This is a genomic window from Methylobacterium sp. D54C (assembly GCF_053345595.1).
Genome location: NZ_JBKFAK010000001.1, coordinates 219,345 through 1,037,096, shown reverse-complemented (window position 1 = coordinate 1,037,096; position 817,752 = coordinate 219,345). Strand labels below are relative to the sequence as shown.

The following is an 817,752-nucleotide window of genomic DNA, read 5'->3' as shown; positions in this document are numbered from 1 at the left end:
CCGCGGCCGACGCCCGCGAGGTCGAGGCCCGCGCCGCCGCCGTCGCGCAGGAGCGGGACGACCGCGGCGCCGCCCTCGCGGCCGCGGCCGACGGGCTCGCCGGCCGCCTGACGGCGCTGGCGGAGGAGCTGCGCGCGGCCCTGCGATCCGAGACGCGGGCGCGCACGGGCGCCGATGCCGAGGAGCGGGAGACCCGCGCCGCGGCCGTCGCCGCGCAGGCGCGGGCGCTCACGGACGCCGTGGCCGACCTGGAGACGCGGCTCGCCCGCAAGGCCGAGGCGTCGGACCTCGCGCGGGCCCGCGCCGAGGGGGCCCGGGCGCTCGAGGACGCGCGGGCCGACCAGGCGGCGGCGCTGGTCGAGGCCGTCGCCTCCGTCCGGGACGCGACCGAATCGGTCGCGGCCGCGCTGGCGGCGCAGCGGCTCGACTTCGTGGCGCCGCCGGGCCGCCCCGGCGACGCGCCCGCGCGCTACACGTTCGTGGCCCGCGCCGCCGAGCTCGGGGGCCCGCGCGCGGCCCTGCCGCCGGTCCCGGCCGCGCTCGTCGCCGGCACCGAGAACGGCCCGGTCCTGCGCGTCGCGGGGGCGGGCCTCGCGGCCGGCCGGGCCGCGCAGCCCCTGGAGCCGGGGCGGCTCTACCGCCTGCGCTGGGTCGTGCAGCGGCGCGTCGACCCGGCCGACCCGAGCGGCGACGCGATCCTGTGCGGCGCGGTCTTCCTCGACTGGTCCCTGCGGGTGCTCGACGACGTCGTGCCGCTGCGGGTCTTCCCGGCCCTGACCGCGGCCTTCGGGCGGCAGGAGAGCGAGGCGCTGGTCGCCCGCACGCCCGGCCTCGGCGCGGCCGTCGCGGCGCCGCCCCGGGCGCGCTTCCTCGTGCCCGCCGTCGCGACCTTCGGGCCGGACGCGGTCACCGACATCGAGGTCCTCGACTGCGCGGACGTGACCGGCGCCTTCCTGCGGGCGCCGCCGCCCGACGGCCTGGAGGCGCGCATCGCCGACGGGATCGCCGGGCTCGCCGCCCGGGTGCGCGCCCTGGAGCAGGCGGCCGGGACGCCGGGCACGCTGACCTTCGCGGCCCGTGGCGAGGCGGAGGCCGCGGCGATCCCCGAGGCCGTTCAGGTCGTCGCGCTGCTCGGCCGCCGCTATCCCGGCGACGGCGGCGACGGCCTGTTCGTCCGGGTCGACGGCGCCGCGCCGGCGGGCGCCGAGACCTTCACCGCCGGGGGCGCCCTGTTCCGGCGGGTCCCGCTCCTGCCGGACCTGGCCGCCGCGACCCTCGCGGACGGGTTCGCGGCCTTCATGGCCGGCCTGCCCACGGCGCCGCCGCCGCGGCCGGGGGCGCCGTGGAACGACAACGGCACGTTGGCGGTGACGCCGTGAGACCGGTCCGCCACGCGTTCCGCTTCCCCCGCGGCGGCGTGCCGATCCTCGCCGTCCGGCTGCACGGCCGCGATCCCCGGACCCTGGAGGTGCGCCGCCTGCCGATCCCCGGCGTCGCGCTCGAATGGACGATCGAGTGGCCGGACGCGGGAGCGGAGACGCGGACGCCCGATTCGGCCCCACCGCTCGAACTGGACCGGCGCACGGGCTTCGTGACCTTCCCGGTCCCGGCCGAGCGCGCGGCGGCGCTGGAGATCGCCGACAGGCCGGTGCCGACCCGCATCCGCCTGATCCTGCCGGACGGGACGCCGGTCCCGGTCCTCGTCGGCACGATCGCGCCGGATTGCTGAGCGCGCGCGAGAGGAATCCCGAGATGGTCGCAGGGCCGAGCCCCGTCCCGCCGCAGGCGGTCGCCGTCGCGGCCAGCCTCGAGCCGCACCTCGTCGAGGTCGTGGTCTGGTATCCGTTCGGCGCGGCCGACGAGGCGGTGGCGGCCGCCGCCGCCCGGGTCGAGGCGCTGCTCGCGGCGCCCCGCCTCGGCGCGGCCAGTGCCGAGACCCCCGACACGGACGACGACGGCCCGCGGGTCGCCACCACCGCGATGGTGCAGGCGGTGGCGCGCCTCGTCCTCGACCAGGCCCGCGCCATCGCGGCGGCCGCCCTCCGCGACCTGATGACCGAGCCCGGGCGGCTGCGCGCGCTGCTGCCGACCGCGCCGCCCCCGGACGCCGCGACGCCCTGGCTCGACCGCGGGACCGTCGCGATCACGCCCGATCCCACCCCGCCCGACGGAGCCGCCCCGTGAACGCCGCCTGCGCCACCCTCGGCCTCGTGCCGGGCGATACCTTCGACCTGCGCATCAACCTGTACAGCGGGACGGACGGCAACCGGCTGCCCCTGCAGATGGCCCCGGGCGAGGTCTTCGTGCTGACCCTGGGGCGCGTCGTCGCCACCACGGCGGCGGCCGGGCCGGACCGCCTGCAGGTCCTGGCCAGCGCCGAGCACACGGCGTTCCTGCGCCAGTTCACGCCGGCCGAGACCGGCCGCTTCCGCGACGCCGGGCCCTGCGGTCCGCCCCTGGACTGGGCCTTCGTGCGGATCCCGGCCCCGGGCATCCGCCGGACCTACGCCCGCGGACCGATCGTCCTGACGCCAAGCCTCTCGCCCAGCCACGCGCTCGGCCTCTCGCCGACCGGCTGCGCCGGCCCGGCGCCGCGGGTCGTCGACCTCGTGGTCGGCGAGGGCGGCGTCACCCTCGAGATGGGCGGCGTGCCCGACGTGGCCTCCTACGCCGACGCCCGCGAGGCGGCCCTGCGCGCGGACCTCGCCGAGTTCCTGCTGCTGGCGGAGACCCGCGCCGCCGCCTTCGCCCTCCTGCTCTGAGACCCGCTCCGAAGGTGCACCATGCGCAACCCGGCGACCGTCGCCTATCGCTTCAACCCGGTCGACCGGAGCGTCGACTTCTCGGGCGAGCCGGATTTCGACATCCGGCTCCTCAAGGGGATCTTCCACCTGCCGACGGGGCAGCTCCTGTACTTCCCGGGCCTGCCGGCCCTGGGCTACGCGCGGCTCGACGGGCCGGTCTTCACCCTGCGGGTCAACACGGCGCCCTACGCCGCCGCCGACCCGCTGCTCTGCGTCCTGGACGACGGCCTGAACGGGGCCGCGACCGCCGCCCGGCAGGACGACGCCAAGGCGCTCCTGCAGAGCATCCTCCGGGTGCTCGGCACCCAGCGCGCCGAGACGCTGTGGACCGACAACGGCGGCACCTACTACCTGCGGCTCGACAACGGCGCGGGGTCGATCACCTGGACCGACATCGGCGGCAAGCCGTCCCGGCCGCCCGGGGCCGGGGCGCGGCCGGAGAGCGACGGTGGGACCGTCGTGTCCCGCTCGACCTACCGGGCCCTGGAGGCCGGGACCGGGTTCGGGGCGGGCGACGTGCTCGACCACCTCGTGGTCACCGACAACGCCGCCGGCGCGCTGGTGGCGGGCTTCTGGCTCAACGTCACCGCGGGCACGCGGATCGACCCGCCCGCCGCGGCCGCGATCACGCCGCTCGCCCCGCTGCCCGACGGCGCCGCCACCGCGGAGCTGCAGACGACGGCCAACGCCGCCCTGCTCGCCGCCGCGGCGGCCCTGGGCAGGCCGGCGGATCCCGATCCCGGTGCCGACACGGCCCCAGGCTCGATCCTCGCCAAGCTCACGCGCCTGCTGATCGCGGCCTCGGGGCTGGAGGCGCTGCTCGCCGCATTGCGCGACCGCCTGCCGGCCTCGCTGGCGAGCGGCCGCCTCGCGGTCGACGGCTCGGGGGCGACGCAGCCGGTCGCCGGCGTCGGCGCCGTGGGCACGGCGCCCGCGACCCCGCCGCTGCAGGTCGCCGCCCTGGACCCGGCCGGCCACAAGCAGGCGATCCTCGTCAACGGCGACGGCGCGCTGCTGGTCGCCACCCCGGTCCCGGCCGGGATCGTCACCGGCCAGGTCCGGATCGTCACCACCGGCACGCCGGTCCAGCTCCCGAGCGCGGCGCTGCGCAACGGCCTCGTGGTGAAGGCCCACATGGCCAACGCGCCGCAGAACCCGGCCGCCGGCTACAGTGCCGCCGTGGGGCCGGCCGGCGTGACCACCCAGTACGACGGCGCCGGCAACGGCTACCCGCTCGCCCCCGGCGAGGCCGGTTCCTTCGCCTGCGCCAACGCCCAGGCGGTCTGGGTCAACGGCACCGCCGGCGACATCTTCGCCTACGAGGGGAACTGACCATGCCCGCGCCCGCGATCCCGCCCGCGACCCCGCGCCCGCTGGCCACCCGCGCGCAGGCCGAGGCCGGCCTCGACGCCGACGCCCTGATGAGCCCGGCCCTCGTCCTGGCGCTCCTCCAGGCGCAGCCCGGCGCCCTGTTCCGGGCCGCGCGCGCCCGGCTCCCGACCGCGCCCGACGGCCTCGCGCCGGGCGAGCCCTGGCTCGACCGGGACATGATCGTCTTCGTCCCCGCCCCGTAAGGAACCCCGCCCATGCTCGGACGCCCCGCGGTCGCGGCCCTGGCCGCTCTCCTCTCCGGCCACGCTCTGGCCTTCGACGCCGACCAGGCCCGGCGCTACCCGTCGCCGGACCTCTACCGGCCGAACGTCGACAGCCTCATCCTGCGGGGCACCGGCTCGCAGGGCCCGGCGGACGGGTTCAGCGTGACGCTGCCCGGTGGCGGCGCGGTCACCCTCGGCGCCCTGGCGCACCCGGTGACCAGCCCGCTGCTCGCCAAGTTCCGCGCGGTGGTGGCGACCTACGAGGATTACGCCGCCGCCGGCGACAACCGCCCCTGGACGCAGTCGGCCGACGTCTGCCCGGCGCTCAACGCCGCCTTCGCCGACCTGGCCGGCCGCGGCGGCGGCACGCTGGCCCTGCCGCCCGGCATCGCCCGGTGCGCGACGCCCCTGCGCGCGTCCAACCTGTCCCACGTCACGATCGTCGGCCAGGGCGTCGGCGCCTTCGACCGCTCGGGCACGGAGCTGCGCTGGACCGGCCGGGCCGGGGCGCTGATGCTCGACCTGCGCAGCACCGCGCCGCAGACGCCGGTCTCGGGCGTGCGGATCTCCGGCCTCGTGCTCAACGGCGGCGGCACCGCGCGCACCGGCCTCTACGTGCGCGGGCTGAAATACTCCACCATCGACCTGCTGGTCCGCGAGACCACGGGGCCGGGCGTCGACATCGACGTCGACGAGGCCAAGGGCCCGCTGGTCACCGGCCCGCTCACCGGCACGGTCTGGGCGGCGTTCACGCCGGGCTCCGGCGGGACGGACGGCACCTACACCGACGTGCCGCTGGGCAATGCCGGCGGGACCGAGGGCGCCGGCGCGACCGCCGACGTCACCGTCTCCGACGGGGCGGTCTCGGCGATCGCGATCAGGACCGGCGGGCGCGACTACGTGCTCGGCGACGTGCTGAGCCTGCCGGCCGCCCGGATCGGCGGCACGACCGGCGCCACCGTGACGGTCGGCAATTGCGGCAACGCCGCCACCTCCTTCCTCGACACGTCGCAGAACGTCTGGACCCTGCGCGTCACCCAGCAAGGCGCCGCCAGCGTCGACGCCCAGGGCGTGCGCATCGGCCCCGGCTCGCCGTGGCTCGACACCAATTCCAGCCAGTGGCTGAACGTGCTGACCCTGACCCAGGCCGGGACCGGGTTCGAGATCGGCAACGCCGACACCAACGAGTTCCTGTTCACCCGCGGCGACCATATCGGCAGCGTGGGGCACGGCCTGGAGCTGCGCGGCGGCCTCTGGGGGCTGCCCTCGTCCGCCCGGGCCAACCGCTTCGGCACGGTCTCGGCGGCCGCCGGGCTCGTCGCCCGCGGCGGGCCGCATCCCAGCACCCGCAACGTCGTGGCCAAGTACAACACCGAGAGCGGCGAGGCCGGCCCGGTCTACGAGGCCGGGGCGGGCATCACCATCACGGACGACCAGGGCTACCCGATCGGCAATGTCGGCTTCACGGTCAACCAGGCCCGCACCGGCTACACCCCGGAGCTGACGCGCGGGACGAGCGCGGCCACCAGCGCCACGGCGGCGGCCGACTATCGCCGGTACGGCCGCGAGATCCTCGGCATCCGCCTGGACATGAAGGTCACCGGCGGCAGCGGCTACATCCGGGCCTCGCTGCCCTGCGCGCCGTTCAAGGACACGGTGCTGACCGGGTTCGACCGGGCGACCGGCCTGAGCGTCCAGGGCCGGATCGGCTTCGCGGACCCGAGCGTCTACATCTACAACGCGGACGGCTCGACGCCCGGCGCCAGCGCGCAGCCGCTGCTCACCGGCGACCTGGAATGCGCGAACTAGAGCGCCCCCCGGAAGCGCCCGCCGGACAGGAGCCCCCATGGATCTCTCGCCCCTCGGACGCGCCGCCCTGGCGGCGCGCGAAGGCTGCCGGCTGCGCGCCTACCGCGACAGCGTCGGCGTGCTCACGATCGGCCGCGGCCACACCGCCGCGGCCGGTCCGCCCCGAGTGACGCCCGACCTCGTCCTGACCCAGGCCGAGGCCGACGCGCTCTTCGCCGTCGACCTCGCGCCGACCGTGGCCGCCGTGCGCGCCGCCCTCGCCAAGCCGGTGCCGCAGCCGTTCTTCGACGCCTGCTGCTCGCTCGGCTTCAACGTCGGCGCGCCGGGTTTCGCGCAGTCCAGCATCGTGCGGCTGGCCAACGCGGGCGACCTGCCCCAGGCCGTCGAGGCCTTCCTAATGTGGGACCGGCCGGCCGCCATCGTGCCCCGCCGGCAAGCCGAGCGCGACCAGGCGGCGCTCGCGGCCTACGGCGCGGTCTACGCCCGCCGCGGCGATCCCGCGCCGGTGCGCGCGCCGGACGGACCGGTGCCGATCCCGCCGCCGCGCCCGGACCCGCTGGCGCCGATGACCAGCGCCCCGGCGGTCGCGCCGGAGACCTGGTGGTTGCGCCTGCGCGACGCGATCCGCCACAACATGCAGCGGAGTGCCTGACGATGGGATTCCTCGCGCTCCTGCCGGCGCTGCTCGGCGCGCTCGGTCCGATCCTGCAGAAGGTGCTGCCCGACGAGGGGCAGCGGCTGCAGGTGCAGCTGGAGCTGCAGCGGGCGCTGATCGAGCAGCAGGCCGATCTCGGCCGGGCCATGGCCGAGGTCATGAAGGCCGATGCCGGCTCGGAGAGCCCGCTCGCCCGCAACGCCCGGCCGATCACCGTGCTCTGGGCGCTGGCGATGATCACCTGGGTCGGCGTGGTCGCGCCGATGATCGGGCTGCAGGTGGAGGTGGTCGCCGCGCTCAAGGGCGTGCCGGCCGAGCTGTGGTCGCTGCTCACCGTCGGGATCGGCGCCTACATGCTGGCCCGGTCCGTCGACAAGATCGTGCCGCAGGTGGTCGGGCCGAAGGGCTGAGATCCCTGCGAGACCAGGGCCGTGACGGACGGCGCCGTACCCCCGCCCCGTGGCGCCCGCTCGCGGGCCCGGGCGGCGGATCGCGGCGCCCAGGGGAGGGGACCGATGGCCGACCACCTGCCCGAGTGGATCGGGCGCCTGATCGAGCGCGTGGAGGCGACCGGCCGCCAGATGGACGCGCTCGGGGGCAAGCTCGACCGGATGGACGAGAAGCTCGAGGGCGTGGCCTACCGGCGCGACATCGAGCACTTCGTGGCCCGCGACGAGATCGAGCGGCGGATCGACAAGGCGGTGGACGGGGCGAAGGCGGAGGCCGCCAAGGGGCTGGCCGAGGTCGCCGGGCAGGTGCGGGATCTGCGCAAGATCGGCTGGGGGCTGGCCTCGGCGGCGCTGCTGGCCTTCGGGGGGATCGTCCTGGCGAAGGTCGGATTGGCGGGGCGGTGAGCGAGGCGGGTCGGCATCTGCGCGCGACTAGAGGCGATCTCGCGCAGAGCAGACACGGGCTGTGCATCCTTGGCTATGGGGGCAAGTCTATTGGTAACGGGCTGCCGTGTCGTCCACGGGGTCGCCGCACGGAATTGTCGCCGACATCAATCCCAACCGCGCCCGTCGACTGTGGAGTCTGTCAGAGCCTGTCGGATCACCCTAGCAGCCTCCGCGCCGCCTGCCGGAGACAACCGCTTCAGAACCTCACGGCGGTATCGGTCTTCGCAGATCGGAATCCTCACGATGACCCGATCGGCGGCATCCAACACGCACAATTCCTCGGTTTCTGTCAGGATTCGGAGCGGAAGGGTCAGGCCGAACGGAGGCATGCAACGCTCTACAGCGACGGGGCAGTATGGCTTGAGTACGATTACCCTAGTCGGGCTCCTATCGACCCACGAGCATCGGCCGCTTCGAGTGATACGAGATCTCGACTGCAGTTATCGCTCATAGAGGAAGATTACCTTAGGTGGCAAAAGGCGTCGAGTCCTAGAGGAAGATATTTCGTCGCACGTATCCCAGCACGGCCGCGTAACAAAGCCACAATTCGCTCGAAGGGGAGCGATGAGATCGAAGCAGAGAGACCATTAAGATCAATACTCAGACTAACATAAAAACCCAGTCGCGCATCCCTCGAAGTATCAAATTGTAAATGAAATATCAGCATTGAATATCGGCAGAGCCATAATATTCAAGTTTTACTTATTTCTCTGACCAGCATTTCCATCTTAGACGCTCGGTGGATGTCACCATGAAATGCGCGGATGAAGGGATCTCTTGCCTCCATATGCTCGTCAAGACAGTTGAAGCGATTTGGCAATATAGTCAGAAGATCTCTATTAGGGCGTGCGGACATGAGTTTGATAAACGCAGATTGATCTTGCCACACATTTCCAACGCGGGGCGTGACATCCCACTCATCAAGAAATGCCCGCACATCTAAAGAATTGGCGAACATAAGAACGCCGGTATTCAAATGACGCTCTATTATTGGCGAGTCGAAACATTCACAAGCTCCAACACCAAACCCGATGGCATTCATGACGTTAAAATCGTGATCTACAATCACACAGTCGGTATCTAACCACATAAATTTATCATAACCTTGGCGAGCGACCTCCCGAAGCAGGCCAATTTTCCGCCAATGCTCTGAACGATCGTCCGCCAAGAGCTGATGATCGCACAAATAATCTATCTTGAATTTATCGCAGTACCTTTCATGTATCGACCGCGTCAGAGAGAGCAAATGTCGGTGGTGCTCGCCCGAGGCATACTGAACAAGAGCGCACCTCATATAACCTCCCTCTGCCACAGGTGATTGACTCAGCATCTTTAATTCGCGAGAGCTTCATCCATCAATGCCTCGAACTGGCTCGCAACAACTGCTGGTGAAAGTTTATCGCGCACCAGATCCATACCGAGTTTCACAGCGTTGCGACGTACCTTGGTGTCGAGGAAGGATGTCATTATCGACGCCGCCTGATCGATGTCCGCTTCGAACCAGCTGCAGCCGGCAGAGTAAGGACCATATTTTTCTTGCGATGTGGTAATTTCTCCAGACACCAGTCCGGGGTAACCTTCCATATAGTCCATGTTGCCCGAGTATGAGCTCGCTACAACAGGCTTCTGCATCGCCATAGCCTCGGCACACGTCAGACCAAAGCCTTCGGCGCGATGCAGCGAGATATAAACATCTGTGCTCGCTAGGAGAGTGAAAGATTTTTCGCGTGTGAACGTGCCTTCGATAATAGAAACGTTCTGATACCGAGCCGCGTCGGATTTGAAGCGCTGATAATCGAGGTTCATCACCTCGGCGCCGGTGACTTTGATGATGAGATGCACATCTGACCGTGCACCGAATGCACGTCTAAACGCGTTTAAGGCAGCACCAGGATTTTTCCTGTAAAGGACACTCTTTGCATCAAATGCAAAATAGAAAGACGTTACGCCCTTTGGGATACTGAAGAGATCGCGATTTGACTTATAGTGCGATAGCGAAGTTATATCGATCACGTGGGGTAGGACGCGAACTGGCACATCGACGACCGCGCGGATTGCGTCGGCCGAATGACTGCTCGGTGTCCAGATATAATCGTACTCTCTGGAGGCAGCTCGAAAGTTTTCGGGAGCCTTATCTACTTCCCAAACCCAATATCCGATCTTTTTCTGCCCAGAAAAGCTTGCTGGGACAAACCGCTTCACGAAGGCGGTTGTGTCCGCATTGGCAACAGTAATCGACAGCTGCGCATCTTTCGAAGCCCAACCCAATGGCCTGTCGCGTTTTGACGGCAATCCTTCATCATGAATCGTAGGCAGCGTCAGCGACTCGTAGCTCCATCGCGATGCCGCGATTGTGACCAGCATCGAATTTCCGGAGACACCCATCCCCGTCGGCGCGTCGAAATGACCTGCGACGTTCACAGTCGATGAAGATTTGATATCGAGATCAGGAAGAGCTTTTTGCGTGAGAAGATAGAATGCCCTGATCTCACTTTCATTCATGAATTTATATGCCTGACTTCGAAACGCCGACAGACAGGTCTTGACCTCCTCATGTGCCAACGGTGCGCGGAAACCGCGGGCTAAGCGCGTCGTGAGGTACGCTCGGAGCTGCTCCCCGGGGTGAATTCCCCCGGCCAAGAGCCAGTTTTGCAAAGCGACTAGCTCGCTTGATGACGTGTTCGAGCGAGACGATGCGACAGACCATGCATTCGGCGTCGCATTCTGCGGGTCCTTGCCAATAATTCGGTAAAGCGCACAAATTCTAGCTATGTATTCCGGATTTTGTATAGCAAATTGACGGAATAACTCGATTTCATCTGATGTTACATTGTTGGTGATCGCATTGCGCTGAAGCCAATCGACATACCTCGACAAGCCATCGCTATCGCCGATAGTACCCAGGGCGGATTGTAAATCAGTCCGTCGCAAGTAGAGGCGGATGATGCGAGAGATACCATCTTTGGCAGTCCGTAACGCCGACGCGTGATCGAGGGATAACCCCTCTTCTTCCATGCCGTATTCGACGATCCAGCCGCAAAGCTCTTCGAACACCGAGTCGTCAAACCAAAAGTCTTTGTAAAATGAGATTACATCGGCGCGGCGGTTGATAACAGAAAACAATTCCGCGACCAGATTTGGCGGATCCAATACCTCAGAACATCTATCAAGGATGGTCCCGATATTCATCTCAGAACGACCGGATTTACGGACCCAGTTCCAAAAAGCGTTGTCGCGAAAATCTCGGTGAACTGCTGGGAATGCGTTTGCGACGTCAGTTCGCGCTTCTAACAACTCACGCTGCAGCGGCGTGAACCGCTGTCCATCCGGATATACCCGCGAAGTCATGAGCCAGTCGGCGAAGGCATCGTCGGACGTCCAGGGATCGGGAGGGATGTTACCTTCATCCAGCGCCTTCCTAACGATCCGCTGAACGATCCAAGATAGACTTATGCCATTGTTGAGCTTAGAATATGCGTAGGGTGTCCTGCTCTGTTCAATGAACCCAGCCTCGATAAGCAAGCTCCCGTAATCATCGCATATCATTTTTACGACCTTTGTTTCACTCAGGTCGTGACGGTTCTGATGCTTACTTAATTGATCGGGCTGAAATGGGGAATAACCGCTGAAGTGAAAGAAGACCAGCGGTCGTCCTTCGATGTAATATGTCCCGTCGCGAAGGATTATTTCTCGCTCGTGCAAATTCCAGTATGCAACGTTATAGGTCGGGCTATGGAGGATATGCACATTCCGGAAATAGCCCGGTATTAGGTCGACCCATTTTTGATCAACGAACAATCCACGTGGAATATCGACAATGCATTCCCGATAGAGCCGATCCTGCCACCACCGAACAAAGCGTGTTGCCTCGTGGCCGCGCGATAGGGCGACGAAGCCCAGGTTATACGTGCCGCTCTGTAAGATTTGCAGTTCGGTCGGCGTGCGATCATCTTGGAACGGGCGGCGCAAGTGTGGCGTTAGTACGATAAAAGATTCGTCGAGCGCTGACCAAACCTCATCCATGGGTTGAAATATCTGGATGTCGGGATCTAGATACGCAACTTTATCGTAGCCTCGGTCTTGCAACAAATACTCAAGTACAAACGGCTTTACTGCCGTATTGGCTTCCATGACATTGTATTGAGAAAAGAAATACGACGCATTCGGGATTGCGACTTCGTCGAGCCCGATAATCCTGAAATCGTCGGTTGCCGCAACGCCCTCTTTCGAATCGCAGATGTAGACGAAGAAATCGACTTCCGGGTGAGACTGCTTAAATGTTCGGGCCAACACGCGGGCAGACGATAGGTAATTCCGAGAAACGATAGTGACGGCAGCGCTTTTCATCAGGTGCTCGTTCGAAGGCGGTTGTTTGACGATCAGATGCTATTGAATGCTGGAAATTTTCTGACCAGATCTAATCTGCCGATGTGAGATCGGCCAATTTTTCTAAACAAAAAGACCGTAAAGCACCCTCGAAACAGGTCCCTTTTCCCTCAGGAAAAAGCGATTTCGGATACATTGGGGCGGCGATCGCTTCGATCTTGGTCGCTCTGCAAAGCAGCGATTCACCCAACAAATCTGGCGTTGGGGACACGTTCCGAATGGTTTCCCAAAGAACGCCCTCTCGTGACGTGTATTTGTAGGCGTCGAACGACGTCAGGGTATCGATCCTGAATCCAGCTGACTCGAGCAACGTCCTCAGATCTGTCGATGACCAGATATGTACGTGGCCGGACTCCAAGGATCTATAGAACTGGCTTCGCTGATTCGGGTTTGCTTGCCACACTGCGCAGACGATGGCATGGAATTCGCAAGCATTTGGTGTTGTCAAATAGAGCTCGCCCCCGATCTTGAGCGAGCGATTTATTTCATACATTGTATGAGCTGGATCTCTCCACAAATGTTCCAGTACTTCTGCGAGCAATGCCTTATCGGCTGCGCCCGTCTGGACTGGTAGCGCTTCAGATTCAATGTCGACCATATATAAATCATACGGCGTCTGCGGTATTTCATACGAGACAGTTATAATATTTGCCTGTAAATTTAATTGATGTAGATAATATGAAAGGAATGGCTTGTCGTTTCCGATGTCGATTACCGTACCGGATAAGCCTTCTTTGCAGAGCTCGATATACCTCCACTTATGGTACATCGCGTTTTGGATGCCGCTTTCTTGCAAGCTGTCATCGAAGTGGCGGTGAAATTTCACGGCGAGCTCGTCGTAGCGAGCTGCAAAGTCTTCTATCCCGTTGATGTTCAGACTCGGATCGGACTCGAGAATTTTCAGGAGGTTGATATTTCCATTTATGATCTTCATTGAGTCCGACTCCGAACTTTACACCATCGATATTAAGACTGATCAATACGCTTTGTATATTCTAATTTTCCATCAAAACACTCGTAGAAAACATATCGTATGGCTCTGAACGACGGCTTATAAGGAATTGGGGTCGATAAATTCGGCCAGGATTTTTCAAGAAAATCAGTCCTGATCGAGATAGAAGCGAAAAATGGTTTTCATGTAGCCTGACCATCCCGGGTTTGTGCGATTCGATACGTAAGAAATTGTACAAAAAGATCGCGTGTCGCGTTCTGGTTGTGTCTTGAGCTTGACGGAATTCAATGTCAACGGCAGAACCGATTCCGGAGCCTGCTGAACGAGATCGCGTCGGTGGAGCAGGGGAAGATCCGCACCTCGATGCGGCACATGGCCTCGATGATCGCCAGCGCCTCCTGCAACAGTTCGCACCACACGTCGTTGCCGATCTTGTCGCCCGGGTTCTTCAGGTCGCGCACCAGCACGCTGCTGTGGGGCACGTCGAGGGTCGCCGAGGTCTGAGGTATCGGTCGGCCCTCGCTGGCCAAGCTCCAGGCGATGAGGATCGACAGCGTGGCTCAGTTGCCGGTCGCCGCGTCTGAGGGGACGCAGATCCGGCTGTCCGCCATCGGGTGACGTTCCGGCGCAGCTCGCCGACCGCAAGGCCATCAGCCTCCATGCGCATCAGCGCGCGCGGCGTGCATGCCGCGCTCCCGGCCGGGGATCCCGGCGCGCTCCGCGGTCGCGGCGGCGGTGGACGGTTCGGACGTCAGCGCAGCCAATACGCGCGGGCGGATATCCTGGCGCCGCCGGGCGCCTCAAGGCGATGCGACCTTCCGCACGGCGCCGGGCTAACGCGCATCGCCGTCCTCGACCAGCCCGCGGCTTGCTGCCAGGCGCCACAGGTCCGCGTCCGAGAAGACCAGGTCCCCGATCTGCCAGCGCTCGAGCTCTTCGCCGATCGGGTCCACCGCGACGCCGGCGGCCCGTAGCGCGCGACCGCTTCCAAGATCGGGTCGGTATCGTCGGTCATGGTCGCCGGGTAGCGCGAGCGGAAGACGAGGCCATCATGCATTTGGTGGACTCCGGTCGAGGTCCGCCGCCGCGTGACGCGTCACGTCGAGGCGTCGCGGCCCTTCTGCGTCGCTTACCCCTTCACCCGGTGCGGCAGCAGGATCGCGGTCCGGACCATCTCGCGCTTCCAGGCCGGCTTGTCGGTGGTCAGCGCCTCGGCCGCGCGGGTGTTCGTGCGGAGCGTCTCGACGAGGTCGAGGGTTCAGCCTTTCGCCAGCGGGTAGGATTCGGCGGCGAGGCCGGCGATCACGGCATCGACCGCGGCGTTGATCTCGTTGTTCGTGACCTCGGCGGCGTCGCGCAGCTCGGAGACGGTCGGGGGGGCTTTCCCTATCGCGCTGTCTACCGCGGGCAGGGGAGGGCGCCAACCGGTGGGACCTCAGGGGCAAAAAACCCAATGATTCCGTGGACGGATTTCGGGTCCCACTTCGCCCTAAGCCGTTGATGCATCACGCGCGGCGTGGTCCCCTTGGGAGCGCCAGCGCGCTGGCAGTCACCAGAATCTGCGAACTTTCTCCGAGAAACCTGATCGTGCGGAAAGCCCGACTCGTTCCGTGGGCGCTCCGCGCACTCGAGGCATGCGCGTCGTCCAGCCGCTGAGCTTCTTTACAGGCGATGGTTTGCGCCGGCCCCGTCGCGACCTCCCGAGGGCTGGGAAGCTCCGGCGGGACGGGGCCGGGTGTCCCGCCTTACCAGAACCAGATGGCGCGTTCGGCCACCGCGTAGATGACGAACCAGAGGCCGATGGCGAGGGCGACAGACGCCACGACAAGTGCCGGATGAGGCCTCCTGCGGGTGCGGCCGGGACGAGCGGGGGCGATCTGATCCATGAGCGAGGCGGACGGCATCTCCGGCCGAACGCATGCCCGAAGGCTGCTCGCCCGGGGCGCTCGAGGCCCCGTGGATGCGGTCGGCGACAACGGTGCCTTACGACCAACATCCGCCGTCGCTGTCTTCATCAAAAGATGCCTTCGCGCCGATCGGGTTGCCGGCTCAGCGCGTCGTACGGGTCTCCGATCGATTGCTGCCGAGCGTCGCAGCCTGTGATCGGCGGGGATATCGGGGATGGAACGCGATCCCACCGACATAGGATGTTGCGCGGCGCAACCCTTTAACACGGCGCGACTTTCCGCCGGGCATGATCGCACGATGCCTCAGCCTGCGAGTTCGCGATGCATTTCAGGATCCAAGCCACCGGACAGCATCTCTGGACCTGGTTGCTGCTCGACGAGACCGAGATGACGGTGGCCGAATCCGACCGGTCGTTTCCCTCCCGGACGCAGGCCTCGGCGGCGGCTCTGGCCTTCGCGAAGCTGGTCGCGCGCGCCAGCCGCTCGCTGAACGGGGGCGCGTCGAGCGGTCTGCTGTAGGTGATCGCGTCCGCTGCAACTCCGCTGCGGGTTCTCGCGCCGCGGCCGCGGCCGCAGTCGATCAGCGCCAGCGCTCCTTCATGCAAGCGAGCAGATGGACGGTGCGCATGCATCCCTCGCGATCCGACTGGGTGCGCGCGTTGCCCATGCAGGCATCCATTCCTAGGCGCAACAATTGACGATCGACGTCCGTCGTGCGGGCGCAGGAGAAGATCGGCTGAAAGCCCTCGAACCGGCTGACCTGCCAGAAGATCGCGACGAACGCCGTCAAGCAGAAGCCGAAGACCATTAGTCGGCTGTCGTAGAACCAGTGCCTAAGCTCTCGGCTATCGACGCCGCGCACGCGCATCCCTGTCCTCATCGCGCACTCGTATGCCATCGTATCACGGACGGCTCCACCCTGGCACAGGCGGGCCCCGCCACGCGGCGCGTGGCGTCGCGCGGGAAACACGCGGAAAATGGGATCTGGACTATGCGCCGCGGTCACCTCATCGCCCTGTGCCTCGCGCTGAATGCAGCTCGCGCTTGGGCCCTGGATGCGCGAACTGTTCCTCCCGCGCACGAACCGGAGCGGCCTCGTCCTGCCGAGAATGGCAGACAGTGGCGCGGTTCGAGCGACGCGCGATCCGAGGCGAATGCGGCGGCGACCCTGCCGAGCGGCAGCGTCGTGAGTCTCGACCAGCTGGCGGACCCGGTCGACAGCCCGCTCGTCGCCAAGTTCAGGGCCGTCCTGGCGACATACGATGATTTTGCCGCCCACGGTGATGGCAAGACGTGGACAGAATCCGCGGACGTGTGTCCCGCCATCAACGCCGCGTCGGCCTTCCTCGACGCTCGCGGAGGCGGGACCCTGGTCCTGCCTCCCGGCGTCGCCCGATGCGCGACGTCGCTGCGTGCGCCCAACATGTCCCGCATCAAGATCATCGGCCAGGGCGCAGGCGCCTTCTCCATCGCGGGAACCGAGCTGAAATGGGTCGGAGCGCTCGGTGTCGCGATGCTCGATCTTCGGAGCATGACACCTCAGACACCGGTGACCGCCGTCACGCTCTCGGACCTGACGCTGAACGGGAATGGACGAGCGAAGACCGGACTGCTGGTGCGCGGGCTGAAGAACTCCAGGATCGACATCATGGTGCGGGACACGACCGGCCCGGGCGTCGATATCGACGTCGACGAGGCTCGTGGTCCCCTCGCCAAGGGCCTCCTCACGGGATCCGTCTGGGCGGCGTTCACACCCGGTTCCGGCGGCCGGAGCGGGACCTACTCCGGTGTTTCCCTGGTTAGCGCCGGCATCGACACAGGAGAGGGCGCCAAAGCGACGATCACGGTCAAGGACGGGTCCGTGTCCACCATCGACGTTACGGAAGGAGGATCGAATTACGTGTTGGGCGATGTCCTGACTGTCCGGCCTTCCGACATCGGTGGGACACGGGACGTGACCATCACCGTCGCCAACTCCGGCAACGCCGCGTCCTCGTTCCTCGATACGTCGCAGAACGAGTGGAAGCTGCGCGTGACGCAGCAGGGCAGAGCGAGCCTGCGCGCGCAGGGCGTCCGCATCGGCCCTGGATCGCCTTGGCTCGACACCAACTCCAGTCAGTGGATCAACGTTCTGACGCTGACCCAAGAGGGAACAGGGTTCGAGATCGGCAACGCGGATACCAACGAGTTCATCTTCATCCGCGCCGATCGCGAAGGACGGACCGGAATCGGGATCGACCTGAAGGCCGGAGCCTGGACGTCGCCGTCCGCCGCGCGGGCCAATCGCTTCGGTACGATCTCCGCCACGGGCGGCCTGGTCGCGCGCGGGGGCGCTCGGCCGAGCGTCAGAAATGTCGTAGCCAAATACAATACCGAGAGCGGTGAGGCGCCGCCGAAATGGGAAGATGGTGCGGGCGTCAATATTACCGATGACAGCGGCCAGCCCATCGGGAATACGGGCTTTACGACGAACCTCGCGCGAACCGTCTACACGCCCGTCGTCGCCCGCGGTGGTACAGCCGCCGCGACTGTTTCGGCAACGGCCGATTACCGCCGATTCGGTCGCGAGATCCTCGGCATCCGGCTCGACGTCAGGGTGGTCGGCGGCTCGGGCTACATCACCGCATCGCTTCCCTGCCTGCCGTTCAAGGATACGGTCCTGACAGGATTCGACCGGGCGACCGGTCGATCCATGCAGGGACGGATCGGTTTCGCCGATCCGAAAGTCTACATCTACAGTATGGACGGGACGGTGCCGGCGACCGCCAATGCCCAGCCTCTGCTCACCGGCGATCTGGAATGCAAGGATTGACGCCCAAGCCTGCTTCCATGATCGCGGTCTGGGGTCGGCCGCAAAGCTCCTTTCCTGCGAGCGGGGAGAACCCGTCGATCAGAGCTGACGCCCCGGAGGCAGGACAGCCCGGGCCAATTCCTGGCCATCCGCGCTGCGGCGAAGCACGATGGTCTGCTCCACGTCTTTGCGCAGCGGTGGAAAGAACGCGTATGTGAAGCCGTGATGCGCGTTGCCGATACCCGCCTCGCGTAGATCCGGACGAAATTTGCCCGCGATGACCGTATTCACGGTTGATTGATTGACGACGATGGCGATCACGGTCGGTGAGTGAGGGGTGGAGGGCGTGAAGGCCCAGCCGCGGATCCGGCTGTGGTCGGCCTCGTCGATGAAGCCCTGCAGCGATACGGGATCATGCCCTCCCGGCGACGCGGGCGCGCCGTGAGCCGGTGCAGATCCGGTCTGTGTCACCGCACCCATCGACAAGGCGGCGCGGGCGAAACCGCTTCGTCCTTCGGCAAGACCGTTCTGCAGAAAGTGGAGCAGCGGGTTCTGTTCCGCGACAGCAACGTCCGGGTTCGCGGCCAGATAGCCTGTCGTGCTGAAACCTGGGCTCGGGTCACGCCCTTCCTTCCAGCCATGTTCGAGGAAGTGTTTCAGCGGATCCAGGCCGGCTTCGCGAACATCGGGGTTGCGATCAAGGTAGTAGGCCGGGTCGAAGCCGGGGAGCGGGTTGCCGAACAGGGGGCGGCGCTGATTGGATGAGAGGGGCAATCGGAACTTCATGGGCCATCCGAGCACGTCAGGGCTCGTGCTCGGTCTACCATTGCGGGTGAGGCCGCAAGCCCGGCGAACCGATTTCGAGCTGGCACGAAAGTCTCAGCGTCAGATGTGTCGCTGGCTCGCGGCGCAAGTTCGATCTTGAACCCCGCAGCTTCCGCGGGCTTCCGCGCTACGTCGATAGCTCCGCGTGTCGGTGGCTCGCTCCAGCCGCGCGCGTTGATCGTTCGCGGGGGACCGGATCCGATCCTCGCCATGCGCGATGGAGTGGAGGCGCGGTATTGCGAAGCGTCCGCCGCAGGCCATCGCGCATCGAGGCTGGTGGATGCCGGGCCATCACCGGATCGAGACGTGATCTACATGCCTGTCCGCGGTGCGTTTTCCGGTTGACGTCTGGCTACGATATGGAAGCCGAGTTCCGGATTGGCGTGTGCGTCCCAGTCGAAGGCGCGGGGATTGCCCGAACCACGCGGATAGTCGCGAAGCTGGAACGGGCTCTGGACCGGGTCAAGTCCTGACGCCGCGAAGGCGGTCTCCCACCAAGTGCGATCGCGGATCGTCGCGTGAAACCCGTGACCCGCCGCGTCGCAATCCGCGAAGGTCGCGATGGAGGCCACCACGACTCCGCCCGGTCTCAGGTGCTGGTGGATCGAATGCAGCAGTGTGGGCAGGTCCGTTTCCGGTATGTGCTCGAACAACTCCCAGGCCGTCACCAGATCGAACTGCTGGACCGCGCCGGCGCCGTCCTCGACGCGAAACGGGAAACGTACGTCGGCAGTGAACAGCCGGTCCGGAATGGTGCGCCACTCGGCGCGCTGCTCCTTCCGCGACCAGTCCGATCCCTCGATCCCGATCGAGAAATGTCCGCGCCGTGTGAAATCCCAGACGAGCCCTCCGCCGGCCGAACCGATATCGAGGTGACGCAAGGGGAAACCGAAATGGGTTTCGCACGCCGCGACGAAGCGGGGCGAGCGCGTGTTGTCAGCGGCTGTGCCTCGCGGAAACAGATGGTCAGGCGTGTCGCCGGCAAGCGGGTTCGCTGTCGCGACACGCAAGTCGACTGCTTCGACCTCGCTTCCTCTGATCAAGGTCTCCAAGATATCTCGCTGCCGATCCTCGCATTCGAGGACGAATCGATCGAATCGAGCCTTAAAGTTATTCCAATTGATCGAGTCATAGTAGCAGTGTGTCTGCAGCGCCGAGATGCGTCCCAAGAGATCGTCGAGCTTGGCGTCGATGGCCGCGACCCGATCGGAGAGTGGGAGGTCGGGCTGCTCGATAGTCGTCGCGCGAGCCGCGTCGCTGTTGTCCACCAACCCACTCCGTTAACGCGCACGAGCCCAACAGAACGACAGGCGTGATCGCGCATCTCCACTGTTCAGAGATATCTTAAGCCAAGCAGAGAGAAAAATACATTCACGTGAGGATTTCGTCGGAGCCGCCTGTGGACGAATCGCTGTATAATTGAGAAATTTCGCGCAGAAGTTAGTGTTTCAGATCGTATTCTTATATTATGAGATTGCCGACAACAACTCCGGGTTGATTTATGGCCGGGTTGCGCGGGGATGCTGTCATTGTGATTGGGCGCGCCGGATGGCCGACGGCATGGGACATCGGCGACGTATCCATTACCGGCCCGGGCGAAGGCGCCGCTGAGATCCGATAGGCTTTCGATCAGACTGCGCGGCGCGTGGCGCGCGAGGTCCCGTCGGTCGACACGTGCAGGCTCACGAGATTGTGCCTCTCCGCGTGCGCCAGATCTCGCGATCCGAGCGCTCGACCGCGTTCCGATCGCTGGATGAACCATCGACCAGCTACCGCGCAAGACGGATTTCGGCGCCCTGTGTTCGCTCTTCACGCGGGATACTCGATCCGTCGGTCGCTTGAGTAGCGTTAATTTCAGCCCGTCCCGTCGAACGCGCACCGATTGTCAGGGCGTTCTTGCGGACCGGAGTTTTGCCGTATACCCCACATCGGAGAGCCAACGCGCGATCGAGGGCCGGGGGGATGCCGCTGGTTGTCATCTTAGCCGCCCTGTGCGGCGGATTGCCTGTGCTTGCCTCTGGCTGGCAAACGTTCGGCTTCTACACGGTAATACTCGCGTCCTGTGTCGCCAGTGCAGTCGCCGTACTGGTGGGTGGCGGACTCGCGCTCCTGAAGGTCGCGAGGTCCCGGACTTCGCAGGATCCGGCGAAGATCTTCGACATCGACAGGCTCACGAGCGGCGATCGCAGCGACTTTCGGCTCGTTCCGCGGCGCCTCTACTTCGACATCGAGCACGGCCGCGAGATCATCAAGGACGAGATCGGCATCGAGGCAACGAGCATCGACCAAGCGCTCGACGACGCCCGGAGCGTGATCCGGGACATGGTCCAGGAGCTCGCCGACGAGGGCTACGCGGAGGACTGGGTGCTGGTCGTGCGCGATGCCAGAGGGACTTCGGTCGCGCGCCTGCCCATCGAGCGGACGCCCGCGGAGACGCGGCCGGACCGCCGCTCCGCCTGATCGATCGGGGGCCGCGTTCGCCTCCCGGCGATCGCCCGGCTGGCGACGATGGCCCAACATCCTGCGCTCGCCACCGGAGTCGCGCGTGTGTCAGCGCTCGCCCAGCTCGTGAAGCAGGCGGTCGCGGGCGCGGCTGACCCGGCTCTTCACCGTGCCCGCCGGGCACCCGATCACGGAGGCCGCGGCCTCATACGATAGACCGTCGACGGCCACGAGGATCAGCGCCTCGCGATAGGCCGGGTCGAGCCGGTCGATCGCGGCCCGGACCTCCTTCAGGCCCATGCTGTGCTCCTGGGCGGCCGGTTCGGAGAGGGTGACGGCGTGCGCGCCGTCGGGATCGGGAACCTCGAAGCGTCGCTTGCGTCGTCCGTTGATGAAGCCGTTGCGCAAGATCGTGAACAGCCAGGCCACCAGGCTCGTGCCGGGCTGGAAGCGCTGCCGGTGCTCCCACGCCTTGAGCAGCGTGAACTGCACGAGATCGTCGGCCTCGACGCCGTCGAACGTCAGCGACAGGGCGTAGCGGCGCAGGCGCGGCACCAGGGCGATCAGATCGTCCTTGAACGCACCGGGAACCTGCCGTTCGGACTCGGCGGCATCCAGGGCCGCGGACAGGCGGCCCAGCACGCCGGCCAGCCGTGAGCTCATCTCGATCGGCGCAACTTCTGAATAGTACTGGCGCAGCCGATGACCGAGTTGCGCCTGGATATACGAGATGACGGGAACGGACGCGCCGGCCGGATCGCGCTCTTCGACAGCGGGCTTCACGGTGAAGCTCTGGGCTCGATGGGGTGGAGACAGCGTCGCGACGGGCACGACATCTCGCGGGAGGGCTGCGAACTTATCTCTGGTTGATCTCGACGAGGTCAATGATGCAGGTATACCAGTGAAAATTGCGGATCGGGCGGAACCTGCTTGCGCGCAACCCGTTTGTGCCCCGCTGCGAGGGGCGCGGCGTCGAGGCGGCGGGGACCGGACGGATCGTGACGGCGGGTGTCGACAGGCATGAGCTCCGGCAGATCATCGCCGGCCTGAGCGAGGGCGTGATCCTGGTCGAGCCCGACCAGACCATCGCCTACGCCAACGCGGCCGCCCTGGCGATGCACGGTGCCGAGAGCCTCGACGAGCTCGGCCCCACCGTCGACGCCTATCGCGACCGCTTCTGCCTCCGCTACCGCAACAACCACGAGCCGGAGAACTACCCGATCGAGCGCGTGATCGCCGGCGAGACTTTCCACGACGTGGTGGTCGAGGTCACGCGGACAGACCGGCCCGGTGTCGAGTTCGTTCACTCCCTCAGAGGCTTGGTCGCCACCGACCGCGACGGCAACCCGAGCTGCCTGGCGCTGATCCTGAAGGACGTCTCCGACCAGTTCGAGGCCGAGGAGCGGTTCGAGCGCACGTTCAACGCCAACCCGGCCCCGGCCGTGATAACGCGGCTGTCCGACCTGCGCCACGTCAGGGTCAATCTCGGCTTCCTGGAGATGACCGGCTACACCCGCGACGCCGTCATCGGCCGCAGCGTCTACGAGGTCGACGTCCTGGCCGGCGCGCGCAACCGCGACCTCGCCGTCGCGCGGCTCAATGCGGGCGGCACGATCCCGCAGATGGAGGCCTGCCTCGACCTGCCCGACGGCGGGCGTCGCTTCGTGATCGTCGCCGGGCAGCCGATCGAGATGGGCGACGAGCCCTGCATGCTGTTCACCTTCGCGGACCTGGAACTGCGCCGGAAGGCCGAGGCCGCCCTGCGGCAGAGCGAGGAGCGCTTCGCCAAGGCGTTCAGGCTGACGCCGATCCCGACCGTGCTGGTGCGGGCCGACGACGGTCAGGTCACGGGCGTGAACGAGGCGTTCAGCCGGGTCTTCGGCCTGGGCGAGGACCGCGTCGTCGGCCGCTCGCTGGATGAGGCCGGCCTTTGGGTGACGTCGTCTCAGCGGGAAGCCTTCGAGAAGAGGCTGGTGAGCGAGGGCTACGTGCTGGGTCTCGAGGTCTGCCTGCGCCACGAGAGCGGCGCGAACCTCGACTGCCTGGTCTCGGCCGAGCGGATCACGATCAACGACGCCGATTTCCTTCTGCTGGTGCTGCAGGACATCACCGAGCGCAAGCACTCGGAGCGGGAGCTGTTCGACGCGATCGAGACGGTGATGGCCGACACGTCGTGGTTCAGCCGCGGGCTGATCGAGAAGCTGGCGAACCTGCGCCGGCCTGGCCGGGAGGGCGGCGACGCGGGGGCGCCGAACCTGACCGTGCGCGAGCGCCAGATCCTCAACCTGATCTGCTCGGGGCTCGGCGACGACGCGATCGCGCGCAAGCTGGGGCTGTCGCGCAACACGGTGCGCAATCACGGCGCCGCACTGTACCGGAAGCTCGGAGTCCATCGGCGGACCGAAGCGGTTGTTTGGGGCCGGGAGAACGGATTTCCACTCCAGGGGCCCCGGTAGCTGAATTTCATTATACTGGTAATTTGGAACTATTGATCCACCAGACGTCGCCATCATCTGACCGCCATCTCACCGTCGGCGGACCGTTCTCCGGTCACCGGGTGATCCCCTCGGCCCCCGCGTGCATGCGGGGGCCGTCTATCCCGGTGGGCCGCGCGCCCGACCGGAGCTCTCGACCGACGAGTACGACCACCACCACGACCGTGAAGGAGCGCACGCGATGAGCAGCACGACCGACAAGATCAAGGGCCTGGCCAACGAGGCGGTGGGCAACGTCAAGCAGGCGGCCGGCAAGGCGACGGGCAATGACAAGCTGGTGGCCGAGGGCAAGGCGCAGGAGCTGAAGGGCGAGGCGCTGAAGACCGTCGGCGACGTCAAGGACGGCGCCAAGTCCGTCGCCGACAAGATCACCGGCAAGCACTGAGCCCGTCCCGCGGCGCCGTCCCCTCGGCGCCGCCCTCAGGCCCTTGCCCGGCACGGTGCCGGGCCTGGCCGCTCGATGCGCGAGAGCAGAGCCGATGCGGCGCTTCGCCAGCCTCTTCCTGCGTCAGGAATTCGTCTTCCTGATGCTGGCCATCCTGCTGAGCGTCGGCGCGGGCGTGGCCTACTGGGCGTCGCGGGCCACCGTCCTGACGATCGCTGTCGCGCCGAAGGACGGAACCGAGCCGGCCCTGATCCAGGCCTACGCGGACGCCCTGGCCAAGCGCCACAAGGAGATCCGCCTCAAGATCCTGCCCTTCGACGACGTGCGCGACAGCGCCGAGGCGCTGGGCGACGGCCGCGCCGATCTGGCGATCGTGCGGCCGGATGTGGAGCTTCCGGATAATGGCCTGACGCTGGCGATCCTGCGCGACCAGGCGATGATCATCGCGTCGCCGGAATCCGCCGGGATCGCCCGCTTCCCCGATCTCGACCGCAAGCGCCTGGCGATCCTGGCCCACAGGGACGCCGACGAGGCGCTCATCCGCGCCATGCTGGAGCATTACGGTCTGACGCTGGTGACCACCGAGCCGGCAGGCGCGCTGCCGCCGCGCCACGTCGCCCTGGTCGAGATGGCCGAGAGCGACCTGGGCGCGGCCTTCGCCCGGAAGCGGGTCGACGCGGTGATCTCGGTCATCGCGCCGACCGCGCCGACGGCGCAGCGGATCGTCGGCCTCGTCCAGGCGGCCAGCCGCGATCGCAAGATCTCCTTCGTGGATGTCGAGAACGCCGAGGCGATCGTTGCCCGTCTGCCGCGGCTGCAGGTCGTCACCATGCCGGCCGAGACCTTCGGCGGCAGCCCCAAGGTGCCCGACGCGGAGGTTCACACGGTCGGCGCCTCGTACCGCCTGATGGCGCGCGCGAACCTCGCCCGTTCGGTGGCAGCCGACGTCACTCAGCACCTGTTCGAGCTGCGCAGCGCCATGGCCAACGTCACGCCCGCGGCCGACTATTTCCAGGCGCCCGCCTATGACGGGACCGTCGGCGCGACGAGCGCCCGGCTGCCGATCCATCCCGGCGCCGTCGACTATTACGAGCGCGAGCAGCAGAGCTTCATCGAGCGCTACGAGACCTGGATCTACCTGCTCGCCTTCCTCGGCGGCGGTATCGGCTCCGCGCTCGCCTGGATCGGTCAGCGCCTGTCGCGCCTGCGCCGGGAGCGCGTCGAGGAAGCGACGGACCGCTTGCTGAGGATCCGCCAGGAGGCGCAGGAGACGACCGACCCGGCGCGTCTCGAGAGCCTCGCCCGGGAGATCGACGACCTCGCGGGCGACATCGCCAAGCACGCCCTCGAGCGACCGACCGAGGCGCGGACCATGTCGGCCGCGGCCATCGCCATCGACGCCGCCCGCTCGACGGTCAAGCGCGCCATCACGACCGGACGGAGCGCGGAGGACGGGTCCGCGTTGGCTGGCCGGACGGTCGCGAGCGACGCGGGCCCGAGCGGGGCCTGACCCATTGCGGCGGATGACCGCCGTACCACCCGGGCCGAGGGCCCGCCTCAAGAGGACGACGCGATGAGCAAGGGATACCCTTCGATGACCGCCCTGCTGGGCCTGCTGGCCGTGGCCGGTTACCAGAACCGCGACCGGATCGCCGAGTGGCTCGGCGGCCACGCCAAGGACGCGTCCCGGTCGCCGGCGCCGCAGGTCCCGCCCGCGACGAGCTCGACCATCCCGGCGAACCTGGATCGGCTCCTCGGCGGCGCCAGCGCGGGCGGCGTCGGCGGCCTCATCGCCGGGGGCCTGACCGAGCTGGTCGACCATTTCACCAAGGGCGGCCACGCCGAGACGGCCCAGTCCTGGATCAATCACGGGCCGAACCGCGACATCCCGACCGCGGATCTGGAGCGCGCCATCGGACCGGACACGCTGGCGGCCCTGGAGCAGCGCACCGGCCTGAGCAAGAGCGAGCTGCTGGCGCGCCTCTCGCGCGACCTGCCCTCGGCCATCGACCGCTACTCGCCCGACGGACGCCTGCCGGCTTTCAGCTGATCCGCTCCATCGCGGTCGTCGCGGCGGTGCCGCCGCGACGACCGGCACCGGTTCCGGCGGCCGCTACTCGACCAGCTCGTCCACCTTCGCCATCAGCGAGGGCGAGATGGTCAATCCCAGGGAGGCGGCCGTCGTCAGGTTGAGCAGGGTGATGAAGCGCTCGCTCGCCTGCACCGGCAGGTCGCCGACCACCGCGCCGCGCAGGATCCGATCGATGTAGCCCGCCGCCCGCTGCACGTCCTGCTCGACGCTGGTCGTGTAGGCGGCGAGGCCGCCGAGATGGACCGGCGCCGCGTAGGCGTACACGGCCGGCAGGCGGTGGGTCGCCGCCAGATCGACGATCAGCTGGCCGTACACCCCGGTCACCGCGTCCGGCAGCGCGATGAGGCCGCCCTTCGGCTGGGCGGCGAAGCCGGCGATCGCCGCCTCGATCTCGGCCGCGTCGTGCACGCCCGCGATCCGGGCATCGATCCCGAGTGCCGGGCCGATCCGGGCCATCTCGGCCGTGTAGCCCGCCAAGCGCGCCCGGTAATCGGGGTTGATGAGGGCGAGCGCCCGCGTCACGCCGGGGCTGAGTTCCTTCAGGAGCTGCAGCCACTTGCCGACGAGGACGAAGTCGAAGTTGGTGAAGCCGGTGAGGTTCCCGCCGGGCCGCGACAGGTTCGTCACGAAGCCGCCGCCGACCGGGTCCTGAAGCATCATGAAGACGATCGGAACCGTCGTGGTCGCCCGCTGGAGCGCGGTCGCGCCGACGACGCCCTGCGCGAGCACCACGTCGGGCGCGCGGGCGACGATCTCCTCCGCCTGGACGCGCATCCGCTCGGCGTCGCCGTTGCCGTACTGCAGGTCGACCGTGAGGTTCTCACCCCAGATCCAGCCGGCCCGCTTCAGGCTCTCCTTCAGCGTCTCGACGATGACGGGACTGTCGGGATGCGCCGCGCCGTAGACCAGCAGGATCCCCAGGCGACGCTGACCCTTCGCCGGCGCGGCGGCGAGGGCCGGCCACGCGGCCGCGCCGCCGAGGGCCGCGATGACGTCGCGCCGTCTCATCCGCCGGTCTCCCGTCCGAACCCGTTCCGAGCATCGCCGATCGAGAGGGATTCCGATCGCACGCCCTCGGACGGTAATAGGCGCTGCCTTAAGGCGGGGCTATCGGGGCGGGCGACGGGGAAGCCGGGCGCGCGCGACTCAGCGGACCTCGACCCGACTGCCGCTGCCGCCGTTCAGCAGCCGCTTCAGGTGGAAGGCCGCCACCCCGTCGTCGGGGCGCAGACCGACCAGGGCCGCGAAGGCGGCCAGCGCGCCGGCCTCCCCGGTATCGAGCTTGGCGTAGGCGTCCTGGTACTGGGCGAGCAGCGCGTCGCCGCAGGCTGCTTCCGTCAGGGGTTCGTAGGCGCGCAGGGCCGTCTGCTTGCCGCGCAGGAGGAGGTCGCCAAGGGGGCGGCCGCGGAACTGTCCGGCGCGGATCACGACGGCGTCGCTGACGCAGATCCGCGTGCCGAAGGCCTTGTTGGCGTTCTCCAGACGGGCGGCCGTGTTGATGGTGTCGCCGTAGGCCGTGTAGTCGAAGTAGCGGCCGCCGCCGAAATTGCCCACGATCGCCGGGCCGGCATGAACGCCGATCCGCGTCACGCCGATCTCGATTCCCCGCGCGCGCCAGCGATTGCGGAAGCCCTCGGCCGCCTCGTCCAGGGCGAGGGCGCAGGCCACCGCCCGCGCCGCGTGGTCCGGCTGATCCCCCGGCGCGCCGAACAGGACGTGCAGGGCGTCGCCGACGATCTTGGCCACCGTCCCCTCGTGGGCGAAGACCACGTCGGTCATCTCGGCGAAGTAGCCGTTGAGGATCTCGGCGAGCTGCGCCGGGTCGAGGCTCTCCACGAGGCCGGTGAAGCCCGCGATGTCGGTGAACAGGGAGGCCACGTCGCGGCGGTGGCCGCCGAGTTCGAGGCCCGACGCGTCCCCCGCGAGCCGCTCGGCGAGGTTCGGCGAGAAGTACCGGGCCAGGGAGGCGTGGGCCCGCTCGGCGAGCGATTGCCGCCGCCGCCCCTCGCGCAGGTCCTCGACGTGGCGCAGCGTCCGCTCGATCGTCGTCTCGAGGTCGGCGAAGTCGATCGGCTTCGTCAGGAAGTCGAAGGCGCCCCGGTTCATCGCCGTGCGGATGTTCGCCATGTCGCCGTAGGCCGAAACGATGATGATCGAGGGGCGCTCGGCCAGCTCCTGCAGCTTGGCGAGCAGGGTCAGCCCGTCCATCCGCGGCATGTTGATGTCGGAAACGACCAGATCGACGTCGCGGCTCTCGGCCAGGCGGTCCAGCGCCTCCTGCCCGTCGTGGGCGAACAGGAACGTGACGAGGCCCTGCCGGATCTGGCGGCGGAACTTCTGGGTGATCAGCGCCTCGAGATCCGGCTCGTCGTCGACGACGAGGATCTTGGCGCTCGGGGCGCCGGGCGTCATTCGGTCCCCGCGAAGGCGGACAGACGGCGATCGATCTCGGCCTTCAGAACGGCGAAGTCGATCGGCTTGGTGATCAGGCCCACGGCGCCGGCAGCGCGGACCTTCTCGCGCGTCTCGGCGTCGCCGTAGGCCGTGATCATGATCACCGGCACGTCGGGCCGGGCCGCGCGCACCAGCGGCAGCAATTCGAGGCCGGTCATCCCCGGCATGTTGATGTCCGACAGCATCAGGATCAGGCTCGGCTCGTTCGAGCCCTTGATCCGCTCCAGGGCCTCCGCGGCCGAGTGCGCGAAGGCCATCGCGAAGCGTCCGGCGCGCAGCTCGCGGCGAAACTGCTGCCGGAACAGGTCTGTCACGTCGGGTTCGTCATCGACGACGAGGATCAGGACGTTCATGGCTGGCTCTCAGTCTCGGTCGCCGCCTCGGTCGCCGGCTCGGTCGCCGCCACGGTCGGTGGCCGAGGCGGCGCGTCCGGCGTAACACTCTGCCGCGGCAGGGTGATGATGAATTCCGTGAAGGCACCCGGTTCCGTGGCGACGTCAACCGTTCCGCCGTGCTGCTTGACGAGGATGTCGTGGCTCAGCGACAGGCCGAGCCCCGTTCCCTCGCCGGCCGGCTTGGTGGTGAAGAACGGGTCGAACATCTTGGCCTTGACGCTGTCCGGGATGCCGGTGCCGTTGTCGCGCACGCGGATCTCGACGCCGTCGCCCCGGTCCCGGGTGGCGACCGAGAGCGTGGGTGCATAGCCGGGTTCGCCGTCGGCGGCCCGCTTCTCGGTGGCGTAGAATCCGTTCGACATCAGGTTCAGCAGGACCCGCGTGATCTCCTGAGGGTACAGGTCGGCGAGGCCGGCCGCCGGATCGTAATCGCGCACGAGGGTCACATTGAAGCCGGGTTTCGCCGCACGGGCCCCGTGATAGGCAAGATTCAGGCTCTCCTCGACCAGCGCGTTGACCTCGACCGGGCGATGCTCGCCGGACCCGGTGCGCGAGTGCAGCAGCATGTTCTTGACGATCGAGTCCGCGCGCTTGCCGTGCTGGACGACCCTCTCGAGATTGCTCTTGAGCAGGCCAGCGAGCTCCTCGACCTCCGCGCGCGTGTCCGTGTCGAGGGTGGTCGGTTCGAGCACCTCCCGCAGCTCGTCCACCAGCTCGTTCGAGAGCGACGCGAAGTTGTTGACGAAGTTCAGCGGGTTCTTGATCTCGTGGGCGATGCCGGCGGTGAGCTGTCCGAGCGAGGCGAGCTTCTCGGACTGGACGAGCCGGCTCTGAGCCCGCTGGAGATCGTCGAGCGACCGGTTGAGGTCGCGGGTCCGCTCCTCCACCTTGGCCTCGAGCGTCTCGTAGGAATCCTGGACCCGGCTCGCCATCGTGTTGAACCGGTGCGCGAGGGTCTCGATCTCGTCGCCGGTGCGGATCACGATCCGCTCGGACAGGTCGCCCGCGCCGAACCGCTCCGCCCCGTCCTCGAGCTCGCGGATGGGCACGACCATGCGCCGCGCGAGGAAGGTGCCCGCCACCGCCGCCAGCAGGACGCCGAGACCCATCAGCGACGTGGTCTGGATCACGGATTCGAGCGCCGGCCCCATGGCGTCGCGCAGCGATTCCTGCACGAAGACGATCCAGTCGACCCGCGGGATGGTGGCGTGGGCCGCCAGCACCCAGCCGCCGTCGAGGCCGGTCGTGATCTCGTAGTCCTGACCCGCCATGCGGGAGCCGGGCAGAGCCGCCGCGACCTCGGGCAGGCCGGAGAGGTCGGTGTCGCGCAGGACGAGACTGAGGTCCGGGTGCGCGATCAGGCGACCGGTCGCCGTCGTCACGAAGGCGTAGCCGTGCTCGCCGACGTTGATCGCGCTGACCACGTCCCAGATCAGCTTGAGATTGACTTCCGCGACGGTCACGCCCGGGTCGCGGCCGGCATGGGCCACCGAGACGGTCATGTACGGCTCGGACCCGCGCCGGAAATAGACCGGGCCGAACCACGTCTTCTGGGCGAGCGCCTGGGTGAAGCGCGGCGAGGTCGAGAAATCCTTGCCGCTGGCGACGGAGTCCGGCTCCAGTCGGGAGACGCGCAGCTGCTCCTTGCCGGCCGGATCGAGGTAGGCCACCTCCGTGATGGCCGGCGCCTGGCGCAGCAGGCGGATGAAGTCGTAGCGCTGCTGCTCCGGGGAGACGCGCCGCCACTCGGCGCGCGTCGTCCAGCCGATCTGGCCCTCGATCGAGGACAGGAAGGCGTCGACGCGCTCGGCGGCGGCGCGCGCCTTGGTGCGCTGCGTCTCGATCGCGGTCCGCTTGGCGTCTTGGTAGTTCAGCGTCAGGTCGACGGCGCCGTTGATGAGCAGCACGAGGCTGACGAGGCCCACGAAGGCCACCGCGAACTTCCCCGCGAGCGGCAGGCGGAACCAGCGCGGCGGCGCTGTCGCGGCCGGCGGGGAGGCTGTCGGGCGCGGCGCCGTCATTCGACGATCTCGTCCGCCTGGGCGAGGAGCGCCGACGAGATCGTCACGCCCATGCTGCGGGCCGTCTTGAGATTCACGATGAAGTCGAACTTCGTGGGCGCCTGGACCGGCAGGGTCGCGGGGTTCTCGCCGCGCAGGATGCGGCCGACATAGGCAGCGGCCCGACGGACCGTCTCCACCGGATCCGGTCCGTACGACATCAGGCCGCCCCGGTAGGCGAAACGCCGGATCGCGAAGACCGCGGGGACCCGGAGACTCGTGGTGAGCGCGACGATGTGGTCGCCGTTGGCCTCGCTGAACGTGCCGGGGGCGACGATCAGGCCCCCGTCGCCCTGCCGCGCGAGCGCGGCGATCACCGGCTCGATCTCGGCCGCCTTGTCGATCTTCACCACCACCGGCTCGATCCCGAGCGCGGCCGCGGTGGCGCGGAACGGCTCGGCGTAGAGGTTCTCGCCGCGGATCTCGGTGCTCGGATTGGACAGGAGCGTGACGTGCCTGAGGCTGGGAACGGCCTCTTTGAGGGCCGCCACCCATTTCCCGCCCAGCGGCGCCTCGTAGAGCGTGAAGCCGGTGATGTTGCCGCCCGGGCGCTGGAGACTCTCCACGTACCCGAAGCGGACCGGGTTCGAGGCGCCGACGAACACGATCGGGATCTGCTTCGTCAGGGCCGCCACGGCCGTGAGCTGCGCGCTGAGGTAGGCGAAGATCACCTGCGGCTGTGCGGCCACCAGTTCGGTCGCGAGGAGACGCGTGCGCTCGCGGTCGGCACCGGTCCAGCGATCCTCGACCCGCTGATCGGGATGACCGTGGTCGCGCAGGCCGGCATGGAACGATTCCGCCAGCACCCGGCCCTCGGGATCGCCCTCCGCGAACGGCCAGAGGGCCGCGATATGGGCCTGACCCTGCGCCAGCACGGCGCGCGGCCACCCGGCGAACGCCAGGGGCAACCCAGCGAGTACGGTTCGCCGCCTCATCGGACCATCGCGCCACATCCCCGCCCACGGCCCCGCCGCGCGCTCAGGCCCCGCCCTGCGATCGACTGCCGAAGCATAGTGTACGCTCGACTGCGACACCACGCGCGAGCCGCCGCGCAGTTATCAAAATGCCAGCCGCATGCCGCCGACGATGTTTCGCGGAGCACCCGCGAAGACCGATCCCGTGGTGGTCGCCAGCACGGCGGCGCCGTTCTGGAGTCCGTTCGTGCCGCTGATGCTGTTGGCGAGGTTCTGCGCGGAGGCGACGTAGGTCGTGTCGAACAGGTTGCGCACCTCGACGTACAGGCTCAGCCGCTTCGCGTAGCCGCCCGTCAGCTCCGTGGCGTAGTGCAGGTTGGCGTTGACCACCGCGTAGCCGGGCGCCTTCAGCAGGTTGGCGTTGTCGAGGTAGAAATCGCCCTGGACGACCGTCTCCACGAAGGCGCCGAGACCCGCGAGTGGGCCGCTCGGCACGTCGTAGCCGAGGCGGGCGAGGAGCTGGTGGGCCGGAACCCCGGGGATCCGGTTCCCGGCACGGTCGAAGGACCGGCTCAGGCTGCCGGCGCTGAGCTGCTCGGTGTAGTGGGTGTAGATCTGGTCGTCGAACGTGTAGGCCAGCGTCCCGCGCCAGCCGGGCGCGAAGGCCCAGTCGGCGCCGACCTCGATGCCGCGATGCTCCGAGGCCGGCGCGTTGAACGTGTAGGCGAGGAGCCCGGCCCCCGGCGATTGCGAGACCAGCTCGTTGCGGAAGAACTCGTAGAACCCGGTCACGCTCAGGCGGAGATCGGCCACCGGGCTCCACTCGGCGCCGAGATCGAAGCCGAGGTTCTCCTGCGTCCGGAGCTGGGTGTTGTTGCCGGGCAGCCCGGCGGGGGTGATGAACAGGTTGCTGGCGGCCGGCGTGGTGTAGCCGGTGGCGACCCGGCCGCGCAGCGCCCAGGCCGCGTCCGGCCGGTAGACCAGGGCCAGTTCGGGGGCGACGTTGAGGAAGGACCGGTTCGCGTCCGCCACCGTCCGCGTCGTGCCGCTCGCCGCGTACGCGTAGGCGACGTTGCGCCCGGTGATCGCCGTGGTCTCGGCGCTCAGGCCGAGGATGCCGGTCCACTGGTCCGACAGGCCCAGCTCCAGCCGCGCCCGGCCGCCGAGATTGGACTGCACCGCCGTCTGATCGCCGATCAGCGCCCCCAGGCGCGGGCCGACGTAGGGGGCCCGGTTGAAGGTGGTGATGTGGTTGTCGATCGTGTTGTAGGCGAGCGCGACGTAGCCCGTCGCCGGCAGGCCGAGCAGGTCGCCCCGCCGGGTCAGGTCGGTCAGGAAGTTCCAGGACGGGTAGGAGCCCCGCGACGCGGTCGTGTAGAACGGCTGGTCGAAGTTGCGCTCGTCGAAGCCGAGCTGCGTGCGCCACGTGGTGAACGCGTCGAGGTCGTGCTCCCAGCGGGCGGCCACGATGGTCCGGCGGTCGTTGCGCCCGAAGCCGCCCTCGTCGGCCGTCACCGGCACGGTCGCGCCGAACGCCCCGTTCCGGAACAGGTTGAAGGTGGTGCAGCCCGGAGCCGCGCTCGCGGCCGCGGCGCAGCCGCGCTGGTACGGGTTGATCCGGTACTGGGCCAGCGACGCGCGGGCGGGCAGGTTGGCGTCGAGGGTGTTGTTGATCACCTTCAGGGTGAAGCGGTTGTCCGGCGTCGGGGTGTAGCTCGCGAGCAGGTTGATGGTCTGCGTGTCGTAGCTCGCGTGGTCCTGGTAGCCGTTCGCGCGGACATCGCTGGCGAACAGACCGATCTCGAACGGGCCGCTGACGCCGCCGACGGTGAAATAGTTGCTGAGGTAGCCGAAGCTGCCGGCATCCACCCCGATCTCGTAGCCGTCGATCTCCCGCCCGGTGCGTGTCCGGAACGCGATGGCGCCCCCGGTGGCGTAGTTGCCGAAGAGCGGCGATTGCGGCCCGCGGAACACGTCGATCCGGCCGTAGGCGCGGGGGTCCGTGAGGTCGAAGCGCGACGCCCCGTCCGGCTGGGTGAGGATGAAGCCGTCCTCCAGGACGACGGTGTTCTTGATCACGCCGGTGGAGCGGGCGTTGTTGCCGCGGATCGAGATGACCACGTCGCGGCCGCCGTTCCCCTGCCGCACCGTCACGCCGGGGCTGTTCACCAGGACCGAGCCGATGCTGGTCGCCGGCCGGTTCGCGATCGTGTCGTCGCGGCCGATGCCGGTGACGATCTCGCCCACCGGGTGCTCGATCACCGCGGGCGCCGAGCCCGGCGGCGCCGCCACGCCGAAGGCCGGCGCGGCGGGCCGGCCCGCAACGGGCGCGGCCTCGCCCTCCACGGAGAGTTCCTCGAGGGTGACGGCGGCCTGGCCGAGGGCGGGGAGGGGGCTTCCGGCGAGCAGGAACGCGAGGGCGCCGCCGCGCAGGACGGGGGAGTCGGAGGTCATCGGAGGTCTCGTCTGATCGATGGGGCGAGCGGCGGCGCCGCCCGGAGGACGGGCGATCAGGCGGAGCGGGGCGGCCCGCGGGGCTGGCCGATGACGGCGGGGACCGACGCGGTCCGGACGGGGGGCGGGATCGGCCACGCCACCGCCGTCCAGCGCAGGCGGCGCGCGAGGCCGGGCGCGTGCGGGAGCAGCGGCGGGACGGCACCGGCGCGACACAGCCCGCAGAGGGCGCAGGATCCCGGTGCCGGCGCGCCCGGGCCGACCGCTGCGTCACCGGCCTGATCCGGCGCGTGCCCGCACAGGATCTGGCCGGGCAGCGCGCCCCGATCCGCCTGCGCCATCCGGAGCGCGACGGCCGGCGCGAGCGCCTGGATCCAGAGCGCGAGCGCGATCAGCACCGCGCCCGGGAGGCCCGGGCGCCCGCGTCTCAGGCGCGGAGACGTATGCACGGGCACGGCGCCCGCCCGCACCGGCTCAGCGCGCCCACCGTCTTCGGAGTCGGCCCGCGGCGAGGTCGAGACCGACCATGGCGGCGATGGCGAGCCCGGTCAGCGGGAAGAGCGCCCCGAGCCCGAGGATGATCGCGGTCACGGTCGCGGCCACCCGCCGATCCGCCGGCCAGGGCGGCACGCCGAGGCCGCCGGCCGGGCGCCGCTTCCACCACATCGTCCCGGCGGTGACGGCGAGCAGGAATGTGGCGAGGCAGAAGCCCAGCATCGCCAGCTGGTTCGCGCGGCCCCAGTGCTCGCCTTTGTGGATGCCGATCCCGTACTGGATCGCCCGGCCGACCGGTCCGAGATCGGTGAAACGGACGTCCACCAGCGGGCGGCCGGAATACTGGTCGAGGGTGATGACCCGCTGCCGCGTGACGTCGCGCGGGTAGATCGCGGCGGCGTAGACGCCGTCCGCGCCGACGGGCAGCGCCAGCTCGAAGCCGGGGGGCATCCCCAGACGTCGAAGGATCGCCACGGCGTCGTCGATCCCGACGCTCGCGGCCGCGGCCGGCACGGAGCGCGGCACCGGCGCGTCCTGCAGGGTCCACCCGGCATCCTCCAGCCGTTCGCGCAGCGGCACCGTCGAGACCGGCCGATTCGCCCAGAGCGCGGCCGGTTGCCCGAGGCCGACGGCGTTCGACCACGCGCGCAGTTCCTGCCCCCACCAGATCGACCAGGGCAGGCCCGTGAGGGCCAGGAAGAGCAGCCCGCCGCCGGCCACGAACCCGGTGACGGCGTGAAGGTCGCGCCACCACACGCGCCGGCGCGGGCCGCCCCGCACCGTGACGACGCCGCCCGCGCGGCCGCGGGGCCACCAGAGATACGTGCCGGTCAACACCAGGACGATCGCGAAACCGGCGACGATCTCGATGACGGCGTTCGCGAGGGGCCCGACCAGGGCGAGGCTGTGCAGTCCGCGGACCACCGCCATGAGCTCGCGGTCACGGTCGACGCGGTCGAGGACGTCGCCGGTATAGGGGTTCAGGTAGACGTGGATCCGGCGGTCGCCGGAAGCGAGCGTCACCCGTGCCGCGGCGTCCGGCGCGGCCGGGTCGATGTAGGTGACGGGCGCGCCGTCGGGCACGGCCTGCAGCGCGTTGAAGATCAGCCGGTCCGGGCCGATCGGCGCCGTCGCCTGCGGCGCGACCCGGGTCCGGTACGCGAACAGGCTGCCGTTGATCTCGTCCTTGAACAGGTAGAGTGCGCCGGTGGCCGAGAGGCCGATCAGGAAGGGCAGGCAGAGCAGGCCGGCGTAGAAGTGCCACCGCCAGACGGCCCGATAGACGGCGTCGCGGGACAGTCGCCGCGTTGCCGCCGCCCCGTACGCGGGGGCGTCGCCGTGGAGAACAATCGACATGATGGGAGGTCCGTGCCTGAACGATCGGGAGCGGGATCGTCAGGCCTTGGGTGGACCTCGCGCGGTGCCCGTCGAGGCCGGCGGGCCGGTCTTCGGGATCTCGGATTCGGGGCGCCACGCGCGGCGCGTCTCGGCGGCGACGGGCCAGTCGGTCGCGGTCGGGTTGATAATCGGCAGGACCAGCGCGCCGGCCTGCACGAGCGTGCAGCACGGATGCGCGTGCGCCACCGGGCCGGCGGGGTCACCCGAGGCGTGACCGGCACAGATCACCGCGTCCGGATCGACCCGGGCCTGTGCCGGGATGGCGAAGCCGAGGAAGGCTTGAAGCAGCAGCGCGTAGAGCGCGACCAAGCCGATGATCGCGCGCCCTCGAACCGTGAGAGGCTGGCACCGGCGCATGGACCGATCTAGGCGGCCGCGCCGCGGCGCGTCAACGGCCGACCGCTGTTCGGTCCGTGCCAGACTCGCGCCTCGCTGAGGATCAGAGGATGCGCCGGGTTCCGGGCAAGAAAAAACCCGCCGGATCTGAGATCGGGCGGGCCGGCGCGGTGGCTGGGGGACCTGGATTCGAACCAGGACTAGAGGAGTCAGAGTCCACCGTTCTACCGTTAAACTATCCCCCAATCAGCCGTCAGCCCTGCGCATCCGGTTTCGAAGATGGCGGGGCAGAGCCCGCAGCGCATCGAGCGGCTCCGGGCGTGGGCGGTGAGATAGGCGGAATGGTTCGGGAGGTCAACCGGTTGTTCTGCGGTTGACGCCACCTCGGCCGCGGCCGTAACCGTGAGGTCGCCGATGCTGCCAGGAAGGGTGGCCGAGTGGTTTAAGGCAGCGGTCTTGAAACTCGGTCTCGGCCATCCCTGCGACTTTCTTTTGATCCTCTAAGATACTGTCGGACAACGTAAATTCACGCTCGCCCCGTTCGCGCATCGTTCCCTATCACGTTCCGTCACGTCCAATTGGGTAGCAAGAGCGGTAGCAGCGGACGCGATCCGTTCCGCTGCGCCGTGTCCTTCGGTGCCCACGTGAAGCCGACTAGTCGCGCCGCCTAGGATCGCTCCAGATCGTGGTCGTTGCCTCGCAACCACACGACTTGCGCGATATCGCCACCGGCCGCTCCTGAGCTCGGCATCGCGTTGCCGTCCATGTCGTCCAGTGCCGCAACCAGATGGTCGACGGCATCGAGGGCCAGAGCGAGCGCACCCTCGATGCGCACGCGGGTATCGGGCACGGCCGTGCGCTTTGGCCGGGGCTGGAAGCGGATGACGTTGGTCATGATCAGTGCCCAGTTTGCTCGGCCGCGAAGGCCGTGAGGTCCTGGATGAGGGCGGCGGTCTCGGCGTCGTCGCCGTTCATGATGACGCGCTCGGCCACGTCCGCGAGACGCATCCTGCGGCTCCAGAAGTCCGTGGGCTGGCGGCGCAGCATCTCGGCCCCTGCGCGATCCTCGACGGTCGTGAGCTCGTCGGCGAGCCAATGAAGCAGCCGGCCGGCGGGGTTGTGGGAGCTGTCGAGAGGGCCGCTTCTGTCCGCCCGGCAGCACTCCTGCGAGGCCAGCCCGTAGGCAACGTCCGACAGCGTCCACATCGCCTGCCGGACGGTGCGCAGCTCGACCAAGCTGGCGCTCGCCAGGTCTACCTGGGCGAGAATGCCGGCACGGGTTGGCGTCGGCACTGGTGGCGGCCTCCAGGCCGGATCACTCCGCGCCAGGACCGACAGATGGATGTCGATCGCTAGACGCGCCGGACTGTCGTAGTCCGCGCGCTTTCGGTTGCGATGCCATTCATCGACGTAGTGCCACCAAGCCAGAGCGAGGGCCTTCACGGGAATCGTCTCGGGTGTGGCGGGCAACGCGTCGATCACGTCGAGCAGCGCGTAGCGCCGCGCTTCCATGGTCTCGTAGGCGGCGATCTGTTCGGCCGTGCCCTCGCCGTCGCCATGAGCGGCCCAGGCTACCCATAGCGCCAGAACCTCGTTGACCAGCTCGCCGGCCGTGAAGCCGTGCGCTGTCACGTTTAACTCGGCCGCCGACTTCGGCTCGGCCCGCGGCGTACGCCCGATGAACCGGCCCGCAGCATCTCGGGATGTGGCGGCGCGCTGACGGAGGTCGACGGCCTCCGGCGCAGCTTGGGCGGGGTTGGCCTTCCTCATCGCGGCCTCCCTCACGCGATCGGCATGAAGCCGTAGGCGAACACGCCCCCGGCGATGATGATGCCGGCGGTCAGCAGCTCGCCGGCGAGGTCGACGAAGCGCAGGGCACGCACGTGCGCCGTATCTGGCCGCACAGCCGCCACAGCCTGCCAGGGTTCGACGGTGCCAGGGACAGCCTCGTCCGGCTCCAGGGCCGGCACGGGGCGAACGTAAAGGGTATGAGGCGTGCGAGACCGTTCACCGGCGCGCGCCGGTGCTGTAGAATAACGGGTAGCCATGATCGTCTCCTGAGGACGGCTGGTCAGGGCCGATCAAGAGGGTGCAAGCTCTTGGTCGGCCCGTACATTTCTGCTATCATCAAAGAACGATGTCAATAGCCGATAGCAGAAAACCGCGGGGTCGCCCGCCTACCGGCATTGGCAAGGCTATCGGCCTGCGCCTCTACCCGAAGCTTGAGGCCTCTCTAGACGCCTGGATCGCTGAGCAGCCCGAGCCCAAGCCCTCGCGGCCGGAGGCCATCCGCCGGCTGCTCGAGCGGACCCTGAAGGTCGGCTGAACCTAAACGTCGTAGTAGCCACGGCTCAGGTGCGACTGCACCTCGTCTCGGTCCAGATCCGGCATGGTTACGCCCATATCGGCTGTCATGCCGTGACGGCCTCGCACCTTGAGCGCGGTGGCGCGGACCTGCTGGCGGCCACTGCCGGTCACCGCGAGGCTGATCTGGCCGTGGAAGCCCATGTCGGAGAGCCGATCCACGTGGCGGCCGAACTCCTCGACGTGCGCGCCGATGCTGCCGCGGCCATTACCGGCGGCACCGATGCCGCCCGCTGGCGGATCCGGAATCTCCAGGCCGCTGCGCGTGATCGACCGGATCGACCCGTCCGGCATCTTCATCGTGCCGTTGCCGAGGTCGAGACCTTCCTTGCCGTCGAGGCCCTTCACGAGGCGCGGCTCATCCGGAATCTTCGGGGCGGCCACGCCGCCGCCGCCACGCCGCAACCGATCCAGGAACGGCTTGCGGATCGCGTAGGCGAGATCGTGATGCTTCGGGTTCTCGTAGTCGGAGATGCCCGAGCGCAGCGACTGCTCGCCCGTCTGGGCCTGCCGGATCCGATTATACGCGCCCCGGTAGGCGCCCATCATCTCGCGGCGATACATCTCCTGCTGGACGCCGCGGTCCGTCCAGTCCTTGCCCATGCTCTGAGCCAGGGCCTGGAGCTTGCCGAAGCGCCCCGCCGCACGGTTCCACTGCACCGTGCCGAATGACTGCGGAACGCCAGCCCGGTTGTGGTCGCCCTTCGAGGTCGGGTCGAGGTTGAGGCCCGACTCGCCCTGCATCATGGCGATCTGGCCGCGGGCCTGCTCCTCGGTGTAGCCCATGCCGCCCTGATCAACCGGGCGGCGGAAGAACTCCATCCAGGAGGCGACGTTCTCCGCGCCGGCCGCCGACATCCGCCCGCGCGCGGCGCGACGCCCGTCGTTGCCGGTATAGCTGCCATCGTAGCCGCCAGAACCGCCACCGCCGCCACCGAAGCGCGGAATGCCGGCGCCGACGCCGCCCCCAGCCCCTCCACCCGTGCTGGCACGGCGCAGTGCGCCACCGAAGTCAACGCCGCCACCACCGACACCGCCAGGGCTGAAGCTCGCGCGCTGGATCAGCCCGCCGCCGCCTCCGCTACCGAAGCCTTCGCCAGGCGCAAGGTGGATCGGCACGAAGATGCCCTGGCGGAACTGCTCGTTGAGGCGCTGGAACAGCGTCTTACCCTCGGCCTCGACCTCGGGGGCCTTCTCCTTCACGCCCTCGGCCACGCCCTTGCCGACCTTGGTGCCGGCGTCCTTCCCGATCTCGTCGGCCTTCTTGCCCAGCACCATGTCGGGCAGGTTCGGGTCGAGGGCGCCGAGGAGCCCGCGCCCGATGCCCTCCTTGGTGAACTCGGGCATCTGCAGCGTGTCGTACTGCTTCGCGAGCTCGGCCAGGCCGCCGATCGCCGTGATGCCCAGCGCCCCCTTCGCCAGCCCGGCCAGCTTGCCGCCCTTCTTGGCCGCGTCCGGCAGGCCGCCGCCGTTCATGGCCAGCTTCGCGGCCGCCAGCTCCAGGGACGCCGCCGACTTCGTGAGCGCCAGCGCCGAACCCATCAGGCCGAGTGTGCCGGCCGCCTCCGCGATCTTCCCGCCGGCCACGGTGACCGACGTTCCGAGCGCGACGATCTTCGGATCCAGCTCGGCGATGTGCTGCTGGAAATCGGCGATTGCCGTGGCCGCCCGGGTCAGCAGGCCGCCACCCTCGCCGTTGTTGTCGAGCGACCGGCCCATGGCGGTTTCGACATTGAGGCGCGTGTTCTCGATGCGCTTCTGCGCGCCGTAGAACCCGCCCATCACTGCATCGCCGATCGACTTGGCGAACCCCTCGGGGGTGTCCGCGATCTTCTTCCGGTACTCGTCGAACAGCTCGGGCTTCTGGGCAATCGATCCGAGCTTGCCGCCATGCTCCCGGGTGACCAAGGCGTTCAGCTGCGCCTGGGTCGGATGGGCGTTGATGACGGCCCGCAGCAAGCCCTCGGTGTCCACCGACTCGGCCGCCATCTTGTAGAAGTCGCCGACCGTCTTCGCGATGGCGTGGGCGTCGGCCGCCTTGAGCTGCCCCTTCTTGTTCTTGTCGAAGCTTTGCCCGATGATCCCGGTCGCGCTGGCCGTGAACTTGTCCCGGTCCAGCAGGGCGTCGGGATCGTTCATCAGCGCCTGCAGGCGCTGCATCTGCCGGGGCGACATGTCCTTGCCGAACGTGCGCTTCACCGAGCTGCCGAGGCGGTCCGCGTTCAGCGCGTCCGGCATCCGCACGAAGTTCTGGTACTTTACCCCCATGGCGTCGAGGGCGGTCAGGCCCTGCTTCGAGGGCGCGATGAACTTCGAGGAGATGCCGCGCGCCGCAGTGCCGGCCTCCTCGCCGGAGTAGCCCGACTTCCGCAGCAGCGCGAAGATGGTGTCCATGGTCTCGATGGAGAACCCGGCGCCGGTCGAGGTCGCGCCACCCATCTTGAACGCGGCCTGGATGTCGTGGTCCTCAAGCCCGCCGACCTTCGCGGTCTTCACCGCCAGATCGACGTTGCGGCGCATGACCTTCGTGGCCGTGGCAGCGTCCTCGATGTGCTGGTTGGTCGAGAACACGATCCCCTCGAGCGTCTTGGCCGCGCTCGGAAGCTCGACGTTCATCGCCTGGGCGTAGTTCAGGATCTCCTCCACGAAGGGCTCGACCAGATCCTTGCGCACGCCTCGGCCGGCGAGGGTCCGCTGGGCGTGCAGCACCTGGATGTCGTTGAAGGTCGAGGCGCCGCCGAGCCGCACGGCCTGGTTGATCCGGCTCGACCGCTCCTCCTTCGTGAGCCCCGCCATGGCGACCTGCCGGCGGATCTCCATGTCGAACTCGGCGTAGGTGTGCTCGGCCGCCTTGGCCGTCGCGTCGATCTTGCCGCCGGCCACAACGGCCCCGGCGGAAACCAAGCCGCGACGGGCCGCGGCCCGCTCCTGGTTGACCACTGCCCGCTTGGCCGCGAGGTCCTCGGCAGCGACCTGCCGGCGGAAGGCAGCGGCAGCCTGATCGGTGCTCCGTGCCAGGGTGCGCTGCTGCTGCTCGACCCGGGACAGATCCACGCCGTAACGGGAGGCCGCGCTCTCGGCCGCCCGGAGCGCCGCCGTCTCGGCGCTGAAGGCTGCCGTCAGGGCCTTGGTGTCGTTGACTGCCGCCCGATGCGCATCGCCGAGGCGCCGGACCTCGGCAGCGAGCCGAGCGGCCTGCGCTGCCTGCTCGCTGCCCTTGATGAAGGTCTGGGCCTTGCCGTACTCCGCCGCCGCCTTCTTCGCCACGTCGTACTCGCGAGCCAGCCGCGTCGCCTGCGCGCCGACCCGCTGCAACCCCTGCACCGTGGCCTCCAGCGGCTTGCGCGCATCCATCACGGCGGCCGCCGCCTTGGCCGCCTTCGCCTGCTGCTCCCAGGCCTTGCTCAGCTTCGCAGCCTCGGCCGTGTACTTGGTCACGTCGAGGCCTTGCTGGATCGCCTTGGCGACCTTGGCCATCTCGGCCTCGACCCGCGACTCAGCGGTGATGAGGAGCTTGGCCTCAAGGGTCTTGGACGCCATGACGGATCCTCCTCAGTGCGTTCCGGGCGCGGTCGGGATCGAGGCGCCGATCTCGGCGGTGGCCGCCTCCATGGCGACGGTCGCTGCCGCCAACGCTGCCGTCTGACCGTTCACGGCAGCTTCGAGGTTGGTGAGAGCCTCGCGCGCAGCATCGGTGTCGATCTGGCCGAGCTGCCGGAACACCGTGCTCAGGATCTGCTGCGACGAGTTCGGCTCGGGCTGGGCGGCGAGCACGGCGGCCGCGCGGGCCAGGGCCACGCCGACCTCGGAGCGCAGCGCGTAGGTGGCGGGCACCTGGATGTTGCCGGCCGCGTCGATCGAGAACACGGCTTGATCGCCGGCGAGCACGACCACGGCGAGATGGTCCCAGGTCTCGGCCGGCGGCGCGGGGGAATCGGCCATGGCTATTCGGCCTCCTCAACCGTGACCTGAAGCAGGGCCCGCGGGTCGACGTCCCGGCGGTGATTGATGACCGCGCCCTGCGCCTCGGCCATGGCGATGAACGCGACCTCGTCCCGCTCGGCCGCCAGGATCTCGGCATCGAGCTCGGCGAGGCGGGCGATCCGAGTCGCGGTCGGGATGGCAGACTTGTCGACCGCGGCCGCATCGATGTCGCGGTCAATCGCGGCGATCACGGTTTCCGGCTGGAGCCAGCATGCCAGGGCGAGGCCGTCATATACCTTGCCGCCGATCACGATCATGCCGAAGTCGGCATTGTTCACCGGCATCATCGCGCTCGACGCCAGGGCGGGGAAGTAGACCTCGTGGCTGCCGGCCAGAAGCGTCGACACGTCCGGACGGGCGAGGGTCGCGGTCTGGGCCACGAAGGCGCGAGCCGCTTCCTTGGCCTCGGCGGCGGGGATGGAAGCCCGCGAGACCCGTGCCCTCTCTTGGCGCTTCTCGGTGATGAGGCCGCGCACGCGCCCGACCGCCGCGACCGGGAATTCGCCCTTGAGCAGCTTCGGCGCGGGGTGATCGTAAGGGACGATGACCTTGTGGTGATGCTCGCCGAGCCATTCGTCAATGGAGGAGCGCAGAGCAACAAGCGTTCCGCCAGTCTCCGATTTCTCCTCGTAGCGTCGCTTCGAAGTATCTCGGGTGTTCCGTGCGGTTATCAATCCGCGCTGAAGTTGCTTGTACCGCGGATCATCGACATAGGCTTTGGTCTGCCGCTCAAAGTTGTCGATCTCGGCTTTGATCCGAAACACCTCATGGCGGTCATCGACGGACCGCTGCATGGCGGAACTCGTGAGGTCCGTCGCATCCTCGGCGGCGTTGCAGATCTCGGCGTAGAGCCGGCGCGCATCCTCGGGCAGCACGCCGGTTCGGCGCACGGCGCGCTCCTCGTGGTCGTCGTCCAACACGTCGAGGCCTGAGGCCATGTCTCATCTCCGTTGCCGTTCACCCGCGTTCACCGTTCACGGGTTCGCCGTTACCTCGTTACCCAGTTACCGGGTCGGTGAACGCCCACGGTAACGCCAGGGGTAACGCCTAAGTCTCTGTCGGGACGGAAGAAAACCGCCGCGACGGTCGTCAACCTGTCAACCTGTCAACCGCGTAACCGGGTTTTCGGACCCTGGCGCTAAGGGAGGTCTGCGCCTCTATTGCCCGTAGTCCGGCAGGGGTGGCAGGGTCCCTGGCCGGTCAGCCTCCCCGGGGCAGGGCGGGGCTGTCCGGGACGGTCACCATCCGGGCACGCCCTGCACTCGGGCCCGCATCCCGTGGAGGATGGCATCGCGCGGGTCGGGCGGGGCAGTGGCCCGCTCAGCAGCACGGGCGTCGTGCGCGTCCAGCCTGCGAGCCAAATCGTCGAATGCGTACTGCGCTGCCTCTGGCATGGCATAGCCACGGTACTCGTCGCACAGCATCTGCATCGCGTGTACGATCTCGGCGCGCTCGCTCATGCGCCGCCCCTGTCGCCGACCGACAGGCCCATGGCCTTCAACGTGCGGCTCATCGAGGCGCGCGACGCTGCAAGGCCGGAGCCGCCCGGCTGCTCCAACGGGATGTGCGAGCTGATCTCGGTCTTGCTCTGCTCGGCCACGATAGCCTCGAACACGGCCGCACGGATCGCCGGGACGCCCTTGCCTTCGGCCAGCATCGTCATGGCGAAGGCGGTGTCGATCTGCGGGGCGACCCGGCGAGCGCCGGCGGTGATGTCCTGAACGGCGCCGACCACGCTGACGCGGGTCTTCGCCTCGTCGAGGCTGACCCCTTCGGCGATGAGGCCGGCGGCCAGATGCGGGACGCCGCAGTCGTTGCACAGCGTCACGATCTCGGCGGCCTCTTTGCGGTCGATCCCTGCCATCGCTCGCTGTCCTGTCTCGGATTGAAGGGCGGCACCCGCAATGCCTGGGACCTGAAACCAAGCGCTACGGGTGCCTTCACCGAGCGGCCGCACGCTGCTCGGCGATCTCGGGTCAGGCGGCGTCGCGACCACTCAAATCGGGGAGGCTGACACCATCGGAGACGAGCTTGAGACGGACAGCCTGCCGGACGAATTCGCTGGCGGTGGTGCGGTTCTGACGAGCGGCGCGGGTAATCGCGCCCGACAATCCATCCTCGATCCGGATCCGAAGACGCTCGGGATAGGTGATGGGTCGATCCGAGATGTTCATCGTGTCACCGTGCATGATTGGCGGCGGCACATTGTAGGGCGTCTGTAAAGTCAGAAACGACGCGGCGCCTGATTAGCGCTCAAATGGTGACGCATGACGCATGGTGACGCATTTTCTCATATAGGTTGCTGCCGTGTGCCTGTGCGCGCGCCCGTATATGCCTGCCTGCGTCTGCCTGCGCGCGTAATGCGGATTCCATAGGGAAATGCGTCACCATGCGTCATGCGTCACCATCATTGCGCACAACCTATATGGTAGGGTGCGCGTCATTCTGCCGCTTTGGGCCACGTTTTTTCACTGCGAATATCTGATACGCACCGAATGTATGGTCGGTCCTTATTAGTTCTTTTGCCGGGCATCCAGCCAAGATGAAGTAAGGCTGCAATAATGCGTCGTTGCTCACTTACGCCAATCTTTGGAATGTCCAAACCAAGACCATCGTGAGCTATTTCAGTAATGGTGACGCGCTGTTTTCCCAGCAAGTACGCTGAAATCGCCTCTTCCCAGGCATCGGCCTCGAAGCGGGCTTCTTGCTCCGGCTTGATATGCTTCGCTTCGAAGTCTGCGTCCGGCCACCAACGAGTGCCCTGCCGGTAGTGCTCTATAGCCTCGGCTACAAGTTGATCACGGTCGCGGGTGAGGGCGTCGGTATCGACCTCGCCGACCTTCACCGGCCAGTAGCGCCGGCCGCCGGTCTCGTCGCGGAGGTAGGTCGCTTTGTTGGTCGTTCCGACGAACACGCATTGCCGGGGCTGGATCACCTCCTTGCGCCCGTAGCTCGGCCGGTAGCGCTCGACCGGTCGCGAGATGAACGCCTTCAGGGCGTTGTCCTCGGCCTTCGACATCGCGCTCATCTCGGCGATCTCGATCAGCCATTTGCCCGGTAGGTGCTGCGACACGTCCTTGCCGATCGTGACGTCCGGCAGGTTGTCCGAGAACCAGCGGTCGCCCAGGATCGCGCACGCCGTCGACTTACGCGCACCCTGCGGGCCCTCCAGCACCATCATGTAGTCGGCCTTGCAGCCGGGTTCGTAGATCCGCGCCACCATGGCCACGAGAAACATGGTGCCGATGCCGGCGGTGTAGGCGTTCGCCTCCGCGCCGAGGTAGGTCGACAGCCACGTGTCCAGACGCTCGCGCGCGTCCCAGCGCAACCCGTCGAGGTAGTCCCGTATGGGGTGGAACGCCCGCTCGTGCGCCCGCATGTCAACCGCCTGGTGCGTCACGTCCTTGCCGAGCCGCTGCAGGCCTGCGCGCTGCAGCCATTCTTGCGCCCGGCCGACGTCGTTGTCCGTGGCCGGCCGAATCTCGATCGGGTCCGTGACCCCGCCGCCGGGATCGGGGGCCTCCCGATCCATCACCGTCGCGCACAGCATCTGATCGTAGCTGAACACCTCGCTCAGCTCGGGCGCGAGACGCAGCGCCGTCATGGCGTTGACGAGGTTCGAGACCAGCTCGCCCCTGTCGCTGCGCTGGCACTCGTCGTGCCAAGGATGGTTGTCCAGGGCTGGCCCGCCGTTGCCCCCCATCTCCGGACCGTTGCCGGTGTAACCGGCGCCCGCTTCATACCCCCTGCGGCCTCGGCGGCTCTGACGCGCCTTGGTCTCGGCCTTGTTCCAACAGCGATGCACCTCGACCTCAAGACGGTCTCCGTACTTCTCGGCGATCCCGGCCGGATAGCGGGTCATCAGCTCGACGATCTGCGGAGCCGTCCAGCCGTAGTCCTTGAGCCAGCCGACGGCGTGCATGAATTTATGGGACCGTTCACCCTCGGGCACGCCGTCACGAATGATGCGGTCCAGCTCGGCCGGCAGGTCGGTGCGCGGCTCGGCCGACGACGGCTCCTCGCGAGGTGCGCTACTGTTCTTGGGCTTCGACTTCGCAGCCCTCGCCGCATGGGCCTCCTCATCCAGCCATGCAACGGTGTGGTCGATCTGCGCATCCACATTCGTGAACGCGTCAGGCGTGCCGGGAAGATGGTCGCCGGAGATAGTGACGTACCGCTCGCAACCCCGGTAGGTCTCGACGCGGCCGCCGTCGCTGTCAGGGATCGCCTGGTTCCGGTGGACCTTCGGTCCTGTCGCCAAGCCGATGATGCGCAGGCCCGTGCCGGAGGGTGTTATCTCGGTGTAGCTGGCGGCCTCCGCGACCAGCGACTGCGCCCATTCCTGGATCTCGCCAGTGTGCGGGTTCCGGCAGTTGTCGAGATCTGACATGCCGAGTTCAGATCCGGCGAGCGCGTACCCGATGCCATGTGCGCGGCCGGCCTCATACGCTGCGAGCGCGTCTTCGAACGTGCCCCAAGTCTTCGGACTGTTGCTCTTGGCGTACTGGCTCGGCGCAGCTGCCTGATACGGCACCTTCGTGCGCTTGCCGGTCTTCCAGTGCAGTTCCCACCGCCACACCAGCCAGCGCCGCTCCAGCATCAGCGGAGCGAGCGCAGCCGGTAGCCTCGGGAACTTTGTGCCCGGCTTGGGCAGCGGCGGAGCAGTCTGAGGGGCTGTCATCGAACGGCCCGCCGGCGCGAGCACACCAAACGGATCGCGCGCAGGCGGTCCGTCGCGTAGCGGTCGCTGTCGATCGGCTCATGCGGGAACAGCCCGCATCGAGCCAGCATCACGACGGGCCGACTGCCGTCGAGCGGCACGACGGTGATGTAGCTGCAGCTGCTCAATCCGGATGGGAGCTCGGGCATCCGGGTCTCGCGCACTCGAAAGCGTCTACGGCTGTGGTCGAGCGCCCATACGAAGTCGTCGGGCGTGAGCGAGCGCGGGATCATGCGCGGCGGCTCCACGTGTCCAAGGTGGGATAGGCCAGTTCAGCAATCGCAGCGGCTGTGGACGGCGCGAGACCGAAGCGCGACACGAGGTAGTCTTGTCGAAGTGCCTGGGCTGGCGTATCTCCCTGAACGTCGACTTGCCGGAAGACGCTTCTGGAGACCCGCCGCAGCCCGCGCTGTGTGCGGGTTTTCTCTTTCATGGCCTCAGGCCGCCTCCGTGCCCGCGCCTGGGGAAAGGCCGAGCATCCGCTCGAACGGAGCCAGCGGCACCAGCAGTCGCCGCCCGATTTTAATGGTCGGGATCTGGCCGCGATTGGCCGCGTCGTAGGCCTGATTCTTCCCGATCCCGAGCCGCCGGCTCGCTTCCTCGATCGTGATGGTCAGCGCCTGCGAGCGCTTGAGGGTATCCGTCATGGGTTCCGCCTCTATGTGACGATAAATGCCGTCCAAACAGGTCTACGGGTGAGAAAAGGGGTTGGCAAGTCGCGAGACGACATTTATCGTCAAAGGCATTCGAAGGGATGCTTCATGACCGAACCGACCTCGAAGCGCCCAGTGGTGCCGAGCAAGCCGAAGCTGGAGAAGCGGCGGAAGTCGCTGACGATCCGCCTGCCGGACGAAGTGCGGGGCGAGCTTGAGGCTTGCGCCGTCAAGTACGGCCGCTCCCTCTCCGAGGAAGTCGAGACACGTTTGGTGATCTCGCTTGCGCAAAAGACACAGCTTCAAGTCGAATGGGGCGATGACCTCTTTCGCATCGCTGCGGCTATGGGTGTGGCGCGATCTCAGATCGAATATTGGCGCGGCGAAGACTGGCTCAATGATGATCGCGCTGCGCTCGTCTTCGAGCTGACGGCCTCGATGATCGTGAGAAACTACCGGGACATCGTTCAGCGCCGGACACGCGCGCCGATTTCCCCGAAGGGTTTCGACGAGATGACCGACCAAGAGCTTGCCGAGGTGTTTGCTGCGCAGAGCGGCCTCGCCGCGCCTCGGCCCCGTCGCGCGCCGGTCGAGGTCGTCTACTCGGACGACTGATAGCCTGAGCCTGCTACGCCAACGATTCGGAGGAAGCAGGACATGAAGGGCCACATCCGCGAGCGGTCGCCCGGCAAATGGGCGATCATCTTGGACCTGCGGGATCCCGAGACAGGCAAGCGCAAAAGGAAGTGGCACACCTCCGCGGGGACGAAGCGGGAGGCTCAGAAGGAGTGCGCCCGCCTCATCACGGCGATCGGCGCCGGCGACTATGTGGAGCCGGCCAAGGAGACGCTTGCCGCCTTCCTGGACCGGTGGCTTGAGGATGTGCGGCCCCGGATCACGCCGCGAAGTCACGAGCGGTACGCCGAGCTGGCGCGCAAGAGCATCGTGCCGTTGCTGGGCAACGCGGTGCTCACCAGCCTCCGGCCGGAGCAGATCTCGAAGGCTTACGCCAGGGCGCTCGTCAGTGGCCGGCGCGACGGCAAGGGCGGCCTCGCGCCTCGATCTGTCCACCACATGCATCGGGTGCTCAAGCAAGCCCTGGCGCAGGCCGTGAAGTGGCGCATCCTGGCGCGCAACCCGGTCGATGCCGTCGACCCTCCGAAGGTCGAGCGCGCCAAGATGCGGGCCCTCGATGCTGGCGAGACCGCGACGTTGCTCGCGCACTTCCGGCCGACGCGCATGTTCGTGCCGGTAGTGCTGGGCGTCCTGTGCGGACTGCGACGCGGTGAGGTTACGGCCTTGCGCTGGCGGGCCGTCGATTTCGCGACGGGCCACGTCGCGATCGTTTCGAGCATGGAGCAGACGAAGGCCGGGATCCGGATCAAGGAGACCAAGAGCGGGCGCTCGCGGCGTGTGGCGCTCCCCTCGCTGGCGGTCGAGGAGCTGCGACGTCATCGGGCCCGACAGGCCGAGGAACTGCTTCGGCTCGGCGTGCGGCTCACCGACGACGATCACGTCTTCGCCCAGGCGGACGGTCAGCCGGTCCAGCCCAACAGCCTCACGCACGAATTCGTGCGGATCCTGGCGCTGTCCAAGACCCTGCCGAGGGTACGATTCCACGACCTGCGCCACAGCCATGCGACGCAAATGCTGGCCAACGGCGTACATCCGAAGATCGCCCAGGAGCGCCTCGGGCATTCCTCGATCGCGATCACTCTGGACCTCTACAGCCACGTGCTGCCGGGTATGCAGGAAGACGCGGCCGCGAAGGTTGACGCTGCCCTTCGCGCGGCCATAGACAGGGCCGCCGGATAATTGGGTAGCAAAGCGGTAGCAAACACCGCTTTTAGGCCTCAGGCGTCCAGGCAGATTGTCCAGGCGGAATAACGGCTTGGAAGGGTGGCCGAGTGGTTTAAGGCAGCGGTCTTGAAAACCGCCGTGGGGGCAACTCCACCGTGGGTTCGAATCCCACCCCTTCCGCCAGTAGGCCTGGATTGTGGAGAGATCCCCGCCGTTTGGCGGTCCACCCCACCATCTGCCCCACCAGTTGACGGGGCTCGTTGGCTCAGGGACCCCCGACCGTCTCCGGGCTGCGCGAGGCCGCCGAGATCACGGATCAGGCGATCGACGCCGCGGTCGACGTGGTGCTAGGGCGCGACCGGGGCCCACTCCTCATCGGAAACGTCGGACGGATACGGCTCGCGGGCAGGGCTCATCCCCACCCATCCGAGCATCAGCCCGACCCAGGACCCTAACAGCCTGAGAGCGCGTCTGATGAGCAGAACGCACAATAGCCCCGCGCGGCGGTGTCGGCGGGGCAGAAGATGATGCTCTGGAAGAGCCGGAGCGGGTGTCGCATACCGCGGACCATATTGCCAAGCCTGATGTGTTAGGTCCAGCAGTTGCCGGCGCCAGCGGCTGAGCTATTCTCATGTCCGAAGCGCGTCCAGAAGGGTGGGCGTGCGAGGAACGCGACGACCGTGTCGGGCTGCCGGAGCCGGTCCTGATTGTCCGCTCAGGATGGCAATTGGATGTCGCGCTTTCGTCTCGAAGCGGACGTGCTGCCTCCGGTTCGATCCTGCTGATTGGACCGATGCGCGCTGGTTCCCCGCGCGGACAGAAGGGGAAGCGGTCCGATAGGTGTTGCTTCGACCAGACACTGGCGCATCATCTCATGCGGCAGGTGCCCCTATGGAATGCCTAGGCCCTCAACCCGGAAGGCGACCGGTCATAAGGCGGGCAGGGCATCGTGACGCGTTATTCATTGTCGCGGATGCAGTCAGCGCAATAAGATCAAGCATCGTGAGGAAACTGCTCGCAAATAGGCGATATGATACTCTCATCAAATGAGAGACTTTAAGATAGCGTCATGGCTTCGGATCTTCCTTTGTCCGCGTTCCGCATCTTCGAGGCAGCGGCGCGACGTCGCTCTTTCAAGGAGGCTGCCGGCGAGCTGAATCTCTCGGCCAGCGCCGTCAGCCACGCCATGAGCAAGCTCGAGGAGTCGCTCGGCGTGCCTCTCTTCGAGCGCGTCGGGCAGGGTATCGCGCCAACGACAGCGGGAGAGGCGCTCCTCGATCACGTCAGCCGGGCTTTCGCCGAGCTGCATCGCGGGCTCGACATGATCTCGACGCGCGGCTCGCAATTGCTGCGCCTGCATTGCGCCCCGAGCTTTGCCGCACAGTGGCTGACGCCCAGGCTAGCGGGTTTTCTGCGCGACCATCCTGGGATGGAGGTGCGACTGGCCGCAGGCATGGACTACGCGCGCTTCACCAACGACGAGTTCGATGCCGATATCGTCTACGGCCCCCCGCGCGGCGAGGGCTTGCTGCGCATGCCTCTCGGCGTGGAAACGGTGACGCCGCTCTGCGACCCGTCGCGAGCAGAGCAGATCAAGAAGCCGTCCGATCTGTTCCGGCATCCCTTGATCCAGAGCGACACGAAACTGGTGCGCTGGCCGCACTGGTTCGACAAGAACGGCCTCACGGCGCCGGCATCCGCAGCCCTGCGCTTCGACCGCAGCTTCCTGGCATTGACCGGAGCGGCCGACGGCCTCGGCGTCGCCCTGGAGTCGACACGACTCGCGGAACGGGAAATGACGATCGGACGCCTCGTGGCGCCGCTTGCAGGTCGGTCAGTGGATATCCACTACACCGGTCACCATCTCGTCTTTCCGCCATCATCGCGACGGCGCGAACCTCTGAGGATCTTCGCGCGCTGGCTCGCTAAAGAACTGTCTGTATCGCCGATCTCGGAGCTGGAATAGCGTTTAATGAATTTCATTCATGTTTGAATGCAATCTTCGCGTTTGTTCATTGCCTCTCGGGCAGCCATAAGGGCGTCAACGATAGGACGCGAGGAAACGGCTCGGACGCTGACGCCCGTCAGAGCGCGGCCCAAGAGGGTGAGCTGGCTTCATGCCACGCTTTCTCCGCCTCCCATCGCAGAAGAAGCCGGGTTCGGCCGGTTTGCAGGGAGGGTCTACATGCTTCTCGAGAACAAGGTCTGCGTGATCACCGGGGCGGCCTCCGCCCGCGGCATCGGCAAGGCCACCGCGCGGCTCTTCGCGAAGCAGGGCGCCCGCGTCGTCATCCTCGACCTAGACGCCGGCCAGGCCGAGGCGGCCGCCCGCGATCTCGGTGACGGTCATCTCGGCCTCGCCTGCAACGTCACCGACCGGGGTGCATGCCAAGCTGCCGCCGATGAGACGATCGCCCGCCTCGGCTCGATCGACGTGCTGATCAACAACGCCGGCATCACCCAGCCGCTCAAGCTGATGGATGTGGGGCCGGAGAACTATGACGCGGTCACCGACGTCAACCTGCGCGGCACGCTCTACATGAGCCAGGCCGTGGTCCCGCAGATGCGGAAGCAGAAATCCGGCTCGATCGTCTGCATGTCGTCGGTCTCGGCTCAGCGCGGCGGCGGCATTTTCGGCGGCCCGCACTATTCCGCGGCGAAGGCCGGCGTCCTCGGCCTGCAGAAGGCCATGGCTCGCGAGCTGGGCGCTGACAGCATCCGGGTCAATTCCGTCACTCCCGGTCTGATCCAGACCGACATCACCGGCGACAAGCTCACCCCCGAGCTCAAGGTCGAGATCGCCAAGGGCATCCCGCTCGGCCGCCTCGGCGTCGCCGACGACATCGCCAATGCCTGCCTGTTCCTGGCCTCCGACCTGTCCGCGTACATCACCGGCTCGGTGATCGACGTGAACGGCGGAATGCTGATCCACTGAGAGGGAGGACCTCATGTCAACCGAACGGCCCCACGAGGGTTCGAACATCTCGCTGGCCGACCGGGCCTACAATATCCGCCGCCACGCCCTGCTGATGGGCGAGGTCCAGGGCCAGGGCTACATCGCCCAGGCGCTCGGCATCTCCGATGTGCTGGCGGTGAGCTACTTCCACGCGATGACCTACCGTCCGGAGGATCCGGAATGGGAGGGCCGCGACCGCTTCTGCCTCTCCATCGGCCACTACGCCATCGCGCTCTACGCGGCGCTGATCGAGGCCGGGATCATCCCGGAGGACGAGCTGACGAGCTACGGCGGCGACGACAGCCGCCTGCCGATGTCCGGCATGGCCGCCTACACGCCCGGCATGGAGATCACCGGCGGGTCGCTCGGCCACGGGCTCGGGATCGCGGTCGGCATGGCGCTTGGGCTCAAGCGGAAGAACGCGAAGAGCTTCGTCTACAACCTATTCTCCGACGGCGAGCTCGACGAGGGCTCGACCTGGGAGGCCGCCATGTCGGCCGGCTCGTTCAAGCTCGACAACCTGATCGGCATCGTCGACGTGAACGGCATGCAGGCGGACGGCCCCTCGCACGGGGTTCTCAACTTCGAGCCGCTGGCGCCGAAGTTCGAGGCGTTCAACTGGTTCGTTCAGCGGGTCGACGGCAACGATATCGACGCGCTCGTGAAGGCCTTCGATGCCGCCCGGCACCATCCTGGTCCCGAACCCCGGGTGATCATCTGCGACACGAAGATGGCCAAGGGCGTGCCGTTCCTCGAGGAGCGCGAGCGCAACCACTTCCTGCGGGTCGAGCCGGCCGAGTGGACGCAGGCGCTGGAGATCCTGGACGAGGGGAGGGTGCAGTGAGACGCTCGAAATATGAGAGGCCCGCGCCGCGCGTCGGCGGCGGCGCCAAGACCTCGGCGATGATCGCCTCGCTGGCCGCCCCGGGGCAGCGCACGAAGCCCGCCCCGTTCGGCCACGCCCTCGTGGAGCTCGCCAAGACCCGGCCCGACATCGTCGGCCTCTCGGCGGATCTGGCCAAGTACACGGACCTGCACATCTTCGCGCAGGCCCATCCGGACCGGTTCTACCAGATGGGGATGGCCGAGCAGCTCCTGATGAGCGCGGCCGCTGGCCTCGCCCGCGAGGGGTTCGTCTCGGTCGCCACCACCTACGCGGTGTTCGCGGCGCGGCGCGCCTACGACTTCATCTGCCTCGCGATCGCGGAGGAGAACCTCAACGTCAAGATCGCCTGCGCGCTGCCCGGCCTGACCACCGGCTACGGGCCCAGCCATCAGGCGACCGAGGATGTCGCGATCTTCCGCGGCATGCCGAACATGACGATCCTCGACCCGTGCGACGCGCACGAGATCGAGCAGATGGTCCCGGCGATGGTCGCCCACCAGGGCCCGGTCTACCTGCGGCTGCTGCGCGGCAACGTCCCGCTGGTGCTCGACGAGTACGGCTATCGGTTCGAGTGGGGCAAGGCCAAGACGATCCGCGATGGCCGCGACGTGCTGGTGATCTCGTCGGGCCTGATGACGATGCGCGCCCTGGAGGTGGCCGAGGCCCTGCGCGAGGATCGGGTCGACGTGGCGGTGCTGCACGTGCCGACGATCAAGCCGCTCGACGCGGCGACGATCCTGGCCGAGGCCCGTCGCGGTGGGCGCCTCGTGGTCGTCGCCGAGAACCACTCGGTGGTCGGCGGCCTCGGCGAGGCCGTGGCGGGATTGTTGATGCGCGACGGTACCCTGCCGGAGCGCGGCTTCCGTCAAGTCGGCCTGCCGGACGAGTTCCTCGACGCCGGAGCGCTGCCGACCCTTCACGAACGCTACGGCATCTCGACCGAGGCGATGGCTCGAAGCATCCGCGGTTGGCTGTAGGCGCAGCCGTCGCTCGCGCCGACAAGCGACTGCTCGCACCCATAACTGAGCTGAATTGAGATGATCGCGGATCTCCGCGTCCGCGATCATGCTGTGCCGTAGAATGATTTCTCTATTCATTCGGTCGCATCGCGCGCTCTGAGCGATGATGCGCGCCTGAAAACAATTATCGAATTCAATATTCGATCAAAACAATAAAAACGCTCAGCAAAAGGGCGACCTGCGCGCATGGGCAGAGGCCGGCGATCTCAAGGACCGTAGCAGGCGGGATCGCGCCACCGAGCATCATCAGGGAGTGAAATCGTGAGCACATTCAACATAAGCCGTCGGACACTTCTTGCCGGCGCCGCGGCTGTCCCGATCTTCGGCATCATCACGCGCCGGGGCGAGGCCGCCGAATTCGGCTACAAGCTCGCCACCGGCCAGGACCCGACCCATCCGGTCAACGTCCGGGCGCAGGAAGCGTGCGACCGGATCCGCGAGACGACGAGCGGGCGCGTCGACATCAAGTTGTTCCCGGCCAATCAACTCGGCTCGGACACCGACCTGCTGTCGCAGGTGCGGAACGGCTCGGTCGAGTTCTTCAACCTCTCACACTCGATCCTGTCGACCTTCGTGCCGGCGTCCAGCCTGCCCAACACCGGCTTCGCCTTCAAGGATTACGATGCCGTCTGGAAGGCCATGGACGGGGCGCTCGGCGACTATGTCCGCGCCGAGATCGCCAAGACGCCGATCACGACCATCTGCAAGAGCTGGGACAACGGCTTCCGTCAGATCACCTCATCGACCCGTGAGATCAGGACGCCCGAGGATCTGAATGGCTTTAAGATTCGCGTGCCCCAAGCACCGATGCTTACCTCGCTCTTCAAGGCCCTCGACGCCGGGGCCGCGCCCATCAATTTCAACGAGCTGTACTCGGCGCTCCAAACCAAGGTCGTGGAGGGCGAAGAGAACCCGCTGCCGATCATCGCCACCACGCGCCTCTACGAGGTGCAGAAGTCCTGCAGCCTGACCGGCCACGTCTGGGACGGCTACTGGATCCTCGGAAACAAGCGCGCTTGGCAGAAGCTGCCCGAGGACCTGCGCGCGATCGTGACCAGGGAGTTCGACCGCTCGGGTCAGGATCAGCGTGCGGACGTGGCCAGGCTCAGCGACTCTCTGCGCACGACCCTGTCAGAGAAAGGGATCAGGTTCATCGATGTCGACCGAGAGCCTTTCCGTGCCGCTCTCGCCAAGACGAGTTTCTACAAGGACTGGAAGGCGAAGTTCGGTGAAGTCGGCTGGAGCCACCTCGAAGCCGTATCCGGCAAGCTCGGTTGAGGGTGGGGTGTTATGCACGTCGATATCGCCGCCGCCGCCTCTGTCGAGGCAACGCCCAGTCACGGCCTGCACGGGCCCCCGCTGAGCGGTCACCCATGGCTCGGGACCGCCGATCGGTTCCTCGGTCATCTCGTCGAGATCCCGGCCGCTCTGCTGGTGCTGGCCGAGATCGGTGTGCTGCTCGCCGGCGTCGTGAGCCGCTACGTCTTCCATGAGCCGCTCGTCTGGTCGGACGAACTCGCCGGCATCCTGTTCCTGTGGCTCGCCATGCTGGGCGCCGTGGTCGCCTTCCGCCGCGCCGAGCACATGCGCATGACGGCGATCGTCGCCATGACCGGACCCCGCACCCGCGCCTTTCTGGAAACAGTCGCGCTGGTGGCCGGCCTGATCTTCGTGAGCCTCGTCCTGCACCCCGCCTACGAGTTCGCGGCCGAGGAAATCTACGTCCAGACGCCGGCCCTCGATCTCAACAATGCGTGGCGCGCCGCTGCCTTGCCGATCGGCCTCGGCCTGATGCTGCTGGTCGCCGTCATCCGCCTCTTCGAAACGGCCGATTGGCGGATGACGGCCGGCGCGCTGGTGCTCGGCATTGCGGTCGCGGGTGGGCTCGCCGCCCTCCAGCCTTGGCTGGCGGGGCTGGGCAACCTCAACCTGCTGCTGTTCTTCGTCGTCGGCGTCGGCGCGCTGGTCTTCTCCGGCGTGCCGATCGCCTTCGCGTTCGGCCTGTCGACCTTCGCCTACATCACGCTGACCACCAACGCCCCGTCGATGGTGGTGGTCGGTCGCATGGACGAGGGCATGAGCCACCTCATCCTGCTCGCCGTGCCGCTGTTCGTGTTCCTCGGCCTGCTAATCGAGATGACCGGCATGGCGAAAGCCATGGTCGGCTTCCTGGCCTCGCTGCTGGGACACGTCCGCGGCGGCCTGCACTACGTGCTGGTCGGGGCCATGTACCTCGTCTCGGGCATCTCCGGCTCCAAGGCCGCCGACATGGCCGCCGTCGCCCCCGTGCTGTTCCCCGAGATGAAGGCCCGCGGCGCCAAGGAAGGCGACCTCGTGGCCCTGCTCGCCACCACCGGCGCGCAGACCGAGACGATCCCGCCCTCGATCGTGCTGATCACCATCGGCTCGGTCACCGGCGTGTCGATCACCGCGCTGTTCACCGGCGGCCTGATGCCGGGCCTCGTCCTCGCCGCGACGCTGTGCGCGCTGGTCTGGTGGCGCTACCGCCGCGAGGACCTGAGCCACGTCGCCCGGCCGTCCGGCCGGGTCATCGGCCGCGCCTTCCTGGTGGCGATCCCGGCGCTGGCGCTGCCCTTCGTGATCCGCTTCGCCGTGGTCGAGGGCATCGCCACTGCCACCGAGGTCTCGACCATCGGCATCGTCTACGCGGCGCTGGCCGGCCTGCTGATCTACCGCCAGTTCGAGTGGCGGCGGCTCTACCCGATGCTGGTGACCACCGCGACCCTGTCGGGGGCGATCCTGCTGATCATCGGTGCGGCCACCGGGATGGCCTGGGCGCTGACGCAGTCGGGCTTCTCGGAGACGCTCGCCGAGGTGATGAAGAGTCTCCCGGGCGGCGCGCTCGGGTTCCTGTTCGTCTCGGCCTTCGCCTTCATCATCCTGGGCTCGGTGCTGGAGGGCATACCGGCGATCGTGCTGTTCGGGCCGCTGCTGTTCCCGATCGCCCGGGCGGTGGGCGTGCACGAGGTGCACTACTCGATGGTGGTGATCCTCGCCATGGGCATCGGCCTGTTCGCCCCGCCCTTCGGCGTCGGCTACTACGCGGCCTGCGCCATCAGCCGGATCAACCCTGACGCCGGGATGCGCCCGATCGTCGGCTACATCCTGGCCCTGCTGGTCGGGCTGCTCGCCATCATCCTCGTCCCCTGGTTCTCGATCGGGTTCCTCTGAGGCGCTGCAACGCGATCCAGGAAGCGGCTGCATCCAACGGAATGCAGCCGCTTCCTCGTCGGGGGACGGTCCGATCAGCGCATCCTGGGAGGTGCCGCCGACCCGCGAGGCCGCACGGCCCGACCGAAGAGGGCGGCGAGCGCGGCCTGTCGCTCATCGGTCGCCCAGGACAAGGCCACGTGCTGGATCGGATCGCCGCTTGCCCCCGCGATCGCGTGCGACTGCGCCGGCTCCTTCCATTGCACGCGCGTTCTGGCCCGGAAGATCGGGGCTGCAATGCCTTGAGGGCCGGCACCGATCGCCTGCCTGAACAGCTTCTGCGGCGACAGCAGGGGCGGACCCGAGGCTCATCGCGCGGCGACGTCCGAGCATCCGGTCGAGCATCACCCAGCGTTCCGATCCGCTGGCCGCGATGACGCGGTAGAGGCCCCGCCGTCACCGGCCCTCCAGCCCGTCACGGCCGTTCCGTGCGGCGCCTCGATTGACCGTCAGCCAGTACGGCCGCAGCCGCGCGGCGCCGTGACTGATTTGCGCCACGTGCCCGATACGGTTAGTCAGCCTTAACCGTGTCGTCTTTCCCTGCTCGATGGCGCGACGCGACCGGCGGGCGTTCAGGCGATGGCCTGTCGCAGCCGATGCTCACTTCGTCCGCGCGACCTGCAGGACATTATTAACTATTCGCGGATTGCTTGTTGGCAATCTTGATTTGACAGCGCGCCACGTCCGGCGAACCAGAACGGTGATGAGACGGCGTCGATGCTTGATCTGACGGGCTATCGCCTGACCTACGACGACGAGTTCAACGCGCGCAGCATCTCGCAGAACGGCGTCGGGACGACCTACCGCGATATTCGCGCCGAGTGGCGGTACGACGCCAACTCCGACATCGGCTTCGGCCGGTCCTCGTTCCTCGATTCCGGGTCCGGTTACGATCCCTTCAGCGTCCAGAACGGTGTCCTGACGATCACGGCGGCGCCGCCCGGGACGAGCGCGTCCGGCTATCCGGGCAGCTGGCAGTCCGGCCTCATCAGTACGCAGGGCAACTTCTCGCAGACTTACGGCTACTTCGAGATCCGCGCGGATTTCTCCAACAATCCCGATGCCTGGGACGCCTTCTGGCTGCTGCCGAATCAGCAGAGCCCGCAGTCGAGCAGCGCCAACGGGCACCAGGAACTCGACGTCGTCGAGCATTACGGAAACAACGACCGCGGCGTCTACAGCACGATCCACACGACCGACCCGCAGCCGCCCGGAACGACCTGGCAGCAGACCCGCCAAGTCTACAGCGAGATGCCCAATCCCAACGGGTATCACACCTACGGCATGAACTGGCAGGCCGATCGCATCAGCTTCTACGTGGACGGTCAGCTCGTCGGTTCGCAGGCGACGCCGTCCGACCTGCACAGCCCCATGTATCTGCTGGCCAACCTGGCCGTGCAGAGCACGGCGACGACGGGCACCCGCTTCAGCTCGAGCATCGACTATATCCGCGTCTACTCGAACAACCCCAACGCGGTCGCGGTGCCGCAGGACCGCGTGTCGTCGCCGGATGGCCGGGATCCGGGCCTGTACGGGGCGACGGCCGGTCTCCGGTCGGGCGCCGGCGCGGCCGGAGCGCAGCCGGGCGCGACCGGGTCGAACTCCGGTTCGACGGCGCCTGCATCGGGCGCCAACGGGTCGAATGGATCTTCTCAATCGTCCTCGGGGACGCCTCAAGGGACCGCGGCGCCGGGAAACGCCCCGTGCTACTGCACCGGCACGTCCATCAGGACCGACCGCGGCGACGTCGCTGTCGAGCGGCTCGCGGTGGGCGACAGGGTCGTCACGGCCGCAGGCCTGCATCGGCCGATCCGGTGGATCGGTCGCCGCACCTATCCCGGATCGTCGGCTCCGCCGACCGAGCGGCCTGTGCGCATCCGGGCCGGCGCGCTCGACGATGGCGTCCCCGCCCGCGATCTGCTCGTCTCGCCGGACCACGCCGTCTGGCTGGACGGGCTGTTCGTCGCCGCCGGCCACCTCGTCAACGGAACCAGCATCACCCGCGGTGAGCGCGTGATCGATCTCACCTACTGGCATGTCGAGCTCGACAGCCACGACCTGTTGCTGGCGGAGGGCGCGCCGGCCGAGAGCTTCCTGCCCGCTCCCGGCCTCCGGCGGCTCTTCGACGGCCGCGATCCGGACGACAGCGCGATCGGTCCGCAGGCCTACGCGCCGCGCACCGCGCTCGGTCCCCAGCTCGCCGCCCTGCGCAGGCGGCTGATCCGTCGGGCCGGCGCGACGTCGCGTCCGGGCGCGGTGCGGGCGTGGCTGGATCGCTGCGCGCTGCGCGCGGACGGCGCGCTGCGCGTGGCCGGCTGGGCCCAAGACGCCGCGCAGCCCGACGCCCCCGTATGCCTGGACATCGTGGTCGACGGGACGATCGTGGCGGTGACGGTGGCGGCGGAGTACCGCGCCGACATCGCGGCGGCGGGCGTGGGCGACGGTCGGCACGGATTCGACCTCGGCGTCGAGGCGCCCCTCGCTCCCGGTGTGCCGCACGTGGTCGAGGTGCGCCGCTCGATCGACGAGGCGGTCATCTGCGCCATGGCCGCGGACGCGGCGGGCGTGTGGCGGCCCCTGCTGGCCGCCTGACGCGCCACCGCGGCCGCGCGGCGGACGTCAGGCGCGCCGCATCAGGCTGGACGCGCGGAGGTCCGACGCGCGCAGGTCCGACGCGCGGCCGCGCGCGGCCGGACCGCGCGACCCGGCCATGCGCGGCGGCTCGGCCTGCCGGATCTGGTCGAGCAGCAGCGGGCGCGCGAAGTAGTAGCCCTGGGCGCAGCGGATCTGCGTGGCGCCGAGCAGGTAGGCGACCTCCTCGAAGGTCTCGACGCCCTCGGCAACGACCGTCATGCCGAGCGCCGCACCGAGCGACTCGATCGCCTTCAGGACGATCTGGCTGCGCGGCCGCTTGTCGATGTCGGTGATGAACGAGCGATCGATCTTCAACTCGTCCGCGGTGATGTCCGCTAGGGCCGCGAGGGACGAGTAGCCGACGCCGAAATCGTCGATCGAGACGCGCGCGCCGATCGCCCGGATCTTTGGCAGGACCTCGCGCTGGAAGCGGCCCGTCGTGAAGAAGGCCTCCTCGGTCAGTTCGAGCACGAAGCGCTCCGCGAGTCCCGTCTCGCCGAGCGCCGCGCAGAAGGCGGTCATGAACGGCACGTCGCAGGCCTGTTTGGCGGCGATGTTGAGGCTCACGGTGACGTCGGGTCCGAAAACCTCGTCGATGTCGGGCATCGCCCGCACCGTCTCGGCCAGGAGCTGCAGGGTGATCTCGTTGATCAGCCCGAGCTCGATGGCGAGGGCGATGAAATCGCCGGGCGCCTGGATCATGCCGACCTCGTCGCGCCAGCGCAGGAGCACCTCGACGCCCGTGACCGCGTGGGAGCGCATGTCGACCTTGGGCTGGAAGGCGCAGCAGAAGCAGCGGTCGCGGATCGCCAGCCGGAGGCGCTGCTCCACGGCCATGCGGGCCGTGGCGGCCTGGCGCATCGCGTCGTCGAAGACGCTGACGCCGCCCTTCAGCTCGCCCTTCACCCGGTACATCGCGTTGTCGGCCTGCCGGGCGAGGGTCTCGTAGCTGTCGCCGTGCTCCGGGAAGAGGCTGACGCCGATGGAGGCGGAGGCGAAGATCTCGTGCCCGTCGATGAAGAACGGCTGCTTCAGGCGCTCCGAGATGGCGCGCACGGCGGCCAGCGCCGCGTCCCCGTCGGTGACGGGAGCGAGGAGCAGCACGAACTCGTCGCCGCCGATCCGCGCCAGGAGGTCGCTCGGGCGCAGCGCGCCGCCGATCCGGTCGGACACCTTGCGCAGCAGGGCATCGCCCGCGGCGTGGCTGTAGTAGTCGTTGATGTGCTTGAAGTTGTCGAGATCGATGAAGGCCAGGGCGAACCGGTCTCCCGGCGCGGACCCCGCCAGGACATCCGCGATGCTCTGCTCGAACATCGTCCGGTTGGGCAGGCCGGTCAGGGCGTCGATGAAGGCCTTGGTGATCAGCTCCCGCTGGATCCGGTGATGGTGCGTGACGTCGATCAGGGTCGTCAGCGTGAAACCGTCCCGGTCCTCGGTGACCGGCCGCGTCCGCACCTCGAGCATCCGGTCGTCGAACGCCTCGACGGTCCCGGCGTCCCGGGCGCCGGCCGCCGCGGCGGGAAGCGCCTGGACGGCCCTGTCCCCGAGGGCGCGCGCCGCGGCGTTGGCGAGGACGCAGTGACCCTGGCCGTCATGGACCACGACCCCGACGGGTAGCGCCTGGATGGCGGCCTCGAGCAGGGTTCGACGCTCCGGGAAAGCGGGCTCGCTCATGCCCCGCCCTGCTGCCACAGGGGCTTGGCAGTCTGGGCGCCGGTCTGGGCGCCGGTCTGAGCTTGGTCGCCGCCCTCCAGGGGGCGGCGGAGGAGGCGGCGATGCACCTGCTCGAGGGCGGCGCCGTGCGGGCTGTCCGAGCCCGCCTCGCGCCCGAGGCGCGCCGCCGCGGCCGGATCGCCGTCGTACCCGGCGACCTTGTTCATGGTTGCCCCGCGCCAGCGCTCGACGACGGCGCCGACGAAGGCCGCGCCGGCGACGGTCGCGTCGTCCTCGGCGGCCCTGCCGCTCGCGTCGTTGCGCGGGTGACGGGCCGACGGCAGCGGCCGGAAGGTCATCCGCGCCGGGATCGGGACGCCCTCGCCGAAGGCGATGACCTCGCCTCTCCCCAGCGACGGCACGAAGGTGAGGAGGTTGGCGGCGTCCGACACGGCCGCGGCCAGGAAGGCCTGGTCGCGCGCGTTGGTCATGCGCATGGCGAACAGGGTGCTGCATTGCGACATGATCGTCGCGTCGAGCTCGGCCGGGCGCTGGGTGACCAGGCCGAGATGGACGCCGTGCTTGCGGCCCTCGCGGGCGATCCGCGCCAGAGCGCGGCGCGTCGGCGTGAAGCCGACCGAGCGGTCGGCCGAGGCGAAGCGGTGGGCCTCTTCGCAGACGAACAGCAGTGGGACGGCGCCCTCGCTCCAGATGCCGAACTCGAAGGCGAGGCGGCACAGCACGCACACGACGGCGTCGACGACCTCCATCGGAAGACCGGCGAGCTGCATGATCGTCATCGGCCGCCCGTCGGGATCGAGCCGGAACAGGTGCGCCAGGATCTCGCCCATCATGTCGCCGCCGACATTGGCGTTGTCGAACATGAAGCCGTGCCGGGGATCGTTCCGGATCGCCTCGATCCGGGTGATCAGCCGGTGATAGTGCATCCGGGAGACGCGGTTCTCGAGCCGACCCATCCGCTCGTCGATGAGCGCGAGCAGATCCTGCAGCATGTAGGGGACCGGCGTGTCGACCGTGTAGCCGGCGCCCTTGCCGAAGGGCCGCTTGACGATCTGGCGGTCGCTCGCCTCCTTGTACTGCCCGTACTTGCTCTTCGCGAGGGGGATCACCTCGGCCAGGATCTCGATCTCCTCGTCCACGGCCGGCCGGCCGCCGTAGATAACGTCGGCGATCTCCTCGAGGTTGAACAGCCAAAACGGCAGCTTGAGGGTCCGCGGGCTGATGACGCTCGCGCGGTCGCCGAAGCTGGCGGCGTACTCGTTGTGCACGTCCAGCAGGAAGACGCGCACGGACGGTCGCGCCCGCATCACCTCGTCGAGGATGACGGTGACGCCGCTGGACTTCCCGACACCGGTCGCGCCGAGCACCGCGAAGTGCTTGGAGAGCAGGTCGTCGATCTTGATGCAGGCCGGAGTCTCGGGATCCTGGTAGAGCGCGCCCACGGCCGCCGTGCCGGTCGCCGAGACCTGATGGACGATCCGGAGGTCGGTGGCGGACAGGAGTTCCACATCGTCGCCGATCGCCGGGTAGCAGCTCACGCCGCGGCTGAAGCGGTGCGCGCCGTGCGCCGCGACGATCTCGCCGAGCAGGTCGAGGCTCGCGTAGGCGCCCGGCCGGTGCCCGCGCTCGCTGCCCGAGGACAGCGTGGTGACGATGCCGACGAGGATCGCCTCTCCGGCACGGATCCGGACCAGATTGCCGACGGTGACGCGCACCCTGGGCCGGCCGCCCTGCACGATGAGTTCGAGATGGACCTTGGATCCCTCGATGGACGTCACCGCGCCCATGGGCGACGCGGCATCGTCATGCCGGACCGTTCCGTGGCCGCTCAGCATCGTTCGCACCTTGGTCAGAAACAGAATCGGCGCGATACTGGTCGGGCGTGATTAAACTTCTGACAAAGAAATATGGCCAGCGAAACAATGCTTAACCGATGCCTTACGGTTCGTGGGCATCGTCAAGGTTGTATTTGATGCCGCCTCGACGGTCACGCGGGAGGACGCGGACCGGTCGGCGCATGATCCGGCGGGATCGTCTGCCATCGACATGCCGGCGCGGCGCGGAAACACCCGCGACCATCCACATGGAAGGTCGTGCCCGCCCCTGCCGGTTGCGGCCGCAGCCTACGCGACCTGACCGTCGCCGAAATGCTCGCGCATCCAGCACTCTCCGGAGATCCGCGCTCCGTTCTGCGTCACGAACGCGTAGGGCGAGTGCTCCACGACCGCGCCGCCGCGGCTGCGGATGATCCAGCGAAAACACCGCGGATCGTCCAGGCACGGGACGATCTCGACGGTATGAGAGCGCGTGATTTCGGTCGTCATGACCGGTAAACGCTCGAGCGCGGGACTCCGCTCCACGGATCGTGTGTGGAAGGTTACCGAGCGGTGTGGGTGCGCACGCCAGTTGGACCTGTCCGTCAGGTTCCGTGGCCGGAACCTTCCCCACCGCGGCCCGGTTCGGGCCGAGCCCTCCGGCCGGGCGCGACCCGGCTCCGCGCGACAAGGATGCTGCATGCCGATCAAGGCCCTCAACGACCGCAAGAAGCTGTCGAACGACTTCAACGAGGCCAACGACGCCTTCATCGACGAGGTGCTGAGCGCGCTCCAGGGCGGCCGGATTCCGGTCGATCTTGCCCGCGCCTACCTCGCGCATCCGGTCGCGATGATGCACACGGACGGGGCGCAGGCCGTCGCCAACTACTTCGAGCGCATGCTGGCCCAGCGCCCGAACATCGACTGGACGCCGGGCGCCTGAGCGCGGCGAGGGACCCCGACGAGAAGGAGCGCGGATGACCGCCGACGAGATCGAGGATCTGAACCGGGCGCGCGCCGCCCTGGCCCGCCAGCGGAACGCCATCGCGCGGCGCCTGGGCGGCCTCGACCTGGCGCCGATCTCCATGGCCGAGGACCTGACCCGGACCCTGCTCGCCATCGAGGCCGTGGACCGTGCCCTGGTCGACGCGGGCCAGCCGCATATCGACATCGGCCACCGGCCGGACGCCTAGGGATTGCGAAGCGCTCGGTCGCGCCCGAGTCTTCGCGCCCGAGTCTTGCGCCGCACTCCCAGGCGTGCGTACAGGCTCGGGTGCTCTGAGGAGACCCGACGATGTCCGACCGCATGCCCGGCTTCAACACGCTGGCGATCCACGCGGGCGCCGCCCCCGACGCGGCCACCGGCGCGCGGGCGACGCCGATCTACCAGACCACCAGCTTCGTGTTCGACGACGTCGACCACGCCGCGTCGCTGTTCGGGCTCCAGGCCTTCGGCAACATCTACACGCGGATCACCAATCCGACGAACGCTGTCCTCGAGGAGCGCATCGCCGCGCTCGAAGGTGGGACCGCAGCCCTGGCGGTGGCCTCCGGCCACGCGGCCGAGTTCCTGACCATGCACGCCCTGATGCAGCCGGGCGACGAGTTCGTGGCGTCCAACAAGCTCTACGGCGGCTCGATCAACCAGTTCAACCACTCGTACAAGAACTTCGGCTGGTCGGTGGCCTGGGCCGACAACGACGACCCCGCCTCCTTCGAGGCAGCGATCACGCCGCGCACCAAGGCGATCTTCTGCGAATCGATCGCCAATCCCGGCGGCGTCATCACCGATCTGGCGGCGCTGTCGCAGATCGCCAAGAAGCACAACATCCCGCTCGTCGTCGACAACACCATGGCAACGCCGTACCTGATCCGGCCGTTCGAGCACGGCGCCGACATCGTGGTGCACTCGGCAACCAAGTTCCTCGGCGGCCACGGCAACTCGATCGGCGGCCTGATCGTCGACGGCGGCTCTTTCCAGTGGGCCGGCGACGCGCGCTACCCGATGATGAGCCAGCCGCGGCCGGAATATTCCGGCATGGTTCTGGCCGAGACCTTCGGCAATTTCGGCTTCGCCATCGCCTGCCGGGTGCTGGGCCTGCGCGATCTCGGACCGGCGCTGTCGCCGTTCAACGCCTTCCTGATCCTGAACGGGATCGAGACGCTGCCGCTGCGCATGCAGCGCCACTCCGACAACGCGCTGACGGTGGCCAAGCACCTGTCGACGCATCCGGCGGTGTCGTGGGTCAGCTATCCCGGCCTGGAGACCGACCGGTACCATCAGCTCGCCCGGCGCTACACGCCGAACGGCGCGGGGGCCGTCTTCACCTTCGGGCTCAAGGGCGGCTACGACGCGGGCGTCAAGCTGGTGTCGAGCCTGCAGCTGTTCTCGCACCTCGCCAATATCGGCGACACGCGCTCCCTGATCATTCACCCGGCCTCGACGACCCACCGCCAGCTCACCGACGCGCAGAAGACCGCCGCGGGCGCGGGACCCGACGTGGTGCGGCTGTCGATCGGCCTGGAGGATCCGGCCGACCTGATCGAGGATCTGGACGCGGCACTCGGTGCGTGAGCCCGGCGTGATCGCGAGCGCGGTGAAGCAACCCTGGATTGCTTCGCTCCGCTCGCAAGGACGGCGGTGCTTCCAGCGATCTGACCAGAAGCCGCCGGCTGGCGCGAGGCGCACAGCCGGCGGCCTGCTCAGAACGCCTCCGCCTCCAGCGCCATGGTGCTCTCGGCCCCGGCCTTGATCCGGTTGAGGCGCAGGGCGGTCTCCGGCAGCATCCGCTCCATGAAGAACCGGCCGCTCGTCAGCTTCGACTCCCAGCGGGGGGAGGGGGCCTCGGCGTGCTTGGCCTGGGCGGCCTTTGCGATCTTCGCCCACATGTAGCCGAGGGCCACGAGGCCGAAGAGGTGCATGAAGTCGGTCGCGCCGGCGCCGGCATTGTCGGGCTTGCTAAACGCGTTCTGCATCAGCCACATCACGGCACCCTGGAGGTCGTTCAGCCCGGCCTGGAGCGGCTTGGTGAACGGCGCCATGGCGGGATCCTCGCCGTGGTCCTTCAGGAAGGTCTGGACCTCGCCCAGGAACGTCATCATCGCCCGGCCGCCGTCCTTCGGCAGCTTGCGGCCGATCAGGTCCATGGCCTGGATGCCGTTGGCGCCCTCGTAGATCATGGCGATGCGGGCATCGCGCACGAACTGCGACATGCCCCATTCCTCGATGTAGCCGTGGCCGCCAAGGAGCTGCTGGGCCTCGACCGCGTTGGCGAAGCCGCGGTCGGTGAATACGCCCTTCACCACCGGGGTCATCAGGCCGAGATGGTCGTCGGCGGCCTGCCGCTCCTTGGCATCCTCGGAGCGGTGCAGGATATCGGCCTGGAGCGCGGTCCAGAGCATGAGGGCCCGGGCCGCCTCGTTGAAGGCGCGGATCTGCATCAGCGTGCGGCGCACGTCCGGATGGACGATGATCGGGTCGGCGGCCTTCTCGGGCGCCTTGGCGCCGGTCAGGGCGCGGCCCTGGAGCCGGTCCTTCGCGTAGGCGGCGGCGTTCTGGTAGGCGACCTCTGACTGGCCGAGGCCCTGGACGCCGACCGCGAGCCGCGCCTCGTTCATCATCACGAACATGGCGTTGAGGCCGCGATTCTCCTGGCCCACGAGCCAGCCCGTAGCCCCGTCGTAGTTCATCACACAGGTGGCGTTGCCGTGGATGCCCATCTTGTGCTCGAGGGAGCCGCAGGACACGCCGTTGCGCGCCCCGAGGGACCCGTCGGCGTTCACCAGGAATTTCGGCACCACGAACAGCGAGATGCCCTTTGTGCCGGCGGGCGCGCCCTCGATCCGCGCGATGACGAGGTGCACGATGTTCTCGGCAAGGTCGTGCTCGCCGGCCGAGATGAAGATCTTGGTGCCGGTGAGGCTGTAGGAGCCGTCGCCGTTCGGAACGGCCTTGGTTTTGAGAAGCCCGAGATCCGTGCCGCAATGCGGCTCGGTCAGGTTCATGGTCCCGGTCCAGGCGCCCTCGACCATCTTGGGCAGGTACAGCGCCTTCTGCTCCTCCGAGCCGTGGACCAGCAGCGCCGCCATCGCGCCCTGCGTCAGGCCGGGATACATGCCGAAGGCGAGGTTCGCGCCCGAGGCGAATTCCTGGATCGCCGTATTCAGGGTGTGCGGTAGGCCCTGGCCGCCATAGGCCTCCGGCACCGACAGGCCCATCCAGCCCCCGCTGGCGTAGGTGTCGTAGGCGGCCTTGAAGCCGGTCGGCGTGCGCACCGTCCCGTCGGCCTCGCGGCGGCAGCCCTCGACGTCGCCCGTGCGGTTGAGCGGGGCGAGCACCTCCTCGGCGAGCTTCGCGCCCTCGCGCAGGACGGCCTCGACCACGTCGGACGAGGCGTCGGCGAAGCCCGCCAGGTTGTCCCGGGCGTGGAAGCCGAGGACGTCGGTGAGCAAGAACAGCGTATCCTCGACCGGAGCGCGATACTGCGGCATCTCTGGCTTCCCCCGTCTGGTGCGGGCCTCTCGGAACGGCCCGCCGCGTTGGCCGCATGTAAACGCCGCGCCGCTCCCGGAGCAACGGCTCCGCCCGCCCGGAGCGCGACACGCGCGGCCGTTCCACAGCGGCGCGTTGGTCGCGGTCATTACCGGGCCCATCAAACCTTAACTTCGTGTTTACCAAGAAAGTTAATGGTCACGCTCGAACGATCCGACGCGTGCGTCCGTGGATACCGAATTCCGGTCCCGCTCTGCGCCGAGGAAACGGACGCCGAACGCTGCCGACGACAGGCCACCGATGACCCGCAACGCGATGCCGCAGCTCGACAGTTTCGATCCCGAGGTGCTCGACGCGGCCCGCGACGTGGCGGCGCGGGCCGGGGTCCCGCTCGAGACCTGGATCGCGTCGGTGGTGCCGCAGCAGCAATCGGCCGGTCAGGGAAATCGCCGGCACCGGCGGCGCCACCGCGCCGAGCAGCTCGCCCTCGGCGGCAACCGGCCCGAGGCCTCGGCCGAGCGCGCCCTCCCGCCGGCCTCGCCCGACCAGCGGGCTCACGGGACCGCGCCGCGCGCCGAGGGTTACGGCGACGGCATCGCCGCTCTGATGGACCGCCTCGACGGTCTCGACCGCGCCCTGGACCACGAGCGCCGCGCCGCGCAGGATGCCGAGGCGCGCCGCCTCGCGGAGATCGAGGCCCGCATCGAGCGCGCCCTGAAGGCGGCCCCCGTCCAGCAGGTGACCGAGCGGCTCGGCGACATCGAGCGCCGCATGTCCCAGCTCGGCGAGCAGGTCGCCGCGACCCGGACGCCCGGCCGTCGCCCGCGTCCCGCCGCCGCCGACATCCGCAGCGCCGTCCAGGACATCCGCCAGCGCCAGCGCGAGCTGGCACAGGGCGCCGAGCCGGCGCTCGCCGCGTCCCCGGCCGATGGCGGCGTCGTCGCCAGCATGCGCCTGGACCTCGCCCGCCGCCTGGAGGCGCGGATCGAGGAGGGCGTCGCCCCGTCGACCGCCCTGATCGAGCTTCAGGAGGAGACCACGCGCCTGCGCGAGGCGATCAACCAGCTCGCGACGAGCCGGGACATCGGCGCCCTCGAGCAGGCCGTCGTCACCCTGGCGAGCGGAATCGAGCGCGCCCAGGCGGGAACCGATCTCACCGCCATCGCGGTGCCGATCGAGCAGGTCCGGGCCCAGGTCGAGCGCCTCGCCGAGGAGGTGGCCGAGAACGTCCACAGCCGCGTCGCGGAGGACGTCCGGCGCCTCGCCGAGCGCCTCGACACCGCCGCCGCGACCGGCGCCGCCGGTCCGGACGACCGGACCCTCGCGGGCCTGTTCGCCGAACTCGAGGAGATCCGCCGTCAGATCGCCGCGCTCGCCGGCCCGGAGCGCATCCAGGGTCTCGCGCAGAGCCTGCAGGCGGTGAGCGCGCAGATCGCCCAGCTGCAGCGGACGGCCGCCGGCCCGGACCTGCGGCCGATCCTGGAGGAGATCCGCAGCGACGTGAAGATCGCCGCGCCGGCGGCGCTGGCGGAGCAGATCCAGGCACTCGTCGAGAAGGTCGACGTGCTCTGCGCGCGGGACGACTGGTCCGAGCGCACCGGCGACGTGAACGTGGCCCGCTCGGGCGACATGGCCTCCATCCACGCCATGCTCCGCAGCCTCGCCGACAAGGTCGATCAGGTCGGCACCCGGTCCGAGCACGAGGGCCTCGACGCCCTGGAGCGGCAGGTGGTCTCGCTGGCCGGCCGCCTCGACGCGCCGCACAGCGCCGATCCGGCGCTGGCCGGGCTGGAGCGCACGATGGGCGACCTGCTGCGACAGGTCACGGCGCTCCGGGAATCGGCGCCGAGCGAGGCCGCGGTGGAGCGCGCCGCCCGTAACGCGGTCGCGCAGAGCCTGCAGACATCCGGCCTCGGTGCCGCCGAGTCGGGCGAGATCGGCCTCCTGCGCGCCAGCCTCGCGGACATGCAGGCCCGGCAGGTGGCCTCCGATCAGCGCCTCGGCGCGACCCTCGACGGGGTTCAGTCGGCCCTGGAGCGGCTCCTCGTCCGGCTCGGACCCGCCGAGGCCGTCCTGGCGCGGGGGCCGTCCCTCGACGAGCGCCTGATGTCGTCGACGAGCCCGGATGTGGCCCTCGCGCCCGTCGAGGCGCGCGCAAGGTCGCGGCGCGACAATGCCGAGGCATCCCGCCTCGCCGACGACCTTCTGGAGCCCGGCAGCGGCCGGCCGCCGCGCGAGCCGCGCGCTGCCCGCGAGCCCTCCGCCCGCCGGGCCGTGCAGGAGCGCCTCGGCGACGTCGCCGCCGCGCGATCCGCGGCCGATTCCAAGTCCGAGACCGACATCAAGACCAGCTTCATCGCGGCCGCGCGCCGGGCGGCCCAGGCTGCCCAGGCGGAGCTGGCCGCCGAGGCGCCCGCCGAGCGCGGGGAAGCCCGGAGTGACCGGGTCGCCGCTCTCCAGGGGGCGGCGACCGGCCGCCTCGGACGGTTGCGCGCCGAGATCGATCGCCGTCGCCGGCCGTTGCTGCTCGGCCTCGCGGCCATCGTGCTGGCTCTCGGCGCGCTCCAGGCGATCACCATGCGCGGCACGGACGAGCCGCGGCCTGCGGCTCCGACGAGCCAGGTCGCGCCGTCCCGCGGCGATGCCGCGGAGGTCCAGAAGGACAGTGTGGACGTCTCCAAGGACGCTTCGAAGGACGCTTCGAAGGACGCCGCCAAGGAGAGCACGGAGTCGAAGCCGGCGCCGGCTGATCCGACGACGACCCAGTCTCTGCCCAACTCCGTTCCCTCGGACGCCCGGCCCAACGCCAAGGCGGCGGTGCCGCAGGTCTCTGGGATGAACAGCCTGCAGGCCGAGTTCGGCAACCTGCCGCCGGCGCTGGCGAAGGTGAAGCTCGCCGCCCTCGACGGTGACGGCACGTCGATCTGGGACCTCGCGACGCGGGAGGCCGATGGCCGCGGCATGCCGCGCGATCTGTCGATCGCCGCCAAGCTCTTCGAGAAGCTGGCCGCGGCCGGCTACGCGCCCGCCCAGTACAAGGTCGCGGGCCATTACGAGAAGGGCTCGGGCGTCGTCCGCGACCTCGACAAGGCGAAGCTCTGGTACGGCCGCGCCGCCGAGCAGGGCCATGCCCGCTCCATGCACAATCTGGCGGTGCTCTACGCCGAGAACCCGGCCGCCAACGGCAAGCCGGATTTCGCCTCCGCGGCCTCGTGGTTCCGGCAGGGCGCCGAGTTCGGCGTCCGCGACAGCCAGTACAATCTCGGCGTCCTCTACGCGCGCGGCCTCGGCCTGACGCAGGACCTGATTCAATCCTACGCGTGGTTCTCCGCCGCCGCGAGCCAGGGCGACGACGATGCCGGCAAGAAGCGCGACGACGTGGCCAACAAGCTCAGCCCCGCCGACCTCGCCAGCGCCAAGAGCCTCGCAGCGAACTTCAAGCCGCGAAAGATCGACGCGGCGGTCAACGAGCCGCCCGCGCCGAAGATGCCGGCGAGCGCGCCGATGTCCCTCCTCGGCGCGCCGATGCCCGGCGCTGTCCCGTTCACGGCGCCGCCGCGCCGGAGCTGACGCCGCTCCGGGCCCGCGGCCCGGCCGCGGGTCCGACCTTGACCGCCACGCCGCGATGCGGGAACGCTGCGGCAGGGCGGCGTCGGACCGGGGTCGGATCGCGCGGGTCGCCAACCCTTGCCGATGCCCGGAGGATGGATGGCGCACCGGAACTCTGTCCCGATCGGCGCAATCGTTCTCGGCGTGGCCGGACTCATCCCGTTCCTGGGCTTCGCTGCCCTGGCGGTGTCGGGCACGGACGGCGGCCTGAGCAGCATCGGCCTGTCGCCGCGCACCATCCTGTCGGCCTACGGCGCCGTGATCGCCTCGTTCCTCGGCGGGATCCGCTGGGGCGCCGCCGCGGCGCGCAATGGCGGCAACGGCGATTATCTCGTGGCCATCGTGCCGTCCCTGGTCGCCTGGGCCGCGATGGCCGCCCCCGCACCGTGGGACCTGCGCATCCTCGGCGGCCTCGTGCTCGCCTGGGGCCTCATCGATCAGGATCTGCCCCGCCGCGGGCTCACGCCCCTCTGGCTCGGCCGCCTGCGCCTGGTCCTCTCGGGCGTCGCCGGGGCGGCGCTCCTCGTGGCGGCCTGACCGCGGAGCGGCGGCCGTGCGGCACGCGCCGTCAGGTCTCGCGGCTCATCTCGCGCAGCAGGTTCAGGACGGCGGTGCGCCGCGCCGGCGACTTGATCGCCTGGAACAGCGCGGCGACCTCCGCGCAGTCGCGCGCGTCCTGGTCCGCCGCGGTCTCGTCGGGCCGCTCCGTCTGGAGGAAGTAGGTCGGACAGACATTCAGCGTGGCTGCGATCCGTTCCAGTAGCCAGCGCGTCGTCGGCGGGGTCGCGTCGTCAGTCATACCGTTGAAACTCGCACTCCGCCCGCTGGACCGATTCAAACGGCAGAGCTTTCCGCGGCTACCCTAGCCTTTCAGCGGCGGCGATGCCATCCTCAGGTTGCGTTCGACTCATCATTTGTCGCAGTGCGTGCATCAATTTCGAGCTAGGGCATGCCGCATTCGAAGCACCTCGACAGGACCTTCAGCGTGTTGCGCGATCTGGAACGGGCCGCCTCGCCCGACGAGATCGCTCGGCTCCTGGTCGACGCCTTCACCCGCTACGGTGTCTCGTACATCATGGCCGGGATCGTCCCGGAACCCGGCCTGCCGAAGCGGCGGCACGCCGGGTTCGTGCTCGCGAGCACCATGCCGGAAGGCTGGGCCCGCCGGTACGTGACGCAGGGCTACGCCCTCCACGACCCCACGGTCCGCCGGCTGTGCACCACGGCGACGCCGTTCGACTGGAGCGCCGTGCTACCGGATACCCCGACGGCCGGGCGCGTCATGAACGAGGCCGGTGATTTCGGCATACGCGCGGGCATCACGATCCCGTTCGTGACCCTCGACGGCGAGCCGGGCGGGATCAGCGTCTCGGGGGAGCGGATCGAGATCGATCCGGCCGAGCGCGTCGCCCTCAATCTCGTCGCGACCTACGCGGTCGGTCAACTGCTGCTGATGAACAGCCGGCCGGCCGGGCGCGCGCCGGTGCGCCTCTCGCCGCGGGAGCGCGAGACCCTGCAATGGGCGGCGGAGGGCAAGACCGACGTCGAGATCGGCATCGTCATGGGCATCACCGCCGCCGGCGTCGACTACCATCTGCGCTCGGCCCGAGCGAAGCTCGACACCGTCAACCGCGCCCACACCGTGGCGCAGGCGCTCCGAGCGGGTCTGATAACCTAGAGCAGGCGCCACGCGGTCCGCACATTCCGTGGCCCGGCATCGGCGAACGCGGTTCGGACCGCGGCAAGTCCTTGGCGCCGCTGCCGGCTGCGCTCGCGGACCCTACGGTTTCTCGTAGTACACAGCCCCCGGTGAAACGACGAAAACTCACGCCAGACCAACGTGAGGTTTGCTCGTGATCCACATCGTCACCCCCGCCAACGCGGATCGCTACGCCGACGCGATGGAGCAGGCCTGGCGCCTGCGCCACGACATCTTCGTCGCCGAGAAGGGCTGGAGCGAGCTGGCCAGGCCGGACGGCCGCGAGATCGACCAGTTCGACACGCCGCACGCGATCCACTTCCTCGCCATGGAGGACGACACCGTCGTCGGCTACAGCCGGCTCCTGCCGACCACGCGCCCGCATCTCCTGTCGGACGTCCTGCCGCAGCTCTGCGAGGGCGAGCGGCCGGTCGGCCCCCAGATCTGGGAATGGACCCGCCAGGGCGTCGCCCGCTCGCACCGGGCCAAGGGCCGCGTCGTCAATCCGGTCTCGATCGCGCTGCTCACCGGGATCGTGGAGTGGGGCCTCGCCCACGGGGTCAACAGCCTGCTGCTGCAGATGCCGACCCTCTACATGATCCACGTCATCCAGCTGCATTTCCGCCCGCAGCCGCTCGGCCTGCCCGTCCAGATCGCCGGCGAGGAGATCATGGCCGCGACCGCCCGGTTCGACGCCCGCACCCTGGCCAAGCTCCGCGCCGTCCGCGGCGACAGTCGCTCGGTCCTCGTCTCCGAACCCGCTTACCTGGTGGCCTGAACATGATCTTCGACAGCAAGGATACCGCGCTGGACGCGCTCGCCGCGCAGTGCCTGCAGGTTCGCGAACTCATCGACTCGGTCGGCGATCCGCTGATGCGGGCCGCCATCGACCTCCTGCTTCTCGAGGTCGCCCGGGCCCTCGCCCAGACGGGTCCGCAGGATCAGGCGAGCGGCGCCTGAGGCGCCGGCGGCACGCGGATGTGAAAGCGGCGGGCGTCCCGGAGGACGCCCGCCGCTTTTCGCGTCGAGGCTGGAGCCTCAGGCGCCCATCGCGGTCTTCAGGTTCTGGTCGACCTTGTCGAGGAAGCCGGTGGTCGAGAGCCACCTCTGGTCCGGTCCGACGAGGAGGGCGAGGTCCTTGGTCATGTGGCCGGCCTCGACCGTGTCGACGCAGACCTTCTCCAGGGTGGCGGAGAACTTCGCCAGATCATCGTTGCCGTCGAGCTTGGCGCGGTGCGAAAGGCCCCGGGTCCAGGCGAAGATCGACGCGATCGAGTTGGTCGAGGTCTCGCGGCCCTTCTGGTGCTCGCGGTAGTGGCGGGTGACGGTGCCGTGCGCGGCCTCGGCCTCGACGGTCCGGCCGTCCGGCGTCATCAGCACGGAGGTCATCAGGCCGAGCGAGCCGAAGCCCTGCGCGGCCGTGTCGGACTGCACGTCGCCGTCGTAGTTCTTGCAGGCCCAGACGTAGCCGCCCGACCACTTCAGGCAGGAGGCCACCATGTCGTCGATCAGGCGATGCTCGTAGGTGATGCCGAGCGGCTTGAACTTCGACTCGAACTCCTCCTCGTAGACCTTCTGGAACAGGTCCTTGAACCGGCCGTCATAGGCCTTGAGGATCGTGTTCTTGGTCGACAGGTAGACCGGGTACTTGCGCGCGAGGCCGTAGTTCATCGAGGCGCGGGCGAAGTCGATGATCGACTGGTCGAGGTTGTACATCGACATCGCGACGCCGGCCTCGGGGAACTTGAACACCTCCTTCTCGATGACCGTGCCGTCATCGCCCTCGAACTTGATGGTCAGGCGGCCCTTGCCGGGCACCTTGAAGTCCGTGGCGCGGTACTGGTCGCCGTAGGCGTGGCGGCCGATCACGAAGGGCTGGGTCCAGCCGGGCACCAGGCGGGGCACGTTCTTGCAGATGATCGGCTCGCGGAAGATCACGCCGCCCAGGATGTTGCGGATCGTGCCGTTGGGCGAGCGCCACATCTCCTTGAGGCCGAATTCCTGCACCCGCTGCTCGTCGGGGGTGATGGTGGCGCACTTCACGCCGACGCCGTGGCGCTTGATCGCCTCGGCGGCGTCGACCGTGACCTTGTCGTTGGTGGCGTCGCGGTGCTCGACGCCGAGGTCGTAATACTCGAGATCGACGTCGAGATAGGGGTGGATAAGCTTGTTCTTGATCTCGGCCCAGATGATCCGGGTCATCTCGTCGCCGTCGAGCTCGACGACGGGGTTCGCTACCTTGATCTTCGCCATGGACCGATGCCTTCCCGCGTTGTCCCCGCGCACGGCATGCAAGGGCCGTGCGGTCGTTGTCCCGAGTGGCCTGACGGGCGCCCCGGGCCGGAATCGCCCCGCGACATAGCGCGGCCCTTCCGGCGACGGAAGGCGCGCGCTGTCATCCGGGCGGCATCGTCACTCGGCCCTCGACGGGCGCGGGCCCGCCGTGCCAGACGGCCGCCATGACGAGCCGAGACGCACAGGGCGACGCCCCCGAGATTTCCCCGAGGAAGGTCACCGAACTGCCGCCCGGGATCGCCCCCGCGGTGATCTTGGTCGAGCCGCAACTCGCCGAGAACATCGGCATGACCGCCCGTGCCATGGCGAATTTCGGCCTCTCGGAGTTGCGCCTCGTCAACCCGAAGAACGGCTGGCCCAAGAAGGGCGTGCGCGAGGCGGCCTCGGGCGCGACGCACGTCCTGGACGCGGCCACGATCTACGGCAGCGTCGCCGAGGCCATCGCCGACTGCCGGTACGTGCTGGCGACGACGGCGCGCGAGCGCGGGCAGATGAAGCGGGTCTTCGCGCCCGAGGAGGCCATGGGCGAGCTCGCGGCCCGCGAGGGCCAGCGCACCGCGGTGATGTTCGGCCGCGAGCGGGTCGGCCTCACCAACGACGAGGTGTCGCTCGCCGACGCGATCGTCACCTTCCCGGTCTCCCCGGACTTTCCCTCGCTCAACCTCGCCCAGGCGGTGCTGCTGGTCGGCTACGCGTGGCGGCAGGCGAGCGGCCGGGCGCGCCTGCCCTTCACGGGCGAACTCCTGTCGCCGCCGGCGACCCGCGAGGCGCTCATCGCGCTGTTCGGAAGCCTGGAGGCGGCGCTCGACGGGGCCGGCTTCTACCCGCCGGAGAAGAAGGAGATCATCGCCCGCAACATGCGCGACATGCTCCACCGCATGAGCCTGACCGAGCAGGATGTGCGGACGTTTCGCGGGGCGCTGCGGGCCCTGGCGCGGAAGGGCGGCTGATCAGCCGGAGGCCGGCTTCATCTCCGGGGGCTTGCCGCCGCCGAAGCAGCGGCCGACCGCCTCCCAGAACGCCGTCTGCTCCTCGGGGGTGCACTGCGCCATGCGCGCCTCGACCTTGGCGCGTCCGGCCACCGCGTCGGGCGTCGCGGCGACCTCGGTCTCGCTCGGGTTCCTCGCCTCGGCCATGGGCAATCCTCCGTTGCAGAACGAAAGCGCAGCTGGGCCGTGCGGTTCCGTTCCGCGGCGCAATCGGGCATGGAGTCGGCGATTGGCCGAGCGGCCGCGCGGTGGCGGGACGAGGGCGGGGTATCGGGTGCGGCTCAGCGTGGACAATCTGGCCTGCCGCCGCTCCGGCCGCCGCATCTTCGCCAACCTGTCCTTCGCCCTCGGACCCGGCGACGCCCTGGCGATCACCGGGCGGAACGGCGCGGGCAAGTCGAGCCTCCTCGCCATCCTGTCGGGCCGGCTGCGGGCCGATGCCGGGCGGGTCAACGTCTCCGACGTCGGCGAGGCGAGCCTGCCCGAGTGCCTCCACGCGGTCGGCCACCGCGACGGGCTGAAGAGTTCGCTCACGGCGGGCGAGAACCTCCTGTTCGCCCAGCGGCTCCTGGGCGCGCCGCGCCTGGACCCGCGCGCCGCGCTGGAGCGGCTCGGCCTCGGCCACGCGCACGACCTGCCGGTGGCCTATCTCTCGGCGGGCCAGCGGCGGCGCGTGGCCCTGGCGCGGCTCCTCGTCTGCGCCCGCCCGCTCTGGCTCCTGGACGAGCCGACCGCCGCCCTCGACACGGCCTCGCAGGCGGTGCTCGCCGCGCTGATGGAGGGCCATCGGGCCGGCGGTGGCCTCGTGATCGCCGCCACCCACCAGTCCCTCGGCCTCGCCGGCGCGGCGGAGCTGCGCATCGAGACCGCGGCCGCGGCGCCGGTCGCGGACGCGCTGGAGGAGTGGGCGTGATTCGCGCGGTCCTCGCCCTCATCGCCCGCGACCTGCGCCTCGCCGGCCGGGTCGGCGGTTCCGGCGCCCTGTCGCTGGTCTTCTTCCTGATGATCGTCGCGCTGGTGCCCTTCGCCCTCGGGCCCGATCTCAACCTGCTGTCGCGGATCGGACCGGCGATCCTGTGGCTCGCCGCCGTGCTGGCGACGCTGATCGGCCTCGACCGCCTGTTCCAGGCCGACGAGGAGGACGGCTCCCTCGACCTGATGACCGCCGCGCCGGTGCCCCTCGAGCTGGTCGTGCTCGGCAAGGTCGCGGCGCACTGGCTGACGACCGGGCTTCCGCTGGCGCTGGCCGCGCCGCTCTTCGGCCTGCTGGTGGCCCTCGACGGCACCGCCATGGGCGCGACGTCCCTGACGCTGCTGGCCGGTACCCCGGCCCTGAGCTTCATCGGCGCGGTGGGCGCGGCGCTCACCGCCTCGATTCGCCGGGGCGGCCTGATCCTTGCCGTGCTGGTCCTGCCGCTGATGATCCCGACGCTGATCTTCGGCGTCTCGGCCGCGCAGGCGGCGAGCGGCGGCACGGTGCCGTTCCTCGTGCCGCTGGCGGTGCTGGCGGCGCTGACGCTGATCGCCGCCGTGGTCGGGACGCTGGCGGCGGCGGCGGCCCTGCGCTGGCCCGAATAGCCGGAGCGCTCCTGCGAGAGCCGGCCGGCGCCCGTCATCGTCGCGGCGATGCGGCCTCCCGCGATTCGACGTCTTCGGTGAGGTCTGCCGGATGCGTCCCGGCGCCCGGACTGAGGCCGAGGCCCGCGATCCGGTTTCGCCCCCAAGCGCGTTGACGCGCGGCCCCCCCCTGACTATAGAAGCCGCTTCGCCGAGGGGCCGCGCTTTCGCGCGCGCTGCGTCTCGGCCATCGCCAGACAACCTGACGCGACGACCGATTTCCGGCACAGCCGGCCCGTCGGCATCGCCCGACGAGAAACACGAGGACGTACATGGCCAACACCGCTTCGGCCAAGAAGATGACCCGCAAGATCGCCAAGCGCACGGCGATCAACCGCTCGCGCCGCTCGCGCATGCGGACCTTCGTCCGCAAGGTCGAGGAGGCCATCGCCACCGGTAACCAGCAGGACGCGCTGGCCGCCCTCCGCGCCGCCGAGCCCGAGATGATGCGCGCCGCTCAGCACGGCATCGTTCACAAGAACAACGCCTCGCGGAAGGTCTCGCGCCTCGCCGCCCGCGTGAAGGCGCTCGCCGCCTAAGACGCCACGCACCACCGAGATGGTCTCGAGCCCGGCCTTCGCGCCGGGCTTTTTCGTGCGCGCTGTCCGGATCGGGCCGCGCGCTGCCGGCGGCGCCATGAGTCGAAAGCGTTAACCCTATCCAAGAATCAGCACGATTGCGGTTCCCGGAAACGGCGTGTAGCTTAACAGAAACTGACACCGGACAAGCAAAACACGACGATTTCGGGACTCCAGCGAATCGATCTGATTCGCCAAGACTCTAGCGGCCGTGTTCAGCTCCCGCGGGAACACTTGCGAATGGGAATCGGCGCCGTCCCCACAAGTCCCACTGTTAAAGGAACCGTAGGTAATTGTTGATAGGCTCTCCCAATCGGCAAAAGTTCCTCGCGGTGGGGTTGACTCCGTCCAGAGGACTCTGTCCCGCCCGTTCTTGCGGGACGCTGAGGGCGTAATTCGTGCGTACGCGCCGCCTGCGGGATTCCGTGGGCAGCGTCGGGAGAGCCAGTGATGCGTGTCGACGGAACGGTGGCGAGCGACGACGACGGGGGCCGCAACGGCGGCGGCAACACGGATTACGGGTCTGCCTGGGCCCGGGTGAAGCGCCGGCTGCGGGCCGAACTCGGCGAGGACGTGTTCGCCAGCTGGTTCGCCCGGCTGGAGCTGGAGGCCGTGGCCGGCGGAACGGCCCGCCTGACGGTCCCGACCCGCTTCCTGAAGAGCTGGATCGAGTCGCACTACCTCGACCGCGTCCTCAACACCTTCAAGGCCGAGGTCGAGGAGATCGCGCGGATCGAGGTCGGCGTGCGCGGGACCGGGGCGCCGGTCCGTCCGGTCGCCGTCGGAGCCGCGAAGGCAGGCCCGGTCAGCGGCCCGCTCGCCCGCCTCCACGCGACCAGCGCGCCGATGCCGGTCGCCGCGGTCGCACCGACGCCCGAGGCGCGCGGTGCCGAGGCCGGCGGTGACCTGAGCGGCACGCCGCTCGACGCGCGGCTGACCTTCGCGAGCTTCGTGATCGGGCGCTCGAACGCGCTGGCGCACGCCGCCGCCGAGCGGGTCGCCAATCACCAGGGGGAGGGCGCGCTCTACAACCCGCTCTACCTCCACGCGGGCGTCGGGCTGGGCAAGACCCACCTGCTGCACGGGATCGGCCACGCCGCCCGCGAGGCCGGCCGCCGGGTGATCTACCTGACCGCCGACCGCTTCATGTACGGCTTCGTCAACGCCCTGAAGACCCAGTCGGCGCTCGCCTACAAGGAGCGGCTGCGGGGCATCGACCTGCTGATCCTGGACGACGTCCAGTTCATCCAGGGCAAGTCGATCCAGGCCGAGTTCGGCCACACGATCAACGCGCTCATCGATGCCGGCCGTCAGGTCGTGGTCGCCTCCGACCGGCCCCCGACCGAACTCGAGGCCCTGGACGAGCGGGTGCGCTCGCGGCTCGGCGGTGGCCTCGTGGTCGAGATCACGGCCCTCGACGAGGCCCTGCGCGTCTCGATCCTGTCGGCACGCCTCGCCGCCGTGCGGGCCGCGCATCCGGGCTTCGACGTCTCGCCGCAGGTGGCGGCCTACGTGGCCCGCGCGATCACCGCCAACGGCCGCGACCTCGAGGGCGCGGTCAACCGCCTGCTGGCCCACGCCACGCTCACCGGCACCGCCGTGACGATGGAGACGGCCGAGAGCGCGATCCGCGACCTCGTGAAGAACCGCGAGCCGAAGCGGATCAAGATCGAGGACATCCAGAAGCTGGTCGCCTCGCGCTACAACGTCTCGCGGTCCGACATCCTGTCGGAACGGCGCACCGCCGCGGTGGTGAAGCCGCGCCAGATCGCCATGTACCTGTCGAAGGTCCTGACGCTGCGCTCGCTGCCGGAGATCGGCCGCCGCTTCGGAGGCCGCGACCACACCACGGTGCTGCACGCCGTGCGCAAGATCGAGAAGCAGATCGGCGAAGATTCGGTGCTCGGCGACGAGGTCGAGCTGCTGAAGCGGATGCTTCAGGACTAGTCGAACGCGCGAGATTTCCCGCATCGCGTCCGAGCTGAGTTTGCTCTTTCCGGAGCAGGTTCGATCCGGGCGGGTGCGGGGACGGCCGGGCATCCGGCTGATCTGGCCGAGCCCGCACGAGCACGACCAAACCACCCCCGCTGTCACGCGCCCTTCGCCAGCTCCCCGCTATCAGGGCTGGCCGAGGGCGCGCGCGCCGTGGCAGACTGGCGCGAACCGAGACGGCCCTGTAAGGCCGCGTCGCCGACCGGCGAAGATCGACGCCCCGGGGGAGTGCTGATGACGGACGCCTTCATCTACGACCACGTTCGCACGCCGCGCGGGCGCGGCAAGGCGGACGGCTCCCTCCACGAAGTCACCGCCCTGCGGCTCGCCGAGACGGCGCTCCGCGCCCTCAAGGACCGCAACGGACTCGATACCGGCCTCGTCGACGACGTGGTGCTGGGCTGCGTCGATCCGGTGGGCGAGGCGGGGGGCGACATCGCCCGCGCCGCCGCCCTCGTGGCGGATTACGGCGCGCACGTCCCGGGCGTGCAGATCAACCGCTTCTGCGCCTCCGGCCTCGACGCGGTGAACTTCGCGGCCGCGCAGGTCATGAGCGGCCAGCACGAGATGGCGGTGGGCGGCGGCGTCGAATCGATGAGTCGCATCGGCATCGGCGCCTCGGGCGGCGCCTGGCCGGTCGACCCGGCGATCGCCATCAAGTCCTACTTCATGCCGCAGGGCGTCTCGGCCGACCTGATCGCCACCAAGTACGGCTTCACGCGGGACGATTGCGACGCCTACGCGGTCCGCTCTCAGGAGCTCGCGGCGAAGTCCTGGGGTGAGGGGCTGTTCGACCGCTCGGTGGTCTCGGTCCGCGACGTGAACGGCATCACGCTCCTCGACCGCGACGAGCACATGCGTCCCGGCACCGACATGCAGTCGCTCGCCGCGCTGAAGGCCTCGTTCGTGCAGATGGGCCAGATGGGCGGCTTCGACGCCGTCGCGACGGACGCGCATCCGGACGTGGAGAGCGTCGAGCACGTCCACCACGCCGGCAACTCCTCCGGCATCGTCGACGGCGCCGCCGCCGTTCTGATCGGCTCCCGGGCCGCCGGCGAGGCCGCGGGTCTGCGCCCGCGCGGCCGGATCCGCGCCTTCGCCAATATCGGGTCGGACCCGGCCCTGATGCTCACCGGGCCGGTGGACGTCACCCGCAAGGTCCTGGCGAAGTCGGGCCTGAGCCTGTCGGACATCGACCTGTTCGAGGTCAACGAGGCCTTCGCGGCCGTGGTGCTGCGCTTCTGCCAAGCCTTCGACCTCGATCCGGAGGCGGTCAACGTGAACGGCGGGGCCATCGCCCTCGGCCACCCGCTCGGCGCCACCGGCGCGATGATCCTCGGAACCGCGCTCGACGAGCTGGAGCGGACAGGCAAGGAGCGCGCGCTGGTCACGCTGTGCATCGGCGCCGGCATGGGCACCGCGACCATCATCGAGCGGGTGTGAACCCCCGCGCGGCCGGGAGCGGCGCCGCGCCGCTCCCCAAAGTCCGGGAACGCTGCTAGAGGCGCGGGCGACGCTCGGCCCTTTCGCGGTCCGGACGATAAAACAACGGGAGACAAGCCCTTGAACCGCCTGATTGCGACGCTCTGTCTGGGCGTCACCCTGAGCCTGCCGGTGGCCGCCCGCGCCGATGACGCGGCGGACCGCGTCGCCGCGGCAACCAACCTCGTCAACAAGACCCTGATCAAGAACCTCCAGACCGGGTTCAACGTCGCCCTCGAGAAGACCGTGGCGCCGATGCCGGAGGCCCGCGCCGAGGCCGTGCGCAAGGAGCTGCTGGACGAATTCGAGAAGCAGCGGACCCTCATGGTCCAGGGGCTCTCGAAGGACTACGCCGAGAAGTTCAGCCTCGCCGAGCTCAAGCACCTCGACGAGATCTACTCGGACCCGACCTACCTCAAGTTCCAGACGATGAACGCCGATCCGAACTCGTCGGTGACGGCGATCTCGCAGAACTCCGTGACCAAGCTGCTCAACATGCTGGCGGTGGCCGCGGCGACCGACAACGGACCGAAGCCCGGCACCCCGCCGGTGCCGCCTGCGCCGCCGGCCGCTGCGCCGACCCCGGCGCCGAAGTAGGCGATGAGCGCCGCGCGCGTCGGTCCGGCGTCAGGCCGCGCGCGCGGCCACCATGGGGGCGAAGCCCGCGACCGGGGGCAGCCCCTCCAGGAGGGGCTTGGCGAAGTGGTAGCCCTGCACGAGCGTGATCCCGATATTCCGCAGGGCGTCGAGTTCCGCCGCGGTCTCCACGCCCTCGGCCAGAACCGTCACCCCGAGGGCGCGGGCGATGGCGACCACGCCCGAGACGATGGCGTAGCGCCCGGCGTCGCTGTCGAGGCCGCGCAGCACGTCCATGTCGATCTTGATCAGGTCGGGGCGGAAATTGGCGAGCAGGCTCAGGCCCGCGAAGCCGGCGCCGAAATCGTCGAGCGCCGTCAGGAACCCCTGCTTTCGGTAGGCGGCGACGATGCCCTTGACGTGCTCGATGTCCCGGAAGCGCTCCTGCTCGGTGAACTCGAACATGATCCGCCGGTGGGCGAAGTCGATGCGCCGCGCCGCCTCGAGCGAGGCGCGGATGCAGGCATTCGGCTCGTAGACCGCGTTGGGCATGAAGTTGATCGACAGCCGCGTGGCGCTGTCGCGGGGAAACAGCGTGCCGGCGAGCTCGATCGCCTTGACGCGGGCGGCCTGGTCGAACTGGTAGCGGGTCTCGTCGGTCACCCGGTCGAGGATCGTGTAGGCCGGCTCACCCTTCGGGCCGCGCACCAGCGCCTCGTAGGCCCAGACGCTGCCGTCCGCGAGGTCGAGGATCGGCTGGAACGCCATCGTGAAGTCGAAGTCGAGCTTGGTGCCGGCGCGACAGGCGCGGCAGCCGGAATCCTTCGTCATGTGCGGCTTTCGGTGAGTGACCCCGGCCGGCAGACAATGGCCGGACGCGCTCAACACAACCTTAATGCAAGCGCGCCGGCGGATCGTCGGCGGAACCCAGGGAGGACGGCACCGTGACGCTGACCGATTTCCGCTTCGAGACCGATCCCGACGGCGTCGCTCTGGCGACCTGGGACATGCCCGGCCGCTCGATGAACGTGATCACCGAAGGTGTGATGGACCAGCTCGAGCAGATCATCGAGCAGGTCGCGTCCGACCCGGCGATCAAGGGCTGCGTCATCGCAACCGGCAAGGACAATTTCTCCGGCGGCGCCGATCTCACCATGCTCCAGGGCCTGGGCCGCGCCTACGAGCAGCTGAAGGCCGAGCAGGGCGAGGAGGTGGCGATGCGCCACTTCTTCGAGGCCTCCCGACGCCTGTCGCTGCTGTTCCGGCGGCTGGAGACCTGCGGCAAGCCCTTCGCGGCGGCGATCCAGGGCCTGTGCCTGGGCGGCGCCTTCGAGCTGGCGCTGTCGTGCCATCACCGCGTCGCCTCCGACGACGGGAAGACCCGGGTCGGCCTGCCGGAGATCAAGGTCGGCCTGTTCCCGGGCGGCGGCGGCACGCAGCGGGTCGCCCGCCTGATGCAGACCGGCGACGCCCTGCAGATGCTGTTCAAGGGCGAGCAGATCCGCGCGCCCATGGCCAAGGGCATGGGGCTGATCCACGCGGTGGCGCCGCAGGCCGAGATCGTGGAGCGCGCCAAGGCCTGGATCCGCGAGGGCGGCTCGGCTGTGGCGCCCTGGGACGTGCCGAAGTTCAAGGCGCCGTCCGGCAAGGTCTACTCGCCCGCCGGCATGATGATCTGGCCGCCGGCCAACGCCATCTACCGCCGCGAGACGCACGACAACTACCCGGCCGCGAAGGCGATCCTGGCCTCCGTCTACGAGGGCCTGCAGCTGCCGATGGACCTCGCCCTGCGGGTCGAGAGCCGGTACTTCGCGCATATCCTGCGCTCGACCGAGGCGGCGGCGATGATCCGCACGCTGTTCATCTCCATGGGCGAGCTGAACAAGGGTGCGCGCCGTCCGAAGGACGTGCCGGCCACGAACCTGCGCAAGGTCGGCGTGATCGGCGCCGGCTTCATGGGCGCGGGCGTCGCCTACGTCACCGCCCAGGCCGGGATCGAGGTGGTTCTGGTCGACCAGTCGGTCGAGGCGGCCGAGAAGGGCAAGGCCTACGCCCACACCCTCATCACCGGCCAGATCAACAAGGGCCGGGCCAAGACCGCCGACCGGGAGGCGCTCCTCGGCCGGATCCAGGCCACGGCGGATTACGGCGCCCTCGCGGAGTGCGACCTCGTGATCGAGGCCGTCTTCGAGGATCCGCGCGTGAAGGCCGAGGTGATCCAGAAGGTCGAGGCGGTGATCCGCCCCGACGCGATCTTCGCGTCCAACACCTCGACCCTGCCGATCACCGGCTTGGCCAAGGCGTCGCAGCGGCCCGCGCAGTTCGTCGGCATCCACTTCTTCTCGCCCGTGGAGAAGATGATGCTCGTCGAGATCATCAAGGGCGAGGCAACCGGGGACGCGGCGCTCGCCACCGCCCTCGACTACGTGCGGCTGATCAAGAAGACCCCGATCGTCGTCAACGACGCCCGCGGCTTCTTCGCCAACCGCTGCGTCGGCGCCTACATCCTCGAAGGCCACAAGATGCTCTTCGAAGGCGTGCCGCCGGCGATGATCGAGAGCGCCGGCCGCCAGGCGGGCATGCCGGTCGGGCCGCTGTCGCTCAACGACGAGGTCGCCCTCGACCTCGTGCTCAAGATCGCCAAGGCCACCGAGGCGCAGGTCGGGCAGGGCGCCGTCGACCCGGCGCAGAAGGCGATCCTCGCCGAGATGGTCGAGAATCAGGGCCGGCTCGGCCGCAAGAACCGCAAGGGCTTCTACGACTACCCGGAGGGCGCGCCGAAGCGCCTGTGGCCCGGCCTGAAGGACCTGCAGCCGAACCGCCTCGACCCCGACGCCGTCGACTTCACCGAGCTGAAGCAGCGGCTCCTCGTGGTCCAGGCGCTGGAGGCCGCCCGCACGGTCGGCGAGGGCGTGGTCACCGACCCGCGCGAGGCCGATGTCGGCTCGATCCTCGGCTTCGGCTTCGCGCCGTTCACCGGCGGGACCCTGTCGTACATCGACTTCATGGGGGCGGCGGCCTTCGTCGACCTCGCGCGGGCGCTCGAGGCCAAGCACGGGCCCCGGTTCCACGTGCCCGACAACCTGGCCGCGATGGCCGAGCGCGGGGGCACTTTCTACGCCGGCGCCGAGAAGCGCGCCGCCTGAGCGACGTCGGTCGGACGCCCGCCCGCGGCGTCCGGCAGCTGGGCGAGCTCCTCCAGCAGGACCGTCCGCGCGCAGGCGCCGAAGGCCCGCATCAGCCGCCCCCGGGCATGGTCCGGGGGGAAGAGCAGCGCGAAATGCACCGGGAGGGCGGGGGCGAAGGGCCGGATCGCGATCGGCGAGACCTTCGCCTCCTCGTGGGCGGCCAGGGGGTTCATCACGCTGACCCCGAGCCCGGCCGAGACGAGGGTGCAGATCGAGGCACCAAGGCCGGCCTCGGCGGTGATGGTCAGGCCGATCCCGGCCGCCTCGAAGACGGCCTCGGTCCGGCCGCGCAGGGCGCTCCCGAGCGACGCGGCGACGAAGGGCACGCCCTGAAAATCCGCGGGCGCGAGCGATTCCCGCGCGGCGAGGGCGTGGTCCCGCGGCAGGACGGCGACGCAGGCGCGCGTCTCGACATGCTCGGCGCGCGCCTCCGGGGCGTCGCCGCACAGCATCGTCAGCGCGGCGTCGCAGGAGCCGGTGGCGAGCCAGTGGTTCACGGTCTCGTCGTCGCCGGAATGGATCGCCACGATCACGTCCGGATGCGCGGCCCGGAAGCGGACGACCGCGCGCGCGAGGAGCCCGCCCGCCAGTCGCGGCATCGCCGCCACCCGCAGCCGCTCCGCACCGAAGGCCCGGATCCGCGCGGCCGCCGATTCCAGGCTCGTGAGGCCCACGAAGGCGCGCTCGACCTCCGCGTGGAACCGCGTCCCGTCGAGGGAGGGGACGACCCGGCTCCCACTGCGGTCGAACAGGGGCAGGCCGGTGATCGCCTCCAGCTGCGCGATCAGCCGGCTGACCTGAGGCTGCGAGGTGTGGAGCCGGCGGCTCGCCTCGGTCATGGACCCGGTGGCCACCACGGCCCGGAAGGCCTCGATGTGCCGGAAGGTCATGCGCCGCTCGGCCATATCAGATCCGTATGCTCGGCAGGTGAATCGGCATTGGACGCACGCGCGCGGCCGCTCCTAGGATCAGTCGGCAAAGCTTCGGGCCGACTCCCCGTCGGGGCGGCCGGGCGCTTCGCCGGTTCAGACATAGCGAGGGGGTTCGGATCGTGTCGAGGACGCTGCCGCTTCTGTTGGCCACTCTGTGCTGGGCCGGCCTCGCCGCGCCGTCGGTCGCCGAAGGGCGCCTCGACAAGATCCGCGCGACCGGACAGATCAGCCTCGGCTTCCCGGACGCGTCGCCGCCCTTCGGCTTCCTCGACCAGAACGCCAAGCCGGTGGGCTATTCGCTGGAGATATGCGAGCACGTCGCGCAGAAGCTCAAGGCCGCGCTCGGCCTGCCCAGGCTCGAGGTGCGCCACGTGCCGGTGATGTCGGCGACCCGGATCCCGCTGATCAACAACGGGACGATCGACCTGGAATGCGGCACCGCCAGCAACCTGCCCGAGCGGCACAAGCTGGTCTCGTTCGCGCCGACCACCTTCGTGGCGCAGGTGGTGCTGGTGGCCAAGAAGGACACGCCGGTGGATGTCGACGACATCGCCTCGTTCCGCGGCAAGGCCATCTCGGCGCAGGCCGGAGGCGAGACCCAGCGCGTCGCCACCTGGATCAACGTCCGTGACAAGCTCGACATCCAGGTGATGCCGGCCAAGGACACCGCCGAGGTATTCCTGCTCGTGGAGACCGGCCGCGCGGCGGGCGCCATCAACGACGACGCCCTGGCCCACGCCACGGTTGCGGGGGCCAAGCGGCCGGCGGATTACAAGATCGGCACCAAGGGCCTGGAATTCGCCCCCTACGGGATCCTGGAGCCGAAGGACGACGCGGCCTTCAAGGCTGCGGTCGACAAGGCGGTGGTCGAGCTGATCCAGGACGGGACCGTGGCGCGGCTCTACGGCAAGTATTTCGAGCAGCCGATCCCGCCGAAGGGTATCAACTTGGAGTTGCCGATGAGCGACGTGCTCAAGCGGGCCCTCGCCAACCCGACCGATTCCGGCGACGAGGCGGCCTACCGGTAGGGCGGCGAGACCGACATGCGAGACGATCACGGCGAAGCCACGGACGCGCCGTCCGCGGTCGACCTGCGGAGCGACACCGTCACGCGGCCGACCGAGGCGATGTACGCCCGGATGCGGTCGGCGCCGCTGGGCGACGACGGGCTCGACGCCGACCCGACCGCCCGCGCGCTGGAGGAGACCGCCGCCGCGATGCTCGGCAAGGCGGCGGCCCTGTTCGTGCCGAGCTGCACGATGGGCAACCTGCTGGCGATCCTGGCCCAGGTTCAGCGCAGCGAGCAGGTCCTGCTCGAGGCCCAGGCCCACATGCTCCACACCGAGCGCGGGGCCGCCACCCTGACCGGGGCGTTCCTGGACGGGATCGCCGGGACCGACGGCGCCATGGACCTCGACCGGCTCGAGGACGCCCTCCGGCCGAGCGCGAGCCCGCTGTCGACGGCCATGATCGCGCTGGAGACCTCGCACAACGCCGCCGGCGGCACCGTGCTGCCGCCGGACCACATGGCCGCGGTGGCGCAGATCGCCCGCGCGCGCGGCATCACGGTCCATCTCGACGGGGCCCGCCTGTTCAATGCCGCCACCCATCTCGGGGTCGCGCCGGCGGACCTCGCGGCCCATGTCGATACTGTGTCTCTGTGCCTCTCGAAGGGCCTCAGCGCCCCGGTCGGCGCCGTGCTCGCCGGCGACGGACCGGTGATCGCGGCGGCACGGCGCCTGCGGAAGATGATCGGCGGGACGCAGCGGCAAGTCGGGATCGTGGCGGCCGCCGGCCTCGAGGCGATCACCGTCATGGGCGCGCGTCTCGCCGAGGACCACGACCGGGCCCGGCAACTGAGCGCCGGGCTCAACGCCCTGCCGCGCCTCGCGGCGAACCTGCCGCAGACCAACATCGTGCAGGTCGACCTCTCTCGGACCGGGCGGGACAGCGCGCGCTGGGTCGCCGATCTCGACGCGGCCGGCATCCGCACGCGCCCGCTCGGCCCGCGGCGGCTGCGGCTCGTCACGCACCGGCACATCGCGGCGGCCGACATCGACCGCGCCGTCGCGGCCTTCCGCGCCTGCCTCGACGCGGCCTGAGCCCGATCAGGCCGCGCCCGCGACCCGGGTCTTCGCGCCGAGCATGCGGGCGAGGAGCACGACGTCGCCGGCATTGTCCGAGAGCAGGTCGGTGATGTCGCCGACCTCCAGCGCCTTCACGTGGCGGCAGCGCATGCCGTAGCGGCCGGCCGTGCAGGTGCAGCGCAGCTCCGGGCCCCCCGGCCGTTCCTCCAGGCTGACGTGGTAGCGGTTGCCGGTCGAGCCGCGCATGGCGAACCGCAGGGCCGCCGGCGCGTCGGGGAAGCTTGCCACGGCCCGGGCGCTGATCGCACCCGGCACGCGGCGCGGCACGGCGGGGCCGCCGACCGCCCGCGCGACCGGGAGGCCGAGCGCGGCCGCGAGGGCGTGCACGTCCGCGACCGCCCGCTCGCGCATCGCGGCGAGCGCGATCTCCGCGCAGGCGAAGGCGTCCTCGCCGGCGTCGTGGTGCTCGAAGCGGATGCCGAGGCGCCGCGCGACCTTGCCGAGCCCGCAGCCCTCCGGCGCCGGGAAGACCCGGCGTGCCACCTGGACCGTGCAGAGATAGGCGAGATCGGGGACCGGCAGGCCGGCCCGCGTCAGCCCGGCGCGCAGGACGCCGATATCGAAGCTCGCGTTGTGCGCCAGGATCAGCCCCCGCCCGAGATCGCCGAGATAGGGCGCCATGACGGCGGCGAAGTCGGGCTTGTCGGCGACGTCGGCCGGCAGGATTCCGTGGACGCGGATGTTGCCCGGTGCGAAGCGCATCTCGGGCGGCCGGATCAGGTGGCTCGCGCGGCGCACGACGCGGCCCTCCGCGATCCAGGCCAGACCCACCGCGCAGGCGCTGTCACGCCGCTCGTTGGCCGTCTCGAAGTCGAGGGCCAGGACCGTCATCGCGGTTCAACCATGCCGGGTGGAAGTTCTCGGGGTGTTCCCCGAGAGGTCTAGGCCGCCCGGACTCGGGCATCAACCCTGCGCCACCATCGCCAGCCAGTCGTCCTCCGAGACGACCCGGACGCCGTGCTTCTGCGCGTCCTTCAGTTTCGAGCCCGCACCGGGGCCGGCCACGACCAGGTCGGTCTTGGCCGAGACCGAGCCCGAGACCTTCGCGCCCAGGCGCTCGGCTACCGCCTTGGCCTCGTTGCGGGTCATCTTCTCCAGGGTGCCGGTGAAGACCACGGTCTTTCCCGCGAACGCTGAGGCCGCGGCGGCCCGCTCCATCGGCTGCACCGCCACCGCGTCGAGCAGGGCCGCGACGGCGTCGGCATTGTGCGGCTCGGAGAAGAACAGGAGTAGCGCGTCGGTCGCCACCGGGCCGATCTCGCCGTCGTCGGCGAAGACCCGGTAGGCGTCGCCGGGACGCTGCGCCGCAGCCCGCGCGATCGCCGCGCGTACCGCGTCGACGTCGCCGTAATGGGCGAGGAGGTTCTCGCGCTGGACGGCGCTCAGGCGCGCCCGCTCCTTGGCCGGCGCCGCGTCGTCCTCCGGGAAGCCGAGATCGAGGAGCCGGTCCCGGGTCGTGCCCCCGACGCGCGGCACCGCGGTGAGCTCGACCCAGTCGGGACCGGGCTGCGCCGCCGCGGCCTCGCGGATCGCCGCGATCAGCGTCGGCATCTCGGCGAAGCGCTTCGCCAGCGCCTTGGCGGTCGCCTCGCCGATCTGCGGGATGCCGAGGGCGAAGAGCAGGCGGTTCATCGGCACGGCGCGCCGCGCCTCGACGGCGGCGAGCAGGTTCCGGATCGCCTTGTCTTCGTCGTCGCTCTTCTTCTTGGCGGCCTTCTTCGGCGGCTCGGCCGTCCCCGAATCCGCGCGCCGCTCGGCCGAGAGCGCCTCGCGCCGCGCCACGATGGCGGCCTTCAGTTCCGCGAAGTCGAGGCGGAACAGGTCGGCGGGCTGGCGCACGAGCCCGGCCTCGAACAGGACCTCGATATAGGTCTCGCCGAAGCCCTCGATGTCGAAGCCGTTGCGCGACACGAAATGCTTCATCCGCTCGACGCCCTGCGCCGGGCAGATCAGCCCGCCGGTGCAGCGGCGCACCGCGTCGGGCCGGCCGGTGCGGGGGTTGACGGCGCGGACGGCGCGGCTGCCGCAGGCCGGGCAGGTCTCCGGGAAGGCGTAGGGCCGCGAGTCGGCCGGGCGCTTCGTCACGTCGACATCCATGACCTTCGGGATGACGTCGCCGGCCCGGACCACCGTGACCGTGTCGCCGACGCGGATGTCGCGGCCGTCGCGGATCGGCTCGCCGTCGGCGCCGACGCCCTTCACGTAGCCCTCGTTGTGCAGGGTGGCGTTCGACACGACGACGCCGCCGACCGTCACGGGACGGAGCTTGGCGAGCGGGTTCAGCGAGCCGGTGCGGCCGACATTGATGACGATGTCCTCGACGACCGTGGTGGCTTCCTGGGCGGCGAATTTGTGGGCGAGCGCCCAGCGGGGCGAGCGCGAGACGAAGCCCAGCCGCTTCTGGAGCGCGAGGTCGTCGACCTTGTAGACGACGCCGTCGATGTCGTAGCCGAGCCCGGCCCGGTCGGCCTCGATGCCGCGGTAATGGGCGAGCATCGCCTCCGTGTCGGTGAAGGTCTGGGTCCGCGGGTTCACCGGCAGGCCCCAGGCCGCGAAGTGCTCCAGCACGCCGGTCTGCGTGTCGGCGATCGGCGCCGACAGCTCGCCCCAGGCATAGGCGAAGAATCGCAGCGGCCGGGACGCGGTGATCGCGGGATCGAGCTGGCGCAGGCTGCCGGCGGCGGCGTTGCGCGGGTTGGCGAAGAGCGGCTTGCCGGCCGCCTCCTGCCGGGCGTTGATGGCGGCGAAGTCGGCGTGGGACAGGTAGACCTCCCCGCGCACCTCGCAGATCTCCGGCCAGCCGGACCCCGCGAGCACCGCCGGGATGTCCTGCACCGTGCGGGCGTTGGCCGTGACGTTCTCGCCCACCTCGCCGTCGCCGCGGGTGGCGGCGGTGTCGAGCCGGCCGTTCACGTAGCGCAGGGACAGGGACAGGCCGTCGATCTTCGGCTCGGCCGTGAAGGCGAGGGGGGCGTCGTCCGGCCAGCCGAGGAAGCGGCGCACGCGCGCGACGAATTCGGCCACCTCCGCGTCGTCGAAGGCGTTGCCCAGCGAGAGCATCGGCACGGCGTGCCGCACCTTGGCGAACTTCTCCGAGGGCTTGGCGCCGACCGACGTGCTGGCGGCGCCCGTGCCGGCGAGATCGGGGAATCGGGCCTCGATGTCCTCCAGACGGCGGCGCAGCCGGTCGTACTCGGCGTCCGATATCTCGGGCGCGTCCTCCTGGTAGTAGAGGCGGTCGGCCTCCAGGAGCGCGTCCGACAGCCGCGCGTACTCGGCGCGCGCTTCCTCGGCGGTGAGGTCGAGATCGAGCGGTTCGGATTTCGTGGCGGCCATGCCGGGGTTCTAACGCATCGGCGGCCGGCGGGGAGTCGGCCGCGGCGCGCGATCCCCGATTCCCTCACCGGCGGGCGCCGAGCAGATCGCCGCGCCCCGCCATCCGGAAGGCCGCGAAGAACGTCGCGGCGACGAGGGCGGCGACCGCCTGGAGCGGCAGGACCGGGGCCAGCCAGCCCGCGACCGCCGTCCCGGCGACCGAGCCGAGGTTCATGGCCGCCATGTAGACCTCGAACTGCGTGGCCGCGCCCGGACGGCCCCGGCTCGCCGCGAGCAGGGCCGGCATCAGGGCGACGATCAGCAGGCCGGGCAGCACGCTGGTGAGCGCCAGGATCGCCGGCGCCGCGGCCCCGACGAGGCCGGCGCCGATCAGGATCCCGGCCAGCACGAAGGTGACGGCACTGCCCAGCAGCAGGGCGCGCAGCGGCGACGCCGCGCCCGCGCGGTCCGACCAGAGTCCCACCGCGACCGCACCGGCCGTCCCGCTCACCAGGGTCAGGACCGCCTGGAGACGCGACAGGCTCGCGGCCTCCCAGCCCTGACGCTGGAGGAGGTCGATCGAGAAGGGCAGCTCGAACAGGCCGAGGGCCGCGTCGAGGCCGAAGCACAGGGCGAGCAGCCGCAGGGCGCGCGGGCGGCGCAGGGCGATCACGGTGCGGCGCAGGAAGCGGCGGAACGGGAGGCGCCGCGGCGCCGGTCCCCGGCGCTCGAGCGACCAGAGCGGATCGGCCGGCGCCTCGCGGACCAGCAGCATCGGCAGGCTCGCGACGATCGCGGCGACGAGCAGCCAGCGGGCGCTCGCGGCGAAGCCCCAATTCGCGAGCGTCCATCCGAAGACAGCGGCGCTGAGGCTCGTTCCGGCCACGAAGCCCGCGCGGGTGCAGGCGCTGACCCGGCCGAGTTCCCGGGGGGGGACGTGGTCCATGATCATCCGGTCGCAGGCGGTATCGAGGAGCGAGGCGAACAGGCTGTGGACGAGGAAGACCAAGCCGAGCGCGCCGACGGCGTCGCCCCCGGCGACGAGGAGCAGCGCCAGCGTCGCGTGGCATCCGACCAGCGCGGCGACCGCGAAGGGCCGGCGCCGTCCGATCCGCGTGTCCCCGGCCCGGTCCACCCAGGGCCCCCACAGCAGCGGCTGCAGCGTCCAGGGCAGGCCGGCCAGGGCGAAGTGCAGCCCGACCTCGGTCGCCGGGACGCCCCTGGCCGCGAGGTGGTTGGCGAGCGCCGTCAGCGAGAAACCCGCGACGAGGCCCTGGTAGAGGTAGGTGGCGAAGAAGACGCCGTAGCGGACGGACCGCCGGCCGAGGCTCGGTCTGCCCAGGAGGCCGACGCGGAGATCCGCGCTGGACCGCGTCACCGCGCGCGGCGCTTCTTGCAGGAGACGGGCCGCGATCCGATGCTGCTCATTCCTGCCCCATCGGATCGTCGCCCGTGCCGTTTCGCTCTCCCGACGCTAGCGCCCCAGCTCCCGCCTCGCGAGGTGTCGCGTGAGCGCGGTGCAGGTCTGGATCGTCGACCTCGCCCTGTCTCCGAGCCAGGTCGACCGGTGCGATGCCGTCCTCGACGCCGCGGAGCGCGCGCGGGCTGACCGATTCCTGCGCCCGGCGGATCGGGCGCGGTTCCGCGCCAGCCACGCCGCGCTGCGGCTGGTCCTCGGCGACGCGCTCGGTCTCGCGCCGGCCGACGTCGAGTTCGCCGCCGGAGCCGGCGGCAAGCCGGAGCTCGCGGGCCCGGCACGGGGCGCCGCCGACTTCAACCTCTCCCATTCCGGGGGCCGCGCGCTGATCGGGCTCACTCGGGGCGCGGCGATCGGCGTCGATGTCGAGGCCGTGCGGCCGATCGCGGACGCGCTGCGGATCGCGGCGGCCCATTTCGCCGCCGACGAGGTGACGGCCCTGGCCGGGGCCCCGCGAAGCGCGGTCGAACGGCGCTTCTTCGGACTGTGGACCCGCAAGGAGGCGGTGGTGAAGGCTTTGGGCAGCGGCCTGTCGCTGCCCCTCGACCGGTTCAGCGTCAGCGTTCCGCCCGAAGCGCCGCGCCTTGTCCGGGCCGCCGGTGACGCGTCCTGGAACCTGGACGGTCCGTGGAGCCTGGCCGAGGTCGATTGCGGGCGCGATCACGTCGCCACGGTGGCGATCCGCTCCGCGGAGGCGGAGATCACCTGCCACCGTCTCCCGGACGACTGGCCCGATCATCTGGGCTGAAAAGGCGCAACAGCGCGCTTGCGGTGCGGGAAAGGCGCGGCTATACACCCGCTCGCCGGCCCTGGCGGACACGCAGGACGGCCTTCGGAGTGTAGCGCAGTCTGGTAGCGCACCACGTTCGGGACGTGGGGGTCGCAGGTTCAAATCCTGCCACTCCGACCATTCTTCTTCCCGCATCTACAATCACTTACGCGATCATCGGCCTGCGGGCCTCGCGATCCGTGTACCGGATCGTGTACCGGTTGGCTTGCGCGTGATGGCCTCCGCGGCCTCCTTCTGGAAGCCCGGCGTCGCATGTCGATAGACCCGGTCCAGCGTCTCGACCGTCATCCCGAGGAAGTCGGCGGCCTTCTCCAGCGGGACGCCGTTGGCCACCAGCCAGGTCGCGGCGGTGTGGCGGAGCGTGTGCGGGGTGACGTCGTGCAGGCCAGCCGATTCCGCGGCGCGCCGGAACGCCTTCTCGATCCCGGTGCCGACCGGTTTCCCGTTCCACTCGACGACGTGCGTGGATCCCTGCGCGTGCCAGCGGCGGAGGTGCGCGAGCAAGCGCACCGGCAGCTCGGCCGGCGGCTGGCGCTTCTTCGTCTCGCGCTGGCCGGCGCCGCGCCGGAAGAAGATGCCCCGGTCGAGGTCGATCCAGCCGGAGCCGCTCGAAACCTTGCCCAGCGAGGCGCCGCAGACCGCGCCGGCCCGCGTGCCGGTGTAGAGCGCCACCAGGATGAACCGGGCGACATGGCGCCGGGTGTGCTGGCCGCGGCGGGGACCTTTCGTCTCGGTGTACCGGTACGCGGACCGGATCAGCCGGGCGGCCTCGGAGCGCGTCAGCCAGCGCTCGCGCGCAGCGCCGCGCTCCGGGAGCACCACCTCGACCACCTCGCGGCACAGCCCCTCGCGGCGGTGGTGGATGATGGCCGAGCGCAGGTCCTCGAGCTCGCGCCGGGCGACCGGCTTCGCGCGGAAGGTCGCGTATTCCCGGCAGGAGCGGCCCGTCACCTCGGACAGCGTCTTCTCGCCCCAGAACGACAGCAGCGCGTCGAGGCGCCCGCGCACCTCGTGCGGACGCGCCTGATTCGGCGCGCAGTCGGTCGCGTAGATCGCGATTACGTCGGCGATCTTGACGGCATCCGCAGAACGGTGGCGCTCGCGCGGGACCTCGCGCTTCTCGATGATGTAGCGGGCGAGGGCGTCTTGGGCGGCTTCCGGAGCCTTTCCAGCGCGAGCCGAGCGGACGCCAGTGCTGATCCGGACTCCTCCGTCGTCCTTGATGATCCAGTAGCCGTCTCGGCGCTTGCCGTCGGGGCCCTTGGTGCCGCGGCGCCACCAGAGGCGCGGCCCTTTGGCTTCTGCCGACATTGCTCCATGAACTCCCTGATCCAGGCGAGGGTGGTCAGGACTCGCCCCCCGATCCGCATGTGCTCCAACTCGCCACGGGCCGCCGCATTCCGCAAGGCGAGGCCCGACACAGCGCCATCCGGGAAGGCGAGAGCGGCCGCGGTCTCGAGGTGCAGCGGCGTGTCGTCGGTGATCTGGTCTCGGTCCGGGATGCGAACGCTACGCGGCACCCTTGCCTCCTGTGTCACTGTCGGGGAGAGGGGCGGCCTTGGCGGCCAGAGCGGCTTCTGAAATCGGCGTGTTGAGCGGCATGCTCTCGGCGCCAGCTTCTGTGCCGGTGGCGAACGCCGTCTCGGCGATAGCGCACCAGCGGTCCCGCTCAACATAGTCGCCGCGAAGGGTTGCCGCGAAGGCTGCGCGTAGGCAGTCCTGCAGGGTGATACGAGGATCCGGCTGGCTCATCGGCTCTTCTCCTGCGTCAGGAGAGCGAGCTTCGCGGAGACGCGAACTGAGGCCTCGACAGGCTTGTGCTTCGGCATCGTCCAGCCGGCTTCCGCCCAGTAGGCGTCAACATGGGCCTGTGCCTCGGCCTCGGTGTCGAAGATCCGATCAGTCCAGAGCATCCCGCTCCCGTTCGGGATGACCCAGGCTTTGCGAGGGTACGAGAGCAGGTTCTTAGCGGCCATCGCCAGCCTCCTGGTTCGGGTTGAGGGGCAGTTCCCGAAGAAGGTAGGCGAGGTCTCGCAGGCACACGCGCGCGAGGTCCCATCGGGCGCCTCCAATGCTTTCCTCTCCGCACTGGTCGCGTGCGACGATTGCTAGGTCGTGGTGTCGATCAGCCTCAAGGGCGCACCTTTCCCGCATCGCCTCGGCGCCCTTCTCAGCCTCAAGGAGACGGGAGCGGAGTTGGGCGGCTTCCGAGAGCAAGGGGTCGACCACGGCGGCCATGATCGACCGCGCCATGCGGCCCCGCAGCGGAATGTTCTCCGGCATCGCCGCGACGATGGCCTTGCGGATCTCGGCCCGCATCTCCTCGTCCGTCCGGCCGGTCTCGGCGGCGGGGGTCATTCTCCCTCCTCCGTGATCGGGGCGTGGGAGGGGGCTTCGTCGCGGAGCCACTTCCAGTCGAGCAGGAAGATGTTGGTGATGCTCGGATCCCGCGTCCTAGCGTCAGCGAGAACCTGCTTCTCGATCATCTCGATCTCTGACCACCGAAAGGCAGGTGGCTCGCCTCCGCCGGTCCACCCAGCCTCTACCGCCGCGCGGCCAACACCTGTCCCCGTGGCGGTGCTCAGGCTGTATGTGACATAGAGCTTAGGCACCTCGCACCTCCGCGCCGGCATGAAGGGGGCGGGACCGAGCGAGAAGCCTCCGGACGAAGTTGACGCTGGCGGCGATGAGTGCGGCATCGTCAGCTGCGTCCGGTCCGTCTTCCGGCCGGCTCTCGTTCACGTCCTGACAGTCGCAGACCATCGTGCCGGCGTGCGGATCCGGGCTGCCGGCGACGAGCCATGTGCCGTCGCCCCAGGGCGTATCGACGGTGTACCAAGCGCCGGGCGTGGCGGCCTCGGACAGGCGAGCCAGTTCCCGCAGATCCCCGCCCGCTCCTGCTTCAGGGGAGGGGGCGGATGCGATCATCTCTGCGGGCTTGGCGGGCTTCGTCCAGATGACGTGCTGCAACTCGGCATCGGGGTCGCGAGACATCCAGCGGCCCTTCACGTACTCGCGGGACAGGGTGACGCCACGAACGCCGGTGCGGCGCCGGCCATCCTCTGGAAAGTCGGGGCCGTGGAACGTGCCGTAGATCGGCGCGCCTGGTGGCAGGGTGCGAAGCTGCGCGATCAGGCCAGCAACGGTCTTCGGGTCGCCCCACTGAACGGGCTCGCCCTTCGTCTCTTCCTCTGATCCTGTAGAGGCGACGAGCTTGCCGGAGCGGTAGGCGTTGACCAGAGCGACGATGAAGCGGGCGTCCGGCTCGTCGCAGGTTACGAAGTCCTCGGCCAGACCGCCGGTCTCGTCATGCGTGCAGATGCCCTCGCATCGGGGCGACTGAGCTTCGCCGCTTTCCATGTCGCGGAACGGGAAGAAGTCGAGATGCCATTCGCCGCTCGTCGCCGCCGCGCTCAGCCTTTCCAGTTCCGAGCGCAGGGCCTTCGCGAGATCGTCGCCGCCGAGGGGGAATGTGGCTGCTGGTGCAGTCAAGCGGCCAGCGCGGTGAGCCTTCACCAAGGCGCACACGTATTCACCGACCCTGCGACCGCACGATGCGATCCGTCCAGCCGCATCATCCTCGCCGTCGTAGGTCACGATGCCATCGCAGATGACCTCGGCCGGGCCGCCGTTCTCGTCGTGTGCCTCATTCGGATCAAGATGCCACTCGCCGGCAGGAGCACGTGCGCTTAGACGGCTAAGGCTCTGGCTCAGCTCTGTGTCATTCAGAGCAGGTGGAGCCCCTTCGGGAAATTTGCCGTCGCAGCCTCGATCCTCGCAGATGCGGCGGCCGCACCAGATCTTGCATTCGGGAAGAGGGATCGCCGCTCCGGCCGGGGCTGTGTTGGTTGCTTCGGCCATGGGTCAGGCTCCCGAGGTGGTGAGAGCGGAGGACTCGGGGGCGAGCAGCCGGGTGATCTCGGCAGGAAGAGCTGGCGGCGTCAGCTCGGTCGCCTGCGGGGCGGCCCAGGGCTCGCCGAACGAAGGCTCCGGTCCCCAGTCCACGACGATCTCGCCCGTGGCGAGGTAGTGGTCGCGGAGGCGCTTGAGGGTGGCGATGACGCGGTGGGCGGGGTAGCGGACGACGCCTTCGCCCTCATCGAAGTAGCCGTCCGGCATGTAGAGGTCATTCGGAACGACGTCTTCGGGGTCGAAGGCCTCGTATCCAACCGTGTCGCCGAACAGCAGATCCGAGTGCGCGAGGATGCAGCCGCACTCGCCGGCGACCGGGCGCTGTCGGACGGACGTAAACGCCATATTGATCCGCTCCGGCGGCTGCGCCTCCAGATGCGCGATGAGCTTGTCGAGGTTCGGGACGTTCAAGGTCACGGCGTTCTCCTATCGGCTGGAATTTCGAATGAGGCAGCGCAGCCAAGTCCGCCTTGAGCCTGCTGAGCGGGGGATCATCTGGGCGCCTGACCTTCGGTCACCGCGCTGGCGCCCTTTGGGCTCAGCCCCTTCGGGTCTTCGCGCTTCGCGCGCTCATCGCCTGGCGCGGAGGGCTCATCCGGGTAGGGGATTGGCGTCCAGTGGGTGTGATAACCGGGCCAGCCGCCGATATCGGTGCGCCGGACGTGCTCTTCGCCGACGAGCTGAAGCGTGATCTTACAGGTTCTGCCGACGTCCAGTGGCGACCCGCAGTACGGCGCCTCTGAGATCGGGAAGACCCACCAGAGGACGTCCCCGATGCCCTCGTGCCACTCGGAAAGCGGTCGAGGGCGCATGAAGTCGTCAGGTCGCTCGGCCATCAGTAGCTCCTCTCGTTGGCGCGCTGGCTCTCCAGTAGGCGCTCTTCCTGAGCGAGCAGCCGGACAAGCACCGACACGATGTGCTCGAAGTGAAGGCCATCCTGGGCAGCGGCAGCGACGCTCCGAGACAGATCAAGGAGCAGCGCGCGCTTCGCCTCGTCTTGGCCGGTGACGGTCTGCATCCGCTGCGATTGAGCGGCCGAAACGACCTGCTTGTCCCGGTAGGCGGCAACCGCACACGAGCGGCAGCGGATCGCCCGCTTGTCGATGTTGAAGGCTATATTCCCGCACGAGCACCGCATGTCATAGGCGCCCGGCGCGTAGCCGAACGGCTTCAGCATCTCGTCAGAGGGCTGCTCGGCGGCGAAATTGCCGGTCGTGTTGACGGGGTAGGGAAAGCCATCGCTGGCCATGTCAGGTCTCCGAGGTGGTGCGCCATGTCACCGCAGTGATCGCGGTGCCGCCGACCATGGCGACGGTGAGCCAAGAGGCGGTCGAGGCGGTCATGCGGCCGGCCCACGAGCCGTCAGCGCCCAGGCCATAAAGCCAAGCCAAGCGAGGCACGGCAGAACGATGCAGAGCGCACCGACGACGTTCGCCAGGACGCCGAGGGCCATCAGAAGCGCGACGGCGGCACTCACGACAGACCTCGCCGCATGGCCTGAACCTGCGCTAGCGCGCGCTCGTATGCCCGCTTCGCCACTTCAAGGAGCCGGTCGCGGTCCTCGCCGATGGCTTCGATCTCTGCGTCCAGTTCCTCCGGGGTCATCGCCAGGATCCGCTCAACGTGCATGTCGATCACGTCGGGATCGTCTTCCGGCAGCCGGTCAGTTGAGTGTGCCAACCTCGCCTCCATAGCTGTCGAGTTCAGTCGTCGTGCCGTCTGCTGGGTGTAGGTTCGTGCTGTCGCAGTGCGGGCAGTGAAGGCCATGGGCCCGCATGCGGACCTTCCCCCATCGGAAAGTCTGCGAGCACGTCAGGCAGCACCACTGCTGCTGCATGGGATCGGGCTCGTCTTCGCTCATGCAGCTCCTCCGGTGTAGGCGAGCAGACCGGCGGCCAGGGCGAGGGAGGTCACGGAGCCTCCTGCATGGACCGCCGACCGGTGAGCACGCCGCAGCGGAACAGGTGGATCATCTGGTAGAGGATGCGGTGTGCATGATCCTCGCGGAGGTGCCGGAGATCGCCCCACGCCAGCCCGATGAGGACGCCGACAGCCTCGGTGGCATCGAAGCCGCCGCGCCTAGAAATCTCTTCGATCGTCTGGCCGTGGTTGTCCTCACAGCGGGCGCGCGCGGACTGCACGTCGAACAGTTCCCACGGCACGTTCTCGACGATGACAGTGCGGGGCTTCTCTCGCAGGACCTTGCGCAACGCCTCGCTGAGCATGATCCGCATCACGCGGCCGGACTCGCACGGCGGCTTGACGGCCTCACCCATGACGTTGCTCCTGCTGAATGTGAGAGCCCTCACCCGCCTTCCCGGCGGCCAGGGCATCGCTATCGGGGAGAGCGGGGAACACGACGCTGAGCGGATGGACGACGACGGGGTTGTCGAGGTCGTCGAACATCACGTGGACGTACTGCCGAGACGTGCCCGGGTAGACGATCTCGCCTTCGCGGCCTTCCCAGTCCTTGCCCTCGTTCCTGAGGGTGACGCGCTGACCGATGCGGGGATCGACCTTGTAGGCCTGGCGGATGTAGCCGTAGCCGTCGTCGGCGGGTGCGTCGCTCGACAGCCGCACGCTCGCAGCCCGCAGGTACTCGCTGAACGGCATGCTCAGGTCGGCATCGAGGTAGGCGCGATAGCGTGCGGCAGCCGACGATCGGGCAGACACCGGGCGCGTGTAGGACTGGCCCCACATGCGGAAGGTCACGTCGTAGAGACGGATCATCGCGAGGCCTCCCGCTCTCCAGAGCTATCGGGGAGAGCGGCAGCAACAGCGCGACGGATGTCGAGCCAGAGGCTGATGAGCTTGACGCCGAGGCGGGCAGCGAAGGGGATGAGGAGCCCGAGGGCGAAGTGCTGGCTCATGCCGCGGCTCCGGCGACCGGCACCGGCAGGTCGTCGATGTTGCGCTCGACGACCGCGAAACTGACCGCAACGACCCAAGGCGATGCAGCCCAGGACTCTGAGCCGTTGATGCTGGTCCAGAGCGCCTTGAAGGCGTCCCACGGGTGGGGGTAGTGCCAACCGTCCTGCTGCCAAGTCCACACGTCGGCGTGCGGGTCATCTCCGACCGCGCCGCGAGTGTAGATCCCCTCGGCCTCGGCATCGGATCCGCTGATGTCCTGCAGGCGCTCGACCCGGACGTCCGTCACCAAGAGCGTGAGGCGCGAGGCCCAGCGCGGCATGAAGATGGACGGCCGCCAGTCGAACATGCGGCATTCCCAATCGTCATCCGTCGCGCGGTAGATGACGTTGTCGCGCTCGCACGTCGGCTTCTCGACTGGCCAATACGACCACGTCTCCTTCGCCCACAGCCGATCGCCGATCTGCCACGGGAGCCGCGCCTTTAGCTCGGCGTCGCGCAGGTCGTGCCAGCGCATCGCCTTGTCCCGGAAGTGCCAGTCGTAGCCGGCCGTATCGCTCGGACCGAACTCGGTGACCGCGCCGACCTTCGACAGGCGGGTGAGGATCCGCCGCGTCTGCGTCTTGCGGCCGGCAAGCAGGGCTCGCACCATCGGCGAGCTGAACAGGATGGGGCGATCCATCACGCAGCCTCCCCCCCTCGCAGCGGCCTCGCGGCGCACGGCTTCCTCAAGCGCGGAGGTGGCGGCACGCTGGGCGGCGCGGGCTTCGGCGACGGTCGGGGGCGCGGGCACCCGGACCGGGCCCGGCTCGTCGTAGAAGGACGCCACCGGGACGCCGAGGAAGATGGCCACGCGCTGGAGGCTCGCGGCGCTGATCCGGTTCTTGCCCTGCTCGTACTTCTGGAACTGCTGGAACGAGATGCCGAGCACCCGGCCGACGTCCGTCTGGCTCAGGCGCATCAGCTCGCGGCGGGCGCGGATCCGCTCGCCGATGCGGGTGTCGAGATCGGTGCAGCGCTTGAGAGCGGGAGCGTTCATCGGGCTCTCCTGCGGGCGCGGCCCTGCCGGACTGCCGGCGTGGCCAGGACGGCGAGGGCCGCCGCGATGGCGGCGACGAGGGCGAGGCTGATGCCGAAGGCGAGGTCCGCGGCGGTCATGACGGCCGCACCTCGCGAAAGGCGTCCGCGGCCTTAACCAGCCAGTCGGCCGTGTTGCTCAGGTCGTCCTTAGTGACGACGCCGCCGGGGCGCGGGCCGAGGCCGGCGAGGAACTCTCGGAAAGCGGTCGCGAGCTTCTCGCACCAGAAGGCCGCGGCCTCCGCGCCAGCGAGGTGGTAGAGCGTCAGCGGCTCCAGCAGGATCGGGCAGAGCGTCGGGTTCAGGCCGCCTTGGCTGGGCAGGCGGACGCGCGGGCGGGCGGGCGACATCAGGCCGCCTCCCGGCCGCCGACGGCGCGGATCGCCTTGTCGAGCGTGTCGAAGGCGATCTCGGTGGAGACGGCGACCATGCCGCCGTGGCGGGTCATGTCGCTGTGCAGGTCCCGGGCGGCGGCGCGGGCAGCCACCATGAGGTGCTCGTCGGCCGGCTTGTGGCCCTTCTCGGCGAGCTCGACCTCGCGCTGCAGGATGCGGAGCGCCTCGAGCGTCTCGTCGACGACGAGGCCGCCGGCCGCCATGTCGACCTTGAAGAACCGGTTCAGCCGGTGCGCGGCGGTGACGAGGGTCTCGGCACTCATGCCGCCCTCCGCTCACCGGTAGCGGCCTCGCCGTTCAGCAGTGCCGCGACCTGCTCCGAAAAGGCGCGCCGCTCATCCACGCCCAGCACGCCGGGCACGATCAGGAACGGAATGGCGCGGCCGCGGGCGTCGAGCACCGTGCCGGGCTGGGCGGGAGCAGCGGCGAACGGCGCGACGTAGCCGTTGCGCTTGAGGATCTGAGAGAGGCCCACAGCTCAGGCCTCGCCGGTGAGGCGACGGAAGGCCGGCAGATCGCGCACGATCAGCATGCCGCCGCTCACGACCATGATGATGCCGACGGCGATCAGTGTGAGGACTTGGTCGGCCGGTGCATCCAACATGTGAGGCTCCATCTGCTCGGGAGAGAAGATGGGCAAAGCATAATGGGCAAATGCCCCCTGTCAACGGTCAAATGGGCAGAAGCCCCATTTTGCCCATCGCTACTTATTCACAGGCTGCGCGAAAATCTGGGGATCGCCGGCAACTTTGTTCCCGTTCCGTTCCTTAAGATGCAACCTTCAAGCGAACGGAGCCCGGGAGGTCGGACGTGCCAAGCCTCACCTATTTCGTCGTGCAGCCCTTCAGCGATGCCGGACGGGGGCGCGTCGCTCCTGGCGAGCCAAGGCGCGTGCATTCGCGCAGAGAGGCCGAGCGGATCGTAGAGTCGCTACGTGGGGGACTGGCGGGCGCGGTAGCCTTCTCACGAACGGGCGACCCGGTCGAAGGTGATTGGGCCGATGCCGAGCTCATCGCCCAAAATGGCGTCGTGCCCCTGGAGTACCTGGAAAGTTCGCTTCCGTGGTGATGGCAAAGAAAAAACCGGTTGACCCCCGCCTATCTACACCACTTATCACCACGCCATCTGTCCGGGTCCAATGCGACGATTGCGGGCATATGGGATATCTTAATGAAGAACGGCTCAGAGATCTGTCGGAAGCAGGATGCACTACCTTCGGCGATCTTGGGCGCCGACTGAAGTGCCACGACTGCTACGCGGCCGGTGGGCTCGGTAAGAACATATCTCTCGAAGCTGTTGGTATTGAAGCTACACGTAAAGTGAGCCGACGATGACGTGCACCGATTTGACTAAACGTCGGTCTAGCTCGATTTCGTGAGCTGGGTTGTGCTGCGATAGGATCAGCCTGTTTGGCGTGATCTTCACGAACTCCTTGATGTACCCCTCGGGGGGCTCGCCTTCTGTCTCTGGGTGCAACTGCACGACGACGTCGTCACCTTGGCGCGGTGGGCGATGCGGGTGCACCCAGACTTTCTCCCCCGGCTTGAAACGGGGCCGCATGCTGTCGCCTACCACGTAGGTCGCATAAGCCTCGTCGACGTTCTCAAGCTGCGGCGGCCGAGGAATCGTCTCGATCACCTGGCCGTTGTAGACGAGCTTGCCGTCATCCCCTCCGCGAGAGACGCCGAGAACATCCAGTGGCGGGCCGTAGCTCGGGACCGGCTCCCGACGCGAAGCGTTCGGCTTCATGGTGATGGTCGAACTTCCCCTCATCTCGACGGGACCTGATTCGACCACGCCGATCAGCCACTCATTCGATTTTCCGAGCACGGCCGCGACCTTGAACAGGTTCTCAAGCTTGCCGCGCCCGCGCTTGAGGGCATCGCGGACGTAAGTCTCCCCCAGGCCCGCGGCCAGCGAGACCTCTTTCATGTCGCGGCCTTGCTCTTCCAGCTCGGCTTCAAGACGTCGGCGCACAGGGTCTGCAATCATAGTGGGAGACTGCCCACTGGTCTGCCCATCGCCAATATGGCAGATGCCCATTGACACGATGGGCAAATGCCCCTTATCTCAACAGCCATGAGCGAGACCGGCCAGCTTCTCCGCGAGATTGAGTGCTTCATCCGTGACGCACGGATGGCGGCCAGCACGTTCGGGCGAAAGTCCGTCAACGACGGGAAGCTGGTCGGTCGGCTGCAGGCCGGAAGCACTGTGACGCTGGAGAAGGCGGCACGGATCCGCGCCTTCATCCGCGACAACCCGCCGGCCGCCTCCTCAGAGGAAGCGGCCGCGTGAGGAGACCCGCCGTCAGTCGGATCACAGCAGGGAGAGCGTAGCATGTCGATGTTCATCGTCTCACCGATCGCGGCCTCGTGCGCTGTGGTCATCGGCGCGGTCGTCGGGCTCCGTGGGCCCCTCTGCTCCGCGATCGTCGCGATCGGCGCGGCCATCGTGGTCGCGTTCATTCGATGACCGCGCACTCGGCTTCAGACCTCGTGGCGCATCAGCGCCAGCGCGACCGCGGCGAATACTTCGCCACCTTGGGTCGCGTTGTCGCCGCGGCCATGCAGCCGGTTGGCGAGGCGCTCGCGGGTTGCGAGGCCCTTGTGGCCCGGCAGAACCGCCAGCAGGTCGACCAGTACGGCGGCGACCACGTCGGCCAGCATCACAGCCTCCGGAAGGTCGCCTGAGATGCTGTTGCGCGACTGGATGAGGATCAAGGGCGTCTCGGACGCCGCCATGGCCGAGCGGATCGGCGACATCTCGGCCGAGATGGTGCGCAAGCTCCGCTTCCGCGTCAGCGGCACCTCGCTCCGCGTCGCGGGGCGCATCGACTGCATCACCGATGGCAAGGTTCGGCCTGTCGACCTCGCGCCGCTCCGTTCGTCGTCACGGCGAACGGCCCCCGCACCCGCGGAGGCCTGTCCGTGACCATCGTTCTGCCCAGCGTCACCGCCGTTCCGGTCGCCTGCGCCTGCCAGCTTGGTGCGACCGGTCTGTCGTCTGCCGCTGTTCCTCGTGACCTTCACGTGGGCCCCTCCTGTCCTCTCGGTCGATCCCCTTCGACCACAGAGGAGCAGGACGGATGGTCCTTCCGTGCGGGACAAATCATCCCTCGGAGCGTGTGCGCATGAGCGCCCTCGTCTTTTCCAGCGACACCCGGGGCATCGCCCGCGTGCTCGAAGATCGAGAGACGGAGCGGGTCGGCAAGCTGCCGATCGCGCGCCAGAGCCTCGCGCGCCGCGTCGGGTGCGCGCCGGGCACGTTGGAGTCGTTGCGTAAGGGTCGGTTGAAGCGGGTCGAGCGGTGGCTCCACGACAAGCTGGAGGCGCTCCTCGTCGGCGAGATCGAATCCGAAATTCGGAGGCTGACCCATGAACTGGAGACGTATCGCCGAGCTCGTGGCGACGCTCCTGGCGCTCCGGAAATGGCGCGCCTGGTTGCGGCGATCGAGGACGCCCAGAGACTGATCGGAAAGGGCCCGGCATGAGCGGGACGGCGCGCATCCTCGGCATCGACCCCGGCATGACCGGCGGCATCGCGTTGCTGGACACGTCAAGACTCGCCGCGGTCGAGGTCTACGACATGCCGACCGTGCTCAAGACGGTCGATCCGGCCGCGCTGGCGGCGCTGATCCGCGAGCTGAGGCCCGATCTGGCCGTGGTCGAAGAGGTCGGCCCGCAGCCGCGTGACGGGGTCAAGCAGGCCTTCAGCTTTGGGCAGAGCTACGCCACCGCGCGCGTCGCCTGCCTGCTCCTCGACATCCCCGTGCACCTCGTGCGGCCGCAGGCGTGGAAGGCGTACTTCCGCCTCCGCGGCGGCGACGAGGGCAAGGAGATGGGCCGCGGTCTCGCGCTGCGCCGGTTCCCGGCGAGCGCCAAGAGCTTCGGCCTCAAGAAGCACCACAACCGCGCCGAGGCGGCGCTCCTCGCCCTGTACGGCCGGGAGAAGCTGCTGGTGCCGACGCCTTCACCGAGCGCGACCGGGGTGCCGGACTAGACCCCGGCACAGGCCCGCCACCTGATCTCCGCCCCGGTCGCGCCCGGACACACAGGAGCAGGTACGGACAGGAGACACAGATGGCGATTTCGTTGAGCTCGCTGGTGCGGGGCCGATCGGCCGCGGCACCACGGATCCTGATCTACGGCCCGCCCGGCATGGGCAAAACGACCTTCGCGGCCGATTTCCCGAACCCGGTCTTCATCCAGACCGAGGACGGCTTTCCGAGCGATCTGGCCGACCCACCGCCGCGGTTCGAGCGCGAGGAGCTGGCCAATCTCGACGGCGTCACCGATGCCATCCAGGCGCTGATCGTCGAGGAACATGACCGGCAGACGCTGATCATCGACAGCCTCGACAAGCTCGAGCCTTGGGTGTGGGCCAAGGCCTGCGAGGTGAACAACTGGGCCTCGATCGAGGCCCCCGGCTACGGCAAGGGCTACCTCGCCGCTGAGGAGCAGTGGCGCGACCTGCTGACCGGCCTGAACTACCTGCGGCGCGAGCGCGGCATGACGATCGTGCTGATCGCGCACTCGACGATCGAGACCGTCAACGATCCGCAGACGGTCGCGTACTCCCGCTACGACATCCGCCTGCAGAAGCGCGCCACCGCGCTCTTCCAGGACGAGATGGACGCGATCCTGTTCATCAACCAGGACGTGACCATCAAGCCCGACGACCCGCGGGCCAAGGCCGGCACGTCGCGCAGCCGCGCCGACGGTGGCGGCAACCGCTGGATCTACACCGCACCGCGTCCCGCCTTCGTGGCGAAGAACCGGTTCGGCCTCCCCGACAAGATCCTGTGCCCGCGCGGCTCCGGCTACGCCGAGCTCGCGAAGCACCTCCCGAACACCGCTCAGCCGCTGGCGGCGTCTGAGGCGGCGTAACCCGCCACATCCCGAAGGAGATCAGGGCAATGGCAAATCTCGGCGAAGCAATCGACGTCGACAGCATCGTTCCGGAGCGCGGTGACTTCGAGCCGCTCCCGGCCGGACCTTACATGGTCCAGGTCACGGACAGCGATGTGATCGACACCAAGGCCGGCACCGGCAAGATCCTCAAGCTGACCATGGAGGTAATGGACGGCCCGCACGCGAACCGGAAGCTGTGGGTGAACCTGAACTTCAAAAACCCGAACGCCACCGCCCAGCGCATCGCGCAGGAGCAGATCAAGCAGATCTGCGATGCGGTCGGGCATAGCGGCCAGCTCACCGACAGCGAGGTGCTGCACTACAAGCCGATGCGGGCGCAGGTCGTGATCCGCAAGGATGTGCAGTACGGCGACGGCAACGAGCTGAAGCGGTTCTCGGCGCTGTCCGGGTCAGCTCCGCCCGCCGGCAAGCCCGCGCCGGAGGCCGAGCGCCCGGCAGCCGCGAGCCAGGGCAGCAGGCCCGCGCAGGCGGCGGGGCAGAAGCCCGCGGGCCGGCCCTGGGGCGGCAAGGCCGCGTAGCGCAGCCGGGCGGCCGGCGCCGTCCCTGGAAGTTCGAGCCGGCCGCCCATCCACCCCTGACGATTTCACATCGCGCGAGGCCCGCGGACGATGACCGCTACCCCTTTGCCTTTCAAGCTGGACGTGGCCGCCTCCACGGGGGCGCGTCATGGCTGAGCTGCCGGCGATCGAAGCGCCGACCGTGACGGCGATCTACGGCGCGCTGGAGGCGGAGCACCGCTCCGAGGATCGTGCCTACCTCGGCATGTCGGGCTTCGGCACCGAGTGCGACCGGGCGCTCTGGTACGGCTGGCGCAAGGCGCACGCGCCCGAGGCCTACGACGGTCGCCGCCTCCGCCTGTTCGGAACCGGCCACCTTGAGGAAGCGCGCATCATCGAGAACCTGCGCGCGGCGGGGATCTACGTCGACGAGGTCGACCCGGCGACCGGCCGGCAGTGGGCAGTCGCGAACCTCGGCGGCCATCTCCGCGGCCACCTCGACGGCCAGTGCGAGCGCGTGCCCGAGGCGCCGAAGACGCGCCACGTGCTGGAGTGCAAGTCACACAACGACAAGTCTTTCCGCGATCTGCTCAAGGACGGTGTCGCCGCCTCGAAGCCTGGGCACTTCGCTCAGATGCAGTTCTACATGCATCACACCGGCCTGACCCGGGCGCTGTATGTCTCGGTCAACAAGAACGATGACGCCCTCTACGCCGAGCGGGTCCGCTACGACGCGGCGGTGGCGGCGCGCCTGCTGGCGCGGGCGGAGCGTGTCCTGCGCGCCGAAGGCCCGCCGCCGAAGCTGCATGCCGACCCGGCCGCGCAGGCCGCCTACGTCTGCGGCTGGTGCCCTTCGCGCGGGATCTGTCACGAGGATGGGTTCGCCCGGGCCCACTGTCGAACCTGCCTTCACGCGACGCCCGTGATCGACGGTCGGGACGATGGCGCTTGGCGCTGCGAGCGCTTCGGCCTCGACCTGACCTTCGCCGAGCAGCTGCGGGGCTGCGACTTCCACCTCTACATCCCGGCTCTCGTCCCCGGCCAGCAGGTCGACGTCGACGAGGCCGCCGAGCGGGTGACGTACCGCCTCGGCGACGGCCGCGTGTGGATCGACGCTCCTGTCGCACGAGGGCTGAGCCGATGAGCCTCGACGCCTACCACGACCTGATCTCGCGCAAGCGCGTGACCTTCGAGCCGCGGGGTTTCAGCGACGTCGGCAGCCGCGACCTGATCGACTCGTTGTTTGATCACCAGAAGCACGGCGTGGAGTTCGCCCTTCGCACCGGGTGCTCTGCCGCGTTCTACGACACCGGACTGGGGAAGACGGCGCTGGCCCTGGCCTGGGGCGACGCGATCGTGCGTCGGACCAATAAGCCCGTGCTGATGCTAGCACCGCTCGCGGTGGCCGCTCAGCACAGCCAGGAGGCGGCGCGCCTCGGGGTCGACGCGCGCCTGTCTCGGTTCGGCATTGCGCCGGAGCGCCCCTGCATCGCCATCACGAACTACGAGCGCCTGGACCGGTTCGACCCGGACGATTACGGCGCGGTGATCCTCGACGAGAGTTCGATCCTCAAGAGCTTCACCGGCAAGACGACCCGGAAGCTGATCGAGGCCTTCGCCCGGACGCCGTACCGACTGCCGTGCTCCGCCAGCCCGGCCCCGAACGACCACACCGAGCTCGGCCAGCACTCCGAGTTCCTGGGCGTGATGCGGCCGCCGGAGATGCTGTCGCGCTGGTTCATCGCCGATCAGGCGAACGCTGGCCGCTACCGCCTCAAGCGGCCCGCCGTGCGCCCGTTCTGGGACTGGGTCGCGTCGTGGTCGCGGTGCGTCTCCAAGCCCTCGGATCTCGGTTTCTCGGATGCCGGGTTCGAGATGCCCGAGCTGCTCATCAAGCGGCACATCGTCGAGGCGGACCGGAGCGTCGATGCCGGCGAGGAGCGCGACGGGCAGGCCCGGCTATTCCGGATCCCGAGCACCTCGGCGACCTCGATCCATCAGGAGAAGCGCCTCACGAAGGACGATCGCGCTGTCCGCACCGCCGAGCTGGTGCGCGCCGAGCCGGGGGAGTCCTGGGTGATCTGGGTCGAGACCGACTACGACGCCGACGCGCTGCGCGAGATCCTGCCCGAGGCGGTCGAGGTCCGCGGGTCGATGTCGATCGACGTGAAGGAGGAGCGGCTGGCGTCGTTCTCCGCCGGTGAGACCCGCATCCTCATCACCAAGCCCAGCATCGCCGGCTACGGCCTGAACTGGCAGCACTGCGCGCGGATGGCCTTCATGGGCCTCTCGTTCTCCTACGAGAGCTTCTACCAGGCCGTGCGCCGCTGCTGGCGTTTCCGGCAGCCCCGGCCGGTCCACGTCCACGTGATCTGCGCCGATACCGAGGCGTCGATCTGGGATGTGGTGAACCGCAAGAGCGGCGACCACGCCGTGATGAAGCGAGAGATGGCGGCCGCCATGGCGCGCGCCGCCCGCTCGCATCGCGTCCTCGAAGCCTACCAGCCACATGAGGGAGCACGCCTGCCGGCGTGGATGCTGCCATGAACGTGCTTGCGTCACACCACGGCCAGCGCTTCGCTGCCTACAACGCGGACTGCGTCGAGTTCACCTCCGACCTGCCCGACGACAGCATTGATCTGTCCGTCTACAGCCCGCCGTTCAGCTCGCTCTACATCTACAGCGAGAGCGAGCGCGACATGGGCAACGTCGGCTCGGACGACGAGTTTCAGGCCACCTACCGGCACCTCGTGCGCGAGCTGCTGCGGGTGACGAAGCCGGGCCGGCTCACCGCGATCCACGTCAAGGATCTCGTCTTCTACTCGAACGCCTCTGAGAAGGGCGACCGCGGCATTCGCGACTTTACCGGCGCATGCATCCGGACCCACGTCGAGGAGGGCTGGACCTATCACCGCCGGATCACGATCGACCGGTGCCCAGTCCGGGAGATGCAGAAGACCAAGTCGGACCGGCTCCTCTACAAGAACTTCCGCACCGATGCGGCCCGTACCGGCGGCGGCCTGCCCGAGTACATCGTGGTGTTCCGGAAATGGGCGCCAGGCATGGAGGCAACGCCGCCGGTCTTGCACGATCCGGCCGAGCACCCCCTGGAGACGTGGCAGGAGCTCGCTCAGCCGATCTGGATGACGAACGGCATCTGGCGCGACACCGACGAGACCGACGTGCTCAACGTCCGGGTCGCTCGGGACAGCGAGGCCGAGAAGCACCTCTGCCCGATGCCGCTGGACCTTACCGAGCGGCTGGTGCGGCAATACTCGAACCCGAACGAGACGGTCTACTCGCCGTTCATGGGCATCGGCTCCGAGGGCTACGCCGCCCTGCGGCATGCGCGGCGGTTTATCGGGACCGAGCTGAAGGACAGCTATTACCGGCAGGCCGTGAAGTACCTCGGCGAGGCCGAGCGTCTGGGCGGCTCGGCCGACCTGTTCGACGCGCGGGCCTCGGCATGACCGCGCCCGAGATCCTCATCACGCTCTACGCCAACGCCCTCCGCGAGATCGTGGAGGTGCTGAGCCTCGACCTGCCCGACGCGGCTCAGACCGCGCTGGAGATCGCGGCCGACGCCCTCGCTTCCGGGGAGGATGCGCCGTGACCCTGGCAGAGCATCCATGCTTCGCGCCGAGCGATCTCGGCGTCTACACGCGCGGCGCTGCCTGCGTGCGCCTCGACGCCGTGCTAGCGAAGTTCGCTGAACCGCAGGTCTACGAGGCGCGGCTCGCACTGGGCGACTGCCATAGCGAGGTCCGCCGCGCACGGGCGCTGGCCCTGCTCCGGTCCCTGCCGGCGAAGCGGCAGGCCGCCATCATGGCCGCGTACTGGCGCAGCCGGCGCGAGGCGGCGGACAAGGCTGCCGGCGGGGCCACGCCATGATCCAGCCGCGCGCCTACCAGATCGAGACCGTCCAGGCCCTGCTGGACTACTGGCGGGACGGCGGCGGGAACCCGCTGGTCGACCTCGCCACCGGCACAGGCAAGTCGGTGTGCATCGCCGGTCTGATTGACGAGGTCCTGACCGAGTACCCGGACATGCGGGTGCTGTCGCTGGTGCACAGCCGCGAGCTCGTGCTCCAGAACGTCAACGCCTTCCGCCGGGTCCGGCCGAGCGCGAGCATCGGCATCAACTGCAGCGGCCTGCGACGCAAGGATCGCCGGCACCAGATCCTGTTCGCCTCGATCCAGTCCGTAAAGGGCGACGACGGGTTCTCACTCGGCCAGCGCGACCTCGTGGTGATCGACGAGGCGCACCTCGTGCCCGGGCGCGACGCCGGCATGTACCGGACCCTGATCGAGCGCCTGCGCGAGCGAACCCCGGATCTCCGCGTGGCCGGGTTCACTGCCACGCCTTACCGGCTCGATTCCGGGCGGCTCGACCAGGGCGACGGCCGGATCTTCGACCGCGTCGTCTACAGCTACGGGATCGGCGATGCCGTGGCCGACGGCTGGCTCGCGCCCCTGATCTCGAAGGCGACGCTGACCGGCATCGACGTCTCGAAGGTCGCGCGGCGCGGCGGCGAGTTCGTGGACGGCGAGCTGCAGCGCGCGGTCGACCGGGAGGATGTGACCGAAGGCGCCTGCGACGAGATCATCCGCTTCGGCGACGACCGCCGGTCCTGGCTCGTGTTCTGCACCGGGGTCGAGCACGCCTACCACGTCCGGGACGCGATGCGCCGCCGCGGGGTCCGGTGCGAGGCGATCACGGGTGACACCGAGGCTGCCGAGCGAGACCGGATCATCGCGGGCTTTCGAGAGGGCCGGATCCGGTGCCTGACGAACGCCATGGTGCTCACGACGGGCTTCGACGTGCCCGGTGTGGACCTCATCGCCATGCTGCGGCCGACGCTGTCGCGCGGGCTCTACATCCAGATCTGCGGGCGCGGGACGCGGCCGGTCTACCCGGCCGGCTTCGATCCGAACGCGGTGACCGCCGAGGAGCGCATCGCGGCCATCGCGGGCTCGACCAAGCCCAACTGCCTCGTGCTGGACTTCGCCGGCAACGTCCTGCGGCACGGTCCGGTCGACGCGGTGCAGGTCTCGGCCGACCCCGGCCGGCGCGGGGCTGGGCCTCGGGACGATGTGGCGGTGAAGCCCGACGACATCCGCGCCAAGGTCTGCCCGAACTGCTTCACCCTGGTCGCGCTGGACGCCTTCGTGTGCACGACGCCGGCCTGCGGGTTCGAGTGGGAGAAGCCCAGGCCGCCCCATGAGCCGGAGGCAGATCCCGAGGCCGTCATCATGTCGGGTCAGCGCAGCACGCCGGCTGCGCAGGTGAACCCGTGGATCAAGGTGAAGGACGTCGAGTTCCGGCGGCACACGAAGCGCCAGGACCCCGACGCCCCGCCGACCCTGCGCGTCGATTACGGATGCGGTCTCGTCTGGCACTCGGAGTGGGTGTGCTTCGAGCACGAAGGCGTGGCCCGGGCCAAGGCGGAGAAGTGGTGGCGCGACATGCGCGGCCAGCAGCCGACCCCGGCCACGGTCGAGGAGGCGCTGGCGCGGTGCGTGGACGGCGAGGTCGCTCAGCCCAGCGACATTGTCACGAAGCAGGACGGCAAGTTCACCCGCGTCGTCGGCCGCCGCTTCGATCCCGAGGAGCTGGCCAGGGTCGCGAGCTACGTCTTCCGCCCGATCGAGGCGCGCGAGAGCGCGTCGTGGTGGACCGTGCTCGGACTGCACCGAGACGCCGATGTGCCCGAGATCAAGGCTGCGTTCCGCCAACTCGCTCGGGAGCACCATCCCGATGCCGGCGGCGACAGCGCGACCATGGCCAACATCAATCGCGCCTACGAGGAAGCCATGGCGGAGGTGGTGTTTTGATGACCGCCACCATGCTCGACGGCTCGACGGCCGTTTCTCGGGTCAAGGGCGACCCGGAACCGGTGATCTGCGGCGTGTGCCGCCGCCGGGCCAACACCGGATTCGGATGGGCCGGGCAGCAGGGCAAGCCCGTGCTCTGGATGTGTGACGATCCCGCCTGCCAGCAGGTCGCAAAGGTGGTGTACGCGATGCCGACGCTCGAACTGGACGCCTACGAACAGAAGGCCCGAGACGAGGCCGGCGAGATGGCCGGCGCGTACCTCGACAGCCTGGGCAAGACGGATCTGGCCAGCCTCACCGCCGAGGAGTGGGCCACCTTCCTGCACCAGGTCATTGTCGGGTTCGAGGCCTCCCTGCGGCGGCACTACATGGAGCGGGCGGCCCCGTTCTGATGATGAGCGCAGGACCCTACGCACAGATCGGTGCCAGCCTCGTCGAGCGAGGCTATGCGGCACTGCCCATCATCCCCGGCACGAAGCGCCCGGGCCTGCCCCTCGGTGGCGGCGACTGGCGCGGGATGGACGACTGGGCCGCGCGCGCCGCGGCTCGCCTTCCGATCGAGATTGAGGTGGACCAATGGTCGGCCTCGAACGGCGGGGTGTGCGTCGCGCACGGCCCGGCCTCGCGCGGTACGGTCTCGGCAGACATCGACACCGACGACCCGGACATCATGGCGGCGATCCTCGCCGTCCTGCCGGTCTCGATGGTCGGCAAGGCCGGGCAGAAGGGCGAGACGCTGTTCTACCGGGCAGGCCCGGGGTTCATGACGCGCCGGTTCAACGTGCGAGGCCCGGACGGCGTGCTGCGCCGCGTGCTCGACCTGCTCGGGCCCGGGACGCAGACGGTGCTTCCGCCGACTGTGCATCCGGATACCGGCCAGCCCTACCGCTGGACCCGGACCGAGACCCTCGACGCGGTCGACCCGGACGACCTGCCGTGGATCGACGACGACATCGGCGACGCCCTCGCCGAGGCGTTGAAGCCGTTCGGCTACGAGGCCGAGACCGCGCCGCCGCCTCGGCGGGAGACGCCGGCCGGCGAGGAGGCCCCGCACCGCCGCCTCAACAATCTCGCCATGGACGACCTCGGCGCGTGGGTGCCGGATCTCGGCCTCTACAAGCTCAAGCGGCGCGGTGGCGGCTATGTGGCTGTGCCGACGTGGCGTCCGTCGCACACTGGCCGGTCGCTGGAGAAGCGCGGTCAGAACCTTAAGATCCACCAGGACGGCATTCGCGACTTCCATGACGGCGAGCGGCCGTACACCCCGCTCGACCTCGTGATGTGCGCCCGTGGGCTGGAGCTCGATCAGGCATTCATGTGGCTCGCCGATCGAGTCGGCTTTGGCGAGACGATCGCGGTGGACATCGCGCCTCGCGCGGTCGAGCGTCGCGACGGCGTGCTGATCGACGCCGAGACCGGCGAGATCATTGACGAGGCCCCGGCCGCCACGAACGTCCCGCCAGAAATTAACGTGGCCTCATCGAATGGCCCTGCCGGCGATCCTCGAGACTTCCCGGACGAGTACCTCCAGGTGCCTGGGCTGGTCGGAGACATCGCCGACTGGATCGAGGCGACCAGTCCGAAGCCGATCCGGCTGTTCGCGATCGGCGCGGCGCTGGCCGTGGTGGGCACGCTGGTCGGCCGGCGCGTCTACTGCGGGCGGCCGCTGTCCGGGACGGCGCTCTACCAGCTGGCCATCGCCGGCACCGGGTCGGGCAAGGAGCGGTCTCAGGAGGCGATGCGTCAGATCCTCGACGCGGTCTCGCCCGAGCGGCTGCACACCGGCGCCGCCTCGTCGGCGGCCTCGCTCGCGATGAGGCTCGCGGAGCGGCCTGTGCAGGTCCAGATCATCGACGAGGTGGACAAGGTGCTGGCGCGGGCCGGCGCCCGGCAGGCCAACGCCCAGGAGCGCGAGCTGGTGCAGGACTACTGCACCCTGTGGGGCCGCCTTACCGGCACGTTCTCGCCGAACTCGACCACGACGCGCGGGGACATTCAGATCAAGCATCCGAGCATGTCGTTCTTCGGCGCGACCACGCCGACGAGCTTCTACGAGCACCTCAAGGCGAAGCTGCTCGCGGGTGGCTTCCTGAACCGCTTCCTGGTGCTGCCGCGATTCCAGCGGGTCCGCGGGCGCAAGCCCCGGCTCCCCGAGGAAGTGGTGCCTGACGCGCTCATCGCTTCGGCGCGGCGCCTGTTCGCCTTCCAGGATGTGCCGCCGCCCGGCGTCGACCCCCGGCGGTTCGTTCCGCCATCCAGCTCTATCCAGGACCCGGACCGCCCGCCGGAGATGCGAGTCATCGAACTCACGCCGGCGGCCGAGGCCATCCTCGCCGAGTGCCGCGACCGGGACGAGGCGATGATGGAGCGGGCGGATCGGGATCCGCTGTTCGAGGCGTGGGTGCGCGGGGCCGAGATGACGAAGCGCGTCGCCCTGATCGTCGCCTGCGGCCGCTACGCGGACGACGGTCTCGAAGGGTGCATCGTCGACGAGGGCGACATGCTGTTCGCGAGGCGTCTAGTCGACTGGTCCATCGATCTGTTCGTCACCGGCATGCGCGAGAACATGGCCGAGACGGACTTTCAGGCCAACGCCAAGCTGGTGCTCGGGCACCTCCGCAAGGCAGGGCGCGTCCTGACCCGAAGCGAGATCTACCGGCGCGTCGACAACCGGCTGAAGTCTCGCGATCTCGAAGACGTCATGGCCTCGCTCGTGACCAGTGGCCAAGTCGAGCTGCTAGAGGAGCAGACCGGCGGCCGACCGAAGAAGTCCTATCGCCTCCTTGCCGAGACCGAAGATGTCACCTGACGGATGGATGGAGCAGAGCCGACTAGTCGCCTTCAACCCGCCAGCAGGCGGGTTTCTTTTTGACCCCCGATCGAGAGGGGTACGACCCTTTTTGCCCTCGGATCACAAAGGGGTCGGCATGGTTTTTAACCTGGGGTAAAAAGGGTCCGCGGGGTACAAAGTTTTGGGTCTAACTATATATAAAAAAAGAAAAATACCTTCTTACATTATATACCCACTATCCCTTCCCATTGACTATTCCATAGGGGGGGGGAGCTATCGTGCGCGAGATGGCAGGGTAGGAAGCGCAAGAAGCCTCCAGGGCTTGCCATCGCGGCATGGCTATGATCCGGGCATGCCCGCCGCCCACATCTCCAGCATCGCCCGCCTCTACGAGCGTCAGCGCGCCGCTGCGCGCAACGCCGTCACCCGCGACCGTAGCTTCTCGCCACTTCCGCCGAAGCCGGCCAAGCCGGTCCACGCGCAGGGGGCGTGGCCCATGGCCGACCTCGAAGACGGGCAGTGCCGCTTCGCCTGCACGCCGGACCACGCGCCACGAGGCGGTCACCGCTTCTGCGGGCAGCCGGTCACCTTCATGCGCGGCAGGCCGCTGTCGTGGTGCTCGGAGCACCTAGCGCGCGTTGCTGGCGCTCCCGGGCATTCGGCCGGCGGCAAGAGCCTCGCGGATCTGGGGCGGCCTTCGTGAACCGGCAGGGCAAGCGCCAGCGCGACCGCCAGCGGCAGCAGCGCCGCGCAGAGCGCCGGTCCCAGGGCAGCGAGGCGCAGGCCGGTGGCGAGCAGCCCAAGGCGAAGCGATCGGCCTCGGAGCCGGTCCGAGGGGCGCTGGCGGCCGTGATCGACGACACGCTGTGCTGGCACCTGGCCCGCACCAAGCCGCTCCTCGGCCCGCTCGGACGGAAGCATCTGGATGAGGCGCTCACTAAACACGAGGTGCTCGCCTATCGCCCTCGCGCATCCGAGGTCGTCGTGCGGCGCGGCCGACGCGTGGTCCGGCACGTGCCTCTGCTGATCCGGACCCTGATCATCGGCGTGCGAGATGCGGCGCACCTCGACACGGTCGCGAAGTTGCCCGGCGTCTCCGAGATCGTCTCGTGCCCCGGTCCGGACACCAGCACCGGGGGCAACATCGAGGGTCTCGTGATGAAGCCGGCACGTCTGGATCCGAAGGCGCTGCAGGGCTTCATGATCGCACTCGCCGCCGGCGAGGTGGTGAAGCCGGTCGGCGTCGGCGTCGGTAGCCAGGTGCTCGTGGTCAACGGCCCGTTCGCGAGCTTCCCGGCGACGGTCGAGGCCGTGCTCCCCCACGATCGGATCGTAGTGGCGGTAGCCATCTTCGGCCGACTGTCGAGCATGGAACTCGGCATTGCAGACGTGCAGCTGGTTTAGTATACGATCGGTCTCGATAGGACTTGATAGGTCAGTCGCCGCTGTACTCCGCCCTCAGGGCGTCGACGTTAAGCCGCGACGGAGAAGCCGGACCCAGCTTCTCCACAACTGCCGCGCAAACAACTAATCGTGCCATGGCGTGGCACGCTTTGGCGCTTCTTCACAGCGATCCTAACTTCCGAGCGGCGTCATGGTTGAGGCCTTCGTCTATCGCGTCACTGTCTCGCGCAGCCGAGGCTTCATGGCCGAGGCCAAGCGAGCGACAGAGCCGTTCGAGGCCGCCAGCATCCTCTACGAGCCCCTCCACCACACGGTGTGGTTCGCATTCGGTGAGACGGCAGAGGCTGCGCTGGCTGCTGTGAAGGCCCAGGTCCTGCGCTGATGCCCTGTCGCTGCACAGAGCGCCGCACCGTCATCGGTAGCGCCATCCGCTCCACCCTGCGGGGACAGCCCGGCGCCATCGCACCCGCGACCCGCATGGTGATCCGCACCACGGTCGAGGACGTCGAGGCCATGGCCCGGCGGATGGGCGGATCTGGCATCTGGCATACCAAGAACCAAAGGGGGTGACCCCAGCGTGACATTCTGGCAACATGTTGCAAACATGTTCGCCACAGTGTGACATTTGAGGGACCCTGCCATTTCGGCGGGAACACGGGCTGTAGAGGCGCGGCCCCTTCCTAGCTCCAAGGGTCGAAAACCCGGTAACCGTTACCAGGGGTAACGAGGTAACGCCCCATGGCGGATGCTCAGAAGGCCGTCACCCAGGCCGAGTTCGCCCGGATGCGCGGCGTCTCGAAGAAGACCGTCACGGTGTGGAAGGCCTCGGGCCTGCTCGCCCTGACCGCAGCGGGCCTGGTCGACGTAGAGGCGACCGAGTGGAACCTCGACCAGCGCCCGGCGAACTACAGGGGCGGCACCACGCACCGGCCGATCCGGGCCGTGCAGAAGGAAGAGCCTGATCCGCGCGAGCGCCCTGAGCCGAAACCAGAGACGGCCGCCCCGCCGCCCGCGCCGACGCTACGCCCGGCCGAGCTGGACGACGAGCCGCCGGCCTACGACCCCGACGCTCAGGACCTGCCGCTCAGCGAGGCGGTGCGGCGCAAGGAGAACTTCCTCGGCCTGTTCCGTCGGCAGGAGGTCCTGAAGAACGACAAGCGCCTCGTCGACCGTGCCGCTGCCGAGGCGCTGTTCTTCGATACCGCCCGCGATCTTCGGGACGCCTGGATGACGTGGCCGGCTCGCGTCGCCATCGAGATGGCCGACGAGCTGGGGATCGATGCCCGGATGCTGACGCCGATCCTGACCGCCTATGTCCGAAAGCATCTCGCCGAACTTGGTGAGCCCGACGTCGAGTTCGGCTGACACCTCCAGCCTCGCGAGGTCGTGGCGGCGCGGGATGACGCCGCCGCCGAACCTCGATGTGGTGGACTGGGCGGAGCGCTTCCGGAGGCTGAGCAAGGAATCGTCGAACGGTGGCCGGTTCGTCGTCTCGCGCGTTGAGGTCGCTCGCGGCCCGATGCTCTGGGCGACCGAGCCGGGCGTGCGCACCCTGACGCTGATGGCGTGCACGCAGCTGCTCAAGACCACGGTCATCGAGAACATCATCGGCCGGTTCGTGCACCTCGACCCGAGCCCGATCCTGGTGGTGCTGCCGAAGGACGACGCGGCCGAGACCTTCTCGAAGGACCGGCTCGCCCCGATGATCCGGGACAGCAAGAAGCTGCGCGAGCTGTTCGGCGAGGCCAAGGCCACGGACGCCAGCGCGACGCTGACCCACAAGCAGTTCCCCGGCGGGCACATCACGCTCGTGGGCGCGAACAGCCCGACCAACCTCGCCATGCGGCCGATCCGGCTGCTCATGTGCGACGAGATCGACAAGTTCCCGGCCTCTGCCGGCGGCGAAGGGCCGCCGATCGATCTGGCGGTGGAGCGCCAGGCCGAGTTCGAGGCCAACGCCCTGACCGTGCAGACCTGCTCACCGACCATCGCCGGCCGTAGCGCAATCGAGGCGGCCTACGAGGAGAGCGACCAGCGCCGCGCCTACGTCTGCTGCCCGCACCCGGGTTGCGGCACGTGGCAGTCGCTGGAGTGGGATCGGGTCAAGTTCGACAAGGACGCGCAGGACCGGATCCTGCCCGAGACCGCGCGGTACGAGTGCGTCGGGTGCGAGGAGCCCTGGAGCGAGGCCCATCGCCTCATCGCGCTGCGCAAGGTGGAGTGGCGGCAGACCCGGCCCTTCACCTGCTGCGGCGAGCACCAGACCCCGGAGCGCTGGGCGCCCGAGGCGCACGGTGTCCGGCGAGCGCTCTGCGCCCACTGCGGCGCCGAGGCGGTCTCGAACGAGCATGCCGGCGGCGTGGCCTCGAAGCTCTACGCGCCGAAGCAGACGATCACGAAGACGGTGGCCAAGTTCGCGCGGGCGCTGCGCCGAGGGCCGGAAGCCTTGCGGACGTTCTTCAACACCCAGCTGGCCCGCACCTGGAAGGAAGGCGCGGACACGCCGGAATGGCAGGACGTCTACGCGCGGCGCGACAGCTACCTGAGCGGGACGGTCTCCCGCGGGGCGCTGATCCTGTTCGCCGGCGCCGACGTCCAGAAGGACCGGATCGAGGTCAGCGTCTGGGGCTTCGGCCGGAACCGGGAGCGGTGGCTGGTCGAGCATCGGGTGCTGCCGGGTGACACTGGGCGCGCGCAGGTCTGGAATGACCTCGCTGCCATGTTCGACGAGACCTGGGAGCACGAGAACGGCACCCCGATGGCGGTGCGGGACTGGGGCATCGACTCCGGCGCCTTCACGGCCGAGGTCTACGCCTTCGTCCGGTCCCAGGCCGGCCGCGGCAACGTCCATGCGATCGACGGCGCCGACAGCTACGCGGGCGCCTTCCTTGGCGTCGGCGCGAAGGATGCGAACGCTGCGGGCAAGAAGCTCCGGCGCGGGCTGAAGACGGTTCGTGTCGGCGTCTCGTTCGCCAAACAGGAGCTGATGGGCTGCCTCGCGCTGCAGCGCCCGCCGAGCGGCGAGGCGTTCCCGGCCGGGTTCGTCCACCTGCCGCGCGACGTCACCGAGGACGGCGTGAAGCAGCTGACGGCCGAGGAGCTGGTCGTCAGCACGACCCGCGGCCGCACGCGGCGCGAGTGGGTGCCGATCGGCGGCCGCCGCAACGAGTGGCTGGACTGCGCGAACTACGCTCGTGGGCTCGCCGCGATGCGCGGCTGGGACCGCTGGCGCGAGGCGCACTGGCGGGACCTCGAGGCGATGCTCGGAATCGAGCGGAAGCCGTCGCCCGAGCAGGAAGTGCCGGTGCCAGCACCGGTGATCGCTGCCAACACGCTGGCGGCCCGAGATCAGCAGCGCCGCTCCGTGCGGCGCAGCCGAGTAGCGAACCGTCGGTGAGGTGAGCATGGCCGATGATGTGAGCCTACGGCTGGCCAAGCTCCAGGCGGCGCTAGTCCAGCTCGACAACAACATGGCGAGCGGCATCCTCCGGCTTGAGGATGCAGACACCGGCACCGTCCAGAACCGCACCTACCCGGAGATGCGGCAGGCACGCGCCGATCTGGTCACTCGCATCCGCGAGCTCGAAGGTACGCTTGGGCCCGCTCTTCGCCCCCGGACCCGGCAGGTCGTCATGACCGGGCGCAGCGGGTGGTAGCTCAGCGGTCCGCCTACGGTGCCCGCTTCCGCGTGAAGGGCACCGCGCAGTACGTCGAGCCGGTCGCGCTGGATCTCGGCGGCGGCTTCAGCTCGGGCGAGGCTCCGGCCTACGACGTCGCGAATGGCAACGGTCGGCGCTCGCAGACGTGGCGCGTCGGCAGCTACGGGCCGAACACGGCGATCGTCTGGGCGCTGGACGAGCTGCGCCGGAAGAGCCGGGACCAGGCGCGCCGCAACCCCTACGCGGGCGCGGCTGTCGACAAGCTGACCTCGAACATGATCGGCACGGGGATCGTGCCGCGCAGTCTCGCGGCCCGCCCGACGATCGACCTGTCGGCGGAGGAGGCCGAGCGGGTCAAGAAGGAGGATGCGGCGTTCCGGGCCAGGGTCCAGGCGCTGTGGCTGGAGTGGACCGACGTCGCGGACAGCGTCGGCGCCTTCGACTTCTACGGCCTCCAGATGATGGCGGCCCGCGGCATGGTTGAGGGAGGCGAGACCTTCACGCGCCTGCGGACCCGTCTGCTGACCGACGGCCTGCCGGTGCCGTTGCAGCTGCAGGTACTCGAGGGTGAGCACTGCCCGCACCTCAAGACCGACCCGACCAATCGGATCCGCCAGGGCATCCAGTACGACGCCATCGGCAAGCGGTCCGGCTTCTGGCTGTATCGCGAGCACCCTGGCGACGGAATCGTGACCGCGGGCGGCTTTAAGGAGGTCCTCGTGCCGGCCTCCGACGTCTGCCACCTGTTCCGCGCGTCTCGCCCGGGGCAGGACCGCGGGGAGCCTTGGCTCGCCCGCGCGCTGCGCACGCTGTACGACCTCGACGGCTACCTCGACGCCGAGCTGATGCGGAAGAAGAACGCCGCCCGCCTCGTCGGCTTCATCCGGCGCACGTTCGCGGAAGGCGACGATCTGCCCGGCGGTGGCCCCCTTGGGACGGATCCGCCGGATGACGCCGGCGCGGCGACCGTCGAGTTCGAGCCCGGCACGCTGCAGGTGCTCGCAGACGGCGAAGATGTGACGCTTTGCAAGCCTGATGATGTCGGGCCGAACTTCGAGATGTTCGTCCGGGAGTCCAAGCGGCAGGTCGCGGCTGCGCTGGGGCTGCTCTACGAGCTGCTCAGCGGCGACTACAGCCAGCTGAACGACCGGACGCTGCGGGCCGCCCTGAACGATTTCCGCCGGGCGGTCGAGGGCTGGCAGCACCACCACGTCGTGTTTCAGTTCTGCCGGCCGATCTGGAATCGCTGGTTCGATCTCGCCCTGCTCTCCGGCGCGCTGACGCTGCCCTCGGGCATGAGCCGGGCGCAGGCCGGGGCCGTGAAGTGGATCCCGCAGGCCTGGCCGTACATCCACCCCGTGCAGGACGTGCAGGGCAAGGCGATGGAGGTCCAGTCGGGCTTCTCGTCTCGGACCCAGAAGGTGGCCGAGGGCGGCTACGACGCCGAGGCGGTCGACGCCGAGAACAAGGCCGACAACGATCGGGCCGACGCGCTCGGCCTCGCCTACACCAGCGACGGCCGGCGTGCGGCGAAGGTCGAGTCCGCCGACGATGCGCCGCCCGACGATCCCCCGCAACCTGATCCGGCCGGAGGCCCGCGATGACCGCTGCCCTGCGCGCCCTGTCGGCCGAGCCCTGGGCCATTCGCCCGGACTACCTCCAGTTCATGGCGGGCCTTGCCGCCCTCGACCGCGACGGTCGCGCCGCGCGCCGCTCGGCCGAGGGTGAGGACTGGTTCCGCCTCGACCTGCAGGCCGCGGCCGGCCCGACGGCCCAGCGTCTGGAGGGCGCGCGCTACAGCCTGCTGACCCGTGACGGGGTGGCGATCGTGCCGATCGTCGGCCCGATCTTCCCGCGGGCGAACTTGATGACCGAGATGTCCGGCACGGGCACCTCGGCCGCCATGCTCGCCCGGGATCTCCAGATCGCCCGGGACAGCGTCGAGGTCGGCGCCATCATGCTGATGGTCGATTCCCCCGGCGGCTCGCCGACCGGCATCAATGCGCTGGCCGACCAGATCTACGCCATGCGCGGGACGAAGCAGGTCCTGGCGCACGTCTCCGGCTCGGCCGCCTCGGCGGCGTACTGGCTCGCCTCGGCCGCCGGCGAGCTCGTGGTCGAGAAGACCAGCATCGTCGGCTCGATCGGCGTGGTGGCCGCGATCTCGAAGCAGGTCGAGCCCGATGCCAACGGCGAGCTCGCCATCGAGATCGTCTCGTCGAACGCGCCGAACAAGCGGCCGGACCCGCAGACCGATGACGGTCAGGCCGAGATCCGGTCCCTGCTGGACAGCATCGAGACCCAGTTCATCGCCGACGTCGCCCGCGGCCGGAAGACCACGGCGGCTAAGGTGAAGTCGGATTTCGGCGGCGGCGGCTCAAGGGTCGGCGCGGCGGCGGTGGCCGCCGGCATGGCCGACCGGGTCCAGACCTACGAGCGCAGCTACAGCCAGCTCGCCCGCACGGCCGCCAACGAGCGGACCGCACGCGCTCGGCGCTGACCGAGCCACTCACCCAACCCCGGAGACCTGAGATGCCGAATACCCTCCCGGGTCTTCGCCGCGCCCGCACGGCGGCGTCTGCCCGTATGACCAAGCTCGCCACCGCGGCCCGCGGCCGGTCCATGACCGACGACGAGCAGCACGACTTCGACGCCGCCGCGGGCGAGGTCGCCAGCCTCGACGAGCAGATCACCGCAGCGGAGGCGGCTGGCTCCGGCTCGAAGGACAAGACGGTCGACCGGGCCGAGGCCGCCGAGATCGTCAAGCTCTGCGTCGACGGCGGCGTGCCGATGATGGCCTCCGGCATGATCGCCGAGGGCATCGGCGTCGAGGACGCCAAGGCGCGCATCGCCTCCGCCGGCAAGGCCAAGGAGATCGTCGCGCTCGCCCGGAAGAAGGACGCGAGCATCCCGGCCGACCTCGCCGTGACGATGCTCGCCGAGGGCAAGACCGTCGAGGAGATCCGCGCTGCGGTCTTCGACAAGCTCGTGGCGTCCGAGGAGAAGACCTCGATCTCGTCCCACGTGCCGCTGGCCGGCGATGCCGGCCGGGGCTCCCCGAAACCCGTCGATCTGGTCGCCGACATGAAGCGGCGCCACGGCGTCAAGGCCTGAGGAGGACAGATCGATGGCCCTGAAGACCCTCTCCTACAAGACCGATTCCGACGTCGTGAAGAACGAGGGTCGGGGTCGCATCAGCCGTGACGAGGCCATCCTCGCCACCGGCTCCGGCATCCTGCGCCCGGGCCGCGTGCTCGGCCGGATCACCGCGTCCGACAAGCTGGTGCCGCTGGCCCCGGCTGCGTCCGACGGCTCCCAGAACGCCGACAGCGTGCTGCTGGAGAACGTTGACGCGACGAGCGCCGATCAGCGCGTCGTCATCCTCGCCCGCCACGCCGAGGTGGTTCTCCAGGCTCTGGAGTGGCCCGCCGGCATCAACGCAACCCAGCAGGCGGCTGCACTGGCCGCGCTCAAAGCCAAGGGCGTCGTCGCCCGCATGGGGGTCTGACCAATGGCCACGCCGCTCGATCTTCTCGACGCTCCCGAGTTCGCCGACGATCGGCTGACGGAGAGCATCAACATCCCGGACTACGTCACCGGCCGTCCGGCGCAGCTCGGCATCTTCACCGACACGCCGATCAACACGACCTACGCCAAGATCGCCATCGAAGAGGGCGAGATCACCATCATCCCGGCCCGCGAGCGCGGCGGCCCGGGCAACAAGAACATGGGCACCGATCGGCAGGAGACGCTGGTCCGGATCCCGCATTTCCCGCTCGACGACGCGATCACGCCGTCGGACCTCCAGAACCTGCTGGTCTACGGCGGCGGCTACGTCCTTCAGACGTTGGCCAACGTCTACAACAGCAAGCTGGAGGCCATCCGCGCCAAGCACGACGCCACGCACCATCACCTCGACTGGGGCGCCCTGAATGGGCTCGTGGTCGACGCGACCGGTCGTGTGCTGTGCGACCTGTTCTCCACCTTCGACATCACCCAGAGCGTCGTCGACTTCGACCTCGACAACGCTGGGACGGACGTGGCGGCCAAGAACCGCGCGCTGAAGTCGATCATCCGGAAGGCCCTGCGCGGCCAGCCGGCGTCGGGCGTGAGGGTGCTGGCCGGTTCAGGGTTCTTCGATAGGTACGTCGGCCATGCCAGCGTCAAGGAGGCGCTGAAGGCCTACCCGGGCCCGACGCCAAACCCCGGCCGTGACGACGTAGCGGATAGCTTCGTCTTCGCCGGCCTCACCATCGAGCGCATCGACGAGGACTTCCGCTACCGCCAGCCGGACGGAACCTTCGTGACCCGCGAAGCTGTCGGAGACGACGAGGCGATCGCGCTCCCGCTCGGGACGCCGCTGTTCAAGCGCTACGTGGCGCCGCCGGACAGCATCCAGGAGGCGAACATCCCCCCCTCGACCAAGGTGTTCGTCTCCACCGACCTCCTGCCGCACGGCAAGGGCCAGGAGATCCACACCGAGTCGAACGTGCTCCCGATCTGTCTGCGCCCGGACGTGATCGTGAAGCTCACCCGCACCTGACGGAGGCCGGCATGTACGTGCGCATCATCAAGGCCTTCGAGTTCAAGAACGACCGGGGCGAGAAGGTCACGGCACCGCGCGGCTGGCTCGGGGACCTGTCCGACGAGCACGGCAAGGAGGCGCTCGCCTCGGGGCACGCGGTGCAGGGCGATTCGCGCGCCCTGCCCATGAGCAAGCCGGTGGACGAGCCCGAACCCGACCTCGATGCCATGACCCGGGCCGAGCTCGACGCCATCGCGGCCGAGCGCGGCGTCGACGTCTCGAAGGCCACCAACAAGGCCGACGTGATCGCGGCGCTCCGGGCGCCGCGCTGATCCGATGTCCGTCTTCGATGATCAGTGGAGGGACGCTCTCCAGCGTCTCGACGCATTCTTCGGGGAGGACTTCGATCTGGAGCCGTTTACCGTCCCCACGGTGAACGGTCGGCCCGACGTGAACGCCCGGCTGGTGCCCGATCCCGATCGCGCGCCGGTCACCTTCCGGGCGACCTACCGCGACATCGGCTCGACCCAGTACGCGAAGGGCCGGGCCATGGCCGACAACACCACCCGGAAGATCTCCGCGGACGGCCCGCACATCCGCCTCACCCCGGGCGCGGATGGCTCGCCGCACCTCGCGCAGAACGACCGCATTACCCGGCGCGCGACCGGTGAGCGCTTCCGGCTGGGCGTGCCGCTCGCGCGCGGCCGCGCCGGGCTCCAGGTCCCGCTGATCCCGATCGCGCGATGAGCCTCGCCCGCACCGCGCTGCGCCTCGCCGTGATCGAGGCGCTGAACTCGCATCCCGTCATCGACGGCCACTGCAAGGGTCGGGTCTACGACTCCCGCATCGGCAACTTCGACGACAAGGAGCCGGTCCCGGTCATCACGGTCGCGACCGAGGATCTGAACGGCGAGCCCTGGAACCCGCAGAACGGGGGCGGCCCGTTCAACGACAGCTGCAACCTCGTGCTCGACATCGGCATGGCGCAGTTCGTCGAGGATGCCGACGGCGGCGACTTCTACTTCCAGCCCGGGACGGACAGCGAGCTTGAGGCGGCGCTCGACCTGATCGAGCAGTGCGCCGAGTGGATCGTGACGCTGGGCCGGCCGCACCCGCTCGCCCGCCAGCGGACGCCCGCCGGCAGGATCCTCTTCGAGAACGTGGTCCGCCGCGTATCCCGGCGGGACTCGCAGCGCTTCTCGCCCGACGACGGTGGCGAGCGGCTCGCCATCCACATGATGACCTTCCGTGTCGAGCTGCAGGGCGAGGAGATCGAGAGCTACGCGGTCCCGGCGGGCCCGTTCGGCGCGCTCCCCGATCCGCTCCGGACTGTGGCCGAGGCGATGGCCGAGGGCTCCACCGGCTACCAGACTTGCCTGAAGCTCGCCCAGGACCTCGCCCGGGCGATCACGCCCGCGCCGACCCCGCCGTCCCAGCCCGTCGTCGTGCCCGACCCGGAGCCAGGCACGCTGCCGACCGAAGTCTCCATCCCTCTCTCGCAGGTGCCCTGATGCGCAAGCACGTGAAGCCCGCCGACAAGGCCGCCTCCATCCCGGACCCGGTCCGCAAGACCGACCTGCCGCCCGAGGGCCGCGTGGTCGAGTGGTCCGCGCACTGGGCCCGCCTCGAGGCCCGCGGGGACATCAAGGTCAAGGACGTCCCCGACGAGGGTGACGCCAAGGACGAGAAGCCCAAGGCCGCGGCCGACGCGGGCGTCGGCGCCAACCCCCAGGCCGATCCGCCGAAGGCCGCCACGAGCGGCGCGCCGAGCGGCCGCGCCACCAACCCGTAATCCCCTCTCGGGACCGCCCTGCGGCGCCCCTACACGCTGGAGACCCCGCCGATGCAAGGTCCTGTCGCCTTCGAGAACACGCCAGCCGATGTGCTGGTGCCGGCCTTCATGGTCGAGTTCAACGCCGGCCCGCCGAACTACTCGGGCACCTCGCGCCAGGTCGTCATCGGCCGGGCGCTGCCCGCGTCGCCGGCGGCGCTGCGCGGCGCGCCGATCAACGTCGGCGCCCAGAACCCGAACGCGCTGTGCGGCCTCGGCTCCATGGGCGCTGAGCAGATCCTCTACGCGCGGCAGCAGAACCCGCTCGGCGAGATGCTGTTCGTGGACGCCACCTCGGCCGTCGGTGCCAACCCGACCGCCGCGGCCGGCGCGCTCGTCTTCGCCGGGCAGGCGACCTCGTCCGGCACGATCACCCGCTACCTCGGCGGCGAGCGCTACGACGTGAACGTGGCGGTCGGCGACACGGCCGACATCGTGGCCGCCGCCTTCGTCGCCCGTTTCGCTCAGGGCTACGCCAAGTTCAACACCCGCATGCTGGCGCCGGTGACCGCCGCGGTGAAGACCGGCGGCTCGACCGCGTCCACCGAGGTCACGCTCACCGCCCGGCATCCAGGGACCGAGTCCAACGGCTGGCGGATCGAGGAGGCCCTCGACGGCGACGAGATCGAGGTGCCCGGCATCACGGTGACGATCACGCCGATGGCGGGCGGCACCGGCGACGTCGACATGGCCGCGACGCTGGCCAAGCTCGGCTCGCAGAACGCCGACTGGATCTGCGGGCCGTACTCGTCGACCGCGCAGCTGAACGTCGTGCGCGACTTCCTGTCGGACGCCGGCTCCGGCCGCTCGGCGCCGCTCGTCGGCCTGCTCGGGCACTACACGACCCACAAGGAGGGCAACCTCTCGACGCTGACGGCCTTCGGGCAGACCCGCAACGATCGCCACGTGACGGTCGCCGGCGTCTACCAGTGGCCGCAGGCCTCGTGGTGCATTTCGGCCTCGCTGGGCGGCGAGATCGCCTTCCTGAAGAACCTCGGGCGCTCGCTCCCCAACGCGATCGAGATCGCGCGGCCGATGCAGACCCGCGTCCTGCGCGGTCTGCGCCCGTCCAAGGATCCGAACGCCCAGTTCGCCATGGCGGATCGCGACAGCCTGTACCGGAACGGCATCTCGGGGTTCACGGTGACCGCCGACGGCCAGATCGCCTGCGACCGCATCATCACCACCTACCGGGTCAACGCCTCGGGCCTGTCCGACCGGACCTGGCTGGACATCGAGGACATCTCGATCGCGGCCTACTGCGCCCGGTACTTCCGGACCAAGATCCAGGGCACCTACCCGCGGTCGGCGCTCATGGAGGACAACCCGGCCAACCTGCAGGGCGTCGTGACCCCGATCGACCTGGAACAGACCTCGGTCCATGCCGCGACCGACCTGCACCGGGCCGGCCTCATCCGGCAGCTCGACCTGTTCGTGTCGAACATCCGGATCTTCGCCGACTACGCCAACGACCGGGTGAACTACTACCTGCCGATCACGGCGGCGGCGCAGCTGCGCATCAACGCGGTCAACCAGACCAGCTACCTCGACCAGTCCGACCAGGGGATCTGAGGCTCCGGCCTCGCCCCACACCACCGCGGCCCGGCCGCTCCCTGACATCTCACCATCTTGAGGAAGGCCGGCCATGGACACCAAGGGCGGACGATACAGCGTGCGGATCAACGGCCAGCGGTTCTCCGGCCGCGGCAAAGCCACGGTGAAGCCGGCGGCCGCAACTCCGAAGGCGGACCCGAACCGGGATGGGACCGCCTACCGGACCGTCGAGCCGAAGCTCCCGATGATCTCGCTCAGCTTCGACCGTGGCGACAAGGCCGCGGCCATCAAGTGGGACGAGACCATGCTCCTGCGCAACGTGGATGTGACCTTCGTCGAGGACGATGCCGGATACACCCACTACTTTACCGCGGGGTCCTGGGTCGGCGAGCCGGACATTGACACCGACACCGGCGAGGTTACCGGCATGTCGGTGGCGTCGGATCAGTATCGGATGGCGTGATCCCTATGCGGAGGGACGAGCCTCGGCGAAAGCCTTGAACTCAGGCTCGTTTCTCCAAGTGTAGGGAGCGCCATTTATCCGGGATACGACCTTTCCGTCTTCGTGAACCGTGAAGGCGTAGCCCTTATAGGTTTCTTGCTTCGTGACGCCGGCCTTCGAAAGATTGCCCGGAAGAGGGTCGCTAGGCGATCGGATCGGAGCAAGACCTTCTGTATTCGCCGCAATCCGTTCAAGAAGATCGATTATTTTTGCAAAACCTAGCAGGGAAGCGCCGAACAGCAGTGCTCCGCTCCCCGCATAGAAAGACAGCCATAAAGAGGCCGCGTCTTTGGCGTTCGCAACACCAACGGCAATTGCGATTACACCAGTAAGCAGCGCTGCTAGACCGAAGAATTTAAGTAAAACCTTCGCCATGGGTAACCCGTGAGATGTGTGGCCTCACGCGATCCGCGCGAGGAATGCCGACTGAGCGGGACCATCAAGATAGGCCCTGCCGGGCCAGGAGCCACGATGTCCAACAAGATCGTCACTCTCGAACGGCCGATTATGGGTCACAGGCCTTATCGGCAGCTGGAGTTTCGCGAGCCCAAGTTCCGGGACCTGATGGAGCTCGGGGACCCCTACGTGTGGGTGCCGGCGGGCAACGAGTACAGCCGCCGGGTGGACGACACCCAGATCATCGCGAAGTACGCCGAGCGCCTCCTCGTCGAGGACGGGAAGGCGGGCGACCCGCTCATCCTCGATCAGCTCGGCGTCGTCGACACGCGGAAGGTCCGGGAGGCCATCGTCGATTTTTTCCAGCCCGCCGCGGCAGCCGCGGCATCGAGCACCTCGTCCGAGAGCTCGTCTTCGACGCAGGATTCGACGGCGGCCGCGTAGACGAGATGACGCTCTCCCGCATCATCTGGTGGTGGCAGAGCGCCGCCGAAGACGCGGAGAAGAAGGCGAAGGCCGCCGAGCGCGCGGCACGCAGGAGGTAGGCCGTGGCATCGAAGACCATCGAAGCCAAGCTGGTCATCAGCGGCGAAGACCGGGCCTCCTCCGAGATCGCCAAGGTCGTCAAGGCGATGAAGGAGGCCGAGAAGGCCTCGGCGTTCTCCGACAAGGTCGAGCGTCTGGGGAAGGCCTACACCAGCGTCGAGCGCCAGATGCGCGCAGCGACAGCGGTCATGTCCGCCCGTGGCCCTCTTGAGGCGACGGTCAAGAACTTGGCTGCCGTCGAGCGGGAGACCGCCCGGCTGGCCAAGGAGTACGACGTGGCCCGCAAAGCCGTGACGGAATTCGCTGCGGCCCAGAAGGTCGCCAAGACCGCCGACAGCGTCCAGCAGGCCGCGGCGCTCGGCGCCGAGGTCAAGCGCCTGGGCACAGCGTATCGCGCAGCCGAGAAGGATGTGAAGCAGCTCAACGCCGCTTTCGCGTCGCAGACCTCGACCCTCCGTGCGGCCGAGAGCGCGGCGTCGAAGCTCGGCGTCGACCTGTCGAGCCTTGAGCGGCACCAGACCACCCTGGCGCGCCAGACCGATCTCGCCACGCGCGCTCTCAAGGCGCAGGTCGCGGCGGAAGAGGCCGGTGCCCGGGCCACTGAGGCGCGGATCGCCAGGAGCGCTCGCCGGCGCGAGGCCCTTGGCACGATCGCCGCCGGTGCCGGTGTGCTGGCGGCGCACGAGGGCAAGAAGATCGGCTTGGAGGCGGTCAACTCGGCCGCTGCCTTCGACATCGCTGTGCGCAAGCAGAAGGTCTACACCGACATCAGCGAGACGGATCAGGCCGCCCTGCTGAAGCAGGCGACCAAGATCGGTCAGGAGACGCAGTTCTCCAACATCGACGTGGTGCACGCCCAGACCGCGGCCATGCAGGGCTTGCCGGCCGGCTTCGCGCCGCGGCTCAAGGCCGAGGTCGCGCAGGGCATCATCGACAACGTCCGTAACTTCTCGACCCTGATGGACACCGATCTGAAGGAGGGTGCGGAGACGATCCGCTCCTACCTGCAGGCCACCGGCAAGGACATCTCGACCAAGGAGCGGGCGCTCCAGGAGGCGAACAAGGCCACCAACCAGCTCGTGAAGATGGCGAAGCTGGGGGGCATGAACGGCGAGGACGTGTCGCAGTACGTCAAGTTCGCGGCCTCCCCAGGCACGGCGGCCGGCATCTCGACCGAGAGCCTGATGTCCCTCGGCGCGCTGGCGCGGCGCGGCGGCCTGCGTGGCGACGAGGCGGGCGTGTTCATCCGCTCGGTGGCCTCGCACCTCGTGTCGCCGACGAACAAGGGGCACTTGGCCCTCGCCGCCGCCGGGATGCGCCATTCCGACTACGTGAGCATGCCGGACAGGCTGAGCACGAGCGCCCTGGAGGGTGCCTTCCAGCTCAAGATCGGCAAGGGATTCACCCCGGAGATCCGGCGCCGGCTCGACGCGATCAACGCCAACAAGGACCTGCTCGGCGATCAGGGCCGCTACACCGCCGCGGTGGTCGAGGCGGCCGGCGGGATCCTCGGCAAGGACAAGAAGGGCAAGGTCCGGGCGAGTGACGCGAAGGCCGCAGCCAAGGCCGCGGGCGACTTCTACCGGATGAGCGCCGGCAACGTGGACGTGGAGCGCTTGCTCGACGACGCCATGGCCAAGAACATGACCTTGGCCCAGCTCAATGCGCTGTTCACGGACAAGCACGGCGGCAAGGGGGCGATCACCCAGCGGCAGTGGGACGAGTTCAAGGTCGCTCGCGAGGAGATCAAGAAGTCCGGCAACGACCCGGATTTCGCGAAGAAGAAGGCCGACTACGTGTTCGCGGGTGTGGGAGGCTCGGTCGAGAACCTGAAAGGATCGTTCGAGAACCTCGTCCTGCAGATCGGCAACGCGAACGCCGGTCTGATCAAGTGGACTGCTGATCTGGCTGGCAACGGCATCGACCTGTTCTCCAGCCTGTCGAAGGAGCAGCAGCAGGCGCTCAGCCTCGGAGGCGGCGCTGCGGCGCTCGGCGGCGGGGCCTACGGCGCCTACAAGCTGACGAAGAGCCTACTAGGCTTCGGTGGCGGCTCCGTCGCGCTGAATGGTTCGGCGGCCGCGCTCACGCAGTCGGCGGCACTCCTAGATGCGGCGGCGATCAAGCTGGCTGGCGGTGTGCCAGGTGGTATTGATCCAAAGGAGGCGGTCAAGGCTGCCCCGCTCGCGGCGCTCGGTCTGACGGGCATCGGCATTGGTCTCGGTGCGGCCGCCACCTTCGGCGCCTACGCTACGGTCAAGCAACTGCCGAAGATCGCCGAGGCTCAGGGGCCTGGGGCGATCGATCCGGCCACCGGTGAACGGATAGACACGGCGGTTCCGGAGACCACGCCCTGGGTTCGCAACTGGATCACGTCGTGGTTCACGAAGCCGGAAGTTGCGGACGAGGCCGGCAAGGCCGTTGGCCAGAATATCGGCAAGGCCATCGTCGATGCGCCGCTACCGCCGCGTCGGCCGACCATGCTCGAGGACTTCAAGACCAAGGCCGACGAGACCGGCACCGAGGCGGGCAAGACGCTGCTCCAGCGGATCACCGAGGCGGTCGGGGCCGGCATCATGCTCCCGATCAACTTCGTGCCGGGCGCCGGCGGAGGTGGCGGGGGCGGCGGCGGGCTGATCCAGCGCGCGAGCTTCAGCCCGGGCGGTGGCGGGGGCGGCGGCGTCGACCTCGGTGGCGCGCTGCGTCGTGCCAGCACGGGCGGATCCGGTGGCGCTGGCGGCGGGGTCTCGGCCGGCATCCCGCGCTTCGGTGGCGGTGGCGGCGGCGGTGGCGGCCGCGGGATCTCCGCGCGCGACATGCGCAACATCGACCCCGAGTTCGCGGCCCACATCCGCGCCTCGGCGCTGTCGCAGGGGATCGACCCAGACATCGCGCTCCGGATCGCCAACAGCGAGGGCCTGCGCGGATCGAACCCGAACCGGCTCACCCCGGGCGATTATGAGAACGGCAAGCCGACCAGCTTCGGCCCGTTCCAGCTGCACTACGGACGCTCGGGTGGTCTGGGCAACCGCTACACGGCGGAGACCGGGCACCACGCGAGCGACCCGCGGTACTGGAAGGAGCAGATCGACTTCGCGCTCCGGACCGCCCGGAAAGAGGGTTGGGGCGCCTGGTACGGCCGGAGAGGCGCCGGCATCGGCTTGCGGGACGGTATCGGGACGGTGAAGCCGGTTCCGATGGCCAAGGACGGCGAGCCCAAGCTCGTGAAGGGTCTCGACGGCAAGGAGGGCCTCGACCTCGGCAACGGCACCATGAAGATGCCGGACGGATCGATCCGGTCGATCACGCGCAGCGGCCTGGAGATCCCGGACGCGCCAGCGGGCGGGCTCGGTGCCGGCACCGGCGGACGGGCGGACATGCAGGCCGCGGCCGACCGGATGCACGCGGCGGCCGAGCGGTTCGAGAACGCCAGCTTCCACGGCCAGATCGAGGTCACCGGCCTCCAGAAGGCGGGCATGCGCGCGACGGCCGTCAAGGTGCGAAGCCGGGGCGGGCTGACGGCGGACATGGGCGTGTCGATGCCGGGCGCCAAGGAAGACCTGAGCGACTGGACCTGAGGGAGGGCGGCATGTCGCTGAACATCACCGCCCAGACCCCGGGCTTGAAGCAGGGGATGGAGCCGCTCACCGCGTTTGGGAAGCGGCTGCCCAACGCCCAGGCCAACGTCCTGAACCGGATGCTGACCAAGACCCGTAGCGCCGTCGTGCCGGTGCTGACGCAGCAGACCGGGCTGTCTCGGAAGATCATCGACAAGGCGGTGCGCCCCTACCGCGCGTCGCCGCAAAACCCGCGTGTGATGCTGATCACCCGCGGCGGCGAGATCTCGCTCCGGTACTTTGGGGCGCACGAGGTGCCCGGCGGCGTTGCGGCGACGGTGCGCGGGAAGGCCGACTTCGTCGAGGGCGGCTTCCGGCGCTCCGGCCCGCGCGGCCGGCGCGTGATGGTCGCGAAGCTCAACAAGCAGGTCTACGTGAACGCGGACGGCAAGCGCTGGCGCGGGCGCATCCGCGTCGAGAAGTCGGGCGTGTTCATCCCCTACGATCTGGTCAGCGGCCAGACGGCGGCGACCTTCAACCGGCTGGTGCAGACCGACCTGCCGGCCGAGGTCGAGCGCGAGTTGGCGAAGCTGCTGCCGGCGGCCGGGCGCTGATCCGTGCGCAACTGGCCGAAAACCATCCCGGGCGCCTCGTTCAAGGGCTTCCCGTTCCAGGTCGACGACGAGGGCATCGGCGAGTCCGGCCGCCTCGTCGCGCTCCACCCCTACGCTCGGGCCGAGGTCCACGGCACCGAGGACATGGGCCGAAAGGCCCGGACCTACCACGTTACCGGGTACATCGTCGGGGACGACGCGGACGCCGCCGCCATGGCGTTCGTGGAGCGGTGCTCGACTCCGGGCGCCGGCATGCTCGTGCTGCCGATTACCGACCCGGTCATCGTGCACTGCGTCGGCTGCTCGACGAACAACCGCAAGACCGAAATGGGCAAGGTCGCTTTCGACCTGAAGTTCCTTGAGCAGGGTTCCGAGGCCGGCGGCCCGCTGCCAATCGCGCTCGGCGACCGCATCGCTCAGAGCGCGCTCGACACGCTCGGCGACGTGGTGGCGGACGCGATCTCCTCCTTCGTGCCCGACGAGCTCGTCGGGTTCCTGCCGCCGTTCTGAGGGCCCGGCATGGCCTCGCCCCCCTCATCCGCCATCGCTGGCGCGGCCGTCTCGGCCGTCGCGCTAGCCAACGTGGTCGCTGGCCTCTCGCGTGGACTGCCGCTGCCGGCCGAGACCGCACAGCCCGCGCTGTCCGCATGTCGCCGGATCGCCGGTATCGCGGCGCCGCGGCTATTCACCCTTGCGGGCGCCGCAGCCATCGCCGCCGAGCTGATCGCCACCGTGCAGAAGGTGGCCCGGGACGCCGCGCCGGCCGATGCCAGCGCCGGGCTCTATGATGCCGCCCTCGCGACGCGGGCGTGCGCACCGAGCAGCGCCTCGCCGGTGCTGACGCAGGCCTACGGCCTCGCCCGGGCGATGTGCATCGCCGTCGAGGCGGCATGCATCGGTGAGGCGTTCCTGTGCGAGGCCCGGACCGAGTTCGGCGACCGCCAGGCCGCCAGCGCGGCGCGCGACCGGATTACCGCGGCGCTAGACGGCGCCATCGACCGCGTGGCGGCGGCGCTGGGCCAGCCCGCGGCCTTCGTGCTCAGCACGGCAGCCGGGCAGACCTGCGCGCACCTCGTCGACCTGTCGGGCAGCCTGCAGCCGCTGATCCGCGCCCAGGCGGGTCGCTCGTTCCCGTCAACGGCGTTGGCGTGGTCGCTCTACGCCGATCCGAGCCGCGCGCCCGAGCTCCTGGCCAGGAACAGGGTTGGGACGCCCTTCCACATGCCGGCCTCGTTTGAAGCCGTGGCCCCGAAGGTCTGAGCCATGGACGGTGCCTTCGGCGAGATCGTCAGCTTGATCGTGGGCGGCCATGCCCTTCAGGGCTGGCAGGGCGTGCACATTACCCGCTCGGCCGAGGCCGCGGTGATCTCGTTCTCGATGCGCTGCACGAACCCGGCGTGGAGCGACGAGGCCAATGCGGTTCGCCGCGGCGGTCTCGTTGAGATCCGCGCCACGCCCGACGAGGCGCTCGGCGCACGTGGTGGCGGCGACCTGATGTGCACCGGTTACGCGGACGAGTACCAGTCCGAGACCGGACGCGGTGCACGGCGAGACGTCGGGATCGCGGGTCGGTCGAAGGCGGGGGATGCGATCGACTGCCCGCCGACCAAGCACAAGACCGGGCTAGTCGAGAACAAGGATCTGCTCGGCGTCGCCAAGGAGTTCGACGAGTTCGGCATCGGTTTCTTCACGGATCAGACGCTGTCCAAGATCCCGATGGTCCAGCACGTGCCGGGCGAGCCCCTGTTCGATACCCTGGAGCGCGAGGCGCGCCGTGAGGCGCTGCTGCTCACCGGCCAACCTGACGGCCGGGTGAAAATTACCCGCGCCGGCGGCAAGCGCCACGCCGGCGCGCTGGTCGAGGGCGAGCCGCCGATCGAGAGCATCAAGCTGCGGCTGTCGATCAAGCACAAGCGCTCGCACATCCACGTGCGCGGCCAGAAGAGCCTGGGGACTGACAAAGACAGCCTTCGGCAGGAGGCGACCGAGGAGGATAGCAGCGTCGGCCGGTATCGGCCGGAGGTGCTGTTCAACGAGGGCTCTGATACCTCGCGGGAGCTCGACCGCCGCGCCGAGTGGCAGATGCTCCGGCGGTCCGGCTCCGGGATATCGATCATCGTGTGCGTCGCGTCGTGGCGAGACGCGGACGGCAAGCTCTGGGAGCCCGGCAACCTCGTGGCCGTGCGGATGCCGAGCGAGAAGATCGACCAGGACCTCGCCATCTCGACCGTCACCTTCAACCAGATCGTTGGCGAGGGTGAGGGCTCCGGGACCTGGGCCGACATCACGCTGGTGGACCCACGCACCCTCGGCGGGAAATCCGGGGGCAAGGGCTCCGGGTCCGGCGCAGGCGATGGCGGGGGTAGCGAGAGCGAGTTCACCGCGGGCCTCGATGACGCGCAGCTCGACGACAGCAAGGTCGACTACGGCGCCTTCAACAAGCGCGGGGGTGCCTGATGGGCGGACGGCTGTTCCGGGTCGAGCACGTCGAGGCCGACGACGAGGGCGACCAGCAGACGCTGACGCTCTACGGCCTGCCGAACGAGACCCTCAAGAAGGTGCCGCGAGTCCAGCACTTCGGGCTCAGCTCCAACCCGCCCGTCGGCTCGCACGGAATGGGCCTCCAGTTCGGCGGCCGCGACGGCGGGCGGCTCCTCAACGCGGCGCTCGGCCTGGAGCATGCCGCGTCCCGCCCGCGCAAGCTGAAGCCCGGCCAGAGCACGATCTACGACGACAAGGGCAACGCCACCCGCTACCTCGGCGACGACGGGATCTGGCACGACGCCAAGGACCGGCCGCAGAAGATCACCGGCAATACCATCGAGATCACCGGCACCGACAAGGTGGTGGTGAAGGTCGGGAACATGACCGTCACGGTGACCGCGAACCGCGTGGATCTCGGCGGCGAGGGCGGCTCGCCCGTGATGACCCAGGCCGGCGCCTCCTCGGTCGTCTTCGCGAAGGTCTGATCGGAGCCATCATGCTGCTCACCCTGACACCGCTCGCTGATGCGGGCGTCGTCGCGCTGCCGCCGGATCTGGTGTGGCTGAAGGGCGATGGATCCCGCGCCGGCACCGGCTACGGCGTGCGCGGCGACTTCGCGGTCTCGGTTAAGGCCGCGGACGGGCCCGGCGGCCTGGAGGCGAAGAACCCGCTTCAGACCGCCGTCATCGCGCTGCTATTCACCGACGTCCGGGTCGAGGGCTACGAGATCGACGCGGGCCGGGCTGGCGATCAGCGCGGCTGGCCTGGCGACGGGTTCGACGTCGACACGGCCTCCGGCGAGCAGCCGCTCGGTTCGAAGCTGTGGCTGCTGCGCCGGATGGACCTGAACGACCAGACCGCGATGTGGGCTCAGGCCGAGGCCAAGCGCGCGCTGGCGCCCCTGAAGACGCAGGGGCTGTGCGTGAAGATCGAGGCCACGGCCACGCCCGACTTCGCCAACGACACGCTGTGGCTCGCGATCGCGCTCTACGGGCGTGACGGCGCGCAGGTCTACGCGTCGAAGTTCGATCTGATCTGGAAGCTCGCCACCGGGGGCGCTTGATGGCGGGCTACACGATCCGATCCCTGGCGCAACTCGCAGCGGAGGCCACCGGTGCCTTCGTGCAGTCCGTTCAGGGGACCGCGACCAAGCTCTGGCCGAACGTCTGGCGCGTCGAGGGCAAGGTCCTGGCGTTGATCGGCTTCGAGATGGAGCAGCGTCGGGCGTGGCTGGTGAAGCAGCTGTTCGCCTCGACCGCCGACCGCGTCTGGCTGATCCGGCACGGGTTCGAGTACGGGCTCCAGCCCGAGCCGGCCAGCACCGCGATGGGCACGGCGACCGCGGCCGCGAACCCAGGCACGGTGGTGCCGATCGGGCTTCAGTACGCCCGGGCGGACGGTGTCACCTACTCGGTTGCTGCTACGGTGACCGCCGGCGGCAACAGCGTCAGCATCGCGCTGGAGGCCGACGCCGCGGCGGCCGCGGGCGACACCCCGGCCGGGACGATCCTGACCCTGGTCAACCCGGACGATGCTCCGATCGGCCTGGCCACGACCTGCACGGTCGACGCGGCCACGGACGGGACCGGCCTGTCGGGCGGGGCCGACGAGGAGAGCACCGAGTCGTTCCGGGCCCGGGTGCTCTATCGCAAGCGCAACCCGCCCCAGGGCGGCTCGATCCCGGACTACGTCGAGTGGGTCCTGGCCGCCGTGCCGACGGCGACCGCGGTCTACGTGGACAGCTTCCAGAACGACAGCCGCTCGGTGTGGATGCAGTTCACCGTCTCCGATCAGCCGAACGGGATCCCGACGGCGGGTCAGGTCGCGGCGGCGCAGGCCTATGTCGACGACCCGATCCGCCGGCCGGTCACCGCCCGCGTGTTCGTATCGGCGCCGATCCCGGTGCCGCTGACCGTGGTGATCGGAGGCCTCGCGCCCGATACCGCCGACATCCGGGCTTCGGTCGTGGCAGAGCTCGCTGCCGTGTTCACGGATCGCGGGCGGCCCGGCACGCCCTCCGCGCCTTTCAAGTTCTCGATCTCCTGGCTCAACGAAGCGATCTCCCGGGCCACGGGCGAGGACAGCCACCGCCTCGTGAGCCCGACCACGGATCAGATCTTCACCGCCGGCAACCTGCCGGTGCTCGGCTCCATCGCGTACACGGACTGACCGGCGATGACCGATGCCGTCTCGGGCTGGCCCTGCTACGACCTCCCGACCGATCCGCCGTCGGTCGCAGATCAGGAGGCGCAGCCGACCGCCGACAGCCTGCTGCCGCAGATCCTGCCGCTCTGCCCGCGCGGGCCGGCTTGGGGCACGGACGAGACCGGCGACGGCAAGGGCGCCGCCCCGGTGCAGCGCAGGGTCTGGCGCGCCTTCGCCGCCTGGGCCGCCAGCCATCTCGGGCTCGACTGGACCGCGGCCACGCAGACCTTCCCGTCGGCGGTCACCTACACGCTGCCCGACTGGGAGAAGGAACTCGGCCTGCCCGGTCCCTGCACCTCGGGCCAGGGCGGCATCCCGGTCCGCCAGACCGCTGTGCGGGCGAAGTTCAGCTCCGTCGGCGGACAGTCGCCGGCCTACTTCATCTGCCTCGCCAAGAGCCTCGGCTACGCGGTCACGATCGAGGAGCCGACCCAGTTCCTCTGCGACGTGTCCGAATGCGTCGGCGACGCGATCCAGGAGACCTACTTCTGTTGCGACGATGACGAGATGGGCGCCGATGGCGAGCCGCTTGAGGGCTTCATCCTGCCGACGGACGCGGCCGCCGGTGACGAGCTCTCGGACCTGACCATCTGGCAGCACTGGGTCGTCCATGTCGGCTCGCCCGGGGAGACGTGGTTCCGCATGGATGAGGGCGAGTGCGACTACGACCCGATCGAGGGCTTCGTGCCCGCCCGGGATCTGGAGTGCGCCCTGAACGCGCTCGCGCCGCCACACACCAAGCTCGTCTTCTCCTACGCCCTCGCCGCCTGAGCCGTCCGGCGGCGATCCGCCCCTGCACCATTCACCCCGCCGACCTGCCGAGCGACCGCTTCCGCGCGCCTGGAGACCCTGATGCTGTACAACCCGCCGTCCGGCTCCACGGACCCGAATGCTCCCTACGTCGGCAAGGACACGGCAGCGGGCCGCCAGGGCTCGAAGCTCCCGCCGGCGGCAGCCGAGTTCCCGCAACGCGAGCTCGTCAACGCGGTCACCGCTTCGGGCCAAACCCCGACCAACGGGAACCTCGTGCAGCTCGCCGTCGCGATCGCGCGTGGAATCTTCGTCGGCGGCCTGACCGGTACGGGCGATCTCGCTGTCGCGACCCTCGGCGTCGTCTTTCCGGCGCTCGTCCAGGGGATGCGGATCGCGGGCGTGGCGACGGCCGCCAACACCGTCACTGCCCCGAAGCTCCGGGTGATGAACCTGGGCGCGGCCGGCGCCTATCAGGACTTCCCCATCGTCAAGGAGAATGGGGCGGCTCTCGCCGTCGGGGATATCGTCCCCGGTCGACGCTACCGCTTCGAGTACGACGGCGCCGGCAACATGGCCATCTCCGGCGGTGGCCTCGACAGCGGCGGCGCCCTGAACGTCATCAACAACCTCAAGATCCCGGGCGGGCGGCTCTACGTCTACGACACGGCCGGGAGCGGGACGCTCGCTGTGCCCGCCGGCACGACCTTCCGCGTCGAGGAGTGCCGTGGCGCCGGAGGCGGCGGCGGTGGCGCTACCAGCACCGCGACAGCTGGGTCCGGCGGCGGTCAAGGAGGCTTGGTCTCCGGCCTCACCGCGACCGCAACGGTCGACACGGTTCTGGCCTACACGGTCGGCGCGGGCGGCTCGGGTGGCGGGGACCCCGGGGGCACGGGCGGCACCACGTCGATCGTCGTCCAGTCTGGTTCCGTCACGGACGCCAGCGGCACGGTCTACGCGGCCGGGACGACCCTCTGCGCTTGCGCAGGTGGCGGCGGCGGTCGAGCGGGTACGGGAACAACCCCAGCCTCGACCGGCGGTTCGGGCGGCGTAGCGTCGGGGCCGGCCGGCCTCGCTCGGAATGGGGACGCCGGCGGCACCCCGATCAACACGACTGGCGGCGGCACGGCCAGCTTCGTCGCCGGCGCTGGCGGCGGTGGTTCGCAGGCGCCGCAGGGTAGCGGCGGCTTCGCGGTCGGTGACGCCGGCGCGGGCGGCTCGGGTGCGTCGGCCAACGCCACCGGCGGCACCGGCAAGACCGGCCGCATCAAGATCTACTCGAAGTAGGGGCGCCCCATGCTGTTCTTCGTAGCCGACGGCGTGCTGACTGCGGCCGCCACCGAGGAAGATGCCGCGCTGGTGCGCCACGACGGCGAGCCGGTCTTCGATATCCGCAAGGTCAAGACCAAGGGCGCAGCGCCCGGCTGGACCCTGAACGACAACGGGACGGCGAGCCCGCCGCCCGAGCCGGAGCCGGCCCCCGAGCCCCCCGCGCTCGATCCGGTGGAGAAGCTGCGGGCCTTCCTGTCCGCCAATCCCGACGTGCTCCAGCACATCGGTGATCTGTGACCCAGATCCTGAACCTGCCGCTCCTGTCGTTTCCGGTGGAGACCGGGACGAACGAGGATTGGACCGACGCGTGGGCCTATGTCGACGCGAGCGGTAACCCGATCCCGGGAAGCGGCATCACGCTCAACATGATGGTGCGACGGTCGCCGGAGGCGCCCGAGGCGCAGATCATCGCGTCAAGCGTATCCGGCGCGCTGAAGGGCCTCCCGCTCAACGGTGCGCTCTCCTGGGGCGGTTCCGGGATGAACATCGTCACGCTCGCGATCCCGAAGGCGACGATGGAGCGGCTGGGCGCGGGCGCCTATGTCGGCGAGGTCCAAGCCGTGGCCGAGGGGTACGTCAAGACGATTGCCCTGATCGACCTCACCGTCGTCCAAGGCATCGTTCGATGATCACGGGGGCGATCGTCACGGTCCGCCCGAGCGCGCAGGCCTCCGGCAGCGGTGCTGGGCTTATCGCGGGGCCGGCCGGGAAGACCGCGTATCAGCTCGCGGTCGATCAGGGCTACTCCGGAACGCTCTCGCAGTGGCTGGCCTCGCTCGTCGGACCTACGGGACCGATCGGTCCAAGCGGGGCTGCGGGCGGAACAGGTCCGCAGGGCGTAGCGGGACCTGTGGGTCCGACAGGATTGACCGGGCAGACCGGCGCCTCCGGACTGAACGGGGCCGCTTGGTATTCCGGCACCACCGCTCCCGCCGCCGGCACGGGCGTCGTCGGCGACTGGTACATCAACACCACCACGGGCGACCTCTACACGAAGGGCTCGGGCGGCTGGGGCTCGCCGGTCATCAACATCACGGCGGTGTCGGGCGCGCTGCACTACGACGTGGCGCAGAACCTGCCCGCTGCCCAGATCGCCCAGGCGCTGGCCAACCTCGCGATCGACGGTGCTGAAACGGCCGTCGCATCGGCCGCGACGACCGACATCGGAGCGGCCACCACTCGGCAGGTGACGATTACCGGCACGACGGCGATCAGCTCATTCGGCACCGCCCAGAGACGAGTCCGCTTCATCCGCTTCGCCGGTAGCCTGCAGCTCACGCACAGCGCGCCCTCGCTGATCCTGCCAGGCGGCGCGAACATCGTCACCCAGGCCGGTGACTCGTGCCTCGCGATTTCCGACACCTCCGGCAACTGGCGCGTTCTCGGCTACGTGGCCGCGGGGGATACTGCCGCCACCGTCACGTTCGCCCCGGGGCTGAGCGTTTCGAGTGGCGGCTTGAGCAACGCCGGTGCGACCGGCCGCTACCGCCGGATCGGCCAGAAGCTGATCTGGGTCGAGTTCAACATCAACATCGCCAACAACGGCTCCGGCGCCGGCAGCCTGTCGGTGGCGCTGCCGTTCACGGCCGGCGGCGATACCTGCATCCTTGCAGGCCGCGAGGCGGCGTCCACGGGCAAGATGCTCCAGGGGCTGATCGTGTCCGGGGCAACGACGATGGCCGTGTTGAACTACGACAACACCTACCCGGGCGCGAATGGCTACCGCCTCGTTCTGTCCGGCATCTACGAGGTGGCGTGATGCAGGCCGCGTACATCAATGGCGGGCTGGTGCGCCTCACGATCGCGGCCGGCGAGAAGCTGACGGTCGTCCAGCCGACCAAGGCCGATCCCGGCCTCGTCCTCGGCGAGGGCTCCTACGATGTCAGTCCTGCGCCGGGGCTTCTGATCTGGGAGGCGATGCGGGCAGCCGGGATCGTGGTCGCCGCGCCCCCGGTTGATCTCGCGGCCTACACCACCGCCGCGCACGCCGCGCTCCGCGACGGTGGCGTCGACATCGGTGGCATGCGGATCAAGACCGACGGCGAGAGCCGCGGCCTGATTGACGGGGCCTACGCGCTGAGCCAGACCCGGCCCGACACGGCCATCGACTTCAAGGCGGCCAGCGGTTGGGTCACGATCGATCCCGCGACCATGCAGACCGTCGCCGTCGCGGTCGGCCTATGGGTCCAGGCCTGCTACTCGGCCTACCGTCAGGTCGACGCCCGGGTCGCGGACGGCACCTACACCACCACCGCGCAGATCGACGCGGCGTTCGCGGCTGTCACACTGCCGGGGTGATCGCATGGCGCCACCTCCCGTCTACCGTAAGCCCCTCGACGGCACCGAGATGATCCGGGTGTTGAAGGACGGGCGCTACTACATGGCGCCGGTCACCGCGGTTCTGGATCTCCTCGGCCTCCCTGCGGTGATCGCCCCGATCCTGTCCCGGCTCTCTGCCCTGGAAGGCCGGCCCGAGGAGGTGGCGCACTTCACCGCCTCCGCGAAACTGCCCGCGATCACCTTGCTCGCACCGGTCACCCTGACGCTCACCGGGCTCGTGCCGGCGCGTGTCGGTGACGTGCTGAAGGCCGGTGAGCAGGTCGAGGTCGCACCTGCGACGCCGCTGCCGGCCAACGTGAACATCGCCGCGGCGATCGTGACCGCTGACGGAACGGTGGTCGTGCAGCTGACCGCTGGCGTGTCGATCTCCGCCGGCGCGGCCCCAATCACCTGGAACATCTCCGCCCTGCGCTGAGCCGCGGCGGCCTATCCGGGAGCGTCCCATGATCCGACCGTTCCTTGCGGCGCTGGCGCTCGCCTGTGCGCTCCTCTGGCCAGCTGCTGCCGAGGCGCGGACCTGTCGCTGCGCCCGTGCCGTGCCCGTCTTCATCGAGGGCGCCGGCACCGTCTGGATCTGCGCCCGGCCGCCGCGCCGCCGCTGAGCATCTCCTCCCGCATCTGAGAGACCACCATGCCGACACCCGCTGCCACCGCGGCCGCTTTCGCGCGCGTGCGCGCCGCCGACTTCAAGGGCCGGGCCGTCCGGCTCGCGGACCTCGACCTGCCGGCGGCGGGCCACCTGATCGGCGTCGGCGAGGACGAGCTGCATGCGGTGCTGGAGGTCGAGACGGCCGGCGGCGGCTTCGACAAGCAGGGCCGGACGAAGATGCTCTTCGAGCCCCACGTCCTCTACCGCAACCTCGTCGGCTCCGATCGCGCCCGCGCGGTGCAGCTCGGGATCGCCTACGAGAAGTGGCGGGCGGGCAACTATCCCGCCGACAGCTACCCGCGCCTCGTGGCCGCGCTCGCCATCAACGAAACCGCCGCGCTGAAGGCGGCCTCGTGGGGGCTGGGCCAGATCCTCGGCGAGAACTTCGTGGCCGCTGGCTACGATAGCCCGCAGCAGATGGTGGTCGCCTTCGTCGAGGGCGGCGAGTCCGAGCAGCTGCAGGCCATGGTCCGCTTCATCAAGGCCAACCGCCTCGACGACGAACTGCGCACGCACAACTGGGCGGCGTTCGCTCGGGGCTACAACGGCCCGAGCTACGCGCAGCACGGCTACCACACCAAGCTGGCGGCCGCGTTCGCGAAGTGGGCCAAGATCAAGGACACGCCCTGGTCGCCGCCGCAGGACGCGGTCGGCAAGCCCGTGCCGGTCCCGCCCGTCGTGATCGCGCCCGTGCCCGTGGTGGAAACGGCCCCGGTCCCGCCCGTCTTCGCACCGGCCCCGCGCAACAGCGGCTCGCCAGCCGCCGCGCCGGCCGCGCCGACCATGCGTACTACCGCTCAAATAATCCTGCAGCCCGCCGAGCCTCCGGCCGCACCCGCGCCAGCGAAGCTCGGCTTCTGGGCCTCTGCCCTCGCGCGGCTGCGCACCGCCTACCCGAAGAAGGAGAGCTGACCCATGGCCGGCGGCATCATCGGATCCATCATCGGCGGCGTCCTGACGGGCGGCGCGGGCCCGGCGCTCGGCGCCGGAATCGGCGCGGCCATCCCGAGCATCGCCGAGATCGCGAAGGTCATCGTCGACCGGACCATCCCGGACCCGCAGAAAAAGGCCGAGGCCCAGGCCGAGATCGAGCAGGCCCTCACCGCGCGCGAGACCGCCCTGACGGCGGCCCTCCAGGCGCAGAACGAGCAGCAGAACGCGATCAACCTCGCCGAGGCGCAGGGGAACGACCGCTTCTCCTCGCGCTGGCGGCCGGCCCTCGGCTGGGCGTGCGTGGCGGCCTTCGTCTATCAGTTCCTGGCGGCTCCCATGGTCACGTGGGTTGGCGCGATTGTCGGGGTCGCGCTCGGCGTCGCCTTCCCAGCCCCGCCCACGATCGTCGTGTCCGACTTCATGCCGGTGCTGATCGGCATGCTCGGGCTCGGCGTGATGCGGACCTACGAGCGCACGACCGGCGTGCCGGGCGCGGTGCCCAGTCCGCAGCCGACGATGCGGCGTTGAGCGCGGATGCTCGCGCCATGGACGCCGCCCGCGAACCTCTCTCCCGGCCGCCCGCCTTCCTGCGGTTCCACGATCAAGAGAGCATGATGCCGGAAGCCCCGAAGAGCCAGGACGAGGCCGCCTGGACCAAGATGCAGGTCGACGTCGCGGTCTCGGCGACGAAGCTCGATGCGGTCCAGTCCGACGTGCGCGGAATCCGGGAGGATCTGCGCAACGTCTACGCCACCAAGACCGAGTTGAAGGACGTGGTCGACGACGTGACCAAGCTGAAGGATCACGTCGGCTGGCTGGTGAAGTCCGTGCTCGGCGCGATCGTCCTGGCGATCGTCGGCCTCGTCCTGTCGAAAGGCGGGGTGCCGCACTAATGCCCCCAGAATCGGAACCGCCGCAGGTTGTGATGCTCCCCGAAGTGGACCGGACCGACGAGATCTATGCCCGCGCCATCGAACTCGCCTACGGACCATCGCGGCGGCAGGCCCGCCTGCAGCTCGTGCTCAATGCGCTCTACTACACCGCGCTCGTCGCGCTGGTCGGCTGGATCTTCTCGATGGCCATCGATCGGGAGCCGCCGGTTCGGCAGATCACCCGCGAGGTGGTCAATCCGGGCAAGCAGGTACATGTCGGCGATCGCCTCCTGATCCGCGGGGTCCGCGTCCGGGACCGATCCTGCGAGATCACCCGCCGTTGGTGGCTCGTAGACGGCGCTGGCCGGCGGCTCGACTTCGAGCCCGAGCGCTTCGACGCCTACGGGCCGCTCGGGCGAGAGGAAGAGGTGATCGGTCCGTTCATCCCGCTCGATGCGATGCCGGGCCGGGGGCGGCTGCTTGGGGTGGTGGCCTACGACTGCAACCCGCTTCAGCGGGCGCTCGGCTGGTCAATCACCACGATCCTGCCGCCGCTGGAGTTCGAGATCCTGCCGCGGGCGGCGGCAGCGCCATGAAGGATCCCGACGCGCAGGACCTGTCGCTGATCTGGGCGCTGCTCGCGTTCCTGGCCGGCATCATCCTCGGCAACCGGACCGCGCCGAAGGATCCGCCGCCGCGCTGATTTTACGGAATCTGCCCCGGAATATGCCGACCCTCATGCAAGCCCGCCCGGCTCACCGCCGCGGCGGGCTTTTTCGTGCCGCTGGCCCGCACCTTGCGACGCTCCGGCGTTCCTCCCAGGATCCACTCAGCCCCGCCGGCACCGCCGCGCGGGGCTTTTTCGTCCCCGTGCTAGCCCTTCAGCTCGGCCAGCATCTTCGCGCCCTCGGCCAGGAAGAATGCCCGGATCGCTGGGTCCTTCACGAGATTGGCGCAGCGGGCTTCAATCACCTGCTGCGACTGATAATCCGGGTGCCTCAGGAGATCGGCGAGGTAGGTTCGGGCCTCGTCCTCGTTGTCGATCGTGAATGGCTCAACGGTAATCGCGGGTCTCCTGCTGCCCGATCATTCTTGCACGACTGCACGCCGCGCGCCCGGCTTGCTCGCGTCGATCTCGGTGAGGTGCTCGCGGCCGGCCGGGGTGATGAACCAAGCATCCACGCGCCGCCCTGGCCCGGGCGCCGAGCGGGATTCGACGAGGCCGAGCCTCCGGAGGACCGCCATGGCCGACGGGTAGGCGCCGCGGCGCAGCCCCTGCGGGTAGAGGAGGCAAGCGCGCAGGGCTTCGAGCTGGCGGCCGCGAATCGGTGCTTTCGGTTCGGAAGGCATGGCGGCGCCGGCCTACCGCGAGTCGTCGTCCTCGACGAGTCCACGGCTCGCGGCGAGGCGCCACAGGTCCGCATCGGAGAAGATCAGGTCGCCGATCTGCCAGCGCTCGAGCTCGTCGCCGATCGGCACGACGGGGACCTTCGCGGCCACCAGGGCGTCGACCGCCTCCATAATCGGATCGGCCTCCTGCCAGCGAATCGGGTGGTGGCCTTCGCTCATAAGTCGAGGCTACCGCGGGCAGGGGATCAGCGTCGAGCAGCGGGCCGTGTACCGGTTCATGTACCGCATGCGAACCGAAATCGGTCTGATCCAGTACATCGCGACAGAAATTCGCCAATGAAATCAATGGCGATTATTTCGCGGCCCACGTTCGGGACGTGGGGGTCGCAGGTTCAAATCCTGCCACTCCGACCAAAATTCCCGCGATCTCAAGTTCAGCGAGACGAACGGTCACCCTTCGCAAGGGACCTCGCGGACAGATGACGTGTAGCCTCGCTGGTCGGCGTCCGCATATTCCCAGACTCTCGCGAACGCGGCCACCTCGACCGGACCGAAGGCGTCGCGCCATCCCGGCTCCGCATCAGGCCGGTCCCTGTCTCGCGCTCCGCTGATCACTGCGCGCGGAGGATCCTGAGGCCGCCCCGTCTGGGCCGTCCGAGCCGCGATCCTGGGACGGAGTCTCCCCGGACCCCGCCGTGCCGGGGCTCTCGCCCTGCGGGGTCAGGGGCGCCATGGGCACGCTCTCCACGAGCAGCGCGATCATCTCGGACCGTGAGCTCAGGAGAATGGCCGGCGGCTCGCCGGTGATCTGCCGCCATCGCCTGACGAAATCGCCCGCCGGCAACTCGGCGAGAGCGTCCTGTTCGGTCGCGGGTTGGTCCGTTCTGAGGGCTGCGGACTGATCCATGCGCCCCAACGGCTCGGACCACGATTCGGCCTCAGCGTCCGCCCGGGATGGTGAAGCGAGCGTTAGTCCGATCGCGGAAGACGATGCCCGCAACGGCGGACCGGCGGGCGAGGCCCGGGACGCTCGATGCGTAGAGGAGCACGCGCCTCTCCCTGACGGAAGCGTGCGCGCCGGTCAGTTCATCGGCGGCACACAGGGAGGCGCGTCGAGGAATGGACCCGGCGCGCGGCCGCGCGGGATGTCGTCGTTCTCATGGGCCCTCATCGCACGACGCGGGGTCCGAGCGCGGTCAGGCGGCGAGCCGGAAACCGGTTCCGCGGGCCGTGCGGGGCGCGACCGTCGACTTGTCCCGGGGCAGCAGCAGGTCGATCTGCGAGCAGTGCAGCGCCAGGACGTTCTGCTCCTCCGCCATGGCGCGCGCCGCGCCGCTGAACCGGCCATTGGTCATCACGCACGCCGTGGTCGACCCGGCGCGCTCCGCCGCCGCCGCGACGTCCGAGATCGGGAGACACGCGACGTCGCGGTCCGCCCAATGCAGGCAAACCACGACGCGCGTTCGGGCCCGGAGGAGCACGAAGTGGTCCTGATCCTGGTAATCCAGGCGCCAGCCGGCCGCCTTCAGGCACCGCAGCATCAGCGCCTCGTATTGCGCCTGCGTGGCGCTCGCGCGGTCGACGAAGGTCCAGGACGCGACCTCGGCCGGCAGGATCGACGCGAGTTCCGCGCTGACAAGACGCCTGAAGCCGCGGAACCGGACGACGGCGCGGAGCGGGCGCCAGAGATGGGCGTGGTGCAGCCTGACGAGTTCCCGGTTCCAGAGCGCCTCGAACGCGGCCGCTCCGCGCGCGTGGTGCTCCATCCACCGGTTCTCGATGATCAGGCGCTCGATCTGCGGTCGGATCGCGCGGCGACACCGCTCGGTGACCCGCTCCTGCAGATGCAACCAAGCGAGCAGAAGCAGGATGGCTATCACCCACAGGGCGAGGCTCGTCGCGAACATGGCGGCGGGACTTTGCGAAATAAGGCCGATGTCGCCATTTATCCGCCTCAGGAATTAAGCGGACATTGCCGGTCACATGCGTACTGAACCGATCAGTGCAAGTCTTTGGAGATGGTGAATTCTAAATTTATGTCCGCCCCGCAGCCGCTCAGGTCCGCATAGCCACGAACATGCTCCGGCCCTGCTGGTGGTAGTAGCCGCTCTCCATCGAGCCGCGGATGTCGTGCCCCAGCATGTCGTACTGCTCGTAGACCATGTCGAAGCCGCACTCCTTCAGAAGCTGGATCAGGGCCGGCTTGGTGGGCCAGAAAGAGCGCTTGTTGCTCCACGAGGTCCATTTGTGCGCCTCGAGCTGGCTCGTGTCGTCGAGATCGTGCTCGTGCATCCAGCGACCCGGCAGATCTTCATTCTCGGCGGGCGGCGAGAGCTGAAACAGGGCCTCGTTCGTGTCGGTCGCGAAATGCGTGTGCAGGATGACCACGTCGCGGACGCACTCGGCCATGAGGCGGATGAAGGCGGCCGGCCTGTCGAGGTGGTAGAGCAGTCCGCAGCAGAAGGCGGCATCGAAGGGGCCGTGGGCCGCCAGATTCCACACGTCGTCGTTGACGAAGGCGAGACCGGGGACGCCCGTCCCCTCCTTGACCCGCAGGCAGTTCTCGAAGTTGGAGCGGCGCACCTCGACACCGGTGGCGCGCATCCCGGCGCGGGCGAATTCGAGCGTGTAGCCGCCCTCTAGGCAGCCCAGATCGACGATCGACCGGCCGGCCAGCCTGTGCCCGTAGAACAGCCGGAGCGAGCGCAGGGCCGCCTGCGTCCAGGGGCTGTCGGCGATCAGCCAGCCCGCCTCGGGCAAGGTCTCGGACCCGTCCGCGAGGCGGATGTTGTGTGCCGTGAACGTCATGCCGCCTCCCCACGCCGCCCACCCTCGCCGAGCGGGGCCACGATGAGTTTATACGGGCCGCGCTCGATCGGTTCACGCGGTTTGTCGATCCACCCGTGTCGAAGGGACGGCAGGCGGATCGGGATGCGCGCGGCGCGCGTTATCGGCGCGCCCGCTCGAAGAAACGGCGGATCGGATTTCGGGCCGGGGCACTCCCCTCGGCCCGCGGAGATTGCGGGGAAACGGCTGGCGGCAGCGCCGCAGCCTCCGGCTCGGCGGTCCAGCCATCCTGCCAGCGCAGGTGCCGGACTGTGCCCCTGGCGGTGCCGGTCCGCTGTTTCAGCGCCAGCGTGTCGAGGAAGCGGCTCGCGCGATGGCTGAACGTGTTCCCATCGCGCACGACCCGCGCGGCTGCCGTCGCGAGCTTCTGTCTGAGCCGGCCGCTGCTGTCGAGCTCCCGATGCAGGTGAAGCGCCTCGGCAGCGTTGTTGAAGTACAGGGCCGACTCACCGTGCGGGAAGAGGGCAGCGCAGTCGCGATTATACTGGGACAGGCACGGGACGCCGTGCGAAGCGGCGTCGAAGCTTCTGAAATTGGGGCCACCGTTCATATTCTGGATGTGGAAAATGTTCAGGCAGATTCGATACCGGGCCATGTAGGTGCGCATCTGATGTTCGCCGACGACGCTGTTGATGGAAAACTTGTGTAGGAGGTGAGGAGCCGCGGTCCAGAGTTCCTTGTACCAGCTCGGCGGTCCCTGAATTTCGAGATCGGTCGCCGAGAAGTAAGAGAGGAGTTCCAGTCGGTGCATCGACGACTGGAAATTGAAATACTCCATCGCGTTGATCGGCGTGCCGTCGGGGAGACTCCACGCCTCGTCGATCATGAAGAACGGCGAACGCATCCGGTCGCGAAGCTCGACCCCCACAGGCAGAGGGCCGGTGCGGGAGCCGACGAGACCGTCCTGCGAGCGCGCCGCGTAGAGGGCAATGTGATGCAGCGACCCGAGGAAGCCGACTGAGGTCACGGCTCGGTTCTGGGACGGCCGTGGATCGAAGCCGGCGAAGGGCAGCCAGTCGGCCCGCGACGCCTGCGGATGCTCCGCGAAGTTGCTGCACGCGACGCTCAGCAACACGCTCGCGGGGATCGTGAGACCCGAGAAGTAGAAGGGGCTGTCGACGAACCACGCCGCGTGCGCCACGCCGCGCCGCGCGAGGCCCTCATAGACCGGCGCGCACAGGCCGACCGCGTTGATGCTCAGGGCGCCGTCGATTGCGATGCCGTCGGCTTCGAGGAAGGAGAGCAGGGTCTCGGCGAGTTCCTCCGACTGGCTGAGGTGGGTATAGGCAAAATTCGCGACGACGACGTCGCATCCGGCCGCCGCGAAGGCGTCGATGAGCCCGCTGCGGCTCGCATCGAGGATGCCGAAGACATCCATCAGCAACAGGGTGGCCTTCGACATGCGCTCAGGCGTCTTCTTCTGTCTGTCTGAAGATCAGGATCCGGTCGCGGCTCGTCACGGCCAGCGGATCGTTCTGCACCACCAGACCGGGTTTGCGGTCCGTGCAGCGCGCGCCGACCTCCGGGGCCTGCAAGACCCGGAAGCGCCGGTCGCCGACCGCGATACGCGCGTACAGATTCGGCGGGAAAAGGTAGGCGCGCACGTGCCGGTCAATCTGGGCCGCCGTTCGGTGAAAGTCGATCTCTGTCCGCGTGTAGTCGATATCCGCCTTGCCGAAATAGGTCGCCGCCGCGTCGTCCTGAACAACGGCCATTTCCGACAGGCCGCGCGCCGCGGTGACCGACGCGAACTTGGCCGCGTTCCGCTCGATCAGCCGCACGCCGGCCTGTTCGCAGAGGCTGTAGACCTCGCGATTGGACCGGCCCTCGATCGCGAAGGTCTCCTGATCCACGACGGCGCCCGTGTCGATCCCGGCATCGATGATGTGAAGCGACACGCCGAAGGTCGCGTCGCCGTTGAGGATGGCGAGCGTGATGGGCGCCATCCCGCGGTAGCGCGGTAACGGCGAGAAGTGGAGGTTGATGAGCCTGTCTCTGCCGTGCTCGATGATGTCGTGTCTCAAGATGATCGAGAACTGAACTGAGAGGAGCAGAGTGGGGTCGATCTCGAAATACGTGCGCGCGAAGCCTTCGGCATCTTGGACGCCGCGGCTCTCGATGCCGAGGCGGTGCGCCGCGTCGCGCGCGACCCGCGCTGAAATCTCATCCTTGTCGGCGTAAACGTACACGATCGTGTGACCTGGCAATTCACGACGAATGATCTCGAGCGTGTCGGCACAAACCTTGTTTTTCCCACACACAAGAATCGACGGCGTCTTCGACATCGCAACCGCATCACTGAGTGTCGTTGCTGAATTGTTCGTGCGGGCTGCGTGCCGTGATCGTCATCAATTTCGTTGAAATCAAATCGTCGCGCGCCGGCAATCCACCCTGACACATATACATAATAGGGGAAGTGCAGGAAGCCACGTCCCGCTGCAACAACATGTGGGCTTGCCGTTTCGTCGCAGGTTGTACACACAGTCGTTGTGCTCGCGGCGCGGGTGAGGGGGCTGGCAAACGGGTGGACGCGCAGTTGCGACGTGGCCGGCCAAACGGCGTATGAAGCCCCCCGATGGATTCGCCTTCACACAGCCGAGCCGGACAGCGACCCGCAGGATGGGCCGGCTTCGCGCGCAGCTTCCTCGTCAGCGCCGCCTGCATGGGCCTGGCGCTGATCGGCTTCGTGGCCGCGGTCGATCCCTACGGACTGCGGGCCGCGCCCGGGCATCCGCCGGGACCGATCATGGATGCCAATCAGCGGCTCTCCTATCCGCAGATCGCCCGCGGGGGGCCGTTCGACGCGGCGGTCTTCGGCACCTCGACGGCGCGACTGCTCGACCCGCAGGCTCTCGACGCGGCCTTCGGTGTCCGGTTCGCCAATCTGGCGGTGAATGCCGCGACGCCCGACGAGCAGGGTCGGCTCGCCGCGCTGTTCCTGGCCCGCCGGCCGATCCGCGCGGTCCTGTTCGGCCTCGATGCCCCGTGGTGCGCCGCCGATCCGCCGGCCCGGACCGCCCATGCCTTTCCCGACTGGCTCTACGCGGACCGCGTGCCCGGCGATGTCCTGCGTCAGGTCAGCCTGCGCTCGGTCACGACGGCCGTCCGGGCCGGGCTCGCCGATCTCGGGCTGACGCGGGCGCGGATTCGCGGAGACGGCTACGCGGTCTTCACGCCGCCCGAGGCGCGCTACGACCTCGCACGCGCCCAGGCCCATATCCGCGCAGGCCGCGTGGACTCGGCGGCGGCGGACGCCCCCGAGCTGCCGATGCCGGCCCTCGACCGCCTGGACGATCTCCTCGGTCGCGTGCCCGCCCAGGCCCTGAAGATCGTGGCCTTCATGCCGGTGCATGCGGGGGCGCAGGGTTCACCGGGATCGGCGGCGGGCCGTCGCGAGGAAGCCTGCAAGGCGCGCGCCGCGGCGATCGGGAAGCGCCGGGGCGCGGTCGTGGTGGATTTTCGCCGGATCTCGCCGCTGACGACCCGGGACGCGAATTATTGGGACGCGCTGCATTACCGCCTGCCCGTGGCGGCGCGCGTCATCTCGGATCTCGCGCGCGCCGTCGCCACCGGCCGCGACGATCCGGATGGAATCTACCGGGTGCTCGCGCACCCGTGACGCCCGGTCAGGCGGCGGCGCGCTCGGCGCTCGCCCAGCCGGCGCGGGTCTCGGCGCAGTACTCCGCGTAGCGGCCGTCCCGGATCGCCGCGCGCGCGCCGGCCATCAGGTCCTGGTAGTAGGCGAGGTTGTTCCAGGTCAGCAGCATCATCCCGAGGATCTCGTTCGAGCGCACGAGGTGATGCAGGTAGGCACGGGAATAGTCCCGCGCGGCCGGACAGGTCGAGGTCTCGTCGAGCGGCGCGGTGTCCTCGGCGTGGCGGGCGTTGCGCAGGTTGACCCGTCCGTGGCGCGTGTAGGCGAGGCCGTGCCGGCCGGCGCGGGTCGGCATCACGCAGTCGAACATGTCGATGCCGCGGGCGACCGCGCCGAGGATGTCGTCCGGCGTGCCGACGCCCATCAGGTAGCGGGGCTTGCCGGCGGGCAGGTGCGGCTCGACCGTCTCGATCATGGCGAACATGACCGCCTGCGGCTCGCCGACGGCGAGGCCGCCCACCGCGTAGCCCTTGAGATCGAGATCCGTCAGCGCGCGGGCGCTCTCGACGCGCAGGGCCGGCACGTCGCCGCCCTGGACGATGCCGAACAGGGCCCGTCCCGGCTGCTCGCCGAACGCGACGCGGCAGCGCTCGGCCCAGCGCAGCGATAGGTGCATGGCCTTCTCGATGGCCCCGTGGTCCGCCGGCAGGCGGACGCACTCGTCGAGCTGCATCTGGATGTCGGAGCCGAGCAGACCCTGGATCTCGATGGAGCGCTCCGGGCTCATGTGATGCGCGGTGCCGTCGATGTGCGAGCGGAAGGTCACGCCCTGCTCGTCGATCTTCCGCAGTGCGGAGAGCGACATCACCTGGAAGCCGCCGGAATCGGTCAGGATCGGCCGGTCCCAGTTCATGAAGCGGTGAAGGCCGCCGAGCCGGGCCATGCGCTCGGGGCCGGGCCGCAGCATCAGGTGGTAGGTGTTGCCCAGGACCACGTCGGCGCCGAGATCGCGGACCTGGCCGGGGTACATGGCCTTGACGGTCGCGGCCGTGCCCACCGGCATGAAGGCCGGGGTCCGGATCTCGCCGCGCGGCGTCGCGATCACGCCGGTGCGGGCGGTGCCGTCCCGGGCCAGCAGGTCGAAGCGGAAGTGTGCGCTGTCGGTCATGGGTTGTCCGCGCCCGGGCCCGGGAAGAGCAGGCTGGCGTCGCCGTAGGAGTAGAACCGGTACCCGGCGGCGATCGCGTGCGCGTAGGCCGCGCGCATCGTCGCGAGACCTGAGAACGCCGAGACCAGCATGAACAGCGTCGAGCGCGGCAGGTGGAAATTGGTCACGAGGGCGTCGACCGCGCGGAACCGGTAGCCCGGCGTGATGAAGATCTCGGTGGGTCCCGAGAAGGGCGCGAGCGTGCCGTCCGGTCGGGCCGCGCTCTCCAGCAGCCGCAGGGCCGTGGTCCCGACCGCGACGATCCGGCCGCCCGCGGCCCGCGCGGCGTTCAGGGCCTCGGCCGTGGCGGCGTCGAGGATGCCGATCTCCGCGTGCATGCGGTGGGCCTCGGTATCCTCGGACTTGACCGGCAGGAAGGTCCCGGCGCCGACATGCAGCGTGACGTGGCGGCGCCGCAGACCGGCGGCGTCGAGATCGGCCAGCAGCGCGTCGGAGAAGTGCAGGCCGGCCGTGGGAGCCGCGACCGCCCCCGGATTGCGGGCGTAGACCGTCTGGTAATCGGTGGCGTCGCGGTCATCCGTGGCGCGCTTGCCCGCGATGTAGGGGGGCAGCGGCAGGGCACCCTCCGCGGCGATGGCCGCGTCGAGGTCGGGCCCGGCCCGGTCGAAGGCGAGGACGATCTCCCCGGCCTCGGCCTTCTCGAGAACGGTCGCCGCCAGATCGCCGAAGCGCAGCGCGTCGCCCGCCGCGAGCCGCTTGGCCGGACGCGCGAAGGCGCGCCAGCGGTCGGGGGCTTCCCGCAGGTGGAGCATCACCTCGGTGCGCTGGCCGGGTGCGCCGGGCCGTGTGCGCACGCCGTTCAGCCGGGCCGGGATCACCCGCGTGTCGTTGAAGACTAGGGCGTCGCCGGCCCGGAGGGCCTGGGGCAGGTCGCGCACGGTCCGGTCGGCCAGCGGCGCGCCGGGTCGGACCACGAGCATCCGCCCGGCGTCGCGCGGCTCGGCCGGGCGGAGGGCGATGCTGGTCTCCGGCAGATCGAAATCGAAGAGGTCCACGCGCATCGCCGGCTGCCTGCACCGAACGGCACGCGGTTTCAACCGCGGAACCGCCGGGGAGCGCGTCCGTTTCCAGCGTCACCGAGACGCGAGGCTCCCGATCCATGCCCTGGTACGCCGTTCGCCCCCGTGACGCCGCCGATCCCCGCTGGCCGCTCCCCGGCACGTCCGAGATCGTGCTGAAGGCCGAGGATCCCGACACCGCCCGCGCGAAGTTCGAATCAGCCTACCCGAGCCAGCCCTTCGGCAGCCCCGGAATCCCGGTGCCGAATACCGGCGCCGGCAGCTTCCGCGGCGATCCGGACGCCCTGGTCGTGGCCGAGACGGGCGAGCCGCCGGCGCCGCGGGGGAGCGACGCGTGACGCCCCGCGGTCGCCCCCGGCGGGTCACCCTCGACGGGCAGCTCCTCGGGTATTGGGAGCGCGAGGCCGCCCGGCTGGAGACCCTCGCCGCCGGAGCGCGCTTCGCCTGGCAGCGCCGTCGCTTCCTGCGCAAGGCGGAGGCCGCGCGCGCCAAGGCGGAGCCGAGCCGGCGGCGCGAGGCCGCCCGCGACAACGGCGGCGCGTCGGAGACTTAGCCGCGGCTAACACGTTTTCGGCGGCGTCGAACCTTTGCCGTGGCCTTGGCCGCGGCCGGTGCCGTATGGGCGCGGCGTCACCCCAACGGCGCGAACCATGGACCGCACCCAGAAAGCCGCCCTCTTCAGCGCGGGCATCGGCCTCGCCGTCACGGCGATGAAGTTCTACGCGGCGTGGCTCACCGGCAGCCTCGCCCTGTACTCCGACGCGCTGGAGAGCATCATCAACGTGGTCGCCGCAATCGGCGCCTTCGTGGCCCTGCGGGTCGCCGCGCGCCCGGCGGACGAGGACCATCCCTACGGTCACCACAAGGCCGAGTTCTTCTCGGCGGTGATCGAGGGCGCGCTGATCGTGGTGGCGGCGCTGCTGATCCTGCGCGAATCCTATTTCGGGCTGCTCGCCCCGAAGGCCCTCGACGCGCCCGCGGTGGGCCTCGCGATCAACTTCGCGGCCGGGATCGTCAACGCGGTCTGGGCGGCGGCACTGATGCGCTGGGGAAGGCGGTGGCGGTCGCCGGCCCTGATCGCCGACGCGCGCCACGTCTTCGCCGACGTAATCACGTCCTGCGGCGTCCTGGCCGGCGTCGGCGCCGTGGTGGTGACGGGCTACCCGGTCCTCGACCCCGTGGTGGCCGGGCTGGTCGCCATGAACATCCTGTGGTCCGGCTTCCGCATGGTCCGGGAATCGGTCGACGGCCTCATGGACAGGGCCGCCCCGGCCGAGATGGTGAGCCAGATCCGGTCGCTCATCTCCCAGCACGGCGAGGGCGCGCTGGAGGCGCACGACGTGCGCACGCGCTCCGCCGGTCAGGCGACCTTCATCGACTTCCACCTCGTCGTCCCCGGCGCGATGACCGTCGAGGATTCGCACGCGATCTGCGACCGGCTGGAATCAGCCCTGGAGACGACGATCCCCGGGGCGGTGGTGACCATCCACGTCGAGCCCGGCGAGGAGGCCAAGGCGCGGGGATTGCCGGTGCTGTAGGCCGCCGATCAGCTCCAGGCGTGGAGCGGCGGGTTCACGCCGTTGAGGGCGTGGTTGCCGACGATCGCGTATTTCCAGCGGACGGGATCGTGCAGCGTGTGCGTGCGCGTTCCGCCAGTGACGGTCGAGATTCTCGGCGGCCAGAGTCGAGCGGGTCCCCGACAGCTCGAACAGCTTGTTCGACGCCGCCAGGGCGACCTCGGTGGTCAGCACCTTCGCCTCGGCGACCGCGATCTGGGCCGCCGCGACCGTCTCGGCGTCCGGCCGCGCGACGGCCGCGTCGAGGGCGAGACCGGCCCGGTCGAGCAGCGCCTCGGCGGCGTGCTGCCGGATGGTCAGGTCGCCGACCGCCTGGATCGTGTAGGGATCGTCGGACGCCCGCTCCAGCCCGCTGTCGATCCAGGGGCGGGCCTTGTCGCGGACGAAGCCGATAGTGTCGTCGAGGGCCTCGCGGCCGATCCCGGCATCGACCGCGGCCTGGATGATCTGGAACACGGCGCCGTCGGCGGTCGGCGCCGCGTAGCCCTTCCAGGCCGGCACCAGATGGGTCTTGGGCACGCGCACGTCGTCGATCAGCACGGTCCCGCTCGCCGTGCCGCGCTGGCCGAAGCTCGACCAGTCATCGATCACCGTGAGTCCGGGCGCGCCCCGCTCGGCGATGGCGTACCAAGCGCGTCCCTCGGCATCGAGGGCGACGATCGGGACCAGGTGCGCGAGGAGGGCGCCGGTGGCGTAGAACTTCCGGCCCCGCACCACGACGTGGTCGCCGTGATCGGTGAAGCGCGTGTCGAAATCGGCCGCCCGCTTGGTGCCGCGCTCCGAGAAGGCGTTGCCGAACCGCGTTCCGCGCAAGACCTCGCCGAACAGCAGGTGCTTCTGCGCCTCGTCCGACACCGTCCGGATCGCCGCCAGGATGCCGAGATGGTTCTGGGCGATCTGCGCGATGGCGGGATCGGCGGCCGCCACGATGGCGATGACCTGCGCGAGGGTCCGGTAGGAGACCTCGGGGCCGCCATAGGCGCGCGGCACGTTGATCGACCAGAGGCCGCTCTGCGAGAAGGCGTCGAGCTCCTCGAGCGGCCGCACGGCGTGGCGGTCCCGCTCCGACGCGCCGGCCCGGAACTCGGCCGCGAGCCCGTGGGCCACGGCCAGCGCCTCGGCGTCGTCACGGATCACGTGGGCGGGTGAGGGCGGCCGCGCGGGGCCGGGAGCGCCCGGGCGGTGCTCCGGCTCGAGCGTGCGCGCATCGACGGCGATGTTCATGGCTCACTCCGATCAGTCGGATTAGGGTTCGGCGGGCGGCGCTCAGGCGGCCTCGGCGCGCCGGTCGCGGGCGGCCTCGAGGGCGCGGACCCGCGGGATCACGTGCGCGCCGAAATACGCGACGTCCTCTTGGAAATGCAGGAAGGCCAGCAGGGCGAGGTCCGCTCCCGCATCCTTCAGCGCCAGGATCCGCTCGGCGATCTGGTCGGGCGTGCCGATCAGGTCGGTCTTGAAGCCGTCGTTGTACTGGACGAGATCCTCGAAGCTCGACTTGGCCCAGTTGCCTTCCCCTTCCGGCGAGGCCTTGCCGGCATTCTTGACCTCGTGACCGAAGGCCTTCACGGCGTCCGGGTCGGCGTTGTCGATGATCTCCTGAAGGACGGCGCGGGCCTCCTCCTCGGTGTCGCGGGCGATGACGAAGGCGTTGACGCCGATCCGGGGATGATTGCCGGTCTCGGCCGACTTGGCGCGGATATCGTCCACCTGGGCGCAAATCGTCTCCGGCGTGCCGCCATTCGTGAAGTACCAGTCCGACACGCGGGTCGCCATGTCGCGCGCGGCGCGCGACGAGCCGCCCTGGAAGATCTCGGGCAGCGGCTGGGCCGGCTTCGGCTTCAGCGTGTAATCGCTGTAGCGGTAGAAGTCGCCGCGGAAGGTGAAGCTGTCCTGCGTCCAGATCCCGCGCAGGCTCCGTATGAACTCCTCCGACCGGCGGTACCGCTCGTCGTGGTCGAGCCAGGGCTCGCCGATCGCCCGGAACTCGCCCGAGAACCAGCCCGAGACGATGTTCACCGCGATGCGGCCTTCGGTGAGCTGCGAGATCGTGGCGATCTGCTTGGCGGCGAGGGTCGGATGCCAGGGACCGGGCAGGAGCGCGGCGATCACCTTGAGCTTGGTGGTCGCGGCCAGCAGGGCGTGGCTGAAGGCGACCGATTCGTGCTGGTACTCGGCGCCGTAGCCCGCGGTGAACCGGATCTGCGTCAGCCCGTAATCGAATCCCGCCTCCTCGGCGATCTGCGCCAGCTTCCGATTGTAATCGGCATCCCAGCTCGTGCGCTGGGGGATCTTGCTGATGACAAGCCCCCCGGAGACGTTGGGCACCCAGTAGGCGAAGCGGATCGGCTCGCGCGCCGCCGCGTCGGCGAGATGGCTGGTCATCCGGCGTTACCTCAGTTGCACGGCGGTTGGGCGCCGTGTCGTCTTCGGATGATCGCCGCGAACTGAATACACTATGCAGAACGCGGCCGATCGCTCAAGAACACCGAAAGTATTCCGGGGCGATGGCCGTCGGTCAAAGGAACGGGTTGCCGTTTTTCAGCCGATCTCGGCGAGACTTTTCTTCGCCGAGATCCTGCGCGCGCGGCTTTGTCCTAGGCGGCGCGGGCCGCGGGCGAATCGTGCAGGCGGCGCCACGCGAAGACCGAGAACACGCCGATCAGGCAGGCGGCGAGGCCGAACCACGTGAATGCGTATTGCAGGTGGTTGTTCGGCAGATCGACCCGGAGCTGGCCGCCGCGCGGCCACGTCGTCTGCCCGGGAACGGCGTCGGCCTCGATCAGGTAGGGCTCGACCGTTCCGAGGCCGCGCGCCGCCGCGATGCCGGCGATGTCCCGGTTGAACCACTCCCCGCGGGCGGGATCCGGTTCCGGCACGAACATCCCCCGGGCCTCGCTCGCGCGGAGGATGCCGGTGACCGTCGTCGACCCGTCGATCAGGCCGTCCCGGCGATCGCTCTGCGCCTTCAGCTCCGTGGGGACGAAACCCCGGTTGATGATCACCATGCTCCCGTCGTCCCGGCGGAACGGCGTGAGCACGTAGTAGCCCTGCAGGGCGCGGCCCGGCGTCTCGCCGGGCGCCAGCCCGTGCACGAGGGTTTCCCGGTCGTTGAGGAACTGACCGCTGACCCGGACGTGCCGGAACTCGTCGCGCGCCGGATCCCAGGCCGCCGCGGTCGGCGGCGCCACCGGCTCCGCGCGGCTCTGACGCACGATCCTGGCGATCAGGTCTTCCTTCCAGGCCCTGCGCTCGAGCTGCCAAGTCCCCAGCCCCAGCAGGATGGCCAGGGCAACCAGCGAGGCGAGCCCCGGCGCGACCAGGTCGCGCCAGCCAGCGCGGTGCGGTCCGCTCGCGGTCACGGCTCGAAGCGCCCTTGCTCCGCCCGGTTGCTGAACTGCAGGGCGATCAGCAGGCCCTTGAGGGGCCGCACCAGGATCAGGCTGAGCCCGACCGAGAGGGTCAGGGCCACCAGGGCGTGGACCCAGATCGGCGGCTCGTAGGTGATCTCCAGCCAGAGGGCGAGACCGACCACGATCAGGCCGACGATCGACATCACGAAGAAGGCCGGCCCGTCCGCGGAGTCGAAATGCGCGTAGTCGAGCCCGCACGCCTCGCAGGAGGGGCGCAGGCTCAGGAACCCTTTGAACAGGTGACCCTCGCCGCAGCGCGGGCACCGGCCGCGCAGGCCGGTCGGGATCGGCGGCGGCGGCGAGTAGGTTCGGTTGTTCACGGGCACACTCCAGACCTGTTCCGTGCGGGACCCATCGACCCGCGCGCGGGCCGCTCTCGTCGATACGGGGTTCGCGCGGCGTCGGAAACGCAGAAGGGCGGCCTGAGCCGCCCTTCGCAGATCCGCCATGCGGCGACGGGATGGTTCCGCTCAGTGAGCGCCACCGCCGTGGAAGACCCCCGAACCCCACACGTAGATGGCGGCGAACAGAAACAGCCACACGACATCCACGAAGTGCCAGTACCAAGCGGCGAACTCGAAGCCGAGGTGCTGACGCGGGGTGAACTGGCCCGCGTAGACGCGGAACAGGCACACCGCCAGGAAGATGGTGCCGATGATGACGTGGGCGCCGTGGAAGCCCGTCGCCATGAAGAAGGTCGACGAGTAGATGCTGCCCGAGAAGCCGAACTCGGCGTGGCTGTACTCGTAGGCCTGGCAGGCGGTGAACAGAACGCCGAGGATGATCGTCAGCCACAGGCCGTACTTCAGGCCCTTGCGGTCGCCCTCGATCAGCGCGTGGTGCGCCCAGGTGACGGTGGTGCCCGAGGTCAGCAGGATCAGCGTGTTCAGGAGCGGCAGGTGCCAGGGATCGAACGCCTCGATGCCCTTCGGCGGCCAGACACCGCCGGTGAACTCCACGCGCGAGACCTGGATCGGGTCGGCGGTGTAGAGGGCGGCCTCGAAGTAGGCCCAGAACCACGCGACGAAGAACATCACCTCGGAGGCGATGAACATCATCATGCCGTAGCGGTGGTGAAGCTGGACCACACGGGTATGGTCGCCGGAATTGGCCTCGTGCGCGACGTCCTTCCACCACGAGTACATGGTGTAGAGAACGCCGATCGTGCCGGCCCCGAAGATGTAGGGACCGGGGGCCAGGGTGCCGATCGTGAGGCTCTTCATCCAGAACACGGCGCCGAACGCCATGAGGAAGCCCGAGAAAGCCCCGATCAACGGCCACGGGCTCGGATTCAGGATGTGGTAGTCGTGATTCTTGGCGTGCGCCTCGGCCATCGTCCCGTCGCTCCTCACCCTCGCGCCCTGCGCCGTTCCCGGCCTTACGCTGTTCGTTGCCTGCCCTAGGCCGGGCGCGGCACGCACCACGCCCAAGCTTGCTGGCAGCTTTAGTCGCTGCGGCCCCGTGTTGTCACGGGTCCGCGATCAGAAATCGCCCTTCGTTCCCGAGGAAGACGATCTCGCCACCGCCGCCTTCACGGGTTCACCGTTCTTGGAGGCGAAGTAGGTGTAGGACAGCGTCATCTCCGAGAGATGCGCGGTGTTGGAGTCGTCGCGAACGGCCGGATCGACGTAGAACACCACCGGCACGTCCAGCGTCTCGCCCGGCTGGAGCGTCTGCTCGTTGAAGCAGAAGCACGCGATCTTGACGAAGTAGCCGCCCATCAGACCCGGCTGGACGTTGAAGGTCGCCACACCCGCGGAGGGCGCGCTGCCGGTGTTCTGCACGCGGAAGAAGACCGTCTTCGTTTCGCCGAGCTTCGCCTCGACGCTGCGCACTTCCGGGATGAACTTCCAGGGCAGCCCAGGCGCGACGTTCGTGTCGAAATGGACGATCATGCTGTCGTCGGTCCGCGCCGCGGAGGCCGAGAGCGCCGGTCCCTGCCGGGGCGTGCCGTCGTAGCCGGTCGCCTTGCAGAAGGCGTCGTAGAGCGGCACCGACGCGAAGGCGAGGCCGATCATGCCTACGGCGAGACCCGCGCAGGCGAGGGCGGTGCGCGTCGCGGCCCGGTTCGATCCTGATGGAGGAACGGTCATCGCAGGCGCCTCAGAGCGGCCGGGTCAGGATCTGAGGGCCGAGCTTGACGATCGTCAGCACGAAGAACAGCAGGACCCAGGCTCCCAGCGCCAGCGCGATCGCGATCGAGCGCTTGCGGCGGCGCGCCTCCTGCTCGGGCGTGAGCGGCGGGTACTGGATCTCGGGATCCGCCATGGCGCTCAACCCAGGACCGGGCGGAACAGGCCGAAGCTCTGCTCGGCCAGGAGCGCCGAGAACAGCGCGAACAGGTAGAGGATCGAGAAGCCGAACATGCCCATGGCGGCGCGCCGCTCGGCATCGCCCTCGCGGTTCCGCAGCACGCGGATGCTGAAGGCCACCATGCCCAGGCCGCCGACGAGGCCGACCACAGCGTAGACGAGGCCACCGAAGCCGAGAGCCACCGGGACGAGGCCGAGGGGGGCGAGCAGCAGCGAGTACCACACGATCTGGCGGCGGGTGGAGGCGGGGCCGGCGACGTTCGGCATCATCGGGATGCCGGCGCGGGCGTACTCGTCGGCCTTGATCAGGGCCAGCGCCCAGAAGTGCGGCGGGGTCCAGATGAAGATGATGGCGAACAGGATCAGCGACTCGACGCCGACCGACCCGGTCACCACCGCCTGCCCGATGACAGGCGGCAGGGCTCCGGCGGCGCCGCCGATGACGATGTTCTGCGCGGTCGCCCGCTTCAGCCACATCGAGTAAACCACGGCGTAGAACACGATGGTGAAGGCGAGGAGCGCGGCCGCCAGGAGATTGGCGGCGAGCCCGAGCACCACCACGGAGGCGACCGAGAGGAACAGTCCGAAGCCCAGTGCCTCCTGGGAGGTGATCCGGCCCGACGGGATCGGCCGGGTGGCGGTCCGACTCATGACCGCGTCGATGTCGGCGTCCCACCACATGTTGAGGCAGCCGGACGCACCGGCGCCGACCGCGATGGCGAGGAGCGAGATCGCGCCGATGGCCGGCTGCACGTGGCCCTGCGAGACCACCATTCCGACCAGTGCGGTGAAGATCACGAGGACCATCACCCGCGGCTTCAGCAGGGCGAAGTAGTCCGGAACGTCGCCGCCGGCGGTCGTGAGGGCCGGGGCCGGAACGTCCGGTCCGATCGTGTTCGTCAGGCTCGTCATCGCGTCTGCCGCTGCTGTGTCGGCGCCCGGCCGCGCGCGTCACGGCCGAGTCGTGTCTCGAATTCGACGTGTTCCAAGGATCGGCGTGAGCGGGGCCCGGGACTTCTCCCTCGGCCCGTGCGGATCGCCCTCATCGCTCGCCCTTGCCGGGAGGTCGGCCGACCGGCCTCCGGGGAAGGGCGAGGGCCGCGGACGCGGCCCTCGCGGGGTGTCTATCAGTGCGCGCCCGGCTCGTCGACGATGCGGGGCAGCGTCTCGAACTGGTGGAACGGGGGCGGGGAGGAGAGCGTCCACTCGAGGGTGGTGGCGCCTTCGCCCCACGGGTTGTCCGCGGCCCGCTCCTTCGAGCGGAAGGCGAGGATGACGCCGATCACGAACACGAACATGCCGAGCGCGAAGATGTGGCCGCCGTAGGTCGACACCTTGTGCCACTGGGCGAACGCGTCCGGGTAGTCGGCGTAGCGGCGCGGCATGCCGGCGAGGCCCAGGAAGTGCATCGGGAAGAACAGGACGTTCGCGCCGATGAAGGCCAGCCAGAAGTGCAGCTTGCCGGCCCACTCGGGGATGATGTGACCGGTCATCTTCGGGAACCAGTAGTAGACACCGGCGAAGATGATGAACACGGCCCCGAGGGACAGCACGTAGTGGAAGTGCGCGACCACGTAGTAGGTGTCGTGCAGGTACTTATCGACCGCCGAGTTGGCCAGCACGACGCCGGTGACGCCGCCGACCGTGAACAGGAAGATGAAGCCCACCGCCCAGTGCATGGCGGCGGTGAAGCGGATGGAGCCGCCCCACATGGTGGCGATCCACGAGAAGATCTTCACGCCGGTCGGGACCGCGATCACCATCGTGGCGAACACGAAGTAGGACTGCGTCTGCAGCGACAGGCCGACCGTGTACATGTGGTGCGCCCACACGACGAAGCCGACGACGCCGATCGCCACCATGGCGTAGGCCATCGCGAGGTAGCCGAAGACGGGCTTGCGCGAGAACGTGGCGATGATGTGCGACACGATGCCGAAGGCCGGCAGGATCATGATGTACACTTCGGGGTGACCGAAGAACCAGAATAGGTGCTGGTACAGGATCGGGTCACCGCCGCCGGCCGGGTCGAAGAAGGTCGTGCCGAAGTTGCGGTCGGTCAGCAGCATCGTGATGGCGCCCGCGAGCACCGGCAGCGAGAGCAGCAGCAGGAACGCGGTGACCAGCTCGGCCCAGGCGAAGAGCGGCATCTTGTGCAGCGTCATGCCCGGGGCGCGCATGTTCAGGATCGTGGTGATGAAGTTGATCGCGCCGAGGATGGAGCCCGCGCCCGACAGGTGCAGCGCGAAGATCGCGAAGTCGACGGCCGGGCCGGGATGGCCGGCGGTGGAGAGCGGCGGGTAGACGGTCCAGCCGGTGCCGGCGCCGGACGCGCCGGGCGCGCCCTCGACGAACAGCGAGCAGAGCAGGGAGCAGAAGCCCGCCACCGTCAGCCAGAACGAGATGTTGTTCATGCGCGGGAACGCCATGTCGGGCGCGCCGATCATGAGGGGCACGAACCAGTTGCCGAAGCCGCCGATCAGCGCCGGCATCACCATGAAGAACACCATGATGAGCCCGTGGCCCGTGACGAACACGTTGTAGGTCGCGGGGTTCGAGAAATACTGCAGGCCGGGCGCCTCCATCTCCATCCGGATGCCGAAGGAGAGGAACGCGCCGATGATTCCGGCGCAGAAGGCGAACAGCAGGTAGAGGGTGCCGATGTCCTTGTGGTTCGTCGACAGGAACCAGCGGGCGAAGAACGACGGCTTGTGGTCGTGGACCTCATGGGCCCCGGCATGGGCTGCGGCTGTAGCCATGGATTCGAATGCCTTGTGGATCTGATGGGGTCTGTTCGATCAGCCGGGGCTCAGCGGGCCTCGGCGAAGCTCGTGCCGTTGTCGATGCGGGCGTACTTGGTCTTCGCCTCCTTCAGCCAGTCGGCGTAGGCCTGCTCGCTGACCACGCGGACCACGATGGGCATGTAGGCGTGGCGCTGGCCGCACAGCTCGGAGCACTGGCCGTGGAAGGTGCCCTCCTTGTCGGCCTTGAACCACATCTGGTTCAGGCGGCCGGGGACGGCGTCGATCTTGAAGCCGAAGGCCGGAATCGCCCAGGAATGCAGCACGTCGGCGGCGGTGACCTGGATCTTCACGATCTTGTTGACCGGAACGACCATCTCGTTGTCGGTCTGCAGCAGGCGCGGCTGCTTGTCCTCGTCGATGTTGGCATCGAACGTGAAGCCGCCGCCGGCCTCGGTCTGCGGGTACTCGTAGGACCAGTACCAGGCGTGGCCGACGACCTTGACGATCATGTCGGCCTTCGGGTCCGAGAGCTGCGTGCGCAGCAGGCGGAAGGACGGGATCGCCACGGCGACCAGGATCAGCACCGGCACGATCGTCCAGGCGACCTCGATGGCGGTGTTGTGCGTGGTTCGGGACGGGGTCGGGTTCCGCTTCTCGCCGAAGCGGTAGACGCACCACAGGATGAGCCCGAGGACGAACACCGAGATGGCGAGGGACAGCCAGTGCAGGCCGATCTCGAAGTTCAGGATGTCGCGCGCGTTCTCGGTGACCGGGATCTGCCGGTCCATCTCCCACGGCACGGGCTGACCGAAGCCCGCGGCCTGCGCGCCGGATATCGGGAAGAGCAGGGCGCCGAGAGCGGCGAGGCTCCAGAGTGACCGGTTGATCGTCCGCACCGTCCGCATCTGCCTCTCGTGGCTCCCCTGAAACTGTCTGGCTGCCGCCGGACCTCCCCGTCTTGAACGCGTGCGGGATTGTACCGACGTGACGGAGTACCGGTTGTGTCACCCGGCATTATCCGACCGGCGCTTCAGACCACAAGGGCCGGCCACGTGCAACCGCACAAGCGTCGCATCGCGCGCTTTCCCGCCAGTTGACGGCGCCTCGTGGCGTCGGCGCACTAGGGGCCGGCGAAATCGTTCCCCGTCGCGTCGCGCCGGGGATGAAGCGTCGCGACGCGTTCGTGCCACGCCTGCGGAGTTCGAGATGTCCACCCAAACCGGCAGCCCCACCTCCGGTCCTCTCCCCTGCGCAGTGCCGGCGCCGATGCAGGTGATGACCTATATGGGCTCGGCGCCGAGGCCGGACACGCGGGCGCTGGCCGTCGAGGCGCCGGTCAACCTCGTCTACGGCAGCGTGCCGCACGCCGTGATGATGGCGACGCCCGCCGACCTCGAGGATTTCGCCTACGGCTTCAGCCTGACGGAGGGCATCGTCGACAGCGCGGAGGAGATCCGCGCGACCCGGGTGGAGACGGCGTCGGACGGTCTGCGCCTCCACGTCGATCTCGCGCCGGGCCGGCTCCGCGAGCATCTGGCGCGCAAGCGCGCCATCAGCGGCCGCACCGGCTGCGGGGTCTGCGGCATCGAGGACTTGGCGCAACTGCCGCGGGCCGGGGAGCGGGCGGACTCCGAGGTCCGGGTCGGGCTGCCCGCCATCGCCCGCGCCCTGTCGAATCTCGACAGCGCCCAGCGCCTCGGCGCGGAGACGCGCGCGGTCCACGCCGCGGCCTGGGCGCGCCTCGACGGCGGCCTCGCGGCGGTGCGCGAGGATGTCGGCCGCCACAACGCGCTGGACAAGCTGATCGGCACCCTGATGCGGACCGGGACGCCCGCGGACTCGGGCTTCCTGGTCATCACCAGCCGCTGCTCGTTCGAGATGGTCGAGAAGGCCGCGCGGCTCGGCGCGGCCGTGATCGTCGCCATCTCGGCGCCGACGTCGCTGGCCCTCGACCGAGCCCGGTCCTACGGCATGACGCTCTGCGCCATCGCGCGGGCCGACACCGTGACGGTTTTTACGGGAGCCGAGCGGCTGACGGACGGCGCGTGACGCGCCGGTCCCGTCCGCCCAATTTACTCGGCCTGGCCCGGGACGATGGTCGCGCCGCCGATCACCCGAACCGGCTTCTTGTCCGTTGGCGGATCCTTCCAATCCTTCGCGGCCGGCTTGGCCGTCTCGGCCACGGCGGCGTCGGCCGGCTTCGACGGCGCGGCGGGTCGCGCAGCGGGAACCGGGGCCGGGGCCTTCTCGATCGCCGCCGCCTTGGTCTCGGGCGCGGGACCGGCGTTCGGATCCGCCTTGGCCGTATCGGCCGGCGGGAGCTTGGGGGCCGGTGCCTCGGGAGACGTGCGGGGCGGCGGCTTCAGCTCCGGCGTCCGGGCGAGCGCCCCGCGCGCGACCCGCTTTGGCGGAGCGTTGGGCGGAGCGGTCCGGCCGACGCTGTCGGGATTCACGCCTTCGGGATTGGCCTCGGGCCGCAGGGCCTCGGTGCCCAGCCGGCGCTGGGGCCGCGCCACCGGACCGTCCTCGGACGGGACCGGCCGCATCGCGCGGCGGGGCACGACCTCGTCCTCGGTCCAGCCGAAGCCCGGTGCGGGTCGCTCCAGCCGAGCGACGGTCTCGGGCGCACCGATCGGCCGGCGGCCCACGATCCCGCCCGTCATGGGATCGACGAACAGCCGGACGGACGCGCCGGCGGGACCGACGGCGTCGACCACGTAGACCCGCCCGTCGAAGCGCGGGCGGCTCAGGCCGCTGAACCCGCGATCTGCGAGGCGCCAAGCGACGACGCGAGGCGGAAGGACCTCTTCCTCGAAGGCGAATTGCGCGCGCGCCCCGCCCGATGCGCCCAAGAGAGCGAGCGCCGACAGGCACGCGGCGCGAAGCGTCCGGCTCATCGGGCGTGGAAGGCGCGCAGCGGCTCTGCTCGTCATCGTCACTCTTGTGCGTTCTGGGTTTGGAGACCCGGCAGAGTGTCCGGTTCGTGTCCGGTTCCGGCATGGTCCGGGCCGGTAGACCCGGACCTCGACCATGCCGGCGAGGTCGTTGCCCCGCATGCCGCTTGTGCTCGGCACGACCCGTAGAACCCGCGATTCGGGCGAGATTGCGGAGGCGCGGAGCGGGTCGCGGCCCGTCATCCAGAGCGGCGACACCGTCGCGGCCTGCAGTCTCTTGCTGAAAACATTTCAATCTGGCAGTTTCGCGACTTAGGACAGCACAACTGTCCCATCGGCCGTGCATCCCGGCCGTCGCCGTCTCGCGCGCGGGCGAGAAGTTTCGGCAGACGGACACGGGCGCGCCAGCGCACCGCTCTCCGAGCGGTCCGGGTCCTCGATGAACGCAGGCCGACGGACGTGTCCTCCCGGACCGGCCGGATGGCCTGCGGCAAGAGGCCGGGCGCGTGGCGCCGACGGCTTGCGGGCATGAAACATGCTCGCGGGTTCTTGGCTGCGGACGGGTTCGAGGGAAGGACGAGACGAAGCATGTCACAACGCAGACCCGCCGAAGAGTTTGCTGCGTCCACGGCCCAGGCTGCCGCCCCCCGCGGCGGCGCGATGCCGCTCATCGTGCGCGACCCCGCCTTTCCGAAAGCCCAGGGTTCCTACGATCCGGCCCGCGAGCGCGACGCCTGCGGCGTCGGCTTCATCGCCGACATGCACGACCGCCGGACCCACGCGATCGTCGAGCAGGGCCTGAAGATCCTGGAGAACCTCGATCATCGCGGCGCGGTGGGCGCCGATCCCAAGATGGGCGACGGCTGCGGCATCCTCACGCAGATCCCGCACGGCTTCTTCGCCGAGGAGTGCTCGCGCCTCGGTTTCGAGCTGCCGCCGGCGGGCTCGTACGCCATCGGGCAGTTCTTCATGCCGAAGGCGGAGGAGCCGCGGGCGATCATCCAGGAGATCGTCGAATCGTCCCTGGCGGCCGAGGGCCTGCCGCTCCTCGGCTGGCGCGACGTGCCGGTGGACCCGGAGGATCTCGGCGACGCCGTGAAGGCGACCGAGCCGCACCACCGTCAGGTCTTCATCGGCCGGCCCGCCTCGGTCACCGACCAGGACGCGTTCGAGCGCCGGGTCTACGTCGCCCGCAAGGTGATCTCCAACAAGGTCTACGGCCTCGACGATCCGCGGGTGAAGGAGTTCTACCCGGTCTCCGTGTCGACCCGGACCATCGTCTACAAGGGCATGGTGCTGGTCACGCAGCTCGGCGGCTACTTCCTGGACCTGAAGGACGACCGCTTCGTCTCGGCGATCGCCCTCGTTCACCAGCGCTTCGCCACCAACACCTTCCCGACCTGGCGGCTCTCGCACCCCTACCGGATGGTCGCGCATAACGGCGAGATCAACACGCTGCGCGGCAACGTCAACTGGATGGCGGCCCGCCAGGCGAGCGTCGATTCCGACCTGTTCGGCAACGACATCTCGAAGCTTTGGCCGATCTCCTACGAGGGCCAATCCGACACGGCCTGCTTCGACAACGCCCTCGAGTTCCTCGTGCAGGGCGGCTACCCGCTGGCCCACGCGATGATGATGCTCATCCCGGAGGCCTGGGCCGGCAACCCGCTCATGAGCGAGGAGCGGCGCGCCTTCTACGAGTACCACGCCGCACTCATGGAGCCGTGGGACGGTCCCGCCGCCGTGGCCTTCACCGACGGCCGCCAGATCGGCGCCACCCTCGACCGCAACGGCCTGCGCCCGGCGCGCTACATCGTCACCGACGACGGCCTCGTGGTGCTCGCCTCCGAGATGGGCACCCTGCCGATCCCGGACGAGAAGATCGTCCAGTCCTGGCGCCTGCAGCCGGGCCGCATGCTGCTGATCGACCTGCAGAAGGGCCGAATCGTCTCCGACGAGGAGATCAAGGGCGAGCTCGCCGCCGCGCATCCCTACGCCGACTGGGTGAAGAACACCCAGATCGTCCTGGAGGACCTGCGACCGGTTCAGCCGCGCGAGTCCCGCGGCGACGTGAGCCTGCTCGATCGCCAGCAGGCCTTCGGCTACACGCAGGAGGATCTCAAGCTGCTGATGCAGCCCATGGCCGTCACCGGCCAGGAGGCGGTCGGCTCCATGGGCACGGACACGCCGCTCTCGGCCCTCTCCGAGAAGTCGAAGCTGCTCTACACCTACTTCAAGCAGAACTTCGCGCAGGTCACGAACCCGCCGATCGACCCGATCCGCGAGGAGGCCGTGATGAGCCTCGTCTCGTTCATCGGGCCGCGGCCGAACCTGCTCGACATGGAGGGCGCGTCCCGGCGCAAGCGCCTGGAGGTCCGCCAGCCGATCCTCACCAACGCCGATCTAGAGAAGATCCGCTCGATCGGCCATTTCGAGGATCGGTTCGACACCAAGACCCTCGACATGACCTACCCGGCCGAGACCGGCGCGGCGGCCATGGACGGGGCGCTCGACCGCCTCTGCGACCGCGCCGAGGCGGCGGTGCGCGGCGGCTACAACATCATCGTGCTCACCGACCGGGCGGTCGGGCCGGATCGGATCCCGATCCCGGCGCTGCTGGCCACGGCGTCCGTGCACAATTACCTGATCCGCAAGGGGCTCCGGACCTCGGTCGGCCTCGTGGTCGAGTCGGGCGAGCCGCGCGAGGTGCACCACTTCGCCTGTCTCGCCGGCTACGGCGCCGAGGCGGTGAACCCGTACCTCGCCTTCGAGACGCTGCTCGACATGAAGGACGAGTTCCCGCCGGACCTCACCGACGACGAGATCATCTACCGCTACATCAAGGCGATCGATAAGGGCCTGCTGAAGGTGATGTCCAAAATGGGCATCTCCACCTACCAGTCCTATTGCGGCGCGCAGATCTTCGACGCGGTCGGCCTGAACTCGACCTTCGTCGGCCGCGACTTCTTCGGCACGGCGACGACCATCGAGGGCGTCGGCATGGCGGAGATCGCCGAGGAGACCGCGCGCCGACACCGCGACGCCTTCGGCGACGCGCCGGTCTACCGGAACGCCCTGGATGTCGGCGGCGAGTACGCCTACCGCCTGCGCGGCGAGACCCACACCTGGACGCCCGACACGGTGGCGACGCTGCAGCACGCGGTGCGCCTCAACGTGCCGGAGCGCTACCGCGAATACGCCGAGCTGGTGAACCGCCAGGAGCACCAGCTGAAGACGCTCCGCGGCCTGTTCCGCATCAAGTCCGCCGCCGAGCTCGGTCGCGCGCCGGTCCCGCTGGACTCGGTCGAGCCGGCCTCCGAGATCGTCAAGCGCTTCGCCACGGGCGCCATGTCGTACGGCTCCATCTCCAAGGAGGCGCACGAGACCCTCGCCATCGCGCTGAACTCGTTCGGCGGGCGATCGAACTCGGGCGAGGGCGGCGAGGAGGTCGAGCGGTTCAAGCCGCTGCCGGACGGGCGCTCGCGCCGGTCCGCGATCAAGCAGGTCGCCTCCGGCCGCTTCGGCGTCACGACGGAGTACCTCGTCAATTCCGACATGATGCAGATCAAGGTCGCGCAGGGCGCCAAGCCCGGCGAGGGCGGCCAGCTGCCCGGCCACAAGGTCGACGCCAAGATCGCCAAGGTCCGCTACGCCACCCCGGGGGTGGGCCTGATCTCGCCGCCGCCGCACCACGACATCTACTCGATCGAGGATCTGGCCCAGCTGATCTTCGACCTGAAGAACGTGAACCCGTCGGCGGACGTGTCGGTGAAGCTCGTCTCCGAGGTTGGCGTCGGCACGGTCGCGGCCGGTGTCGCCAAGGCGCGGGCCGACCACATCACGATCTCGGGCTTCGACGGCGGCACCGGCGCGGCGCCGCTGACCTCGCTCAAGCACGCGGGCGGACCCTGGGAGACCGGGCTGGCCGAGACCCAGCAGACGCTGGTGCTGAACGGTCTGCGCGGCCGCGTCGCCCTTCAGGCCGACGGCGGCATCCGGACCGGGCGCGACGTGATGATCGCGGCGCTGCTCGGCGCCGACCAGATGGGCTTCTCGACGGCCCCGCTGATCGCGGCCGGCTGCATCATGATGCGCAAGTGCCACCTGAACACCTGCCCGGTGGGCGTCGCCACCCAGGATCCGGTGCTGCGCAAGCGCTTCAAGGGCACGCCGGAGCACGTGGTGAACTACTTCTTCTTCGTGGCCGAGGAGGTGCGGGAGATCCTCGCCTCGCTCGGCTTCACGAAGCTGGAGGAGGCGGTCGGCCGGTCCGACGTGCTCGACAAGGTCGAGGCCATCGCTCACTGGAAGGCGCGCGGGCTCGACTTCACCAAGCTGTTCCACCGGCCGAAGGTGGCCGAGGGCACGGCGATCCGCCACGTGGAGGTGCAGCACCACCCGATCGACACGGTGCTCGACCGGCGCCTCATCGAGAAGGCGCAGCACGCGATCGAGACCGGCGAGCCGGTGGTCATCGCCGACACCATCCGGAACTCGGACCGGGCGGCGGGCGCGATGCTCTCCGGCATGGTCGCCAAGGCGCACGGCCACGAGGGCCTGCCCGACGACACGATCGTGGTGAAGCTCGCCGGCACGGCGGGCCAGAGCTTCGGCGCCTGGGTGGCGGCCGGCGTGACCGTCGAGCTGACCGGCCACGGCAACGACTACGTCGGCAAGGGCCTGTCGGGCGGCAAGCTGATCATCCGGCCGAGCGACGCGCTGAAGTCGCCGCAGGACCGGACGATCATGGTCGGCAACACCGTGCTGTACGGGGCGATCGCGGGCGAGTGTTACATCCGCGGCTCCGCGGGCGAGCGCTTCGCCGTGCGGAATTCCGGCGCGATCACGGTGGTCGAGGGCATGGGCGACCATGGCTGCGAGTACATGACCGGTGGCGTGGTCGTGTCGATCGGCGAGACCGGGCGCAACTTCGCGGCCGGCATGTCGGGCGGCATCGCCTACGTGCTCGACGAGGACGGCTCGTTCTCGGCGCGCTGCAACCTGTCGATGGTCGACCTGGAGCCGGTCGAGGAGGAGGACGACCTAATGCGTCGCTTCCATCAGGACGGCGACCTGGAGACCAAGGGGCGGGTCGACATCCTGGCCGACATGTCCGGGCACGACGAGGAGCGGCTGACGCAGCTCATCACCAACCATCTCAAGTACACGGGCAGCCCCCGCGCCAAGGCGATCCTCGACGACTGGAGCGGCTACCGCACCAAGTTCGTGAAGGTGATGCCGGTGGAGTACCGCCGGGCGCTGCGCGAGATGGAGATGGCGCGGATGCCGGTGGCCGCCGAGTAGGCGGCTTCCTGAGACCGGGCGGGCTCCCGCCCGGTCACGCACCCACACGAGACGACGACGCGGGCAGCGCAGTCAGAGACTGGCCGGCCCAGGGGCTGACCAATGGGCAAGATCACAGGCTTCCTCGAGTTCGACCGGCAGGAGCAGAAGTACCAGCTCGCCGCCGACCGGGTCCGGCACTTCCGCGAGTTCACGCTCCCGCTCGACGAGCACGACCTGACGAAACAGGCCGCGCGTTGCATGGATTGCGGCATCCCGTTCTGCCACGGGCCGACGGGCTGCCCGGTCCACAACCAGATCCCGGACTGGAACGACCTCGTCTTCCAGTCGGATTGGGAGGAGGCGTCCCGCAACCTCCACTCCACGAATAACTTCCCGGAGTTTACCGGCCGCGTCTGCCCCGCGCCCTGCGAGGAGGCGTGCACGCTGAACCTCGAGAACCAGCCGGTCGCCATCAAGACGATCGAGCAGGCGATCGCCGACCGCGCCTGGAACATGGGCTGGGTGAAGCCCGAGCCGGCGCAGACCCGCACCGGCAAGCGCGTCGCGATCGTGGGCTCCGGACCGGCCGGTATGGCGGCGGCGCAGCAGCTCGCCCGCGTCGGGCACGACGTCCACGTGTTCGAGCGCGAGCCGAAGGCGGGTGGCCTTCTCCGCTACGGCATCCCGGACTTTAAGATGGAGAAGCGCCATATCGACCGGCGCGTGCGCCAGATGGAAGCCGAGGGCGTCGTCTTCCACTACAATCAGAACATCGGCGTCACGAAGTCGGTCGACGAGCTCAAGGCCGAGTTCGACGCCGTGATGTTCTGCGGCGGCGCCGAGGATCCCCGCAACCCGCAGCTCCCCGGCCAGGACCTCGAGGGCGTCCACTACGCGATGCCCTACCTCGTCCAGTCGAACCGGCGCGTGAGCGCCGAGCCGATGCGCGGCAACGGCGAGCAGCCGATCCTGGCCGCGGGCAAGAACGTGGTGGTCATCGGCGGCGGCGACACCGCCTCCGACTGCGTCGGCACCGCGTTCCGCCAGGGGGCCCTGTCGGTGACGCAGCTCGACATCCGCCCGCGCCCGCCGGAGCGGGAGGACAAGCTCACCGTGTGGCCCTACTGGCCGACCAAGATGCGGACCTCGTCCAGCCAGGCGGAAGGCGCGGAGCGCGAGTTCCAGGCCGCGACCCTGCGGCTCGAGGGGAACAAGAAGGGCCAGCTCACCGGCGTGGTCTGCGCCCGCGTCGATGCCAAGCGCCAGCCGATCGCCGGCACCGAGTTCGTGCTGCCGGCCGACCTCGTCTTCATGGCGATCGGCTTCGCGGGCTCGGTCCAGAAGGGTCTGCTGGAGCAGTCCGGGGTCGGCGTCGACAAGCGTGGCAATGTCGAGGCGAACGAGGACGACTACCGCACGTCGGACGCGAAGATCTGGGCCGCCGGCGATATGCGGCGCGGCCAGTCCCTGGTGGTCTGGGCGATCCGCGAGGGCCGTCAGGCGGCGCGCGCCATCGACGAGATGCTGATGGGCGCCAGCGTCCTGCCGCGCTGACGGCCTGCTGAGAGCGTGCGAAGGGCCCGCCCGGCTCAGCCGGGCGGCCAGCGGAAATCGTCGGCTCGGCCGGGCTGCGGCATCGGCGCGTTGCCGCGCAGCAGCGTCCGCTCCACGGTCCCGGAATTGTCCGGATCGCGCGGACGGCCATTCAGCAGCGCCCCGCCGGGCGACACTTCGCTCCGGCTCAACGGTACCACGGGGCCGGCCGCGGGCTTCACCGGGAGCGCCGGCACGCCGGGCGGCTCCGGCAGGCTCGGCAGCATCGCGGTGATCTGACGATCGATCGCCGCGGTATCGGTGGCCGTTGCTGTACCGTCGAGGCTCGGCCCGGGTGTCGCGGGCGGTGCCGTCGGCGCCACTGTCGCGGTCGGCGACGGCTCGGCCGTGCCCGGCACCGCGCCCATCAGCCGCTTCAGCTCGACATCGGCGAAGTGGGCCAGCTTCCGATCGCCCGCCTTGGTGAAATGGACACCGTCCGCGGTACGGAGCTTGGCGATCTGGCCTTCCGGATCCGGGCCCGACGCGGCGTACCGGTCTCGGTCGTCGACGAAGCCCGGCCAGATATCGACGTAGGTCCCGCCGGCCTTGGTAACGGTGTCCCGGACGATGTCGTTCAGGGAAGCGAGGTCCCGGCTCAGGGACTCGCTCTGGACCGGCGGCAGACCGACCCAGATCAGCGGGATCTTGCGGTCGGTGAAGACTTTCGCCAGCGCCTCCACCCGGGCGCGGTAGAGGGCGCGCCAGCGGTCCGTGAGGGGATCGGCCGTCTCGTCGCCCTCGCGGATCGGCTGCCGATCGTTGGCGCCCAACATCACCAGGGCGTAGCGCACCTTCGCGTTGCTCTGGAGGTAATCCTGCGCGACCTTCGGCCAGTCGACCACGTCCTTGCGCACCAGACCGCTGTCGCCCTTCGCGCGGTCGATCACGGCGACGTCGGCATTGTCCTCGAACACGTCGTCGAGGCCCTTGGCGAGATGGTCGGCGAGGGAATCGCCGAAGACGGCGATCTGGACGTTCGGCTCGGTCTTGGCGACCGCGGGCTTCGGCGGTGTGGGCGCCCGGGCCGGACGGACCCGCCGCTTCACCGCGGGGGGCGGACGCTGCGCCTCTCCGGTCGCGTAGGGATTGGTTCGCTGGCGCGGGGCCCGGTAGGTGCGCTCCGGCTGCGGCGCCACCGGCTGCGGCCTGTCCTCCCAGGGCCAGTAGAACTGGCGCGGCGCCTCCTGCTGCGGCGCGTAGCGGGGCTGGCGCCCGGACGTCCCGTCGTCGCGGTAATAGGCGTCCCGCGGCCGCCGGCGCGGCGGCGCCTGGTAATAGGTGCCGCCCTGCTGCTGCTGGTAGCTGTCGCCCCACTGCGCGCGGGCCGGACCGCCCCCGAAGGTCGACACCTCCGCGAGCCCCAACAGGACCGAGAGCCCGAGGATGAGGGGGCGTCCCGGAGGACGCCGACGAGCGAGGACCATGCGCATCCCGTACGCTTTACGCCGAACCGGGCCCGTTCGGACCGCGGCCACTATAGGTGGAAGCCGCGCGCGGGTCTAAACCTCTCGCCGGGCTCAGCGTCGCGGCGCTGCCTTCCCGGCCACGCGGGCGAGCAGGGCCGGCGTCGCGTACCCGTCGGCCGGCAATCCGACGCTGATCTGATAGCGCCGCACCGCCTCGCGCAGCTTCGGGCCCGCGCGTCCATCCGTCGGCCCGTCGTAGTAGCCGGAAGCCGCGAGGCCGGTCTGCAGGGCGCGGAGGCCCGGCCCGTCGAGGCGGGCTCCGGCGGGCCACGGCGCGGCCAGCGGCGGACCGCCGGCGAGGCGGTCGGCAAGGTGACCCACTGCCAGCGCGTAGGAATCCGAGGTGTTGTAGCCCCGGACCACCTCGAAATTGTCGGTGATCAGGAAGACCGGCGCGCCGAGGCCTCCGGGCAGGAACAGGCTGGCGCGCCCGGCCCCCGGCAGCGGCTGCCCGTCGGTGCGGCGAACGCCGCGCTCGGCGAAGCTCGCGAGATCGCCCGCGTAGCGGCTCAGGTCGAACTCCTTTGGCAGGCGCACCTCGTAGCCCCAGGAGAAGGTCGGATTCCAGCCGAGATCCTTGAGATAGGCGGCGATCGAGGCCAGCGAATCCGCCGCGCTGGTCCAGATGTCGCGCCGGCCGTCGCCGTCGAAGTCGACCGCGTGGGCCAGGTAGGTGGAGGGCAGGAATTGCACCTGACCCATCGCGCCAGCCCAGCTGCCGCTCATCCGGTCGGGCGCGATGTCGCCGCGCTGCAGGATCGTGAGGGCGGCGAGGAGCTCGTCGCGGAACAGGCTGCCGCGGTGCCGCGCCTCGGCGAGCGTCGCCAGCGCCCGGACGGTCGGGACGCTGCCCGCACTCGCTCCGAAATCCGACTCGACGCCCCAGAACGCCATCACCACCGGACCCAGAACGCCGTAGCGGGCCTCGATCGCCGTCAGGGTCGACGCGAGGGTAGCGGCGCGGTCGCGGCCGCGCGCGATGCGGCCGGCCGAGACCGCGCCGACGAGGTACTCCCAGACAGGCCGACTGAACTCGCTCTGGCGGCGGGTTCGCGCCAGGATTCCGGGATCAGGTCCTGTGATCCCGCGGAACGCCGCGTCGAAGGTCGCGGCGGAGACGCCCCGCGCCGCCGCGTCCAAACGCAGGGCCTCGACGAACGCCCGGAAGGCGTCCTCGGCGCGGGCCGGGCCGGTCGCGAGGCACGCCGCCGCGGCCAGGATCCATCGACGGGAATGCATCCGGTCAGATCCGATTGCGCTTCTCCAAGCGTTCTTCCCAGGCGAGGGCTTGGCCGACGATGGCGTCGAGGTCGTCGTGCCGGGGCTGCCAGCCCAGGCGATCGCGGATGCGCGCCGCCTCGGCGACGATTTGGGCCGGATCGCCGGCCCGGCGCGGGCACAGCCGCACCTCGAAGTCGCGGCCCGAGATCCGCTTCACGACCTCGACGACCTCGAGGACCGAGTAGCCGCGCCCGTAGCCGCAGTTCAGCGTCAGGCTCTCGCCACCGGAGCGCAGATGGTCGAGGGCGAGGCGATGCGCCTCCGCGAGGTCCGAGACCTGGATGTAGTCGCGCAGGCACGACCCGTCCGGGGTCGGGTAGTCGGTCCCGAAAACGTCGAGCCGGGCGCGCTGGCCGAGCACCGCCTGCGTGGCCACCTTGATCAGGTGCGTGGCGTTGGGCGTCGACTGGCCGGACCGTCCCTCCGGATCCGCGCCGGCGACGTTGAAGTAGCGCAGGACCACGTAGGAGAAGCCGTGCGCCGCGGCGGCGTCGGCGATCATCCACTCGCTCATCAGCTTTGAGCGGCCGTAGGGATTGATCGGCTTCAGCGGCAGGTCCTCGGGAACCGGCGAGGCCTCGGGCTCACCGTAGACGGCCGCGGTCGAGGAGAAGATGACATTCTTGACGCCGGCACGCACCGACGCCTCGATCAGCGCGCGGGTCTTCACCGTGTTGGCGAGGTAGTAGCCCAGGGGGTCGGCTACGGATTCGGGCACGACGATCTTGGCGGCGAAGTGGGCCAGGGCATCGATGCGGTGCTGCAGGATGGTCTGCGTCACGAGGGCCTGGTCGGCCACGTCGCCAACGACGAGCTTCACACCCTCTGGGACCGCCCAGTCGAAGCCGGTGGAGAGATCGTCGAGGACGACGACCTCCTCATGGCCGGCGTCGAGGAGCGCCAGCACCATGTGGCTGCCGATGTAGCCGGCACCCCCCGTCACCAGAACCGCCATCTCGCCCTCACTGCCGCCATCCCGGCAACTGCTTACGCCTTTGCAGACGGGAAATTTACGCCCCGCCGCCTCATACTAACGATGTACATGCTTGCGACGGCTCGCGTTAAGCTATCTCACTGACCGCACAGCTGACCACGTCGTTCCATCCAGTTCCGGGGTTACCGCTCGATGAAACCGATCCGCAAGGCCGTCCTCCCCGTCGCGGGCCTCGGCACGCGCTTCCTGCCCGCCACGAAGGCGGTCCCGAAGGAGATGCTCACGGTCGTCGACCGGCCGGTGGTGCAGCACGTCGTCGACGAGGCGCGCGCGGCCGGGATCGAGCACTTCATCTTCGTCACCGGCCGCGGCAAGGCGGTGATCGAGGACCATTTCGACATCGCGTTCGAGCTCGACCACACCCTTCAGGAGCGCGGGAAGACGGCCGCCTACGAGGAGCTGAAGAAGGACCTGCCGAGGGCCGGCCAGACCAGCTTCACCCGCCAGCAGGCGCCGCTCGGCCTCGGCCACGCGGTGTGGTGCGCCCGCGAGATCGTCGGCGACGAGCCGTTCGCGGTGCTGCTCCCCGACATGCTGAGCCGCGGCTGTATGCAGCAGATGCTGGCCGCCTACGATCGCCACGGCGGCAACATCATCGCCGTCGAGGAGGTGGCGCCCGAGGAGACGCACCAGTACGGCATCGTCAGCGTGGGCGAGACCTACGGCCAGTCCTTCCAGATCACCGGGATGGTCGAGAAGCCTAAGCAGGGCACGGCGCCGTCGAACTTCATCATCTCCGGGCGCTACATCCTCCAGCCCGAGATCTTCGGGATCCTCGAGCACGGCAAGAAGGGCGCGGGCGGCGAGATCCAGCTCACGGACGCCATGATCGACCTGATGGAGAAGCAGGCGTTCTACGGCATGCGCTACGAGGGCCGGACCTACGATACCGGCTCGAAGCTCGGCTTCCTCACGGCGAATCTCGCCTACGCCCTGGAGCGGAACGATCTCGCAGGACCCCTGCGGGCCGAGATCGAGAAGCTGCTCAAGAGCCAGGGATGACCGGCGCTGCGGGCGCGGATCCGATCACCGCGCCCCGCTAGGCGACACGTTCGACCGCATCGGTTCTCGCTCTCGTCCGAGCTACGCCTGCACGCGGCGACGCGCGCGGTGGCCAGCGAACGCGCTTCAGGTATGCGCGCAGAGCGGCCGCGGCGGGCGAATTGCGCTTGCTTCTTGTGCGGCGCACTTTAGTTTGTGCGTTGCGAGATCGCGATGGCGTAGCGGTCTCGCTGCCCTTCTTGGGCGTTTCCTCCCTAGACTTCGGGCCGCTCCTTCGGGAGTGGCCTTTTTTCTTTCCGGCATACCGCCGCTCTTCTTCGTGAACGGTCGGGGCAGCGCCCCTATTCCGCGGCCATCCGGCGGGGGACGAGATCGTCGAGGTCCTTGGCGACATCGGCGACGACGCTGCGCAGCGCCTCGACCAGTGCAGGGAAGCCCGCCGTCATCGCGAGGCTGGCCTCGTTCATGTAGAGCCCCCGATTCAGCTCGATCTGGAGCGCGTGGCGGTCGAGGTTCGGCTCGCCGTAATGCTCCGTGATGAAGCCGCCGGCGTAGGGCTTGTTGCGGACCACGCGGAAACCCCGGGCCCGGAACGCGGCCTCGAATCCGTCGATCAGGATGGGTGCGCACGCCGTGCCGTAGCGGTCGCCCAGCACCACATCGGCTTTCATGTCCGGATCGCGGCCGAGGCTCGAGGACGGCATCGAGTGGCAATCGACGAGCATGCAGTGGCCGTGGGTGCGCGCCGTGCGCTGGACCAGTCCGCGCAGCGCGCGATGATACGGCTTGTACAGGCTCTCGATCCGGGCGGTCGCCTCGGCGACCGGCAGGCGCCGGGCGTAGATCTCCTGGCCGTCGGCGACGACCCGGGGCACGGTCCCGAGACCGCCCGCGACGCGCATCGACCGGGTGTTGGCGAAGGGCGGCAGGCGCCCCTCGAACATGCGCGGGTCGAGCTCGTAGGGCTCCCGGTTCACGTCGAGGAAGGCGCGGGGGAAGTTGGCCCGCAGGAGCGGCGCGCCCAGTCCGACGACCGATCCGAACAGGCGGTCGACGTGGGCATCCTCGGAGCGGCGCAGGGTCAGCGCGTCGAGCCGCGAGGCCGCGATGAAGTCGGGGGGGTAGACGGCCCCGGAATGACCGGTATTGAAGACGAAAGGCAGGGTGTGCGCCGCGGGCTCGTCGACCGCGAAGGCCGGGGCAAATCCGAAGGCGTCTGGCTGTACCGGTTCGGTTGCAGTCATCGGCTGGTGGACACCCCGGCGGTTGAACGAGGACGGCAGGCGCTCACTGTGGTGTGCGATCGATCGCCTGTCCACTCCGCACCGGCGGCCGACGCAGTCGCCCGGGAGACACGCGGCGGCGGCTGCGCGCTCCATCCTAACACCTTGTTTACCATCGCCTCCCTTTATGGGATCAACTTCTCGACTCGAAGGCTCGGATCCGGCCGATGAAAATCCTGCTGGCGGAAGACGACAACGACATGCGCCGGTTTCTGGCCAAGGCGCTGCAGAACGCGGGCTACGATGTCCTGTCCTTCGACAACGGCCTCTCCGCCTATAACCGGCTGCGCGAGGAGCCGTTCGAGCTGCTGCTGACCGACATCGTGATGCCCGAGATGGACGGCATCGAGCTGGCCCGCCGCGCCACCGAGCTCGATCCCGACATCAAGGTGATGTTCATCACCGGCTTCGCGGCGGTCGCCCTCAACCCGGATTCGAAGGCCCCGAAGGACGCCAAGGTCCTGTCGAAGCCCTTCCACCTCCGCGACCTCGTCAACGAGGTCGAGAAGCTCCTGGCCGCCTGATCCTGTCGATGCTTCGTCGACGGCGCGCGCGCGTTGCCCTGTGACCACACGGGCATAGGCAAGGCGCGCCCCGCGCTCCTATATGTCCCGAGTTCACGCGCGGGACGACGATCGCGATGCAGCCGGTCACAATCTACACCACGGCCTGGTGTCCTTACTGCTCGGCGGCCAAGAGCCTGCTGAAGGAGAAGGGCGCCGCCTTCCAGGAGATCGACGTCGAGCGCGTGCAGGGCGCCCGGTCCACCATGGTCGAGCGTGCGGGCGGCCGCACCAGCGTTCCCCAGATCTTCGTCGGCGCCACGCATGTCGGCGGCTGCGACGACCTGTACGCCCTGGATCGCGCCGGCAAGCTCGACCCGCTGCTCAAGGACACGGCCGATGCCTGAGCCCCGCTTCACGGCTGCCTGCGTGCAGATGCGGTCGGGGCGCGACCCTGCCGCCAATCGCGACGCGGCCGTGGCGGGCGTGCGCGAGGCGTCGGCGCGGGGCGCGGCCTACGTGCAGACTCCCGAGATGACGTCCCTGGTGGAGCGGAGCCGCGAGCGTCTGTTCGCCCACGTCACCACCGAGGAGCAGGACCCGACCCTGGCGGCGCTCCGCGAGGCCGCGCGTCAGACCGGAACGGTCGTCCAGATCGGCTCGATCGCGGTCAGGGCCGGCGACAAGATCGCCAACCGCGCCTACCTGATCGGCGCCGACGGGGAGATCCTGGCCTCCTACGACAAGCTGCATCTCTTCGACGTCGACCTGCCGAGCGGCGAGCGCTGGCGGGAATCTGCGACCTATTCCGGTGGCGCCTGCGCGGTGCTCGCCGAGACGCCCTGGGCCACGCTCGGCCTGACGATCTGCTACGACATCCGCTTCCCCGCGCTGTACCGCGCCCTCGCCGAGGCGGGCGCCGACGTGCTGACGGCCCCCGCCTGCTTCACCCGGCAGACCGGCGAGGCCCACTGGCACGTCCTGCAGCGAGCTCGGGCCATCGAGACCGGCGCCTTCGTGATCTCGGCTGCGCAGGGCGGTCGGCACGAGGACGGGCGCGAGACTTACGGCCACTCGCTGATCGTCGATCCCTGGGGCCGGGTTCTGGCCGATGCCGGCGGGGACGAGCCGGGGATCATCCTGGCGGAGATCGACCTCGCGCAGGTCGCGGAGGCCCGGGCCCGCATCCCCTCGCTGCAGCACGGCCGGCCCTTCGCCGTCGAACGCGTCGGTCCGCGGTTCAGGGCCGCGCAGTAGTCACCACAGCAAGCAACAGAATGATCCGGTACAGTCTGGTCTGCGATGCCGGGCACGGCTTCGAGAGCTGGTTCCAATCCTCCGATTCCTACGACACGCAGGTCACGCGCGGCCTCGTGACGTGCCCGATCTGCGACAGCGCCAAGGTCAGCAAGGCCCTGATGGTGCCGAGCGTCGCCCGCACGGATCGGGAGCGCGCGGCGCCACCGATCCCGAAGGCGGAGGCGCCGGTGACCATGATCGCCGAGCCTGAGCGTCAGATGCGGGCGATGCTGCGCGCGCTCCGGGAGCACGTCGTGGCGAATGCCGAGCATGTCGGGGCGCGCTTCCCCGAGGAGGCGCGCAAGATCCACTACGGCGAGGCGGAGGGGCGTTCGATCTACGGTGAAGCGAGCCCCGCGGAGGCGCGGGCCCTGATCGACGAGGGCATCGAGGTGGCGGCGATTCCGGTCCTGCCCGACGACCGGAACTGATCGGCCTCGCCGGTCCGCGCGCTTCAGGGACGCAGCGCGGCGGTCCCCGCGAAGGAGGCCAGTACGGCCGAGATCGCGGCGCTCCAGCCGGCGAGCGACACGCCCAGCACTCGGAGCGCGGCCACCGAGCAGTCGACCACCTTCGTGGTCTGCAGCCTGTTGAGGAAGTCGCCGACCTGGCCCGGATTGGCGCCGGTGCCGCCGCCGCAATCGGCGGGTCCCGGCCAGAAGCCCCATTCCGCGCCGGCGTGGTAGACCCCGATCCCGGCCCCGTAGAGCAGGCCGAGGGCCGCGAGCCCGAGGGCGATCCGCGCCAAACGCTCCGGCAGGAACAGGGCCAGCAGACCCAGCGGCACGGCGGCGTAGTAGGGCAGCCGCTCGGTCAGGCAGAGCTTGCACGGCGCGTAGCCGTATCCGTACTGGAGGACGAGCGCGGCCCCGACGGTGAGGGCGGAGGCGATCGCGAGCCAGAGGCCAGCGGTCTTGAGGCGCAGGGCAGCCGCCGTGTTCATCGCTACAGGATCACCTTGAAGAGCAGGAAGCCGAGGACGATGACGGCGACGGAGATCGCCGCGACCGCGTTCAGGTGCCGGTCGAGCACGCCGCGAATCTGGACACCGTAGCGGCCGAGCAGTCCGGCGAGAATGAAGAAGCGGGCGCCGCGGGTCACGATCGACAGGATCGTGAACCAGAACAGGCTGTAATGCGCGAAACCCGACGTGATCGTCACGAGCTTGTAGGGGATCGGCGTGAGCCCCTTCAGCAGGATCACCCAGTGGCCGTAGCGCGCGTAGGAGTCCTGGAAGGTGGCGGCCGAGTTCTGCAAGCCGTAGAGGCGGATGAGCCACTCACCGACGGAGTCGAACAGCAGGGCTCCGATGGCGTAGCCGACCAGACCGCCGAGGACCGAGGCGACCGTCGTGATCGTGGCGTAGAACCAGACCCGGTCCGGCCGGGCGACCGCCATCGGGACGAGCATCACGTCCGGTGGAACCGGAAAGAAGGAGCTTTCGGCGAAGGCCACAGCACCGAGCGCGTAGGGCGCGGATGGCCGGTCACTGAGGGCCAGGATCCACGCGTAGAGCCGGCGGAGCATTCAAGGTCCCGGATTATGAGATCGGCCGCCCTTTGAGCATAGGCGCCCCGCCTTGGCCAGATCGCCGACCGACGCAAAACAACACTTGGCCGGAGCCGCCGACCTATGCGAAGAGCGCTGGCACGCGGGTATGGCGGAATTGGTAGACGCGGGCGACTCAAAATCGCCAGCCGCAAGGCGTGGGGGTTCGATTCCCTCTACCCGCACCACGGCGCCATCGATCGCCGCGGGACTTCGCCTGACAGCCTGACCGTATCCGCGCCGCGAACACCGGTCCCGTCCATGACGAGCGCGATTCCGTCGCTCTGACGCCGCGTGGCTCGGCCCCTATCTTCGCCCTCACGCGGCGGCGGGGCCGGTCGTTCAGAACGGGGCAAGGGCGTGAACGAGCACGGAATTGTCGCGGTCCTCGGAGCCGGCATGGCAGGCGCGGCCGCCGCGCGCCGGCTGGCCGAGGCGGGCCTCCGCGTCCGAATCTTCGACAAGGGGCGCGGGGTCGGGGGACGCATGGCGACCCGGCGGGTCGGTGAGATGCAGTTCGACCACGGCGCGCAATTCATGCGCGCGCGCGGGCCCGCCTTCGCGGCCGAGCTCGGCCGGTGGACGCGGCTGGGCATCGTTGCGCCCTGGGCCGGCTCCGACCGCCATGTCGGCGTGCCGGGCATGACGGAGCCCGTCCGCGCCCTGCTCTCGGACCTTCCGGTATCGAGCGCGACGACCGTCGTGCGGCTTCGACGGCAGGGAGCGCGCTGGCACCTCGAGGACGCGGCCGGCACCGTGCATGGCCCGTTCGACGCCGTCGCGATCACCGTCCCGGCCCCTCAGGTCACGACGCTGCTCGAGGCTTCGGGCGTCGCGTTGCCCGGTGTCCCGCGCGCCACCTATGCGCCGTGCTGGTCGCTCATGGTGGCGACGGAGACGCGACCGCGGGATGTCCTCGTCCAGCCTCGGACCGATCCGATCGGCCTGATCGCGCACGATTCCGCGAAGCCCGGGAGGCCTGCGGGCTCGCGGCTCACGGTGCACGCGACGCCCGCCTGGTCCCGCGGACATCTCGAGGCCCCGCGCGAGGCGGTCATCGCCGCGCTTCTCGGAGCGGCCGAGGACGTCCTCGGCGCCACGCTCCGGCCGTCCCACGCGGAGGCGCATCGCTGGCGCTACGCCCAGGTCGAGACCGCCCTGGAGCAACCCTGCCTGTACGATCCGGACCTGCGTCTCGGGGCAGGCGGGGATTGGTGCCTCGGCGCCCGGATCGAGGCGGCCTACGACAGCGGTCAGGCACTGGCCCGGTGCCTCCTGGCCGATCTGGGCCGGCCCGCGTGATCCCGCCGATTGCCTTCCATCCGGCCTACGAGGCGCCGCTCCCGTCAGGCCACCGGTTCCCGATGCGCAAGTACGGCCTGCTCGCCGAGACCTTGGTCGCCAAGGGTCTGGCGCCCCTGGGCTTCGTCACGCCGGAGCCCGCCAGTGCCGAGATACTGCTACGCGCCCACGATCCGGCCTACGTGGACGCGGTGCTCGCCTGCGATGTCGGCCGGGACATTGAGCGGGCGATCGGCTTGCCGGTCGACGCCGCCCTTGTCCGCCGCTCCCGCGCCTCGGTGGGCGGCACCCTCTTGGCCGGGCGCCTCGCCCTCGCGGAAGGCCTCGCGGGCAGCGCCGCCGGCGGCAGCCACCACGCGCGGCGCCGGCAGGGCGCCGGTTTCTGCGTGCTGAACGATGTCGCGGTGGCGGCCCGCACCCTCCAGGCCGAAGGTCTGGTCCGGCGCGTCCTCGTGGTCGACCTCGACGTGCATCAGGGCGACGGGACCGCGGACTGCCTCGCCCTCAGTCCCGACTTGTTCACGCTCTCGATCCATTGCGAGAACAACTACCCGGCCCAGAAGATCGCCGGCGACCTCGACATCGGTCTGCCCGACCGTCTTGATGATGCTGGTTATCTTGAGGTCCTGCGCGCCCGCCTGCCGACGCTCCTCGACGCGTTCGCGCCGGATCTCGTCTTCTATAACGCGGGCGTCGATCCCCATCGGGACGACCGTCTCGGCCGTCTCTGCCTCACCGATGACGGACTGCTCGCCCGCGATCGCTACGTCGTGGCGCAGACCCGCGCCCGTGGGATCGCGCTCGCCACGGTGATCGGCGGCGGGTACACACACGATGTCGAGGCCCTGGCGCGCCGTCACGCCCTGGTCTTCGAGGCGCTGGCCGCCGAGGCGGCCGCGGGATCGACGCTCGCGTGAGATGCTGCGCGGGAAATCTGCGCGAGTTCTCGGGGTGAGACCGGATTGCATCACGCGACGGTCGATATGCAGTCCTCGGGTTCACGGGAAAGGTTTTGGGAAGGGCTCCGGTCGAGGATGCGGGGCAGGCGGATTGATGAGGCGGATCCGCTGCTCGCACTCGATGACGCCGTTGGGGATCGACCATGCTCACGCGGGTCTGGGACGTGGTGAAGGCGACGCTGGCGGTGTCGGCCCTGATCGCCGCCGCCCTCGTCTCGGCGGACAAGCTCGATCGCCAGAGATCACAACCGGTCGCCGGCGCGGCTCTGGTCGAGCCTGCGACGACCGGTGCGATCGCACCGGCGATACGTCCGTGACGTCAGCGGCCCCTCACTCCGCGGCCGCGAACCTGCGTCAGATTGAAACAAGCACGACGGGATATCTTTTCCGGCCTCGGCGTTCTCGCCGGACGCCGAGGCTTGGCCGCTCGCTGCCTCGATCCGCTCAGGAGACATCCTTGATGAAGTCCGCCACTTTCGCCCTCCTCGCGGTTCTCGTCGGCACGGCGCCCGCGCTCGCGGAGACCGGCGCGGACCGGGCAGCCTGCACGCCGGACGTGATGCGCCTGTGCGCTGCCCAGATCCCGAACGCGGGGGCGATCACACTCTGCCTCCGCGAGAAGCGGGTGTCGCTGAGCGGCGCGTGCCGGACGGTGGTCGACCGATCCGACCGGCCGGCCCGCGAGATCGCGAACCGCCGATAGCGCGACACCCCGCCAGCCTGCGACCCGCGGCCGGGCCTCGCCGGTGACGTGGCCGACCGCGACGACGCGGCGGCGATCGCGCTGTGAACCGGTCGCACAGGCGCGGTCAGGCCGCCTGCGGAGGCGCGCATCGCGCGAAGGTCAGGGGGCGCGGCCGACACGCTCTGCCGTGTCTGCTCGGCCCGACCGGACGGCCCGCCGTCGGTGTCTTCAGGCGGAGCGCTCGAACGCCGCCACGTAGGCCGCGGCGTCGCGGGCAACGTCGGCCGCCGCCTTCCCGGGCCGGTAAAGATTGGACCCGAGGCCGAATCCATCGGCGCCCGCCTGCCGCCAGCCCGCGATGGTCTCGGGCAAGACTCCGCCGACGGCCAGAACCCGCGTGTCCGGCGGAAGGACCGCGCGATGCGCCCGGAGCGCCAGGGGCGTCGCGACATCCGCCGGGAACAGCTTCAGCGCGGTTGCTCCCGCCGCCAGGCACGCGAAAGCCTCCGTGGGCGTCTGATAGCCCGGAAGGGAGACAAGGCCCGCCGCGACGGTGGCGCCGATGACGGCCGGATCGCCGTTTGGCGATACCACGAGGGTTCCGCCAGCAGCGGCGACCTCACCGACCTGAGTCGGCGTCAGGACCGTGCCGGCCCCGACCAGCGCCCGCCCGGCGAGGCGCTCGGCGAGCGTCGCGATGCTCCGGAGCGGGTCCGGCGAGTTGAGGGGCACCTCGACGAGGGTGAACCCGGCTCCGACCAGCGCCTCCCCCACGGCGGGTGCCTCGTCCGGCGTGAGCCCCCGCAGGATGGCGACGAGGGGGCAGGCCGCGAAGGCCGCCTCGAACCGGTCGAGGATGGTCATGCCCGCAGACTCCAGATGGCGTGGATACCGGCCGTGGTTGAACCGTCCGGCACGATCACCGGATCCCCGCCCGCATCGGTGATGGCGGCGGCGTAGAGTGCCCCGAGGCGGCCGCCGCCGAGGAGATGGACCGGGCGCCTCCGGAGGTCGTCCCGAGTGCCGATATCGGCGCCGATCAGGATCCCGCTGGCATGGGCCGCCGCGTCCTCCGGGGCGAGCCGGTCGAGCAGGAGGCCGGAGCGGACCTCGAACAGGGTGGCGGCGAGATTGCGGGACGCGAGGCCGCGCCGGACACCCGCGCGGAAGGCGGCCCCATCCCCGACCGTGCCGTCGAGCGTCCCGGCCAGGATCCCGTGTGCCCGCAGGAGGGCGAAGAATTCTCCGGTCATCACGGTGGTGAAATCCGTGATGGACCCGTCGACGGTCTCGATCCACTTGTTGTGCGTGCCGGGCTGGCAGAACAGGGCGGTCGCCGGCGCCGCGCCCGCTCCGATCGCCCCGAAGACCTGGATCTCCTCGCCCCGCATCACGTCGGGGCGACCACCGCCCCGCAGGGCGACGCCGGGGACGATCCGGACACCGGGGGCGGGCTCGAGGCAGGCTTCGGCCAGGCCGGTGAGGGTGGCCGGCGCGGCCACGTAGGGCGCCGCCTGCCAGCCCCGGTTGGAGCCGATCATGCCGACGGCGATGATGAGGTCAGCGCCCAGTCGCGCGCGCAGGGCCGCGATCTCCGCCGGATAGGCGTCGGGCGTCAGGGCGAGGACGCCACGCTCGTCGTGCAGGCTGTCGAGAATGACGCCCGCTTCCGAGACGGCGAAGGCCCTCCGGTTCGTCGTGCCCCAGTCGACGGCGATGTAGGCCGGGCGATCGCCCATGCCGAAACCTCTCAGAAGAGCCACGCGAAAAATTGTCTGAGTTAAGTGCGGCGCGCGGCGCGGTCAAGTTCTGTCCGGCGGCCGTCGTGACACGGAGGGCGACTGATATCACTCCCGGGGGATTGTCGCGCCGCCACGAGCGTTTGCGATGGACTGCACGGCTGCGGATCGGCGATATGGCGGCAAGAAATCGAACCCGGGAGGGACACGCTTGGCACGGGATGTAATCCTGGCGACCGATGGCCTGACGATGGAATTCCGCGGATTCCGGGCCGTCAACGGCGTGGCGTTGCAGGTCGAGCGCGGCACCATCCACGCTCTCATCGGGCCGAACGGAGCCGGCAAGACCACTTGCTTCAACCTCCTGACGAAGTTCCTGATCCCGACCGCGGGGACGATCCGCTACAAGGACCGCGACATCACCGGCCTGAAGGCCGCGGACGTCGCCCGCCTCGGGCTCGTGCGCTCCTTCCAGATCTCGGCCGTGTTCCCGCACCTCACGGTGATGGAGAATGTCCGCATCGCCCTGCAGCGGCGGCGGCGCGGCGATTCCTTCGACTTCTGGCGGCCCGAGCGGGTCCTGCGCGCGCTGAACGGCGAGGCGCTCGCCCTCGTCGAGGCGGTAGGCCTCTCCGACTTCGCCGACGTGCTCGCGGTCGAGTTGTCCTACGGGCGCAAGCGCGCGCTCGAGATCGCCACGACTCTCGCCCTCGATCCGGAGATGCTGCTCCTCGACGAGCCGATGGCCGGTATGGGCCACGAGGACGTCGAGCGCACGGCGCAACTCATCCGCCGGGTCTCGAAGGACCGCACCATCCTGATGGTGGAGCACAACCTCTCGGTGGTCGCCTCCCTGTCGGACCGGATCACCGTGCTAGCTCGCGGGCAGGTGCTGGCCGAGGGCGACTACGCCACGGTCTCGAAGGATCCGCGCGTGGTCGAAGCGTATATCGGGGCGGGACATGCCTGAGGCGGCTCTGAAGACACCTCCGGCGGCCGCGACCGACGCGCTGCTGACCGTCCGCGGCCTCGAGGGCTGGTACGGCGAGAGCCACGTCCTCCACGGCATCGACATCGACGTGCGCGCGGGCGAGGTGATCACGCTGCTCGGCCGCAACGGCGCGGGCAAGACGACGACCCTCCGGGCGATCATCGGGATCCTCGGCAAGCGGTCGGGCTCGATCGTCTACGACGGCGTCGAGACGGTCCGGATGGCCTCGCGCAACATCGCCCGGCTCGGGATCGGCTACGTGCCGGAGGAGCGCGGCATCTTCGCGAGCCTGACGGTCCACGAGAACCTGATGCTGCCGCCGCGGGTGAAGCCCGGCGGCATGTCGGTGGCCGACATCCACACGCTGTTCCCGAACCTCAAGGAACGCGCCGGCAGCCAGGGCACCAAGCTCTCGGGCGGCGAGCAGCAGATGCTGGCGATCGGGCGCATCCTGCGCACAGGCGCCAAGCTGATCCTGCTCGACGAGCCCACGGAAGGTCTCGCGCCGGTCATCGTCCAGCAGATCGGCCGGACGATCCAGCAATTGAAGACTCAGGGCTACACCATCGTCCTGGTGGAGCAGAATTTCCGCTTCGCCCAGACTTTGGCGGACCGGCACTTCGTGATCGAGCAGGGGCGGGTGGTCGACATGATCCCCAATGCCGAGCTTGACGCCAATATCGACAAGCTGCACGCCTATCTCGGCGTCTGAATCTCGCACGCGAAAACCGTAGAAGCGCCAGAAAGCGGCGACTCGATACTCGGCCGGCGGAGATCCGCCGCGCCGCTGGAGGATGGAAACGAAAATGCTCGGACGCATCGCCCGGCCCGTGACCCTCGCCGCCCTCGCCGGCGCCCTGATGATGGGCACCGCAGCCGCGCAGACGAACGTGAAGATCGGCATCCTGGGCGACCGCTCGGGCGCCTACTCGGACATCAGTGGCGAGGGCTCGGTCGTGGCCGCGAAGCTCGCGGTCGAGGATTTCAAGCCCGAGCAGCATGGGCTGAAGGTCGAGATCGTCTCGGCCGACCACCAGAACAAGCCGGATGTCGGCGCGGCCATCGCCCGCCAATGGTACGACCGCGACGCCGTCGACATGATCACCGACGGGGTGACCTCCTCGGTGGCGCTGGCCATCAGCCAGGTCACCAAGGAGAAGAACAAGGTCTTCATCGATACAGGCGCCGGCACGGCCGACCTCACCGGCCCGCAATGCACGCCGAACACCATCCACTGGGTCTACGACACGGTGGCGCTCGCCAACGGCACCGGCGGCGCGATGGTCAAGCGCGGCGGCAACACGTGGTTCTTCCTCACGGCCGACTACGTGTTCGGCCAGACCCTGCAGCGCGACACCAGCACGGTCATCACCAAGAACGGCGGCAAGGTCGTCGGCTCGGTGAAGACGCCGTTCCCGACCTCGGACTTCTCGTCCTTCCTGCTGCAGGCGCAGGGCTCGGGCGCCAAGGTGATCGGGCTGGCCAATGCCGGCACCGACACGATCAACGCGATCAAGCAGGCGGGCGAATTCGGCATCACCGAGGGCGGCCAGGCGCTCGCCGGCCTCCTGGTCTTCTCCTCGGACGTGCACTCGCTGGGCACCAAGGTGGCACAGGGGCTGGTGCTCACCGAGCCGTTCTACTGGGACCTGAACGACCAGACCCGCGCCTTCTCGGACCGGTTCGCCAAGCAGATGAAGAACGGCTCGAAGCCGACCGCGAACCATGCGGGCGTCTACTCGGACGTGCTCCACTACCTGAAGGCTGTGGCCGAGACGAAGTCGACCGCCGACGGCGCCGCCACGGTCGCCAAGATGAAGGCGATGCCGACGGACGACCCGCTGTTCGGCAAGGGCGTGATCCGCGCGGACGGCCGCAAGATCCACGACATGTACCTGTTCGAGGTCAAGAAGCCCGCCGAATCGAAGGGCGAGTGGGACCTCTACAAGAAGCTCGAGACCATCCCGGGCGACCAGGTCTTCCGGCCGCTCAACGAGGGCAACTGCCCCCTGGTGAAGGGCTGACAGTGGGTTCGGGGCGCGGAGACCGGCCATGACCACGATCTTCGGTGTGCCGACGCAGGCCCTGTTCGGTCAGCTCCTGCTCGGCCTGATCAACGGCTCGTTCTACGCGATCCTGTCGCTCGGGCTCGCGATCATCTTCGGGCTCCTGAACATCATCAACTTCGCCCACGGCGCGCTCTACATGATGGGCGCGTTCGTGGCCTGGATGCTGCTCACCTATGTCGGTCTCGGCTACTGGTGGGCGCTGGGGCTCGCACCGCTCGTGGTGGGCGCCTTCGGCATCGTGCTGGAGCGGGTGCTCATCGCCCGGCTCTACAAGCTCGACCACCTCTACGGCCTGCTGCTGACCTTCGGTCTCGCGCTGATCATCCAGGGCCTGTTCCGCAACCAGTACGGCGTGTCGGGCCTGCCCTACGCGATCCCGGCCGAGCTGTCCGGCGGCCAGCGCCTGCCCTTCATGTTCCTGCCGAACTACCGCGCCTGGGTGGTGGTCGCCTCGCTGACCGTCTGCATCGCGACGTGGCTCGTGATCGAGAAGACCAAGCTCGGCGCCTATCTGCGCGCCGCAACCGAGAACCCGACCCTGGTCCAGGCGTTCGGGGTCAACGTGCCGCTGTTCCTGACGCTGACCTACGGGTTCGGCGTCGCGCTCGCGGGTTTCGCCGGGGTGCTCGCTGCGCCGATCTACTCGGTCAATCCCAACATGGGCGCCGACATCATCATCGTGGTCTTCGCTGTGGTGGTGATCGGCGGCATGGGCTCGATCATCGGCTCGGTGATCACGGGCTTCGCCCTGGGCCTCGTCGAGGGACTGACCAAGGTGTTCTATCCGGAGGCGTCCGCCACCGTGATCTTCGTGATCATGGTGCTGGTGCTGCTCGTCAAACCCGCCGGCCTGTTCGGGCGCACGGCCTGATCGCGATCTGAGGCACCCCCATGGCCGACACCGCCGCCCTCGACGCCGCCCCGATCGCCGCCGCCGTGCCGACGAGTCGGGACGACAAGGCGCTCCACCGCCTCATCTTCGTGGGCATCGCGGTGCTGCTCGTCGTGGCACCGCTCGTCCTGTACCCCGTCTACCTGATGAAGGTGCTGTGCTTCGCGCTGTTCGCGCTCGCCTTTAACCTCCTGCTCGGCTACGGCGGCCTGCTCTCCTTCGGCCACGCCGCCTATTTCGGCATGGCGAGCTACCTCTGCGCGTACACGGCCAAGAGCCTGGGCTTCACGCCCGAGCTGGCGATCCTCGCCGGCACGGTCACGGCCGCCCTGCTGGGTCTGGTCTTCGGCGCCCTGGCGATACGCCGGCAGGGCATCTACTTCTCGATGATCACCCTGGCGCTCGCCCAGATGGTGTTCTTCTTCTCCCTGCAGGCGAAGTTCACCGGCGGCGAGGACGGCATCCAGGCGGTGCCCCGCGGCAACCTGTTCGGCGCGATCAGCCTCGCCGACGACCGGGTCATGTACGCGGTGGTGGCCGTGGTCTTCATGGCCGGGATGCTGCTGATCTACCGGATCATCCACTCGCCCTTCGGGCAGGTGCTGAAGGCGATCCGCGACAACGAGCCGAGGGCGATCTCGCTCGGCTACCGCGCCAGCCAGTACAAGCTCGCGGTGTTCGTGCTCTCGGCGACGCTCGCCGGGCTCGCGGGCTCCACGAAGGCGATCGTGTTCCAGCTCGCCTCGCTCACCGACGTGCACTGGTCGATGTCCGGCGAGGTGGTGCTGATGACGCTCGTCGGCGGCATGGGGACGGTGTTCGGGCCGATCGTCGGCGCGCTGGTGATCGTCACGATGGAGACCTACCTGGCGCAGTTCGGTGCCTGGGTGACGATCATCCAGGGCTGCGTCTTCGTGCTCTGCGTGCTGCTGTTCCGTGAGGGCATCGTCGGCCTGATCGCCCGGCTGATCCGACGGCCGCTCTAGGACGCGGGATCCGGGGCGGGTGGCGGTTGCAGCGCGGCAACGCCCCCGTCGCGACATGCAATGGCGGATCGGGGCTGCGACTTGTGGTGAGCCTTCGTTAACCAAGACTGCCCACGCTGACGGCTCCACGCTGTCAGGGCCACCATGACCCAGGACCGAACGCTCAGCATCGACGACCCGGCCCTCGACTGCCCGGTCGCACCGGACGTGGTCGGCCGCCTGATCAAGGCCGACCCGGACGGGGCCGCGCTTCTGCTCGACGGGATCCCGGAGGCGACGCGCGCCCGGCTCGCCGTCTGGCTCTACGGCCGCAGTCACACCCACGCGATCGGCGTCCGCGTCGCGGCGACCTGCGAGGGCCCGACCCTCCGGCGGACCGCGGGCCTCGTCGGGAACGTCCTCTACGACCTGTCCCGCCGTCCCGTGGCGGCGGCGAGCCACGGACCGCGCGGGGGCGCCGGCCGCATCTCCCTGGGCGGGTCGAAGCGCCGCGCCTGACGGGTCGGCACGACCGGCCGATTGGATCGCCGCCGCGCAGGGACTATCCTGCGCGCCGATGTCCTCCCTGTCCGCGCCGTCCGTCCGCCGCCTCGACCCCGTCCTCGTCGATCGCATCGCCGCGGGCGAGGTGGTCGAGCGCCCGGCCTCGGCCGTGAAGGAGCTGGTCGAGAACGCGATCGATGCCGGGGCCCGGGCGATCGAGGTCACCGTCGAGGCCGGGGGGCGCCGACTGATCCGGGTCGTCGACGACGGCCGCGGCATGACGCCGGACGATCTCGACCTCGCGGTCGAGCGGCACGCCACCTCCAAGCTCCCGGGCGGCGACCTCACGGCAATCGACACCCTGGGATTCCGCGGCGAGGCCCTGCCGTCGATCGGCGCGGTGTCGCGGCTCGCCATCGTCACCCGCACGCCGGAGGCCGAGGCGGGGGCGAGCCTCACCGTCGACGCGGGGATGAAGGGGCAGGTCCGTCCGGCCCCGGCCCAGCGCGGCACCCGGATCGAGGTGACCGAGCTCTTCGCCGCCACGCCGGCGCGGCTCAAGTTCCTGAAGTCGGACCGGGCCGAGAACGCCGCGATCGCCGAGACGCTGCGCCGCCTCGCCGCGACGCAGCCCGGGATCCGCTTCACCCTGAGAGCCGATGCTGGGCAGCCCCTGGTCCTGCCGGCCGAGACCGGGGCCGAGGCGGAGCTGCGCCGGCTCGCGGCAGTGCTGGGGCAGGACTTCCTCGCCAACGCCCTGCCGGTCTCCCTGGCCCGGGAGGGCTTCGCGGTGGCCGGTCATGTCGGCCTGCCGACCTACCATCGCGGTGCGGCGACCCATATCCACCTCGCGGTCAACGGCCGCCCCGTGCGCGACCGGCTCCTGCTCGGGGCGATCCGCGGCGCCTACGCCGACACGCTGGCCTCCGACCGGCACCCGGTGCTCGGCCTCGCCGTCGCGTGCGACCCCGGCCTCGTCGACGTCAACGTTCACCCGGCCAAGACCGAGGTGCGCTTCCGCGAGCCGGGCCTCGTGCGGGCGCTGATCGTGAGCGCGATCCACGACGCCCTGCGCCGCGGCGGCGCCCGCTCGGCCACCACCGGCGCCGCGCGGACCCTCGACGCCCTGCGATCGGCCGGGGCGCCGCTCGCCACCCACAGCGGCGCCACCGCGCCGAGCCTGTTCCGGCCGACGCGGCCGGGCCCCTTCCCGAGCGGTGCACCCTCGGTGGCAGCGCCCCCCGGCTACCGTTCCTCGGCGGCGTGGAGGCCGGCGCCGCAGCCGGCGCGGGTCGAGCCGACCGGCTTCGGCGAGGCCGCTCAGGCCGTCTGGGCCGGGCCCGAGCCCGAAGCCGTGGCGGCCCCGCCCCAGGCCGACACCCGCGTTGCCGCCGACGCTGTGGAGGCGCTCGGTCATCCGCTGGGGGCCGCCCGCGCGCAGATCCACGAGACCTACATCCTCGCCCAGACCCGCGACGGCCTTGTGATCGTCGACCAGCACGCCGCCCACGAGCGCCTCGTCTACGAGCGGATGAAGGCCGAGCGGGAGGCCGGCGGCATCGCCCGGCAGGGCCTACTGATCCCGGACGTGGTCGAGATGAGCCCCGAGGAGGCCGACCGGCTCGTCGCGGCCGCTCCCGATCTCGACCGGCTGGGCCTGTCCATCGAGGCGTTCGGACCCGGGGCGGTGCTCGTGCGCGAGGTGCCGGCGGCGCTGATCGGAGCCTCGACGCGCAACCTCGTCACCGACATCCTCGACGCCCTGGAGGCCAGCGGCGACGAGGAGGGCGGCGTCCCGGCGACGGAGGGCGGCCCGCTCGGGCGACGTCTCGACGCGGTCCTGTCGCGCATGAGCTGCCACGGCTCGATCCGCGCCGGGCGTCGCCTGCGGCCGGAGGAGATGAACGCCCTGCTGCGCGAGATGGAGGCGACGCCCAATTCCGGACAGTGCAACCACGGTCGCCCGACCTCGATCGAACTGAAGCTCGCCGACATCGAGCGGCTGTTCGGCCGCCGATGAGGCGCCGCGCCGTCGATCCGGCTGGCGGCACGCGCGGGGCCGGTCCACAACGGCGTGTGACGCTGCGGCTCGAAGACCGGGGCGCCAGCCGTCCCGAACCGACAGTGCGCATGGGAGGCGCGGAGCCATGACCGATCTCGACAACTTCGGCGCGCGCCGCGCCGCCGCGCGGCCGACGTGCCCGGCACCCGCCGCCGCGTCGGTACGCTGAGATGGCGGGCCCGTTTGACCTCGCCGGCCGCCACGTCTTGGTGACCGGGGCCTCCAGCGGTCTCGGCCGCCATTTCGCCGGGACCCTGGCCCGCGCAGGCGCGCGCCTGTCGCTCGGCGCCCGCCGGGCCGACGCCCTCGCCGAGACCGTCAATCGCGTCGCGGCGGCGGGCGGTGAGGCCCACGCCGTCGTCATGGACGTCACCGACGCCGCGAGCGTTGAGCGGGCGCTCGACGCCGCCGAAGAGCGCTTCGGACCGGTGGCGGTGCTGGTGAACAATGCCGGCGTGACGGCGACGAAGCCGGCCCTCGACCTCGCGGAATCCGACTGGGACGCGGTGCTCGACACGAATCTCAAAGGCGTCTGGCAGCTCGCCCAGGCCACCGGCCGGCGCATGGTCCGGCACGGCGCGGGCGGCAGCATCGTCAACATCGCGTCGATCCTCGGGCTGCGGGTCACCGGCGGGCTCGCCCCCTACGCCACCTCGAAGGCGGCGGTCGTCCAGCTCACCAAGAGCCTCGCGCTCGAGTGGGCCCGCTACGGGATCCGGGTGAACGCCCTCGCGCCGGGCTACATCAAGACCGAGCTCAACGACGCCTTCTTCGAGTCCGATGCCGGCCGGGCGCTGATCAGGCGCATTCCGCAGCGCCGGCTGGGCGAGGCCGCCGAACTCGACGGGCCGCTCCTGCTCCTGGCCTCGGAGGCCGGCGCCTACATGACCGGCAGCGTCCTGGCGGTCGACGGCGGCCATCTCGTCTCCGGCCTGTAGCGGTCGCCCGAAACGGCTCCCGTCACGGACCGGCGCGGGTCAGAGGGTTCGCGCCTGCTCGCGCAGGACGAATTTCTGGATCTTGCCGGTCGAGGTCTTCGGCAGCGGCCCGAACACCACCGTCTTCGGCACCTTGAACCGCGCCATGTGCTCGCGACAGAACGCGATCAACTCCTGGTCGCTCGGCACCGCTGCGCCGGGCTTCACCTCCAGGAACGCGCAGGGGCTCTCGCCCCAGGTCGGATCTGGCCGCGCCACGACGGCCGCCAGCATCACGGCGGGATGGCGCATCAGCACCTCCTCCACCTCCAGGCTGGAGATGTTCTCGCCGCCCGAGATGATGATGTCCTTCGCCCGGTCCTTGATCTCCACCGACCCGTCGGGATGCCAGACCGCGAGGTCGCCGGTCCGGTACCAGCCGCCAGCGAGGGCCTCCTCGGTCGCGCCCGGGTTTCCGAGGTAGCCCTTCATCACCGTGTTTCCGCGCAGGCGGATCTCGCCGACCGTCGTGCCGTCCCGCGGCACCGGCGCGTCGCTCGCGACGTCGGCGACGCTCACCGCCTCGAGCGTGGCCAGCGGCACGCCCTGGCGGGCCATGCGGGCGTGTCGCTCGGTGTCGGGGAGAGCGGTCCAGTCCGGCTGCGCCAGACAGACCGTCGCGGGGCCGTAGCTCTCGGTGGCGCCGTAGAGGTGCGTCACCTGGAAGCCGAGCTCCTCCATGGTGCGGATGATCGTCGAGGACGGCGCCGCGCCGCCGACCGCGCAGCGCACGCGCTGGGGGAACGGCACACGGTCCTGCGCCGGCGCGTGCGCGATCATCGAGAGGACGATCGGGGCGCCGCACAGATGCGTCACCCCGTGCTCGGCGATCAGCCTGAAGATCGCCGCCGGCTCGACCTTGCGCAGGCAGACCTGCGTGGCGCAGGCGGCGACACTCGCCCATGGGTAGGACCAGCCGCTGCAGTGGAACATCGGCAGCGTCCAGAGATACACGCTCTCGCCGGTCAGGCCGAACGTGACGGCGTTGCCGAGCGCCTGGAGATAGCCGCCGCGATGGCTGTAGACGGCGCCTTTGGGATCGCCGGTCGTCCCCGACGTGTAGAGCAGGCAGAGCGACTGCCACTCGTCCTCCGGGCCGTGCCAGGCGTAGTCGGGATCGCCCTCGGCCAGCAGATCCTCGTAGGGCAGGGCCCCGTCGATCCCGGTCGCGCCGATCGCCACGACGAGGACCGGCTTGGCGAGTTCCGCGAGCGCCCGCGCGGCCAGCGCGGCGTACTCGGCCTCGACGAGGAGCGCCCGGGCGCCCCCGTGCCGCAGCGAGAACGCGATCGTCGCCGCGTCGAGGCGCGTATTCAGCGGGTTCAGCACCGCGCCGAGCATCGGCACGGCGAAGTGCGCCTCGATCATCTCCGGGACGTTCGGCGCCAGGATCGCCACGGTGTCGAGTGGCCCGACCCCCCGGGCCGCGAGGCCCGAAGCGAGGCGCCGGCAACGCGCGTAGAGGTCCGCGTAGGTGAGGCGGCGGTGGCCGTCGATCACGGCGATCCGCCCGCCAGCCGCGGCGGCGGCCCGCGCCAACAGGCTGACGGGGGTCAGCGGGACGTAGTTGGCCGGCCGGCGCGCGAGCCCGGCCTCGAACGGATGAGAGCCCTTCTCGCGGACCTCGGTCTGGGTCGGACGGGTGTCCGTCATCGTGCTGCCTTCTGATCGGGCGGCGGGCGTGGCGTGCGCTCCGCGCGACGAAGATTTCGCGGCCGTCGTGCCTGTCAATCGCGGCCGCCGTGACAATGTGGGCCGCGCGCGGATTCTGTTACAGGGCCCTGTTGACGCGAGATCGCCCCTGGCGGATGCCCGTATTCCAACCACGCGCCGTCGGGACCGCGTGCGACCGGCTCATCTGCGGGAGACGATTGTGGGGAACGACAACCTGCCGGCGATCTCCGGGGAGACCGGCCGCGCCGCGATGGAGGGCGGCGTCGCCCGGGCGCGCGAGGCGTACGAGCGCTTCGCCGAGGCGGGCGAGATGGCGCTGAACGCCTTCGAGGCCTCGATGGCGCAGAGCTTCGAGGGCTGGCGCGCGGTGATGGGCTCCAGCCGCGAGACCGCGCACCAGCTCACCGACAGCAACGTGGCCGGCGCCCGCCGGGTGCGCGAGCAGTGGGACGCCGCCGGCGCCCGCCTCTACAACGCCTTCGAGGACAACGCGGTCCACGCCATGGCGGCGATGCGCGAGATCGGCCACCGGATGCTCGTGGCCTCCGACCTCAATGTCCGCGCGAGCCTCGACTTCGCGGACCGCGTCGCCAAGGCGGCGGATGCCCGCGAGGTCGCGGCGCTGAACATCGCGTTCCTGCAGGAGCAGGCGCGCCGGCTGACCGACCAGATGGTCGACCTCCATCAGACGACCGGCCGTCTCGCCCGCGAGGCCGCCGCGCGCACGGAGACCCCGTGACGGCCGGCACCGCGGCGCCCGCTCCCGGACCTGAGGCGACGCCGCGGCTCGACGACCTGAGCCGCGCCGACGTGCCGTTCCGGACCGGCCATTTCCAGGCCTACGCGCCCCACGACTTCCACCGCATCGCCTACGTGGAATGGGGTGACCCGGACAGCCCGCACGTCGTCGTCTGCGTCCACGGTCTCAGCCGCCAGGGCCGCGATTTTGACGCCCTCGGCTATCGCCTCGCGAAGCTCGGGTACCGGGTGATCTGCCCGGACCTGCCCGGGCGCGGCCTCAGCGGATGGCTGAAGGACCCGGAACTTTACGGCCTGCCGCAATACGCCGCCGACATGGCCGCGCTCATCGCCCATCTCCGGGTCCCCGGGAAGATCGACTGGGTGGGCACGTCCCTCGGCGGCCTGACCGGCATGGTCCTGGCCGCGGCCGCCCGCACCCCGATCCGCCGGATGGTGATCAACGATATCGGCCCGTTCCTGCCCTGGGCGCCCATCCGCGAGATCGGGTCGCGCCTGCGGGACGCGCCCCGGCTGCACCATAACCTCGCCTCGGGCGAATCGCGCCTGCGCACGGTGCTGGGCGCGTTCGGGCCGCTCACCGACGAGCAGTGGCGCCACATCGCCAAGCACAGCTTCTTCCAGGAGCCCAACGGCGGCTGGCGGCCCCACTACGATCCCGGCATCGGAGACGCCTTCCGACCGGGCCGCGTCTACAGCGTGAGCATGTGGCGCGACTGGGACGCGATCACCTGTCCGGTCCTGCTGCTCCGCGGCGAGCACTCGGAACTGCTCCTCGCCTCGACGGCCGACGAGATGACGCGCCGGGGACCGCCGACGCGCCGCGTCGAGATTCCCGATTGCGGCCACGCGCCCGCGTTGCTCGACGACGACCAGTTGCGAATCGTCCTCGATTGGCTCGGCCCGGCGGCGTGATTCCGTCGCCGGCGCGCGCCACCGAGCTCTGAGTCGACCGTTTGCTGTCGTACGGATTTCCCTGGGATCGGCCCGGCGGGCCCAACGCGGCGCAGGCAACCCGATATCGCCCGGCAGTGTTCGAGAGTGAATTCTTAGCTGATCTCGCTCACTTATATTTGATCGGGCCCGGTATTTGAGTTGTTCTCGCGGCGGGCACTGGAGGGCCCAAATTGCGGTCTTCCGGACCTAAGATTTCGAGAGCGTAACCATTCGTTGCACGCGCGGCTGACCTGTGGCACTAACAGATGTCAGGTCTGGATCTTGGCCGCGCAATGTTGCACCTGTCGGTTGTGATTGGCGCCCTGGATCCGGGCGAGCAAGCCTGCAGACAGCAAGAACATCCGGACTACCAACTATGGCGAACCCAACCCCCAAGCCGAAGCAGACCACAGCCATCGATCACGGGGTCGGCAGCCGCATCGCGTTCCTTCGGGCGGCGAATGGACTGAGCCAGTCCGCGCTGGCCAGCGCGCTGGGCGTCAGCTTCCAGCAGGTCCAGAAGTACGAGACCGGCAAGAACCGTGTCGGTGCCGGCCGCCTGCAGGCGATCGCCGAGCGGCTCGGCGTTCCGGTCTCGAGCTTCTTCGAGCCCGAGCCCGAGGCGACGACGGATAGCGGTCCCGCGCTGCTGCGCGTCGCCGGCGCCGTCGAACTGCTCCGGGCCTACAATCAGATCGCCGACGATCAGATGCGCCGCGACGTGCTCTCCCTCGTCAAATCCGCGGCGCGGATCGGTCAGACCAAGACGTCGGACGGCGCGGCACCGCAGGCGGGCGGCGCTCCGCGCAATTCCTGACATCCGGGCATTGCCCGGTGCCGATCCGGCGCCGTGCGGTCCCTGCAGGCGGGATTATGGACTCTCTCCCGACGCGCGTGACCCACCTGCTCGCCGACCTGCCGCTCCGGGCGGACGATGAGATCGTGTCGGTCCTGGTCTCCGAGCCGGGCCTGCGGGTGGAGCGCATCGTCTCTACCGGTCAGGCGAGCCCGCCGGGATTCTACTACGACCAGCCGGATGCCGAGTGGGTCGCCGTCCTGACGGGCGCGGCCGACCTTCGGTTCGCCGACGAGGCGGAGGCCCGTCGCCTCGTCGCGGGCGACGCCGTGCTGATCGCGCCGCATCGTCGGCACCGGGTGGAGTGGACCGACTCACCCACCGTCTGGCTGGCGATCCATTTCGGGTCTCAGGTCGGCGCTACGGATCCGGCTTCCCGCGATCGGGACTAAGCACGATTCAGGCGGCGAATCGGGCGATCGCCACGGCCGTATCCCCGTAGACGCGCCGCTCCAGTTCCGCGAAGCCGGCCGGCCAGACGACCTGCGCGGCCTCGACCTCCTCGACGACGATGAGAGCCCCGGGCGCCAGCCAGGCGCCCTCGGCGGCGCTTTTCAGGGCGCGCGGCGCGAGATCACGGCCGTAGGGCGGATCGCAGAAGACCAGCGAGAAGGTGCCCGCCGTGGAGGCCGGGCCGAGACGGGTCGCGTCCCGCCGAAACAGGCGCGTCACGCCTTCGGCACCCAGGGCCTCGATGTTCTCGCGGATCACCGCGCGCGCCTCGGCGCCCTCGTCGACGAGGAGGGCGTAGGCGGCGCCCCGCGAGAGCGCCTCGAAGCCGAGGGCACCCGTACCGGCGAACAGGTCGAGGACCCGGGCGCCGGCGACGGCGTCGTCGTAGGCGTGGGCGAGCACGTTGAACAACGATTCCCGCAGGCGGTCCGATGTCGGCCGAATGGCGTCGGTGCGCGGCGTGGCGAGCCTGCGGCCTCGCCACGCGCCGCCGACGATCCTCACCGCGTCCCGCGCGGCGGCCGGCCGCCGCCGGGCTTGCCGCCCCCGCGCGGCGCACCGGGACGAGCACCGGGACGACCGCCCGTGTCCGACCCGCCCGCGGGTCCGTTGCGCCGACCCTGGCCAGCCCCCTTGCCGGCGAAACCGCCGGGCTTGCCACCGGGGCGGCTTCCGCCGGGACGCGCACCCCCGGTCTTCGGGCCACCGAACGCGGGCTTGCCCCCGGCGGCAGCGGGCTTCTGGCCGCGGAAGCCGCCTGGCTTCCGCGACGCGCCCTCCGCCGGCCCGGCGTCGAACGGTCGGTCGCGCCGGCCCCCGGGCTTGCCCCCGCGCTCGTCGAATCGCCGCTCGTCCCGCGGAGCCTCGCTCCGCGCGCTCTCGCGGCGCGGGCGCTCATCGCCGCGGCGCTCATCGCGCCGACCGGCGGGGCGCTCCTGCCTCTCCGGCATCCCTCGGTCGGCGAAGCGGCGCTTCGGCTTGGCGACGGGCTCGGGCTCCGCCGGCGTTGCGGACAGGCGCTCGACGACGACCCGGCGGTCGCCGGCCCGGATCGAGCCGACGCGCTCGCGGCCGCGTTCTGCCGCGGCCGCCTGCGCGGCCCGGGGATCCGCGCCGCGCCGGGGAATGCGCGTCCCCCGCGGCTTGGCCGCGTCCTCGTCGCGCCACGCGGAGTTGCGCGGTCCGGGACCGGTGCCTCCGGTCGAGACGCGGGGCGCCGGCGCGGGACGCGCGGCATTGCGCCTAGACGGCGCCGGTTGCGCCGATTGGGCGTCCCGATCCGCCGGGCGGGTGCCGCCGAACGGCGAGATCGGCTCGCGGACCGGACTGTCGAAATCGACGCCGGCCTGCTCGGCGAGGCTCTTGCCGAGCTGATCCTTGAGGACGCGGGTCCGCACCTCCTCGACCAGGCCGACCTCCAGGTCGCCGAGCTGGAACGGCCCGAAGGAGAGCCGGATCAGCCGGTTCACGGACAGTCCGAGATGCTCGAGGATGCGCTTCACCTCGCGATTCTTGCCCTCGCGCAGGCCCAGCGTCAGCCAGACGTTGTCGCCCTGCACGCGGTCGAGGGTCGCCTCGACGGGGCCGTACTCCATCCCGTCGATGGTGACGCCCTTGGACAGCCGGTCGAGTTGCGCCTGATCGGTGTCGCCGTGGGCGCGGACTCGGTAGCGGCGCAGCCAGCCCGTGTCGGGATGCGCGATCACCTTGGCGAGCCCGCCGTCATTGGTGAGCAGCAGCAGCCCCTCGGTGTTGATGTCGAGCCGTCCGACCGCCACGACCCGGGGCAGATCCTCCGGGAGCACGTCGAACACCGTCTGGCGGCCCTCCGGGTCCCGGGCGGTCGTCACTACGCCCCGCGGCTTGTGGAAGATCCACAGGCGGCTGCGCTCCCGCGACGGCATCGGCTCGCCGTCGATCAGGATCCGGTCGTTCTCGGTGACGTTGCGGGCCGGGGACGTCAGAGTCTCGCCGTTGACGCTGACGCGTCCGGCCAGGATCATCGTCTCGGCGTCGCGCCGCGAGGCGACGCCGGCCCGTGCCATCGCCTTCGCGATGCGCTCGCCGGGCGGCGTCTCGATCAGGGCTTCGGCGTCCGCGGACGCCTCGGGGCCTGGCTCCGGCTGCGGCTCTGGCAGAGGCTCCGCCTGCGGGGCGGGCTGCGGCTTGGCCTTCCGCGCCGTCTTCTTCGCGGCAGAACTGGCCGGCCGCTCGGTGTCGGCATCGGCACGGCCCGCATCGGTGGGCGGTGCCCAGCTCTCGGTGCGCGCTGACTCGGGGGCCGGACGGGCGGTCCCCTCCGGCTTATCGTCGTTCGGCAAGTCGCTCATGCCTGCCGCTTATCAGAGCCGGTTCCGACAGGCGAGACGGGTTGTGCACCGGTGCGAGTCGCCTCAACGCGAAGAGGCGGCCCGTCGGGACCGCCTCGAAGACTTGGATGGCGGGTCGAAGACCCGCATTCGTCAGAGTCTCGGCGAGCGCCCGCGCATCACGCCGAACACGGCGGAGATCAGGAACAGCGCGATCGCCACGAAGAAGACGATCTTGGCCGCCTCCATCGCCGTGCCGGCGATGCCGCCGAAACCGAGGAGCGCCGCCACGAGAGCGACGACGAGAAACGTGACAGCCCAGCCGATCATGGCATCCTCGCGTTATTCGGGTCGGTTCAGTTCGGGAACCCGCCCGAGGCGGGTTCCGTTCCGGTCGCGCTCGACGATCAGAGCTTGTCGGTGGCGGACTTCACCGCGCTCTTGGCGTCGCCGACGGTGCCCTGGGCCTTGCCCTTGAGTTCCTGGGCGGCACCTTCGGCCTTGAGCTTGTCGTTACCGGTCACGTCGCCGATGCCCTGCTTGGCCTTGCCGACGGCCTCGTTGGCGACGCCCTTGATCTTGTCGGTGGTGCTGCTCATGGCGTTGTCCTCTTGTTCGATCTGCGGCGGCGCCGCACTGGTTCCTGAAACGGTCACGGTCGGCGGAATGTTCCAGGCCTTAACATTGACTTGGGTCAGGCCAGCCCGCCGCCCCGGGGCCGTCGCGTCAGTGGGATGAGAACAGCTTGGCTGCCGATCCGATCCATCCGGCACGGGCGGAAACGTCCGGACCGCTGACCGCGCTCGATCACGCTTTCGCGGCCGCCCGCGCCGCGGCCGCTGCCGGGGAGGTCCCGGTCGGCGCCGCGGTTGTCCGGGACGGGGCCATCCTGGCGGTGGCACATAATCGGCCGCGCGCATTGCACGACCCGACGGCGCACGCCGAGATCCTGGCGATCCGCGCGGCCTGCGCGGCCCTCGGCACCGAGCGCCTCGTCGGCTGCGATCTCTACGTCACCCTGGAGCCGTGCCCGATGTGCGCGGGCGCGATATCCTTCGCGCGCATCCGGCGGCTCTACTACGGCGCGGCCGATCCGAAGGGGGGTGGGGTCGAGCACGGGCCGCGCGTCTTCGATCAGCCGACCTGCCACCACGTGCCGGAGGTCTACGGCGGGTTCCGCGAGCGCGAGGCGGCCGATCTGCTCCGGGCGTTCTTCGTGCAGCGCCGCGACTGACGCGGGGCGGGCGGACAGGTTCCCATCGGCCCTGGGCGGGTCAGCAGAGGAGGAGACGATGATCCCGACCTATTCCAGAGCCCTGATCGTCGGGGCGGGCTCCGGCCTCAGCGCGTCGCTCGCGCGCCTGCTCGCCGCCGACGGCATGACGATCGGCCTCGCCGCCCGGAACGTCGACAAGCTCGCCGCATTGGCGGCGGAAACCGGCGCGGCGGTCCATACCTGCGACGCCAGCCAGCCCGCTGAGGTCGAGGCGCTGTTCGCTCGCCTGGAGCCGGCGCTCGGCGGTCCGCCGAACGTCGTCGTCTACAACGCGAGCGGTCGTCTCCGCGGCCCGGTCGCCGATCTCGACCCGGACGCGGTTGCCCAGGCGCTGATGGTGTCCGCGTATGGCGGTTTCCTCGTGGCGCAGGCCGCGGCGCGCCGCATGCTGCCGCATCGCCACGGCGCGATCCTGCTCACCGGCGCCTCGGCGAGCGTGAAGGGCTTCGCGGGATCGGCCCCGTTCGCGATGGGGAAGTTCGCGCTGCGGGGACTGGGTCAGAGCCTCGCCCGGGAATTGCAGCCCCAGGGGATCCACGTCGCGCACATCGTGATCGACGGCGCCATCCGCAATCCGGCCCGCGGCGGCGAGCCGCCGGAGGCCCCCGACAGCCATCTCGATCCCGACGCCATCGCCAGGGCCTATCGCGACCTCCTGCGCCAGGATCGGAGCGCCTGGACCTCCGAACTGGAACTGCGTCCCTGGACGGAGCGGTTCTGAGGCCGCCTCAGGGATTCACGCGCAGGCCGAGCAGGAAGGTGTTCTCCCGGAAGCTGGACCCGGCGACCGTGCTGTCGAACTTCTGATAGATGTACGTGCCGCGCAGGGTCAGCCAGCGGGTGAAGTGGTAGTCGAGCCGCGCGGTCGCCGAGAACCCGTTCTCGCGGATGCTGCTGCTCTGGTAGTCGTTCCGGAGATACGATCCGCCGAGGACGATCGAGAGGTTGCGCAGCAGGTCGTGCTGCACCTCGAGCGTCGCGACCTCGGTGAGCACGCCGCTGGAGCCCGGGATCGTCGTCTCGGTGACGCCGGTCGCGGCGGTGAGACGGACGGTCGTGAGCGGACTCGCCGCCCAGACCAGGGCCGCGTTGAGCAACGGCGCGTTGATGTCGCGCAGGCTCGGATCGACGTAGGTCCGATGCTGGATGCCGGCGGAGATCTCGCCCGTCACCGAGCGCGCGAGGCCGATGCTCGTCCCGAAGGCGACCGCGATGCCGTTCGAGTCGCGCCGGACGCCCGTCGCGTCGAAGCGGCGGTCGTAGACGCGCGTGTCGCCGAGCAGGTCGATGAACGGGCTGAAATCCGGGTTGATCTCGTAGGCCGTGCGCAGCTGCAGGCTGTACTGGTTCAGGTTGCGGTCGGACTGATTGACGATCGTCCCGTCCGCCAAACGCGCATTGTCGAACTCGGAGCGGTCGACGGACCCGCGCAGGGTGACCGACAGGCGGTTGAACGTCTCCGTCGCCCCGAGCGAACCGCCGTAGACGGCCAGGAGCGGCCGTGTCGTGGCGGTGGCAGCCTGGAGGTTGGCGCTCGACGTGCGCTGCGTGTCCACCAAGAACCGCCCCTCCGCGTCGATGCGCAGGTCCCGGTTGGCGTCGATGCGCAGCCGGACCACGCCGTCTGCCGCGGGGCGGCTCGCGGCCTCGTTCTGCGGGGTCTCGAGGTACGAGCCCCGGAGCGAGCCCTGCAGCGAGCTGGAGGACCAGTTGCTCCGGAAGTCGACCGTGGCGTCGGTGCGCAGCGCGACCGAGCCCTTGGCGATCTGGCGGGTGGTCTGGTCCGGGTTCGAATCGTAGCCGACGCTCTGGGCGAAGGTGGGCAGGACCGTGAAGGTGCCGACCTGATAGCCGATCGGCGCGTAGGCCGGATCGGTGGGGATCGCGCGCGCTAGGTCGGTGCCGAGGATGAAGCCCGGGGTCAGGAGGCCGAGGGCCGGCGCGATCGACTGGAACGGGAGGATCGGCCGGATCGGCGTCACGATCTGCGGGTTCGGGACCCCGACGACCGCCTGCTGGACCACCGGCGTCAGCCGCAGCGCCGGCGGCGGGATCTGCGTAACGTCCTGAGTGACCCGCCGCGTCGCCGAGCCGATCCGCCGCGGCGGAGCGGCGCGCGTGCGCAGGAGAGTCGACGGCGCGAGATTGGCCGGTGCCGTCGAAGATCCGCCGGTGCGCCGTCCCCCTGTGGTGACGCGGGTGCTGAGCTGGGACACGCCGGGCTGACCCGAGATCTGCGTCTGCGGGGGGGGCGAGAGCGGCGACCGGAGGCTGTCACCGCCGGTCTGCTCGCCGCCCGCCGCGTCGCCGCCGAGCGCCCCGCGATTCTGGTCGCGGCTCAGGCCGTCCGGGATGGTGCGCTTGAGTGTGGGCAGGCCGTTCGGGCCCGTGTCCTGGCCGATGCCGGGATTGTCGGGCTGGCCGGTAACCGGGCTGGTCGCGTCGAACCGCTGGGCTGCCGCCGGTGCCGCGAGCGTGACGCCGAGCGCCGCGGCGGCGAGCCGCATCCTCCGCCGTTCCCACCGGTCAGCCGCCGTCCGCACCTGATGCCGGTCTCCGCCAAAGTCCCCGACACCAGAGCGCGGAGATTACAGGTCACACCACCCCGAAACAGTGCCGGTATGGTTAACGAACCCTAGCGGCGACGTGGTTAATGCCCCGTCAACGGCGGAAGGGCGGAAGGGCGGAAGGTTTGCGGCCCATCGATCCGATCTCACCTGTCGATCACGAATACGTTTGAGCTATTTCATGCACTATGCTACATAGGTTCAGACTTCGGTCGACTCCGAGAGGAATTGATCGGCCTGAATGATTGTAACTCCTGAGGTTTGCCGTGAGTGAGAACGCAGGCAGTGAGCTCAGCCCGGCGATCGGGCTCGCGGTCGATATCGTCGCCGCTTACGTGTCGAACAACTCCGTTCCGGTCTCCGAACTTCCCGGATTGATCGGCGGTATCCACGCGGCGCTGAACAGTTTGACAACTCAAGGTCGCGCCGCGAACTCGAGCGTCGAGAAGCTCAGTCCGTCGCAGATCCGCAAATCAGTCACGAATGATCACATCGTCAGCTTCGAGGACGGGAAGCCGTACAAGACGCTCCGGCGTCACCTGACGCTGCGCGGCCTGACGCCCGAAGCCTACCGGGAGAAGTGGGGCCTGCCCCGGGACTATCCGATGACCGCGGCGAGCTATTCGGCGCAGCGATCGGAGCTGGCACGCGCCCTCGGGCTCGGACAGCAGCGCCGGAAGACCCGCGGAGGGGCCGCGGCCACCATCGAGGCGCCCCCTGCGCCGACTGCGAAGTCGCGGAGGCGGAAGAAGGTACCGGCTGAGTGAGAGGTCCGAGAGGGGGCTAAGCCGCGTCGTATCCGCGACGCGGCCCTTGCGCGCCGCGCAACTGTGCGCCGCGCCTCCGACGCTATCCATCGGCGACCGCGCTGCGATGCTGCTCTGCACCATCGAGCTCAGCCCGCGCCGAAGGACGTCCCCGTGCCGCCCCTGCCGATCCTCGCCCTCGCCGTCGCCTCGTTCGGGATCGGCACGACCGAATTCGTCATCATGGGCCTGCTCCCGGAGGTGGCGCAGAGCTTCGGCGTCACCATTCCCCAGGCCGGCTATCTCGTCTCGGGCTACGCCATGGGCGTGGTCGTGGGCGCGCCGATCGTGGCCATCGCGACCGCGGGCCTGCCGCGCAAGACCGCGCTGCTGGCGCTGATGGCGGTGTTCCTGGCCGGCAATCTCGGTTGCGCGCTGGCGCCGAGTTACGCCCTGCTCATGGCCGCGCGAATCCTGACGGCCTTCGCGCACGGCGCGTTCTTCGGCATCGGCGCCGTTGTGGCGCGGGATCTCGTGCCGCGGGAGAAGCGCACGCAGGCGGTCTCGCTGATGTTCGCGGGCCTCACCCTCGCCAACGTGCTCGGCGTGCCGCTGGGCACCGCGCTCGGGCAGGAGGCGGGCTGGCGCTCGACCTTCTGGGCGGTGGTCGTGATCGGGCTCGCGGCCGGGCTCGCGATCCAGCTCTGCGTGCCGGACGGGCTTCCCGGGACCCGCGGCCGGCTCGTCAGCGAGTTTCGCGCGCTCGGGCGCTGGCCGGTGCTGCGGCCGATGCTGATCTCGACGCTGTCCTCGGTGAGCTTCTTCACGGTGTTCACCTACATCACGCCGTTCCTGACCGGCGTGACCGGCTTCACGCCGCAGGGCGTGACCGGCGTGCTGTTCGCCGCCGGCACGGGCCTGACCGTCGGCAATCTCCTTGGTGGGCATCTGGCCGACCGGGGCCCGATGGCCACCATCGTCGGCAGCTTCCTGGGCATCGTGGCGGCCCTGCTGGTGCTCGCCGCGGTCGCGCACCATCCGGCGCTCACGGTAGCGGTCGTGGTGCTCTGGTCGGGCCTGGTCTTCGCCCTGGTCTCGCCCCTCCAGATCTGGGTCGTGGAGGCGGCGAGCGACGCGCCGAACCTTGCCTCCACGCTGAACCAGGGCGCGTTCAACCTCGGCAACGCCACCGGCGCCTGGATCGGGGGCACGGCGCTGACCCTCGGGGCCGGCTACGGCCAGCTGCCGCTGATCGCCGCCGCGGTGTCGCTCGCCGGGCTCGGACTGGTGCTCACCGCGGTCGGCCGCGGACGCCGGAGCGTCATACCGGCATCCGCGCCCGGGGCCTGATCGATCAGTCGGCCCGGACGAGGTCGCCGAGCAGGCTCGCCGCCACCGTCGCCTTGGAGACCGTGAGGCCGGAGGCGCTGATCGCGTCTACGGCCTCGCGGATCCGGGCGAGCGAGGTGCCGCGCGCCCGGATCCAGGCCTCCACCGCGTCCGGCCCGGCGCCGAGATCCGCCACGACCTCGGCCGTCAGCTTGCGGTGCGCGGCAGCAATGCCGGCGCCCGCGCGCTCCAGGGCCACGCGGTCGAACGTGTCGGCCACCGGGACGGTCCGCGCCGCGGCGGCGAGGTCGTCCAGGCGGAAGGCGTGCTCCAGGGCGAAATGCGTGGCCGCGACCTCCTCGACCGGCCGGCCGCTGGCCTCCGCGACCCGGACGATGTCGGGGGCGGAGACCAGCGCGCTGAGCGAGGCGAGGCGCCGCGCCTGGGCCGGGGCCATGCCGTGCCCGGTCAGCTCCGCCGCGCGGGCGCCGATCGTCGCCAGCGCCTCGTCGCCGAGCACGTTGGGGAGGGCGGCCTCCACGGCGGCGATGCCGTCTCGGTAGCGGGCGACCACCGGGGCGAGGCCGCCGCCCAGGTCGAGGTTGCGGATGAACCAGACGATCCGGTTCGTCAGCAGATCCTGCACCTCGGCGTAGAGGTCGAGCTGGCCCTGGCCGGGAACCCGACCGGCGAGGCCGTCGATGGCGAGGTTCAGCTCCATCAGGCCGAAGGCGTCGCGGGTCACCGCGTAGGCCTTGGCGATGGTCGCGGCGTCCGCGCCGGTGCCGTCGACGAGGCGCGTCACCAGCGACGGGCCGCCCCGGTTGACGATGATGTTGGCGAGCGCCGTGGCGATGATCTCGCGGCGCAGGCGGTGTCCCTTGACGGCGTCGGGGAAGCGTTCGCGCAGGGCCTTCGGGAAGTAGCGCTGCAGCTCCCGGTCGAAGTACGGGTCGTTCGGCACGGCGCTCTCGAGGATCGCGTCGTGCAGCGACAGCTTCGCGTAGGCGAGCAGCACGGCGTATTCCGGGCGGGTCAGCCCCTCGTTCCGGCGCATGCGCTCGGCGAGCGTGCCGTCGTCCGGCAGGAACTCCACCGCCCGGTCGAGCCGGCCCTCCGCCTCCAGTGCCTGCATCGTCCGCATGGCGAAGCCGGTCTCCCCCAGCCCCCCGCGCTGGGCAAGGGACAGGGCGAGCGTCTGCAACTCGTTGTTGCGCAGCACGAGGCGCCCGACGTCATCGGTCATGTCAGCGAGCAGGGTGTTGCGCGCCTCGTAGCTGAGCCTGCCGTCCCGCTCCGGCGTCATCAGCGCGATCTTGATGTTCACCTCGACGTCCGAGGTGTTCACGCCGGCCGAGTTGTCGATCGCGTCGGTGTTGAGGCGGACGCCCGCGCGCGCCGCCTCGATGCGCCCGCGCTGCGTCAGGCCGAGATTGGCGCCCTCGCCGACGACCTTCGCGCGCAGCTCCGGCCCAGTGATGCGCAGGGCGTCGTTGGCGCGGTCGCCGGCATCCTCGTCGGTCTCGGTGGTGGCCCGGACATAGGTGCCGATGCCGCCGAACCAGAGCAGGTCGGCCGGCGCCTTCAGGATCGCCTGCATCAGCTCGGTGGGCGTCGCCTCGGACCGGTCGAAGCCCAGCGCGGACTGGATCGCTTCCGAGAGCGGCACGGTCTTCAGGCTGCGCGGGAACACGCCGCCGCCCTCCGAGATCAGGCTCTTGTCGTAATCCGCCCAGGAGGACCGCCCCAGATCGAACAGGCGCCGCCGCTCGGCGAAGCTCGCCGCGGCGTCCGGGTTCGGGTCGAGGAAGATGTCGCGGTGGTCGAAGGCCGCGATCAGGCGGATGCTCTCGGAGAGGAGCATGCCGTTGCCGAAGACGTCGCCCGACATGTCGCCGACGCCGACCGTGGTGATCGGGTCGGTCTGTACGTCCACGTCGATCTCGCGGAAATGCCGGCGCACCGCCTCCCAGGCGCCGCGGGCGGTGATGCCCATGCCCTTGTGGTCGTAGCCCTGGCTGCCGCCGGACGCGAAGGCGTCGCCGAGCCAGTGGCCCTTCTCCAGCGAGAGGGCGTTGGCGATGTCCGAGAAGGTGGCGGTGCCCTTGTCGGCGGCGACCACCAGGTAGGCGTCGTCGGGATCGTGCCGCACCGTGTCGGGCGGCGGCACGATGGCGTTGTCGACGATGTTGTCGGTCAGTTCGAGCAGCGTGCGGATGAAGATCCGGTAGCTCTCGGTCCCCTCTTGGATCCAGGCGGCGCGGTCGGAGGCCGGCGGCAGCCTCTTCGGGAAGAAGCCGCCCTTGGCGCCCACCGGCACGATCACGGCGTTCTTCACCTGTTGGGCCTTCACGAGGCCGAGGATCTCGGTGCGGAAATCCTCCGGCCGGTCGGACCAGCGCAGGCCGCCGCGGGCCACGTAGCCGAAGCGGAGGTGCACGCCTTCGACGCGGGGCGAGTAGACGAAGATCTCGAAGAACGGCCGCGGCAGCGGCATCGCCGTCACCTTGGCGCAGGCGAACTTGAAGCTGATCGTCTCTCGCGGCTGCCCGTCGGCGCCTGTCTGGTAGAAGTTCGTCCGCACCGCCGCCTCGACGAGGTTGACGAACCGGCGGAGGATCCGGTCGTCGTCGAGGCTCGTGACCTCGGCGAGCGCCGTCTCGATCTCGGCGCGTACCCCGGCCTCCTGGGCGGTCCGGTCACCGGTGAGCGCCGGGTCGAACCGGGCGCGGAACAGCGCCACGATCGCGCGCGCGATCCCGGCGTGGCGGCTCAGCGTGCCCGCGAGGTAGTCCTGCCCGTAGCGGATTCGCAGCTGGCGCAGGTAGCGGCCCAGGGCCCGGAGCAGGGCCGCCTCCCGCCAGGGGAGAGCCGCCTCAAGGACGAGCCGGTTGTACCCGTCGGACTCGGCGATGCCGTCCGCGATGGCCAGCATCGCGGCCTCCAGCGGGCGTTCCAGCGCCGCGAGGTCGATCGGGGCGCCGGTGGCGCGCTCGATCAGCATGTCGTGCAGCCAGACCCGCGCGGCCTCGTCCGTCCCGGACGGCGCGATCTGGTACGTGCGCTCGTTGATGACACGGAAGCCGAGATTCTCGAGCGCCGGGACCCGGTCGGACAGCGCGATCGCCGTGCCGCGCGAGAACGCCTTCAGGCGGACCTGCGCCGCGGGGTCGCTGGGCCGCCGATCGAGATGGACGGCCCGCGGCTGCGTCTCGCCGAGGCTGTCGAGGATCGTCACGTCGGCGACGGCGACCTCAGGCTGAAAATTGTCCCGATAGGCGGCCGAGAACGCGTCGCCGTAGCGGGCGGCGAGTTGCCGCGCGCGGTCGCCCCCCTGGGATTCGGCCAGCGCCGCCCGCAGCGCGTCGCCCCAGGTCCGGACCAGCGCGACGATCCCGGCCTCCAGGGAGGCGGGATCGTGCTCGGGGCTGCCCTGATCGGGCAGGCCGATGATGTAGTGGATCCGGGCGAGCGAGCCTTCCGGGTAGTCGGGGTAGGACGCGCTGAGCCGCCCGCCGTAGGTCTCGGCGAGGTAGCTGCCGATCCGTCCCCGGATCGCGGAATCGTAGCGGTCCTTCGGGACGTAGACGAGCAGCGACACGAAGCGGCCGAACCGGTCGGGCCGGGACAGCACGCGGACCCGCGGTCGGTCGGCCAGGGCGGCGATGGCCAGGGTGAACCGGTAGAGCCGCTCGCCGTCGATCTGGAAGAGTTCGTCCCGCGGGTAGCTCTCCAGCACGGCGAGGAGGCTGCGGCCCGCATGGCTCGTCGGATCGAGGCCGGCGCGCTGGACGACGGCCTCCACCTTCCGGCGCAGGACCGGAACCTCGCGGGCCGGGCTCGTGTAGGCGGAGGCGGTGAACAGGCCGACGATCCGCACCTCGCCCGACAGCTTGCCGAGGCCGGAGAACAGCTTGACGCCGATATAGTCCAGGTAGGCCGAGCGGTGGACCCGGGACTTCACGCTGGCCTTGGTGATGATCAGCGGCTGCGGCTCTTCCAGGAAGGCGAGGATCTCCGGCGTGTAGTCCACCGGCGTCCGGCCGCGGCGCAGGGGCGTCGCGCCGGGATCGCGGAGCACGCCGAGGCTCGACCCCTCGACCAGCGGGTGGGCGTCGCCGGCGATGCCGTGCTCCTGCATGCCGAGGATGAGGAACTGGCCGTCGGTCAGCCATTCGAGAAAGGCGCGCGCCTCCTCGGTCTCCGGTTCCGGCATCGGGGTCGGCCCGCGCCCGAGATCGGCGGCGAGGTCGGTGAGGCGCGCCAGCATGGCGTCGTGGTCGTCGCTCGCCAAGGCGACATCCCGGTAGACCGTCGCGAGGGCGTTCAGGAGCCGCTCGCCGGTCTCGGCCGCCACGGGGTCGAGGTGGATGTGGATGAAGCTCTCGCGCGCGAGACTGCCCTGCGCGTCCGCGGTCGTCTCCCCGACCACCCGGATGAGCCCGCCGGCACCGTCGCGCTCCACCCCGAGGATCGGGTGGGCCACGAGCTGCGGGGCGAGGCCCTGCTCGGTCAGTTCGGCCAGGGTCGAGTCCAGCAGGAACGGACGGTTGTCGTTGATCACCTCCAGGACCGTCGTCTCGCGCGCACGGCCGTCGCGCACCAGCTGGCTGTCGCTCAGGCGCAGCCGCGCCGGGTCGCCCGGCCTCCGCGGCTCGGACAGGAAGGCACGGGCGCGGGCGGCGAGATCCGCCAGGACGGAGGCGTCGTAGGGGGCGAGATCCTCCGGAGTCACGCGGCCGAACAGGTCGCGGACGAAGCCGCCCGGTCCGCCCTGCTCGGTGACGATGTCGGCGGCCGCCTCAATCAGCCCGGTGCGGGCCGTCTTCTGCTCCGAGGAGGACAACGCCGTCGCGGTCTCGAGTGTCATCGCGCTTCTCCCGAACCGGGTCACTCGCCCAAGCGATAGCAGCGTGACCGGCCGTGTCGATGACAGCGCCCGCCCGTTTCCGGGCCAACGGGTGTCGATCGCTGCAAACCGTCAGCTTCGCCTTGCCGAACGCCCGATGCGTGCATATACACCCATACCATGAGCGCTTCGTCACCCGAGCCGTGCACCTGCTCCGCCCTGCGTCGCGCCACGCGGGCGCTGACGGCGATCTACGACGCCGCCTTGAAGCCGACCGGGCTCCGCGTGACGCAGTTCGCGATCCTGCGGCTGCTGGACCGGCTCGGACCGGTCCCGGTCTCCCGCCTCGCCGCCGAGGCGGCGCTGGAGCGCACCACGATGGGCCGCAACCTCGACCCGCTCAAGCGCCGCGGCTTCGTCTCGGTCACGCCCGGCGCGGCGGATCCGCGCGAGCGCCGCGTGTCCCTGACCGCGTCGGGTCGCGAGGCCCTCGCGGCCGCGACGCCCTACTGGCGCGAGGCGCAGAGCCGTATCAACGCCCGGGTCGATCCCGCGACCGTCTCCGCCCTGGCGGAGTCCCTGATCTCCGCCGCCTGACCGATCCGCCCCGCTTCCGGAGCCCGTCCATGACCGCCCTGACAGAGACGCGCCCCGGGTCGCGCCTGCACTACGCCTGGATCGTCGTCGCGGTGACCTTCCTGGTCCTGCTCGTCGGGGCCGGTGTCCGCGCCACGCCGAGCGTGCTGATCGTCCCCTGGGAGCGGGAATTCGGCTGGACCGCGGCCACGATCGGCGTCGGCATCGCGCTCAACATCTTCCTGTACGGGATGATCGGCCCCTTCGCGGTGGCGATCATCGAGCGGTTCGGCCTGCGGCGCTCGGTCTGCGGCGCACTCCTGATCCTGGCGATCGGCACCGCCGCCACGAGCCTGATGACCGCACCCTGGCAGATGGTCCTGCTCTGGGGCCTCGTCGTCGGATCCGGCTCCGGCATGGTGGCCAACGTGCTCGGCGCCACCGTGGCCGGGCGCTGGTTCGCCAAGCGCCGGGGTCTCGTGCTCGGCCTGCTGACCGCGAGCAGCGCCACGGGCCAGCTCGTCTTCCTGCCGATGCTGGCCTCGATCGCGGTGGGGCAGGGCTGGCGCTCCGTCTCCCTGGTGGTCGCCGCTGCGACCCTGGCGCTGATCCCGCTGGCGGCCCTGCTCCTGCGCGACCGGCCTGCGGATCTCGGCCTGCCCCGCTACGGTGAGGACGCGGTGACGCCGACGCCGGTGCTGACCGAGAACCCGGCCGTGCGGGCGCTCCGCGGCCTGCGCATCGGCCTGCGCTCCCGGGATTTCTGGCTGCTCGCCGGCACGTTCTTCATCTGCGGCGCCTCGACCAACGGCCTGATCGGCACCCACCTGATCCCGGCCTGCATCGATCACGGCATCGCCGAGGTCACGGCCGCCAGCCTGCTGGCGCTGATGGGGATCTGCGACCTGATTGGCACTACGGCGTCGGGTTGGCTCACCGACCGGTTCGACTCGCGCAAGCTCCTGGCCTGGTACTACGGGCTGCGCGGACTCTCGCTGATCTTCCTGCCCTATTCCTTCGACTACAGCTTCTACGGCCTGTCGCTGTTCGCGGTCTTCTACGGCCTCGACTGGATCGCCACCGTGCCGCCCACCGTTCAGCTCGCGGGCAAATCCTTTGGGGAGGAGAACGCCGCGCTGATGTTCGGCTGGATCGCGGCCGCGCACCAGATCGGCGCGGCGTCCGCGGCGTGGCTCGCCGGCATGGTCCGGACCGAGAGCGGCACCTATCTCGGCGCCTTCGTGGCGGCCGGCCTGCTCTGCCTCGTCGCCGCCCTGATGGCCGCCTTCGTGGGCCGCAAGCCCGAGGCGCCGGCCCTGCGCCCGCTGCCGGCCTGAACTGCGCGGCGCGGGCAGGGTTGTCACAACTGTGCCGTGAAGGACGAGCCCTGATCGGCCCGTTCCCGCGCACCCCGAGAGCCCGCCGTGACCATCGCGATTCGGCCCGTGCCGCCGGTCCAGGACGTCCGCGCCCCGCGGCCCTGGTCGGGGCCGGGCTTCGCCGAGTTCGTCGCCATCATCGCCCTGATGATGGCGGTGACGGCGATCTCCATCGACAACCTGCTGCCCGCCTTCCCGGCCATCGAGGCGCGGTTCGCGGTGGCCGACCCCAACCGGCTGCAGCTCCTCGTCTACGTCTACATGATCGGCTTCGGCTTTGCGCAGATCGTCTACGGGCCGGTCTCCGACGCCCTCGGGCGACGGCCGGTGCTGCTGGCGAGCCTCGCCGTCTACGTGATCGGCTGCTTCCTCGCCATGGTGGCGCCGAGCTTCGGCTGGTTGCTCGCCGCCCGGATCATCCAGGGCATCGGCGCCGCCGGCGGGCGGGTGCTGTCGGTGGCGATCGTGCGCGACCGGTTCGCGGGCCGCGAGATGGCGAGCGTCATGTCGCTCACCATGATGGTGTTCCTGATCGTCCCGATGATCGCACCGGCGATCGGCGGCATGATGCTGGCGCTGGGCTCCTGGGTCTACGTCTTCGTCTCGATGCTGGTCCTCGCCTTCTGGCTGACGATCTGGTTCTCGCTGCGGATGCCCGAGACGCTGCACCCGGAATACCGCCGGCCGCTCTCGCCGGCCGCGACCTGGGAGGCGATCCGCCTGACGCTGAAGACCCGCGTCGCCGTCGGTTACGCCACCGCGCTCGGACTGATGACCGGCTGCATCATGGGCTACGTCGGCTCGGCCCAGCAGGTTTTCGATACCGGCCTGTACCACCTCGGCCCGCTCTTCCCGCTGGCCTTCGGGCTCGTGGCGGGCGCCATGGGCGCGGCGACCCTGATCAACGCCCGCGTGGTCCGGCGGCTCGGGATGCGGGCGATGTCGCACGGCGGCGTCATCGCCTTCACGCTCGTCGGCCTCGCGCAGGTCGGCGTCGGGCTGGCCTATCACGGCCACCCGCCGCTGGCCCTGTTCCTGTCGGTCCTCGCGGTGAACCAGTTCCTGATCAGCTTCGCGATGCCGAACTTCAACGCCCTCGCTCTGGAGCCCCTTGGCGCCATCGCCGGCACGGCCTCGTCGTTCCTGGGCTTCTACACCACGATCCTGGGCGCGTTCTGCGGCTTCCTGATCGGCCAGTCCTTCGACGGCACGGTGCTCCCCGTGGCGATCGGCTACGCGAGTCTCGGCGCCCTGTCGCTCCTCGTGGTCGCCTGGACCGAGCGCGGCCGGCTGTTCCGCGGCGGCGTCGGCGGTTGAGGCGTCGGTTGAGGCGGCGTCCTTAACGGGGTCTTCAGCGGAAAGTTGCAAAACTGCCGTCCTGATCCACCCGACCGGACACGCCGATGCTCGCCCGCGCCCAGGACGGAACCCTCCTCGTCGCGCGCCTGCTGCTGGCCGCTGCGCTCCTGCCGACCGGGATCGCCCGGACGCTCAACGTGTCGGGGTTCGCGCTGGCGCTCGCGGGGGCCGGGATGCCGTTTCCCAACGGCGTCGCCACCGCCGCCGTGGTGGTGCAGGTGTTCGGACCGCTCGCCCTGATCCTCGGCGTCCTGCCGGGGCTCACCGGGCTGGCGCTCGCGCTCTTCGCCGTCGTGACGGCCTGCGTGCTCCACCCGTTCTGGTACTATGTGGGACCCGCCGCGGTCGCCGAGCGCACGCTGATGCTGGCCGATCTCGGCCTCGCGGGCGGGTTCCTCATGTACGCCCTGAACGGTCCGGGCGCGCTCAGCTGGCAGGGCTGGCGCGCGGGAACCCGCGCCGCGGCGCCGAGCGCGAAGGCCGCCCCCGCGAAGGGTTCCGGCAAGGGTAGCGTGCCGCGGAACGCCGGCAAACGCGCTGCCGGCCGGCCGCCGGCCGGCGCCGCGGCCTGATCAGCCGTGCCGCGGCCTCATCTCGGTCGTCGGGGCGGGCGGCGCGGCAGCCATCTTCCGCCCGGAGATCTCCGCGCCGGCATCCGGCGACAGGTTGCGGAAGGCCAGTGCCGAGGCCGCCGAGATCACGGCGACGGCGAAGAAGGCCGGCCCGAAATCCGAGGCCTGGATCTCCGTTCGGCCGTGAAACCCGGCATTCCCCTCGAGCGCCAGCGCGCCCAGCGTGACGCCGAGGCTGAGCGACAGCTGCTGGCAGACGCTGGCGAAGCTCGTGGCCGCGCTCATCTCCTTCGATTCGAGGTCGGCGTACGCGATGGCGTTGACGCAGGTGAACTGGATAGAGCGCGAGCAGCCGCCGACGAACAGCAGGATCACCATGATCCAGTGGGGCGTCTGCGCGGTGTAGAACCCGTTGACCGCCAGGAAGGCCGAGGCCAGGAGGGCGTTCCAGACCATCAGGGCGCGGAAGCCGGTGCGGCGCAGGATCCGCGGCCCCAGGGTCTTCACGAACATCGCCCCGGCCGCCGCCGCGAAGGTGATCAGGCCCGACTGCAGGGCGTCGAGCCCGAAGCCGACCTGCAGCATCAGCGGCAGCAGGAACGGGATCGCCCCGGTGCCGATCCGGAACAGGCTGCCGCCGAGCACCGCGACCCGGAAGGTCGGCCGCCGCATCAGGTCGAGGCGGACGATCGGGTAGGGCACCCGCCGGGCATGTGCCCAGTAGAGCGGCAGGAGCACCGCGCCCGCGGCGAGGCAGCCCCAGGAGATTTCCGCCGGCAGCAGGTGGCGGCCGAGGGAGGCGAGGCCGAGCATCAGGGCGGCGAGGCCGGTCCCGAGCAGCGCGAAGCCGAGCAGGTCGAGGGGCGGCCGCTCCGGCTCCCGCACGTCCTCGAAGTACAGGCTCGCCAGCACGATCCCGGCGCAGCCGATCGGCAGGTTGATGAAGAAGATCCAGCGCCAGTCGAACCACGTGGTGATCAGGCCGCCGACCGGCGGACCGAGCACCGGGCCGACCAGCGCCGGGAAGGTCAGGTAGGCGAGGGCCGTCACGAGCTGCGATTTCGGCACGCTGCGCAGCACCACGAGGCGCCCGACCGGCACCATCATGGCGCCCCCCATGCCCTGGAGGAACCGCGCGGCGACGAACCACGCGAGGCCGTTCGCGGCCGCGCAGGCGAGCGAGCCGGCCATGAACACCACGAGGGCCGCGCGGAACACCGTCCGCGACCCGTACCGGTCCGCCATCCAGCCGCTCACCGGGATGAAGATCGCGAGGCTGACCAAGTAAGAGGTCAGCGCGAGCTTGAGGGCGATCGGGTCCTCGTGGAGGCTCGCGGCGATGCTGGGGAGCGCCGTGGCGATCACCGTGGAATCGGTGTTCTCCATGAACAGCGCGGTGGCGACCGTCAGGGGGACGATCCAGAGCGGTCTTTGGGTGGTTGCGGGCATCATACAGCAGACGCATGTCGCGCCGCCGCGGTTGCACGGCAGCGCGGCCACCTCGCACCCTCGTGTTTCGCGAATGTATCCATCGTGCAACAGAGGTTGAGCCGCGGCGCGGAGCCACCTTTTTTGCGGGTGCGCCAATGGCTAAGTTTCCATCACGCGTCCGTGAGGCCGCTCCAGCCGGCCCGGGGCCGGCGCGCGAGGATTTCGATGCAGCCCAGCCCCAGCAAGGTCCGCTCCGTGGCGCGGATCGCCGCCGGCGTCGCCCTTCTCTCGATGGTCGCCGCCTGCGGCACTGTCCTGCTCAACGATCGCGGCTCGCTGACGCGCTACGACCGGCTCAAGTCCAGCGATCAGGTCGCCTCGGCCTCGCGGATCTACGTCGACCGGCCGGCCCTAGCGAGGGCCCGCACCGTCCGCATCATCCCGACGGCGTTCCACGCCGACGTGTCCGGCGCCGCCCCGCTGACGGCCGCCGAGCGGCGGCTCATCGCCAACGCCGCCGACCGGGCGCTGTGCTACGACCTGTCGCTGAAGTACGACATCGTCACCAGCCGCGACGCCGACCTGACCGTGCGGGCGCAGGTCACCCGCGTCGATCCGACGGACCTTCTCGGTGCCGGCGCGACCATCGCGGGCTCGGCGGGCGTGACGGTCGCCTCGCAGCTCGGCCTGAGCTTCGCCGAGGGTGTCGGGCGCGTGCCGATCCCGCGCGTGCCGATCGGGCTCGGGAGCCTGACGGTCGAGGCCGAGGCTCTGGACCGGCGCCGCGAGCAGCGGGCCGCCATGGTCTGGGGCGGAGCGGCCAACTCCTTCACCAGCCAGCCGCGCTTCTCCCGCGCCAGCGACGCCTACGACCTCGCAGGCGAGTTCGGCCAGGATTTCGGCTACCTGCTGGCGACCGGCGACGACCCGTTCACCGCGCCTAACACGATCCCGACCTGGGACCGGATCCGCATCACCACCCTGGGCGAGGCGCCCCTCGACCCGGACTGCGAGGCCTTCGGCCGCGCGCCGGGCATCGACGGCATGCTCGGCGACTATATCGGCCTGCCGCCCGAATACACCGACAAGGGCCCGGCCACGCCGGCGATGCGCTGAGGCGCCCGCGCCGACTCCGCGTCTGACCGCGGACGTCCGTTCATGGCACTGACGCGCCCGTCGAGCGGGCGTGGATAAGCCTCGAGCCATGCGCGTTTTCGCGCTGCGACGCATCAACCGCGCATTGGCGCCTTCGCGGAGCCCGTGATACTGGCACTTGCCAACCCGATCCCGCAGCGCGGCCTCCACGCGCGCTGCCGTCCGAGGAAAGTTGGCACATGGCCCGAGTAGAAACCGCATCGATCATCGAGGGACTCACCTTCGACGACGTGCTCCTGCGGCCCGCCGCCTCCTCGGTGATGCCGACCGAGGTCAGCGTCGCCTCGCGGCTGACCCGCACGATTCCGCTGAACCTGCCGATCCTCGCCTCGGCGATGGACACGGTCACCGAGGCGCCGATGGCCATCGCCATGGCGGCCAACGGCGGCATGGGCGTCATCCACCGCAACCTCGAGCCGCCGGAGCAGGCCGAGCAGGTCCGCCTCGTCAAGAAGTACGAGTCCGGCATGGTGATGAACCCCATCACCATCCACCCCGACGAGACGCTCGCCGACGCCTTCGAGGTGATGAAGCTCAACCGGATCTCCGGCATCCCGGTGGTCGAGCGCGGCCCCAACGGCTCGCGGGGCAAGCTAGTCGGCATCCTGACCAACCGCGACGTCCGCTTCGCGACGAACTCCAACCAGCCGGTCGCCGAGCTGATGACCCGCGACCGCCTGATCACGGTCCGCGAGGGCGTGACCCAGGACGAGGCCAAGCGACTGCTCCACCAGTTCCGGATCGAGAAGCTGCTGGTCGTCGACGACCATTACCGCTGCATCGGCCTGATCACCGTCAAGGACATCGAGAAGCGCGTCGCCTACCCGCACGCCGTCAAGGACGAGCAGGGCCGCCTGCGCGTCGCCGCCGCCACGACGACGGGCGACAGCGGCTTCGAGCGGGCCGAGCGCCTGATCGACGCCGGCTGCGACGTGATCGTGGTCGACACCGCCCACGGCCACTCGATCAAGGTGCTCGATGCCGTGGCCCGCGTGAAGCAGCTCTCGAACGCCGTTCAGGTCATCGCCGGCAACGTCGCGACGCGGGACGGCGCCAAGGCGCTGATCGATGCCGGCGCCGACGCCATCAAGGTCGGCATCGGCCCGGGCTCGATCTGCACGACCCGCATCGTGGCGGGCGTGGGCGTGCCGCAGCTCACCGCGCTGATGGAGGCGGTCGAGGCGGCCGGCGAGGCCGACGTCCCGGTCATCGCCGACGGCGGCATCAAGTATTCGGGCGACCTCGCCAAGGCGATCGCGGCCGGCGCCTCCGTGGCGATGCTCGGCTCGCTGCTCGCCGGCACCGACGAGGCGCCCGGCGAGGTGTTCCTCTACCAGGGCCGCTCCTACAAGTCGTACCGCGGCATGGGCTCGGTGGGCGCCATGGCCCGCGGCTCGGCCGACCGCTACTTCCAGGCCGAGGTGAACGACACGCACAAGCTCGTGCCGGAGGGCATCGAGGGGCAGGTCCCCTACAAGGGCCCGGTCGGCAACGTCCTGCACCAGCTCGCCGGCGGCCTGCGCGCCGCCATGGGCTACGTCGGCGGCGCCACGATCCCCGAGTTCCAGGAGCGGGCGCAGTTCATCCGCATCACCAATGCCGGCCTGCGCGAGAGCCACGTCCACGACGTGACGATCACCCGCGAGAGCCCGAACTACCCGTCGCGGACCTGAGGCATCGATGCGCACGCTGATCGTCGGGGCCGGCGCGACCGGCGGCTATTACGGGGCGCGCCTCGCCGAGGCGGGCGCCGACGTCACCTTCCTGGTCCGGCCGGCCCGGGCGGCGAAGCTGGCGGCGGACGGCCTGAACGTCCGCTCGCCGCTCGGCGACCTGCACCTGCCCGCTCCGCCCACCGTCACGGCCGATAGGCTGGCCGGGGCCGGGCGGTTCGACCTGATCCTGCTGTCGTGCAAGGCCTATGACCTCGACAGCGCCGTCGCTGACCTCGCGCCGGCCGTGGGCCCCGACACCGCGATCCTGCCCGTGCTCAACGGCATGTCGCATCTCGACGTGCTCGACGCCCGGTTCGGTACGGACCGCGTTCTCGGCGGTTCGTGCGCGATCGCCGCGACGCTCGCGCCGGACGGCGCGATCCGCCACATGAGCGAGCTGTGCAGCATCACCTACGGCGAGCGGGACGGGTCGCGCTCGGCGCGGATCGAGGCGGTCGACGCGCTGATGCGCGGCCTCAAGTTCCAGCCGCGCCTGAGCGACGTGATCCTGCAGGAGATGTGGGAGAAGTGGGTGTTCCTGGCGACGCTCGCCGGGGCGACCACGCTGATGCGCGCCGCGGTCGGCGACATCGTGGCGGCACCCGAGGGCGCCGCGCTGATCGCGGCGCTGCACGCGGAGTGCACGACCGTTGCCGCGGCCAGCGGCTTCGAGCCGCGGGCCGTGGTGGCGGAGCGGGCGCGGGCGCAGCTGACGGCGGCCGGGTCCACCTTCACGGCCTCGATGCTGCGCGACATCGAGAACCGGGGTCGCATCGAGGCGGACCACGTGATCGGCGACCTGATCGCCCGCGGCCAGCGGCTGGCGCCGGAGGTGCCGTTCCCGCTCCTGGCCGCGGTCTATACCGGCCTCAAGGCCTACGAGGCCCGCCGGGCGCGGGAGGCGGCCTGAGCCGCGCCCCGCGCGGACGCTTCAGTAGCGGCCGGGCGGCGGCGGGGGCGGGTTGCCGTATTCGAGCTGCGTCTTGGCATCGACCCGCGGACGCGGCACCGGCGTCAGCTCCGGCTGGGCGGCGGGCGCGCTCGCGCAGGCGGCGAGTGAGGCGGTGACCAGGGCCGCGAGGGCGACGCGAACGGTGGACGTCATGGGCTGGGGTACTCCCGGGATGCGCCCGGCGACGGACCGGTCTGGTCCGGGGCGGGCGGATGCCATACGACACGCGGCGGCCCGCACGGCGGACCGACCGCAGCACGGTCTGCGCCGCGAAGGTGCAGGAAGCTCGGCCGTAACGTGGCGGCATCGTGGGCCAAGCGTGGCCGTTTCACGTCGTCATTGACGCACTCCTAAGGATCCGAACTCTGACCCCCGCCGCTCGCTGCTCCGCCGCCATCGAAGTCCTCACCGATATCGCCGAGCGGCGTCGGCCGGCCGCCGACGCCCTGAAGGACTGGGGTCTCGCCCATCGCTTCGCCGGCTCGGGCGACCGCGCGGGCATCGCCAGCCTCGTCTACGACGCCCTGCGGCGGCGGGCGTCGGCGGCCTGGATCATGGGCGCGGACACGCCGCGCGCCGTCCTCATCGGCACACTGCGCCTGCAGCAGGGGCTCGCGGCGGCTTCGGTCGCGGCCCTGTTCACCGGCGAGCGCTTCGCGCCGGCCCCGCTCAGCGACGACGAGCGCGCGCGCCTCGACGGCGGGACGCTGCAGGATGCGCCGCCGGAGGTGGCGGGCGACGCGCCGGCCTTCGTGCTCCCGGACCTCGCGGCCACGCTCGGCGACGACCTCGTTCCGGAGCTGAAGGCGCTGGCGCGGCGCGCGCCCCTCGATATCCGCGTGAACGCCCTGCGCGGCGACCGCGACGCGATCCTGCCGGCGCTCGCGGCCTACGACGCCGCGCCGACACCGCACGCGCCGGCGGGCCTGCGCGTCCCGATCGGCGCCGACGGGCGCGGTCCGGCGCTCCACGTCGAGGCCGAGTTCCTGGAGGGCTGGTACGAGATCCAGGACGAGGGCTCGCAGCTCGCCGCGCTCCTCGCCGCGCCGCGCGCCGGCGAGACCATCGTCGACCTCTGTGCGGGCGGCGGCGGCAAGACCCTGGCCCTCGCGGCGGAGACCGGCAACGGCGCCCGCCTGATCGCCACCGACGGCGATCCGCGCCGGCTCGCGCCGATCCACGAGCGCCTGCGCCGGTCCGGTGCGCTGGCCGAGGTGCGAACCCCGCGCAGCGGCAAGGCGCGCGCCGACGTCCTGGAGGATCTCGACGGCAAGGTCGACCGGGTGGTGGTCGACGCGCCCTGCACCGGGTCCGGCACGTGGCGCCGGAATCCGGATGCCAAATGGCGGCTGCGGCCCGGAAGCCTCGCGCTGCGGACCGCCGAGCAGGCCCAGGTGCTCGATCGGGCGGCGCGGCTCGTCAGGCCCGGCGGCCGGATCGTCTACATCACCTGCTCGCTGCTCTCGGCGGAGAACGACGCCGCCGTCTCCGGCCTCCTGTCGGGCTGGCGCGGCCGCTTCGACGTCGTCCCCGCGGACGAGGTGCTGGCAATAGGGCCGGATTCGCTCCGGTCAGCCGTGCGGAAGACGGCCCACGGGATCCAGATGAGCCCGCTGCGGACCGGGACCGACGGCTTCTACGTCGCCGTCATCGCGCGAAAGAGCTGAGGCGCGCCGCCGCGACGGAACCCGTCTCGCGTCCTTGGGCGTTGCCCCCGCGCTCCCGCGGGAGCCGGGCTCGCCGGGGGGCGGTCCCGCGCGCGGCCTCACCCGGGAGATGCCTTTGCGCCTCGACCGCCGTCTCCTGCTCGCCGGTCTCGGAAGCGTCCTCGGGCTGCGCAACGCCCGGGCGGAAGGGCCGGCGGAGACGGCACCGCAGCCCGCGCCGCACGAGTCGATCCGGGCTCTGCCGCGCTCGCTGCCCGGCGCGGATCTGCAGGTGATCGAGCTGTGGCCCGGCGCGCCGCCGGGCGGCGGTGACGGGCCGAACCCGGACGGCTACCGCTACGTCGAGGGGACCTTCGGCGACATCACCCGGGTCGCGCGGCCCTGTCTGCTGGTCATGCGTCCGGCCAACCCGAACGGCGCCGCGATGATCGTCGCGGCGGGCGGCGGCTACGAGTTCATCGCCCTCGGCAACGAGGGCGTCCCGGTCGGCCGCGTCCTGAACGCCGCCGGCATCACGGTCTTCCTCCTCGTCTACCGCCTGCCCGCGGAGGGTTGGGGCTCGGGGCCGGACGCGCCGCGGCAGGACGCGCAGCGCGCCCTCCGGCTGGTCCGGGCGCGCGGCGCTGAGTTCGGCATCGATCCCGCGCGGGTCGGCGTCCTCGGCTTCTCGGCGGGCGGCCACCTGATGGGCGAGACCGCCGTCGGGAGCGCCCGGGACCTGTACGCGGGCGTCGACACCGCCGACGCCCAGCCGACCCGGCCGGTGCTGGCCGGTCTGATCTACCCCGTCATCACCATGCGCAAGCCGTTCGACCGGACCGCGACCCGCCGCATCCTGGTCGGCGACGAGGTCACCCCCGACGAGATGAAGACCTACTCGGTGGATCTGCAGGTCGGGCCGGAGACGCCGCCGACCTTCCTGGTCCAGGCGATCGACGACCCCGTCGCCGTGGCCGATCATCCGCTGCTGATGTTCTCGGCGCTGCGCAAGGCGCGGGTGCCGGCCGAGCTGCACCTGTTCGAGCGCGGCGGCCACGGCTTCGGGCTCGGCGCGCCCGGGACACCCGTGGCGGCCTGGCCGGGCCTGTTTCTGGCCTGGATCCGCCTGCACGGTTTCCTGCGCGCCTGACCGCTCACTCGCGCCGCGTCTGCATGCGATGCAGCTTGGCGACCTTCGGCCGGCTGGTCCGGAACTGGCCGCGCTCCACCGCGACGAAGACCACGATCGCGATGGCGACCGTCGTGAGCCACCAGACGGCAGTCAGCCCGACGCTCAGGCAGGCCACCGTGAAGGCGGCGGCGAAGCAGCCCATCGCGCCGGGAACGAGGGCCGGGCCGTCCCGGCCGGCCCGCCGGATCGAGGCGTAGAGGGCGAAGGCGGCTGCCAGCGCGCCGACGATGCCGAGCTCGTACCAGAACTCGAAGAGCGCCGTGGTCGGTGCGTTGGCCGGCAGGAGGCCGACCAGGCGTCCGCGCAGGGCCGTCTCGAAGCCGTGCCCGGTGATCAGCCGCACCGGATCGGAGGTGACGACCTTCTGCCAGCTCTTCAGTGACAGCACCGCGGGGGCGACCGGGCCCAGGAGCGCAGCTCCGACCGGCCGCGCCAGGAAGGGCAGCAGCGGTGCCGCCGCCAGCAGGGCGGCCGAGAGGAGAGCGGTGAGCGTCACCCCGAGCCGCGGCCGGTAGCTCGTCACCGCGAAGGCGACGGCGCCGACCGACAGGGCGGCGATCTGTGTCCCGTCAGGCTGGACCGTGAGCGCCAGGGCGACGAGCAGCGCGAGGCCCAGCGCCTCCCGGTCGCGGCGGCGGGATCGCAGCCACGCCAGCGCCGGCCAGAGCAGCAGGATGAGCAGGACGAGACCGCGATCGAGGGCCCCGTCATCCTCGACGCCGGGCGGCGCGATGTGGGCGCCGAACAGCCCGAGCATGATCGCCACGATCGCGCCCGCCACGACGCCGAGCGGCAGGAGGTAGAGGTTCGCCGAGCGCATCCTGTCGGGGAGGGCGAGGTAACCCAGGAGGGCGAGTCCGATGGTCGCGCCGAGATTGGCCAGCCGCTCCAGCGCCGGCCCGAGGAAGGGGGTCCAGGTCAGCGACAGGGCCGACCACAGCACGACCAGCATGCCGGCCAGGAAGGCCGGAGCCGTTAGGAGGCGGTAGGTCGCCGGGCGGACCGGACGCTGGCGCCGGTCGATGACGCTGGCGATGATCAGGAGGATCACGGCGATCGGCGCGAGGATCACCGAGGCGCGGCGGGCGACCTGCGCGAGGACGGGGAGAACCACGAAGAGGCCGAAGAAGCCGATACGCCGCAGCAGCGCGGCGGCGTCGAGCGCCGGATCGATGGTGGTGGAGTTCGACGCGCGCGGCATCTTGCGCCTTCTCCCGGACCGGGACGGCCGGATCCCTGCTCGATACGCAAGGCTCGCGCAAGCTGCTGTAGACGTTGCGCCACAGTCTGGCCCGCGCGAACGGCGCTCAGGCGACGGTCGCGGTCTCCCGCGGGCGCCGGCGTGCGGCCCGCCGGCCGACATCCGACGCGACGCGCCAGCCGCCCCACGCGACGAAGAATCCGATCAGACCCGCGGCCAAGCCGTCGGCGTTCGTGGGCACAGCCGGGCTGAAGTCGTGATAGGCGGCCTCGGCCACCGGCACGTCGGGATCGCGGAGCATCGCCACCACGCGCCCGAGTGGGCTCGTCGCCGCACTCAGGGCCTGCTGCTGGGCGCTGAGGCGGGCGAGACGGGCGATGTCGGCCCGCGCGGCCTCGCCGCGGCGGGCGACGAGCTGGTCCGGGTTGGCGCGCAGCCGGTCGACGGCGCCCTCGCGCGTCGTCCCGGACGCCTGCGCGTCGGATTCGAGGACCGCCACCTGCCGACGCAGCTCGTCCGCGGCCCCCCCAAGGCGCTGCGCGTATTGCTGCGCGAATTCCGGGGCCTGCGCGGCGACCACGCCTCCGAGCAGGCCGAGGGCGAGGCCGAAGGTGCGGAACACGCGAAACATGCCTGGCCTCCGACGGGGGAATCGACCCCCGACAAAGAGCATGCGCGGGGCGGTGGTTCCAGCCGCGGGTGCGACGACCCCTGACCCGGCGTCTCAGCCCGGCAGCGTGAGGAGGCCGGCCTTGCCGTCGGCGCAGCCGAACAGCAGGCGGCCGCCGCGCGCGTCCCAGCCGAGCGCCGTGACGCCGCTCCCCTGGACGGCCGGTCGCACCAGCAACTCGGCCGCGTCGGTGAAGCGGACGAGCAGGATGCAGCCGTCCTCGTAGCCCATGGCCAGGACCGGCGCCTTCGGGTGGAACGCCACGCGGGAGACACGGGCCGGGCGGACGCCGCATTCCCGCGGGGCCTTGCCGGTCGGACCTTCCTTGGAATCGAAGGGCCACACGATCGCCGCCTCGGCCCCGCTGGTGGCGAGCCAGTTCCCGTCGAACGACCACGACATCGAGCGGACCTTGCCGGGATAGCCCGACATCCGCATGTGCCCGCGATCCGGCTGGAGGCGCCAGCCGTGCAGGCTGTTCTCCTGCATGGTCGACACCACGAAGCGCCCGTCCGGCGACCACGTAACGTCGATATGCGAGCCCTTCCAGGTGATCACCTCGGCCGGCGTCTCCAGATTGGGATACCAGAGGCTCACGCCGTTGTAGTGGGCGACGCCGAGCCGGTAGCCCTTGGGCGCGAAGACGAGGCCGCGGGCGGAGGACGGCGCCTCGAAGGTCTTCTCGCGGCCCTTCGCGTCGCGGGCCACGACGGTCCGGCCGGCCGACCACGCCACCGCGCCGTCGGGATGGGCGGCGAGCGCGTCGGTCCAGGCGCCGCCCTTGGCGAGGCCGAGCTGCTCCATCGCGCCGTCGGCGCGGATCGCCACCACGCGGCCGTCGTCGCCCCCGGTGAGCAGCCGGTCGACTCCGCCGGCCGCGACGAGGATCCCGCTGTCGGGATGGGCGGTGACGCGGGTGATCCCGTCCTCCCGCACCAGCGCGACCGTGCCGTCGCTGAGCGCCAGGGCCGGCACGTCCTTCAGGAAATGCGCGGCGAGCACGTGCTCGCCGGGCTCCAGCGCGGCGACGTGACTGGTGAGGGACGGGTTGCTGACGGGGCTGCTCATGTCGGGGGGACATTTGCGGCCGGCGGCGCGGTGCGCAAGACCAGGATCGCGGTAATCAACGCCAGGCCACCCGAGATCGCCGCCGGGGCGATCAGCGCGTAGAGACCGAATTGCTCGTAGGCCCGCGCGCCCAGGTAGGCGCCGAACAGCAGCGAGATCCAGACGGAGGCGTCGCCGAGCCAGCCGAGCGGATCTCCGGTGCGGGTCAGGGCCTGCGCGATCTTCTGGCCCAGGCTGAACAGCGCGCCGGTGACGAAGGTGGTGCCGGCCCGGAAGCCCTTCACCTGCGCCAGGACCGCGTTCTGGGATCCCATCGCCAAGGCGACGAAGAAGGCCGCGACGCCGAGTTCGGGCGACTGGAGTCCGAGCCCCAGACCGGCGAGGATCAGGAGCGACTCGTAGGCGAGGACCGCCGGCGTCGCCCAGCGCGGCGGCACCAGGATCGCCAGCCCGCTCCCGAGGACCGATCCCGTCAGGAACGCCAGGATCAGGATCGCCGGGAGTATCATGTGGTGCAGCTCGACCTGGGCGCCGAGAACGGCGAGCTGCGTGGTGTTGCCGCTCATGAAGGATGTGTAGAGGCCGCCGAGCCGTACGAAGCCGAGGGCGTCGACGTAGCCGGCCATACCGGTAAGGAGCAGGCCGACACCCAACTGAGCCGGGCGGTTCACGGTTCGGCCCCGCGGTCGCAGATCGGTAACGCTCTGTTAACCATTCGGACGCCTTCGTTCAGGGGTGACGGGCCGCGGTTAACGCGCCGCTCACCAAACCCGAGCAATTCGATGCAAACACGGTGAACGCCGCGTCGGAAGGGGTCGTTGCCCCAGCGATCCGGCTCGGGAACACCGTGCCCCCGCCGGGTGAGTGGGAGTTGCGTCATGGTTCCGTTCGCCGCCGCGTTCGTCTGCCCGACCCTGCCCGTTCCGGACCGGGGCGCCGCCACGATCCTGGTCGTCGAGGATGAGCCGACCGTGTGCGAGCTGGCCGCCGAGGCGCTCCTCGAAGAGGGCTACCGGGTGCTCACCGCCGCGGATGCCTGGGAAGCCGAGGCGATCCTGGCCCGGGAGAGCGTCGACCTGCTCTTCACCGATATCGATCTGGCCCGCAACACGGACGGCCTTTCGCTGGCCCGTTGCGCCCGCCAGATCTCGCCCGACCTCCCGGTCGTCTACACCTCCGGGGGGCGGGCTTCCCTGGCAGGCTGCGAGGCCGTTCCGGGCTCGGTATTCGTGCCGAAGCCGTACCGCCCGAGCCAGCTCGTGGCGCTGACGCAGGACGTCCTGCGCACCGCGCCCGTTCACACGTTCTGAACTGGATCTTCGAGGATACCCGCCATGTGGCGCTCTCTTCCCGCAATCGGCCTCGCCCTCGCCGCCGCGGTCGCCGCATCGCCGGCCCGGGCCGCCTGCGACGTGAAGGGTGCGCAGATCGAGGAGGCGATCGCCAAGAAGAGCGAGCTGCGTGAGGACGCCAACGCCCAGCTGGTGCGCGATCTGCGGACCCTGCGCGACGCCGCGATCGTCCTCGAGAGCTACAAGTTCCCCGGCGAGTGCGAGGTCCTGCTGGGGATCGTGCGCTCCCTGCTGGCTAATCCAGGCAAGACCATCGAGCAGAGCGGCGACACCGACGAGGAGAAGGCCGAGGACCTGATCGAGGCGCGCGAGCCCAAGGCCGCGGCGGGCGAGCCCAAGAACGCGCCGGGCGGGCCGAAGGCGAAATAGCGCCTCGCCGTCCGGGCCGCCGCGCCGCCTCAGCGCTCCTCGCCGGCACTGGCTCCGATCTTGGCGCGTGCCAGGGCGCGGCTGAGCTTGGCGGCGATCTGCGCGCGCAGCATCTCCGCCATCTCGATATCCACCAGGCGCCAGCTCAGGCCGCGCAGCCGCAGCCGGATCCGCGTGCGCTCGGCGCGTGACCCTTCCGGCGGGATCGGGATCACGACCGCGCGGAAGCCGCGCATCTCCAGGGCCGCGTAGTACGGCATGAGCCGCCCGAGGCCGCGGATGACCAGCCCCTCCGGCCGTGTGCCGGCCGGGCGCTCGAGGTCGAGCTTGTCGGGCCAGCCGTTGGCCAGCAGGTCCATCACCGTCTCCGGCGTCACCATCGTCTCGGCGAGCGCCAGGGCGAGGCCGTAGGCGGCGTCGTTGAGACGCTGGCGGTCGCGGGGCTCGAGGTCGGGATCGGTCTCGGACGCCGCGCGCATCGCGGCGGTGATCTGCCGGACGAGTGACAGGCGCAGCGTCCGGAAGTTCACGTGGCTCTCGACATAGGCGGCATCGTGCCGGCGCACCGCCTGCGCCAGGTCGTAGAGCGACCAGAGCGGGCTCATCGTGAAGGCGAGCCACGCCAGGGCGAGGGCGACCGGGACCGCGAGCCAGCGCACGGCCTCAGCGCCCCGTCCGCGCGGTCATGACCGCGCCGCCCATCGATCGAGGCCGGCGAAGGCGGCCACGACGCGCTCGTAGACCGGCCGCTTGAAGGGAACGATCAGGTCCGGAAGCTCGGAAAATCGCGCCCACCGCCAGGCGTCGAACTCCGCCTTGTGGGCGCCGCCGCCGGGCCGGAGCACGTCGATCAGATCCTCGCTGCCGACGAAGCCGTAGGCGAACCATTTCTGCGTCTGTCCGCGGTAGCGGCCCTTCCAAGCCTGCTTCATCACCGCCGGCGGCAGATCGTAGGGGAGCCAGCCCGGAATTTCGGCCAGGAGCTTCACGGCCTCGGGCGGAACGTTGGTTTCCTCGTAGAGCTCGCGGCGGGCGGCGGCCTCCGCGTCCTCGCCGGGATCGATGCCGCCCTGCGGCATCTGCCACATGTGCGGACCGTCGACGTGCTCGGGACCGGCATCCTTTCTGCGACGCCCGACGAAGACGCCGCCGGACGGCGCGATCAGGGCGATGCCCACGCAGGGGCGGTAGGGCAGGGCGATGCCCGGGTCGGAATCCGTTACCATCGCGGCGACCATAGGTCAGGGGGAGGCGAGGCGGCAACGTCGACCAAGTCTTCACCGGCCCGGAAGGCGCCGGATCTACTTGCGCTGACTTTGGACACGGACACGCTCAATCGGCAGTCGAGACCCGCTTGTCGCGGGCGCCCCGCAGCGCCACGCTCGCCGGCACGAGGCGCAGCCCGCGCGAGTCGATCTCCTTCGCCCAGCGGGCGATCCGATCGATGCTCAGCGGTGTCCCGGTCGCCGAGACCAGGGCGAAGCCGTTGGCGCGGGCCCGGGCCTCGGCCTGGGCGAGCGCGGCGTCGATCGCGTCGGCGCGCGGCGTGGCGTCCAATACGATCTCGGCACGGGCCACCGGCGTCTTGCCCTTGTTGGCGGGCGCCGCCGCGGGTTTCGGGGCCGTGCCGTCATCGAGGAACCCGAGACCGCGGGCGCCGATCTCGCGCAGGACCGGCTCGAAAGCCGCGTCGGCCATCAGCTTGGAGCCCATGAAGTTCACCGCGCCGACGTAGCCCGGGAAGCGGCTCATCGCCCAGGCGAGGCGGTCCGCGTTCTCCGGTCCCCGCAGCGCGGTCAGCAGCGTCTGCGGACCCGGATCGCTGTCGGGATAGTCGAAGGGTTCCATCGGGAGTTGCAGGAAGATCTCGTGGCCGGCATCCCGCGCGCGCGCCGCGGCGCGCTCGGCCTCGCCCCCGTAGGGCAGGAAGGCGAGGCTCACGGCGGCGGGCAGGCGCGCGGTGGCGCCCGCGGTCGCGGCCTGACCGACGCCGAGACCGGTCACCACGATCGCGATGCGCGGCCCGCTGCCGGCCTCCTCGGTCCGGGCGTAGACGTCGAGGGCGCGGATGCGGCCTTCGCCGAGCTTCGGCATGAGACCGTGGCGGCCCGCCTCGCTGATCCGCGGGTCGGGAGCCTGGGCGAGACGGGGGGCGCTCGGCGGCGGCACGCGGATCACCACCGCCTCGCTCGGCCCGCTGCCGGCCGGGCGCACGACCGTCACGCCGGACGCGGTCTCGACCTCCTCGGCGCTGCGCTGGAGGGGCGCCGTTCCCGGCGCCGTGGTGATGACCTGGGGCTGCTGGGCGACTGGGGCCTGTGCGGCCGGACGGGCCGCGGGTTCGCGCATCGCGATCGCCACCTGCACGCGGGGCTCACCGCCGTGGGGGTCGCCCAGCGCGAGCACGAGGCCGGCCGCCACCGCGAAGCCGGCCGCGAGCGCCGCGGCCGCGACCCGGGGCCTGCGGGCAGCCGCGATCAGCCGTCCGATCCGGCCTGCGGGCTGCTCCGGCGCCGCCTCCGGCACCCCGAGGGGGCGCGTGAGGATATCGTCGGTGGACTCGGTCAAGCGGCTCTCGATACGGGATCGCGGTTCCTGCGCCGGTCGGCGCGGTCCCAACCCTCGCATCCATTGCGGCCGGGTATGGTTAACGTTCCGCTAATGCCCGGTCCCAGAACGGGAAATCCCGCCCGGCGGGAGGCCGGACGGGATCGGGTCAGAGCGGCGCGGCCTTAGCGCGCGATCAGTTCGGCAGGCTCGGCTTCTGCTGCTGCGCGGGCGTGCCGTTGGCGGCGCCCTTCTGGATGCCGTGGAGGAAGTCGACGGCCGAGATCAGCTGCTTGTCCTTGGCCGGATCCGGCGGGACGTAGGCGGAGGATCCGCCGCGCTCGTCGGTGTCCTTCTGCTTCAGGTGGCCCTTCAGCCCGGCCTCACCCTTGGTCTCGTCCTTGCCCTTGAGCTCGTCCGGCACGTCCTGCGTGACCTCGACGTCCGGCTCGATGCCCTTGGCCTGGATCGAGCGGCCCGACGGCGTGTAGTAGCGCGCCGTGGTGAGCCGGAGGGCGCCGGAGCCGCCGAGGGGGATGATCGACTGGACCGAGCCCTTGCCGAAGGAGCGCGTGCCCATGATGGTCGCGCGCTTGTGATCCTGAAGGGCGCCGGCCACGATCTCGGAGGCCGAGGCGGAACCGCCGTTGACCAGCACCACTATGGGCTTGCCCTTGGTCAGATCGCCGGCCTTGGCCGAGAACCGCTGCGTCTCGTCTGGGTTGCGGCCGCGGGTCGAGACGATCTCGCCGCGATCGAGGAAGGCGTCGGAGACCATCACGGCCTGATCGAGCAGCCCGCCCGGGTTGTTGCGCAGGTCGACGATGTAGCCCTTGATCTTGTCGGCACCGATCTCGCCCGTGAGCTTGTCGATGGCGGCCCGCATCCCGTCGAAGGTTTGCTCGTTGAACTGGGTCAGGCGGATGTAGGCAACGTCGCCGCCCTCGATCTTCGAGCGCACCGGCTTGATCTTGATCACGTCGCGGGTGAGCGTGACGTCGATCGGGTCCTTCGACTCCTTGCGGCTGATCTTGAGCTTGACGCTCGAGTTGACCGGGCCGCGCATCTTGTCGACCGCCTGGTTCAGAGTGAGGCCCTGGACCTGGTCGTCATCGATCTGCGTGATGATGTCGTTCGCAAGCAGGCCCGCCTTCGCCGCCGGGGTGTCGTCGATCGGCGTGACGACCTTGATCAGGCCGTCCTCCATCGTGACCTCGATGCCGAGGCCGCCGAACTCGCCGCGGGTGGTGGTCTGCATGTCGCGGAACGCCTTGGCGTCCATGTAGCTCGAGTGCGGGTCGAGCGACGTCAGCATGCCGTTGACGGCCGCCTCGATCATCTTCGACTCGTCCGGCTTCTCGACGTAGTCGGTGCGGACCTTCTCGAAGACGTCGCCGAACAGGCTGAGCTGGCGGTAGGTCTCGGCCGAGGCGGCCACGGCCCGCGGACCCGACAGGAAGTCGGTCTGGGTCGCCACCATGGACGTTCCGGCACCGAGGAAGGCGCCGAGCATGATCAGGGAAGTCTTGCGCATCAGCCGCGAACCTTCTCGCCAAGTACCGTATTATTCGGGCTCTTCGCCCACCACGGCTCCGGATCGATGGAGCCGCCGTCCTTCTTGAACTCGACGTAGAGCGTGGGATCACCCTCGGACCCGCCGGGACCCGCACCCCTGTCGCCCATGCTGCCGACCGGTTCGCCCGCGAGCACGAACTGACCGACCTCGACGCTGATCTGGTCCATCCCCGCGAGCAGAAGATAGTAGCCGTCGCCCGCGTTGATGATCAAGAGTTGGCCATAGGACCGAAACGGCCCGGCGAACTGCACCCAGCCGTCGGCCGGGGACGAGACCGACGCCTTCGGGCGGGTCGTGAACGACACGCCGCGGGTCGTCCCGCCGTTGCCGTCGGGCTGGTTGAAGCCTCGTGCGACGCGTCCGCTCACCGGCCGCGGCACTTCGCCCCGCGCCTCGGCGAAATGCACCTTGGGGGCGAGCCGCGCCGGATCGCGGAAGCCGGCCGCGGCGAACCGCTCTTGCGTGATGCGCACCTCGCGCTCCGCGGCGGCCTTGGCCTCCTCGGCGGAGCGCTTCGCCGCGGCGACCTCGGCTTCCGTGCGGTCGAGCAGGTCCTTCAGGTTCTTGGCCTGCGCGCCGAGCTCGGTGGCGCGGCGCCGCTCGGCCGTGAGGCCGCTCTCCACCTCCGCCTGCCGCGCGCGCCGGGCGGCGACCAGGGCCTGCAGGCGCTGCTGCTCGCGCGCCCAGCCGGCAAGGTCGTTCGAGAGGCCTTCCTTGTCCTGCGCGATCAAACCGCGCAGCCTGATCATTTCCGCGAGATCGGCCGCGAGCGTGTCCACCTCGCCGCGCAGTTCCGGCACCACGGCACCGAGCAGCATCGAGGTCCGGATCGCGGCCAGCACGTCCTCGGGGCTCACCAGCACCGCCGGCGGCGGGCGGCGGCCCATCCGCTGGAGCGCCGCCAGGATCTCGGCGACGATGCCGCGCCGACCCTGCAGCGAGTGCCGGATCGCGGCCTCGCTCTCGCTCATCGCCTTCAGGCGCTCCTCCAGGCGGCTGAGGCGGTCTTCTGTCGCCTGCGCCTGTCGATTCGCGTCGAGGAGGGCGGTGTCGAGCTTCGCGCGGTCGGACCCGATCGCCGCGATCTCCGCCTCGAACTGCGCGCGCTGTCCGGCGCTGGCGGCGAGGGCGTCCTGCACGCGCTTCAGGTTCTCGGCCCGGCGCTCCCGCTCCTCGTTGGCCCGCTGGATCGCCTCGGGATCCGTGGGCTTCGGGGTCTCGGCGCGCGCGGCGACAGTGATCGACAGCGCGGCCAGCAGGGCGAGTGCCGCGCGCGCGCGCCGCGACACAGGCTTCGACTCGGGCTCGGACATCCTCACGGCCGCTCAGCCCGCCTCACCGCGATGGTACGGGTGACCGGCCAGGATGGTGAGGCTGCGATAGAGTTGTTCGAGGGCGAGCACGCGAACGAGTCCGTGGGGCAGGGTGGCGGCCCCGAACGACAGGATCAGCTCCGCGCGCGTCCGAATTGAGGCGTCCAGCCCGTCCGGGCCGCCGATCACCACGACCAGGGCCGGCCGTGCCGCGTCGCGCCAGGCGGCGACGCGCTCGGCCATGGCCTCGCTGGCGAGATCGGCCCGACCGCGCTCGTCATAGGCGACGAGGACACCGCCCGCGGGCAGATGGGTCGCGAGCGCCGCCGCCTCCTCGACGCACCGGTCCGGGGCGCGACGGGCGCGGGATTCCGGGATCTCGACGCTGTCGCAGGACGGGAAGCCGAGGCCGCGTCCGAGCTGCGCGGCGCGGTCGCGATATCGTGACGCGAGTTCGCGCTCCGGCCCGGCTTTCAGCCGTCCGACCGCGGCCAGGACCAGGCGCACGGATTCGGATCCGGCCTAGCCGGCCGCGATCCCGACGGGGCGGTCGGCGCCCCACATCTTCTCGAGGTTGTAGAAGCCGCGGACCTCGGGGCGGAAGATGTGCACCAGCACGTCGCCGGCGTCGATCAGCACCCAGTCGCAGGCCGGCATGCCCTCGACCCGGGCGTTGCCGTAGCCACGATTCTTCATCTCCTGGATGATCTTGTCGGCGATCGAGCCGACGTGACGCTGCGAGCGACCCGACGTGATGATCATCGTGTCGGCGAGCGAGGTCTTGCCGGCCAGATCGATCGCGATCGTCTCCTCGGCCTTCATGTCGTCGAGGCATTCGAGGGCGAGCGCCTTTAGGTCGTCCGAGCGCGCCTGACCGGCTTCGACCGGGGCCTGGACGGGGGTTCGGATCGTCTCCGTGTGACTGGTTTCGGGCAGAGTCCTGGTTCCTCGTTCTGCCGCACGGCGACGTCGGGCCTTGCGGGATCAGGTGAAATTGGCGGTATCGGGCCGCGATTGCAACCGCGCAGGCTTCGGCGGCGCCGTCCCCCGACCCGTGCGCGCGCGGATCTGCGTGGACGACAGGGTCGAGCGCGGCCCGTGCAGGAACATCCAGGCCGGCGGCGACCGCAGCGCGAGCGTCGACGCCGCCGCCTCGGGGACCCGGGCACCGGCGAGGCGCCGTGCCGCGCGGGCATTCAGCGGCGTCATGGTGAAGCCGGGCCGGTCGATGACGGCGATCGGCACGAGGCGGGCGATCTCGGCGAAGCCCTTCCAGCGATGGAAGGTCCCGAGGGAATCGGCTCCCATGACCCAGACGAAGTGAACGCCCGGGCACCGGCGCGTGAGGAAGCGCAGCGTCTGCACGGTGAAGCGGACGCCGAGCGCGGCCTCGATCCCGGTCACGGCGATCCGCGGGTGCCGGGCGACCCCGCGCGCCTGGGCGCACCGCGCCGCGACGGTGGGCAGGGCGCTCCGGCTCTTGAGCGGGTTTCCCGGGCTCACCAGCCACCAGACCCGGTCGAGCCCGAGCCGACGCAGGGCCGCGAGCGTCACGTGCCGGTGGCCCAGATGGGCGGGATTGAAGGATCCGCCGTAGAGGCCGATCCGCATGCCGGGAGCGCTCGGCGGCAGGGTCAGCCGCACGCCGAACCGTCAGTGCGCGTCACGGACGGATCTGGCCGCTGCCGTGGACCCGGTACTTGAACGTGGTCAGCTGCTCGACGCCCACCGGCCCGCGCGCGTGCATCCGCCCCGTGGCGATGCCGATCTCGGCCCCGAAGCCGAACTCGCCGCCGTCGGCGAACTGCGTGGAGGCGTTGTGGGTGACGATCGCCGAGTCGACCTCGGCCAGGAAACGGGTCGCCTCGGCGTCGTTGTCGGTGATGATCGCGTCGGTGTGATGCGAGCCGTAGGTCTCAATGTGCTCGATGGCGGCCTCGATCCCGTCCACCACCCGCACCGCGATGATCGCGTCGAGGTACTCGGTGTGCCAGTCCTGCTCGGAAGCGTCCGTCACCCGGGGATCGACCGCGCGGGTCGCGGCATCGCCCCGGACGGCGCAGCCGGCGTCGAGCAGGGCCTGGACCAGCGGCGCGAGATGCGTCGCCGCGCAGGCGCGGTCGACCAGCAGGGTCTCGGCGGCGCCGCAGACGCTGGTGCGGCGCATCTTGCTGTTGAGCAGCACGGTGCGGGCCATGTCGAGGTCCGCCGCCGCGGCGACGTAGACGTGGTTGATACCGTCGAGATGGGCGAAGACCGGCACGCGCGCCTCGGCCTGGACGCGCTCCACGAGGCCGCGGCCGCCGCGCGGGACGATCACGTCGACGCAGCCGTCGAGGCCCGCGAGCATCAGCCCGACCGCGGCGCGGTCGCGGGTGGGCACCAGCTGGATCGCGTCCTCCGGCAGGCCCGCATCGGCGAGCCCGCGGCTCATCGCCTTCGCGATCGCCATTGCGCTGCGATGGCTGTCCGAGCCGGCCCGGAGGATCGCCGCGTTGCCGGCCTTGAGGCAGAGCGCGCCGGCATCCGCCGTCACGTTGGGGCGCGCCTCGAAGATGACGCCGACGACGCCGAGCGGCACCGCGATGCGCTCGATCAGCAGGCCGTTCGGCCGCTCGATCGCGGCGAGCTGGCGCCCGACCGGGTCGGCGAGCGACCCGACCTTCTCGACCGCGTCCGCGATGGCCGCGAGGCGCCCGGGGTCGAGCGTGAGACGGTCGATCAGCGCGGCGGTCTGGCCCGCGCTCCGGGCGGCGGCCACGTCCCGGGCGTTCTCGCCCAGGATCTCGTCGCGGCTCGCGCGGATCCGCTCGGCGATCAGCTTGAGCGCGACGTCCTTCGTCCGCGCCGAGGCCAGCGCCATGCGCCGCGCCGCCGCCCGGGCGCGGCGGCCGATCGCCGCCATCTGCTCCGGAAGGGCGCCGGCCTCGGCGAAGTCCGATCTCAGGTTCAGGACGGGCACGCTGGCGTCCTCGGTTGTCGACGGCCGCGCGCGCGGCCCGGACGGGGGGAGAGCGCCGTATTTGCACATCGAACGCCGTCTCGACAAGAGTGCCGGGCCGGGAACGGTGGCGATCATCGAGACAAAAATTGTAAATAGATTAGCTTGTGTCGACGATTTCTAGAATAGTGCCAAGTCATCGCGGTGCACCATCCAGGCGCGACCGGGATAATTGAGCAGTTCCGGAATGCGCGCGCTCGGATGACCGATGATCAGCGCGGCCTCGGCGCTGTCATAGGCCACCAGACCGCGGCCGAGGATCCGGCCCTCAGGATCGCGGATCATCACGGCGTCGCCGCGGGAGAAGCTGCCCTCGATCGCCCGCACGCCCACGGGAAGCAGGCTGGCCCCGCTCCGGAGCGCCTGCTCGGCGCCCGCGTCGATCGTCAGGGTGCCGCGCGGCTCCAGCGAGCCGGCGATCCAGGTCTTCCGGGCGGCCGTGGGCGTGGACCCCGAGAGGAACCACGTGCAGCGCGCGCCGTCCCGCACGGCCTTCAGCGGGTTCTTCCCGCGCCCGTCCGCGATGACCAGGTGCGTGCCGCCCGAGGCCGCGATCTTGGCGGCCTCGACCTTGGTGCGCATGCCGCCCCGCGACAGCTCGGAGGCCGGGCCGCCGGCCATCGCCTCGATCTCGGGAGTGATCCGGTCGACCACGGCGAGGTGGCGGGCCTCCGGATCGCTCTGGGGCGGCGCCGTGTAGAGGCCGTCGATGTCCGAGAACAGCACCAGCACGTCGGCGTCGATCATGGTGGCGACCCGGGCGGCGAGCCGGTCGTTGTCGCCGTAGCGGATCTCCGAGGTCGCCACCGTGTCGTTCTCGTTCACGACCGGCACCGCGCGCATCTCCAGGAGTTTCAGCACGGTGGCGCGGGCGTTGAGGTAGCGGCGGCGCTCCTCGGTATCCTGCGGCGTCACGAGGATCTGGCCGGCGACGATGCCGTGATGGCCCAGCGCCTCGGCCCAGTGGCGCGCCAGCGTGATCTGCCCCACCGAGGCCGCGCCCTGGCTCTCCTCCAGGCGCAGGACGCCGGGCGGCAGGCCCAGCACCGTCCGGCCGAGGGCGATGCTGCCCGAGGACACGACCAGAACGTCGACGCCGCGCCCGTGCAGCTCCGCGATGTCCTCGGCCAGCGCGGCGAGCCAAGCGTGGCGGAGGCGGCCGGCACTGCGGTCGACCAGCAGGGCTGAGCCGACCTTGATGACCACGCGGCGGAATTCTTCGAGGGCAGGGATCATGATTCTTGCGGGACGGCGCGTTCGGGGCGGGTGTGAACCAAGACCCGCCCTTTGAACAGTCGGTCGAGGGCTACGGCTGCCAGGCGGCCGCCGGCTTCCGCTCTGCCTCGGCGCTGGCATCGATCTCGGCCTGCAGCGCGCGCAGCGCCTCGGGGACGCCCTTGCGGCTCGCCGAGGACAGGACAAGTGGCGCGCGCCCGGCGGCGCGCTTCAGCTTGGCCACCTGGCTCTTGAGCGTGTCGGCGTCGAGCGCGTCGGCCTTCGAGAGCGCCACGACCTCGGGCTTCTCCGCGAGGCCGTTGCCGTAGGCCTCGATCTCGCCGCGAACCAGCTTGTAGGTCTTGCCCGCATGCTCGCTCGTGCCGTCCACGAGGTGCAGCAGCACCCGGCAGCGCTCGACATGGGCGAGGAACTTGTCGCCGAGGCCGACGCCTTCGTGGGCGCCCTCGATCAGGCCCGGGATGTCGGCGAGCACGAACTCGCGCCCGTCCGAGCGAACCACGCCGAGGCCGGGATGCAGGGTCGTGAACGGGTAGTCGGCGATCTTCGGCTTCGCCGCGGTGACGCTCGCCAGGAAGGTCGACTTGCCGGCATTCGGGAGCCCGACGAGTCCGGCATCAGCGATCAGCTTGAGCCGCAGCCAGATCCACATCTCCTGGCCTTCCAGGCCGGGATTGGCGTGTTTCGGGGCCCGGTTCGTGGAGGTCGTGAAGTAGGCGTTGCCGAAGCCGCCGTTGCCGCCCTTGGCGAGGCGGATCTTCTGGCCGACCTCGGTCAGGTCGGCGAGCAACGTCTCGCCGTCCTCGGAGAAGATCTGCGTGCCGGCCGGGACCTTCAGGACTGTGTCGGCGCCGTTGGCGCCGTGGCAGTTCGAGCCCATGCCGTGCTCGCCCTTCTTGGCCTTGAAGTGCTGCTGGTAGCGGTAGTCGATCAGGGTGTTGAGACCCTCGACACACTCGACCCAGACGTCGCCGCCGCGGCCGCCGTCACCGCCGTTCGGTCCACCGAACTCGATGAACTTCTCGCGCCGGAACGAGACGCAGCCGGGACCGCCATCACCGGAGCGGACATAGACCTTGGCTTCGTCGAGGAACTTCACGACCTGAATCCTTTGTCGGGTGCGGATTCGCGACCCGCACCATCACCCTGTCGGCGGCCGCCGGCCAGTCCGGCGCCGCGGGGCCGCCTCAGGCGGCCCGCGTCATCGCCGGCTCCGACGGCGGAGTCTGCCAGCGCTGCCGGTCGAGGCTGAAGAGATCGACCGGAAGGTCCGCGCCGCGCGCCGGGAAGGGCCGGATCGCGCTGCCGGCCTGCGCGAAGCCGCAGGTCTCCAGCACGCGCCGGGACGCCGGGTTGACCGTGCGGGCCGAGGCGGCGAGTTCCGTCCCGCCCGTATAGGCGAAGAACGCGTGGCACAGGGCCGTCACGGCCTCGGCCATCAGGCCGCTGCCCCAGTAGGGCTGCCCGAGCCAGTAGCCGAGTTCCGGCGGTCCGTCGGTCCGCCCCTCGATGCTGACGACACCGATGAGGCTGCCCGGCGCCGCCCGGGGCGCGAGGGCGAGCGTGAGCGCCGAACCGGCGGCGTTCCGCGAGCGCGCCTGCAGTAGGAACGCGTCCACCTCCGGGGCCGGGAGCGGGTGCGGCACCCGCGCCAGCATCGCGGCGACCGACGGGTCGCCAGCCAGCTTCAGGATCGCGTCCCTGTCCTTGGCGGTCGGCCAGCGCAGCCACAGCCGCCGCGTCTCGATCCGGAAAACGTCATCACGGGTCAGATCGGGGAACATCGTGCCCTCGCAGGGCGGCGTTCCCGGCTCCGGGGCACCGCCTCAAGACGACGAAGGGGAGGATGGCGTCCCATCCTCCCCGGTGTTCCGTCCGACCTGGCCCGTCAGGGGCTCGGCAACGACGTCTCCGGTCCGGTGTGGGACACCGGGCGGGACGCCAGCTTCGCCACTCAGGGCGCCCGCCTCTTATTCCGCGGCCTCGGCCAGCGGGGTAACACCTACGAAGGCGCGCCCGCGGCGCGTCTCGAAGCGGACATGGCCCGGTACCAGCGCGAAGATCGTGTGGTCCTTACCCATGCCGACATTGGCGCCGGGATGCCATTTGGTGCCGCGCTGACGCACGATGATGTTGCCCGGAATAACGGCCTCCGAGCCGAACTTCTTGACGCCGAGGCGCCGGCCTTCCGAGTCGCGACCGTTGCGGGACGAGCCGCCAGCCTTCTTGTGTGCCATGGGATGAGCTCCGAATTCTGAGTGGCGTGGATGCGGTCGCGGATCGGTCCCTCAGGACCGTACGCGCCCAGCGTCTGGCGTGCGTCAGGCCGAAATGCCGGTGATGCGCACGACCGTGTGGTCCTGGCGATGGCCGCGCTTGCGGCGGGAGTTCTGCCGGCGGCGCTTCTTGAAGGCGATGACCTTCTTGTCGCGGCCGTGGCGCACGATCTCGCCCGTGACGCTGATGCCCGACAGGGTCGGGGCGCCGACCTGGGTCGCGCCCGCGCCGTCGGCGAACAGGAGGACCTCGCCGAAGGTCACGGCCTCGCCGGCCTCGCCCGCCAGGGAGGCGATGGTGATGGTGTCGTTGGCGGCGACGCGGTACTGCTTACCGCCCGTCTTGATGACTGCGAACATCGTTCTCTCGTGTTCTCGAACGGCCTCCGGGGCGGCTGCCCCTGGACCGGCTTCTTGTTTGAAGTCATTGAACGGGCGTTCGGCCCGGACAACGCGAAACGCGCGGACCCCAGCTGAGGCCGCGCGCCATGCGGGGTCAGTACGGGCGCGGCGGCGCCGTGTCAATCCGCGGCGGCCTGCCGGGCGGTGTCACCGGATCGGCGCGCCGGTCGCCAGGATGCCCTTCGCGACGCTGCCCGCCGGGCCGAAGGCGGCGAGGGCCTGCGCGCACCACGTCTCCCGGCCGTCGGCGGCGAGCTGCTGGCGCACCTGCGTGGCGCGGGTGCGCAGCTTCTCCTCCAGGATCGCCTCCTGGCCGGCATTGACGCGTGCCGCGAGGCGGAGCGTCGTCAGCTGGCCGGCCCGGACCTGCACGCCCGGGCAGGCCTGCTCGGCGATGATGGTCGTGGCCGCCGCCGAGGCGTAATTGTCGAGGGCCGAGGCCGGCGCGGCCGGATTGGCCGGCGCGGCGGGCACCTGCGCGGCGGCCGTCCCCGCGAGATTCAGCGTCAGGGCTAGCGTCAGGGCAAGGGTGGGGACACCGACACGCCACACGGCTGAGACCTCCAGGGTAAGCATCGATCGGCGCGGTGGCGCGCCCGCACCTTCGCGACGATGCGGGGCGCCGACCGGGAGACGCGCGTTCCCTTGGGTGCGCCCCTCGCCGCGACGCCGCGACGGCGGCTGACTACACGTCCGGCGACGGGGCGTCACCCGCCGCGTCGGCGCGCGGTCGGCGCGCGGTTGGCAGACGGACCGGCCGTCAGGGCGCGGCCTTGAACTCGCCCTCGATGCGCAGGCTCACCTCGTCGCCGAGCTGCGGCAGGTAGGCGTTGATGCCGAAATCAGAGCGCTTGACGATCGCGCGCCCGTCGAAGCCCACGGTGTAGCGCTGGTCCACAGGGTGGATGCCGGCCTGGTTGAAGGTGGCGTCGATCGCGAACGGCCGGACCGTCCCCCGCAGGTTGAGGTCGCCGGTGATCCGCGCGGTGGTCGGGCTGGTGGGCTCGACCTTGGTGGCGGTGAAGGTGGCGGACGGGAACTTGGCCGTGTCGAAGAAATCCGGGGCCGCGAGGTGCTCGTTCAGACGGGTGCTGCCGGTGATGACGCCGCCGAGCGGCACGGTCACCTCGAGGCGGCTCTTCTCGGGCGCCTTCGGGTCGAGCTGGAGCGTGCCGCTCAGGCCGGTGAACTGGCCGTAATAGGTCGAGTAGCCGAGATGCGAGACCGACCACGTGACCTTGCCGTGATCCGGATCGAGGACGTAGCTGCCGGGCCGGACCTGCGTCGGATCCGCGCTCGGCGCGACCGGTGCGGGCGGGGCCGCCGGGTTGTCCGCCGCCCGGGCCGGGCCGGCGCAGAGCAGGCCGATCAGGACAAGAAGTGGCGCGCGCATGTCATCCCCCCGTGACCGGCCAAGCTCGGCCGGCGCGGGCCCGTGATTTCATGATCTCCCTGCGCGCTCAAGCACGTCTGGCGAAGGCCGCCGCGGTTCTGTAGGCAAGCCGAGGTAGCGGCAGGCGTGGCATGATCGGCAAGCTCAAGGGCGTCGTGGACTCGTTCGGCGAGGATTTCGTGATCCTCGACGTGTCGGGGGTCGGCTACATCGTTCACTGCTCGGCGCGGACTTTGCAGCGCATGCCCAAGGTCGGCGAGCCCGCGGCGCTGTCGATCGAGACCCACGTCCGCGAGGACATGATCCGCCTCTACGGCTTCCGCTCGGACGCCGAGCGCGAGTGGTTCCGCCTGCTCCAGACCGTCCAGGGCGTCGGCGCGCGGGTGGCGCTCGGCGTTCTGTCGGTGCTGGAGCCCGAGGCGCTGGCGAGCGCCATCGCCACCGGCGACAAGGGCTCGATCAGCCGAGCCCCGGGCGTCGGGCCGCGCCTCGCCGCCCGGCTCGCCGCCGAGCTCAAGGACAAGGCCCCGGCCTTCGCGCCCGTCGATCCCGCGCTGGTCGCCCTCGCGGGCGCCGTTGAGGAGGGCGCCGCCCCGCAGCCGGTGGCGGACGCCGTCTCGGCCCTGGTCAATCTCGGCTACCCGCAGGTCCAGGCCGCCGCCGCCATCGCGGCCGCGCTCAAGGGTGCGGGGGAGGGCGCCGAGGCCAAAGTGCTCATCCGGCTCGGCCTGCGCGAACTCGCCCGCTGACGGCCCGACCTGACAGTTGGGGCGCAGTCAGATCGCGCGCCCTTGACCTGCGCGACCCGCGGTGCCATGTCGACCGCAACCAGTAAGACATTGAAAAGCCTGCTACTTTTCAACTCTTCTAAACTGGAGCGGGTGCTCGGGACGGTCGTCGACGACCGCGGCGGGCACGGGGATGACGGGATTTGCGGCGCGCATGATCGTCTGTTCTTGTAACGTCTTATCGGACGGCGCCGTGCGCGGCTGCCTGGCCCCCGGACCCGGCTGCCCGCGCACGCCCGCGCAGGTCTACGCCTGCCTCGGCTGCAGCCCGAAATGCGGGCGCTGTGCCCGCACGATCCGCGCGATCATGCAGACCGCGCTGGGCGAGGCCGCGGCGGCGGAGAGCAGCCATGCTTGCACGACGGCTTGCGCGAGCGCCTGTAGTTTGGTGAAATTCCAAACTGCGGATGAGGGAGTCGCGGCCTGATGCTTCTACCCCCCGCCTGAGAGCACGGTAAGGAGTACGGGGGCATGAAGGGCGACACCAAGGTCATCGAGTATCTGAATCGCGGCCTGCGCAGCGAGCTGACGGCCGTCAGCCAGTACTGGCTGCATTTCCGCATGCTCAATGACTGGGGCTACGTCGAGCTGGCGAAGTTCTGGCGCAAGGAATCGATCGAGGAGATGAACCACGCCGACCGGTTCATCGACCGGATCCTGTTCCTCGACGGGTTCCCGAACCTGCAGGAGCTCGACCCGCTGCGGATCGGCCAGAACGTCCAGGAGATCCTGGAATCCGATCTCGCCGCCGAGAACGAGGCCCGCAGCCTCTACCTCGAGGCCGCGAAGTACTGCGATTCGATCAACGACCGCGTGTCGAAGCGCCTCTTCGAGGATCTGGCCGAGGACGAGGAGGGGCACATCGACTTCCTCGAGACCCAGCTGGAGCTGATCAAGCAGATCGGCCTGCCGCTCTACGCGCAGAAGCATATCGGCGGCCTCGAGCAGATCGCCCCCGAGAAGGAGTGAGAGCGCCCGGGCTCCCGCCGCCCGCGCGGCGGAGCGGGGACCCGGACAGCGATGCGGGCAGGGGCGGGGCCGGCGCGGCCGCGTTCCTGCCCGCCTGAGACGGCAAGCTGGGGAACGGGATGCGGCTCGTGGTGGTCGGCGCCGACGGGCGCATGGGGCGGATGCTGATCCGCGCGGTGGCGCAGGCCGAGGGCTGCACGCTCTCAGCGGCGATCGAGCGCGACGGCTCGCCGGCGCTCGGCCAGGACGCCGGCGTCCTCGCCGGGCTGCCGCCCCTCGACGTTCCCGTCACCGACGACGCCCTCACGGCCTTCGCGGGCGCCGACGGCGTCCTCGACTTCACCGCGCCGGCCGCCACGGTCGCCTTCGCCGAGCTCGCCGCCCAGGCGCGCATCGTCCACGTCGTCGGCACGACCGGCCTCTCGGAGGACGATTTCGCCAAGCTGAAGGCGGCCTCGTACCACGCCCGCATCGTGCAGTCGGGCAACATGTCGCTCGGCATCAACCTGATGGCCGCCCTGGTCCGGCGGGTCGCCAAGGCCCTGGGCGACGAGTTCGACATCGAGATCGCCGAGATGCACCACCGCATGAAGGTGGACGCCCCCTCCGGTACCGCGCTGATGCTCGGCGAGGCCGCCGCGGACGGCCGCGGCGTCGACCTGAAGGCGGTCCGGGTCTCGACCCGGGACGGGCATACCGGCGCCCGCCGGCCCGGCGATATCGGCTTCGCCACCCTGCGGGGCGGCAGCGTCGTCGGCGACCACAGCGTGATCTTCGCCGGCACCGGCGAGAGCCTGACGATCAGTCACCACGCGGCCGACCGGGGCCTGTTCGCCACGGGCGCCGTCAAGGCCGCGCTCTGGGCGCATCCCAAGCCGCCGGGGCTCTACACCATGACCGACGTGCTCGGCCTGTGACCGGCGGCGCGACGGCGATGGAGCGGCTCCTCGTCCTCGTCCGGCACGGCCAGAGCGAGTGGAACCTGCAGAACCTGTTCACCGGCTGGCGCGACCCGGACCTCACCGAGCGCGGCGTCGCCGAGGCCCGGGCCGCCGGGCGCGGCCTCAAGAGGGACGGCTACAGGTTCGACGTGGCCTTCACCTCCGAGCTGGTCCGCGCGCAGCGGACCTGCGCGCTGATCCTCGAGGAGATGGGCCTGTCCGAGATCCCGGTCCTGCGCGCGCGCGCCCTCAACGAGCGCGATTACGGCGACCTCTCCGGCCTCAACAAGGACGAGGCCCGCGCCCGCTGGGGCGACGCGCAGGTCCACGCCTGGCGCCGGGGCTACGACGTGCGGCCGCCCGGCGGCGAGAGCCTGAAGGACACGGCCGCGCGGGTTCTGCCCTGCTACGTCGCGACGATCCTGCCGCGCGTGATGGCCGGCCAGCGGGTCCTGGTGGCGGCCCACGGGAACTCGCTCCGCGCCCTGGTGATGGTCCTCGACGGATTGACCGAGGCGCAGGTGCCCGATCTCCAGATCCGGACCGGCGTGCCGCTGGTCTACCGCCTGAACACCGACACCACGGTCGCCTCCAAGACCGTGCTGGAGCAGGTCGTCGACGCGGACCGCTGAGTGGCGACGGAACTCGCACCGGGCCTGATCCACCATCCGGGCTTCCTCGACGCGGCGGCCCGCGCGCGGCTCGCCGCGGAGATCGCCGCGGTTCTCGCCGAGGCGCCGCCCGTGACGCCGCGCATGCCCCGCACCGGCAAGCCGTTCTCGGTGCGGATGTCGAATGCCGGACCCCTCGGCTGGGTCTCCGACGGCGCGGGCTACCGCTACCAGCCGCACCATCCCGAGACCGGTCGACCCTGGCCGGCCCTGCCGCCGACCGCCCGCGCGGCCTGGGAGACGCTGGCGGCCTATCCGGCTCCGCCGGAAGCCTGCCTCATCAACATCTACGCGCCGGGGACCCGCATGGGCCTCCACCAGGACCGCGACGAGGCGGATCTCGCCGCGCCGGTCGTGTCGCTGTCCCTCGGCGCGGCCGCCCTGTTCCGCTACGGCGGCCCGAGCCGGTCCGACCCGACCCGCTCGGTCCGGCTGCAGGCCGGCGACGCACTGGTGATGGGTGGCGCCTCGCGGCTCGTCTTCCACGGCATCGACCGGCTCTACCCGGACGGCGACCTGCTGGAAGCGGCCGACGGGCCCGGGTTCCTGCCGCCGGGCGGCCGCTGCAATCTCACCCTGCGACGCGTCACGGTGCCGGCCACGCCATGATGCGCGACACGCCATGACGCGCGAGCGGGACCTAGAGCCGGTGCCGACCGCGATGCCGCCGGCGATCCCCGGCGGGCGCGTCAGCGCGGCGGCGCAGTGGCCGGCGCTCGCCGGCTTCGTCGCGGCCGAGGCCCGCCTCCAGGAGGCGGCCCTGGCGCGCGGGCGCGTCACGGCCGGGCTCTACGAGTTCGTCCGGTTCGGGCTCAAGCAGGGCTGGGCCTGCCTGTTCGGCGGCCTGCTCCTGGCGCTCATGCTCGGCACGCGCCTCGTCTGGCCGGCCCACGCGCCCGTCGCCCGGTACGACGCGCTGTTCCTCGCCGCCCTCGTGCTCCAGGTCGCGATGCTGCGGCTGCGGATGGAGACGTGGTCGGAGGCCCGGGTGATCCTGGTCTTCCACGTCATCGGCACGGCCATGGAGATCCACAAGACCGCGATCGGCAGCTGGGTCTACCCGGAGGCGAACCTGTTCCGGCTCGGCGGCGTCCCGCTGTTCACGGGCTTCATGTACGCGGCGGTCGGCAGCTACCTCGCCCGCGTCTGGCGCCTGTTCGATTTCCGGTTCACGCGGCACCCGAGCCTGCGCCTTCTCGCGGTCTTGTCGGTGGCGATCTACGTCAATTTCCTCATCGATCATCGCGGCATCGACCTGCGTTTCGGACTCATCGCGGTCGCGGTCGCGGCCTTCGCCCCCGCGACCGTGTACTTCAAGGTCTGGCGGGAGCACCGCACCATGCCGCTCCTGCTTGGCCTGCTGCTCGTCGCGCTGTTCATCTGGTTCGCCGAGAATCTCGGCACGCTGTCCGGCACGTGGCTCTACCCGAACCAGCGGCAGCACTGGTCCATCGTCCCGGTTGCCAAGCTCTCGTCCTGGTTCCTGCTGATGATCGTGTCCTACACGCTGGTCGCGCGGGTGAACGGCATCGCGACCTGGCCGGCCGTGCCGGCCGCGCCCGCGCGTCGGGAGCTGCCGATGGCCCGCGCGACCCATCTCGGCCTCGTGGCCGCGGTGATCGCCCTCGGCCTGCTGCTGCGCGTGCCGCCCTGGGGCCTGCCGCTCGCGATCCACCATTACGGCGGCGGGATCCTGTGGGGGGCGATGCTGTTCCTTCTGGTCGCGGGCCTGCGACCCGGCAGCTGGGGCCTGCGTGCCTGCCTGATCGCCGCCTTCGCGGCCGCCGCGCTCATCGAGAGCAGCCGGCTCGTCCACACGCCGGCCCTCGACGCCTTCCGGACGACCCTGCCGGGTCAGCTCCTCCTCGGCTCCATCTTCTCGCCGTGGAATCTCCTCGCCTACGGCGTCGGGATCGGCGCCGCCGCCGCGCTCGCGCTTTCCCTTCATCGTGAACGCAGGCGCGCCGCGTTGCCGGCTTGACAGAACAGGTCGCCCGGCAGACCCATCGGGTGCGGACTAACCCAAAGTTGGGTCCACCAGGAGAACCGGTTTTCGATGCGGATGCGCAACCTGACGCTGCGTCTCGGACGGGTTCTGTGCGCAGCCGCGCTGGCGGCCAGCCTCGGCTCGGCCGCCCGGGCCGGCGATCCCGTCTATCCCGCGGGCTCGCGCTTCGGCTTCGACCCGCCCGCCGACATGTCGCTGTCGCGGCGCTTCTCGGGCTTCGAGCGGAAGGAAGGTGGCGCGACCGTGTCAGTCGTCGAATTGCCCGCGAACGCCTTCGCGGAGCTCGTCAGCGGCTTCACCGACGCCAACCTGCTCAGCCAGGGCTTCGCGGTCGAGAAGCGCGAGGAGGTCAAGATCGGCGACAACGAGGGCATGCTCTACACCGGTGAGCAGCCCGCCGATCCCGGCTCGTCCGCGCCGGCGATCCGGAAGTGGATCCTCGTGGTCGGAACGCCGACCGTGACCGGGCTGATCATCGCCCAGGCGCTGCCCGACGCCGAGACCGAGGCCTCGATGCGCAAGATGGTGACCGGCGTCACCCTGCGGCCGGCCCTGTCGCTGACCCAGCAGGTCGATGCGCTGCCCTTCCGCATCGCCGACATGGCGGGCTTCCGGCCCGTGCGGGTGATGGCCGGCAACTCGGTCCTCCTCACCAGCGGCCCGAAGGACCAGATGCAGAATCTGGAACAGCCGATCCTCGTCCTCGCGCAGGCCGTGCAGCAGCCGCCCGGGGCCGAGCAGCGGGACGGCTTCGCCCGCGCCGCCCTGGCGTCCAATCAGACCCTCAAGGACTTCGTCATCGAGCGGGCGCAGAGCTACCGCTCGAACGGCGTCGACTGGCACGAGATCGTGGCCCGCGCCCTCGATCAGCCGACCAACCAGCCCGTTGTGGTCATGCAGACCATCCGGTTCGCACCGGACGGCTACGTCCGCGCCCTCGGCGTCGTGCGGCAGGATCAGCGCGACGGCGTCCTCGCCAAATTCCGCCAGGTGGTGGACAGCGTTCAGGTCAAGTAGCGCGTCACCAGACGACGGCCTGCCCATCGCGGCGCGGGTCGCTCGCGGCCACGTAGCCCTCGACGGCGGGATCGCCCATCCGCCAGATGAACTGGCCGGCGCCGAAATCCTGGTAGCTGTCCTCGATCACCTCGAGTTCGTGGCCGAGGGCCTTCAGGCGCTCCAGGGTCGCGCGCGGCATCGCCGCCTCGACGTTGATGTCGAGGCCCTCGTTCACCCGCCACCGCGGCGCGTCGCAGGCCGCCTGTGGGTTCTGGCCGTGGTCGATCATCCGCACCAGGGTCTGGACGTGCCCCTGCGGCTGCATGTTGCCGCCCATCACGCCGAAGCTCATCACCGGGGCTCCGTCCTTCGTGAGGAAGCCCGGGATGATGGTGTGGAACGGGCGCTTGCCGGGCGCCACCACGTTGGGGCTCTCCGGATCGAGCACGAAGCCGTAGCCGCGATTCTGCAGGGAGATGCCCCAGCCCGGGACGACCACGCCGGAGCCGAAGCCCATGAAGTTCGACTGGATGAAGCTCACCATCATGCCGGACTCGTCGGCCGCGGTGAGGTAGATCGTGCCGCCCGCGGGCGGCTTGCCCGGCCCGAAGACCTGGGCGCGGTTCCGGTCGATCAGCTTGGCGCGCTCCGCGAGGTAGGCGCGGTCGAGCATGGCCTCCGGCGTCACCTCCATCCCGCGGGGGTCGGCGACGTACCGGTAGGTGTCGCTGAAGGCGAGCTTCATCGCCTCGATCTGCAGGTGCTGCGACTCCGGCCCATCGACCGGCAGGCCGCCGAGGTCGAACTGCTCGAGGAGGCCCAGCGCGATCTGCGCCGCGATACCCTGGCCGTTCGGCGGGATCTCGTGCAGCGTGTAGCCGTGATAGTCCTTCGCGGTCGGCGTGACCCATTCGGGGCGGAACGCCGCGAGGTCGGCGGCGGTCATCGCGCCGCCGTTGGCCCGCGCGTGCGCGGCGATCGCCTCGGCGATCTCGCCCCGGTAGAAGGCCTCGCCCTTGGTCTCGCCGATCAGCCGAAGGGTCTTCTCGGCGCCCGGGAAGGTCACCAGCTCGCCGACATCCGGCGCCCGGCCCCGCGGCAGGAAGAACTCCGAGAAGCCCGGCTGGCGGGTGATCGCCTCGATCCGGGCCGCGGCCGCCCATTTCTGCTGGACCACCACCGGCGCGAGGTAGCCCCGCTCGGCGATGCGGATCGCGGGCTGCATCAGGTCGGCGAAGGGGAGGCGGCCGAAGCGCTCGCTCAGCGCCGCCCAGGCGGCGACCGCGCCCGGCACGGTGACCGAGTCCCAGCCGCGCATCGGCGGCCGCTCGCCGGCGCCGTACTTCTTCAGGAAGTAGTCCCGGCTCCAGGCGGCCGGCGCCCCGCCGGAAGCGTTGAGGCCGTGCAGCGCCTTCCCGTCCCACAGGATGCAGAAGGCGTCGGAGCCGAGACCGTTGCTGCACGGCTCGGTGACGGTCTTGGCGGCCGCCGTGGCGATCGCGGCGTCGACCGCGTTGCCGCCGGCCTGGAGCATCTGGATGCCGGCCTGCGCCGCCAGCGCGTGCGAGGTCGCCACGCAGTTGCGCCCGAACATCGGCATCCGCAGCGACGGATACCCGGTCACCCAGTCGAACGGCTTCATCGCTCAGTTCCCGGTCTCGGCAGCCCACGCGCTCCCGCGGCACTTGGCATACAGGATATCCAGCCCCGGTGAAGGCGTGGCCGGGCATGCCCGCCAACGAAAAACGCGGGCCCGAGGACCCGCGCTTCGTGAACGTGATGCTGCCTTGTCGGGCCGCTCAGTAGGGGCGGCCGTAGAGCGGCGAGGTCGGGTCCAGCCGGTCGACGAAGGAGAGGTCGACGTTGCGGATCGCCGAGGAGCGGGCGCCGATGAACGGCCCGTTGGTGATCGGATCCGGCAGGATGCCGCGGCCGAAGCGGTCCGTCGGGCCGTAGGGCGGGGTCAGCTGGTTGGACGCCGCGATCAGGTAGGGGTTCAGGGCCGGGTTGCGCGAGCCGCCGGCGCCCGGAACGTTCGAGGTCAGCGGCACGTTGCCGGCATCGAGCCAGCTGCGCGGGCGCACGCGGATCGGGAGCGGCCGGCTGACCCGGTAGATCGGGCCGGGGACGTAGCCATCCTGAGCCTGGGCGGGCGCGGAGGCCAGAGCGCCGAGGCCGGTGGCGGCGACGACGCCGAGAAGGGCGATCTTGAGCGAGCGCATGGCCAACCTTGTCCTTGAGTGCCATCAGTATGGCGACCGAAGCTTAACAGTTCGCCGCCTTTGACGATAAGACGCTTGGGCGAGGCTGTTGTTCCGCCCTTATGGCTGAGCTTGTGCGTTTTGCCACACTCCGGCCTCATTTTTTATTTTGCGGCCGCCGGATTAACGATCCGACCCTCCCGGGAGGCTCTGTCACGGCCGATGCCGGGCACGCGCCCGCCGGATCGGGCGCGACCGAGAAGGCCGCCGTCGTGGCGGCATCGGCGAGGTCGACGAGGCTCAGCGCGTCGAGCAAGCAGCCGAGGGCCTGCGGCTCCGGCGGGCGCGCGAGGGGCGCGCAGAGCCATCCGTCGAGCTGGAAAGCCGTGTCGCGCGTGACGAAGCCGGTGCAGGTCCGCTGCGCGGGGCCGGCGAAGGTCACCTCCAGGGTCTCGACCGCACCGAACTTCGTGCGGATCTGATCGCGGGCGCCGGTCCGGGCCACCGCCAGGGCCGGCCGGTCGAGGGCCGGACCGTTCGCGGCGCGCCGGGCCATGAGCACGAAGAGCGTCGGCGGTGCGCCCGAGCGGGGCCCGCGGGTGAGCTGGACCCGCAGGGCCGGCGCCTCGATCGCCGCGACGTCGCCCCGGATGAGGGTGTCCTCGCGCAGCCCGGTCCGCGGATCGACGCGGGCGGACACGCGCACCGGATCGAGCCCGGGTTCCGCGAGCCCGAACTGGGCGACCGAGGCCGCGGGCGGCGCCGGCGAGGCCTGGACCGACGGGACGAAGGCGGTCTCCGCGGCCGGCGGCGGCGCGGGCGCGGAGGTCGAGGTCTCGCCGGGCCAGCGGGGGAGGGCCCACAGGAGGGCAATCGCCGCCGCGGCGAGGGCAATGCGCAGGCCGAGAGATCCCGGGGAGACCGGGGCGTCCGGCGCGCGCGCGGCCCGGCCGCCCGGCACGCCGAGCCCGATCCGATCGACGAGGGGCGCTGTTCCGGTCAGGGGCGTGCTCCGTGGCGGCGGGAGGCCGCGGGGTGGACGCCAGCGTCGCGCCGAAGGATTGAATTCCCTCTGCCGGCCCGAGACCGTCACCGGGCTTCCGGAGACAGGGTGAATCGAGTGTTGCGCCGTCGGCGGCCTTGACAGCGCGCGCCCTTGCGCGCCTTGCTCGACCCGGCCGTCGCCCCCACCTCCGCGGAGGACGGGGTCTGCGGCCGCGCCCGTTTGGCGGGCGTGTCCGGCACGAACGATCCTTCGGCCGATTGTACTGGCACAGGCGCGGCACCCGGATCGGTCGGGGTTTTCCGCGCGGAGACGAGAGATGGGTTACAAGGTCGCCGTCGTCGGCGCCACGGGCAACGTGGGCCGCGAGATGCTCGATATCCTGGCCGAGCGGGCTTTCCCCGCCGACGAGGTCGTGGCGCTGGCCTCGCGCCGCAGCCAGGGTCAGGAAGTCTCCTACGGCGACAAGACGCTCAAGGTCAAAACGCTGGACACGTACGACTTCTCCGACACCGACATCTGCCTGATGTCGGCCGGCGGCGAGGCGTCGAAGGAGTGGTCGCCCCGCATCGGCCAGCAGGGCTGCGTGGTCATCGATAACTCGTCGGCGTTCCGCTACGACGCCGACGTGCCGCTGATCGTGCCCGAGGTGAACGCCGACGCGGTGGTGGGCTTCACCAAGCGCAACATCATCGCCAACCCGAACTGCTCGACCGCGCAGCTGGTCGTCGCGCTGAAGCCCCTCCACGAGGCGGCCACGATCAAGCGCGTCGTCGTGTCGACCTACCAGTCGGTCTCCGGCGCGGGCAAGGAGGCGATGGACGAGCTGTTCAATCAGACCCGCGCCGTGTTCACCGCCGGCGAGATCAAGCAGGGCGGCAAGTTCACGAAGCGCATCGCCTTCAACGTCATCCCCCACATCGACGTGTTCATGGAGGATGGCTACACGAAGGAAGAGTGGAAGATGGTCGCCGAGACCAAGAAGATGCTCGACCCGAAGATCAAGCTGACGGCGACCGCCGTCCGCGTGCCGGTCTTCATCGGTCACGCGGAATCGGTGAACGTCGAGTTCGAGCAGCCGATCACGGCCGAGAAGGCGACCGAGATCCTGCGCGCCGCCCCCGGCGTGCTGGTGATCGATAAGCGCGAGAACGGCGGCTACATGACCCCCCACGAGGCGGCCGGCGAGGACGCGACCTACATCTCGCGCATCCGCGAGGACGCGACGGTGGAGAACGGCCTGAACTTCTGGTGCGTCTCGGACAACCTGCGCAAGGGCGCGGCCCTCAACGCGATCCAGATCGCCGAGGTGCTGGTCAATCGCAAGCTGCTGAACCGCGCCAAGCGCGCCGCCTGAGACTGTTTCCTCTCCCGCTGGCGGAGGGGGCTCTGTCCGGCGGATCCTCGGGACACGGTCCCGAGGATCCGTCACGCGTCCGTCACGGCTCCGGATCGTGACGCGGATCGGTGGCGCGGACCTCCCGTCCGCGGCGTGTCCGCACTGCGTGCTCGGTCCGGCTCTTCATCGCCGAGAGGCTTCGCGGCAGCCCCTTGAGCGCCGCGACCATCCCGGTCATCGACGGCCCGAAGCGGGCCGGGGGACGGTTCACCGACGCCCGATCGCTGTTACCGACCGTCGCCTCGTCGAACACCGCTGTGCGGCTCCGTCGGATGCGGCAGGCGCGGACCGGGCGGACTTCTCGCCGCCCGTTCCGGCTACGCCATGCCGAGGGCTTGCATGTAGAGCTCGAGGATCGCCTCCTGCTCCTGGCGCTCGCTGTGGTCCTGCTTGCGGATGCGCAGGATCGTCCGGACGGCCTTCGCGTCGAAGCCCCGGCCCTTCAGTTCGGCGAACACCTCCTTGATGTCGCCCATGATGCCGGCCTTCTCCTCCTCGAGGCGCTCCAGGCGCTCGATGAACTGCTTCAGCTCGTCCGCGGCCACGCCCTCGGCCGACGAGACGTCGCCGCCGGGCCGCTGCGCGGCGGTGGGCATCGAATGGGCGTTCATGGGGCTCTCCCGAATGCACGGCGCGGTTGCGCCCTGGACCCGTGGTTAACGGGCCCGCCTTACCGGAAGCTTAGCCGATTCGTCGCCGTCCGGCCGCCGCATCAATGGTCCTTGATCAATGGTCCTTGGCCTGCGCGGCCGAGAAGCCCGCCTGCTGCTCCGCACTCGCCTCCGTCTGGAAGCGCGCCTTCCACTCGGCGTAGGGCATCCCGTAGACCGCCTCGCGGCTCGCGTCCTTGGTCAGCGCGACGCCCGTCTCGTCGGCGGCGTCCTTCAGCCAGTTCGACAGACAGTTCCGGCAGAAGCCCGCCAGGTTCATCAGGTCGATGTTCTGCACATCCGTCCGGTTGCGCAGATGCGCGACGAGGCGGCGGAAGACCGCGGCCTCGAGTTCCGTCTGGGTCCTGGGATCGATCTCGCTCATCGGTCGCAACTCTCTTCGGGTCGGGCGGGCCACACCCGATTTCGGGGTCGGCCCGGCGGAGATCAAGCCGCGAGCAGCGGGCGCAGCACGCGGGCGAAGCGCGCCGCCCACTCCGCCTGGCCGTCCGCGCCGGCGATCAGGTCCTGGCGGATCTCCACCAGCGCGTTCGCGAGGCCGCGCGCGGTGGCGTGGCGGTCGATCGTGTCGCCCGGCAGGCCGCCGCCGTAGGGCGCGTTGTCGCCGACGGTGAGCCCGGCCGGATCGGACTCCAGCGCGCGGATCAGCGGGCGGGCGAAGCGGTCGTCCCGGTCGTACAGGATCCCGACCTGCCAGGGCCGCGCGATTCCGCGCCAGTAGGGCGTGAAGCTGTGCATGGTCAGGAGCACGGGCGGCCGGCCCGCAGCCTGGGCGGCGGCGATCGCCTCGTCGATGGCCGCGTCGAACGGCGCGTAGAACCGCGCGATCCGGGCCTGTTTCCCGGCCTCGTCGATCCGGGCATTGCCCGGCACGACGGCGCCGTCGGACAGGCGCATCACCAGGGTCGGATCGGCGCGCCCGCGATTCGGGTCGATGATGAGGCGGGAGAAGTTCGTCAGGATCGCCGGGGCGCCGAGCTGCGCCGCGAGGCTCCGCGTCACCGCCGCCGCGCCGATGTCGTAGGCGATGTGCCGGGCGTATTCCGACGCGGGCACGCCGAGCGCGATGTCCGGCGGCACGAAGTTCGAGGCGTGGTCGCAGGCGATGACGAGGCCGCAGGCGGGGTCGCCGGGAATGATCTCGCAGGGATGCGCGGGCGGGACGGCCGATTCTGTCTCCGGACGGGTCACGGGGCTCCGAGGTCTTCAGAGAGGTCTTCAGATCTGTGCGAGGGCACCGATGGCGCTTGCCGTCGCGCGGCCGCTCGGGCAGATCACCTATCAAGGATCGTGCGCTCACGGCAAGAAACGGGCCCGCCGCCCAGGGAAGAAACGGGCGGGGATCGCGCGACACAATGGAGAGAGGAGCCCGTTCGACGTCATGACCGACACCGTTCCGCCCGTCACCGACGCGGCCACCCGGGACCAGCGCGCGCTCCTCGATTCGATCCTCACGGCCGCGATCCGCGCCGCCCATCCGGATCTCTGCCTGCCGCCGCACCTGCCGGAGCCGAGCCCGGGCCGCCTGATCATCCTGGCCGCCGGCAAGGCCGCGGGCAGCATGAGCGCCGTGGCGAGCCGCTTCTACCGGCAGAAGCACGGGCTCGGTGACGACCGGATCGTCGGCCTCGCGGTGGCGCGGCACGGCTACGGGCAGGAGGCGCCGGGGATCCACATGGTCGAGGCGGGCCACCCGGTCCCCGATGAGGCCGGCATCTCGGCGACCCGCGAAGCGCTGCGGCTCGCCACCGAGGCCGGGCCCGACGACGAGGTCCTGGTGCTGCTCTCGGGCGGCGGCTCGGCCAACTGGATCGCCCCCGCCGGCGACCTCACGCTGATCGAGAAGCAGGCGATCACCCGGGCGATGCTCCGGTCCGGCGCGCCGATCGGCGAGATCAACACGGTGCGCAAGCACATCTCGCGGATCAAGGGCGGCCGCCTGGCCCTCGCGGCCCGCAATGCCCGGCGCGTCCTGACGCTGGCGATCTCCGACGTGCCCTTCGACGATCCGGCGGTCATCGCCTCCGGGCCGACCGTGCCCGATCCGTCGACCCTGGCCGATGCCCGGGCCATCTGCGAGAAGCGCGGCATCCCGCTGCCCGAGGAGGCGGTGCGCCTCCTGAACGACCCCAACAACGAGACGCCGAAGGCCGGCGATCCCGCCTTCGCCCGCGCCGAGTACCGCATCATCGCCCGGCCGATCGACGCCCTGAACGCCGCCGCCGAGGCGGCCCACGCGGCCGGCTACGAGCCGATCCTCCTGGGCGCCGACCTGGAGGGCGAGGCCCGCGAGGTCGCGGCCGAGCACGCGGCCGAGGCCAAGCGCCACAAGGCGGCCGGCAAGCGCGTCGCGCTGATCTCCGGCGGCGAGCTCACCGTCACCATCCGCGGCGAGGGCCATGGCGGCCCGAACCAGGAATACGCCCTGGCGCTGGCGGTCGCGCTCGACGGCGAGCCCGGCATCTTCGGCATCAGCGCCGACACCGACGGGACCGACGGCGGGCGGGGCCTCGCCACCGACCCGGCGGGCGGCCTCGTCGACCCCACGACCCTCGAACGGGCCCGGGCCGCCGGCCTCGACCCGGCCGCGATGCTGGAGCAGAACGACTCCACCGCCTTCTTCGCGGCCCTCGGCGACCTCGTGAACCCCGGTCCGACCTGTACCAATGTCAACGACTGCCGCATCATCCTCGTCAATTAGCTCTCGCGTCTCGGCGGCTCAGCTCCTCCCGGCAGTCACGGTCCTCGGCCTCGCGCTCCTCGGCGCGAGCCCCGCCCGGGCGGACCTGCGCCTGTGCAACCAGACCGCTAGCAAGGTCGGGATCTCGCTGGGCTACCGCGATCCCCAGGGCTGGGTGACGGAGGGCTGGTGGGATCTGGCGCCGAAGGCCTGCGAGACGCTGCTCAAGGGCGCGCTGGCGGCGCGGTTCTACTACGTCTTCGCGGTCGACTACACGCGCGGCGGCGAGTGGAGCGGCCGTTCGCTGATGTGCACCCGCGATTCGGAGTTCACGATTCGCGGCATCGAGGATTGTCTCGCCCGCGGCTACGACCGCAACGGCTTCTTCGAAGTCGACACCGGCGAGCAGAAGAGCTGGACCATCCAGCTCACGGATCCGAACCGGCCGGACGCGCCGGCGAAACCGTAATGTGAAGGCGGCGGCCGAGACTGCGGTCTTGACGCTGTCCGGCCCGAGATGCTCACAGCCGATCTGCGCTCCCTGAGCCAGATCTTTCAACCGCCGGCGCTCGACGCCGCGCGGCAACGAGAACACGGAGGAAATACGCTTGAAACGGTCCCGCCGCACGAAGATCGTCGCCACCCTCGGTCCGGCCTCCGATTCGCCGGAGATGATCGAGCGGCTGTTCCGCGCGGGCGTCGACGTATTCCGGCTCAACATGAGCCACCTTCCGCGCGAGAAGCTGCCCGAGAAGGTGGAGGCGATCCGCACCATCGAGCGCGAGGCCAAGCGGCCGATCGGCATCCTGGTCGACCTGCAGGGACCCAAGCTGCGGCTCGGCACCTTCGCGGAGGGCGCCGCGATGATCGAGGCCGGTGCCACCTTCGTGCTCGACGGCGACCCGACGCCCGGCGACGTCGCGCGCTGCCACCTGCCGCATCCGGAGATCCTCGAGGCGCTGGAGCCGGGCCACGCCATCCTGGTCGACGACGGCAAGCTGCGGCTGACCGTGCTCGAGACGGCGCACAACCGGGCCGTGACCCGCGTCGAGGTCGGCGGCCGGATCTCGAACCGGAAGGGCGTGTCCCTGCCGCACACCGTGATCCCGGTGCCGGCGATGACCGACAAGGACCGGGCCGACCTCGATGCCGGCCTGAACGCCGGCGCCGACTGGATCGCCGTCTCGTTCGTCCAGCGGCCCGAGGACGTGGCCGAGGTGAAGAAGGTCTGCGCCGGCCGCGCCCTGGTGATGGCCAAGATCGAGAAGCCGCAGGCGCTGGCGCGCCTCGACGAGATCATCGAGATCTCCGACGGGCTGATGGTCGCCCGCGGCGACCTCGGCGTGGAGATGCCCCTGGAGCAGGTGCCGGGCGTGCAGAAGCGCATCACCCGCGGCGCCCGGCGCTACGGCAAGCCGGTGGTCGTCGCCACCCAGATGCTCGAATCGATGATCACCGCGCCGGTGCCGACCCGGGCCGAGGTCTCCGACGTCGCCACGGCGGTCTACGAAGGGGCGGACGCCGTGATGCTCTCCGCGGAGAGCGCCTCGGGCGCCCACCCGATCGGGGCCGTGGAGACCATGAACCGCATCGCCGAGCAGGTGGAGCGGGACGCGATCTACTGGTCGATCATCCGGGCGCAGAGCGCGACCCCCGACGAGACGGCCGCCGACGCCATCGCGGCGGCGGCGCACCAGATGGTCGACGCACTGAGCCTCGACGCGATCATGGCCTGGACCAATTCCGGCTCGACGGCCCTGCGCCTGTCGCGCGAGCGCCCGAATGCCACCGTGATCGCGCTGACGCCGCGGCGCGAGACCGCCCGCCGCCTCGCCCTGGCCTGGGGCACGCACCCGATCGTCACCAAGGACGCGAGCGACGTGGACGACATGTCGTTCCGCGCCGCCAAGTTCGCGGTGCGCGAGAAGTTCGCTGCCGTGGGGGACCGGGTGATCGTCGTGGCCGGCCTGCCGTTCGGCACGCCGGGCGCCACCAACCTCGTGCGGCTGACCTTCATCACCCGCGAGCACGCCGAGAAGGCGTGACCGCACCCGGCTAGGAGAGCGGGACCGGCCGGCGCGTCAGTGCGCGACGGCCGGCTCCGGACCGGCCGCGCCCGTCGCGCCGGCCAGCCGGGCGACCTCCTCGGCGACCCGATCGGCGGCGACGTACTGGAGCATGTGGCCGATGCCCGGCAGCAGTACCAGCCGCGCGCCGGGGATCGCGCGGGCCAGCGGCACCGCCTGCGTGTCGGCGCGGACGATCGGGTCCGCCTCGCCGGAGATCACCAGGGTGGGCACGCGGATCGCGCCGTAGCGCGGGCTCTGCGCCGCGAGGGCGCGCGGCAGGCCGAGCAGGTCCTGGACGTTGGCGAGGAGCGTTCCGGGCCGCAGGACCAGGTCCGACCGCGCCAAGTCCGGGTAATCCGCCCGCGGCGGTTGCGGCTGGAAGACCCGGCGCGCCGCCTCGGGCAGGAAGTGTCGCGCGATGGGCGGCCCGACCGTCCGGCTGAGCAGCCACGCCACCGGCGGGGTCACGGCGAGCCGCCAGTACCAGGGCAGATCGGGCATCTGGTTCGGCATGGGCATCGCTACCGGCGCCGCGAGGGCGAGGGCCGAGACCCTGTCCGGGTGGTCCAGGGCCAGGGCCAGGGCGAGGGCGCCGGCCCAGGAATGGCCGAAGACGAGCGCCGGGCCGACACCCATCCGCTCCAGCGCTTCGGCGATCAGGGCGGCCTGCGCCGCGGGGGACGCGGTGTCGCCGCCGCCGATCCGGTCGCTCCAGCCGAAGCCCGGCCGGTCGAACGCGATGACCCGGAAACCCCGCGCCGCGAGCCGGCGGCCGATCCCCTCCATGGGATCCGACGCGTTGGCCGAAGCGCCGTGCAGGAGCACGACGGGCGGCCCGTCGGCCGGTCCGTCCTGCAGGGTCGCGAGGCGGCCGCCGGTCACCGCCACGAACGGGCCGGCCGGCGGGTTGGCTGCGCCGACCCGCAGGGTGATGATTAGCGTCGCGAGCGCGCCGGCCGCGAGGACGAGCCCTGCGAGGGCGAGGGGCAGGGCCAGGAGGGTGAGGAGGACGGCGGTCACCCGGCTCACAGGTCGCGGCCGTCGACCTCCGGAGTGAGGCGGTTGATCGCCTCGCCGATCTTCTCCATCTGCGGGTAGAGCGACCGCGCCCGCCGGAAGGCGGCGAGCGCCCGCGCCTTGTCGTCGAGCGATTCGTAGATCCGGCCCATCGCGGCCCAGGCCTCGAAATGGCGCGGCTCCAGCACCAGGGCCCGCTGCAGGTCCGCCAGGGCGTCGTCCTTGTCGGACAGGAGCCAGAACACCGTCGCGCGCCGGTTCCAGCCCTCCGACCAGTTCGGTTCGAGGGCGGTGACGCGGTCCATCAGCTCGGCCGCCAGGGGGAAGTCGTGTGCGGTGACCGCCTGACGGGCGCGGTCGGTGAGGAGGTCGGCGGTCGGGCTGCCCGACCCGGCCATGCGCCGCTCGATCAGCCGGGCGATGCCCTTGGCCTCGGCCGGGTCCTCGCTGGCGCGCAGGCGGGCGAACAGGTCGTCCAGGCTCGGCGGCTTGGGCGCCGGCTTCCCCTCGGGCGCGGCGCGGCCGGAACGCCCGGCCTCCGGGGCCGCCCGCGCCGCCGGGATGTCCAGGGCGAGGGCCGACAGGCAGACCAGGGCGGCGAGGAGGCGGGTCGGCGTCATGCGGCCAGACTGTGCGCCGGCCCGGGATCCGTCAACGTGCCGCGGTGCCGCGCGCATGCGGAAACGGCCGCGCCCCTTCGGGTACGGCCGTCCCAACGTCGATCGTCGTCCGACCCGGCCTGACCGGGCGGAGCGGCCTCAGCCCTGGCGGGCCTTGAAGCGCTTCTGGGTCTTGTTGATCACGTAGACCCGGCCCTTGCGGCGCACGAGCTGGTTGTCGCGGTGGCGGCCACGCAGGGACTTGAGGGAGTTGCGGATCTTCATGGGTCTCTCGAGCCCGGAGGGCCGTCCGTTGTGTAGGGTGTCGGGAACGTGGTCACGAGGCTGGACGCGGGGTCGCGTCCGGCGATCACGGCTCACGCATCGCGGGATGGCGCGGCCATATCAGGATTCGCCCCCGGAAGGCAAGGCGCGCCGGGCATCGAGCGGAGGGGGCGGCTCAGTGAACCCTGTCGAGATCCGGCACCGCCGGTGCCAGCACGAGCTGCCGGCCGATCTCGTGCAGCAGCACGTCGAGCAGCGGCTTCAGGCGCTCGAACCCCGGCTGGGGCAGGCCGTCCTCGGCGGCGTTGTAGAGGGCCAGGGCCATCTCGGCGACCCGGTCGATGCCGCCGGCCGCCACGTCGGTCGCGCAGAAGGCGGATTCGTCGAGGAAGCCGTCGCGGCCGCACTCGGTCACGTCGATGACGATCCCGTGGGCCTCGCTGACGCCGCCCTGCGCGTCGAGGATGAAGCGGCCGCGCGCGAGGATCCACCGGACCTCGCCCGGCTCCGGGACGGTCCGGTACTGCGCGATGTACAGGCCGCCCTGCCGGCGGAGGTCATCGAGGGTCGACGCGATCCGACGCTGATCCTCCGGGTGGATGCGGTCCAGGAAGCTTCCGAAGGTCGTGCCGCTGCCGCTTCTCGTCCTGGGCAAGCCCAGCATGGTCGCGGCGACGGGGTCACACCGCAGAACATCGTCGGCGATGTGCCAGGTCCAAGTCCCGACATCCGACACAGCGAGCGCGCGCGCCACACTGCTGCCGCCCCGCCGCTTCGTGCGCACGCCGACGCCCACAGGCTCGATCTCCAGCCATTTTCAGGCGGTCTGCCCAGACCGCTTCGTTGGTCGACACAATACTGAGATCACGAATGCGGCACAACGCGCGAGTTCTGCAGGGCTGAGCTGTATCGCACCGGTATCGGTCGGATCAGGGACGATGGTAAACGCCGGTCAATATCCCCTTCGCGAGGACCTGACCGCGCATGGCCTCGATCAGCGCGCCGCGGCCCGGCGCCTCGGCGAGGGCGAGGGGCTGACGCAGCGCGTAGATCTGGAAGAGGTACGGGTGAGGCCCGTGGCCGGTGGGCGGGTCCGGCGGCAGCCACTCCGCGCGCAGGAAGCTGTTCCGGCCCACGGCCTCCAAGGTGCCCGCGTGGCCGGGCCCCGGCAGCGCGCCCTCCGGCAGACCGGCGGGCTCCGGCGGGACCGACCAGGCGATGAGATGGACCAGCGGCCGGGGCGTCGGGCTGCCCGCATCCTCCACGAGGAGGACGAGGGCGGCGGTACCCGCCGGCAGCCCGCTCCAGGCGAGGGGCGGCGACACGCCCGCGCCGTCGGCCGTGAAGCGCGCGGGCAGCTCCGCCCCGTCGGCGAAGGCCGGGCTCGACAGCGTCACGGTCTCGGGCACGTCGGGGAAGTCCGCGCGGGTCGTCGTCTTCTCCAGGCCCGCCTTCAGCCCCGACAGCGCCTCGCCGAGCACACCGGGAATCTTCTCGAGCATCGCCGCCTCCTCCGCCGCGATGGCAACGGCGGAGGACGCGACCCGTTCACGCCGACCGCTCGGCCGCGACCATGTAGTTCACCGCCTTGTCGCGGCTGGTGCGCCACCCGTCCGTCAGCGGGTTGTAGACGACGCCGACCGTGTCGGTGACGTCGAGACCGCCGGCCCGGATCGCGCGGGCGAGCTCGTCCGGCGTCACGAACTTCTCCCAGTCGTGCGTGCCGCGCGGCAGCCAGCCGAGCACGTACTCGGCACCGACGATGGCGAGCGCGAAGGAGCGCAGCGTGCGGTTGAGGGTGGCTCCGAACAGCAGTCCGCCGGGCTTCACCGCCGCGCAGGCGGTCCGCACGAAGGCCGGCATGTCGGAGACGTGCTCGACGACCTCCATGATCAGCACCGCGTCGAAGCTCTCGCCGCCGGCGACCACCGCCTCGATGGTCTGCCCGCGGTAATCCACCGGCACCCCGGCCGACTCGGCGTGGGCCCGGGCCACCGCGACGTTCTGCTCGGCCGGGTCGAGGCCGGTGACCCGGGCGCCGAGCCGGGCCAGCGGCTCCGAGAGGACGCCGCCGCCGCAGCCGACGTCGCAGATCGTCAGCCCGTCGAGGGGGAAGGGCGCCTTCGGGTCGCGGCCGAACCTGCGGCAGAGGGCGTCGCGGATGTAGGTGAGCCGCACCGGATTGAACCGGTGCAGGACGCGCATCGGGCCGGTCTCGTCCCACCACGTGGCGGCGAGCGCGTCGAAGCGCGCGACCTCGCCGCGGTCGACGAACCCTTCCGTGACCCGGTCCGTGGCTGACCTGTCCATGCGTGTTCCGTCCTCATGCCGGCGGGTGGGATCCGCCGCGCGGCGTCTTGGCCGCGTCGTGCCCGCGCTCTAGCACGGCGATCGCCCGGAAGTCGCCGCGGCGCGCGGGCGCCATGCTTGGCCGGTTGTTGACACTCCTACGAGCCGCTTGTACCCGCCGGGCACCGTCCGGACGGGGCTGCAGCGGCCCGTCCAATCGCCACCGGGAACCCGCGACCGAGAGACCATGCCCCGTCTGGTGATGAAATTCGGCGGCACCTCCGTCGCCAACGTCGACCGCATCCGCAACGTGGCGCGCCACGTCGCCCGCGAGGTGGCGGCCGGCTACGACGTCGCCGTGATCGTGTCCGCCATGTCGGGCAAGACCAACGAACTGGTCGACTGGGTCAAGGACGCGAACCCGATCTACGATCCGCGCGAGTACGACGCCGTCGTGGCGTCCGGCGAGCTCGTCACCGCCGGCCTCCTGGCGATCGCCCTCCAGAAGGACGGGCTCAAGGCCCGCTCCTGGCAGGGCTGGCAGATCCCGGTCGTGACGTCGGACGCGCACGGCTCGGCCCGCATCGCCGACATCGACCCGAAGAATCTCGAGGCGGGCTTCGCCAAGGGCGAGGTCGCGGTCATCGCCGGCTTCCAGGGTGTCCACGACGAGACCGGCCGCGTCACGACGCTCGGCCGCGGCGGCTCCGACACCTCCGCGGTGGCCGTGGCGGCCGCGATCGGGGCCGAGCGCTGCGACATCTACACGGACGTCGACGGCGTCTACACCACCGATCCGCGCATCGTCCCGAAGGCCCGTCGCATGGAGCGGGTCACCTTCGAGGAGATGCTGGAGATGGCCTCGCTGGGCGCCAAAGTGCTGCAGGTCCGCTCGGTGGAGCTCGCCATGGTCCACCGGGTGCCGACCACGGTCCGGTCCTCCTTCGATCCGCCGGACGCCGCGCGCCCGGGCACCCTCATCTGCGACGAGGACGACATCGTGGAACAGCAGATCATCACCGGGATCGCCTTCTCCCGGGACGAGGCGCAGATCACCCTGCGCAAGGTCAAGGACAGCCCGGGCGTCGCCGCCGCGATCTTCGGGCCGCTGGCGGATGCCAACATCAACGTGGACATGATCATCCAGACCGTGTCGGGCGACCAGTCGACCACCGACATGACCTTCACGGTGCCGTCCGCCGAGTACGAGCGGGCCCGGAAGATCCTCGACGAGGCCCGCGCGCAGATCGGCTACGCGCAGATCGAGGGCGCCACCGACGTGGTGAAGGTGTCGGCGATCGGCGTCGGGATGCGCAGCCACGCGGGCGTCGCCGCCAAGGCGTTCCGGGCGCTCGCCGAGAAGGGCATCAACATCCGCGCGATCACCACCTCGGAGATCAAGTTCTCCGTGCTGATCGACGCCGCCTATACGGAGCTTGCCGTGCGCACGCTTCACTCGCTATACGGCCTGGATCAGGCCTGAGCCTGGGACGCGGGTTCGAGCGGGGCGCGTGGTGTGAACTGAACAGTCACGGGCCGATCCGCCGATCCCAGAACGCCTCTGGGACCAGCGACCCGGTCCATCCGGCGCCGGCCGTCCCGGGTCTGGCGCCAAGGTTGCAGGGTGGTCGACGCCAAGGCCGCTCACCGACGCTGGAACGACGAACCGATGCCCGCTGCGCCCGGAGGCCCGCGCCTGCTGCTGCGCCGCCTCCGCGAAGCGATGGCGGAGCCGGTCAGCCCCCAGGCGCGCCTCGACCGCATCGTCGTCCTGATCGCCGCCAACGTGGTGGCCGAGGTCTGCTCGGTCTACGTGCTGCGCGATGACAACACCCTCGAGCTGTTCGCCACGGAAGGTCTGAACCGCGAGGCGGTGCACCAGACCCGCATGCGCACCGACGAGGGCCTCGTCGGCCTCATCGCGCGCACGGCGGAGCCGCTCTCCCTCTCGGACGCCCAGAACCACCCGGCCTTCTCGTACCGGCCTGAGACGGGCGAGGAGGCCTACCACGCCTTCCTGGGCGTGCCGCTGCTGCGCGCCGGCAACACGCTCGGCGTCCTGACGGTCCAGAACAAGACCTACCGCGTCTACTCCGAGGAGGAGATCGAGGCGCTCCAGACCACCGCCATGGTGCTCTCGGAGATGATCGCGTCGGGCGAGCTGGAGGGGCTCGCGCCGGACGCCGGCACCGCGGCCCGCCGCCCGGTCCTGGCCCGGGGCATCGCCCTCGCGGACGGCATCGGCCTCGGCTACGTGGTGCTGCACGAGCCCCGCGTCGTGGTGAAGACGCTGATCGCCGAGAACGTCGAGCGCGAGGTCGCGCGCCTCGACGCGGCGATCGAGGAGGTCCGCTCGGCGATCGACGCCCTGGTGGAGCGCGGCGACCGGATCGGCACGGCGGAGTCCCGCGAAGTCCTCGAGACCGTCCGGATGTTCGCCCACGACAAGGGCTGGCTCCGCCGGATGCGCGAGGCCGTGGGCTCGGGCCTGACCGCGGAGGCCGCGGTCGAGCGGGTCCAGTCGGACAACCGCGCCCGGATGATGCGGCAATCGGATCCGTACCTGCGCGAGCGGCTGCACGATCTCGACGACCTCGCCAACCGCGTCCTGCGCACGCTGATCGGCCCCGAGGCGGCCGGCGCCCTGGTGCTGCCCGAGAACGCCATCCTGGTGGCGCGCACCATGGGGCCGGCGGCGCTCCTCGACTACGAGGCCTCGACCCTGCGCGGCATCGTCCTGGAGGAGGGCGGTCCGACCAGCCACGTCGCCATCGTCGCCCGGGCGCTCGGCATCCCGGCTGTGGGCGAGGTCGAGAACGCCACCGCCCTGTGCGACGCCGGCGACGCGATCATCGTCGACGGCGTGGCCGGCGAGATCCATGTCCGGCCCGGTCCCGAGGTCGAGGCCGCCTACGCCGAGATGGTGCGCCTGCGCGCCCGCCGGCAGGAGCAGTACCGGGCGCTGCGCGACGTCCCGGCCCAGACCCGCGACGGCGTGCGCGTCGGCCTGCACCTCAACGCCGGCCTGCTGGTGGATTTCAGCCACCTGCAGGAGACGGGGGCCGAGGGCGTCGGCCTGTTCCGCACCGAGCTGCAGTTCATGGTGGCGCAGCGCATGCCGTCGGCGGCCGAGCAGGAGGAGCTGTACCGCAAGGTCTTCGCGGCCTCGGCCGGCAAGTCCGTCACGGTCCGCACCCTCGACATCGGCGGCGACAAGATCCTGCCCTACATGGCCAAGCTCGAGGAGGAGAACCCGGCGCTGGGCTGGCGGGCGATCCGCATCGGCCTCGACCGGCCGGCGCTGCTGCGCATGCAGCTGCGCGCCCTCCTGAAGGCCGCCGACGGCGACCCGCTCAAGATCATGTTCCCGATGGTCGCCACGGTGGACGAGTTCGTGCGCGCCCGCGGCATCGTCGAGCGCGAGAAGGCCTACCTCAAGCGCCACGGCTACCGGCTCCCGACCGATTGCCGCCTCGGCGCGATGATCGAGGTGCCCTCGCTCCTGTTCCAGATCGACGAGATCGCCAAGGAGGCCGACTTCCTCTCGGTCGGCTCGAACGACCTGATGCAGTTCCTGTTCGCGGTGGACCGCGAGAACCGGCGGGTCGCCGACCGGTTCGATCCGCTGAGCGTCGCGGCGCTGCGCGCGTTCCGTCTGATCGCCGAGCGGGCCAACGCGGCCTCCTGCCCGGTGACGGTGTGCGGCGAGATCGGCGGCCGGCCCCTCGACGCCATGGCGCTGATCGGCCTCGGCTACCGACAGCTGTCGATGTCGCCGGCCGCCATAGGCCCGGTCAAGGCGATGGTGCTGAGCCTCGACGCGGCCGCGATCGCCGCGCTGATCGACGCCGAGATGGCGCGGATGCACGACGGCGATTCCCTGCGCCCGGCGCTGACGGCCTTCGCGCACGCGCACGGCATCCCTATCTAAGCGCGAACGCGACCCTTGCCGAACATTCGGCCGGGGTTGTACGGCAACGCCACGACGATTTCGGTCGACGCGCCGCGGCTTCCGCTCTCGGACGGACGAGGCGTGGATTTGGGGGACGTCCTGCCGGGTCCTAAACCCTCCAAGCCACGCAGCTCCGTCCCGCAGGACGAGACGCGCGCCCGGCCCGGAACCGCACGCGCAGACCTGCAGAAACACGGGCGATGATCCCCTTTCCCACCGAGCGCCTCGACGCCATCCTGGCGCGGCACGACATCGTCACCGCGCAGCTCGCCTCCGGCGAGATCGATCCCGAGACGGTGGTCCAGCTCTCCCGCGAGCTGTCCGACCTCGACCCGGTCGTGGCGGCGATCCGCGCCTACCGCGCCGCCCTGGAGAACCTCGCGGGCGTCGAGGCCCTGATCGACGAGCCCGGCACGGATCCGGAGATGCGGGCCCTCGCCGCCGAGGAGAAGCCGGAGGCGCAGGAGGCGCTCGAGGCCGCCCACCGGGACCTCCAGCTGCTGCTCCTGCCCAAGGACGCCGCCGACGAGAAGAGCGCGATCCTGGAGGTCCGCGCCGGGACCGGCGGCGACGAGGCCGCGCTGTTCGCCGGCGACCTGTTCCGGATGTACGCGAAGTACGCCGAGTCGAAGGGCTGGCGGGTCGAGGTGATCTCCGAGAGCGAGGGCACGGTCGGCGGCTTCCGCGAGGTCGTGGCCGAGGTGAAGGGCCGGGGCGTGTTCGCCCGCCTCAAGTTCGAGAGCGGCGCCCACCGCGTCCAGCGTGTGCCCGACACCGAGACGCAGGGCCGGATCCACACCTCCGCCGCCACCGTCGCGGTGCTCCCGGAGGCCGAGGAGGTCGACATCCACGTCAACGACGCGGACCTGAAGATCGACACGATGCGGGCCCAGGGCGCGGGCGGCCAGCACGTCAACAAGACGGAATCGGCGATCCGGATCACGCACCTGCCGACCGGCATCGTGGTCTTTGTCCAGGAGGAGCGGTCGCAGCACAAGAACCGGGCCCGTGCCATGGCGCTCCTGCGGGCGCGGCTCTACGACGCCGAGCGCAGCGCCAAGGATTCGGCCCGGGCGGCCGACCGCAAGGCGCAGGTCGGCTCCGGCGACCGCAGCGAGCGGATCCGGACCTACAACTTCCCGCAGGGCCGCGTGACCGACCACCGGATCAACCTGACCCTCTACAAGCTCGAGGAGGTGATGGCCGGGACCGCCCTCGACGAGGTGGTGGACGCCCTCATCACCGAGCACCAGGCGGAATTGCTGGCCGCCGAGGGCATGGCCTGATCCGCGCCGTGACGCCGGACGCGATGCAGGACCTGACCCGCCGCGAGGCGCTGCGCGCGCTGACGGCGCGCCTGCACGCCGGTGGCGTCGCCGAGGCGGCGGGCGACGCCCGGTTCCTGCTGCTCGGCCTCCTCGACCTGGAGACCCGCGACCTGCTGATCGAGGGAGATCGCCGCGTCGGCGCGGCGGGTGCGGCCGCCCTCGCGGCGGCGCTGGCCCGGCGGCTCGCCGGCGAGCCGGTCGCCCGCATCCTCGGCGCCTGGGAGTTCTGGGGCCTGCCGTTCCGGCTGGGCCCCGACACGCTCGTGCCGCGCCCGGACACGGAGATCCTGGTCGAGGTCGCGCTGGCGGCGCGGCCCGAGCGCGCCGCGCTGCTCCGCTGCCTGGACCTCGGGACCGGGACGGGCTGCATCCTGACGGCCCTCCTGTCCGAGCGGCCGCGGGCCACCGGCGTCGGGCTCGACCGCTCCGAGGGCGCCCTGCGCGTCGCCCGGGACAACGCCGTCTTGAACGCCGTCGACGACCGGGCGCGCTTCGTCGCCGGCGACTGGTGCGACGCCCTGCGCGGCCGCTTCGACCTCGTGGTCTCGAACCCGCCCTACATCGCCCGCGCCGTGATCGCGACCCTGGCGCGCGAGGTTCGCGGCCACGACCCGGAGGCCGCCCTCGACGGCGGCACCGACGGACTCGACGCCTACCGGCGGATCCTGGACGGCGCGGGCGCGCGTCTCGCCCCGGGCGGCCTGCTCGTGCTCGAGATCGGCTACGATCAGGCGGCGGCCGTCACGGAGCTCGCGCGCGCCGCCGGCTATCGCGAGCGCGGGCTGACCCGCGATCTTGCCGGTCATGACCGAGTCCTGTGTTTCGACCGGCCGGAGGGTCTTTTATCCGGCCACAGGGATGCCTAAGTCTGGGTCGACCATCCCGGCACCGAAAAATTGCTTGTTGCATCAACCGGGGAACGCTAGAGTCGGCTTGAAGATCGCGAACCGTCCGTTAAGACGGACGGCTGTAAGGTCGGTGGTGACCATGGGTCGCCGATTGGTTCGCTGATCCCCCTAACCCGTCGAACCAGAACGCGCCGGTGCCAGCGCGGCGGGACGACACATTCGAACCTGACAATCGACTGAGGATCGGCGGCCTTCACCGGGCGCCCGGTTCGAGGGGTGGTCAGGCAGACGCGCGGACCGAAGAGCGGTCCCACGCGCGGCGCCGCCGGATGCGCTTGGCCGGTTCGTGCCACGAGATCCGCCCGGGCGCCTCCGTAGACAGTCGTTTGCGTGAACGAGGGTCATAACAGACCGATGAGACCAAACCAGAATCGACGGATGCGCGGCCGGAACCGGCCGAAGGGTCCGAATCCGCTGACGCGCTCCTACGAATCCAACGGTCCCGACGTCAAAATCCGCGGCACCGCGCAGCACATCGCCGACAAGTACGCGCAGCTCGCGCGGGATGCCCTTGCCGCCGGCGATCCGGTCGCCGCCGAAAACTACTTTCAGCACGGCGAGCACTACTTCCGTATTGTCTCCGGTGCGCAGGACCAGAATCGACCGGCTAACACCGGTGGCTATGCCAGTCGTCCCTACGACGACGACATGGACGAGGGCGACGACGACGCCCAGGGCAATGGCGGGTCGCAGAACGGTCACGCCTATAACGGCTACGACGACAACGATCCCGGCCAGCAGCCGCAGCCCTACGAGAGCCGTCCGGAGGGGAATCAGGACGGCCGCCAGGGCCGCGACCGGTTCCAGAACCGCGACCAGCGCCGGTTCGACAACAACGGCCGTCCGGACTACCGGCGCCAGGACCAGCCGCGTCAGGATTATCAGCGCCAGGACTACCAGCGGCAGGATTATCGCCAAGAGAACCGGCAGGATCGTCAGGACCGCCAGGACTACGGCCGTCCGGACTACCGCCAGGAGCGGCACGAGGGCCGGCCGGATCGCCAGGACCGTCCGGACAATCGGCAGGATGGCCGCCAGGACGCGCGTCCGGACAACCGTCAGGACAATCGCGGCGACCAGGGCCGCTACGAGAACGGGCGCGGCGATGCCCCGCGCGCCGAGGCCCGGCAGGAGGCCCGTCCCGAGGCTCGCCCGGAGCGGGCCCCCCGCGCCGAGGCCGCGCCGCGCCGCGAGCGCCGCCGCGAGGCCGCGCCCGCCGCGGAGGCCGAGGAGCCCACGGGCCTGCCGGCCTTCCTGATGGCGCCCGCGCGCCCCGCGCCCGCGGTCGAGCCGTCGAGCGCTCCCGAGCCCGAGGCGGCGGCCGACGAGGCTCCGGCCGCCAAGCCCCGCCGCCGTCGGCGCCCGCGCTTCGAGAGCGCCGCGGACGAGGGCGGCGCGACCACGCCGGCGGCGGACGTGCCGACCGAGTGATCCGACATCGCGGATGACGTCGAAGCGAGGCCGTCCCGCGAGACCGGGGCGGCCTTCTTCTTTCGCGGCTCAGCGCGCAGACCGCCGCGCGGCCTTCCAGTCCGGGTAGGCGTGCACGCGGTGGATCAGGCGGCGACGCCGGCCGATCTCGCCGAACGGCGCGATCTCCCAGTCCCAGGATTCCGGCGCGGGCGGCAGCGTGATCCCGAATAGCAGGTCGGCGCTGTCGACGGTCCGGCCCGCCCGGTCCTCCTCGCACTGTACCGTGTCGGTGATCAGGCAGACGCGCTCGACGCGCCCGGCGAGCGCGTCGAGCGCCGCCAGGTGGGTCTCGACGAGGTGCGCGCCGAGTCGCGGGGGGGCCTCGCGGCCCCGGGTCTCGTGGGCTTCGATCGGGAGGAGCGGGATCTGCGACAGCAGATTCGCCGAGACGATCAGGTCGGCGTCCGCGCAGAGGTCGGCCCAGGCCCCCGCGAGACCGGCGCTGATCTCCGCGGTCGCCAGCGCGACGTTCGGGACGCGGCGGGCGGCGAGGCGCGCCGGCCAAAGATGGACGGCGTCCACGAGGCTGACCCGGTCGAACAGGCGGGCGAGGGCGTCGAGCGGCACGTCGTCGAGCAGGCCCGAGCCCAGCACCACCGCGTGCCGGCGCTGCCGGGTCGCTTCGGCCGCCGCCGCGATCACGGATCGGGCCCGCGCGAGGTGCGGCGCCCAGGCCGCCCGGCAGCGGCGCGAGCGGGCGTGGAGCAGGCCGCTCTGGCGGACATAGCCGAGCCGGCGCAGGGGCAGCGGCGCCGGGTTGAGGATGGACAGGGCCCAGGCGAGGAGCATCGCCGGGCGGCTCAGCCCTCGTCGGTGGACGCCGCCCGGCCCGGCGCACCTCGGTAGCCGGTCGCCAGGACGTAGAGCTCGCTCGAATCGGCCCGGCTCGCGGCCGGCTTGACGTGCCGGACCGTGGCGAAGTCGCGCTTCAGGTCGGTGAGCAGCGCGCCCTCGGTGCCGCCCTGGAGCACCTTGGCGAGGTAGGCGCCCCCGGGGCCCAGGATCTCGCGGGCGAACTCCGCCGCCGTCTCGGCGAGGCCGATGATCCGCAGGTGGTCGGTCTTCTTGTGGCCGGTGGCGTTGGCGGCCATGTCGGACATGACGAGGTCGGCGGGGCCGCCGAGCATGCCGGTCAGCCGGACAGGCGCCTCGGGGTCGAGGAAGTCCAGGGTGATGAACTCGACCCCGGCCATCGGCTCGATCTCCAGGAGATCGATGCCCACGACGCGGCCCGTCGGCCCGACCACCCGCGCGGCCACCTGCGACCAGCCCCCCGGCGCGGCGCCGAGGTCCACGATCTTCTGGCCGGGCCGCAGGAGCTTGTAGCGCTCGTCGATCTCCAGGAGCTTGTAGGCCGCCCGCGACCGGTAGCCCTCGCGCTTGGCGCGGGCCACGTAGGGATCGTTGAGCTGGCGCTCGAGCCAGCGCTTCTGGGACAGGGTCCGTCCGCGGCCGGTCTTCACCCGCTGCTTCAGTTCGCCCCGGACACCGCCGCCGGAACTCGCGCCGCCGCGCCGGTCGCTCATCGCGCCGCCCTCATCGGACCGCCTTCCGGTTCCAGACCCCGTCCTCCCGCATCATGTTCATCAGCAATCCTTCGCGCAGGCCGCGGTCGGCGATGCGCAGGCGCTCCGAGGGGAACGCCCTGCGGATCGCCTCGAGGATCGCGCAGCCCGCGAGCACAAGATCGGCGCGGTCGCGGCCGATGCAGGGGTTGTCGGCGCGCTGCTCCAGGCGCGTGTCGAGCAGGTCGTCGATCGCGGTCGAGACCGCGTCGTCGCTCATCCACAGCCCGTCGACCCGCCGACGCTCGTAGCGGGCGAGGCGCAGATGCATCGCCGCGATGGTCGTCACGGTGCCGGACGTGCCGAGCAGATGGAAATGCGGCGCCGTCGCCGCGGGCGCGGCGCGGAGCGCGAAGGCCGAGAGCTTCTCGGCCACCTCCTCGACCATGCCCTCGAACATACGCCGGGTGACCTCGGCGCCGCCGTGGCGCTCGGCGAGCGTGACCACGCCGACCGGCAGCGAATCCCAGGCCCGGATCCGAAGCGTCGGGTCGGTCGACGGGTTGGCGGCCGCCCCGTCAAGCCACGCGATTTCGGTCGAGCCGCCGCCGATGTCGAAGATGATGACCGATTCGGCCAGCGGGTCCGCGAGCGCCGCGCAGCCGGTGACCGCGAGATACGCCTCCGTCTGCCGGTCGACGATCTCGAGGTCGAGACCCACGCCGCGGCGGACGCGCTCCACGAAGGCGGCGCCGTTCACCGCGAGGCGGCAGGCCTCCGTGGCGATGATCTTGGCCCGCTGCACCCCGCGGGCCTGCATCTTGGCCCGGCAGATCCGCAGGGCCTCCACGGTCCGCTCGATCGCCGCCTCGCTCAGGCGGTCGGACGTGCCGAGGCCCTCGCCGAGGCGCACGATCCGCGAGAACGCGTCGATCACGCGGAAGCCGCTGAAGGTCGGCTCCGCGACCAGCAGGCGGCAATTGTTGGTGCCGAGGTCGAGCGCCGCGTAGGCGGCGCGGCGACGCTCGCGGCCCGGCACGGGGGCTTGCGTCTGGAGCGGCACCGCGCCGGTCTGGATTCGGGACGGCGCGGCCGCGGCGGTCTCGTCCCTCATCGGCGCGGCCGTCGATCCTTCGGGTCGGCCCTGAGCAGCGCGCTCGGACTCTGTTGAACTGCGACCCTACAGGCTCGGTGGGGAACTGCAACGCCCCATCGCGGTCGCGCTCAGGCGACGGCCTTCATCGCGCTGGCCCGGCGCGGGATCGGCCGCAGGAGGCTCTTCACCTGCGAGTAGGGGCGGGGCCGGTTGATCACCTCGTCCAGCCGCGACCACAGGGTCTTGGGCGAGAACGGCTTGGCGATGATCTCGTTGACGCCGAGCGCCACCGCCCGGTCGACCACGTTCCGGCGGGGCTGGGCCAGCATCAGGATGATCGGGATCGTGGGGCAGGGGGAGGTGGTCGGGGTCCGCGCGAGCCGGATGAACTCCTCGCCCGACAGGATCGACAGGTCCCAGTCGATGATGCTGATGTCGGGCTTGCTCTCGGCGAGCACGCCCAGCGCCTCGGCCCCGTCCGGCGCCTCCAGCACGCGCTTGATGCCCACGCGCATCAGCATGTCGCGCACGATTCGGCGGATGTAGAGACTCTCGTCGACCACAAGAGCGGAGAGATCGGGGAAAGTCGGTGTCGCGATCATGGCCGGCCGGTTCTGCGGGGCGCGGGGCAGAGCCTAGCCGGACAGCCTTTGCGTTTCGCTAACGCCTTCCCTCGAATGAGAAAGGGCCGGCCCGGGAGCGAGGGCGGACTCCGTTGTTTGCCGCAAGAAAGTAACGAAACGGGCGCCTCTGAGCCAAGAAGGTCCTTGCGGTCAAGGCCCGATTGCGTCAGGACTGGGGCGTTATTCTTGGTTACCGCGACCTGGGGTAATGATAGTGCGGGGCGTGGGCTGTCTGGGATGGCGCGCACGCGGTATTCGAGACAAGGGCGGCGGACGGTTTTTGCGAGCTTTCTATGGGACGTGGTCGTGATTTCAGAGGGCCGCAGAAGCGCGGCTTCGACGAGAGTGGCGAGCCGAGATGGCCTGATCAGGCTCCCCCCAGCGGCGGATACGGCGGCGGCGGTTTCGGCGGTGGCGGCGGTGGTTTCGGCGGGGGCGGTTTCGATCGCGGCCCGTCGCGTGGCGCGGCTCCCGTCGCGTCCGGACCGGAGCGCGATGCGACGGTCAAGTGGTTCAACAAGGAGAAGGGCTTCGGCTTCGTCGAACTCGGCGACGGTTCGGGCGATGCCTTCCTCCACATCCGCGCTGTCGAGGCGGCCGGCCACGACGATCTGATGCCGGGCACCCGGCTGACGGTCACGACGGCCCAGGGTCAGAAAGGCCCGCAGGTCACGAGCGTCACCAGCGTCGACACCTCCACGGCCGAGGCGCCCGCGCCCCGGCGTGAGTTCCGTCCGCGCACCGGCGGCTTCGGGGCCGGCGGCGGCTACGGCGACCGCGATCGCGGTGGTTACGGTGGCGGCGGCGGCTACGGCGGCGGCGGTGGTGGCGGCGGTGGCCGTTTCGCCAGCGGCCCGTCGGTCGAGATGAGCGGCACCGTGAAGTGGTACGATCCCGCCAAGGGCTTCGGCTTCGTCTCGGTCAACGACGGCGGCAAGGACGTGTTCGTGCACCGCTCCGCGCTGTCCCGCGCCGGTCTCGATTCGCTCGCCGAGGGCCAGCAGGTCACGCTCGGCGTGGTCGAGGGCCAGAAGGGCCGTGAGGCCCAGAGCATCAACGTCGAGGATTGAGGATCCCGCGGCGGTCTCTTTGCCGCGGCGTTCCGCGAAGATCATGAGGCGGCGGCTCCGAGCGGGGCCGCCGCCTTTCTCGTTCGGGGACGATCGATGCGCCGCCTTGTGCTGTCCACGGCCCTGGTGCTGCTCGCGGGAACTGCGCGAGCGGAGGACTTCACGGGCTTCTACGCGGGGTCAACGCCGGCTACGGCTGGGGACACGCGCGCGACGGCCGCGCGGCCGGCCCTGTGCCCGGATCGGCCGCGGCGTTCAGCAAACCCGACCCCGGGGCCGATCTGCCGCCGAGCGCGCGGAATGCGGCCGTGGCGATCCGCAGGCCGAGCCGCGACGGCGCGTCGGGAACCGCCGGCCCGTAGCGCGGGGCGGCGAGCGTCGGATCCGACCTCGGGACGCGCCGCTTTCCGGCGTCCTAAACGCCTCTTTTCACACTGGAATCGTTCCGGAACATAGGCGTTGCGCGGCGGCCCGGACCGCTGGTACGTCGCGCCATGGGCTCACGGGAACGAGGGATGGCGCCATGAGCGCCCGCGCTATGCCGACGCTGGCCGACCGCGCGGCGGTCGCCGGCCGGGTCTTGCTCGCGATCCTCGGCGGCTACGCGGTCGCCGCCCTGTCGAGCGCGCTGCTGGCCCTGGTTCTTCCGTTCCCGCGGGCCGAGGCGGTCTCGGCCGGGACGCTGGCGAGCTTCGCCATCATGGCGGGGGCGGCGATCTGGGTGTTCGCGGCCCGCACGCTCGGCCGGGCGACCCTCGTCCTGGGGCTGACGGCGCTCCTGCTGACCGGGGCCCTGTGGCTCGCCGGCGCCTTCGCGCACGGGGCGGCCGCGTGAGCCCGGCGCGGAGTGTCCGCCAGGCGATGGCGTGGCTGCACACGTGGTCCGGCCTCGTGGTCGGCTGGGTGCTGTTCGCGATCTTCGTCACCGGCACCGCCAGCTATTACCGCACCGACATCTCGCACTGGATGCGGCCCGAACTGTCCGCGACCGCACCGGATCCCGCCGCAGCGGCGACGCGGGCCGGGGCGTTCCTGCGCCGGATCATGCCGGACGCGGCCGGATGGTCGGTCAAGCTGCCGAATGCCGAGACCCCGGCCGTCGAGGTCTACTGGTGGCCGCGTCCGGGTGGCCCGTTCCACCACGCGCTCCTCGATCCCGCCACGGGCGAGCCCGCGCGCATCCGCGACACGCGCGGCGGCGACTTCCTCTACCGATTCCACTTTGAGCTGAGCCTGCCGCCGATCTGGGGTCGCTGGATCGTCTCGGCCTGCGCCATGGTCCTGCTGATCGCGCTGATCTCCGGGATCGTGACGCACCGGCGCATCTTCGCCGACTTCTTCACCTTCCGGCGCGACCGCTCTGCGCAGCGCGGCTGGCTCGACGCCCACAACGTGGTCGGCGTCCTGGCGCTGCCGTTCCACCTGATGATCGTCTACACGGGCCTCGTCACCCTGTCGGCGATGCTGATGCCCTGGGGCATGAAGGCCGTCTACGGCGACGACATGCTGCGCTACTACGCCGAGGCCGGCCTGGCGATCCCGGGCGCGGCCCCGGTCGGGCGCCCCGGCACGCCGCTGCCGCTCGGCGAGATCGTCGCCCGCGCGACGGCCGCCGGGGGCGAGGTGCCCGAGGTGGTGCTGGTCACGCGGCCGGGCGACGCCGGCGCCACCGTGACGGCGTATTTCGAGGAGCCGCACGGGCTCGCGCACCTGCACCCGCAGATCGCCTATGCGGCCGATACCGGTTCGGAGATCGCCCGGGTCGGCGAGGCCGGCGCGGCGACCCGGACCGGGGCCGTGATGGTGGGGCTGCACGAGGCGCACTTCGCCGCCGCGCCCCTGCGCCTCCTGTTCTTCCTCTGCGGCGTGATGGGTGCCGCCACGGTCGCCAGCGGCCTCGTGCTCTGGACCGTGGCCCGGGCGCCGAAGGGCGCGGATCCCGAGGGTTTCGGCCTGCGTCTCGTGCGGTTCCTCAACCTCGGCACCATCGCGGGTCTGCCGGTGGGCCTCGCCGCGTATTTCCTGGCGAACCGTCTGCTGCCCGACGGGCTCGGGGCCCGGGCGGACTGGGAGGTGCGCGCCTTCTTCGCCGCCTGGCTCGTGGCCGCCCTCGCGGCGTCCCTGTACCCGCGTAGGCGCGCATGGTCGCTCGCCCTGGCGGTGCCGGCCTGCGCCTTCCTGGCGATCCCGCTGGTGGACGTGATCCTCATCGGCCAGCAGCGCTTCCTCGCCTTCGACGCCGCCATGGCGGCCGTCGGCCTCGCGCTCGGCCTCGCGGCCCGGCTGGCCACGCGGCGGGGCGTGGCCGCGGCCCGTCCGGCCAAGGTAACCCTGTCCCGGACGGTCGAAGCATGACAGCCGCCGCGCTGATCCTCAGCCTGCTCCTGAGCTTCTCGGGCTTCGCGGCCCTGGCCCTCAGCCTCGACCGGCACCACCGGGCCGCCTACCGCGTCGGCGTGCCGAAGGCGCGGGTCGGCAGCCTGCGGATGGCGGGCTGGTGCGGGCTCGGCCTCTCGTTCGCGGCGGCCGTCGCGGCGGGGGGCTGGAATTTCGGCCCAGTGCAGTGGGTCGGATCGTTGACGGGCTCCGCCCTCGCCGTGGTGGCGATCGTCGCGTACCGGCCCACGTGGCTGCGGAACGCGGCCCTGGCGGCGCTTCCGCTCGCGGCGGCGTCCGTTCCGCTGGCCCTGCTCGGCTGAGGAACAGCGCGCCGATTCGGCACATCATCGATTCGGCCGGTCGCCGGGTCTGGCCGATCGTCGCGCGGCGGCCGGCCGGACGGTGCCGGAGACGAGGCTCTTTTGCCCGCTCGCGATGATGCCGGGAAGCGCGTAGGATCGGCGCACTCGCGCACTGGCCAAAAGTCCACCTTGATTCGGCAGGCCAAAAGCCATTGGCTGCGAACAGAGCGGAAGCGGATGCGGCCCCCAGGATCGGTCGCCCGAGCGCCAGCTTAAGCCCAAGAGCCGCGGTTCGCGAGGCCGGGGCCCACGGAGGGAACACAGCGATGAACAAGCCGGAATTCCTCGGCGACTCGAAGGTCAAGTCGCCCTTCTCGGCCCGCTACGACAACTTCATCGGCGGCCAGTGGGTCGCCCCCGCGGCCGGCCGCTACTTCGAGAACACCTCGCCGATCACCGGCAAGGTGGTGTGCGAGGTCGCCCGCTCCGACGCCCAGGACGTCGAGAAGGCCCTCGACGCCGCCCACGCCGCCCGGGAGGCTTGGGGCCAGACGGCGCCGGCCGAGCGCGCCCGCATCCTCCTCAAGATGGCCGACCGGATGGAGGAGAACCTCGATCTGCTCGCCCTGGCGGAGACCTGGGACAACGGCAAGCCGATCCGCGAGACGACCCACGCGGACATCCCGCTGGCGATCGACCATTTCCGCTACTTCGCCGGCTGCGTGCGGGCGCAGGAAGGCTCGATCTCCGAGATCGACCACGACACGGTCGCCTACCACTTCCACGAGCCGCTGGGCGTCGTCGGCCAGATCATCCCGTGGAACTTCCCGATCCTGATGGCGGTGTGGAAGCTCGCCCCGGCGCTCGCCGCTGGCAACTGCGTGGTCCTGAAGCCCGCCGAGCAGACCCCCGCCTCGGTGCTGGTGCTGGCCGAGATCGTCGGCGACCTGCTGCCCCCGGGCGTGCTGAACATCGTCAACGGCTTCGGCCTCGAGGCCGGCAAGCCGCTCGCCTCGTCGCCGCGGATCGCCAAGATCGCCTTCACGGGTGAGACGACCACCGGCCGCCTCATCATGCAGTACGCGTCGCAGAACCTGATCCCGGTGACGCTGGAGCTCGGCGGCAAGTCGCCGAACATCTTCTTCGCCGACGTGGCGAACGAGGACGACGACTTCCTCGACAAGGCCCTCGAGGGCTTCACGATGTTCGCCCTCAACCAGGGCGAGGTCTGCACCTGCCCGAGCCGCGCGCTCGTGCACGAGTCGATCTACGACCGGTTCATGGAGCGCGCGGTGAAGCGCGTCGAGGCGATCACCCAGGGCTCGCCGCTGGATCCGGCCACGATGATCGGCGCCCAGGCCTCGGGCGAGCAGATGGAGAAGATCCTCTCCTACATCGATATCGGCCGGCAGGAGGGCGCGCAGCTGCTCACGGGCGGCGAGCGGAACGTCAAGGACGGCGAGTTCGCCGAGGGCTTCTACGTGAAGCCGACCGTGTTCCGCGGCCACAACAAGATGCGCATCTTCCAGGAGGAGATCTTCGGTCCGGTCCTGTCGGTCACGACCTTCAAGGACGATGCCGAGGCGCTCTCCATCGCCAACGACACGCTCTACGGCCTCGGCGCCGGCGTCTGGACCCGCGACGGGACCCGCGCCTACCGCTTCGGCCGGGCGATCCAGGCCGGCCGCGTCTGGACGAACTGCTACCACGCCTACCCGGCCCACGCGGCCTTCGGCGGCTACAAGCAGTCCGGCATCGGCCGCGAGACCCACAAGATGATGCTCGATCACTACCAGCAGACCAAGAACATGCTGGTCAGCTACTCGGCCAAGAAGCTCGGGTTCTTCTGAGTTTCTTCCCGGGTCAACCCCCGAGACAACTTCAGCCCCGGCCGCAAGGCCGGGGCTTTTTCGATCCCGGACCCGGTGACCATGCACTCCGCGCTCCGGAGGGCGCCGCAGTGGAAACCGGCCGGCGCGCACGCATATTCAGGCATCGACCGGGAGGATCGCATGAGTTCGGAGCAGAGTGTGGACGCCAATGTCGCCGAGCAGGCCGGCGCCGACGGGACGCCGCTGCGGGTCACCGCAACCCCGGCGGCCCTCGCGCTGATCGACGAGCTGCGGGGCGAGTACGGTCCGGTCATGTTCCACCAGTCGGGTGGCTGCTGCGACGGCTCGTCTCCCATGTGCTATCCCGTCGGCGATTTCCTGGTGAGCGACGGCGACGTCCATCTCGGCACCGTCGGCGGCGCGGACTTCTACATCAGCCGGTCGCAGTTCGAGGTCTGGAAGCACACGCACCTGATCCTCGACGTGGTGCCGGGCCGCGGTGGCATGTTCTCGCTGGAGAACGGTCGGGAGAAGCGCTTCCACATCCGCTCGCGCCTGTTCTCCGAGGCGGAGAACCGGGCGCTCGAGGAGGCGTGCAGGCTCTGACGGCGCGAGCTTCGAGGAAGGGACTGCGATGGCGACCGTGAAACTCTGGTCCGATCCCGAGGTCGAGGCCGACCCGCGCGTCCGCGCGGTCTTCGCCGACATCCGGGCGACCCGCGGATCCGACTTCGTCAACAATTTCTGGCGGGGCCTGGCCAACGATCCGGCACTGCTGGAGCGGACCTGGTCGACGCTCAAGACCGTCATGGGACCGGGTACCCTCGATCCCCTGACCAAGGAACTGGTCTACATCACGGTCTCGATCGCGAATGGCTGCCCCTATTGCATCCATTCCCACACCGCGGCGGCGCGGGCCAAGGGCTTGACGGAGGCCCAGCACGGCGAGTTCCTGGCGGTCGTCGGGATGGCCAACCAGACGAACGCGCTGGTCAACGGCATGCAGATCCCCGTCGATCCCGCCTTCAGAGTGGAGGAAGATCCATGAGTTCCGCGTCCGGCACGGACAAGCAGGGGTTCCGGGTGGTGCACGAGAGTGCGCCGTTCCGCGGCAAGCAGGGGCACATCTACCGACCGGCCGTCTCGGCCGAGTCCGTGGATTCGAAGGCGCTGCACATGCAGCTCCTGGAGATCCCGCCCGGGGAGCGCGCCCACGCTCACAAGCACGAATCCCACGAGACGGCGATCTACGTGCTGTCGGGCGTGTCCGGCTGCTTCTGGGGCGAGCGGCTGGAGAACCACGCGATCGCGGGCGCCGGCGAGTTCGTCTACATCGCCGCCGACGTGCCGCACCTGCCCTACAACCGCAGCCAGACGGAGCCCGTCACCGCGGTGATCGCCAGGACGGACCCGAACGAGCAGGAGAGCGTCGTCCTGCTGCCGCATCTCGAGGCCGGCGTCGACTGGTCGAAGGCCGAGGTCTAGCGGCTCAGCGCTGCTCGATCCGCTCGTTGGCGAGACGCTCCGCCCGGGTGCGCTCGTCGGCCGAGAGACCGGAGAGGGTCTGATCCAGCCACGCGTCGGACAGGCCCTGTCCGGCCGCCGCGAGGTTCCAGGCGGCCGCCTCCACGGGATTCTTGGCGACGCCGCGACCCACGGCGTAGAGCCGCGCGACGCGGTTCTGCGCGATGGCGTTGCCGCGCGAGGCCGCGTGGAGGAAGTACCGTGCGGCCGCCCGCTCGTCCTTGGTGACGCCGGTGCCGTTGAACAGCAGGATCGCGTACTCGACCTCGCTGGCGAGGTCGCCGTTGTCGGCGCCGCGCCGGAACAGCTCCGCGGCCTTCGACGGGTCCTTGGGCACACCGCGGCCCTGCAGGTAGAGCACGCCGAGGTCGTGCTGGGCCGGGCCGATCTCGGCGTCGGCCGCCTTGCGGAACTGTGAAGCCGCCGCCGCCTCGTCGGCGGTCGCGCCGGTGCCGATCAGGATCAGTCCGAGATTGTAGGCCGCGGTTGGCGAACCTTGGGCCGTCGCCTGCTCGAGCCAGCGCCGCCCGCCCTTCGGGTCCTTCGGCATGCCGCGGCCGTCGAGGGCCATCAACCCGAGGGACGCCATGGCGGAGGCGTCGTTCTGCGCCGCGGCCAGGCGATACCAGTCGGCCGCCTTCACCGGATCCTGCTTCACGCCGAGGCCCTGATTGTACAGCTCCCCGAGCAGCGTCATGGCGGCGGCGTCCTTGGGATTCGCCTCGATGCGCTTCGTCGCCTCGCGGAAGGCGGTGACGTACTGACCCTTCTGGTAGGCGCCGTAGGCGAAATCCGGCGGCTGGCTCCCCGGCGGCGGCACGGCGCCCCGGGCGTAGTTCGGCGTGTAAGGGCTCGGCAGCTCCGGCATCGACGCCTTGCCGGTCTGCGCCGCGGGCCCGAGCGAGCCGGGCGCCGCGGTCCGGGCCGGGTCGGCCGGTCCCGAGGCCGCCCAGGTCGGCACCGCCAGCAGCGCGGCGCCGGCGAGAGCTGCCAGACGAACGTCGCGGCCCCTCACGCCTCGATCTCCCGGACGGCGCACTGGGCCCGCTCGACCGCGCCCGAATCCTGCAGCCAGAGGCCGCTCTCGAGGCCGACGAACTCCGCACCCGTCGCGGCGAGCGACGCGATCTCGTCGGCGGCGGCCGCCACCGCGATGCACGGCGTCTCGAAGATCTCGGCCCACCACGCGGCGCGGGCCCGGACCGTCTCCGCATCAGGCGCGACGCCGTCCGGGTAGAGGCCGCCGAACATCAGGTAGTCGATGCCGGCTTCGCCGGCCTCCATCGCGCCGTGCTTGGTCTCGAGGCCGCCCGCGCCGAGAATGCGGCCGTCCCGGAGCCGGCCGCGCAGGTCCTTCAAGTCGCGCGGCTTGTCGACGTGGATGCCGTCGGCCCCGCCGCGGATCGCCACCGTGGCAAGGTCACCGGCGAAGCCCGGGCAGGCGACGACCAGCGCCGCGCCGCGCTCCTGCACGATCGAAGCGACCGACTTGACGCGGGCCGTCAGCCCGCGCTCGTCGGTGGCGGCGAGCCGCAGGATCACGGCGGCGACATCGCCGGCTTCGCAGGCGGCCTTCAGGACCGTCACGAAGTCCGCGATGCCCTCCGCGTCGAGACCGTGCGGTCCGAGCAGGGCGAGGCGGGCGCTGTTGCTCATCGCGGCCGACAATCCGCGCCCTACTGCGGGCCGATCTTCGGGTCGAGGGCGCCGCTGGCGTAGCGCTTGGCCATCTCGGCGACGGAGATCGGGCGGAGCTTCGAGCCTTTCCCGGCGGTGTTGAACTCCTCGAAGCGCTGCTTGCAGAGCTTCGTCATCGCCTCCATGGCGGGCTTCAGGTACTTGCGCGGGTCGAACTCGGAGGGGTTCTCGGTGAGTACCTTCCGGATCTGGCCGGTCATCGCCATGCGGTTGTCGGTGTCGATGTTGATCTTGCGCACACCGTGCTTGATGCCGCGCTGGATCTCCTCGACCGGGACGCCCCAGGTCGGCTTCATCTGGCCGCCGTACTGGTTGATGATGTCCTGTAGGTCCTGCGGCACTGAGGAGGAGCCGTGCATGACGAGGTGCGTCGTCGGCAGGCGGCGGTGGATCTCCTCGATCACGTTCATCGCCAGCACCTCGCCGTCGGGCTTGCGGGTGAACTTGTAGGCGCCGTGGCTCGTGCCCATGGCTACTGCCAGCGCGTCCACCTTGGTCGCCTCGACAAACTTCACGGCCTCGTCCGGGTCGGTCAGGAGCTGGTCGTGGCTGAGGGTGCCCTCGGCGCCGTGGCCGTCCTCGGCCTCGCCCTGGCCGCTCTCCAGAGAGCCGAGCACGCCCAGCTCGCCCTCGACCGAGACGCCGGCCCAGTGGGCCATCTTGGTGACGTTGCGGGTGATCTCGACGTTGTAGTTGTAATCGGCCGGGGTCTTGCCGTCGGCCTTCAGCGAGCCGTCCATCATCACCGAGGTGAAGCCGTACTGGATGGCGGTGGCGCAGGTGGCTTCGTTGTTGCCGTGGTCGAGATGCATGCAGACCGGGATGTGCGGGTAGATCTCGACGAGGCCGTCGATCAGCTTCGCGAGCACGACGTCGTTGGCGTACGCGCGGGCGCCGCGGCTCGCCTGGAGGATCACCGGCGAGTCGGTGGCGTCGGCGGCCGCCATGATGGCGAGCCCCTGCTCCATGTTGTTCAGGTTGAAGGCGGGCACGCCGTACTCGTACTCAGCGGCGTGATCGAGGAGCTGCCGGAGGGTGATGCGTGCCATCGTGCGTGTCTTCCCGTTTCCCGTTTCGTCGTCCGCCCGATCGCCGGAGTTGCCGTCAGGCACTCAGCTGAGCTGTATCGTGTCGCTCTGCCGAGTGCCTTGCTTTCGGTCAATCTCCGACGCGGCGCAGGGCATTCTTTCGGCGGATGATCGGCACCCGGACCGGTTCTCCAGGGCAACGACGGCCTCCGCGATCGCGCTGACACGCGCGTCGAAGCCGCCCGCCATAGCCGGCGTGGCCACGCGCGCCCGGATGCCCTTCAGGATCTCGAAGGTCGCGTTCGCCACGTCGTCACCGATCGACTCGGCCCCCCAGCCGATGGAGGCCGGTCCCGTAGATAGGGCTCGGTCGAAGGGGGAGGAGAGCAAGGCGGCCGTCTCAGCCCTTCGCCCGCAGCGCCTCGACGCCCGGGAGGGCCTTGCCTTCCAGCCACTCGAGGAAGGCACCGCCGGCGGTCGAGACGTAGGTGAAGTCTTGCGCCACGCCGGCGTGGTTAAGTGCGGCCACCGTGTCGCCGCCGCCCGCCACCGAGACGAGCTGGCCGGCCTCGGTCCGGGACGCCGCGTGCTTGGCGGCGGCTACGGTCGCGGCGTCGAACGGAGCGAGCTCGAAGGCGCCCAGCGGGCCGTTCCACACCAGAGTCTTTGCCCCGTCGATGGCGGCGTTGATCTCGGCGACCGAGCGCGGACCGGCGTCGAGGATCATGCTCGCGTCCGGCACGGCATCGACCGGCACGGTCTCATGCGGGGCCTGCGCCTTGAATTCGGTCGCGGCGACGGCATCGACCGGCAGGATGATCCGGCAGCCGGCCTTCTCGGCCGCCGCCAGGATGCGCGTGGCGGTCTCGGCGAGATCCTTCTCGCAGAGGGACTTGCCCACCGCCTTGCCCTGCGCGTGCAGGAAGGTGTTGGCCATGCCGCCGCCGATCACCAGCATGTCGACCTTGGCGACGAGGTTCTCGAGGAGGTCGATCTTTGAGGAGACCTTGGCGCCCCCGACCAGCGCGATCACCGGGCGCTGGGGCGATTCCAGGCCCTTGGTCAGCGCGTCGAGTTCGGCCTGCATCTCGCGGCCCGCGTAGGCCGGCAGCCGGTGCGCCAGACCCTCGGTGGAGGCGTGGGCGCGGTGAGCCGCCGAGAAGGCCTCGTTGACGTAGACGTCGCCGTTCGCCGCCAGGGCGTCCGCGAAGGCCGCGTCGTTCTTCTCCTCGCCCGCGTGGTAGCGGGTGTTCTCGAGCAGGAGGACATCGCCGTCCTTCAGGGCCGCCACCGCCTGCGCGGCCGCGTCGCCGACGCAGTCCGCCGCGAACGCGACGCTGCGCCCCAGGGCCGCGCCGAGGGCGTGGACCACCGGCTCCAGCGAATCCTTCGGCTCGCGCTTGCCCTTCGGGCGGCCGAAATGGGCGAGCAGGATCACCTTGGCACCCTGCTCGGCGACCTCGCGGATCGTCGGCGCGACGCGCTCGATGCGGGTCGCGTCGGTCACCCGCCCGTTCTCCATGGGCACGTTCAGGTCGACGCGCATGAGGACCCGCTTGCCCTTGAGGGAGCCGGCATCGTCGAGGGTGCGGAAGGCGCTCATGCGGTCTGGTGCGGTCCTGTTCGGGGCGGGGCGGTTACTGCGCGGTGGTGCCGATGGTGGCCCGCTGCGGCAGCAGGCGGTCGAGGTTGAGCCGCTGGACGGCGACCATCAGGACCACGGTCAGGATGGCGGTGATCACGGCGGTGAGGACGAGGGCGCCGGTTCCGGGCAGGCGCCGGGTGCGCTCGGCGAGGCCGCGCATTTCCGTGCGGAGCGCCGCGAGGTCGGACTGGCGCGCGGACTCGTTCATCCGGTTCGCGGCGTTCTCGACCTTGTCCTCGACGCGGGACAGCAGCGCCTCTGAGCGGGCGTACTTGTCCTCGATGCGCGAGCACTTGTCCTCGATGCGCGCGAGCTGATCGAAAAGCTGGTTGGCCGGGAGCGCGTGGGACGGGAGCGCGGAGGCGGCGGGTGCCACGGGAGGTGGTGCGGTCTGGGTGGTGGGCGGCGGCGGAGCCGGCCTGGGGGCGGGCGGCACGGCAGCCGGCCCGCTCGACGTGCCCTGCGAAGCGTCGGTCATCCCTGGAGAGTCCCTGGTTCGAAGAAAGGCCGTCCGAAGAGAGGTGCGGCCGCCGGCCTCAAGGGAGGCGGCGACCGCTGCAGTCCGGCTCAGATGAGCTTGGCCATCGCCACGGCCGTGTCGGCCATGCGGTTCGAGAAGCCCCACTCGTTGTCGTACCAGGTCAGGATGCGCACCAGCACGCCGTCCATGACCTTGGTCTGGTCGAGGTGGAAGGTCGACGAGTGCGGATCGTGGTTGAAGTCGATCGAGACGTTCGGCCGGTCGGTGACGCCGAGGACGCCCTTGAGCGGGCCGGAGGCGGCCGCCTTGATGGCGTCGTTGATCTCCTGAACCGTGGTGGCGCGCTTGGCCGTGAACACGAGGTCGACCGCCGAGACGTTCGGGGTCGGCACGCGGATCGCGGTGCCGTCGAGCTTGCCCTTGAGCTCCGGGAGCACGAGGCCGACGGCCTTGGCCGCGCCGGTCGAGGTCGGGATCATCGAGAGCGCCGCGGCGCGGGCCCGGTACAGATCCTTGTGCATCTGGTCCAGCGAGGGCTGGTCGTTGGTGTAGGAGTGGATCGTGGTCATGAAGCCGCGCTCGATGCCGACGGCCTCGTCCAGCACCTTCGCCACCGGGGCGAGGCAATTCGTGGTGCAGGAGGCGTTCGAGACGACGTGGTGCTCGCCCGTGAGCTTGTCGTGATTGACGCCGTAGACCACCGTCAGGTCGGCGCCGTCGGCCGGGGCCGAGACGAGAACGCGCATGGCGCCGGCGTCGAGATGGGCCTTCGCCTTGTCCTTCGAGGTGAAGATGCCGGTGCATTCCAGGGCGATGTCGACGCCGAGGTCGCGGTGCGGCAGCTCGGCCGGGTTGCGCACGGCCGTGACCTTGATGCGCTTGCCGTTGACCACCAGGAACTCGCCGTCGACCGCGACCTCGCCGGGGAAGCGGCCGTGCACGGAATCGTAGCGGAGCAGGTGGGCGTTGGTCTCCACCGGGCCGAGATCGTTGATCGCCACGACCTCGATGTCGCTGCGGCCGGCTTCCGCGATCGCGCGCAGGACGTTGCGGCCGATGCGTCCGAACCCGTTGATGGCAACCTTCGTCACGGCGTGACTCCTTCCTGATGCGGCTCGCCGCGCGCCGGACCTCAGGGGGGCGGTCCGCGGAGCGGTCTCGGCGGCCCGCCATACCGTCCGGGCCGGGCCGGGCGGGATCTGGGCGGGCGGGTTTGAACCTGCGATGAACCGGACCGGGAGAGGCCGGGCTTCCACGCCCGTGACCGTCAATTCGGACGGTGCTGGCTGAGGCCTCGGAACTGTCGCGGACCGGCCCTCCGGCATGTCTCGCGCGGTCCCTCTCGGGATCGCGCGGCTGTCTAGCATGGAGCCTCGACCTGTCAAACGCGTGGTTGTGACAAAGACCTTCGATCCACCGACCAATAAACAGGGATCGCGACGATCCATTCGGTCAGCGACCGGATCGGGGATCAAACGCGTTTTCGCGCTGGAATTTCGCCTGCATTCGACGGAAAGCTTCGCGTCGGGATAGACGAAGAACCATGGCCGACGAGACCGAGACCCGTTCCATCGACGACGCCCTCAACCGGCTCGAAGCGGCGATCAACCGCCTCGACGCCGTCGTCCAGCATCGCCTCGAGACCGACGCGCAGCCCGACGACCGGGACGCGGAACTCGCCCTGATGGACGAGGACCGGGCCCGGCTCGCCGCCGCCCTGGACGCGGCGAGCGCCCGCCTCGCCACGGTCTCGGCGACGACCGGGGAGGTCGGCCACCGGCTCGACCGGGCCATCGAGACCGTTCAGGATGTACTCGGACGCGCCTGACACCACCGCCCAAGCCTGTCGGAGCGATCACCGGAGCGATCCTTGCCGCAGATCAACGTGACCATCGACGGCCGCAGCTACCGCATGGCCTGCGGCGAGGGTGAGGAGGCGCATCTCACCGGTCTCGCCGCCCTCCTCGACGGGCGCATCGGCGAGATGCGCAAGAGCTTCGGCGAGATCGGCGACATGCGCCTGCAGGTCATGGCGGCGCTGACCATCGCCGACGAACTCGCGGAACTGCGGTCGCGGATGTCGTCGCTGGAGAGCAGCGTGGCGGAGCTGCGCGCCGCCGCCGAGACCGCCGAGCGTGGGCGGGTCGACGATGCCGAGCGGGCGGCGTTCGGGATCGGTCGGGCGGCCGAGCATATCGGGCGGCTCGCCGACGCCCTCGGCGGATCGGCGACGCGGGCTTGACCCTCTTCGCGCGGGCGGACAGCGCGAGGCCCGACGTCCTGAAGAAGCCGTGGCAGGCCGCGCGCGACGCTCCTAGAAGGGCTCCGCGTCGAACCGGGTCCGCGCCGCCCGGATTGCGCCGTGACGCTCCTCCGCCCATTGCACGAGGCGCGCCAGCGGCTCGAGCAAGGCGGCCCCGAGATCCGTGAGCCGGTACTCGACGCTGGGCGGCTTCGTCGGGAACACCGTCCGCGCGACGAAACCGTCCCGCTCCAGGTCCCGGAGCGTCTGCGTCAGCATCCGCTTCGAGATGTCGGGCAGCGTCCGGAGGAGGGCGCTGAACCGGTGCGGCCCGTCGGCCAGGGCGATCAGGAGCAGCATCGACCACTTGTCGCCGACCCGATCCAGCACGTCCCGCACCGGGCACGCCGCCGGATCGAGGGTTCCGGCCTGCCAGGCCGCGTACTTGGCCGCCAGCTCGGCGCGGGCGAGCGGCACCGCGGTTTCCTCCGAGTAACCTGGTCCCAAAATCCTGCCTCCTTCACCGCGCTGGCGGTCTCATCTAGTGACCTTGCTCCGATATTGAACCATGAGGAGCGAGCATGAGCCCGACCAGTCAGCCGACCTACTTCGTGACCGGCGCCACGGGCCAACTCGGCCGCCAAGTCGTCGCGGCGCTCCTGCAGCGCGTACCGGCCAGCGCGGTGGTGGCCGGTGCGCGCGACACCGAGGGCGAGGCTGCACAGAGCCTGCGAAGGCTCGGCGTCGCGGTCCGACGGGCCGACTACGCGGACCCGACGAGCCTGGACGCGGCGCTCGAGGGCATCCAGCGTCTCCTGCTGATCTCATCGAGCGAGATCGGCCGGCGCGTGGCGCAGCATCGCAACGTCATCGACAGCGCAAAGCGGGCCGGTGTCGGCCTGATCGCTTACACGAGTGTTTTGCGCGCCGACACGTCGGCACTCGCCCTGGCCGAGGAGCATCGCCGGACCGAGCGGCTGCTCGAAGCCTCCGGCGTGCCGTTCGTCCTGCTGCGCAACGGCTGGTACACGGAGAACTACGCCGCGGGTATCGCGCCGGCGCTCGCCCACGGCGCAGTCCTCGGCTGCGCGGGCGACGGGCGCATCGCCTCGGCCGCGCGGGCCGACTACGCCGCGGCGGCGGCCTCGGTCCTCACCGCCGACGGGCAGGGTGGCCGCGTCTACGAGCTGGCGGGCGACGAGGCCTACACGCTGGCCGAGTTCGCCGCTGCGATCGCCGCCGCCGCGGGCAGGCCGGTCGTGTACCGCGATCTGCCGCAGGCCGAATACCGCGCGGCGCTGGTCGGCGCCGGGATGCCGGCGGACTTCGCGGCGCTGCTCGCCGACTCGGACGCGGCCGCGGCCCGCGGCGCCCTCAACGACGACACGCGTCAGCTGAGCGCGCTGATCGGCAGGCCGACGACGCCCTACCGGTCCACGGTGCGCGACGCCGTCGCGCGGCTCTGAAGCCGCGCCGGCCCGTCACTCCGTCTCGGCGATGTAGCGCCCCAGCGCCGCCGCCGCCCTGAGCATGTGGGCGCGCATGCGACGGGCGGCCGTCTCGCCGTCCCCCTCTGCGATAGCCGACAGGATCTCGCCGTGCTCCTCCCGCGAGCGGCGGATCCGGTCGGCGTGGCGGAGCTGCGTGCGCCGGAACGCGGCCAGCCGCTCGCGTATCGCCAGAGCCTGCTCGGCCATGAAGCCGTTGTGCGTCGCCGTGTAGAGTGCCTCGTGGAAGGCGCGGTTGAATCGGTCGTAGGCGTCGACGTCGCCCGCCTCGACCGCCTTGGCGGATTCCTCGTGGAGCTCCATCAGCTCCCCGCGCTCGAGGGGCGTCATCCGGTAGGTGGCGAGCCGGGCGCACATCGCCTCGATCTCGGCGGTCGTCTCGAACATGTCGGCGATCCGCTGCGGCGTCAGGCGCGCCACCACCACGCCCCGCCGGGGCCGGATCTCCACGAGGCCCGAGGCCGCGAGCTGGCGCAGCGCCTCACGGACGGGTGTGCGCGATGCGCCGTAGCGATCGGCGAGGTTCTGCTCGTCGAGGGCCGTACCGGCCGCGATCGTCCCCGACGCGATGGCGTCGGTGAGCGCGTCGCGGATCCGGTCCGAGAGCAGCCCGCTGTCGATCTTCTGGAAGTCTCCGTGCATGCGCCGTTCCTCGAGCGTCCCCTGAGCGGCGCCTGCCCGTCCTCGGGAAGACGATGCGGGACCATACCCTAATCCGCGCGTGCGGATCCGCTTTTCGGCCGGGAAGCCGGTGAGCCGACGCGTCAGCCGACCAGGGCCCGCACCGTCAGGAACAGGATCGAGGGTCCGACGAGGCAGCCGATGCCGGTGTGGAACGTCGCCGTCAGTGCGCCGTAGGGGACGAGCTTCGGATCCGTCGCCGCGAGGCCCCCGGCGACTCCGCTGACCGTACCCATCAGGCCGCCATACGCCATGGCCGAGCGCGGGTTGTCGAGGCCGATCAGCCGGGCGACCAGGGGCGTTCCGACCATCACCATCACCGCCTTGGTCACTCCGGTGGCGATGGACAGCGCCATCACGGTGGAATCCGCGCCGATCGCCGCGCCGGTGACGGGCCCGACGATGTAGGTGATCGCCCCGGCGCCGATCGTCGTGATCGAGACCGCGTCGTGATAGCCGAAAGCCACGGCGGTCAGGGTGCCGACGATGAACGGCAGGATCGTGCCCAGCGCCAGCGCCAGGACACCCAGTAAGCCCGCGCGCCGCGCCTCGATCACGTCGACCTCGAAGGCGGTGGCGACGATGGCGAAGTCGCGCAGCATCGCCCCGCCCATGAGGCCGATCCCGGCGAGCGCCGGGATGTCGGCGAGGCCCTTCTTCCCGCCCGTGTAGAGCCCGCCGACATAGGCGAGCACCAGACCGAGCACGATCGCGATCGCGGAGCCGTGGACCCGGCCGTTGGTCAGGTGCTTGGCGGCGAAGTTCGAGACCAGGATCAGCGCGCCGACCACCGCGAAGGCGGCCACGAGGCTCTGCTCGACGAAGACGTGCTCGATGCCGTGCCAGATGTCGTGTCCCATGGCGATCACCCCTTCCTGGCGACGGGTTCGGCGTCGCCGCCGATCACGGATCCGCCGTGCTCGACGGGGCCGCTGCCGGGATCGCGCCGGCCGATCCGGCTCAGCAGGGCGACCGCGCCGAAGCACAGGACCAGGGAGCCGGTCGCGGCGATCAGCACGATCGGGCCGCCGCTCACCGCGGCGACGACGTTCTGCTGGGCCGCCATGGCAACCACGATCGGGATGTACATCCCCGCCCAGAACTCGACGCCGAACTGGACGCCCTTCGTCAGGCGGCCCCGGCGGGACAGCCACAGGCGCGCGGCGATGAGCAGGATCATGGCGATGCCGACGCCGCCGACATTGGCCTTCACGCCGAGGGCCAGGCCGAGGAGATCGCCGAGATACACGCCGACCAGCGTGCAGGCGGCGAGCAGGGCGACACCGAGGACGATCATCGGCGTTGCCCCTTCGAGGAAGCGGCTCTTCCGGCCGCATCCGACGGCCGTATGGACGCGTGCGACATGGCGCATTGCCCTCCCGGGTCGGCCTCGGAGGCCGTTGGTGAAAGTATGCAAGATATTGACAGGTGCGCAATCCCGTATACGAAACTGTGATAGAGAAGGGTTTGAGAATACCAGAGTGCCCGCTATATGACGTTCGGTACACCGGTGGGAGCACGCGGATGGGCGAGTGGCGCGGTGAGAGGCAGGCGCGCGACGCGCGGATCGCGGCGGGGCGCGCCCACGCGGACGGCAAGGTCGTGCCGGCCGGAGCCGTGGTCGACCTCTTGGAGGCCATCCTGCGGCCCGGCGACCGCGTCTGCCTCGAGGGCGACAACCAGAAGCAGGCCGACTGCCTCGCCCGCGGCTTGAGCGCCTGCGATCCCGGGAAGATCCACGACCTGCACATGGTCCAGTCGGGGATCGTGCTGCCCGAGCACCTCGACGTGTTCGAGACCGGGATCGCGAAGCGGCTCGACTACTCGTATTCGGGCCCGCAGGGCGCCCGCATCGCCAAGATGCTCTACGGCGGCCAGATCGAGCTCGGGGCGGTGCACACCTACCTGGAGCTGTTCGCCCGCTACTTCGTCGACCTCACGCCCAACGTGGCGCTGATCGCCGGCGTCTCGGCCGACCGGAACGGCAACCTGTATACGGGGCCGAACACCGAGGACACGCCGACCGTCGTGGAGGCGACCGCCTTCAAGAACGGCGTCGTGGTCGCGCAGGTCAACGAGATCGTCGACGCGGTCCCGCGGGTCGACATCCCGGGCGACCGGATCGACTTCGTGGTCGAGGCCGACAGGCCCTTCTACGTGGAGCCGCTCTTCACCCGCGACCCGGCGGCGATGACCGAGACGCAGATCCTTATCGCCATGATGGCGATCAAGGGCATCTACGCCGAGTACGGCATCAAGCGGCTCAACCACGGCATCGGGTTCGGCACGGCGGCGATCGAGCTGCTGCTGCCGACCTACGGCGAGAAGCTCGGCCTCAAGGGCAAGATCGCCACGCACTGGGCGCTGAATCCGCACCCGACCCTGATCCCGGCGATCGAGTCCGGATGGGTCAAGCAGGTCCACTGCTTCGGCTCCGAGGTCGGGATGGACCGCTACATCCGCGAGCGGCCGGACGTCTTCTTTACCGGCGCCGACGGGAGCCTGCGCTCGAACCGGGCCTTCTGCCAGACCGCCGGCCTCTACGCCTGCGACATGTTCATCGGCGCGACCCTGCAGATCGACCTGATGGGCCATTCCTCGACCATCACCCAGTCGCGGGTGGCGGGCTTCGGCGGGGCGCCCAACATGGGGTCGGACCCGCACGGACGACGCCACCCCTCCGACGCCTGGATGAAGGCCGGCCGCGAGGGCCAGATCGTCGGCGATCCGGCACTGATGCGCGGGCGCAAGCTCGTCGTGCAGCTGGTCGAGACCTTCGGCGACAAGCTGGTGCCGACCTTCGTGGAGAAGCTCGACGCCCTCGAACTGGCCAAAAAGATCGGCCTCGAGCTGGCGCCGGTCATGATCTACGCGGACGACGTCACTCACATCGTCACCGAGGAAGGCATCGCCAACCTCCTGCTCTGCCGCGACGCCGACGAGCGCGAGCAGGCGATCCGGGGCGTGGCCGGCTACACCGAGGTCGGTCGCGGTCGAGACCGGGCGAAGGTCGAGGAGCTGCGCGCCCGGGGCGTCATCCGACGCCCGGAGGATCTGGGCATCGAGCCGCTCGACGCCGACCGCGCACTGCTCGCCGCGAAGTCGATCAAGGATCTCGTGCACTGGTCCGGCGGGCTCTACGAGCCGCCCGCCCGCTTCCGGAACTGGTAGCGTCGCGCGATGACGTATCCGCACCCGAGGAGCCGGCGATGGAATCCCTGACCTTCCGCAACACCACCAGGAAGCCGCTGGCCGGCTCGGCGCCGAGCGCGATCACCGGCGTCGTCGCCTCCGGCAACCTGGAGATCCTGCTGGAGCGGGTGCTGCCGCCGGATGCCTGCGAGGTGGCCATCGAGACCCCGATCGCCGGCTACGGCGACGTCTGGGAGGCGGTGGTGGCCGATTTCGTTGCCCGGGCGCAGCCGGGCGGCCTCCGCATCAGCATCAACGACGGCGGCGCCCGCCCCGACACCGTGTCGCTGCGCCTGCTCCAGGGCGCGCGGCTGATGGAGGCCTGACCATGGCTGCCGACCGCGCCGCGCGCTTCGATCCGGACGCCCTGAGCTGGTACGAGGCCACCGCCCGCCAGCGCGTACTGGCGCTCACCGATCCGGGAAGCTTCCGCGAGTTCCTGCCGCCGACCGAGCGGCGGATGAGCCCGCACCTGCCGCTCTTCGACCTGCCCCGCGCCTTCGACGACGGCATCGTGGTCGGGAGTGCGCGCCTCGACGGCGACCCGGTCCTGGTCGCCGCCCAGGAGGGCCGCTTCATGGGCGGCGCCTTCGGCGAGGTGCACGGCGGCAAGCTGGTCGGCCTGCTCCGCGCGGCCCTGGAGCTGAAGCCGAAGGCGGTCCTTATTTTGTTCGATACCGGCGGCGTCCGCCTCCAGGAGGCCAATGCCGGCGAGACGGCCATCGCCGAGACCATGCGGGCCATCGTCGACGTCCGCGCGGCCGGCATCCCGGTCGTCGGGCTGATCGGCGGGCGGGCCGGCTGCTACGGCGGCGGCGGCCTCATCGCCGGCACCTGCTCGCGGCTCGCCGTGTCGGAGAGCGGGCGCATCTCGGTCTCCGGCCCCGAGGTGATCGAGACCAACAAAGGCGCCGAGGAGTTCGATTCCCGCGACCGCGCTCTGGTCTGGCGGACCATGGGTGGCAAGCACCGTCGCCTGATCGGGGGCGCCGACGCCTTCTGCGCCGACACGGTCGCGGCCTTCCGCGCGGCCGCCAGCGACCTCGTCGGCCGCGCGCCGGCCTTCGATCTGGCGACCCTGGACGCCGAGCAGGCGCGCCTGGAGGCCCGGATCGAGCGGTTCGGCGATTGCCGCGACGCCACCGAGGTCTGGGCGCGCCTCGGCGTGAACGATCCCGACGCGGTGCCGGCGATGGACACGCCCGCCTTCGACGAGACCGTGACCCGGAGCCCGGAGGCCGACCATGACGCTCGCTGAGATCCTCGCCTCCCTGTTCCCGCGAGGACACGCGGTGGCGGTGCGCGACGGCCTCGTGACCGGGACCGGCCCCTTCGCGGACGGCCGGATCCACGTGGTCGGCATCGACGGCGATACGCCACTGGGCGTCGACGGGGCGCTGGTCCTGTCGCGCGCCGTGCTCGACGCCGTCCGGGTTGGCGACCGCGCGCCGATCCTCGTGGCGGTGGATTCCGACAGCCAGCGCATGAGCCGCCGCGACGAGTTGCTGGGTCTCAACGAGTGCCTCGCGCATCTCGCCAAGGCGCTGCTCCTGGCCGACCGGTCGGGCCATCCCACGATCGGGCTGATCTACGGCCACTCGGCCGCCGGCGCCTTCATCGCCACGGCGCTCGCGACGCGGGTCCTCGCGGCGCTGCCCGGGGCGAACCCGAGCGTGATGGACCTGCCGTCCGTCGCCCGGGTGACCAAGCTGCCGCTCGACACGCTGAAGGACATGGCGAAGTCGACGCCCGTCTTCGCGCCCGGCCTCGACAACATGGTGGCGACCGGCGCCGTCCACGTGGTTCTGAACCCGGACCTGCCCCTGGAGGGTCAGATCCGCGATGTGATGGGAACCCTGCCGGCGGAGGATATCCGCGACCGGCTGGGCGCCGAGCGGGGCGGTCGCCCGGTCGCCCGCACCGTCGCGGCGGCCGTGGCCGACCAAGCCCGTCTTGGCTGAGCCGTTCCGACGCCACGACCTCGTCCGGGTCGATCCGGCGGCCTGGGCGGCGTGGCGCGCGGACCGGCCCGACCTCGGCGCCGTCCCCCATCTCGACGGCTGGGCCGCTGCGGGCCGGCCGCTGATCGTCCGCCGCCGCGTCCCCGGAGAGACCGGCGACGCGGTGCCGCTCGGCCTGCCGCTGCCGCCCGCGGATGGCAAGCGGCGGATCGGGCTAGCGCTGCCGGCATCGGCGCTGGCGCCCGCACCGGTGGTGACCCTCGCCCAGGCCGCCACTTGCGCGCCGGCGGCCTGGGGCCCGACCCTCGACGCGCTGACGGCGCTCGGCCGACGGCACGGCCTCGTGCCGCGCCCCTTCGGCAGCCTCCTCTGGCAGGCGGTCACGGGCCTGACCTACCTCAGCGCCACCTCCGACCTCGACCTGCTCTGGCCGTGCCCACCACCGGTGCCGGTCGACCTTCTCGACGGCATCGCCGCCGTGGCGGAGACGGCGCCGATGGGCATCGACGGCGAGATCCAGTTGCCGGACGGCGCCGGTCTGCACTGGCGCGAGCTGCGCGACGCGCCGGAGGACCGCTCGGTGCTCGCCAAGAGCCTGGATCAGCTGCTTCTGCGGCCGGTCGCGGGCCTGCGCGGCCCGGGCGCGGCATGACCCTCGCGATCCTCCTCTCCGGCCAGGGTGGTCAGCACCCGGCGATGTTCGACCTGACGGCCGATCGTCCGGCGGCTCAGGACGCGTTCGCGGCCGCCAGACCGCTCCTCGGCGGCGCCGACCCGCGCGACTTGGCCCGGGCCGGCGGCGACAACCTGCACGCTAATCGGACCGGCCAGATCCTGTGCTGCGTCGCCGCCCTGGCGGAGTGGCGGGCGCTGGCCGAGGCGGCACCGGACCGGTCGATCGTGGCCGGCTACAGCATCGGCGATCTCGCGGCCTGGGGCGTCGCCGGGCGCCTCGACCCCGCCGACGTGCTGGCCCTTGCGGCAAGACGGGCGGAGGCCATGGACGCCGCGTCCGGCGCGGGGTTCGGCCTGGCGGGGATCCGCGGCCTGAGCCTCGACGCGCTCGCGGATCTCGCGGCGCGCCACGGCTGTCACCTCGCCATCCGCAACGCGGCCGACAGCGGCGTCGTCGGCGGTCCGCGCGCGGCGCTGGAGGTGCTGTGCCGGGAGGCGACCGGCGCGGGCGCGCAGCGCGCCGTGGTCCTGCCCGTTCACACGCCGTCGCACACGCCCCTGCTCGACGCCGCGACGGTCGCATTCCGGGACGCGCTCGCCGCGGTGCCGCCGCGCCGCCCGCCGCCCGGAGCGCCCCGGCTGCTCAGCGGGCTGGACGGGAGCACGGTGTTTCGGGATGCCGAGGGTCGCGGGAAGCTGGCCCTCCAGATCTCGCGCACGATCGACTGGGCCGCCTGCCTGGAGGCGTGCCGCGAGTACGGCGCGGACCGCGTCCTCGAGCTCGGGCCGGGCCACGCCCTCGCCACCATGGCCCGGGCCGCCCTCCCGGCGGCGCGCGTCCACGCCGTCGAGGAATTCCGCTCGCTCGACGGCGTGGCGGACTGGCTCGCGCGACCTTAGCCGTGCCGCACTGGGGCCGCATAACCATTGCAGATGGCTGTCGAGTTGCGACGCTAGTCTGGCGATGTGCCGGTCCGGCTCCGCTTGCTTGGCGCAATACTGATGTCGACACATCGCCTTGACGCGCGGCCCGTTGCGGTCGTAGCAGCCGGGCATCTTCGGGACGGGACGGGTTCATGACGGCCAAGCGAGCGCTGATCACGGGTGTGACGGGCCAGGACGGCGCGTATCTGGCGCAGCTGCTCCTGCAGAAGGGCTACGCCGTCACCGGCATCGTGCGGCGCTCCAGCCACGCCGGCGTCTTCGACCACCGGTTGAAGTGGCTCGGCATCACCGACGACGTCGAGTTGGTCGACGGCAACCTGCTCGACCAGTCCGCCCTGCTGCGCATCGTCCAGGCCACGAAGCCCGACGAGATCTACAACCTCGCCGCCCAGTCGTTCGTGACCTCGTCCTGGCAGCAGCCGCTGCTCACCGGGCAGGTGACCGGCCTCGGCGCGGTGCACATGCTGGAATGCCTGCGCTCGGCGGCGCCCCAGGCGCGCTACTACCAAGCCTCGACCTCGGAGATGTTCGGCCTGATCCAGGAGGCCAAGCAGAGCGAGTCGACGCCCTTCTACCCGCGCTCGCCCTACGGCGTGGCCAAGCTCTACGCGCACTGGATGACCATCAACTACCGCGAGAGCTTCGGGCTGCACGCGTCGAACGGGATCCTGTTCAACCACGAGAGCCCGCTGCGCGGCGTCGAGTTCGTGACCCGCAAGGTCACCGACGCGGTGGCGCGGATCAAGCTCGGCCAGCAGAGGGAGCTGCGGCTGGGCAACATCGACGCCAAGCGCGACTGGGGCCACGCCCGGGACTACGTGAAGGCGATGTGGCTGATGCTGCAGCAGGACCGCCCGGACGATTACGTGATCGCCACCGGCCGGACCACGACCGTGCGGGACATGTGCGAAATCGCGTTCAAGCATGTCGGCCTGACGGTGGACGACCACCTGATCGTCGACCCGGCGCTGTTCCGGCCGGCGGAGGTCGAGGTGCTGCTGGGCAACCCGGCCAAGGCCAAGGCGACCTTCGGCTGGGAGGCCGAGACCAGCCTCGAGGCGCTGATCACCGAGATGGTCGACGCCGACATCAAGCGCCTCAGCGCCAACGCCTGAGCCGTCGGGCTCGCCGCGAGCGGGCTCCGGATCCATATGGCGCGCATCCCCGGACGGAGAGGCGCGCCGTGAAGACCTACCAGCTCTACATCGACGGCCAGTCCGTCGATCCGGTCGAGGGCTCGTGGTTCGAGTCCATCGACCCCTATCGCGGCGAGCCCTGGGCGCGGATCCCGCGCGCTGGGCGCGCCGACGTCGACCGGGCGGTAGCCGCGGCCAAGCGCGCCATGTGGGACGGACCCTGGGCGATCATGACGGCCTCGGCCCGCGGCAAGGTCCTGCGCCGGATCGGCGATCTCGTCGAGCGCGAGGCCAAGGCGCTGGCCGAGATCGAGGTCCGCGACAACGGCAAGCTCTTCGCCGAGATGTACGGCCAGACCCGCTACCAGCCGGAATGGTGGTGGTACTACGCGGGGCTCGCCGACAAGGTCGAGGGCGCGCAGGTGCCGATCGACAAGCCCGAGACCTTCGCGTTCACTCGGCACGAGCCCGTAGGCGTGGTCGGGGCGCTGACGGCGTGGAACTCGCCGCTCCTGTTCGTCGCCTGGAAATGCGCGCCCGCGCTCGCGGCGGGCTGCGCGGTCGTGGTGAAGCCGTCCGAGTTCGCCTCCGCGAGCACGCTGGAATTCGCCCGCCTGACCAAGGAGGCAGGGCTGCCCGACGGCATGTTCAACGTCGTCACCGGCTACGGCGGCGAGGCCGGCACCGCCATCGTCGAGCATCCCGACGTCGCCAAGATCACCTTCACGGGCTCCGACGTCACCGGAGCGAAGGTCTACGAGGCCGCCGCGCGGCAGATCAAGCGCGTCTCCCTGGAGCTCGGCGGGAAGTCGCCCAACATCGTCTTCGCCGACGCCGACCTGAAGTCCGCTGCCGCGGGGGCGATCTCGGGCATCTTCGCGGCCACCGGGCAGACCTGCATCGCCGGCTCGCGCCTGCTGGTCCAGAACAGCATCCGCCAGGAATTCACCGAGCGGCTCGTCGAACTCGCCCGTACCGCCAAGCTCGGCGACCCGATGCAGGCCGACACCAATATCGGGCCGATCACGACGCCGCCCCAGTACACGAAGGTTCTCGACTACATCGCGCTCGCCAAGAGCGAGGGCGCGCGCTGCGTCTTCGGCGGCAACCCCGCCTACGGTCCCGGCGTGCTCGGCGGCCAGTTCGTCGAGCCGACCATCTTCACGGGCGTCACCAACGACATGCGCATCGCCCAGGAGGAGGTGTTCGGCCCGGTGCTGTCGATCATCGGATTCGAGGACGAGGCCGAGGCGCTGAGAGTCGGCAACGACGTGATCTACGGGCTCGCGGCCGGCGTCTGGACCCAGGATATCGGCCGCGCGATGCGGATGTCGAAGGGGCTGCGAGCCGGCACCGTCTGGGTGAACACCTACCGGGCGGTGAGCTACATGATGCCCTTCGGCGGCATGAAGCGCTCGGGCATCGGCCGCGAGAGCGGCATCGAGTCGATCCGCGAGTACCTGGAGACCAAGAGCGTGTGGATCTCCACGAGCCGCGACGCGCCGGAGAACCCCTTCGTCATGCGCTGAGCCCGCGGGCCGCGCCGCGATCCGTGGCGGCGCGGTCCCTAATCCGGGGCCGATTGGGCGCGGTCCGGCGGCAGCGCGAGGGATGCCAGGACGAAGCCCATGAAGAAGAGGAAGTACTGGTTGACCGACAGTTCCTCGAACATGAGCGACGGGATCAGGAACACCGCGCTGTAGGTCAGGAACGGCCCGAAGGCGGCGGGCGCCAGCAGGATCCGCCCGAGGCCGGCGACGAGCAGCAGCGCCGCGGCGATGCCGCTCTGGAGTGCCAGCGACACGAAGCCGTTGTGTGGTGTCACGAGCCCGGTCAGGGCCTGCAGCTCCTCCCGGCGGGCGACCTCGCCGACGCCGAACGGGTACTCGAGGACCAGCTGGAGCGCGGTCACGCCGGACAGGAACCGCTCGTCGAAATTGCCCGTGACGTTGTGGTCCTCGGCGAAGCGCCGCTCGATCGCCTGGGACAGCGTCCCCGGCAGCGGGATCTCCCCCGTCACCGCCCAGGCCACGAGCAGGACGCCCAGGACGCCGAGCGCGGCCAGCACCGCGGGCGCCTTGAGGTTCCGCCGCATCAGCAGGCCCAGGAACAGGACCGGCATGAACAGGCCGGCGCGGTTGTTGGTGAACGGGAAGCTCGCCAGGAGGCCCGCGAAGTAGGCGAGATAGACGATCTTCAGGCGATAGCGCAGGCTGAGTAGCAGGGCCGCGGCCCCCGCCAGGGCGAAGACGTGGCCGGTCTCGTTACCGGAGGCCCAGAGGCCGCCCTGCTTTTCCTGCACGAACAGCTTCAGCTCCTCGTCGAGCCCGTCCGTGGGAACGGCGAGTCCGAACCGGTCGAGCGGCATGCCGGAGGCGGCGAGCAGCAGGACCGCGAGGGAGGCGAGCATCCCGGCGAGCAGGCCGACGCAGAACGCTTCCTCGACGCGCCGGTCGCGGAACATCACCAGCAGGATGAACGCCTGGAACACGTAGAGCAGCAGGACGAGGGTCAGGTAGACGTCGCCCGCCTGCTTGTGCGCCTTCAGCACCAGCGAGGCCGCGATCAGCGCCAGGATGCCGGCGAGGGGCGCGGCCTGCCGCAGTGCCTCCGCCACGACGGCGCGGCGCAGGCCCAACCAGGGGATGAGCAGGAACGGCAGCAGGTCGGACAATCGCTGGAACGGCAGCCCGAAGGTCGAGGTCAGGACGTTGAAGTTCAGGGCGGCGCCGAGCAGGAACACGGCGACGCGGTCCGTGAGGAGGGACGCGGCCGGCGCGCGCGTCTCGATCGGCAACGCCTGTCCCGCCATCACCCTGCACCGTCCCCGCGTATCGGCCGCCGATGAACCCTCCGCCGGCCGCGGCCTCTAGCGGGCAGTGTCGCCCACAAAGGTTGGCGGAGGGTGCAGATCAGGCGGAGCGTCTCAGGAACAGGCCGACGGCCGTGCGGAGCGTGCCGCGCATGAAGATCCAGGCGAGGCCCAGATAGGCCGCGATCCCGAGTCCGACCGCCGCGAACAGGCCGACCCGGTCCCCGAGGTTGGCGTGGATCGGCCCCTGGACGACCAGCACCAGCCCGGCCATCGCGCCGGCGCAGAGCGTGATCGGCGCGAGGAGCCGCACGAGCCGCCCGTTCGTGACCGGGACGACGCGCCCGGCGCTGGCGACGATCGCGGGCGTGAACAGGTAGGCCCGCGCCACGTGCCCGGCGACCAGGGCGGCGAGGCCGAAGGGCGCGGTGACGAGGGCCGCCGCGGCGCCGAGGCCGAACTGCGCGCCGGCGAGCCGCAGGGCCGTGCCGTTGCGGCCCAGGGCCGTGAAGATCATCCACAGCATCGAGGTGGCGACGAATTCCGGGGCGAGGAGCGCGAGCGTCCGCAGCACCGGCGCCGCGTCGTGCCACTGGTCGCCGAACAGGAACGGGATGAGGGTCGGGGCGACGGCCGCCATGCCGAAGAAGGCCGGCACGGCCAGGAAGGCCGAGGCCTGGGTGAAGCCGTGGAAGGCCGCGGCCAGCTCGCCCGGCCGGTCCTGGAGCCGCGCGTAGGTGGTCAGCCCGACCGTGGTCAGCGGGATGACCGCGACCTGGCTCACGAGGTCGATGCAGCGCCACGCGAGGCGCAGGTAGCCGACATCGGTGGCGGACAGGAAGTAGGCCGCGATGACCTCCTGGCTCCGGATCGAGGCGACGAGCAGCAGATAGGTGCAGAACAGCCGCGAGCCGAACGCGATCTGCTCGCGCACGGAGGCGAGGTGCAGCCGCAGCGGCGGAATCCAGCGGGCCGCCGCCCAGGTCAGGAGCGTGGTCGCGGTCGCGGCGACGAGCCGCTGCACCACCAGGCTCCAGACGCCGTAGCCGTCGAGGGCCAGCACGAGGGCCGCGGCGCCGCCGAGCACGTTGGCGCCGAGCGCCCGCAGGGCGAGCTTGCGGAAGCCGAAGCTCCGCTGGAGCCGCGCTTCGTGGATCGCGCCCGCGGCGGTGATGACGAAACAGGCGGAGAGCGCGCACAGGACCGGCCGCAGCGCCGGCAGGTCGAAGATCCAGGCGATCGGGCCGGCCAGGGCCACGAGGCCCACGGCGCACAGGACACCCGCGGCGAGCATCACCCAGAAGGCGGTGGCGGCGAAGTCTTCGTCGAGGTCGGCGCGCTGGACCACCGCGTCGGGCAGGCCGCAGCGGGCGACGATCTGCAGGATGTCGATGAAGACCGCGGCGATCGCCACCATCCCGAACTCGGCGGGCCCGATGAGGCGGGCGAGCACGAGGAACACCCCGAAGCTGAGGACCACGTTGCCGACCGAGGCCACCGCCACCCAGCGCGCGGCGTCGAACGAGCGCCGCGTCACCGCGGCGCCGGAGGCGAGCCCCGGCTCCTCCTCGGCGGCGGCCGCCTCCGACAGGACCGGCGCGGCGGCGCTCACGGGCGGCTCGCCCGACGCTCGGCAACGAGTTCGGCGTAGAGATCGAGGTACTTCTCGGCGACGCGCTCCGAGGTCGATTCGCGGATGACGTGCTGGAAGGCGCGCTCGTCCGGCAGGTCACCGCGGCCGCGGGCGATCACGGTCCGCAGCCGTGCGGCGAGGTCGGCGTCGTCGCCCGGCGTGAACAGCCAGTCGGCGTTGTCCTCGCCGATCAGCTCGGGGATGCCGCCCGAGCCCGCCCCGATCACCGGAACGCCCATCGTGTAGGCCTCGTAGATCGTCCGCGGCGACGGCTCGGCCCAGAACGACGGGACGATGAGCACGTCGATCGCGCTGAGGAACTCGGCGGGTTCCGCCCAGCCGACGAAGTCGATGGGCAGGCCCTCGGCCTGCGCCTTGAACCGCTCGATCGAGTCGTCCATCGCGTGGCCGGCGACGAGGCAGCGCCAATCGCCGGGACCGATCCGCCGGAAGGCGTCGATCATCGTGCCGACCCCCTTCTCGGTGTTGATCCGGCCGAGATAGCCGAAGGTCATCGGCTGGCCGGTCCGGTCGATCCGGCGCCTGGCCTCCGGGTCGCCCTCTGGGACGGTGCAGGAATAGAAGATCACCCGGCGCCGCTCGGGCGCGAGATGCGCGAACAACCCGTGGTCGACATGGGTCTTGAGGATCTCGGTCCCGACGCTGACGACGGCGCCGACCGACCGGTTCGTGATCTGCTTGGCGGCGTTGACCACCTTGCAGCCCAGATGCCAGCGGTCGCACGGCTTGCCGTCCCTGAACATCGCGGCGTTGCCGCAGATCAGGTCGTACTCGCAGACCGTGTGGACGATCGGGATCCCGCGCTTGGCCGCCTCGCGCCAGACGAGAGTCGAGACGTCGAGCAGCGAGTGCGTGTTCACGATGTCGGGCCGGAAATCGTCGAGGACGCGGCCGAACTCGGCCGCGACGGCGAAATTCCACTGCTGCTTGAGCTTCGCCCAGGCGCGGCCGAAGCGGCTCGCCTGGGGCCAGTCCTCGAGCCAGAAATCGTTGTGGTGGGCCATGCGGTAGACAGTGACGCCGCCGCGCACGCTCTTGGGCTCGGGCTCCCGGGCGATGCAGGCCGCCGCCACCGTGTGGCCGGCCGCGACGAGTTCCTCGGCGAGGTGCTCCACCGAGCGCTCGGCGCCGCCCACGATGTAGGGCGGGTAGAGGGCGCTGAGATGCAGGATCCGCAGGGGGCCGGTCACCGCGCGTGCGGCCGCCTGATCCCTCGGGCGGTCCCGGTCCTGGGCGCGGGGTTCCTCCGAGAGGACCCGGGCGAAGCTCGACGACAGGGTGGGGGTCATCATGAACGGCACTCGCTGAGGTGCGGGCGCTCCGCGCGGGCGGAAGGCTCGGGAAGCGGTTCGATGGAGGCCGCGTCGCGGGTCGCGGCGTAGAGATCGAGATAGGCGGTCGCCACAGCGACCGGATCGGTGCCAACGCGGATGCGTGCGGCGCTGGCGAGCCCCTCGGCGAGACGGGCCGGCTCCGCGATGATCCGGGCCATCGCGGCGGCGAGCGCCGGCGCGTCGCCGGGCGGGACCAGCCAGGGGCCGGACCCGACCTGCTCGCCGATGCCGCCGGTCGCGGTGCCGATCACCGGGACGCCGCGCCCGTAGGCCTCCGCCACCGTCCGGCCGAAGGGCTCGGGCCAGATCGGCGGGACCACGAGGCAGTCGAGATCGTCCAGGAAGGCGTCGCGCTCGGCGTAGCCCGCGAAGGTCACGGGCAGGCCCTCGGCCAGGGCTCGAAAGCGGTCCAGTCCGTCCACGGCGCGACCCGCGACGGCGAGGCGCCAGCCCGCCTCCGGCAGGCGCCGGCAGGCCTCGAGGAGGATGTCGAGGCCCTTCGCACCCTCGATCCGGCCCAGATAGCCGAACCGGACCGGCGCGCCGGGCGCCCGCTTCGCCCGCGTCACCGGCGAGCCGGGCGGGATCGGGTTCCAGATCACCCGGCGCAGCGCCGGCGGCACGTGGGTGAAGAGGCCGGCCGCGAGGTGGCGGTCGAGGATGTCCGAGCCCACGGCGGCGACGGCCGTCACGGCGCGCTGGCAGCGCCGGTGCGGCGCGGCGTAGAGGCGGCACTTGAGATGCTGCCGGGCGCAGGGACGCCCGTGGCGCACCATCGCGCCGTTGGTGCAGAGGCTGGTGAAGTCGTGCAGCGTGTGCACGACCGGCACCCGGAGCCGCCGGAGCATCGGCCAGAGCGCCGGCGGTAGCTCGGAGATGGAATGCGTGTTCACGAGGTCGGGGGCGAAGTCCCGGACCGCCCGCGCCATCCGGTCGACGGCGTGGCGGTTCCACTGCGCCGCGACCTTGTAGCGGAGGCGCTCGACCCGCCCGCGCTGCGGCCAGTCGAGGATGTGGAACGGCGTCCCGTAGCCGGTCCGGTAAACCGTGACGCCGTCCTGCAGGACCGGTCCGCCTTCGGTCCGCGCCGCGCAGGCAACGGCGACGCTGTGGCCGAGATGCGCCTGGGTCCGGGCGAGCGTCTCGACCATCAGTTCGGCGCCACCGACCTGCTCGGGTGCGTAGAGGGAGCTAAGGTGCAGGATGCGCATGCGGCACCTCCCGGGCGGACCGCGCCGCCGCGCCGTCTTGCAGCGCGTCGAGCAGCAGCGTCTCGTAGCGGCGGGCGGTCTCGGCCCAGTCGTAGCGCCGGACATTGTCGCGGCCGCGGGCGATCAGCGCGTCCCTGAGATTGGGCTCGTCGAGCAGGCGGCGCAGGCACTCGGTCAGCGCCGCCGCGTCGGCGGGATCGAAGGTGAGGGCGCCGGCTCCCGCGATCTCGGGCGTCGCGGAGCGGTCCGAGCAGATCACCGGACAGTCGAGGGCCTGCGCCTCCAGAACGGGCAGGCAGAATCCCTCGGCGAAGGACGGGACGCACAAGCACAGCGCGCCGCGATAGAGGGCCGCCAGCCTGTCGTCGCCGATGCCCGACAGGCGGGTCAGGGGGACCAGCGCGTTGCCGAGTGCGGCGGCGACGGCCTCGGCGGAATCCTCGCCGACGTGGACGATCCCGATCCCCGGCCTCCCGAGCGCGACCACGGCGCGCGCAAGGGTCGCGAAGTTCTTGTTGTAGAGGGCGTTGCCGACGGCCAGCACGTAGGGCGCCGCTGGGACACCGGCGGCGGATCCGCCCGCCGAGGGGTCGAGCATGGCCGCGGACGGCACGGTCTGCGTCCGGCCGCGGAGCCGCGGGTAATGGTACTCCAGATCGCGCCGTGTCGCCTCCGAGACGGCGATTACCCGGGCGCTGTTGCCGAGGACCAGGCGGAAGATCGGGTCGGTGGTCAAGGCCTCGCGGGAGCGGATGCGCTCGGGCAGGGTGCGGAAATAGAGGTCGTGCACCACGCTGACGCGGGCGCGGCCGCCGAAGGCCGCCCCGTACGGGTCGATGTTCAGCACCACGTCGACGGCGCGGGCGCGGCACAGCCGCGGGACGGCGAGGCACTGGCGCAGGACGTCGAGCAGCATGATCCGCGGCCGCGGCACCGTCACGACCTCGACGCGGTCGCGGATCGACGCCGGCAGCTGGTCGCGGCGCCACGGGGATCGGAGCACCACCGCGAAGGTGCCGCGCGCGACCAGGCCGGCGATCACCCGGAAGGCGACGAGCGCGACGCCCGACGGCCGACCGGGATGCTGGCTCGGCATGTTGACGAGGACGCGCGGCATGGCGGGTCTGACGGCTCCGAACGGGAAGGGGGATCGCCGGCCCGTCAGGCCCGGCCGGCGACCTGGAGGATGATGGCGGCGAGATCGCGCTGCATGCGCTCCGCGCCGTAGCGGGACAGCGCCCGCTCGCGCGCGCGCTCTGTGCGTGCGCCGAAGGCTTCGGGATCGGCGAACAGCGCCGAGAGGGCCGCCGCGAGGCGATCCGGCCGACGCGGCGGCACCAGCGTCCCGGCCGCGCCGCCGTCGAGGATCTCGGCGGAGGCGCCGGCGTCGGTGGCGATCACCGGCACGCCGACCAGCATTGCCTCGACCAGAGTGCGACCGAACGGTTCGGGATCGACCGAGGGGTGCACGACCGCGTCGACCGCCTGCATCAGCCGGGGGACGTCGTCGCGCTGTCCGAGGAACAGCACCCGGTCCGAGAGGCCGCGCCGCGCCGCGAGGTCGCGCAGGTGCGCCGCGTAGGCATCCTCGCCGAAGAGCGGCGCCCCGACCACGACGCAGCGGAGGCCGGACAGGGTCGCCAGCGCCTCGATCAGAACGTCCTGCCCCTTCCACGGCGCGAGGCGGCTGAAGACGCCGACGAGGGGGCCGTCCGGCAGGCCGAGTTCCGCGCGCAGAACGGCGGCGGAGCAGGGTGCCGGATCGACGTCGAGGCCGTTCGGCACGACGCGGATCAGCGACCGGCGGCCGCCGGCCTGGACGAAGGCCCGCGCGGCGGCCTCGGAGGGAACGATCACCCGGGCGGCGCAGAGATTGGCGAGCCGGATCTGCAGGATGCGCTGCGCCCGGCCGAAATGCGCCCCGTCGAGGATGTCGTGGAGGTGCCAGATCAGGGGGCGCCCGGCGGCGCGCGCGGCCAGAGACGAGAGCAGGAAGGCCTTCTGCGAGTTGGCGTAGACCACGTCGCAGGACCGGGCCGATCGGGCGATCTCCAGCGCCAGGGAACCGAGCTGTCCCAGGACCGGGAGCGCGCTAAGCGGGGACACATCCCGCCGGAGGCCTGCCAGGGCGGACCGGCGGCGCGCGAGACGGATCTCCAGACCCGCGTCGCGGAGGGCCGCGGTCAGCGCGCCGTCCTCGAACAGGAAGGCGCTGGAGCCCGCCCAAGGCCGGACGGCGTCGCGGAGCACCAGCTCGGCACCCGACATCGTGCCGGTATGGCTCACGAACAGGACCCGCGGCCGCGCGGCGACAACCGACCGCGCGGCCTGCGCCCGGTCCAGGAGGCCGCGCTTCGCGAGCGCGTCGGCGGGGAGCACTTCGGTCATCGCGCGCTCGCGGCCGTGCGGGGATTGGGCAGCGGCATCACGTCGTAGGTCGACTGGATGCCCGGGCGGACCATCGTCATGGCGATCCCGAGGACGTGTCCGCCGGCGCGGCGCAGGTTCGCCACGGTCTCGACCGTATCGGAGAGCTGCGAGCGGCCGTAGCGGGCGCAGCAGAGCACGCCGTCGACGTGGCGGGCCAGCATCGCCGCATCCATCAGGAGGCTGGTCGGCGGGGTGTCCAGGAGGACGAGGTCGTAGCGGCGGCTCCACTTGAGGAAGTCGGCCATCCGGTCGCCCATCAGGAGCTCGGTCGAGTCGGCCGTCGGCGTTCCCGCGGGGATGACGTCGAAGCGTCCGGCCTGGATCACCGCGTCGGCCGGGTCGATCTCGCCGCGGAGCACGCCGCCGAGGCCGGGGCCGCGGCCGAGCCCGAGGGAGGCCTCGAAGTTCGGCCGCCGCAGGTCGCACTCGACCACCAGCACCCGGCGGCCGCTCGCTGCGCCGATGCCCGCCAGCGCGAAGGCCGTGAACGACTTGCCCTCCCGCGGCTTCGCCGAAGTCACCAGGATGACGCGGGACTTGCCGGCGCCCGCCAGCACGAGATGGGCGTGCAGGTTGCGCAGGACGTTCTGCATCACCGGGTCGACCCGCGCCCGCGACAGGGCCTCCGCGAGGTCGAGCTCGCGCTGCCGCTCGGAGAAGCGGCCGACAAGTCCGGCGGGCTCCAGGCTCGGCAGCTGCGCGAAGACCGGGGCGCCGGTGCCGGCCATGAGCTGCGCCGAGGTGCGCACGCGCCGGTCGGTGTAGTCGCGCAGCAGCGCGGCGGCGGCCGCGAGCACGCCCGCCAGCACGACGCCGCCCGCCAGGAACGGCACGGCCTTGGGCGAGAACGGCTCCTGCGGCAGCTCGGCGAGGCTGACGAGCCGCGTGCTGCCGGTGAGGATGCGCCGCTCGGTCTCCAACTCGCCCGCCCGCTTGACCAAGTCGGCGTAGCGGGTGCGCTTGATCTCGGCGTTGCGCACCATGCCCTCGATCGACGCTTCGTCGTCCATGGCGGCGGCGGCGTCGGTCTTCGCCGTCTCGAGCTGGGCGCGCAGCGACTTGGCCAGGGCGTTCGAAGCCTCGTAGGACTTGCGCAGACCCTTGGCGACGTTGCCGATCTCCTGCTCGATCCGCGCGCGAAGGCTCGCCTGCTCGGTCTCGAGCGCCCGGATCACCGGGTGGTTCGCGCCCAGCAGTGTGCTCTGGTTGGCGAGCTGCGCGCTGACGCCGCTGAGCTGCTGCTTCAGCGAGACGATGGTCGGGCTTGCCAGGACGGCCGGGGCGCTGTCGGCGCCGCGGGCACCCTTGGCCTCGATCTCGGAGAGCCGCGCGGCCGCGTCCGCCTTGGCGGTCTCGGCCGCGGCGAGCTGCTGGCTGATGCTGGTGAGCCGCTCCGCGCTGATCGGGGCGAGCGAGCCCTTCAGCAGGCCCTTGCGGCGCCGGAAGGTCTGGATGCGGGTCTCGTCGGCCCGAATCGAGGCGTCCAGCTGGCTGATCTCGGTGTGCAGCCAGTCGGCCGCCGCCTTGCGGCTCGAGGCCTGTGCCTCGCGCTGGTCGTCCAGGAAGGCGTTGATCAGGCCGTTGGCCATCGTCTGCGCCGTCTCGGGCAGCGGCGACTTGTAGCCGATGGTGATGATGCGCGAGCGGCCGGAGCTCAGGACCGTGTAGCGCTGCTGCAGGTACTCGACGAACGCGTTGCGGTCGGTCGTGAGCTTCGTGCAGGCGGCATCCTTCTTCTCGCTGATCCGGTCGGGATGCCCGCCCGAGGCCGCGTATCGGCACTCGGCCAGCACCGCGGCGACGAGGTTGTCGTCGATCGCGAGGCGCAGGAGCCGCGGCGAGCGGATCACCAGGATCTGGCTCTCGATATCGGCCGGGTCGCCGATCTTCTGGATCCAGGCCATCGAGGCGTTGTTGGCGCCCGGTTCCGCCTCGGCCACGATGACCGAGCCGCTCGCCACGTATTGCCGCTGGATCATCAGCAGCGCGGTCACGGCGAGGCCGAGGACGGTGGCGAACACCGCCGCGAACAGGTACCGGCGATGCCAGATCCGGGCGAGGGCCGCGGCCAGCGGCCCGCCGCGCGCCGGCTCCTGGGCGAGGGCGCGAACCGGCGTCCGGTCGGCCAGATCGACAGTCAGGAAGGACATGCGGCGCGTCCTCAGCCGACGGCTTCGAGGCGCGGCAGGATCCGCGGACGCGTCTCGCAGGCGGCCCGGTGCATCGCCATCTGGTCGTCGACGAAGGTCGAGAACCGGCTGCGGAACAGCTCGGCCGAGAACATCTCGGCCTGCGCCCAGCAGGCCTCGCGGGTGAAGTGGCTCTCCTGCAGCAGGAAGCGCTGGACGCACTCGGCGATGGCCACGGGCTCGGGCGTGTCGAAGAACATCCCGGTGCGCTGCGGGCCGCGGGTCTGGACCGTCTCGCGGGCGCCCCCGCGGCCCAGCGCGAGGACCGGCGTGCCCTCCGACGTGGCCTCGACCACGATGATCCCGAAATCCTCCTCGGCCGCGAAGATGAAGGCGCGGGCCGTGGCCATGAGGTGGCGTAGCTCCGCGTCGGGCACGAAGCCGGAGAACGACACGTTCGGCCCCGCGATCTCGCGCAGCCGCGCGGCATCGGGCCCGGTGCCCGCCACCACGAGTTCGAGGTCTGGGAGCAGCGCGAACGCGCGGATCACCGCCTCGACGTTCTTGTACGGCACCAGCCGGCTGGCCACGAGGAAGTGGTTGCCGCGCGCCCCGTCATACCGCTGGCTCGGCAGCGTGATCGGCGGGTGGATGACCTCGGCGGTGCGGCCGTAGACCTTGTGGATGCGGCGGGCGACGAAGGCCGAGTTGGCCACGATCGCGTTGGGGCCGGCCGCCGTGCGAAAATCCCAGACGCGCATCCGGTGCAGGATCAGCCGGGCGAGCACGCTCTTCATGCCCGCGTCGCAGCCGCTCTCCCGCAGGTAGGTGTGCTGCATGTCCCAGGCGTAGCGCATGGGCGAGTGGATGTAGGAGACGTGGAGCTGGTCGGGCCCGGTTAGGACGCCCTTCGCCACCGCGTAGCTGCTCGAGATGACGAGATCGTAGGCCGACAGGTCGAACTGCTCGATCGCGAGCGGCATCAGCGGCAGGTAGTTGCGGTGCCGCGTCCGCGCGAAGGGCATGCGCTGGATGAAGCTCGTATGCGCCTGGGTGTAGCCCAGCCGCGCCCGGTCTGCTTCAGGCAGGAAGTCGAAGAGCGCGAAGACATCCGCGTCCGGATAGATCCGCAGCAGCTGCTCGAGGACACGCTCGGCGCCACCGACGATGTACAACCAGTCGTGAACGATCGCGACACGCATCACAGCTTCCTCGTCGGTGCGCCGGACGCTGGACCATGCATTCCGTCCCGCCGGTCCCGCCGGTGACAGCGGGCCAAGGCACACACGAGAGGGTAATAGCAGCGTGATCTGTAAAAAAGGGGTCACCGCCGCAGCAACAGTCGAAAATAGCGCCTGTTTAGACGCGAGACGCGGCGTGTAAACTTAATTTTTGCCAATAATTAACGTTAAGCGAAGGGTGTTCTGAGACCTGCAATCTTCGGCATGACTCCCCGTGGGTGCCCGCTGCGCCGGGTGGGCACACCTGCGGCGGGGGCCCGGCTGCGCGGCCTACGAAGCGGCCGGAACGGGCAGGGGATCGGGCGAGGGCCGCCGGTCGAGCCGGCGCCGCAGGGCCGCGATCACCGGCGTCTCGACATACCGGAACAGCAACTCGCCGGCGGCGACCGCCGCCGGGAACGCGATCGCGAAGATCAGGGCGGCGCGCGCGAAGCCGGGCGCGACGACGAGCGCCGCGATCTTGGCGGCGCTGTGCAGCAGCAGGTTGTGGACCAGGTAGAAGGAATAGCTGGCATTGCCCTGCGACAGCAGCCAGCGCGACTTCAGGGCGATGCCGCCCCGCTCCAGCAGCAGCATCGCACCGACGATCAGGACGGCCGCTGACCCCCAGATCAGCGGGCGCGCGAACCCGGACAGCTCGGGGCTGACGCCGAGCGCGTCGGTCACGATCTGGCCGCCGAGGATGAGCAGAAGAGCGGCCGCGACGGCCGCGCACGCCACGCGCCGGACCGGGAAGCCCGCGGCCGGCGCCCGGAGCCGCAGGTAGGCGTATCCCAGCCCGATGCCGGCGGCGAACTCGATCAGGATCGGCTTCGTGTAGTACGCCCAGTAGAGATTCGACGCGGGCAGCAATCCGAGCAGGATCAGCGCCAGGAAGATCGCGGCCGCACCGAACGCCCGGAAGGCGGGTCTCGGCACCACGAGCAGCGCCGCGAAGACCACGTAGAAGAACATCTCGTAATTGAGTGTCCAGCCCACGGAGTTGAGCGGCTCGACGAAGCCGCCGCGGGAGAACGGCAGGAACAGCAGGGACTGGACGACGTAATCTGGCCGGATCTCCACGATCCCGATGGGCTTCAGGCCCGTCAGCGCGATGAGCGCCAGGGCGAGCGTGACGAGCCAGTAGACCGGGACAACGCGCGACGCGCGGCGGAGCAGGAACTCGCCCGGGCTCTCGCGGCGCCCGCTCGTGCTCACGAACATGATGAACCCGGAGAGCACGAAGAACACGTCGACCCCGCTCGCGCCGAAGGCGAACAGATCCGGCCTCGGCAGCACGGGGCCGATGTAGAGGCCGAAATGCGTGAGGAAGACGAGGTACGAGGCGACGGCGCGCAGGATTTGGAGGTTGTAGATCATCGCGCGCCGGCTGATCGCTGGGCCCGCCCGGGACGGGCGACGTCGCGCCCTTATGGCCGAGATGGCCCCGCCGCGTCACGACGAGTCCGGAAACGTCCTAAATGGCCCGCGTCTCGAATTGAAGATCAGGCGGGGCATTTACACGCATGAGTTGCTAAATCCGCGAAATCTCTGGACGGACGATCACGAAAGCAAGAGCTGGAAAGTGATCGTAAAGGTCGCGTCGCCGAATGTAGGCCGCCGGCCACATCCGGTTCCTGTTTGCACGGCGCGCAACCCTATGCCGCCCTCTACGGACCGCTATTTACTATTAATCAATAGATAATTTGACGCCGAGCCGATCCGTTCAATAGCGTCGCGATAACTGGAATAAGGAGTTCCGCCTTGAACATCGCTCAAGACATCCGTGAGATTCTCGGGGCGAACGAAGCCTTCGCCGGGAAGGCCGACCAGCTCTCCGAGGATGACAGCCTGTTCGATCTCGGGCTGGACTCGTTCGGTTCCGTCCAGCTGATGCTGGGCCTCGAGGAGCGTTTCAGCATCGAGTTCCCCGACGAGCTCCTGAACCGCAAGTCGTTCTCGTCGATCCGCGCGATCCGCGAGGCCGTCTCCACCCTGATCCAGCAGGAAGCCGCATGAGCACGCTCGCCGCGCGCGCCGAGCGGGCCGCGGCGGTCGCGGCCCGCCACGCCGACGCCGTCGACCGCGAAGGCCGCTTTCCCGAGGAGGCCGTGGCCGCGATGAGGTCCGAGCAGTTGCTCGGCCTCCAGATCCCCGGCCAGTTCGGCGGCGAGGGCGCCGGGCTGACGCAGATCGCCGAGCTGTGCAGCACGCTCGGTCAGGCCTGCAGCGCGGCCGCGATGGTCTTCGCGATGCACCACATCAAGGTGTCCAGCCTCGTGACCCACGGCCTCGACAGCCCGTGGCACGGGCGCCTGATGGAGCGCATCGCGCGCGAGCAGCTGCTGGTCGCCTCCTCGACCACGGAGGCGGGCATCGGCGGCGACCTGCGCAACAGCCTCTGCGCCGTGGAGACGACCGGCGAGGTCTTCGCCCTCGGCAAGGACGCGTCGGTGATCTCCTACGGCGCACAGGCCGACCTGATCCTCGCCACGGCCCGGCGCCATCCGGACGCCGCGACGTCCGATCAGGTCCTCGTCGCGCTGATGGCCGACCAGATCTCGCTCGCGCGAACGGGCGACTGGGACACGCTCGGGATGCGCGGGACCTGCAGCGACGGCTTCCGCCTGGAGGCGCGGAATGTCCCGGTCGAGCAGATCCTGCCGAAGCCTTTCGCGGAGATCGCCGCCCAGTCGATGCTGGCCTCCTCGCACCTGCTGTGGAGCAGCGTCTGGTACGGGATCGCGACCTACGCGGTCGACCGCGCCCGCGCCTTCGTGCAGGCTGAGGCGCGGCGCCGGCCCGGGCAGGTCCCGCCGACCGCGACGCGCCTCGCCGAGGTCTCCAGCGCGCATCAGGCCATGCGCGGCACCATCGTGTCGGCCCTGCGCCGCTTCGAGGAGGCACACGGGGACGCCGACACGATCGGCTCGGTCGGCTTCTGCGTGATGCTCAACAACCTGAAGATCACCGTCTCCGACATGGCGGTCGACATCGTCCGGCGGGCGCTCGCGATCGTCGGCCTCGCCGGCTACCGCAACGACACGCCCTTCAGCCTGGGGCGGCCGCTGCGCGACGTCCTCTCCGCGCCGCTGATGATCGGCAACGACCGCATCCTCGCCAACACCGCCAAGCTCCTGCTCGTGCAGAAGGGCAGCGGCCAGCTCATGAGTGCGTGATGGAATCGATCTCCTCTGCCCCCGTCGACGTGCTGCTCGAGGACGAGCCGGCCGGCGGTCCCACCTTCCTCGACCGCCTGTTCGATCACGGCCTGCTCGTCCGGACCGGCATCGACGGCCTCTACGGCCGCAGCGGCGGCTTCGAGAGCGTCGTCGACGCCCTCGACCGGATGATCACGCGACTCGGGGCCGTTGAGGAGGCCGAGGTGCTGCGCTTCCCGCCGGCCATGAGCCGCCCGGCCTTCGAGCGCAGCGGCTACCTGAAGGGCTTCCCGAACCTCGCCGGCACCGTACACAGCTTCTGCGGCGACGCGCGCGGCCACGCCGAGATCCTCGCCTGCCTCGAGGCCGGGACCGACTGGACCGGGCAGCAGGAGGCCACCGACATCGTGCTGACGCCCGCGGCCTGCTACCCGGTCTACCCGGTCGCCGCCGCGCGGGGCGCGCTGCCGGCCGAGGGCCGCCTGTTCGACCTGCAATCCTACTGCTTCCGGCGCGAGCCCTCGCTCGAGCCGACCCGGATGCAGCTGTTCCGGATGCGCGAATACGTGCGCATGGGTAGCCCCGAGCAGGTCCTGGCCTTCCGCGAAGCCTGGCTCGAGCGCGGCACGGCCATGATCCGCGCCCTCGGTCTCCCCCTCGCGATCGACGCGGCCAACGACCCGTTCTTCGGCCGCGCCGGCCGGATGCTCGCCAACAACCAGCGGGCGCAGGGACTGAAATTCGAGCTGAACGTCCCGGTCAACAGCGTCGACAAGCCGACGGCCTGCCTCAGCTTCAACTATCACCAGGACCATTTCGGCAGCACCTGGGAGCTGCGCCAGGCCGACGGCGAGGTCGCCCACACGGCCTGCGTCGGTTTCGGCCTGGAGCGGATCACGCTGGCGCTCCTGCGCCACCACGGGCTCGATCTCGCCGCGTGGCCGGCCGCCGTGCGCGCCGAGCTGTGGGGCTGAGGCGGTGACCGTCGCGCTGCGCCTGCCGGAGGGTCTCGGAGCCGCGGGACCCTACGTCCCGCACTCGCTCCACGATTCCGGCCGCGACTGGCCGGAGACGAACTGCTACGTCGACCTCTGGATCGAGCTCCTGCACGGACGCGGCCTCGTGCCGGAGGCGATGCTGGGCTTCACCGTGAGGCAGGATTTCGAGGGCGACCAGTTCACCTTCTTCAAACCGCCGACCGGCGATATCGAGCGCCTCTACGGTCTGGAGGTGCTGGAACTCGCGGTCTACGGCGGCCTTGAGAACCACGCCGTGATCCAGGCCGCGGCCGGCCGGCCGGTGCTGGTCGAGGTCGACGCGATCTACCTGCCGGACACCCAGGGGACCACCTACGGACGCGAGCACGGCAAGACCACGATCGGGATCCTGGCCATCGATCCGGCCGCGCAGGAGCTCGATTACCTGCACAATGCGGGTCGCTTCCGCCTCGCCGGGAAGGATTACGCCGGGATCTTCGGGCCGGCGACGCTGCCGCCCTACGCCGAGTTCGTGAAGACCGTCGCACCGTCGCTTGGCCCGGCGGATCTGCCGGCGGTCGCGCGCGAACTGCTCGTCCGGCATCGCGCCCGGGCGCCCCGGCGCAACCCCGTCCTGGCGTTCCGCGACACCCTCGCGGCGACGGCCGCCGAGCTGGTCGTCCGGCCGCTCAGCGTGTTCCACGCCTACGCCTTCAACACGACGCGCCAGCTCGGCGGCAATTTCGAGATGCTCGCCAGCCATCTCACGTGGCTCGAGGCCCGGGAAGCCGGCGGATTCGGGCCTGCCGCCGCGGCCGCCGCGGACCTGAGCCGCGAGGCCAAGGCCTTCCAGTTCCAGCTCGCCCGCGCGTTCCATCGCCGCTCGGCCGAGGGCCTGGCGCCGCGCCTCGACCGCCTCGCGGCGACCTACGACCGCGTCTTCGCGGATCTCGACCGCGCGCTGGACCGCTGAGAGGCGTCATGGCCCGCATCCGCAGCGTCGACGACCGCGCGCCGGAGGTCCGATTCGGGCCCTGGCGGCTCGCCGCGACGCCGGCGGGCGCCTGCGCGGGTCCCGGCGATCTGGACGGGGTCACCGACTGGATCGTCGCCGAGGTTCCGGGCACCGCCGCCGGCGCCCTTCGAGCCGCCGGACGCTGGAGCGAGGCGGCGCCGGAGCCGATCCACGACCGCGACGTCTGGTATCGGACACGCATTACCGGTTCCGGGCCTGCCCGGCTGCGCTTCGGGGGCCTCGCCACCCTCGCCGAGGTCTGGCTCGACGGCGTCCCGGTCCTGTGCGCCCGCGCGATGTTCGAGGAGCACGTCGTCGACGTGGACCTTGGCGGCACCTCCGACCTCGCGCTGTGCTTCCGCGCGCTTCGGGCGGAACTCGAACGCCCGGCCAAGCGCGGGCGCTGGCGGCCGCGGATGATCACGCCCGGGTCGCTGCGCCACGTGCGTACCAGCGTCCTCGGCTTCATGCCGGGCTGGTGTCCCGAGATCGACCTCGTCGGGCCCTACCGCCCGATAACCGTCGAGCCGGTCGGCCCCCGCGCGAGCGCCGCGGATGTGCGTACGACCCTCGACGGCGACGTCGGCCGGGTGGCCTTGCGCCTGCGGGTCGACGGTCCGGTCGGCACCGTCCTCCTCCGGTGCGGCGGCGGCGAAGCCCCACTCGCGGAGGTCGAGCCGGGCCTGTTCGCGGGCGCGCTGGCGCTGCCCGGCATCGCGCCCTGGTGGCCGCATACCCACGGCGCACCGAACCTTCACCCGGTCGAAGTCCGCGTCGACGGGGCGCAAATCGACCTGGGCCGCGTCGGCTTCCGGACCCTGTCGCTCACGCGGCCGTTCGCGGAGGGGCTCGCGCTGGCCGTGAACGGCGTGCCGCTCTTCTGCCGGGGCGCCATCTGGACGCCGCCGGACCTCGTCGGGCTGGGCTCGGACGGCACCCGCGCCTTGCTCGAGCTGGCGCGCGAGGCCGGCATGAACATGCTGCGCGTGCCCGGGACGACGCTCTATCCGGCCCCGGACTTCTACGATCTCTGCGACGAGCTCGGCATCCTGGTCTGGCAGGACCTGATGCTCGCCAACTTCGACTACCCGCACGCCGAACCCGCCTTCGCGGCCGCGCTCGACCGCGAGTTGACCGGATTCCTCGACCGCACGCAGACCGCGCCGTCGCTCTGCGTGGTCTGCGGCGGCAGCGAGGTCTGGCAGCAGGCGGCGATGCTCGGGGCACCGCGCGCCGTCTGGGCCGACGCCTACTGCGCGGACACGCTGGCGGAGCGGGTGGCAGCGCGGCGGCCCGATCTCGTCGTCGTGCCGAACTCGCCCTCCGGCGGCGACCTGCCGTTCCCGCCGCGCGGGGGTTGCACGCACTATTTCGGCGTCGGCGCCTATCGACGGCCCCTGGAAGATGCCCGCCGGGCCGAGGTCGGCTTCGCCAGCGAGTGCCTCGCCTTCGCCAACCCGCCCGAACCCGGCACGCCGGGCCCGACCGGACCGGCCGACCCGCTCTGGCAGGCCGGCATCCCGCAGGACCGAGGCGCCGACTGGGACTTCGAGACGGTGCGCGACCACTACGTCGGCGCGCTCTACGGCGTCGATCCGGCGACCCTGCGCGCCGAAGACCCGGACCGCTACCTCGAGCTCGGCCGCGCCGCGGTGGCCGAGGTCATGGAGGCGACTTTCTCCGAGTGGCGCCGGCCGCGCTCGCCGACGGCCGGCGGCCTCGTCCTGATGATGCGCGACCTCGCGCCCGGAGCCGGCTGGGGCGTGATCGACTGGACGCAGCGCCCGAAATCGGCCTGGTACGCGCTGAGGCGCGCCTTCCGCCCGGTCCAAGTCCTCCTCACCGATGAGGGCCTCGACGGCCTCCATGTCCACGTCCTCAACGAGACGGCGACGGCCCAGGCGCTAACGCTGTCCCTGATCTTCTGCGCTGTGGCGGGCCGCGTCGCGGCGCGCGCCGAGCGCGATCTCGTGGCCGGCCCGCGGGCGGCGCTCACGTTCACCTCCGCGACCCTTCTCGGGCGCTTCTTCGACGCCACCGACAGCTACCGATTCGGGCCCCGGACCCACGATCTCGCGCACGCGCGGCTGACCGACGCCGACGGGCGCGTGATCGCCGAGAGCTTCCACGTCCTGAGCGCGGGGCCGCTCGACCGGTCGGCCGTCGGCCTCCGCGCCGAAGCTGTCGCGACCGAGGCGGGGCCGGGTCTGCGGATCAGCACCGAGCGCTTCGCCCGCGGCATCCAGGTGCTGGCCCCGGGGGCACGGCCGACCGACAGCGGCTTCCACCTCGCCCCGGGGTCGAGCCGGATCATCACCTTCGCGGAGGCCGCCCGGCTCCCGCGCGGGCGCGTGCGGGCCATCAACAGCGACGAGATCGTGGAATTCGGTCATGACGGGTGAAGTCTGGTCCGAGGCCGCGGTGTCGGTGCCGGTGACCTTCGACGGGCTGTTCGGGTGGCTTCATCCGGCGGCCGGGACGCGGGGCGTCGTCCTCTGTGGGGCCTACGGTTTCGAGCAGATGGCCGCGCATCGGCCCTGGCGCTCCCTGGCCGAGGGCCTCGCTGCGGCGGGCTGCCCGACGCTGCGCTTCGACTATCCGGGCGAGGGCGACTCGGCCGATCTGGACGAGGCGCGGGTCGCTGGCTGCGTCGCTGCGGTGCGTGGGGCCATCGCGTACCTGCGCGCGACGACCGGCGTCGCGGAGATCGTCGTCGTCGGCCTGCGGCTCGGCGCGACCTTCGCGGCTCTGGCCGGCGAGGCGGAGGCCGTCGACCGCCTCGTCCTGCTGGCGCCGGTCACGACCGGGCGCGCGTATCTGCGCGAGATGCGGCTGCGGGCGCAGACGATCGGCCGCCTGCCGGACGGGTCCGCTCCGGCGCAGGACCCGGACAGCCTCACCGTGGGCGGCTTCCGGATGGAGGCGGCGTTCCTCACCGATCTCGCCGACCTGAACCTCGCGCGGCTTGCGCGGGCGCCGGCCCGCCACGCGCTGCTCCTCGCACCCGAGACCAAGGCGCTGGCCGCGCACCTCGGCGCTCTCGGCTGCGACGTGGCGACGGGAGCGTTCCCGGGTCTCGCGGCGCTCGTCGCCGATCCGATCTTCTCGGATGTCCCGACCGCGGATTTCGCCCGCGTCATCGGCTTCGCGACCGACGGGATGGCGGCCGCCGGGCCGCGACCCGGCGGCATCGCCATCGACGGGCGCCGGAACGGGCTGACCGGACCGGGCTGGGCGGAGGCGCCGGTCCGCTTCGGGCGCGGCCTGATCGGCATCCGCTGCCAGCCCGACCGGGCGGAAAGCGCGGCGCCGACGATCCTGTTCGTCTCGACGGGCATGAGCGTGCATTCCGGATGGGGGCGCCAGACCACGGATCTCGCCCGGCGCCTCGCCGCGGAGGGGATCGCGTCGGTCCGGTTCGACCTGCGCGGCATCGGCGACAGCGACGAGCGGCCGGACGGCCGCAAGCCCCTCTTCGCCGGGGACGGCTTCGCCGACGTCACGGCGGCGGTCGACCTGATCGCCGGCGCGGGCGGCCCGATCCTGTTGGTGGGCGGGTGCAGCGGCGCCTACGCGGCCTTCCACGCGCTCTGCCGGGACCGCCGGATCGACGGCGCGCTCCTGCTCAACCTCTACTGCTTCGACTGGGATCCGGATCAGGACCTCGACCAGGTCATCCGGCAGACCTTCGGGAGCGCGTCCACCTACGCGGCCCTGCTCAAGCGGAGCGCGACCTGGCGCCGGCTGATTCGCGGCGAGATCCGGATCGCCGCCATCGCCTCGGTCCTCGCCCGGCGCGGCATCGAGGCCGGGATCCGCCGCCTGCGCCGGGCTCTCCGCCCCGGTCCGCTCGGGGGCTCGCCCGCCCGGCGGGTCGCGGCCCTCCATCGGCGGGGCGCGGAGATCCGTCTGCTCTACAGCGCGGGCGATCCGGGCCTCGCGGCCGTCCGCCGCCATCTGGGACGCTCGCCCGGACCGGCCGACCGCCGTGTCGGAGCGCCCGTGACGGTGGTGCCGGGCGTGGACCACAATTTCGGCTCCCGCGTGGCCCAGGCCCGGGTCGCGGAGGCGCTGCAGGACCTCCTGCGCGCCGTCCGCCGCGCTCACGCGACGCGCACCGTCGCGGCGAAGGCCGCCGCGCCGGAAAGCGGTCTCACCCTGGCGGGCCGAACGTGACCCGTCTCACGCGCCGGTCGGCCCTCGCCCTGGCGGCGGGCGCCCTCGCGGCCGGTCGGGCCGCCGCGGCCGAGCCGCTGCACCGCTGCGAGGCGCTGATCGACTCGATCGGCGTCAACGTGCATCTCGGCCATCGCGGCACCCCCTACGTCGACCGCTTCGCCGCCTGCGCCCAGGCGCTCGACGAACTCGGGATCCGGCACCTGCGCGACGACATCGTGCTCGTCGGCGACGAGCCGGCCGGGCAGTTCGAGCGCATCGCCGATCTGGCCGACCGGGGCTACCGTTTCAGCCTGATCTTCTACGACGGGCTCACGCCGGGGCCGCGGGTGCCGCCGGAGCGCTTCGCCGAGATCGCCGGCTGGGCCGGCGACGGGCTCATCGTGGCGGAGGGCGGCAACGAGCCGCCGGTCGCGGCGCGGCCGGGCCTCGCGCGGCTCTCGGCCGATCATCAGGCGGCCCTGTTCCGCGCGGTGAGGGCGGACAGGCGGGCCGAGGCCGTGCGTGTGGCCGGACCGAGCTACATTCAGAGTAACGTCGCGGCGGCGCAGAACCTCGCGGCGGTCGTCGACCTCGCCAACATCCACGCCTATCCCGGGGCCGAGCACCCGGAAACCGACGGCGGCGGCAGCCTCGCGCGCTTCGTCGCGGCCGCGCGCCCGGTCTTCGGCGACGCGCCCGTGATCGCGACCGAGAACGGCTACCACACGGCGCTCGCCACCGGGAGTGCCCACCTGCCGATCTCACCGGGGCTGCGCGCCCGCTACCTCCCGCGGATGCTGCTCTGGAGCTACCTCCAGGGCGTGCGGCGGACCTACCTGTACGAGCTGATCTCCAGCTTCGACCGCGGCGACGCCGATCCAGAGAGCCGCTTCGGCCTTCTCGCCCACGACGGTCGCGCCACACCCGCCTTCGCGGCGGTGCGCAACCTCGTCCGGCTGTTCGGCGCCCCAATTGGCGAGATCGCCGCCGTTCCGGCCGACCGCGACGTCACGCTCGGCAACCCCGTTCCCGATCTCGTCACCGCGCGGTTCGCGCGGCGGGACGGGGCGACCCTCGTCCCGATCTGGCTCGGCCTCGATGGCTGGGACCGGCGCAGCCGGGCCGCCCGGCCGGATCTGCCGGCGCGAACCGCCGAGCTCCGGCTGTCACGGCAGCCCCGGCGGGTGCGCCTCCATCGCTTCGACGACGACGGCGCCGTGAGCGTGGTGGAGCTTCCCGCGGACAGGCGGGTGCCGGTCCCGGTCACGGACCGCCTCGGCGTTGTCGAGCTCACCTAGGGTCGCCGCCGACGGAGTCGTTCCGTGACGCGCCCGATCTCCGATTCTCGCGGAGGCCTGATCCATGCTGAGCTACCTGGGTGACACGATCGTCGGCCTGACCCTCGCGGTCCTGAACGCGCTGGCGCCGCTCGAAGTCCACGTGGACAAGGGCGTCCCCTATGCCGACGGGAGCGCGCACCGCGCCGACATCTACCGGCCAGCCGCCGGGAAGCCGCGTCCGGTCGCCGTGTTCCTGTACGGCGGCGGGTGGCGGACCGGATCGAAGGACGAGGTTGCCTACGTGGGCGCGGCCTTCGCGCGGCGGGGCGTCGTCGCGGTCATCCCCGAGTACCGCCACGTGCCGGCGGCGAGCCTCCAGGACATCCTCGCGGACAACGCCGCCGCCGTCGCCTGGACCCTCGCGCACGCGGCCGAGTACGGCGGCGATCCCGCCCGCGTCACCGTCGTGGGGCATTCCTCGGGGGCCTGGGCCGCCGCGATGCTGGGCCTCGACGCGACTTGGCTCGAGCGGGCCGGCTCCAGTCCCGCCAAGCTCGCCGGGATCGTCGGGCTGGCCGGACCCTACGCGACTTCGGCGCTGACCGATCCGCTGGATCGCCAGGTGTTCGCGGACAGCGATCCGGCCCTGCAGCCGATCAACCACGCCGCGGATCCCCATCCGGCGATGCTGCTGGCCACCGGCGCGGCGGATCTCGACGTCAACCCCGCCGGAACCCTGTCGCTCGACCGGGCGCTGCGCGGCTTTGACGGCAGGGAGACGATGAAGATCTACCCGGGTCTCGGGCACGGGCAGATCGTCCACGCGATGAGCGTCCCGTTCAGTCTCCGGTACTCGGTCGCGGACGACGTCGCACGTTTCGTCAAGGGCGCCCGTGCCGGCCCGTGAGGCCGAGCGCGCGAGGGCAGGGACCGGCGCGGCGCGCCGATCCCTGCGTCCCCATTCGACGGGCCGCGGGTCTCAGTGATAGCCCGGCGCGCCCGCCGCGACCTTGCCGCGGAACAGCCAGTAGACGTAGCCGGTGTAAGCCAGGATCATCGGGACCAGGATCACCGCGCCGGCCAGTAGGAACGCCTGGCTGCTCGGGTGGGTCGCCGCGTCCCAGATCGTGACCACCGGCGGGACGATCATCGGCCACAGACTGATGCCGAGCCCGACATACGACATGAGGAACAGGCCCAGGGCGCAGAGGAACGGCGTCACTTCGGCCCGCCGATCGAGCGCGACGAAGAAGCGCCACGCCAGCAGCGCGACGAGCGCCGGCACCGGCGCGGCCAGGGCGAGATTCGGCCAGGACAGCCACCGCGCGCGGAACGCGTCGCTGAGGATCGGCATCGCCGCCGAGACGACCACGATGGCCGCCAGCGTGACGAGGCCGAGCCGGCGCGCGAGCCGGTAGGCCCGGAGTTGGAGCTCGCCCTCAGTCTTCCAGATCAGCCAGCAGGCGCCGAGCAGACCGTAGCCGGCGACCAGGGCGGCCCCGGTCAGCACCGAGAACGGCGTCAGCCAGTCCCACCAGCCGCCCGCGTAGGCGCGACCCTCGACACGGATGCCCTGGACCAGGGCCCCGAGGCAGATGCCCTGGCAGAAAGTCGCCACGTAGCTGCCCCACGAGAAGGACCGGCCCCAGGTCCGCTGGCTCGCGGGCGAGGCCGCGCGGAACCGCATCTCGAAGGCGACGCCGCGGAAGACCAGCGCGAGGAGCATCAGGATCAGCGGCATGTAGAGCGCCGGCAGGATCGTGGCGTAGGCCAGCGGGAACACCGCGAACAGCCCGCCGCCGCCGAGGATGAGCCAGGTCTCGTTTCCGTCCCAGACCGGCGCCACGGTGTTGACCATGACGTCCCGGTCCGCCTTGCCGCGCACCGCCGGGAAGAGGATGCCGACCCCGAGGTCGAAGCCGTCCATCACCACGTAGAGGAAGACCGCCGTGGCGATGAGGAGCGCCCAGATGAGCGTGAGATCGAGGGGCATCGGGCTACTCCGCGGGCTGCGCGAGGGGGCGGCCGGCAGTCGGAGCGCCGGCGACGAGGGCGGGGGCGGGCGTGATGCCGGCGGTGCGGATCGGCTGTCCGGGCGGCGGGCCGGGCTCGTGGGCGTGCGGCGCCTGATTGAACAGGTGCAGGAGGTACCAGATGCCCGCGCCGAACACCGCGAGGTAGACCGCCGCGAAGGCCGCCAGCGAGGCGGCGACGGCCGGGGCCGCCACCGGTGACACGCTGTCGACGGTGCGCAGCGCGCCGTAGACGGTGAAGGGCTGACGCCCCGCCTCGGTCACCGTCCAGCCGGCCGTGACGGCGATCAGGCCGGACGGCCCCATGCCGACCGCGAAGCGGTGCAGCCAGGGCGCGTCGTAGAGCCGCCCGCGGTGGCGCAGCCAGAGCGCGGCGAGACCGAGGGCGATCATCAGCAGGCCGAGGCCGACCATGATCCGGAACGACCAGAACACCAGGGGGAGGTTGGTCGGCCAGAGGTCGCGCGGCATGTCGTTGAGCCCGCGGACCTCACCGTCGAGATCGTGGGTCAGGTAGAGGCTGGCGAGGCCGGGAATCTCGATCCGGCCCTGCACCGTGCCCGCCTCCGCGTCCGGCCACCCGAACAGGATCGCGGGGGCCCGGCGCTCCGTCCGGAAATGACCCTCCATGGCGGCGACCTTGGCGGGCTGGTGCGCGTAGGAATTGCCGCCGTGCAGGTCGCCGATCACCAGCTGGGCCGGAGCCACAGCGGCGGCCATCCACATGGCCATCGAGAACATCAGCCGGGCCCGGGGATTGGCCCGGTCCCGCAGCAGGTGCCACGCGCCCACGGCGCCGACGATCATCGCGGTGGTGAGGTAGGCGCCGGTGACCGTGTGGGCGAAGCGGTAGGGGAAGGACGGGTTGAAGACGATCGCCCACCAGTCGGCCGGGTTGAAGCGGCCGTCCGGCGCGACGACGTAGCCGGTGGGTGTCTGCATCCAGGAATTGGCCGACAGGATCCAGAACGCGGAGGTCAGGGTGCCGACGGCGACGAGGCAGGTCGCCAGGAAGTGGAGCCCCTTGCCGACCCGCTCGAGGCCGAACAGCATGACGCCGAGGAAGCCCGCCTCCAGGAAGAAGGCCGTGAGCACCTCGTAGCCGAGAAGCGGCCCGAGCACCGGCGCCGTCCGGTCGGCGAAGACCGACCAGTTCGTGCCGAACTGGTAGCTCATGACCAGGCCGGACACGACGCCCATCGCGAAGGCGACCGCGAAGATGCGGAGCCAGTAGCGGTAGGTGTCCAGATAGACGGCCTTCCCGGTGCGCAGCCAGAAGCCTTCGAGCACGGCGAGATAGCTCGCGAGCCCGATGGTGAAGGCCGGGAACAGGAAGTGCCAGACGACGGTGAGCGCGAATTGGGCTCGCGCGAGATTGACTGCACTCGGCAGTTCGAGGGCGGACATCGCGGTCTCCAGGGGACGAACGCGGCAGCTCTGCCCTGGCCCGGATCGCGACGCGTTGATTCAGCTCAAGGCCGGTGCCGTGAATCTGAGGGCGTCGGCGCGATTGCGCTGGATCAAGGCCCTCGCCCGCGCGTCGGGCGAGACTTTGGCGCGGGGGCCGGTCACGGCTCACGAGGAGATCGCCATGTCCTACGCCAACATCCTGGTATCCGTGGATTTCGCCGAGTCGACGCCCGAGCGTGTCCGTCTCGCTGCCGCGCTGGCAGGCCGCTTCGATGCGAGGCTCACCGGCGCCGCGGCCGCCGAGGTGCCGGCACCGCTCTTCGCCCACGACATCCGCGACGCGCAGGCCCAGTACGAGCGCGCGAAGGCGAAGATCCTGCAGGAAGTCGAGCGCGCGGAGGCCGTCTTCGCCCGCTGCGCCGGCGCGGCACCCCGCACCGCGTGGCGGGGCGGCACGGACCGGCCCTTCGCCCATCTCGTCGAGAGGGGCCGCGCCGCCGACCTGATCGTGGTGGGCGGCGCCGCCGCGACCGAGATCGATCCGAGCCCGTTCGGCGTGGCGGTCGTGCCCGTCCTGATGGAGGCGGGGCGTCCCGTCCTCGTTGTCCCACAGCAGAACGTCGGGGAGCCGGGCCACCGCATCGTGGTGGCCTGGAAGGATACACCGGAGGCGCGGCGGGCGGTGTCGGGCGCCCTGCCGTTCCTGCGCTCCGCCGATGAGGTCTTCATCGTCACGACCGGTCAGGGGGCCCGCCTCGAGGGGGCTGAGGAGGTCGCGGATCATCTCAGGCTCCACGGCGCGGCGGTCACGACCCATCTGCTGACCACGGCGGTGTCCGACGGGGAGGAGATCCTGCGGTTCGCGCGCGACCGGCAGGCCGACCTGATCGTCATGGGTGCCTACGGCCACTCGCGCCTCCGGGAATGGGCCTTCGGCGGCGCAACCCGCGACATCCTGCAGGCGAGCACCCTCTGCTGCCTCATGGCGCACTGACGGGCCGAACCGGCGCCGGGACGACTGGCGTTTGCCCGCCGGCGCGGTCTAGCGCGAGAAGTGCGTGGTCGACATGCGGTCCGTGATCAGCTCGGACGGGACCCAGTCGCTGGGCGGAACCGGCTCGCGACGGATCAGCGCCAGGGCGTCGTCGACCGCGCGCCGGCCCTGGACGCCCGCGTCCTGGAAGACCGTCACGGCGAGGCGCAGGTCCTGCATCGCCTGCATGCCCTCGGCGGTCGCATCCACCCCGCCGATGCGGATCCGGCCCGCCGGAATCCCGGCAGCCTCGACCGCCTCGGCGGCGCCGAGCGCCATCTCGTCGCTGGTCGCGGCGATCGCGTCGATGCCGATGCCTCGGGCGAGCCAACCGGCGACGATGGCCCGCGCCGTCGCGCGGCTCGCATCCGTCGCGGCCTCCGCGACGAGGCGGAGGCGCGGGCTCTCCGCCAGCACCTCCCGGGCACCCCTGCTGCGGAGCGCCGAGGCGGGATCGGTGGCGCTGCCCGCGAGGATCGCGACGCGTCCGGCCCCACCCGACATCTGAGCGAGCTTGCGCATCTGCAGCCGCCCGGCGACGAGATCGCTCGGCACGACCTGGGTGACGCGTCCGGCAAACCAGTCGGTCCGTGCGCCGTGGCCGATGAGGACGAGCGGTACGTCGGCTTCCAGGGCCAGCCGGATGATCTCCTCGCGCGCCGCGGAGTCGACCGGCACGACCACGAGGGCGTCGGCTCTCTCGGCGATCAGCCGCCGCGCCTGCGCGATCTGCTCGTCGCCCGCACCGTCGGGCGCGTAGGCGAAGCGAGTCGCGACGCCCCGCGCGCGCGCCTGCTCGTCGAGGCCGTCGTGCAGGCGCCGGGCGACGCCTGCCGGTGTCAGGAACGCGATGGTGGTGGCCGAGGCCGGCAGCGCCCAAGCAGCGAGAGCGAGGACGAGGGATCCCCTCCGGAGCGACCCGCCGATCGAGCGGCAGCGTGCCCACTCGATCCAGTTCATGCGGCCAGTTCCGTCCCGCTCTCAGCGGGCCCCGCCTCACGCCGCACGGAGGCTCTCCAGGAGGCCAGCGAGCGCCTCGCCGAGACGGGCGGCGTCCTGGGTCAGGCCGTCGGCCGCGGTCAACACGGCCGTCGTCGTGGGCTCGGCCGCCCCGGGAATCTCGGCGACGCCCGCGCCCTCCGCGTCGAACCCCTCGGTACCGTCGGTCGCCTCCGCGATGGCCGTCACGATCTCCCGCGCGGTCGCACCCTGCCGCTCCACGGACTCGACGATGGCGTTCGCCGCGCGGCTCATGTCCTCGACCCGCGCCGTGATGCCCGCGATCGCCGACACCGCCGCGTCGGTCGAGCCTCGGATCTCGGAGACGTGCTGGCCGATGATCTCGGTGGCTTCCCTGGTCTGCGCGGCCAGGGCCTTCACTTCTGAGGCGACCACCGCGAAGCCGCGGCCCGCGTCGCCGGCCCGGGCGGCCTCGATCGTGGCGTTGAGGGCCAGCAGGTTCGTCTGTGCGGCGATTTTGGCGATGAGGCGGACCGCGTCGCCGATCCGGTCGACGGCGCTGCTCAGCGCCTGAACGCGGGCGGTCGTCCGGGCCGCGTCCGCCGCGGCGCTTCCGGCCAGGGTCGCGGTGGCCTCGGCCTGCGCCCCGACCTCTTCGACCGCCGCGCCGATCGTCTCGGCAGAGACGGTGATCTGCCGGACCTTTGATCGCGTCTGCGCGAGCGCGGCGCCCAACGTGGTCGATCGAACCGCTCGATCGCGGATCGCTTGGCCGACGTCGTCGGCGGTGACGCGCAGTGCCGCGGCGGTCGAAGACACGGCCTCGACCATGCCACCGATCGTGGTCTCGACCCGCTCGGTCGCGTGCTCGATCACGGCGCGGCGCTGCTCGCTCTGAGCGCGCGACCGATCGGCCTCCGCGTCCCGCAACACGGCCTGCCGCAGCGTTTCCTGAACAGCTCTCGTCGCTGCCGCCATGACGCCGAGTTCGGTGCAGCCCGCTGCCGCCGGGACCGCGACGGTGAGATCGTGGTCGGTCAGTCGCTGCATGGCGGAGGCCAGCGCTGTCATCGGCTGCCCGACGCCGCGCAGGAGGGCGTGCACCAGGACCAGGGCAGCCAGCGCAGCGGCGGACAAGCCGGCCACGAGGCTCGGGCGCAAGGTCGAGCCGGCGGCGTCGACAGCTCCGAGTTGCCCGGTGACCGCGGCGTCGCGGTCGGTCAGCAGCGCGTCGATACCGCGTGCGACGGCTGCCGCGTCGGCCGGAAGAGCCGACGTCCGCACCCTGTCGGCGAGATCGCGTTCCCCAGCCCTCTCGAGGGCGGCCGCCTCCGCCTCCACGGCGAGGAAATGCTGCCACGCGTCCCACAGACCGCGAGCGCGCTCCCGCTCGTCCGCCGTCCTGATCGTCGGCACATAGGTGGTCCAGGTCTTGAGGAATGCCTCGTGCGCCGCGGTTGTCCAATCGATGTCCTGCTGAGGGCCAGCCTCGGACGATACGGCGCGCGCGGGACGTTCCGACGCACCGAGCTCCTGTGTCCGCTGCTTCATGGTGCCGAGAGCCCGGACAGCCCCGATCTCCTGAGCCAGAGTGCGGCTGGCAGCGTCGATCGCGCCGACCTGCAATAGCAGGACGTAGACAATTCCAAATGTGAGCGAGGTCATCGACCCTGCGAAGACGATCACGATCGTTCTGAAACGCAGGGTGCAGCGATGGGTTGTTCGAATAATGAATGGCACCACAATCCTGACCCTAGGAAGGATCACCAGGGTGCGTCTATTTTACGGACCGGGAAAAATCAATTGCCTTCAATGGGCCAAAAAATGCGTCAAAATTTTTGAAATTTCGCTTCGAACCTCGGTTAAGCTGGATCATATGCTTATATCGGCAGACTTATAATTTACACGAGCAAACTATATAAGACAAATATCGGAATGGCGAGCGAGATGGCGATGCATTATTGTAGGGGAAGCTGCTAGGCGTCCGATTCTGTCGCTGCCGGAGAGTCGCGCGGCCGCGCCCGTCAGTGAGCTTCAGGACCGGCTCGATACAGGCCGACGCGCGGGCCATGGCTCGCCTCCGGGCGGGCTGCTCGGAGGGCATATCGCAGCCGAGACGATCGCCGGGCGACGCGGCGACGGAGCCTCGGTCAGAGCGGCTTGGCCTGCCGTGCCCGCATCCACAGCAGGCCGGCGATGCCCATCCAGGGACAGACGAAGACGATGAAGGCGACCAGCCCCATGACGACCTCCCGACAGCGTGCGGCGGACCTCAGGAAACGCTCGTGGTTTTTGCCGGATCCCTCTGATCGGACATGGCCCGGGCTTGGCGCGCCATGGCAATCAGCTCGGAGGCCGTGAGACCGCGCGGCGGCGGCGGTTCAGGCAGGTCGGCCAGTCCCGGCGAACGCGGTGCCGGCGGAAGGGTAGCCGCGCGCCCGGGCCAGAGCCGCTTCAGCCGTCCTGCCTTCCGCAAGCTTTGTCCCGCCACGCATCCGTCTCCCGCACATCGAAGTCCGGCCACGGGTAGGCGACCGGGGCAGGGATGGTTAGCCGAACCGAAACAAGGGTCGGACTCCGGCCCGGCGTGGGGCGTATGCGAGGCCCCCTGGGCGGGCGCGTCCGCCGCCCTACCGTTGGCGTTTTCCGGATCGCCGGCGGATGGTGCAGGTCGAACCGGGCCCGACGACGCTCGGATCCTGCCGAAACCGCCATCCGGCATTCGGCCGGCTCGGGATGATCGCGAACGTCGACGCGGCCGGATTGTCGCTCGGGGTGATCAAGGCCGAAGCTTTGCGTGCGGCTCGGAGGTGCTTCGTCGAAGATCGGCCTCTGGTCAGAACGTAGCCTGAATCCTGGACGAATGATCGCCGGTATTGGCTGACAGCATCTCGGAACTCGATGATCGCTCCGCGGTGGGGCGTGTTCAGGTCAGACGGGCACGAGCCGGCACTTCCCGCCCGGTACAGCGAAAATCTCCGGTCTGTGATGCTGGCGCAGGTCCGCGATACGTTATGTGAGCTGAACGGAACCTCCCGGCTTTCGGCGCTGAGAGAGCGAACATGGCAGAGCCTCAAGCAATGGCCGCGCGCGTCGCGCACCTCGAAGCGGACAACGCCCGTCTTCGCCGCCTCCTAGACGAGTCCGGGACACCGGACGGTCTGCGTCACGGCTTGCGCGACACGCTGGCGATGCTGCGGGCGGTCCTGCGTCTCTCGGCCGAGACCGCCGAGACCGTCGACGGCTACGCGACGCATCTCGAAGGTCGGCTGGACGCCATCGCGCGCGTGCGGGTCGCGGCAGACACGTTCGGCGAGGTCAGCCTGCACACGCTCATCTCCGACGAGCTGATGATCCACCTGATCCGCGAAGGCGAGCAGGCGACGCTGGCGGGGCCGACCGTGCGCCTCCGGCCGAAGGCCGCGCAACTCATGGCCCTCGCGGTCCACGAACTCTGCAGCAACGCGATCGAGCACGGTGCCTTCGGTCTCTCGAAGGGCGGTGTCGACGTCACCTGGGTCGTCGCCGGCGCCGGGGCGAGCCCGCCCGGCGACATGACGCTCGTCTGGAAGGAATCGGGAGGGTCAGGCGTCGCGCAGCCGAGCCGGCGCGGCTTCGGCATGCAGGTGCTCACCGAGATGCTGAGCTACGAGCTGCGGGCAACCGTCGCGCTCGCCTTCGAGCCCGACGGCCTGCGCTGCACGGTCACCTGCCCGCTGATCCCCCGGATCGGGCGCTTGGTCGAAGACGAGCGCGCGGACGAAGGCGGCGATCCGGGCTGACCCGGCGGCGACCGCCCGGATCGCCTCAGCCGAAAGCCCGCGCGGTCTCCCGGACCTGCCGCGTCGCGCGGTCGGCACGGCCGCTCGCCCGCGCGATCGTGGTCATCCCGCCGGAGATCGCGGAGACGTCCTGTGCGGCGGTCTGCATGGTGCCCGACATCTCGCGCATCACCGCGGATTGCTCCTCCACGGCCGCCGCGATGGTCGACGAGGCCGCGTCCAGGGCCCGGATCGTGCCCTGGATCGTGTCGATGGCGTCGACGGCCTCCCGGGTCGCCGCCTGCGTCGAGGCGATTTGCTGGCGGATCTGTTCCGTCGCGCGCCCCGTCTGCGCGGCCAGGGTCTTCACCTCCGACGCCACCACCGCGAAGCCGCGACCGGCCTCGCCGGCACGGGCCGCCTCGATGGTGGCGTTGAGCGCGAGCAGGTTGGTCTGCGCGGCGATGCCGGCGATGAGGCTCAGCACCGCGCCGATCTGCGCGGCCTGGTCGCTGAGGCCGGTCACGATCCGGCCGGTGCGCTGTGCCTGCTCCACGGCCTGCCCGGCCATCTCGGCGGCGTGGCTCACCTGCTGGCTGATCTCATCCACCGAAGCCGACAGCTGCTCCGCGCCGGTGGCCACCGAGCGGATGTCGCCGGACACGCGGTGCACGCGCGTGACCGCCGCGTCGGCCTGGCGCGTCACATCCGCCACGGCGTCGCCGATGGCGTCCAGCTCGGCGCCGATGGCGCTCTGCGCGGCGGCGCGCTGCTGCCGCTCGTGGACCTGGGCGGTGATGTCGGTGGCGAACTTGACGACCCGGACGGGCCGTCCATCCGCGTCCGTGATCGGATTGTAGGTCGCCTGGATCCAGACTTCCCGGCCGCCCTTGCCGGTGCGGCTGAACACGCCGGACTGATACTCCCCGCGCGCCAGGGCGGCCCAGAACAGCCGGTAAGCCTCGCTGGCGCGCTCCGCCTCGCCGACGAACAGGCTGTGATGCCGCCCCACGATCTCGTCGAGCCGATAGCCCACCGCGTCGAGGAAGTTCGCGTTGGCGGTGAGGATCGTGCCGTCGAGCGCGAAGGCGATCACCGCCTGCGAGCGGTGTAGCGCGCTGATCTGCCCTTCCAGATCGAGGGCGCGGAGCTTCTGGGCGGTGATGTCGGTGGCGAACTTGACGATCTTGACCGGTCCGCCGCGCGCGTCGAGCACCGGGTTGTAGGAGGCCTGGATCCAGACCTCCCGCCCGCCCTTGGCGAGCCGCTTGTACTCGGCGCTGGCGAAGGTGCCGCGCCGCAGCTTGTCCCAGAATTCCCGATAGGCCTCGCTCTCCCGCTCGGCCGGCGGGACGAACAGGCTGTGATGCCGGCCGCGGATCTCCTCGAGCGCGTAGCCCATGGCTTCCAGGAAGTTCGGATTGGCGTCGAGGATCGTACCGTCCAGCGCGAACTCGATGGTGGCGAGGGACCGGCTCAACGCCGCGAGTTTGGCCGCGTGATCCCTCCCAGCCAGAACGCCCTCGAACATCGATTTCTCCGCATTCTGGGATGAGGGTGCGGCCGAAGCGCGCACCGAGCCGGTCGGATCAAGAATTTCTTGATCGAGATCAATTTTTATTGCGACGGGCGACATCATAAATCTGTCGATGCCCGGCTATAGCGAGGGCTTTGATAATGGGATGCCGTTGCGCGGCGGTTAAAATGGTTCGCTTTGCTCAAGAAAATCGCGGTGATCCGCGAACTGCGCAGTCCCACTTAATGAAAAGCCATGGGACAGCATAGATCAAGGGCGAGACTATCTTGCGTTGTGCGTCGCCGGCGTTCGCCCGCCGCTCGCCAGCCTGCGGTTGTAGGATTGCACCGCTGATCCACCGCTCAACGATCGACGCGGCGCGCCTTGACGCGTTGGGAATCTGGGAAGGGCGTCGCGGCGTGGACTGATCAACCTGTCCGGCCGATGGTCGCCTCGATCCGGCCGTAGGGCTCGTCGGTCGGCAGGAAGACAACGCCCGGGTTGTCGAGGCCGAACGGTGTCAGGTCGATCGGCAGGTAGTGCTTGTTGGGCATGACGAAGCCGATCTCGGCCAGTTCCGGGACGGCGGCCAGGGCGGCCTCGCCCATCCGGTACATGCTGTCCTGGATCCCGCGGCTGTAGGTGGTGCCGAAAACGGTCAACAGTGTCGCGAGGATGCGGGCATTGGTGGCGCCGTGATCGTGCGGCGCGGAGGCCCAGGTCCAGGTCGCGTCCATGCTGGTCGCGGCGATGCGGTCGGTCGTGTCGGGCAGGGTCCGGTACTGGTCCGCCACGAACCCCGTCCAGCCCGATTGCGTGGTCTTCATGAAGGTGTAGCCGCGCAATCCGGAGCGCAGGGTCGACCCGGTCCGGTCGGCGGTGAGCCCCACGAAGCCGGCGCCGTTCCCGTCGCGCGTGAAGGTGTGGCCGTGCGGCGCGTCGGCGATCGCGTGGCGGAGCCAGCGAACTTCCTCCGCGTCGATCGTCACGGTCTCGACCTGCGGGTAGGTCTCGAGCAGCACCCGCGCGACCGCGGCGACGAATCCCTCGGCGTCGAGCCCGAGATGCCGCGCCGCCGTCACGTTGACGATGTTCCGGATGCTGTCGGTGGCGATGGAGGCGCGGTTGTCACCCTCTGTCCAGGCCGCCTCGAAGCGCCCGGTCAGCATCACCGACAGCGTCAGCTCGCGCGGCGTGTGGTGGTCGCCGTCGCGGGCGAGGCGCAGCACGCGAACCCGTTCCTTGCCGTACCGCGATGCCGTCAGGGCCATGGGGATCTCCGATCCGGACCGCCGCCGGCCATCTCACGCAAATCTGATTCATCCTAGGCCGACGTGCGTGGGGGCGCCAAGGTTCGAAGTTGCCGGCGCGGCTTGACCGGGGCCCGATTAGAACCGGCATAGTGTCGGGCCGGGCCGAACCGGCCTCGGACCGGCGAGCGGGCATGGACCTCAACACGATCGAGACCGTCGTCCGGCCGCGGAGTCGGACCGAGCTTCCCGCCTGGGCGGACGGCGATGCCTGCCTGGGAGGCGGGACGTGGCTGTTCTCCGAGCCGCAGGTCGGGATGCGGCGCCTCGTCGACCTCGCGGCGCTCGGATGGCCACCGCACGCGGTCGACGCGGACGGCCTGACCCTCGCGGCGACCTGCACCATCGCCCAGCTCGACCGGCTGGAACTGCCGCCGGGCTGGAACGCGGCGCCGCTGGTGGGCCAGTGCTGCCGCGCGCTGCTCGGCTCCTTCAAGATCTGGAACGTGGCCACGGTCGGCGGCAACGTCTGCCTCGCACTCCCGGCCGGGCCGATGATCGCCCTCGCGACGGCCCTCGACGCGACCTGCACGATCTGGTCCGCCGACGGGGCCGAGCGGGAGCTCCCGATCCTCGACTTCGTCCTCGCGCCGCAGCGGAACGCCCTGGCGCCGGGCGAGATCCTGCGGAGCCTGTCGATGCCGGCCGCGGCGCTCGCGCGCCGCACGGCCTTCCGCCGCATCACCCTCAGCCCGAACGGGCGCTCCGGCGCGCTGCTGATCGGGACGCGCGGCCCGGACGGCGCCTTCGCGCTCACGGTCACGGCCTCCGTCAAACGCCCGCTGCGCCTCGCCTTCGACGGTCTGCCGGATCCGGCCGCGCTGATGCGGGCGCTGGACGAGGCGATCCCGGACGCGCTCTACCACGACGATGTCCACGGGCGGCCCGACTGGCGCCGCCACATGACCCGGCACTTCGCCGAGGAGATCCGCGGGTCGCTCGACGCGGCGCCGTCGCCGGGAGCCGCGTCATGAAGCTCACGATCAACGGTGCCGCGCACGAGGGCGTGCCGAGGGCCGGGCAGTGCCTCCGGACCTACTTGCGCGAGGCCGGCTGGTTCGGCGTGAAGAAGGGCTGCGACGCCGGCGATTGCGGCGCCTGCACGGTCCATCTCGACGGCGAGCCCGTGCACAGCTGCCTGGTACCGGCCTTCCGCGCCGAGGGACGGAGCGTGACCACGATCGAGGGGCTGGCCGGTCCCTGCCGCGCCGACGCGGCCGAGCCGGCGGCGTTCCACCCGATGCAGGAAGCCTTCCTGGCGGCCCAGGGCTTCCAGTGCGGCTTCTGCACGCCCGGCATGATCATGACCGCGGCGAGCCTCGACCAGGGTCAGAAGCAGGATCTCGGCACCGCCCTCAAGGGCAATCTCTGCCGGTGCACCGGCTACCGCGCCGTGCGCGAGGCCATCGCGGGCAGCGCGCGCTCGGTCGAGAGCGGCGGCTGCGGCGATCCCGTGGGCCGCAACCTCGCGGCACCGGCCGCGCCGCTGGTCGTGTCCGGACGCGCCCGCTTCACGATGGACGCGCCGCTCGGCGACACGCTCCACCTCAAGGTGCTGCGCTCGCCGCACGCCCATGCCCGGATCGTCGCGATCGACGCGACGGCCGCCCGCGCCGTCCCGGGCGTCGTGGCCGTGCTGACCCACGCCGACGCGCCGACGCGCCGATTCTCGACCGCGCGCCACGAGGACCCGCGGGACGACGCCTCGGACACGCGGGTCCTCGACCCGATCCTGCGGTTCGTCGGGCAGCGCGTCGCCGCCGTGGTGGCGGAGACGGAAGCCGCCGCGGAGGCCGGCTGCCGCGCCCTGCAGGTGACCTACGAGGTGCGCCCGGCGCTCCTCGATCCGGAGCGCGCCCTCGATCCCGACGCGGCCCGCGTCCACGATCCCCGCGACTGCCCGGGCGAGGACGCGCCGCCCCTCGAACAGCACCCCAACCTCGCCGGCGAGGTGCACGGCGCGGTCGGCGACGTGGCGGCGGGCCTCGCCGAGGCCGATTTCGTCTACGCCGGGACGTTCCGGTCGCAGCGCGTCCAGCACGCCGCCATGGAGACCCACGGCTGCATCGGCTGGCGCGCCGAGGACGGCCGCCTGACGCTGCGCACCAGCACCCAGGTGCCGTTCCTGACCCGGGACGCGCTGGCGGACCTGTTCGGCCTCGAGAAGGACGCGGTGCGCGTCGTCTGCGCGCGGGTCGGGGGCGGCTTCGGCGGCAAGCAGGAGATGCTGACCGAGGATCTCGTCGCCCTGGCGGTCCTGCACACGGGGCGGCCGGTGCGCTGGGAGCTGACCCGCCGGGAGCAGTTCGTCGGGACGACGACGCGCCACCCGATGCGGGTGGACGTGAAGGTCGGCGCCCGCCGCGACGGCACCCTCACGGCGCTGAGCCTCGACGTCCTGTCCGACACCGGCGCCTACGGGAACCACGCGGGCGGCGTGATCCACCACGCCTGCCACGAGGTGCTGGCCGCCTATGTCTGCCCGAACAAGCAGGTGAGCGGCCGCGCCGTCTACACCCACACGGTGCCGGCGGGGGCCTTCCGCGGCTACGGTCTGAGCCAGACGATCTTCGCGCTGGAATCCGCCCTGGACGAGGTCGCCCGCGAACTCGGCCTGGACCCGTTCGCCCTGCGGCGGCGCAACGCCGTCAAGCCGGGCGACGCCATGGTGTCGAACAGCCTGGAACCGCACGACGTGATCTTCGGCAGCTACGGGCTCGACCAGTGCCTCACCCTGGTCGAGGACACGCTGCGGGCCGATCCGGGGCCCGAGCCCGAGCCCGGCTGGCGCGCCGGGACCGGCATGGCGATGGCGATGATCGACACGATCCCGCCGCGCGGCCACCACGCCGACGCGCGGGTCAGCCTGGACGCCGACGGGCACTTCACCGTGCGCGTCGGGACGGCCGAGTTCGGCAACGGCACCAGCACGGTGCATCGGCAGATCGCGGCCTCGGCGCTCGGCGCCGCGCCGGAACGTGTCCGCGTCGCGGGCGCGGACACGGATAGCGTCGGGCACGACACCGGCGCCTACGGGAGCACCGGCACGGTGGTGGCGGGCCTGGCGACGCTGCGCGCCGCCGAGGCGCTCGCGCTCAGGATCCGCGCGCGGGCCGCCGAGATCGCGGGCGCGACCCCGGAATCCTGCCGCTTCGACGGGGAGCGGGTCGAGACGCCGGCCGGACCGGTCACGCTGGCGGCGGTCGGTCCCCTGGACGCGACCGGCCGGGCCGACGGCAGCCCGCGCTCGGTGGCGTTCAACGTCCACGCCTTCCGGGTGGCGGTCGACCCGGTGAGCGGCGCGGTGCGGATCCTGAGAAGCATTCACGCCGCCGATGCCGGGCGGGTGATCAACCCGATGCAGTGCCGCGGTCAGGTCGAGGGCGGTATCGCGCAGGCGCTCGGCGCGGCGCTCTACGAGGACGTCCAGGTCGCCGCGGACGGGAGCCTCGTCACGCAGACGTTCCGCGACTACCACATCCCCGCCTGCGCCGACGTGCCCGAGACCGAGGTCCTGTTCGCCGACACGCACGACAGCGTCGGCCCGCTCGGCGCCAAGTCGATGAGCGAGTCGCCGTTCAACCCGGTGGCGGCGGCGCTCGGCAACGCCATCCGGGACGCGACCGGGGCTCGCCTGACCGCGACCCCCTTCGCGCCCGACAGGATCTACCGGGCCGTCGCGGCCGGCCGGGCCGGGCTCGCGTGATGGACCGCCCGCGGGACGCGGTGCCGGCGGCGAGGCCCGGCTTCCTGGAACGCACCTTCCGCCTCGCCGAGCACGGCACCAGCGTGCGCACGGAGGTGCTCGCGGGGCTGACCACCTTCCTGACGATGGCCTACATCGTCTTCATCAACCCGAGCATCCTCGGGGATGCCGGCATGCCCCGGGGCGCGGTTTTCGTGGCGACCTGCCTCGTGGCAGCGCTCGGCTCGATGATCATGGCGCTCTGGGCCAATTACCCGATCGCCCTCGCGCCCGGCATGGGGCTCAACGCCTACTTCACCTACGTGGTGGTCCAGCAGCTCGGCTTCAGCTGGCAGGCCGCCCTCGGCGCGGTGTTCATCTCGGGCGTGTGCTTCCTGATCGTCACGCTGACAGGCCTGCGCGCGCTGATCGTCGAGGGGATCCCGCGCTCCATGCGGATCGCCATCACGGTCGGGATCGGCCTGTTTCTGGCGATCATCGCGCTCAAGAACGCCGGCCTCGTCGCGGCGAGCCCGGCGACCTTCGTCACCCTCGGCGACCTGCACAAGCCCGAGGCGATCCTGGCGGTGCTGGGCTTCCTGATGGTGGCCGTCCTCTCCGCCCGGAAGGTGCGGGCGGCACTGCTGTCGAGCATCCTCGCCGTCACGGCGCTGAGCTTCGTCTTCGCGGGCAACACCTTCCAGGGAATCGTCTCCCTGCCGCCGTCGATCGCCCCGACCCTGTTCGCCCTCGACATCCCGGGTGCCCTCTCGGCGGGCCTGCTCCACGTCATCCTGGTCCTGTTCCTGGTGGAGCTGTTCGACGCCACGGGCACGCTGATGGGCGTGGCGAGCCGGGCCGGACTCCTGACCAATGGGAAGATGCGCCGCCTCGACCGGGCGCTGATGGCCGATTCCGTCTCGGTCTTCGCGGGCTCGCTCCTCGGCACGTCGAGCACGACGGCCTATCTGGAGAGCGCCTCCGGCGTCGAGGAGGGCGGCCGCACCGGGCTCACGGCCGCCACCGTGGCGGTGCTGTTCCTCGCCTGCCTGTTCTTCGCGCCGCTCGCGGGCGCGGTGCCCGCCTACGCCACGGCGCCGGCGCTGTTCTACGTCGCCTGCCTGATGCTGCGCGAGCTGGTCGAACTCGACTGGGACGATATCACCGAGGTCGTGCCGGCCTGCGTCACGGCCCTGCTGATGCCCTTCACCTACTCGATCGCCACCGGCGTCTCCTGCGGGTTCATCACCTACGTGGCGCTGAAGCTGCTGGCGGGCCGCGCCCGGGAGGTGAAGCCGATCGTCTGGGTGATCGCCGCGGTCTTCCTGTTCAAGTTCGTCGAGACCGGCGGCGCGCACTGACGGCCGCGCGGCGCCCTTACCGGCCCGTCGCGGCCGCGTAGAGCGCCGCCGCGTCCCGCGCGGCGCGCATCGCCGCGGCGGCCCCGGGGTCGCGCAGGCGCCGCGCCACGCAGGCCAGCGCGTTCAGCGTCTCGCCCTCGGCGGCGACCGGGAGCAGCAGCAGGACGACGAGGTCCACCGGCCGATCGTCGACCGCGTCGAAATCGATCGGGTCGCGGAGCCGGGCCAGGATCCCGTAGGGGCGCGCGATGCCCTCGAGGCGCGCGTGCGGCAGGGCGATGCCGTCGCCGACCCCGGTCGAGCCCAGGCTCTCGCGCCGGATCAGCGCCGGGAAGATCGTCTCCGCGGCGAGGCCGAGGGCGTTGGCGGCGCGGCGCGCCAGCTCCTCGAGCAGCGCCCCCTTGCCGGCGGCGCGCAGGCCGACGAGCGCGTCGGAGGGCGCGAGGATCCGGTCCACACTCATCGCGCGGGATCGCGGGCGCTGGGACACATCGGGTCGTCCTCGGGATCAGTGGGCGATCGCGCCGCCGACGCCGCGGTGCGGCGGGGTCGGCTCGTCGTCGGGCGCGCGCAGGCGGTAGCCGACGCCGGTCTCGGTGAGCAAGATCCGCGGCCGCTCGGGATCCACCTCCAGCTTCTGGCGGAGCTGGCGCACGTAGACGCGCAGGTATTGCGGGTCGGACGAGGACGGCACGGAGCGCATCAGCTGCGCGTGGGTGAGCACCTTGCCGGCATGCAGGACCAGGACGCGCAGGAAGTCGTACTCGCGCGGCGTCAGCTTCACCTCGGCCTCGTCGACCTTCACGATCCGGCGGACCAGATCGACCGACAGGGTGTCGACGCGGAAGATCGGCCGCTCGCCGCGCGCGGCGAGCTGGTGGCGCATGGCGGCCCGCAGGCGTGCCAGCAGCTCCGCCATGCCGAACGGCTTGGTCACGTAGTCGTTGGCGCCGAGATCGAGCGCCTCGACCTTGCCGCTCTCGTCGTCGCGGCTCGAAAGCACGACGACCGGGAGGTCGGGATGGCTCGATCGAACCGACCGCAGCAGGTCGTGGCCGCGCATGTCGGGCAGGCCGAGATCGAGGATCACGAGGTCGACGCCCTCCCGGCCGAGCAGCGCCAGGGCGGTCCGGGCATCGGGCGCCTCCAGGATCGCGTAGCCCTGCGTGGCCAGGCCCATGCGGAGGAGCTTGCGGATCGGCGGCTCGTCGTCGACGACCAGGATCGTGGGGCTCATGCGGCGATGTCCCTGGGCGCGTTCCGGGCCGGAATCGGCAGGCTGACGGTGAAGCAGGCGCCGCCGCGGTCGGGGCGGTTCTCGGCCGTGACGGTGCCGCCCATCGCCTCGACGAAGCCCCGGGAGATGGCGAGGCCCAGCCCGGTACCGGCCCGGACACGGTCGCCCTTCCGGACACGGTAGAACTTGTCGAAAACCCGCTCGACATCCGCCTCGGGCAGGCCGTCGCCCTCGTCCAGCACGGCGATGCGGACGCGGTCGTCCGCGCGGCGCGCGCGCACCGTCACGGTCGAGCCCTCGGGCGCGTACTTGGCGGCGTTGTCGAGGAGGTTGACCAGGACCTGCTCGAACAGGACCGGGTCGAGCGCCAGCGGCGGCAGGTCGGCCTCGACGTCCACGGCGACGCGGTGTTCGGCAAGGATCTTCTGGGTGCGGCGCAGGGCGGTGTCGACCGTCTCGGCCACGTCCTGCGCGGAGAGGTTCGGCGCCACCGCGCCGGCCTCCAGCCGGGTCATGTCGAGGAGGTTCGCGATGAAGCGGTTGAGCCGCTCCGACTCCTCGATGATCGTCGCCAGCAATTCCGCCTTGGCGTCCGCGGGCAGCGCCGCCTCGAGGTCGCGCAGCGTGCTGGCCGCGCCCAGGACCGAGGCGAGCGGCGTGCGCAGGTCGTGGCTGATCGAGGTGAGCAGCGCCTGGCGCAGGCGGTCGGTCTCGGCCGCGCGCTCGGCCCGGTCGAGATCCTCCACGAGCCGGACCCGCTCGATGGCTAGGGCGCCCATGTCGGCCAGGGCGTCGAGGAGGCGGCGGCCCTCAGGCGACAGGATCGGCCCGATGCCGTCGGAATCGAGGCCGATCACCCCGATCGTCCCGCGTCCGGTCCGCATCGGCAGGAACAGGCGCTTGGCGCCCGGCAGCGTGTCGGCGCCCCGGCCCGCGGGCCGGTCGTTGTCGAAGGCCCACTGCGCGGCCGCGAGATCGGCCTCGTCCAGCATGTCCTCGGGCGGGTAGCCCGTCCGCACCGTGACGGCCTGGCCGTCGGGCAGCAGGAGAACGACGCGCACCTTCAGCATCGCGGCGACCTGGGCGCAGGTGGCCCAGAGCACGTCGTCGAGGGTGCCGCAGGCGGCGAGCTTCCGCGAGAAGCCGAACAGCCGCTCCGTGGCCCGCGCCCGGCCCTGGCTGACCACCGCGACGCGACGCGCGCGGGAGGCGAGGTTCGAGACGAGGACGGCCACCAGGGTGAAGAGCAGGAACGCCGCGACGTTGGTCGGATCGGCGATGGTGAGGGTGTAGACCGGCGGCAGGAAGAAGAAATTGTAGGCGAGCGAGGCCGCCACAACCGAGACGAGGGACGGCCCGAGGCCCCAGCGCACCGCCACCGCCACGACCGCGGTCAGCAGGAACAGGTCGGCGTTCTCGACGCCCGCGTAGGGTTCCGCGACGATGGCCGCGCCGAGGCCCGCGGCGATCGCCGCCAGCGCGATCGCGTAGGGCCGCGCGTCGCGCCCCGGGCGCGGCGCGCTCACCGCCACGGCGCGGCGCGCCGGCTTCTCGTCCGGGACGGCCTCGCCGGGGACGACGTGCACGCTGATGGCGCCGCTGTGCCGCACGAGGTCGTACACCACCGAGCCGTTGACCAGCTCGAAGAGCCACGAGCGGTTCGCCTTGCCGACGACGATGTGGTTCACGTTGGCCGAGCGCGCGTAGTCGAGCACGTCGTCGGCGATCCGGCGCCCGCCCGGCAGGGTGACGGCGTCGCCGCCGAGGCGGTCGGCGAGCCGCAGGGCCTCGGCGATGCGGTCGCGCTCGGCCTCGCTCAGGGCCGCCGCCCGCGCGCCCTCGATGGAGAGCGCCGTCCAGGGGGCGTGCAGGCGGTCGGCCAGACGCTTGGCGTGGCGCACGAGGCCGGCGGAGCGGGGATCCTCGTTCACGCAGACCAGCACGCGCTCGCCCGCCGCCCAGGGACCGGCGATCGCGTTGGCCCGCATGTGGCCGAGCAGCTCGTCGTCGACCCGGTCGGCGGTGCGCCGGAGCGCCAGCTCGCGGAGCGCCGTGAGGTTGCCGCGCGAGAAGTAGTGCTTGAGCGCGCGCTCGGCGTGCGTCGGGACGTAGACCTTGCCGTCCTTCAGGCGCTGGATCAGGTCGTCGGGGTTGAGGTCCACCACCTCGATATCGTCGGCCCGGTCGAGGACGCCGTCCGGCACCGTCTCGCGCACCCGGATGCGGGTGATCGACGCGACCACGTCGTTGAGGCTCTCGACGTGCTGGATGTTGAGCGTCGTCAGGACGTCGATGCCGGCATCGAGCAGCTCCTCGACATCCTGGTAGCGCTTCGGGTGGCGCGAGCCCGGGGCGTTGGTGTGGGCGAGCTCGTCGACCAAGGCGAGGGCCGGCCGGCGCGCCAGCAGGGCGTCGAGGTCCATCTCCTGCAGGACGGTGCCGTGATACGGAACGGAACGGCGGGGGATCGTCTCGAACCCGTCGAGCAGGGCCTCGGTCTCGGCGCGGCCGTGCGTCTCGACGACGCCGACCACGACGTCGAGCCCTGCCTTCAGCCGGGCCCGCCCGACGGTCAGCATCTCGTAGGTCTTGCCGACCCCGGGGGCGGCGCCGAGGAACACCTTGAGCCGGCCGCGCGTCCGCTCCTCCCGGCGCGCCGCTTCGAGCAGGGCGTCGGGGGAGGGGCGGGTCGGGTCGCGGCCGGTCTCGGGCATGATCGCCATCTTAGCAAAACCCCGCGGACAACGCGGGATCGTCGCGTCATCGCGAGCGGAGCGAAGCAACCCAGGGCAGCTGACGCCGGTGAGCGTGGCGCGGCTGGATTGCTTCGCTTCGCTCGCGAAGACGAAGCGGGATCCGCAGCGCAGCTTCGGGGTCCCCCCTGCTGCTGGGCGCGCCTCAGCGACGGGCGAGATCGTCGACCGCGAGGTTCAGCGCCAGCACGTTGACGCGCGGCTCACCCAGGAGGCCGAGGGTGCGCGCCTCGATGCGGGACGACACCAGAGCGCGCAGCTTGTCCGCCGGGATGTTGCGGGCCTTGGCGACGCGGGGAACCTGGAAGTAGGCGGCCTCGGGCGAGATGTCCGGGTCGAGGCCCGAGCCGCTGGTCGTGACGAGGTCGACCGGGACGGGCGCATCCGGGTTCTCGGCCCTGAGCGCGTCGAGATCGCCCTTCACCCGCTCGGCGAGGGCGGCGCTGGTCGGGCCGAGATTCGAGCCCGAGGAGTTCGCCGCGTTGTAGGGCATCGGCACCGTCTTCGCGGCGTCGGACGGGTCCGGCGCCGTCGTCGCCGAGGGCCGGCCGTGGAAGTAGCCGGCACCCGTGAAGTTCTGGCCGATCAGGCTGGAGCCGACGACCGTGCCGTCGCGCGCGATCAGGCTGCCGGCGGCCTTCGCGGGGAAGATGGCGCCGGCGAGGCCCGTCATCGCGAGGGGGTAGGCGAGGCCGGTGATCGCCGTCAGGGCGGTGAGCAGGACCAGGGCGGGGCGAAGCTGGTTGAGCATGGCAGGTCTCCGGGGACCGGTTCAGGCGAGGTGGAGGGCGCTGACGGCGAGGTCGATGGCCTTGATGCCAACGAAGGGCACCAGGACGCCGCCGAGGCCGTAGATCAGGAGGTTCCGGCGCAGCAGCGCGGCCGCGCCGACGGCCCGGTAGGTGACGCCGCGCAGGGCCAGCGGGATCAGCGCGACGATGATGAGCGCATTGAAGATGATCGCCGACAGGATCGCGCTCTGCGGCGAGGCCAGGCCCATGACGTTCAGCGCCTGGAGCTGCGGGTAGAGCGTGAGGAACATCGCCGGGATGATGGCGAAGTACTTGGCCACGTCGTTCGCGATCGAGAAGGTCGTCAGCGCGCCGCGGGTCATCAGCAGCTGCTTGCCGATGCCGACGATCTCGATGAGCTTCGTGGGGTCGCTGTCGAGGTCGACCATGTTGCCCGCCTCGCGGGCCGCGACGGTGCCGGTGTTCATGGCGACGCCGACATCGGCCTGGGCCAGCGCCGGGGCGTCGTTGGTGCCGTCACCGCACATGGCGACGAGCTTGCCGTCCGCCTGCTCCTTGCGGATCAGCGCGAGCTTGTCCTCCGGAGTCGCTTGGGCGAGGAAGTCGTCGACGCCGGCCTCGGCGGCGATCGCCGCCGCGGTCATCGGGTTGTCGCCGGTGATCATCACCGTGCGGATGCCCATCTGGCGCAGCTCGGCGAAGCGCTCGCGGATGCCGCCCTTCACGATGTCCTTGAGGTAGACCACGCCCAGCAGGCGGCCGTCCCTGGCGACGGCGAGCGGCGTACCGCCGGCCTTGGCGATCTCCTCCGCGATGGCGCGGATCTCGGTCACGACGCCGGTCTCGGCCTCGGGGCGGACGGCCAGGGCGACGTTGGAGCCGCGCGAGGCGATGGGCTGGCCCGAGACCGAGGCGATGACGGCATCGACGGCGCCCTTGCGGATCGACGTGCCCTGCAGATCCACCCCCGACATCCGCGACTGCGCGGTGAACGGCACGAAGGTGGCGTTGAGGCCGCCCATGTCCCGGGCGCGGATGCCGTACTTCTCCTTGGCCAGCACCACGATGGAGCGGCCCTCCGGCGTCTCGTCGGCGAGCGAGGCGAGCTGCGCGGCGTCGGCGAGATCCTGCTCGCTGACGCCGCGGACGGGGCGGAACTCGGTCGCCTGACGGTTGCCGAGGGTGATCGTGCCGGTCTTGTCGAGGAGCAGCGTGTCGACGTCGCCCGCCGCCTCCACGGCGCGGCCCGACATCGCGAGCACGTTGAAGCGGACCAGCCGGTCCATGCCGGCGATGCCGATCGCCGAGAGCAGCGCGCCGATCGTCGTCGGGATCAGCGTGACGAACAGGGCGACCAGCACGATCACGGGGATCGACCCGCCCGCGTAGCTCGCGAAGCTCGGGATCGAGGCCACCGCGAAGACGAACACGAGGGTGAGGCCGGCGAGCAGGATGTTCAGGGCGATCTCGTTCGGCGTCTTCTGCCGCGAGGCGCCCTCCACGAGCGCGATCATCCGGTCGACGAAGGTCGAGCCGGCCGCGGCGGTGATGCGGACCTTGATCTCGTCCGACAGGACCTGCGTGCCGCCGGTCACCGCCGAGCGGTCGCCGCCGGATTCTCGGATCACCGGGGCGGATTCGCCCGTGATGGCCGCCTCGTTCACGGAGGCGACGCCCTCGATCACCTCGCCGTCGGACGGGATCAGGTCTCCGGCCTCGACCAGGACGACGTCGCCGACCTTGAGCGAGGTGCCCGGCACCGTCTCGAAGGCCCGGCCCTGCCCAATGAGGCGCTTGGCGGTCATCTCGGTGCGGGTGCGCCGCAGGCTGTCGGCCTGGGCCTTGCCGCGACCCTCCGCGAGGGCCTCGGCGAAGTTGGCGAAGATCAGGGTGAACCACAGCCAGAGGATGATCTGGCCCGAGAAGAGCAGGTCGCTGCCGCCGGTGACGAGGTCGCGGACGAACAGCACGGTGGTGAGGAGCGCCACGACCTCGACCACGAACATGACCGGGTTTCGGATCATGGCCCGCGGATCGAGTTTTCGTACCGAGCCGAGGAGGGCCGGCCCGATCAGGGCGGCGCTGAACAGGGATGATGTGTGACGCGACATGGGAGATGTCCGGAGGAGAGATTGGAGTGAGGCTGCCGTCCTTGCGAGCGGAGCGAAGCAACCCAGGGCCGCGCTTCGCTGCGCGCGCGTTCACCGTTGCGGAGGCTCAGCCCCCGGCGCCGAGGGTGAGCGCGTAGGCGGCCAGCAGGGCGAAGCCGCCGAGCATCACGACGCCGAGGAGCGCCAGGATGAGGTCGGAGGTCCGCAGGGGCTGGGCGCCGCCGCGGTCGTGCCGCAGAGGAGGGCGGTGCAGCGCGAGGTGGTGGCGCGGGACGCGCCGGGCGGGGAAAGCGCGCGGCATCTCAGCCCCCCGTCGCGAAGGTCTGGCCGGCCGCGCCGGCGAAGTGCTCCACGATCGGGCCGAGCGCGAGCGACGGGAAGAAGGTCAGGCCGCCCATGATCAGCACGACGCCGACCAGCAGCCCGACGAACAGGCCACCGTGGGTGGGGAACGTGCCCGCGGAGGCCGGGACCGTCTTCTTGGCCGCGAGCGAGCCCGCGATGGCGAGCACCGGGATCTTCACGAAGAACCGGCCGACCAGCATGCCGACGGCGAGCGTGCTGTTGTAGAACAGCGTGTTGGCCGTCAGCCCGCCGAAGGCCGAGCCGTTGTTGGCCGCCGCCGACGTGTAGGCGTAGAGGATCTCCGAGAAGCCGTGCGGGCCGGCATTGGCCGGGCCGGCGAGGCCCGCCGGCACCACCGTCGCCAGGGCGGTGAAGCCCAGCATCATCAGCGGCAGGCAGAGGATGCCGAGCATGGCCATCTTCACCTCCTTCGCCTCGATCTTCTTGCCGAGGTATTCGGGGGTGCGGCCGACCATCAGGCCCGCCACGAAGATCGCCACGATGACGAAGATCAGCATGCCGTAGAGGCCGGCGCCGACGCCGCCGATGATGACCTCGCCCAGCTGCATGTTGAGCAGCGGGATCAGGCCGCCGAGCGCCGTGAACGAGTCGTGCATGGCGTTCACCGCGCCGCAGGAGGCCGCGGTGGTGATCACCGCGAACAGCGCCGAGGCGCTGATCCCGAAGCGGACCTCCTTGCCCTCCATGTTGCCGCCGGTGAGCCCGAAGCTGCTGAGCACCGAGCTGCCGTTGGCCTCGGCCCAGTAGGTGACGGCGACGCCGGCCAGGAACAGGATTCCCATGGCGCCGAGGATCGCCCAGCCCTGACGCTCGTCACCGACCATGCGGCCGAAGACGTTGGTCAGTGCGGCGCCGATCGCGAAGATCGAGACCATCTGGACGAAGTTCGACAGGGCGGTGGGGTTCTCGAAGGGGTGCGCGGCGTTGGCGTTGAAGAAGCCGCCGCCGTTGGTGCCGAGCATCTTGATCGCCACCTGGCTCGCGACCGGGCCCAGCGCGATGGTCTGCTTGGCGCCCTCCAGCGTCGTGGCGTCCGCGTAGGCGCTGAGCGTCTGCGGCATGCCCTGCCAGACCAGGAACAGCGTGTAGGGGATGCAGATCGGCAGCAGCACGTAGAGGGTCGCGCGGGTCACATCGACCCAGAACGAGCCGATCGTGCCGCTGGAGGCGCGGGCGAACCCGCGGATCAGCGCCACCGCGACCGCGATGCCGGTCGCCGCCGACAGGAAGTTCTGGTGCGTCAGGCCCAGCATCTGGGACAGGTACGACAGCGTGGTCTCGCCACCGTAGGACTGCCAGTTGGTGTTGGTGATGAAGCTGGTCGACGTGTTGAACGCGAGATCCGGCGCCACCGCGCTCTGATCGGCCGGATTCAGCGGCAGTACCGCCTGCAGGCGCAGGATCGCGTAGAGCACCGCGAAGCCCAGCACGTGGAACAGGATGACCGCGCCCGTATAGGCCAGCCAGTGCTGCTCCTGGCGGTCATCGATGCCGGACACGCGGTAGAGCCCGCGCTCGATCGGTCCGAGCACGGGCGAGAGGAGGGTGCGCTCTCCGGTGAAGACGCGGGTCATGTACGACCCGAGGGGCTTCACGAGCGCCAGAACGATCGCGCCGTACAGCGCGATCTGGATCCAGCCGTTGAGGGTCATGGGGGAGATCCGTCAGGGCCGCTCAGAACCGCTCGGGGCGGACGAGGGCGTAGGTGAGGTAGACGAGGAGGCCGGCGGTCACGCAGGCGCCGAGGGCGAGATCGAGGGTCATGGCGGCCTCTCTCAGAGCCGGTCGCAGGCGGCCGCGTAGCCGGCCGCCGCGGCGAAGAAGGCGAGGCCCCCTGCGAGGAAGACGATGTCGAGCATGGTGGTCGGGTCCGGTTCGGCGGACCGGCCGCGGAGGCTCCGCGGCCGGCCTTGGCCGACCAGCAGTGTCGCCGGGAACCGCGTTAGGGTTCGAGCGAGGACCGGGCGGGAGTTTATAAGGGCCGCGTTAGGATCCGGCGTTCCCGCCGAAGCTGGCCCGGAGACCCGCGCAGGCGGCCGGCACGGTCAGCCACGCCGCGCCCGGGCAGAGACGGCGCCACCGGGCGCGATCGAGCCGGATCACCCCCGCCTCGCGGCCGAGGATGCCGCCGTAGGCGAGGCCGCAGACGCGGCAGCGGCCCGCCAGCGGCTGGATGAATAGCGCCGGGGGTGCCGTGCCGGACGGCGACGCGGCGCCGCCGCGACAGGGCGGCGCGGCTCCGGCGCTCACTGGACCCGCAGGGGTTCGAAGACGTTCAGCGCGAGCAGCGCGAGGGACACGGCGGACCACCCGCCGAGCGCGACGACCATCAGCGCGAAGACGCGGTCGGCCCTGCACTCGGCGAGGATGTAACGGACGATCGGCATGCGGAGGCTCCATCCGGGCTGATGCCCGATGGCGCGACCACGTCCGCATCGGCCGTGAGGGACCAAGATGCGCGCGGGGCGTCCGGCATAGGGATGTCATCAGGATGGGGGGCCGGCGCGCCCGTCAGCCCGAGAAAGCGCGGATCGAGCGCGTGCAGGACGCGGGGCGGTGAGTCGTGGGCGCCGGATCCCGGTTCGGCGCGGCCCACCGAGGCCGGGACGGGCTCGGGCGCACGGAGGGGATCTAGTGGCACGACGCGGCCCCTCCGTGAGCGTCCGGTCCGCGGCCGGGCGACGCCCTAGACCGTCGCGGCCTCGGGCTGCTCGGTCGAGTTGAACACGACCTCGCCGGTCCGCTCGCAGACCACGGTGACAGAGGTCGCCCCGTTCTCGCGCTGCTGCAGGGGGAGCTGCGCGAGCGCGTAGGCCGTCGCCGCCTCGAGGTCGCACGGCCACAGCTTGGTGAAGCTCTCGCGTTTTCCGCGGCGAAAAGTGATCTTGTAAGCCATCGTTTCCTCCGTTTTCACGGAAGATACACCTTCTCGGCGTGCCGCCACGCCGCGCCGAGACATGGCACCGATGCGTTCCGGACGGGATTGGAAGCGAGAAGCCGGCAGACGGGCGACGAACTGCGCGACGAACGGCGAGCCCGTGACTGGGGCGGGACAGCGATTCCCGTACAGCTTGATCCGCAAAATAGACCATGCGACGGTGCCGAATAATGAATTGCGCGCCCGCGGGCATCGCGCAGATCAGGCTTGGCAGGGCAAGGCGTCACCCCTGGCGCGTCGGTGTCGGAGTGGTTCGAGGTATGTCCCACGCGCCGGCCGGATCACCCAGCGAGACAGGTCGGGCCGCCGACGCCGGCCCTAGCCGGAGCGCCGGGCCTCTCGACGAGGCCGGGGTCGCCAAGCAGAAGCTCGTCGAGGCGATCGAGAGCAGCTCGGAGGGCTTCGCGCTGTTCGACCCGGACGATCGCCTCGTCCTGTGCAACGGGCACTTCCAGGATTTCCATCCCGGCCTGTCGGCCATCATCGTGCCCGGCGTGACCTTCGAGGCCATCGCCAACGCCGTCGCGGAGACCTGCGTCGTACGGCCGGACGGGATGAGCGTCGAGGCCTGGGTCGCCGAGCGCATCGCCCATTACCGCGCGCCGCGCGGTCCGCTTCTCCAGCAGCGCGTCGACGGCCGCTGGGTCCAGGTCAACGAGCGCAAGACCAACGACGGCGGCGTCGTCGCGGTCTACACCGACGTGACCGAGATCAAGCGCGCCGAGCAGGTGCTCCAGGCGACGCAGGGGCGGCTGACCTACCTGCTCACCGCGTCCCCGTCGATGATCTGCAGCTTCGAGGTGGGGGGCCGCAACGCGCCGACCTTCATCAGCGAGAACGTGCGCGATCTCCTCGGCTACGAGCCCGGCGATTACCTGGCGGGGCCGGAATTCTGGCTGGAGCGGCTCCATCCCGACGACCGCGACCGCGTGCTCGCCGAGTTCCCGAACCTGCTCGCGGACGGGCACAACGTCATCGAGTACCGGTTCCGGCACGCGAACGGCACCTATCGCTGGGTCCGGGACGAGCAGCGCCTCCTGCGGGACGCGGCGGGCCAGCCCGTCGAGGTGGTCGAGTCCTGGAGCGACATCACCGAGCGCAAGGAGGCCGAGCTGGCGCTGCAGAAGCAGACCGCCTTCGTCGAGCTGCTCCAGGCCGCCGCCGCGGCCGCCAACGAGGCTCCGACGGTCGAGGACGCCCTGCGCTTCTGCCTCGAGCGCGTCGCGCAGCACGCCGGCTGGCCCGTCGGTCACGCCCATATCCTGGCCCGGGACGGAACGCGGACGCTGCTCCCGACCGGCATCTGGCACTGCGACCCCGGCGCGGATGTCGCGCGATTCCAGGCTGCCACGGCCGCCACGTCGCTGGCTGCCGGATCGGGCCTGGCCGGCCGCGTTCTGGTCTCGGGCGCGCCGGAATGGAGCGTCGGGGACCCGACGCTGGCCGCGGACCCGCGCGCGCCGGCGGCGGTCGAGCACGGCATCCGGGCGGGGTTCGCCTTTCCGGTGACGGTCGGGCGCGACGTCGTCGCGGTGCTGGAGTTCTTCGCCCGTGACGCGTCCCCGCCGGACGCCTCGCTGCTCCGGGTCATGAGCAATATCGGCGCGCAGCTCGGCCGCGTGATCGAGCGCAAGCAGGCCGAGGAGAGCCTGCGTCAGGCGAAGGAGGCGGCCGAGGAGGCGAGCCGCGCCAAGAGCAGCTTCCTCGCCAACATGAGCCACGAATTGCGGACCCCGCTCAACGCGATCATCGGCTTCACCCGGCTGGTGATGCGGCGGGCGAAGGATGTCCTGCCGGTCAAGCAGTTCGAGAATCTCGAGAAGATCCTGGCGAGTTCCGAGCACCTGCTCTCGCTGATCAACAGCATCCTCGACCTCGCCAAGGTCGAGGCGGGGCGCATGGAGGTCAAGCCCTCGGACTTCGCCCTGGAGCCGGTGCTCGACCTGTGCCTCCGCACCGTCGAGCCCCTCGTCAAGAACGAGGGCGTGCGCCTCGTCCGGGACGTCCGGGACCCGCCCCAGATGCTGCGCACGGACGAGGAGAAGCTGCGGCAGATCCTGATCAACCTGCTCAGCAACGCCATCAAGTTCACCGAGGCCGGATCGGTCACGCTCCGCGTCCGCTCGATCGATGAGGGCATCGAGTTCGCCGTGATGGATACCGGCATCGGCATCCCGGCGGGCGCCCTGAGCGCGATCTTCGAGGAGTTCCATCAGGTCGACAACAGCGCGACCCGGTCCCACAGCGGCACCGGGCTCGGGCTCGCGATCAGCCACCGGCTCGCGCGCCTGCTCGGCGGCCGGATCGGCGTCGAGAGCCGCGAGGGCGAGGGATCGACCTTCACGCTCACCATCCCGCCGCGGATCGCCGGCGGCGCCGAGGTGCCGCCGCCCCCGAAGCCGGCACCCGCCGCCGTCACCGCGCCGCGCTCGGCCGCCAAGGTCGTGCTCGCGATCGACGACGATCCCAACGTCGTCTACCTGCTGAAGGAAAACCTCGCCGATGCCGGCTACACGGTGATCGGGGCGGCGAGCGGCCAGGAAGGGCTGGTCAAGGCCCGGGAGCTGCAGCCGCGGGCCATCACCCTCGACATCATGATGCCCGGCACCGACGGCTGGCAGGTGCTGCACGCGCTGAAGACCGATCCGCTGACCCGGGACATCCCGGTCGTCTTGATCTCCATCGTCGACCAGAAGGAGCTCGGCTTCCGGCTCGGCGCGACCGACTACATGGTGAAGCCGTTCGAGCGGGAGGCCCTGATCGGCGCCCTCGCGCGGATCGCCCCCGACAACGAGCGCATCCTCGTGATCGACGACGATCCCAACGTGCCGGACCTCGTGCGGCAGCTGCTCGACTCGGAGCACTGCACCGTCGACTGGGTGGCCGACGGCGCGGCCGGCCTGGAGCGCATCGCGCAGGCCCGCCCCAGCGTCATCCTCCTCGACCTGCTCATGCCGCGGATGGACGGTCTCGCCTTCCTGGACGCCCTGCAGGCGGATCCCGCCGCCCGGTCGATCCCCGTCGTGGTCCTGACCGCCGCGTCCCTGGATCCCGCCGAGCGCGGCATGCTCCGCGAGCGCGTGCTCGGACTGATCGACAAGGGCGGGCTCGATCGCGCCGCCCTGGTCCGGGAGGTCCGCCGCGTGCTGCCGGTCCTGGAGACCGAGACCGCCGACGGTGACCGATGAGGTCGGCAACGACCTGCCCGTGGCGGCCCGCAACGCCCGGGACCGGCCCATGAAGCGGATTCTCATCGTCGAGGACGTCGCGCTCAACCGCGATCTGCTGACCCAGTTGCTCGAGGACGAGTACGAGATCCTGATCGCCGTCGACGGGGCCGCCGGCGTGGACATGGCGATCGCGCACCGGCCGGATCTCATCCTCATGGACCTGTCGCTGCCGCTCGTCGACGGCTGGGAGGCGACGCGCCGGATCAAGGCCGACGCGACGACCGCCGCCATCCCGGTGATGGCGATCACCGCCAACGCGATGACCGGCGACGAGGACCGCGCGCGGGCCGCCGGCTGCGACGACTTCATGACGAAGCCCGTCGACGAGGACCTGCTCTTCGCCAAGCTGCAGCACTGGCTCGGCTGAGCGCGGCCGTCTCACGCCAGGAAGGGAGGACCCGTGGAGCCAGCCCGCATCCTCATCGTCGACGATGAGCCCTTCAACCTCGACCTGCTGGAGCAGGAGCTGGAGCTCCTCGGCCACGCCAGCGTGCGGGCGGCGAACGGGCGGGCGGCCCTCGATCGGCTGAGCGAGGAGCCGTTCGACCTCGTGCTCCTCGACGTGATGATGCCGGCCCTGGACGGCTACGCCGTGCTCGAGCGGATGAAGGCCCACGAGGCGTGGCGCCACACGCCCGTCGTGATGATCTCCGCCCTCATGGAGATCGGCAGCATCGTCCGGTGCATCGAGCTCGGCGCCTTCGACTACCTGCCGAAGCCCTTCGAGCCCGTGATCCTGGAGGCGCGCATCCGGTCCTGCCTGGAGCGGAAGCGGGCGCACGACCGCGAGGTCGCGCATCTGCGGACCATCGAGCGCGAGCGCAAGCGCGCCGACGAACTCCTGCACGCCATCCTGCCGGTCTCGGCGGTGGCGGAGCTGATGGAGACCGGGCAGGTCAAGCCGCGGCTGTTCGGCGACGTCGCGGTCCTGTTCATCGACCTCGTCGGCTTCACCACGTGGTGCCACGACCAGAGCCCGGACGTCGTCGTCGCGGAGATCCAGCGCCTCGCGGAGGCCTTCGAGGTGGTCGCGCAGGCGCGCGGCCTGGAGAACATCAAGACGATCGGCGACGCCTTCATGGCCACGGCCAACCTGCTGCGGCCGCACGACGACCCGGTCTCCGCCGCCATCCGCTGCGCCGCCGACATGGTGGCGATCGCGGCCGAGGGCGAGCCGGGCTGGCGGATCCGCGGCGGCATCCATATCGGGCCGGTCGTCGGCGGCATCGTCGGCCGGACGAAGTTCACCTTCGACCTGTGGGGCGACACCGTGAACGTCGCCGCCCGGCTCGCGGGCCTCGGCGAAGGGTGCGCGCTGCACCTGTCGCGCGAGGCCTTCGCGCGCCTGCCTGACCCGCGCGACGTCCGGCCGATCGGCCCGGTGACGCTGAAGGGCAAGGGCGCGGTCGACGTGTACTGCCACGCCCTCGCGGCCGGCGACGCGACCCCGGCCTGAGACGCCCGCGGCGGCCGCGGAGCGTTCCGGATTGCGCAGCAAGAAGCGGGATGCGGCGCGCCGGGACGGAGCTTAGGGCCCGTCCCGGAGGTGCACCATGACCCGTTATCGCTGCGTTCCGATCCCGACGGAGACCGCCGATCGCTTCCGTACCACCGGCCTGGACGACCGGGACAACCCGGTCCGTCGGGTCGTCGCGACGGCGGATGGCGGCTTTCCCTGCCGACACTGCCTGCAGCTCGGCCGGCCCGGCGAGACCATGCTGCTCGGATCCTACGACCTGCCCGAGCCGCGCGGGATCTACTGGACACCCAGTCCGATCTTCCTGCACGCGGACGAGTGCCCGCGCGCCGAGGCGGTCGACGGCCTCGCGCCGATCGTCCGCGCGAACACGCTGGTCTCGGTCCGTGCCTACGACGCGGACCATCTCTGCCTCTACGATCTCGGACAGGTCTGTCCCGGGAGCGAGGCCGAGGTTCCGCTCCGCCGCGCCCTCGACGATCCGCGCACCCGCTTCGTCAACATCCACACGGCGCGGCCCGGGTGCCTCCTGTCCCGCGTGGAGCGCGTCGCCGACTGAGCGCGAGCCGCCGAGCCGCCCAACGGGCCGTTGCGCGGCCCGCTCAGGCCGCGACGTGGATATGCTCCTGCGCGTTGATGAAGGCCGCCACGCCAGCCGCCGGGATCGGCCTGCTCAGCAGGTAGCCCTGGACCTCCGAGAACCCGCTCGCCCGCAGCCGGGCCAGTTGCTCCGGGGTCTCGACGCCCTCGGCCGTCGTCGTGATCTTCAGGCTGCGGCCGAGTTCGGCGACGACGTGGACGATCGCCGCCGCCTCGTCCTTTTCCAGAAGGTTCCGGACGAAGGACTGGTCCAGCTTGATCTTATCGAATCGGAAGGTGTTCAGGGAGGAGAGGGACGAGTAGCCGGTCCCGAAATCGTCCATCGAGAACCGCACGCCTAAGGAGCGCAGGCGGCTCAGCATCTCGAAGCTCGCCTGATCCTGGCTCAGAATGACCGACTCGGTGATCTCCAGCTCGAGACGGTGGCTCGGCAGCTCGGTCTTCAGCAGGACCTCCTCGACGAAACGGTCGAGATTGCCTTCGCGGAACTGGATCGGCGAGATGTTGACGGCGACCCGCAGGGAGCCGGGCCACGTCATGGCATCGGCGCAGGCCCGTTCGAGCACGTAGGCGCCGAGGGCGTCGATCAGCCCCGTCGCCTCGGCGACCGGGATGAACTCGCCGGGCGAGATCATCCCGCGTTCCGGGTGGTGCCACCGCGCGAGGGCCTCGAAGCTCGTCACCGCGTTCGTCGCCAGGTCGAACAGCGGCTGATAGTGCAGCTCGATCTGCGCGGTGCCGATCGCCAGCCGCAGCTCGCGTTCCAGCCAGCGCCGCTGGTTCTGACGCTCCTCCATCTCCTGCTCGAAGACGCGGACGCGCCGACCGCCGTCGGCCTTCGCGGCGTAGAGGGCGACGTCGGCGCGGCGCAGGAGATCGTCGCCGTCGGCATCCTCCGTGCCGGAGACGGCGATGCCGAGACTCCCGTCGACGGACACGAACTGGCCGGCCAGGAAGAACGGCCGCCTGAGCTGGATCAGGATCTGCTCCGCCAGGGCGAGGACGCCGTCCGGCAGGTCTGCCTCGAAGAGGACCATCGCGAACTCGTCGCCGCCGAGGCGCGCCACCGTTCCGCCGGACGGGCACAGTCCGGTGAGGCGGCGGCCGACCTGTCGGAGGAGCTCGTCGCCGGCCGGATGTCCGAGTGTGTCGTTGATGCCCTTGAAGTCGTCGAGGTCGAGACAGATGACGGTCACCGCCCGGCCGCCGACCGCATGGTCCGCGAAGGCGGCGGCCAGACGGTCGGCCAGGAGCGCTCGATTCGAGAGGCCGGTCAGCGCGTCGTGGGTCGCGAGATGCGCGATCCGCGCCTGCGCGGTGACGCTCGCGGTGACGTCCTCGTGGGTCTCCACCCAGCCGCCATCGGCCATCGGCTCGACCGTGATCTCGATGCAGCGGCCGTCGGCGAGCGTCCGGGTGAGGGTCCGGCGGATCGGTCCGCTGTCCGCGGCCGACAAGTCCGTGAGACCGGCGAGCCGGTGAACCTCATCCTGTGTCGGTTCGAGATCCAGCGCGCCCGGAGCGATCCCGTAGATCCGGCAGAACTGGGAATTGTAGACCTTGAGCCGGCCGTGGACGCCGAACATGCACAGACCCTGGGACATGTTGTTCAGGGCGGCGTCGAAGCGCTCGTTCTGCTCCTGCAGCTGCCGCTCGCGCTCCGTCAGGACCGTGTTCTGCCGGAACACGTCGTCGCGCAGCTGATCGCGCTCCGAGAGGGAATGCTCCAGCACGACGACGGCCCGCGCGATATCGCCGACCTCGTCGGCACGGTCGATATCGGGCACGCTGACGTGCCAGTTGCCGCGCGCGACCTCGGAGACCGTCTGGGTGATGCGCACCAGGGGACGGGTGATCCGGCTCGACAGGAAGAGCATGACGACGGCGACGAGGCACAGCGTGAGACCGGCGACGACGCTGAGCGTCCGCAGCAGCGCGCGCGAGCTCTCCTCGCCGATGCCCACGACCTTGCCGGTGAGTTGCTGCAGCTCCCGCAGCGGCGCCGCGACGCAGAGGCGTATGTCGGGCGGCTGCGGGATGCAGCGCGCGACCTTCTCGGCGCCGAGCACGGCGTGCAGCTCGGCGCCCGACGCGGGTCCGAGCTGGGCGTTGGAGACCTCCGAGCCCGCCGAGGAGAGGAGGTTCTGGTCGGCGAGGATCAGGACGTCGCGGTTGCTGAGGGACGCGAACGCCGTCAGGGTCGGCTCGTGCGCGCGCAGGACCCGGTACCCGACGAGGCCGCCGATCACCTCGCCGAAATCGTCGAACAGCGGCTCGCCGAAGATGTCGGCGACCGTGCCGCTCTCGGTGGCGGCGAGCGCCCGCGCGAGCGCGTCGTCCCAGCGCAGCGACAGCACGAACCCGTCCGCGTGCTCCCGATCGTTGCGGGCGAGCACGGCCCGCAGGGACGCCGCGACGGGCGACGTCCGGAACGCCGCGTTGGCGGCGAGGAGGTCCGCCTCGACGCGGTCGGCGGTCAGGGCGCGGAGATTGAGGTCGAAGGCGATGGCGCCGTCGAGATCGGCGAGGGCGAGAGCCGGCCGCAGAAGCTCCGAGGCCGCCACCGTGTTGCCGGAGAAGACCGCCTTCGCGACGTCCCAGCGCTTGGACATGGTGGCGAAGCGCCGCTCGACGTCCTCGCGCTGCATCTGGAGCCGCGCCGCGGCGAGCTTGGCGTCGCTGAGCAGGCGGTCGGAGAGCTGGGCCTCGGACCAGGTCGAGACCTCCTGCGCCTGCTCGCGGAGCGTCTGGCCGGAGCGCAGAACCACGAGGAAAACCAACGCCGCCAGCGCGATCGCGGCCGTCGAGAGCGTGGCGCCGACGAGGCGCGCGCGCAGGGAACGCGAGAAGACGGTGCCCGTCACGGCCTGAGCGGGGCGCCGCCCCGCTCCGCCATGACCTGTCCCGCGCGGTCGGAGGTCGCGAAAGCGAGGAACGCCGACGCCGCGGCGTCGCGCGTGGCGGCCTTGTAGATCAGCGCGAGGGTCACGGCGCTCGGATAGGTCGGATCGCGCGGGGCCCGGCCGTCGATCGTCAGGACCGCGAGATCGCCCGCGAGCGCCGGCGAGTACGGACCGAAGCCGATCGCGCCGGGCGTCTCTCGCACCGTGGCGATCGCGTCCTGGGTCGTGGTCGCGGTCTTCGAGCGGCTGGTCAGGACGAGGTCGCGCCAGCCCGGCATGGTGGCCCGCAGGACCGTGAGCGTGCTGTCCGTGTCCTCGCGCCGGACGACGCGGATCTTCAGATCGGGGCCGCCGAGGGCGCTCCAATTGTCGACCGTGCCGGCGAAGATCGCGGCGGTCTGCGCGCTGGTCAGGTTGGTGACGCCGACGCCCTGATGGACGAAGATCGCCGAGGGGATGCGGGCGAGCGGCACCTCCACGAGTCCCTGGGCCTTCTCGGCCTCGGTCAGCGGGCGCGCGACCCGCCCGAGCCTCTGCCGCTCGCCGCCCACGGCCGCGACAGCGCCGCCGGAACCGATGCTCGGCGGCACCGACACGCGCGCGTCGCCGCTCTCGGCATTGTAGGCGGCCGCCACGGCCTGGAGCATCTCGATCCCGTCGCCCGTGCCGACGACCGCGAGGTCGTCCGCGCGCGCGGCGGCCGGCAGGGCCAGGAGGATGATTCCACCCGCGATGATGCGCCGAAGAGACGTGAATAACAGTGCCATAACCCGAGAATGCGCCTCGAGTGCTTAACCCGAGGTCACCGGATACCGTACACCGAAGGTGTGGTTGACGATCTGCTAGGCGACAGGCTCCGTTTTAGCGGTCCGATGACCCGCGACGCGCTGGAGGAAGCGCTGTAGGAAGTTCGTGTCAGACGGCGGTTTCCCGTCGGCGCCGCGCGCGGCCGCGTAGAATGGATCGGCGTAGCAGGTCGCCCCGGTCGCCGCGGCGAGGAACTGGACAGCCGCGACCATCTCGGGGGCGCCGGCCGCGAGGACGGTGTCGTCGCGCGTGAGCATCGGCATGTGGAGCGTCGGCCGCCCGGGCCGGGCATCCGGAGGCGGGTTGCCGCCGCTGCAGGTCAGGACCGTCGTCGCCCCCCGCTCGCGCAGCCAGTCGAGCGCCGGGCGCATGTAGAGGTTCTGCGGGTGCCGCGCGCCGGCCACGACGAGCAGGTCGCGCTCCGGCTCACGCATCCGGCTCGCGCGGGCGACCGCCCAGGCGGGCGCCCAGCCGACGCCCGATGAGACGATCACGAGACGGCCGCGCCCGAGCCGGTGGAAGGCGGTCCCGAACGGGCCCTCGACCTTCACCGCGGTTCCCGGTCCGATCCTGCCGCCGAGCAGCGGCGAGACCGCGCCGTCGGGCTGGCGGCGGATCTGGAAGATCAACTCGTTCAGTTCGCCCGATCCGTCCGCGCGCAGGGTCGGGCTGTAGTCCCGCGCGGGCAGCCCGGCGAAGGAGACCCGGACATACTGGCCGGGCAGGTAGGTCAGCCGCTTGCGCAGCGCGACCGTCACCTCGACGATCTCGGCGGTGAGATCGACGACGCGGTCCACGATGCCGGCCCGCCGGACGGTTTCCGGAACCTCGTCGAACTCGATGACCGCGTCGGTGGTCAGGCGGGCCCGGCAGGCCTGCACGGTCTCGCCGATGCGCGTCCCCGCATCGTCGACCGCGCCCGCATGGATCCGGACGCGGCAGGTGTCGCACTGCCCGGTGGCGCAGTCGTGCGGGATCGCCTGGCCGGCCGCCAGACCCGCGTCGAGCAGGGTCTGGCCGGCGCTGGCGCTGACCCGCCTTCCGTTGATGACGAGGCTGACGCGATCGGCCACGGCGCGCTCCCGGCTCAGCGCAGAAGGACTTCGACCGGCCGCATGTGCCGCGTGTGCCGCGTCTGCGTGTGATCGAAGGCCGAGACGTACAGGTAGAAGGTGTTGCCGGGCAGGAAATCGACGTCGTACTTGCTGCCGGTCGCGATCTTGCGCGCGGCGACGAGGGTCCAGTGGTCGTCGGCCCAGTCGGCGGCCGCCGAGATCCCGGCGCGGTCCCCCGTGTAGCCGTCGGTCATGAGCACGCCCGGCATCACGGTGCCGACCGGGATCTCCGCGTCGGCGGCAGCCGAGTACGGCACCGTCTCGGTCTTCTCGACCATCCACCACGCCGAGCCCGGCGACGTGCTGGCATCGAAGTCCAGATCCACGGTGCCGAGCTTGGCCACCGTCGCCTGCCAGTCCTTGGGAAGCCGCAGCGGCTCGACCGCGCCCGCGTAGCCGCCGGGCCCCTCGAACTTGAAGTTGTAGCGGTACGCGCTGGTGCCGGGATCGCCCCAGTAGCCGGCCTGGTAGCGGCCCTTCACGGCCCGCTCGGCGTCGGTGGGGTCTGTGGGCGGGCCGATATGCATGTCCTCGACGACGCCGAGCATGCCGCCGCGGGCCGCCTTCCACTGCCACATATCGATGTAGCTGCCGTCGGTGGTGTAGTGGTAGCCGCGGCCGTTGAGCGGGGCGGGGGCGTCGGGCAGCGGCCGGGCGCCGAGATGGGTCGACCCGCCGCTGCCGAACGCGTCGGACCGCGAGAAGATCACCGCCAGCTTGTCCTCGTAGTAGGCGGTCACGTCCGCGCGCGCCGCGTCCGCGTCGAGGAGGTGCCAGCCGTCCGCCTTCTTGATCATCGGGACGCGCTTCAGCGAGCGCGACGGGTCCCACCAGCGGAAGGCGAAATACACATTCGTCGCGTCGCGCACGGCGCGGATCTCGACGGTGGTCTCACCGGTCCCGCCGAAATTGGCCCCCTGCATCGTCCGGACCGAGACCGGGCGCGCGGTGCGCCAGACCGGGTCTTCGAGGAGCTTCGACAGGTCGGGCCCGGCCGACACCTTGTCGATCACCAGCGTGGACCGGCCCTTCACGTCCGCGAAGGCGAGGCCGCCGACGACGGGGAGGCCGATGATGGCGGCGGCCAGAAGTGGGCGTCGCCGCCGCGCCGCACCGTCCGCCAGGGCCGCCGGGCGGAACAACCGCAGGAGCTGCCACAGGCCGCCGTACATGAAGTGCGCGAGGGTATGGACCGCGATGTAGGCCAGGGCGACCAGCGCGCAGGTGGCGTGCAGCCAGACCACCCAGCCGCCATAGCCGAGGTAGAGCGCGACCCCGGTGCCTGTCAGGACGAGCGTGACGGCGTAGATCAGCCAGTGCAGCGCGACGTTGATGCCGCCCCACCGTGCCTTCCGGGCGGCCTTGCTTCGCCCGCTGACACGGAGGGCGCGGAGCCGCGACAGGCCGTTGCGATCCGTGAGACGCCCGCGCACGAGGTAGACCAGATAGGCGGTGATTCCGAAGAATAGGGTCAGGCCGGCCACGAAGTGGACGGTCCAGACTTCACCTTGCGGAAGCAGGGGCGCCAGGAACTTCGCGGTCCGCGCCACGGGCGCGTCGGCCGAGATGCGCAGGCCCGTGAGCAGGCTCGCCACCATGGCGATGGCGACCACCCAGTGGATCACGATCGTCCCGACATCGGAGCGGGGATGCCGGTCGACCTGCGCGGCGGCTGTACTGCGCCACCCGGGGGCGGTCTCGGCTCCGCCGGGCGGATGCGGCGCGAGGGTCAGCGGTTCCGACATTCGATCCTCCGCACCGTCGCCGCAAATTGGACGCGCTACGTTAGAACTTTGTAAATCATGATGCCGGCCGTTGGATATAGCCGAGCTTTGCAATCTATAACTCTTGAAAGATATGCTTAACGGCGGTCTCGGCCCGGTCGATCAGCAGGCCATGCCGTGGCTCCGCCCCGCCGCGGCGCAAACCGGTTCGGGTCGCGCGTCGACGAGAGGCGGACGCGGCCGATAGGGCACGGCCTCAGAGCGGCACCTCAAGCACCTGTCACGACGGAGCGCTCAGTCAGGAATGCTCGGAGACAGGATCTCCTAGCGACGGCACGGGATCTGTCGCCGGATCTCGGGGAGCAGGCCTGATAGGGCGGCAGATGCCTCTTCATCGCTGCTAGCGACATCCACGGCGCAGAACTCGAGGTCTCGGTCGGCGGAGTCCACGCGATGGACCGCGCCATCAACCAGCCTCGCTGAGCCGACGCGGCCGCGATCCGCAGCTCGCCTCGCCCGCGCACTCCCATTTCCGTGATCAATTTGGATACAAAAACAAATTTCAGGAAGTCAATTCCGGTTGAAAAACGCAATCGCAATTTATTTGTAAAATCAAATCTTGACGGATACGGTCAAGCTGCCGAGCGATAGAGCGGCCAATTCTCGAAAAATACTGCGACGCCGCACCGTGTCGGGACCCGTACACGTGCGTGAACGCGGATCATTGGGTTGACGCTGGCAGTGGCACGACCACGGCGTCGGATGCGGGGATATGATGACCAGAATCAAGGCGCTGTTACTGGGCTCCTCGGCCCTGATGATCCCGATCGGCGGTGCGTACGCTGCCGATCTCCCGACGTTCAAGGCTGCGCCGGTCGAGTTCGTACGCGTTTGCAACGCCTACGGCGCCGGCTTCTTCTACATCCCCGGGACCGATACCTGCATTCGTCTGTCCGGACGGGCGCGGTATGACTTCCTGTATCAGACCAGCAAGGTTCGCACGGGCGGCGGCGGCGACCTCACCGGCTATCTCGGCCTGATGCGTCTGAACCTCGATTCGCGGACCCAGACCGATTACGGAACCCTGCGCGCCTTCCTGCGCATCGATGTCGCCAACCGCAGCGGCCCGTTCCTGACCTCGGGATCTCGGCAGCGCGAGAGCTTGGCCATCGCGGGCCTCGGCGCCGACGCCTTCGGGCGCACGCAGACCTACGTCAACGCCGATAAGGCCTTCATTCAGTTCGCCGGGCTCACCGCGGGCCGCGCGTCTTCCTTCTTCGACTTCTACGCGCACGACTTCGAGCTGATCGGCGGCACGGCCGGCTCCGATACGTTCAGCACGAACCTGCTCGCCTACTCGGCGATCCTCGGGAACGGCATCACGCTGACCGCCTCGATGGAAGATCCGACCTACCGGCGCTTCCCGATCTTCGGCACCGGCTCGGCAGTCGGGGCCTTCACGGCCGGTGGCGGCTTCGCGGGCTACAGCAACGCCTTCAACCCGTTCACCCCCTCGACCTGGCTGGCGCCGATCGTCGTCGGTCCCGGCAATGTCGCCTTCGTCGATGTCACCCAGAAGAGCCGCATGCCGGACTTCGTCGGCGCGGCCCGCATCGACCAGGCCTGGGGCTCGGCGCAGCTCTCGGCCGCCGTCCACGAGATCAATGCCGGCGATGCCGGCAGCACGGTCGCGGGCATCACCACCGCCACGACCGGCCTGGGCATCTCGCCGACGGGACGCGCCTCGAACGCCTACGGCTGGGCGGTCCAGGGCGGCCTGAAGGTCAACCTGCCGTTCATCGCGACGGGCGACACGCTCTACCTCCAGGGCGCCTACGGGCAGGGTGCCATCGCCTATACGGGCATCTCCAACTACACGGCTCCGTACGACGCCCTCGGCGCGGCGCCGGTCGGCGGCGGCTCGTTCGCGCAATACTACGCGGACGCGGTGCTGAATCCCGCGACCGGCCGCCTCGAACTGTCGACCTCGTTCTCCGCTGTCGCCTCCCTGCTCCATTACTGGTCGCCCGCCTGGCGCTCGGCCTTCTTCGGCAGCTACGCGCAGATCGACTACAACTCCAAGGGGCGCAACGCTCTGGGCCTCCTCGGCTTCGGCTTCGCCCCGGCTGGCGCCAGTGCGTCGAATGCCCTGGCCTTCGCCACGAGTCCCATCCTGCGGGGCAACAACCAGATGATCACCGGCGCCAGCCTGATCTGGACCCCCGTGAAGGATCTCGATATTGGCGTCGAGGGCGAGTACATCCGCACGGCGCTCAACAGCGGCGTCACGCCGGACATCTCGAAGAACGCGCTGCGCTACGTCAATTCGCAGGATGCGGCCCAATTCCGGTTCCGCGTGCAGCGGGATTTCTGAACCGATCCGACGCGCCTTCGCGGGCGCAACGTCCAGTCTCGAGCCCGGCCGCAAGGCCGGGCTTCTCTATTTGGCGCGCCAAGTAAGTTATCTCGTAAATTGGGCCATATTCAACAAATAAAAGATCTTTTGCTTGCGATTGTCGCAAAATCATCTACAAGAGAGTCAGCTCTTCAGCGGCTTGCTTCGCCGCCGACCGAGCGGATGCTATGGTTTCAGAGCGGCTGGCCCGGGTACCAGGGCAGGGCCGGTCTGACCCAGAGCTTCAGACCCATACGACTTCGCCGACCGGGCAACCGGTCGGCTTTTTCGTGCGCCCTGCCGGCGCAAGCCGGGCAGGATTGTCCGCCAGGCCCGGGCGACACAAGCCCCGATCCCGGTGACCGGGATGTGGCGGACCTGAGGTCAGCCACCACGAGAAATTCAAAAATCGTTTCAAGATTGAAGCCTGCCCAAAGAGCGAAAGAATTATTCCGCAATAAAATATAGAGTTTAAATGCGTATTGCAGCATCTTACTACCACGTCGCCGGTGAGCGACAGCTTGTGTAACGGGAGATCATCATGAAGAACATCGTCCTCGCCTGCTCGATGGGCGCGATGCTGATTGCGGGACCTGCTCTCGCTCAGGACGGTGGCGCGACCATCGATCCCAGCCTCATCGTCCGGACCAACGGCAGCGGCCTCGACGCGTGGTCCGCCTCCGAGGGCAACGACAAGGCGGGCGGCATGTGGGAGGGAGCGACCGGCTACAGCGCCGCGATCCAGCGGCCCAGCGCGGTCGAGACCGTCCCGGCCAATCGCCAGTGGAGCCATCTCAACAGCCGCGAGCGCCGCCGCGGCCAGCCCGCCTACTGAGCGCCCACCCGGTTCGGCCCCGCGCCCGGCACGCCCCGCGATGCGGGACCGGCCGGGCGCGACGGCGTGACGACGGCGTCAGAGGGATGCGGCCGGCAGGAGGTCGATCGACGGGTGCCCCGCGACGCTGTGGGTCCAGCTGAGGGTCACGCGGCAGCCGCTCCCGTCGGAGACGATGTCGAAGGTGGCGCTGTGCAGCCGCGCGATGGAATCGACGAGGCTCAGGCCGATCCCGAAGCCGCTCTTGTCGGTCTTCAGCGCGCCGCGGCGGTACCGGGCGCGCACGGCGCTCAGCTCCTCCGCGGGGATGCCGCAGCCCGTATCGGTGACCTGGATCCCCGTCGGATTCCGGAGCAGCGCGACCGTCACCTGCCCGCCGGCCGGCGTGAACTTCAGGGCGTTGTCGATCAGGTTGCTCACCGCCTCGAAGATCAGGCTGCGGTCGCCCTCGATCGCGCACGGGCCGTCCGGCCGCTCCCAGAGAAGTCGGATGTCGCGCTCGATCGCCAGGGGCTCGTAGTACTCCACCGCATCCTCGAGCAGCCGGCCGAGATCGACTTGGGTGAAGCCCGATCGGCGCAGGCGGTCCTCCATCTCGGAGATGCGCAGCAGGGCCGAGAACCGGACGACGATGCTCTTGACCTCGGCCAGGACGTCCTCGTTGAAGGCGCGGAAGGCCGCGACGCTGTCGGCTTTGCGCAGCGACCGCTCCAGCGTGCCGACCACCCGGGTCAGCGGGGTGCGCAGGTCGTGGGCGATGTTCTCGTTGACGCCCTTGATCTCCAGCATCAGCCGCTCGAGCTGGTCGAGCATGTCGTTCACGACGCGCGTGAGGTGAGCGAGGTCGGCCGAGACGCCGCGCGTCGGCAGGCGCTCGCTCAGGTCGCCGCGCATGATGCGCTCGACCGCCTTGGTGATCGCATCGTTCTGCCGCAGCGAGCCGGCGCCGAACACGACGGCACCGATCAGGCCGATCACGATGGTGGCGGCCATGCCCCAGACAAAGGTCTCGACCAGCGCCTTCTCGAGGGACTGGAGATCCTGGGCCGAGCGGCTGACCAGCACGTACTCGCCGCTCGGAAGCTCGGTGAGCTGGCTGAAGAGCGTGCGGCTGCGGTGATCCAGCGGCTGCGCCAGGATGAACGGCTTCCCGATCGGTGCCCTGTCGGGGAAGGCGATCGGCGCGCCGGCCCGCCGCACGTGGTCGGGCCCGAACAGGACGAGCGGGCGGCCGCCCTCGGCGAAATCCTCGGACGCGTCGATCCGCTCGCGCAGCGCGCGCGGCGACAGGTTCAGGAGGTGCTTCGATTCCCACTCGACCCACTCGAACGCGGCCTTGCGGCCGTAGCTGCGCGTGTCGACGTAGAGGAAGCCCGAGAGCGCCAGCGAGGCGGTCCCGAAGGTCGCGAAGAACAGGCACGCGACCCGGAAGCCGCTGGTGCGCCGGACCTCAAGAAGGCGCACGGAGGATGAAGCCCGTGTTGCGCACCGTGTGGATCCGCGGGTTCAGCCCGTCGGGATCGAGCTTCTTGCGGATCTTGCCGATGTGGACGTCGATGACGCTGGACTGGTGATTGAAGCTGTAGCCCCAGACGGATTCGAAGATCATCTTCCGGCTCACCAGCGTGCCGGCGTTCTGCATCAGGAACTCGATGATCGCGAATTCCTTGGGCAGGAGCTCAATTTCCCGGTTCCCGCAATGGAGGACGCGCTCGATCAGGTCGAGGCGCAGGTCGCCGACGACGAGTTCGTTCACCGCCTCGGCCGCCATCTTGCGCCGCGCCAGCGCGTCGACGCGGGCGGTGAGCTCGATGAACTCGAACGGCTTGGCCAAGTAGTCGTCGCCGCCGGCGCGCAGCCCGTCGACGCGCTCGTTGACGGCCGACAGGGCGCTGAGGATCAGGACCGGCGTCGAGATCTTCGCGGCGCGCAGCTCGGTCAGCAGCGACAGGCCGTCGATCTCCGGGAGCATCCGGTCGAGCACGATCACGTCAAAGTTACCGTCCAGGGCCTTGCGTAGTCCGATGCTGCCACTGGGGGCTTCGTCGACCTGAAAACCGTATTCCGTGAGGGCCGAACCGATCTCCGCGGCGACCCGCCGGTCGTCCTCGACTACCAATACGCTGGCCATTCGTTTTTCCTTCTTATTTTGTATTCGCCGGCCCTGTCTGGTCTCCTGCGGCTCGGAGGGAGAGGTGGAATTATCCTCTTCGGAGCCGGAGTCAAATGCGGTTCGGTCGCGGCGGCCGACCTGCGTCATCCCGCCGGCGAAGCTTACAAGGGAGCGAGGGATCTGGACCATGCGCCTCACTCCGCGCTCGCCTGCTCGGAGAGCTTGGCTGTCGGGACCTGGGAGGCGACGGAGCCGCGGGGGACGACGCGGCTGCCGTCCTGAAGGCCGGCGGGCGGGTTGAGGACGACGGTCTCGCCGCTGTCGAGGCCGCTGCGCAGCTCGAGGCGCGTGCCGAGATCGCGCGCGATCGTGATCGGCCGGAGCCGGACGGTGTCGTCCGCCCCGACCACGGCCACGCGCGTCCCCTCCGCGTCGAAGATGAGCGCCTCGGACGGCACGATCACCCGCGGATGCGTGCGCGGCACCGCGAAAGTGACGGCGACGTAGAGGCCCGGCCGCAGGATTCCGTCGGGATTGGCGACGTCGACCTCCGTGTCCAGCGTCCGCACCGAGGATTGGAGAGCCACCGAGCTGCGCGAGACCGTGCCGTCGAAGGTCCGGTCCGCGATCTGCGCGACCTGGACCCGCGCCTTCACCCCGTCGCGGATACCCACGGCGGCCGATTGCGGCACCTGCACCGCGACCCGCAGGACATCGGTGCTGTCGACCGTGAAGAGCGGCGTCCCGGAGCCGGCATCGCCGTGGACGAGGTCGCCGACATCGACCTTGCGGGCGGTCACGATGCCGTCGAACGGCGCGACGACGCTCTCGAAGGTGGTCAGCGTGCGGAGCCGGTTGACGGTCGCCTGCTGGGCGGTGATGTTGGCTTCCGCGACCTTCACCTTCGCCTGCGCGGCGGCGAGGGTCGCGGTGGCGGTCAGCATCCCCGCGCGGGTCTGGTCGGCGTTCTGCTTCGAGGCCCAGCCTTGTCCGGCCAGGGTCGCGGTGCGGGTGTCGGTCACGTTCGCGAGCGTCACATTGGCCTTGGCCTGCTCCACATCCGCCTGCGCGACGGCGAGCTGCGCCTTGAACTGGCCGAGCTGGGCCTCGGCCTGCCGGGCCTGCTGGTCGAGGTCGGGCGCGGCGATCCGGACCAGCAGGTCGCCCTTCTTGACCCGCGACCCGATGTCGACCCGGCGCTCGGCGATGTAGCCGGTGGCGCGGGCGAAGATGTCGGCATGGTCGAAGGCCTCGGTCTGGCCCGGCAGGGTCAGCGTCATGGGCCCGTCATCCACCTGCGCCGGCCCGGTGCGGACCGTCGGAACGAAGTTCACGGCCTCGGCCTGCGTCACCAGGGAGGCCTGGTAGGTCTCCCAATGGTGCCAGGCGCCGAGCCCGAGGGCGCTGCCGAGCGCGAGGAACGCCACGAGGAACGGGCGCTTGCGCGGCGGCGGCGGCACCGCGTGGACGAGGGCCTCGCCGGCCCCGTCCTGCCGCAGCGGGTCGATCTCGACCGCGTGCTGGTGCGCCCGCGCGGCAGCCTCGGCGCCGCTCCCGGGGGCGTCGTTGAAACGGGTCATCAATAATCCTCGAGGGGCTTGATCGGGTTGCGGCGGAGCAGGGTGTAGAGAAGGGGGACGAAGAGCAGGGTCGAGACGGTGCCCATCCCGATCCCGCCCATCACCGCGCGGGCGAGGGCGGCGTTCTGCTCGGCGCCTTCGCCGGACCCGATCGCCATGGGGATCAGGCCCAGGAACATCGCGGAGGCGGTCATGAGCACCGGCCGGAGGCGGGTATGGCCGGCCATCAGGGCGGCCTCGCGGGCAGAGCAGCCGGTGGCCTCGCGGTGCTCCTTGGCGAAGGTGACGAGCAGGATCGAGTTCGCGCTCGCCACGCCGACCGACATGATCGCGCCGAACAGGGCGGGGATCGAGAACGCCGTGCTGGTGATGAACAGGCTCATCACGATGCCGCAGAAGGCCAGCGGCAGGGCGGCGATGACCACGAAGGGGTCGACCCACGTCTGGTAGTTCAGGACGAGCAGCAGGTAGACCGCCACCAGCGCGATCCCGAGCCCGAGCTCGATGCGCGAGAAGGCGCTCTCCATGCTCTCGATCTGGCCGCGGACGAGGATCTTGTCCGGGGCCGGGAGCTTGACCTGCTCCTCGGCGACGATCCGGTCCACGGCGTTTCGGACGCTGCCGAGATCCGCGTTCTGGACGTTGGCGAGGATGTCGAAGGTCGGCTGCTGGTTGACGTGGTTGATCACGGTCTGCTCCGGCTGCCGCTGCATCGTGGCGATGTTCGACAGCAGGATCGGGATGCCGGGCCTGTCACCCGCGTCCGTGTGCACCGAGACCGGCGTGTTCATCAGCTGTGTGATGTCGGCGTTGCGCCACTCCGGCGTCTGGACCCAGAGCTGGTACGGCATGCCGGACTTGGGATCGGCCCAGAAGTTCGGGCTGACCTGGAAGGAGCCGGAGAGCGAGACGTTCAGGTTCTGCGCGATGGACTGCTCGCTGACGCCCATCTCGGAGGCCAGCCTGCGGTCGACGTTCACGTACATCTGCGGGGCGTCGACGATCTGGTGCAGGTGGACGTCGACGGCACCGCGGACCGCCGCGATGCGGCGGACGAGGTCCTGCGCCACGGCGAGGTCCTCGGCATCGTGCCGCCCGGAGACCTGCACGTCGATCTGCGCGACGGTCCCGAAATTCAGGATCTGCGTGATGATGTCGGACGGCTGGAAGTAGAAGGTGTCGTCGGGGAAGGCCTGGTGCAGGACCTGGCGCAGCCGCTTCTCGTAGAACGAGATCGGCTTATGCTCACCCTTCAGGTTGATGAGCATCTGCCCGTCATTGTAGGCGACGAACGACGCATCCATGAAGGCGAAGTTGTAGTTCGAGGCGGGGAGGCCGATGTTGTCCAGGATGAGCCCCAGCTCGTCCTTCGGGACGACCTGCCGGACGACGTCCTCGACCTGCGCGAAGGTCTTCTCCGCCTGCTCGATCCGCTCGCCCGGACGCGTGCGGATATGCAGGGTCATCTGGCTGGATTCGATCTGCGGGAAGTAGTCCTGACCGACGAAGGGGAAGATCGCGGCCGTCACCGCGAACACGGCGAGCGCGCCGGACAGCGCGAGGGCCGGGTGGCCGAGCACCGCGGACAGGAGGCCGACATAGCCCGCGTGGAAGCGCGCGAACCCGCGCTCGAACGCGTTGCGGAAGGCGAGGGCGCCGCGCAGCGGATATTGAAGCAGCCAGGCGAGGGGCCGTGTCGGCGCGCGGAGAATCCGGCCGAGGACGGAGCGGCGGCGGGGTGGTGACGCCCCATCGACCTCGGCGGCCGGGCCGTGATGCCGGGCGTATTCCGGGGCGACCAGGACGTCGATGAGGATCGCCACCAGCGTCCGCGACAGGAGGTAGGAGGTCAGCATCGCGAAGACCACCGCCTCGGCCTGCGGGACGAAGAGGTAGCGGGGCGCGTCCGTGAGGAAGAAGACCGCCGAGAAGGCCGAGCAGATCGCCAGCGTGGAGATCAGGGCCGGCTTGGCGATGCCGGCCACGCCCTCGACCACCGAGCGCCGGAAGGAGAAGCCTTCCTCGAACATCCGGTAGGTGTTCTCGATCGCGACCGTCGCGTCGTCCACGAGGATGCCGACGGCCAGGGCGAGGCCGCCCAGGGTCATCACGTTGATGGTCTGGCCCAGAGCAACCAGGATCGACAGGGAGGTCAGGATGCAGAGCGGGATGGAGACCAGCACCACGATGGTCGAGCGCCAGGAGTTGAGGAACAGCAGGATGGCGAGACCGGTGAGCCCCGCCGCGATCACCGCCTCGCGCACCACGTCGGAGATGGCGTCCGAGACGAAGACCGACTGATCGAACAGCGGCGTGATGGTCATGCCCTTCGGCGCGGCCGCGTGGATGTCCGGCAGCGCGGCCTTGACGGCGTTCACGACGTCCAGGGTCGAGGCCGCGCCATTCTTGAGGACCTGCAACAGGACGGAGTGGTGGCCGTCGGCGCGGACGATGTTGATCTGGGGGGGCGAGCCGTCCCGGACATGGGCGACGTCGCGCAGCAGGACCGGCTGGTTGTTCTCGACCTTGATCGGAATGCGGTTGAGCTGATCGACCAGCTGCGGGCTCGAGTTCAGCCGCACCGTGTATTGCTGCGTCCCGATCTTCGCGAGGCCCGAGGGCACGACGAGGTTCTGCTTGAGGACCGCGTTCAGGACATCGAGCGGCGTCATGCCGATCGCGCGCAGCTTGCCGGGGTCGAGATCGACCATGACCTGACGCGGCGCGCCGCCGTAGGGGGAGGGCAGGGTCGAGCCCGGCACCTCGGCGAGCCGGCGGCGGGTCCGGTACTGCGCGTAGTCGAAGACCTTGGTGAGCGGCAGCTTCGAGGACGACAGCGCCATCTGAATGACGGGCACCGACGAGGCGGAGAAGCGCATGATGACGGGGGGCTGCACGCCCGGCGGCATGCGCGAGCGGATCGCGTTCATCGCCGAGTCGACCTGGGTCATCGCCAGATCGATGCTGACCGCGGAATCGAAGTAGATCCGCTCGGTCACCGTGCCCTGGATCGACGTCGACTCGATCCGGCGGATGTTGTTCACGTTGCTCGACAGCGAGAACTCGCTGTAGTTCGTGATGCGCTGGACCATGTCGGTCGCGTCGAGACCATTATAGGTCCACACCACCACCACCACCGGGATATCGACGGCGGGCAGCACGTCCTTGGGCGCGACGGTGATCGAGCCGAGCCCCGCGAGGAACATGAGGACGGCAAGAACATAGAAGCTCTTGCGAAACTTCAGAGCGAACCGGACGAGTTCCATGTGATCAGTCGGGTGTCCCGCCGTGACCCGGCTCCCATTCCCGCGGGATGCCCGCGTGGACTGGGAGCCGATCAAGCCTCGTGTGCGAAGAGAAGGCAGGGCGAATGCCCGGCACGCCGAAGTTATAGTCCTGGCAAAGACACTCTTCGAATGAATTCGGCACGACAAAATAAAGCGCGTTTAAGAAACTTAAAGCGGCAGCGGATCTCTAAAGTGCGTCGCGAATCCGATGCTTGCACTGTCTCCGTCCTAGGCCGCGGCCGGACGGGCGCGCATCGAATTTTAAAGAAAATTTCTCAAATCAATTCCGTTTTCACTGCTGAAAAGCCTATTTGATTGCAGTGCGCGGTCGGCTTGCGCCATCTTCCGAATGTCGAGATGGGCTGACCCGCCAACGTCGCTGAAGGCAGTGCGTCGCGGCCACGCGGTGATCCCGTCGGGCGGCTGTTCCGAAGCGCGCACGCGTTGTGGCGGGCCTGCTCGCAGAGACCGGCCGCTGACGCCCGCGGCGGTCTCGTCGGACACATCCAGGACATCCGGAGCGCGGCGTCCGCGCTGCCGATCTCGTGCGCGCGAGGAGGCGCGGGCCTATGACCAGACGATGTCTGCTGATCCTGGTCTCAGTGCTCTCACTGGCGCTGCAGACCGGCGTGGCGCTGTCCGAGAGCGAGATGCCGGCAGGAGGCGCCTTCATGAGCAGTTACACTTCGGATCCTTACTTCGACCCGCGGTCACGGTACTCGCAGGCTCACGCCACCGGAGACATCCGCGGACAGCCGATGCTCGTCGAACCGGGCGACGCCCCGCCGCCCTGCAAGCTCTTCGACACGGCCTGCGCGGCCGCCTTCGAGCGCTCACGCCCCCACGCGTATCGCTAGGGCCGGCGCCGACCGGGCGAGAGCGGAGCGCTCGCCCGTCTCGGTCCGAAAACGCGCCCTCTGCCGCGCGGAAATGGGGCATGTCAGTCCGGTGTCGGATCGTCCGCGATCCTGCGCCGCAAGTGCACCAACTTCCAGCCCGAGACCGCGCCGACATCCCGCCACCGGCGGCTCGGGCCGGTGGGGCTGCAGTCGACGATACCTGTGAATTCTTGAGCCAGGTTATATCGCAAGGCGTTTGCGCGCTCTATCCCGTTGAAAATTGCACGTTGACGGCGTGCGGGATGAGCAATGATTGAACAGGGCCCACGGATAGCGCGCGAATTCCATGTCGGCGTCGGCGGCGACCGCTGGGCCCTGATGCGCGACCTCCAGACCGGGCAGCCCTACGTCTCTCACTCCCCGGGCGATGACGCGCCGGAGGTCCAACTGGATCTCGGTTCGTTCCTCGTGCTGTTTACCGGAGAGGAGCGGGAGAAGCTGCTCCGCCTGATCGGGTCGCTGCTGCCGGACGAGGACGCGCGTGCGGATGCCGACGGCCGGGCCGGCCCGTCGCGTCCGCTGACCTTCGTCTCCCGGTGGCTTCCCAACCGGTAGGTCGAGACTTCGGTATTAGCCACCTCGACGCGAATTTTAGGCGCAATTGAGTTCAGTTCGTAAACCGGCCCTTGATCGGTCGCCGCTTATGCTCCGGCGCTCTAGCGCGGAGTACTTATGGACAACCAGCGCAACGCCCGACGCGTCTCCGTCAACCTGAGCGGATGCATCTCGGTGGCCGGCCATCCCGCCATCCCCTGCGTGGTGCACGACATGTCGCGGTGGGGTGTTCGCCTCCGGCTCGTCGGGACCGAGCGGGTGCCCCCCGCGTTCACGCTGACGATCGACGCCACCGACACGGTGATCGGCTGCGAGACGGTCTGGAAGAACGCCGACGAGATCGGGGCCCTGACCGACCTGATGGAGTGAGCGACGGCCGGGTCTGGCGCTCGCTTCAGATCGGCCCCGGATCGCCTGGCGATCGGGCACGATCGAGGAGCCGGCGTCCAGCGCGCCTCAACCGCGGGCGAGGGCCGCCTCGAATTCCTCGGCCGGGAGGTGCGCGCCGCCGGTCGTCCAGATCACGTGGGTGGCCGCGGCGCCGACCGCCGCGGGCAGCGTGGCGGCGAAGCGCCCGGCCGCCGCGAAGCCCGCCGCTGCCGAGGGCTCCAGGCGCAGGCCCGCCTCGGTCCACATCACTCTGAGCCAGCGGTACAGCGCGTCGTCGGGCACCGTGACCACGGCGGCCACCAGCTTCTCGAGCGTCCGGGCCACCAGCATCGACGCGGAGGCGCAGGCCAACCCGTCCGCCGCGGTGCGGTTGTCGAGGCCGACATCGTAGACGCTGACCGGGCGCTCGAGACCGGCCGCGAGCTGGACCAGCATGCACGGGGACGCGACCGGCTCGACGAAGACCGGGTGCACGGCGTCACCGAACACGAGCTTCAGACCGAAGGCGACGCCGCCCGGCGCGCCGCCCACGCCGCAGGGCAGATAGACGAACAGGGGATGCGCCGGCCCCACTGCGATCCCGGCCTCCGCGAGCTGGCGCTGAAGGTCGAGGGCCGCGGCCGCGTAGCCGAGAAACAGGTCGACGGAATCCTCGTCGTCGACGAAATGGGCGTCCGCGCGGCCGGCGAACGCGCCGCGGGCCGCCGCGACCGCCGCCCCGTAATCACCGCGATGCTCGACGACGCGGGCGCCGAGTTCGCGCAGGCGCTGCTTCTTCCACGCCTTGGCGTCGTGGGACATGTGGACCTCGACCGCGAAGCCGAGCGAGCGCCCCATCAGGCCGACGCTGAAGCCGAGATTGCCGGTGCTGCCGACCGCGATCACGTGGCGGGCGAACAGGGCGCGGAATTCCGGGTCGGCGAAGGCCGCGTAGGATCGCTCCTCGGTGAGCAGCCCGGCCCGCGCGGCCAGGTCCTCGGCATAGGCCAGGACCTCGTAGACGCCGCCGCGCGCCTTGATGCAGCCGGTCACCGGCAGCGCGTGGTCGGCCTTCACCAGCACGCGCCCGTCGGCGCCGTCCAGGACGTCACGGGACAGGCGCTCTTCCAGCGGGACGAGCGGCGAGTCGATCCGGCCGGCGCCCTCTTCGGGGAAGAGGCGCGCCAGGAGCGGCGCGAACCGCTGCCAGCGCGCCACGGCCGCGTCCACGTCGGCACGGCCGGTCGCGAGTCCGGGCAGGACGGACGCGGTGGCGTCCAGCGCCGGGTTCATCCAGACCGTGGGGCTGGCGCGCCTGACCGCCTCCGGGATCCGGTCGCCCGGCGGTTGAGTCTGCATCCCGTCGACGGCTGCCATGGCGCTCCCTATCCTGCCCGGTTTGTCCGCGCCGACCCTGCGCGAGCGGCGCTCATGCGGCCAATTATATTCTCTGGTGCGGTTTATTAGGCCCGCTTATGATCGGGCATGCCCGTGAGGCTCGACGCGCGCCTGGCCGGCGACCTGTTCTTCTTCCGCGTCCTGCTCGAGGCGGGCGGCTTCGCCCGTGCGGGCGACCGCCTCGCCGTCACGCAGAGCGCGGTCACGCAGCGGATCCAGCGGCTGGAGCGGCGCCTCGGTTACCCGCTACTCGAGCGGGGCACCCGCGAGATCCGGCTGACTGCCGCGGGTCATCACCTGTTCGCCGCGGCGCGGAGCGGCTTCGACGGGATGGGCGAGGCCCTGCTCCGAGGGGAACGGCGCGAGGGCCGGGCGACGCTGCGGATCAGTTGCGTCCCCTCCCTGGCCTCGGAATGGCTCGCGCCAAGGCTGAAAGCCTTCAGCGACACGCATCCCGACATCGACGTCGCCGTCTTCGGGGAGACCCACGACCTGGATCCGGGACGCATGGCGCAGTCCGGTATCGACGTCGCGATCCGCTACGGCCCGGCACCGCCTCCCGGTGCGACGGTCGTCTTCGACCATCCCGAGCCGGTCTACCCGGTCTGCGCCCCGGCCTACCGGGATGCGGCGGATCCCGGCGGGGCCGTCGTCCTGCTCCACGACGCGACGCCGTGGGAGGCGGCCGCGAGCGTCTCGGAGGAGTGGGATCGCTGGATACGCGTCCACGGGGCGCCCTGGGGCGGCCGCGTCCAGAATCTCTACTTCAACCTCGCGCAACTGGCGCTGCGCGCCTCGCTCGGCGGCTCGGGCATCGCCCTGGGGCGATCGCTGATCGTCGCGCCCTATCGCGCCGACGGGCGCCTCGTGCCGGCTTGCGACGAAGCTGTCATGAACGGGCTCCGGTACTTCGTTCTCGTGCGTGCCCTGCCACCCGCGGGGCCGGCGGCCGCCTTCGTGGACTGGCTCGGCCGGACGATGGCGGGTCCGCCGGGCTCGCCCGAGGCGCCGCGTCGGGACGGCGCGGCGGAATGCGGATAGGGCACCGTCCCGCGCGCGCCGCGCTCGGTGCCCCTCGGTTCGAACGCTCGATCTACCGCCGGGTGGGTCGATCCGTCGACAGCGCGGCTGCCAGATGGGCGACGAAGGCGTTCACCTTGGGACTGACCAAGCGCCGGGACGTGTGGAGCGCCCACAGCTCCGTCGGCGGCCCCTCCAGCCAGCCCCAGCAGGCGAGGCGTCCGGCCGCGACGTCGCCCCCGACCAGCGAGCGCGGGAGCAGCGCCGCGCCGGCGCCCGCCACCACGGCGTCGCGCAGCATCGGCAGCGAGGACAGGCGCAGGACCGGCACGGGCGCGTAGGACCGGCGCGTCCGGCCGTCATGGACCTGCCACGTCTCGTCCTGACGCGGCGTCCAGCGCACCGCCGCCGGCACGGTCGCCGCGTCGGTCGCGGCCGACGGTTCGGGACGCGGGACCTCGGGCGGCGCCACCAGCCAGAGCTCGTCCCGCAGGACACAGCGCCCGACGAGGCGCTCGTCCGGCTTCGGATTGACCCGGATGATCACGTCGAAACCCTCCTCGATCGGGTCGACGAACCGGTCCTCGGCGGAGATCTCCAGCTCGACCTCGGGATAGGCGCGGGTGAAGTCCGCGGCGACGCGGCCGAGCTGCGTGTCGGACAGGAGCAGCGGCGCACTCACCCGGAGCCGCCCACGGGGTCGGTCGAGGCCGCCACCGACGACGGCGCCGGCCTCCGCGATCTCGCTGAGCAGCGGCCCCGTCCGGGCGTGGAGGAGCGCCCCCGCCTCTGTCAGGCGGAGGCTGCGCTCGCCCCGCTCGATCAGCCGCGTCCCGAGGCTCGCCTCGAGCTCGGCGACGCGCCGCGACAGCGTCGCTTTCGGCCGCCCGCTCGCCCGGGCGGCGCGGCCGAAGCCGCCGTGGCCGGCGACGAGATTGAAGTCGGCGAGCGCCGCGAGGTCCATGTGCTGTTCCAGATCCGGGACACCCAGTCCCGATTTTGCCGACTATGGCTCAGAAAAGGAACGGCGCATCTTCGGGTCATCGGCGGCCCGCTCGGGGCCGCCCCGCATCCAGGAGATCCGCCATGACCATCCTCGTCACCGGTTCCACGGGCCGCATCGGCTCCGCCGTCATCGATCATCTCGTCGCCGAGGGGGCCGCCGTGCGCGCTCTGACCCGCTCGCCCGAGAAGGCGCGATTCCCCTCCGGCGTCGAGGCCGTCCGCGGCGATCCCGCCGACATCGACGCGATGCGCGCGGCGCTGGTCGGGGTCGACACCCTGTTCCTGCTCGTCGCCAACGCGCCGGACGAGCTGACCCAGGCGATCACGACGCTCAGCCTCGCCCGCGACGCGGGCGTGCGCGGCATCGTCTATCTCTCGGTCTTCAAGAGCGAGGCCTTCGTCGATGCCCCGCACTTCACCGGCAAGCACGCCGTCGAGCGGATGATCGCGGCCCTCGACCTGCCCGCCACGGTGCTGCGGCCCTCCTACTTCATGCAGAACGACCTCGCCCAGAAGGAGCCGCTCCTCGGGGCCGGCCTGTATGCCGTGCCCCTCGGGCAGGCCGGCGTCTCGATGGTCGACGTGCGCGATATCGCCGAGGCGGCGGCCAACGCGCTGCTGCGCCGCGAGCGCGCGGCCGACCGTCTTCCGGCCGAGACCTACGACGTCGTCGGCCCGGACGCCCTGACGGGCGACGCCCTGGCGGAGATCTGGTCCAGGGCCCTCGGGCGCGCGGTCCGCTACGGAGGCGACGATCTCGACGCGCTGGAGCAGCGGCTCCGGAGCTTCGCTCCCGCCTGGCTCGCCTATGACCTTCGGGTGATGATGCGCCGCTACCAGGAGGACGGCGCCGTGGCGGCCGAGGCCGAGGTTGCGGACTTCGCGAGGCTCCTCGGCCGCAGGCCGCGGAGCTACCGCGACTTCGCGGGCGAGGTCGCCCGCGACTGGCGGGGCGCCTGAGCGGGGAGGCCCCGCGGGTACGGTCTCGCAGGCACTGTCACGCGGGCACGGTCTCACGGGCCGGGAGGCGACGGCGCCTCCCGCCACCGCAGCGCGTCGATCAGGCTGCGCAGGGCGGGCGTGACCTGCCGGTCGGGGTAGTAGAGGTGGCAGCCGGGAAACGACGGACACCACGCGTCCAGCGCCTGGACGAGACGTCCCGCGGCCAGGTCGTCGGCCGCCTCGTCTTCCAGCATGTAGCCGAGCCCGGCACCGGCCCGGATCGCGGCGGCCGCGAGCCGGCCATCGTTCACGACGAGCTGGCCGGCCGCGCGCACCCGGATCTCGCGGCCGTCGCGGGCGAACTCCCAGGGCAGCAACCCGCCGCCGCCGACGAGCCGGTAGTTCACGCAGCGATGCGCTTCCAGGTCAGCCGGGCTCTCCGGGCGCGGGTGACGGGCGAAGTAGTCCGGGGTCGCGACGACCACCGTGCGCAGGTCGGGTCCGACCCGGACCGCCACCATGTCGCGCTCGACCGTCTCGCCGAAGCGGATCCCGGCGTCGAAGCCGGCGGCGACGATGTCGGTCAGGGGGTCGTCCACGATCACCTCAACCGAGACGGCTGGGTGATCGATCAGGAAGGCGGGCAGTCTGGGCTCGAGGATCGCCCGCGCGGCGTACGCGAAGGTCGTCAGCCGCAGCCGCCCCGACGGCGCGCCGCGCCACTCGGCCAGCGCGTCGAGCCCGCGCGCGACGTCCTCGAGCGCGGGGCCGACCGACCGCAGCAGCCGCTCGCCGGCCGGAGTGAGCGCGACGCTGCGGGTGGTGCGGGCCAGCAGGCGCACGCCGTGACGCGCCTCCAGAGCCCGCATCGTGTGGCTGAGCGCGGAGGGCGACAGCCCCATCTCCGCGGCCGCCCGCGTGAAGCTGCGATGGCGCGCCACCGCCGCGAAAGCCGCCAGATCGTCGAGGGTGCCGCGCCGCATTCCTGAATTCTGCTCACAGACGCATGCGGAATACCACGGCTAATCCCGATCCCCACGCCGGACTACGTCCAAGCCCTCAACAGTGAGGTGCGGCGATGGATCTGAGGCACTATCGAACCCTGGGACGCTCGGGTCTGGCCGTGAGCCCCCTGGCGCTCGGGACCATGACCTTCGGCGCCGCCCGCTGGGGCAGCGACGCGACGGTCTCGGCGGCCATCTTCGACCGTTACGTCGAAGCGGGCGGCAACTTCCTCGATACGGCCGACGTCTACGCGGGCGGCGCGAGCGAGACGATGCTCGGCGACCTGATCGCGGCGCGCGGTCTGCGCGACCGCCTGGTCGTCGCGACGAAGTCCGGCTTTCCGCGCGCGCAGGGGACGCCGCTCGCCGGAGGCAACAGCGCGCGGAACATCCGCTCCGGTCTCGAGAGCTCCCTGCGCCGTCTCAGGACCGGCTGGATCGACCTGTACTGGACCCATGTCTGGGACCGGACCACGCCGCCGGAGGAAGTCCTCCGGGCGCTGACCGACGCCGTCGCGCGCGGCGACATCCTGTATTACGGATTCTCGAACGCGCCCGCTTGGTACGCCGCGCAGATCGCCGCGCTGGCCCGTGCCCACGGCCTCCCGGAACCCATCGGCCTGCAATACGCCTACTCGCTGCTCGACCGGGGCGTGGAACTCGACGTGCTGCCCGCGGGCCGCGCCCTCGGGCTCGGGCTGGTGCCCTGGAGCCCGCTGGCGGCCGGCCTGCTGACCGGCAAGTACGGGCGCGAGAAGCTCGCTCTGGCCGGTCCGGCAGGCTCGCTCCCGGACCGGGCCGGCGACGCGGCCGAGGGCGGCAGCGACGGCCGGCTCAACGGCGACAATCCCTTCGGCGGCATGCTGTTCACCGAGGCGAACTTCGCGGTGGTGGACGTGCTGCGGGCGGTCGCCGCGGACGTCGGCCGACCGATGGCGCAGGTGGCGCTGGCCTGGGTCGCGCGGCGCCCCGGCATCGCCTCAGTCCTGGTCGGGGCGAGCCGCCCGGAGCAGCTGGCGCAGAACATTGCCGCCCTCGAGGTCGTCCTGACGCCCGAGCAGCAGTCCCGCCTGGATGAGGCCGGGGCTCCGCCGCAACTCAATCCCTACTTCATCTTCGAGCTGCCGACTTCGCGCATCTTCGGCGGTGAACGGGTCGAGGCGTGGTAGACCCGCGTCCGCGATCGGCTCGGGGGATCGAGACCGGGCCTGCCGGTGATCCCCGTCACTCCGAACGCGCCACCTGCGTGCGGAACAGCGTCGCGAGGGTCCGCAACGTCCTGTTGTGCGGCTCGGCCAGGGACACCGTGTAGGCGCCCGGATCGATATTCGGGACGGAGGCGGTGATGCGCACCGTCCGCTCGTCGATCTTGAGGACGGGCGCCCGCCACGTCTGACCGTTGGTGCCGCGGAACACCGCCAGCGTGTCCTTGCCGAGCCGGGGCGCGGTCCCGGGGAACGCGACTTCCGCGGCCCAGAGCTGCCCCGGCGACACGCGGAGCGCGTCGCCGGCATCCGGCAGGCTGTGGTGCAGATCCGGGACGTGCGGCGGGCCGCTGACGAGATGGCGCGGCTCCGGAACGAAGCGCGCCGGCGGCTCGGTGTCGGGGGCGATGAAGATCGAGGCGACGTCTTCGAGGATGCGCAGGCTACCGTCGGCGATCTGGACGATCGCGAGCGCGTAGCGTCCGAAGGACATCCCCGCGACGTCGATCTGGCCGGTGAAGCCGGACGTCGCGGCGGCGGGTTCACCGTACCACTTGGCCACGTCCGGACGGAGATCGCTCTGCAGGGCGACCCACGATGTCCCGGTGCGACCCGTCAGCCGCAGGTAGATCGCCTTCGGCGCCGGCCCCGAGACGTGCAGCCAGCCGCGCAGGAACACGGAGGCCCGCGCGACGACCGACGAGAGATCCAGGCTCCGGTTCAGGCGCTCGTCCGTGCGCAGCACGTCGAGGCTCCAGCCGCACTCGCTGCGCCGGACCGGCCTCAGCGTCAGGCGACGGAACGCGTCGGGCAGCTCCGGCACCGGGCGCGCGCGCGCCGCCGCCATCACGGTGGGCGACGCCTCCGGCGCGCGGGCCGCCTCGTCCCAAGCGATCGCCGCGCTGGTCCAGGAGGCGGCGTTCGTCCGGTATCCCAGGGTCTCGAGCCGCAGGTCGAAACCATGGCGCAGGTGGCTGGGAACGCGTCCGTGGCGCAGCGGCCGCGCCCCGATCAGGCGCTCGTAGAGGGCGCGGACCGACCCGAGGTGGCCGTCGGTGTCGGGGAAGGATTTCCGGCCGATGGAGGCCTGCATCCGGGCGAGGCGGGCGCGATCGTAGTGCAGCGCGATGAGGCGCGCGCGGACGGCACCGGCATCGTCCGGCGGGACCTTGAACCCGTCGATCCCGTCCTCGACGCGCTCGGCCAGGGCCCCGATATCGGCGACGATCGGGACCAGGCCCGCCTGCCACGCCTCCGTCAGCGCGATGACGAACGTCTCGGGCCAGGTCGAGAGGTGCAGCGAGACATCGCAGCCGGCCAGCAGGCCGCCGATCGCGTGCTGCTCGTAGGCGCCCGTCACGGTGACCTGATCCGGTCCGAAGCCCGCGACCGCCTCGCGGTACGGGTCGTCGATGCGGCCGATCACCTTGAAATGGATGGGATAGGCCTCGCAGCTCCGGATCAGGTTGATCGCCTGCTGGCCGCCCTTGTGGGCCGCGAGATTGCCCAGGATCGCCACGGTCAGCCGATCGCCGTCGCGCCTGCGCTTGGATACCGGCCGCGCCCCGGCCGGCGCGGTGTTCGGCGCCACCATCGGGATCTCGACGATCCGGTCGGCGGGGATGCCGGGGAAGTAGCGCCGGAGGTACCCCGCCGTGGCGGGCGTGCTCGTGACGAAGGCGTCGATCGCGTCGGTCACCAGGGTCATCATGCCGTCGCGGCGCGCCTTGGAGCCGGGCGGATACTGGTTTCCCGAGACCAGGCAGGCGTCGCACTGGTCCGCCCCGCGATTGACGACGTCGCAGAACCGGCCGGTGTGATCGAGCAGCAGCCAGCGCTCGCAGATCAGGAAATGGTCGTGCAGGTGGTAGACGGTGGGTATGCCGCAGGCCCGCGCGATCAGCGGCAGCGACAGCGGGACGTGCATCAGGTGATGGATGTGGACGAGGTCGACCTGATGCTCGAACAGGAGCCTCTGGAAGATCCCCTCCACGAACGGGTCCGTCGAGAGCGGCGGCGTGACGGGACCGCAGGCGAAGCTCTCCGCGATCCCGGGGCCCTCGAGCCGGAGCGACCAGCGCCCGTCGCCGAAGACGGGGAAGAGGAACAGGACGCGGTACGGCTCGCCGAGCTCGGTCAGCAGTTCCTGATAGACCTCCACGCCGCCGCCGGGACGATGCCCCATCCGGTTGTGGGTGAGCATCAGGACCGTGCGGGGCGCTGACGAGGCGAGGGGCGGCCGGCGCGTCTGCGTCCGGCGCCGGTCGATCACCGCGTCCAGGATCGTCGCCACGCGATGGTCGTAGAGGTGTTCGGCGCGGGTCCGCGCCTGCGCGGCGCGCGCGCGCGCGATGCGGGCCTCCGGTTCGGTCAGGCCCGTCAGGATCGCCTCGACCGCACCGGCCTCGTCGTCGCAGAGCGCGATCTCGGCGTCCGGCGTGTAGTAGGCGGCCGTCTCCGGCTCGGGCGACACCACGACCTGGTAGCCGCCGGCCAGCGCCGTCTCGAACAGCCGCGGCGGCGGCGTCGAACCGGTCGCCTGATCGGCGCGCGCCGCCGAGAAGATCCGGGGCAGGGTGAGCACGACGCGACTGCGGTTCGCCAGGAGGGCGAAGTCGCGGTTCCCGCAGCGCCAGTCCGTGACGAGCGCCTCGTCCTCCAGCTCCGGCGGACCGATATGCGCGTTCCACGGCAGCGCCAGCTTGAACTTCACGTCCCGCGGCAGCTTGGCCGAGAGCGCGTTCAGGGTCGCGACCCTGTTCGGCCACGCCGTTCCGATGAAGAGCAGATCGTAGCGGTAGCGCGCGTCGTCCTCGAGCACCGGGAGATCGTGGAAGAGCGACGAGGCGCCGAGGGCGAGGTGGTGCGCCCGGCCCCCGTAGGCCGGGACCGTGGCAAGGTCGTTCGTGAAGACCAGATCGAAGGCCCCCGACCCGCGCACGTTCGCCTCGCGCTCGTACGGATCCTCCGTGGTCCAGAGCACGCTGGTCCGGGCGAGCCCCGCGAGCCGACCGACCAGGGGCGCGTGCGCCCGCGCGCCGCCGAAAGCGATCAGCGTGTCGAGACCCTGCTCGACGAAGGTGGCCAGGGCATCGCCGTGCCCGCCGACATGGACCCGGCCGACCGCGGGATGCCGGCGCAGCGCGTCCGCGATGGCGAGCACGAGGTAGCGGTTGTGGGTCTGCGGCTCGGTGTCGAGCAGCAGGATCGACAGGTCGGACATGCGCGGTCTCGTCCGTCTCAGCGGCGGCGTGATCAGGCCGGGACCGTCAGGCGGCTCAGATCGAGCAGGCGCGCCGCGCGATGCCGGTAGGTGTGCTCGCGGAGCGCCCGCGCCTGCGCCCGGCGCGCGATCGCCTCGATCGCGGCGGGCTCGTCGAGCGACCGCTCGATGGCGCGCGCGATATCGGCCGCGCCGTCCACCAGCAGGATCTCCGTGTCCGGCTCGAAATGCGCGCAGATTTCCAGGCCGGTGACGAAGAACAGCTGCGCCGAGCCCGACAGGGCGACCTCGAAGGTGCGCGGTCCCGGCGTCGCCTGCGGGAGCGACAGCCGGCGATTGGCCACGTCGAGGTCGCGGCCGATGTTGAGCGTCAGCCGCGCCGCCGCGGCGTAGTCGGCCATCTGCGCCGGCGTGAGGCGGCGGTTCACCGCGCATCGGAGCGTGTCCGGCCACTCGGCGCCCAGGATCTCCACGACGTGCCGGCACAGGAGATCGTCGATCCGGCGCATCAGTGCGACGCGGTTCGGGTAGGCGACGCCGCAGAAGAACAGGACTGTCTCCCGCTCCGCCACCGGGGCGATCGGCCGGAAATGCCGGTCGGGCGCCGCGGCCAGCGGCAGGTGGTGGACGTCGGGGTGCCGGTAGTGCTGCGCCGCCCAGGAATCGTTGCTCACGACGATGTCGGCGTAGAGTTCCGCTTTGAAGGCGTAGTCGAACTCGTACGGGTCGTCCGTCAGCCAGAAGATCAGGACGGCACCCACGGCGTCCGCGGCGCGCCGAAGCGCGCGCAGATCCGCCAAGTCAGGCACGAGACTTCCGACCGCGATCACGACATCCGGCCGGGTCGCCCGGACCGCCCCGACCGCCAGTTCCAGAGGGGTGTGTCTGACGCGCTCGGCGCCGAGCAGTTCGGCGAAGCCCTCGGCCAGATCGCTCCGGATCCCGGGATTCCTGTTGAGCGCATCGGGGAAGGTGCTCGTGACCAGGACGTGCGGCCCGGCCAACGAGATCGCGCTGACGAAATTCATCCCTCGTGACCTCGGCGAGACGGGCCAGTTTTAATTGCAGGTTAATGCCAATTGTAAGTAGACACGCAACTGTCGCATGTCCATTTCGTCGATTAATTTCCCCCAACCACTTGGCGATTGGGTAATTTCGGGCAATTCAATGTTGGCAATCAGGAAGTATGGCACGGGATGAAGTGGCAACAGGCGCGCCGCATCCGCCGCGCGAGCCCTGCGCCGAGGTGTTGCGCCCCTTCCTGCCGTGGTTGACCGGCACGCTCCTGCTGCTGGGCCCGAAGCCCGACGCGGGGAGCCGCGCGCGCTGGGCTTCCGACGGCACCCTCGTCACCACGGCGGATGGCGCCGACCTGCCGGCTTCCACGCTCTTCGATGGCGTCGTGCTGACGGGGCTGCTGTCCTGTCGCGACGACGGGGGCCGGGACGCGCTCGACGCGACGATCGCCTGGGCCCAGGAACGGCTGCGGCCCGGCGGCCGGCTGATCCTCGTCATCGACAACGCCCTCTCGCTCCACGGACTCGCTGCGGGCTCCGAGACGGTGGGGCAGCGCGGCTTCCCGAGCCTCGAGGGACGCCTCAGGTCGGACGGCCTCCGGCTGCCCACGCGGGAAGGCCTTAAACGGTCCCTGCAGGCCCGCGGCCTGGCCTATCAGGAATGGTGGTTCCCGTTCCCGGGGCGGGAGGAGCCCGTGAGCTTCATCGCCGAGCGGAGCCTCGATCGGCCGGGCGGGTTCGATCCCGGAATGCTCGCCATCGGCGCGGCCGGGCCGGATCCGGCAGCCCGCGCGGGCGCGCTGTTCTCGCCGCGGCGCGCCTGGGCGACGGTGGCGGATCAGGGGCTCATCGGCGATCTGGCGCCCGCCTTCGTGATCGCGGCATCGGCGGAGCCGCTGCCGCCGGACGACCGGCTGGCGATCCACGCGGGTTTGCGCCGCCGGCCGGAATTCGAGCGGCTGGTGACCTTCGCGGAGGCCGGGTCGCAGATCGCGGTGCGCCGCGCCCGCGCGTATCCCGACCTTCCCGCCGCGGTTCGAGGCGTCACGAACCTGTTGCCGTCGGAGACCTACGTGCCGGGCTCCCTCTGGTCTGAAGTTCTCGAGGCGCGGCTGGCGCGGGAAGGCTGGTGCCCGGACGCCGTCGCCGCCTGGGCCGGAACGTGGCTTCAAGCCGTCTCGCGCCGCTTCGCGGCGGGAGCGCCGCTCGAGACCCAGACGATCCTCCCGGGACCGGCCCTCGACGCCATCCCGAAGAATCTCGTCTCGGGCGCCGACGGCACGTTCATAGACCTGGAATGGGAGCTCGGGGTCCCTCTGGACGCTGGCCACCTCGCCGTGCGGGGCCTCGTCAACGCGCTGACCGATGCGCGAGACTGGCGTCCCGGCGGGCCGTCCACGCTGACCCTTCTGGACGCCCTGCGCGCCCTGCTGCCGCGGCTCGGGCTGGCTCTGGACGATGCGCAGCTCGCCGACCGGCTGGGCCGGGAAAGCCGTTTCCAGGCGATCGTCAGCGACCGGGTGACGGAGCGCGGCCTGGACTGGGCGGCGGCGACGCACCTGCCGGTCGGCGAAGAGACCCGGATCGACGCGGATCCGCGCGCGGCGCTCGCGGAGGCCTCCGCGGAGATTGCGCGGCTGCTCGAGGAGAACGCGGCCCTGCGCGCCGCGCGCGCCGCCGACGCCGCCGCGCACGAGGCCGCCGCGCGCGAGAGCGTCCGCCGCACCGACCGCGTGATCGCCTACGCGGCCGAGATGCACCGCGCGCGCGACCACCTTCAGGACACCCTCGACGCCCGCCGCGCTTCGGCCGGCGACGGCAGCCGCCTGTCCCTACGCCTCCTGCGTCTCATCAGAGGAACCCCGTGATGCGGCTGCTCGTCGCCTGTGACCACCTGGCGCTGACGGGCGGCCTGCTCCGGTTCGAGCGGGTCGGACGGGTGCTCGCGCGTCGCGGTCACGCGTTCGCGTACCTGACCCTGGGCACCGGCGAGGACGGGTTCGAGACGCGGCTGCCCGTCCTGCACCGCGAGGAAGCCGCGCGCGAGCGCTGGGACGCCGTCATGGTGCCCGGCGGCGGATTCCCGGATGCCACGATCGAGGGATTCGCGGACCTCCGGGCCCCGAACTTCGGCGCCCGGATCCAGCACCTCCTCAACGCGCCGGTGCGGCGCGACGCCTACGCCCGCGTCACGCGGACCCTCGCGCCCGACCTCGTCGTGGCGAACAACGACCACTGGGACGACGCCGCCCTCCAGGCCCTCGGCCTGCCGTGGCGGCGCCTCGTCGGTGCGGTCGATACCGGGCTGTTCGCGCCGCCCGTCTCACCGCCCGCGCGCGGCGCCCGGCGCCGGCTCGGCGGCATCGCCAACAAGCGCCCCACCGCGCAGCTCGCGGCACTCGACAGGCTCGGCGACGCGTGGGCCCTGCACTGGTTCGGACGGCCGGACTGGGGGCTGGTGGGCGCGCGCGCCGATCTGGTGGCGTCGGGCCGCCTCGTCGTGCACGGGCCGCTGCCCGAGTCCGACCTGCCCGCGTGGTATCACGGGCTCGACGCGTTCTGCAGCGCGGAGGCGCATGCCGGCTGGTGCAACCCGGCCGCGGAAGCGATGGCCTGCGGCACGCCGCTCGTCGCGACCGTGCACGGCACGCTGGCTTTCGCCGAGGACGGCGTCACGGCCCTGGTGGTGCCGGACAGTCCGGACGCGGCGCTGGGCGCGGCCATCGCGGAGGCCGTGGACAGGATCGCGACCGATCCGGCCGGTGCCGCGTCCCGGGCCGAGGCGGGACGGGCGCGGATCCGGGCGCTCGACTGGGACACCTACGCGGACGGCCTGCTCGCCGTCGTCGCGGAGGCGATCGCGCTGCGGGCGGGCCGGACCGATGCGGCGCGCCCGTCCGGCCCGCCGCGCGAGACCGCGCTGCGCCTCGCCGACCTCGCGAGCCGGGACGGGCCCCTGCCGGAGGATTTCGACGCCCTCGGCTATATCCGGCTGCACGCCGACCTCGCGGCGCTGTTCGAGCACGCGTGGCAGGGGCAGCTGCACTACCTCGAGCACGGCCGTCGCGAGGGCCGCATCTACCCCTCGAACCTGACGCGGGCCCAGCAGAAGGCCGCCCAGGCCTCGCGGATCGCGCTCGCGGTCGACGGGCTCGACGGCTCCGGCAAGTCGAGTATCGCGCGGCACGTCGCCGAGGCGCTCGGCGCGACGGTGCTCAACCCGTTCAGCGGTCAGGTCGGCGCGATCCTGGTCCACCTCGCCCGGACGGGGCAGCACGTGCTGGCCGACGACGTGGCGCACGCGGCCGTGGCGGCGGCGATCGCCAACGCCCCGCCGGGACCGGTCGTGTTCGACCGGCACTGGTTCACCGCCTCGCAGCTCCTCTCGCCGGCCTTCCGTCCGGGTTGGGAGCCGCGTCCGTTCACCGTCATGTGCTGGGCCGACCGTCCCACCACCATCGCCCGCATGGTCGCGCGCGGCGTCCCGAACCCGTCGGAGCACATGACCGAGGCCCGGATCGCCGGCTATCGCACGCTCGCGGAGGAGCTGCGGGTGCCGCTCCTCGACACGTCCCGCATCGCGCCGGAGGAGGGGGCCGCGCAGGTGCTGGCGATGCTGGGCGAGAGCGGCGACACGGCGCGGCGCGCGTGATCGCCGCCTCGCGGCGCGGCCTGTATGGTCGCGTCTCGGAATCGGGTGGCCACACCGGCCATCGACGTCGCGGGAGGGCGGGCGTTCGTGTTGAAACTCGCGCGCGGCGACCGTGGCCGGAACGTCCTGCTGCTCGGCATCAGCCTCCTCTTCGTCGCCGCCGGCCTCGGGATGATCGCCACCGGCGCGGATGGCGGCGTCACGACGACGGTGTTCTTCGGCGTGTGCGCGGCCGTCGCCGTGTGGCAGCTGCGGCCGGACCTGCTCGAATCCGAGAGCCGGTCGGCGGGGTCGCTGGCGGCGCAGTTCCCCGGCCCCGTGATCCTGCGCGCCTCGGTGCGGAAACTCCTGTTCCTGGCCCTGATGGCCGCCGGCTTCGGCGGCGTCACGCTCTGGATGGTGCTGCACGAGGCGCCCTCCACGACGATGCAACTGCTGCTCTGGCCGGGCGTCGCGCTCTTCCTCGGCGGCGTCCCGTTCCTCATCCTCACGGCGATCCGCGGCTCGGCGCTGCACCTCGACGAGACGGGCTTCACCGTCGTGCAGCTGGGCCGCGCGCGGCGCGTCCGGTGGCGTGACGTGAGCGTGTTCGAGCCGGTCCCCCTGCCGGGTTCGGGACAACGCCTCGTGACCTTCGACGACGCGAGCGCCGGCGCGACGCGCCTCGGGGCGATGAACCGGCACCTGATCGGGCGCAACGCGGGTCTGCCGGACAGCTACGGGCTGGATCCCGACGCGCTCGCCAGCCTGCTCACGGCCTGGCGCAAGCGGGCCCTGCAGCGGGAGGACGATCGCGTCTGAGGCGCTTCGTTGGCTGCGCCCTGGCGACGAGGTCGCGGTCGGACGGCGCGCCTCAGCGCGTGACGATGCCGGGCTCCTGCCGACCGGGACGGGGCTGCACCACGAGGAGGCCCGCCGAGTAGATCAGCGAGACGAGGAGCGCGACCGTCAGCGCGAGCGCGGCACCGTAGGGCTGGATCATCAGGTGGAGTGTCAGCAGGGTCAGGCCGAAGCCGAACACCCCGCGGATCGCGACGCTCGCCAGCCGCGCCATCGCCGCCCCGCCGATGCGGCGATGGAGGATGACGAAGGCGCTCGTCATCGTGACCGGGAAGGCGGCGATGACCCCGGTCCTGGCGGGGCCCAGCGCCGTACTCAGCGCCAGGAGGGCCGCGACGAACAGCGCGACGGCACTCGCGCGGATCAGCAGGTCCAGCGGGCGCGGCCGCGCGACGACGGCGCTCCGCACGAGGGTCGCGCGCACGACGTGCCGGGTCGAGAGCGCGCCGGCCCCGTAGACCAGGGCGTTGAGCAGGAACGCCGTCGTCGGCGTCCAGGTGAGTGCCGAGACCGGCAGGGCCGCCGCGAGCCACGCGAGGATCGCCGGCCCGAGGGTGGCGGTCATGTCCCGGCCGGCCGCCCGGTGGGCGTAGACGATCAGGAACAGGCCCGTCGCGGCGTTCGCCGCGAAGCCGTTCAGGGCCGCCCCGGCCACGAAGGCGGCGTCGTGCTCCATCGCCATGAACACGTAGGCCGGCCCCGCGGAGACCGGCAGGCTGACGACGAGCGCGCCCCAGACCGGTCCCAGCCACTCGGCCAGGACGGAGGCGAGCACCACCACGGTCCCGGAGGTCAGCGCCCGGATCAGGGCCGTCAGCCAAATCGCCGCCAAGGTCGTTTCCCGCGCGTCGCGCCGCCGACCCGGGGCGGCATCGGAGCCGCGCCCTCGCTATCATGCGCGGCCTGTCCGGGCCAAAGCACCCGGCTGGCGATTCCGCCCGTCTGAAACCGGTCACGGCGACCCGCGAGCGCCGGTGCGCCCCCGGAACCGGGGCGGGCGACCTCAGCCGACAGCGCGCGCGGCTTCCCGGACTTGGCGGGTGGCCGCGTCGACCTGCTCGTTGGCCTGAGCGATCGCCGCCATGCCGCCCGCGATGGTCCCGACCCCGCGGGAGGCCGTGTGCATGCTGCCGGAGATCTCCTGGGTCACCGCCGACTGCTCCTCCACGGCCGCCGCGATCGCCGCCGAGATCTCGTCGAGCGCCCGGATCGTGCCCTGGATCGAGCCGATCGCCGACACCGCCTCGCGTGTGGTCGCCTGCGTCGTGGTGATCTGGTCGCGGATCTGATCCGTGGCCCTGGCGGTCTGCTCGGCGAGCGCCTTCACCTCCGAGGCCACGACCGCGAAGCCCTTGCCGGCGGTCCCGGCCCGGGCCGCCTCGATCGTGGCGTTGAGCGCGAGCAGGTTGGTCTGGGCCGCGATGCCCTGGATCATGGTCACGACGTCGCCGATCTGCGCCGCCTGCCCGCTCAGGCCCTCGACGATGGTGCTGGTGTGCCGGGCCTGCTCGACGGCCTCGCCGGCCATCCGCGCCGCGTGGCTGACCTGCTGGCTGATCTCCCCGACCGAGGCCGACAGTTCCTCGGCGCCCGAGGCCACGCTCTGGATGTCGCCGGACACCCGCCCGGCGAGTTCGACGGCCTCCGCGGTCCGTCGGCCGGTGCCCTCGACCGCCGTGCCGATCGCGTCGAGGTCGGCGCCGATCGCCCGCTGCGCCGCGACGCGCCGGTGGCGCTCCTGGACCTGCGCGGTGATGTCGGCGGCGAACTTGACCACCTTCAGGACGCAACCGCTGGCGTCGAGGATCGGGTTGTAGGTCGCCTGGATCCAGACGTCACGGCCGCCCTTGGCGATGCGGCGGAACTCGCCGCCGACGAACTCGCCCCGGCCCAGACGCTCCCAGAGTTCGCGGTAGCCGGCGCTGGCCCGCTCGGCCGGGTCGACGAACACGCCGTGGTGCTGGCCCCGGATCTCCTCCAGGCGATAGCCCATCGTCTCGAGGAAGTTGCCGTTGGCCTCCAGGATCGTGCCGGCCGGATCGAAGGCGATCACCGCCTGGGACCGGTGCAGCGCCGCGATCTGACCGGCGTAGTCGAGCATCAGCAGCTTCTGCGCCGTGATGTCCGACGCGCACTTGACGACCTTCACGACGCGGCCCGCGCGGTCGAGCACCGGGTTGTAGCTCGCCTGCACCCAGACGTGGCGGCCGCCCTGGGCGATCCGCTTGAACTCGGCCACTTGGCAGGTGCCCTGCCGCAGGGCGTCCCAGAAGGCGTGATACGCCGGGCTGTCCCGGTGCGCCGCCTCCACGAACAGGGCGTGGCGCTGGCCCCGGATGTCGGGCAGGGCGTAGCCCATCATCGTCAGGAAGTTGGCGTTGGCCGTGATGATGGTGCCGTCCGGCTCGAACTCGATGACGGCCTGTGAGCGGTCGAGGGCATCGAATTTCGCCGCCAGACCTTCACGACCGCGCAGGGCGCCGAGCATGATCCCATCCCTTCTTGTCATTGCCGGGATCCCGAGGGCGAACACGCGGTTCTTCTTGGGATCTGCCGCTGATTTACTGTCACGGCATGACGGCCTCGCATAATGATTGCGCACAATCGTGAACGATGACTTAAATCTGAATGGCACAATAGTTCGAGATCGAGAAGGTCTGGGATAGTGCAAAACTACCAGAGCAGTAAATTTTACGCAATCTTTGATCTCAGTGCCGGTAAACTATACAATCGAGAGTACGGATTTCGACGCCGAGATCCGGTGCCGTCATGCTCTCAGGTTGCACGGAAGTTCATATGATAAGGTAGAATAGGATTTCTGGTCTTCGCTGCCGAATCGGCGCACCGCGACGCGATGCAGCTGGATGCCACGCACCGGCACGATTCGACCGACCCGACGCCCGCGGTCGAAGGGACGCGGCCGGCTCCGTCAGATGTAGGTCGAGGCCAGCGCCGGCGAGCCGTCCAGGGCGTGGGCCAGCCTCTCCAGCCCGTGGGTGATCTGCTGCCGGGTCGAAGGGCCGCCGAGGCAGAGGCGGACGGCCTCGGGCGGCGTCCCCGCGACGCAGAAGGGGTCGCTGCCGACCACCCCGAGACCCGCCGCGCGGCCCTGGCTGGCGAAGGCCGAGCGCGTCCAGCCCGCCGGCAGGGTGATCCAGACATGGAAGGCGTGCGGGTCCGCGACGTAGGCCTCGGCGGGCAGCAGCGCGGCCGCGAGGCTCTGGCGCGCGGCCGACTCGGCGCGGACGAAATCCACGATGGCGTCCGCCGTCCCGTCCGTGATCCAGCGCGTCGTCAGCGCGGTCGAGATCGGCGACGCCATCACGGTGGCGGCGCGCAGGGCGTCGCCGAGGGGCAGGGCAGCCCGCGCGTTCGGGGCGACCAAGAAGGCGAGGCGAAGGCCGGCGCCCAGGCACTTCGCGACGCCCGCCACGTAGTAGGTGATCTCGGGCGCCAGTTCGGCGAAGCTCGGCGGCGGTGCCGGGCAGATGCGCGCGTAGGCGTCGTCCTCGATGATGGTGACCGCGTAGCGGCGGGCCGTCGCGATGACGGCCTCGCGCCGGGCGCGGGACAGGGTCGCGGTGGTCGGGTTCTGCAGCAGGGGATTGAGGTAGAGCGCCTTCGGCGCCCCCCGCGTGCAGGCGGCCGCGAAGGCGTCGGGGTCGAGCCCGTGGCGGTCCATCGGCAGGCCGACGAGGCGCAGGCCCCGGTGCGCCGCGAGGGTCCGGATGCCCGGATAGGTGATGCGCTCGGCGCAGATCGTGTCGCCCGCCTGCGCGACCTGTCCCAGGATGCTGGACAGGGCGCTGTGCGCGCCGGGGCAGATCAGCAGGCGCTCGCGCGCCGCCGCGATCCCGCGACCCGCGAGCCAGCGCAGCGCGGCCTCCTTGTCCGCCTCCGTCCCGCCGAAGCCCTGGTAGCGCAGGAGGTCGGCGAGATCGCCCGAGAGCTCCGCGAAGGACGACCGCATGCGGGCCCGCAGGCCGGGCAGGTCGGGTTCCGGGGGCAGGTTCATGGTGAAGTCGACCAGTCCCGGCCGCCGGGGAAGGGCTGGCCCAGCGGTGCGGGCGGCGTCCGCCGGGTCGACCACGAAGGTGCCCCGGCCGACCCGGCCCTCGATCAGGCCGCGCCTGTGGGCCTCGACGTAGCCGCGGGACACGGTCGTGAAGTTGAGGTCGAGCGTGGCGGCGAGCGCGCGCTGGGTCGGCAGGCGCGTGCCCGGAAGCAGGTGGCCGGTCCGGATGTCGTCCGCCAGCGCGTCCGCGATGGCCAGGTAATGGGGCTTGCCCCAGCGCCTGAGGTCCGGCGTCCAGATACCGGCCGCGTCGCCCCGGTCGACCGACCGTCCTCCCCGCCCGCCAGCCTTCATCCGTCCAGCACCCGCGACCTGAAAACCGATCAATGATCGATTGTATGGCTTGCAAGCGCCGTACCGGGCGCGTGACGGCCTATCACGGCGCGACTGATGCGTGCAATGCGTACAATATTCGTCGCCGAAGCGCGCGTCATCTGGCGACGACGTGCGCAAATCCTGATGATTAATTGTGCGTCGTCGAGTAGAACCGGGCGGATCGACTTCGCTCAATTGATCGTATCATTGTATGCATCGCAGGGCGCGTTATTGAATGCATTCCTGACGGCTCCGATCTGGCACATGGCTTGCCATCCGACTGTCTGAACGTGCGCAGCACCCCCTGCCGCCGGTCAGACCATCGAGGAGCGTGAGCAATGCCTGCCGTGAACCGCGAGCCGCACAAGAAGGGCGACGTCCTGGTCGACTACGAGGAGAAGGTCTTCGAGGACGTGAAGGCCGAACCCGGCCAGAAGGCCCTCGTCACCTTCCACACCGTGGCGTTCGAGGGCTCGATCGGCCTCGTCAACCTGCTCCAGGCCACCCGCCTGCAGCGCAAGGGCTTCGAGACCTCGATCCTGCTCTACGGCCCCGGCATCACCCTCGGGGTCCAGCGCGGGTTCCCCCGGCTCGGCGACGAGGCGTTCCCGGGCCATCTCAACTTCAACAACCAGCTCGAGAAGTTCATGGCCGAGGGCGGCAAGGTCTACGCCTGCCGCTTCTCGACACAGGCGCTGTACGGGCACAGTGAGGCGGCCTTCATCGAGGGTATTCGTATGATTAACCCCCTCGACGTGCTCGACTGCATCCTCCTGCACAAGCGCGACAACGCGGTGATCATCGACACCTGGACCGTCTGACGGCCGCGCCAACGCCCCCGGCGGCCGCGCGCGACGCGCGCAGCCGCTGGCTCAGCCGGAGGACCACCCATGTCAGAGACCCAGATCGTGCGGGCTGCCGCGATCCAGATCGCGCCGGACCTCGACCGCCCGGACGGCACCCTGGAGCGCGTGCTCAACGCCGTCGACGAGGCCGCCGCCAAGGCCGCGCGCTTCATGGTCTTCCCCGAGACCTTCGTGCCCTACTATCCCTACTTCTCGTTCGTTCTCCCGCCCGCGCTCCAGGGGCCCGAGCACCTGCGCCTCTACGAGCGCGCGGTCGCCGTGCCGGGTCCGGTGACGCAGGCGGTCTCCGCGGCCGCGCGGCGCCACGGGGCCGTGATCGTGGTCGGGGTCAACGAGCGCGATCACGGATCGCTCTACAACGCGCAGCTGATCTTCGACGCGGACGGCGCCCTGAAGCTCAAGCGCCGGAAGATCACGCCGACCTACCACGAGCGCATGATCTGGGGGCAGGGCGACGGCGCCGGCCTCGCCGTGGTGGAGACGGCGGTCGGCCGCGTGGGGGCGCTCGCCTGCTGGGAGCACTACAACCCGCTCGCCCGCTACGCCCTGATGGTGGGCCACGAGGAGATCCACGCCGCGCAGTTCCCGGGCTCCCTCGTCGGCCAGATCTTCGCCGACCAGATGGAGGTGACGATCCGCCACCACGCCCTGGAAGCGGCCTGCTTCGTGGTCAACGCCACCGGCTGGCTCACCGACGCGCAGGTCGCGCAGGTCTGCCCGGACGAGCGCCTGCGCGGCGCCTGCCGCGGCGGGAACTGCACCGCCATCGTGTCGCCCGAGGGCAAGCACCTCGCCGATCCCCTGGGACCGGGCGAGGGCATCCTGATCGCCGACATGGATCTCGCGCTGGTGACCAAGCGCAAGCGGATGATGGACTCGGTCGGCCACTACGCGCGGCCGGAGCTCCTCAGCCTGCTCCACGACGACCGCCCGGCCGCCTTCGTGCAGCGGCCGGCCCGTTCGCAGACCGCCCCCCGGAGCCCCGACCATGAGCAGCAGCCCGCTTCCGACGCGCCGTCCCATATCCCCGACGGCCCCGACGGGCCTGATCGGGATGCCGACGGAGCGCCTGATCAACGCGTTGCAATCCTGCGGCGTTAGGCTCGCCGACAGCCGCGCCGGCGCGCCGAGCCGCCGCGGCGGCGCCGGCCCCTCGGACCACAAGGCGATGACCATCGCGGGCCGCACCGTGATGGTGCCGGTCCACACCGAGGCCGCCTTCGACTCGCCCTTCCTGGTGCGCCCGCCGGACGCGGACGGGATCGCGGTGATCGAGCACGCGGGCGTCGTGGTCGGCCACGTCACTTTCCCGGGCCGCCCGCGCTTCTATGCCCTCTCCACCTTCGACGGCGTGCCCTACGCGAAGATCGCCGTCCTGCACGGGCGCGACGTGCTGGCCACCACGGTGCTGCAGACCTGCATCCGCTACCAGAGCCGCGCGAAGACCTGCCAGTTCTGCTCGATCGGCCAATCGCTGGCGGCCGGCCGCACGGTGGCCCGCAAGACGCCCGAGCAGCTCGCCGAGGTCGCCCGCGCCGCCGTGCTGCTCGACGGCGTGAAGCACATGGTCATGACCACCGGCACGCCGAACGCCACCGACCGCGGCGCCGCGATCCTGTGTGAGAGCGCCTTCGCGGTGAAGGCGGCCGTCGACCTGCCGATCCAGGCCCAGTGCGAGCCGCCCGACGACGACCGCTGGTTCGAGCGGATGAAGGCCTCGGGCATCGACGCGCTGGGCATGCATCTCGAGGCCGTCACGCCCGAGGTGCGGGCGCGGATCATGCCCGGCAAGGCGGGCGTGCCGCTGGAGCGGTACTACGACGCCTTCGCGGCCGCTGTCCCGGTCTTCGGGCGCGGCCAGGTCTCCACCTACATCCTCGCCGGCCTCGGCGACGCGCCGGAGGCGATCCTCGCGATGGCCGACCGGCTGATCGGGATGGGCGTCTACCCGTTCGTGGTGCCCTTCGTGCCGATCTCCGGCACGCCGCTGGAGAGCCATCCGGCCCCCGGGCCCGACTTCATGCACGCCGTCCTGAAGCCGCTCGCGGAGATGCTGGGGCGGGCGAACCTCCGCTCCACCGACATCAAGGCCGGCTGCGGCCGGTGCGGTGCCTGCTCGGCGCTTTCCACCTACGAGCGCGCCGGGGAGGCGGCCTGATGTTCGACCCCGTTCCGCCGTACCGGCCCAGTCACTTCCGGGTGAAGGTCGCGGTCGCGCCGTGGGAGCGGCGCGCCTGCGCCGCCCTGCGGCGGCAGGTCTTCTGCGCGGAGCAGGGGATCTTCGCCGAGGACGACCGCGACGCGATCGACGCGCACGCCGTCCCGATCTGCGCCCTCTCGACGCTCGGCGGCGACGCGGACGCCGTCGTCGGCACCGTGCGGATCCACGAAGACGGCGCGCGCCCGGGAACGTGGTGGGGCTCGCGCCTCGCCGTCGCCAAGCCTTACCGCAGCGCCGCCGCCCTCGGCACCGGCCTCATCCGGGTCGCGGTGTCCTCGGCCCACGCGCGGGGCTGCACCCGCTTCCTCGCGCATGTCCAAGAGGGCAACGTCGCGCTGTTCGAGGCCCTGCACTGGGAGAGCCTCGACGCGCTGGACCTGCACGGGCGGCCCCACCGCCTGATGGAGGCGGACCTCGCGGCCTACCCCCCGATGCACGATCCCGAGCACGGCCTCCTCACCTTCCGCAGGTCCGCGTGACCGCCGGGATCGACGTCCGGGCGCTGGCCCGCCAGATCCGCGAGGCCCGCGGGGTCGGCCACAAGCGCGACATTGACGCCGTGGTGCGGCGGCTCCGGCTCGGGAGCCGGCACGCGGCCGTGCCGGTCGGCGACGATTGCGCGGCGATCCCCGACGGCGACGGGCACCTGCTGCTGGCCATCGAGGGCTTCCTCGACAGCTTCGTGGCCGACGATCCGTACTTCGCGGGCTATTGCGGGATCATGGTCAACCTGAGCGACGTCGCCGCCATGGGCGGGCGCCCGCTCGCCGTCGTCGACGCCCTCTGGGCCCGGGACGCCGGGGCCGCAGACCCGATCCTGGCCGGCCTGTCCGACGCCGCCGCGCTCTACGGCGTCCCGGTGGTCGGCGGCCACACCAACACCCGCGCGGCCGCCGGCAACCTCGCGGTCGCGGTGCTCGGCCGGGCGGGACCGCGCCTGCTGACGAGCTTCGACGCCGCGCCCGGCGACGACCTCGTCGCCGCCATCGACCTGCGCGGGCGCTTCCGCGATCCGCACCCCTACTGGGACGCCTCCACCGGCGCGCCGGGCGCGCGGCTGCGCGGCGACCTCGCCCTGCTGCCGGGCCTCGCCGAGGACGGCCTGGCCGGCGCCGCCAAGGACATCAGCATGGCGGGCATCGTCGGCACGGCGCTGATGCTGCTCGAATGCTCCGCCGTCGGCGGCGTCATCGACCTCGACGCGATCCCGCGGCCCGACCACGTCCCGCTCGCGCGCTGGCTGACGGCGTTCCCGAGCTTCGGCTACCTCGTGAGCGTCCGCCCCGACCGCACGGCGGCCGTCACCGCGCGCTTCGCCGAGCGCGGCATCGCGGCGGCCCGGATCGGGGGCCTCGACGCCGGCCGGGCTGTCCGGGTGCGGGACGCCTCGGGCGCCGAGGCCGTCGTGTGGGACTTCGCCGCCGGCCCACTGATCGGCTGCGGCAGGGACGGCCCGGGGGCGACGCCGTGAAGGCGCTGCGCGTCGCCCTCCTGACCCACTCCACCAACCCGCGGGGCGGGGTCGCCCACTGCCTCGCCCTCGCCGAGGCGCTGTGCGAACTCGGTCACGCGGCGGTGGTCCACGCGCCCGACCCGTCCGGCCGCGGGTTCTTCCGGGACGCGTCCTGCGCGACCGTGGCGGTCGCCGCCGAGCCGGTCGCGGGCGGGACGGTCGACCTCGTGCGGGCCCGCATCAACGACTACCTGCGCCACTTCGCGAGCCCGGCGGCCCGCGACTTCGACGTGTTCCACGCCCATGACGGCATCGGCGGCAACGCCCTCGCGACCCTGAAGCACCGGCGCCTGATCCCGGGCTTCGTCCGGACCGTCCACCACGTCGACAGCTTCGCCGACCCCGTGCTCGCGGGCTGGCAGGACCGCGCGATCCGCGAGGCCGGCCGGCTGCTCTGCGTCAGCCGCCTGTGGGCCGACTGGATCCGGGACGCGATCGGCGCCGAGGCCGGGATCGTCGGCAACGGGGTCGACCTGTCGGTCTATCGCCCCGCGGCCGCGGAGGGCGACGCGGCTCTGCGGGCGCGCTGGTGGCTCGGCGCGGGGCCGATCGTCCTCAGCGTCGGCGGCCTCGAGGAGCGCAAGAACAGCCTCGGCATCATCGCGGGGTTCGCGCGCCTGCGGACGCGCCACCCGCACGCCCAGCTCGTCGTCGCGGGCGGAGCCTCGCTCCTCGACCACGCCGGCTACCGCGAACGCTGCCGCGCGGCCCTCGTCGCCGCGGGTCTGGAGGTGGGCCGCGGCGCGGCCGTCATCGAGACGGGGCCCGTCGCGCAGGCCGACATGCCGGCGCTCTACCGGACCGCGGACCTGCTGGCCTTCCCGTCCTGGACCGAGGGGTTCGGCCTCTGCGTTCTGGAGGCCATGGCCTGCGGAACGCCGGCGATCGTCTCCGACCGGCCGCCCTTCACCGAGTACCTGACGCCGGCCGACGCGCTGTTCGTCGACCCCGCCGACCCCGACGGCATCGCCGCCGCCATGGCGGCGGCGCTGGAGCCGCGGACCCGCGCCCGCCTGCGGGCGGCGGGGCTGGAGCGCGCGGCCGCCCATTCCTGGCGCGCCTGCGCGACGCGTCACCGCGACGCCTACGCCGCCTGCGCCCGCGGCGCGGCAGCCTTCACGGAGTTGCAGCCATGACGACAACGACCCGTCACGTTCCCGTCGCCGTCGTCGGCGGCGGCCAGGCCGGCCTCTCGGTCAGCTACCACCTGAAGCAGCGCGGCATCGCGCACCTCGTCTTCGAGAAGCACACGGCCGCGCACACCTGGGCGACGCAGCGCTGGGACACGTTCTGCCTCGTCACCCCGAACTGGCAGTGCGACCTGCCGGGCCACCCCTACGACGGGCCGGACCCGGATGGGTTCATGAGGAAGGACGAGATCGTCGCCTACCTGAAGGCCTTCGTCGCCAAGGTGCGGCCGCCGCTCCGCGAGGGCGTGGCGGTCACGCGCGTGGCGCGGCGCGACGACGGCGTGTTCGCGGTCCGGACCTCGGAGGGCGACTACACCGCGGACGAGATCGTGGTGGCCTCTGGCGGCTACCACACGCCGATCATCCCGCGCATGGCCGAGAAGCTGCCGCCCGCGATCACCCAGATCCACTCGAATCAGTACCGGAACCCGGCGCAGCTGCCCGACGGCGCGGTCCTGGTCGTCGGCTCGGGGCAGTCCGGCGCGCAGATCGCCGAGGACCTGCATCTCGCCGGACGGGAGGTGCATCTCGCCGTGGGCGACGCACCCCGCTGCGCCCGCTTCTACCGCGGCCGCGACGTCGTCGCGTGGCTCGCCGACATGGGCTACTACGAGAAGACCGTCGACGATCACCCGCTGCGCGACGGCGTCCGGGACAACACCAACCACTACGTGACCGGTCGCGACGGCGGCCGGGACATCGACCTGCGCCGCTTCGCCCTGGAGGGCATGGCGCTCTACGGAGTCCTCGAGGACTACGCGGCGGGCGCCCTCCGCTTCCGGGACAACCTCCGGCCCGCGCTCGACCAGGCCGACCGGACCTACAACGGCATCAACGCGGCCATCGATGCCCATATCGACGCGGCCGGCATCGCGGCGCCGGTCCAGGCGCCCTACGCGCCGGTCTGGGAGCCGGGCGAGCCGGTCACCGCGCTCCCCCTCGAAGGGGCCGGCATCGCCAGCGTGGTCTGGTGCATCGGCTTCGCGCCGGATTTCCGGTGGCTCGACGCGTCCGTGTTCAACGGCGCCGGCCAGCCGAAGCACAGGCGCGGCGTCACGGCCGAGGCGGGCATCTCCTTCATCGGCCTGCCCTGGCTGAACACGTGGGGCTCGGGGCGCTTCGGCGCGGTCGGCCGCGACGCCGAGTACATCGTGCAGGTGATCGAGGCGCGCCTCGGCGCCGGTGCGGTCGGCCTGAAGCGGGCGGTGTGAGCCGGATCATCATCCGGTCGAACCCGGGCGAAACCTCCCCTCAGTCATCCTGACATTCGGACCGCTCAAGCCGGGTATCCGCGGCCGAAGTGCCGATCCCCTCCAGTGTTCCGGAGCGAACGCTGGTCCAGGATCGACTTGTTCGCCTGTATCGCATCGGTTAGCCACGCCCCGTTGCGGCGCCTGAGTCGCGTCAGAGCCAGGGATCATCCATGCGAGCACGTACCGTCGGTATCGGGATTGCGGCGATTCTGTCCGTGATGACCAGTGTGGCCTCCGCCGAGACGTTGCCGGCACGCAAGGCCGGCCTGTGGGAGAGCAAGACCACGTCGCCCGACGGCAACACGACCACGCGTCAATGCATCGACGAGAAGACCGATCAGATCGCGCAAGCCGCGTTCGGGGGCGGCCAGAACTGCGCGAAGCGCACCATCGTCAAGACGAGCACCGGCTACAAGGGCGAGACCGAGTGCAAGCTCGGCCCGATCTCGGCCGCGGGCACGACCGAGATCAGCGGCGACTTCAACAGTAAGATCCACATGGAGGTGGATACGACGCTGACCGGCATGCCGAACGCCAAGGAGCCCGTGCGACGCCAGATGGTGATCGACGCCACCTACATCGGTCCCTGCGCGGCCGGACAGAGCCCGGGCGACATCATCCTGCCCGACGGCAAGATCGTGAAGATGCCCCAACCGGCGGCCCGATAGGCATAACGGCAGGCGCCTCGGGCGCGGGCGAGCCCGTCGGGTGCCGCCCCGCGTCCCCCTGGGCGCCGCCGCGGAGATCCATGCCGCGAAACCGGCATCCCTCCGTGAGACGGCGAGCGACAGCCCGCGAGGCAGGGGAAGGTCTGATTAGCGGATATTAAATACATTTCGCTAATCATGCGCCGTGCAGCTGCGGAATTGTTCTATTCGGCTGCGTCGAGGCCGCCGTGTCGCTACAGAGTGTCTCCATTCGTACAAAGCTGGTCGTGGCCTTCTCGGTCTTGACCGTTTTCGTGATCGGGCTCGGCGTGCTCGGGCTCGTGAGTACGCGCAAATTGCGTGAGCAGGCGGTCGAGATCGATACGAACTGGCTGCCGAGCATCCGGGCGCTGGGCGAGATCGACACGCTGACCGCCCGCAGCAGCGGCCTTCTCCTGCGGCACACGCAGGCGACCGATCCGGCGCTGCTCGCCAGCATCGAGAAGGATATGGACAGCTTCGACCGGAAGCTGGCCGACCGGGTCGCCGTCTACAAGGGCCTGCTCAGCTCGCCCGAAGAGCGGTCGCTTTTCGACGCGTTCAACCAGGAATCGCAGACCTTCAAGGCGGTGCGCAACGACGTCGTCGACCTGTCGCGCGCCGGGAAGAAGACCGAGGCCTATCAGCTCTACGAGACGAAGGGCCTCATCCCGCGCCGCGCCGCCTCCAAGGCCCTCGAGAAGCTGATCGCCATCAACAACGCCGGCGCCGATGCCGCGCAGGCCCAGGGCACCGCCGTCTTCAACGAGACCTGGACGGTGAGCCTCGTCTCGATCGCTCTCGCCGTGGCGGTCTCCGCTCTGTCGGGCGTGATCATCGTCCTCGGCGTCACCCGCGGCATCGCCGCGGTGGTGCGGCCGATGCAGGCGCTGATCGCCGGCGACCTGTCGGCCGAGATCCCGCATCAGGGCGAGAAGACCGAGATCGGCACCATCGCGTCGGCCGTCGCGGTGTTCAAGCAGGGCCTTATCCAGATGAAGGCGCTGGAGGCCGAGACCGCGCAGGCGCGCCTCGCCGCCGAGGAGCAGCGCCGGATCGGCATGCGCCAGATGGCCGACAGCTTCGAGGCGGCGGTCGGCGGCATCGTCGGGCAGGTCTCGGCCTCCGCGACCGAGCTGCAGGCCACCGCCGGCTCCATGTCGGCCATGGCAGGCCAGACCTCGGCGCAGTCGGGGGCGGTCGCGGCCGCCGCCGAGGAGGCTGCCTCGAACGTCAGCACCGTCGCGGCCGCCGCCGAGGAACTCGGCGCCTCCGTCCAGGAGATCGGGCGCCAGGTCCAGGGTTCGGCCGAGCTGGCCCGCTCCGCCGCCGGCGAGGCGGACGAGACCGGCGCCCTCGTGCAGGAACTCAGCGGCGCCGTCGCCAAGATCGGCGACGTGGTGGGCCTGATCTCCTCGATCGCCGGTCAGACCAATCTCCTGGCGCTGAACGCCACGATCGAGGCCGCCCGCGCGGGCGCGGCGGGCCGCGGCTTCGCGGTCGTCGCCTCCGAGGTGAAGGCGCTGGCGGAGCAGACCGCCCGCGCGACCGGGGAGATCTCCAGTCAGATCGGCCGGATCCAGGGCGTGACCGGTCAGGCGGTCTCCGCCATCGGGACGATCACCGGGCGCATCCGCGAGATCAACAGCGTCGCCACCTCGATCGCGGCCGCCGTCGAGGAGCAGGGCGCGGCGACGCAGGAGATCGTCCGCAACGTCACCCAGGCCGCGCAGGGCACCGGCGAGGTGACCAGCAACATCGCCGGCGTGGCCGGCGCCGCGGAGGAGACCGGCGCGGCGGCGAGCCAGGTTCTCGGCGCGGCCTCGGAGCTGTCGCGCCAGTCCGAGCACCTGTCCGCCGAGGTCGGACGGTTCCTCGCGACCGTGCGCGCCGCCTGAAGCGCCGACTGAGGAGCCCGGCGATATAGGCCTCGCGGTCCAGTTCACTGCCGGGGTGTGCCGCAGCACCTCGGCGGTGAAAGCTTGAGCTTACATCAGGGTCACACCGCGAACACAGTCGCGGACCTGATGGAGACTTCGATGACCCTCGTTGCCCGCTTCGCCCTCGCCACGGCCGTCGCCGCCGCCACCGTCGCGGTTCTCGCCGGGACCTACGTCGAGATCCTGGATCGCGCCCTCCCGATGCACTTCGTCTGAGACGGCGGGTGCGAACCGGTTGAAGACCGCATCCCGGGTCGCCGCCGTCCGGCGGCGGCGACCCGGGATGCGGGAGGGAGGTGCCGATGACTCGAATCCTGACATCCGTCCTCGACGGCGCCGTGTGGGTCGCGGACGCGCTCGACGATATCCTCGTCGAGGCCGCTCTCGGCTTCGGCGCCGCCGTACCGCTGATCGCCGACCCGTCCGGCGATCCGCCGACCGGCGCAACCACCGGCCAATCCGAGACAAGTCCCTCGCCGATCCGGACTTGACCGCCCGGGATGCTCGGCCGTCACCGGTGCCGACCCCGGAGGTGTCGCGACGGTCCGGATGATCGGGTTCCCCGGTCGGACCGCAGAGACGTGTAGCCTCCCACAGAGGGAAGGGACCAGCGCCACGAACAGCGGCGGCTCGGCGAGCGTCCCCGTCCGCACCTGCCCCGTTCGGGAACGGCTCTAGCGCTTCTGCGTGTTCGGCGCCGATTGGTCGGTCTGCGGCTCCATCTTGGTGGAGTCGGGTTTCGTCGGCGTGTTGTTCTGCGCCTGCTTGTCGTCGCAGGCGGCGAGGCCGAGCAGCAGAAGGGCGGCGAGTGCGATGCGGGTGCGTGCCGGCATGGATCCTCCCTGTAGCGTGTGAGGGCGCGGAGATCCTGTTTGGCGCTATCGCCAAACAGGATCTCCGCGCCGCTCGCTGCGCGACGCGGTCCCGTCAGCGGCCGCCAGCCGGCGGCTTGGAGCCGGATCCGGCATCGTTCGGGCCGGTGCTGTTCGTCGTGCCGGAGCGGCTCATCGAGCCGGTCGACGGGCCGCTCCCGGCGGCGCCGGGTGTCGAGCCGGACCCCGCGTCGCTCGGGCCGGTGCTGTTGGCCGTGCCCGACCGGCTGGTCGCGCTGCCGGCATTCTCTGCTGCCGTGGCGGGAATCGCGGCCGCGAGGAGGGCGGCGATGGCGAGACTCGTGACCTTCATGGCGGATCTCCCTCTCGGTCCGGCAATCGCGCTCGCGGAGCCGTTACCGGTTGTGCGGGCAACCCCGCGCCACCGCCGCTGTTCCGACCGCGTCGCCGACCGCCCGGCACGGGTCCCGGATCACGATGCTTCCGGTGGCGCGTCCTCCCGGACCGCAGCCGGGCTGGCGGCGCGCGCCTGCTCGTCGGGCATCCGGTAGCCGCGATCCCAGGTGGCCCAGGATTCCGAATCCGCCGGATAGGGGTTGGCGGTGATCGGATCGCCGCGGTCGCGAGCGTGGCGCCCCTCGTCGCTGATCGCGGCGGGTGAACGGGTCGACGGTGTCATCGGCGCTTCTCCGGCCTCACATCCCCGGGTCCGGAACCTCGGCGGACAGCCCGGGCGTTGCAGGATCTACCGGACGCTCGCGCGAATGTTCCCCGCCTGGGTTGGTGCTCAGCGGCCGGTGTACCCGCGCGTCGCCGCCGCCGCCTTCAGGCGCTCGAATGCCGTCGCGTAGCGCTCGCGCAGGAACGCGGCGTTGGGCGGGATCCGGGTCGGGCAGAGGTTGTCCTCGGTATCGGACATCTTGATCAGCAGCGCGGCGAGGTTGCCGGCCGCGATCAGGGTGGTGATCCGCTCGGAATACGCGATCCGACTCTGCGGCTTCGTGAGAAGCGTCACCGTCTCGACGATGTCGGCCTCGAAGCCGGCGGCGCGGAGGTCCGCCGCCGTGCGCGGCGTGTCCTCCAGCACATCGTGCAGGAGCGCCGCCTGCATGACTCGCATCGGGTCGATGTCGAGCCCGTCGATGAGTCGGGCGTGACCGGCCCGGGTCTGGGCGGCGTTCGCGACGCGTTCCAGGTGCCGCATGCACGGCTCGCCGCCCTTGTCGAGCTGACCCGCATGCGCCGTGAGGGCGAAGGTATGGGCATCGAAAATCGTCGGCACGCGACCGGCTCTCCAGATCGACCGGCCCGGATCGGCGCCGCACCGGCTTCCCGTTGCGGGAAGTCGGGTCCCCGCCGCGGCGTTCCCGCAGGATCGCCCGCCGCGCGGTGCCCCGTCGCCCGGTGCCGTCCCGGGGCGGGACTACCTCATTTCGTGGATGCGCAGTCTTCGCGCTCGATTCAAAAGTTCACGTTGGCAACACTATTGCTCAGCTCCCGTGGAATCGCCACCTGTTGTTCCATAATCGGACAAGCGGCGAGTCGCGCTTCAGGATCGAGACCATGACGTCCGGAACACTCGAGAAGCCGCTGGATGTCGGCGGGCCGCTGAGCCGCAGGGCGGCGGCGCTGGCCAACGTCCGCTGGTTCCGCGCGCTGGCGTGGCGCGCCCTGCGCGATGGCGGCCCGCGGGCCGAGCTGCGCGCGTCCAACGCGCGGGCCGCGGCGCGGATCGTGCTGCGCCAAGCCAAGCGGGAGGCCCTCGTCGCCCGCCTGGCGCGACAGGCCCTCGACGCCTCCGTCTGAGTGCGGGGCGCCGGGTCGGCCGGGCGCTGGGCCCGGCCGCGGCGGTGCGCCTCAGCGCTTGAACTTGCCCTCGTACTTGAACTCCGGCGCCGCCTTCAGCTGGTCCTTGCTGGCGCCGATGATGGCCTTCCACTTCTTCGCGTCGGCGTCGTAGCCGAGCGCGATCGAGCTCGGCGAGACCGCGACGTAGCGCTCGCCCAGGCCGAGGAAGCCGCCCACCGAGACGATGTAACCGGCCAGCTTCCCGTGATCGATCACGAGGTCCTTGATCTCGCCGACTGTGTTGTTCTGCGCGTCGGTCACGTTGAGACCGATGAGGTTGTAGCTGAGCACCGCGTCCTGCGGCACGGTCTCGAATTTGGGCGCGACCGTCTGCGGCGCCTCGTTGGCGGCGAGCGCGGGCCCGGCGAGGGCGGCGGCGGCGAAGGCGGCGATGACGAGGCGGCGCATGGTGTACTCCAGTGGCCCGGTATGGGTGGTCTGAAATGGCCGCCTCGGGCGCATCGTTCCGCGACTGCACGGAAATGTTAATGCGCGGAACATGGAACCTTCGGCCGGCGCGCGACCCGCGCGGCGAGGCCCCTCACGAGGCTCCGGCGCGGTGAACGGGGTGGCCAACTGTATCGAAGATCGACCGGGACAGATTGCCCGGCCGCGCCCCGACCGTTCCTGGCCGACCGCGCCCCGGCACGGCATGCCGGGACCCGCACCTATCGGGAGGGGACATCCGTGGCGGGGGGAGTGATCGAGACGACGCGCGGACCGGCGACCGGCGCCTGGGTGGACGGCCTCATCGGGGTCGCGATCTTCAGCGCGTCGCTGGTCGCGACGCGCCTCGCGCTGACCGGCATGGACGCCCTGTTTCTCAGCGCGGCCCGGGCGGCGCTCGCCGGCCTCGCCGGCGCGGCCGCCCTGCTGGCGCTCCGGCAGGCGCGCCCGCGCCGGACCGATCTCCCGGCGCTCGCCATCGTGGCGGCGGGCGTCGTGGTCGGCTTCCCGCTCCTCACCGCCCTGGCCCTGCGCACGGTCGGCGCCGCGCACGGCACCGTCTTCGTCGGCCTGCTGCCCCTCGCCACCGCCCTGTTCGGCGCGCTGCGCTCCGGCGAGCGACCGTCACCGGTCTTCTGGCTGCTCTCGATCACCGGCGCGCTGGTCACGGTCGGCTTCGCCGCGCGGGGGCTCGACGGTCCGCCGGGTCACGGCGACGCCTTCATGCTGGCCGCGATCCTGCTCTGCGGGCTCGGCTACGCCGAGGGCGGCGTCCTGGCCCGCCGGTTGGGCGGCTGGCAGGTGATCGCCTGGGCCACCGTCCTGTCGCTGCCCGTGAGCCTGCCCCTCGCGCTGCTGCTCCGGCCGGCCGAGCTGGCGGCGATCCCGCTGCCGGCCTGGGCGGGACTCGGCTACGTCGCGCTGTTCAGCATGCTCATCGGCTTCGTGTTCTGGTACCGCGCCCTGGCGCGTGGCGGCATCGCGTCGGTCGGCCAGCTGCAGCTGCTGCAGCCGTTCCTGGGCCTCGGCGTGGCCGCGCTGGTCCTCGGCGAGCACATCGAGCCCGCCATGATCGCCGCCGCCCTGGCCGTGGCCGCCTGCGTGGCGCTGGCGCGGCGCTTCGCCTGAGAACGGCGCGGAGTTGTCGGCCCGGGAGCGTCAGCCGGACTTCGCCACGACCTCGATGTCGCGGTCGAGCCCGCTCTCGACCTTGAACTCCCGGGTGTAGACCTGCCCGTCGTGGCGGGCGATCAGCACGTAGTCGCCCTCCGCCAGGGTGACCTGCGGGAAGGCGCCGATCGCCTCGCGGATCGTGTCGCCGCCGGGGGTCAGGACCGAGAAGGCGGTGCCCGCGAAGGCCTCGGCACCGGGGGCGGCGACGAGCTTCAGGGTCACCGTCGCGGCGCGGTGGTTGAGTGTCGCCTCCGTGACCTTGCCGTTCTCGACGCGCAGGTCCGCGCGCTGGATCGCGTTCGATTCTCCGTAGGTCGAGACGACGTGGTACGTGCCCTCCGGCAGGCGCAGCAGCTCGCCGGTCTTGATGCCGGCGCGCACGAGCCGGCCCTCGGAATTGGTCCCCACCGGGACGAAGACCGAGAACATCACCTGACCGGGCGGGATCTTCTGATCGCCCACGGCGCCCGCGAGCTTCAGGGCGCCGGCGGCCACCCGCAGCGTGTCGGTCGTCGGCTGCCCGCCCATCACGATCCGCTTCGAGGCGCTGGCGAAGCCGTACGTCACGGTCGCCACGTAGGCGCCCGGCGCGAGGGTGAAATGCGGCTCGGCCTCGGTCGAGCGGGCGACGATCGACGGCCGCGTGCCGTCGCCGCGATCCTCGTAGATCCGCCACGCGAGCCCCTGGCGCAGGGCCGTGCCCGGTCCCGACAGGAGCGCCGACAGGGACAGCTGCGCGTCCGGCTCGGCCGGGGGCAGGGACGGCGGCAGGTTCGGGGTCGTGATCGACGGTGAGGGCAGGGCGCCGCCGAGCCGGTTCTGGAACGGGTCCTGCTGCGCGAGCGCGGCCGGCGGGCCGGCGGCGAGCATCGCCAGCGCGGTCGCTGCAAGCCTCATGCGCATCGGTCAGCCCTTCTCTGCTCGTCTCGCCGGTCGCGGCACCGGATCGTCCGGGCCTGCCTCTGACTCCCGACAGTGGCGGCGGCAAGGCCGCTCTTCCACCGGCGGCCCGCGCATGCCACATCCCGGTCGGGACGCGATACCGGGACGGAGCGCATGACCGCCACCCTCGATCTCCTGAAGACCCGACGCTCGGTGCCGCCGGCGCTGCTGGACGAGCCCGGGCCCGACAGGGTGCAGCTGGACACCATCCTGACGGCCGCGTCGCGGGTGCCCGACCACGGCAAGCTCGCGCCCTGGCGCTTCATCGTCATCGCCGGCGAGGCCCGGGCGAAGGTGGGCGAGGTCATCGCGGCGACCTTCGCGGCCGACAATCCCGACGCGACGCCCGAGCGGCTCGCGCAGGAACGCGCCCGCCTGACCCACGCGCCGGTCGTCGTCGCGGTGGTCTCGCGGGCGGGTCCGCACGTGAAGATCCCGGACTGGGAGCAGGTGCTCTCCGCCGGTGCCGCCACCATGAATCTCGTGATCGCCGCGAACGCCGCCGGCTTCGCCACGTCGTGGCTGACCGAGTGGTTCGCCTACGACCGCCGCGTGCTCGACGCCCTCGGCCTCGCGCCCACCGAGAAGCTCGCCGGCTTCGTCCATATCGGCCGGGCGCGCGAGGTGCCCTCCGACCGGCCGCGGCCGGCCCTCGACGAGATCGTCACCTACCTGTGAAGGGACCGGCCGTGCACTACGACCTCGACCTGCCGCGCGAGTCGCGCGCCCTCCCGCACAACCCGCTGAAGGCCATCGTCGCGCCGCGACCGATCGGCTGGATCAGCGCCATGAACCGCGCGGGCGCGCTCAACCTCGCGCCCTACTCGTTCTTCAACGCCGTGGCCGACAACATGGTCGCGTTCTCCTCCTCGGGCCGGAAGGACGCGATGACCTTCGCCGAGGAGGGCCGGGAGTTCGTCTGCAGTCTCGCCACCTGGGACCTGCGCGACGGGATGAACGATTCCTCGGCGCCGCTGCCGCGCGGAACGAGCGAGTTCGCCTTCGCCAACCTGGAGACCGCGCCCTCGCAGAAGGTGCGGCCGCCGCGCGTGGCCGCCTCGCCGGCGGCCCTGGAGTGCCGGTGGCTCCAGACCTTGCCGCTGGTGCCCCTCTCGGGCGGGGAGGCGGAGAACTTCCTGGTGATCGGGCAGGTGGTGTCGATCTACGTCGACGAGCGGTACGTCGCGGATGGAATGGTCGATACGGCGGCGATGCACCCGATCATGCGCGGCGGGTACTTCGACTACTTCCACGCCACCGCCGACACGCGCTTCCAGATGCGCCGGCCGAAGGGCGCGGGGGAGTTCACCGGGTCCTGAAACAGGAACCGGTCGCGCGCGGCCGATTGAGGACTTGTTTACCATAGCGGGCGCAGGTTCGGGCGGTCTCCAGCACCGTGCCCGCCCGGATGTTCCTGTTCACCACGCCGTCGAGCCCACCGGAGAACCCGCCGCCCCAGGCGCGGGCGCTGCCGGGCACGCCCGCCTCCGGGCCGGTGGTCCAGGCCATCCGCGACGGAGCGACGGCGAGCGGCGTCGGCTTCGACTATCTCCTGGCGACGGCGCGGCGCGAATCCGCCCTCGATCCCGCCGCCAAGGCCGGCACCTCCTCGGCCACCGGCCTGTTCCAGTTCATCGAGCAGACCTGGCTCGGCGTGATGAAGAATGCCGGGCCGCGGCTCGGCCTGCAGGCGCAGGCCGACGCGATCACCCGGCAGTCGGACGGCACCTACACGGTTCCCGACGCCAGCCAGCGGCAGGCGATCCTCGACCTGCGCCGCGATCCCAAGATCTCCGCGACGCTGGCCGGCGCGCTGACCCAGCAGAACGCCGACGCCCTCACGGGCGCCCTCGGTCGCGAGCCGACCGCGGGCGATCTCTACGCGGCCCACGTGCTGGGCGCGAAGGGCGCGGCCGCCCTGATCTCGACCGCCCGCGCCTTCCCCGAGCGCGCCGCCGCCCTCGACCTGCCGGAGGCGGCCGGTGCCAACCGGGCGCTGTTCTACGACCGCGCCGGCCGGCCGCGGAGCGCCGCCGAACTCTATGCCAGCCTCTCGGCGGCGGCCCAGGGCGCCGCCGCCACCGACCTGACCGGCCTGCGCCAGGACGGCGCCGCGGCGCCGCAGGCCGTCTCGGCCTACGCCAGCGCGGCGACCGCGTTCGGCGGGACCTCGGACCTGCGCAGCCTGTTCCAGACGGACCAGCGCGGCGCGGCCTCCGACGCCGCGGCCCGTCTCTGGCAGGCGCGCAACAGCGCCGCGCCGGTGCAGCACGCGGCGCCGACCTATTTCCCGCGCTCCGACGCCGAGCCGCCACCGCGCGTCGCCGTCGCGGAGCCCGCCGTCACGGGTGCCATCACGGGTGCCGTCACGGGCGCAGCGGCCGGACCGGCGGCGACGCCGCCGGGCGCCGCCCTCCTCAATCCGCCGCTGCCGCCCCGCCGACCCGCGGACCTCGCGGCCGCGGCGTCCATGTCCGGCAGCAGGACCAGCCTGTTCGCCCCCCGGAGCGGTCGATGATCATCCGCGACTTTCTGGCCTGGACGCAGGACGCCTCGGCCGAGCGCCGGGCCGAGGCGACCGCGACGCTGGCCCGGACCTACCTCTACGGCGACCTGGGCGCCGACGCGGCCTGGGAGGCCAAGACAGCGCTGCTCGCGCTCCTCGACGACCCGTCGCCGCTCGTGCGCCGGGCGCTCGCCGAGACCTGCGCGGCCTCGGCGCGGGCGCCGCGCCCGCTGGTCGTCGCTCTGTCCTCCGACGTTCCCGAGGTGGCGCGGCCGGTGCTCGCCCGCTCGCCGGTCCTCACCGACGCCGACCTCGTGGACGCGGCCGCCCTCGGCGACGAGGCCACCCGCGCGGTGATCGCCGCCCGGCACCACCTCTCGCACGCGGTCGCGGGCGCCCTGGCGGAGATCGGCGAGACCGACACGCTCGTCGTACTCGCGGCCAATCCGACGGCGAAGATCACCGCGGGCCGGATGCTGCGCATGATCGAGCGCCGCGGCGGCGAGGCCGCCCTGCGCGAGGCGCTCCTCGCCCGCGCCGACCTGCCGCCGGAGGTGCGCCATGCCCTCGGGATCGCGGTGGCGCGGGCGCTCACCGACTTCGTCACTGACCGCGCTTGGCTCGGCGCCGAGCGCTTGGACCGGATGAGCCGCGAGGCCGGCGAGCGCGTCGCGCTCGAGGCCTGCGAGGGCTTCGGCGCGGCCGCCGTGACGCGGCTGGTGACCCATCTGCGCGCGACCCGGCAGCTGACCGCGGGCCTGATCCTGCGCGCCGTGCTCTCGGGCCGGACGGACTTCGCGCTCGCCGCCCTGGCCGACCTGTCGGGGCAGGATCATGCCGGGGTCTCCCGGGCCATGCGCGACCCGCGCCTGTTCGCGGACCTGCACGACCGCGCCGGGCTGCCCGAAGCGCTCCTGCCGGCGATGCAGGCGGCGCTCTCCGCCTGGCAGGAACTCGCCCGCGCGGCGGCCCCGGTCCGGGGCACCGGCCTGTCGCGGCGCCTCATCGAATCCGCCATCGGAGCCTGCGGCGACCTGTCGGATCCGGACATGCACCCGGTCATCACGCTGCTCAACCGCTACGAGGCCGAGGCGGCCCGCGACGAGGCGCGCGAGGTGGCCCGCGCCATCGCCGCCCAGGCGCTGGCGCGCGAGACCGCCCGCCGGGAGGCCGAGGCCGCCGACGCCGCGTGGCGCGCCGCCCTGGAGAGCCAGCGCCGGACCGCCTTCGCGGAGGAGACCGATACGGCGACCCCGGTCGTCGTGGCGATCGCCGACGCCGCGGACGGGCCTGCCGAGGCCGAGCCGGTCAACCCGGTGGGCGCGATCCTCGACGCGCTGCCCGAGCAGATCCTGGCCTGGTACCGGCCCGAGGAGGTCGACCCGGAGGTCCAGGCCGCGACCGACCTCGTGCTCGACGGTCTGGGCGACAGCATCCTCGATCAATTCCGCGCCAGCCGGGACCCCGCCGGGCCGGAGCCGGCCGCGAGCGAGGATAAGCCGGAGCGGATCGCCGCCTGATCGCCGCCTGAATCCGCCAAGGCTCGCCGCTCGGGGGAGCGATGGCACCGGACATCTCCCGATATCGCCGGCTGCCGGGGGAGGAGCCGCGCTACGTCCTGGCGGAGGCGCGGACGCTGATCGCGGAGCGCACCTACCTGTTCAGCCTCTACGCGGTCGACGTGGTCGCCTCCGACGGGCTGACCGGCCGACACGTTCTCGCCGTGCCGGTCGCGATCAGCGCGGTCTCGATCACGGTGGGCCTCGTCCTGACCGAGGCGGATTCCCGCAGGGCCGAGGCGGGCGATCTCGCGGGCGTCGCGTCCCTCGCCCAGGCCGTGCAGGGCGGATACCGGCGCTTCCGAACCTTCCCGGCGAACGAGCTCGGGCGTTTCGTGCTCTGACGGCTCAGATCCGAGGCGGGCGCTGGGACCTGAACTCAGTTCGGCGGCCGATAGGCCTCCGGCGGCAGGTCGCGGAAGAAGGTCTCGCCGGGGGCCTGCCCCGGCGCCGGCTTCGGTGCGATCCCGCTGCCGCTCCCCTCGGTGATGTAGCGCTGGCCGCCCGGCTCCGGCAGCACCGGCGCGGGGGTCTGGGGGGTCGGCGGCACGATGTAGCGCTTCTGATCCGGCGCCCCGGCGCTCGGGGACGGTGCCGGCGGCGCGACGGGCGGCGCCGCGGGTGGCGCGACGGGCGACGCCACGGGCACCTGCGGCGGTGACGCGGCCGGCGTCCGCACCGGCGGAACCTCGTCTCGGCGTGCCTCGGCCGCGGCCGGCCGGCTCGGGCGGCGGACGGCGGCCCGCGGCGCGACCCGACGCGGCGGGACGCGCGCGACAACCGGCGGGGGGCGGGTGCCGGGCAGGGCGATCCTGAGGCCCTCCACCGCCCGCACGAGGTCGCCGAGGCTGGCCTCGGCGGTGCGGCACAGCCGGATCCGCAGGGAGATCGCGCGGCGCGCGAGCGGCTCCGCCTGGAACAGAGCGGGCGGCTGCCCGCCGGCGGACGCGGCGCCGCGTCCGGCCTCGATCCACTGCCACGCGTAGAGGCAGTCGGCGCCGAGCGCGATGCCCACCGGGCCGTAGGCGTTCCGCAGCGGCGGCCGCACCGTCATCGCCTGCCCGGGAAACCGGACGGCGATCTCCCCCGCGATCCCGAACTCGCTGGGCTTGGCCAGCCGCGGCGGGAAGGCGAGGAGCAGGTCGGCGGTCTCCCGGCGCAGGGCGATCTCGGCGTGGTTGCGACCGTCGCCGCCGGCATAGCGCAGCCGCTGGTCGAACCCGTCGCGCTCGCGCGTCTCGATCACCGCGGTCAGCGTCCCGGCGCCGGGCAGGGTCAGGACCGGGACCGTCTGCGCCCGCGCGACGGCGGGCAGCAGGAGACACGCCAGGGCGCAGAGCCGGGCCGTACGGATCGCCGCGCGCCTCACGGGGTGGTCCGCTCGGTCGTGGCGGAGGTGTCGTAGGCCGAGCGCGCGGGCAGCTGGAACCGCTTCGCCTCGGAATTCTCGGGTCGCCCGCGCTCGGCCTGCTGGTCCTGCCACAGGGTGCCGGCGGCGGGCGGCGACAGGAATTCGGGCTTGTCGACGCCGCGATAGTCCGGGAGCAGGGCGTAGCCGAACCGCTCGTACGGCATCGGGCCCGCGCCGGGCACGCGCCGGGCCACCAGGGGCGGCGCCGGGGTCGCGGGCTCGCGGGCGTAGGTTCCCGCGGGAACGGGCTCGGCCAGGACCCGCACGAGCCCCGGCGGCGGGTAGCGGAGCGCGTTCTCCATGGAGACCGCCAGGGGGAACTCGTTGCGCTGCACGGCGAGGGGCTTGGCGTCCGCGCCGGCCGGCGGCAGGTCCGGCCGCGGCACCCGGTTGATCGACGGCGTCTCGACCCGCGCCGCGGGCGCGGCGTGCCGCCCGGGTGCGGGCCCGGCGGCGGCGGGCACGGGGTCGCAGGGCAGCGGCGACCCGCCGGCATTCTCGCGGAACAGCAGGTCGACCACCTTCGCGAAGAGGCCGTCGTAGCGGTTCACGACCTCGAGGTACGGACGCTGCCGCTTCAGGCGCTGCAGCGTGAGGGCGTAGCCGAAGACGGTCCCCTCGCTCGGCATCCAGGCGACGGCCCGCTGGAACCACTCCAGCGCCGTGTCGAACTGGCAGGAATTGTAGGCGTACCACGCCAGCCCCTGGGCGCCTTCGCCCGAGGTGGAGGCCGTCACGACCTGGGCGTAGCGGGCGATGCGCGCGGGCTCGATCGCGGGCGGGCGGGGCAGCGTCAGCTTCTGCTCCAGGATGTCGATGTAGAGCAGTTCATTGCCCACGAACTTGTCGCGCCACGCGTAGGCGACCTCCTCGGCCTCGCGCGCCATGTCGAGCTGGCGAAGGGTCAGAGCGAGCCCGTGGGCGACCATCGCGTCGCCGCCCCGGGCGATCGCCTGCTTGAACCATTCGAGCGCCTCCCGGAACTGGCGGCGCTTGTAGGCGTACCAGCCGAGGAGGCTCGTCTGGGTGGGATCGCCGCTCTTGCGGGCGACGGCCTGGAAGGCCGCGAGATCGGCGGGGGTCGGGGTCTCGGCGCTCTCCTCGTGCAGGAAGGCCGCGATCCGGGCACGGGTGATGTCCAGGCGGATCGCGTCGAATTCCGACGCCCCGTTCGCGCCCCGATGCCCCATCTCGATCAGGCGCTCCGCCTGCGCCATGCGCAGATGCGCCATCGCCTTCTGGATGGTGGCGAGGCGCACGCCGGAATCGGCGTTGCCGTCGAGGATCGACTTGTAGAGCTCGAAGGCCTCGTCGCCCGAGCCGGTATCGCCCAGGGCGTCGGCGACCATCCAGATGCTCTGGACGTCGAGCGGATCGAGGGCGCCGGAATCGGCGCGGTAGAGGTCGATGATCGCGTCGGCGTCCTTGCCGGTGAGCGCCGTGATCCGGGACCGGAACTCGGCCCGGCGGAGCTTGCGCGCGAGCTCCTCGGAGGGCTGCCACGCGGGGTCGATCGACCTGCGCGCGACGATCGCCGCGCGCAGGTCGTCGAACCGCCCCGCGGTGAAGAGGTCCCACAGGGGCGCCTCTTCGGGCGGGCTCGGCTGCAGCGCGTTGAGGTCCGGCGGCTCGTTCCAGCCGGGATAGAGCCGCTTCAGGCGGGCGATCTCGGCCTTCATCCGAGCCGTCTGCTTCTGGGCCGCGTAGTAGCGCAGCGCGCTCTCGTCGACCATGTCGGTCGTGCGCGACGTGGCCGGGTCGGCCAGGATCGCAGGGGCGCGCGGGCCGTCGCCGTAGACGATGCGGGGCTCGGACCGTGTCGGCGTGGCGGGAGACTGCGGCGCGGGAACGGGTCGCGCGTCGACCTGCGCGGCGGCCGGCGCGGCGGTCAGCGCCAGCATCAGGAGGCAGGGCGCGGCCGGTCGGAGGCGTGCCGGCGGACGACCGGTCAGGACTTCAGGCATGACGGGTAACGCATGCGGGCCGCGGTCAGGGCGAGGAGGCTCAGAGTGGCCGGGTAGTAGTTCTGGTTGCCGATGTCGCCGCGCGCATCCTCGGGGAAGGGCGTCCCGTCGAGGGCGCAGGCCACCAGGGCCGGGAGCCCCATGTAACCGGCCTCGGTGAGCCACTCGACCTTCCGCCCGTCGCCGGTGTCGACGATCGGCAGCCGTTCCCGATCGGCGCCCGACCACAGGGCCTGGAACGGCGCGAGGTCGTCGGGCCGCACCAGCCCCGCCCAGACGAGGTAGAGCGGGATCCGGATGGCGTTGTAGGAGAACAGCGGCGGGAAGCCGTTCGCGGGACGAGGCGCCTCCTTGGCGGAGATCCACTCGGTGGGCAGGTTGCTCGGACCGAAGCGCGACTGCCGCAGCAGGGCGAGGCCGCTGCGCGTCAGGGCCGCCCAGTCGTATTCCGGCGCGACGAGGGCGAGGCGCGGGAAGGCGGGGAAGATCCAGTAGGAGAGGTTGATCAGCGGACCGTCCGGGCGCTCCCGGGCCGAGAAGCCCGAGACCGCCGGCAGCAGCAGCGCCCCGTGCGGGTCCCGGAACAGGATGGTCTTGCGCCCGAACTCGATGGCGATCCGGCGCGCGGCGGTCCGGTAGCTCGGCTCGTTCCAGGCCTCGGCCGCCTCGGTGAGCGCCCAGGCGATCAGGATGTCGCCGTCGGTGGCGTTGTTCATGTCGCTGACCGCCGGACGCTTGTCGGGTGACCAGCGCCACGCCAGCAGCTCGTCGCCGCGGACCATCAGGTTGGCCCGGGTCCAGCCCCAGATCCGCTCGAAGCTGACCCGATCACCGGCCGCCACGGCGAGCAGCATGCCGTAGCCCTGGCCCTCGCTGTGGCTGATCTGACCGTTCGCGGTGTCGACCACGCGCCCCTGGTCGGTGATGAACCGCGCGCGGTAGGCCCGCCACGCGGCGTCGTTGCCGAGCTTGCCGGCGAGCCCCTGGGTCGCGGTCCGGGGCGCCTGCGCGGGCTGCGTGCCCGGCTGCGCGGTACTCGGAGGCACGGCGGGCTCGTCCTGGGGCGAGGCCGCCGCCGCGGGCAGGATCGCCGCGGCGAGGAAAGCTGCGGCGAGGGGGGTGCGGGCGCGGCGGCTCATGGATTCTTCCTGCCGACGTTGCGCACGAGGCTCGTGGTGGCCAAGCCGAGGCAGAGAGCCATCGCGAGGGTCATGCCCACGTAGTATTCCGTGTTGATCGACAGCCAAGCCGCGGACACGAGGCGCAGGTTCGGCAGAGATCGCGGCTGCGTCTCGACGATCTCGATCCGCTCGGGCCGGGACGTCACCAGCGTGCCGTTCGACGCGTCGAGGAAGGCGGCGCTGCCGCCGAGCTTCGCCCAGACCACCGGGTCGACGAGGCAGGAGACGGACGCCTTCAGCAGCGACGCGTTCGGCGCGGTCACAATCACCGTGTTGCTCGACTGGACCGGGGGGCCCTCGGCGATGAGCAGCGAGGCCGTCGCCGGAACCTCGACCGTCTCGTCCGGCTTCACCTGCGCCGTGATCGTCTGGCGCAGGGAGCGCACCGTGCCGGTGATCTCGTTCCAGACGCTGTCCAGGGCCGCCCAGATCTGGCGCGAGCCGCGTGTCGACGCCTCCCAGCGGTCGATGAGCTCACGGTCCGACGCGGAGCCCGGCGAGGAGGCCGGGGCCGTGGTCGGGGAGGGCCCGGCGCTCGTCTCGCCCTGGGATTGCGGCGCCTGCTGGGCCGGGGCGGGCTGCGCCGGGCGCACCTGCGGGATCAGGGTCGGCAGGGCGCAACGCATCGGCAGGTTGCGGCGCAGCCGATCGAGGGTGAGCACGCCCTCGGGACCGAACTGGCCCGGGGTGGCCACCATGTCGGCGCGGCCTTCCCAGACCCGCTGGACCTGCTGCGGATCGAAACCGACCGATTCCAGGAGCGCCGGGTCGAGGGCGCGGGCGGGCGCGACCACGAGCTGGCTCGTGTCGGACACGACCTGCTGCTGGGTCACGACCTCGAAATCGATGACGCGCTCGGCCGCCATCGCCAGTCGGGCGGCGAGGGTCGCGGCCGCGTCGGCGCTGTCGCGGTCGGGCGTCGGCAGCACGAGGCGCGCGCGCTGCCCCGGGACGACGAACGGTACGGCGCCCCCCTTGATCGCCGCGAGGTCGGGGCTGCGCGCCGCCCGGGCGAAATGCGGGATCTCGATCCGCGAGCGGTCGAGGAACAGGAAGCGCGCCTGCTTGGCCGCCGGGCTGAGGGTGTCACAGACCTGATCGGCGGCGTTCGGCAGCTGCGCCGAGATCTCGACGTGGTTCACCCCCGGGCGCCAGAGGCTGAAGGGCAGTGGGATCGCGCTGTCGTCGAACACCTCGCCGCGCCCGTCGGGTAGCGGGACGCTGGCCGCGTTGCGCCCGTTGATGTCGATGACGATGCGGGCCTCCGAGGAGAGCCCGGCCACGTAGGCCCCGGCCAGGTGGAGCATCACCTTGCCGTAATCGGCCGGGACGAAATCCCCGGGAAAGCGGAGGGCGAAGCCGACATGGAGCAGGCGCCCCGAGAACTCGCGGGACGTCACGCCGAGGCGGTCGAGCGTCAGGTTCTCGCCGCCGTGCACCATGTAGCCGCGGAAGAGCTGGACAGCCTTGAGCCCGCCCGGCGTCCCGGTGTCGGCCGGAACGGCGAGGTTGGTGATGGCCTGACGGACGTCCTCGTCGCGGGCGCCGGTGACCACCAGGGTCGGCGGTGTGTTCGGCCGCGACGGCAGGATGGCGAGACGCGGCCCGCTGATCGGGCCCAGCTCGGGAACGCCCTCGACGCCGGCGATCTCGGAGGCGGTACCGACGACGAGGTTGATGCCGTTCCGGCCCTGCAGGGGAGGGCCGAAGGTCACGGTCGGACGGGCGACCCGCCCCACGAGGGCGAGGGCCTGCACCGCCTCGATCATCCGCTCCAGGCGGGCCAGGTTCGGACGCTCGTTCAGGATGACCTGGATCGGCAAGGCGCCGCTCTCGTCCGGCTCCGCCGCGGCGAGGGACCGGACGTCCATGTCGGTCGCCGTCGGGACCACGAGGCCGGATCGCGACGGATCGATCTGCGTCCACAATTCGTAGGTCGCCCCGACCGAACAGTCGACGCGGTGGCGCTGGCTGGCGGTGAAGGTGACGGCGTTGTAGCCGGGCTTCAGCACGCCGTCGCCGATGGCGAACTCCACCACCTTCACGGCACCGGGCGCCTGGATGCGGGTCCAGCCGACCTTCGTCCCGTTGACGAAGGCAGCGAGTTCGGAACTCTCCGGTGCCACCGAGATCGCCGACAGGTAGGAGAGGCGCAGCCGTGCCGGTCCCCGCGTCTGCGCATCGGTGAGGTAGACGGGGTAGCGCAGGGAATCCTCTTCCCCGGTCAGGCGGAAGCCGCGCGGGCCGGACGGAAGCCGTCGCGCCGGCGCGATGGTCGCTTGGATCGCCGCGCGCGGCACCGTCTGAGGCGCGGCGGTCCGGGGCGGCTCGGACGGGCGCGCGGTCGGCCGCGTCTCCGTCGCCGACGCGTCCGGCCGGCGCGCTGGGCCCGACCCGTCCTCGGACGGAGCGCGCAGGGCGTTGCCGCTCGGCGGGACCGTCAGCCGTTCCGCCGGCCCCGAGCCCAGGAAGCTCTGGGCCAGGGCCGGAACGCTCGCGAGACCGAGCAGCAGTCCCAGCACGGGAAGGCAGAGCCGAGCACCCATCGCCGTCACGCCGCGCTCGTGCGCCGGCCGCGAAGCTCGGCCAGGGTGCGCTCGTTCTCGTAATCCATCATCAGGCGGACCCAGTCGTCCCCGCTCTCGATGTCGGTGGGTTTGGCGGTCGCGGGCAGTGACGGCGCCGCAACGGGGGCCGCCGGTGCCGGGACGGACGGCACCGGAGCCGGCGCCGGCGCCGCGGCGTCGTGCGGTGCGTCGTAGATCGGCGCCTCCTCGATCTCGACGGGCCTGGGGCGCCGGCTCGCGAGAAGATAGCGGAGCGCGCGGAACGGCTCGACCAAGCCCCACCACGCGAATTGCAGCGTGCCGGTGGGAATATCCTTGTGCCGCCGCCGCCGCAGCTGGAAGCGCCGCATCGCCTCGGCGTCCCCGTACATGAGTCCCGCGAGCGCGGGGTAGTCGCGGATGGCCAGCGTGCCGAAGTTCACCCGCATGACGAGTTCCTGTCCGTCGCGCGTCGCTTGGTCCAGGTGCACCGGCAGCGGCGCGGTCCGGCGCGCGCCGGCCGTCGGCTCGACGCTGAGCGTCCCCCGCAGCGGCGGGCGCGTGAGCCCCGGATCGAGGGCGCCGCCGAGGAGGCGCAGGGTGCAGGCTTCGGCGGAGACGCGCTCGATCGAGACGTCGACGCTGTGCCCGGCGACCGTGAGGACGCCCCGGCGATCGATCGCCAGGGAGGGCGTGCGCTCGAGCTGGCGCCGCTCGGCACAGACCCCGAGGGACGCGCCCGCGGTGAGCAGGTTGAAGAAGTTCCACAGCCCGACCACCAGCATGAGGTTGGTCACGCCGGGCTCGTACAGGTAGCGCCACGCCGCGACGGCGCAGCCGAGCATCAGAAGCAGGTAGATCAGGAAGAACGGAAGGGCGAGCGACGAGATGTGGTCGTGGTCGAGGGTCGCACCCTTGTTGGTGACGTTGAAGGTCGGCTTGCGGGGCGACGCGATGACCGAGACGATCGCCTTGGCCAGGTAGACGCCCTGGATGTACTCGTAGAGCTCCGACACGAACGGCCAGCGGAACTTGCCGTAGATGTAGTTCTGGATCATCAAGTTGATGATGATGTAGGTCAGCGTATAGGCGATCGACTCGTCCACGCTGGCCACGAAGATCTTCAGGTCGAAGAAGATGTGCAGCAGCGGCGCGAACATGAAGATCAGCCGCGGGATCGGGAAGAACCAGAAGGTCATGCTTGAGAGGTAGGCGATCTTCTGGATGGGCTTGAGACCCTTCTGGAAGGCCGGGTTCTTCAGCAGTAGGATCTGGAACATCCCCTGGCACCAGCGGGAGCGCTGGCCGATGAAGTCCGCCAGCGTGTCGGGCTGCAGGCCGGCGATCAGCGGCTTGTCGACGTAGGCGCTGTTCCAGTTGCGCGAGTGCAGCTCGAAGGCGGTCTCGCAATCCTCCGTGATGGTGATGCCCGAGAAGCCGCCGGCCTCGTCGAGGGCGGTGCGGCGCAGAAGGGCCGCCGAGCCGCAGAAGAACGAGCCGTTCCACTTGTCGAGGCCGCGCTGCGTGACCGCGTAGAACATCTCGTTCTCGGAGGGCATGCGCTCGAAGGTCCGCAGGTTGCGCTCGACCGGGTCAGGGTTGAGGAACGCGTGCGGGGTCTGCACGAGGAACAGGCGCGGATCCTGCGCGAAATAGCCGACGGTCTCGGTCAGGAACGAGCGGAACGGGACGTGGTCGGCGTCCAGCACCGCCACGAGGTCCCCCCGGGCATGGGCGAGACCGTTGTTGAGGTTGCCCGCCTTCGCGTGCTCGTTCCGGGCGCGGGTGAGGTAGCGGGCGCCGAGCTCGTCGCAGAGCGCCTGCAGCTCGCCCCGACGGGCGCGCGCCGCCGCGGCCTTGGCCGGGTCGGCATCGCTGCACTTCTGGTCGGTACCGCCGTCGTCGAGCAACCACACCGTGAGCTTCTCGGGCGGGTAGTTCAGCTGTCGCGCCGCCGCCAGGGTCATGGCAAGGATCGCGGCATCCTCGTTGTAGCTCGGGACGAACACGTCGACCGTGGGCAGGTCGAGGGCCGGGGCAGCCGGCGGCGGGTCGCGCCGCAGCGGGTCCGCGTTGATGATCAGGCTGACGAACAGGATGAAGACGCAGTAGAGCTCGGCCACCAGCAGGATCAGGCCGAAGCCGAAGCTGACCGGGTCGCCCGGCGAGGGCAGCGTGTTGGTGAGCCGCCACAGGATGTAGCGCAGCACCACGAGGCTGCCGAGCGCCATGAAGACGAACCGCGTGCGCGGCCCGTCGAGCACGGCCCACAGCACGATCATCACCGCCATGGCGGCGAGGCTCATGGCGAGCTGGGCCTGCGTCCCGACCGGCTGGCTGAGCAGGGCGAGGCTGGCGACTGTCGCCCCAACCCAGGCCAGCCAACGCAACGCCTGCCTCACGCTACAGCCTCCCGGGCCAAAAATCCCTCGGATCGAGGTGCAACGGCTCTACCGCCGGGTTTGTACAGCGACGATGGTCAATGAACAAACCCATTCGTAATATCCAGCCCACTCCACTTCGCCGGAAATTACAGTTAACTTAGGAATGCGGGCAACCCAGATGATGCCCGGCACGGCGAAGTCGATCGGGCTGCGAGAGCGGGATCGGGACGCGCAGTTGCGCCGACTACATTAATATTTCGTTCTAAAGCTTCGCTATAACCGGCTTCGGTGCGGCGCAGGCGACGCAGAGCGCCACGGATAGTCGGAACGACCCGCCCGGCGGACCGCGCCCGCGTCGGGTGGTACGGCCGGGTTGCGCCGCGGGGCTTAATCGACCCTTAACGAAAATCGCGCCTCGCTCGGGACCGACCCCCGGGCGTACGGATGACCGCGAAGCCGCTGCAGATCTCCCTCGGATTGCTCAACGCGCTGCAGGTGGCGATCGCCGCGGCGGCGGGGTTCGCGGCCGCCGTCCTGATCGTCGTCCCGGCCGCGCGGCCCGGACCCGCGGCGTCCCCGCAGGAGATGGTCGGTTCGGCCTCGCGCGCCTACGTCGCCGCCATCGCGGCGCGGCTGCGGCAGACCGTGGTCGATGCGCGCAACGCCGCCCTGATGCTCCGCGACGACGAGGGCCTGCTCTCCGCCGACCAGCGCGCCGCGCGCCTGCGCGGGTGGCTCGACCTCAACCCGGTCTACCGGGACGCCGTCCTCGTCGCGCCCGACGGTACCGTGCTGGCGGCCCGGGACGAGCGCCGCGTCGGCAGCAGCGTCGCGCGGCAGACCTGGTTCCTGCGCGGCCGCGCGGCCGGGGTCATCGTGGTCAGCGACGGGGCGGAGGCCGACTCGCCGTTCGGGACCGCCGTCGCGCTGGGCGAGCGCGGTCAGGACGGCCTGCTGCGCCTCGACGCCGACCCGAGCTATCTCACCAAGGTCGAGGAGGAGGTGCGGCGCGCCGCGGCGCTGCCCGAGACCCTCGGCTTCCTCGTCGCCACCCCGGACAGCCGGGTCCTGTCGGGGACCCCGAGCCCGTTCCGGACGACGGCCGTCTCGATCACGACGCCGATGCGTCTCGCGGCCGAGATCGGCTCGCCGGGATGGCTGGTGACGGCGCAGGCCGTGCCCTCCGGCGCGGCGCTCGCCGCGTCGCCGGACTGGCGGATGCTGGGCGCCGGGCTCGCCCTGGTCCTCTGCGCGGCGGCGCTCGGCTTCGTCGCGGGAGAGCGGCTGACGCGACCGCTGCGCCGCCTCCTGGGGGGTGAGGGCGAGACCGCCGGCGAGACCGAAGCGCCCCGCACGTGGATCGGCGAGTTCGCGGCGCTCTCGGACGTCTTCGCGGGGCATCGCCGCAGCGCCGGGTTGCAGATGGCCGGCGCCGGGTCCGAGGTCGCGCGCCTCAAGGCGCGGCTGACCACCTTCGAGGCGGTCTCCGGCTGGGCCTGCTGCGAGATCGATCCGGATACCGGCCGGACCCTGCTGGATTCGCGGAGCGCGGCCGGCGACGACGGGGCCCCCGTCGCCGCCCCGTTCGCCGCCTGCTTCGTCGCCGAGGACCGGCCCGTGCTCGACCGGGCGCGCGACGCCGCCCTCGCGGCCGACGGCCCGCACGACGTGACCCTGCACCTCCGCGACTGGCCGGAGCAGCAGGTCCAAGTGAGGCTGCTGTGCCTCGCCGACGCCAAGGGCGATCGGCGGCTCTTCGCCCTGATGCGGAAGCTGCCGGGCGGCGAGGGGGCGACCCTGCCGCAGCCCGTCGAGCCGCGTCGCAACCTCGTCCTGCGGCGGGTGACCGACGGCATCGTCCACGAGTTCAACGACGTCCTGACCGTCGTCCTGACGAATCTCACGCTGCTGGCGCGGCGCCACACCCTCGGGGACGACCAGGAACGGCTGGTGGGGCGGGCGACGGCCGGCGCGCGCCGGGGCGCGGCGCTCACCCGCCGGATGCTGCACCTCGTGCGCGGCGACGAGACCGGCATCACCCTCGCCGAGACCGACCTCGCCACCACCTTCGAGGGCTACCTGCCGTTCCTGGCCGCGAACGCCCTCGGCGAGATGCCGGTCCTCAACCGCATCCCCGCCGGTCTGCCGCCCGTCCTGTGCAGCGAGCGCGTGCTGGAGCTGCTGCTCCTCAACCTGGCCTTCCATATCCGCGACGCCGGCCTCGCCGGCTTCGCCATCGCGGCCGTCGAGGGCACCCCCGAGGACATGGGCGCCGCGGCGGAAGTTGCGGCCTACGTGCGCGTGCTCGTCAGCAGCGGTCGCCGACCCGAGGCCGCGCCGCTGCCGACGGCAGCAGGCCCGACCCTCGCGGCGGCCGCGGCGCTCGTGACCGAGACCGGCGGCCACTGGCGCCTGATCCGCGACGGGACCGGCGCCGAGCCGTTCCTGGCCGAGTTCTGGCTGCCCGCCGCGCCCCCGGCCGTCGCCACGCTCCCTCCGATCCGCGCGGCGGGGCTGAAGATCCTGCTCGTGGAGAGCGACGGCCTCGTGCGGGCCAGCGTCGCAGAGGTGCTCGCCGATCTCGGCCACGCGGTGGTCCAGGCCGCCTCCGGGGTGCACGCCCTCGAGATCCTCGCCCGCGACGCCGCCTTCGACGCGATGATCGTCGATCAATCGATGCCGGTGATGGCGGGCCTCCAGCTCGCCGCCACCGTGGTCGAGCGCTACCCGCAGATCCGGGTCATCCTCGCCAGCCCGCACGGCCAGCTGCCGCGCTCCGCCGACGCCTTCCTGCGGATCGACAAGCCTTTCCGCAATGAGGACCTGCAGGTCGTCCTCGACGCCGCGGTCCGCGCGCGCGCGGCCTGATCGCCGCGCTCCCACCCGACGCAGCGACCGCGCGGTTCTCGCGCTCGCTCTCCGCGCAGACGCCCTGATCGAAACTCAGTCCTTCCAAAAGTGGATGTTAACTATTGTCGACGAGTGTTGGTTAAAGCGTAAATCGTACCTTAACGGAGCTTTCGAATATGGGCGGGACTGCGGAACCAGCTGCCCGACGTCCTCGCACTCCGTTCACGACCGTTCTGGCCCTCTCGTGCGCCTGCGCGGCGGCCTCCGCCACGCAGGCCGCCGCCGCCGACCTCCCGGCGCGCAGCGCCGGCGCCGACTGGTACACGGGCGCCTCGCAGCAGGCGGTCGACGACAGCTGGGCCGTCGCGGTCGACGGATCCACCAGCGTCACGTCGAACAGCTCGGCCTTCGGCTCCGTGACGGTGACCGCCGCGCCGAACGGCTCACCCACCCGGGACGGCCTGCGGGTCCGCGTGGACGCCATCGGTGGCACCTACTCGTATCCCGGCCGGTCCGTCGCGACGCGGGTCACCGGCTACCAGCAGGAAGGCGCCCTGCAGGCGGGTTACGAGTGGGTCTGGAAGGACGCGGCCCTCGCAGGGTTCATCGGCTTCAACGTCCGCAGCAACCAGCTGTCGATTCCCGATCCGGGCAACCCGGTCGTCGGTACGGGCGTCGGGCTGAAGGTCGCGGGCAATTTCTACGCGACGCCGACCGACCGGACCATGGTCTCGGCCTACGGCTCGTACTCGACGAAGTTCAACGCCTACTACTCGCGCCTGCGCGTCGGCTACATGCTTGCCGACGGCGTCTATATCGGACCCGAGGCGCTGTTCCTCGGCGACGACTTCTTCCGCCAGTACCGGATCGGCGCCCACCTGACCGGCGTCCGCTTCGGACCCGTCCAGATGTCGGTGGCCGCCGGCTACGTCCGGGATCGGGTGCAGGGCTCCGGGTACTATTCCAGCATCGAGGCGCGCTCGACCTTCTAGGGTACGGCGCGGGCTGTCTGACGGGACCCGCGGCCCGCGGCGGAGGCCGCGCGGACCGGAGACGCTACCGGGACGTCGTCAGCAGCCGGCCGGGCCGCAGCGGGTCCCAGACGCCTTCGAAGACGGGCTGCATCGCATCGTTGAGCGACTGCACCTGGGACACCGGCGACGGGGCCACTTTTGGCTGAATGCCAACGACGGTGGCCGACGCGCCGAGGAGACCGATCAGGCAGAGGCCGGCGATCGCCCAGCGCGGCGCACCCCAGGTGTGGAGCACGCCGGCCAGCGTGACGAAGATGGCAAATAGGCCGATGAACTGATGCATTAGACACCTCTCAGCGGTGTCTAGAGCGAGAATAGAGCCAAGGACTCTGTTCCATAACGGAACACAAATTACCAACGGATGGATACTGGAGGCTCATTCCCGGACTCGGGCGTGGACCCTCGCAGGTCGCCGACACCCTCTGTGCCGCAAGGATCGACCAGGCAGCGCCGATGGGCTTCCGACGGGCGTGGCGGCTGCGTGCGGCATGTGCCTGAACCCGCTCGGGTCGCTTCCGACCGATATGCGATGGTTCGATTAGGACGGCGGTTCCCGGTCGAGAACCGGCGCCATCCTCCTCTCGCGCGGGAGAGGGGGCCCGCGCCTCCCGCGGCACGGGCTCGGCCCTGGCCTCCGTGCCGAGTTAATCGCGCACGGCGCTCGCGGCCCCGCGATCCCGTCGACGTGAGGCCGACGGCGGCACGCGGCGATCCGTGTCAGAGTCGGCTGACGAGGAAACCGAGACCGAAGCCGACGAGACCGGCCACGATCAGGGAGGCGTGCGGCCACTCGACGGATTTCTGATGACCTTCCCAGGCGACGTGGCGGCTCCGGTCGTAGGCCTCGGCGGCGTGGTCCGAGACCTCGTCGGCCGCGTGCCGCACGGCGTCCTTGGCTTGGCCGTAGAGATTCTCGGCGGTCCCCTGCGCCTCCCGGAGACGCCCCTCGAGCGCGTGACGGTCCGAGCCGACGGCGTCGCCGACCGCGCCCTGCACCTTCCCGCCGAGCGTGCGCGCAGCACCCGTGATCCTGTCCGTGTCGACCATGACCATGTTCTCCGAATGTATCGCGGCAAGGTGCCGAAGTCGCGGCGGTCGGACCCCGATCCCTCTTCGGCGACTGGGGCAACAGCGATCTGCGCCGGGCGTTCCCCGGCTCCGTGGCGGAGTCCGGTCGAAACGATCGTGGGCGGTCGACGAATGCCCCGTCCTGCCCGCCGGTACCGCGCTCGACACGTGCGCTCCTTGAGCGGACGAGCGTCGCGCCAGGCGCAAGTCGCAGCCTCATTCAGGCCGCACTCACCGCCGAAGCGGCGAGCTTGAGCGTGAGGGGACCGGATGAACGAGGGCGGACGAGCACCGCGCGGCGGGCTGCCCATTCTGCACAGGTCCCTGTCGCGCAGCGCGGTCGCGGCCCCGAACCACGGAGTGACGACGCCGCTCGACCGGCGACGGCTGAACCTGCGCTGGCTCTGCGCCAGCTGCCTAATCGCCACCTGCGGCGCGGCCCTCATGGGGGCGGCGCTCCGCATGTCCGTCGACACCGATCTCGCGCCAGCCAAGCCGACATTCCGCCAGGGGCCCGCCCAGGTCGCGGAGGGACAAGATGTGGTCGGACAGCGCGGCGACCGCCTCGTGCGGCGCCAACTCGTCGCCTCGGACCGGGAGGAGTTCTCCGCGCCGGTGACCCACCAGGTCGGCGCGCGCGAGATTATCCGGACCCAGCCCTTCGTGCGACTGGTCACGAGCCTGTCCTCCGGCGACGCGGTCGACGGGCAGATCCCACCCTTCGATCCGACGCGCCAGCTCGCCGCGGATGGGGAGGTCGCCCCTGTCGCAGACGAGCCGGTGGACGATCCGTCCGGGACCACGGTCACGATCACGCGCTCCGCGCTCGCGGGCACACCGGTTCCCGACGACGCGCCCGGCCTGAGCGACGAGGACGTCACGGCCCTCGTGGAGAGGCAGTCGGATGAGGCGCGCGAGACGGGGCCGCGGATCGCCGTGCCGCTCGCGCCGCAGCGCCTGCTCTCGCAGATCCTGGTCGCCGCGCCGGCCGACGCCGCCGCGACCGCCGCCGGCGCCGATACGGGCCGCGACCCGTTCCACGCGATCGAAGTGCGGGTCGTCCCGGAGAACATCACCGACCTCGCCGAGACCCAGCCCGCCGCCGGCCTGAGCCTGACCGAGACGCGCGACGTCGTGCTCAAGCGCGGCGAGACTCTGGCCGACGCGCTGGCGGCGAACGGCGCCGAGCCGGCGCGCGTGACCGCCATCCTGGCCGCCTTCAGCGAGCATGCCCGCACCGGGCTGGCCGAGGGGCAGCACGTTGACCTGCTCCTCGTCCGCTCGCGCGCCGGCGAGGCCGCGCGCCGGATCGCCCGGGTGACGCTCTACGGCGCGGGCGGCGTCGAGGAGATCGTCGCGGAACGGGATTCCGGCGGCTTCGTCACGGTGGCGCCGCCGTCGGCCCAGGTCGCGGCGTCGCGTTCCGGTGACGACGGCGACGGAGAGGGCTCGGGCGCCAGCCTTTACAGGAGCATCTACGAGGCGGTCCTGCGTAACGGCCTGCCCGACATCCTGGCCGAGCGCATCGTCGGCATCTTCGCGTTCGGCCTGGACATGCAGCGCCGGATCGCCCCGTCCGACCGGCTGGAGGTGCTGTTCAGCCCGAGCGAGAAGGCGGGCGGCCCGCCGGAGGTGCGCTACGTCGCCCTGACGCTCGGCGGGGTGAAGCACCGCGCCTACCGCTTCGAGGTGCCCGAGGCCGGGACGGCGAGCTACTTCAGCGAGACAGGCAACTCGCTCCGCAAGTTCCTGATGCGCATGCCGATCGCCGACGGGCGGATCACCTCCCCGTTCGGTACGCGCGTCCATCCGATCCTCCACTACGCCCGCTTCCACAACGGCGTCGATTGGGCCAACAAGGCCGGCACGCCGATCATGGCGACGGGCGACGGGACCGTGGCGTATGCGGGCCCGCGCGGCGGCTACGGCAATCGCGTCGAGATCCACCACGCCAACGGCTACGTGACGGCCTACAATCACCTGCAGCGGCTCGCGCACGGCGTTCAGGTCGGCGCGACCGTCCATCAGGGGCAGGTCATCGCCTACATGGGCTCGACCGGCCTCTCGACGGGCCCCCACGTCCACTACGAGGTGAGCGTCAACGGGCGCTTCCTCGACCCGATGACGATCCGCCTGCCCGACAGCCAGGGCGTTTCGCCCAGGCTGATGACGGCTTTCGAGCGGCAGGTGGCGGCCACGAACGCGCTCCGCCACCACGGCGCCCTGGCGATGTCCGCCCTGCCGCTCTGACGCGGTCGCCCGGACCTCAGCCGGCCGCGGAGGGCCGCGTGCCGTCATCCGAGGGGGTGCCCGCCCCGGTCATCCGGCGGTCGACGGCGGCGAGCGTGTCGAGCAGGCGCTTCCGGAGACGCGCCGCGCCCTCCATCTCCAGGGCGTCGACGTCGACGTAGAAGTCGATCCCCCGGGCGTGCTCGGAGAAGATCGTCTCCGGGGCCTCGGCGGTGAGGTCGCCCTCGATGGCGTAGGGGACGATCTCGCGGCTGATGCCCTTCATGCGGATCGGCTCCTGCGGGCTCGCCTGGACGATGTCGCTCACCAGCGCGTAGGTCTCGTAGCTCAGGGTGATGCCGCCCGGGACAGCGGCCGCCTGCAGGCGGGCGGCGAGGTTCGCTTCCGCGCCGATGATCGTGTAGTCCATCCGCTCGTCGCTGCCGAAATTGCCGACGTTGCAGTAGCCCGTGTTGATGCCGATCCGGGCCTGGAACGGGCGCTCGATGCCGGATCGCCGCCAGCGGGCGTTGAGCTGGCCCAGGCGCTTCTGCATCTCGATCGCCATTCGAACGCAGGCCTGTGCGTCCTCGCGGACGCCCCGGCTCTCCGGGTCGCCGAAGAAGACCAGCATCGCGTCGCCGATATACTTGTCCACCGTGCCGCCGTGCTTGACCGCGATGGCGGTCATCTCGGTCAGGTACTCGTTCAGCAGCGCGGTCAGTTCCTCGGGCTGCAGGCGCTCGGTGGTCGCGGTGAAGTCCTTGATGTCGGAGAAGAAGATCGTCAGCTTCTTGCGCTCGGTCGCCACCGACACGTCCCGCTCGCCGCTGAAGATGCTCTTGTAGACCTGGGGCGAGATGTACTTGGCGATCTGCACCGAGACCGACGCCAGGAACCCGTTCGACTCGGTCAGCTCCCTGTTCATCCGGTCGATGAGGCGGGACTGGCGCGCCTGCAGCAGCAGGAAGGTGGTGCCGGCGAGCGCCGCCAGGATGAAGTAGCCGAGCAGGTACTTGAAGGCGAAGACGTTGGCGGCGATCGGCTGGTGCAGGACGATCTCCTGGATGCCTCGGACGTCGCCGACCTTCCAGTCGGTCTTCGGGCTCAGGGGATGGGCGTTGTGGCAGCGCACGCAGGCGGATTCCATGCGGATCGGCGCCGCGATGCGCACCTGCCGGTCGAAGATGGACCCCGTCGTCTCGCTGACGAAGCCGGTCTTGGGGTGCGCCCGGAGGTCCGCCAGGGCCTGGGTCTCGAAGCTGTCGAGATCGTGCGGCTTGCGGTCCTTGAACGGGAGATCGGAGACGAAGCGGTACTTCACCGCGCCGTCGCCGCCGCTGATCCGCTCGCCGAGTTCCAGGGAGAGCGTCGCGGGGATCGGGATCGCGTTCGGCACCCCCTTGTAATCGTGGCGCGTCTCGACCCGGCCGGTCGCGGCGTTGACCGCCTGGACGACGTCGCTGGCGTAGAAGCTGCGCATCTGGTCGATGATCCGGCCGGTCTCGATCGCCTGCGTGGCGAGCATGCGCTCGGACAGGCCGCGCAGGTCGAGCCAGACCGCGACCGGCAGCCCGGCCAGGCCGAACAGGATCGCCGCCACCAGGAGCGGTCCCATGAACCGCTGCTGGCGCGCGACCGACTCGTCGAAACTCGACATCTCTCGCGACCCCGGGGCGCCAGGACACGGCCCCCATACTGGTCAGCTCCATATACAATGATGTCTTTCCCGAGAAGCATTGACTTTTCGGGCGCACCCCGAACCGCGGCATCAATGCAATGTCTGCGCGAAACACAGTCGACGAAATCAATCGACTTGGGGAGGTCGTGGCGCGCCCTCCGCCGTCGGCTCTCCGGAACGCGCGCCGAGCCGCTGTCGCGGGATCGGCGCATCGTCGTCGGTCGGGAGCGGCGCATCCCGAGCCGTGCCTGCGGCGGATCCTTCGAACGGCACCTATAGTCCGCGCGTCGACGGCGTGATTCCGGCCAGGCCATCTCAGATAGGTGCGGGCGCTGGGACGATTCGGGATCGGTCCTGGGAGGAGGCGATGGCGGATGTACTGATCGTGGGGGCCGGTCCGGTCGGTCTGACGCTGGCCTGCGAACTCGCCCGGCACGGGGCGCGCTGCCGGGTCGTCGATGCTGCGGCGCGGCCGTCGCCCTATTGCCGCGCGATCGGGGTTACCCCGCGCACGCTGGAAGTCTGGGAGGACATGGGCCTCGCCCGCGAGATGATCGACGCGGGTCTCTGGCTCACGGGCCTGCGCACGATCCTGCACGGCCGGCCGCCAATCGACGCGGTCAGTCCACCGCTCGATCTGCCCTACGCGTCGCTCGGTCTGCCCCAATTCGAGACCGAGCGCGTCCTGAACCGTCAGTTGCAGCGCTTCGGAGCCCGGGTCGAGCGCGGCCTGCGCCTGACGGCCCTGGAGCAGGACGCCGCCGGAATTTGCGCGCACCTGCAGGAGGCGGACGGTGCGGTCGCGGAGGCGCACTGTCGCTACGTCGTCGGCTGCGACGGTGCCCACAGCACGGTCCGGCGCCAGCTCGGCATCCCGTTCGAGGGCGAGGCCTATCCCTGGCCGTTCATGCTCGGTGACGTGCGCATCGCCTGGGACGTACCCTACGGCCTCGCGGTCCGGGCCCTGCGACTGAACGAGGACGCCCCGCCCGACATGTTCATCGCCATCCCGCTCCCCGAGCCGGGCCGCTACCGCGTCTCGATGCTCGCGCCGCAGCATCTGGTGCCGGCGGGCGGGTCGGACCACGGGATCCAGGCCGAGCTTCAAGGCCCGTCGCTGGCCGACCTGCAGGCCGTGGCCGACGATCTCCTGCCGGACGGCTCGCGCCTGGCGGACCTGCGCTGGTCGTCGGTGTACCGCATCAGCATGCGCCTCGCCGCCGCCTATCGGCGCGGCCGCTGCTTCCTGGCGGGCGATGCCGCCCACATCCACCCGCCGACCGGCGGGCAGGGGATGAATACCGGGATCCAGGACGCCTACAATCTGGCCTGGAAGCTCGCCCTGGTTCTTCGGGGCGCCAGCCCCGAGGCTCTCCTCGACAGCTACGAGGGGGAGCGGCGCCCGGTGGGCGCGGACGTGATCGCGCGGACCCGGACGGCGAGCGAGGGATACGGTCGGGAGCGCGGCGGCGCGCCGGACCGCCTCGCCGACACGCAGGTCCTCGTCAGCTACCGGAACACGGCCTGGATCGCCGACGACGCGACGGAGCCGACGGAGGCCGGCCCGAGGGCCGGCGACCGGGCGCCCGACGTCAACGGGCTGGTCCGCGACGGACTCGGCTTCCCGACGCGGCTCTTCGACGCCCTCCGCGGCACCGAGCACGTCCTCCTCATCCACGCTGCCGGGGTATCGGACGCCGTGGCCGGCCCCGATCTGCCGATCTGGGCCCGCCAGCACCGTTCCCGCGTCCGGGTCGTCGTCATCGGCAGCGAGGTGCCCATCCCGGGCGTGCCGACGCTCGCGGATCCGACGGGGGCCTTCGGTCGGGCTTACGGCGCGGGGACCATGGCCTGCCTGATCCGGCCGGACGGCCACCTCGCCTGGCGCGGCCGGACGTGGCGCGAGCCCGGCCTGCACGCGCATCTCCGGCGCCTGTTCCCGTCGGCCTTTCCGCAATGAGCGCGTGCCGTGGCCGGCATCCGACCGGCAGCCCGGCCCCTCGTCCGAGGCCCAACCGCATCGACGCGCCCGCGTTCAGGCGCCCGGCCCGCCATCCCGTCCGGTGACGCGCTTCGACCAGTCCTCGACCGCGCCGGTCCGCAAGCGTCGGCGCAGGAGCAGGCGCCAGCTCTCCGCCAGTTCCGGGATCGCGCTCGCGGCCTGCAGCTCGGACCGGTTGTGCGTGTCGACGTAGAGGAGGTGGATCAGGCGCGCGAGCGACCAGTCCGGCCGCGGACGGGCGCGGAGCTCGATCCTGTCGCCCGGCTCGGCGACGCCGTCCTCGAGGACCCGCCAGTACCAGCCCGTCCGCCCCGTTCTCTGCACGGCGAGCGCCATCCCGGATCGTCCGAAGCGTCGGTCGAGCTTGAAGCAGGGCTGGCGCCCCTGGCTGACCTGTAGCAGCGCCGAGCCGAAGCGGGCGACGTCGCCGACGCAGACGTCGCGCTCCGTCCAGCCCGTCGTGGCGAGATTCTCACCGAAGGCGCCCGGTGCGGAGAGCAGCGGATGATCGCCGATCTCGGTGGCCCAGGCGGTGTAATGGTCCTGCGGATACTGGTGGAGCGCCTTCTCGGGACCGCCGTGGTACCGGAGATCGGCCTGGGCATCGCCCACGAGACCGGTCGCCGTGATCCGCCACGGCGCGGGAACGGGGTTCTTGACGATGCCGCTCGGCGGACCGTCCGGTCCCAGCGGCGCGACCGGGCCGGCGAGGACGAGCGGGAGGACGGGTGGGAGAAGAGGCGCCGTCATGGCCGCGTTTTCTCCGTGATCCTACAGCCGGCTTCGTCGCACCCGTCCGGTGCCAACTCCCCGCGCATCGATCCCGTGCCCGGTCCCGCGATCAGCGAGCCCACGAGGATCCCGAGCGCGAGGTCGTCGACCTGCCCGAAGGCGTGTTCCCGGACGCGTCCGTCGCGGTCGATGACGATCGTGGTCGGCGTTCCGCGCATACCGTAGCGCCGCATCGTCTGCGGGATCGGACCGTCGTCCTCGCGGAGGTCGACGGCGATCGGCAGGGTCAGACGGTACTCGTGGATGAAGGCTTCGAGGGCGACTTCGGTCATGGCGGCATGATGCTCGAACACCGCGTGCAGGCCGACCACCGCGACCGCGCCGTTGCCGGCAAACATCCGGTGCAGCTTCTCGGCCTGCGGCGTGCCGTGCGCCACGCAGCCGGGGCACAGCATCTGGAACGCGTGCAGCACGACGACCGTGCCGCGCAGCGCTGCGAGGGAGAGCGGCGCGGGCGTGTTGAACCAGCGACCGGTCAGGAGTTCAGGGGCCAGGATGGTCATGCCGCTTCTCCGGATCTCCAGTCGTCGTTGACGGGCGGCCGTCTGGTCGCATCGGCCGCTGGCCGCGCGGCGCCCTGTCGAGGCGCGGCCCGCGGGTGTGGCGGCCGGGCGGTGGCAGCCGCCGGGCCGAGGAGGCTCACTGGGAGCGGAGGCCGAACGAGATCCCGTAGGCGGTGCGGCGCGCCGCGAAGATCTCGTCCTTCGGCGCGTCGATGCCGTCCGCCAGCTGTCCCGGGTCGAAGATACCCTGGTCGCAGGTCTCGTTCGGCTCGATGCCGGTCACGGCGATCGTGCCGAGGGTGACCGCCTTCCGGTCGTCCTCGTTGGGCCACCGCTGGGTGATGTCGCTGCCGAGATCGTCGTTGGGCCCGGCGAGCAGGGCCACGACGTCGAACCCCGCCGGGCCCTTCGACAGCTCTTCCCGCAGCGCGTCGGCCAGGAAGTGTGCAGGCTTGCCCTTCGCCTCCTCGTCGCTGAGGGTGATCTCGCCGGCTCGGGGCACGATCTTGAACTTGAAGGGCACGGCACGGCCGTCCGCGTTGAGCCCCGTGAACGTGTGCACGCCCCAATAGACGAGGCCGGCATAGCTGCCCGGGACAGGCTTGCCGGCGACGAAGGCCGCCTGGCGCGTCGTCTCCGGATTGGCCTTCGCGAAGGCCGCGATGGCCTCCGGATTCGGCTTGCCGTCGGAGCCGGGAACGCGGACCTGCAGGAACGCGAGCATCTGGTCGACGGTCCGCGCGAAGTGGACCGGCGCGTTCTCGAACAGCAGGTGGGTCTCGCCACCGTCCGACAGGAGCTTGATCGAGAAGCCGCGCAAGACGGTCCTGGTCGCGTCCGGCACCGACGGGTTGCCGCCGCCGACCGAGAACCGCCCGACGAGAGGCCAGGGCCGCGTGAAACTGATCGACCGCGTCACCTGTCCCACTTCGGCCGCAGGGGTGTAGGTGCCGCGGACGCACTGCCCTTTGGCGAAGGTCGGGCGCACGCCGGGCCGACTGCCGGCGACTGTGCGCAGAGCCTCCACCAGGTCCTGGGCATCGGCGGCGATCGCCCCTGTCGGCGGCGCGAGGAGCGCGAGAAGGATCCCGCCGAGGCGTGCCAGCGCCGCGATCCTCGGCGCGGTCGGCGCCCTCACGGGTCCGCGATCGATCACGTCTGCGCGCGGCGAGGGCCCGGCCGCGGCCGGGGGTGGATCGTCGAGGCGGGCATATGCCATGGTGATTCGTCCTTCTCTGATGCTCGGAGGGGGATCTTCCGGCGGTTCGGCGATGGCAGTCGCCGAACCGCTTCCTGTCGCGCGTCCTACTTCTGAGGGGTCACCTTGCCCGGCAGCGACAGGTTGCCCGAGGCGACCTTGAAGACGTCGCTGACGCAGAGCAGCGGCGCGTGCAGGTTGCCGTTCACCTTGAGGCCGGACGTCACCCCGTCGAACGAGGCACCCTTGATGCCGGTGATGAGCGAGACCGGGATCTCGACCTGAACCGTGTCGCCCCGGAAGGTGGTCGGATAGTCCGGGCTGTCGATCAGGAGCGGGACCTTCGGCCAGGTCGGCGGAACCTTCGGCTTCGCGCCGTCCGGGATATCGACGACCTTCAGGCCGCCGCCGCAGGCCGCGTCCTTGGCGAGCACCACCCAGTGCGGGTGCCAGACATGGCGGTTCCTGGCACCGTAGGCCGCGTCGTCGAAATCGGGGTGGAAGGTGACGGCGAGCGCCACGATACCCTGAGCCTTGTCGAAGCCGATCGCGTCGCTGTCGAGGGTCGTCGGCCAGACGTAGGCGTAGACGCTCGAGCCCTCGAACTTGCCGGTGGCATCCGGCTTGTCCTTGCCCGCCTCGCCCCGGACCCGGGTGGTGAAGACGGCGGTGTCGCCCCTGGTCGCGATCGTCGTCTCGACGATGTCGAACGACGCCAGGACAGCGGGACTCGGCTGCGCCCGGATGGGCCCGGCCGAGGCGCCGGTGGAGAGCGCGCACAGAGCCGCCGCCACGAGGCCGACGCCCCGTGCCTTGATCCTCGTCATGACGATGTGTCCTTTCAGGTCTCTCGTGGTGCTCGGAGGGGCGGCGATCCATTCGCGAAGGACGTCCAGGTGGCAGCCTGGACGTCGGGATCGGCCGCTTCATGCTCGCCGCAATCGAGCCGGAGATCCCGGGTCCCGATCGCGGCGTTCACGAAGGCACAATGGTGGGGCTGGGCCTCGGCCGGATGGGCGTTCGGCCTGAAATGGCGGCAGCTGACGCACATCCGCTGCACGGGGATGGCACCCGCCTGCTGCAGGGTCCGGATGAGCTTGATCTGGGTCAGGAGGAGATCCGCCTGCTCAGGCGGCGTCAGCCGCGCCAGAGCCGACATCACCTGTGACGTGGCCGCGGCGAGGGCGCGCCCGAGCGCGCGGCCTTCGTCGGTCAGGCGCACGATCACCGCGCGGGCATCCGTGGGATCGGGCGCGCGCGTCAGCAGGGCCTTGCGGGCGAGCGCGGCGAGCGTGTCGGCCATGCTCGGTGCCGAGACGGCCAGCTGCGCGGCGATCTCCTTCGCCCTCAGGCCGGCCGGGCGTCCCGCGAGCAGCGCCAGCACCTGCGCCTGTGTCGGATTCAGGCCCGCGTCGCCCGCGGCCGCCCACAGATCGGCCCGCAGCACGAGGGCGACGCGCTCGAAGCCCTCGCGCAGGCGGATCAGGACGGGATCTGGGTCGGCCGCGTGGTCCATGGATCGATAATTAGGAGTCCTAAGTATTGGAGTCAAGCGATGTGGCAACCGCCGCTCCGCACGCGCACCGCAGCTCTGGAACGGGCCACTGCTTCCGGAGGACGACCTCCGACGGCGACGGCTCCGTCCGGCACGATCGTCGGTCGCGGCGCCACAGGATCGGCGCCGACATCAGGACGACGCGACGCGCGCGAAACAGTCGGACCTCCGCGGCGACGAACAAGGGGGCGCCGACCCCTTTTCCGACGTCCGGAACGGTCGTGACGCAGGTGCATTCTCTTCCGGATCGAAGAGGAGCATCAGCATGCGCATCGTGGGACAAGCATCCGCCATCGCTCTCGTGACACTCATGAGCGTCGGTGCGGCTGAGGCGAAGGGCTGTATCAAGGGCGCGATCATCGGCGGTCTGGCGGGCCATTACCTCGCCGAGCGCGGCGTCGTCGGCGCCGTCGCAGGCTGCCTGGGCGGCCGCTACCTCGCCAACCGGCAGGCGCGGCGCAAGGAGATCGAGTACGGGTCGCGGGTCCAGCCGCGCGACACCGGCTACGGCGCGCCCCAGGCCTACCCGCGCCGGTCCTACAGCTACTGAACACCGGCGGGGGCGGCTCGGGCCGCCCCCGCGTCTACGGTCTTCGATCCGATGTATTGCCTGTGCGGTCAGACCCGCGCGGGACCGATGGCGAGGCTGATCGCGTCCGATCTCGGGAGACGACAGCCGGGTTGGATCAGCCCTTCTTGCCCTGCTTGTAGCTCTGGATGGCGCCCTGGCAGCCCGGCGACAGCTTGGCCATATTCTTCTCGAAACAGGCTTGAGTCTCGGGCCCATCGTCGGGCGGCATGCCACCGCAGAAGGTCGTGAAATCGCCCATGCATTGCTGCTGGAGCGCCGCCTTGTCGTCGGCCGACATGGGCGCGGCGAGCGCGGCCGTGGCCCCCGCGGACAGAAGCAGAGCAGTCGTGATCAGACGTACCGGCATAGCGATGCTGTTCCTCGTGTCGATGAACCGCTCAGAAAGCCGGACGGGCGCCAAACCGTTGCATGCGGTGCGCCGATGATCGGAAATAAAAAAAGAGGCGCCCGGCCGGGCACCTCTCTGCTCCGTATGATTCCAGGTCGGTTCAATCGTCCCAATCGTCGTCAAGGTAACGATGACCGTATCCGCGACGCTCGATCACGCGAACATCCGGACGATCCCAGTCACGGTGGCCGAAGCGAACGCCGCGATAGCCGTCGCCGTAGCCTTCGCGCACGATCACGCGAGAATGGCCGTGACCCGGACCGTAGCCGTAGCCATAGCCCCCACCCCACTCATGGGCCTGAGCGGCAGAGGCTGCACCAAGTAGCGCGGTGCCGGCGACCAGGGTCGTGATAAGCTTCTTCATACTCCAACCTCGTTCATCGAACTGAAACGAGAAATGCAGTCGCCGATCATCGCGTTCCACGGCTCGCGAAATTAATCAATTCTGCCGTTCATCAACAATTCATCTTCGGCGATCCGCGCCTCACGAGCCGGAACCGAGCCCGGATCCTTATTGATCAGCATTACGCAACTTGCAGTTCGTTCGTCCCGTCGGGCAAAATAGCCGGACGGGGCGACGGTCGTGTCAGCGACGGGTGCCGGTCGAGCTGGTGCCGGTGGTGCCCGTCGTGCTTCCGCCGCTTCGCGACGTCGAACCGGTCGAGTCCGTCCCGCCGGACTTCATCTCGTGGCCCGGCGCGTAACCGGACGCGCCCGGGCTCCCGGCCTGGCTCCCGCGATCCTGCATCTCGTGGCCTGGAGTCTTGGACGAGGCCCCCTGCTCGGCGGCGACGGCGCTGCCCCCGAGTGCGAGGGTGGCGAGGACGATAATCGGCAAGCGTGTCATGGAGCGTCTCCTGTTTTGGAGCCCCTAAACGGCAGGATCTCCGGGACCGTTCCGACAATTCGTGCCGCTATCGACGTCGTGACGGCGCACGATCACGCTGTGAACGCCTGTTCCACCGGAACCTGTGCCGTTCCATCGCCACCAGTGCTTATTCTCGGACCAGCGCGATCCTGAAGACCGCGCGGTTATTCGGAGAGGCTCCGAACTGACCAACCTCGTGCCTTCGCGACGGCGGGGAACGGTTTGCCGCGGAGCACCGTAACTGGGGCGACGCGGGACGCCCCCGCAGTGAGGAAGGCATCCATGATCCGCACGCCAACGCTGATCCTGCTCGGCACACTGACACTGGCCGGAGGCATCCTCGGATCGACCTCGGCCGCCTTCGCCGATCCGCCCTGGGCCCGCGGAGAGCGGGGCTTCCGTCACGGCGGCCCGCCACCCTGGGCGCCCGCGCACGGCTATCGCCGCCACCGTGAGTTCGGTGGCTACGGACGCAGGGACGCGCGCTTCTACGAAGGGCGACGTTACGGTGGCTATCGCTACGATCGCTACTGACGGTCGCGATATCGCTCCGAACTCGCGCGGTCGACGGCTACCGCCGCGCGAGACGACGCGCCCGCGATTCTCGCAGGCATATGCGCCGATTGGATATGCGCCGATTGATGGCCCGGCGACGCGCTCACGCCCCTCCGACCGGCGCCCGCGCCGGCAAGCGGGTGGCCAGAACCTTGTCGATGCGACGGCCGTCCATGTCGACCACCTCGAGACGCCACCCCTCCGCCACGAACGCGTCCCCCGCCGCCGGAATGCGGCCGAGCTGGAAGATCACGTAGCCGGCCAAAGTCGTGTAGTCGTCCGTGCCCGGCGGATCGTTGAAGGCGAGACGCTCGAACGCGTCCTCAGCCGGCATCATGCCGTCGATGAGCAACGAGCCGTCCTCGCGCTCGACGACCGCCGGGTCCTCACCGACCTCGGGTATGTCGCCCGCAATGGCCTCGAGAAGATCCGTCTGCGTGACGATGCCTTCCAGGCTGCCGTACTCGTCGACGATCACCGCCAGCTGCACGGGGTTGCGCTGGAAGCTCTCCAGCGCCGTGAGAACCGTCATGCCCTCGTGGACGACGTTCGGCGGCCGCATGGCGGTGGCGATATCGAGGGCTCGCCCGTCGAGGATCTGATCGAGCAGGTCCTGCTTGCGCAGCACGCCGACGACCTCGTCGATGCCGCCGCGGCTCACGACGACATGGGCGTGGCTGCAGGCGCGGACCGCCCGCGTGATCTCCTCGGGCGATCCGTCGAGGTCGACCCACTCGACCTCGTGGCGCGGCGTCATGATCTCGCGGACCCGGCGGTCTCCCAGCCGGAAGATGCGCTCGACCGCTTCCTGCTGGGCCTCGCGGATGAGGCCTGCCTCGCGGCTCGCCTCGACCAGGAGGTTGAGCTCGGACGTCGAGTGGTGGCCGCCCTCGCCGTGGCCGGGCTGCAATCCGCACAGGCGCAGGACGCCGTTGCCGAGCCCGTTGAGAAACAGGATGGCCGGGCGGAACACGAACAGGAACACGCTGAGCGGACGGATCACCGCCAGGGCCGTGCGCTCGCTGCGCTGGAGCGCGAGGCTCTTCGGCGCCAACTCGCCCAGCACGATGTGCAGCGCCGTCATGATGACGAACGAGATCACCACGGCGACCGTGTGGGCGGCCGCCGTCGAGAGCATGTCCGGCAGCCACGTCAGTGTGGGCAAGATCAGGTGGGCCAGCGCCGGCTCGCCGACCCAGCCGAGCGCCAGGGACGAGATGGTGATGCCGAGCTGCGTCGCCGCGAGGTGGGCGTCGAGGTGGTCCGTGGCCCAGAGCAGCGCCTTCGCGTTCACGCGCCGCTCGGCGACGAGTTCGGCGACGCGACTCCTGCGCACCGCGACCAGGGCGAACTCCGCTGCGACGAAGAAGCCGTTCGCCAGAACCAGGGCGAGGACGGCAAACAACCCTAAGGCAGTCGCCCAACCGTCGTCCAAAATCGACACCTCCCGTGTGGCCGTCGCGCCGGCCGCGTCCCGACGGTCTCTACAGGAGAGCGGCGGCGCGGCCTACGGGCATCAGTGCCCGACCGGCCTCAGCGTTGTCCCCGGCGAACCTCAGCAAACACCGGGCCGCCCGCGCCCGGCGTCGGACAATCCTGTAGGGCGTTCGCGAGCGCGGGCGCTTGTCCGCGAGGGTGATGCGCCGACCGTCAGGCATTCGCGAGCCGCGCCGACGACGGTGCCCCGGGCGTGATCCGCCGGCCCCTGCGGGACAGGGTCATGCCGGGCGCCGGGACTGGGGGACATCCCAGGCCACGCGCGGCACCGATCCGCGGTCGGATGTCAGTGGCTGCCGCCGAGATACGCCGCCCGCACGGCCGGATCGTTGCGCATCTGCTGCGCCGGGCCCTGGAAGCGGATCCGGCCGTTCTCCAGCACGTAGGCGTGGTCGGCGACGCCGAGCGCCGCCATGGCGAACTGCTCGACGAGCAGCATCGTCACCTGCTCGGCCTTGAGCAGCCGGATGATCCGGAAGACCTCCTCCACCAGCTTGGGAGCGAGGCCCATCGAGGGCTCGTCGAGCAGGAGAATCTCGGGCCGCAGCATCAGCGCCCGGCCCATGGCGAGCATCTGCTGCTCGCCGCCCGAGAGCGTGCCGGCGAGCTGGGCGCGCCGCTCCTTGAGCCGCGGGAACATCTCGAAGGCCCGCTCGCGGTCGGCCGCGACGTCGCCCTTCGGGCGCGAGCCGGTCAGCCGCGGGAAGGCGCCGAGGGTCAGGTTATCCTCGACCGAGAGCGTCGGGAAGACGCGCCGGCCCTCCGGCGAGTGCGCGAGGCCGAACCGGGCGACGTCGTGGCTGTCGAGGCCGCCGATCTCCTGTCCGTTGAGGCGGATCGAGCCGGCCCGCGGCCGGATCATGCCCGACAGGGCGCGCATCGTGGTGGTCTTGCCGGCCCCGTTGGAGCCGATCAGCGCCACGACCTGGCCCTTCGGAACCTGGAAATCGAGGCCGTGCAGAACCTCCACCTGGCCGTAGCCGGCCGACAGACCCGTGACCTCAAGCATGGGTCATCTCCTCGTCAGCGACGGGGCTGCCGAGATAGGCCTCGACCACCTTCGGGTCGGCCTGGACCTCGCGGGCGCTGCCCTCGGCGATCTTGTGGCCGAAATCGAGGACGCTGACGCGGTCGCACAGGCCCATGACCACGTCCATGTGGTGCTCGATCAGGATCACCGTGATGCCGGCGTCGCGGATCTTGCGGATGATCGCCGTCAGCTCGGCAATGTCGGGGGCAGTGAGGCCCGCGGCCGGCTCGTCGAGGAGCAGCAGGACCGGGTCGAGGGCGAGCGCGCGACCGATCTCGAGGAGCCGCTGCTTGCCGTAGGGCAGGTTGCGGGCCTCCACCTGCGCCAGGGCGCCGAGGCCCACGAAGTCGAGGATCGCCATGGCGCGGGCGCGCTGCTCGCGCTCCTCCCGGCGCCGGCGCGGCGTGCCGAGGATCGCGTCGAACAGGGTGCCGCGGAAGCTGTGGTGCAGGCCGACCAGCACGTTCTCGAGCGCGGTCATCTCGCGGAAGAGCTGCACGTTCTGGAAGGTGCGGGCCACGCCGGCAGCGGCGATCTCCGACGGGGTGCGCCCGTCGAGGCGCTTCTTCCCCTGGCCGCGCGCGAGGGTCACGCTGCCGCCGGTCGGTTTGTAGATGCCGGTGAGCACGTTCATCATCGTGCTCTTGCCGGATCCGTTGGGACCGATCAGCCCGTGGATCGTGCCTGGCCGCACCGTGAGATCGACGCCGGCCAGCGCCTTGAGGCCGCCGAACTGCATCAGCGCCTGATCGACGGAGAGGAGCGGGTCGGCGCCCCGGTCGCCGCTCTGCACGCTGAGGGCCGCGCCCTCGGCGTGGAGGCTCTTGCCCTCGGCCGTGTGGGCCGGGCGCAGGGCGGGGATCTTCTCGCGGAGGAAGCCCACGATCCCGTCCGGCAGGTAATACACCACGAACAGGATCATAAGGCCGAACACGGTCAGCCGGAAGTCGGTGACCGATTCGAGCGCGAGCGTGGCCGGGAAGAAGGCGAGGCAGAGCGCGACCGGCACCAGCAGGGCGAACCGGTTCTCCCGGCGGCGCAGGAAGGCGAGAGCGCCCACGACCAGTGCCGCGGCGGCGATGATCCCCGCCATGATCCGCACCAGGCCGATATCGGCGAGCACGTTCGGCATCATCACGATGATCGCCGAGCCGATGATCGGCCCCGCCCGCGACTTGCGGCCGCCCATCGTGACGGCGAGGAGGAACAGCACGGTGAGCTCGAACCCGTAGGAGTTCGGCGCCACGTAGCGCTCCGACCAGGCGAACAGCGCGCCGGCGAGGCCGGCCAACGCCGCTGAGATCACGAAGGCGTAGACCTTGTAGCGGTAGACGCTGACGCCCATGCAATCGCAGGCGATCGGCGAGTCGCGCAGCGCCTCGAAGGCGCGGCCGTAGGGCGAGCGCACCACCCGGTTGACGACCAGGATCGTGGCCAGGAGCGCCAGACAGACCAGGTAGTAGAACTCGAGTTTGCGGCCGGCCGCGCCCCAGGGGGCCTGGAGGCCCAGCAGCGAGAAGTCGAGGACCCGGGCCGGCGGCAGGGTGATGCCGAGGGGACCGTTGGTCAGCGGCGTCAGCTCGTTGATGAAGATCTGGACGATGGTGCCGAAGGCCAGCGTCACCATGGCGAGGTAGGGGCCGGTCACCCGCAGGGCCGGCACCGCGAGCAGCACGCCGAAGGCGGAGGTCACCCCGATCCCGGCCAGGATGCCCCACCAGATCCCGAGCTTGAAGTGCAGGAACAGCACCGCCGCCGAGTAGGCGCCGACGCCGAACAGGCCGGCATGGCCGAGGCTCACCTGCCCAGTATAGCCGACCACGATGTCGAGCCCGAGGATCAGGATCGCGTAGATCGCGATCACGATCATCAGGTGGATGTAGTACGAGCTCGTGACCACGTGCGGGAAGACCGCGAGGCCGACGACCAGCAGCACGGCGCCGAGGATGCCGACGTGGCGCGACAGGCTGGGGGCGGCCGCCGGGGCGGGCGCTTCGGTGGGGGCGAGGGTCTGCGCCATGGCTCAGGCTGCCGTGAGAATTGCGCGGGAGGTCACGCTCAGACCTTCTTGATGACGGCCTTGCCGAACAGGCCGACCGGGCGGATGGAGAGGACGACGAGGAGCAGGATCAGGCCCGGCACGTCCTTGTAGCCGGTCGAGATGTAGAAGCCGGTCAGCGTCTCCGCGACGCCGAGGATCAGGCCGCCGACGATGACGCCGAGGCCGGATTCGAGGCCGCCGATGATCGCCACCGCGAAGGCCTTGAGCGCCAGCACGGAGCCCATCGTCGCACCGGTCAGGGTGACGGGCGCCACCAGCACGCCCGCGAAGGCTGCCGTCATGGCGCTGATCGAGTAGGAGAGGGTGATGACCTTCTGGGTGTTGATGCCCATCAGCCCGGCGGCGTCGATGTCGTTGGAGGTGGCGACGACCGCCTTCCCCCAGATCGACTTGCGATTGAAGATCTCCACCGCCAGCATCATCAGCAGCGCGCCCGCGACGATCAGCAGTTCCATCGGCAGGACGCGCACGCCCCCGACCTGGAGCGCCGTCTCGGGCAGCGGGGAGGGGAATTTGAGGTCGTCACGTCCCCAGACGTTCTCGGCGACGTTCTTGAAGATGATGCCGAGCGCGATGGTGGCCATGATCCACCCGTACTCGGACTTGATCTTCACGGCCGGGCGCACGCCGAGGCGCTCGACCACGGCTCCGAGGGCGAAGCCGAAGACCAGGACCAGCGGGATCATCAGCCAGTAGCCGACGAACGGCACCAGGGTCAGGCCGAACAGGGCCCCGAGGGCCAGCGCCTCGCCCTGGCCGAAATTGAGGGTCTTCGAGGTCGCGAAGGTCAGCTGATAGCCGAACGCGATGGCGGCGTAGATCATGCCGACCGCGACGCCGGACGCGATGAGCTGGAGCAGGATTTCCATGGGATCGCTGTCGCCGGAGTGACGTCCGGTCGCGCGGCGGGCGCCGCGGGACCGCTGTGCTGAGCGCCGGCGGGCTGTGACGCCGCCGGCCCTTAGGGAGACGCCGCGCCCGTCGCGGGCGCAGCGTCCGGATCCTCAGTTCGAGGACTTCTCCTTCAGGCGAACCACGCCGGCGTTCTTGGCGTCCTCGTCCTTGGCGTAGACGATCTTGCCGTCCTGCACCTTCCCGAACACCACCATGTTGCGCGAGATGGCGTTGTGGTCCTTCGCCGTGAAGGGCTTGTCGTAGGTCGTGACTACGCCCTCGACCTTCTCGTTCAGGTTCTCCAGGGCGGCGCGGATCTTCGCGCCGTCGGTGCCGCCGGCCTGCTTGATCGCCGCGGCGAGGAGGTAGATCGAGTCGTAGCCCTGGGCGCCGGCCACGGGGGTCGGGATCTTCGTGACGCCGTAGGTCTTGTAGTAGTTCTCAAGGAACGCCTTGCGCTTCGGCAGGGTCTGATCCTCGATGAAGGTCTGGGGCATGATCACGCCGTTGCCGTTCGTGCCGGCGATGTCGATGAAGCTCTGCATCGAGGACGGCCAGCTCGTGATCATCGGAACTTTCCAGCCGAGCTTGGCCATGCCGTTGGCGATCTGGGCCAGTTCCGGCCCGATGCCGTAGGCCAGGATCACCTCGGCGCCGGCCTGCTGCGCCTTCAGCAGCTGGGCCGTCATATCGACGTCCTTGATGTTGAACTTCTCGACCGCGACGGGCTTCACGTTCTTCGTCGCGAGATACTTCTCGATGTCCTCGCGCCCGAGCTGCCCGTAATTGGTCGAGTCCGCCAGGACCGCGATCTTCTTGTGACCCTGGGCGAGGGCCTCGTCGACCATCAGGCCGGCCTGAAGCACGTCGTAGGCGGAGTTCCGGAAGACATAGTTGGCGTCGTAGTCCGGCTCCTTGAACTGGTTGGTGATGATCGTCCCGGTCGCGACGTTGTTGAAGACCGGGATCTCGGCCTCCTGGTAGAAGCGCTGGGCGGCCAGAGCCACGCCGGTATTGATGAAGCCGACGCTCGCGACGACTTTCTCCTTGTTGATCAGTTCCTGCGCGACCTGCGCGCCGACCTCGTTCTTGGCCTCGTCGTCGCGCTCGATCAGCTGGATCGGCCGGCCGAGAACGCCGCCGGCCTTGTTGATCTCGGCGGCGGCGAGCTTGGCGCCGTCCCGCATCGAGACACCCATCGAAGACGAGCCGCCCGTATAGGGCCCGCTCAGCCCGATCTTGATCGGGCCCGCGGCCCGCGCCGGGGCCGACACCATCGTCAATAACAGCACCGCGGCTGCAGCGCGACCTGCGAAGACCATCGTTTCCTCTCCAAGATTCCGCGTGCGCGGTGTGCCATTCACCGTGGCACTCTGGAAGGGAGATCTCCCGAGACGGGTCGAGCCGTCAAGCTGAGATTTTGGGCGATCCCAGACGATTAATACAGATTGTCCGTTCCACATGTCGTAAAAGCTGCAGGCACCACAATTTCACGTCGTTGGTGCCGGCAGTCGGATTAAGCGCCGGGCGCGTTCGTGCCAGGCCAGCCGCGCCGGTCGGCCGACACATGATCCGGCGCGCCCATTTGCGGAACGCTGAGAGCTATGCGCGGCGGCGCCCGCGCTCCGCCTGGGTCAGGCCGTCGTAACCCCAGCTGTCCTTCGGCACCTCGTGGATGACGATGTAGGACACCTCCACCAGTCCGGCCCCGAGGACGGTCTTCAGGAGCTGGTTTACTTCAGCGATGAAGCGCGATTTCTCATCGGGCGTGTTCGTGTCCGCGCTGATGATGGCATCCACGTGCGCGGCGCGGGCGATCGGCTCGGCACCGACGCTCCATCCCGCGGCAGGCACCGCCTCGACCAGTACGCCGACCTGAGGCGCGACCTTGTGCAGGACGGTGGCCATCAGCCGGGTGATGCCCGCCTGGATCGCCGTGATCTGCTCGGGTGCGAGGGGCGTGCCCGCGACTTTGACATTGATGAAGGGCATGGTCGTCGGTCCGTGGCTTCGCGACCGCCGCAGCGGCCAACGGACGAAGGGTTACGTGACCTTGAGAGTTCGGATAATTTGAAAGTTCGCTACTCTATGTTCGACAAAAACGAATGATGCGGCCTCATCTCCGCTGGCGCGAGCCACGTCACCCTCGGCTCCGCCGCCCCGTGATCGAGCCTCGCGACGCGGACAGGGCAAGGTCCGAACAGCGGTCGGGTGCCTCTCGCGGTCTCTCCTCGAGAAGTCCTGGCCAGGGCGATCGGTCACCGTTCGCGCGCGGGCAGAGACCGAGAGGACTGATGTTCGATGGCCGGGGTGTCTGCGGCGCGCCGAGAGCCCGTCACTGGCCATCGCGCCCTTACGCGACGTGCTCCCTTATGGTCTCGAGAAGAATATCGGTGAGCCGCGCGACGGCCGGCGCCAATTCGGCTTCGGCCTGGTGGAGTGTCAGTGACGCGCTCGGAAGAGGCGGCAGGCCGGTCGCGGCCGGATCGAGAACGCTCAGCGTTTTCGGCAGGCCGACGGCGGTGCGCGCGGTGACACCCAGGCCACCTTCGGCGGCGGCCCAGAGTCCCGAGAGGCTGGGGCTGGTGAAGACGAGCCGCCAGGGCAAGCCGCGACCGTCCAAGGCAGACACGGCCGCGGACCGGAACGTGCACGGCGGCGTGAAGGCCGCGAACGGGACGGGTTCCCGGACCGGGTCCGCGAGACCCGGCCAGTTCGGGGGTCCGATCCAGTGGATCGGCACTTCGGCGACCCGGTGCGCGTGAGGGGCACCGCTGCCGTCCCCCCAGACCAGCGCGACGTCGAGCTCGCCCTTCAGGGTCTTCTCGACGAGCTGCGCGCCGAGCCCGACCTGAACCGCGATACGCACACGCGGATAGGCCCGCGAGAACCGCTTGAGCACCGCCGGCAGCCAGCCCTCGGCGAAATCCTGCGCGAGGCCCAGCCGCGCCCAGCCCTCGAGCTCGGGTCCGCGCAGCCGGTCGACCGCCTCGTCGTTGAGTTCCAAGAGCCGCTTCGCGTAGCCGAGCATGCTCTCACCGGCGGCGGTCAGCGCGAGACCGCGTCCCGCCTTCTGCACGAGCGGCTGACCAACCTGTTCCTCCAGCTTCCGGAGCTGCGTGCTGACAGCCGATTGCGACCGCCCCAGTCGCTCGGCCGCGCGGGCGAAACTGCCGAGCTCGAACCCGGTCACGAAGGTGCGGAGCACGTCCATGTCGAGGTTGGTGCGGGTCGCCATGGTTCGATTTCTGGAAAGTCTTTATTCAGGTGTTTCAAATTTTCCGGACGATCCTGGGGGCGTAAACGGGGAGCGTCAAGGCGGCCAGCCGCTCGACGTCTCAGGAGACCGCAAGCCATGCCCCTCGTTCGCATCTCGCTCCTCAAGGGCAAGTCACCGGCCCATATCAGAGCCATCTCGGACGGCATTCATCGCGGCCTGCGCGACGCCTACGGCGTGCCCGCAGACGACCGCTTTCACCTGATCCATCAGCACGCGCCGGACGAGCTGATCTACGATTCCGACTATCTCGGGCTTCACCGCACCGACGACCTGGTGATCATCAACATCGTCGCGGGCAATTGGCGGGACACGGCGAAGAAGAAGGCTCTCTACAGAGCGATCACCGACAACCTCGTCGCCGATCCCGGTCTTCGTCCGGAAGACGTGCTCATCGTCCTGTCGCCGAACGCGCGCGACGAGTGGTCCTTCGGCAACGGCCTGGCGTCCTACGTCCAGGACGACGCGGATTGATCCGTCCGGGGCAACGCGATCTGCCTGGCGGGACCGCCGCCTCGCGCTGACCGGTTCCGAGCCCTAGGCCGGGACGCGCGCGCCGTCCCAGGCGAAGACGCTTCCGGTGTCCGCCACGTCGAGCTCGCCGAGCACGCGCAGAAGATGAGCGGCGCTCTCGTCGGGTCGAAAGACGCCGGGGGCAGCCGGATCTGGGCGGAAGGGCCGCGACAGGTTGGAAGCGACCGTGCCCGGATGGAGGCCGACGACGATCGCGTCCGGGCGGCTGCGGGCCACCTCGATCGATAGGGTCCGCAGGATCTGGTTCAGAGCCGCCTTCGAGGCACGGTAGGCGTACCATCCGCCCGAGCGATTATCCTCGATCGATCCGACCCGTGCCGACAACGCTGCGAACACGCAACGTCCCTCTCGTGCCAGCAGCGGGACGAAATGCTTGGCGACGAGGGCGGGGCCGATCGCGTTGATGGAGAACACGGCGGCCATCGCGCCGGGATCGAGCGCCTTCAGCGCCTTCTCGGGCGCGACGCCGTCCTGATGGAGGATGCCGGTCGCGACGATGACCAGACCGACCGGTCCGGCCTCCGCGACCGCGACCGCGGCCGCAGCGATCGACGCCTCGTCGGCGAGGTCGATCGCGTGGCTGCGGATGCCGTGCGGGAACGATGGCTGCGAGCGCGAGAGGGCGAAGATCGAAGCATAGGCTCCGCTCGCGGCCAGTCCGGAGACAAGGGCTCGGCCGATGCCGCCGGAGGCGCCGATCACGACCGCGCTGGTCGAAGTCGATGAGGTCATGGCGACGTCGTCTCGGCGGGCGCGCGGATCGGCTAACTTCAGTGGAGACCAGCCCGGTTCGATGGCTGGCGTTGCCTCGCCCGATACATAGGCGCCCTCTGGCCGCTTGGCAGCCGCGATAACGGGTCGCCGCGCGCGCCCTTCCAACCTCCGGTCAGGGCAAAGGCCTGATCCATGCCAACGCAGGCGCTACAGGCTCATCGCGAACAGGTCTCGATCTCGTCGCACGCGCAGCGCAGAGACCATTGGTCCGTCTAAGCACAGCTTCCCCCGAACATGCTCGACATGTTCGGGGGATCGCCGACCGGTACAGCGAGCGTGGATATCGTCCGCTGATCGGCGCCCCTCTCGGACGCACCCGGTCGAATGCCACTCTGAGATATATCTCGCTGAAATCTCAGCCAGTTTAACTCAGAGCGGCAAGCCACTTAGGCCTTCTTTATCGTACGAGCCGTCGGCGTATCAGGAGCACCCTGTCGTCGAACCGCAGGTATCGCACTTCAGGCAGGTGCCGTTGCGGACCAGCGTGAAGTTCGCGCATTCCGGGCAGGCCTCGCCGACGTAGCCCTTCATCTTCGCCTCGGCCCGCCGGTCGGCGACGCTCCTCTCCGCCTTGGCGAAGGGGAGGGTGTCGGCGATCGTCTCGGCCTGACCGGCCACCGCAGGCTCCGCCTTCAGCGCCGTGCTGCCGCGGAGCGCGTGGACCGTGCCGCCGGCCGGGGCCGACTGGCCGGCGCTCGCCGCACCGACCCCGAGGCTGGCACCGGCCGGGCCACCCTGGATCAGGGTGAGCCGGTCGGCCGAGCCGCGCAGCAGGCCGCGGGACACGACCGAGGAAGCCGGCGCGGGCTTCGGGCCCTCGCGGGTCGTGTCGCCGCTCTCGCCGCCGCCGATCACCGTGCCGCCGATCTCGGCGGGGCTGACATGGGCGAGGTCGGCGCGGCCGAGATACGAGACCGCCAGCTCGCGGAACACGTAGTCGAGGAGCGAGGTCGCGTTCTTGATCGCGTCGTTACCCTGGACGAAGCCCGCCGGCTCGAACCGCGTGAAGGTGAAGGCCTCCACGTATTCCTCGAGCGGCACGCCGTACTGGAGGCCCAGCGAGATCGCGATGGCGAAGTTGTTCATCAGGCTCCGGAAGGTCGCGCCTTCCTTGTGCATGTCGATGAAGATCTCGCCGAGGCGGCCGTCGTCGTACTCGCCGGTGCGCAGGTAGACCTTGTGGCCGCCCACCACCGCCTTCTGGGTGTAGCCCTTCCGACGGGCCGGCAGCTTCTCGCGGGAGCGGATCCGCTCGACGCGCTCGATCACGCGCTCGACGATCTTCTCCGCGGCGGCGGCGGCCTTGGCGGCGGCCGGCGCCTGGATCAGGGCGTCGATCCCCTCATCGGCCTCGTCGTCGTCATCCGAGATGAGCGCCGAGTTGAGCGGCTGCGACAGCTTCGAGCCGTCGCGATAGAGAGCGTTCGCCTTGAGGGCGAGGCGCCAGGACAGCAGGTAGGCCGCCTTGCAATCCTCGACCGTGGCGTCGTTCGGCATGTTGATGGTCTTGGAGATCGCCCCCGAGATGAAGGGCTGCGCCGCCGCCATCATGCGGATGTGGCTCTCGACCGAGAGGTAGCGCTTGCCGATCCGGCCGCACGGGTTGGCGCAGTCGAAGACCGGGTAATGCTCGAGCTTCAGGCCCGGCGCGCCCTCCAGGGTCATCGCCCCGCAGATGTGGGTGTTGGCGGCCTCGATCTCCTTCTTGGTGAAGCCGAGGAACGGCAGCAGCTCGAAGGTCGGGTCCGACAGCTTCTCCGCGGGCACCTTCAGGGCCTGGGTGAGGAAGTCGTCGCCGAGCGTCCAGCGGTTGAACACGAACTTTATGTCGAAGGCCGACTTCAGGCCTTTCTCCACCGCCGCGATCTTCTCGTCGGTGAAGCCCTTGGCGCGGAGCGTCGTCGGGTTGATGCCCGGCGCCTGGCCCATCGAGCCGTGGCCGACCGCGTAGGCCTCGATCTCGGCGATCTCGGATTCGCGGTAGCCCAGAGCCCGCAGGGCGTCCGGAGCGGCCTGGTTGATGATCTTGAAGTAGCCGCCGCCGGCGAGCTTCTTGAACTTCACCAGGGCGAAGTCGGGCTCGATGCCGGTCGTGTCGCAATCCATCACGAGGCCGATCGTGCCGGTTGGCGCGATCACGGTGGCCTGGGCGTTGCGGTAGCCGTGCTCCTCGCCGAGCTTCAGCGCCCGGTCCCAGGCGGCGCGGGCATGGTCGCCCAGATCCGCCTGCGGGATGTTTGCGTGGTCGAGGGCGACCGGCGCGACGTTCAGGAACTCGTAGCCACCGGCCTCGCCGTGGGCGGCCCGGCGATGGTTGCGGATGACCCGCAGCATCGCGTCGGCATTCTCGTCGTAGGCCGGGAAGGTGCCGAGTTCCGCGGCCATCTCGGCCGAGGTGGCGTAGGCGACGCCGGTCATGATGGCGGTGAGGGCACCGGCGAGCGCCCGGCCCGCGTCGGAATCGTAAGGAAGGCCCATGGTCATCAGCAGGCCGCCGATATTGGCGTAGCCGAGACCCAGCGTCCGGTAGCGGTAGGAGAGTTCCGCGATCTCCTTGGACGGGAACTGCGCCATCATCACCGAGATCTCGAGCACCACCGTCCAGAGGCGGTTGAGGTGCTCGAAGGCCTCCACGTCGAAGCGCTTGGTATCCCGGTCATACATCGTCAGCAGGTTCGCCGAGGCGAGATTGCAGGCGGTGTCGTCGAGGAACATGTACTCGGAGCACGGGTTCGAGGCCCGGATCCGCCCGCCCGCCGGGCAGGTGTGCCAGTCGTTCATCGTGGTGTTGAAGTGCAGGCCCGGGTCCGCGGAGGCCCAGGCGGCCTCGCCGATCCGCTCCCACAGGTCGCGGGCCTTCAGGGTCTTGGTGACCTTGCCGGTGGTGCGGGCGGTCAGCTGCCAGTCGGCATCCGCCTCGACGGCGCGCAGGAAGTCGTCGGTCAGCGAGACCGAGTTGTTGGAGTTCTGGCCGGCGACCGTGAGGTAGGCCTCCGAATCCCAGTCGGTGTCGTAGACGGGGAACTCGATCTTGGTGAAGCCCTGGCGGGCGAACTGCACCACGCGCTTGATGTAGGAATCCGGCACGGAGGCGCGGCGGGCGGCCTTGATCTCGCGCTTGAGCGCCGGGTTGCGCTCCGGATCGAAGCAGGCATCGCCCTCGGCCTCGCACTGCGTGCAGGCCTTCATCACCAGGGTCAGGTGCTTGGAGACGACCTTCGAGCCCGTCACCAGGGCGGCGACCTTCTGCTCCTCCTTCACCTTCCAGTCGATGAAGGCCTCGATATCCGGGTGGTCGATGTCGACGATCACCATCTTGGCGGCGCGCCGCGTGGTGCCGCCCGACTTGATCGCGCCGGCCGCGCGGTCGCCGATCTTCAGGAAGCTCATCAGGCCCGAGGACTTGCCGCCGCCGCCGAGCTTCTCGTTCTCCGAGCGCAGCATCGAGAAGTTCGAGCCGGTGCCGGAGCCGTACTTGAACAGGCGCGCCTCACGCACCCACAGGTCCATGATACCGCCGTCGTTGACGAGGTCGTCCTGGACCGACTGGATGAAGCAGGCGTGCGGCTGCGGGTGCTCGTAGGCCGAGGCCGACTTGGTCAGCACGCCGGTCTGCGGGTCGCAATAGTAGTGGCCCTGGCTCGGGCCATCGATGCCATAGGCCCAGTGCAGGCCGGTGTTGAACCATTGCGGCGAGTTCGGCGCCACCATCTGGCGGGCCAGCATGAAGCGCAGCTCGTCCATGAAGGCCGAGGCGTCCTCCTCCGACGAGAAGTAGCCGCCCTTCCAGCCCCAGTAGGTCCAGCAGCCGGCGAGCCGGTCGAAGACCTGCGTGGCGGAGGCTTCGGAGACGAAGCGCTCGTCCTCGGGGATCTCGGCCAGGGCCGCGTCGTCCGGCACCGAGCGCCAGAGGAACGAGGGGACCGCGTTCTCCTCGACCTTGCGCAGCCGCGCCGGAACGCCCGCCTTGCGGAAGTATTTCTGCGCGAGAACGTCGCTCGCGACCTGGCTCCAGCTCTCCGGCACGTCGATGCCGTCGAGGCGGAACACGACCGAGCCATCCGGGTTGCGGATCTCGCTCAGGGCCTTGCGGAAGGGGATCCCGGCGTAGGGCGATTGTCCGGCCGTGGTGTAGCGACGCTCGAACCGCATGAAACACACCTCTCCCGTCGGGACACGAGGGTCCCGGCCCCGCGCGACGCGGGGTCTAGCCCGATAGTGGGATTCGCGGCCGACCACGCCCGGCTGAGAGACGTGCCTCGGTCCCGCGAACGAAAATTAGGAACGGCCGCCCCTGCCCAACGCACCACTTCCGCGGGGCGCGACCGATGCAGGGAGACTACCGCCGCCTTCACTCTCACGTCAACAAGTGGTGTTCGACGGCCTTGTTCCCCGCTAGATGTTGTGCCGGCTCGCAAAAGCCTGTGGATATCGTCTCGGGCCGGGATAAGTGTCCTTCCGGCTTTCGGGAATCGGATCGGGAAAATTTTAGATTCACAACCCTAGGGAGCGGAATCGGCGGATGGCCGGAACCGGAGGCCGAAAGCGCGGGCCGAGCGTTGCCCCGGAGCGACACTTCCGTCATGCGGCTGGACTCACACGCGCGCGGTCACCATAACGGCGCCGACGAGCGCCCTCGCGGCGCGCCACGATTCCGGGACCGGCGATGGCGCTGAAGGACACTTTGCTGCGCATCTTCACGTGGTGGAACGGCCAGACCGTCTCCGTCGCGCTCCAGACCGCGCGCACCGGCATCTTCGTCGGCGAGGACGAGTTCGGGAACAAGTACTACAAGGCGGAGGGCGCGCTGATCGACCGCTCGGTGGGCTCGGAGCGCCGCTGGGTCGTCTACAACGGCTATGCCGACGCCTCGAAGGTGCCCCCCGGCTGGCGCGGCTGGCTCTGCCACAACGTCGACGTCGCGCCGAGCGAGGAGACCTATCAGCCGAAGGCGTGGCAGAAGCCCCATATCGAGAACCAGACCGGCACCGCGAACGCGTACCGGCCGGCGGGCTCGCAGCTCTCCTGGGGCCAGCGGCCGGCCGCGACGGGCGACTACGTGTCCTGGACGCCGGGCGAGTAGAGCCGCGACGCTTCGCGGAGCCGGCGCCCTTTTGCCGCCACCGTTCCGGTGTTCATGACGGGTCAATCCCGATCGCCCGCCGCGCACCCGTTGGCGCGGCCGGTCACCCTCGTCCAGGGGTCCGAGCCTTGAGCCGCATCACCGCCCTCGCACGCCGCGCGCTCGCCCCCGGCCTCGCGCTCCTCGTCTGCGCCGGCCCCGCCGCCGCCGACAAGATCAAGAACCCGACCGCGGTGTTCTCCGGCCTCGACAAGATCACCGGCCGGATCGTCAATTTCGAGGTGGCCGTCGACGAGACCGTGCAGTTCGGCGCCCTGCAGCTCACCCCGCGGGTCTGCTACACGCGCCCGCCGACCGAGAGCGCCAAGACCACGGCGTTCCTCGAGGTCGACGAGGTCACCCTCGACAACAAGTACCGCCGGATCTTCACCGGGTGGATGTTCGCGTCGAGCCCCGGCCTGCACGCGATCGAGCACCCGATCTACGACGTGTGGCTGGTCGACTGTAAGGGCGGCAGCGACGTGATCGCCGAGGCCAAGGAGCAGGAGGACGTCCCGGCCGTGGCGGCCAAGCCCGAGAAGGCGAAGCGCCCCGGCAAGGATGCGACCAAGACCGCCCAGCAGCTCAATGCCAACGGGCAGGTGGACGTGGAGGCGCCGCGCGGCGTGCCGGTGCAGCCCCGCCAGAAGCCCTCGCGGAAGTTCTTCCCGTCGAACGAGGGGCCGGCGCCGGCCCCGCCGCCGCAGCAGCAGCCGCAGAACCTGTTCGACGCGCTGTTCCGCTGACGCCGCGCGCGGGCGCGGCGTCGCCTCAGGCGACGTTGAGCCGTCGCCCGCGGTTCCACGCCAGGAACGGGACGCCGGAGAGCAGTCCGGCGAGCGCCGCGCGCGTCTGGTGGCAACCGTTCACCGACACCCGGGGCAGGGCCTGGAGGTGCGCGGCGTGCTCGGCGAAGAGGTGGCCGGGCCGCGTGGTCACGGCCGTCGCGAAGCCCATCTCCCGCGCCAGGGCAAATTCCCGCGGGCCGGCGGAGGTCGGATCCCCGACCGGGTAGGAGAGGTGCCGCACCGGCCGCCCGAGTTCCGTCTCGATCCGCGCGCGCCCCTCGGCGATCTCGCGCGCCGCGATCGCGGGAGCGTGCTTGGCGAGCATCGGATGGCTGACCGTGTGGGCGCCGACGGTGACGGCCGGGTCGGCGGCGAGGTCGCGCAGCTCAGCCCAGGACAGGCACAGGTCGGCGGCGAGGCGCCCGGGCGGGAAGCCGGCCTGCCGGCAGAGGGCCGCGATCCGGTCGAGGAGGTCCGCCTCGTCCCCGCGCCGCAGGTCGCGGTACAGGGCTTCGAAGGCCAGCGACTTCTCCTGCGGGCTGCGTGCCGGAAGGTCGAGACTCCGCGCGCCGACGTCGATGCGCACCCGGTCCAGGCGCGCGATCGCCTGCTCGAGCTCGATCCACCAGAGCCGCCCGGCCTGGTCGGCGAAGCCGCTGGTGACGAACAGGGTCCACGGCGCGCCGTGGCGGGCCAGCACGGGACGGGCGTACTCGACGTTGTCGCGGTAGCCGTCGTCGAAGGTCAGGACCGCGAAGGGCGGCCCGTAATCCGGTTCGGCCAACCGCTCCGGCACCGAATCGAGACCGATGATCTCGAAGCCGCGGGCATCGAGCTCGCGCAGGGTGAGATCGAGGAACTCGGGGGTGATGCCGAGCAGGCGGTTCGGCGCGAAGGCCGGGACCGGGTCGGGGCTGACGTGATGGAAAGTGAGGATCACGCCGAGGCCGCGCGCCGCGGGGCTGAGCCAGCGGTCCGCCCCGAGCGCCTGGATCGCGCGGAACCCCGACGCGAAGACCCGATGCTTGGCACGCGACGACAGCATGGCCCTGAACCGTTCGGGCCCGCGGCCCAGCTCGGCACAGCCTTGGCTCGCCCGGGTAAACAAAGCCGAAAGCATGCGTGGCCGCGGCGAAAGCAAGCTATCATTAGCCACGACTGTTCTTTGACGGACCGTCCGGCGCCGGTATCGCGCCATCATCGATCGGAGTGACGGGCTGTTCAGCCGCTTGCCGTCAGGGTGCGCGCGGCACGGGATCGCGCGCGGTCCCCGGGAGATCGGGTCATGGCGGTCGGTGTCCACGTAGCGGGAACGGACATGGTCGATTCGCGCAGCGCCGGGGGGCTCGTCGCGGAGATCATCCCCGATCTGGCCGCCGCGGAGGCGCTGTGGCGGCGCCTGGATGCCGATCCGGCGAGCCTCGGCACGCCCTACCAGCGGTTCGACTGGATCAGCGCCTATCTGCGGGCGACGGGACAGGCCGAGCGCGCGCGCGTCGCGGTCCTGCGGGATGCCGACGGACGGCCGCGCATCCTCGTCCCGTTCACCCTGAGCCGGGAGCACGGGCTGCGCCTCGCGCGCACGGTCGGCGGCACGCACGCCAACTATCACATGCCGCTCTTCGCCACCCGCGACGCGGCGGCCGTCGGGCCCGGCAGCATCGTCGCGGCGCTGATCCGCGCCGGCCGCGCTGAGGGTATCGACGCCTTCGCGCTCAAGCACCAGCCCCGGATGTGGGACGGGGCGGCGAACCCGCTCGCCGCGACCGGCGAGGCGGAGGCCAGCGACGGCTACGGCCTCATGCTCGGGCCGGATCCGGAGGCGACCGTGCGCCGGGTTTTCAGCGCGGACGCCCGCAAGAAGCTGCGCTCCAAGGAGAAGCGCCTCGTGGAGGCGCACGGCGCGATCGTCTACCGCCGCGCCGAGACCGCCGACGAGGCGGCGTGCCTGCTGGCGGCGTTCTTCGCGCAGAAATCGGCCCGCTTCGCCGGCATGGGCGTGGCCGACCCTTACGCCGATCCCGCGATCCGGTCCTTCCTGACGGCCGCGTCGACCGGCGCAGAGCCCGCCGTGGAGCTGTACGCCCTGTGTCTCGCCGAGAGCGGCCGCGTTCTCGCCACCTTCGGCGGTGCCGTCAGCGACCGACGCTTCAGCGGCATGATGACGGCGTTCGACGGCGACCCCGAGGTCGCCCGTTACAGTCCCGGCGACCTTCTCCTGCAGCATCTCGTGCGCGACCAGACCGCCCGCGGCCGGCAGGGCTTCGATCTCGGCGTCGGCGAGGCGCGCTATAAGGCCAGCATCTGCGACGAGACGATCAGCCTCGTCGAGACGATCATCCCGGTCACCCTGCGGGGCCGGGCCTACGGCGCCCTGCGCCGGGGCCTGACGCGGACGAAACGGCGGATCAAGCGCGACCCGCGCCTCTACGCCGCCCTCAAGCGGCTCCGCACCTTGCGCCGGTCCTGATCGGCGCGCGGCCTAGGCGGCGTTGAGGCGCAGCTCCGCCCGCGCCTCCTCGACATCGGACGCGGCCGGGCGATCCTGCGCGACCAGGATCTGCCCCGCGCCGGCCTCCTCGGCGAGGGCGTAGAGGTCGGCCAGCGCCGGATCCTCGGCATCGGCGTTCGACGCGATGACGACGCTGTCCATGAAGCCGGCCACGAGCTCGAGGAGGTCGACGGCTCCCGGCGCGGCGTGGAGCCGGAAGACCACCCAGTCGTAGGCCTCGGCCATGGCCTCGAAGGTAAGAGCCAGGGCATCGGGCTCGTCGAACAGGACGGTCGACTCCAGCAGCCCCGCCTCGATCCGATGCTGGCCGCCGTCCCGGCGTGCCTGGATCACGTCGAGGAACGCGGCCTCGCCGGCGATGAGGTCGGCGAAGCCGAGCCGCGCCGTGCCGTCGTTCGGCAGGTTCAGGTCGACGGCGACGAGGCTCCCCTCGCGACCGAGGGCGCGGGTCAGGGCCTCGGGCAGCGTCGGGACGCCGCGACGGGCTTCGGTCTCGACGATCAGGACGCGGCGACCCGCCTGCGCCTCCGGTGCGCGGGGCGCCGCCGCGATGCGCGCGACGAGCGGCGCGAGATCGAACGTGTCGGGGGAGCGGATCGCCGCGGCCGCGGCGGGCGCCGCCGGCGCGGCGGCAGCCGCGCCCGACGCCTCGGACCAGCGGGCGGCCGGCGTCGCCTCCGGGAAGGTGAAGGACGGCCGATCCAGCACCGGCTCGCGGCGCCGCCGATCGTCTGCCGGATCGCCGTCGCGGTCGCCGGCGGCGCGGCCGGACTCGGCGAGCAGCGCGCTGGCGATGACCCCGCCGACCGAGAGCATCAGCGTCAGCAGCGTCGCGAAAGCGACGATCGGCAGCTTCTTCGGGAAGGACGGAACCTCGGGCGTCACCGCGCGGGACACGATGCGGGCGTCGGCGGGGGTCGCGGCCTCGCCGTCGCGCGCCGCCGCCTCGCGGTAGCGGCCGAGATAGGATTCGAGCTGCTCGCGCTGCGCCTTGGCCTCGCGCTCCAGCGCGCGGAGCTGGATCTCGCTGGCGTTGCCGCGGACGACGACGTCCTGCTGGCCGTCGACGGCGGCCTGAAGGCTCTCGACCCGGGCGCCGGCGATCTTGGCGTCGTTCTCCATCGTGCGCACGACGCGCTCGGCCGAGGCCTTGATCTGGGCGTCGAGGTCCTCGAGCTGGGCGTGCAGCTCCTTGATCCGCGGGTGAGCCGACAGGAGGGTCCGCGACTCGAGGGCGAGCTGGGCGCGCACGGAGATCCGGTTCTCGACGATCCGGCGGATGACCTCGTTGTTCGCGACGTCGGGAATCTCGAAGGCGCGCCCGTCCTTGATCAGGTCCTTGATGGCCTTCACCTTGCCGTCGAGGTCGGCCTTCAGGCTCCGCGCCGCGGAGAGTTGGCTCGACAGCTCGCCGAGCTGCTGGGCGTTGAGCGGCCGCCCGGCCAAGCCGGTGCTGCCTACGAGGCCGTTCTTGGCGCGGAACGCCTCGACCTTGGCCTCCGCCTCGGCGACGCGCTTGCGCAGCCCGTCGATGTTGCCGCCGAGCCAGGTGGAGGCGTAGCGGGCGGTGTCGACCTTATCGGCCTCCAGCGAGCCGATGTAGAGCTTGGCGATGGTGTTGGCGGCCTCGGCCGCGAGCTTCGGGTCCTTCGCGCGGAACTCGATCGTCAGGATGCGCGACTTGCCGGCAGGGAAGACCAGGAGGTGGTCGAAGTAGGCGTCGAGGACCCGGTCCTCGGCGGGGCGGTCCAGGGGATTGGGACCGATGCCGAGCATCATCAGCACGCGCTGCACGGCGCCGATGCTGCCCGCGCCGGGATCGAACTCGGCGTTGCCGACGAGCTTGAGCCGGCGGATCGCCTCGCGGGCGAGATCGCGGGACATCACGACCTGCACCTGGCTCGCCACCGCCTGCTCGTCGATCGGCGCGAGCTGGTCGCCGCGCTCCTGCGCGGTGCGGGCGAAGGCCGGGTCGCGGCTCTCGAGCAGCACCTTCGCCTCGCCGGTGTAGCGGGGGCTCACCACGTTGACGAAGACGCTCGCGCCCAGGGCGACCACCAGGGTCGGCCCGACGATCCAGCCGATCGAGCGCCGCAGGATCCGCGGCAGCTGCGCGAGGCCGAGGCCTTCCTCGGCGCGCGGCTGGGATCCGGGCACGGCGTAGGTCGAGCGTTGACGGATCGTGGACATGCGGACGCTCTGAACGCGGAGACAGGCCGGGCAGGCATTACTGCCGTCCCGCGGCCATTAGTGGATGTTAAGGTTGCTCAAGAGTTAAGGGCCGCGCGGGCCGGTGACGGCGCCGCCTCCGGCCGGCGGTGATCAAGTTTCATTAACCTTAACGGCCTACATCACCCCGCAACTGCATCCATGACGGCGATGGTGATGAACCGGCGCGCTCTGCTCCTCGCACTCGGCTCGACTCTGGCGCTCGGCGGCTGCCTGCGGCCGAGCTTCCGCACCGACCAGCTCGATGCCACCGGCACCGGCTCGATCGCCGCGCGGTACACGCTGGCGGCGGGCGACAAGCTGCGGGTGATCGTGTTCGGCCAGGACAACCTGTCCAACATATACGCGGTTGACGGCGCGGGGCGCATCGCCATGCCGCTGATCGGGACCGTGCAGGTGGGCGGCCAGACGACCGCGCAGGCGGCGAAGGCGATCGAGGCCAAGCTGGCCTCCGGATACGTGCGCGAGCCGCACGTCACCGTGGAAGTGGACGCCTACCGACCGTTCTACATCCTCGGCGAAGTCACCACCTCCGGTCAGTACCCGTTCGTCAACGGCATGACCGTGGAGACGGCGGTGGCGATCGCGGCCGGTTTCGGCCCGAGGGCAGCGCGCGATTACGCCGTCCTGACCCGCGACGCCGGCGGCTCGCTGATCTCCGGGATCGTGCCGATGACCTACGCGGTCCGGCCGGGCGACACGATCGTCATCAAGGAACGCTTCTTCTGAGCGGCGCCGCGCCGGTCACTGCCCGCCCTGCCACGGGTTGATCACCCGCATGGCGGTCTTCTGCGCGGGGATCGGCGTCGCCGCCTCGGGCATCGGCTGCCGGGCGCGGGCCATCATCCGCCGCGCCTCCTGCGCGGGCACGGCGCCGACCGGCGTGAACAGCCCGGCCAGGACCTTCCGCGTGCCCCGGCTCACGAAGCGCGAGTTCTGAACCGGCTCGAAATCCCGGATCGCGTGGCGCTTGTCGGGATTCCCGGTGAACACCCGGGCGCCGGAATTCAGCACCACGATGTCGCCCGGCCGCAGCGTCTCGTCCTTGAGCAGTGCCGCCGTCGCGCCGCCCTTCATGTCGATGGGGGTCTGGCGCTCGCTGATCTCCCGCTCCTTGACGCGGATCTTGAGCGGGAGCGCCGCGTAGCGGGTCTGGAAGCGGCGGCGCGCCGCCCCGAGCCGCGGGGTCGCGTGGCGGCCGAAGGGGCGTCCGTCGAAGGCGGGGGCCGGGGCAGGGGCCGGCTGGGCCTGCTGCGGGGCCGGCCGGGCGCCGAACAGCATCTCGAGGAAACCGACCTCGGCGGCCTGGGCGCGCAGCGCCGACCCGGCGAGGAGACCGCCGGCCGCCATGACGGCCAGCAAGCTGCTCGTGCGAAGCCTCATAGCACCCTCCGGAAGCGACGCCCGACACGAGCATCCGACCCTCAACCGCAAGGCGTACTGGAGGGTTCCGGATGATTAAGAGTCTGCTTAGGAACGCCCCGCGGCGACCCACCGGCGCGGGATTCGACGTCCCCGCGGTCAGGAGCCCGGCGCGCCCGAGCGCGCAGGGACGCGGTCTAGCCCGGCGCCGACTGCTCGCCCTCGCCGATGCAGTCGAGGGCGCGCTCCACGGCGCTCACGGCATCCAGGAGATGCTGGACGGTGCGCTCGACCTCGATCGCCGGACGCCCCATCGCGGCGGCGCGGGCGCTCACATCCTCGAGCTGCTCCAGCAGGGCGAGGAGATCACCGGCCACGGTCACAACTTCGCAGCGAGCGAGGCGGGTGACGGTCGGGCGCGGACGGAAGGGCAAGACGTTGCTCATCGCGGAGGGTTGTCGCCCGAAACGACCGGGATTCGCCAGGGGGAGGGGGCCGAACTCAACACGATTGGCCGGCCCTATCCGCCGCAATCCCGGTCTGTGGTGGATTTTCCGTGGCCGGCGCGCATCGGAGGCGGCAGAACGGATTTACATCTTGCGCGCGACCTTGACGGAGGCGCCTCCGCGCTGACCATGCCGCGAGACGTCCCGTGAGGGCCGCTCCGGCCGTGGCCGGTCGCGGGCCGGCCACGGCCCGCTTTCAGGATACGCGATGCGCTTGACCCTTCTCGCCCTCTCCGCGCTGACGCTCGGCGGCCTCTGCGCCTGCAGCACCAGCGACGGCCCGGATTCCCGCAGCGGCCTCGCCGAGACCTTCAACCTCGACAACTACCGGGCCTCGGGTAACACCAACGGCACCCAGACCCGCCGCGACGTGAACCGCGCCTACACCCAGCCGACGCTGCCGACGATCGGCAACCGCGGGATGTGAGGCGCGCGCGGCGCGTCACCGCTTGGTGAGCGCGTCCGCGAAGGTGGCAATCCGGTTGCGGGCGTAGACCGGCAGGCCGGCGCTGATCGAGTTGCCGGTGTTGAAGCTGGAATTACCCATCAGCACCTGCGCGGGCAGCAGATTCTTGAGTACCGGCACGCGGGCGTACTCGGCCTTGCGGTCGAGGACATCGCCCTTGATCGCCAGCGCCATGTAGGTCGTGACCACCGTCTTGGTCGGGTCGTTCGGCATCGGCTGGAACACGGCCAGGAACTTGCCGAAGCGCAGGATCTGGTTGACCCAGAAGATCGTCTGCTCCAGGCCGCCGGTCACCGCGGTGTCGATCTTGGTCAGCGCCTTGAGCCGGTCGCCCTGGTCCGGCCCGAGCACCCGCAACTCGCTCTGGAACGAGACGAACTCGGCGATCTTCTTGGTCGAGCCTTCCTCGAGCTTGTTGGCGAGCTTCACGCCGAGTGGCAGCTTGCCCTCGAGGTCGTAGCGCGACTCGATGCAGGCGCCGGCGCCCTCGCACCACGGACGATCGGGACGCTTGGCGAAGGCGGCGGCCGGGTCCTTGTTGGGCGTCACGTCGGCGACCGCCAGGGTGCGGTGCTTGATCGCCGGGTCCATCTTCTGGACGAAGGCGAGGTTGGCGAAGGCCTGGAGGTCGATCGCCTCGGGCGGCCGCGGGACGACGAAGCGCCCCTCGGCGACGTAGACCTTCAGGGTCTCGTGCCGCGGCTTGGTCACGCCGTTCACCGTGACCGTGTAGTCCGGCTCCTTGTAGCCCGGATACGGGGCGAGCGCCGCCGCCTCGGCCGGCCGCGCCTTCAGCCAGTCGAGATACGGGATCAGGCCGTTCTCCGGCGCCGACGGGTTGTCGCGATGGTCGGTGAACAGGATCTGGCCGGGCTTGATCGCGGCCGGATCGACGGCCGTGACCGAGGGCACCTCCTTGATCCGCTCGGGCCCCGGCGCCGGGGCGGTGTTGGCGGCGGGCGTCTGGGCGCGCGCCGGGAGGGCCGGGAGCGCGGCCGTGAGGGCGGCCGCCAGGGCCGCGGGAAGCTGCTGGCGCAACGGGATTCTCGTCTGTCGGGGAGGGCTGTCAGTAACCGGGGTCTTCGCCGAACAGGTAGTCGGGATCGCGGCGGCGCGGGCGGCGCGCGTCGTCATCCCCGCCGAAGGGCGAGCGATTCGTCTGGCCCGGCCAGGGCTTGTAGGGATCCTGACCGTAGAGATCCACGTCGCCCTGCGCGCGGCGGCTGCGCGGCGCGGGACGCTCGCCGAACGGGTCGAGGAAATCGGATCGCGGCCGCTCGCCGGTCATGTTGCCGTAGTAGTCGCCCGCGACGCTCGCGCCGTCGTCGCCGGCAAGGTCGCCGTCCTGCGCGTCCGGCCGCATGGCGTAGAGCGTCTCGCGGGGCACGAGGCGGTACTGGGTGTCCGCCATGCGCCCGTCGCCGCTGGTGCGGAAATGCTCGAGGAAACCGCCGCCCGCGACCCGTACGCCGCTGCGCGGGTCGATCGGCAGGTCGGCGATGAACGGGCGCGCCTCGGGGGAGGGGCCCCGAAGCGGCGTCTTGGCAACGCCATTCGCCCAGGCCGCCTGCAAGATCGCCGAGGCGATCGGCACCGAGACGTGGCCGCCGGTCTGGCCACGGCCGAGCGTCTTGCGGGTGCCGTCGGCGTTGTCGTAGCCGACCCAGACAACCACGCTGATCTCGTTGGTCAGTCCGGCGAACCACGCGTCGTTCTCGTTCTCCGAGGTGCCGGTCTTGCCCGCGACGTAGGCCGAGACCTTCGCGAGCGCCGCGGCCGTGCCGTGCTGCGTCACGCCCTGCAGCATGGTCTTCAGCTGGTAGAAGGCCACGCGGTCCGCCGAGGCGATCCGCATCGGCTCCTTGGCGGCGTGCGCGTAGAGCGGTTTGCCGTCCCGCTCGACCGATTCGAGCGCGTAGGGCGCCGGGCGGGCCCCCTCGTTGGCCACCGCCGCGTAGAAGCCCGCGAGGTCGAGCATCCGCACCGGCTGCGCGCCGAGGACGAAGGGGTAGTAGGGCTCGCACTCGGCGTAGATCTGCGCCTCGAGGGCGATGTCGCAGACCCGCTTCAGGCTCGCCGGCGCCTTCGGGGCGATCCCGCCCTGGAGGAGCCGGGCGGTGACGAGGTTCTTGGAGAATTCCAGGCCGCGCCGCAGGGTCGTCGGTCCCGAGCCGCCGCCCTCGTAGTTCTTCGGCGACCAGGAATCGCCGGCCCCGCCGATGGGCGGCAGGGTCACGGCGGAATCCATCACCAGGGTGTTCGGCTGCAGGCCGGCGTTGAGCGCGGCGAGGTAAGTCAACGGCTTCAGCGTCGAGCCGGGCTGGCGCACCGTCTGGGTGACCCGGTTGAGCTGGCTCAGCGGGTAGGAGAAGCCGCCGGCCATCGCGAGGATCCGGCCGGTCTGGTTCTCCAATACCAGGGCCGCGCCCTGGACGGTCGGCCGGACGCGGAGCTGCGCGCGCGGGCCGCCCTTGCCGGCGCTGACCTTCACGCGGATCACGTCGTAGAGCTGCAGCTTGCCGCGGGCGATGCCGGGGTCGAGGGAGGCGGTGCGGCCGTCGGCGAGGCCCACCTTCACGCCGCCGCGGCCGGTCTCCAGCACCACCGCCATCGGCCAGTGAACGTCGTAGAGGACCGGGCGGGCGCTCTCGAGCGCCAGCAGCCACGCCGGCTTCTTCTGCGGCACGGCCGCGACCCTCTCGCCGCGGCGCGGTTTCGCGGCCGGCCCGGCCTCCGGTCTGGCGTCGGATTTCGCGGCCTCCGGCCGCGCGCCGGTGACGGCGGGCGCGGCCGAGGCGGAGCCCTCCGGTGCCGGCGTCGCCGCCTGGATACGCCGGACGCTGTCGGCGAGGTTGAGTTCCGGCCCCGTGAAGGCCTGACGGCCGGTGGCGCGCTCGTAATTGGCGAGGCCGTCCTGAAGGGCGTCCTCGACGGCGCGCTGCAGCCCCGCGTTGATCGTCGAACGGACGGTCAGCGAGCCGGAGGTCAGCGAATCCACGCCCGCGAAGGTGCGGGCCTCGCGATTGAGGAAATCCACGACGTAGAAGCCGGAATCGCGGCGCGCGGTCTCGATCGGCTTCAGACCGAGATCGGACTTGATCGCCGCGCTCATCTCGGCCTCGGTGATCGTGCCCTCTTCCTTGAGGCGGGCGAGCACGTAGGCGCGCCGCTCCCGCGCGCGGTCGGGGTACTTGTCCGGGCTGTAGAAGTTCGGCCCCTTGGGCATGCCGGCGAGGAGCGCCGCTTCCGGCAGGGTCAGCTGCCCCACCGGCTTCCCGAAATAGCTCTGCGCGGCCATCTCGATGCCGTAGGCGCCGCGGCCGAGATAGATGCCGTTGAGGTAGAGCCCCAGGATCTGCGGCTTCGTCAGGATGCGCTCCAGCCGCGACGCGACGATCATCTCGCGGATCTTGCGCTCGTAGGTGACGTCGTCGCCGACCGAGAGGTTCTTGACCACCTGCTGGGTGATGGTCGAGCCGCCCGCCGGCCGCCCCGGCGAGGCGAGGTTGGCGATGAAGGCGCGGATCACCCCGCGCTCGTCGATCCCGTGATGGGTCTCGAAGCGCTTGTCCTCGGCGGCGATGAACGCCTTCTGGACGAGGTTCGGGACCGCCGTGATCGGCACCACGATGCGGCGGCCGTTCGGCTCCGACGCCTCGGCGAAGGGCTTGCCGGCGCCGTCGAGGATCCGGGTCATCCCCGGCAGGGCCTTGTCGCGCAGGGCCTCGGCGCTGGGCAGATCCTTGGTGGCGTTGTCGTAGAACTCGATCACCGCCTTCGCGTCGAAGGGCGAGTTCGCCGGGTTCTCGCCCTTGCAGAACTGCTTGTAGCTCGTGTTCAGCTCGGTCAGGTCGAGACCGTGCAGGATCTTCGGCGCGGCCGGACCGGCGACCGTGGACGGATCCTCCATCGCGGTGGTGATCAACTCGTCGAGATTGATGTCCTCGATGTCGAAGGCCTTGCGCATGTGGGCGCAGCCGTCGCGCAGAAGGCGCACCACCTCCGGGCCGTCGGTCGCGGGATCGAACTGCGTCCGGACCGCGTCCGGCCGTGTCGTGACCTGGCTGAGCGTCAGGGCGGTCGCGAACAGCTTGATCAGGATGGCGTTCATACGGGCCGGGTTCGGGGGACGCGACGGGGCGAGCGCGGACCTTTCGGGAGCGCGCCTGAACAGGGCGTGCACAACGCGGCTGATTTAAGGAGACGCCGCACGGCAACGCTTTGGCCGACTCCCACGTTCGTGAGGCGCGACGACGCCGGGGGGCCCATGATCAACGACCTGTGGTACAAGAACGCGATCATCTACTGCCTGTCCGTCGGCACGTTCATGGACGCCAACGGCGACGGCATCGGCGACTTCGCCGGCCTTGAACGCCGGCTGGACTACATCCAGGGCCTGGGCGCCACCGCGGTCTGGCTGATGCCGTTCCAGCCCTCGCCCAAGAAGGACGGCGGCTACGACATCGCCGACTATTACGGCGTCGATCCGGATTACGGCTCGCTCGGGGACTTCGTCGCCTTCACGCACGCCGCAAAGCAGCGGGGCCTGCGCGTCCTCATCGACCTCGTCGTCAACCACACCTCGGACCAGCACCCGTGGTTCCAGTCGGCCCGGTCCGACCCCAGATCGCCCTACCGCGACTGGTACGTCTGGTCGAAGGAGCGCCCCGCAACCGCCGACGAGGGCATGGTCTTCCCGGGCGTTCAGGAGACCACCTGGACCTACGACACCAAGGCCAAGGCCTGGTACTTCCACCGCTTCTTCAACTTCCAGCCGGATCTCAACACCGCCAATCCGGAGGTGCTGGCCGAGATCCTGAAGATCATGGGCTTCTGGATCCAGCTCGGCGTCTCCGGCTTCCGCATGGACGCGGTGCCGTTCGTCATCGCCGAGAAGGGCGCCGATGTCGGCGGCAAGCCCCGCGAGCAGTTCGAGATGCTGCGCGACCTGCGCGAGTTCCTGCAGTGGCGCCAGGGCGACGCGATCATCCTGGCCGAGGCCAACATCCTGCCGAAGCAGGACCTCGACTATTTCGGCGACGATGCCGACCGCATGCACATGATGTTCAACTTCCAGGTCAATCAGGCGACCTTCTACGCCCTGGCGGCCCACGATGCGCGGCCCCTCGTCAAGGCGATCGAGCGGACGAAGCCGCGCCCGCTCTCCTGCCAGTGGGGCATCTTCCTGCGGAACCACGACGAGCTCGATCTGGGACGCCTCACCGACAAGCAGCGCCAGAGCGTGTTCGACGCCTTCGGACCCGAGAAGGGGATGCAGCTCTACGACCGCGGCATCCGCCGCCGCTTCGCGCCGATGCTGGCGGGCGATCCCCGCCGGATCCGCCTCGCCTACTCGCTGATGTTCACCCTCCCGGGAACGCCGGTGCTGCGCTACGGCGACGAGATCGGCATGGGCGACGAGCTGGCTCTGCCGGAGCGCGACTGCGCCCGCACGCCGATGCAGTGGACGAGCGAGCACCAGGGCGGGTTCTCGACGGCCGAGCGCACCGTCCTGCCGCTGATCGACCACGGCCCCTACGGCTACGCGCACGTGAACGTCGCCGACCAGCGCCACGAGGAGGGCTCGCTGCTCAACTGGATGCAGAGCATGATCCGGCAGCGCAAGGAGGCGCCGGAGATCGGCTGGGGCGACGTCGTCGCGATGGAGACCGGGCGCCCGTCGGTCCTGGCGCTGCGCTACGCGTGGCGCGGCAATGCCATCCTGTGCGTCCACAACCTGGCGCCGGAGCCCGTGGAGGTCGCGATGGCGTCGGGATCCGAGGATCGCGAGCACGACATCCTCGTCGACCTGCTCACCGGCGCCCGCAGCGAAGTGAAGGACGACGGGCGCCACTGCCTGTTCCTGGAGGGATACGGCTACCACTGGTTCCGCGTCGGCGGGCTCGACGCGCTGCTGAAGCGGCGGCCGACGTGAGGAATACCGGGGCCCGGCTCGCCCTCGGCCGGCCGACACGGTAGGACAGGCCGGAGCGAGGTGGGACATGGCCCGGACGAAGCATCATCCCCCGGACGCGACGATCGCCGACGTCCTGCCGGATCTCGCCGACGGCGAGGCCTACCTGCGCCAGGTCCTGAGCACCATGCGGATGTGCCAGAAGCATCACGGCGACGCCTGGGTGCGGATCGGCGTGACCGGCCGTTCCCCGACGCCGTCCTACCGGATCGACCGGCCGGACGAGACGGCGCGGGGCGACGGTGCCGTCGAGGCGGGCAGAGCCCTGTTCGGCGCCTATGGCGGGCGGTCCCACGACCGGTTCACCCAGGTCAACGCCGCGGAGACCCGCTGGAGCTCGCGGGCGCTCGGCATGGCCGAGATGCTGGCGCTTCACGACAGCCTGCGCCGCCCCAGGGGCAACGCGGCCTGAGCGTGCCGCGCAGGGTGCCGCCCACCGGCGTTCTACGCTAAACTGGGGCGGAGGGCGTCCGGAGCGGCGCCACCAACACGCGGGACGACATGCCAGGTACGCCACGCGCCGGGATCATCCCGGTCACGCCCTTCCAGCAGAATTGCACCCTGATCTGGGATGACGCCACCAAGGTCGGCGCCGTCGTCGATCCCGGCGGCGACCTCGACCGGATCGAGGCGGCGATCCGCGAGCAGGGCGTCACCGTCGAGAAGATCCTGCTGACCCACGGGCACGTCGACCACGCCGCCGGCGCCGACGAGCTGCGCGAACGCCTCGGCGTGCCGATCGAGGGCCCGCACCAGGCCGACAAGTTCCTGCTCGATTCCCTGCCCGAGACGGCGGCCAATTACGGCCTCGGCGCCGCCCGGCCGGTCACGCCCGACCGGTGGCTCGACGAGGGCGACGCCGTGACGGTCGGCGGGCTCGGCTTCGACATCCTCCACTGCCCCGGCCACTCGCCGGGCAGCGTCGTATTCGTGAGCCGGGACGCGCGCTTCGCCCTCGTCGGCGACGTGGTGTTCAAGGGCTCGGTCGGCCGCACCGACCTGCCCGGCGGCAACCACGAGCAGCTCATCCGCGCCATCAAGGACAAGGTGCTGCCGCTGGGCGACGACGTCGCCTTCATCCCCGGCCATGGACCGACCAGCACTCTCGGCGCGGAGCGCGTGTCCAACCCCTTCCTGCAGGATTGACGCGCATGGACAGGCGCCGCATCGGCCGCTCCGACCTGACGGTCGCGCCGTTCTGCCTCGGCGGCAACGTCTTCGGCTGGACGGCCGACGAGGCCGCGTCCTTCGCGATCCTCGACCGGTTCGTGGAGAGCGGCTTCGACTTCATCGACACCGCCGACGTCTACTCGCGCTGGGCCCCCGGCCATGTCGGCGGGGAATCCGAGACGGTGATCGGCAAGTGGCTCGCGGCCCGACCGGGCGCGCGCGACCGGATCGTCCTGGCGACCAAGGTCGGCATGGACCTGGGCGAGGCCGGCCAGGGCCTCTCGGCGGCCCATATCGAGCGGGCCTGCGAGGCCTCGCTGCGGCGCCTCGGGGTCGACCGGATCGACCTGTACCAGTCGCATCTCGACGACGCGGCGGTGCCCCTCGAGGAGACCCTGAGGGCGCACGAGCGCCTGATCGCGGCCGGCAAGGTCCGGGCGATCGGCGCCTCGAACTACACCGCGGCCCGGCTCGCGGAGGCGCTGGCAGTCTCGGCCTCCGCGGGCCTGCCGCGCTACGAGTGCTTGCAGCCCGATTACAGCCTCGCCCAGCGCGGCTACGAGGCCGAGCTTGAGCCGCTCTGCCGGGCGGAGCAGATCGGCGTGATCGGCTACTTCTCCCTGGCGGCCGGCTTCCTGACCGGCAAATACCGCAGTGCCGACGACGCGGCGGGACGCCCGCGGGAGAACCGGGTCGCCAAGTACCTGAACCCCCGCGGCCTCGCGCTGCTCGACGTCCTCGATTCGGTCGCGCAGGCCCACGGCGCGAGTCCGGCCCAGGTCGCGCTCGCCTGGATCATCGCCCGCCCCGGCATCACCGCGCCCATCGCGAGCGCGACCTCCGTGGCGCAGCTCGACGAGCTGCTCGGCGCCGTCCGGCTGACCCTCGCACCCGGGGCGATCGACCGCCTGGATGCGGCGAGCGCGGGCGGCATCGAGGGCTAACGCAGCGTTAAGCGACGGGCGTCACAAAAGCGACGGGACGGGCCCGCCGCGGACCCGTAAAATCGTGCAATCTCAACGCGGAACCCCTATATCAGGCGGACCAAGCGAGAGTTCAGGCGCGGGCGCCCGAGGGCGCATCTGCCACCGACGCGATCAGGCCCGCCTGCCGAGGAAGTTCATGGCCGACACCCCCCAGACCGAGCCCGCCGATTACGGCGCGGAATCCATCCGCGTGCTGAAGGGCCTCGACGCCGTCCGCAAGCGGCCCGGCATGTATATCGGCGACACCGACGACGGCTCCGGCCTCCACCACATGGTGTACGAGGTCGTGGACAACGCCATCGATGAGGCCCTGGCCGGCCACGCCGACCTCGTCACCGTGACGCTCAACGCCGACGGCTCCTGCACGGTCTCCGACAACGGGCGCGGCATCCCGGTGGACATTCACAAGGAGGAGGGCGTCTCGGCGGCCGAGGTCATCATGACCCAGCTGCACGCCGGCGGGAAGTTCGACCAGAACTCCTACAAGGTCTCCGGCGGCCTGCACGGCGTCGGCGTCTCGGTGGTGAACGCCCTGTCGTCCTGGCTGCGCCTGCGCATCTGGCGCAACGACAACGAGCACGCGATGGAGTTCCGCCACGGCGACGCCGTGGCGCCCCTGGAGATCATCGGGCCCGGAAACGGAAGGCGCGGCACGGAAGTCACCTTCCTGCCGTCGACCGACACCTTCACGATGATCGAATTCGACTACGGCACGCTGGAGAAGCGCCTGCGCGAGCTCGCCTTCCTCAATTCCGGCGTCCGTATCGTCTTGACCGATGCCCGCCACGCCGAGAAGAAGCGCGAGGAGCTGTACTACGAGGGCGGCATCGAGGCCTTCGTCCGGTACCTCGACCGCTCCCGCAAGCCGATCGACGGGATGACGAGCCCCGTCGTCGTCAGCTCCGAGCGTGATGGAATTCGCGTCGAGGTCGCGTTCTGGTGGAACGACTCGTTCAACGAGACAGTCCTGCCCTTCACCAACAACATCCCGCAGCGCGACGGCGGCACGCACATGGCCGGCTTCCGGGCGGCCCTGACCCGGCAGGTCACCGGCTACGCGGAATCGTCGGGCATCGCCAAGAAGGAGAAGGTCTCGCTCACCGGCGAGGATTGCCGCGAGGGCCTCACCGCGGTCATCTCGGTGCAGGTGCCGGACCCGAAATTCTCGTCGCAGACCAAGGACAAGCTCGTCTCGTCCGAGGTGCGCCCGGCCGTGGAGAACGTGCTCAATGAGGGCCTGTCCACGTGGCTCGAGGAGAATCCGAGCCAGGCGCGGTCGGTGATGGGCAAGGTGGTGCTGGCGGCCTCCGCCCGCGAGGCCGCCCGCAAGGCGCGCGAGACCGTGACCCGCAAGGGCGCGCTCGACATCGCCTCGCTGCCCGGCAAGCTCGCCGACTGCCAGGAGCGCGACCCGACCAAGTGCGAGATCCTGCTGGTGGAGGGCGATTCCGCCGGCGGCTCGGCCAAGCAGGGCCGCGACCGGACCTTCCAGGCCGTGCTGCCCCTGCGCGGCAAGATCCTCAACGTCGAGCGCGTGCGCGCGGACCGGATGCTGTCCTCCGCGGAGATCGGCACCCTGATCACGGCGCTGGGCGCCGGGATCGGGCGCTCCTCCACGGACCGGGAGGGCTTCAACCCGGAGAAGTTGCGCTACCACCGCATCATCATCATGACCGACGCGGACGTGGACGGCTCGCACATCCGCACTCTGCTGCTCACCTTCTTCTTCCGGCAGATGCCGGAGCTGATCGAGCGCGGCCACCTCTACATCGCGCAGCCGCCGCTCTACAAAGCCGAGCGCGGGCGCCGGGCGATCTACCTGAAGGACGAGCGCGCCCTCGAGGATTACCTGATCGACCAGGGCACCGACGGCGCGATCCTGCGACTCTCTACCGGCGCGGAGTTCGCCGGGGCGCAGCTCAAGAGCCTCGTCGAGGAGGCCCGGACCTTCCGGAGCATCCTGCAGGGCCTGCACACGCGATACGACCGCTCCGTGGTCGAGCAGGCGGTGCTGGCCGGCGCCTTCGATGCCGAGGCGGCGTCGCGGGCGGGTGAGGCCGAGGTCCTGGCCGACATGACCGCCCGCCGGCTCGACGCGATCGCCGACGAGATCGAGCGCGGCTGGCAGGGCGAGTCGTTCGAGGGCGGCTATCGCCTGAGCCGGACGCTCCGGGGCGTTCGCCAAGTCTCGACCCTCGACGCCGGCCTGATCACCTCGCAGGAGGCCCGGCGCCTCTCCGAGCGGGCCGACGCCTTCCGGGAGATCTACGGCGAGCCGGCCACGCTGATGCGGAAGTCCGACGAGACGGTTCTGCACGGGCCCGTGGCGCTCTTCGAGGCGGTGATGGCCTTCGGCCGCAAGGGCCTTCAGCTCCAGCGGTACAAGGGCCTCGGCGAGATGACCGCCCAGCAGCTCTGGGAGACCACGCTCGACCGCGACGTGCGCTCGCTGCTGCAGGTCAAGGTCAAGGACGTCACCGATGCCGACGACCTGTTCGTGAAGCTGATGGGCGACGTGGTCGAGCCGCGGCGCGAGTTCATCCAGGAGAACGCGCTGAGCGTCGCGAACCTGGACGTGTGACGCGCACCGCTGCGGGCCGCGCGCCCGCGCGTTCTAGTCCGCTCCGACGACCGCGAAGGGATCGATCAGCCCGCACCGGATGCAGCAGTAGACGAGTTCCACGTCCGAGCTGACGCCGAGCTTCGATTTGATGGCGTAGTGATAGTTCGCGACGGTCTTGGGCGAGAGGCTGAGATCGGCCGCGATCGCGTCCGTGTGCCGTGCGTCGAGGATCATCCGCAGGATCTCGAATTCCCGAGGCGACAGCTGGTCGATCGGGGACGTCTCCTCCGCCAGCCGGCTCGCGGCCAGCAGGTGCGAGATCTCCGCGCACAGGGTCAGCTTGTTGTTGAACACGCTTCGCACCGCTTCGATGAGGAGATCCGAAGCGCTGCTCTTGGTGATGTAGCCGCGGGCGCCGGCGCGTATGGCCTGGAGCGCGTAGCTCACCGCGGCATGAACGCTGAAGACGAGGATGCGGGCGCTCGGATCCACCTGCCGGATCTGACGGATGGCGTCGATCCCACCGCGGCCGGGCATGCTGATGTCCATGATGACGACGTCCGGCTCCACCATGCGGTAGGCGCGATAGGCCTCCGCGCCGTCCCCGGCCTCGGCGGCGACCTCCATGTCGGGCTGCCGCTCCAGGAGCCGCCGATAGCCCTCCCGCACGACGGCGTGATCGTCGACGAGCATCACGCGTATGCGCCGTTTGGTCATGACACCTCGTCGCCCGCGAGCGCGGCGTGAAAGCGGACCCGCAGGCGGAATCCGCCGCCCGGGGACGTTTCCGTCACGATCTGCCCGCCGAGCGCGTGGACGCGATCGCGCATGCCGAGCAGGCCGAGACCGGAATGCGGGCGCTCCAGCGCCTCCACGGGGGCGCCGCTCCCGTCGTCCGTGAGGATCAGCTGGACCTCGGCGCCGCCGTCGGTCTCCGCGACGTTCAGCGCGATCGCGACGGTGCGCGCGGCCGCGTGGCGGACGGCGTTGGTGAGGCCTTCCTGGACGATCCGGTAGATATGGGCCGCCGCGTCGGAGGGCAGGCGATCGGCCTGCGCGTCGGCCGCGAACGTGACGTGGATCCGGCCCCCGGCGCGCTGCGCCTGGGCGGCGATCAGACTCCGGAGCGCGACCCGCAGCCCGAGATCGTCGATCTCCGGCGGCCTGAGCGCGGCGAGGGTGCTCCGAAGAGCGCGCACGGCTTCCGACGCCATGGTGGCGAGTTCGGCACTCTCGGCCACGACCGAAGGCGACGAGGAGCGCGCGCCCTCCTGGATCGACCGGGCGAGAAGGCTCAACGCCGTCAGACGCTGCGCGACGTCGTCGTGCAGTTCGAGCGACAGCCACCGCCGCTCCTGCTCCTGGGCATCGATCAGCCGGCGCGCGAGCTCGGCACGTTCCCGCGTGGCGACTTGGAGATGGCTGGCAAGCTGATTGAAGACCGTCGCGATGCGTCGGAGCTCGCGCAGGCGGAGGCTCGGCAGACGCCATCCGAGGTCGCCCTTCGCGACGCGATCGATACCGACCAGGATCTCGTTGGCGGGACGCAGCGCGTGCGCCACCGCGCCGTAGACCAGCACGCACAGGACGACGGTCATGGCCGCGAGAGCGCCGGACACCTGCTTCAGCACGATCCACGCCGACCCGACGACCGCGTCGGGATCGATGTGCGCTTCGACGATCCCGATCCGCGACCCCTGATGCTCGAGCGGCAGGCTGACGGTGGATCCGGCGAAGAAGAGGAACCGGTAGAGCGTCGCGAACCAGTCGGGTGCGGCGCGCGCGCGCGCCTCGACGCCCACGCAGCTCGACCGTGTCGGACCGGCCTTCGCCGGGATCAGCTGCACGCACTGGCCGGGTTGCAGAGCGTAACGGGTGACGATCTCCCAATCCGGGAAGCGTTGGGGAATGTCGGCCGCCCGCTCGATTCGCAGGAGCTGGAGGCGGAGCTGCTTGTGCACCTCATCGGCCGTCTCGGCGTTCCGCTGTCGGGTCTTCGCCGCGACGTCGTGCATCGCGTAGGCGGCTGCTCCGGCAGCGCAGAGGATCGCGATCAGCGCGATGCGTCCGACGAGGGCCCATTTGAGATCCAGCTCGCGCGCGTCCCAGACGGCCAGGACCTGCTTGAGCCTGAAGGGTGTCACCCGTGTTCTCCCGAAAGGCCGAGAGTACGCGAGCCCGCGACCGTCTTGGAAGGGTCCGCGGCAAGGTCGTGCGATTTGCCCGGGTCGATACGGGCGTTCTGCCGTAGCGGGTCCGAAGGCGCGCGGTCTAACAGGACGGACCCTGTCGCGAGCGCCGCCGACGGTAGAGTGGGCTCGGCGTCAGCGGATAGGTTCGATCCGGGCTCGCCCCAGCGCCGATCTGGAGATTGTCGATGCGTTTGCGCCAGAGCTGCTGTCTCGTCCTCTTCCTCGCATGCCTCGCGCCGGACGCGCGCGCGGGCGAGATGGTCATGGTCACCGGTGACGACGCCGTCCAGTGGCGCGCTGCGCCGCCATCCCTCCCGACGGGCAGCGAGATCAGCATCATCGCCGGCGATCCGGACAAGCCCGGACCGTTCACGCTCAGGCTCCGGTTCCCGCCGAACTACGTCATCGCTCCGCACACGCACGCGACCGACGAGAGCGTGACCTTGCTGTCCGGCACACTCGTCCACGATATGGGGAAGACGATCGACGCGAGCCGGGGGCAGTCTCTCCGGCCGGGTGCCTTCCTGTATCTGCCGGCCGAGATGCCCCACGCGCTCTGGACGACGCGCGACCCGGCCGTGATCCAGGTCTGGGGAACAGGGCCCTTCGGGCTCGACTACATCAACCCCTCCGACGATCCGAGGAAGACGCGCTCGGACAAGTGATCGTCCACGGGGATACGATCCGCGCGCGACAGTCGCTCCGACCCGCCGCAGACGCTCTCGAGAAGCCTGATCGCGCGCGGCGCGCCGATATGGCGACGCCGCCGGTCATCGAGGCGAACGACCTGTCCCACCCGGCCGACGTGACGGCGACCGCGGCCCGCGCCGACCTCTGCCGCGCCCGCGGCAGCGCGCGGGCGTTCCGCCCGTCCGGCGCGGCGAGGGCGGACTGAATCCGTGCTGCCGCGGTCACCGACCGGCTCCAGGGCTGCACCGCCCGAGCGGGTCGCGACGCTCGGACGGTCTTGGACGCCTCGATCCTGCCCCGCGCGGCCGCCGGCGACAGCCAGGCGCCGTGCGGGGTGATCGGCGAACGGGCCACCAGGAAGCTGGAGCGGGCCCGCGGCCTGTAACAATCGTCGCCGCCGTGAGCACGCCCGCGGGCGGAGCCCATGATCATCCTCCGCTCTCGCAGTGTAAGCCTTGCTAATCGGCCCTCGACACGCGCATAAGCCCCAGCTCGACGGCCGGAGAGATGCAGTCGTGAGCACGCCGCACACGCTCGTTCGGTTTCTGAAGGCCAACGCGTTCTTCGCTGAGCTTGGTCCGGAGGCGATCGAGACCATTGCCGGGCTCTGCACGACGCGCAGCCTCGCGCGACACGAGATCCTCTTCCAGAAGGGCGATCCGGGCGATGCCCTCTACGCCGTGCGCCGCGGGCAGATCCGGATCGGGGCCGGCTCCGACGACGGGCGCGCGGTCACCCTCAACCTGCTCGGACCGGGCGACGTCTTCGGCGAGATCGCCTTCCTCGACGGCCATCCACGGACCGCCGAGGCCGTGGCGCTCGAGCCGGCCGACCTGTTCGTCGTCGAGGGGCGGGCCTTCCTCAAACTGCTCCACGGCGATCCCGCCCTGGCAGTCCGGATCATCGGCCTGCTGTGCCAGCGCCTGCGCTGGATGAGCGCGCGCATGGAGGAGGCGACGCTGCTGCCGCTCGACATGCGCCTCGCCCGGCGCCTGATCATGCTGTCGGAGGATTACGGCGCCGAGATCCAGGTGACGCAGCAGGAACTCGCGGCCTTCGTCGGCGCGGCCCGGGAGAGCGTGAACCGCGTCCTGCAGGACTGGCAGAGATCGGGCCTCATCGATCTCGGCCGCGCGCGCGTGACCGTGCGGGCCTCACACCGGCTCGTCGCGCTGGGCGCGCGGGCGCAGACATGATCGGGGCGACAGGGCTTCACCGCATGAGAACGACAGCGCGCCTGGCGGCCACGGCCGCCCTCACCCTCGCGGCGTCGAGCGCCGCAGCGCAGACGCGATGTACGGAGACGACGCGCTTCGATCCGCCCTTGCGGATCCTGCACTGCGCCGACGGCCTGACGCTCGAAACCGAGCGCGCGGGCAGCCTGCGCCCCGTGGGACCCGACGGTGACGGACATCTCAAGGGCGCCGAGATCGGCGGCAACGCGGTCTTCGTCACCATCCCGGCGAGCCGCCGCGTCCGCCGCGACGGCTTCCAGATCCTCACCCCCCACGCGGTGGCCTCGGTGCGGGGCACGGTCTACGCCGTCGACGTGACGCGGGCGCGCACCTCCGTCTTCGTGGCGCAGGGACGGGTCGACGTCGCTCGGCGCACCGACCCGCAGGTCGCCGTCACGCTCGGGCCGGGCGAGGGGGTCGACGTTGATGACGGCCGCGACCCTCTGGAGGTCCGGCGCTGGCCCCAGGAGCGCGTCAGGAGTCTGCTCGAGCGGTTCGGGCGTTGAGCGAGGCCGGTCGGCCGGCGGCTCCGACGCCCGACCGGACCTTCCGGCTGGCGCGGCGCGTCTTCCTGCTCGCCGCGTCGCTCGGCGCGCTCGCCTGGGGCGCCTGGCTCGGCCATCTCCATCTCGCCGGGCGCGCGACGCCCCTCGATCGCCTGGAATCCGCCCTCACGGACCTGCGCCTGCGGCTCGCCGGCCCGCGCACGCCGCCCGCCAACCTCACGGTGGTGGCGATCGACGACGCGACGGTGCGGCGCGAAGGCGGCTTCCCGGTCTCGCGGACCACGATGGCGCGGATCGTCGAGCGGGTGGCGGAGGCCCGCCCGCGCGTGATCGCCGTCGACGTGCTCTTCCTAGAGGCGGGGCGGCAGCCGGAGGCGGACAGCGCGCTCGCCGTCGCCCTCGGGAAGACCACAGCGATCCTGGCTTCGGCTGCGGTCTTCGACGGGAGCGCCAGCGAGGACGGCATCCCGTTCGCCACCGCGCTCCACCGGCCGTCGCCGAAGCTCGGCGAAGACGTCGCGTCCGGTGTCGTCAACGTCGCCGAGGACGCGTCCGGCGTACCCCGCCATCTCCCCCTGGTCGTCCGCACGGCCGACGGCGTCGCCGCGTCCTTCGTGCTGCGCGCGGCCGCCCTGGCGGCGCGCAACGACCCCGTGCTCAGCAAGGGGCGCGTCCAGATCGGCGACCGCGCCCTGTCGCTGGACCTCGGCTACCACCTTCCGCTGCGCCCCTACGGTCCGCGACGCACGATCGCGACGGTGAGCGCGGCCGCCCTCCTCGACGGGACGGCGCCGGCCGCGGCGCTCTCGGACGGCATCGTCGTGATCGGCGTTACCGCGCTCGGCGGCGGCGACACCTTCGCCAACGCGTTCGATCCCGTCTTGCCCGGCGTCGAGCTCCTCGCCACCGGCATCGCCCACCTCACCACGGGGGACGCCCTCGTCCGGGACGCCGGCGTGCGGCAGCGAGACGCCGCGGCCTCGGTCCTCCTGGCGGTCGGGTCCGCGCTCGCCATCGCGCTGCTGCCGCCGGGCCCGGGCCTGATACTGGTCCTGCTCGCGACGGCAGGATGGCTCGCCGCGGGCGCCGTCGCATTCGCCCACGGCATCTGGCTGAGCGCCGCCCTGCCGCTCGCGGCCGTGGGACTGCCGGCGCTGGTCTGCGCGGTCGGCCGCCAGACGCTCGAGCGCCGCCAGAGCGCGCGCGTGGCGCGGTCCGAGCAGGTGCTGCGGCGGATGCAGCCTGCCGCCCTGGCCGAGCGGCTCGCGCGCGACCCGGGTTACCTCGCCGAGCCGATCGCGCGCGACATCCCCGTGCTGTTCGTCGACCTCACCGGCTTCACGCGCCGGAGCGAGCAGCTCGGCCCGGCGCGGACGCGGGCGATGCTCAAGACGTTCCACGATCTCGTCGACGAAGCGGTGACCCTGCGCGGGGGCGTCGTGGTGAACTTCATGGGCGACGGCGCCATGATCCTGTTCGGGGCCCTCGATCCGGACCCGGACCAGGCGGCGCACGCCGTCCAGGCCGCGGAGGAACTCATCGTCCGCACGCGCGCCTGGATCGCGGACAGCCCGGTCCTGCACGGGGCCGGGCCGGCCCTCGATCTGCGCATCGGCGCGCATTACGGGCCGGTGATCCTCTCGCGCCTCGGCAGCGACACCAACCAGCACATCACCGCGACGGGCGACACGGTCAACGTGGCGAGCCGCCTGCTGGCGGTCGCGGCGGACGCCCACGCCCGCCTGGCACTCAGCGCCGAGCTGGCGCACGCCGCCGGGCTCGAGTGGTCCGAGGGAGGATTCGAGAGCCGGACCGCGGCGATCCGCGGCCGCAGCCAGCCCCTCGAGGTCTTGCTGCGCCACCCGCGCGCGACGACGTCCTAGCCGCTCCCCCGAGCGCGTCGCTGACCGACCAGGAGATCACACCGAAACTGTGACCCGGGTCACAGTCCACCGCGGGCTCTCCGGTGCATCGTCCCCGTATCGCAACGGGAGACATCTCATGACGATCACCTCGACGAAGACAGCGATCCTGTCCTGTCTCGCCCTCGCCGCCCTGGCGACCGCGCCCGGACGAGCCGAAGCGCGCGGGTTCGGGCACGGAAGCTTCGGGCACCATGGCGGCTTCCATCACGGCTTCCACCACGGCGGTTTCCATCACGGCTTCCATCACCGCTTCGGCGGCCATGGCTGGTGGAGCCCGGCGGGCGGATACGCCGCGGGCAGCTACTTCGGCGACTGTCACCTGTTCTTCAGCCCGGTGTGGGGCCGCTACGAGCGGGTCTGCCGCTGAACCGTCACGCCGTGGGAGCAGCGGCCAGGCCGATCGGCAGGCGACGGGATGACGACGCGCATCCGGCCGCCCCGGGACGGCCGGACACCCTCGGACCGCTGCTCCGATGTTCGTGCCAGTCGGGACTCCGGAGGAGCATCGCTTATGCATCGCCACGGCCTGCGCATCCTGCTCGTCGACGATGACGCGGAGGTTCAGCGTGTCGTCTCCGGATACCTCGACGCGCACGGGGTCGACGTCGTCCCTGTGTCGACGCGGGCCGAGGCGCGCGGAGAGCTCGCGGATCCGTCGCAGTTCAACCTCGTGGTGCTCAATCTTCGCCCGGGCGCGGAGAACGGCCTCGACCTGCTGCGGGATTTGCGCGCGGTGAGCGATGTTCCCGTCATCCTGACGACGGCCCATCGCTGCGAGGAGTTCGACCGCGTGCTCGGCCTCGAACTCGGCGCCGACGACTACATCGTCAAACCCTACGGCCTGCGCGAATTCCTGGCGCGCGTGCGCGTCGTCATCCGCCGCGTGGCGGCGCAGGCCTCGTCCCGTCCGGCGGAGGCGCCGTGCCGGCGCTTCGACGGCTGGGTCCTCAACCGCCGACGCCGGCGTCTGATCAATCCCGACGGGGAAGAGGTCGTCCTGGGCAAGCGCGACTACGCGCTCCTGGCGGCGTTCCTCGACGCACCTCAGCGTCCGCTCAGCCGCGAGTACCTGCTCCAGGTCACCCGCGTCCACGACGACGTCTTCGATCGCTGCATCGACGTGCAGATCCTGCGGCTGCGCCGGAAGATCGAGCGCAGGCCCAGCGACCCGAAGCTCATCGTGACCGAGCGCGGGGTCGGCTACGTCTTCGCCGCCGCGGTCGAGAGCACGTCCCACTAGGGCCGTCGCGAGTGGCGACCCTGGTGGAGACAGGGGTGCACGGCCCGCGCCCCCCTGTGAGCGACGAGCCGCGGAGGCGCGCGTCAGCCCTTCACCAGCTTGCACGTGCTCTCGGAGAGCGGCTGGAATGCCTGGTCCCCCGGGATCGTCTTCAGGATCTTGTAGAAATCCCAAGGGCCCGTCGATTCCGCCGGGGACTTCACCTGGGCGAGGTACATGTCGTGGACCATGCGGCCGTCCGGGCGCAGCGTGGCGTTGCGGGCGAAGAAATCCTGGATCGGCAGCTCGCGCATCTTGGCCATCACCTTCAGGCCGTCATCCGTGCCGGCGGCTTCGGCCGCCTTCAGGAAGTGGAGCACCGCCGAGTAGTCGCCGGCCTGGACCATGGTCGGCATCCGGCCGCCCATCCGCTCGCCGAAGCGCCGCGCGAAGGCGCGCGTCTGGTCGTCCATGTCCCAGTAGAAGCCCGTCGTCAGGATCATGCCCTGCGCCGCCGGCAATCCGACGGAGTAGATGTCGGTCAGGAAGATGTTGAGCCCGCCCAGCCTCTGGCCGCCCTGCAGGATGCCGAACTCGCTCGCCTGCTTGATGGTGTTGATCGTGTCGGCGCCGGCGTTGGCCATGCCGATGATCTTCGCGCCCGACGCCTGTGCCTGCAGCAGGTAGGATGAGAAATCCGGATTGGGGAACGGATGCTTGACCGACCCGAGCACCGTGCCGCCCTTGGCCTTCACGACCCGGGTGACCTGCGCCTCCAGATCGTGCCCGAAGGTGTAGTCGGCCGTGATGAAGAACCACGTGTTCTTCGGATCGTCCGCCAGCGCTGCGGCGGTGCCGGCCGCGAGCGAGTGGGTATCCCACGACCAGTGGGCGCCGGTCGGCGAGCACGCGGCGTTGGTCAGCGCCATGGAGCCGGCGCCGGAGTTGATGTCGATCTTGCCCTTGCTGCGCGCGACCTCGCGCACCGCCAGCCCGGCGACCGAGGAATTGGTGTCGAAGATCGCGTCGACGCCCTCGGTATCGAACCACCGGCGCGCGATCGACGAGGCGATGTCCGCCTTGTTCTGGTGATCGGCGAAGACGAGCTCGACCTTCCGACCGTTGATCGGCCGTCCGAAATCCTCGACCGCGAGCTGCGCGGCCGTCACCGAGCCGCGGCCGGCCAGATCCGAGTAGCCGCCGGACATGTCGGTCAGGATGCCGATCTTGATGCCGCCATCCGCGTATTGCGCGGAGGCGGGCAGGGCGGTGAGGGCAGCGGCGCCGAACGCGGCGGCCGCCACCCAAGGACGACGGATCATTGTTTCCTCCCCAATTTCTTGTTCTTCAGCGGCTGCCCCGTACCGGAAGGCCGCCTGTCCTTCGAAACCGCGTTCCCTCGGTCTCAGAGATAGCTGCGGCCGTCCAGGTAGGCCTTGCGCCAGCGCCGGATCTCGACGCGCTCGAAGAGCCCGACCTTGTAGAATGGGTCCGCGTGGATGAGCGCCTCGGCCTCCGCGCGGGTCTCGACGTCGACGACGTAGAGGCCGCCGCCGGCGTCGCTCCCGTCGTCGTTCAGCTTCGCGCCGCAGGCCAGGAGCCGGTCCTTGATTTGGTCGAGGTAGACGAGATGCTCCGCGCGGTTCGCCCTGCGGACGTCCAGGCTCCCGACCTTGTCGAAGGTCTCGATCATGTAGGGCATGGCGGTGGTCCCGTCAGTTGGCCGCGATCGCGGAGGGATGCTGCGCCAGCGGCGTCACGCTGATCGCCATATACGGGTAGAGCGGCAGCGAACTCAGGATTTCGTGAAGTTCATCGTTTCCCGCCACGTCGAAGACACTGTAATTGGCGTACTGCCCGGCGATGCGCCAGAGATGCCGCCATCGGCCATCTTGCTGGAGATTCTGGGCGTAGGCCTTCTCCTCGGCCTTCAGGCGAGCCGCCTCCTCCTTCGGGAGGGACGCCGGAATGTTGACCTGCATGTGGACCATGTAGAGCATGACGTCGAACCTCTGCCGCCGGTCGTTCCGGGGCGTTTGACCTGCGGTCTGCTGCGTCGCGAAGCGCCGGACGACGCCGACACGACGCCGACACGACGCCGACACGACGCCGACACGACGCCGACACGACGCCGAGACGCGGCCGAGACCGGCGCGGGGCTGCCGTACGCGCCGCGGCGCCCGATGGCCAGACCGGATCAGGCATCGGCCCGGATCAGGTCGGCGGCCTTCTCGGCGATCATGAACACCGCGGCCTGCGTGTTGCCGGAGACGATGCGCGGCATGATCGAGGCGTCGGCCACCCGAAGGCCGGCCACGCCGCGCACGCGCAGGCTGGGATCCGTCACCGAATCCGGATCGTCGCCCATGCGGCACGTGCCGCAGATGTGGTAGATCGTCTGGCCGTCGCGGCGCGCGAAATCGAGCCAGTCCGCGTCGGTCCGGCAGTCCGGACCGGGGTTGAGCTCGGCCCCGCGGAAGCGCTCCATCGGCGCCTGCGCGACGATGGCGCGGGCGATCTTCATGCCCTCGACCATCGCCCGGCGATCCTCCGCGGTGGCGAGGAAGTTCGGGCGGATGGCGGGCGGCGCGAGCGGGTCGGGCGAAGCGGCGTGGATCGTCCCGCGCGATTCCGGTCGCAACTGCGTGACGCCGATCGTCATGCCCGGCAGGCGGTCGAGCTTGCGCTCGGCGGCGTTGGCGTAGCTCGCGTGCATGAAGAAGTACTGCACGTCGGGCCCGTCGAGCCCCGGCCGGGTGCGCACGAAGCCGTGGGCGAGACCGGTCCCCAGCGCCAGGATGCCCTGCCGCGTCGCGAGGTAGCGCGCCGCCGCGAGGCCGAGGCGCAGGCCGCGGGTCTGCTCGTTCAGCGTCACCGGCAGGCGCACGCGCCAGTTCATGCGCGTGCAGTAATGGTCCATGTAGTTGGCGCCGACGCCGGGGAGGGCGCGCCGCACGGCGACGCCGAGCCCTCCGAGGATCGCCGGATCGCCGAGGCCGGACAGTTCCAGGATCTGCGGGGTCTGGGCCGCCCCCGCGGCGAGGATCACTTCCCCGCGGCAGCGGAAGAGCCGCTCGCGGCCGCCGACCAGAGCGGCGACGCCGCTCGCCCGACCCGCGTCGAAGGTCAGCCGCAGGACGTGCGCGTCGGTCACGACGGCGAGGTTCGGGCGGGCCAGGGCCGGCCGCAGATAGGCATCGGCGGCGCTGACCCGCCGGCCGCGCCGCTGGTTCACCTGGTAGTAGCCGAAGCCGTCCTGGCTCTCCGCGTTGTAGTCGGGATTGCGCGGGTAGCCTGCCGCCTGCGCGGCGGCGATGAAGGCCTCCGCGATCGCAGGACGCTCGGCCACTTCCGTCAGCGGCAGCGGACCGCCGCGGGCGCGCAACGGTTCGCGGCCGCCCTCGTAATCCTCGAGCCTGCGGAAATAGGGGAGCACGTCCGAGAATCCCCAGCCGCGGCACCCGGCCTGCGCCCAGGCATCGTAATCCTGCGGCTGTCCGCGCACGTAGATCATGCCGTTGATCAGCGTCGACCCGCCGAGGCCCTTGCCCCGCGGGACCGCGATCACCCGGCCGCCGGTCGCCGCCTCGGGCTCGGTCCGGAACCGCCAGTTGTAGGATGGGTGCTGGAGCAGGCGGCTGAAGCCCGCCGGGATCGCGACCCAGGGGCTGCGCGCCCGTCCCCCCGCCTCGAGGAGCAGGACCCGGTGCGTCCCGGACTCGGTCAGGCGGCTGGCCAGGACGCAGCCCGCGGTGCCGCCGCCCACGATCACGTAGTCGAACGCGCCGGCCGCGACGGCGTCGATGTCGGTCGGTCCCACGGTGCGCCCCAAGCTCAGTCCCCAGTTCCCGCCTCAGAGGGCGCCCATGTGGCGGGCCATCAGGGCGATCTGACACTCCAGCATCGGCAGGCCCTTCTGGACGCGGCAGCCCGCCCTCAGCGCGGCGGCGAGCAGCGGCGTAATCTCCGGATCCATGATCGCCTCGGCGACGAACTGGCCGGCGTGGAGGGCGCCCAGGTCGAAGGGGGCGGCGTCCTGCGGGCGCATCCCGAGCGACGTGCCGTTGACGAGGAGATCGTGCTCCGCCTGGACGCCTTCGGCCGCGACCGCCAGCCCGGGATACGCGGCGCGCAGGCGCTGCGCCAGCGCTTGGGCGCGGTCCGCGGTGCGGTTCAGGATCGTCAGGCGGGCGACACCGGCCCCGGCGAGCGCGAAGGCGATGGCGCTCGCCGCGCCGCCGGCCCCCGCCAGCGCCGCGCTCCGGCCGCGCGGCTCCAGGCCCGAGGCGCGCAGCGCCTCGACGAAGCCGATCCCGTCGAGCATCGTGCCGACCATGCGCCCGTCCGCCTCCCGCCGGACGCAGTTGACCGCTCCGATCTGCTCGGCCTCCCGGGTGAGCGCGTCGCACAGGCCGGTCATCGCGGTCTTGTGCGGGACCGTGGCGATGAAGCCGCCGAAATTGCGCAGGTGCCGCAGCCCGTCCATCACGGCGGCGAGGCCGTCCGCCGTCACGTGCAGCGGGACGAGGACGCCGTCCACGCCGTGGCGGGCGAAGAGCGCCCCCATCACCTCGGGCGCCTTCACGTGGTAGATCGGGTCCGCCAGGATCCCGTAGACCCGGGTCCGCCCGGTGATCCCGGTCGCGGTGACCGCACTGCTCATGGCCGTCCTCCCGTCCATCGCCTGTCCGACCGGTCCCGGCTCACGTCATGTAGAGGCCGCCGGCGACGTCGACGGTCTGGCCGGTGACGAAGCTGGCCTCGGCGGAGGTCAGGTAGAGGGCGAGATCCGCGACCTCCTCGGGGGCGCCGAGCCGGCCCATCGGGGTCAGGCGCACCTGCTCGTCGTTGACGGCGCGGCCCACCGCCCGGACCATCGGGGTCTCGATCCGACCCGGCGCGATCGCGTTGACGCGGATGCCGAACGGGCCGAGCTCGGCCGCGAGGTGCTTGGTGAGCCCGATCAGCCCGGCCTTCGAGGCCGCGTAGTGGCAGGCGACGATCGGCGAGTGGGTCTTGCCGGCCACCGACGACATGTTGACGATCCAGCCCCGCCCGGCCGCGCACATCGCGGGCGCCAGCGCGCGGACGGTGTTGAACGCCCCTGTCAGGTTGACCGCGACGACGCGGCTCCACTCCGCCGGATCCATCTCCCAGACCCGGTGGGCCGCCCCGTCGTGCTTGGGCGAGATGCCGGCGTTGTTGACCACCGTGTCGAACGCGCCGCCCATCGCGGCGGCGGCCTCCGACAGGGCCGCCTCGACGGCCGCGTAGTCGGCGACGTCGAGGCGCAGCGGCAGGGCTCGACCGCCTCCGCCCTCGATCGCCGCGACGGTCGCCGCGACGTCGTCCGGGTTCACGTCGGCCACGCCCACCAGGGCGCCCCGCGCGCCGAACCCTTCCGCGATCGCCCGGCCGATCCCGCGGCCGGCCCCGGTGACGACGACGCGCCGTCCGGCGTGGCTCGGGCGCCGCGCGATCGCCTCGGCGTTCGTCTGCCGCTCGGTCATCTTAGATCCCCAGATAGGCGCGTCGGACGTGGTCGTTGTCGAGCAGGGCCGCGGACGCGTCGGCGAGGACGATCTCGCCGTTCTCCAGAACGTAGCCCCGGTCGGCCACCTGCAGCGTGTGGAACACGTTCTGCTCGACGATCAGGACGGTGGCGCCGGTCTTCACGATCCGGTCGACCACCGCGAAGACCTGCGCCACCACGATCGGCGCGAGGCCCAGCGAGGGCTCGTCGAACATCAGGAGCTTGGGACGGGCCATCATCCCGCGGGCGATGGCCACCATCTGCTGCTCGCCGCCCGAGAGGGAGCCGGCATTCTGGTCGAGGCGCTCGCGCACCCGCGGGAACAGGTCGAGCACGTCCGCGAGCGTCTCCGACTGGCGCTCGCGCGCCGCGCGGCGGTAGGCGCCCATCAGCAGGTTCTCCCGCACCGTCATCTCGGGGAAGAGCTGGCGCCCCTCCGGGATCAGGGTGACGCCGCGCGCCACCATCTCGTGGCCCGAGAGCCGGGTGACGTCCTCGTCCTCGAACAGGATCCGGCCGCGGGTGGGCTTCACCAGGCCCGCGATGGTCCGCAGCGTCGTCGTCTTGCCGGCCCCGTTGGCGCCGACGATCGTCACCACCTCGCCGGCGCGCACCTCGAGCGAGACGGCGTGCAGGATGCTGGTCGCGCCGTAACCAGCATCCACGCGCTCAAGCGTGAGCATGGGCGAACTCCTTGCCGAGATACGCCTCGATCACGGCGGGGTCGCGCACCACGTCCTGCGGGCTGCCCTGGGCGATGATCTGCCCGGAACTCAGGACGATCACCCGGTCGGAGAGCGCCATCACCGCCTGCATGACATGCTCGATCGCGATGATGCTGACGCCGGTGTCGCGGATCGACAGCATCAGGTCGATGGCGCGGCGCACGTCGGTCTGGTTGATGCCGGCCATGACCTCGTCGAGCAGCAGCACGCGCGGGCGCATCGCCATCACGCGGGCGACCTCGAGCCGCTTGAGGCCCCCGATGGTGAGGCCGCGCGCCTCGCTCCCGAGCCAGGGCGCGAGCCCCATCCGCTCGGCGGTCTCGCGCGCGACCGCCCGGGCCTCGCGGACGTCGCCGTGGCGGTGGAACGCGCCGACCATGATGTTCTCCTCGACCGTCATGGCCGCGAAGGGCTGCACGATCTGGAAGGTGCGGCCGACGCCGAGCGTCGCGAAATCCGACGGCCGGCCCGGCCGGTGCCACGTCCCGTCCGGCGCGCGGACGCTCACCGTGCCGGCATCGGGCTTGAGGAAGCCCGAGATCATGTTGAAGACGGTGGTCTTGCCGGCCCCGTTGGGGCCGATCAGGCCGAGGATCTCGCCCTCCCGGAGCGTGAAGCCGACATCGTTGGTGACGTGCAGGCCGCCGAAGCGCTTCTGCAGGCCCTCGACCCGGATCAGGTCCGCGCCGACCGGCGGCCGCTCCGGGACCCGCGGAACGGCCGGAACCGACGCCGCCTGCGCGCCGCGGCCGCCCGCGCGGGCCCGCGCGAAGCGGGACACGAGGCCCATCAGCCCGTTGGGCAGGAACAGGACGACGAGGACCAGAACGAGGCCGTAGACCAGGCCGTGGAGCCCCAGGGCCTTGGCGCCGAGCCAGCCGCGGGCCAGCTCGGTGATCGGCACGAGGAGCAGCGCGCCGAGGAGCGGCCCGAACACCGTGCCGAGTCCGCCGATCAGCGCGAACATCGCGATCTGGATCGACAGGGTCAGCGAGAACATCGCCGCCGGCTCGATGAAGGTCAGGTACATGGCGTGGAAGGTGCCGACCATCGCGGTGAGCGCCCCCGACACCGCCACGGCGACGAGCCGCACCCGCACCGTGCGCACGCCCGCGGCGCGCGCGGCCGATTCCCGCTCGCGGGTGGCGACGAGGTAGAAGCCGATCCGGTGGCTGCGCATCCACCACGCGACCGCCAGGGTCAGCAGGAGGAGCCCGAAGGCGATGGCCAGCGGCGGCCAGCGGTCCCGGAACACCATCCACGTCCAGCCGAACTTCAGCGGGATCATCAGACCGGTGGCGCCGCCGGTCAGGTCCCGGAAATGCAGCGCCAGGACGCGGAAGACTTCGAGGAAGGCGATGGTCGCCAGCGAGAAGAACGGCCCGTGCAGCCGGAAGCACGGGTAGCTGATCGCCAGCGCCACCAGCACGGCGAGGGCGGCGCCGGCCACTATGCCGATCCACGGGCTGATCCCGGCGCCGACGAGCAGCATCCCGCAATAGGCGCCGAGACCGTAGAAGATGCCGTGGCCGAGGGAGAGCTGGCCGGCGTAGCCGCCGACGATGTTCCAGGCGGTCGAGAGCGCGGCGAAGACGCAGATCGTGATGAAGACGTGGTAGATGAACGGGTTGCCGACCGCGACCGGCACCGCCACCAGGGCCGCGAGGACGAGCGCCAGCGCTGCCGCGCCCCGGCGCGGGAAGGCGGACGATGCGGCGGACGGTGCGGCTGTCGGGGCCGCGGACGGTGCTGCGGCGAGCGGGATATCGGTCATCGCGGGCTCCCTCACGGCGAGACGTGGGACAGCCGCAGCTGCCGCCCGAAGAGGCCCGAGGGCTTCAGGATCAGGATCGCCAGGAACACGCCGAAGACCGCGACCTCGCGCATGTCGGCCCCGACGTAGAAGCCCGTGACGCTGTCGATCAGGCCGATCAGGATCGCCCCGACGAAGGCGCCGCGGATGGAGCCGAGGCCGCCGAGCACGACGACCACGAAGGCGATCAGCACGAAATAGGTGCCGCTGTTGGGCGAGGTCGGGTAGAGCGGCGCGATCAGCACCGCCGCCACCCCGACGCAGGCCGCGCCGATGCCGAAGGTCAGGGCGTAGATCCGGTCGACGTCGATGCCCATCAGCTTGGCCGCCGCGCGGTTCTGAGCGACCGCGCGGATCGCCCGGCCCGTGCGGGTGCGCGCCAGGAACATCTGGAGCCCCGCCACCAGCACGATCGCGGACCCGAGGATCACCACCTGCCCGAGCAGCACCCGGACCGGGCCGATCTCCAGCGGCTGGCGCAGGCCCGACGGCGGCGTGTTGGCGATGTCGGCCCCGAAGACGAGGAGGGCGAGGTTGATCAGCACCGTCGACAGGCCCACCGTGGCGAAGATCTGGATGTGATGGTCGCCCGCGGCGAGCAGGGGCTGGATCAGGAACCGCTGGGTGAGGGCGCCCAGCAGGAACAGGACCGGCACGACGAGGATCACCGCCGCGAAGGGGTGCAGCCCGAGCCCGGTCACCGCGAGATAGGTCAGGTACATCCCGACCATCAGGAACTCGCCGTGGGCGAAGTTCACGACCTTCACGATGCCGAAGATCAGGGTCAGCCCGACGCTGACGATCGCGAACAGGCCGCCGAGCATCACCCCGTTGGCGAGCACTTGGAGGAAGACGTCCATCCCCGATCTCCGTGGACCTGCGTGACGGCGGCGCTGTTACCTTCGGAGACCTGCGGTTACTTGCGCATCTCCATGGGCGCGACGGCGGCGCTGTCGGGATAGACCGTGACGAGCTTGCCGCCCTGCCACTGCATGCCCATCATCGCGGCGCGCTCGTTCTGGTTGTTCTTGCCGAACTTGAACCCGTAGCCGACCGCTGTGACGCCGTCCTTCACGTCGATGGCCTGGACGGCCTTGACGATGGTTTCGGGCTCGAAGCCCTTCGCCTTGCCGATGGCCTCGAGGATGAGCTTGGCGCCGACGTAGTTGTTCAGGGAGTGCCCGGAGCGCGGGGCGCTCCCGTACTTCTTCTGATAGGCCGCGACGAAGTTCTCGATACCGGGCGTGTACTTCGTGTTGACGAGGTACTGTGTGAAATCCGTGTCGAGCACGCCCTCGATGACCTTGTGGCCGACCGCGTCGGCGGTGGGCTGCATCGAGTAGCCGCCGCCGCCGCCGATGATGGCGCCCGGCTTGAAGCCCGCCTCGTTGGCCTGCTGCAGGAACAGCACGGAATCGTTCTGGTAGGACGTCTGGAGCAGGACGTCGATGCCGCGCCCCTTCAGGTCGAGGACGAGGGAGGACATGTCGACCGTCGAGGCGGGGTAGCCCTGCGCGGTCACGACGTTGAGCTTGGCCTGGGCGGCGAACTTCTTCTGGAAGCCCGCCACCGAGGTGCCGTAGCTCGAATCCTCGTAGATGATGCCGATCTTCAGGTCCTCGGGCTTCTTGCCGAGCCCGGCGGCGGCCTTGTTGACGATCATCTCCACCGCCAGCTTGGCCATGTCCTCGGCCGTCGGGTTGGTGCGGTAGAGGTACTGGAGCCCGCGCCCGGTGACCTCCTCGGCCACCGCGCCGAGCTCGAAATACGGGATGCCGGACAGCTCGGCCACCTGGCTCGCGGCGATGGAGCGGGCGGACGAGTAGGAGCCGAAGATCGCCGCCACCTTCTCCAGGGAGATGAGGCGGCGTGCCTCGCCGATCGCCTGGTTGTTGTCGACGGCGTCGCCGCGGGCGAGCACCACCTTCTGCCCCTGGACGCCGCCGGCGGCGTTGATCTCGTCGACGGCGATCTCGACGCCGCGGGCGCTCTCCTCGCCGAGCAGGGCGAGCTGCCCGCTGAACGGGAAGAGCGCGCCGAACTTCACGTCGGCGGCTCGGGCCGTCGTCGGTCCCGCCGCCTGGGCCGCGGCGCCCAGCACGAGGGCGGCGGCGAGTGCACGCGCCAGAACTCTCATCGTTTCCTCCCGTGTCAGTCGCCGACCCGGCGCTTCGCGCGCCTTTCGGTCGGGTCAATCGTCGGCGTCAGTAGACGAGGGCGTCCTTGCCCTCGAAACTGGTGATCGGCGGGTAGGCGCGCTGGTCGGTGATCACGTCGATCACCGTCACGGCGCCGCCCGCGAGCGCGTCGCGCAGCGCCGGTGCGAGATCCTCGGGGCGCTCGACCCGCGTCCCGGCACAGCCGCAGGCCCGCGCGATGGCGGCGTGGTCGACCGCCTCGAAGTCGCAGACGTCGGTGAAGTCGCCGAACAGGCTCAGCTCCGCGTGCTTCTGGTAACCGAGGATCTGGTTGTTCAGGACGACGACGATGACCGGCAGCCGCATCCGCCGCGCCGTCTCCAGCTCCGACCAGACGTGGCCGAAGCCGCCGTCGCCGGTCACGCAGATCACGGGCGCGTCCGGGCGGGCGGCCTTGGCGCCGAGGGCGAAGGGCAGGCCCCAGCCGAGGCCCGCGATGCCGCGCGGCGTCAGGAAGCGCTGGCCGGCCTCCCGCGCCGTCAGGAAATTGGCGATCCAGATCGAGGCGTAGCTCGCATCGGCGACGACGACGGTCTCGGCGGTCGTCACCGCGTCGATCTCCGCCATGATCCGCTCCGGCCGGATCGGCGCGGCCTCCATGTCGACGAGGCGGGCCATGTCGCCGGCGTGGGCCTCGCGGGCGCGGGCGATCGTGTCGGCGAGCGTCGCGCGGCGGCCCTCCAATCCCGCGAGGTCGCGCTGCCGGAGCGCCTCGGCGAGGGCGGCGAGGGTCAGCTTGGCGTCGCCGACGAGGCGCAGGGCCTCGTAGTTGCGGCCGACCTCGCCCCCGTCGACGTCGAGATGGATGAAGCGGGCGTCCGCCGGGTAGAGCGACCAGCTGTCGGTGCCGTTCTGGTTGGTGCGGTTTCCGACGAGGAGGACGACGTCGGCCTCCGTGACGAGGCTGCGCAGGTGGGACGAGCGCGCCCGCGGCGCCATGAAGTACCCGACGACGCCGACGGAGAGCGGGTCGGTCTCGGCGACGGCCCCCTTGCCCATCACCGTGGTGGCGACCGGCAGTCCGAGACCCTGCAGGGCGGCGAGTTCCGGGTAGGCCCCGGAGGAATGGACGCCGCCGCCCGCGATCACGAGGGGACGCCGCGCGCCGGCGATCAGGTCCGCGGCCTCGGCGATCCGGGCCGGGTCGGCGACCGTGCGGTCGAGGGGGTAGGTGCCCAGGCTCGCCGACCGGCGCGGCGCGGCGGCCTCGAAGTCCGGCCGCTCGTCGAGGAGGTCCAGGGGCACCAGCAGCACCGCCGGCCCGGGCCGCCCGGAGGCCGCGGCCGCGAAGGCCATGTCGACGTAGTCGTCGATGCGCTCGGCGACCGCGACCCGGCGGACCCACTTGGCGACGCCCGCGAACAGGGCGAGGTGGTCCAGTTCCTGGAAGGCGTTCCGGTCGGTGAAGCGGCGGTGGACGTCCTGGACGATCGCCACGACCGGAATCGAGGCCTTCAGGGCTTCCGCGAGGCCCGGCACCAGCAGGGTCGCGGCGGGCCCGTTCTGGGCCGCGACCACCGCGACCCGGCCGGAAATCCGCGCGTAGGCGTCGGCCATGGCGGCGCCCGCGTTCTCGGTGCGGTAGCCGATCTGGCGGATGCCGTGATGCGGCGCGGCCAGGAACAGTGCCGAGGGGATGCTCTGGCCGAACACGTCGCGGACGCCGTGCCGGTGGAGCGCGGCCGCGAGGGCGTGGGCACCGGTCATGTTGGCGCGCTCGGACATCTCGGACATCAGCGGCTCCCCTGCGCGGCGTCGCCCATCGACAGGACGATCTTCCCGATATGCTGGCCCGCATCCATGCGGGCATGGGCCTCCGCGACCCGCTCGAACGGGAACACGGAATCGATCGGCGGCCGCGCGCGGCCCGCCGCGAGCAGCGGCAGGACATGCTCGGCGAGGGCTTCGGCGAGGCGCGCCTTCAGGGCCACCGGCCGGGCGCGCAGCGTCGAGCCCGTGAGCGTCACCCGCTTCATCAGCAGCGGCTGGAAGTCGATCTCCGCCACCCGCGAGCCCTGCTGGAACGCGATCTGCGCGATGCGCCCGTCGACCGCCACGGCGTCGAGGTTGCGGGCGATGTAGGGGCCGCCGACCATGTCGAGGATCACGTCGGGCCCGCTCCCGCCGGTGGCGGCCCTGGCCGCGGCGACGAAATCCTCCCGCCGATAATCGATGGCCGCGTCCGCGCCGAGCGTCAGGCAGGCCGCGCATTTCTCGGGCGAGCCCGCGGTGACGATCACCCGGGCGCCCCGGGCCTTCGCCAGCAGGATCGCCGTGGTGCCGATACCCGAGGAGCCGCCGTGGATCAGGAGGCTCTCGCCCGCCTGCAGCCGGGCGCGCTCGAACACGTTGCTCCAGACGGTGAAGTAGGTCTCGGGGATCGCCCCCGCCTCGACCGCCGGGAGGCCCTCCGGCACGGGCAGAGCGACCGCCTCGTCGACGACGGCCCACTCGGCGTAGGCGCCGCTATGGACCAGCGCCATCACTCGGTCCCCGGTCCGGAAGCGGCCCGCGCCGGGCCCGAGCGCCTCGACGATCCCGGCGAGTTCGAGGCCGAGCACGTCCGAGGCGCCGGGGGGCGGCGGGTAGCGGCCCTCGCGCTGCATCACGTCCGGACGGTTGATGCCCGCGGCCTCGACGCGCACGAGCACTTGGCCCTGGCCCGGCTCCGGGCGCGGACGCTCGACGATCCGGAGGACCTCGGGACCGCCCTGTCCGTCGGCGATCACGGCTCGCATGCCCATGCTCATCGCTCCGTTTCCCGGCTCGCCGCCGCTTCCGGGAGAAGCAGCACCTTCATGGCCTGCCGGCTGCGCGCCAGCTCGAACGCCGCCCCGGCTTCCGCGAGGGGGCGGCGGTGGGTGATCAGCGCCGCCAGCGTCCCGGCATGCGCCGCGAGGAGCGCGAGCGCGGCGTCGAAGGCGCGCGCCGTCGTGTCGTGGGCCGCGCGCAGCTGCTTCTTGCTGCGCACGAAACCCGTCAGGTCGAGGTCGAGGGAGCCGGAATGGATGCCGGCCACCACCATCACGCCGCCCGAGCGCAGGACGGCCAACCCGTCACTGACCGACCGGGCGGAACCGGTCGCCTCGACCACCCGGTCGACCTCCCCGTCGAAGGCGCGCCGGACGGCGTCGTCCAGGCCGATGCCGGCGAGATCGACCGTGCGGCGGATGCCGATCCGCCGGGCGAGGTCGAGGCGCGCGGCGTCGTCGAGCCCGGCGAGCAGCACGTCCGCGCCCCGCTGCTGTGCCACGAAGGCGATGCAGAGGCCGATCGGGCCCGGCCCGAGCACCGCCACGCGGTCGCCGGGACCGACCTCCGCGACGTCCACCGCGTTGACCGCGACCGCCAGCGGCTCGGCCAGGGCCGCGACGGTCAGCGGCAACCCGACCGGCAGGCGGCGGCAATTGTCGGCCGGGACGACGACCTGATCGGCGAAGGCCCCGTCGGCGTGCAGGCCGACGATGCGGCGGCCCTGGCAATCCTGCGGCCGCGCGGCGGCGCAGGCCGCGCAGGCGCCGCACGGCACCGTCGGCCAGCAGGTGACCCGGTCGCCGACCGCGAGCGCGGTCACGCCGTCCCCCACCGCCCGGACCGTGCCGGAGAACTCGTGACCGAGAGTGACCGGCATGAACGCGGTCATGAACCCGTAGCCCGGGGTCCACTCGAAGGCGTGGATGTCGCTGCCGCAGATGCCGGCCGCGGCGACCGCGACGGTGACGCGTCCCGTGCCCGGGGCAGCGGGCGCATCGACGTGGACGAGGTCCGCCCCGAAGGCGGCGGTCGCCTTGCGCAACGCAAGCATTTCCGTCCCCTGTCTCCCGCCGAGCCCGCCGGCCCGGCGGCCTGCCTCGCGGCACGTGCCGTCGACGCTAGGCGTAATTTGTTATAACAAACATCGGACGAAGGGGAGCAATATGTCAAGCGCTTCGGCGTCCGAACCGGAAACAGGCGATATCGTGCCGGACTGGGTCCGCCCGATCGTCAAGGAGAGCCTGAGCGAGCGGGCCTACCGCGAGCTGCGCGTCGCGCTGATGCGCGGGCAGTTGCGACCCGACACGCGCCTGAGGCTCCGGCCGATGTCGGCCCGGTTCGGCATCAGCGCGACCCCTATGCGCGAGGCCCTTCTCAGGCTCGTCGCCGAGAAGGCCCTCGCCCTCGACGCGCGCGGCAGCGTCGTCGTGCCCCGCCTGACCTTGGATCAGCTCCTGGAGATCCGGGCGATCCGCACGGATCTCGAGGGGCGTGCCGCCGCCGCTGGGGCAGCTAGCCGCGCGGCCGAGGTCGACGACCTCGAGGCGATCCACGCGCAGATCTCGCACTGTCACGCGAGCCGCGACTTCGCGCGGGCAGTGAACCTCAACACCGAGTTTCACCTGACGCTGTGCAGGCTCGGACAGATGCCGATCCTGTACGAGATCGTGGAGTTGCTGTGGGTGCGCTGCGGCCCGATCCTGTCGCACCTCTACGATGACGGCGTCCCCGACTGGGAGCCGCACCCCCATCGCCGCATCATCGACGCCCTGCGCCGCGGTGACCCGGAGGCGGCCCGGGATGCCGTGCGCGAGGACATCGAGCGCGGCGGGAGCGGCCTGTTCGCGCATGTCCGCGCGGCCGCCACAGGGTGATGACCGGCTCGCGGAGAGTCTACGAGCGATCGATCGATGGCCGAAGCAACGAGCCGACCTCGGCGGCCACGGCCCCGAAGGCGCCGGCGTCGATTGGCCCGCGGTTGCGGAACGCCGGAGCTCGATTATCGTGCACCCATGCGCGCCGATCTCGCCGTCCTCGCTCTGGTCTTCGCCGCCACGGGCGCGCGCGCCCAGCAGCAGCTTCCGACCGTTCCGGAATTGCTGACGGCCGAGGCGAACGCCGCACGCGCCTGCGAGAGCACCGGCGATCCCGCTATCACGCGGGAGCAGTGTCGGTTGCGCGATCGGCTGAGCGGACGCCTGGCGCAGGCGGGCTATTGCTGGGGCCGCAAGGGGCAGGCGGACGAGAAGAAGGAATGGCACGCCTGCCAGCCGGACTCGATCTACGAGGATGACATCGAGGCCGTGCAGCGCTGAGCGGCAGGCTTCGTCGTCGAACGCGGCCCCGCCACCCGAAGGTCTGTACGCCGGGCTACAGCAGGACACCGTTCCGCAGAACCGACGGCGCTGCGCGCGAGTCGTAGCTGTGGTGCTGCGCGGCGTTCACGGAGCCGCCGGCATCGAACTGGACGCATTACCTGAGCGCCCGGGCTTCAACGTCCATCCGAGGAACAGAATTAGCATTGCTCGCACGATCGGAACAATGAACAAGTCATTATCTCAATAAAACTGTCGTTTTCCTCAAAAAACCAGATCCAACGGCGTGAAATCTCCACGGTATCGCCGTCTCGAAGTACACAAAAATTCTTGAAACGCTCATCCGGAATGTTAGACCGCCATCGTCGCTCGACACTCCGACTACGATACGGTCGCCATCGATGATTCACACGATCAAAGGTAGGCTTTTCGCGCTTCTCGGGGTGCTGGGTACACTCCTCGTAGGATCAGCAGCGCTCAGCAATTACGCGCTCTACAAAGATTTCCGGGGCCTCGAATCGATCTACGCCGACAGGGTCATGCCGCTCAGCCAGTTCGGCGCGATGCGCGATGCCTTCGATGCCATGCTGACCGCGACGCGGGATTTCGAGTTCCACGCGATTCAGGCGTCCGAAGCCGTGACGATCCTCGATCGCCAGCTGGCACGGGCGAAGGAAGCCTGGTCCGCCTACCTGACCACGTACCTCACGCCCGAGGAGGCACAGCTCGTCGCGAGCCTGACGACGCGATTCGATCGGGACGTGGCGATCGTCACCGACCTCGTCCGCGCCTTGACGAAGGGGGACCTCAACGCTGTGACCGCGACCCGGATCGATCTGCTCCGCGCGATGGGTCCGACGACGGCGGCCATCGGCGAGTTGTCCGACCTGCAGGTCCGCGAGGCCCGCGCCGAGTTCGAACGCGCGGACGCGATGGCGCGGCGCCTGCGAATCCTGCTCTTCGCGACACTCGCCGGGGCCGCGCTCGCGGTCGGGTACGGCATCCGCGTGATCCTCGTCCAAGTCACCCGCCCGATCGCGCGGACCACGGCGACGATGACCCGTCTCGCCGCGGGCGACCTCGACGTGCGGATCGACGGTGCGGACCGCGGCGACGAGATCGGCGCGATGCTCAAGGCTGTCCAGGTCTTCAAGGACGCGCTCGTCGCGAAGCGCGCGACGGATGCCGCCGCCGCCAACGAGGCGGCCGCGAAGGCGCGCCGCGCCGAGACGTTGGACAGCGCCACCGCGGCGTTCCGTGCCCGGATGGATCGCCTGACCGAGGCGCTGTCCGCCAGCGCCTCGTCCATGGAAGCCGCCGCCGCGACGATGAACCGGAGCGCCGGCGAGACCGCGACGCAGCTGCTCCAGGTGTCCTCGGCGGCCGAGCAGACAGCGATCAACGTTCAGACCGTCGCGGCGGCCGGCGAGGAACTGGCTACGTCGATCGGGTCCATCAACGGCCAGATCACGCGCTCCTCGGACATGGCCCGGCGCGCGGCCACTGAGGCGTCGGAGACGAACACCCTCGTGATGAGCCTCGCCGACGGCGCCGAGCGGATCGGGACCGTGGTCAGCCTGATCGCCGGGATCGCCGCGCAGACGAACCTGCTCGCGCTGAATGCCACCATCGAGGCGGCCCGCGCCGGGGAGGCGGGACGCGGCTTCGCCGTCGTCGCCACAGAGGTCAAGGCGCTGGCGGCGCAGACCGTCCGGGCGACCGAGACGATCTCCGAGCAGGTCGCGACCATTCAGAAGGAGACCCACCGCGCGGTCGACGTCATCCAGGCGATCACCGCCGCTGTCCTGGACCTTCGGACCATCGCCACGGGCGTCGCGGCCGCGATGGAGGAGCAGGAGGCGGTGACGCAGGAGATCGTGCGGAACGTCAGCCAGGCCGCCGACGGCACCCATGCGGTCACGGTCACGATCGGGCGCATCACGCAGGCCGCGGGCGAGACCGGCCGGACCGCGGCCGCGGCCCTGGACGCGGCCACCACCCTGTCGCGACAGTCGGAGACCCTGAACGCGGCGGTCGCGGAGTACCTGGCGGCGGTGCGGGCCGCCTGAGGCGACACGCTCAGCGGCCGGACGATCCAGGGAGCGGTGGCAGCCGCATCAGGGGCTCGCCGACCCGCAGGATCGATTCGACGGAGAGCCCGGGGCAGAGCGTGAAGCCTGGAGGCGTCAGCACCACGATGGTGGAGCCGTGCTCGAACCAGCCCATCTCGGCGCCCTTCGCGAGGCGCGCCGCGGTGGCCAGGGTCCGTCCGCCCGTCTCGCGCAGGGCGAGACCCTCGGGCAGGAAGCCGAGCCGCAGCCCGGCAACGAGGATGGCCGCCACCGGCACCAGCGTCACCGCGTGGCCGCCTTCCGCGAGGCGCAGGCGCAGGACGGCGCGCTCGTTCCGGCAGAACAGCGCCTCGACGCGTTTCAGGGCGATCGGGTTCACGTTCCAGGTGTCGCCCCAGATATGGCGCACCGACTCGACCCGCAGGTCGTGCGGCGCGTGGAAGCGATGGTACATCCCGGCCGTCAGGCGCAGGGTGGCGTAGCTGCCGCCCTCGTGGGCGCGCGCCAGCGCGACGTCCCCGCCGAGCAGGTCGGCGAGCGGGTAGGACAGGCCCTTGATCTGGAACAGGCGTCCGGCCTCGATGCGCCCATGGGCCCCGAGGATCGCGTCGCTGGGGCTCGTGAGCACGGCCGGATCGGCCGCGATCGGCCGGGCACCGGGACGCAGGGCGCGCACGAAGGCGGCGTGGAGGCTGGGGAAGCGTGTCTCCCGCGCGTCGCGGAGGTCGACGTCGCAGAACAGCCGCCAGGTCGATATCGAGAGGTCGCGGATCAGCGGCTGCTCGATCCGGCTGAACCAGCCCATGAAGCGGGTGGCGAGACGGCGCGGCAGCCGGTTCGTCAGCAGGAAGTTGAGATCCTCCTGCGCGCCGACACGCGCCAGGACAGTCCGCAGCCGGGATCCGGAAACCGTCATCATGCCGTGAACCGCCTCCGGTAGGGCGCGGGGCGATGTCCGCGCTCCTCGTCACCCTGTCCGCCACCACCGTCGCCGCGGTGCTCGCCCTGCCACGGGCGGCCGAGCGCCTGCAGCTCTCCCGGGCGAAGCATCGCTCGCTCACCGGCCACGCCCGCATGGCCCGGCGCGTCGCCGGGCTGATCCCGAACTACGCCTACTCGGAGCGCGCCTTCTTCCGGTCGGACGATCCGGACGAGGCGGTGGCGCGCCGGCGCCAGGCCGGCTTCGCGCGGCTCTCCGACCTGTTCCGGGCGCGCTTCGCCCGGACACGCGCCGAGACCGAGGCGGTCCGCGACGGGCTCTCGGATATCCAGTTCACCGGGCTCTACCGGGTGCCGTTCCAGTACGCCCGGCACGTGCGCGCCCATCTTGGCACCGGCGCCTTCGCGGCCGCCGCCGCCGGCGTCACCGTCACGGACCTCGACGGCAACGTCTTCTACGACCTCGCCGGCTCCTACGGCGTGAACCTGTTCGGCGTCGATTTCTATCGGGCCTGCCTGGAGGAGGGCGCGGCGCGGGTCTCGGCCCTCGGTCCCGTGCTCGGGCCGCTCCACCCGGTCGTCACCGGCAACGTCGCGCGGCTGAAGGCGATCTCGGGCCTCGACGAGGTCTCGTTCCACATGTCCGGGACCGAGGCGGTGATGCAGGCCGTGCGGCTCGCCCGCTACCACACCGGCCGCCGCCGGATCGTCCGCCTGTGCGGCGCCTATCACGGCTGGTGGGGCGAGGTGCAGCCGGGCATCGGCAACCCGGTCCCGACCCGCGACACGCTCACCCTGGCCGACATGTCCGAACGGACGCTGCGGGTGCTCGCCGGCCGCCGCGACGTCGCCTGCGTCCTGGTCAACCCGCTCCAGGCGATGCACCCGAATGCCGGCGCGCCGGCCGATTCCGCGTTGGTCGACAGCGGCCGCAGGGCGTCCTTCGACCGCGCCGCCTACACCAAATGGCTCCACGACCTCCGGGCGGTGTGCAGTGCCCGCGGCATCGTGCTGATCCTCGACGAGGTCTTCCTCGGCTTCCGGCTCGCCCGCGGCGGCGCGCAGGCGTATTTCGGCGTGCGCGCCGACATGGTCACCTACGGCAAGACCCTGGGGGGTGGCCTGCCGGTCGGCGTCCTCTGCGGGCGCGCCGACCTGATGCGCCGGTACAGGGAGGACCGGCCCGTCGACATCTGCTTCGCGCGGGGCACCTTCAACGCCCATCCCTACGTGATGGGCGCGATGGGCGCGTTCCTCGACCGGCTGGACAGCCCGGCGGTGACCGCACTCTACGCCGACCTCGACGCGACCTGGGACGCGCGCGCGCGTCACCTGAATGCCCGGCTGGCGGAGGCCGGCCTGCCGGTGCGGGTCGCCAACATGTCGACGGTGTGGACGGTCCTGTACACCGAGCCGTCGCGCTACAACTGGATGCTGCAATTCTACCTGCGCGCCGAGGGGCTGGCCCTGTCGTGGGTCGGGACCGGCCGGATGATCTTCAGCCTCGCGTACGACGACGCGGCCTTCGAGGCCGTGGCGACGCGCTTCGAGGCGGCGGCGCGGGCCATGCGGGCGGACGGCTGGTGGGACGGCGGCGCGCCGAGCGACAGGGCGATCCGCCGGTCGATCCTGCGGGAGGTCGCGGCCATCCGCCTGGGTGGCCTCGGGGCCCGCCTGGGCCTGCGGGCCCCGGATCAGGGCTGATCCGGCGCGCCGGGCGACGGGCCCGGCGCGCGACCTATGCTCAGGCGCCGCGCTCGTGCGGCTCCCGCTCCTCGACCAGCTCGCCGTGCAGCAGGGCCAGCGGCGCCTTGTGGTAGAGCTTGATGTCGTGGAACGGGTCGGTGAGGATCTTGGTCACCCAGACGAGGCCGGTCTGGACGTCGCGCTGGACGAAGAGCTGCACCATCCGGAACAGCAGGCCGGCGAGCGCCAGCCACAGCCAGATCCAGCCGACGTTGCGGATCAGGTCCGCGGTGCTCTGGTGCGGCGCGATCAGGCCGAACAGGCTCGGGTCGAAGTAGAGCGGCAGGGGCGACAGGGCCCAGATCGCCAGGAGCACGACCTTCCGCTGCAGGTTGTAGCCGACCTTGATCTCCTCCTTGTGCTCGTGGGTCGCGTCGTTGACGTGGTCGTAGCCCTTCGGCTCGAAGAACAGGTGGCCGGCCTGCCGCGAGGTCATCGCCACCAGCCAGCCGATCAGGGCCGCCGTGGCCGGATCCCTGAACGCCAGGGCGTAGGCGACCAGGAAGCTGATCGCGCTCACCACGTGCAAGCTCTGATTGACGCGGTTGTGGTGATAGTAGCGGTGGTCGTCCCAGCGCTGAACGCGCAGTGCCTCCCGAAAACTCGCCATGATGTGGGTCCCCGATCGCTTGTGGTGGGTTGGTCGAAGCTGATGCGCGTTCAGGCGGCGCGCTTGCGCAGGCGCAGCAGGGAGAAGTGGCCGAGCGGCGGGAGCGCCCGGCGCTCGACGATCTCCACCGGCGCGCCGGCGGCCCAGGCCGCGTAGCGCTCCCAGGCGAACTCGGTCCGCCATCCGAGGCGGCTCGTCACCGGAGCGAGGGCGCGCTCCACCGCGCGCCGCAGGCCGGCCTCGGCGCCGATCCGCGTGGTGATCACGATCTCGCCGCCGGGGCGCAGCACCCGGGCGAACTCGTCCAGCGCCGCCTCGGGATTGGGGACAGCCGTGACGACGTACTGCGCCACCACCACGTCGAAAGCGGCGTCCGGGAAGTCGAGCTGCTCGGCGTCCATGACGGCGAGGCGCTCCACGTTGCGCAGACGCAGCCGCGCCACGCGCTGACGCGCCTTCTCGAGCATGGGGGCCGAAATATCGATGCCGACGATGCTGCGGGCGCGCCTGTAGGCCGGCAGCGACAGGCCGGTGCCGACGCCGACTTCCAGGATGCGGCCGCCGATCCGTTCGGCGGCGGCCGCCGCCAGGGTACGGCCCTGCGCGAAGACGGGCCCGAAGACCAGATCGTAGACCGGGGCCCAGCGGCCGTAGGCCTTGGCGACGCCGTCGCGGTCGAGATCGGGCCCGAGCGTGCCCGCGCGCGAGGAACCGGTGTCGTGCATTCCGAGGGCCATGGGTGTCCTGTCTCGTTGTCGGCAAGGTCGGCCCGACGGCTCACCTCGACCGTCGGCTGCAGGTCTGAGGCAGGCGTTCACCAGCTCAGCTCGCGTCACCGCGCGTCCGTTGGTCAGACCAAGATCCGGCCAAGGGCTCGCGCTTGTCCGCCCCGAGAGCGCCGAGCGTCGTCGCGACAAGGCAGGGAGCGGTCACAATGGGCGAGGGAGGCGGGATCTCGATCATGCCACGCCGCCCGGATCATCAACGACCCCACGCCGCCTCTCCGCAGAAGTCTTTCCGCCGGCAAAGCTATGTCGTTCGTTTGACAAGCTTGTGACACATCCGTCAAACACGCCAACGGCCATTCCATTTGCTGGCAAAATACTGATGTGATACGCGTCACATCTATGCACGAGTGGTGATATGCGACCCTTCGAGCCACCTGATCTTGCCCGGCGCGGAAGGCCTCGACCGCGCGTCGGCCGTGCTTCGGCTTCTCGCACACGCGGTGTTCACGATGCTCCGAACACCCTGCCGTTGCGGCCTCGTCGCAGATCCCGAGATGCGCGATGATTTGAGGGCGGGAAGCCTGCAGGTCGCGCCTTCGACATCTTCTCGCCCTGATATCGACGAGATGTGACCCGGTATCCCCAGCAGGACAGGGCGCGACGACGCGCCGAAGGAGTGTTTCGCGTGATCGAGAATTTGCGGCGTCAGACCATCGCGGTCGCGGCCTTCGCCGGGATCGCTCTCAGCGCCGGGCAGGCGCAGGCCGCGCAGTGCGGCAACACCGCGGCCGGCTTCGAGGCGTGGAAGCGGCAATTCGCCGAGGAGGCGCGCGGCCGGGCCAGCGCGGCCAGCCTCGCGGCGCTGCAGAACACCACCTACTCGACCGCCACCATCTCGGCGGACCGGGGGCAGCACAGCTTCAAGCTGTCGCTGGAGCAGTTCCTCGCCAAGCGCGGCGGCCCGACCATCGTCAAGCGGGGCCGCGCCCTTAAGCAGCAGAACGCGGCCCTCTTCGACTCGATCGAGCAGCGCTACGGCGTGCCGCCGGGCCCGCTCCTGGCGATCTGGGGCATGGAGACCGGCTTCGGCGCGGTGCGCGGCAACGTCAACACGCTCTCCGCGGTGGCGACGCTCGCCTACGATTGCCGCCGTTCCGAATACTTCACGGACCAGCTCTACGCCGCGCTGACCCTGGTCGATCGCGGGCTCCTGACGCCGAATACCCGCGGCGCGGCGCACGGCGAGGTCGGCCACACCCAGTTCCTGCCGAAGAACGTGCTGGCCTACGGCACCGGCGACCTCAACAACGTCGGCGCCGCCCTGTCGTCCACGGCCAATTTCCTCAAGGCGCACGGCTGGCGGGCCGGCGCCGGCTACCAGCCCGGCGAGCCGAACTTCGCGGCGATCCAGGGCTGGAACGCGGCGCCGGTCTACGAGAAGGCGATCGCCATTCTCGGGCGCCAGATCGACAACAATTAGCAGTATCTCGGCCTCGAATAGACCGAGACGTACTGCGAGGACTGCGGCGGCGCGCCCGAAAATGGTCCCGATCGAGCCAAGATCGACCATCGCATCGCCCCAGAAAAGCCGGCCCGACCCCGCTGTCTCACGCTGAGCGGGGCCGGTCCGCCCGCCGCGGATCCGCAGCCTGTGCGGAGGGCGGCAGCCGGCAAGCCCCGCCTCGCGACGAGGAGCATGGGCAACCGCGATGGCTGTCGAATCCGTGCCGCTGGACGGCCTCAAGACCCGGAACGCGCGCAGCACGTGGCTCGCGCCCCTGACGGTGCTCACCGGCGCGGTGACGCTCGCCGCCCTCGGGGGCAGCTTCCTGAATCGCGCCCCGGTCCCGGTAACCGGCATCGAGAACGCCCGGACGGAAGCGCCGGTGCCCGTACCGTCCGCGGAGGACAGGGCCGAGACCGCCGCCGCCGAGCCGGAGGCCGCCGAATCGCCCGAGCCCGGTCGCGACGCCCTCGGCAACTCGCAGTCACGATGGGCCTGGAATCAGATCGCCCCACCCTCGCTGACGCCCGAACCCGTCCCCGAAGGCGCCGATGCCGGCGCCGACGCGCAGCCCGGAACGCAGGTCGCCGAGACACCGCTCAGCGCGATGGTGGTCCCGCTGCCGATCCCCCGTCCGCCCGAGTTCCGCGGGCCCGCGGGCACCGCACTCGCCCGGCGGTCCGACCGGCGCATGGCGCGCCGCGAGTCGCCGCCGGCGGCTCAGCCCATCCCCCAACCCGAAGAGCGCTCGTTCATCGAGAAGCTGTTCGGCATCGAGCGCGGACCGGCGCTGGCCTACACGGCGCTCGAGAGCAAGCCGGCCGACGTCGCGCCGCCGCAGCAGCGCGTCTCGCCGCCGCTGGCCCCGGCCCGGGATCCGGGCCCCTCGGCCGGCATCGCGGTCTACAACATCGCAGCCCGGACCGTGACCCTTCCGAACGGCGAGCGCCTGGAGGCGCATTCCGGCCTGGGCGAGGGGCTGGACGAGCCGCGCTTCGTCAACGTCCGGATGCGCGGCCCGACTCCGCCCGGCACCTACGATCTCACCGAGCGCGAACGGCCTTTCCACGGCGTGCGGGCGATCCGCCTCACGCCGGTCGGCGGCAACGAGGCGGTCTACGGCCGTGTCGGCCTGCTGGCACACACCTATATGCTGGGCCCGCGCGGCGACTCGAACGGCTGCGTGTCGTTCCGCGACTACGACCGGTTCCTCCAGGCCTTCCTGCGCGGCGAGGTTCAGCGGCTGGTGGTCGTCAGCGGCACGCAGGACCCGCTGCCGAGCCTCGCCGCCGGCACGGTCACGACCCGCATGGCCCGCAACGGCGGCTGACGACGGCTCGCCCGCGGCAACGGCCGCAAGCGCGCAGACGGTCTACCAGCACTGCTCGCGCGGCGCTTGGAACGCGCCGTGCCGGCCCGCAGAACGGGGTGGCGGCGCGTTCCGGCGCCGCGACACGCGAGTCCCCGGTCCAGACCATGCCTGCACAACGATCGGCCGCCGCGGCCGTCCGTACCCTCCTGGCGCTCTCCGGTGTCCTGGCGGCCGACTTGGCCTGGAGCGCCTCCGCGACGGACCGCGTCGGCGCGGCGGTGGTCGGGGCGCGCTTGGCGGACCGGATCGTCGGCACCTGGGAACTCGTCTCCTACAAGGTCGAGGACAAGGAGACCGGCACGCTCGTCGACGCCATGGGCGGCACGCCGCGCGGTCGCGTCATCTTCACCAAGGACGGCTGGGTCGCCTTCAACCTCGAGGGCAGCGCCCGCACGCCGGCGACCACCGACGCCGAGCGGGCCGCGCTGATGAAGACCCTCGTCGCCTATATCGGCCGCTACCGGATCGAGGGTGACCAGTGGGTCACCAGCGTGCAGACCGCGTGGGCGCCCGAATGGGTCGGCACCGAGCAGCGCCGCACCATCCATATCGAGGGCGACTACGCCGACGTCACGACCCCCTGGCGCGTGATGCCCAACTGGGATGACGGCAGCCTGTCGCGCAGCATCATCCGGTTCAAGCACATCCCGTAGCGGCGCGCCTTCGCCACGCCGTCGCGTCGAGCGCCGGATCGGGCGACCGATCGCGGCCAGTCTATCGGCGGGTCGCCGCCATGCGCGCCGGTCGTCGCGACGGACTGACAGGATGGCGGCGATTGCAACCCTGGCAGTAATTGTCCTTTCAGGCCCCGTCCTCTATGAGGCCACCATCAATCTGCTGAGCCAAGCCAGCCAGCATCTTCCCGCCCACCCGGCAATCGCGCCACCGCGCGAGCGAGGTCTTGAACCGGTGATCCGTTCTCCGGCGAGATCGCGCGCCTAGGCGGAGGGAAGGCCTCTGCGTCGCGCGAGCGCGCCCCGTCGTCCCACGATCCGTGCGGCTCGGGGACGACGGACGCGATGCGGGCCAGGGCAGGACCGTCGTGCCGGGTCGAGCGAGACCGCGAGCGTGCCGCGACGGGAACGGGGAAACGATCCGGAAGGCCGGACGGGCGGGATTCGCGCCCGTCGCATCGAGTGTCTTCCGTACGCGCGGCGGCCGATCGGGCCGTGCGGTACGCAAAAGCGGGATCTGCCCATGCGTGGCGACGACGAGACCCAACACCGGCGCGACCGCCGGACCGCGGACGTGCTGCCCCTGAGCCGGCGGCGGCTCCTCGGCACGGCCGCCACCGGCCTGGCGCTGGCGGCCCTGCCGGGCGCGTTGGCCCTGGCCGAGGGCGCGGACAGCAAGGTCGACGTGCTGCTGATCGGCGGCGGGATCATGAGCGCGACGCTGGGCGTCTGGCTGAACGCGCTGGAGCCGAACTGGTCGATCCAGATGGTCGAACGGCTGGATCAGGTCGCCCTCGAAAGCTCGAACGGCTGGAACAACGCCGGCACAGGACACTCGGCCCTGGCGGAGCTGAACTACACACCCGAGAAGAAGAACGGGCAGATCGAGATCGCCAAGGCGGTGGAGATCAACGAGGCGTTCCAGGTGACCCGGCAGTTCCTGGCGCATCAAGTCAAGACCGGCGTGATGACGGACCCGCGCGCCTTCATCAACTACACGCCCCACATGAGCTTCGTCTGGGGCGACGACAACATCGCCTACCTGAAGAAGCGCTGGGAGGCCCTGAAGGCGAGCCCGCTCTTCGCCGGCATGGAGTACTCGGAGGATCCCGAGCAGCTCCGCAAGTGGGTGCCCCTGATGATGGAGGGCCGCGACCCGAAGCAGAAGGTCGCCGCCACCTGGTCGCCGCTCGGGACCGACTGCGAGTGGGGCGAGGTGACCCGCCAGTACGTCGCTCACCTGCAGAAGCAGCCGAACTTCAACCTCCGGCTCTCGACCGAGGTCGAGAGCATCACCAAGAACGGCGACGGCTCGTGGCGGGTGACCGCCAAGAACCTGAAGGACGGGACGCGCCGGACGACCGACGCCAAGTTCGTGTTCATCGGCGCGGGCGGCGGTGCCCTGCACCTCCTGCAGAAATCCGGCATCCCCGAGGGCGACGAGTATGCCGGTTTCCCGGTGGGCGGCTCGTTCCTGATCAACGACAATCCCGACGTCGCCACGCTCCATCTCGCCAAGGCGTACGGCAAGGCGTCCGTGGGCTCCCCGCCGATGTCGGTGCCGCATCTCGACACCCGTGTGATCAACGGCAAGCGCGTGATCCTGTTCGGGCCGTTCGCGACCTTCTCGACCAAGTTCCTGAAGGAGGGCTCGTACTTCGACCTCCTCAGCTCCACGACCACCAGCAACATCTGGCCGATGATGAAGGTCGGCGTCGACGAGTTCCCGCTGGTCGAGTACCTGGCGGGGCAGCTGATGCTGTCGGACGACGACCGGATCGCGGCGCTGCGCGAGTACTTCCCGAAGGCCAGGAAGGAGGAGTGGCGCCTCTGGCAGGCGGGGCAGCGTGTGCAGATCATCAAGCGCGACCCGAACAAGGGCGGCGTGCTGAAGCTCGGCACCGAGATCGTCAACGCCAGGGACGGCAGCATCGCGGCGCTCCTCGGCGCCTCGCCCGGCGCCTCTACGGCGGCGCCGATCATGCTGCAGGTACTGGAGAAGGTCTTCGCCCAGAAGGTCGCCACGCCGGAATGGCAGGCGAAGATCCGGGAGATCGTGCCGAGCTACGGCACGAAGCTCAACGACGATCCCGACCGCGTCGCGCGCGAATGGACCGACACGAGCGCGCAGCTCCAGCTCCCGACCCCGCCGCAGATCGACCGGGCCGTGCTGAAGCCGGTCTCGACCGGCAGCACCGTGCTGAACAGCAGCGCCACGCCGGTGAAGGAGCCGGTCCACGACCTCGCGCCGTGAGCGGCGCGTCCCGGGGCGCCGACGGCCGCGCGCCCCGGGAGCGCGTCGGCGCTCAGAGCCCGACCCGACCCAGAGCCGGCAGCTTGAGACCGGGCCGGCGCAGGTCGATCCCGGCGACGCCGCCGAGCAGGTTCAGCTCCAGGCCCTCGACCCAGCCGAGGGTCACCCCGGCATAGCCGCCGAGGTTGATGCGGATCCCGGTCCGCGACGGCGTCAGGCCGATCCAGCGCCCGTCATAGGGGAAATCCTTGCCGATCGCGGTGGTGGGCAGGCTCTCGCGGATCTCCGGCACCGCCGCCATGACGGCGGCCACGAAGGTGTTCGAGTTCGGGCCGGGCCAAACGACGTAGTCGCCGGGCCGGCTGAACCGGTACTCGGCCACGGCCTGCCGGATCCGCGGCAGCATCGCCTCCGCCTCGGCGCCGTCGGCCGCGAACACCACCGTCGGCGGGTTCCCGAACCAGCGTCCGTCCGGCACGAACCGGTCGATCCAGATCGGCTGGCCCCAGGCCGTGTAGTCGAAGCGGCTGTAGGCGCGGGCGCCGCGCTCCTTGACGACGATCCAGCTGTGCGTGGCCACGATGCCGCGCCAGCTCACGGTCCGCGCCGAGAAGATGCGCAGCACGGCGCCGGGATGCGCGTCCGCGCGCGGCAGCAGGCCGGCGCTGGACCGATCCGCCAGACGCCAGTCGCCGCTCGCCCGCGTCGCGTAGAGCAGGGCGGAGATCGCCACCGGCACGAGGAAGAGCGCGGCGAGCGCGAGGAGGGCGATCCTGAACAGGGTCACGGGCGGTCCGGGGGGGAGGGCGGGATAGAATCCGCATGTAGGTAGAGCCCGCATCCGCGAAACTGCGACCGACGCGCCCCGGGGCTGCGCGCGCGTCAGGGTGGGGAGGCGAGGGCGTCCAGCAGCAGCGTCGCGGCGAGGAGATCGGCGCAGCCGCCGGGGCTCAGGCGCGCGGCCACGAAGGCGCGGTGGATCGCCGCCGCGCGCGCCCGCCAGTCGGGGGCCGCGATGCCTCCGGCGTCGAGAAAGGTCACGGCGGCCGCGCGCGCGCCGACGAGGCCGTCGGCACCGCCGCGGTGCAGGAGGTTCGTGTCGTCGACGACCGCCAGGAGGGCGAAGAAGCAGTGCACGCGGGCCGCCTCGGCATCGCCGGGGGCGCACGATCGGCCGAAGCGGAGAGCGGGCAGGGCGACGGCGCGGATGGTCGGAAAGCCCGCCGCGGCCTCGGCGCTGGCGCCACCGACGCCGAAGCGCCGCGCCGCGCGGCCGCCGTGGCTGACGGCCGAGACCGGCGCCCGGGTGATCGCAGTCCCCCAGAGATGGCCGACCGCCTCCGCCAGCCCTTCGGCGCTCGCGCGCTCTGCACCGGGCCCCACGCCCCGCGCTCCCGCGGCGGCACAGATCAGCCCCAGCGAGAAGATGGCGCCCCGATGCGCGTTGACGCCGCCGGTCGCCCGCATCATCGCGGTCTCGGCGGCCAGACCGATTGCCCGGAGTTCCGCCATGACGGCATCGCGGGCGCCCGCCGCGACCAGTTCCGCGAAGAACGGCCGGAGCGCCGCCGCGCTGCGGCGGAGCGTCTCCGCATCCATGTCGTCGTGGCTGCCGGAATCGACCGGGCTCACGAGGCCGGGCTTGGGCCAGGTCTCCAGTTCGCCGATGAGCGCCGCGTGCGCGAGATCCGCGACGCGTTCGGCCCAGGGCGCGGCGGCGTTGCTCCGGTCCGCGCCCGGCGCGATGAGGCTCTGATCGTCGCGCAGGGTCGAAGCTCCCCAAGGGTTCGCCGGCGTCGCCGAAGCGGCGTCGGGCGGCCCGGGATATACCGGATGGCCGTGCCGGCACAGACGCGGCGTTCTCCGAGCCGGTTCGACTGTCCTGCCCTAGAAGGATCCGACGAAGCGCTCGGGCAGCGTCCAGAGGTCGGGCGCCTGGATCGCGCTCTTGCGCTCGATCGCGTCGGCGAACAGCCGCTTCGTGGTCTCGAAATGGGCCTCACCCGGACGCATCTGAACGGGGCGGCGCGGGACGCGACCGATATCGGCCTTCACGAAGGCCAGGAACTCCGTCGGGTCGATGGCGTGGTGGGAGTTCGGGATGCCGATCGGCGCGGCCGCATTCCGCTTCTGCTGACGCCTGAAGAGGATGTCGTGGTCCAGATACGCCAGGTGGAACAGGAACAGGTCGCGGAAATCGGGGCGGTGATCCTGGATCAGGCAGTGGAAGCCGACATGCCAGTCGACCCGCTCCGACACGATGGTCGCCTTGCACAGGGTCGATATCGGCCGGATGTATCTCCGCTGGCCGGAGATCGGCGCCGCGACGTCGATAGGAGCCTCGTCCCCGACGTGCATGACGTCGGCCCCGAACAGATCGAGGATGGGGGGCAGCGTCCGCGCGGCGATGTAATCGGAGAGTTTTGGCGATACGTCTGGATCGGGCAGGATCAGCTCGTCGCTATCCGCATAGAGAACATATTTGAAGCCGATGAACAGCGATGCGCAGAAATCCCTGACCGTGTGGGCGCGCTCCCACTCGTTCAGGGGCAACCGGGGCAACCGGACGACGTTCGCGCGCAGTCCGGTCGTCGAGCCGTCGTCGGAACCGTGATCGAGGATATAACAGTTTTCAGCCCCGACTTGTCGCGCGTAGTGCTTCAGCCAGAGCGGAAGCATGGTCTTTTCGTTGTAGGCCATCGTGACGGCGGCGAGCGGCCTCTTGTGCAACGGTGTTCCTTCCCGCCAACGCGGCCTTCACCGCGCTTCTACAGCGCATTCGCGAAGCGTTTGATCGGAGCTTAGTGGCAATGGATCGTGCGCAGCAACTCCTGAGGTCGTTGACCAAGGACGCCCGCATCGTGGAGATTGGCCCGAGCTTCAGCCCGCTCGCGCCGAAGCGCGACGGCTGGAACACGTTCGTCATCGATCACGCGCCGCGCTCGGAGCTCATCGAGAAGTATCACGACCAGACGGTCGACCGCATCGAGGAGGTCGATTTCGTCTGGACAGGCGGCTCGATCGCGGACGCGGTCCCGGTCGACCAGCACGGCACCTTCGACGCGTTCATCGCCAGCCACGTCGTCGAGCACACGACCGACATCGTGACCTTCCTGCGCGCCGCCGAGACGCTGCTTAGGCCGGACGGCGTGGTGATCCTGGCCGTGCCCGACAAGCGCAAATGCTTCGATTTCTACCGTTCCCTCACCGGGACGGCGGACGCGGTCGCGGCGTTCCTGGAGAAGCGGAACCGGCATACGGTCCGGACCCACATCGACTACGCCCTGAACATGGCGCTGAAGGACAACGGCACGGTCGGCGCATGGTCGGGCCAGGACACGCGGCCGGCCATTCCCGCGAATCCGCTCACCGACGAGCCGCAGTGGCTCGGCGCCGCGCAACTGCCCCACTACGCCGACGCCCATGCCTGGGTGTTCGTGCCGGCGAGCTTCAATCTGATGATCCTGGAGCTGGCGCAGCTCGGCTACATCGATCTGCGCGTCGAGGATTTCCTCGACCGGGACGCGACGGAATTCTTCGTGTGGCTCCGCAAGGGACGCCAGCGGCTGGCGCCGGACGAGATCCGCGAGCAGCGCACCGCGCTGATGCAGCGCGCCATCGTCGAGCTGGCGGAACAGGTGCAGCAACTGCCCGAGACGTCCTTCGTCGAGATGGCCTCGGCGGGGGCGCTGCGGGATCAGCTCCTCAAGGCGACCTACCGGACCGAGGCGCTCCGCACCGTGCTGGCGGCGCTGCGGGCCAGCATCGGCCGTTTCGGGCTGGATCGGGCCAAGTTCAAGCGCCTGATCGCCGCGGCGAGCCAGAAGGTTCCGGGGAACCTCTCGGCGGCGGTCCAGCACAAGATCCTGCTGACCGAGGCGACCAAGATCCTCGACGGCAGCACGGATTCTGCGGTCGAGACCGACGACCGGGATCCCGCCGTCATCGACGGCGCCGTCTTGGTGGCGCCGCTCGGCGCGGCCCAGTTCGGGGATCCGCTGCTCGCCGCCGAACTGGAGCGCGAGCGCCAGCGCGCCCGGGCCGTCCGCATGGTGCTGGACGCCGTGCTCGGAAGCCTGCGCGGCCGCGCTCTCGACAAGAAGCGGTTCCGGGACCTCGTCACGCAGGCGGCCGCGCGGACGCCGAATGACGGTCCCGAATCGGCGCGCCACGCGGTGCTGTCCGAGGAATCGCGGCGGGTCCTCGGCCTGCCGGTCGCCTGAGGCAGGCCGCGGCACCGACCGCGCCGTGGCGCGAGCGGCGCCCGGCGCGCCCGGAGCGGGCCCGGCCGGCCCTCACGCCGCCGACGCGACCGCCGGGGAGATGCGCTTGCGGGCCTTCTTGTCCTCGGTGCTGCTGACGAAGGCCTGCGCCTCCTCCTTGCGCTCGAAGACGTGCGGCGCGACCCCGCGCTTGTTCAGGGCCTCCTCCATCTTGAGGCGCAGGAAGGCGCTGGTCGCGTAGCGGGTCGTGGTCGCGTAGTAGTTCGCCTGCAGGTACTGGACCATGCCGGCGTAGTCGTCGACCAAGTTCTCGTTGAGCCGGAATCCGTCGTGATTGATCACGGCGTTGACCCGCTGGCCCGCCTTCCGGCAGGCCTCGACGATGGTCATGCGCAGCTCGTCCATGTCGCCCTTCACCCGGCAGTACCAGCCTTCCAGGTTGACGAAGAGGATGTTGCGCTCGCCGTTGTAGCTGACGCGGGACTTCAAATCGAGGTTGAGCAGATCCGAGATCAGCTCCATCGGCTCCTCGCGGAAGATGCGCGGATCCATCGGCACCGGATTGCGCACGACGGGGGCGAAATCCATGTGGGCGAGGATGTCGCGCTCGATGTCGATCCCCGGCGCGACCTCGATCAGCTCCAAGCCCTCCGGAGTCAGTTGGAAGACGCACCGCTCGGTCACGTAGAGAACCGGCTGCGACCGCTCGACCGCGTAGGGGCCCGAGAAGGTGTTTTGCTGGACCTGGGTGACGAACTTGCGGGCCTTGCCCTCGTTCACGATGCGCACCTGACCGTCGGACACCGCGATCTCGAGACCGCCGGCCGTGAACGTCCCGGCGAACACGACGGTGCGGGCGTTCTGCGAGATGTTGATGAAGCCGCCGCAGCCGTTCAGCTTGCCGCCGAACCGCGAGGTGTTGACGTTGCCGGCCGCGTCGCACTCGGCCATGCCCAGGCAGGTCATGTCGAGGCCGCCGCCGTCGTAGAAGTCGAACATCTGGTTCTGGTCGATGATGCAGTCGGCGTTCGTGGCCGCGCCGAAGCTCGAACCGGAGGCCAGCACCCCGCCGACCGCGCCCGCCTCCGTGGTGAGGGTGATGTAGGGAGTGATCTTCTCCTCGTTGGCGACCGACGAGATGCCCTCGGGCGCGCCGACGCCGAGATTGACCACGCCGTTCGGCGGCAGCTCGAAGGCGGCGCGGCGCGCGATGATCTTGCGCTCGTTGAGCGCCATCCGCTTGATGCCGGTGACCGGGACCCGGATCTCGCCGGCGAGCGCCGCGTCGTGCATCACGCCGTAGTTCATCCGGTGCATCTCGGGCTCGGCGACCACCACGCAGTCGACGAGGATGCCGGGCACGCGCACGTCCTTCGGCAGGAGGTAGCCGTCGTCGACGATGCGCTCGACCTGGGCGATGACGATGCCGCCGTTGTTCCGGGCCGCCATGGCCTGGGCGAGGCAGTCCAGGGTCAGCGCCTCCTTCTCGTAGGAGAGGTTGCCCGACGGATCGGCCGAGGTGGCCCGGATGAAGGCCACGTCGATCTTGGTCGCCGTGTAGAACAGCCACTCCTCGCCATCGACCTCGACGAGCTTGACGATGTCCTCGGTGGTCAGTTCGTTGACCTTGGCGCCCCCGTGGCGCGGGTCGACGTAGGTCTTCAGGCCGACCTTCGAGAACAGGCCGGGCTGGCCCGCCGCGCAGGCCCGGTAGAGCTGGGAGATCACGCCCTGGGGCAGGTTGTAGCCGCGGATCAGGTTGTCCTGCGCGGCCTTGGCGACCTTGGGCATGCGGCCGAAATTGGCCGCGATCACCCGCGTGAGGAGGCCGTCATGGTGCAGGCGGCCGGTGCCGAGCCCTTTGCTGTCGCCGGCGCCGGCCGTCATGATCAGGGTGAGGCCGCGGGGTGATCCGGTCTCGACGAACCGCTTCTCGAGGGCGGCGTGCAGGGCCTCCGGGATGCAGCTCTGGACGAACCCCGTTGTGGTCACGACGTCGTTCTCGCGGATCAGCGCGATCGCCTCCTCCGCCGAGATGACCTTGTTCTTCCTCATGGAGCCCGTGATCCTCCCCGGCACATTGAGGAGCGGCCGGCCGTGATGCCCGTCGCCTCCGCCTGTGCCATGCGCCGCCCCCGTGGTGCCGGGACCTCTCGGCCCCGGAGATCGGCTGAGTTTTGAATACGATCGTTATTGCACCGCATCAATATTTGCGGCATCGCACGAGGGCACATGCCGGCGCCGTGACAGTACTCCGAAAATGAGTGTCGGCGCTCCTGAAAAACTCTTCGGTCCACGATCAGAAAAATTGCGCGCGTCGCGGGGCCGTCGGCCGCCTGTGCTCCGCCGCACGCGATTTCCATGGTCCGCGTGCGCCGCCTCACCGCGGCGTCCCGGGATCCGGTGTCTCTCGGTCTGGACACGACAGGAGGCGATCATGAACCGAGATCCGAGAGCCCGGAGCAGGCAGGCCGACGGCAAGGCCCGGACGGCGGAGTCCGACCGCGAGACCGATGCCCGCGCACGCGCGGCGGTGGTGGATGCCTGGCGCCGGGCACTGCTCCGGATGCGCGAGCGGCGCGCGACCGAGGACCGCGCCGATCCGGGCCATTGAGGCCCGGGGAGAGCCGGGCGGACCGGTCCGGCGCCCGGCGGCGACGCGGGGCCGGCGGTCCGGATCGGGCCCCGACGTCGCCCGAATGGGGACGGGGACCGACCCTTTTTCTCTACTTGGCGCGACGCGGCGGGAGCGGCACAGCGTGAGCAACGAACGGGGAGTATGTGAGCCGATGGACGACGACGTCGCAGACGGCATGGACGGCGGCGACGCGAGTTCCGCGGCGGCTCAGGAGGCGAACGGGATCGCCTTCCTGCTGGCGAGCGCCGCCTACCTGACGCTCGCAGACGCGCATCTGCGGCGGGAAGGTCCGGAGGGGCTCGCCCTGATGGACGAGATCGAGGACCGGATCACGGAGGCCCTGCGGAGCTTCGTCGAGGAGACGTCCTACGAGGATGCGCGGCCGGACATCCTCCAGCACGCGACTCGCAAGGTCCGCGCCCTCCTCGAAGCGGGACGCTCGCTGGCGCCGGAGATGCGGCGATTCCAGTGAGCACCGGCCCGGGCCGGACCGCGTGGCGGCGCGCTCGGGCCGGCGGGGCTCAGGCGCCCGGCGGTGAGGGCTTCGCGAAGCCGATATCGGCCGCGACACCGGCGAGCCGGTCGGGATCGCGCTCCTTGCGCTCGCTGTAGCGGTCCACGAGGTAATCGGCGCATCCGCGGGTCAGCAGCGTGAACTTCATGAGTTCCTCGCACACGTCGACGACCCGGTCGTAGAGCGGCCCGGGCCTCATACGGCCCGCCTCGTCGAACTCCCGGTAGGCCATCGGCACCGAGGACTGGTTGGGGATCGTGATCATCCGCATCCAGCGGCCGAGGACGCGCAGGGCGTTCACGGCGTTGAAGCTCTGGGAGCCGCCCGAGACCTGCATCACCGCGAGGGTCCGGCCCTGCGTCGGGCGCAGACTCCCCTCGGACAGGGGCAGCCAGTCGATCTGGCTCTTCATCACGCCGGTGAGCGCGCCGTGCCGCTCGGGCGAGACCCAGACCTGCCCCTCGGACCAGGCCGAGAGGGCGCGGATCTCCCGCACCTTCGGATGGTCGGCGGTCGCGTCGTCGGGCAGCGGCAGGCCGTCGGCGTGGTAGATGCGGACCTCGCCGCCCATCGCCTCCAGGAGCCGCGCGGCCTCGTAGGCCAGGAACCGGCTGAAGGAGCGTTCGCGGAGCGACCCGTACAGGATCAGGAAGCGCGGCGCGTGCACGAGCGGGATCCCCCGACCGGCCCCGTCGGTCGGCGTTGCGAAATGCGCCGCGCTGAGATTCGGCAGGCCGTCACGGACCGAAGGGGCAGGGGCCGAGCTCTTGCTCACCGGGACGCTTTCTCATACGTTCAAACAACCGTTTGAAGATTGTCGGGAAAATGGACGACGCGCAAGCCCTGGCGGCCTTCGCGGCCCTGGCGCAGGAGCACAGGCTGCGGCTGGTGCGGGCGCTGGTGAGAGCCGGTCCGGAGGGCCTCGCCTCCGGCACGCTGGCCGAGGCGGTCGGCGTGTCGGCCGCGACGGTGTCGCATCACCTGAAGGAACTGAGCCGCGCCGGGCTGGTCGGTTCGCGGCGCGACGGTCGCTCCATCCGCTACAGTGCCGCCTACCCGGTGCTGGCCGATCTGATCGCGTTCCTGATGCGCGATTGCTGCCAGGGCCGCGCGGAGATCTGCACGCCGGCGGCGGAGACCCTGGCCGCCTGCCTCAGCCCCTCGGGAGACGCAGCACATGTCTGAGCCGTTCGACGTCGTGATCTACCACAATCCGGCCTGCGGCACGTCGCGCAACACCCTCGCGATGATCCGTAACGCCGGGATCGAGCCCCACGTGATCGAGTATCTGAAGACGCCGCCGACACGCGCGCTGCTGCTGCAGCTCCTCGACCGCGCCGGGCTGTCGGTGCGCGACGTGCTCCGGGAGAAGGGCACGCCCTACGCCGAGCTCGACCTCGGCAACCCGGACCTGACCGACGGGCAGTTGCTCGACGCCGTCGCGGCGCATCCGATCCTGCTCAACCGGCCGCTCGTGGTCACGCCGAAGGGCGTACGCCTGTGCCGTCCCTCGGAGGCGGTGCTGGATCTCCTGCCGCCGCAGCGGGGCGGCTTCGTGAAGGAGGACGGCGAGCCGGTGGTCGACGAGCAGGGCCGCCGTGTCGCCACGGCCTGAGCGCCCGCGGGCCGTCGTGGCGGCGGTCCAGACATGAGCGAAGCCAGCCGCTGGCCGGTGATCGCCGCACTCGGCGTCGTGGAGATCCTCGCCTGGGGCTCGTCGTTCTACCTGCCGGCGGTGATGGCGGCCCCCATCGCCGAGAGCACCGGCTGGCCCCTCGCCTGGGTGGTCGGCGGACTGGCCTTCGGCCTCCTCGTCGCGGCCCTCGCCTCGCCGCATGTCGGGGCGGCGATCCACCGGCACGGCGGGCGGCCGGTCCTCGCCCTCGCGGCGCTGCTCCTCGCCGCCGGGCTGACCGTCGTGGCCGTGGCGCCGAGCCTGCCGATCTATCTCGCCGGCTGGCTGATCCTCGGCGCCGGCATGGGCTGCGGCCTGTACGACCCCGCCTTCGCGACCCTCGGGCGGCTCTACGGCGCGGCCGCGCGGCCGGCCATCACCACGCTGACCCTCTGGGGCGGGTTCGCCAGCACCGTGTGCTGGCCGCTCTCGGCCTTCCTGGTGGCCCATATCGGCTGGCGGGGCGCCTGTCTCACCTATGCCGGCCTGCACCTCGCGGTGACGCTGCCGCTCATCCTCGCGATGATCCCGCACGCGCCGGCACTCCCGGTCTCCGACGGGCCACAGGAGGCGGGGTCCGCGCCGCTATCGACTCGGGAGCGCCGCGCGTTCCTGCTGTTCGCGGGGGTGCTGGTCCTCGGCGGCGCGATCATGTCCCAGGTCTCGGTGCACCTGCTCACCCTGCTGCAGGCGCGCGGCGTGTCGCTCGCCGCCGCCGTCTCGTACGGGGCGCTGATCGGGCCCGCGCAGGTGAGCGCCCGCGTCGCCGAGATCTCCCTCAAGGGCCGGCACCACCCGCTCTGGACACTGACGGCCGCCTTCGGCCTGATCGCCCTCGGGCTGTGGCTCCTCGCGGCCGGGCTGCCGGGCGTGGCGCTCTGGCTGGTGCTCTACGCGGGCGGCAACGGGATCTACTCGATCGCCCGCGGCACGGTCCCGCTCGCCCTGTTCGGCCCCGTGCGCTACCCGCTGGTGGTCGGCCGCCTCGCCCGGCCGGCCCTGGCCGCCCAGGCCCTGGCGCCGCCGGCGGGGGCCGTCGTGCTCACCCATGTCGGGCCGGGCGCCCTGTGGTGGATGCTCCTCGCGCTGGCGCTCGCCGCCCTGGGCCTGATCGGGGCGCTGTGGCGCGCGCGGTGACGGCGGGCCGGCAGGATCAGCGGATGCCGCCGTCGAGCAGGCGGTACCACGCGATGATCGCCGAGACGTACAGCCGGTTCAGCCCGTGGAGCGGCAGCGGCTCGATCGGCGTCAGCGGCAGGGGCAGGTTGCCGGCATCTCCGGTCGCGATGTAGGCGGCCATCGCCCGGCCCATCGCCGACTGGAGGCCCACGCCCCGGCCCTGGCAGCCGATATCGATGAGGAGCCCGGGCGCCGGCTCGTGGAGATGGGGCAGGTAGTCCCGGGTGATCGCGACGCGGCCGCACCAGCGATGGTCGAAGGCGATCCCGTCGAGCTGGGGGAAGAGCTTGCCGACGATCCGCTCGAGATGGGCCCAGTCGGCGGGGTCGCGCGGCTCCCGGAACGGTCCGCGGCCGCCCATCAGCAGGCGCCCGGTATGGTCGAGGCGGAAGTAGAGCAGGAGCTTGCGCGTGTCCGAGGAGACGTGGCCTTCGGGCAGGATCGAGCGCCGCAGGTTGTCGGTTAGCGGCACCGTGGCGACCTGGAACGAGTTCGCCGCGATCACCGTCCGCGCGAGGTTCGGCCACAGGCCGCCCGTATAGCCGTTGGTGCACAGCACGACCCGGCCGGTCGTCACCCGCTCGCCCTGGGCCGTGGTGACGGTCCAGCCCGATCCGGTCCGTTCGAGGCCGGTGACCGGCGATCCGCCGTGGATCGTGGCGCCGGCCTTCTGGGCGGCCCGGGCGAGGCCGCGGGCGTAGCTCAGGGGCTGGATCGCCCCGCCGCGGCCGTCGAGCCAGCCGCCGAGATAGCGGTCGGTCCCCAGCAGCTGCTCGGTCTCGGCCCTGTCGAGGACGCGGGTGGGCGCACCGAGATCCGCCCACTGGGCCGCCCGCTTGGCGACCTCGGCGAGCCCGGCCTCGGTGTGGGCGCCCTGGATCCAGCCGGCGCGGGAATGCGGCACGTCCATCCCGTGCCGGGCGATGAGGTCGAACACGACGTCGGCGGTCCCGCCGGCGAAGCGCGCGAGTCGCTCGCCGCGCTCCCGACCGAACCGCGTCACGAGGTCGGCGGGATCGTATTTCAGGCCCGGGATGACCTGGCCGCCGTTGCGGCCGGACCCGCCGTAGCCGACCTCCTGCGCCTCGAGCACGACGGGTCGGATGCCGCGCTCGGCGAGATGCAGGGCGGTGGACAGGCCGCAGAACCCGCCGCCGACGATCACCACCTCGGCCAGGCCGGATCGGGCCAGCGGCGGCGTGTCCGGCGCGGGCGCCGCCGTCGTGGCCCAGAGCGAGGGTGCGAGCGGGAACGGTTCGGCCACGGCGTGTCCTAGAGCGGGTGCAGCACGCGCTGCAGGAAGTCCCGGGTACGCGGATTCTGCGGCCGGTTGAGGACCTCGGCGGCCGGCCCCTGCTCGACGAGACGGCCGCCGTCGAGGAAGAGGACCCGGTCGGCGACCTCGCGGGCGAAGCCGATCTCGTGGGTGACCACGAGCATCGTCATACCCTCGTCGGCGAGGGCGCGCATGACCTTCAGCACGTCGCCGACGAGCTCGGGATCGAGGGCCGAGGTCGGCTCGTCGAACAGGATCGCCTCAGGCCGCATCGCGAGCGCCCGGGCGATCGCGACGCGCTGCTGCTGCCCGCCGGAGAGCTCGTTCGGCCGGGCGTGCTCCTTGCCCGAGAGCCCGACCCGGGCAAGCAGGGCGCGCGCCCGCTCCTCGGCCTCGCCCCGGGGCTCACCCTTCACGTGGATCGGCCCCTCGACGACGTTCTCGAGCGCCGTGCGGTTGGCGAACAGGTTGAAGCGCTGGAAGACCATGGAGACCCGCGTGCGGATCGCCTTGATGCCGCGCTTGTCCCGGTCAACCCGCTGCCCGTCGACGCGGATCTCGCCGCCGTCGTAGGCCTCGAGCCCGTTGATGCAGCGCAGGAGGGTCGACTTGCCGGATCCCGAGGGCCCGATGATGCAGACGACCTCGCCCTTGGTGACCTCGGCCGAGACGCCCTTGATCACCTCCAGCGCGCCGTAATGCTTGCGGACGTCCTCCAGCACGATCATCGATGCCGTCCCTTCGCCTCGAAGTGGCGGACCAGCAGGATCAGCGGCAGGCTCAGCGCGAGGTACATCAGCGCCACCAGCGTGTAGACGCTGGTGTTCTTGAAGGTCGACGAGGCGATCAGCTTTCCCTGGAGCGCCAGCTCGGCGACCGTGATGGTCGAGGCCTGCGACGAGTCCTTGAGCATCATGATCATGATATTGCCGTAGGGCGGCAGCGCGATCCGGATCGCCTGCGGCAGGATCACCCGCCGCATGGTCATGCCCCAGCCCATGCCGATCGAAAGCGCCGCCTCGACCTGGCCGCGATCCACCGCCTCGATGCCGGCGCGGAAGTTCTCGGCCTGATAGGCCGAGTAGGCGATGCCGAGCCCGATGATCGCCGCCTGGACGGCGGTGAGCGACAGGCCGAAATCGGGCATCACGAAGTAGATGTAGAACAGCTGCACGATGATCGGGATGCCGCGCAGGATGTTGATCATCACCGCGCTGAAGCCCGACAGGATCGCGATGCCGGAGACCCGCATCACCGCCCAGACCAGCCCGAGCAGCGTCGAGACCACCAGGGACGCGATCGTGATCAGGATCGTGAGCTGCACGCCCTGCAGCAGGATCGGCAGGTAGTCCTGGGCGTCGGCGAGGAACTCGCGCATGAAGGTCAGGACCGGTCGGCCGACGGCGGCAGACCCCACTTGGTCAGGATCGCCTGGAGCGTCCCCTCGGCCTTCAGCTTGGCGAGCGCCTTGTCGATCCTGGCGAGGAGCTCGGTGTCGGTCTTGCGGACGCTGAGGCCGACCGAGGCGACGACTGTCGGCTTGAAGGTCTCGACGAGGCGGACGCCGGGAAACAGGCCCTGCTTGACGTAGTAGGCGAGGATCGGCGCGTCGGCGAAGCCGGCCTTCAGCCGCCCGGAATTGACGTCCCGGATGATGTCGGGGATCGCGTCGTAGATCTTCACCTCGTTGAAGAGGCCCGACTTCTTCAGCGGCTCGACGAAGGCGGTGCCGACCTGGGCGCCCACTGTCTCGCCCTTCAGGTCGGCGAAGGACGTGTAGTCCTTCGTGTCGGTCTTCGGGACGATCAGCCCCTCGCCGTAGCTGTAGACGGGCGCCGAGAACGACACGACCTCCTTGCGCTGCGGCGTGATGAACATCGCCGCCGCGATGATATCGATCTTCGAGGCGGTGAGCGCCGGGATCAGCGTCGAGAATTGCAGCGGCTCGACCGCGACCGTGAAACCCGCCTCCTTGCTGACCGCGTTGACGAGGTCGACCATCACGCCTTGAATGCTGTTCGTCTTGGTATCGAGGAAGGTGAAGGGCAGGCCGGTGGGCGTCGATCCCACCTTCAGGGCCTGCGCGCCGACGGGGGCGCCGAGGACGCCGAGGAGCAGCGCTGACGACAGACACAGCTTGGCCAACCGTCTTCCCATGGTGCCGCTCCCGTGCAGTGCCCGGGTCACGCGGCGGAAGCCGGGCCCGATTTCATTCTCGTGAAGAATACCGCACGTTTTCGGTATCGACGCAAGCGACTTTCACGTGCATGAAGAAGCACACGAGAGGCAGGCTGGCGTGACGGTGAGCATCCCCCGAGGCGAGGCAACGGGTCCGGAACCGGTCGACCGGGCTGTGGGTCAGCGCCTGCGCGGCCTGCGTCGCGCGCGCGGGCTCTCGCTGGAGGCGGTGGCGTCAAGCACGGGCCTGTCGATCGGCTTCATCAGCCAGGTCGAGCGGGGCCTGTCGTCGCCGTCCCTGCGGGTTCTGGCGCTGCTCGCCGACACGCTGCAGATCGGGATCGGCGGCCTGTTCGAAGCGGGGCCGGACGCGCCCGACCCGGATCCCATCGTCGTGTTCCGGAAGGACCGGCCGGAACTTCAGCTCTGGCGGGCCGGCATCACCAAGCAGCTCCTGACCCCGCCAGGGGGCACGCAGGGGATGAGCCTGTTCCACGTGGTGCTGAAGCCCGGCGCGAGCACCGGCGACGAGCCCTTCAGCCACGACGGCGAGGAAGCCGGCCTCGTCCTCGCGGGGCGCCTCACCCTGATCGTCGAGGCGCGGACGCTCCAGCTCGCGGAGGGCGACAGCTTCCGCTTCGAGAGCCGGCGGCCGCACCGCTTCAGCAATCCCGACCCGCGCAGCCAGACCATCGTCCTGTGGGTCAACGTCCTCGGATCACCCGCGACGACGTGAGCGGGGCGCGGCGCGTCAGTTGCTCAGGCGCACGCTCGCGAGCGTGGTGCTGAAAAGCTTCAGCATGGCGGCGGTGATGTCGCCGTTCGTGGTCACCGGAAAATACATGCCGTCGGACGCGCAGGCCTGCAGGGCCGGCCCGATCTTCGATTCGTACGGCCTGACGTAGCTGTTGTAGAAATCGTTATCGTAGATCGGCAGGTACTGCGTGTAGATGATCCCGATCTTGACGTTCTTGTTCTTGAGATTCGTGCAGGTCGAGGGACTCAGCGGCCCGATGAAGCGGTTGCTCTGGATCTGGAAACCCGCGCTCTGGTTGGTGACGCTGCCGCCGGTGTCCTCGACGCCGTCGGTGACCATGAACAGGAACCGGATCGGCTTGTCCGGCGTCAGCCCGTCGCCGCTGGCCGGGATCGTCGCGTTCATCTTCGCGATGGCCCGCTCGAAATCGGTCTGATTGTCGGACTGATTATAGTAGGCGTAGGCGATATCGATATTCGGGGTCGCGGTCTTGATATTGTTCAAGGTCGGCGTCATCGCCTGCAGCCGCGTCTGCGTCACCGAATCGTTGAAGGTCCACATCTCCATCTGGAACTGTTGCGGCAGCAACATGCTGACATTCGCCTGATCGACGAGCGCCGAGACCGCGTCCCTCAGAACCTGGATGCGGAGCTTGATGTTGTTCCGCAACGCCACATGGTAGAAGTCGTTCTGATCGTCGCCGGTGATGTTGCCCTTGTTGTCGAAGGTGTGCTGGTGGCAGGCGAACGCGCACCCGTTGGTCGCGCGCTTCATGTTGCTCACGTCGGCATCGGTCGCCGCGAGCCCCATCGACGGCGAGTTGTCGAGCAGCAGGTAGTAGTTGATGTACTGCGAGGTGTTGCGGGTCGCCGAGGACGTGCCGCTGATGGGCATGGCCGGGATCTGCATCATCGATGCCAGGCTGGTCTTGACCGTCGCCGTGTAGGTGGCGGTGAGGCTCAGCGTCTTCGCGCTGTTCACCGGCGCGCCGGGGGCGAACGAGGTCACCGTGACGCCCGGAACCTTGGCGGCCTCGGCGCGGAACTGCGTCTCCATGTTCTGCAAGGTCGTCGTCGGGATCGTGTTGGTCTTCTGCGACATCACCGCGAGCACGGCGCCGTCGAGGGCGGTGTCGAGCTGGGTCTTCGCGGCGTTGCGGCGCCCGTAATCGATCGCCGCCGCCGTGGCGAACATGACCGGCAGCGTGACCAGCGCGAACGTCAGCGCGACCTGACCGGAGCGCGCCCGCGGAAACGCCGCGACGGCCAGCCTGAGAGCGCGGTTCAACCGGATGCGGAACACCGACACGGGCCTTCCCTCAAACACTAGTTGTAGACCGGGCAGGCGGTGCCGCCCGGCATGACGATCTCGCTGGGGGTGCGCTCGGACCACGGGATCTGCCGCGTGAAGGTCAATCCGCGGCCGCCGAAGATCCAGCGGTACAGGGCACTCCCGATGATCGGGGTGTAGGGCATCGTGACTTCCGCCAGGATGTAGCGGGCCCCGTCGAACTGATAGGCGGCCGGCGTGGCGGGGAGTCCGTTGCTCCCGTTGGCCTGGTTGGCCGGGCGCTTCGTCGCGTTCTGCGGCCAGCTGGAGCAGACGAAGCCCTTGAGCGACCCATTGACCGTTTCCACGCCCATCGCGTTGACCACGATCTGCAGGCCGGACGCGTCCAGCGGGCGCAGGATCGCGGTCGCCGCGCTGGTGATCTTCGTCATCCCGTCCTGCGTCGCCAGAGCCATCCCGTTCTGGGTCGCCAGAGCGTTGTCCACCCGTCCGGACAGATCGCCCAGCGTGCGCGCGAACAGGGTCAGTTTCCGGGTCGCGTCGACGACGCGCGTCAGCTCGGCGGTCCCGAAATACAGGACGATCAGCAGGGGCAGGACGAGCGCGAACTCGACGGCGGCGATCCCGCGCTCATCGCGGCGGAAGCGGCTCAGGCCGATCGGCAGGCCGCCCATCACGAGCACCCCGACGGTGCGGAGTAGGGCTCCACCTTGAACACCGTCGCGGCCTGCAGCACCCGCCGCCTGTTCGGCAGGTTGGGCACGGCGGCACCGAGCAGCGGGAAGAAGACCGGGATGTCCACCGCGGCCTGCACAATCACGATGGCCGAGTTCCCGGCGCAGGCGTAGCTGGCGAAGTTCGGGTTCCAGTCGCTCGCACCGCTGGCGTTGGTCGCGACCGGCGAGACCGGGTTGGCGGACCCGTAATCGGCCACCTTCTTCACGCTGACCCGCACATTGGCGCAGGTGAAGATCGTGACCCGGGGCGTGCCGTTCGGCTGCGTGCAGATCGCCGTCCGGAAGCGGCTCATCAGCGTCGCGGGGTCGGTTGTGCCGGCGTTCGTCGTCTGGAACGTGCCCGTGTAGATCTGCCGGCTGGCGTCGGACACCGCCTGCTGGAGGATCTCCTGCTCCCAGAACACGATCCCGTTCTCGAGGCAGGCCCCGACCAGCGCGAAGAACGGCAGGGCCACCAGGGCGAACTCCACGGCCGTCGCGCCCCCGCGCGCTCGCGCGAAGCGCGCGGCCCGTTCCCGGAGGTCGAGCAAGCGCGACGCCGCTCGGATTGCCCTGCTCACATCCCAACTCGAAATCGGAACCACCGAGCTCGAGAGAGCATCAAAAGCTTACTTTTCTCCGCGCATCACTGCTCAAAGTCGAGCCGTTCACGCACATGTGCTACCGAGCGGGCGCCGGAATAGTTCGTTAGCATCAACCAACAGTTGAGAGCGCCGCTGTTCCAGCCCTCATCGGTAACGCGGCGAGATCGCGTTCTTCGGCCAGGCGGAGATCGTCGCGTCGACGTCGCGCGAAGCGGTCGACAAGACAAGGCGCGGGTTCGGCGCACGTTCGGCGTGCTTTGACGTGTGGATGACGTGGAAATAGGACATTGCACAGTCACGATCGGACGGAGCGGCACAGAATCACGTCGAGATCAGTGCCATTAAGCGCGGCTTAAGAGGTCGCCGATAGTTTCACCGGCCAATATAAACCGCATGGCGATCCCCGATCATGGCCCGCGCTCTGCCGGACGTTGCCTCCATCGAAGAGGGTGTTGGGCTCCTCCGGACCCAGCTCCTGTCGATCTCCGACGCGATCGCGCGCACGCGCCAGGAGATCGCCGACCTCCGGCAGGAACAGGAGACGAGCCGCGCGCGGGACGAGCTCCTCGCCGTGGTGCAGGGCACCGAGGATGCCACCAACGCGATCCTGACGGCTTCGGAGAAGGTGGATACGCTCGCGCGCGGCATCGTGAGACGGTCGGGCGAGGACGCCAACCGGGCCGACGCCCGAGCCATCCAGATCGAGATGCAGACGATCTTCGAATCCTGCAATTTCCAGGACCTTACCGGCCAGCGGATCTCGAAGGTCGTGCGCACGATCGTCCTCGTCGAGGAGCGGATCGGCGAGATGCTGCGCGTCTGGTCCGGGCCCGGCGACGCGCCGTCGCGGCCGAATCCGACGACCGACACGCGCAGCGAGGAGGCGGCCCTGCTCAACGGCCCCGTCCTGCCCGGCGACGCCTCGGTATCGCAGGACACGGTCGACGCGATGTTCCCGTAAGGCGCGGTCCGGAAGGCGTGCCGATGGGCCGGATACTCCTCATCACGGACGATCCCGCACGCAGCCAGGGCCTGGCCCAGGACCTGTCCGATGGCCTGTCCTGTGAGCTCCACGATCTGCGCGCCGCGGAATTGCCCCTCGGCGGCGCGACCGCGATCGTCACCGACGTGCACGATCTGGGCGCGAGCTCCGTCGAGCGTCTCCGCCGCCGTCTCGCGGAGGTCCGGCACGGCGCTCCGCTGACCGTCCTGCTCCACACCGACAGCCCGCGAACCCGGCTGCTCGGCGTCGCCCTCGGCGCGACCCACACGCTGTGCGCGCCGTTCGACACGGATCGCCTGCGGGAGACGCTGGGGGCGCCGCGCGCGGCCGCGCGCCTCGCGAGCTTCGCGGACGAGCCCCTGCCGGCCTGCGCCGTGCGGACGGCCGCGGCGGTGCGCGGATTCTATGCCTCGGTGTTCGTGCCCGACCAGCCGATCACGCCCGGCGTCATCGACAACGGAACCCAGGCCATCGACCTCGCGATCCGGGACACCGGGATCCGCGACTGGGTCCGGGCGGTCCGCCAGTTCGACGACGCCACGCACCAGCACTGCCTGCTGGTCGCCGGTCTGGCGGCGGCCTTCGCGGCGAGCCTCGGCCTCGGCGAGCAGGAGCGCCACCGCCTGACCAAGGCGGCCCTGCTGCACGACGTCGGCAAGATCCACATCCCGGCCGCCATCCTCAACAAGCCGGGCCGGCTCGACGACGCCGAGCTGGCCGTCATGCGGCTGCATCCGGAGAAGGGCTACAGCATGCTCGTCGATCAGGGCTTCGAGCAGCAGATGCTGCACGTCGTCCGGTCGCACCACGAGATGCTCGACGGGTCGGGCTATCCGGACCGGCTCAAGGGAGAGGAGATCCCCGACCTCGTCCGCCTCGTCACCGTCTGCGACATCCACGCGGCCCTGATCGAGCAGCGGCCCTACAAGCGGCCCATGGCGAGCGAGGCGGCCTACGCGATCCTCGAGGGCATGGCGGGGCGGCTCGACCCGGCGATCGTCGGCGCGTTCCGGCCGGTCGTCGCCGCCTTCGCGCCCCACACCCTCGACGCGGCCTGACAGCGTTCGGCGGCGTCGGGCCGCGGCTCCGTCGCGTTCCTTCGGCCGCGTTCCTTCGGCCGCGTTCCTTCGGCATGCGAGAGCCGCGCCGCGGAGGGATCCGCGGCGCGGCGTGCGTTTTCCACCGTCACGGCGTCGGGCGCTGCGCCGTGCGCGGCCCGCGACGCCGCGGGCTCACTCGGCCGGCTGGAGATCCGGCGCGGGGGGAAGCGGCGCCATGGTCTGGCCGGACAGGGCCGCGGCGAGCTTGGCCTCGTCGACCTCGTTCTCCCAGCGCGCCACCACGATGCAGGCCACCGCGTTGCCGATGAAGTTGGTCAGCGCGCGGCACTCCGACATGAAGCGGTCGACGCCGAGGATCAGCGCCATGCCGACCACCGGCACGGAGGGCACCACGGCGAGCGTCGCCGCCAGGGTGATGAAGCCCGAGCCGGTGACGCCGGCGGCACCCTTGGACGACAGCATGGCGACGAGCAGCAGCAGCGCCTGCTCACCGTAGCTCAGCGGCGTGTCGGTCGCCTGCGCGATGAACAGCGCCGCCATGGTCATGTAGATGTTGGTGCCGTCGAGGTTGAACGAATAGCCCGTGGGCACCACGAGGCCGACGACCGGCTTCGAGCAGCCGGCCCGCTCCATCTTCTCCAGCAGCGAGGGCAGTGCCGACTCGGAGGACGACGTGCCGAGCACGAGGAGCAGCTCTTCCTTGATGTAACGGATGAGCTTGATGATCGAGAAGCCGTTGTAGCGGGCGACCGCCCCGAGCACGACCAGCACGAAGATCGCCGACGTCAGGTAGAAGGCGCCGACGAGGTAGGCGAGGTTGGCCAGCGAGCTGATCCCGTACTTGCCGATCGTGAACGCCATCGCGCCGAAGGCGCCGATCGGGGCGACCTTCATGATGATGTTGACGACGCCGAAGATCGCCTCGGACAGGACCTTGATGATGTCGAGCACCGGCTTGCCGCGGTCGCCCAGGAAGGCGAGGCCGAAGCCGAACAGCACCGAGAAGAACAGCACCTGCAGGATCTCACCGCCCGCGAAGGCGCCGACCGCCGTCGTGGGAATGATGTTCATCAGGAAGTCGACGATGCTCTGCTCCTTCGCCTTGCCGGCGTAGGTGGCGACCGCCTTCGGATCGAGCGACTTCGGATCGATGTGCAGGCCGTTGCCCGGCTGGAGCACGTTGGCGACGACGAGGCCGACGATCAGCGCCAGCGTCGAGAACGTCAGGAAGTAGATCAGCGCCTTGCCGCCGACCCGACCGACCTTCTCGAGGTTGGTCATCCCGGCGATGCCGGAGACGACGGTCAGGAAGATCACCGGCGCGATGATCATCTTGACGAGCTTGATGAAGGCGTCGCCCAGCGGCTTCAACTCGGCGCCGAGCTGCGGGTAGAAATGGCCGAGCAGGATGCCGATCGCGACGGCGACCAGGACCTGGAAGTACAGTGTCCGGTACAGCGGCTTCGATTTGGCGGGCGGATGCGGGGCGGTGAGTGGTGACGGTACGGCAGCCATCGGGCGTTCTCCCTGTCTCGGGTTTCGGGCGGGGCGGCTCGCGTCGGGGTGTCCCGGCGGTGTCCGCGCTTGCTGTTGGCCTTCCGGCGCGCAGCCGTTCTCTGACGACATGGCTGCGTTTCGTGACGAGAATGGCAACCGGCATGCCAATTGACCGACGGCCGCTACATTTCTTTAACCACCTGGTGGAGATAGCTTTTTTCAGGCAGGCTCCCGGCAGGGCCGCGGGTGGTCTTGCGGATTCCCGCACGCCGCAGGCCGGAACGGTCCGGATCTCCGCACTGGCCCGCCGCCGGTGAGCGGGCACCCGCCCTCCGGTCACCGCCCGCCCTCGCGCCGGGGTGTCGCCGTCGTGGTCGGGCTCTGCGCGATCCTCGTGACGGCGTGGCTCGCCGGGCGCGCCGCGGAGCGCTGGGCCCTCTCGGACCTGCGGCGCGGCGCCCGTTCGGCGATCGGCCTTCAGGTCGGCGTCCTGCTCGCGGAGATGCAGAAGCAGGCGTCCCTGCCGCTGGCGCTCGCGGCCGACCCCGAGGTCGCCGCCGCGGTCGGTCCCGATCCCGGGCGCGACCTCCTCGACCGTGTCGACCGGCGGCTCGCCCAGGTCGCCGCCGCCACGGGTTCGGCGGTCATCTACATCATCCGCGCCGACGGACTCACGGTCGCGGCGAGCAACGCGGGCGAGGATCGCAGCTTCGTCGGCCGGGATTACGGGTTCCGCCCGTATTTCAAGCAGGCCCTGGCCGGCGGGGCCGGCTCCCAGTTCGCCCTCGGCACGGTCAGCGGACGGCCGGGCCTGTACCTCGCGCGCCGGATCGGGGCCGGGAGCGGGGTCGTCGTGGTGAAGGTCGAGTTCGACGCCGTCGAGTCGGCGTGGCGGGCCGCCCGCGAGGTCACCTTCGTCACCGACGCCCGTGGCATCGTCCTCGTCACCAGCGAGCCGGGCTGGCGCTTCGACACGCTCAGCGCCGTCGACGCGGCCGAGCGCGCCCGGATCGAGGCGGGACAGGAATTCGGCAACGCCCGCCTGGAGCGCCTGCCGCTCCATCCGGTCGCGGGCGAGCCGGACGTGGTGCGGGTCGGGCGCGGGTCGCTGCCGGCCTGGAGCGCGATCCTGTCGCAGGCGCCCGTACCGGGCACGGACTGGCAGCTGCGGACGCTGACGCCGCTCGGCACCGCCGTCGAGCGGGAACGCCTGCAGGCCTGGATCATCGCGGCCCTCGTCACGGCATTCGCCGGCTACGGGATCTTCGCGCTCACCGATCGCGGCCGCCGGACCCGGGCGCGGCTCGCCGAGGCCGCGGCGCGCCGGGCGGAGCTGGAATCGAGCGTCGAGGCGCGGACGCGGGCGCTGCGGGAGACCAATGCCCAGCTGCGCGCCGAGATCGCGGAGCGGCAGCGCGCCGAGGCCGAGCGCGAGCGCCTCGGCCGCGAACTGGCGCAGGCCGGCCGGCTCGCGGCGCTGGGCCAGTTCGCGGCCAGCATGGCCCACGAGATCAACCAGCCGCTGGCGGCGATCCGCTCCTACGCGGACAATGCCGCGATCCTGATCCGCCGCGGTCGGGGCGAGGACGCGGCCGAGAATGCCGCCGCCATCGGGCGGCTCACCGATCGCATCGCCGGCCTCACCCGGCAACTCAAGGGCTTCGCCCGCCGCGCCTCGCCGCGGCGGGAACCGGTTTCCCTGCGTGAGGTGGTGGCGAACGCGCTGGAACTCGTGGCGGCGCGCGCCGCCGCGCTGCACGTCCCGCTGGAGGCGGACCGGCCCGCCCCGGATCTGCGCGTCCTCGGGGACGGTCCGCGGCTGGAGCAGGTCCTGGTCAACCTGCTGCAGAACGCCGTCGACGCCGTGGCGGGTCGCGAAGAGGCCCGCGTCAGCCTGCACCTCGTCGAGGGGGACGAGCGCGTCGCGATCGAGGTGGCCGATACCGGGCCCGGGATCCCCGCGGAGGTGCGCGGCCAGATCTTCGACGCCTTCTTCACGACCAAGGCGGACGGCCTCGGCCTGGGCCTCGCCATATCCCGCGGGATCGTGGAGGATTGCGGCGGGAACCTGATCCTAGCCGGCGGCGACGGCGCCGGGACGGTCTTCCGGATGGAGATGATCCGGGCGCCGGACGCGGTCCCGAACGTGGGCAAGCCCGTGGGAGCGACACCGTGAGCGGACCGGCGGACGCGCAGGCGGGGACCGAGCGCGTCGTCTTCATCGACGACGAGGCCGACGTGCGCCGGGCCAACGGCCAGAGCCTGGAGCTCGAGGGTTTCGCCGTCGAGGCCTTCGCGGCCGCCGAGCCGGCGCTCGCGGCGATCCTGGCCGCGCCGCCCGGCGTGGTGGTCACCGACGTGCGGCTGCCGGGGCTCGACGGCGTCGCTCTCCTGACGCGGCTGCGCCGGGTCGACCCCGACCTGCCGGTCATCCTGATCACCGGCCACGGGGACATCCGCATGGCGGTGGCCGCCATGCAGGACGGGGCCTACGACTTCCTGGCCAAGCCCTATCCCGCCGAGGCGCTCGTCGTGTCCGTGCGCCGGGCGCTGGAGCGGCGGCGGCTCGTGACCGAGAACCGGGCGCTGCGGGCCCGGCTCGACGCGGCGATCGAGGAGGATCCGGCTTTCCTCGGGACCTCCCCGGCGATCGTGGGCCTGCGCGCCCTGGTGCGCGAGGTGGCGCAGGCCGACGTCGACGTGCTGGTTTTCGGCGAGACCGGGTCCGGCAAGGAGGTCGTGGCCGGCGCCCTGCACCGGTGGAGCCGCCGCGCGGAGCGAAACCTCGTGGCCATGAATTGCGGGGCGCTGCCCGACAGCGTGGTCGAGAGCGAGCTGTTCGGGCACGAGGCCGGCGCCTTCACCGGGGCCCTCAAGCGCCGGGTCGGCCGCATCGAGCACGCGCAGGGCGGCACGCTCTTCCTCGACGAGATCGAGAGCATGCCGCTGCCGCTGCAGGTCAAGCTCCTCCGCGTGCTCCAGGAGCGCACCGTGGAACCGCTCGGCACCAACGAGGTGCGCCCGGTCGACATGCGCGTGGTCGCCGCCACGAAGGTCGATCTCGGGCAGGCGGCCGCGCAGGGCACCTTCCGCGACGACCTCTATCACCGGCTCAACGTCATCACGATCGCGATCCCGCCCCTGCGCGACCGCGGGGAGGACGTGCTGCTGCTGTTCCAGCACTTCCTGCGCCGGGCCGCGGAGAAGTTCGGGCGCCCGGTGCCGCCCGTCACGCCGGCGATCCGCGAGCACCTGCGCCGCCACGCCTGGCCCGGCAACGTCCGCGAGCTCGGCCATTTCGCCGAGCGCTGCGCACTGGGCCTCGCGGCGGCGGCGCAGCCCGCGGCCGAGAGGGCCGCCGCCAGCCTCACCGATCAGGTCGATCGCTTCGAGCGGCAGCTGATCCGCGACGAGCTGATCATGGCCGGCGGCGATGTCCGCGCCGCCGCGGAAGCCCTCGGCCTGCCGCGCAAGACCCTCTACGACAAGATGGCCCGGCACGGTCTGACCCCGGGCGACTACCGCTAGGGCCGTCGCCCGGCCCGTCCCGGGCAACGACGGTGCCGGCGCGATCACGGGAGCGCCGCGACGGCGACCTGCCGAAAAGGGGTACGCGGGCCGGTGCGGAAACTGCTTAGCGTAGCGGACGGATCCCCCCGCCGAGCCGCCCATGCCCCGCTTCTTCATCGACCTGCACGACGGAACCGAGCTCGTCCGCGACAAGGACGGCTACGACCTGCCCGGTCTCGAGGCCGCCCGGTCGCAGGCCGTGAAGATCATGACGCGGATCGCGCAGGGGCTCTCCGACCGGCCCGGGCGCCAGGATTACATCGCGGCGGTCCGCGACGACACGGGCGTGGTGCGGATGCGCTTCCGCGTGTCGCTCGATGCCGGCCCCGTCGGCTGACGTGCCGAGACGCCGAGCGGCCCCGGCGCGCGCGCGGCCGGGACAGGTCCACCTGACGTTCGCGTCGATTTGGCGTAGGCTGGCGTTCCCTAGCCGAGGAGGGACGACATGGGTCTGATCGCCTTCATCCTGATTGGTGGCCCCTGGGTGGCGGCAACGGCGTGGCTCTGGCACCAAGCCGGGGGCGCGGAGGCATGGCGCAACGCCGTCCACGGCACCGTGCCTGGCAGGCAGTGACGCGGCCCGCGCCCACCGTTCGCCTCCAACGCTCCTGACGGGCGCGGCTCTCCGGATCCGGTCCGCGGTATCACCGCCGACACGGCCGGGGGCGGCCACGCTGTCGACCGCGCTGCGAGCCGGGGCGAGATCGCGTCCCGCGCTGCGCGGCGGCTCAGAACCGGCTCGGCGCTCGGGTGCCCGCGCCCGACACCCCGCTCACGCCCGCGCTGCTCGAACGGACCGCCGTGCCACCGTCCAGCCCCCGAACGAGCAAGCTCAGCGCCAGGAGGGCGAGGAGAAGGCCCGCGGCCTTGTTCATCCGATTCAGAACCTGGCTGGTCACGCAGCGCCGGAACAGGGACACCGCGGTGTTGAGCACCACCCACCAGCCGAACGAGCCGACGAAGACACCGGCCGCCAGGACCGGGAACGGTGCGGTCCCGCGCTCGAGGAAGGCCGGCATCGCGGCCAGGAACAGCACGGGAGTGACCGGATTCGTCAGGGCCAGCACGACCGCGCTGCCGTAGCTCACCGCCAGCGTGTCGCGGCACGCGCGGCCCTCCTGCAGCACCGAGACGCTGCGAAGCACCCGGACCGCGAGGGCGAGCAGCACCGCCCCCGAGATCAGGGAGAGAACGGCGCCGTTCGACCACACCGCGGCGAGCTCCGCGCCCCAGCGCATGACGAGACCCCCGTATGTCAGGTGCACGGTGGCGACACCGAGCCCGGTGGCGAGGCCGGTCGACAGGCCGCCTGACAGCGTTCGCTGAACGCACAGCAAGCTCGTCGGCCCGATCGGCGCGGCGATGGACAGACCGAGACTCGCGCCGGTGAGCAATGCCGTGCCGACGACGCTCATGGCACCGGGAGTCCCGTCAGTCGTCTTCCGCGCGGTCGAGGGGCGAGGCGGCCGCCCGGGACCCCGCGGCCGCCTTCTCGGTGCCCGGGCACCCGATGTGATCGCGCTCCACGGCGGACGACGCTTGGGCACACGCGATGTCCGGCATGTCGTTCAGCTCGTCCGCCCGGGCGCCGGCGCAGAACAAGACGACCACGGCGGTTGCGACGACTGTTTTCATGGCTGTTCCTCCCTCGCGTCGACACACTAGGGAGGGCCGGCCCCCTGGCATCCTCTGTTCGGCGGATGGCGCTGCCAGCGCCGCGCCGCGCTCCTCGCCGGCGTCCCGGTCGGGCGACAAAGCACATTGGCGCCAGGCACTTACACCGCCGCACCGGCGGTCCGGGCGGCCGTGTCGACGCCGCGTATCCGGGGCCGGGGGGCGGTGAGTCCGTCGAAACGGCCCTCGGCGCACCGTCCCTGCCGGACGGCATCCTCTGTTTGAAGGATGCAAATGTCGGTTTTGGACTGATATTGGTATTATCGCGGTCAGAAGAATCGTCGCGGGACGTGCCAATGCGGGAAGCGCTTATCGACCGGATCTACGAGGCTGCGGGCACGCCGGAACTCTGGCCCGACGTCCTCCAGTCCATCGGCGATATGGCGAACTCGGACGGCGCTGTGCTCGCGGTGCTCCCGCCCGTCGGGACCTCCCGCTGGATCGCCTCACCGGCCCTGGAGCAGCGACTCGGTCACCAGACCGGCGCGGGGCGCAGCAGCGGTCGGATGGCGCCGTGGCGCACCGACGCCCAGGCGGGCTTCACGCGCGACGTCGACCTCGTGCCGGCCTCCTACGAAGGCTGGCCCCGCGAAGGCGACAGGCCGTTCTGGCAGGTGGGCACAACGATTCCCCTTTCGACAGGCGACATCGCGATCGTCACCGCCGAACGGCGGGCTCAAACCGGCCCCCATGAGGCCTCCGTCCTGCCCGGACTGGACGCCTTGCGACCACACCTCGTGCGCGCCTGCGAGCTCAGCGCGCAGTTCAGCTGCGAGCGCGGCCGCGTCACGACCGCGACGCTCAGCCAGATCGGACTCCCCGCCGCCGTTCTGTCGGCCTCGGGTCGGGTGCTGACCATGAATGCCCGGCTGCAGGAGCGGGAGGAGGTCCTGCCCCCCGGCCAGCACGGCGGCCAGCTCTTCAAGAGCCTGATCAACAGCAAGCTGCTGCAGGACGCGATCGGCAACGTCGTTGGCGGCCGGCGCCCGGCGCAGACCATGCCGGTGCGCAGCTACTCTGATCACCGTCCTCAGATCGCTCATGTCATGCGCCTGAAGCAGCGCCCCGGCGACGTCTTCGGTGCCTCGGCGGTGCTCCTCGTTCTCGTGCATGTCGGCGCGCGGGCGGTTCCGGACGACGGCCTGCTGAACATGCTGTTCGACCTGACCCCGGCGGAGGCGCGGTTGCTCCAGGCACTCGCCGGAGGCTTGCGTCTGCAGAGCTACGCCGAGAGCGTCGGCGTCCAGACAAGCACCGTCCGCACCCAGCTCAACTCGATCTTCAACAAGACCGGAACGAAGCGGCAGGCCGATTTGCTGAGCATCGTCACGTCGCTCGCGCTCTTCAGCGGGCAGACGACGAAGCGCCTGGGCGCGGCGTGAGTCACAGATCGGCGTCGCGGAGGAAGGCGGCCAGCACCTGCGCGGTCGGAAAGGCCTCGAAAGCCCCGAACTGGCAGGTCGTGAGCGCACCGCAGGCCGCGGCCTGCCGCAGGGTCGTGTCGAGGGGCTCTCCCGCGAGCAGGCCCGCGATCAGCCCGGCCGTGAACGCGTCCCCCGCGCCGACCGTGTCGACCGCCGCGACCGCGAAGGCCGGCTGGCGGAGGGGGGGCAGTCCGGGGCGGAACGCCACCGCGCCGCGCTCTCCCAGGGTCACGATCAGCAGTCCGAGGCCTCCGGAGAGCAGGGCGGCGATCCCCGGCGTCGCTTCCGTGGCGTCCGCGATGGCGTCGGGAGTCCCGAGGCCGAGGTCGGCGGCCTCGACCGCGTTGACGACGAGGATCGCGGTATCGGCCAGGATCGCCGGGTCGATGGGGCGCATCGGGGAGGGATTCAGCAGCGTGGGGATGCCCGCCTGCCGAGCGAGCGCGAACGCCGCTCGGATCGAGGCGTCCGGCGATTCGAACGTCGCCGCCACGAGGTCCGCTCGCTCGAGGCGGGCGGCGACGGCTCGGACGTCCTCCGCACCGAGGGCGAGGTTGGCCCCGAGGCAGACCGCGAGACAGTTCTCGCCGGCCGCGTCGACGAACGCGACGCCGCCGCCCGTCGAGCCGGCATGCGGCACCAGCATGTCCTCGGCGAATCCGACCCGCGCGAAGGTGGCGCGGACCATAGGGGAGAACACGTCCGTGCCGACGGCGAAGAGTCCGTCCACCCCGACGCCGAGCTGGTGCGCGGCGAGCGCGAGGTTGAAGCCCTTGCCGCCAGGCTCGGCGAGGAAGGCCAAGCCATCGAGGGACTCGCCCGCCTGCGGTAGCCGCGCGACCTTGACCGAGCAGGCGATCACGAAGCTTCCGACGACGAACAGGCGCATGGAGCGCTCCGAACCTGTACACTGCGAATAGCTGTACCGGAGGCCGATCGGACGTGCGCCCCAAAAATCGGACGATCAAGGGTGATGTCGAGGCGGACCTCGCGGAGGGCGAGCGTCCCTCGGTGCTCTCTCTCCTCCGCCTGCGCGCCGACACGGCGATGCCGCTGTACCGGCAGATCGAGGGTCAGCTTCGCGAACTGATCCTGTCGGGCTCGCTGCCGCCGGGTGTCACCTTGCCGGCCGAGCGCCAGCTCGCCGACAGCCTCGGGGTCAGCCGCGTGACGGTCCAACGCGCCTATGCTGAACTCAGCGACAACGAGCTGCTCGTCCCGCGCGGGCGCTGCGGCTTCCTCGTGCGCCGTCCCCCCGAGCCCGTGCGCCCGGGTATGGACCGGCTCAAGGGCTTCACGGAGGAGATGCGGGAGCTGGGGAAGATCCCATCCTCGCGCATCCTCGATCGGGCGGTCACCGAGGACCGCTCGATCGCATCGATCTTCGGCCTGCCCTCGACGGCCCCGTTCCTGCGTCTGACGCGCGTTCGCTCCGGCGACGGCGTGCCGATGTCGCGCGAGGTCGCCTGGTACAACATCCGCGCCGTGCCCGCCCTCGAGACCGGCGACCTCTCCGGTTCCGTCTACGCCTTCCTGAGCGCGCACCCGGGCGGCCGCCTCGTGCGCTGCGAGCAGACGGTGGAGGCCACCATGCCGACGGCGGACGAGTGCGAGATCTTCGCCTTCGAACAGCCCCTCCCGTGCCTGCTGATCAAGCGCCACAGCTACAATCAGGCCTCGGTGATGATCGAGTACGTGGAAGGCCTGTTCCGAGGCGATGCCTATCGCTATCGGCTGAATCTGCGCGCGTAGTATTCCCGGCTGACCGAACCGGACTCGCTTCCGTACGGTGCGCACGACGGGCTGGGCGATGCCCCGCTCGCACCGCTTCCGGTCCGCGACGGGGACCCGCCTCCTTCAGGAAAGAGCTCTCCACGCTCGCCGGGCAAGTCGATTCCGTCGAGGCCGCCATCCGTCGCCCGCCGCCGCCACGGCACGGGAACGACGGCCGAGCTTCGCCCTTTTAACGGACGAGAACGCCCCTGTGCCTCGCGTGGAACAGCGAGAAGCGCCGTGGTACACCTGATGTCTCGCGAGCGATCAGCCGGCGCAGCCAGCCATCCCGCTTCGGTCCGGAGCACACGATGAGCGAGTCCTCGACGGCGCCGACCCTGGCGACCTTGGCGACAGCCCGGGCCGGCCGGACGCAGCGTCGGCTCGCGGTCGCCGTCAGCCTCCTGTTCGGGGCCGTCACCCTCGCGCTGCTGCCGTTCGCCAGCCGCCCGATGCCGCCGATGCCGGGCTTCGTGCCCGTCTACCAATCGGCGCTGATCGTGGTCTACGGCCTGACCACGTACCTGTTCCTCACGCAGTACCGCCGCATCGGCTCGGCGCCGCTGCTCGTGCTCGGGGCCGGCAGCCTCTACGTGACGCTCGTCGTCTTCCAGCAGATGCTGTCGTTCCCGAACGTCCTCGCGCAGGGTCGGCTCCTCGGCGACGGGCCGGACACCACGACGTGGCTCTGGACCTTCTGGCATCTCGGGCCGCCGCTCTTCGCGCTGCCCTACGCGCTCCTGGAGGGCGACGAGCGTCCGCCGCAGGCCCCGCGCGGAAAGGCCGGACGGATCGGCTGGGCCACCGTCGCCGGGACCGTCGCGGCCGCCGCGCTCACCGGCGTGGTGGCCGTCCGCTACGTCCACCTCCTGCCGAAATGCGTCGAGGGCGACGATTACTGGCTGCTCACCACCTCGGGCATCGGGCCGGGCGTGGTCGCCCTGACCGTCATCGCGCTGGCCGTGCTGTGGTGGAAGACCCGCCTGCGGACCGTGCTCCAGCTCTGGCTGGCCGTGTCGCTTCTGCTGCTCGTCTTCGACAACATGGTCACGCTTCCGGGCGCCGCCCGCGGCACGGTCGGCTGGTTCGCGGGCCGGATGGAAGCCCTGGTGGCCGGCTTCATCCTGCTCGGCGTCTACCTGCGCGAGGTCGACTTCCTGTACGCGCAGGCCGCGGCCGCCGCCGAGGACCGGGAGGCCCGGCGGGCGGAGCTGCAGCGTGCCCGCGACAACCTCGCCCTGGCGCTGGAAGCGGCCGAGATGGGCGACTGGGAGCTCGACCTCCGCGGCAACACGGCGCGCCGGTCGCCGAGGCACGACGCGATCTTCGGCCACAGCGCTCCGGTCGCGGCATGGGACGTCGGGACCTTCGTCGAGCACGTCGTCCCCGAGGACCGAGACGCCGTGCGGGCGGCGTTCGATGCCGCCATCGGGACGGGCCGCCTCGACATCGACTGCCACATCCGGAGGGCCGAGGATGGGGCCGCCCGCTCGGTCACGATGCGGGGCAAGGTCTACCGCGACGGGAACGGCCAGCCCCGGTCCATGGCGGGCGTCGTGATGGACACGACGCGCCAGCGCGAGGCCGAGGAACGCCTGAACCAGTCTCAGAAGATGGAGGCCATCGGCCAGTTGACCGGCGGCGTGGCGCACGACTTCAACAACCTGCTGACCATCATCGTCGGCAACCTCGACATGATCGTGCGAAAGCCCGACAACCCGCAGCGCGTCGAGAGGCTGGCCACGTCGGCGATGACGGCGGCGCGGCGCGGGGCCGAGGTCACCGAGAAGCTGCTGTCGTTCTCCCGGCGCCAGGTGCTCCGGCCCGAGACCGTCAACCCCAACCGGCTGCTCAAGGACTTCCAGGCCCTGCTGAAGCGGGCCGTCGGCGAGACCGTCGAGATCCGGTTCGACCTCGACGCGGTCCTCGATCCGGTCCGGCTCGATCCGGGACAGTTCGAGAGTGCGGTGCTGAACCTCGCGGTCAACGCCCGGGACGCGATGCCGGACGGCGGCGTCCTGATGGTCAAGACCTGCAACGGGCACCTCGATGCCGCGGAGATTCCCGACCGGCCCGACCTGCGGCCGGGCGCCTACGTGCTCGTCTCGGTCACCGACACGGGCCAGGGCATGGACGCCGCCACGCGCAGCCGCGCCTTCGAGCCGTTCTTCACGACCAAGGATGTTGGCAAGGGAACGGGCCTCGGCCTCAGCCAAGTCTACGGGTTCGTGCGGCAGGCCGGAGGGCACGCGCAGATCAAGAGCGAGCCCGGCGCCGGCACCTCCATCGAGCTCTACCTGCCGCGCTCGGCCGAGAGGGCCGTCGAGGCCCGGCCGGACAACACCCTCCCGCTGCGGCGGGCGGCCTCCGGCGAGGTGGTGCTCGTGGTCGAGGACGAGCCGGCGGTGCTGGAGATGGCGGTCGAGAGCCTGGGCGAGCTCGGTTACCGGACCCTGACCGCGACCCGGGCGTCGGAGGCCCTGGAGCGGCTGGGCGGCCCCGAGCGCATCGACATCCTGTTCTCGGACGTCGTCATGCCCGGTGGCATGAACGGCGTGCAGCTCTCGGTCGAGGCCCGGCGCCTGCGTCCCGGCCTGCGGGTGCTCCTGACGTCCGGTTACACGGGCACGGCGCTCGACGAGCACGCGGTGCCGGCCGACCTGCCTCTCCTGAGCAAGCCCTATCAACGGGACGAACTCGCCAACAAGCTCCGGGTCGTCCTGGGCTGAACCCCCGGGCCCACGGCATGCCGCCCCGCGATCGCGCGGCGTCGCGGACGGGTTGTCCGTCAACAGGCCTGAAGGCTTAACCCGGCCTTAACCGACCGGTTCAGCCCGCAGCAGCGGCATGTCGGCATGCTCCGTCCGTCCTCAACGGCGCCGGTACGCGCAAGGAGCTGTCCCATGCCCATCATGCCCTGGATCCACGATACCCTCTATGTCGGCAGCTTCGCCGCCCTCGTCCTCGTCGCGCGGCAGGCGCTCGTGCGGCGCGATCTCGGGCTGTCCGGCCTGCCGGGCCTCGAACGCCTGCGCCGGTCGCTCGGGCCCGGCACCGGATTCCGTGAGCGGCGCCGGTTCACGTCGCCCCGGACCAGCGGCAACACCGCCTTCGACGCCTGGCGCGACGGCGAGATCGGCCGCATCGAGGGGGAGCGCCGCGCGCTCGAAACGCGTCTCCGGGACTTCGAGGGTTTCGTCGACGCGCTGAAGCGCGCGAAGGATCGCGCGACCTTCGAGCGCTTCGTGGCGGAACATCCCGCGGGATCGGGGGCAGCGGTCGACATCGCCGGCACCGCCGATCAGGCCGAACATCGAAAAGGCTAGGTCGCCTCAGGGTTGCACCGGAGCGTCGGGGCCACGCCGTAGAGGGTCAGAATCCTCGTCTCCTCTACGCCGCCCCGCGCGACGCTTCGAAGACCGCGGCGAAACCTCCGAAGATCATCCGCGCCCCGTCGAACGGCATCGTCAGATCGCGGAAGCGCGGATCGGTCCGCATCGCGGCCTCGCACCGGTCTGCCGTCTCCCGGTCGGGCCAGAGGATCCACCCGAGGACGACGCTCTCGCCGTCGCGAAGGGCGACGGACCGCCGGAAATCGGTCCGCTCGCCCTCCGGAACGTTGTCGCCCCAGGCCTCCATCTGGTGGAGCGCGCCGTACTCCCGGAACAGCGCCCAGGCCGCCCTGGCCGACGCGACATAGGCCTCCCGGTTCGCGTCGGGAACCGGCGTGACGAACCCGCTCACGTAAGTCATGGGTTGCCTCCTCGAGTCGGTGTGCGCGCGGAAAGGCTTCAGGCCGGAGCCTGCCCTCGCGTCATGGCCTCGGGGTCCATCCACATCAGCTCGACGACGTGGCCATCCGGATCCTCGATGTTCCGGCCGTACATGAACGTGCCCATCTCCTGCGGCGGCCGCAGATCGGCGCGACCGCCGGCGGCGACGGCGCGCTCCACGCTCGCATCGACCGCGGCCCGGCTCTCCTCCGACAGGCAGACCAGCACCTCGTTGGCGGCGCGGGCATCGGCGATGGCGCGCGGCGCGAAGTTCGCGAATTGGGCGTGGCTGAGGAGCATGACCACGATGGCGTCCGAGAAGACCATCGCGGCGACCGTCCCGGCCTGCGAGAAGCGCGGGTCGCGCTGGGCGCCCAGGGCGACATAGAAGCCAGCCGCGAACTCCACGTCGGCGACGGGCAGGTTCACGAAGATCATCTTGGGCATGGCGACCTCCTCAACGGCTTGCCGAGCTTGACTGTATCAGTTACCTAAGTCAACCATGAAGTTACAAAAAGATACCAAAATTGCGGCTGCGAGACCGCGCTGGTACGACGACGCCTGCGGCGCCGCCCACGGCCTGGAGCTTCTCGGCGAGCGCTGGGCGCTCCTGATCGTCCGCGAGTTGATGTTCGGACCGCGCCGGTTCGGGGCGATCCGAGGGGCGCTCAGCGGCATCAGCGCGAAGGTGCTGACCGAGCGGCTGCAGGGTCTGAAGCAGGCGGGCATCGTCGCACAGCGGACTCTGCCGCCGCCGGCCTCGACGCCGGTCTACGAGCTGACCCCATGGGGCTACGAGGCCGAGCCGATCTTCTCGGTGCTCGGGCGCTGGGCGGCCCGTTCGCCCTCCCACGACCCCGCTCTGCCGCTCTCGGCGGCCTCGCTCATGCTGTCGTTTCGCACGATGTTCGACCCCGCACAGGCCTCCGGCTTCGAGGCGACGATCGGCTTCCGGTTCGACGAGGACGCCTTCCGCGTCACGGTGAGCGAGGGCGAACTTCACGCCGCCCGCGCCGACCCGGTCGAAGCGGACGCCGTCGTCGGCGCCGCACCGCCGGTCGTTGCGGCCATCGTCTACGGCGGCCTGCCGCTCGCCGACGCGGAGGCGTCGGGGCAGGTGTCGCTGGAGGGGGACCGGGACGTCGTGCAGCGGTTCGCCGGACTGTTTCCCCTGCCGGGGAAGGCGTTCTGATCGCTTTGGAGGGTGCAGACCGGATCACGACCGACCGTCACTTGACCAAGCCGAACTCGCTCTCGAAGCCGAGTCTTCCCCTCTCGGTCACGCGGATGGCGCGCCCGTCGCGCTGACGCTCGATCCACCCGAGATCCTCGCAGCGGCGGCACAGGGCGGCTCCGAGACGGCCGGCGAGGTGCGGTCTCCGCTCGCTCCAGTCTAAGCAGGGACGGCAGAGCAGGCGGCGGGTTCGTCCGGCCGGTTCGACTTCGACACCGAACGCGGCCAGCCACGCACTGCCGGATGCGGTCACTTCACCCGCCTCCTCGCCCAGGACGATCACTCCTCGTGAGACCAGCGCATCGGCGATCCCGACGCCGAGCCGTCCGGCGAGGTGATCGTAGCAGGTGCGGGCCTCGCGCAAGGCTGGATCGATCCGCGGCGTCGCTCGGCGCGACGCTTCCTCCGGCTCGCCCCGGTTCGCGATCACCATCATGGCCTCGAGCATGCGGGCGACCTCGACGGAGGCGAGGCGGAAATATCGGTGCCGACCTTGGCGCGACACCGTGAGCAGGCCGCCGGCCACGAGCTTCGTCAGGTGCTCGCTCGCGGTGGCTGGAGCGACGCCGGCCGTCCAGGCCAGTTCGGTCGCGGTCAGCGCTCGCCCGTCGATCAAGGTCGACAGGATATTGGCGCGGCTGGGATCTCCGACGAGCGCGCCGATCTCGGAGAGTGCAGGACCCTGCGTCATGAGCTGAACCTACACGCGCTCGACACTTGCCGCATCCGACGACGCTTCGGTTTGGACCGAAGCGTTTACGGCTGACTCGGCCGGGATCCCTGGATCAGAGTGGGAGCGTGAAGCTGGAGAACCGCGCCACGTCTGTGCCCAGGGTTCGCCAGCCACGGCAGGAGGTAACGACCATGACGCCCGATAAGGTGGACGACAGGGAGGAGCATCATCGGATCGAAGATCCACGATCCGGGCCCACACTGTTCCTTCGCCGGCTGTCTCCGCAGTTCCGGGGTGAGCGGGACGGTCTGACGACCGACGCCGACGCCGCGTGGATGCTCGATGCCTTCTCCGGCTCCCCGGACCGGCGTGACATCAAGCTCGGGCACGGCACGCATCTGATGCATCTCGTGGCCGGGCGTAGGGCCCTCTGGCGAGCCCCCGCCGCATGACTGACTGAGCCGGTCCCGGCTTGAACCGCATCGACACCCAGGGAGGAACCCATGTTCTCCGTCATCTTCGAAGTCCGACCCGGCGACGGTCGCAAGGACGCCTATCTGGAACACGCGCGCGTGCTGAAGCCTGAGCTCGAGGGCATCGACGGCTTCATCGACAACGAGCGCTTCACGAGCCGGACGCGGCCGGGCTGGGTCCTTTCGCACTCGACGTGGCGGGACGAGAAGTCGGTGATCCGCTGGCGCACCCATGCCGGTCATCACCTGATCCAGGGGAAAGGCCGGTCCGAGGTGTTCGCGGACTACCATCTCCGCGTCGGCGAGGTGACGGCTGACACCCACCCGCCGGCGGGACATCGGGTCCGCGAGCAACGCCTCGATGAGACGGAAGTCGGCCAAGCCAAGGCCTGTACACTGTCGGAGGCGATGTCGGCGGACCGGCCCACGCCCTCCGATGTCGCCCCCATGGCCATGCTCGGTCTCGACCAGCGGACCGAGGGGCTGGTGAGTTGGGACGCGTTCGATTCCTTCACCAATCCGGGAAAGGTGCTGGTGCTGCTGTCGTGGAGAGATGCCGGCGCGGCGAACGCCGTCTCATCGGTCGCGGGCACTCGCCTCCGAGCTGTTCGGATCATTCGCGACTATGGGATGTTCGACAGGCGTGAGAGCCCGCAATATCACCCGGCCGTGCAAGCCCTGGGATAGGGCCCGACGACGAGAACCGGGCATCAACACCTTCGGCGTCGCTCCGTCATCGGACTCGCGAATGCGGACCCGGTGGCACGACGCGGTCGTCCCGCGGCCTGCCCTGCGATCATGTGCGCGACCGGCCCGGGGAACCGGATCACGGACGAAGCGACCGATCCACGAGGCGGTCACCTCGCTGGCGGCACCCCAGGGCTCGCCCGCTCCCGTTGCACGAGCAGTCGGCTGCCCTCTGGGGGCGCGGCCCTTTCGAACGAGGGGGTTCAAGTCTCGGCGATGAGGTCCTTGATGCGGGAGGCGAGGGTCTCCAGCACGAACGGCTTGGTCAAGACCTGCATCCCGGGCCGAAGGTAGCCGTTCCCCAGCACGGCGTTCTCCGCGTACCCGGTGATGAACAGTACCTTCAGGTCCGGTCGCCGATCGCGGCCGGCGTCCGCCATCTGTCGCCCGTTCATGCCCCCCGGCAGGCCGACATCCGTCACCAGCAGATCGATGCGCACGTCCGACTGCAGCACCTTCAGGCCGGCGACGCTGTCGGCGGCCTCGATGGCGGTGTAGCCCAGGTCCTCCAGCACCTCGGTGACCAGCATGCGCACCGAGGGCTCGTCGTCGACGATCAGCACCGTCTCGCCCTGGCCCGCTTGCTCGACCTCGGAAAGCCTGCGCGCGACCGCGTCCTCGTCGGCCTCGCCGTAGTGCCGCGGCAGGTAGAGGCAGACCGTCGTCCCCGCGCCGACCTCGGAGTAGATCCGCACCTGCCCGCCGGACTGCTTGGCGAAGCCGTAGACCATGGACAGCCCGAGGCCCGTGCCCTCGCCGGTGGGTTTGGTGGTGAAGAACGGCTCGAACACCTTTCCGATCAGGTCCGGCGCCATGCCGGTGCCGGTGTCGGTCACGCAGACGCCGAGGTACTGGCCGGGCGCGAGGTCGTGCTGGCGGCCGCCGACCTCGTCGATCCACCTGTTGGCGGTCTCGATGGTGATGCGACCACCGTCCGGCATCGCGTCGCGGGCGTTGATGCACAGGTTGAGCAGCGCGTTCTCCAGCTGGCCCGGGTCGATCAGCGCCGGCCACAGCCCCGCGAGACCGACGACCTCCAAGTGGACGGCCGGACCGACGGTGCGCCGGACCAACTCCTCCATGTCGTGGACGAGGCGGTTCACGTTGGTGGGCTTGGGGTCGAGGGTCTGGCGGCGGGAGAAGGCCAGCAGGCGATGCGTCAGGGCGGCGGCCCGCTTGGCCGCGCCCTGGGCGACGCTCATGTAGCGGTCGAGGTCGCCCATCCGTCCCTGGCTCATCCGCGTCTGCATCAGTTCTAGGGAGCCGGAGATGCCCGCGAGCAGGTTGTTGAAATCGTGCGCGAGGCCGCCGGTCAGTTGGCCGACCGCCTCCATCTTCTGCGACTGCCGCAGAGCCTCTTCCGTCTTGGCCAGCGCCTCGGCCTGCTGCTTGATCTCGGTCACGTCGCGCACGGACGAGTAGATCAGCCCGTCGCGGGGCACCGCGTTCCAGGACAGCCAGACATAGCTGCCGTCCTTGCGGCGGTAGCGGTTCTCGAACGTGAGCTGGGCCTCCCCGCGCGACAGTCCCCCCGCCGCCGCCACGGTCGACGCGACGTCGTCGGGGTGGACGAAATCGAGGAACGGCCGCTCCTTCATGTCGGCGTCGGTCCACCCGAGGGTTCGCGACCAGGCCGGGTTGAGGCCGACGAAGTAGCCGTCGAGGTTGGCCACGCAGAGCAGGTCGGACGAGGCCTGCCAGATCTGGTCGCGCTCGGCGGTCCGGGCAGCGACCTGGCGGGCGAGGTCGGCCTCCGTCTGCACCCGGACGGTCACGTCCTGCACGAAGACGTGGAAACCGTCGACGCGGCCGCCGGAGGTCCGTCTCGGCAGGTAGCGGATCTCGGCGACGCGGTGGCGCCCGTCGCGGTGCGGCCAGTCCGTCTCGAAGGTGACGGGCTCACCCCCGAGCGCCCGATCGATGAAGGGTCGCCGCACGGCGTAGGCGGCCGGGCCGAGCAGCGCGCGGACATCGCGTCCGACGACCTCGCCGGGCGGGGCGGAGAACCAGTCCTTGTAGGCCTCGTTGGCGAAGCGGTAGACGTGGCCGGCGTCGATGAACGCGATCAGCACCGGCAGCGCGTCGGTGATGAGCCGGAGCTCGCGCGCGCTGGCCTCCGCCAGCAACTCGGCGTTCCTGCGCGCGGTGATGTCGCTGAAGAAGACCGCGACGCGGTGGTCGCGCGGGTCCCCGACCCGGTGCGCACGCACGTCGAACCAGCGCCCGAACACGGCGGCGTAGTTCTCGAAATGGGCGGGTTCCCCGGTCAGGGCGACGCGGCCGTAGCTGTCGAACCAGTGCCGTTCGAGGTCGGGCGCGAACGTGCTGACCCAGCGGCCGGCGACGTCGGCGCCCGTCTGCCGGGCGAAGGCCGGATTGGCCTCCTCGATCAGGTAATCGACCGCCCGTCCGTCCGCGTCGAACCGCATCATGAGGATGCAGAACCCGACCTCGACCGTCTCGAACAGCGTCCGGTAACGGGCCTCGCTCTCCTGCAGCGCCGCCTCGGCCAGGCGGCGGTCGTGGATGTCCTCGACCACCCCGTACCAGGCCACGATGGCGCCGGCTCCGTCGCGGCGGGGACGCGCGCGCGCCCGCATCCAGCGGTACGTGCCGGTAGCCGCGATGTTGATGCGATAGTCCACGTCGACCGGCTCGCCCGAGGCGAGACAGGCCGAGAACACCGCGACCGTGTGGGGGACGTCCTCCGGATGCAGGGCCTCCATCCAGCCCGCGCCGTCGGGTTCGCCGGGTGCCTGGCCCGTCAGTTCCAGCCAGCGGTTCGAGTATGAGGTGATGTTGCCCGCCGGGTCGCAGGTCCACGGCACCTGAGGATTCAGTTCGACGGTATGCCGGAGGTGGGCCTCGCGCTCCCTCAGCGCCCTTGCGGCCTCGTGCTCGGCCGTGCGGTCGCGGACAATCATGGTGAACCCGCGATGCGCACCGGCCTCGTCGAGCAGCGGCATCATCTCGCCCGACGTCCAGACGCGACTGCCGTCCTTGCGGAGGTGCCAGCGCTCGACGGAGGCGCGCGCCTCGCTCGTCGCGAGCCGCATCTCGGCCTCAGGGCGCCCCTCCGCACGGTCCTCGGGCGTGAAGATCCGGTCGGCGGGCTGCCCGCGCATCTCCTCCGCCGTCCAACCGAAGATCCGCTCGGCGCCGGGGTTCCAGGCGATGACCGAGCCGTCGCGGTCGGTGACGACGATGGCGAAGTCCCTGACGTTGTCGAAGACGACCCGGTGGCGCCAGTCGCTCGCTGGCGCGTCCTGCCCGGCGGTCCGATGCACCGGGCGCACCTCCCGGCCGACGGTCTCGCCCCCTGCCTCCGGCAGCCTCGAGCGCAGGCGCAGCACCTCCGCCTCAAGTTGCGCGCGCGACATCGCGCCGACGTCCGGGCCGATCGATTTCACCGTCTCCCGAATGGCCGGCGTCTCTTCGAAGTCGTGCATCAGGAGGCCAAGCCATCCAGTCCCGGCCGGTTCCGTTTGGAGAGATCACGGTCGCCCGCCGGTCCGGACCGGCAGCCGCGGTCCGCCCGGCAATCGTGGCCGCCGCGTCATGCGATGGACGGACACCGTCCTGAACTTTCAAGACGGGACGGTGTTCGCCGGCATCAACCTTCGCCTGCCTTAAAGGGTCGCGACCCGATCAGCTGTCGGGCCGGCCGAGATCGAAAGGTCGGTAGCGCTCGACGCGCCGATCTCCGTCTTGACGGCAAGCCGTACAAAACCCTGAAGCAAGTCCAGACGTCCATTGCTTCGCGGCAAGCGAGACGGGATTGAAAAGTGAGTGGCTTCGCGTGCGACCGAAGCGCTCGAGCGAAGAACTGATTGTGCTGGAGACCGGCCGCTCGCGGAAGGATTTGCGATCCTCAGGATCAGCGTTCCGGCTGCGGCCCAGATCCGACACAGAGGCCGGCACGCTCAGAGGAGACTTGAATTTATAGACGAAGATTACTGAAACTGTTGGTAGCGAGGGAGGGATTTGAACCCCCGACACAAGGATTATGATTCCTCTGCTCTAACCAGCTGAGCTACCCCGCCACGAGCCGCGACCGTCCATCGAGACGATGCGTGCAGTGGCGGCGGTATAGGAAGAGCGGGCGCTCCGTGTCAACGTCTTCCCGTGAGCAAATCGCGCCTCCGGAGGTCGGGCAGTCCGCGTGCCGTCGCGCGCGGGAGGGAAACCCTTGGCTGTCACCGAGAATCGCTCGGCGACAGCCCGTCCGCCATGTCCGACCTGTCCCGGCCCGCTAGGTTTGGCACGGGCCGCTCGACGGCCCGTCAGATCGCGGAGCGTTCGATGACAGCGCGCAAGAGCCATCGCTGGACCACCAGCCTCGCCGCCCTTCTCGTCCTCGGGGTGCCGCTCGCCACGGGTCCGGCAGTCGCGGCGGGCAAGGACGTCACCTACCGCGCGGCGCTCACCGGCGGCAGCGAGGTCCCGGCAACCGCGTCCTCCGGCAAGGGCGAGATCACCGCGACCTTCGATCCGGCCACCAAGCGCCTGAGCTGGTCGGGCCAGTACAGCGGCCTCACCGGGCCGGTCACGGCCGCCCATTTCCACGGGCCGGCCAAGGCGGGCGAGAATGCCGGCGTGCTCGTGCCGGTGACGGCGGCGAGCAGCCCCTTCACCGGCGAGGCGACCCTCGACGATGCCAAGGCCGCCGATCTCGAGGCGGGGAAGGTCTACTTCAACCTCCACACCGCCGCGAACCCGAAGGGCGAGATCCGCGGCCAGATGGAGCGCGCACCCTGATCCGGAACGCCGGGAGCCTCGACGTTCCCGGCCGCGCCCGGTAGGCGGATCCCCGTCCACCTGCCGGAGCCTTCGATGAAGCACACCGACGCCATCATCGCCTGGACGCCCGTCCGCTGGGCGGAACTGAAGCCGGAAACCGCCGGTCAGGTCGTCGTCCTGCCCGCGCCAGACGCGGCCGGAGAGGCCAAGCGCTACATGATGCGCGCCGGCGCGAGCTCGTCCGCCCTGGCCACCCTGTCGGAGGAGGCCCGCGTCGCGCGCCTGTTCATCGACTTCCAGACCCTGGTCGTCCGCGACGGGATCGACCCGCAGGTCGCCCATCGGGCGTTCCTGGCGATCGACGAGTACCGGTTCCGGATCGCCCCCGATACCGACGGCGCGGAATTCGAGGACCCGCCCGAGGAAGATTAGCCCAAGCCTCGACGGAGCAGCGCGCATCCCTCGCGGAAGCGTGAGAATTAAGAATACACAGAGCGCGGACGCGCCCTATCTCCCGGCGGGTCCTGAATCCGTCGGAGGCCGGCCATGCCCGTATCCCGTCGCGCCGTCATCGCCGCAGCCGCTATCGCCCCGCTCGCCAGCCGCCTCGTCGCGGCGGCCGAGCCGCTGATCCGCCGCCCGATACCTTCCACCGGCGAGACGCTCCCGGCCATCGGGATCGGCACGTCCCGGCGCTACGAGGTCGAGCCGACGCCCGAGGCGGTGGCGCCCCTGAAGGAGGCGGTGAAGACCTTCGTCGCACTCGGCGGATCGGTGATCGACACGGCCCCGAGCTACGGCACCGCCGAGGACGTCCTCGGCCTGATCCTGGCGGAGCCCGGCCTGCGCCAGAAGATCTTCCTCGCCAGCAAGGTCGACACGACCGGCCGCGACGCGACGCTCGCGGAGTTCGACCGATCGCTGAAGCGCATGAAGGTCGACACCCTCGACCTGGTAGCGGTCCACAACCTGATCGACGTGATCGGGAATCTGGCGGTCCTGCGCGATCTGAAGGCGCAGAAGCGCGTCCGGTACGTCGGCGTCACGGTCTGGCGCGACAACCAGCTCGACGCCCTGGAGGCCGTCATGAGGCGCGAGAGCCTCGACTTCATCCAGGTGAACTACGCCATCGACAACCGTGCCGCCGCGGAGCGCGTGCTCCCGCTGGCTGCGGATCGCGGCGTGGCGGTGATGACCAACGTGCCGTTCGGCCGCGATCGCCTGTTCAAGGCGGTCCAGGGCAAGGAGTTGCCGGCGGTCGCCAAGGATCTCGGCTGCGCGAGCTGGCCGCAGTTCTTCCTGAAATACGTGCTTGGCAACCCGGCCGTGACCTGCCCGATCCCCGGCATGGCGAAGGCCGCCTATGTCGAGGACAACCTCGGGGCCGCGCGGGGCAAGCTGCCCGACGCGGCGCAGCGCAAGCAGATGGAGACGTTCATCGATGCGGTTTGATCTCATCTCGCGCCGCGCGGCGCTCGCCCTCGCGGCCGGCCTCGCCGTGGCCGCCGCTCTTCCCGCGGCCGTGCCCGCCGCAGCCCAGGACGGCGCGAAGAAGATCCGGATCGGCGTGATCGGCGCCGGGAACATCGGCGGCACGATCGGGTCGCTCTGGGTCAAGGACGGCCACGAGGTCATGTTCGCCTCCCGCCACCCGGAGCAGCTCGCCGCGATGGTCTCGGAGCTCGGGCCCAAGGCCAGGGCCGGCACGCCCGAGGAGGCGATCAAGTTCGGCGACGCCGTGTTCATCGCCGTCCCCTATAAGGCCTATCCGGACCTCGCGAAGGAGATCGGCCCGTCCCTCAAGGGGAAGGTCGTCCTCGATGCCGGCAACGCCACGCAGAAGCGCGACGGCGCGCTCTACGACGAGGTCCAGGCCAGCGGGATCGGCGCGACCTCGGCCAAGTACTTCCCCGGCGCCAAGATCGTGCGCGCCTTCAACGCGGCCAACTACAAGATCTTCGCCAAGGAGGGCGCGGACGGCGGCAAGGGTCGTGCGGGCGGGCGGATGGCGATCCCGATCGCCGGGGACGACCCGGAGGCGCTGAAGGTCGCCGAGGGCCTCGTCCGCGATGCCGGGTTCGACCCGGTGGTGGTCGGCCCGCTCAAGGATGCCGACAAGTTCGCCATGGGCAGCCCGGGCTTCGGTCACGACGTCACCGCGCCGGAGATGCGCGAGAAACTCGGACTGGCGAAGTAGGCGCGTCGCCCGGCCCCTTGCCGGGCCCCGCAACGGCGAGGGGTCCGACCGAGCCTTCCCCGAGGGAGGCCCGTCCGGGGAAGAAGCCCATTCCGGTGAGATCGGCCCATGCCTGAACCCGCCCGCGGCACGCTCGCGCGCCTGATCGACGTTCAGCCCGGCGAGGGCCGGGCGCTGGTCTGGTCGTGGGCCTACATCTTCTCGATCTTGGCCGCCTACTACGTCCTGCGCCCGATCCGGGACCAGATGGGCGTCGCCGGCGGCATCGAGAACCTGCCCTGGCTGTTCACCGCCACCCTCGTGGGGATGCTCGCGCTCAACCTGCCCTTCGCCTACCTGGTGAAACGGATGCCGCGGGCGCGGTTCGTGCCGATCACCTATCGGTTCTTCGCGGCCAACATCCTGGCGTTCGCGCTGACGCTCTACCTCGCGCCCGCCGAGTGGGGCGTGTGGATCGGCCGGGTGTTCTTCGTCTGGCTGTCGATCTTCAACCTGTTCGTGGTCTCGATCTTCTGGGCGACGATCGTCGACGTGTTCTCGAACGCCCAGGGCAAGCGATTGTTCGGCTTCATCGCGGCCGGCGCGACGCTCGGCGCCATCGCGGGCTCGGCGACCACGGCGATCCTGGCCAAGAACGTCCCGACCTGGGGCCTGATGCTGTGCGCGGTGGCGCTCCTCGAGGTCGCGGTGTTCTGCATGCGCGGGCTCGCCGCGCTGTCGACGCAGCTGCACGAGGTGCCGGGCCGCGACGGGGGCGCCGAGGACGGGCAGGACCGGACGATCGGCGGAAGCGTGCTCGCCGGCGTCACCCGGGCCCTCGCATCGCCCTACCTGCTCAACATCTCGCTGTTCCTGCTGCTGTTCTCGGTGACCTCGACGTTCCTGTACTTCGAGCAGGCGGGCATCGCGAAGCGGAGCTTCCCGGACCGCGGCGCGCAGACGGCGTTCTTCGCCAGCGTCGACCTCGCGGTGAACGTCCTCACGCTGGGCATCCAGCTGTTCCTCACGGGCCGGATCGTGAACCGAATCGGCGTCGCCCTGACGCTGGCGATCCTCCCGGCCTTCAGCATCCTCGGCTTCGCGGCGCTCGCGCTCTGGCCGACGATCGGCGTCATCGTGGCGTTCCAGGTGCTCCGCCGGGCCGGGAACTTCGCGATCGCCCGGCCGGTGCGCGAGGTGCTGTTCACCGTCGTCCCCCGGGAGGACCGCTACAAGGCGAAGAGCTTCATCGACACGGTGGTCTACCGGTTGGGCGATCAGGTCGGCGCGTGGTCGTTCACCGGCATCCAGGGCATGGGGCTCGGCAGCGCCAGCGTGGCCGGCGCCGCGATCCCGCTGTCGATGGCGTGGCTCGTGAACAGCGTCTGGCTCGGGCGCGCGCAGGAGCGGCGGCGGGCCGAGCAGGCGGCGGAGCCGGGCATCGAGCCCGAACGGACCGCGCCGGTCGGCCGCGCGGCCGCTGCGCCCGGCGGGTGAGTGCCGTTTCGCCCCGCCTATCGATGCCGCATGAAGTCCCAGACCAGATAGGCCGGGAACGGCAGCATGATCGCGAAGAAGATCCAGTCGAACATCTGAGGCATCAAGCCGTCTCCCGCTCGGTCCCCCCTGGTTCTACCGGCTTCCCGAGGTGAAGTTCCGCGCGGCCGCGGCGGCCGTTAAGAGGCGGTTTACCCTGACGGGTGAGGTATCGCGCTCGATCCGGGCGGGAGAGTGACATGGCGGGACCTGCATGGTCGGCGCCGCGGCGCCGGTGGCGTGCCGCCGATCCCGCGATGGCGCTGCTCGGGCTCCTCGCCCTGACACCGGCACCCGTCGCCGCGCAGGAGCCGCTCTTCGTCCGCATCCGCCCGCTGCCGGACGCCGAGGCGGCGCGCCTCGCCCGGGAGATGCTCTGGGCCCGCCGGCAGGCTCATGCCCGCGCGGTGATCGAATCGGTCTGCACCGGCTGCCTGGGCGCCTGGAAGCCCGAACCGGTCCCGCCACCGACGCCTGCGCCCGCGCAGGACAGGATTGCGAACCTCACCGTTCCGATAGGGGTTGAACTCGACCCCGGCTCCGGGGCATCCGAGCCCGGTCCCGATCCATCGACCTCCGAGAGGCATCCATGACGCAAGCGCATCCGACCAGCGGCGCCGAGCCCGAAGTCGATTGCCCGGTGACCCTCGAGGTTCTGGGCTCTGTGTACCGGGCCGACGATTTCGACCTGCCGCTGATCCTGGAGCAGATCCCGCCGCTGAAGCGCGCGCAGCTCGCCGCCTACCTCTACGGCAAGAGCCACATGCACAAGCTCGGGCTGAAGGTCGCCCGTTCCTGCGAGCGCGAGGACCTGATCCGCGTGGCGGGAGAGATCGGCTCGGTGATCCACGGCCAGGCGCATTTGAAGCCGTCGCGACCGACTCCCGAGCCCGCCCCGCAGCTGCGCGCCAAGACCCCGCCCGGCCAGAAGAAGGTGAGCCTCGCCGGCGCCGCCGCGAAACCCGCGATCAGCCTCGGTGGCTCGGCCAAGGTCCGCAACTTCGACTGAGAGCTGGCGCGCGTCGGGCCAGCCGAGACCGCCGCGCGCGGCTGGCCGCGCCGGCACCGACGGGGCGACGGCGACGCGCGGGACCTGACGGTCGGGTCCGGCATTCCGTCGGTGACGGCACGTCGGAAGGCCGGACAATCCGGACTTGTGCGTTGCACGCGCCGCGGGCTTCGGATAATCGCCCGCGATGAACACCGACCACGACAAGATCCTGATCGTCGATTTCGGCTCTCAGGTGACGCAGCTCATCGCACGCCGGGTGCGCGAGGAGGGCGTCTACTGCGAGATCGTGCCCTTCACGAAGGCCGAGGCCGCGTTCCGCGAGCAGAAGCCCAAGGGCGTGATCCTCTCCGGCGGCCCCGAATCGGTGACCGTCGAGGCCTCGCCCCGCGCGCCCCAGCTGGTGTTCGATTCGGGCGTCCCGGTCTTCGGCATCTGCTACGGCCAGCAGACCATGGCGGCCCAGCTCGGCGGCGCCGTCGAGGGCGGCCACCACGCGGAGTTCGGCCGCGCCGAGGTCGAGATCCTGGCCGACTGCCCGCTGTTCAAGGGCGTCTGGCACAAGGGCGAGAAGTACCCGGTCTGGATGAGCCACGGTGATCGCGTCACCAAGCTGCCGGACGGCTTCACCACCGTGGCGATCTCCAGGAACGCGCCCTTCGCGGCGGTGGCCGACGAGGCGCGCAACTACTACGCGGTCCAGTTCCACCCGGAGGTGGCGCACACGCCCCACGGCGCCCTGCTGATCCGCAACTTTGTGCGCGATGTCGCGGGCTGCTCGGGCGACTGGACCATGGGCGCCTACCGCGAGGAGGCCATCGCCAAGATCCGCGAGCAGGTCGGCTCCGAGAAGGTGATCTGCGGCCTGTCGGGCGGCGTCGATTCGGCGGTGGCGGCGGTGCTCATCCACGAGGCGATCGGCGACCAGCTGACCTGCGTGTTCGTCGATCACGGGCTCCTGCGCCTCGGCGAGGCCGAGCAGGTCGTGGCGCTGTTCCGCGACCACTACAACATCCCGCTGGTCCACGTGGAGGCGTCGGGGATGTTCCTCGCGGCTCTGGAGGGCGTCAGCGACCCGGAAATCAAGCGCAAGACGATCGGCCGCCTGTTCATCGACGTGTTCGAGGCCGAATCGAAGAAGATCGGCGGGGCGAAGTTCCTCGCGCAGGGCACGCTCTACCCCGACGTGATCGAGAGCGTGTCGTTCACCGGCGGCCCGTCCGTGACCATCAAGAGCCACCACAATGTCGGCGGCCTGCCCGAGCGCATGAACATGAAGCTCGTGGAGCCGCTGCGCGAGCTTTTCAAGGACGAGGTCCGGGTGCTCGGCAAGGAGCTCGGCCTGCCCGAGGGCTTCGTCGGCCGCCACCCGTTCCCGGGCCCGGGCCTGGCGATCCGCTGCCCCGGCACGATCACCGGCGAGAAGCTGGAGGCCCTGCGCAAGGCCGACGCGATCTACCTCGACGAGATCCGGCAGGCCGGCCTCTACGACACGATCTGGCAGGCCTTCGCGGTGATCCTGCCGGTGAAGACCGTCGGCGTGATGGGCGACGGGCGCACCTACGACCACGTCTGCGCGCTGCGCGCCGTCACCTCGGTCGACGGCATGACCGCCGACTTCTACCCGTTCGACATGGCCTTCCTGGGCCGGGTCGCGACCCGGATCATCAACGAGGTGAAGGGCATCAACCGGGTGACCTACGACATCACCTCGAAGCCGCCCGGCACGATCGAGTGGGAGTGAGCCGGCGTCCGGCCCGATCCCGCGCCGTCATCGCGAGCGGAGCGAAGCGACTCAGGGCAGCGTGACGCTTCGATCCGTGGCGCGCTCCTGGATCGGTTCGCTCGCAGGGACGCGGCGCCCGCCCTCACGGGGTGCAGAGCGCCGGCTCGACCGCCTTCAGCGCCGGCCGGAACGCCGCGAGGTGCAGCCCGTCGCGCAGGGCGCCGGGCTTGGCGTAGCCCGTATCGCCGTCGCGCAGGGCGGCGAACGGATCCGTGAAGACGCAGCCGAGCCGCCCGCAGAGATTTTGCAACCGGCGCGAGTAATCCGCGACCGCGCCGGCATCGACCAGCTTGCCGATCTCGCGACCGACCGGGGGGAGGGCGGTCACCACGACGCGCGGGCTGAGGGTCTGCAGCCGCTTGACGATCGTCTCGGCGGCGGCCTCGAACTGCTCCGTCGGCTTGTGCAGCTGCGGGTTGTTCTTCACCAGGATGTCGTTGGTCCCGATGGTCAGGATCGCGAGCCGCGGCTGCACCTTGAAGGTCAGGCGCGCGAGATAGTCCGCGTAGCTGCCCGCGGTCGCGCCGCTGATCCCGCCGTTGAGGAAATCGAGCCCGCAGGGGCGCTGGCTACCGGGCTGCAGTTCCACCTGGGAATCGCCGGCCCAGAACACGTAGTCCGGCGGCGCCTCGTCGAGGCTGACCTGCACGGCGATCAGGCGCATCTCGGCGTAGGCCCGCGCGTCGGCCCCCGGCCGGTGCAGGCGCCACCCGGCGAAGCCGCCGATCGCCAGGAGGGCGAGCCCGCCGAGAACGAGGGAAACGACGCGCTTCACGGCTCGGCCCCGGCCCGGTCGACGCGGGCGTCGGGCCGCGCGTCCGTCGAGGCGTAGTAGGGCTTGATGTCGAGGAGCGGCGTGCCGTCGAGGCAGTCGAGCCCGCGCACGCGGAGCGTGTCGCCGACGCGGTCGAGCAGTTCCACGACCGACAGGGCGATCGGGTTGGGACGGGCGGGCGAGCGCAGGGAGAACGTGCCCCTGGGGCCGTCGGCGTGGCGCGGCCGCTGGATCACGAGGCCGCGGGTCGCCCGGTCCATCCAGTAGAGGAGGATCAGGTGCGTGCACCCCGTGACGTTGCGCAGGCCGGGGGCGTAGGCCGGGTCGACCTCGACGGTGCAGATTGCGTCGGTCTGCAGGCCGTTCTTCGGACAGTCGGACCGCGCCTGCCAGGGCGTGCGCAGCCGGCCGATGAAGTGGAGGCCCGCGTCGAAGGTCGCGGGCAGGGCGGCCCTCTCTTCACCGGGACGGGTCCCGAACTCATCCGCGTCCAGCCCCGTGTCCATGCCCGCGTCCTCGCCGCCGCGCTCCGCGCCGGCCGGCTTGTCGGCCATGTGTCCGCGGCTCGCAACCCCGCATCTCGCCCCCGGATGGCGCGGGGTGTAGATCCGGCAGCAGGAACGGAGGCGACATGATCGAGCGGGAATTGCGGCCGATGCAGGCGGTGGCGGATGCCGCGACCGCCATCGACCGGCTGGTCGAGCTCTACGACGACGCGGCCGGCGCCCTGCGGACCGCGCTGGAGCGCTACCTCGCCGGCGGGCCGCCGCCGGACGCCACGGAGCGTCTCGCCTTCCGCTACCCGGAGCTGCGGATCAGCTACCGCCCGGACGGGCCGCTGCCCCGGGTCCGGCGCGCCACCGCCAAGCTCCAGGCCGCCGGCACCTACGCCACCACAATCACGCATCCGGGATTCTTCCGGACGTACCTGACCCGCCAGCTGGAGCCGCTGATCGCCGACTACGGCATCGCCCTCGAGGTCGGTCTCAGCGCGCAGGAGATTCCCTATCCCTACGTGCTGGAGGCCGGGCTGGACGCGCGCGGGCGGACCGTCGACGGCGCTGACCTCGCCACCTACTTCCCGGTGCCGCTCCTGTCGCTCGTGGGCGACGAGATCGCGGACGGACTGTTCGACCAGATCCCTGGCGAGCCGCTGCCCCTGGCGCTGTTCGACGCGGTTCGGGTCGATTACTCGCTCCGGCGCCTCGTCCATTACACCGGCTGCGACTGGCGCGACGTCCAGCCCTGGATCCTGCTCACCAACTATCACCGCTACGTCGACCAGTTCGTCCGCCACGGCTTGGAGCGGCTCGCCTCGGGCGCGGAGGGGTTCGAGCGGCTGGTCCTGCCGGGTGGCGTGTCCGTGACCCGTGCCGAGGCGGCCGATGCAGACCCGGCCGCTGTGATCGCCGCCTCGCCCTGGCATCGCCATCAGATGCCGGCCTACCACTTGGTGGCGCGCGATTCCGACGGGACCCAGCAGGGCACGACGCTGGTCAATATCGGCGTCGGCCCCTCGAACGCGAAGACGATCACCGACCACCTCGCGGTGCTGCGCCCGGATTGCTGGCTGATGGTCGGCCATTGCGGCGGCCTGCGGCAGTCGCAGACCATCGGCGACTACGTGCTGGCGCACGCCTACCTCCGCCGCGACCGTATCCTCGACGAGCTCGTGCCGCCGGACGTGCCGGTGCCGGCCCTCGCCGAGGTGCAGGTCGCCCTTCAGGACGCCGCCGCCGCGGTAACGGGCGAGCAGGCTGACGCGCTCAAGCGGCGCCTGCGCACCGGCACGGTGGTGACCTACGACGATCGCAACTGGGAACTGCGCTTCAGCCAGGAGCGGCGTCGGATCAACCAGTCCCGCGCCGTGGCGGTGGACATGGAGAGTGGCACGGTCGCCGCCCAGGGCTTCCGCCTGCGCGTTCCCTACGGCGCGCTGCTCTGCGTCTCAGACAAGCCGCTCCACGGCGAGATCAAGCTCCCGGGTGCCGCCAACGCCTTCTACGACCGGGCCGTCTCGGAGCACCTCCGGGTCGGGCTGGCGGCCCTCGACGTTCTTCGGGCCGATCGGCAAGGTCTCCACTCGCGCAAGCTGCGCAGTTTCGATGAACCGCCCTTCCGGTGAGACTTCGTGGAGTCCAGGGTGACGTTCGAGCCCGACGTACATATCGCCAACTCAGCGACCGACTGCCACGCCATCGGTCATACTCAAGCTTGGATACAGCCGCCTTAGAGCCGGGTTGAGTGGTTAAAGCACCACACATCAGGCTGAGCTTTCCCATGACTCGTATCGCACTCGTCTCCACCGCCCTCCTGACGGCCGTCGCGTTCGCGCCGACCGTCGCCGATGCCCGCGGCTTCGGCGGCGGTGGCTTCCACGGCGGCGGATTCGGCGGGGGCGGTTTCCACGGTGGCGGTTTCGGCGGCGGCTTCCGCGGCGGCAGTGTCGGCGGCGGGGCGTTCCGGAACGGCGGCTTCGGCGGCGGCGCCTTCCAGAACGGCGTCGGCGGGGCGCGGGTCGGCGGACTGGGCGGCGGCTTCCGCGGGGCCGGGCTCGGCGCGGCCGGCGTCGGCGGCGTCCGGACCGGCGGCCTGCGGGCCGGCGGATATAACCAGGCCGGCCGGTTCGGCGGGGTCGGGAACCGCGGGATCGCCGGTCGCGGCTTCGTCAACCGCGGCTATTACGGCCACCGCTACGGACGCGGCGTCAGCTACGGACTCGCCGGCCTCGGGCTCGGCCTCGGCGTCGGTTACGGCCTGGGCGGTCTCGACTACGGCTACGACAATTGCGCCTACACTTACGGCTACGGCGCCTACGACCCGGCTGCCTGCAACGACTACTACGGCTACGGCTACTGAGTCAGGCGGCGCGGGTCTCGTCCCCGCGGCGCATCCTCGAAACCGCGCGACGCCCGGCCGGCCTTCGGTCGGGCAATGTCGTGAGGACCCCTGGGCCAGATCGGCCCACCGGATCCACAGCCTTCGCCGCAGGCGAAGGCTCGCTCAACAAGTCCCGAATTGCGAACCGTTCCAATCCGATGAGGATGCCGCTTCCGGCGTAGCGTGGTGCGGGGACGATCGCGGTGAGCGGCGAGGGACTGGTTGCGGCGACGGCGGGGCTGCTCGTGCTGTGCATGGGCCTGTGGGCGACCGCGCTGCTGCCCGAGATCGTCACGGCACTCGCCTTCTTCGGACTGGCGATGCTGCTGCGTCTCGGCTCGGCCGCGACGGTGTTCTCGGGCTTCTCATCCTCCGCGTTCTGGCTGGTCCTGTCCGGCATGGTAGTGGGGCAGGGCATGACCCGGACCGGCCTGGGCGCCCGGATGGCGCGCACCCTCGCCCTGCGGCTCTCCGGCTCCTACGGCCGCTTCATCGCTGGGCTGGTGACGCTGAGCTTCCTCATCGCCTTCGTCATGCCGTCGAATCTGGGCCGCATTGCCCTGATGATCCCCGTCACCCTCGCACTCTGCGACGCCTTCGGCCTCGCGGCCGGGCGCCCGGGGCGGACGGGTGCGGTCCTGGCCGTCGGCCTCGCCACCCCGATCCTCTCTGCGGCGATCCTGCCCGCCAACGTCCCGAACCTCGTGATGGCCGGCTCGGCCGAGCACCTGCTCGGCCTACACCTGTCGTACCTCTCTTACTTCCTTCTGCATGCCCCGGTCCTGGCGCTGGTGAAGGGCGTGCTGCTCGTCGGCCTCATCGTCCGGCTGTTCCCGGACAACCTCGGCTCCGCCGCTCCGGCCCTGCCGGATCTGCCCCCGCTGTCCGCGCCCGAGCGGCGCCTCGCGGTAATCCTCGCCTGCACGCTGATCCTCTGGATGACCGACAGCCTCCACGGCCTTGCCCCTGCCTGGGTCGGCCTCGCCGCCGCGGTCGTCTGCCTGCTGCCGCGGATCGGGGTCCTGCCGCCGGAGGCATTCCAACAGGTGAACCTGCGGACTTGCTTCTACATCGCGGCGCTGCTCGGCCTCGTCGCCCTCGTCAACGAGACCGGGCTCGGCGAGCGCCTCGGCCATCTGCTGCTGACCGGCGCCCCCCTGGCGCGCGACGCGCCGACGCAGAACTTCGCGGTGCTCACCGGCATCGCCACGGTGCTGACCCTCCTCGTCACCGCCAACGGCGCCCCGGCCCTGTACACGGCGCTCGCGGGCGAGATGTCGGAGGCGAGCGGCCTGTCACCCTTCGCGGTCGTCTCGCTGCAGGTGATCGGCTACTCGACACTGTTCTTCCCCTATCAGGCGCCCCCGATCGTGTTCGCCAGCGAGCTCGGGCGGGTCCGTCTCCGGGACGCGACCCGGCTCACCCTGAGCTTCGGTTTCCTGTCGCTCCTCGTGGCGGCGCCGCTCGACTACGCGTGGTGGCGCCTCCTGGGACAGCTGAAGTGACAGAATCGGCAAAGTGTCGCCCCAGAGGGCACATTGCGCCGCACCATGACGGATTGCGGGTTGCCCGCTCAGGCTCTAGCGCTACCAGATTAGAGACGGTCCAGTTCGCAGCTGCGAGGCTTCAACACGATGGCACCCACCGCCCGCCCGACAGTGGCTCAGCCCATGTCGCCGCATCTCCAGATCTATCGCTGGACCTGGACGATGGCGATGTCGGTGTTCCACCGCATCACCGGCACCGCGCTCTACGGCGGGACTGCTCTCGTCGCGATCTGGCTCGTGGCTCTGGCCTCGGGACCGGCCGGCTACTCTTACGTGGCCGGGTTCTTCGGCTCGATCTTCGGGCGCCTGATCCTGTTCGTCTACACGTGGATCCTGATGCACCACATGCTCGGCGGCATCCGGCACCTGATCTGGGACACCGGCGTCGGCTTCGACCGGGAGAAGCGCCTCTCGATGGCCCGGCTGACGCTGATCGGCTCGGTGGCCCTCACCCTCGTCATCTGGGCGGTCGCCCTTCTGGTCCGCTGAGGAGGACGACATGGCTAAGGAAGAGGTCCGGCAGGACACGCGCGTCTCGATCCGCACGCCGCGCGCCCGCGTGCGCGGCCTCGGCGTCTCCCATCACGGCGCCGGGCACTGGTGGCTGCAGCGGCTGACCGCCGTCGCCAACGTCGTGCTGATGCTGAGCTTCGTGGTGATCATCGCCAAGATGGCGGGCCGCGGCTACCCGGAGGCGCGGCTCCTCGTCGCGACCCCTCTGGTGTCGATCCTCCTGATCCTGGCGCTACTGTCGGTCACGGTCCACATGCGCCTCGGTATGCAGGTGATCATCGAGGACTACGTGCACGCGCCGGCGACGAAGATCGCGGCGGTGTTCGCCAACAACGCCTACGCGGTCGTCGTGGCCGTCGCCTGCCTCTACGCGGTCCTGCGCATCGGCTTCGGACAGCCGGCCTGACCCCGCCAACATCGATCTCGAGGAGCCGAACATGGCCGCCAACGGCACAAACGGCAGCGGGCCTGCCTACACCATCCACGATCACGCCTTCGACGTCGTGATCGTCGGCGCGGGCGGCGCGGGACTGCGCGCCACGGTGGGCTGCTCGGAAGCGGGCCTGCGCACCGCCTGCATCACCAAGGTGTTCCCGACGCGCTCGCACACGGTGGCGGCGCAGGGCGGCATCTCGGCCTCGCTGGGCAACATGGGCCCGGACGACTGGCGCTGGCACATGTACGACACCGTGAAGGGATCGGACTGGCTCGGCGACCAGGACGCCATCGAGTACCTCGTGCGCAACGCGCCCGCCGCCGTCTACGAGCTGGAGCACTGGGGCGTACCGTTTTCCCGCACGGAGGAGGGCAAGATCTACCAGCGCCCGTTCGGCGGCATGACGACCGATTACGGCAAGGGCACCGCCCAGCGCACCTGCGCGGCGGCCGACCGGACCGGCCACGCGATGCTACACACCCTCTACGGGCAGGCGGTGAAGAACCAGACCGATTTCTTCATCGAGTACTTCGCCCTCGATCTGATCATGGACGACGAGGGCCGCTGCCGCGGCGTCATCGCCCTCGATCAGGCCACCGGCGAGATCCACCGCTTCCGCGCTCAGATGACCATCCTGGCGACCGGCGGCTACGGCCGCGCCTATTTCTCGGCGACCTCCGCCCATACCTGCACGGGCGACGGCAACGCCATGGTGCTGCGCGCCGGCCTGCCGCTGCAGGACATGGAGTTCGTGCAGTTTCACCCGACCGGCATCTACGGCGCGGGCTGCCTGATCACCGAAGGCTCCCGCGGCGAGGGCGGCTACCTCACCAATTCCGAGGGCGAGCGCTTCATGGAGCGCTACGCGCCGTCTGCAAAGGACCTCGCCTCGCGCGACGTCGTCTCGCGCTCCATGACCATGGAGATCCGCGACGGCCGCGGCGTCGGCAAGAACAAGGACCACATCTACCTGCACCTCGACCACTTGGACCCGAAGATCCTGCACGAGCGCCTGCCGGGCATCTCGGAATCCGCGCGGATCTTCGCGGGCGTCGACGTGACCAAGGAGCCGATCCCAGTCATCCCGACCGTCCACTACAACATGGGCGGTATCCCCACGAACTATCACGGCGAGGTGCTGACGCTGCGCGACGGCAACCCCGACACGGTGGTCCCGGGGCTGATGGCGATCGGCGAGGCGGCCTGCGTCTCCGTCCACGGCGCCAATCGCCTCGGCTCGAACTCGCTGATCGACCTCGTCGTCTTCGGCCGCGCCGCCGGCAAGCGCTGCGCCGAGATCGTCGAGCCGAACGGCCGGGCCATGGAGTTGCCGAAGGGCGCGACCGACAAGGCGCTCGAGCGCCTCGACCGCTTCCGCTACGCCAACGGCTCAACGCCGACCGCCGAACTCCGTGCCGAGATGCAGAAGACGATGCAGAACAACTGCGCCGTGTTCCGCACCGGCGAGGTGCTGGAGGAGGGCAAGGGCCTGATCCACAAGGTCTGGAACGCCGCCGCCGACGTGAAGATCACCGACCGGTCGCTGGTCTGGAACACCGACCTCCTGGAGACCCTGGAGTTCGACAACCTGATCGGCCAGGCGGTGGTGACGATGGAATCGGCCGCCAACCGCACGGAATCCCGCGGCGCCCACGCGCGCGAGGACTTCCCGGACCGCGACGACAAGGACTGGATGAAGCACACGCTGTCCTGGCTCGACGAGGGCCAGCACCAAGTGGTCATCGATTACCGCCCGGTCCACACCTACACGATGTCCAACGAGATCCAGTACATCGAGCCCAAGGCGCGCGTGTACTGATCTGCAACTCTGCACAACGACTGCGGCGGCGGGGCCTCCCCCCTCCGGCCGCCGCGTCCTGCTCCAGCGGAAGCCGTCGAGAACCATGGCTCAGTTCAACCTTCCGAAGAATTCCCAGATCACCCAGGGCAAGTCCTGGCCGGCCCCGCCCGGCGCCAGGAACCTGCAGACCTTCAAGATCTACCGCTGGAACCCGGATGACGGGGCCAACCCGCGGATCGACACCTATCAGGTCGACCGCGAGGATTGCGGCCCGATGGTCCTCGACGCGCTGCTGTGGATCAAGAACAAGGTCGACTCGACGCTGGTCTTCCGCCGCTCCTGCCGCGAGGGCATCTGCGGCTCCTGCGCGATGAACATCGAGGGGCAGAACGCGCTCGCCTGCACGATGGGCATCGACGAGTGCAAGAGCCCCGACAACGCCCTGCCGGTGATGACCCGCAAGGACAAGGACGGTGCGATCCGGATCTACCCGCTGCCGCACATGCCGGTCCTCAAGGATCTCGTGCCGGACCTGACGAACTTTTACGCCCAGCACGCCGCCATCGAGCCCTGGCTCCAGACCGAGACGCCCGCGCCCGAGAAGGAGTGGCGCCAGACGCCGGAGGACCGCTCCCGCCTCGACGGCCTCTACGAGTGCATCCTGTGCGCGTGCTGCACCACGTCGTGCCCGAGCTACTGGTGGAACGGCGACAAGTTCCTCGGCCCGGCGGCCCTGCTGCAGGCCTATCGCTGGCTGATCGACTCGCGCGACGAGAACACGGGCCACCGCCTCGACGGCCTGCACGACCCGTTCCGCCTGTATCGCTGCCACACGATCATGAACTGCGCCAACACGTGCCCGAAGAGCCTGAACCCGGCGAAGGCCATCGCCGAGATCAAGAAGATGATGGTCGAGCGCACGCTCTGATCGCGCAGTCGAGTCGGGTGTTGAGGCCTGAGGGCCACACCCGGCCGAAAAGGCCGGCTCTCCGCAGCAGAGTTGGCCTGGGCTGAGAGGGCTGCCTTGCGGACAGCGCAATTGCCACGGAGTCAGGATCGAAGCGCCTCCGCGCCGTGAATCCTGACCCGAAGTGGACCGATGCTGCGCCCGAGCCTGTCGACGTTCGCCGTTCTCTGTCTGGCCGCCAGCCTCGGCGCCTGCGCCTCTAGCCGCCTCGACGGGCCGCGCACCCGGGGGCCGTCGCCCCAGGCGTCCCTGGACACGGTGCCGGCCATGCCGTCGGGCACGGTGACGGCGGCCCCGCTGGCGCCGCCGCCCGGCGTCGCGGCGAGCCCCGACGCGCCGCCCCCGCCCGGTGCCCAGGCGGCCGCGCCGCTTGCCGGCGGCCCCACTGTGATCGCCGAGCCGGTCGCCCCGCCGGCGCCGCCGCCGCCGGTCGCCACGGGCGGCCGCTCATCGGTGGTCGGAAGCTGGGATGCGCGGGACGCGACCGGTGCGAACTGCAAGGTCACGCTGTCGAGCACCCCGGCCCTCGACCTCTACCGGGCGACGGCCTCGGGCTGCGCCAACAAGGATCTCGCGCGGGTCTCGGCCTGGGACTTCCGCGACGGCGAGGTCTACCTCTACCAGCCGGGCGGCTCGGTGGCGGCGCGGCTGCGCCAGGGCGGCGGCGGCCTGGAAGGCGCCCTCACCAAGTCCGGCGCGGCCCTCGCCTTGAACCGCTGAGGCCGGGCGGCGCGACCACGCCGCGCGGTTGGCGCGCGGCGGGAGGCGCTTACATGAGGGGCTCCCGCCGCGTCACGCCCCCGTCAACATGTTCCTCGATTGGCTTGAACGCCGCGTCGACCCCTTCGCGCCCTTCGACGAGGCGCGGATGCCGCCGCGGTCGGTGCTCGGCTTCGCCTGGTTCTACCTGCGCCCGATCCGCGCCGCCCTGGCGGCGCTGTTCGTCATCGCGGTGATCGCCGGCACGGTCGAGGCCTCCCTCTACCTCGTGATGCGCTGGTTCATCGACCTGCTCGGCTCGGCCGACCGGGCGACGGTGCTGTCAGACCACGCGGTCGAGCTCGGGCTGGTGGTCCTGCTGATCGCCGTGGTGCGACCGCTGTCGATCTGGGCCCACGAGGTGCTGTCCAACCAGCTCGTCGTGCCGCAATCGACCAGCCAGATCCGCTGGCGGGCGCATCTCTACACCCTCGGGCACGCGCTCTCGTATTTCCAGGGCGACTTCTCGGGACGGCTCGCCAACCGCGTCGTCCAGGTGGGCCCGGCCGTGCGGGAACTCGCCGTCGTCTTCATCGACACCCTCCTGTATGTGGCGATCTACGCGATCACCGCGGTCGGGCTGTTCAGCGCGATCTCGCCGTGGCTCGCCGTCCCGGTGCTGCTCTGGATCGCCGCCTACGCGGCCCTGACCGCGTGGTTCGTGCCCCGGGCCCGCGCGCGCTCGCACAAGACCGCCGACACCCGCTCGACGCTGATCGGCCGCATCGTCGACAGCTACACCAACATTCTGACGGTGAAGCTCTTCGCCCGCGACCGCGAGGAGCGGGCCGCGGTGCAGGACGCCGTGGAAGTCCACACCGCCGCCTATCTCCACCAGTTCCGGCTGGTCACCCTGACGACGAGCCTCCTCGGCCTGCTCAACAGCGGGCTCCTGATCGCCACCGGCGCGGCCTGCCTCGTGCTGTGGCGCGACGGCGGCATGACGACCGGCGAGGCGTCGGCGGGGCTCGCCCTGGTCCTCAGGCTCATCGCCATGTCGGGCTGGGTCATGCAGACCGTGCGCGGCGTCTTCGAGAATGTCGGCGTGGTCCAGGAGAGCATGCAGACGATGGCCCGGCCGCACGCCCTCGTCGACGCGCCGGACGCGCGGACGCTCGCCGTCACCGGCGGCGAGATCCGGTTCGAGGAGGTCGGCTTCCACTACGGGCGCGGCGACGCCACCGTCATCGAGGATTTCTCCCTGACGATCCGTCCGGGCGAGAAGGTCGGACTGGTCGGCGTCAGCGGCGCCGGCAAGTCGACCCTGGCGGGCCTGCTCCTGCGGCTCTACGACGTGGAGAGCGGGCGGATCCTGGTGGACGGCCAGGACATCGCGACGGTAACCCAGCAATCCCTGCGCGAGGCCATCGCGATGGTCAGCCAGGACACCTCCCTGCTGCACCGCTCCATCCGCGACAACATCGCCTACGGCCGCCCCGGCGCCACCCAAGTGGAGATCGAGCGGGCCGCGCGGCTCGCCCACGCGGACACGTTCATCGCCGATCTCGTCGACCACAAGGGCCGGCGCGGCTACGATGCCCAGGTCGGCGAGCGCGGCGTCAAGCTGTCCGGCGGCCAGCGCCAGCGCATCGCCATCGCCCGCGTCATGTTGAAGGACGCGCCGATCCTGATTCTCGACGAGGCGACCTCGGCGCTCGACAGCCAGGTCGAGGCGGCGATCCAGGAATCGCTCGACACGCTGATGGCCGGCAAGACCGTGCTGGCCATCGCGCACCGCCTGTCGACGATCGCGGCCCTCGACCGGCTGGTCGTGATCGACCGCGGTCGGATCATCGAGGAGGGGACTCACGCCGAACTGGTCGCCGCCGGCGGCGTCTATGCCGGGCTGTGGTCGCGGCAGTCGGGCGGTTTTCTCGACGACGGGACGGCCCGGTACGACAGCGCCGTCGCCTGAGCGTCGGAGGAGCGAGATTGCCGGCAACATACCGCTACGATCGAGGGGCGACCTTATCGCCGCGCCGCACACTGCGGCTTGACTCGGGGGCGGCAGACGGTCTCATTGCTCAGATTAGAACCATAATGCTTTGTTCCCGGGACGAGCCGGGACGAGGGCACCTGCGGCCCTGACGCCGACGCATGGAGTTCCGAACCTTGGCGAACACATCAGCCGCCGCTGCCGCGGTCTCTGGTCATGAGGGCAGCCGCCGTGACTTTCTGTTCCTGGCGACGGGCGCCGGGTTGGCGGTCGGGGCGGGAGCCGTCGTCTGGCCGCTGATCTCCTCCATGGCGCCCGACGCCGACACGATCGCCGCCGGCGCGCCGATCGAGGTCGACCTGACACCGATCCAGGACGGCCAGATCATCAACGTCTTCTGGCGCGGCAAGCTGATCTTCGTGCGCAAGCTGACCGCGAAGGAAGTGACCGACATGAAGGCGGTCCCGCTCTCGGCGATGATCGATCCGGCGGCCTTCACGACCCGCGTCAAGAACGGCCACGATCAGTGGCTCGTGGTCTACGGCAACTGCACCCATCTCGGCTGCGTGCCGATCGGCCACCAGGGCAATTTCGAGGGCTGGGCCTGCCCGTGCCACGGCTCGCAATTCGACGCGGTGGGTCGCGTGCGCCATGGACCGGCGCCCATCAACCTGCCGATCCCGCCCTACGCCTTCCAGACGGATGCCAAGATCCGGATCGGCGAAGGCGGCAAGGAAGCGGCCTGAGGAGGACGGAAGCATGAGCGGAACGGCCAGCACCTACGTCCCCAAGAGCCGCGTTGCGAAGTGGTTCGAGGCGCGCCTGCCCATCGCCGGGCTGGTACACTCGTCCTTCATCGCCTACCCGGTTCCGCGGAACCTCAACTACTTCTGGACCTTCGGGGCGATCCTCGCCGCCTTCCTGGGAATCCAGATCGTCACCGGCATCTGGCTGGCGATGCACTACGAGCCCTCGGCGACAGGTGCCTTCACCTCCGTCGAGAAGATCATGCGCGACGTGAACTACGGCTGGCTGCTGCGCTACGCGCACGCCAATGGTGCCTCGATGTTCTTCGTGGCCGTCTACGTGCACATGTTCCGCGCCCTCTATTACGGGTCGTACAAGGCGCCACGCGAGGTGCTCTACATCCTCGGCGTCGTCATCTACCTCCTGATGATGGCGACCGCCTTCCTCGGCTACACGCTGCCGTGGGGCCAGATGAGCTTCTGGGGCGCGACCGTCATCACCAACATCCTGGCGGCGATCCCGGTGGTCGGCGACACGATCCAGACCCTGCTGTGGGGCGGCTACTCGGTGGGCAACCCAACCGTGAACCGCTTCTTCTCGCTGCACTACCTGCTGCCGTGGATGATCGCCGGCGTGGTCGTGCTGCACGTCTGGGCCCTGCACGTCACCGGGCAGAACAACCCGGCCGGCATCCCGATCAAGTCGGGCAAGGACGCGGTGCCGTTCACGCCCTACGCGACGGTCAAGGACGTGTTCGCGACCTGCGTGTTCATGATCCTGTTCGCGTGGTTCCTGTTCTACCAGCCGAACTATCTCGGCCACGCCGACAACTACATCCAGGCCAACCCGGCGGTGACGCCCGCACACATCGTGCCGGAATGGTACTTCCTGCCGTTCTACGCGATCCTGCGCGCGGTCCCGAGCAAGCTCGGCGGCGTCATCCTGATGTTCTCGGCGGTGATCATCCTGGCGTTCGCGCCGTGGCTCGACACGTCGCGGATCCGGTCGTGCAACTACCGGCCGATCTACCGCCAGTTCTTCTGGGTGTTCATCGGCGCGACCCTCCTCCTCGGCTGGCTCGGCTCGCAGCCCCCGGAGGGCGGCTACGTGCTCGCCGCCCAGGTCTGCACCGCCTACTACTTCGCGCACTTCCTGATCGTCATGCCGCTCTGCGGCCTGTTCGAGACGCCGAAGAAGTTGCCGGGCTCGATCCTCGAGAGCGTGACCGGACCGGGCAAGCAGGTGACCGGATCCGGCATGCCGGCGGGCGCCGCCGCTGCTCCGACCACCAAAGGCTGACGGGCTGACGACAGGACCATGATGATGACCCGCGTCCTCTCGACGACCGCCGCGGCCGCCCTGGCGGCCCTGCTGATCGGCGCCGTGCCGGTCTCCGCCCAGGAAGGGCATGGCGGGCCGATCCCGGCCCGCGTGAACTGGAGCTTCGCCGGCGTGTTCGGCCGCTTCGACACCGCGCAGCTGCAACGCGGATTCCAGGTCTACAAGGAGGTCTGCTCCGCCTGCCACTCGATGAAGCTGGTCTCATTCCGCAACCTCGCGCAGGAGGGCGGGCCGCACTTCTCGGCCGGGCAGGTCAAGGCGCTGGCCGCGACCTATCAGGTGAAGGACGGGCCGAACGACGCCGGCGACATGTTCGAGCGGCCGGGCCGCCCGGCCGACACCTTCCCGCCGCCCTTCCCGAACGATCAGGCTGCGGCCGCGGCCAACGGCGGCAAGGCCCCGCCGGACTTCTCGGTCATCGCCAAGGCGCGGACCTTCTCCCGCGGCTCGCTCTACTTCCTGACCGACTGGCTGCCGCTCGTCGGCTACTCGGAGCAGGGGCCGGACTACATCCACGCCCTGATCAACGGCTACCAGGATCCGCCGAAGGACTTCGCGCTGCCGGAGGGCGGCCACTACAACAAGTACTATCCGGGCCACATCATCGCGATGCCGCCGCCGATCACCGACGGGCAGGTCTCCTACCCGAAGAACGATCAGGGCCAGCCGGTCGTGCCCGAGACGCTGGACCAGTACGGCAAGGACGTCTCGGCCTTCCTGATGTGGGCGGCCGAGCCGCACATGATGGACCGCAAGGCCCTGGGCTTCCGGGTGATCCTGTTCCTGATCGTGCTGTCGGGTCTGCTCTACTACGTGAAGAAGAAGATCTGGGCGGATGTCGGTGGCGAGGTGCACGGCCTCCAGCCGGAGCTGCACAAGACCTACTGAGGCGGGCCGGATCGGTTCGCAGTTCGGATGGGCCTCCCTCGCGGAGGCCCATCTTTTTTTCGGCCGGCGCTCCATGCTACCGCTCGCCCGCCGCGACGGTCCGCCTCCCGAGACTGCCCGCCCCCTGCACCACCTCAACCTGAGGTGACCGCGTCAGCGGGCCTCGCAGGAGGGCTTCAGGGATCAGAGCGGCGTCCGGAGGTCTCCGTCGAGGCCTGCGCATGGCTCCGGCACCCGAGGACGAGGTGCCGGGTGGGATAGGCCGCGCTGCCGAGGCGTTGCGCGTTGAGGGAGTCCGGCATGAGCACAGCGGTACTGGGTGTCATGGGTGGGTCCGGCGTCTACGACCTGCCGGGTCTCGAGGACGTCCGCGAGGAGCGCGTGGCGTCGCCCTGGGGCGAGCCCTCGGACGCCCTGCGGATCGGGCGCATCGGCGACACCAAGGTCGTGTTCCTGGCGCGCCACGGGCGGGGGCACCGGCTCTCGCCGTCGGGCATCAACTACCGCGCCAATATCGACGCCCTGAAACGGGCCGGGGTCACCGACCTCGTCGCCCTCTCGGCCTGCGGCTCCTTCCGCGAGGACCTGCCCCCGGGCCTCTTCGTGCTCGTCGACCAGTTCGTCGACCGCACCCACGGCCGCGCCTCGTCGTTCTTCGGCGACGGCTGCGTCGCCCACGTCTCCCTCGCGCACCCGGTGGGCCCCGGCCTGCAGGCGCGCATCGCCCAGGCCGCGAAGGCCGAGCACATCGCAGTCCATCGCGGCGGCACGTACGTGTGCATGGAGGGGCCGCAATTCTCGTCGCTGGCCGAATCCCGCGCCTACAAGGCCCAGGGCTTCGACGTGATCGGCATGACCAACATGCCCGAGGCCAAGCTCGCCCGCGAGGCGGAGATCACCTACGCGACCATCGCGATGGTGACCGACTACGATTGCTGGCACCCGGGCCACGACGCCGTCGACGTCGCCGCGGTGATCGCCGTCGCCCGGGCCAACGCCGACAAGGCGGCGCGGCTCGTCGCCCGTCTCGCCCGCGAATTCCCGGGCGAGCGGGAGCCGTGCCCGGCGGGTTCGCACCGGGCGCTCGACGGCGCGATCATGACGGCGCCCGCCGTCCGGGATCCGGCGCTCCTCGCCAAGCTCGACGCCGTGGCGGGGCGGGTTCTCAACGGCTAGCCGGCCGGCCTTTCCATTCGGCGACGAGTCCCTCTAGAAGGCGCGGGCGGCCCAGGCCGCCCCCGACGCGAAGTCCAGACCGAAATGCGCAGCGCCTCCATCAGCCGGAAGACCGCGGAGACCGATATCGCGGTCACCGTCAATCTCGACGGGACCGGGCGGTCGAAGATCGCCACCGGCATCGGCTTCCTCGACCACATGCTGGATCTGCTGGCGCGGCACGCCCTGTTCGACCTGGACGTGAAGGTCGACGGCGACCTGCACATCGACCAGCACCACTCGGCCGAGGATTGCGGCATCGCCCTGGGGCAGGCCTTCGCCAAGGCGCTCGGCGACAAGCGCGGGGTCACGCGCTACGCCGACATCCACCTGCCGATGGACGAGGCGCTGACCCGGGTCTGCGTCGACATCTCCGGCCGGCCCTTCCTGGTGTTCCGCACGACGTTCCGCGTGGAGAAGATCGGACAGTTCGACACCGAGCTGGTGCGCGAGTGGTTCCAGGCCTTCGCGATGAATGCCGGCCTGACGCTCCACGTGGAGACCCTCTACGGCGACAACGCCCACCACATCGCGGAGAGCTGCTACAAGGGGCTGGCCCGCGCCTTGCGGAAGGCCGTGGCGATCGATCCGCGGGAGGAGGGGCGCGTTCCCTCAACCAAGGGCTCTCTGTAGACCCGTTGTCGTCGGGCGCCCGGATCGGCCACACGGCCGTCGCGGCGCGCGCTGTCGGAGTTTCGCGATGCGGATGCGCAGCTACACGCTCCACCTGCCGGCCGATGCGCGGCCCGGCGAGACGGTCGGGCTCGACCGGGCTCTCCTGGTACGCGACGGCTTCTCCTGGCCGGCCTTCGCCTTCACGGTGCTGTGGTTCCTGTTCCACCGCCTCTGGCTCGCCGCCCTGCTCGTCCTCGTCGGCCTCGTGGCGCTGGCCGCTGCCGGCATCGCCCTCGGGCTCCCGGCCGGTGCCGGCCTGATCGTCACCCTGCTGGCCGCCTGGCTGATCGGCCTCGAGGCCTCCAGCCTGCGCCGCTGGACCCTGGCGCGGCGCGGCTGGCCGGCGCGCGACGCGGTGGTCGCCGCGACGCCCGAGGAGGCCGAGGCCCGGGCGCTGAACCGCTGGATCGAGGCGATCCCGAGCGCCCCCCGGGCCCCGTTCCCGAGCGGCCCCAGCCGGCGGGCCGAGCCGGTGATCGGGCTGTTCCCTGCCCAGGAAGGCGCCCGGTGAGTTCCCGGGCGAGACGCGCATGACCACCGAGACCGTCGCGATCATCGATTACGGGTCGGGCAACCTCCACTCCGCCGCCAAGGCCTTCGAGCGCGCCGCCCGCGAGAGCGGGCGCGACGCGCGGATCTGCCTGACCTCGGACCCGGAGGTGGTGGCCGCGGCCGACCGCGTCGTGCTGCCCGGCGTCGGCGCCTTCGCGGATTGCCGCCGCGGGCTCGATGCCGTTCCCGGCATGGTCGAGGCGATGACGCGGGTCGCCCACGGGGCGGGCCGCCCGTTCCTCGGCATCTGCGTGGGGATGCAGCTCCTGGCGAGCCGCGGGCTCGAGTACACGACCACGCCGGGGCTCGGCTGGATCCCCGGCGACGTCGGTCCGATCCGGCCGTCGGATCCGGCCCTCAAGGTTCCCCACATGGGCTGGAACACCCTGCGGACCGAGCGCGACCACCCGCTGCTCGCCGGCATTCCCACCGGCGAGGACGGGCTACACGCCTACTTCGTGCACAGCTACGCGCTGCAGGCGGAGCGTCCGGACGACGTCGTCGCGCGCGCCGAGTACGGCGGCCCGGTCACCGCCCTCGTCGCCCGCGGCAACGTCGCCGGCACGCAGTTCCACCCCGAGAAGAGCCAGCGGCTGGGCCTCGCGCTCATCGCCAACTTCCTGAACTGGCGCCCGTGAGCGCCGTTCGGCCCAGGCAAGAAGGACGGAAGCGCCCGTGATCCTGTACCCGGCGATCGACCTGAAAGAGGGGCGTTGCGTTCGCCTCATCCAGGGGGACATGGCGCAGGCCAAGGTCTTCGGCGACGATCCGGCCGCGCAGGCCGCGATCTTCGAGGCGCAGGGCTTCTCCTGGCTCCACGTCGTCGATCTCGACGGCGCCTTCGCGGGCGCCCCGCGGAACGCCGAGGCCGTCGACGCGATCCTCGCGCGGGTCACGATCCCGGTCCAGCTCGGCGGCGGGATCCGCGAGATGAAGACGCTGGAGGGATGGCTGAGCAAGGGCGTTGCCCGCGCGATCATCGGCACCGCGGCGGTGCGCGATCCCGGCTTCGTCCGGGAGGCGGCCCGCAAGTATCCCGGGAAGATCGCGGTCGGGATCGACGCCAAGGACGGCCGCGTCGCCGTCGAGGGCTGGGCCCAGACCTCCAGCATGACCGCGGAGGAGCTGGGGCGCCGATTCGAGGACGCGGGCGTCGCGGCGATCATCTACACCGACATCGCTCGCGACGGGATCCTGAAGGGCCTCAACGTCGAGATGACCCTGGCGCTCGCCCAGGCCGTCCGCATCCCGGTGATCGCCTCGGGCGGCCTCGCGTCGATCGACGACGTCCACCGGCTGCTGCAGCCCGACTGCGCCCTGATCGCGGGCGCGATCACCGGCCGGGCGCTCTACGACGGCCGCATCGATCCGGAGGCGGCCCTGGCAGCGATCGCTGCGGCGCGCGGCCCGGCGGCGTGATATCCAGAGGCTCGCGACATGAGACGCCGCCCGTGCTGAAGACCCGCATCATTCCCTGCCTCGACGTGAAGGACGGGCGCGTCGTGAAGGGCGTGCGCTTCGAGGGCCTGCGCGACGCCGGCGACCCCGTCGAGGCCGCCAAGGTCTACGACGCGGCCGGCGCAGACGAGCTGTGCTTCCTCGACATCACCGCGAGCCGCGAGGCCCGCGGCACCCTGCTCGACATCGTCAGCCGGACCGCCGAGGCCTGCTTCATGCCGCTGACCGTCGGCGGCGGCGTGCGTACCGTCGAGGACGTGCGCGCGCTGCTGCTCGCCGGCGCCGACAAGGTCGCGATCAACACCGCCGCGGTGAAGGATCCCGACCTCGTGGCCCGGTCCGCCGAGAAGTTCGGCGCGCAGTGCATCGTGGTGGCGATCGACGCCAAGCGCGTCTCGCCCCCCGGCACGCCGGCCGCCTGGGAGATCTTCACCCACGGCGGCCGCGACCCGACCGGGATCGACGCCGTGGCCTTCGCGCGGCTGGTGGCCGAGAAGGGCGCCGGCGAGGTGCTCGTCACATCCATGGACAAGGACGGGACGCGCTCCGGCTACGATCTCGCCCTGACGCGGGCGATCAGCGATGCCGTAACCGTGCCGGTGATCGCCTCGGGCGGCGTCGGCGGCCTCGACGACCTCGTGGCCGGCGTGGCCGAGGGCGGCGCCAGCGCCGTCCTGGCGGCCTCCATCTTTCATTTCGGTCAGGCGAGCGTCGCCGAGGCGAAGGCGCACATGGCGGCGGCCGGCCTCGCCATGCGCCTCGACGTCCCGGCCTCTTCCTCGAGGGCGCCCCAGTGAGCAGCTACCTTCTGGCGAACGCCGACCTCCTCGATCCCGTGACCGGTCGCCAGACCGCCGGCGCGGTGCTGGTGAGGGACGGCCGCATCGCCGATATCGCCGCCGGCGCGGCGCCGGGCGCACCAACCGACGCGAAGCGCGTCGACTGCGCCGGCCGCGTGCTGACCCCCGGGCTGATCGACATGCGCGCCTTCGTGGGCGAGCCGGGGGCCGAGCACCGCGAGACCCTGGCCTCGGCGAGTGCCGCGGCGGCCGCGGGCGGCGTTACGACGCTCGTCTGCATGCCCGACACCAATCCGGTGATCGACGAGCCGGCCATCGTCGACTTCGTGCTCCGCCGCGCCCGCGACACGGCGAGCGTCAACGTCCTGCCGGCGGCCGCCATCACCAAGGGCCTGGCCGGCCGGGAGATGACCGAGTTCGGCCTGCTCAAGGAGGCCGGCGCGGTCGCGTTCACCGACGGGCTCAGGGCCGTGGCGAATGCCCAGGTTCTGCGCCGCGCCCTGACCTACGCCCGGGATTTCGACGCACTGATCGTGCAGCACGTGGAGGAATCCGCTCTCGTCGCCGAGGGCGTCATGAACGAGGGCGAGCTCGCCTCGCGCCTCGGGCTCATGGGCATCCCCCGCGAGGCCGAGACCGTGATGCTGGAGCGCGACATCCGCCTCGTGCGGCTGACCGGCGCCCGCTACCACGCGGCCATGATCTCCTGCGCCGATTCGGTGGAGATCGTCCGCCGCGCCAAGCAGGACGGCCTGCCGGTGACCTGCGGCGTCTCGGTGAACAACCTCGTCCTCAACGAGAACGACATCGGCCATTACCGCACCTTCTGCCGGCTCTCGCCGCCCCTGCGCCACGAGACCGACCGTCAGGCAGTGGTGCGCGCCCTCCACGAGGGCGTGATCGACGTCGTCGTGTCCGACCACAACCCGCAGGACGTGGAGACCAAGCGCCTGCCCTTCGCCGAGGCGGCGGACGGGGCGCTGGGCATCGAGACGCTGCTCGGCGCCGCCATGCGCCTCGTCCACACCGGCGACCTCGCACTGCCCAAGCTCGTCGCCGCGCTCACCGTGAATCCGGCGCGCATCCTCGGCCGCGAGGCCGGCCGGCTGGCGGTCGGCGCCCCCGCCGACCTCGTGCTGATCGATCCCGATCTCCCCTACGTCCTCGACAAGCGCCGGCTGAAGTCGCGCTCCAAGAACTCCCCCTTCGACGAGGCGCGCCTCCAGGGCGCGGCGGTGCTGACGCTGGTCGGTGGCCGGATCGTCCACGCGGTCGACGATCTCGCGGCCGCCGCATGATGCCCCCCGATCTCGCGACCCCGGCCGCCCTCGGCGGCCTCGCCCTCGGCTACGCCCTGGGCTCGATCCCGTTCGGGCTGATCCTCACGAAGTTCGCCGGCCTCGGCGACGTGCGGGCGATCGGCTCCGGCAATATCGGCGCCACCAACGTGCTCCGCACCGGCCGCAAGGGCCTCGCCGCGGCGACGCTCCTGGGCGACGCCCTCAAGGGCACGGCGGCCGTCCTCATCGCCCGGCAGCTGGGCGAGGGCCCGGCGCTCGCGGCCGGGCTCGGCGCCTTCCTCGGCCACCTCTTCCCGGTCTGGCTGGGCTTCAAGGGCGGCAAGGGCGTCGCGACCTTCATCGGGGTGCTCCTCGCCTTCAGCCCGCCCGCCCTCGCGGCGTTCGCGGCGATCTGGCTCGGTCTCGCCTTCGCGCTCAAGTACTCGTCGCTGGCGGCGCTCGCCGCCTCGGCGGCCACACCCCTCGTCCTCTGGGCGCTGGGCGCCCCGACGCAGGCGTTGCTGTTCCTGCTCCTCGGCCTGCTGCTATGGTGGAAGCACGCGCCAAACATCCGCCGACTCGCGTCCGGCACCGAGGGGCGCATCGGCCAGAAGGGCTGAGTGCCGGCGCGCCGCGCCGACCTTCGGGCAGGTGTGGGGGTGGTGGATGCAGCTCACCGAGGCCCAGCGGCTCGACTGGCTGCGGCTGATCCGGACCGAGGGCGTCGGCCCCCGCACCTTCCGGAGGCTCGTGAACCGTTTCGGCGGCGCGGCCGCCGCCCTCGACGCCCTGCCGGAGCTCACCGGCCGCCAGGGACGGCGGATCGTGCCACCCACCCGCGCTGAGGCCGAGGCCGAGCTGGCGGCCCTGACCCGCCTCGGCGGCCGGCTGATCGCCGCCGGCGAGGCGGAATACCCGCGGCTCCTGACGCAGGTCGACGCGGCGCCTCCGCTTCTGGCCCTGCGCGGCGCACCGATCCTCAATCGGCCCGCCGCCGCCCTCGTCGGCTCGCGGAACGCATCGTCGGCGGGGCTCGCCTTCACGGAGCGGCTCGCCAGCGGGCTCGGCGAGGCAGGCCTCACGGTGGTCTCGGGCCTCGCCCGCGGGATCGACGCGCGCGCCCACAGGGCGGGCCTCCGGACCGGCACGATCGCCGTCATGGCCGGCGGCCAGGACCGGATCTACCCGGCGAGCCACGCGACCCTGGTCGAGGCCATCCTGGCGGAGGGCGGCGCGGTCCTCGCGGAGATGCCGATGGGCTGGGAGCCCCGGGGGCGGGACTTCCCGAGGCGCAACCGGATCATCTCCGGGCTGTCCTACGGGACGGTGGTGGTGGAGGCCGCCCGCCGCTCCGGCTCGCTGATCACGGCGCGCTACGCCCTGGAGCAGAATCGGGAGGTCTTCGCGGTTCCCGGCTCGCCGCTCGACCCGCGCGCCGAGGGCACCAACGACCTGATCCGCCAGGGCGCCACCCTGGTCTCCGAGGTGGACCACGTGCTGGAGGTGCTGGGACCGATCATCGAGCGCGGCCCGGACGCCGAGGCGGCCCCGGCGCGCGGGCGGCCGGACCTGGCCGAGCAGCCGGATTTCTGGGACGAGATCGCGCTCGACGCGGCTCTCGACCCCGGACCGGAGCGAGCCGACGGCGCGTCCGCCGACAATCCCGCGCGCGACGAGCCGCCCGAGGCCGAGGATGACCGGGCGCGGATCGTGGCCCTGCTCGGCCCGAGCCCGGTCGGCACCGATGAGCTGGCGCGGAGCGCCGGGGTCGGTGCCCGGACCGTGCAGAGCGTGCTGCTGGAACTGGAGCTCGACGGACGGATCGAGCGCCACGGCAGCGGCACCGTCTCGCTGGTCAGCCGCTGAGGGAGTCCTCTTCGGGATCGTCGTCCGCATCGGCGTCCGCGAGGTTGCGCATGACGTCGAGACAGCCCTGGAGGATGTAGGCGGCGGCGAGCTTGTCCACGAGTTCGCCGCGCCGCGCCCGCGAGGCGTCGGCCTCGATCAGCGCGCGGGTGACCACGGCGGTCGAGAGGCGTTCGTCGAAGAAGACGTGGGGCAGGGGGAGGATCGGCGCGAGGTTACGCATGAAGGCGCGGGTCGACTGCACCCGCGGCCCTTCGCTCCCGTCCATGTTGAGCGGCAGCCCGACGACGAGTCCGCCGACCGCGTGCTGCCGGCACAGGGCGGCGAGCCGCTGCGCGTCGGGGGTGAACTTCACCCGGCGGATCGTCTCCAGCGGCGTCGCGATCTGGCGGCCGAGATCCGACAGGGCGAGGCCGATCGTCTTGGTGCCGAGATCGATGCCGATCAGGCGGGCGCCGCCGCGAGACTCGGCCGCGAAGGCGCGGATCGCGTCGAAATTCATGGTTCCGCCCGCGCGGCGCGCGCCAGAATGGCCTCGGTGACGCCCTCGAACCGGGCGGGGAGGGGCTCCGAGCCCGGTCCCAGGACCAGGGCCGCGGACGGCGCCGTGACCCGGGTGAAGAAGTCGTCGAGGCTATCGCCGCCGAACCGCACCGTCTCCAGGTCAGGCGCCAGCAGCCAGACGTCGTACTCGCCGTCGGTCCCGGTGACGTCCCAGAACAGGAAGCTGCCGTCCTCGCCCGCGCCGAAGAAGCAGGCGCGCTCGACGACGCCGGCGTCGCCGCCCTCGACGTCGAAGCGGTGCGGCTCCGCCCCGTCCTCCAGCATGGCGACCGCGGCGCCGACGCTGTGGGCGATGAGGGCCGCTTGGCTCACCAGATCGCAGGCCTCGAACGGTGCCGGCACGGCGACGCGGAACTGCCCGCCCGCGAGGCCGACGCCGCAGGTCCGGCAAAAGTCGCGGTAGGAGGCCGGAAGGGCGAAGCCCAGCGCCTCTGCTGCACGGTCGAGGGCCGCCTCGTCCGGCACGAAGCCCGGCGCGAGCTCCTCGAAGACCGTCTTCCACATCGCTCCCGCTCCACCGTCCACAGACTTCGGTTCCTCCGCAGATCGCCCCCGGTGCGCGCGGAGCCGTTCGCGTCTAGGTAGGTTAATGTTCCGTTAAACCACGCTGTAGGGGTCCGCCTTGTCGACGAACGGCCAGCTCTCCTCTTCCGCTCCGTCCGGCCGCCGGCGGGCGATGCCGCGCAAGCACCGCTGGATGCTGCTCCTCGCCTTTGAGGTGCTGGTCGCGGGCTTCACCCAAGCCATGATCCAGCCGGTCCGGCAACCGGGAATCACGATCGAGATGTCGGTGACGCCCCACCACGTCGTGACCTGATCCGCCCGTCGCCCGCCCGCGCCGAGCGCGCGGTCAGCCGGGTCCAGCGCGGCCGGCCGCCCTACGGGCGGCGCGGCATAGCCCACCCGCGTTGCGGTGCGTCGAGCGCCGATGCTATAGCGCGACCGACTTCGGGAGAGCGCTCCCGGGCAGGGACGAACGAGACGGCATGTCGGTCGACGAGAAGACGGTTCGGCGCATCGCGCATCTGGCGCGGATCGCGGTCACCGACGACGAAGTCGGGCCCCTGCAGGGCGAGCTGAACGCCATCCTGTCCTTCGTCGAGCAGCTCGGCACGGTCGACGTCGCGGGCGTCGAGCCGATGACCTCGGTGACGCCGATGGCGATGAAGAAGCGCGAGGACGTCGTCACGGAGGGCGGCCGCGCCGCCGACGTCGTCGCCAACGCACCCGAGACCGAGGACAATTACTTCCTGGTCCCGAAGGTGGTCGAGTAGGCCGAGGACGGCCCGGACCTTGCGGACCGGATTTCTGGCGGGCAGGCGCGCGGCGGCGCGCGCGGGGACGTGAACAGCGTGGATCCGAACGAACTTACCCTGGCCGAAGCGCGCGACGCCCTGAAGGCGAAGCGGATCTCGGCCCGCGAGCTGACCCAGGCCCATCTGGACGCCATGGCCAAGGCCCGCGTCCTGAACGCGTATATCCGGGAGACCCCGGACCGCGCCCTGGCGATGGCCGAGGCCTCGGACCAGAAGATCGCGTCCGGCGAGGCGCGGCCGCTCGAGGGCATCCCCCTCGGCATCAAGGACCTGTTCTGCACGCACGGCGTGACGACCACGGCGGGCTCCAAGATCCTCGAGACCTTCGAGCCGCACTACGAATCGGCCGTGTCGGCCAATCTGTGGCGCGACGGCGCCGTGATGCTCGGCAAGCTGAACCTCGACGAGTTCGCCATGGGCTCGTCGAACGAGACCAGCGCCTACGGCAACGTGGTCTCGCCCTGGCGGCGCGCCGGATCAGACGCGCCGATCGTGCCCGGCGGCTCGTCGGGCGGCTCCGCCGCGGCGGTCGCCGCGCGCCTCTGCCTCGGCGCCACCGCGACCGATACCGGCGGCTCCATCCGGCAGCCCGCCGCCTTCACCGGCACGGTGGGGATCAAGCCGACCTACGGGCGCTGCTCGCGCTGGGGCACGGTGGCCTTCGCCTCCTCCCTCGATCAGGCCGGCCCGATCGCCCGGACGGTGCGCGATTGCGCCATCCTGCTCGGCTCCATGGCGGGCGCCGACGCCCGGGACACGACCTGCGCCGACCTCGCGGTGCCCGATTTCGAGGCCGCCGTGTCGCGCGGCGTGAAGGGCCTGACCATCGGCATCCCGAAGGAGTACCGGGTCGACGGGATGCCCGCGGAGATCCAGAAGCTCTGGGACGAGGGCGCGGCGTGGCTCAAGGCCGCCGGCGCGACGATCCGGGAGATCTCGCTGCCGCACACCGCCTACGCGCTGCCGGCCTACTACATCGTGGCCCCGGCCGAGGCCTCCTCGAACCTCGCCCGCTACGACGGCGTCCGCTACGGCCTGCGCGTGCCCGGCAAGGACATCGCCGGGATGTACGAGAACACCCGCGCCGCCGGCTTCGGCCGCGAGGTGAAGCGCCGGATCATGATCGGCACCTACGTGCTCTCGGCCGGATACTACGATGCCTACTACGTCCGCGCGCAGAAGATCCGCACGCTGATCAAGCGCGACTTCGAGGCCGCCTACGCGGCCGGGGTCGACGCGATCCTGACGCCGGCGACGCCGTCGGCCGCCTTCGGCATCGGCGAGAAGGCCTCGGCCGACCCGGTGGAGATGTACCTCAACGACGTGTTCACCGTGACGGTGAACATGGCCGGGCTGCCGGGCATCGCGGTGCCGGCGGGTCTCGACGGGCAGGGCCTCCCGCTTGGCCTCCAGCTCATCGGCCGGCCCTTCGACGAGGAGACGCTGTTCGCGGTCGCCCAGGTGATCGAGGACGCGGCCGGTCGCACCGTCCTGCCCGAGCCGTGGTGGTCATGACCGTCCCGTACTATCCCTGGACGGTCTGGATCTGGGCCGCTTTCGATCCGGCGCTGATCGTGGTGGCGGTCTATCTCGGCTGGACCGCCAGCCAGTTCGGCAAGGTCTTCATCGCGGCGATCGCGGCGCTCGGCTTCTCGGTGCTGTTCTCCTACGCGGTCAGCGCGGCCGGCATCCCGTGGCCGGCGCCGATCACCCGCGACGGCCCGACCTTCTTCCCGGTCCGCGCCGTCGCGGCCCTGCTCTGGGCCGTCGTGGGCTACGGCGCCCGGCAGGCGGTCGGACGCCGCGCTTGACCCTGCGGGCAGGGGCCTCCTAGAAAATCTCTCGCTCGACGCATGCGGCGCCTCCGCCGTCTCTGCGAGCGCAGCGAAGCGATCCGGCGGTGCAACGCCCGGAAGCCTCGCGCTTCCCTGGATCGCTTCGCTGCGCTCTCGAAGACGGCGACGCCTCGAACGCCAGCCGCCTTTCGGACCGACCATGAACGCACCCGTCGACCCCAAGAAGCTGATCAAGGGCGGCCTCCACGACTGGGAGGTGATCGTCGGCATGGAGATCCACGCCCAGGTGTCCAGCCGGGCGAAGCTGTTCTCCGGCGCCTCGACGGAGTTCGGGGCCGAGCCGAACGACCACGTCTCGCTGGTCGACGCCGCGATGCCCGGGATGCTGCCGGTGATCAACGCCGAGTGCGTCGCCCAGGCGGTGCGCACCGGCCTCGGCCTGAAGGCCAAGATCAACCTGCGCTCCGTGTTTGACCGGAAGAACTACTTCTACCCGGACCTGCCGCAGGGCTACCAGATCTCGCAGTACAAGGACCCGATCGTCGGCGAGGGCGAGGTCCTGGTGGACCTTGCCGACGGCGCGTCCATCACCGTGGGCATCGAGCGCCTGCACCTCGAGCAGGATGCCGGCAAGTCGCTGCACGACCAGGATCCGACCCGGAGCTTCGTCGACCTCAACCGGTCGGGCGTGGCGCTGATGGAGATCGTCTCCCGGCCCGACCTGCGCTCCTCCGAGGAGGCGAAGGCCTACGTGACCAAGCTGCGCACGATCCTGCGCTACCTCGGCACCTGCGACGGCGACATGGAGAAGGGCTCGCTCCGCGCCGACGTGAACGTCTCGGTGCGTCGCCCCGGCGAGCCGCTGGGCACCCGCTGCGAGATCAAGAACGTCAACTCGATCCGCTTCATCGGGCAGGCGATCGAGACGGAGGCGCGGCGCCAGATCGCCATCCTCGAGGACGGCGGCAAGATCGACCAAGAGACGCGCCTGTTCGACCCGACCAAGGGCGAGACGCGCTCGATGCGCTCGAAGGAAGAGGCGCACGACTACCGCTACTTCCCCGATCCGGACCTGCTGCCGCTGGAATTCGACCAGGCCTACGTCGACGCCCTGGCCGAGGGGCTGCCCGAGCTGCCGGACGCCAAGAAGGCGCGGTTCGTCTCGGCGTTCGGCCTCTCGCCCTACGATGCCGGCGTGCTGGTCGCCGAGCGCGCCTCCGCGGACTATTACGAGGCGGTGGCGAAGGGCCGGGACGGCAAGGCCGCGGCCAACTGGGTGATCAACGAGCTGTTCGGGCGCCTCAACAAGGAGGGGCTGTCCATCGACGCGACCCCGGTCTCGGCGGACCAGCTCGGGGCGATCATCGACCTGATCGGCGAGGGCATCATCTCCGGCAAGATCGCCAAGGACCTGTTCGAGATCGTCTGGACCGAGGGCGGCGACCCGCGCGCCGTCGTCGAGAGCCGCGGCATGAAGCAGGTGACCGACACGGGCGCCATCGAGGCGGCGGTGGACCAGATCATCGCGGCGAATCCCGACAAGGTCGCCCAGGCCAAAGAGAAGCCGACCCTGCTCGGCTGGTTCGTCGGCCAGACCATGAAGGCCACCGGCGGCAAGGCGAACCCCGCGGCGGTGAACGCGCTGCTCAAGGCGAAGCTCGGGATCGAGTGAGCCTTCCGCGGCGAGCGGCCAGTCCGCGCCCGGCCTCAGGATGAGTGCCGGGATCGGATGGCCGTCGCTTCGACGTCGCCGGCCAGTCCCATGCTCGCCAAAGCCACGACGAGATCCCGCCGCGGCGATGCCGGGCAGGTGGGCCACGAACAGATCCTCGAAGAGAAACCGCGGCGGAACGGCTCGAAGTGGGGCCTTTCGCGCATTCGAAGGCGTGCCATGCGTGGCCGCTTCTGCGCCCCTGGAGCCGCGTCCGTCCGGCTGTTCGTGTTGTGCCGCTAAGTCTCGGGCCGAACCTGTCCCTGAACCGTCTAGGCGGCATTCCGCTGCGGTGGAGTCATCCCTGTCTCCTCCAGCTTCCGACGACCGACACCGCTGCGAAACCTGATCGCGTCAAGATTTCGTGCCGATCCGTGCCCGCTCTCGCTAAGCACAGACGGAGACTGCGCCCGTCCTCCAAGTCGGTCAATAGCTATTTTCTCGGCAAAAGGCTTTTTCGATCCACTTGCCCCCGCCGCCGCACCGCAGCGCGTGCGAGCCCAATCACTTGGATCGATCCCGCGGCGCTGCGAAATATTGATTGGCCCGCAAGCTACTTGCCGGCGCCCATATTGTTCTCGACCAGAAAGCGGATGCCGCGGTCGAAGGACTCATCCGTGTCGCCGCGCAGGTCCACGCTGTAGGCCTTCTCGGGCGCGTCGCCGGTGAGGGACTTCACGTAGACATTGAGGTTGAGGATCAGGTTCGAGACCTTCTGCACCTCGCCGGTGATCGCGACATCCGCGCCGAGCTTGCGGGCGAAGTCATCCGCGCAGCCATTGCAGCGGCGCAGGTCGGTACTTCTGGCCACCTCGTCCCGCACCGGCTCGGTCGAGACCACGACGTACAGGCCCTTCTTCTGGAGGAGGTCGCGCAGTTCGGCGCTGACCCGCTTCAGCCGCGCGGTGTCGGCGGCGTCACCCGGCACCGGCGATAGGTTCGAGAAATGGAAATCAGATACCGCAGCCCGCGGGGGCGCGGCTGCGGCCGGTCCCGCGGCCAGCAGGACGGTGGCGAGTGCGAGCAGTCGGTTCATCGTGATCTCCGGCGCGGATGCGTGTCCGGGAAACCGCGCCCCCGCCAACCGGGTCGCGTCCGCGCGGCGATTCAGCGCCGGTCGGCCTCCCGGGTGGGGCTGGCCGCCGGCTTTGCCAGGCCAGAGACGCGGTCGCGCAGGTCCATGAACCAGCTCGGTGCCGGGCCGCGGCCGCCGTTGACGAACACCGTCGCGGTCATGCCGGCGATGAGCGGGACGCCCGCTGGGACGTGGTCGATTCGGATGCGGACCGGCACCCGCTGGGCGAGGCGCACCCAGGTGTAGACGGGGTTGACGTCCGGCAGCCCCTGCGTGCTGGCGGCGGCGTTCGCCGTGGAGATGCCGAGCGTGATGCTGTGGACCGTGCCGGTCAGGTGCGGATCGAAGCCCATCAGCTTCACGTCGGCGGGGTCGCCGACGCGGATGTTGGACATCTTGGTCTCCTCGAAATAGCCGTCGATCCAGAAGGAGTCGGTGTCGACCACGTTGATGTTCGAGGTGCCGGTCCGGGCGTAGTCGCCGACCCGCATCAGCAGGTTGGTCACCCGTCCGTTCACGGTCGACCTCACCTGGGTGCGCTCCAGATTCACCTTGGCCTGCCGCAGCTGCGCCTGCGCGCTCTCCAGCGACGCTTCGGCGATCTTCGCGGCGCCTGCGAAGCGCTGCTTCTCCTCGATCGAGGTCGACACGGTCGAGAGCGCTTGGCGCCGGGCCGACTCGGCGTTCTTCACCTGCAGATCGGCTTCGCGATTCTTCACCTCGGCATCCGCCGAGGTGACGGCGACCTCGAAATCGACCGGGTCGATGACGTAGAGGACGTCGCCCTTGCGAACGTTCTGATTGTCCTGGACCCGGACCTCGACGATCTGACCAGCGACCTGCGGGGCGATGTTGGCGACCTGGACCCGGACCGTGCCGTCGCGCGTCCAGGGCGCCGCCACGTAGAATTCCCACACGAAGGCTCCCGCCAGGATCGCCGCGAGCAGGATCACGCCGGTGGCCGCGAGGCGGAACACCTTGGCGGTGCGGCCCCGGCGCGGCACTGCGGGCAGCGGGTCGCTCCGCCCGGGCGCGCCGTCGCGGGCGGCGGACTTCGGATCGTCCTCGTCGGCGGTCGTGTCGGGCATCAGATGAACGCGATCAGGAGGGCGAGGACACAGACGTAGAGGCCGGCTTCGGCGAGCGGGGCGTTGGCGACATAGCGGCTGAAGCGGATGCGGGCGAAGACGAGGCGAAGGACGACCAGGATCACGAACGCGGCGAGCGCGTAAGCGACGAAGGCCGTGACCAGCACCCCGCCGACATGGATGTCCTCGTGCATGGTTACCCCGGAAGAAGCGGCAATCAGAATAGCGCGATGTCGAGGCGTTGGAGGAATCGCCTGTGGCGGGCGATGGTTCGCGACGCGGTGACGAGGTCGCTGGCGGCACGGGCCGTCGTGAGCCGCACCGCCCGGTCCTGGCTGGAGGCGGCGCGAATCAGGTCGCGTGCCGCCATCTCGAGCCCGCGATCGTCGCCCGCCGCGAGGGCGTCCCGCGCCCGCGGGATCGCGCCGCGCAGGGCTCCGACCGACCAGAGGCGGCGCAGTTCCGCGTGAGCCCGGGCGGCGGCGGCCTCCAGGCGGGCGAGGGCGAAGGCGTGGTGCAGGTTCGCTTGCCGCACCGCGGCGCTCCCCGAGCTGTAGGCGGCGAACTGGAACAGCCGGTCGGCATTCAAACTCGTGCGGGTGGTGGCGTCGCCCCCCTGGCCGACGAGGGCGTCGGCGAGCGCCCGCCGCGCCGAACCGAGGGCGAAGACCCGCTGCTGGGCCGGCGAGATCGGCAGGATGAGGCGGACGATGATCGACAGGATCACGGCCGCCACGACGACGAGGAACGCGTTCAGCAGGAAGCTCAGGGCGTCGTAGGTCTGCGGGTTCGAGGGCCCCAGCAGGACGGGGAAGAACACGATCAGGATGAAGCCGACCCCGAAGGTCTTCGGGTTCAGCGAGAGGAAGCAGCCCAGAAAGATCACCGGCGCCATCACGAGCGCCAGCATCGGGAAGCCCTGGACGCCGTTGAGGAGCGCGAACCGGGCGATGCCCGCCAGGGCGGCGGCCAGCGTCATGCCGACGACGACGCCGTTCGCGAACTTCTTCGGGTCCGGCGTCATCGACGACAGTGCCGCGGTGGCGGCCACCTGGACCAGTGCGAACGAGGCCTGGGGCAGGCCGAGCGCCGCGAAGGTGGCGGCGGTGACCGCGAAACTCAGGGCCACCCGCAGGGCGCCGCGGAGGGCGACCGGGAAGTCGCGGTGCGTCGGCAGTTCGGCGTCGCGCAGGGGCCTGTGGCCGTCGGCGACGGCGCGGATGCCGTCCTGCGCGAAGGTCGCGGCGCAGACGAAGTCGAGGGCGCGCTGGAGCACCACAACCTCGTCGAGGGGACGGGTCCCGTCGCGGATGGCCGCGTCGACCAAGTCGCGCAGGCGCTCGTCGTCGCGGTCCAGGGCGTCGGGATCGGGCGCGTCGGCCACCCGCCGGCAGATCGCCATCGCCTCCGCGACGGCCGGGCTCGGATCGCGCAGGGACGCGGCCGCGGCCCCGAGGCCGCGGATCGACGCCGCCATCACGTAGAGCGCGGCGATGCAGCTGCGCGCGCCGGCCGCGCGGTACCGGCCGTCGTCCAGCTCGCCCGCGATGGCGCTGGCATCGGCCCGCATCGGCGCGATGGTGCGGATCAGCGCGGCGGTGCGCGGGGCGCCGAGATCCCCCGACACCAGAGTCTCGCGGGCGTAGCCGCGCGTCTGGTCCCAGGCCGCGCGCAGCTGCGGCAGCAGCGCCCGCCACGTGCTCGGCGAGGCGAGGGCGTCGTTGATGAAGGTGATCACGACGATGCCGAGCACGATCGCGGCGACGCGGGACACGGCGGCGTCGAAGGTCCCCTGCGGATCGTCGATCTGGCCGAGCGCGATGATGGCCACGGTGTAGCCGGACAGCATCGCGCCGTAGGCCCGCGTGTCCTGCAGAAACTGGGCGACGAAGACGCAGAGGCCGAGCCAGACGGTGAAGCTGAGGAGCAGCAGCACCCGGTCCTGGCCGAAGAGCGCCATGAAGACGAGCGCCACCGCCGCGCCGACGAGCGTGCCGAGCAGGCGGTAGACCGCCTTCGAGATCGCCTGCCCCCGCTTGGGCTGGGCGAGGATCGCCACGCAGGTGGCGGCGGACGAGGCGCTGTCGAGCTGGAGCCAGAATGCGGCGGCCAGCGCCAGCATCATGGCGATCCAGATCCGCAGCGCGAAGGCCCAGGCGGCCGGCTTCGGCACCCAGGCATCGAGGAACGCCAGGACGCGGTCGCCGAGCGGTTCGGGGCGGCGATCCGCGACGGAGCCGGCGGGGGCCTCAGCCATGCTGGACCCCGCGCGGCGCGCTGTCCACCGCCCGACCGGACGGAGAAGGGTCCGTCATCGCCTCGTGCCTCCTGCCAACCCGCCGCGGATGTTCGAACGAACGGAACGCCCCGCGGTTCTAGCCGATCAGGCCTTGTCGCCACCTTTCAGGCGCTTGTTGCACTTGCTCCAGTACTGCGGCCATTTCGGTCCCTGCGCCGCCTTCTGCGCGTCGGTCAGGGCGCGCCACTCGGTGCCGCAGGTCTTCTGGCGATCGCGGGCGGCGGACTGGCCCGCGCTCGGCGCCCTGGCGGCCGGCGCCTCGGCGGCGGGCGGCGCCTTCGTGGGTGCTTCCTTGGCGGGTGATTCCTTGGCAGGTGGCTCCTTGGCGAGAGCCGGGCAGGCGGCGAGCAGCGGCGCGGACAGGACCGCGATCCTGACGAGACGATCGATCATCGGATGTTCCCCCTCGGGCGCCGCTCCGGCGCCCGAGCCGCAATCTCGCCGCTCTCCCGCGGCGCCGGCAAGCCCGGCCGCGCCGCCGCCGCCAGCCCCGGCGCAGCTTCGCCGTGCGACCGCATCTACGGGCGCGGTGCCCTTGAGCGCGGCCGGGAAATCGTCTTCACTGCCGGGGCAATTCGGAAACGGCGGAGGACCACCGCGCCGCCGACGATCGGGTCCAGGAGCAGGCAGAGCATGGCAGCGGTGTCCGGGCGGCCGATCGACGTCCACACATGGAGTACGCCGAACGGCTGGAAGATCCCGATCATGCTGGAGGAGTGCGGGCTCCCCTATCGGATCGTTCCCGTGGACATCGCGAAGAACGAGCAGTTCGCGCCCGACTTCCTGGCGATCTCGCCCAACAACAAGATCCCGGCCATCGTCGATCCGGACGGTCCGGGCGGACAGCCGATCTCGGTCTTCGAATCAGGCGCGATCCTGCAGTATCTCGGCCGGAAGACCGGGCAGTTCTACCCGACCGACGAGCGCGCCCGCGTGGCGGTCGACGAGTGGCTGTTCTGGCAGGTGGCGGGCTTCGGGCCGATGCTCGGGCAGACGCACCACTTCAAGATCTACGCGCCCGAGAAGCTGCCTTACGCGATCGACCGGTTCACCGCCGAGGCCAAGCGCCTCTACGGTGTGTTGGAGCGGCGCCTCGAGGGCCGCGCCTTCCTGGCCGAGGACTACTCCGTCGCCGACATCGCGACGTTCACCTGGGCGAAGCTCAACTTCAAGCAGGGTGTCGACATCGACACCCTCCCGAACGTCGCCCGGTGGCTCGAGAGCATCCTGGCGAGGCCGGCGGTGCAGCGCGGCCTCGCGGCGATCTGACGAAGCTCAGTTCTTGTTGGCGGCCTGCTGATTCACGTCCGGCACGCGGGTCCAGGTCTGCGACCCGCACAGGATCTTGAGCATGCAGCCCGACACGTTGAGCTCGGCCTCGCTCTCCCGCTCGAGGCTGACCGTGTAGATCTTGCCTTCCTCGATATTGTAGAGTTCGCCGGTGAACTTCGCGTCGTCCGGCTTCAGACCTTCGATCAGCTGGAGACCGATTACCGGACGGGCGCGCTTCTTCGGGTCGGGATTCTTGAGGTCGGTGCGCGGGGCGCCGTTGTCGAAGGTCGGCGTCTTGAGCCAGACAACCTTGCCGCAGACCAGCTTCTGGCCGGGGCCGCAGCGGTCGATCCGGATCTTGGCGCGGCCGTCGCCGGTGAGCCAGGTGCCGGACGGGTCCTTGCCCGTGTCGGCGGAGGCGGCGGTGAGGCCGGCGAGAAGCAGGCTGGCGCTGAGAGCGAGTCGCATGGTTCGTCTCCGGGATTGGGGCGCCGCGGGCGCCCGAGGGGTGGACGAAGTCGGTTGGTGCGCGACTGAGCCGCCGCAATCGGGCGATTTTTCGGCGGTGTTGCGGCAGAGCCACGGCCGCGCTTGCCCCGACCGGTCACGCCGGGCCGCTTGAGGCACCGGGGGGCGCCCGCTATAAGCCCGGCGCCGAAGCGAAATTCTCGCTGCCGCGGCGTGTCCGGATCGCCGGCGCGCCGCAGATCTTTTCCACAGACAGACCGGACGCACCATGGCCACCGAGCGCACCTTCTCGATCCTGAAGCCCGACGCGACGCGGCGGAACCTGACCGGCGCGGTCAACGCCGTCATCGAGGAGGCCGGCCTGCGCATCGTCGGCCAGCGCCGCATCCGCATGACCAAGGAGCAGGCCGAGAAGTTCTACGAGGTGCACAAGGAGCGCCCGTTCTTCGGCGAGCTCGTGACCTTCATGACCTCCGGCCCGGTGGTGGTCCAGGTCCTCGAGGGCGAGAACGCCGTCGCCAAATATCGTGAGGTGATGGGTGCCACGAACCCGGCCCAGGCCGCCGAGGGCACGATCCGCAAGAAGTTCGCCGAGTCCGTCGGCGAGAACACCGTCCACGGCTCCGACAGCGCCGAGAACGCCAAGCTCGAGATCGCGCAGTTCTTCAAGGATTCCGACATCGCCGCCTGAGGCGAGGCGACGCGCGGTGGCGGGTTGGGCACACCGACCCGCCATTCGCGCGCCCCGTACCCGGCGGCGCCGGGAATGCCGCCCTGTGTGACCGGGTCGTCCTTGACGGGACGGAGCCCGGGAGCGTCCAACGGCCGAGCTTAGCCAATCTCAGCCCCCGGACGACCCCGACCATGACGATGCGCCGCCTGCCCCTGCTGATCGCGACCGGCCTGTTCGCCCTCGGCGCGACCGCCGCCCTCGCGGGCGGATCCTCGGCCCCGTTCCAGCAGTACGAGCCGGACCCCGCTCTCAAGACCGCCAGCAAGACCAACCTCGAGGGCCGCGTGCGCCACGCCTGCACGGTCGTCCAGGCCCGCATGACCAGCGCCAGCGAGGCCTCCCTGGAGCGCCCCTGCGGCTGCTACGCGCGGCAGACGCTGCGCAGCCTCGACGCCTCCGAGATCGAGGCCTACCGGACCACCGGCTACTTCAACGACACCGCCCGCGCTAAGGCGCTCTCGGCCCTGGACAGCTGCAAGCTCCAGCGCCCGGTCTGAGCGCCCAGAGCTTCGAAGGCCTCCGGGTCCGCTCACCGTCTTCGTCGGCGGAGCAGCCCCGGGGGCGGAACATGGCGAGCGTGGCGCGGCCGGATCGCGGCGCCCCGCTCGCGCGGACGGAAACGCCCGTGCTACCGCCGCCTAGAGGCTGAACAGAGCGCCATCCGGCGCCCTCTCGTCGATCACCACGCGATCGCCGTTAAGACGGGCGCGGCCGCCCGCCACCAGGGCGAGCACCGCGGGGTAGAGCCGCCGCTCCTGCACGATCACGCGGTCGGCGAGGCTGTCGGGATCGTCGTCCTGGCGGACCGGGACCGCGGCCTGGGCGACGATCGGTCCGGCGTCGAGTTCCGGCACGACGAAGTGGACCGTGCAGCCGTGCAGGCGCACGCCCGCGTCCAGCGCCTGCCGGTGCGTGTGGGTGCCCTTGAACAGGGGCAGGAGCGACGGGTGGATGTTGAGCATCCGGCCGGCCCAGGACGCCACGAAGTCGGTCGTCAGGATCCGCATGAAGCCCGCGAGGCAGACGAGGTCGACCTCCGCCGCGCGCAGCGCCGCGTCGAGGGCGGCGTCGAAACCGGCCCGGTCGGCGAAGGCCCGGTGATCGATGGCCTGCGTCGGGATGCCGGCCTCGGCCGCCCGGGCGAGGCCGGCGGCCTCCGGGCGGTTCGACAGGACCAGCACGATCTCGGCCGGGAAGGCGGGATCCTTCGCGGCCTCCAGCAGCGCCAGCATGTTCGAGCCGCGCCCCGAGATGAGGATCGCGACGCGGGTCTTGCGGGCGGACGCCATCACAGGGCGAGGCGGCCGCTGAAGGTCACCGGCTCGGGGCCGCGCGCCGTGATCCGTCCGAGGCGGACCGGAGTCTCGCCGGCCCGGGTCAGGGCCTCGTCGACGTCGTCGACCGCGTCGGCGGCGGCGATCACCACCATGCCGATCCCGCAGTTGAAGGTCCGCAGCATCTCGGCCTCGGCGACGCCACCCTCGCGGGCGAGCCAGCCGAAGACCGGCGGCGGGGTCACCGCGTCGAGGTCGACGGCGATGCCGACATCGTCCGGCAGGACCCGAGGGAGGTTGTCGGGGAAGCCGCCGCCCGTGATGTGGGCGAGCGCCCGGATCCCGTCGGTGGCGCCCAAAGCCGCGAGCAGCGGCTTAACGTAGATCCGGGTCGGCTCCAGCAGCGCCTCGCCGAGGCTGCGGCCCGGGGCGAACGGGGCCGGCGCGTCCCAGCCGAGACCCGTCTTCGCGACGATCCGGCGGACCAGCGAGAAGCCGTTGGAATGGACGCCGGAGGAGGGGAGGCCGAGGACGACGTCGCCGGGTCGGATGCCGGGCCGCGGCAGCAGCGCGCCGCGCTCGGCGGCGCCGACCGAGAAGCCCGCGAGGTCGTAGTCGGACCCGTCGTAGAGGCCCGGCATCTCGGCGGTCTCGCCGCCGATCAGCGCGCAGCCGGCCTGCCGGCAGCCCTCGGCGATGCCGCGCACGATGTCGGCGCCGACGCCGGGGACCAGCTTGCCGGTCGCGTAGTAGTCGAGGAAGAACAGCGGCTCGGCGCCCTGGACGATAATGTCGTTCACGCACATCGCCACGAGGTCGATGCCGATCGTGTCGTGGCGGCCGGTCTCGATGGCGATCTTCACCTTGGTGCCGACGCCGTCGTTGGCCGCGACCAGGATCGGGTCGCGGAAGCCCGCTGCCTTCAGGTCGAACAGGCCGCCGAACCCGCCGATCTCAGCGTCGGCGCCCGGGCGCCGGGTCGAGCGCACCAGCGGCTTGATCGTCTCGACCATGGCGTTGCCGGCATCGATATCGACGCCCGCCGCCGCGTAGGTCAGCCCCGTCTTCGGCTCGTTGCCGTCCTTGGCCGTCATGCCCGCGCCACCTCGCTGAATACTGGCCCCGCTCTAGCGGCTTCCCGCGCGCCGCGCGAGTCGTGCCGGCGGCGCCTTGATCGGCGCGCTCCGCATACCCACTCTGCCCGCTGGCGTGGTGTGCTGCTGGGGGGAGCGTCATCGTGCGCGCACGGGCTGTGATCGGGCTGGCCGCTGTCGTGGCCCTGGGATTGATCGTCTACCTCCTGCGGGAGGTGATGCTGCCGTTCGTGGCCGGCATCACGCTGGCCTACCTCCTCGACCCCCTGGCAGACCGGCTGGAGCGGCTCGGCCTCGGGCGGCTGGCGGCGAGCCTGCTGATCCTGGCGCTGTTCGTCGTCGTCCTCGTCGTGACGCTGCTGATCCTGATCCCGCTCACGGCCAACCAGGTCGTGGCGCTCGTCAACGCGCTGCCCGGAATGGTGTCGCGGCTCCAGGCGATCATCGCCGAGCGGTCCGGGACCCTGCTCGAGCGCGTCGGTGGCGCGAACGTCCTCAACGAGCTGCAATCCTCGGTGGGCACGCTCGCCACCCAGGCCGGCACGTGGCTCCTGGCCTTCCTGAAATCGCTCTGGTCGGGCAGCCAGGCGCTGATCTCGATCGCCTCGCTGCTGGTCGTGACGCCGGTCGTCGCCTTCTACATCCTCGTCGACTGGGACCGGATGGTCGCTGCCATCGACGGCTGGGTGCCGCCCCGGCACCGGGCGACGGTGCGCGAGCTGGCGCGCCAGATCGACGGAGCGGTCACCGGCTACGTCCGCGGCCAGACCCTGGTCTGCCTCATCCTGGGCAGCTTCTACGCCGTCGGCCTCTGGCTGGTCGGCCTCAACTTCGGCGTGCTGATCGGCCTGATCGCCGGGTTCCTGACCTTCATCCCCTACGTCGGCACGCTCACCGGCTTCATGCTCTCCGTGGGCGTCGCGCTCGTCCAGTTCTGGCCCTCTGGAGACTGGCTGCATCTCGGCCTGACCGTCGCCGTCTTCCTCGTCGGCCAGTTCCTGGAGGGCAACGTCATCTCGCCGAAGCTCGTCGGCGATTCCACGGGGCTGCACCCGGTCTGGCTGATGTTCGCCCTGCTCGCCTTCGGGACGCTGTTCGGCTTCGTCGGGCTGCTGCTCGCCGTCCCGATCGCGGCCTCGATCGGCGTGCTGGTCCGCTTCGCCCTGGCCCGCTACCTGGAGAGCCGCCTCTACCATGCCGGGCAGCCGATCCTGATCGAGCACGAGGGCAAGGACGCTTCGGCCTTGACCTCCGCGGGCGCGGGATGATCCTGAGCGGCCTATGCGCGAGAACGCCCCACCCCGGCAGCTGGCCTTCGACCTGCCGCTCGACCCCCGCTACGGGCGCGAGGATTTCCTCGTCGGACCGGCCAACGAGGCCGCCTACGCGCTGATCGAGGCGTGGCCGGACTGGCCCGACAGCGTCTTGGTCCTCACCGGCCCCTCCGGCAGCGGCAAGAGCCACCTCGCGGCGATCTGGGCTGATCGGGCCCACGCCTGGACCCTCCCGACCGCCGAGCTGGGTGCCGACGCGGTCCAGCACCTCGTCTCCAACGGGGCGCTGGTCGTGGAGGACATCGACCAGGCGGAGCGGCGCGACGAGGCGGCGCTGTTCCACCTGCTTAACCGCGCCCGCGAGCGAGGCTGCCCGGTCCTGCTGACCAGCGCCACGGGTATCGACGCCCTCGGCCTCACGACGCCGGATCTGCGCTCGCGGCTTCGCCTCGCGCCGCGCATCGCCATCGAGGCGCCGGACGACGCGCTCCTGCGTGCCGTCCTGGTCAAGCTGTTCGTGGACCGGCAGCTGGTGGTCGATCTCGGCGTCATCGAGGCGCTGGCCCTGCGGATCGACCGGTCGCTGGGCCGAGCCCGCGACGTCGTCGCCGAGCTCGACCGCGACGCCCTCGGGCGCGGCCGCCGCATCAGCCGGCCGCTCGCGCTGGCCGTCCTGCGCCGCATGGGGCTGGAGGACGAGCCGGACCCGAACGCCTGAAGGAGGAATGCAGTGGCCGTCACGAAACTGTCGTGAAGGCCGCCGGTCTAGGGTGATACACGCTCCGCCGCCGCGAGGAGCAGAGACAGGGATCCGGGATGGAATCGACGCAGAAGCCCGTGGACCGCGACGCCGCCGATGAGGCGCCCGAGCCCCGTCGGCGCGCGACGGCCAATCCGGCGACGCGGCGGGCGGTCGCGCCCAAGCGCCTGCAGGCCGATCCGGTCGCGGGAGCGGCGGCTCCGGCGGAAGCCATTCCGGACGCCAACGACGAGTGGCCGGCCGCGGCGGCCGCGACTCCCGCGGAGCCGCCGGTCGGCGCAGCCCGCGAGCCGGTGGTGGAGGCCGGGCGAACCCTGCGCCACTCACCGGAGCGGTTCGTGAACCGCGAGCTGTCGTGGCTGCAGTTCAACCGGCGGGTGCTGGAAGAGGCGTCGAACCCCAACCACCCGCTCTTGGAGCGCCTCCGCTTCCTGTCGATCTCGGCCAACAACCTGGACGAGTTCTTCATGGTCCGCGTGGCCGGCCTCATCGATCAGGTGCGGGCGGGGATCACGGTCCCGTCGCAGGACGGCCTGTCGCCGTCCGAGCAACTCGTCCGGATCGGCGCCGAGGTGTCGCGCCTCGCCGCCGACCAGCAGGCCCGCTGGCGGGAACTGCGCACGGAGCTGCACACGAGCGACATCGACATCGTCGAGCCCGCGGCCCTCACGGCCGAGCAGGCGGCGTGGCTGGAGGAGTACTTCCTCAACCACGTCTTCCCGGTCCTGACGCCGCTGGCGATCGATCCGGCCCACCCGTTCCCGTTCATCCCGAATCTCGGCACGACCATCGCGCTGATGCTGGTGCGGCCGAAGGACGGCCGGCTGCTGCGCGCGCTGATCCGGCTGCCGGGCGTCATCGACCGCTTCGTGCGCCTGCCGGTGAGCGACAGCGAGACGGCCGCGCGCCTGATCACCATCGAGCAGGTGATCGGGATGTTCACCGGGCGGCTCTTCCCGGGCTACCTCGTCAAGGGCAGCGGCGCGTTCCGCGTGGTCCGCGATTCCGACCTGGAGATCGAGGAGGAGGCGGAGGACCTCGTCCTGCATTTCGAGACGGCGCTGAAGCAGCGGCGGCGCGGCGTCGTGATCCGTCTCGAGGTCGAGGCGGGCATGTCGGAGGATCTGCGCAGCTTCGTCGCCGACGAACTGGAGATCGCCGCGGACGCGATCTTCCTCGTGGAGGGCATGCTGGCCCTGAACGAGCTGTCCCAGGTCGTCGGCATCGACAGGCCCGACCTGAAGTTCAAGCCCTACAATCCCCGCTTCCCGGAGCGCATCCGCGAGAGCGGCGGCGACGTGTTCGCGGCGATCCGGCAGAAGGACTTCATCGTCCACCACCCGTACGAATCCTTCGATTCGGTGGTGCAGTTCCTCGCGCAGGCCGCCCGTGACCCGAACGTGGTCGCGATCAAGCAGACGCTCTACCGGACCTCGTCCAACTCGCCGATCGTGGCGGCCCTCGCCGAGGCCGCGGAACTCGGCAAGTCGGTCACCGCCCTGGTGGAGCTGAAGGCGCGCTTCGACGAGGAGGCCAACATCCGCTGGGCGCGCAACCTCGAGAAGGCGGGCGCGCAGGTCGTGTTCGGCTTCGTCGAGCTGAAGACGCACGCCAAGCTGTCGCTGGTGGTCCGGCGCGAGGGCGACAAGCTCGTCACCTACTGCCACGTCGGCACCGGCAACTACCACCCGATCACCGCGCGCATCTACACGGACCTGTCGTTCTTCACGGCCGATCCCGCGATCGCGCGGGACGTGTCGCGGATCTTCAACTTCATCACCGGCTACGCCGAGCCGGCCGAGCTGGAGCGCATGGCGGTCTCGCCGCTGACCCTGAAGAACCGCCTCCTGGAGCACATCGAGGCGGAGGTCGCCCACGCGAAGGCCGGGCGTCCGGCCGCGATCTGGATCAAGTGCAACTCCCTGGTCGACAGCCAGATCATCGATGCGCTCTACGACGCCTCGGCGGCCGGGGTTCAGATCGACTGCGTGGTCCGCGGCATCTGCTGCCTGCGCCCGGGCATCCCCGGGCTGTCGGAGACGATCCGGGTGAAGTCGATCGTCGGGCGCTTCCTGGAGCACGGGCGAATCTACGCCTTCGGCAACGGCGTCGGGCTGCCGCACCCCAAGGCGACGGTCTACATCTCCTCCGCCGACCTGATGAGCCGGAACCTCGACCGCCGCGTCGAGGCGCTGCTGCCGATCACCAACCCGACGGTGCATCAGCAGGTGCTCGACCAGATCATGCTGGCCAACCTGCTCGACAACCGCCAGAGCTGGCGGCTCCTCGCCTCGGGCGGCTGCGAGCGGATCCAGCCCGCCGAGGGCGAGGAGCCGTTCAACGCCCACAAGTATTTCATGACCAATCCCAGCCTCTCTGGGCGCGGCAAGGCCTCGAAGAAGTCGAGCCCGCGGGCGCTGAGCCGCCGCGCCCAACGCAGCTGAGTTTCGCCGCGCGGCGTCGCTGGGCTAAACCTCCCGCACGGCGCGCCGGCAGGCGCGCCGGGCTGATGAAGGACTCGGACGTTTGGGCAGCCCTCTTGCCAACCTCACCCTCGCGCACGACGCGGAGGCGATCGACAGCACCGCGCGCCATCCTGTGGCGATCATCGACATCGGCTCCAACTCGGTCCGCCTCGTCGCGTACGACGGACTGACCCGGGCGCCGACGCCGCTCTACAATGAGAAGGTGCTCTGCGGCCTCGGCCGCAACGTCCTGACGACCGGCCGCCTGAACGAGGAGGCAGTGACGCGCGCACTCGCCGCCCTGGCGCGGTTCCGGGTGCTGTGCCAGACGATGCGCGTCAGGCAGGTCTACGTCCTCGCCACGGCGGCGGCGCGGGACGCCGAGAACGGTCCCGACTTTCTCCGCGCCGCCGAGGCGGCCTGTGGCCAGGAGATCCAGCTCCTCTCCGGACGGCGCGAGGCCGAGCTTTCGGCCCTCGGCGTGGTCTCGGGATTCCACGCGCCGAACGGCGTCGTGGGCGACATGGGCGGCGGCTCGCTGGAGCTCGTGGACGTCCGCGGGGCGGTCGTCGGACAGGGGGTGACCATGCCCCTCGGCGGCCTCGCCCTGCAGGACCTGTCCGGCGGCTCGGTCAAGAAGGCCGCCAAGATCGTCCGCGAGTACATGCGCAAGGCCGCCCCGCAGCTCGAGACCCTGCGCGGGCGGACCTTCTACGCGGTCGGCGGCACGTGGCGGGCCATCGCGCGGCTCCATCAGGCGGCCCGCGGCTACCCAGTCCACGTGATGCACGGCTACACGGTGGAGCCCACCGACGAACTCAGCTTCCTGCAGGTCGTCGAGCAGACCGACGTGGCACTGCTGCAGGACGTCGACGCGATCTCCGAGGCGCGGCGCCCGCTCCTCGCCTACGGCGCCGTCGTCCTCGAGGAGATCATCCGGGTCGGGCGCCCCCGCGAGGTGGCGATCTCGGCATCGGGCGTGCGCGAGGGCCTGCTGTTCGAGCAGCTCGACCGCGACACCCGTCTGATCGATCCGCTGCTGGCCTCGGCGTCGGAATTCAACGTTCTGCGCGCGCGCTCGCCCCGCCACGGCGAGGAGTTGATCACCTGGACGGACCGGTTCGTCGCGACCCTGGACGGCCACGAGACCACCGACGAGCGCCGTCTGCGGCACGCCGGCTGCCTGCTGTCCGACGTCGGCTGGCGGGCGCATCCGGATTACCGCGGTGAGCAGAGCATCGCGGTGATCCAGAATGCCGCGTTCGTCGGCGTGGATCATCCGGGCCGGGCCTATCTCGCCCTGGCGGTGTCCTTGAGGCACACCGGCCTGGCCCCCGAGAAGGCGAACCCGATGCTCCGGAGCGTGGCCGGTCCGCGCCTGTTCGAGCGCGCCCGCCTTCTGGGCGCCCTGCTCCGGATCGCCTTCCCGATCTCGGCCGGCATGGACGGCGCCCTCGGACGGGCGCCGCTCACCGTCGAGGAGGGACGGGTGGTGCTGCGCCTGCCGCGGGACTGGGAGGCCCTGAACGGGGATCGCCTGCTGAACCGCGTCCGCGGCCTCGGGCGCATCATCGGCCTGGACGGGCGGGTCGAGCTCGCGGACGACGCGCCCTGATCCGCGCGGCGCGGGCGCCGAACCCGGTCAGGGCCTCGCTCGTCGCCGCGGTCCGGTCTCGCACGATGGCCCGGGCCCGTCGCGCGGGAGAGCTCACGCGTGCCGAGGCCGAGGGCGGCCTCATGACCGTCGCGCCGGCGCTCACCGCACGCTGCCGGAACGGTGAGCGTGCGCCTGCCGACCGAGATCGCCGCGGTAACGTCGGCTTAATTCACGAAGCCAACTTTTTTATTGGTTGATGTCGATTCTCCTCTGAATCCGGAATAGAGCGCGCCGCCCGCAAAATATGTCGGTGCGATAGACTGTCGAACACTGCCGAGCGGCAGCGTGAACGCGCGCGCCGTTCGCCCTATGATGCGAGCAACACGCAGATCCCACTCGCACATCGGAATGTTCACGCGATGAGATGGCTTGGCTATGTCTCGATTCGAGTCGTCATGTGCACGACGATACTCGCTATGGCGATGATGTTACTGGCCTACGCGGGGAATGCTCTGCTCGACGCGCGTCTTCAGGCGCGACAGGCCCGGGACGCGGTCACGCTGACCCGCGCGAGTCGCCAGTTGCTCGGGACGATCCTGCCGACACGCCTCGAGCGGGGGGCAGCGCTCGCCCTGGGCGGGGATGCCTCCGCCGACCCGGAGAGCCTGAAGGCCTACGCGACGAACCGGGACGCGATGGTCGCGGGCTTCGCGAGCGTTCAGGACCTGCTGCGGGACCGGGATCTGCCCTCCGTGACGGCGACGATGGTGAGGCTCAACGCGGCGCAGGACGCCGTGAACCTGCTCCGCCCCCGGATCGATGAAGCCCTGCGCGTACCGAAGCCGAAGCGGGACCCGGCGCTGCTGCCCGCCGTGCTGACGGCCTTTCAGGAACTTCTCGACGCGCTGACGGCGACCACGGACGCCGTGGATTCGGCTATTCCGCGCTCCGACGCCGTCCTGCAGCACTACCTCGTCCTCAAGCGGTCCGCCTGGGCGACCCGTGTCGCGATCGGGAACGTCGCCCTGCGCGTGCAGACCTCGCTGGCGGCGGGAACGTCGTGGTCGCTGCCCGAGACCGTGGCGGCGGCCGAGGAGCGGGCGCGGGTCCAGTCGGCGTGGTCGAGCACCAGCGAGGCCGCCGCCCAGAGCTCGGACGCCGTGCGGTCCGCGTTCGAGAAGGCCAAGCGCAGCAATTTCGAGGGCGAGGCGGCGGAGGCGGCGCGCGCGATCTTCGACGCCCTGAGCCAGCAGCGCGCATCCCCCATCACGTTCCAGGACCTCCGCAAGCGAAACAGCGTCGAGCAGATGACGATCGTCGATCTCGCCAATGCCGCCCTCGCCGAGATGGTGGCGCGGGCCGAGAGCCTCGCCGCGGAGGCGGACCGCGTTCTCCTGCACAGTGCCGCGGCGCTGCTGGCCGTCCTGCTGCTCGTCGGGCTGGGCCTCATGGCTCTGTTCGGGGGCGTGCTGCGCCCCCTCCGGATCATCGCCACCGCGATGCGCGCGCTGACGGGGGGCGAGACCGCCGTCACCGTCCCGGTGCGAGCGTACCGGAACGAGTTCGCGCCGATCATGGTGGCCGTGCAGGCCTTCCGGGACAATCTGATCCGCACGCGCGACCTCGAGGCCGGGGCCGAGCGGGCGCGGCTGGACGCCGACGACCAGCGCCGGGACAGCCTGCGCCAGATGGCGCAGCGGTTCGAGGAGGCCGTCGGAGGCATGATCGGCTCGGTCGCGTCCTCGGCCAACGCCCTGCAGGTCACGGCGCAGACGATGACCGTGACGGCCACCCAGACGGCCGGGCAGTCGACGGCGGTCGCGGCCGCCGCCGAGCGGGCCTCGAGCAACGTCAACACCGTGGCGGCGGCCGCGGAGGAGCTCGGCACCTCCGTCCAGGAGATCGGGCGGCAGGCCGACGGGTCGGCGGATCTCGCGCAGAGAGCCGCGGCCGAGGCCGACCGGACCGCCGCGCGCGTCCAGGACCTGAGCAGCGCCGTGGACCAGATCGGTGCCGTCGTAGGGCTGATCTCGTCGATCGCCGAGCAGACCAACCTGCTGGCGCTCAACGCCACCATCGAGGCGGCCCGCGCGGGCGCGGCCGGCCGCGGCTTCGCGGTGGTGGCTTCCGAGGTGAAGGCCCTCGCCGCGCAGACCGCCAAGGCCACCGACGAGATCTCCGGTCAGATCGCGCAGGTGCAGGCGTCCACCGGGCAGGCGGTGGAGGCCATCGCGGCGATCACCGCGCGGATCCGCGAGATCAACGGGGCAGCGACCACGATCGCGGCGGCCGTCGAGGAACAGGGTGCGGCGACCCAGGAGATCGTCCGCAACGTCGGGCAGGCGGCCGCCGGCACAGGCGAGGTCACCACGACCATGACCGGCGTCGCGCAGGCGGCGGAGGGCACCGGCCTGGCCGCGAGCCAGGTTCTCGCGGCGGCCTCCGCCCTGTCGGACCAGTCGGACCGTCTGACCGCCGAGGTCGAACGGTTCCTGGCGAGCGTTCGCGTGTCCTACGCGGTCTCCGCCGCCCAGGTCGCGATCGTGCAGCGCAGCTTCGCGACGGTGCAGGCGCTCGGCGACACCGCGGCAGAGCTGTTCTACGGACGCCTGTTCGACATCGCGCCGCAGGTCCGGTCGCTCTTCCCGGACGACATGACCGCGCAGAAGCGCAAACTCGTCGCCATGCTGGCACTGGCGGTGGCCAACCTCGACAAGCCGGAGGCCCTCGTCGCCGCCGTGCGCGATCTCGGGGACCGGCACGTCGGCTACGGCGCGCTGCAGGCGCATTTCGAGGCGGTCGGGGCGGCGCTGCTCTGGACCCTGGAGCAGAGGCTCGGCCCGGACTTCACGCCGGAGGTCCGGGAAGCCTGGACCGAGACCTACCGGGTCATCGCCGGCCTCATGACGATGACCGGAGCCGCGAAGGCCGCGTGACCGGGTCCGCCGTCAGGCGACGCGATCGGAGAAGATCGCCTTCTTGACCACGGCGTGGACGCCCCAGTTGCCGTCCACGACCTGCGTGATCCCGAAATCGACCGCGACCGACATCAGCGAGATCGCCTCGTCCTCGGTGAGGCCCTTCGCGTGCATCAGGAACTGGCGCATCTTCCGGAAGGCGTCGCGCATGGCGAGGTCGATCGAGGATTTCTGGAAGATCGCGCTCTGGGCGTCCGGGCCGAGATCCCGCAGGTAGTTCGGGTAGCTGAAGCCGGACAGAACCCAGTCGTCCCGGGTCTCGATCATCGGGAAGTCGAGCGCCTCCAGCGGCGTGCCGGGCAGGTCCGCCTTCTTGTGCAGGATGAACTGGAAGGTGCCGGTGAGCGAGCACTCGATCGCGGTGCCGCACAGTTCGGAATCGCCCTGGCTGGCGTGGGGATCGCCCACGGAGAACAGGGCGCCCGGCACCGCCACCGGGTAGTAGAGGGTCGCGCCCTTGCCGATCCGCCAGTTGTCGATGTTGCCGCCGGTGTAGCTCGGCGGGATCGTGTTCACCCGGTCGGCCTCGGCGGGCGCCACGCCCATCGTGCCGAAATGCGGCCGGATCGGCACGCGGATGCCCTTCAGGACCTCGAAGGTCTTCTGGGTCTTCGTGTGGTCCACCGGCAGGCCGGGATAGTCGATGGTCGGGTGGGAGACGCCGAACGGGTCGGTCACGCCCGGCCAGCGGAAGCTGTAGACCGCCCGGGCCCAGTCGCGCTCGCCGGTGGCGTCGACCTCGTAGATGGTCACGACCTCCCGGGGTTTATCGCCGGTGATCAGGTCGTTGTAGTGGTAGCCCCACCACGCCGCCGCGTTGCTGCCGAAGGCCAGTCCCTTGTACCTGGGATTGGCGCAGGGGCGGGGGGCGACGTCGAGGATGCGCACCTCCAGGACGTCGCCGGGCTCGGCGCCGCGGATCGCCACCGGGCCGGTGCAGATGTGCACGCCGAGGCCGCCGCCGGGGCCGACCTTGGCGTCCATGGCGCCGGCCCCGCGGGGCGAGACGCCCATCTTGTCCTTGGTCCAGAGATAGACGCTCTCGGCGCCCGGATCGCCCTGGATCATGCGCTCGGCATCGTCGCTCGCCTGGTGGGTGAGCGTCTCGATCGTGACGAAGTCGCCCGAGCCGATCTCGACCTTGGGCTTGAGGCTGCGGCTGAAGAAGCCCCAGTGGACCGTCTCGGCATTCGCCGGCAGGTGGTAATGCGCCGTGGCGGCGATCTTGGCGCCGCTCGCCTGGGCCAGGGCCGGGCTCACGAGCGACGGACCGCCGGCCGCGAGGGCCGCGGCCGCGGCGCCGGTCGCCGCGAAGCCGCTCTTCAGGAAGGCGCGCCGCTCAGGCTCGAGATCCCGCCGGAACCGGCGGCGGTGCTCCTCGAAGGCGTGGCAGGTTGGATCGTCGCCCGCGCACATCGCGTCGTCTCCCGGTGGTTTCGTGGTCCCGGGGCGGGCAAGCAAATCGACGGCCACGCTGGCGGCCGCCGACGGGCGCCCCTCACTCCGAGAGCATGCCGACGCCGCCCTCCTCGGCGCGCGCGACGGCCTCGTCCGCCTGGGCCTCGACCACGGCGGCGGCCGTGACGTTGACGATGCCGCGCGCCGTCACCGACGGCGTCAGGATATGGGCGGGCTTGGCCGGGCCGATCAGGAGCGGGCCGACCGGCAGCGCGTCCGCCAGCACCTTCGCGAACTGGAAGGCGATGTTGGCGGCGTCGAGGTTCGGGAAGATCAGGACGTTGGCCGCGCCCTTGAGGCGCGAGCCCGGCAGGACGCGCTCGCGCACCATCTCGTTGAGGGCGGAATCGGCCTGCATCTCGCCGTCGACCTGCAGCTCGGGATTCCGCTTGTGCAGGAGCGCGAGGGCGTCGCGCATCTTCATCGCGGAGGGCGAATCCGACTGGCCGAAATCCGAGTGGCTGAGGAGCGCGATCTTCGGCGTCATCCCGAACCGGCTGACGTGGCTGGCGCAGGCCTGCGCCACGTCGGCGATCTCCTCGGCCGTGGGGTTCTGGCGGACATGGGTGTCGGCCAGGAAGTAAGCGCCGTTATGCGTCACCACGAGGCTCATCGCGGCGCACTGCTCCACGCCCGGCGCGAGCCCGATCACGTCGCGGATGATGCGCAGGCGCGTCTCGAACCGGCCCTCCAGGCCGCAGATCAGCGCGTCGGCCTCGCCGCGGCGGACCGCGATGGCGCCGATCACCGTGTTGTTGGTGCGGACCAGGGTCCGGGCCGCGTCCGGCGTGATGCCGCGGCGACCGGCGACTTCCAGGTAGGTCTGGACGTAGGCGCGGTAGCGGGGATCGTCCTCGGGATCGATCAGCTCGAAGTCGCGGCCGTGCACCATCGACAGGCCGAAGCGCTTCAGGCGGGTCTCGACCACCCGCGGCCGGCCGACCAGGATCGGCAGGGCGACCTTGTCCTCGACGATCGCCTGGACGGCGCGGAGCACGCGCTCGTCCTCGCCCTCGGCGTAGATCACGCGCTTGGGCTCGGCCTTCGCCTTCGAGAACAGCGGCTTCATGATCAGGCCGGACCGGTGCACGAACCGGTCGAGGCTCTCGACATAGGCGTCGAGGTCCGGGAGCGGCCGGCCGGCGACGCCGGAATCCATCGCGGCCTTGGCCACCGCCGGGGCGATGCGCAGGATCAGGCGCGGGTCGAACGGGCTCGGGATCAGGGATTTCGGTCCGAACGGCCGGGCCTCGCCGCCGTAGGCGCGGGCGACCACGTCCGAGGTGGTCTCGTGGGCCAGGCCCGCGATCGCCTTGACGGCGGCCTTCTTCATCTCCTCGTTGATCTTGTGGGCGCCGACATCGAGCGCCCCGCGGAAGATGTAGGGGAAGCACAGGACGTTGTTGACCTGGTTCGGGAAGTCCGACCGGCCGGTGCAGATCATGGCGTCCGGCCGCTCCTTCTCGGCCAGATCCGGCATGATCTCCGGGTAGGGGTTGGCGAGCGCCATGATCAGCGGCTTCTCGGCCATCTCCTTCAGGTACTCGGGCTTGAGCACGCCGCCGGCCGAGAGGCCGATGAACACGTCCGCCCCCGGGATCACCTCGGCGAGCGTCCGCTTGTCGGTCTCCTGGGCGTAGACGTCCTTCCACCGGTCCATCAGCTCGGCGCGGCCCTTGTAGACGACGCCCTTGATGTCGGTGACCGTGATGTTCTCGCGGGTCGCCCCGAGCGACACGAGGAGGTTGAGGCAGGCCAGAGCCGCCGCGCCGGCGCCGGACGTGACGATCCGGACGTCGGACAGGTTCTTGCCGGCGAGTTCCAGGCCGTTGAGGACGGCGGCGGCCACGATGATCGCGGTGCCGTGCTGGTCGTCGTGGAAGACCGGGATGTTCATCCGGGCCCGGCACTGCTCCTCGACCTCGAAGCACTCGGGCGCCTTGATGTCCTCGAGGTTGATGCCGCCGAAGGTCGGCTCGAGGGCGCAGACGACGTCGACGAGCTTCGACACGTCCTTCTGGTCGACCTCGATGTCGAAGACGTCGATGCCGGCGAACTTCTTGAACAGGACGGCCTTGCCCTCCATCACGGGCTTCGAGGCGAGCGGGCCGATATCGCCGAGGCCGAGCACGGCCGTACCGTTGGACAGCACCGCCACGAGGTTCTGGCGCACCGTGAGTTCGGCGGCCTGCTGCGGGTCGTCGTGGATCGCCATGCAGGCCGCGGCGACGCCGGGCGAGTAGGCCAGGGCGAGGTCGCGCTGGTTGCCGAGCGGCTTGGTCGCCTGGATCTCCAGCTTCCCGGGCTTGGGCAGGCGGTGGTAGACGAGCGCCCCGGCCTTGAGGTCCTCGGACATGTTATCGGCCATCGCCCACGCTCCCGCTCACCTTTTTCACCGAGGACGACGCGGTCGCGCATCGCGCGGGCTCGCGTCATGACCGGTCTGTTGCACCGGCTGCGCAGGGGGCGCAACCCGCACAACGAGACCCGGATCCACCTCGCCAAGCTGGCGAGGACCCACGGGTTCTCCATAGGCGCTTATTCGTACGGGCGTCCAAAAGTCCGCTTCCCGGAGAGCGGGCGGCGGCTGACGATCGGCCGCTATTGTTCCATCGCTGACAAGGTCGAGATCCTGCTCGGCGGCGATCACCGCCTCGACTGGGCGTCGACTTATCCGTTCGCGGCGATGCGCGGGCTGTTCCCGGACGCCGCGGCGCCGGAGGATTTCCACGCCTCCCGGGGCGACGTGGTGATCGGGCACGATGTCTGGCTCGGATCGGGCTGCATGATCCTCTCGGGGGTGACCGTCGGGCACGGGGCCGTGGTGGCGGCCCGCGCCGTGGTGACCCGCGACGTGCCGGCCTACGCCGTGGTGGCGGGCAACCCGGCCAAGGTCGTGCGCCACCGCTTCGACGCGGCGACCGTGGAGGCGCTCGTCGCGGCGGCGTGGTGGGACCTCCCGCACGACGCGGTGACCCGGCTGGTACCGCTGCTCCAGAGCGGGCGGATCGCCGACCTGCTCGCGGCGTTGCGCGCGGGCCCGGATTCCCGTACCGGCGGAGCCCTCCACGAAGACCATCCGAGATCCGGACGATGACCGACACGCCCCCCGACCGCCTCGCTTCCAACCCGAACAGCCCGTTCTACGACGAGAAGGTGCTGGAGCGCGGGGTCGGTGTCCGGTTCAAGGGCGTCGAGAAGACGAACGTCGAGGAGTACTGCGTGAGCGAGGGATGGGTCCGCCTCTCGGCCGGCAAGGCCCTCGACCGGGCCGGCAACCCGATGACCGTGAAGCTGAAGGGCACCGTGGAGCCCTACTTCCGCGACCCCGCCGCGGACGCCTGATCCGCCACCCGCGCCAGGGCGGCCTCGAAGTTCCGGACGGCTTCGCGGACGAGGTTCCCGATCTGATCCGAGGAGCGCGGCCCGTCGATGACGAGGCTCGCGAGGATATCGGAGCGCCGGGCGCGCTGCTTGGCGGTGCGCCGGTGGTTCGAGACGCGCAGGTGCCAGGCGCAGTCGGGTCGCCGCAGGTACAGGCTGTCGCCGCGCTCGTTCCGGGCGACGATCGCGAAGCCGTCCGCCTCCAGCATCCGCGCCGCGCGAGCGAGCGTCTTCAGCGGCGGGAGAGGCCCGTCGGCGGTCACGGCCCGGCCGGCTCGATCGTGCCGAGGCGGCGCCGCCCGAGCGCGCGCGCCTTCAGCGACAGGGCCGGCCGCTCGACCCCGTACCAGGACAGCGCCGCGACCGGCAGCGTGAGGGCGAGGGCCGGCACCAGCAGCGCGGGCCCGGAGGCGGCCGGCCACAGGGCGTGCAGGGTCTGCTGGACCGGCCAGCCGTAGAGATAGATCCCGTAGGAGAGGTCGGCCGCAGGGTCGAACAGGCCGCGCGCGAGGGGGCCGAGGGCGAGCCAGACCACGCCGTAGGCCTCGGCGAGGAACAGCAGGGCCGGGTAGGCCGGCGTCCGCGCGAGGACGAAAGCGCCGAAGACCAGGCAGGCGAGGGCCGCGGCCGAGACATGCAGGCGGTCGCGCCACAGGTAGAGACACGCCCCGGCCGCGAAGATCAGCGGCAGGCGCAGCGCCGTCTCGGTGCCCTTGGGCAGGTCCGGACCGCGGAGGCCGCAGGCGATCGTCAGGGCGAGCGCCAGGCCGGCCACGATCAGGGGCGCCGACCATCGGCGCCGGAGCAGGCCGCACAGGGCGGCGACGAGGACGCCGAGGTAGCACAGCACCTCGTACTTGAGCGTCCAGACCGTGCCGAGGGGTGCCCGGTAGGGGTGGGATTCGAAGACGCCGGGCAGGGCGGCGTTGCTCTTGAAGGTCGTCAGCGTCCCGCGGATGAACGACCACAGGGCGGGATCGCGCCAGTACTCGGTGACGGGCAGGCGGGTCAGGGCCGCGCCGAGCCCGAGCGCGACGACGAGCGTCGCCGCCACGAGTCCCGGGAGGATCCGCAGGGTCCGGGCGAGGGCGTAGTCCCGGAGGCCGCGGCGGTCGCAGCTCATGGTGACCAGGAAGCCCGACACCGCGAAGAAGCCGTTCACCGCGTGTTCGCCCAGCGTGTAGCCGGTGAGCCGGGCGAGGGGCTCGTCGCCCGCCGCGCCGGTCGCGACGCTGAACGCGTGGGACACAACGACGGCCAGAGCCAGCATCAGCCGCAGGCCGGTGAAGCCGTTGCGCCCGCGCGCCAGCGCGGTCGCGATCGTCGGCGCGCTCATCCGGTCAGACCCTCGCGGGCCAGCGCGGTCCGGCCGCGCAGGAAAGCGAGGGCGCCCGCGGCCGAGCCGCCGTAACGCTCGAGCCCGGCCCGCCGGAGGACCAGACCCGACAGCAGCGCCTTCGGCAGGTTGGCGCCCAGGACGGCGAGGCTCGGGTCCGGGAGGCCGTACTTCCGGCTGACATAGGCGCGCGACCACGCCTGATGCCAGCGCGCGCGGAACACCCGTCCCGGCTCCGGCGCCGACGATCGGCCGCGACCGTGCAGCGCCTCGGCGCGGTGGACGTGGATCAGGGCGCGGCCGCTGTCGGCCACGCGCCGGCACAGGTCATCGTCCTCGTAGAACAGGAAGATGTTCTCGTCGAAGCCGCCGAGATCGAGGAACAGGGCGCGCGGCATCATCAGGCAGGCCCCGGAGAGGAACGGCGCGCAGGCATCGCCCTGCGGCAGCGCGAGCCGGCCCGCGGGATTGGTCAGGTAGGGCGCGAGCAGGGACCGCGCCTGGAAGAAGAAGCGCCCGTCGGATTCGACGAGGCGCGGGGCGATAAGCCCGGCATCCGGCCAGGTGCGGGCCGCGTCCAGCAGGGCGTCCACGGTGCCCGGCCGCAGCACGACGTCCGGGTTGACGACGAGGACGTGCTCCGCCGTCTCGGCCGCGCGGACGCCCCGGTTGTTGGCGCGGCCGTAGCCCTCGTTGCGGGCGTTGCGGATCACCTGCGCGCCGGCCGCCTCCGCGACCGACGCGGAGGCGTCCCGGCTGGCATTGTCCACGACGATCGCCGGCACATGCTCGCCGGCGAGCGCCGCGAGACAGGCCGGCAGCACGTCGGCGCTGTCGTGGGCGACGACGATCGCGACGAGGCTCGCCACCGCGGGGGACTATGGGCGCCTCAGGCCTTCTTCTCGGGCAGGTTGAGGCGGATGTGCAGCTCGCGCAGCTGCTTGGGGGTCGCCTCGGAGGGCGCGCCCATCATCAGGTCCTCGGCGCGCTGGTTCATCGGGAACAGCACGACCTCGCGGATGTTCGGCTCGTTGCACAGGAGCATGACGATGCGGTCCACGCCCGGCGCGATGCCGCCGTGCGGCGGGGCGCCCATGCGCAGGGCGTTGAGCATGCCGCCGAACTTCTGCTCCAGCACCTCGTGGCCGTAGCCCGCGATGGCGAAGGCCTTCTCCATCACGTCCGGACGGTGGTTGCGGATCGCGCCCGAGGACAGCTCCACGCCGTTGCAGACGATGTCGTACTGGAACGCCTTGATCCCGAGGATCCGCTTGGTGTTCGCGCCGTTCTCGTCCTCGCTCGCGAGGGCGTCGAGGTCGAGCGCGAGGAACTCCTCGCGGTCGATGTTCGGCATCGAGAACGGGTTGTGGGAGAAGTCGATCCGCTTCTCCTCCTCGCTCCACTCGTACATCGGGAAGTCGGTGATCCAGCAGAACGCGTACTGGTCCTTGTCGCAGAGGCCCAGCTCGTCGCCGATCCGGACGCGCGCCTTGCCGGCGAGCCCGGCCGCCTTGGCCTCCGGACCGGCGGAGAAGAACACGGCGTCGCCCGCCTTCGCGCCGGAGCGCTCGGCGATCAGGGCCTGAACCTCCGCCGGGATGAACTTGGCGATCGGTCCCTTGCCGGTGAGCGCGCCGTTCTCCTCCTCGAACACGACGTAGCCGAGGCCGGGCGCGCCCTCGGAGCGGGCCCAGTCGTTGAGCTTGTCGAAGAACGAGCGCGGCTGGCTCGCCGCGCCGGTCGCCGGGATCGCCCGGACGACGCCGCCCGAGGCGACCACGCCCTTGAACGCCTTGAACGCCACGTCCTCGCGGGCGAACAGGTCGGAGACGTCGGCGATGATCAGTGGGTTGCGCAGGTCCGGCTTGTCGACGCCGTATTTCAGCATCGAGTCCGCGTAGGTGATCCGCGGGAATTCCTTGGTGACGCGCTTGCCCTCGGCGAACTCCTCGAACACGCCGCGCAGCACCGGCTCCACCGCCTGGAACACGTCCTCCTGGGTGACGAAGCTCATCTCGATGTCGAGCTGGTAGAACTCGCCCGGCGAGCGGTCGGCGCGGGCATCCTCGTCGCGGAAGCACGGGGCGATCTGGAAGTAGCGGTCGAAGCCCGCGATCATCGTCAGCTGCTTGAACTGCTGCGGCGCCTGCGGGAGCGCGTAGAACTTGCCGGGATGGACCCGCGACGGCACGAGGTAGTCGCGGGCGCCCTCGGGCGAGGAGGCTGTCAGGATCGGGGTCTGGAACTCGAAGAAGCCGCCGTCCCGCATCCGGCGGCGGAGCGAGTCGATGATCGCGCCGCGCTTCATGATGTTGGCGTGGAGCTTCTCCCGGCGCAGGTCGAGGAAGCGGTACCGGAGCCGCGTCTCCTCCGGATACTCGAGGTCGCCGAAGACCGGCAGCGGCAGCTCGCCCGCCGGCCCCAGCACCTCGAGGTCGTCGATGTAGACCTCGACCGCGCCGGTCGGCAGCTCGGCATTCTCGGTGCCGGCCGGGCGCGTGCGCACGCGCCCGTCGATCCGCACGACCCATTCCGAGCGCACGGCCTCGGCGGCCTTGAAGGCCGGGGAATCGGAATCGATCACGCACTGGGTCAGGCCGTAATGGTCCCGCAGATCGACGAACAGCACGCCCCCGTGGTCGCGGATGCGGTGGCACCAGCCGGAGAGGCGGACACTCTGCCCGACATCGGACGGGCGGAGCGCCCCGCAGGTGTGGGAACGGTAACGGTGCATGACGGGCTTCTTCTGTGGGAAGGCCGGCACCATTCACGCGAGGCCCCCCAAGTCAAGCGCGGGGCGCGCAGAACGGCGCCGAAAGCCGCGCGCGACTCGCCCGCTGGCCTACCGCAGAAGACCCCGAATCCCCATATCATCTCCATGAACGACAACCTCTTTTTCGATCTGGAGTGCCCCGCGAAGGCGGCGCCCGAACGCACCGCGGCCGGGTGGCGGACGCTGCCCCTCGAGGGCCGTTTCGACCTCGTCTACGAGGACGCGGCCGGGGCCTGGAGCAACCGCTCCCTCGACGCCCGCGAGCTCAGGCTCGGGCCGGGGCGGACGCTGCTCGGCGGCATCGATGCCCGGCGCGGCGGCTATCGCGGGTTCCGGGTCGACCGGATCCGCCGCCTCGTCGACGGGGCCACCGGCGAGCGGATCGAGACCGGCATCCTCGACCGCCTGCTCGCGCGCGCCGAGGCGCAGCGTCGGGCCGACGCGCTGCGGATTCGCCGGCAGGCGCGGGCGCGCCGGAAGGCGGCGGTCGCGGCCGTGGCGTGATCGCAGTCGCCGGGCCGCGCGTGAAGGCGTGAAAGATGGGGACCTGCGAAGCCGCGTCTCCCCATGTCCGCCGCGGTTGCGTATAGCCGGTGCATGGACCTGATCACCACCACTGACGCGCTGCGCCAGATCTGCACACGTCTCGCCGAGCAGCCCTTCGTGACCGTCGACACGGAGTTCATGCGCGAGACGACGTATTATCCGAAACTGTGCCTGATCCAGATGGCGGCACCGGACGGGACCGGCGTCCTGGTGGATCCGCTGGCGCCGGGGATCGACCTCGGGCCGTTCATCGCCCTCATGGCCGACGAGGGCACCGTCAAGGTGTTCCACTCCGCCCGCCAGGACCTGGAGATCATCTGGCTGATCGGCGGGATCCTGCCGCACCCGTTCTTCGACACGCAGGTCGCCGCCATGGTCTGCGGCTACGGCGATTCCGTCTCGTACGAGCAGCTCGTCAACGACGTCGCGAAGGCCAAGATCGACAAGTCCTCCCGCTTCACCGACTGGTCGCGGCGCCCGCTCTCGGAGGCGCAGCTGACCTACGCGCTGTCAGACGTCACCCACTTGGTGAAGATCTACGAAGTCCTCGTCGCCGAGCTGCTGCGGACCGACCGCGGCGCGTGGCTCGACGAGGAGATGGCGGTGCTGACGTCTCCCGAGACCTACCGCGCCGATCCCGTTCAGGCGTGGCGCCGCCTCTCCGGCCGCATGCGCAAGCCGCGGGAGATCGCCGTGCTGATGGAGGTCGCGGCCTGGCGCGAGAGCGAGGCGCAGACGCGCAACGTGCCGCGCGGGCGCGTCCTGAAGGACGAGGCGGTCATCGATATCGCCTCGGCGGCGCCGCGGAGCGCGGAGGCGCTCGGGCGGCTGCGGACGATCCCGGCGGGCTTCGAGCGCTCCCGGACGGGGGCCGACATCGTCGCCGCCGTGGAGCGCGGTCTCGCCCGCGACACGAGCGCCGTCCGGATGCCCGAGCGCGTGCGGCGGAGCGGCGGCAACGGCGCGATCGTCGAGCTCCTGAAGGTGCTGCTGAAGGCGGTCTGCGAGGCCGAGGGCGTGGCGCCGAAGATCATCGCCACGGTCGACGATCTGGAAGCGGTCGCCGACGACGACGACGCCGAGGTCCCGGCGCTGCAGGGCTGGCGCCGGACGCTGTTCGGCGAGAAGGCGCTGGCGCTGAAGCAGGGACGGCTGGCCCTCTCGGTCGAGTCCGGTCGCATCGTGGTCCGTCCCCTGGAAGCCGAACCTGTCGGCAGCGGCGCCGACCCGGACCGATGACGTTGCAGCGGCACTGACCGCACAATCCGCACTGGCGGGCGTGACTCGCCGCGGGTCCGGGATTAAATGGCAATTCGGTTGCCGCTTAATCCCGCCCCTGCGTCCCGCGTATGTTCGAGCCGAACGAGATCCTCAAGACGCTGACCGGGCGCGGTCTCGTGTCGGCCGAAGGGTGTGAGGCCGTCCGCGTCCGCTACCGGGTTGTGGTCGAGAGGCGCGAAGGCGGTGTCGTCGCCTACGGCAATCTGTACGGCAGCTACGCGGGCCTGCGACCGGTCTGGCTCGAGCCCGATGCCCAGCTCCGCCTGTCCAACGGCCGTCGCCTCAACATCTCCGTGACCGATCTGATCGGCGACACTGCGGAGTTCGAGAGCACCGGGCCGGTCGGCGCGGTCTGACGCCGGCAAGAGCCGTTCCGCAGATCCTGAAAGAGACCTCCTGGTCCGCGCGCGCGACCAATCCCGATTCTCAGAAGCGGGATGATTCGGCAATTTGTCGCGCGCGAACCCCACCGATCAGCCCGGGATCCGCGGAAAAACGGGATGCGGCGACTGGGCGCACAGCGGGCTTTCGGGAAAATTCGGCAACCCATAGCCACCGAAGCGTCTTGCAGTGCAGTCCGCGGACCTGCAGCAGCCGCGCGTCCAGGCGCGCCTGAATCCCGCCCACCGCGCGGGGGACGCATGCTTAAGCGCAGCAAAGCTCGCCTGTTTGCAAGGTCTGCATGGGAAACGGACACAACCCCGTGAGACCGAGGTCAGAGCAGGCAGCATCTCTTGTGCGTCGCAACATTTCTTTTCGCAAACGCATGACATCCGTCGTGCCTGTGTCACCCGAAAAGAAGCTTTCACCGTGTGCCCACAGGCGTCGAACAGCGAGTTGACGGCGCTCAAAAATCTCTTAAGGTCCGGGCAAGCCTCGGTTTCGAGGGAGACGCCTCAGGGATGGCGGCTCCTGGCTAGGGGATCAGTAGATCTCCTCGAAGTCCACTATGCCCGCTACCGAGGCGTCCATCCCTGTCGCAAACAGTCAGGTCGGAGTCCGAGCGACGCCACTCTCTTCGCGCGCCGTGAGAACTCTCAAGACTTGTCGGAGGAACCCATGAGAGCGGTACATCTCCTTGCGCTCGGCGCAGGTGTCGCGGCCGTCGCCGCGCCGGCGCTGGCCAATGAAAGCGTCATGAAGGGCATCGCCAACCCGGCGGAACAGGTTCTTCAGACGGTAGACTACGCGAATACGCGCTACTCGAAGCTCGACCAGATCAACGCCAAGAACGTCAAGGACCTGCAGGTCGCCTGGACGTTCTCGACCGGCGTGCTGCGCGGCCACGAGGGCTCGCCGCTCGTCGTCGGCAACATGATGTACGTGCACACGCCGTTCCCGAACATCGTGTACGCCCTCGACCTCGACCACGACGCGAAGATCGTCTGGAAGTACGAGCCGAAGCAGGATCCGTCCGTGATCCCGGTCATGTGCTGTGACACGGTCAACCGTGGTCTGGCCTACGCCGACGGCGCCATCCTCCTGCACCAGGCCGACACCACCCTCGTGTCGCTCGACGCCAAGACCGGCAAGGTCAACTGGTCGGTCGTGAACGGCGACCCGAAGAAGGGCGAGACCAACACCGCGACGGTTCTGCCGGTCAAGGACAAGGTCATCGTCGGCATCTCGGGCGGCGAGTTCGGCGTGCAGTGCCACGTCACCGCCTACGACCTGAAGACCGGCAAGAAGGTGTGGCGCGGCTACTCCGAGGGCCCGGACGATCAGCTGATCGTCGACCCGGAGAAGACCACCTCGCTCGGCAAGCCGATCGGCAAGGATTCCTCGCTGAAGACCTGGGAAGGCGATCAGTGGAAGACCGGCGGCGGCTGCACCTGGGGCTGGTTCTCGTACGACCCCAAGCTCGACCTGATGTACTACGGCTCGGGCAACCCCTCGACCTGGAACCCCAAGCAGCGTCCGGGCGACAACAAGTGGTCCATGACCATCTGGGCGCGTAACCCGGACACCGGCATGGCCAAGTGGGTCTACCAGATGACCCCCCACGACGAGTGGGACTACGACGGCATCAACGAGATGATCCTCACGGATCAGAAGATCGACGGCAAGGAGCAGCCGCTCCTGACCCACTTCGACCGTAACGGCTTCGGCTACACGCTGAACCGCGCGGACGGCACCCTCCTCGTCGCCGAGAAGTTCGACCCGGCCGTCAACTGGGCGACCAAGGTCGACATGGACAAGGGCTCGAAGAACTACGGCCGGCCGCTGGTCGTGTCGAAGTACTCGACCGAGCAGAACGGTGAGGACACCAACTCCAAGGGCATCTGCCCGGCGGCGCTGGGCACCAAGGATCAGCAGCCTGCGGCCTTCTCGCCGAAGACCAACCTGTTCTACGTGCCCACCAACCACGTCTGCATGGACTACGAGCCGTTCCGGGTGACCTACACCCCGGGCCAGCCCTACGTCGGTGCGACCCTCTCGATGTACCCGGCCCCGAACTCGCACGGCGGCATGGGCAACTTCATCGCGTGGGACGGCGTCAACGGCAAGATCAAGTGGACGAACCCCGAGCAGTTCTCGGTGTGGTCCGGTGCTCTGGCCACCGCTGGCGACGTCGTGTTCTACGGCACGCTTGAGGGCTACCTGAAGGCGGTCGACGACAAGACCGGCAAGGAGCTGTTCAAGTTCAAGACCCCGTCGGGCATCATCGGCAACGTGATGACCTACCAGCACAAGGGCAAGCAGTACGTGGGCGTCCTCTCGGGCGTCGGCGGCTGGGCCGGCATCGGCCTCGCGGCCGGCCTGACCGACCCGAACGCCGGCCTCGGCGCGGTGGGTGGCTACGCGGCTCTGTCGCAGTACACCAACCTCGGCGGTCAGCTGACGGTCTTCGCCCTGCCGAACTAATCGGCCGCAGGGTTTGAAGTGAAAAATGGTGCCGGCGCGGGTTCCCGCGCCGGCATCCTTGTGATTAGACTTTCTCGCAAGAGGCTGCGTCTCGGAGGGAGACCAAGAGCCTCGATCAAGGGAGACACATGCGTTGCTCAACCTCAGCAAGATCGTAACGCGGCCGGTTATCGCCGCCCTCGCCCTAGCGACCGTCTCGACGGTTGCCGTACATGCTGAGGATGCCAAGCCCGCCGACCCCAAGCTGGCGAATTCGCTGAACGCGAACGACAAGACCGCCGAGCAGGATGACAAGCTCCTGAAGAAGGACGCGGCCGTGAAGGTCGACGACGGCAAGTACTTCGACGCCGAGGGCCACCCGACGTTCCACGTGACCCAGGACGGCAAGATGCTCGACTGGTACACCTACTCGGGCTACCGCCGCTATCACGCCGAGTGCCACGTCTGCCACGGCCCGGACGGCATGGGCTCGACCTACGCGCCGGCCCTCAAGGACTCGCTGAAGCACCTCTCCTACGAGGAGTTCATCGGCATCCTGGCTGGCGGCAAGCAGGAAGTGAACGCCGCCGAGCAGAAGGTCATGCCGGCCTTCGGTGACAACAAGAATGTCATGTGCTACTCGGACGACCTCTACGTCTACCTCAAGGCGCGCGCCTCCGGCGCGATCGGGCGTATCCGTCCCTCCGAGCACGAGGGCAAACCCGAGACCGCCAAAAAGGCGGAGAAGGAATGCATGGGCGGCTGATGTCGTCTCCTGCCCGGATCGCCGTTCTCTGCGCCCTGACCGTCTTCGGGGCGCAGGGCGCGCTCGCCCAGCATCTGCCGGATACCGTCACCACGGACGTGCTGCGCGTCTGCGGTGATCCGGGCAACATGCCGTTCTCCGAACGCAAGGAGGACGGCTTCGAGAACAAGATCGCGGCGATCATCGCCGACGAGCTGAAGATCAAGGTCCGCTACTACTGGCTGACGCAGGGTCCGGGCTTCGTGCGCAACACGCTCGGAACCGGCCTCTGCGACGTCATCATGGGCCAGGCCTTCGGCAGCGACCTCGTCCAGACCACCAATCCCTACTATCGATCGGCCTACACGCTGGTCACCCGCGCGGGCGAACTCGACGGTGTGACGGCCCTCGACGACCCACGGCTGAAGGGCAAGAGCATCGGCGTGATCGCCGGGACGCCGCCGGTCAACCGGATGGGCGAACTGGGCCTCGTCTCGGCCATGAAGGCCTACGCGCCCTACCAGCTCGACCCGTCCCGCAAGCACCAGACGGTCGCTGCCGAGATCGTCGCGGCCCTGGCCGCGAAGGAGATCGACGCGGCCGTCCTCTGGGGCCCGGCGGCGGGCTGGCTCGCCAAGCAGTCCGGCACGCCCATGAGCGTCGTGCCACTGCTGAAGGAGCCGGAGCGTCCGCCGATGGCGTACCGGATCGCCATGGGTGTCCGGATCGGCGAGAACGACTGGAAGCGCTCGCTGAACACCATCCTGCGCAAGCGCAAGGCCGACATCGACAAGGTCCTGCGCGACTACGACGTGCCGCTCCTCGACGAGGAAGAGAACAAGCTCGTCGCCCCCGGCGAGCGCTGACGCGCAGCGCCGCAGCGCGCGCCGCCGCGCGCGCCGCCATCAGGCGCGCGCGATACCGGTCGAGTCGAGCTTCGCCAGGGCATCCACCACGCGCTCGCCGCCGATGACGAGGTCGGGCGCGATCTCCGCCAGCGGGACGAGCACGAAGGCCCGCTCGCGCACGTAGCGGTGCGGCAGGACGAGACGCGCGTCGTCGATGCTGGCGCCCTCGTAGGCCAGGACGTCGATGTCGATCACACGGGGCCCCCAGCGCTCCTCGCGGATCCGGCCGAGGTCGTGCTCCACCCGCAGGCAGGCGTCGAGCAGCCCGTGCGGATCGAGGTCGGTCTCGACCGCCACGGCCCCGTTCAGGAACCACGGCTGATCGGTCTTGCCCCAGGGCGGGGTCCGGTAGTCGGCCGAGCGTGCCACGACGTCGATGCCCGGGATCGCGGCGAGACCGGTGACCGCGCGGTCGAGCATCGCGGCCATGTCGCCGACATTGCTGCCGATGCCGAGATACGCCCTCATCGACCGGCTCCGCGGCGGCGCGTGATCGCGACGCCGACGCTGTCCAGGATGGCGGGGACGGGCGCGCTCGGCTTGTCGACCTGAACGGTTATGGCGTCGACCTGCGCGAAGCGCGCGAGGATCTCCGCGGCGACCGTCTCGGCCAGGGCCTCGATCAGGTTGAACCGGCGCTCGGTGGCGATCGCGACCGCCACCGCCGTGAGATCCGCGTAGCTCACCGTGCCGGCCACGTCGTCGGAGCGGCCCGCCGGGCCGAGATCGAGTTCCGCTTCCAGAGAGATGTAGAAGCGCTGACCGAGCACCGCCTCCTCGGCCAGCACGCCGTGCCGGCCGAACACGGCGATCCGGGTGACGCGGATCAGGTCGCCCGCCATGCTCAGCGCGCCTCCGGCCGCATCACGGCGTCGACGACGCGCATCGCGTCGATATGCGCGGCCACGTCGTGCACGCGCACGATGTCGGCCCCGAGGGTCGCCGCGACGGCGTGGGCGGCGAGGGACCCGTGCAGGCGGTCCGCCGGACGGGTCTCGCGGTCGTGCAGGCGTCCGAGGAGCGACTTGCGCGAGACGCCGACGAGGACCGGAAAGCCGAGGGCGCGGATCTCGGGCAGCCGCCGCAGCGCCTCGAGATGCTGGTTCCAGGTCTTGCCGAACCCGACCCCCGGATCGAGCACGATCTCGGAATCCGCGAGGCCCGCCCGGTGGGCGATCGCGAGGGACCGCTCGAAGAAGGCCAGCATGTCGGCGACGATGTCGAGCTCCGGCTCGATCGTCTCGCGGTTGTGCATGATGATGACCGGCGCGCCGTGGGCGGCCGCGACGTTGGCGATGTCGGGCTCGCGCTGGAGGCCCCAGACGTCGTTCACGATCCGCGCGCCGGCCTCGAGCGCGGCGCGCGCCGTCGAGGCCTTGTAGGTGTCGATCGAGATCGGCACCGGCAGCCGCGGCGCCACGGCCCGGATGACCGGCACGACGCGCGCCTGCTCCTCCTCGGCGGGGACCGCAACGTGGCCGGGCCGCGTCGATTCCCCGCCGACGTCGAGGATCGCCGCCCCCTCGGCGACCAGCCGCTCGGCCTGGGCCACGGCCTCGGCCTCCCCGGCGAACAGCCCGCCGTCGGAGAAGGAATCGGGCGTGACGTTGAGGATGCCCATGACCAGCGTGCGGCCGCCGAGCGCCGGCAGCAGGTCGGACAGGCGGGAAGAGGGGGTCACAGGCGGGTCCCGTTCACGAGCGCGGTTCGGGAGCCGGTGTGCGCGAATCGGGAGGCCGGCGCAACGCCGGCCTCGCCGTGCGGCCCAGACCTGCGCGTCAGCCGTGGTAGCAGCGGATCTCGGCCTCGGCCTGGGCGCGGCGCAGCTCCGCGACCTTGTCGTCGAAGATCTTGGTCGACTTGAACTCGTTCGCCCGGTTGCCGATGCCCTGCCGCATCGAGAGCACCGTGCTCGCCTGAACGTACTTGTCGTAGGGGAGGATCGCGGCGAGCTGGTCCAGCGAGCACGAGCATTTCTGCAGGCTCTCGCGGGTCTGGCCGTTGGCGGCCATGCAGCCGAACACGTAGTCGACCCGCGCGTCGGTCGGGTAGTCGTTCTCCTCGGCGGCCCAGCCGGCCAGGCCCGACAGCGTGAGGGCGAGGGCGGCCAGCGCGCCCCGTTCAGCCAGCCTTCTGATCATAGCTCAGCTTCTCCTCAAGCAGCTCGCCGCCGTCCGGGCTCTTCGACGACGCCTCGATCGAGACGATCTCGCCCGGGACCGAGGGCGCGGTGACGAAGGTATAGGTCATGTCGTCCATGCCGCGCATGCGCTGCGCCATCGCGTCGCCCGCGAACGGCTTCGTGACCACGCGCCAGCCGTCGACCTCGCGGCCGCCGATATCCACCTTGGTCGGCGTCACCGTCGCCTTCTCGCGCAGGCCCTTGCGGATCGCGAGCTTGAGGTAGCGCGGGTTCGCCTCCAGCACCTTCGCGACGGCCCGGAGATGGTTCTCGAGGAAGAGCGAGACGACCGGGTTGCCCGCCATGTCCTCGAACGGGCCGGCCGGCATCCGGTTCAGCCCGGAGAACATCACGACGCTGATGTCGCGGCCCTCGGCGGTCTTCCCGGGCGTCACCTTCAGCTGGATCGTGTCCTCGAGCGGCGCCCCGAACGGCCCCTTGGAGATCCCCGAGCGGCGCAGGTAATCGTAGGTCAGCGTCGAGCCCGCGGCCGTGTTCTTCATGTGCGGCTGGTCGAACAGCAGATCCGCCGCGGAGGGCGGGGCGGCGGCGTTCGCCGGGGTGACGGTGGCGGGCTTCGGCGCGTCCTCGGCGAGGGCCGGCAGCGCGGCCAGAGCCAGCGCGACCGACGTCGCGGCGAGGCCCCTCACGACAAGACTTCTCACGAGTTCACTTCCTCCTTGAGCGGCGACCGGACGTTGCTGCCGATCGTCCGGTAGACGTAGTCGGGCGGGTTCTCGGCCGCCTCCTCGGTGGCCAGCGCCCGCACCTTGGCGTGGAGCGGCGAGAGCGAGCAGGCCGGGTCCGTGGCGGCCGCGTCGCCGGCGAGCGCGAGCGCCTGGCAGCGGCAGCCGCCCCAGTCCTTCTCGCGCCGGTCGCAGGAGCGGCAGGGCTCCTTCATCCAGTCGGTGCCGCGATAGGCCGTGAAGGCCGGCGAGTCGCGCCAGATCTCGCCGAGCGAGCGGTCGTTGACGTTCCAGAACTCCAGACCCGGGATCGTCTCGGCCGCGTGGCAGGGCAGGACCTTGCCCTGGGGCGTGACGTTCATCAGCTTGCGGCCCCAGCCGCCCGCGCAGGCCTTCGGGTACTTCGCGTAATAGTCGGGCACGACGAGGTCGATGACGAGCTGGCCCTTCAGGCGCTCCCGGGCCGCCTCGACGATCCGGATCGACTCGTCCACTTGCGCCTTGTCGGGCATCAGGGCGGCGCGGTTGACGTAGGCCCAGCCGTAATACTGCGTGTGCGCCACCTCGAGCCGCTTGGCGCCCATCTTCACCGCGAGATCGATGAAGCCCGCCACCTCGTGGATGTTGCCGCGGTGGATCACCGAGTTCAGCGTGAGGGGCAGGCCGAGCTCGACCACCTTGGCGGCGAACTCGAACTTCTGCGGCTGGGCGTTCTTCAGGCCGCCGATCTTCTCGGCGTTCTGCGCGTCGACGCCCTGCACCGACAGCTGCACGTGGTCGAGCCCGACGTCGTAGAGCGCCTGCAGCTTGCCCAGCGCCCCGCCGACGCCGGAGGTGATCAGGTTCGAGTACAGGCCGAGATCGGCGCAAGTCTTGGTGATCTCGACGATGTCGTTGCGCGCCGTCGGCTCGCCGCCGGACAGGTGCACGTGCAGGACGCCGAGCGCCGCCGCCTCCCCGAGCACGCGCTGCCACGTCTGCGTGTCGAGCTCGCCCGACCGGCGGTCGAGCTCCAGCGGGTTCGAGCAGTAAGGGCAGCGCAGCGGGCAGCGGTGGGTCAGCTCGGCGAGCAGACCGACCGGGGCCGGCGCGTCGGGGCGGTTCGGCGTCAGCGCGTTCATCGCTCGAGAACCCGTTTCTCCGCGAGGCCGTCGAGCATCACCAGGATGTCGGCCTCGATGGCGCGGGGATCGGCCGCGTAGGTCTTGCCCAGCTCGTCCGCGATGTCGGCGACGCTCCGCGCGCCATCCACGAGCTTCAGGACCGCCACGGCGTTGTCGTCGAGGTCGAAGGTGCGCTCGGGGGCGAGCAGGACCCACTTGCCGCGGGTCTCGTCGTTGCGCAGCCGGACGCCGCGCGGCAGCCGCGGTCGGTCGCCGGCCGCCATCTTCCCGCCAGCCGCTCCCGGCTTGGCCTGAGACGCCTCGGCCACCAGACCCTCGCCGGGCTGCCACGCGTCCGGCGGGACCATGCCGGGGGCCACGTAGGCGAAGTACAGGGCGTCGAGCTGCGTCCACAGCACGGTGCACTTGAACGTCAGCGCCGCCATCGCCTGCCGCTGCAGCTCCGGCGTCGTGGCGTGCTGCTTGACGTAGTCCAGGGCGAAGTCCGCGTCCCGCGGCGCCTGGGTCAGGCGCTTGTCGAAGTAGGCCAGCGTGTCCTTGGTGATGAAGTCGTAGTTCTTCAGCATCCCGGCCACGCGCTCGGAGATGATCGTCGGCGAGAACATCTCGGTCAGCGACGAGGCGATCGCCTCCAGGAGCGTCCGCTCGGAAACGAAGTGGACGTAGGCCTCGACCGAGAACTTCGTGGCCGACAGGATGCCGCGGGTCGACAGCACGTAGTCGCGGTCGAAGCCGACGCCCTCGGCCAGCTTGAGCCAGCGCTCGATGCCGCCGTCGCCCTCGTGGTCGCCGTCGTGGTCGACGATCCGCTGGCGCCAGATCCGCCGCAGCGACGCGTCGGTCATCCGCGCCAGCACGGCGGCGTCCTTCACCGGGATCATCGCTTGGTAGTAGTAGCGATTCAGCGCCCAGGCCCGGACCTGGTCCTTCGACAGCTTGCCGTCGTGCAGCAGCCGGTGGAACGGGTGCAGGTTGTGGTAGCGGCGCGCGCCGATGTCGCGCAGGGCCGCCTCCAGTTCCTCGGGACTCAGGAGACGCTGGCTGTCGGCGGCATCGGGGGTCGGGAAAATGGCGTTCATGGCGTGTCCGGCGTCCGTCCTCAGGTCGCGTTTCCTGTGTTCCGATCCCGCCCTCGTGCGCGGGGCGACTGTCCGGGCTCAACCACGATATAGTGCCGTCCCCCCGGGCGCCCAACCGTCGCCGGCGACCGTCGGTCGCGCATTCGGCCGCGGCGCGGGGATCCGGCAGGCCGTCGGCGCGGCGTCCTAGAGCGTCAGACCCAGCCCGTCATGCGCCACGGTCCAGCCGGCCGCCTCGACATCGGCCCGCTCCGGCGAGCCCTCGACCAGGACCGGGTTCGTGTTGTTGATGTGCACGAAGACGCGGCGCCCGATCTCGACCGAAGCCAGGGCGTCGATCGAGCCGTTCTCGCCGCGCATCGGCACGTGACCCATGCGCCAGCCGGTCTTGGTGCCGACGCCGGCCCGGATCATGTCGTCGTCGTGCAGGACGGTTCCGTCGAAGAGCAGCGCGTCGACGCCCGCGATCCGCGCGCGCAGACCGTCCGTCACCCGGGCACATCCGGGGATGTAGGCGAGCCGCCGGCCGCCGGCCTCGATCAGGGCGCCGACCGTGGTCTCAGTCTCGGCACCGATCTGCATGGTCTCGTCCTCGAGCCAGAGCGGCACCTTGCCGGGGACCGGGAAGAGGGTGACCGCCAGGCCGGGGAGGGGCTCGAAGCGCTGGTCCATGCCGATCGGCTGACGGGCGACGACGCCCTCGGCCATCACGTCGAAGACGCGGTTGGCATTGACCGAATCGAGGATCCCGCGCGTGCCGTAGAGCGTGTAGGGCTGACCTTCGCGCAGGGTCAGGAGACCCGCGACATGATCGACGTCACCGTTGGTCAGGAGCACGGCGCGGATCGGCGAGTGGCGCAGACCCTCGCGCGGATGCATCTGCGCATTGTCGAAGAGCTGTTGCCGGATATCCGGCGAGGCGTTGATCAGCAGCCAGTCCGACCCGTCCGCGGAGACCGCGATGCTCGACTGGGTCCGGGGCCGCACCCGGTCCGGCTCGGACCGCGCCAGCGTGCAGATGGGGCAGCGGCAATTCCACTGGGGAAGGCCGCCGCCGGCCGCGGAACCGAGGATCACGACGCGCATGGTGCGGCTCCCGAGATCCCCGGCCCGTGAAACTCAGTTGAAGGTGTCGATCTCGGCCGACTCGTAGCTCGTCACTTCCATGCCGACGCAGATCTCGGACACGATCGGGGCAGCCCACTTCATGGTGTTTCTCCTCAGGCAACATCTACACCGAGTGTCACGCGGTTCCTAAGAGGACCCTAAGACACTGATGGCGCTCTCATTTCCGGCGCCGGAGAGGTATCGACGATTCACGCGCGGGCTTCAAGCACTAAGTTGCCGGATCCTCCCAAATTTTTCGTGAGAGACTTCCTAAGCGTCCGGAAACCATCACGAAATGGGCGGGCCTGCGACTAAAGTACAGGGGCCTACTGCCGGAAGTCGGGACCGCGCAGTTCCAGCATGAACCCTTTACCCCGCACGGTGACGAGGCCGGGCCCGCCGTAGCGCACGAAATCGGCCATCTTGGACCGGAGGTAGCCGATATAGACGTCGACCACGTTGAGGGAGAGCCCGCCCTGGCTCGCCCACAGCCGGTCGAAGATGTCGGCGCGCGAGACCGGCTTGCCGATATTCTCCATCAGCATGGCCAGCAGGTCGGCCTCGCGGGGCGTGAGGCGGGCGCTGGCCTCGCCGCAGCTCGCCTGCCGGGTCTCGAGGTCGAGCATCAGCTTGCCGGCGGTGATGCGCGAGCGCGGCGCCTCCGCCTGCTCCCGGCGCATCAGGTGGGTCCGCAGGCGCGCGACCAGCTCGTCGAACTCGAAGGGCTTGATGATGTAGTCGTCGGCGCCGAGCGCCAGGCCCTCGGCCCGGTCGCGGATCTCGTCGCGGGCCGAGAGGAACAGGATCGCGCCCGGGAAGCCGCCCTCGCGCAGGGACCGGCAGACGTCGTGGCCCGAACCGTCCGGGAGATTGATGTCGAGCAGCACGGCGCCGGGGGCCGGGTCGTGGGCCGCCTTCAGGGCCTCGTCGACGCAGGCCGCCGTCCCGACCTCGAACCCCTCGGCCTCGAGACCCCGGGCGAGGAGGCCGCGGATGTCGATATCGTCCTCGACGATCAGGATCCGCGTCATGCGGCCGACTCCTTCACCTGCGCGCCCGCTTGGGCGCCCACTTGGGCGCCAACGGCAGCGCCGTCGACCGGGCCCGTCTCCCATGCCGGATCGCAGGCCGGGATGTCCAGGGTGACCCGGGCCCCGCGCCCGTCCGGCCCGGGGCCGAGGCGGATCGTGCCGCCGTGCTGCTCCACGATCCACCGCGCGAGCGCGAGCCCGATGCCGAACCCGGTCTCGTCCGGTCCGGCGCCCGAGCCGCGCTTGAAGCGCTCGAACAGCGCGTCCTCCGACGCGCCGAAGCCCGGCCCGTCATCCGTGATGGTGATCCGTCCGACCGGTCCGGGCCCTGCCGACAGGGCGACCTCGACCCGGGTGAGGCCGGCGGCGTGGCGGAGCGCGTTGTCGACGAGGCTCTCGACGGTCTGGCGCATCCACTCGCGGTCGGCGAGGCACTCGACGTCCCGGGTGCCGGGATCGAGGGTGAGACCGACGCGGCGGCGCGCCGCCTCAAAGCTCATGTTGTCCACGGCCTCCGCGAGGACCTGGGCCAGCCCCAGGCGGCGCTTGTCGAACGCGATCTCGCCGGATTCCGAGCGCGCGACGCGCAGCAGGTCCTCGACGCGCAGCTTGAGGCGCTGCGCCCGCTTCTTGATCGTCGCGAAGACCGGTCCCGGATCGGTGCCCCGGGACGCGCCGCGCAGGGCGAGGTCACACTCGCCCAGGATCACCGTCAGCGGCGTGCGCAGCTCGTGGCTGACATCGGCGAAGAAGCGGCGGCGGGACTGATCGACGGCCTCGAGCCGGGCGTTGGCGGCGCGCAGATCGGCGGTGCGGGCCGCCACGGTGTCCTCCAGCGCCGCCCGGTCGGCCGCGACCCGCGATTCCCGCCGGGCGAGGCGGGCGGCCATGCGGTTGACGTTGGTCATGAGCAGGCCGAGCTCGTCCCGTGTGGCGACGGAGAGGCGCGTGTCCAGGGCGCCGTGGCCGATGGCGCTCGCGGCGCGGCGGACCTCCTCGATGCGGGCCAGGGTCGGCCGGGTGACGCCGCGGTAGAGGATCGCCAGCAGCACGAGGGCCGCGGCCACCGCGGCGGCGGCCGCCACCCGCAGGCGCTCCGAGAGCGCCCGGGCCTCCTCGGAGCCGAGCGCCATGCTGCGCCGCTCGGCCTCGATCAGGAAGGAGAGCGGCTGGCCGGTCATGGCACCGAAACCGTTGAGCGCGCCCTTGATCGCGTCCTGACGCCGCTCCGGCTCGGTCTGGCGGCTGATCAGCGACACCTGCCGGTCCAGCACGGCGCGCGCCGCGCGCAGCTGCGCCATGGGGCGGGTGCGGGCGGCGTACTGCATCCGGTCGGCCGGGTCGTCGCTCGGCGGGAAGCTCTTGGCGAGCGCCTCGTCCACGGTGGTCAGGGCGCGGTCGGCGTTGTCGCGGGCGATCGCCATCGCCTCGGGCTGGCCATCGGGATTGCCGACGGTCTCCACCGCCGCCAGACCGAACTGCGTGAGGCGGCCGGACAGCTCGGCCAGCAGCTCCAGGCGCCGCTGGGCCTCGAGGGTCCGGTCGACGGTGCGCTCCGCCGCCCCGATGGCCGCCAAGGCGGCCGCGGCGGCCAGCATCACCACGATGGCGGTGCCGCCGAGCAGCAGCGCGAAGCGGACCTTCAGCGAGCGCATCGTCCCCGTCCCGCCCTCAATCCCGCCGTGCAGGCGGGCCCGAGCATGGCACCGCCGGGGCGCCGAACCAAGGACCCGTCACAGGTCCTTCGGCAGGCTGCCCTTCGCGGCGCAGCGCCAGCGCTCCACGTGCCATTCCGGATGCGCCGCCTGCCACGTCGCGAGCGCGCTCTGCGAGTTGCGCAGGCACACGAAGGGGCTCGATCTCTCGAAGGACATCTCGATCCGGTCCTCGCGGCAGGTCGAGGGCTGGGCGACGAGACAGATCGACAGCAGAAGCAGCATGGGCGCCTCCCCGGGCTGCCGGCCTCGTGCGGGCCGGCTTGGCGGGGAGCATAGGACGCGTCCACGCCCCTTGCCCAGGCGGCGTCAGGCCGCGACCCAGATCTCGCCCTTGGCGATCGTCGCGAGGTCGCCGGAGTAGCGGCGCAGCGGCTTGCCGAGGAGGTCGGCGTGCTCGGCGCTCAGGCCGCGCAGGGCCTTGGCCAGCAGCCGCAGGAACACGAGGTCGTGCGTCCCGGTCTCCACGAAGGTCGGCGACATCCGGCCGTGGCTACCGACGAGGAGCGTCCCGCGGCGCATGCCGAAGCCGGGATGATCGCCCACGGCGAGCGCCGCCAGGGTGCCGGCGATCATGCGCGAGCCCGCGAAGGCGCCCGCGCGCCCGGCCACGATCGTCCCGCGCCGCATCCGGTCGCCGAGATGGGCGCCGGCGCTGCCGCGGATGATCAGCGTCGCGCCGTCGAGGCCAGCCTTCGCGGCGTAGACCGCGCCACCGGCGTAGTCCCCGGCATCGCCCTCGACGGTGATCGTGCCGCCGGTTGCACCGGAGGCCGCGTAGGGTCCGGCATGGCCAATGACGGTCAGGCTGCCGCCCGCCATGCCGGCGCCGAGGCGCTGGCCGACATCGCCGGTCACCCGGATCGTACCTTCGGACAGCGACGCCCCGACCCGGTCGAGGCGCTCGTGGCCGCCCTCGATGGTCAGGGTGTCGGAGCCGTCCAGCGCGACCGCGAAGCAGTCGCCGAGGCGCACGCCGGTCCGGGTCGTCCCGATCTCGAGGCGCTCGGCCTCGCCCTGGGACAGGCGGCTGAGCGCCCGCGGGTTGACGTTCAGGAGGTCCAGGCGCTCGGGCGGGGCCGCGCGCAGGGTGAGGGTGCTCACGGCTCAGCCCTCCGGCTTGGCGCTGTCGCGCGCGATCAGGTCGCGCAGGTGGTAGTGGTGGCGGCCGAGATTGCCGCCGTAATTGCCGGCCGTGACGGCGATCAGGCCGTGCTTGCCGCCGATCTCGGTGGCGGCGTGCAGGCCGGCGCGCATCGAGTCGGACACGCCCTGCGAGGTGAGGGCGTCGATCACGATCTCCAGCACCACGCCGCACTCGGCCGGGAGCGCCGAGCCGGCGCGGCCCTTCAGGGTCGGGCAGTAGGCGTCGTTCGTCGAGGCCATCATGCCCTTGGTCCGGCCGCCGACCTTGGAGCCGGAGCGGACGATGCCGCCCGGGAACGGCAGGATCGCGCCCGGGACCGCCTTGGCGGCCTCGACGGCGATCTCGGCGACCTTGAGCGTCTCGGCGTGATTGCGCCCGAGGAACAGCAGGTTGCCGCCGCCGACCGCGCCGTCGACGGCCCGGACCGAATCCTCGCAGAGGAACTCGCCGTCCATCACCGGGATGCGCCAGTAGCGCCGGGCCTTGCCGGTGGCGTCGGGCAGGCGCTTGGCCACCGCGAAGCCGTCGCCGAAGTACCGGATCGCGCCGCCGAGCTTGATCTTGGTCGGCCCGTCGACGCCCGCGTAGCAGGCGGTGCCCGGGCAGGTGAGGATGCACTGCCCGACGCGCTTGATCAGCTGGTCCTTGAGGCCGTTCGGCTCGAAGCCGAACAGCAGGATGCGCACGCCCGGCCGCCCGTCCGGCGTCTCCTCGGGCGACAGCTCGGCGTCGATGCCGGCCTCGGCGCCGCAGCCGATCACCGAGGTGGCGAAGCCGGTCATCGTGGTCGCGGCGATCATCGCCCACTTGGCGGTGTCGTTCGTGACGATGATGGCCGTGCCGGCCACGTCGAACGCCTCCGCGAAGGTGTCGACGACCGGGATGCCGTTGAGGGTGAGGTCAGACATCGTACTTCCCGCGGCTCGCCCCGCTGATCACGCCCGGCATGGCACCGCCTCGAAGTTCTCCCGGCCCTCGCCGAAGGCCGCGTCGGGCACGGCGAAGCTGTCGAGGCCCTCGCCGAACCGCTCCGTGAGGTAGGTGTCGGCGCGCTTCGCCATGGCCTTGTCGGACTCGACGGTCAGCGACAGCGTGCGGCCGGCGCGCCACTCCACGACCTCGCCGTCCTCGACGATCGGCACGCCGTCCTTGAGGACGAGCTTGGCGGCGGTGAACATCGCGGTGCGGTTCGCGTCGTCGCGGTAGACCGCGACGTCGGCCCGGGCGCCGGCCCGCAGGTGGCCGCGGTCGGCGAGGCCGAGGAGCTTCGCCGGTCCGGACCGGGTCAGCTGCGCGATCTCCGAGAGCGTGTACTCGCGCTCCAGCCCCGGGAGGCTCGACCGCTCGCCGACCACGCTCGGCAGCGTCGCGATCTCGCGGTCGCGCTCCGTCTTGTCCATCAGCAGGTGGATGATGCGGGGATACTGGGTGAATGGGCCGCCGTTCGGGTGGTCGGTGGTCAGGATCGTCCGCTCCGGATCGGTGGAGAGCAGCATGATCTCCAGGCCGATCGCCCATTGCAGCGAGCTGGTCGGGCCCCGGGGCCGGTACAGGAACGGCACCACCCCGCCGCCCTCGGCGTCGCCCGCGTTGAGGACCCACTTCTTCGGCTTGGCGCCCTTCCGGCCGGCGAACTGGCGGAGGATGTCGAGGGACACCGTCACGGTCTGGCCGAACACGACCTGCCCGATATCGAGGGTGGCGTTCGGGTTGTCGGTGATCGCCTGCGCGATCCGCTCGGCGGCCGAGCGGAAGCCGCCGGTGCCGGGATTGGCCGGGTCGACCGCGCCGTAGGCGTAGAACTGCGCGTGGGCGAAGTGGATGCGCCGCCCCTCCGCCGCGTCCAGCGTCGCCATGAAGCTGTCGTCGGCCCCGGGCAGGCCGAGGTTGTTGCAGTGGACGTGCAGCGGGTGCGGGACGCCGATCTCCTCGACCGCGTCGAGGAGCGAGCCCATGATCTGCCGGGTCGAGAGCCCGTAGCAGGGGATCTCGTCGTCAAGCGACAGGCGCAGGGCCCCGTCCTTGAAGGCCGAGGCACCGCCGGCGTTGATGCACTTGACCCCGAGGCCGCGCGACTGGGCGACCGACAGCGCGACGAGGTCGCGCACGGCATTGCCGCCCTGGCCCTCGCGCAGGAGCTGCAGGAGCTGGTCGTCGTTGCCCATCACGGTCAGGGCGCCGCGGTCGAGCAGCGGGATGTCGGCGAGCTCGAGCTGCGTGCCCAGCGCGTGGGTCGGCGGCATCGCCGGCTCGACGGCCGTGGTGTAGCCCATCCGCGCGTAGGTCGAGCCGATCCAGGCCGCCGCCCCGCCCGCGTGGGCGAAGGGATGGCCGTCGGGCGCCGCCTCGCTGACGTAGAGGTCGGGCAGGAGAAGCCGCGACGTGATCACGTTGCCGCCGGCGATGTGCGAGTGCACCTCGACGCCGCCCGCCATCACCACGCAGCCCGCGGCGTCGATCACGGCGTCGGGCTCGCGGCCCGGCGGATCGACGACGTGGCCGTCCTCGACCCAGACGTCGCCCACGGAATCGCGGGACGCGGTCGGATCGACGACGCGCCCGCCCCGGATCACGCTCAGCATGCGGGTTCACTCCTCGACGCGGCCGGGCCCGTGACCAGGCGCTCCTTCAGGGCGCCCAGCACCGACGCGGCCGACGGCAGATCCGACGGCGCCGAGGCCGGCCAGAAGGTCAGCGCGGCGCGCTGCTCGTTCCACAACACGCCGCCGTGGTCGCGGCCGGGCTGGCCGACCGCGATCACCACCTCGGCGGCCCCGGCCTCACCGTCCGCGACCAGCGCGACGGAGGGGACGCTCGACAGCCAGTCCGGGCGCGACACCGGGATGGCGCCGAGCCAGAGAACGGCGTCGACCTCGCCGGCGGCGACCTGCCGGGCGGCGTCGAAGCGCCAGGGATCGTGCTCGGGCACGCGGCGCCCGAAGCCGCTGGGCGGCGCCTGTCCGGTGAGCCAGGCCGAGACCGGCACCACCGCCCGGTCCTGGCCGGTGCCGCCGACCGCGAGGGTGAAGCAGCGCGTCGTCTCGCTGAGCTCCATGGCGAGGCCCTGGAGCATCTCGATGCCGACCTCGCCGAGTTCGGCTGCGTCGTAGAGGAGGATTCCGTACTGCGCGGCGGCGAGCCGGGCGGCGATCTGGCCGGGGAGATCATCGCCGGCGAGGTGGCCGCGGGCGTGGGCGCGCAGCACGCCGACCGCCTCGGTCAGCCCGCCCTCGGCCGGCCAGGACAGGGACGCGGTGGCGTTGGCGCCGACGGCCAGCAGGGTGCGGTCCGACCCGGCGGCGCGACCGCGGCCGGGCTTGCCGTCGACGAGGCGCTTCAGGAGCGGTGCCTGCCAGGGGGCGGCGCCGACCACCAGCACCACGTCGGCGCGCCCGACGGCCTCGGCGGGCGTCGAGGTCAGCGCCCCGACCCGGCTCAGCGCCCCGAGGTCCGCGTAGGTGCCGGCCGCGCCGGCGGTGTCGACGGAGGCGCCGATGCGCCCCGCGAGATCGTAGGCCGCGCGGATCGCGGCCACGTCGGCGCTGAGGCCGGCGATCACCGGCGCGCGCGCTTTGGCGAGGAGGGATGCGGCCGCCTCGATGGCGGTGCCCGCGTCCGTCGCGCCACCCTTCACCCAGGCTGCCATGCTCCCTCTCGCAACGTTCTTGCTTGGTTTCGGAGCGGGCGACGGCCGTAAGACCGGACGAAGCGGGTGCCCCTCGAGCCCGAGGGTTCCCCACCGAATCGGAATGGCTCATCCGCCCGGCATGTCCGGGCAGGCGGCAAACTCGGCGCGCCGTCGCGGGCCTAGGTTTGCCTTCATCCGCGCACCGCGGCAAGGGGGTCCGGCGGCGATGCGCGTCGGGAAGTGAATCGCGGGTATCGGTTCACCGCCGCGCGCGCTCTCCGCGATCGATCAGTCCTGCGCCGTCGGCGGGCACGATCCGCGCGCGTCCACGTTGCCCGGTTCCGGGCCGCGTGTGACAAGCGCGCCGCGCAGGGGCCGGGCCTGCGGGATTCGAGACGGGATTCGAGGGAAGAGCGTTGGGCGAGGTCCCCGAACGGAACGAGGCGACGGCGGACGGTACCGTGCGGGTCGAGGCGCCGGCGCGGCTGCATTTCGGCTTCCTGGACCTGCATGGCGGGCTCGGCCGGCGCTTCGGCAGCATCGGGCTGGCCATCGACGCGCCGTCCCTGGCCCTGACCGCCCGCCGGGCCGCCCGGCCCACCGTCACGGGCCCGGAATCCGACCGGGTGCGCGGCTACGTCGAGGCCGCCGCCGCCCATCTCGGGCGCGGCGGGGACGTCGCCATCGATGTCGAGCGGGTGATCCCGGCCCATGCCGGGTTCGGCTCCGGCACGCAGCTCGCCCTCGCGGTCGCGGCCGCGATGGCGCGCCTCAACGGCGAGCCGTTCGCGGCGGATGCCTTCGCGGCGACCCTGGACCGGGGCAACCGGTCCGGCGTCGGCCTGTGCGCTTTCACCGAGGGCGGCCTCATCGTCGACGGCGGCCGCGGCGCGGATGGCGGGCCGCCGCCGGTGATCGCGCGCCTGCCCTATCCCGAGGCCTGGCGGATCGTCCTGATCCTCGATCCGAGCATGGCCGGCGTGCACGGGACGCGCGAGGTCGAGGCGTTCCGCGACCTGCCGCGCTTCCCCGAGGCCCAGGCCGCCGAGATCTGCCGGATCGCGCTGATGCAGGTGCTGCCCGCCGTCGCCCTGGCGGAGCCGCAGGGCTTCGGCGCCGGCATCACCCGGATCCAGACGCTGATCGGCGATCATTTCGCGCCCCATCAGGGCGGCCGCTACGCCAGCGCCGCGGTGGCGGAGGCGCTCGCCGGCGTCGCCGCGCGGGGCGTCGCGGGCTACGGCCAGTCCTCCTGGGGGCCGACCGGCTTCGCGCTGGTCCCGTCCGAGGTGGAGGCGCGCGCCCTAGTGGCCGGCCTCGACCGGGGCGGCCCCCTCCGGTTCGTGATCGCCCGGGGCCGCAACGGTGGCGCTTCGGTAACCGGTCCGGCGTGAGCCGGCCGCCCCGGGCTTGACCCGGGGCGCCGCTCCGGGTTTGGACGGAGAGAAGGCGCCTCTCTTCTCGCGCGCCGCACGAGGATTCCATGGCCCGCTCGATCCTCCACATGCTGACGCCGCTCCGGCACATGAGCCCGTTCGACGTGAACATGGCCGTGGATGCCGGCTTCGAGACGGTGGTGACCTACGCGGAGGTCAGCCTCGCCGACGTCGTCACCCTGACGCAGGATTCGATCTTCTCGCGGTCGCCGGCCGACGGGACGCGGACGGGCATCTTCATCGGCGGCAAGAACGCCGAGGACGCCCTCGACATGGTCGACCGCGCCAAGAAGGCCTTCGTGCCGCCCTTCGTGAACCACGTGTTCGCCGACCCGGCGGGCTCGTTCACCACCGGCGCCGCCATGGTGGCGCAGGTCTCCCGCGCCCTGCGGCAGAAGTTCAACACCGACCTCAAGGGCAAGCGCATCGTGATCTTCGGCGGCGCGGGCGTCGTCGCCTACGTGGCCGCGGTGATCGGCGCCCTGCAGGGCGCGACCACCGTCCTGGTCGGCCACGACGGCGAGGAGCGCGTCTCGAAGATCGCCTTCACGATGAAGTGGCGCTTCGGCATCGAGGTCGGCGCCGTCGACGGCACGACGCCCGACGATCGCCGCGCGGCCATCCGCGACGCCGACGTCATCCTCTCGGCCGGCCCGGCGGGCATCCCGATCCTCACCGCGGAGGATCTGAAATCCGCGCCGAAGCTGCTCGTGGCGTCCGACGTCAACGCCGTGCCGCCCGCCGGCATCGCGGGGATCGACGTCAACGCGGTGGACGTCGCGCTGCCCACCGGCAAGGGGGTCGGCATCGGCGCGCTGGCCGTCGGCGACGTGAAGTACAAGACGCAGCGGCGCCTGTTCGACCGGATGCTCGCCTCCGACACGCCGCTGTGCCTCGACTTCCGCGACGCCTACGAGCTCGCCGTGGAGATCGCCGGCTAGGCCGCTCCCGGACCGGATGCCGATGGCGGACGCGGTCCTGATCGCCGCGCAGGCCGGGCGCGCCCTGGCCGAGGCGGCGCGGCGCGCGGGGCTTCGCCCCTACGTCGCCGACCTGTTCGGCGATTCCGACACCCGCGCGCTGGCCGAGGCCTACCGGCAACTGCCGGGCCGCTTCGGCACCGCCCCCGCCGCCGACGCCACCCTGGCGGCGCTCGACGACCTCGCGGCGCGGGCCGGGAACCCGGTCGGCCTGATCCTGGGCAGCGGCTTCGAGGACGCGCCCGACCTGATCGCGCGCCTCTCCGCGCGGCACCGGCTCATCGGCGCCTCGGCCGGGACCGTCGCCGCCCTGAAGGATCCCGTGGCCTTCGCGGCCCTGTGCGCGCGCCTCGGCGTGCCGCATCCGGCCGTGGCGGCCGCGCCGCCGGCGGACCCCGCGGGCTGGCTGGTCAAGCGGATCGGGGGTTCCGGCGGCAGCCACATCCGGCCGGCCACCCGGTCGCCCGCGCCGGCGGGCCACTATCTCCAGGCGCGCGTGCCGGGGCGGCCCCACGCCCTGAACGTCCTCGCCGACGGCCGAACGATCCGTGTCCTCGCGGTCACCGAGCAATGGTGCGCGCCGTCGCCGATCCGGCCGTTCCGTTACGCCGGGGCGCTCGCCCGCGGCGCCGGCGAATCCCCGGCGCTCCCCGCCCACGTCGTGCAGGCCGTCGCCGCCGGAACCGAGCGGATCGTCGCCGCGACCGGCCTGCGCGGCCTCGCCAGCGCCGACCTGCTGGTCGACGGGCCCGAGTGGTGGCTCACGGAGATCAACCCGAGGCCCGGCGCGACCCTCGACGTCCTCGACCGGCGCGGGACGCCGCTGCTCGCGGCCCACATCGCGGCCTGCCTCGGCACGATGCCGGAGCCCGGCCCGCATCCGGCGGGTGCGGCGGCCGCGCAGATCTGTTACGCGGACCGTGAGCTTGCGCCTGTGCCGGACCTCGATTGGCCGGACTGCGTGCGCGACCGCCCGTGCCCCGGCTCGGCGGTCCGCCGCGACGCGCCGCTCTGCACGGTGCTGGCCGAAGGCGCGGACCGGGCGGAGGTGCTCGCCCTGTTGGAAACGCGGACGGCACACCTGCGGGCCGTCTGCGCGGCGAAGAAAACACACCCCGAGGAAGCCCCGTCATGAGTGCCAGCCCGTCCTATCCCAGCATCAACGCGCTCTCCGGCCCCCTGGTCGAGCGGCTCGTGGCCGACGCCGCGACCCTGCGGCTGTCCGTGTCGCAGGCCGCCGGCGGCGCCCGCATGGTCGATGCCGGCGCGCAGGCGCGGGGCTCGATCGAGGCCGGGCGGCGCATCGCCGAGATCTGCCTCGGCGGCCTCGGCACCGTCACGATCGCGCCGAGCGGGCCGATCGCGTCCTGGCCGTACTCGGTGACGGTCCATTCCGCCGACCCGGTGCTCGCCTGCCTCGGCAGCCAGTACGCGGGCTGGAGCCTCGCCGACGAGACCGGAGATTCCGGCTTCTTCGCCCTCGGCTCGGGCCCGGGCCGCGCGGTTGCGGCCGTCGAGGAGCTGTACCAGGAACTCGGCTTCCGCGATTCCGCCACCAAGACCGCCCTCGTGCTGGAAGCGGCCGGCGGACCGCCCGAGAGCGTCGTCGCCAAGGTCGCGGAGGCCTCCGGCCTCAAGCCCGAAGACCTGACCTTCATCTTCGCGCCGACCCAGAGCCTCGCCGGCTCCACGCAGGTCGTGGCCCGCGTCCTGGAAGTCGCCCTCCACAAGGCCCACACGGTCGGCTTCGACCTGCACGCCATCGTGGACGGGATCGGCTCGGCGCCGCTGTCGCCGCCGCACCCGGACTTCATCAAGGCGATGGGCCGGACCAACGACGCGATCATCTACGGCGGCCGGGTCCAGCTCTTCGTGGACGCCGACGATGCCGACGCGAAGCAGCTCGCCGAGCAATTGCCCTCCACGACCTCGAGCGACCACGGCGCGCCCTTCGCCGACATCTTCGCGCGGGTGAACGGCGACTTCTACAAGATCGACGGCGCCCTGTTCTCGCCGGCCGAGGCGATCGTCACGTCGGTGCGCTCCGGCGCGACCTACCGCGGCGGCCGCCTGGAGCCGACGCTGGTCGACGCGTCCTTCGCCTGAGGGCATGCGGGGCGCCCCTCCCGCGCGGCGGGGTCCCCAGTCCGCTCCACCGAGCGACAGAACCTCGGGCCGCCCCGGAGGCGGGCGGCCCCGTGACGATCAGGACCCCATCAGGACCCCCATGCGCATCGGGCTCGCGGCCGATAACGGCACCTGGCACAAGAACCGCCTGCTCGCGGCCCTGCGCGCGAGCGGCGTGGAGCCGGTGCTGTTCTCCCTCGCCGACGTGGCCGTGGTCACGGGCGGCGGCGAGCCGCTGCGCGTGCCGGGCTTCGCTGACGCGCTGCCGGACGGCGTGCTGATGCGGACCATCGCGGGCGGCACCTTCGAGGCGACGACGATGCGGCTCGGCGTTCTGCACGCCCTGGTCGCCGCGGGGGTCACCGTCTGGAACGCGCCGACCGCGATCGAGCGCTCGGTCGACAAGGCGGCGACCTCGCTGCTGATCGACCGGGCCGGCCTGCCGACCCCGGCGACCTGGGTGTTCTCGAAGCGCGAGGCGGCCGCGGCCCTGGTCGCCGCCGAGGCGCGGCCGGGCGCGCCGCTGGTCCTGAAGCCGCTGTTCGGCTCGCAGGGGGAGGGGCTCGCCCTGATCGAGCGCCCGGAGGACCTGCCCGACGAGGAGACGGTGGCCCGGGTCTACTACCTCCAGCGCTACGTGCCGCGCAGGGACGGCCTGTGGCGCGACTACCGGGTGTTCGTCTGCGACGGACGGGCGATCGCCGGCATGATCCGCGAGGGCGACGGCTGGATCACCAATGTCCACAGGGGCGGCCGGCCGCTGCCCTGGGCGATGCCGCGCGCCGCCGCCGAGCTGGCCGAGGCGGCGGCCGCCGCGGTCGGCGTCGACTATTCTGGCGTCGACCTCGTCGAGGACGGGGAGGGCGGGTTCTCGGTCCTCGAGGTCAATTCCATGCCGGCTTGGTCGGGGCTCCAGACCGTGTGCGAGGCCGACATCGCCGCCGCGGTGGTGCGCGGCTTCCTCGCCGCGGCCCGCGGCGCCAGCCGCCCCCGGCTCGTGGTGGCATGAGCGGGACCGGCCTCGACGCGGCGCTGATCGGCACGCTCTACCGGGCGGCCTGCCTCGCGGAGCTCGACGCCCTCAAGCCCGGCAACGTCCACGCCTACGCGCCCGGCCACCGCATGGTGCTGGCGGATTTCGTCACGAGCGCCGACGTCTCGGCCCCGCCCCTGGCCCGCCCGGGCGCGGGCGTCGGGGCGCGGGTCCGCGACGGCGTCGCCGCCACGGTGGCGGCGGTGGGCCAGAACACCAATCTCGGCATCCTGCTGCTCTGCGCGCCGCTCGCGGTCGCGGCCGAGGAGAACCGGACCGTCGCGGCGGTGCTCGACACGCTGGACGGCGCGGATTCGGAGGCCGTCTTCGCGGGCATCCGCCGCGCGAATCCGGGCGGCCTCGGCGAGGCCGCCCGGCACGACGTCGCCGAGGCGGCGCCCGGCGCCCTGCGCGACGCCATGGCGGAGGCCGCCGACCGGGACCGGATCGCCCGCGCCTACGTCACGGGGTTCGCGGACGTGCCGGCGATCGGGCTCGCCGCCCTGCGCGAGGCCCGCGCCGCCGGGCTCGACCCGACCTGGTGCACGACCGCGATCCACCTCGCCTTCCTGCGCGCTGTCCCGGACAGCCACGTCGCGCGCAAGCACGGCGCGGCCGCGGCCGAGGGCGTCCGCCGGGACGTCGAGGCGGCACTCGCCGGGATCGATCTCGCCGCGCGGCCGGTCGACGCGCTGCTGGCCCTCGACGCGTCGCTGAAGGCGCGGTCGATCAATCCCGGCACGAGCGCGGATTTCACCGTCGCGACGCTGTTCTGGGACGCGCTCGCGGGCGCCGGCGCCCGGCTGGCCTGAGCCGCGTGCACGATCCGGTGTCCATAGCGCCGGGCGGATGGAAATTCCTTCGTGTCAGGGCCTTGCGCGGGTTGTGAGCCGCAGGGGCCCGCTGTAGGGTCCGCCGCGCTGTCCGGCCCAACCGGCTCGGCCCAACCGGCTCGGCCGGCATGGTCGGGCGCCGATAACAAGGATGGCTTCCCGGCCGCGGCACCGCCCGGCGCGCGGCTCTATTTCGGAATCCAGGGAGAGACACCGAATGGCGAAGATCACCAAGGTTCAGGTCGGCGAAGCGCTCGTCGGCGACGGCAACGAGGTCGCCCACATCGACCTCATCATCGGACCGCGCGGTTCGCCGGCCGAGACGGCTTTCTGCAACGGCCTCGTGAACAACAAGCACGGCTTCACCAGCCTGCTCGCGGTCATCGCGCCGAACCTGCCGTGCAAGCCGAACACCCTGATGTTCAACAAGGTCACCATCAACGACGCCCGTCAGGCCGTCCAGATGTTCGGCCCGGCCCAGCACGGCGTTGCCAAGGCCGTGCAGGACGCGGTGGCCGAGGGCATCATCCCGGCGGACGAGGCCGACGACCTGTACATCCTGGTCGGCGTGTTCATCCACTGGGAGGCGGCCGACGACGCCAAGATCCAGAAGTACAACTACGAGGCCACCAAGCTGTCGATCCAGCGCGCCGTGAACGGCGAGCCGAAGGCCTCGACGGTCACCGAGCAGCGCAACTCGGCGCAGCACCCCTTCGCCGCCAACGCTTAGATCGGGGACGGTCCTGGGCAGAGCGAGCCTCCGCCCGCACCGCGGGGCCTGCTCCAGCGACTGGCTTCGATCTTCCTTGGCCGATAATTAGGCCCCTGAACGGGACGGCGCGAGCCGTCCCGTTTTTTGTTGATCGCCCACCGCCTGGACCGCCGCGCCACATCGCGGCCGGGCGAGGCGCCGACGTACAGGTGACGCGGCGTCGAAGCTCCGCGGTCGCCGGTGGAGAACGGGATCGGCGCGCGCGGATACTCTATCGTCCCGGCCGCACCGGGCAGAGCCGCGAGGTGAGGTGATGCCTGCATCGGACGAAGTGTCCGCAACCCTGCGCGATGACTGGATTCACGGCGGCCACTTGGTCCTCGCCGCGGATCCCGACACGTCCGACCACGCGGCGATCCATGCCTGGATCCTCGACATCATGCAGACAGGCGCGGACGATCCCGATCAGGACAGCATCCGGTCCCTGATCTACCACAGCCTGAACTTCGATATCCCGTTCCAGGCGACGGAGCGCGTCCGGCAATCCTTGATCGCCACCGTGCGGGCGCGTCTCGCGGCCGAAGCGTCGCGTCGCGGCCTCTGACCGGCCAGCGCCCCGCGGGCCACCGCGGCAGGCCGGCGCCAAGAGAAAAGGGGCCGCCTCGCGGCGACCCCCTTCCTTCGTCTCAGCGGATGGCTCGGACTTAGAAGTCCATGCCGCCCATGCCGCCGCCCGGCATGGCCGGAGCGGGGCTGTCCTTCTTCGGCGCGTCGGCGACCATCGCCTCGGTGGTCACCAGCAGGCCGGCGACCGAGGCCGCGTCCTGCAGGGCGGTGCGCACCACCTTGGCCGGGTCGACGATGCCGGCCTGGATCATGTCGACGTACTCTTCGGTCTGGGCGTTGAAGCCGAAGGTCTCCGACGAGGTGTTGTCGGTGATCTTGCCGACTACGATCGAGCCTTCCACGCCCGCGTTCTGGGCGATCTGGCGGAGCGGGGCCTCGAGCGCCTTCAGGACGATCTTGATGCCGGCCTGCACGTCCGGGATCTCGGACTTCAGCTCGGAGACCGCCTTCTTGGCGCGCAGCAGCGCGGTGCCGCCGCCCGGGACGATGCCTTCCTCGACCGCCGCGCGGGTGGCGTTGAGGGCGTCGTCGACGCGGTCCTTCTTCTCCTTCACCTCGACCTCGGTCGCGCCGCCGACGCGGATCACCGCGACGCCGCCCGCGAGCTTGGCCAGGCGCTCCTGCAGCTTCTCACGGTCGTAGTCCGAGGTGGTCTCCTCGATCTGCGCCTTGATCTGCGAGATGCGGCCCTCGATGTCGGACTTCTCGCCGACGCCGTCGATGATCGTGGTGTTCTCCTTCTCGATGCGCACGCGCTTGGCGCGACCGAGCATGGGGAGCGTCACGTTCTCGAGCTTGATGCCGAGGTCCTCGGCGATCATCTGGCCCTTGGTCAGGATCGCGATGTCCTCGAGCATCGCCTTCCGGCGGTCACCGAAGCCCGGCGCCTTGACGGCCGCGACCTTGAGGCCGCCGCGGAGCTTGTTGACGACGAGGGTGGCGAGAGCCTCGCCCTCGATGTCCTCGGCGATGATCAGGAGCGGCTTGCCGGTCTGAACGACGGCCTCGAGCACCGGCAGCATGGCCTGGAGCGACGAGAGCTTCTTCTCGTGGATGAGGATGTAGGGGTCCTCGAGCTCGGCGACCATCTTCTCCGCGTTCGTGATGAAGTACGGGGAGAGGTAGCCGCGGTCGAACTGCATGCCCTCGACGACGTCGAGCTCGGTCTCGGCCGTCTTGGCCTCCTCGACCGTGATCACGCCCTCGTTGCCCACCTTCTGCATGGCGTGGGCGATCATCTCGCCGATCTCCTTGTCGCCGTTGGCGGAGATCGTGCCGACCTGGGCGACCTCGTCGGAGGTCGAGACCTTCTTGGCGCGCGAGGTGATGTCCTTGACGGCCGCCTGGGTGGCGAGGTCGATGCCGCGCTTCAGGTCCATCGGGTTGATGCCGGCGGCGACGTACTTGGCGCCCTCGCGGACGATGGCCTGGGCCAGCACGGTCGCGGTGGTCGTGCCGTCACCCGCGATGTCGTTGGTCTTCGAGGCCACTTCGCGCACCATCTGGGCGCCCATGTTCTCGAACTTGTCGGCGAGCTCGATCTCCTTGGCGACCGTCACACCGTCCTTGGTGATGCGCGGGGCGCCGAAGCTCTTCTCGATCACGACGTTGCGGCCCTTCGGGCCGAGCGTCACCTTCACCGCGTCGGCGAGGATGTCGACGCCGCGCAGCATCTTATCGCGGGCGTCGGCGGAGAAACGAACGTCTTTCGCTGCCATTGTGTGCCTCTTAGCTAGTGGTTGAACCCCGAGTCCGGGACGGCCTCAAAGGGCGGTGACGGGTGATCCGATCAGAGGGCGACGACGCCCATGATGTCGGATTCCTTCATGATCAGGAGGTCCTGACCGTCGATCTTGACCTCGGTGCCGGACCACTTGCCGAACAGGACGCGGTCGCCGGCCTTGACGTCGAGCGCGTTGACGCGGCCCTGCTCGTCGCGGGCGCCGGGCCCGACGGCGACGACCTCGCCCTCCTGCGGCTTCTCCTTGGCGGTGTCCGGGATGATGATGCCGCCCTTGGTCTTCTCTTCGCTCTCGATGCGACGGACGACCACGCGGTCGTGCAGCGGACGGAACTTCATGAGCTGCCCTCTTGCTTCAGGTCTTGAGTTGGCGTTGATGCGGCCGGCGGGACCGCTCGCGAACTCGACTGTTAGCACTCTGTCTCGGCGAGTGCCAAAGACGGCCGCGAGATAGGCGCGGGCGGGTTCCGAGTCAAGGCTGTCGCACCCCCGCGCGACGGTGCGATGACGCGCCGGCGGCCCCGTTCTCCCTCATGGATAACGCGCTCTCATGCTGAGCCTGCACGGACCCGAAGGCCCGGTGGCGCTGCGACCCGGCAGCCCGATCGCGCGCGACACCGTGTGGCTCGACCTGAACGACCCCACGCCGGAAGAGGCTGCGGCGGTCGAGGCCGCGACCGGACTGCGGGTGCCGTCGCGGGCGGCGCTCTCGGAGGTCGAAACGTCGAGCCGCCTGCGCCGGGTGAAGGGCGGCCTCTCGCTCTCGACCCCGATGATCACGTTCGAGCAGAGCGCGTCGCAGCTGAAGCCGCTGGGCTTCCTGCTGACCAAGGATCACCTCGTCACGATCCGCTTCCACGACCTGCGCGCCTTCGAGGCGTCCGCGAAGCGTATCGCCGACGGCGACGGCAGCACGACGCCGAGCGAGATCTTCCTCGTCGTACTGGAGGAACTGGTCGACAGCCTCGCCGACGCCCTCGAGGATATGGGCTCCGAGCTCGACACGCTCTCGACCCGCATCTTCGACTTCGACGTCCGCGGTGCCGAGCGGCGGCGCCTGGAGAGCCCGCCGCCCCGGCGCCGCGACCTCGCCCTGCGCCGGATCCTGCGCGGCATCAGCAACCGCGGGAAGGTTCTGGGCAAGATCCGGTCGAGTCTGCTCGGGCTCGAACGGATCATCCCCTTCGTCGCCGCGGCCTGCGACAGCCTCGGCCTGCCGGAGGATGCGCGCTTCGAGACGATCAAGCGGGACATCGAATCCCTCGACGAGTTCGAGACGCGGCTCGCCGAGAACGTGCAGTTCCTGCTCGACGCGGCCCTCGGCCTGATCACCATCGAGCAGAACAACGTCTTCCGCGTCCTCACCGTCGTCTCGGTGGTCGGCGTCCCGCCGACGCTGATCGCGTCGATCTACGGCATGAATTTCAAGCACATGCCCGAGCTGGATTGGGCGCTCGGATATCCCTACGCGCTCGGCCTGATCCTCATCAGCGCGGTCGCGCCGATCGTATACTTTCGCATGCGCGGCTGGTTCTGATATTCGCAAGCATGTTTCTGCTCTGATTGGGTTTACATTTGAATCTAATTTCGACGATGGCGTCGATCCGGCTACGGACGCACAGAGGGCGCGGCGCTCAAAGCATTCGATTTCCGTCAGGCAACTCTTAAACTGGACGAATGCCAGAATAAGGGATTCATTAACGCTGTGAGGCTACACCCCACGCCGGGGGAACGCGAGCCGTACCATGTTCAATCGCACTGTTTTCAATGAAGCCCAGGCCAAGATCGACGCGCTCGACCGCTCGCTGGCGATCATCGAGTTCTCGATGGACGGAACGGTCCTTCACGCGAACGAGAACTTCCTGCGATTGATGAAATACGGCCTCAGCGACGTCCAGAACCGCCATCACCGCATCTTCGTCGACAAGAGCTACGCCGAGTCCGCCGATTACGCGGCGTTCTGGAGCAAGCTGAAGGACGGCCAGTACGTCACGGGCGAGTTCCTGCGCCTCGACAAGGAGGGCGACTCGGTCTGGCTCGAGGCGACGTACAATCCTGTCCTCGACGCGCGCGGCAAGCCGATCAAGGTCGTCAAGTTCGCCGCGGACATCTCGGCGAAGAAGAAGGAGATCAACCGGCTCCTGACGATGATCGACAACGTTCCGGTGGCGGTCATGACGGCCGATCTGAAGGACAATTTCAAGATCGACTACATGAACGCTACGTCGCGCAAGACCCTCGGCACGATCGACCAGCACCTGCCGGTGAAGGTCGACGACATGCTCGGCCGCTCGTTCGACATCTTCCACAAGAACCCCAGCCACCAGCGCACGATGCTGGCCGACGCGAGCCGGCTGCCGCACAGCACCAAGATCAAGGTCGGGCCCGAGACCCTCAACCTGCGGGTCACGGCCGTGAACGACGAGAAGGGGCAGTACCTCGGCCCGATGCTGACCTGGGCGGTCGTCACCGCGCAGGTGAACATGGAGACCGACGTCAAGCGGGTCGTCGAGGCCGTCGGCTCCGCCATCCAGGAGATGCAGAGCTCGGCCGTGGGCCTGATGCAGTCGGCCGAGTCCGCGCGCCACAAGGCGTCGTCGGTCGCGTCGAACTCCGAGCAGATGAACGGCGCGATCCAGGAGATCTCCGGCCAGGTCGGGCGGGTCTCGGAGCGCGCGCAGCAGATCGCCGCCCAGGCGGGGACCACCGACGCGACCATGCGCCAGCTCGCCGAGAACGCCCGCAAGGTCGATGCGGTGGTGGGCATGATCAAGTCGATCGCCGACCAGACCAACCTGCTCGCCCTGAACGCCACGATCGAGGCGGCCCGCGCGGGCGCCGCCGGGCGCGGCTTCGCCGTGGTGGCCTCCGAGGTGAAGGCGCTCGCCGAGCAGACCGCCAAGGCGACCGGCGAGATCACGCAGCAGGTCTCGGCGATCCAGAGCGCGACCGGCGAGGCGGTCGGCGCCATCGAGATGATCACGGCCGCGGTGGACGAACTGTCCAAGCTCACCCTGGCGATGGCGAGCGCCGTCGAGGAGCAGGCGGTCTCGACCCACGAGATGGCAGGCAATATCGGCGGCGTCTCCGAGGCCGCCAACGCCACCGGTCAACTCGCCCAGACGGTCCAGGGCATCGCCGAGAGCCTCGCCGGCCACTCGACGAGCCTGTCGGAGAGCGTGATCCGGTTCATGAAGACGGCCTGATCGGGCGACTCAGTCCCGGGCGAGCTGCGCTCGGCCGATGGCGAAGACCCGCCCGTCCCCGAGGAGATGGGCGGTGAAGCCGTCGGGGAACAGGCTCTCGATCGCCCGGTCGCGGACGTTCAGGCCGCCGGCGTAGGCGCCGAAGGCCGGCATGACGAGGCGGGTGCCGTCCGTGACGAAGCAGCGGCGGCGCACCGCCCGCCCGCGCATCGCCACCTTCCCGCAGGGATGGAGATGGCCGGCGATCTCGCCGGGCACGGGCTCCGGGCTCGGCTCGTGGCGCAGGACGAGGCCGCCGAGCGTCAGCGCGTCCGCGTAGCGGCCGCCGACGCCCTCGTTCACGGCCGCGTCGTGGTTGCCGGCGATCCAGACCCAGTCCCGCCCCTCCTGCAGGGCCGCCACCAGGGCGCGGTCGCCCGGCTCCATGCGCTCGGGACCGCGGGCGTCGTGGAAGGAATCGCCCAGCGCCACCACCCGGGCCGGATCGTGCCGCACCACCGCCTCGTGCAGGCAGGCGAGCGTCTCCCGGGTGTCGTAGGGCGGCAGGAACTGGCCGGAGCGGGCCGCGTAGGACGAGCCCTTCTCCAAGTGGAGGTCGGACACAATCAGCGTCCGGTGCTCCGGCAGCCAGAGGCCGCCGCAGAGGTCGAGCACCAGGGTCTCCCCCGCCAGTTGCAGGGTGGGGTGCTTGGGAGTCTTCTCGAGTCTCAGGCCGGCCGCCAAGATCGCATCCTCGGTGTCGTCGGGGGAGGGCGGATCGACGGTCAGGACAGAGCCTCTTGGAGAAGCTCCGCCTCGGCCTCGGCCAGGATCTCGTCGGCGCCCTCGCCGTAGACCCGCTCGCGCCCGATCTCGAGCATCACGGACACGGAGAGCGGCGAGACCCGGTCGAGAGACCTGTGGATGATTCGCCCCTGGATGCGCTCTAGCATCATGCCGAGGCGCCTCACGTCGAGGAGTCCGGTTGCCGCATCCTGCCGCGCGGCCCGCAGCAGCAGGTGGTCGGGCTGGTGCTTGCGCAGCACGTCGTAGATCAGGTCGGTCGAGATCGTGACCTGCCGGCCGGACTTCTTCTGTCCCGGGTGATGGCGCTCGATCAGGCCGGCGATCACCGCGCATTGGCGGAAGGTGCGCTTCATCATCGCCGATTCGTCGAGCCACGCCTCAAGATCGTCACCCAGCATGTCGACGGCGAAGAGGTCGCCGATGAAGTCCGGATCGATCGCGGCGCGCTCCGAGACGTCGCGGGTCGACCAGATGGCGATGCCGTAATCGTTGGCCGCGAAGCCGAGCGGGCGCAGGCCGGAACGCTCCAGCCGCCGGGTCAGCAGCATGCCGAGGGTCTGGTGGGCGAGGCGGCCCTCGAACGGAAAGGCGGTGAGATAGTAGCGCTTGCCGCGCGGAAAGGTCTCCACCAGCAGGTCGCGCTCGCCCGGCAGGACAGAGCGGCGGCGCTGCTGCAGCAGGTAGGCGCCGATCTGCTCGGGCAGGCGGTCCCACTCGAACGGGTCGGCGATCAGCGCCCGGACCCGGGCGGCCAGGAAGGTCGAGAGCGGGAACTTCGCGCCCGCGTAGGACGGGATCGCCGGGTCGGTGCCGGCCGGCGCGCGGGTGACGAGGCACTCGTCCTCGGCGAGCCCCTCGAAGCGCAGGGTCTCGCCCGCGAACAGGAAGGTGTCGCCGACCGTGAGCGTCTCGGCGAACTCGTCCTCGATCTCGCCGAGCACGCGGCCGGTCTTCGGCAGCACCGTGCCGGGCTTGCCGCGCAGGGTCCGGCCGAGGCGGACCTTCACCCGCGCCGCCTCCACGATGGTGCCGACATTCATCCTGTAGGCCTGGGCGGTGCGGGCGTCGCGCACCCGCCAGAGTCCGTCCGGCCCGCGCAGGATCTTGGCGAAGCGCTCGTACGCGCGCAGCGCGTAGCCGCCGGTGGCGACGTAGTCGACCACCTGCTCGAACGATTCCCAGGTCAGCCCGGCGTAGGGCGCGGCCGAGACGATCTCGTCGTAGAGGTGGAGCGGATCGAAGGCGTCGGCGCAGGCCATGCCGAGGACGTGCTGGGCGAGGACGTCGAGGGCGCCCTGGCGGGCATCCGGCGTGTCCTGGGCGGCCTCCTCGACGGCGTCCAGCGCCGCCTGGCACTCCAGCATCTCGAAGCGGTTGCCCGGGACGAGGTAGGCCTTCGAGGGCTCGTCCATGCGGTGGTTGGCCCGGCCGATCCGCTGCATGATGCGGCTCGCCCCCTTCGGCGCGCCGACATTGACCACGAGGTCGACGTCGCCCCAGTCGATGCCGAGATCGAGGGTCGCGGTGCAGACGATCGCCCGGAGCTGGCCCGCCGCCATCGCGGCCTCGACCCGGCGGCGCTGCTGGGCGTCGAGCGAGCCGTGGTGGATCGCGATCGGCAGGGCGTCGTCGTTGAGCCGCCACAGCTCCTGGAACGTGTACTCGGCCTGGAGGCGGGTGTTCACGAAGACCAGCGTGGTCCGGTGCTCGCGGATGAGGTCGTAGATCGCCGGCATCGAGTGCCACGCGGTGTGGCCGGAGATCGGCAGCGCCCGGCCGAGATCGAGCATGCGCAGGTCCGCCTTCGCGCCGCCGGCGACGGTGACGAGATCGGCCATGGGCGGCGCGACGGACTCCCCGTCCCGTCCGGGAGAGGGTCGGGGTGGGGGAGGAGACACGTCAGGACTGGACGCGCCGTCCCCGCGCGCGGCGGGAGGAGGGGGAAGCGGCCCCTGCGGCACCAGGTACTTCCGCAGCTCGTCCGGCTCCCGCACCGTGGCGGACAGCCCGATCGCCGCGAGGCCGGGGCTCAGCCGGTGCAACCGCGCCAGCGCCAGGGACAGCAGGTCGCCGCGCTTCGAGGTCACCAGCGCGTGCAGCTCGTCGAGCACCACGCAGCGCAATCCGGAGAAGAATTCCGCCGCCTCGCGATGGGCGATCAGCAGCGCCAGCTGCTCAGGCGTCGTCAGCAGGATGTCCGGCGGCCAGCTGATCTGGCGGGTGCGCTTGTGGGCGGGGGTGTCGCCGGTGCGGGTCTCGACGCGCACCGGCAGCGCCATCTCGGCGATCGGCGCGTCGAGGTTGCGGGCGATGTCGACCGCGAGCGCCTTCAGGGGCGAGACGTAGAGGGTGTGGAGGCCCGCCGCCTTCCGCTGTGGCCCCCGCTCGGCGAGGGCCGCGAGGCTCGGCAGGAAGCCGGCGAGCGTCTTGCCGGCCCCGGTCGGCGCCACCAGCAGCGCCGAGCGGCCGGCACCGGCGATCCGCAGGAGATCGAGCTGGTGCGATCGGGGCGCCCAGCCGCGCCCGGCGAACCAGGCGCGGAACCGCTCCGGCAGGATCTCGGACGGGTCGCTCAGGCGAGCGCCATCAGGAAGCGGTCGATCAGCTCCAGCGCCCGCTCGCTCATCGGGCTCGGGTAGCGGGCGAAGACGTGGCAGCCGCCGGGATAGATCGCCGTGTGGCCGCCATTGCCCGCCGCCGCCCAGCGCGCCGACATGTACAGCGTGTCGTCGAGAAGAGGGTCGGCGGTGCCGATGGTGAACAGGGCCGGCGGCAGACCCTTCAGGTCGGCGTAGATCGGCGACACGTCCGGCCGGCGCCGGTCGATGCCCTCCCGGACGTAGCCGTCGGCGAACTTGGTCAGGTCGCGGGTGTTCACGACCAGCCGCTCCTCGCCCCAGTTCCGCACCGACGGTGTGAGGCCGAGATCGAAGAAGCCGGCATTGAGGTTGGCGCCCCGGAAGGCCCGCGGCAGGTTGTGCTTGTCGCGCAGCCGGAGGAGCACCATCACGGCGAGGTGCGCCCCCACCGACTCGCCGCCGATGGTCAGCGCGTGGATGCCGAGCTCGGTCTTGCCCGGACCGGCCAGCCACAGGGCCGCGGCCTCGCAGTCGAGCAGCGCCGCCGGATAGGGGTGCTCGGGGGCGAGGCGGTACTCGACCGACAGCGCGACGAAGCCGCAGGTGTCGGCGATGCGCTCCAGCCAGGGATCCTGCTCGTCCGCGGAGCCCCAGACCCAGCCACCCCGGTGGATGTGCAGGTAGGCGCCGCGCAGCTTCGTGCCGGGCTTGGGTCGGACCACGCGGAGCTTGAGCGGGCCGCCGGGCCCGTCGATCGTCAGCCACTCGGCCCGGGCGCTGTGCGGCATGGCGGGCGCCGCCTTGGTGCCCAGACGGCGCCGCTCGCGCACCTCGGCGATCGGCAGCGACCAGGGATCGGGCAGCGCGGCGTGCGCCGCGACGATCTCCGCATTGAGCCGGAGCGTCTCGGGATCGATCGTCGCCGGGTCGAACAGGGCGTGGTCGATCATCGTGCGTATGGTCCCGTCGGCACTCAGAGCCTCTCACACCAATTCCCGATTCCCGGGAGTTCTCCCTTTGGCCGAGGCCGCGCCGCGAGAGTCCCGCGGCGTAGTCCACCCCGTCCGGCATCTTGGCGCGCGCGACGCCGCTTGCCATCTGCACGGCGCGCGAGAAACCCGCCAACGCCTGATCCGCGCTCGGGTTTCGACGCGGTGTGGTGTGCCGGTCACGGTTCCGCCCGCTTCGTCGCCGATCCGAGGGCCCTGAGGCTTCACGAGGACGCAATGCTCGTCGATCACGACCGGCGCCGGCAAGGCTATCAGCAGGGCGCCCCGCCGAACGCCCCCTACGCCGCGGACAGCGACCGGTCGCGCCCCTCGGCGCTGCGGCGGTTCCTCGGCGGCTCGCCGGCCGGCGTGTTCCTGCGGCTCCTGTTCCTGTCGGTGCTGGTCGGCGCCTTCATGTCGATGCTCGGCCTGACGCCGGGGCGGCTGTTCTGGCACGTCTACGATTCGGCGCGGGCGCTGGTGGAGGTCGGGCTGGCGTCGCTCCACGATTTCGGCGGCTGGATCGTCGCCGGGGCGATCGTGGTCGTGCCGCTCTGGCTGATCGCGCGCCTCTTCGCCGTCTCCCGCTGACGAAGTTCGGGGCCGATCCGGCCCGGTCGCGCCCCGACGGCCCGGCGCGCCGGCGGTTCGGGCAGTTCGGCCGCCCGCCATCGCAACCCGCCGATGCGATCACCCCGCTTTGCGCGGAGGGCGCGGCTTCTTAGCGTGCGGCATGATGCACACCGTCGCCAGCTCGGCCCGCCCGACGAACCGCCGCGTCCTGGCCCTGGCGCTGCCCATGACGATCGCCAACGTCACGACGCCGATGCTCGGCTTCGTCGGCGCGGCGGTGATCGGGCGGCTCGGCGACGCGGCGCTGCTCGGCGCCATCGCCCTCGGCGCGGTGATCTTCGACGCGATCTTCTGGTCGTTCGGGGCGCTCCGCATGGCGACCGCCGGCCTGACCGCGCAGGCGGTCGGCGGGCGCGACGACGCCGAGGTCGACCGCATCCTGGCGCGGGCGCTGGCGGCGGGCGCCCTGATCGGGCTCATCCTGGTGGCCCTGCAGGGGCCCCTCGCGCAGCTCGCCTTCGCGATCAGCGGGGCGAGCGCGGCGGTCATCGCCGGTCTCGCGACCTACTTTCACATCCGCATCCTGTCCGCGCCCTTCGTGCTGGCGAGCTACGGCGTGCTCGGCTCGGTCTTGGGGCGCGGGCGCACCGATCTCGGCCTGCTGCTGCAGATCGCCATCAACCTGACCAACGTCGCGCTGACGCTCATTCTGGTCCTGGGATTCGGCCTGGGCCTCGCCGGCGCGGCGCTGGCGACCCTCGGCGCCGAGGCGCTCGGGCTCGGCCTCGGGCTGATTCTCCTGGCGCGGCTCGGCTCCCGACCGTTCCGGGTGCCGCTGCGCGACCTCCGCGACGCCGCGGCGCTCCGCCGGACGCTCAGCGTCAACGGCGACGTCATCCTGCGGACGCTCGCGCTGATCACCGGCATCGTGCTGTTCTCGGCACTCGGCGCCCGGCAGGGCGACGTGGTCCTGGCCGCGAACTCGGTCCTGTGGAATCTCTTCCTGATCGGCGGATTCTTCCTCGACGGCTTCGCCACGGCGGCCGAGACCCTGTGCGGCCAGGCCGTCGGCGCCCGGGACCGGGAGGCGTTCGACGCGGCCGCCGCCCTGAGCCTGCGCTGGTGCCTCGGCTTCGGCCTCGCGGTCAGTCTTGTGTCGCTGGCGGGCGGCCCGGCCTTCATCGATGCCGTGACCACGAACGGCCCGGTCCGCGAGGCGGCCCGGTCCTACCTCGTCCTCGCCGCCCTGGCGCCGCTCGCCGCCGCGGCGCCCTTCGCGTATGACGGGATCTATATCGGCGCGACCTGGACGCGGGCGATGCGCAACCTGATGGTGTGCGCGCTCGCCGCCTACTGCGCGATCCTCGCGCTCGTCGAGAGCCTGGGCTTCGGCAATACCGGGCTGTGGCTGGCCTTCGTGAGCTTCCTGGGCGCCCGGGGCCTCGGACAGGCGATCGCCTTCCCGCGCCTCGCCCGGGACACGTTCCGGACGCCGGCCGCGGCCGCCCTCGAACCGGCGGCCTAGGCGGCAGCCGCGCGCGACCTCGAGGCGTGCTAGCGCGGATCCTTCCAGGTGGTGGGCTGGGCCGGCGGCGCGGCGCGGGCCACGGAGCCGGTGGTCCGCGGTACGGCGGCCTCCGCCCGCCGCGGGTACGACCGGCGCGGGGCCGCGTAGCCGTAGCGGCGTCCCCGGCGGACGTGCCGGCGCCCGCGCTCCGACGAGTTCCCCACGAAGCCGCCGACCACGGCCCCCGCGACGGCGCCGATCGGGCCGCCGACCAGCGCCCCCGCGACCGCGCCGGAGCCGACGCCGAGGGTGGTCCGGCTCTGGGCCCGGGCCGCCTCAGGTGCCGCCAATGTCCCGAGCAAGGCGAGGGTGACCAAGACTTTGCGCATCGTAGAGATCCCGGACTTCGAGAATTGGTTTCGTCCGGCCTTTAAGCGGCGGAACATGACCAAACCGCGGCTTCGATCTGCGGAGAGACGGCGCGGTATCAAACCGCGCGGGGACTCACCCGCCCCGACCTTTAGGGTGTGGCGCGGCCGGGTTCGTGCTTTAGGGTGCAGCGCAACGACGGGAGGCCGCGCGACGGCCCAGGAGGGAGAAGCCGATGGCCACGACCACCGATCTGCGCCTGCGCCGCAGCGTGCTCTACATGCCCGGCTCGAACCAGCGGGCGCTCGACAAGGCCAAGTCCCTGCCGGTGGACAGCATCATCCTCGACCTCGAAGACGCCGTCGGCCCGGAGGAGAAGGAGCTCGCCCGCGATCAGGTCTGCGCCGCGGTGAAGAGCGGCGCCTACGGCAGCCGCGAGCTGGTCATCCGGGTCAACGCCCCGCAGACCCCGTGGGGCGAGGCGGATCTCCACGCCGCCATCGAGGCCAAGCCCGACGCGATCCTGATGCCGAAGGTCTCGTCCCCCGCCGTGCTGGAGAGCATCGCCGACCGGCTCGAATCCCTCGACGCGCCGGACGGCATCGCGATCTGGGCGATGATCGAGACCCCGGCCTCGATCCTCAACATCCAGGAGATCGCCCGGGCGAAGCGCGACCCGCGCAACCGGCTGACCTGCCTCGTGCTCGGCACCAACGACCTCGCCAAGGACACCTGGGCCAAGATCGTCCCCGGCCGCGTGCCGATGCTGCCCTGGATGATGATGGCGCTGGCCGCCGCGCGGGCGGAGGGGCTCGCGATCCTCGACGGCGTCTACAACGACATCGCCGACACAGAGGGCTGCCGCGACGAGTGCCGGCAGGCCCGCGACCTGGGCTTCGACGGCAAGACCCTGATCCACCCGACGCAGCTGGAGCCGGCCAACACGTCCTTCGCCCCCACCGAGGAGGAGGTGCGCCGGGCCAAGCTGGTGATCGAGGCGTTCGAGCGCCCGGAATACGCCAAGCGCGGCGCGATCAAGCTGGAGGGCCGGCTCTACGAGCGGCAGCATCTCGGCGTGAACCGGCGGGCGGTCACCTGGGCCGAGGCGATCAAGGCGAAGGGGTTCTGAGCGCGTCCGTCCTCGCCGGAGCGAAGCGATCCAGGGCAGCGCCACGCCCGAGTCTGTCGCGGTCCCTGGGTCACTTCACTACGCGCGTGATGACGGCACCGACGGCCCTGAATCGGCGGTCGTGTAGCGCGTCCGCTGGGTGCGCCCGTCGCGGGCCGTGACGGCGACGAGGCCCGCCTCGTCCAGGCCCGAGAGGGCGCGCAGCACCAGGGCGTGCTCCACCCCGAAGGTGCGGGCGAAGGCGCGGCTGTCGCCCGGCAGGCCGAGGTCGAGCGCCGCCAGGAGGCCCGCCGCCAGCGGGTCGAGATCCGGGCGGGCGGCCGAAACCCGGTCGAGGGCGGCGACGAACGCCGCCTCGTCGGGCTCCGCGCTCACGCGGCCGCGCGCGCCTGCAGGGTGACCAGCACCGACTTGGAGGTCGGCGTGTCGCTCTTCTCGCCGTAGGTCGAGAGCGGCACGAGCACGTTCAGCTCCGGATAGTAGCCGGCCAGCGCCCCCCGCGGCATGTCGAAGGGCACGAGGCGGAAATCCTCCGCCCGGCGGGTGATGCCGTCGTCGTGCATGCCGACGACGTCGACCCGGTCGCCGAGCCGGTCGCGGATCTCCTCGAGGTCGTCCGGGTGGGCGAAGATCACGCGGCGCTCACCGTAGACGCCGCGGTAGCGGTCATCCAGGCCGTAGATCGTCGTGTTGTACTGGTCGTGACTGCGGAAGGTCTGCAGCACGAACGTGTCGCGCGTCTTCCGGGCGGCCTGGTGCTCGGTCTCGACCGGCAGGGCGTCGGCCGAGAAGGTGGCCCGGCCGGTGGCGGTCTCGAACACCCGCTCGGCGGCGAGGTTGCGCAGCATGAAGCCGCGCGGCTTGCGCACCCGGGTGTTGTAGCCGGTGAAGCCCGGGATCGTGGCGGCGATCGCCTCGCGGATCCGGTCGTAATCGGCGGCGAACCCGGCCCAGTCGATGGCGGCGGAGCCGACGGTCGCCTGCGCCATGCCGGCGATGATTGCGATCTCGGAGCGCAGCTCCTTGGAGGCCGGCTTGTTGATGCCGCCCGACCCGTGGACCATGCTCATCGAATCCTCGACGGTCACGATCTGGATCTTGCCCTCGGCGCCCCGGTCGATCTCGGTGCGGCCCAGGCAGGGCAGCAGGTAGCCGACCGCGCCCGGCACGAGGTGGGCGTGGTTGAGCTTGGTGGCGATGTGCACGGTGAGCCGGCACGAGGCCAGCGCCTGCGCCACGACCGGCGTGTCGGGCGTCGCCCGCAGGAAGTTGCCGCCGAGCCCGATGAAGGCCTTCGCGGTGCCGTCCCGCATGGCCCGGATCGCCGCCAGGACGTTGTGGCCGTGCCGGCGCGGCATGGCGAGACCGAAATGCTGCTCCAGGGAATCCAGGAAGGCGGCGGACGGGCGCTCGTTGATGCCGACCGTGCGGTCGCCCTGCACGTTCGAGTGGCCGCGGACCGGGCAGAGGCCCGCGCCGGCCCGGCCGATATGGCCGCGCAGGAACAGCAGGTTGGCGATCTCCCGGATCGTCGCCACCGAGTGGCGGTGCTGGGTCACGCCCATGGCCCAGGTCGCGATGACCCGCTGGGCGCCCAGATAGACGTCCGCCATCGCGGCGATCTCGTCCACGGTCAGGCCCGACTGGTCGAGGATCGCGTCCCAGGACGTCGCCTCGACGGCGGCGCGGTAGGCCTCGAGCCCGGCGGTGTGGTGCTCGAGGAAGGCGCGGTCGAGGAGCGAGGGCCGGCCGGCCGCCAGCGCCTCGGCGTCGCGGGCGAACACGACCTTGGCGATGCCCCGGAAGGCCGCCATGTCGCCGCCCGAGCGCGGCTGCAGGTAGTGGCTGGCGATGGGGCGGCTGGCGCCGCGGAGCATCTCGACGGTGTTCTGCGGGTCGGCGAAGCGCTCCAGGCCGCGCTCGCGGACCGGGTTCAGCACCACGACCTTGGCGCCGCGCTCGGCCGCCCGGCGCAGGTCGCCGAGCATCCGCGGGTGGTTGGTGCCGGGATTCTGGCCGACGCAGAAGATCGCGTCCGCCTTCTCGAAATCCTCCAGCAGGACCGTGCCCTTGCCGATTCCAATGGCGTCGATTAGGGCGACGCCGCTCGCCTCGTGGCACATGTTCGAGCAGTCGGGGAAGTTGTTGGTCCCGTAGGCGCGGGCGAAGAGCTGGTACAGGTACGCCGCCTCGTTGGAGGCGCGGCCCGAGGTATAGAACTCGGCCTGGTCCGGATGGTCGAGCCCGCGCAGGGTCGCGCCGATCTCCGCGAAGGCCTCGTCCCAGCTCACCGGCAGGTAGCGGTCGCTCGCTGCGTCGTAGCGCATCGGGTGCGTCAGGCGGCCCTGGCCCTCCAGGGCGTAGTCGCTCCAGGTGCGCAGCTCGGTCAGGGTATGCTTGGCGAAAAAGGACGGCTTCGTGCGCTTGTCGGTCGCCTCCCAGGAAACCGCCTTCACGCCGTTCTCGCAGAACTCGAAGGACGAGCCGTGCTCCGGGTCGCCCCAGGCGCAGCCGGGGCAGTCGAACCCGTCGGGCTGGTTCGCCTTCAGCAGCGCGCGGGCGCCGGTGAGGGGTGCGCGGCTGCCGAGCAGGTGCTTGCCGCAGCTCTTCAGAGCACCCCAGCCGCCGGCGGCGGAGGAGCGCTTGGTGGACCCTTCAGACTGGGCCATGAACCGTCCTGGATTGGCTGACGCGATGTGTCTCGCAACCGCGAGATAAGCGCCTCTCCGACGCCCTCACAATGGCGTGTCGGCGCAGGCCCCTCATGCACGGGGCACAGGCTAAGCTCCCGCTGTGCAAAGCCTTTCTAAACTGCGGCCCCAAAAAAATTGTCCGGCGCGGCGCCGCGAACGGTTCGCCCGCGCCGGCTCAGTCTCCGCGGGCGAGGTCGGCGGCGTCGCGCCCGACGACCTGCCGGAGCGAGGCGATGCCGGCCTCGCTCATGCGCCGCAGGATCCCGTCCTTGATGCGCCCGACGAGGCCCGGCCCCTCGTAGACCAGCGCCGAGTAGAGCTGCACGAGGCTCGCCCCGGCCCGGATCTTGGTCCAGGCCGCCTCGGCCGAATCCACGCCGCCGACCCCGATGAGCGGCAGCGCGTCCCCGACGCGCAGGCGCGTCTGGGCGAGCATCCGCGTCGCCGGGCCGAAGAGCGGCCGCCCCGAGAGGCCGCCCGTCTCCCGCGCGAGACCCTGCTCGCGCAGGCTCGTCGGGCGGGCCACCGTGGTGTTGGACACGACGAGGGCCTGGACCCCGCGCCGCTGCGCCGTCGCGCAGACCGCGTCGAGGGCGTCCAGCGCCATGTCGGGGGCGATCTTGAGGAGGATCGCCGCGCCGGCGCCTGCCGCGTCCCGGGCCTCGACCGTGCGGGCGAGCAGCTCGTCGAGGAAGGCCTCACCCTGGAGGTCGCGCAGGCCCGGCGTGTTGGGCGAGGAGACGTTGACCGTGACGAAGTCGACGAGCGGCGCGAGGGCTGCGGTGCAGGCGGCGTAGTCGGCGAGGCGGTCGGCGGATTCCTTGTTCGCGCCGATGTTGACGCCGACGATGCCGGGTCGCCCCCTCCGGGCGCGCAGACGGTCGGCCACCACCTCCAGCCCTTCGCTGTTGAGGCCGAAGCGGTTGATCACGGCGCGGTCGTCGGGGAGGCGGAAGACCCGCGGCCGCGGGTTGCCGGGCTGGGGCCGCGGCACGACCCCGCCGACCTCGACGAAGCCGAAGCCGAGGCCCAGCAGCGCGTCGGGAACGCGCGCGCCCTTGTCGAAGCCGGCCGCGAGGCCGACCGGGTTGGGAAAGCGGCGGCCGAGCAGGTCGACGGCGAGGCGCGGGTCGTCCACCGGCCGCGGCCCCGCGGGCAGGAGCGCCAGGGCGGCGAGGGTCAGGTCGTGCGCGCGCTCCGCGTCGAGGCGGTGCAGCAGCGGTCTGACGAGGGGGAAGGCGGCCGCGATCATGCCGGCAGGATCCCGGCCGGGAAGGCGTGCCGGCCGTCGGCGCCCAGCGGCATATCGTCCACCGCGACCACGGCGGACAGCGGCAGCGGGCCGTAGAGATGCGGGAACAGGTCGCCGCCGCGAGAGGGCTCATAGCGCAGGCCGTCGCCGAGGGCGTCGGCCTCGACCGCGACGAGGAGCAGGTCGTCCTGCCCGGCGAAGTGCCGGGCCGCCGTCTCGGCGACCTGGGCGGCCGTCGAGAAATGGATGAAGCCGTCCTGATGATCGATCGGGGCGCCCGTGAACCGGCCCGCGGCCTCGGCCTCGCGCCACAGAGGGCGCGGACAGATCTTGTAGATGAGCGGCATCGAAGCTCCCCGGAGACGACGCTGCGATAGAGGCGCCGGGCCGCGGCGGCAACCGCGCCGCGCCCCGCCCGATTCGAGGAGCGATTGCAATCTGCCGCCCGTAGTTCTACTTTCCTACGACTAGGCTGGACGTCACACAGCCCCGTCCGGACCGGCAGAGCGGATCCGGAAAGCAGATTGTCAAGTATCTCCGCGCGTACCCGGCGGGTGTCGAACGGACCCGGCGGGCGAACCGTCTCCGTGCCTCCGAGGCAGCCGGCTCCCGGCTGGTGAGACGGGGGTGCCGGCCCGCTCAGGCTGAGCTTCCGAGCCCGCTATGCTGTCGCACGAGCAGATCTGGAACGCCATCGACCGGCTCGCCGAGCGCCACGGCTACTCGGCCTCGGGCCTCGCCCGCCGCGCCGGCCTCGACGCGACCAGCTTCAACCGGTCGAAGCGCGTGGGCGCCGACGGCCGCAAGCGCTGGCCGTCCACCGAATCCGTGTCGAAGGTCCTGGCCGCCACCGGCTCGAGCCTCGACGAGTTCCTGCGGCTCATCGAGGCCCGCGAGATCCCCGCCCGCACGATGGTGCCGCTGATCGGCCTGACCCAGGCCGGGGCCGGCCGCCTGTTCACCGACGAGGGCATGCCCACCGGGGGCGCCGGCTGGGAGGAGATCGAGTTTCCGGATCTCGGCGAGGAGCGGGCCTTCGCGCTGGAGATCCAGGGCGATTCCATGCTGCCGCTGTTCCGGGACGGCGACGTCCTGATCGTGTCGCCGACGGCCAGCGTGCGCAAGGGCGACCGCGTCGTGGTCCGCCTGCACGGCGGCGAGGTCCTGGCCAAGGAGCTGCGGCGGCGTACCGCCCGGACCGTGGAACTGGCCTCCCTGAACCCCGAGCACGAGGACCGGGTCCTCAATCTCGGCGAGGTGGCCTGGATGGCCCGGGTGATGTGGGTGCGCCAGTAGGCGGTGCCCGGACGGGTCGGCACGCCGTTCGTTGCGCGGATCCTCCCGCGGATCCACGCTTGGCCGTGAGGCCGTTCATCGCTATCGCTGGCCCGTCGCGGACCTTCCGCATCCGCTGAGCGCGAACGCAGCATGGCGCAGCCCGGGACGGATCACAGCGCGGCCGAAGGCGGGTCGCTGGCGGACGAGGCCCGCGCGCTCCTCGACGCGCTGCCGACGCCCAGCCTGGTGCTCGATCCGCAGGGCCGTGTCCGCCACGCCAATCCCGCCCTGGAGCGGATCGCCGGCTACCCGGCGGAGCGGCTCGTCGCGCAGGGACTCGACCTGATCCTGGCGCAGCGCACGGCGCCCCTCGACCCCGCCGGCACCGAGCCTCAGGAATTCCTGGCCACGCGCGCGGACGGGACGAGCTTCTGGGCCCGCCTGGAGACGGCGCCCCTGCCCGGAACCCCGTTCCGCATCGGCCAGATCCGCGACGAGACGGCCCGGCGCGAGGCCGAGGGCGCGCTCGCGCTCTCCCGCCAGCGCGAGGCGCTGGGGCTCCTCACCAACAGCGTCGCCCACGAGTTCAACAACTTCCTGCAGATCCTGATCGGCTACATCGACGGGCTCAAGCGGCGGCTCGGTGACCGGCAGGAGCCGTTCGTCCAGCGGGCGATCGCCCGCTCGGCCGACGCCACCGAGCGCGCGGCGATCCTGACCCGGCACCTGCTCGCCTATTCGCGCCGCATCGCGCCTGACGTCCGGTCGGTCGACCTCGACGCCATCGTGGCCGACCTCGCCTCCCGCCTCGAGCCCGACCTGCCGCCCGGGATCCGCCTCACCGTGGCGGCGACGCCGGGCCTGCCGCGGGCGATCAGCAATCCCACGCAGATCGAGTTCGCCCTGCGGCATCTCGTCGCCAATGCCTGCGAGGCGATGCCGTCGGGCGGGACGCTGACCCTGTCGACCTTCCGGGTGGATCCCGGCGACCGCTCCCTGCAGCAGCCGGGCCAGGGCAGCGTCGGGATCGCGGTCGGGGACACCGGGCAGGGCATGTCGCCCGAGATGCTCGCCCGGGCTCTGGCGCCGTTCCAGACCAGCCACGAGGCCGGGCGCGGCGCGGGCCTCGCGATCGTCCACGGCCTCATGAAGCGGCAGAACGGGACCATCACCCTCGACAGCCGCAGCGGGGAGGGGACGCAGGTGCGCCTCTCCTTCCCGGCCGCCCCGGAGCGCACGCTCCACTAGAGCCGTGCCATTCACGCGATGGGCGCGACGGGCGGGCTCGGAATGCGCCGCTGCGATCCGGTGGAAAACGTCGCCCGGGCCACGGCGGCCAGGACTAAAACCGCTGCCCGACCGTTCCCATATCGTCACTGGCGCTCCGCGCCACCCGGTTCTCGTCCTCTGAGGCGTGTACATGTTTACTGAGATTTCGCGCCGCCGGCGTGTGGCCGCCCTCCTGGCGCTGGCCGCTGCGCTGACCGTCGCGGCACCCGTCGTGGAAGCCCGTCCGGGCGGCGGCGGGTCCGTCGGATCCCGCGGCTCGCGCACCTACACGGCGCCCTCCGCCACGCCGACCGCCCCCGGCGGCGGCACGACGATGCAGCGCTCGCAGACCGCGCCTTCGCCCGGCATGGGCAGCCCCGGCATGCAGGCCCCGGCAGCGCCCGGTCGCCGCTTCGGCGGCGGCTTCTTCGCGGGCCTGCTCGGCGCCGGCCTGATCGGCGCGCTGCTCGGCGGCGGCTTCTTCGGCGGCCTCGGCGGCCTCGCCTCGATGATCGGCCTCCTGTTCCAGGTCGGTCTCGTCGTGCTCGTGGTGATGCTGGCGCTGCGGTTCTTCCGCCGCCGGAACGAGCCGGCCGGCGCCGGCGCGCCCTACGCCCGCTCGTCGCTCGACGATCAGCCGGGCGCCCGCGGCCCGATGGGCGGCGCTCCGGGCGGCCCGGCTCCCGGCGGCATGTTCGGCGGTGGGCAGCGCCCGCCGCAGACGCGTCCGGTGCAGATCGGCCCGGCCGATTACCAAGCCTTCGAGCGCCTGCTCGGCGACATCCAGGACGCCTACTCGCGCGAGGATCGGGTGACGCTGGGCAACCTGTCGACGCCCGAGATGGTCAGCTACTTCGACGAGGAGCTGCGCGGCAACGCGGCTCGCGGCGTGGTGAACAAGATCTCGGACGTGAAGCTGCTGCAGGGCGACCTCGCGGAGGCCTGGGGCGAGGACCGCACCGACTACGCGACCGTGGCCATGCGCTACGCCCTCAAGGACGTGATGATCGAACGGTCGAGCGGCCGCGTCGTCTCCACGGACTCGTCCGAGGCGACGGAACTCTGGACGTTCCTGCGCCAGCCCGGCCGCGGCTGGGTGCTCTCGGCGATCCAGCAGACCCGCTGACCCGGCAGCGCTCCGGCCTCCGGGCCGGAGCCACGGCTTTCCGTCAGGCCGGCGTCCCTACCGGGGCGCCGGCTTTTCTATGCGCGTCCCACCGATTGGCGAGATCGACGAACCCGGACACCGGGATCTCCTCGGCGCGCGCGGTCTCGGACAGGCCGGCGGCCGCCAGCAGGGCGCCGGCCTCGGGCGTCAAGGCCTTGAGGCTCTGGCGCAGCATCTTCCGCCGCTGGCCGAAGGCCGCCCGGGTGACGGCTTCGAGCGCGCCGGCGCGGCAGGGCAGGGGCTGGGCGCGCGGCACCAGCCGAACCACGCTCGAGGTCACCTTGGGTGGCGGCACGAAGGCCGAGGGGCTGACGTCGAACAGGATCTCGGCCTCCGTGCGCCAGCCGCAGAGGACGCCGAGCCGGCCGTAATCGGCCCGCTCCTCCGGGCCGGCGACGATCCGCTCGGCGACCTCCCGCTGGAACATCAGCACGGCCTGGTCCCACCAGGGCGGCCAGACCTCCCCGTCGAGCCAGCCGGTGAGCAGGGCGGTCCCGACATTGTAGGGCAGGTTGGCGACGATCCGCGCCGGGGCCTCGCCCACCAGCGGCCGCGGGTCGAACGCCAGGGCGTCGGCGTCGACCACCTCGAGCCGGCCGGGATAGTGGGCGGCGATCTCGGCGAGGGCCGGCAGGGCGCGCGGGTCGCGCTCGATCGCCACGACGCGGGCGGCGCCCTCGGCGAGGAGCGCGCGCGTCAGCCCCCCCGGGCCCGGCCCGACCTCCACCACGGTCACCCCCGCGAGCGGACCGGCCGCCCGGGCGATCCGGCCGGTCAGGTTGAGGTCGTAGAGGAAGTTCTGGCCGAGCGCCTTCTTCGGCTCCAGGCCGTGGCGGGCGACGACCTCGCGCAGCGGGGGAAGACCGTCCCCGGCGCTCATGCTGGCTGCCTCACAGCTCGTCCTCGGGATCGAAGTGGCGGGCGCCGACGGGCCGGGGACGGCCGGCATAGACGCTGAACGGGATGATCTCGGCCCCGGCGGGGGCCTCGCTCCGCGCCGCCGCGTTGGCGGCCAGCCGGTCGGCGAGGCGCAGGGCCGCCACGAGGCTGTCCGGCCGGGCGACGCCCTGGCCGGCGATGTCGAAGGCCGTTCCGTGGTCCGGCGAGGTGCGCACGAAGGGCAGGCCGAGGGTGACGTTCACGCCGTCGTCGAACGCGATCGTCTTGATCGGGATCAGGGCCTGGTCGTGCGTGGGCGCGAGGGCGACGTCGTAGGTCTCGCGGGCGCGGGCGTGGAACAGGGTGTCGGCGGGGAGCGGCCCGCGGATGTCGATGCCCCGCGCCCGCAGGCGCGCCACCGCGGGGGCGAGGACGTCGCGGTCCTCGCGGCCGATCGTCCCGGCCTCGCCCGCGTGGGGGTTCAGGCCGGCGAGGACGAGGCGCGGCTCGGGCAGGCCGAAGCGCTCCCGCAGGTCCCGGGCGACGATCGCGGCGGTCTCCTCGACGAGTTCCTGGGTGAGCAGGTCCGGCACGTCCCTCAGCGGCACGTGGATCGTCACCGGCACGACCGAGAGGCCGGCGCTCCAGATCATCATCACCGGCCGGGGCGGCGTCACGCCGGGCGGCACCGCGAGGGCGGCCAGGAACTCGGTATGCCCGGGATGGGCGAAGCCCGTCCGGGTCAGCACGAACTTGGCGATCGGGTTGGTCACCACCGCGCTCGCGCGCCCGGCCTTCACGAACTCCACCGCCGCGGTGATCGACTCGATGGTCGCGCCGGCGTTGCCGGAATCGGGGACGCCGGGATCGGCCGCGACGCGGGCGCCGCTCGGCAAGGGCACCACGGGGAGCGCGCGCGGGAACACCTCGGCGGCCGTCTCGGGATCGACCTCCGCCACCGGGACGGGGCGGTCGAGGCGGTGGGCGAGGCGCTCGACGAAGTCGGGATCGGCCACCAGGAAGAACGGCGGCAACGGATCCGCCCCGCCGCGCCCGAGCCACGCGCTGAGCGCCAGCTCCGGGCCGATGCCGGCGGGATCTCCGAGGGTGAGGGCGAGGGGCGGCATGGGCGCTCTATAGCGCCCGCGCGGCGCGGGCGCATCCTCGGCGGCTCAGACCGAGCGGCGGGATCGCGGCGGCCGACGCGCCGGACCGGCGCGCCGCCGGTCCCGGTTCCTCAGCGGATCGAGGCGATGCCGTCGGCGGTGGTGGCGGTCCCGACGTTCTGGCGCAGGTCGGCCTCGCCCAGGGTCTTCAGCTCGACCCGCAGCAGCACGGTCTGGTTGCGCTCGCGGACGCCCGTCGCGGTCGCGATCGGCGAGTTGATGTAGTTCAGCGAGACGGTGGTGCACTCGTCCTGGTAGCCGCCACCGAAGCTCGCGCCCGACAGGTAGAAGCGGCCCGGGTTCTGGTAGATCGGCACGGTCCCGATCGGGTTCGCCAGGTACGAGCTCAGCGCGTCCGTGTAGGTGTTGCGCACGTCGAGGTAGTGGGTCAGGTCGACGAGCAGCGAGCCCGACACGAACCAGTTCGGCGTGATGTTGTAGGTCGCGGTGGCGGTGATGCCCTCGCGGTAGTGGCTGTAGCCCAGCAGCGGCTGCGCCTCGTAGTACGAGTAGAAGGCCGAGACGGTGAGCGGCAGGAACGGCGCGAACCGCGCCGTCGCGCCGGTCTCGAACCGCGCCACGTGGAAGTCGGACTGGTTGAACCGGGCCCGGCTGATGAACGTGATGTTCTGGTTCGGCGAGACCTGGAAACGCCCGACGAAGTCGGAGCGCTGCGTCTCGAGCCCCGAATCGAGGCCGGTGTTGGCGATGTCGCCGCGGCGGAACGAGTTGACGCCCGCGAGCTGGATGGACTCGCCGAACAGGACGTTCGCGTACCAGCCGGACGGGGTCACGACGGAGTACTGGCCGCCGAGATTGGTGCGCACGCCGCCCTCGACCCGGTCATAGCCCGAGAATTTGTCCCACTCGAACAGCGAGGTGTCGTCGAAGACGAGACTCTGCGCGTCCTCGTTCGGCAGGCGGCCGATCCGGGTCTCCGACGGGCGCGCGATGATCTGGCCGATCGGCTCCAGGGTGTGGACGCCGAGGGCGCCGAAATTGGCGACGAACGGGTAGCGGTAGTCGAGGCCGATCGCCGGCATGACCCGCCCGGCAAAGCCCTGATCGACGTGCGCGACCTGCGGGACGAGGTCATTCTGGTAGCCCGAGAAGCTCGTGCTGTTGAAGAACGCGTCCGTGCGCAGGTACGCGAAGGGCGTGAATTTCTGGCCCAGATCGTCGATGAAGCTGCGGCGCCAGGACAGCTCCGCGGAGGCGCGGGTGTTCGTGCCGGCGAGCCCGTCGATGGCGCACAGGCCGCGCTGGAAGACCGTGCAGGTCTGGTAGAGCGGGAAGCTGACGCCGTTGACGCTCGGCGAGAACAGGTAGCTCGAGGTCCGCGGCAGGCCCTGGTACTGCGTGGTCTCGCGGGTCAGGCTGGTGATGTTCGCCTGGAAGCGCACCTCGCCGCCGATCTCCGATGGGCCATTGATCCGCTTGTCGTAGTCGATCACCGGCGCCACGATCGGCTGCTGCTTCTGCCAGTCGAAGCTCGACAGGCCCTTGAAGTAGTAGCCCCGCGCCTCGAACCACGAGCGGTCGCCCTGACCGATCAGGAAGGCGGTCGAGGTCGCCTCGCGGAAATAGTCCGTGGTGATGTTCTGGTTGCGGATCCGGTAATTGTCGAGGAACCACTTGTCGGTCACGCCGACGAGGTCCCAGCCGGTGCGCCAGCGCGGGTTGATGTAGAACCGACCCTGCGACTCGACCGAGCCGCGGAAGTCGCGCTCGCCCGCGCCGAGGGGGCTCGGCAGGAAGGCCGAGGGCGTCGTCTGCGAGATGCCCGACAGGCGGATGTTGTAGAAGCCGTTGTCGATCCGCTGGCGGAACTCGCCCTGCGCGAGCAGGCCCTGCCGGCTCAGCAGGGTCGGCGTCAGCGTCAGGTCGTAGTTCGGCGCGAAGTTGATGAAGTACGGGAGCGACACGCCGTTGCCGAGCGCGGTCGTCGTGATGAAGCGCGGCGTCAGGAAGCCGGTCTTGCGCTTCACCGTCGGGTCCGGCGCCTCGAAATACGGCAGGTAGGCCACCGGGATGCCGGCGATCTCGAGCGTCGAGTCGTCGAAGTAGACCGTGTGGGTCTCGTTGTCGTGGATGATCTTCTTCGCCTTGATCTGCCACAGCGGCGGCGTCTCAGGGTTGTCCTTGCACGGCTCGCAGGCCGTGTAGCTGCCGGACTCGAAGCTGGTCTGCTCGCCGTTCAGGCGCTCGGCCCGCGGCGCGGAGAACCGGGTGCGCACGGTCTCGAACTTGCGCTGGACGGTCTGCTGGCCGCGGAAGGCGTCGACGAAGCCGGTCTTGAAGTCGTCGGTGAGCTCCATGCGCGCGCCGGTCACGACGCCGCCGTCGGCCTCGGTGAGGCGGACATTGCCCTCGGCGAAGACCCGGCCGGAATTCCGGTCGTAGCGCACGCGGTCGGCCTGCAGCGTCCGCGGGCCGTAATGCAACTCGGCGTTGCCCCGCGCCGTCACGGTGCCGTGGTCGTTGTCGTAGATCAGCTCGTCGGCCTCGACGAGGAGCTTGTCGCCGGGCTTGCCGGCCGCGACGGCGGGCAGACCCTGGGCATGGGCGGACAGGCCCCCGGCCAGCGGCGCGGCGAGCGCCAGCGCGGCCCGGAAACCAGCCTTCCGCAGGATGTCGGCGACCTTACGCAACGCGCGTCCCAACCCCTGTGACGTCTGCCGCCACCAACCTCAACACCCGTCTCCCGTCCCGCGAAGGATCGCGGAAGTCAGCCGTCTTCCTGGTACAGAAGCGTGAGCGTACCGAGAAGACTGCCTACCACGGCCGGGAACCAGGCCGCCACCGGTGCGGCGACGAGTCCGGATGCTCCGAGCCCCTCCATGACCTGTCGGACCACGTAGAGGGCGAAGCCGGCCGCGACGCCACCGAGGACGAGTTTACCGACCCCACCAAAGCGGAAGAACCGTAAGGAAACGGTTGCGGCGACGATGACCATGGCCACGAACAGCACCGGCCGCGCCCACAGGACATCGTACTGGAGACGGTAGCGGGTGGCGTCCAAACCGGCCCGCTCGGTCCGCGCGATGGTTGTGGGAAGTTGCCAGAAAGGCACAGATTCCGGGGGGGTGAACCGCTGCCGCACCTGCCCGGGGTCGAGGTTCGAGTCGATCAGGTAGGTGTCGAACGACTCAGGCGGCGCGTGCGGTGTGAGAACGCGCACATCGGAGAGTTCCCAGTAGCCGTCGTGGAGCGTGGCGCGGGCCGCGACGAGCTGCTCGGCGAACCTGCCGGCGTCGTCGAACGTGAAGACCGACACCCCCGCCAGGGTGGTCGTGCCCTCGATGGCGGTCTCGGCGCGGAGGATCGCCTCGCCGTCGAGGCCCTTCTGGCGGATCCAGAGGTCCTTGCCCGAACTCGCCTTGGTGGATTTGGCGAAGATCTTGGCCTCGATCTCGGTGGAGCGCTGCTTCAGCATCGCCGAGACCGGGTTGTAGACGCCGACCGCCAGCGCGCCGAGGGTGAGGGCCACGAAGAAGCCGGGCTGCAGGAACTGCCAGGCCGAGATCCCGGCCGCGCGGGCGACCACCAGCTCCAGCTTGCGCGAGAGCTGGAGCAGGGCCGCCATGGAGCCGAACAGGACCGCGAAGGGCAGGACCCCCTCCGCCACCGCGGGGGTGCGATAGAGCGAAAGCTGCGCCATCAGGCCGGCGGACGCGCCCTGAGCCTCGCCGGCGCGGCGGAGCAGCTCGACGAAGTCGAGGGTGTAGACCAGCGCGAACACGGTGACGAAGACGCCGAGCACCGTGCGGAGGAAACGGGCCGCGAAGTAGCGCCCGAGGGTGGGGCCGATCAGCATCATCGGCGTCAGGCCGCCGGCGCGAGGCGCGGGCCGCGGAACCGGCCGCGGACGGCGCGGGCCAGGGCGGCGTTGAAGGCGCGCACCCGGGGCCCGTAGAAGATGAGGAGGCTCGACAGGAGGATCGCGAGCAGCGGCACGCCGTAGACCGCCAGGACCGCGGCGGGGCTGCGCGCGGCGGCGCTGACCGCCGCGAAGCCGCCGATGCGCAGCGCCACGACGGCGACGATCGCGCCGGCGATCGCGACGCCGCGCCCCTGCCGGGTCGTGCGGGGATCGCCCAGAGCCGCGAAGGCGATGAAGACCAGGGCCAGCGGGTAGAGGCAGGCGGAGAGTCGGTCGTGCAGCTCGGCGCGGAACCGGCCCTTCTGCAGCTTGTAGTAGCCCTCCGTCGTGTCGGGGAACAGGAGCTGCGCCGTCGAGCGCTCGCGCGGCTTGTAGATCGTGTCGGAATCCGGGGGCGCGAAGGCCGCGAGGTCGATCGTGTAGCGCTCGAAGGTCAGGATCGAGGAATCGCGCGAGTCCTTCTGCTGCTGGTGGACGCTGCCGTTTTCCAGGATCAGGTAGCTCTGGCCGTCGACGTCGACCGCGTTGCCGCGCTCGGCGAGGTAGACCTTGGTCTTCCCGGCCTCGCGCCGGTCCTGGATGAACAACCCCTTGAGGGTGCCGCCCGGTCCGCGCTCGCGGAAGTGGAAGGTGATGCCGTTGTCGAGCTGGGTGAACTGCCCTTCCTTGACGACGTTCGCGATGAAGTCGCCGCGCACCCGGGTGATCACGTCGCGCAGCTCCTGGAAGCTCGCGGGCATGACCACAACGACCAGGAATCCCACCAGGAAGCTGACGAACAGCGCCAGGGTGAGGAAGGGCCGCAGCAGCGAGCGCGGCGGCATCCCGGCCGCCGACATGACAATCAGCTCGGAATCGCCGTTCAGCTTGTTGAGCGCGTAGATCGTGCCGATGAACAGCGCCACGGGGGCGATGACGACGACGAGGGTCGGCAGCGACAGGCCGGTGACGAAGAGGAAGACCAGCAGCGTCTGGCCCTTGGCGGTCACGAGATCGAGCTCGCGCAGGGCCTGGGTCAGCCAGATGGTGCCCGTCAGCCCGATCAGGCAGGCGAGGGTGGCGCCCAGGGCGATCCGAAAGATGTAGCGCTCGATCTGCCTCATCGGCCCGGCAGTCCCGCTCGTCCTCTCGCGCCCTCGAGGCGGCAGGGACCCGACAAAAGGGGCGATTCCAGGGCTGTCACGCCGCGTTGCGTTCTCCGTCTCAGCGGCTACACAGGGCGGATCGCCCGCGCCTCGGCGCGCGGGTGCGTAGTACGGCTCCGGAATAACGGGCAGGGCGACGGGTATGGCGGACGGTATCGAGGTCGGTTTCGGTCCCCTGGAGCAGAGCGGCCAGGGCCCCGGCGGATCCGGCGATCTCGTGGTCTTCGTCGGCGACGACCTGTCGCTCGGGTCGGCCGCCCGCGAGGCGCTGGGCGCCTCCGGGGCGGATCTCGTGGCCCGCGCCGCGGCCTCCGAGAAGTTCAAGGGCCGCTCGCTCAGCGCCCTGTCCCTGCCGGCCCCGGCGGGCGTCGGTGCCGACCGCCTCGTGGTCGTGGGCCTGGGCTCGGAGAAGGACCGGGCCAAGACCGACTGGCCGGCGCTCGGCGGCTTCACCGCCGGCAAGGTGGCGGGACGGACCGCCCGGGTGGTGCTCGACTGGCCGGGCGCGACGGTCACGGCGGCGCAGGCCGGCGAGTTCGCCCTCGGCGCGCGCCTGCGGACCTACGCGTTCGACCGCTACAAGACCAAGAAGAAGCCCGACGCCGACGACAAGTCCGTCACCGCGCTGACCCTGCTGCTCGCCGATCACGGCGCGGCCGCCCGCGAGGGCGAGGGCGCCAAGAGCCTGTCCGACAGCGTGGTCCTGGCCCGCGACCTCGTGAACGAGCCGCCGAACGTGCTCTTCCCGGCTGAGTTCGCCCGCCGCGCCTCGGAGCTCGCCAAGCTCGGCGTCGAGATCGAGGTGCTGGAGCCGGCCCGGATGCGGGAACTCGGCATGGGCGCGCTGCTCGCGGTGGCGCAGGGCTCGGCCCGCGAGCCGCGGATCGTGATCATGCGATGGAACGGCGGCCCCGCGGCCGAGGCGCCCGTGGCCCTCATCGGCAAGGGCGTCGTGTTCGATTCCGGCGGCGTCTCGATCAAGCCGGGCGGCGGCATGGAGGACATGAAGGGCGACATGGGCGGCGCCGCCGCCGTGGTCGGGGCGCTCCACGCGCTCGCCGCCCGCAAGGCGCACTGCAACGTGGTCGGCGCCATCGGCATCGTGGAGAACATGCCGGACGGCGGGTCGTACCGCCCGTCCGACATCCTGACCTCCATGTCGGGCCAGACCATCGAGGTGATCAACACCGACGCCGAGGGCCGGCTGGTGCTGGCCGACGTGATCACCCACGTCATCCGCAGCACCAAGCCCAAGGCCATCGTCGACCTCGCGACGCTGACCGGCGCGATCATCGTGGCGCTGGGCCAGGACATCGCCGGCATGTTCTCGAACGATGACACGCTGGCGGGCAACATCCACGCCGCCGGCGAGGCGACCGGCGAGAAGGTGTGGCGGATGCCGCTGATCCCCGCCTACGACAAGGCGATCGATTCCAAGTTCGCCGACATGAAGAACACCGGCGGCCGCCACGGCGGCGCCGCCACCGCGGCGTCGTTCATCAAGCGCTATGTCGAGGACGTTCCGTGGGCGCATCTCGACATCGCCGGCGTCGCGATGTCGTCGAACGCCAGCGAGATCAACCGCAGCTGGGGCGCTGGCTGGGGCGTGCGCCTCCTCGACCGGCTGATCCGCGACCATTACGAGGCCCGCTGAGGCGGCCGCGGCGGTCCCGACCCCGCGCGCCTCTCCGGCTGATCCCAGCATGGCCGCACACGCCAACGCCGCGCTCGACCGGGTCGGCCCGGGCGCCGGGACGTTCGGAGGCCGCTCCGGCGGCCTTCTGGCAGCGGCGGGGCCGATCCTCGCCATGCTGGCCGCCCTGGCTCTCGTCGCGGCGACCGGCCTGAGCCAGCGCGACGCCGTGCCGGAGGCCCTCGAGCCCTGGATCTTCGGCTACTTCATCGGCCGCTACCCGCTCTTCGCCTTCGCACTGGTCTACGGGCTCGGCCACCTCGCGCGGGTGGCGACGGGCCCGGGCCCGGGCTCCGCGCCGCGCCGGATCGTGTTCGGACTGGCGGGCGCGGCCGCGCTCCTCGCCGCCGGGCTCTACCCGACCTTCGGCGGCCTCGTCCTGCGCGGCGCCTTCGCCACCGGGGGCATGGCCTTCCTCACCCACCAGCCCCTGTGGCTGGCCTACGGGCTCGGCGCCGCCGTGGGCGCGCTGACGTTCGGCGGCGTCCTCGGCCTGTTCGCGGTCGCGGCCAACCGGCCCCTGCGGCCGCGGCTGCGCCGGGTCGGCTACGGCGCGCTCGCCTTCCTGACCCTGTGGCTCGGCGCGATCCTGATCGGCCTCGCCTGCGACCTGGGCGTCGGCCCCTGGCCGCGGCGTGCGATGCGGCCGGAGGAGGCCGCGCTCGCCGCCGGCCTGCTGATCGCGGCGGCCCTGCCCCACAACGTGCTGGCGACATTGCGCCGGCATCGTCCAGCCCTCTGACCCCCCTGCCTTGCGGGCCGGCCTCCGTTCCCGCAGAGTCCGCGCGACAGGCGTTGCGGGACTCGGCCCCCGAGAGTCGGGCCCGCGGGAGGCATCGCGATGCATGAGGCGAACGTGATGGAGCACGGCGCTCGAGCCGCCACGGCCGGAGCGATGCCGGGCCACGGGGCCTCCGACCGGCCCTGGCTGCCCTTCTATCCGCCCGGCGTGCCGGCGGAGATCGACGTCGCGGGCCTCGGGACCCTGGTCGACCTGTTCGAGACCAGCGTGACCGACTTCGCCGACCGGCCGGCGATGCTGTGCTTCGGCTCGACCATGACCTACGCGACCCTCGGCCAGCAGGCGCGCGACCTCGCGGCCTGGCTGCGCGGCCAGGGGCTGGCGAAGGGCGACCGCGTGGCGATCATGCTGCCGAACGTCCCCGCCTACGCCGTGGCGATCTTCGGCGTCCTCCTGGCGGGGGGAACGGTGGTCAACACCAACCCGCTCTACACGCCCCGGGAATGCGTGCAGCAGATCAACGATTCCGGCGCGCGGATCCTGATCGTCCTGGAGAATTTCGGCGCCACCATCGCGGCGGCGCTGCCGGACGTGGCCCTGGAGCGGGTCGTCCTCGTGGGTCCGGGCGACGGGCTGGGGCTGAAGGGGCGGGTGATCAACCTCGCGAGCCGGCACGTCCGCAAGGCGGTGCCGCCGTTCCGCCTGCCGGAAGGGCTGGCGATCCCGTTCGCCACCGTGCTCCGCCAGGGCCGGACGATGCCGCGCGCGTCCGCCGCGGTCGACCCGGAGGACCTCGCCTTCCTGCAATATACCGGGGGCACCACCGGCATCGCCAAGGCGGCGATGCTGAGCCACCGCAACATCATGGCGAACGTCGAGCAGTCGCAGCTCTGGTTCAACTCGAAGGATCCGAGCGTCGCGCGCTGCGTGGTCACGGCGCTGCCGCTCTACCACATCTTCGCGCTCACCGCGTGCTTCTTCCAGTTCATGCGCAGCGGCGGCTCTTGCCTGCTGATCCCCAATCCGCGCGACTGCGACGGCATGGTCAAGACCCTGAGCCGCACGCGCTTCACCCACCTGATGGGCGTGAACACGCTGTTCAACGTCCTGATCAACCATCCGAAGATCGGCACGGTGGATTTCGCCCACCTCGACTTCGTGGTCGGCGGCGGCACGGCCGTCCAGCGGGCGGTGGCCGAGCGTTGGAAGGCCCTGACCGGCAACACGATCATCGAGGGCTACGGCCTGTCGGAGACCTCGCCGGTCGTGTGCGTCAACCCGCGGGGCATGCGCGACTTCTCCGGCACGATCGGCTACCCGCTGCCCTCCACGGAGGTCTCGATCCGCGCCGTCTCCGGCGAGCCCCTCCCGGCCGGGCAGCCAGGCGAGATCTGCGTGCGCGGCCCGCAGGTGATGCGCGGCTACTGGAATCGGCCGGAGGAGACCGCGCGGGCGATGACCGCGGACGGGTTCTTCCGGACGGGCGACGTCGCGATCCTGCAGGCGGACGGCCAGGTCCGGATCGTCGACCGGATGAAGGACATGATCCTCGTCTCCGGCTTCAACGTCTATCCGAACGAGGTCGAGGACGTGCTGGCGGCCCACCCGGCCGTGCTCGAATGCGCGGTGGTCGGCGCGCCGAGCGAGGAGACGGGCGAGATGGTGGTGGCCCACGTGGTCCTGAAGGACCCGTCGGTCTCCACCGATATCCTGCGGGCGCATGCCCGCACCCAGCTCACCGGCTACAAGGTTCCCCGCCGCGTGGTGCTCCACGAGACCCTGCCGAAGACCAATGTCGGCAAGGTGCTGCGGCGGATGCTGCGCGACGAGACGCCGCCGGCCTAAGCGTCGCCCGCGCGGCGGAAGACGGCCTGCGTCCCGGTGCCGCTCACGGGCGGCGTAACTCCTGCGCGCCGTTCGCCGAAAGGTGAGGCTGCGGCGCTTGCGCCCCTGTCGGCCGCGGCCGATCTGTGGGTTGTGCAGGCAGGAGATCCGAGGAGACGGCCATGTTGATCAAGCGCAGGCGCGGTTGGGAGATTCCGGAGCATCTGGCGACGCCGGAGGCCGTCTTCCTCAATCGGCGGGCCCTGATCGGCGGCGCGGCCGGGCTCGCGGCCGGCTCGCTCCTGGGCGGACGCGCGGCCCTTGCGGCGGCGGGCGACCAGCCGCTCTACCCGGCGCCGCAGAACCCCGCCTACACGCTCGACCGCCCCCTGACCCCGGAGCGCTTCAGCGCCGACTACAACAATTTCTACGAGTTCGGCACGTCGAAGACGGTGCTGCCGGCGGCCAACGCCCTTAAGACGCAGCCCTGGACCCTGAAGATCGACGGGCTCGTCGAGAAGCCGTTCGAGATCGGCGTCGACGACCTGATCCGGAAGGTCGGCCTGGAGGAGCGTCTCTACCGTCACCGCTGCGTCGAGGCGTGGTCGATGGCGGTGCCCTGGACCGGATTCCCGCTGGCGAAGCTCGTGGCGCTGGCCAAGCCCGCCTCCGGCGCGAAGTACATCCGCTTCGAGACGTTCATGGACAAGGCGATGGCGCCCGGCCAGCGGGCGTTCTTCTATCCCTGGCCCTACACGGAGGGCCTGACCCTGGCTGAGGCCGGGAACGACCTCGCCTTCATGGTCACGGGGATCTACGGCAAGCCGCTGCCCAACCAGTTCGGGGCGCCGATCCGCGTCGCGGTGCCGTGGAAGTACGGGTTCAAGTCGGCCAAGTCACTGGTGAAGATCTCGTTCACGGCCGACCGGCCGAAGACCTTCTGGGAGGGTCTGCAGGCCTCGGAGTACGGCTTCTGGGCCAACGTGAACCCGGCCGTGCCGCACCCGCGCTGGAGCCAGGCGACCGAGCGCGTCCTCGGCACTGACCAGCGCGTGCCGACGCTGATCTACAACGGCTACGGCGAGCAGGTCGCCGGCCTCTACAAGGGCCTCGAGGGCGAGCGCCTGTTCGTGTGAGCACGCGCCTGCCGAAGCCGCGCTGATCTGGCGCGGCTTCCGCAGCGACGACGCGGCTCCTACGCTGCCCGGCCGACGAGGTCGACGGTCCGCGGCCTAGCGCGGGCAGGCATGGGCCCGCTCGAAGGCCTGCAGATCCGCCACCGTCGCCTGCTCTTGGCGCGAGAGCGGCACGCGATCCATGGCGTCGTACCGGCAATCGGCGTTGCCGAAGGTCCGGATCGCGCGCGGCGTGGTGAAGCAGTAGCCGGCCTGCTTGTAGATCAGGTTGCGTTGGTACCAAGCTTCCGCGCAGTCATCCGCCATCGCGCCGGTGGAGCCCGCGACGAGGATCAGAGCGTAGAGAGCAGCACGCATCGAATCGTCTCCGTGAGGAGACGGATCCAACCATCGGATGCTCAGTAGGTCCAGCGCTGCGCCTTCGAGACGAGGAAGTCGCGGAACGCCTGCACCCGGGCGACCGAGCGCATCTCCTCGGCGTAGACGAGGTAGCTCTCCAGGCTCGGCATCTCGGTCTCGCGCAGAACCTGCACGAGCTGCTGGCCGCCATCCACCGCGTAGTCGGGCAGGATGCCGATGCCGGCGCCGGCCTCCATGGCGCGCTGCAGGGCGCCGATATTGTTCACCGTCAGGTGGACCTGGCGGCCCTCGCGGCCCTCGCGGCCCGCGTCGGCGAGCCAGTGGGCGGCCAGAAGATACGAGGGCTCGTTGCCGCCGAAGGAGACGAGGCGGTGGTCGTCGAGCTCCTCGATGGTCTTGGGCTCGCCGAACCGCTTCACGTAATCCGGACTGGCGAAGGCGTGGTAGTGCACGGTGAACAGCCGCCGCTGGATCAGGTCCGGCTGCGCCGGGCGGCGCATGCGGATCGCCACGTCGGCCTCGCGCATGGCCAGATCGAGCTCCTCGTTGGTGAGGATCAGCTCGATGCGCACGTCCGGGTAGAGGTCCAGAAACTCGCCGACCCGCTGCGACAGCCAGGACGTGCCGAGGCCGACCGTGGTGGTGACCTTGAGGTCGCCGGTCGGCCGCTCGGAGGTCTCGACGAGGCGCGCCCGGGTATTTTCCAGGCGCAGCTTCATGTCCCGCGCGGCGCGGAACAGCAGATCGCCCTGCTCGGTGAGCAGTAGGCCGCGGGCGTGGCGGTGGAAGAGCGGCGCCTTCAGCTCACGCTCCAGGGCGCTGATCTGGCGGCTGACCGCCGATTGGCTGAGCCCGATATCGTCACCCGCCTTGGTGAAGCTCCCCGCCTCCGCGACGTTGAGGAAGATCCGGATCTTGTCCCAGTCCAAGGCGAGAACCCCTACCAGCGCGCGCCCACGGGTCGCGCCCGGGGTGGAGAAGGGGCGCGAAGCGGCGGGCAGATCACCGGGCGAACTGCGCGGTGCCGCGTGCGGATGGCCGCTCCCGACACCGCGCGGGCATGCAATCGGTGCATCCCGGCGCAGTCAGCACTCCTATGCACACGGTGCATGGTCCTGCGCAAGCGCAAGCAGCGCGAACTTGTTGAAATGCCAGGCCTGACGGCTCCGCGCGGGAGGTGCGGAAGCCCGTCCGGCCGTCATTCCGCCGCGGCGGCTTGGACCGGGCTCTCACCGATCTCGAGATTGGCCAGGAACTTCTCCGCCTCCAGCGCCGCCATGCAGCCCATGCCGGCGGCGGTGATCGCCTGGCGGTAGACGTCGTCCGTGACGTCGCCGGCGGCGAACACGCCCGGGATCTCGGTCTCGGTCGTGCCGGGCTTCACGGTGAGATAGCCGCCGTGGCGCATGGGCAGCTGACCCTCGAAGATGGCGGTCGCCGGCTGATGGCCGATCGCCACGAACACGCCGTCGGCCTTCACCTCGCTGATCTCGCCCGAGCGCGGATCCTTGAGACGGACGTGCGTCACGTTCGGTGCCGGCTTCTGCACGCCGCAGATCTCGGCGATCTCGCGGTGCCACAGCACCTCGACGTTCGGGTGCTTGAACAGGCGCTCCTGAAGGATCCGCTCGGCGCGGAAGCTGTCGCGGCGGTGGACCACCGTCACCTTGCTGGCGATGTTGGCGAGGTACAGGGCCTCCTCGACCGCGGTGTTGCCGCCGCCGACCACCACGACCTCCTTGCCGCGGAAGAAGAAACCGTCGCAGGTCGCGCAGGCCGAGACGCCGCCCCCCTGGAACGCCGCCTCGGACGGGATGCCGAGCCACTTGGCCTGCGCCCCCGTGGCGATGACCAAGGCGTCGCACGAGTAGGTCTCGCCGGAATCGGCCTCGAGGCGGAACGGCCGCTGCTTGAGATCGACCTTCGTGATGTATTCCGAGACGATCCGAGTGCCGACGTGCTCGGCCTGGAGGCGCATCTGCTCCATCAGCCAGGGGCCCTGGATGGCCTCGGCGAAGCCCGGGTAGTTCTCGACATCTGTGGTGATCATGAGCTGGCCGCCCGGCTGGAAGCCGGAGATCAGCAACGGCTCGACCATGGCGCGGGCGGCGTAGATCGCCGCCGTGTAGCCGGCGGGTCCCGAGCCGATGATGACGAGCTTGGCGTGGGTGTGGGCCATCTGTCTCGGTCTCCTCAGGCCGGTCCGGCCGCGCGGCGCGCGGCATAGGCGTCGGCGAGCGCCCGGGCGATCACCGGAGTCGCGTCGATCGGCTTGTACGTCAGATCTGCCAACTGACCGGTGAACGGTCGCAGCGCCCCGGCGATCGCCAGCCCGGCGAACATGCGCCGATGCCGAATATAGGTACGCGGCAGGTCGAACAGCAGGACCGGCGCGCCGGTGGACACCGCCTCGCTAACCATGTTGGCCGAGTCGGAGGTCACGACGATCGCCTCGGCGAGCGCCAGCATGGCCACGTAGGGGTTGTCGCCGCTCCCGTCCCAGAGGAACCCCCCGGTCTCGGCGGCCAGCACCTTCACGGCGTCGCGGAGCGGGTTCGGCGTCCGGCGGGAAATCGTCACCATCAGCCGGCAGCCCTGCGCGGCCAGTCCGCGCAGATCCTCCACGAGGCGGTTCATGTCGGTCTTGCGGTAGCTCAGGTGACGGCTGTCGCCGCCGACCAGCACCGCCACCCGCGGGCCGTCGAGGCGCGCGAGCCGCGGATCCGGCCGGACCCGGGCCGCGGCCAGGCGCGCCGCGGTGACGAGGTGCGGCGCCGTGAGCGTGGTGAAGACGTTGGGACCGCGCAGATCGTCGTAATCCGGCACCCAGATGAAGTCGGCGCTGTCGGCGCCGGTCCGCGGATCCTTCAGGAAGGCCGTGAACGTCCGGCCGCCGGTGGCGCGCCGCACGGTCCGCAGGTACGGGACCGACCGGCGGCCGGAGGCGATCAGGATGTCGGGGTAGGGGCCCGACAGGGCTCCGGCGCGGCGGCGCGGGCCCTCGCGCGGGTCGATCGGCCCCCAGGGCGCCATCCAGCCGAATGGTCCTGAGGCCGGCACCTTCCGGATCTCGAAGTCGAGACCCAGGGTCTCGGCGATGCCGACGCACTGGTTCTCGTCGCCGGCCTTGCCGTCCGTGACGATCCAGGCGCGGGCGCGGGCGAGCTCGGGCAGGCGCTCGCGCCGCGGGTCCGGACTGCTGACCGGCGCGCTCTGCGCCTCCGACACGTCGATGCTTGCCATGCTCCTCACCGGATACGCCCCACGCCGCCGACCGGGGCCGGCGGCCGTCTTCTAATCCCGCGGCAGGTCGCGGGCGAGCCACTGGGCGTAGATGTCGGCGATGGCGGCGAGCCGGCGCTGCTCGAATTGCGGATCGTACCACGCGCCGCCGTAGCTCGACGGCGTCGCGGTCATCTGCGGGTAACGCCCGAGCACCTGCCCCTTGGGCCCGACGAGCAACGCCTCGCCCTCCATGTAGTCGGTCTCGAAGTTGCCGCCCAGGCCGCGCAGGGAACCGCTGCCGACATAGGGCCGCAGCGACAGGCTCGTCACGACCACGACGAGGCGCGGCCCGCGGCCGCCGATCCGACCGGCGAAGTTCTTCCGCAGTGCTTCGGTCAGGTCGCCGGCCAGCGCCTCGGCCTGCAGCCCCGCGCCCTTGTTCAGGAGCGGCCGCACGTCGACCCGGACGTCGGAGAAGACCGGGGTCGGCGGAAAGTCGCTCGCCGCCGCGGACCCCGCGACGGCACCGAGGAGCAGGCCGGCGAGCCGGCCCCACGTACGCGGGCGCATCGGCTCAGCCGCCGTACTGGACGGCGACGACCTCGTAGGACTTGCCGCCCCCGGGCGTGGTGACCTCGACCGTGTCGCCGACGCCCTTGCCGATCAGCGCGCGGGCGATCGGCGAGGTGATCGAGACGCGGCCCGAGCGCACGTCGGCCTCCGGCTCTCCCACGATCTGGTAGGTCTTCTCCTCCTCCGTGTCCTCGTCGACGAGCTTCACGGTGGCGCCGAACTTGATCCTGTCACCCGAGAGCTTCGTGACGTCGATCACTTCGGCCCGCGCGATCATGCTCTCCAGTTCGAGGACGCGACCCTCGTTGTGGGACTGCGCCTCCTTGGCGGCGTGGTACTCGGCGTTCTCCGACAGGTCGCCGAGCGCGCGGGCCTCCGCGATCGCCTGGATGATGCGCTGGCGCTCCACCTGCTGGCGGTGCTTCAGCTCCTCTTCGAGGGCTGCCAGCCCGCGCACCGTGATCGGAACCTTGTCTATCGCCATCGTCTCGCGCCACAATGAAGAGGCCCGGCCGAGAGTGCAGCACTCTCCCCGGGCCATGAAATGAAGTCAGCGGAACCCTGAGGTTCAGGCCGCGAAGTATTCCTGCAACGCGCGGACCTTGAGATCGCCTTCTAGATAGGCCTTGATCCCCTCGGCCGCGGCCATCGCGCCGGCTAGAGTGGTGTAATACGGCACCTTATGCAAGAGGGCCGCGCGCCGGAGCGAGCGCGAGTCCGAGAGGGCGCCGGCCCCCTCGGTGGTGTTCAGGACGAGGTGGATCCCGCCGTTCTTGATCGCGTCGACCACGTGCGGCCGGCCCTCCAGAACCTTGTTGATCCGCTCGGCCGGAACGCCGTTCTCCGCGAGGTAGCGCTGCGTGCCGCCGGTCGCCAGGATGGTGAAGCCGAGATCGGACAGGAGCTTCATGGTCGGCAGGATGCGGGCCTTGTCGGCATCCCGAACCGAGACGAAGACGGCGCCCGCCTTCGGCACCTGGGTGCCCGAGCCGAGCTGGCTCTTGGCGAAGGCCACGCCGAAGCTGGCGTCGAGCCCGATCACCTCGCCGGTGGAGCGCATCTCCGGTCCGAGCAGCACGTCGACTCCGGGGAAGCGGGCGAAGGGGAAGACCGCTTCCTTCACGGCGATGTGCGGCAGGGTCTTGGGCTTCAGGCCGAAGGTCGCGAGCGGCTCGCCCGCCATGATCCGGGCCGCGATCTTGGCGATCGGCTCGCCGATGACCTTGGCGACGAACGGCACCGTGCGCGAGGCGCGGGGGTTCACCTCCAGCACGTAGATCGTGCCGTCCTTGATGGCGTACTGCACGTTCATCAGGCCGACGACGTTGAGCGCCAGCGCCATGGCCTTGGTCTGCCGCTCCAGCTCGTCCACGATCTCGGGCGAGAGCGAGCGCGGCGGCAGGGAGCAGGCCGAATCGCCGGAATGGATGCCGGCCTCCTCGATGTGCTCCATGATGCCGGCGATGAACACGTCCTTGCCGTCGCAGACCGCGTCGACGTCGACCTCGACCGCGTCCGACAGGTAGCGGTCGAACAGGAGCGGGTTCTTACCCAGCACCGTGTTAATCTGGCCGGTCTTGTCGTTCGGGTAGCGGGCCTTCACCTCGGAGGGGATCAGGCTCGGCAGCGTGTCGAGCAGGTAGTCGGCGAACTGGGTCTCGTCGCGGATGATCGCCATGGCGCGGCCGCCGAGCACGTAGCTCGGGCGCACCACGAAGGGCAGGCCGAGCGTCTCGGCCACCAGCCGGCTCTGCTCGACCGAGTAGGCGATGCCGTTCTTCGGCTGCTTCATCCCGAGCTTGTCGAGGAGCCGCTTGAACTGGTCCCGGTCCTCGGCGAGGTCGATCGCGTCGGGCGAGGTGCCGAGGATCGGCACGCCGGCGGCCTCGAGGGCGCGGGCGAGCTTCAGCGGGGTCTGGCCGCCGAACTGCACGATCACGCCGTGCAGGGTGCCGGCCTGCCGCTCGGTCTCGATGATCTCCAGCACGTCCTCGGCGGTCAGCGGCTCGAAGTAGAGCCGGTCCGAGGTGTCGTAGTCGGTCGAGACCGTCTCCGGGTTGCAGTTGACCATGATGGTCTCGTAGCCGGCGTCCGACAGCGCGAAGCAGGCGTGGCAGCAGCAATAGTCGAACTCGATGCCCTGGCCGATCCGGTTCGGGCCACCGCCGAGGATCACGACCTTCTTGCGATCCGAGGGCTCCGCCTCGTCCACGACCGCGCCCGCGAACGGCGCCACGTAGGTCGAGTACATGTAGGCGGTGGGCGACTTGAACTCGGCCGCGCAGGTGTCGATCCGCTTGTAGACCGGGCGCACCGCCAGCGCGCGCCGGGCCGCGCTGACGGCGGCCTCGTCGGTTTTGGCCAGCACCGCGAGGCGGGCGTCCGAGAAACCGGCGGCCTTGAGCTGGCGGAAGGCGCCGGCCGTCTTCGGCAGGCCATGGGCCTTCACGCGGTTCTCGAGGTCGATGATCGCCTGGAGCTGCTCGAGGAACCACGGGTCGATCTTGCAGGAGGCGTAGACCTGCTCGTGGCTGACGCCGAGCCGCAGGGCCTGCGCGACCTTGAGCAGCCGGTCCGGGGTCGGGGTGCCGATCGCCGCCTTGATGGCGTTGTGGTCGTCGCCCTTGCCGAGCCCCTCGATCTCGATGTCGTCGAGGCCGGTCAGGCCGGTCTCGAGCGAGCGCAGGGCCTTCTGCAGCGATTCGGCGAAGCAGCGGCCGATCGCCATGGCCTCGCCCACCGACTTCATGGCGGTGGTCAGCGTCGGCTCGGCGCCCGGGAACTTCTCGAAGGCGAAGCGCGGGATCTTGGTGACGACGTAGTCGATCGTCGGCTCGAACGAGGCCGGCGTCGCGCCGCCCGTGATGTCGTTGGCGATCTCGTCGAGCGTGTAGCCGACCGCGAGCTTGGCGGCGACCTTGGCGATCGGGAAGCCGGTGGCCTTCGAGGCGAGCGCCGAGGAGCGCGAGACGCGCGGATTCATCTCGATCACGATCATGCGCCCGTTCTCAGGGTTGATCGCGAACTGCACGTTCGAGCCGCCGGTCTCGACGCCGATCTCGCGTAGCACCGCCAGCGATGCGTCGCGCATCACTTGGTACTCCTTGTCGGTGAGCGTCAGCGCCGGCGCGACGGTGATCGAATCGCCCGTGTGGACCCCCATCGGGTCGATGTTCTCGATGGAGCAGACGATGATGCAGTTGTCGTTCCGGTCCCGGACGACCTCCATCTCGTACTCTTTCCAGCCGAGCACGCTCTCCTCGATGAGCACCTCGTTGGTCGGCGACGCGTCGATGCCGCGCTCGACGATGTCGAGGAACTCCTCGCGGTTGTACGCGATGCCGCCGCCGGTGCCGCCCATGGTGAAGGACGGCCGGATGATCGCCGGCAGGCCGACCTCGGCCAGCGCGATCAGCGCCTGCCCGATCGCGTGCTCACCGTAGCGCTTGCGCCGCTCGGTCTCGCCCGCGGCCCAGCTCTTCTCGTAGGCCGCCAGCGCGGCCTGGCGCGCCGCCGGATCGCTGTTCGCCGCCTCGATCCTGGCGATCTCGGCCAGGTAGGCCTGACGGTCCGCCTTCTTGGCGGCGGACGCGTTGGCGAGCGCCGATTTCGGGGTGTCGAGCCCGATCTTGGTCATGGCGTCGCGGAACAGGCTCCGGTCCTCGGCCTTGTCGATGGCCTCGGCGGTGGCGCCGATCATCTGCACGCCGTACTTCGCGAGCACGCCCATCTTCTGCAGCGACAGGGCGCAGTTGAGCGCCGTCTGGCCGCCCATCGTGGGCAGGATCGCGTCGGGGCGCTCCTTCTCGATGATCTTGGCGACGATCTCCGGGGTGATCGGCTCGACGTAGGTCGCGTCCGCCATGTCCGGGTCGGTCATGATGGTCGCGGGGTTCGAGTTCACTAGGACGATGCGGTAGCCCTCCTCGCGGAGCGCCTTGCAGGCCTGGGTGCCGGAATAATCGAACTCGCAGGCCTGTCCGATGATGATCGGACCCGCACCGATGATCAGGATCGAGGAGATGTCGGTGCGTTTGGGCATCGTGGGCCTTCTCAGGCCAAGCGCGCCCGATCGGGCACGGCTCGACTGAGCCCTGCTCCCGGACGCGCGTGGCGGGAATGTCGTTGAGCCCCGCGTTTACACGGGCGACGGGCGCATTGGAAGGCCGGGACGACCGCGCAGTCTGGCCGCGCGCCCGGCGCATGGATGCGGCATCGATCCTTCGATTTGGAGGATTTATAAATTCTCACAAGATTTCATCGATTTCTTGCAGGAAATCGACGCCGGACCTTAAGCTCCGATGGATCGGCCAGCGCGCCGATCGACATCATCATCGTTCGAGACCGAAAATGCCCAGGCTAGCGACACTCTTCGCGATACTTCTGATCGGCTCGATGACGGGCGCGAACGCTTCGGAGATTGCCATCAAGACTTTGAACAGCGGTCCGGGCGGGATGATGGTCTTCGACCCGGCCTTCGTGAAAATCCAGCCCGGCGACACGGTGCGGTTCGTGCCGGCCGACAAGGGTCACAATGCCGAGCTGATCAAGGGGATGGCGCCCGAGGGCGCGGCGCCGTTCAAGACGGTGGTCGGCAAGGAGGAGGCCGTGACCTTCGACAAGCCCGGCCTCTACGGCATCAAGTGCTCGCCGCACTACATCATGGGGATGGTCGGCCTCGTCCAGGTCGGCGACAAGCCCGAGAACCTGGAGGCGGCCCGGGCGGTGCCGCAGAACAAGCTGGCCGCCAAGCGGTTCGAGCCGCTGTTCGAGAAAGTTCAGTAGGCGCCGGGGCGGCTCTGGCCGCCCCGATCCGTCTCAGAAGCCGGCGTGGAGCGCGGCGACCGCCCGGTCGATCGAGAGGTAGAACACCCCGAAGGCCACCAATGCGGCGGCCGCGAACTCCACGGCGACATTCGAGAGCGTCTGCGCGCGCCGCAGGGCCTCGCGGCCGAAATAGACCGAGACCCAGGCGAGGGCGAGGACCGCCGGCATGGCGAAGAGGTAGGACACCGTGCTCTCGACGCGGTCGAAGCCACCGGTCGGATCGATCAGCGCCCGGATGTTGCGCACCCAGGGGGCGTAGACGGCGGCGTAGAGGGCGGTCAGCCAGGACAGGCCCGCGGCGACGCCGAGATGGAAGGTGAAGCTGCGGTGCAGGCGGGAGAAATCGTCGCGCGCCTCGTCGATGGTCATCCGGCAATCCCCTGCGACGGGCCGCCGTCGCCGGGCGCGGATGCGCCGCCGTTCAGGGGCCGTCGTGGGCTCCCTTAAGCCGTCCGATCTGGCGGATTTTATGGCCCCGCCGCGGCCCGATTGGGATCGGGACGCAGGACTGAAAGGCCGCGCACCGCGGCTCTGCCGCCCTCGCGAGGACGACGCGTCAGGAGCGCTCGGGTTCGCCCGAGCGCATCAGCGTCACGAAGCGCTCGAAGAGGTAGTGGCTGTCGCGCGGGCCGGGGGAGGCCTCCGGGTGGTGCTGCACCGAGAAGGCCGGGCGGTCGGTGAGGGTCAGGCCGCAATTCGAGCCGTCGAACAGCGACACGTGGGTCTCCACGGCCGTCTCCGGCAGGCTGTCCGGGTCCACCGCGAAGCCGTGGTTCATCGACACGATCTCGACCTTGCCGGTGGTCTTGTCCTTCACCGGGTGGTTCGCGCCGTGGTGGCCCTGGCCCATCTTCACGGTCCGGCCGCCGAGGGCGAGACCCATCAGCTGGTGGCCGAGGCAGATGCCGAAGGTCGGCACCTTCTGGTCCAAGAGCTTGCGAATCACCGGGACCGCGTAGGCGCCGGTGGCGGCCGGGTCGCCGGGGCCGTTCGACAGGAACACGCCGTCCGGCTTCAGCGCCAGGATCTCCTCGGCCGTCGTGGTGGCCGGCACGACGGTGACATCGCAGCCGGCCTGGGCGAGGAGGCGCAGGATGTTGCGCTTCACGCCGTAATCGATGGCCACGACTTTGAGGCCCTCGCCGGGTGCGCGCGTGCCGTAGCCGTTACCGAGCGCCCAGACGGTCTCGGACCATTCCGACGGCGCGCGGCTCGTCACCGGCGGAACGAGGTCTAGCCCCTCCATGGGGGCGAGGGCCGCCGCGCGGGCCTTGAGGGCCTCGCGGTCGAAATTGCCCTGGGGATCGTTGGCGATCACGGCGTTGGGCATGCCCCGGTCGCGGATGCGGGCCGTGAGCGCCCGGGTGTCGACGCCCGTGATGCCGACGATGCCGCGCGCCCTGAGCCACCCGTCGAGGTGCGACGATGACCGCCAGTTCGACGGGTTCGTCACCGCCGAGGCGATGACGGTGCCGCGGACGCCCGAGGCCGGCGCCGCCTCCAGGCTCTCCAGATCCTCGTCGTTGGTGCCGACATTGCCGATATGCGGGAAGGTGAAGGTGACGATCTGGCCGGCATAGGACGGGTCCGTCAGGATTTCCTGGTAGCCGGTCATCGCGGTGTTGAAGCAGACCTCGCCGTCGGCCACGCCGGTCTGGCCGATGCCGAATCCCTCCAAAATGGTGCCGTCGGCCAGCACCAGCAGGGCCGTCGCGACGGGCTCGGCCCAGGGCTCGGGAGCCTGAGGCTCGGGGGCATGCGCGGCGGCGTCTTGCAGCATGGGCTGAGTCTCGCTTATGTCCGGCCAAAGGCGGGCGCCGGGTTGCGGCGCTCTCGGCTTGCGGCATGATCGTGTGCGGCGCTCTTAGCGAGCGGCCCGCGATGGGGTCAATGTGGCTCCGCTGCCGGCAGGGCTCAACACCCGCAAATCGCAGGCCAGCCCCCCGCTTCGACCGTTGGAAGGTTCATCGAGATGCTGCGCGCGCGCTTCACCACCGAGATGAAGGAGGCCATGAAGGCCGGCGACAAGGAGCGGCTGGCGACCGTCCGGATGATCCAGGCCGCCCTCAAGGACCGGGACATCGAGGCCCGCGGCAACGGCAAGGAGCCGATCTCCGACGAGGAGATCCTGTCGCTCCTCCAGAAAATGACCAAGCAGCGCACCGAATCGGCTGCCGTCTACGAGCAGGGCGGGCGTCCGGAGCTCGCCGCTAACGAGCGCGCCGAGATCGCGATCATCGAGAGCTTCCTGCCGAAGCAGATGGACGAGACCGAGATGAAGGTGGCGGTCGAGGCGGCGATCCTCGAGACCGGCGCGGCCGGCCCGAAGGACATGGGCAAGGTGATCGCCGCCCTGAAGGGCACCTTCGCGGGCCGGATGGATTTCGGCAAGGCGAGCGGCCTGGTGAAGGCGGCGCTGGCGGCGAAGGGCTGAACCTCTCCCCGCAATCCTCCACCGGATTCAGGGGGTGTGAGGGACTCGGTCACGCCTCTCGCGCTATAGGAGCGGGTTCACGCAACCCGTCCCAGGCCCCGTGCGCTATCCGCCCCACATCCTGGAAGAGATCCGTTCCCGGCTGCCGGCCTCGTCGGTGGTCGGCCGCCGCGTGCAGTTGAAGAAGGCCGGACGCGAGTGGCGCGGCCTGTCGCCGTTCAACGCCGAGAAGACGCCGTCCTTCTACGTGAACGACCAGAAGCAGTTCTACCACTGCTTCTCGTCCTCCAAGCACGGCGACATCTTCACCTTCCTGATGGAGACGGAGGGCCTCAGCTTCCCCGAGGCGGTCGAGCGGCTGGCGGGCGAGGCCGGCGTCAGCCTGCCAGCGCCCACCGAGGACAACCGCGCCAGCGAGCAGAAGCGGGCCGGGGCGATCGAGGTCATGGAGATGGCCGCGCGCTGGTTCGAGGAGCGCCTGCGGTCGGGCCAGGGCAGCGAGGCCCGCGCCTATCTCGAGCGGCGCGGGTTGCGGGACGAGACGCAGCGGGCCTTCCGCCTCGGCTACGCGCCGGGCGAGCGCTACGCCCTGCGCGACCACCTCGCCGGGCAGGGGGTCGAGAAGGCGCTGATGGTCGAACTCGGCCTGCTCGCGGCGGGGGAGGGGGTCTCCGTCCCCTACGACTATTTCCGGGACCGGGTGATGTTCCCGATCACCGACACCCGCGGCCGGGTCGTGGCCTTCGGCGGCCGGGCGCTCGCCAAGGAGGTGCGCGCCAAGTACCTCAACTCGCCGGAGACGCCGCTCTTCCACAAGGGACGCACGCTCTACAACCTCCACGGCGCCCGCAAGGCCGCGCATGATCGCGGCTCGATCATCGCGGTGGAGGGCTACGTCGACGTCATCGCCATGACGCTCGCGGGCCATCCCGAGACGGTGGCGCCGCTGGGCACCTCTCTCACCGAGGACCAGCTCGGGCTGCTCTGGCGCCACGCCGACGAGCCGATCCTGTGCTTCGACGGCGACAAGGCCGGCCAGCGGGCGGCCTTCCGGGCCCTCGACATCGCGCTGCCGCTCCTCGAGCCCGGCCGCTCGCTGCGGATCGCGCTGCTGCCGGGCGGCCAGGATCCGGACGACCTGCTGCGCTCGGGCGGCCCGACGGCCATCGACCAGGTGCTCGCGGCCGCGCTTCCCCTCTCGGAGCTGCTGTGGCGGCGCGCCCTCGAGGCGGGACCGGTCGACACGCCGGAGCGCCGCGCCGGCCTGACCCAGACCCTGCGCACCACCGTCGCGACGATCCGCGACGAGACCGTGCGGCGCTACTACCGCGACGATGTCGAGGAGCGCCTGCGCGGCCTGTCGCCCCGCGCCAACCGCGCCGCCGGCGCGGCCCCGCGCGGACGCCAGCGCTTCGCCCGGCCCGGCGAGCCCGTCTCGCCGCGCATCACCGGGAGCCCGAGTCCCTCGGTGACGGCCTCGGCGGGCTTCACGGGCGCCGCCCCGGTGCGCGAGGCGGTGATCGTCGGCACCCTGCTGGCCCATCCCGAGATGATGGCGGAGTTCGGTGAGGAGGCGGCCGAGCTCGACTTCGCCGATCCCGACGCCCGGGCGCTGCTGTCGGTCCTGCTGGCCTGCGCGGCCGAGGACGGGGACACGGCGCCCGAGGTGTTGCAGAACCGCATCAATCGCGCTGGACTCACAGGGGCGGCCGACCGAATCCTCGCCCTGGCCCGCTCGCGGGACCGCACGACCCTGGCCCCGCACGCCGATCCTGCCCACCGCGCAGACGCGCTCCGACAGGCGATGATCTTGCACCGGCAGGCAGGAGCGCTACATAGCGAACTTCGCGAAGCACGGCAGGCGTTTGAGGACGATCCGACCGATGCCGGGTGGGCATGGCTCTGCGAAGTGAAGGCGAGGCTGGAAACCGTCATCGCCGCCGAGGCGGAGGCCGATGCACCGGTGTCGAGCGACTCGACGGCCGTGTGATGCCTGTGTCATGGCGGTGGCGGGGTGACGTGTCCCGCCATAGTTAACAATCGGTCAAGCCTCGGGCTTGCATACGGAAACCGACGACTCACGGCGACCGGAGCGATCCGGCGCCGATCTCATACAGCGGCGCCGACGGCGTGGACTGGCCTCATCGGGGCCTCCGCTACGCGCCGCGTGCGAAACAATAGGCTGATCATGGCGACGAAGGCAACGGAACGGGACGAGACGGACGCTGCCCCCGAGCAGCAGACCGACGGGCCGCTCCTCGACCTGACGGATGCTTCGGTCAAGCGGATGGTCAAGCTCGCCAAGAAGCGCGGCTACGTGACCTACGAGGAGGTCAACGAGGTCCTGCCCGAGGGGCAGTCCGATCCGGACCAGCTCGAGGACGTGCTCTCGCAGCTCTCCGAGATGGGCATCAACGTCGTCGAGGCCGAGGAGACCGACGAGGCCGCGGGCGAGAAGGCCGCGGACGGCGAGGAGGAGGAGGCCGAGGGCGGCGAGGTCGCCGAGGTCGCGCCGGCGCGCGCCGTCGCGGTCGCCACGACCACCAAGGAGCCGACCGACCGCACCGACGATCCGGTGCGCATGTACCTGCGCGAGATGGGCTCGGTGGAGCTCCTGTCCCGCGAGGGCGAGATCGCCATCGCCAAGCGCATCGAGGCCGGCCGCGAGGCGATGATCGCGGGTCTCTGCGAGAGCCCGCTGACCTTCCAGGCGATCATCATCTGGCGGGACGAGCTCGTGGAGGGCAAGGTTCTCCTGCGCGACATCATCGACCTCGAGGCGACCTACGCGGGCCCGGACGGCAAGAACGCGCCGCAGATCGCCGAGGGCGAGGATGGCGGGGACGACGCGGAGCCGCCCGCGCCGCCGGAGGGTGGCGACGACGAGGACGACCTCGAGAACAACGTCTCGCTTGCCGCCATGGAGGCGGAGATCAAGCCGCGGGTCCTCGAGACCTTCGACGCGATCGCCGCGAACTACCGCAAGCTGCGCAAGTTCCAGATCGAGGGCACCGAGCGCAAGGCCGCCGGCGAGCAGAACACCCCGGCCCAGAACCAGAAGCAGATCGAGCTGAAGGACATCGTCGTCGCCGACGTGAAGTCCCTGTCTCTGAACAACAACCGCATCGAGGCGCTGGTCGGCCAGCTCTACTCGATCAACAAGCAGCTGATCGGCCACGAGGGCCGGCTGATGCGCTTCGCCGAGAGCCACGGCGTGGCCCGCGACGAGTTCCTGCGCCACTACCAGGGCTACGAGCTCGACCCGAACTGGATGGAGCGCGTCGGTACGCTCGGCGGCAAGGGCTGGAAGAACCTGGTCGAGCGCGGCTCGAGGCAGGTGGCGGAGCTGCGCGCGCAGATCCTCGACCTCGCCTCGGAGACGGGCCTGGAGATCGGCGAGTACCGCCGCATCGTCAACATGGTCCAGAAGGGCGAGCGCGAGGCCCGGCAGGCCAAGAAGGAGATGATCGAGGCGAACCTGCGCCTCGTGATCTCGATCGCCAAGAAGTACACGAACCGCGGCCTGCAGTTCCTGGACCTGATCCAGGAGGGCAACATCGGCCTGATGAAGGCGGTCGACAAGTTCGAGTACCGCCGCGGCTACAAGTTCTCGACCTACGCCACGTGGTGGATCCGGCAGGCGATCACCCGCTCGATCGCCGACCAGGCCCGGACCATCCGCATCCCGGTGCACATGATCGAGACGATCAACAAGATCGTCCGCACGTCGCGCCAGATGCTGCACGAGATCGGCCGCGAGCCGACCCCGGAGGAGTTGGCCGAGAAGCTGGCCATGCCGCTGGAGAAGGTCCGCAAGGTCCTGAAGATCGCCAAGGAGCCGATCTCCCTCGAGACGCCTATCGGCGACGAGGAGGACAGCCACCTCGGCGACTTCATCGAGGACAAGAACGTCGTCCTGCCGATCGACGCGGCGATCCAGTCGAACCTGCGCGAGACCACGACGCGCGTGCTCGCCTCGCTCACGCCCCGCGAGGAGCGCGTGCTGCGCATGCGCTTCGGCATCGGCATGAACACCGACCACACCCTGGAGGAAGTCGGCCAGCAGTTCTCGGTGACCCGCGAGCGCATCCGCCAGATCGAGGCGAAGGCGCTGCGGAAGCTGAAGCATCCCTCGCGCAGCCGGAAGCTCAGGAGCTTCCTGGACAACTGAGCCCGCGCCGCGGACTGCGCGGCGCTTCCCCGTCGCCCGCGTTGCCTCGGTGCCGCGCGGCATCCAGTCTGGCGCCATGCTCGAACGCCGCCCGCCAACGCCCGGATCCCCGACGGCCTTCGCGGACGGCTCGGAGGCCGACGACGTGCCCTTCGGCGCGCTCCAGCCCTCCGTGGGCATCCGCGACTGGCTGCTCGGCGAGGGCGCGCGGATGCCCAACGCCGAGGAGATGCTGGCCGGGCTCGCCGAGCGCCTGATCGCGATCGGCGTGCCGGTGGACCGGGCCTCCACGGCGATCGACACCCTGCACTCGGAATACGCGGGCGTCGGCCGCATCTGGACCCGGGACGGCGGCACCACCGTGCGGCTGTTCCCCCACGGCGCCCGCTCGACGGACGCGTACCTCAACAGCCCGTTCCACACGGTCCACGAGACCGGCGAGTGGCTGATCCTCGACCTGTCGAAGACCCCGGACGACGCCTACGCGATCGTTCCCGACCTGAAGGCCGGCGGCTACACCCACTACGTCGTCGCGCCCCTGTTCTTCACGAACGGCACGCAGAACGGCATCACCTTCGCCACGCGAGCCCCCGAGGGGTTCCGGGACGACGACATCGCGATCCTCCGCTTCGTCATGCCGGCGCTGGCGGCCGTGATGGAGATGCGCGTCCTCAACAAGCAGCTCGACCACGTGCTCCGGCTCTACGTCGGCGACGAGCCGCACCGGGCGATCCTGGCCGGCGACATCCGCCGCGGGCAGGTGACCCGGATCCGCTCGGCGATCCTGTTCGCCGACATGCGCGACTACACCCGCACCACCGCCGACATGACGCCGGAGGAGGCGGTGGGCCTGCTCAACGTGTTCTTCGACTGCCTCGTGCCGCCGATCGAGCGGGAGGGCGGCGAGGTCCTGAAGTATCTTGGCGACGGCCTGCTGGCGATCTTCCGGGAAACCGGCGACGATCTGGGCGGCGCGGCCAAGGGCGCGCTCACGGCGGCCCAGCACGCCCTGGCGGCCCTCGACGAGGCGAACGCCCTGCACCAGTTCCCGGTGCCGGTGGCCGCCGGCATCGCGCTCCACCACGGCGAGGCCGCCTACGGCAATGTCGGGTCCGGCTCACGCCTCGACTTCACGGTGATCGGCCGCGACGTGAACCTCGCGAGCCGCATCGCGCAGCTGAACCGCGCCCTCGGCGAGCCGCTGCTGATGTCGAAGCCCTTCGTGGACTTCCTCTGGGGAGACCCGATCCCAATGGGAGAGCACCGGCTCAACGGCTTCGACGAGCCCATGGCGGTGTTCCGACCGAAATTCCTGCGCCCGCGCAAGTCCAGCTGAGCGGCCCTCCGATCGGACCCGACGTCACGCGGCGCTCGCGAAGATTCGCCGCGATCTGAGGCTCGCGGGCGATCCGCGCGCGGTGCGTGTCACCACGTCGGCACGAACGGCAGAGCGTAGGGTGTGTGCCGGCAACCCCAGACCGGATCGATCATCTGCGCCATCACGTCCCGGGCCAGGGCGCCGGCGCGTATGGCGACCTCCCGCGGGACATGCGCTCGCTCGAGGATCTTCAGGCAGGCATGTCCGCAGGCGCTGAACTGGCCGCTGTGGTACGCGTTGAGGGCGAACTCGTCGAGCAAGCCGTACTCGTAGACCCACGGGTTCAGGGAGATGCCCTCGCTCGGAAGCTCGAGCGCCAGGCCCGCCTCGGCGTAACGATAGCCTTCCGCGAACCGCTTCCTCAGCCTGCAGAATCGGCTGGCCCCGTGGCGCGCCTCCGCCCGTCCCGGACGGATTGCGGTGGCGCGCTCGTAGAGCTGCAGCACCCTGTCCTCCGGCTCGTCGAGGCGCTCCGCGTTCACCGCGGCCATCAGCAGGTTGAAATAGACCTCCTCGTCCCATCCGCCGAGATCGGCCCGCTTCAGGAAGCAGGCGAGCGCTTTCCGGTACTCGCCGGCGGCGTCGTAGGTGGTGCCGAGGTACATCGTGTACCGGGCGATCATGAAGGGGTCCGTCTCGACCGCCAGCGCCTTCTCGAGGACGGCGATATCCCGCGCGTCCGCCGTCGCGTCGCGGTGGCGGGCACCGTCGTCGCCCCGACGCATCGCGAGGGGGAGGATCGGAGTCTCTGTCACGCCGGGGCAGCTGAGGAATTCGTGCAGGACGCCCCGGTAACGCCAGTTCTCCCGGGTGCTGACCAGCTGGTTGCGCCAGTACCGCGTGTGCGCGTCGATGATCTCGAACCGATAGCCGGGCGCACGCAGCTTCGGCATCGTGAAGTCCGCCGGGATGATCAGCTCATCGTCGGCGTCGATGATCAATGCGTACTGCGCGTGACGCCGCGCGAGTTTCAAGGCCTCGTTCCGATTGAAGGCGAAGTCGACCCAGGAGCGCTCGACCAGGGCACCCGGTATGTCCGCGAGCGCGGCGCGGACAACATCCTGGGTCCCGTCCGTCGAGCCGGTATCGACGACGATCCAATGATCGATGATCGGACGAACAGAATCGAGGCAACGCCGAATAACGTGGGCCTCGTCCTTCACGATCATGGACAAACAGATCGTCGATCCGCGATTCTTCATGCCGAAGCCGTCCCATCGCGCGCTCACGTGTCGGATGCGCAGTCATGCAGGCTCCTAGCATTGCCGTAATGCGCTGACAAAACAAACATATCCTTCGGCAAAATTTAGATAAAATATCCGGCAGGACAGACAATCGTCGATTTGTATATAAATACTCCGGCTTCATGGTCTCATAATTGGAAATACATGCAATCGATAGACTGATCGAGCGGATCAGGAGACGCCCGCCATCGGGCTGGCACGAGGCCCGAACGCCGTAGGTCATCGGCGCGGGCGTTGGGCCCGCATCCGATCCCGTGGTGCAAGCTTGGGGCCCCCCCACAGGAGCGCCTCGGCCAGACAGATCAGCGTTGATCTCCGGCCGCTTCAGCCCCGGAGCGTCATCGTGCTGCCGGAGATGCCGAAATCGCGCAGACGCCTGAGGAACGACATGCCCAGCAAACTCGTCGACAGGAGCCCGCGCGGGATCACGACCGCATCGACGTCCCGCACCGTGATCGATCCGATCTGCACGATGGCGATCCGGATCGGCGCCACGCGGACCGTGCCGTTCGCGGTGTTCCAGACGCGGGTGAAATCGGCCGGAGTGACCCGGATCCCGATCCGCGCGGCATCCTCCTCGGAGAACGCGCAGGCGCTCGCTCCCGTATCGACCATCATCGGCAGCGAGCGGCCGTCCAACAGCGCGTTGACGAAGAAGTGGCCGTTGCGCCCGGCCTGGAGGGCCACGCCGGCGGCGTCGACTGCGGGAACGGGCTCCGGCGGCGGCGTGACGGCGAGGGCCACCGGCGCCGGCCTCATGCCGTCGCGCAGCTTCAAGGCGGCCGTGACACCGAGGAAGCCGAGCAGGCAGATCAATAGGATTGCGCGCACGCGAGTCCGCCCGTGACGTGGAGTGCCGGCGACCGGAGACGTTCCGGAATCCCGGTGATGAGAGGCCAGACCGGTGAAGGGATGGTGCGCGATCGCGGCCGCCGCCGCGGCGCGCGCTGATTCCGCTCCGCTTGGTGTCCAGATCGTCACCGGGATCATCGGATTGTCGCGGGAACGCCCGGATGGTCGCGGCGCGGGGTTGACCGGCAGCGGCCGGGGAGCCACATCTGCGTCTGTTCCAGGGAGATCCCCGGCAAGGGGCTGAGAAACCGCTGGCACGTCCGTCAGGACCTGCGGCGCGGAAATCCTTCGAACCTGATCCGGCTCATACCGGCGTAGGGATTGGACCGCGGCCGCCCGAAAGGCAGGCCACAGCTTCTCACCGAAGCGTACGGCCCGATCTCCGCGACGGCAATCCGCGGAGATGATTGTGCCCCTCGACCGACCCGCCTCACCGATCGGCCGCCGCCGCAACCCGGACAGCAGCGCCGCGCCGGCGACCCTTCCGGCTCGGACGGACGTCGCCGTGGTCGGCGGCGGGCTGATCGGGCTGTCGATCGCGTGGCGCCTCGCCCGGGCCAGCCGCGCCGTGACGGTGCTGGAGCGGGACACGATCGGGGCGGGCGCGAGCCTCGCGGCCACCGGCATGCTGGCCCCGGCCGCCGAGCACGAGCCGGGCTCCGATCCGCTGCTCCCGCTCGCCCTGGACTCGCTGCGGCTCTGGCCCGCGTTCCGCGACGCCCTGGAGGCCGAGTCCGGCCGGGCGATCGACTACCGCGCCGACGGCACCCTGGTGCTGGCGGTCGGCCGCGACGAGGTCGAACGCCTGCGCTTCCGCTACGACCTGCAGCGCCGCTCGGGGCTCGAGGCCGCGTGGCTGCCGGGCAGCGAGGTCCGGCGTCTGGAGCCGGGCCTGCGCCCCTCGGTCACCGCCGGGATCCACTGTCCGCTCGACCATCAGGTCGATCCCCGCCTGGTCATGGACGCCCTCACCGAGGCCTGCCGCCGCGCCGGCGTGATCCTAGTGGAGCGGACCCCCGTCACCGCCCTGGACTGGTCGGGCGGCCGCGTGACCGGGATCCGCGCCGGCGACCGCGTCGTGTCGGCTGAGACCGTCATCCTCGCCTCCGGCGCCTGGAGCGGGGAGGGCGGCCTGCTGCCCGACGCGCTCGCCCTTCCGGTCCGCCCGCTGAAGGGCCAGTCCCTGGCCCTGCGCACCACCGCCCGGACCGGTACCCTGGCGCGGATGGTCTGGACCGAGCAGGTCCACATGGCCCCGAAGAGCGACGGCCAGCTCGTCGTGGGCGCGACCGTGGAGGATTGCGGCTTCCGTCCCGGCGTCACCGCGGGCGGGCTCTACGCCCTGCTGGAGGGCGCCCGCCGGGTGCTGCCCGGCATCGAGGAGATGGAGGTGGAGGCTGTGTGGAGCGGCTACCGGCCGACCTCGGACGACGACGCACCGATCCTCGACGCGATCGCCCCTGGCCTCGTCGCCGCCACCGGGCATCACCGCAACGGCTACCTGCTCGCCCCGGTCACCGCCGACGCGATCGCCGCGCTGGTGCTGCGCGGCGCGCTGCCGGAGGTGGCGCGTCCCTTCACCCGCGCGCGCTTCGGCCAGCCGGAAGCGCTGAGGGCCTCGGCATGAAACTCCTGGTCAACGGTGAGCCGCGCGAGTGCGCGGCCGAGACGGTGGACGCCCTGTTCCGCCTGGAGGCGGAGGAGAGCGGCATCGAGAGCCCGCAGGGCGTCGCCATCGCGCTGAACGGCCGCGTTCTGCGCCGCCGGGACTGGGGCGAGACACCGGTCGCGGAGGGCGACCGGGTCGAGATCGTCCGCGCCATGCAGGGAGGTTGAGCATGGACCAGAGTCACTTGCCGCCGCGCCCCGAGGGTGGGGATGACAGCCTGACCATCGCCGGGGTGACGCTGTCGTCCCGGCTGTTCATCGGCACCGCCGGCTACCCGACGCAGGCGATCATGCGCGACGCCGTCGCGGCGAGCGGCGCCGAGGTCGTCACCGCCTCGATCCGCCGGGTCTCGCTCCAGGGCCACGGCTCGGACACGGTCAAGATCCTGAAGGGCAAGCGCTTCCTGCCGAACACCGCCGGCTGCGAGACGGCCCGCGACGCGATCATGACCGCCGAGCTCGCCCGCGAGGCGCTCGACACCAACTGGATCAAGGTCGAGGTGATCGGCGACCGCGAGACGCTCTATCCGGACGTCATGGAGCTGATCGAGGCCTGCCGCCACCTCGTGGACGACGGCTTCGTGGTGCTGCCCTACTGCAACGACGACCCGATCGTGTGCCAGCGCCTGGAGGATCTCGGCTGCGCCGCCGTGATGCCCATGGGCTCCCTGATCGGCTCCGGGATGGGGGTGGCCAACCCGGCCAACCTGGAGCTGATCTGCCGCCGGGCGACGGTACCGGTGGTGGTGGATGCCGGGATCGGCACCGCCTCGGACGCGGTGATCGCCATGGAACTCGGCGCCTCCGCCTGCCTGATCAACACCGCGATCGCCAAGGCCGACGATCCGGTGCGGATGGCCCGCGCCATGGGCCGGGCCGTGGAAGCCGGGCGCGACGCGCACCGCGCCGGGCGGATCCCCCGCCGCGGCCGGGCCGAGCCGTCGAGCCCGCAGCTCGGCCTCGTCGGCTCGTGAGGCCGCTGCCGTCGCCGCTGCTCGCGGTGACGGACCGGCACGGGCATCCGCGGCCCCTCGCCGAGACCGTCCAGGCGGTCCTCGACGGCGGCGGGCGCTGGATCTGGTTCCGCGACAGGGACTTGGAGGCGGATGCCCGCCTGCGTCTCGGCGTGCGCGTGGCCGAGCGCGTGCGGGCCGCGAACGGCGTCCTGACGGTCGGAGGCGACGTCGCGTTCGCGCACGCCCTCGGCGCCGACGGCGTGCATCTCGGCGGCGGCTCGGGACTGGAGGTTATCGCGGCGGCGCGGGCCACCCTGGGCGAGGCCGCGCTGATCGGCGTTTCCGCGCACGCGCCGCACGAGGCCGCGGCCGCCGCGCGGGCCGGCGCCGACTACGTGACCCTCAGCCCGATCTACGCGACAGCGAGCAAGCCCGGTTACGGACCGGCTCTCGGACCGGAGGGCCTCGCCGCCGCACGCGCGGCGGGCCTGCCGATCGTGGCTCTGGGCGGTGTCGGTCCGGAGGTGATCGGGGCCTGTCGCGCGGCGGGGGCGGCGGGCTTCGCCGTCATGGGCGGCCCGATGCGGGCGATGGATCCGGCCGAGGCGACCCGGGCGCTAATGAAGGCCTGGGGCGCAGCGGAGTCTTCAGCGGCTCGGACAACCACGTAGAAATCTGCCCCCGTCCCGGCGAGCACAGCGGAGCAAGACGGCCGATGCTGGGGTTGCCCTAGGCGTTGGACGGTCCGTAGGGCGGGCGCGGGATCGCCCGGTGCGCCGCGCGCAGCGCCGCCGACCAGCGCTCGCGCAGATCGTGGAAGTAGCCCTCGCCGGCCTCGATCCGGTGGTTCACCTCGAGCGTCAGCGCGTTCCGGCGGGCGACCGCGATGTCGATCGGCAGGCCGACGCCCAGATTCGACCGCATGGTCGAATCCATCGAGACCAGGCTCACCTTGAGGGCGTCATAGAGGTCGGTCGTGTACTTCACGGCGCGGTCGAGGATCGGCTTGCCGTACTTGTGCTCGCCGATCTGGAGGAACGGCGCGTCGGTGCTGCACTCGATGAAGTTGCCGGCGGAGTAGATCAGGTACAGCCGCATCTCGCCGGTGCCGATCTGGCCGCCAAACAGCAGCGAGATCGAGAACCGGATATTGGCGGCCTCGAACCCGTCCTTCTCGATGGCGCGCACCCGCCGGATGGCCCGGCCGATCAGCTGCGCCGCCTGGAACATCGTCGGCGCCTCGACGAGCTTCTGCGGCGGCTCACCCTCCTCCTCGCCGGGCACGCCCTCCTGGAGCAGGCTGAGCACCGACTGGGTGATCGAGAGGTTGCCCGCGGAGGCGAGCATCATCACCCGCTCGCCCGGCACGTTAAAATGGTGGAGCTTGCGGTAGGTCGAGATGTCGTCGAGCCCCGCATTGGTGCGGGTATCGGCGACCATGACCAGCCCTTCCTCCACCAGGACACCGACGCAGTAAGTCATCGTCTTCGGGCTCTCGTGCGGTCGGCGGACCGGGGTCGGGACGGTCAGGATTGAGCGGCGGCCCTGCCTTGCTCGACCCGGAGCTTCACGTCCAGTGTCTCGGTGCCACCGCCGGTCCGGCTGCCGCGGATCGGCGCCGCCCCGAGATAGTCCAGGCCGGTGGCGACGCGGATGTAGTTGTCCGTCGGGCTGACATCGTAGCACGGGTCGAACGCCACCCAGCCGAGATCCGGCACCAGGGCCTCGACCCAGCCGTGGGGCGCCTCGACATCCGCCTGCCCGTCCTCCCGGGCCCGGTAGCCGGCGACGTAGCGCGCCGGGATGCCGATGTGGCGGGCGGCGGCGATGAGCACGTGGGCGAGATCCTGGCAGATTCCGCGGCCCGCGGCGAACGCCTTGCCGGCCGGCACCACGCCGCTCGCGGGACCGGGCTCGTGGGCCACAGCACCGTGGACAGCCCCCATCAGCCGGTGGAGTCGGGCCAAGGTCGCACCGTCGTCCTCGGCGGCGACGCGCTCCGCGAAGGCGTGCAACTCCGGGCTCGCGGCGCACAGGTCCGTGTCGCGCAGGTAGAACTCGTCCGGCAGGCGCTCCACCGTGCCGCGCACGACGCCGTGCGTGTCGTCGGTGTCGACCTCCCCGGTGACCCGGATGGTCAGGGCGTCGGCCGGCTCGTCCGGCGTGAACCAGTGGACGACGTTGCCGAACCCGTCCTCGCGGGCGGTCAGCCGCCCGTCGACGGTGGTGTCGATCCGCCACCCGCGGACGTACTGCCCGTCATGGTCCCGCGGCGTCAGCCGCAGGACCTGCACGAGCCCGCGGGCCGGCTGCTCGTACGTGTAGATGGTCTCGTGAACCACGCGGATGCGCATGCGCCGTCCTGTCCGTCCTGTTCAGCCGACCAGATACTGCTTCGCGATCGCCTCGCCCACCTTGTTGTTCTCGGCGATGAACGCCTCGACGAACTCGTGCAGCCCGGTGGCGAAGACCCGGTCGATATCCTCGCCCTCCAGCTTCGCCAACATGTTTCCCGCGAGGCGCTGGCTCGGGCCCCGGCGGCCGTAGGCGTCGGCGATCAGGTCGAGATACTCGACGATCACGCCGTAGCAGTTCGCGAAGGAGCGCGGCATCTGCTTGTTGAGCATCAGGAGGTCGGCCACCAGCAGCGGCTTGATGCTCTCCCGGTAGACCCAGTGGTAAGCGTTGAACGCCGACACTTCGCGCAGGATCGTGGTCCACTGGAAGTAGTCGAGGCTGCCGCCCACCGTCTCGTCGTGCGGCAGCAGGATCTGGTACTTCACGTCGAGGATGCGGGCGGTGTTGTCCGCCCGCTCGATCGCCGTGCCGAGCCGAGTGAACCAGAAGGCGTCGTTGCGCAGCATCGTCCGGAAGGCCGAGCCGTCGAAGGTCAGCGAGACGGTCTTCACCCAGTCGAGGAAGCGGCCGAACTCGTCGCGGTTCAGGTCTTTGCCGGCGTAGTTGCGCAGCTCCAGCCACGCGCCGTTGATCGCGTCCCACATCTCGGTGGTGAGCGCCGTGCGCACCGAGCGGGCATTCTCGCGGGCCGCCTCGATGCAGGAGCGGATCGAGGACGGGTTGTGCGGGCTGAAGGCCAGGAAGTCGCAGACCGTGTCGGCGTTGATCGCGCTGTAATGGGTCTTGAACGCGTCGGGGTCGCCGGCCGAGGCGAGGGCCGATTCCCACTCGTTGCTCCCGCCGCCGCCGTAGCTCGTCGGCAGAGACGCGAATCGGTGCGCCGCGTCGAGGATACGGGCGACGAAGTCGGCGCGCTCGACGTAGCGGGAGAGCCAGAAGAGGTTGTCGGCAGTCCTGGAGAGCATCGGTCTTCAGCCAAGTCGTGCGGACCACGGTGTCCGCGCCTCGGAACGTCCGGATATCGCGGAGCTCAGGCGTCGAGCACCCAGGTATCCTTGGTGCCACCGCCCTGGCTGGAATTGACCACCAGGGAGCCTTCCTTCAGCGCCACCCGGGTCAGGCCGCCCGGAACGATGCGGATCTTGTCGGCCCCGCACAGCACGAAGGGCCGCAGGTCGACGTGGCGGGGCGCGACGCCCGAGGCCACGAAGGTCGGGCAGGTGGAGAGCGACAGGGTCGGCTGGGCGATGAACCCGTCCGGGGCGTGCTTGAGCTTCTTGGCGAAATCGTCGAGCTCGCGCTTGCTGGCGTGCGGTCCGACCAGCATTCCGTAGCCGCCCGAGCCGTTGACCTCCTTCACCACCAGGTCGGACAGGTTGTCCATCACGTACGCGAACGCGTCCTTCTCGCGGCACCGATAGGTCGGCACGTTGTGCAGGATCGGCTCCTCGCCGGTGAAGAACTTCACGATCTCCGGCATGTAGCTGTAGACCGCCTTGTCGTCCGAGATGCCGGTCCCGACCGCGTTGGCGAGGGTGACCGAGCCGCGCTCGTAGGCGTTCATCAGGCCGGGCACGCCGAGCACCGAGTCCGGGCGGAAGACCAGGGGGTCGAGGAAGTCGTCGTCGAGGCGGCGGTAGATGACGTCGACCTTCCGCGGCCCCTCGGTTGTGCGCATGTAGACGACGTCGTCCTTGGTGAAGAGGTCGGACGCCTCCACCAGCTCGACGCCGAGCTTGTCGGCCAGGAACGAGTGCTCGTAGAACGCGGAATTGTAGCGTCCGGGGGTCAGCAGCACGACGGTCGGGTCCCGGGTCGCCGAGCCCGGCGCGAGGCTGCGCAGGGTGGCGAGCAGGGCGTCCGGGTAGTTCTCCACCGGCGCGACCCGGTGCTTCGAGAACAGGTCCGGGAACAGGCGCAGCATCACCTCCCGGTTCTCCAGCATGTAGGAGACGCCCGACGGGATGCGGGCGTTGTCCTCCAGCACGAAGAAGTCGTTCTCGCCGGTCCGAACGATGTCGATGCCGGCGATGTGCACGTAGAGGTCGTGCGGCACGCGGAAGGACCGCATCTCCATGCGGTAATGGGCGTTGCGGTAGACGAGGTCGGCCGGGATGATGCCGGCCTTGATGCATTCCTGGGCGCCGTAGATGTCCTTCAGGAACAGGTTGATGGCGGTGACCCGCTGCGTCAGCCCGCGCTCCAGGAAGGCCCATTCCGGCTTGGTGATCACCCGGGGGATGATGTCGAACGGGATCAGCCGCTCGGTCGACTCGTTGTCGCCGTAGACCGCGAAGGTGATGCCGATCCGGCGGAACAGCAGCTCGGCCTGGCTGCGGCGGGTGTTGAAATGCTCGGGCGGCGTGGAGTCGAGCCAAGCCTTGAGCTGGCCGTAGGCGTCGCGGACGGCCGCCGGATCGGCCGCGCCGATCCCGTTCATCTCGTCGAAGGCCGTCACCGCCATCTCGCTCCTCCCGTACGCTCCCGCTCTTGAGGCAAGAGGCGCGCCACCCGATCATGGCTATATCCGCGGGCGATAACGCTCAAGGCGGCCGGAGGATCAGATCAACTTCAGGCCTTTCAGGCTGGCGTGACCGTTTCGGCCGAGGATCACGTGGTCGTGGACCACAATCTTGAGCGGCGCCAGGACGGCCACGATCTCGCGGGTCATCGCCACGTCGGCCGCCGACGGGGCCGGGTCGCCGGACGGGTGGTTGTGGGCCAGGATGATGGCCGTCGCCGACAGTTCGAGCGCCCGGCGGGCGACCTCGCGCGGGTAGACCGGCGTGTGGTCGACGGTGCCGCGCCCTTGCACCTCGTCGGCGATGAGGTGGTTGCGCTTGTCGAGAAAGAGGACGCGGAACTCCTCGCGCGGGGCGAACGCCATGGTGGCGCGCAGGTACTCGTGCAGGGCGCTCCACGAGCCCAGGAGCGCGCGCTCGCGGATCGCGCCCCGGGCCAGCCGCCGCGCCGCGGCCTCGATCACCTTGAGGTCGGACGCGACCCCGGCGCTCACGCCCTCCACTTCCATGAGCCGCGCCGGCTCGGCGCTGACCACCTCGGCGAAGCTGCCGAACCGGGCGACCAGCGCCTTGGCGAGGGGCTTCACGTCGCGCCGGGGAATCGCCCGGAACAGGACGAGCTCCAGCAGCTCGTAATCGGGCAGCGCGTCGGGCCCCGCGGCGGAGAACTTCTCCCGCAGGCGGTCGCGGTGGCCGTGGTAGTGCGGCGTCTCCTTCTCGACCGGCGACGGGGCGGCGCTGTCGGCGAACAGCCCCGCCTCACCGTCGTCCTGCCGCTCGGGCACGGCCGGTCAGGCGGCCGGGTTGACGGGCTGGTGCAGCCCCTTCGGCGAGATCGTGAAGATCTCGACGCCGGTCTCGGTGACACCGACCGTGTGCTCGAACTGGGCGGAGAGCGAGCGGTCGCGGGTCACGGCGGTCCAGCCGTCGCCCAGGACCTTCACGGCGGGCCGGCCCAGATTGATCATCGGCTCGATCGTGAAGAACTGGCCGGGTTTGAACGGCACGTCGTAGCTGGCCTCGACGTAGTGCAGGATCGTGGGCGCGTCGTGGTAGGTGCGCCCAAGGCCGTGGCCGCAGAAATCGCGCACCACCGAGCAGCGCTCGCCCTCGGCGTAGGACTGGATCGCCCGGCCGATGTCGTTGGTCGATCCGCCCGGCTTCACGGCGGCGACGCCGCGCATCAGCGCCTCGTAGGTGATCTCGCACAGGCGCTGGGCCTTGCGCGGCACCTCGCCGACATAGGCCATCCGGCTCGAATCACCGTGCCAGCCGTCGAGGATCAGGCAGATGTCGAGATTGACGATGTCGCCCTCGCGCAGCGGCTTGTCGTTGGGGATGCCGTGGCAGACCACGTGGTTGATCGAGGTGCAGATCGACTTCGGGTAGCCGCGGTAGAGCAGCGAGGCCGGATAGGCGCCGTGGTCCATGGCGAAGGTGTAGGCGAGCCTGTCGAGTTCCTCGGTGGTGACGCCGGGCTGCGTCGCCTCCATCAGCAGGTCGAGGGCCTCGGCGGTGAGCCGCCCCGCCCGGCGCATGCCCTCGAAGCCCTCGGGACCGTGGATCGGCGGTTCCGGGGCGCGGCGCGCACCCTGCGCACTGGCCTGTTCCTGCTGCATGATCGGGACTTTTTTCGCGGCGGCGTCAATCGGGCTTCGCCCTATGTACGGCGCGGGGCCCGCGAGTCCAAGCCGCATCGGTCGTAGGTCGGGCGAGGCTTGCGCCGGTCGCGGGGCTGGCGGCATAAGCGGCCGCGAGACGCCCGGGAGCGCGCTGGCAGATTCGCCGCGCGGTCGGTCGCGGGGCAGGCGAGGGCCGGATGGCAGGCAAGGCGGTACCGCACTTCCACAACGAGCCGGGCGTGCCGGTTATCACCGTGGGCGTGAAGGAGTTCATGTGCATCGGCGCGCTGCCGCCGTTCGACCACCCGCACGTGTTCCTCGACATGGGCGCCGACAGCGAGATCATCTGCCAGTACTGCTCGACGCTCTACCGCTACCGGGCCGGCCTGAAGGCCGACGAGGCGGAGCCGCAGGCCTGCGTGTGGCGGGACGACGCCAAGGTCGCGGCGGAGTAGGCGCCGCCCACCGTGCCTTCTGGCAGTCCATCACTGCGGATCGGGATCGTCGGGGCCGGGATCGGCGGCCTGACGGCGGCGCTGGCGCTGTCGGATGCCGGCCACGCCGTCACGGTGATCGAGCGCCGGACCGGCTTCAGCGAAGTCGGGGCCGGGATCCAGATCTCGCCCAACGCGAGCCGGGTTCTGGCGGGCCTCGGGCTCTCCGCGGCGCTGCGCCGGGCGGCGAGCGAGCCGCCCGCCGTCGAGGTGCGGGCCCTGGACAGCGGCCGCCGCATCGGCGGCGTGGCGCTCGGCGCGCAGGCGCAGAGCCGCTTCGGCGCGCCCTACTACGTGATCCACCGCGCCGACCTGCAGACACTGCTGCTCGACGCGCTCCGGAGCCGCTCGACGATCCGCCTGATGATGGGGCGCACCGTCACGGCCGTGTCCCAGACGACGTCCGAGGCCGTCCTCACCGTCGAGGGCGCGAGCGGGGCCCAGCCGGTCGCCTACGACCTCGCGATCGGCGCGGACGGGCTGAGATCCCGGCTGCGCGCGCAGCTCGATTCGGCGCCGCTCCGGCCGGGTCAGGCCGCGGCGTGGCGCGCGCTCATCCCGATGGAGGCAGTCCCGCAGGACCTGCGCGGCGGCGCCACCGGCCTGTGGCTCGGCCGCGGCCGGCACGTGGTGCATTACCCGGTGCGGGACGGCCAGTTCCTGAACGTGGTGGCGGTGGTGCCCGAGGCGGTGGGCGACGAGGGCTGGGGCCGGCTCGGGGAGCCGGCCGTGCTGCGCGGGCATCTGCGCGGCAGCGCCGCGCCGCTTCGCGACCTCCTGAGCCTGCCGGATTCCTGGCTGGTCTGGTCGCTCGCCGACCGCGCCGTGGCGCGCCCGCTCGCCCGCGACCGGCTCGCGCTGATCGGCGATGCCGGCCACCCGGTGCTGCCCTATCTCGCGCAGGGGGCCGCCCTGGCGATCGAGGACGCCGCGGTCCTCACGCGCGCCCTCGCGGACAACGCCGACGTTCCGGCCGCGCTCGCGGCGTATTCGGGCGCGCGGACCGCACGGGTGCGACGGGTTCAGAAAGCGGCGCGGAGCAACGGCCGGACCTACCACGCCGGCGGCGTGGTGGCGTTCCTGCGCAACGCCGTGATGGCCCGTCTCGGCCCGGACGGCATGCGCGACCGCTACGCCTGGCTGTATGGCTGGACGCCCCCCGCTTGATCGGACCCGCCGCCCCCGCTACCGAGGGTGCATGCGGACGTGGCGGAACCGGTAGACGCACGAGACTTAAAATCTTGCGGCCGCGAGGCCGTGCGGGTTCGAGTCCCGCCGTCCGCACCAGCACGCAGCGCGACGCCGGACCGGGATGCCGGAGGGGAATGGCGTGGTCTACGTGCTCATCATCATGCTCGCCGGCTCGGGCTCCGCGATCGGATCCGTCGAGTTCAACACGAAGCAGGCCTGCGAGGCCGCCGCGAAGCAGATCGCCGAGGCGGAGCGGCCCTACGGCGGCGCCTCTCCGGTGACCGTGTGCGCGCCGAAGGGGTGAGGCGGCCGTCGCGCCGGATGGATCGCATTTGAGCGATCGCCGAAACCGGCCCTTGTCGTGTCCCTGCCAGAGTGGCGGCGGGGAGATTCCGGTATGATCGACGCCCTTCAGACCGCCGCCACCGGCATGAGCCGGGCCACCGACCGGCTCGGGAGAGCGGCCGAGACCATCGCGGCGAGCGGCGCGCCCACCGGCGACACGGCCCTGCCGCCGGCCGCGCAGGTGGACCTGTCGGGGGCCGCGCTGGACCTCATCGGGTCGCGGTCGGCCTTCGCGCTGAACGCCGCGGTGGCGCGCTCCGCCGACCGCATGATGGGCCAGCTCCTCGACGTCACCGCCTGAGAGCGGGGAGGGCGAGTCCGGCCAGGATCGCGGCCGCCGCGAAGAGCAGGGCCACGCCGACGAGGCGGTAGGCCACGACCCCCACCACACCGCCCGCCAGGAAGGCGCCGACGGTCAGCAGGTACAGCCGCAGCCGCTCCGGATCGTGGGGCTTGAGTGGATCCGCGCCGGATGGGCCGCGGTCCAGCCAGCGCGCGAGTTCGATGCCGATGTCGGTGATCATGCCGGTCACGTGCGTGGTCCGCACCCGCGATTCGGAGATCTTCGTCACGGCCGCGTTCTGGAGGCCCAGGACGAAGCTCAGGCCGAGCACCAGGGCGTGGCTCCGCGCCGGCTCCTCGAGCGGCAGCACGACCAGGCCGACGGCGACGAGGAGGATCGCCTCCGCGCAGACCCCGTAGGCGTAGGCGCCCGGTCGGTGCCCGCGGCGGCGGCGGCGGATCAGCAGCGTCGCGGTGGCGGCGCCGAGCACGAACAGGACGACGAGCAGACCGGCCTGCGCGGCGAGGAGCAGGTCGCCCGTGCCGGTCCTGTCCGAGATGGCCGAGACGTTCCCGGTCATGTTCGAGGCGTAGAGGCCCACCGCGTAGAAGCCGGCGGTGTTCAGCGCGCCGGCCACCCCGGCGAGGGAGAGGGCGAGCGCCCTGTCGGCCTCGGGGGTACGCGTCTCGCCTTCGTGGACCAGCATGGACCCGTCGATGACCCGTCGGTGGGGTGCCGAGAACCCGATTCGGTCGGCGCCGCCACCGTCTTAAGCCACGCGCCCGGGCGCCGTCACGGCGCCGGGCGCAACCCCCGGCTCACCAGCCGCGATAGCCGTAGCCGCCCTCGTAATCCCCGCCCCAGTGGCGGGCGGGGCCGTAGCCGACCGGGACCCGCTCGTAGGTCACGGTCCGGCGGGTGGCGTAGACCGGCGCGTCCTCCTCGTAGACGCGGTAGACCGGGGCCCGCCGCACGACCACGGGAGCCGGGGCGTAGCCGTAATCCGCGTATCCGTAGCCGTAGCCGGGCGCCGCGTGGGCCTGGGTCGCGGCGCCGATCAGGGCGCCGGCCGCGAGGCCGCCGATGATGCCGGCCGCGATGGCGCCGCCGCCGCGGGCCTCGGCGGCGGTGGAGGCCAGGGTGCCCGCGCCGATCAGCGCGGCGGCCGAGAGCAGAGCGATGCGTGTCATGACCTGTCTCCGGTGGGTGCGGGGAGCGCCTGCGGCGCCCCGGATCACAGGAGGGACAATGCCGCGCCCGCGCTGCACCGATGCTGAAGCCGGCCTGCAGCCACGGTTCAGCTTGCCGCTCCGGCCTCCGTGTCGGGGGCGGTGCGGACGTAGCCTCGGGAGATCAGGCGACTGCGCTCGCGCGTGCGCCGCTCGGCCTCCATCAGGTCGGACAGGGCGTCGGCGATCGCGCAGCGCAGGGCGATCCCGGCATCGCCGCCCGCGAAGCCGAGATACGCGGCGCTGATCGCCTCGACGGGGCATACGTGATCGTCGCGCTGGGCCAGGACCTGGGTCAGCATCGGGTTCTCCTTCGTCGCGTCCGGGAACGAAAAGAGAACAAGCCATCAGGGTTAACGTTCCGTCAACGGCGGCCGGGCCAGCCGGACGGGACCAGCCAAACCCTGTGGACAACGCCGTTGCCGCTGCCGGGCGACTGTGGATAAGCGGGGTCACTCGGGCATGCGCGGCAGGGGCTTGCCGTCGGCGGGAATCGGGTAGCGGGCCGCGTTCAGCTCCATCGCCAGGAACGTGTAGTAGCCCGAGATCGCCGCCAGATCGACGACGCCGGGCTTGCCGAACCGGGCCTCGGCGCGCGCGAAGGTCGCGTCGGAGACGCGCTTCGTGTCCTGGAGCTCGGCGGTGAAATCGTACACGAGGGTCTCGTCGTCGCTCATCTTCGCCGGCCGGCGGCCGTCGCGGATCGCCGCGATGATGTCGGCGGAGATGCCGGCCTTCTCGGCGATCGGCGCGTGGACGTACCACTCGTAGTCCTGCGTCCAGCGGCGGGCGGTCATCAGGATCACCAGCTCCGAGAGCGTGGTGCCGATCTTCGGCTTGAAGCGGAGGTAGTCGCCCATCGACCGGGCGAGCGTCATCACTTCCGGCGAGTACATGAGCGGCTCGAACGGCCCGAAGGGCGGCTTGCCGCGTGCCTGCGCGAAGGCCTCGGCCGCCTGTTTCTGCTCGGGCGTGTAGTCCTGGGGCGGGATGGTCGGCAGCCGGTCTTGCGCCCGCGCCGCCACGGTCGCCAGCGGAGTCGCCAGCGGCAGGGCCAGGGCGAGGGCGGCCAGAGTCAGCGCGCGGCGGCGGAGGGTCATCGTTTAGCTCCCGTTGGATCTGTGCAGTCGCGCCGCACGATCGCGGCGGCGCCGCGCGGCCACCAGGGCCCGGGGCGGCAAGCCCGTGTCGAATCGCGCGCGGCGTCACGGGAATGCCGGACGCGTCGCGGTCCCGGGCCCGGCCCGGTTGCGCTCGGCGCCGCACCGCGCCATCAGCGGCCGCGATGGCCGGTCCCGCACCCGTGCTGCCGATCGAGGCGGCGCTCCCCGATCTGCGCCGCGCGCTCGCCGCGCGGAACGCCGCCGTCCTGGTGGCGCCCCCCGGCGCCGGCAAGACGACCCGCGTGCCCCTCGACCTGCTCGCGGCGCCCTGGCTCGACGGGCGCAAGATCGTCCTGCTGGAGCCGCGCCGCCTCGCGGCCCGGGCCGCCGCCGCGCGGATGGCCCAGACTTTGGGCGAGCCGGTCGGCGGCACGGTCGGCCTGCGCGTCCGCCTCGGCTCGAAGATCTCGGGCCGCACGCGGATCGAGGTCGTCACCGAGGGTGTCTTCACCCGGATGATCCTGGACGATCCGGAACTGTCCGGGGTCGGAGCCGTCCTGTTCGACGAGTTCCACGAGCGCTCCCTCGACGCCGATCTCGGCCTCGCGCTGGCGCTCGACGCGCAGGGCGGCCTGCGGGAAGACCTGCGGATCCTCGTCATGTCGGCGACCCTCGACGGCGCCCGGGTCGCGCGGCTGATGGGCGACGCCCCGGTCGTGGCCTCCGAGGGGCGCGCCTTCCCGGTGGAGACCCGCTACGCGGAGCGCGATCCGAACCGGCGGATCGAGGACTCGGTCGCCGAGGTCACCTTGCGCGCCCTGCGGGCGGATCCGGGCTCGATCCTGGTGTTCCTGCCCGGGCAGGCGGAGATCCGCCGGACCGCCGACCTGCTGGCCGAGAAGGTCGGCCCCGACGTGCAGGTCGCACCCCTCTACGGCGCGCTGACGCCCGCCGAGCAGGACCGCGCCGTCGCGCCGGCCTCCGCCGGAACGCGGAAGGTCGTCCTCGCGACCAGCATCGCCGAGACCTCCCTCACCATCGAGGGCGTCCGGATCGTGGTCGATTCGGGGCTGGCGCGGGTCCCGGTCTACGAGCCGGGCCTCGGTCTGACCCGCTTGGTCACGGCCCGCGCCTCCCGCGCCTCGGTGGACCAGCGCCGGGGCCGCGCCGGCCGCACCGAGCCCGGCCTGTGCTGGCGGCTCTGGTCCGAGGCCGGCACCAACGCCCTGGAGCCGTTCACGCGGCCCGAGATCCTGTCGGCCGACCTCGCCGGGCTGCTCCTCGACTGCGCCGCCTGGGGCGTGACCGACCCGGGCGCGCTCGCCTTCCTCGACCCGCCGCCGGCGCCGGCCCTGGCGGAGGCCCGCGCCCTGCTGAGTGAGCTGGGCGCCCTCGACGCCGACGGCCGCCTGACGCCGGTCGGCGCGCGCCTGCGGGCGCTGCCGCTGCCGCCGCGGCTCGCCCGGATGGTGACGGTCGCGGCCGGTACCGGCCAGGCGCGGGCCGCGGCCGACCTCGCCGCCGTGCTGGTGGAGCGGGGCCTCGGGGGCGACGGGGTCGACCTCGACGAGCGGGTCAAGCGCTTCCGCCGCGACCGGGGCGGGCGCGCCGCCGACATGCGCCGGCTCGCCGAGAACTGGGCCCGGAGCGCCGGGGCCGACGGGCCGGCGAGTCCGGATGCCGGCCCGGCCGCCGCAGGGCCGCTCCTGGCACTCGCCTATCCCGACCGGGTCGCCCGGGCGCGCGGCCGCGAGGGCGAGTTCGTGATGGCGAGCGGTCGGGCCGGGCGCCTCGACCCGGCGAGCCCGCTCGCCCGGGAGACCCATCTGGTGATCGCCGACCTCGCCGGGTCGGCCGGGAATGCGCGGATCCTGGCCGCGGCGGCGATCGGCACCGAGGCGATCGAGCGCCTCTTCGCCGACCGGATCGAGTCGCGCACCGAGATCACCTTCGATCCGCAGGCGGCGGCCCTGCGGGCGCGGGCTGTCCGGCGGCTCGGAGCGGTCAGTCTCGGGTCACGGCCGCTGCCGGTGCCGCCCGACACGGACAGCGCCGCGATCCTGGCGCGCGGCATCGCCGATCTCGGGATCGATTGCCTGCCGTGGACGCCGGCCCTGGCGCAGTGGCGGGCCCGGGTGACCTTCTTGCACGCCGCCGACGGCGCGGCCTGGCCCGACCTGTCGGACGACGCGCTGGCCCGCACCGCGGAGACGTGGTTGGCGCCCGCCCTGGTGGGGCGCGCCGCCCTGGCGTCGGTCACGGCGAGCGACCTGGCGGACGCCCTCCAGTCCCTGCTGCCCTGGGACCTGCGCGCCCGACTCGACGCGGAGTCGCCGACCCATGTCGAGGTGCCGACCGGCTCGCGCATCCCGGTCGATTACACGGCGGAGGAGCCGGCGCTGGCGGTCCGGGTGCAGGAGCTGTTCGGCCTCGACCGGCATCCCAGGGCCGGCGGGCGCCCGCTGGTCCTGCACCTGCTGTCGCCGGCGCAGCGACCGATCCAGATCACCCGGGACCTGCCGGGTTTTTGGCGCGGATCCTGGACGGCCGTGCGGTCCGAGATGCGCGGGCGCTACCCGCGCCATCCCTGGCCGGAGGACCCGCTCAGCGAGGCCCCGACCCGCCGGGCCAAGCCCCGGGGAACCTGACAGCCGCCCTTCGAGACCCCGACACGAACGGACCCGACGCGATGACGACCGACACGGATGCCCACGACCCCGCCGCCGAAGGCTGGACGCTGGTGGAGGACAAGGGCTTCATCGCCCATGTCGGGCCGCTGCACGTCCGCGGCGCGGACGGCGCCTACGCGTTCCGGGCCGATCAGAAGCACGCCAACCTGATCGGCGTGGTCCACGGCGGCATGCTGATGAGCTTCGCCGACCGCGCCCTCGGCGAGACCGCGATGCGCGCCGCCGGGGGCGCCAACTGCGTGACCATCCAGCTGGAGATGAAGTTCATCGATGTCGGCCGACTCGGCGACTGGATCGAGATCCGGCCGCAGGTCGTCAAGCGCACGGGCTCCCTGGTGTTCATGCGCGGCGACGTCCGCGACGGCACACGTCTCCTCGCCTCGGCGGACGGCGTCTGGAAGATCCTGAGGCGCCGTCCCGATTGACCCGCGCAGGACGACGGTCCTAACCTGCCCGGGCGCATCGCGGCGCAGAGGCCCGATGTGCGGGGGAGGATCGCATGCGACCGTCGCGGACCGACGCATCCGGGATCGCGGGTGAACGCGGGTCGATTCCGCGATCCCGGCGCACGATCCTCGCGGGCCTGGGGGCCCTGGCCGTGACTGCCGGCGACGCGGCGGCCCGACCGGAACCGCCCAGCGCGGTGACGAGCCCGCCGCGCGACTTCCGGCCTGGCGCAGCCCCGACCACCTACTTCACCGATCCGGACATCGTCACGGTCGACCCGGCGTTCGAGCCCTACATCGTGCCGAACAGCGCCATCCGCCGGCTCTGGACCGGCGCCCTCTGGGCGGAGGGACCGGCCTGGAACTCGGTCGGCCGTTACCTGGTCTGGAGCGACATCCCGAACAACCGGCAGATGCGCTGGCTCGAGGAGGACGGGCACGTCTCCACCTTCCGGATGCCGAGCAACAACTCCAACGGCAACAGCTTCGACCGACAGGGACGGCAGCTCAGCTGCGAGCACGCCACCGGACGCGTCGTCCGCTACGAGCTCGACGGCTCGGCGACGGTCCTCGCCGATTCGTTCGAGGGCAAGCCGCTCAACTCGCCCAACGACGTCGTCCAGCACCCGGACGGCGCCTACTGGTTCTCCGATCCGCCCTACGGCGCGCTGCTCTACGAGGGCCTGCCCGACGTCGCCGGCGGCCCGAGCAACCGGCAGGGCCATCTCGATCCGCGGCTCGGCCAGCCCGCCGGGACCGTCTCGCGGCGACGCGTGCTCCCGAACGCCGTCTACCGCATCGACCCGTCCGGCCGGGTCGACCGGGTGCTCACCGACGACGAGGTGCCCGACCCCAACGGGCTGTGCTTCTCGCCCGATCACCGGACGCTCTACGTCTGCTCCACCGGCAAGGGTCCCGGGGATACCGGACCCGGCGGCAAGGGCGAGATCTACGCCTTCGACGTCGGGGCCGGGGCGGCGCTCTCGAACAAGCGCCTCTTCTCGGACTGCGTCGTGGACGGGGTGAAATGCGGGCCCGACGGCCTGCGGACCGACGTCGACGGCAATCTCTGGGTGTCGAGCAATGCCGGCCGGGCCGTGGGCTACAACGGCGTCACCGTCTGGACGCCCCAGGGCAAGCTCATCGGTCGGATCCGCCTGCCGGAAGTGTGCGGGAATCTGACCTTCGGCGGCCCCAAGCGCAACCGCCTGTTCATGGCGGCGAGCCAGTCGCTCTACGCCCTGACGGTGAATACCCAGGGCGCCGGGCCGGCCTAGGATCGCGCACCTGCGATCCGGGACGGAACCGGCGCCGATCCTCCTCTCGGCCATGGCTGACCGGGCATCGCGACGCTATCTGTCACGGGCATGACCGAGGATCCCGCCTCCGACCCGACCTTGAGCCGCCTCAGCGCGGCCCTCGGGGATCTGCCGAAGCGCGGGTTGCCGCCGGTCGAGCGGTGGGACCCACCCTATTGCGGCGCCATCGACATCCGCATCGCCGCGGACGGGACGTGGTTCCACAACGGCTCGCCGATCCGACGGGACAAGCTGGTCAAGCTCTTCGCCACCATCCTGCGGCGCGAGCCGGACGGCCGGACCGTCCTGGTCACGCCGGTGGAGAGCGTGGGCATCACCGTGGACGACGCGGCCTTCGTGGCCGTCGAGATGGCGGTGGACGGGAGCGGGGCGGACCGGCGGGTCTCGTTCCGGACCAACGTCGACGACCTGGTAAGCGTCGACGCCGACCACGCCCTCCGCTTCGAGGAGGCGCCGGACGGGGCGCTGAAGCCCTACCTCCATGTCCGCCGCGGGCTGTGGGCGCTCGTGACCCGGGCGCTCACCTACGACCTCGTGGACCTCGCCGAGGAGCGTCTGATCGACGGGAAGCCCTGGCTCGGCCTGTGGGCCGGCGGCGCCTTCCACACGATCGCGCCGGTCGCCGCCGCGTGAGCGACCCGCTCGCCGACTTCCTCGCCCGCGCCGCCGCCGGCCTGTCGCCAGACCCGCCCGGACCGGACGATCCGACCTCCAATCCCCGGGGCGACCACAGCCTCGATCCGGACGGGACGGCCGTGATCCCGCCGCCGCCGCACCGCCGGGCCGCCGTCCTCGTGCCGGTCGTGCCGCGCGCGGACGGTCCGACCCTGATCCTGACGATGCGGGCCGCCAACCTGCGCGACCATTCCGGGCAGGTGGCGCTGCCGGGGGGCAAGATCGATCCCTCCGATCCCGGCCCTGCGGACGCGGCCCTGCGGGAAGCCTACGAGGAGATCGGGCTGCCGCCCGAGGCGGTGCGGTTCCTCGGCTATCTCGACCCGTACCTCTCGGGCACCGGCTTCCTCGTGACCCCGGTCATCGGCCTGGTCGATCCCGGCGCGGTGCTGACGCCGAACCCGGACGAGGTGGCCGACGTCTTCGAGGTGCCGCTCCCGTTCCTCATGGACCCGGAGCGCTACCGCCTGCGCTCCCGCGCGTGGCAGGGCCGCGAGCGCTGGTTCTACGCCCTGACCTTCGGCGAGCGGCTGATCTGGGGCGTCACCGCCGGGATCCTGAACAATCTGCGGGAACGGCTCTACCCGGAGGCGGCGCCGGGCGACGCCGACCGCGCGGCGCGTTAGGCTGACCGCATGCTTCGCCGCATCCTCGAAGAGTTCGGCCTCTTCCTCATCCCCTTCGCGCTGTTCCTCGTCTACCTGCTGCTGTCCGGCCGCAATCCCCTGCGCCGGGTGCACTGGGACGCGCACCTGTTCCGCTTGGTCCTGGCCGGGCTGGCGGTGGTGATCGGCACCCTCGTCTACGAGGGCCTGTTCTCGGAGCGCCGTCCCGGGGGCTACGTGCCGACCCACATGGAGAACGGCCGTCTCGTACCCGGTGGCTTCCGGTGAGCCGCGCCCTCGATGTGGCGGGGCTGGCGGCCCTGCTCGAACGCCCGGGCGTCCGCCGCGTCCTCGCGGCCCTGGACGCGCCGGGCGCGGAGACCCGCCTGATCGGCGGCTGCGTCCGCGACGCGCTCCTCGGCGCGCCGACCGCCGACATCGACATGGCGACGACGCACCGGCCCGAGGCGGTGATGCGGGCGGCGCAGCGGGCGCCCGGCCTCAAGGCGGTGCCGACCGGCATCGAGCACGGCACCATCACGCTGGTGACCGAGGACGGGCCGATCGAGGTCACGACCCTGCGCGAGGACGTAGAGACCGACGGGCGGCACGCGGTCGTCCGCTTCGGCACGGACTTCCGCCGCGACGCCGAGCGCCGGGACTTCACCGTCAACGCGCTCTCCCTCGCCGCCGACGGAACCCTCCACGACCCGGTGGGCGGCCGGCCCGACCTGACGGCCGGGCGGGTGCGCTTCATCGGCGACCCGGCGACCCGGATCCGCGAGGACGCGCTGCGGATCCTGCGCTTCTTCCGCTTCCATGCGCGGTTCGGCGCCGGGGCGCCCGACGCCGCGGCCCTGGCGGCCTGCGTGGCCGCGCGGGACAGCCTGGACCGGCTCTCTCGCGAGCGCGTGCGCGCGGAATTCCTGAAGTTGCTCGCGGCCCCCGGCGGCGCGGCCATGGTGACGACGCTGAGCGCGACCGGGCTGCTGCCGCGGATCACCGGCGGCGTCGGGGAGCTCGGGCGGCTGGAACGGGCCGCAGCCGCGGGCCTGCCTCCGGTGACGCGCCTCGCGGCCCTCGCCGTCGGCGCCCGGCACGACGCCGACCGGCTGCGCGAGCGGCTGCGCCTGTCGAAGAGCGAGCACGGGCAGCTGCTCGGCTACGCCGCGGCGCTGGCCGATCTCCACGGATGCGCGGTGCTGGACGCGGTCGCGGCGCGGGCCCTGGCGGCGGAGCACGGCCTGTCGTGCCTGGCCGACGCGCTGGCGATCCTGGCCGGAGAGCCGCGGCCCGCCGTGACGGAGGCGGCGCGGGCGGCCCTGCGGGCTCTGGAGGGGGAAGGGGCGTCGCCGGCCTTTCCCCTGGCGGGGGCGGATCTCGTCGCGGCCGGGGTGGCGCCGGGGCCCGGGATCGGGCGCGGGTTGGCCGCGGCGCGGAGGATCTGGCTGGAGCGGGGCTGCCCGACGGACGCGGCAGCGCGGGCCAACCTGCTGGCGCGGGCGCTGGAGAGCGCCCGCTGAACGAGGCTCAGAGTTTCAGGAGCGCCTTGGTCTCCTGGAGCTGGACGATCTGGCCGTTCAGCTCCTCGCGCTTCTGCAGGTCCTCGGTGGCGTCGCGCTGCATCTCGATCGCCTCGATGTCGCGGTCGAGGGATTCGTGCGTCAGCTCCTCGATCGGGGCGGCGCGCTCGGCCAGCACGGTCACGGCCGTCGGGCCGATATCGGCGAAGCCGCCGCGGACGTAGATCCGCTTGCCGCTGCCCTGGCTCTCGGTGATCACGATGACGCCGACCCGGAGGGAGGTCAGCACGGGCGCGTGGCCCGGCATCACGGTCATCTCGCCCTCGGTGCCGGGCAGCTGAACGGCGGTCACCTCGCCGGAATACAGCGTCCGCTCGGGGCCGACGAAATCGAAGTGGAAGGTGGCCATGGCCTGACGTGTTCCCGGATCGGCGGCGCGCGCCCCGCCATGCGGGCGGAGCGTCTCGGAAAAAGGCTGCGCGGACGGCACCGGTGAGGGTCGCCCGCGCGGCCTCTGTCCCCTTCCCGCGCGGGGAAGGGGGTGTCGTCTTACGCGGCCTTGAGCTTCTTGGCCTTCTCCTGGGCCTCCTCGATGGTGCCGACCATGTAGAAGGCGGCCTCCGGGAGGTCGTCGTAGTCGCCGTTCACCAGGCCCTTGAAGCCCTTGATGGTGTCCTCGAGGGCGACCTGCTTGCCCGGCGAGCCGGTGAACACCTCGGCCACCGAGAAGGGCTGCGAGAAGAAGCGCTCGATCTTGCGGGCGCGGGCCACGGTCAGCTTGTCCTCCTCGGACAGCTCGTCCATGCCCAGGATCGCGATGATGTCCTGGAGTGCCTTGTAGCGCTGCAGGGTCTGCTGGACGCGGCGGGCGACGTCGTAGTGCTCCTCGCCGAGGATCGCCGGCGACAGCATGCGCGAGGTCGAGTCCAGCGGGTCCACCGCCGGGTAGATGCCCTTCTCGGCGATCGAGCGCGACAGCACGGTCGTGGCGTCGAGGTGGGCGAACGAGGCGGCGGGCGCCGGGTCGGTCAGGTCGTCGGCCGGCACGTAGATCGCCTGCACCGAGGTGATCGAGCCCTTGGTCGTGGTGGTGATGCGCTCCTGGAGGGCGCCCATGTCGGTGGCGAGCGTCGGCTGGTAGCCCACCGCCGAGGGGATGCGGCCGAGGAGCGCCGACACCTCGGAGCCCGCCTGCGTGAAGCGGAAGATGTTGTCGACGAAGAACAGCACGTCCTGGCCGTCGTCGCGGAACTGCTCGGCGATCGTGAGGCCGGTCAGGGCGACGCGCGAGCGGGCACCCGGCGACTCGTTCATCTGGCCGTAGACCAGGGCGCACTTCGAACCCTCGGCAGAGCCGTGCTCCTTCGGGTCGACGTTCACCTTGGACTCGATCATCTCGTGGTAGAGATCGTTGCCCTCGCGGGTGCGCTCTCCCACGCCGGCGAACACCGAGTAGCCCGAGTGCACCTTGGCGATATTGTTGATCAGCTCCATGATCAGCACGGTCTTGCCGACGCCGGCGCCGCCGAACAGGCCGATCTTGCCGCCCTTCGCGTAGGGGGCGAGCAGGTCCACCACCTTGATGCCGGTGACGAGGATCTGGGCCTCGGTCGACTGCTCGGCGTAGGAGGGGGCCGGCTGGTGGATGGCGCGGAACGTGTCGGCCTGGACCGGGCCGGCCTCGTCGATCGGCTCGCCGATGACGTTCATGATGCGGCCGAGGGTGTTCATGCCGACCGGAACCTTGATCGGCTCGCCGGTGTCGGTGCACTCCTGGCCGCGGGTCAGGCCCTCGGACGTGTCCATGGCGATGCAGCGGACGGTGTTCTCGCCGAGCTGCTGGGCGACCTCGAGGACGAGGCGGGCGCCGTTGTTCTTGGTCTCCAGCGCGTTCAGGATCTCGGGCAGGTGGCCCTCGAACTGCACGTCGACCACGGGGCCGATGACCTGGGTGATCTTGCCGACCTTGTTGGAGCCGGTGCCGGGGAGTGCGGTGTTCGCCATCGTTAACCTACCCTTCAAGCTGTGCGGTCGGGTCGCGGTGCCTCAGAGGGCTTCCGCACCCGAGATGATCTCGATGAGTTCCTTGGTGATCATGGCCTGACGCGTCCGGTTGTAGATCAGCGTCTGCTTCTTGATCATCTCGCCCGCGTTGCGGGTCGCCGAGTCCATGGCGCTCATGCGCGCGCCCTGCTCGGAGGCGGCGTTCTCCAAGAGCGCCCGGTAGATCTGCACCGTGAGGTTCTTCGGCAGCAGCGTCTCGAGGATCGCCTCCTCGGACGGCTCGAATTCCAGGGCGGCGTTGCCGGCGGCCGCCTTCGCGGTCGTGTCGACCGCCGGCAGCTCCGCGGGGATCAGGCGCTGCGCGGTCGGGATCTGCGAGATGACCGAACGGAACTCGGAGTAGAACAGGGTCGCGACGTCGAACTCGCCGTTCTCGAAGCGGGTCAGGATCTTGTCGGCGATCGAGGCGGCGAACTCGTAATCCACCGGGCGGTTGCCGCGGATGTCCATGCTCTCGACGATCTGGTCGCGGTACTGCCGGCGCAGCGCGTCGAGGCCCTTCTTGCCGACCGTCATGATCTTGACCGTCTTGCCCTCGGCGGCGAGCTTCTGGGCGTGCTCGCGCACCGCGAGGCGGACGATCGACGAGTTGAACGCGCCGGCGAGGCCGCGGTCGCCCGTGCACACCACGAGCAGGTGCGTCTGCTCTGAGCCGGTCCCGGACAGGAGCCGCGGGGCGCCGACGCCGCCGACGAGGTTGCCCGCGAGGTTGCCGAGCACCGCCGACATCTTCTCGGCGTAGGGACGGCCCGCCTCAGCGGCCATCTGCGCCCGGCGCAGCTTGGCGGCGGCGACCATCTGCATGGCCTTGGTGATCTTCTGCGTCGCCTTCACCGAGGTGATGCGGTTGCGCAGGTCCTTCAAACTCGCCATCGGGTGAGGTCCAGGTCCGTTCTATGGGCCTCTCCTTCCCTCGGCGGGAAGGAGCCGGAAGTTCGGGCGGTGCGGCGGGGACCGGGATCCCCCCGGCACCACCCAAGATCCCTCCCCGAGGGGAGGGGCCTCACATCAGCCGATCGACTTGGCGACGCTCTCGACGACGCTCTTCAGCTTGCCGGCGTTCTCGTCCGACAGGTCCTTGGAGGCGGCGATCGAGTCGAGCAGGTCCTTGTGCTTGGAGCGCAGGGTCGAGAGCAGCGCGTCCTCGAACGGGCGGACCTTGGTCACCGGCATCTTGTCGAGGTAGCCGTTCACGCCGGCGTAGATCACCGCGACCTGCTCTTCCATCTTCAGCGGCGAGAATTGCGGCTGCTTCAGGAGCTCGGTGAGCCGCGAGCCGCGGTTCAGGAGGGCCTGGGTGGAGGCGTCGAGGTCCGAGCCGAACTGCGCGAAGGCGGCCATCTCGCGGTACTGCGCGAGCTCGCCCTTGATCTTGCCGGCGACCTTCTTCATCGCCTTGGTCTGCGCCGAGGAGCCCACCCGCGACACCGAGAGTCCGACGTTCACCGCCGGGCGGATGCCCTGGTAGAACAGGTCGGTCTCGAGGAAGATCTGGCCGTCGGTGATCGAGATCACGTTGGTCGGGATGTAGGCCGAGACGTCGTTGGCCTGGGTCTCGATGACCGGCAGCGCGGTCAGCGAGCCGTTGCCGGCGGCGTCGCCCATCTTGGCGGCGCGCTCGAGCAGGCGGCTGTGGAGGTAGAACACGTCGCCCGGATACGCCTCGCGGCCCGGCGGGCGGCGCAGCAGCAGCGACATCTGGCGGTAGGCCACGGCCTGCTTCGAGAGATCGTCGTACACGATCACGGCGTGCATGCCGTTGTCGCGGAAGTACTCGCCCATGGCGCAGCCGGCGAACGGCGCGATGAACTGCATCGGGGCCGCGTCGGACGCCGTCGCGGCGATGACGATGGAGTACTCCAGCGCGCCCTGGTCCTCTAGGACCTTCACGAACTGGGCCACCGTCGAGCGCTTCTGGCCGATGGCGACGTAGATGCAGTAGAGCTTGGCCTTCTCGTCACCGCCGGCGGTGTGGCCCGGCTTCTGGTTCAGGATCGTGTCGAGGGCGATGGCGGTCTTGCCGGTCTGGCGGTCGCCGATGATCAGCTCGCGCTGGCCGCGGCCGACCGGGATCAGGGCGTCGATCGCCTTCAGGCCCGTGGCCATCGGCTCGTGCACAGACTTGCGCGGGATGATGCCCGGAGCCTTGACGTCGACGCGGCGACGCTCGGTCGACTGGATCGGGCCCTTGCCGTCGATCGGGTTGCCGAGGGCGTCGACGACGCGGCCGAGCAGGCCCTTGCCGACCGGCACGTCCACGATGGCGCCGGTCCGCTTGACGGTCTGGCCTTCCTTGATCTCGCGGTCGGAGCCGAAGATCACGATGCCGACGTTGTCCTGCTCGAGGTTCAGGGCCATGCCGCGCACGCCCGACTCGAACTCGACCATCTCGCCGGCCTGGACGTTGTCGAGGCCGTAGGCGCGGGCGATGCCGTCGCCGACGGACAGGACCTGCCCGACCTCGGAGACCTCGGCCTCCTCGCCGAAGTTCTTGATCTGCTCTTTCAGGATCGCGGAGATCTCGGCGGCGCGGATGTCCATACTCGGGCCTCTGTCGCTGATGCGTCTATGCGTGTTCGGGTCGGATGGGGGCGCTTACCGCGCGGCCCGCATCGCGAGGCGGATACCGTTGAGCTTGGTCTTGAGGGAGGCGTCGACCATGCGCGAGCCCATCTTCACGACGAGGCCGCCGATCAGGCTGGGGTCGACCACGAGGTCGACGGCGACATCGGCCTTGGCGATGTCGCGCAGCGACGCCTTGATCTCCTCGATCACCGCGTCGGAAGGCTTCTCGGCCACCCGAACCTGGGCGCGCACGATGCCCTTCGAGTCCTGGACCAGGGTCCGGAACGCGTCGATCATGTCGGGCAGGGCGAAGAGCCGGCGGTTCGAGGCCGCGAGGCGGATGAAATTGCCGGCGAGGCCGCCGATCCCCGCCTTGTCGAGCACGGCACCGATGGCGGCCGCCTGCTCCTCGGCGCTGAAGACCGGGCTGCGGACGAGGCGGCGGAGATCCGCGCTCTCCTTCAGCAGCGTGTCGAATTGATCGAGAGACTCGGCGACCGCGTCGACCTGGCGCTCGTCGCGCGCGAGCTCGAACAGGGCGGAAGCGTACCGGCCCGCCACGCCTGCGACCAGGGGACCAGCCTCGGAACCGTTCTGCGCCACCCGTCGCTCTCTTCTCTGGTTGCCCGTCCGCTCCGCGCGCTCCGGCTGGAGCGCGGTGCGAGACCGTTCGGGACGTGGGATCGCGCCGGCAACGGACAGGTCGAGAACTGTCCTCGCGGCGCGGCGACCGCCTAGCATGCCAGCATGGCCGCGCGCAACACGGCAGGCGCGCGTCGCTGCGCGTCAGGACGGCGGAAGTGTGACGCGGGTCCCGCCTCAGCAGGCGAGCCGGTCGCAGCGCCGCACGCTCGCGATCATCTTGGCCATGGCGCCGGCGCCGGGATGCCCGAGGATCCCGCTGTTGCCGATCACGTAGGACGGCGTCGCGTAGAGGCCGAGATCCGCGGCCATCCGCATCTGGCTCTTCAGCGCCGCGCGCACCTCCTCGCTGTCGGCGATCTCCTCGACCTCCGCCTGCGGGATCCCCATCGTGGCGGCGACGGCGAGCGCGCCGGGCCCGTCGATGCGGCCGGGCTTGCCCAGCAGCGTCTGGTAGAAGCGCCACGCGGCCTCGGAGCCGAGCTTGCGCTGCACCGCGAGCATCACCTTGGCGGCCTGGGCGGATTGCGGCGACAGGATCGGGTTGTGGACAAGCCCGATCCGCAGCTCCGGATCGCTGTCGTGCAGGGCGACCACGTCGGCGGCCGCCTTCCGGCAGTACGGGCAGTTGAAGTCGAAGAACTCGTAGAGCGTGGTCCCGGCATCCCGCGGCCCGACATAGGTCACGCCGCGCAGGGCCGGGATCTGCCCGGTGATCTCGCCCGGCAGGATCGAGTTCGCCACCGCGCGCCCGTCGTCGCCCGTCACCGCGACCCGCTGGCCGTAGGATTGCGCGGAGGCGCCGGTCAGGCCGGCACCGAAGGTGGCGGCTGCGGCGAGCAGGAGACGTCGCGAGACAGGCTTCGAAACAGGCATGGGACTCGTCCGGGGCATCGCTGTCCCGCTCCGGCCGCGCCGAAGCGGAGCCGGACCAGAACCAGGGGGTCGAGTCGGTTTCATGGCCGAGCGGCCGTGAACGTCGCGCTACCGCGGGGCGGGCGCGGCCTAGCGCAGCCCCTTCGGCCGGTCGCCGGTCGCCCAGGCCAGGGCCTGCTCGAGCCGGTCGTTGCCCCAGAACAGCTCGCCGTCGTCGGCCAGGAACGTCGGCGCCCCGTAGATCCCGCGGGAGCGCGCCTCCTCGACGCTGACCCGCAGCTTCGTCTTGTTGGCCTCGGCGGCGGCGGCCCGCACGGTCTGCGTGCCGTCGAGCCCGAGCGAATCGAGGATCTCCGCGACGGCCGCCGGCTCCGCGATCGAGCGGCCCTCGGCGAAGCTCGCGGTGAAGACCGCCTTCGAGAACGGGACCAGCCACGGCTGGTCCTGGCCGAGGATCGCGACCCGCACCGCGCTGAGGCTGTTCTGCGGGAACTGGGCGGGCCGCGTCACCGGCGGCAGGCCGAGGCGGGCGGCCTCGCGCTCGACGTCGCGCCACATGTTCTTGCCCTTGGCCGCGTAGAGATTGAACGGCGAGGTGGTCCACCCCTGCGCGGCGAAGAGCGGCCCGACCAGGAAGGGGCGCCACCGGATCGCCACGTCCGCCTCGGCGGCGGCGGCCTCGACGCGCATGGCCGCGAGGTAGGAGTAGGTGGAGGCGAATTCGTACCAGAACTCCAGAATTGGCTGGCGCGCCATAGACTTCGCTTCTCCGATGCACTCTCGCGGCGATGACGACCTGCAACGCCCGGGCCGTTTCTGACACAACCGCAAGGCCGTCGTGAGGCGAAACGCGGCCGATCCTCCGGCATCTCGGCTACGCGCGAGGCGGCGCGCCGGTTGCAGGCCGGTGACACCCGCGATAAGCCGCAGACGCCGAGCCAGATCCCTCGCCCAGTTCCGGAAGTCCCATGTCCGTCCCCGCGAAGAGCCCCGTGAAGAAGGTCGTGCTGGCCTATTCCGGCGGCCTCGACACATCGATCATCCTGAAGTGGCTGCAGACCACCTACGGCTGCGAGGTCGTCACCTTCACGGCCGATCTCGGCCAGGGCGAGGAGCTGGAGCCCGCGCGCAGCAAGGCGGAGCTCCTCGGCATTAAGCCCGAGAACATCTACATCGAGGACCTGCGCGAGGAATTCGTCCGCGACTACGTCTTCCCGATGTTCCGGGCGAACGCGGTCTACGAGGGCGTCTACCTGCTCGGCACCTCGATCGCCCGCCCGCTGATCGCCAAGAAGCAGATCGAGATCGCCGAGCGCGTCGGCGCCGACGCGGTCTGCCACGGCGCCACCGGCAAGGGGAACGATCAGGTCCGGTTCGAGCTCGGCTACTACGCGCTCAAGCCCGACGTCACGGTGATCGCGCCCTGGCGCGAGTGGGACCTGCGCTCGCGCGAGCAGCTCATCGCCTTCGCCGAGCAGCACCAGATCCCGATCGCCAAGGACAAGCGCGGCGAGAGCCCGTTCTCGGTGGACGCCAACCTTCTGCACGCCTCCTCGGAGGGCAAGGTGCTGGAGGATCCGGCCGTCGAGGTGCCGGACTACGTCTACTCGCGCACCCTCTCGCCCGAGGAGGCGCCCGACCAGCCGACGGTCATCACGATCGGGTTCGAGCGCGGCGACGCCGTCTCGATCGACGGCGAGGCTCTGTCGCCCGCGAGCCTGCTGACCAAGCTCAACGAGCTCGGCCGCGCCAACGGCATCGGCCGGCTCGATCTGGTGGAGAACCGCTTCGTCGGCATGAAGAGCCGCGGCATGTACGAGACGCCGGGCGGCACGATCCTGCTGCCGGCGCACCGCGCCATCGAGTCGATCACCCTGGACCGGGGGGCAGCGCACCTCAAGGACCAGCTCATGCCGCAATACGCCGAGCTGATCTACAACGGCTTCTGGTTCTCGCCGGAGCGCGAGATGATCCAGGCCCTGATCGACAAGAGCCAGGAGAAGGTCACCGGCACGGTGCGGCTGAAGCTCTACAAGGGCGGCGTCCACGTGATCGGCCGCGAGAGCCCGCACTCGCTCTACGACCAGGACCTCGTGACCTTCGAGGAGGGCGCCGTCGCCTACGATCACCGCGACGCGGCGGGTTTCATCAAGCTCAACGCCCTGCGGCTTCGCACGCTGGCCCAGCGCAGGAAGCGCGAGGGCTGAGCCCGCTGCCGGTCGCCGCCGCGCGGACGGCAGCGACCGGAGGTAGCCGTCAGGCGGGGAGCCAGCGCTCGGCGGCCCGACGGAAGTCGCCGGGGCCGAGATCGGCGTAGCGCAGGAAGATCTGCAGGGCCGGCTGCAATTCGCGATGGAGGCGCACGAGCCGCGTCTCCGCGTCCTCGTCGTCGTTCGCGGCCGCGCCCGGCACGGCGGCGAGAAGGCGCTTCATCGCCGCGGTGTAGGCGCCGTCCGCGCCGTAGGGCCGCTCCGGGTCGACGCGCGGCACCCCCTGCTCGGCGTTCCACCCGATATTCAGCTGCGGGATCAGCGCGAGGTGCTCGGGCGTCACCGCGAAGGTGATGACGTCCGGGGTCTCGCCGGTGGCCGCGTCCCGGAAGACGTCGCCCACGGCGCCCGGATCGAGCTTGGCCAGACCGTTGTGGTACTGGTACCGGCCCGGCTTCAGCTGCCCGTTCTGGACGAAGACGGCGAGGCCGTCCTCGAGCGACCGGTGCTCCTCCTCGGCGCCCTCGTCGTCGCCGGTGACGTTGGCGATGTCGCCGTCGCGGTCGAGGCTGCCATAGGGGGCGGCCGGGTGGATGGTCGGCGCCCCCGGCTCGGCGCCGTCCCAGGCGACGACCATCCGGCGGATCAGGGCGATGCGCTCCAGGCTCAGGTCGTAGACGGCATCGCTCATCGTGTATCGGTCCCGGCTCTCACGCTTGGAAGGCCCGTCTTACAGAGACGAGTCGCCCCCTGCTACCGCCGCAAGCAGCCCGTGAGGCCGTCGATCTGTCCCATCATCGCCTGGATCCGCGCGGCCCGGCGGCGCACCCCGGGGGAGGGCCGGCCGGCGCTGCGGGTGATCGGGTTCGGCAGCACGGCGGCGAGCAGGGCGGCCTCGTTGCGGGTCAGCCGGCTCGCGTCCTTGCCGAACCAGTGCCGGCTCGCGGCCTGCGCGCCGTAGATCCCGTCGCCCCACTCGGCGACGTTGAGGTAGATCTCCATCATCCGGCGCTTGCCCCAGAGCGTGTCGAGCGCCAGCGCCAGCGGGATCTCGATGGCCTTCCGGATGTAGGAGCGGCCGGGCCACAGGAAGACGTTCTTCACCGTCTGCATGGCGATCGTGGAGGCGCCGCGGCTCGGGGAATCCTCGTCCTCGACCACGTCGCGGATCGCGCCGAAATCGACGCCGTGATCCAGGCAGAAGCGCTGGTCCTCCGAGGCGATCACGGCCTGGGGCAGGGCCGGCGCGATGGCGAAGAGCGGGACCGGATCCCGACTCACCGGCTGAAGCGTCAACCACCGCCCCAGCATCAGGGTCGACGGCGGCATCACCGCGCTATAGACGAGCGCCAACGTCAGCGCGAGGACGAACCCGACGGCGGGGAGCAGCAGCAGCGCTCCCACAAGCTGTCGGACGCGACGGGAACGGCGCGGGCGCGCGAGCGGGAGGTCGCGACCTGCCGTCTCCCGCCTGCGTCGAGCCCCGTCCACCGTGAGTCCGTCCCCGCCCAACTGACACCCGATTGGTTTTCGCAAGGCCAGGACCGGACGTAAGCCCGATGACCCCGACCCCCTCAACGCAGGCACCGACCGGTTCGGTCAAGGCAGTCACGCCGGCCGCCGATTTTACCCACAGGTTGACGGAGGTCGCCGACACGGTCGAGACCTTCCTGGTCGAGCGGCTCGGCCCCGCGGTCGGCGCCGGCGAGATCGCCCGGCCGCCCCGCCTGATGGAGGCCATGCGGCACGCCGTGCTCGGCGGCGGCAAGCGTCTCCGGCCGTTCCTGGCCATCGAGACCGCCCGGATGCTCGGCGGCTCCGAGGCCGCCGCGCTGGCGGCCGGCGCCGGCGTCGAGCTGGTCCACTGCTACAGCCTCGTCCACGACGACCTGCCGGCGATGGACGACGACGACATGCGCCGCGGCAAGCCCACGGTCCACAAGGCCTACGACGAGGCCACCGCCATCCTCGTCGGCGACGCCCTGCAGACGCTGGCCTTCGAGATCGTGGCCGACCCGACCTGGCAGCCGGATGCGCGCATCCGCGCCGACCTCGTGCTCGGCCTCGCCCGGGCCTCGGGCCTCGGCGGCATGGTCGGCGGCCAGCTCCTCGACCTCACCGCCGAGGGTCGGTTCGGCGCGGCCAACATGGACGTGGACGACACCCTGCGGATGCAGGCGATGAAGACCGGCGCGATCCTGGCCTTCTCGGTGGAGGCCGGCGCCATCGTCGGCGGTGCCGACAAGGACCAGCAGGCCGCACTCCTGCGCTACGGCCTCGCCCTGGGGCAGGCCTTCCAGATCGCCGACGACATCCTCGACCGGGAGGCCTCGCCCGAGGCCATGGGCAAGGCCACCGGCAAGGACAAGGATGCCGGCAAGGCGACGCTCGTCGACCGTCTCGGCATCGACGGGGCCCGCGCCGAGTGCGACCGCCTCGTCGGCGTCTGCGAGGACGCGGTGTCGTCCTGGGGGGAGGGCGCCCGCGTCCTGCGCGACGCCGCCCGCTTCACGGTCGCCCGCAAGACCTGATCGCGCCGGGCGGGGGAAACCCGGCCGCCGCCTCGGGCGGCCGGGCCGGGCCCGGCGGCCCGACCTCCGCGAACACTGCGCCACGACCACGCGAGGCACGCCACAAGCGATCGCGGCACCGCCGGATCGAAACCCTCCGCGATGCGGACCCGCGCCGTCCCGATCGGGGCCATCCGAACCGGAGGCGGGGCCGCGGAGCGCGCGGCGCCGGTCAGAGCCGGTTGGTCTTGTTGTGGACGTCGAGGCACACGGCGGCGAGCAGGACGACGCCCTTGATCACCTGCTGCCAGTCGACGCCGATCCCCAGGATCGACATGCCGTTGTTCATGATGCCGATGATGAAGGCGCCGATCACGACGCCCGAGACCTTGCCGATCCCGCCGGCCGCCGAGGCGCCGCCGATGAAGCAGGCCGCGATCACGTCGAGCTCCATCCCGACGCCGGCCTTCGAGTTCGCGGTGTTGAGCCGGGCGACGAAGATCATGCCGGCGAGGCCCGCCAGCGCGCCCATGTTGGCGAAGGTCAGGAAGGTCAGCCGCTCGGTCTTGATGCCCGAGAGGCGCGCGGCCTTGATGTTCCCGCCCAGCGCGTAGATCCGGCGCCCGATCGTCGTCCGCGTCGTCACGAAGCCGTAGAGCGTCACCAGCGCCAGCAGCACGAGGAGCACGTTGGGCAGGCCCCGGTAGGCGCTCATCTGCCAGGCGAAGGCCAGGATCAGGATGGCGGTCACGCCGTTGCGGCCGATGAACGCCGCCGGGGACTCGGCCGGGCTTCCGTTCCGCAGCCGAGCCTGCCGCCGTCGCCAGTTCAGCCCGGTCAGCGTCGCGACCAGCGCGACGGCGATCAGGACGGCGGTCCAGGGTCCGGCGCCGTTGATCAGGAAGCCCTTGGCGAGGAGCTGGAACACCTCCGGGAACGGTCCGATGGAGGCCCCCTGCAGCAGCACCTGCGTCAGGCCGCGGAACACCATCATGCCGGCCAGGGTGACGATGAAGCTCGGGATGGCGAGGTAGGCCACGAAGTAGCCCTGCAGACCGCCGATGACCGCGCCCACCGCGAGGCACAGGACGGCCGCCGAGAACGGGTCGACGTGGAAGCGGACCATCAGCAGGGCGGCGAGCGCCCCCACGAAACCGATCACCGAGCCGACCGACAGGTCGATATGCCCGGCCACGATGACCAGCAGCATCCCGAGCGCCATCACGACGACGTAGCTGTTCTGGAGGATCAGGTTGGTCAGGTTCAGCGGCTGGAACAGGACGCCGCCCGTCGCGACCTCGAAGAACAGCGTGATCGCCGCCAGCGCGACGACGAGCCCGTAGGCGCGCAGTTGCGCCATCGGCAGGCGGCCGCGCCCGGCCCGGACTTCGCCCGCGGCGGCGGCCGGGATGAGTTCGCTGCCGGGGCTCATGGACTTGCTCACTGTGATGTCGGTCATCCGTTCGGCCCCCTGGAGCGCATGATGGCGCGCATGATCGCTTCCTGGCTGGCCTCGGCGCGGTCGAATTCGCCCACGAAGCGCCCCTCGTTCATCACGTAGATGCGGTCGCAGAGGCCGAGCAGTTCCGGCATCTCCGAAGAGATCAGGAGGACGCCGCGGCCGTCCTCGGCCAGCTCGTTGATGATGCTGTAGATCTCGTACTTCGCGCCGACATCGATGCCGCGGGTCGGCTCGTCGAGGATCAGCACCTTGGGCCGGGTGAACAGCCACTTGCTCAGCACGACCTTCTGTTGGTTGCCGCCCGACAGGTTCACGGTCTGCTGCGTCACCCCGACGGAGCGGATGCGCATCTTGGTGCGGTAGCCGGTCGCGACCCGGTGCTCGGCCGCCTCGTCGATCACCGCGGCGGTGGAGATCCCGGGCAGGTTCGCCAGGGTGGTGTTCCGGGCGATGTCCTCGCCCAGCACGAGCCCGAGCTGCTTGCGATCCTCGGTGACGTAGGCGAGGCCGGCCGCGATCGCCCGGTCGATCGTCGAGACGTCGACCTCGACACCCTCGATCCGGACCGTGCCCCGGATGTCCCGGCCGTAGGACCGGCCGAAGAGGCTCATGGCAAGCTCGGTCCGGCCCGAGCCCATCAGGCCCGCGATCCCGACGATCTCGCCCCGGCGCAGGCTCAGGTCGACGTCGCGCACCACCGCCCGGTCGGCGTGGACGGGGTGGTGGACCGTCCAGTCGCGCACCTCCATCAGCACCGCGCCGATCCGCGGCGTGCGGACCGGGTAGCGGCTCTCCAGCGTGCGGCCGACCATCGCCCGGATGATGCGGTCCTCGTCGATCGCGCCGCCGCGGCAGTCGAGGGTCTCGACGGTGCTGCCGTCGCGCAGGACCGTGATCCGGTCGGCCACCTTGGCGATCTCGTTGAGCTTGTGGGAAATCAGGATCGAGGCGATGCCCTGCGCTTTGAAGCGCAGCAGGAGCTGCAGCAGGGCCTCGCTGTCGGTCTCGCTCAACGACGCGGTCGGTTCGTCGAGGATCAGGAGCTTCACCTCCTTGGAGAGCGCCTTGGCGATCTCCACGAGCTGCTGCTTGCCGACCCCGAGATGGGTGACGAGGGTGTCGGGGCTCTCGTCGAGCCCCACCATCGCCATCAGCGCGCGGGCGCGGGCCTGGACACGATCCCGGTCGATGACCCCGAACCGGGCCGGCTCGTTGCCGAGGAAGATGTTCTCGGCGATCGACAGGTACGGCACCAGGGCGAGTTCCTGGTGGATGATCACGATGCCGAGGCGCTCGCTGTCCGTGATGTCCCGGAAGCGGCCCGGCCGCCCCTCGTAGGTGATGTCGCCCGTGTACGACCCGTAGGGATACACGCCGCTCAGCACCTTCATCAGCGTCGACTTCCCCGCGCCGTTCTCGCCGACCAGGGCGAGGATCTCGGCGGGCTCGACCGTCAGGTTGACGTCGGCGAGGGCCTTCACGCCGGGGAAGGTCTTGGTGATTCCCCGCATTTCGAGAACGGGCTGCATACGGCGCCTACCAGCTCGGACTGCACGTTCGGCCCGCGCGACAGTCGTCGCGGCGGGGATCGGATCGGGCGGAGCGACCGGGCTCCACCCCGGCATCGGTCACTTGAGCTGGTCGAGCGTGTAGTAGCCCGTGTCGATCAGGGCCGGCTTCCAGTTGGCCCGGGTGACGATCACCGGCGTGAGCAGGTAGGACGGGACGATCTTCTTGCCGTTATCGTAGGTCTTCACGTCGTTGACCTCGGGCTGTCGGCCCGCCTCGATGGCGTCGATCATCGCCACCGTCACCTTGGCCAGGTCCCGGGTGTCTTTGAAGATCGTCGCCGTCTGCTCACCGGCGATGATCGACTTGACCGATTGCAGCTCGGCGTCCTGGCCGCTGATCACCGGCAGCTTCACGCCGCCCGACCCGTAGCCCACGCTCTTCACCGACGAGAGGATCGCCGTGGAGATGCCGTCGTAGGGCGAGAGCACGGCATCCAGATGGGCGTTGCCGTAATAGGCCGAGAGCAGGTTATCCATCCGCGCCTGGGCGGTCGCGGCGTCCCAGCGCAGGGTGGACACCTTGTCCATGCCGAACTGGCCCGAGCGCACGACGAGCCTCTTCGCGTCGAGGTAGGGCTTCAGCACCGATAGGGCGCCGTCGTAGAAAAAGTATGCGTTATTGTCGTCGGGCGAACCGCCGAACAGCTCGATGTTGAAGGGCCCCTTCCCGTCCTTCAGGCCGAGGGCGTCGACGATGGATGTCGCCTGCTGAACGCCGACCTTGTAGTTGTCGAAGGTGGCGTAGTAATCGACGTTCGGCGTCCCCCGGATGAGCCGGTCGTAGGCGATGACCCTGACGCCGCGCTCGCTCGCTTTCGACAGCACATCGCTGAGTGTCGTGCCGTCGATGGAAGCGATCACCAGGATCTTCACGCCGGTAGTGAGCATGTTCTCGATCTGGGCGAGCTGGGTCGGGATGTCGTCGTCCGCGTATTGCAGATCCGGCTTGTAGCCCTTGGCCTTCAGAAGCCTGACGATGTTGTTGCCGTCGTCGATCCAGCGCTGCGACGACTTGGTCGGCATGGCGACCCCGATCGGATCCCCGCCGGCCGCCTGCGCGGATGTCGCGGCGGACACGCCGAGGAGCGACAGGCCCAGGATGTATTTGAGAACCGTCTGCCTGGCGATCATAATCCCCCCTATCGCTTCGCGGCCGGACTTCGACTTCAATCGAAGCGAGTCCGCGCTCCCGTTATTGTCGATTGAAAATTTTTTATAGTTACAACGCGATGTTTGACTTACCTATTCTATGGTCGACACCCATCCACTGCCCGACCGAAGATCCCTGCGGGAGCCGATCCGGCAAGCTTGGCCGGGTTGGCAGGCAGAGGCGCGACTCGGGCGCCGCCGGCAGCCTCTTCGAGGGCTGAGCCCGCACCTTGAGAAGCTCGGGCATTCGATTTGTATGAGTTATAGAACGGGCCGTCAATCGGCGCGCGCGGGGCGCCGTCGCGAAGCGCGGCCTGAGACGTGTGTGGAGCCGGCCGCGGATTCAGGCCCGGATTCGATCGCCGGTCGGCGCGATGGGGTCGGGTGGGCCACGGGGCGCGGCCGGCCGATCGGCACGGCGGCCATGACCGGTCCGCTCGATCGGATCAGGGCAGGCCGGATCGCGTGTCCGCACCGCCAAGCAGTTCAGCGGGGCGTCGCCGCGCGGGCCCGGAAACCGCGTCGGTTCAGCCGCGGCCGACGAACGGCATCTTGGTGGCCATGATGGTCATGAACTGCACGTTGGCCTCCAGCGGCAGGCTCGCCATGGACAGCACGGCCTGGCCGACATGGTCCGGATCCATCACCGCCTCGGCCCGCAGAGAGCCGTCCGCCTGCGGGACGCCGGCCTTCATCTTGCCGCCCATGGGCGTGTCGGCGTTGCCGATATCGATCTGGCCGCAGGCGATGTCGTAGGCCCGGCCGTCGAGGGAGGTCGCCTTGGTCAGCCCGGTCACGGCGTGCTTGGTCGCCGTGTAGGCGATGGAGTTCGGTCGGGGCGCGTGGGCCGAGATCGAGCCGTTGTTGATGATCCGGCCGCCCCGGGGATCCTGGTCGCGCATGATCCGGAAGGCGTGCTGCGTGCACAGGAACAGCGCCGTGAGGTTGGTGTCGACCACCTGCCGCCAGGTCTCGAGGGGCAGGTCCTCCAGCGGGACCGCCGGAGCGCCGATCCCGGCATTGTTGAACAGCAGGTCGAGCCGGCCGAACTCCGCCTTGGTGCGCGCGAACAGGGCGGCGATCGAGTCGGGATCGGTCACGTCGGTCGGGACCGCCAGGGCCCCGTGCCCGATCCGCGCGGCGACCTCCTCGAGGGCAGCCTGACGCCGCCCCGAGAGGACGACGCGCCATCCGGCGTCGGCGAGCGCCAGTGCGGCGGCCTTGCCGACACCCGTCCCGGCCCCGGTCACGATCGCGATCCGCTCAAGCCCCGACATGCGTTCCTCCCGGTTCCGGTGTTTCACCGCCTGTAGCGGATGGCCGCCGCCGCGCGAAGGCGTCGGCGTTTCAGATGCGGGCCGCGGTCACGGGGCGTACCGGCGGCCGCCATGCGCTATGGTGGTCGAAAGACACGGGGACGGGAACGGAACGATGGGGCAGGGTTCGTCGGCAGGCCTGCGCGGGACGAGCGACGCGGCGGTCCCGGCGTGAGCGCACCCGAGATCCCGTTCCTCGCCGGCCTCGACGCGCCGGCAATCGCGGCCGTGCGGGCCCGGATGGTGCCTGTGGCGGTGCCGGGCGGCCGGACCCTGTTCGAGCAGGGCGAGACCGGGGACGCCCTGTACACGCTGGTCTCCGGCGCGGTCGGCGTCTCGGCCCGCGACCATGCCGGGCGGCCGACCCGGATCGCGCGCCTGCGGCCGCCCGAGACCTTCGGCGAGATGGCCCTGCTGTCGGACGCCCCGCGGGCGGCGACCGTGATGGCGCTGCGCGATTCGCACCTCCTGCAACTCACCCGCGACGCCTTCGAGGCGGTGATCGCCGAGCACCCGCACACACTCCTCTACTTCGCCCGGATGCTCGCCGACCGCCTGCGGGCGATCTACGACGGCCACTCGGTCCACCACGCACCGCGGATCTTCACGATCCTGGCCGTGACCGAGGGGCCCGATCCGGCGAGGGTGGCGCGGCAGCTCGCCGCCGCCTTCGACGCCCTGCTGCCCGGGAAGACCGGCTGCCTCACCGACTGGCCGGAGGGCGCCGACGAGGCGTGGTTCCAGGCCTTCGAGGGCGCCCACGCGCGCACGATCTTCGCGGCGCACGACATCGACTGCCCCTGGTGCCGCCAGAGCCAGCGGCGGGGCGACCATGTCCTGCTCCTCGCCGAGCCCGGCGCGCCGCCGCGGCCGGGCGCGGCGGCCTATCTCGACCGGGTGCGTTCCGACTGGATCCGCATGGACCTCGTCGTGCGCCAGGACCCCGCGGCCCGGCGCCCGAGGGCCCTGCATCCGGAGGTCGCCGCGCTGCCCGCGGCGATGCGCATCCAGGTCCGGGACGGCGACCGGGGGGATCTGCATCGCCTCGCGCGGCTCGCCAGCGGGTCGGCGCGCGGCCTCGTCCTCGGCGGCGGCGGGGCGCGGGGGCTCGCCCATCTCGGGGTGCTCAAGGCCCTCGACGAGGTCGCCTGCGCGCCCGACTTCGTCGGCGGGACCAGCATGGGGGCGATCATCGCGGCGAGCCTCGCCATGGGCTGGAGCGTCGCGGAGATCCAGGCGTAGATCGAGGCGTTCTTCGCCACCAGCAACCCGATCAACGACTACACGCTGCCGCTGCACGCGCTGACCCGCGGCGCCAAGGTCGATGCCGGCCTCGCGGCGCGGTACGGCGGCGTGCGCATCGAGGACCTCTGGCTGCCGTTCTTCTGCGTCTCGTCGAACCTGACGACCGGCAACACCATGGTGCACCGCTCGGGCGACCTGCCGAAGGCCCTGCGCGCCAGCATCGCGATCCCCGGCCTCCTGCCGCCCGTGCTGTGCGACGAGGGCGTCCTGGTCGACGGCGGCATGATGAACAACCTGCCGGCCGACGTCGCCGCCGGGCTGGAGCGCGGCCCGGTCCTGGCCGTCGATGTCGGGACCGACCGGGCGTTCCAGGACATGCCGCGGCGCGGGTGGAGCGGACGGCTCATGCGCAGGCTGATCGGCTCGCCGCTGGCGATGCCGGGCCTGGCCCCGCTGCTCCTGCGCGCCGCCACCGTGTCGAGCGACGCGCAGAGCCTGATGGCGGCGGCCCACGCGACCGCCGTGCTCAAGCCGCAGCTCTCCGGCATCGACCTGCGGGCGTGGTCGCGCTTCCGGGAATCGGCGGAGCTCGGCTACCGGGAGACCCGCGCGGGCATCGCGACCGGGACCCTCGCGCGCTGGCTCGACCCGATGCGCTGACCCGGTGCGCTGAACGCGTGCGCTGACCCGGTGCGCTGAGATGTCCGCGTGCGGCGGCGCACGCGCGGCGCCCGCGGCCCTGTAACCCGGACCATCCGCCGACGATCTCCGGTGCAACACGTCATCGGGAGACCGGAACCATGACCCACCCTGCCAAGACCCCGACCGGCGCCGTGCCCGGTTCCGCGCCGGACCGGCGCGCCGCGGCCGACCATTCCGGGCCGCACGCCCTCCTGCACGGCGCCGCCTTCGTGCTGCTGTGCCTCTGGACGCGGACCGCGCCGGAGCGTCTGCGCGACCAGCTCTCCCCGGACGCCGGCGACGGCGCCGCGCTCGGCTTCTGAGCGGATCGGACCGGAGGACGCGCGCGTTCTCCGCCGCGGGGGAGCCGGACATGACGGAGCGCGCGCGAGGATGACCGTCGCGGGAGTGAGGTTTCGCCGGATCGCCCTGCCGGAGGTCGGCCTGCACGTGGCCGAGGCAGGCCCCGAGACGGGGCCGCCGACCATCCTGCTGCACGGCTTCCCGGAATGCTGGTACGGCTGGCGCCACCAGATCGGGCCGCTCGCCGAGGCGGGGCTGCGGATCATCGCGCCGGATCAGCGCGGCTACGGCCTCAGCGACAAGCCGGCGGAGATCGCCGCCTATCACCTGGACCGGCTGGCCGGCGACGTCCTGGCCCTGGCCGACACCTACGGCGCGCCCACGGTGCGGCTCGTCGGCCACGACTGGGGGGGCCTCGTCGTGTGGTGGGTGGCGAGCCGCCACCCCGAGCGGATCGACCGGCTGGCGATCCTCAACGCGCCGCATCCCGCGATCGTCGGCGCCTACATGCGCCGCCATCCCGGTCAGTGGCTGCGCAGCACCTATGTGGGCCTCTTCCAGCTCCCGCGCCTGCCCGAGCGGCTGCTCACGGCGGATCGCGGCCGGGTCCTGCGGCGCGCGCTGACGACCTCCAGCCGGCCGGGCACCTTCGCGCAGGCCGATCTCGACCATTACGTCGCGGCGTGGCTCCAGCCCGGCGCGATGACCGGCATGCTGAACTGGTACCGTGCCCTTGTGCAGCTGCCCCGGGCGCGGCCGCCGCGGGTGCGCGTGCCGGTGCTGATCCTCTGGGGGCGACGGGATACGGCGCTGCAGCCCGGCTTGGCGGAGGCGAGCCTCGCGTTCTGCGACGCCGGCCGGCTCCGCTGGTACGAGCGGGCCAGCCACTGGCTCGCCCACGAGGAGCCCGAGGCGGTCAACGCCGACCTCGGCGCGTTCCTCCGCTGGCCGCCGGGCGCCCGCGGGAGCTCGGGCCGGTCCACGCGGGCAAGTTGTAGAACGTTATTCAATGCGCGGCCGGATCTCGCAAGTCTCCGCGCCGGTACGTGCGGACGCGCGTCGGGCGGCGCGGTAATCCGTTCGCTTCTCGGAAGCCACGTACTATTTTTCGCTCGCCGCTCCGGAACATGACGAGCACTTGTCACTTGGTGGTGGCCCATGAGGGCTGATCGGAGCTACTCCACGATGTCTTTTCGTTCTTTCCTGACCGCGGGTGTGGTCTTCGGCGGCCTCCTGGCGGGAACCGTCGCGTCGCAGGCCGCGCCCGCGCTCGCGCAGCCCGGCTTCGCCGGATCCGACATGGTCGAGACCGTGGCGATGCATCGCCACCACCGCATGCATCATCACCGGATGCACCGCCATCACTCGACCCGGCACGAGCGCCGGATGCGGCGCATGAACACGATGCGCCACGGCAACCCGAACGCCCGCAACCCGTCGCGCCCGGGCTACCAGCAGCAGCTCGGCAACACCACGGGCGGCCCGCGCTATTGACATCGCGACCGCGCCCGGATACCGCGCAGGCTGTGGCGGATCCGGGCGCCATCCACCGGCGATGCGGCGTCCGGGCGCCTTCTCCCCAGGCGCATCGGTTCGCCCGGCCTGATTCGCCGGCGTCGCTCTGCTAAGAGGCGGCATGGCCAGAACCGCCGTCCGCCCCGCCGCCGACACGACGCCCACGCCCGGCCTGGACCCGGCCGGTGCGACGCCGATGATGGCGCAGTACATCGAGATCAAGGCCGCCAATCCGGACTGCCTGCTGTTCTACCGGATGGGCGACTTCTACGAGCTGTTCTTCGAGGACGCGGAGATCGCGTCCCGGGCCCTCGGCATCGTCCTGACGAAGCGCGGCAAGCACGCGGGCGGCGAGATCCCGATGTGCGGCGTGCCGGTCGACCGGTCCGACGACTATCTCAACCGCCTCATCGCCCTCGGCCACCGCGTGGCGGTGTGCGAGCAGACCGAGGATCCGGCCGAGGCCAAGAAGCGCGGGCCGAAATCCGTGGTCCGCCGCGAGGTCGTGCGGCTCGTCACCCCCGGCACGATTACCGAGGACCGGCTCCTCGACCCGGCCCGCGCCAACCTCCTCCTGGCCATCGGCCGCCGGAAGACGGGGGAGGGGGCGGTCGCCTACGGCCTCGCCGCGGTGGACATCTCCACGGGCCGCTTCTCCCTCAGCGAGGTCGCGGGCGGCGACCTGTCCGGCGCCATCGCCCGGCACGACCCGCGGGAGATCGTCCTGTCGGAGGCCATCCACGCCGATCCGGCCCTCGCGCGCCTCTGGCAGGAGTGCCGCGCGGCCGTCGTACCCCTCGCGCAGGCCGAACTCGAGCCCGCGGCCGCCGAGCGGCGCCTGCGCGAGCAGTACGGGGTCTCGACCCTAGAAGGGTTCGGCCAGTTCACCCGGGCCGAGATCGCGGCCGCCGGGGCGGCGCTGCTCTACATCGCCCGAACGCAGCTCGCGGCCCGTCCGCCCCTGGCGGTTCCGACCCGCGAGGATGGCGGCGCCACCCTAGCGATCGACGCGGCGACGCGGACCAACCTCGAACTCACCCGCACCCTGTCGGGGGAGCGCGCCGGGAGCCTCCTCGCCACGATCGACCGGACCGTGACGGCGAACGGGGCGCGGCTGCTCGCCGAGCACCTCGCGGGCCCGTTGACCCATCTCGACGCCATCGCCCGGCGGCACGCCGCGGTGGCGTACCTGGTGGAGGACGCGCGCCTGCGCGGCTTCCTGCGCGACGCCCTGGCCCGCGCGCCCGACCTCGCGCGGGCGCTCTCGCGGACGGGGCTCGGTCGCGCGGGTCCTCGGGACCTCGCGGCCATCCGCGACGGCCTCGCGGTCGCGGCGGATCTCGGCGCGCGCCTCGCCGCCATGAACGGCCTCCCGGCGGAACTCGCCCGGCTGGCCGAGCATCTGGCTGAGGCCGACCGGACGCTCATCGCGACCCTGGCGGCGGCGCTCGCCGACGAGCTGCCCCTGAGCCGGCGCGACGGCGGCTTCGTCCGCACGGGCTACCACCCGGAGATCGACGAGGCGCGGACCCTCGGACAGGATTCCCGCAAGGTGATCGCGGCCCTTCAGGCGCGCTACGCCGAGCAGACCGGCTGCCGGACCCTGCGGATCAAGCACAACAACCTGCTGGGCTACTTCATCGAGGTCCCGCAATCGGTCGGCGAGGCCTGCCTGAAGGGCCTGCAGAGCGAGTTCGTCCATCGCCAGACCATGGTGGACGCGATGCGCTTCACCAGCGTCGAGCTGGGCGAGCTCGAATCGAAGATCTCGGGCGCCTCCGACCGGGCCCTGGCCCTGGAGGCCGCCGTCTTCGACGACCTCGCGGCCCGCGTGCTGGCCCAGGCCGAGCCCGTCGCCGAGGTGGCCGAGGCGCTGGCCGGGCTCGACGTAGCGGCGAGCCACGCGGAACTCGCCGTCGAGCTCGACTGGCGGCGTCCCGTGGTCGACGACTCGCTCAGCTTCGTCGTGGTCGGCGGCCGCCACCCGGTGGTCGAGGCGGCCCTGCGCCGGGCCGGCGAGCCGTTCATCGCCAACGACTGCGACCTGTCCGGCGACACGCGCGGCCGGATCCGGCTAATCACCGGCCCGAACATGGGCGGCAAGTCGACCTTCCTGCGCCAGAACGCGCTGATCGCGGTGCTCGCCCAGATCGGCGCCTTCGTGCCGGCCGCGGAGGCGCGGATAGGCCGGGTCGACCGGCTGTTCTCCCGCGTCGGCGCCGCCGACGATCTCGCCCGGGGGCAATCGACCTTCATGGTCGAGATGGTCGAGACCGCGGCGATCCTCAACCAGGCGACCCGGCGCTCCCTGGTGATCCTGGACGAGATCGGCCGCGGCACCGCGACCTTCGACGGCCTGTCGATCGCCTGGGCCTGCCTGGAGCACCTCCACGAGGTGAATGCCTGCCGGGCGCTGTTCGCCACGCATTTCCACGAGCTGACGGCGCTGGGCGACCGGCTGGCGCGGCTGGAGAACGCCACCCTGAAGGTGGCCGAGCACCGGGACGGCGTCGTGTTCCTGCACGAGGTCGTGCCGGGCGTCGCCGAGCGCAGCTACGGGCTGCAGGTGGCACGGCTCGCCGGCCTCCCGGGCAGCGTCGTGACCCGGGCCGGGGCGATCCTCAATAGTCTGGAGAAGGCCGAGCGGGGCCGCCCCGCCCGCGCCCGGATCGACGACCTGCCGCTCTTCGCGGCCCTCGCGCCACCCCCGCCGCCGGAGCCGCCGCCGGAGGATCCGCTGGGCGCGCTGCTCGACGGGATCGACCCGGACGCGCTGACGCCGCGCGAGGCGCTGGACGCGCTCTACCGGCTGAAGCGCGAGCGGGCGGCGCGGGGCTGAGACCCGTGGGCCGCGCGCCGGGGGCCTGACCCGAAGAACCTCAGACGGGCGCGGGCGAGAACCCGTCCGGGCAGGCCGGCCCGTCGCGGCCGGCCCGGCGATCGGCCACGTAGTCCAGGGTGCTGGCCACGACGCGCTCGGAATAGGGCTTGGCGATCACCCCGATCGCGCCGGCGAAATCGGCCGGGATGCGCTTGGCGTTGGCGGTCATGAACACCACGGTGGTGCGCCGGTCGGCCGAGAGCGCCCGGGCCACGTCGATGCCGGTCGGGCCGTCGACGAGGTGGATGTCGACGAGGGCGACGTCGGGCGCCGTGGACCGGCCCATCGCGATGGCCTCCGTCGCGTTGCCGGCGACGCCGACGGTGACGTGCCCGAGATCGTCCAACAGGCATTCCAGCTCGAGGGCGATCAGGGCCTCGTCCTCCACCACGAGGATGCGGAGCGCGGCGTCCGCGGCGGCGTTCCCGGTCCCCATGCGCTCTTCGTCCTCCGGCCCCGCGGCCGACGAGCTTGATGCCTCCACGTCGATTTCTCAAGCCGGCTGCTGGAGCGGGATGTCGATCTCGACGGTCGTGCCCGGGCCGGCATCCGCCCAGGCGATGGTCCCGCGCATCTGCCGGACCACCATCTCCACGAGATTGCGCCCGAACCCCGCCGGGTTCGGGGCCGCCGCGGCGACGCCGACGCCGTCGTCGCGGATCGTCATGTGCATCCCGCCCTCGGTGCGGCGGGCGACGATCGACACGCGCCCCTCGCGCTCGCCCGGGAAGGCGTGGCGCAGGGCGTTGGCCGTCAGTTCGTGGATCATCAGCGCGAGCGGGGCCGCCATCGCGGCGGCCACCGCGATCGGCTCGACGTCGGCCTCCACCCGGCGCCGCTCCGGGTCCAGGCCGGCATTCATGTCGGCCAGGAACTCGGCCGCGAAGTCGCCGAGGTTGAAGTGCGTGCAGTCGCCCTCGGAGTAGAGCATCCGGTGCGCCGTCGAGAGGGCGCCGATCCGCTCCGCCATGCCCTGGAGCGCGTCGCGCGCCTCGCCCTCGGGCGTGCGCCGCGCCTTCAGGAGCATAAGCGACGAGATCACCTGGAGATTGTTCTTCACCCGGTGATCGACCTCGTGGAGGAGGGCGGTCTTCTGCTCCAGCGCCGATGTCAGGTCCTGGGTCCGCGCCGCGACGAGGCGCTCCAGCTCGTCGTTGGTGCCGCGCATCGACACTTCCATCTGGTGGACATGGGTCATGTCCGCCTGGGCGGCGTAGAAGTAGGCGAGCCCCTCGGCGTCGCGCACCGGGGTGATGGTCATCGCGTTCCAGAAGGACGTCCCGTCCTTGCGATAATTGAGCAGCTCCACCGAGATCGGCTCTTCGGCCTCCACGGCCGAGCGGATCCGCTGCACCGTCGACCGATCGGTGGCCGGCCCCTGCAGCATCCGGCAGTTGCGCCCGACGATCTCGTCCGCGGCGTAGCCCGTGGCGCTCAGGAACGCATCGTTCGCCCAGGCGATCGGGTTGTCGGGCGCGCGCGCATCGGTGATGACCATCGGCGACGGGCTCGACGCGAACGCGTCGACGAGCGTCGCGAGGGGCGGACCGGTCTCGGATCGGGCACTCAACGCGTCATTCCACAGTCAGGCGGTGCCCCCGTTCGTCCGGCGGCGCCACCATCGCGCTCCGACCGCGGGACGTGGACACCGCGTTAAGCAAGCTTCTACCAAGATTGGGGCGCAAGACAGCAGGATCCAGCGGAGACAGGTGCGGCGTAAGGCTGCCACGATTTCGCGGGATCAAGGCCACGAAGGCTCAGGAGTTCCATGCCATGGCGAACCAGCCACAGGCGACGCGTCGATTCCGACTCCGCGACATCGTCGAGGACCGGCGGATCGTGCTCATGCTGGCGCTCGGATTCTCGTCCGGCCTGCCGCTGCTCCTCGTGCTGGGGACCTTCACGCTCCGCCTCGCCTTCTCGGACATCGACGTGCGGGCGATCGGCCTGTTCAGCTACGTGGCGCTGCCCTACTCGCTGAAATTCCTCTGGGCGCCGGCGATCGACCGCCTGAACGTGCCGGTGCTGAGCGCCCGGCTCGGGCGCCGCCGCGCCTGGATGGTGACGACGCAGGCCGCGGTCGCCCTGTGCCTGATCCTGATGGCCTTCTCGGACCCGAAGACCAACCTCGCGCTCCTCGGGCTCGGGGCCTTCCTGGTGGCGTTCTGCGCGGCCAGCCAGGATGTCGTGATCGACGGTTGGCGCATCGACGCCGCCGGCAGCGACTTCCAGGGCATCCTGGCGGCGACCTCGAACCTCGGCTACCGCCTGGGCCTGATCACCGCCGGCGCGGGCGCGCTGTTCATCGCCTCCGCGGGGGGCTGGACGCTGGCCTACCTGATCATGGCCGCCCTCATGCTGGTCGGGATGATCGCCGCCCTGCTGGCCCCGGCCTTCGACAGACCGCGCGCGGCCCCCGCCGAGACGCCCGGCCGGTCCCGGTTCTGGTCGATGCGCCGCGCCATCCTGGAGCCGCTGACCGAGCTGCACGGCCGGTTCGGCGGCGCGCTCTGGGGCATCCTCCTGCTCGTGGCCCTTTTCCGGCTGCCCGACTTCCTGTCCGGCGTCATGGCGAGCCCGCTCTACCGGACGCTGGGCTTCGACCTGAAGGAGATCGCCACCGTCACCAAGCTCTACGGCATCTGGGTCGGCATCGCGGGCGGCTTCGCGGGCGGCTGGGCGCTCGCCCGCTTCGGCCTGTTCCCGACGCTGCTGCTCGGCGCCTTCCTGGCGGCAGCCTCGCACCTCGCCTTCGCCTGGCTGGCGGCCGGCGCGCCCGAGATCTGGCGCCTCACGGTGGCGATCTCGATCGAGAATTTCTGCGGCTCCTTCGCGGGGATCGTGCTGATCGCCTACATGTCGAGCCTCACCAGCCCGGCCTACGCGGCGACGCAGTACGCGCTGTTCTCCTCGCTCTACGCGCTGCCGGGCAAGCTGATCGCGGGCTCGTCGGGCTTCGTGGTCGCGGCGATCGGCTACCCGGCCTTCTTCGTCATGACCTCCCTCGTGGGAATCCCCGTCCTCGTGCTCTGCCTCGCGGTCGGGCGGCGGAGCGGTCAGGCGGAGGCCGCGGCCCCGGCGCGGGACGCCCAGGAGCCGGGGAACCGCATCCCGGGGCCCGAGCTTCCTACCACGGCGCGCGCCCCCGGGGCCGCGTGAGCGGGACAGATCCAGGGATCGACGGATGAGCACGAGCGACCTCACCCGCGCCGGCGAGACGCTGCCGGCGGAGACGCCAGAGATAGCGCTGAGCGACGCGGACCTCGCCGCCCTGCGCCGCGCCGTGCAGGTGCTGGAGCGTCCGAGCCTCGCGGCGCGGCTCTCCGCGGCGGCCGGCGCACCCCTCGACATCATCGGCCGATCGCTGCCGACCCCGGTCACCGAGGCCGTCAGCCGCAGCACCGAGGTGGCCATGCGGGGCGCGCTGCGCGTCGCGCTGGCGACGCTGCCGCGCAAGGAACTCGTCCCCGCCGAGGGCGAGGGTCTCGGCGGCGCGGCCGCGAAGGCCGAGAGCCGTCTCACGCGGCTGCTCGGCTCGGGCGACGCCAAGCACAAGGCGATGGCGGCGCTCTCGGGCGCGGTCGGCGGCGCGTTCGGCCTCGCGACGCTGGCGGTCGAGCTGCCGGTCTCGACCACGCTGATGCTGCGCTCGATCGCCGAGATCGCCCGGGAGGAGGGGGAGGATCTCGAGACCCCCGAAGGCGCGCTCGCCTGCGTGCAGGTCTTCGCCCTCGGCGGCCGGGCCATGGCGGAGACCGAGGCGGGCTCGGCGCTCACCGAGAGCGGCTACTTCGCGGTCCGCGCCGCGCTGGCCAAGACCCTGTCGGAGGCGGCCCGCTACGCCGGGAGCAAGACGCTCCTCGACCAGTCGGCCCCGGCTCTGATCCGCTTTACCGCGCAGATCGCCGCGCGCTTCGGCCTCGTGGTCTCCCAGAAGGTCGCCGCCCAGGCGGTGCCGATCCTCGGCGCCTTCGGCGGGGCTGCGGTCAACACCGCCTTCATGAACCACTTCCAGTCGACCGCGCGGGCGCATTTCACCGTGCGCCGCCTGGAGCGCGCCTACGGCGCGGCTGCCGTGCGGGCCGCCTACGAGGTCGAGAAGGCGGGCCTCGGGATCGCTTGATCCGCCCGCGGTAAAGCCGCAAGGATCCGCGCCATCCGCACGGGGCGGAGGCACGGAGGCGGCTCTGATCGGCAACGGCGAGATGGTGGCCCGGCTGGCGCTGGCGGCGCTGTTCGGCAGCGTGGTCGGCCTGGAGCGCGAGCGGCTGCTCTGGGCGGCCGGCCTGCGGACCCACATGCTGGTCTGCGTCGGCTCCTGCCTGATCATGCTGGTCTCGGCCTTCGGCTTCGCCGACGTGCTGGGCGCCGAGCACGTCGTCCTCGACCCGTCCCGTATCGCCGCGCAGGTCGTCTCCGGCATCGGCTTCCTCGGCGCGGGGACGATCCTGCTCCGCGGCGAGGTGGTGAAGGGCCTCACCACGGCCGCGAGCCTCTGGGGCGTGGCGGCGATCGGGCTGGCGATCGGCAGCGGCCTCTACGTGCCGGCGCTCGCCGCGACGGCGCTCATCGTCGGGATCCTGGCCGGCGTGAAACCCTTCGAGGAGCGCTGGCGCGACCGGATGCGCGCCCAGACGCTGCGGCTGACCGCCAAGCGCGGCACCATGTCGATCGACACCCTCCAGGCGGCGACCGGCGAGCGTGCCTCGCGCGTCCGGACCTTCACGGTCCATCCGGGGCCCGACCCGGACCACGACGAGGTCACCGTCACCTTCGTGCGCCTGTCGCGGACGAGCTTCGAGACCATCGCGGCGAAGCTGCGGGCGATGCCGGACGTCACCTCCGTCGACGTGGCGGAGAGCTGACGGCGGGTGACGCGGGGGCGTGCCGCCGCCGGGGCTCAGAGCGTCCCGGCGCCCTCGCCGTCGAGGAACAGGCGGTAGGCCGGGTTCTCGGTCTCGTCGGTGGCCGGGTAGCCGAGCGCCTCGATCACGGCGTCGAACCGGGCGCGCTCGGCCGGCGGCACCGCGATCCCGGCGAGCACCCGGCCGTAATCGGCGCCGTGGTTGCGGTAGTGGAACAGCGTGATGTCGAAGTCCGGGCCCAGCGCTTCGAGGAACTTCATCAGCGCGCCCGGCCGCTCCGGGAACTGGAAGCGGAACAGGCGCTCGTGCGCCACCCCGACGGCCCGGCCGCCGACCATGTAGCGGACGTGGACCTTGGCCATCTCGTTGTCGCTCATGTCGAGGACGCGGTAGCCGGCGTCGCGCAGGGAGCCGATCAGCGCCTGCTTCTCGCGCTTGCCGCCGCCGACGTTGATGCCCACGAAGATCTGCGCCTCGGAGCCCGGGGCGTGGCGGTAGTTGAACTCGGTGACGGCGCGCGGGCCGAGGGCCTGGATGAAGGCGCGATAGGCGCCCGGACGTTCCGGGATGGTCACGCCGATCAGGACCTCGCGCTGCTCGCCGATCTCCGCGCGCTCGGCGATGTGGCGCAGGCGATCGAAGTTCAGGTTCGCCCCCGACGAGATGGCGATCAGCGTGCCGTCGCCGCCCTCCCGCTCGGCGTACATCTTGGCGCCGGCGAGGCTCAGCGCCCCGGAGGGCTCGGACACCGCGCGGGTGTCGTCGAAGATGTCCTTGACCGCGGCGCACATGGCGTCGGTGTCCACGGTGATGACCTCGTCGAGATGCTCGCGGCAGAGCCGGAAGGTCTCCTCGCCGGCCTGCCGCACGGCGACGCCGTCGGCGAACAGGCCGACGCTCGGCAGGCTGACCCGGGTGTCGGCCGCGAGCGCCGCGGCCATGCAGGCGGCGTCCTCGGGCTCGACGCCGATCACCTTGGTGCCGGGCCGCAGGTACTTCACGAAGGTGGCGATCCCGGCGGCCAGCCCGCCGCCGCCCACCGGCACGAAGATCGCCTCGATCGGGCCGGTATGCTGCTCCAAGATCTCCTTGCCGATGGTGCCCTGGCCGGCGATCACGTCCGGATCGTCGAAGGGGTGAAGGAAGGTCAGGCCCTGCTCGGCCTCGAGGATCTTGGCCTGCGCCAGGGCCTCGTCGAAGGCGTCGCCGTGCAGCACGACCTCGGCCCCGCGCGCCCGGCAGGCATCGACCTTGATCGAGGGGGTGGTGCGCGGCATCACGATGACGGCCCGCGCGCCGAGCTTGGCGGCGGCGAGGGCGACGCCCTGGGCGTGGTTGCCCGCCGAGGCGCAGACGACGCCGCGGGCGATCTGGTCGGGGTGCAGGCCCGACATCTTGTTGTAGGCGCCGCGCAGCTTGAACGAGAAAACCGGCTGGAGATCCTCGCGCTTGAGCAGGACCGGCCGGCCGAGCCGCTGCGTCAGGCGCGGCATCGGATCGAGGGGGCTCTCGATCGCGACGTCGTAGACGCGGGCAGTGAGGATCTTGCGGATGTAGTCCGTCACGGTGTGCAGTCTCGGCCGATGCGCGGGGCGATGCCGGCCAGATAGACCCTCCGGCCCGCGGATGCGAGCGCGCCCCGCGCGCGGCAGGTCAGCCGAGACGGTCCACCAGCGCCGCCACCCAGACGAGCAGCGCCGCCATCTGCGCCATGAAGGTGCCGGCGGAGGCGAGGTCCTTCACGGTCCCGATCATCGGGTGATGGCCCGGATGGACGTGGTCGCAGAGTTTCTCGACGGCTGTGTTGAGGAACTCCGCGGCCAGCATCAGCAGCAGGCTGACCATCAGGGCGACGCGCACCCAGAGCGTCGCGCCGAGGAACAGTGCGACCGGGATCCCGAGCGCCAGGAGCACGAGTTCCTGCCTCACGGCCCGCTCGGTGCGCGCGCCGTGACGCAGGCCGCGCCAGGAGTTGAGGAAGGCGAGGACCAGGGCGTTCATCGGATGGCGGCCTCCGGCACGGACCGGCTGATCCACTTGGCGAGCAGCGGGCCGGTGAGCAGCACCACGAACAGGCGCAGGGTCTGGACGGCCAGCACGAAGGAGACGTCCGCCTTCGAGCCGACCGCGATGATCGCCACCGAGTCGAGGCCGCCGGGGCTCGTGGCGAGGATCGCGGTCAGCAGGTCGATGGGCAGCAGGAGGGTCAGACCCCAGCCCCACGCCGCGCAGAGGGCGATGACCGAGAAGGTCGCCGCCAGGATGCCCGGCAGGGCGGTGACGGTCAGGCGCAGCGTCTCGCGGGTGAAGCGCAGTCCCACGTAGATGCCGATGCAGGCGTAGGCGAGTTCGAGGAGCGGTATCGGCAGCGCCATCCGGACGAGCCCGGTGGCGTGGAGCAGGCTGCCGAGAACCATCGGCCCGATCTGCGCGCCGGCCGGAACCCGCAGGGCGAGCGCCGCGCCCGCGCCCACGACGGCGACCGCGAGCGTCGCCAGCAGCGAGAGCGGACCGGTGACCTCGCCGGCGCCGGCCGACGCCCCCGGGACCGGGGCCTCCATCAGGAAGCGTGCGGCCAGCGAGGCCGAGAACACCACGGCGGCGACGCGCACGTACTGCATGAAGGCGACAAGACGCGGATCGGCGCCGAAATCCTCGGCCATCGCCACCATGGCGGAGGCGCCGCCGGGGGACGAGCCCCAGGCCGCGGTGGTCCCGGGGAGCACGCGCAGGCGGGTCAGGATCCAGCCGACGAGGCCGCTGACCGCGACGGTGACCAGCACGACCGCGACGATGAGCGGTCCGTCCTCCATCAGGGTCTGGGCGATCTGCCCGGTGACGGCGTGCGCGACGAGGCAGCCGATCGCCGCCTGGGAGGCCTGGAACGCGGGCCGCGGGACGCGCAGGCGCGAGCCGCCGACGCCGAAGGCGATGGCCGCGATCATCGGCCCGAGCAGCAGCGCGGCCGGGAACTGCGCCTGCATCAGGCCGTACGACACGGCCGCCGACGCGGCGGCGAGGGCGGCCCAGAGGCCGAGGGTGCGGAGAGGGGGCAAGGCGACCGATCGGGAGAGGCCCGCTTCAGCCGGCAGGCGTCAGGCGCGCGCTATACCGCAATATTGGCCCTGTCACGGCAGAGTTTCGGCACGGCGCCCCCGCGCGGAACTCAGGGCTCGCGCGTGAGGGCCGCGAAGGCGGCGTCGAGGCGCGCCCGGGCGTCGGCCAGGCCCTTCCGGCGGGCGTCGAGCCAGTCGCGGTCGGTCCGCAGCCGCGCCTGCGCGGCGCCCAGCATCCGCCGGACCTCCGCGGGCTGAGGGCCGCCGAGCCCCTTCGCGGCGTCGATCATGCCGCGGGCCGACAGCGCCGCCCGGAAGCGGGCCTCGTCGAGGGGCAGGTCCGGCTTCAGCCCCGACCCCGCCGCGGCCTCGGCGTAGATGCGCCGCACCTCCGGGAAGGGCAGGTCGGCCGGGCGCAGGTCGTGGCCGCGGCCGTAACTCACGAGCTCGGACGCGAAGTGGTGGCCGAGCCGGAACGGCACGTCGGCCTCGCGCTGGAGCGTGTCGGCGAGCTCGGTGGTGGTGGAGTAGTCCGCCGCGACCTCGTCGGCGGCGCGCGCCCGGTCCACGACCAGCCCGTCGAGGACGCGCGTCCAGCGCCGGCACATCTCGGCGGCCTCGGCCAGGGTCCGTCCCGGCGGCTCGGCTTGGTTGCGCTTGTAGTCCGGCATGCCGGAATCGACGTTGTGCGCCATGATGACGAAGGCCTGGGCGGCCCCCACGACGTCGCTGGCCTTCATGCGCAGGCTGTAGAGCGCGACGGGGTTGCGCTTCTGCGGCATGATGCTGCTCGGCCCGGTGAGCGCGCCCTCCCGCAGCAGGATCCAGGGCCGGGTCTGGTGGTACTGCGCGTAGAGATCCTGCGCGAAGCTGCCGGCGGTGGTGGCGAAATTCGCCGCGAGCCCGGTCAGCTCGAGCCCCATATCCATCGGCGCGAGCTGGCCGGAATCGTAGCTGTTCTCCACCGGCGCGTCGAAGCCGAGCAGCGCCGCCAGCCTCTCGCGATCCACCGGGAAGCTCGACGTGCCGAGGGCGGCCGCGCCCAGGGGCGACAGGTTCAGCCGCGCCCAGGTCTCCCGGAGGCGGTCGGCATCGCGGGCGAGGACGGATGCGTAGCCCAGGTAGACGTGGCCGAGCGTCGTCGGCTGGGCCTGCACCCCGTTGGTGTAGGCCGGGACGATCGTGTCGGCCTCGCGCTCGGCCACCGCCAGCAGGGCCGCCCGGGTCTCGTCGAGCGCCTTGGCCAGGTTCAGGAGACGGTCGCGCTGCTCGAGCTTCAGCACCGTCGGGATGATGTCCTGGCGGCTGCGCCCGGAATGCATCCGCGTGGCGTCGGCCCCCGCGATGGCGGTGATCAGCGGCTCGATCCGCAGGTAATCGTCCGGCCGCTCGGCGCCCGGCTTGGCGGCGTCGGCGGCGACCTGGTCGAGGGCGCGGGCGACGGTCGCGCCCAGCGCCCGCGGCACGATGCCGGTCTCCACCGTCATCACCAGGGAGGCGCGGTTGATCTGGTCGATCCGGGCGAAGCTGTCCTTCGGCTCGGCGCGCGCGCCCGCGGGGATCAGCAGCGCCAGTACGGCCCAGACCATCGTGCGCCGCATCGAGCCGCTCCCTGTCGTCACCCGTCCTGATAGACCGGTCGCGGCCCCTCTTCCTATTCACAACCGCTCAAGGTGGGCGTCCGCGGCGGCTCAGGCGACGGCCTCGCCGTCGCGGCAGGCGGCCGTGCCCGCTGGCGCGTGCGCCCGGAAGAAGGCGGCCAGGCTCGCGAGGCCGGCGGCCCGCGGATCGCTCGCGCGCCAGACCAGCGCGATGGTCCGCCCCGGGCCGTCGACGTCGAAGGCGCGGGTGACCGTCAGGCCGCTGGGATCGGGGCTCGCCGGCACCGCCAGCGCCGGCAGCAGCGTGTAGCCGGCGCCGGCCGCCACCATCGAGCGGAGCGTCTCCAGGCTGGTGGCGTGGCGGCCGACCGACGAACCGGCGCCGCAGGCGGCGATCGCCTGGTCGCGCAGGCAGTTGCCCTCGTCGAGGAGCAGCAGGTCCGGCCCCGCGATCTCGTTGGCGGAGAGCGCGCCGCCCCGGGCGAGGGTGTGCTCGGCCGGGCAGGCGAGCCAGAACGGCTCGACGAACAGCGGCGAGACCGCGAGCCCGTGCGACGGCAGCGGCAGCGAGACCAGGGCCGCGTCGATGCGCCCGTCGCGCAGCCCCTCGACGATGTCGGCCGTCCGCGATTCGGACAGCGAGAGCATCAGCAGCGGGTACTGCTCGCGCAGGGGCCGCAGCACCAGCGGGAAGAAGTAGGGGCCGAGCGTCTGGATCGCCGCCAGCACGAGACGCCCGGTGAGCGGCGAGCCGCGCCCCTCGCTGGCCAGCGCCAGGAGCCGCTGCGCCTCCGCCAGGACGACCCGCGCCTGCCGGACGATGGCCTGGCCCGCCTCGGTGAGCAGGATCCGCCGGTTCGAGCGCTCGAACAAAGTCAGGCCGAGCGCGGTTTCCAGCTTACGGACCTGCACGCTCAGCGTCGGCTGGCTGACGTTGCAGCGCTCGGCAGCCCGGCCGAAATGCCCCTCGTCGGCGACGGCGACGACGTATTCGAGATCGCGGAGGGAGAGGCCGGCCAGATTCATAGGCTGCGTCTATCAGAACCTTTGTGACGATGCATTTGCCTCGGGGTCACGCCCCAGTCATAACCCTTCACCAGAACGGTTCCAGGCTGACTCCGCTGTCCACCGAGAGCCTTCGCAGTACGGAGAGACGGTACGCATGAGCGATCAACGCCCGATCCTGACAACCCGCCAGGGCCATCCGGTCCGCGACAACCAGAGCACCCGCACGGTCGGTGAGCGGGGCCCGGCCACGCTCGAGAACTACCAGTTCATCGAGAAGATCACGCACTTCGACCGCGAGCGGATCCCGGAGCGCGTCGTCCACGCCCGCGGCGCCGGCGCCCACGGCTGGTTCGAGGCCTACGGCAAGATCGGCGACGAGCCGGCCTCCAAGTACACCCGCGCGCGCGTGCTGAACGAGACCGGCGTGAAGACGCCGATGTTCGTGCGCTTCTCGACGGTCGCCGGCGCCAAGGAGAGCCCGGAGACCGAACGTGATCCGCGCGGCTTCGCGGTCAAGTTCAAGACCGTCGACGGCAACTGGGACCTCGTGGGCAACAACCTCAAGGTCTTCTTCATCCGCGACGCGATCAAGTTCCCCGACATGATCCACGCGTTCAAGCCGGACCCGGTGACGAACCGGCAGGAGGCGTGGCGCTTCTTCGACTTCGTGGCCCAGCACCCCGAGTCGATCCATATGGTGACGCACCTGAAGTCGCCCTGGGGCATCCCGGCCAATTACCGCGAGATGGAAGGCTCGGGCGTCAACACCTACAAGCTGGTCAACGACCAGGGTGAGGCCGTGCTCTGCAAGTTCCACTGGGAGCCGAAGCAGGGCGTGCGCAACCTGACCTCGCAGCAGGCCTCCGAGATCCAGGCCAAGGATGTCGGCCACGCGACCCGCGACCTGTACGACAACATCAAGGCCGGGAATTTCCCCGAGTGGGAATTCTGCGTCCAGATCATGCCGGACGGCCCGAACGACCACCTGTCGTTCGACCCGCTGGACGACACGAAGCTGTGGCCGGTCGACCAGTTCCCGCTGCTGCCGGTGGGCCGCATGGTGCTCGACCGCGTGCCGGACAACTTCTTCGCCGAGGTCGAGCAGTCCGCCTTCGGCACCGGCGTGCTGGTCGACGGCATCGACTTCTCGGACGACAAGATGCTGCAGGGGCGGACGCTGTCCTACTCGGACACGCAGCGCTACCGCGTCGGCGCCAACTACCTCCAGCTGCCGATCAACGCGCCGCAGCCCGGCGTGAAGGTCTACTCGAACCAGCGCGACGGTCAGATGGCCTACACGGTCGACGGCACCGGCCCGAACAGGCACATCAACTACGAGCCCTCGACGCTGGCCGAGGGCCTGCGCGAGGCGCCGAAGCCCGCCAAGGACTACCACCAGCCGGTGGAGGGCCGCCTCGGCCGCTACCAGACCTCGCGGACCGAGGACGACTACACCCAGGCTGGCGTCCGGTACCGCTCGTTCCAGGATTGGGAGCGCGACGACCTGATCGCCAACCTCGTGGCCGACATGAAGCAGTGCCCCGAGCCGATCCAGCTGCGGATGGTCTGGCACTTCTGGCACGCCGACGAGGATTACGGCCGCCGCGTCGCCGAGGGCGCCGGGATCGATCTGGAGAAGGCCAAGGCCCTGCCGCCGCTGCCGGGCCGCGCCGCGCCGGGCAAGCGCCTGCAGTCCGAGACCCTGACCGACGGCTCGCAGGCGCACCGGGTCGCCGCCGAGTAAGCCTCGCGCGCGCGCTCATCGACACAGCCCCGCGCGGTCACCCGGCCGCGCGGGGTTCTCGTTTGCGGAACGGACGGGGGCGAAGATGGCGAGTGTCGTGCACCGCGGGCCCGGCCCGAACGCCGTCATCGGCGGCATGCGGGTCACCTATCTCGCGCGCAGCGACGAGACGGCCGACGGCCTCGGCATCTACCGCGTCACGATGGATCCCCGGACGCCGGGCGCGGGACTGCACCGCCACGCCCGGCTGACCGAGACCTTCTCGGTCGAGGCGGGCCGGCTCGCCCTGCACGTCGACGGTGCCGACCACGACCTCGGACCGGGCGACTTCGCGCTCATCCCGCCCGGCGTCGCGCACGCCTTCGCCAATCGCGGCGACCGCCCGGTGCGCTTCACGCTGAGCTTCGCGCCGGCGCTCGGCCGCGAGGGCTTCTTCGAGGGTCTGGCCCGCCTCGCCGCGGAGGGACGGCTCGGCGACGCCGCCGCGATGACCGACCTGATGGCCCGCTACGATCAGGAACCGCTGGCCGGGTTCGCCGGCTGGAGTTCGGTCAGCGGCTGAGCGGCCGGATCCCGCAGCTCGGGTTCGGCCGCGCTGACCTTCCGGTCGCGTCCGGCGGCGAGCCCGATCAGGATCGCCGCGACGGTGATGCCGACGAACAGGGCGCCCGGCACGGTCCAGCCGCCGGTCGCCTCGTGGGCGAGACCGAAGACCAGCGGCCCCAGCGCGGCGCAGGTGTAGCCGATGCCCTGCGCCATGGCCGAGAGGCCGGCGGCGCTCGCCGCGTCCGCGGCGCGCAGCACGATCAGGGTCAGGCCCAGCCCGAAGCAGCCGCCGATCCCGAAGCCCAGCGCGCATGCGGCGGGGATCCGCACGAATTCCGCCCCGAAGGCGAGGACCACGAAGGCGGCGGCCGTCAGGCCGGGAATCACGACGATCCAGGCGCGCTGGTCGCGGGCGCGGGCCGCCAGCATGGCGACCAGCAGCGCGCCCGGCGCCTGAACCAGCGTCGCCAGCGAGGCGTAGAGCCCGGCATTCAGCGGCGTCAGCCCGCGGCCCTGCAGCAGCAGCGGCAGCCAGCCGAACAGGATGTAGGCGAGCGACGATTGCAGGCCCATGAAGCCCGTCACCCACCACGCGAGCGGGTTGCGGAGCAGCCGCCCGGCCGAGGGCGCGGCGGTCGAGGCGGTCCGGCGGGCGAACGGGATCCACACGAAGGCCGCCACCAGCGCGGGCAGCGACCAGATCGCCAGGGCGGAGGGCCAACCGCCCCCGAGGGCGTGCTCCACCGGCACCGAGGCCCCGGCGCCCGCGGCCGCGCCGAGGCACAGGGTCATCGTGTAGAGGCCCGTCATCAGGCCGCCGTTGCCGGCGAAATCGCGCTTCACCAGCGCCGGCAGCAGGACGTTGTCGATCCCGATCCCGACGGCCGCCAGCGCCGTCCCGGCGAAGAGCGGCACGAGCCCGCCGAGACCGCGCAGCGTCAGGCCGGCGACGAGGATCGTCGAGCCGGCGAGCACGGCGAGGTCGGGCCCGATCCGGCGGATCAGCGGCGCGGCCAGCGCGCAGGCGATGCCGAGGCACAGGACCGGCAGCGTCGTGAGGATGGCGGCGCCGCCGGCGCCGAGCCCCGTGCCGTCCCGGATCGTCGCCAGCAGCGGGCCGACCGTGCTCAGCGCCGGGCGCAGGTTGAACGCGACCAGCATCAGCGCGAGGCCGAGCAGGAACCGGTTGGCCGTCGCCCGGTCCGCGCTCACGGCCGCCGCCGCGCGATCACGGCCCCGCCCAGGCAGGCGGCCAGCATCAGCGCGAAGGCGGCGTCGCCGAACTGGCCGTAGAGCGTGCCGCCGACGATGCGGGCGGGCAGGTCGGCGTCGAGCCAGGTCTCGGTGTCGAGCGCGGTGCGGGCGACGACGCGGCCGTGCGGGTCGATCACCGCGGAGATCCCGGTATTGGCGTCGCGCACGAGCGGCAGACCCTCCTCGACGGCGCGCAGGCGCGCCTGGGCGAGGTGCTGGCGCGGCCCCGGCGTGTCGCCGAACCACGCGTCGTTGGTGACGTTCAGGATCAGCCCCGGCGGCTGCGGGGACGGCGCGGCGTGCCCGGCGGGCAGGATCGCGCCCGGGAAGATCGCCTCGTAGCAGATGGTCGCCGCGACCGGCGGCAGGCCCGGCACCGTCAGGATCCGCTGCCCGGCGAGCGTCCCGGCCGAGAACCCGCCGGGGATCGCCACGAACTGGCGCAGCCCCACGGTCCGCAGGGCGGCGTCGAGGGGCGCGGGGAGGTACTCCCCGAACGGGACGAGGTGGACCTTATCGTAGCTGTCGGAGATCCGGCCGTCCGGGCCGATCACCAGGACGGCGTTGTAGAAGCGCAGGCGCTCGCCCGGCAGCGGCTCCTCGGCGCGGGCCGCCCCGGTGATCAGGTGCTGCCCGGGCTTGAGGCCGGCCGCCACCTTGGCCAGGGCGTCGGGGTCGCGCTGGATCAGGAACGGGAAGGCCGATTCCGGCCAGACGATGTGGGTCGGTTCCGGCGCACCGGCCTCCGTCGGGCGCTGGCTCAGCTCGATGTAGCGGTCGACGATGTCGGCCCGGTTCTCGGGCCTGAACTTGGCGTCCTGGGGCAGGTTGGGCTGGACGAGCCGCAGCCGGACACCCGTGACCACCGGGTCGGGCGGACCGAGCCGCTCGGCCCCGTAGAGCGCCAGGCCGGCGAGGACGATCGCGGCGGCGGCGCTCGGCCCGAACCGGGCGCGCGGATTCGCGCCGGTGGCGAGCGTCGCGGGCGCCGCGCAGACCAGCGCGGCCAGGATGCACAGGCCGTAGAGCCCGATCGCCGCCGCCCCCTGCATCAGCCAGAGGTTCTGGGCCAGCGCCATCCCGAGGGTGTTCCAGGGGAACCCCGTGAACAGGTGGCCGCGCAGCCAGTCGGCCGCGCCGAGCCCGAAGGCCAGGGCGGCGATCCGCGCCGCGCCCCGCCCCCAGAGCAGGCCCGCGGCGCCGAAACCGGCGCCGTAGAACAGGCCGAGGACGAAGGGCAGGCCGATCACGCCCAGCGGCAGGGCCCAGAGGAACTCGTCGGCCTCGACCAGGAAGGCCTGGCCCAGCCACCAGAGCCCGGCAGTGAGATAGCCGAAGCCCCAGGCCCAGCCGATGAGGAAGCATGGCCCGAATCGCCGGAGTGTCGTCCGACCGGCCGCAGCCCCGTCCTGCAGCCAGACCGCGATCGTCAGGGAGACCGCGAGGGCCGGGAGGAGCCCGTAGGGCGGCATCGCCAGCGCGCCCAGGGCGCCGGCGAGCCACGCCAGCCCGAGCCGGCGCCAGCCGGTCAGGCGCGCGATCGCCAGCACCGCGCCGGGGACGCGCGCCCGCTCCGGATCGGACATGGGACCCGGGATCGGCCCGCGCATCGGTGCGCCGGCCGCCGCGGGCGACCGGGCGAAACCGTCCACCAGACCCGTCACGCCGCGACCGTCACGGGTGCGGCGTCTCGGCGACCGGGGCGTTCGCGGGCGGCGGCAGGGCGAGCGGCACGACATTGCCGATGCGCGCCGCGCCCTTGTGGAACCGGAGCCGCTTCAGGCGGCGCGGATCGGCGTCGAGCACCTCGAACTCGAGGTCCCCGGGGCCGGCGATCAGCTCGCCGCGCGACGGGACGCGGCCCGCCAGCGTCACGATCATGCCGCCCAGCGTGTCGATCTCCTCGGCCATCTCGCCGACGGCCGCGACGAGGTCGACGCCCGTCACCTCGGAGACCTCGGCCAGCGGCGTGCGCGCGTCGGCCACGAAGACCTCGCCCTCACCCTCGACGCGCTGGACGTGCTTGTCCTCGGCCACGTCGTGCTCGTCCTCGATATCGCCGACCACGACCTCGATCAGGTCCTCGATGGAGATCAGCCCGTCGGTGCCGCCGTACTCGTCGATGACCAGCGCCATGTGGGTGCGGGTCGCCTGCATCCGCACCAGCAGGTCGATCGCCGGCATGGAGGGTGGCACAAACAGGACCGGCCGCTGGATGCGCGCCGCCGCGAGCGTGGTCGTCAGGTCGACCTTGCCGAGGTCCAGGCCGCGCGGCAGGCGCGCCGCGGGCCGGCGCGGGCGCGGTGCGGTCGGCGTGTCCGCCGCACCGTCGACCGCGAGATCGGCGGCCTTCGCGACGGCGGGCGCGCTGCGCCGGGCCGGCTCGGCCTTGGCGGCGATGTGGTCGACGAGGTCGCGGATGTGGACCATGCCGCGGGGATCGTCGAGGGTCTCGCCGTAGACCGGCAGCCGGGAATGGCCGGCCGTGCGGAACAGCTTGAGCAACTCGCCGAGGCTCGTGTCGTTCGAGACGGCGACGATGTCGGCCCGGGGGACCATCACGTCGTCGACGCGCACCTTGTGCAGGCCGAGGACGTTCTTGAGCATGACGCGCTCGAGCGGGGTGAGGCCGCTCTCGCCGGCGTCCGGCTCCGCCAGCGCCTCCTCAAGACCCTCGCGCAGCGAATCGCGCGGCTTGAGATGGAGCGCCTGGAGCAGGCGGTCGTACCAGGGCTCCCGGTGCTGGGACTCGCCCTCGGTGGAACTGGGCGCGGCCAGGGCCGCGCCGCGACTTCGATCGTTGCTCATGTCTCTCGGGTCTGGGGTCGCTCGGACGTCGTGCGCTCAGGCATAGGGATCCGGGATGCCGAGGGTCGCGAGTGCCGCGACCTCGAGGGCTTCCATGGCATCGGCCTCGGCCTCGCCGATCTCGTGGTCCTGACCGAGACAATGCAGGGTGCCATGGACGAGGAGGTGGGCGAGGTGATTCTGGAGCGGCTTCGACTGCTCGGCACTCTCGCGCACCAGGGTCTCGTACGCAAGGACCACGTCGCCGAGGGGCGCGGCGGTCCCGGCATGCCGCGGCTGCGGGGCGGCCGGGAAGGACAGGACGTTGGTGGGCTTGTCCTTGCCGCGCCAGGTCCTGTTGAGTTCCCGGACGGCGGCGTCGTCGGTCAGCAGGACGCTGACCTCGACGGGACCGTCCGGCCTCTCGGGGGCGACGGCGAGCCCGGCCTCGACGGCGCGGGTGACGAGGGCCTCGAGGTCCGGAACCGCCGTCTCCCAGCGCGCGTCCTCGACGGCGAGGTCGATCTCGTGGGGCATGGTCACGCCAGGGGCCGGCGGCGGGGATTCGGGTTGCGGTCGGCCTCCGCGCTGCCGTGGGCGGCGCGCTCATAGGCGGTCACGATCCGGCGGACGAGGTCGTGGCGGACCACGTCGACGTCCTTGAACCGCACGTGCCCGATCCCCTCGACGCCCTCCAGCACGCTGACCGCTTCCACGAGGCCGGATTTCTGGCCCGGCGGCAGGTCGATCTGGCTCGGATCGCCGGTGATGATCATGCGCGAGCCCTCGCCCAGGCGGGTGAGGAACATCTTCATCTGCATGGAGGTGGTGTTCTGCGCCTCGTCGAGCAGCACCACCGCGTTGGTGAGGGTTCGGCCGCGCATGAAGGCGAGCGGCGCGATCTCGATCTGGCCGGTCTGGAGGCCGCGATCGACGTGGCGGGCCTCCATGAAGTCGTACAGGGCGTCGTAGATCGGGCGGAGGTAGGGGTCGACCTTCTCGCGCATGTCCCCCGGCAGGAAGCCCAGGCGCTCGCCGGCCTCGACCGCGGGCCTGGACAGGATCAGCCGCTCGGCATGGCCCTGCTCTAGGAGCGACACGGCGTGGCCGACGGCGAGCCAGGTCTTGCCGGTCCCGGCCGGGCCCTCGGCGAAGACCAGCTCGTTGGTGCGCAGGAGCTTGATGTAGGCGTCCTGTGCCGGGTTGCGCGCCCGCACGGCCCCGCGCTTGCGGGTGGCGATCTGCTCGAAATGCGGCCTGTCGGCCTCGGCCGCGATGACCTCGGCCGGGAACAGGGTCGCCTGCGCGGTGGCCTCGCGGATGGCGCCGTCCACGTCGCCGAGGGTCAGCGTGCTGCCGCCGGTCCGCACCCGGGCGTAGAGCTTCTGGAACACCCGCCGCGCCGTCTCGGCGGCGTCGGCCGGCCCCTTGATGACGAGGTGGTTGCCGAGCGCGGTGGCGGTGACCTCCAGCCGGCGTTCGATATGGGCGACGTTCTGGTCGTACTGGCCGAAGACGAGGCTCGCGAGGCGGTTGTCGTCGAAGGTCAGCGGCACCTCGACCGCCTCGTCCGATCCGGCCGGCCGCGCCGCCGGGCCGCGCCCCTTGAGCGCGCCGCGCGCGCCCGCACCGTCCGACGCGCTCAAGCCGCCATCCTCGCCATCATCCCGACCGCTCCGCTCCTCACGCCGCCGCAGCCGCGGAGACGAGTTCCCCGAACAGGCTGTTGGACCCCGCCTCGGTGATCCGCACGGGCACGACCTGTCCGATATGGTGAGGCGCGGCGTCGAACTGGACGGCCAGCAGGTGCGGCGTCTTGCCCGCGACCTGACCGGGATGCCGCCCGGGCTTCTCGACCAGAACGTCGAAGACCCGCCCGACGGCCGCCCGCTGATAGGCGTGGCGCTGGCCGTCGAGGAGCGCCTGCAACTCGGCGAGCCGGGCCGCCATCACGGCCTCCGGCACCTGATCGGTGCGGTCGGCGGCCGGCGTGCCGGGGCGTGGGCTGTACTTGAACGAGAAGGCGCTCTCGAAGCCGACGTCGCGCACGAGCCGCAGGGTCTCGGCGAAGTCCGCGTCGGTCTCGCCGGGGAAGCCGACGATGAAGTCGGAGGACAGGGCGATGTCGGGCCGCGCCGCGCGGATCCGGTCCATCAGCCGGCGGTACTGGTCGCCGGTATGCTTGCGGTTCATCGCGGCGAGGATCCGGTCGGAGCCCGACTGCACCGGGAGGTGCAGGTAGGGCATCAGGGCCGGCACCTCGGCGTGCGCCCGGATCAGGGCGTCGTCGAAGTCGTTCGGGTGGCTCGTCGTGTAGCGGATCCGCGCGATGCCGGGGATCTTCGCCACCGCGCGCACCAGGTCGGCGAGGCCCGCGGGCGCGCCGTCGGGGCCGTCGCCGTGATAGGCGTTGACGTTCTGGCCGATCAGCGTGATCTCGCGGACGCCGCCGTCGGCGAGCTTCTCGGCCTCGGCGAGCACCGCCGCCACGGAGCGCGAGACCTCCGCGCCCCGCGTGTAGGGCACCACGCAGAAGGCGCAGAACTTGTCGCAGCCCTCCTGAACGGTGAGGAAGGCCGACGAACCGAGCGTCCGCCGGCGGGGCAGGTGGTCGAACTTGTCCTCGACCGGGAACTCGGTGTCGACGACGCGGCGCTCGCGGGAGCGCGCCAGCAGGTCTGGCAGCCGGTGATAGCTCTGCGGGCCGACGACCACGTCGACGGCGGGCTGGCGCGCCTGGATCTCGGCGCCCTCGGCCTGGGCGACGCAGCCCGCGACTACGATGCGCGTGTCGAGGCCCTGCGCCTTCCGCTCACCCTTGAGCACGCGCAGGCGGCCGAGTTCGGAATAGACCTTCTCGGCGGCCTTCTCGCGGATGTGGCAGGTGTTGAGGACGACGACGTCCGCGTCCTCGACCGTGTCGGTCGCCGTGTAGCCCTCGGCGCCGAGGACGTCGGCCATGCGGGCCGCGTCGTAGGCGTTCATCTGGCAACCGTAGGATTTGACGAAAGCCTTCTTCAACGCGCGCCGTCCCGAACCGTCCGATAATCCTTGCACCCGCCCCGCGGGGCCCGGCACGCGGCCTGTAGCACGGATCGCGGGGGCCGTCGCGGCGCCCGAAACGCAACCGGCCGCCCGAGGGCGGCCGGTCAGAGGCTGTCGCGGTCGAACCGGCCTCAGTGGGCGGCCGGCGCCGCCGCGGGCAGGTCGATGACCATCTGCTGGAAGAACGGCACGTAGGCCTGCAGCATCACGAACAGCCCGACGAGGCAGGCCAGCGCGATCGAGTGCCAGAACACGAAGCGCAGGATCTTGCCTTCCTGGCCGAAATAGCCGGTGGCCGTGGAGGCGACGACGATCGACTGGGCGTCGACCATCTTGCCCATCACGCCGCCCGACGAGTTCGCCGCCGCCATCAGCACGCCCGAGAGGCCGAGCTGCTCGGAGGTGATCCTCTGGAGGCCGCCGAACAGCACGTTCGAGGCCGTGTCGGAACCCGTGAGCGCCACGCCGAGCCAGCCGAGCAGCGTCCCGAAGAATGGGTAGAGGATGCCGGTGCCCGCGAAGGCGAGGCCGAGCGTGGCGTCGACGCCCGCGTAGCGGGTGAGGACGCCGAGCGCGAGCATCGCCGCGATGGTGATGAGCGAGTAGCGCAGGGCCCAGATGGTCTCGAAGTAGGCGGTGACGAGGCGCAGCGGCGAGAACCGCATGATCAGGCCGGAGATGATCGCCGCGATCAGCACGCCCGTGCCGGTGTACGACATGTAGGTGAACAGGAAGACCGCGCCCTCCGGCACCGGCTTGGCCACCACCGGCGGCACCTTCATGATCACGTTGTGCAGGCCCGGCACCTCGTATTTCCAGGTGAAGAGCGGGTTGACGATGCCCTTGAACCAGCCGGTTCCCCAGACCGCGACGATGACCGAGAGGACGATCCACGGCACCCAGGCCATCAGGATCTCGCCCTGCGAGGCGGTGCGGGCGCCGGTATGGACCGGGGGCGTGCCGGGCACACCGGCGCCGAGCGCCACGGGCCGCGGACCGGCGACGGCGAGCGACGGATCGTGGCCGCGCAGGGCCGGCGACGACCAGATCTCCTTGGGCTGCCAGACCTTCAGGAACAGCACCAGGGCGAGCATCGAGGCGAGCGAGGCGCCGATATCGACGATCCACGGGTTGACGTAGTTCGAGATCAGGAACTGCGCGACCGCGAAGGAGGCGCCGCAGACCAGGATCGGCGGCCACACCCGGATCATGCCGCGGAAGCCCGCGAACACCCAGATCAGCCAGAACGGCACGATCAGCGAGAACAGCGGCAGCTGCCGGCCGATCATCGCGCCGAGGATCTCCGGCGGGTAGCCGGTGACCGAGGCGAGGCCCTGGATCGGCGCGCCGAGCGCCCCGAAGGCCACCGGCGCGGTGTTGGCGATCAACGACAGGCCGGAGGCGGCCAATGGCGAGAAGCCGAGGCCGATCAGGATGGCGCCCGTGACGGCGACCGGCGTGCCGAAGCCGCCCGCGCCCTCGAAGAAGGCGCCGAACGCGAAGGCCACCAGGAGCAGCTGGAGGCGTCGGTCCGCGGTGATGCCCGCCACCGACTGCTGCAGGATCGCGAACCAGCCCTTCTCCACCGTGAGCCGGTAGAGGAAGATGACGTTGAGGATGATCCAGCCGATCGGGAAGAAGCCCGTGACCATCCCGAGGATGGCGGCGCGGGTGGCGAGATCGGTCGGCATGCCGAAGCCGACGATGGCCACCAGCATGGCGAGGCCGAGGGCGATGACGGCCGCGATATGGGCCTTCACGCGCCCGCTGGCGATCATGGCGAGCAGTGCGATGACCGGCACTGAAGCGGCGAGCGTCGAGAGCCACGGGCTCCCGAACGGGTCGTAAACCTGGTTCCAGGTTTGCACCGGGCGTCCTCCAATAATTTCCGTCTGTTCCGGATTGCGGCCTAGCTAGCAGACGTGTTCCGGCCGCTCAATGCGTTGAATCATGTATTCTGACGGTGACTCCACCGGCTTTCTCTCGCGCGGATCGGCGGATCCGCCCGGTCGAACAGCGTCGGCTAGGTCTCGAAAGGATCAGACCCGTCCGGACCAGGCGTAAAATCTGGATCTGAGACAGGATTCCGTTCGCGTCCAGGAGCTTAGGCGTGGAGAAGCAGGCCGCGCGCGCCGCCCACGGTGCCGGGGTCGCGGGCGCGCCGGCTCCGGATCCCGACGCGGGAGCAGCGTCCGGCGCAGCGCCGAGGGTTCAGACCGGCGCGATCTCCGGCCCCTGGAGACCGATCTCCGGGGCGGCCGGCCGCGCGTCGGGTGCCGGGACGGTGCCGGCGCCCGTGCCGGCGCCCCGCAGGGCCGCGCGCACCTCGGCTTCGGCGGCCGCGGTGGCGACCTTCCGGTCGGTGGTCGCCTCGAAGGGGATCGGCGCGCCCCAGACCACGTGCACGTCGATGGGGCCGCCCTGCACGAAGGTCGCGAGGTGCGGCACCAGCTCCATGTCGCCGTACCACGCGATCTCCGCGCGCTCGGCGCGCGTGACCGGCAGGCCGTTGCGCCGTGGATAGGCGATGGCGAGCGGCTGGAGGCGCACCCGTCCGCGCCCGGCCTCGGCCTGCAGCGCCGCGCGGGCGGCGCCGACGAGGGAGGAGCGGAACGGCAGGAGCCGGGTCCCGTCGCCGGTGGTCCCCTCCGCGAACAGGACGACCAGTTCCCCCTCGGCCAGGCGGTGGCCCATGGCGGTGCTGACGCTCGCGGTCGCGCCGCGGCGCTGCCGGTCGATGTAGATCGTCCGCTGGAGCCCCGCGAGGACGCCGATCAGCGGCCAGCCGGCGATCTCGGACTTCGCCACGAAGGAGAGCGGCCGCAGCGAGCCCACCGCGATGATGTCGAGCCACGAGACGTGGTTGGCGAGCACCAGCGCGGCCTCGCCGGGAGCCGGGGGCGTCCCGCTCTGCGTGACCCGCACCCCGAACAGCCACAGGAAGACGCGGTGGAACAGGATCGGCGCCAGGGTCGCGCGGCGGCCGAGGAGCCGCAGGGCGATCCAGTGGGGCGGTCCCAGCACCGCGAAGGCGAGGGCGAGGGCCGCGACGCGCCAGGCGATGCCGAGGCGGCTCACGGCGTCACAGGTCGGCGCTCATCGTCAGCGCGGTCGCCCGGCTGCCGTCGGCCTTGAGATAGTAGCCGGTGCGCGAACCGACCTGCCGGAAGCCGTGCCGGGCGTAGAGCCGCAGCGCGGGAGCGTTGCCCTCGTCGACCTCCAGATGCACCCGGGCGACGCCGTCGAGGGCGAGGCTCGCCAGATGCTCGCGGAGCAGCTTGCGGCTGTGGCCGCCGCCGCGCAGAGCCGGGGACAGCACGACCGTCAGGATCTCGGCCTCGTCGGCGGCCCGGCGCGAGAGCACGAAGCCCTGGAGCACGCCCGCGCGCCAGAGGGCGTGCGCGTGGGTCGAGCGCTCGCAGAGCATCCGCTCGAACTCGTGCGCGTCCCAGGGGCGCGCGAAGGCGGTCGCGTGGAGGCGGGCGAGGGCAGGGGCCTGCGCGGCGTCGCGGAGCGGCGCGACGTAGGGCTCCGGGGTCAGCGCGTCCCACCACGCGAACCACCAGTCGAAGGGCCAGAAGGGCAGCGGGCGCGTCATCGCCGTGCGATCCGCGCGTGGTCCTGCGGCCGGGCATCCGGCCCCCGCAGGTAGAGGGGCCGCGCCAGGGCCTGCGCCGGGTCGGCGACGAGGCCGAGAGAGGCCACCGCCGCGATATCGGGACCGCCGACATGGGCGACGCGCGCCGCGACGCCGCGTGCGGCGAGCGCGGCGGCCAGCATCGGCGCGCCGGAACCGGTCAGCACCACCGGGCCGTCGCCCAGCTGCTCGGCCGCCGCCTCGACGGCGAGGTGCGCGGGCGCGAGGCCGTCGCCCGGCCCGAGGGCCTGCACGTAGACGGCGCCATGGCGGGCGTCGATCACCGCGGCGATCGTGTCCGCGACGGTGTCGGCCAGGAGCGGCGCGAGGAGCGCCGAGAGGGTGCCGACGCCGACGACGGGCTTGCCGGTCGAGAGGCCGATGGCGCGGGCCGCCGACAGGCCGACCCGCAGCCCGGTGTAGCTGCCGGGCCCGACCGTCACGGCGACCCGGTCGATCGCCTCAAATCCGCCCTCGACCCGGGCGATCACCCGCTCGATCAGCGGCAGCAGGGATTCCGCGTGGCCGCGCGCCATGGGCAGCGACTCGGCGGCGAGGGGCGCCTCGGACTCCTCCGCCATGACGCAGGCGGCGCAGGTGTCCAGCGCTGTGTCGATGGCCAGGATACGCACGCTCACTCCCACAGGCCGGTCCGCGCCGACGGTTGCCTCCCTGCGCCGCGACGGGCGCGAAGAGCCTCCAGCGTTAGAGCAAAACCGCCGCCTCGTCAGCGGCGGGGCGCCCGCACCGGGCGGATCACCGGTGGAGTGTTGCCGGCTTGCGCCGGTGCGCGCCCGCGGCCTCGGACGGGTCCGGCGCACCGGCCCCCGGCTCCGCCGCGAAGGCGGGAGCCGGTGGGCAGCCGAGGGCCGTTCCGGCCCTCCGGCGTGCCGCCCGCAATGCGGCGCGGGCGCGGATCCTCAGATCGCCTGGACCTCGCGGATCTCCGGCAGGAAGTGCCGGAACAGGTTCTGCACGCCGTGCCGCAGGGTCGCCGTGGAGGACGGGCAGCCCGAGCAGGCCCCCTTCATCTCCAGATAGACCACGCCCTCCTTGTAGCCGCGGAAGGTGATGTCGCCGCCGTCGCCCGCCACCGCCGGGCGCACCCGGGTCTCGAGCAGGTCCTTGATGGTCACGACGGTGTCGTGGTCCGCCTCGTCGTAGAACTCGTCGCCCGGCTCGATCTCGCCGTGGCCGCCCTCGGCCATCACGGGCGCGCCGGACTGGAAGTGCTCCATGATCGCGCCGAGCACCGCCGGCTTGACCTGCGCCCAGTCCGAGCCGTCCTCGGCCTTGGTCACCGAGATGAAATCGTGGCCGAAATAGACGCCCGCCACGCCCGGGACGGTGAACAGCGCCGCGGCCAGGGGCGAGCGGGCGGCGGCCTCGGCGTCCCGCGCCTCGAAGGTCGATTCCGCCAGCACGACGCGGCCGGGCAGGAACTTCAGGGTGGCCGGGTTCGGCGTGGCTTCGGTCTGGATGAACATGGTGGCGATACTCCGCTGCGCCGGTTCAAGGCCGGCCGGGACAGGCGCCGCGAGGCGCCGCCTCCCATGTGGACCGGCGATCGGATTTTCTCAACCTGTCGTCCGGTCCCGCCGGCGCGCGAGAGTGGACATTCGGCCGACGGCGCGACAGGACGAACGCCGTCGAACGCCAGAGGAGCCGGCAGTGGACATGACCGCGGACCAGACCCTCGCGCAGGACTTGCTGAAGGATCTGCGCGAGGCCCAAGCCAAGCTGGACGCGGCGCGCGCGGAAGCGGCCTCGCTCAAGGTGCTGCTCGCGCTGCGCACGCATCAGCACGACCAGGCCTGGCAGGAGGGGCAGCGCCTCGCCGCGGCGCTCGCGGAGGCGCAGACCCGCGCGGAGGCGGCCGCGGCCGCGCGGGCCGAGACGCAGGTGGACGCGCAGGCGAATGCGGCCGCGTCCGAAGCCGCCGCGATGGCCGACGAGCGCACCGAGGCGGTCCGGATCGTCCTGGGCGCGGTCCTCGCCAGCATCGGGCACCGCGCCCTCGACCGGCGGCGCTTCCAGGACCTGATCGCCCGGGCCGGCCGCGAGGCTCCGGATCAGGGTCCGGGCGCGGCCCGGCACGCCGTGCTGCTGACCGAGGCGCGGCGGGTGCTGGGGATCGCCCCGTAGGGCGGCCCGAAGCGCGCGCGCACCGCGACCGGTCGCCGACGGCAGGGTTAACCGACGCTTAACCCGCCTCTCCCATCGTCGTCCCCGGGACGGACAGGAGATCGACCGCATGCTGATCAGCGAGCACCACGTGCGCGAGTGCGCCTACTACATCTGGGAGAACGAGGGCCGGATTCACGGGCACGCTGCGGCCCACTGGATCCGCGCCGAGTCCGAGCTGCGCGCGAACGCCATGCTCGCGGCCGCCGCGTCCGAGACGGTCGAGGCCGCCAAGCCCGTCGAGGCCGCCGCGAAGGCCGCGCCGGTGAAGATCGCCGCCAAGCCGGTCGCCAAGCCGGTCGCCAAGACCGCTGCCACCAAGACCGCCGCTGCAAAGCCCGCCGCCAAGCCCGCCGCGTCGAAGACCGCCGCTGCCAAGCCCGCGGCCGTGAAGGCCGCCGCGAAGCCGGCGGCTCCGAAGCCCGCCCGCGCCTCCAAGGCCGCGGTGACCGCCGGCCTCGCCGCCAAGGCGAAGCCCGCCCGGACCCCGGCCTCGATGCACTGAAGGGTCGGCGCCGCGGCGCCACCACGGCCTCTCCCGGAGCCCGCCCCTCGCGCAGGGGCGGGCTTCCGTCGTTCGTGGGCCCGGCGCGGAACAGGCCGGGCGCCGGCAGGTTGTCCGGCCTGATGCGGGCGCAGGGCTCCGCGACGGGGCTGCGATGCGCGCGGTGATCTTCGACATCGACGGGACGCTGCTCGACAGCGTCGACCTGCATGCCCGCGCCTGGGTGGAGGCCTTCGCGCATTTCGGCGTGCAGACCGGCTTCGCCGAAGTCCGCCGGCAGATCGGCAAGGGCGGCGACGAGCTGATGCCGGTCTTCCTGTCGGAGGAGCGGATCGCGCGGGAGGGCGAGACCATCGAGGCCTACCGCTCCGACCTGTTCAAACGGCGCTACCTGTCCGAGGTCCGGCCGTTCCCGGGTGTCCGGCCGCTGTTCGAGCACATCCGCTCGGCCGGGCTGAAGATCGCGCTCGCCTCGTCGGGCAAGCGCTCCGAGGTCGAGCACTACACCGAGATCCTGGAGATCGGCGACCTCGTCGACGTCGCCACGAGCTCGGACGACGCGGACCGGTCCAAGCCGCACCCCGACATCTTCGAGGCCGCCCTGGCGAAGCTCGACGGCGTCCCGCCCGATGCGATCATCGTCGTCGGCGACACCCCCTACGACGCCGAGGCTGCCGCGAAGGCGGGCCTGCGCACCGTCGGCCTCCTCTGCGGCGGCTTTCCGGAGGCGGACCTGAGGGCGGCCGGCTGCGCGGCGATCTACCGGGACCCCGAGGATCTGCTCGACCGATTCGCGAAGTCGCCGCTGGCGGGCCGCTGAGCGGCGGCCCGGCAAGCGGATTCCGCGGCGGGTCCGGCGTCGTCCACACATTCCCGCCACGCTGTTGCAGCGCGGTGACGCGGAGCGATGCCGGCTACGTATTCACGCGAAAAGGACTGGTGCCCGTCGATCGAAAGGCGTAGCGACCCGCCCGCCAATCTGGACTCCTTCGAAGGACGAGCGCCTCGCATGCCCCAGACTCACCAGGCCGGCCCGGCACCGCGCTTCGTACCGGTCGCCAAGTCGCTGCCGGAGCAGATCGCCGACGCGGTCGAGAGCCGGTCGACCCCGCTCAGCCAGCTGCTCCGCCTGATGGCCGCCCTCGATGCCGAAGGCGGTAACGAGGCCCTGCGGCTGCGGCTCCGCGCCCGGATCGGCGCGCCGCTCGACGCCTGACCCCCGCGTCGCGGGTCAATGCCGCCGGTGCCGATGGCGCCGGCCACCCCGCTTCGCCGCCGGTGCGGCCGCCTTCGCGACGCGGTCCATGCAGGCGAAGTAGATCCGGCGCCCGATCTCCTCGAGTTCGAGACCCTGCGGGTTGGGCGCCGAGAACACCTTCGCGCGGGCCTCGTTGCGGCAGGCCGCGTCCTCCGGGCTCCGGATCGGCGGCTCCGCGCGGGCGGCCCCGCCGGCCAGGGCCGAGACGATCCAGGTCGCTGCCACGATCGATACGCGCGTGCTTGCCAGGGTACTCGGCATACTAACGTTCGGACCTCACTCGCTCGAGACACAGATAGAGCGTCTCGCTCACCCGTGAAGCTTGGTCAGAGTGCGGGCTCCGGCAATAATCGACAGCCTTCGCGTCAGGGCACGATCCAGCGGCACGGACCCCCGCCGGCGACGGTCAGGCACTCGTAGGGCGCCCCGCCGATCAGGGCCCGCTGCTCCACGGTGCCGATCGCGCTGCGCGGGATCCGCCGACAGCCGGCCTCCGTGGAAGCGGGGCCACCGCTTCCCGAGGCCGCATCGATCCGCCGGGCGGCGATCAGCGTCTCGCAGGCCATCACCGAGTCCGCCCCCTGCGCGCGGGCCGTCCGGGGCGCGACGGCGCCGGACAGGGCGGCGAGGACGAGGATCGCGGGGAGAACCAGTCGGGATCGGGACAGCATCGCGGCCTCGGCTGCCCGCGCCGGACGGGCGCGTCGCGGTTCGGCCGCCCTCAACGCGTTGCCGCGCGCGTTGGTTGCCGCGTGCGGACACGCTCCCCCGAACGCGACGACGCCCGCCTTAGGGGCGGGCGTCGTGGGCGTCCGAAGCTCGGGCGAGCCGACGGCCCGCGCTCAGCGCTTGGTCTTGACCTTCGCCTTGCGGGCCGCGTAGCGCGCGTCGCGCTGGGCCTTCTTGGCGGCCAGGTCGGCCGACTTGCGCTCCTGCGCGGCGGCCAGCTCGGCGGCCTCGCGGGCGATCTGGGCGGCGAGTTCCGCCTCCTCCCGCTGCCGCTTCTCCTCGGCGGCCTTCCGCTCGGCGGCGATCCGGGCAGCCTCGCGCTCGCGGGAGCGCTCCTCGCGGGCCTTGGCGACCTCGGCGCGGGCCTTCGCCTTGGCGATCACCTCGGGGTCATCGGCCGCGGGGCGAGCCTTGAACTTGGCCAGCAGGGCGGCCTTGGCGTTCTGCGAGTTCTGGCGACGGTCGTCGAAATTCCTGTAGTCGAATGCGCTCATCTGACCTTTCTCAGTTGGGTACGTCTCGCGTGTCGCGGGGACATCCGGCGGGGCCGGGCACGTACGGAGTCTGCAGGTTCCGACGCCATCCCCGCGCCCCGGAACCGCACCGATCCACCGGCTGTACCGATGGTCCGACCCGAGCGTTCGGCCTGCGTCTGAACGCTCGGGTCGGACCATTGTTCGAAGATCGCAGAGCCCTTAATCAGAGCTTCACGCGAGATGCAATCGGCGAGACCTGCGCAGGCGGTCGGTCCAGCGACAATCCCGGCCCACTCTGTAAGAGTTTCGACCCGCGGTGCGGAAATACCTCAGGCCGGCGGCCGGCAGGGGCTTCGGTGCTCGACAGGTGGGCGCGCATCCATCCCCTGGACTTGCCTGCCAGCCCTAGATGGGTCGCGCGCCGGGCGAAGACAAGATTCGTGTTCGCCCGGCGCCCGTGGCGCAGCTGTCCGCTGGACGGACCTATACTTCCATCACAAAGCAGACCTGCAAAATCGACAGCGTATTCGTTGCCGGACCTTCGATCCCGCGGGGGGGTCGCGATTCCGCTCCGGCGCACGGGCGTGCCCAGAAACCGCTCTTCCGCCGCCGCCTAATTCTTGTGCACGCGGATCGGAGAGCATCGAATCCATCGCCAGCACGTGCCTGCCTGCCTATGATCTAGGCACGCGGGCGCTCCGGTTCGCGGCACTGCGCGCGGGCTCGCGGCACAGGGCCTGCTTGCCGAGATCGATCGCGTCCCGCGCGATCGGCCTGAGGAGTTCCATGTCCGAGACCCGCCCCCCGTACGATCCCGAGAGTTACGCCGCGGCCGCGGCGGCCCATCTCGGGCTCACCCTCGATCCCGCGTGGATCGCCCCGGTGACCGCGAATCTGCGCGTCCTGGCCGCGGCGGCCGAGCTGGTAGAGGCCTTCCCGCTCACCGACGAGATCGACGCGGCCCCGAGGTTCGAAGCGTGAGCGCGAGCGATCCCTCGACGGCAACGGCGATCGCCGCAGCGATCGCCGATGGCCGGACCACCGCGCGGCAGGCCGTCACGGCGGCGCTCGACCGGATCGGGCGCCTCAACGACCGGGTCGGCGCCTTCACCGACGTGCTGTCCGCCCGCGCCCTGGCCCGGGCCGACGCGCAGGACGCGGCGCGCCGCGACGGGGCGTCGCCGGGCCCGCTGGCCGGCGTGCCGTTCGCGGTGAAGAACCTGATCGACATCGACGGCCTGCCGACCCGCGCCGGATCGAAGATCAACCGGGAGCGGCCGCCGGCCGAGCGGGACGGCGCCCTGGTCCGGCGCCTGGAGGCCGCGGGGGCGATCCTCGTCGGCGCCCTCAACATGGGTGAGTACGCCTACGACTTCACCGGCGAGAACATCCACGACGGCGACGCCCACAACCCGCACGCCCTGGATCACATGACCGGCGGCTCGTCGGGCGGCTCGGGCGCGGCCATCGCCGCCGGGATGGTGCCGCTCACGCTGGGCTCGGACACGAACGGCTCGATCCGTGTCCCCGCCGCGTTCTGCGGCTGCTTCGGGCTCAAGCCGACCTACGGCCGGCTGTCGCGCGCGGGGAGCTTCCCGTTCGTGGGCAGCCTGGACCATCTCGGGCCGATGGCCCGGAGCGTGACCGATCTCGCGCTCGCCTACGACGCCATGCAGGGTCCCGATCCGGACGATCCGGTGGCGACGCTCCGCCCCGCCGAGCCGGTCCTGCCCGGGCTCGAGGCGGGGATCGACGGCCTGCGCGTCGCGGTGGCCGGCGGCCATTTCGCCCGCAACGGCGATCCGGAAGCCTTCGCGGCGGTGGCGCGCGCCGCCGAGGCGCTCGGCGCGCGGCGCACCGTCGAGCTGCCGGAGGCGCACCGCGCCCGCGCGGCCGCCTACCTGATCACCGCCGCGGAGGGCGCCACGCTCCACCTCGACCGTCTCCGCACCCGGCCGCAGGATTTCGACCCGGCGGTGCGCGACCGGCTGATCGCCGGGGCGATGATCCCGGCGCCCCACGTGGAGCGGGCGCAGCGGTTCCGCCGCTGGTACCGGGCGCGGGTGCTGGAGCTGTTCGAGACCGTCGACGTGATCCTGGCCCCGGCCACGCCCTGCCGCGCGCCGAGGGGCGGCCAGACCCACTTCGTCCTCGACGGCGTGACGCTGCCGGTGCGCGCCAATATCGGCGTATTCACGCAGCCGGTCAGCTTCATCGGCCTCCCGGTCGTGGCGGCGCCGGTCCGGCTCGACGCCGGTCTGCCGCTCGGCGTCCAGATCATCGCCGCGCCCTGGCGCGAGGATCTCGTCCTGCGCGCGGCGCGCTATCTCGAACGGACCGGCGTCAGCGCGGCGCCCATCGCGGAGCTTGCCCGATGATCATCGACGATCCCGCCGTGAAGGCCGAAGTCGAGGCCGCGTTCCGGGCCTACGAGACGGCGCTCACCACCAACGACGTCCCGACCCTGGAGGCGCTGTTCCGGGACGATCCGCTGACCATCCGCTACGGGATCGGCGAGAACCTCTACGGCATGGACGCGATCCGCGCCTTCCGCCGGGCCCGCTCCCCGGTGGGCCTGGAGCGGACCCTGGCGCGGACGCAGATCACCACCTACGGGCGCGACTTCGCCACCGCGATGACGCTGTTCACCCGCGCCAGCGCACCGGGGAAGATCGGTCGCCAGAGCCAGACCTGGGCGCGCTTTCCGGAGGGCTGGCGGGTGGTCGCAGCCCACGTGAGCCTGATCGACGCGGACTAGCCGCGGAGCGGCCCGCGCCCCGGCGGGGGCGTGTGGCCGCGGGCTTGCATACGGTCGAGCGTATTCCGCGCCGTCTGGCGCGGACCAACGCGAGTACCCGACCCAAGATGCTGTCCCGTCTGAGAAAACTCGGCGCCCGTACCGCGCTGGCCGGTGCCCTGGCGCTCTCCGCGAGCACCGCTGCCCTCGCGCAGGGGACGCTGCGGATCGGCATGACCGCCTCCGACATCCCGCTGACCACCGGCCAGACCGACAACGGCGGCGAGGGTATGCGGTTCATGGGCTACACGGTCTATGACGGCCTCATCAACTGGGACCTGTCGAGCGCCGAGCTGGCCTCCGACCTCGTGCCGGGGCTCGCCACCAGCTGGGGCGTCGACGCCACCGACAAGACCAAGTGGACCTTCAAGCTCCGCCCGGGCGTGAAATTCCACGACGGCTCGGACTTCACCGCCGACGCGGTGGTCTGGAACCTCGACAAGCTCCTGAAGGCCGACGCGCCGCAATACGACCCGCGCCAGTCCGCGCAGGGCAAGACCCGCATCCCGGCCGTCGCGAGCTACCGGGTGGTCGACCCGCTGACCGTCGAGATCACCACCAAGGTCCCCGACGCGACGCTGCCCTACCAGATCGCCTGGATCATGATGTCGTCGCCGGCCCAGTGGGAGAAGCTCGGCAAGTCCTGGGACGCCTTCGCCAAGCAGCCCTCGGGCACCGGCCCGTGGAAGCTGACCCTGTTCGCCCCGCGCGAGCGCGCCGAGATGGTCCCCTTCAAGGAGTACTGGGACAAGGACCGCGTGCCGAAGCTCGACAAGCTCGTGCTGATCCCGCTGCCGGAGGCCAACGCCCGGACGGCCGCCCTGCGCTCCGGTCAGGTCGACTGGATCGAGGCGCCTGCGCCGGATTCCGTGGCCTCGCTGAAGAGCGCCGGCTTCACCATCGTCACCAACGCCTACCCGCATAACTGGACGTGGCACCTGTCGCGGGTCGAGGGCTCGCCCTGGAACGACATCCGCGTCCGCAAGGCCGCGAACCTCGCCATCGACCGCGAGGGCCTGAAGGAGCTGCTCGGCGGCCTCGCGATCCCCGCCAAGGGCTTCATGCCGCCCGGCCACCAGTGGTTCGGCCACCCGACCTTCGACATCAAGTACGATCCGGAGGCCGCCAAGAAGCTGCTGGCCGAGGCGGGCTACAGCGCGGCCAAGCCCCTGAAGCTCAAGGTCGCGATCTCGGCCTCGGGCTCGGGCCAGATGCAGCCGCTGCCGATGAACGAGTTCGTCCAGCAGAACCTCGCCGACGTGGGCATCCAGGTCGATTACGAGGTCGTGGAGTGGAACACGCTGATCAACATCTGGCGGGCCGGGGCCAAGGCCGACATCTCCCGCGGCGTCTCGGCGATCAACTACTCGTACTTCATCCAGGACCCCTTCACCGGCTTCATCCGCCACCTGCAGTGCAACTTCGCCCCGCCGAACGGCACGAACTGGGGCTATTACTGCGATCCGGCGATGGACAAGCTGTTCGATCAGGTCCGCAACACCTTCGACAAGGCCGAGCAGACGAAGGTCCTGGAGAAGGTCCACGAGAAGTACGTCGATGACGCGCTGTTCATCATGATCACGCACGACGTCAATCCGCGCGCGATGAGCCCCAAGGTGAAGGGCTTCGTCCAGGCGCAGAACTGGTTCCAGGACTTCTCGAAGATTACGATGGCGACCGCGGGGCGGTAGCGTAACGGGGCGCCTCTCTCCTCCCCCTTGTGGGGAGGAGCCGGAGGTGGGGGTGGTGCAGGATAGGGCGTTGCGGTGCCTCCTGAATCGCCCCCACCCCTGACCCCTCCCCACAAGGGGGAGGGGAATAGTCTCGGCTGAGTCGACAACAGGCCCTTGAATGCTGCTCTACATCCTCAAACGGCTGGTCTACGTGACGCCCGTGGCGTTCGGGGTCAGCGTCGTCTGCTTCCTCCTCGTCCACCTCGCGCCGGGCGATCCCCTGAGCGCGGTCCTGCCCGCCGACGCCACCCAGGCCACCATCGACGAGATGCGGGCCGCCTACGGCTTCGATAAGCCGCTGCCGGTCCAGTACCTGATCTGGCTCTGGCACGTGCTGCACGGCGATCTCGGCACCTCGATCGCCACCGGCCGGCCGGTGCTCGGCGAGGTCAGCCGCGCCGTGGTGAACTCGCTGATCCTCGCCTCGGTGGCGACCGTGATCGGCTTCACCTTCGGCACCCTGTTCGGCTTCGTGGCGGGCTATCACCGCAACTCCCTGGCCGACCGGGCCGCCTCGGCCGTGTCGGTCTTCGGCGTGAGCGTGCCGCACTACTGGCTCGGCATGGTCTTGGTGATCGTGTTCTCGGCCAATCTCGGCTGGCTGCCGCCCACCGGAGCCGGGCCCGACGGCTCCGGCAACTGGCGGCCCGACTTCGAGCACCTGCGCTACCTGATCCTGCCGGCCATCACGATGTCGGTGATCCCGATGGGCATCATCGCCCGCACGGTCCGGGCGCTGGTAGCCGACATCCTGTCCCAGGACTTCGTCGAGGCCCTGCGCGCCAAGGGCATGGACGAGCGCGGCGTGTTCCGCCACGTCGTGCGCAACGCCGCCCCGACCGCGCTCGCCATCATGGGCCTGCAGCTCGGCTACCTGCTCGGCGGCTCGATCCTGGTCGAGACCGTGTTCGCGTGGCCGGGCACCGGCTTCCTTCTCAACGCCGCGATCTTCCAGCGCGACCTGCCCCTGCTCCAGGGCTCGATCCTCGTGCTGGCGATGTTCTTCGTGCTCCTCAACCTGCTGGTGGACGTGATGCAGACCGCCCTCGACCCGCGCATCGAGCGCGCTTGAGCCGGAGCCCGACGATGACCGTTCCCGTCACCGCGGCCTCCGTGGCCCTCGACGGCGGCGTCCTCGCCGCCGAGGACGTGACCCACGGGCCCGAGGCCGCCTTCGCCCCGTCGCGGGGTTTCTGGGGCCATGTCGGCCACCGGCTCGTGCGCGACCCCGTCGCCATGGGCGCGGGCGCCGTGATCCTGATCGTCGTGCTGATCGCGATCCTCTCGCCCTGGATCACCCCGATGGACCCCTACAAGGGCTCCATGCTGCGCCGCCTCAGGCACGTCGGCGACGCCACCTACTGGCTCGGATCCGACGAGCTCGGCCGCGACATGATCAGTCGGCTGATGCTGGGCTCGCGGCTGTCGCTGTTCATCGGCGTCACGCCGGTGCTGATCGCCTTCGTGATCGGCTCCGCGATCGGGATCCTCGCCGGCTACGTCGGCGGCTGGACCAACACGATCCTGATGCGCACCATCGACGTCTTCTTCGCCTTCCCGTCGGTGCTGCTGGCGATCGCGCTGTCCGGGGCGCTCGGCGCCGGCATCTTCAACTCGATCGTGTCGCTGACCTGCGTGTTCGTGCCCCAGATCGCCCGCGTCGCCGAGAGCGTCACCACGGGCATCCGCAAGCGCGACTACATCGACGCCGCCAAGCTGTCGGGCGCCTCGGCCCTGACGATCATGCGCGTGCAGGTGCTCGGCAACGTCGTCGGGCCGATCTTCGTCTACGCGACCAGCCTGATCTCGGTCTCGATGATCCTGGCCTCCGGCCTCTCGTTCCTCGGCCTCGGCGTGCGCCCGCCCGAGCCCGAATGGGGCCTGATGCTCAACACCCTGCGCACCGCGATCTACGTCAATCCGGTCGTGGCCGCCCTCCCGGGCGTCTGCATCTTCATCGTCTCGATCGCCTTCAACCTGTTCTCGGACGGGCTCCGGTCCGCCATGGAGATTCGCCAGTGAGCGTCATCCCGGACGCCCCCGACCCGTTCGCCCGCGACCGCGGCGGACCCGGCCAGCCGCTCCTATCGGTCTCCGGCCTCGTCAAGCACTTCCCGGTCCGCAAGGCCGGGGGCAAGAAGCAGGTCGTCCGCGCGGTCGACGGCGTCGACTTCGACGTCCTGAAGGGCGAGACGCTCGGCATCGTCGGCGAATCCGGCTGCGGGAAGTCGACGACCGCCAAGCTGCTGATGGGCCTGATCGAGCGCGATTCCGGCACCATGCTGTACGACGGCCAGCCGGTCGGCGAGCGCGCCATGCCCTGGCGGTCCTACCGCCGCCAAGCCCAGATGGTGTTCCAGGACAGCTACGCGTCCCTCAACCCGCGCATGACCGTCGAGCAGTCGATCGCCTTCGGCCCGAAGGTCAACGGCGTGCCCGCCCGCGAGGCGGTGGAACGCGCCCGCGGGCTGCTCGCCCGGGTCGGGCTGGAGCCGAAGCGCTTCGCCGGCCGCTACCCGCACGAGATCTCCGGCGGCCAGCGCCAGCGGGTGAACATCGCCCGCTCGCTCGCCCTGGAGCCGCGGCTGGTCCTCCTCGACGAGGCGGTCTCGGCGCTCGACAAGTCGGTCGAGGCGCAGGTCCTGAACCTGCTCCTCGACCTCAAGGCCGAGTTCGGCCTGACCTACATCTTCATCAGCCACGACCTGAACGTCGTGCGCTTCATCTCCGACCGGGTGATGGTGATGTATCTCGGCCGGGTCTCCGAGATCGGACCGTCCGACACGGTGCTCGACGCGCCGGCGCACCCCTACACCGAGGCGCTGCTCGCCTCGATGCCGTCGCTCGATCCCGACAACCGCACCCAGGCGGCGCTGCTCGCGGGCGACCCGCCGAACCCGATCGACCCGCCGTCGGGCTGCCGCTTCCACCCGCGCTGCGCCCTGGCGGAGGAGGTCTGCGGCCGGACGGAGCCGCCCCTCGACACGATCCGGCCGCTGCACCGCGTCGCCTGCCTCGCCCGCCAGCCGGGTTCCGGCCACTCCGCGGCGCCCGCGGGCGCGCTGGCAGCATGAGCGCCCCGATGTCCGGTTCAGAACCCGCGGTCGCCCTGGAGAACCTGCGCGTCGCCTTCGGCAAGGTGCAGGTCGTCGACGGCGTCGACCTGAGCCTGGAGCGCGGGCAGGCGCTGGCGCTCATCGGCGAATCCGGCTCCGGCAAGAGCGTGACCCTGCGGGCGATCCTGCGGCTGTTCCCGGAGGGGCGCAGCCGGATCGAGGGCGGCATCCGGGCCGCCGGCAAGGACGTGCAGGCGCTGACCCGGCGCCAGCTCGCCGATTTCCGCGGCGGCGACGTCTCGATGATCTTCCAGGAGCCGCTGCTCGCCTTCGACCCGGTCTACACGGTCGGCCGGCAGATCACCGAGGCGATCCTGCGCCACGAGACGATCTCCAAGGACGAGGCCCGCAAGCGCGCGCTCGCCCTGTTCGAGCGGGTGCGGATCCCGAGCCCGGAGCGGCGGCTCGACAACTACCCGCACGAGATGTCGGGCGGCATGCGCCAGCGCGCCATGATCGCGCTGGCGCTGGCCTGCCGGCCGCAGGTCCTGCTCGCCGACGAGCCGACCACGGCGCTCGACGCCACGGTGCAGATCCAGGTGCTGCTGCTGCTCCGCGAGCTGCAGCGCGACCTCGGCCTGTCGATCGTGATCGTCACCCACGATCTCGGCGCGGCGGTCGAGGTCGCCGACCGGATCGCCGTGATGTACGCGGGCAAGATCGTGGAGACCGGCACGGCGCATCAGGTGGTGCTGAACCCGCACCATCCCTACACGATCGGCCTGCTGCGCAGCCGGGCCGAGGGGGCGCTCGCCAAGGGCTCCCGGCTCCAGACCATCCCGGGCAGCCCGCCCGACCTCGCCAACCGCCCGCCGGGCTGCCCGTTCGCGCCGCGCTGCTTCCTGGCGGAAGAACGCTGCCGCCGGGAGATGCCGCCGGTCGCCGAGATCGCCCCCGGCCACCGCGTCGCCTGCTGGCGGACCGAGGAGGCCTCGGCGGCCTACCGGGCCGGCCCGACCCCGGTGCGCGCCGCCGAGCCGGTCCCGGCCTGACCTCGACGCACCCGCGCCGAGGCTTTATCCGGCTCGGCGCGGTCCCGCGGCGGCGGACCGCGTCCGAACCGGCCGCACGGGCGTCACGATGAGCCAAGTCCAATCCGGGCCAGTCCTATCCGGGCCAGTCCCGTCCGAGATCCTGCTCGTCCCCCGGGGCGAGGCCGGGCACTTCCTGCCGGCGGCCCTCGGCTGGCTGGGCAAGCGGGTCACCGTCACCGCCCAACCCGGCCCGGCGAACCACGTCCTCTGCCTGCCGGTCCTCGATTTCGTGCGCCTCGGCTTCCCGGAGGCGAACGGGCGCCTCGACCTCCTCGAACCGGGGGACGCCGAGAACCTCCGCGCCGGGCGCGCCGCGCTGCTCCTCGACCTCTCGAACGAGGGGCCGGGCCTGCACGCCCCGACCTTCGAGGCGCTGCACCGGAACCTCGAAGACCGCGGGATCCCGCGCGAGCGGGTGATCCTGGTCACGCAGAACCGGCTGCTGCGGCTCGACTACGAGCGCCTCTACGGCGAGGGCCTGCGGTTCTGGACCTTCGAGTTCTTCCCGCTCCAGGTCGCCCTCTGGCTGGACGACGCCGAGGGTCCGCGGCTCTTCCCCCAGCACCCCCTCGACCGCACCGGCTACGCGCCCTTCGCCCGCGCCGCCGGCCCGGCCCGGTTCCTCTGCCAGAACGCGGCGCTGCGCTGGCACCGGGTGCTGCTCTACCGCTGGTTCCAGCTCAGCGGGCTGGATCGGGACGGGCTGATCTCCTTCCACGGCATCGGCGAGGACAACCCGAAGGCGGGCGGCATCGACGTCTTCCACGCCCCGCCGGAGATCGAGGCGGCCTTCGGGCCGCTGCTCGCCGATGTCGGCAGCTGGATCCCGCGCCGGGCGCGGCGGATCGATGCCGATCAGGGCACCGACATGGTCATGACCCTCGACACCCAGGCCTACGCGGCGTGCGACCTGACCGTCATCTCGGAGACCGACTTCTTCGAGCCGGGCGTCGAGCGGATCACCGAGAAGGCGATCAAGGCGGCGGCGACGGGCCTGCCCTTCGTGACGGTGGGCGCGCCGCGCGCCGTCGCGCGGCTGTCCGAGCTGGGCTTCGAGACCTTCGGCGGCCTGATCGACCACCACTACGACCTCGTGTCCGACCCGACCGAGCGCCTGCCGCTCGTGTTCCGGTCGATCGAGCGCGCCTGGGCCGCGTGCCGGGACGACCGGGCGCGCTGGCACCGCCTCGCCCGCGAGCAGGCTGAGGCCAACGTGGCCCACGCGCGGCGGGGATTGCTGCCGCAGTACGAGCGGGTGATGGTCGCGCCGCTGGTCGAGCGGCTGAACCGGTTCATGGAGACGGGCGCGATCCTCCACTGACCGCCGCCCGCAGGGCCTCCGCCATGCGCCGCACCGCCGGCTCGATCGCCCGCTCGGGCACGGCGGCGTAGCCGAGGAGCAGGCCCGGCTCCGCCGGACCGGCGTGGTAGGCCGAGAGCGCGACCGCCGAGATCCCCGCGCGGCCGAGCGCCGCCGCGGCGGCCACGTCGGTGAGGGCCGGGCGCCAGGCCGGCCCCGGCCGGGCGATGACGTGCATCCCGCCTTCCATGGCGGCGATCGCCGCGACGTCCCCGGCGTGGCGGCGCGCGGCCTCAATCAGCGCCTCCTGGCGCAGGGCGTAGAGGCGGCGCGTCCGGCGCAGATGGCCGGCGAGGTGGCCGTCCTCGATGAAGCGCGCCAGCGCCCACTGGCCGATCCCGGGCGGGGCGGGACCGGTCTCGGCCAGCGCCTGATTGACCGGCGCGACGAGGCCGCGGGGCAGGACGAGGTAGCTCAGGCCGAGGGCGGGCAGCAGCAGCTTCGAGAAGCTGCCGACGTAGATCACCCGGCCGCCGCGATCGAGGGCGCGCAGCGGCGCGAGCGGGCGTCCAGCGTAGCGGTAGGCGCCGTCGTAATCGTCCTCCACGATCCAGCCCGAGACCGCCTCGGCCCAGGCCAGCAGGTCGAGGCGGTTCTCCAGGCTCATGGCGTGCCCGAGAGGGTAATGGTGGGCCGGCGTCACCACCGCGAGCCGCGCGCCGGGCGCCCCCGCGGCGGCCAGGGCCACCGACAGGCCCCCGCGACCGACCGGGACGGGGATGGGGTTCAGGCCGGCGCCGGCGAGGGCCTGCGCGATGCCCGGGAAGCCGGGCTCCTCGACCAGGGCGGTCTCGCCGGGATCGAGGAGCAACTCGGCGAGCAGGCGCAGGCTCTGTCGGATACCCGCGGTGACGATGACGTCGTCGGCCTCGCAGGCGACGCCGCGCGCCTGCGCCAGGTAGGCGGCGATGGCGGCGCGCAGGGCCGGCGAGCCGCGCGGGTCCGGCCGCTCGGTCGGGCCGTGGCGCCACTCGGCCTGGAGCAGGCGACCCCAGACCTCGAAGGGGAAAGCGTCCTGCGCCGGCCGGCCCAGCGCGAAGGCGTCGGGCACGCCCGGACCCGCCATGTAGCGCCGGCTCGAAGCGGACACGAGGCGGGTGCCCCGACGGGACAGGGTCGGGGCCGGCTCGTCCCCCGGGCGTCGGAGGGGGCCGGGCGCGGGCAGCGCGTCGTCCGGCAGGGTCGCGGCGACGCGCGTCGCGGAGCCCGGCCGCGCCGTCAGGTAGCCCTCCGCGGTCAGCTGCTCCAGCGCCAGGACGACGGTCCCGCGCGCGCAGCCGAGGTCGGCGGCCAGGACCCGCGAGGCCGGGAGCCGGGCCCCGCGCGGCAGCCGGCGCTCGAGGATCGCCGCGCGCAGGCCCTCCCGGAGCTGCGCGTGTAGCGGCGCCGCGGCCGCGGTGTCGAGGGTGAGCGTCAGGGGCAGGGGAGCCCGGGCCATGCGGCAAACTGGTCCAGTCGCGGTGCGAGAATTGGACCTTTCGCCTGGACCGCCGAACGGTCAAGCCCGGATCCGCAAGATCGCCGCAGGACAGGCCCATGTACCAGCCGCCCCATTTCCGGGACGATTCACGCGCCGCGCAGCACGCGCTGATCCGCGCCAACCCCCTCGGCCTGCTGGTGACCGCCGGCGCGGGTGGCCTGACCGCCAACCCGATCCCGTTCCTCCTGGACGACGACGGTCCCCACGGGGTGCTGCGGGCGCATCTCGCCCGCGCCAACCCGCAGGGTCAGGATCTCACCGCGGCAGAGGAGTGCCTGATCGTGTTCCAGGGGCCGCAGGGCTACGTCACGCCGAGCTGGTACGCGAGCAAGCGCGAGCACGGCCGGGTGGTCCCGACCTGGAACTACGCCACCGTCCATGCCTGGGGCCGGCCGCGGATGATCGAGGATACGGACTGGCTCGGGCGCCAGATCGCCGACCTCACCGCCCTGCGCGAGGCGTCCCGGGCCGAGCCGTGGGCGGTCGCGGACGCGCCGGCGCCGTTCGTCGCCGCGCAGGTTCGGGGCATCATCGGCATCGAGATTCCGATCACGCGGATCGAGGGGAAGTGGAAGATGAGCCAGAACAGGCCGGAGGCCGACCGGCACGGGGTCATCGCGGGGCTGCGCGCCGAGGGCGAGGCGGGTCTCGCCGGGCTGGTCGCCGAGCGGAGCGGGCTGTGAGCGCGCGCCTCAACGGCTTCGGCCAGCGCGTCGGCCCGGCGCTACCGGACTGGAGCCCGCGCCCGCGCCCGCCGCGCACGCCCCTGGAGGGCCGCTTCTGCCGGCTCGTGCCGCTCGACGCCGCGGCGCACGCGGACGCACTCTACGCCACCTACAGGGCCGCCCCCGACACGCGCGGTTGGACCTATCTCGGCGACGAGATGCCGGAGAGCGCGGAGGCCTACCGGGCGCGCCTCGCGAGGCAGCAGACGAGCGAGGACCCGCTGTTTCACGCGATCCTGGATCCCGAGAGCGGCGACGCCCTCGGTATCGCCTCGTATCTCCGGATCGATCCCGCCAACGGCGTGATCGAGGTCGGCCACCTCCACTTCGGCCCCCGGCTGCAGCGGGCGCCCGCCGCCACGGAGGCCATGGCGCTGATGATGGCCCGGGCCTTCGACGAGCTCGGCTACCGGCGCTACGAGTGGAAATGCGACAGCCTCAACGCCCCGTCCCGGGCGGCGGCGCTGCGGCTCGGCTTCACCTTCGAGGGCATCTTCCGCAACGCCATGGTGGTGAAGGGCCGCTCCCGCGACACGGCGTGGTTCTCCATCACCGATACCGAGTGGCCGCGGGTGCGCGCCGGCTTCGCGGCGTGGCTGGACCCGTCGAACTTCGACGGGGCGGGTCGCCAGCGGCGCGGGCTCGCTGACCTGCGCGACGCCGCGGGCTGAGCCGGCTCAGGGGCCGCCGGCCAGGAACGCCTCGGCGCTGCGCAGGCTAAGCGCCATGATGGTCAGGGCCGGGTTCGCCGCGAGCGAGCTCGGGAAGGTCGAGCCGTCGCAGATCCACAGGTTGTCGATGTCGAAGCTGCGGCCGTGCGGGTCGACGACGGCGCTCGTCCCGTCGCGGCCCATCCGGCAGGTCCCGAGCGTGTGGGCGACGCGCTCCAGCACCCAGACGTCGTCGGCCCCCGCCTCCTCCCAGAGATCGCGCATGACCTTGGTGGCGTGCGCGTTGAGGCGGTTCTCGTTGGTGCTGTAGCCGAAGCTGATATGGGCCTTGCGCATCCCGTGCGCGTCGGTCTCGTCGGCGAGGGTCAGCACGTTTGCGTCGCAGGGCAGCGTCTCGCCGTTGATGCCGATGCCGGCGAAGTGGTTGTAGCGGTCGAGGTAGTCGAGCAGCGGCTGACCCCACAGGCCGCGCCCCCGCGCCGCCGAGTTGCCGAAGGTCAACGGCACCACGCCGAGGCTCTGGATCAGGTAGCCGCCGGCGAAATCGGCACCGGCGCGGATGAAGTCCTCGGTGATCAGCGAGGACGGATAGCCCCGGTTCATGCGCACCTCGTGGTCGAAGGTGCCCCAGACCTGGGTCGCCACGTGCCCCATGTAGTTGCGCCCGATCTGGCCGCTGGAATTGGCCAGGCCCAGATGGAGCAGCAGGCGCGGCGTCTCGACCGCCCCGGCGCAGAGGAAGACGGCGCCGCAGCGCTGCCGCCGCTCCGCGCCGTCCTGCCGGTAGACCACGCCGGTGATCCGGCCGTCGGCCCCCCGCTCCAGGCCATGGACGAAGGCCTCGGCCCGGATCTCGGCGCCGTGGGCGACCGCGTAGGGCAGGTAGGTCACGTCCATGCTGGCCTTGGCGCCCGTGCGGCAGCCCTGGTGGCAGAAGCCGCAATTGATGCAGGCGTTGCGGCGGGGCCCGTCCTCGGACTGGAAGTCCCGCGAGACCACGGCGGCGGGCGCGTCCGCCCACCGGATGCCGCGGGCCTCGCAGGCCCGCGCCATGATCTGCGCCGGCCCGTTGCGCGGGACCGGGGGCAGGGGATAGCGGCGGCCGGCGTCCCACGGGTAGCTCTGCGCGCCCGAGACGCCGAGGAACCGCTCGACCCGCTCGTAGAACGGGCGCAGGTCCTCGTAGGTCAGCGGCCAGTCGACCCCTTCGCCGCTCTCCGTGTGTAATCGGAGGTCGCGGGCGTCGGCCCTCGGCACGAAGGCGCCCCAGTGCAGTGTCGAGCCGCCGACGCCGGTGCCGCTGTTGTTCGCCCCGAAGGCCTCCGGGGTCGAGCCGCCGCTCAGCCGCTCCTCGGTCCAGTAGATCTCGTCGGCCAGCGTCTCGTCGAAGGCGAAGCGCTCCGGGGTGAAGTTCGGTCCGGCCTCCAAGGCCACGACCTTCAGCCCCGCCGCGGCGAGGCGCGCGAGGAGCGGCGCGCCGCCGGCACCGGTCCCCACCACGACCGCGTCGACGGCCTCGTCCGCGCGGTAGGTCCGCATCCCCGCGAGGTTCATCGTCCCGCCTCCGTCCGCACCGCCCGAGGCTCCCAGGGTTCCGGCGCGTCGAGTCCGACGGTTTGGAAGCCCGGCAGGTCGTCCGCGATCTCGCCCGGCCGGTCGCCGCCGGCACCGATGCCCGAGAAGCCGATCCGCGCCAGGGCCGCCGGGTGACCGAGCCAGAGTCGGACCGCGTCGGCGCGGAGATCCTCGAACCAGAACCGCATCCGGTCGGCGTCGAGGCGGCCGCCGAGGCTTTCCGGAACCTTCAGCGCGGCGCGCGCGCACAGGGTGAGCAGCCCGTCCTGCTCGGCCGCGTCGAGGGTCACGAACGGGCGGTTGCGGGCGATGCGGGCGGCGGCGTCGAGCGTCCGAAGGGCGGCGCGGTAGGCCTCCGCGTCCGGCGACAGGGCCGAGAAGCGCCAGCCGTCCCCGTCGCCGGAGGAAAGCCGCCGGTCGAGGCGGCCGGCCAGATCGAGGTGCGGCACCGGCACGACGCGGGCGAGGGCAGCCCGCAGGATCGCGAGTTCCACCGGGTCGAGGGCCGCCGGCCGATAGGCGGGATCGCCCGGCGCGGCGCGATCCGCGAGCGCCTCACGGAGGCGGCTGTTCACGCGCTCGGAGGCGATCAGCGCCGCGTAGTCCGGCGGCACCGCCGGGCCGGCCTCGACGGGCAGCCGAGGCCGGTCACCGAGATGGGCGCGCAGGTGGTCGGCCAGGGCCGCGGGCCGCTCCAGCGGCAGGAGATGGCCGACGCCGTCCACGGTGACGAGACGATGGTGCGCGAGGTGGGGCGCCGTGAGGGCCTGCTGCGCCTCCGGCCCGAGGTCGGCATCCTCGGACCCGGCGAGGATCAGCGCCGGGGTGCGCAGGACGCCGACCCGGCGGCACCAATCCTCGTTGGCGCCCTCCTCGAGCCAGGCTTTCCAGGCGGCCGGCTCGGCCCGCAGGACGTCGGCCACCGCCCACGCCTCGGTCTCGGGATCCAGGCCGTCGCCCACGTTGGCGCGCACGAAGGCCTCGGCCTCGCGGCGCCGGGTCTCGGGATCCGCGTCGATCCAAGCGAGCATGTCGGCGCGCCGGTCCTTCGGGATCGGCTCCGGGCTCGGCGGCGAACCGGAGACCAGGACGAGGTCGGTGAGCCCCGCCAGCCCCGCCTCGCCATCCTCGGCCCGGCGCGCGAGCGCCAGCGCCACCTTGGCCCCCATGCTGTGGCCGGCAATCGCGTAGCGCGCCGGAGCCCGCGCGCGGATGGCCTCGGCCACGTGATCGGCCATGGCGGCGACGGAGTAGCCCGGCGTGCCGGCGGCATCGCCGAAGCCCGGCAAGTCTACGGGCACGCAAGTCAACGGCGTCCCGTCGAGGGCGCGCGCGAGACGCTCCCAGCTTCGGGCACTTCCGCCCAGAAAGTGCAGGCAGAACAGGACTTCGGGCTCGGACATCGGCGAGACATCGCGCGGCGCCGGAATGCTTCAAGCGTACGCGACGCCGCATGGCCGAAGTCTTGTCTCGGACTCATTGGCCGAGTCGTGGCCGCGTGCGATCAGGAGCATCGGAGGAGGCGGCGATGGCGGATCTCGAACAGGCCTGGCGCGTGGAGGAGGCCTGCCTCAACGCCTGGCCGAGCCCGCGCGAGCTCCTGGTCCACGGCTACCTGCTGCGCGCCGCCGGCGGCCGCTCGAAGCGGCAGAATTCCGTGAACCCCCTGCGCGGGAGCGGCGCGCCCGGACCGGCCATCGCGGCGGCGCGCGCGATCTACGGCCGCCTGGGGCAGCGCCCGATCTTCCGCGTGCCGGCCATCGCCCCGCAGATGGAGCCGCTCCTCGCCGGCGGCGATTACGATGTGGTCGACGAGACCTGCACGCTGATCCGCGGTCTCGACGACCTGCCGATTGCGCCCGATCCGGCCGTGGCGGTCGCCGCGGCGCCCGGGCCGGACTGGCTGGCCCTGCGCGACGCGGTGAACCGGGCGGATGGAGCGGCCGCGCGGGTGTTCCGCGACACCGTCGCCGCCCTGACCCTGCCGCGGGCCTTCGCGGCGGCCGCGGCCGAGGGTGGCATCGGCGCCATCGCCTTCGGGGTGCTCGACCGCGAGTTGATGGTCATCGAGGCGGTGGCGACGCCCGAACCCCTGCGCGGCCGCGGCCATGCCCGGCGCGCGGTCGGCGCGCTGCTGCGCTGGGGCCGCGGGGAGGGCGCCCGGGCCGCCTGCCTGCAGGTCGTGGCCGCGAACACGCCGGCGCGGGCGCTCTACAGCGCCCTCGGATTCGAGCGCGAACTGTACCGCTATCACTACCGGGTCGGACCGGAGCCCGGCTGAGACGCGGGGGGTCGCGGGCCGGCCCTTACATCCGGCCGCGGCGACCGTTTCAGGCGTCGAACAGCGAGCCCTGCCGCGTCGGGGCGGGGCTCGCGCCGGTCCGCTTGCCGGCCGTCGCCGGCGCGGCCGCGCCGCCGCGCCGAGCGGGCTTCGCGGCCGGGGATGGAGCGGCCGACAGGGACGGATCGGCCGTCCCGTCGGGCACGGCCGTCACGGTCCCGTCGGCGAATTGCAGGCTGAGGCGCTGGGCGGCCGCCGCCTCCGCGGCGCGGCGGACGGGCAGCCCCGCGGCGTCGCGCACCAGCACGTAGCCCCGGTCGAGCACCGCGCGGTAGCTGAGCGAGCCGAGCAGGCCCGCCAGACCGTCGAGCCGGTCGCGACGACGCTCGATGCCGCGCGCGCCCGCCTGGGTGAGGCGCTCCGACAGGGCGAGGAGCCGGTCGGTGCGGCGCGCCTGCAGCGCCCGGGCCCGTTCCAGGCTGGCCTCGCGCGCGACGACGAGGCGGCGCCCGAGCTGGACCAGGGCCTCGCCCTTGCGCTGGACGTCGTTGCGCAGGGCGTGGAGCGGCCGGTGGTCGATCCGCGCCAGCCGGGCGCGGGCGTTGGCGAGGGCCACGTCGGGCGAGCGGCGGGCCATCCGGTCGAGGAGCAGCTGGAGCCGCGCGCGGTGGCGGCTCGCGCCCGCCGCCAGCGCCGGGGCAAGGCGCGCCTCGGCGAGGTCGAGCCGCTGGCGCTTGGCCGCCAGCAGGGCGTCGGCGCTCGGAAGGGCGCGTCCGAGGGCGCGCAGGTCCGACCGGTCGAGGTCGATCCGGCGCCCGACCGCCCCCCGGCCGCGGGCCGACAGGTCCGCCACCGTGGCGATCAGGTCGGCGCGGACCGGCACCGCCATCTCGGCGGCGCCCGTCGGGGTCGGCGCGCGGCGATCCGAGACGTAGTCGATCAGCGTGGTGTCGGTCTCGTGCCCCACCGCCGAGATCAGCGGGATCGCGCTCGCGAAGGCGGCGCGGACGACGCATTCCTCGTTGAAGGCCCAGAGATCCTCGATCGAGCCGCCGCCGCGGGCCACGATGAGCACGTCCGGGCGCGGGATCGGCCCCCCGGCCGGGAGGGCATTGAAGCCGCGGATCGCGGCCGCGACCTCCTCGGCCGCGCCGTCGCCCTGGACCCGCACCGGCCAGACGAGGACCGGACGGGGAAAGCGGTCCTCCAGCCGGTGGAGGATGTCGCGGATCACCGCGCCGGTCGGCGAGGTGACGACGCCGACGACCCGCGGCAGGTAGGGGATCGGCCGCTTGTGGTCCGGCGCGAAGAGGCCCTCGGCCGCGAGCTGCTTCTTGCGCTCCTCCAGGAGCGCCATCCAGGCGCCGAGCCCCGCGGGCTCCAGGCTCTCGATGACGATCTGGTACGAGGACTTGCCCGCGAAGGTCGTGATGCGGCCGGTGGCGACGACCTCCAACCCCTCCTGCGGCCGCTGGCGCAGGCGTCCGAACACGCCCTTCCAGACCACCGCATCGATCCGCGCCTGCCCGTCCTTCAGGGAGAAATAGGCGTGGCCCGAGCCGTGCTGGCCGCGATACCCCGAGATCTCCCCGCGCAGCCGGACGTGCCCGAAGGCGTCCTCGAGGGTGCGCTTCAGGGCGCCCGCGAGCTCGCCGACCGACCATTCCGGCTGGTTGGCGTTGAGCACGCTGGTCGGCGGGATGTCCGCCGCTTGCTGGGCTGCGGGGCGCGGGGGCGGCACGAGGGGCATGAGCCGACGCTAGGGGCCTCCGGCGGGACAGTCAAAGGCCCGCTGTGGAGACGGGATCGCTCGGCCGGCGCCGCGCCTGCGGCGCCTCTCCCTCGGCGAATGCCGCTCCCTTCACTCGATGGCGAGCTCGCGCGGCCGGTCGGAGATCGCCACCGGCGGGACCAGCAGCGACAGGAGCAGGGTCAGCCCCGCCACGGCGAACACCGTCCAGAACGTGCCGTGCAGGGCGTGCTCCAGGCCGGCCCGGATCGCCTCGCCGCCGGCCCCGAGGCTTGCTGGATCGTCGAGCAGGCGCCGCAGCTGATCGGAGTTCACCGCCGGGCCGCTCGACGGGTTCGCGAGCCGGTAATTCAGCACCGCCCCGAGGACGGTCGCGCCGAGGGTCGAGCCGAGGTTGCGCGAGAAGATGTTGGAGGCCGTCGCCGCCCCGCGCTGCGCCCAGGCGACGCTGTCCTGGATGATCACGATGGCGGCCGTGGACAGGAAGCCCATGCCGAGCCCCATCACGACCGAGCCGCAGGCCGCCACCGCCGGGGAGGTGTCGGGCCCGAGAGCCACGAAGGCGACCGCGCCGAGGGGCAGGAGCGTCGCGCCGACCAGCAGGATCGGGCGCAGGCCGAACCGCACGAAGCTGCGCGCCGCCGTCGTGGCGCCGATCGGCCAGCCGAGCACCATCAGGGTCAGGGTCAGTCCGGCGATCAGGGGCGACTGCCGCATGACGCCCTGCACGTACATCGGCAGGAACGCCGTGAGCCCGATCACCGTCATGCCGGAGAGCAGCGTCGCGGTGTTGGCGGTCGCGATGGGGCGCTGCAACCACAGGCGGATGTCGAGCATCGGGTCCGGCGCGCGCCGCTCCTGGACGACGAACAGGGTCGCGGCCACCACGAAGGCCACCGCCGGCCACAGGGCCGCTTCGGCCGACTCGCCCGCCTCGGTCAGCGCGATCATCAGCGCCGCGATGGCGGCGGTGAACAGGGCCGCACCGATTGCGTCGATCTGGCGCGGGCGGCGCTCGACGCCCTCGTGGAGGAAGCACAGGAACAGGCCGGCCGCGATCACGCCGATCGGCAGGTTGATCCAGAAGATCCAGGGCCAGCTCAGGTGGCCGATGATCAGGCCGCCGACCAGCGGGCCGGCCACCGACGAGATCCCCCAGACACTCGCGAGGTAGCCCTGGACCTTGCCGCGTTCCCGCACCGCGTAAAGGTCGCCGATGACGGTCAGGCTCACCGGCTGGATCGCCCCTGCGCCGACGCCCTGGATGAGGCGGAACAGGATCAGCGAGGGCATCGACCACGCGAGCCCGCACAGGAGGGAGCCCGCCAGGAACACCGCGATGCCGAACAGCAGGACTGGCCGGCGTCCGTAGAGGTCCGAGAGCTTGCCGAACACCACCGTGGTGGCCGTCTGCGTCAGCAGGAAGGACGCGAACACCCAGGCATAGAGGTGAAGGTCGCCGAGATGACCGGCGATCTGCGGCATCGCCGTCGAGACGATCGTCGCCTCGATGGCGATCATGAACATCGACGCCATCACCGCGGCGAGGACCAGCGGGCGGCGCGTCTCGAGGGACTTGGGCATCGGGCCGATCTAGGCCCGCCGCGCCTGCACACCTAGCGTTGGCTCGGGCAACCGGCCTCTCCGCGGCGAGATCCGTGCGCGGGCGCACATCCGCTCGGCGTCGGCCCCGCGATGGGCGCATGGATGACGCGCCCCGATGCAGCACGTGCATACATAATGCGGAACGCCCCGGCGCGACCGACTCAGGCCTCCGCGTCGGCGTCGAGGTCCCTTCCGCGGGTCTCGGGCAGCAGGAACGCGGCGATCGTCCCGACGAGGCTGAATGCGGCGAGGTAGTAGGCCGGCGCGAGCCGGTCGCCGGTCGCGGCAATCAGCCAGTTCACCACGTAGTTCGTGCTGCCGCCGAACACCGAGACGGAGACCGCGTAGACGATCGACAACCCGGCGCTGCGCACCGCCCGCGGCAGGGCCTCGGGAATGCCGACGATCACGGCCGCCGCGTTGATGGACGACAGCGCCGAGAGCAGGAAGGTGACCGCGTAGACGCTGGCAGCGCTCGGCGCCCGCACCACCCAGGCGAAGGCCGGGACCGCCAGGATCAGGATCAGCGCCCGCGGCCAGATCATCACCGGTCGCCGCCCGTACCGGTCGGCCAGCCAGCCGCCGAGCAGCGGGAAGATCACCGAGGCGAGCCCGAGGGCGATCGGCACCGCCGTCGCGGCAGTCTCGCTCAGGCCGAGGGTCGCGCCCGCGAAGACCGGCATGTTGGTACCGACCGCGTTCGACACGGTCGAGGCCGCGATGACCAGGAAGGTCAGGCCCAGCAGGCGGCCGTGCTCGCGCAGGAGCCGGCCGACCACCGCCATCGTCGAGGCCGCCGCGTGCGGATCCTCCTCGGCGCCGGCGGTCTCGGGCAGGTGGCTGCGGATGATGAGGCCGACCGGCACGACGGACAGGCCGAGGGCGAACATCAGCCGCCAGCCCCACTGCGCCATCGCTTGGTCGCCGACCGCGAGCGCCAGGGCGGTCGCGATGATCCCGGCGAACAGGGCCGCGCAGCCCTGGCTGGCGATCTGCCAGCTCGTCACGAAGCCGCGCCGCTTCGGGGGCGCGGCCTCCAGCAGGAAGGCCGTCGAGGGACCGACCTCGCCGCCGAGGGCGAGGCCCTGCACGAGGCGTCCGGCGATGACGATGACCTGCGCCCAGCCGCCGATCGTCGCGTAGGAAGGGCAGGCGGCCAGCATGAGCATGCCGACGGCCATCAGCGCGATGGTGATCAACATCGCGGGCTTGCGGCCGGCCCGGTCCGCGAAGGCGCCGATCAGCACACCGCCGATGGGCCGCATGACGTAGCCGATGCCGAACAGGGCGAGCGATGCCAGCAGGCTGTTGGTCGGGTCGTTCGCCGGGAAGAAGGCCTCGCCGATCGGCTTGGCGAAGAAGGCGTAGACGGTGAAGTCGTAGAATTCGAGGGCGTTGCCCAGGACGACGGCCCCGACCGACTTGCGGTCGAGAGTCGAATGATGCGCGCCGGGATGCGGTGCGGTCCGGGCGTCCATCAGCGGGCCGACCCGTCGACCGGGTGCTTGGCGAGACCGCCGGTCACGGGCGTCTCGCCCTCCGCCAGGGCCGCGTCGTAACCGGCCAGCCAGAGCGCGCGCGCCTCCGTCCCCTCCGCGTAGGGGCAGGCTTCCCGGGCGAGCCCTTTGGCGGGCGCGGCCCGGCCGAGGGCGCGGGCATCGAGGTCGTTCGGTGGCGTATCCATACGGGCGCAGCTCCGTTCCGGTGGGCTGCGGCGCGATGTAGGGCGCGGAGCGCGCGCGTCGCCGATCTCAGTGACGCGTCGGGTCCGCGTCGGCGGGCAGCGCCACGGCCTCGCTGAACGGGAATTCCAGCACGACCTCGCCGTCGTCGTCCGTGACCACGAGGCACGCCGTCATCAGCCGGGCCTGATCCTGCGGCTGGCGCAGGGCGGCGCGGATCGTCTCCCGCGCCGCATCCCAGGCCGCGTCCGGATCCCGAAGCTCGATCCCGGTCGGGTCGGAGATGACGTCCTCGCCGATCTGCGTGTGGAAGAAGTAGCGCGGCATGGTCTTCACCGATTGCAGGGGTGCCGCCCCGGGCGGAGCGACCCACGACAGGTGGTGACGGCCGCGCGTCGGACCAGACCGCGGCGCGCCCCGCTGCCTCGGCCCTCAGCCGTTCGCGGCGCGCGCGGCCGGCGCGGTCGGGACCGGGCGCAGCGCCCGCACCTGGCCGGTGGAACCGCCCGCGCGGTGCTGCTTCTCCATCGCCATGAGCGGCCGCAGCTCGGGCTCGGCGAAATCGAGGAGCTTGGCGTTGCGCCAGCGCGGCTTGCCGGAGCCGCGGCCGAACCAGCGGGGGCGCTCCTCCTCGACCAGGAGCACCAGCCGCCCTGTCCAGGTCTTCCGGAACCAGAAACGCCCTGTCAGAGACATCGTCCCATCCTCGCCGTCGAGCCGCCCCCGGTCTGGCCGCCTCAATAGCGAACTTGGCTGTTCGCGTACTGATTGAGGACGCGGGCGAACAGGCGCACCACCGATATCCACAGCGTCACGCCGGGGCTGCGGGGGACTCGGGGCACGATCAGTGCGCGATATGCCGGACCGACAGCGCCAGCACGACGAGCCAGACGAGCCCCGAGAGACCGAACACGAAGCCGCGGAGGATCGCCGCTTCCAGCGCCGCGTGTGCGGAGCGCGGCTCCGAAGCCCGCTCCCTCCGCGAAGGCTCGGGACGCGCCCGGACCGGGCGCTGCTCCGGCACGGTGAGCAGGCGGGTCAGGCTGTCGGGGAGCGGTCTCGGATCGGGCTGCACGGCAGCCGCGAGCCTAGCGCGTCACGCGCCCGCGCGACAGGCCGCTCGGAGCGTCGGCAGGCTCATGTCGGCAGGCTCGTGTCGGCAGGCTCATGTCGGACACCGATTTGTCGCGCCCATACCCCATGCTACAGCTCGACCCCGGGCGGCCAGTCAGCCCGTCGGTCCGCGCGCATGTCCCTGCCACCTGTTCTGATCACCGGCGTGGCCGGCTTCATCGGGAACCAGCTCGCCCTGCGCCTCCTCGAGGACGGCCGGCAGGTCGTCGGGCTGGACAGCGTCAACGCCTATTACGACGTGCGCCTCAAGGAAGCCCGGCTGCAACGCCTCGCGGATTTCCCGGGCTACAGCTTCGCGCGCCTCGACCTCGCCGACCGCGACGGCCTCGACGCGCTGTTCCGCCGCCACGCGTTCCGCACGGTAATCCACCTCGCGGCCCAGGCCGGCGTGCGCTACTCGCTCACCGATCCGCACGCCTACGCGGCGAGCAACCTCGTCGGCTTCCTGAACATCCTCGAGGCCTGCCGCCACGGCGGCGTGGGACACCTCCTCTACGCGTCCTCCAGCTCCGTCTACGGCGGCGTCACCGCAATGCCGTTCTCGGTGCACCAGAACGTCGACCATCCGCTCAGCCTCTACGCCGCGACCAAGAAGGCGAACGAGCTGATGGCGCACAGCTACAGCCATCTCTACGGCCTGCCGACGACGGGCCTGCGCTTCTTCACCGTCTACGGCCCCTGGGGCCGGCCCGACATGGCGCTGTACCTGTTCACCCGCGCGATCCTGGCGGGCGAACCGATCCGCGTGTTCAACGAAGGGCGGATGCTCCGGGACTTCACCTACATCGACGACATCGTCGCGGGGATCCGGGCCCTGGCCGACCGGCCGGCCGCGCCCGACCCCGCGTGGAGCGGCGCGGCGCCGGATCCCGGGACCAGCTCCGCCCCCTACAGGATCTACAACATCGGCAACAACGAGCCGGTGGCGCTCCTGGAGATGATCGCCCTCCTCGAGGACGCCCTGGGCCGCAAGGCGGAGAAGATCCTCCTGCCGATGCAGCCCGGCGACGTCCCGGCGACCTACGCCGACATCGACGACCTCGTGCGGGACGCCGGCTTCCGGCCCGCCACGCCGCTGAAGACGGGGATCGTGCGCTTCGTCGACTGGTATCGGACCTATCACGGGATCTGAGGGAACGGCGCCGCGCGCCGTCGCACGGAGCCAATCCGTTCACGCGGTGTTGAGTGGGGCGGCGGCCCGCAGCAGCCGCCAACCGGCCCCGGATGACGGCTATCCCAGACTGGGCCGTTGCGCGCGCCGGGCACATTCAATTAGAGCTGTTCCAGGCAGGCAAGCTCTGCCCGCATCGCTGCCCAAGCGGCGGCCAACAGGAGGAAATCCATGCGTTCACTCGTTTTCGGCGCCGTCCTTGCCGTCGTGATGCCGTTCGCCGCGCAGGCCCAGGACGCCGGCGACGCCGCGGCCGGCGAGAAGGCGTTCGCCCCCTGCAAGGCGTGCCACAACTTCCAGAAGAACGGCGTGGGTCCCGACCTGAAGGGCGTCGTCGGCCGCAAGGCGGGCACCTACGAGGGCTACAACTACTCCGCCGCCTTGAAGAACTCCGGCATCACCTGGGACGAGGCCAACCTGCACGAGTGGCTGAAGAACCCGAAGACGAAGGTGCCCGGCACCAAGATGATCTTCCAGGGCTACCCCGACGACAAGAAGATCAACGACGTCATCGCCTACCTCAAGACGCAGTCCTGAGAGGCGAAGATCGGTACGAACCGGGAGCGGCCGCCCGGCCGCTCCCGGGGCTCCGGCCGCGCCCTAGTCGGGCGTGAGGCCGGCCTGCAGGCTCAGCCTGAGCGTGACGAGATCCTGAAGAAGGTCTTTGCGGCCCTGGATATCGAGACCGGTCATGCCTCCCGCCTCGTCGGGCAGGCAGGCGAGTTCCTCGCGCAGCGCCTCGCCGGCGGCGGTGAGGAAGATGCTGACCTGGCGCTCGTCGACCCTGTCGCGGGCGCGGCGCACGCGCCCGGAGGCTTCCAGGCGCTTCAGGAGCGGCGTCAGCGTCCCCGAATCCAGGAACAGGCGGTTCCCGATCTCCTTGACCGACAATCCGTCCTGCTCCCACAAGACCAGCAGGACGAGGTATTGCGGATAGGTCAGTTCGTGGCGCCCCAGGAGGTTGCGGTAGGCGCGGCCGAAGGCGTGCGCGGCGGCGTAGACCGCGAAGCACAGCTGATTGTCGAGGCGCTGCCGCTCCCGCTGCGAAAGCTGGTCGGCACGCGTGTGCCCCGCTCGATCCGGCTCGATGCCGATCTGCGAGGCCGTGGGGCCTGACATAGGAAAACTCTCTCTGGTAAAGGCTGGCTCGCGTACCGGTATGGCGAGGGGCTACTTCTAGGCAGTTCGCTAAACGTATACAATTGGGGCGACCGACCGAGAGTTGCCACGCCATCCGCCCGGCAGCGCTCAGCCATCCATCAACGGATGCAGATCGCGGACCATCGCCTTCAGGCGCTCGTCGAGGACGTGCGTGTAGATCTGCGTCGTCGAGATGTCGGCGTGGCCGAGCAGCTCCTGGACGATGCGCAGGTCGGCGCCGTTCTGCAGGAGGTGACTCGCGAAGGCGTGGCGGAGCACGTGGGGGCTCACCCGATCCGGGTGGAGCCCCGCCGCCGAGGCCAGCACCTTGAGATCGCGGGCGAAGGCCTGCCGGGTGAGATAGCCGCTGTCGCTGTCGGCGGGAAACAGCCACGGGTTGTCCTCCGGCACGGCCGGAAGATGCGCCGCCATCGCGGTGCGGGCCGCATCGGTCAGGGGTACGAGGCGCTCGCGGCCGCCCTTGCCCTTGACGATGAGGTAGCGCTCGCGCGTCGCGCCCGCCGCGCGGGGCAGGGCGACCAGTTCCGAGACGCGCAGGCCCGTGGCGTAGAGCAGCTCGAGCAGGCACACCATCCGGCGCGCCCGCCGGGCCGGGCCAGGGGCCTGATCGGCGGCGGCGGCCGCCTGCGCCGTGGCGAGCAGCCGGTCGACCTCCGCGATGGACAGGACCTTGGGGAGCGCGCGCCCCCGGCGCGGGCCGGACACCGCGACACTCGGATCGCTCTCGGCGCCGCCCTCGGCGTAGAGGAACTTGTGGAAACCGCGCACGCAGGACAGGCGCCGCGCCGCCGAGGACGCCTTCAGGCCTCGGGTCTCGAGGTCGATCAGGAAGGCCCGCAGTGTGCCGGCCTCCACGTCGCCGAGCGCCGTGCCCGAGCGCGCGAGATAGTCGAGGTAATCGTCCAGGTCCCGGCGGTAGGCGCTCAGGGTGTTCAGTCCGGCACCGCGCTCGGCGGCCAGCATGTCGAGGTACTCGGCGACCTCGGGGCGGGGCGCCCGGGCGGCGTCGCCGCTGCCCTCCGGCCCGCTCAACGGTTGCCCGGCTGCAGCTTCGAGGCAGGGATGGTCACGCTCATCTCTCGCGGCGTCGGCTGGACGAAATGCGCGAGCGCGAACATGGCCGCGTAGACCAGACCCGCCAGGATCGCGAGGGTGGCAAAGAAACGGAACAGGGTCGGCACGTCGGTCGAACCTCGGGCAGACGGGCGCTGGCGGCGGGGAGGGGGCGGGCGAAGGCCTTCTCCGAGCCACCGCCGATGCCCGGGTTCGACCACGTGAACGAGGCGCTGACAAGGCCCACGACGACACAGGGATGCGTTTCGCAGGCCGCTTGAATCGCGCTAAGAGCCTGCCGCAGGATGTGAGGCTGCCCGGGCGACAGGCGCGCGGGGGCCGGTGGAGAGGCGGGGACGCCGCACGGATGCGATGCAGGAGTCGATGCAGGAGGCCATGAGCGGGGAGGAGGCGGGGGAACCGATCGAGGCGCGTCTGCGCCGCGCGCTCGGCCTGCGCTCGATCGTGCTCGTCGGCCTCATGGGAGCGGGCAAGAGCACCGTCGGCCGGCGTCTGGCGAGCCGCCTCGGCCTGATCTTCAAGGATGCCGACATCGAGATCGAGGCCGCGGCCGGCCTGACGATCCCCGACATCTTCGCGATCTACGGCGAGCCGAGCTTCCGCGACGGCGAGGAGCGGGTGATCTCGCGCCTGCTGCGGGCCGGTCCGCTGGTCCTGGCGACGGGCGGCGGCGCCTACCTGCGCGAGGCGACCCGCGCGCGCATCGCGGAATCGGCGGTCTCCGTCTGGCTGAAGGCCGATCTGGACGTGCTGATGCGGCGGGTCCGCAAGCGCGGCAACCGCCCGCTGCTGCAGACCGAGGATCCCGAGGCGACGATGCGAGACCTGATGGCCGTGCGCCACCCGGTCTACGCCGCAGCCGACGTGATGGTCATCTCGCGGGAGGTCTCGCATGACCGGGTCGTCCAGGACGTGCTGGAGGCGCTGGATGCCCATCTCAGCGGCGAAGGATCCATCCCCGTGGCCGCCCAGTGAGACCCGAGCGAACCGATCCATGACCGAGCCCCGTCCGGACCTCCTGACCGTCCACGTGCCCCTCGACGCCGGCCGCGCCTACGACATCCAGATCGGGCGCGGGCTGATCGACACGGCCGGCACCGCGGTCGCCGCGCTCGGGGCCCGCCGGGCGGCGATCGTGACGGACGCGACGGTCGGCGCGCTCTACGCCGCGCGGCTGCGGACCAGCCTGGAGCGCGCCGGCCTCCAGGCGGGCGTGGTGACGGTGGCGCCGGGCGAGGCCTCCAAATCCTACGCGGGCTACGCGGAGGTCTGCGACGGGCTGCTCGCCCTCAAGGTCGAGCGCGGCGACCTCGTCGTGGCGCTGGGCGGCGGCGTGGTCGGCGACCTCGCGGGCTTCGCGGCCGCCACCCTGCGGCGCGGCGTGCGCTTCGTGCAGGTGCCGACGAGCCTGCTCGCGCAGGTCGATTCCTCGGTCGGCGGCAAGACCGGCATCAACGCGCCGCTGGGCAAAAACCTGATCGGCGCCTTCCACCAGCCGCGCCTCGTCCTGGCCGACACGGCCGCCCTCGATACCCTGTCCGAGCGTGAGATGCGCGCCGGCTACGCCGAGGTCGCCAAGTACGGGCTGATCGCCGATCCGGGCTTCTTCGACTGGTGCGAGGCGAACTGGCGCGGGATCTTCGCCGGCGGCCCGGAGCGCGAGCAGGCGGTCGCCGCCTGCTGCCGGGCCAAGGCCGCGGTGGTCACCCGCGACGAGCGGGAGGACGGCGAGCGGGCGCTGCTCAATCTCGGTCACACCTTCGGCCACGCCCTGGAGCGCCTGACCGGCTACGATTCCGCCCGCCTGGTCCACGGCGAGGGCGTCGCGATCGGGATGGCGCTGGCCTTCCGCTTCTCGGCGCGCCTCGGGCTCTGCGCCGGCCAGGATGCGGGCCGGGTCGCCAACCATCTCGCACTCGCCGGCCTGCCGACCCGTCTGCAGGCCGTTCCGGGCGGGTGCGGCGACGCCGAGGCGCTCCTCGACGCGATGACCCAGGACAAGAAGGTCCGCGACGGCGCGCTGACCTTCATCCTCGCGCGGGGGATCGGCCAGAGCTTCATCGCCCCCGGCGTGGACCGGGCGGAGGTGGCGGCGTTCCTGCAGGATGAATTAGCGTCGGACCAAGCCGCCTGACGCCCGCGAGCGCCTGCTGTGGCCTTGCCTAACGCAGGCCGGGCCGCTATGAGCCTGCCACGTCCGGCGCCGGTCACCGCGCGCCGCTGACGGTCTGGTTGGGGCCAGAGCCGCAATAGCTCAGCTGGTAGAGCACCTCATTCGTAATGAGGGGGTCGGGGGTTCGAATCCCTCTTGCGGCACCACTACTTAGCCCCAGGCTTGCTTACCGAAGGACCGGTCCGGTAAGCACCATGACGAACAACCCGAACGTCGCGGAGCTGCGCAAGGCCGCCGAGGTCACCGACCGGGAGATCGACGCCGTACTCGCGGATCTCGCCACCGAATCATATCCTCTGGCGAAAGGCTGGACTCTCGACCTCATCGAGATGCTCCGCACGAACACCCGCGCAACCGAGCCTCTCACAACCGACATGCCAGTCTGGAAGCGCACCATGGTGCGGAGCGCGGTCCTGCTGACCCACGCGGTGAAGGGATGAGCGGCGACATTGACTCCGAGCGCGCGGCGACCTTCGAACGCCTGATGGAGCGGCTGAGCGGCTTCGTGCAAGGAATCGGGATGAGCAGCGCGGACGCGCGCGACATTATCGACCGCGTGATCGCGTCTGAACCGTCAGCCGGGGACGGCGACCTGATGACGAAGGCACGCACCTGGATGCTGATCGCGCTGGGGTAGCGCCATGTCGAAGGCCCCATCGCCTCGAGGCGCTCGGCCGCGCCAGGACCTCCGGCCGCGCGTGCTGGCGGCGCTGACTCCCGAGCCGTCCACCACCACCGAGATCGCCGAGCGCGCCGGGATATCCGGCAGCGAGCGCGTCATGCACGCCGCCGGCGCGCTGACGTGCCTGGAGGCTGATGGCCTCGCGGTCAGCGATCTGCGCCGGAACGTCACCCGGTGGCGCTCCGCGGCAGCAGCTCCCGCTTCCGCACGATCCGAGCGCGATCCCGCAGGGTGATCTCGTTCGTCGGCCACTCCAGGCAGGCGGCCTCGAATGCAGCAATCGCCACGGTCAGCGGATAGATCGTGGCGAGGTGCAGCTCGAGCTTACCGCCGATCCGGTCCCAGACCTCGATCGTGTAGGGGTCGCCCGGCGGCACCGGCGGGATCTTCTTGGCGGCCGGCGGCAGCGTGATCGCGGCGAGGCAGAGGTGCTCGTATTTCCGCGCGAGCGGCGCCCCGGGCGCGCGCTGGTAGCGGCACGAGGCCGTCAGATGCCGCAGCAGGTCGAGCGTCGAGATGTCGGCCCCGTAGCGGTCGATCAGGCTCGCAACGGTGTAGCGGCCCGAGCGCTTGCAGGTGGCGCAGTCGACGTACACCCGACCAGGCCCCGCATCCCCCAGGCGCCCCATTCTAGTGGCCCTCCGCTCGCGAACGAAAGCGGAACAAACCCGAGGCGAGGACGAGCTTCAACTGGCGGCTGCCGAGGCGCGCGAGATCGTGGTGGAGCGGTGTGGACGACCTTCGGAAAGCCGAGGTTCGTCAGGCGCTTCGCTGGACCAGTACACGCAGCCCCACACTCAGCGAGCGTCGTCCGCCAGTTCCGGTGGACCCTGAGACGGCACCGGGGACTCGATCAGCAGAACCGCCATTTGAAACAGAACGAGTCCACGGTGATCGGTCACCTCAAGGCGCCAGTCGTCGTCGTGAACGATGTGCTGAGCTTCGTCTCTCAGGATCTCGCCTGCGAGGCGGACAGCCTCAGTGCGGGCGGTGGCGAGGTCCGGCAGATCTGTGCCCAGCGCATCGAGGCCGCTCTTGCCGTCGTGGACGTTGAAGTAGAAGCGCGGCATTCCGGTATCCGGTTCGTTGCCGGCGGGGGGGGCATCAAACCCTCCATCGCGACTGCCGAACGTTCGTGACCGCGATTGTCTACCTGCTGACACAACCCGGCCGTGCGTTCCCTAGCCGGATGTTAGGATCGTCCGATCTGCGTCGATCTGACCAAAAAGCTCGTAGTCCGTCCTAATTGGCGGGTGTCGCGTCTACTCTCTGATGTTCAGCCCCCCTTTGGCCGCGAACTCCCAGACCGGCGACCCCCAGGTCTGCCCGGGCTTCGTCCAACAGCCGGAAATGCGACCTGACGCAGCGGTTACTCGTCGTCCCACTTCATGGCATCCAGCCTTATGGAAGCGACCTCCATTCCTGTCCCATCCACGTCTATCACGATTGCGATCTCGGCGTCACGTTGGGCGATCTCCGCTTCTGCAAGCCGCTTGGCCGCGGCTCGATCTTCGAGTCCCTCAGCCTCACCGATGACGGCGCCGTCTCTGCGGAATTCAACACGGTAGGTCATGGCCTCACATGCCACGGGCGGATGACGGGTTCAAAGCACTCGATTTGGTCGCGCCGGGAGGCGGGAGGTCGGTGAAACGGGGCTGAGCGACAGGAACGATTGGTTCTAGCCGACATAGCTATGCGCCGCTCTGATCCGCCGGTATGCATCGTCGCCAACCGATCACTCTAAGGCAAAGGGCTACCTGAAGTGAGAGAAGCCGCGATCGCTCTCGCCCTGATCAGTGCCGCCTGTAGCCCCGCAGCAGCTCAAGACGACAAGCGCGCCGAGACTCTCTCTGGATTGGCCCGGATCGTCGGGGCGCAGGCCGGCATCGTGCTCTACTGCCGTAAGTTCCACACCATCGACGACGCACTGTCAGATGGCCTCGCCCGTACCGCGCGTGTGGCTCTGCGAAAGACCCTCGGAAACAAGCGGGCCAAAGCCCTCATCGAGGAAGAAGGCAAGCAAATCAGCAGGGAGATCGAGGAGAACGGCGCCGAAGAGTGGTGTGCCGATCAGCGCGACATCCTCAAGACCGACAACCTGCAGGTCTTCCTCGACTGACGCCCAATCTGGCATAGTCCGCCCCTTCCGCACTGGAAGCCCTGAAGGCCGAGCATCCATAGGTGACGCATGAGCGAGCCGGAGCCTGACGCCGACTTCCGCGAGCGCCTGCTGCGAGAGGTTCCGGATGGCGAGCGGGACCTCGTCATCGGAGCGACGGGGAAGCAGCTGGACGCGCTGGGTCGCAAGTACGACGTGTATCGGACCGGTGTGCCCCTAGATGGCTTCGATGGTTTCGTGGACGGCGGCATCGAGAACGACGATGCCTGAGTTTGGGCCAGCACGATCTCCGGGTCGCCCGCAAGGCTCTCCCCGTGCACCTGGAGGCGCAGGACCATCTGAAGTGTCGATGACATCCGTCGGCAGAGACTGAACTACCAGATGCGGTCTATTTTCATCGCCGCGGCATTCGCGATGGCCGTAATAGCAATAATAATCCTAGGCGGGCTCGCGTCTCACTACGAAGACTGACCGTCAGCCGCTGTGGCCCGCGGATCACGCAAATTCCGAATTGACGAGCCGGTAAATTTTATCGCTGGCGGCTGGGTGCTGCTTATGGCCAACAGGAGCACCGCTTCTGCGAGAACAAATCAATGCAGCGACCTCTCTACGACCGCCTGCACCGGTACATCGTAGTAGCGTTGGGGAGCGGCGGCGTTGCCATGATGACCGCAGCTTGGATCTGGGATGCGCTGTAGCGTCCGGGGCCGTTGCTGCATCGAGAAGATCCGGAGCTAGCGACCTGACGGAGGTTGCCGTGCCGGACGAGGACCGCGAGGTCGAGCACTCCCATTTTCCAGCTCCTTGAGCCGAGGTGGTGAAGCCGTCGATGTCGAGATCTACCGCTATGCCGGCACGCTGGATCCCTGGCAGTTGGTCGTGTTCGATCTGTCGTCCGGCTCGTGCATCGCCTGGGCCTAGACCTTCACGACGGACCAGGAGGCGTATGAGACTTTTACCGCGATGGTCGAAGCGGATGGCATGGCCTCTTTCGCTGGTGCCGTGCCGCCCGTCAGGCACTGAACTCCCTCACCCCCGCGCGGACGAAGCCCATTGCCCCTGAGCGGCCGCATCGCCTGTCCAAGCTCAGGGGCCTGTAGCTCGATGGTTAGAGCCGACCGCTCATAACGGTCTGGTTGCAGGTTCGCGTCCTGCCCGGCCCACCAAGATATCACCTACCTCGTTCGAGAAGGCACGAACTGATGTCGATCTCGCATCTGGTCCTGCTCGGCCTCGCCCTGCTTGCGACCTTCGTGATGGCTGTCGGCTGGTCACAGGATCCGTCAGCACCGACGCCGTGGGAGTGGTTCGTCACGAAGGTGACGGAGGGCGGTCTCTGGTCAGGGATATTCCTGTCGCTGCTGGCGGCAGCCTTTTTCGGTTGGCGAGCGAGCCGAAGCAGCAAATAGCCCGGCGTCATGCCTAAGTTCCCATCGCCTCGAGGCGCCCGGCCGCGTCAGGATCTCCGCCCGCGCGTCCTGGCGGCGCCGACGACCTCGCTGTCGTTGACCATCAGGGCCCCGGCATACTCGACGCGCAGGAAGCCGTGCTCCGGATGGACGCCAAAGAACTGCGGCGCGGCCCAGCCGAGCCGGTGTGCCTCGGCGCCATGCTGGTCGAGGAAGGTCAGCGCGTTCGCGCGCATCGCCGCCCACCGCGTCGGAGCCAGGTATCGGCACGACGTGGCATGCTCGGTCAGGCGGTCGATCTGGTCGCACCAGGAGGCGACGGCGGCTGGGACGTCAAGCGGGATAGATGATACCAGCATGGTGCTGTCAAAACGCATTTCGTTTCCGAAATAAAGCTAGAACTTTACTTTCTTCCGAAGCGCTTCAACTAAAACATAACGGGAAATTGTCTTTAATATTACGCCCTCTATAACAGTCGCCAAAATTTCCGTATCTCTATCGTCGAACTCACCTCCATTCGCTTCTATAAATTCTATTGCCGCAAAAAATGCGGTGCGTTTGTTGCCCTGTTGGAAGCAGTGGCTCTGGCCTATCCCTTCAAGAAGGCGCACAGCGAGAATAATAAGGTCTGTCTCGCCGTCATATGCCCACGCATTTAGTGGCCGCGCCACCGCGCTCTCCAGCGCCCCGCGGTCAAGTACGCGGAATGGTTCGGGGGTGCCGCGGAGAAGTTCTCGGGCAATCGCCTCAACTTCATCGGCAACAATCCAAAGCGGCTGCTTACCGCCCAAGGTACGCCGCGACCTTTGGGAACGCCTTCAGCCTGCGCGCCGTCCTATCGGCAACACCTTGGAGATCTGGCTGGCGATTTAGCGCTCCACTTAAGTGATCCGCTAGATCTTTTTCCGACAGCTCTTTTGCAGAGATTAAGCTATTATTCCGGATATGTAGCTCAAGTTTCTCAGCAATCTCGTTCAAGGCAAATATTATTCGCTCGTATGCACGAGCGCGCTCGGCGGCCATTTTCTCAATACGCCGAACTTCTTTTCTGAAGAATCTTTGAATATCAAGCGGCAGCATTTGGTGCTGATCTATGATAATATATGCCTCCTTGATGGAGGCTGCGTCCGCAACTTTCGATATATTATAATCGTGTTGCAGGCCTGAAATCTGCTCGATGTTGCGTGCCAAAAGCTCGCTAAGCATGCTCGCGGGCAGATGCGATGCCGCCTGACCAAGGAGCGCCCTGAGATTTCCTACGCCGCTTAACGCCCCCGAGCGCCAATCGAGGTACCGGGCAATAATCTCATCTGTCGATTTGCGCACACTCTCTCGGAGCTCAATTACGTCGGCCCGAGAGTTGAAGGGCTCCGCGCTGAAAATTGCGGTGGCCGCAAGCGGACGGGCTGCCAGAGCTTCCTGCGCGGCTTCAAACGCCGTCATGTTGAAGGCCGGATGGCCCATCTGCAATCTCCTGATGGGACGAATGTAAGGCGTCTGGCCGGAGGAGCAAAATCGTCAGCGTGGGGGGCCGGATCGGGACCGCTGCAGGGCCGCTTTCTCTCGCAAATTGCCCGCTCGGCCCCGCCCCGATCTGCTCACGGGGCGGGGGAGCGTCCGATCTCACCAGCGTGTGAGCCGAGCCGATACACAACGGGCTTCGGGAATAGGAGGGCGGCCGGCCATCAGCGGGCTGCGTCCGCGAGAGGCGGATCGGTGTCGCGCACGACGGAAGGAAGCCGCCGCGCAGACCAGATGACCTTGCCGCCGTCGTCCCGAAGAGTGGCGCAACCAGATCTTCCGGCGAGGAGACGCTCGAACTTGGCTTCAGCCTCACCGGCGGCCTGGGCGTCCGTCGACGCCTCAAGTTGCTCGGTAGCAACCGACAGCCCGCTTGCGCAGCGCCTATAGACGGAGCATTCGAGATGAAACACAGCCATGAAGCGGCGGAGCAAGAGTCTTGCCAAGTCCGCTATCGCCCTCAAGCGCCGCTTATAGACCCTATTCCGTCGCCGAGAACTGATCTTTCGCTTCGGCAGAAATTTTTATTTACCGTCCGTAAACATGCCGGGGCGATCATGGAGGTGTGATGCTCTATTTAGAGCGATGGATCGGTCCGATGCCCAAATTTCTAAGGCGGTTCGTTCGCGACGAGACTGGCGCTACCGCCATAGAATATGGAATGATCGCCGCCCTGATCGCTGTCATCATCATCGCCTCGCTGCGGCTCGTAGGAACGCGGCTCACCTCCAAATTCGGCGTGATCTCCGGCAATCTGAACTGACACGCGAATAAAGGCCCGCGCCGGCGGACCGGGCGGGCCGTCTCGGAACCGAACCAAGGATGAAGGCCGTCGATCTGCCTGGTTCATGTTGCGGCGGCATACAAAGAGAAGCCCGGCTCGCTGAGCCGGGCTTGCTGAGTCATCGCTGATGGCGACTGACTTCCAAGTCGCCAGCGTCGTCTTTAGCGCGGTGCAGCCCTGACGAAACATACAAATGAGGTATATGCAGTTTAAAACTGCGGGTCTGATTGCGTAGACGCGTCCGTTGTCTCGGTGCGACCGCCTTCCTCGGCCCGAAGCCCGTGTTCGCCACACCGCGACTCGCTGATGGAAGCAGTACCGTCGACGATCTCACCGATCAGCGCCCAGATTGCCTGATGCTCCGGACCGCCACGGTCGGCGGCGAGAAAGGCCGCCAACGCGATGTCGGTGACGCGGCCACCCGAGGCCGCGTTGGCCTCGTGGCGGACGAAGCTGCGACCGTCGGACCGATCGCGTAGCAGGAGCCAGCGATCGCCGTTCGAACTGGTGTAAAGTTCGCGGCCCAAGGCTGCCCCGTTATCGCGAAGGCTGACCGAGATAGGCGGCGACGCTGGCGACGCGCGAGCCGACCATTCGCACGGCCTTGCGCAGGCGTTCTTCGGTGACCCCGAAGCGAAGCGCCCAATGCTCGCGAGCGGCGCGGTCGAAAACGTCGATGTGGGTCTTGTCGAGCAGTTCGGTGGGCATGGCTGGATCCAACGGTGTTCTGGCATCACCAGGAGTCCGGCTTCCAACTCCGAACCGCCTCCCGAGTTGCAGCGATCCTCGGTAGTTCACCGCATTCTCGGGAACCCTTGCGTTGGGACCTTCGGTTGTTGCGCAACCTGTTCCTAAGAGGGTGTACGCCATGACCAATCCCGGTTCTCCGATCCCCGATCCCGGCGGTCCCGATCTGACGACGCCCGGCGAACCGCCGCCGACCGAACCCATGCCCGGTGATCGGCCGGCACCGCAGCCGCCGCCTGACCCGGTGCCGGGCGATCCCGCGGGCCCCGATCTCATACCTGGTGATCCCGTCGGTCCCGGCACGATCATGTAAGCCGCCATCGACTGGTGCGGCAGAACCTCGCGCACGGGCTGTTCCAGGGAGCTGAGCTACATCGCCAAGTGCTGACAGGATATGCAGCGCACTCTCGATCCCGGCTTCCTTCAGGCCTCATCCGCTCGATCGGACCGACCATGTCGGGACGCTGACCGATGACCGGCGGCACGCGGCACGATCACCGCCACGCCGCCGACATCTGCCGGGAGAATGGGTGGGACGTCGGAACTCACTTGATCGGCGATGCCGGCCTCGGCGCGACGGTGATCCGCATAACAGCACTCGGCACCCGCGTGATGTTGGCACGCATGATCAGCCACGGTGGTGTGCCGGTCGCCTACGGTGTTGAGCAGGCCTGGAGCCTTGGCGCACGCGATTGGTGTCGGATCGCTGGGTGAGGCGATCTAGGGCCGTCAGCGATCCATCCTGAACCTGATGCGACCGCCGCGGACAGCCACGTGGGCGCTGCAGCTGTGACGTCGTCGCAGCGGCCGCGGACGTCCAGAGATGGGCGGGCGCGTCAAAGGTGTACAGCTGCGCGGCGGACCTTGGCCGGTGTCCGGCGTGCTAGCCCATCATGTTGTTCCTCTACGGCCTCACCATCCTCGCCGGCATCGCCAACGCGATCCAGCCCGGTCAGAACGCGACCTTGTCCAAGTCACTCGGGCTGCCCATCACCGCGGGCCTGATCACGCTCCTGGTCAGCACGGCCGCGTTGCTGATGGGCGGCCTCGCCATCGGCAAGCTCGAGATGCCGACCGGCCAACAGCTTGCTGCCGTGCCGTGGTGAGCGTGGCTCGGCGGTCTGTTCAGCGTGCTGCTGATCCTGGCGCAGCTCTACGCCTCACCCGCCATCGGCGCGGCCTCCTTCCTCGGCATCATCGTGACAGTGGGAGTCGCCGCTTCCCTCGTCCTCGACCATTACGGCTGGGTCGGCTTCCCGGTGCACCCGGCCAGTCTGTGGCGAATCCTCGGAGCAGTCCTGATGGTCGCCGGCGTGGCTTTGGTGGCCCTGTTCTGACCGCTCCGGCCAGGAACAACGACGCAGGACTGCTTCTTCCCCTACTGACAACAGGAGGAAACATGCCCCGTCTCTCCACCCTAACCGGCGCTGCCGCGATCCTGGTGCTGACGATGACGACAACCTTCGCAGCGCCGTGCGCTGTCGGCACGACCACCAGCAGCAAGGGGCCGACGACGAAGGACACCAGCTCCAACGTCGAGGGCGGCTCGACCGCCAAAGTGACGCCGGGTGCCAAAGGCGAGTCTCCCGGCACGGTCGGTGCGCTGAACAACGTCGGCGCCGGTTCCATGGCCGACAAAGGTGAGAAGAAGGCCCCCGAGGGGCAGCCCGTCAAGCCGGGCGACGACAACTGCTGATTGGCCTCAAGCGTACCTATCGGGAGGAAGATCCATGTCGACGAAGACACTGATGATGGCGGCCGCTCTCTCGCTCGCGATGTCTGGCGCCGTGCTGGCTCAGACTGCCGCCGGTGGCGGCAGCGCCGAGGGCAATATGAACAATCCCGGCTCGGTGAAGAGCAATTCCGAGAAGTCCATGGAGCGCGGAACCGGCTCGATGAGCACCGGTACCGGACCGGGTACGGCTGGCGGTCCGCCTGTCAGCACGCCCGGCGCCCCTGCCGGAAGCGGGACTGGCAATGGCGCCACCGGAAGCGGTGCGGCCCCGAGCGGCAAGTAGATCGGTGGCGCCCCGCGGGGTCTCATCCGCGGGGTTCACACCGATACGATGGCGGCGACGTTCAGTGGCAACGTTTCTCCCACCTTACCGACGCAGCGGCTCCGGCTTCTGCCCATCGGGCAGGATCTCCTTCAGGTGTTCGTGCACCATGCCGGCCGTGAAGGGCTTGCCGATGAAGCGTGCCCCTTCCGGCATGTCGCCCGGCCCCGGGTGCACATGCCCGGAGGCGACCACGATGGCGATGTGCGGCCAACGTTCCGCCGTCTCGCGCGCGACCGCGAAGCCATTGCGCGTCCCGGGCATCTGGACATCGGTGAATAACAGGACGATCACGGCGTTCCGCTGTGCGAGCAGGACGAGCGCGGCGTCGCCATCGCAGGCCTCGACAGTTCGGAATCCAGCCTCCTCCAGGATGTCCATCGCGTCCATGCGAATGAGCCCATCGTCGTCTACGACGAGGGCATAGGGCACGCTGCAGTCGGTCGGCTCGCTCATGCCGACACAAGTCGCGATTTCGAGAAAAGGTTCGCCGTCCGGTGCCGACCCGATCCGGTCGGGACGTGGAGGCCGCGTGGCTACCGAATGGCGGACAGGGGAGGCGGACTGATCGAGGTTCGCGGAGCCGCCGGGAAAACCAGCGTCAACGAATATGGATTAGGATCCCGTGCACGACCAACCGGGTCAGGGGGCGATGCGTGGCCGTCGACGGGCGTGACGAGGTGGAGAACAGTGCCGTCCGCTCCGCTCTCGTCGCCGAGCTGGCTCATTCCACAGTGCCGACCTGCATTATGGGCTGCACCCTGGTCGGTGTCGCGAGCTTTGCCTACGCGTCCACCGGGATGAGTGCCCTCCTGGCCGCCGCGATCGGCGGCGGGCTGGCGTCGATGGCCAAGGTCGCACTGATGCAGTTCCAGAGGCGGCGTCCGGGCCTGGAGCTTCCCGCGCGCGCCGAGACGAACGCGTGGAAGGCGGCACATGCCGCGATCACCAGCCTCGTCGCAGCCTCCGTCGGCCTCACGGCGACGGCGATCTTCCTGCAGCCCGACCTGAGCCTGCAGATGCTCGCGACGGGCCTGATCTTCGGCTACTGCTCCGGCATCGTCAGCCGTGTCGGGATCAGGCCCAAGATCGCCCTCATGGCCATCGTCCTGGCGGCGGTTCCGCCGATCGTCGCGGCGGCGACGTGGAGCGATGTCCCCCACCACATCATCGTGGTCGTGTTCTCGATCTTCCTGCTCGGAAGCTTCGAGAGCGTGCGCCACGTTCATCGCACCGCGGTGAAGCATGTCGGGATGAAGCTGGCGATGGCAGCCCTCGCGCACAAGGATCCCCTGACGGGCTTGGCCAACCGCATCGGTCTGCGCGCGGCCTTCCGGGCCATCAATGCCGACGATTCGGTCGCCGTGTTCTGCATGGATCTGGACGGGTTCAAGACGGTCAACGACCGATACGGTCACGCGGCCGGCGACGCCCTGCTGCGGATGGTTGCCGCCCGCCTCGTCGCTGTCTCTGCCCCCGACGCGACCGTGGTCCGCATGGGCGGCGACGAGTTCGTCATCCTGAAGCCGGGCCTGCACCGACGAAGCGATCTCGCGGCCCGCGTCGAGCAGATCATGGAATGCCTGCACGAACCATTCCCTCTCGGCGACCAAGAGGTCACGGTCGGCGCCAGCGTCGGCTGCGCTTCGTCGCCCTTCAAGCCGACGGATCTCGACACTCTGCTCACGCGCGCCGATGAAGAGTCGTATAGAATCAAGTCGATCCGCCGACGCGGACTGCCGGCCGATCGAACTGTTACCGTCCTTCGCGGCCATGTTTGAACGACGGCCTGCTGCCGAGCCTCCCGTCCCGCGCGGCGCGCGCTTATCGCTGGCGTTACTTGCCGAGCGGACCCGGCTCAGGTGAGGCTAGGACAGCCACGTTCCCGTGAACGCCAGGGCGCCCAGGTAGAGCGCTCGGCCGTCCTCGTCCCTGATCAGGACCGTCAGGGCCTGTCGCTCACCATCGCGTGGCACCTCGTCGGCAGCGATTTCCGGAAGAGCCTGCTTGGCATGCCTGACAGCGCTCTGCAGGTCGGCGCAGTCGAAGCCCATCTCGTCGCGCTCGTTGCGCCCATCGTTGATGTCGAAGAAATAGCGCGGCACCCACGCCTCCTGAATCGGGTCTTCTCTCCGCAAACGCGAGGTTTCGACGCCGGTTCGCTGGCGAAGCCGAGGGGCCGAGCGGCCTGCATGCGACACGGCCGAACGCCGCCAGGCGGCCCTGGTTACTGACGCAGACGCCGACAATGGATACACGCGTGGGCGATGTACAAGCTCCCGCCCGGCAGCCTCTACCGGCTTCGAACACTCGCCCAGACCGGCGCACGCTTCTATCAAATGAGCGGCTACATGCGCCGTTTGGAGGTCCTAGGACTGATCGTGGCGACTGGACGGACCGATCCGGACACGAATGCTGTAGAGTACGGCATCACCGATGCCGGCCGCGCCGAGCTCGAGGAGCGTCACGGCCCGCTCTCGCCGAATTGGCTCGAAGGCGAGGCTTGATGCGCAGTGCCACCGTGATCTGAGCACGCGCGTCTGTGCCCGGCGGGGGCGACGAGGCGCCATGATCTACGCACGAAGAGGCCCGCGCGCGTGCGCCAGCCTCACCGCCCCGCCAGCCCGATCTTCGCCAGGACGATCCCCCCGAAGGCCAGCAGCGCCGCCGAGGCCAGGCCCCAGCCGATCTTGCGCAAGTCCCGCACCTGCCCGGCGACCTCGGCCAGTGCCTTGGCCGCCTCCGCCTTCGCCCCGTCCACCGCCTTGTCGATCCGCCGCTCGATCTCGTCACGGGCCACGAAGTGCTCGATGTCCCGTCGGTAGGCCACGCCCTCGAGCTTCTCGTCCATCCGGTCGAGTTTGCCGCCGAGTGCGTCCATCTGGCGGCCGGTCGCCTCCACGCGCTCGATCAGGCGCCCGATCCATTCGGGCAGGTGATCCGTCATGGCCCCGGTCCTTCGCTCGACGCGACCCGGCCGCGCCGTCCGGGGCCGGGGCAGTGTCTCGTCCGCCATCGCTGCGCGCCCGCGGTCTCGGGGCTCAACCCTTCGGCCCGATCACCTGCGGGACGATCTTGTCGACGGAGCGGGCCAGCATGTAGGCGCCGATCCCGACGGTGAGCAGCGACCACAGCTCGGCCGGCACGCCCTTGAGCGCGGCCACGACCTCGACCTGCAGGCCGACCATGGGCGAGACCACGCCCACCCAGGTGATCATCGCCAGTGCCCAGAGCACGGTGATCGGCCGGGCGTTGCGGGCGAGCGGGCTCTCCGAGCCGGCATCCGCCTTCATCACCTCGGCCATGGCCCGGCCGAGATCGCCCTGCTGCTCGATCAGCGCGCGCTGCAGCTCCAGTTGCACCTGCAGGCGCTGGCCCTCGTCGGGCAGCACCTTCGCGAGGATCGGGCCGAGCGCGCCGAGCAGCGTCGGCAGGAGCGCGAGGAATCCCATGGTCAGGCACTCCGCTGCATGTTGTGGCGAAGGGCGTCGCGCAGGCGCAGCCACCAGGCTTCCGGCGCGACCGACGGGGCGCCGGTCATCGGCGCGAGCGAGTCGGGACGCGCCGGCGAGGCCGGTGCCGGTCCCTCCGGCGCGCGCACCGGCGCGGGATCGCCCCGGCGGGCGTAGACGAGGCCGTAGGCGGTCAGCGCCGCCTGGTCCCGCTCGCCCTGCCGGCGGGGCACGATGGCGGCCGGCCGGTCCCACAGCAGGAAGGCCTCGACGGCCCGCGGCAGGTCGCCGGCATTGGCGAGGCGCACGACGCTGGACTGTGCGAAGTTCGGCTGGCCGATGTTGAAGCACAGCGAGCAGCAGGCATCGAAGAACGGCTGCGGCACCGGCTTGACCAGCGCAGCGCGCACGGAAGCGACGTAGGGCCTGAGATCGGCGGCAAAGAGCGCGTCCGCCTCAGCCTGGGTGACGCACAGACCGTCGGTCACGGTGGGCGGGCCGGCCGCGCTGGTGTGACCCCGGCCGATCGTCCAGATGCCGACGCTGTCGCGGTAGGCACGCAGCCGGCAGCCTTCGCGCGCCGCCAGGGCCGCGCGTCCGAGGGGTGAGAGATCCATGGGAGACTCCTGCCTGGGCGTCGGATGAGAACCGGTGCCCTACCGGCGGCTGGGGGCGATCACGGCAGCTGTCGTGCGCCGAAGAAGGAATCGGCAGCAGCCACGTAGCCGTCGGCGCCGGTGAACCGCACGAACACCTCGACGGTGTCCTTCGCCGCCAGTTTCAGGACCGACGCGAGGTTGACCGCGCTGACGCCGTCGACGAGCGCGCCGGTCGCCGCGGCGCGCCCGCGCCCGGCCGCCGCGCCGTTGCGGTAGAGCTGCACCTCCAGCGCCGTCGGCGCGCTCGACCCGTTCCGCTTGTACGTCAGCGCGACGTCGAAGCCGTGCAGGCCGGCCTCGAAGGCGACGAAGCGGTTCTTCGCCGCGTCGAAGGCGCCCTGATCGTTGCTGTCGGCGGTGTTGAACTGGACCTTCGTCCAGGCATCCGCCGGGACGTAGTTGTCGAAGTTCGTGGACGCGGCGGCCTTGGCGAAGTTGGTGATCCGGCTCCAGGCGGCACCGTCGTGCCATCGGAGCGCCGTGAGAGTGCTGTCCGCGTAGATCTGGCCCTGCGCGCCGCCCGCGGGCTCCGCGGAGAGCGGCTGCAGCTCCAGGGCGCCGTTGCCGCGGACCTTCAGCACCGACCGGCGCGCGGCCGTGCCCGGCGCCGTGGTCTGGACATCCAGGCCGGTGCCCTGCGCCGTCGCCGTGAGATCCTCCTCGGCAACGCCGAGCAGCGCGACGGCGTCGGCCGTGTACGCGCCTCCCGCGTGGTAGCCGGCCCCGAACAGGCCGAGGAGTGTGTCGGTCGCCTTGAGCGGCAGCGGCGCGCCCGGCGCGCCCCGCGCGGCCCGGGCGCGGCAGTTGGCGACGGGCCCGTGATGACCGGCGGCATCGCCCCCGTAGGCGTCGAGTTGGACGGCGAGCCTCGCGCCGAGACCCAGGACGTGCACCGGCGCGCCCGGATCGGTCACACCCGACAGGCCGAGATAGCCCGTCGCGGCCGCGACCGTCATGGCCGTCCGGAAGGCGGTGCCGTCCGGGCTCGTCTTCACGGTCAGGTCGTCGCTGCCGAGCGTGCCGAACAGGACCCGGCTGGCGTAGCCGGTCTGGAGCACGAGGCCGGCGTCGTTGGCCGCAGCCTTCTTGTTGAGGGTCAGCCGCATGTTGCCGGCCCCGGGAGTGACCTCGTCCCACGAGAGCAGCGCGGCCTCGGACTTCACCGCCAAGCGGTTGGTGGTGTCGGCGGCGGTGTTGACGCCCAGGGCCGGCACGCCGCCCTTCAGGTCTCCCGCGGAGACGGCCGGGTGACCGCCGGGCGTGACGCCGTCGTGGACGACGAGGCGCCAATTCGTGGTGTCGACGACGAACTCGCCCGGTCGGCCGACGAAGGTCGCGAGGAACGACCACGCGTCCCGCAGCCACTGCGTGCGCACGCTCATGACGAGGCGAGCCCCAGATCGAGGAAATTCGGGTAGGGGTCGGAGGCGAGGCCGAAATCGTCGCTCCGGGTGGCCGCCTGCGAGGCGAGCCCCAGATCCGCGCCGCTGCCGACGGCGAGCGTCTCGGCGACCGGGCCGAACCGGCCCGAGCCGATCGGCGTCAGCGTGTAGGGCGTGCAGGTCGCGAGGTCCTGGGCCGCGCCGCCGAAGATGTTGAAGGCTTGCAGCTTCAGGGTGAGCGGCGTGCCGATATAGGCCGCCGGCACGCTGTAGCGGAACACCGCCTCGTCGAGCCGGATGAAAGCCGTCCCGGCCGGGTGCGCGCCGGCCGGCGAGCCGGAGAGCCCGCGCTCCAGATAGGTCAGGGCGTAGACGTGCGGCGCGGTGAGCGTCGCGGTGGCGAAGGACACCAGTTCCTGGCCGACCAACGCGAGGGTGACGCCGTCCCGCGCGTCGGCCTCGCTCACCGAGGCCAGCGTGCCGCCGGAGCGGCCGAGATCGACCGCGAGCGTGTTGGCGCGGTCGGGGTTGGGCCCGGCCGGGGCGGGCAGGTCCGCGGCGAGCACGCCCTGGCGGGCCGCGTCCGTGATCGTGCCGATCTCGACGAAGCTGGCGCCGTCGCGCGAGACCCAGACATTCGCCCCGCCCCAGTACGGGTCGGCGTTCGCGCCCGAGGCCGCGATCCAGACCTGCGGCACGCCGGCCGTCAGCGCGGCGGGCGGCTCGAAGATAAGCGGATCGTTGACCGGCGCGGACGCCCGCTCGCGGTCGACCGCCGATCCGGTCGCGCCGACCGTTGGATAGGCCGCCGCGGTCGCGGTCCCGCGCGGGAACTCCTCGGCCGTGACGGTGAGCAGACCGTCCTCGTCCTCCTCGATCGCCGTGATGCGCACCGGCGTCCGAGCGAGCCCGAGCCCCGGGTCGGTCAGGGTCACGACGTCCATCGGCTCGAGGAGGCAGAACTCCCAGGACAGGCGGAACGTGTAGGTGTTGCGGATGTAGAGCGCCCGCTGCAGCGCGAGCTGCGCCACGAGCCGGCCGATCGAGAGCGCGCAGATCTCGCGGGCGGTGATGGTCCCCCCGACCTTCAGGCCGTAGCGCTCGATCGCGCCCTGGTCGCGCGCCTCGACCGTCGTCGCGGTGTAGCCGTGGCTCCGATCGGAGCACTCGACGCGCTGGACGTTGGGGAGGCCGTAGGGATCGCTGCGCGCGACCCGCACCGGATCGTCACCCTCGGCGGCCAGGACGTCGTCGTCCGTGAGGTCGTAGACCGGCGCGACGTCGGGCACGTAGGTGACGCTGGCGCCCGAGTGCGTCACCCCGGTCACGACCTGGTCGCCGTAGGGGACGATCCTGAGCCGCGCGCCCGACCACACCGCCGCGCTGTTGGTCAGCCGCAGCCACCGCGCCAGGATCGCGTTGGCGGTCTCGGCGTCGGTGAGCGCCGGGCTCAGCCCAAGGCCGAGGGCGGCGCAGTAGGTCTGGTAGGACGCGTCCCCCGAGGCGCCAAACAGGGCCGCGCCGCTGAGGGCCGAGGCCGGCAGGCCGACACCGTACTGCGCGTTGGTCAGGAAGTCCGAGATCAGCGCGGCCGGGTCGGCATCCTGCCCGAGCGGCCCCGCAGTGCCGGCGAGCCGCCCGACGACCTCGAAGGCGATCGACGAGATGGTCGCGCTGGAGCCCAGGTCGAAGTAGGGCGAGGCGAGGTAGGCGGTGCCGTTGTAGGGCAGCGCGGCGGCCGGGTAGCGCGCCAGCGCCGGCCCCCATGGCTGCTGCGGCGTGTCGCCGGGGATGAGGCTGAGGAAGTTGGTCGGGAAGGGCGTGACCGACTGGCCGCTGAACACCTCGCCGATGCCCTGGACCGGCCCCTCGGCGAGGCCGAACATGATCCAGGTCGAGTAGGTGTAACCGGTGATGCCGTGGCGGCCGCCGCCTTTGCCGCCCGCCTTCTTGCCGCGCTGGGCGTGGGTCTGGAAGCCGTCGGACCAGATGACGTTCGGTGCGATGCGGTTGGTCCCGTAGACGATCGGGATCGGCAGCGCGCTCGAGGCGGTCTGGACCTGCAGGCCGGTGTAGTCCGGCCGGACGGTGCGCTTCTTCCCGCCGAACAGGCTCATGGTGGCCTCATGGCAGTCTCAGAGCAGGTCGGCCTCGGCGGTCGCGCGGGCGGCCCAGAGGCTGAAGAAGCGCGGGTGCCGGCCCGGCTCGGCGAGGACGGGGTTGCGGGCGATCGGCTCCTCGATCACGGCCTGGGCCGGCGAGAAGGCGTGCACCAGGGTCAGCGGTTCGTTCGCCGTGACGATGCCGCCGTGAGCGTAGGCGCGGCCGTAGCGGAAGACCGCGACGTCCCCGGGCTGTGGGCGCACGACTTCGGCGGCGCGATCGAACACGAAGCCGAGGTAGCGCTCGTCGGCGCGGTGGAGGTGCCAGTCCTGCGGGTAGGGGCGCGGGTCGAAGGCCGGTACGAGGCCGGCATCGACGAACACGCGCACGAGGAGCATACCGCAATCGACGCCGACGCCGCGCAGGTCGGCGCCGGGATGGTACGGCGTGCCGATCCAGCTTCGGGCCTCGCGCACGAGGCGGCGGCGCCCCTCGTCTTCAGCGAGCATGCGAAGCCCTCGACGCGCTTCATTTTTGGTCACGTCATCGCGCGCCGAGCCCTACTCGCTGAAAGGCGAACCCAGCTCAGCGGTTCGGATCTGACGCTGGATCCAGGCTTGGTAGGTCTGCTGTGGGTGGAAAACAGCCAGTCCGCTTTCGAGTGTAGACATCAGAAAGCAGACCGCCGGGGATCGGCAGCAGCTCGCCGTAAGCGGCCGGTTGACTTTAGATTGAGGTAGCCGCAAAGGCCGACCGCAGCATGCCAAACAATTTTGGCATTTTCCGGTTAAATTGCGCCTTCAAGAGCCTGCCGTCCTTGTAGGCTCGTCTTGTCTAAATCGCCGCCTATCACATGAAGAATCATCCGTCGCGATTGAGAGTCGAACAAGAGAGGAATACTCACTCAATCATCTCTCAGGGTGGCTCGATGACGTTCAAGCGGTCGTCAAAACCGGCAGCCGTGCGGTCTCAATTCCTGGCAAAAGGTGCATGACGGAGCGGGCGAATTCGTAGCGCGCCACGGCGATGTCGTTCGTCCATGGGGGGAGAGGCCGTTCCATGATCTCCGTGGAATCGAGACCCGCCTCGAAGCCGGCCGCGATCCCGCTCTCGGTCGCATCGAGCCAAGCGAGGGTCTGATCGATGCCGCGTCGCCCAGCTTCGGCCGGGCCGTGTCCGGGAACCAGCAACCGGCAGGGGATGTCGGCGACCGTGGCAAGGGCTTTCCGCCAGCGGGGTAGATCGGCATCCGGTGTCGTCGCGGCCCGATCAAGAAAAACGAGATCGCCGGGAAACAGCAGGCCCGAGGTTTCCTCGAAGAGGCAGAGATCCTCGTTGGTATGGCCGGACAGGTTCAACAGACGGAAGCGCCGTTCGCCGACCTGCTCCACGCCGTCCCGCGCCTCGTTGGCGGGCTTCGGCACGCCGGTCCCGCGCATCCAGTCGCCCGCAACCCGGTACATGCCGCTGGCGAGGTCGTTGCCGAACCGAGCGAGGTCCCGCCGCAGGCCCGGGCCGACCCACACGGCCGAATCGGCGAAGGCCGTCGCCCCGAGGCTATGGTCGGCATGGAAATGGGTGAGGTAGACGCGCACCACGGGCTTGCCCGTGAGATCCCGCGCCAGGGCCTCCAGGGCGGTGCCGTAACGGTGGGACGGACCCGCATCGATCAGCACGCAGCCGTCTCGGGTTTCGATCAAGGTCACGTTGGCGATGGCGCCGCCGTTCTCGGCGGTGATGGCCTCCTGGGCTCCGTAGAGCGTCCAGATCCCCGGAGCCACGACGACGGGCTTGAGGGTGTAACGGCGGGGAGCGGCGAGGGCCGGAGTGCAGGCTATCGCCGCCAAGCCGAGGGCGAGGCCCGAACGACGGGTCAGGCCACGGTATTGTTCGGATGCGCCCATCAGAGTCTCTCCCGTGCCTGCGCCTCGATCGGGGGTACCGGCACCTTGGCGCGGAAGTCGTTGCCGGCGGTGTTGCGCATCGAGACGAGCAACGCCTCAGTCACCCCGTCCTTCAGAAGGAGCGTCAGGGTCGGGTTGTCGGCAATCGCCTCCGACAGGGTGAGGTCGGCGAGCCGCCGCCCCGCCGCATCGGAGATCGCCAACGTTTCGATGATGAACACCGGCACGTTGGCGATCATTCCGTTGTCCATGGGGTGAATCGTGCGCAGGCGAAGACGCAGAGTGTCCGCCTCCCGCCAGATCCGGCCCTGTAACGCGCCGAGCCTTTTCCAATCGACCCGCTTCTCGACAACCGGCGGCACAGAGCATCCGCCGCCGGCCGCATCGAGCGTGCGTCCTCCGATGTACCAGCGGCCGTCCTGACGGGCCGCCGCACGGATGGGGGTCCCCTGTTCGATCTTCATGCGGAAGGCCGCGAAGGGCTGCGCGCCGGTTCCGGCGAGGCGTAACGTCAGGGGAAAGGGATTCAGGTCGGCGATGACGATGAGTTCCTCGACCGAGCCTATGGCGCGAGCATCGACCGTCACGGGAACCTGCGTCTGGTCCTCGGTCACCGGAGGCAGCGTGACAGTGACCCGGTCATCGAAGATCGCGGGCAGGCCGCCGAGGTAGCGCTCGGCCATGCTCGACCAGAGGGGCGACTCAAGGGGATCGCGGGTGCCGGTGGTTTTCGGGGCAGGCATGGGGCTTCACCTCGACGGAGTGGAAGTCGCGCCGAGCGACGGGACCGCAGGCGGATCGGCCGGGACGAGGGGACGGCCGGCATCGCTCCAGCCATCCGTGCCGTCGGCAAACCAGTAGACCCGGCGGTAGCCGAGGTCGGCCGCACGGCGCACGGCGTTCCAGGACATCCAGCAATCGGCCATGCAGAAGAAGATCAGCGGGTGGTCGCGATGTCCCCCGCTGAGCGTCTCCAGCCAGCGGGCGAGATAGGCGGCGAGACGGGGCTCGATCCTGCCGCGGCCCGTCTCCGGCAGCCACACGGCGCCGGGGATCGTCTCGCGCCGGTCCACGATCCTCCAGCGACCGCCGACGGGCTCGAAGCCGCCGCGCTGGGGCATCACGTCGATCAAGGCGGCGCCCTCGGCACGGAGCCGGTCGACTTCGGCGAGGGCTACGAGAGTGCCGCCGACGACGGGGCGTGTCACCGGCGATCTGTAGTTCTGCGTCCGAAGCCCGGTGACGGGATCGAAATCGGCATCCGCCGCCACGATCCCGACTGCCCCCGGCCCCTCCTGCGGATGGGCGGGAAGGGACGAAACGAGGAGGAGCGCGACGGCCAGGCTCCTCATCGGCCGATCTCCGCCATGCGCCGGAGCGTGTCGTCCCGGTCGAGGACGTGATGCTTGAGCGCTGCCGCGACATGCAGTGCAATCAAGCCCGGCAGCGCCAAACCTAGCCCGTCATGGACCCACACCGCGGTCTGATAGATCAACTCCGGCCGGGTCTCGAACAGCTTCGGGATCAGGGGCCACTCGAACAGCGCGAGGGCCCGCGGATAGGCGAGGGAGCGGGCGATGCCGGACAGCGGCATCAGCAGGATCGCGGCGAGCAAGGCTCCGTGCATTGCCCGTGCCGCCCAGACCTCCCAACTCCTGTGCTGCGAAGACGGGGCCGGCCACCCTTCCCATGCACGCCACAGCAGACGGGCCAAGACGAGGAGCAGGAGCAGCATTCCAAGAGACTTATGCAGGCGGATCGCGGTGCCGCGGCCCGGTCCTTCCGGCACCGCCCGAAGCCAGAAGCCGTAGGCCAGCATCGGGAGGATGGCGGAGGCGACGCTCCAGTGCAGGAGCCGGGTCGGAAGGCTGAGGCGGCCGCCTTGCGGAGGCGGCGACGCCTCCCCCGGCGCCGGGAGGGAGCCCGTCATCGCTGCAACGCCCGAAGATGGGGAAAATCGCGCTTCTGCGTCAGGATGGTACAGTCGCGGTCGTCCTCCGAATTAGGGCAGCGGACCTCGACGCCGTCGGGGTAATGGCTCACGTTCTCGCAGGTCGCGACGAAGCGGGTCGCCCCACCGTCGAGTTCCTCGGCATCGAGGCCGCCCACGCCGCATTCGGTCTTCAACATCAAGAGGCGGCGGACCTGATATTCCTTGATTCCCTCCGGCCATGCGGGGGCGGCAATGACGAGTCCCAGAAGCAGGAGCCAGGCCGCGCGCATGGGGCCGACCCCGCTCAGCTCTTGGGCTGGCTCTCGACATAGGTGCGGATCGCCCAGATCGCCTCCTGGCTGAGGATGCCCTCGAAGGGCGGCATACGGTAGCGATCGTCCTTCTTGGCGCCGTGCATCACGCGGGTCATGAACCAGCCGTCGCCGGCCTCGCCCTCCTCAAGCTCGCGCAGGTCCGGCGCCATGCCGCCAGACTTTGCGTCGAGGCCATGGCAGCGGGCACAGTTCTGGTTGTAGCCGTTGGCGCCGATCTCCATGGCCAACTTGTTGCCGTGGTAGGGGTTGGTCGCCCGGACGTCGTCGCCGAGCGGCGGCAGGCCGGTCGTGTCGACCGGCTGCGGTGCGGCGTCGCCATGGGCGA

809 protein-coding genes, 8 tRNA genes, 6 pseudogenes and 1 riboswitch (1 of these 824 cut by a window edge) are annotated in these 817,752 nt (G+C 70.8%); of the genes and pseudogenes, 418 read left to right on the top strand and 405 right to left on the bottom strand.

Annotated features, from left to right (window positions below):
• From ACLBYB_RS05255 to ACLBYB_RS05210, 10 genes are all read left to right on the top strand, one after another.
• Nucleotides 1-1,379, top strand: a 1,379-nt coding sequence (locus tag ACLBYB_RS05255) for a hypothetical protein (RefSeq protein ID WP_447698121.1), incomplete at its 5' end; no start/stop codon positions are given.
• Nucleotides 1,376-1,729, top strand: a complete 354-nt coding sequence (locus ACLBYB_RS05250) for a hypothetical protein (protein ID WP_447698120.1) — start codon at nt 1,376-1,378, stop codon at nt 1,727-1,729. The genes ACLBYB_RS05255 and ACLBYB_RS05250, both read left to right, overlap by 4 nt.
• A 23-nt stretch (nt 1,730-1,752) precedes the next feature.
• Nucleotides 1,753-2,184, top strand: coding sequence for a hypothetical protein (locus ACLBYB_RS05245; RefSeq protein ID WP_447698119.1), 432 nt, complete (start codon nt 1,753-1,755; stop codon nt 2,182-2,184).
• Entirely contained in the window at nt 2,181-2,762 is a 582-nt protein-coding gene (locus ACLBYB_RS05240; protein ID WP_447698118.1) for a hypothetical protein, read from the top strand. The genes ACLBYB_RS05245 and ACLBYB_RS05240 overlap by 4 nt, the downstream gene beginning before the upstream one ends.
• A gap of 21 nt (nt 2,763-2,783) precedes the next feature.
• The gene (locus ACLBYB_RS05235) at nt 2,784-4,136 is read left to right on the top strand and encodes a hypothetical protein (protein ID WP_447698117.1); all 1,353 of its coding nucleotides are present in this window, start codon (nt 2,784-2,786) and stop codon (nt 4,134-4,136) included.
• A gap of 2 nt (nt 4,137-4,138) precedes the next feature.
• Complete coding sequence (locus tag ACLBYB_RS05230) at nt 4,139-4,378, top strand: hypothetical protein (protein ID WP_447698116.1); 240 nt, start codon at nt 4,139-4,141, stop codon at nt 4,376-4,378.
• Nucleotides 4,379-4,390: 12 nt separating this feature from the next.
• On the top strand, nt 4,391-6,208 hold the full coding sequence (locus tag ACLBYB_RS05225) for a hypothetical protein (RefSeq protein WP_447698115.1): 1,818 nt from the start codon (nt 4,391-4,393) through the stop codon (nt 6,206-6,208).
• Nucleotides 6,209-6,245: 37 nt separating this feature from the next.
• The gene (locus ACLBYB_RS05220) at nt 6,246-6,860 is read left to right on the top strand and encodes a lysozyme (protein ID WP_447698114.1); all 615 of its coding nucleotides are present in this window, start codon (nt 6,246-6,248) and stop codon (nt 6,858-6,860) included.
• A gap of 2 nt (nt 6,861-6,862) precedes the next feature.
• Entirely contained in the window at nt 6,863-7,273 is a 411-nt protein-coding gene (locus ACLBYB_RS05215; RefSeq protein WP_447698113.1) for a 3TM-type holin, read from the top strand.
• Nucleotides 7,274-7,378: 105 nt separating this feature from the next.
• A complete protein-coding gene (locus ACLBYB_RS05210) occupies nt 7,379-7,717 on the top strand; it encodes a hypothetical protein (protein WP_447698112.1) in 339 nt (112 codons plus the stop codon).
• Between the two features lie 733 nt (nt 7,718-8,450).
• Here the strand turns inward: ACLBYB_RS05210 and ACLBYB_RS05205 are convergent.
• The 4 genes from ACLBYB_RS05205 to ACLBYB_RS05190 form a co-directional block, all read right to left on the bottom strand.
• Nucleotides 8,451-8,945, bottom strand: coding sequence for a hypothetical protein (locus ACLBYB_RS05205; protein ID WP_447698111.1), 495 nt, complete (start codon nt 8,943-8,945; stop codon nt 8,451-8,453).
• A 146-nt stretch (nt 8,946-9,091) separates the two neighbouring features.
• The gene (locus ACLBYB_RS05200) at nt 9,092-12,106 is read right to left on the bottom strand and encodes a glycosyltransferase (RefSeq protein ID WP_447698110.1); all 3,015 of its coding nucleotides are present in this window, start codon (nt 12,104-12,106) and stop codon (nt 9,092-9,094) included.
• Between the two features lie 70 nt (nt 12,107-12,176).
• Complete coding sequence (locus ACLBYB_RS05195) at nt 12,177-13,079, bottom strand: methyltransferase domain-containing protein (protein ID WP_447698109.1); 903 nt, start codon at nt 13,077-13,079, stop codon at nt 12,177-12,179.
• 308 nt (nt 13,080-13,387) lie between these two features.
• Complete coding sequence (locus ACLBYB_RS05190) at nt 13,388-13,579, bottom strand: hypothetical protein (protein WP_447698108.1); 192 nt, start codon at nt 13,577-13,579, stop codon at nt 13,388-13,390.
• A 1,746-nt stretch (nt 13,580-15,325) separates the two neighbouring features.
• Between ACLBYB_RS05190 and ACLBYB_RS05185 the strand changes: the two genes are divergently transcribed.
• Nucleotides 15,326-15,523 (top strand): hypothetical protein, encoded by a 198-nt coding sequence (locus tag ACLBYB_RS05185; protein ID WP_447698107.1) that lies wholly within the window; start codon nt 15,326-15,328, stop codon nt 15,521-15,523.
• 61 nt (nt 15,524-15,584) lie between these two features.
• Here ACLBYB_RS05185 and ACLBYB_RS05180 read toward each other — a convergent pair whose 3' ends face one another.
• Entirely contained in the window at nt 15,585-15,884 is a 300-nt protein-coding gene (locus tag ACLBYB_RS05180) for a hypothetical protein (protein ID WP_447698106.1), read from the bottom strand.
• Nucleotides 15,885-15,995: 111 nt separating this feature from the next.
• Here ACLBYB_RS05180 and ACLBYB_RS05175 point away from each other — a divergent pair, with 111 nt between their 5' ends.
• Entirely contained in the window at nt 15,996-17,816 is a 1,821-nt protein-coding gene (locus ACLBYB_RS05175) for a hypothetical protein (RefSeq protein WP_447698105.1), read from the top strand.
• 78 nt (nt 17,817-17,894) lie between these two features.
• Here ACLBYB_RS05175 and ACLBYB_RS05170 read toward each other — a convergent pair whose 3' ends face one another.
• Entirely contained in the window at nt 17,895-18,581 is a 687-nt protein-coding gene (locus ACLBYB_RS05170) for a hypothetical protein (RefSeq protein ID WP_447698104.1), read from the bottom strand.
• Between the two features lie 350 nt (nt 18,582-18,931).
• Complete coding sequence (locus ACLBYB_RS05165; protein ID WP_447698103.1) at nt 18,932-19,888, bottom strand: class I SAM-dependent methyltransferase; 957 nt, start codon at nt 19,886-19,888, stop codon at nt 18,932-18,934.
• A gap of 694 nt (nt 19,889-20,582) precedes the next feature.
• Between ACLBYB_RS05165 and ACLBYB_RS05160 the strand changes: the two genes are divergently transcribed.
• Entirely contained in the window at nt 20,583-21,080 is a 498-nt protein-coding gene (locus ACLBYB_RS05160) for a DUF6894 family protein (protein ID WP_447698102.1), read from the top strand.
• Between the two features lie 90 nt (nt 21,081-21,170).
• Here ACLBYB_RS05160 and ACLBYB_RS05155 read toward each other — a convergent pair whose 3' ends face one another.
• Nucleotides 21,171-21,845 carry a sigma-70 family RNA polymerase sigma factor gene (locus ACLBYB_RS05155; RefSeq protein ID WP_447698101.1) on the bottom strand — a complete coding sequence of 225 codons (675 nt, stop codon included), beginning with the start codon at nt 21,843-21,845 and terminating at the stop codon, nt 21,171-21,173.
• Nucleotides 21,846-22,060: 215 nt separating this feature from the next.
• On the opposite strand from ACLBYB_RS05155, the gene ACLBYB_RS05150 reads away from it, so the two are divergent.
• The 4 genes from ACLBYB_RS05150 to ACLBYB_RS05135 all read left to right on the top strand — a co-directional run bounded on the left by ACLBYB_RS05150 (nt 22,061) and on the right by ACLBYB_RS05135 (nt 25,992).
• Nucleotides 22,061-23,518 (top strand): helix-turn-helix transcriptional regulator, encoded by a 1,458-nt coding sequence (locus ACLBYB_RS05150; protein WP_447698100.1) that lies wholly within the window; start codon nt 22,061-22,063, stop codon nt 23,516-23,518.
• A gap of 220 nt (nt 23,519-23,738) precedes the next feature.
• Nucleotides 23,739-23,942 carry a CsbD family protein gene (locus ACLBYB_RS05145; RefSeq protein ID WP_447698099.1) on the top strand — a complete coding sequence of 68 codons (204 nt, stop codon included), beginning with the start codon at nt 23,739-23,741 and terminating at the stop codon, nt 23,940-23,942.
• A gap of 94 nt (nt 23,943-24,036) precedes the next feature.
• A complete protein-coding gene (locus tag ACLBYB_RS05140; protein ID WP_447698098.1) occupies nt 24,037-25,452 on the top strand; it encodes a TAXI family TRAP transporter solute-binding subunit in 1,416 nt (471 codons plus the stop codon).
• A 63-nt stretch (nt 25,453-25,515) separates the two neighbouring features.
• Entirely contained in the window at nt 25,516-25,992 is a 477-nt protein-coding gene (locus tag ACLBYB_RS05135; protein ID WP_100253755.1) for a YidB family protein, read from the top strand.
• A gap of 63 nt (nt 25,993-26,055) precedes the next feature.
• Here the strand turns inward: ACLBYB_RS05135 and ACLBYB_RS05130 are convergent, their stop codons facing one another.
• The 12 genes from ACLBYB_RS05130 to ACLBYB_RS05075 form a co-directional block, all read right to left on the bottom strand.
• Nucleotides 26,056-27,042, bottom strand: a complete 987-nt coding sequence (locus tag ACLBYB_RS05130; protein WP_447698097.1) for an ABC transporter substrate-binding protein — start codon at nt 27,040-27,042, stop codon at nt 26,056-26,058.
• A 138-nt stretch (nt 27,043-27,180) separates the two neighbouring features.
• Entirely contained in the window at nt 27,181-28,446 is a 1,266-nt protein-coding gene (locus ACLBYB_RS05125; protein ID WP_447698096.1) for an adenylate/guanylate cyclase domain-containing protein, read from the bottom strand.
• Complete coding sequence (locus ACLBYB_RS05120) at nt 28,443-28,841, bottom strand: response regulator (RefSeq protein WP_447698095.1); 399 nt, start codon at nt 28,839-28,841, stop codon at nt 28,443-28,445. The genes ACLBYB_RS05125 and ACLBYB_RS05120 overlap by 4 nt, the downstream gene beginning before the upstream one ends.
• Entirely contained in the window at nt 28,838-30,904 is a 2,067-nt protein-coding gene (locus ACLBYB_RS05115; RefSeq protein ID WP_447698094.1) for a sensor histidine kinase, read from the bottom strand. The genes ACLBYB_RS05120 and ACLBYB_RS05115 overlap by 4 nt, the downstream gene beginning before the upstream one ends.
• On the bottom strand, nt 30,901-31,878 hold the full coding sequence (locus ACLBYB_RS05110; protein ID WP_447680247.1) for an ABC transporter substrate-binding protein: 978 nt from the start codon (nt 31,876-31,878) through the stop codon (nt 30,901-30,903). The genes ACLBYB_RS05115 and ACLBYB_RS05110 overlap by 4 nt, the downstream gene beginning before the upstream one ends.
• A gap of 123 nt (nt 31,879-32,001) precedes the next feature.
• Complete coding sequence (locus tag ACLBYB_RS05105; RefSeq protein WP_447698093.1) at nt 32,002-34,311, bottom strand: TonB-dependent receptor family protein; 2,310 nt, start codon at nt 34,309-34,311, stop codon at nt 32,002-32,004.
• Between the two features lie 56 nt (nt 34,312-34,367).
• Nucleotides 34,368-34,760, bottom strand: coding sequence for a DUF2946 family protein (locus ACLBYB_RS05100; protein ID WP_447698092.1), 393 nt, complete (start codon nt 34,758-34,760; stop codon nt 34,368-34,370).
• A 25-nt stretch (nt 34,761-34,785) separates the two neighbouring features.
• Nucleotides 34,786-36,162 (bottom strand): PepSY-associated TM helix domain-containing protein, encoded by a 1,377-nt coding sequence (locus tag ACLBYB_RS05095; protein ID WP_447698091.1) that lies wholly within the window; start codon nt 36,160-36,162, stop codon nt 34,786-34,788.
• Between the two features lie 39 nt (nt 36,163-36,201).
• Nucleotides 36,202-36,513 carry a hypothetical protein gene (locus ACLBYB_RS05090; protein ID WP_447698090.1) on the bottom strand — a complete coding sequence of 104 codons (312 nt, stop codon included), beginning with the start codon at nt 36,511-36,513 and terminating at the stop codon, nt 36,202-36,204.
• Between the two features lie 198 nt (nt 36,514-36,711).
• A tRNA-Gln gene (locus ACLBYB_RS05085) sits at nt 36,712-36,785 on the bottom strand.
• Nucleotides 36,786-37,207: 422 nt separating this feature from the next.
• Nucleotides 37,208-37,435, bottom strand: a complete 228-nt coding sequence (locus ACLBYB_RS05080) for a hypothetical protein (protein ID WP_447698089.1) — start codon at nt 37,433-37,435, stop codon at nt 37,208-37,210.
• Nucleotides 37,436-37,437: 2 nt separating this feature from the next.
• Nucleotides 37,438-38,310 carry a hypothetical protein gene (locus ACLBYB_RS05075; RefSeq protein ID WP_447698088.1) on the bottom strand — a complete coding sequence of 291 codons (873 nt, stop codon included), beginning with the start codon at nt 38,308-38,310 and terminating at the stop codon, nt 37,438-37,440.
• Nucleotides 38,311-38,677: 367 nt separating this feature from the next.
• On the opposite strand from ACLBYB_RS05075, the gene ACLBYB_RS05070 reads away from it, so the two are divergent.
• Nucleotides 38,678-38,866 (top strand): hypothetical protein, encoded by a 189-nt coding sequence (locus ACLBYB_RS05070; protein WP_447698087.1) that lies wholly within the window; start codon nt 38,678-38,680, stop codon nt 38,864-38,866.
• 2 nt (nt 38,867-38,868) lie between these two features.
• Here the strand turns inward: ACLBYB_RS05070 and ACLBYB_RS05065 are convergent, their stop codons facing one another.
• The 9 genes from ACLBYB_RS05065 to ACLBYB_RS05025 form a co-directional block, all read right to left on the bottom strand.
• A complete protein-coding gene (locus ACLBYB_RS05065; RefSeq protein ID WP_447698086.1) occupies nt 38,869-42,444 on the bottom strand; it encodes a phage tail tape measure protein in 3,576 nt (1,191 codons plus the stop codon).
• A gap of 12 nt (nt 42,445-42,456) precedes the next feature.
• On the bottom strand, nt 42,457-42,846 hold the full coding sequence (locus ACLBYB_RS05060; protein ID WP_447698085.1) for a hypothetical protein: 390 nt from the start codon (nt 42,844-42,846) through the stop codon (nt 42,457-42,459).
• A gap of 2 nt (nt 42,847-42,848) precedes the next feature.
• Nucleotides 42,849-43,826 carry a hypothetical protein gene (locus ACLBYB_RS05055; RefSeq protein ID WP_447698084.1) on the bottom strand — a complete coding sequence of 326 codons (978 nt, stop codon included), beginning with the start codon at nt 43,824-43,826 and terminating at the stop codon, nt 42,849-42,851.
• A 300-nt stretch (nt 43,827-44,126) separates the two neighbouring features.
• Nucleotides 44,127-44,348: a hypothetical protein gene (locus ACLBYB_RS05050; RefSeq protein WP_447698083.1), complete on the bottom strand. Its 222-nt coding sequence runs from the start codon at nt 44,346-44,348 to the stop codon at nt 44,127-44,129.
• The gene (locus ACLBYB_RS05045; RefSeq protein WP_447698082.1) at nt 44,345-44,752 is read right to left on the bottom strand and encodes a hypothetical protein; all 408 of its coding nucleotides are present in this window, start codon (nt 44,750-44,752) and stop codon (nt 44,345-44,347) included. The genes ACLBYB_RS05050 and ACLBYB_RS05045 overlap by 4 nt, the downstream gene beginning before the upstream one ends.
• A 112-nt stretch (nt 44,753-44,864) precedes the next feature.
• Nucleotides 44,865-45,062: a hypothetical protein gene (locus tag ACLBYB_RS05040; RefSeq protein WP_447698081.1), complete on the bottom strand. Its 198-nt coding sequence runs from the start codon at nt 45,060-45,062 to the stop codon at nt 44,865-44,867.
• Nucleotides 45,063-45,328: 266 nt separating this feature from the next.
• Complete coding sequence (locus ACLBYB_RS05035) at nt 45,329-47,488, bottom strand: VapE domain-containing protein (RefSeq protein WP_447698080.1); 2,160 nt, start codon at nt 47,486-47,488, stop codon at nt 45,329-45,331.
• A 77-nt stretch (nt 47,489-47,565) separates the two neighbouring features.
• Nucleotides 47,566-47,841 carry a hypothetical protein gene (locus ACLBYB_RS05030; protein WP_447698079.1) on the bottom strand — a complete coding sequence of 92 codons (276 nt, stop codon included), beginning with the start codon at nt 47,839-47,841 and terminating at the stop codon, nt 47,566-47,568.
• Between the two features lie 204 nt (nt 47,842-48,045).
• Nucleotides 48,046-48,255 carry a helix-turn-helix domain-containing protein gene (locus ACLBYB_RS05025; protein WP_447698078.1) on the bottom strand — a complete coding sequence of 70 codons (210 nt, stop codon included), beginning with the start codon at nt 48,253-48,255 and terminating at the stop codon, nt 48,046-48,048.
• A 114-nt stretch (nt 48,256-48,369) separates the two neighbouring features.
• Here ACLBYB_RS05025 and ACLBYB_RS05020 point away from each other — a divergent pair, with 114 nt between their 5' ends.
• The 10 genes from ACLBYB_RS05020 (at nt 48,370) to ACLBYB_RS04975 (ending at nt 60,745) form a co-directional block, all read left to right on the top strand.
• Complete coding sequence (locus ACLBYB_RS05020; protein WP_447698077.1) at nt 48,370-48,876, top strand: hypothetical protein; 507 nt, start codon at nt 48,370-48,372, stop codon at nt 48,874-48,876.
• A 42-nt stretch (nt 48,877-48,918) separates the two neighbouring features.
• Entirely contained in the window at nt 48,919-50,076 is a 1,158-nt protein-coding gene (locus ACLBYB_RS05015) for a site-specific integrase (RefSeq protein WP_447698076.1), read from the top strand.
• A 78-nt stretch (nt 50,077-50,154) separates the two neighbouring features.
• Nucleotides 50,155-50,244: transfer RNA gene (locus ACLBYB_RS05010), tRNA-Ser, on the top strand.
• Between the two features lie 886 nt (nt 50,245-51,130).
• Nucleotides 51,131-52,027 (top strand): LysR substrate-binding domain-containing protein, encoded by an 897-nt coding sequence (locus ACLBYB_RS05005; protein WP_447698075.1) that lies wholly within the window; start codon nt 51,131-51,133, stop codon nt 52,025-52,027.
• Between the two features lie 219 nt (nt 52,028-52,246).
• Complete coding sequence (locus ACLBYB_RS05000; RefSeq protein ID WP_447698074.1) at nt 52,247-52,996, top strand: SDR family NAD(P)-dependent oxidoreductase; 750 nt, start codon at nt 52,247-52,249, stop codon at nt 52,994-52,996.
• A gap of 13 nt (nt 52,997-53,009) precedes the next feature.
• Nucleotides 53,010-53,861, top strand: coding sequence for a transketolase (locus tag ACLBYB_RS04995; protein ID WP_447698073.1), 852 nt, complete (start codon nt 53,010-53,012; stop codon nt 53,859-53,861).
• On the top strand, nt 53,858-54,880 hold the full coding sequence (locus ACLBYB_RS04990; protein ID WP_447680261.1) for a transketolase family protein: 1,023 nt from the start codon (nt 53,858-53,860) through the stop codon (nt 54,878-54,880). The genes ACLBYB_RS04995 and ACLBYB_RS04990 overlap by 4 nt, the downstream gene beginning before the upstream one ends.
• 303 nt (nt 54,881-55,183) lie before the next feature.
• Nucleotides 55,184-56,200 (top strand): TRAP transporter substrate-binding protein, encoded by a 1,017-nt coding sequence (locus tag ACLBYB_RS04985; protein ID WP_447698072.1) that lies wholly within the window; start codon nt 55,184-55,186, stop codon nt 56,198-56,200.
• A 12-nt stretch (nt 56,201-56,212) separates the two neighbouring features.
• Entirely contained in the window at nt 56,213-58,114 is a 1,902-nt protein-coding gene (locus ACLBYB_RS04980) for a TRAP transporter large permease (protein ID WP_447698071.1), read from the top strand.
• 756 nt (nt 58,115-58,870) lie between these two features.
• Nucleotides 58,871-60,745, top strand: a complete 1,875-nt coding sequence (locus ACLBYB_RS04975) for a Hint domain-containing protein (RefSeq protein ID WP_447698070.1) — start codon at nt 58,871-58,873, stop codon at nt 60,743-60,745.
• A 27-nt stretch (nt 60,746-60,772) separates the two neighbouring features.
• Here ACLBYB_RS04975 and ACLBYB_RS04970 read toward each other — a convergent pair whose 3' ends face one another.
• The 3 genes from ACLBYB_RS04970 to ACLBYB_RS04960 form a co-directional block, all read right to left on the bottom strand.
• Nucleotides 60,773-62,461: a putative bifunctional diguanylate cyclase/phosphodiesterase gene (locus ACLBYB_RS04970; RefSeq protein WP_447698069.1), complete on the bottom strand. Its 1,689-nt coding sequence runs from the start codon at nt 62,459-62,461 to the stop codon at nt 60,773-60,775.
• Nucleotides 62,458-64,296 carry an ATP-binding protein gene (locus tag ACLBYB_RS04965; RefSeq protein ID WP_447698068.1) on the bottom strand — a complete coding sequence of 613 codons (1,839 nt, stop codon included), beginning with the start codon at nt 64,294-64,296 and terminating at the stop codon, nt 62,458-62,460. Before ACLBYB_RS04965 ends, ACLBYB_RS04970 begins: the two co-directional genes overlap by 4 nt.
• A 288-nt stretch (nt 64,297-64,584) precedes the next feature.
• Nucleotides 64,585-64,785 (bottom strand): hypothetical protein, encoded by a 201-nt coding sequence (locus ACLBYB_RS04960; protein ID WP_056522129.1) that lies wholly within the window; start codon nt 64,783-64,785, stop codon nt 64,585-64,587.
• 190 nt (nt 64,786-64,975) lie between these two features.
• Between ACLBYB_RS04960 and ACLBYB_RS04955 the strand changes: the two genes are divergently transcribed.
• The 3 genes from ACLBYB_RS04955 to ACLBYB_RS04945 all read left to right on the top strand — a co-directional run bounded on the left by ACLBYB_RS04955 (nt 64,976) and on the right by ACLBYB_RS04945 (nt 66,850).
• Nucleotides 64,976-65,218 (top strand): hypothetical protein, encoded by a 243-nt coding sequence (locus ACLBYB_RS04955; RefSeq protein WP_020091367.1) that lies wholly within the window; start codon nt 64,976-64,978, stop codon nt 65,216-65,218.
• A 34-nt stretch (nt 65,219-65,252) separates the two neighbouring features.
• Nucleotides 65,253-65,468, top strand: coding sequence for a hypothetical protein (locus ACLBYB_RS04950; RefSeq protein WP_056522126.1), 216 nt, complete (start codon nt 65,253-65,255; stop codon nt 65,466-65,468).
• Nucleotides 65,469-65,569: 101 nt separating this feature from the next.
• A complete protein-coding gene (locus tag ACLBYB_RS04945) occupies nt 65,570-66,850 on the top strand; it encodes an O-acetylhomoserine aminocarboxypropyltransferase (protein ID WP_020091369.1) in 1,281 nt (426 codons plus the stop codon).
• Nucleotides 66,851-66,978: 128 nt separating this feature from the next.
• Here the strand turns inward: ACLBYB_RS04945 and ACLBYB_RS04940 are convergent, their stop codons facing one another.
• Nucleotides 66,979-68,766 (bottom strand): acyl-CoA dehydrogenase C-terminal domain-containing protein, encoded by a 1,788-nt coding sequence (locus tag ACLBYB_RS04940; protein ID WP_447698067.1) that lies wholly within the window; start codon nt 68,764-68,766, stop codon nt 66,979-66,981.
• A gap of 301 nt (nt 68,767-69,067) precedes the next feature.
• Here ACLBYB_RS04940 and ACLBYB_RS04935 point away from each other — a divergent pair, with 301 nt between their 5' ends.
• Complete coding sequence (locus tag ACLBYB_RS04935; protein ID WP_447698066.1) at nt 69,068-72,337, top strand: hypothetical protein; 3,270 nt, start codon at nt 69,068-69,070, stop codon at nt 72,335-72,337.
• A gap of 138 nt (nt 72,338-72,475) precedes the next feature.
• Nucleotides 72,476-72,913 carry a DUF3429 domain-containing protein gene (locus tag ACLBYB_RS04930; protein ID WP_020091372.1) on the top strand — a complete coding sequence of 146 codons (438 nt, stop codon included), beginning with the start codon at nt 72,476-72,478 and terminating at the stop codon, nt 72,911-72,913.
• A 31-nt stretch (nt 72,914-72,944) separates the two neighbouring features.
• Here the strand turns inward: ACLBYB_RS04930 and ACLBYB_RS04925 are convergent, their stop codons facing one another.
• Entirely contained in the window at nt 72,945-73,175 is a 231-nt protein-coding gene (locus ACLBYB_RS04925; RefSeq protein ID WP_020091373.1) for a hypothetical protein, read from the bottom strand.
• Nucleotides 73,176-73,325: 150 nt separating this feature from the next.
• Between ACLBYB_RS04925 and ACLBYB_RS04920 the strand changes: the two genes are divergently transcribed.
• The 3 genes from ACLBYB_RS04920 to ACLBYB_RS04910 all read left to right on the top strand — a co-directional run bounded on the left by ACLBYB_RS04920 (nt 73,326) and on the right by ACLBYB_RS04910 (nt 75,035).
• Entirely contained in the window at nt 73,326-74,054 is a 729-nt protein-coding gene (locus ACLBYB_RS04920; protein WP_020091374.1) for an autoinducer binding domain-containing protein, read from the top strand.
• A gap of 175 nt (nt 74,055-74,229) precedes the next feature.
• Nucleotides 74,230-74,853, top strand: a complete 624-nt coding sequence (locus ACLBYB_RS04915; protein ID WP_026604656.1) for an acyl-homoserine-lactone synthase — start codon at nt 74,230-74,232, stop codon at nt 74,851-74,853.
• 2 nt (nt 74,854-74,855) lie between these two features.
• Nucleotides 74,856-75,035, top strand: coding sequence for a hypothetical protein (locus ACLBYB_RS04910; protein WP_447698065.1), 180 nt, complete (start codon nt 74,856-74,858; stop codon nt 75,033-75,035).
• Between the two features lie 78 nt (nt 75,036-75,113).
• Here the strand turns inward: ACLBYB_RS04910 and ACLBYB_RS04905 are convergent, their stop codons facing one another.
• Nucleotides 75,114-76,328, bottom strand: coding sequence for an NADP-dependent isocitrate dehydrogenase (locus ACLBYB_RS04905; RefSeq protein ID WP_447698064.1), 1,215 nt, complete (start codon nt 76,326-76,328; stop codon nt 75,114-75,116).
• Between the two features lie 206 nt (nt 76,329-76,534).
• Between ACLBYB_RS04905 and ACLBYB_RS04900 the strand changes: the two genes are divergently transcribed.
• Nucleotides 76,535-77,320 (top strand): RNA methyltransferase, encoded by a 786-nt coding sequence (locus ACLBYB_RS04900; RefSeq protein WP_447698063.1) that lies wholly within the window; start codon nt 76,535-76,537, stop codon nt 77,318-77,320.
• On the opposite strand, the gene ACLBYB_RS04895 is transcribed toward ACLBYB_RS04900, so the two are convergent.
• Nucleotides 77,321-77,506, bottom strand: coding sequence for a hypothetical protein (locus ACLBYB_RS04895; protein ID WP_020091379.1), 186 nt, complete (start codon nt 77,504-77,506; stop codon nt 77,321-77,323).
• A 127-nt stretch (nt 77,507-77,633) separates the two neighbouring features.
• Here ACLBYB_RS04895 and ccmA point away from each other — a divergent pair, with 127 nt between their 5' ends.
• From ccmA to ACLBYB_RS04865, 6 genes are all read left to right on the top strand, one after another.
• Nucleotides 77,634-78,272 carry a heme ABC exporter ATP-binding protein CcmA gene (ccmA, locus tag ACLBYB_RS04890; RefSeq protein ID WP_447698062.1) on the top strand — a complete coding sequence of 213 codons (639 nt, stop codon included), beginning with the start codon at nt 77,634-77,636 and terminating at the stop codon, nt 78,270-78,272.
• On the top strand, nt 78,269-78,937 hold the full coding sequence (gene ccmB / locus ACLBYB_RS04885) for a heme exporter protein CcmB (RefSeq protein ID WP_012322650.1): 669 nt from the start codon (nt 78,269-78,271) through the stop codon (nt 78,935-78,937). The genes ccmA and ccmB overlap by 4 nt, the downstream gene beginning before the upstream one ends.
• A 311-nt stretch (nt 78,938-79,248) precedes the next feature.
• Nucleotides 79,249-79,515 (top strand): 30S ribosomal protein S20, encoded by a 267-nt coding sequence (gene rpsT, locus ACLBYB_RS04880; RefSeq protein WP_007561677.1) that lies wholly within the window; start codon nt 79,249-79,251, stop codon nt 79,513-79,515.
• 489 nt (nt 79,516-80,004) lie between these two features.
• Nucleotides 80,005-81,501 carry a chromosomal replication initiator protein DnaA gene (gene dnaA / locus ACLBYB_RS04875; protein ID WP_020091382.1) on the top strand — a complete coding sequence of 499 codons (1,497 nt, stop codon included), beginning with the start codon at nt 80,005-80,007 and terminating at the stop codon, nt 81,499-81,501.
• Between the two features lie 279 nt (nt 81,502-81,780).
• Nucleotides 81,781-82,989: an acetyl-CoA C-acetyltransferase gene (locus ACLBYB_RS04870; protein WP_447698061.1), complete on the top strand. Its 1,209-nt coding sequence runs from the start codon at nt 81,781-81,783 to the stop codon at nt 82,987-82,989.
• Nucleotides 82,990-83,109: 120 nt separating this feature from the next.
• Nucleotides 83,110-83,625 (top strand): hypothetical protein, encoded by a 516-nt coding sequence (locus ACLBYB_RS04865; RefSeq protein ID WP_427507546.1) that lies wholly within the window; start codon nt 83,110-83,112, stop codon nt 83,623-83,625.
• 30 nt (nt 83,626-83,655) lie between these two features.
• Here the strand turns inward: ACLBYB_RS04865 and ACLBYB_RS04860 are convergent, their stop codons facing one another.
• A complete protein-coding gene (locus tag ACLBYB_RS04860) occupies nt 83,656-84,435 on the bottom strand; it encodes an EAL domain-containing protein (protein WP_447698060.1) in 780 nt (259 codons plus the stop codon).
• A 113-nt stretch (nt 84,436-84,548) separates the two neighbouring features.
• On the opposite strand from ACLBYB_RS04860, the gene ACLBYB_RS04855 reads away from it, so the two are divergent.
• Nucleotides 84,549-86,750: a 3-hydroxyacyl-CoA dehydrogenase NAD-binding domain-containing protein gene (locus ACLBYB_RS04855; RefSeq protein WP_447698059.1), complete on the top strand. Its 2,202-nt coding sequence runs from the start codon at nt 84,549-84,551 to the stop codon at nt 86,748-86,750.
• Here ACLBYB_RS04855 and ACLBYB_RS04850 read toward each other — a convergent pair.
• A complete protein-coding gene (locus ACLBYB_RS04850) occupies nt 86,720-87,682 on the bottom strand; it encodes a LysR substrate-binding domain-containing protein (RefSeq protein ID WP_447698058.1) in 963 nt (320 codons plus the stop codon). The two genes, ACLBYB_RS04855 and ACLBYB_RS04850, sit on opposite strands and share 31 nt — an antisense overlap.
• 185 nt (nt 87,683-87,867) lie before the next feature.
• Between ACLBYB_RS04850 and ACLBYB_RS04845 the strand changes: the two genes are divergently transcribed.
• Complete coding sequence (locus ACLBYB_RS04845) at nt 87,868-88,752, top strand: amino acid ABC transporter substrate-binding protein (protein WP_447698057.1); 885 nt, start codon at nt 87,868-87,870, stop codon at nt 88,750-88,752.
• Between the two features lie 15 nt (nt 88,753-88,767).
• On the top strand, nt 88,768-89,826 hold the full coding sequence (locus ACLBYB_RS04840) for a GntG family PLP-dependent aldolase (protein ID WP_447698056.1): 1,059 nt from the start codon (nt 88,768-88,770) through the stop codon (nt 89,824-89,826).
• A 6-nt stretch (nt 89,827-89,832) separates the two neighbouring features.
• Here the strand turns inward: ACLBYB_RS04840 and ACLBYB_RS04835 are convergent, their stop codons facing one another.
• From ACLBYB_RS04835 to ACLBYB_RS04825, 3 genes are all read right to left on the bottom strand, one after another.
• Nucleotides 89,833-90,702 carry a 3'-5' exonuclease gene (locus ACLBYB_RS04835; RefSeq protein ID WP_091980495.1) on the bottom strand — a complete coding sequence of 290 codons (870 nt, stop codon included), beginning with the start codon at nt 90,700-90,702 and terminating at the stop codon, nt 89,833-89,835.
• Between the two features lie 72 nt (nt 90,703-90,774).
• Nucleotides 90,775-93,207, bottom strand: coding sequence for an NAD-dependent DNA ligase LigA (ligA, locus tag ACLBYB_RS04830; RefSeq protein ID WP_447698055.1), 2,433 nt, complete (start codon nt 93,205-93,207; stop codon nt 90,775-90,777).
• 64 nt (nt 93,208-93,271) lie between these two features.
• Nucleotides 93,272-94,564 carry an MFS transporter gene (locus ACLBYB_RS04825; RefSeq protein WP_447698054.1) on the bottom strand — a complete coding sequence of 431 codons (1,293 nt, stop codon included), beginning with the start codon at nt 94,562-94,564 and terminating at the stop codon, nt 93,272-93,274.
• Nucleotides 94,565-94,694: 130 nt separating this feature from the next.
• Between ACLBYB_RS04825 and ACLBYB_RS04820 the strand changes: the two genes are divergently transcribed.
• Both ACLBYB_RS04820 and ACLBYB_RS04815 read left to right on the top strand, forming a co-directional pair.
• Nucleotides 94,695-95,411: a 4'-phosphopantetheinyl transferase family protein gene (locus ACLBYB_RS04820; protein WP_447698053.1), complete on the top strand. Its 717-nt coding sequence runs from the start codon at nt 94,695-94,697 to the stop codon at nt 95,409-95,411.
• A gap of 85 nt (nt 95,412-95,496) precedes the next feature.
• A tRNA-Pro gene (locus tag ACLBYB_RS04815) sits at nt 95,497-95,573 on the top strand.
• Between the two features lie 33 nt (nt 95,574-95,606).
• On the opposite strand, the gene ACLBYB_RS04810 is transcribed toward ACLBYB_RS04815, so the two are convergent.
• From ACLBYB_RS04810 to ACLBYB_RS04715, 20 genes and pseudogenes are all read right to left on the bottom strand, one after another.
• On the bottom strand, nt 95,607-96,764 hold the full coding sequence (locus tag ACLBYB_RS04810) for a tyrosine-type recombinase/integrase (RefSeq protein WP_447698052.1): 1,158 nt from the start codon (nt 96,762-96,764) through the stop codon (nt 95,607-95,609).
• Between the two features lie 198 nt (nt 96,765-96,962).
• Nucleotides 96,963-97,205, bottom strand: coding sequence for a hypothetical protein (locus tag ACLBYB_RS04805; protein WP_447698051.1), 243 nt, complete (start codon nt 97,203-97,205; stop codon nt 96,963-96,965).
• A complete protein-coding gene (locus ACLBYB_RS04800; protein WP_447698050.1) occupies nt 97,202-97,429 on the bottom strand; it encodes a hypothetical protein in 228 nt (75 codons plus the stop codon). The genes ACLBYB_RS04805 and ACLBYB_RS04800 overlap by 4 nt, the downstream gene beginning before the upstream one ends.
• Complete coding sequence (locus ACLBYB_RS04795) at nt 97,419-97,811, bottom strand: hypothetical protein (protein WP_447698049.1); 393 nt, start codon at nt 97,809-97,811, stop codon at nt 97,419-97,421. Before ACLBYB_RS04795 ends, ACLBYB_RS04800 begins: the two co-directional genes overlap by 11 nt.
• Nucleotides 97,808-97,939 (bottom strand): hypothetical protein, encoded by a 132-nt coding sequence (locus ACLBYB_RS04790; RefSeq protein WP_447698048.1) that lies wholly within the window; start codon nt 97,937-97,939, stop codon nt 97,808-97,810. Before ACLBYB_RS04790 ends, ACLBYB_RS04795 begins: the two co-directional genes overlap by 4 nt.
• A 118-nt stretch (nt 97,940-98,057) precedes the next feature.
• Complete coding sequence (locus tag ACLBYB_RS04785; RefSeq protein WP_447698047.1) at nt 98,058-99,314, bottom strand: hypothetical protein; 1,257 nt, start codon at nt 99,312-99,314, stop codon at nt 98,058-98,060.
• A gap of 3 nt (nt 99,315-99,317) precedes the next feature.
• Nucleotides 99,318-99,782: a hypothetical protein gene (locus ACLBYB_RS04780; protein ID WP_447698046.1), complete on the bottom strand. Its 465-nt coding sequence runs from the start codon at nt 99,780-99,782 to the stop codon at nt 99,318-99,320.
• 74 nt (nt 99,783-99,856) lie between these two features.
• Entirely contained in the window at nt 99,857-100,201 is a 345-nt protein-coding gene (locus tag ACLBYB_RS04775) for a hypothetical protein (protein WP_447698045.1), read from the bottom strand.
• Complete coding sequence (locus ACLBYB_RS04770) at nt 100,201-100,614, bottom strand: hypothetical protein (protein ID WP_447698044.1); 414 nt, start codon at nt 100,612-100,614, stop codon at nt 100,201-100,203. Before ACLBYB_RS04770 ends, ACLBYB_RS04775 begins: the two co-directional genes overlap by 1 nt.
• Nucleotides 100,615-100,838: 224 nt before the next feature.
• Entirely contained in the window at nt 100,839-101,132 is a 294-nt protein-coding gene (locus tag ACLBYB_RS04765) for a hypothetical protein (RefSeq protein ID WP_447698043.1), read from the bottom strand.
• A 143-nt stretch (nt 101,133-101,275) separates the two neighbouring features.
• On the bottom strand, nt 101,276-101,641 hold the full coding sequence (locus tag ACLBYB_RS04760) for a hypothetical protein (RefSeq protein ID WP_447698042.1): 366 nt from the start codon (nt 101,639-101,641) through the stop codon (nt 101,276-101,278).
• Entirely contained in the window at nt 101,634-102,095 is a 462-nt protein-coding gene (locus ACLBYB_RS04755; RefSeq protein WP_447698041.1) for a hypothetical protein, read from the bottom strand. The genes ACLBYB_RS04760 and ACLBYB_RS04755 overlap by 8 nt, the downstream gene beginning before the upstream one ends.
• Nucleotides 102,092-102,235 (bottom strand): hypothetical protein, encoded by a 144-nt coding sequence (locus ACLBYB_RS04750; RefSeq protein ID WP_447698040.1) that lies wholly within the window; start codon nt 102,233-102,235, stop codon nt 102,092-102,094. Before ACLBYB_RS04750 ends, ACLBYB_RS04755 begins: the two co-directional genes overlap by 4 nt.
• Nucleotides 102,232-102,918: a hypothetical protein gene (locus tag ACLBYB_RS04745; RefSeq protein WP_447698147.1), complete on the bottom strand. Its 687-nt coding sequence runs from the start codon at nt 102,916-102,918 to the stop codon at nt 102,232-102,234. The genes ACLBYB_RS04750 and ACLBYB_RS04745 overlap by 4 nt, the downstream gene beginning before the upstream one ends.
• Nucleotides 102,919-103,068: 150 nt before the next feature.
• A pseudogene (locus ACLBYB_RS04740) lies at nt 103,069-103,272 on the bottom strand (helix-turn-helix domain-containing protein); the annotation flags it as partial.
• Complete coding sequence (locus ACLBYB_RS04735) at nt 103,269-103,391, bottom strand: hypothetical protein (RefSeq protein ID WP_447698039.1); 123 nt, start codon at nt 103,389-103,391, stop codon at nt 103,269-103,271. The gene ACLBYB_RS04735 and the pseudogene ACLBYB_RS04740, both read right to left, overlap by 4 nt.
• The gene (locus ACLBYB_RS04730) at nt 103,388-103,660 is read right to left on the bottom strand and encodes a hypothetical protein (protein WP_447698038.1); all 273 of its coding nucleotides are present in this window, start codon (nt 103,658-103,660) and stop codon (nt 103,388-103,390) included. Before ACLBYB_RS04730 ends, ACLBYB_RS04735 begins: the two co-directional genes overlap by 4 nt.
• A complete protein-coding gene (locus ACLBYB_RS04725; RefSeq protein ID WP_447698037.1) occupies nt 103,660-103,968 on the bottom strand; it encodes a hypothetical protein in 309 nt (102 codons plus the stop codon). The genes ACLBYB_RS04730 and ACLBYB_RS04725 overlap by 1 nt, the downstream gene beginning before the upstream one ends.
• Nucleotides 103,965-104,180, bottom strand: coding sequence for a hypothetical protein (locus ACLBYB_RS04720; RefSeq protein WP_447698036.1), 216 nt, complete (start codon nt 104,178-104,180; stop codon nt 103,965-103,967). Before ACLBYB_RS04720 ends, ACLBYB_RS04725 begins: the two co-directional genes overlap by 4 nt.
• 3 nt (nt 104,181-104,183) lie before the next feature.
• The gene (locus tag ACLBYB_RS04715) at nt 104,184-104,309 is read right to left on the bottom strand and encodes a hypothetical protein (RefSeq protein ID WP_447698035.1); all 126 of its coding nucleotides are present in this window, start codon (nt 104,307-104,309) and stop codon (nt 104,184-104,186) included.
• A gap of 206 nt (nt 104,310-104,515) precedes the next feature.
• Here ACLBYB_RS04715 and ACLBYB_RS04710 point away from each other — a divergent pair, with 206 nt between their 5' ends.
• Nucleotides 104,516-104,773, top strand: a complete 258-nt coding sequence (locus tag ACLBYB_RS04710; RefSeq protein ID WP_447698034.1) for a hypothetical protein — start codon at nt 104,516-104,518, stop codon at nt 104,771-104,773.
• Nucleotides 104,774-105,013: 240 nt separating this feature from the next.
• Here the strand turns inward: ACLBYB_RS04710 and ACLBYB_RS04705 are convergent, their stop codons facing one another.
• Entirely contained in the window at nt 105,014-105,748 is a 735-nt protein-coding gene (locus ACLBYB_RS04705; RefSeq protein ID WP_447698146.1) for a LexA family transcriptional regulator, read from the bottom strand.
• Nucleotides 105,749-105,784: 36 nt separating this feature from the next.
• Between ACLBYB_RS04705 and ACLBYB_RS04700 the strand changes: the two genes are divergently transcribed.
• Both ACLBYB_RS04700 and ACLBYB_RS04695 read left to right on the top strand, forming a co-directional pair.
• The gene (locus ACLBYB_RS04700) at nt 105,785-106,000 is read left to right on the top strand and encodes a hypothetical protein (RefSeq protein WP_447698033.1); all 216 of its coding nucleotides are present in this window, start codon (nt 105,785-105,787) and stop codon (nt 105,998-106,000) included.
• Nucleotides 106,001-106,042: 42 nt separating this feature from the next.
• On the top strand, nt 106,043-106,177 hold the full coding sequence (locus tag ACLBYB_RS04695) for a hypothetical protein (RefSeq protein WP_447698032.1): 135 nt from the start codon (nt 106,043-106,045) through the stop codon (nt 106,175-106,177).
• A 14-nt stretch (nt 106,178-106,191) separates the two neighbouring features.
• Here the strand turns inward: ACLBYB_RS04695 and ACLBYB_RS04690 are convergent, their stop codons facing one another.
• Nucleotides 106,192-106,425, bottom strand: coding sequence for a hypothetical protein (locus tag ACLBYB_RS04690; protein WP_447698031.1), 234 nt, complete (start codon nt 106,423-106,425; stop codon nt 106,192-106,194).
• Between the two features lie 19 nt (nt 106,426-106,444).
• Here ACLBYB_RS04690 and ACLBYB_RS04685 point away from each other — a divergent pair, with 19 nt between their 5' ends.
• The 30 genes from ACLBYB_RS04685 to ACLBYB_RS04540 all read left to right on the top strand — a co-directional run bounded on the left by ACLBYB_RS04685 (nt 106,445) and on the right by ACLBYB_RS04540 (nt 131,194).
• Entirely contained in the window at nt 106,445-106,636 is a 192-nt protein-coding gene (locus ACLBYB_RS04685; protein ID WP_447698030.1) for a hypothetical protein, read from the top strand.
• 199 nt (nt 106,637-106,835) lie between these two features.
• Nucleotides 106,836-107,195, top strand: coding sequence for a hypothetical protein (locus ACLBYB_RS04680; protein WP_447698029.1), 360 nt, complete (start codon nt 106,836-106,838; stop codon nt 107,193-107,195).
• Nucleotides 107,192-107,704 (top strand): hypothetical protein, encoded by a 513-nt coding sequence (locus tag ACLBYB_RS04675; protein ID WP_447698028.1) that lies wholly within the window; start codon nt 107,192-107,194, stop codon nt 107,702-107,704. Before ACLBYB_RS04680 ends, ACLBYB_RS04675 begins: the two co-directional genes overlap by 4 nt.
• Before the next feature lie 80 nt (nt 107,705-107,784).
• Nucleotides 107,785-108,591, top strand: coding sequence for an ATP-binding protein (locus ACLBYB_RS04670; protein ID WP_447698027.1), 807 nt, complete (start codon nt 107,785-107,787; stop codon nt 108,589-108,591).
• A 29-nt stretch (nt 108,592-108,620) separates the two neighbouring features.
• On the top strand, nt 108,621-109,154 hold the full coding sequence (locus tag ACLBYB_RS04665; protein ID WP_447698026.1) for a DUF669 domain-containing protein: 534 nt from the start codon (nt 108,621-108,623) through the stop codon (nt 109,152-109,154).
• A 148-nt stretch (nt 109,155-109,302) separates the two neighbouring features.
• Entirely contained in the window at nt 109,303-110,277 is a 975-nt protein-coding gene (locus ACLBYB_RS04660) for an oxidoreductase (protein ID WP_447698025.1), read from the top strand.
• A complete protein-coding gene (locus ACLBYB_RS04655; protein ID WP_447698024.1) occupies nt 110,274-111,680 on the top strand; it encodes a helicase-related protein in 1,407 nt (468 codons plus the stop codon). The genes ACLBYB_RS04660 and ACLBYB_RS04655 overlap by 4 nt, the downstream gene beginning before the upstream one ends.
• Nucleotides 111,677-112,603 (top strand): DNA-methyltransferase, encoded by a 927-nt coding sequence (locus ACLBYB_RS04650; RefSeq protein ID WP_447698023.1) that lies wholly within the window; start codon nt 111,677-111,679, stop codon nt 112,601-112,603. The genes ACLBYB_RS04655 and ACLBYB_RS04650 overlap by 4 nt, the downstream gene beginning before the upstream one ends.
• The gene (locus tag ACLBYB_RS04645; RefSeq protein ID WP_447698022.1) at nt 112,600-112,746 is read left to right on the top strand and encodes a hypothetical protein; all 147 of its coding nucleotides are present in this window, start codon (nt 112,600-112,602) and stop codon (nt 112,744-112,746) included. The genes ACLBYB_RS04650 and ACLBYB_RS04645 overlap by 4 nt, the downstream gene beginning before the upstream one ends.
• Nucleotides 112,743-113,024, top strand: coding sequence for a hypothetical protein (locus ACLBYB_RS04640; protein ID WP_447698021.1), 282 nt, complete (start codon nt 112,743-112,745; stop codon nt 113,022-113,024). Before ACLBYB_RS04645 ends, ACLBYB_RS04640 begins: the two co-directional genes overlap by 4 nt.
• Nucleotides 113,021-114,967: a DEAD/DEAH box helicase family protein gene (locus tag ACLBYB_RS04635; RefSeq protein WP_447698020.1), complete on the top strand. Its 1,947-nt coding sequence runs from the start codon at nt 113,021-113,023 to the stop codon at nt 114,965-114,967. Before ACLBYB_RS04640 ends, ACLBYB_RS04635 begins: the two co-directional genes overlap by 4 nt.
• Nucleotides 114,967-115,359 carry a DUF6511 domain-containing protein gene (locus ACLBYB_RS04630; protein WP_447698019.1) on the top strand — a complete coding sequence of 131 codons (393 nt, stop codon included), beginning with the start codon at nt 114,967-114,969 and terminating at the stop codon, nt 115,357-115,359. The genes ACLBYB_RS04635 and ACLBYB_RS04630 overlap by 1 nt, the downstream gene beginning before the upstream one ends.
• The gene (locus ACLBYB_RS04625) at nt 115,359-117,776 is read left to right on the top strand and encodes a DUF3987 domain-containing protein (RefSeq protein WP_447698018.1); all 2,418 of its coding nucleotides are present in this window, start codon (nt 115,359-115,361) and stop codon (nt 117,774-117,776) included. The genes ACLBYB_RS04630 and ACLBYB_RS04625 overlap by 1 nt, the downstream gene beginning before the upstream one ends.
• A gap of 334 nt (nt 117,777-118,110) precedes the next feature.
• Nucleotides 118,111-118,461, top strand: a complete 351-nt coding sequence (locus ACLBYB_RS04620; protein WP_447698017.1) for a hypothetical protein — start codon at nt 118,111-118,113, stop codon at nt 118,459-118,461.
• Entirely contained in the window at nt 118,458-119,162 is a 705-nt protein-coding gene (locus tag ACLBYB_RS04615; RefSeq protein WP_447698016.1) for a hypothetical protein, read from the top strand. The genes ACLBYB_RS04620 and ACLBYB_RS04615 overlap by 4 nt, the downstream gene beginning before the upstream one ends.
• Nucleotides 119,163-119,352: 190 nt before the next feature.
• Nucleotides 119,353-119,544 (top strand): hypothetical protein, encoded by a 192-nt coding sequence (locus ACLBYB_RS04610; protein WP_447698015.1) that lies wholly within the window; start codon nt 119,353-119,355, stop codon nt 119,542-119,544.
• A 356-nt stretch (nt 119,545-119,900) separates the two neighbouring features.
• Nucleotides 119,901-120,527: a hypothetical protein gene (locus tag ACLBYB_RS04605; RefSeq protein WP_447698014.1), complete on the top strand. Its 627-nt coding sequence runs from the start codon at nt 119,901-119,903 to the stop codon at nt 120,525-120,527.
• A gap of 34 nt (nt 120,528-120,561) precedes the next feature.
• Complete coding sequence (locus tag ACLBYB_RS04600) at nt 120,562-122,559, top strand: phage terminase large subunit family protein (protein WP_447698013.1); 1,998 nt, start codon at nt 120,562-120,564, stop codon at nt 122,557-122,559.
• Nucleotides 122,560-122,566: 7 nt separating this feature from the next.
• Nucleotides 122,567-122,818 carry a phage head-tail joining protein gene (locus ACLBYB_RS04595; protein ID WP_447698012.1) on the top strand — a complete coding sequence of 84 codons (252 nt, stop codon included), beginning with the start codon at nt 122,567-122,569 and terminating at the stop codon, nt 122,816-122,818.
• A complete protein-coding gene (locus ACLBYB_RS04590; protein ID WP_447698011.1) occupies nt 122,812-124,425 on the top strand; it encodes a phage portal protein in 1,614 nt (537 codons plus the stop codon). Before ACLBYB_RS04595 ends, ACLBYB_RS04590 begins: the two co-directional genes overlap by 7 nt.
• Nucleotides 124,422-125,321: a S49 family peptidase gene (locus ACLBYB_RS04585; RefSeq protein ID WP_447698010.1), complete on the top strand. Its 900-nt coding sequence runs from the start codon at nt 124,422-124,424 to the stop codon at nt 125,319-125,321. Before ACLBYB_RS04590 ends, ACLBYB_RS04585 begins: the two co-directional genes overlap by 4 nt.
• A 32-nt stretch (nt 125,322-125,353) precedes the next feature.
• On the top strand, nt 125,354-125,935 hold the full coding sequence (locus ACLBYB_RS04580) for a hypothetical protein (RefSeq protein ID WP_447698009.1): 582 nt from the start codon (nt 125,354-125,356) through the stop codon (nt 125,933-125,935).
• Nucleotides 125,936-125,948: 13 nt separating this feature from the next.
• Nucleotides 125,949-126,329 carry a head decoration protein gene (locus tag ACLBYB_RS04575; protein ID WP_447698008.1) on the top strand — a complete coding sequence of 127 codons (381 nt, stop codon included), beginning with the start codon at nt 125,949-125,951 and terminating at the stop codon, nt 126,327-126,329.
• A 3-nt stretch (nt 126,330-126,332) separates the two neighbouring features.
• Entirely contained in the window at nt 126,333-127,364 is a 1,032-nt protein-coding gene (locus ACLBYB_RS04570; RefSeq protein WP_447698007.1) for a major capsid protein, read from the top strand.
• An 11-nt stretch (nt 127,365-127,375) separates the two neighbouring features.
• Nucleotides 127,376-127,678 (top strand): hypothetical protein, encoded by a 303-nt coding sequence (locus ACLBYB_RS04565; protein WP_447698006.1) that lies wholly within the window; start codon nt 127,376-127,378, stop codon nt 127,676-127,678.
• A 4-nt stretch (nt 127,679-127,682) separates the two neighbouring features.
• Nucleotides 127,683-128,093, top strand: coding sequence for a hypothetical protein (locus ACLBYB_RS04560; RefSeq protein WP_447698005.1), 411 nt, complete (start codon nt 127,683-127,685; stop codon nt 128,091-128,093).
• Nucleotides 128,090-128,857, top strand: a complete 768-nt coding sequence (locus tag ACLBYB_RS04555) for a hypothetical protein (protein ID WP_447698004.1) — start codon at nt 128,090-128,092, stop codon at nt 128,855-128,857. The genes ACLBYB_RS04560 and ACLBYB_RS04555 overlap by 4 nt, the downstream gene beginning before the upstream one ends.
• On the top strand, nt 128,857-129,138 hold the full coding sequence (locus tag ACLBYB_RS04550) for a hypothetical protein (protein WP_447698003.1): 282 nt from the start codon (nt 128,857-128,859) through the stop codon (nt 129,136-129,138). Before ACLBYB_RS04555 ends, ACLBYB_RS04550 begins: the two co-directional genes overlap by 1 nt.
• Before the next feature lie 51 nt (nt 129,139-129,189).
• Entirely contained in the window at nt 129,190-130,749 is a 1,560-nt protein-coding gene (locus ACLBYB_RS04545; protein ID WP_447698002.1) for a hypothetical protein, read from the top strand.
• Between the two features lie 73 nt (nt 130,750-130,822).
• The gene (locus ACLBYB_RS04540; RefSeq protein ID WP_447698001.1) at nt 130,823-131,194 is read left to right on the top strand and encodes a phage tail tube protein; all 372 of its coding nucleotides are present in this window, start codon (nt 130,823-130,825) and stop codon (nt 131,192-131,194) included.
• Between the two features lie 3 nt (nt 131,195-131,197).
• Here ACLBYB_RS04540 and ACLBYB_RS04535 read toward each other — a convergent pair whose 3' ends face one another.
• Nucleotides 131,198-131,608 (bottom strand): hypothetical protein, encoded by a 411-nt coding sequence (locus tag ACLBYB_RS04535; RefSeq protein WP_447698000.1) that lies wholly within the window; start codon nt 131,606-131,608, stop codon nt 131,198-131,200.
• Between the two features lie 96 nt (nt 131,609-131,704).
• Between ACLBYB_RS04535 and ACLBYB_RS04530 the strand changes: the two genes are divergently transcribed.
• The 21 genes from ACLBYB_RS04530 (at nt 131,705) to ACLBYB_RS04430 (ending at nt 148,504) form a co-directional block, all read left to right on the top strand.
• Complete coding sequence (locus ACLBYB_RS04530) at nt 131,705-132,073, top strand: hypothetical protein (RefSeq protein WP_447697999.1); 369 nt, start codon at nt 131,705-131,707, stop codon at nt 132,071-132,073.
• Nucleotides 132,074-132,177: 104 nt separating this feature from the next.
• Nucleotides 132,178-135,750 carry a phage tail tape measure protein gene (locus tag ACLBYB_RS04525; RefSeq protein ID WP_447697998.1) on the top strand — a complete coding sequence of 1,191 codons (3,573 nt, stop codon included), beginning with the start codon at nt 132,178-132,180 and terminating at the stop codon, nt 135,748-135,750.
• A gap of 11 nt (nt 135,751-135,761) precedes the next feature.
• Entirely contained in the window at nt 135,762-136,343 is a 582-nt protein-coding gene (locus ACLBYB_RS04520; protein ID WP_447697997.1) for a hypothetical protein, read from the top strand.
• Between the two features lie 3 nt (nt 136,344-136,346).
• A complete protein-coding gene (locus ACLBYB_RS04515) occupies nt 136,347-136,853 on the top strand; it encodes a DNA circularization N-terminal domain-containing protein (protein ID WP_447697996.1) in 507 nt (168 codons plus the stop codon).
• Between the two features lie 9 nt (nt 136,854-136,862).
• Nucleotides 136,863-137,603 (top strand): hypothetical protein, encoded by a 741-nt coding sequence (locus tag ACLBYB_RS04510; protein WP_447697995.1) that lies wholly within the window; start codon nt 136,863-136,865, stop codon nt 137,601-137,603.
• A 3-nt stretch (nt 137,604-137,606) separates the two neighbouring features.
• The gene (locus ACLBYB_RS04505) at nt 137,607-138,800 is read left to right on the top strand and encodes a phage baseplate assembly protein (protein WP_447697994.1); all 1,194 of its coding nucleotides are present in this window, start codon (nt 137,607-137,609) and stop codon (nt 138,798-138,800) included.
• Nucleotides 138,800-139,312 (top strand): phage baseplate assembly protein domain-containing protein, encoded by a 513-nt coding sequence (locus ACLBYB_RS04500; RefSeq protein WP_447697993.1) that lies wholly within the window; start codon nt 138,800-138,802, stop codon nt 139,310-139,312. The genes ACLBYB_RS04505 and ACLBYB_RS04500 overlap by 1 nt, the downstream gene beginning before the upstream one ends.
• Nucleotides 139,313-139,323: 11 nt before the next feature.
• Nucleotides 139,324-139,890 (top strand): phage GP46 family protein, encoded by a 567-nt coding sequence (locus tag ACLBYB_RS04495; protein ID WP_447697992.1) that lies wholly within the window; start codon nt 139,324-139,326, stop codon nt 139,888-139,890.
• Nucleotides 139,890-140,996, top strand: coding sequence for a baseplate J/gp47 family protein (locus ACLBYB_RS04490; protein WP_447697991.1), 1,107 nt, complete (start codon nt 139,890-139,892; stop codon nt 140,994-140,996). Before ACLBYB_RS04495 ends, ACLBYB_RS04490 begins: the two co-directional genes overlap by 1 nt.
• Nucleotides 140,997-141,002: 6 nt before the next feature.
• A complete protein-coding gene (locus ACLBYB_RS04485; RefSeq protein ID WP_447697990.1) occupies nt 141,003-141,803 on the top strand; it encodes a putative phage tail protein in 801 nt (266 codons plus the stop codon).
• 81 nt (nt 141,804-141,884) lie between these two features.
• Complete coding sequence (locus ACLBYB_RS04480) at nt 141,885-143,069, top strand: hypothetical protein (RefSeq protein ID WP_447697989.1); 1,185 nt, start codon at nt 141,885-141,887, stop codon at nt 143,067-143,069.
• Between the two features lie 9 nt (nt 143,070-143,078).
• Nucleotides 143,079-143,351, top strand: coding sequence for a hypothetical protein (locus ACLBYB_RS04475; protein ID WP_447697988.1), 273 nt, complete (start codon nt 143,079-143,081; stop codon nt 143,349-143,351).
• Nucleotides 143,348-143,743, top strand: a complete 396-nt coding sequence (locus ACLBYB_RS04470) for a hypothetical protein (protein ID WP_447697987.1) — start codon at nt 143,348-143,350, stop codon at nt 143,741-143,743. The genes ACLBYB_RS04475 and ACLBYB_RS04470 overlap by 4 nt, the downstream gene beginning before the upstream one ends.
• A 236-nt stretch (nt 143,744-143,979) precedes the next feature.
• Nucleotides 143,980-144,873, top strand: a complete 894-nt coding sequence (locus ACLBYB_RS04465; RefSeq protein ID WP_447697986.1) for a hypothetical protein — start codon at nt 143,980-143,982, stop codon at nt 144,871-144,873.
• Complete coding sequence (locus ACLBYB_RS04460) at nt 144,873-145,412, top strand: DUF4376 domain-containing protein (protein ID WP_447697985.1); 540 nt, start codon at nt 144,873-144,875, stop codon at nt 145,410-145,412. Before ACLBYB_RS04465 ends, ACLBYB_RS04460 begins: the two co-directional genes overlap by 1 nt.
• Nucleotides 145,413-145,416: 4 nt before the next feature.
• On the top strand, nt 145,417-145,869 hold the full coding sequence (locus ACLBYB_RS04455; protein ID WP_447697984.1) for a hypothetical protein: 453 nt from the start codon (nt 145,417-145,419) through the stop codon (nt 145,867-145,869).
• A gap of 28 nt (nt 145,870-145,897) precedes the next feature.
• The gene (locus ACLBYB_RS04450) at nt 145,898-146,056 is read left to right on the top strand and encodes a hypothetical protein (RefSeq protein ID WP_447697983.1); all 159 of its coding nucleotides are present in this window, start codon (nt 145,898-145,900) and stop codon (nt 146,054-146,056) included.
• 29 nt (nt 146,057-146,085) lie between these two features.
• Nucleotides 146,086-147,015, top strand: coding sequence for an N-acetylmuramidase family protein (locus ACLBYB_RS04445; protein WP_447697982.1), 930 nt, complete (start codon nt 146,086-146,088; stop codon nt 147,013-147,015).
• A gap of 3 nt (nt 147,016-147,018) precedes the next feature.
• Nucleotides 147,019-147,564: a 3TM-type holin gene (locus tag ACLBYB_RS04440; protein ID WP_447697981.1), complete on the top strand. Its 546-nt coding sequence runs from the start codon at nt 147,019-147,021 to the stop codon at nt 147,562-147,564.
• Nucleotides 147,565-147,581: 17 nt separating this feature from the next.
• Nucleotides 147,582-147,929 (top strand): hypothetical protein, encoded by a 348-nt coding sequence (locus ACLBYB_RS04435; protein ID WP_447697980.1) that lies wholly within the window; start codon nt 147,582-147,584, stop codon nt 147,927-147,929.
• Between the two features lie 44 nt (nt 147,930-147,973).
• Entirely contained in the window at nt 147,974-148,504 is a 531-nt protein-coding gene (locus ACLBYB_RS04430; RefSeq protein ID WP_447697979.1) for a hypothetical protein, read from the top strand.
• 490 nt (nt 148,505-148,994) lie between these two features.
• Here the strand turns inward: ACLBYB_RS04430 and ACLBYB_RS04425 are convergent, their stop codons facing one another.
• The 6 genes from ACLBYB_RS04425 to ACLBYB_RS04400 all read right to left on the bottom strand — a co-directional run bounded on the left by ACLBYB_RS04425 (nt 148,995) and on the right by ACLBYB_RS04400 (nt 154,390).
• Nucleotides 148,995-149,258, bottom strand: coding sequence for a hypothetical protein (locus tag ACLBYB_RS04425; RefSeq protein ID WP_447697978.1), 264 nt, complete (start codon nt 149,256-149,258; stop codon nt 148,995-148,997).
• A gap of 12 nt (nt 149,259-149,270) precedes the next feature.
• A complete protein-coding gene (locus ACLBYB_RS04420) occupies nt 149,271-149,477 on the bottom strand; it encodes a hypothetical protein (RefSeq protein ID WP_447697977.1) in 207 nt (68 codons plus the stop codon).
• A gap of 977 nt (nt 149,478-150,454) precedes the next feature.
• Nucleotides 150,455-151,165, bottom strand: coding sequence for a restriction endonuclease (locus ACLBYB_RS04415; RefSeq protein WP_447697976.1), 711 nt, complete (start codon nt 151,163-151,165; stop codon nt 150,455-150,457).
• 148 nt (nt 151,166-151,313) lie between these two features.
• Complete coding sequence (locus ACLBYB_RS04410) at nt 151,314-152,066, bottom strand: class I SAM-dependent methyltransferase (RefSeq protein WP_447697975.1); 753 nt, start codon at nt 152,064-152,066, stop codon at nt 151,314-151,316.
• Between the two features lie 139 nt (nt 152,067-152,205).
• Nucleotides 152,206-153,507, bottom strand: a complete 1,302-nt coding sequence (locus tag ACLBYB_RS04405; protein WP_447697974.1) for a glycosyltransferase family protein — start codon at nt 153,505-153,507, stop codon at nt 152,206-152,208.
• A 4-nt stretch (nt 153,508-153,511) separates the two neighbouring features.
• The gene (locus ACLBYB_RS04400) at nt 153,512-154,390 is read right to left on the bottom strand and encodes a methionyl-tRNA formyltransferase (RefSeq protein ID WP_447697973.1); all 879 of its coding nucleotides are present in this window, start codon (nt 154,388-154,390) and stop codon (nt 153,512-153,514) included.
• 290 nt (nt 154,391-154,680) lie between these two features.
• On the opposite strand from ACLBYB_RS04400, the gene ACLBYB_RS04395 reads away from it, so the two are divergent.
• The gene (locus tag ACLBYB_RS04395; RefSeq protein ID WP_447697972.1) at nt 154,681-155,724 is read left to right on the top strand and encodes a hypothetical protein; all 1,044 of its coding nucleotides are present in this window, start codon (nt 154,681-154,683) and stop codon (nt 155,722-155,724) included.
• 7 nt (nt 155,725-155,731) lie between these two features.
• On the opposite strand, the gene tgt is transcribed toward ACLBYB_RS04395, so the two are convergent.
• Entirely contained in the window at nt 155,732-156,868 is a 1,137-nt protein-coding gene (gene tgt, locus ACLBYB_RS04390; RefSeq protein WP_447697971.1) for a tRNA guanosine(34) transglycosylase Tgt, read from the bottom strand.
• Nucleotides 156,865-157,929, bottom strand: a complete 1,065-nt coding sequence (gene queA, locus ACLBYB_RS04385; RefSeq protein ID WP_447697970.1) for a tRNA preQ1(34) S-adenosylmethionine ribosyltransferase-isomerase QueA — start codon at nt 157,927-157,929, stop codon at nt 156,865-156,867. The genes tgt and queA overlap by 4 nt, the downstream gene beginning before the upstream one ends.
• 98 nt (nt 157,930-158,027) lie before the next feature.
• Here queA and ACLBYB_RS04380 point away from each other — a divergent pair, with 98 nt between their 5' ends.
• The 3 genes from ACLBYB_RS04380 (at nt 158,028) to ACLBYB_RS04370 (ending at nt 159,485) form a co-directional block, all read left to right on the top strand.
• Nucleotides 158,028-158,285: a hypothetical protein gene (locus tag ACLBYB_RS04380; RefSeq protein ID WP_020091400.1), complete on the top strand. Its 258-nt coding sequence runs from the start codon at nt 158,028-158,030 to the stop codon at nt 158,283-158,285.
• Nucleotides 158,282-158,500: a hypothetical protein gene (locus tag ACLBYB_RS04375; RefSeq protein ID WP_020091401.1), complete on the top strand. Its 219-nt coding sequence runs from the start codon at nt 158,282-158,284 to the stop codon at nt 158,498-158,500. Before ACLBYB_RS04380 ends, ACLBYB_RS04375 begins: the two co-directional genes overlap by 4 nt.
• 97 nt (nt 158,501-158,597) lie before the next feature.
• Entirely contained in the window at nt 158,598-159,485 is an 888-nt protein-coding gene (locus ACLBYB_RS04370; protein ID WP_056522056.1) for a cation diffusion facilitator family transporter, read from the top strand.
• Nucleotides 159,486-159,493: 8 nt separating this feature from the next.
• Here ACLBYB_RS04370 and ACLBYB_RS04365 read toward each other — a convergent pair.
• From ACLBYB_RS04365 to coxB, 10 genes and pseudogenes are all read right to left on the bottom strand, one after another.
• Nucleotides 159,494-160,748: pseudogene (locus ACLBYB_RS04365) on the bottom strand (SfnB family sulfur acquisition oxidoreductase).
• Nucleotides 160,749-160,790: 42 nt separating this feature from the next.
• Entirely contained in the window at nt 160,791-161,906 is a 1,116-nt protein-coding gene (gene sfnG, locus ACLBYB_RS04360) for a dimethylsulfone monooxygenase SfnG (protein ID WP_447697969.1), read from the bottom strand.
• A gap of 212 nt (nt 161,907-162,118) precedes the next feature.
• The gene (locus tag ACLBYB_RS04355; RefSeq protein ID WP_447697968.1) at nt 162,119-162,883 is read right to left on the bottom strand and encodes an SURF1 family protein; all 765 of its coding nucleotides are present in this window, start codon (nt 162,881-162,883) and stop codon (nt 162,119-162,121) included.
• Nucleotides 162,880-163,254, bottom strand: coding sequence for a DUF983 domain-containing protein (locus ACLBYB_RS04350; RefSeq protein WP_026604660.1), 375 nt, complete (start codon nt 163,252-163,254; stop codon nt 162,880-162,882). Before ACLBYB_RS04350 ends, ACLBYB_RS04355 begins: the two co-directional genes overlap by 4 nt.
• A gap of 150 nt (nt 163,255-163,404) precedes the next feature.
• Nucleotides 163,405-164,268, bottom strand: a complete 864-nt coding sequence (locus ACLBYB_RS04345) for a cytochrome c oxidase subunit 3 (RefSeq protein WP_427507563.1) — start codon at nt 164,266-164,268, stop codon at nt 163,405-163,407.
• A 147-nt stretch (nt 164,269-164,415) separates the two neighbouring features.
• A complete protein-coding gene (locus ACLBYB_RS04340; protein ID WP_447697967.1) occupies nt 164,416-165,027 on the bottom strand; it encodes a cytochrome c oxidase assembly protein in 612 nt (203 codons plus the stop codon).
• 10 nt (nt 165,028-165,037) lie between these two features.
• Nucleotides 165,038-165,202, bottom strand: a complete 165-nt coding sequence (locus tag ACLBYB_RS04335; protein ID WP_056522038.1) for a hypothetical protein — start codon at nt 165,200-165,202, stop codon at nt 165,038-165,040.
• 5 nt (nt 165,203-165,207) lie between these two features.
• Nucleotides 165,208-166,158, bottom strand: a complete 951-nt coding sequence (locus ACLBYB_RS04330; protein WP_020091410.1) for a heme o synthase — start codon at nt 166,156-166,158, stop codon at nt 165,208-165,210.
• A 215-nt stretch (nt 166,159-166,373) separates the two neighbouring features.
• Nucleotides 166,374-168,002: a cytochrome c oxidase subunit I gene (gene ctaD / locus ACLBYB_RS04325; protein WP_020091411.1), complete on the bottom strand. Its 1,629-nt coding sequence runs from the start codon at nt 168,000-168,002 to the stop codon at nt 166,374-166,376.
• 50 nt (nt 168,003-168,052) lie between these two features.
• On the bottom strand, nt 168,053-168,892 hold the full coding sequence (coxB, locus tag ACLBYB_RS04320; RefSeq protein ID WP_447697966.1) for a cytochrome c oxidase subunit II: 840 nt from the start codon (nt 168,890-168,892) through the stop codon (nt 168,053-168,055).
• A 370-nt stretch (nt 168,893-169,262) separates the two neighbouring features.
• Between coxB and fdhD the strand changes: the two genes are divergently transcribed.
• Nucleotides 169,263-170,036, top strand: a complete 774-nt coding sequence (gene fdhD, locus ACLBYB_RS04315) for a formate dehydrogenase accessory sulfurtransferase FdhD (RefSeq protein WP_447698145.1) — start codon at nt 169,263-169,265, stop codon at nt 170,034-170,036.
• 23 nt (nt 170,037-170,059) lie between these two features.
• Here fdhD and ACLBYB_RS04310 read toward each other — a convergent pair whose 3' ends face one another.
• Nucleotides 170,060-170,839 (bottom strand): hypothetical protein, encoded by a 780-nt coding sequence (locus ACLBYB_RS04310; protein ID WP_447697965.1) that lies wholly within the window; start codon nt 170,837-170,839, stop codon nt 170,060-170,062.
• Between the two features lie 630 nt (nt 170,840-171,469).
• Here ACLBYB_RS04310 and gltB point away from each other — a divergent pair.
• Together gltB and ACLBYB_RS04300 are read left to right on the top strand one after the other, a co-directional pair.
• Complete coding sequence (gltB, locus tag ACLBYB_RS04305; RefSeq protein ID WP_447697964.1) at nt 171,470-176,185, top strand: glutamate synthase large subunit; 4,716 nt, start codon at nt 171,470-171,472, stop codon at nt 176,183-176,185.
• A 102-nt stretch (nt 176,186-176,287) separates the two neighbouring features.
• Entirely contained in the window at nt 176,288-177,721 is a 1,434-nt protein-coding gene (locus tag ACLBYB_RS04300; protein WP_020091416.1) for a glutamate synthase subunit beta, read from the top strand.
• Between the two features lie 35 nt (nt 177,722-177,756).
• Here the strand turns inward: ACLBYB_RS04300 and ACLBYB_RS04295 are convergent, their stop codons facing one another.
• From ACLBYB_RS04295 to galE, 3 genes are all read right to left on the bottom strand, one after another.
• Nucleotides 177,757-179,187: an SGNH/GDSL hydrolase family protein gene (locus tag ACLBYB_RS04295; protein ID WP_447697963.1), complete on the bottom strand. Its 1,431-nt coding sequence runs from the start codon at nt 179,185-179,187 to the stop codon at nt 177,757-177,759.
• Between the two features lie 93 nt (nt 179,188-179,280).
• Complete coding sequence (locus ACLBYB_RS04290; RefSeq protein ID WP_447697962.1) at nt 179,281-180,468, bottom strand: lytic murein transglycosylase; 1,188 nt, start codon at nt 180,466-180,468, stop codon at nt 179,281-179,283.
• Nucleotides 180,469-180,472: 4 nt separating this feature from the next.
• A complete protein-coding gene (galE, locus tag ACLBYB_RS04285) occupies nt 180,473-181,465 on the bottom strand; it encodes a UDP-glucose 4-epimerase GalE (RefSeq protein WP_447697961.1) in 993 nt (330 codons plus the stop codon).
• Nucleotides 181,466-181,636: 171 nt separating this feature from the next.
• Between galE and galU the strand changes: the two genes are divergently transcribed.
• Nucleotides 181,637-182,506: a UTP--glucose-1-phosphate uridylyltransferase GalU gene (gene galU / locus ACLBYB_RS04280; protein ID WP_447697960.1), complete on the top strand. Its 870-nt coding sequence runs from the start codon at nt 181,637-181,639 to the stop codon at nt 182,504-182,506.
• Nucleotides 182,507-182,847: 341 nt separating this feature from the next.
• Here galU and ACLBYB_RS04275 read toward each other — a convergent pair whose 3' ends face one another.
• Nucleotides 182,848-183,750, bottom strand: coding sequence for an N-formylglutamate amidohydrolase (locus ACLBYB_RS04275; RefSeq protein ID WP_447697959.1), 903 nt, complete (start codon nt 183,748-183,750; stop codon nt 182,848-182,850).
• 206 nt (nt 183,751-183,956) lie between these two features.
• Between ACLBYB_RS04275 and cpdR the strand changes: the two genes are divergently transcribed.
• From cpdR to ACLBYB_RS04255, 4 genes are all read left to right on the top strand, one after another.
• A complete protein-coding gene (gene cpdR, locus ACLBYB_RS04270; RefSeq protein WP_003603128.1) occupies nt 183,957-184,313 on the top strand; it encodes a cell cycle two-component system response regulator CpdR in 357 nt (118 codons plus the stop codon).
• 116 nt (nt 184,314-184,429) lie between these two features.
• Nucleotides 184,430-184,699 carry a glutaredoxin 3 gene (grxC, locus tag ACLBYB_RS04265; protein ID WP_056522015.1) on the top strand — a complete coding sequence of 90 codons (270 nt, stop codon included), beginning with the start codon at nt 184,430-184,432 and terminating at the stop codon, nt 184,697-184,699.
• Nucleotides 184,692-185,549: a carbon-nitrogen hydrolase family protein gene (locus ACLBYB_RS04260; RefSeq protein WP_447697958.1), complete on the top strand. Its 858-nt coding sequence runs from the start codon at nt 184,692-184,694 to the stop codon at nt 185,547-185,549. Before grxC ends, ACLBYB_RS04260 begins: the two co-directional genes overlap by 8 nt.
• A gap of 20 nt (nt 185,550-185,569) precedes the next feature.
• On the top strand, nt 185,570-186,022 hold the full coding sequence (locus tag ACLBYB_RS04255) for a DUF1178 family protein (RefSeq protein ID WP_447697957.1): 453 nt from the start codon (nt 185,570-185,572) through the stop codon (nt 186,020-186,022).
• Nucleotides 186,023-186,045: 23 nt separating this feature from the next.
• Here the strand turns inward: ACLBYB_RS04255 and ACLBYB_RS04250 are convergent, their stop codons facing one another.
• Both ACLBYB_RS04250 and ACLBYB_RS04245 read right to left on the bottom strand, forming a co-directional pair.
• The gene (locus ACLBYB_RS04250; RefSeq protein ID WP_447697956.1) at nt 186,046-186,534 is read right to left on the bottom strand and encodes a disulfide bond formation protein B; all 489 of its coding nucleotides are present in this window, start codon (nt 186,532-186,534) and stop codon (nt 186,046-186,048) included.
• Nucleotides 186,535-186,536: 2 nt separating this feature from the next.
• On the bottom strand, nt 186,537-187,118 hold the full coding sequence (locus tag ACLBYB_RS04245) for a YqaA family protein (RefSeq protein WP_056522002.1): 582 nt from the start codon (nt 187,116-187,118) through the stop codon (nt 186,537-186,539).
• Between the two features lie 124 nt (nt 187,119-187,242).
• Between ACLBYB_RS04245 and ACLBYB_RS04240 the strand changes: the two genes are divergently transcribed.
• From ACLBYB_RS04240 to ACLBYB_RS04220, 5 genes are all read left to right on the top strand, one after another.
• Nucleotides 187,243-187,327: transfer RNA gene (locus tag ACLBYB_RS04240), tRNA-Leu, on the top strand.
• A 172-nt stretch (nt 187,328-187,499) separates the two neighbouring features.
• The gene (locus ACLBYB_RS04235) at nt 187,500-188,441 is read left to right on the top strand and encodes an NAD(P)/FAD-dependent oxidoreductase (protein WP_447697955.1); all 942 of its coding nucleotides are present in this window, start codon (nt 187,500-187,502) and stop codon (nt 188,439-188,441) included.
• Complete coding sequence (locus ACLBYB_RS04230; protein ID WP_447697954.1) at nt 188,438-189,358, top strand: histone deacetylase family protein; 921 nt, start codon at nt 188,438-188,440, stop codon at nt 189,356-189,358. The genes ACLBYB_RS04235 and ACLBYB_RS04230 overlap by 4 nt, the downstream gene beginning before the upstream one ends.
• A gap of 185 nt (nt 189,359-189,543) precedes the next feature.
• Nucleotides 189,544-189,717 carry a hypothetical protein gene (locus ACLBYB_RS04225; RefSeq protein WP_447697953.1) on the top strand — a complete coding sequence of 58 codons (174 nt, stop codon included), beginning with the start codon at nt 189,544-189,546 and terminating at the stop codon, nt 189,715-189,717.
• A 143-nt stretch (nt 189,718-189,860) separates the two neighbouring features.
• Entirely contained in the window at nt 189,861-190,103 is a 243-nt protein-coding gene (locus tag ACLBYB_RS04220; protein WP_020091430.1) for a hypothetical protein, read from the top strand.
• Nucleotides 190,104-190,313: 210 nt separating this feature from the next.
• On the opposite strand, the gene ACLBYB_RS04215 is transcribed toward ACLBYB_RS04220, so the two are convergent.
• Nucleotides 190,314-190,949, bottom strand: a complete 636-nt coding sequence (locus ACLBYB_RS04215) for a 2-dehydro-3-deoxy-6-phosphogalactonate aldolase (protein ID WP_447697952.1) — start codon at nt 190,947-190,949, stop codon at nt 190,314-190,316.
• Nucleotides 190,946-191,824, bottom strand: coding sequence for a 2-dehydro-3-deoxygalactonokinase (locus ACLBYB_RS04210; protein WP_447697951.1), 879 nt, complete (start codon nt 191,822-191,824; stop codon nt 190,946-190,948). The genes ACLBYB_RS04215 and ACLBYB_RS04210 overlap by 4 nt, the downstream gene beginning before the upstream one ends.
• A 211-nt stretch (nt 191,825-192,035) precedes the next feature.
• On the opposite strand from ACLBYB_RS04210, the gene ACLBYB_RS04205 reads away from it, so the two are divergent.
• The 8 genes from ACLBYB_RS04205 to ACLBYB_RS04170 all read left to right on the top strand — a co-directional run bounded on the left by ACLBYB_RS04205 (nt 192,036) and on the right by ACLBYB_RS04170 (nt 200,245).
• Nucleotides 192,036-192,794 (top strand): ABC transporter ATP-binding protein, encoded by a 759-nt coding sequence (locus ACLBYB_RS04205; RefSeq protein WP_026604669.1) that lies wholly within the window; start codon nt 192,036-192,038, stop codon nt 192,792-192,794.
• Nucleotides 192,787-193,527, top strand: coding sequence for an ABC transporter ATP-binding protein (locus ACLBYB_RS04200; RefSeq protein ID WP_042674624.1), 741 nt, complete (start codon nt 192,787-192,789; stop codon nt 193,525-193,527). The genes ACLBYB_RS04205 and ACLBYB_RS04200 overlap by 8 nt, the downstream gene beginning before the upstream one ends.
• Before the next feature lie 94 nt (nt 193,528-193,621).
• Complete coding sequence (locus ACLBYB_RS04195; protein ID WP_020091435.1) at nt 193,622-194,839, top strand: ABC transporter substrate-binding protein; 1,218 nt, start codon at nt 193,622-193,624, stop codon at nt 194,837-194,839.
• A gap of 28 nt (nt 194,840-194,867) precedes the next feature.
• Nucleotides 194,868-195,755 carry a branched-chain amino acid ABC transporter permease gene (locus ACLBYB_RS04190; RefSeq protein WP_043380394.1) on the top strand — a complete coding sequence of 296 codons (888 nt, stop codon included), beginning with the start codon at nt 194,868-194,870 and terminating at the stop codon, nt 195,753-195,755.
• A 20-nt stretch (nt 195,756-195,775) separates the two neighbouring features.
• Nucleotides 195,776-196,762, top strand: coding sequence for a branched-chain amino acid ABC transporter permease (locus ACLBYB_RS04185; RefSeq protein ID WP_020091437.1), 987 nt, complete (start codon nt 195,776-195,778; stop codon nt 196,760-196,762).
• 144 nt (nt 196,763-196,906) lie between these two features.
• Complete coding sequence (locus tag ACLBYB_RS04180; RefSeq protein ID WP_020091438.1) at nt 196,907-197,260, top strand: hypothetical protein; 354 nt, start codon at nt 196,907-196,909, stop codon at nt 197,258-197,260.
• 58 nt (nt 197,261-197,318) lie between these two features.
• A complete protein-coding gene (gene mutL, locus ACLBYB_RS04175; protein ID WP_447697950.1) occupies nt 197,319-199,265 on the top strand; it encodes a DNA mismatch repair endonuclease MutL in 1,947 nt (648 codons plus the stop codon).
• Between the two features lie 212 nt (nt 199,266-199,477).
• A complete protein-coding gene (locus tag ACLBYB_RS04170) occupies nt 199,478-200,245 on the top strand; it encodes an SDR family NAD(P)-dependent oxidoreductase (RefSeq protein ID WP_447697949.1) in 768 nt (255 codons plus the stop codon).
• Nucleotides 200,246-200,284: 39 nt separating this feature from the next.
• On the opposite strand, the gene ACLBYB_RS04165 is transcribed toward ACLBYB_RS04170, so the two are convergent.
• Complete coding sequence (locus ACLBYB_RS04165) at nt 200,285-201,937, bottom strand: AMP-binding protein (RefSeq protein WP_447697948.1); 1,653 nt, start codon at nt 201,935-201,937, stop codon at nt 200,285-200,287.
• Nucleotides 201,938-202,157: 220 nt separating this feature from the next.
• Here ACLBYB_RS04165 and ACLBYB_RS04160 point away from each other — a divergent pair, with 220 nt between their 5' ends.
• The 4 genes from ACLBYB_RS04160 to ACLBYB_RS04145 all read left to right on the top strand — a co-directional run bounded on the left by ACLBYB_RS04160 (nt 202,158) and on the right by ACLBYB_RS04145 (nt 204,901).
• Nucleotides 202,158-202,697 (top strand): phasin family protein, encoded by a 540-nt coding sequence (locus tag ACLBYB_RS04160; protein ID WP_447697947.1) that lies wholly within the window; start codon nt 202,158-202,160, stop codon nt 202,695-202,697.
• Nucleotides 202,694-203,632 (top strand): alpha/beta fold hydrolase, encoded by a 939-nt coding sequence (locus ACLBYB_RS04155; RefSeq protein ID WP_056521972.1) that lies wholly within the window; start codon nt 202,694-202,696, stop codon nt 203,630-203,632. The genes ACLBYB_RS04160 and ACLBYB_RS04155 overlap by 4 nt, the downstream gene beginning before the upstream one ends.
• A 397-nt stretch (nt 203,633-204,029) precedes the next feature.
• Nucleotides 204,030-204,470, top strand: a complete 441-nt coding sequence (locus ACLBYB_RS04150; RefSeq protein WP_056521969.1) for a helix-turn-helix domain-containing protein — start codon at nt 204,030-204,032, stop codon at nt 204,468-204,470.
• A gap of 56 nt (nt 204,471-204,526) precedes the next feature.
• Nucleotides 204,527-204,901 carry a cupin domain-containing protein gene (locus ACLBYB_RS04145; RefSeq protein WP_447697946.1) on the top strand — a complete coding sequence of 125 codons (375 nt, stop codon included), beginning with the start codon at nt 204,527-204,529 and terminating at the stop codon, nt 204,899-204,901.
• Between the two features lie 7 nt (nt 204,902-204,908).
• Here the strand turns inward: ACLBYB_RS04145 and rsmD are convergent, their stop codons facing one another.
• The 4 genes from rsmD to ACLBYB_RS04125 form a co-directional block, all read right to left on the bottom strand.
• Nucleotides 204,909-205,466, bottom strand: coding sequence for a 16S rRNA (guanine(966)-N(2))-methyltransferase RsmD (gene rsmD / locus ACLBYB_RS04140; protein WP_091978370.1), 558 nt, complete (start codon nt 205,464-205,466; stop codon nt 204,909-204,911).
• A complete protein-coding gene (locus tag ACLBYB_RS04135) occupies nt 205,463-207,292 on the bottom strand; it encodes a pseudouridine synthase (protein ID WP_447697945.1) in 1,830 nt (609 codons plus the stop codon). The genes rsmD and ACLBYB_RS04135 overlap by 4 nt, the downstream gene beginning before the upstream one ends.
• Nucleotides 207,293-207,424: 132 nt before the next feature.
• Nucleotides 207,425-207,601, bottom strand: coding sequence for a DUF1328 domain-containing protein (locus tag ACLBYB_RS04130; protein ID WP_012317097.1), 177 nt, complete (start codon nt 207,599-207,601; stop codon nt 207,425-207,427).
• Nucleotides 207,602-207,678: 77 nt separating this feature from the next.
• Entirely contained in the window at nt 207,679-207,870 is a 192-nt protein-coding gene (locus ACLBYB_RS04125; protein ID WP_020091448.1) for a CsbD family protein, read from the bottom strand.
• A gap of 146 nt (nt 207,871-208,016) precedes the next feature.
• Here ACLBYB_RS04125 and ACLBYB_RS04120 point away from each other — a divergent pair, with 146 nt between their 5' ends.
• A complete protein-coding gene (locus tag ACLBYB_RS04120; RefSeq protein ID WP_447697944.1) occupies nt 208,017-208,505 on the top strand; it encodes a nucleoside deaminase in 489 nt (162 codons plus the stop codon).
• A 58-nt stretch (nt 208,506-208,563) separates the two neighbouring features.
• A complete protein-coding gene (locus tag ACLBYB_RS04115) occupies nt 208,564-209,268 on the top strand; it encodes an SDR family NAD(P)-dependent oxidoreductase (RefSeq protein ID WP_447697943.1) in 705 nt (234 codons plus the stop codon).
• 7 nt (nt 209,269-209,275) lie between these two features.
• Here the strand turns inward: ACLBYB_RS04115 and ACLBYB_RS04110 are convergent, their stop codons facing one another.
• The gene (locus tag ACLBYB_RS04110; protein WP_447697942.1) at nt 209,276-211,054 is read right to left on the bottom strand and encodes an outer membrane beta-barrel protein; all 1,779 of its coding nucleotides are present in this window, start codon (nt 211,052-211,054) and stop codon (nt 209,276-209,278) included.
• Between the two features lie 326 nt (nt 211,055-211,380).
• Between ACLBYB_RS04110 and ACLBYB_RS04105 the strand changes: the two genes are divergently transcribed.
• Both ACLBYB_RS04105 and ACLBYB_RS04100 read left to right on the top strand, forming a co-directional pair.
• A complete protein-coding gene (locus ACLBYB_RS04105) occupies nt 211,381-211,881 on the top strand; it encodes a MucR family transcriptional regulator (RefSeq protein ID WP_091678299.1) in 501 nt (166 codons plus the stop codon).
• Between the two features lie 153 nt (nt 211,882-212,034).
• Nucleotides 212,035-213,210, top strand: a complete 1,176-nt coding sequence (locus tag ACLBYB_RS04100; protein ID WP_020091453.1) for an MFS transporter — start codon at nt 212,035-212,037, stop codon at nt 213,208-213,210.
• A gap of 4 nt (nt 213,211-213,214) precedes the next feature.
• Here the strand turns inward: ACLBYB_RS04100 and ACLBYB_RS04095 are convergent, their stop codons facing one another.
• Nucleotides 213,215-218,059 (bottom strand): NAD-glutamate dehydrogenase, encoded by a 4,845-nt coding sequence (locus tag ACLBYB_RS04095; RefSeq protein WP_447697941.1) that lies wholly within the window; start codon nt 218,057-218,059, stop codon nt 213,215-213,217.
• 159 nt (nt 218,060-218,218) lie between these two features.
• Between ACLBYB_RS04095 and ACLBYB_RS04090 the strand changes: the two genes are divergently transcribed.
• The 4 genes from ACLBYB_RS04090 to ACLBYB_RS04075 all read left to right on the top strand — a co-directional run bounded on the left by ACLBYB_RS04090 (nt 218,219) and on the right by ACLBYB_RS04075 (nt 221,924).
• Nucleotides 218,219-218,635, top strand: coding sequence for a MarR family winged helix-turn-helix transcriptional regulator (locus tag ACLBYB_RS04090; protein WP_447697940.1), 417 nt, complete (start codon nt 218,219-218,221; stop codon nt 218,633-218,635).
• Between the two features lie 29 nt (nt 218,636-218,664).
• A complete protein-coding gene (locus ACLBYB_RS04085; protein WP_447697939.1) occupies nt 218,665-219,951 on the top strand; it encodes an MFS transporter in 1,287 nt (428 codons plus the stop codon).
• Between the two features lie 192 nt (nt 219,952-220,143).
• Complete coding sequence (locus tag ACLBYB_RS04080) at nt 220,144-221,310, top strand: multidrug effflux MFS transporter (protein ID WP_447698144.1); 1,167 nt, start codon at nt 220,144-220,146, stop codon at nt 221,308-221,310.
• Between the two features lie 86 nt (nt 221,311-221,396).
• Entirely contained in the window at nt 221,397-221,924 is a 528-nt protein-coding gene (locus ACLBYB_RS04075; protein ID WP_447697938.1) for a DoxX family protein, read from the top strand.
• Here the strand turns inward: ACLBYB_RS04075 and ACLBYB_RS04070 are convergent, their stop codons facing one another.
• On the bottom strand, nt 221,925-223,373 hold the full coding sequence (locus ACLBYB_RS04070) for an MFS transporter (protein WP_447698143.1): 1,449 nt from the start codon (nt 223,371-223,373) through the stop codon (nt 221,925-221,927).
• Nucleotides 223,374-223,580: 207 nt separating this feature from the next.
• On the opposite strand from ACLBYB_RS04070, the gene ACLBYB_RS04065 reads away from it, so the two are divergent.
• From ACLBYB_RS04065 to panE, 3 genes are all read left to right on the top strand, one after another.
• Nucleotides 223,581-224,471, top strand: coding sequence for a DUF3313 domain-containing protein (locus ACLBYB_RS04065; protein ID WP_447697937.1), 891 nt, complete (start codon nt 223,581-223,583; stop codon nt 224,469-224,471).
• Nucleotides 224,472-224,689: 218 nt separating this feature from the next.
• Nucleotides 224,690-226,183, top strand: a complete 1,494-nt coding sequence (gene guaB, locus ACLBYB_RS04060) for an IMP dehydrogenase (protein WP_447697936.1) — start codon at nt 224,690-224,692, stop codon at nt 226,181-226,183.
• A 7-nt stretch (nt 226,184-226,190) separates the two neighbouring features.
• Nucleotides 226,191-227,135, top strand: a complete 945-nt coding sequence (panE, locus tag ACLBYB_RS04055) for a 2-dehydropantoate 2-reductase (protein ID WP_447697935.1) — start codon at nt 226,191-226,193, stop codon at nt 227,133-227,135.
• A gap of 21 nt (nt 227,136-227,156) precedes the next feature.
• Here panE and ACLBYB_RS04050 read toward each other — a convergent pair whose 3' ends face one another.
• The gene (locus tag ACLBYB_RS04050) at nt 227,157-227,330 is read right to left on the bottom strand and encodes a hypothetical protein (RefSeq protein WP_165923052.1); all 174 of its coding nucleotides are present in this window, start codon (nt 227,328-227,330) and stop codon (nt 227,157-227,159) included.
• Nucleotides 227,331-227,485: 155 nt separating this feature from the next.
• On the opposite strand from ACLBYB_RS04050, the gene ACLBYB_RS04045 reads away from it, so the two are divergent.
• Nucleotides 227,486-228,844: an RsmB/NOP family class I SAM-dependent RNA methyltransferase gene (locus ACLBYB_RS04045; RefSeq protein ID WP_447697934.1), complete on the top strand. Its 1,359-nt coding sequence runs from the start codon at nt 227,486-227,488 to the stop codon at nt 228,842-228,844.
• Nucleotides 228,845-228,959: 115 nt separating this feature from the next.
• On the top strand, nt 228,960-229,973 hold the full coding sequence (locus ACLBYB_RS04040) for an alpha/beta hydrolase (protein ID WP_447697933.1): 1,014 nt from the start codon (nt 228,960-228,962) through the stop codon (nt 229,971-229,973).
• Between the two features lie 4 nt (nt 229,974-229,977).
• On the opposite strand, the gene ACLBYB_RS04035 is transcribed toward ACLBYB_RS04040, so the two are convergent.
• The 4 genes from ACLBYB_RS04035 to ACLBYB_RS04020 form a co-directional block, all read right to left on the bottom strand.
• A complete protein-coding gene (locus ACLBYB_RS04035; RefSeq protein WP_447697932.1) occupies nt 229,978-231,216 on the bottom strand; it encodes a peptide ABC transporter permease in 1,239 nt (412 codons plus the stop codon).
• Nucleotides 231,217-231,322: 106 nt separating this feature from the next.
• On the bottom strand, nt 231,323-231,847 hold the full coding sequence (locus ACLBYB_RS04030; RefSeq protein WP_447697931.1) for a DUF2937 family protein: 525 nt from the start codon (nt 231,845-231,847) through the stop codon (nt 231,323-231,325).
• Nucleotides 231,848-231,940: 93 nt separating this feature from the next.
• Nucleotides 231,941-232,954, bottom strand: a complete 1,014-nt coding sequence (locus ACLBYB_RS04025; protein WP_447697930.1) for a WD40 repeat domain-containing protein — start codon at nt 232,952-232,954, stop codon at nt 231,941-231,943.
• The gene (locus ACLBYB_RS04020) at nt 232,951-233,625 is read right to left on the bottom strand and encodes a YoaK family protein (protein ID WP_447697929.1); all 675 of its coding nucleotides are present in this window, start codon (nt 233,623-233,625) and stop codon (nt 232,951-232,953) included. The genes ACLBYB_RS04025 and ACLBYB_RS04020 overlap by 4 nt, the downstream gene beginning before the upstream one ends.
• Nucleotides 233,626-233,832: 207 nt before the next feature.
• On the opposite strand from ACLBYB_RS04020, the gene ACLBYB_RS04015 reads away from it, so the two are divergent.
• Both ACLBYB_RS04015 and ACLBYB_RS04010 read left to right on the top strand, forming a co-directional pair.
• Nucleotides 233,833-234,264, top strand: a complete 432-nt coding sequence (locus tag ACLBYB_RS04015; RefSeq protein WP_447697928.1) for a response regulator — start codon at nt 233,833-233,835, stop codon at nt 234,262-234,264.
• Between the two features lie 24 nt (nt 234,265-234,288).
• Nucleotides 234,289-234,675: a photosystem reaction center subunit H gene (locus tag ACLBYB_RS04010; RefSeq protein WP_447697927.1), complete on the top strand. Its 387-nt coding sequence runs from the start codon at nt 234,289-234,291 to the stop codon at nt 234,673-234,675.
• A gap of 29 nt (nt 234,676-234,704) precedes the next feature.
• On the opposite strand, the gene ACLBYB_RS04005 is transcribed toward ACLBYB_RS04010, so the two are convergent.
• From ACLBYB_RS04005 to ACLBYB_RS03930, 16 genes are all read right to left on the bottom strand, one after another.
• Nucleotides 234,705-235,334: a DUF2939 domain-containing protein gene (locus ACLBYB_RS04005; protein WP_020091472.1), complete on the bottom strand. Its 630-nt coding sequence runs from the start codon at nt 235,332-235,334 to the stop codon at nt 234,705-234,707.
• A gap of 24 nt (nt 235,335-235,358) precedes the next feature.
• Nucleotides 235,359-235,913, bottom strand: coding sequence for an RNA pyrophosphohydrolase (locus ACLBYB_RS04000; RefSeq protein ID WP_447697926.1), 555 nt, complete (start codon nt 235,911-235,913; stop codon nt 235,359-235,361).
• Nucleotides 235,914-236,007: 94 nt separating this feature from the next.
• Complete coding sequence (locus ACLBYB_RS03995; protein ID WP_447697925.1) at nt 236,008-237,243, bottom strand: divergent polysaccharide deacetylase family protein; 1,236 nt, start codon at nt 237,241-237,243, stop codon at nt 236,008-236,010.
• 175 nt (nt 237,244-237,418) lie between these two features.
• Nucleotides 237,419-238,756 carry a S41 family peptidase gene (locus ACLBYB_RS03990; protein WP_020091475.1) on the bottom strand — a complete coding sequence of 446 codons (1,338 nt, stop codon included), beginning with the start codon at nt 238,754-238,756 and terminating at the stop codon, nt 237,419-237,421.
• Nucleotides 238,756-240,111, bottom strand: coding sequence for a murein hydrolase activator EnvC family protein (locus ACLBYB_RS03985; RefSeq protein ID WP_447697924.1), 1,356 nt, complete (start codon nt 240,109-240,111; stop codon nt 238,756-238,758). Before ACLBYB_RS03985 ends, ACLBYB_RS03990 begins: the two co-directional genes overlap by 1 nt.
• Before the next feature lie 12 nt (nt 240,112-240,123).
• Nucleotides 240,124-240,618: a 23S rRNA (pseudouridine(1915)-N(3))-methyltransferase RlmH gene (gene rlmH / locus ACLBYB_RS03980; protein ID WP_020091477.1), complete on the bottom strand. Its 495-nt coding sequence runs from the start codon at nt 240,616-240,618 to the stop codon at nt 240,124-240,126.
• A 15-nt stretch (nt 240,619-240,633) separates the two neighbouring features.
• Nucleotides 240,634-241,020 (bottom strand): ribosome silencing factor, encoded by a 387-nt coding sequence (rsfS, locus tag ACLBYB_RS03975; protein ID WP_081636441.1) that lies wholly within the window; start codon nt 241,018-241,020, stop codon nt 240,634-240,636.
• A gap of 75 nt (nt 241,021-241,095) precedes the next feature.
• A complete protein-coding gene (locus ACLBYB_RS03970) occupies nt 241,096-241,755 on the bottom strand; it encodes a nicotinate-nucleotide adenylyltransferase (RefSeq protein ID WP_447697923.1) in 660 nt (219 codons plus the stop codon).
• Between the two features lie 19 nt (nt 241,756-241,774).
• Nucleotides 241,775-243,073, bottom strand: coding sequence for a glutamate-5-semialdehyde dehydrogenase (locus ACLBYB_RS03965; RefSeq protein WP_447697922.1), 1,299 nt, complete (start codon nt 243,071-243,073; stop codon nt 241,775-241,777).
• Nucleotides 243,074-243,232: 159 nt separating this feature from the next.
• Nucleotides 243,233-244,348 (bottom strand): glutamate 5-kinase, encoded by a 1,116-nt coding sequence (gene proB, locus ACLBYB_RS03960; protein WP_100250928.1) that lies wholly within the window; start codon nt 244,346-244,348, stop codon nt 243,233-243,235.
• Nucleotides 244,349-244,418: 70 nt separating this feature from the next.
• A complete protein-coding gene (gene obgE, locus ACLBYB_RS03955) occupies nt 244,419-245,447 on the bottom strand; it encodes a GTPase ObgE (protein ID WP_447697921.1) in 1,029 nt (342 codons plus the stop codon).
• An 88-nt stretch (nt 245,448-245,535) separates the two neighbouring features.
• A complete protein-coding gene (locus tag ACLBYB_RS03950) occupies nt 245,536-246,132 on the bottom strand; it encodes a GNAT family N-acetyltransferase (RefSeq protein WP_447697920.1) in 597 nt (198 codons plus the stop codon).
• 186 nt (nt 246,133-246,318) lie between these two features.
• Complete coding sequence (rpmA, locus tag ACLBYB_RS03945) at nt 246,319-246,585, bottom strand: 50S ribosomal protein L27 (protein ID WP_012317134.1); 267 nt, start codon at nt 246,583-246,585, stop codon at nt 246,319-246,321.
• A gap of 84 nt (nt 246,586-246,669) precedes the next feature.
• Nucleotides 246,670-246,984, bottom strand: a complete 315-nt coding sequence (rplU, locus tag ACLBYB_RS03940; protein WP_010683509.1) for a 50S ribosomal protein L21 — start codon at nt 246,982-246,984, stop codon at nt 246,670-246,672.
• Nucleotides 246,985-247,173: 189 nt separating this feature from the next.
• On the bottom strand, nt 247,174-247,578 hold the full coding sequence (locus ACLBYB_RS03935) for a hypothetical protein (RefSeq protein ID WP_447697919.1): 405 nt from the start codon (nt 247,576-247,578) through the stop codon (nt 247,174-247,176).
• Between the two features lie 208 nt (nt 247,579-247,786).
• Nucleotides 247,787-248,419 (bottom strand): YceI family protein, encoded by a 633-nt coding sequence (locus ACLBYB_RS03930; protein ID WP_447697918.1) that lies wholly within the window; start codon nt 248,417-248,419, stop codon nt 247,787-247,789.
• Between the two features lie 131 nt (nt 248,420-248,550).
• Here ACLBYB_RS03930 and ruvA point away from each other — a divergent pair, with 131 nt between their 5' ends.
• From ruvA to ACLBYB_RS03885, 9 genes and pseudogenes are all read left to right on the top strand, one after another.
• On the top strand, nt 248,551-249,168 hold the full coding sequence (ruvA, locus tag ACLBYB_RS03925) for a Holliday junction branch migration protein RuvA (protein ID WP_020091486.1): 618 nt from the start codon (nt 248,551-248,553) through the stop codon (nt 249,166-249,168).
• A 193-nt stretch (nt 249,169-249,361) separates the two neighbouring features.
• Nucleotides 249,362-249,634, top strand: a complete 273-nt coding sequence (locus tag ACLBYB_RS03920; protein WP_083916283.1) for a (2Fe-2S)-binding protein — start codon at nt 249,362-249,364, stop codon at nt 249,632-249,634.
• 44 nt (nt 249,635-249,678) lie between these two features.
• The gene (bfr, locus tag ACLBYB_RS03915) at nt 249,679-250,176 is read left to right on the top strand and encodes a bacterioferritin (protein WP_012317139.1); all 498 of its coding nucleotides are present in this window, start codon (nt 249,679-249,681) and stop codon (nt 250,174-250,176) included.
• 119 nt (nt 250,177-250,295) lie between these two features.
• Complete coding sequence (dapB, locus tag ACLBYB_RS03910) at nt 250,296-251,093, top strand: 4-hydroxy-tetrahydrodipicolinate reductase (RefSeq protein ID WP_447697917.1); 798 nt, start codon at nt 250,296-250,298, stop codon at nt 251,091-251,093.
• Nucleotides 251,094-251,110: 17 nt separating this feature from the next.
• On the top strand, nt 251,111-251,749 hold the full coding sequence (locus ACLBYB_RS03905; RefSeq protein ID WP_447698142.1) for a 2,3-bisphosphoglycerate-dependent phosphoglycerate mutase: 639 nt from the start codon (nt 251,111-251,113) through the stop codon (nt 251,747-251,749).
• Entirely contained in the window at nt 251,750-252,397 is a 648-nt protein-coding gene (locus tag ACLBYB_RS03900; protein ID WP_447697916.1) for an alpha-ketoglutarate-dependent dioxygenase AlkB, read from the top strand. It begins immediately after the preceding gene.
• Nucleotides 252,398-252,449: 52 nt separating this feature from the next.
• Nucleotides 252,450-253,379: pseudogene (locus tag ACLBYB_RS03895) on the top strand (DUF817 domain-containing protein); the annotation flags it as partial.
• A complete protein-coding gene (locus tag ACLBYB_RS03890; RefSeq protein WP_447698141.1) occupies nt 253,368-253,769 on the top strand; it encodes a ribosomal maturation YjgA family protein in 402 nt (133 codons plus the stop codon). The pseudogene ACLBYB_RS03895 and the gene ACLBYB_RS03890, both read left to right, overlap by 12 nt.
• Before the next feature lie 75 nt (nt 253,770-253,844).
• Nucleotides 253,845-254,813, top strand: coding sequence for a hypothetical protein (locus ACLBYB_RS03885; protein WP_020091491.1), 969 nt, complete (start codon nt 253,845-253,847; stop codon nt 254,811-254,813).
• A 4-nt stretch (nt 254,814-254,817) separates the two neighbouring features.
• Here the strand turns inward: ACLBYB_RS03885 and ACLBYB_RS03880 are convergent, their stop codons facing one another.
• The 3 genes from ACLBYB_RS03880 to ACLBYB_RS03870 all read right to left on the bottom strand — a co-directional run bounded on the left by ACLBYB_RS03880 (nt 254,818) and on the right by ACLBYB_RS03870 (nt 257,957).
• Nucleotides 254,818-256,437 carry a gamma-glutamyltransferase family protein gene (locus ACLBYB_RS03880; protein ID WP_447697915.1) on the bottom strand — a complete coding sequence of 540 codons (1,620 nt, stop codon included), beginning with the start codon at nt 256,435-256,437 and terminating at the stop codon, nt 254,818-254,820.
• 157 nt (nt 256,438-256,594) lie between these two features.
• Nucleotides 256,595-257,017: a hypothetical protein gene (locus ACLBYB_RS03875; RefSeq protein WP_020091493.1), complete on the bottom strand. Its 423-nt coding sequence runs from the start codon at nt 257,015-257,017 to the stop codon at nt 256,595-256,597.
• A gap of 136 nt (nt 257,018-257,153) precedes the next feature.
• Complete coding sequence (locus ACLBYB_RS03870) at nt 257,154-257,957, bottom strand: hypothetical protein (RefSeq protein WP_447697914.1); 804 nt, start codon at nt 257,955-257,957, stop codon at nt 257,154-257,156.
• Between the two features lie 361 nt (nt 257,958-258,318).
• Between ACLBYB_RS03870 and ACLBYB_RS03865 the strand changes: the two genes are divergently transcribed.
• Nucleotides 258,319-259,356 (top strand): aspartate-semialdehyde dehydrogenase, encoded by a 1,038-nt coding sequence (locus ACLBYB_RS03865; protein ID WP_447697913.1) that lies wholly within the window; start codon nt 258,319-258,321, stop codon nt 259,354-259,356.
• A gap of 82 nt (nt 259,357-259,438) precedes the next feature.
• Here ACLBYB_RS03865 and ACLBYB_RS03860 read toward each other — a convergent pair whose 3' ends face one another.
• The 4 genes from ACLBYB_RS03860 to ACLBYB_RS03845 form a co-directional block, all read right to left on the bottom strand.
• Nucleotides 259,439-259,651, bottom strand: a complete 213-nt coding sequence (locus ACLBYB_RS03860) for a hypothetical protein (protein ID WP_447697912.1) — start codon at nt 259,649-259,651, stop codon at nt 259,439-259,441.
• A gap of 64 nt (nt 259,652-259,715) precedes the next feature.
• A complete protein-coding gene (locus tag ACLBYB_RS03855; protein ID WP_026604676.1) occupies nt 259,716-259,994 on the bottom strand; it encodes a DUF2312 domain-containing protein in 279 nt (92 codons plus the stop codon).
• 130 nt (nt 259,995-260,124) lie between these two features.
• A complete protein-coding gene (locus tag ACLBYB_RS03850) occupies nt 260,125-260,433 on the bottom strand; it encodes a DUF1244 domain-containing protein (protein ID WP_091677964.1) in 309 nt (102 codons plus the stop codon).
• A 62-nt stretch (nt 260,434-260,495) separates the two neighbouring features.
• Nucleotides 260,496-261,260 carry an N-formylglutamate amidohydrolase gene (locus tag ACLBYB_RS03845; RefSeq protein ID WP_447697911.1) on the bottom strand — a complete coding sequence of 255 codons (765 nt, stop codon included), beginning with the start codon at nt 261,258-261,260 and terminating at the stop codon, nt 260,496-260,498.
• Nucleotides 261,261-261,450: 190 nt separating this feature from the next.
• Here ACLBYB_RS03845 and ACLBYB_RS03840 point away from each other — a divergent pair, with 190 nt between their 5' ends.
• From ACLBYB_RS03840 to pyk, 3 genes are all read left to right on the top strand, one after another.
• On the top strand, nt 261,451-262,770 hold the full coding sequence (locus ACLBYB_RS03840; protein ID WP_447697910.1) for a glycerate kinase type-2 family protein: 1,320 nt from the start codon (nt 261,451-261,453) through the stop codon (nt 262,768-262,770).
• Nucleotides 262,736-263,218 (top strand): DUF1036 domain-containing protein, encoded by a 483-nt coding sequence (locus ACLBYB_RS03835; protein ID WP_026604677.1) that lies wholly within the window; start codon nt 262,736-262,738, stop codon nt 263,216-263,218. The genes ACLBYB_RS03840 and ACLBYB_RS03835 overlap by 35 nt, the downstream gene beginning before the upstream one ends.
• A gap of 139 nt (nt 263,219-263,357) precedes the next feature.
• The gene (pyk, locus tag ACLBYB_RS03830) at nt 263,358-264,794 is read left to right on the top strand and encodes a pyruvate kinase (RefSeq protein ID WP_447697909.1); all 1,437 of its coding nucleotides are present in this window, start codon (nt 263,358-263,360) and stop codon (nt 264,792-264,794) included.
• A 36-nt stretch (nt 264,795-264,830) separates the two neighbouring features.
• On the opposite strand, the gene ACLBYB_RS03825 is transcribed toward pyk, so the two are convergent.
• The 6 genes from ACLBYB_RS03825 to ubiG all read right to left on the bottom strand — a co-directional run bounded on the left by ACLBYB_RS03825 (nt 264,831) and on the right by ubiG (nt 269,029).
• Nucleotides 264,831-265,847: an alpha/beta fold hydrolase gene (locus tag ACLBYB_RS03825; protein WP_447697908.1), complete on the bottom strand. Its 1,017-nt coding sequence runs from the start codon at nt 265,845-265,847 to the stop codon at nt 264,831-264,833.
• Nucleotides 265,844-266,455: a tetratricopeptide repeat protein gene (locus ACLBYB_RS03820; protein WP_091924408.1), complete on the bottom strand. Its 612-nt coding sequence runs from the start codon at nt 266,453-266,455 to the stop codon at nt 265,844-265,846. The genes ACLBYB_RS03825 and ACLBYB_RS03820 overlap by 4 nt, the downstream gene beginning before the upstream one ends.
• 138 nt (nt 266,456-266,593) lie before the next feature.
• Nucleotides 266,594-266,719 (bottom strand): type B 50S ribosomal protein L36, encoded by a 126-nt coding sequence (gene ykgO, locus ACLBYB_RS03815; protein ID WP_003601867.1) that lies wholly within the window; start codon nt 266,717-266,719, stop codon nt 266,594-266,596.
• A gap of 175 nt (nt 266,720-266,894) precedes the next feature.
• Complete coding sequence (locus tag ACLBYB_RS03810; RefSeq protein ID WP_447698140.1) at nt 266,895-267,455, bottom strand: PAS domain-containing protein; 561 nt, start codon at nt 267,453-267,455, stop codon at nt 266,895-266,897.
• 193 nt (nt 267,456-267,648) lie between these two features.
• A complete protein-coding gene (locus ACLBYB_RS03805; protein ID WP_447697907.1) occupies nt 267,649-268,221 on the bottom strand; it encodes a YbhB/YbcL family Raf kinase inhibitor-like protein in 573 nt (190 codons plus the stop codon).
• 46 nt (nt 268,222-268,267) lie between these two features.
• A complete protein-coding gene (ubiG, locus tag ACLBYB_RS03800; RefSeq protein WP_447697906.1) occupies nt 268,268-269,029 on the bottom strand; it encodes a bifunctional 2-polyprenyl-6-hydroxyphenol methylase/3-demethylubiquinol 3-O-methyltransferase UbiG in 762 nt (253 codons plus the stop codon).
• Nucleotides 269,030-269,255: 226 nt separating this feature from the next.
• Between ubiG and ACLBYB_RS03795 the strand changes: the two genes are divergently transcribed.
• The 5 genes from ACLBYB_RS03795 to ACLBYB_RS03775 all read left to right on the top strand — a co-directional run bounded on the left by ACLBYB_RS03795 (nt 269,256) and on the right by ACLBYB_RS03775 (nt 276,627).
• Nucleotides 269,256-270,491: an aspartate kinase gene (locus ACLBYB_RS03795; protein ID WP_056521840.1), complete on the top strand. Its 1,236-nt coding sequence runs from the start codon at nt 269,256-269,258 to the stop codon at nt 270,489-270,491.
• Between the two features lie 186 nt (nt 270,492-270,677).
• Nucleotides 270,678-272,939: a phosphoenolpyruvate--protein phosphotransferase gene (ptsP, locus tag ACLBYB_RS03790; protein WP_020091506.1), complete on the top strand. Its 2,262-nt coding sequence runs from the start codon at nt 270,678-270,680 to the stop codon at nt 272,937-272,939.
• A gap of 221 nt (nt 272,940-273,160) precedes the next feature.
• Nucleotides 273,161-274,246, top strand: coding sequence for a peptide chain release factor 1 (prfA, locus tag ACLBYB_RS03785; RefSeq protein WP_056521837.1), 1,086 nt, complete (start codon nt 273,161-273,163; stop codon nt 274,244-274,246).
• 8 nt (nt 274,247-274,254) lie between these two features.
• Nucleotides 274,255-275,154, top strand: a complete 900-nt coding sequence (prmC, locus tag ACLBYB_RS03780) for a peptide chain release factor N(5)-glutamine methyltransferase (RefSeq protein ID WP_447697905.1) — start codon at nt 274,255-274,257, stop codon at nt 275,152-275,154.
• A 420-nt stretch (nt 275,155-275,574) separates the two neighbouring features.
• Nucleotides 275,575-276,627 (top strand): DUF4167 domain-containing protein, encoded by a 1,053-nt coding sequence (locus ACLBYB_RS03775; protein WP_447697904.1) that lies wholly within the window; start codon nt 275,575-275,577, stop codon nt 276,625-276,627.
• Between the two features lie 69 nt (nt 276,628-276,696).
• Here the strand turns inward: ACLBYB_RS03775 and ACLBYB_RS03770 are convergent, their stop codons facing one another.
• The 4 genes from ACLBYB_RS03770 to ACLBYB_RS03755 all read right to left on the bottom strand — a co-directional run bounded on the left by ACLBYB_RS03770 (nt 276,697) and on the right by ACLBYB_RS03755 (nt 279,872).
• Nucleotides 276,697-277,458: a hypothetical protein gene (locus ACLBYB_RS03770; protein WP_447697903.1), complete on the bottom strand. Its 762-nt coding sequence runs from the start codon at nt 277,456-277,458 to the stop codon at nt 276,697-276,699.
• A gap of 11 nt (nt 277,459-277,469) precedes the next feature.
• Entirely contained in the window at nt 277,470-278,195 is a 726-nt protein-coding gene (locus tag ACLBYB_RS03765) for an RlmE family RNA methyltransferase (RefSeq protein WP_447697902.1), read from the bottom strand.
• A gap of 10 nt (nt 278,196-278,205) precedes the next feature.
• Nucleotides 278,206-279,288 carry a Ppx/GppA phosphatase family protein gene (locus ACLBYB_RS03760; protein ID WP_020091512.1) on the bottom strand — a complete coding sequence of 361 codons (1,083 nt, stop codon included), beginning with the start codon at nt 279,286-279,288 and terminating at the stop codon, nt 278,206-278,208.
• A 110-nt stretch (nt 279,289-279,398) separates the two neighbouring features.
• The gene (locus ACLBYB_RS03755; protein ID WP_012317168.1) at nt 279,399-279,872 is read right to left on the bottom strand and encodes a response regulator; all 474 of its coding nucleotides are present in this window, start codon (nt 279,870-279,872) and stop codon (nt 279,399-279,401) included.
• 314 nt (nt 279,873-280,186) lie between these two features.
• Here ACLBYB_RS03755 and ACLBYB_RS03750 point away from each other — a divergent pair, with 314 nt between their 5' ends.
• The 8 genes from ACLBYB_RS03750 to ACLBYB_RS03715 all read left to right on the top strand — a co-directional run bounded on the left by ACLBYB_RS03750 (nt 280,187) and on the right by ACLBYB_RS03715 (nt 286,961).
• On the top strand, nt 280,187-280,963 hold the full coding sequence (locus ACLBYB_RS03750) for a cold-shock protein (RefSeq protein WP_447696151.1): 777 nt from the start codon (nt 280,187-280,189) through the stop codon (nt 280,961-280,963).
• A 523-nt stretch (nt 280,964-281,486) separates the two neighbouring features.
• Complete coding sequence (locus ACLBYB_RS03745) at nt 281,487-281,798, top strand: iron transporter (RefSeq protein ID WP_447697901.1); 312 nt, start codon at nt 281,487-281,489, stop codon at nt 281,796-281,798.
• Nucleotides 281,799-281,824: 26 nt separating this feature from the next.
• Nucleotides 281,825-283,318 carry a PepSY-associated TM helix domain-containing protein gene (locus ACLBYB_RS03740; protein ID WP_447697900.1) on the top strand — a complete coding sequence of 498 codons (1,494 nt, stop codon included), beginning with the start codon at nt 281,825-281,827 and terminating at the stop codon, nt 283,316-283,318.
• On the top strand, nt 283,315-283,662 hold the full coding sequence (locus ACLBYB_RS03735; protein WP_020091518.1) for a DUF3325 domain-containing protein: 348 nt from the start codon (nt 283,315-283,317) through the stop codon (nt 283,660-283,662). The genes ACLBYB_RS03740 and ACLBYB_RS03735 overlap by 4 nt, the downstream gene beginning before the upstream one ends.
• Before the next feature lie 308 nt (nt 283,663-283,970).
• Entirely contained in the window at nt 283,971-285,494 is a 1,524-nt protein-coding gene (gene adh / locus ACLBYB_RS03730; RefSeq protein WP_020091519.1) for an aldehyde dehydrogenase, read from the top strand.
• A gap of 162 nt (nt 285,495-285,656) precedes the next feature.
• On the top strand, nt 285,657-286,082 hold the full coding sequence (locus ACLBYB_RS03725) for a DUF779 domain-containing protein (RefSeq protein ID WP_026604679.1): 426 nt from the start codon (nt 285,657-285,659) through the stop codon (nt 286,080-286,082).
• Nucleotides 286,083-286,110: 28 nt separating this feature from the next.
• Nucleotides 286,111-286,524 carry a carboxymuconolactone decarboxylase family protein gene (locus ACLBYB_RS03720; protein ID WP_447697899.1) on the top strand — a complete coding sequence of 138 codons (414 nt, stop codon included), beginning with the start codon at nt 286,111-286,113 and terminating at the stop codon, nt 286,522-286,524.
• Nucleotides 286,521-286,961, top strand: a complete 441-nt coding sequence (locus ACLBYB_RS03715) for a cupin domain-containing protein (protein WP_447697898.1) — start codon at nt 286,521-286,523, stop codon at nt 286,959-286,961. Before ACLBYB_RS03720 ends, ACLBYB_RS03715 begins: the two co-directional genes overlap by 4 nt.
• A gap of 4 nt (nt 286,962-286,965) precedes the next feature.
• Here ACLBYB_RS03715 and ACLBYB_RS03710 read toward each other — a convergent pair whose 3' ends face one another.
• The 7 genes from ACLBYB_RS03710 to gap all read right to left on the bottom strand — a co-directional run bounded on the left by ACLBYB_RS03710 (nt 286,966) and on the right by gap (nt 292,943).
• Nucleotides 286,966-288,015: a tetratricopeptide repeat protein gene (locus ACLBYB_RS03710; RefSeq protein ID WP_447697897.1), complete on the bottom strand. Its 1,050-nt coding sequence runs from the start codon at nt 288,013-288,015 to the stop codon at nt 286,966-286,968.
• Nucleotides 288,012-288,656, bottom strand: a complete 645-nt coding sequence (locus tag ACLBYB_RS03705) for a thiamine phosphate synthase (protein WP_447697896.1) — start codon at nt 288,654-288,656, stop codon at nt 288,012-288,014. Before ACLBYB_RS03705 ends, ACLBYB_RS03710 begins: the two co-directional genes overlap by 4 nt.
• 20 nt (nt 288,657-288,676) lie before the next feature.
• Entirely contained in the window at nt 288,677-289,747 is a 1,071-nt protein-coding gene (gene fba / locus ACLBYB_RS03700; protein WP_020091526.1) for a class II fructose-bisphosphate aldolase, read from the bottom strand.
• Nucleotides 289,748-289,810: 63 nt separating this feature from the next.
• Nucleotides 289,811-290,035: a hypothetical protein gene (locus ACLBYB_RS03695; RefSeq protein WP_447697895.1), complete on the bottom strand. Its 225-nt coding sequence runs from the start codon at nt 290,033-290,035 to the stop codon at nt 289,811-289,813.
• Between the two features lie 91 nt (nt 290,036-290,126).
• Entirely contained in the window at nt 290,127-291,329 is a 1,203-nt protein-coding gene (locus ACLBYB_RS03690) for a phosphoglycerate kinase (RefSeq protein ID WP_447697894.1), read from the bottom strand.
• A gap of 34 nt (nt 291,330-291,363) precedes the next feature.
• On the bottom strand, nt 291,364-291,849 hold the full coding sequence (locus ACLBYB_RS03685) for a hypothetical protein (protein ID WP_447697893.1): 486 nt from the start codon (nt 291,847-291,849) through the stop codon (nt 291,364-291,366).
• Nucleotides 291,850-291,938: 89 nt separating this feature from the next.
• The gene (gene gap / locus ACLBYB_RS03680) at nt 291,939-292,943 is read right to left on the bottom strand and encodes a type I glyceraldehyde-3-phosphate dehydrogenase (protein WP_447697892.1); all 1,005 of its coding nucleotides are present in this window, start codon (nt 292,941-292,943) and stop codon (nt 291,939-291,941) included.
• 452 nt (nt 292,944-293,395) lie between these two features.
• Between gap and ACLBYB_RS03675 the strand changes: the two genes are divergently transcribed.
• Both ACLBYB_RS03675 and ACLBYB_RS03670 read left to right on the top strand, forming a co-directional pair.
• Nucleotides 293,396-293,680 carry a DUF4164 family protein gene (locus ACLBYB_RS03675; RefSeq protein WP_091978416.1) on the top strand — a complete coding sequence of 95 codons (285 nt, stop codon included), beginning with the start codon at nt 293,396-293,398 and terminating at the stop codon, nt 293,678-293,680.
• Nucleotides 293,681-293,722: 42 nt separating this feature from the next.
• Entirely contained in the window at nt 293,723-294,094 is a 372-nt protein-coding gene (locus ACLBYB_RS03670; protein ID WP_447697891.1) for a cell division protein ZapA, read from the top strand.
• Between the two features lie 72 nt (nt 294,095-294,166).
• Here ACLBYB_RS03670 and ACLBYB_RS03665 read toward each other — a convergent pair whose 3' ends face one another.
• Nucleotides 294,167-294,601, bottom strand: coding sequence for a winged helix-turn-helix transcriptional regulator (locus ACLBYB_RS03665; protein ID WP_091677906.1), 435 nt, complete (start codon nt 294,599-294,601; stop codon nt 294,167-294,169).
• Between the two features lie 74 nt (nt 294,602-294,675).
• Between ACLBYB_RS03665 and ACLBYB_RS03660 the strand changes: the two genes are divergently transcribed.
• Nucleotides 294,676-295,560, top strand: coding sequence for an NmrA family NAD(P)-binding protein (locus ACLBYB_RS03660; protein ID WP_447697890.1), 885 nt, complete (start codon nt 294,676-294,678; stop codon nt 295,558-295,560).
• A 15-nt stretch (nt 295,561-295,575) separates the two neighbouring features.
• Here ACLBYB_RS03660 and ACLBYB_RS03655 read toward each other — a convergent pair whose 3' ends face one another.
• The 3 genes from ACLBYB_RS03655 to madL form a co-directional block, all read right to left on the bottom strand.
• Entirely contained in the window at nt 295,576-296,244 is a 669-nt protein-coding gene (locus ACLBYB_RS03655) for a GntR family transcriptional regulator (protein ID WP_020091534.1), read from the bottom strand.
• Nucleotides 296,245-296,366: 122 nt separating this feature from the next.
• A complete protein-coding gene (gene madM, locus ACLBYB_RS03650) occupies nt 296,367-297,131 on the bottom strand; it encodes a malonate transporter subunit MadM (protein ID WP_026604683.1) in 765 nt (254 codons plus the stop codon).
• Between the two features lie 17 nt (nt 297,132-297,148).
• Nucleotides 297,149-297,580, bottom strand: a complete 432-nt coding sequence (gene madL, locus ACLBYB_RS03645; RefSeq protein ID WP_056521778.1) for a malonate transporter subunit MadL — start codon at nt 297,578-297,580, stop codon at nt 297,149-297,151.
• Nucleotides 297,581-297,807: 227 nt separating this feature from the next.
• On the opposite strand from madL, the gene mdcA reads away from it, so the two are divergent.
• From mdcA to ACLBYB_RS03605, 8 genes are all read left to right on the top strand, one after another.
• Nucleotides 297,808-299,454: a malonate decarboxylase subunit alpha gene (gene mdcA / locus ACLBYB_RS03640; RefSeq protein ID WP_447697889.1), complete on the top strand. Its 1,647-nt coding sequence runs from the start codon at nt 297,808-297,810 to the stop codon at nt 299,452-299,454.
• Nucleotides 299,455-299,492: 38 nt separating this feature from the next.
• A complete protein-coding gene (gene mdcC, locus ACLBYB_RS03635; protein WP_447697888.1) occupies nt 299,493-299,801 on the top strand; it encodes a malonate decarboxylase acyl carrier protein in 309 nt (102 codons plus the stop codon).
• A gap of 2 nt (nt 299,802-299,803) precedes the next feature.
• Nucleotides 299,804-300,733, top strand: coding sequence for a biotin-independent malonate decarboxylase subunit beta (locus tag ACLBYB_RS03630; RefSeq protein ID WP_447697887.1), 930 nt, complete (start codon nt 299,804-299,806; stop codon nt 300,731-300,733).
• Nucleotides 300,720-301,436: a biotin-independent malonate decarboxylase subunit gamma gene (gene mdcE, locus ACLBYB_RS03625; protein WP_447697886.1), complete on the top strand. Its 717-nt coding sequence runs from the start codon at nt 300,720-300,722 to the stop codon at nt 301,434-301,436. The genes ACLBYB_RS03630 and mdcE overlap by 14 nt, the downstream gene beginning before the upstream one ends.
• Nucleotides 301,429-302,088 (top strand): malonate decarboxylase holo-[acyl-carrier-protein] synthase, encoded by a 660-nt coding sequence (gene mdcG, locus ACLBYB_RS03620; protein ID WP_447697885.1) that lies wholly within the window; start codon nt 301,429-301,431, stop codon nt 302,086-302,088. The genes mdcE and mdcG overlap by 8 nt, the downstream gene beginning before the upstream one ends.
• Nucleotides 302,085-303,011, top strand: coding sequence for an acyltransferase domain-containing protein (locus ACLBYB_RS03615; protein WP_447697884.1), 927 nt, complete (start codon nt 302,085-302,087; stop codon nt 303,009-303,011). Before mdcG ends, ACLBYB_RS03615 begins: the two co-directional genes overlap by 4 nt.
• 176 nt (nt 303,012-303,187) lie before the next feature.
• The gene (gene gmd / locus ACLBYB_RS03610; protein ID WP_447697883.1) at nt 303,188-304,171 is read left to right on the top strand and encodes a GDP-mannose 4,6-dehydratase; all 984 of its coding nucleotides are present in this window, start codon (nt 303,188-303,190) and stop codon (nt 304,169-304,171) included.
• Nucleotides 304,172-304,239: 68 nt separating this feature from the next.
• A complete protein-coding gene (locus ACLBYB_RS03605) occupies nt 304,240-305,721 on the top strand; it encodes an aldehyde dehydrogenase (RefSeq protein ID WP_447697882.1) in 1,482 nt (493 codons plus the stop codon).
• 38 nt (nt 305,722-305,759) lie between these two features.
• Here the strand turns inward: ACLBYB_RS03605 and ACLBYB_RS03600 are convergent, their stop codons facing one another.
• The 9 genes from ACLBYB_RS03600 to ACLBYB_RS03560 form a co-directional block, all read right to left on the bottom strand.
• Nucleotides 305,760-306,989: an O-antigen ligase family protein gene (locus ACLBYB_RS03600; RefSeq protein WP_447697881.1), complete on the bottom strand. Its 1,230-nt coding sequence runs from the start codon at nt 306,987-306,989 to the stop codon at nt 305,760-305,762.
• 115 nt (nt 306,990-307,104) lie between these two features.
• Entirely contained in the window at nt 307,105-308,616 is a 1,512-nt protein-coding gene (locus tag ACLBYB_RS03595) for a lipopolysaccharide biosynthesis protein (RefSeq protein ID WP_447697880.1), read from the bottom strand.
• On the bottom strand, nt 308,613-309,836 hold the full coding sequence (locus ACLBYB_RS03590; RefSeq protein ID WP_447698139.1) for a glycosyltransferase family 4 protein: 1,224 nt from the start codon (nt 309,834-309,836) through the stop codon (nt 308,613-308,615). The genes ACLBYB_RS03595 and ACLBYB_RS03590 overlap by 4 nt, the downstream gene beginning before the upstream one ends.
• 110 nt (nt 309,837-309,946) lie before the next feature.
• Nucleotides 309,947-311,203: a glycosyltransferase family 4 protein gene (locus ACLBYB_RS03585; protein ID WP_447697879.1), complete on the bottom strand. Its 1,257-nt coding sequence runs from the start codon at nt 311,201-311,203 to the stop codon at nt 309,947-309,949.
• On the bottom strand, nt 311,184-312,320 hold the full coding sequence (locus ACLBYB_RS03580) for a glycosyltransferase family 4 protein (protein WP_447697878.1): 1,137 nt from the start codon (nt 312,318-312,320) through the stop codon (nt 311,184-311,186). Before ACLBYB_RS03580 ends, ACLBYB_RS03585 begins: the two co-directional genes overlap by 20 nt.
• Before the next feature lie 44 nt (nt 312,321-312,364).
• Nucleotides 312,365-313,591 carry a glycosyltransferase gene (locus tag ACLBYB_RS03575; RefSeq protein ID WP_447697877.1) on the bottom strand — a complete coding sequence of 409 codons (1,227 nt, stop codon included), beginning with the start codon at nt 313,589-313,591 and terminating at the stop codon, nt 312,365-312,367.
• Nucleotides 313,588-315,783 (bottom strand): GumC family protein, encoded by a 2,196-nt coding sequence (locus tag ACLBYB_RS03570; RefSeq protein ID WP_447697876.1) that lies wholly within the window; start codon nt 315,781-315,783, stop codon nt 313,588-313,590. The genes ACLBYB_RS03575 and ACLBYB_RS03570 overlap by 4 nt, the downstream gene beginning before the upstream one ends.
• An 11-nt stretch (nt 315,784-315,794) precedes the next feature.
• On the bottom strand, nt 315,795-316,964 hold the full coding sequence (locus ACLBYB_RS03565; protein WP_100250971.1) for a glycosyltransferase: 1,170 nt from the start codon (nt 316,962-316,964) through the stop codon (nt 315,795-315,797).
• A 309-nt stretch (nt 316,965-317,273) separates the two neighbouring features.
• Nucleotides 317,274-318,362, bottom strand: a complete 1,089-nt coding sequence (locus ACLBYB_RS03560) for an acyltransferase family protein (protein ID WP_447697875.1) — start codon at nt 318,360-318,362, stop codon at nt 317,274-317,276.
• A 390-nt stretch (nt 318,363-318,752) separates the two neighbouring features.
• Here ACLBYB_RS03560 and ACLBYB_RS03555 point away from each other — a divergent pair, with 390 nt between their 5' ends.
• The 8 genes from ACLBYB_RS03555 (at nt 318,753) to ACLBYB_RS03520 (ending at nt 328,480) form a co-directional block, all read left to right on the top strand.
• A complete protein-coding gene (locus ACLBYB_RS03555; RefSeq protein ID WP_170855117.1) occupies nt 318,753-319,001 on the top strand; it encodes an acyl carrier protein in 249 nt (82 codons plus the stop codon).
• Nucleotides 318,998-320,161: an acyl-CoA dehydrogenase family protein gene (locus ACLBYB_RS03550; RefSeq protein WP_447697874.1), complete on the top strand. Its 1,164-nt coding sequence runs from the start codon at nt 318,998-319,000 to the stop codon at nt 320,159-320,161. The genes ACLBYB_RS03555 and ACLBYB_RS03550 overlap by 4 nt, the downstream gene beginning before the upstream one ends.
• Nucleotides 320,161-321,117 carry an amino acid--[acyl-carrier-protein] ligase gene (locus tag ACLBYB_RS03545; protein ID WP_447697873.1) on the top strand — a complete coding sequence of 319 codons (957 nt, stop codon included), beginning with the start codon at nt 320,161-320,163 and terminating at the stop codon, nt 321,115-321,117. Before ACLBYB_RS03550 ends, ACLBYB_RS03545 begins: the two co-directional genes overlap by 1 nt.
• Nucleotides 321,118-321,121: 4 nt before the next feature.
• On the top strand, nt 321,122-322,093 hold the full coding sequence (locus tag ACLBYB_RS03540) for a DUF1839 family protein (RefSeq protein ID WP_447697872.1): 972 nt from the start codon (nt 321,122-321,124) through the stop codon (nt 322,091-322,093).
• An 8-nt stretch (nt 322,094-322,101) separates the two neighbouring features.
• Complete coding sequence (locus tag ACLBYB_RS03535) at nt 322,102-324,537, top strand: glycosyl hydrolase 2 galactose-binding domain-containing protein (protein ID WP_447697871.1); 2,436 nt, start codon at nt 322,102-322,104, stop codon at nt 324,535-324,537.
• A complete protein-coding gene (locus ACLBYB_RS03530; RefSeq protein ID WP_447697870.1) occupies nt 324,527-326,311 on the top strand; it encodes an alpha/beta fold hydrolase in 1,785 nt (594 codons plus the stop codon). The genes ACLBYB_RS03535 and ACLBYB_RS03530 overlap by 11 nt, the downstream gene beginning before the upstream one ends.
• A complete protein-coding gene (locus ACLBYB_RS03525; RefSeq protein ID WP_447697869.1) occupies nt 326,308-327,591 on the top strand; it encodes a hypothetical protein in 1,284 nt (427 codons plus the stop codon). The genes ACLBYB_RS03530 and ACLBYB_RS03525 overlap by 4 nt, the downstream gene beginning before the upstream one ends.
• A gap of 64 nt (nt 327,592-327,655) precedes the next feature.
• Nucleotides 327,656-328,480 carry an alpha/beta hydrolase gene (locus tag ACLBYB_RS03520; protein WP_447697868.1) on the top strand — a complete coding sequence of 275 codons (825 nt, stop codon included), beginning with the start codon at nt 327,656-327,658 and terminating at the stop codon, nt 328,478-328,480.
• A gap of 72 nt (nt 328,481-328,552) precedes the next feature.
• Here ACLBYB_RS03520 and cydB read toward each other — a convergent pair whose 3' ends face one another.
• Nucleotides 328,553-329,566, bottom strand: coding sequence for a cytochrome d ubiquinol oxidase subunit II (gene cydB / locus ACLBYB_RS03515; RefSeq protein ID WP_447697867.1), 1,014 nt, complete (start codon nt 329,564-329,566; stop codon nt 328,553-328,555).
• A 4-nt stretch (nt 329,567-329,570) separates the two neighbouring features.
• Nucleotides 329,571-331,013, bottom strand: a complete 1,443-nt coding sequence (locus tag ACLBYB_RS03510; protein WP_447697866.1) for a cytochrome ubiquinol oxidase subunit I — start codon at nt 331,011-331,013, stop codon at nt 329,571-329,573.
• Nucleotides 331,014-331,197: 184 nt separating this feature from the next.
• Between ACLBYB_RS03510 and ACLBYB_RS03505 the strand changes: the two genes are divergently transcribed.
• Complete coding sequence (locus tag ACLBYB_RS03505; protein ID WP_447698138.1) at nt 331,198-332,010, top strand: universal stress protein; 813 nt, start codon at nt 331,198-331,200, stop codon at nt 332,008-332,010.
• Nucleotides 332,011-332,058: 48 nt separating this feature from the next.
• Here the strand turns inward: ACLBYB_RS03505 and ACLBYB_RS03500 are convergent, their stop codons facing one another.
• Both ACLBYB_RS03500 and ACLBYB_RS03495 read right to left on the bottom strand, forming a co-directional pair.
• Entirely contained in the window at nt 332,059-333,009 is a 951-nt protein-coding gene (locus tag ACLBYB_RS03500) for a substrate-binding domain-containing protein (protein ID WP_447697865.1), read from the bottom strand.
• Between the two features lie 36 nt (nt 333,010-333,045).
• Nucleotides 333,046-334,674: a methyl-accepting chemotaxis protein gene (locus ACLBYB_RS03495; protein ID WP_447697864.1), complete on the bottom strand. Its 1,629-nt coding sequence runs from the start codon at nt 334,672-334,674 to the stop codon at nt 333,046-333,048.
• 996 nt (nt 334,675-335,670) lie between these two features.
• Between ACLBYB_RS03495 and ACLBYB_RS03490 the strand changes: the two genes are divergently transcribed.
• Entirely contained in the window at nt 335,671-335,856 is a 186-nt protein-coding gene (locus ACLBYB_RS03490) for a hypothetical protein (RefSeq protein WP_132366249.1), read from the top strand.
• Between the two features lie 215 nt (nt 335,857-336,071).
• The gene (locus ACLBYB_RS03485) at nt 336,072-336,791 is read left to right on the top strand and encodes an HWE histidine kinase domain-containing protein (protein WP_447697863.1); all 720 of its coding nucleotides are present in this window, start codon (nt 336,072-336,074) and stop codon (nt 336,789-336,791) included.
• A gap of 25 nt (nt 336,792-336,816) precedes the next feature.
• Here the strand turns inward: ACLBYB_RS03485 and ACLBYB_RS03480 are convergent, their stop codons facing one another.
• Together ACLBYB_RS03480 and pucL are read right to left on the bottom strand one after the other, a co-directional pair.
• The gene (locus tag ACLBYB_RS03480; protein WP_447697862.1) at nt 336,817-338,301 is read right to left on the bottom strand and encodes a methyl-accepting chemotaxis protein; all 1,485 of its coding nucleotides are present in this window, start codon (nt 338,299-338,301) and stop codon (nt 336,817-336,819) included.
• 413 nt (nt 338,302-338,714) lie between these two features.
• Nucleotides 338,715-339,557: a factor-independent urate hydroxylase gene (gene pucL, locus ACLBYB_RS03475; protein WP_447680391.1), complete on the bottom strand. Its 843-nt coding sequence runs from the start codon at nt 339,555-339,557 to the stop codon at nt 338,715-338,717.
• Between the two features lie 173 nt (nt 339,558-339,730).
• On the opposite strand from pucL, the gene ACLBYB_RS03470 reads away from it, so the two are divergent.
• From ACLBYB_RS03470 to ACLBYB_RS03460, 3 genes are read left to right on the top strand one after another with little or no spacing between them, the layout of a single operon-like run.
• On the top strand, nt 339,731-340,570 hold the full coding sequence (locus ACLBYB_RS03470; RefSeq protein WP_447697861.1) for an FAD binding domain-containing protein: 840 nt from the start codon (nt 339,731-339,733) through the stop codon (nt 340,568-340,570).
• Complete coding sequence (locus ACLBYB_RS03465) at nt 340,567-343,302, top strand: molybdopterin-dependent oxidoreductase (RefSeq protein WP_447697860.1); 2,736 nt, start codon at nt 340,567-340,569, stop codon at nt 343,300-343,302. The genes ACLBYB_RS03470 and ACLBYB_RS03465 overlap by 4 nt, the downstream gene beginning before the upstream one ends.
• On the top strand, nt 343,302-344,642 hold the full coding sequence (locus ACLBYB_RS03460) for an NCS2 family permease (RefSeq protein ID WP_447697859.1): 1,341 nt from the start codon (nt 343,302-343,304) through the stop codon (nt 344,640-344,642). Before ACLBYB_RS03465 ends, ACLBYB_RS03460 begins: the two co-directional genes overlap by 1 nt.
• 16 nt (nt 344,643-344,658) lie before the next feature.
• Here ACLBYB_RS03460 and ACLBYB_RS03455 read toward each other — a convergent pair whose 3' ends face one another.
• The 11 genes from ACLBYB_RS03455 to ACLBYB_RS03405 form a co-directional block, all read right to left on the bottom strand.
• On the bottom strand, nt 344,659-345,105 hold the full coding sequence (locus ACLBYB_RS03455) for a PTS sugar transporter subunit IIA (RefSeq protein ID WP_447697858.1): 447 nt from the start codon (nt 345,103-345,105) through the stop codon (nt 344,659-344,661).
• Between the two features lie 45 nt (nt 345,106-345,150).
• On the bottom strand, nt 345,151-345,879 hold the full coding sequence (locus ACLBYB_RS03450; protein ID WP_447697857.1) for a response regulator: 729 nt from the start codon (nt 345,877-345,879) through the stop codon (nt 345,151-345,153).
• Entirely contained in the window at nt 345,876-348,593 is a 2,718-nt protein-coding gene (locus tag ACLBYB_RS03445) for an ATP-binding protein (RefSeq protein ID WP_447697856.1), read from the bottom strand. The genes ACLBYB_RS03450 and ACLBYB_RS03445 overlap by 4 nt, the downstream gene beginning before the upstream one ends.
• Nucleotides 348,594-348,777: 184 nt before the next feature.
• Entirely contained in the window at nt 348,778-349,383 is a 606-nt protein-coding gene (locus ACLBYB_RS03440; protein WP_447697855.1) for a K(+)-transporting ATPase subunit C, read from the bottom strand.
• A 21-nt stretch (nt 349,384-349,404) separates the two neighbouring features.
• Nucleotides 349,405-351,495 carry a potassium-transporting ATPase subunit KdpB gene (gene kdpB, locus ACLBYB_RS03435; RefSeq protein WP_447697854.1) on the bottom strand — a complete coding sequence of 697 codons (2,091 nt, stop codon included), beginning with the start codon at nt 351,493-351,495 and terminating at the stop codon, nt 349,405-349,407.
• 106 nt (nt 351,496-351,601) lie between these two features.
• Nucleotides 351,602-351,796, bottom strand: a complete 195-nt coding sequence (locus tag ACLBYB_RS03430; RefSeq protein WP_447697853.1) for a hypothetical protein — start codon at nt 351,794-351,796, stop codon at nt 351,602-351,604.
• A gap of 1 nt (nt 351,797) precedes the next feature.
• Complete coding sequence (gene kdpA / locus ACLBYB_RS03425; RefSeq protein WP_020091581.1) at nt 351,798-353,513, bottom strand: potassium-transporting ATPase subunit KdpA; 1,716 nt, start codon at nt 353,511-353,513, stop codon at nt 351,798-351,800.
• Between the two features lie 22 nt (nt 353,514-353,535).
• The gene (locus ACLBYB_RS03420) at nt 353,536-353,625 is read right to left on the bottom strand and encodes a K(+)-transporting ATPase subunit F (RefSeq protein WP_020091582.1); all 90 of its coding nucleotides are present in this window, start codon (nt 353,623-353,625) and stop codon (nt 353,536-353,538) included.
• Between the two features lie 222 nt (nt 353,626-353,847).
• On the bottom strand, nt 353,848-354,111 hold the full coding sequence (locus tag ACLBYB_RS03415) for a hypothetical protein (RefSeq protein ID WP_447697852.1): 264 nt from the start codon (nt 354,109-354,111) through the stop codon (nt 353,848-353,850).
• A complete protein-coding gene (locus ACLBYB_RS03410; RefSeq protein WP_020091584.1) occupies nt 354,108-354,248 on the bottom strand; it encodes a hypothetical protein in 141 nt (46 codons plus the stop codon). Before ACLBYB_RS03410 ends, ACLBYB_RS03415 begins: the two co-directional genes overlap by 4 nt.
• A gap of 299 nt (nt 354,249-354,547) precedes the next feature.
• Nucleotides 354,548-354,757: a hypothetical protein gene (locus ACLBYB_RS03405; protein WP_020091585.1), complete on the bottom strand. Its 210-nt coding sequence runs from the start codon at nt 354,755-354,757 to the stop codon at nt 354,548-354,550.
• Nucleotides 354,758-355,059: 302 nt separating this feature from the next.
• Between ACLBYB_RS03405 and ACLBYB_RS03400 the strand changes: the two genes are divergently transcribed.
• From ACLBYB_RS03400 to ACLBYB_RS03385, 4 genes are all read left to right on the top strand, one after another.
• Entirely contained in the window at nt 355,060-357,987 is a 2,928-nt protein-coding gene (locus ACLBYB_RS03400) for a response regulator (protein ID WP_447697851.1), read from the top strand.
• Between the two features lie 49 nt (nt 357,988-358,036).
• Complete coding sequence (locus tag ACLBYB_RS03395) at nt 358,037-358,396, top strand: response regulator (protein ID WP_026604690.1); 360 nt, start codon at nt 358,037-358,039, stop codon at nt 358,394-358,396.
• A 33-nt stretch (nt 358,397-358,429) separates the two neighbouring features.
• Nucleotides 358,430-359,485 carry an adenylate/guanylate cyclase domain-containing protein gene (locus ACLBYB_RS03390; RefSeq protein ID WP_447697850.1) on the top strand — a complete coding sequence of 352 codons (1,056 nt, stop codon included), beginning with the start codon at nt 358,430-358,432 and terminating at the stop codon, nt 359,483-359,485.
• A 97-nt stretch (nt 359,486-359,582) separates the two neighbouring features.
• Nucleotides 359,583-360,065, top strand: a complete 483-nt coding sequence (locus tag ACLBYB_RS03385) for a DUF1203 domain-containing protein (protein ID WP_447697849.1) — start codon at nt 359,583-359,585, stop codon at nt 360,063-360,065.
• Between the two features lie 43 nt (nt 360,066-360,108).
• On the opposite strand, the gene ACLBYB_RS03380 is transcribed toward ACLBYB_RS03385, so the two are convergent.
• From ACLBYB_RS03380 to ACLBYB_RS03365, 4 genes are all read right to left on the bottom strand, one after another.
• A complete protein-coding gene (locus ACLBYB_RS03380; RefSeq protein ID WP_447697848.1) occupies nt 360,109-362,970 on the bottom strand; it encodes a putative bifunctional diguanylate cyclase/phosphodiesterase in 2,862 nt (953 codons plus the stop codon).
• Nucleotides 362,967-363,776: a PstS family phosphate ABC transporter substrate-binding protein gene (locus tag ACLBYB_RS03375; protein ID WP_020091590.1), complete on the bottom strand. Its 810-nt coding sequence runs from the start codon at nt 363,774-363,776 to the stop codon at nt 362,967-362,969. Before ACLBYB_RS03375 ends, ACLBYB_RS03380 begins: the two co-directional genes overlap by 4 nt.
• Nucleotides 363,777-363,851: 75 nt before the next feature.
• Nucleotides 363,852-364,889, bottom strand: a complete 1,038-nt coding sequence (locus ACLBYB_RS03370) for a 2Fe-2S iron-sulfur cluster-binding protein (protein WP_447697847.1) — start codon at nt 364,887-364,889, stop codon at nt 363,852-363,854.
• Between the two features lie 14 nt (nt 364,890-364,903).
• Nucleotides 364,904-366,676 (bottom strand): ethylbenzene dehydrogenase-related protein, encoded by a 1,773-nt coding sequence (locus tag ACLBYB_RS03365; protein WP_447697846.1) that lies wholly within the window; start codon nt 366,674-366,676, stop codon nt 364,904-364,906.
• 754 nt (nt 366,677-367,430) lie between these two features.
• On the opposite strand from ACLBYB_RS03365, the gene ACLBYB_RS03360 reads away from it, so the two are divergent.
• Both ACLBYB_RS03360 and ACLBYB_RS03355 read left to right on the top strand, forming a co-directional pair.
• Entirely contained in the window at nt 367,431-369,029 is a 1,599-nt protein-coding gene (locus ACLBYB_RS03360) for a porin (RefSeq protein WP_165923069.1), read from the top strand.
• Nucleotides 369,030-369,591: 562 nt separating this feature from the next.
• Nucleotides 369,592-369,885, top strand: coding sequence for a hypothetical protein (locus ACLBYB_RS03355; protein ID WP_020091594.1), 294 nt, complete (start codon nt 369,592-369,594; stop codon nt 369,883-369,885).
• 78 nt (nt 369,886-369,963) lie between these two features.
• On the opposite strand, the gene ACLBYB_RS03350 is transcribed toward ACLBYB_RS03355, so the two are convergent.
• The 4 genes from ACLBYB_RS03350 to ACLBYB_RS03335 all read right to left on the bottom strand — a co-directional run bounded on the left by ACLBYB_RS03350 (nt 369,964) and on the right by ACLBYB_RS03335 (nt 376,844).
• Nucleotides 369,964-371,349 (bottom strand): sensor histidine kinase, encoded by a 1,386-nt coding sequence (locus ACLBYB_RS03350; protein WP_100251000.1) that lies wholly within the window; start codon nt 371,347-371,349, stop codon nt 369,964-369,966.
• On the bottom strand, nt 371,336-372,016 hold the full coding sequence (locus tag ACLBYB_RS03345) for a response regulator transcription factor (RefSeq protein WP_447698137.1): 681 nt from the start codon (nt 372,014-372,016) through the stop codon (nt 371,336-371,338). Before ACLBYB_RS03345 ends, ACLBYB_RS03350 begins: the two co-directional genes overlap by 14 nt.
• A gap of 176 nt (nt 372,017-372,192) precedes the next feature.
• Complete coding sequence (locus tag ACLBYB_RS03340) at nt 372,193-373,578, bottom strand: efflux RND transporter periplasmic adaptor subunit (protein ID WP_447697845.1); 1,386 nt, start codon at nt 373,576-373,578, stop codon at nt 372,193-372,195.
• A complete protein-coding gene (locus ACLBYB_RS03335) occupies nt 373,578-376,844 on the bottom strand; it encodes an efflux RND transporter permease subunit (RefSeq protein ID WP_447697844.1) in 3,267 nt (1,088 codons plus the stop codon). Before ACLBYB_RS03335 ends, ACLBYB_RS03340 begins: the two co-directional genes overlap by 1 nt.
• Nucleotides 376,845-377,434: 590 nt before the next feature.
• On the opposite strand from ACLBYB_RS03335, the gene ACLBYB_RS03330 reads away from it, so the two are divergent.
• The 3 genes from ACLBYB_RS03330 (at nt 377,435) to ACLBYB_RS03320 (ending at nt 378,688) form a co-directional block, all read left to right on the top strand.
• Complete coding sequence (locus tag ACLBYB_RS03330; protein WP_100251003.1) at nt 377,435-377,722, top strand: hypothetical protein; 288 nt, start codon at nt 377,435-377,437, stop codon at nt 377,720-377,722.
• A gap of 291 nt (nt 377,723-378,013) precedes the next feature.
• Nucleotides 378,014-378,319: a hypothetical protein gene (locus ACLBYB_RS03325; RefSeq protein ID WP_447697843.1), complete on the top strand. Its 306-nt coding sequence runs from the start codon at nt 378,014-378,016 to the stop codon at nt 378,317-378,319.
• 117 nt (nt 378,320-378,436) lie between these two features.
• The gene (locus tag ACLBYB_RS03320) at nt 378,437-378,688 is read left to right on the top strand and encodes a PilZ domain-containing protein (protein ID WP_020091601.1); all 252 of its coding nucleotides are present in this window, start codon (nt 378,437-378,439) and stop codon (nt 378,686-378,688) included.
• Between the two features lie 87 nt (nt 378,689-378,775).
• On the opposite strand, the gene ACLBYB_RS03315 is transcribed toward ACLBYB_RS03320, so the two are convergent.
• Nucleotides 378,776-380,065 (bottom strand): D-serine ammonia-lyase, encoded by a 1,290-nt coding sequence (locus ACLBYB_RS03315; protein WP_447697842.1) that lies wholly within the window; start codon nt 380,063-380,065, stop codon nt 378,776-378,778.
• Nucleotides 380,066-380,173: 108 nt separating this feature from the next.
• Here ACLBYB_RS03315 and ACLBYB_RS03310 point away from each other — a divergent pair, with 108 nt between their 5' ends.
• The gene (locus tag ACLBYB_RS03310) at nt 380,174-381,127 is read left to right on the top strand and encodes a LysR substrate-binding domain-containing protein (RefSeq protein WP_447697841.1); all 954 of its coding nucleotides are present in this window, start codon (nt 380,174-380,176) and stop codon (nt 381,125-381,127) included.
• A 52-nt stretch (nt 381,128-381,179) separates the two neighbouring features.
• On the opposite strand, the gene ACLBYB_RS03305 is transcribed toward ACLBYB_RS03310, so the two are convergent.
• On the bottom strand, nt 381,180-382,070 hold the full coding sequence (locus ACLBYB_RS03305; protein WP_100251007.1) for a LysR family transcriptional regulator: 891 nt from the start codon (nt 382,068-382,070) through the stop codon (nt 381,180-381,182).
• Between the two features lie 122 nt (nt 382,071-382,192).
• Between ACLBYB_RS03305 and ACLBYB_RS03300 the strand changes: the two genes are divergently transcribed.
• Complete coding sequence (locus ACLBYB_RS03300) at nt 382,193-383,071, top strand: SDR family oxidoreductase (RefSeq protein ID WP_447697840.1); 879 nt, start codon at nt 382,193-382,195, stop codon at nt 383,069-383,071.
• Between the two features lie 53 nt (nt 383,072-383,124).
• On the opposite strand, the gene ACLBYB_RS03295 is transcribed toward ACLBYB_RS03300, so the two are convergent.
• Nucleotides 383,125-384,036: a LysR family transcriptional regulator gene (locus ACLBYB_RS03295; protein WP_447697839.1), complete on the bottom strand. Its 912-nt coding sequence runs from the start codon at nt 384,034-384,036 to the stop codon at nt 383,125-383,127.
• A gap of 95 nt (nt 384,037-384,131) precedes the next feature.
• On the opposite strand from ACLBYB_RS03295, the gene ACLBYB_RS03290 reads away from it, so the two are divergent.
• The gene (locus ACLBYB_RS03290) at nt 384,132-385,226 is read left to right on the top strand and encodes an aldo/keto reductase (protein ID WP_447697838.1); all 1,095 of its coding nucleotides are present in this window, start codon (nt 384,132-384,134) and stop codon (nt 385,224-385,226) included.
• A gap of 55 nt (nt 385,227-385,281) precedes the next feature.
• Here the strand turns inward: ACLBYB_RS03290 and ACLBYB_RS03285 are convergent, their stop codons facing one another.
• On the bottom strand, nt 385,282-388,485 hold the full coding sequence (locus ACLBYB_RS03285) for a glycosyltransferase family protein (RefSeq protein WP_447697837.1): 3,204 nt from the start codon (nt 388,483-388,485) through the stop codon (nt 385,282-385,284).
• A gap of 32 nt (nt 388,486-388,517) precedes the next feature.
• On the bottom strand, nt 388,518-389,513 hold the full coding sequence (locus ACLBYB_RS03280; protein ID WP_091677734.1) for a glycosyltransferase family protein: 996 nt from the start codon (nt 389,511-389,513) through the stop codon (nt 388,518-388,520).
• 218 nt (nt 389,514-389,731) lie between these two features.
• Here ACLBYB_RS03280 and ACLBYB_RS03275 point away from each other — a divergent pair, with 218 nt between their 5' ends.
• The 3 genes from ACLBYB_RS03275 to ACLBYB_RS03265 all read left to right on the top strand — a co-directional run bounded on the left by ACLBYB_RS03275 (nt 389,732) and on the right by ACLBYB_RS03265 (nt 393,954).
• On the top strand, nt 389,732-391,369 hold the full coding sequence (locus tag ACLBYB_RS03275; RefSeq protein ID WP_447697836.1) for a hypothetical protein: 1,638 nt from the start codon (nt 389,732-389,734) through the stop codon (nt 391,367-391,369).
• Nucleotides 391,369-393,153: a glycosyltransferase gene (locus tag ACLBYB_RS03270; RefSeq protein ID WP_447697835.1), complete on the top strand. Its 1,785-nt coding sequence runs from the start codon at nt 391,369-391,371 to the stop codon at nt 393,151-393,153. The genes ACLBYB_RS03275 and ACLBYB_RS03270 overlap by 1 nt, the downstream gene beginning before the upstream one ends.
• A gap of 87 nt (nt 393,154-393,240) precedes the next feature.
• Nucleotides 393,241-393,954 (top strand): hypothetical protein, encoded by a 714-nt coding sequence (locus tag ACLBYB_RS03265; RefSeq protein ID WP_447697834.1) that lies wholly within the window; start codon nt 393,241-393,243, stop codon nt 393,952-393,954.
• A 52-nt stretch (nt 393,955-394,006) separates the two neighbouring features.
• Here the strand turns inward: ACLBYB_RS03265 and ACLBYB_RS03260 are convergent, their stop codons facing one another.
• The 3 genes from ACLBYB_RS03260 to ACLBYB_RS03250 form a co-directional block, all read right to left on the bottom strand.
• Nucleotides 394,007-394,825 (bottom strand): hypothetical protein, encoded by an 819-nt coding sequence (locus ACLBYB_RS03260; RefSeq protein ID WP_091978477.1) that lies wholly within the window; start codon nt 394,823-394,825, stop codon nt 394,007-394,009.
• Nucleotides 394,826-394,996: 171 nt separating this feature from the next.
• Nucleotides 394,997-396,481 (bottom strand): methyl-accepting chemotaxis protein, encoded by a 1,485-nt coding sequence (locus ACLBYB_RS03255; protein ID WP_447697833.1) that lies wholly within the window; start codon nt 396,479-396,481, stop codon nt 394,997-394,999.
• A gap of 441 nt (nt 396,482-396,922) precedes the next feature.
• On the bottom strand, nt 396,923-398,362 hold the full coding sequence (locus ACLBYB_RS03250; protein ID WP_447697832.1) for an aminotransferase-like domain-containing protein: 1,440 nt from the start codon (nt 398,360-398,362) through the stop codon (nt 396,923-396,925).
• A gap of 359 nt (nt 398,363-398,721) precedes the next feature.
• Between ACLBYB_RS03250 and ACLBYB_RS03245 the strand changes: the two genes are divergently transcribed.
• The 10 genes from ACLBYB_RS03245 (at nt 398,722) to ACLBYB_RS03200 (ending at nt 408,543) form a co-directional block, all read left to right on the top strand.
• On the top strand, nt 398,722-399,204 hold the full coding sequence (locus tag ACLBYB_RS03245) for an MSMEG_0572/Sll0783 family nitrogen starvation response protein (RefSeq protein ID WP_020091615.1): 483 nt from the start codon (nt 398,722-398,724) through the stop codon (nt 399,202-399,204).
• A 69-nt stretch (nt 399,205-399,273) separates the two neighbouring features.
• Nucleotides 399,274-400,350 (top strand): Nit6803 family nitrilase, encoded by a 1,077-nt coding sequence (locus ACLBYB_RS03240; RefSeq protein ID WP_447697831.1) that lies wholly within the window; start codon nt 399,274-399,276, stop codon nt 400,348-400,350.
• Nucleotides 400,304-401,407 carry an MSMEG_0568 family radical SAM protein gene (locus tag ACLBYB_RS03235; protein ID WP_091678853.1) on the top strand — a complete coding sequence of 368 codons (1,104 nt, stop codon included), beginning with the start codon at nt 400,304-400,306 and terminating at the stop codon, nt 401,405-401,407. Before ACLBYB_RS03240 ends, ACLBYB_RS03235 begins: the two co-directional genes overlap by 47 nt.
• A complete protein-coding gene (locus ACLBYB_RS03230) occupies nt 401,407-401,949 on the top strand; it encodes an MSMEG_0567/Sll0786 family nitrogen starvation N-acetyltransferase (protein WP_447697830.1) in 543 nt (180 codons plus the stop codon). Before ACLBYB_RS03235 ends, ACLBYB_RS03230 begins: the two co-directional genes overlap by 1 nt.
• Entirely contained in the window at nt 401,946-402,941 is a 996-nt protein-coding gene (locus ACLBYB_RS03225; protein ID WP_447697829.1) for a sll0787 family AIR synthase-like protein, read from the top strand. The genes ACLBYB_RS03230 and ACLBYB_RS03225 overlap by 4 nt, the downstream gene beginning before the upstream one ends.
• Nucleotides 402,938-404,119 (top strand): MSMEG_0565 family glycosyltransferase, encoded by a 1,182-nt coding sequence (locus tag ACLBYB_RS03220; RefSeq protein WP_447697828.1) that lies wholly within the window; start codon nt 402,938-402,940, stop codon nt 404,117-404,119. Before ACLBYB_RS03225 ends, ACLBYB_RS03220 begins: the two co-directional genes overlap by 4 nt.
• Nucleotides 404,116-405,384 carry an MSMEG_0569 family flavin-dependent oxidoreductase gene (locus tag ACLBYB_RS03215; RefSeq protein ID WP_447697827.1) on the top strand — a complete coding sequence of 423 codons (1,269 nt, stop codon included), beginning with the start codon at nt 404,116-404,118 and terminating at the stop codon, nt 405,382-405,384. Before ACLBYB_RS03220 ends, ACLBYB_RS03215 begins: the two co-directional genes overlap by 4 nt.
• A gap of 212 nt (nt 405,385-405,596) precedes the next feature.
• Nucleotides 405,597-406,094, top strand: a complete 498-nt coding sequence (locus tag ACLBYB_RS03210) for a DUF3617 domain-containing protein (RefSeq protein WP_447697826.1) — start codon at nt 405,597-405,599, stop codon at nt 406,092-406,094.
• 227 nt (nt 406,095-406,321) lie between these two features.
• Nucleotides 406,322-408,010, top strand: a complete 1,689-nt coding sequence (locus tag ACLBYB_RS03205) for a methyl-accepting chemotaxis protein (RefSeq protein ID WP_447697825.1) — start codon at nt 406,322-406,324, stop codon at nt 408,008-408,010.
• Between the two features lie 344 nt (nt 408,011-408,354).
• The gene (locus ACLBYB_RS03200) at nt 408,355-408,543 is read left to right on the top strand and encodes a hypothetical protein (protein WP_020091625.1); all 189 of its coding nucleotides are present in this window, start codon (nt 408,355-408,357) and stop codon (nt 408,541-408,543) included.
• Between the two features lie 183 nt (nt 408,544-408,726).
• Here ACLBYB_RS03200 and ACLBYB_RS03195 read toward each other — a convergent pair whose 3' ends face one another.
• The 4 genes from ACLBYB_RS03195 to ACLBYB_RS03180 all read right to left on the bottom strand — a co-directional run bounded on the left by ACLBYB_RS03195 (nt 408,727) and on the right by ACLBYB_RS03180 (nt 410,167).
• Nucleotides 408,727-408,885: a hypothetical protein gene (locus ACLBYB_RS03195; RefSeq protein ID WP_170855131.1), complete on the bottom strand. Its 159-nt coding sequence runs from the start codon at nt 408,883-408,885 to the stop codon at nt 408,727-408,729.
• Between the two features lie 94 nt (nt 408,886-408,979).
• Entirely contained in the window at nt 408,980-409,237 is a 258-nt protein-coding gene (locus ACLBYB_RS03190; RefSeq protein ID WP_020091627.1) for a hypothetical protein, read from the bottom strand.
• Between the two features lie 120 nt (nt 409,238-409,357).
• Nucleotides 409,358-409,564: a hypothetical protein gene (locus tag ACLBYB_RS03185; protein ID WP_447697824.1), complete on the bottom strand. Its 207-nt coding sequence runs from the start codon at nt 409,562-409,564 to the stop codon at nt 409,358-409,360.
• 108 nt (nt 409,565-409,672) lie between these two features.
• On the bottom strand, nt 409,673-410,167 hold the full coding sequence (locus tag ACLBYB_RS03180; RefSeq protein ID WP_056521565.1) for an HD domain-containing protein: 495 nt from the start codon (nt 410,165-410,167) through the stop codon (nt 409,673-409,675).
• Between the two features lie 281 nt (nt 410,168-410,448).
• On the opposite strand from ACLBYB_RS03180, the gene ACLBYB_RS03175 reads away from it, so the two are divergent.
• The gene (locus tag ACLBYB_RS03175) at nt 410,449-410,691 is read left to right on the top strand and encodes a hypothetical protein (RefSeq protein ID WP_020091630.1); all 243 of its coding nucleotides are present in this window, start codon (nt 410,449-410,451) and stop codon (nt 410,689-410,691) included.
• A 51-nt stretch (nt 410,692-410,742) separates the two neighbouring features.
• Here the strand turns inward: ACLBYB_RS03175 and ACLBYB_RS03170 are convergent, their stop codons facing one another.
• The gene (locus tag ACLBYB_RS03170; protein ID WP_020091631.1) at nt 410,743-411,141 is read right to left on the bottom strand and encodes a PRC-barrel domain-containing protein; all 399 of its coding nucleotides are present in this window, start codon (nt 411,139-411,141) and stop codon (nt 410,743-410,745) included.
• Nucleotides 411,142-411,420: 279 nt separating this feature from the next.
• Here ACLBYB_RS03170 and ACLBYB_RS03165 point away from each other — a divergent pair, with 279 nt between their 5' ends.
• Nucleotides 411,421-412,308, top strand: coding sequence for a DMT family transporter (locus ACLBYB_RS03165; protein WP_447697823.1), 888 nt, complete (start codon nt 411,421-411,423; stop codon nt 412,306-412,308).
• A 30-nt stretch (nt 412,309-412,338) separates the two neighbouring features.
• On the opposite strand, the gene ACLBYB_RS03160 is transcribed toward ACLBYB_RS03165, so the two are convergent.
• The gene (locus tag ACLBYB_RS03160) at nt 412,339-413,256 is read right to left on the bottom strand and encodes a hypothetical protein (RefSeq protein WP_026604700.1); all 918 of its coding nucleotides are present in this window, start codon (nt 413,254-413,256) and stop codon (nt 412,339-412,341) included.
• A 153-nt stretch (nt 413,257-413,409) separates the two neighbouring features.
• Here ACLBYB_RS03160 and ACLBYB_RS03155 point away from each other — a divergent pair, with 153 nt between their 5' ends.
• The 5 genes from ACLBYB_RS03155 to ACLBYB_RS03135 all read left to right on the top strand — a co-directional run bounded on the left by ACLBYB_RS03155 (nt 413,410) and on the right by ACLBYB_RS03135 (nt 417,704).
• The gene (locus tag ACLBYB_RS03155) at nt 413,410-413,973 is read left to right on the top strand and encodes a nitroreductase family protein (RefSeq protein WP_447697822.1); all 564 of its coding nucleotides are present in this window, start codon (nt 413,410-413,412) and stop codon (nt 413,971-413,973) included.
• 11 nt (nt 413,974-413,984) lie between these two features.
• Complete coding sequence (locus tag ACLBYB_RS03150) at nt 413,985-414,614, top strand: flavin reductase family protein (RefSeq protein ID WP_447698136.1); 630 nt, start codon at nt 413,985-413,987, stop codon at nt 414,612-414,614.
• Nucleotides 414,615-414,703: 89 nt separating this feature from the next.
• Nucleotides 414,704-415,813 (top strand): lytic transglycosylase domain-containing protein, encoded by a 1,110-nt coding sequence (locus tag ACLBYB_RS03145; protein WP_447698135.1) that lies wholly within the window; start codon nt 414,704-414,706, stop codon nt 415,811-415,813.
• Nucleotides 415,810-417,321, top strand: coding sequence for a DUF2336 domain-containing protein (locus tag ACLBYB_RS03140; protein ID WP_447697821.1), 1,512 nt, complete (start codon nt 415,810-415,812; stop codon nt 417,319-417,321). Before ACLBYB_RS03145 ends, ACLBYB_RS03140 begins: the two co-directional genes overlap by 4 nt.
• A 41-nt stretch (nt 417,322-417,362) precedes the next feature.
• Nucleotides 417,363-417,704 carry a hypothetical protein gene (locus ACLBYB_RS03135; protein WP_447697820.1) on the top strand — a complete coding sequence of 114 codons (342 nt, stop codon included), beginning with the start codon at nt 417,363-417,365 and terminating at the stop codon, nt 417,702-417,704.
• A gap of 35 nt (nt 417,705-417,739) precedes the next feature.
• Here ACLBYB_RS03135 and bcsN read toward each other — a convergent pair whose 3' ends face one another.
• The 5 genes from bcsN to bcsA are packed head-to-tail and all read right to left on the bottom strand — an operon-like array spanning nt 417,740 to nt 426,864.
• Entirely contained in the window at nt 417,740-418,729 is a 990-nt protein-coding gene (gene bcsN / locus ACLBYB_RS03130) for a cellulose biosynthesis protein BcsN (protein WP_447697819.1), read from the bottom strand.
• Nucleotides 418,726-420,735, bottom strand: coding sequence for a hypothetical protein (locus tag ACLBYB_RS03125; protein WP_447697818.1), 2,010 nt, complete (start codon nt 420,733-420,735; stop codon nt 418,726-418,728). The genes bcsN and ACLBYB_RS03125 overlap by 4 nt, the downstream gene beginning before the upstream one ends.
• Entirely contained in the window at nt 420,720-421,874 is a 1,155-nt protein-coding gene (locus tag ACLBYB_RS03120) for a glycosyl hydrolase family 8 (protein WP_447697817.1), read from the bottom strand. Before ACLBYB_RS03120 ends, ACLBYB_RS03125 begins: the two co-directional genes overlap by 16 nt.
• Complete coding sequence (locus ACLBYB_RS03115; protein WP_447698134.1) at nt 421,871-424,462, bottom strand: cellulose biosynthesis cyclic di-GMP-binding regulatory protein BcsB; 2,592 nt, start codon at nt 424,460-424,462, stop codon at nt 421,871-421,873. Before ACLBYB_RS03115 ends, ACLBYB_RS03120 begins: the two co-directional genes overlap by 4 nt.
• Nucleotides 424,463-424,467: 5 nt before the next feature.
• A complete protein-coding gene (gene bcsA, locus ACLBYB_RS03110) occupies nt 424,468-426,864 on the bottom strand; it encodes a UDP-forming cellulose synthase catalytic subunit (RefSeq protein ID WP_447697816.1) in 2,397 nt (798 codons plus the stop codon).
• 426 nt (nt 426,865-427,290) lie between these two features.
• On the opposite strand from bcsA, the gene ACLBYB_RS03105 reads away from it, so the two are divergent.
• Complete coding sequence (locus ACLBYB_RS03105) at nt 427,291-429,714, top strand: response regulator (protein WP_447697815.1); 2,424 nt, start codon at nt 427,291-427,293, stop codon at nt 429,712-429,714.
• A gap of 158 nt (nt 429,715-429,872) precedes the next feature.
• Nucleotides 429,873-430,688: a cellulose biosynthesis protein BcsS gene (gene bcsS / locus ACLBYB_RS03100; RefSeq protein WP_132366300.1), complete on the top strand. Its 816-nt coding sequence runs from the start codon at nt 429,873-429,875 to the stop codon at nt 430,686-430,688.
• 64 nt (nt 430,689-430,752) lie between these two features.
• Here bcsS and ACLBYB_RS03095 read toward each other — a convergent pair whose 3' ends face one another.
• Nucleotides 430,753-431,013 carry a hypothetical protein gene (locus ACLBYB_RS03095; RefSeq protein WP_056521539.1) on the bottom strand — a complete coding sequence of 87 codons (261 nt, stop codon included), beginning with the start codon at nt 431,011-431,013 and terminating at the stop codon, nt 430,753-430,755.
• Nucleotides 431,014-431,447: 434 nt separating this feature from the next.
• Nucleotides 431,448-431,777 carry a CsbD family protein gene (locus tag ACLBYB_RS03090; RefSeq protein ID WP_091678804.1) on the bottom strand — a complete coding sequence of 110 codons (330 nt, stop codon included), beginning with the start codon at nt 431,775-431,777 and terminating at the stop codon, nt 431,448-431,450.
• Nucleotides 431,778-432,158: 381 nt separating this feature from the next.
• On the opposite strand from ACLBYB_RS03090, the gene ACLBYB_RS03085 reads away from it, so the two are divergent.
• Entirely contained in the window at nt 432,159-434,048 is a 1,890-nt protein-coding gene (locus ACLBYB_RS03085) for a peptidoglycan DD-metalloendopeptidase family protein (protein WP_447697814.1), read from the top strand.
• A gap of 16 nt (nt 434,049-434,064) precedes the next feature.
• Here the strand turns inward: ACLBYB_RS03085 and ACLBYB_RS03080 are convergent, their stop codons facing one another.
• Complete coding sequence (locus tag ACLBYB_RS03080; protein WP_447697813.1) at nt 434,065-435,687, bottom strand: adenylate/guanylate cyclase domain-containing protein; 1,623 nt, start codon at nt 435,685-435,687, stop codon at nt 434,065-434,067.
• A 388-nt stretch (nt 435,688-436,075) separates the two neighbouring features.
• Here ACLBYB_RS03080 and ACLBYB_RS03075 point away from each other — a divergent pair, with 388 nt between their 5' ends.
• Nucleotides 436,076-437,668 (top strand): FAD-dependent monooxygenase, encoded by a 1,593-nt coding sequence (locus ACLBYB_RS03075; RefSeq protein ID WP_447697812.1) that lies wholly within the window; start codon nt 436,076-436,078, stop codon nt 437,666-437,668.
• A 75-nt stretch (nt 437,669-437,743) separates the two neighbouring features.
• On the opposite strand, the gene ACLBYB_RS03070 is transcribed toward ACLBYB_RS03075, so the two are convergent.
• The 5 genes from ACLBYB_RS03070 to ACLBYB_RS03050 all read right to left on the bottom strand — a co-directional run bounded on the left by ACLBYB_RS03070 (nt 437,744) and on the right by ACLBYB_RS03050 (nt 441,719).
• Nucleotides 437,744-438,460 (bottom strand): MOSC domain-containing protein, encoded by a 717-nt coding sequence (locus ACLBYB_RS03070; RefSeq protein WP_447697811.1) that lies wholly within the window; start codon nt 438,458-438,460, stop codon nt 437,744-437,746.
• Nucleotides 438,457-439,005 carry a peroxiredoxin family protein gene (locus ACLBYB_RS03065; RefSeq protein WP_447697810.1) on the bottom strand — a complete coding sequence of 183 codons (549 nt, stop codon included), beginning with the start codon at nt 439,003-439,005 and terminating at the stop codon, nt 438,457-438,459. The genes ACLBYB_RS03070 and ACLBYB_RS03065 overlap by 4 nt, the downstream gene beginning before the upstream one ends.
• A gap of 136 nt (nt 439,006-439,141) precedes the next feature.
• A complete protein-coding gene (locus ACLBYB_RS03060) occupies nt 439,142-440,143 on the bottom strand; it encodes a catalase (protein WP_447697809.1) in 1,002 nt (333 codons plus the stop codon).
• A gap of 167 nt (nt 440,144-440,310) precedes the next feature.
• Entirely contained in the window at nt 440,311-441,030 is a 720-nt protein-coding gene (locus ACLBYB_RS03055; RefSeq protein ID WP_447697808.1) for a hypothetical protein, read from the bottom strand.
• 14 nt (nt 441,031-441,044) lie between these two features.
• Nucleotides 441,045-441,719, bottom strand: coding sequence for a MarR family winged helix-turn-helix transcriptional regulator (locus tag ACLBYB_RS03050; RefSeq protein WP_427507704.1), 675 nt, complete (start codon nt 441,717-441,719; stop codon nt 441,045-441,047).
• Nucleotides 441,720-442,023: 304 nt separating this feature from the next.
• On the opposite strand from ACLBYB_RS03050, the gene ACLBYB_RS03045 reads away from it, so the two are divergent.
• The gene (locus ACLBYB_RS03045; protein ID WP_020091654.1) at nt 442,024-442,308 is read left to right on the top strand and encodes a hypothetical protein; all 285 of its coding nucleotides are present in this window, start codon (nt 442,024-442,026) and stop codon (nt 442,306-442,308) included.
• A 136-nt stretch (nt 442,309-442,444) separates the two neighbouring features.
• Here the strand turns inward: ACLBYB_RS03045 and ACLBYB_RS03040 are convergent, their stop codons facing one another.
• From ACLBYB_RS03040 to ACLBYB_RS03030, 3 genes are all read right to left on the bottom strand, one after another.
• Complete coding sequence (locus ACLBYB_RS03040; protein WP_020091655.1) at nt 442,445-442,696, bottom strand: hypothetical protein; 252 nt, start codon at nt 442,694-442,696, stop codon at nt 442,445-442,447.
• A 142-nt stretch (nt 442,697-442,838) separates the two neighbouring features.
• Nucleotides 442,839-443,102 carry a hypothetical protein gene (locus ACLBYB_RS03035; protein WP_447697807.1) on the bottom strand — a complete coding sequence of 88 codons (264 nt, stop codon included), beginning with the start codon at nt 443,100-443,102 and terminating at the stop codon, nt 442,839-442,841.
• A 222-nt stretch (nt 443,103-443,324) separates the two neighbouring features.
• Nucleotides 443,325-443,585 (bottom strand): hypothetical protein, encoded by a 261-nt coding sequence (locus ACLBYB_RS03030; protein WP_447697806.1) that lies wholly within the window; start codon nt 443,583-443,585, stop codon nt 443,325-443,327.
• 303 nt (nt 443,586-443,888) lie between these two features.
• Here ACLBYB_RS03030 and ACLBYB_RS03025 point away from each other — a divergent pair, with 303 nt between their 5' ends.
• Nucleotides 443,889-444,140 (top strand): hypothetical protein, encoded by a 252-nt coding sequence (locus ACLBYB_RS03025; RefSeq protein WP_056521514.1) that lies wholly within the window; start codon nt 443,889-443,891, stop codon nt 444,138-444,140.
• 124 nt (nt 444,141-444,264) lie between these two features.
• Here the strand turns inward: ACLBYB_RS03025 and ACLBYB_RS03020 are convergent, their stop codons facing one another.
• The 7 genes from ACLBYB_RS03020 to ACLBYB_RS02990 form a co-directional block, all read right to left on the bottom strand.
• Nucleotides 444,265-445,605 carry a hemolysin family protein gene (locus ACLBYB_RS03020; RefSeq protein WP_447697805.1) on the bottom strand — a complete coding sequence of 447 codons (1,341 nt, stop codon included), beginning with the start codon at nt 445,603-445,605 and terminating at the stop codon, nt 444,265-444,267.
• 339 nt (nt 445,606-445,944) lie between these two features.
• Entirely contained in the window at nt 445,945-446,667 is a 723-nt protein-coding gene (locus ACLBYB_RS03015) for an ABC transporter ATP-binding protein (RefSeq protein WP_010682999.1), read from the bottom strand.
• The gene (locus tag ACLBYB_RS03010) at nt 446,660-448,708 is read right to left on the bottom strand and encodes a branched-chain amino acid ABC transporter ATP-binding protein/permease (protein WP_447697804.1); all 2,049 of its coding nucleotides are present in this window, start codon (nt 448,706-448,708) and stop codon (nt 446,660-446,662) included. The genes ACLBYB_RS03015 and ACLBYB_RS03010 overlap by 8 nt, the downstream gene beginning before the upstream one ends.
• Before the next feature lie 38 nt (nt 448,709-448,746).
• Nucleotides 448,747-449,619, bottom strand: coding sequence for a branched-chain amino acid ABC transporter permease (locus tag ACLBYB_RS03005; RefSeq protein WP_020091659.1), 873 nt, complete (start codon nt 449,617-449,619; stop codon nt 448,747-448,749).
• Between the two features lie 135 nt (nt 449,620-449,754).
• Nucleotides 449,755-450,966 (bottom strand): ABC transporter substrate-binding protein, encoded by a 1,212-nt coding sequence (locus ACLBYB_RS03000; protein WP_447697803.1) that lies wholly within the window; start codon nt 450,964-450,966, stop codon nt 449,755-449,757.
• Between the two features lie 280 nt (nt 450,967-451,246).
• Nucleotides 451,247-451,636, bottom strand: a complete 390-nt coding sequence (locus tag ACLBYB_RS02995; protein WP_447697802.1) for a tautomerase family protein — start codon at nt 451,634-451,636, stop codon at nt 451,247-451,249.
• Between the two features lie 361 nt (nt 451,637-451,997).
• Nucleotides 451,998-452,882 carry a LysR substrate-binding domain-containing protein gene (locus ACLBYB_RS02990; RefSeq protein ID WP_447697801.1) on the bottom strand — a complete coding sequence of 295 codons (885 nt, stop codon included), beginning with the start codon at nt 452,880-452,882 and terminating at the stop codon, nt 451,998-452,000.
• Between the two features lie 117 nt (nt 452,883-452,999).
• Between ACLBYB_RS02990 and ACLBYB_RS02985 the strand changes: the two genes are divergently transcribed.
• Nucleotides 453,000-453,395, top strand: coding sequence for a tautomerase family protein (locus ACLBYB_RS02985; RefSeq protein WP_447696607.1), 396 nt, complete (start codon nt 453,000-453,002; stop codon nt 453,393-453,395).
• 63 nt (nt 453,396-453,458) lie between these two features.
• Here ACLBYB_RS02985 and ACLBYB_RS02980 read toward each other — a convergent pair whose 3' ends face one another.
• Both ACLBYB_RS02980 and ACLBYB_RS02975 read right to left on the bottom strand, forming a co-directional pair.
• Nucleotides 453,459-454,334 (bottom strand): SDR family NAD(P)-dependent oxidoreductase, encoded by an 876-nt coding sequence (locus ACLBYB_RS02980; protein WP_447697800.1) that lies wholly within the window; start codon nt 454,332-454,334, stop codon nt 453,459-453,461.
• A 315-nt stretch (nt 454,335-454,649) separates the two neighbouring features.
• Nucleotides 454,650-458,381, bottom strand: coding sequence for a vitamin B12-dependent ribonucleotide reductase (locus ACLBYB_RS02975; RefSeq protein WP_447697799.1), 3,732 nt, complete (start codon nt 458,379-458,381; stop codon nt 454,650-454,652).
• Nucleotides 458,382-458,895: 514 nt separating this feature from the next.
• Here ACLBYB_RS02975 and ACLBYB_RS02970 point away from each other — a divergent pair.
• Both ACLBYB_RS02970 and ACLBYB_RS02965 read left to right on the top strand, forming a co-directional pair.
• Nucleotides 458,896-459,312 carry an NADH:ubiquinone oxidoreductase subunit NDUFA12 gene (locus tag ACLBYB_RS02970; protein WP_020091666.1) on the top strand — a complete coding sequence of 139 codons (417 nt, stop codon included), beginning with the start codon at nt 458,896-458,898 and terminating at the stop codon, nt 459,310-459,312.
• Between the two features lie 128 nt (nt 459,313-459,440).
• On the top strand, nt 459,441-460,097 hold the full coding sequence (locus ACLBYB_RS02965) for a DUF2155 domain-containing protein (RefSeq protein ID WP_056521486.1): 657 nt from the start codon (nt 459,441-459,443) through the stop codon (nt 460,095-460,097).
• Nucleotides 460,098-460,122: 25 nt separating this feature from the next.
• On the opposite strand, the gene ACLBYB_RS02960 is transcribed toward ACLBYB_RS02965, so the two are convergent.
• The gene (locus tag ACLBYB_RS02960; protein WP_447697798.1) at nt 460,123-461,184 is read right to left on the bottom strand and encodes a polysaccharide deacetylase family protein; all 1,062 of its coding nucleotides are present in this window, start codon (nt 461,182-461,184) and stop codon (nt 460,123-460,125) included.
• 273 nt (nt 461,185-461,457) lie between these two features.
• On the opposite strand from ACLBYB_RS02960, the gene ACLBYB_RS02955 reads away from it, so the two are divergent.
• Nucleotides 461,458-462,609, top strand: a complete 1,152-nt coding sequence (locus ACLBYB_RS02955) for a GNAT family N-acetyltransferase (protein ID WP_447697797.1) — start codon at nt 461,458-461,460, stop codon at nt 462,607-462,609.
• 12 nt (nt 462,610-462,621) lie between these two features.
• Here the strand turns inward: ACLBYB_RS02955 and ACLBYB_RS02950 are convergent, their stop codons facing one another.
• Nucleotides 462,622-464,841 carry a GumC family protein gene (locus ACLBYB_RS02950; protein WP_447697796.1) on the bottom strand — a complete coding sequence of 740 codons (2,220 nt, stop codon included), beginning with the start codon at nt 464,839-464,841 and terminating at the stop codon, nt 462,622-462,624.
• Nucleotides 464,842-465,030: 189 nt separating this feature from the next.
• Between ACLBYB_RS02950 and ACLBYB_RS02945 the strand changes: the two genes are divergently transcribed.
• Nucleotides 465,031-465,609, top strand: a complete 579-nt coding sequence (locus ACLBYB_RS02945; protein WP_020091671.1) for a polysaccharide biosynthesis/export family protein — start codon at nt 465,031-465,033, stop codon at nt 465,607-465,609.
• 15 nt (nt 465,610-465,624) lie between these two features.
• Here ACLBYB_RS02945 and ACLBYB_RS02940 read toward each other — a convergent pair whose 3' ends face one another.
• A complete protein-coding gene (locus ACLBYB_RS02940; RefSeq protein WP_447697795.1) occupies nt 465,625-466,263 on the bottom strand; it encodes a hypothetical protein in 639 nt (212 codons plus the stop codon).
• 176 nt (nt 466,264-466,439) lie between these two features.
• On the bottom strand, nt 466,440-466,688 hold the full coding sequence (locus tag ACLBYB_RS02935) for a hypothetical protein (RefSeq protein ID WP_012317333.1): 249 nt from the start codon (nt 466,686-466,688) through the stop codon (nt 466,440-466,442).
• Nucleotides 466,689-466,956: 268 nt separating this feature from the next.
• On the opposite strand from ACLBYB_RS02935, the gene ACLBYB_RS02930 reads away from it, so the two are divergent.
• Complete coding sequence (locus tag ACLBYB_RS02930) at nt 466,957-467,175, top strand: hypothetical protein (protein WP_020091673.1); 219 nt, start codon at nt 466,957-466,959, stop codon at nt 467,173-467,175.
• Between the two features lie 15 nt (nt 467,176-467,190).
• On the opposite strand, the gene ACLBYB_RS02925 is transcribed toward ACLBYB_RS02930, so the two are convergent.
• Together ACLBYB_RS02925 and ACLBYB_RS02920 are read right to left on the bottom strand one after the other, a co-directional pair.
• Nucleotides 467,191-468,252 (bottom strand): hypothetical protein, encoded by a 1,062-nt coding sequence (locus ACLBYB_RS02925; RefSeq protein ID WP_091678749.1) that lies wholly within the window; start codon nt 468,250-468,252, stop codon nt 467,191-467,193.
• Between the two features lie 28 nt (nt 468,253-468,280).
• The gene (locus ACLBYB_RS02920; RefSeq protein ID WP_447697794.1) at nt 468,281-471,325 is read right to left on the bottom strand and encodes a penicillin-binding protein 1A; all 3,045 of its coding nucleotides are present in this window, start codon (nt 471,323-471,325) and stop codon (nt 468,281-468,283) included.
• A gap of 156 nt (nt 471,326-471,481) precedes the next feature.
• Between ACLBYB_RS02920 and ACLBYB_RS02915 the strand changes: the two genes are divergently transcribed.
• From ACLBYB_RS02915 to gyrB, 5 genes are all read left to right on the top strand, one after another.
• A complete protein-coding gene (locus tag ACLBYB_RS02915) occupies nt 471,482-473,149 on the top strand; it encodes an alpha-amylase family protein (RefSeq protein WP_447697793.1) in 1,668 nt (555 codons plus the stop codon).
• Between the two features lie 67 nt (nt 473,150-473,216).
• Complete coding sequence (locus ACLBYB_RS02910; protein ID WP_447697792.1) at nt 473,217-473,600, top strand: hypothetical protein; 384 nt, start codon at nt 473,217-473,219, stop codon at nt 473,598-473,600.
• A gap of 89 nt (nt 473,601-473,689) precedes the next feature.
• Nucleotides 473,690-474,334 carry an MBL fold metallo-hydrolase gene (locus tag ACLBYB_RS02905; RefSeq protein WP_020091678.1) on the top strand — a complete coding sequence of 215 codons (645 nt, stop codon included), beginning with the start codon at nt 473,690-473,692 and terminating at the stop codon, nt 474,332-474,334.
• A 5-nt stretch (nt 474,335-474,339) separates the two neighbouring features.
• Nucleotides 474,340-475,302 (top strand): aldo/keto reductase, encoded by a 963-nt coding sequence (locus tag ACLBYB_RS02900; protein ID WP_447697791.1) that lies wholly within the window; start codon nt 474,340-474,342, stop codon nt 475,300-475,302.
• 178 nt (nt 475,303-475,480) lie between these two features.
• Complete coding sequence (gene gyrB / locus ACLBYB_RS02895; RefSeq protein ID WP_447697790.1) at nt 475,481-477,925, top strand: DNA topoisomerase (ATP-hydrolyzing) subunit B; 2,445 nt, start codon at nt 475,481-475,483, stop codon at nt 477,923-477,925.
• A gap of 33 nt (nt 477,926-477,958) precedes the next feature.
• On the opposite strand, the gene ACLBYB_RS02890 is transcribed toward gyrB, so the two are convergent.
• On the bottom strand, nt 477,959-478,624 hold the full coding sequence (locus ACLBYB_RS02890) for a response regulator (protein ID WP_056521453.1): 666 nt from the start codon (nt 478,622-478,624) through the stop codon (nt 477,959-477,961).
• Complete coding sequence (locus tag ACLBYB_RS02885; RefSeq protein ID WP_447697789.1) at nt 478,621-480,051, bottom strand: HAMP domain-containing sensor histidine kinase; 1,431 nt, start codon at nt 480,049-480,051, stop codon at nt 478,621-478,623. Before ACLBYB_RS02885 ends, ACLBYB_RS02890 begins: the two co-directional genes overlap by 4 nt.
• Nucleotides 480,052-480,284: 233 nt before the next feature.
• On the opposite strand from ACLBYB_RS02885, the gene ACLBYB_RS02880 reads away from it, so the two are divergent.
• The 7 genes from ACLBYB_RS02880 to ACLBYB_RS02850 all read left to right on the top strand — a co-directional run bounded on the left by ACLBYB_RS02880 (nt 480,285) and on the right by ACLBYB_RS02850 (nt 485,695).
• Entirely contained in the window at nt 480,285-480,764 is a 480-nt protein-coding gene (locus ACLBYB_RS02880; protein WP_447697788.1) for a cupin domain-containing protein, read from the top strand.
• Between the two features lie 89 nt (nt 480,765-480,853).
• Nucleotides 480,854-480,994, top strand: a complete 141-nt coding sequence (locus ACLBYB_RS02875) for a hypothetical protein (protein WP_447697787.1) — start codon at nt 480,854-480,856, stop codon at nt 480,992-480,994.
• Between the two features lie 310 nt (nt 480,995-481,304).
• Nucleotides 481,305-481,985 (top strand): Crp/Fnr family transcriptional regulator, encoded by a 681-nt coding sequence (locus tag ACLBYB_RS02870; protein ID WP_020091685.1) that lies wholly within the window; start codon nt 481,305-481,307, stop codon nt 481,983-481,985.
• A 23-nt stretch (nt 481,986-482,008) separates the two neighbouring features.
• Nucleotides 482,009-482,530: a FecR domain-containing protein gene (locus ACLBYB_RS02865; protein ID WP_091678736.1), complete on the top strand. Its 522-nt coding sequence runs from the start codon at nt 482,009-482,011 to the stop codon at nt 482,528-482,530.
• Complete coding sequence (locus ACLBYB_RS02860; RefSeq protein WP_447697786.1) at nt 482,527-484,413, top strand: CHASE2 domain-containing protein; 1,887 nt, start codon at nt 482,527-482,529, stop codon at nt 484,411-484,413. Before ACLBYB_RS02865 ends, ACLBYB_RS02860 begins: the two co-directional genes overlap by 4 nt.
• Before the next feature lie 118 nt (nt 484,414-484,531).
• Entirely contained in the window at nt 484,532-484,822 is a 291-nt protein-coding gene (locus tag ACLBYB_RS02855; RefSeq protein ID WP_447697785.1) for a hypothetical protein, read from the top strand.
• 144 nt (nt 484,823-484,966) lie between these two features.
• Nucleotides 484,967-485,695 (top strand): winged helix-turn-helix domain-containing protein, encoded by a 729-nt coding sequence (locus ACLBYB_RS02850; protein WP_447697784.1) that lies wholly within the window; start codon nt 484,967-484,969, stop codon nt 485,693-485,695.
• Between the two features lie 83 nt (nt 485,696-485,778).
• On the opposite strand, the gene ACLBYB_RS02845 is transcribed toward ACLBYB_RS02850, so the two are convergent.
• From ACLBYB_RS02845 to ACLBYB_RS02785, 13 genes are all read right to left on the bottom strand, one after another.
• Nucleotides 485,779-486,996, bottom strand: a complete 1,218-nt coding sequence (locus ACLBYB_RS02845; protein WP_042675772.1) for an ABC transporter substrate-binding protein — start codon at nt 486,994-486,996, stop codon at nt 485,779-485,781.
• Between the two features lie 83 nt (nt 486,997-487,079).
• On the bottom strand, nt 487,080-487,376 hold the full coding sequence (locus tag ACLBYB_RS02840) for a YciI family protein (protein ID WP_447697783.1): 297 nt from the start codon (nt 487,374-487,376) through the stop codon (nt 487,080-487,082).
• A gap of 13 nt (nt 487,377-487,389) precedes the next feature.
• Nucleotides 487,390-487,674: a muconolactone Delta-isomerase gene (catC, locus tag ACLBYB_RS02835; protein WP_447697782.1), complete on the bottom strand. Its 285-nt coding sequence runs from the start codon at nt 487,672-487,674 to the stop codon at nt 487,390-487,392.
• Nucleotides 487,675-487,871: 197 nt separating this feature from the next.
• Nucleotides 487,872-489,494 (bottom strand): GMC family oxidoreductase, encoded by a 1,623-nt coding sequence (locus ACLBYB_RS02830; RefSeq protein ID WP_447698133.1) that lies wholly within the window; start codon nt 489,492-489,494, stop codon nt 487,872-487,874.
• 33 nt (nt 489,495-489,527) lie between these two features.
• Nucleotides 489,528-490,337: a shikimate dehydrogenase family protein gene (locus ACLBYB_RS02825; protein ID WP_447697781.1), complete on the bottom strand. Its 810-nt coding sequence runs from the start codon at nt 490,335-490,337 to the stop codon at nt 489,528-489,530.
• A 40-nt stretch (nt 490,338-490,377) separates the two neighbouring features.
• Entirely contained in the window at nt 490,378-491,184 is an 807-nt protein-coding gene (gene fabG, locus ACLBYB_RS02820; protein ID WP_447697780.1) for a 3-oxoacyl-ACP reductase FabG, read from the bottom strand.
• A gap of 1 nt (nt 491,185) precedes the next feature.
• Entirely contained in the window at nt 491,186-491,890 is a 705-nt protein-coding gene (locus ACLBYB_RS02815) for an ABC transporter ATP-binding protein (protein WP_020091696.1), read from the bottom strand.
• Nucleotides 491,877-493,706 (bottom strand): branched-chain amino acid ABC transporter ATP-binding protein/permease, encoded by a 1,830-nt coding sequence (locus tag ACLBYB_RS02810; RefSeq protein WP_447697779.1) that lies wholly within the window; start codon nt 493,704-493,706, stop codon nt 491,877-491,879. The genes ACLBYB_RS02815 and ACLBYB_RS02810 overlap by 14 nt, the downstream gene beginning before the upstream one ends.
• Nucleotides 493,707-493,717: 11 nt before the next feature.
• Complete coding sequence (locus tag ACLBYB_RS02805; RefSeq protein ID WP_447697778.1) at nt 493,718-494,605, bottom strand: branched-chain amino acid ABC transporter permease; 888 nt, start codon at nt 494,603-494,605, stop codon at nt 493,718-493,720.
• A gap of 56 nt (nt 494,606-494,661) precedes the next feature.
• The gene (locus ACLBYB_RS02800) at nt 494,662-495,882 is read right to left on the bottom strand and encodes an ABC transporter substrate-binding protein (protein ID WP_447697777.1); all 1,221 of its coding nucleotides are present in this window, start codon (nt 495,880-495,882) and stop codon (nt 494,662-494,664) included.
• Between the two features lie 67 nt (nt 495,883-495,949).
• Nucleotides 495,950-497,677 carry an acetolactate synthase catalytic subunit gene (locus ACLBYB_RS02795; RefSeq protein WP_447697776.1) on the bottom strand — a complete coding sequence of 576 codons (1,728 nt, stop codon included), beginning with the start codon at nt 497,675-497,677 and terminating at the stop codon, nt 495,950-495,952.
• Nucleotides 497,677-498,693, bottom strand: coding sequence for an NAD(P)H-quinone oxidoreductase (locus ACLBYB_RS02790; RefSeq protein ID WP_447697775.1), 1,017 nt, complete (start codon nt 498,691-498,693; stop codon nt 497,677-497,679). Before ACLBYB_RS02790 ends, ACLBYB_RS02795 begins: the two co-directional genes overlap by 1 nt.
• Nucleotides 498,690-499,748 carry a zinc-dependent alcohol dehydrogenase gene (locus tag ACLBYB_RS02785; protein WP_447697774.1) on the bottom strand — a complete coding sequence of 353 codons (1,059 nt, stop codon included), beginning with the start codon at nt 499,746-499,748 and terminating at the stop codon, nt 498,690-498,692. Before ACLBYB_RS02785 ends, ACLBYB_RS02790 begins: the two co-directional genes overlap by 4 nt.
• A gap of 112 nt (nt 499,749-499,860) precedes the next feature.
• On the opposite strand from ACLBYB_RS02785, the gene ACLBYB_RS02780 reads away from it, so the two are divergent.
• The 3 genes from ACLBYB_RS02780 to ACLBYB_RS02770 all read left to right on the top strand — a co-directional run bounded on the left by ACLBYB_RS02780 (nt 499,861) and on the right by ACLBYB_RS02770 (nt 503,081).
• Nucleotides 499,861-500,571, top strand: coding sequence for a GntR family transcriptional regulator (locus ACLBYB_RS02780; protein ID WP_026604719.1), 711 nt, complete (start codon nt 499,861-499,863; stop codon nt 500,569-500,571).
• 138 nt (nt 500,572-500,709) lie between these two features.
• The gene (locus ACLBYB_RS02775) at nt 500,710-501,012 is read left to right on the top strand and encodes a hypothetical protein (RefSeq protein WP_020091704.1); all 303 of its coding nucleotides are present in this window, start codon (nt 500,710-500,712) and stop codon (nt 501,010-501,012) included.
• Between the two features lie 401 nt (nt 501,013-501,413).
• Entirely contained in the window at nt 501,414-503,081 is a 1,668-nt protein-coding gene (locus ACLBYB_RS02770) for a methyl-accepting chemotaxis protein (protein ID WP_447697773.1), read from the top strand.
• Between the two features lie 10 nt (nt 503,082-503,091).
• Here ACLBYB_RS02770 and asd read toward each other — a convergent pair whose 3' ends face one another.
• Entirely contained in the window at nt 503,092-504,003 is a 912-nt protein-coding gene (asd, locus tag ACLBYB_RS02765; RefSeq protein WP_447697772.1) for an archaetidylserine decarboxylase, read from the bottom strand.
• Between the two features lie 32 nt (nt 504,004-504,035).
• Here asd and ACLBYB_RS02760 point away from each other — a divergent pair, with 32 nt between their 5' ends.
• Nucleotides 504,036-505,727, top strand: coding sequence for an aminotransferase class III-fold pyridoxal phosphate-dependent enzyme (locus tag ACLBYB_RS02760; RefSeq protein WP_447697771.1), 1,692 nt, complete (start codon nt 504,036-504,038; stop codon nt 505,725-505,727).
• 40 nt (nt 505,728-505,767) lie between these two features.
• On the opposite strand, the gene ACLBYB_RS02755 is transcribed toward ACLBYB_RS02760, so the two are convergent.
• On the bottom strand, nt 505,768-506,379 hold the full coding sequence (locus ACLBYB_RS02755) for a membrane protein (protein ID WP_020091709.1): 612 nt from the start codon (nt 506,377-506,379) through the stop codon (nt 505,768-505,770).
• A 50-nt stretch (nt 506,380-506,429) separates the two neighbouring features.
• Nucleotides 506,430-507,116 (bottom strand): class I SAM-dependent methyltransferase, encoded by a 687-nt coding sequence (locus tag ACLBYB_RS02750; protein ID WP_447697770.1) that lies wholly within the window; start codon nt 507,114-507,116, stop codon nt 506,430-506,432.
• A 676-nt stretch (nt 507,117-507,792) separates the two neighbouring features.
• Here ACLBYB_RS02750 and ACLBYB_RS02745 point away from each other — a divergent pair.
• The 4 genes from ACLBYB_RS02745 (at nt 507,793) to mqo (ending at nt 512,911) form a co-directional block, all read left to right on the top strand.
• On the top strand, nt 507,793-508,587 hold the full coding sequence (locus ACLBYB_RS02745) for a lytic murein transglycosylase (RefSeq protein ID WP_132366340.1): 795 nt from the start codon (nt 507,793-507,795) through the stop codon (nt 508,585-508,587).
• 229 nt (nt 508,588-508,816) lie between these two features.
• On the top strand, nt 508,817-509,941 hold the full coding sequence (locus ACLBYB_RS02740; protein ID WP_447697769.1) for a DUF2778 domain-containing protein: 1,125 nt from the start codon (nt 508,817-508,819) through the stop codon (nt 509,939-509,941).
• Between the two features lie 146 nt (nt 509,942-510,087).
• Nucleotides 510,088-510,636 carry a lipocalin-like domain-containing protein gene (locus ACLBYB_RS02735; RefSeq protein ID WP_447697768.1) on the top strand — a complete coding sequence of 183 codons (549 nt, stop codon included), beginning with the start codon at nt 510,088-510,090 and terminating at the stop codon, nt 510,634-510,636.
• 544 nt (nt 510,637-511,180) lie between these two features.
• The gene (gene mqo, locus ACLBYB_RS02730) at nt 511,181-512,911 is read left to right on the top strand and encodes a malate dehydrogenase (quinone) (RefSeq protein WP_447697767.1); all 1,731 of its coding nucleotides are present in this window, start codon (nt 511,181-511,183) and stop codon (nt 512,909-512,911) included.
• 52 nt (nt 512,912-512,963) lie between these two features.
• On the opposite strand, the gene ACLBYB_RS02725 is transcribed toward mqo, so the two are convergent.
• The 3 genes from ACLBYB_RS02725 to ACLBYB_RS02715 all read right to left on the bottom strand — a co-directional run bounded on the left by ACLBYB_RS02725 (nt 512,964) and on the right by ACLBYB_RS02715 (nt 515,641).
• A complete protein-coding gene (locus tag ACLBYB_RS02725) occupies nt 512,964-513,698 on the bottom strand; it encodes a DUF3750 domain-containing protein (protein ID WP_020091715.1) in 735 nt (244 codons plus the stop codon).
• A gap of 95 nt (nt 513,699-513,793) precedes the next feature.
• Entirely contained in the window at nt 513,794-514,657 is an 864-nt protein-coding gene (gene mdcB / locus ACLBYB_RS02720; protein ID WP_447698132.1) for a triphosphoribosyl-dephospho-CoA synthase MdcB, read from the bottom strand.
• Between the two features lie 141 nt (nt 514,658-514,798).
• Nucleotides 514,799-515,641 (bottom strand): glycosyltransferase family 2 protein, encoded by an 843-nt coding sequence (locus ACLBYB_RS02715; protein ID WP_447697766.1) that lies wholly within the window; start codon nt 515,639-515,641, stop codon nt 514,799-514,801.
• An 80-nt stretch (nt 515,642-515,721) separates the two neighbouring features.
• Between ACLBYB_RS02715 and ACLBYB_RS02710 the strand changes: the two genes are divergently transcribed.
• Complete coding sequence (locus ACLBYB_RS02710) at nt 515,722-517,134, top strand: class I SAM-dependent methyltransferase (protein ID WP_447697765.1); 1,413 nt, start codon at nt 515,722-515,724, stop codon at nt 517,132-517,134.
• Nucleotides 517,135-517,206: 72 nt separating this feature from the next.
• Here ACLBYB_RS02710 and ACLBYB_RS02705 read toward each other — a convergent pair whose 3' ends face one another.
• Nucleotides 517,207-519,189, bottom strand: coding sequence for an acyl CoA:acetate/3-ketoacid CoA transferase (locus ACLBYB_RS02705; RefSeq protein WP_447697764.1), 1,983 nt, complete (start codon nt 519,187-519,189; stop codon nt 517,207-517,209).
• Between the two features lie 382 nt (nt 519,190-519,571).
• On the opposite strand from ACLBYB_RS02705, the gene ACLBYB_RS02700 reads away from it, so the two are divergent.
• Together ACLBYB_RS02700 and ACLBYB_RS02695 are read left to right on the top strand one after the other, a co-directional pair.
• Entirely contained in the window at nt 519,572-519,748 is a 177-nt protein-coding gene (locus tag ACLBYB_RS02700) for a hypothetical protein (protein WP_447680490.1), read from the top strand.
• A gap of 175 nt (nt 519,749-519,923) precedes the next feature.
• Complete coding sequence (locus tag ACLBYB_RS02695) at nt 519,924-520,244, top strand: hypothetical protein (RefSeq protein ID WP_020091721.1); 321 nt, start codon at nt 519,924-519,926, stop codon at nt 520,242-520,244.
• A gap of 49 nt (nt 520,245-520,293) precedes the next feature.
• Here ACLBYB_RS02695 and arsH read toward each other — a convergent pair whose 3' ends face one another.
• Nucleotides 520,294-521,061: an arsenical resistance protein ArsH gene (gene arsH / locus ACLBYB_RS02690; RefSeq protein WP_447697763.1), complete on the bottom strand. Its 768-nt coding sequence runs from the start codon at nt 521,059-521,061 to the stop codon at nt 520,294-520,296.
• 50 nt (nt 521,062-521,111) lie between these two features.
• On the opposite strand from arsH, the gene ACLBYB_RS02685 reads away from it, so the two are divergent.
• Genes ACLBYB_RS02685 through ACLBYB_RS02675 form a run of 3 tightly spaced genes read left to right on the top strand, consistent with a single transcriptional unit; the run spans nt 521,112 to nt 523,098 of the window.
• Nucleotides 521,112-521,471 (top strand): ArsR/SmtB family transcription factor, encoded by a 360-nt coding sequence (locus ACLBYB_RS02685; protein WP_056521364.1) that lies wholly within the window; start codon nt 521,112-521,114, stop codon nt 521,469-521,471.
• Nucleotides 521,464-521,901 (top strand): arsenate reductase (glutaredoxin), encoded by a 438-nt coding sequence (arsC, locus tag ACLBYB_RS02680; RefSeq protein WP_132366348.1) that lies wholly within the window; start codon nt 521,464-521,466, stop codon nt 521,899-521,901. The genes ACLBYB_RS02685 and arsC overlap by 8 nt, the downstream gene beginning before the upstream one ends.
• Nucleotides 521,902-521,934: 33 nt before the next feature.
• Complete coding sequence (locus ACLBYB_RS02675) at nt 521,935-523,098, top strand: MFS transporter (protein WP_447697762.1); 1,164 nt, start codon at nt 521,935-521,937, stop codon at nt 523,096-523,098.
• A 16-nt stretch (nt 523,099-523,114) separates the two neighbouring features.
• Here the strand turns inward: ACLBYB_RS02675 and ACLBYB_RS02670 are convergent, their stop codons facing one another.
• From ACLBYB_RS02670 to ACLBYB_RS02655, 4 genes are read right to left on the bottom strand one after another with little or no spacing between them, the layout of a single operon-like run.
• Nucleotides 523,115-524,404 (bottom strand): NAD(P)/FAD-dependent oxidoreductase, encoded by a 1,290-nt coding sequence (locus ACLBYB_RS02670; RefSeq protein WP_447697761.1) that lies wholly within the window; start codon nt 524,402-524,404, stop codon nt 523,115-523,117.
• Between the two features lie 8 nt (nt 524,405-524,412).
• Nucleotides 524,413-525,144, bottom strand: coding sequence for an amino acid ABC transporter ATP-binding protein (locus tag ACLBYB_RS02665; protein ID WP_020091727.1), 732 nt, complete (start codon nt 525,142-525,144; stop codon nt 524,413-524,415).
• Nucleotides 525,141-525,794, bottom strand: a complete 654-nt coding sequence (locus ACLBYB_RS02660; protein ID WP_012317380.1) for an amino acid ABC transporter permease — start codon at nt 525,792-525,794, stop codon at nt 525,141-525,143. The genes ACLBYB_RS02665 and ACLBYB_RS02660 overlap by 4 nt, the downstream gene beginning before the upstream one ends.
• A 5-nt stretch (nt 525,795-525,799) precedes the next feature.
• On the bottom strand, nt 525,800-526,573 hold the full coding sequence (locus ACLBYB_RS02655; protein ID WP_447697760.1) for an ABC transporter substrate-binding protein: 774 nt from the start codon (nt 526,571-526,573) through the stop codon (nt 525,800-525,802).
• Nucleotides 526,574-526,712: 139 nt separating this feature from the next.
• On the opposite strand from ACLBYB_RS02655, the gene ACLBYB_RS02650 reads away from it, so the two are divergent.
• The gene (locus ACLBYB_RS02650; RefSeq protein ID WP_447697759.1) at nt 526,713-527,330 is read left to right on the top strand and encodes a helix-turn-helix domain-containing protein; all 618 of its coding nucleotides are present in this window, start codon (nt 526,713-526,715) and stop codon (nt 527,328-527,330) included.
• 15 nt (nt 527,331-527,345) lie between these two features.
• Here ACLBYB_RS02650 and ACLBYB_RS02645 read toward each other — a convergent pair whose 3' ends face one another.
• From ACLBYB_RS02645 to ACLBYB_RS02635, 3 genes are read right to left on the bottom strand one after another with little or no spacing between them, the layout of a single operon-like run.
• Nucleotides 527,346-528,659, bottom strand: coding sequence for a TadE/TadG family type IV pilus assembly protein (locus tag ACLBYB_RS02645; RefSeq protein WP_447697758.1), 1,314 nt, complete (start codon nt 528,657-528,659; stop codon nt 527,346-527,348).
• 17 nt (nt 528,660-528,676) lie between these two features.
• Nucleotides 528,677-529,315: a TadE/TadG family type IV pilus assembly protein gene (locus ACLBYB_RS02640; protein ID WP_056522208.1), complete on the bottom strand. Its 639-nt coding sequence runs from the start codon at nt 529,313-529,315 to the stop codon at nt 528,677-528,679.
• A complete protein-coding gene (locus ACLBYB_RS02635) occupies nt 529,315-529,908 on the bottom strand; it encodes a TadE/TadG family type IV pilus assembly protein (protein ID WP_447697757.1) in 594 nt (197 codons plus the stop codon). The genes ACLBYB_RS02640 and ACLBYB_RS02635 overlap by 1 nt, the downstream gene beginning before the upstream one ends.
• Nucleotides 529,909-530,371: 463 nt before the next feature.
• Here ACLBYB_RS02635 and ACLBYB_RS02630 point away from each other — a divergent pair, with 463 nt between their 5' ends.
• The gene (locus tag ACLBYB_RS02630; RefSeq protein WP_447697756.1) at nt 530,372-530,923 is read left to right on the top strand and encodes a protein phosphatase CheZ; all 552 of its coding nucleotides are present in this window, start codon (nt 530,372-530,374) and stop codon (nt 530,921-530,923) included.
• A gap of 23 nt (nt 530,924-530,946) precedes the next feature.
• On the top strand, nt 530,947-532,023 hold the full coding sequence (locus tag ACLBYB_RS02625; protein WP_447697755.1) for an HD-GYP domain-containing protein: 1,077 nt from the start codon (nt 530,947-530,949) through the stop codon (nt 532,021-532,023).
• Nucleotides 532,024-532,197: 174 nt separating this feature from the next.
• Here the strand turns inward: ACLBYB_RS02625 and ACLBYB_RS02620 are convergent, their stop codons facing one another.
• Nucleotides 532,198-533,541: a dicarboxylate/amino acid:cation symporter gene (locus ACLBYB_RS02620; RefSeq protein ID WP_447697754.1), complete on the bottom strand. Its 1,344-nt coding sequence runs from the start codon at nt 533,539-533,541 to the stop codon at nt 532,198-532,200.
• A 295-nt stretch (nt 533,542-533,836) separates the two neighbouring features.
• Between ACLBYB_RS02620 and ACLBYB_RS02615 the strand changes: the two genes are divergently transcribed.
• The 4 genes from ACLBYB_RS02615 to ACLBYB_RS02600 all read left to right on the top strand — a co-directional run bounded on the left by ACLBYB_RS02615 (nt 533,837) and on the right by ACLBYB_RS02600 (nt 537,667).
• Nucleotides 533,837-535,699, top strand: coding sequence for a sensor histidine kinase (locus tag ACLBYB_RS02615; protein WP_447697753.1), 1,863 nt, complete (start codon nt 533,837-533,839; stop codon nt 535,697-535,699).
• Nucleotides 535,696-537,051 (top strand): sigma-54-dependent transcriptional regulator, encoded by a 1,356-nt coding sequence (locus ACLBYB_RS02610; protein WP_447697752.1) that lies wholly within the window; start codon nt 535,696-535,698, stop codon nt 537,049-537,051. The genes ACLBYB_RS02615 and ACLBYB_RS02610 overlap by 4 nt, the downstream gene beginning before the upstream one ends.
• Before the next feature lie 142 nt (nt 537,052-537,193).
• Nucleotides 537,194-537,430, top strand: coding sequence for a DUF6894 family protein (locus ACLBYB_RS02605; protein ID WP_020091740.1), 237 nt, complete (start codon nt 537,194-537,196; stop codon nt 537,428-537,430).
• A gap of 108 nt (nt 537,431-537,538) precedes the next feature.
• On the top strand, nt 537,539-537,667 hold the full coding sequence (locus ACLBYB_RS02600) for a hypothetical protein (protein WP_020091741.1): 129 nt from the start codon (nt 537,539-537,541) through the stop codon (nt 537,665-537,667).
• A 154-nt stretch (nt 537,668-537,821) separates the two neighbouring features.
• Here ACLBYB_RS02600 and ACLBYB_RS02595 read toward each other — a convergent pair whose 3' ends face one another.
• Nucleotides 537,822-538,508 carry a LysE family translocator gene (locus tag ACLBYB_RS02595; protein ID WP_447697751.1) on the bottom strand — a complete coding sequence of 229 codons (687 nt, stop codon included), beginning with the start codon at nt 538,506-538,508 and terminating at the stop codon, nt 537,822-537,824.
• A 16-nt stretch (nt 538,509-538,524) separates the two neighbouring features.
• The gene (locus ACLBYB_RS02590; protein ID WP_447697750.1) at nt 538,525-538,728 is read right to left on the bottom strand and encodes a hypothetical protein; all 204 of its coding nucleotides are present in this window, start codon (nt 538,726-538,728) and stop codon (nt 538,525-538,527) included.
• A gap of 335 nt (nt 538,729-539,063) precedes the next feature.
• On the opposite strand from ACLBYB_RS02590, the gene ACLBYB_RS02585 reads away from it, so the two are divergent.
• Entirely contained in the window at nt 539,064-540,149 is a 1,086-nt protein-coding gene (locus ACLBYB_RS02585; RefSeq protein ID WP_447697749.1) for a helix-turn-helix transcriptional regulator, read from the top strand.
• A gap of 1 nt (nt 540,150) precedes the next feature.
• On the opposite strand, the gene ACLBYB_RS02580 is transcribed toward ACLBYB_RS02585, so the two are convergent.
• Nucleotides 540,151-541,080 carry a PfkB family carbohydrate kinase gene (locus tag ACLBYB_RS02580; protein ID WP_447697748.1) on the bottom strand — a complete coding sequence of 310 codons (930 nt, stop codon included), beginning with the start codon at nt 541,078-541,080 and terminating at the stop codon, nt 540,151-540,153.
• 53 nt (nt 541,081-541,133) lie between these two features.
• Here ACLBYB_RS02580 and ACLBYB_RS02575 point away from each other — a divergent pair, with 53 nt between their 5' ends.
• The 3 genes from ACLBYB_RS02575 (at nt 541,134) to ACLBYB_RS02565 (ending at nt 545,290) form a co-directional block, all read left to right on the top strand.
• A complete protein-coding gene (locus ACLBYB_RS02575) occupies nt 541,134-541,943 on the top strand; it encodes a GntR family transcriptional regulator (protein WP_447697747.1) in 810 nt (269 codons plus the stop codon).
• A 332-nt stretch (nt 541,944-542,275) separates the two neighbouring features.
• Nucleotides 542,276-544,693 carry an MASE4 domain-containing protein gene (locus ACLBYB_RS02570; RefSeq protein ID WP_447697746.1) on the top strand — a complete coding sequence of 806 codons (2,418 nt, stop codon included), beginning with the start codon at nt 542,276-542,278 and terminating at the stop codon, nt 544,691-544,693.
• Nucleotides 544,694-544,867: 174 nt separating this feature from the next.
• Nucleotides 544,868-545,290: a DUF2852 domain-containing protein gene (locus ACLBYB_RS02565; protein ID WP_447697745.1), complete on the top strand. Its 423-nt coding sequence runs from the start codon at nt 544,868-544,870 to the stop codon at nt 545,288-545,290.
• A 64-nt stretch (nt 545,291-545,354) separates the two neighbouring features.
• On the opposite strand, the gene ACLBYB_RS02560 is transcribed toward ACLBYB_RS02565, so the two are convergent.
• Nucleotides 545,355-545,717 carry a DUF1428 domain-containing protein gene (locus ACLBYB_RS02560; RefSeq protein ID WP_020091748.1) on the bottom strand — a complete coding sequence of 121 codons (363 nt, stop codon included), beginning with the start codon at nt 545,715-545,717 and terminating at the stop codon, nt 545,355-545,357.
• 38 nt (nt 545,718-545,755) lie between these two features.
• On the bottom strand, nt 545,756-546,184 hold the full coding sequence (locus tag ACLBYB_RS02555; RefSeq protein ID WP_447697744.1) for a VOC family protein: 429 nt from the start codon (nt 546,182-546,184) through the stop codon (nt 545,756-545,758).
• A 55-nt stretch (nt 546,185-546,239) separates the two neighbouring features.
• Here ACLBYB_RS02555 and ACLBYB_RS02550 point away from each other — a divergent pair, with 55 nt between their 5' ends.
• Nucleotides 546,240-546,929 (top strand): winged helix-turn-helix transcriptional regulator, encoded by a 690-nt coding sequence (locus tag ACLBYB_RS02550; protein ID WP_447697743.1) that lies wholly within the window; start codon nt 546,240-546,242, stop codon nt 546,927-546,929.
• A 37-nt stretch (nt 546,930-546,966) separates the two neighbouring features.
• Here ACLBYB_RS02550 and ACLBYB_RS02545 read toward each other — a convergent pair whose 3' ends face one another.
• Nucleotides 546,967-547,662: an ArsR/SmtB family transcription factor gene (locus tag ACLBYB_RS02545; protein WP_447697742.1), complete on the bottom strand. Its 696-nt coding sequence runs from the start codon at nt 547,660-547,662 to the stop codon at nt 546,967-546,969.
• 173 nt (nt 547,663-547,835) lie between these two features.
• Here ACLBYB_RS02545 and ACLBYB_RS02540 point away from each other — a divergent pair, with 173 nt between their 5' ends.
• Together ACLBYB_RS02540 and ACLBYB_RS02535 are read left to right on the top strand one after the other, a co-directional pair.
• Nucleotides 547,836-548,096, top strand: a complete 261-nt coding sequence (locus tag ACLBYB_RS02540; protein WP_447697741.1) for a hypothetical protein — start codon at nt 547,836-547,838, stop codon at nt 548,094-548,096.
• Nucleotides 548,097-548,147: 51 nt separating this feature from the next.
• Nucleotides 548,148-548,804 (top strand): antibiotic biosynthesis monooxygenase family protein, encoded by a 657-nt coding sequence (locus ACLBYB_RS02535; protein ID WP_447697740.1) that lies wholly within the window; start codon nt 548,148-548,150, stop codon nt 548,802-548,804.
• A gap of 263 nt (nt 548,805-549,067) precedes the next feature.
• On the opposite strand, the gene ACLBYB_RS02530 is transcribed toward ACLBYB_RS02535, so the two are convergent.
• Nucleotides 549,068-552,313: a PAS domain S-box protein gene (locus ACLBYB_RS02530; RefSeq protein ID WP_447697739.1), complete on the bottom strand. Its 3,246-nt coding sequence runs from the start codon at nt 552,311-552,313 to the stop codon at nt 549,068-549,070.
• 517 nt (nt 552,314-552,830) lie between these two features.
• Nucleotides 552,831-552,907: transfer RNA gene (locus ACLBYB_RS02525), tRNA-Met, on the bottom strand.
• 259 nt (nt 552,908-553,166) lie between these two features.
• On the opposite strand from ACLBYB_RS02525, the gene ACLBYB_RS02520 reads away from it, so the two are divergent.
• The 8 genes from ACLBYB_RS02520 to guaA all read left to right on the top strand — a co-directional run bounded on the left by ACLBYB_RS02520 (nt 553,167) and on the right by guaA (nt 560,069).
• On the top strand, nt 553,167-553,622 hold the full coding sequence (locus ACLBYB_RS02520; RefSeq protein WP_447697738.1) for a CHRD domain-containing protein: 456 nt from the start codon (nt 553,167-553,169) through the stop codon (nt 553,620-553,622).
• 75 nt (nt 553,623-553,697) lie between these two features.
• Nucleotides 553,698-554,036, top strand: a complete 339-nt coding sequence (locus tag ACLBYB_RS02515; protein ID WP_447697737.1) for a hypothetical protein — start codon at nt 553,698-553,700, stop codon at nt 554,034-554,036.
• 114 nt (nt 554,037-554,150) lie between these two features.
• Nucleotides 554,151-555,056: an aldo/keto reductase gene (locus ACLBYB_RS02510; RefSeq protein WP_447697736.1), complete on the top strand. Its 906-nt coding sequence runs from the start codon at nt 554,151-554,153 to the stop codon at nt 555,054-555,056.
• Nucleotides 555,046-555,801: an NADPH-dependent F420 reductase gene (locus ACLBYB_RS02505; protein WP_331326459.1), complete on the top strand. Its 756-nt coding sequence runs from the start codon at nt 555,046-555,048 to the stop codon at nt 555,799-555,801. The genes ACLBYB_RS02510 and ACLBYB_RS02505 overlap by 11 nt, the downstream gene beginning before the upstream one ends.
• Nucleotides 555,802-555,909: 108 nt before the next feature.
• Nucleotides 555,910-557,277 carry an NTP/NDP exchange transporter gene (locus ACLBYB_RS02500; protein WP_447697735.1) on the top strand — a complete coding sequence of 456 codons (1,368 nt, stop codon included), beginning with the start codon at nt 555,910-555,912 and terminating at the stop codon, nt 557,275-557,277.
• Nucleotides 557,278-557,573: 296 nt separating this feature from the next.
• Nucleotides 557,574-557,909 (top strand): hypothetical protein, encoded by a 336-nt coding sequence (locus tag ACLBYB_RS02495; RefSeq protein ID WP_447697734.1) that lies wholly within the window; start codon nt 557,574-557,576, stop codon nt 557,907-557,909.
• A complete protein-coding gene (locus tag ACLBYB_RS02490; RefSeq protein ID WP_447697733.1) occupies nt 557,906-558,325 on the top strand; it encodes a hypothetical protein in 420 nt (139 codons plus the stop codon). Before ACLBYB_RS02495 ends, ACLBYB_RS02490 begins: the two co-directional genes overlap by 4 nt.
• 187 nt (nt 558,326-558,512) lie before the next feature.
• Nucleotides 558,513-560,069 (top strand): glutamine-hydrolyzing GMP synthase, encoded by a 1,557-nt coding sequence (gene guaA, locus ACLBYB_RS02485; protein WP_012317458.1) that lies wholly within the window; start codon nt 558,513-558,515, stop codon nt 560,067-560,069.
• A gap of 124 nt (nt 560,070-560,193) precedes the next feature.
• Here the strand turns inward: guaA and ACLBYB_RS02480 are convergent, their stop codons facing one another.
• Nucleotides 560,194-560,886 (bottom strand): SGNH/GDSL hydrolase family protein, encoded by a 693-nt coding sequence (locus tag ACLBYB_RS02480; RefSeq protein WP_447697732.1) that lies wholly within the window; start codon nt 560,884-560,886, stop codon nt 560,194-560,196.
• Nucleotides 560,883-561,392, bottom strand: a complete 510-nt coding sequence (tsaA, locus tag ACLBYB_RS02475) for a tRNA (N6-threonylcarbamoyladenosine(37)-N6)-methyltransferase TrmO (RefSeq protein ID WP_447698131.1) — start codon at nt 561,390-561,392, stop codon at nt 560,883-560,885. Before tsaA ends, ACLBYB_RS02480 begins: the two co-directional genes overlap by 4 nt.
• A gap of 125 nt (nt 561,393-561,517) precedes the next feature.
• On the opposite strand from tsaA, the gene ACLBYB_RS02470 reads away from it, so the two are divergent.
• The 21 genes from ACLBYB_RS02470 to dprA all read left to right on the top strand — a co-directional run bounded on the left by ACLBYB_RS02470 (nt 561,518) and on the right by dprA (nt 582,547).
• Complete coding sequence (locus ACLBYB_RS02470; protein ID WP_091978059.1) at nt 561,518-563,011, top strand: AMP nucleosidase; 1,494 nt, start codon at nt 561,518-561,520, stop codon at nt 563,009-563,011.
• A 155-nt stretch (nt 563,012-563,166) separates the two neighbouring features.
• Nucleotides 563,167-563,745: a hypothetical protein gene (locus ACLBYB_RS02465; protein ID WP_447697731.1), complete on the top strand. Its 579-nt coding sequence runs from the start codon at nt 563,167-563,169 to the stop codon at nt 563,743-563,745.
• A 275-nt stretch (nt 563,746-564,020) separates the two neighbouring features.
• Entirely contained in the window at nt 564,021-565,271 is a 1,251-nt protein-coding gene (locus tag ACLBYB_RS02460) for an SLC13 family permease (protein ID WP_447698130.1), read from the top strand.
• 129 nt (nt 565,272-565,400) lie between these two features.
• The gene (gene sdhC, locus ACLBYB_RS02455) at nt 565,401-565,802 is read left to right on the top strand and encodes a succinate dehydrogenase, cytochrome b556 subunit (protein WP_026604731.1); all 402 of its coding nucleotides are present in this window, start codon (nt 565,401-565,403) and stop codon (nt 565,800-565,802) included.
• A gap of 10 nt (nt 565,803-565,812) precedes the next feature.
• Complete coding sequence (gene sdhD, locus ACLBYB_RS02450) at nt 565,813-566,232, top strand: succinate dehydrogenase, hydrophobic membrane anchor protein (RefSeq protein WP_042674306.1); 420 nt, start codon at nt 565,813-565,815, stop codon at nt 566,230-566,232.
• Nucleotides 566,233-566,263: 31 nt separating this feature from the next.
• The gene (gene sdhA / locus ACLBYB_RS02445; RefSeq protein ID WP_056521268.1) at nt 566,264-568,081 is read left to right on the top strand and encodes a succinate dehydrogenase flavoprotein subunit; all 1,818 of its coding nucleotides are present in this window, start codon (nt 566,264-566,266) and stop codon (nt 568,079-568,081) included.
• Between the two features lie 85 nt (nt 568,082-568,166).
• Nucleotides 568,167-568,991 carry a succinate dehydrogenase iron-sulfur subunit gene (locus ACLBYB_RS02440; RefSeq protein WP_024831121.1) on the top strand — a complete coding sequence of 275 codons (825 nt, stop codon included), beginning with the start codon at nt 568,167-568,169 and terminating at the stop codon, nt 568,989-568,991.
• 171 nt (nt 568,992-569,162) lie between these two features.
• Nucleotides 569,163-569,750, top strand: a complete 588-nt coding sequence (locus ACLBYB_RS02435) for a protease inhibitor Inh/omp19 family protein (RefSeq protein ID WP_447697730.1) — start codon at nt 569,163-569,165, stop codon at nt 569,748-569,750.
• An 88-nt stretch (nt 569,751-569,838) separates the two neighbouring features.
• Complete coding sequence (locus ACLBYB_RS02430; protein ID WP_447697729.1) at nt 569,839-571,704, top strand: ABC transporter ATP-binding protein; 1,866 nt, start codon at nt 569,839-569,841, stop codon at nt 571,702-571,704.
• Nucleotides 571,705-571,886: 182 nt separating this feature from the next.
• On the top strand, nt 571,887-572,471 hold the full coding sequence (gene petA / locus ACLBYB_RS02425) for a ubiquinol-cytochrome c reductase iron-sulfur subunit (RefSeq protein ID WP_447697728.1): 585 nt from the start codon (nt 571,887-571,889) through the stop codon (nt 572,469-572,471).
• Between the two features lie 13 nt (nt 572,472-572,484).
• On the top strand, nt 572,485-573,771 hold the full coding sequence (locus ACLBYB_RS02420; RefSeq protein ID WP_020091775.1) for a cytochrome b: 1,287 nt from the start codon (nt 572,485-572,487) through the stop codon (nt 573,769-573,771).
• Between the two features lie 18 nt (nt 573,772-573,789).
• Nucleotides 573,790-574,701: a cytochrome c1 gene (locus tag ACLBYB_RS02415; RefSeq protein WP_056521259.1), complete on the top strand. Its 912-nt coding sequence runs from the start codon at nt 573,790-573,792 to the stop codon at nt 574,699-574,701.
• Between the two features lie 300 nt (nt 574,702-575,001).
• The gene (locus ACLBYB_RS02410; protein ID WP_447697727.1) at nt 575,002-575,877 is read left to right on the top strand and encodes an S-methyl-5'-thioadenosine phosphorylase; all 876 of its coding nucleotides are present in this window, start codon (nt 575,002-575,004) and stop codon (nt 575,875-575,877) included.
• Nucleotides 575,878-575,961: 84 nt separating this feature from the next.
• Nucleotides 575,962-576,549 (top strand): imidazoleglycerol-phosphate dehydratase HisB, encoded by a 588-nt coding sequence (hisB, locus tag ACLBYB_RS02405; RefSeq protein ID WP_020091778.1) that lies wholly within the window; start codon nt 575,962-575,964, stop codon nt 576,547-576,549.
• A gap of 73 nt (nt 576,550-576,622) precedes the next feature.
• Nucleotides 576,623-577,102, top strand: a complete 480-nt coding sequence (locus ACLBYB_RS02400) for a DUF2628 domain-containing protein (protein ID WP_419511807.1) — start codon at nt 576,623-576,625, stop codon at nt 577,100-577,102.
• Between the two features lie 19 nt (nt 577,103-577,121).
• Nucleotides 577,122-577,781: an imidazole glycerol phosphate synthase subunit HisH gene (gene hisH / locus ACLBYB_RS02395; protein ID WP_020091780.1), complete on the top strand. Its 660-nt coding sequence runs from the start codon at nt 577,122-577,124 to the stop codon at nt 577,779-577,781.
• A 37-nt stretch (nt 577,782-577,818) separates the two neighbouring features.
• Complete coding sequence (hisA, locus tag ACLBYB_RS02390; protein WP_103985186.1) at nt 577,819-578,562, top strand: 1-(5-phosphoribosyl)-5-[(5-phosphoribosylamino)methylideneamino]imidazole-4-carboxamide isomerase; 744 nt, start codon at nt 577,819-577,821, stop codon at nt 578,560-578,562.
• Nucleotides 578,563-578,594: 32 nt separating this feature from the next.
• Nucleotides 578,595-579,398, top strand: a complete 804-nt coding sequence (hisF, locus tag ACLBYB_RS02385) for an imidazole glycerol phosphate synthase subunit HisF (RefSeq protein ID WP_447697726.1) — start codon at nt 578,595-578,597, stop codon at nt 579,396-579,398.
• Nucleotides 579,395-580,699 carry a dihydroorotase gene (locus ACLBYB_RS02380; RefSeq protein ID WP_447697725.1) on the top strand — a complete coding sequence of 435 codons (1,305 nt, stop codon included), beginning with the start codon at nt 579,395-579,397 and terminating at the stop codon, nt 580,697-580,699. The genes hisF and ACLBYB_RS02380 overlap by 4 nt, the downstream gene beginning before the upstream one ends.
• Nucleotides 580,699-581,301, top strand: coding sequence for a glycerol-3-phosphate 1-O-acyltransferase PlsY (gene plsY, locus ACLBYB_RS02375; RefSeq protein WP_244534981.1), 603 nt, complete (start codon nt 580,699-580,701; stop codon nt 581,299-581,301). Before ACLBYB_RS02380 ends, plsY begins: the two co-directional genes overlap by 1 nt.
• A 46-nt stretch (nt 581,302-581,347) precedes the next feature.
• Nucleotides 581,348-582,547 (top strand): DNA-processing protein DprA, encoded by a 1,200-nt coding sequence (gene dprA / locus ACLBYB_RS02370; RefSeq protein WP_447697724.1) that lies wholly within the window; start codon nt 581,348-581,350, stop codon nt 582,545-582,547.
• On the opposite strand, the gene ruvX is transcribed toward dprA, so the two are convergent.
• On the bottom strand, nt 582,537-583,049 hold the full coding sequence (gene ruvX, locus ACLBYB_RS02365; RefSeq protein ID WP_020091786.1) for a Holliday junction resolvase RuvX: 513 nt from the start codon (nt 583,047-583,049) through the stop codon (nt 582,537-582,539). The two genes, dprA and ruvX, sit on opposite strands and share 11 nt — an antisense overlap.
• Nucleotides 583,046-583,615, bottom strand: coding sequence for an SMI1/KNR4 family protein (locus ACLBYB_RS02360; RefSeq protein ID WP_447697723.1), 570 nt, complete (start codon nt 583,613-583,615; stop codon nt 583,046-583,048). The genes ruvX and ACLBYB_RS02360 overlap by 4 nt, the downstream gene beginning before the upstream one ends.
• A gap of 172 nt (nt 583,616-583,787) precedes the next feature.
• Here ACLBYB_RS02360 and ACLBYB_RS02355 point away from each other — a divergent pair, with 172 nt between their 5' ends.
• The 5 genes from ACLBYB_RS02355 to gatB all read left to right on the top strand — a co-directional run bounded on the left by ACLBYB_RS02355 (nt 583,788) and on the right by gatB (nt 587,895).
• Entirely contained in the window at nt 583,788-583,928 is a 141-nt protein-coding gene (locus ACLBYB_RS02355) for a hypothetical protein (RefSeq protein ID WP_012317484.1), read from the top strand.
• Between the two features lie 169 nt (nt 583,929-584,097).
• A complete protein-coding gene (gatC, locus tag ACLBYB_RS02350) occupies nt 584,098-584,385 on the top strand; it encodes an Asp-tRNA(Asn)/Glu-tRNA(Gln) amidotransferase subunit GatC (protein ID WP_020091789.1) in 288 nt (95 codons plus the stop codon).
• Nucleotides 584,386-584,463: 78 nt separating this feature from the next.
• A complete protein-coding gene (gene gatA, locus ACLBYB_RS02345) occupies nt 584,464-585,942 on the top strand; it encodes an Asp-tRNA(Asn)/Glu-tRNA(Gln) amidotransferase subunit GatA (protein WP_020091790.1) in 1,479 nt (492 codons plus the stop codon).
• Entirely contained in the window at nt 585,939-586,238 is a 300-nt protein-coding gene (locus ACLBYB_RS02340) for a hypothetical protein (protein ID WP_020091791.1), read from the top strand. Before gatA ends, ACLBYB_RS02340 begins: the two co-directional genes overlap by 4 nt.
• A 184-nt stretch (nt 586,239-586,422) precedes the next feature.
• On the top strand, nt 586,423-587,895 hold the full coding sequence (gatB, locus tag ACLBYB_RS02335) for an Asp-tRNA(Asn)/Glu-tRNA(Gln) amidotransferase subunit GatB (protein ID WP_447697722.1): 1,473 nt from the start codon (nt 586,423-586,425) through the stop codon (nt 587,893-587,895).
• 592 nt (nt 587,896-588,487) lie between these two features.
• Here the strand turns inward: gatB and ACLBYB_RS02330 are convergent.
• From ACLBYB_RS02330 to ACLBYB_RS02310, 5 genes are all read right to left on the bottom strand, one after another.
• On the bottom strand, nt 588,488-588,970 hold the full coding sequence (locus ACLBYB_RS02330) for a DUF3280 domain-containing protein (RefSeq protein ID WP_447697721.1): 483 nt from the start codon (nt 588,968-588,970) through the stop codon (nt 588,488-588,490).
• Nucleotides 588,971-589,041: 71 nt separating this feature from the next.
• A complete protein-coding gene (locus ACLBYB_RS02325) occupies nt 589,042-590,097 on the bottom strand; it encodes an efflux RND transporter periplasmic adaptor subunit (protein ID WP_447697720.1) in 1,056 nt (351 codons plus the stop codon).
• Nucleotides 590,097-590,291, bottom strand: coding sequence for a DUF1656 domain-containing protein (locus ACLBYB_RS02320; protein WP_020091795.1), 195 nt, complete (start codon nt 590,289-590,291; stop codon nt 590,097-590,099). The genes ACLBYB_RS02325 and ACLBYB_RS02320 overlap by 1 nt, the downstream gene beginning before the upstream one ends.
• Before the next feature lie 23 nt (nt 590,292-590,314).
• Complete coding sequence (locus tag ACLBYB_RS02315) at nt 590,315-592,354, bottom strand: FUSC family protein (protein ID WP_447697719.1); 2,040 nt, start codon at nt 592,352-592,354, stop codon at nt 590,315-590,317.
• A 126-nt stretch (nt 592,355-592,480) separates the two neighbouring features.
• Nucleotides 592,481-592,789: a hypothetical protein gene (locus ACLBYB_RS02310; RefSeq protein ID WP_020091797.1), complete on the bottom strand. Its 309-nt coding sequence runs from the start codon at nt 592,787-592,789 to the stop codon at nt 592,481-592,483.
• 240 nt (nt 592,790-593,029) lie between these two features.
• Between ACLBYB_RS02310 and ACLBYB_RS02305 the strand changes: the two genes are divergently transcribed.
• A complete protein-coding gene (locus ACLBYB_RS02305; protein ID WP_056521224.1) occupies nt 593,030-593,665 on the top strand; it encodes a glutathione S-transferase N-terminal domain-containing protein in 636 nt (211 codons plus the stop codon).
• A gap of 6 nt (nt 593,666-593,671) precedes the next feature.
• On the opposite strand, the gene ACLBYB_RS02300 is transcribed toward ACLBYB_RS02305, so the two are convergent.
• On the bottom strand, nt 593,672-594,136 hold the full coding sequence (locus tag ACLBYB_RS02300) for a DUF2147 domain-containing protein (protein WP_020091800.1): 465 nt from the start codon (nt 594,134-594,136) through the stop codon (nt 593,672-593,674).
• 268 nt (nt 594,137-594,404) lie between these two features.
• Here ACLBYB_RS02300 and ndk point away from each other — a divergent pair, with 268 nt between their 5' ends.
• Together ndk and ACLBYB_RS02290 are read left to right on the top strand one after the other, a co-directional pair.
• Nucleotides 594,405-594,827, top strand: a complete 423-nt coding sequence (gene ndk / locus ACLBYB_RS02295) for a nucleoside-diphosphate kinase (RefSeq protein ID WP_012317495.1) — start codon at nt 594,405-594,407, stop codon at nt 594,825-594,827.
• A 173-nt stretch (nt 594,828-595,000) separates the two neighbouring features.
• Nucleotides 595,001-595,366, top strand: a complete 366-nt coding sequence (locus ACLBYB_RS02290; RefSeq protein WP_020091801.1) for a hypothetical protein — start codon at nt 595,001-595,003, stop codon at nt 595,364-595,366.
• Between the two features lie 141 nt (nt 595,367-595,507).
• On the opposite strand, the gene purN is transcribed toward ACLBYB_RS02290, so the two are convergent.
• Complete coding sequence (purN, locus tag ACLBYB_RS02285) at nt 595,508-596,158, bottom strand: phosphoribosylglycinamide formyltransferase (protein WP_447697718.1); 651 nt, start codon at nt 596,156-596,158, stop codon at nt 595,508-595,510.
• On the bottom strand, nt 596,158-597,237 hold the full coding sequence (gene purM, locus ACLBYB_RS02280; RefSeq protein ID WP_447697717.1) for a phosphoribosylformylglycinamidine cyclo-ligase: 1,080 nt from the start codon (nt 597,235-597,237) through the stop codon (nt 596,158-596,160). The genes purN and purM overlap by 1 nt, the downstream gene beginning before the upstream one ends.
• Nucleotides 597,238-597,380: 143 nt before the next feature.
• On the opposite strand from purM, the gene ACLBYB_RS02275 reads away from it, so the two are divergent.
• The 5 genes from ACLBYB_RS02275 (at nt 597,381) to ACLBYB_RS02255 (ending at nt 606,269) form a co-directional block, all read left to right on the top strand.
• Complete coding sequence (locus ACLBYB_RS02275; protein ID WP_026604737.1) at nt 597,381-598,505, top strand: AI-2E family transporter; 1,125 nt, start codon at nt 597,381-597,383, stop codon at nt 598,503-598,505.
• A gap of 13 nt (nt 598,506-598,518) precedes the next feature.
• Nucleotides 598,519-599,229, top strand: a complete 711-nt coding sequence (locus tag ACLBYB_RS02270; RefSeq protein ID WP_447697716.1) for a hypothetical protein — start codon at nt 598,519-598,521, stop codon at nt 599,227-599,229.
• A 98-nt stretch (nt 599,230-599,327) separates the two neighbouring features.
• Nucleotides 599,328-601,715: an RNA degradosome polyphosphate kinase gene (locus ACLBYB_RS02265; RefSeq protein ID WP_447697715.1), complete on the top strand. Its 2,388-nt coding sequence runs from the start codon at nt 599,328-599,330 to the stop codon at nt 601,713-601,715.
• Between the two features lie 82 nt (nt 601,716-601,797).
• A complete protein-coding gene (ppx, locus tag ACLBYB_RS02260; protein ID WP_020091807.1) occupies nt 601,798-603,351 on the top strand; it encodes an exopolyphosphatase in 1,554 nt (517 codons plus the stop codon).
• Nucleotides 603,352-603,809: 458 nt separating this feature from the next.
• A complete protein-coding gene (locus ACLBYB_RS02255; RefSeq protein ID WP_447697714.1) occupies nt 603,810-606,269 on the top strand; it encodes a methyl-accepting chemotaxis protein in 2,460 nt (819 codons plus the stop codon).
• A gap of 12 nt (nt 606,270-606,281) precedes the next feature.
• Here the strand turns inward: ACLBYB_RS02255 and ACLBYB_RS02250 are convergent, their stop codons facing one another.
• A complete protein-coding gene (locus ACLBYB_RS02250; RefSeq protein ID WP_020091809.1) occupies nt 606,282-607,727 on the bottom strand; it encodes an acetamidase/formamidase family protein in 1,446 nt (481 codons plus the stop codon).
• Nucleotides 607,728-607,809: 82 nt separating this feature from the next.
• Complete coding sequence (locus ACLBYB_RS02245; RefSeq protein WP_447697713.1) at nt 607,810-610,137, bottom strand: NADP-dependent malic enzyme; 2,328 nt, start codon at nt 610,135-610,137, stop codon at nt 607,810-607,812.
• Nucleotides 610,138-610,203: 66 nt separating this feature from the next.
• On the opposite strand from ACLBYB_RS02245, the gene ACLBYB_RS02240 reads away from it, so the two are divergent.
• Both ACLBYB_RS02240 and ACLBYB_RS02235 read left to right on the top strand, forming a co-directional pair.
• Entirely contained in the window at nt 610,204-610,866 is a 663-nt protein-coding gene (locus ACLBYB_RS02240) for a CatB-related O-acetyltransferase (protein WP_207904123.1), read from the top strand.
• Nucleotides 610,863-611,114: a DUF3297 family protein gene (locus ACLBYB_RS02235; RefSeq protein WP_020091812.1), complete on the top strand. Its 252-nt coding sequence runs from the start codon at nt 610,863-610,865 to the stop codon at nt 611,112-611,114. Before ACLBYB_RS02240 ends, ACLBYB_RS02235 begins: the two co-directional genes overlap by 4 nt.
• Here ACLBYB_RS02235 and ACLBYB_RS02230 read toward each other — a convergent pair.
• Genes ACLBYB_RS02230 through aspS form a run of 4 tightly spaced genes read right to left on the bottom strand, consistent with a single transcriptional unit; the run spans nt 611,084 to nt 615,223 of the window.
• Nucleotides 611,084-611,416 (bottom strand): hypothetical protein, encoded by a 333-nt coding sequence (locus tag ACLBYB_RS02230; RefSeq protein WP_020091813.1) that lies wholly within the window; start codon nt 611,414-611,416, stop codon nt 611,084-611,086. The two genes, ACLBYB_RS02235 and ACLBYB_RS02230, sit on opposite strands and share 31 nt — an antisense overlap.
• Nucleotides 611,413-612,489: an acyltransferase family protein gene (locus tag ACLBYB_RS02225; RefSeq protein ID WP_447697712.1), complete on the bottom strand. Its 1,077-nt coding sequence runs from the start codon at nt 612,487-612,489 to the stop codon at nt 611,413-611,415. The genes ACLBYB_RS02230 and ACLBYB_RS02225 overlap by 4 nt, the downstream gene beginning before the upstream one ends.
• Nucleotides 612,486-613,358: a glycosyltransferase family 2 protein gene (locus ACLBYB_RS02220; protein ID WP_447697711.1), complete on the bottom strand. Its 873-nt coding sequence runs from the start codon at nt 613,356-613,358 to the stop codon at nt 612,486-612,488. The genes ACLBYB_RS02225 and ACLBYB_RS02220 overlap by 4 nt, the downstream gene beginning before the upstream one ends.
• Before the next feature lie 20 nt (nt 613,359-613,378).
• Nucleotides 613,379-615,223, bottom strand: a complete 1,845-nt coding sequence (gene aspS, locus ACLBYB_RS02215; protein WP_091978105.1) for an aspartate--tRNA ligase — start codon at nt 615,221-615,223, stop codon at nt 613,379-613,381.
• Nucleotides 615,224-615,367: 144 nt separating this feature from the next.
• Between aspS and ACLBYB_RS02210 the strand changes: the two genes are divergently transcribed.
• From ACLBYB_RS02210 to xoxJ, 6 genes are all read left to right on the top strand, one after another.
• Complete coding sequence (locus ACLBYB_RS02210; RefSeq protein ID WP_447697710.1) at nt 615,368-615,766, top strand: hypothetical protein; 399 nt, start codon at nt 615,368-615,370, stop codon at nt 615,764-615,766.
• Nucleotides 615,767-615,859: 93 nt separating this feature from the next.
• Nucleotides 615,860-617,047 (top strand): ribonuclease D, encoded by a 1,188-nt coding sequence (rnd, locus tag ACLBYB_RS02205; protein ID WP_447697709.1) that lies wholly within the window; start codon nt 615,860-615,862, stop codon nt 617,045-617,047.
• 110 nt (nt 617,048-617,157) lie between these two features.
• Nucleotides 617,158-617,445: a hypothetical protein gene (locus ACLBYB_RS02200; protein WP_020091819.1), complete on the top strand. Its 288-nt coding sequence runs from the start codon at nt 617,158-617,160 to the stop codon at nt 617,443-617,445.
• A gap of 703 nt (nt 617,446-618,148) precedes the next feature.
• Entirely contained in the window at nt 618,149-619,954 is a 1,806-nt protein-coding gene (gene xoxF1 / locus ACLBYB_RS02195; protein ID WP_026604740.1) for a lanthanide-dependent methanol dehydrogenase XoxF1, read from the top strand.
• 133 nt (nt 619,955-620,087) lie between these two features.
• Entirely contained in the window at nt 620,088-620,699 is a 612-nt protein-coding gene (locus ACLBYB_RS02190) for a c-type cytochrome, methanol metabolism-related (RefSeq protein WP_020091821.1), read from the top strand.
• Nucleotides 620,699-621,544 carry a rare earth element methanol dehydrogenase accessory protein XoxJ gene (gene xoxJ, locus ACLBYB_RS02185; protein ID WP_244526844.1) on the top strand — a complete coding sequence of 282 codons (846 nt, stop codon included), beginning with the start codon at nt 620,699-620,701 and terminating at the stop codon, nt 621,542-621,544. Before ACLBYB_RS02190 ends, xoxJ begins: the two co-directional genes overlap by 1 nt.
• 39 nt (nt 621,545-621,583) lie before the next feature.
• Here the strand turns inward: xoxJ and folK are convergent, their stop codons facing one another.
• The 16 genes from folK to ACLBYB_RS02105 all read right to left on the bottom strand — a co-directional run bounded on the left by folK (nt 621,584) and on the right by ACLBYB_RS02105 (nt 635,303).
• Nucleotides 621,584-622,054, bottom strand: a complete 471-nt coding sequence (gene folK / locus ACLBYB_RS02180) for a 2-amino-4-hydroxy-6-hydroxymethyldihydropteridine diphosphokinase (protein ID WP_132366958.1) — start codon at nt 622,052-622,054, stop codon at nt 621,584-621,586.
• The gene (gene folB, locus ACLBYB_RS02175; protein WP_020091824.1) at nt 622,051-622,428 is read right to left on the bottom strand and encodes a dihydroneopterin aldolase; all 378 of its coding nucleotides are present in this window, start codon (nt 622,426-622,428) and stop codon (nt 622,051-622,053) included. The genes folK and folB overlap by 4 nt, the downstream gene beginning before the upstream one ends.
• 2 nt (nt 622,429-622,430) lie before the next feature.
• On the bottom strand, nt 622,431-623,267 hold the full coding sequence (gene folP / locus ACLBYB_RS02170; protein ID WP_447697708.1) for a dihydropteroate synthase: 837 nt from the start codon (nt 623,265-623,267) through the stop codon (nt 622,431-622,433).
• 97 nt (nt 623,268-623,364) lie between these two features.
• Nucleotides 623,365-623,727: a hypothetical protein gene (locus ACLBYB_RS02165; protein WP_091678351.1), complete on the bottom strand. Its 363-nt coding sequence runs from the start codon at nt 623,725-623,727 to the stop codon at nt 623,365-623,367.
• Entirely contained in the window at nt 623,708-624,433 is a 726-nt protein-coding gene (locus tag ACLBYB_RS02160) for a hypothetical protein (protein WP_447697707.1), read from the bottom strand. The genes ACLBYB_RS02165 and ACLBYB_RS02160 overlap by 20 nt, the downstream gene beginning before the upstream one ends.
• A complete protein-coding gene (gene pqqE, locus ACLBYB_RS02155) occupies nt 624,430-625,575 on the bottom strand; it encodes a pyrroloquinoline quinone biosynthesis protein PqqE (protein WP_056521179.1) in 1,146 nt (381 codons plus the stop codon). The genes ACLBYB_RS02160 and pqqE overlap by 4 nt, the downstream gene beginning before the upstream one ends.
• Nucleotides 625,572-626,657: a pyrroloquinoline-quinone synthase PqqC gene (pqqC, locus tag ACLBYB_RS02150; RefSeq protein ID WP_020091829.1), complete on the bottom strand. Its 1,086-nt coding sequence runs from the start codon at nt 626,655-626,657 to the stop codon at nt 625,572-625,574. Before pqqC ends, pqqE begins: the two co-directional genes overlap by 4 nt.
• Before the next feature lie 186 nt (nt 626,658-626,843).
• Nucleotides 626,844-627,743, bottom strand: a complete 900-nt coding sequence (pqqB, locus tag ACLBYB_RS02145; protein WP_447697706.1) for a pyrroloquinoline quinone biosynthesis protein PqqB — start codon at nt 627,741-627,743, stop codon at nt 626,844-626,846.
• Nucleotides 627,744-627,776: 33 nt separating this feature from the next.
• Nucleotides 627,777-627,866 carry a pyrroloquinoline quinone precursor peptide PqqA gene (pqqA, locus tag ACLBYB_RS02140; RefSeq protein ID WP_012317526.1) on the bottom strand — a complete coding sequence of 30 codons (90 nt, stop codon included), beginning with the start codon at nt 627,864-627,866 and terminating at the stop codon, nt 627,777-627,779.
• A gap of 224 nt (nt 627,867-628,090) precedes the next feature.
• The gene (locus ACLBYB_RS02135; RefSeq protein WP_020091831.1) at nt 628,091-628,795 is read right to left on the bottom strand and encodes a response regulator transcription factor; all 705 of its coding nucleotides are present in this window, start codon (nt 628,793-628,795) and stop codon (nt 628,091-628,093) included.
• On the bottom strand, nt 628,792-630,450 hold the full coding sequence (locus ACLBYB_RS02130) for an ATP-binding protein (RefSeq protein WP_447697705.1): 1,659 nt from the start codon (nt 630,448-630,450) through the stop codon (nt 628,792-628,794). The genes ACLBYB_RS02135 and ACLBYB_RS02130 overlap by 4 nt, the downstream gene beginning before the upstream one ends.
• Nucleotides 630,451-630,528: 78 nt before the next feature.
• Entirely contained in the window at nt 630,529-630,735 is a 207-nt protein-coding gene (locus ACLBYB_RS02125) for a hypothetical protein (protein ID WP_020091833.1), read from the bottom strand.
• 84 nt (nt 630,736-630,819) lie between these two features.
• Nucleotides 630,820-631,614 carry a formylmethanofuran dehydrogenase subunit C gene (locus ACLBYB_RS02120; RefSeq protein WP_447697704.1) on the bottom strand — a complete coding sequence of 265 codons (795 nt, stop codon included), beginning with the start codon at nt 631,612-631,614 and terminating at the stop codon, nt 630,820-630,822.
• Between the two features lie 3 nt (nt 631,615-631,617).
• On the bottom strand, nt 631,618-632,565 hold the full coding sequence (fhcD, locus tag ACLBYB_RS02115; protein ID WP_020091835.1) for a formylmethanofuran--tetrahydromethanopterin N-formyltransferase: 948 nt from the start codon (nt 632,563-632,565) through the stop codon (nt 631,618-631,620).
• Between the two features lie 27 nt (nt 632,566-632,592).
• The gene (locus tag ACLBYB_RS02110) at nt 632,593-634,239 is read right to left on the bottom strand and encodes a formylmethanofuran dehydrogenase subunit A (protein ID WP_447697703.1); all 1,647 of its coding nucleotides are present in this window, start codon (nt 634,237-634,239) and stop codon (nt 632,593-632,595) included.
• Entirely contained in the window at nt 634,233-635,303 is a 1,071-nt protein-coding gene (locus ACLBYB_RS02105) for a formyltransferase (RefSeq protein WP_447697702.1), read from the bottom strand. Before ACLBYB_RS02105 ends, ACLBYB_RS02110 begins: the two co-directional genes overlap by 7 nt.
• A gap of 398 nt (nt 635,304-635,701) precedes the next feature.
• Between ACLBYB_RS02105 and ACLBYB_RS02100 the strand changes: the two genes are divergently transcribed.
• The 8 genes from ACLBYB_RS02100 (at nt 635,702) to ACLBYB_RS02065 (ending at nt 643,010) form a co-directional block, all read left to right on the top strand.
• Nucleotides 635,702-636,679, top strand: coding sequence for a beta-ribofuranosylaminobenzene 5'-phosphate synthase family protein (locus ACLBYB_RS02100; protein WP_447697701.1), 978 nt, complete (start codon nt 635,702-635,704; stop codon nt 636,677-636,679).
• A gap of 89 nt (nt 636,680-636,768) precedes the next feature.
• A complete protein-coding gene (locus ACLBYB_RS02095) occupies nt 636,769-637,662 on the top strand; it encodes an NAD(P)-dependent methylenetetrahydromethanopterin dehydrogenase (RefSeq protein ID WP_056521160.1) in 894 nt (297 codons plus the stop codon).
• Nucleotides 637,663-637,684: 22 nt separating this feature from the next.
• The gene (locus tag ACLBYB_RS02090; RefSeq protein WP_447697700.1) at nt 637,685-638,836 is read left to right on the top strand and encodes an ATP-grasp domain-containing protein; all 1,152 of its coding nucleotides are present in this window, start codon (nt 637,685-637,687) and stop codon (nt 638,834-638,836) included.
• Nucleotides 638,833-639,807, top strand: a complete 975-nt coding sequence (mch, locus tag ACLBYB_RS02085; protein WP_020091841.1) for a methenyltetrahydromethanopterin cyclohydrolase — start codon at nt 638,833-638,835, stop codon at nt 639,805-639,807. Before ACLBYB_RS02090 ends, mch begins: the two co-directional genes overlap by 4 nt.
• 121 nt (nt 639,808-639,928) lie before the next feature.
• Nucleotides 639,929-640,837, top strand: coding sequence for an ATP-grasp domain-containing protein (locus ACLBYB_RS02080; RefSeq protein WP_447680558.1), 909 nt, complete (start codon nt 639,929-639,931; stop codon nt 640,835-640,837).
• A complete protein-coding gene (locus tag ACLBYB_RS02075; protein ID WP_447697699.1) occupies nt 640,834-641,673 on the top strand; it encodes a triphosphoribosyl-dephospho-CoA synthase in 840 nt (279 codons plus the stop codon). The genes ACLBYB_RS02080 and ACLBYB_RS02075 overlap by 4 nt, the downstream gene beginning before the upstream one ends.
• A 238-nt stretch (nt 641,674-641,911) precedes the next feature.
• A complete protein-coding gene (gene fae, locus ACLBYB_RS02070) occupies nt 641,912-642,424 on the top strand; it encodes a 5,6,7,8-tetrahydromethanopterin hydro-lyase (protein ID WP_012317540.1) in 513 nt (170 codons plus the stop codon).
• 295 nt (nt 642,425-642,719) lie between these two features.
• Nucleotides 642,720-643,010 (top strand): hypothetical protein, encoded by a 291-nt coding sequence (locus ACLBYB_RS02065; RefSeq protein ID WP_447697698.1) that lies wholly within the window; start codon nt 642,720-642,722, stop codon nt 643,008-643,010.
• A 100-nt stretch (nt 643,011-643,110) separates the two neighbouring features.
• On the opposite strand, the gene groL is transcribed toward ACLBYB_RS02065, so the two are convergent.
• Nucleotides 643,111-644,751 carry a chaperonin GroEL gene (groL, locus tag ACLBYB_RS02060; protein WP_447697697.1) on the bottom strand — a complete coding sequence of 547 codons (1,641 nt, stop codon included), beginning with the start codon at nt 644,749-644,751 and terminating at the stop codon, nt 643,111-643,113.
• Between the two features lie 71 nt (nt 644,752-644,822).
• Nucleotides 644,823-645,113 carry a co-chaperone GroES gene (groES, locus tag ACLBYB_RS02055; RefSeq protein WP_012317542.1) on the bottom strand — a complete coding sequence of 97 codons (291 nt, stop codon included), beginning with the start codon at nt 645,111-645,113 and terminating at the stop codon, nt 644,823-644,825.
• Nucleotides 645,114-645,324: 211 nt separating this feature from the next.
• Here groES and ACLBYB_RS02050 point away from each other — a divergent pair, with 211 nt between their 5' ends.
• Together ACLBYB_RS02050 and ACLBYB_RS02045 are read left to right on the top strand one after the other, a co-directional pair.
• Complete coding sequence (locus ACLBYB_RS02050) at nt 645,325-646,311, top strand: CorA family divalent cation transporter (protein WP_447680562.1); 987 nt, start codon at nt 645,325-645,327, stop codon at nt 646,309-646,311.
• Between the two features lie 208 nt (nt 646,312-646,519).
• Nucleotides 646,520-647,980, top strand: a complete 1,461-nt coding sequence (locus tag ACLBYB_RS02045) for a methyl-accepting chemotaxis protein (protein ID WP_091680166.1) — start codon at nt 646,520-646,522, stop codon at nt 647,978-647,980.
• 9 nt (nt 647,981-647,989) lie between these two features.
• On the opposite strand, the gene pdeM is transcribed toward ACLBYB_RS02045, so the two are convergent.
• Genes pdeM through ACLBYB_RS02030 form a run of 3 tightly spaced genes read right to left on the bottom strand, consistent with a single transcriptional unit; the run spans nt 647,990 to nt 652,295 of the window.
• A complete protein-coding gene (gene pdeM / locus ACLBYB_RS02040; RefSeq protein ID WP_091680165.1) occupies nt 647,990-648,703 on the bottom strand; it encodes a ligase-associated DNA damage response endonuclease PdeM in 714 nt (237 codons plus the stop codon).
• Nucleotides 648,704-648,744: 41 nt separating this feature from the next.
• Nucleotides 648,745-651,342: a ligase-associated DNA damage response DEXH box helicase gene (locus ACLBYB_RS02035; RefSeq protein WP_447698129.1), complete on the bottom strand. Its 2,598-nt coding sequence runs from the start codon at nt 651,340-651,342 to the stop codon at nt 648,745-648,747.
• Entirely contained in the window at nt 651,339-652,295 is a 957-nt protein-coding gene (locus tag ACLBYB_RS02030) for an alpha/beta hydrolase (protein WP_056522365.1), read from the bottom strand. Before ACLBYB_RS02030 ends, ACLBYB_RS02035 begins: the two co-directional genes overlap by 4 nt.
• Nucleotides 652,296-652,571: 276 nt before the next feature.
• On the opposite strand from ACLBYB_RS02030, the gene ACLBYB_RS02025 reads away from it, so the two are divergent.
• Complete coding sequence (locus tag ACLBYB_RS02025) at nt 652,572-652,925, top strand: DUF6460 domain-containing protein (RefSeq protein ID WP_447697696.1); 354 nt, start codon at nt 652,572-652,574, stop codon at nt 652,923-652,925.
• Between the two features lie 142 nt (nt 652,926-653,067).
• On the top strand, nt 653,068-654,432 hold the full coding sequence (locus ACLBYB_RS02020; protein WP_447697695.1) for an MATE family efflux transporter: 1,365 nt from the start codon (nt 653,068-653,070) through the stop codon (nt 654,430-654,432).
• A 29-nt stretch (nt 654,433-654,461) separates the two neighbouring features.
• Here ACLBYB_RS02020 and ACLBYB_RS02015 read toward each other — a convergent pair whose 3' ends face one another.
• Entirely contained in the window at nt 654,462-654,803 is a 342-nt protein-coding gene (locus ACLBYB_RS02015) for a YMGG-like glycine zipper-containing protein (RefSeq protein WP_026604994.1), read from the bottom strand.
• 215 nt (nt 654,804-655,018) lie between these two features.
• Here ACLBYB_RS02015 and ACLBYB_RS02010 point away from each other — a divergent pair, with 215 nt between their 5' ends.
• Entirely contained in the window at nt 655,019-655,912 is an 894-nt protein-coding gene (locus tag ACLBYB_RS02010; protein ID WP_091977129.1) for an HpcH/HpaI aldolase/citrate lyase family protein, read from the top strand.
• A gap of 78 nt (nt 655,913-655,990) precedes the next feature.
• Here ACLBYB_RS02010 and ACLBYB_RS02005 read toward each other — a convergent pair whose 3' ends face one another.
• The 4 genes from ACLBYB_RS02005 to ACLBYB_RS01990 all read right to left on the bottom strand — a co-directional run bounded on the left by ACLBYB_RS02005 (nt 655,991) and on the right by ACLBYB_RS01990 (nt 660,204).
• A complete protein-coding gene (locus tag ACLBYB_RS02005) occupies nt 655,991-656,287 on the bottom strand; it encodes a hypothetical protein (RefSeq protein ID WP_056522370.1) in 297 nt (98 codons plus the stop codon).
• Nucleotides 656,284-658,581 carry an FdhF/YdeP family oxidoreductase gene (locus ACLBYB_RS02000; RefSeq protein ID WP_447697694.1) on the bottom strand — a complete coding sequence of 766 codons (2,298 nt, stop codon included), beginning with the start codon at nt 658,579-658,581 and terminating at the stop codon, nt 656,284-656,286. The genes ACLBYB_RS02005 and ACLBYB_RS02000 overlap by 4 nt, the downstream gene beginning before the upstream one ends.
• A 199-nt stretch (nt 658,582-658,780) precedes the next feature.
• On the bottom strand, nt 658,781-659,857 hold the full coding sequence (locus ACLBYB_RS01995; protein WP_447697693.1) for a quinone-dependent dihydroorotate dehydrogenase: 1,077 nt from the start codon (nt 659,855-659,857) through the stop codon (nt 658,781-658,783).
• The gene (locus tag ACLBYB_RS01990; RefSeq protein WP_020093554.1) at nt 659,854-660,204 is read right to left on the bottom strand and encodes a DUF952 domain-containing protein; all 351 of its coding nucleotides are present in this window, start codon (nt 660,202-660,204) and stop codon (nt 659,854-659,856) included. Before ACLBYB_RS01990 ends, ACLBYB_RS01995 begins: the two co-directional genes overlap by 4 nt.
• A 316-nt stretch (nt 660,205-660,520) precedes the next feature.
• Between ACLBYB_RS01990 and ACLBYB_RS01985 the strand changes: the two genes are divergently transcribed.
• The 3 genes from ACLBYB_RS01985 (at nt 660,521) to ACLBYB_RS01975 (ending at nt 663,530) form a co-directional block, all read left to right on the top strand.
• Complete coding sequence (locus ACLBYB_RS01985; protein WP_012317556.1) at nt 660,521-661,153, top strand: S24 family peptidase; 633 nt, start codon at nt 660,521-660,523, stop codon at nt 661,151-661,153.
• A gap of 132 nt (nt 661,154-661,285) precedes the next feature.
• Nucleotides 661,286-662,383: a two-component system sensor histidine kinase NtrB gene (locus ACLBYB_RS01980; protein ID WP_447697692.1), complete on the top strand. Its 1,098-nt coding sequence runs from the start codon at nt 661,286-661,288 to the stop codon at nt 662,381-662,383.
• 172 nt (nt 662,384-662,555) lie between these two features.
• Nucleotides 662,556-663,530, top strand: a complete 975-nt coding sequence (locus ACLBYB_RS01975) for a TIM44-like domain-containing protein (protein ID WP_447697691.1) — start codon at nt 662,556-662,558, stop codon at nt 663,528-663,530.
• A gap of 43 nt (nt 663,531-663,573) precedes the next feature.
• On the opposite strand, the gene rsmA is transcribed toward ACLBYB_RS01975, so the two are convergent.
• The 5 genes from rsmA to lptF form a co-directional block, all read right to left on the bottom strand.
• Nucleotides 663,574-664,452, bottom strand: coding sequence for a 16S rRNA (adenine(1518)-N(6)/adenine(1519)-N(6))-dimethyltransferase RsmA (gene rsmA, locus ACLBYB_RS01970; RefSeq protein WP_056522390.1), 879 nt, complete (start codon nt 664,450-664,452; stop codon nt 663,574-663,576).
• A gap of 10 nt (nt 664,453-664,462) precedes the next feature.
• A complete protein-coding gene (gene pdxA, locus ACLBYB_RS01965; protein ID WP_091680149.1) occupies nt 664,463-665,578 on the bottom strand; it encodes a 4-hydroxythreonine-4-phosphate dehydrogenase PdxA in 1,116 nt (371 codons plus the stop codon).
• Between the two features lie 110 nt (nt 665,579-665,688).
• Nucleotides 665,689-668,268 carry an LPS-assembly protein LptD gene (locus ACLBYB_RS01960; protein WP_447697690.1) on the bottom strand — a complete coding sequence of 860 codons (2,580 nt, stop codon included), beginning with the start codon at nt 668,266-668,268 and terminating at the stop codon, nt 665,689-665,691.
• 77 nt (nt 668,269-668,345) lie between these two features.
• Entirely contained in the window at nt 668,346-669,434 is a 1,089-nt protein-coding gene (gene lptG / locus ACLBYB_RS01955) for an LPS export ABC transporter permease LptG (protein ID WP_447698128.1), read from the bottom strand.
• Between the two features lie 8 nt (nt 669,435-669,442).
• Nucleotides 669,443-670,603 (bottom strand): LPS export ABC transporter permease LptF, encoded by a 1,161-nt coding sequence (gene lptF / locus ACLBYB_RS01950; protein WP_020093547.1) that lies wholly within the window; start codon nt 670,601-670,603, stop codon nt 669,443-669,445.
• Between the two features lie 184 nt (nt 670,604-670,787).
• Here lptF and ACLBYB_RS01945 point away from each other — a divergent pair, with 184 nt between their 5' ends.
• The 4 genes from ACLBYB_RS01945 to msrP all read left to right on the top strand — a co-directional run bounded on the left by ACLBYB_RS01945 (nt 670,788) and on the right by msrP (nt 676,040).
• Nucleotides 670,788-672,299, top strand: a complete 1,512-nt coding sequence (locus tag ACLBYB_RS01945; protein WP_447697689.1) for a leucyl aminopeptidase — start codon at nt 670,788-670,790, stop codon at nt 672,297-672,299.
• 49 nt (nt 672,300-672,348) lie between these two features.
• Entirely contained in the window at nt 672,349-673,080 is a 732-nt protein-coding gene (locus ACLBYB_RS01940) for a hypothetical protein (RefSeq protein WP_447680570.1), read from the top strand.
• 99 nt (nt 673,081-673,179) lie between these two features.
• Entirely contained in the window at nt 673,180-674,925 is a 1,746-nt protein-coding gene (locus ACLBYB_RS01935) for an AMP-binding protein (protein WP_447697688.1), read from the top strand.
• A 161-nt stretch (nt 674,926-675,086) separates the two neighbouring features.
• Nucleotides 675,087-676,040 carry a protein-methionine-sulfoxide reductase catalytic subunit MsrP gene (gene msrP / locus ACLBYB_RS01930; RefSeq protein ID WP_091680143.1) on the top strand — a complete coding sequence of 318 codons (954 nt, stop codon included), beginning with the start codon at nt 675,087-675,089 and terminating at the stop codon, nt 676,038-676,040.
• A gap of 96 nt (nt 676,041-676,136) precedes the next feature.
• On the opposite strand, the gene ACLBYB_RS01925 is transcribed toward msrP, so the two are convergent.
• The 7 genes from ACLBYB_RS01925 to carB all read right to left on the bottom strand — a co-directional run bounded on the left by ACLBYB_RS01925 (nt 676,137) and on the right by carB (nt 684,240).
• The gene (locus tag ACLBYB_RS01925; protein WP_132366935.1) at nt 676,137-676,397 is read right to left on the bottom strand and encodes a YARHG domain-containing protein; all 261 of its coding nucleotides are present in this window, start codon (nt 676,395-676,397) and stop codon (nt 676,137-676,139) included.
• A gap of 41 nt (nt 676,398-676,438) precedes the next feature.
• Complete coding sequence (locus ACLBYB_RS01920; RefSeq protein WP_447697687.1) at nt 676,439-677,329, bottom strand: LysR family transcriptional regulator; 891 nt, start codon at nt 677,327-677,329, stop codon at nt 676,439-676,441.
• A gap of 269 nt (nt 677,330-677,598) precedes the next feature.
• Entirely contained in the window at nt 677,599-678,579 is a 981-nt protein-coding gene (gene trxB, locus ACLBYB_RS01915) for a thioredoxin-disulfide reductase (RefSeq protein WP_447680573.1), read from the bottom strand.
• 14 nt (nt 678,580-678,593) lie between these two features.
• Nucleotides 678,594-679,643 carry a mitochondrial fission ELM1 family protein gene (locus ACLBYB_RS01910; RefSeq protein WP_447697686.1) on the bottom strand — a complete coding sequence of 350 codons (1,050 nt, stop codon included), beginning with the start codon at nt 679,641-679,643 and terminating at the stop codon, nt 678,594-678,596.
• Nucleotides 679,644-679,694: 51 nt separating this feature from the next.
• Nucleotides 679,695-680,195 carry a hypothetical protein gene (locus ACLBYB_RS01905; RefSeq protein WP_132366934.1) on the bottom strand — a complete coding sequence of 167 codons (501 nt, stop codon included), beginning with the start codon at nt 680,193-680,195 and terminating at the stop codon, nt 679,695-679,697.
• Nucleotides 680,196-680,199: 4 nt separating this feature from the next.
• The gene (gene greA, locus ACLBYB_RS01900) at nt 680,200-680,676 is read right to left on the bottom strand and encodes a transcription elongation factor GreA (RefSeq protein ID WP_170855149.1); all 477 of its coding nucleotides are present in this window, start codon (nt 680,674-680,676) and stop codon (nt 680,200-680,202) included.
• 90 nt (nt 680,677-680,766) lie between these two features.
• Entirely contained in the window at nt 680,767-684,240 is a 3,474-nt protein-coding gene (gene carB, locus ACLBYB_RS01895) for a carbamoyl-phosphate synthase large subunit (protein WP_447697685.1), read from the bottom strand.
• 353 nt (nt 684,241-684,593) lie between these two features.
• Between carB and ACLBYB_RS01890 the strand changes: the two genes are divergently transcribed.
• Complete coding sequence (locus ACLBYB_RS01890) at nt 684,594-684,983, top strand: pseudoazurin (protein ID WP_447697684.1); 390 nt, start codon at nt 684,594-684,596, stop codon at nt 684,981-684,983.
• A 33-nt stretch (nt 684,984-685,016) separates the two neighbouring features.
• On the opposite strand, the gene ACLBYB_RS01885 is transcribed toward ACLBYB_RS01890, so the two are convergent.
• Nucleotides 685,017-685,394: a hypothetical protein gene (locus ACLBYB_RS01885; RefSeq protein WP_020093535.1), complete on the bottom strand. Its 378-nt coding sequence runs from the start codon at nt 685,392-685,394 to the stop codon at nt 685,017-685,019.
• A 187-nt stretch (nt 685,395-685,581) separates the two neighbouring features.
• Nucleotides 685,582-686,805: a glutamine-hydrolyzing carbamoyl-phosphate synthase small subunit gene (carA, locus tag ACLBYB_RS01880; RefSeq protein WP_447697683.1), complete on the bottom strand. Its 1,224-nt coding sequence runs from the start codon at nt 686,803-686,805 to the stop codon at nt 685,582-685,584.
• Nucleotides 686,806-686,997: 192 nt separating this feature from the next.
• Between carA and ACLBYB_RS01875 the strand changes: the two genes are divergently transcribed.
• From ACLBYB_RS01875 to ACLBYB_RS01860, 4 genes are all read left to right on the top strand, one after another.
• The gene (locus ACLBYB_RS01875; protein WP_447697682.1) at nt 686,998-687,459 is read left to right on the top strand and encodes a GatB/YqeY domain-containing protein; all 462 of its coding nucleotides are present in this window, start codon (nt 686,998-687,000) and stop codon (nt 687,457-687,459) included.
• Between the two features lie 100 nt (nt 687,460-687,559).
• On the top strand, nt 687,560-689,449 hold the full coding sequence (gene dnaG, locus ACLBYB_RS01870; RefSeq protein WP_447697681.1) for a DNA primase: 1,890 nt from the start codon (nt 687,560-687,562) through the stop codon (nt 689,447-689,449).
• A 198-nt stretch (nt 689,450-689,647) separates the two neighbouring features.
• Complete coding sequence (rpoD, locus tag ACLBYB_RS01865; protein ID WP_020093531.1) at nt 689,648-691,630, top strand: RNA polymerase sigma factor RpoD; 1,983 nt, start codon at nt 689,648-689,650, stop codon at nt 691,628-691,630.
• A 76-nt stretch (nt 691,631-691,706) separates the two neighbouring features.
• Nucleotides 691,707-692,966, top strand: a complete 1,260-nt coding sequence (locus tag ACLBYB_RS01860) for an adenylate/guanylate cyclase domain-containing protein (protein WP_020093530.1) — start codon at nt 691,707-691,709, stop codon at nt 692,964-692,966.
• Between the two features lie 89 nt (nt 692,967-693,055).
• On the opposite strand, the gene ACLBYB_RS01855 is transcribed toward ACLBYB_RS01860, so the two are convergent.
• Both ACLBYB_RS01855 and ACLBYB_RS01850 read right to left on the bottom strand, forming a co-directional pair.
• Nucleotides 693,056-694,177: a glycosyltransferase gene (locus ACLBYB_RS01855; protein ID WP_447697680.1), complete on the bottom strand. Its 1,122-nt coding sequence runs from the start codon at nt 694,175-694,177 to the stop codon at nt 693,056-693,058.
• A gap of 399 nt (nt 694,178-694,576) precedes the next feature.
• Nucleotides 694,577-695,083 carry a retropepsin-like aspartic protease family protein gene (locus tag ACLBYB_RS01850; RefSeq protein ID WP_244526933.1) on the bottom strand — a complete coding sequence of 169 codons (507 nt, stop codon included), beginning with the start codon at nt 695,081-695,083 and terminating at the stop codon, nt 694,577-694,579.
• Nucleotides 695,084-695,314: 231 nt separating this feature from the next.
• A riboswitch (TPP riboswitch) is annotated at nt 695,315-695,443 on the top strand.
• Nucleotides 695,444-695,507: 64 nt separating this feature from the next.
• On the opposite strand from ACLBYB_RS01850, the gene thiO reads away from it, so the two are divergent.
• The 4 genes from thiO to ACLBYB_RS01830 are packed head-to-tail and all read left to right on the top strand — an operon-like array spanning nt 695,508 to nt 698,399.
• Nucleotides 695,508-696,731 carry a glycine oxidase ThiO gene (thiO, locus tag ACLBYB_RS01845; RefSeq protein ID WP_447697679.1) on the top strand — a complete coding sequence of 408 codons (1,224 nt, stop codon included), beginning with the start codon at nt 695,508-695,510 and terminating at the stop codon, nt 696,729-696,731.
• A complete protein-coding gene (gene thiS, locus ACLBYB_RS01840; protein ID WP_447697678.1) occupies nt 696,728-696,940 on the top strand; it encodes a sulfur carrier protein ThiS in 213 nt (70 codons plus the stop codon). Before thiO ends, thiS begins: the two co-directional genes overlap by 4 nt.
• Before the next feature lie 2 nt (nt 696,941-696,942).
• Complete coding sequence (thiG, locus tag ACLBYB_RS01835; protein ID WP_447697677.1) at nt 696,943-697,746, top strand: thiazole synthase; 804 nt, start codon at nt 696,943-696,945, stop codon at nt 697,744-697,746.
• Nucleotides 697,743-698,399 (top strand): thiamine phosphate synthase, encoded by a 657-nt coding sequence (locus ACLBYB_RS01830; RefSeq protein WP_447697676.1) that lies wholly within the window; start codon nt 697,743-697,745, stop codon nt 698,397-698,399. The genes thiG and ACLBYB_RS01830 overlap by 4 nt, the downstream gene beginning before the upstream one ends.
• Nucleotides 698,400-698,457: 58 nt before the next feature.
• Here ACLBYB_RS01830 and ACLBYB_RS01825 read toward each other — a convergent pair whose 3' ends face one another.
• From ACLBYB_RS01825 to map, 6 genes are all read right to left on the bottom strand, one after another.
• Nucleotides 698,458-699,210: a peptidase gene (locus ACLBYB_RS01825; RefSeq protein WP_020093523.1), complete on the bottom strand. Its 753-nt coding sequence runs from the start codon at nt 699,208-699,210 to the stop codon at nt 698,458-698,460.
• Between the two features lie 44 nt (nt 699,211-699,254).
• The gene (locus tag ACLBYB_RS01820) at nt 699,255-700,082 is read right to left on the bottom strand and encodes a transglutaminase family protein (protein ID WP_447697675.1); all 828 of its coding nucleotides are present in this window, start codon (nt 700,080-700,082) and stop codon (nt 699,255-699,257) included.
• A 21-nt stretch (nt 700,083-700,103) separates the two neighbouring features.
• Nucleotides 700,104-701,051: an alpha-E domain-containing protein gene (locus tag ACLBYB_RS01815; RefSeq protein WP_020093521.1), complete on the bottom strand. Its 948-nt coding sequence runs from the start codon at nt 701,049-701,051 to the stop codon at nt 700,104-700,106.
• 65 nt (nt 701,052-701,116) lie between these two features.
• The gene (locus ACLBYB_RS01810) at nt 701,117-702,550 is read right to left on the bottom strand and encodes a circularly permuted type 2 ATP-grasp protein (RefSeq protein ID WP_020093520.1); all 1,434 of its coding nucleotides are present in this window, start codon (nt 702,548-702,550) and stop codon (nt 701,117-701,119) included.
• Nucleotides 702,551-702,646: 96 nt separating this feature from the next.
• The gene (gene radC / locus ACLBYB_RS01805) at nt 702,647-703,393 is read right to left on the bottom strand and encodes a RadC family protein (RefSeq protein WP_020093519.1); all 747 of its coding nucleotides are present in this window, start codon (nt 703,391-703,393) and stop codon (nt 702,647-702,649) included.
• A 6-nt stretch (nt 703,394-703,399) separates the two neighbouring features.
• Entirely contained in the window at nt 703,400-704,227 is an 828-nt protein-coding gene (gene map, locus ACLBYB_RS01800; protein WP_056522448.1) for a type I methionyl aminopeptidase, read from the bottom strand.
• Between the two features lie 200 nt (nt 704,228-704,427).
• Here map and ACLBYB_RS01795 point away from each other — a divergent pair, with 200 nt between their 5' ends.
• The 5 genes from ACLBYB_RS01795 to ACLBYB_RS01775 all read left to right on the top strand — a co-directional run bounded on the left by ACLBYB_RS01795 (nt 704,428) and on the right by ACLBYB_RS01775 (nt 706,561).
• Nucleotides 704,428-704,685 (top strand): zinc-finger domain-containing protein, encoded by a 258-nt coding sequence (locus ACLBYB_RS01795; RefSeq protein WP_020093518.1) that lies wholly within the window; start codon nt 704,428-704,430, stop codon nt 704,683-704,685.
• Nucleotides 704,686-704,697: 12 nt separating this feature from the next.
• Entirely contained in the window at nt 704,698-705,891 is a 1,194-nt protein-coding gene (locus tag ACLBYB_RS01790; RefSeq protein ID WP_447697674.1) for an FAD-dependent monooxygenase, read from the top strand.
• 33 nt (nt 705,892-705,924) lie between these two features.
• A tRNA-Leu gene (locus tag ACLBYB_RS01785) sits at nt 705,925-706,011 on the top strand.
• Between the two features lie 25 nt (nt 706,012-706,036).
• Nucleotides 706,037-706,219 carry a hypothetical protein gene (locus ACLBYB_RS01780; RefSeq protein ID WP_020093516.1) on the top strand — a complete coding sequence of 61 codons (183 nt, stop codon included), beginning with the start codon at nt 706,037-706,039 and terminating at the stop codon, nt 706,217-706,219.
• Between the two features lie 93 nt (nt 706,220-706,312).
• Nucleotides 706,313-706,561: a flagellar protein gene (locus ACLBYB_RS01775; RefSeq protein ID WP_447680587.1), complete on the top strand. Its 249-nt coding sequence runs from the start codon at nt 706,313-706,315 to the stop codon at nt 706,559-706,561.
• On the opposite strand, the gene ACLBYB_RS01770 is transcribed toward ACLBYB_RS01775, so the two are convergent.
• From ACLBYB_RS01770 to ACLBYB_RS01755, 4 genes are all read right to left on the bottom strand, one after another.
• On the bottom strand, nt 706,551-707,249 hold the full coding sequence (locus tag ACLBYB_RS01770) for a YoaK family protein (RefSeq protein WP_447697673.1): 699 nt from the start codon (nt 707,247-707,249) through the stop codon (nt 706,551-706,553). The genes ACLBYB_RS01775 and ACLBYB_RS01770 overlap by 11 nt on opposite strands.
• Nucleotides 707,250-707,361: 112 nt before the next feature.
• Complete coding sequence (locus ACLBYB_RS01765) at nt 707,362-707,733, bottom strand: hypothetical protein (protein WP_447680589.1); 372 nt, start codon at nt 707,731-707,733, stop codon at nt 707,362-707,364.
• Between the two features lie 107 nt (nt 707,734-707,840).
• Nucleotides 707,841-708,074, bottom strand: coding sequence for a hypothetical protein (locus ACLBYB_RS01760; RefSeq protein WP_447680590.1), 234 nt, complete (start codon nt 708,072-708,074; stop codon nt 707,841-707,843).
• A gap of 150 nt (nt 708,075-708,224) precedes the next feature.
• Nucleotides 708,225-708,872, bottom strand: a complete 648-nt coding sequence (locus ACLBYB_RS01755; RefSeq protein ID WP_020093511.1) for a carboxymuconolactone decarboxylase family protein — start codon at nt 708,870-708,872, stop codon at nt 708,225-708,227.
• 185 nt (nt 708,873-709,057) lie between these two features.
• Here ACLBYB_RS01755 and hrpB point away from each other — a divergent pair, with 185 nt between their 5' ends.
• The 7 genes from hrpB to ACLBYB_RS01720 all read left to right on the top strand — a co-directional run bounded on the left by hrpB (nt 709,058) and on the right by ACLBYB_RS01720 (nt 716,133).
• Nucleotides 709,058-711,523, top strand: coding sequence for an ATP-dependent helicase HrpB (hrpB, locus tag ACLBYB_RS01750; RefSeq protein ID WP_447697672.1), 2,466 nt, complete (start codon nt 709,058-709,060; stop codon nt 711,521-711,523).
• 41 nt (nt 711,524-711,564) lie between these two features.
• Nucleotides 711,565-711,990: a PaaI family thioesterase gene (locus tag ACLBYB_RS01745; protein ID WP_447680592.1), complete on the top strand. Its 426-nt coding sequence runs from the start codon at nt 711,565-711,567 to the stop codon at nt 711,988-711,990.
• A 74-nt stretch (nt 711,991-712,064) separates the two neighbouring features.
• Nucleotides 712,065-713,288 (top strand): SMP-30/gluconolactonase/LRE family protein, encoded by a 1,224-nt coding sequence (locus ACLBYB_RS01740; protein WP_447697671.1) that lies wholly within the window; start codon nt 712,065-712,067, stop codon nt 713,286-713,288.
• 90 nt (nt 713,289-713,378) lie between these two features.
• Nucleotides 713,379-713,963 carry a DUF1285 domain-containing protein gene (locus tag ACLBYB_RS01735; protein ID WP_447697670.1) on the top strand — a complete coding sequence of 195 codons (585 nt, stop codon included), beginning with the start codon at nt 713,379-713,381 and terminating at the stop codon, nt 713,961-713,963.
• Entirely contained in the window at nt 713,960-714,631 is a 672-nt protein-coding gene (locus ACLBYB_RS01730) for a CoA pyrophosphatase (RefSeq protein ID WP_056522483.1), read from the top strand. The genes ACLBYB_RS01735 and ACLBYB_RS01730 overlap by 4 nt, the downstream gene beginning before the upstream one ends.
• A gap of 9 nt (nt 714,632-714,640) precedes the next feature.
• Nucleotides 714,641-714,898: a DUF6111 family protein gene (locus tag ACLBYB_RS01725; RefSeq protein WP_020093505.1), complete on the top strand. Its 258-nt coding sequence runs from the start codon at nt 714,641-714,643 to the stop codon at nt 714,896-714,898.
• The gene (locus tag ACLBYB_RS01720) at nt 714,895-716,133 is read left to right on the top strand and encodes a CCA tRNA nucleotidyltransferase (protein WP_447697669.1); all 1,239 of its coding nucleotides are present in this window, start codon (nt 714,895-714,897) and stop codon (nt 716,131-716,133) included. The genes ACLBYB_RS01725 and ACLBYB_RS01720 overlap by 4 nt, the downstream gene beginning before the upstream one ends.
• A 7-nt stretch (nt 716,134-716,140) precedes the next feature.
• On the opposite strand, the gene ACLBYB_RS01715 is transcribed toward ACLBYB_RS01720, so the two are convergent.
• From ACLBYB_RS01715 to ACLBYB_RS01685, 7 genes are all read right to left on the bottom strand, one after another.
• Nucleotides 716,141-716,542, bottom strand: coding sequence for a F0F1 ATP synthase subunit epsilon (locus ACLBYB_RS01715; protein ID WP_020093503.1), 402 nt, complete (start codon nt 716,540-716,542; stop codon nt 716,141-716,143).
• 140 nt (nt 716,543-716,682) lie between these two features.
• On the bottom strand, nt 716,683-718,137 hold the full coding sequence (gene atpD, locus ACLBYB_RS01710; protein ID WP_020093502.1) for a F0F1 ATP synthase subunit beta: 1,455 nt from the start codon (nt 718,135-718,137) through the stop codon (nt 716,683-716,685).
• A 42-nt stretch (nt 718,138-718,179) separates the two neighbouring features.
• The gene (locus ACLBYB_RS01705) at nt 718,180-719,070 is read right to left on the bottom strand and encodes a F0F1 ATP synthase subunit gamma (protein ID WP_103985306.1); all 891 of its coding nucleotides are present in this window, start codon (nt 719,068-719,070) and stop codon (nt 718,180-718,182) included.
• Nucleotides 719,071-719,205: 135 nt separating this feature from the next.
• Complete coding sequence (atpA, locus tag ACLBYB_RS01700; RefSeq protein WP_354454275.1) at nt 719,206-720,738, bottom strand: F0F1 ATP synthase subunit alpha; 1,533 nt, start codon at nt 720,736-720,738, stop codon at nt 719,206-719,208.
• Nucleotides 720,739-720,792: 54 nt separating this feature from the next.
• Complete coding sequence (locus ACLBYB_RS01695) at nt 720,793-721,365, bottom strand: F0F1 ATP synthase subunit delta (RefSeq protein WP_020093499.1); 573 nt, start codon at nt 721,363-721,365, stop codon at nt 720,793-720,795.
• A 216-nt stretch (nt 721,366-721,581) separates the two neighbouring features.
• Nucleotides 721,582-722,280, bottom strand: a complete 699-nt coding sequence (locus ACLBYB_RS01690; protein WP_056522497.1) for a DsbA family protein — start codon at nt 722,278-722,280, stop codon at nt 721,582-721,584.
• A gap of 129 nt (nt 722,281-722,409) precedes the next feature.
• Nucleotides 722,410-723,036: a 2-hydroxychromene-2-carboxylate isomerase gene (locus ACLBYB_RS01685; RefSeq protein WP_020093497.1), complete on the bottom strand. Its 627-nt coding sequence runs from the start codon at nt 723,034-723,036 to the stop codon at nt 722,410-722,412.
• Nucleotides 723,037-723,248: 212 nt separating this feature from the next.
• Here ACLBYB_RS01685 and ACLBYB_RS01680 point away from each other — a divergent pair, with 212 nt between their 5' ends.
• Complete coding sequence (locus ACLBYB_RS01680; RefSeq protein ID WP_447697668.1) at nt 723,249-724,487, top strand: argininosuccinate synthase; 1,239 nt, start codon at nt 723,249-723,251, stop codon at nt 724,485-724,487.
• 49 nt (nt 724,488-724,536) lie between these two features.
• On the opposite strand, the gene ACLBYB_RS01675 is transcribed toward ACLBYB_RS01680, so the two are convergent.
• A complete protein-coding gene (locus ACLBYB_RS01675) occupies nt 724,537-725,181 on the bottom strand; it encodes a hypothetical protein (RefSeq protein ID WP_091977071.1) in 645 nt (214 codons plus the stop codon).
• Between the two features lie 62 nt (nt 725,182-725,243).
• Complete coding sequence (mtgA, locus tag ACLBYB_RS01670) at nt 725,244-726,014, bottom strand: monofunctional biosynthetic peptidoglycan transglycosylase (RefSeq protein WP_447698127.1); 771 nt, start codon at nt 726,012-726,014, stop codon at nt 725,244-725,246.
• Between the two features lie 35 nt (nt 726,015-726,049).
• On the opposite strand from mtgA, the gene ACLBYB_RS01665 reads away from it, so the two are divergent.
• Complete coding sequence (locus ACLBYB_RS01665; RefSeq protein WP_447697667.1) at nt 726,050-727,021, top strand: polyprenyl synthetase family protein; 972 nt, start codon at nt 726,050-726,052, stop codon at nt 727,019-727,021.
• A gap of 211 nt (nt 727,022-727,232) precedes the next feature.
• On the opposite strand, the gene mmsB is transcribed toward ACLBYB_RS01665, so the two are convergent.
• The 4 genes from mmsB to ACLBYB_RS01645 form a co-directional block, all read right to left on the bottom strand.
• Nucleotides 727,233-728,360 (bottom strand): multiple monosaccharide ABC transporter permease, encoded by a 1,128-nt coding sequence (gene mmsB, locus ACLBYB_RS01660; RefSeq protein WP_447698126.1) that lies wholly within the window; start codon nt 728,358-728,360, stop codon nt 727,233-727,235.
• A gap of 95 nt (nt 728,361-728,455) precedes the next feature.
• Nucleotides 728,456-729,991 carry a multiple monosaccharide ABC transporter ATP-binding protein gene (gene mmsA, locus ACLBYB_RS01655; protein ID WP_447680598.1) on the bottom strand — a complete coding sequence of 512 codons (1,536 nt, stop codon included), beginning with the start codon at nt 729,989-729,991 and terminating at the stop codon, nt 728,456-728,458.
• Nucleotides 729,992-730,090: 99 nt separating this feature from the next.
• On the bottom strand, nt 730,091-731,164 hold the full coding sequence (gene chvE, locus ACLBYB_RS01650; RefSeq protein ID WP_447697666.1) for a multiple monosaccharide ABC transporter substrate-binding protein: 1,074 nt from the start codon (nt 731,162-731,164) through the stop codon (nt 730,091-730,093).
• A gap of 545 nt (nt 731,165-731,709) precedes the next feature.
• Nucleotides 731,710-732,459, bottom strand: coding sequence for an SDR family oxidoreductase (locus ACLBYB_RS01645; RefSeq protein WP_447697665.1), 750 nt, complete (start codon nt 732,457-732,459; stop codon nt 731,710-731,712).
• 210 nt (nt 732,460-732,669) lie between these two features.
• Here ACLBYB_RS01645 and ACLBYB_RS01640 point away from each other — a divergent pair.
• The 5 genes and pseudogenes from ACLBYB_RS01640 to mutS all read left to right on the top strand — a co-directional run bounded on the left by ACLBYB_RS01640 (nt 732,670) and on the right by mutS (nt 739,081).
• A pseudogene (locus ACLBYB_RS01640) lies at nt 732,670-734,403 on the top strand (patatin-like phospholipase family protein).
• A gap of 140 nt (nt 734,404-734,543) precedes the next feature.
• On the top strand, nt 734,544-734,747 hold the full coding sequence (locus tag ACLBYB_RS01635; RefSeq protein ID WP_020093487.1) for a hypothetical protein: 204 nt from the start codon (nt 734,544-734,546) through the stop codon (nt 734,745-734,747).
• Between the two features lie 70 nt (nt 734,748-734,817).
• Nucleotides 734,818-735,669: pseudogene (locus ACLBYB_RS01630) on the top strand (alpha/beta fold hydrolase); the annotation flags it as partial.
• Nucleotides 735,670-735,912: 243 nt separating this feature from the next.
• Nucleotides 735,913-736,221, top strand: a complete 309-nt coding sequence (locus tag ACLBYB_RS01625; protein WP_447697664.1) for a hypothetical protein — start codon at nt 735,913-735,915, stop codon at nt 736,219-736,221.
• Between the two features lie 142 nt (nt 736,222-736,363).
• The gene (gene mutS, locus ACLBYB_RS01620; protein WP_447697663.1) at nt 736,364-739,081 is read left to right on the top strand and encodes a DNA mismatch repair protein MutS; all 2,718 of its coding nucleotides are present in this window, start codon (nt 736,364-736,366) and stop codon (nt 739,079-739,081) included.
• Between the two features lie 40 nt (nt 739,082-739,121).
• Here the strand turns inward: mutS and ACLBYB_RS01615 are convergent, their stop codons facing one another.
• Nucleotides 739,122-739,559, bottom strand: a complete 438-nt coding sequence (locus ACLBYB_RS01615; protein ID WP_020093483.1) for a response regulator — start codon at nt 739,557-739,559, stop codon at nt 739,122-739,124.
• A gap of 57 nt (nt 739,560-739,616) precedes the next feature.
• Nucleotides 739,617-740,693, bottom strand: a complete 1,077-nt coding sequence (locus ACLBYB_RS01610; protein ID WP_447697662.1) for a histidine kinase dimerization/phosphoacceptor domain -containing protein — start codon at nt 740,691-740,693, stop codon at nt 739,617-739,619.
• A gap of 203 nt (nt 740,694-740,896) precedes the next feature.
• Between ACLBYB_RS01610 and ACLBYB_RS01605 the strand changes: the two genes are divergently transcribed.
• From ACLBYB_RS01605 to ACLBYB_RS01595, 3 genes are all read left to right on the top strand, one after another.
• On the top strand, nt 740,897-742,282 hold the full coding sequence (locus tag ACLBYB_RS01605; protein ID WP_447697661.1) for an AmpG family muropeptide MFS transporter: 1,386 nt from the start codon (nt 740,897-740,899) through the stop codon (nt 742,280-742,282).
• Nucleotides 742,283-742,307: 25 nt separating this feature from the next.
• Nucleotides 742,308-743,246, top strand: a complete 939-nt coding sequence (locus ACLBYB_RS01600) for an EcsC family protein (protein WP_447697660.1) — start codon at nt 742,308-742,310, stop codon at nt 743,244-743,246.
• 82 nt (nt 743,247-743,328) lie between these two features.
• On the top strand, nt 743,329-743,988 hold the full coding sequence (locus ACLBYB_RS01595) for an MgtC/SapB family protein (RefSeq protein ID WP_082557725.1): 660 nt from the start codon (nt 743,329-743,331) through the stop codon (nt 743,986-743,988).
• 35 nt (nt 743,989-744,023) lie between these two features.
• Here ACLBYB_RS01595 and ilvA read toward each other — a convergent pair whose 3' ends face one another.
• The 5 genes from ilvA to ACLBYB_RS01570 form a co-directional block, all read right to left on the bottom strand.
• Nucleotides 744,024-745,640 carry a threonine ammonia-lyase, biosynthetic gene (gene ilvA, locus ACLBYB_RS01590; RefSeq protein WP_447698125.1) on the bottom strand — a complete coding sequence of 539 codons (1,617 nt, stop codon included), beginning with the start codon at nt 745,638-745,640 and terminating at the stop codon, nt 744,024-744,026.
• Between the two features lies 1 nt (nt 745,641).
• Nucleotides 745,642-745,989: a diacylglycerol kinase gene (locus tag ACLBYB_RS01585; protein WP_020093477.1), complete on the bottom strand. Its 348-nt coding sequence runs from the start codon at nt 745,987-745,989 to the stop codon at nt 745,642-745,644.
• Entirely contained in the window at nt 745,986-747,044 is a 1,059-nt protein-coding gene (locus tag ACLBYB_RS01580) for an AbrB family transcriptional regulator (protein ID WP_447697659.1), read from the bottom strand. Before ACLBYB_RS01580 ends, ACLBYB_RS01585 begins: the two co-directional genes overlap by 4 nt.
• 110 nt (nt 747,045-747,154) lie before the next feature.
• The gene (locus tag ACLBYB_RS01575; RefSeq protein WP_447697658.1) at nt 747,155-748,645 is read right to left on the bottom strand and encodes an argininosuccinate lyase; all 1,491 of its coding nucleotides are present in this window, start codon (nt 748,643-748,645) and stop codon (nt 747,155-747,157) included.
• Nucleotides 748,646-748,735: 90 nt separating this feature from the next.
• Nucleotides 748,736-749,671, bottom strand: a complete 936-nt coding sequence (locus ACLBYB_RS01570; protein ID WP_447697657.1) for a LysR substrate-binding domain-containing protein — start codon at nt 749,669-749,671, stop codon at nt 748,736-748,738.
• 136 nt (nt 749,672-749,807) lie between these two features.
• Between ACLBYB_RS01570 and ACLBYB_RS01565 the strand changes: the two genes are divergently transcribed.
• Together ACLBYB_RS01565 and ACLBYB_RS01560 are read left to right on the top strand one after the other, a co-directional pair.
• Nucleotides 749,808-751,397: a catalase gene (locus ACLBYB_RS01565; protein WP_447697656.1), complete on the top strand. Its 1,590-nt coding sequence runs from the start codon at nt 749,808-749,810 to the stop codon at nt 751,395-751,397.
• A gap of 85 nt (nt 751,398-751,482) precedes the next feature.
• Complete coding sequence (locus ACLBYB_RS01560; protein ID WP_447697655.1) at nt 751,483-751,959, top strand: cupin domain-containing protein; 477 nt, start codon at nt 751,483-751,485, stop codon at nt 751,957-751,959.
• Here the strand turns inward: ACLBYB_RS01560 and ACLBYB_RS01555 are convergent.
• The 11 genes from ACLBYB_RS01555 to ACLBYB_RS01505 all read right to left on the bottom strand — a co-directional run bounded on the left by ACLBYB_RS01555 (nt 751,911) and on the right by ACLBYB_RS01505 (nt 764,153).
• A complete protein-coding gene (locus ACLBYB_RS01555; RefSeq protein WP_447697654.1) occupies nt 751,911-753,155 on the bottom strand; it encodes an MFS transporter in 1,245 nt (414 codons plus the stop codon). The genes ACLBYB_RS01560 and ACLBYB_RS01555 overlap by 49 nt on opposite strands.
• The gene (lnt, locus tag ACLBYB_RS01550; RefSeq protein ID WP_447697653.1) at nt 753,152-754,783 is read right to left on the bottom strand and encodes an apolipoprotein N-acyltransferase; all 1,632 of its coding nucleotides are present in this window, start codon (nt 754,781-754,783) and stop codon (nt 753,152-753,154) included. Before lnt ends, ACLBYB_RS01555 begins: the two co-directional genes overlap by 4 nt.
• Nucleotides 754,784-754,871: 88 nt before the next feature.
• Nucleotides 754,872-756,005 (bottom strand): hemolysin family protein, encoded by a 1,134-nt coding sequence (locus ACLBYB_RS01545; RefSeq protein ID WP_447697652.1) that lies wholly within the window; start codon nt 756,003-756,005, stop codon nt 754,872-754,874.
• Nucleotides 756,006-756,041: 36 nt separating this feature from the next.
• Nucleotides 756,042-756,521 carry an rRNA maturation RNase YbeY gene (gene ybeY / locus ACLBYB_RS01540; RefSeq protein ID WP_026604977.1) on the bottom strand — a complete coding sequence of 160 codons (480 nt, stop codon included), beginning with the start codon at nt 756,519-756,521 and terminating at the stop codon, nt 756,042-756,044.
• Between the two features lie 2 nt (nt 756,522-756,523).
• A complete protein-coding gene (locus ACLBYB_RS01535) occupies nt 756,524-757,630 on the bottom strand; it encodes a PhoH family protein (RefSeq protein WP_091977046.1) in 1,107 nt (368 codons plus the stop codon).
• Between the two features lie 37 nt (nt 757,631-757,667).
• Nucleotides 757,668-759,005, bottom strand: a complete 1,338-nt coding sequence (gene miaB / locus ACLBYB_RS01530) for a tRNA (N6-isopentenyl adenosine(37)-C2)-methylthiotransferase MiaB (RefSeq protein ID WP_020093466.1) — start codon at nt 759,003-759,005, stop codon at nt 757,668-757,670.
• Between the two features lie 155 nt (nt 759,006-759,160).
• Nucleotides 759,161-760,897, bottom strand: a complete 1,737-nt coding sequence (locus tag ACLBYB_RS01525) for an L-lactate permease (RefSeq protein WP_447680615.1) — start codon at nt 760,895-760,897, stop codon at nt 759,161-759,163.
• Between the two features lie 343 nt (nt 760,898-761,240).
• The gene (locus ACLBYB_RS01520; protein WP_447697651.1) at nt 761,241-762,107 is read right to left on the bottom strand and encodes a lysophospholipid acyltransferase family protein; all 867 of its coding nucleotides are present in this window, start codon (nt 762,105-762,107) and stop codon (nt 761,241-761,243) included.
• 4 nt (nt 762,108-762,111) lie between these two features.
• Nucleotides 762,112-762,627 carry a GNAT family N-acetyltransferase gene (locus ACLBYB_RS01515; protein WP_012317649.1) on the bottom strand — a complete coding sequence of 172 codons (516 nt, stop codon included), beginning with the start codon at nt 762,625-762,627 and terminating at the stop codon, nt 762,112-762,114.
• Complete coding sequence (tsaB, locus tag ACLBYB_RS01510) at nt 762,624-763,298, bottom strand: tRNA (adenosine(37)-N6)-threonylcarbamoyltransferase complex dimerization subunit type 1 TsaB (RefSeq protein ID WP_447697650.1); 675 nt, start codon at nt 763,296-763,298, stop codon at nt 762,624-762,626. Before tsaB ends, ACLBYB_RS01515 begins: the two co-directional genes overlap by 4 nt.
• A gap of 288 nt (nt 763,299-763,586) precedes the next feature.
• Complete coding sequence (locus tag ACLBYB_RS01505) at nt 763,587-764,153, bottom strand: NifU family protein (RefSeq protein WP_020093462.1); 567 nt, start codon at nt 764,151-764,153, stop codon at nt 763,587-763,589.
• A gap of 190 nt (nt 764,154-764,343) precedes the next feature.
• Between ACLBYB_RS01505 and ACLBYB_RS01500 the strand changes: the two genes are divergently transcribed.
• From ACLBYB_RS01500 to ACLBYB_RS01485, 4 genes are all read left to right on the top strand, one after another.
• Nucleotides 764,344-764,811, top strand: coding sequence for an atp-dependent helicase (locus ACLBYB_RS01500; protein WP_447697649.1), 468 nt, complete (start codon nt 764,344-764,346; stop codon nt 764,809-764,811).
• 109 nt (nt 764,812-764,920) lie between these two features.
• A complete protein-coding gene (locus ACLBYB_RS01495) occupies nt 764,921-765,355 on the top strand; it encodes a DUF2934 domain-containing protein (RefSeq protein WP_447697648.1) in 435 nt (144 codons plus the stop codon).
• Between the two features lie 154 nt (nt 765,356-765,509).
• Nucleotides 765,510-766,175: an HAD family hydrolase gene (locus ACLBYB_RS01490; protein ID WP_447697647.1), complete on the top strand. Its 666-nt coding sequence runs from the start codon at nt 765,510-765,512 to the stop codon at nt 766,173-766,175.
• Nucleotides 766,176-766,364: 189 nt separating this feature from the next.
• Nucleotides 766,365-766,571, top strand: a complete 207-nt coding sequence (locus ACLBYB_RS01485) for a hypothetical protein (protein WP_091680024.1) — start codon at nt 766,365-766,367, stop codon at nt 766,569-766,571.
• A 15-nt stretch (nt 766,572-766,586) separates the two neighbouring features.
• Here the strand turns inward: ACLBYB_RS01485 and ACLBYB_RS01480 are convergent, their stop codons facing one another.
• The 3 genes from ACLBYB_RS01480 to ACLBYB_RS01470 all read right to left on the bottom strand — a co-directional run bounded on the left by ACLBYB_RS01480 (nt 766,587) and on the right by ACLBYB_RS01470 (nt 767,836).
• Nucleotides 766,587-766,874 (bottom strand): hypothetical protein, encoded by a 288-nt coding sequence (locus ACLBYB_RS01480; protein WP_020093457.1) that lies wholly within the window; start codon nt 766,872-766,874, stop codon nt 766,587-766,589.
• Nucleotides 766,875-766,978: 104 nt separating this feature from the next.
• Nucleotides 766,979-767,284, bottom strand: coding sequence for a hypothetical protein (locus ACLBYB_RS01475; protein ID WP_447697646.1), 306 nt, complete (start codon nt 767,282-767,284; stop codon nt 766,979-766,981).
• Between the two features lie 171 nt (nt 767,285-767,455).
• On the bottom strand, nt 767,456-767,836 hold the full coding sequence (locus ACLBYB_RS01470; protein WP_447680619.1) for a DUF6481 family protein: 381 nt from the start codon (nt 767,834-767,836) through the stop codon (nt 767,456-767,458).
• A 768-nt stretch (nt 767,837-768,604) separates the two neighbouring features.
• On the opposite strand from ACLBYB_RS01470, the gene ACLBYB_RS01465 reads away from it, so the two are divergent.
• The 9 genes from ACLBYB_RS01465 to ACLBYB_RS01425 all read left to right on the top strand — a co-directional run bounded on the left by ACLBYB_RS01465 (nt 768,605) and on the right by ACLBYB_RS01425 (nt 777,819).
• A complete protein-coding gene (locus ACLBYB_RS01465; protein ID WP_447697645.1) occupies nt 768,605-768,799 on the top strand; it encodes an AtzG-like protein in 195 nt (64 codons plus the stop codon).
• Nucleotides 768,796-770,196 (top strand): AtzE family amidohydrolase, encoded by a 1,401-nt coding sequence (locus ACLBYB_RS01460; RefSeq protein WP_447697644.1) that lies wholly within the window; start codon nt 768,796-768,798, stop codon nt 770,194-770,196. The genes ACLBYB_RS01465 and ACLBYB_RS01460 overlap by 4 nt, the downstream gene beginning before the upstream one ends.
• Entirely contained in the window at nt 770,193-770,576 is a 384-nt protein-coding gene (gene hpxZ / locus ACLBYB_RS01455; protein WP_091680011.1) for an oxalurate catabolism protein HpxZ, read from the top strand. Before ACLBYB_RS01460 ends, hpxZ begins: the two co-directional genes overlap by 4 nt.
• A 107-nt stretch (nt 770,577-770,683) precedes the next feature.
• Nucleotides 770,684-772,306 (top strand): ABC transporter substrate-binding protein, encoded by a 1,623-nt coding sequence (locus ACLBYB_RS01450; RefSeq protein ID WP_447697643.1) that lies wholly within the window; start codon nt 770,684-770,686, stop codon nt 772,304-772,306.
• Nucleotides 772,307-772,466: 160 nt separating this feature from the next.
• Nucleotides 772,467-773,420 carry an ABC transporter permease gene (locus ACLBYB_RS01445; protein WP_056522601.1) on the top strand — a complete coding sequence of 318 codons (954 nt, stop codon included), beginning with the start codon at nt 772,467-772,469 and terminating at the stop codon, nt 773,418-773,420.
• A 14-nt stretch (nt 773,421-773,434) separates the two neighbouring features.
• Nucleotides 773,435-774,370 carry an ABC transporter permease gene (locus ACLBYB_RS01440; RefSeq protein ID WP_020093449.1) on the top strand — a complete coding sequence of 312 codons (936 nt, stop codon included), beginning with the start codon at nt 773,435-773,437 and terminating at the stop codon, nt 774,368-774,370.
• Nucleotides 774,367-775,422: an ABC transporter ATP-binding protein gene (locus ACLBYB_RS01435; RefSeq protein WP_091977028.1), complete on the top strand. Its 1,056-nt coding sequence runs from the start codon at nt 774,367-774,369 to the stop codon at nt 775,420-775,422. The genes ACLBYB_RS01440 and ACLBYB_RS01435 overlap by 4 nt, the downstream gene beginning before the upstream one ends.
• A gap of 8 nt (nt 775,423-775,430) precedes the next feature.
• The gene (locus tag ACLBYB_RS01430) at nt 775,431-776,456 is read left to right on the top strand and encodes an ABC transporter ATP-binding protein (RefSeq protein WP_354454233.1); all 1,026 of its coding nucleotides are present in this window, start codon (nt 775,431-775,433) and stop codon (nt 776,454-776,456) included.
• Between the two features lie 88 nt (nt 776,457-776,544).
• Nucleotides 776,545-777,819 (top strand): hypothetical protein, encoded by a 1,275-nt coding sequence (locus ACLBYB_RS01425; protein ID WP_447697642.1) that lies wholly within the window; start codon nt 776,545-776,547, stop codon nt 777,817-777,819.
• Here ACLBYB_RS01425 and pdxR read toward each other — a convergent pair.
• Nucleotides 777,791-779,296 (bottom strand): MocR-like pyridoxine biosynthesis transcription factor PdxR, encoded by a 1,506-nt coding sequence (pdxR, locus tag ACLBYB_RS01420; RefSeq protein ID WP_447697641.1) that lies wholly within the window; start codon nt 779,294-779,296, stop codon nt 777,791-777,793. The two genes, ACLBYB_RS01425 and pdxR, sit on opposite strands and share 29 nt — an antisense overlap.
• A 98-nt stretch (nt 779,297-779,394) precedes the next feature.
• Here pdxR and ACLBYB_RS01415 point away from each other — a divergent pair, with 98 nt between their 5' ends.
• Nucleotides 779,395-780,021 (top strand): FMN-binding negative transcriptional regulator, encoded by a 627-nt coding sequence (locus ACLBYB_RS01415; protein WP_447697640.1) that lies wholly within the window; start codon nt 779,395-779,397, stop codon nt 780,019-780,021.
• Entirely contained in the window at nt 780,018-780,734 is a 717-nt protein-coding gene (locus tag ACLBYB_RS01410) for a GNAT family N-acetyltransferase (RefSeq protein WP_447697639.1), read from the top strand. The genes ACLBYB_RS01415 and ACLBYB_RS01410 overlap by 4 nt, the downstream gene beginning before the upstream one ends.
• Before the next feature lie 6 nt (nt 780,735-780,740).
• On the opposite strand, the gene ACLBYB_RS01405 is transcribed toward ACLBYB_RS01410, so the two are convergent.
• Both ACLBYB_RS01405 and ACLBYB_RS01400 read right to left on the bottom strand, forming a co-directional pair.
• Nucleotides 780,741-782,288 carry a GMC family oxidoreductase gene (locus ACLBYB_RS01405; protein WP_447697638.1) on the bottom strand — a complete coding sequence of 516 codons (1,548 nt, stop codon included), beginning with the start codon at nt 782,286-782,288 and terminating at the stop codon, nt 780,741-780,743.
• Nucleotides 782,285-783,712, bottom strand: coding sequence for an alpha/beta fold hydrolase (locus ACLBYB_RS01400; protein ID WP_447697637.1), 1,428 nt, complete (start codon nt 783,710-783,712; stop codon nt 782,285-782,287). The genes ACLBYB_RS01405 and ACLBYB_RS01400 overlap by 4 nt, the downstream gene beginning before the upstream one ends.
• Before the next feature lie 125 nt (nt 783,713-783,837).
• Here ACLBYB_RS01400 and ACLBYB_RS01395 point away from each other — a divergent pair, with 125 nt between their 5' ends.
• The gene (locus ACLBYB_RS01395) at nt 783,838-784,590 is read left to right on the top strand and encodes a GNAT family N-acetyltransferase (RefSeq protein ID WP_447697636.1); all 753 of its coding nucleotides are present in this window, start codon (nt 783,838-783,840) and stop codon (nt 784,588-784,590) included.
• Between the two features lie 49 nt (nt 784,591-784,639).
• On the opposite strand, the gene xseA is transcribed toward ACLBYB_RS01395, so the two are convergent.
• The 7 genes from xseA to ACLBYB_RS01360 form a co-directional block, all read right to left on the bottom strand.
• A complete protein-coding gene (gene xseA, locus ACLBYB_RS01390; RefSeq protein ID WP_447697635.1) occupies nt 784,640-786,340 on the bottom strand; it encodes an exodeoxyribonuclease VII large subunit in 1,701 nt (566 codons plus the stop codon).
• Between the two features lie 111 nt (nt 786,341-786,451).
• Nucleotides 786,452-787,924 (bottom strand): MDR family MFS transporter, encoded by a 1,473-nt coding sequence (locus ACLBYB_RS01385; protein WP_447697634.1) that lies wholly within the window; start codon nt 787,922-787,924, stop codon nt 786,452-786,454.
• A 182-nt stretch (nt 787,925-788,106) separates the two neighbouring features.
• On the bottom strand, nt 788,107-789,423 hold the full coding sequence (locus ACLBYB_RS01380; protein ID WP_447697633.1) for an MFS transporter: 1,317 nt from the start codon (nt 789,421-789,423) through the stop codon (nt 788,107-788,109).
• Entirely contained in the window at nt 789,423-789,629 is a 207-nt protein-coding gene (locus ACLBYB_RS01375; RefSeq protein ID WP_020093436.1) for a ribosome modulation factor, read from the bottom strand. The genes ACLBYB_RS01380 and ACLBYB_RS01375 overlap by 1 nt, the downstream gene beginning before the upstream one ends.
• Before the next feature lie 67 nt (nt 789,630-789,696).
• Nucleotides 789,697-789,954 carry a DUF6894 family protein gene (locus tag ACLBYB_RS01370; protein WP_447697632.1) on the bottom strand — a complete coding sequence of 86 codons (258 nt, stop codon included), beginning with the start codon at nt 789,952-789,954 and terminating at the stop codon, nt 789,697-789,699.
• Between the two features lie 105 nt (nt 789,955-790,059).
• Nucleotides 790,060-790,323 carry a hypothetical protein gene (locus ACLBYB_RS01365; protein ID WP_447697631.1) on the bottom strand — a complete coding sequence of 88 codons (264 nt, stop codon included), beginning with the start codon at nt 790,321-790,323 and terminating at the stop codon, nt 790,060-790,062.
• A gap of 148 nt (nt 790,324-790,471) precedes the next feature.
• Entirely contained in the window at nt 790,472-790,702 is a 231-nt protein-coding gene (locus tag ACLBYB_RS01360; protein WP_020093433.1) for a hypothetical protein, read from the bottom strand.
• 174 nt (nt 790,703-790,876) lie between these two features.
• On the opposite strand from ACLBYB_RS01360, the gene ACLBYB_RS01355 reads away from it, so the two are divergent.
• Together ACLBYB_RS01355 and ACLBYB_RS01350 are read left to right on the top strand one after the other, a co-directional pair.
• On the top strand, nt 790,877-791,893 hold the full coding sequence (locus tag ACLBYB_RS01355; RefSeq protein WP_447697630.1) for an NAD-dependent epimerase: 1,017 nt from the start codon (nt 790,877-790,879) through the stop codon (nt 791,891-791,893).
• 210 nt (nt 791,894-792,103) lie between these two features.
• A complete protein-coding gene (locus ACLBYB_RS01350; protein WP_447697629.1) occupies nt 792,104-792,469 on the top strand; it encodes a c-type cytochrome in 366 nt (121 codons plus the stop codon).
• Between the two features lie 63 nt (nt 792,470-792,532).
• Here the strand turns inward: ACLBYB_RS01350 and ACLBYB_RS01345 are convergent, their stop codons facing one another.
• The 3 genes from ACLBYB_RS01345 to ACLBYB_RS01335 all read right to left on the bottom strand — a co-directional run bounded on the left by ACLBYB_RS01345 (nt 792,533) and on the right by ACLBYB_RS01335 (nt 794,274).
• Nucleotides 792,533-793,051: a MarR family winged helix-turn-helix transcriptional regulator gene (locus ACLBYB_RS01345; RefSeq protein ID WP_020093430.1), complete on the bottom strand. Its 519-nt coding sequence runs from the start codon at nt 793,049-793,051 to the stop codon at nt 792,533-792,535.
• Nucleotides 793,052-793,180: 129 nt separating this feature from the next.
• Complete coding sequence (locus ACLBYB_RS01340; protein WP_447697628.1) at nt 793,181-794,125, bottom strand: site-specific tyrosine recombinase XerD; 945 nt, start codon at nt 794,123-794,125, stop codon at nt 793,181-793,183.
• Nucleotides 794,122-794,274, bottom strand: coding sequence for a hypothetical protein (locus ACLBYB_RS01335; RefSeq protein ID WP_012317685.1), 153 nt, complete (start codon nt 794,272-794,274; stop codon nt 794,122-794,124). Before ACLBYB_RS01335 ends, ACLBYB_RS01340 begins: the two co-directional genes overlap by 4 nt.
• A 244-nt stretch (nt 794,275-794,518) precedes the next feature.
• Here ACLBYB_RS01335 and ACLBYB_RS01330 point away from each other — a divergent pair, with 244 nt between their 5' ends.
• The 5 genes from ACLBYB_RS01330 to ACLBYB_RS01310 all read left to right on the top strand — a co-directional run bounded on the left by ACLBYB_RS01330 (nt 794,519) and on the right by ACLBYB_RS01310 (nt 796,977).
• A complete protein-coding gene (locus ACLBYB_RS01330; protein WP_020093428.1) occupies nt 794,519-795,142 on the top strand; it encodes a shikimate kinase in 624 nt (207 codons plus the stop codon).
• A gap of 19 nt (nt 795,143-795,161) precedes the next feature.
• Nucleotides 795,162-796,301: a 3-dehydroquinate synthase gene (aroB, locus tag ACLBYB_RS01325; protein ID WP_020093427.1), complete on the top strand. Its 1,140-nt coding sequence runs from the start codon at nt 795,162-795,164 to the stop codon at nt 796,299-796,301.
• A 109-nt stretch (nt 796,302-796,410) separates the two neighbouring features.
• A tRNA-Thr gene (locus tag ACLBYB_RS01320) sits at nt 796,411-796,486 on the top strand.
• Between the two features lie 48 nt (nt 796,487-796,534).
• Complete coding sequence (locus tag ACLBYB_RS01315) at nt 796,535-796,780, top strand: hypothetical protein (protein ID WP_447697627.1); 246 nt, start codon at nt 796,535-796,537, stop codon at nt 796,778-796,780.
• A complete protein-coding gene (locus ACLBYB_RS01310) occupies nt 796,777-796,977 on the top strand; it encodes a hypothetical protein (RefSeq protein WP_447697626.1) in 201 nt (66 codons plus the stop codon). Before ACLBYB_RS01315 ends, ACLBYB_RS01310 begins: the two co-directional genes overlap by 4 nt.
• Before the next feature lie 212 nt (nt 796,978-797,189).
• Here the strand turns inward: ACLBYB_RS01310 and ACLBYB_RS01305 are convergent, their stop codons facing one another.
• The 3 genes from ACLBYB_RS01305 to ACLBYB_RS01295 all read right to left on the bottom strand — a co-directional run bounded on the left by ACLBYB_RS01305 (nt 797,190) and on the right by ACLBYB_RS01295 (nt 798,595).
• Nucleotides 797,190-797,618, bottom strand: coding sequence for a hypothetical protein (locus tag ACLBYB_RS01305; protein WP_447697625.1), 429 nt, complete (start codon nt 797,616-797,618; stop codon nt 797,190-797,192).
• A gap of 201 nt (nt 797,619-797,819) precedes the next feature.
• A complete protein-coding gene (locus ACLBYB_RS01300) occupies nt 797,820-798,092 on the bottom strand; it encodes a DUF6894 family protein (protein ID WP_447697624.1) in 273 nt (90 codons plus the stop codon).
• A gap of 299 nt (nt 798,093-798,391) precedes the next feature.
• Nucleotides 798,392-798,595, bottom strand: coding sequence for a hypothetical protein (locus tag ACLBYB_RS01295; RefSeq protein ID WP_447697623.1), 204 nt, complete (start codon nt 798,593-798,595; stop codon nt 798,392-798,394).
• A gap of 282 nt (nt 798,596-798,877) precedes the next feature.
• Here ACLBYB_RS01295 and ACLBYB_RS01290 point away from each other — a divergent pair, with 282 nt between their 5' ends.
• The 4 genes from ACLBYB_RS01290 to ACLBYB_RS01275 all read left to right on the top strand — a co-directional run bounded on the left by ACLBYB_RS01290 (nt 798,878) and on the right by ACLBYB_RS01275 (nt 800,550).
• Entirely contained in the window at nt 798,878-799,141 is a 264-nt protein-coding gene (locus ACLBYB_RS01290; protein WP_447697622.1) for a hypothetical protein, read from the top strand.
• A gap of 69 nt (nt 799,142-799,210) precedes the next feature.
• A complete protein-coding gene (locus ACLBYB_RS01285; protein ID WP_447697621.1) occupies nt 799,211-799,411 on the top strand; it encodes a hypothetical protein in 201 nt (66 codons plus the stop codon).
• An 820-nt stretch (nt 799,412-800,231) separates the two neighbouring features.
• Nucleotides 800,232-800,307, top strand: a tRNA-Met gene (locus ACLBYB_RS01280).
• Nucleotides 800,308-800,343: 36 nt separating this feature from the next.
• Nucleotides 800,344-800,550, top strand: a complete 207-nt coding sequence (locus ACLBYB_RS01275) for a hypothetical protein (RefSeq protein ID WP_447697620.1) — start codon at nt 800,344-800,346, stop codon at nt 800,548-800,550.
• A 47-nt stretch (nt 800,551-800,597) separates the two neighbouring features.
• Here the strand turns inward: ACLBYB_RS01275 and ACLBYB_RS01270 are convergent, their stop codons facing one another.
• From ACLBYB_RS01270 to ACLBYB_RS01260, 3 genes are read right to left on the bottom strand one after another with little or no spacing between them, the layout of a single operon-like run.
• Nucleotides 800,598-800,927, bottom strand: a complete 330-nt coding sequence (locus ACLBYB_RS01270) for a hypothetical protein (RefSeq protein ID WP_447697619.1) — start codon at nt 800,925-800,927, stop codon at nt 800,598-800,600.
• A gap of 18 nt (nt 800,928-800,945) precedes the next feature.
• Entirely contained in the window at nt 800,946-801,341 is a 396-nt protein-coding gene (locus tag ACLBYB_RS01265) for a type II toxin-antitoxin system death-on-curing family toxin (protein WP_447697618.1), read from the bottom strand.
• Nucleotides 801,331-802,014: a hypothetical protein gene (locus ACLBYB_RS01260; RefSeq protein ID WP_447697617.1), complete on the bottom strand. Its 684-nt coding sequence runs from the start codon at nt 802,012-802,014 to the stop codon at nt 801,331-801,333. The genes ACLBYB_RS01265 and ACLBYB_RS01260 overlap by 11 nt, the downstream gene beginning before the upstream one ends.
• A gap of 625 nt (nt 802,015-802,639) precedes the next feature.
• On the opposite strand from ACLBYB_RS01260, the gene ACLBYB_RS01255 reads away from it, so the two are divergent.
• Entirely contained in the window at nt 802,640-802,834 is a 195-nt protein-coding gene (locus tag ACLBYB_RS01255) for a Flp family type IVb pilin (RefSeq protein ID WP_447697616.1), read from the top strand.
• A 230-nt stretch (nt 802,835-803,064) separates the two neighbouring features.
• Here ACLBYB_RS01255 and ACLBYB_RS01250 read toward each other — a convergent pair whose 3' ends face one another.
• Entirely contained in the window at nt 803,065-803,382 is a 318-nt protein-coding gene (locus tag ACLBYB_RS01250; protein ID WP_447697615.1) for a hypothetical protein, read from the bottom strand.
• A 10-nt stretch (nt 803,383-803,392) separates the two neighbouring features.
• A complete protein-coding gene (locus tag ACLBYB_RS01245) occupies nt 803,393-803,563 on the bottom strand; it encodes a DUF3606 domain-containing protein (RefSeq protein WP_447697614.1) in 171 nt (56 codons plus the stop codon).
• Nucleotides 803,564-804,073: 510 nt separating this feature from the next.
• Between ACLBYB_RS01245 and ACLBYB_RS01240 the strand changes: the two genes are divergently transcribed.
• The 4 genes and pseudogenes from ACLBYB_RS01240 (at nt 804,074) to ACLBYB_RS01225 (ending at nt 805,620) form a co-directional block, all read left to right on the top strand.
• Nucleotides 804,074-804,316 (top strand): DUF7241 domain-containing protein, encoded by a 243-nt coding sequence (locus ACLBYB_RS01240; protein ID WP_447697613.1) that lies wholly within the window; start codon nt 804,074-804,076, stop codon nt 804,314-804,316.
• 179 nt (nt 804,317-804,495) lie between these two features.
• Nucleotides 804,496-804,939: pseudogene (locus tag ACLBYB_RS01235) on the top strand (DMT family transporter).
• Between the two features lie 62 nt (nt 804,940-805,001).
• Entirely contained in the window at nt 805,002-805,298 is a 297-nt protein-coding gene (locus ACLBYB_RS01230; protein ID WP_447697612.1) for a hypothetical protein, read from the top strand.
• A 34-nt stretch (nt 805,299-805,332) separates the two neighbouring features.
• Nucleotides 805,333-805,620, top strand: coding sequence for a hypothetical protein (locus ACLBYB_RS01225; RefSeq protein ID WP_447697611.1), 288 nt, complete (start codon nt 805,333-805,335; stop codon nt 805,618-805,620).
• An 84-nt stretch (nt 805,621-805,704) separates the two neighbouring features.
• Here ACLBYB_RS01225 and ACLBYB_RS01220 read toward each other — a convergent pair whose 3' ends face one another.
• Nucleotides 805,705-806,115 (bottom strand): response regulator, encoded by a 411-nt coding sequence (locus tag ACLBYB_RS01220; protein ID WP_447697610.1) that lies wholly within the window; start codon nt 806,113-806,115, stop codon nt 805,705-805,707.
• A 200-nt stretch (nt 806,116-806,315) separates the two neighbouring features.
• Here ACLBYB_RS01220 and ACLBYB_RS01215 point away from each other — a divergent pair, with 200 nt between their 5' ends.
• Nucleotides 806,316-807,440 (top strand): diguanylate cyclase domain-containing protein, encoded by a 1,125-nt coding sequence (locus ACLBYB_RS01215; RefSeq protein ID WP_447697609.1) that lies wholly within the window; start codon nt 806,316-806,318, stop codon nt 807,438-807,440.
• An 87-nt stretch (nt 807,441-807,527) separates the two neighbouring features.
• Here the strand turns inward: ACLBYB_RS01215 and ACLBYB_RS01210 are convergent, their stop codons facing one another.
• The gene (locus ACLBYB_RS01210) at nt 807,528-807,764 is read right to left on the bottom strand and encodes a DUF6894 family protein (protein ID WP_447697608.1); all 237 of its coding nucleotides are present in this window, start codon (nt 807,762-807,764) and stop codon (nt 807,528-807,530) included.
• Between the two features lie 162 nt (nt 807,765-807,926).
• Between ACLBYB_RS01210 and ACLBYB_RS01205 the strand changes: the two genes are divergently transcribed.
• The gene (locus tag ACLBYB_RS01205) at nt 807,927-808,166 is read left to right on the top strand and encodes a hypothetical protein (protein WP_447697607.1); all 240 of its coding nucleotides are present in this window, start codon (nt 807,927-807,929) and stop codon (nt 808,164-808,166) included.
• A 101-nt stretch (nt 808,167-808,267) separates the two neighbouring features.
• Here the strand turns inward: ACLBYB_RS01205 and ACLBYB_RS01200 are convergent, their stop codons facing one another.
• From ACLBYB_RS01200 to pedF, 12 genes are all read right to left on the bottom strand, one after another.
• Nucleotides 808,268-808,606, bottom strand: coding sequence for a hypothetical protein (locus ACLBYB_RS01200; RefSeq protein WP_447697606.1), 339 nt, complete (start codon nt 808,604-808,606; stop codon nt 808,268-808,270).
• Between the two features lie 94 nt (nt 808,607-808,700).
• Complete coding sequence (locus ACLBYB_RS01195; RefSeq protein ID WP_447697605.1) at nt 808,701-809,111, bottom strand: 3TM-type holin; 411 nt, start codon at nt 809,109-809,111, stop codon at nt 808,701-808,703.
• 2 nt (nt 809,112-809,113) lie between these two features.
• Complete coding sequence (locus tag ACLBYB_RS01190) at nt 809,114-809,728, bottom strand: lysozyme (protein ID WP_447697604.1); 615 nt, start codon at nt 809,726-809,728, stop codon at nt 809,114-809,116.
• A 59-nt stretch (nt 809,729-809,787) separates the two neighbouring features.
• The gene (locus ACLBYB_RS01185; protein ID WP_447697603.1) at nt 809,788-811,152 is read right to left on the bottom strand and encodes a hyaluronate lyase N-terminal domain-containing protein; all 1,365 of its coding nucleotides are present in this window, start codon (nt 811,150-811,152) and stop codon (nt 809,788-809,790) included.
• Nucleotides 811,149-813,269 (bottom strand): phage tail protein, encoded by a 2,121-nt coding sequence (locus ACLBYB_RS01180; protein WP_447697602.1) that lies wholly within the window; start codon nt 813,267-813,269, stop codon nt 811,149-811,151. The genes ACLBYB_RS01185 and ACLBYB_RS01180 overlap by 4 nt, the downstream gene beginning before the upstream one ends.
• Nucleotides 813,270-813,287: 18 nt before the next feature.
• Entirely contained in the window at nt 813,288-813,764 is a 477-nt protein-coding gene (locus ACLBYB_RS01175) for a hypothetical protein (RefSeq protein WP_447697601.1), read from the bottom strand.
• A 426-nt stretch (nt 813,765-814,190) separates the two neighbouring features.
• Complete coding sequence (locus ACLBYB_RS01170) at nt 814,191-815,159, bottom strand: quinoprotein relay system zinc metallohydrolase 1 (RefSeq protein ID WP_447697600.1); 969 nt, start codon at nt 815,157-815,159, stop codon at nt 814,191-814,193.
• Complete coding sequence (locus ACLBYB_RS01165; protein WP_447697599.1) at nt 815,159-815,902, bottom strand: quinoprotein dehydrogenase-associated SoxYZ-like carrier; 744 nt, start codon at nt 815,900-815,902, stop codon at nt 815,159-815,161. The genes ACLBYB_RS01170 and ACLBYB_RS01165 overlap by 1 nt, the downstream gene beginning before the upstream one ends.
• A 6-nt stretch (nt 815,903-815,908) precedes the next feature.
• Nucleotides 815,909-816,511, bottom strand: coding sequence for a rhodanese-like domain-containing protein (locus ACLBYB_RS01160; RefSeq protein WP_059408534.1), 603 nt, complete (start codon nt 816,509-816,511; stop codon nt 815,909-815,911).
• A complete protein-coding gene (locus ACLBYB_RS01155) occupies nt 816,508-817,089 on the bottom strand; it encodes a cytochrome b (protein WP_447697598.1) in 582 nt (193 codons plus the stop codon). The genes ACLBYB_RS01160 and ACLBYB_RS01155 overlap by 4 nt, the downstream gene beginning before the upstream one ends.
• Nucleotides 817,086-817,382: a hypothetical protein gene (locus ACLBYB_RS01150; protein ID WP_447697597.1), complete on the bottom strand. Its 297-nt coding sequence runs from the start codon at nt 817,380-817,382 to the stop codon at nt 817,086-817,088. Before ACLBYB_RS01150 ends, ACLBYB_RS01155 begins: the two co-directional genes overlap by 4 nt.
• A gap of 14 nt (nt 817,383-817,396) precedes the next feature.
• On the bottom strand, nt 817,397-817,752 hold the 3' portion of the coding sequence (pedF, locus tag ACLBYB_RS01145; RefSeq protein ID WP_447698124.1) for a cytochrome c-550 PedF. 67 nt of this gene lie beyond the right edge of the window; the window shows 356 of its 423 coding nt (coding positions 68-423); its start codon lies beyond the right edge, outside the window; it ends in the stop codon at nt 817,397-817,399.

Excerpts from the sequence above, each read along its gene's own strand:
- ACLBYB_RS05245 (WP_447698119.1), top strand. The coding sequence starts at position 1,753 with ATGGTCGCAGGGCCGAGCCCCGTCCCGCCGCAGGCGGTCGCCGTCGCG.
- ACLBYB_RS05235 (WP_447698117.1), top strand. The coding sequence starts at position 2,784 with ATGCGCAACCCGGCGACCGTCGCCTATCGCTTCAACCCGGTCGACCGG.
- ACLBYB_RS05230 (WP_447698116.1), top strand. The coding sequence starts at position 4,139 with ATGCCCGCGCCCGCGATCCCGCCCGCGACCCCGCGCCCGCTGGCCACC.
- ACLBYB_RS05225 (WP_447698115.1), top strand. The coding sequence starts at position 4,391 with ATGCTCGGACGCCCCGCGGTCGCGGCCCTGGCCGCTCTCCTCTCCGGC.
- ACLBYB_RS05220 (WP_447698114.1), top strand. The coding sequence starts at position 6,246 with ATGGATCTCTCGCCCCTCGGACGCGCCGCCCTGGCGGCGCGCGAAGGC.
- ACLBYB_RS05215 (WP_447698113.1), top strand. The coding sequence starts at position 6,863 with ATGGGATTCCTCGCGCTCCTGCCGGCGCTGCTCGGCGCGCTCGGTCCG.
- ACLBYB_RS05210 (WP_447698112.1), top strand. The coding sequence starts at position 7,379 with ATGGCCGACCACCTGCCCGAGTGGATCGGGCGCCTGATCGAGCGCGTG.
- ACLBYB_RS05200 (WP_447698110.1), bottom strand. The coding sequence starts at position 12,106 with ATGAAAAGCGCTGCCGTCACTATCGTTTCTCGGAATTACCTATCGTCT.
- ACLBYB_RS05195 (WP_447698109.1), bottom strand. The coding sequence starts at position 13,079 with ATGAAGATCATAAATGGAAATATCAACCTCCTGAAAATTCTCGAGTCC.
- ACLBYB_RS05185 (WP_447698107.1), top strand. The coding sequence starts at position 15,326 with ATGCATTTCAGGATCCAAGCCACCGGACAGCATCTCTGGACCTGGTTG.
- ACLBYB_RS05180 (WP_447698106.1), bottom strand. The coding sequence starts at position 15,884 with ATGAGGACAGGGATGCGCGTGCGCGGCGTCGATAGCCGAGAGCTTAGG.
- ACLBYB_RS05175 (WP_447698105.1), top strand. The coding sequence starts at position 15,996 with ATGCGCCGCGGTCACCTCATCGCCCTGTGCCTCGCGCTGAATGCAGCT.
- ACLBYB_RS05170 (WP_447698104.1), bottom strand. The coding sequence starts at position 18,581 with ATGAAGTTCCGATTGCCCCTCTCATCCAATCAGCGCCGCCCCCTGTTC.
- ACLBYB_RS05160 (WP_447698102.1), top strand. The coding sequence starts at position 20,583 with ATGCCGCTGGTTGTCATCTTAGCCGCCCTGTGCGGCGGATTGCCTGTG.
- ACLBYB_RS05145 (WP_447698099.1), top strand. The coding sequence starts at position 23,739 with ATGAGCAGCACGACCGACAAGATCAAGGGCCTGGCCAACGAGGCGGTG.
- ACLBYB_RS05140 (WP_447698098.1), top strand. The coding sequence starts at position 24,037 with ATGCGGCGCTTCGCCAGCCTCTTCCTGCGTCAGGAATTCGTCTTCCTG.
- ACLBYB_RS05135 (WP_100253755.1), top strand. The coding sequence starts at position 25,516 with ATGAGCAAGGGATACCCTTCGATGACCGCCCTGCTGGGCCTGCTGGCC.
- ACLBYB_RS05130 (WP_447698097.1), bottom strand. The coding sequence starts at position 27,042 with ATGAGACGGCGCGACGTCATCGCGGCCCTCGGCGGCGCGGCCGCGTGG.
- ACLBYB_RS05125 (WP_447698096.1), bottom strand. The coding sequence starts at position 28,446 with ATGACGCCCGGCGCCCCGAGCGCCAAGATCCTCGTCGTCGACGACGAG.
- ACLBYB_RS05120 (WP_447698095.1), bottom strand. The coding sequence starts at position 28,841 with ATGAACGTCCTGATCCTCGTCGTCGATGACGAACCCGACGTGACAGAC.
- ACLBYB_RS05115 (WP_447698094.1), bottom strand. The coding sequence starts at position 30,904 with ATGACGGCGCCGCGCCCGACAGCCTCCCCGCCGGCCGCGACAGCGCCG.
- ACLBYB_RS05110 (WP_447680247.1), bottom strand. The coding sequence starts at position 31,878 with ATGAGGCGGCGAACCGTACTCGCTGGGTTGCCCCTGGCGTTCGCCGGG.
- ACLBYB_RS05105 (WP_447698093.1), bottom strand. The coding sequence starts at position 34,311 with ATGACCTCCGACTCCCCCGTCCTGCGCGGCGGCGCCCTCGCGTTCCTG.
- ACLBYB_RS05095 (WP_447698091.1), bottom strand. The coding sequence starts at position 36,162 with ATGTCGATTGTTCTCCACGGCGACGCCCCCGCGTACGGGGCGGCGGCA.
- ACLBYB_RS05080 (WP_447698089.1), bottom strand. The coding sequence starts at position 37,435 with ATGACCAACGTCATCCGCTTCCAGCCCCGGCCAAAGCGCACGGCCGTG.
- ACLBYB_RS05075 (WP_447698088.1), bottom strand. The coding sequence starts at position 38,310 with ATGAGGAAGGCCAACCCCGCCCAAGCTGCGCCGGAGGCCGTCGACCTC.
- ACLBYB_RS05070 (WP_447698087.1), top strand. The coding sequence starts at position 38,678 with ATGTCAATAGCCGATAGCAGAAAACCGCGGGGTCGCCCGCCTACCGGC.
- ACLBYB_RS05065 (WP_447698086.1), bottom strand. The coding sequence starts at position 42,444 with ATGGCGTCCAAGACCCTTGAGGCCAAGCTCCTCATCACCGCTGAGTCG.
- ACLBYB_RS05060 (WP_447698085.1), bottom strand. The coding sequence starts at position 42,846 with ATGGCCGATTCCCCCGCGCCGCCGGCCGAGACCTGGGACCATCTCGCC.
- ACLBYB_RS05055 (WP_447698084.1), bottom strand. The coding sequence starts at position 43,826 with ATGGCCTCAGGCCTCGACGTGTTGGACGACGACCACGAGGAGCGCGCC.
- ACLBYB_RS05050 (WP_447698083.1), bottom strand. The coding sequence starts at position 44,348 with ATGAGCGAGCGCGCCGAGATCGTACACGCGATGCAGATGCTGTGCGAC.
- ACLBYB_RS05045 (WP_447698082.1), bottom strand. The coding sequence starts at position 44,752 with ATGGCAGGGATCGACCGCAAAGAGGCCGCCGAGATCGTGACGCTGTGC.
- ACLBYB_RS05040 (WP_447698081.1), bottom strand. The coding sequence starts at position 45,062 with ATGAACATCTCGGATCGACCCATCACCTATCCCGAGCGTCTTCGGATC.
- ACLBYB_RS05035 (WP_447698080.1), bottom strand. The coding sequence starts at position 47,488 with ATGCTGGAGCGGCGCTGGCTGGTGTGGCGGTGGGAACTGCACTGGAAG.
- ACLBYB_RS05030 (WP_447698079.1), bottom strand. The coding sequence starts at position 47,841 with ATGATCCCGCGCTCGCTCACGCCCGACGACTTCGTATGGGCGCTCGAC.
- ACLBYB_RS05025 (WP_447698078.1), bottom strand. The coding sequence starts at position 48,255 with ATGACGGATACCCTCAAGCGCTCGCAGGCGCTGACCATCACGATCGAG.
- ACLBYB_RS05020 (WP_447698077.1), top strand. The coding sequence starts at position 48,370 with ATGACCGAACCGACCTCGAAGCGCCCAGTGGTGCCGAGCAAGCCGAAG.
- ACLBYB_RS05015 (WP_447698076.1), top strand. The coding sequence starts at position 48,919 with ATGAAGGGCCACATCCGCGAGCGGTCGCCCGGCAAATGGGCGATCATC.
- ACLBYB_RS05005 (WP_447698075.1), top strand. The coding sequence starts at position 51,131 with ATGGCTTCGGATCTTCCTTTGTCCGCGTTCCGCATCTTCGAGGCAGCG.
- ACLBYB_RS05000 (WP_447698074.1), top strand. The coding sequence starts at position 52,247 with ATGCTTCTCGAGAACAAGGTCTGCGTGATCACCGGGGCGGCCTCCGCC.
- ACLBYB_RS04995 (WP_447698073.1), top strand. The coding sequence starts at position 53,010 with ATGTCAACCGAACGGCCCCACGAGGGTTCGAACATCTCGCTGGCCGAC.
- ACLBYB_RS04980 (WP_447698071.1), top strand. The coding sequence starts at position 56,213 with ATGCACGTCGATATCGCCGCCGCCGCCTCTGTCGAGGCAACGCCCAGT.
- ACLBYB_RS04975 (WP_447698070.1), top strand. The coding sequence starts at position 58,871 with ATGCTTGATCTGACGGGCTATCGCCTGACCTACGACGACGAGTTCAAC.
- ACLBYB_RS04970 (WP_447698069.1), bottom strand. The coding sequence starts at position 62,461 with ATGAGCGAGCCCGCTTTCCCGGAGCGTCGAACCCTGCTCGAGGCCGCC.
- ACLBYB_RS04965 (WP_447698068.1), bottom strand. The coding sequence starts at position 64,296 with ATGCTGAGCGGCCACGGAACGGTCCGGCATGACGATGCCGCGTCGCCC.
- ACLBYB_RS04960 (WP_056522129.1), bottom strand. The coding sequence starts at position 64,785 with ATGACGACCGAAATCACGCGCTCTCATACCGTCGAGATCGTCCCGTGC.
- ACLBYB_RS04955 (WP_020091367.1), top strand. The coding sequence starts at position 64,976 with ATGCCGATCAAGGCCCTCAACGACCGCAAGAAGCTGTCGAACGACTTC.
- ACLBYB_RS04950 (WP_056522126.1), top strand. The coding sequence starts at position 65,253 with ATGACCGCCGACGAGATCGAGGATCTGAACCGGGCGCGCGCCGCCCTG.
- ACLBYB_RS04945 (WP_020091369.1), top strand. The coding sequence starts at position 65,570 with ATGTCCGACCGCATGCCCGGCTTCAACACGCTGGCGATCCACGCGGGC.
- ACLBYB_RS04940 (WP_447698067.1), bottom strand. The coding sequence starts at position 68,766 with ATGCCGCAGTATCGCGCTCCGGTCGAGGATACGCTGTTCTTGCTCACC.
- ACLBYB_RS04935 (WP_447698066.1), top strand. The coding sequence starts at position 69,068 with ATGACCCGCAACGCGATGCCGCAGCTCGACAGTTTCGATCCCGAGGTG.
- ACLBYB_RS04930 (WP_020091372.1), top strand. The coding sequence starts at position 72,476 with ATGGCGCACCGGAACTCTGTCCCGATCGGCGCAATCGTTCTCGGCGTG.
- ACLBYB_RS04925 (WP_020091373.1), bottom strand. The coding sequence starts at position 73,175 with ATGACTGACGACGCGACCCCGCCGACGACGCGCTGGCTACTGGAACGG.
- ACLBYB_RS04920 (WP_020091374.1), top strand. The coding sequence starts at position 73,326 with ATGCCGCATTCGAAGCACCTCGACAGGACCTTCAGCGTGTTGCGCGAT.
- ACLBYB_RS04910 (WP_447698065.1), top strand. The coding sequence starts at position 74,856 with ATGATCTTCGACAGCAAGGATACCGCGCTGGACGCGCTCGCCGCGCAG.
- ACLBYB_RS04905 (WP_447698064.1), bottom strand. The coding sequence starts at position 76,328 with ATGGCGAAGATCAAGGTAGCGAACCCCGTCGTCGAGCTCGACGGCGAC.
- ACLBYB_RS04900 (WP_447698063.1), top strand. The coding sequence starts at position 76,535 with ATGACGAGCCGAGACGCACAGGGCGACGCCCCCGAGATTTCCCCGAGG.
- ACLBYB_RS04895 (WP_020091379.1), bottom strand. The coding sequence starts at position 77,506 with ATGGCCGAGGCGAGGAACCCGAGCGAGACCGAGGTCGCCGCGACGCCC.
- rpsT (WP_007561677.1), top strand. The coding sequence starts at position 79,249 with ATGGCCAACACCGCTTCGGCCAAGAAGATGACCCGCAAGATCGCCAAG.
- dnaA (WP_020091382.1), top strand. The coding sequence starts at position 80,005 with ATGCGTGTCGACGGAACGGTGGCGAGCGACGACGACGGGGGCCGCAAC.
- ACLBYB_RS04870 (WP_447698061.1), top strand. The coding sequence starts at position 81,781 with ATGACGGACGCCTTCATCTACGACCACGTTCGCACGCCGCGCGGGCGC.
- ACLBYB_RS04860 (WP_447698060.1), bottom strand. The coding sequence starts at position 84,435 with ATGACGAAGGATTCCGGCTGCCGCGCCTGTCGCGCCGGCACCAAGCTC.
- ACLBYB_RS04850 (WP_447698058.1), bottom strand. The coding sequence starts at position 87,682 with ATGACCTTCCGGCACATCGAGGCCTTCCGGGCCGTGGTGGCCACCGGG.
- ACLBYB_RS04840 (WP_447698056.1), top strand. The coding sequence starts at position 88,768 with ATGCGAGACGATCACGGCGAAGCCACGGACGCGCCGTCCGCGGTCGAC.
- ACLBYB_RS04835 (WP_091980495.1), bottom strand. The coding sequence starts at position 90,702 with ATGACGGTCCTGGCCCTCGACTTCGAGACGGCCAACGAGCGGCGTGAC.
- ligA (WP_447698055.1), bottom strand. The coding sequence starts at position 93,207 with ATGGCCGCCACGAAATCCGAACCGCTCGATCTCGACCTCACCGCCGAG.
- ACLBYB_RS04810 (WP_447698052.1), bottom strand. The coding sequence starts at position 96,764 with ATGTCGGCAGAAGCCAAAGGGCCGCGCCTCTGGTGGCGCCGCGGCACC.
- ACLBYB_RS04805 (WP_447698051.1), bottom strand. The coding sequence starts at position 97,205 with ATGAGCCAGCCGGATCCTCGTATCACCCTGCAGGACTGCCTACGCGCA.
- ACLBYB_RS04800 (WP_447698050.1), bottom strand. The coding sequence starts at position 97,429 with ATGGCCGCTAAGAACCTGCTCTCGTACCCTCGCAAAGCCTGGGTCATC.
- ACLBYB_RS04795 (WP_447698049.1), bottom strand. The coding sequence starts at position 97,811 with ATGACCCCCGCCGCCGAGACCGGCCGGACGGACGAGGAGATGCGGGCC.
- ACLBYB_RS04790 (WP_447698048.1), bottom strand. The coding sequence starts at position 97,939 with ATGATCGAGAAGCAGGTTCTCGCTGACGCTAGGACGCGGGATCCGAGC.
- ACLBYB_RS04785 (WP_447698047.1), bottom strand. The coding sequence starts at position 99,314 with ATGGCCGAAGCAACCAACACAGCCCCGGCCGGAGCGGCGATCCCTCTT.
- ACLBYB_RS04775 (WP_447698045.1), bottom strand. The coding sequence starts at position 100,201 with ATGGCCGAGCGACCTGACGACTTCATGCGCCCTCGACCGCTTTCCGAG.
- ACLBYB_RS04770 (WP_447698044.1), bottom strand. The coding sequence starts at position 100,614 with ATGGCCAGCGATGGCTTTCCCTACCCCGTCAACACGACCGGCAATTTC.
- ACLBYB_RS04765 (WP_447698043.1), bottom strand. The coding sequence starts at position 101,132 with ATGGCCTTCACTGCCCGCACTGCGACAGCACGAACCTACACCCAGCAG.
- ACLBYB_RS04760 (WP_447698042.1), bottom strand. The coding sequence starts at position 101,641 with ATGGGTGAGGCCGTCAAGCCGCCGTGCGAGTCCGGCCGCGTGATGCGG.
- ACLBYB_RS04755 (WP_447698041.1), bottom strand. The coding sequence starts at position 102,095 with ATGATCCGTCTCTACGACGTGACCTTCCGCATGTGGGGCCAGTCCTAC.
- ACLBYB_RS04750 (WP_447698040.1), bottom strand. The coding sequence starts at position 102,235 with ATGAGCCAGCACTTCGCCCTCGGGCTCCTCATCCCCTTCGCTGCCCGC.
- ACLBYB_RS04735 (WP_447698039.1), bottom strand. The coding sequence starts at position 103,391 with ATGACCGCCGCGGACCTCGCCTTCGGCATCAGCCTCGCCCTCGTCGCC.
- ACLBYB_RS04730 (WP_447698038.1), bottom strand. The coding sequence starts at position 103,660 with ATGTCGCCCGCCCGCCCGCGCGTCCGCCTGCCCAGCCAAGGCGGCCTG.
- ACLBYB_RS04725 (WP_447698037.1), bottom strand. The coding sequence starts at position 103,968 with ATGAGTGCCGAGACCCTCGTCACCGCCGCGCACCGGCTGAACCGGTTC.
- ACLBYB_RS04715 (WP_447698035.1), bottom strand. The coding sequence starts at position 104,309 with ATGTTGGATGCACCGGCCGACCAAGTCCTCACACTGATCGCCGTCGGC.
- ACLBYB_RS04705 (WP_447698146.1), bottom strand. The coding sequence starts at position 105,748 with ATGGGCATCTGCCATATTGGCGATGGGCAGACCAGTGGGCAGTCTCCC.
- ACLBYB_RS04700 (WP_447698033.1), top strand. The coding sequence starts at position 105,785 with ATGAGCGAGACCGGCCAGCTTCTCCGCGAGATTGAGTGCTTCATCCGT.
- ACLBYB_RS04695 (WP_447698032.1), top strand. The coding sequence starts at position 106,043 with ATGTCGATGTTCATCGTCTCACCGATCGCGGCCTCGTGCGCTGTGGTC.
- ACLBYB_RS04685 (WP_447698030.1), top strand. The coding sequence starts at position 106,445 with ATGGCCGAGCGGATCGGCGACATCTCGGCCGAGATGGTGCGCAAGCTC.
- ACLBYB_RS04680 (WP_447698029.1), top strand. The coding sequence starts at position 106,836 with ATGAGCGCCCTCGTCTTTTCCAGCGACACCCGGGGCATCGCCCGCGTG.
- ACLBYB_RS04675 (WP_447698028.1), top strand. The coding sequence starts at position 107,192 with ATGAGCGGGACGGCGCGCATCCTCGGCATCGACCCCGGCATGACCGGC.
- ACLBYB_RS04670 (WP_447698027.1), top strand. The coding sequence starts at position 107,785 with ATGGCGATTTCGTTGAGCTCGCTGGTGCGGGGCCGATCGGCCGCGGCA.
- ACLBYB_RS04665 (WP_447698026.1), top strand. The coding sequence starts at position 108,621 with ATGGCAAATCTCGGCGAAGCAATCGACGTCGACAGCATCGTTCCGGAG.
- ACLBYB_RS04660 (WP_447698025.1), top strand. The coding sequence starts at position 109,303 with ATGGCTGAGCTGCCGGCGATCGAAGCGCCGACCGTGACGGCGATCTAC.
- ACLBYB_RS04655 (WP_447698024.1), top strand. The coding sequence starts at position 110,274 with ATGAGCCTCGACGCCTACCACGACCTGATCTCGCGCAAGCGCGTGACC.
- ACLBYB_RS04650 (WP_447698023.1), top strand. The coding sequence starts at position 111,677 with ATGAACGTGCTTGCGTCACACCACGGCCAGCGCTTCGCTGCCTACAAC.
- ACLBYB_RS04645 (WP_447698022.1), top strand. The coding sequence starts at position 112,600 with ATGACCGCGCCCGAGATCCTCATCACGCTCTACGCCAACGCCCTCCGC.
- ACLBYB_RS04635 (WP_447698020.1), top strand. The coding sequence starts at position 113,021 with ATGATCCAGCCGCGCGCCTACCAGATCGAGACCGTCCAGGCCCTGCTG.
- ACLBYB_RS04630 (WP_447698019.1), top strand. The coding sequence starts at position 114,967 with ATGACCGCCACCATGCTCGACGGCTCGACGGCCGTTTCTCGGGTCAAG.
- ACLBYB_RS04625 (WP_447698018.1), top strand. The coding sequence starts at position 115,359 with ATGATGAGCGCAGGACCCTACGCACAGATCGGTGCCAGCCTCGTCGAG.
- ACLBYB_RS04620 (WP_447698017.1), top strand. The coding sequence starts at position 118,111 with ATGCCCGCCGCCCACATCTCCAGCATCGCCCGCCTCTACGAGCGTCAG.
- ACLBYB_RS04610 (WP_447698015.1), top strand. The coding sequence starts at position 119,353 with ATGGTTGAGGCCTTCGTCTATCGCGTCACTGTCTCGCGCAGCCGAGGC.
- ACLBYB_RS04605 (WP_447698014.1), top strand. The coding sequence starts at position 119,901 with ATGGCGGATGCTCAGAAGGCCGTCACCCAGGCCGAGTTCGCCCGGATG.
- ACLBYB_RS04600 (WP_447698013.1), top strand. The coding sequence starts at position 120,562 with ATGACGCCGCCGCCGAACCTCGATGTGGTGGACTGGGCGGAGCGCTTC.
- ACLBYB_RS04595 (WP_447698012.1), top strand. The coding sequence starts at position 122,567 with ATGGCCGATGATGTGAGCCTACGGCTGGCCAAGCTCCAGGCGGCGCTA.
- ACLBYB_RS04585 (WP_447698010.1), top strand. The coding sequence starts at position 124,422 with ATGACCGCTGCCCTGCGCGCCCTGTCGGCCGAGCCCTGGGCCATTCGC.
- ACLBYB_RS04580 (WP_447698009.1), top strand. The coding sequence starts at position 125,354 with ATGCCGAATACCCTCCCGGGTCTTCGCCGCGCCCGCACGGCGGCGTCT.
- ACLBYB_RS04575 (WP_447698008.1), top strand. The coding sequence starts at position 125,949 with ATGGCCCTGAAGACCCTCTCCTACAAGACCGATTCCGACGTCGTGAAG.
- ACLBYB_RS04570 (WP_447698007.1), top strand. The coding sequence starts at position 126,333 with ATGGCCACGCCGCTCGATCTTCTCGACGCTCCCGAGTTCGCCGACGAT.
- ACLBYB_RS04565 (WP_447698006.1), top strand. The coding sequence starts at position 127,376 with ATGTACGTGCGCATCATCAAGGCCTTCGAGTTCAAGAACGACCGGGGC.
- ACLBYB_RS04560 (WP_447698005.1), top strand. The coding sequence starts at position 127,683 with ATGTCCGTCTTCGATGATCAGTGGAGGGACGCTCTCCAGCGTCTCGAC.
- ACLBYB_RS04555 (WP_447698004.1), top strand. The coding sequence starts at position 128,090 with ATGAGCCTCGCCCGCACCGCGCTGCGCCTCGCCGTGATCGAGGCGCTG.
- ACLBYB_RS04550 (WP_447698003.1), top strand. The coding sequence starts at position 128,857 with ATGCGCAAGCACGTGAAGCCCGCCGACAAGGCCGCCTCCATCCCGGAC.
- ACLBYB_RS04545 (WP_447698002.1), top strand. The coding sequence starts at position 129,190 with ATGCAAGGTCCTGTCGCCTTCGAGAACACGCCAGCCGATGTGCTGGTG.
- ACLBYB_RS04540 (WP_447698001.1), top strand. The coding sequence starts at position 130,823 with ATGGACACCAAGGGCGGACGATACAGCGTGCGGATCAACGGCCAGCGG.
- ACLBYB_RS04535 (WP_447698000.1), bottom strand. The coding sequence starts at position 131,608 with ATGGCGAAGGTTTTACTTAAATTCTTCGGTCTAGCAGCGCTGCTTACT.
- ACLBYB_RS04530 (WP_447697999.1), top strand. The coding sequence starts at position 131,705 with ATGTCCAACAAGATCGTCACTCTCGAACGGCCGATTATGGGTCACAGG.
- ACLBYB_RS04520 (WP_447697997.1), top strand. The coding sequence starts at position 135,762 with ATGTCGCTGAACATCACCGCCCAGACCCCGGGCTTGAAGCAGGGGATG.
- ACLBYB_RS04510 (WP_447697995.1), top strand. The coding sequence starts at position 136,863 with ATGGCCTCGCCCCCCTCATCCGCCATCGCTGGCGCGGCCGTCTCGGCC.
- ACLBYB_RS04505 (WP_447697994.1), top strand. The coding sequence starts at position 137,607 with ATGGACGGTGCCTTCGGCGAGATCGTCAGCTTGATCGTGGGCGGCCAT.
- ACLBYB_RS04500 (WP_447697993.1), top strand. The coding sequence starts at position 138,800 with ATGGGCGGACGGCTGTTCCGGGTCGAGCACGTCGAGGCCGACGACGAG.
- ACLBYB_RS04495 (WP_447697992.1), top strand. The coding sequence starts at position 139,324 with ATGCTGCTCACCCTGACACCGCTCGCTGATGCGGGCGTCGTCGCGCTG.
- ACLBYB_RS04490 (WP_447697991.1), top strand. The coding sequence starts at position 139,890 with ATGGCGGGCTACACGATCCGATCCCTGGCGCAACTCGCAGCGGAGGCC.
- ACLBYB_RS04485 (WP_447697990.1), top strand. The coding sequence starts at position 141,003 with ATGACCGATGCCGTCTCGGGCTGGCCCTGCTACGACCTCCCGACCGAT.
- ACLBYB_RS04480 (WP_447697989.1), top strand. The coding sequence starts at position 141,885 with ATGCTGTACAACCCGCCGTCCGGCTCCACGGACCCGAATGCTCCCTAC.
- ACLBYB_RS04475 (WP_447697988.1), top strand. The coding sequence starts at position 143,079 with ATGCTGTTCTTCGTAGCCGACGGCGTGCTGACTGCGGCCGCCACCGAG.
- ACLBYB_RS04460 (WP_447697985.1), top strand. The coding sequence starts at position 144,873 with ATGCAGGCCGCGTACATCAATGGCGGGCTGGTGCGCCTCACGATCGCG.
- ACLBYB_RS04455 (WP_447697984.1), top strand. The coding sequence starts at position 145,417 with ATGGCGCCACCTCCCGTCTACCGTAAGCCCCTCGACGGCACCGAGATG.
- ACLBYB_RS04450 (WP_447697983.1), top strand. The coding sequence starts at position 145,898 with ATGATCCGACCGTTCCTTGCGGCGCTGGCGCTCGCCTGTGCGCTCCTC.
- ACLBYB_RS04445 (WP_447697982.1), top strand. The coding sequence starts at position 146,086 with ATGCCGACACCCGCTGCCACCGCGGCCGCTTTCGCGCGCGTGCGCGCC.
- ACLBYB_RS04440 (WP_447697981.1), top strand. The coding sequence starts at position 147,019 with ATGGCCGGCGGCATCATCGGATCCATCATCGGCGGCGTCCTGACGGGC.
- ACLBYB_RS04435 (WP_447697980.1), top strand. The coding sequence starts at position 147,582 with ATGGACGCCGCCCGCGAACCTCTCTCCCGGCCGCCCGCCTTCCTGCGG.
- ACLBYB_RS04425 (WP_447697978.1), bottom strand. The coding sequence starts at position 149,258 with ATGCCTTCCGAACCGAAAGCACCGATTCGCGGCCGCCAGCTCGAAGCC.
- ACLBYB_RS04420 (WP_447697977.1), bottom strand. The coding sequence starts at position 149,477 with ATGAGCGAAGGCCACCACCCGATTCGCTGGCAGGAGGCCGATCCGATT.
- ACLBYB_RS04415 (WP_447697976.1), bottom strand. The coding sequence starts at position 151,165 with ATGTTCGCGACGAGCCTCGCCCTGTGGGTGATAGCCATCCTGCTTCTG.
- ACLBYB_RS04410 (WP_447697975.1), bottom strand. The coding sequence starts at position 152,066 with ATGACGTTCACGGCACACAACATCCGCCTCGCGGACGGGTCCGAGACC.
- ACLBYB_RS04405 (WP_447697974.1), bottom strand. The coding sequence starts at position 153,507 with ATGTCGAAGGCCACCCTGTTGCTGATGGATGTCTTCGGCATCCTCGAT.
- ACLBYB_RS04400 (WP_447697973.1), bottom strand. The coding sequence starts at position 154,390 with ATGTCGAAGACGCCGTCGATTCTTGTGTGTGGGAAAAACAAGGTTTGT.
- ACLBYB_RS04395 (WP_447697972.1), top strand. The coding sequence starts at position 154,681 with ATGGATTCGCCTTCACACAGCCGAGCCGGACAGCGACCCGCAGGATGG.
- tgt (WP_447697971.1), bottom strand. The coding sequence starts at position 156,868 with ATGACCGACAGCGCACACTTCCGCTTCGACCTGCTGGCCCGGGACGGC.
- queA (WP_447697970.1), bottom strand. The coding sequence starts at position 157,929 with ATGCGCGTGGACCTCTTCGATTTCGATCTGCCGGAGACCAGCATCGCC.
- ACLBYB_RS04380 (WP_020091400.1), top strand. The coding sequence starts at position 158,028 with ATGCCCTGGTACGCCGTTCGCCCCCGTGACGCCGCCGATCCCCGCTGG.
- ACLBYB_RS04370 (WP_056522056.1), top strand. The coding sequence starts at position 158,598 with ATGGACCGCACCCAGAAAGCCGCCCTCTTCAGCGCGGGCATCGGCCTC.
- sfnG (WP_447697969.1), bottom strand. The coding sequence starts at position 161,906 with ATGACCAGCCATCTCGCCGACGCGGCGGCGCGCGAGCCGATCCGCTTC.
- ACLBYB_RS04345 (WP_427507563.1), bottom strand. The coding sequence starts at position 164,268 with ATGGCCGAGGCGCACGCCAAGAATCACGACTACCACATCCTGAATCCG.
- ACLBYB_RS04340 (WP_447697967.1), bottom strand. The coding sequence starts at position 165,027 with ATGACCGTTCCTCCATCAGGATCGAACCGGGCCGCGACGCGCACCGCC.
- ACLBYB_RS04335 (WP_056522038.1), bottom strand. The coding sequence starts at position 165,202 with ATGGCGGATCCCGAGATCCAGTACCCGCCGCTCACGCCCGAGCAGGAG.
- ACLBYB_RS04330 (WP_020091410.1), bottom strand. The coding sequence starts at position 166,158 with ATGACGAGCCTGACGAACACGATCGGACCGGACGTTCCGGCCCCGGCC.
- ctaD (WP_020091411.1), bottom strand. The coding sequence starts at position 168,002 with ATGGCTACAGCCGCAGCCCATGCCGGGGCCCATGAGGTCCACGACCAC.
- coxB (WP_447697966.1), bottom strand. The coding sequence starts at position 168,892 with ATGCGGACGGTGCGGACGATCAACCGGTCACTCTGGAGCCTCGCCGCT.
- fdhD (WP_447698145.1), top strand. The coding sequence starts at position 169,263 with ATGACCTATATGGGCTCGGCGCCGAGGCCGGACACGCGGGCGCTGGCC.
- gltB (WP_447697964.1), top strand. The coding sequence starts at position 171,470 with ATGTCACAACGCAGACCCGCCGAAGAGTTTGCTGCGTCCACGGCCCAG.
- ACLBYB_RS04300 (WP_020091416.1), top strand. The coding sequence starts at position 176,288 with ATGGGCAAGATCACAGGCTTCCTCGAGTTCGACCGGCAGGAGCAGAAG.
- ACLBYB_RS04295 (WP_447697963.1), bottom strand. The coding sequence starts at position 179,187 with ATGGTCCTCGCTCGTCGGCGTCCTCCGGGACGCCCCCTCATCCTCGGG.
- ACLBYB_RS04290 (WP_447697962.1), bottom strand. The coding sequence starts at position 180,468 with ATGCATTCCCGTCGATGGATCCTGGCCGCGGCGGCGTGCCTCGCGACC.
- galE (WP_447697961.1), bottom strand. The coding sequence starts at position 181,465 with ATGGCGGTTCTGGTGACGGGGGGTGCCGGCTACATCGGCAGCCACATG.
- galU (WP_447697960.1), top strand. The coding sequence starts at position 181,637 with ATGAAACCGATCCGCAAGGCCGTCCTCCCCGTCGCGGGCCTCGGCACG.
- ACLBYB_RS04275 (WP_447697959.1), bottom strand. The coding sequence starts at position 183,750 with ATGACTGCAACCGAACCGGTACAGCCAGACGCCTTCGGATTTGCCCCG.
- cpdR (WP_003603128.1), top strand. The coding sequence starts at position 183,957 with ATGAAAATCCTGCTGGCGGAAGACGACAACGACATGCGCCGGTTTCTG.
- grxC (WP_056522015.1), top strand. The coding sequence starts at position 184,430 with ATGCAGCCGGTCACAATCTACACCACGGCCTGGTGTCCTTACTGCTCG.
- ACLBYB_RS04260 (WP_447697958.1), top strand. The coding sequence starts at position 184,692 with ATGCCTGAGCCCCGCTTCACGGCTGCCTGCGTGCAGATGCGGTCGGGG.
- ACLBYB_RS04255 (WP_447697957.1), top strand. The coding sequence starts at position 185,570 with ATGATCCGGTACAGTCTGGTCTGCGATGCCGGGCACGGCTTCGAGAGC.
- ACLBYB_RS04250 (WP_447697956.1), bottom strand. The coding sequence starts at position 186,534 with ATGAACACGGCGGCTGCCCTGCGCCTCAAGACCGCTGGCCTCTGGCTC.
- ACLBYB_RS04245 (WP_056522002.1), bottom strand. The coding sequence starts at position 187,118 with ATGCTCCGCCGGCTCTACGCGTGGATCCTGGCCCTCAGTGACCGGCCA.
- ACLBYB_RS04225 (WP_447697953.1), top strand. The coding sequence starts at position 189,544 with ATGCTCACGCGGGTCTGGGACGTGGTGAAGGCGACGCTGGCGGTGTCG.
- ACLBYB_RS04220 (WP_020091430.1), top strand. The coding sequence starts at position 189,861 with ATGAAGTCCGCCACTTTCGCCCTCCTCGCGGTTCTCGTCGGCACGGCG.
- ACLBYB_RS04215 (WP_447697952.1), bottom strand. The coding sequence starts at position 190,949 with ATGACCATCCTCGACCGGTTCGAGGCGGCCTTCGCGGCCTGCCCCCTC.
- ACLBYB_RS04210 (WP_447697951.1), bottom strand. The coding sequence starts at position 191,824 with ATGGGCGATCGCCCGGCCTACATCGCCGTCGACTGGGGCACGACGAAC.
- ACLBYB_RS04200 (WP_042674624.1), top strand. The coding sequence starts at position 192,787 with ATGCCTGAGGCGGCTCTGAAGACACCTCCGGCGGCCGCGACCGACGCG.
- ACLBYB_RS04195 (WP_020091435.1), top strand. The coding sequence starts at position 193,622 with ATGCTCGGACGCATCGCCCGGCCCGTGACCCTCGCCGCCCTCGCCGGC.
- ACLBYB_RS04190 (WP_043380394.1), top strand. The coding sequence starts at position 194,868 with ATGACCACGATCTTCGGTGTGCCGACGCAGGCCCTGTTCGGTCAGCTC.
- ACLBYB_RS04185 (WP_020091437.1), top strand. The coding sequence starts at position 195,776 with ATGGCCGACACCGCCGCCCTCGACGCCGCCCCGATCGCCGCCGCCGTG.
- ACLBYB_RS04180 (WP_020091438.1), top strand. The coding sequence starts at position 196,907 with ATGACCCAGGACCGAACGCTCAGCATCGACGACCCGGCCCTCGACTGC.
- mutL (WP_447697950.1), top strand. The coding sequence starts at position 197,319 with ATGTCCTCCCTGTCCGCGCCGTCCGTCCGCCGCCTCGACCCCGTCCTC.
- ACLBYB_RS04170 (WP_447697949.1), top strand. The coding sequence starts at position 199,478 with ATGGCGGGCCCGTTTGACCTCGCCGGCCGCCACGTCTTGGTGACCGGG.
- ACLBYB_RS04165 (WP_447697948.1), bottom strand. The coding sequence starts at position 201,937 with ATGACGGACACCCGTCCGACCCAGACCGAGGTCCGCGAGAAGGGCTCT.
- ACLBYB_RS04150 (WP_056521969.1), top strand. The coding sequence starts at position 204,030 with ATGGCGAACCCAACCCCCAAGCCGAAGCAGACCACAGCCATCGATCAC.
- ACLBYB_RS04145 (WP_447697946.1), top strand. The coding sequence starts at position 204,527 with ATGGACTCTCTCCCGACGCGCGTGACCCACCTGCTCGCCGACCTGCCG.
- ACLBYB_RS04135 (WP_447697945.1), bottom strand. The coding sequence starts at position 207,292 with ATGAGCGACTTGCCGAACGACGATAAGCCGGAGGGGACCGCCCGTCCG.
- ACLBYB_RS04130 (WP_012317097.1), bottom strand. The coding sequence starts at position 207,601 with ATGATCGGCTGGGCTGTCACGTTTCTCGTCGTCGCTCTCGTGGCGGCG.
- ACLBYB_RS04125 (WP_020091448.1), bottom strand. The coding sequence starts at position 207,870 with ATGAGCAGCACCACCGACAAGATCAAGGGCGTCGCCAACGAGGCCGTC.
- ACLBYB_RS04115 (WP_447697943.1), top strand. The coding sequence starts at position 208,564 with ATGATCCCGACCTATTCCAGAGCCCTGATCGTCGGGGCGGGCTCCGGC.
- ACLBYB_RS04110 (WP_447697942.1), bottom strand. The coding sequence starts at position 211,054 with ATGCGGCTCGCCGCCGCGGCGCTCGGCGTCACGCTCGCGGCACCGGCG.
- ACLBYB_RS04095 (WP_447697941.1), bottom strand. The coding sequence starts at position 218,059 with ATGACACTCGAGACCGCGACGGCGTTGTCCTCCTCGGAGCAGAAGACG.
- ACLBYB_RS04090 (WP_447697940.1), top strand. The coding sequence starts at position 218,219 with ATGAGCGCTTCGTCACCCGAGCCGTGCACCTGCTCCGCCCTGCGTCGC.
- ACLBYB_RS04085 (WP_447697939.1), top strand. The coding sequence starts at position 218,665 with ATGACCGCCCTGACAGAGACGCGCCCCGGGTCGCGCCTGCACTACGCC.
- ACLBYB_RS04080 (WP_447698144.1), top strand. The coding sequence starts at position 220,144 with ATGGCGGTGACGGCGATCTCCATCGACAACCTGCTGCCCGCCTTCCCG.
- ACLBYB_RS04075 (WP_447697938.1), top strand. The coding sequence starts at position 221,397 with ATGCTCGCCCGCGCCCAGGACGGAACCCTCCTCGTCGCGCGCCTGCTG.
- ACLBYB_RS04070 (WP_447698143.1), bottom strand. The coding sequence starts at position 223,373 with ATGCCCGCAACCACCCAAAGACCGCTCTGGATCGTCCCCCTGACGGTC.
- ACLBYB_RS04065 (WP_447697937.1), top strand. The coding sequence starts at position 223,581 with ATGCAGCCCAGCCCCAGCAAGGTCCGCTCCGTGGCGCGGATCGCCGCC.
- guaB (WP_447697936.1), top strand. The coding sequence starts at position 224,690 with ATGGCCCGAGTAGAAACCGCATCGATCATCGAGGGACTCACCTTCGAC.
- panE (WP_447697935.1), top strand. The coding sequence starts at position 226,191 with ATGCGCACGCTGATCGTCGGGGCCGGCGCGACCGGCGGCTATTACGGG.
- ACLBYB_RS04050 (WP_165923052.1), bottom strand. The coding sequence starts at position 227,330 with ATGACGTCCACCGTTCGCGTCGCCCTCGCGGCCCTGGTCACCGCCTCA.
- ACLBYB_RS04035 (WP_447697932.1), bottom strand. The coding sequence starts at position 231,216 with ATGCCGCGCGCGTCGAACTCCACCACCATCGATCCGGCGCTCGACGCC.
- ACLBYB_RS04030 (WP_447697931.1), bottom strand. The coding sequence starts at position 231,847 with ATGTTTCGCGTGTTCCGCACCTTCGGCCTCGCCCTCGGCCTGCTCGGA.
- ACLBYB_RS04025 (WP_447697930.1), bottom strand. The coding sequence starts at position 232,954 with ATGAGCAGCCCCGTCAGCAACCCGTCCCTCACCAGTCACGTCGCCGCG.
- ACLBYB_RS04015 (WP_447697928.1), top strand. The coding sequence starts at position 233,833 with ATGGTTCCGTTCGCCGCCGCGTTCGTCTGCCCGACCCTGCCCGTTCCG.
- ACLBYB_RS04010 (WP_447697927.1), top strand. The coding sequence starts at position 234,289 with ATGTGGCGCTCTCTTCCCGCAATCGGCCTCGCCCTCGCCGCCGCGGTC.
- ACLBYB_RS04000 (WP_447697926.1), bottom strand. The coding sequence starts at position 235,913 with ATGGTCGCCGCGATGGTAACGGATTCCGACCCGGGCATCGCCCTGCCC.
- ACLBYB_RS03990 (WP_020091475.1), bottom strand. The coding sequence starts at position 238,756 with ATGCGCAAGACTTCCCTGATCATGCTCGGCGCCTTCCTCGGTGCCGGA.
- ACLBYB_RS03985 (WP_447697924.1), bottom strand. The coding sequence starts at position 240,111 with ATGTCCGAGCCCGAGTCGAAGCCTGTGTCGCGGCGCGCGCGCGCGGCA.
- proB (WP_100250928.1), bottom strand. The coding sequence starts at position 244,348 with ATGATCCCTGCCCTCGAAGAATTCCGCCGCGTGGTCATCAAGGTCGGC.
- ACLBYB_RS03950 (WP_447697920.1), bottom strand. The coding sequence starts at position 246,132 with ATGTTCCCCGATCTGACCCGTGATGACGTTTTCCGGATCGAGACGCGG.
- rpmA (WP_012317134.1), bottom strand. The coding sequence starts at position 246,585 with ATGGCACACAAGAAGGCTGGCGGCTCGTCCCGCAACGGTCGCGACTCG.
- rplU (WP_010683509.1), bottom strand. The coding sequence starts at position 246,984 with ATGTTCGCAGTCATCAAGACGGGCGGTAAGCAGTACCGCGTCGCCGCC.
- ACLBYB_RS03930 (WP_447697918.1), bottom strand. The coding sequence starts at position 248,419 with ATGCGCGCGCCACTTCTTGTCCTGATCGGCCTGCTCTGCGCCGGCCCG.
- ruvA (WP_020091486.1), top strand. The coding sequence starts at position 248,551 with ATGATCGGCAAGCTCAAGGGCGTCGTGGACTCGTTCGGCGAGGATTTC.
- ACLBYB_RS03920 (WP_083916283.1), top strand. The coding sequence starts at position 249,362 with ATGATCGTCTGTTCTTGTAACGTCTTATCGGACGGCGCCGTGCGCGGC.
- bfr (WP_012317139.1), top strand. The coding sequence starts at position 249,679 with ATGAAGGGCGACACCAAGGTCATCGAGTATCTGAATCGCGGCCTGCGC.
- dapB (WP_447697917.1), top strand. The coding sequence starts at position 250,296 with ATGCGGCTCGTGGTGGTCGGCGCCGACGGGCGCATGGGGCGGATGCTG.
- ACLBYB_RS03905 (WP_447698142.1), top strand. The coding sequence starts at position 251,111 with ATGGAGCGGCTCCTCGTCCTCGTCCGGCACGGCCAGAGCGAGTGGAAC.
- ACLBYB_RS03890 (WP_447698141.1), top strand. The coding sequence starts at position 253,368 with ATGGCCCGCGCGACCCATCTCGGCCTCGTGGCCGCGGTGATCGCCCTC.
- ACLBYB_RS03885 (WP_020091491.1), top strand. The coding sequence starts at position 253,845 with ATGCGGATGCGCAACCTGACGCTGCGTCTCGGACGGGTTCTGTGCGCA.
- ACLBYB_RS03880 (WP_447697915.1), bottom strand. The coding sequence starts at position 256,437 with ATGAAGCCGTTCGACTGGGTGACCGGGTATCCGTCGCTGCGGATGCCG.
- ACLBYB_RS03875 (WP_020091493.1), bottom strand. The coding sequence starts at position 257,017 with ATGCGCTCGCTCAAGATCGCCCTTCTCGGCGTCGTCGCCGCCACCGGC.
- ACLBYB_RS03865 (WP_447697913.1), top strand. The coding sequence starts at position 258,319 with ATGGGTTACAAGGTCGCCGTCGTCGGCGCCACGGGCAACGTGGGCCGC.
- ACLBYB_RS03855 (WP_026604676.1), bottom strand. The coding sequence starts at position 259,994 with ATGCCCACCGCCGCGCAGCGGCCCGGCGGCGACGTCTCGTCGGCCGAG.
- ACLBYB_RS03850 (WP_091677964.1), bottom strand. The coding sequence starts at position 260,433 with ATGAGCGAGATCGATCCCAGGACCCAGACGGAACTCGAGGCCGCGGTC.
- ACLBYB_RS03840 (WP_447697910.1), top strand. The coding sequence starts at position 261,451 with ATGACCGACACCGTTCCGCCCGTCACCGACGCGGCCACCCGGGACCAG.
- ACLBYB_RS03835 (WP_026604677.1), top strand. The coding sequence starts at position 262,736 with ATGTCAACGACTGCCGCATCATCCTCGTCAATTAGCTCTCGCGTCTCG.
- ACLBYB_RS03820 (WP_091924408.1), bottom strand. The coding sequence starts at position 266,455 with ATGACGCCGACCCGCCTCCTCGCCGCCCTGGTCTGCCTGTCGGCCCTC.
- ykgO (WP_003601867.1), bottom strand. The coding sequence starts at position 266,719 with ATGAAGATCCGCAACTCCCTCAAGTCCCTGCGTGGCCGCCACCGCGAC.
- ACLBYB_RS03805 (WP_447697907.1), bottom strand. The coding sequence starts at position 268,221 with ATGCTCGAGAAGATTCCCGGTGTGCTCGGCGAGGCGCTGTCGGGGCTG.
- ubiG (WP_447697906.1), bottom strand. The coding sequence starts at position 269,029 with ATGGACAGGTCAGCCACGGACCGGGTCACGGAAGGGTTCGTCGACCGC.
- ACLBYB_RS03795 (WP_056521840.1), top strand. The coding sequence starts at position 269,256 with ATGCCCCGTCTGGTGATGAAATTCGGCGGCACCTCCGTCGCCAACGTC.
- ptsP (WP_020091506.1), top strand. The coding sequence starts at position 270,678 with ATGCCCGCTGCGCCCGGAGGCCCGCGCCTGCTGCTGCGCCGCCTCCGC.
- prfA (WP_056521837.1), top strand. The coding sequence starts at position 273,161 with ATGATCCCCTTTCCCACCGAGCGCCTCGACGCCATCCTGGCGCGGCAC.
- ACLBYB_RS03775 (WP_447697904.1), top strand. The coding sequence starts at position 275,575 with ATGCGCGGCCGGAACCGGCCGAAGGGTCCGAATCCGCTGACGCGCTCC.
- ACLBYB_RS03770 (WP_447697903.1), bottom strand. The coding sequence starts at position 277,458 with ATGCTCCTCGCCTGGGCCCTGTCCATCCTCAACCCGGCGCCGCTGCCC.
- ACLBYB_RS03765 (WP_447697902.1), bottom strand. The coding sequence starts at position 278,195 with ATGAGCGACCGGCGCGGCGGCGCGAGTTCCGGCGGCGGTGTCCGGGGC.
- ACLBYB_RS03760 (WP_020091512.1), bottom strand. The coding sequence starts at position 279,288 with ATGAGGGACGAGACCGCCGCGGCCGCGCCGTCCCGAATCCAGACCGGC.
- ACLBYB_RS03755 (WP_012317168.1), bottom strand. The coding sequence starts at position 279,872 with ATGATCGCGACACCGACTTTCCCCGATCTCTCCGCTCTTGTGGTCGAC.
- ACLBYB_RS03750 (WP_447696151.1), top strand. The coding sequence starts at position 280,187 with ATGGGACGTGGTCGTGATTTCAGAGGGCCGCAGAAGCGCGGCTTCGAC.
- ACLBYB_RS03745 (WP_447697901.1), top strand. The coding sequence starts at position 281,487 with ATGAGCGCCCGCGCTATGCCGACGCTGGCCGACCGCGCGGCGGTCGCC.
- ACLBYB_RS03740 (WP_447697900.1), top strand. The coding sequence starts at position 281,825 with ATGGCGTGGCTGCACACGTGGTCCGGCCTCGTGGTCGGCTGGGTGCTG.
- ACLBYB_RS03735 (WP_020091518.1), top strand. The coding sequence starts at position 283,315 with ATGACAGCCGCCGCGCTGATCCTCAGCCTGCTCCTGAGCTTCTCGGGC.
- adh (WP_020091519.1), top strand. The coding sequence starts at position 283,971 with ATGAACAAGCCGGAATTCCTCGGCGACTCGAAGGTCAAGTCGCCCTTC.
- ACLBYB_RS03725 (WP_026604679.1), top strand. The coding sequence starts at position 285,657 with ATGAGTTCGGAGCAGAGTGTGGACGCCAATGTCGCCGAGCAGGCCGGC.
- ACLBYB_RS03720 (WP_447697899.1), top strand. The coding sequence starts at position 286,111 with ATGGCGACCGTGAAACTCTGGTCCGATCCCGAGGTCGAGGCCGACCCG.
- ACLBYB_RS03715 (WP_447697898.1), top strand. The coding sequence starts at position 286,521 with ATGAGTTCCGCGTCCGGCACGGACAAGCAGGGGTTCCGGGTGGTGCAC.
- ACLBYB_RS03705 (WP_447697896.1), bottom strand. The coding sequence starts at position 288,656 with ATGAGCAACAGCGCCCGCCTCGCCCTGCTCGGACCGCACGGTCTCGAC.
- fba (WP_020091526.1), bottom strand. The coding sequence starts at position 289,747 with ATGGCACGCATCACCCTCCGGCAGCTCCTCGATCACGCCGCTGAGTAC.
- ACLBYB_RS03690 (WP_447697894.1), bottom strand. The coding sequence starts at position 291,329 with ATGAGCGCCTTCCGCACCCTCGACGATGCCGGCTCCCTCAAGGGCAAG.
- ACLBYB_RS03685 (WP_447697893.1), bottom strand. The coding sequence starts at position 291,849 with ATGACCGACGCTTCGCAGGGCACGTCGAGCGGGCCGGCTGCCGTGCCG.
- ACLBYB_RS03675 (WP_091978416.1), top strand. The coding sequence starts at position 293,396 with ATGGCCGACGAGACCGAGACCCGTTCCATCGACGACGCCCTCAACCGG.
- ACLBYB_RS03660 (WP_447697890.1), top strand. The coding sequence starts at position 294,676 with ATGAGCCCGACCAGTCAGCCGACCTACTTCGTGACCGGCGCCACGGGC.
- ACLBYB_RS03655 (WP_020091534.1), bottom strand. The coding sequence starts at position 296,244 with ATGCACGGAGACTTCCAGAAGATCGACAGCGGGCTGCTCTCGGACCGG.
- madL (WP_056521778.1), bottom strand. The coding sequence starts at position 297,580 with ATGATCGTCCTCGGTGTCGCCCTGCTCGCCGCCTGCACGCTGGTCGGC.
- mdcA (WP_447697889.1), top strand. The coding sequence starts at position 297,808 with ATGGGCGAGTGGCGCGGTGAGAGGCAGGCGCGCGACGCGCGGATCGCG.
- mdcC (WP_447697888.1), top strand. The coding sequence starts at position 299,493 with ATGGAATCCCTGACCTTCCGCAACACCACCAGGAAGCCGCTGGCCGGC.
- ACLBYB_RS03630 (WP_447697887.1), top strand. The coding sequence starts at position 299,804 with ATGGCTGCCGACCGCGCCGCGCGCTTCGATCCGGACGCCCTGAGCTGG.
- mdcE (WP_447697886.1), top strand. The coding sequence starts at position 300,720 with ATGACGCTCGCTGAGATCCTCGCCTCCCTGTTCCCGCGAGGACACGCG.
- ACLBYB_RS03615 (WP_447697884.1), top strand. The coding sequence starts at position 302,085 with ATGACCCTCGCGATCCTCCTCTCCGGCCAGGGTGGTCAGCACCCGGCG.
- gmd (WP_447697883.1), top strand. The coding sequence starts at position 303,188 with ATGACGGCCAAGCGAGCGCTGATCACGGGTGTGACGGGCCAGGACGGC.
- ACLBYB_RS03585 (WP_447697879.1), bottom strand. The coding sequence starts at position 311,203 with ATGCGCATCCTGCACCTTAGCTCCCTCTACGCACCCGAGCAGGTCGGT.
- ACLBYB_RS03580 (WP_447697878.1), bottom strand. The coding sequence starts at position 312,320 with ATGCCGCGCGTCCTCGTCAACATGCCGAGCCAGCATCCCGGTCGGCCG.
- ACLBYB_RS03575 (WP_447697877.1), bottom strand. The coding sequence starts at position 313,591 with ATGACCGAAGTGCTCCCCGCCGACGCGCTCGCGAAGCGCGGCCTCCTG.
- ACLBYB_RS03570 (WP_447697876.1), bottom strand. The coding sequence starts at position 315,783 with ATGTCCTTCCTGACTGTCGATCTGGCCGACCGGACGCCGGTTCGCGCC.
- ACLBYB_RS03565 (WP_100250971.1), bottom strand. The coding sequence starts at position 316,964 with ATGCGTGTCGCGATCGTTCACGACTGGTTGTACATCGTCGGTGGCGCC.
- ACLBYB_RS03560 (WP_447697875.1), bottom strand. The coding sequence starts at position 318,362 with ATGATCTACAACCTCCAAATCCTGCGCGCCGTCGCCTCGTACCTCGTC.
- ACLBYB_RS03550 (WP_447697874.1), top strand. The coding sequence starts at position 318,998 with ATGAGCACGCTCGCCGCGCGCGCCGAGCGGGCCGCGGCGGTCGCGGCC.
- ACLBYB_RS03545 (WP_447697873.1), top strand. The coding sequence starts at position 320,161 with ATGGAATCGATCTCCTCTGCCCCCGTCGACGTGCTGCTCGAGGACGAG.
- ACLBYB_RS03535 (WP_447697871.1), top strand. The coding sequence starts at position 322,102 with ATGGCCCGCATCCGCAGCGTCGACGACCGCGCGCCGGAGGTCCGATTC.
- ACLBYB_RS03530 (WP_447697870.1), top strand. The coding sequence starts at position 324,527 with ATGACGGGTGAAGTCTGGTCCGAGGCCGCGGTGTCGGTGCCGGTGACC.
- ACLBYB_RS03520 (WP_447697868.1), top strand. The coding sequence starts at position 327,656 with ATGCTGAGCTACCTGGGTGACACGATCGTCGGCCTGACCCTCGCGGTC.
- cydB (WP_447697867.1), bottom strand. The coding sequence starts at position 329,566 with ATGCCCCTCGATCTCACGCTCATCTGGGCGCTCCTCATCGCCACGGCG.
- ACLBYB_RS03510 (WP_447697866.1), bottom strand. The coding sequence starts at position 331,013 with ATGTCCGCCCTCGAACTGCCGAGTGCAGTCAATCTCGCGCGAGCCCAA.
- ACLBYB_RS03505 (WP_447698138.1), top strand. The coding sequence starts at position 331,198 with ATGTCCTACGCCAACATCCTGGTATCCGTGGATTTCGCCGAGTCGACG.
- ACLBYB_RS03500 (WP_447697865.1), bottom strand. The coding sequence starts at position 333,009 with ATGAACTGGATCGAGTGGGCACGCTGCCGCTCGATCGGCGGGTCGCTC.
- ACLBYB_RS03495 (WP_447697864.1), bottom strand. The coding sequence starts at position 334,674 with ATGACCTCGCTCACATTTGGAATTGTCTACGTCCTGCTATTGCAGGTC.
- ACLBYB_RS03490 (WP_132366249.1), top strand. The coding sequence starts at position 335,671 with ATGGTGCAGGTCGAACCGGGCCCGACGACGCTCGGATCCTGCCGAAAC.
- ACLBYB_RS03485 (WP_447697863.1), top strand. The coding sequence starts at position 336,072 with ATGGCAGAGCCTCAAGCAATGGCCGCGCGCGTCGCGCACCTCGAAGCG.
- ACLBYB_RS03480 (WP_447697862.1), bottom strand. The coding sequence starts at position 338,301 with ATGTTCGAGGGCGTTCTGGCTGGGAGGGATCACGCGGCCAAACTCGCG.
- pucL (WP_447680391.1), bottom strand. The coding sequence starts at position 339,557 with ATGGCCCTGACGGCATCGCGGTACGGCAAGGAACGGGTTCGCGTGCTG.
- ACLBYB_RS03470 (WP_447697861.1), top strand. The coding sequence starts at position 339,731 with ATGGACCTCAACACGATCGAGACCGTCGTCCGGCCGCGGAGTCGGACC.
- ACLBYB_RS03465 (WP_447697860.1), top strand. The coding sequence starts at position 340,567 with ATGAAGCTCACGATCAACGGTGCCGCGCACGAGGGCGTGCCGAGGGCC.
- ACLBYB_RS03460 (WP_447697859.1), top strand. The coding sequence starts at position 343,302 with ATGGACCGCCCGCGGGACGCGGTGCCGGCGGCGAGGCCCGGCTTCCTG.
- ACLBYB_RS03455 (WP_447697858.1), bottom strand. The coding sequence starts at position 345,105 with ATGAGTGTGGACCGGATCCTCGCGCCCTCCGACGCGCTCGTCGGCCTG.
- ACLBYB_RS03450 (WP_447697857.1), bottom strand. The coding sequence starts at position 345,879 with ATGAGCCCCACGATCCTGGTCGTCGACGACGAGCCGCCGATCCGCAAG.
- ACLBYB_RS03445 (WP_447697856.1), bottom strand. The coding sequence starts at position 348,593 with ATGCCCGAGACCGGCCGCGACCCGACCCGCCCCTCCCCCGACGCCCTG.
- ACLBYB_RS03440 (WP_447697855.1), bottom strand. The coding sequence starts at position 349,383 with ATGCTCAACCAGCTTCGCCCCGCCCTGGTCCTGCTCACCGCCCTGACG.
- kdpB (WP_447697854.1), bottom strand. The coding sequence starts at position 351,495 with ATGTCGCGTCACACATCATCCCTGTTCAGCGCCGCCCTGATCGGGCCG.
- ACLBYB_RS03430 (WP_447697853.1), bottom strand. The coding sequence starts at position 351,796 with ATGCCGCGCGCTTTCCCCGCCCGGCGCGTCCCGCGCCACCACCTCGCG.
- kdpA (WP_020091581.1), bottom strand. The coding sequence starts at position 353,513 with ATGACCCTCAACGGCTGGATCCAGATCGCGCTGTACGGCGCGATCGTT.
- ACLBYB_RS03420 (WP_020091582.1), bottom strand. The coding sequence starts at position 353,625 with ATGACCCTCGATCTCGCCCTCGGCGCCTGCGTGACCGCCGGCCTCCTC.
- ACLBYB_RS03410 (WP_020091584.1), bottom strand. The coding sequence starts at position 354,248 with ATGCCGATCGTCCGTTACATCCTCGCCGAGTGCAGGGCCGACCGCGTC.
- ACLBYB_RS03405 (WP_020091585.1), bottom strand. The coding sequence starts at position 354,757 with ATGGCTTACAAGATCACTTTTCGCCGCGGAAAACGCGAGAGCTTCACC.
- ACLBYB_RS03400 (WP_447697851.1), top strand. The coding sequence starts at position 355,060 with ATGTCCCACGCGCCGGCCGGATCACCCAGCGAGACAGGTCGGGCCGCC.
- ACLBYB_RS03395 (WP_026604690.1), top strand. The coding sequence starts at position 358,037 with ATGAAGCGGATTCTCATCGTCGAGGACGTCGCGCTCAACCGCGATCTG.
- ACLBYB_RS03385 (WP_447697849.1), top strand. The coding sequence starts at position 359,583 with ATGACCCGTTATCGCTGCGTTCCGATCCCGACGGAGACCGCCGATCGC.
- ACLBYB_RS03375 (WP_020091590.1), bottom strand. The coding sequence starts at position 363,776 with ATGGCACTGTTATTCACGTCTCTTCGGCGCATCATCGCGGGTGGAATC.
- ACLBYB_RS03365 (WP_447697846.1), bottom strand. The coding sequence starts at position 366,676 with ATGTCGGAACCGCTGACCCTCGCGCCGCATCCGCCCGGCGGAGCCGAG.
- ACLBYB_RS03360 (WP_165923069.1), top strand. The coding sequence starts at position 367,431 with ATGACCAGAATCAAGGCGCTGTTACTGGGCTCCTCGGCCCTGATGATC.
- ACLBYB_RS03355 (WP_020091594.1), top strand. The coding sequence starts at position 369,592 with ATGAAGAACATCGTCCTCGCCTGCTCGATGGGCGCGATGCTGATTGCG.
- ACLBYB_RS03345 (WP_447698137.1), bottom strand. The coding sequence starts at position 372,016 with ATGGCCAGCGTATTGGTAGTCGAGGACGACCGGCGGGTCGCCGCGGAG.
- ACLBYB_RS03340 (WP_447697845.1), bottom strand. The coding sequence starts at position 373,578 with ATGACCCGTTTCAACGACGCCCCCGGGAGCGGCGCCGAGGCTGCCGCG.
- ACLBYB_RS03335 (WP_447697844.1), bottom strand. The coding sequence starts at position 376,844 with ATGGAACTCGTCCGGTTCGCTCTGAAGTTTCGCAAGAGCTTCTATGTT.
- ACLBYB_RS03330 (WP_100251003.1), top strand. The coding sequence starts at position 377,435 with ATGACCAGACGATGTCTGCTGATCCTGGTCTCAGTGCTCTCACTGGCG.
- ACLBYB_RS03325 (WP_447697843.1), top strand. The coding sequence starts at position 378,014 with ATGATTGAACAGGGCCCACGGATAGCGCGCGAATTCCATGTCGGCGTC.
- ACLBYB_RS03320 (WP_020091601.1), top strand. The coding sequence starts at position 378,437 with ATGGACAACCAGCGCAACGCCCGACGCGTCTCCGTCAACCTGAGCGGA.
- ACLBYB_RS03315 (WP_447697842.1), bottom strand. The coding sequence starts at position 380,065 with ATGGCAGCCGTCGACGGGATGCAGACTCAACCGCCGGGCGACCGGATC.
- ACLBYB_RS03310 (WP_447697841.1), top strand. The coding sequence starts at position 380,174 with ATGCCCGTGAGGCTCGACGCGCGCCTGGCCGGCGACCTGTTCTTCTTC.
- ACLBYB_RS03305 (WP_100251007.1), bottom strand. The coding sequence starts at position 382,070 with ATGGACCTCGCGGCGCTCGCCGACTTCAATCTCGTCGCCGGCCACGGC.
- ACLBYB_RS03300 (WP_447697840.1), top strand. The coding sequence starts at position 382,193 with ATGACCATCCTCGTCACCGGTTCCACGGGCCGCATCGGCTCCGCCGTC.
- ACLBYB_RS03295 (WP_447697839.1), bottom strand. The coding sequence starts at position 384,036 with ATGCGGCGCGGCACCCTCGACGATCTGGCGGCTTTCGCGGCGGTGGCG.
- ACLBYB_RS03290 (WP_447697838.1), top strand. The coding sequence starts at position 384,132 with ATGGATCTGAGGCACTATCGAACCCTGGGACGCTCGGGTCTGGCCGTG.
- ACLBYB_RS03285 (WP_447697837.1), bottom strand. The coding sequence starts at position 388,485 with ATGTCCGACCTGTCGATCCTGCTGCTCGACACCGAGCCGCAGACCCAC.
- ACLBYB_RS03280 (WP_091677734.1), bottom strand. The coding sequence starts at position 389,513 with ATGAATTTCGTCAGCGCGATCTCGTTGGCCGGGCCGCACGTCCTGGTC.
- ACLBYB_RS03270 (WP_447697835.1), top strand. The coding sequence starts at position 391,369 with ATGCGGCTGCTCGTCGCCTGTGACCACCTGGCGCTGACGGGCGGCCTG.
- ACLBYB_RS03255 (WP_447697833.1), bottom strand. The coding sequence starts at position 396,481 with ATGCTCGGCGCCCTGCGCGGTCGTGAAGGTCTGGCGGCGAAATTCGAT.
- ACLBYB_RS03250 (WP_447697832.1), bottom strand. The coding sequence starts at position 398,362 with ATGAAGGCTGGCGGGCGGGGAGGACGGTCGGTCGACCGGGGCGACGCG.
- ACLBYB_RS03245 (WP_020091615.1), top strand. The coding sequence starts at position 398,722 with ATGCCTGCCGTGAACCGCGAGCCGCACAAGAAGGGCGACGTCCTGGTC.
- ACLBYB_RS03240 (WP_447697831.1), top strand. The coding sequence starts at position 399,274 with ATGTCAGAGACCCAGATCGTGCGGGCTGCCGCGATCCAGATCGCGCCG.
- ACLBYB_RS03235 (WP_091678853.1), top strand. The coding sequence starts at position 400,304 with ATGCCGACGGAGCGCCTGATCAACGCGTTGCAATCCTGCGGCGTTAGG.
- ACLBYB_RS03230 (WP_447697830.1), top strand. The coding sequence starts at position 401,407 with ATGTTCGACCCCGTTCCGCCGTACCGGCCCAGTCACTTCCGGGTGAAG.
- ACLBYB_RS03215 (WP_447697827.1), top strand. The coding sequence starts at position 404,116 with ATGACGACAACGACCCGTCACGTTCCCGTCGCCGTCGTCGGCGGCGGC.
- ACLBYB_RS03210 (WP_447697826.1), top strand. The coding sequence starts at position 405,597 with ATGCGAGCACGTACCGTCGGTATCGGGATTGCGGCGATTCTGTCCGTG.
- ACLBYB_RS03200 (WP_020091625.1), top strand. The coding sequence starts at position 408,355 with ATGACTCGAATCCTGACATCCGTCCTCGACGGCGCCGTGTGGGTCGCG.
- ACLBYB_RS03195 (WP_170855131.1), bottom strand. The coding sequence starts at position 408,885 with ATGCCGGCACGCACCCGCATCGCACTCGCCGCCCTTCTGCTGCTCGGC.
- ACLBYB_RS03190 (WP_020091627.1), bottom strand. The coding sequence starts at position 409,237 with ATGAAGGTCACGAGTCTCGCCATCGCCGCCCTCCTCGCGGCCGCGATT.
- ACLBYB_RS03185 (WP_447697824.1), bottom strand. The coding sequence starts at position 409,564 with ATGACACCGTCGACCCGTTCACCCGCCGCGATCAGCGACGAGGGGCGC.
- ACLBYB_RS03175 (WP_020091630.1), top strand. The coding sequence starts at position 410,449 with ATGACGTCCGGAACACTCGAGAAGCCGCTGGATGTCGGCGGGCCGCTG.
- ACLBYB_RS03170 (WP_020091631.1), bottom strand. The coding sequence starts at position 411,141 with ATGCGCCGCCTCGTCATCGCCGCCTTCGCCGCCGCCGCCCTCGCCGGG.
- ACLBYB_RS03160 (WP_026604700.1), bottom strand. The coding sequence starts at position 413,256 with ATGCGCATGAGGCTTGCAGCGACCGCGCTGGCGATGCTCGCCGCCGGC.
- ACLBYB_RS03155 (WP_447697822.1), top strand. The coding sequence starts at position 413,410 with ATGACCGCCACCCTCGATCTCCTGAAGACCCGACGCTCGGTGCCGCCG.
- ACLBYB_RS03145 (WP_447698135.1), top strand. The coding sequence starts at position 414,704 with ATGTTCCTGTTCACCACGCCGTCGAGCCCACCGGAGAACCCGCCGCCC.
- ACLBYB_RS03140 (WP_447697821.1), top strand. The coding sequence starts at position 415,810 with ATGATCATCCGCGACTTTCTGGCCTGGACGCAGGACGCCTCGGCCGAG.
- ACLBYB_RS03135 (WP_447697820.1), top strand. The coding sequence starts at position 417,363 with ATGGCACCGGACATCTCCCGATATCGCCGGCTGCCGGGGGAGGAGCCG.
- ACLBYB_RS03125 (WP_447697818.1), bottom strand. The coding sequence starts at position 420,735 with ATGCCTGAAGTCCTGACCGGTCGTCCGCCGGCACGCCTCCGACCGGCC.
- ACLBYB_RS03120 (WP_447697817.1), bottom strand. The coding sequence starts at position 421,874 with ATGAGCCGCCGCGCCCGCACCCCCCTCGCCGCAGCTTTCCTCGCCGCG.
- ACLBYB_RS03115 (WP_447698134.1), bottom strand. The coding sequence starts at position 424,462 with ATGGGTGCTCGGCTCTGCCTTCCCGTGCTGGGACTGCTGCTCGGTCTC.
- ACLBYB_RS03105 (WP_447697815.1), top strand. The coding sequence starts at position 427,291 with ATGACCGCGAAGCCGCTGCAGATCTCCCTCGGATTGCTCAACGCGCTG.
- bcsS (WP_132366300.1), top strand. The coding sequence starts at position 429,873 with ATGGGCGGGACTGCGGAACCAGCTGCCCGACGTCCTCGCACTCCGTTC.
- ACLBYB_RS03095 (WP_056521539.1), bottom strand. The coding sequence starts at position 431,013 with ATGCATCAGTTCATCGGCCTATTTGCCATCTTCGTCACGCTGGCCGGC.
- ACLBYB_RS03090 (WP_091678804.1), bottom strand. The coding sequence starts at position 431,777 with ATGGTCGACACGGACAGGATCACGGGTGCTGCGCGCACGCTCGGCGGG.
- ACLBYB_RS03080 (WP_447697813.1), bottom strand. The coding sequence starts at position 435,687 with ATGTCGAGTTTCGACGAGTCGGTCGCGCGCCAGCAGCGGTTCATGGGA.
- ACLBYB_RS03075 (WP_447697812.1), top strand. The coding sequence starts at position 436,076 with ATGGCGGATGTACTGATCGTGGGGGCCGGTCCGGTCGGTCTGACGCTG.
- ACLBYB_RS03070 (WP_447697811.1), bottom strand. The coding sequence starts at position 438,460 with ATGACGGCGCCTCTTCTCCCACCCGTCCTCCCGCTCGTCCTCGCCGGC.
- ACLBYB_RS03065 (WP_447697810.1), bottom strand. The coding sequence starts at position 439,005 with ATGACCATCCTGGCCCCTGAACTCCTGACCGGTCGCTGGTTCAACACG.
- ACLBYB_RS03055 (WP_447697808.1), bottom strand. The coding sequence starts at position 441,030 with ATGACGAGGATCAAGGCACGGGGCGTCGGCCTCGTGGCGGCGGCTCTG.
- ACLBYB_RS03050 (WP_427507704.1), bottom strand. The coding sequence starts at position 441,719 with ATGGACCACGCGGCCGACCCAGATCCCGTCCTGATCCGCCTGCGCGAG.
- ACLBYB_RS03045 (WP_020091654.1), top strand. The coding sequence starts at position 442,024 with ATGCGCATCGTGGGACAAGCATCCGCCATCGCTCTCGTGACACTCATG.
- ACLBYB_RS03040 (WP_020091655.1), bottom strand. The coding sequence starts at position 442,696 with ATGCCGGTACGTCTGATCACGACTGCTCTGCTTCTGTCCGCGGGGGCC.
- ACLBYB_RS03035 (WP_447697807.1), bottom strand. The coding sequence starts at position 443,102 with ATGAAGAAGCTTATCACGACCCTGGTCGCCGGCACCGCGCTACTTGGT.
- ACLBYB_RS03030 (WP_447697806.1), bottom strand. The coding sequence starts at position 443,585 with ATGACACGCTTGCCGATTATCGTCCTCGCCACCCTCGCACTCGGGGGC.
- ACLBYB_RS03025 (WP_056521514.1), top strand. The coding sequence starts at position 443,889 with ATGATCCGCACGCCAACGCTGATCCTGCTCGGCACACTGACACTGGCC.
- ACLBYB_RS03015 (WP_010682999.1), bottom strand. The coding sequence starts at position 446,667 with ATGCTTGAGGTCACGGGTCTGTCGGCCGGCTACGGCCAGGTGGAGGTT.
- ACLBYB_RS03010 (WP_447697804.1), bottom strand. The coding sequence starts at position 448,708 with ATGGCGCAGACCCTCGCCCCCACCGAAGCGCCCGCCCCGGCGGCCGCC.
- ACLBYB_RS03005 (WP_020091659.1), bottom strand. The coding sequence starts at position 449,619 with ATGGAAATCCTGCTCCAGCTCATCGCGTCCGGCGTCGCGGTCGGCATG.
- ACLBYB_RS03000 (WP_447697803.1), bottom strand. The coding sequence starts at position 450,966 with ATGGTCTTCGCAGGTCGCGCTGCAGCCGCGGTGCTGTTATTGACGATG.
- ACLBYB_RS02995 (WP_447697802.1), bottom strand. The coding sequence starts at position 451,636 with ATGCCCTTCATCAATGTCAAAGTCGCGGGCACGCCCCTCGCACCCGAG.
- ACLBYB_RS02990 (WP_447697801.1), bottom strand. The coding sequence starts at position 452,882 with ATGGCGACCCGCACCAACCTCGACATGGACGTGCTCCGCACCTTCGTG.
- ACLBYB_RS02985 (WP_447696607.1), top strand. The coding sequence starts at position 453,000 with ATGCCCCTCGTTCGCATCTCGCTCCTCAAGGGCAAGTCACCGGCCCAT.
- ACLBYB_RS02975 (WP_447697799.1), bottom strand. The coding sequence starts at position 458,381 with ATGCGGTTCGAGCGTCGCTACACCACGGCCGGACAATCGCCCTACGCC.
- ACLBYB_RS02970 (WP_020091666.1), top strand. The coding sequence starts at position 458,896 with ATGGCGCTGAAGGACACTTTGCTGCGCATCTTCACGTGGTGGAACGGC.
- ACLBYB_RS02960 (WP_447697798.1), bottom strand. The coding sequence starts at position 461,184 with ATGCTGTCGTCGCGTGCCAAGCATCGGGTCTTCGCGTCGGGGTTCCGC.
- ACLBYB_RS02955 (WP_447697797.1), top strand. The coding sequence starts at position 461,458 with ATGGTCGATTCGCGCAGCGCCGGGGGGCTCGTCGCGGAGATCATCCCC.
- ACLBYB_RS02950 (WP_447697796.1), bottom strand. The coding sequence starts at position 464,841 with ATGTCCACGATCCGTCAACGCTCGACCTACGCCGTGCCCGGATCCCAG.
- ACLBYB_RS02945 (WP_020091671.1), top strand. The coding sequence starts at position 465,031 with ATGGTGATGAACCGGCGCGCTCTGCTCCTCGCACTCGGCTCGACTCTG.
- ACLBYB_RS02940 (WP_447697795.1), bottom strand. The coding sequence starts at position 466,263 with ATGAGGCTTCGCACGAGCAGCTTGCTGGCCGTCATGGCGGCCGGCGGT.
- ACLBYB_RS02935 (WP_012317333.1), bottom strand. The coding sequence starts at position 466,688 with ATGAGCAACGTCTTGCCCTTCCGTCCGCGCCCGACCGTCACCCGCCTC.
- ACLBYB_RS02930 (WP_020091673.1), top strand. The coding sequence starts at position 466,957 with ATGCGCTTGACCCTTCTCGCCCTCTCCGCGCTGACGCTCGGCGGCCTC.
- ACLBYB_RS02920 (WP_447697794.1), bottom strand. The coding sequence starts at position 471,325 with ATGAACGCCATCCTGATCAAGCTGTTCGCGACCGCCCTGACGCTCAGC.
- ACLBYB_RS02915 (WP_447697793.1), top strand. The coding sequence starts at position 471,482 with ATGATCAACGACCTGTGGTACAAGAACGCGATCATCTACTGCCTGTCC.
- ACLBYB_RS02910 (WP_447697792.1), top strand. The coding sequence starts at position 473,217 with ATGGCCCGGACGAAGCATCATCCCCCGGACGCGACGATCGCCGACGTC.
- ACLBYB_RS02905 (WP_020091678.1), top strand. The coding sequence starts at position 473,690 with ATGCCAGGTACGCCACGCGCCGGGATCATCCCGGTCACGCCCTTCCAG.
- ACLBYB_RS02900 (WP_447697791.1), top strand. The coding sequence starts at position 474,340 with ATGGACAGGCGCCGCATCGGCCGCTCCGACCTGACGGTCGCGCCGTTC.
- gyrB (WP_447697790.1), top strand. The coding sequence starts at position 475,481 with ATGGCCGACACCCCCCAGACCGAGCCCGCCGATTACGGCGCGGAATCC.
- ACLBYB_RS02890 (WP_056521453.1), bottom strand. The coding sequence starts at position 478,624 with ATGACCAAACGGCGCATACGCGTGATGCTCGTCGACGATCACGCCGTC.
- ACLBYB_RS02880 (WP_447697788.1), top strand. The coding sequence starts at position 480,285 with ATGCGTTTGCGCCAGAGCTGCTGTCTCGTCCTCTTCCTCGCATGCCTC.
- ACLBYB_RS02875 (WP_447697787.1), top strand. The coding sequence starts at position 480,854 with ATGGCGACGCCGCCGGTCATCGAGGCGAACGACCTGTCCCACCCGGCC.
- ACLBYB_RS02865 (WP_091678736.1), top strand. The coding sequence starts at position 482,009 with ATGAGAACGACAGCGCGCCTGGCGGCCACGGCCGCCCTCACCCTCGCG.
- ACLBYB_RS02855 (WP_447697785.1), top strand. The coding sequence starts at position 484,532 with ATGACGATCACCTCGACGAAGACAGCGATCCTGTCCTGTCTCGCCCTC.
- ACLBYB_RS02850 (WP_447697784.1), top strand. The coding sequence starts at position 484,967 with ATGCATCGCCACGGCCTGCGCATCCTGCTCGTCGACGATGACGCGGAG.
- ACLBYB_RS02845 (WP_042675772.1), bottom strand. The coding sequence starts at position 486,996 with ATGATCCGTCGTCCTTGGGTGGCGGCCGCCGCGTTCGGCGCCGCTGCC.
- ACLBYB_RS02840 (WP_447697783.1), bottom strand. The coding sequence starts at position 487,376 with ATGCCCTACATGATCGAGACCTTCGACAAGGTCGGGAGCCTGGACGTC.
- catC (WP_447697782.1), bottom strand. The coding sequence starts at position 487,674 with ATGCTCTACATGGTCCACATGCAGGTCAACATTCCGGCGTCCCTCCCG.
- ACLBYB_RS02825 (WP_447697781.1), bottom strand. The coding sequence starts at position 490,337 with ATGAGCAGTGCGGTCACCGCGACCGGGATCACCGGGCGGACCCGGGTC.
- fabG (WP_447697780.1), bottom strand. The coding sequence starts at position 491,184 with ATGACCGAGCGGCAGACGAACGCCGAGGCGATCGCGCGGCGCCCGAGC.
- ACLBYB_RS02815 (WP_020091696.1), bottom strand. The coding sequence starts at position 491,890 with ATGCTCACGCTTGAGCGCGTGGATGCTGGTTACGGCGCGACCAGCATC.
- ACLBYB_RS02810 (WP_447697779.1), bottom strand. The coding sequence starts at position 493,706 with ATGACCGATATCCCGCTCGCCGCAGCACCGTCCGCGGCCCCGACAGCC.
- ACLBYB_RS02805 (WP_447697778.1), bottom strand. The coding sequence starts at position 494,605 with ATGGACGTCTTCCTCCAAGTGCTCGCCAACGGGGTGATGCTCGGCGGC.
- ACLBYB_RS02800 (WP_447697777.1), bottom strand. The coding sequence starts at position 495,882 with ATGAGAGTTCTGGCGCGTGCACTCGCCGCCGCCCTCGTGCTGGGCGCC.
- ACLBYB_RS02795 (WP_447697776.1), bottom strand. The coding sequence starts at position 497,677 with ATGTCCGAGATGTCCGAGCGCGCCAACATGACCGGTGCCCACGCCCTC.
- ACLBYB_RS02790 (WP_447697775.1), bottom strand. The coding sequence starts at position 498,693 with ATGAGCATGGGCATGCGAGCCGTGATCGCCGACGGACAGGGCGGTCCC.
- ACLBYB_RS02785 (WP_447697774.1), bottom strand. The coding sequence starts at position 499,748 with ATGCTTGCGTTGCGCAAGGCGACCGCCGCCTTCGGGGCGGACCTCGTC.
- ACLBYB_RS02780 (WP_026604719.1), top strand. The coding sequence starts at position 499,861 with ATGTCAAGCGCTTCGGCGTCCGAACCGGAAACAGGCGATATCGTGCCG.
- ACLBYB_RS02775 (WP_020091704.1), top strand. The coding sequence starts at position 500,710 with ATGCGCGCCGATCTCGCCGTCCTCGCTCTGGTCTTCGCCGCCACGGGC.
- ACLBYB_RS02770 (WP_447697773.1), top strand. The coding sequence starts at position 501,414 with ATGATTCACACGATCAAAGGTAGGCTTTTCGCGCTTCTCGGGGTGCTG.
- asd (WP_447697772.1), bottom strand. The coding sequence starts at position 504,003 with ATGATGACGGTTTCCGGATCCCGGCTGCGGACTGTCCTGGCGCGTGTC.
- ACLBYB_RS02760 (WP_447697771.1), top strand. The coding sequence starts at position 504,036 with ATGTCCGCGCTCCTCGTCACCCTGTCCGCCACCACCGTCGCCGCGGTG.
- ACLBYB_RS02755 (WP_020091709.1), bottom strand. The coding sequence starts at position 506,379 with ATGGCGAGTTTTCGGGAGGCACTGCGCGTTCAGCGCTGGGACGACCAC.
- ACLBYB_RS02750 (WP_447697770.1), bottom strand. The coding sequence starts at position 507,116 with ATGGCCCTCGGAATGCACGACACCGGTTCCTCGCGCGCGGGCACGCTC.
- ACLBYB_RS02740 (WP_447697769.1), top strand. The coding sequence starts at position 508,817 with ATGGCTGTCGAATCCGTGCCGCTGGACGGCCTCAAGACCCGGAACGCG.
- ACLBYB_RS02735 (WP_447697768.1), top strand. The coding sequence starts at position 510,088 with ATGCCTGCACAACGATCGGCCGCCGCGGCCGTCCGTACCCTCCTGGCG.
- mqo (WP_447697767.1), top strand. The coding sequence starts at position 511,181 with ATGCGTGGCGACGACGAGACCCAACACCGGCGCGACCGCCGGACCGCG.
- ACLBYB_RS02710 (WP_447697765.1), top strand. The coding sequence starts at position 515,722 with ATGGATCGTGCGCAGCAACTCCTGAGGTCGTTGACCAAGGACGCCCGC.
- ACLBYB_RS02705 (WP_447697764.1), bottom strand. The coding sequence starts at position 519,189 with ATGAGGAAGAACAAGGTCATCTCGGCGGAGGAGGCGATCGCGCTGATC.
- ACLBYB_RS02700 (WP_447680490.1), top strand. The coding sequence starts at position 519,572 with ATGAACCGAGATCCGAGAGCCCGGAGCAGGCAGGCCGACGGCAAGGCC.
- ACLBYB_RS02695 (WP_020091721.1), top strand. The coding sequence starts at position 519,924 with ATGGACGACGACGTCGCAGACGGCATGGACGGCGGCGACGCGAGTTCC.
- ACLBYB_RS02685 (WP_056521364.1), top strand. The coding sequence starts at position 521,112 with ATGGACGACGCGCAAGCCCTGGCGGCCTTCGCGGCCCTGGCGCAGGAG.
- arsC (WP_132366348.1), top strand. The coding sequence starts at position 521,464 with ATGTCTGAGCCGTTCGACGTCGTGATCTACCACAATCCGGCCTGCGGC.
- ACLBYB_RS02675 (WP_447697762.1), top strand. The coding sequence starts at position 521,935 with ATGAGCGAAGCCAGCCGCTGGCCGGTGATCGCCGCACTCGGCGTCGTG.
- ACLBYB_RS02665 (WP_020091727.1), bottom strand. The coding sequence starts at position 525,144 with ATGATCGTGCTGGAGGACGTCCGCAAGCATTACGGCGCGCTGGAGGTG.
- ACLBYB_RS02660 (WP_012317380.1), bottom strand. The coding sequence starts at position 525,794 with ATGCGCGAGTTCCTCGCCGACGCCCAGGACTACCTGCCGATCCTGCTG.
- ACLBYB_RS02655 (WP_447697760.1), bottom strand. The coding sequence starts at position 526,573 with ATGGGAAGACGGTTGGCCAAGCTGTGTCTGTCGTCAGCGCTGCTCCTC.
- ACLBYB_RS02640 (WP_056522208.1), bottom strand. The coding sequence starts at position 529,315 with ATGGGCGGCCTGCCGATCGGCCTGAGCCGCTTCCGCCGCGATGAGCGC.
- ACLBYB_RS02630 (WP_447697756.1), top strand. The coding sequence starts at position 530,372 with ATGGCCCGCGCTCTGCCGGACGTTGCCTCCATCGAAGAGGGTGTTGGG.
- ACLBYB_RS02625 (WP_447697755.1), top strand. The coding sequence starts at position 530,947 with ATGGGCCGGATACTCCTCATCACGGACGATCCCGCACGCAGCCAGGGC.
- ACLBYB_RS02620 (WP_447697754.1), bottom strand. The coding sequence starts at position 533,541 with ATGGCTGCCGTACCGTCACCACTCACCGCCCCGCATCCGCCCGCCAAA.
- ACLBYB_RS02605 (WP_020091740.1), top strand. The coding sequence starts at position 537,194 with ATGCCCCGCTTCTTCATCGACCTGCACGACGGAACCGAGCTCGTCCGC.
- ACLBYB_RS02600 (WP_020091741.1), top strand. The coding sequence starts at position 537,539 with ATGGGTCTGATCGCCTTCATCCTGATTGGTGGCCCCTGGGTGGCGGCA.
- ACLBYB_RS02595 (WP_447697751.1), bottom strand. The coding sequence starts at position 538,508 with ATGAGCGTCGTCGGCACGGCATTGCTCACCGGCGCGAGTCTCGGTCTG.
- ACLBYB_RS02590 (WP_447697750.1), bottom strand. The coding sequence starts at position 538,728 with ATGAAAACAGTCGTCGCAACCGCCGTGGTCGTCTTGTTCTGCGCCGGC.
- ACLBYB_RS02585 (WP_447697749.1), top strand. The coding sequence starts at position 539,064 with ATGCGGGAAGCGCTTATCGACCGGATCTACGAGGCTGCGGGCACGCCG.
- ACLBYB_RS02580 (WP_447697748.1), bottom strand. The coding sequence starts at position 541,080 with ATGCGCCTGTTCGTCGTCGGAAGCTTCGTGATCGCCTGCTCGGTCAAG.
- ACLBYB_RS02570 (WP_447697746.1), top strand. The coding sequence starts at position 542,276 with ATGAGCGAGTCCTCGACGGCGCCGACCCTGGCGACCTTGGCGACAGCC.
- ACLBYB_RS02565 (WP_447697745.1), top strand. The coding sequence starts at position 544,868 with ATGCCCATCATGCCCTGGATCCACGATACCCTCTATGTCGGCAGCTTC.
- ACLBYB_RS02560 (WP_020091748.1), bottom strand. The coding sequence starts at position 545,717 with ATGACTTACGTGAGCGGGTTCGTCACGCCGGTTCCCGACGCGAACCGG.
- ACLBYB_RS02555 (WP_447697744.1), bottom strand. The coding sequence starts at position 546,184 with ATGCCCAAGATGATCTTCGTGAACCTGCCCGTCGCCGACGTGGAGTTC.
- ACLBYB_RS02550 (WP_447697743.1), top strand. The coding sequence starts at position 546,240 with ATGAAGTTACAAAAAGATACCAAAATTGCGGCTGCGAGACCGCGCTGG.
- ACLBYB_RS02545 (WP_447697742.1), bottom strand. The coding sequence starts at position 547,662 with ATGACGCAGGGTCCTGCACTCTCCGAGATCGGCGCGCTCGTCGGAGAT.
- ACLBYB_RS02540 (WP_447697741.1), top strand. The coding sequence starts at position 547,836 with ATGACGCCCGATAAGGTGGACGACAGGGAGGAGCATCATCGGATCGAA.
- ACLBYB_RS02535 (WP_447697740.1), top strand. The coding sequence starts at position 548,148 with ATGTTCTCCGTCATCTTCGAAGTCCGACCCGGCGACGGTCGCAAGGAC.
- ACLBYB_RS02530 (WP_447697739.1), bottom strand. The coding sequence starts at position 552,313 with ATGCACGACTTCGAAGAGACGCCGGCCATTCGGGAGACGGTGAAATCG.
- ACLBYB_RS02520 (WP_447697738.1), top strand. The coding sequence starts at position 553,167 with ATGACAGCGCGCAAGAGCCATCGCTGGACCACCAGCCTCGCCGCCCTT.
- ACLBYB_RS02515 (WP_447697737.1), top strand. The coding sequence starts at position 553,698 with ATGAAGCACACCGACGCCATCATCGCCTGGACGCCCGTCCGCTGGGCG.
- ACLBYB_RS02510 (WP_447697736.1), top strand. The coding sequence starts at position 554,151 with ATGCCCGTATCCCGTCGCGCCGTCATCGCCGCAGCCGCTATCGCCCCG.
- ACLBYB_RS02505 (WP_331326459.1), top strand. The coding sequence starts at position 555,046 with ATGCGGTTTGATCTCATCTCGCGCCGCGCGGCGCTCGCCCTCGCGGCC.
- ACLBYB_RS02500 (WP_447697735.1), top strand. The coding sequence starts at position 555,910 with ATGCCTGAACCCGCCCGCGGCACGCTCGCGCGCCTGATCGACGTTCAG.
- ACLBYB_RS02495 (WP_447697734.1), top strand. The coding sequence starts at position 557,574 with ATGGCGCTGCTCGGGCTCCTCGCCCTGACACCGGCACCCGTCGCCGCG.
- ACLBYB_RS02490 (WP_447697733.1), top strand. The coding sequence starts at position 557,906 with ATGACGCAAGCGCATCCGACCAGCGGCGCCGAGCCCGAAGTCGATTGC.
- guaA (WP_012317458.1), top strand. The coding sequence starts at position 558,513 with ATGAACACCGACCACGACAAGATCCTGATCGTCGATTTCGGCTCTCAG.
- tsaA (WP_447698131.1), bottom strand. The coding sequence starts at position 561,392 with ATGGACACGGGGCTGGACGCGGATGAGTTCGGGACCCGTCCCGGTGAA.
- ACLBYB_RS02470 (WP_091978059.1), top strand. The coding sequence starts at position 561,518 with ATGATCGAGCGGGAATTGCGGCCGATGCAGGCGGTGGCGGATGCCGCG.
- ACLBYB_RS02465 (WP_447697731.1), top strand. The coding sequence starts at position 563,167 with ATGACTCGTATCGCACTCGTCTCCACCGCCCTCCTGACGGCCGTCGCG.
- ACLBYB_RS02460 (WP_447698130.1), top strand. The coding sequence starts at position 564,021 with ATGGGCCTGTGGGCGACCGCGCTGCTGCCCGAGATCGTCACGGCACTC.
- sdhC (WP_026604731.1), top strand. The coding sequence starts at position 565,401 with ATGGCACCCACCGCCCGCCCGACAGTGGCTCAGCCCATGTCGCCGCAT.
- sdhD (WP_042674306.1), top strand. The coding sequence starts at position 565,813 with ATGGCTAAGGAAGAGGTCCGGCAGGACACGCGCGTCTCGATCCGCACG.
- sdhA (WP_056521268.1), top strand. The coding sequence starts at position 566,264 with ATGGCCGCCAACGGCACAAACGGCAGCGGGCCTGCCTACACCATCCAC.
- ACLBYB_RS02440 (WP_024831121.1), top strand. The coding sequence starts at position 568,167 with ATGGCTCAGTTCAACCTTCCGAAGAATTCCCAGATCACCCAGGGCAAG.
- ACLBYB_RS02435 (WP_447697730.1), top strand. The coding sequence starts at position 569,163 with ATGCTGCGCCCGAGCCTGTCGACGTTCGCCGTTCTCTGTCTGGCCGCC.
- ACLBYB_RS02430 (WP_447697729.1), top strand. The coding sequence starts at position 569,839 with ATGTTCCTCGATTGGCTTGAACGCCGCGTCGACCCCTTCGCGCCCTTC.
- petA (WP_447697728.1), top strand. The coding sequence starts at position 571,887 with ATGGAGTTCCGAACCTTGGCGAACACATCAGCCGCCGCTGCCGCGGTC.
- ACLBYB_RS02420 (WP_020091775.1), top strand. The coding sequence starts at position 572,485 with ATGAGCGGAACGGCCAGCACCTACGTCCCCAAGAGCCGCGTTGCGAAG.
- ACLBYB_RS02415 (WP_056521259.1), top strand. The coding sequence starts at position 573,790 with ATGATGATGACCCGCGTCCTCTCGACGACCGCCGCGGCCGCCCTGGCG.
- ACLBYB_RS02410 (WP_447697727.1), top strand. The coding sequence starts at position 575,002 with ATGAGCACAGCGGTACTGGGTGTCATGGGTGGGTCCGGCGTCTACGAC.
- hisB (WP_020091778.1), top strand. The coding sequence starts at position 575,962 with ATGCGCAGCGCCTCCATCAGCCGGAAGACCGCGGAGACCGATATCGCG.
- ACLBYB_RS02400 (WP_419511807.1), top strand. The coding sequence starts at position 576,623 with ATGCGCAGCTACACGCTCCACCTGCCGGCCGATGCGCGGCCCGGCGAG.
- hisH (WP_020091780.1), top strand. The coding sequence starts at position 577,122 with ATGACCACCGAGACCGTCGCGATCATCGATTACGGGTCGGGCAACCTC.
- plsY (WP_244534981.1), top strand. The coding sequence starts at position 580,699 with ATGCCCCCCGATCTCGCGACCCCGGCCGCCCTCGGCGGCCTCGCCCTC.
- dprA (WP_447697724.1), top strand. The coding sequence starts at position 581,348 with ATGCAGCTCACCGAGGCCCAGCGGCTCGACTGGCTGCGGCTGATCCGG.
- ruvX (WP_020091786.1), bottom strand. The coding sequence starts at position 583,049 with ATGAATTTCGACGCGATCCGCGCCTTCGCGGCCGAGTCTCGCGGCGGC.
- ACLBYB_RS02360 (WP_447697723.1), bottom strand. The coding sequence starts at position 583,615 with ATGTGGAAGACGGTCTTCGAGGAGCTCGCGCCGGGCTTCGTGCCGGAC.
- ACLBYB_RS02355 (WP_012317484.1), top strand. The coding sequence starts at position 583,788 with ATGCCGCGCAAGCACCGCTGGATGCTGCTCCTCGCCTTTGAGGTGCTG.
- gatC (WP_020091789.1), top strand. The coding sequence starts at position 584,098 with ATGTCGGTCGACGAGAAGACGGTTCGGCGCATCGCGCATCTGGCGCGG.
- ACLBYB_RS02340 (WP_020091791.1), top strand. The coding sequence starts at position 585,939 with ATGACCGTCCCGTACTATCCCTGGACGGTCTGGATCTGGGCCGCTTTC.
- gatB (WP_447697722.1), top strand. The coding sequence starts at position 586,423 with ATGAACGCACCCGTCGACCCCAAGAAGCTGATCAAGGGCGGCCTCCAC.
- ACLBYB_RS02330 (WP_447697721.1), bottom strand. The coding sequence starts at position 588,970 with ATGAACCGACTGCTCGCACTCGCCACCGTCCTGCTGGCCGCGGGACCG.
- ACLBYB_RS02325 (WP_447697720.1), bottom strand. The coding sequence starts at position 590,097 with ATGCCCGACACGACCGCCGACGAGGACGATCCGAAGTCCGCCGCCCGC.
- ACLBYB_RS02320 (WP_020091795.1), bottom strand. The coding sequence starts at position 590,291 with ATGCACGAGGACATCCATGTCGGCGGGGTGCTGGTCACGGCCTTCGTC.
- ACLBYB_RS02315 (WP_447697719.1), bottom strand. The coding sequence starts at position 592,354 with ATGGCTGAGGCCCCCGCCGGCTCCGTCGCGGATCGCCGCCCCGAACCG.
- ACLBYB_RS02310 (WP_020091797.1), bottom strand. The coding sequence starts at position 592,789 with ATGATCGATCGTCTCGTCAGGATCGCGGTCCTGTCCGCGCCGCTGCTC.
- ACLBYB_RS02305 (WP_056521224.1), top strand. The coding sequence starts at position 593,030 with ATGGCAGCGGTGTCCGGGCGGCCGATCGACGTCCACACATGGAGTACG.
- ACLBYB_RS02300 (WP_020091800.1), bottom strand. The coding sequence starts at position 594,136 with ATGCGACTCGCTCTCAGCGCCAGCCTGCTTCTCGCCGGCCTCACCGCC.
- ndk (WP_012317495.1), top strand. The coding sequence starts at position 594,405 with ATGGCCACCGAGCGCACCTTCTCGATCCTGAAGCCCGACGCGACGCGG.
- ACLBYB_RS02290 (WP_020091801.1), top strand. The coding sequence starts at position 595,001 with ATGACGATGCGCCGCCTGCCCCTGCTGATCGCGACCGGCCTGTTCGCC.
- purN (WP_447697718.1), bottom strand. The coding sequence starts at position 596,158 with ATGGCGTCCGCCCGCAAGACCCGCGTCGCGATCCTCATCTCGGGGCGC.
- purM (WP_447697717.1), bottom strand. The coding sequence starts at position 597,237 with ATGACGGCCAAGGACGGCAACGAGCCGAAGACGGGGCTGACCTACGCG.
- ACLBYB_RS02270 (WP_447697716.1), top strand. The coding sequence starts at position 598,519 with ATGCGCGAGAACGCCCCACCCCGGCAGCTGGCCTTCGACCTGCCGCTC.
- ACLBYB_RS02265 (WP_447697715.1), top strand. The coding sequence starts at position 599,328 with ATGGAATCGACGCAGAAGCCCGTGGACCGCGACGCCGCCGATGAGGCG.
- ACLBYB_RS02255 (WP_447697714.1), top strand. The coding sequence starts at position 603,810 with ATGGCGATGATGTTACTGGCCTACGCGGGGAATGCTCTGCTCGACGCG.
- ACLBYB_RS02250 (WP_020091809.1), bottom strand. The coding sequence starts at position 607,727 with ATGTGCGCGGGCGACGATCCAACCTGCCACGCCTTCGAGGAGCACCGC.
- ACLBYB_RS02245 (WP_447697713.1), bottom strand. The coding sequence starts at position 610,137 with ATGGCCGATAACATGTCCGAGGACCTCAAGGCCGGGGCGCTCGTCTAC.
- ACLBYB_RS02240 (WP_207904123.1), top strand. The coding sequence starts at position 610,204 with ATGACCGGTCTGTTGCACCGGCTGCGCAGGGGGCGCAACCCGCACAAC.
- ACLBYB_RS02235 (WP_020091812.1), top strand. The coding sequence starts at position 610,863 with ATGACCGACACGCCCCCCGACCGCCTCGCTTCCAACCCGAACAGCCCG.
- ACLBYB_RS02225 (WP_447697712.1), bottom strand. The coding sequence starts at position 612,489 with ATGAGCGCGCCGACGATCGCGACCGCGCTGGCGCGCGGGCGCAACGGC.
- aspS (WP_091978105.1), bottom strand. The coding sequence starts at position 615,223 with ATGCACCGTTACCGTTCCCACACCTGCGGGGCGCTCCGCCCGTCCGAT.
- ACLBYB_RS02210 (WP_447697710.1), top strand. The coding sequence starts at position 615,368 with ATGAACGACAACCTCTTTTTCGATCTGGAGTGCCCCGCGAAGGCGGCG.
- rnd (WP_447697709.1), top strand. The coding sequence starts at position 615,860 with ATGGACCTGATCACCACCACTGACGCGCTGCGCCAGATCTGCACACGT.
- ACLBYB_RS02200 (WP_020091819.1), top strand. The coding sequence starts at position 617,158 with ATGTTCGAGCCGAACGAGATCCTCAAGACGCTGACCGGGCGCGGTCTC.
- xoxF1 (WP_026604740.1), top strand. The coding sequence starts at position 618,149 with ATGAGAGCGGTACATCTCCTTGCGCTCGGCGCAGGTGTCGCGGCCGTC.
- xoxJ (WP_244526844.1), top strand. The coding sequence starts at position 620,699 with ATGTCGTCTCCTGCCCGGATCGCCGTTCTCTGCGCCCTGACCGTCTTC.
- folK (WP_132366958.1), bottom strand. The coding sequence starts at position 622,054 with ATGAGGGCGTATCTCGGCATCGGCAGCAATGTCGGCGACATGGCCGCG.
- folB (WP_020091824.1), bottom strand. The coding sequence starts at position 622,428 with ATGGCGGGCGACCTGATCCGCGTCACCCGGATCGCCGTGTTCGGCCGG.
- ACLBYB_RS02165 (WP_091678351.1), bottom strand. The coding sequence starts at position 623,727 with ATGATCAGAAGGCTGGCTGAACGGGGCGCGCTGGCCGCCCTCGCCCTC.
- pqqE (WP_056521179.1), bottom strand. The coding sequence starts at position 625,575 with ATGAACGCGCTGACGCCGAACCGCCCCGACGCGCCGGCCCCGGTCGGT.
- pqqC (WP_020091829.1), bottom strand. The coding sequence starts at position 626,657 with ATGAACGCCATTTTCCCGACCCCCGATGCCGCCGACAGCCAGCGTCTC.
- pqqB (WP_447697706.1), bottom strand. The coding sequence starts at position 627,743 with ATGCGCGTCGTGATCCTCGGTTCCGCGGCCGGCGGCGGCCTTCCCCAG.
- pqqA (WP_012317526.1), bottom strand. The coding sequence starts at position 627,866 with ATGAAGTGGGCTGCCCCGATCGTGTCCGAGATCTGCGTCGGCATGGAA.
- ACLBYB_RS02135 (WP_020091831.1), bottom strand. The coding sequence starts at position 628,795 with ATGACGCGGATCCTGATCGTCGAGGACGATATCGACATCCGCGGCCTC.
- ACLBYB_RS02130 (WP_447697705.1), bottom strand. The coding sequence starts at position 630,450 with ATGCGCTCGCTGAAGGTCCGCTTCGCGCTGCTGCTCGGCGGCACCGCC.
- ACLBYB_RS02125 (WP_020091833.1), bottom strand. The coding sequence starts at position 630,735 with ATGCTGCTTCTGCTGTCGATCTGTCTCGTCGCCCAGCCCTCGACCTGC.
- fhcD (WP_020091835.1), bottom strand. The coding sequence starts at position 632,565 with ATGTCTGACCTCACCCTCAACGGCATCCCGGTCGTCGACACCTTCGCG.
- ACLBYB_RS02110 (WP_447697703.1), bottom strand. The coding sequence starts at position 634,239 with ATGCTGAGCGTGATCCGGGGCGGGCGCGTCGTCGATCCGACCGCGTCC.
- ACLBYB_RS02105 (WP_447697702.1), bottom strand. The coding sequence starts at position 635,303 with ATGGCAGCCTGGGTGAAGGGTGGCGCGACGGACGCGGGCACCGCCATC.
- ACLBYB_RS02095 (WP_056521160.1), top strand. The coding sequence starts at position 636,769 with ATGGCCCGCTCGATCCTCCACATGCTGACGCCGCTCCGGCACATGAGC.
- ACLBYB_RS02090 (WP_447697700.1), top strand. The coding sequence starts at position 637,685 with ATGGCGGACGCGGTCCTGATCGCCGCGCAGGCCGGGCGCGCCCTGGCC.
- mch (WP_020091841.1), top strand. The coding sequence starts at position 638,833 with ATGAGTGCCAGCCCGTCCTATCCCAGCATCAACGCGCTCTCCGGCCCC.
- ACLBYB_RS02080 (WP_447680558.1), top strand. The coding sequence starts at position 639,929 with ATGCGCATCGGGCTCGCGGCCGATAACGGCACCTGGCACAAGAACCGC.
- ACLBYB_RS02075 (WP_447697699.1), top strand. The coding sequence starts at position 640,834 with ATGAGCGGGACCGGCCTCGACGCGGCGCTGATCGGCACGCTCTACCGG.
- fae (WP_012317540.1), top strand. The coding sequence starts at position 641,912 with ATGGCGAAGATCACCAAGGTTCAGGTCGGCGAAGCGCTCGTCGGCGAC.
- ACLBYB_RS02065 (WP_447697698.1), top strand. The coding sequence starts at position 642,720 with ATGCCTGCATCGGACGAAGTGTCCGCAACCCTGCGCGATGACTGGATT.
- groL (WP_447697697.1), bottom strand. The coding sequence starts at position 644,751 with ATGGCAGCGAAAGACGTTCGTTTCTCCGCCGACGCCCGCGATAAGATG.
- groES (WP_012317542.1), bottom strand. The coding sequence starts at position 645,113 with ATGAAGTTCCGTCCGCTGCACGACCGCGTGGTCGTCCGTCGCATCGAG.
- ACLBYB_RS02050 (WP_447680562.1), top strand. The coding sequence starts at position 645,325 with ATGCTGAGCCTGCACGGACCCGAAGGCCCGGTGGCGCTGCGACCCGGC.
- ACLBYB_RS02045 (WP_091680166.1), top strand. The coding sequence starts at position 646,520 with ATGTTCAATCGCACTGTTTTCAATGAAGCCCAGGCCAAGATCGACGCG.
- ACLBYB_RS02030 (WP_056522365.1), bottom strand. The coding sequence starts at position 652,295 with ATGATCGACCACGCCCTGTTCGACCCGGCGACGATCGATCCCGAGACG.
- ACLBYB_RS02025 (WP_447697696.1), top strand. The coding sequence starts at position 652,572 with ATGCTCGTCGATCACGACCGGCGCCGGCAAGGCTATCAGCAGGGCGCC.
- ACLBYB_RS02020 (WP_447697695.1), top strand. The coding sequence starts at position 653,068 with ATGATGCACACCGTCGCCAGCTCGGCCCGCCCGACGAACCGCCGCGTC.
- ACLBYB_RS02015 (WP_026604994.1), bottom strand. The coding sequence starts at position 654,803 with ATGCGCAAAGTCTTGGTCACCCTCGCCTTGCTCGGGACATTGGCGGCA.
- ACLBYB_RS02010 (WP_091977129.1), top strand. The coding sequence starts at position 655,019 with ATGGCCACGACCACCGATCTGCGCCTGCGCCGCAGCGTGCTCTACATG.
- ACLBYB_RS02000 (WP_447697694.1), bottom strand. The coding sequence starts at position 658,581 with ATGGCCCAGTCTGAAGGGTCCACCAAGCGCTCCTCCGCCGCCGGCGGC.
- ACLBYB_RS01995 (WP_447697693.1), bottom strand. The coding sequence starts at position 659,857 with ATGATCGCGGCCGCCTTCCCCCTCGTCAGACCGCTGCTGCACCGCCTC.
- ACLBYB_RS01990 (WP_020093554.1), bottom strand. The coding sequence starts at position 660,204 with ATGCCGCTCATCTACAAGATCTGTCCGCGCCCTCTGTGGCGCGAGGCC.
- ACLBYB_RS01985 (WP_012317556.1), top strand. The coding sequence starts at position 660,521 with ATGCTGTCGCACGAGCAGATCTGGAACGCCATCGACCGGCTCGCCGAG.
- ACLBYB_RS01980 (WP_447697692.1), top strand. The coding sequence starts at position 661,286 with ATGGCGCAGCCCGGGACGGATCACAGCGCGGCCGAAGGCGGGTCGCTG.
- ACLBYB_RS01975 (WP_447697691.1), top strand. The coding sequence starts at position 662,556 with ATGTTTACTGAGATTTCGCGCCGCCGGCGTGTGGCCGCCCTCCTGGCG.
- rsmA (WP_056522390.1), bottom strand. The coding sequence starts at position 664,452 with ATGAGCGCCGGGGACGGTCTTCCCCCGCTGCGCGAGGTCGTCGCCCGC.
- pdxA (WP_091680149.1), bottom strand. The coding sequence starts at position 665,578 with ATGCCGCCCCTCGCCCTCACCCTCGGAGATCCCGCCGGCATCGGCCCG.
- lptG (WP_447698128.1), bottom strand. The coding sequence starts at position 669,434 with ATGCTGATCGGCCCCACCCTCGGGCGCTACTTCGCGGCCCGTTTCCTC.
- lptF (WP_020093547.1), bottom strand. The coding sequence starts at position 670,603 with ATGAGGCAGATCGAGCGCTACATCTTTCGGATCGCCCTGGGCGCCACC.
- ACLBYB_RS01945 (WP_447697689.1), top strand. The coding sequence starts at position 670,788 with ATGGCGGACGGTATCGAGGTCGGTTTCGGTCCCCTGGAGCAGAGCGGC.
- ACLBYB_RS01940 (WP_447680570.1), top strand. The coding sequence starts at position 672,349 with ATGGCCGCACACGCCAACGCCGCGCTCGACCGGGTCGGCCCGGGCGCC.
- ACLBYB_RS01935 (WP_447697688.1), top strand. The coding sequence starts at position 673,180 with ATGCATGAGGCGAACGTGATGGAGCACGGCGCTCGAGCCGCCACGGCC.
- msrP (WP_091680143.1), top strand. The coding sequence starts at position 675,087 with ATGTTGATCAAGCGCAGGCGCGGTTGGGAGATTCCGGAGCATCTGGCG.
- ACLBYB_RS01925 (WP_132366935.1), bottom strand. The coding sequence starts at position 676,397 with ATGCGTGCTGCTCTCTACGCTCTGATCCTCGTCGCGGGCTCCACCGGC.
- trxB (WP_447680573.1), bottom strand. The coding sequence starts at position 678,579 with ATGGCCCACACCCACGCCAAGCTCGTCATCATCGGCTCGGGACCCGCC.
- ACLBYB_RS01910 (WP_447697686.1), bottom strand. The coding sequence starts at position 679,643 with ATGGCAAGCATCGACGTGTCGGAGGCGCAGAGCGCGCCGGTCAGCAGT.
- ACLBYB_RS01905 (WP_132366934.1), bottom strand. The coding sequence starts at position 680,195 with ATGCGCCCGCGTACGTGGGGCCGGCTCGCCGGCCTGCTCCTCGGTGCC.
- carB (WP_447697685.1), bottom strand. The coding sequence starts at position 684,240 with ATGCCCAAACGCACCGACATCTCCTCGATCCTGATCATCGGTGCGGGT.
- ACLBYB_RS01890 (WP_447697684.1), top strand. The coding sequence starts at position 684,594 with ATGACGGGCGCGAACGCTTCGGAGATTGCCATCAAGACTTTGAACAGC.
- ACLBYB_RS01885 (WP_020093535.1), bottom strand. The coding sequence starts at position 685,394 with ATGACCATCGACGAGGCGCGCGACGATTTCTCCCGCCTGCACCGCAGC.
- carA (WP_447697683.1), bottom strand. The coding sequence starts at position 686,805 with ATGCTGCAAGACGCCGCCGCGCATGCCCCCGAGCCTCAGGCTCCCGAG.
- ACLBYB_RS01875 (WP_447697682.1), top strand. The coding sequence starts at position 686,998 with ATGCTGCGCGCGCGCTTCACCACCGAGATGAAGGAGGCCATGAAGGCC.
- rpoD (WP_020093531.1), top strand. The coding sequence starts at position 689,648 with ATGGCGACGAAGGCAACGGAACGGGACGAGACGGACGCTGCCCCCGAG.
- ACLBYB_RS01860 (WP_020093530.1), top strand. The coding sequence starts at position 691,707 with ATGCTCGAACGCCGCCCGCCAACGCCCGGATCCCCGACGGCCTTCGCG.
- ACLBYB_RS01855 (WP_447697680.1), bottom strand. The coding sequence starts at position 694,177 with ATGATCGTGAAGGACGAGGCCCACGTTATTCGGCGTTGCCTCGATTCT.
- thiO (WP_447697679.1), top strand. The coding sequence starts at position 695,508 with ATGATTGTGCCCCTCGACCGACCCGCCTCACCGATCGGCCGCCGCCGC.
- thiS (WP_447697678.1), top strand. The coding sequence starts at position 696,728 with ATGAAACTCCTGGTCAACGGTGAGCCGCGCGAGTGCGCGGCCGAGACG.
- thiG (WP_447697677.1), top strand. The coding sequence starts at position 696,943 with ATGGACCAGAGTCACTTGCCGCCGCGCCCCGAGGGTGGGGATGACAGC.
- ACLBYB_RS01825 (WP_020093523.1), bottom strand. The coding sequence starts at position 699,210 with ATGACTTACTGCGTCGGTGTCCTGGTGGAGGAAGGGCTGGTCATGGTC.
- ACLBYB_RS01820 (WP_447697675.1), bottom strand. The coding sequence starts at position 700,082 with ATGCGCATCCGCGTGGTTCACGAGACCATCTACACGTACGAGCAGCCG.
- ACLBYB_RS01815 (WP_020093521.1), bottom strand. The coding sequence starts at position 701,051 with ATGCTCTCCAGGACTGCCGACAACCTCTTCTGGCTCTCCCGCTACGTC.
- ACLBYB_RS01810 (WP_020093520.1), bottom strand. The coding sequence starts at position 702,550 with ATGGCGGTGACGGCCTTCGACGAGATGAACGGGATCGGCGCGGCCGAT.
- map (WP_056522448.1), bottom strand. The coding sequence starts at position 704,227 with ATGCAGCAGGAACAGGCCAGTGCGCAGGGTGCGCGCCGCGCCCCGGAA.
- ACLBYB_RS01795 (WP_020093518.1), top strand. The coding sequence starts at position 704,428 with ATGGCAGGCAAGGCGGTACCGCACTTCCACAACGAGCCGGGCGTGCCG.
- ACLBYB_RS01780 (WP_020093516.1), top strand. The coding sequence starts at position 706,037 with ATGCCGGAGGGGAATGGCGTGGTCTACGTGCTCATCATCATGCTCGCC.
- ACLBYB_RS01775 (WP_447680587.1), top strand. The coding sequence starts at position 706,313 with ATGATCGACGCCCTTCAGACCGCCGCCACCGGCATGAGCCGGGCCACC.
- ACLBYB_RS01770 (WP_447697673.1), bottom strand. The coding sequence starts at position 707,249 with ATGCTGGTCCACGAAGGCGAGACGCGTACCCCCGAGGCCGACAGGGCG.
- ACLBYB_RS01765 (WP_447680589.1), bottom strand. The coding sequence starts at position 707,733 with ATGACACGCATCGCTCTGCTCTCGGCCGCCGCGCTGATCGGCGCGGGC.
- ACLBYB_RS01760 (WP_447680590.1), bottom strand. The coding sequence starts at position 708,074 with ATGCTGACCCAGGTCCTGGCCCAGCGCGACGATCACGTATGCCCCGTC.
- ACLBYB_RS01755 (WP_020093511.1), bottom strand. The coding sequence starts at position 708,872 with ATGACCCTCCGCCGCCGCGCGCTGACTCTGGCCGCCCTCGCCCTGGCC.
- hrpB (WP_447697672.1), top strand. The coding sequence starts at position 709,058 with ATGGCCGGTCCCGCACCCGTGCTGCCGATCGAGGCGGCGCTCCCCGAT.
- ACLBYB_RS01745 (WP_447680592.1), top strand. The coding sequence starts at position 711,565 with ATGACGACCGACACGGATGCCCACGACCCCGCCGCCGAAGGCTGGACG.
- ACLBYB_RS01740 (WP_447697671.1), top strand. The coding sequence starts at position 712,065 with ATGCGACCGTCGCGGACCGACGCATCCGGGATCGCGGGTGAACGCGGG.
- ACLBYB_RS01735 (WP_447697670.1), top strand. The coding sequence starts at position 713,379 with ATGACCGAGGATCCCGCCTCCGACCCGACCTTGAGCCGCCTCAGCGCG.
- ACLBYB_RS01725 (WP_020093505.1), top strand. The coding sequence starts at position 714,641 with ATGCTTCGCCGCATCCTCGAAGAGTTCGGCCTCTTCCTCATCCCCTTC.
- ACLBYB_RS01715 (WP_020093503.1), bottom strand. The coding sequence starts at position 716,542 with ATGGCCACCTTCCACTTCGATTTCGTCGGCCCCGAGCGGACGCTGTAT.
- atpD (WP_020093502.1), bottom strand. The coding sequence starts at position 718,137 with ATGGCGAACACCGCACTCCCCGGCACCGGCTCCAACAAGGTCGGCAAG.
- ACLBYB_RS01705 (WP_103985306.1), bottom strand. The coding sequence starts at position 719,070 with ATGGCGAGTTTGAAGGACCTGCGCAACCGCATCACCTCGGTGAAGGCG.
- atpA (WP_354454275.1), bottom strand. The coding sequence starts at position 720,738 with ATGGACATCCGCGCCGCCGAGATCTCCGCGATCCTGAAAGAGCAGATC.
- ACLBYB_RS01690 (WP_056522497.1), bottom strand. The coding sequence starts at position 722,280 with ATGCCTGTTTCGAAGCCTGTCTCGCGACGTCTCCTGCTCGCCGCAGCC.
- ACLBYB_RS01685 (WP_020093497.1), bottom strand. The coding sequence starts at position 723,036 with ATGGCGCGCCAGCCAATTCTGGAGTTCTGGTACGAATTCGCCTCCACC.
- ACLBYB_RS01680 (WP_447697668.1), top strand. The coding sequence starts at position 723,249 with ATGTCCGTCCCCGCGAAGAGCCCCGTGAAGAAGGTCGTGCTGGCCTAT.
- ACLBYB_RS01675 (WP_091977071.1), bottom strand. The coding sequence starts at position 725,181 with ATGAGCGATGCCGTCTACGACCTGAGCCTGGAGCGCATCGCCCTGATC.
- ACLBYB_RS01665 (WP_447697667.1), top strand. The coding sequence starts at position 726,050 with ATGACCCCGACCCCCTCAACGCAGGCACCGACCGGTTCGGTCAAGGCA.
- mmsB (WP_447698126.1), bottom strand. The coding sequence starts at position 728,360 with ATGGCGCAACTGCGCGCCTACGGGCTCGTCGTCGCGCTGGCGGCGATC.
- mmsA (WP_447680598.1), bottom strand. The coding sequence starts at position 729,991 with ATGCAGCCCGTTCTCGAAATGCGGGGAATCACCAAGACCTTCCCCGGC.
- chvE (WP_447697666.1), bottom strand. The coding sequence starts at position 731,164 with ATGATCGCCAGGCAGACGGTTCTCAAATACATCCTGGGCCTGTCGCTC.
- ACLBYB_RS01645 (WP_447697665.1), bottom strand. The coding sequence starts at position 732,459 with ATGTCGGGGCTTGAGCGGATCGCGATCGTGACCGGGGCCGGGACGGGT.
- ACLBYB_RS01635 (WP_020093487.1), top strand. The coding sequence starts at position 734,544 with ATGACCCACCCTGCCAAGACCCCGACCGGCGCCGTGCCCGGTTCCGCG.
- ACLBYB_RS01625 (WP_447697664.1), top strand. The coding sequence starts at position 735,913 with ATGTCTTTTCGTTCTTTCCTGACCGCGGGTGTGGTCTTCGGCGGCCTC.
- mutS (WP_447697663.1), top strand. The coding sequence starts at position 736,364 with ATGGCCAGAACCGCCGTCCGCCCCGCCGCCGACACGACGCCCACGCCC.
- ACLBYB_RS01615 (WP_020093483.1), bottom strand. The coding sequence starts at position 739,559 with ATGGGGACCGGGAACGCCGCCGCGGACGCCGCGCTCCGCATCCTCGTG.
- ACLBYB_RS01605 (WP_447697661.1), top strand. The coding sequence starts at position 740,897 with ATGGCGAACCAGCCACAGGCGACGCGTCGATTCCGACTCCGCGACATC.
- ACLBYB_RS01600 (WP_447697660.1), top strand. The coding sequence starts at position 742,308 with ATGAGCACGAGCGACCTCACCCGCGCCGGCGAGACGCTGCCGGCGGAG.
- ACLBYB_RS01595 (WP_082557725.1), top strand. The coding sequence starts at position 743,329 with ATGGTGGCCCGGCTGGCGCTGGCGGCGCTGTTCGGCAGCGTGGTCGGC.
- ACLBYB_RS01585 (WP_020093477.1), bottom strand. The coding sequence starts at position 745,989 with ATGAACGCCCTGGTCCTCGCCTTCCTCAACTCCTGGCGCGGCCTGCGT.
- ACLBYB_RS01575 (WP_447697658.1), bottom strand. The coding sequence starts at position 748,645 with ATGCGGCGCACGATGGTCTGGGCCGTACTGGCGCTGCTGATCCCCGCG.
- ACLBYB_RS01570 (WP_447697657.1), bottom strand. The coding sequence starts at position 749,671 with ATGAATCTGGCCGGCCTCTCCCTCCGCGATCTCGAATACGTCGTCGCC.
- ACLBYB_RS01565 (WP_447697656.1), top strand. The coding sequence starts at position 749,808 with ATGAGCGATCAACGCCCGATCCTGACAACCCGCCAGGGCCATCCGGTC.
- ACLBYB_RS01560 (WP_447697655.1), top strand. The coding sequence starts at position 751,483 with ATGGCGAGTGTCGTGCACCGCGGGCCCGGCCCGAACGCCGTCATCGGC.
- lnt (WP_447697653.1), bottom strand. The coding sequence starts at position 754,783 with ATGTCCGATCCGGAGCGGGCGCGCGTCCCCGGCGCGGTGCTGGCGATC.
- ACLBYB_RS01545 (WP_447697652.1), bottom strand. The coding sequence starts at position 756,005 with ATGAGCAACGATCGAAGTCGCGGCGCGGCCCTGGCCGCGCCCAGTTCC.
- ybeY (WP_026604977.1), bottom strand. The coding sequence starts at position 756,521 with ATGCCCCACGAGATCGACCTCGCCGTCGAGGACGCGCGCTGGGAGACG.
- ACLBYB_RS01515 (WP_012317649.1), bottom strand. The coding sequence starts at position 762,627 with ATGACGCGCCCGCTGCCCTTCTGGCCCTTCGACTGGTGGTTCGCGTGG.
- ACLBYB_RS01505 (WP_020093462.1), bottom strand. The coding sequence starts at position 764,153 with ATGTTCATCCAGACCGAAGCCACGCCGAACCCGGCCACCCTGAAGTTC.
- ACLBYB_RS01500 (WP_447697649.1), top strand. The coding sequence starts at position 764,344 with ATGACCGCGGACCAGACCCTCGCGCAGGACTTGCTGAAGGATCTGCGC.
- ACLBYB_RS01495 (WP_447697648.1), top strand. The coding sequence starts at position 764,921 with ATGCTGATCAGCGAGCACCACGTGCGCGAGTGCGCCTACTACATCTGG.
- ACLBYB_RS01490 (WP_447697647.1), top strand. The coding sequence starts at position 765,510 with ATGCGCGCGGTGATCTTCGACATCGACGGGACGCTGCTCGACAGCGTC.
- ACLBYB_RS01485 (WP_091680024.1), top strand. The coding sequence starts at position 766,365 with ATGCCCCAGACTCACCAGGCCGGCCCGGCACCGCGCTTCGTACCGGTC.
- ACLBYB_RS01480 (WP_020093457.1), bottom strand. The coding sequence starts at position 766,874 with ATGCCGAGTACCCTGGCAAGCACGCGCGTATCGATCGTGGCAGCGACC.
- ACLBYB_RS01475 (WP_447697646.1), bottom strand. The coding sequence starts at position 767,284 with ATGCTGTCCCGATCCCGACTGGTTCTCCCCGCGATCCTCGTCCTCGCC.
- ACLBYB_RS01470 (WP_447680619.1), bottom strand. The coding sequence starts at position 767,836 with ATGAGCGCATTCGACTACAGGAATTTCGACGACCGTCGCCAGAACTCG.
- ACLBYB_RS01465 (WP_447697645.1), top strand. The coding sequence starts at position 768,605 with ATGTCCGAGACCCGCCCCCCGTACGATCCCGAGAGTTACGCCGCGGCC.
- hpxZ (WP_091680011.1), top strand. The coding sequence starts at position 770,193 with ATGATCATCGACGATCCCGCCGTGAAGGCCGAAGTCGAGGCCGCGTTC.
- ACLBYB_RS01450 (WP_447697643.1), top strand. The coding sequence starts at position 770,684 with ATGCTGTCCCGTCTGAGAAAACTCGGCGCCCGTACCGCGCTGGCCGGT.
- ACLBYB_RS01445 (WP_056522601.1), top strand. The coding sequence starts at position 772,467 with ATGCTGCTCTACATCCTCAAACGGCTGGTCTACGTGACGCCCGTGGCG.
- ACLBYB_RS01440 (WP_020093449.1), top strand. The coding sequence starts at position 773,435 with ATGACCGTTCCCGTCACCGCGGCCTCCGTGGCCCTCGACGGCGGCGTC.
- ACLBYB_RS01430 (WP_354454233.1), top strand. The coding sequence starts at position 775,431 with ATGTCCGGTTCAGAACCCGCGGTCGCCCTGGAGAACCTGCGCGTCGCC.
- ACLBYB_RS01425 (WP_447697642.1), top strand. The coding sequence starts at position 776,545 with ATGAGCCAAGTCCAATCCGGGCCAGTCCTATCCGGGCCAGTCCCGTCC.
- pdxR (WP_447697641.1), bottom strand. The coding sequence starts at position 779,296 with ATGGCCCGGGCTCCCCTGCCCCTGACGCTCACCCTCGACACCGCGGCC.
- ACLBYB_RS01415 (WP_447697640.1), top strand. The coding sequence starts at position 779,395 with ATGTACCAGCCGCCCCATTTCCGGGACGATTCACGCGCCGCGCAGCAC.
- ACLBYB_RS01405 (WP_447697638.1), bottom strand. The coding sequence starts at position 782,288 with ATGAACCTCGCGGGGATGCGGACCTACCGCGCGGACGAGGCCGTCGAC.
- ACLBYB_RS01400 (WP_447697637.1), bottom strand. The coding sequence starts at position 783,712 with ATGTCCGAGCCCGAAGTCCTGTTCTGCCTGCACTTTCTGGGCGGAAGT.
- ACLBYB_RS01395 (WP_447697636.1), top strand. The coding sequence starts at position 783,838 with ATGGCGGATCTCGAACAGGCCTGGCGCGTGGAGGAGGCCTGCCTCAAC.
- xseA (WP_447697635.1), bottom strand. The coding sequence starts at position 786,340 with ATGCCCCTCGTGCCGCCCCCGCGCCCCGCAGCCCAGCAAGCGGCGGAC.
- ACLBYB_RS01385 (WP_447697634.1), bottom strand. The coding sequence starts at position 787,924 with ATGCCCAAGTCCCTCGAGACGCGCCGCCCGCTGGTCCTCGCCGCGGTG.
- ACLBYB_RS01380 (WP_447697633.1), bottom strand. The coding sequence starts at position 789,423 with ATGGACGCCCGGACCGCACCGCATCCCGGCGCGCATCATTCGACTCTC.
- ACLBYB_RS01375 (WP_020093436.1), bottom strand. The coding sequence starts at position 789,629 with ATGGATACGCCACCGAACGACCTCGATGCCCGCGCCCTCGGCCGGGCC.
- ACLBYB_RS01370 (WP_447697632.1), bottom strand. The coding sequence starts at position 789,954 with ATGCCGCGCTACTTCTTCCACACGCAGATCGGCGAGGACGTCATCTCC.
- ACLBYB_RS01365 (WP_447697631.1), bottom strand. The coding sequence starts at position 790,323 with ATGTCTCTGACAGGGCGTTTCTGGTTCCGGAAGACCTGGACAGGGCGG.
- ACLBYB_RS01355 (WP_447697630.1), top strand. The coding sequence starts at position 790,877 with ATGTCCCTGCCACCTGTTCTGATCACCGGCGTGGCCGGCTTCATCGGG.
- ACLBYB_RS01350 (WP_447697629.1), top strand. The coding sequence starts at position 792,104 with ATGCGTTCACTCGTTTTCGGCGCCGTCCTTGCCGTCGTGATGCCGTTC.
- ACLBYB_RS01345 (WP_020093430.1), bottom strand. The coding sequence starts at position 793,051 with ATGTCAGGCCCCACGGCCTCGCAGATCGGCATCGAGCCGGATCGAGCG.
- ACLBYB_RS01330 (WP_020093428.1), top strand. The coding sequence starts at position 794,519 with ATGCAGGAGTCGATGCAGGAGGCCATGAGCGGGGAGGAGGCGGGGGAA.
- aroB (WP_020093427.1), top strand. The coding sequence starts at position 795,162 with ATGACCGAGCCCCGTCCGGACCTCCTGACCGTCCACGTGCCCCTCGAC.
- ACLBYB_RS01315 (WP_447697627.1), top strand. The coding sequence starts at position 796,535 with ATGACGAACAACCCGAACGTCGCGGAGCTGCGCAAGGCCGCCGAGGTC.
- ACLBYB_RS01310 (WP_447697626.1), top strand. The coding sequence starts at position 796,777 with ATGAGCGGCGACATTGACTCCGAGCGCGCGGCGACCTTCGAACGCCTG.
- ACLBYB_RS01300 (WP_447697624.1), bottom strand. The coding sequence starts at position 798,092 with ATGCCGCGCTTCTACTTCAACGTCCACGACGGCAAGAGCGGCCTCGAT.
- ACLBYB_RS01295 (WP_447697623.1), bottom strand. The coding sequence starts at position 798,595 with ATGACCTACCGTGTTGAATTCCGCAGAGACGGCGCCGTCATCGGTGAG.
- ACLBYB_RS01285 (WP_447697621.1), top strand. The coding sequence starts at position 799,211 with ATGAGCGAGCCGGAGCCTGACGCCGACTTCCGCGAGCGCCTGCTGCGA.
- ACLBYB_RS01275 (WP_447697620.1), top strand. The coding sequence starts at position 800,344 with ATGTCGATCTCGCATCTGGTCCTGCTCGGCCTCGCCCTGCTTGCGACC.
- ACLBYB_RS01270 (WP_447697619.1), bottom strand. The coding sequence starts at position 800,927 with ATGCGTTTTGACAGCACCATGCTGGTATCATCTATCCCGCTTGACGTC.
- ACLBYB_RS01260 (WP_447697617.1), bottom strand. The coding sequence starts at position 802,014 with ATGGGCCATCCGGCCTTCAACATGACGGCGTTTGAAGCCGCGCAGGAA.
- ACLBYB_RS01255 (WP_447697616.1), top strand. The coding sequence starts at position 802,640 with ATGCTCTATTTAGAGCGATGGATCGGTCCGATGCCCAAATTTCTAAGG.
- ACLBYB_RS01245 (WP_447697614.1), bottom strand. The coding sequence starts at position 803,563 with ATGCCCACCGAACTGCTCGACAAGACCCACATCGACGTTTTCGACCGC.
- ACLBYB_RS01240 (WP_447697613.1), top strand. The coding sequence starts at position 804,074 with ATGACCGGCGGCACGCGGCACGATCACCGCCACGCCGCCGACATCTGC.
- ACLBYB_RS01230 (WP_447697612.1), top strand. The coding sequence starts at position 805,002 with ATGCCCCGTCTCTCCACCCTAACCGGCGCTGCCGCGATCCTGGTGCTG.
- ACLBYB_RS01225 (WP_447697611.1), top strand. The coding sequence starts at position 805,333 with ATGTCGACGAAGACACTGATGATGGCGGCCGCTCTCTCGCTCGCGATG.
- ACLBYB_RS01220 (WP_447697610.1), bottom strand. The coding sequence starts at position 806,115 with ATGAGCGAGCCGACCGACTGCAGCGTGCCCTATGCCCTCGTCGTAGAC.
- ACLBYB_RS01205 (WP_447697607.1), top strand. The coding sequence starts at position 807,927 with ATGTACAAGCTCCCGCCCGGCAGCCTCTACCGGCTTCGAACACTCGCC.
- ACLBYB_RS01200 (WP_447697606.1), bottom strand. The coding sequence starts at position 808,606 with ATGACGGATCACCTGCCCGAATGGATCGGGCGCCTGATCGAGCGCGTG.
- ACLBYB_RS01195 (WP_447697605.1), bottom strand. The coding sequence starts at position 809,111 with ATGGGATTCCTCGCGCTCCTGCCGACGCTGCTCGGCGCGCTCGGCCCG.
- ACLBYB_RS01190 (WP_447697604.1), bottom strand. The coding sequence starts at position 809,728 with ATGGATCTCTCACCCCTCGGACGCGCGGCCCTGGCGGCGCGCGAAGGC.
- ACLBYB_RS01185 (WP_447697603.1), bottom strand. The coding sequence starts at position 811,152 with ATGAGCGTGCGCACGCAGTGGCTGCGGGACGCGTGGTCGTTCCTCGCG.
- ACLBYB_RS01180 (WP_447697602.1), bottom strand. The coding sequence starts at position 813,269 with ATGAGCCTGTTCGGCGGGAAGAAGCGCACCGTCCGGCCGGACTACACC.
- ACLBYB_RS01175 (WP_447697601.1), bottom strand. The coding sequence starts at position 813,764 with ATGCTCGCTGAAGACGAGGGGCGCCGCCGCCTCGTGCGCGAGGCCCGA.
- ACLBYB_RS01170 (WP_447697600.1), bottom strand. The coding sequence starts at position 815,159 with ATGGGCGCATCCGAACAATACCGTGGCCTGACCCGTCGTTCGGGCCTC.
- ACLBYB_RS01165 (WP_447697599.1), bottom strand. The coding sequence starts at position 815,902 with ATGCCTGCCCCGAAAACCACCGGCACCCGCGATCCCCTTGAGTCGCCC.
- ACLBYB_RS01160 (WP_059408534.1), bottom strand. The coding sequence starts at position 816,511 with ATGAGGAGCCTGGCCGTCGCGCTCCTCCTCGTTTCGTCCCTTCCCGCC.
- ACLBYB_RS01155 (WP_447697598.1), bottom strand. The coding sequence starts at position 817,089 with ATGACGGGCTCCCTCCCGGCGCCGGGGGAGGCGTCGCCGCCTCCGCAA.
- ACLBYB_RS01150 (WP_447697597.1), bottom strand. The coding sequence starts at position 817,382 with ATGCGCGCGGCCTGGCTCCTGCTTCTGGGACTCGTCATTGCCGCCCCC.